This is a genomic window from Streptomyces sp. NBC_00234 (genome assembly GCF_036195325.1).
Taxonomy (GTDB): domain Bacteria; phylum Actinomycetota; class Actinomycetes; order Streptomycetales; family Streptomycetaceae; genus Streptomyces.
On record NZ_CP108101.1, the window covers coordinates 4966474 to 5889219 of the forward strand.

Here is a 922746-nt window from a genome sequence, read left to right on the forward strand (position 1 = left end):
CGAGGTCTCCCAGACCGGTCCGAGGAAGCCCAGCCCGGCCAGGGCGACGCCGTACGCGGCGACGGTCGCCCAGGCGGGAGCGGACAGGGCGAGCAGGGCGAGCGGGAGGGCGTACGTGGCGAGGCCGAGGTTGGCGACGAGGACCGGGCGGCGCGGGCGGGCCCGGCCCGCGAGGAGGGAGCCGAGCAGCAGGCCGACGGCGCCGGTCTGGAGCAGGGCGATCCAGACGTCCTGGCCGCCCAGTTCGCGCACGGCGAGGGCCGGGCCGAGCGTCATCAGGACGGCGGCGGCCCCGTTCCAGACGGCGTGCGCGACCAGGCTGGTCCAGTACCAGTCGCGGGAGCGCACCTCGCCCCAGCCCTCCTTGAGGTCGGCGAGCAGCGAGCGCCGGGGGATCGGCACGTGCCGGACGTCGATGGCGGCGAGCAGCGCGGCGCTGACGGCGAAACTCGCCCCGTCCAGCACGAAGGCCCAGCCCGGACCGGCCGTGAAGATCAGCGCGCCGGCGACCGCCGGGCCGCCGAGACGGGTCGTGCTGTTCGCCACCGCCATCAGGGAGTTGGCGCGCAGTAGTCCTTCAGGCGCCACCGTGCCCCGGATCAGTGGCGACACGGTCGGCATGGCGAACGCGCCCGCGGCGCCGCCCAGTACCTCGGCGAGGGCGATCTGCCACAGCTGGGGTGAACCGCCGAGCAGCTCGACGCCGACGAAGACCTGGGTCGCGCACCGGACGAGATCGGTGGTGAGGGCGACCGTGCGGGCGTTGAAGCGGTCGCCGACGACGCCGCCCAGTGGCAGCAGGAGGAGCTTGGGGACCATGGCGCAGGCCAGGACCAGGGCGAGGGCTCCGGTCGATCCGGTGGCCTCCAGGACGGCCAGGGTGAGGGCTGCGGGGATGGCGGCGTCGCCGAGGAGGGAGAGGGTGCGTCCGGCGAAGAGCATGCGGAAGGCGCGGGTGCGCAGAGGGTGCGGCATGCGAGCGAACCTATTTCGGTTCCGAATTATTCGTCAACGAAATATTCGGAAACGAAGTACCCCGGTCGGCAGGCGTACGCTTTCCTTATGGAGCAACGCGACTGGACCGACGGGCACGTGGCGCGCTGGAAGCCCGCGCTGCCCGACCTCGACCCCGACGTCGAGGGTGCGGTCACCCGGATGAAAAAGCTCTCCGTCCACCTGCGCCGGGTACGCGAAAAGTCCCTGGTCGACTTCGACCTGGACCGTCAGGAGTTCGACACCCTCCACAAGCTCGCCGGGCGGGGCGGCACGGCCGCCCCCTCCGAGCTCGCCGCGGACCTGGACCTCGCCCCGGCCTCCGTCACGGGCCGCCTGGACGTCCTGGAACGCCGGGGCTTCGTCCGCCGTACACCGTCCGCCACGGACCGGCGGCGGGTCGTCGTCGAACTCACCGACGAGGGCCACTCGACCTGGCTGGGGGCGATGGAGTTCCTCGGGCACGAGGAGTACCGACTGCTCGGTGTGCTCGCACCCGAGGAGCGGGTCCTGCTCAACGACATGCTGCGGCGCATCATGGTGGTCGCGGAGGACCGGGGCGACGCCGACGGGTGGGACTGAGGAAGAGCTCGCCCGCTCAGGCGCTCATCGAGCGGGCCGTGTTGATCTGGGCCATGACCATCTGGAAGGTCTCAGGACCCATGGCCGGGATCATGGTCGAGTGGTGCCTGCCGCCGCTGGTGACCGTGACCTGGATGAAGCCGGTGGTCTTCTTCTCCTTCATCAGGAGGAAGAGCAGACCGATCAGACACAGCAGCGCGAAGACGATCGCGAGCACGATCGCGACGGTGGGGATCTTCTCCTCCGTGCGCGACATGTCCGTGGCCGTCCACACCGCGCCCTTGAGGGGCATGGTCCCGGACGGCGTCACGATCGAGTCGTTCATGACGGTGATGTCGCCGAACGCCAGCATCGGCACGCCGCCGCCCGGCATCCCCGGCTGCTGCGGCAGGTTGTAGCCGGGCATCGTCGGCTGGCCGTGGCCGGCCGACGGATAGCCGTAGCCCGGACCGGGCTGCGCCGCGGAGTCCGGCAGCGGCTGCGGGTAGCCGTACGCGGGGTTGGCGCCCGCCGGGTAGCCGTAGCCCTGGCCGTCCGGCATCGTCGGCGGGTTGCCGGGCTGCTGCTGCGGCGGGCCCCACTTGTATGAGTCGTCCGCGTACGGATTCGGATCGCTCACAGCATTCCCCGTTCTCTTTCGGTCACAAGCTCCGCATGACCGTACCGCCCCCGCCCGGCGGGCGCAGCAAGAGGCCCCGCTTCCCGCCGTGTTACCGCGGAAAACGGGGCCTCCCGTGCGAGGGGATCAGGTCAGAAGCGACGCGTGATCAGCGCGCGCTTCACTTCCTGGATCGCCTTGGTGACCTCGATGCCACGCGGGCAGGCGTCCGTGCAGTTGAACGTCGTGCGGCAACGCCACACACCGTCACGGTCGTTGAGGATCTCCAGGCGCTGCTCGCCGCCCTCGTCGCGCGAGTCGAAGATGAAGCGGTGCGCGTTGACGATCGCCGCCGGGCCGAAGTACTGCCCGTCGTTCCAGAACACCGGGCACGAGGACGTGCACGCGGCGCACAGGATGCACTTGGTGGTGTCGTCGAAGCGCTCGCGGTCCTCGGCGGACTGCAGACGCTCGCGGGTCGGCTCGTTCCCCTTGGTGATGAGGAAGGGCATGACGTCGCGGTAGGCCTGGAAGAACGGGTCCATGTCGACCACGAGGTCCTTGAGGACCGTGAGGCCCTTGATGGCCTCGACCGTGATCGGCTTCTCCGGGCTCAGGTCCTTGATCAGCGTCTTGCAGGCGAGCCTGTTCTTGCCGTTGATCCGCATCGCGTCGGAGCCGCAGATCCCGTGCGCGCAGGAGCGACGGAAGGTCAGCGTGCCGTCCAGCTCCCACTTGATCTTGTGAAGGGCGTCGAGGACACGCTCCTTCGGGTCGATCGAGATCTGGAAGTCCTGCCACTGCGCCTCGTCCGAGACTTCGGGGTTGAAGCGGCGGATCCGGAAGGTGGCCGTGATGTACGGGGAGTCGGCGAAGCCGGCCTCGGGCTCGGGAGCCTTGTCGGACTTCTCCAGGGTGGGGGTAGCCATCAGTACTTACGCTCCATCGGCTGGTAGCGGGTCTGGACGACCGGCTTGTAGTCGAGCCGGATCGACTCGGTGCCGTCGTCGGCGACCTCGCGGTACGCCATGGTGTGGCGCATGAAGTTGACGTCGTCGCGGTTCGGGTAGTCCTCGCGGTAGTGACCGCCGCGGGACTCCTTGCGGGCCAGCGCGGACGTCGCCATGACCTCGGCCAGGTCGAGCAGGTTGCCCAGCTCGATGGCCTCCAGGAGGTCGGTGTTGAACCGCTTGCCCTTGTCCTGGATGGACACGTTCAGGTAGCGCTTCCGCAGCTCGGCGATCTTGTCGACGGCCGTCTTGATGGTCTGCTCGGTGCGGAACACCATCACGTTGGCGTCCATGCACTCCTGCAGCTCCAGGCGGAGCGTCGCGACCCGCTCGGTGCCCGTCGAGTTGCGCAGGCGCTCGACCTGGTCGACGACGAGCTGCGCCGGGTTCTCGGGAAGCTCGACGTAGTCGTTCTTCGCGGAGTACTCGGCGGCGGCGATACCCGACCGGCGTCCGAAGACGTTGATGTCGAGGAGCGAGTTGGTGCCCAGGCGGTTGGCGCCGTGCACGGAGACGCAGGCGACCTCGCCGGCGGCGTACAGGCCCGGGACGACGGTGGTGTTGTCCGCCAGGACCTCACCCTCGACGTTGGTCGGGATGCCGCCCATGGCGTAGTGCGCGGTCGGCTGGATCGGGATCGGGTCCGTGTAGGGCTCGATGCCGAGGTACGTGCGCGCGAACTCCGTGATGTCCGGGAGCTTCGCGTCCAGCTGCTCCGGCGGGAGGTGCGTGAGGTCGAGGTAGACGTGGTCGCCCTCGGGACCGCAGCCGCGGCCCTCACGGATCTCCGTGTAGATGGAGCGGGACACGACGTCACGGGACGCGAGGTCCTTCATGACGGGCGCGTACTTCTCCATGAAGCGCTCGCCGTCCTTGTTGCGGAGGATGCCGCCCTCACCGCGGGCGCCCTCCGTCAGCAGGATGCCCATGCGCCAGATGCCCGTCGGGTGGAACTGGAAGAACTCCATGTCCTCCAGCGGCAGGCCGCGGCGGTACGCGGCGGCCTGGCCGTCACCGGTCAGGGTGTGCGCGTTCGACGTCACCTTGAAGAACTTGCCGGTGCCGCCGGAGGCGAAGATGACCGACTTGGCCTGGAAGACGTGGATCTCGCCGGTGGCCAGCTCGTACGCCACGACGCCCGCGGACTTCTTGACGCCGTCGACCTCCTGGAGCAGGAGGTCCAGGACGTAGAACTCGTTGAAGAACTCCACACCCTCCTTGACGCAGTTCTGGTACAGCGTCTGGAGGATCATGTGGCCGGTGCGGTCCGAGGCGTAGCAGGACCGGCGGACCGGGGCCTCGCCGTGGTTACGGCTGTGGCCACCGAAGCGGCGCTGGTCGATCTTGCCCTCGGGCGTGCGGTTGAACGGCAGGCCCATCTTCTCCAGGTCGAGGACGGAGTCGATGGCCTCCTTCGCCAGGATCTCGGCGGCGTCCTGGTCGACCAGGTAGTCGCCGCCCTTGATCGTGTCGAAGGTGTGCCACTCCCAGTTGTCCTCTTCCACGTTGGCGAGCGCGGCGGCCATGCCGCCCTGCGCGGCGCCCGTGTGGGAGCGGGTGGGGTAGAGCTTCGTCAGCACGGCGGTGCGGCTGCGCTTGGTCGACTCGATGGCCGCGCGCATGCCGGCGCCGCCGGCGCCGACGATGACGGTGTCGTACTTGTGGATCTGCATGGTTTCCTCTGGTCCCTCTGTCCCGGCGCCTAGCGGATGTTCGGGTCGAAGGTGAAGATCACCAGCGTGCCCAGCAGGACGGTGAACACCGTGGCGGTGTACAGGAGCATCTTCAGCCAGAAGCGGGTGTTGTCCCGTTCGGCGTAGTCGTTGATGACCGTACGGAGGCCGTTGGCGCCGTGGAGCATGGCGAGCCACAGCATCGCGAGGTCCCAGACCTGCCAGAACGGCGAGGCCCAGCGGCCCGCCACGAAGGCGAAGCCGATCTTGGACACGCCGCCGTCCAGCACGAGCTGGATCAGCAGGTGGCCGAGGACCAGAACGACCAGCACGATGCCCGACAGGCGCATGAAGAGCCAGGCGTACATCTCGAAGTTGGTGCGCGAACCCTTGGGGGTCTTGCCCGTCCGCTTGCGCGGGGGCTCGATCACCGGGGCCGGGTGGTCGACGTCGTACAGGCTCACGCCTTCGACGTCGCCGATCGCGGAAGTGCTCTCGGTGGACATTGGCATCAGCTCCCGAAGACTTCGCGTACGGCGTGACCGAGGACGGGATACAGCGCCCCGACCATCAGCACGACCCAGATGCCCAGCACGGTCCAGAGCATCTGCTTCTGGAAGCGCGGGCCCTTGGCCCAGAAGTCCACGGCAACGATGCGGAGACCGTTCAGCGCGTGGAAGAGAATGGCGGCCACGAGGCCGTATTCGAGGAGCGCGACAAGCGGCGTCTTGTACGTGGCCACGACGTCGTCGTATGCCTCGGGAGAGACGCGGACAAGAGCGGTGTCCAGGACGTGTACGAACAGGAAGAAGAAAATGAGGACACCGGTGACTCGATGAGCCACCCACGACCACATGCCTTCCCGGCCGCGGTACAGCGTTCCAGCCGGCACGGAAGAACCCTCCGGGAGCGGGGATTAGGGTCGGCCGGCTTGACTGTCGGTCTGACCCGGCCGGGTACGGTCCACCGGCCCCGGCCATCGTAGCGACGCTTTGTCGGTTCGTTCGCCCCGGGGCCTCTGGTGTGATCAAAGTGGCAATCAAACAGGCACGGACGGCCTAGAGCGCCCCATATGGCACACCCTGGAACGGGTCCCTCGTCCGGCCCGCGTCCGTCACCAGCTCGATGATGCGCTCCCGGGCGAGCCGCCGCATCTCCTCCGCCGTGACGGCCCGCTCCTCGTCCGGGTCGTGCGCCAGCCGGGCCCTGATCCCCGCGAGCACCTGATCCACGTGCTGGGAGGGCCGTCCGGCGTCCAGGCCGATCACGAAGACATGGCCGAACCGGCTCTCGTACGCGGCGTGGGCGGCGCGGAGCGCGAGGTGCGCGGCGCGCGGTGCGGCGTGGTGGAGGCAGGGGGCGGTCTCCCCGGCGAGCGCCTCGGCGATATCCGTGGGAGACAGGTCGTAGCCCGCTTCGTCGGAGGCGGCGAGGAGGGCGCCGAGATCCGGGTACGGGCGATGGGCGGCCATCCGCAGGGCCCAGCGGTGGCTGCCGCAGCACTCCAGGAGCGCGGCCTCGGCCCGGTCGCGCGGTGCGGTGTTGAAGCGGGCGAGACCCGCGGCGTGGTCGCCCGCCGGTACGTGGCCCCGGCTCTGGACGGGTATGGCCGTCCGCCCCGCCTGCTGCGGTCGTTCCGGCAGGCCGGCGTGGGACTCGCTGGACCTGGACAGCGTGGACTCCTCGAACGAACGACATCTGTGCCCCGGAAGAGGGGACGGAGGGCAACGAGGTTGCACGGGTGGAGAGAGTGAAGAAGGTGAAGGGAGAGACGAATGTGCCGTAACGCTAGCGAGGGAGGGCAACGGCCGTCCGAAGTACGCATGAAAATCACCCGGACGGCAGAGTTTCGGACCACTGGTGTGCGGCTTCTGGACACTCGATGGATCGATCGGGAATCACATAGACCGCTTTACTCTCGGATATGACCTGTTGTCCCTCTATTTCGGAGGTACCTGAGCGATGTCGCCCTCACGCGGTGCCCTCGTGGCCGGTGCGGCCGTCACGGCCGCCGCCGCCGTCGTCCTCACCGTCGTCGTCCTGCCCGACGACTCCGACGAGGATCGCGGGGGTGACGCCGCGGCATCACCGGCCCGCGCCACCACCTCGCCGTCCCCTTCACGCAGCTATCCGCTCTCCTCGGAGCCCCGCACCATCCCCGCCGTCCGTGAGCACGAGGCCGCCCGCGGGCCGGGCTGGAAGCCCGGACGGAGCAGCACGGTCGTCATAGCCGACGGCAGCGGAGCACTTGCGGACGAGGCCAAGCTGCTCGCCGGGGAGCTGAAGATCCGCTACCGGGGCGAGGCCGCCGCCCGCGCGGGCGATGTCGAGCTGGCGCTCGGCACCGCGGGCAAGGGTGCCGCCGAGTCGTACACCCTGAAGACCGGCGACGGGCGCGTCACGATCAGCGGCCCCGACCAGGCGGGTGTCTTCTACGGGACCCGCACGCTGAAGCAGGCCCTGCTCTCCGGAGGGGTCGTGCCCGAGGGGGAGGTGCGCGACCGGCCCGACCGGCCGCAGCGCGGACTCAACCTCGACATCGCGCGCAAGTACTACACGGCGGACTGGATCAAGGACCGGCTGCGCGACATGGCCGACCTGAAGCTCAACCAGCTCGGACTGCACTTCTCCGACGACCAGGCGTTCCGTATCGCGTCCGTGTCCCACCCCGAGATCGTCTCGCCCGAGCATCTGACTCTGGCCGAGGTGCGCGGGATCGTGGACCTCGCCGAGGCGCTGCACATCCGGATCGTGCCGGAGATCGACTCCCCGGGACATCTCGGCGCCGTGCTCCGCGCCCATCCCGACCTCCAGCTGCGCAATGTGCAGGGGGTGGCGTCGACCGGCTCCATCGACATCTCGAAGCCCGCGGCGGCGAAGCTCATCGACGAGCTGATCGACGAGTACACCAAGGTGTTCGGCAGCGGGTTCTTCCATCTCGGCGCGGACGAATACCGTGCGCTGACGGTGCAGAACCCCGCGGCCTCGTATCCGCAGCTGCTCCGCGCCGCCCGGCAGAAGTACGGCGCGCAGGCCACCATCGAGGACCTCGCGACCGGCTGGCTCAACGACCGCGCGAAGGTGGTCCGCGGCGACGACAGGACCCCCAAGGCGTGGAACGACGGGTTCTTCAACGGCGGAACCGTCGAAGCGGACAAGGACATCGAGGTCGAGTACTGGACGGGCAAGGAGATCGGGGCGCGGCAGCCGCAGGAGTATCTGAGCGAGGGGCGGCGCGTGGTCAACCTCAACGACGAGTTCCTCTACTACGTGCTCGGCGAGCCCAACCAGTTCGTCTACCCGACCGGGAAGCGGATCTACGAGCAGTGGACCCCGCTCGTCCTGCGCGGCACCCAGCCGGTGAACTCCCGGTACTCCGGGCAGATCCTGGGCGGGCGGTTCGCCGTCTGGGGCGACCTGCCGAACGCGCAGACCGCGCAGCAGGTGGCGCAGGGCATCCGGATGCCGCTGCGGGCGGTCAGCCAGAAGCTGTGGGACCCGCGGACACCGGAGCTGAGCTGGGCACAGTTCCAGGAGCTGGCCCAGGAGGTCGACCCGACGGGCTGACCCCAATCCCATGGACAGGCCCGCGCGCCGACGGCTAGGTTCCGCATGCCGTGCGCTCCGAGGAGGGGCGTCGGCCCAGATGCCGGCACCACGCCCCGGGGGGCTTCCACACCATGCTCTGCACCACATGCGGTACCAGACCGTCCGTCACCGCGGACGGGCGCTGCACGCTCTGTGCCGGCACCGGCACCGCCCCGCCGCACGGCCTCATGGCGCCGGCCCCGGTTCCCATGTCCGAGGCGCGGCACCAGCTGCGCTCCCCGGAGGGCCTCGCCAAGGCCGTCGTGATCCTGCTCGGCGTCGTCATCGTGACGGACGTGCTCGCCCTGGCCGCCGGGCTGAACGTCCGCAGCCTGCTCGGTGCCGCGATCGCGGACGACTTCGAGAGGTACGACGAGGCCGCGGCCAACCGCGCCGACTGGCTCTACGTCGGCTCCGGCTCCCTCCAGGTCACGGCGCTGCTGGCCACCGCGGTCGTCTTCATCATCTGGTTCCGCCGGGTGCGGCTGAACGCGGAGGTGTTCGACGCGAGCGCGCAGCCGATGAAGCCCGGCTGGGCGGTCGGCGGATGGTTCGTCCCGATCGCGGCTCTCTGGCTGCCCCGCAGGATCGCCGGCGGCATCTGGACCGCGAGCGCGCAGACCAACCCCGACGGCTCCTGGCGCACGGTCTCGCTGACCCCCGTCAATCTCTGGTGGGGCGTATGGGTCTTCTCGCTGCTGTTCGGCCGCTACGCCTCCCGGCGCTACGACCAGGCCGAGCTGCCGCAGGAGATCATGGACGCGGCCGGGCTGGTCCTGCTGGCCGACGCGCTCGACATCGTGGCCGCGGTGCTGGCAATCCTCTTCGTCCGCAGTCTGACCCGGATGCAGGGGGAGCGGGCCGCCATGGGGATATCGCCCCGGTGACCTGAATTCGCCGTCCCTCTCCCGGCGTACACCTGCCCCGACACCGAAGACTCGGGTGCCGACTCCCTCACCAGTGACGATTTTCAGCCACTTGGCGCAGTACGGGGCAAGGGGGATGCCACGCCCCGACCGAGGGAGACGTCGATGAGCCTGCTGGAACGGATCGCCGAGGCGGACGAGCGGGGGCTGGCCGCGAGCGCGCTCGCCTGCCTCGAACGCTGTCTGCCGCCGAACGCCGACGGCGGCGATTCCGAACCGCTCCGCCCGCTCTGGGCGAGCTGCGAGGACGGCCGGGAATGGGCCGTCCGGCTGACGGCCGCCCGCGCGACCGCCCAGGACGGCGCCGACGAGACGGGTTCGCCGGTACCGGAGATGCTCCGCGCAGCTCCGTCCGACTGGGCCGACGGCCCCCTGCGGGAGTGGGCGCTGACCTGCTCCCTCCTGTCGCTCGAGTTCCACCGCCGGTTCGACATGCCGGTGGGCGGGGACGTCGGCGAGGACCCCGCCGAGCAGCTGGAACGCTGGCGCGCGGGTGACGAGCGGCAGGCCGGCCCCCTCGTCGCGGGCGAGCTCCGGCGGCAGACCGAGATCCTGGAGTCCCTCGCCGAGACCGCGGGCCCTGTGGGCGGTGCGAGCGGCCTGCGCGGCGCGCTCGACCGGTCGACCGAGGGCCGGCGCGTGCTGCGCGCCGTGATGTCGCGCCGGGCGCGCGGCCGGAACTGACCGGAGCGCCCCGGACAAAGGCCGGAGCCCCTCGGGTCAGGCCGAGGGGCTCCGGTGTCGGTGGGCGCGCGAGGCGCGGCCCGTCGGGGTGTTACGGGGCCAGGACGTTCAGCCCGATCCGGATGCCCTTGGGGGCGCCCAGCTGGTACGTCCCGTAGTACACGCTGCTCGACGGCAGGATGCCCTTGCCGACGATGTTGTCGAGCTGGAGCACGGTGCCGTTGTTGGCGTCCTCGCCGTCCGCGCCGAGTGCCATGTCCGCCCGGGTGTCGCCCGTGAGGTCCGCCAGCGAGACGGACGAACCGAGCCGGTCGTCGGTCTCCGTGACCCCGGGGATGTCCGCGGTGTCCTGACCGATCACGACGGACCCGTTGCTGGTGGGACCGGAGGCCGTGCCACGGACCATGAGGACGGCCCCCGCGTTGGTGCGGGACGCGCCGGAGCGGGTGATGTCCTCTCCCGGGAGACCGGCGAGGATGTCCGCGTAACCGTCGAGGTCGACGTCGCCGACCGAGACCGACCAGCCCAGGTTGTCGCCGCTCTCGCCGCCGCCGGGCACACCGTAGGTGTCCTGGTGGTAGAGCTTGCGGCCGGTCGAGGTGAGACCGGTCGAGGAGCCGAACACGACGCTGACCGCGCCGCCCTTGGCGGTGTGGCCGGACTCGCTGTTGTACGGCTGGCCGACCACGAGGTCGGTCGCGCCGTCGCCGTTGACGTCACCCGTGGCCAGCGAGCGCCCGCCGGGTGCGGCGAGCACGCCGACGCGCTGGAGTCCGGTCGCGGAGCCCTTCAGCCACAGCAGCCGGGCGATGCCGCCCGGGTCGCGGAAGCCGACGGCGACGTCCGTGTAGCCGTCCTTGTTGAAGTCGCCCGTGGCGGAGGTCGGGTAGCCGACGGCGCCGCTGTACGCGGAGGTGTTCAGGTAGCCCGCCTTCGCGGCCCCGGTCCTGCTGTCCCAGGACCACCAGCGGCCGGGCTTTCCGGGAGCGACGGAGAAGACGTCGTCCATGCCGTCGGCGTTGAAGTCGCCCGCGGCGACCGCGTAGCCGAGCTTGTCGCCGCCCACACGGTACGAGCTGGTGATCGCGTGGCCCTTGCCGGTGGTGAGGCCGGGTCCGTACATCGCGACGACCGTGCCGTTGTCCGACTGCGAGATGTCCTCGCCCGGCGCACCGATGACCAGGTCCGCGTGGCCGTCGCCGTTCAGGTCGCCCCAGGCGTTGGAGTAACCGAAGTAGTCGTACGCCTCGTTGCCGCCGGGTACACCGGGGCTGTCCTGGTCGAGCGTGCGCTTCGTGGCGGCGTCGGGGCCGTTCTGGCTGCCCGGCAGGACGGTGACCCGGCCGGCGCTGCCCGACGCCTTGTGGAGGCCGACGATCAGGTCGCTGATGCCGTCCCGGTTGAAGTCGGCCGTGGGGACGGCCGAGTTGCGGCCCGCTCCCGTGGCGAAGGTGCGGATCGCGGGCAGCTTGGCGTACAGCGTGGGGCCGGGGCAGACCGTGGCGAAGCCGTCGCGGTGACCGGAGATCGTCTTGAGCGTGGCCTGCGCGCCCTTCTTGTACACACCGGTGTCGGCCGCAGCCGTCAGCGTGACCGAGCCGCTCGGGCTCACGCCGTACTGGCCGAGCTTCCACGCGGCCACGCGGGCGGCCGAGTTGAGGGCCGCGGTGGTGGGCTTGCCCGTCTCGAAGTTGCCGAGCAGCGCGATGCCGGTGGAGTAGGAGTTGAAGCCGTACGTGTGCGCGCCGAGGACCGGCAGGTCGGCGCCGCCCTCACGGCCTTCGAAGATCTGACCGCACTTGTCGACGAGGAAGTTGTAGCCGATGTCCTTCCAGCCCTCGTAGCCCTCGCGCGGGGTGACGTGGTAGGCGTAGATGCCGCGGACGAGCGCGGCGGACTCGGCGCAGCTGTAGTCGTTCGAACCCACGGTGTGGTGGACGAAGACGGCCTGGATCTTGTCGATGTACTCGGGGTCGCTGTAGTTCGTGGCGAGCGACTTGTCCGGGCCCCAGCCGGCGCGCAGCGTCATCGCGGGCCGGTTCACCGTGGAAGGCGGCGCGGTCGGGACGGTCGGCGTGGGCGACGGGGTGTCGGTGGGAGTCGCGCTCGGCGAAGTGGTGTCCGTCGGTGTGGCGGTGGCCGTCTCGGTGGCGGTCTCCGTCGGCGTCGCGGTCTCCGTGGCCGTCTCGCTCGGCGTCTCGCTGGGGGTCGCCGTCGTGGTCTCGGTGTCCGTCGGCGTGGGCGTCGCGGTCTCCTCGACGGCGAACGACGCGCTCTGCGCGTCGGCGCCCGGCGCCGCGGCCTCCTTGGCGGTGACGCCCGGGTCGACCAGCGAGAGTTCGAGTCCCTTGGGCAGCCCGTCGGCGGCGGTGCCGTCCGTGCGGACGACCCGCGCCTCGACGGCGTCGGAGGGCCCGACCCACAGCGGTTCGGACATACCGGGCAGCTTCGCCTCGTCCTCGTCACGCTCCGCGCCGAGGTGCTGCTCCAGGTGCACTTCCAGCCAGGAGCTCCACTGGCCGGTCTCGCGGCTGCGGGTGCGTACCTCGGCCTTGCCGTCGACCGTCGCCTCGGGGTCCGCCCAGACGACGCCGACCATGGAGAAGGGGTCGGTGTCGGTGCGCGGCAGCGCGCGCTTGGAGTCGCCGGTGCCCTTGAGGGTCAGCTCGTGGACCGATGCCTTGCGGACCTTCGGCCCCTGGGCCTCCGGAGCCTCGGGATTGGCTATGGCGACGGTGACCGCCCCCGCGCCACCGAGCACGACCGCGCCGATGGTCAGCCAGGCGCGGCGCTTCAGGCTCATCGGTCTGTACGCGTGTGAACTGCGCGGGCTCAAGTGCCCCACCCTTCAACAGAGTTCAAGTACCCATAGGTTCATCGAGCCCCACCCGTCACAACGGGCGGCCCTGGGTACCCAGCGAGGCCCGGGGCTCAAACGTCACACCGAATCCCGTGAACGTGACGCGCGTCACAGGGGTGGCTGATGGGCCTGCTTCGGGTGCGGTCAAGGTGACGTACGAGGTGTGCGAATGGTTGTACGAACATGGACGCTTCCTGCCGCCCCGGACCGTGAGAACGAACACAGCGCCCAGGGCGTGATGTTTCGGCGTTCCCCGTCGCTGGGTCAGTGTCGGCGATCGCCGGCACGGCGAAGGGCAGGGGGAATCATGGGTGGGGACGAGCGGACAACGCTGCCCGGGGCCTCGGCGATGCGCGCCTACACATCGGCGTTCGTCACCCGGCTCACCGCGCGCAACCGGCTGCCCCTCGACTACTCCGTGGCCAGTCTCCGGCTCGTCGATCTCGTCGTCGACGGCCTGCGGCGCGACCAGCCGCGACGGGACCAGGTCGACGGAATCCTGCTGGGCCTCGGCGCGTACACGGGCGAGGTGATCGTCCGCAGGGCCGGTGGTGTGTGGGTGGACTTCGACGCCGCACAACGGGAGCTGTTCCGGCAGACGGTGGGGGTACGCATGCCCGACGGCCGGGTGTGGAATCCGCTCGGCAAGGTCGTCAACCGTTTCGAGTCGGGGCCCGAGGAGTCGGTGCAGCGGCTGTACCTCCTGATGCACGGCCGCTCGGCACAGCGAAAGGCCATGTGCGGGTAGCCTGTTCGATTCCGCCGGTGAGAATCCTGTGACGCTTCTGTGCCCGCGGGCGCAGAAGAAGAAGAGGGGTATTGCCCCGGCAGGGAGCAAGGGCACGGCAGTTGGTGCCGGAACAGGCGTTGATTAGGGAAGTGTTGGGCACGGGCGGGGAGCAGCGCCGCAGGGAGATGCACGACGCCGAGCTCGGCGATGCCGTCGAGCGGGCACAGCAGGGGGACGAGGCAGCATTCGCCGTGGCGTACCGGCGGGTGCAGCCCGGCCTCCTGGGCTACGTGCGTGGGCTGGTGGGCGAGGACGCCGAGGACGTGACCTCGGAGGCCTGGCTGGAGATCGCCCGTGACCTGGGCCGTTTCCGCGGTGACGGGGCCGGATTCCGCGGCTGGACCGCGATGATCGCCCGCAACCGCGCGCTCGACCACCTCCGGAAGCAGAAGCGGCGGCCCCGCACCACCCTGATCGAGCAGGACGTGCTCCAGCTGCCCGGCGGCCACGACACCGCCGCCGCGGCCCTGGAGACGCTCTCCACGGAAGCGGCGCTGGAGATCATCGGTACGCTGCCGCGCGAGCAGGCCGAGGCCGTGCTGCTGCGGGTCGTGGTCGGCCTGGACGGAGCCGCGACGGCCCGGGTGCTCGGCAAGCGTTCGGGGGCCGTCCGCACCTCCGCGTACCGTGGACTCAAGAGGCTGGCCGAGCAGTTGTCCCCGGGCGGGACGGGCGCTGTGACGAACAGGACGCGCCGTACGCTGAGGGATGAAGCATGAGAAACGAATCGCAGCGGCAGCCGAAAGCGCCGGAGACACCCGAACTCGCCGCGTTGCTCGCGGCGGCCCGGCGCACGGCGGCGCCCGACGCGGACGACGAGCTGCGCGCGACCGCCGCCTTCCTGGCCGCGCGGGACCAGGGAGCCCACGCCGCCCGCTCCCCGTGGTGGCGGCGGCGCGACGACTGGCGCCCGGCGCCGCGGTGGCGCGGTGCGCGCTCGGTGCGGGTGATGCTCGGCGGGTTCGTGGCGGCGGCGACCCTGGGCGGGGTCGCGGTGGCCGCCGGTTCCGGGGCGCTGCCGACACCGTTCGGCGACGGCGGGAAGGACGCGCCCGACTCCGTACGCCCCACCCACGGAACCCTCGCGACCCCTGGTGGACCCCGCTCCGGCGGCACGCCCTCGCCGACGGGTGACGGCACCCCCGGGGCGGCGACGAACCCGCCGGACCTTCCGCGGCCCTCCGGTGGTCCGGACCGGGGACGCAGTGACGTCGCGCTCTGCCGGGTGTACGCCAAGGACCGCGAGCACGGGAAGGCGGCGGACGCCACCACCCTGGCGCGTCTGGAGGCCGCGGCCGGCGAGGCGTCGGAGGCGGCGGTGAAGGCGTACTGCGACGACCTGCTCGGCAGTCCGGCACCGGGCTCGAAGGGCGCCTCGGGCGCCCTGGACGGCAGCGGCAAGGCGGAGAAGGGCGAGCCGGTGCCCCCGAAAGGGACGGGCGACGGCGGCCCGAGCGGTGCGGCGAGCGGCAGCAGGAACGGCCGGTCCGCCGGCTGAACGGCCGTCCCCGGACCTGGGACCCGGGGACGGCGGCGTACGTCAGGGCCAGTTGACGGGGACGATGCCCTGCTGCACGTGGGTGGTCCCGCTGCACTTCCCGTCGTCGCTGAAGATGTTGATGGTGTCGACGTCGTTCGCCCACGTGGTGCCGTTGGGGTGGGCGTAGTTGCCGAGGTTCACGGCGGTGTTCGCCGGGATGCAGATGTACCGGTCCGGGGCGGCGCCCGTGTCGATCAGCCAGACGGAGTCGTCGTTACGGGTGTTGGCGACCGCGTCCGGATCGTTCTGTATCGAGACCGGCATGTTCTGGTAGCCGTTGTCCTGGAACCAGCCGATGAGGGTGCCGCTGGAGTAGGAGCCGTTGTACACGCACACGCGTGGGTACGAGCAGCCGTACATGCTGGAGGCCGAGGCGGGCGAGGCTGTCAGCGGGGCGAGGGTCGAGGCCAGTCCGGCGGAGGTGAGCAGAGTCGCCGCCAGCTTTCTGTTCAGTTTCATGGGAGTGCTCCTGGTGGGGTTGCCTGGGCGGCCGACCGCGCCGGCCGGCTCCGCAACGAGACTGCGGGTCCGGCCGATGCCCGGCCACAGCTGACGTGAAGGTGGCGTCATCCAGGGACGTCCCACTCGCTGAGCTGCGGGGACGCCGCCCACCGAGTCGGTACGGCGGGACGACCGCGGCTTTCCTCACGTGGCTGGTGAGACCGGGTTCCGGCCGTGGACCGGCTTCATGCCTGTCCCGAAGGGGAACCGCTGACCGAGAAGCAAAGGGAAGGCGTCTGCCACTGCGGACTGCCCGGATGCCATGGCCATGTGTCGGCCACGCAGAGGCCCCGCGACCTGGGTGTTACCTGGTCGGAGCGGGGGAAATGGGACGACGACCGGGGCCGCCACCCCCCACAGGAGAGGCCCCGGCCGTCTTCCACGAGGCCGCAGCACGGCCCCGTACTCATCTCAGCGCCGTGGCTGCGTTTTCTGTCACACCGCAAGGTGTCGGCGACCGTTGCGGGTTGTACAAGTCATGGACGCGGCACCGGGCAACCACGTAGCGTGCTGAGTCGCGCAGAGTGGCGCAGCAGTGGTGACCAGCTGCGATTCATGACAGCAGGGCGGGTTGAGGGAGTGCTGGGGGACGACGCGGAGCTGACTGCCGCGGTGCTCGCGGCGCAGGACGGGGACGAAGACGCCTTCCGTGCTGTGTACCGCGCCGTGCAGCCACGGCTGTTGGGCTACATACGGACACTGGTCGGGGACCCGGACGCCGAGGACGTGGCGTCGGAGTCCTGGCTGCAGATCGCCCGGGACCTCGACCGGTTCAGCGGCGACGCCGACCGTTTCCGGGGGTGGGCGGCCCGCATAGCGCGCAACCGCTCCCTCGATCACATACGGATGCGGAGCAGGCGCCCCGCCATAGGCGGCGACGAGACCGAACTCACCGGCAAACCGGCCGAATCGGACACGGCGGACGAGGCGATCGAGGCGCTGGCCACCGGTCGCACCATGTCGCTCATCGCCCAACTCCCGCAGGACCAGGCCGAAGCCGTCGTCCTGCGGGTGGTCGTCGGCCTCGACGCGAAGAGCGCGGCCCGGACACTCGGCAAGCGCCCCGGCGCCGTACGCACGGCCGCCCACCGCGGACTGAAACGCCTTGCGGAGCTGGTGGGGGCGGAGGGCGGCCTTCCGGAGGACGGCCCGGGCGGCCCGGGCGGCGGTGCCGCGGACCGGGAGAACACCACCACGGGTCAGGGAACGGAACTCGGAGCTGTACCCTCGCAGCGCCCGGCCCGCAACGGTGTGGCGGCTCCCGCCGGTGTTACCCACGGTGTGACGCATTCGCGTCCGTGGACGCAGAAGGACATGTGATGGCCGACGAGCGGTACCAGTGGCTCGACGAGGACGCGGCGGAGCGACTGCTCAGCGGCGAGCCGGTCGAGCCCGCCGACGATCGCGCCCGCACCGATGCCCTGCGGCTCGCCGACGCACTGGAAGCGGCGAGGACCCTGCCGCCCGCGGACGGTGAACTGCCGGGGGAGACCACCGTGCTCGCCGCGTTTCGCGAGGCGGCCCACACCCGGCAGAGAAGCGGCGCCGGTACGAGGAGAGCCGCCCCGAAGGGGCAGGACTCCAAGTCCGGGCCGATGTCACGGCAGGACGGCCTCCAGTCCGTACGCATCGGGGGCGGACGTCCGTCCACCGGCCTGCGGGCGCGCTGGAGCCGCCCCGCGCGCTACGGCCTGGTGCTCTCGCTCGCGGGCTGCGCGCTGGGCGGGGTGGCCGTCGCCTCCGGCGCGGGCATGCTTCCCGGGCCGTTCGGCGGCCAGGGCTCGCCGGTGCCGGCGGCCTCCGTGTCGGCGGCGGCCTCTCCGGAGGAACTGGCCTCCGGGCTCCCCTCGGACCCGGGCCCGTCCTCCCCGCCCGGCACGCGTCCCGGCCCCCGCACGTCGGATCCCGCCCCGGACTCCCCGTCGGGCACCGGGGACGGCAGCGGGCACAGCCGGCACGACGGCGACACCACCGAGGGCACGGGCACCGGCGAGGGCGGTCCGGACGGGTCCGGGAGCACCCAGGGCCCCCGGGACGGGACCGCGGGGGACGAGACACCCGCGGGGAACGCCGGAGCCGGCTCCGGCGAGGTGTACGAGAAGGCGGTCCAGGCGTGCCGGCAGTACCGCGACGGCACCCTCGACCGGGCCACCAAGCGCCGCCTGATCGAGATGGCCAAGAGCGAGGACAACCTCGACCGGTTCTGTGAGCGCCTCGACGACGCGGGCGACAAGGACGGCGGCGCCGAGGACGGCGGCTCGGACTCCGAAGGCCCCGACGGTTCCCCCGGTTCCGGTTCCGGCTCCGGAGCCGGTGACGGAGGCGGTGGCGGTGGCGAAACGGACGAGGGCGGCTCGGGTTCGCTGCCGTCGATCTCCTTCCGCACGCCCCCGCCGTCCCCCGACAGCGGGGGCGACAGCGACGGCGACACGGGCTCGGCCAACGGCTCCGTCACCACCGCTCCGGACTCCCGCTGAGCGCCGTCCACGGCCTCGGGCGACTGCCCGGACCCCGGGTGTGACACTTTTCGATCGCCGGGCGCAGTACAAAGTGAGCCGACTGGTCATCGGCCGCGCAATGAGCCGGGGTTCCCCCCGTACCTTCGGCTCAGCGCACCTGGCGCGGGCGGGACACGTTCCCCCGGTCCCGTCCGCGCCCCTTTCACCGCCCCGTCGTCCCGCCGCTACCAGTAGATGACGACCTTGTCGCCGTTCTTCACCTGGGCGAAGAGTGAGGCGATCTTCCCCTCGTCCCGGACGTTCACGCAGCCGTGCGAGGCTCCGTTGTAGCCGCGGGCCGCGAAGTCCGACGAGTAGTGGACGGCCTGGCCGCCGCTGAAGAACATCGCGTACGGCATCGGAGTGTCGTAGATCGTCGAGACATGGTGACGGGACTTCCAGTACACGGAGAACGTGCCCTCACGGGTGGGCGTGTACTGCGAGCCGAACCGCACGTCCATCGAGGACACGACCCGGCCGTCGACCATCCACGACAGCGTCCGGCTGTTCTTGCTGATGCACAGGACACGGCCCGTCATACAGCGCTCGTCCGGCTTCGCCGCGGGACGTTCGGTGGGCGGGGTCAGCTCGGCCGCCGTCGGCTTCCGCGTCATCCCGAGGAGCTTCTGCCAGGTGACGGTGTCGGTCCCGCCCGTGCGGGGAAGGCCCCGCTTGCCCTGGAAGGACTGCACGGCCGTGACGGTGACGGTTCCGTAGTAGCCCGTGGGGGAGCGGTCGAAGTGCCCTGTCTGGCGGAGCCGGGCCTGGAGTTCCCGTACCCGTGCGCCCTGGGAGCCCGTCGACATCAGGATCTCCGGCGGCGGAGCCGCCTCCGTGCTCCTGGACGGGGAGGGCTTCGGTGCTTCGGTGGACGGGCTCGCGGCCGGCGCCGGGCTGCTCGCGCCGCTGCCCGGCTTCGCGTCGGCGGGGCTCGCCTTCACCGAAGGTGTCACCCGCTGGGCCCCGCCGGCGGTCTCCGGGGTGCAGCCCGCGGCCAGAGCGGTGACGGCGAGCATGCCGACGGCGACCGCCGCGCCTGTGCGCGCTCCGCCGCCCTTCGCGTTCACACGGGTACGTGTCATCCTCTGCCCCCTGGGCTCGCCCACTGCTCCGGTGTCTCCTTGGACGAATTCCCGCCCTGCCCGGTTGCCGAATCCTGCGCATGATGGGGAGCGTCGGTCCAGTCCCGGGGGTACCCCTTGTGAGGAAGGTCCCAGCCGGTGGCCCTCCGCCCCTCGGCCGGCCGCCGCTAAAGTCCGTCGCGAAACCCTCGAAACCCCTGGCCGGCATGCACGGGAGGCACAGCACATGACACGTGAGTCCGAGTCGGGACTGCCCATCGAGCCGGTCTACGGGCCGGAGACCCTCGACGGATGGGACCCGGCCGAGAAGCTGGGCGCGCCGGGCGCGTACCCCTTCACGCGTGGTGTCTACCCCAGCATGTACACCGGCCGGCCGTGGACGATGCGGCAGTACGCGGGCTTCGGCACGGCCACCGAGTCGAACGCCCGCTACAAGCAGCTGATCGCCAACGGCACGATGGGCCTCTCCGTCGCCTTCGACCTGCCCACCCAGATGGGGCACGACTCCGACGCGCCCCTCGCGTCCGGCGAGGTCGGCAAGGTCGGCGTGGCGATCGACTCGATCGACGACATGCGCGTGCTGTTCGGCGGGATTCCGCTGGACAAGGTCTCCACGTCGATGACGATCAACGCCCCCGCCTCCCTGCTGCTGCTCCTGTACCAACTGGTCGCGGAGGAGCAGGGAGTCCCGGCGGACAGGCTCACCGGCACGATCCAGAACGACGTGCTGAAGGAGTACATCGCCCGGGGCACGTACATCTTCCCGCCGAAGCCGTCCCTGCGGCTGATCGCCGACATCTTCAAGTACTGCCGCGACGAGATCCCGAAGTGGAACACCATCTCGATCTCCGGCTACCACATGGCCGAGGCCGGTGCCTCGCCCGCGCAGGAGATCGCGTTCACCCTGGCCGACGGCATCGAGTACGTCCGTACGGCGGTCGCGGCAGGCATGGACGTCGACGACTTCGCCCCCCGGCTCTCCTTCTTCTTCGTGGCGCGTACGACGATCCTCGAAGAGGTCGCCAAGTTCCGTGCCGCCCGCCGGATCTGGGCGAAGGTGATGAAGGAGGAGTTCGGCGCGAAGAACCCCAAGTCGCTGATGCTGCGCTTCCACACCCAGACCGCGGGTGTCCAGCTCACCGCCCAGCAGCCCGAGGTCAACCTGGTGCGCGTCGCGGTGCAGGGCCTGGCCGCTGTCCTCGGCGGCACCCAGTCGCTGCACACCAACTCCTTCGACGAGGCGATCGCGCTCCCGACCGACAAGTCCGCCCGTCTGGCCCTGCGCACCCAGCAGGTCCTGGCGTACGAGACGGACGTCACCGCCACCGTCGACCCGTTCGCCGGTTCGTACGTCGTGGAGAAGATGACCGACGACGTCGAGGCGGCGGCCCTTGACCTGATGCTCAAGGTCGAGGACATGGGCGGCGCCGTCAACGCGATCGAGCGCGGCTTCCAGAAGAACGAGATCGAGCGCAGCGCCTACCGTGTGGCGCTGGAGACGGACAGCGCGGAGCGCGTGGTCGTCGGCGTCAACCGCTTCCGGCTCGACGAGGAGGAGCCGTACGAGCCGCTCCGCGTCGACCCGGCGATCGAGGCCCAGCAGGCGGCCCGGCTGGCGAAACTGCGCGCCGAACGCGACCAGGGCGCGGTGGACTCGGCCCTGGCCGAGCTGAAGAAGGCGGCGGGCGGGGCGGACAACGTCCTCTACCCGATGAAGGACGCGCTGAAGGCGCGGGCGACGGTGGGCGAGGTCTGCGACGCGCTGCGGGAGGTCTGGGGGACGTACGTCCCCACGGACGCGTTCTGAACCGGGAGCCGGTGCGCTCCCCGACCGGGGCCGTGACGCGGAACACCTGGTGAGACCCCTGGACGGAGTGTCGTACCCCCGTGCGACACTCCGTCCATGCTGGGTGTCACCGATCTTCCGACCTATCTCGCCGGCCTCGTGCTGATCATTCTTCTGCCGGGCCCGAATTCGCTGTACGTACTGTCCGTCGCCGCCCGCCGCGGCGTACGCACCGGTTATGTGGCCGCCGCGGGGGTCTGGACCGGGGACACCGTGCTGATGACCCTGTCCGCGCTGGGCGCCGCCTCCCTGCTCCAGACGACGCCGCTGCTCTTCGCGCTCGTCAAGTACGCGGGCGCGGGCTATCTGACCTGGCTGGCCATCGGCATGCTGCGGGCCGCCGTGTCCATGTGGCGCGACCGGCGCCGGCGGGTCGAGGAGCTGACGGCGGAGTCCGAGGCGCCGGCGGCGGCTGCGGCGATGGAGCGGCCCTACCGCCGCGCCCTGGTCGTCAGCCTCTTCAACCCGAAGGCGATCCTGTTCCTGATCTCCTTCTTCGTGCAGTTCGTCGACCCGGGCTACGCCTACCCGGCCCTGTCCTTCCTGCTGCTGGGCACCCTGCTCCAGTTCGCCAGCTTCCTGTACCTCTCGATGCTGATCTTCGGCGGCACCCGACTGGCCGCCGTCTTCCGCCGCCGCAAGCGGCTGTCGGCGGGGGCCACGTCGGCGGCGGGCGTGCTGTTCCTGGGATTCGCGGCGAAGCTCTCGTTCAGCAGCGTCTGAGCCGGGGGCCGGTCAGTCCGGCCCGACGGCTCAGCGCGGCGCGATGCCGAGCCGCGCGAGGTACGGGACGAGGCTCGCAGGGTCGTCGCCCGCCCAGCCGATATAGCCGTCGGGCCGCACCAGGAACAGCCCCTTCCCGTACGCCTCGTACGCGGCCGTCCGGTGGATGCGGACCAGCTCGCCCTCGAACGAAGGCAGTTCGACGGTCGTACCGACCGCCAGCAGGGTGAAGTGCGGGCCCTTGAAGACATCGAAGAGGCGCGGGCCGTCGTCCGTGGGACCGTCCGGGGCGCGGTCCCCGGACACGAGGGCGCCCGCCCGGCCGGAGGACAGCAGGCTCCCTCGGTAGCCGAGTCCCAGCTGCTGGGTGGCGGCGCCGCGCTCCTGCTCGCCCCGGTGGATGCGGGTCGACAGGCCGAGCATCTCGGCGGCCACGGGCCGCCGCTCCTCCTCGTAGCTGTCCAGGAGGGCCGGGTCCGCGCCGTGCAGCAGGACCATGCCGAGCTTCCAGCCCAGGTTGTACGCGTCCTGGATGCTGGTGTTCAGGCCCTGGCCGCCCGCCGGGGAGTGCACATGGGCGGCGTCGCCCGCGAGGAGGACCCGGCCCACCCGGAAGCGGTCCGCCAGCGCGGCGCGCGGCCGGAAGTCCGAGGACCAGCGCACCTCGGTGACGTCGTCGGCGGCCAGGTGGGTACGGGCGGCGACCAGGGCCCGGACGCCCTCCGGGGAGGTGTCGGGCTCGCCGTCCTTGAACTGGGCGACCAGTTGGAAGTCCGCCGTACCGGGCAGCGGGCAGAGCGTCGTGTAGCCGGACTCGCCCATGAAGATGTGCCAGCTGAGCCGGTCGAGGGCGGACTCGGCGATCCGGACGTCGGCGACCAGCATCGGCGCCGGGTCGACGCTCTCGCCCGCCATCGCAACGCCGAGTGCCCGCCGGACCGTCGACCGTCCGCCGTCCGCCGCGACGAGGTAGGAGGCCCGGACCTGCCCGGTGGAGAGCTCGGCGGTCACCCCGTGCTCGTCCTGGGTGAGTGCTGTCAGGGCGGTCGAGAGGACGACGTCGCCGCCCAGTTCGCGCAGCCGGGCGAGCAGGATCTCCTGGGTCCGCCACTGCGGCATCATCCAGGGCTCCCCGTACGGCTCCGCGTCCGTCGGCGCCGCCCGGCGGAACATGTCGTACTCGCCCTGCCGCTCACCGTCCTGCCAGGTCATCCCGATGGGCGCCGCGGCGCCGTGGGCCCGCACGGCGTCGCCTACGCCGAGGTCGTCGAGCACCTCCCTCGTGCGCGGCTGGATGCCCTTGCCGCGTGAGCCGGGGAAGAGTGCGGGCGCCTGCTCGACGACGAGGGCGGTCACGCCCCTGCGGGCCAGATCGCAGGCCAGGGCCAGACCGGTGGGGCCCGCGCCGACGATCAGCACCCGAGTTTCCTTAACGCTGTTAAGTTCCATGGTTCGGAGTCTGTGCTTAACGCTGTTAAATTGTCAAGGTGGGTACTCCGAAGATCGACCGGGCGCGCGTCGCCGACACCGCGCTGCGGCTGCTGAACGACGTGGGCCTCGACGGGCTGAGCCTGCGTGCCATCGCCAGGGAACTGGACGTCAAGGCACCCGCGCTGTACTGGCACTTCAAGGACAAGCAGGCGTTGCTCGACGAGATGGCCACGGTCATGTACCGCCGGATGCTCGACGAGGACCTGCCCCGCGTCACCCCGGAGACCTGGCAGCAGCAGCTCGTCGCGTACAACAGCGGGCTCCGTACGGCGCTGCTGCGCTACCGCGACGGTGCGAAGGTCTACAGCGGTGCCAGATTCACCGGGAACGACCACGCCGAAGGGCTCGAAGCCCATCTGCGGACCATGACCGACGCAGGGTTCGGCCTGCGGCAGGCCGTACGGGCGGGCACCGTCGCCTACGCGTACACGATGGGCTTCGTCACCGAGGAGCAGGGCGTCCGGCCGATGCCCGACGAGCGGCGCGAGGGCTACGACATCGGCGAGCGCGCGGAGCGGATGGAACGGTTCCCGCTCGCGGCGGCGGCCGGGGCCGAGATCTTCGACGGCTACGACGAGCGCTTCGAGGACGGCCTGTGGCTGATCGTCGCGGGCATCGAGGCACGGTACGGGCCGCGCTGACGGGGGAACGCCCGCACGGCGGTCCCGGCCCCGGCCCGGCGCCCGGTGTCATACCGGCGTCGCCCAGAGTTCATCCCCCGTCGCATCAACGGCCACTCGGTCCTCGACGCCCTTCATTAGCTTGGGCGGCTACATGATCGAAGGCGAGGGCCGGCGTGCCAAAACTGTCCGTTGTCGTACCGCTCCACAATGTCGCCCCGTACGCCGACACCACCTTGGGCAGTCTCGCCCGCAACACGGATTCGGACGTCGAATTCCTGCTGGTGGACGACTGCTCCACGGACGGGACACCGTCCGTCATCGACCGCTGGGCCCGGCGGCTGCCACAGGCCAGGGTCATCAGACACGACACGAACGTGGGCATCGCGGCGGCGCGCAACAGCGGCATCGAGGCGGCGAGCGGTGAGTTCCTCACCTTCCTCGACGGCGACGACTGGTACGCCCCCGGCCATCTGTCCCGGCTGCTGCGCGCGGCGGAGGAACTGGACGTCGACTTCGTCCGCAACGACCACGTCCAGTCGACCGGCACCACCCGTGTCATCCGCCGCGCCCCCGCCCGGGTGCGGGACGAGGCGGTCGACCCGCGGGCCGGGATCGCGTACCCGGACATGGAGACGATGGTCGACTACCCCTTCGTCTGGGCCGGGCTGTACCACCGCCGGCTCTTCGAGGACGGTGCCATGCGCTTCGACGCGGAACTGCGCACGGCCGAGGACCGGCTGTGGACCTGGCGGCTGCATCTGCAGGCGCGGAGCTATGCGGCCCTGGGGCTCTACGGGATCTTCTACCGGCGCGGAGTGACCACGTCCCTGACCCAGATCAAGGACTCCCGTCAGCTGGACTTCTTCCCCGCCTACGACACCCTCCTCCGGGAGCTCGCGCAGGACCGGGACGCGGAACTCCTGCTGCCCAAGGCGGTCCGTACGTACTGCGCGCTGATCGCCTTCCACGGAGAGCGGTCCACCGACTACGAGGCCGCGACCGCCCGCCGGCTCAGACTCGCGTCGACCGGCGCTCTGCACCGCATGCCCCAGCAGGTGCTGGACGACACCCTGAACACGATGGACACCAAGCGCAGCACAGTGCTCCGGCGCCTGCGTGACAAGCAGAAGGCCGCCTGACCCATGCCCACGCGCACCCAGATCTTCCAGGTCTCCACCCTGTACGGGGCCGCCACCCTCGCCGCCGCGCTCGACGCCGGCCAGTTCGGACCACCGTCGGACAGCCGCCGCATCCTGCTGCTGTGCAACAACGCCGCGGTCCCGGAGGCGACTCCCGGCCCGGACGCGCTGTGCGGTTACGACCGCATCGCCGCCCGCTTCGACTCCGTCATCAGCTGGAACGAGGCGATCAGCCCCTACCACCCGAACGGCTGGGGGCCGCGCGCCGAGGAGACCGTGCTCTGGCAGCGCGCCTTCCGGCTGGCCTGGGGCCTGGGCGACGGACCCGTGGAACTGGCCCTGGAATCCATCCAGGTCAACCCGGCCCGCGCGCTCGCCGCGATCTTCTCCGAGAGCGCCCTGCACGTCTACGCGGACGGCCTCATGAGCTACGGGCCGACCCGCAACAAGCTGCCGCTGTCCCTGGGCTGCCGCATCCGGCGGGTCCTCCACCTCGACCTGGTCCCCGGCCTCAGGCCGATGCTCCTGTCCGAGTTCGACGTGGAGCCCGAGCTCGTCCCCGCGGACGCCATGCGCAAGGTCCTCGGCGAGATCGCCGGGTCCGCGGACGGCGACCCGCAGCTCACCGAGGTGGTGGCCCAGGCACCCACCGCCGTGCTCCTCGGGCAGTACCTCGCGGCCCTCGGCATCCTCACCGCCGAGGAGGAGGAGGACCTGCACATCCGCATGCTGCGGGGCGCGGCCCGGGCCGGCCACACGTCCGTCCTCTTCAAGCCGCACCCGACCGCCCCCGCCCGCTACTCCGAGGCGCTGGACGCCGCGGCGGCCGAGGCCGGGGTCCGGCTCACGACGATGAACACCCCGTTGCTGGCCGAGACCCTCTTCGAGCGGTGCGCGCCCACGCTCGTCGTCGGCTGCTTCTCCACGGCGATGCTGACCGCCGCCGCGTACTACGGCATTCCCGTCGCCCGCGTCGGCACGGGGCCGCTGCTGGACCGCCTCACCCCGTACGAGAACAGCAACCGTGTGCCGCTGACGATCGTCGACCACCTCGTGCCCGACCTGGAGGAGCACGCCGCCGACGGGGTGCCCGCCCTGCCCGCGAGCGCACCCGACACCCTCGGCCCCCTGGTCCGTACGGTCGGCTACTGCATGCAGTCCCGCCTCCATCCGTCGCTGCGCGGTGAGGCCGAGGCATGGCTGCGCGAGCGGCTGGACAGCGGCACGCAGCACTACTTCAAGCGGCGACGCCTCGGAAAGCTGTCGCTGCCGGGCGGCAGCGTCCAGGGCGCCGCGGTCCGGCTGCGCAGGACCGCCCGGCGCACCCGTGCCGGCCTGGGCTTCTGAGGTCCCCGATGTCATCCACCGTGCCCATCGCCCCCGTCACCCCGGACGCCGTCGCTCCGGCCGGCCGGACGGAGCGCGAACACCGCTACGACGTCGACCTGATCAGGCTGCTGGCCTCCGTGGGAGTGATCCTCTGCCACTCCGGCTCCGCGTTCCTGGACGCCGTGGGGCGTACGGAGGCGGGGGGCTCCGGCGTCTACTGGGCGGGGATCGTGGGCGACTCCGCCAGCCGCTTCGCCGTCCCGGTCTTCTTCGCGATCGCCGGCTGGGTGATCCTGGTCGGCGCCCCGCCGAAGGACGGCAGACGGCTGCGGCAGCGGATCGTGCGCATCCTGGTGCCGCTCGGCGCGTGGACGGTGATCTACCTCGCCTGGGGCAGATGGCGCGGCACGAACGACGGACCGGTCGGTGAGCTGGCACGGGACGCGCTCTTCGGCTCGGTCCGGCCCGCGTTCCACCTCTGGTACCTGTACGCGTACGTGCCGGTCATCCTGCTGCTGGCGTTCGTCGTGATGGTGAAGTCGGGCAAGCGGCCCTGGGGCCTCGGCGCCGCGCTGCTGGCTCTCGCGCTGGCCCCGGTGTTCCTCGGTGACGTGGGCCGGCTCACCGGCTGGGACATGCCCCGGCTCGGCTGGACGTTCAGCCCGTACCAGCTCGTCTACGCGGTCGCGGGGGCGCTGCTCGTGGCCCTGCCGGCCGGTGCGGCGGGCCGGTGGCGCGCCCCGTGGGCGCTGCTGGCGGCGGCGGGCTTCGCGGGTGTGGTCTGGTACCAGCACGACGTCCACTACGCGATTCCGTACGGAAGCCTCTTCGTCGCCCTGTTCACCGGCGGTGTGCTCCTCTCGCTGCACCGGCTGCGGATTCCCGGCCGGCTGCGCCCGCACCTGGTCGTGCTGGGCAACGCCTCGTTCGGCGCCTATCTGGTCCATCTGCTGGTGCTCACCGCGCTCTCGCGGTGGTTCGTCTCCGAGGACCTGGGACCGGCCGCGGCTGCTGCCGCCCTCGCCGGACTCGTCGCCGCGACCACGCTGCTGTCGTTCGGCGCCGCGCTGCTCTGGGGCCGTCTGGGGCTGAACCGACTGCTGGGCTGAGGCCGCGGCCGGGACCCGACGCGTGATCAGGACCCGTACCCGGGCGGTGTGTTGCCACCCCGGGTCCGGGGCCTTGTGTGCGGCCCCGGCCCCGGGTCGGGCTCAGCGCAGCACGGTCCGTCCCAGTCGCCGGGCGCGTACCGCCGCCCGGCGCAGGGCCGGATTGCGGGAGAGCGCGGCGAGCCTTCCGGGCAGACCGCCGGGGAGACCGAGCACGGTCAGCCTGCGGCGCGGGAAGAGCTCCAGTTCGGCGGGTGTGATGCCGTCCGCGAGGTACGCGGTGGCGGCCGGCCGCAGCTCCGCGTGGACGCGGGGCTGCATCACGAAGCCGAGCGCGGTGACGAGCCGGTCCGGGTTGCCGGGTGCCTCGGTGACGCCCGTTCCCAGCTCGGGCAGCAGGGTATGGGCGAGCACCACCGGGACACGGCTGCCGTTCTCGAACGGGGTGAGGCGCTCCAGCACCTCCCGCGTCCCGGTGCGCGCGACGTCGAGGCCGTACAGGTGCCGGGCGGTGAACAGCGTGGCCGAGAAACAGCCCACGACGAGGGCGGGCCGCAGCTGCTCGAACAGCGTCTCGGCGACCACGCTCGGTTCGAGCACGGTCAGTTCCACGCCCAGCCGTTCGGCCTCCGCCTCCAGCGCGCGGTACGAGCGGGCGGGCGCCGCGGGGTGCGGCTTGAAGACGATGCCCCGGTGCCCCAGTGCGGCGGCGCCGCGCAGCATCCGCAGGTGCAGTTCCGCGTCGGGGTCCGGTGTCTCTCCGGCGCTCCGGCCGAGGAGGAGCGCCGGGGCGCGGCACGGGACCTCCGGTGCGGGCGAGGCCGCGCCGACCTTCCGCAGGACCGCGCGGTAGGCGTCGTCCGGAACGATCTCCGACCGCACACCGAACTCCGTCAGCAGCAACGGCTCCGTACCGGGCACCAGACCGAGATGGAGGAGCCGGCGCACCCGCGTCCCCAGCAGCGGGTCGATCTTGCTGCCGGTGGGGCCGTAGCCCGTCAGCCCGTCCGCGTACACATCGATGGGAGTGCCCGGGAAGATGCCGGTGACGGCGGACGCGGGACTGTCCTCGATGGACTCGACGGTCAACTCGACCTCGTCGTCGCCCAGTTCCCAGAGGCGCCGCAGGTGCCGTTCCCACAGGGGGGCGTCCCCGGGCCGCGGGGCCCAGCCCAGGGGGTGGAGCGGTGCGATCGCCGCGTTCCAGGAGAGCACCTCGTCGAAACGGTCACGGAGTGCGTCGAATCCCGGCAGTTCGTCGAGGGAGGGGCTGGCCTCCGGCTCGGCGGCGTTGTTGCTCACCAGGAGGATCCGCCGGTCCGTGGGGCTGAAGCAGCCCGCGTCGACGGCGGCGGCCAGCACCGCCGCACCGTGCAGGGTGGATGCGCAGAGGATACGAGTGCTCATGCCGCCGCACCCGCGCCCGTGGTGGGACGGCGGCGCAGCCGCCGCAGCCGGGAAGCCCTGTCGATACCCATCGAGTCCAGCGTCTCTTCCAGAATGTCCTGCGGCATACGGCGCAGTGCGGCGGCGCTCATCGACCGCAGCTTGCGCGCCACACCGGGTTCGAGTTGGGAAATCGCGCCCAGATGGTGGGAGATGACGGCGCAGTAGGTGCGTACCGCCTTCGGGAGAAGCGTTTCCGCCTCCCGGTCCTGAGCGGTCTCCTCTATCACCTGGTCGAATGCGCGAATGAAATCGAGCTGTCGCATATCCCCGGTCCTGGTGAGGGAGGACGCGACTCCGCGCCGGTAGAAGATCCCGAGCAGGCCGACGGCCGCGAAGGACTCCGCCTCCCGGTGCAGCCGCCAGATCCACGGCCGGTCCTCGGCGGTGTGCAGCCCCGGCGTGAAGTGGATCAGCCCGCGGTCGACCAGACGGCGGTGGTAGATCCCGGCCCAGGCGTACGGATAGTCGACGGAGGTGGTGCGGCCGGCCGGGAGGATGGCCTCGCGCGGATTCATCGGCACGTCCCGCAGACCGTGCGGAACCCGGCGCAGCGAGCGCGACTTGCCCTGGCACCGCACATGGTCGGTCCGCAGGAAGTCGCAGCCCAGGCGGTCCATGGCGGCGACCAGGTCGGCGCAGTGGCCGTGGGCCAGCCAGTCGTCGCCGTCCAGGAAGGTGACGTATTCACCGCGGGACGCGTCGAGCCCGGTGTTGCGGGCCGTCGCCAGCCCCTCGTTCCGTTCGTGCCGTCTCAGCACCACCCCGGGGATCTCCTCCCGCGCGCGGCGCAGGAGGTCCGCCGTCCCGTCGGTCGAACAGTCGTCGACGAGAATGAACTCGAAGTCCTCCCGGGCATTGGCCCGCAGGCTTCTGAGGGTGTCGGGCGCGTATGTCTGCACGTTGAAGAACGGCACGATGACGGAGAGCTTAACCACCCGCATCACGCTAGGGCGGGCCCCGGCATTTGCCCCGTCCCCAGCAAGGATGGTGGGTGAACGGCGAATGTCGGAACGATGAACCGGCTTGATTCCCCAAGGAATTCGGGGCCGGAACTCGCTGTTCCCGGGTGGATTCGCCAACCGTCGGTGGGCTGTTAACCATTTGTTGCCGCCACGTTGGGCCGCTCCTCGGAATGCCTTCCTAACTTCTACGACGTGCCCCCACGTACCAGCAATACGGCCGACCCGGCCGTTACCGCCCCCGACGGCAGCACGGCGCTCCGCGTAGCCGTACTCGCCGACTCCGACACCCGGTGGAAATGGGGCGCGCTCACCGCGCGCCGCCTCACCACCGGCACCGACGCGTCGCTCGCACACGAACGGCCCGTCGAGGTCAGCGGACTGCTGCTGCGTGGCCGGGCCACCCCCACCCCCCGGCAGCTCGCCGAGGTCGGGGAGGTGGGCATCGACGCCGCTCGCGTCCGTGAGGTGACGGCGGTCGAGTTCCTGCACGCGGTGCGGGAGGAGGGGTACGACCTCGTCGTCCTCGCCCTCGTGGGCGGCGCCGTCCAGGCGATGCTGCACGGTCTCGCCGCGCTGGACCTGCCCCGCAGGCCGGTGATCGTCACCGGTTACGTGGGGGTTGTCTACGAGAAGCTCGCGGACGGGCTCCTCCTGCGCCACGGCGCGGACGTCGTCCTCGCCAACTCCCGCCACGACGCCGAGCGTTTCCGCGCGGTGTACGAGGGAGTGGGCGCCGACGCCTCGGCCGTCACGGAGGCCGCACTGCCGTTCCTCGGCGGTGCGCCGCACCGGCCGGAGGAGGGCCGCGACACCGTCGTGTTCGCCGCCCAGCCCTCCGTACCGGCATCCCGCGCCGACCGCACGTACCTGCTGCGCAGGCTCGTCGAGCACGCCCGGCTGCACCCCGGCCGCGAGGTGCTCCTGAAGCTGCGCTCCAAGCCGGGGGAGCACACCACCCACATCGAGGAACTGCCCTACCAGCGGCTGGCGGAGAAGCTCCCGGGCGGCCTGCCGCCCAACTTCCGCCTGGTGTACGGGCACATGGGCGAGGTCCTGGACCGCACCGACCTGCTGGTCACGGTCTCCTCGACGGCCGCGCTCGAATCCCTGCACCGCCGGATCCCGACCGCCGTCCTCTCCGATCTCGGCGTCCGGGAAACCCTCGGCAACCACCACTTCATCGGCTCCGGACTCCTCACGTCCTGGGACCGGCTGGACGGCGGATTCCGGCCCCGGCCGGACGAGGAGTGGCTGGCGGGCCAGGGCGTCGCCGCCGACGGTACGTACGCCACGGCGTACGACACCGCCCGCGCCGCGGTCACCGAGCTGCTCGGACGGGACCGGCTCCCGCCCCTCGCCCCCTACTACACACCCGCCACCGCCCCGGGCTACCTCCCCGGCATCCTCGCCCGCCACCACCTGGGCACCGACGGCCACCCGCTGCCGGGCGCCGCGGCGCCCAGGGAGACCGGCCGGGTCAGGGGAGCGGTGCGCGAAACCGTACGCAACGCGGCACGCGGGGCCTACCGGCAGGGCGTCCAGCGCGTCGCCCCGGTGATCCGCCGGATGGGCGAGCTGTGACCGGGCGCACCGCGAACTCCCGCGCCGAGACCACCACTTCAGGAGCCTCCATGACGCCGACCCCGACCGTGCTCGCAGTGATCCCCGCCCGCGGCGGGTCCAAGGGCGTCCCCGCCAAGAACCTCGCCCAGGTCGGCGGCATCCCCCTGGTCGCCCGTGCCGTACGCGCCTGCCTCGGCTCGGCCGAGGTCACGGACGTCGTCGTCACGACCGACGACCCGGCCATCGCGGAAGCGGCCACGGAAGCGGCCGCCGCGCTCGGCGAAGCCGCCCGGCTGCACTGCGTCCGGCGCCCCGAGGCCATCGCGGGGGACACCGCGACCAGTGAGGCCGCGGTCCTGCACGCCCTCGACACCTACGAGGAACTGCCCGGCCGGACGGCGGACGTCGTGCTCCTGGTGCAGTGCACCAGCCCCTTCGTGACCCGCGAGGACATCGACGGCGTCGCCGCCGCGGTCGCCCACGAGGGCGCCGACACGGCCGTCACCGTCGCCCCCTTCCACGGCTTCGTCTGGCGCGACGGGCACGCGGTGGAGGACGGCAGCTACGGCGTCAACCACGACAAGGCCGTACGCCCCCGCCGCCAGGACCGCCCGCAGGACCTGCTGGAGACGGGCGCCGCGTACGCCATGGCCGTGCCGGGATTCCGTACCCACCGCCACCGCTTCTTCGGCCACACCGCGCTGGTGGCGACCGACCCGGCCCGGGTGCTGGAGATCGACGACCCGCACGACCTGGCCCGCGCCCGCGCCCTCGCGCCGCTCCTGGACCCCTCACCGCTGCCCACCCGCGAGGACATCGACGCCGTCGTCCTCGACTTCGACGGCACGCAGACCGACGACCGCGTCTTCGTCGACTCCGACGGACGCGAGACGGTCGCCGTCCACCGGGGCGACGGCCTCGGCATCGCGGCCCTTCGCAAGGCCGGCCTTCCGCTGCTGATCCTCTCCACGGAGCAGAACCCGGTCGTCGCCGCCCGCGCCCGCAAGCTCAAGGTCCCCGTCCTCCACGGCATCGACCGCAAGGACGAGGCGCTCAAGCAGTGGTGCGAGGAGCAGTCCATCGCCCCCGAGCGCGTCCTCTACGTCGGCAACGACGTCAACGACCTGCCCTGCTTCGGCCTCGCGGGCTGGCCCGTCGCCGTCGCGAGCGCCCACGACTCGGTACGCGCCGCGGCGCGCGCCGTCACGACCACCCCCGGCGGCTTCGGCGCCATCCGCGAGATCGCGGCCTGGCTCCTGGGTCCCACTCTCACCACCACCCCTGTCTCGACCCCCACCAAGTAAGGAACGCACCACCATGAGCAACACCTCCCGTCTGCGCACGCTCGGCACCCGCACCGCGGGCCCCGGCCGCCCCGTCTACGTCACCGGTGAGATCGGTATCAACCACAACGGTGACCTCGACAACGCCCTCGCGCTGATCGACGTGGCCGCCGAAGCCGGCTGCGACGCCGTCAAGTTCCAGAAGCGCACCCCTGAGATCTGCACCCCGCGCGACCAGTGGGACATCGAGCGCGACACCCCCTGGGGCCGGATGACCTACATCGACTACCGTCACCGCGTCGAGTTCGGCGAGGACGAGTACCGCACGATCTCCGACCACTGCGCCAAGCGCGGCATCGACTGGTTCGCCTCCCCGTGGGACACCGAGGCCGTCGCCTTCCTGGAGAAGTTCGACGTCCCGGCGCACAAGGTGGCCTCCGCCTCCCTCACCGACGACGAGCTGCTGCGCGCGCTGCGCGCGACCGGCCGCACGATCATCCTCTCCACCGGCATGTCGACCCCGCGCCAGATCCGCCACGCGGTGGAGGTCCTGGGCTCGGACAACATCCTGCTCTGCCACGCCACGTCGACGTACCCCGCGAAGGCCGAGGAGCTCAACCTCCGCGTCATCAACACCCTTCAGCAGGAGTACCCGAACGTCCCGATCGGCTACAGCGGCCACGAGACCGGCCTCCAGACCACGCTGGCCGCCGTCGCGCTCGGCGCCGCGTTCGTCGAGCGCCACATCACCCTCGACCGCGCCATGTGGGGCTCCGACCAGGCCGCCTCCGTCGAGCCGCAGGGCCTGACCCGCCTGGTCCGCGACATCCGCACCATCGAGGCGTCCCTCGGTGACGGCGTCAAGAAGGTGTACGAGTCGGAGCTCGGCCCGATGAAGAAGCTCCGCCGGGTCACGGGCGTCGTCGCCGAGAGCGACGCGTCCCCCGAGCCGGTCGCGGTCTGAGCGCCGACCGGTGAACCTCGCCTTCGTCGAGAGCCCGGTCCAGCTCCTGAACGTCCTGGAGTGGACCCACGCAAGGGGAGGACCCGACGCGACCGCCACCACGGTCGTCGTCCTCCCCCCGGTCGACCCGATGTCGCGCGGTCAGCTGCGCCGGATGGCAGAGCTGGCCCGCGACGAGGGCATCACCGTCCGCTGGCAGGAGGCGCGCGGCGACGCCGGCGCGCCTCTGAAGACGCTCCGCGCCCTGGCGGGCCTCGTCCGCCGGGCGGAGCACATCGTCATCGGCGACCCGTTCTCCCGCTACGTACAGCTGCTCCTCACGATGGTCCGCGCCCGGCGCCTCACGGTGGTCGACGACGGCACGGCCACCATGGAGTTCGTGGCCCAGCTGGCCCGGGGCGAACGCCTCGTGCGCTGGCACCGCCGGGGCGGCAGCAAGGGCCCGCGCGAACTGGTCCTGGCCCCGGTCACGGCCGCCGCACGGCGCCGCTTCACCCCCACGGCGAACCACACCGTCGAGGTGTTCACCGCGATGCCGGTCGAGGCTCCGCCCGGCATCGTGGTCACCGCGAACGAGTTCGCCTGGACCCGCACCCGCTTCGGCCCGCCCCTGATCACGAGGGGCGCCGACCTGGTCGGCACCTCCCTGGTCGAGACGGGCGTGGTCGACCCGGTCCCGTACCAGGAGGCGGTCTTCTCCCTGGCCCGCACCCACAACGCCACCCGCTACTTCGCGCACCGCCGCGAGTCCGCGGAGAAGCTCCACGCCCTGGAAGCCGCCACCGGCCTGGAGATCGTCCGCCCGGACCTCCCCCTGGAACTCATCGCCCGCCGCGGCCCGATCGGCCACACGGTCCTGAGCTTCCCGTCCACGGTGGTCCACACCCTCCCGCTGGCCCTCGCGGGCACCGGAGTGAAGGTCGCGGTCTGCGACATCGCCCCGGAATGGCTCCGCGAATCGGCCTCACCCCGGGCCCAGGGCTTCCTGAGCGGCGTCACGGAGACGGCCCGCGACGTACAGCGCCTGGCGCCGTGGCGGGTCACGTCCACGGCGGTGGGGGAGATCTGAGAGACGATGGCCCGGCCTGCGGTCCGGCACCGGTTGCGCCGCACCACCTGAGCATCCGGTGCTGAACAAGCCGCGCAAAGCGACGCAAGAGTTTACCCACCCCCATCTCACACCACACGCCGTCGAGCCATCTTTTGTTCCTCTATGCGGCTGAAGTTTTGTTGATCTGTGGTCAGTTGAGGGGGCAAGGGCTCTACCCTTCAACAGGTGAACCAGTTGAAGTCCCGCGCGTCCCACTCCGATGCCGAGCTGCCCGGGGGAGCGGCCCAGTCCGGCGCCCTGCCCGGTGGCCTGTCCGACGAGCTCCGGCTGGAGCTGATCGCGTTCCGGCGTGATCTGCACATGCACCCGGAGCTCGGCAATCAGGAGTTCCGTACGACCGCCGCCATCAAGGCCCGGCTGGAGGCGGCCGGCCTCGCGCCGCAGGTGCTGTCCACCGGGACCGGGGTGATGTGCGACGTCGGTACGTGGGACGGCGTACGGCCCATGCTGGCGCTGCGCGCGGACATCGACGCGCTGCCCATCCCGGACACGAAGGCGGGTGTGTCCTACCGGTCCACCGTGCCCGACCGGGCGCACGCCTGTGGGCACGACATCCACACCGCCACCGTCCTCGGCGCCGGCCTCGTGCTGGCCGAGCTCGACCGGCAGGGGCTACTGCCGAACGCCGTCCGGCTGATCTTCCAGCCCGCCGAGGAGGTCCTGCCCGGGGGTGCGACCGACGCGATCGGGGCCGGGGTGCTGGAAGGCGTCGGGCGGATCATCGGGGTGCACTGCGATCCGCGGGTCGACGTCGGGCGGATCGGGCTCCGGGCCGGGGCGATCACCTCCGCCTGCGACCGGCTGGAGGTGTCCCTCGACGGGCCCGGCGGGCACACCGCCCGGCCGCACCTGACCACCGATCTGGTCACCGCCGCCGCCAAGGTGGCCACCGAGGTGCCCGCGCTGCTCGCCCGGCGGGTGGACGCGCGCTCCGGGCTCGCCGTCACCTGGGGACGGCTGGAGACCGGGCACGCCTGCAACGTGATCCCGCAACACGCCGAGATGTCCGGAACGGTTCGCTGCCTGGATCTGGCGGCCTGGCGGGCGGCGCCGGACCTGGTGCACGCGGCGATCGACGAGGTGGCCGGAATGCACGGGGCGAAGTCCGTGATCGAGTACGTACGGGGCGTGCCGCCCGTCGTGAACGACGCGGCGGCGATCGATCTGCTGGGCGCGGCAATGACGGAACGGCGTGGTTCGTATGCGATCGAGGACACCGAACAGAGCCTCGGCGGCGAGGACTTCTCCTGGTATCTGGAGCATGTGCCGGGCGCGATGGCACGGCTCGGAGTCCGTACGCCCGGCGACACGCGCGGCCTCGACCTGCACCGGGGGAACTTCGATGCGGACGAGGAAGCGATCACGGTCGGAGTGGAGCTCTTCACGGCTGCCGCGTTGCTCGACGGCAACCGCACGTAACCGGACAGGTCACCTCCTGTTCGCGACGATCCGATAACGGCTTCCGTACAGGTCCTTATCTGACATCTACGCGCGTTACGATCGCGGCGAAACCAGCGCCGGAAGAGGCGCTTCGGTCAGGTTTGAAGGAGCCTTCCCTTGCGCCGGATCACCAGGATTGCCACCGTGGGCCTCGCGTCCGCGGCGCTTGCCCTGAGCATTACGTCTTGTGGAGACAGCTCGTCGAGCTCGAGCTCCAGCTCGGACTCCAACGACAAGAAGACCGCGATCGCGTACGACATCGGTGGCCGCGGCGACCAGTCGTTCAACGACGCGGCCTACGCGGGCCTCGCCAAGGCCGAGAAGGAACTCGGTGTCCAGGGCACCGAGGCGGAGCCCTCCGACGGCGAGTCGGATGCCGACAAGGTCCAGCGCCTCACCGAGCTGGCCCGTGCCGGCAACAACCCGGTGATCGGTGTCGGCTTCGCCTACGCGCCCGCCATCAAGAAGGTCGCGCCGAAGTTCCCGAAGATCACCTTCGGCATCATCGACGACGCCTCGGTGACCGGCCCGAACATCGCCAACATCGTCTTCAATGAGGAGCAGGGCTCCTACCTCGCCGGTGTCGCCGCCGCCAAGGTCACCAAGACGAAGACCGTCGGCTTCATCGGTGGCGTCGAGACGCCGCTGATCAAGAAGTTCCAGGCCGGTTACGAGCAGGGCGTCAAGGACACCGACTCGTCGGTGAAGGTCCTCTCGCAGTACCTGACCCAGCCGCCGAACTTCGACGGCTTCTCCAAGCCCGACCTCGGCAAGGCCGCCGCCCAGGGCCAGCTCGACAAGGGTGCGGACGTCGTCTACGCCGCTGCCGGTCTGGCCGGTTCCGGTTCCATCGAGGCCGTCTCCAAGGCCGGCAAGTGGAACATCGGCGTCGACTCCGACCAGTACAACCAGAAGGGCCTCGCCGCCTACAAGGCCAGCATCCTGACCTCGGTCACCAAGGATGTCGAGGACTCGGTCTTCAACCTGATCAAGTCGGTCCAGGACGGCGACCCGCAGAACGGTGAGATCCGCTACGGCCTGGACAAGGACGGCGTCGGCCTGGCGATGTCCAACCCGGCCTTCACCAAGATGACCGATGTCATCGCCGCCGTCGACACGGCGAAGCAGGAAATCATCGACGGCAAGATCACCGTCAAGACCACCCCGTAACGGCTCCCGCCGTCCGGCTGGTTTCCCGTGGGCCCGGAGCGAGCGCGATGCCGCCGCTCCGGGCCCACGCAGTGTCCCCGGGACAGAAGATCCGCCCGTCGCAGTGCCTCTCCGTACGGTCCAAGATCATGGCGTTTGGACCGTGCCGTGCACCTGTGTTTCACGATTCGGCAGCGCTACGCGTGTAGACAGCCCTCCGGCGCGATAACTTCACCCCCGCCCTTGCCCCTCCGCCCCCGCTCCTGTCCGGCCAAGGAGAGTGCGTCATCAACGCGTCCAGCAGCCCCCCTGCCGTAGAACTGCACGGCATCACCAAGCGCTTCCCCGGCGTCGTCGCCAACCACAACATCGACATCACCATCGGCAAGGGCACCGTGCACGCCCTGGTCGGTGAGAACGGTGCCGGCAAGTCCACCCTGATGAAGATCCTCTACGGCATGCAGAAGCCGGACGAGGGCACCATCGCGGTGGACGGCGAGCAGGTCTCGTTCGGCAACCCGGGTGACGCCATCGACCGCGGCATCGGCATGGTGCACCAGCACTTCATGCTCGCCGACTACCTCACCGTCCTGGAGAACGTCGTTCTCGGCGGCGAGAAGTTGCACGGCATCGGTGCCGCCGCCCGCAAGAAGATCATGGAAATCTCCGACGCCTACGGTCTGGGGGTCAGGCCGGACGCCCTTGTCGAGGACCTCGGCGTCGCCGACCGTCAGCGCGTGGAGATCCTCAAGGTCCTGTACCGAGGGGCGCGCATCCTCATCCTGGACGAGCCGACCGCCGTGCTCGTGCCGCAGGAGGTCGAAGCGCTCTTCGACAACCTGCGCGAGCTCAAGGCGGAGGGCCTGACCGTCATCTTCATCTCGCACAAGCTCGGTGAGGTCCTGTCGGTCGCCGACGACATCACCGTGATCCGCCGTGGGACGACGGTGGGCACCGCCGACCCGGCCAACACGACCACCAAGCAGCTCGCCGAACTCATGGTCGGCAGCGAGCTTCCCTCGCCCGAGACCCGTGAGTCCACGGTGACCGACACGCCGATGCTCCGGGTCGAGGACCTCGCGCTCACCGTGACGGACCCGGACGGCACCGTGCGTGACGTGCTCGCCGGTGTCGGATTCACCATCCACAAGGGCGAGGTCCTCGGCATCGCGGGTGTCGAGGGCAATGGCCAGACCGAGCTGATCGAGACGCTGATCGGGATGCGGGACCCCGACACCGGGGTGATCACCCTCGACACCGACGACATCTCTCACGCCCCCACGCGCAAGCGGCGGGAGGGCGGTATCGGTTACATCCCCGAGGACCGGCACCGGCACGGCGTCCTCCTGGACTCCTCGCTGTGGGAGAACCGGATTCTCGGCCATGTCACGGAGAAGCCCAACAGCCGCGGCTGGCTGTTGGACCTGAAGGCTGCGCGTGCCGACACCGAGCGGATCGTGCGCGAGTACGACGTGCGCACCCCCGGCATCGACGTCACGGTGGGCTCGCTCTCCGGCGGCAACCAGCAGAAGCTGATCGTCGGCCGGGAGATGAGCCACAACCCGAAGCTGCTCATCGCCGCGCACCCCACCCGGGGCGTGGACGTGGGCGCACAGGCGCAGATCTGGGACCAGATCCGCCAGGCGCGCCGCGAAGGGCTGGCCGTTCTGCTGATTTCGGCGGACCTGGACGAGCTGATCGGGCTCTCCGACACCCTGCGCGTCATGTACCGCGGCCGCCTGGTCGCCGACGCGGATCCCGCCACCATCACCCCGGAGGAACTGGGCTCGGCCATGACCGGCGCCGCTACCGGGCATCTTGAGGCAGCACCGGAGGACGAGGTCTGATGAAGAAATTCGACAAGGACCGGCTGATCCTGGGCTTCGCAGGCCCGGCTCTCGCCCTGGTTGTCGCCTTCGCGCTCACCACCTTGGTGCTGCTCGCCTCGGGCAAGAACCCCTTCGAGCCGTACCGGCTGATGTTCGACTCGGCGTCGTACGCCGACGTACAGGTGCTGATCATCAACCAGGCCGGTACGTACTACCTCGCCGCACTCGCGGTCGCCGTCGGCTTCCGGATGAACCTCTTCAACATCGGTGTCGACGGGCAGTACCGCCTCGCGGCGATGATGGCCGCGCTGGTCGGCGCGAGCGTCGACCTTCCCGGCCCGCTCCAGATCGCCCTGATCGTGATCGTCGCGATGCTGGTCGGAGCCTTCTGGGCGGGCATCGCCGGCTTCCTGAAGACCACGCGGGGGGTGAGCGAGGTCGTCTCGACGATCATGCTCAACTCCATCGCCACCGCGCTGGTCGCCTGGCTGATCCTGCCGAAGAACTTCGGCGAGCAGCCGCCCGGCTCCAACAACCTCACCACGGGCGAGATCCCGGAATCCGGTTGGTTCCCCGGCCTGTCCATGGGCGCCGAAGCCGGTGAGATCTACGGGTTCACGTTCGTCGCCGCGGGCTGCGGCGTCGTCTACTGGTTCGTCCTGAACCGCACCCGCTTCGGCTTCGACCTGCGCGCCACGGGCGCCAGCGAGAGCGCTGCCCAGGCGTCCGGCGTGGACGCCAAGAAGATGATCATGACCTCGATGCTGATCTCGGGAGCGGTCGCCGGCCTCGCCGGAATGCCCACGCTGCTCGGCGACACGCACACGTACAGCCTCGACTTCCCGACCGGCATCGGCTTCACCGGTATCACCATCGCGCTGCTGGGCCGGAACAACCCGCTCGGCATCGCGTTCAGCGCCCTGCTGATCGCCTTCCTGGACAAGTCGTCGGCCTCCCTCGACCAGTACGGGTACGAGAAGGAGATCGCCACGATCATGCAGGGCCTGATCGTGATCTCGGTCGTCGTCAGCTACGAACTCGTCCGCCGTTACGGGATCCGCCGCCAGCAGCAGAAGGTCGGCGAGGAACTCGCCGCCGGGAATGCCCTCAAGACCGAGAAGGAGGCCGCACTGTGAGCGCCAGCAAAGTCTCCGCCGCAAGCGTCGCCCCCAAGAAGGGCGGCGTCCGCCGCAAGCTCACCCTGCCCGTCATCCTCCTGATCGTCGCGGCCGGTCTGGCCCTGGTCTCGCTGGTCCGCCTGATCAGCGGCGCCGACGACGTGACCTCCGTCGGCCAGGTCTCGGGCGCCCTCGAACTGGCCGTCCCGATCGGCCTCGCCGGACTCGGCGGTCTGTGGGCCGAGCGCTCGGGCGTGGTCAACATCGGCCTCGAAGGCATGCTGATCCTCGGCACCTGGTTCGGCGCCTGGGCCGGCTACCAGTGGGGCCCGTGGGTCGGTGTCCTGCTGGGCATCCTCGGCGGCGCGCTCGGCGGCCTCCTGCACGCGGTCATCACCGTCACCTTCGGGGTGAACCACATCGTCTCCGGTGTGGCCATCAACATCCTCGCCGTCGGCATCACCCGCTACCTCTCCAACTACGCCTTCGCCGACGTCGAGGGAGGTTCCTCCAAGCAGTCCCCCCGCATCGAGGCGATCGACAAGATCACCGTGCCGGGGCTGTCGGAGTGGATGATCGATCTCCAGCAGAAACACTGGTTCTTCGTCTCCGACCTCGCCGGCATCATCGGTGGCCTCGTCACCGGCCTGTCCCTGCTGACCCTGCTCGCGCTGCTGCTGATCCCGGTCACCTGGTGGGTGCTGTGGCGTACGGCGTTCGGTCTGCGGCTGCGCTCCTGCGGCGAGAACCCGATCGCCGCCGAGACGCTCGGCGTCAACGTCTACAAGTACAAGTACATCGCCGTCACCATCTCCGGCGGTCTTGCCGGACTCGGCGGCGCCTTCCTCGCCATCGTCGCCACCGGCATCTACCAGGAGGGTCAGACCGGAGGCCGTGGTTACATCGGTCTCGCCGCGATGATCTTCGGTAACTGGATGCCCGGTGGCATGGCGCTCGGTGCCGGCCTCTTCGGCTTCACCGACAGTCTCAAGCTGCGTGGCGGCGCCGAGAACGTGCACGCGATGCTGCTGCTCCTGGCGATCCTGCTGGTGATCGCCGTGTTCTGGCAGCTGTACCGGAAGAAGTACGTGTCCGCGGCGATCTCGGCGGTGATCTCGGCGGCGCTCTTCACCTGGTACGCGACGACCGACCAGGTGCCGAGCCAGTTCGTCGACGCCGCCCCGTACGTCACGACGTTGCTGGTGCTCGCCCTGTCCTCGCAGCGCTTGCGGATGCCCAAGGCGGACGGCATGCCCTACCGGAAGGGCGAAGGCAAGTGACGGCCGCCGCCGACGTCGACTGGGACGCCCTGCGTGCGGCCGCTCGGGACGCCATGTCCCGTGCGTACGCGCCGTACTCGGGCTACCCGGTCGGCGTCGCGGCGCGCGTCGACGACGGCCGTACGATCGTCGGCTGCAACGTCGAGAACGCCTCGTACGGCATCGGTCTGTGTGCCGAATGCGGCCTGGTCTCCCAGTTGCACGCCACCGGCGGCGGCCGGCTGACCCACTTCACCTGCGTGGACGGGGCGGGCGCCGTCCTGGTCCCGTGCGGCAGGTGCAGGCAGTTGCTGTACGAGTTCGGGGGGCCGGAACTCGTTCTGGAGACCCCGGACGGTTTCCGTACGCTGGACGAGATGCTGCCGCAGGCGTTCGGCCCCCAGCACCTGGCCTAGCGCCCCCCTGCGTCCCCCTCGGGGGACCGACTTCTTCAGCACCGGGCGGGCCCGTTTCGGGTCCGCCCGGCGCTCGCTCAACCCTCTATGCGCGTAGAGTCAATCGGACTCCTGCGTACGCACCCGGCCGGAAGGACTCCCCGCCCATGGACGCCATCTCCGTCATCCGCACCAAGCGGGACCGCGGCGAGCTGACACCCGAACAGATCGACTGGGTCATCGACGCGTACACGCGCGGCGAGGTCGCCGACGAGCAGATGTCCGCGCTGGCCATGGCGATCCTGCTGAACGGCATGAATCGCACCGAGATCGCCCGCTGGACCGCCGCGATGATCGCCTCCGGCGAGCGCATGGACTTCGCCGCGCTCTCCCGGCCCACCACCGACAAGCACTCCACCGGCGGGGTGGGCGACAAGATCACCCTGCCGCTGGCCCCGCTCGTCGCGGCCTGCGGCGCCGCCGTTCCGCAGCTCAGCGGACGCGGGCTCGGCCACACCGGCGGCACCCTCGACAAGCTGGAGTCCATCCCCGGCTGGCGCGCGCACCTCTCCAACGAGGAGATGCTGAGCGTCCTGGACAGCACCGGCGCGGTGATCTGCGCGGCCGGTGACGGGCTCGCCCCCGCCGACAAGAAGCTGTACGCGCTCCGCGACGTCACCGGCACCGTCGAGGCGATCCCGCTCATCGCCAGCTCGATCATGTCGAAGAAGATCGCCGAGGGGACCGGAGCGCTGGTCCTGGACGTCAAGGTCGGCTCCGGCGCTTTCATGAAGACCATCGAGGACGCCCGTGAACTGGCCTCCACCATGGTCGCGCTGGGCACCGACAGCGGCGTACGGACCGTCGCCCTGCTCACCGACATGTCGACCCCGCTCGGCCTGACCGCGGGCAACGCCATGGAGGTGCGCGAGTCGGTCGAGGTGCTGGCCGGCGGCGGCCCCCGTGACGTCGTCGACCTGACCCTCGCCCTCGCCCGGGAGATGCTGGACGCGGCCGGCCTGAAGGACGCCGACCCGGAGAAGGCCCTCGCCGACGGCTCCGCGATGGACGTCTGGCGCCGCATGATCTCCGCCCAGGGCGGCGACCCGGACGCGAAGCTGCCGGTCGCCCGCGAGCAGCACGTGGTGACCGCGCGGTCCTCCGGCGTCCTGACCCGCCTCGACGCGTACGACGTCGGTGTCGCCGCCTGGCGCCTCGGCGCGGGCCGCGCCCGCAAGGAGGACCCGGTGCAGGCGGGCGCGGGTGTCGAGCTGCACGCCAAGCCCGGCGACAGCGTCACGGCGGGCCAGCCGCTGCTGACGCTGCACACGGACACCCCGGAGAAGTTCGCGTACGCGCTGAAGGCCCTGCCGGACGCGTACGACATCGCCCCCGCCGGCACGGAGTTCACCCCGACCCCGGTGGTACGCGAGCGCATCGCGTAGCGGCCCGGCATGCGAACGGCCCGCCCGGACGAGGAGATCGTCCGGGCGGGCCGCTGTCATGGGGCGGTGGGCTCTACTTCCCGTAGTAGGCGTTGTAGACGGCCACCGTCGACAGGTTGCCCCTCCGGTCCGTGACCTTGGCCGCGAAGGAGATCGACTTGCCCTTCGCGGGGTTCTTCACGGAGATCGCGCCCTTCTTCACCGTGACCTTCTTCCAGGTCTTCCCGGCGTTGTAACTGACGTACACCTTGAGCGACGCGAGGTTCTTGCCCGCGGCCGAACCCTGCACCTGGACCGGCACGGAAGCGGCACTGCCCGCCGCCACCCTGCTGTCCAGGCCCACGGCGGGGGTGAAGCGGACCGTGGACGCCGGGAGCTTCGCGCCGCTCGTCTTCCAGGACCGGAAGGTCCAGCCCGCGTCGATCCGGGTGGAGGCGCCGCCGAGCGCGGCACTGCGCCGCACGGAGGTCTTCAGCGTGTAGTTCGCGGCACCGGACGGCACCGTGAACGGCGTTTCTCCGTACAGCGGGTCGCTGTTCCGGGCGAACTCCTTGCCGTTGCGGTACAGGACCGTCTTGACCGAGGTGAACTCGGACGACCCGGCGTTCCCGTGGCCGTCGGCGAGGAGCGGCACGAGGCCGGTGATCTCGTTGTCCGTACGGTGGAGGCCGAAGGTGTCGTCCAGCAGCGGCCCGAACACGGCCGTGTTGACGGTCTTCGTGTACGTCTTGCCGCCCGCGTACGAGCGCGGGTCACCGAGCGAGTACGACGACTCGTACATCGGCCAGCCGTCCTCGTCGGCCCCGCCGAGCTGCGCGAAGTCGAAGTTCCACCGGACCTTGTCGGCGGTCGAGACGAAGACCGTGCGGGTGCCGGGGAGCTTCTGCGTCGTCGATGTGGCCGTGCCGCTCGTCATGCTGGGGAGGGTGCCCCAGGCCGTGATCTCGCCGGTCTTCTTCGGAGCCGGGGAGCCCATGGCGATCTTGACCTTGGCGAACTGGCCGGCCGTGAGCTTGCGCGCGTAGCCGGTGGCGAACTGCTTGGCCGGGCCGCCGAGCGCGATGTCGTACTCGGCGGACGCACCCTTGGACCAGCTGCCCAGCCAGTGCTGCGCGAGCGAACCGTCGGTGACCTTCGGACCGACGTGCGCGGTGCGGAAGTTCTTGTACGTGTCCAGGTACCAGCCGAACGTGAACGAGCTGGACGGGGACGTGAGGGAGTAGTCGGGCGCCATCAGCAGGGGCGTGACCGACTTCTCGGGCAGCGTGATGTTCACCGCCTTCGCCGTGCGCGCGTCGAGCGTGACGGCGGTCGCCTTGGTCACGTCGAGCTTCGGCTGCACGAGCCAGTCGACGCCCTTGCCGGAGTCGTCCGGGTCCACGTACAGATTGGCGTTCAGCCCGTACGTCCCCTTGGGTACCCGGACCGTGGCGGTGCCCTTGGTGTTCAGCGGGGAGACCCACACGCCGTCGGCCTCGCCCGAGATGCCGAACAGGTCGCTGTCGGCGTAGGCGGCCGGCTTGCCGTCGCGGCCGATGTAGGTGACCTTCACCTCGTACGACTCGATCTCGCGGTCGACCGCCGCGGCCGTCCGGACGGTCTGCCCGCCACCGGTGCCCACGACGTACGCGGAGTACGTGCCGTTCACCGTGGAGCCCAGCCGGGTGTCGGCCGTCAGCGCCACGTCGGCGGTGCCGCCCGCGGGGACGGTGACCTGCGAGGCGCCCAGGGTGAAGAATCCGGCCGGAGCGGGCTTGCCCGTCGGGTCGGTCCCCGCCGCGGTGAGATCGAGGGTGACGTCCGTCGTACCGAGGTTCCGGTACGTCACCTTCTTGGTGACCGGGGTGTCATCGGTGTGCGGCCACTGCTGCATCCCGAAGCTCACCGACACCGGGTCCGCGACGATCGTCTGACCGAGCGCCTTGTCGACGGCGATCCGGCCGGAGCCCTGCTCGAACGGGGTGTACGCGCCGGGCTTCGACGAGCTCGTCAGCGCGCCCTTCAGCTCCGTGTACGTCCACGCGGGGTGCTGCTGCTTCAACAGGGCGGCGGCGCCCGCCACATGAGGCGTCGCCATCGACGTGCCGGAGATGGTCAGGTAGCCCGGCGGCTTCTGGCCGACCTCCTTGTCGATGACGGAGCCGGGCGCCGCGGCGGCGGTGATGTCCACGCCGGGTGCGGTCACATCGGGCTTGATCGCACCGTCACCGACACGCGGGCCACGGCTGGAGAAGGACGCCAGCAGGTCCTGGTCGTCGACCGCTCCGACGGTCAGCGCGGCGTCCGCGCTGCCCGGGGAGCCGACGGTGGAGGCCCCGCCCTCGCCCTCGTTGCCCGCCGCGATGGCGAACAGGATGCCCTGGTCGGCCGACAGCTTGTTGACCGCCGCCTCAAGAGGATCGATGTCGGGGGTGTCCCCGCCACCGAGGCTCAGGTTGACGATGTCGGCGCCCTCCGCGGCGGCCCACTCCATGCCTGCGAGGATGCCGGAGTCGCTGCCGAAGCCGTCGTCGTCGAGCACCTTGCCGTTCAACAGCTTGGCGTCGGGAGCCACGCCCTTGAACGTGCCGCCCGACGCGGCGCCCGTACCGGCGGCGATCGACGCCACGTGCGTACCGTGGCCGAAACGGTCCACGGCGTCGGCGGCGTCGGAGAAGTTCTTCTCCGCGAGGACCTGTTCCTTGAGGTCGGCGTGGGTCGAGTCCACTCCGGTGTCCAGGACGGCGATCTTGACGCCCTTGCCGGTGTAACCGGCCTCCCAGGCCGTCGGCGCACCGATCTGCGCCACGCTCTTGTCGAGGCTCGCCCGGCGGACGCCGTCCAGCCAGACCCGGTCGATGCCCGCCGCCGTGGTGCGTCGGTCGCCGCTCGCGGACGGGTCGGTGAGTGCCTGCCAGATGTCCGGGGCGTCGGCCTTCGGCGTGGTCAGCGCCTGGGCGTTCAGCGACTTCAGGGTACGGCCGACGGTCGTGCCGCCCGCGTCACGCACATCGGCCTTCGCCGCGGCGGCCTGGGCGCCCCGGTAGCCGACGATCAGGCGCAGGCCCTTGTGCTGGGCCCGGCGGTTCTCCGGCCGGTTCAGCTCCGTGACGTCGAACAGCCGCTGGTCGAGCTTGCCGGACGTGATCAGCCGGCGGGCGTCGGCGGGCACGACGAGCGTGTGCCCGTCGCGCACCTGCTTCTGCACGGGTATGTGCTCGCGCCCCTTCGCGGGCTCGAAGCCCACGACCCGGCCCTTGGCGTCCACCTGGACGCGGTCGCCGGTGACGAGAGTGAGGTGATGCGCGGCAACGGGCCGGCCGTCCTTCGCGGGGACGCGGTCCGTCTGTGCCGCGGCCGGGGTGGTCATCCCCGCCGCGAGCGCCACGGCGGCTGCCGCGGCGATGGTCGATACGCACGCGCTCTTGACGTGTCTGCGCAACTCTCCCCCTGGAGAATGAAGTGGTTCCTGGGAACCGCAGGTCCGGGGCCCTCTGCGTGACTGCCGATGCCACCGGTTCATGATTCAAGAGGGGGAAAGACGCCGCGGGGTTCACAAAAGTGGTGCATGGGAATGGAGTTGGCGGAAAGAGAGCGCTCCGCGCTCACTGCCGACAGGGCGTGCCGATCCTCGGCAGGGCTCCCCGCCGCACCGGACTCCGATGAGTTTCCGGCGCCGCGCCGGTCTCCCTGTTGTGGATGCCATGACCCCGATAGAGCTCGTCGTCTCCGGTCGCGTCACCCGGGCCGACGTGCCACGGCTCTGTGCCGAGCTGGAGACGCTGCTGTACGGCCCCGAGGCCGCCGGGCTCGACCCCCGGGCCTCGGTCGACTGCGACGTGGGCGGCGTCGTGCATCCGGATCTGGCCCTGGTCGAGGCGGTGGCCCGGCTGGGGCTCGTCGCGCGGCGGGCCGGGGGGCGGGAGCTGCGTCTGCGCAACGTCCCGCCCGGGCTGCGGGCCCTGCTCGACCTGACCGGGCTGGCCGAGGTGCTGGGCCCGGCCCGGTGTCAGGCACGGGACCCGACCGTGTGACGGCCGGGTCCCGGTGGTGCGGCCCTCGTCAGCGGGCCACCGCGCAGATGTACAGGCGGTCCGTCACTTGCGGTTCCTCGGTCGTCCGGCGGGCTTCGGAACCGAAATCGGGCACGGACGAAGGCGACGAGGCGGGCCAGGGCGAGGCCGAGCGGTCCGTGCGCGGACTCGGGTCGCACGGGCCGCCCTCGGGCTGCGGCCCCGGATCGGGGTTGGCCGTGAGGTCGGGGGCCCGGTCCGCTCCGGGCCCCGCGGTGGCCGTGGGCTCGTCCAGCCAGAGCGTCGCCCCCCAGCCGCCCACCACCAGCAGGGCCCAGACGGCGACGGCCGGCCGGCGGATTCTCACGCCGGGTCGGCGTCGAGGTGATCCGGCAGTCCGAACAGCGGGAACCAGCGGGGCGTGTCCAGGAAGCAGTGCATCCCGGTGATCGCCCCGTCCTCGATGTCGATGACCTGCACCGCCCATGGCACGAACCCGGGGCCGTCCGGATTCGGCTTGTAGTGCGCGAACGCCGGGGTCCCGTTGGCCTCGGTCGCCACGAGCCGCGAACCCGCGCAGCCGGCGCCGATGGAGAGCATGAAGCCGGTGATGTCGTCGTGCCCCTGGAGCCAGAGGTCGAACGGCGGCATGGTCATCACGGCGTCCTCGTGGAGCAGCGCGGTCAGCGCCGCCATGTCGTACCCCTCGAAGGCCGCCACGTACCGCTCCAGGAGCTTGCGCTGCTCCTCGTCGAGCGGGTTCGCGGTGTCCGGGGCGCGCCCCTCCGTCTCGGTGAGCGTCGCGCGCGCCCGCTGGAGGGCGCTGTTGACCGAGGCGACCGAGGTGTCGAGCAGTTCCGCGACCTCGCTGGCCTTCCAGGCCAGGACCTCACGCAGGATGAGCACGGCCCGCTGCTTGGGAGGCAGGTGCTGGAGGGCGGCGACGAAGGCCAGCCGCACCGACTCACGGGCCACGGCGGCCTCCGCCGGATCGGTGACGGACGGCAGGATGCGGCCGTCCGGCATCGGCTCCAGCCAGGTGTTCTCGGGCAGCGGGTTGAGGGCGGCCTGTGCCAGCGGCGACGGGCCGGTCAGATCCACCGGCCGGGCCCGCTTGTTGCCCGCGTTCAGCATGTCCAGGCAGACGTTCGTCGCGATGCGGTAGAGCCAGGAGCGCAGGGAGGAACGGCCCTCGAACTTGTCGAAGTTGCGCCAGGCGCGCACGAGCGTGTCCTGGACCGCGTCCTCCGCCTCGAAGGCCGAGCCGAGCATCCGGTAGCAGTAACCGGTCAGCTCGACCCGGTGTCCCTCCAGGCGGCTGTCGATATCGGCAGCCACGGTCAGATCACTCATTGCTCCACCCCTGTTGCGCTGTGACACCACTCACTCAGCACTGTGGAAGCTACCGCAGGCCACTGACAATCGGGCGGGAAGAGCGGAAGCCGCTCACGTTCCGGGCTTGCGTCCGTACACGTAGACGTCGTCGCCGTTGCGCAGCAGATTCCAGTATGCCTTCGCGTCCTTGCTCCGCATGTTGACGCAGCCCCCCGAGCCGGGCGGGTTGTACATGCTCTTGGTGACGGAGTGGAACGCGATGCCGCCGTCGAAGAACTGGGAGTACGGCATCCACACGTCGTAGAGCGTCGACCAGTGCTTGAGGCTGCGCCAGTAGATCTTCTTCGCACCGGTACGCGTCTCCGCGCCGTTGCGCCCCGTCCGGACCGGCACCGGGCCGTACTTCAGCTTCGAGCCGTCCTGGATCCAGCTGAGCTGCCTGGTCAGGTCCACGCACGCGATGCGCCCCTTGTTCGTGGGGCACTTCTTCGTCTTGTTGGGGTTCTTCCCGGCCGCCTTCTGGGCGAGCATGGTGTTCATCGTGCGCCAGGTGATCGGCCCCGCGTACCCGATCGTGGGTGTGATGCCGTGCTTCGCCTGGAAGGCGCGGGTGGCCTTGCAGTCGGTGGGGGACTGCCTGCCGTCGACCGGGCGGCCCAGGAACTTCTCGACCTTCTTCTGGTACGGCCCGGTGGAGGTCGTGCAGGACGCCGCCTGCGCGGTCGTGCCCGTGCCCAGAACGAGGGCGGGTGCTGCCATCAGACCCGCGACGGACAGGGCGACGCTCCGTCGTATCCGTACGCCCCGGATATCTCCTATGACTCCCATGTGCGCCAACTCCCCTTCGCGCGCAGTGCGTTGATACCGCCTGCTAGACGCGCGAAGGGGAGTGCCGGTTGTGCGTGCGAAGGTCTCAGTTGTGTACCGCGACCGCCGGTAGGGCCCGGAGGCGTTCGGTCCTGGCCACCCGTGTCCCGTACAGCGTGATCGATACGACGCCGAGGACCGCGAACAGTCCCAGCGCCACGGTGCCCGCCCAGCCCCCGGCGTGGAAGGCGACCGCGCCGAGCGTGCCGCCCGCGCTGGAGCCCAGGTAGTACGCGGACTGGTAGAGCGCCGAAGCCTGGGCGCGGCCCGTCGTCGCCGTGCGGCTCACCGAGGAGGAGGCGACCGCGTGGCCGGCGAAGAAGCCCGCCGTGATCAGGACCAGTCCGAGGAGGACCGCCGCCAGTTGGTCGGCCAGCGAGAGCAGCAGACCGGCGGCCGTGGTGGAGACCGCCAGGTAGAGCGCGCCCCGGCGGCCGAGCCGGGCCACCAGCGTGCCGGCCGCGGCGGAGGAGACCGTACCGACCAGATAGACGAGGAAGATCGAGCCGACGATGCCCTGCGGGAGGTTGAACGGGGCCTCGACCAGCCGGTAGCCGATCACCGTGTACACCGCGCCGAACACCGTCATGAACAGGGCGCCGATCGCGTACAGCCGCCGCAGCAGCGGATCCGCCAGGTGCGTGCCGACGGTCCTGGCGAGGGCCTTCGGGTTGAGCGAACCGGGCGTGAAGTTGCGGGCCTTCGGAATCATGAAGTGGAAGACGGCCGCGCAGACCACGGCGAGCAGCCCGACCGCGCCGAGCGCCGCCCGCCAGCCCCACAGCTGGGCCACCCAGCCGGTGAGGATACGGCCGCTCATGCCGCCGATGCTGTTGCCCGCCACGAACAGACCGATCGCGGCGACCAGCGCCTTGGGCCGCACCTCCTCCGCCAGATACGCCATCGCGGACGCCGGCAGCCCGGCGAGCGCGGCGCCCTGGACGGCACGCAGCGCGATCAGCCAGCCGAGGGACGGGGCGAAGGGCACGAGCAGTCCCACCAGTACGGCCACCGTCAGCGAGGCGGTCATCATCTGCCGCCGCCCGAAGCGCTCGGAGAGGGCGCTCAGCGGCAGTACGCACAGCGCCAGCGCGCCGGTCGCCGCGGAGACCGTCCAGCTCGCCTGACCCGCCGTGGCGCCGAACGACTCGGAGACGGCGGGCAGCAGCGCCTGGGTGGAGTAGAGGAGTGCGAAGGTCGCCACTCCGGCGGCGAAGAGCGCGAAGCTCATCCGGCGATAGCCGGGGCGGCCGGGTTCCAGCCGCTGGGCGGAGGCGGGAGAGGAAGAAGGTGCGGGGGCGTCCACCGTTCGGATGGACGCCTTGGTACTGGCAGGAGGCATAGGTCGAAAGTAGGCCGCCAGGTTTCATGCGTCCAATGCACGAACTCGTCATAATCGTTCCCATGGTGCATGAACGCAGGCCACAGCCCCGGCTGTCACCGAGTAGTTACGAAGAAGACATTCGCGCCGTGCTCGCGCCACGCCTCGCGTACTTCGAGGCGGTCGCCCGCCACGAGCACGTCACCCGCGCCGCGCACGAGCTGGGCGTCCCGCAGTCCACGCTCTCGCGGGCCATGGTCAGGCTGGAACAGGACCTGGGTGTCGCCCTGTTCGCCCGCAAGGGCCGTACGGTCTCGCTCACCCCGGCCGGCCGGACGTTCCTGGCCTCGGCCGACCGCGCGCTCACCGAGGTGGAGAAGGCGGCCGACTCCGTGCGGGCGGACGCCGACCCGACCGCGGGCAAGGTCGCCTTCGGCTTCCTGCACACCATGGGGTCCGAGACCGTGCCCGCGCTCATCCGCGCCTTCCGCGTCGACCACCCGCGGGTCCGCTTCCAACTGGTCCAGAACTACGGCGAGGCGATGATCGAACGCCTCCGCTCGGGCGGCCTCGACCTCTGCCTCACCTCGCCGGTCCCCGACGCCCCGGACCTGGTCGCCCGCCGCCTCGACGAACAGCGGCTGCGCCTGGTCGTCCCGGACGACCACCGGCTCGCCTCCCGCCGCCGGGTGCGGCTCGCGGAGGCCGCCGACGAAACCTTCGTCACCCTCGAACCGGGCTACGGCCTGCGGCGGATCACCGACGACCTCTGCGCGGAGGCGGGCTTCACCCCCCGGATCGCGTTCGAGGGCGAGGAGGCGGAGACGCTGCGGGGTCTGGTCGCCGCGGGTCTGGGCGTCGCGCTGCTGCCGCCGCCCGCGGTGGCGCGCCCGGGAGTCGTCGAGCTGACGGTCACGGCGCCGAGGGCGGCCCGCGAGATCGGTGTCGCCTGGCTGGACGGCCATCCGGACACCCCGCCGGTCGCGGCCTTCAAGCACTTCCTGCTGTCCCGCCGGGGGCACCTGCTCCCGGACTGACGAGACCTGGGTCGTGTCCGCGAAGTCTCGTCCGACCGGCGGTGCTTCGAGACCCTAGTGCCGCAGCGACCGCCCGAACCCCGCCGCCAGCGGCATCCGCAGACCCAGCGGCGGCGGCGCCGCCAGGGCGTCGGCGACCGGGCGGGCGTAGGACCGGGCGAACAGCGAACCGCACACGAAGTCGGCGGCCAGCGCCACCACTTCGGCCCGGTGCTGGCGCAGCGCGTGCCCGTCCGAGTGGACCTCGAACCGGCAGACGTCCCGGTTGGACTTCTTCGCCCGCTCGGCCAGCCGGAACGACAGCTCCGGATCGATCCGTTCGTCGTTGGTGCCGTGCACGATCAGCACCCGCCGCCCCGCCAACTGCCGTACGGGCTCCGCCTCGTCGGCGGTGCCGTCGGGCAGCCAGGGGGCCATCGCCAGTACCGAGGTGACCGCGTCGTGCCCGGCGGCCCGCAGCGCGGCCCGACCGCCCATGCCGTGCCCGGTCAGACAGACGGGTACGTCGCCGTAGCGGCGTACGACCTCGTCCGCCGCCCACTCGGCGTCGGCCGCCAGATCCGCGTCCGTGGCGTTCCAGCCGCGCCAGCGGTACCGCACGACATGCACCGCGAGCCCGTCCGGCCGGCCCGCGCGGGCCAGATGCCGGGCGAACGGCAGCTGGAACGCGTACGACAAGGAGGACGGCCTGCGGTGCGAATCCGCTTCTCCGTCCGGGAGCAGCAGGGCGACGCCGCTGACCTCGGGTGGTGCTCCGGCCGTGAGGACGGCCCGTCCCAGCCTCGCAGCAGGCAGGGGAAGTGCGCGCTGTGCCATGACAGAACAGTGTCAGAAGGACAGGTGTACTCCACCCGACTTCGCGGTCACTGTTACGCATCGGCGCCCAGCGCTCTACGCGCGTAGGCGCTAGAGTGCCCAGATGACGAGCCAGACCCCCAACGTTCCCAGTTCCGAGCAGATCAGGCGTGCGCCCAAGGTGCTGCTCCACGACCACCTCGACGGCGGCCTGCGCCCCGGCACGATCGTCGATCTGGCCCTCGCGCAGGGCTACGACGCCCTGCCGGAGACGGAGCCCGACAAGCTGGGCATCTGGTTCCGCGAAGCGGCCGACTCCGGCTCGCTGGAGCGCTATCTGGAGACGTTCGCCCACACCTGCGCCGTCATGCAGACCCGCGAGGCGCTGATCCGGGTGGCGGCCGAGTGCGCCGAGGACCTCGCCGAGGACGGCGTCGTCTACGCGGAGGTGCGGTACGCCCCCGAGCAGCACCTGGAAGGCGGTCTGACCCTCGAAGAGGTCGTCGAGGCGGTCAACGAGGGCTTCCGCGAGGGCGAGAACCGCGCCCGCGCCAACGGCCACCGCATCCGCGTCGGCGCCCTCCTCACCGCCATGCGGCACGCCGCCCGCGCCCTGGAGATCGCCGAACTGGCCAACCGCTACCGGGACCTCGGCGTCGTCGGCTTCGACATCGCGGGCGCCGAGGCGGGCTTCCCTCCCACCCGCCACCTCGACGCGTTCGAGTACCTCAAGCGCGAGAACAACCACTTCACGATCCACGCGGGCGAGGCGTTCGGCCTGCCGTCGATCTGGCAGGCCCTCCAGTGGTGCGGCGCCGACCGGCTCGGCCACGGGGTCCGCATCATCGACGACATCGAGATCGCCGACGACGGCAGCGTGACCCTCGGCCGCCTGGCGTCCTACGTGCGCGACAAGCGCATCCCGCTGGAGCTCTGCCCCACGTCCAACCTCCAGACCGGCGCGGCGGAGTCCTACGCCGAGCACCCCATCGGCCTGCTCCGCAAGCTGCATTTCCGCGCCACCGTGAATACGGACAACCGGTTGATGAGCGGTACGAGCATGAGCCAGGAATTCGAGCGGCTGACCGAGACTTTCGGATACACGCTCGACGACATGCAGTGGTTCACCGTCAATGCGATGAAATCAGCATTCATTCCTTTCGATGAACGTCTGGCGATGATCAATGACGTCGTCAAGCCCGGATATGCGGAGCTGAAGTCGGAGTGGCTTTTCCGGCAGACCGCTACGACCAGCGGTTCTTCCTCCGTCAGCGGCTGAGTCGGCTCTACGGAAATCGGCCGGGGCAGGTCACGCCCCGGCCGTTTTCCGTGTCCCCGCATGTTTGCGGGACAGGTAAGGGGATGACTACGTTGCAGAGCCGCTCACATCCCCTTCCCCAAGGATGAATTTCACATGAAGCAGTCTGCTGCCAGGACTCTCGGCGTCGCCGCTCTCGGTGCCGCTTTCGCCGCAGCCGCCGCCGGTTCGGCCTCCGCCGCCACCGCGCTGCCCGTCGACGCCGCGACCGCGGCCGTGCCCGCCGGCACCGCGCTGGACGCCGTCAGCCAGAGCCTGCCCACCGTGCAGGACGCGGCCGGACAGCTCCTCAAGGGCCAGCAGAGCGTCGGCGGCGACGTCACCGCTCCCGTCACCGGTCTGCTCGGCGGCCTGCCCACCAAGGGCGTGTCGGCGAACGGCCTGCCCCTCGGCGGCTGAGCGGTACCCGTACACGGCAGTGGGGCGCGCACCCGGTCAGGGTGCGCGCCCCACGCGTGTTCTCCCCGTGCTCCCGCAGGTCACCAGGCCGTCGCGGCCGAGGTCTTCTCCGACGGCAGCAGCAGCCACAGCGCCAGGTAGAGCAGGAACTGGGGGCCGGGGAGCAGGCACGAGACGAGGAAGATCACGCGCATCGTCCCCGCGGAGGTGCCGAAGCGCCGTGCCAGCGCTGCGCACACTCCGCCGATCATGCGTCCGTCACGGGGGCGGGCAAGTGCGGCCATGGTGGGCTCCTTCGCGAACCGACGGGGAGCAGCTCCTGTTGTGCTCCCGATGTATCCATGGTCGCTCCGCGAAGGGGTACGAAGCGTCGCTCTACGGGGCGATGCCGACCCTGGAAATCGTCGGGGTCGAGCCCTGAGACGCCTCGTCCCGAAGCCGGACCGCTTCCCCTACCGCCCCGTCCCGCTGCCCGCGCCGCAGCCGGGCCCGGCAGACCGGCACGACCACCAGGTGCGCGATCGCCACGCCCGCGGTGTTCAGCAGCAGCGAGTCGACGTCCACGACCTGCCCCGGCACTCCGGTCTGCGCCAGCTCGATGGCCAGCGAGATCAGTGCCCCGGCCGCGACGGTACGGGCCAGCGAGGCCCACGGGGACACGAACAGCCGGCCCCCGGCCATCGGCAGCAGTACCCCGAGCGGCGCCAGCAGCAGCAGCCCCGAGCCGAACCGGCGCGCGGCCTCGACCGGGCCGAGAGCCAGGTCTGCCTTGATGCCGGCCAGCGGCTGGAAATTCGCGGCGGTCACCCACGCCACGTCCAGGGGGCGCAGGGTCAGCCACCCGACGATCAGCAGATGCGCGAGGAGGAGGAGTACCCCCGCCGCGCGGAAGCGGATGACGGCCTGGCCGTCCGAACCTTGACGCACGATCCCCAAGACGCCACGACCGGCAGGATCGGTTCCGCCCTGTTTCAGGAAGTGGTCAGGAATACGTCACGGCCGGCCTCAGGACAGTTCGAGTGCTCCGGGCGTCGGCACGTCGCCGGGCCGGGTCTTCGTCTGCGACGTGCACAGATAGCCGCGTGGCGCGTAGTTCCCGGGGCCGCCGAGGACGACCGTGCCGCCGGGCGCCAGCGTGTCGCGCTCCGCGTACGTGCACACGAGCTGTGCCAGGGCCTCGGCCGCCAGGTCCTCGGGCTGCTGGTTCAGACGCAGTGCGCCCGCCGGATCGCCCTCCCGGCCCTCGGTGACCCGCAGGCCCACCGGCACGCCCGTGGAGAACCCGGCCTGCCGCTCGTCGGTGGCCGGCTCCTTCTGGAGCTCGTCCAACAGCACCCGTGCGACGCGGATGCGGTCGGACTCCGACGCGTCCAGCCGCACCGAACGGCTCACGGTCACCAGCTGGGAGGCGCAGACCAGGTAGATCTGGACCTGGATGTCCTCCAGGGACTGCGTGGTCACGTCCCGGGCGGGCGTGCGGCACGGCACCCGGGACGGCGCGGCGCCCGCGTCCACCGGCACCGAGGTCGACCTGATCCCGCAGCCGGCCGCCAGAGCGACACCCGCCAGGACAACGGCCAGCACCCGGCCGGCGCGCCGCGTCCGCCCGGTGCGCTGTGCGCCGTACGCACGGTCGCCGCTCGTCACGTCGCGCCGCCCTCCTCGTTCCGGTCCTCCGCGCCGTGCTCCCCGGCCTCGGAGGTCAGCCGCTCGGCATCGCGGGGCAGCCGCAGCACGAACACCGCGCCGTCACCGTCCGGCGAGTTCGCGGCCGTGATGTCACCGCCGTGGATGTGTGCGTTCTCCATGGCGATCGACAGGCCGAGCCCACTGCCCTCGGACCGGGGCCGGGAGGCGCTCGCCTTGTAGAAGCGGTCGAAGACGTGCGGCAGGACGTCCTCGGGGATGCCCGGACCGTGGTCCCGCACCTCGATGACCAGTTCCTCGCCGACGGTCCGTACCGCCACGCGTACCGGCGAACCGCCGTGCTTGAGGGCGTTGCCGATGAGATTCGCCAGGATCACGTCGAGCCGGCGCGGATCGAGCCGCACCATCATGCCGCGCTCGGCGTCCAGATCCACCGCGTCCAGCCAGGCCCGGGCGTCGATGCAGGCGGTGACCTGGTCGGCGACGTCGACCGTGTCGAGGACGAGACGGGCCGTACCCGCGTCGAAGCGGGTCACCTCCATCAGGTTCTCCACCAGGTCGTTGAGCCGTCGGGTCTCGCTGACCACCAGATGCACCGCGGGGGCGATCATCGGGTCGAGGCTGTCGGCCTCGTCCTCCAGCACCTCCGCGACGGCGGTGATCGCGGTCAGCGGGGTCCGCAGCTCGTGCGACATGTCGGCGACGAACCGGCGGCTGGACTCCTCCCGCGCGCTCATGTCCGCGACCTTCTTCTCCAGCGAGCTCGCGGTCCTGTTGAACGTACGGGAGAGGTCGGCCAGTTCATCGGTCCCGGACACCACGAGCCGGGTGTCGAGCTTGCCCTCGCCGAGTTTGCGGGCCGCGTCGCCCAGCCGCTGCACCGGGCGCAGCACGGTCGTCGCCGCACCCTGGGCGAGCAGCGCCGAGCCGACCAGGGCCAGCGCGGTGGCGATACCGAGCGACCAGGCCAGCGAGTTGAGGTCCTGGCGCTCCTGGTCGAGCGACTTCAGCATGTACCCGGTCGGTCCGCCACCGATGATCTTCGTCCCGGCCACCAGGTACGGCGTGCCGCCGATGCTCGTGCGCTGCCAGAACAGGTGGTACTCAAAGGTGTTGCCCGAGGTCATGGGCTGCTTCCTGCCCACCTGCTCCTGCAGCGAGGACGGCACGTCCTGCCGGGTGAAGGAGTCCAGGTCGGAGTACCCGACGATCGGCTTGCCCTCGCGCTCGTCCACGAGCAGGACGTTGTAACCGGGACTGCTGCTCGCCATCTGCACGGCGGCGTTCTGCAGATCGTCCCGGGTGGGAGGTATCGGCAGGGTCGCCGCCCGGTTCTGCATCTGGCGGCGGAAGTCGCCGAGGGCGGAATCCTGGGTACGCGTCAGCACGGCCTCACGGTTGAGCCAGTACGCGATCCCCGACGCGGACACCGCCGCCGTCAGCGCGACCAGCCCGAACACGACGACGAGCCGCAGTCGCAGACTGGTCCAGCGCAGACCGGTGAGCACGGTCCGCTTCGCGGGTTCACTCACTGAGGCGAGTCCAGCCGGTAGCCCACGCCGCGCACGGTACGGATCAGCGTCGGCGAGGACGGCACGTCCTCCACCTTCGCGCGCAGCCGCTGGACACAGGCGTCCACGAGCCGCGAGTCACCGAGGTAGTCGTGCTCCCACACCAGGCGCAGCAGCTGCTGCCTGGAGAGGGCCTGGCCGGGCCGGCGGCTCAGTTCCAGCAGCAGCCGGAGCTCGGTGGGGGTGAGCTGGAGGTCCTCACCGCTCTTGGTGACGGTCATCGCGGAGCGGTCGATGATCACGTTCCCGAACGTCGCGGAGTCCGTGGACTCGCGTTCGCCCCGGCGTAGCACCGCGCGGATCCGGGCGTCGAGCACCCGGCCCTGCACGGGCTTCACCACATAGTCGTCCGCGCCGGACTCCAGTCCCACCACGACGTCGATGTCGTCGCTGCGCGCGGTCAGCAGAATGATCGGCAGCTGGTCGGTGCGGCGGATGCGCCGGCACACCTCGAAACCGTCGATCCCGGGCAGCATCACATCCAGCACGACCAGGTCCGGCCGCTGCTCTCGCAGCAGGTTCAGGCCGTCCTCTCCCGTCGCCGCAGTGGCCACTCGGTGGCCCTGGCGTGACAACGAGAGTTCGAGAGCCGTGCGGATGGCGTCGTCGTCCTCGATCAGCAACAGGAAAGGCACGGGGTCATTCTGGCCCATGGTGGTGCCTCAGTTCGACAGTTGGACGGCTCTCACCGTTCCGCCACACCCGGGAGAGGCCCTGTGACACGTCTGTGACAGTCGGGGGACAGCGCCATGAAACTGCCCGGGCAAGCTCGTTGGCACATGGAAGCAACCGACTCCACCGACGGGGGGCGCGAGATGAACGCAACGCACAGCACCGGCTCGAGCGCAGTTGTCACGCGTCTCCACGACGTCGGCCGGGGTCCGGAGAAGTCCGGCGGTGGAGCGCGGGGGTGCGTTCGCGGCGTCGGGCGTCAGCATCCGTCGTACATGACGGTGGTTGACACGCCCCTCGGGGGCAACGGGGGAAGTGCGTACGGGGAGGTCACGGGGGAGCGGAAGCCCTCGGCGCAGACCGAGGACGCCGCAGCGGTGTTCACGGCCTACGTCCAGGAGCGCCGCGCCTCCCTGTACGCAACCGCCTATCACCTGACCGGCGACCGGTACGAGGCCGAGGACCTGCTGCAGAGCGCCCTCTTCTCCACGTACCGGGCGTGGGACAGGATCAGTGACAAGGCGGCGGTCGGCGGATATCTGCGGCGCACCATGACCAACCTGCACATCAGCGCCTGGCGCAGGCGCAAGCTCAACGAATACCCGACCGAGGAGCTGCCGGAGACGGTGGGCGACACGGACGCGATGCGCGGCACGGAGCTGCGGGCGGTGCTCTGGCAGGCGCTCGCGCGGCTGCCCGAACTCCAGCGCACGATGCTGGTCCTGCGGTACTACGAGGGCCGCACCGACCCGGAGATCGCGTCCATCCTCGACATCAGTGTCGGCACGGTGAAGTCGAGCATCTGGCGGTCGCTCCGCCGGCTGCGCGAGGACGAGGTCCTCAGCTTCGGCCGTGACGAGGAGGAGTCCTTCGGCGAGCTGGTGGCCTGAGGCGACGGGGGGAAACGGGGGACGGGGGGAACGGGCCGCTGCTTCGGGGGAGGCGGCGGTACGGGGGTAGCGCATCGGGGTCGGACAGGCCGGGGGGTCCTGTCCGGCCCCGTTTCGCGTGCCCGGACGCCGGGGCGCCCGACCCCGGCCGTTACGCGGCCCCGCGGCCCGCGGTCGTCCGGCGACAGCGCCCCGCCGCAGCCGCGGCCAGCCGGCCCAGCGCCTCTTCCTTGCCGCACGGATACGCGCCCAGCGCCGTCTGGCGGGCCACGATCCGTCGCTCGGACCGCATCAGCCGCCAGCCGCGGCGCAGCAGGAACGGCACCGACTTGCGGCCCTCGCGCAGATCCCGCAGCAGCCGCCGCCGGAACGTCGTCGAGGGGCGCCCGCGCAGACAGAGCGCGTCCGCCAGGAGGCCCAGCTCCTGGCAGCGCTCCACGATGTCCGCCGCGAAGATGCCCTCGGCCACGAACAGGGGCGTGCGTTCGATGTGGAACGCCTCGCGGCCGACGCGCGCGCTCGTGGCGATGTCGTACACCGGCACGTCCGTACGCCCGGTACGGCACAGCTCCGAGACGGCCGCGACCGCCGCGTCCGCGTCCCAGGACTGTGCGGAGTCCCAGTCGATGTCCGTGCTGTCCGTGACCAGCGGCAGCGTCGGGTCGTTGCCCTCCTTGTAGAAGTCGTCCAGCCGCAGCACCGGCAGACCGGTGCGGGCGGCCAGGGAGGACTTTCCTGAGCCGGAGGGGCCCGCGAGCAGTACGACGCGGGTCGGGATCGATTGGGAATTCACAGAACAGAAGTGTGAGGCATTGACCCGCGCAGGGGACCCCTCGGAGGTCCTGTTGGTATCGAGCATCACACCTCAACTACTCTCCGCGCACGGACGATTACCGAAAACGGCTCGATCAGGTGGGAAAATCATGGCTCGTCATGCACTGTCTGCACCTTCACGCACCCGGCGCCGCATTCTGCTGCGCGCGGGCCTGACCGTCACCGCGGTGGGCGCGGCGCTCGGTGCGGGAGGTGCGGCCGCCCAGGCCGCGCCGCTGCCCGCTGCCCCGGCCACCGAGGCGGACAGCACCCTCGGCGCGGTCACCGACACCGCGGGCCCGGCGCTGACCGGGGCGCTCGGCTACTCGCTCGCGGGCGGCATCGCGCCCATCACCGATCTCCAGCTCGACCCGCTGGCCGGGACGGGCGTCGACCCGCTGGACAACGCGGTGGGCACGCAGATCGCCGACTTCAAGCCGCTGACCACGGCCGTGGTGACCGACCCGGTGACCAGCGGCGGCGCGCTGAGCGACCTGCCCGTGGTCGGGCAGGCGACGGACCTGCTGACCGGCTGACGGCACGACGGCCTGCGGGCCGCCTCCTCCGGTCACCCGGGGGAGGCGGCCCGCAGGCCCGTGGGCGGTCAGTACGAGGAGCCTGCGGCTCCCAGGGCGCCCGTGGGGTGCCAGACCGTCTTCGTCTCCAGGAAGGCCGTCAGGCGGCGCGTGCCGGGGTCGGCCGACCAGTCGGGCTCGTTGGCATCTGTGTCCACAGGAGAGGAAGGGGCGGCGCTCTGCGCCTCGTTCGAGGGGCGGTGGCGGGCGACGGGTGGGCGCAGGACGCGCTTCATGTTGTCCGCCGCCGCGATCTCCAGCTCCTTCGCCAGAGCGGCGTCGGCTCCCGTGAGATCGATCGCGTTGACGTCCTGGTGGGAGGCGAGCGGCGCCGCGAGCTCCGCCGTCTTCCCGGACAGGATGTTGACCACGCCGCCCGGGAGGTCGGAGGTGGCCAGCACCTCGCCCAGGGAGAGCGCGGGCAGCGGGGAGGCCGCCGAGGTGATGACCACGGCCGTGTTGCCGGTGGCGATCACCGGGGCGATCACCGAGACCAGGCCCAGGAACGAGGACTTCTGGGGTGCCAGGACCGTGACGACACCGGTCGGCTCGGGGGTGGAGAGGTTGAAGAACGGGCCGGCGACCGGGTTCGCCCCGCCGACGATCTGGCCGATCTTGTCGGTCCAGCCCGCGTACCAGACCCAGCGGTCGATCGCCGCGTCGACGACGGCCGCCGCCTTGGACTTCGAGAGGCCCTCGGCGTCCGCGACCTCCCGTACGAACTGGTCCTTGCGGCCCTCCAGCATCTCCGCGACGCGGTAGAGGACCTGGCCGCGGTTGTACGCGGTCGCGCCCGACCAGCCGCCGAACGCCTTGCGGGCGGCCACGACCGCGTCACGTGCGTCCTTGCGGGAGGACTGCGGCGCGTTCGCCAGCCACCTGCCCTTGGAGTCCGTCACCTCGTACACCCGGCCGCTCTCGGAGCGGGGGAACTTGCCCCCGACGTACAGCTTGTAGGTCTTGAAGACACTGAGACGCGTCGCATCAGACATCGAGGTATGCCTCCAGGCCGTGACGGCCGCCTTCGCGGCCGAAGCCCGATTCCTTGTAACCGCCGAAGGGCGACGTCGGGTCGAACTTGTTGAACGTGTTGGCCCAGACGACGCCTGCCCGGAGCTTGTTGGCCACCGCGAGGATGCGGGAGCCCTTCTCCGTCCAGATGCCGGCCGAGAGGCCGTACTGGCTGTTGTTGGCCTTGGCGACCGCCTCGTCCGGGGTACGGAAGGTGAGGACGGACAGCACCGGGCCGAAGATCTCGTCGCGGGCGACGGTGTGCGCCTGCGACACGTTGGTGAAGAGCGTCGGGGCGAACCAGTATCCGGACGAGGGGAGTTCGCAGGGTGCGGACCAGCGCTCGGCGCCCTCCGCCTCACCCGTCTCGACGAGCGAGGTGATCCGGGAGAGCTGCTCCTCGGAGTTGATCGCGCCGATGTCGGTGTTCTTGTCCAGCGGGTCGCCGAGACGGAGCGTGGACAGACGGCGCTTGAGGGAGTCCAGCACCTCGTCCTGGACCGACTCCTGTACGAGGAGCCGGGAGCCCGCGCAGCAGACCTGGCCCTGGTTGAAGAAGATGCCGTTGACGATGCCCTCGACCGCCTGGTCGATGGGGGCGTCGTCGAAGACGATGTTGGCGCCCTTGCCGCCCAGCTCCAGGGTGACCTTCTTGTCCGTACCGGCGATCTGGCGGGCGATGGCCTTGCCGACCGCGGTCGAGCCGGTGAAGGCGACCTTGTTCACGTCGGGGTGGCCGACGAGGGCGGCGCCCGCGTCGCCGTAACCCGTGAGGATGTTGACGACGCCCTTGGGCAGACCTGCCTGGCGGCAGATGTCCGCGAAGAACAGCGCGGAGAGCGGAGTCGTCTCGGCGGGCTTCAGGACCACCGTGTTGCCGGTGGCGAGCGCCGGGGCGATCTTCCAGGCCAGCATCAGGAGCGGGAAGTTCCACGGGATGACCTGGCCGGCCACGCCCAGCGGGCGCGGGTTCGCGCCGTAGCCCGCGTGGTCCAGCTTGTCGGCCCAGCCCGCGTAGTAGAAGAAGTGCGCGGCGACGAGGGGGAGGTCCGCGTCGCGGGTCTCCTTGATCGGCTTGCCGTTGTCCAGGGTCTCCAGGACGGCGAGCTCGCGGCTGCGCTCCTGGATGATCCGGGCGATCCGGAACAGGTACTTCGCCCGCTCGGAGCCCGGCAGGGCCGACCACTTCTCGAACGCCTTGCGGGCCGCCTTCACGGCCCTGTCGACGTCCTCGGCGCCGGCCTGCGCCACCTCGGCGAGGACCTCCTCGGACGAGGGGCTGACCGACTTGAAGACCTTGCCGTCCGCGGCGTCGGTGAACTCGCCGTCGATGAACAGCCCGTACGAAGGGGCGATGTCGACGACGGAGCGGGACTCCGGAGCCGGTGCGTACTCGAATGCAGATGCCATGGGGATCAGTCCACCGTCACGTAATCGGGGCCGGAGTAACGGCCGGTGCTGAGCTTCTGGCGCTGCATCAGCAGGTCGTTCAGCAGGCTGGAGGCGCCGAAGCGGAACCAGTGGTTGTCCAGCCAGTCCTCGCCCGCGGTCTCGTTGACCAGCACGAGGAACTTGATCGCGTCCTTGCTGGTGCGGATTCCGCCGGCCGGCTTCACGCCGACCTGTACTCCAGTCTGCTCCCGGAAGTCGCGGACTGCCTCCAGCATCAGCAGGGTGTTCGCGGGCGTCGCGTTGACCGCGACCTTCCCGGTCGAGGTCTTGATGAAGTCGGCGCCCGCCAGCATCCCGAGCCAGGAGGCCCGGCGGATGTTGTCGTACGTGGACAGCTCGCCGGTCTCGAAGATCACCTTCAGCCGCGCGGAGCCGCACTCGGCCTTCACGGCCACGATCTCCTCGTACACCTTCAGGTAGTGGCCGGAGAGGAAGGCGCCGCGGTCGATCACCATGTCGATCTCGTCGGCCCCGGCCGCCACGGCGTCGCGGACGTCCGCGAGCTTGACGGCCAGCGCGGCACGGCCGGCGGGGAAGGCCGTCGCCACGGACGCCACCTTCACTCCGGAGCCGGCCACGGCGGCGACGGCGGTCGCCGCCATGTCGGGGTAGACGCAGACCGCGGCGGTGCGCGGGGTCGTGCGGTCGGTCGGGTCGGGGTTGACGGCCTTGGCGGCGAGAGCCCGGACCTTGCCCGGGGTGTCCGCGCCTTCCAGCGTCGTCAGGTCGATCATCGAGATGGCGAGATCGATGGCGTACGCCTTGGCAGTCGTCTTGATCGATCGGGTACCGAGAGAGGCGGCGCGCGCTTCGAGGCCGACAGGGTCGACGCCGGGCAGCCCGTGCAGGAAGCGGCGCAGCGCACTGTCGGACGCCGTCGCGTCGGCGAATGCAGGTGCAGTGGTGGGCATGGTCACCACATGAGCATATCTACGCGCGTAGCGACCTGTACAGGGGCCCTTCCCCTTCTCGCGCCGCACGCACGCGGCACGGCCGCCCGGCCGACCCGGACGGCCGTCAGGCAGAATCGGGCACATGACGAGCCCCACGCCTGATCCCGAGCCGGTCTACGCCGACCGGACCTTCCGTTCGGTCACCGGCCTGGTCTGCGGAGTGCTGCTGATCGCGCTGACCGCCTGGATCGGCGGCGACGCCCTGTTCCGCGGCGAGGGGTGGACCCCGTGGAAGGCGCTCGCGGGCATGCTCGCCGTGATTCCGCTGATCGCGGCGTTCACGGTGCGGCCCGCGGTGTTCGCGAACGAGGAGCGGATCCGTATCCGCAACCCGTTCCGGACGATCGTGCTGCCCTGGTCCGACGTCGCCGACGTGCGCGCCGGCTATTCCACCGAGCTGTCCACCCAGGCCGGCGTCACGTACCAGCTGTGGGCCGTGCCCGTCTCGCTGCGCGAGCGCAAGCGGGCGGCCAGGAAGGCGTCGCGGCAGTCGCAGGACGATCCGTACGGCCGGTCCTCCGTGAACGCCGACGTCCGCGACACCGCGTCGCGCATCGCCGCCGCCGACCAGACCGTGGTCGACCTGCGCGAGCTGGCGGAGGGGGCCGCGCACCGCAAGGACGTGTCCGTGACGTCCTCGGTCCGCTGGGCGTACGAGGTCATCGCCCCGGCCGCCGCGGGCCTGGTGCTGCTCGCGGTGTTCCTCGGGATCGGCTGAGGCGGGCGGCCCGCGCCCCGGGGGAGCGTCAGGCCGCCCCCCGGAGCCGCGCCGTCAGATGCCCGCGGCCGCCGACAGGTCGCGCTTGATCCCGGCGAGCAGTTCCGCGCCCCTGGCGCGCGCCGCGGGCAGCTCGTCCGCGGAAGCGACCGGCACCACGACCTCCAGGTAGCACTTGAGCTTCGGCTCGGTGCCGCTCGGGCGGACGATCACCCGCGCGCCCGTGAGGTGGTAGCGCAGACCGTCGGTCGGCGGCAGCAGCTCCGTGCCCTCCGACAGGTCCTCGGCCGAGGTCACGGCGAGGCCCGCCAGGGCGGTCGGCGGCTGCTCCCGCAGGCGCCGCATGGCGTCCGCGATGACCGTCAGGTCCTCCACACGGACCGACAGCTGGTCGGTGGCGTGCAGTCCGTGCGTGACGGCGAGGTCGTCCAGCAGGTCGAGGAGCGTACGGCCGCGCTCCTTGAGCTCGGAGGCCAGCTCGGCGACGAGCAGGGCGGCCGTGATGCCGTCCTTGTCGCGTACGCCGTCGGGGTCGACGCAGTAGCCCAGCGCCTCCTCGTAGCCGTACCGCAGTCCGTCGACACGGGCGATCCACTTGAAGCCGGTCAGCGTCTCCTCGTACCCGAGGCCCGCCTTCTCGGCGATCCGGCCGAGCAGCGAGGACGACACGATCGACTCGGCGAAGGTGCCGGTGACGCCGCGGCCGACCAGATGCGCGGCGAGCAGCGCGCCGACCTCGTCGCCGCGCAGCATCCGCCAGCCGCCCGCGACGGCCAGGTCCGGCACGGCGACGGCGCAGCGGTCGGCGTCGGGGTCGTTGGCGACGACGAGGTCGGGAACGGCGCGGCGCGCGGTCGCGAAGGCGAGATCCATGGCGCCGGGCTCTTCCGGGTTGGGGAAGGCGACGGTGGGGAACGCCGGGTCGGGTTCGGCCTGCTCGGCGACGAGCACGGGCTCCGGGAAGCCGGCCCGCGCGAACGCGGCGGTGAGCACGGACGTACCGACGCCGTGCATCGCCGTGTACACGATGCGGGCGGTGCGCGGGGAGCCGGCGGCGAGCACCGCGTCCGTACGGGCCAGATAGGCGTCCAGGACCTCGTCGCCGAGGAGCTCCCAGCCCTCCTCGGGGCGGGGCACCGTGTCGAGCGGGCCGACCGCCGCGATCGCGGCGGCGATCTCTCCGTCGGCCGGGGGCACGATCTGCGAGCCGTCGCCGAGGTAGACCTTGTAGCCGTTGTCGCGCGGGGGATTGTGGCTGGCGGTCACCTCGACGCCGGCGACGGCGCCCAGATGCCTTATGGCGTACGCCAGGACCGGGGTGGGAAGCGGGCGGGGGAGCACCGCCGCCCGCAGGCCGGCGCCGGTCATCACGGCGGCGGTGTCCCGGGCGAAGTCGGCCGACTTGTAGCGGGCGTCGTACCCGATGACGACGAGCCCGCCGCCCTGTCCCTGCGCGGTCAGGTACGCGGCGAGGCCGGCGGCGGCGCGGATGACCACGGACCGGTTCATCCGCATGGGCCCGGCCCCGAGCTCCCCGCGCAGCCCGGCCGTACCGAACTGCAGGGTGCCGGCGAAGCGTGCAGCGAGTTCGTCGAGGTCCTCGGCTGCGATGAGCTTGGCGAGCTCGTCACGGGTCTCGGGGTCGGGGTCCTCCGCGAGCCACGTCCTGGCCTGCGCAATGAGGTCCTGCTCCACGGTGTCCGCCTTTCGGGGGTGGGGTGGGTTTGGGGGGCGCTGCCCCCGGACCCCCGCTCCTCAATCGCCGGAGGGGCTTACTTCTCAGCCTCGACGGCGTTTGAGGCGCGGGGCCTGGGGCGGAGCCCCGGTTCGGGAAGGGGCGGGTAGGGGAAACTGCCCGCCGCAGGCGCGACGCCCGCTCAGATGCGGTCCAGCACGCGCGCCAGCAAAGATCCCATCCGCACCGCGGAATCCCGCCCGGCCTGGAGCACCTCTTCGTGGTTGAGCGGCTCGCCGGACAGCCCGGCGGCCAGGTTCGTCACGAGCGAGATGCCGAGGACCTCCGCCCCCGCCTCGCGCGCGGCGATGGCCTCCAGGACGGTGGACATGCCGACCAGGTCGCCGCCCATGACCCGGACCATGTTGATCTCGGCAGGGGTCTCGTAGTGCGGGCCGGGGAACTGCACGTACACGCCCTCTTCGAGCGTGTCGTCGATCTCCTTGCACAGGGCGCGCAGCCGCGGCGAGTACAGGTCGGTCAGGTCGACGAAGTTGGCGCCGATGATCGGGGACGCCGCCGTCAGGTTGATGTGGTCGCTGATCAGCACGGGCTGGCCGGGGCGCATGCCCTCGCGCAGTCCGCCGCAGCCGTTCGTCAGCACGATGGTCTTGCAGCCCGCGGCGACGGCGGTACGGACCCCGTGCGCGACGGCGGCGACCCCGCGGCCCTCGTAGTAGTGCGTGCGGCCGAGGAAGACCAGGGCGCGCTTCTCACCGATGCGGTACGAGCGGATCGTGCCGCCGTGTCCCTCGACCGCCGGCGGGGGGAACCCGGGGAGCTCGGTCACGGGGAACTCGGCCTCCGGAGCGCCGAGCGCATCGCCCGCGGGGGCCCACCCCGAGCCCATCACCAGGGCGACGTCGTGGGTCTCGGCGCCGGTCAGCTCGCGGAGGCGGGCTGCGGCGTCGGCGGCGGCGGCGTGCGGGTCGCCCTGGATGTTGTCCGGAATAACAGATGCGTTCACGCGGATGAGGGTAGCCGGTGATTCCCTACGCGCGTAGATGACCATGCGCAGAGCCTGTCCGGACGTATTCGTACTTTCGTACAGGAGTGAGGTGCGGCCGGCGCTCAGCAGGGGCGCTTGCGCAGCTCCATCACGTAGTCGTGGGGGGCGCCGGCGGATTCGGCGGCGTCGGCCACTTCGCCCAGGTAGCGGGCGGAAGGCAGCCCGCCCTCGTACCCGTTCAGCACGTACATCCAGGCCGGTTCCTCGCCGTCCAGGGTGTGCACCCGCACGCGCATCCGCCGGTAGATGTCGAGGCCGACGCCTTCCCAGCGGTCCATGGAGTCCTCGTCCATCGGCGCGATGTCGTACAGCGCCACGAAGACCTGGGAGCGGGGCGCCTCGACCACCGTGGCCAGCGCGCCTTCCCAGCCCATCTGTTCCCCGCCGAAGGTCAGCCGCCAGCCGTTGAGCCAGCCGGTGCCGCGCAGCGGGGAATGCGGAGCGCGGCGCGTCATCAGCCGCGCGTCGAGGTTGCCGGCGTATGCGGCGTAGAGCGACATGTGGTCGAGGGTACGGGAGGTGACCGGGGGAGTGCCGGTTCCCTGGTGCGCTGCCCCGTCGGAAAGCCCCGGTTCGTCCCCGCCGGGACCCCGTCCCGGCGGGCCCCGCCACGTATGGAGGGCCCCGGGGCGAAGCACTTTGGCGCGTGCGGGACAATGGAGTACGTACTGCATTCCCCCGGGGTCGGCCCCGGACCCCGGCCGCGGCGGCATACGGCCGCGGGATGACACCACGCGAGGCGGACTTTACGTGACCCGGATCGTGATCATCGGCGGCGGCCCCGGCGGCTACGAGGCGGCACTGGTGGGCGCCCAGCTCGGCGCGGAGGTGACCGTCGTCGACTGCGACGGCCTCGGCGGCGCGTCGGTACTCACCGACTGCGTGCCCTCCAAGACCCTGATCGCGACGGCAGAGGTGATGACCACCTTCGACTCTTCGTACGAGGAGTTGGGCATCATCGTCGCCGACGACACGCCGCACATAGAGCAGGCGGCGCGTGTGGTCGGTGTGGACCTCGGCAAGGTCAACCGACGGGTCAAGCGCCTCGCGCTGGCCCAGTCCCACGACATCACCGCGTCCGTCACCCGCGCGGGTGCCCGGGTGATGCGCGGACGCGGCCGGCTGGAGGGCCTCCAGGCCGCCGACGGTTCGCGCCAGGTCGTCGTGACCGCCGCCGACGGTACGGAGGAGTCGCTGACCGCCGACGCCGTGCTGGTCGCGACCGGCGGACACCCCCGGGAGATCCCGGACGCGCTCCCCGACGGGGAGCGCATTCTGAACTGGACCCAGGTCTACGACCTCGACGAGCTCCCCGAGGAGCTCATCGTCGTCGGCTCGGGTGTCACCGGCGCGGAGTTCGCCGGCGCCTACCAGGCGCTCGGCTCGCGCGTCACGCTCGTCTCCTCGCGCGACCGGGTGCTGCCCGGCGAGGACCCGGACGCCGCCGCGGTCCTGGAGGACGTCTTCCGCCGCCGCGGCATGAACGTCATGGCCCGCTCCCGCGCCCAGTCCGCCAAGCGGGTGGGCGACCGGGTCGAGGTCACCCTCGCCGACGGACGCGTCATCTCCGGCTCGCACTGCCTCATGGCGGTCGGCGCGATCCCGAACACCGCGGGCATGGGCCTGGAGGAGGCCGGGGTCAGGCTCAAGGAGTCGGGCCACATCCTCACCGACCGGGTCTCCCGCACCAGCGCCCCCGGCGTGTACGCGGCCGGTGACGTCACCGGAATCTTCGCGCTGGCCTCGGTCGCCGCGATGCAGGGCCGGATCGCGATGTACCACTTCCTCGGTGACGCGGTGGCCCCGCTGAACCTGAAGACGGTCTCCTCGAACGTGTTCACCGACCCCGAGATCGCGACCGTCGGCTACAGCCAGGCCGACGTCGACGCGGGCAAGATCGACGCCCGGGTCGTGAAGCTGCCGCTGCTGCGCAACCCGCGCGCCAAGATGCAGGGCATCCGGGACGGCTTCGTCAAGATCTTCTGCCGGCCCGGTACGGGCATCGTGGTCGGCGGCTGTGTCGTCGCTCCGCGCGCCAGCGAGCTGATCCACCCGATCTCGATCGCGGTCGACAACAACCTGACGGTGGAACAGATCGCAAACGCTTTCACCGTGTACCCGTCGCTGTCCGGATCGATCGCAGAAGTGGCGCGGCAGTTGCACACCCGGAAGCTCACCGGCGAGTCGTAGGCCCTGCCGGAAGCCCGGCAATCCCCGGCAACCCCCGGCAAGCCGGACGGGCTCGGCGAGCGTTTGTGACCGCTCCCGTCCGACTCCGTCACAACAGCGGGGCCGCCTATATCACTTGGCGGCCCCATTCATGTGCAACTTCTGTAATTCGGCGCAAACTGCTGAAAACTAACGGACGTCCAGGTTACTGTCAGTTTCGTGTTCGCTGCAGAACGTCGTCAGTTGATCCTCGAAATGGTGCGCGCCAACGGGGCGGTATCGCTCCGTGAGCTCGCCCGCGTCGTCCAGACCTCCGAAGTGACCGTACGGCGGGACGTGCGGGCACTGGAGGCAGAAGGACTCCTCGACCGCCGGCACGGCGGTGCGGTATTGCCGGGCGGCTTCACGCGGGAGTCCGGCTTTCCGCAAAAATCCCATCTCTCCACCGCGGAGAAGACGGCCATCGCCGATCTGGCCGCCGGTCTGGTCGGCGAGGGCGAGGCCATCGTGGTCGGCGCCGGAACGACCACGCAGGAGCTGGCCCGCCGGCTCGCGCGCGTTCCCGGTCTGACCGTCGTCACCAACTCACTGCTGGTCGCCCAGGCGTTGGCGCATGCCAACCGGGTCGAAGTGGTGATGACCGGCGGCACCCTGCGCGGGAGCAACTACGCGCTCGTGGGCAGCGGGGCCGAACAGTCCCTCCAGGGGCTGCGGGTCTCGCGGGCGTTCCTCTCCGGGAGCGGCCTCACCGCCGAACGCGGGCTGTCCACGTCCAACATGCTCTCCGCGAGCGTGGACCGGGCGCTGGTGCAGGCGGCTGCCGAGGTGGTGGTCCTCGCGGACCACACCAAACTCGGCTCCGACACCATGTTCCAGACGGTGCCCACCGACCTCATCACCCGGCTCGTCACGGACGAGCCTCCGGTCCACGACGAGCGGGCCGCGACCGAGCTCCAGGCCCTGGCCGACCAGGGAGTGGAGATCACGATCGCCGGTCCCGACGCGGAGTCGTCCGGACCGGGCGAAGGCATTCCGCCCGGCCGCCAGGCCAGGCGCGACATGCCGCTGCCGGGACAGCGCCGTACCCAAGGGGGCGGATCCGGAGGACTGGGACCGCAGTTGCGGAGCGCGGCTGCGCTGGCCGACCAGGGGCCGGGGGACCGGGCGCGTGTGGCGGATCTGCGACGCCGCTGAGGCGCGCGTCCGGATCAGCCCCGCTCCGTGTTCGGGCCCTTCAGGCCCTGGAGCGTCAGCATCAGCAGGCGGTCCGCGAGGCCGGGGTCGTCGGGGGACTGCTCGGCGGCCAGGGCGATGGCGTTGGTCAGCTGCATCAGGTCGTCGATCGACACGTCCGCCCGCACGGCGCCGACCTCCTGCGCCCGGGCGAGCAGCCGTGCGCCCGCCTGACGCAGCGGCACATTGCACTGCGCCAGGGCCGAAGTCTCGTCCCGTGACGCCGACATGAGCGCCTGGGCCACGCCCCGGTACTCACCGGCGTGCGTGACGATCGCGCCCAGCCACTCCACGAGAGCCCGGCACGGGTGCTCCGCCTCCGCCAGCTCGCGGGAGCGGGTGAGGAGGGCGGCCAGGGCCTCCTGGAAGACCGCGTTCATCAGGGCCTGGCGGTTCGGGAAGTGCCGGTACAGCGTGCCGATGCCCACCCCCGCACGGCGTGCGATGTCCTCCAGCGAGGCATCGGTGCCGTGCTCGGCGAAGGACATGCGGGCCTCGCCCAGCAGCCGGTCGTAGTTGCGGCGCGCGTCGGCGCGCATCGGCCGTGCCGGCGTCTGTGCCGTGCTCGTCGCCATCGCGCAGTCCTCCGCATCTCCCGGGCGCACACCTCTGCGTGCCCGCGCCCATGGGTCCAGGATGCCATCGGGTAACAGGAGGTGCCCTCCGCGTCCCTCGCGCGCACCCCCTGAAGTGCACCTCCCCGAACGCCCGAGGGCCCCGCAGGCGTCGGTGCGACGCCTGCGGGGCCCTGGAGCCGTTGAACCGGGTCAGTCCTTGATCTCGCAGATCATGGCGCCGGAGGAGACCGAGCCGCCGACCTCGGCGGCCAGGCCCTTGATCGTGCCGGAGCGGTGCGCGTTGAGCGGCTGCTCCATCTTCATGGCTTCCAGGACGACGACGAGGTCGCCCTCCTTGACCTCCTGGCCCTCCTCGACCGCGACCTTGACGATCGTGCCCTGCATGGGCGAGGCGAGGGTGTCGCCGGAGGCCGCGGAACCGGCCTTCTTCGCCGCGCGGCGCTTGGGCTTCGCGCCCGCCGCGAGGCCGGTACGGGCCAGGCTCATACCGAGCGAGACGGGCAGGGAGACCTCAAGGCGCTTGCCGCCGACCTCGACGACGATCGTCTCGCGGGTGCCGTCCTCGTCGTCCGCGTCCGCGCCGGCCGGGGCGAAGGGCTTGATCTCGTTGACGAACTCCGTCTCGATCCACCGGGTGTGGACCCGGAAGGGGTCCGCGGTGAACGCCGGGTCGACCACGACGGCCTGGTGGAAGGGGATGGCCGTGGCCATGCCCTCGACCTTGAACTCCGACAGGGCGCGGGCGGCACGCTGGAGCGCCTGCTCACGCGTCGCTCCGGTCACGATCAGCTTCGCCAGGAGCGAGTCCCAGGCCGGGCCGATGACGCTGCCGGACTCCACGCCCGCGTCCAGACGGACACCGGGACCCGAGGGCGCCTGGAAGGTGGTGACGGTGCCGGGGGCGGGCAGGAAGCCGCGGCCCGGGTCCTCGCCGTTGATCCGGAACTCGAAGGAGTGCCCGCGCACGGCGGGGTCGCCGTAACCGAGCTCCTCGCCGTCGGCGATACGGAACATCTCGCGCACCAGGTCGATGCCGGTGACCTCTTCGGTGACCGGGTGCTCGACCTGGAGCCGGGTGTTGACCTCCAGGAACGAGATCGTGCCGTCGGTCCCGACGAGGAACTCGACGGTGCCCGCGCCGACGTAACCGGCCTCCTTGAGGATGGCCTTGGACGCGGCGTACAGCTCGGCGTTCTGCGCCTCGCTCAGGAACGGCGCGGGGGCCTCCTCCACCAGCTTCTGGTGGCGGCGCTGCAGCGAGCAGTCACGGGTGGAGACGACGACCACGTTGCCGTGGGTGTCGGCCAGGCACTGGGTCTCGACGTGGCGCGGCTTGTCGAGGTAGCGCTCGACGAAGCACTCGCCGCGCCCGAAGGCGGCGACGGCCTCGCGGACGGCCGAGTCGTAGAGCTCGGGGACCTCTTCGAGGGTGCGGGCGACCTTCAGGCCGCGCCCGCCGCCGCCGAAGGCGGCCTTGATCGCGATCGGCAGACCGTGCTCGCGGGCGAAGTCGACGACCTCGTCCGAGCCGGAGACCGGGTCGGGTGTGCCGGCGACCAGCGGGGCGCCGGCGCGCTGGGCGATGTGACGGGCGGCGACCTTGTCGCCGAGGTCGCGGATGGCCTGCGGCGGCGGGCCGATCCAGGTCAGGCCCGCGTCGAGCACGGCCTGGGCGAACTCGGCGTTCTCCGAGAGGAAGCCGTAACCCGGGTGGATCGCGTCCGCCCCCGAGTCCTCGGCAGCCTGGAGCACCTTGGCCATGTCCAGATAGCTGGCGGCCGGGGTGTCACCGCCCAGAGCGAATGCCTCGTCGGCCGCGCGGACGTGCAGAGCGTCCCGGTCCGGATCGGCGTAGACGGCTACGCTCGCGATTCCGGCATCCCGGCAAGCCCGAGCAACGCGGACAGCGATTTCGCCACGGTTGGCGATGAGCACCTTGCGCACGATGACTCCCTCCTTGAAACAAGCTGAGTTTAGGGACTACCGACACGGCCGTACGACCCGTCCCCACTGGTGAGCTTGCCCACACGGAGTGTGATTCGAGGGTTGCTGGAGTCGTGAAATCCCTTGTCGCACCACGTTACGCCGGGTTCCTTAAGCGCACAGTAGCCACGAGGTGTGGTCCAGGTCTCTGTCCGTTAGGTCAACGACGTCAGGTGTTTCTTTGTTGGGTCCCTACCAACGGCCGGGTGTTTCTTTGCGGTCGTACGAGGACCGCCGGACCTCTTGTCCGAACCATTACCCGTTAGTAGGGTCCGCGATATCGCAGGTACTACAGGTAACAGGGGGTGGGCGCGGTGATACGCAGACCAGTGGCCGTGGTGACCGGGGTCGTGCTGTTCGCGGAAGCGGTGGGCATCGTGCTCATCAACGCCGTACTCGCGACGGTCGTCGACAACCAGCAGATGTCCCTCGCGGGGATGGACCCGCACGCGATGTACACGGGCACGTGGGCCATGGGCTGGACCTCCGGCCTCCTGCTGGTGCTCTGCGGCCTCGTCGCGCTGCTGGCCGGGGTCCGCGACCGTGCGCCGGGCCGCTTCGGGCGGATCGCCCTGATCGGCTGCGCCGTCGTGCACGGGGTGCTGGGCGCCCTCACGGTGGGCCTGGTCGGCTGGTCCGCGTTCGCCGTGATGATGGCCGTGCTCGCGCTGCTCGTGCTGACGCTGATCGGCTACGGCCGGGGCGATGCCGCGCCCGAAGGCGAGGACACCGCACGGGGTGACGGGAACGGCGCCGGAGCGGGAGCCCCGGCGGCCGTCTGAGCGGAGCCGGTTACCGGACCCACAAGTCGGTGACGGAGAAGTCCAGTTCGCCGAGCAGCCGGCGCAGTGTCGGCAGCGAGAGCCCGATGACGTTGCCGTGGTCGCCCTCGATGGAGTCGACGAACGGCGCCGAACGGCCGTCCAGCGTGAACGCGCCCGCCACGTGGAGCGGTTCGCCGGAGGCGACGTAGGCGGCGATCTCGGCGTCCGTCGGCTCGCCGAAGCGGACGACGGTGGACGCCGTCACGGACGCCGTACGGCCGCTCACGGTGTCGATCACGCTGTGCCCGGTCTGCAGCACGCCCGCCCGGCCGCGCATGGACTTCCAGCGGGCGGTCGCCTCCTCGCTGTCGGAGGGCTTGCCCAGCGCCTCACCGTCCAGTTCGAGGACCGAGTCGCAGCCGATCACCAGGGCGCCGGCCGCCTCTGGGCGGGCCGCGACCGAGGCCGCCTTGGCCTCGGCTAGGACGAGCGCCAGCTCGCCGGGCGTGGGCGCGGACAGCGCGTCCTCGTCCACACCGCTGACGATCACCTCGGGGGCGAAACCGGCCTGGCGCAGCAGGCCGAGACGGGCGGGCGAGGCGGAGGCGAGGACGAGGCGGCGCTGATCAGTCATAGCGGCCATCGTAGAAGGGCGCGGGGTCCGGGCGCTCAGCGGATGCCGAGGACGAACATGGCGATCACCATGGCGAGCGCCAGCAGTAGACCCGCGCGGCGCAGCATCGCCTGGGCGTCGCGGAGTTCCTTCGGAGGCTCGTTCTCTGGATCGGACCACAGCATGGAAACGATCCTGCTGCGGGGGCCGCTGTGACGCCTGAGTACGGGTACTCAGGCGTCACAGCGGTACGTACGGCCCCCTCGGGCGCGCGTGCTCAGACGGGCCAGTACGTCCGCGCCCAGGAGCGCGGACCGGGCCGGAGAGCGCCGCGGCGTGCGATGCGGCCCGGGTCGGACCACTGCTCGGGCGGTACCGGCGCGCCGGACGGCACCGCGGCGGTCGCCGCGGCGCGCGCCTGGACCACCGCCAGTGCGGCGGCCAGCTCCTCCGGGGTCGGATTGCCCCGTACGACCTTGATCATGGCCTGGGTCCTCTCTAGAGGGGGATGTTGCCGTGCTTCTTCGGGGGAAGGGATTCCCGCTTGGTACGGAGCTGGCGCAGGCCCTTGACGATGTGGGCGCGGGTGTCGGACGGCATGATCACCGCGTCCACGTAGCCGCGTTCGGCGGCGACGTACGGGTTGAGGAGCGCGTCCTCGTAGTCGGCGATCAGCTCGGCGCGGGTCGCTTCCTGGTCCTCGGAGGCGGCGATGGTGCGCCGGTGCAGGATGTTGACCGCGCCCTGGGCGCCCATGACCGCGATCTGCGCGGTCGGCCAGGCCAGGTTGAGGTCGGCGCCCAGGTGCTTGGAGCCCATGACGTCGTACGCGCCGCCGAACGCCTTGCGGGTGATGACCGTGATCAGCGGGACGGTCGCCTCGGCGTAGGCGTAGATCAGCTTGGCGCCGCGGCGGATGATCCCGCCGTACTCCTGGTCGACACCCGGCAGGAAGCCCGGGACGTCGACGAAGGTCAGGACGGGGACGTTGAACGCGTCGCAGGTGCGCACGAAGCGTGCGGCCTTCTCGGACGCGTTGATGTCGAGGCAACCGGCGAACTGCATCGGCTGGTTGGCGACGATGCCGACCGGGTGGCCCTCGACGCGGCCGAAGCCGGTGATGATGTTCGGCGCGAACAGGGCCTGGGTCTCCAGGAACTCGCCCTCGTCCAGCACGTGCTCGATGGCGGTGTGCATGTCGTAGGGCTGGTTCGCGGAGTCCGGGATGAGGGTGTCGAGCTCGCGGTCCTCGTCCGTCGTCTCCAGGTCCGCGTCCTCGGGGAACGCGGGCGCCTCGGAGAGGTTGTTGGAAGGGAGGTAGGACAGCAGGGACTTGACGTACTCGATGGCGTCCTTCTCGTCGCCCGCCATGTGGTGCGCGACACCGGAGGTGGTGTTGTGCGTCCGGGCGCCGCCGAGTTCCTCGAAGCCGACGTCCTCGCCGGTGACGGTCTTGATGACGTCGGGACCGGTGATGAACATGTGCGAGGTCTGGTCGACCATGACCGTGAAGTCGGTGATCGCGGGGGAGTAGACCGCGCCGCCCGCACACGGTCCGACGATCAGCGAGATCTGCGGGATCACGCCGGAGGCGTGGACGTTGCGGCGGAAGATCTCCGCGAACAGCCCGAGGGCGGCCACGCCCTCCTGGATGCGGGCGCCGCCGCCGTCGTTGATCCCGATGACCGGGCAGCCGGTCTTCATCGCGAAGTCCATCACCTTGACGATCTTCTCGCCGTAGACCTCGCCGAGCGAGCCGCCGAAGATCGTGAAGTCCTGCGAGTACACGCACACGGGCCGGCCGTCGACCGTGCCGTAGCCGGTGACGACCCCGTCGCCGTACGGGCGGTTCTTCTCGATGCCGAAGTTGGTGGACCGGTGGCGGGCGAACTCGTCGAGCTCGACGAAGGAGCCCTCGTCGAGGAGGAGATCGATCCGCTCACGGGCGGTCAGCTTGCCCTTGGCGTGCTGCTTCTCGACGGCGCGGGCGGAGCCTGCGTGCGTGGCTTCGTCAATACGGCGCTGCAGGTCCGCGATCTTGCCCGCGGTGGTGTGGATGTCGCTCTGCGGCTCGGACATCGGGTGGCGGCTCCCTGCCTGGTCACGGGGACGGCTAGAACGTTCAGCAGCTGTGCTCGGCCGGGCCGTGCGCGACCGTGTGGGGGACGCCGGGCCGACAGGCCACGGCTCGACGGCCGGGCAGCTACTGACTCGTAGCGTATCGGCGCGGCTACCGTTCGGCAGTGCGTCCTTTCCCACACCTAGGGTGGCTTGCATGACACCTTCCGATGCGTCACACAACCGCTGGTCGGACCTGGACCGGCCGCCCCTGAACGTCGCCGCGCTGCGTCGCGGACTGCTCCGGCCGGACTCGTTGTGGAGCTCGGTCGACGTGGTGGAGACGACCGGCTCGACCAACACCGATCTCGCCGCGCGCGTGGACACGTTGGCCGAGGGAACGGTGCTCGTCGCCGAGGAGCAGACGGCGGGACGCGGCAGACTCGACCGGACCTGGTCGGCGCCGCCTCGGTCGGGGCTGTTCTTCTCCGTCTACCTGACCCCCGGCGAGGTGCCCGTGCACCGCTGGGGATGGCTCCCGCTGCTCGCCGGGGTCGCTACGGCGACGGCCCTCGCGCAGTCGGCGGGCGTGGACACGGCACTGAAATGGCCCAATGACCTCCTGGTCACGATCGACGGCGCCGAACGCAAGGCCGGCGGCATCCTCGCCGAGCGCGCGGGGGAGGGCGTCGTCATCGGCATCGGCCTCAATGTCTCGCTGCGCGCGGACGAGCTTCCCGTCCCGGCGGCCGGTTCGCTCGTGCTGGCCGGAGCGGTGTCCACCGACCGGGAGACGCTCCTGCGGGCCGTCCTGCGGGGCCTGGAGGACTGGTACGGCAGGTGGCGCGCGGCGGAGGGCGACGCCGCGGCGAGCGGACTCCAGGCGGCGTACGCGGCGGGCTGCGCGACGCTGGACCGGACCGTGCGGGCGGAGCTGCCCGGCGACCGTTCCGTCGTCGGAGAGGCCGTCGCGATCGACGGGGACGGACGGCTCGTCCTGTCCACCGGCGACGGGCTCCAGGAGCCGGTGTCGGCGGGCGACATCGTGCATCTGTTCGCGAGCCCGCCCGGCGAGTGAGGACAAAACAGCCGCCGTACGGACCAGGGTGACATTTCGTGGTCACGGCCCGGACGACGTGAGGTAGGGCACACCTGCCGTATCGTTGAGGCGATCCAGCGACAGATCGGCAGGGCAGTGCGCAGGGAACGGGCAGGAGGCGGCTGGTGACCGTCGACGACACGACGTCCGGCGCGGGCGAGGAGCCCCCGTCGGACTCCTCGGTCCACGCGACACCGCATCACGAAGTCGATCACACGGCGGAGCCGACCGACGACCCGCTCGCGATCCGGCTGGAACAGCTGATCCTGGGGGCCGACCGCCGCTACACGCCGTTCCAGGCGGCGCGTACGGCAGGCGTCTCCATGGACCTGGCGTCCCGGTTCTGGCGCGCCATGGGTTTCGCCGACATCGGACAGGCCAAGGCCCTCACCGAGGCCGACGTGCTGGCACTGCGCCGTCTCGCCGGACTCGTGGAGGCGGGGCTGCTCAGCGAGCCGATGGCGATCCAGGTGGCGCGCTCCACCGGGCAGACCACCGCCCGGCTGGCGGAATGGCAGATCGATTCCTTCCTGGAGGGGCTGACCGAGCCCCCGGAGCCGGGGATGACCCGTACCGAGGTCACGTATCCGCTGGTCGAGCTGCTCCTGCCCGAGCTGGAGGAGTTCCTGGTGTACGTGTGGCGGCGCCAGCTCGCCGCCGCGACGGGCCGGGTCGTGCAGGCCGCCGACGACGAGGAGATGGTCGACCGCCGGCTGGCCGTCGGCTTCGCCGACCTGGTCGGCTTCACCCGGCTGACCCGGCGGCTTGAGGAGGAGGCGCTCGGCGAGCTGGTCGAGTCGTTCGAGACGACCGCCGCCGACCTGGTCGCCGCCCACGGCGGGCGGCTCATCAAGACGCTCGGCGACGAAGTCCTCTTCGCCGCCGACGACGCGGGCACGGCCGCCGAGATAGCGCTTCGGCTGGTCGAGGCGATGGCACAGAACGAGAGCATGCCCGCGCTGCGCGTCGGCATCGCCTTCGGCACGGTCACCACCCGGATGGGCGATGTCTTCGGGACCACGGTGAATCTCGCCAGCCGGCTCACCTCGATAGCGCCGAAGGACGCCGTCCTGGTCGACGGGGCGTTCGCCAAGGAGCTCACCCGCACCGGTGACGCCCCGGCCTCCGAGGCGCAGGCGGCCGAGGAGGCGGCGGCAGCCGCCGAGCGGGCACGGCTGGCCGAGAAGGAGGGCCGGGAGTCCGATGAGCCGGCCCCGCCGCGCTACCGCTTCGGTCTCCAGCCGATGTGGCAGCGGCCGGTGCGTGGGCTCGGGGTCGTGGAGCCGTGGCTGCTGGCGCGGCGCAGCACTCCGGGTTCCGGCTGACGGACTCGCGGGCTCTCCCCTTCGCCCGGGCCCGGGCGCACTCTAGGATCCCCCGGTAACGCTCGTTAACTGTCGAGCTCGTTTACCGGAGGGGTGCAGTCATGACCGTCACGTCCGAGCAGCGGTTCGGGGAATTCGTCGTCGTGCGGCGCCACGTGGGCCAGGAGCACGTGGCCGAGCTGGTGCTCGACCGGCCCAAGGCGATGAACGCCGTGTCCACGGACATGGCCCGGTCGATCGGGGCCGCCTGCGCGGCGCTCGGCGCGGACAGCGGGGTACGGGTCACCGTGCTCACCTCCAGCCACGAGCGGGCCTTCTGCGTGGGCGCGGACCTCAAGGAGCGCAACTCCTTCACCGACGCCGAGCTGGTGCGGCAGCGGCCCACCGCCCGCGCCGCCTACACCGGCGTACTGGAGCTGCCGATGCCGACGATCGCGGCGGTGCACGGCTTCGCGCTCGGCGGTGGCTTCGAGCTGGCGCTCGCCTGCGATCTGATCGTGGCCGACCGCACGGCCGTCGTCGGCCTGCCCGAGGTGTCGGTCGGTGTCATTCCGGGCGGCGGCGGTACGCAGCTGCTGCCCCGTCGCGTCGGTGCGGCCCGCGCCGCCGAGCTGGTCTTCACCGCGCGGCGCGTGGAGGCGGCGGAGGCCCGGGAGCTGGGGCTCGTCGACGAGCTGGTCGAGGCGGGCCGGGACCGGGACGAGGCGCTGGCGCTCGGCGGGCGGATCGCCGCCAACTCGCCGGTGGGGCTGCGTGCGGCCAAGCGGGCGCTGCGGCTGGGGCACGGGCTGGATCTGCGGGCCGGCCTGGAGGTCGAGGACGCGGCCTGGCGGTCGGTGGCCTTCTCCGGGGACCGGGCCGAGGGTGTGGCCGCCTTCAACGAGAAGCGGAAGCCGAACTGGCCCGGTGAGTGAGCGGCGGCTGCCCGGCCGTCGGTGACCCTGAGTGAGGGCGGGCCGCTTCTCCGGGGGCGCACCGAAGATCATTCAAGGCGCGAACTGATCAAATCACCACAAATCTACATAAGCTGGAGCGATGGGTGGTGATGATGCGCGGCTACGGGCCGTGGTTTCGCTCGCACAGTCGATGGCCGCGGCCTACACGCCGCGGGAGTCGTGGCGTGCGGCGGCACTGAGGGCGTGCGAGGCGCTGGACGGCAGCTTCGCCGCGCTCTCCGTGTGGGAGCGCGATCGCGGACGGCTACGGGTTCTGGTGAACGCGGGCGAGCGGGCCGAGGGGGAGGAGGAGTTCCCCGAGGAGGAGGCGTATCCCGTGCACCAGTTCCCGGAGATCACCGAGTTCCTCCACGAGCGCTGGGCGGGGGGCGGTGAGCCCGACGCCTGGGTGGAGACCGCCGAGGGGACCGCGGCCGAGGGCGCTCCGGCGCGGGGCGCGCGGCCGTTCTGCCACCAGCGGGTCGCGGCCCTGCGCCGGCGCGGGCGCGGCTGCTGCGTGGTGGCGCCGATCGTGCTGCACGGCCGGGCCTGGGGCGAGCTGTACGTGGCGCGGTCGGCGGGGCAGCCGGTGTTCGACCGGGACGACGCCGACTTCGCGACCGTGCTGGCCGCCGTCGTCGCCGCCGGGATCGCCCAGACCGAGCGGCTGGAGGAGGTCCGCAAGCTGGCCTTCAGCGACCCGCTGACCGGCCTCGCGAACCGTCGCGCCGTCGACATCCGGCTCGACGAGGCGGTGGAGCGGCACCGCGCCGACGGCACCGTGGTCAGCCTGGTGGTCTGCGATCTGAACGGCCTGAAGGCGGTCAACGACACCCATGGGCATGCTGTCGGCGACCGTCTGCTGGAACGTTTCGGCTCGGTGCTGTCCCTGTGCGGGGCGATGCTGCCCGGAGCTCTGGCGGCACGCCTGGGCGGCGACGAGTTCTGTCTGCTGACCCTCGGGCCCGAGGCGGACGACGTGGTGCGGGTGGCCACGGAACTCTGTGAGCGCGCGGCCGTGCTCGAACTCGGCAACGGCGTCGCCTGCGGGGTCGCCTCGACCGGGGACCCCATCGGCCCGCTGCGCTCGGCGCGCAGGCTCTTCCGGCTGGCGGACGCGGCCCAGTACCGGGCGAAGGCGGCGCGCTCCACGAGGCCGGTGGTGGCCGGGCGCGACGGCGAGGTGATCCGGCTCGCCGACTCCCCGCCGAAGTCCGCCCACGACCGCCGCCGGCTGCGCGGCAACCGCCCGTGAGCGCGCGGCCCCGCTCCGGTGGCCGTCACCGGGCGGGCGCGGACCGGTAAGGGGTCAACCGGACGACCACTAGTGACATGAAGGGTTTCAGTCCGTAGGCTCCTGAATATGGATATGCATACAGTCGTGGTGGGGACGTCCGGTACCACCGCCGAGGACGTCATCGCCGTGGCCCGCGCGGACGCCCGCGTCGAGCTCTCGGCCACCGCCGTGGAAGCGCTGGCCGCCGCACGCCGCATCGTGGACGCGCTCGCCGCCAAACCCGAGCCGGTCTACGGCGTCTCCACCGGCTTCGGCGCACTCGCCAGCCGCCACATCAGCCCCGACCTCCGCGCCCAGCTCCAGCGCAACATCGTGCGCTCGCACGCCGCCGGAATGGGCCCCCGCGTGGAGCGCGAGGTCGTCCGCGCCCTGATGTTCCTCCGGCTGAAGACGGTGGCCTCCGGCCACACCGGCGTACGCCCCGAGGTCGCACAGACGATGGCCGACGTGCTGAACGCGGGCATCACCCCCGTCGTCCACGAGTACGGCTCGCTCGGCTGCTCCGGCGACCTCGCCCCGCTCTCCCACTGCGCCCTCACCCTGATGGGCGAAGGCGACGCGGAGGGCCCCGACGGCGTCGTGCGCCCCGCGGGCGAGCTCCTCGCCGCCCACGGCATCACCCCCGTCGAACTGCGCGAGAAGGAGGGCCTGGCCCTCCTCAACGGCACCGACGGCATGCTCGGCATGCTCGTGATGGCCCTCGCCGACCTGAAGAACCTCTACACCTCGGCCGACATCACGGCGGCCCTCTCCCTGGAGGCCCTCCTCGGCACGGACAAGGTCCTCGCCCCGGAGCTGCACGCCATCCGCCCGCACCCCGGCCAGGGCGCCAGCGCCGACAACATGCTGCGGGTGCTCGCCGGGTCCGGCCTCACCGGCCACCACCAGGACGACGCCCCCCGCGTCCAGGACGCCTACTCCGTACGCTGCGCACCGCAGGTCAACGGCGCGGGACGCGACACCCTCGCGTACGCCGCCGTGGTCGCCGAGCGCGAGCTGGCCGCCGCCGTCGACAACCCCGTCGTCCTCCCGGACGGCCGGGTCGAGTCCAACGGGAACTTCCACGGCGCCCCCGTCGCGTACGTACTCGACTTCCTGGCGATCGTCGCCGCCGACCTCGGCTCGATCTCCGAGCGCCGCACCGACCGGCTGCTGGACAAGAACCGTTCGCACGGGCTGCCGGCGTTCCTCGCCGACGACGCCGGGGTCGACTCCGGCCTGATGATCGCCCAGTACACGCAGGCGGCCCTCGTCAGCGAGATGAAGCGGCTCGCAGTCCCCGCGTCCGCCGACTCGATCCCGTCCTCCGCGATGCAGGAGGACCACGTCTCCATGGGCTGGTCGGCGGCGCGCAAGCTCCGTACCGCGGTCGCCAACCTGGCCCGGATCGTCGCCGTCGAGATGTACGCGGCGACCCGCGCCGTCGAACTGCGCGCGGCCCAGGGGCTGACCCCGGCGCCCGCCTCGCTCGCCGCGATCGAGGCGCTGCGCGCGGCCGGTGTCGAGGGCCCGGGCCCCGACCGGTTCCTCGCCCCCGACCTGGCCGGTGCCGACACCTTCGTACGCGAGGGAAAGCTGGTCGCGGCCGTGGAGCCGGTCACCGGACCGCTGGCGTAGGACCTCAGCCGACGGACGGGCCCCTGACCGGGCCCGTCCGGGTCGAGTAGGTGACGAAACCCGCGCCGATCAGCAGGAACGCCGTACCGCCGATCAGATACGGAGTGGTGTCGACCCCCGCTCCGGTGTCGGCGAGTGACGTGTCCGCGTCGGACTCCCCGGCGGACACGGCCGACAGGCTCCGTCCGGAGCCGGCGGTGGCGACGTCGCGCGGGGTGTTCCCGTCGGTGGCGTTGGCGGAGGGGACGAACCACAGAGCGCAGAGCAGGGTGCCCGCGGCGGTGGTGGTCAGCAGCGTGCGACGAGCGATGGACACAGAATCGATCCCCTTGCGACAACCATCAGTTAGCCCCGTGCGCCGATGCTAAGCAAAGCAGCGGGTCGTGGGAAAGCCGCGGAGTCCATGAGCCTTACGCTCCCGCGTATGAGCACTTCAGAGACATCCAGGTATGTTCGGCTTCGCGTGGAGATGGTGTTGGAGATCACCGACGCCGAAGCCCTGACCGGCGGCGCACTGGCGGGCATCGCCGCGGAGTACGGCGCGGCGGGAATCGACGCCCTTCCCGGGGGATCCGCCGAGGAACGCACGCATGCCGAGGCCACTGTCCGGGAAGACGGTGCGGAGGCCCTCGCTTCGCTCGTCGACCCTTTCGACCTGGTCAGCGAGGTGCCGGGCGTGGAACTCGCCCAGGCGTCCTGGAGCAGTGAGACGGTCGAATACGACCCCGAGGCCGAGGACTGGTCCGAGGACTGGGACGGTGGCGAGGACGACGACGGGAGCGACTACGGATTCGAGGGCGCCGGGGAGGACGCCGAGGTCGAGGACAATAGGGAAGGCGATGGCGAGCGCGCCGGAGCGGAACGGTAGGTCAGAGGTGTGAGCACCCGGCCCCGGCCCGCATCCGACGGCGGACCGGGGCCGGTCGTGTGCCGACCGTCCCTACGTGTCCGGCGGCGGGAACCGGAGCCGACGCCATTGCGTCGGTGAGTGGTGTTCCCCACATCTTCGGCGGATGAGGAACCGACCACCCGTTAAGGGTGTTCTTGGAACATTGACGGGGTAGCGCCGTCTGGCGTCCTGTTCGGGGATTTTGGGGAAATCGGCAACGATGGAGAAGCGTGTGATGACGGACAGCAAGCGGCGCAGGGGCCTCATGGCCGCGTCCGCACTGCTCGGCGGCGTACTGGTGCTCTCGGCCTGTAGCGACGAAGGCGGCAACAGCCCCGCGCCGGCTGCGGAGAGCTCGAAGAAGTCGCAGGCACAGGTGGACGAAGCGGCGGCCAAGGAGACCTCGGAGGCGCAGATAACGATCGCGCCGAAGAACGGGGCCACCAACGCGAGCATCAACAAGGACGCCAAGGTCACCGTCGTCAAGGGCAAGCTGACCGAGGTCACCATGACCACGTCGGCCGGCCAGAGCGTCGAGGGCACCCTCGCCGCGGACGGCACGAGCTGGGTGCCCAACGGCCAGCTCGAACGCTCCACCACGTACAAGATCAACGCTACGGCCAAGGACGCCAAGGGCCGCGAGGCCCACGAGAACAGCTCCTTCACCACCGTGTCGCCCGCCAACAGCTTCATCGGCAACTTCACGCCCGAGGACGGCTCGACCGTCGGCGTCGGCATGCCGGTCTCGATCAACTTCAACAAGGCGATCACCGACCGGAAGGCCGTCCAGGACGGCATCACCGTCACGACCAGCAGCGGCCAGCCGGTCGTCGGCCACTGGTTCAACTCGCAGCGGCTCGACCTGCGCCCCGAGGACTACTGGCAGGGCGGCTCCACCGTCACGCTGAAGCTGGAGCTCGACGGCGTCGAGGGCGCCGACGGCGTCTTCGGTGTGCAGCAGAAGACGGTCACCTTCAAGGTCGGCCGCAACCAGGTCTCGACGGTCGACGCGCAGACGAAGACGATGACCGTCACCCAGGACGGCAAGACGATCAAGACCATCCCGATCTCCGCCGGTTCCTCGGACAACCCGACGTACAACGGCGCGATGGTGATCTCCGAGAAGTTCAAGGAGACCCGGATGGACGGCGCGACCGTCGGCTTCACCGACGACGACGGCAAGGGCGAGTACGACATCAAGGACGTGCCGCACGCCATGCGGCTCTCCACCTCGGGCACCTTCATCCACGGCAACTACTGGGGCGCCAAGTCGATGTTCGGCAGCGCCAACACCAGCCACGGCTGTGTGGGCCTCGCCGACGTGAAGGGCGCGGGCGACGCGAACCAGCCCGCCGCCTGGTTCTACAACAACTCCATGATCGGCGACGTGGTCATCGTCAAGAACTCCCCGGACAAGACCATCGCGCCGGACAACGGGCTCAACGGCTGGAACATGAGCTGGGCCGAGTGGCAGGCCGGCTCCGCCGCCTGATCCCACCGTCCGACCTCATCCCCCCGTACGAAGGCGGCGGCACCCCGGAATTCCGGTGCCGCCGCCTTCGGCGTACGCGGCGGCCGTCGCGGGCCCGTGGGCGTTCTCATGGCGCTCTCATCGGGGCCTTAACTCCCCATCACACCCGCTCCATATCTTCGCGCCATGTTCTTCACCTACCTCCGGCGCGAGCTGCGCCGCCGCAGAAAGGCGGCGCTGGTCGTCGCCTCGGGGCTCGCCCTGGGAATCGCGCTGGTCATCATCGTCAGCTCGGTGTCCACCGGCATGACCAAAGCCCAGGACAAGGTCCTGGAATCGCTGTACGGCCTCGGCACGGACATGACCGTCACCAAGGCCGCCGCCGCTCCGGGTTCCACGACCGAGCGCCCGCGGTTCGAGTTCGACGCCAAGGACGACGACTCGACCCAGAGCACCGACCGGGTCATGGTCCAGGGCTTCCAGACCCTGGCCGCCACCACCGTCGACGAGGTGGGCGAGCAGAACGGCGTCGCCGACGCCGTCGGCGGACTGAGCCTGACCGTCATGAAGGTCGACGGCCAGTTCAAGCGCGGCGAGTTCAAGCAGGACGAAGGCGCCCAGGACAGCAGGTCCGGGCCCGGTGGCGGCGGTGGCCAGCCGCAGGGCGAGGTACGGGGCGGCGGCGCCTCCTTCGACGTCAACTCCTTCACCGTGTACGGCACCGACGTCACCCAGCAGGACCTGGGCCCGCTGACCTCCTCCAAGATCACCGCGGGTCGTACCTTCAAGACCGCCGAGACGGACGCGAAGGTCGCGGTCGTCGACGCCTCGTACGCCAAGGAGAAGAAGCTCGCGGTCGACAAGACCGTGACGATCTCCGGCACCGCGTACAAGGTCATCGGCGTCTCGACTGCGGACAGCGGCGACGCCGCCGCCAACGTCTACGTCCCGCTGAAGCAGGCGCAGACCCTGGCCGACTCCAAGGACAAGGTCACCACGGTCTATGTGAAGGCCGCCGATTCGCAGCAGATCGACACGGTGAAGTCCGCGATCCAGAAGAACATCTCGGGCACCACGGTCACCACCTCCGCGGACCTGGCCGACACGGTCTCCGGTTCCCTCTCCACCGCGTCCGACCTGGCCTCCAGCGTCGGCAAGTGGCTCTCGATCGCCGTCCTGATCGCCGCGTTCCTGGTCGCCGGCCTGCTCACGTCCTCGGCGGTCAGCCGTCGCGTACGGGAGTTCGGCACCCTCAAGGCCCTCGGCTGGAAGAGCGGTCGCGTCACCCGGCAGGTCGTCGGCGAAGCCCTCGTCAACGGCCTCATGGGCGGCGTCCTCGGTATCGCCGTCGGACTCGGCGGCGCGTACGTCGTGACCGCCATCAGCCCCACCCTCACCGCCCAGCTCGGCTCCTCGGGCGGCGGAGGCGGGATGGGTGGCGGCGGACCCATGGGCGGCGGACCCGGCCGTCAGGCGGCGTCCAAGACCCTGGACATCGCGCTGACCGCACCCGTCTCCCTGTCCATCATCCTGATCGCCGTCGGACTGGCCGTGGCGGGCGGACTCATCGCGGGCGCCTTCGGCGGCTGGCGCGCCTCCCGGCTGCGGCCCGCCGACGCCCTGCGCCGCGTCGAGTAGCGCCCGCTCCCGAACCCCACTTCCGTACGTACAGCAGGAGTTCACACGTGTACCAGCTCAGAGGCGTCACCAAGCGCTACCGGCGCGGCAAGACCACCGTCAACGCGCTCGACGGGGTCGACCTGACCATCGAGGACGGCGGCAGGCTCGTCATCCAGGGCCCGACCGGCGGCGGCAAGTCCACCCTCCTCCAGATGCTCGGCGGCCTCGACCGGCCGACCGAGGGCAGCATCGAACTCGACGGCGTCGACCTGGCGAAGCTGCCCGAGGCGCGGCTCACCAAGGTGCGGGCGGAGTCCATCGGCTTCGTCTTCCAGAGCTTCAACCTGATCCCCACGCTCACCGCGCAGGAGAACGTCGAGACCGCACTCGTCCCGCTGGGCCTGGGCGCGAGGACCCGGCGTGAGCGGGCGGCGGAGGCGCTCGAATCCGTGGGTCTCGGCGACCGTCCGACCCATCTGCCGGGCGAGATGTCCGGTGGTCAGCAGCAGCGCGTCGCGATCGCGCGGGCGCTGGTGAAGCGGCCCAAGGTGCTGCTCGCGGACGAGCCCACCGGCAACCTCGACGAGTCCATGCGGGACGAGATCATGGAGGTGCTCGACGGGCTGTGGAAGGAGCACGGGCTGACGTTCATCATGGTCACCCACGACAGTTCGCTGGCACGCAAGGCGCCGCGTCTCGCGACCATCCGCAAGGGCCGGGTCACGGTGACGGAGAACGCCGCCGCCTGATCCCGTTCCCTCGCCGGGCGGTCCGTCGTCAGACCGCCCGCCCGGCGACGGCCGCCCGGTAGGCGACGGCCGCCCGGTAGGCCGCCAGGTCCGCACGACGGACCTGGCGGATACCCGACAGGTCCTCGTACAGGTCGCCGTCCTCGCTGCCGAGGAGCGGGCAGTCGCCGCCGTCCCGGGCGGGCCCGGAGGGCGAGCGCAGCCAGTGCCAGGGCTGCAGCGGCGCCCAGCACAGTCCGTGGACCCAGCGCCGCATCAGCCGGCCGAGCCCGGGCCGGCCGACGCCGGGCATCCCGACCACCCGTACGCCCATGACCAGCTTGCCCGCGCTGGCCCGCACCGCCATGGTCAGGAGCACCTGATTGGCGAACGAGAGCGCGAGCGCGATACCGAGCAGCAGCGGGAGGGCCCGGCCCGCCTGGGACGTGCCCACGTGGACCCGGGTCAGCAGCCCGGCGGCCAGCAGACAGAGATAGCAGTCGACCGCGACCGCGAGGTACCGCCGCATGTCGCCGGCGCCCGAGGGGATGCGCGGCGGGGGACGTAACTCCCCGTAGACGCCGGGCGGGACCGGGGGTACGACCCGGTCTCCCGAAGGGATTCCGGACCGTCGCTTTCCGTACAACGACCTTTGTTCATAGGGATGTTGACGGTTGCTGTACCCCCGTGGCGCGCTCATGACGGCATCATGGCCGATCGTCCGCTGTCGCGTCTCCCTTCCACACATAGCGGATGTCCGGTTCCCGTTCGTCGTTGTCCGAACCGTCGGTCCGCTCCGCCGCCTCGAATCCGTGCCGCTCGTAGAAGCGGTGTGCGGGAGAGTTGACCTGGAAGGTCCACAACTCCAGCCCCTGCGGGCTGCGTTCCTTGGCCAGCTGTACGAAGCGGTCGCCGATCCCGAGCCCGCGGCTCTCCGGGGCCAGGTAGAGCTGTTCGATCCGGTTCTCCTCCAGCACCATCATTCCGACCACGGTGCCGCTCTCGTCGGCCACCCATGTCTCGTGGTGCACCACGACGACGTCGCGGAAGAAGGCCCGTACGCCGTCGTCGTCATGGGCGCGGCGCACGGTCGGCAGCGCGGCGTCGAAGGACCGGAGGTAGACCTCCGCCACCGCTGCCCCGTCCTCGGTGCGGGCGCGGCGCAGTGCGATGCGTTGAGATTCCTGCTTGTTCATCCGGTCAATCTCGCACATCTGTCCGGTAGTCGGGGTTCTTTGTCCTGTCGGAGTCCTCGGCACCGTCGGGTGCGGCGGGGCCCGGCCGGTGCCGGGAGAACTCCGCGAGGCCCGTGTTCGCCACCAGCACCACGGCGAAGGTCAGGGCGGCCAGAGGATGGCCGAGGCCGAGGACCGCCAGCGCGCCGCCTCCGAGCACCACGGCCTTGACCAGCAGAACACCCGCCAGGGGCAGGCTGAAACGGGCCCTGGGGGCGGCGAAGAGCGCCCACAGGACGATGGCCGCCGCCGGTGTGCCCACGCCCAGCAGCAGGCGTGCGACGGTGCCGTCGGGCGTGGCGAAGCCCCACCAGCCCAGACAGGCCAGGGCCGCCAACTCCAGGAAGAAGGCCAGTACTTCGTTGGCCATGAACCACGGTCCGCGTGCCAGGGACCGGGCGGGCCCGGACTGTCGCTCGTTCGTCATCACGACGGGGAGTCTTCCAGCAGCGTCCGGAAAGCGCCCCCGCGATACGGGATTTCGCCGGAGGCGGAACGTTCCCGCTGACGTGCGGGGCCAGGGACTCCTACGCTGGGGAGGTGAGCAGCAACGAGTCGGACAACGCCCGCGTCATTCCCCTGCGCCCGGCGGCCGGGGCACCGGCCCCCGCCGCCAAGGAGCCGCTCCTGCGGCATGTCGTCGGCGACGTCCTGCGCCGCGAGCGGCAGGCCCAGGAACGCACGCTGAAGGACGTGGCCGACGCGGCGCGGATCTCGATGCCCTATCTCTCCGAGCTGGAACGCGGCCTGAAGGAGCCGTCGTCCGAGGTCCTGGCCGCAGCCGCCCACGCCCTCGGCCTCCGCCTCGCCGACCTCCTCGCCCTGAGCCACCGCGAACTGATCCGCCTCGCGCGGACCGACCTCACCCCGGCCCGCCGCGAGGTCCCGGCCACGCGCATGGCCCGGCCGGCCCCGCGCCGGGGCGAGGTGCGCCTCGCGGCCTGACACGGCTACGGGGTGGCCTTCGCGGCCTCCTCGGGGGTCTTGTAGCCCTTGACGACGGGGTCCTTCTTCAGCGGCTCGTTCTCGCAGCCGAGGGCTTCCGTGGCCTGCCGTGCCATGAGGTACAGGAAGTGGATCTGGCGGTCGCGTACCTCCTGCTTCACAGCGGTACCGACGTAGGACGTGTTCGAGGCGGACGCGACGAGCAGGTTCTGCTGCGAGAGCGTGCCGAGCTTGCCGGGCAGGGCGCACTCCACGTGGAGGACCGACAGGGTTTCGTCGGACTCCCCGTAGTGGCCGTTGACGTTGTAGAAGGCGTGCGTGTCCGCAGGGCGCCCCGTGCCTTTGGGGCTTTCCCGGGAGGTCCAGTGGAAATCGACACTGAGAGTGTCGCTGCCGGAACCCCTGGGGTAGTTCAGGGCGAACGAGCACATCGGCGTACGGAATTCCGTACGCCCGGGCTCCGCGCGCGCCTTCAGCTCCTCCTTCAGCCCGTCCGCGAGATCGTCCGGAGCCTTCTCGACCCGCGTCCGGTAGTCGTCCGCGTCGAGCAGCTGGCGGACGAACTTGCCTTCGGGGGTGCCGGGGTCGGTCTGGCAGGGCTGGCTGACCGGCGGCGCGGGTTCGGGTTCGTCCGACGTGCAGCCGACCGCCGCCAGGGCGAGTGCCGCGAAGACGGCCGCTGTCTTCACTGAGCGGCGGACTCTCGGGTCACAGGTGCGTGAGGGCGGCATTGCGCCCGGCGTCATGGCCGTCGCGCGCGTTGTCCCTCGCGGACTTGAAGGCTCCCGATCCCGAAATGTCATTGTCTTCGCCCCACTTGTCGATCAGCTTGTTGGTGCCGTCCACACCCACGGCGAAGTTGTCGCTCGCGTCCTTCTTGCCCTGGGCCTCCGCCGCGTCGACGACATCCTTGGTCCAGTCGTATGACACCGCGTCGATCAATGAACCGCCCACCGTGCCCAGAACCGGGATCTCACCGATCAGACCGTTCGCCCCGGCGGCCGAATAGGCGGCGGTGTCCTCGGCCCACTCCGCCTTGTCCTTCTCCTTGTCGTCGTACACGTCGGCGCCGATCCCGTTGAGCGCGCCCATCGCACCACCGATCTGACTGCCGCGATGATCCCAGTCCGCGCTCGCGCCATGCGTCTTGTCGCCGTTGTACGGGGGAGCCGTGGCAAGCTCTTCGGCGACATAGGCCCGCTCGGTCTCGTACAGCAGAGAGAAAGCGGGAGCGTCTTCCGCGACACCCCGCATGACGCGGATAAGGCTTGCCTGCCCCACCGCGAGGTGCGCCTTGTCACCCGACCCGTTGATGGAGTCCTGGCCGGCGATTCCGCCGTACGCCGACTCCTGGCCGTTCAGGATGATGTGCGTGTCCGCCACGTAGTCGGTGAGCGCCCGCGCCATCGGCTGGCGGATGTTCTCGAGCTCCTTGGGGAATTCGTCGCCGCCCGAGTCGTCGTCGAGGAAGCGGATGGCGTTGTGCATCACCCGTGCCTGGCCCTCGGAGTGCGGACCGGGCTCGCCGGGCTTTCCGCCCGGCTCGTGGCCGGTCGACGCGGCCTCGATGGCGGCCCCGAGGCCCGCGGCCTGTTCGGGGTCCTGGATATCCAGCGTCGCGCCGTTCGGCCCGATGATGTCGTCGTACGGCCACTTCCGGTCGGTGAGCAGGTACTTCAGGTGCTCGTTCTTGTTCCCCTCCGCCTGGGGGTCGAGGAAGTACTCCGCCGATTCCGGGTTCTTGCTCATGATGCCGAGCAGGTCGTCCAGCGGGTCGACGGAAAGGCCGGGGCGCGTCGCGTCGAAGGCGTGCGCGCGCCGGTCCGGGTCCTCGTTCTTGATGATGTCGTCTCCGACGTCATTGAGGAATTCCTTGCCGTACCCGTCGCCGTGCTTCAGCAGCGTCACGAACGCCTGGTACCCGGAGGTGACCGACACTCCCTTGTCGATCCGGTCCGGGCCCACGCCCTTCAGGCCGTCCATGAAGGGCTTGTACGCGTAACTTCCGGGGTCCTTGGTGCCGGAGGCGACGGTGTTGGCGAGGCTTTCGGAGATCGAGTTGTAGAGCTTCTTGTCGCTCGCCGACACACCGGAATCGCTCGCCGCGAGGTGCATCCGGTCGGCGATCCGCACCGCGTCCTCGGCACCGAGGGCGTGCAGGTACGCCTCGCTGAAATGCTTGTCCTTGGCGTTCTCGCGCATGACATCGCGATAGTGCTTCAGTTCCTTGTCCGAGGCCTCGCCGGACTTGACCTTCTCCGACAGGGCGATCGCCTCGACGGCCTCGACGTCCCCGACCGGCTTGGCATTGAATCCGAAGGGCGCCGTGCCATCGGCACCGGACGCGTTCAGCAGGGCGACCTTGACGTCCTGGTCGAATTCGTTGACCGCCTTCACCGCGGCGCCGATATTGCTGGTGTAGGACATCTCGACGTTCCGGAGCTCAGGATCGTGGCGGATGCTGTTCGCCGTCGCCGCGTCCACCTTGCTGTAGTCATAACTCGCCACGCCGGTGTCGGACACCTTCATCCCGGCCTTGACCGCGTCGGCGACGGCGGACTCCACCTTCGCCTTGAGGTCCGTGAACTGCCCGTGTGCGTCCCGGAGCAGCGACTCCATGGCCAGGGCTTCCTTCTGCGCCGCGTCGTACTGGCCGCGCGTCACCGCGAAGTTCGGGGCGGCGATCGACGCGCTCTCGCCCAGCCACTTGTCGCCCTTGGTGACGCTCTGCACGTCCGACTCGTACAGGTCCTCGAGCTTCTTGAGCTTGCCGGCCATGTCCTTCCAGCCGTCCGCGGCCGAAGTGAGCTCGGAGAGCTTGACGTGCAGGATCTCGTAATAACTGGGCATCGTTCCCCCTCAAATGCCGGACGGTCGTGAACGCACTTATATTCCGGAGACCCTGGACTGCAGAGGGGTGAAGCCCTGCCCCGTGGCGATGTCCTGGTTGTTGAACAGCGTCGACGTGTTCCGCAGACTGGACTTCTCGCTGTTCAGCCGTCCCATGAGCCGCTTCACCTGGGTGTCCCAGTGCGCGTGGGCCTTCTTCAGGCCGGCTCCGGTGTCCCAGCCGCCGAACTCGCCGATGGCCTTCCGGGTGGACTCGTCGGCCGCGTCGGCGGCCTGCTTGGTCCCGGGCTCCAGCTTGGTCTCGATGGTGTTCGCCGCCTTCTTCTTGGCGGCGGGGGCCGTGGCCAGGTCCGGCGTGGAACCCGTCGGTCCCGTCGGTCCCGAGCCGTCGGCCGGAAGCTGGTTCAGCCGTGTGTGGGACGACTGCTGCTCCGTGACGGCCTGCTTCTGCCGAGCCCATTCCTCGTCGAACGACACGCTTTCCCCCTTGTCGAAGCCTGACTCGGGCCCCGGCCGTCGCGACGAGCGACGGCCGGGGCCCAGTTGCTGAGGGAAATATCGGTGCAGTGGCCCGCCGAACCCGGCGACGGGCCTCCGCCGTCAGGGTCCCCCCGTTGACGTGAGTCTTTGAGGGCCACTTTAGTCAGCGGGCGTGGGTGCGCAAACTCTCGGGTTGCACACGCAATCGGCGCTGTCCGTTCACGAATTGGGCACCTCGGCGGGCGGGGACCTCGGAGGTCTACTCGGGTGCGGGAGCGATCCCCGTCGGGCAGGAGCGGCCCCAGTTCGTCTCCGAGGGGGCGCTCAGCGTCGCGCCCGTACCGCCGATGCCGCAGTAGCCGTCCGGGTTCTTGTCGAGGTACTGCTGGTGGTACGCCTCCGCGGGCCAGAACGTGCGGCCCTCCGCGGGAAGGATCTCCGTCGTGATCTCGCGGAACCCGGCGCCGGTGAGGACCTGCTGGTACGCCTCGCGGGACGCGCTCGCCGCCTCCGCCTGCTCGGGGGAGTGGGTGTAGAGCGCCGAGCGGTACTGGGTGCCCACGTCATTGCCCTGGCGGAAGCCCTGGGTCGGGTTGTGGGACTCCCAGAAGAGCTTCAGGAGCTCCGCGTACGAGACGATCCGGGGGTCGAAGACGACGCGCACCGCTTCGGTGTGACCGGTCAGACCCGAGCAGGTCTCCTCGTACGAGGGATTCTCCGTGTAGCCGCCCTGGTAACCCACGAGAGTCGTCCAGACACCGTCCGTCTGCCAGAACTTGCGCTCGGCCCCCCAGAAACAGCCCAGCGCGAAATCGGCGACCTCCAGGCCCTCCGGATACGGGCCCACCAGGGGGTTGCCGAGGACCGTGTGGCGGGAAGGGACGGTGAACTCGGGCGTGGGACGGCCGCGCAGCGCCTCCTCGGGGGTGGGGAGCTGCGGGGTGCGGTGGTTCAGGAACATGCGGGGGCTCCTCCGGGGCTTGGTGTGCAGTGCGTACAACACGGGACGTGCGCCGTGGATTCCGGCGGCGCCCCCGCGGCGGTTACTGGGGAAGGGAAGCCGGGCTGCCGCCGTTCGCCTCGTATCCCGCGACCGCGAGTGCCCGGTAGACGGTGTACGCGGCGGCCGGGTCCGCACCCTCGGTCCACGGCAGCGCGCCCACGTGGCCGTCGATGTGGACGAGCTGGTTCATCGCCTCCGACCAGCGTTCCATCCGGACCAGGAACAGCACCAGCAGATGACGGACGTGCGCGAGCATCGGATCGTCGGCGCGGGCCGCGTGCACCGCGAACAGTGCGCCCTCGACCGCCTTCGTGACCACGACACTCCGGTAGAAGCCCTGCACCAGATTGACCTCCGGCAGATGCTCGTACACCGCGAACAGCGGCAGCGCCGCCAGCAGCGAGCCCTGCGGGGCGCGGGCGGCGGCCGTGGTGGCGAACCGCTCGGACTCCTCGCGCGAACCGTGCCACTTCTCGCACCAGAAGTGCAGCGCCGCGATGTGCGCGCCCATGTGCGCCGGGGCCCGGTCGATGATCTTCGCCCAGAGCTGGTCGAACTGCTCGTGGGAGTATCCGAGTCCACGGGCCACGGCCAGTTCGACGATGTACGGGACGGGGTCGCCCGGAGCCAGCAGAGCGGCCTCGCCACAGACCGTACGGGCCTCTTCCAGGATGATCCGGAAGTCATCCGTTCCCGCGGCGGAGGAACGCCACGCCTGCTGCACCAGGAACTCCGCGTGCACCGCCGCGCCGCCCGCGTCCTTCGGGGACTCCGCCCGCCAGTTGCGCAGCCACGCGCCGCCGACGCCCGGCTGCCGCATCAGCTCCAGCGAGGCCGCGCCGGCGAACGCCTGCACCCGCTGCCACCGCACCTCGCCCTCCTTGGGCGTGCCGGCCAGCAGCTGGGCGGCGGCCCGCCAGTCCTGGGTCCCCTGCACGACGTCCAGGACATCGAGAAGATCCTGGTCGGGCCCCGGCATCCGGACGTCCAGCTCCTCCTCGCGCAGGAAGCCGTACGACTCCGGGTCGGCGGCGTCGGGGGAGCCGGGCGCGACCTGACGGATGCCACCCCGGCGGCGCAGCACGAAGGGGCCGAAGACGGCGGCGAGCATGCACAGCGCGAGCAGGAACCAGAGAATCTCCATACACCCATTGTCCCCGCACGGCGCAGTGACCCGTGAGCGCCCTCGTGACGAACTACGCTCGGGCCTCATGAGCGACCAGCACAGCTTCGAGACTCTCGCGATCCACGCGGGAAACACCGCCGATCCCCTCACCGGCGCCGTTGTTCCGCCCATTTACCAGGTGTCCACGTACAAGCAGGACGGCGTGGGCGGACTGCGCGGCGGCTACGAGTACAGCCGCAGCGCCAACCCGACCCGTACCGCCCTGGAGGAGAACCTGGCAGCCCTGGAAGGCGGTCGCCGCGGACTCGCCTTCGCGTCCGGCCTCGCCGCCGAGGACTGCCTGCTCCGTACGCTGCTCACGCCCGGCGACCACGTGGTCATCCCGAACGACGCCTACGGCGGTACGTTCCGGCTGTTCGCGAAGGTCGCCTCGCGCTGGGGCGTGGAGTTCTCCGTCGCCGACACCTCGGACGTGGCCTCCGTCAGGGCGGCGATCACCCCGCGCACCAAGGCGATCTGGGTGGAGACCCCGTCCAACCCGCTTCTCGGGATCACGGACATCGCGGCCGTCGCCGACGTCGCCCGCCAGGCGGGGGCGCGCCTGGTCGTCGACAACACCTTCGCGAGCCCGTACCTCCAGCAGCCCCTCGCCCTCGGCGCGGACGTCGTGGTGCACTCCACCACCAAGTACATGGGCGGCCACTCCGACGTCGTCGGCGGCGCGCTGATCGCCAACGACCCGACGCTGGCGGAGGAGTTGGCCTATCACCAGAACGCGATGGGCGCGGTCGCCGGGCCCTTCGACGCCTGGCTGGTGCTGCGCGGCATCAAGACCCTCGCGGTCCGTATGGACCGGCACGACGCGAACGCCACGAAGGTCGCCGACCTGCTGACCCGTCACCCCAAGGTGGACAGCGTCCTGTACCCGGGCCTGCCGGAGCACCCCGGGCACGAGATCGCCGCCAAGCAGATGAAGGCGTTCGGCGGAATGGTCTCGTTCCGGGTCGCGGGCGGTGAGGCGGCGGCGGTCGAGGTCTGCAACCGCGCCAAGCTGTTCACCCTCGGTGAGTCGCTGGGCGGCGTCGAGTCGCTCATCGAGCACCCGGGCCGGATGACGCACGCCTCCGCCGCGGGATCCCCGCTGGAGGTCCCGGCCGACCTGGTCCGTCTGTCCGTCGGCATCGAGAACGCGGACGACCTGCTGGCCGACCTGACGCAGGCGCTCGGCTAGGTCGTGTCCTAGGACCCTCTGTCCGTCCGGCGGTGAGCGCGATGCGATCGCCGGGCGGGCCCGTCCCCCTCAGACGCCGACCTTCTCGTCCTCCAGGGAGGCGCGGACCTCCGCGCGCAACTCCGGGCTGTCGGTGTGCTCATGGACGGAGACGGCGTGCTCGGTGGCGGCCCGGACGACTTCTTCCTCTTCACCGGAGATGGTGAGGGTGCAGTTCGAAACGCTCGGGTACTTCCGGCAGTCGGCGACTTTCCTGGTCATGACGGCCTCCTCGGCTCGTACGGCATGCCGACCCTTCCAGGATAGATCCGGCGGGTCGGGGCGCACGGCGGCCCGCGTCACCAGCCCTCCAGCGGCGGCGTCGTCCCGGCCGGCGGGACGACCCACGGCCTGGTGACCCCCGCCCACACCACGAAGGCGACCACCGCCGCGCACATCAGGCACACCAGCACCCGGCGCACGGCACGGTGGCGGCGCAGCAGCCGGGCGCCGCGTTCCGCCGCCCGCAGCGCCAGATCGGCGGGTACGTGCGGACGCGGAGCCTCCAGCATCCGGCGGACCTCGTCCACCTTGCGGTCGGGACGGCCGGGACGGGCACGGCGCTCGTTCGTCACGTGCCCCCCAGCAGCCGTGCGACGGGGCGCTCCGGGCGCTCCGGCGGTTCCGGCGGTTCCGGGGCCGTGTACGTCCTGACGACGGCCCTGGTGCAGATCGCCCGCACCCGTTCCGCCGGCAGCCCGAGCAGCGCCGCCGCCTGCTCCTCGGCGACCCCCTCGTACAGACGCAGGACGAGCACCAGGCGCTCCTGCGGGGTCAGTCGTTCCAGCAGACCGCCGTGCGGCCGGTGGTGACGCCACGCCTCCCGAGCGAACCGGGTGACGAGCTCCTGGCGGGTCCGGTCGTACGGGTCCTCGCCGCGCAGCCGGTCCCACTCCGCGTACGTGTGCGCCAGCGCCCCGGTCAGCAGCCGCAGAGCCCGGAGGTTGGCCCCCGGAGTTTCGGCGGGCTCGGCCGTGAGGAGCGTGGCGGTGTGCAGCAGACGGCCTGCCGCGCCCGCGACGAAGTCCTCGAACTCCTGGGCGCGGCGGCGCTGCCGGTCGGCCTGCCGCTCTCGCATACCCCATCGGAGACCCGGCGGGAGCCCCGGGTCAAGAGGTGTGCGCGACCGGCCGGCGGTCAGTCCTCCGGCTGGGCCTGGTGCGCGGCCTGGCGCGCGGCCAGTGCCGCGTTGAACCGGGTGAGCAGGGTGCAGAACGTGTCGCGCTCCTCCGTGCTCCAGTCGTCCGTCACCTGCGACATCAGCTCGCGCCGCGAGGAGCGGACCTCGTCGAGACGGGCCTGCCCGCGCGGGGACAGCTGGAGCACCACGGCGCGGCCGTCCTCCGGGTGCGAGGTGCGCTTGACCAGACCGGTGTCGACGAGGGGGGCGACCTGGCGGGTCACGGTGGAGGAGTCGATGCCCATCCCGGCGGCCAGTGCCTTGACGCCCATCGGGCCTTCGCGGTCCAGCCGGTTCAGGAGCAAGTAGGCGGCCCGGTCCATGGAGTTGCGGACCTGGCCGACGCCCCCGAGGCGGGTCTGTTCGGCACGGCGGGCGAAGACGGCCACCTGGTGCTGGAGCGCATCGAGAAGGTGGTCGGTACCCGGGTTGCCGGGGGCGGTGCCCCCGGAAGGAGACGCAGCAGTCGTCATGTCCTGAGGGGGCATGGCCGGGCTCTCTTCGTGCGGTGTCGGATGAGTGGGGGACAGAGTACGCGGCCACGGGGCAACGCGTACCAGCGCTGCACAAACCTGTGGACACCACCGCAGTCCGCCATGAGACGAGTCGGCCGCGACCGGCCCGAGCTGCAAGACTTGCTGTCATGAGCTTCCGCGCGTCAGGCCCCTTTCCGCCCGTGATCCTCGACGATGTCCGCGGGGCGCGGAAGATGCTGTCGGGCGTGGCCAGAGTGACCGCGATGGAGGGCAGCCGGTATCTGACGGAGCTGGTCGGAGCGCCGGTCCACTTCAAGTGCGAGAACCTCCAGCGCACCGGATCGTTCAAGCTGCGCGGCGCGTACGTACGGATCTCCGGGCTCACGCCGGAGGAGCGGGCCGCCGGAGTGGTCGCCGCGAGTGCCGGAAACCATGCGCAGGGTGTCGCACTCGCCTCTTCGCTGCTCGGCGTACGGTCCACGGTCTTCATGCCGGTGGGCGCACCCCTGCCGAAGGTCTCCGCGACCCGCGAGTACGGCGCGCAGGTCCGGATGCACGGTCATGTCGTCGACGAGACGCTCGCCGCCGCCGAGGAGTACGCGGAGCGGACCGGCGCCGTCTTCATCCACCCGTTCGACCACCCGGACATCATCGCGGGGCAGGGCACGGTCGGCCTGGAGATCCTCGAACAGTGCCCGGAGGTCCGCACCATCGTCGTCGGGATCGGCGGCGGCGGCCTCGCCGCGGGCATCGCGGTGGCCGTCAAGGCGCTGCGCCCCGACGTCAGGGTCGTCGGTGTCCAGGCCGCCGGCGCGGCCGGCTATCCGCCGTCGCTCGCCGCCGGCCACCCCGTCGCGGTCGTCTCGCCCCAGACGATGGCCGACGGGATCAAGGTGGGACGCCCCGGCGACATCCCCTTCCGCCTCGTCCAGGAGCTGGTCGACGAGGTCCGTACGGTCTCCGAGGACGAGCTCTCCAGTGCGCTGCTGCTCTGCCTGGAGCGGGCCAAGCTCGTCGTAGAGCCGGCCGGGGCCAGCCCGGTGGCGGCGCTGCTCAGCGACCCGAAGGCGTTCGCGGGGCCGGTCGTCGCGGTGCTGTCCGGCGGCAATGTGGACCCCCTGCTGATGCAGCGCATCCTGACGCACGGCATGGCGGCGGCGGGCCGCTATCTGAGCCTGCGGCTCCGGCTGACCGACCGCCCCGGGGCGCTGGCCACGCTCCTCGCCGCGCTCTCCGTGGCCGACGCCAACGTCCTGGACATCAGCCATGTGCGGACCGATCCGCGGCTGGGCCTCACGGAGGCGGAGGTCGAGCTGCACCTGGAGACGAAGGGCCCCGCGCACTGCGACGAGGTGTCCGCGGCGCTGCGCGACGCGGGCTATCTCGTGATGAGCTGAATACTCGCTTTCGCCGCGCGCGCCCCGTGGGACGTCCCTAGGATCTGCACAGGAAGTCACCCAAAACGCAACGGGGGGAATCCCACATGCCAGGCGCCATATACGCCGAAGGTCTGGTGAAGACCTTCGGCGACGTACGAGCACTGGACGGCGTGGACCTGGACGTGCCGGAGGGCACGGTCCTGGGTCTCCTCGGACCCAACGGTGCCGGAAAGACGACCGCGGTGCGCGTCCTGACCACGCTCCTCCAGCCGGACAGCGGAACGGCGGTCGTGGCGGGCATCGACGTACTGAAGCATCCCAACGAGGTCCGCCGCTCGATCGGGCTCTCCGGCCAGTTCGCCGCGGTCGACGAGTATCTGACCGGCCGCGAGAACCTCCAGATGGTCGGGCAGCTCTACCAGATGAGCGCGCGCGACGCGAAGGCCAGGGCGGGGCAGCTGCTGGAGCGGTTCAACCTCGCCGACGCCGCCGACCGAACCGCCAAGACGTACTCCGGCGGAATGCGCCGCCGCCTCGACCTGGCGGCGGCGCTCGTCGTCTCCCCGCCCGTCATGTTCATGGACGAGCCGACAACCGGACTCGACCCCCGCAACCGGCAGCAGCTGTGGGAGGTCATCCAGGAGCTCGTGGCCGGCGGTACGACGCTCCTGCTGACCACGCAGTATCTGGAGGAGGCCGACCACCTGGCCGACGACATCTGTGTCATCGACCACGGAAAGGTCATCGCCCGCGGCACCTCCGACGAGCTGAAGGCCCGCACCGGCGGCGAGCGCGTCGAAGTCGTCGTCCACCGGAAGGACGAGATCGAACCCGCCCGCGAGGTGCTCACCGTGCTCGGCGAGGGCGAGGTCAGCGTCGCCGCGCACACCCGCAAGCTGACCGTCCCGGTCAGTGGCGGGGCCAAGCTGCTCGCCGAGGTCATCCGCGATCTCGACGCCCGCGGCGTCGAGATCGACGACATCGGTCTGCGCCGTCCCACCCTCGACGACGTCTTCATGTCGCTCACCGGCCATGCCGCGGAGCTGGAGACGAACGGGGAGACCGCCAAGGAGGCCGTCACGTGACCGCCGTAACGGACGCGGCCGAGGCGCGGGCCCGCAGGCCGCGCGGCGGCCTGGAGCAGTCGGTCGCCGACTCGCTCGTCGTCGCCAAGCGCAATCTGATCCGGATGACCCGCATCCCCGAGATGGTCATCTTCGGGCTGATCCAGCCGATCATGTTCGTGGTGCTGTTCAGCTACGTGTTCGGCGGCTCCATGAGCGTCGGGGGCTCCACCGACCCGGCGACGTACCGGGAGTTCCTGATGGCGGGCATCTTCGCCCAGACCGTCACGTTCGCCACGGCGGGCGCCGGAGCGGGCATCGCCGACGACATGCACAAGGGGCTCATCGACCGGTTCCGCTCCCTGCCGATGGCCCGGGGGGCGGTGCTCACCGGACGTACGCTCGCCGACCTCGTACAGACCGCGCTGACCGTCGTCGTCCTCGCGATCGTCGCGCTGCTCGTCGGCTGGCGCATCCACGAGGGCATCCCCAAGGCGCTGGCCGCCTTCGGGCTGCTGCTCTTCCTCGGGTACGCGTTCTCCTGGATCGGCGCGCTGATCGGGCTGTCGGTGCGCACCCCCGAGGCGGCCACCTCCGGCGGGCTGATCTGGCTCTTCCCGGTGACGTTCATCTCGAACGCCTTCGTGGACTCCAGCCAGATGGCCTCCTGGCTCCAGCCGATCGCCGACTGGAACCCGTTCAGCGCGACCGTCCAGGCGTGCCGGGAACTCTTCGGCAACCCCGGCGTGTCGACCTCCGACGCCTGGCCGATGCAGCACGCGGTCTGGGCGTCGCTGATCTGGTCCGCCGTGATCATCCTGGTCTTCCGGACCCTCGCGGTCCGCAAGTACCGCTCGGCGACCGCCTGAGTTCCGGGCCCGGACAGCGCAGTGGGCCCCGGCCGTGCACGCACGGCCGGGGCCCACTGGTGTTCCGATCGGGGCGGCTCAGCCCTTGTACGGCTTCGCCGCGAGAATCTTCACCTTGGCGATCTTGCCGTTCGGCAGCTCGTACTCGGCGTCCTCGCCCATCCGCTTGCCGTTGACACCCGTGCCGAGCGGGGACTGCGGGGAGTACGTCTCAAGGTCCGAACTCGCGTACTCGCGCGAGGCGAGCAGGAACTCCAGGGTGTCGTCCGGGTCGCCGTCGAAGGCGATCGTCACGATCATGCCGGGCTCGACGACGCCGTCGTCGGCAGGTTCCTCGCCGACCTTGGCGTGCTCCAGGAGCTGCGTCAGCTGGCGCACCCGGAGCTCCATCTTGCCCTGCTCCTCCTTGGCCGCGTGGTACCCGCCGTTCTCCCGGAGGTCACCCTCCTCACGGGCCGCCGCGATCTTTACGGCGATCTCCGTGCGCGCGGGACCAGACAGGTAGTCCAGCTCGGCCTTGAGCTGGTTGTACGCCGCCGGCGTGAGCCAGGTGACGTTATCGCTGGTCTGGGTCACAGGGTGCTCCTCGTCGGTACTGGGAATACAAAGCATCGCCCTACCCAGAAGCATGTTCCTCCACGGGTGGGCGAAACCACGAGCCTAACAATTCCGCAGGAAAAGGGGGAGAAGGTAAACGGCATACGCGTCGGACCAGCAGGTCAGCGCGACGCCCCGCCGTCGGCGGTGCAGCCCATCAGCTCGACCGCGGTGGCCCGTGCCGTCGTCCGCAGGGAGACGACCTCGTCGATCCGGCCGGTCGGCGCGTCGAAGCGGAAGTCCTTGCGGGCGACCTCGCTGCCGTCCTCGCTCAGCGAGCGCAGCGTGCAGTAGCCGCCGGCGTCCGGATCCTTGCGGACTTCGAGGTGGGCCTCGACCCGCTCGTCCGAGACGACCTTGGACTTGATGACCTCGGCGTTGATGTCCTTGCCGCCGACGTAGTCGAAGCCGATCCAGACGATCACGCCCAGCAGACCGGCGCCCAGTACCGCGCCGATGATCTTGAGCTTGCGGTCGGCTCGCTGATCCTCGGACCGGCCGTAGCGCCCTTCGGACACCGCCTCGCGTACCGCAGTCATGATCGTTCCTCCTGTGCCGGGGATCGAGGAATTTTCCGCCCCCCGGTTCGGTCACTATAGAAGCCGCCCACCCGCCACCCGACCGCCACCCCAGCATCGACGTCCCTGCGGGACGGCACCCTGATGGCGACCAATCACTGAGGATCGAGTCTTGACTGAGCAGCTGCGCCTGATGGCCGTTCACGCCCACCCCGACGACGAGTCGAGCAAGGGCGCCGCCACCATGGCCAAGTACGTGTCCGAGGGGGTGGACGTGCTGGTTGTCACCTGCACCGGGGGCGAACGCGGCTCCATCCTCAACCCGAAGCTCCAGGGGGACGCGTACATCGAGGAGAACATCCACGAGGTACGCAAGAAGGAGATGGACGAGGCCCGGGAGATCCTGGGCGTCGAGCAGGAGTGGCTCGGCTTCGTCGACTCGGGTCTGCCCGAGGGCGACCCGCTGCCGCCGCTGCCCGAGGGCTGCTTCGCACTGGAGGACGACGAGACGGCGGCGGGGCGTCTCGTCGCGAAGATCCGTGCGTTCCGGCCGCAGGTCATCACGACGTACGACGAGAACGGCGGATACCCGCACCCCGACCACATCAAGACGCACACGATCACGATGATCGCGTTCGACGGGGCCTCGGACACCGAGAGGTTCCCCGAGGCGGAGTTCGGCCCGGCGTTCGCGCCGCAGAAGCTCTACTACAACCAGGGCTTCAACCGGCCGCGCACCGTCGCCCTCCACGAGGCGCTCCTCGCCCGCGGGCTGGAGTCCCCGTACGGGGAGTGGCTGGAGCGCTGGAAGGAGTTCGCGCGCGACGAGCGGACGCTGACCACGTTCGTTCCGTGCGACGAGTTCTTCGAGATCCGCGACAAGGCGCTGATCGCGCACGCGACGCAGATCGATCCGGACGGCGGCTGGTTCCGGGTTCCGATGGACATCCAGCGGGAGGTCTGGCCGACCGAGGAGTACGAGCTGGCGAAGTCTCTGGTCGATACCTCCCTCCCCGAGAGCGACCTCTTCGCGGGCATCCGCGACAATGCCTGATATGTACGCGACCCAGGCACTGACCCACCTCGTCCCTCTCGCCAAGGAGGTCGACGACAACAAGGTGACTCCCGGCGTCCTCGGCTTCATCGTCTTCGCGGCGCTCGCCGTGGCCGTGTGGTTTCTGATGAAGTCGATGAACCGCCACATGGGCAAGGTCGACTTCGAGGAGGCGCCGGACGAGACCCCGGTTCCGGGCTCGGCCGAACCGGGCAGGCCCACCGCCTGACCGGTGGTGGGTGCCCGGGTTGTCCGCCTGAGCGGTGGGTGGTCGGGTGGGGCCCCTCCGGAGTGTCTCCTCGGGACGGGCGTGGCACCCGGGTACGGAGCGAACGAACCCGGGTCCTACGCCCGCCCCTGCGGGGACCCTCCTGCACGGCCCCACCCGTGTCTCGTCGATCCCTGCGGCCCGGTGGCACGGCATCCCGGCCACGATGCCGTCTGCGCACCCCCGGTGGCACGGCCCGCAGCGACTCACCGGCCGGTCCGGGGCCGTGCAGGAGGGTCCCCGCAGGGTGACGAACAGATACCCGGGTACGGAGACGTCTCCGCCGAACGTTCGTTGCCCGAGGAGACACTCCGGAGGGGCCCCGGACCAACCCCGAACGGGCAACCCGGGACCGGGGCACCACCAACCAGCCCGTCCGGCGCTTGAGGACAAAACGGCGCCGCGGACCCTTACGCACGCGCAGGGCCCAGCGGAACGCCCATGACCTCCCGCGCGTGACGGCCCGGCGTCAGGCCCAGGTGCCACGCCTGCCAGCCGTCCTCCAGGTCCACCCCGCGCCCCAGGATCACGGCGAACGTCTCCGCGCAGTCCTCCAGCTTGGGGTCCCGGCTCGGGTGCGCGGCCGTCACCAGCTCCGCCAGCTCCTGCTGGGCCACCGCCGTCCCCACCTCGCTGCCGCCCGGTGACGCGTACGGCAGGAGCGTGCACCGCAGGAAACGGGCCCAGTCACCGCCGCGGGCGTCCCCGTACGAGGCGAACAGCTCGACCGCCTCGTCGCACAGGGCCAGCGCCTGACCGGCCCGCTGGTTGCCCGCGTCGATCAGCGCCAGCTCCAGGCACGTCCAGCCCTCCCCGTGGGCGACGCCGATGCGCCGGAAGTCGGCCCGCGCGTCCACCAGCAGCTGACGGGCGAAGCCGGAGTTGCGCAGATTCCCGGTCCGCGCCGCCCGCTGGTCGCGGGTCACCCGCCCGGAGTGGTGGCGGGCGCACGCCAGGCCGTACACGTCGCGCATCCGGGAGAACATCGTGCGCGCCCGCTCCAGCTCACGTACCGCCTCGTCGGTGTCGCCCTCCTCCTCCAGGGCCTGGCCCAGGTAGTACCGCGTCCACGCCTCGCCCCGTGCGTCCTCGTTGTCCCGGTGCCGGGACAGGGCCAGCCGTAGCTGCTCCACCGCGGGCGCCGGGTCGCCGTCGAGCAGCCGGGCGCGGGCGAGCTGGGTCAGGGCCCAGGCCGCACCGCGTTCGTCCCGGGTGCGGCCGTAGAGGTCGAGCGCGGTCCGCAGCTCGTCCTCCGCCCGTGCCACCTCGCCCATCCGCAGGCAGACCTGGCCGAGCTGGAAGTGCGACCACGCCTCACCGTGCAGGGACTCGCCCTCCCGGTGCAGCCGCAGCGCGGTGTCGAGCAGGGTCAGGGCCTCCGCCAGATTGGCCCGGTCCCGCTCGACGGCGGCCAGGGCGTGCAGCGACCAGGCGCGGTCCTCGGCCTGCTCGTCGGAGGACTGCAGGTCCAGCGCCTCGCGCAGCCGCGCCGACGCCTCAGTGAGGTTGCCCTGGTGGTGCAGGGTGATGCCGAGCGAGCAGAGGGCCAGCGCGGCGCCGGCGTCGTTCTGCGCCTCGCGGTACAGGCCGACGACGGAGGACAGCGTCGTGCGGGCCTTGTCGAGCTCGCCGAGCTGCCGGGCCGCGATGCCCGTACGCCACTGGACCGACCGCTCCAGGAGCCCCTTGTCGACGGCCTGCGTCAGCTCGCTGATCTCGCCCAGCCGGTAGAGGTCGCCGCGCAGCAGGCAGTAGTCGCACAGCGCGCCCAGCAGGTGGAGGACGGCGCCCTGGTCGACGTCCTCCGCGTGCCGCAGCGCCGAGGTGATGAAGCTCGACTCGTCGTCCAGCCAGCGCAGGGCCGCGTCCAGCGAGCCGAAGCCGTGTGCCCCGAACTGTCCGGCACGCGTGGACATCTTGCCGTCGACCATGCGGATCACCGCGTCCGCGAGCTCCGCGTAGCTCTGGATCAGCCGCTCCTGGGCGGCGGTGCGGTCGGCGGGCTCCTCCTCGTCGAGCAGCCGGGCCAGGGCGAAGCCCCGTACGAGGTCGTGGAGCCGGTAGCGCGAGCCGCGCACGTGGGAGAGGAGCCCGGCCCCGGCCAGTGCCGTCAACAGCCGCTCGGCCTCCTGCTCGTCCGTGGCCAGCAGGGCGGCGGCTGCCGCCGCGCCCAGGCTCGCCCGGCCGGCCAGGGCGAGCCGCCGCAGCAGCCGCCTGGCCTGCTCGGGCTGGTCGGTGTAGCGGAGCCACAGGGCGCGCTCGGCCGGGGCGACCGGGCCGTAGGCACCGAGGTCGGCGGCGAGGGCGCTGCGGGTGCGGGCGCCGAGCGAGGAGCCCGCTATGCGCAGGGCCAGCGGCAGCCCGCCGCACAGCTCGACGACGGTGTCCGTGGACGGGTAGTCGTACGGTCCGCCCTCCTCCTCGTCGGCCACCTCGCGCAGCAGTTCCTCGGCGCCGGCGGCGTCCAGGCCGCCCACGGGCAGCTGGTGCACCCAGGCCGGGACGGAGTCCGGCAGGTCGAGGGGTTCGCGGGCGGTGACGAGCACCAGGCTGTCGGAACGTTCCGGCAGGAGCGTGCGGACCTGGGCGGCGTCGGTGGCGTCGTCGAGGACGATCGTGACGGGGGTGCCGGTGAGGTGCTGGTGGTAGAGCTCGCTCAGCCGCCGTACCTGCTGTTCGGCGGAGGCCCTCTCCCGGAAGAGCAGCTGCTCGCGGGGTGCGCCCAGCCGGTTGAGCAGGTGCAGCAGGGCGTCACGGGTCGGCAGGGGGGTCTCCCCGGCCACGTCGCCGCGCAGATCGACCACGCACGCCCCCCGGAACTGGTCCTTGAGGGCGTGGGCCGCCCGTACGGCCAGTGCCGTGCGTCCGGTACCGGGCGCACCGTGCAGCACGACGACGGTCGGCCGGGTCTCGGTGGCCGCGCGGGCCGTCCGTACCCACTGGGCGATCTGCGCCAGCTCGGTGCGGCGGCCCGCGAACGGGCCTTCTTTGGACGGTAGTTGGCCGAAGGACTGCTGGAGGAGCGACCGGGTGCGGGCCGCCGCGCTGCGGTCCGTACCGCGCAGTTGCGGTACGACGGATGCGGCGGCCTTCTTCGCGGGGCGCGCGGAGGCGCTGAGCATCCGCTGCTGGTCGAGGTACGGGCGGATGCCCCGTACCTCCAGGGCCGTCAGCCACTGGAGCCGCAGCTGTCCGGGGCCGCCCGGCTGGTTCAGGGCGCCCGCCCTGCGGTGGGCGGCGGGCCAGTGGGAGGCGGTCACCTTGGCGACGGTGGCCGCGGCGCCCGCGACGGCGACGACGGCGCCCGCGCCGACGGCGAGACCGGTGGCCGTGCCGAGCGCGAGGTCCGCTCCGACGGCAGCCGCAGAGGCAACTCCCGTGACCAGCAGGGGCGTTCCGAGCGCCGTCCTGCTGAACCTCTGCGACAGCGGCTGCTGCCCTGCCTCCGCCGCGTCGAGCGCCTGCACGTACGCGGCGTACTCCTCGCCCGCCCCGGCGGCCATGGTGTCGAGCGCGGCCCGCGCCCGCGTCAGCAGCGCGCCCGCATCGCTCCGTCCGCCGGTCCGGCGCGCCTCCTCCTCCACCGCGCGTACCAACAGCCTTTCGGCTTCGGCCCGATGGCTCTCCCGCATGTGTCCCCCTTGGTCACCCCGAGTACGCCCGCACCGGCCGGCATCGTGACCCGGTGTCCTGCGGGGCGCGGGCGAACGGTTTGCGCAGACGACTTCCCCGAATCTCCGCGGGCATGCCACTCACGGCCGTCGGCGTGGCGGAAATGGAGATGCGATGCGTTCAACCGCCACGTAGTGTCGACGCCCGTGGAACCGCTCAGTGAACGACAGATCAGGTCATCCTTCGTGAATTGCACCAAGGGTGAGGCGGCGCGGCTCAAGCTGCCGCTCGACTTCGGCGAACTGCCCTGGGAGGACCTGGACTTCCTCGGGTGGGTCGATCCGGGCGCCCCGCTGCGGGCCCACATCGTGCTGCCCCGGGCGGACGGACCCCTGGGATTCTCGCTGCGCGTCCCCTCCGTACGGCGGACCAGCGCCGTGAAGTCCAGCCTCTGCCAGATCTGTCTGACGGGTCACGCCTCCTCCGGAGTCTCCCTGCTCGCCGCCCCCTTGGCCGGTGCGAAGGGCCGTGAGGGCAACACCGTCGGCATCTACATCTGCGCCGATCTCGCCTGCCCGCTGTACGTGCGGGGCAAGCGGCAGCCGAAGCTGCGGACCGGGCGTTACGAGGAGTCCCTGACCACGGAGGAGCGCCTCGCCCGCATGACGGGAAACCTGGACGCCTTCGCGGCCCGGGTGACGGAGGGGCGCGGCACGGCGCTCTGACGTGGCGTGTGGGCGGGGCTCCGCCGCGTACGCAAGGATTGGGGCATGCCGAACCGACTCGCGCACGCCACGTCCCCCTACCTCCTTCAGCACGCGGACAACCCCGTCGACTGGTGGCAGTGGGAGCCCGCCGCCTTCGAGGAAGCCCGCCGGCGCAACGTGCCGGTGTTCCTCAGCGTGGGGTACAGCTCGTGCCACTGGTGTCATGTGCTCGCTCACGAAAGCTTCGAGGACGAGACGACCGCGGCCTATATGAACGAGCACTTCGTCTCGGTGAAGGTGGACCGCGAGGAGCGTCCCGACGTGGACGCCGTCTACATGGAGGCGGTGCAGGCGGCCACCGGGCAGGGCGGCTGGCCCATGTCCGTCTTCATGACACCGGACGGCGAACCGTTCTACTTCGGTACCTACTTCCCGCCCGCTCCCCGGCACGGCCTGCCCTCCTTCCAGCAGGTCCTCGACGGCGTCCACACCGCGTGGACGAGCCGCCGCGAGGAGGTCGGGGAGGTCGCCGAGAAGATCACCCGTGACCTGGCGGCGCGGGAGCTGGTCTCCGGCGCGGGCGACGGGCTCCCCGGCGAGGCGGAGCTCGCCCAGGCGCTGCTCGGGATCAGCCGGGAGTACGACACGGAGAGCGGATGGCTCGGTGGTGGCGACACCAAGTTCCCGCCGAGCATGCTGATCGAGTTCCTGCTGCGCCACCACGCCCGCACGGAGTCCGACGGGGCGCTGGAGATGGCCGAGGGGATCTGCGACGCCATGGCGCGCTCCAGCCTCTTCGACCAGCTGGGCGGCGGCTTCCACCGGTACGTCCTGCGTCAGCGGCCCGACGGCGCCCTGGTGCCGCACTTCGAGAAGATGCTCTACGACAACGCGCTGCTCTGCCGGGTCTACGCGCACGTCTGGCGGGCCACGGGCTCCGAGCAGGCCCGCCGGGTCGCGCTGGAGACCGCCGACTTCATGGTGCGGGAACTGCGGACGACGGAGGGCGGCTACGCATCGGCGCTGGACGCCGACAGCGAGGCCGCGGACGGCAGCCACGTCGAGGGTGCCTACTACGTGTGGACGGCGGCGCAGCTGCGGGAGGTCCTGGGGGAGGAGGACGCCGCGTTCGCCGCGGAGTGCTTCGGGGTCACCGAGGAGGGCACCTTCGAGGAGGGGGCCTCCGTCCTGCAGTTTCCCCGCACGGAGAGGGAGGCGGACCCGGCGCGGCTCGCCGACGTGCGGGCCCGGCTGCTGGCGGCGCGCGAACCGCGGGTGCGGCCGGGGCGCGACGACAAGGTCGTCGCCGCGTGGAACGGCCTGGTGATCGCCGCGCTCGCCGAGACGGGCGCGTACTTCGAGCGGCCCGATCTGATCGAGCGGGCCACCGAGGCGGCCGATCTGCTCGTCCGCGTGCACATGGGCGACGTGGCCCGGCTGTCACGGACCTCCAGGGACGGCCGCGTGGGCGGGCACGCCGGGGTGCTGGAGGACTACGGCGACGTCGCGGAGGGCTTCCTCGCGCTGGCCTCGGTCACCGGCGAGGGCGTCTGGCTGGAGTTCGCGGGCTTCCTGCTCGACATCGTGCTGGAGCGCTTCACGGGTGAGGGCGGCCAGCTGTACGACACGGCCGACGACGCCGAGCAGCTGATCCGCCGGCCGCAGGACCCCACCGACAGCGCCACTCCGGCGGGCTGGACGGCCGCGGCGGGTGCGCTGCTCTCGTACGCCGCCCACACCGGCTCGGAGGCGCACCGCACCGCCGCGGAGGGCGCGCTCGGTGTCGTGAAGGCGCTCGGGCCGCGTGCGCCCCGCTTCATCGGCTGGGGTCTGGCGGTCGCGGAGGCGCTGCTGGACGGGCCGCGCGAGGTCGCGGTCGTGGGGCCGGTCGGCGGCGCACTGCACCGGGTCGCGCTGCTGGGCAAGGCGCCGGGCGCGGTGGTCGCGGCGGGCGAGGGACCGGCTGCCGGCACGGAGTTCCCGCTGCTCGTGGACCGGCCGCAGGTGAACGGCGAGCCGACCGCGTACGTCTGCCGGCACTTCGTCTGTGACGCGCCGACCACCGACGCACAGGAGCTGGCGCGCACGCTGGGCGGCTGACCCCGGTCCCGTACGGCCCGGGGGCCGGGCCGTACGGGGGTGCGGTCACCCGTGCTGGTAGGCCACCAGGGAGATGCCGACGTAGTGCGCGGCGAACGCCGCGAGCGTCAGCGAGTGGAAGACCTCGTGGAAGCCGAACCAGCGCGGTGAGGGGTTGGGGCGCTTGATCCCGTAGATGACGCCGCCCGCGCTGTAGAGGACTCCTCCGACGATGACGAGCACGAGGACGGCGATGCCGCCGGTGCGCATGAAGTCCGGGAGGAAGAACACCGCGGCCCAGCCCATCGCGATGTAGCAGGGGGTGTAGAGCCAGCGGGGGGCGCCGACCCAGAACACCCGGAACGCGATTCCCGCGAGTGCTGCCACCCATACCGCCCACAGAAGGGGCCGGCCGGTGGAATCCGGGAGAAGGAGCAGGGTCAGCGGGGTGTAGGTGCCCGCGATGATCAGAAAGATATTGGCGTGGTCGAGCCTGCGGAGCACGGCTTCGCCGCGTGGTCCCCAGGTGCCGCGGTGGTAGATCGCGCTGACGCCGAACAGCAGGCAGGCGCTCAGGACGAACACGGCGCAGGCGACCCTGGCCCGTGTGCTGTCGGTCAGTGCGACCAGGGTGATCCCGGCGATCAGGACCGCCGGAAACATCCCGGCGTGCAACCAGCCACGCATCCGTGGCTTCACCGGTACGGAGTCGGGCTCGGCGATCACGGGCGCGGCGGCGTCGGCGGCAGCAGTCATAACGGCATGTTACCTACGCTCCCGTAGGTAACAGGCAGGAGTGGCGATGCTCACGTGTGCGGCCCCCTGGACATATGGGCGGAAGAGTCGGATGATCAAATGAGTGCGGTCGGCACCGGATGAGCGCCATGGGAATTTGAAGGGGTTGAAGCATCCGGGTCGCAGCCCCCACGGGGCCTTCCAGCAGACACCCTCGACAAGGAGCGATCGTGGCGCGCGACATCGCGGCTCCCCTCACTGTTCCCACCAACCACCAGGAACTCATCTCCTGGGTCGACGAGATCGCAGCGATCACCGAGCCGGACCGGGTGGTCTGGTGCGACGGTTCCGAGGCGGAGTACGAGCGCCTGTGCGACGAGCTCGTCGCCAAGGGAACCTTCACGAAGCTGAACGAGGCCAAGCGCCCGAACTCGTACTACGCCGCGTCCGACCCGAGCGATGTCGCCCGCGTCGAGGACCGCACGTACATCTGCTCCGCGAAGGAGGAGGACGCGGGCCCGACGAACCACTGGAAGGCCCCCGCCGAGATGCGGGACGTCTTCACCGGTGAGAACGGCGTCTTCCGCGGCTCCATGCGCGGTCGCACCATGTACGTCGTGCCCTTCTGCATGGGCCCGGTCGGCTCCCCGCTCTCCGCGATCGGTGTCGAGATCACCGACTCCGCGTACGTCGCGGTCTCCATGCGCACCATGACCCGCATGGGACAGGCCGTGCTGAACGAGCTCGGCGACGACGGCTTCTTCGTCAAGGCCGTCCACACCCTCGGTGCGCCGCTCGCCGAGGGCGAGGCCGACGTCCCGTGGCCGTGCAACACCACCAAGTACATCTCGCACTTCCCCGAGGACCGCGAGATCTGGTCCTACGGCTCCGGCTACGGCGGCAACGCCCTGCTCGGCAAGAAGTGCTACGCGCTGCGCATCGCCTCCGTCATGGCGCGCGACGAGGGCTGGCTCGCCGAGCACATGCTGATCCTGAAGCTGACGCCGCCGCAGGGCGAGCCGAAGTACGTCACGGCCGCCTTCCCCTCGGCCTGCGGCAAGACGAACCTCGCCATGCTGGAGCCGACGATCGACGGCTGGACCGTCGAGACGATCGGCGACGACATCGCCTGGATGCGGTTCGGCGAGGACGGCCAGCTGTACGCGATCAACCCGGAGGCCGGCTTCTTCGGTGTCGCGCCGGGCACGGGTGAGCACACCAACGCCAACGCCATGAAGACGATGTACGGCAACTCCGTCTTCACGAACGTCGCGCTGACGGACGACGGCGACGTGTGGTGGGAGGGCATGACCGAGGAGCCGCCCGCGCACCTCACGGACTGGAAGGGCAACGACTGGACCCCCGAGTCCGGCGTCCCCGCCGCCCACCCCAACTCCCGCTTCACCGTGCCGGCCGGGCAGTGCCCGATCATCGCGCCCGAGTGGGAGGACCCGAAGGGTGTGCCGATCTCGGCGATCCTCTTCGGTGGACGCCGCGCCTCGGCCGTCCCGCTGGTCACCGAGTCCTTCGACTGGCAGCACGGCGTGTTCCTCGGAGCCAACGTCGCCTCCGAGAAGACCGCCGCCGCCGAGGGCAAGGTCGGCGAGCTGCGCCGCGACCCGTTCGCCATGCTGCCGTTCTGCGGCTACAACATGGGCGACTACATGGCCCACTGGATCAAGGTCGGCGCGGACAAGCCGGACCAGTCCAAGCTCCCGAAGATCTACTACGTGAACTGGTTCCGCAAGAACGACGCGGGCAAGTTCGTGTGGCCCGGCTTCGGTGAGAACAGCCGCGTCCTGAAGTGGATCGTCGAGCGCCTCAACGGTCAGGCCGAGGGCGTCGAGACCCCGATCGGCATCCTGCCGGCCAAGGGCGCCCTCGACACCAAGGGCCTCGACCTCTCCGAGTCCGAGCTGGACTTCCTGCTCAACGTGGACAAGGAGGTCTGGCGCGAGGAGGCCGCACTGGTCCCCGAGCACCTCAACACCTTCGGCGACCACGCCCCGAAGGAACTGTGGGACGAGTACCGCGCGCTGGTCCAGCGCCTCGGCTGACGCTCCACCGGGGCGGCGCCTTCGGGTGCCGCCCCGCGCACGACCCCCGCGGCCGGGCCTTTCGGACATCCGCCCTGACCTGTGGGGCCGACGGCCCGCCGCGGTTCGGCCCCCGGAAGCCCTCACGCTTCCGGGGGCCGCCCCTTTCGCGGAGAACATCCGTTCATGGCCGGAGACTTGCGCACGACACCTTCACACATGTTGCATGATCCTTCACATGGTGCCCGCCTTTACGCGTGGCCCAACAGAGCCTGTGGGGGACTCAGTTGAAGATGTCTCGGCATTACTTGCGTACGGCGTCGGCCCTGGCCGCGCTGACCTTCGCGACCGTGGGGCTGACAGCGGTGACCGCACCCGCCGCCCAGGCGGCCGAGGACCAGGTGGCCAAGCTCCCGATCTCCTCGTACTCGGCGCTCGTCGTCGACTCCGTGCACGAGCGGGTCTATGTGACCGATGACCGCAGGGTCCGCACCGCGGGCCTCGTCCAGGTCTACAACTTCGAGGGGCAGAAGGTCGGTTCGCTGACCACCGACAGCTCGCCGTCCGGGATGGCGCTCAGCGCGGACAGCGCGACGCTCTACGTCTCCCAGTCGACGGGCATCCTCTCCTTCGACACCGTGACGCAGGAGCGCACCGGCCAGGCGTATGCCAACTACTACGTGGACTGCCCGCGCGATGTGGCCTTCGCCGGCGGCAAGCAGTGGTACACGGAGGTTCCGGCGCTGAGTGACTGCGACACCCGCCAGAGCTGGCTGTACGGGGTCGAGGGCAGCCAGGTGTTCCAGACCGGCTGGAACGACATGGGACGGCTGAGGCTGGCGAGCGGGCCCCAGGCGCCCGACCGCCTCGTCATGGGGCAGTCGCGCACCGCGGGCGTGACCAACGACCCGTTCGTCACCACCTTCGACGCGAGCGGTGACACGCTCGTGCGCGGCCCGGAGCGCCGGTTCGCGGACAGCGAGGGCAAGGGCGCGCTGGATCTGAAGGACATCGCGCAGTCCGCCGACGGGCAGCGCATCGCGGTCGCCGACGCCGCAGGCGGCACCCGCCTCCTGGAAGCCGCCGACCTGTCGGACGCGCCGGTCCCGTACCAGCCGCTGCCGACGGACGCCACGGCGAGCGCGGTCTCGTTCAGCGGTGACAGGAAGTACATCGCGCGCGGCGCATCCGCCGCCGGGAGCACGCCGGACCTGCTGATCCAGCCCGCGGACCCGGAGGACCGCACGGCGCCGCTGGAGTTCGCCTTCGACGGCGCGCTGGACGGGAACCGGATCGCCCCGCGGGGCCTCGGCTGGTCGCAGGACGGCGCCCGGCTCTTCGCCGTCACCACCAACACGTACGGCACCGAGTACTGGCTGCATGTGATCCAGCCGCCGGCCGCCCAGTTCGACTCCCGGTTCACCGGGTCCCTGACGACTGCCCCGAGTCAGGCCGTGGTGGGTGAACCCCTGGGACTCCGGGGCCGGTTGGAGGTCGACGGGCCGGCGCCCACCGAGCCGCTGAAGGTCTCGGCGGTACGGCACGACGCGAACGGCGACCGGAAGCTGGCGGCCGTCGAGGTCGACGCGGACGGTTCGTTCACGGTCCTCGACGTCCCGTCGCTGGTCGGAGAGGCGACGTACACCGTCTCCTTCACCGGTGACGTCACGCGCCGCCCGGCGCAGGACATCACGCTCACGGTCCCGGTCGCGAAGGCGCCGACGGCGATCGCTCTGACGGCTCCCGCGGAGGCGATCAAGAGTGCCGGTCTGGAGATCACGGGCAGGCTGACCGCCCAGGGCCGCCCGCTGCCCGCCGGTATCGCCCTGACCGTCACCCGCACCGACCGCCAGGGCACCGGCACGCTGACCTCGGCGGCCGTGGCCTCGGACGGCACGTTCCGGATCAACGACCTGCCGCGGGCCACGGGTGCGGTGACGTACGAGGTCGCCTACCCGGGCGACGACCTGCACACCGGCGCCACGGCGGCGGCGACCATCCGCGTACGCCGCTAAACGGGGCCCGACGGACGGGCGGGGCCGCAGCCCGTCCGTCGAACCCCGGTCGTTCCATGGGTGGCACCCGGTCCGCGCGCCTCGAAGGCCCGTGGACCGGGGCCGTCAGTGGGCGCCGACGAGGCGCGAGGGTGCGTCCGTGACCTCGGTCGCGGCGGCGTGCGCGTCCATGCGCTCGGCCGCCAGGATCGCCGCCGCCGTGTCCGCGCGGGACGCGGCCACCACCAGGGCGCGGCCCGCGAGGGCGTGGGCGCGCCGGTGAAGGACGGCCGGGGATGCTTCGGTCAGGCCCGCGTGCCGCGCGGGCGGCGCACCGCGGAGCCGGGCCACCTGCTCGGCGATGCGGTCACCTGCGGGGCCGAGCCCCAGCTCGTCGGTGACGGCGAGCAGTGCGGCCAGGTGCCCGGCGAGCTGGATGTCCAGCTCCTCCTCGCGCGTACGGTGCGGGAAATCGGCGTCGTCGGCCGTCGTGTGGACCGACTTCGTGCGGATCGGCTCGTACATGGGATGGCCTCCTGGCGTTGCAGTGGATCCATCCTAGCTTGGATTCAGTCTAAAGTTGTGCGCGATCCGGTAAAGCCTGCTCGCGCGGACCCCTAGGGCTGGCTGTAACCGTCCAGGAAGTTCCCGATCCGGGTCACGGCGGCGACCAGATCCTTGGCCGGGGGCAGCGTCACGATCCGGAAGTGATCGGGCTCCGGCCAGTTGAACCCCGTACCCTGCACGACCATGATCTTCTCGGCCTGCAGCAGGTCCAGCACCATCTGCCGGTCGTCCTTGATCTTGTAGACCTTCGGGTCGAGCCGGGGGAAGAGGTACAGCGCCCCCTTCGGCTTCACGCACGTCACCCCGGGGATCTGCGTCAGCAGGTCGTACGCCACGTCCCGCTGCTCCAGGATGCGTCCACCGGGCAGCACCAGATCGTTGATCGACTGGCGTCCGCCGAGCGCCGTGGCCACCGCGTGCTGCGAGGGCATGTTGGCGCACAGCCGCATGTTGGCGAGGATCGTCAGCCCCTCGATGTACGAGGTGGCGTGCGCCTTCGGACCGCAGACCGCGAGCCAGCCGGAGCGGTAGCCCGCGACCCGGTAGTTCTTGGACAGGCCGTTGAAGGTCAGCACCATCAGATCGGGGGCGATCGCGGCCGTCGGCGTGTGCGTCGCGCCGTCGTAGAGGATGCGGTCGTAGATCTCGTCCGAGCAGACGACCAGCTGGTGGCGCCGGGCGATCTCCGTCAGCCCCCGCAGCATCTCGTCGTCGTACACCGCGCCGGTCGGGTTGTTCGGATTGATGATCACGATCGCCTTGGTGCGGTCGGTGATCTTCCGCTCGATGTCGGCGAGGTCGGGCATCCAGTCGGCCTGCTCGTCGCACCGGTAGTGCACGGCCGTGCCGCCGGCCAGGGAGACCGACGCGGTCCACAGCGGATAGTCCGGAGCGGGTACGAGCACCTCGTCGCCGTCGTCGAGCAGCGCCTGCATCGACATCTGGATCAGTTCGGAGACGCCGTTGCCGAGGTAGATGTCCTCGACGTCGAGGTCGATCGCCTTGGTCTGGTAGTGCTGCATCACCGCGCGGCGCGCGGACAGCAGGCCCTTCGCGTCGCCGTAGCCGTGCGCCCCGGAGAGGTTGCGCAGGATGTCTTCGAGGATCTCGGGCGGGCACTCGAATCCGAACGCGGCGGGGTTGCCGGTGTTGAGCTTGAGGATGCGGTGACCTGCTGCTTCCAGCCGCATCGCCTCCTCTAGCACCGGACCCCGGATTTCGTAACAGACGCCGGAGAGCTTCGTGGACTGGGTGACCTGCATGTCTGCGAGCTTACGACCGTGTTTCGCCGGGTGCGCGGAGATTCCCCGCCGGTTCCTCCCATCGGGGGGCCCCACCGGCGCGGCCCGTCTTCCATCGGCAGACCGCCCGCCGTCCCCGGCCGTCGGAAGGGCCGGTCGGGGCGGCGTCGCGGCTTGGAATGCGGGCGTGAGCGGCCGTGCGGGCGGCTCCGGGTGAGATGCGCCACGCGGGGGGTCCCTCCCGGGAGCGCCCTCCCCGGTTCTCACCCGGGGAGGCGGGTGCCCTCCGGGAGCCGGAGGGTGAAGTCGTCGGCCAGCACCCGCAGCGCCTCGGCGGAGTCCGCCAGCACGCGTTCCTCTACCGTGCCGTCGGCCGCCGTCCTCACGAGATCCAGGCCCGAGAGCGCCAGATGGGCCTCGGGCGTGGTGCGCTGCGCGTACACGGCCCGGCTGAACGGGGAGCGCGGGTTGGTCGCGATGTGCCAGTTGATGACCTCGAAGTCGGGTGCCTCGAACGGCTCCCGCGTGAAGGTGTACTGCGGCTCCCAGACCCCGCTCTTCTCCGTCTGGAGCTCCCACAGCTCCAGCGGCCCGGTGTGCGGGGCGTGCGCGAGCCGGTGGTGGCGCGGGGTGTCGTGCAGCTCCACGTTCTCCGCCAGGGGGATCGGCTCCAGCAGCGCGCCGCTGGACCCGAAGCCGACGTCGGCGAGCCAGGGGGTGGGTTCGCCCTCCACGTCCACCTCCATCAGCATGTGCGTACGCGGGCGGATGTCACCGGGCGCCGCTCCCACCACCACGCGTGCGGCGAGCAGTGTCACCGGGAAACCCAGCCTGGTCAGGACGGCGGCGAAGAGGGTGTTGTGCTCGTAGCAGTAGCCGCCGCGTCCCCCGCGGACGAGCTTCGCCTCCAGGTCCGCGAGTGCGAGCGAGGGCGCGGAACCGAGGACGGGTTCCAGATTCTCGAACGGGATGCCGAGCATGTGGGCCCGGTGCACGGACCGCAGCACCTCCACGGTGGGGCGGCGCTCCCCGGTCCAGCCGATGCGGGCGAAATAGGCGTCGAGGTCGAGTGTCATACCTCGACGGTACGCAGACGGGAGCCGGGAACGCCTCCGACCCGGGGACCGGGCGACTCGTCCGCAGGACCCAGGTCCCTCGGTCAGCGACCGAGGAGTTCGATCACGCCGGTGCCGCTCTCGTCGCCGTGTCCGTCCTTCAGTCGGCGTTCCATCAGGTCCATGAAGGGCAGCAGCAGTTCGCTGCTGACGCCCTGCTCCTCGGCCGTGCGCAACAGAGTGGTGTTGCCCGCGACCATCATCGCGAGGTTCGAGACCACGCCCGTGGTGTAGTCGCCGCTGGTCAGCTCCTCGGCCGTCGTGTGCGTGGCCGGGGCCATGGCGGTGAGCCAGTCGACGAGGAACTGCGCGAACTCCTTGAGGTCGATGTTCTCCTCACGGACGAGTGCGAAGGCGTGGGACAGGCCGGCGAACATGCCCGTCATCGCACTCAGCAGGGCCACGTCCTGGAGGGCGGCGAAGCCGGCGTCCTCGCCGACGTACCTGGCCCCGGTGGGCACCGCGAGAGTCCTGTGATGGGTGTCGAAGGCGGCCCGGGAGCCGCTGTAGAAGACGTAACCGCCGGACTCCGGTACGCCGATCATCGGCGGGACCGCCATGATGCCGCCGTCCAGGAACCGGGCGCCCCGCTCCCGGGCCCACGCGGCGCGGGCGCGGGCCTGGCCGGGGGTGCCGGTGGTGAGGTCGACCAGATCCTTGCCGGTCAGGTCGGCGCCGGTCAGCGCCTCCTCGACCGAGGCGTCGTCGAGCAGGCAGACCACGACGAGCTCGCTCGCGGCGACCGCTTCGGCGGCGGTTCCGGCCGCCCGCGCACCGAGGGCGGCGAGCGGTTCGGCCCGTGCGGGGGTGCGGTTCCAGACGGTCAGGGGGTGCCCGGCGGCGAGCCAGGTGCGGGCGAGGGCGGTGCCCATGGCACCCAGGCCGAGCAGGGTGAGCGGGGTTTTCCCGGGGGTGTTGTCAGTCATGACGACTAGGCTTCCCGTGGGCCCTGGAACGATCAAGTACCCACTTGGAAGTGGGTGGTTACCCCAGGGTGAGTGACCAGGTGGGAGGGGTGGACCATGGGTGCCGCGCGGAGGCCGGGGGCGTACGTCTGCGGGATCGACGCCGCGATGGACGTCGTCGGCGGCAAGTGGAAGGGCCTGATTCTGTGGGCGCTCAACGAGCAGGCGTACCGCTTCGGTGAGCTGCGCAGACAGGTGCCGGGGGTGACCGAGAAGGTGCTGACGTCGCATCTGCGGGAGCTGGAGGAGGACGGCATCGTGCACCGCGAGGTGCATGCCGAGGTGCCGCCCCGCGTCGAGTACTCGCTGACCCCGCTCGGTGTCGCGCTCAACGAGGCGCTGGAGCCGCTGGGCGCGTGGGGGCGGGAGAACCTCCTTCAGGAGCCGGGGGCGAGCACACGGCCCGGCTGACCCGGACGGGGCCGCGCGCCGTCAGGGGGTCCGGCGTGTCCCGGCGTCCGGTGGCCGGACGGATCGGGCAGGAGCCGCCCGGGGCTTGATTCGGTCCCTTGTGGGGACCTCTCGCATGCGCCACCATGCGCATGTCAAAAAACCGGAAAAACTCCGGTCACAGAGGTCACTTGAGGGGACCCCCACATGAAAAAGCCTCTCGTCGGCGCACTTTTCACCGTCCTGCTCCTCGGGGCGGGCATCGCACCCGCGACCGCGGCCACCAGTCGCGAAGCGGCAGCGCCCGGCACGGCGACGGTCGCGGCGGATTCGAGCAGGGCCGCGGCCGTGGCGAAAGCACGGCCCAAGGCGATCGGCTTCGCAGGGACGGTCGCGCTCAGCAACTGTTCCGGTTCCGTCGTCCGCACGCCGAGCTCCCAGGCGACCGACCCCGCACTCGTGCTCTCCAACGGGCACTGCATGGAGTCCGGCTTTCCCGGCCCTGGCGAGGTCGTGATCGACCAGCCGTCCACCCGCAGTTTCACTCTGCTGAACGCCGCGGGCACCGGCGTCGGCACGCTGCGCGCGAGCAAGATCGCGTACGGGACGATGACGGACACCGATGTCTCGCTGTACGAGCTCACCAGCACCTACGCCCAGATAGAGAGCGCCTACGGCATCAAGGCGCTGGAACTCAACGCCGCCCACCCGGTGCAGGGCACCGCGATCACGGTCGTGTCCGGGTACTGGAAGCGGACGTACAGCTGCAGTATCGACGGCTTCGCCTACCGCCTCAAGGAGGGGCTGTGGACCTGGAAGGATTCGGTCCGCTACACCTCCGCCTGCAAGACGATCGGCGGCACGTCCGGCTCCCCGGTGATCGACAACGCGACCGGCAAGGTCGTCGCCGTGAACAACACGGGCAATGAGGACGGGCAGGAGTGCACGGACAACAATCCGTGCGAGGTCGACGAGTCCGGCAACGTGACCGTTCGCCAGGGCATCAACTACGCCCAGCAGACCTACGGCATCGTGCCGTGCGTCGGCGTCGGCAACAAGATCGACCTGGGCCGTGAAGGGTGCGCCCTGCCCAAGCCGTAGCGTCCGCGGCGAGCCCCGGCAGTCGGAGTCCCGCAACCGGAGCTGTCCGGTGGAATGTGCTGGTATCGGAGTTCGCTTTCTGGTGGAGGGTCGCGCTCCGTACAATCCCCGGCCATGGGTCACCGGAGTGAGCAGAGCAGCGCGGTATTCGTCGACGCCTCCGGGCGACGCAGCCGTTTCGTGAAGTACGCGGCTGCGTTGCTCGGCGTCTCCTGCGTTCTGTTCCTCGGAGCCGTCGTGGCGGGACTGTCCGGCTCCGGTCCGGCGGGCGGTTCGCTGCCCTGGAGCGGAAACAACGGCGGGAATCCGCCCGTGCGCGCCGAGCACTCGCCGACGCCGACCGGCTCTCCGAGCCGGAAGCCGTCGGCCGTCCCGGCGGCGGCCGACAAGGGCGCCGCCGAGTCCGCGACGCCGGCTCCCAGCCCGTCGGTCACGAGCTCCGCCCCGGCTTCCGGTCCCGCGCCGACCCCGGCCACGTCATCCGCTCCGGCGCCCGGCAACGGCACCGGGAGCGAGGGCCGTGGCACCCCGGCCGAACCCGCCGCGACCGGCAAGGGGAGGAAGCCGTGACCAGGCACGCGCAGCGCCGTGAGCCGAAAGCCCACTGGGTCCTGCTGACACTGACGCTGGCCGCCGCCGCCACCGCGCTCCTGTTCAGCGGGTACGGCCGTCACGAGATAGCCCCGGCCTCCGGCGCCTCCGCCTGCGCCGCCCCCGCGCAGGCCCCGTACGTCGGCGGCCCCGTCGTCCGCCTGGATCCGAAGACCGGTGGGGTCAGGGCCTCCGAGATGCAGCCGGGCAACGTCGCCCTCACCTACGACGGCGGTCCGGACCCGGCCTGGACCCCGCGCCTGCTGGACCTGCTCCGCGAGCACCGGGCGCGGGCCACCTTCTTCCTCACCGGCACCGAGGCCGCCGCCCACCCGGACCTCGTACGCCGGATCAGGGGCGAGGGCCACGAGATCGGCTCCCACACCTACACGGACGCCGACCTCGGCCGGGTGTCCGGCATCCGTGCGGGCCTCGAACTCTCCCTCACCGAGAACGCCTTCGCCGGAACCGCGGGCGTCGGCACCCCGCTGCTGCGCCTGCCGCACACGACCACCGCCAAGAAGCTCTGCGGCGAGCAGTGGCAGGCCGCGCGCACGGCCGTCCTCGACGGCTACGTGGTGGTCACCGCGGACGACCCCGGGCGGGGCGCGGAGCGCGGCGCCCTGCGGCAGTTCACCGGCTCCGCCGAGGCCGTCACCGAGACCGCGGAGCTCCTGCGCGCGGGCGCCGGGGACGAGCTGACGTACACGACGGTCAGCCGGGGCCTCGGCCAGCCCTCGGCGATGTACGAGGTGTCCGTCCTCTCCGAGTGGAAGGGCTCCGCGGTCGTCCTGGCGCAGCGGCTGTCCCGTGCCTTCGCCGACGCGATGACCGGACTGCTCGTGGTGGCCGGGGTGCTCACGGTGCTGCGGCTCGTCCTGCTGCTCACCGTCGCCCGGATGCACGTGGCGCGGGTGCGCGCGAAGCGGAGCAGGCGCCGGGGCGCCCCGCGCGTGCCTCCGCTCACCGATCCGGTCTCGGTGATCGTCCCCGCGTACAACGAGGAGGCGGGGATCGAGGCGACCGTACGCTCGCTGCTCGCCTCCACCCATGAGTACGTGCAGGTCATCGTGGTGGACGACGGTTCCACCGACCGTACGTACGAGATCGCCGAGTCGATCCCCGACTCCCGTGTGATGGTGGTCCGCCAGCCCAACGGGGGCAAGGCGAGCGCGCTCAACACCGGTCTGGCCTGGGCCCACTTCGACATCGTCGTGATGATCGACGGCGACACGGTCTTCGAGCCCGAGGCGATCCGCAACCTGATCCAGCCGCTTTCCGACCCGCGCGTGGGCGCGGTCAGCGGCAACACGAAGGTCGGCAACCGGCAGGGAATCCTGGGCCGTTGGCAGCACCTCGAATACGTCATCGGCTTCAATCTCGACCGCCGCATGTTCGACGTCATGGAGTGCATGCCGACCGTGCCCGGCGCGATCGGCGCGTTCCGCCGGGACGCGCTGATGGGCGTCGGTGGTGTCAGCGACGCCACGCTCGCCGAGGACACCGACCTCACGATGGCGCTCGGCCGGGCCGGCTGGCGGGTGGTCTACGAGGAGTCCGCCATCGCCTGGACCGAGGCGCCGTCCTCCGTCCGCCAGCTGTGGAAGCAGCGCTACCGCTGGTGCTACGGCACCCTCCAGGCGATGTGGAAGCACCGCCGCGCCCTGGTCGAGCGTGGCCCCGGCGGCAAACTGGGGCGGCGCGGGCTGACCTATCTGGCGCTCTTCCAGACGGTGCTTCCGCTGCTCGCCCCGCTGGTCGACGTGTTCGCGCTGTACGGGCTGCTCTTCCGCGACGCGGGACAGTCGGCGCTGGTGTGGCTCGGCTTCACCGCCGTCCAGGTCTTCTGCGCGGTGTACGCGCTGCGACTGGACCGGGAGAAGTTCGAGCCGCTCTGGACGCTGCCGCTCCAGATCTTCGTCTACCGGCAGCTGATGTACCTGGTCGTGGTCCAGTCGGTGGTCACCGCCCTGCTCGGCAACCGGCTGGGCTGGCAGCGCATGGACCGCACCGGTTCGGCGGCGGACACCTTGCAGCGCCGGCCCGTCGGCCGTTGAGCCGGCGGGCCGGGGTCGCCCTGCGCGCCGTCCTGCGCGCCGTCCTCAGCCGCCGGAGGAGCCCGGATTCCGTACGGCCCTCCCCGCCAGGACCGAGGTCCGCTTGCCGTCCTCGATGACGGGGCGGCCGTCGATGAGGACGTGCGGGATGCCCACGGGCAGGGTGCGCGGAGTGTCGAACGTGGAGCCGGCCGCCACCGTGTCCGGGTCGAAGAGGACGAGGTCCGCGCGGTAGCCCTCGCGGACCAGCCCCCGGTCGGGCAGCCGCAGCCGGGCCGCCGGGCGCGAGGTGAGGTGGGCCACGCACTCCTCCAGCGGAAGGACGCCCAGCTCCCTCACGTACCGCCCCAGATACTGCGGGAACGTGCCGTACGCGCGGGGGTGCGGCTTGTCGCCCTGGAGGATGCCGTCGCTGCCGCCCGTGTGGACGGGGTGGCGCATGATCTGCTGGACGTTCTCCTCATGGCCCACGTGCTGGAGGATCGTCGTCCCCAGCCGGTCCTCGGTGAGCAGCCGCCGCGCGGTCACCCAGGGCTCCTCGCTCCGGAGCCGGGCCGACTCCGCGACTGTACGGCCCACGTACTCGGCCAGGTGCGGCGCGCCGACGCCGGAGATCTCGATGGTGTCCCACTCGATCGGCACCCCGTGGCAGCCGTCCGACCCCAGTACCTCCAGGTGGTGCCGGATCCGCTCCGCGCTCTCCGCCTCCGCGAGCCGGGTCAGGACCGACTCCGGTCCGCCCTCGCTCGCCCAGCTCGGCAGCATCGCGACGAGCGTGGTGCAGCCGGGGGTGTACGGGTAGGTGTCGAGCGAGATGTCGGCCCCGGCGGCGAGCGCGCCGTCCAGGAGGGCGAGGAGGTCGGGGGCCTTGCCCTTGTTCACGCCGAAGTTCATGGTGGCGTGGGCGAGATGGAGGGCGCAGCCGGCGTTCCGGGTGAGCTGGACCATCTCCTCGTACGCGGCCAGTGCTCCGGCCCCGTAACTGCGGTGGTGCGGGCAGTAGTAGCCGCCGTGCCGGGCCACCACCCGGCACAGCTCGGTGAGTTCGGCGTCGTCCGCGTACATCCCGGGGGTGTAGGTGAGTCCCGAGGACATGCCGACCGCGCCCTCGCGCATGCCCTGGTCCACCAGCTCCTTCATCCGGGCCAGTTCGGCGTCGGTGGCGGGCCGGTCGTCCCAGCCCACCGCGTACATCCGGACCGTGCCCTGGGGGATCAGGTAGGCGGCGTTGACCGCGATGCCCTGGCCCCCGAAGTTGCGGTCGAGACGGTCCAGGTACTCGCCGACCGTGCGCCAGTCGAAGTCGATGTCGCCGCCGTCGCCGTTCCAGCCGGCGATGGAGCGCCGGACCTCGGCGAGCGTGCGGTCGTCGGCCGGCGCGTACGAGAGGCCGTCCTGGCCCAGGACTTCGAGGGTGACGCCCTGGGCGGCCTTCGCGCTGTGGTCCGGGTCGCGGAGCAACGCGAGATCACTGTGCGCGTGCATGTCGATGAAGCCGGGGGAGAGGGCCAGGCCGTCGGCTTCGAGGGTGCGCGCAGCGGTGGGGCGGGGGCCGTCGCCCTCGCGGTGGATCGCGGCGATCCTGCCGTCGTCGAGGGCGACGTCGGCGCGGTAGGCGGGGGCGCCGGAGCCGTCGATGACGGTCGCGTCGCGGATGACCAGGTCCATGGAGTGCCTTTCAGGAACCGGGGGGCTCGGCCCCCCGGACCCGTCAGAAGAACGTGCGGATGTAGTCCGTGACCGTGCCGTCCGCCTCGACCAGCGGAATCAACTGCCACTTGTCGAAGCTCGTGCAGGGATGCGACAGGCCCATCCCGACCCAGTCGCCCACCTCCAGCTCCGCCTCCGGCCCGGTCTTCAGCCAGGTGTGCTGGTCCGACAGACCCGTGACCGTGACACCCGTCGCCGCGCGCACGGAACCGTCGCGTGCGGAGCGGATCACCTGCGCCTGCGGGAGGTCGAGGTCGTACGCCGCGTCCCGCTTGCCCGCGTTGAGGAACGCCTGCTCGCCGGAGGGACGCGACACCACCTGGGCCCAGAGCCGGAAGGCGGGCTGCAGTGCGCCCTCCTCCGGGACCCGGTTGAACGGGGTGATGCGCAGGTAATGGCCGTCGTCGTGCGAGACGTACGCCCCGGACCGCAGCAACTTGCATACAGGCAGGGAGAGTTCGGGGATCTCCGCGAAGACCTCGGCCACCGCGTCGAACCAGGCGCTGCCGCCCGCGCTGATCAGGATCTCCTCGGCACCGGCGAAGCGGCCCGCCCGGTCGAAGTCCGCCGCCACCGCGACGAGGCGCCGCAGCCAGGCGCGCACCCGCTCCGGGGAGGAGTCCGGTACCTCGCCCTCGTACCCGGCGACGCCCGTCAGCCGGAGGGTGGACACGGCGGCCACCGCGTCCGCGACCGCCGCGCAGTCGGCGTCCGTACGGGCGCCGGTGCGGGCACCCTCGCCCGCGCCCAGCTCCACGACCACGTCGACCGGGCGGGTGGCGCCCGCCGCGCGCAGGGCCTCGTCCATCAGCTCGACGCCGCGGACGGAGTCGACGTAACAGACGAAGTGGAAGTCCGGGTCCGCCTCCAGCTCGCGGGCCACCCAGTGCAGGGCGACCGCGTCGACGACCTCGTTGGCCAGGAAGATCCGCCGGATGCCGTAGGCCCGGTAGACCCTGGCCTGGTGGGGGACGGCCGCCGTGATGCCCCACGCGCCGCGCTCCAGCTGGTCCGCGAAGAGCTGCGGGGCCATGGAGGTCTTGCCGTGCGGGGCGAACGCCAGGCCGTGGCGGAGCGCGTACGTTTCCAGGAGGGCGAGGTTGTGCTCCACCGACTCCGCGGACAGGGCCAGCACCGGCGTCGTGAACCCGCCGGTGAAGAGGTTGCGGCGCTCGGCGGCCAGGTCGCCGACGGTCAGGCCCTCCGCGTCGGGCGGCAGTGCCTTGAAGCGGTGGTCGACCCGTTCGTCGGCGATTCCGGCCAGGGTGACCTGGTGGTCGGCGGCCAAGGGAGCCTCCTAGAGAGTTGTCGTTGCAGCATATGCAACACCCATTGCGCATATCGCTTAACGCTGTCTAACATCCGAGCCGACGCCGGGTCAATGGTGAGAACCGGCGCTGAACGCTGATCAGCGAGGAGCCCAGAGTGCCCGGACCCGGAGCAGGGACGGCTGTCCGTGCCGCCGCGACCACCGATGTCGTCTGCCTCGGAGAGTCCATGGTGACGTTCCTGCCCTCGCGGCCGGGCCGCCTCGCCGACGTACCCGAATTCGGGCGCGGGATCGGCGGCGCCGAGTCCAATGTCGCCTGCGCGCTGGCCGCGGCCGGACACCGGGCGGCCTGGGTCAGCCGGGTCGGCACGGACGGCTTCGGCGACCACCTCGTGGAGACGATCGGGGGCTACGGGGTCGACACCCGTGCCGTGCGGCGCGACCCGGACCGGCCCACCGGCATCTACTTCCGTACGGCCACCGACCGGGCGGCGGACGTCCACGAGGTGGCGTACTACCGCGCCGGGTCGGCCGCCTCCGCCATGTCCGTACGGAACATGCCGTACGAGGACGTGTTCTCCGGCCGGGTCCTGCACCTGTCCGGCATCACCGCCGCCCTGTCCGCGGACTGCCTGGAGCTGCTCCGCGATCTGACCGCGCCGCGGGAGGGCCGCCCGCTCGTCTCGTTCGACGTCAACTACCGGCCCGGGCTGTGGCGCGAGGGCGCCGCGGGTCCGGACGTCCTGCTCGACCTCGCGCGCCGCTCGGACCTCGTCTTCGTCGGGGAGGACGAGGCCGAGGAGGCGTGGGGCCTGCGGGGGGCCGAAGCGATCCGGGAGGCGCTGCCGGAACCGGGCGTGCTGGTCGTGAAGCAGGGCGCGGACGGGGCGACCGTCTTCTCCGGGCCCCGCTCCTCGAACGCCCCGGCGGCCGAGGACGCCCCCGAGTCCCCGGTCACCGTCCCCGCCCTCCGGGTGGACGTCGTCGCGCCCGTCGGTGCCGGTGACGCGTTCGCCGCCGGGTTCCTCTCCGCCACCCTGCGCGGACTCCCCGTACGCGACCGCGCACGGCACGGTCACCTGATGGCCGCCGCCGTCCTCACCGTCCCCGGCGACCTCACCGACCCCCCGGCCCGCGCCCACGCCGACCACCTTGCGGGTCTCGACGACGGCGCCTGGGGGAGACTTCGTCTCGGCCCCGGGTGGACGGGGGACGACCAGGAGGTACGCAGGACATGAGCCAGACCGTCGACCGGGCACTGAGCATCCTTCCGCTGCTCGCCCAGGGACCCGCCGACCTCGGACAGGTCGCCGAGCGGCTCGGCGTCCACAAGTCCACGGCGCTGCGCCTGCTCCGTACGCTCCACGAGCACGGACTCGTCTACCGCCAGGCCGACCAGCGCTACCGGCTGGGCGCCCGCCTCTTCGCGCTCGCGCAGGAAGCCGTCGAGAACCTCGACGTACGCGAGATCGCCCACCCCCACCTCGTCGAACTGAACGAGCAGTGCGGGCACACCGTGCACCTCGCGGTGTACGAGGAGAACGAGGTCCTCTACATCGACAAGGTCGAGAGCCGCTACCCGGTCCGGATGTACTCGCGGATCGGCAAGCCGGTCGCGATCACTGTCGCCGCGGTCGCCAAGCTGCTGCTCGCCGACCTCTCCGAGCCGGAGCGGCGTGTGATCGCCGACAAGCTCGACTACCCCATGTACACGTCCCGTTCGACCCCGAACGCGGTGGCGTTCCTCAAGGAACTCGCCGTCGTACGCGAACAGGGCTGGGCCACCGACCTCGGTGGCCACGAGGAGTCCATCAACTGCGTCGGCGCCCCCATCCGCGGCGCGGACGGCCGGATCGTCGCCGCCATGTCGGTGTCCGCGCCCAACGTGGTCGTCACACGCGAGGAACTCCTCACCCTGCTTCCGCTGGTGCGTCGCACCGCCGACACCATCAGCCGGGAGTACTCCGGCAACGCCCCCACGAAGAAAGCCTGAACTGTCATGACCGAGAAGACCGCTCTCACCCCGAGCACCCACACCGCCCCGCCCGCGAAGTTCTCGCACGGCGTGAAGAAGGGGAACATCCTCCAGGTCGCCGGCCAGGTCGGCTTCCTGCCCGCCGTGGAGGGCCAGGCGCCCACGCCCGCGGGCCCGACGCTGCGCGAGCAGACGCTCCAGACCTTCGCCAACGTCAAGGCGATCCTGGAGGAGGGCGGCGCGAGCTGGGACGACGTGATGATGATGCGCGTCTACCTCACCGACGTGGACCACTTCGCGGAGATGAACGAGATCTACAACACCTACTTCGGCGAGCAGAACCTCAAGGAGGCGCCCGCCGCCCGTACGACGGTCTACGTCGGTCTCCCCAAGGGCCTGCTCATCGAGATCGACGCGCTCGCGGTCCTCAGCTGATCCTGCCGACCCCGTTGCCCCACCGCACCACCGCACGCTCACGCCGCAACGGCACGGCGCCCCGCAGCACCGGGGCGCCGTGCCGCGCTCCGCCCTGCCCAAGCGCCCTCTCCGACCACGGAGTTACCCATGCTGCTCGCCGCCACCCCACAGCCGGCCGAGACGCCACCCCACACCGGTGGACTCCTCCTGCTGATCGACGGCACCGCCGGTCTGCTGACCGTCGCCGCCCTCGGAATCGCCCTCCTCCTCTTCCTGATCATCAAGGTCAGGCTCCAGCCGTTCGTCGCCCTGCTCGCGGTCTCCATAGCCGTCGGCCTGGGCGCCGGTCTCTCCGTCACCGAACTCTTCGGTACGGTGCAGAAATCCGCCGCCGTCTCCGTCATCGAATCGGGCATGGGCGGCATCCTCGGCCATGTGGCGATCATCATCGGCCTCGGGACGATGCTCGGCGCGATCCTCGAAGTCTCCGGCGGGGCCGAGGTGCTGAGCACCCGTCTGCTGAACCTCTTCGGAGAGAAGCGCGCCCCGCTCGCCATGGGCCTCACCGGCCTGATCTTCGGTATCCCGGTCTTCTTCGACGTCGGCATCTTCGTCCTCGCGCCGATCGTGTACGCCGCCGCCAAGCGCTCCGGAAAATCGATCCTGCTGTACGCGATGCCCCTGCTGGCCGGTCTCTCGATGACGCACGCGTTCCTGCCGCCGCACCCCGGCCCCGTCGCCGCCGCCGGACTGTTCGACGTCTCGCTCGGCTGGGTCATCCTGATGGGCGCCGTCGTCGGCATCCCGTCCGTCCTCGCCGCCTGGGTCTACGCCGCGTGGATCGGCAAGCGCATCTTCGTCGACGTCCCGCAGGACATGGTCGAGGCGGCCGAGGAGTCCAAGGCCGCCGTCGCCGCCGAGCAGCGGGCCGCCGGGGTCACCCCGCGCGAGGACCCGGTCGGGCTCATGACCGTCCTCGCGATCATCGGCACCCCGCTCGTGCTGATCCTCGCCGCGACGTTCTCCTCCATCGCGCTGGACCCCTCCACCCTTCGCTCCGTCGTCGAGTTCTTCGGCAACCCGTTCGTCGCCCTGACGATCGCGCTGTTCCTCGCGTACTACGTGCTGGGCATCCGGCGCGGCTGGTCCCGCAAGTCGCTGGAGTCGGTCTCCACGTCCTCGCTCAAGCCGGTCGGCAACATCCTGCTGGTCGTCGGCGCGGGCGGAATCTTCGGAGCCGTGCTCAAGGCCAGCGGCATCGCGGACGCGCTCGCCGACACCTTCAACGACGTCGGGCTCCCGGTCATCCTGCTCGCCTGGCTGATTTCCGTCGTGCTCCGCGTCGCACAGGGCTCGGCGACGGTCGCGATCGTGACCACGGCGGGCATCGTGGTGCCCCTGGTCGAGGGCCAGGACATGTCCCAGGCGCACCTCGCGCTGATCATCATGGCGATCTCGGCGGGCTCGATCTTCGCCTCGCACGTCAACGACGGCGGATTCTGGATGGTCAGCAAGTACTTCGGCATCTCGGAGCGCGACACCCTGAAGTCGTGGACCGTCCTGGAGACGGTCCTGTCGGTCGCCGGTTTCGTCGTTGCTGCGGCGCTCAGCCTGGTGATCTAGAAGGCGGAAGACGCAGGACGCCAGGGCGGAGAGCCCTTCGGCCGAGCATGTCCCGGACTCGCGCAAGGGGTCCGGGACATGCTTCTGCGTTGTGCGGTACGCGGCTTCAAACGCTCTGGTTCGAGCCATCCGGCGATCGCCCGGACTCCGAGCCCGCTGTGCTTTAAGTCTTGACAGGTGCGCGTCGCCACTCCACCTTGGGAGCGCTCCCACAATCAAGACTTGCACGCCCCTTTACCTCCCCCAGACATCGAGCCGCGAGTCGGGGGCCGGGTCGCAGCCGTGCGCCCGTGCCCCCTGCCCGTCCCGGCCGAGGAAGGCGATCGGCGATGAGCTTGGCGAAGCGCAGTAGGCATGGCCGCACGGCCGGGATTCCGGCACTCCTGCTCGCCGTACTTGCCGTCACCACCGCCCTGGCGGGCGGACCGGCCCAGGCGGCCGAGCCGCTTACATTGCACGAACTCGCCGCCGCCCAGGGCAAGTACGTGGGCTCGGCCACCGACAACCCGGAGCTGTCCGACGCCCCGTACGCCGCCATCCTGGGCTCCGAGTTCGGCCGGATCACCCCCGGCAACTCCATGAAGTGGGACGCCACCGAGCCGCAGCAGGGCCGGTTCACCTTCGAACGGGGCGACGCGATCACGGACTTCGCCCGGGCGCACGGGCAGGGCGTGCGCGGCCACACCCTCGTCTGGCACAGCCAGTTGCCCGGCTGGGTCGCCGCCCTGCCGCCGGAGCAGGTGGAGTCGGCCATGACGAACCACATCGCGCAGGTGGCCGGCCACTACCGGGGCGCCGTCGAGGCGTGGGACGTGGTGAACGAACCGTTCAACGAGGACGGCACGTTCCGGGCCGGCCCGTTCCTCGACGCCATGGGCAGCGACTACATCGCCACCGCGCTGCGTGCCGCGCACGCCGCGGATCCCGATGCCGATCTCTACATCAACGACTACAACACCGACGGACTCGGTGCGAAGAGCGACGGCATGTACCGCCTGGTGAGCGAGCTGGTGGCGGAGGGGGTGCCGATCGACGGAGTGGGCTTCCAGAGCCACCTGGCCGTCCAGTACGGCTTCCCCGAGGGCATGCGGCAGAACCTGCAGCGCTTCGCGGACCTCGGACTCGACGTCGCCGTCACCGAACTCGACGTCCGTATGCAGCTGCCCGCCGACCCGGCGAAGCTCGCCACGCAGGCCGGCTACTACCAGCGCGTCTTCGAGGCATGCCTGGCGGTGACGCGGTGCGAGGGCGTCACGGTGTGGGACTACACGGACAAGTACTCCTGGGTCCCCGGCGCCTTCCCCGGGCAGGGCGCGGCCACCCTCTACGACGAGAACCTCCTGCCGAAGCCCGTGTACGGGACCGTCCGCACGGCGCTCGGGGGCGACGACGGCGGTGGCGGCGGACCGGGCACCCTCAAGGCGCAGTACAGGACTCAGGACCAGGCCACCGGTGACAACCAGATCAAGCCGGTGCTGAACCTGGTGAACACCGGTGACACACCGGTGGATCTGTCCACCGTGACGGTGCGCTACTGGTTCAGCGGCGAGGCGGGCGCGGCCTCGTACACCACCTGGTGCGACTGGTCGCCCCTCGGCTGCGGCACCGTCACCCACCGCGTCGTCGCGGCAGACACCCCGAAGGCCGGCGCCGACCACCACCTCGACGTCGGCTTCACCGGCGGCACTCTCGCCCCGGGAGCCGCCACGGGCGACATCCAGCTGCGGCTGAACAAGACCGACTGGTCGAACTTCGACGAGGCCGACGACTACAGCCGCGGCACCGGCACCTCGTACACCGACGCCCCGAAGATCGCCGTCCACATCGGCGGCGCGCTCGCCTGGGGCATCGAACCCTGACCGGTACCCCGTCCCGCACCACCACCTCCTCACCCCTCCCGCACGCCCCCACGACACCCGCATCCGGAGGATTTGTGTCGATATCACGGAGAACGTTCAGCAGTGCGTTGAGCGGCAGCCTGATCGCGCTGGGCCTCACCCAGGGCACCGCGATCGCCGCCCCCGCCGCCCAGGCGGCGGAGGGCGCCCGCGCCGCCGCGGCCGACGACCCGTACACCCAGGCGTTCCTCACCCAGTACGCCAAGATCAAGGCGGCGGCCAACGGCTACTTCAGCCCGGACGGCCTGCCGTACCACTCGGTCGAGACGCTGCTCGTCGAGGCACCGGACCACGGCCACGAGACCACGTCGGAGACCGTCAGCTTCTGGATGTGGCTGGAGGCGGCGTACGGGCGGGTGACGGGGGACTGGGCCCCCTTCAACGAGGCGTGGACGGTGGCCGAGCGGACGATCATCCCGCCGCACGCCGACCAGTCGACCAGCGGCTCGTACAGCCCGGGTGCCCCCGCGACCTATGCACCGGAACATCCGCTCCCCGACGACTACCCGTCCGCCCTGGACCCCTCGGTCCCGGTCGGCTCCGACCCCATTGCCACCGAACTGGCCGCGTCCTACGGCACGATGGACGTCTACGGCATGCACTGGCTGATGGACCTGGACAACATCTACGGCTACGGCAACAAGCCCGGCACCGGTGGCGAGTCGGGACCCGGCCCCGGGCCCTCGTACCTCAACACCTACCAGCGCGGCGCGCAGGAGTCGGTGTGGGAGACCATTCCGCAGCCCACCACCGATCTCTTCGCCTACGGCGGGCCCAACGGCTATCTGGACCTGTTCGTCGACGACGCGAGCTACGCCAAGCAGTGGAAGTACACCAACGCGCCGGACGCCGACGCCCGCGCGGTCCAGGCCGCCTACTGGGCCTACCGCTGGGCCTCGGCGCAGGGCAAGGAGGGCCAGGTCGCGGCCTCGGTGGCGAAGGCCGCCAAGATGGGCGACTACCTCCGCTACTCCATGTTCGACAAGTACTTCAAGCGGATCGGCGACTGCACCGACCCCGACTCCTGCCCGGCGGCGTCCGGCCGTGACTCCCAGCACTACCTGCTGTCCTGGTACTACGCCTGGGGCGGCGCCGCCGCGGGCAGCGGCGGCGGATGGGCCTGGCGCATCGGTGACGGAGCCGCCCACCAGGGCTACCAGAACCCCCTCGCCGCCTGGGCGCTGGGCAACGTCCCCGCGCTGACCCCCAAGTCGGCCACCGCCAAGGGCGACTGGGTCAAGAGCCTGACCCGGCAGATGGAGTTCCTGCGCTGGCTCCAGTCCGCCGAGGGAGCCCTCGCGGGCGGCTGCACCAACAGCTGGGACGGCCAGTACGGGACTCCGCCGGCCGGTACGCCCACCTTCTACGGCATGGCCTACGACTGGCAGCCGGTCTACCACGACCCCCCGAGCAACAACTGGTTCGGCTTCCAGGTGTGGGGCATGGAGCGGGTCGCCGCGTACTACTACGTCACCGGCAACGCCACCGCCGAAGCCGTGCTGGACAAGTGGGTCGCCTGGGCATCCGCCCAGACGACGGTCGGATCGGACGGCAGCTACCGCTTCCCCTCCACCCTGCGCTGGACCGGTCAGCCGGACACCTGGAACCCGGCCTCCCCGGGGAGCAACTCCGGGCTGCACGTCTCGGTCGTGGACTACGCCAACGACGTCGGTGTGGGCGCCGCGTACGTCAAGACGCTCACCTACTACGCCGCGAAGTCGGGCGACGAGGACGCGGGAGCGCTGGCCAAGGCCCTGCTGGACGCCATGGCGCTGCACGCCGACGACAAGGGCATCGCGGTGCCGGAGACCCGGGCCGACTACAACCGGTTCGACGACACGGTGTTCGTACCCGGCGGCTGGTCGGGCGAGATGCCCAACGGCGACGTCGTCGAGCCGGGCGTCAGCTTCATCGGGATGCGCTCCTGGTACAAGGAGGACCCGGACTGGCCGAAGGTCCAGGCATACCTGGACGGCGGCCCCGCGCCCACCTTCACCTACCACCGCTTCTGGGCCCAGGCGGCGCTCGCGCTGGCCTTCGCGATCTACGCGGAGCTCCTGGTGGAAGGGGGCGGCGGCTCAGACACCGAACCGCCGTCCGTCCCCGCCGGACTCGCGGTGACCGCCACGACCGGGAGCAGCGTCTCCCTGTCGTGGTCGGCCTCGACCGACAACGTGGCCGTGACCGGCTACGACGTCTACCGCAACGGAAGTCTGGCCGGGAACGCGACGACGCGGACCTTCACCGACCAGGGCCTCGGCGCGGCCACCGAGTACAGCTACGCGGTGGCGGCGCGGGACGCCGCGGGCAACACCTCGGCGCTGTCCGCCGCCGTGACGGCCACCACGAAGCCGGGCAGCGGCGGCACCGGCACGGTGAAGGTCCAGTACAAGAACACCGACTCCTCCGCGGGCGACAACCAGATCAGGATGGGTCTGCAACTGCTCAACACCGGCAGCGCCCCGGTGGATCTGTCCACGGTGAAGCTGCGTTACTGGTTCACCCCGGAGACGGGGGCCGGCACCTTCAGCACCTGGTGCGACTACGCAGCCCTCGGCGCATCGACGATCGCCCACACGGTGGTCCAGGTCAGCAGCCCCAAGACCGGCGCGAGCCGGTACCTGGAGGTCGGCTTCACCGGCGGGGCGGGCAGCCTGGCCGCCGGAGCCTCCACCGGGGAGATCCAGCTGCGGCTGAACAAGACCGACTGGTCGAACTTCGGCGAGGCCGACGACTACAGCCGGGGCACCAACACCACCTACGCGGACGCCCCCAAGGTCGCGGCCTATGTGGGCGGCGCCCTCGCGTGGGGGATGGAGCCGTGAGCGGCCGTGGCACACGCAGGACGCCGGCCGTGCTCCGTCGTCGCCGGGCCCCGGCCCTCGCCGGGGCCGCCGCGGCACTGCTTCTCTCCGTGGCCTCGCTGATCACCGGCGCCACGCCCGCGGCGGCGGCACCGGTGACCGACTGCACGCAGTGGGGGACCACCGAGCTGCAGGGCGGCACCTACCTCTACCAGCAGAACGAGTGGAACTCGACGGCCCGCCAGTGTGTGAGCGTCGACCCCGCGACGGGGGCCTGGAGCGTCACGGAGGCATCCTTCGCACTCCCGACGAACGGCGCCCCCGCCACGTACCCGTCCAGTTACAAGGGCTGCCACTGGGGCGTCTGCACGGCGGACAGCGGACTGCCCGTGCGGGTGAACGAGCTGGGCAGCGCGCGTACCTCCTGGTCGACGACGCAGGTGTCCTCGGGCGCGTACAACGCCTCGATGGACCTCTGGTTCGACTCGGCGCCGGTCACGGACGGCCAGCCCGACGGCACGGAGGTGATGATCTGGATGAACCACCGCGGTGGGGTCCAGCCCATCGGCTCGCGCACCGCCACCGTGCAGCTCGACGGCCGGTCCTGGGACGTCTGGACGGGGCCCGGGGCCTCGGGCTGGAAGGTCATCTCGTACGTACTGCAGGGCGGCGCCACCGAGTTCGCCGACCTCGACGTGAAGGACCTGATCATCGACGCCGTGTCACGCGGCCAGATCGACCCCGCGCACTATCTGATCGACGCGGAGGCGGGTTTCGAGATCTGGCAGGGCGGCCAGGGACTCGGCACGAACAGCTTCTCCTTCACGGCGGGTACGGAGGGAGGCGGCGAGGACGACAACCGGGCGCCCTCGGTCCCCGCGGGGGTCGGTGTCACCGGGACGAGCAGCAGCAGCGCCTCGCTGTCGTGGACGGCGTCGACGGACGACACGGGCGTCGTGGCGTACGACGTGTACCGGGCCGGCCGACTCGCGGGCTCCACGGCCTCGACCGCCTTCACCGACACCGGGCTGTCCGCCTCGGCCTCGTACGGCTACACCGTGCGCGCCAGGGACGCGGCGGGGAACACCTCGGCGGCCTCCGCACCCGTCACGGCGGTCACGAAGGAGGAGAGCGGCGGCGGGACCGGCGCGCTGAAGGCGCAGTACAGGAACAACGACTCCTCGCCCGGCGACAACCAGATCAGGCCCGCCCTGCGGCTGGTGAACACCGGAACGGCGGCGGTGGACCTGTCCGACGTCACCGTCCGCTACTGGTTCAGCGGCGAGTCCGGCGCGAGCACCTACAGCACCTGGTGCGACTGGGCCGTCATCGGCTGCGGCGGTCTCACCCACCGCGTGGCCACGGCGGGCGCCGCGGTCCCGGGCGCCGACCACTACCTGGAGGCCGGCTTCACCGGCGCCGCGGGCAGCCTGGCCGCCGGAGCCTCCACCGGAGAGATCCAGCTGCGCCTCAACAAGACCGACTGGTCGAACTTCGACGAGGCCGACGACTACAGCCGGGGCACCGACACCACCTACGCGGACGCACCCGAGGTAGCGGTCTACGTCGACGGCGCCCTGGCCTGGGGCACCGCGCCCTGAGCCCCGCCCCGGAACCGCGACACCCCCATGAACCCGTCCGCGGGAGCCCCGCGGACGATCGAAAGGAGCACGGAGCCGCAATGAAGATACGAGGCACCACTCTGCCCACGCTGCGCCGGAAGGCCGCCGCGCTGTCGGCCCTGGCACTCGGAGCGGCGCTGGTCGTGGCCGTCCCGGCCCCGGCCTCGGCCGCAGCCCGCGTCGACAACCCCTACTCCGGAGCCACCGCCTACGTGAACCCGCAGTGGTCCGCCAAGGCCGCGGCCGAGCCGGGCGGCAGCGCCATCGCGGACGAGCCCGCGTTCGTCTGGATGGACCGCATCGCGGCCATCGAGGGCGTGGGCGACGCGATGAGCCTGCGCGAGCACCTCGACGAGGCCCTCGACCAGGGAGCGGACCTCTTCCAGGTGGTCATCTACGACCTGCCCGGACGCGACTGCGCCGCCCTGGCCTCCAACGGCGAGCTCGGCCCCACCGAGCTGCCCCGCTACAAGACCGAGTACATCGACCCGATCGCCGACATCCTCGCCGACCCCGCCTACGCGAGCCTGCGCATCGTCACCATCATCGAACCCGACTCGCTGCCCAACATCGTCACCAACGCCAGTGGTGAGGCCGGTGCCACGCCCGAGTGCGCGGTGATGAAGGCGAACGGCAACTACGAGAAGGGCGTCGGCTACGCGCTGCACACCCTGGGTGCCATCCCCAACGTCTACAACTACGTCGATGCCGGGCACCACGGCTGGCTGGGCTGGGACACCAACTTCGTCCCGGCGGCCCAGGAGTTCAAGAAGGCGGCCACGTCGGAGGGCGCCACGGTCGCGGACGTCCACGGCTTCATCGTCAACACGGCCAACTACTCGGCTCTGAAGGAGCCGAACTTCAAGGTCACCGACACCGTGAACGGCACCACGGTCCGTCAGTCCAAGTGGGTCGACTGGAACTACTACGTCGACGAACTGACCTTCGCGCAGGGGCTGCGCACGGAGCTGGTCCGCCAGGGCTTCGCCTCGGACCTCGGCATGCTGATCGACACGGCCCGCAACGGCTGGGGCGGCGCCGACCGGCCCACCGCCGCCGGTCCGCTGACCAGCGTGGACACCTACGTCAACGGAGGCCGCATCGACCGGCGCATCCACGCGGGCAACTGGTGCAACCAGTCCGGCGCCGGCATCGGCGAGCGGCCCACCACCGCCCCCGAGCCCGGCATCGACGCGTACGTCTGGGCCAAGCCCCCGGGCGAGTCGGACGGCAACAGCCAGCCCGTCGAGAACGACGAGGGCAAGGGCTTCGACCGGATGTGCGACCCGACGTACACGGGCAACGGACGCAACGGCAACAACCTGACCGGCGCCCTGCCCAACTCGCCGCTCGCCGGCCACTGGTTCTCGGCCCAGTTCCAGGAGCTCGTACGCAACGCCTACCCGCCGCTGGACGGCGGCGGCGGTGGAGACACCCAGGCACCGTCCGTGCCCACGGGGCTGACGGTGACGGGGAAGACGAGCGGCAGCGTCTCGCTGTCCTGGACGGCCTCGACGGACAACACCGCGGTGACCGCGTACACCGTGTTCCGCGGCAGCACCCAGGTGGGCACCGCGACGTCGACGTCCTTCACGGACACGGGCCTGACGGCCTCGACTGCGTACAGCTACACGGTCAGGGCGCGGGACGCGGCCGGCAACGTCTCGGCGGCCTCCGCCGCCGTCGCGGCCACGACGGAGCCGGGCGGCTCCACCGGGAGCGGCAACGTCAAGGTGCAGTACAAGAACACCGACTCCTCGGCCACCGACAACCAGATCCGGATGAACGTGCAGCTGCTCAACACGGGCAGCACCGCGGTGAACCTGTCCACGGTGAAGGTGCGCTACTGGTTCACCCCCGAAGCGGGAGCGAGCACCTTCAGCACGTACGTGGACTACGCGGCCATCGGCTCCGGCAACGTGACGCACGGCGTGACGTCCTCCGGCAGCGCGGGCGCCGGGGCCAGCCACTACCTGGAGGTCGGCTTCGGCAGCGGCACCCTGGCGGCGGGGGCCTCCACCGGAGACATCCAGCTGCGCCTGAACAAGACCGACTGGTCGAACTTCAACGAGGCCGACGACTACAGCCGCGGAACCAACACCGGCTACGCCGACGCGCCGAAGATCGCCGTGTACGTGGGCGGCACCCTCGCCTGGGGCACCACTCCCTGACCCGGAACGCCACCGCCCCCTGCCGGGCTTCCGGCAGGGGGCGGTGCACACCCCCTTGTGCGAAGGATCTCTTTACGGTTCGTTGATCGGCATGGCGGAGACAAGCGGAACCACAGGGACCGGGGAGATCGACTCCCAGCCGCGCACATCGAGTTGGAGGTACATCGGACCGGGCATCGTCGTCGCCGCGACCGGCGTCGGAGCCGGGGACCTGGTCGCGACGCTGATCGCGGGCAGCAAGTTCGGATACACCCTGATGTGGGCGGCCGTGATCGGCTGCCTCGTCAAGATCTCCCTCGCCGAGGCGGCCGGCCGGTGGCACCTCGCCACCGGCCGGACCCTCTTCGAGGGCTGGCGCACCCTGGGATCGTGGACCACCGTCTACTTCGCGGTGTACGTCGTCATCTGGGGCTTCGTGTACGGCGCGACGGCCATGTCCTCCAGCGCCCTGCCCGTCGTGGCGCTCTTCCCGGACGGTCCCGGGCTGAAGACCTGGGCCATCGTCATGGGGCTGGTCGGCCTGGTCTTCGTCTGGTTCAACCAGTACGCCGTCTTCGAGAAGGTCATGACGGTCCTGATCGGCGTGATGTTCGTGGTCGTCGTCTACGTCGCCCTGCGGGTGGGACCGGACGTCGGCGCGTCCATCGCCGGGCTCGCCCCCGTGCTCCCCGACGGCTCGCTGATCTACACGCTCGGGCTGATCGGCGGGGTCGGCGGCACGATCACCATGGCGGCCTACGGGTACTGGGTGAACGCCAAGGGCTGGAACAACTCCTCCTGGATGAAGGTGATGCGCCTCGACAACCGGGTCGCCTACCTCACCACCGGGATATTCGTCGTCGCCATGCTGATCGTCGGTGCCGAACTGCTGCACTCCTCCCAGCTGGCCCTGACCAAGGGCGACCGCGGTCTGATCGACCTCGGGACGATCCTGGAGGACCGCTTCGGCGCGGTCACCGCGAAGCTGTTCCTGGTCGGCTTCTTCGCCACGTCGTTCTCGTCGCTCATCGGCGTGTGGCACGGCGTGAGCCTCATGTTCGCCGACTTCGTCGAGCGCATCCGCGCCGAACGGGCCGCGGGCGGCGCCGCCGCGGAGACCGGGACCGAGGGCGGGGAGATCGCCCGGCAGGAGAGGTCGGTGCCCTTCCGCGCGTACCTCCTGTGGCTGACCTTCCCGCCGATGACGCTGCTGTGGCTGGACCAGCCGTTCGGCCTGGTCGTGGTCTACGGGGTGCTGGGCGCGTTCTTCATGCCGTTCCTCGCCCTCACCCTGATCTGGCTGCTCAACTCCTCGCGCACGCCCGTGGAATGGCGCAACGGGTGGCTCAGCAACGGGATGCTGGCGGCGGCCGGTCTGCTGTTCCTCGTGCTGTGCGTCCAGCAGGTGCGCGACCTGCCCTGGTGAGGCCCTGACCGAACGCAGCAGCGCCGCCGGGGGAGCGGCGGCGCTGCTGGTCAGTGGTGCTCTCCGGGGTTACGGCAGAGCGTGGACGTGCGGTCCCACCGCGTTCGACCAGGCGTTGCCCGCCGTGGCGTCCCAGTTCGTGGACCAGGTCATCGCGCCGCGGAGCGTGGGGTAGGTCCTGGACGGCTTGAACGAACCGCAGCCGGTGCCCTTGGCCAGGCAGTCGAGGGCGGCGTTCACGATGGACGGCGACACGTAGCCGCTGCCCGCTCCCCGGGTGGACGCCGGGACTCCGAGGCCGACCTGCGAGGGGTCGAGGCCGCCCTCCAGCTGGATGCAGGCGAGCGCCGTGAGGAAGTCCACCGAGCCCTGCGAGTAGACCTTGCCGTCACAGCCGAGCATCGAACCGCTGTTGTAGTACTGCATGTTGACGACGGTCAGGATGTCCTTGATGTTGAGCGCCGTCTTGAAGTACTCGCCGGAGGTCGACTGCATGTCGATGGTCTGCGGCGCCATGGTGATGACCAGGCCGGTGCCGGCCTTCGCGGACAGGGCGCGCAGCGCCTTCGTCATGTACGTGGCGTTGAGGCCGTTCTCCAGGTCGATGTCGACCCCGTTGAAGCCGTACTCCTGGATGAGCGCGTAGACGGAGTTCGCGAAGGCCGTCGCGGAGGCGTCGTTGTTGACCGAGATGGTGCCCTTCTCGCCGCCGATCGAGATGATGACGTTCTTGCCGGCCGCCTGCTTGGCCCTGATGTCGGCCTTGAACTGGTCGACGGTGTAGCCGTTCAGGCCCGCGCTGTCGAGGTTGAAGGTGACCGCGCCCGGAGTCGCCGTGGCGTCCGCGAAGGAGACCGCGATGATGTCGTAGTTCGCGGGCACGTCGCTGAGCTTCTGGACGGTCGCGCCGTTGTTGAAGTTCTGCCAGTACCCGGTCACCGCGTGCTTGGGGACCGAGGTCACCGGCCCGGGGCCCGGGTCGGTCGTCTTCGCCGTACGGGCGCTGATCGAGGCGGACTTGGCGGACTCGCCGGCGGCGTTGGTGGCGCTCACGGCGAACTGGTAGGCCGTGTCGGCGGTCAGCCCGGTGACGGTCGCCGACGTGCCGGTGGAGGTGGTGGCCTTCGCGCCGTCGCGGTAGACGGTGTAGCCGGTCGCGCCGGAGACCGCGTTCCAGGTCAGGGGCACGGAGGTGGTCGTCGTCGTGCCGGCCGTGAGCCCGGCGGGCGCTGCGGGGATCTGCGGCTCCGGGTCGGTGCCGCCTCCGCCGTCGGGGCCGGTCACGGAGATGTCGTCGGCGTAGTAGGCGGCCTGGCCGTACCAGCCGTGCGTGTAGACGGTGACCGACGTGGTGCTCGGGCCGGTACGGAAGCTGGTCGTCAGCTGCTTCCAGCTGCCGCTGTCGGGCGTCCAGGTGGAGACGTCCGTGGTGCCGGTGCCGGTGGCGCCGAGGTAGGCGTACCCGCCCTGCACCCAGGAGCTGAGGGTGTACGTCGAGTCCGGCTTCACGGCGACGGTCTGCGTGCACTTGGCGTTGTCCTGGCCGGCCGGGGTGGCCTTGAGGGCGGAGGCGCCGCCGTGCACGGGGGAGGAGACCGCGGTGCCGCTGCCGCCGGAACAGGTCCAGTTGGCGAGCCCGGACTCGAAACCGGCGTTCTTCGCCACGTTGACGTCGGCCGCCTCCGCGGTGCTGACGAGGCCGGTGACGGTCAGGGCCCCGGCCGCCAGGACAGCCGTGACGGTGCCGAGGACGGGCCTGCTGTTGCGCCTGCGGCGTCTGCTGCCTGCGGAGCGTTCCACTGGTGCCTCCGGGGGGAGTTGGGGGGGTGCTGGCGGAGTGTGCGGTGGCCACCGTTGGCCCATAAGCTGGTCCAGACCAATTGAGTTGTCAAGACCTCTGGCACCGGCTCGTCCGGTTCCGCCCCGTACGACTCCGTTGTGCACGCCCCCCGGCGTGCGGGACACCCGGGTCAGGCGTCGTCCTGCAACCGGTCCGCCGCGTACCCCGCCACGCAGGCCACGGCGGCCACCACGTTGGACATGAACAGCCCCTCGGCGGCCATCTCCTCCCACTGCACCGCCATGTTCAGCAGCTGCGCGACGACCGGCACACAGATCGCCGCGGCCAGATGCTGCGGCATCGAGTGGCGGAACGGCTCACGGTGCAGCCGCGCGGCCGCCCACGCCGCGAGGCCCAGGCAGATCACGTTGGGTATGTGGATCAGCAGCATGCGCCCGCCGAACGACTCCATGCGCTCCGGCGTCGCCACATGCTCGTAGACGACGCCGGCCTGCACGTATTCGGTGACGATCAGCACGATGATGCCGGCGGCCCATGCGCGGGCCAGGGCGAAGATCACCGCCCCGGGCCCGTCGTCCCGGCGGGTGGGGGCCCCGGGGTAGCTGTACCGCGTCATGCTCGTCCGCCTCCGTGTCGGAGTATCACGGGCTACTTCACCGTGATGCTTTCGATGATCCGGTCCAGGTCGGACGCGGACAGACTGCCCTCGGCCGCGTCGATCCGGACCGCATAGCTCTTCTTCTGCGAGTCGAGGCCGGTGATGATCACACCCTTGACCTCGGTGCCCTTCACCGGGCTCCCGGCCTCTCCGCCGGACGTGAACGTGAAGTCGACGCGCTTGGCGTCCCGTACGTCCTCGGGACCCTTGACCTCGACGTCCGACTGCTTCTTCAGCTCCGCGCCGAGTGCGATCCCGGCCTCGGCCCCGATCGCCGCCTCCTCCACCGTGTCGGCATTGGTGAAGTCCAGCTGCACGGTGAGGGTGCCGACCGTCCTGCCGCCCTCGGTGAGCCGGGCGGCTGCCGCGTTGTGCTTGCCGCGCTCGGCGGCGCTCTGTTCCTCGAACGCGGGAGGGTGGGCGACCGAGACGGCGGGCGTGGTGAGCTTGCCCCAGCCCTCGGGCACCGTGCCGGTGGCGGAGTCGTCCCCGCACCCGGTGGTCAGCAGGCCCAGGGCGAGGGTCGCCGTCCCGGCGATCAGACGGTTCGTAAGGGTGTTCATGGCTGGCTGGCTCCTGTCGCCGTGATCAGTTCGCACAGTAGCTGTACGGGACATAGCTTCGGCTGCCGCCGTTGGGCGCTCCGAGGAACTCCGCGTTGTTCAGCGTTTCCTCCTTCTTCTCGGTGGAGACCGAGAAGCCGAGGCTCAGCCCCAGGTTCAGCTCGAACCCGTACTCCGCCGCGTTCGTCTCGCCGGTGTACGTCGTCCTGCTGGACAGCCCGTTGTCGAAGAGCAGCTGCCCGAACCTGTCGTCGTCCCCGGGCCGCTTCGTGGGCGCGTGGTCGTCGAACATGTAGCTGAACGGCTGGCCGTACTGCCCGTTCCCGTTCAGCCAGTCCTGTGCGATCTTCCGGTCGGCGTCCCCTTCGGACCCCGGCTTCAGGACGACGGAGTTGGTCACGACCTCGATCCCGGTGTCCTCGCCGCCGCCCTTGACGCCGCCGCTGCCGCCCCGCTTGTCGTCGCCGGACTTCCCGTTGTCGCCGCCGACCTTGACCCCGTCCTTGGTGGTGCCCTTCTCCACCGTGCGGGTCATGTCGATGCGCAGCAGCTCGCCGGTCTTCTTGTCGTGCGTGACGGTGATGGACCCGGTCTGGGTGGTGGACGCCGAGGCGTCACCGCTGATCGGCCCGGCCTCGTAACTGGCCTTGGTGCCGTACTCGATCGCCGCCGAGTACGTGTACGCCTTGGTGCCCTTGAAGTCGTTGTCCGTCCACGTCACTTCGGGGGAGAACTTGAAGTTGCCGCCGAGGGCCGCGCTCAGCTTCTTGTCGTCGCCTGCGCCGATCTTGATACCGGCGGACGCGCTGGCGTCCAGGCCGACCTTGCCGTAACTGATGTGCCGGTTGCCGAGCTTCTCGTCGATGCTCTTGCGGAGCTTCTCCTCCTCGGCCATCGGGCCCTTGCCGAACATGTACAGGATGCTGTTGCCGAGCCCCGCCCCCTGGGAGTTGGCGTGCCGGTTGGAGAGCTCGTACATCTTGAGCGTCTCGATGTCGTCGCGGAAGGACTTGGCCTCCTCCTCGCTCTTGAACACCCAGGTGTCACCGTTGGTGACCTTGATGCCGGCCCCCAGCTCCACCTTGTCCGTGCCGAACGAACCGACCTTGAGGCCCGGCTTGAAGTCCTTCTTGGCGGCGATCGAGGCCGCGTCGGTGAAGGTCATGGTGACCTGCTGGTCGTTCTCGTCGACCTTGCCGTCACCGTTCATGTCGGTCTTCGACTGGAACGTCTGCTGCTGGAAGCCGTACTCCTCGCCCCACTCGATGAACAGGACCTTGGCCTTGGCACCGGCCTTGTCGGAGATCGAGGAGAGCTGGCAGAGCGGCGGTTCGAAGTCGGCGTCCGTCCGGGGGGCGGCCTCGTTCCCGCCGCCTCCGCCGCACTCACCGAAGGAGACGGCGCACTTGAACCGTTCGGCGATGCGCCCGCCGAGACCGGTGGCCGTCAGCGCTCCGACGATCGAGGTCACGACCACCACCATGCCGACGTACTCCGTGGCGGTGGCGCCCCGGTCGTCGAGCGGCAGTCCGTACCAGCTCCTGCTGTTCCGGCGTCCGCTGACCGACGGTATTCGCCCGATCTGATCCATTCGAGGAGCCTCCTTCGCCTCCGGCTACGGCGGCCGGCCGGATCCGGAGATTACGGAAGTGAACACTCGGTGGGCGTGGGTCCTGGGGCCCCAATCCGGGCCCATGTTGCTGCTCTGGGCCCGTAAACCCGAAAGGGATCAGGCATTCTCCTGGGGCGACGTGATTGAGCACCTATCTGGTACGGAATTTAACTACCAACCAGTTGGCCCGATTTGGGGTGTGAACACCCTGTGCGTACGGGCAGTGTCCTGCGTTACTGGGCACTGAAAGGTGTTCTCTGCCTCCGCCTACGTCGTTAAAGTGCTGAGGCAGGAGCACGGAGCAGGAGAGCGATTGCGGCCGGCGGTACGCGGCGGCCGGAGCCGAACGGGGAAATGCGTGCCGACCGCAATAGCAGTGACCAGTGCTGACCTGGTGCTTCCGCCCACGGATCAGCAGACGCCCACAGCGGCGCTTCTGCATGCTCCGGACGCGCAGCCCCTGGAGCTGGCGCTCAACGATATGAACGTGCTTCTCGAGCAGCACGGCTACGTCATCGCCGTCTACCCGGCCAACATCGCCACCGCCCACGAGCGACGGCTCCACATGATCCGCTCGATGCTGGAGAGCGACCGGATCGCGCTCCTCAAGGTGGACCTCCCGCCGCTGGGCGTCGCCGTCCTGGTGCGTCAGCTGCGGCAGTTGTCCATCTGCGACTTCAGTGCCGGAGTGGTCGCCTCGGCGGCCCGGCTGCTCTCCCACTACATCCACGCCGGAGCGCTCCTCAGCACGGTCACCAAGCTCGACCGGGTGCCCGTCAGTCTCAAGGCGCACGCGAAGTCGTGGGTGCCGGGCTCGCAGTTCGGCGTCCTGGCCAACCCGAATCCCCAACTGATCAAGATCGGTTCGGGAGAGCTGGCGGGACCCGAGTTCGGGACCCATCTGCTGGTCGCCAAGGGGCAGCTCCAGTCGGACTGGGTGACGGGCACGATCGCGCCGGCCTGGCAGGTCCAGGCGGTGCACGAGGTCGCGCTGCCCGCGGATTCCCCGGGCTGGTGGGGCACGTCGAAGATGATCGAATTCGCTGCCTTCCTGCCCGATATCTCGGTCGTCTACCAGCTGGTCTCCTCCGTCCGCAGGGAGGTCTGCGCCTGGTGCGGCAATGAACTCATCGGCGACCGCTGCGGCTTGTGTTCGGCACCGCTGAGGGCCCAGCAGAACCAAACCAACGGTTCAGGTGTCCTGAACCAAGGAACACCTATGCACCACGGGTCGTGAATCCGCTCGCCGCACTCCTCAGCGGCCCGAAGCGGGGTCCGGTGCGGCACACCCGATCGATACGACCCCGCTCCTCTCTCTGTCCGCCCATCGGCCCACGTCTCCCAACGAGGTTGCTCCGCTCATGAATTCACGGCAACGCCGCGGCGTCATCCTTCTGCTCCTCTCGGTCCTCTGCGCCTTCGGCGCCTTCGCCGGTGTGCTCTCGGTGATCAGCGATGTGAATTCGAAGGTCGGGCCGGAGGTGACCGCGTACCAGGTCAAGGCGAACATCGCGCCCTACACGTCCCTGGAACCGAAGCAGTTCGAGAAGATAGAGATGCCCAAGCGCTGGCTGTCCGACAACGCGGTCACCGACCTCGCGGTCGTCAACGGCAAGATCGCCGTCACCGAACTGCGCGCGGGCTCCCTGCTCCAGGACGACATGATCGTCAAGCGCCCCGTGCTGCAGAGCGGCGAGCAGGAGATCGCGATCATGATCGACGCCGCGACCGGTGTCGCGGGCAAGATCAACCCCGGCAACCTCGTCAACATCTTCGCGACCTTCGCCGGTGAGAACGAGGGTGAGAAGTCCACCTCGCGCGTCATCGTGGCCAACGCCAAGGTGCTCGACGTCGGCGAGCTGACCCCCCTCGAACCGAAGCGCGACGACCGCGGCGCGGGCGGCCCCACCGAGGCCGTGCCGATCACCTTCGCCCTCAACACCACCGACGCCCAGCGCGTCGCCTACGCCGAGTCCTTCGCCGAGCACGTCCGGCTCGCCCTGCTGCCCGAGAACAGTCCGACCACGCTCCGTCCGGGTGAGGGCAGCTACAACCTCGACGAAGACAAGAACAAGTGAGGGCCGGATGAGCACAAGAATCCTCCCGGCTGTCGGCGATGCCGACGCCGCCCGATCCATCACCACACTGCTCAGCCAGCTCCCCGACGCGGAGCCGGCCGGGCCACTGGGTGACTCGACCTCGCTGCTCGACACCCTGGCCCGGCTCGCCGCCGAGTCGCTGGACGAGCTGCCCGAGGTCGTGCTCGTGCACGAGCGGATCGGGCCGGTTCCGGCCCTGGAGCTGATCCGGGAGGTGGCCCTGCGCTTTCCGGCGGTCGGGGTCGTGCTGGTCACCGCCGACGCGAGCCCCGGGCTCTACTCGGCGGCCATGGACTCCGGCGCCCGCGGCCTCGTCGGCCTGCCCCTCTCGTACGAGGAGCTGGCCCAGCGCGTCCAGGCGGCGGCGGGCTGGTCCGTCGGGGTGCGGCGCCACCTGGGCGCGGGCGCGGACGTGTTCACCGGACCGAGCGGCACCGTCGTCACGGTCAGCGGCGCGAAGGGCGGTGTCGGCACCACCGTCACCGCCGTCCAGCTGGCGCTGGCCGCGAAGGCTTCGGGCCACACCGTCGCCCTGGCCGACCTGGACCTCCAGTCCGGGGACGTCGCCTCGTACCTCGACGTGCAGTTCCGCAGGTCGATCGTCGACCTCTCGACCATCCAGGACATCTCGCCGCGCGTCCTCCAGGACGCCCTGTACAACCACGACACCGGCATCGGGCTGCTGCTCGCCCCGGGCGAGGGGGAGCGGGCCGAAGAGGTCAGCGACCGGGTCGTACGCCAGATCATCAGCGCCCTGCGCCACCGCTTCGAGATCGTGATCATCGACTGCGGCACGCACATGAACACGGCCAACGCCGCCGCGATCGAGATGGCCGACCGCACGCTCCTGGTGACCACACCGGACGTGGTCACCGTCCGGGCGGCCAAGCGCATGGTCCGGCTCTGGGACCGGCTGCAGATCCGCAAGGCGGAGGAGACCATCACGGTCGTCAACCGCTACACGCGCAACACGGAGATCCAGCCGCCGCTGATCGAGCGGATCACCGCGACGAAGGTCGCGCGGATCGTGGTCCCCGCCAACTTCAAGGAACTCCAGGCGGTGGTCGACGCCGGGCGCATGCAGGATCTTGAGGCCAAGTCGACGGTGAAACAGGCCCTTTGGGGCCTCGCCGGAGACCTCGGTCTCGTCAAGAACGCGGAAGGCACGGACAAGCAGGGCAAGTTCAAGGGAGACCGCGGCTCGATCGGCGGTCGACGGGGACGTACGAAGTGACGACCGAAGCGATACGACCGAGGGGGACAGGTGAAACCAATACCAGTGCGTACGGTGCCGGCTCACGACCTTGCGGCACCCCATCGAGCCCGTCCGGCAGGTGACGAGGAAGCGGTGCCCCGCCTCCGGGCGGACGACCGCGGACAGGCGGCCATCGAGTTCACGGGAACGCTCCCGCTGATCCTGATCACCCTGGCCCTGATGTGGCAGGCCGCCATGGTCGGCTACACCTTCATGCTCGCGGGCAACGCGGCGGACAAGGCGGTCACCGCCGCCACGACCTCCAACGGCAGCGCGCTGCTGGCGTGCAGGCAGGCCGGCCGGGAGGACCTGCCGGGCGCCTGGGACGCGAACTTCCACTGCCAGGCATCGGGCGACCTGATGAAGGCCCGGGTGGACGTCAAGGTACCGCTGCTCTTCCCCGGCGGATTCAACACGCCGATGACGCTGACCGGCGAGGCGTCGGCGAACCTGGAGAGGGGCTGGGGATGGTGACCCACGCACTGCATGCCGATCCGTGCACCCGCCGGACCCGCGACGCCTCCCAGAAGGGCAACGCCTCCCAGAAGGGCCAGGCCGCCATTGAGTACGTAGGCGTCCTCACTCTCCTCCTGGTCGTCGCCATGGCCGTGGTCCAGCTCGGTATCGCCGTGTACGCGGCGCAGCAGGCCGGCACGGCCGCACGGTCGGGCGCCCGAGTGGGCTCGTACGACCGCGCCAGCATGCCCGCCCAGCAGGCGGCGTACTCGTCCATGAGCGGGTGGCTGGTCGACGACGCAGATGTCGACGTACGCCACGGCTTCGACGAGGTGACCGTGACCGTGGACATCGACATCCCTTCCGTGATCCCGATGTTCGACTTCGGGAACGTGAGCAAGCAAGCCACCATGCCGCGCGGCTGAGCCCCGTACCACCGCACCACCAGAGGGAGTTGAGGACATGAGCCTGCGGGCGCGCATCACGAGCCCCGAGCCGACGAACGGGCTCAGCGAAGAGAGCCGGCTCGTCGGGGTCTACCGCGCCAAGCTCCTGGAGGAGATCGACCTCGCCGAGATGTCCGCCCTCGCGGCGGCCGAGCGCAGGGCGCGCCTGGAGCGCGTGCTGGGCCACATCATCAGCCGCGAGGGCCCCGTCCTCTCGTCCATGGAGCGCTCGCAGCTCATCCGCCGGGTCGTCGACGAGGCCCTCGGACTCGGCATCCTGGAACCGCTCCTCGAAGACGCGTCCATCAGCGAGATCATGGTCAACGGTCCCGACCAGGTGTACGTGGAGCGAGGTGGCCGACTCGAACTCCTCCCCATGCGCTTCTCGTCCAACGAGCAGCTGATGCAGACCATCGAGCGCATCGTCTCCACGGTCAACCGCCGCGTGGACGAGGCCAATCCGATGGTCGACGCACGCCTGCCCTCCGGCGAGCGTGTCAACGTGATCATCCCGCCGCTCTCCCTCAAGGGCCCGATCCTCACGATCCGCCGCTTCCCTCGGGCCTTCACGCTCCAGGAGATGATCGGCCTCGGCTCGCTCGACGAACACATGCTGATGCTGCTCGCTGGCCTGGTCCGCGCCAAGTTCAACGTGATCGTCTCCGGCGCCACCGGCACCGGGAAGACGACGCTGCTCAACGCACTGTCCGGGCTCATTCCGAACGGCGAGCGCATCGTCACCATCGAGGACTCAGCCGAGCTCCAACTCCAGCAGTCCCACGTGATCACGCTGGAGAGCCGCCCGTCGAACGTGGAGGGCAAGGGCCAGATCACCATCCGCGACCTCGTCCGCAACTCCCTGCGTATGCGGCCCGACCGCATCATCGTCGGTGAGGTCCGTGGCGGCGAGACCCTCGACATGCTCCAGGCCATGTCCACCGGTCACGACGGCTCGCTCGCCACCGTGCACGCGAACAACGCCGAGGACGCCCTGATGCGTCTGCAGACGCTGAGCTCCATGTCCGAGGTGGAGATCCCGTTCGTGGCGATCCACGACCAGATCAACAGCGCCGTCGACGTGATCGTGCAGCTCACCCGCCACGCCGACGGCTCCCGCCGGATCACCGAGATCGCCGTCGTCGACTCGCACGGCCGCGAGGACTACCGCATCGTCTCCGTCTGCCGCTTCAAGTCGCACCCGGTCGCCGCCGACGGACGCGTCTACGGCAACTTCGAGTACTACCCGCTGCCGCGACGGGTCGCGGAACGCCTCTACATGACGAGCGAGGCGATCCCCGCGGCCTTCGGCGTGGCCCAGTCGGAGGACCAGCTGATCATGCGCAAATCCGCCGCCTGAGCACCACCCACCGCTCGCCGTCCCCTGTCCGCCGCCACCGAGAAGGTCCCCGCCCGCCATGGATAATCTCCCGCTCCTGACGATCGGCGTCACGCTGCTCGCCGGCTTGTTCGCCGTCCTCGGCGTGCACATCTACTCATCGGGCAAGGCACAGCGGCAGATCCTGTTCGACCGCATGTCCCAGACGGGGCAGATCACCATCGGCGGACGCAACCGGCGATTCCGCGGGATCGACCGGCGGCTGCGCCGGACGGGCCTCGGCAAGAAGATCGAACGCAAGATCTCGGCGACGGGCCTGGACCTCACACCCGGCGAGTACGCCGTCTACGTCGTGGCCGCCCTGCTCGGCCTCTACTTCGTCATCGGCTCGATCTTCGCCCCGTTCTTCGGCCTGCTCGCCGCCCTCATCGGCCTCTGGGGCGGCAACGCCTTCCTCAACTACCAGCGGGCCAAGCGCACCGAGGCGTTCATCAACCAGCTCCCCGAGCTCACCCGCGTCCTCGCCAACGCCACCCAGGCGGGCCTGGCCCTGCGTACGGCGATCGCCATGGCCGTCGAGGAACTCGACGACCCGGCCCACGAGGAACTGCGCCGCGTCGCCGACCGGCTGGCCGTCGGCCACTCCCTCGACGACGCGCTCAACGAACTCGTCGAGCGCCTGCCCTCCCGCGAACTGACCGTGCTGGTTTCGACCCTCATCCTCTCCAACCGGGCGGGCGGAACGATCGTCTCCTCGCTGCGCAACCTCACGGGGACGCTGGAAGAGCGCAAGGAGACCCGGCGTGAGGTCACCACACTGCTGTCCCAGGTGAAGGTGACGGCGGTCGCCGTCCCGGTCCTCGGTATGGGCTTCTTGCTGATCATCAACGGCATGCGCGCCGGGGCACTCGACGACATGACGACCGCCACCATGGGCCGGATCGCCGTCCTCATCGCTGCCGGCCTCTACGGCCTGGGCTTCTTCTTGATCAACCGGCTCACAAAAGTACGTATCTGAATCCGACGGCCCTTCAGGAATTAGGAGAGAGGACACACACCATGGACCTTCTGATCGCGGCCGTCTTCGGACTCGCCGTATACGGAGCCTTCCAGGGCATCCGCATGTACCGCGCCGACGCCAAACTTCCCGGCGACCTGGCCATTGCCTTGGAAGTCGGCGCCAGCCGCACGACGGCCACCGGCTCGGCCATCGACCGCATGGGCATGCGGTACGCGCCCCGGGTGCTGAGCATGATGGGCCCGAAGCGGGTCGACAAGGTCCGCCGCAAGCTGGACATGGCCGGTAACCCGGGCGGCATGACCGTCGACCGGTACGCGGCACGACGGGCGGTCTACGGCGGGCTGGGGGCCCTCGCGGCCCTGGCCATGCTGATGAACGGGCAGGTTGTACTTGCGGCATTGATGGCCGTCTACGGCTTCTTCTGGACCGACGTGATCATCGTGTCCGCCATCCGGCGGCGCAAGGACGACATCGACCGGACCCTTCCGGACTTCCTCGATGTTCTTGCGGTCGTCGTCTCGGCCGGACTCGGCTTCCGGCAGGCTTTGGAACGCGTAGCGGAAAAGTACGCGGGCCCGTGGGCCGACGAACTCCGCATCACCCTGCGCCAGATGGACATGGGTGTCAGCCGCCGCGACGCCTTCGACCAGCTCCGCAAGCGCAATGAGTCCGAGCAGGTCTCGATGTTCGTCTCGGCTCTCCAGCAGGGCGAGGAGCTCGGCGCCCCGATCGTCGACACGCTCATTCAGATCGCCAACGACATGCGCCGCACCGACGCCCAGAACGCCCGCCGCAAGGCATCGAAGGCGGTCCCCAAAGCGACGCTGATCGTCACCAGTTTCATGCTGCCCGGGACGATGATCCTGATCGCCGTCGGCTTCTACTACGCGGCCAACGTCAGCATCGGAGAGGTCTTCGGGTCCTGACGGAGAACAAAGAACGGACTCACTCACCCGACAGCTGACGAGGAGGTGAAAGGCCCATGGGCCCCCGACAGACCGGACCGGCACTCACCGGCGGACCCGACGCGACCACGGCCGAGAGCACGCCCGGCCACGTTCCGGCACTGCCCATCCAGGTGAACGCCCTCCAGGCCCTGTGCCGTCAGCTCTTCGGCTTCCGTCTCGCCATGACCGCTCTCGCCGCACCCTTCGCGCTCGTCGGCGTCGACGACAGGCTGGGCAGCTGGCTCGTAGGATCGGCCGTCCTCGTCACCGTCATGGTGTCGTACGCATTGATGCGGGACTGGGAGCGCTTCGGCCCGATCCTCCTGCGCCACCCCTCCCTGCTCGCCGCAGACATGCTGTTCGGCGCGCTCCTACTCTTTGCAGCCACCCCCGGCTCCACACTCACCTACGTCACGGTCTGCACTCCGCTGCTGGCGGGCCTGGTCTATGGCTGGCGCGGCAGCGCGATCTTCGCCGTACTCCAGTCGCTTCTGTTGGCTGTTGCCTATGGAGTCAGCCAGAAGGTTGAAGCGGATGCCTCGGCGCTTCTCGTGGTCGGGCTCTGCATCATGGCTGGGGCGGTCGGCAGTACCCTGCGGGGTCTGCTCCTCCGGTTCGGCGCCGCGTCCCAGGCCCTGACCGACACCCGTGCACGCCTCGCGGTGAACGGTGCTGTGGAGGAGGAGCGGGCACGCCTGGCCCGCGAGATGCACGACTCCGTTGCGAAGACCCTGCACGGCCTCGCCCTCGCCGCCGACGGCCTGGCGAGCACGGCGGACCGGATGGACCCGCTGACCGTCAAGCACCAGGCGGAACTGGTGGCCCGCGCAGCCCGTCGCGCCGCCGCCGAGTCCCGCGAACTCCTTTCCGACCTGCGCCGGGAATCCGGCCTGGACGGCGGAGTGGACGTCATCGACGAACTCCAGGCCCGGACAGCGGACTTCGAACGGCGTCATGGCGTCAAGGCCGTCTTCCGCCGGCTCGGTGACGGCCCCGTACCGCCCATCCCACACGCCGTGGCCCGGCACGCGCTCACGATTGCGACCGAGGCCATGGAGAACGCCCAGCGCCATGCCCACCCCAGCTATTTGGACGTCTCCGCGGGCCTGGTCCGCGACACCGTGCGGATCAGCGTGTACGACGACGGCGACGGCCTGCCCCCGGGCACCTCACTGGCCGACCTCCGCAAGGCCGGGCACTTCGGCCTGGTCGGCATGGTCGAGCGCGCCGCCTCGATCGGCGCCCGTATCCGTATCGGCCGGGGCCACGCCGCCCGGGGCACCGAGGTCCGCCTCGACTTGTCGCTGGCGGCGATGGACCTGGCCCCACCGACCCCGACTCCCACTCCGCCCCAGGGGTATCCGCCACCGCTCCCGCAGATACCCAGCCAACGCACGCGTCCTGAGAACGACTGACCAACCGCAGCCCCACCACAGTCCCCACCCGAGAGAGGAGGCCGCACCATGCCGGACGAGATCTCCCGCAGCTCCGGAGAGCAGTGGACACAGCACCCGCATGTCTCGCAGCACACGTCCTCGCACCCGAGCCCGCTCAGCTCCACCCCTACCTCCGGTCCCCCCATGCCGACGGCATCCAGCGAGTTCCCGGACTTCCCGGGCCCGATGACGATGCCCCCGCCACTGCCCCTGAGAGTCGTCGTCGCCGATGACAACCCCGTCGTACGGGCCGGGCTGACGGTCCTGCTCCAGGGGCGTGACGACATCGACGTGGTGGCCGAGGCGAACGACGGCCGCCAGGCGTACGAGATGGCGGTGCGGCACCATCCCGACGTCGTTCTGCTGGACGTCCGCATGCCCGGTGTCGACGGCATCTCCGCCCTGCCGCACCTGGTGCGCCTGGCGCCGGTGCTGATGATGACGTACAGCCGCGAGAGCGAGATCGTCCACGAGGCGCTGCGGCTGGGCGCCGGCGGCTACCTGGTGCACGGCGAGTTCACCGCCGACCAGCTGGTGGCCGCAGTCCGCGACACCAAGGAGGGCCGGGCGCACTTCACGTACTCCGCCTCCAGCGCCCTGCGCGAGTCGGTACGGGGAGGGGGCGCCCCGGGCCAGGGCGGTCAGCCGCTGCCGGAGGGTCTGGGTACGGCGTTCAGCGGCCCCGGCTACCGACCCGCCGCGCCGCCCGCGCCGGTATCTGCATCCGCACACGACACGCCAAACCGGCCCATGCCCAACCCGGCACAGAACCCGCAGGTGGGGGCAGTTCAGGGCGAGTTGGCACCACCACGATTTCCCCAAAGGGCTTCGCTTACGCAACCATCTGTGGGACATTCGTCCTCAGGGGTTCCCGCGCCTGCGGTCCCGGGAATGATCGCCGAGCTGAGTGAACGGGAGGTGGAAGTGATGGACCTGATCGCGTCGGGCATGACCAATCAGCAGATCGCGGCCACCTGCTTCATCAGCCAGAAGACCGTCAAGAACCACATCAACCGCATCTTCGCCAAGTTGAATGCCGGCAGCCGGGGCGAGGCCATCGCCGTCTGGCACCGCATGTCGTCCGGGGGGTCGACGAGGCATGGCTGACACGACGATGGGCCTGAAGGCCCAACTGACGGAGTGGGCCCGGAGTTGGGCCCGCAGGCCCATGCGACTGGGTGTGTCCCCGACGTACGTTTCTCATGTCGAAAGCGAGACCGGCCAGGAGGAAGCCGGAAGCGCGGACGACACGAAGACTTACGCAGCAGTGTCGGCCGATCTCCGGTCGGCCGAACTCGGAGGGGAACACCATGTCGAACATCACTCTGAAGGCCGCCACCACCACGCAGGCATACATCAACGGCTGGAAGAACACGGCCGTCGAGGCCATGAAGCGCCGGAGCGACAAGGGTCAGGGCGCCATCGAGTACGTGGGTATCACCATCCTGGTGGTGGCGATCGTGATCGCGCTGATCAACACCAACCTGGGCGCTTCCATCGGGAACAAGTTCACCGCCAAGATCAACGAGGTTCTCGGCAGGTGAGTCAGTCGGCTGACCACGAGTCAGGGCAGGCCGCACCGCTGTACATCACAGCGGTGGTGGGCCTGCTCTTTCTTGCGTTGATCTTCTTTGCGTTCGGCGAAGCCGATGTCAGGCGTAATGGGGCTCAGAGCGCGTCGGATGCCGCGGCGCTTGCGGCGGCCCAGGAGTCTCGGAGTCTGGAAGCGGTGGACCTGCGGGCCCACATCTTGGACAGGGCATACCTCACCCTCGTGTTCAACGGGCCGTATCCCGGAACCCACAACGGGTGTGTGAAGGCGTCCAGGTTTGCCGCACAGAACGACGCCATGAGCGTCGACTGTCGCATGCTCTTTGACGGTCGCTGGGGATTCACGGTTGGTGTCCAGTCGGACAAGGGGATGAGCGCCAACCTGGTTCCGGGCACGGAGGGGAAGCGCGCGAAGGCGACGTCGGTGGCTGTCGTCGAACCTCGCTGCAAATTCATCCCGAACCCGGATCTGACGTCGCCGTCGCCCGGTGCGCTTGCCTGTGACACCAAGGTGTGGGTGATCGACCCCAAGGACTTGGCGCTCCTGCCGGAGATGACCGAGCTCTTCACTGTACGTCTGGCCGACTGACCTCGATCGAACGCAAAGGAACTGGACCGATGAGTAATCCGCACGTGAGGACCATGCGCCGCGCGGGCGTTGCCGCCTTGATGGTGGCGACGCTCGCTCTGTCGGCGACTGCTTGCGGCAGCGACGACGGCAAGGAGCCGAAGACGGTCGCGTCCAAGGCATCCACTCCGCCATCGAAATCCGATAAGGGCAGTAGCGGCGGCGAGGTTGTTCCGGACACCAGCAAGGTCCTCGTGACGGTCAAAGGCGACTCTGGCGTTGACATGGTGATCAATTCCGCAAAGCGTGATTCCGGCGGCTTCCTCACGGTCAGTGGGCAGCTCAAGAACACGGGAAGCGGGATGTACACGACTCCGATCCAGTGGAACGGTGAGGAGGAGGCTGTCGCGTCCTCCGGCCGATCACTCGCAGCTATGACGCTGGTGGATTCGCAGGAGAAGAAGCGCTACTACGTGCTCCGGGACACGGACAACCGACCGCTGACGACGAGTGGCTACGAGCCGAGCATTGAGGCGGGGAAGAGTCTCACGTTCTTCGCGCAGTTCCCCGCGCCGGCGCAGTCGACGAGTCAGGTCGACCTTCAGTTCCCCGGTTTCGCCAACGCCACGATCGAGATCTCCTGATGAGCGCCGCCATGTCGAGCACCCAGCGGGCTCGCGCCCGGCTTGCGATGACCGTGTTCGCCGGGGCGCTGGCCTTCGGAGTTGGGGCCACTCCGAACGCTTTCGCCGATGACAGCCCTTACCCGTCTGCGTCCGCCGAGGTGCCGGTCCAGGTCGACGGCAACGACGCGGACCTTAAGCTCCCGGATGGCGCAACCCTCGCCGCCCCCAAGGTCCTCGACATCAAGTCCGTCGTCGAAGACCTGGGAGGCGAGGAGCGCCGCGAGGACACCAACGCAGACATCAAGTTCGCGCTCCAGGCCGAAGTGCTCTTCGGTAAGGACAGCGCAAAATTGAGCTCTGCGGCCAACAGTCGTATCAACGCGATTGCCGAGGAGATCAAGAAGCAGGACGCCAAGAAGGTAAGGGTGTTCGGCTTCACCGACAACCTCGGTTCGTCCGCCCACGGCGACGTCCTCTCCAAGCAGCGTGCCGAAGCCGTGCACGGTGTCCTGCAGAAGGCGCTGACCGGTACCAGCATCACGTTCGAGATCCGTGGATATGGCGAGCAATACCCGATCGCCAGCAACGACAATGAAGAAGGCCGCAAGAAGAACCGCCGGGTGGAGGTCTCCTTCCCCCGCGCGGAGGGCTCGCAGAGCTGATCCACGCACAGCGCCCGGTACCGCGATTGCCTCGCGGTACCGGGCGCTTTGCCGTTACAGCAGGTGGTCGGCCTTGCCGGCCTTGATGTCGCGGATCATCTGCTGAAGTGCCTCGCGGCTGTCGGTGAGGTAACGATCCTCCTCGCCGCGAACGGCGATGAAGCCGTTGCCCGCGTCGTCCGTTCCGAGCCGGAAGCAGTTGTTTCCCTCGCCGCAGTAGGACTCTTCCCAGTTGATCTCAGCCATGGCGAACTCCTCAGAGTTGAAGTGAGATGGTGCGAATGAAGTCTCGCGACTCGGCAGAAGGCAGCGAGGCGTCCTCCATCCAGTCCAAGTGAGCTCGGTACTTGGCAAGTTGTGCATCTTCGTGCATGAACTCAGGGCCATGCGCCGAATCAAGCTGCACGGTGTCCAGCTGGGGTACGACGCCATGGGCGTAGAGCAGCGCATGCCCGGCGCCGGGGAATGCCCCGCGGTCGATGGGGACGACGCGGATCTCGATGTGCTCCCGCTCGGACATCTCGCACAGGTGAAGCAGCTGCTCCTGAGCGATCTTCCGGCCGCCGAACTGCATCCGCAGCGCGGCTTCGTGGACGTAACCCACGTACTCGGTTGGGGATTTCCGGTCGAGCACCTGCTGTCGCTCCATCCGGTGGGCCACCCGCAACTCGACCTCCAGACGTGACAACGCGGGCAGTACCGCGCCGAACACAGCCCGGGCGTATCCGTCGGTGTGGAGCAGACCGGGGAGGTGGACGGTCTGCGCTGTCCGGATGCGAGCCGCGTGCCATTCGAGTTCGGCGATGTTCAGCAGTCCTGACGGGAGGGAGCCCCGGTACTGCTCCCACCACCCGCGCTCGCGCTGTTCGGCCATCTCCGCGAGTGCTTCGACGTAACGAGTGTCGGCGCAGGCGTAGTTGCAGGCCAGCGTGCGCACTCGGTCGGCGGCAACGGGCCGGACACCAACCTCCATGTTGGAGATCTTTGTGCGGTCGATGCCCAACAGGCCCGCCGCGTACGCGGTGGTCGCCTCGGCAGCGAGGCGCATCTTGCGCAGTTCGGCGCCGAGCCGCTTCTGGCGCTCTGTCGGAGTTGAACTGCTCGGCATAGGCCCCTTCTTTCGCCGACGGTGGGCACAGTCTGCCGCTGGACGGGGCGCCCGGTCCAGCAGGTTGGAGGCAATTGCCTCCAACTCTATGACACGAGTGCCCTCGCTGGGCTACATTCAGTAACGCACCGCTCACGCTCGGATGGGTCGGAAGTGCATCACGCGGTCCTGCCCGCACTCTCCTGCCCTGGGAGGGGTCGGCCCGCGTCAGGGAGACAGGCCACTGCCCATCCGGTAAGTCGCGAGTACCTCGTGCGCATCGACGCGAAAGAGAACCCCGTCAACAGACCTTTCGTTCAAGGGGAGTCGACCATGCCTCCATCTCCGCGCGCCGCACTCTGTCCCGTGACCCAGGAGCCCGTACCCGACCTCGACCCCGACCCCGACCCCGATCCCGAGCAGGCCCCGCGCCCCGCCCCGTACCCCCGGCGCCGTTCCGGCGGCAGGCTGGCCCTCAGCCTCACCCTGCCCGGAGACCCTCGCAGTGCGGCCGTCGCCCGTGGCGTGGTCACGACCGCCCTCCGGGCGTACGGCCTGGCCTCCTACACCTGGCCCGCCGCCCTCCTTGCGTCCGAACTCGTAGCGTTGAACGCAACGCTCACTCCGCAAAGGGACCTCTACCTCTCCCTCCGCCACCGCGACGACGCACTCCGTCTGCTCGTCTGGGACCAGCACCCGGACCATGCGTGCCCGGGTGCGGCGGCGCTCTGTGCGCAGCGCCGCCGTCGGGGGCTGTGGCTCCTGGCGGCTGTCGTCGACGACTGGGGCGGTGACTGGGGTGTCTGTGACGCGCTGCCGCCGCAGCGCGGATACAAGTCCTGGGTCGTACTGCCCCGTTGACGTGCGGGGGGACGGTGCGGGGCCGAAAGGAGAATCCAGGTCCATGTTTAGGCCCTGGGGCCCATGGCACGCGCGTTCGTGCTCCGTACGGTTGGCCGCCGGGGTGGGGCGCCGCGCGCCACCATGAACGGCCGTTTCCGTTCCGGGGGTTGAGTTCACTATGTCCGTTTCCGGCGGTCTCCCATGGCCCGGGGCGTCATCGCAAGGCGATGACGCTTCCCGCCGCCCCATGCCGCAGCCGCTCATGGTGGCCCGCTGGCTGGTGTACGTGCTCTTCGGGGCGACCGTGCTCGGTGGCGTCGGGCTGTTCCTCACCGCTGCCTCGCTGGACGCGGTGAACGGCACGCTGCTGGGGATCCTCGTCTACGGGGCGGTGCCGGGGACGGTCGGCTGGATACTGGCGCGGCGTGCCTGGACCGGTGGGGTCCGCGTGTGGTGGGGCCTTATCGCCGTGCAGGCGTGGCTGATCCTCGGTGGCCTGTCCAACCTCCGTGCCGGTTCGGTCCAGGGCTTCACCCAGCTCTTTCTGCCCGTCGTGATTCTCGTGTTCCTGTGCCGGGCGGAGAGCCGCCAGTGGTTCCGGCTCGCGGGGTCGCGGCGGAGCGCGCGTCCCCCCTTCTCGATGCCCCACATGATCAAGTGGCGCCGGGACCGCGGGCAGTCGGCGGTGGAGTACGTGGGGCTGGTCACTCTCGTCGCGGGGATCGTGTTGGCGCTCATCGTGACGGGGGCCGGCAGTCAGATGGCCGACGGCTTCAGGTCGGCCATCTGCTCGGTCACCGGCACGGCCTGCCCTGCCGGTGGGGACACCGGAGGCCAGACGGTCGAAGCGGGTGGCGGGACAGAGGGGCAGACCGGCGCGACCACGGATGGCTCCATCTCGACCGGTGGCTCAACCGGCGGTTCGACCGGCGGCGACACCGGTGGCGAGGCCGCGGGTGGTTCCAGCAGCGGCGGTACGGGCAGTGGCGGTACCGGCAGCGGTGGTACGGGCAGTGGCGGCACCGGGGGCGGTACCGGGGGAGAGACGGGCGGCGCGACCGGCGGTGAAACCGGTGGCAGCACCGGCGGCGCCACAGGTGGCGAAACCGGCGGCGGCGAAACTGCCGGCACCACCGGCACCACCGGCACCTCCGGCGAGACCGGCACCACCGGCACCTCCGGCGAGACCGGCACCTCCGGCGAAACCGGCGGTACCGACGATTCCGACGAGGCCGGCGATCCCACCGACCCCTACGAGCCGATCGTCGCCGACGGGGACGATTCGGCCGGCGACAAGGGGGACGGCGAGAAGAAGGAGGAGTGTTCAGGCTTCCTCGGGTGCACCCTCGACCAGCTCGGGCAGGTCGGCGAGGGGCTGTTCGTCGACGGCATCTGGGGCGACGTCACCGACCTCTGGGACACCGTCGTCCACCCCATCGACACCGTCACCGGAATCGTCGACTACGGGAAGTCGCTCGGCGACAAGTGGAGCGAGGACTCCAAGGACGCCGGTGACAAGTGGGCGGACGGCGACTACCTCGACGCGCTGACCGACTGGGGCGGTGCCTCGGTCAACACGGGCGTCAAGGTCCTGGACGACATGTTCGTCGGGGAGGAGGTCCGCGAGACTTGGAACCGGGGTGAGGAGACCCAGGCCGCCACCACCGTCATCTGGAACGTCGGTTCGCTGTTCATCCCCGGCTACGACGTGGCCAAGGTCGTCGGGAAGGCCAGCAAGCTCGGCAAGCTGGGCAAGCTCGCCCAGGCCATCGCCGAGGTGTCCGACAAGGCCAAGGACGCCGCGGGCCGGGCCCGCAAGGCGGCTGGGCTCGGTGACGCCGCGGGAGCCCGTAAGGCGGCCGACGAGGCCCAGGAGCACGCCGACGACGCGGTCGAGAAGGCGGAGGAGCACGGCAGTTGCAGCATCGCGCTGGGCGCCGCCACCCTCGTACCGTACGGGGACGGGGGAGCCGTCCGTGAGCCCCGCGCGCCCGGCGGCGTGTCCGGCTCCGGTACGGGAATCCTGGCCGCGGGACGGGCCGGGTCCCCCCTGATCCTCCTCGCGGAAGGCACGTGCGAGGGCGAGGAGGCGGACAACGCCCGCGAGGCCCAGAAGGAGGCGGACGACGCCGATCGGGTCGCCGACGGAGTCGAACTCTCCGAGGCGGCCGAGCGGGCGAAGCAGACCATCCGGGACGCGAGTGACAAGCAGAAGACGCCCAAGTCCGAGCGTTACAGCCTCAACGAGGGCGCGGTCGACAAGCTGGTCGCGAAGGCCAAGGACGAGCCCGACCCGAGCCGAGGCGAATTCGGCAAGGACGAACTGGCCTCCGCGCTGGACGATCTCACCGACGTGCTCAACGACAAGCGCATCGACACCCAGAGCCGCGGTTCCCTGGGCGGTACCGTCCTCAAGGCCAACGACCGTCACCAGCTGGCGGAAGCCATGGCGGAGGCCCGTGCGGCCAAGCGTGCCGCCGACCTGGACGCGGCCGAGGGCACGAAGGTGTTCGCGAGTGTCGGTGCGCAGAAGGGCCGCAAGTCGGTGGACTTCGGAGACGGCAAGCCGGTCGATGTCAGCGGCATCGACGACGTCGACGTCGCGTACAAGGGCAAGGACGGCAAGGTGCACGTCGTGGAGGTCAAGAACACGGCCAACGCGACCACGCAGGCATCCCTTCCCGCTCAGGCCAAGCGGCTCGCGGACTGGGCCAAGGAGGACGGAGCGACACCGCCGCGAGCGGCTCGCTACGAGATCGAGACCGCGAAGGACTGGGACAAGATCTTCAACGGGTTCCAGAAGGACAAGAAGACCGGTACGTCCCCGCCCGGCACGCCGGCCCAGACCATCGCGGACAACGGTCTCGGCGTCCGGATCGCCGGTCAGGACGTCACCCCCAAGCAGCTGAAGGACCTCGACGCCGCGTGGAACAGCAAGACCGACGCCGAGAAGCAGGCCGCTCGTGACTCCGGCAAGATGAAGGATCCCAAGAGCGCGATGGAATACCTGGGGGTCTCGTGATGGCCATGGAACACGCCGGGAAGGAGCCGCTGCTTCCCGAGGCCGTACGCGACCTGCCGTACTCCTGGGACCTCGGTTTCGTCTGGCCGCCGGAGACGGAGGAGAGCCGGGAGAACATCGCCTACGCGCGAGCCGTGCTCGAAGCGTGCCTGCCGCCTGTTCCCCTCACCACGCCCGAACCGCCTCCCGAGGTGACGCTGAAGTTCCTGGGCCCGGACGCGTCCTGGCCCGAATGGACGGAGACCCGGCGCGTGGTGCGGGAGTACATGCCGTACGCCCGCTGTGTGACGCGGGAACGCATGGCCGAGGCCGAGGCGGAGTGTGCGCGCAGAGGCTTCGACACGACGGACTTCACCGACCGGTGGACCGTCCGCATCTCCGCCTGGATCGCCGAGCAGGTCCTCTACTGGTGCGGGCTCATGGTCGACGACACCGCGGCGATCACCCCGTGGGCGATGGAGCTCGCCGAACGGTACGCGCAGCGCGGCATGGCCGCCGAGCAGGCCGTGTGGGCACTGCGCCACACGGCCGAGGTCCCGCAGAGCCGTGCGGCCCTGGCCCGGCTGGCCGTGGACGAGTCGCTGCCTCCCGGGATCCGTGAACTGGCCGCGCAACGGATCTCCTGAACGCACGGACCGGGGCGCCTGCGGTGCAGGCGCCCCGGCGTGGGTCAGCGGTGTGGGTCAGCGGTGTGGGTCAGCGGTGCTGGTCAGCAGTGCTGGTCAGCGGCGGATCTGGTAGGCGCGGGTCACCGTCTGCTCGACGCTGTTGCCGTCGGCATCGCTGGCCTGGACGCGCAGTGACACGAAGCCCGCCTTCCCAGGGTTGTCGATCGTGCCCTTGAGGCCGCCGTCGAGGCGGACCTGCCGCCAGGTGGCGCCGTCGTCGTACGAGGCCCACAGCTTCGCCCCGGTGAGCTCCAGACCGTTCAGGCCCTTGGGGTAGCGCACGCCCAGCCCGATACGGGTGGTGGAGTGCGGCCGGGCGCTGTTGGTCCGGTCGACGTCGAGGCGGTAGTCGACCGACAGGACGGGGAGCGGGGTCATTCCTTCCTTCTGCTCGGAGTGGAAGCGCCAGTCGGTGTGCACCTTGGTGGACGTCGTCCAGCCGGGGGCGTCCCGCTGCACGTCGGTGACCAGGCGGTATTCGGCGCGCTCTGCCGTCATGGGGAAGGCCACGGGGGCCGATGCGACGCTGCCGAGAAGCAGGCCGTCCCGATAGACCGTGGACAGCGCCTTGTCGCTGCCGGCTTCGGCGGAGAAGGACTGGCCCGTCGCCGTGTCGAGCAGACCGCCCGACATCACCACACCGACAGTGCCCTGCCGGACGGCCGAGTTGAGCTGTGCGTCCGGCAGTGCGGTGCGGACCACGGCCTTGTTCCACTCGCGGTGCACGCGCTGTCCGGCCTTGAGCGCGGCGGGGGTCGTCAGCTTCCAGGAGCCGCCCGCCGTCCACACCGGGCCGGTCTTCACCGCTTCCCAGGTGGGTACGTCCGCGGAGACGTACTCGGTCCGGGAGTGCGGCATGAGGACCCGGTCGAACCCGAAGTACGCCGTCGGCTGCATCGGCGAGCGCGTCAGCCTGGCGTATCCGCCTTCGGTGTCCGGCGACGACGCGTGGAAGGAGGAATCCACGGCGGCCAGTTCCGTGTCGCGTACCCGGTAGCGCTGGTCGGCGGGGATGCCGCCCTTGCGGTGCTTCAGCAGCTCGTAGGTGTACGGGCTCACCGCCGTACCGGAGAACCTGATCCTGGCGTCGTCCAGGGCCGCCAGCTCCTCACCCTGGGTGCCGGAGAGGGTCATCGCGGGGATCTTGGTCGCGGTCGGGCTCCAGTTGCCCGCACGCCAGTTCTCGGGGAGGTCGTTGTAGACGATGACGGCGACGGCTCCGGCGCTCGCGGCGTCGTCGACCTGTTGGCCCACCGTGCGCTCTGCGCTCCGCTTCACCAGGGCGAGCTTGCCCCCGACGTCCTCGCCGGGCTTCGCCACGCGCAGGACGCGGGTGCCGTCGATGCGTGCGGAGCCCGTCCAGCCCTTGAGGTAGGCGGCGTCCAGGGTCCGGTTGCCGTGTCCGACCAGCCGGGCGTCGAGTGCGGGTGCGCCGAGCGACCAGCCGACGCGCGCTTCGACGCGCTCGTTCGCGGCCTTCGTAGGGATGGAGTAGACGGCCGTCTCGCCCTCCAGCCACGTCTCGCGGTCGTGGATGAGGTCGTTGGCCGTGGCCTGGAAGGCCAGACCGACGCGGCTGCGGTTGGTCTCCGTCGGCCGGGAGGTGGCCATGGTGACCGGGCCGGCCTCGGAGCCGTCCAGGGTCACGGTCCGATCGGAGTCGATCAGCGTGCCGGGCACGGTGCCGTAGGTGTACTCCTTCAGCAGGCTCCAGTCGGAGTTGTAGTGGAAGATCTCCGAGATGAAGGCGTGCTCGCCGCGCGGTACCCGCACCACGGCGGTCCCGTCCTCCGCGATCGGGTACGTCTCGGGCAGCGCCTGGCGGCCCAGCTGCCAGGCGGTGACCGCGGCGATGCCGCTCGTCGGCCTGCCGTCGCGGTCGAGCACCTTCAGGGTGACGTCGAAGCGCTGCACGTCCCGGCCGAAGCCGACCGCCGTCACCGCTGCCGTCCGACCGTCGGCGGAGACCGCGGTGACGTGTGCGCCGTGGGATCCGGTCGTCACGCCGGCGGTGTTCAGGGTGAGGGTGACGTCGGCGGTGCCGTGTGCCGGTACGGTCACCGATTCGGCTCCCAGGCCGAGCACGCCGGCCGGCAGTTCCTCGCCCGCGTTCTCGACCTTCAGGGCGAGGGTGACCGGCTGGTCGCCGTCGTTGACGTACTCGATCGTCCTCTCGACCGGGGCGGTGGCGTCCCAGTCCCGCAGTCCGAAGTCGGCCGTGCCGCTGGCCGATACGGGCTGCCGCAGTGCGCGGGCCACGTCGACGCGGCCGGCTCCCTGGGCGTAGACGGAGGTGGCGGCGGTGGTCCTGGCCGTACTGATGAGCCGGCTCTTCAACCGGGCCGGCGTCCAGTCGGGGTGGCGCTGCGCCAGGATCGCGGCTGCGCCGGCCACGTGCGGGGTGGCCATGGAGGTGCCGCTCGCGGTGGTGTACGAGCCGTCCACCGGTGTGCCCATCGTCGTTCCGGCGGCGCGGGCGGCGACGATCCGCGCGCCCGGCGCGGTGATCTCCGGCTTGAGCCCGCCGTTACCGCCGCGCGGGCCCCGGCTGGAGAAGCCGGTGACCGCGTCGGTGGAGTCCACGGCGCCGACGGTCAGGGCCGCGTCGGCGGCTCCGGGGGAGCCGACCGTGGTCGCTGCGGGGCCGCTGTTGCCCGCCGCGATGGTGAACAGCACGCCGGTGCGCGCCGTCAGTTCGTTGACCGCCATCGACATGGGGTCGGTGCCGTCGGCGCCCTCCGCGCCGCCCAGGCTCATGGAGACGACCTTCGCGCCCGAGTGGGCGGCCCAGTCCATCCCTTCGATGATCGAGGATTCCGAGCCGCTGCCGGCATCGGAGAGCACCTTGCCCACGACCAGGTGCGCGCCCGGTGCGACGCCCCGGTACTTCCCGCCGGAGGCGGCTCCGCTTCCCAGGATGGTGGAGGCGACGTGGGTGCCGTGGCCGTGGCCGTCGCGCGCCGTCTCGCCGGGGACGAAACTGCGGCTCTCCACGATGCGGTCGGCGAGGTCGGGGTGGGTGTCGTCGACACCGGTGTCCAGCACCGCGACCTTCACGCCACTGCCGTCGAAGCCGTCCTTCCACGCCTCAGGGGCGCCGATCTGCGGGACGCTCTTGTCGAGGAGTGCCGTGACCTTGCCGTCCAGCCAGAGGCGCTGGATGCCGCCCGACAGGCGGGCCTTGGGGGTACCGGCGCGGGCGCTGTCGTCGTCGACGGCCTCCCAGAATGTGGCGCCCTTGCCCTTGTCGGCACTGACGGCGGCTCCGCGGAGGCCGGGCAGCTTCCGCGCGAGCCGGGCTCCGCCGGGTGTGGAGTCCTCGGCGGTGGGTGCGTAGCGCACGATCATCGGGGTCGACGCGTGGTGCGCGTCGTCGAATCCCTGGGCGATGAGCTGGGTGACGTTGAACAGCCGGCCGTCGACCTGGCCGTTGTGCACCAGTGCTTCGACGTCGCGCGGGATCACGTACACGTCGGTACCGACGGTGTACGTCCGCAGCTCGGCCGCGCTGCGCTGGTACGGGGTGACGTTGACGGCGAGGGTCTTGCCCGCCTTCGTGGCCACCGTCACCTGGTCTCCGGTGACGAGCGTGACCTTGGCGGTGCGGACGTCCGCCCGGGACGGGGTGGTGACCGCGTCTTCCCCGGTCTTCGGCGCGGGGGTGGCGCCGTGTGCGAGGCCCCCGCCGGCCATGGTGGTGGCCAAGGTGAAGCTGAGCAGTGCGGCTCTTCGCCTGAATCGCATGCTGAACGCTCTCCTTCCGCCGGCAGGGAGGGTTCCGCAACCGGCGGATCAAGCCTCGGCAGGAAGGGGCGCCGACGCTACGGCCACGGCTGACGAAGAAGTGACATGTCCGCTCGCCGCCACCCTGCGCGTATCGAAGCCGGACGGGCGTCGCGCGTGATAACGAGGCCGCCGTCCCGGTGTGCGGGTGTGGTTGGATCACGCTGTGTCCGGTGGGGGGCCCATCGGTTGGGGTGGTGGGCGCGGGTGGGGCGCCATAAGAGGGGGGCGCATGCTGGAGGCTGCGGGGATCGGGGTGGGGGAAGAGCGGGTGTACCGCTTCCTCGTCGGGGTGCGCGAGGCTGACGCCGTGGCGATCGCGGAGCAGTTGGGTCTCGAAGTGGCCGAGGCGCACCGGGAGTTGGCCTCCCTCCATGACAAGGGGCTGGTGGGGCGGGTGGCCGCTTCGCCCGTGGGGGGTGCGGTGCGCTATGTGCCGGTGGCGCCCGACGCGGCCCTGCGCCCCCTGCTGCTGCGGGGGCACGAGGCGCTGGAGTCGGCGCGGCGAGGGGTGGAGCAGCTCACCGAGGAGTACCGGGCCGGGGGGCGCCGGCATGACGCGGGCCAGCTCGTCGAGGTCATCACGGGGGCGAGCGTGATCCGGCAGCGACTGCGTCATATGGCCTACGGGGCCAGTGAGATGCGGTGGTTCTGCAAGGCCGGTCACGTGGTCCTGCCGGCGTCGGAGAACGACGAGGAGTGGGAACTGCTCGCCCGTGGGGTGCGGTACGAGGCGATCTACGAGCGTGCGTTGCTGGAGGAGCCCGGCATGGTCGACAACGTCGGCCGGAGCATCCGGGCGGGTGAGCAGGCGCGGGCCACCGGGACGCTGCCGGTGCGGCTGGTGATCGCGGACAGTGCGATCGCCATCTGCCCTTTGGGGACCGGTGGTTCGGGTGATTCGCTGGGCGAGCCGACGGCTGCGGTGGTACGGGGCAGCAGTCTGCTCGACGCGCTGATCGCGCTGTTCGAGAGCGAGTGGGCGGCGGCGTCGCCGCTGCACGTCACGGAAACCGGTGAGCTGGCCGACTTCGGCGGCAGCCCCCGGCCCGGGGCGAACGTCGCCGACGACGAGAGGTATCTGCTGTCCCTGGTCGTCGCGGGGGTCGCGGACAAGGCGATCGCCTCGCAGCTGCGGGTCAGCCAGCGCACGGTGCAGCGTCGGATCCAGGTGCTGATGCAGCGTGCCGGCGCCGCGACGCGGACGCAGTTGGTGTGGCAGGCGGCGCGGCGGGGGTGGCTGTCGTGAGGGACGGGCAGCGGGGCCTCTCGTGCAGGTGCGGGGTGGAGCGCGCTGTCCTGATCAAGACTCCACCCCCGGGGCGTATGTGTCACCAGGTGCGGGTGCCGCGTTTGCGACATGTCGTCTCCGCGACACGGGGAGGTGGATTGGCGCCCGGTTCGCCGAAGCCTGTGCGGCCAGGGTGCTCCTGGTGCAAGTCCGGCGAAATCCTGCCCGGTTGGGAGAAAGCGGCCGGGGCGGGCCGTGCGTGACGGCTGATTGGGCCCCGGATGGGGCCCTGGGGCCCATGCCTCGGGGGGTGACCTCGTGGTCGTATCGACAGAGTGGCTGAACTGCCTCTGAACGTCGACCGGTTGGGGGACCCGTTGTGGCTGGCGCAGGCGGATTCGCGGTTCCGGGTGGTGCGGCGGCAGGGCCAGGGGCAGGCGTCGCTCCCGCCGTTGGCAGGCAGTCGCTGCCATGGCCGCTCTATACGGCCCTCTTCCTCGTGCGGGCCCTGTTCGTGGTCACGGCCTTCGGCGGCATCGGCGTCCTGACGCTCGCGTCGTCGGTCGATGCCGTCGACGGTCAGTTGCTCGGGCTGCTGCTGTACGCGGCGCTGCCGGGCGTGATCGGGTTCGTCCTCTCGCTCTACGTGCGGACCGGGGGTCTCTGGGTCTGGCGCGGGCTCCTCGCCGTACACCTGTGGTTCGTCCTCGGTGCGCTGGCGACTCTGGGCGGATCCGGCAGCGGGCGGGGTATCACGCAGCTGGTGATACCCGTCGCCGTGCTGGTCCTGTTGTTCCGGACCGGTTCGAGCGACTGGTTCGGCCTTCGGCCCGAACAGCGGGTGGAGCGAAGGCCGTTCAGCATCGCGCGGATGATCAAGTGGCGTCGGGACGGCGGCCAGGCCACGGCCGAGTACGTGGGTCTGGTGCTGGTCGTCGTGGCGATCGTCATCGGTCTCGTGGCGCTCGGGATCGGCGGCCAGGTGGCCGGCGGGTTCCGTAGCGCGATCTGCGAAGTGACCGGCAGCGCCTGCCCCGGCCCCGACGGCGGCGACGTGGTGGCCGGGGACGGGGGAGAGACCGGCGGGGCGGCCACCGGTGGTGCGGATTCCGGGGCGACCGTGACCGGTGGCACCGACGCGGGGGGCTCGGCGACGACCGGCGGATCGGATGCGGGCGGGGCGGACTCCGGTGGGTCCGGCGCCGCGGGCGGTTCGGGCGCCGCGGGCGGTTCGGGCGGCACGGAGGGCGAGGCATCCGGTTCCGGCGGGTCCTCCAGCGGCGGCACCACCATCCAGGTCGACGAGGGTGGCGACGACATGGACGCCTCCGAGGGGGCGGACGGCGGCGATCCGGGCGAGGACGGAGACGACGGCGGGGACGACGACGGCGAGAGCTGCACGTCCGGATTCGGCGCGTTCCTGTCCTGCGCCGGGCATCAGACGGGCGGCTTCTTCAAGGGGCTGGTCGGCGACGGCCTCTGGGGCGATGTCACCGGCACGTTCGACACGATCCTGCACCCCATCAAGGCGTGGGAAGGCATCAAGGAGTACGGCAAGGGCCTCGGCGAGCAGTGGGTCGAGGACACGAAGGGCGCGTCCGACAAGTGGTCCAAGGGCGACTACCTGGGGGCGGCCTGGGACTGGACCAAGGCGTCCGGCAGCACCGGGCTGACGGTCCTGGACGACGTGTTCATCGGCGACGAAGTCCGCGACATGTGGAAGAACGGCAACGAGGGCCAGGCGATCGGCACCGGCCTGTGGAACATCGGATCGCTTTTCATCCCCGGGTACGGCGAAGCCAAGCTGATCGGCAAGTTCGGAAAGCTGGGCAAGCTCGGGAAACTCGGCAAGCTGGGCGAGTTCACGCAGGCGGCCACGGACGCCGCCTCCAAGGCCAGGAAGGCCGCCAAGAAGGGAGACGTCGACGGCGCGCAGGCAGCCGCCGACGAAGCCCAGAAGCACGCCGACGACGCGGCGGACGAAGCAGGGCTCACCGGCTGCACCGTCGGCCTCGGCGGCCGGCTGCGGGTCCCGTACGAGGGCGGCGGGCTCGGCGGTACGGGCCTGGGAGTGGCCGGCTCCGGCACGGGCACGCTGGCGGCAGCGCCTGCGAGGGTGCCGGTCGGGCTGCTGGCCAAGGACTGCGACGAGGTCGACCCCGAGAAGAAGGCGGCGGCCGAGGAGGCGCAGAAGCAGGCCGACGAGGCGAAGAAGGCCGCCGCGGCGGCCAAGCGGAAGGCCGGCCTGGAACGGGCCCAGAACCAGCCGAAGCCCGCCTGGTACAAGGACCTCAAGAACCCGCGGGCCGGCACCAGGGACGGCAGTGACGGCAAGTGGACCTCGGTCAAGCCCGGCAACTGGAGCTACCAGAGCGAAATGGGTGCGCGGTACCAGGAGCAGATCTCGATGGTGGGCCGTGGCAAGGAGTACCGGGTCGAGCTCGACAAACTGACCGGCAAGCCGGTCGACTTCGACGGCTGGGACTCCGGTCGTGGCACCTATCTGGAAGCCAAGTACGGCTATCGCGGGCCGGATTACTACAACGCGGAGACCGGCCGGCTCACCTCCGACATCGCCGACCGATGGGCCACTCAGGCAACCCGGCAGGTCGACGCCGCCCGCGGGAAGCCGGTCGAATGGCACCTGTCCGACCCGGAAGTCGCCGAGGCGGCGAGGATCATGTTCGAGGAAAGGGGCATCGACGTGACGGTGATCGACACTCCGGCCGATGTCATCGGCTGAGCCCCGGGCCCTGAACGCAGAATACTGATCGCTGTGCAAGGGCGCTGATCATGCGGCGCCGAAGCGTGAGGAGAGTCTTGTGCTGGATGTCGGTGTGAACGGTCTCTGGGGTACGCGGGAGGAGGGCCCGCGGGAGATCGCCGAACGGTGGTTCGCCACGCTTGAGGGGCTCCGGCGTATGGATGCCGAGATCTTCGATGACTGGCACGAGGCGGGTAAGGACCTGCCGTCCGACCCCCTGCTGACTCCCTCGGTCCCCGCGCTGACCGAGTACATCGAGCGCAAGAACACCGGACCGGATCTCGACGTGGTCGGATACACGACGTCCCTGTGGGCGCGCAATGACGGTACGCCGCACGTGAGCTCGGCCATTCACGCGGGTGGTTCGTCTCCGTACGTCGCCAACTCGGTCGCGATTTCCTTTGTCTCGCGCACGATGGACGAGACCGCGGAAGTGATCCGGCGCGCCCCGGAGATTCTGCGCGTCGTCGCGGATGCCTGGGGCATCGACGGCGGGCAGGTGTACAGCAGGTCCCAGTTCCGGGCCGTATCGCGTCACTTCTCGCTGAAGAATTCGGACCCCCGTTGCGGGAGGGCCGTCTATCTCTCCGCCCGGCGTGCGGAACTCGCGCCCGAGGGGCTGCCGGGGACGTACACCCGTACCGCGTCGGGTGGACTGGTCATCGACCTCACGCATGGCGGTACCGCGTTCCCGTCGGACGAGGAGATCATCGAGGTCAACACGACGCTGCGGGCCACCGGTGCGCTGGAACCGCTGCCCGTCCCCTTCGACCGGGCCACGCTCTGACCTGCGCACCGGAGGAGGCCGCGCGATGAGAGACCCGCTGGAGTTCAAGGACGCAGTGGACCGGCACGTCCTGGCGGTCGAGGCCCTGCGGACGGGCCCGTACGCCCCTCCCTGGACGGGGTGCGCGGACCCCGGGCACTCCTCCTCCGGCGACGATTTCGCGGTGGTCGTCCTGCGGCGCAGCCAGGGCTTCTGGGAAGCCGAGGACGACGGCTCGATCCGGGACGCGACGCGCGAGGAGTTCGAGACCGAGCTGTGGGGGGTGGTGCTCGCCCTGGAGAAGCGCTGGGGGCCGCACGTCACCGTGTCGGCCGCTCCGGCGTACGAGCGACGTGACCAGGAGGGCCGACACCTGCCACCGCTCTTCGAGGCACTCCGGGAGCTCGGCTTCGACGACCTGCGGGTCTGGGAAGCGGACGGGCGCAGCATCGCGGTCGGCATGGGCCAGGCGCACCGCGAGGAGCCGTTCGTGCTGCTCGCCGCGGCGACCGGGTCCCCCGGAGGATTCGACCTGACCGGGGGAGCGGCGGGAACGGGTGCCTAGGGCCTCTCGTTCGGATCATGCCGGGCTCGCGTGCCCTGGCGCGGCCATCTGCGGCGTTGTCGTCAATCACCAACGCTCCGCGTCGCCTCGATCCTCCGCCTTGCAACTGCCCGCACCAGAGCCCGCTCCCTGATCCGGCCTGATCCGAACGAAAGACCCTAGAACTTGCTGAGCTCCCAGAAGCGGAACACGGTCGAGGCGTCCAGGGTCCACTGGAGGCCGGAGATGTTCTCGTGTGCCACCGCGTACTGCTTGCCCTGCCACAGAGGCAGGATCGGCAGGTCCTCGGCCACGTACTCCTGGAGCTCGTCGAAGGCGCGCTCGGTGGCGCCCCGTTCGGCCAGGGCGGCGGTGGCGGGGATGATCCGGCCGGTGATGTCGTCGTTCACGTAGCCGTTCTGCAGGACGTTGTCCGTGCCGAAGAAGGGCTGGGTGAAGTTGTCCGGGTCCGGGTAGTCCGGGACCCAGCCCTTCACATAGACGCCGAGCTGCCCGGCCGCGATGCGCTTCTCGTACTCGTCGAAGGGCAGGGACGTGACCTTCGCGTCGAACAGGCCGCTCGCGTTGAGCTGCCTGGCGATCGCGTGGAACGCGTTGTCGGTGGAGGGGCCGTAGCGGCTCGGCGTGGACCACAGCGTGAGCTTCACCTTGTCGGTGATGTTCGCGGCGCGCAGCGTCTGCTCCGCCTTGTCCGGCTGCGGGCTCCCGCCGTACAGGTCGAAGAACGCGGTGTTGTGGGCCGTGATGCCGGCCGGGACGATCGAGTACAGCGGGGTGGCCGTGGAGTGGTAGACCTCGCTGACGAGGGCGTCACGGTCCACCAGGTACGCGATGGCCTTGCGCACGGGGAGCTTTCCGGCCACCGGGTCCTTCATGTTGAAGACCAGGTGCTGCACCTCGGCGCTGGTTCCCTCGACGACGTCGATGCCCTTGTCGGCCGTGGCGGAGGACTCCTGCAGCTCGGATATGTCCTGTGCGACCAGACCGCGGTAGGCGACATCGATGTCGCCGTTCTGCAGCGCGGACGCCAGCTTCTTCTGGTCGCCCCGGAAGAGTTCGAGGGTGATGCCGTCGTTCTTCACCTCGGCCGTGCCCCGGTAGCCGGAGTTGACCGAGAAGACGGCCTTCGACTTGTCGAGGGACTTCAGCTGGTACGGCCCCGACCCGACGGCCTTGCCGTCCTTGCGCAGGCTGTCGGCCGGGTACGAGCGGTGGTCCACGATGGATCCGGCGCCCGAGGCGATCTTGCTGGGGAAGGTGGCGTCGGGAACCGTGAGCTGGAAGACGACCGTCCGGGCGTCCGGGGTGGTGATCTTCGAGATCGTGGAGAGCAGCGGCGCGGGGCCGGCTGGGTCGTTGATCCTGATCGCCCGGTCGAAGGAGTACTTCACGTCCTCGGACGTCAGGCTCTCGCCGTTGCTGAAGGTCAGACCGTCGCGGAGCGTGCACCGGTAGGTCCTGTTGCCGTTCTCGAACTCGCAGGACTTCGCCGCTTCCGGCTCCGGCGTCGAGCTCCCCCTGGGAAAGCTGATCAGGGACTGGAAGACGTTGTTGAACAGCAGCCAGGAACCCGGGTCGTAGCCCGAGGCCGGATCCGAGGCCAGCACGTCGTCCGACATGCCCACGACGATGGAGTCGCCGGACTGGCCGGAGTCCCCTCCGGTCTGGAGGCCGCAGCTGCTCAGCAGAGCCACCGCGAGACCGGCCCCCAGGGGAGCGCTTACCCACCGCTTACGTACGTTCACAGGACTGTCTCGTGCTTTCTGTCGACCGATGCGAGGGGCTCCCGCACGGCCGCCGGCCCCCGTCAATGCGCCGATCATAAGGAGCGCGGTGGTGGCTTGTTCTCGTGCCCCGGCACCCGATGCGCCGAGCTGGGCGGCATATGCCCGTACGTCACCAGAAACCGGCGCCGCCGGCCTCGGTGACAGCACTCGGCCCCCATCGGGGGAGGGCTGGGGTGCTCCCCGCCGGTGCCGAATTCGGCAGCGGCAGGACGTGCGGCCATGCGCGGGCCGAGCGGGGCGCGCAGCCGAATGGACCGGGGTCGAGAGAGTCGAAGCGGAACTATGTCTTCACCTTCAGTCCTCCATTACGGTCCTCCCACCTCGTGTGTTCACGAGGTCATGACAAGTCCGGAGGGAAGTTCACATCCATGTGGCGATTCATCACCCATGAGCGGCGAAGACGGCTCCAGGTATGGGCACTTGCTCTGGCCTTCCTCACTCTGGGGAGCGGAACGGCCGTGGCCGCGACGGACACCATGGTGCCGACGGCCAACTACGACCCGTGGTGCGACGACGGGCAGTCGGACGGAACCGTCTGTCAGACCGACAATGCGGATGTTTATTACTACATGGACAGTTCGGGCGAGTTCGAACTCGAACCCGTGGACCGGGAAATGGTGGTGAACATGTTCACCAGCGAGTATTCGCCCACGGACCTGGTCCGCCATTACGACACCAATCCCACCTTCAGTGGTGACGGCGAAACCGACCATGTCTGGCAGGAGGGTTCGGAAGGGCTCGATTCCGATGCCATCGGAATGGCCTGGTGCGACGACGAAGCGATCTTCAGTTACAAATGCGATCAGCATTACATTCGCATCCGTGGGAACGACACCTATGAATTGAGTGTCACCTGCCACGAGATGGGGCACGCCGTCGGGCTGGTCCACGGGGACAGTACGTCGCCCAAGCGGGACATGAACGACCATGCGGCGCTCGGCTGCATGGTGGCCGAGGACTACGAGGACAACCTCGGCAGCAACAACGTCAACGCCATCAACTCGACCTACTGAGAAGGGAGTCGGCCATGCGTAAGACAGTGGGAGTGGTGTCGGCCCTGGCGGTCGCTGCCGGATTGGTGTGGGTTGCGGGAATCGAGTCCGGGGGCGAGGACAGTTTCGCCGGCCGCAGCGGCCCGGTGATCGGTCACGGCAAGGACCGGATGCCGAGCAGTACGGCGAGCGACTGGGTGACGTACGCCGATCACGTGGTGGTGGCGACGGCCGTCGGTGACAAGGAGGTGCCGCCCAGCGCCGGGGAGATCGAGCGGGGCGAGGGGATGATCGGCCGCAACGTGTCGATGAAGGTGGAGAAGGTGCTCTGGTCGCGGCCCTCTCCCGCCCAGCCGGCCCCGGACACCTACGTCCGGCCGTCGTCCGGCTGGGTCTTCAAGGGCGGAGTGGGCAACCGGCACGAGTACGCCCTGGCCGAGCGCCCCCGCATCGAGGTGGGTCACCACTATGTCATCGCACTGGCCTGGTCCCCGGCGAAGTGCTCCGAAGGCGACAAGCCGGAGCCGGCCCAGTGGGTCGGACTCGGTGAGGGCTCGACCGTGCCCTATGACGAAGGGGTCATCGGACGTGGCGAGATGGAGGGAAGGCAGCAGGCGGCAGCCGCACGCGAGTCGGGAGTGACGGCCCTGGCCGCTGTCGAGGGCAAGCTCGAGGAGAAGCTGGCGGGCCGGAGCGCGGATGCGCTGGTGGCGGCGCTGAAGACCGCGGAACCCTCGCAGAACAGGGCCACGGCCCCGGCCGCCCGTTCTCTGCGGGGAACGTGCTCATGACCGCGTGAGCCCGGATGACCGACCGGGCCCGCGCCCGGAGCCCCGTCTCGCCGGATGCCGGTGGGGCGGGGCGCTCTCGCGCCGTTCGCCGGTGCCGCGCCGCCGGTCAGCGTGCGGACCGCTCCACGGCTGCCGCGACGTCGTCGAGGTCCTGTGTCACCGCCTTGGCGACCGCCTTCGCGCCGAGACCGCCGAGGAGCTTGGAGACGAGACCGGCGAATCCGCCGGGCGGAGTGGCGGAGAACGTCATGCGGACGGTGGTCACGTCGGGCCCGCTCTCGGACAGGGCGAACTCCGATACGTAGTGAGCGCCGTGCGAATCGGCCTCGGCCACGTAGCGGGTGGAGGGCTCGCACACGGTGATGCGCATTTCCTCCGTCGCCTGCTTGCCGAACATCCGGCGGGTCTCGATCCAGCGGGTACCCACGGTGAACGGCCCCTCCGTGAGCACCTCGACCGCTTCCACGCCGCTGAGTACCGAGGGCATGCCCCGGAGGTCGGTGAGTGCTTCCCAGACCTTCCCGGCCGGTGCGGCGATCCGTCGCTCGACGACGACCTTCGGGTCACTCATGGTGGCGTCCTCTGTGGGGTGGGGGAGCAGGGGGCTGCGACACCATCGTGCACGGCGCCACCCGTCGTCGCGCGTCACCGGGGCCGGTGCGACGGCCGTACTCCGGCCCGCGGGGCATAGTCGCTTTCCTCTAGGTACCTACTATCCCGCCGGTGTTAGCTTCAGCGCGTCGCAGCGGGCCGGACCGGCCCCGGCGGCGTGTCCGTCCGTTTGGGCGGGCTCAACGCGAGGTGCTGACACGGGAGTTACTCATGATCGTAGTGACAGGGGCAACCGGAAACGTCGGGCGTCCGCTGGTGCGTGCCCTCGCGGCAGCCGGCGAACGGGTGACGGCGGTGTCCCGGGGGATCACGGCCGCCGATGTCCCGGAGGGGGTCCGGCCCGTCCGGGCGGATCTGGCCGACCCGGAGCGTCTGCGGCCGGCGTTCGACGGCGCCGACGCGCTGTTCTTCCACGACACCGGAGCCGGTGCGCACCTGCTGAACCCGCAGGACATCCTCGACGCGGCGAAGGCCGGGGGAGTCCGGAGGGTTGTGCTCCTCTCCTCCATCGGGGTCGCGAGCCGGTCGGATTCGGAGTCGCACGGTGGTACGGGACTTGCGCTGGACCGCGCCGTCCGGCAGTCGGGGATGGACTGGACGGTCCTGCGGGCCGGCGGTTTCGCCTCCAACGCGTACGCCTGGGCCGAGTCGGTCCGTACCCGGCGGACCGTCGCCGCACCGTTCGCCGGCGTCGGCCTGCCGGTCGTCGACCCGGACGACATCGCCGAGGTCGCCGCCGCGGTCCTGCGTGAGGACGGACGCGAGGAGGGCCGTGCCGGGAGGCACGCCGGGCAGGTCCACGAGCTGACGGGGCCCGCCCTCACGACGCCGCGGCAGCAGGCCGAAGCGCTCGGCGAGGCGCTGGGCGAGCCGGTCCGGTTCGTCGAGCTGACCCGGGAGCAGGCCCGCGAACACATGCTCGCGTTCATGCCCGCGCCCGTGGCCGAGACCACTCTGACCATCCTCGGCGAACCCAACGAGGCCGAGCTGCGCATCAGCCCAGCCGTCGAGCAGATCCTCGGCCGCCCGCCCCGCACCTTCGCGGACTGGGCCCGGCGTCATAGCGCCGCCTTCCAGTAGGACCCCCCTCGTGGGGCGCCACCGGAGTACGCCGTACCGCGGTCACGATCCGGAGAGACAGGCGCCGTGGACCCGTTGGGTCCTGGGGCCCAAGACGGTGGGCTCGCCGACCGTTAGCGTCGGCGCCGTAAGGGATCAGAGCCCGCCCCGGCGCTCCCCCATGGCGCCGGGCCGGACGATCCCACCGAGCACCGCGATGGGGAACCCGGTCCGCTCATGTGGTCATAATCGGTCGCATGCCCGAAAACCAGACGTCTCCCCGCGCTCCCGGCTCCGTCCGGGAACGGGAGGCCCCCTCCCGGACGCCCGCCCCGGCGCACCATCCGCGCCGCCGCGACCTCCGGCACCGCGCCGTCACCGCGCTCGGGGCAGCCGCCCCCGCACTGGCGGTCTACGCGGCCGTCCGGGTCATCGGGCTCCTCGTCTTCCGGGTCTGGGCCTCGATCGAGGGGAAGGACGCCCTCCATCTGCTCAGCGGGCGCTGGGACTCCGTCTGGTACCAGCGGATCGCCGAGAACGGCTACCGCTACTCCGTCACGCTTCCCGACGGGAGCGTCCATTCCGATCTCGCCTTCTTCCCCCTCCTCCCCGCGCTGGAACGCGGCATCGCCGACGTGACCCCGCTCACCGTCGGGGGTGCGGGGCTGCTCGTCGCCTGGCTCGCGGGGCTGCTCGCCGCCTGGGGGATCTTCGCCGTCGGCGCGCGGCTGCACGGCCGCCGGACCGGGGTGGTGCTGGCGGCGCTGTGGGGGGTCTACCCGACGGCGTTCGTGCAGTCGATGGCGTACACCGAGACCCTGTTCACCGCCCTGGCGGCCTGGGCCCTGTACGCGGTGCTCACCGGGCGCTGGATCGTGGCGGGTGCCCTCTGCGTCCTGGCGGGGCTGACGCGCCCCTCGGCCGCGGCACTCATCGCCGCCCTGGCGATCACCGCCGCGGTCACCCTCGTGAGGGAGTACCGGGCGGGGGACCGGGAAGGGCTGCTCCGCAGGAACGCCCGCATGCTCCTCGGCGTCGCGCTCGCACCCCTGGGCTGGCTGGCGTACGTGGTGTTCGTCGCCGTGCGCCGGGACAGCCCGACGGCGTACTTCGAGATCCAGGCGCAGTGGGGCAACAGCATCGACGGCGGCCGGGCCCTGGCCGCGTTCGTCCTGGGGCTCCCGCTGCCCGCCGCGCTCGGGCTGTGCGCGGCGCTGGGACTCCTGGGGTGGCTGGTGTACCTGTGCGTACGGCAGCGGCAGCCGCTGCCCGTACTCGTCTACGGCATCGCGATCGTCGTCGTCTCGCTGATCGGCTCCGGCTACTTCGGCTCCAGGCCGCGCCTGATGATGCCCGCGTTCCCGCTCCTCCTGCCGCCCGCCGTGGCGCTGCTCAGGCTGCGGACGGCCGGCACCGCCGGAGCCGTCGCCGTGCTCGCCCTGGCCTCCGCCGCGTACGGGGCGTGGACGCTGCTCGGGTCGGGCCCGCCCTGATCCGGCTACCGGACGGTCGTGGACGCCGATATCCGTACGCGCGTGCCCGGCCGCAGTCCCCACGCGGCCATCGCTCCGGCCTCGGACTCCACCACATGACGGGCGCGCAGCCGGGGCAGACCGAGGCGGCCCGGCTTCATCGTGCGGACCGTGAGGACGTTGAAGTGCCGGTCCAGATACGCGACATCGATCGTGAACCGCATGCGGAACGTGTGCACGCTCGCGCACGGGGTGATCAGCAGTGCCCCGTCCACGCCGTCGCTGCCGAGCAGGCCCCGCGTCCGCGCCCGGTAGGAGGCCGCGATCCGCAGGGGCACCTCCCGGGTGTCCGCGTCCGTGCCGACCGTGAGTGTTCCGCTGCCGTTGCGCCATTTCCCCATGGGCACCGACCGTAGCTCCCGTTGCCCGCCGCTGGGTCCGGAACGGTGTGCAATGGGCCCCAGGGCCCAAGACCCGTACACCGCACCCGGATTAGGGTCACCGGTGTGGACGCCACACTCATCGCAGTCGCCGCTCTCTGGGGCGTCGCCACCGGGCTGCTGCTTCCCCGTGCCGCGTACCGGTTCTCCGTCGAACCGGACGAGGACTGGCGGGACGCCTGTCCCGCCGGGCACGCGCTGACCGGACCGGCCCGCGCCTGGCTGGGCTCGACCCGGTGCGCGAGCTGCGCCGTGGCCGTCCCTTCGCTTCCGGGGCGTACGGCCCCGGACGGCGGCGGTGCCGCCTCGCAGGCCGATGGCGCGGCGGCACCGGAACCCGCGACCGTCAGGTCGCGGTACGCCCCGGCCGTCCTCGCGCCCGTGGTCACCGCACTCGCCTGTACGGCCCTGGCGGCGGCCACCGGGGCCCGCCCCGAGCTCGCCGTCTGGCTGCTGCTCACGCCCGTGGCCGTACTGCTCGCGGTCATCGACCGGCGCGTCCACCGGCTGCCCGACCGCCTCACGCTGCCGCTGGCCGCCGGCGCCGCACTGCTCCTCGGCGCGGTGTCCCTGGCCCCCGAGCACACCGGGTCCTGGACCGCCGCACTGCTCGGCGGGCTCGCGCTGGGCGGCTTCTACTTCCTGCTCTTCCTGATCAACCCGAACGGCATGGGCTTCGGGGACGTGAAGCTCGCCCTGTCCCTGGGGGTGGCGCTCGGCTGGTACGGCTGGGCGGTGCTGTTCGCCGGAGGGTTCGCCGGCTTCCTGCTGGGAGCGCTGTACGGGCTGGGGCTGATGCTGATGCGGAGGGCCGGGCGCAAGACGGGCATCCCGTTCGGGCCGTTCATGATCGCGGGGGCCTTCCTCGGCGTGCTGTTCGGAGCGCTGGCCGCCTGAGACACCGGCGGCGGGCCCACGGGAATGCGGTCGCGCGCGGCGCCGCCCGGCTGAAACGATCTGCCCATGTCCGACTCCACCAGCAGCCCCGCCGACCCGTCGTCCGACGCCCGCTTCGAGGCGCTCCTCGCCGAAGCCGAAGCGGTCTCCGTCGACGGCTGGGACTTCTCCTGGCTCGACGGCCGGGCCACCGAACAGCGCCCCTCCTGGGGGTACGCCCGCTCGATGGCCGACCGGATGGCCCGCGCCCGCTGCGCCCTCGATATCCAGACGGGCGGTGGCGAGGTCCTCGCCTCCGTACCGAAGCTGCCGCCGCTGACCGTGGCCACCGAGTCCTGGCCCCCGAACATCGCGCGCGCCACCGCGCTGCTGCACCCGCGCGGGGCCGTCGTCGTCGCGGACGAGGACCGGCCGCCGCTGCCGTTCGGCGACGCGGCCTTCGACCTGGTGGTCAGCCGGCACCCGGTGACCGCCTGGTGGACGGAGATCGCCCGGGTGCTCGCGCCCGGCGGCACGTACTTCTCGCAGCAGGTCGGCCCGGCGAGCGTCTTCGAGCTCGTCGAGTACTTCCTCGGCCCGCAGCCGCCCGAGGTACGGGGCGCACGCGATCCGGAGCAGGCCCGCGCCGATGCCGTGGCCGCCGGTCTCGACGTGGTCGATCTGCGGCCGGAGCGGCTGCGTACCGAGTTCTTCGACATCGGGGCCGTCGTCTACTTCCTGCGCAAGGTGATCTGGATGGTCCCGGGCTTCACGGTCGAGGCATACCGTCCGCGACTGAAGGCGCTGCACCGGACGATTGAGCGGGAGGGGCCGTTCGTCGCGCACACCACCCGGTTCCTGATCGAGGCCCGCAAGCCGGGTCAGGTCCCGCACGAGGATGTCAACGGGCCTATGTGACACGGCACTTGAAGATGTCTCGAACTGCAACGCCTTCGTCCGTTTCGCCGTCCTACCGGTGGGCGGACGAAACCGGTGGGGCGAGCGCACGGTGAGGGAGCTGGTCATGACGGTGGGAAGGGAAGAAACGGGCGACGACGTCCGCGAACCGGCGGGCCGGCCCCGCGGCAGCGACTCCGACTGGCTCAAGGGCGCCTGGATCACCGCGGTCCACGGCCTCTTCTACCGGCCCGAGGGGATCACGGGCGAACCCGAGGCCATCGCGTTCGTCCTCTCCGGAGGCGATTCGGTGCTGCTGACCTGCGCCTCCGACTGGACCCTGCGGATCACGTCCGGCGGCTGGCCGGAGCTCCCCGACTGGTGCGTACCGGCGGGCCAGTGGCAGTTCACCCCGCTGACCGGCCTGCCGGCCCCGCCGTACGGCGGAGCCTGGACGGTCACCGGCACGGAGGAGCGCCGTGACGGGAACGGGGAGGTCCGCGAGGCGGTCATCCGCTGCGAGGACGGCGACTTCGTGGTCGCCGCCGGGGACACGATGACGATCCGCTTCGTCCGGCACTGACCCGCAGGACACCTGCTACGCGTGCGGCCCCACCGTCACGGTCCCCACGGTCAGCTCGGCCTTCCCCTCCATCGCCACGGCCACCCGCTCCACCTGTTCGTCCAGTTCCCTCAGCTGTCCGGCGGTGAGCGGCTCCAGCGGTTCGACCGTCACCGCGATCCGGCGCCCCGAGCGGCGCTGGTGCCAGACTCCGGCCACCGTGCCGTCCACCAGCAGCACCGGGTAGTTCCCCGCCTGGCCGCGCCCGAGCGCGCGTGTGTACGCGCGGCCGGGGAAGAGCCGCTCGCGCGGCTGGGAGGCGATGGTGAAGGCGTCGAAGTAGGGGAGCAGTCGCACCCCCGGCGCGGGCTCCGCCGGGAAGTCGGTGTCGCCCGCCGCCACCCAGGCCGGCGCGTCCTCGTACGTCACCTCCTCGATCGCCCCGCTCTCGGCCAGGTCCGCGAACAGGCGGTTCGCCCAGCCGGGAGCCGTGGCGAGCCACTTCGCGAAGTGGGCGGGGGTCGCGGGGCCGTACGCCCGCAGATAGCGCCCGACGAGTGCGGTCATCGCCTCGGGCCCGGGCAGCGGGGTGTGTCCGGGATTGGTGTACGTGGCCTTGCGGCCCCGGTCCGGGCCGTAACACAGCACGCCCCGGTGGCCCGCGAGATGCATCACCTGACGCCAGCGCGGCCACATCCCCTGGAACCCGGGCACCACCGGGTCGGCCGCCCAGGACCCCGTCCGGGCGACGACCGCGTCCGACAGCTCGTCGATGGTCAGGTCCGTGCCGGTGAGGGCGTCGGCCACGGCCGCGACGACCTGCTCGGTCCGGTCGGGCGTCAGCCGGGCGCTCTCCGCGAGCCGGCCCGGACCGGCGGGCAGGGCGGACAGGGCGCCGGTCCAGAGCGGGAGCTCGTCCGCGGGCAGCAGATGAACGGTGCCGCGCGGGCCGAAGGTCTTCACCAGGGTCCGGTCCGTCCACAGGGCTTCGCGTACGTCGGTACGGGTGGTCCCGGGCAGGCGCACCGCGACGGACAGCTCCGCCGCCGACAGCACCTGGGCGTGCACCCCGAGCATCGCGCCCGCCACGTCGGCCGGGGTGCGGAGAGCGGGGGCGCGACGGTCACGGACGGCCGGGGGCGGGGCGGCGGACAGCCCCTGGCGGTCGATCCGGCGGGCGTTCGCCTCGGGCCAGGTCACGGTCACGCGGGCTCGTGTCGTCATGCCCGCGAATCTAGAGCGCCATCGGGCCGGAATCTGTCCCATATACCTGTGCGAGGGACATCCCCGCGTCAAGGCGGCGCACACGGTCGTCCGGCTTCGTTTCCCACGGTCCCCAGGGGCCTCCGGAGTGCCGGAATCCGTCTCCGCAGCGCAGTCCGGCGAATTCGGAGAGTAGTTGTGGAGTGGCGCGGCACGCAGCATCACTTACGAAGGGTTATGGTGGAAACCCCCCCTCGGGCCGGTCCGTAACCCCCCCCCACGGACCGGCCCGATTTTTCTGTCCGGGGTTGTGAGGCCCCTGTGAGGGCCCGGTGCAGACCCTGTGTCAGACGGTCGGCGTCAGCCGCGCCCGGCCCAGATGTTGGTCCCCGCGGTGTCCACGGCGAAGGCGTCGATCTCCTTCAATTCCTCGGCGGACAGCGCCGGTCCGGCCAGAGCGGCCACATTCTCCTCAAGCTGCTTCACACTTGATGCGCCGATCAGCGCCGACGTCATACGGCTGTCGCGCAGCACCCAGGTGAGTGCCAGCTGCGCCAGGGACTGGCCGCGGTTCTGCGCGATGGCGTTCAGCCCGTTCAGCCGGCGGAGGACCTCGTCGGAGAGCAGGTCCGGGTCGAGGGACTTGCCCTGCGTGGCGCGCGAACCCGCCGGGATGCCCTTCAGGTACTTGTTCGTGAGCAGGCCCTGCGCGAGCGGCACGAAGGAGATGCAGCCCATACCGGCCGTCTCCAGCGTGTCGAGCAGCCCGTCGTCCTCCAGCCAGCGGTTGATCATGGAGTAGGACGGCTGGTGGATGAGGGCGGGGACACCCATCTCCTTGAGCAGACGGGCCGCCTCGGCGGTCTGCTCCGCGTTGTACGAGGACACACCCGCGTACAGCGCCTTGCCCTGCCGGACGGCGGAGGCCAGGGCGCCCATCGTCTCCTCGAGAGGGGTGTCCGGGTCGAAGCGGTGGGAGTAGAAGATGTCGACGTAGTCGAGCCCCATCCGCCCGAGCGAGGCGTCGAGCGAGGAGAGCAGGTACTTGCGGGAGCCCCACTCGCCGTACGGGCCGGGGTGCATCTCGTAGCCGGCCTTGGTGGAGATGATGAGCTCGTCCCGGTACGGGGTGAAGTCCTGCTGGAAGAGCTTTCCGAAATTGAGCTCGGCCGAGCCGGGCGGCGGCCCGTAGTTGTTGGCCAGATCGAAGTGGGTCACACCGAGATCGAAGGCGCGGCGCAGGATCGCCCGCTGGGAGTCCAGCGTGCGGTCGTCGCCGAAGTTGTGCCAGAGGCCGAGGGAGACGGCGGGGAGCTTGAGCCCGCTGCGGCCGGTGCGGCGGTACTCCATGGAGTCGTAGCGCGACTCGGCGGCGCGGTAGGAGAGGGAATCAGTCACGTTTCTCTGCTTATCACGGAGTTGTGACAGACCGGGTTGGGCCCCTGTGACCCGGTCGCAGTAATGTGGCCGCTTCGGGGAATGCCGATGCGCGGCGCGACGACTGTCTGCGCGGACCGTGCGCACCATGCGGCCGTCCCCCACGGGGGACGACCCCGGACCCCCGGCGACGGGGAAGGCGGGTCTGCGGCCCGTACGGAACCGAGAGGGTGAACTCAGTGAACTTGCGCGACCTGGTGTACGGGCTCTACGCACGCCGGGTGGAAGGCCGCCTGGATCACGACCAGGTGCCCAAGCACATCGGTGTCATCCTCGACGGGAACCGGCGGTGGGCGAAGGCGTCCGGCGGTTCGGCGGTCCAGGGGCACCAGGCCGGTGCGGACAAGATCTCCGAGCTGCTCGGCTGGTGCAGTGAGACCGATGTCGAGGTCGTCACACTCTGGCTGCTCTCCACGGACAACTTCGACCGGCCGGAGGCGGAGCTGATTCCGCTGCTCGGCATCATCGAGAACACCGTGCGCAACCTCGCGGCCGACGGGCGGTGGCGTGTGCACCACGTCGGGACGCTCGACCTGCTGCCCGCCCGTACGCAGACCGTCCTCAAGGAGGCGGAGGAAGCCACGGCCGGTATCGACGGAATAATCGTGAATGTCGCAGTCGGCTACGGCGGGCGCCAGGAGATCGCGGACGCGGTGCGTTCGCTGCTGCTGGACCACGCGTCGAAGGGCACGACCTTCGAGGAGCTGGCGGAGGTGGTCTCCACGGACCTGATCTCCGAGCACCTGTACACCCGGGGCCAGCCCGACCCGGACCTGGTGATCCGTACCAGTGGCGAGCAGCGGCTGTCCGGCTTCATGCTCTGGCAGAGCGCGCACTCCGAGTACTACTTCTGCGAAGTCTTCTGGCCGGCCTTCCGCAAGGTCGACTTCCTGCGCGCCCTGCGCGACTACGCCGCCCGGCACCGGCGCTACGGGGCCTGACGCCGCCCGGGGCGACTCCGGCGTCCCCCGGCCGTCACCCCGCGTCCACCAGGACTCCTCCACACCGTGTCACCTGCATCGGCATGGCTGGGCGTGTTCGAGGGAATACCCCTGACAGGTCGACATCCGGTCAGGAGCCGGGCGGATGTCGCGTCCAAGTGAGTGGCACCCAGTCCGCTCGCCCGGGAGGCCCTTTGCACACGAAGGACCGTACATATCGTGCGGCCGACGCGGAGGGCCGGCGTTCGGCCCTCACTTGGGGCTCCGAACCCGGTCCGTCCTCTTCCCTTGGGAAGATCCGCGACGTCCGTCGCACTCCCCGACCTCGTCCGAGGGGGTACGTCCTTCCGTGGTGACCAGCACAAAGCGCCGCATGCCCGACAGGCGCACCTACGTTCTCGACACCAGCGTCCTGCTGGCCGACCCCAACGCCATGGCCCGCTTCGACGAGCACGAAGTAGTGCTGCCGATCGTCGTGGTCACGGAGCTGGAGGCCAAACGGCATCATCCGGAGCTCGGGTACTTCGCCCGGCAGGCCCTGCGCCTGCTGGACGACTTCCGGGTCCGGTACGGCCGGCTGGATGCCCCGATCCCCCTCGGAGATCTGGGCGGGACGCTCCGCGTCGAACTCAACCACTCCGATCCCGGCGTGCTGCCCGCCGGCTACCGGTTGGGGGACAACGACTCACGGATTCTCGCGGTGGCGCGCAACCTCCAGGCCGAGGGGTACGACGTCACGGTCGTCTCCAAGGACCTCCCGTTGCGGATCAAGGCGTCCTCGGTCGGTCTCCTCGCCGAGGAGTACCGCGCCGAACTCGCCATCACCGATTCCGGCTGGACCGGAATGACGGAGCTGGCGCTCGCCGGTGAACAGGTGGACCTGCTGTTCACCGAGGAGACGCTGTACGTCCCCGAAGCGGCCGAGCTGCCCGTGCACACCGGGCTGGTCCTCCAGTCCGAGCGCGGCAAGGCGCTGGGCCGGGTCACCGCCGAGGGCAATGTGCGGCTGGTGCGCGGCGACCGGGAGGCGTTCGGGATCCACGGGCGCAGCGCGGAGCAGCGCATCGCCCTCGATCTGCTCCTCGACCAGGACGTCGGCATCGTGTCGCTGGGCGGCCGTGCGGGCACCGGCAAGTCGGCGCTGGCGCTCTGCGCCGGGCTGGAAGCCGTGCTGGAGCGCCGGCAGCACCAGAAGGTGATGGTCTTCCGGCCGCTGTACGCGGTCGGCGGACAGGAGCTCGGCTATCTCCCCGGCTCGGAGGCCGAGAAGATGAGCCCCTGGGCGCAGGCCGTCTTCGACACGCTCTCGGCGGTGGCCGGGCGCGAGGTGATCGAGGAGGTGCTGGGGCGCGGCATGCTGGAGGTCCTGCCGCTCACTCACATCCGGGGCCGCTCGCTCCACGACGCGTTCGTGATCGTCGACGAGGCACAGTCGCTCGAACGCAACGTCCTGCTGACCGTGCTGTCCCGTATCGGGTCGAATTCCCGGGTTGTCCTCACGCATGACGTGGCACAGCGGGACAACCTCCGGGTCGGCCGGCACGACGGAGTCGTCGCCGTGGTCGAGAAGCTGAAGGGTCATCCGCTCTTCGCCCACGTCACGCTGACCCGATCCGAGCGTTCGCAGATCGCCGCACTGGTGACCGAAATGCTGGAGGAAGGCCAGATCTGATACGGGATAGGACAGTTGGTGCCGCCCGGCGAGCCGAAGAGCTTAGCCGGGCGGCATTGTGTTGTGCCGCTGTTTCCATAAATGAGAGGCCCAAACGGCGTGTGAGCTTTCACACGCAACACAGAATTGCTTCGCGGTGTCCCCGTCCGGCAGAGTCTTGCTTCCGTCAGGCCCCGCATACGGCACTTGTGCACCTCCAAAGGCGCACGCACCACACAACTCAACACTTGCCGCCCGTATGCCGCCCGCGAGTACCACGCGGCGCTCCCGCAAGGGAGTTGCCCACCGGGCCCGTGCCTCCCGTGACCCAAGCAGTAGGGAGGCCAGTGTCAGGGGCACGATTGCGCCCGCGAGGTCACCTAAGCGGGCGATGCTGGAAGGACACCGTGTGAGCCGGATCTCGGTCCGGGGGTTCGCCGTGGCATCAGCCACAGCGGTCACCACCGTAGGCGCCGTCGTTGGCGTTGCTTCGGGCAGCACTCCTGCTGTCGACGACAACAACTTCGAGGCGACCGCAGCCGACACCACGCTGCTCGCAGACATTCCCGCGGGCCAGCAGGCCCAGGTGCAGACCGCCTCGCTGACGCAACAGGCCGACGCCCAGGCATCCGCAGCCGACGCGGCAGCGAAGAAGTCTGCAGAGGAAACGGCCCGCATCCAGGCCGCCAAGGACGCCAAGTCCAAGAAGCAGGCGGCCGAGGACAAGCTGGAAGCCGAGCGGAAGGCCGAGGCCGAGGCCGAGGAAGCGCGTGCGAACCGCTCCGCGGTCCGTGACGCCTCGTCGTTCTCCGCGCAGGGCTCGTACTCCGTGGCTGAAGTACAGGCGATGGCCCGTCAGATGGTCCCCGCCGACCAGTTCCAGTGCTTCAGCAACATCGTGAACCACGAGTCGACGTGGAACTACCGGGCGAGCAACCCGTCCTCCGGTGCCTACGGCCTCATGCAGGCGCTCCCGGGCTCCAAGATGTCGACCGCCGGTGCCGACTGGCAGACCAACCCGGCCACCCAGATCAAGTGGGGCCTCAGCTACATGGACGGCCGCTACGGCAGCCCGTGCGGCGCCTGGTCCTTCTGGCAGGCCAACAACTGGTACTAGGGAGAGCCGACGGCCCCTCATGAGGGCCCGTTCTCAACCTTGTGAAGCCCTTCACCGTCCTACGGTGGAGGGCTTCACGCGTGTACGGTCACATTCCGGACGACTCCGGGGGGAGCGGTGGGGAGACATTATGGGGGAGAGGAAACGATCATGTCGAAACTGCCAGGGTGGCTCGGCCGGCTCGGCGCCGAACTGACCGATATAGGGGCACGCCTGGACGAGCGCCGCGCCGAGGCCGAGGCGGAGGCCGACTCGGACGCCGCGCGGGTACGCGTGCACGAGGACGCGGCCGTCCGCGGGGGAGGCGTCCGGGAGGAGCCGGTGGCGGAGCAGGTGCCCCGGCCGCCCGCGTACGCCCCGTCCATCGCGGCCAGACCCGATCCGGTGGCGGCGATCCCGTGGGGCATGCGGGTCGCGGCCGAGGCCGGCTGGCGGCTGCTCGTCCTGGCGGGCACCCTCTGGGTGCTCATGCGGATCATCAGCGCCGTACAGCTGGTGGTCCTCGCCTTCGTCGCCGCGCTGCTCGTCACCGCGATGCTCCAGCCGACCGTCGTGCGCCTCAAGCGGCTCGGCCTGCCGCGCGGTCTGGCCACCGCGGTCACCGCCATCCTGGGCTTCGTCATCATGGGCCTGGTCGGCTGGTTCGTGGTGTGGCAGGTGATGGACAACCTCGACACGCTCTCCGACCGGGTGCGCGACGGCATCGACGAGCTGAAGCGCTGGCTGCTCGACAGCCCCTTCCACGTCACCGAGTCGCAGATCAACGACATCGCGAAGAACCTCAGCGACACCATCGGCACGAACACGGAGGAGATCACCTCCGCCGGGCTCCAGGGCGTCACCGTGATGGTGGAGGTCCTCACCGGGCTGCTGCTGGCGATGTTCTCGACGCTCTTCCTGCTGTACGACGGGAAGCGCATCTGGCACTGGGTGCTGAAGCTCGTGCCCACGCAGGCCCGGCCGGGCGTCGCGGGTGCCGGGCCGCGTGCCTGGCGCACGCTCACCGCCTATGTGCGGGGCACGGTCCTGGTCGCGCTGATCGACGCCATCTTCATCGGCCTCGGGATCTACTTCCTGGACGTGCCGATGGCGGTGCCGCTCGCGGTGTTCATCTTCCTCTTCGCCTTCATCCCGCTGGTCGGGGCCGTGGTCTCCGGCGCGCTCGCCGTCGTCGTCTCGCTGGTCACCCAGGGCGTGTTCACCGCGCTGATGGTGCTGCTCGTGGTGCTCGCCGTGCAGCAGATCGAGGGCCACATCCTGCAGCCGTTCATCCTCGGACGCGCCGTGCGGGTCCATCCGCTGGCCGTCGTCCTCTCGGTCGCCGCGGGCGGGATGATCGCGGGCATCGGCGGTGCGGTGGTCGCCGTCCCCCTGGTCGCGGTGACGAACACCGTGGTCGGCTATCTGCGGGCCTACGGGCAGGAGGAGTCCCGGCGGCACTCGCCCGGGCCCCGGGGCGCCACGGCGTACGAGCTGGCGCCGACCCGGGCGCCGGGCTCGCCCCCGAAGGAGTCCGAGGTGCCCGCCGGTCTCGTGGCCGAAGGGCCGGGACCGGGCCGGGAAGGCTGACCGGACAGTAAGAAGGGCCCCGTGGACGGTCGGTCGTCCTCGGGGCCCTTCTCGTACAAGGGTACTGCCGTACTACTCGGCGAGAACTGCCTCGGCATCGAGGGTCACGCCGACCGCCTGGATCACCGAGGCGATCTTGACGGCTTCCTGAATGGTCTCACGGTCCACGCCGGCCTTGCGCAGCACCTGCTCGTGGGAGTCGAGGCACTGGCCGCAGCCGTTGATCGCGGAGACGGCCAGCGACCACAGCTCGAAGTCGACCTTCTCCACGCCCGGGTTGCCGATGACGTTCATCCGCAGGCCCGCACGGAGCGTTCCGTACTCCGGGTCCGACAGCAGGTGCCGGGTCCGGTAGAAGACGTTGTTCATCGCCATGACGGCCGCTGCCGACTTCGCCGCGGTGTACGCCTCGGCGGAGAGGTTGGCCTTGGCCTCCGGCTCCAGCTCGCGGAGCACCTTCGGCGAGCGCGAGGCGATCGCGCAAGCGAGGACGGTGCCCCAGAGCTGCTGCTGGGGGAGGTCGCTGTTGCCGATGACCGAGCCGAGGTTCAGCTTCAGGTCCTTGGCGAAGTCCGGTATGGCGGACTTCAGTTCGTCGAGAGCCATGGTCGTGTCAGCTCACTCGCCCGAGAGGAGCGCGACCGGGTCCAGGGTGTTCTCGCCCTTGGTCCAGTTACAGGGGCACAGCTCGTCGGTCTGCAGGGCGTCGAGGACCCGCAGGACCTCCTTGGGGTTACGGCCCACGGAACCGGCGGTCACCATCGTGAACTGGATCTCGTTGTTCTGGTCGACGATGAAGACGGCGCGCTGCGCGAAGCCGTCCTCGCCCTCGATGCCGAGGTCACGCATGAGCTCGTGCTTCGAGTCGGCCAGCATCGGGAAGGGCAGGTCGGTCAGGTCCGGGTGGTCCTTGCGCCAGGCGTGGTGCACGAACTCGGAGTCACCGGAGAAGCCGAGGACCTGGGCGTCACGGTCGGCGAACTCTTCGTTCAGCTTGCCGAAGGCGGCGATCTCGGTGGGGCACACGAAGGTGAAGTCCTTCGGCCACGCGAAGACGATCTTCCACTGACCCTCGTAGGTCTTGTGGTTGATCTGCTCGAACTCCTTGCCCGCCTCCAGCGAGACACAAGCAGTCAGGTCGAACTCGGGGAACTTGTCACCGACAGTGAGCACGCGCTCTCCTTGCAGCGTAGGAATTCCCTTTTGGGGAGGTTCCTGAGGGTTGGACTGGATCCACCATGGCACAGAGTGCATTGATCACGGAAATCACCTCCCCGGCGTGCATTGATCGCTCCTCTCGATCAGTGGGAGCTCGCTCGGCCGTTTCGGGGTGCGGTCCATTGATCGATGGGGTGGATACACTGGAGCGTGACGATCGGAGGTTCCTATCAATGAGCCAGGGGAACCAGGGCAACAGGCCCAAACAGCCCAGTCTTTCGCAGCTGCGTGCCTTCGCCGCCGTCGCCGAGCATCTGCACTTCCGTGACGCGGCGGCCTCGATCGGGATGAGCCAGCCCGCACTCTCCGGAGCCGTGTCGGCCCTGGAGGAGGCACTGGGTGTCCAGCTCATCGAGCGTACGACGCGCAAGGTGCTGCTCTCGCCCGCCGGGGAGCGGCTGGCGGTCCGGGCCCAGGTGGTCCTGGAGGCCGTCGGCGCGCTGATGGAGGAGGCGGAGGCGGTCCGGGCACCCTTCACCGGGGTGCTCAGGCTCGGGGTGATCCCGACCGTCGCCCCGTATCTGCTGCCCACCGTGCTGTGGCTGGTCCATGAGCGCTACCCGGAGCTGGACCTCCAGGTCCACGAGGAGCAGACCTCTTCGCTGCTGGAGGGGCTCGCCGCCGGACGGCTCGACCTGCTGCTGCTCGCCGTGCCGCTCGGGGTGCCCGGAGTGACCGAGCTCCCGCTCTTCGACGAGGACTTCGTGCTGGTCATGGAGCAGGACCACCGGCTGGGCGGGCGCGTCGACATTCCGCGCGAGGCGCTGCGCGAACTGCCGCTGCTGCTCCTGGACGAGGGGCACTGCCTGCGCGACCAGGCCCTGGACATCTGCCGGGAGGCCGGGCGTACGCAGGGCGCACCCGTGACGACGACCGCGGCCGGGCTCTCCACCCTGGTGCAGCTGGTCGCGGGCGGGCTCGGTGTGACCTTGCTGCCGCGGACCGCCGTGACGGTGGAGACGGGCCGCAACGACGCCCTGGCGACCGGGTACTTCGCTGATCCGGCGCCCTCCCGGAGGGTGGCGCTGGCGATGCGGTCGGGGGCGGCCAGGCACGAGGAGTTCGAGGAGTTCGCGGCGGCGCTGCGGGAGGCGATGGAGACGCTTCCGGTGCGGGTGGCCGGACGGGCCTGAAAGGCGGGCCCGTCCGGCCGTCGCGCTCCGGTCACTCGGTGCGCAGACCGTCCGGGCGCATCATGCGCCACAGCGGTGGCAGGGAGAGCAGCGTGACCGCGGCGATCATCACCGCCCCCACCCCGACCAGGGGCAGGAAGATCAGCCAGTCGGTGATCTCCTTGTCGATCAGGCGGAGCATCACCCGGCCGAGGCCGAGGCCGCCCACGACGGCGAGCGCGGTGCCGAGGACGACAGGGATCGCGGTCTGCCACAGGATGGACCAGGCGAGCGTCGAGCGGCGCGTTCCGAAGGCGACCAGTACCGACAACAGCTTCTTGCGTTCCCGCAGTTGCTCGATCTGCGAGACCAGCATGGAGGCCGCGATCAGGATCATGGTGGCGGTCGCCCCCACGAACAGACCGGTGCGGATGCTGTCGTACTGCTTGTCCCGCTGGGTCATCTGGTAGGTCCAGATCCGCAGGGACGGATCCATCAGATACGCGGTGTTGCGGACGTGTTCCTGGGCGTCGGGGACGCTCTCGTCCGTCTGGATCTGCGCCGTCGTCGAGGGGCTCGGCAGCTTGGCCGCGTCCAGGGCGCCGGGTGTCACGAAGATGCCGTGGCGCTCCTCGCCCCCCGGATCCTTCCTGGGCGTCACCGTGCGGGCGTCCTTCGGGATCGTCCACAGCTGCGGCTCGGGCTTCTCCGAGCCCTCGTCCTGGTACCACTCGTTGAGATCGACCTGCTTGCCGGGGCGGGCGACCTTCTTCACCCAGCCCGTGTCCTTGTTCTCCTCGGTGTGCGAGATGAAGACGTCGCCGTCCTTGCAGGCACCCAGATGTGCCAGCTCGCGCAGGGTGGCGCAGGTGCCGTAGGTCACCGGCGCGCCTTCCGGGTCGCCCCACTCGTCGAGCACTCCGGGGCCGAGCACATAGGAGTCGATGGTGCCGATGACTCCCTTCACGCCCTCCGTGGCCCGGAACTCCTTGATCATGCGCTCCGCGAGGGCGCCGTTGGCGGACTCCGTGGTGACGCCCATCTGGGCGCGCTTCGGGTCCTGGCCCGTCGTCGTGTTGAAATCGTCGTTGATGCCGACGAAGTACATCTGGAGCGCGATCGCGCCGGCCACCGCGACCGTGATGCCGCTCACCGCGCGCGTCGCCGCCGTGCTACTCAACTGGAGTCTGCGGATGGCGAGTTGCCAGGGCACCGGGCCGCCGCGCAAGCGGGCCACGACGGACTCGACCAGCCAGGGGAGCAGGGTCGCCATGCCGAGCAGGATCAGGATGATCCCCGCCGCGACGACTGCTGTGTCGAGCGGCATCCCCTCGCCGCCGGCGATGTCCGAGAACAGCAGCAGGGCCACACCGATGACCGGCATCGGCAGCCGCCACATCAGCCGGCGCTTGCGGAAACGCCCCTGCCGTACGACACCGAGCGGCTCGATCGCCACGGAGCGCAGCGCGAACAGGGTGACCAGGACCGCGCACACCGGTACGGACAGCACGATCAGCACGGCGAGACCGGGCATCGGGACGAGGTCGGAGGGAAACGCCGAGACCCGCCAGAACTGCACCACGCCGACGAGCTGACGCCCCACGAGGAAGAACACGGCTCCGAAGAGCAGTCCGACCCCGGTGCCGAACAGGGACTCACCGGCAGCGGCCCGCCGGGTCATCCGGATGTCCGCGCCGATGAGACGCAGCGCGGCGAGCCGGCGGTCGCGTCGTTCGCCGCCGAACCGGACGGCAGTGGCGATGAAGATCGCGACGGGGACCAGCAGGACGACGCAGATCAGGATGACGAGGATGACGAGGACGGGGTCCATCGGTTCCTCGGGCAGCCGGTTGGCGCCGAACTGCGCGGTCCGCCCGCCGCCCTCCTGGGTGATGGTGTCGCTGCCGGCGTACATGTACAGGTCGTGCGGGTCGCTCAGCCCCTCGTCGGCGATCGTCCCGGCCATCCGGAACGTCAGCCGCTCCTTCAGCAGCCGGCCCTCGGGGGATTCCAGCAGATCCTTCAGCGCGGGCGAGACGACCATGTCGCCGGGCGCGGGGATCCGGTCGAGGCCCGGCGGTATCGGCGGGTGCGCGCCGTCGGGGCGCAGCAGCCAGCCGCCGACCGTGTCGCCGCGGTACTCGGACGAGGCGTCGTCGTAGACCAGGGTGTTGTCGCCGGGCGCCAGGGGTGCGTCGTGGTTGGTGAAGTTGGGGGCGCGGCCCGCGGTGCGTTCGGACCGGTTGTCCAGGAGGTTGGGCACGGAGGAGGCGACGAGGAGGAGGGCGATGCCGAGACCCACGCCGACGGCGGTGAGGAGGGTGCGGATCCAGCCCTCGCGCCCGCCGCCGACCGCGAAGCGGATGCCGAGGCCGAGGTCGTGTATCCAGCCCGACCCCTTCCCCGGCGCCTTCGCGGAGCCGGCCGCTCCCTTGGTGCTCCGGTCTTCCAGCAGCGTCATCCCGTGTGCTCCAGGTCCCGGGACTTTCCGTCGCGTACGACGATCTCGCGGTCCGAGAAGGCGGCGACCCGCGCCTCGTGGGTGACGAGGACGACGGCCGTACCGGAGGACCGGGCCGCGTCCGTGAGCAGCTCCATCACCAGCTCGCCGTTGAGTGAGTCGAGGGCGCCGGTGGGCTCGTCGGCGAAGAGCACTCTGGGGCCGGCGGCGAGGGCACGGGCGACGGCGACGCGCTGGCCCTGCCCGCCGGAGACCTCTCCGGGCCGCTTCTGCTTCAGATCGTCGACCTGGAGGCGCTCCATCCAGCCGAGGGCCCTGAGCTCGGCTTCCTTGCGCTTCACGCCGTTGAGGCGGAGGGGGAGGGCGACGTTCTCCACGCAGGTCAGCTCCGGTACGAGCTGGCCGAACTGGAACACGAAACCGAAATCGCTGCGGCGCAGGGCGCTGCGCTCGGCGTCGGACAGGGTGGAGAGCTCGCGTCCGTCGTACGTGATCGTCCCGCTGTCCGGGGTGACGATCGCGCCGAGGCAGTGCAGCAGCGTCGACTTCCCGGACCCGGAGGGGCCCATGACGGCGACGACCTCGCCCGGGTGGATGGAGAACGACGCCCCGTCGAGTGCGGGGGTGGGCCCGTAGGCCTTGCGCAGATCGCGGGCGTCGAGCAGGGAGCGTTCGGGAGTCATGGACGTACCTCCGTGGCGAGCTGTTCCAGGCGTGCGGCGGTCAGTTCCAGCCAGCGCAGGTCGGCTTCCAGGTGGAACAGCGCGTGGTCGCAGATCAGCTGGTCGGCGAGGTCGCCCTTGCGCTTGCGGTCGGTGAGGACGCGCATCAGGCGGAGGTGCTCGGCGCGCTGGGTGTCCAGCAGCCGGTCGGCGCTGCGGCCGGTGAGCAGGGCCAGGACGACCTTCGTGTACAGGGTCGACTGAAGGTACGGTTCCGGCTTCTCCGGGTGGGTGAGCCAGGCGGACACGTCCGTGATGCCGGCGTCGGTGATGGCGTACCGCTTGCGTTCGGGACCGCCCTCGCTCTCGACTCCGTCGACGACGACGAGCCCGTTCTTCAGCAGCCGGGACATGGTCGAGTAGACCTGCCCGTAGTGCAGGGGACGGTCGTGGCCGAACTTCTCGTCGAAGGTGCGCTTGAGGTCGTAACCGTGGCGGGGGCCGGACTCCAGGAGCCCGAGGAGGGTGTGACCGATTGACATGCGAGGGACTATACACGCGGTGTATACGCAGGGTGCATACGGGAGGTGGGTGCCGGGTCGCAACCTGTGGATTCCCCGGTCCTCGCAACCCTTCTTGCCCCTCATGAGTCGGTTCCTTAGGGAACGGGTGCTGATTGTCACGTCCGTAAAAGACCGGATCGCTTGCATTTCGCCCGGGCTGACGGTGTTAGCTGGCGGGACGGGCCGAGCCGGTCGAGCAGAGAAACGGGAGCAATACAGCCATGGGTCGAGCGGATGCGCGACGAGGTCAGGGGCGAGGAGCGCGCCGGGCCGGGAGGCGCGGCGGCATACGCGGACTCTTCACCTGGCGGAAGATGCTGGGCACGTTCTTCGGGTTCTGCCTGCTGGCCATGGGTGCCTTCGTGGCGCTCTACGTCTACGTGGACGTACCCCCGGCCAATGCCACGGCCAACAAGCAGAGCAACGTCTACAAGTACAGCGACGGCACTCTGCTGGCCCGTACGGGCAAGGTCAACCGCGAGATCGTGGACCTCGCCGAGGTGCCGAAGGACGTCCAGCACGCCTTCGTCGCCGCCGAGAACAAGACCTTCTACCAGGACCAGGGCGTCGACCTGAAGGGCACCACGCGCGGACTGTTCAACACGCTGTCCGGCAAGGGCAAGCAGGGTGGTTCGACGATCACCCAGCAGTACGTGAAGAACTACTACCTGACGCAGGACCCGACCGTCAGCCGCAAGCTGAAGGAACTGGTGATCTCGCTCAAGGTCGACCAGAAGATGAGCAAGGAAGACATCCTCGCCGGGTACATGAACACCGCGTACTACGGCCGCGGCGCGAGCGGCATCCAGGCCGCGGCGCAGGCGTACTACGGCGTCGACGCCAAGGATCTCGACCTCTCCCAGGGCGCCTACCTCGCCTCGCTGCTCCAGGCCCCCAGCCAGTACGACTGGGCGGTCGCCTCGAAGACCGGGAAGAAGCTGGTCTCCGAGCGCTGGGGATACACGCTCGACAACATGGTCGAGAAGGGCTGGCTCGACAGCTCGAAGCGCGCCGGAATGAAGTTCGACATCCCGCAGGAGCCCAAGGCGGCCCCCGGCATGGAGGGCCAGACCGGCTATCTCGTCGAGGCGGCCAACCAGGAGCTGGAGCGGCAGGGCATCTCCGAGGAGGCCCGCGAGGCCGGCGGCTGGACGATCACCCTCAACATAGACAAGAAGCGCCAGAAGGAGCTGGAGAAGGCGGTCGACCGGCAGCTGGAGTCCAAGCTCGACCGTGACGGCAACAAGACCGACGCCACGGTGCAGGCCGGCGCCACCTCCGTGGACCCGAAGAACGGCGAGGTCGTCGCGCTGTACGGCGGCGTCGGCGCCACCGAGCACTGGATCTCCAACGCCACCCGCCGGGACTACCAGCCCGCCTCCACCTTCAAGCCGCTGGTGCTCGCCTCCGCGCTGGAGAACGGGTCGAAGACCCAGGACGGCCGGCAGATCGGCCTCGACACCATCTACGACGGCACCAGCAGGCGGCCCGTCGTCGGCAGCGACATCCCGTTCAAGCCGCAGAACGAGGACGGCCGCAGCTACGGCGACATCAGCGTCCAGACGGCGATGGACAGGTCGGTCAACTCGGTCTTCGCGCAGATGGTCGTCGACGTGACGCCCACCACCGTGAAGCAGACCGCCCTCGACCTCGGGATGCCGGACAAGGGCTTCCCCGCGGTCCCCTCGATCACCCTGGGCACCATGAACGCCTCGACCTGGGACATGGCGGGAGTCTTCGCCACCCTCGACAGCCACGGCAAGAAGGTCAACCCGCACATCATCAAGTCCGCCGAGCACCGGGACCGCACCGTGGAGCCCGTCGACGGCAAGGGCTCCCAGGTGATCAGCCGCAAGACCGCGGACACCGTGACCCGTTCGCTGACCGGCGTCGTGGACAACGGTTCCGGCCACGAGGCCGACACCTCGGCCTACGACGCGGCGGGCAAGACCGGCACCTCCGAGAACAACAAGGCGGCCTGGTTCGCCGGCTACACCCCGGAGCTCACCACGGTCGTCGCGCTCTACGGAGAGTCCGCCAAGGCCGGCGGCGAGCAGGTCACCCTGACCGGTACGGCCAACTCCGGCCGGGCCAACGGCGGCGGCTTCCCCGCGAAGATCTGGGCGGACTACACGCTGGCCGCGCTGAACGGCGGCTCGTCCACCACCTTCGACCTGGAGGACGTCGAGCGCGGCGAATCGAGCGTGACGCCGACCCCCTCGGAGACGCCGACCCAGTCCGCGACGCCCGAGGAGACGGAGCCGGCCGAGACCGAGTCGCCGTCCCAGTCGCCGAGCGAGTACCCCGTCGAGGAGAGCCCGCCGGCCGAGACGCCCAGCGGGACGCCGCCGCCGACGCCCAGCGAGTCGGCGACCGTACCGACCGACCCGGTCGACCCGGCGGAGCCGCCGGACGAGAAGCCGGGCCGCGACGACGGCAACCTGCTCGGCCAGTGAGCACGGCACGGCGATGAGCACGTGAAGGAGGGGCGGTGCCCGCGGGCACCGCCCCTCCTTCGTACGTACCGGGGGAACGCGAGGTCAGCCGCCGTTGACCTTCTTCGCGATCCGGTCGCCGAGCTCCTTGTCGACGTTGCGCCAGTACTGCAGCGCCCGGTCCAGGACCGGGCGGCTCACGCCGTCCAGCAGATGACCGGAGATGTTGGACACCAGCCGGTCGCGCTGCGCGTCGTCCAGCACCGTCCGCACCATCGTGCCCGCCTGGCCCCAGTCGTCGTCCTCGCGGTGCAGCGTGTACGCCTCGTGGACCATCTCGCCCGCCGAGGCCCAGCCCGCGGGATCACCGAAACGCTCGGTGTCCGCGGCGGGACCGCCGTACGAGTTCGGCGCGTACACCGCACCCGTACGCGAGGGCTCGTACCGCATCGGGCCGTCCTTGGCGTACGAGTTGACGCCGAAGCGCGGCCGGTTGGGCGGCAGCTGCGCGTAGTTGGGGCCGATCCGGTACCGGTGGGTGTCCGGGTACGAGAAGAGGCGGCCGAGCAGCATCTTGTCGGGCGAGGGCCCGATGCCGGGCACCAGGTTCGACGGCTCGAAGGACGCCTGCTCGATATGGACGAAGAAGTCCTCGGGGTTCTCGTCGAGGGTCATCCGGCCGACCTCGATCAGCGGATAGTCGCCGTGCGGCCAGACCTTGGTCAGGTCGAACGGGTTGAACCGGTAGTCCGGCGCGTCCTCGAACGGCATGATCTGGACCTTCAGGGTCCAGCTCGGGTGATCACCGCGCTTGATCGAGTCGAACAGGTCGCGGCGGTGCACGTCGCCGTCGGTCCCGGCCATGGCGTCGGCGTCGGACTGCGTGTAGAAGTCGATGCCCTGGTCGGTCTTGAAGTGGTACTTCACCCAGAACCGCTCGCCGCCCGCGTTCACCCACATATAGGTGTGCGAGCTGTAGCCGTTCATGTTGCGGTACGTCTTCGGGATGCCCCGGTCGCCCATCAGCCACGTCACCATGTGCGCGGACTCCGGGGACAGGGTCCAGAAGTCCCACTGCATGTCGTGGTCGCGCACCGCGCTGTCCGGGCGGCGCTTCTGCGAGCGGATGAAGTCCTGGAACTTCATGGGGTCACGGACGAAGAAGATCGGCGTGTTGTTGCCGACCATGTCGTAGTTGCCCTGCTCGGTGTAGAACTTCAGCGCGAAGCCACGGGGGTCGCGCCAGGTGTCGGGCGAGCCCTGTTCACCGGCGACCGTGGAGAAGCGGGCCAGCATCGCGGTCTGCTTGCCCGGCTGGAAGAGGTCGGCCTTGGTGAACTGACTCACGTCGTTCGTCACACGGAACGTGCCGTACGCGCCCGATCCCTTCGCGTGGACCACCCGCTCCGGGACGCGCTCCCGGTTGAACTGCGCCATCTTCTCGATGAGGTAGTGGTCCTGGAGAAGGACGGGTCCGTCGGCACCCACGGTGAGTGAATGTTCGTCGCTCTCCACCGGGACGCCGGCGTTGTTCGTCGTGTACGGAACCTGCTTCGATTTCTCGGTCACGAGCGTCCTCCGGTCGGTGGGGGTGTCGGTCCGGTCGCTTCGTTCACGACTGAAGTCAACTCCGCCACCCCGAGGACGGCAACATTTGGCCACGCCCGGAGCCGGGCCCCTACTGGCTCCGGGTGCCCATCTCGAACCAGACCACCTTGCCGGTCGAGAGCCGGGTGGCCCCCCACCGTCTGGCCAGGCGGTTCACCAGGAACAGACCGCGTCCGCCCTCGTCCGTCTCCCTGGCCCGCCGCTGTCTGGGCAGCTGCGGGGAGTCGTCGCCGACCTCGCAGCGCAGGATGTCCGTCCGCAGAAGACGCAGGGTGACCGGCCGCTCCGCGTACCGCACGGCATTGGTCACGACCTCGCTGACCAGCAGCTCCACCTCGTCCGACAGCTCGTCCAGGCCCCACCGGCTGAGTGCCCTGCGGGCCAGCCTGCGGGCCCGGCCCGGAGCCTCGTCCTCCGGCTCCAGGAACCAGTACGCGACGTCGCTCGGCGCGATCCCGTCGAAACGGGCGGCGAGCAGCGCGATGTCGTCGTCCCGGTCGCCCGGGCCCAGCATGTCGAGCACGTCGTCGCAGAGCGCCTCCAGCGGGGGCGCGTGGTCGGGGCCGGTCAGCCGGGCGGTCGCGGCCAGCCGCTCCCGCAGCTGCTCGATCCCGGTCCAGACGTCCCGCAGCCGGGACTCGACCAGACCGTCCGTGTACAGCAGGAGCGTGGCGCCCGCGGGCGCGTCCAGCTCCACCGCCTCGAAGTCGACGCCGCCGACGCCGATCGGGGCACCCGGGGGCACCCGCAGCACCTCGGCACGGCCGCCCAGGTGGAGCAGGACGGGCGGCGGGTGGCCGGCGTTGGCGATGGTGATCCGGTGCGCGACCGGGTCGTACACCGCGTACAGGCAGGTCGCCATGCGGTCGCTGCCGAGCCGCTGCGCCTGCTCGTCCAGGTGGTGCAGCACCTCCTGCGGCGGCAGGTCGAGCCCGGCCAGGGTCTGCGCGGTCGTGCGCAGCTGGCCCATGATCGCCGCGGAGGTCATGGAGTGGCCCATGACGTCGCCGACGACGAGCGCGACCCGGCTGCCGGGCAGCGGGATGGCGTCGTACCAGTCGCCGCCGACGCGGGCGGTCTCGGCGGCCGGGAGGTACCGGGAGGCGAGACGGACACCGGTCGGCTGCGGCAGCGAATCGGGCAGCATGGTGCGCTGGAGCTCGTCGGCGATGTACGCCTCGCGCCCGTACAGCACGGCCTTGTCGATGCCGAGCGCGGTGTGCGTCGCCAACTGGGCCGCGACCAGCAGGTCGTTGGCCTCGAACGCCGGGCGCTCGGTGCCGCGCAGGAAGACGGCGGCGCCGATCACCCGCCGCCGCCCGCGCAGCGGCGCCAGGATCGCGCGGTGCCCGGTGGGCACGACGCGTCCGGCCCCGAGCAGTTCGGGCAGCGCGGCGCGGGCCGCCGCGGAGTCCCCGAAGACGGGCCGTACTCCGCGCAGCACCTCGGCCAGCGCTCCGCCCGCGAGGACCTCGCACAGTTCGGCCGCGGGCATGAGGTCGGACTGGGGGTCGGCACCGGGCAGCCGGAGACGCTCGGTCTCCGGGCTGTTCTCGTTCTCCTCGTCGGCTAAACGCAGCCGGTCGGTGCGGCGCAGCCGCAGCACGAACGGGGAGACGGGGCGCTCGTCGCCCACCGGGAGCGGGTCGCGGAGATAGACGAGTATCGCGTCGGAGAAGGTCGGCACGCTGGCCCGGCAGAGGCCGAGCACGATCTCGTCCAGGTCTATGCCCCGGGCGATGCGGCGGGTCGCCGCCCCCACGAAGCGGAGCCGGTCGCCCTCGCGGCGTGCCGCCGCCTGGGCGTCGACGCCCGGCACGGCCGGCTGCGCCGAAGCGAGCGGTCCGGGATTCGGTCCGGGGTTCGGCGCGGTGGCCGGTCCGGGGATCGCGGCGGTGGCAGGGGTGGCCGTCGCGGCGTCCTGCTGCCGGGGCCGGGTGCGCTCCTGGGACCGGGCCGCGAGAGGCTGCCGGCCTTCGTGGGAGGTGGGGTGCTCCGTCACGCGTGGGATTCCGTCCGTCCGGGCCGGTTGTATGAGGCAGTCACCTCGTGGGGCGCTACTGTGCCCCGGCAAGAGCGGTAAGAACAACGGCTGTCACCGGATGCCCCCGTACGCGGGGCCGAAACCGAGTGGCTGTGAGCGGGTGCGGCGACATCGTTTCCCGCGAAGGCACGGCGGACAGCGAGCACGTCTCCACCCCCTCGTAGTGGTTCATGCGATCGTGCGGTCCGCCGCGGGCTCCGTGGCCCGTGCGGTTCGTACGGTTCGTGCGACGACTTGTGGTCGGTCCAAGGGTCTCACGACGGCATATGGGCCGGGGTGCGGTCCCAGTCATCCGGCAGCGGCGGCACCTGCCAGTGCGGGTCGGGCCGCCAGTGCTCCCAGCCGTCCCGGAACGGCGTCCCCCACTCCTGGATCAACCCGACGGCCGCGCGGCCCGCCTCGCGCACCCGCGCCGCGGTGGCCCGGTCCATCAGGCCGACCCGCTGCGCCTGGGCGAACTCGTCCTCGTCGAGCCACCGCCAGCTGTGGTCGGGGTTCACGGAGATGTCGAGAAAGTGATCCTCTGAGTCGACTCCGCCGGACCAGCGGGCGAGCGGCTCCTCCAGATTCACGTACCAGTTGCGGAAGGCCCAGCCGCGGTCCCAGAACAGCCACACCGACCAGGGGTCGCCGGGCCGGGCCAGCTTCAGCACACCGGTGCCGAACCACGTCGAGCGGGCCGTGGTGCGCGGTGCGGTGTAGCGGGTGGCGAGCGGCTCGGCGTGCACCTGGGTGCCGTCGGCGAGAACCGGCCTCACGCACTCGGTGCCCGGCGCCATCCACACGGCGAGCAGTTCGGCGGTGTCCTGGACGACGGTGACCGGGCGGCAGATGTGCACGGCACGGCGGCCGTTCCCGTTCCCGTCGCCGCGGTCACTGCCCCCGTTGTCGCGGTACCGCCAGAGGATCTGGTCCCCCGGCGCCCAGCGCGCGCGCTCTCCCGTACCTGTCATGAAGAGATCTTAGGGATCAGTTCGCCCGCCCGCTGCGATACGCGTCACGGGCGGGTCATACGCAACACGTCCAGTGCCTCGTCGAGCTGTTCCACCGTGAGGTCGCCGCGCTCGACGTACCCCGAGGCCAGGACCGTTTCGCGGATGGTCGTCCCCTGCGCGAGGGACTTCTTGGCGACCTTCGCCGCCTCCTCGTAGCCGATGTACTTGTTCAGCGGGGTCACGACGGAGGGGGAGGACTCCGCGTACAGGCGCGCCCGTTCCACGTTGGCCGTGATGCCGTCGACCGTGCGGTCGGCGAGGAGCCGGGAGGCGTTGGCGAGCAGCCGTACGGACTCCAGCAGGTTCTTCGCGATCACCGGCAGCATGACGTTCAGCTCGAAGTTGCCCGCGGCGCCCGCGGCGGCGACCGTGGCGTCGTTGCCCGTCACCTGGGCGGCGACCATCAGCACGGCCTCCGGAATCACCGGATTGACCTTGCCCGGCATGATCGACGAGCCCGGCTGGAGGTCCGGCAGATTGATCTCGGCCAGTCCGGTGCGCGGGCCCGAGGCCATCCAGCGCAGATCGTTGGAGATCTTGGTCAGGGAGACCGCGATCGTGCGGAGCTGACCGGACGCCTCGACCAGCCCGTCCCTGGCCCCCTGCGCCTCGAAGTGGTTCCGGGCCTCGGTGAGCGGCAGGCCGGTGGTGCGGGCGACCTCGGCGATGACGGCGGCGGAGAAGCCGGGCGGGGTGTTGATGCCGGTGCCGACCGCCGTTCCGCCCAGGGGCAGTTCGGCGAGGCGGGGGAGCGAGGACCGCAGCCGCTCGACGCCGTACCGGATCTGCGCCGCGTAGCCGCCGAACTCCTGGCCGAGGGTGACGGGGGTGGCGTCCATCAGATGGGTGCGTCCCGACTTCACGACCTCCGTGAATTCGGCCGATTTTCGCTCCAGGGAGGACGCCAGGTGGTCGAGCGCCGGGATCAGGTCCGCGGTGACGGCCGCCGTCGCGGCGATGTGGATGGAGGAGGGAAAGACGTCGTTGGAGGACTGCGAGGCGTTGACGTGGTCGTTGGGGTGGACCTCGCGTCCCAGCCGCTCGGTGGCGAGCGTGGCGACGACCTCGTTGGTGTTCATGTTGGACGAGGTGCCGGACCCCGTCTGGAAGACGTCGACGGGGAAGTGCTCGTCCCAGCGTCCCTCGGCGACCTCGGCGGCGGCCTCCTGGACCGCTGCGGCGATCTCCGGGTCGAGGACCTTCAGCTCGGCGTTGACCTTGGCGGCGGCGGCCTTGATCCGGGCGAGGGCCTCGATGTGGGCGCGTTCCAGGCGCTGGCCGGAGATGGGGAAGTTCTCCAGGGCGCGCTGGGTCTGGGCCCGCCACTTGGCGTGCGCGGGGACCTTCACCTCTCCCATCGAATCGTGCTCGGTGCGGTACTGCGGGGTGTCTGACGAGCCGTCCATGTTTCAAACCTCCTGAAAAAGATGAGCACTTGTCTTGTTCTACGTATTCCCTTGTCGCCTACCGACCAGTAAATACCTGGGGTAACCCACGATCCGGGAGGCGCAATGAGGCGCACCAGGCACAGACTTCGCGCACTTCGCTGTACGGTCGCGGCTGCCGCCGCGCTCGCGGCGGCGGTCGGCACCATGACGGTCGCAGGACCGGCAGGCGCGGCGGAGAGCCGTACCACCACTACCGCATCCACCCCGCTCCCGCCCGAGCTCGAAGCCGTCCGGGCGGCGGAAGCCACCCAGCTGTACGGCAGCCCCGCGGAGCGGCCACTGGCCGACCGCAAGACCGGGCTGATCTCGCTCGGCGACAGCGAGATCTCCGGCGAGGGCGTCGGCAGCTACGAGTCCGGCACCAACGGCCCGGACAACTGGTGCCACCGGTCACCCGACGCGGCCATCCACCGCACGGGCATCGCGGCGGACGTCACGTACAACGTCTCCTGCTCCGGTGCCTATACCGGGAACATCAGAATCGGTGGTTCCAAGCAGTACGCCGACGAGCTGGTCCAGAGCGACAACCTCGCCGTGAAGGCCCGCAACACCCGCATCAAGATGATCGTGCTGGTGGCCGGAGCCAACGACGACCTCCAGTTCGGACCGGTCATGACGGACTGCGTTGTCCGCTACATCTCCCTCCAGGGCCCCTGCGAGTCCAAGTACGCCGGCGGCTGGCAGGCCCGCGTCGACGCGCTCGTCCCCAAGGTCGAGCAGACCGTGCGCGACCTGCGGACCGTCATGACGGACGCCGGGTACGCCAACGGCGACTACAAGCTCGTCGTGATGGGATACCCGAGCCCGATCGGTCCCGACTTCCGTGACAACCCGGACTTCCCCGGGAAGATCGCCTGCGGCGGTCTGGGGTACGACTCCGACACCGTGTGGGGCCGCAACACCGCCGTACCCGCCTTCGAGGTCGGCATGCGCAAGGCGGCTGCCTCCACCGGGGCGGTCTTCCTCGACAACTCCCGGCTCTTCCACGGCCACGAGGTCTGCACCCAGAGCACCTGGGCCCGGGGCCTGTTCATCGACGTGACCAAGCCGGGACTGCCGGACGAGAACTCCGTACGCCAGTCCTTCCACCCGAACCTGGCCGGGCACGGAGCCTTCGCCTCCTGCCTCACCCAGATCTACAACTCCGGGGTGCGCGAGGCGAGCTGCGCCGACCCGGCGAGCGCGGGCAAGCCGGTGCTCCAGCCGGTCGCCTGGGACGACGTCTTCGTCCCGCTGAGGAACGAGGCCACCGGAACGTGCGTCGACGTCCCCGCGTCGGTCACCCGCAACGGCACCCAGGTCGCCGGCTGGGACTGCCACGGCGGCCGGAACCAGGACTGGTGGTACGACGCGGCCGAGAGGACGGTGCGTACGGAACTCAGCCACGACCGCTGCCTGGACGTGCCGGGTGCGGACTACCGGGCGGGCGTCGCGCTCGTGCTGTGGGACTGCTCGGGCGCCGCGAACCAGAAGTTCGTCAAGCAGTCGGGCACCCTGCGTCCGGCCGCCGCGACCGGGCTCTGCCTGACGCTGGCCTCGGCCAAGGACCCGCTGAGGCTCCAGGCATGCAACGGCGGTGCGGCGCAGCGTTTCGCGTAGCCCGCTGACGGGGGGAGGGGGTGACCGCGCATCCGGCGGTCACCCCCTCCTGCCGTGCCCGGCAGGAGGAGCGTCACGGAGCCAGGGCCGCGCTCAGCGTCCGGATCGTCGGGGTCAGGTACAGCTGGCGCAGCGGGACGGCGGGCAGGCCGCGTTCCCGGGCCGCGGCGCCGATCCGGATCGCGTACAGCGAATTGCCGCCCAGATCCCAGAAGTTGTCGTCAGGACCCACGGCCGCTACGCCCAGGACCTCCTGCCACACCTCGGCGAGGGCCGTGGCCGGTCCGGCGGGCGGGGCGGGCGTGGGCGCCTGCGCGGGCAGCCGGGGGGCGGGCAGCGCGGCCCGGTCGAGCTTGCCGTTCGGGGTGAGCGGGAGGCGGGGCAGGGCCGTCACCGTGGCGGGCAGCATGTGGGACGGGAGAAGGCGTGCCGCCCGGTGGCGTACGGGAGCGGTGTCGCCGTCGGAGTCCGGGGCCAGGACCACGTACGCGTCGATACGTACCGCCGCGGCGTCCCCCTGGCCGTGGCCGGTGACCGTCACCGCGGCCGCCGTCACCGCGGGGTCCTCCAGGAGCGCGTGACGGATCTCGCCGGGCTCGATGCGGAAGCCCCGGATCTTCACCTGGTCGTCGATCCGGCCCAGGTGCTCCAGGGTGCCGTCGGGGAGCAGCCGGCCCAGGTCGCCGCTGCGGTACAGCCGGCCGGGGTGCCGGGGGTCGGGGACGAAGCATTCGGCGGTGAGGCCCGGCCGGTGCAGATACCGGTCGGCGACTCCCGCCCCGCCCACGTGGATCTCGCCGGGGGCGCCCGGAGGGACGGGCCGGCCCCGGGTGTCGAGGACGTGGACGTGCCAGCCGGGCAGCGGGCGGCCGACGGAGCGGGAGCCCTCCATCGCGTCGCGGCGGGTGAGCGTCCTGGCGGTCGCGTGGACCGTCGTCTCGGTGATGCCGAACATGTTGACCAGCCGGCAGTGCTCCTCCGGGTGACGGTCGAACCAGTGGCGCAGGGGCCGGGTGTCCAGGGGTTCCCCGCCGAGCACGACCAGGCGCACGGGGAGGCGGCCCCCCGCGTCCCGGTCGGCCGCCATGAACTGGGTGAAGGCCGACGGGGTCTGGCCGAGGACCGTGACCCCCTCGCGGACCACCAGCGCGTGGAAGTCGGCGGGGGAACGCGTCGTCCAGTGGTCGACGACCACCAGGCGCCCGCCCGTGAGGAGGGCGCCCCAGACCTCCCAGACCGAGAAGTCGAACGCCGCCGAGTGGAAGAGCGTCCAGGTGTCGGCGGGGGTGAGGCCGAAGTCCTCGCGGGTCGCGTCGACGAGGGCGGTCACGTTGGCGTGCGGGACCACCACGCCCTTGGGGCGGCCCGTCGAGCCCGAGGTGTGGATGACGTAGGCGGGCGAGGCGGGCGGGCCCGCCGGGGTGCGGGGCCGTGCCGGGTGTCCGGTGAGCGGGGCGGTGTCGTCGACGGTCAGACGCAGCCCGGCGTCCTCGGCGGTGCGGGCGCGGCGGTCGTCCGGATGGTCCGGGTCCAGCGGTACGTACACCGCGTCCGCCTTCAGGACCGCGAGCATCGTCGCCACGAGGTCCGTGGAGCGGGGCAGGCAGATGCCCACGAAGTCCCCGGGAGCGACGCCCGAGGCCCGCAGCCCGTCGGCCAGTTCCTCGGCGCGGGCGTCCAGCTCCCGGTAGGTGAGCGTGGTGCCGTCGCAGGTGAGGGCGGGGGCGTCCGGGTGCGCGGCGGCCCGCTCGGCGAACAGTCCGTCGATGCGCCGGGGGGCGCGGGGCGCGGTGGGGGCGGTGCGGCCCAGCGCGAGCTGGGCGGCGGCCTCCTCGTCGCTCAGCGGGTACAGAGCGGCGAGGGGGGTGCCCGGGGGCAGGGAGAGCAACTGGTCCCGTACGCGCAGCACGTGGCGCTCGAAGTCCCCGGCCGGGGCGGCGCCTTCCGGGGCGTACAGGACGGTGCGGGCGTAGGGCTTCCCGACGTACGGCAGGACGGTGACGCCGTCCTCTCCGGCGGCCGGGCCAGGGTCCACGATGCCGACGGTGGGTGCGGGGCCGTCCGGGAAGGGGGTGAGCGGGGTGGCGAGGAGGTCCGCGACGGTGCGGCCGTCGCCGAGGTCCGCGGCGAAGACCGCCCGCCCCTCGAAGGCCCCCAGGGCGTGGGGCGGCCGGACGGGGGCGGGCAGGGGGACGCCCACGGGGACGTACGACAGGCCCTCGTGACGCCCGGCGACGACGGCGAGGGCGGCCAGGAGCGGGCGCAGCGCGGGGCCGGGGGGCGGGACCGGGGCAGCGTTCCCGAGATGCGGCCCGTGGGGGCCCGGTCCTCCCCGCAGCGCCTCGGCGACCAGCCACAGGGACCGCGCGTCCAGCTCCCGCCCGTCCGCGACCAGGACGAGGTCGGCGGCGCCCCCGTCCTCGTACCGCAGGAACAGCGCGCGCAGCCGGTGGCCGGGGGCGAGTGGCCGGCGGCTCTCCGTGTCCCGCCTCCGGACGGCCGCCGCGGAGTCGGCGGGCGCGGGGACGGAGTCCGTCCACAGGCGGGGGCGCGGGTCCTCCGGCCACCACAGCTCCGCCGCCGCCGTGAGGGCGGCGGCCACGGAGGTCTCCGTCGTGTCCGCGGTGAGGCGGACGGTCAGTGCATGGCGGGCAGCGGGCACGTGCGTACTCCTGGTCGTGGGACGGGTCCTGGGACGGGGCGTAGCGGTGGCTCGTGCGTCGGGGGCGGGGGAGCGTCAGCGGACCGTGAAGCCGCCGTCGACCGTGACGACGCTTCCCGTCACCCGGCGGGACTCGTCCGATGCCAGCCAGAGCGCGGCGTCCGCGACGTCCCAGGGCTCCACCAGCGAGTTCATCGGCTGCGCGCGTACGAACGTCTCCTCGTGCTCCCCGACCGGCACCTCCAGCGAGCGGGCGATCTCGGCCAGCATGCGGCCCTCCATCGCCTCGTCGTCCCGGACCGAACCGGGGCACACCGCGTTGACCCGCACCTTGCGGGGCGCGTAGTCCAGGGCGACGGCCTTCGTCAGCCCGACCAGGCCGTGCTTGGCGGCGACGTACCCGGCGAAGTGCCGGTAGCCGACCAGGCCCGCCGTCGAGGCGATGTTGATGATGGAACCGGAGCCCTGGGCGGCCATCCGCCCGCCGACCGCCCGGATGGCCCGCCAGGCGCCGCCCAGATCCACATCGATCATCAGCTGCCATTCGGACTCGTCGATCTCGTGCGCGGGCCGACCCGAAGGGGCGGCGATACCGGCGTTGTTGACGAGGACGTCGATCCGGCCGAAGCGTTCCTCGGCATCGTCCGCCACCGTCTCCAGCGCCGCCAGGTCGCGCACGTCGGCCTGCCGGGTCAGGACGGCGGAGCCCGCCGCGCGGCACAGGTCCGCCGTGTACGCGAGCTGGCTCGCCGAGCCGAGCGGATACGGGACGCCCGGCAGGTCCGCCGCCACGTCCAGCAGGACGAGGTCCGCGCCCTCCCGGGCGAACGTCAGCGCACACGCCCGGCCGAGCCCGCGCGCCGCCCCCGTGATCAGCGCCGTCCGCCCGGCCAGCCGGGCGCCGCCGCCGGTCACCGGCCCTGCGGGGCGCGGAGCCCGGCGGCCACCAGCTCCAGCAGCTCGCCGGGGCGTTCCGCCAGGTACATGTGACCGCCGGGCAGCTCGGCCACGGTCAGCCGGCCCGTCGTCGCCCGGCCCCACTGCGCGGCGTCGGCAGCGCCGACCAGGGTGTCGGCCTGCCCCCTGACCGCCGTCACCGGTACCGACAGCGGACGGTCCGACGAGGGGACGTACGTCTCGTGCAGCCGTACGTCGGCCCGCAGCGACGGCAGCAGCAGCTCCCGCATCTCCCGGTCCTCCAGCGCCGGATGGGCGTACCCGGCGAAGGTCTTCACCCGTGCCGTGAACTCCTCGTCCGGCAGGTCGCCCGCCCGGTCCGTCCTGGGCGTCCACGGGCCGGGCGAACCGCTGACGACGAGGCCGTCCAGCCGCAGCCCCGCCGTGTTCGGCGCCTGCTCGATCCGCTGCGCCAGCTCGTACGCGAGGACCGCGCCCATGCTGTGCCCGAACAGGACCACCCGCCGTCCGGAGACCCCGAGCGCGGCGGTGACCTGCTCGTACGCATCGGTCACCGCCGGGCCCGCCGAGGTGTGCGCCGGCTCGGTGAACCGCTTCTCCCGGCCCGGCAGTTGCACCGGCAGGACGTGCAGCCCGGCCGGGGCGGACGCCTGCCACGGGGTGAAGAACGACGGACCCGCCCCGGCGAAGGGCAGGCAGATCAGTACGGTCTCTTCCACGGTCTCTCTTCCGGTCGGACGAAAACGGCAGAGCGGATACGGCGGAGGCGGACGCGGCGGTGCGGCCGGGTCAGCCGGACGTCATGAACGCACCCAGGATGGCGGCCAGATACCCGGGATCGGCAGCCCCGCACAGTTCGCGCGCCGAGTGCATGGACAGCCCGGGCACGCCCACGTCCACGGTGGTGACCCCGAGCCGGGCCGCGGTCAGCGGACCGATCGACGTGCCGCACGGCATCGCGTTGTTGGAGACGAACGGCTGCCACGGCGCGCCCGCCCGCTCGCACGCCGCGGTGAACACCGCCACCCCCGTGCTGTCGGTGGCGTACCGCTGGTTGACGTTGACCTTGACCGTCGGTCCGCCGTTGGGCAGCGGGCGGTGGTCCGGGTCGTGGCGCTCCGCGTAGTTGGGGTGCACGGCGTGCGCCATGTCGGCGGAGACGCAGAACGATCCGGACAGGGCACGCGACCAGTCCTCGCCCGAGCCGCCCCGGGCGGTGACCGTGCGGCCGAGCACCCTTTCGAGCAGGGGGCTCTGCGCCCCGGTCTCCGAGCCGCTCCCCACCTCCTCGTGGTCGAACGCGGCCAGCACCGGTACGTGGGAGGGAGGCTCGACGCCGGTCGCCGCGGCGACCAGCGCGGTGACACCCGCATGCACCGAGATCAGGTTGTCGAGCCGCGACGAGACCACGAACTCCCGCTCCACGCCCAGGTATCCGGGCGGCTGGACGTCGTGCAGCATCAGGTCCCAGGCCAGCACGTCGCCCGGGTCCACCTCGGCCGACTCCGCCACACGGCGCAGCAGCGCGCCCTCGTCCGGGTCGCCCAGCGCCCACACCGGGGCGATGTGGCGCTGGCGGTCCAGCACGACGCCGTCGTTGACCGACCGGTCCAGGTGGATGGCCAACTGCGGTACGCGCAGGAGCGGTTCGTCGATCTGGACGAGCTTCGTGCGCGGGGTGCCGCCGGGGCCGCGCAGGGCCAGCCGGCCGGAGATGCCCAGATCGCGGTCCAGCCAGGTGTTGAGGGGGACCCCGCCGTAGATCTCCACGCCGATCTGCCGCCAGCCGGCCGAACCGGTGTCGGGGTTCGGCTTGATCCGCAGATTCGGGGAGTCGGTGTGGGTCCCGACGATCCGGAAGGGGGTGTGGGCGGGGGCGTCCTCGTGGGCGTACCAGGCGATCAGCGCGCCCGCGCGGGCGACGAAGCACCCACCGGTCGCGCCGGTCCAGTCGTCCGTTCCGCGCAGCTCGCGGAAGCCCGCCTTCTCCAGACGCTGGGTGGCACTGGCCACGGCGTGGTACGGCGAGGGGCTGGCCGCGATGAAGGAGAGCAGGTCGTCGGTGTGGCTGCGGTGGGGGGCCGGCGTCATACGGCTTCCGCCTTTCCGGTGTTCGGCAGTGACTGCGAGGGTGAAGGCACTGGTGGTTCGGGGCGTTCCGCGTGCAGCAGTTCCCTGACCGGCCGGTCAGGGCGCGCGCAGAACGCTGCGAGCAGGTCGGTGTATCCGGTGAGGAGATGTTCGGCGGTGTCCCGGGTCCAGAGGTCTGCGGAGAACTCCAGGAACGTCCGATAACCCTTCGCAGGGTCCCGTCGCGGCGCAAGGCCGAAGCACAGCTCGCTGCGGGAAAGCAACGGTGCGAGATCCTCCACCTCGACCCCCAGTCCGGGGATCTCGATGTCCGTGTCGACGGAGTTCTGGAAGGCGAGCACGTGCGGGACCCGGTCGGGTACGTGCTGCGCACCCGCGTCCCGCATCGCCTGCATGATCCTGGCGGTGGGCAGCACATGGGCCATGGCTCCCAGAGCGCCCGCCCCGGTACGCACGGCCAGCTCCGCGCAACTCTCCCCGGGATTGGCTGAATCCAGCCGTACGCGCACCATGACCGCGGTCGACGTCATGGCCACCAGCGACTCGTACGCGGTGCCCTCGCGGTTCGCGTACGGAACGCTGAGCAGGATGTCCGGCTCCCCGGAGAGCCGGGTCAGGAACACGCCGAGCGCCGTGGCCGCCACCGCGAACGGGGTCGTGTGCAGGGCGCTCGCGAACGCCTCGACCGCCGCCCGCAGTTCTCCGGTGGCCTCCCCCCGGATCGTGTCCCCGCGCCCGCTCAGCCGCTCGGGACGCGGATGGTCGGTGGGTACGGGGACACCCGGCGGCACCCCGTCGAGATAGGCCGCGCAGTGCGCGGCCCGGCGCGCCTCCGTCTCCGGATCGTGCCGGGCGCGCTGCCGGCGGGCGTACTCGGCCGGCTGCGCGCCGGGTGCCTCCAGCCCGTGCGGGACACCGGCCGCCGCCGCCGTGTACAGGGCGGCGATCTCGCCGAGCAGCAGGGACAGGGACCAGCCGTCGGCGGTGATGTGGTGCAGGACGAACATCAGGACCCAGCGGTCCTCCTCGACACGCAGCAGCCGCAGCCCGGGCAGCGTGGGCCGGGTGAGGTCGAAGCCGCGTCCCGCCGTCTCCCGGCACAACGCGTCCGCGTGCTCCCGCCGTTCGCCGGGCGGCAGTCCGGTCAGGTCCTCGACGGGCAGCTCCAACGGGTCCGGCGGGAGGACCTCCTGCCACCAGGCGCCTTCCCCGTCCTGTGTGAAGCGGGTCCGCAGCGACTGGTGGCGGGCGACGACCTCGGCGAGCGCGGAGCGCAGCGCATCGGGGTCCAGGCGCCCGGTGAAGGTGATCCGCGTCGGGACGTTCCACACCTCGGAGTGGGGTACGGAGTGATGGCCGGCGATCATGCGTGCCTGCTGGTCGCTGACGGGCGCGCGGTCGACGAGCGTCTCCGGCGGCCGTGCGAGCTGCCGGGTCATCGCCCGCAGCGTGGCGTCCGAGAAGAAGTCGGCCATCGGGTAGTCCGTGCCCACCGCGTCGCGCACCCGGTTCACCAGCCGGATCGCGGCGATGGAATTGCCCCCGAGGTCGAAGAAGTTGGCCGTGTCGGGGAAGCCGCGGACGTCGAGGACCGACTCCCAGACCTTCCGCAGGACCGCTCCGGTGTCCGCGGTCTCCCCGGACGGATGCGCGTCGCCGGTCGCCTCCGACGCCACCGCCGGTGCCGCCACCGGCGGGTCCACCATCGACGCCAGCGTCTCGTCCAGCTCGGCGAGAAAGCCGCGTACCGTCTCCGCGTCGAACAGGTCCGCGTCGTAGCGCAACCGCAGACGCAGCCCCGATGCCGTACGGGTGGCCATCAGGGCCAGCTCCAGCGGGGCCGACTCCGTCCCGGCCGCCACCTCCTCGGCGCGCAGGCCCGGCAGGTCGATCCGGGACAGCGCCGCGGTGTCGAGGTCCACCGACACGGTGACCAGCGGGCGTGGGTTGCCCGGGTCCGGATGTCCGCCGGCGAGGAGCGCGTCCACATCGACGTCACCGTGCTCCCCGGCCTCGAACAGGGCCCGGCCCGTGGCCCGTACCGCCTCGGCGACCGGTGTCCCCTCGGGCAGCGACACCCGCAGCGGCAGCAGCGCGACGTGGAAGCCGACCGTGTCCCGGGTGGCGGGCGTGCGCCGCCCGAACGTCGAGCCGAGCACGAACTCCCGCTGACCCGAGCGGCGTCGCAGGACCAGCTGCCAGGCCGTGCACAGCGTCGCGAACAGCGTGACGCCCTGCTCCCCGCTCCACTCCTGGAGCCGCACGGTCCGCTCCCGGCCGAGGCGGACGGCCTCGGCGCCGCCGCGTCCCGCGACCCGCCGCCCGCGCGGCCGGTCCGTGGGCAGTTCGAGAACGGGCGGCTTCTCGCCCAGCCGCTCGCGCCACCACGCCAGAGCGGCCTCGCTGCGGGGCGGCTCCGCCGCGCCGAGCGTCGTCCCGGCGGGCCGCGCGAAGACGGGCGCCCGCCCCTCCACGGCCGCCCGGTACAGCTCCTCCAGGTCGGCCGTGACCAGCGCCGCCGAATGGGCGTCCGTGACGATGTGGTGCATCCCGAGCACCAGCAGATGGTCGTCGGCGGCCAGCCGGACCAGGCGGGGCGTGAAGAGGGGCCCCTCGGCCAGGTCGTAGCGGCGGGTGCTCTCCTCGGAGAGCACCGCGGCGATCGCCTCCTCCGCCGGCCGGTCACGGGCGTCGGTCACCAGCAGCTCCGTGCGCCGCCCGTGCCGGACGACCTGGAGCACCGTCTCGTCCCGCTGCCCGGCCCGGAAGACCGTCCGCAGCCCCGCGTGCCGGGCGACCAGTCCGTCCACGGCGGTGCGGAAGGCGTCCTCGTCCAGCGGGCCGTGCAGGCGTACCGCCTGTGTCTCGTTGTACGCGGCCGGGTTGCCGAGCAGCTCGGAGGCGAGCCAGAGCCGCCGCTGACCGGAGGTGGCGGGGCCGGTCGTCTCCCGTACCCTTTCCTGGCTGCGACGGCGCAGGACGTCCAGCCGGCCGAGCCCTTCCCGCAGCTGCTCCCCGCCCACCCCGAAGTCGACCAGCGCGGCGATCTCGTCGACGCCGGCCCGGCGCAGGGTGTCGACGAACGGCGCGCAGGTCTCCGGCGAGCCGATCAGGGCCCGCTGGTCGCAGTACCTGTCGTAGGCCCGCCGGAACAGATAGTCGAGGTCCTCCTCGCTCGCCGCCGCCACGTCCTGCGGACGGTGGCCGAGCGCGCTCGCGGCCGACCGCATCAGCAGGGAGGCGCGCAGGTAGCGGCTCATCGGTTCCAGCGCCTCGGCCCGCGCGGTGGCGTGATCCTCGGCGAGGTAGGTGTGCACGAGGAGGGTCACCCGGCCCGCGTCGGGGTCGAGACCGCACGCGGCCCGGGTGCGCCGGTAGTGCGCGATGTTCGCGGCCAGGTCGTCCACGGTCTGGCTCATCAGGTTGGTGACGACGCCGAGGCCGCGCCGGGCCGCCTCCTCGTACGAGCCGCGCTGCCCGGACGTGGCGAGGAACATCGGCGGTTCGCTCTGCACCGGCCGCGGATGGACGCGTACGACGGTCTCGGAGCCGTCCCCCGTGCGCCGCCGCACGCCCTCGCCCCGCCACAGCGCGCGCACCTCGTCCAGGTGGGCGAACGCGATCTCCCTGCGGTCCGCGAACCGGTCCGGGTGCAGGGCGAAGTCCTGCGCGTGCCAGCCGGTGGCGCAGCCGATGCCGACCCGCCCGCCGGAGAGGTTGTCGACGACCGACCACTCCTCCGCGACCCGCACCGGGTCGTGCAGCGGCAGCACGACCGAACCGGCGTTGATCCGGATGCGGTCGGTCTCCCGGGCGATCGCGGAGGCGAGGACGGCCGGGTTGGGGAAGAGGCCGCCGAAGGAGTGGAAGTGACGCTCCGGCAGCCAGACCGAACTGAAGCCGTGCGCGTCGGCGAAGCGGGCCGTCTCGAAGACCGTGTCGTACGCCGCCGGGGTGTCGGCGCTCTCGGGATGGTCGCCGAAGAAGTAGACACCGAAGGCCGGGGCGGGGCGTGCGTCCCCCGCTCCGCCCTGCGGGGACTCCGTGCGCTTCGGACGCTTCGGGGCGGGGAAGAAGCCGCCGTCGCGCAGTTCGCGCAGGGAGCCCTTCACCGCGCCCGAGATCTCCGCCACGTCCTCGTCGGTGTGGGCGGTGGAGAGGTAGAAGCTGCGCCACTCCCAGACGTACAGACCGCGCAGCAGCAGGTGGTGGTAGAGCAGTTCCATGTCGGCGCGGTGGGTGAAGCGGAACATCGAACCGAAGTGCGCTGTCTCCAGCGGGAATTCCTCGTCCCGGAAGAAGGCGTTGAGATCGGCGGCGAGCGCGTCCGTACGGGCGTTCAGCCGGTCCTGGAGCCCCGGGCCCTGCTCCTTGAGATGGGTGAGTACGGCCCTTGCCGCCGCCATGGACAGCGGGTGCTGCATGTACGTGCCGCCGATGAAGGTGGTCTCGTGCGGGGGCCGGCTGTCGTCCCCGTACCTCCAGAACCCGCCGTCGACGCCGTCGAGGAGGTCCGCCCGGCCCGCCACCGCGCCGATCGGGAAACCGCTGCCGAGAGCCTTGCCGTAGGTGGCGAGGTCGGGCACGACGCCGAAGTGGTGCTGGGCGCCGCGCGGGTGCGGGCGCAGCCCCGTGAGCATCTCGTCGAAGAGCAGCACGATCCCGAGGCGCGCGGTGAGTTCACGCAGCGAGCGCAGGAAGGCGACCGGCCGGAGCCCCGGGTTGCGGCACTGCACGGGCTCGACGAGCACGGCGGCGATGCTGTCGCCGAGCGCGGCGACGGTGTCCAGCGCCTCCTGACTGCCGTACTCCAGCACGATCAGCTCGGCGACGGCGGAGGCCGGGATGCCGCGGGAGACGGGGACGGCGTGGTGGTCCGGACCGCCGGGGCGGCCGAGCACGGAGTCGATGTGCCCGTGGTACGAGCCGCGGAACATGACGATCCTGTCCCGCCCCGTCGCGGCGCGGGCCAGCCGGACGGCCGCCGAGTTCGCCTCCGTACCGGAACCGGCGAACGCCACCCGGTCCATGCCGGTCAGCTCGGCGAGGAGGGCCGCCACCTCGCCGGTGTCGGGGGAGCGGGGGCCGAAGCGGAGCCCCTGCGACAGGTGGCGCCGCACGGCATCGGTCACGAACCCGGGCTCGTGGCCGAAGAGCAGGGAACCGAAGCCCATGGTGATGTCGGTGTAGTCGTTGCCGTCGACATCGGTGAGACGGGACCCGTGCGCCGAACGGGCGGCGATCGGATACAGCATCTCCTTGGTCGCGCCGCGGAATCCGACGACGGCCCGGCTGTCGGCGAGCACCGTCCGGTGCTCCTGGGCGAGCGCCTTCGAGGTGCCGGTGCGCGCGGTGAACCGGCGGACGAGGGAGTCGGTGTGGGCGCGCTGCCGGGCATCGGCCGAGGAGCCGGCCATCCCGCCGGCCGGATCGACGAGGAGGCGGGGGCCGTGGGACGCGGGGGCCTCCGGCGGCGGTGCGGGGGAGGCTGCCGCGAGCTGTTCGGTCAGTCGGCGGGAGAGCGCCGCGGCCCTGTCCACGGCGGCGGCGGAGCCGTCCGTCGCGCTCACCGGCCCGTCACCCCGGTGGAGCGGGTGAGCAGGGCGACGGCATCGGAGAGCTGGGTCAGCATGGCCGCCTGGGTCTCGGCCAACTGCCGTATTTGACGCGACAGTTCCTCGACCTCGGCGCGCGTCGCGCAGACGTGTCCGTCGCCCGTGTCCGTCGGAGCGCCCGTGTCCGCCGATGCGGTCGTGTCTGCCGATGCGCCGGTGCCCGCGCGCTCCGGGGCCGTCCGGCCCGCTATGAGCCGGGCCGCCAGACGCGGCGTCCCCGCCTCCTCCAGGATCTCCCGCATCGTGAGCTCGGTGCCGAACTCCGCCTCCAGCTGCCGCACCATGCCGATGAGCTGGAGCGAGTCGGCGCCCAGTGCGACGAACGACCGGTCGGCGCCGACCTCCGCCGGCGGGTGGCCGAGGTGGCGGGCCGTCAGCTCCAGCACACGCTCCAGCACCCGTTCCCGTGCGGCCTGTTCCGTCATGCCATCCTCCGTCGTGTGTCCGTGGGTGTGCGGGGGGACCGGGACCGGCGGCGGTCCGGTCCAGTACGACTGATGCCGGAACGGGTACGTCGGCAGCGGCACCCGACGGCCGCCGCACCCGTCGAGCAGCGCCCGCCAGTCGACGGCCACGCCCGCGCAGTGGAGCCGGGCCACGGCCCGCTCCCACTGCCGGGTCGGTACGGCGACGGCGTCCGGGCGCGCGCGGCGCACCATGCCGCTCACGGCGGCGGAGGGCCCGAGCTCCACAACGACGGGCGGGGCGGCGCCCCCGCCCTCCTCGTCCGGCCGGCCGAGGGAGGCGAGCACGGCGGCGAAGTCGGCGGTGCGGCGCGCCTGCCGGACCAGGTAGCCGGCGTCCGGCAGCCATCCCGCAGGGAGTACGGAGCCGTCGAGACCGGAGACGAACTCCGTCCGTACAGGCCGCAGTTCCGTCTTCTCGGCGGCCACCCGGAGGTCGTCGAGCACCGGGTCGAGCAGCGCCGTGTGGAAGGCCCGGTCCACGGCCACCGGCTCGTACGCCTCGCCGCGCGCCGAGAGCAGCGCCCGCGCTTCCGCGACCGCCGCCGGGGGGCCGGCCACCACGTGATGGGCGGGCCCGTTGACCACGGCGAGTTCCAGGCCCCCGACCGCGGAGAGCAACTCCCGTACCCGCAGCCGCGACACGAAGACCACGAGCATCGCGCCGACGGCCGACCCCCGCTGCATCAGCTGTCCGCGCCGGCACAGCAGCCGCATCGCGTCCTCGGCGTCCACGGCCCCGGCCACGCACAGCGCCGCGTACTCCCCGACGCTGTGCCCGGCCACGCGCGAAGGGGTGACGCCGAGTTGTTCCCACAGCCGGGCCTGGGCGATCTGGAGGGCGAACAGCGCGGGCTGCGCGAGGTCGGTGTCCCATCGTCCGGGCCCGTGGCCGTCGACGACGCGCGCCAGGAAGTCCCCGCGGCCCGTCTCCTCCTCGTACACCCGGGCGCAGGTGGCGAGTGTCGTCGCGACCACCGGGTAGCGGGCCGCGAGCCCGGCGGCCATGCCGGGGCCTCCGCCCCCCTGTCCGCTGAAGAGGAAGACGGGCTCGGCCTCCCGCTCCGCCACTCCGGCCTCCCGCTCCACGACTCCGGCCTCGTACGCCCCCTCGGCCGCCGCGCCCGACAGGAAGGCGTCCAGCCCCGCCACCGGGTCCCGCGTGGTCACGACCAGCCGGTGGGGCAGAAGGCGCCTGCCGAGCGCGGTCGTGACCAGCAGATCGGCGGGCTCCGGCACCGGCCCGCGCACCAGCCGTTCGCGGAAGGCGTGGGCGTACGCCACGAGGGCCTCGTGGCTCGCGCCGGACAGCGGAAGCAGACCCGGGGGCTCGGCGGTGGCCGGGCGCACGGGCGGCGGGGGCGCCTCCTCGAGGATCACGTGCGCGTTCGTCCCACCCATGCCGATGGAGTGGACCCCCGCCCTGCGCACCCCGGGCAGCGGCCACGCCCGTTCGCGCTCCGGCAGCAGGAACGGGCTCTCCCCGACCGCCAGGGCGGGGTTGGGCCGGGCGAAGTTCACCAGCGGGGGCACCACGCCGTGGCGCAGCACCTCGATCGCCTTGACCAGCCCGGCCAGGCCCGCCGCGCTGTCCAGATGGCCGATGGCGGGTTTCGTGGAGCCCAGCGCGCAGAATCCCGTCCGGTCGGTGTCCCGGCGGAAGGCCGCCGTGAGGGCCGCGAATTCGATGGGGTCGCCCTTGAGGGTGCCCGTGCCGTGCGCCTCCAGGTAGCCCACCGAACCGGCCGTCACCCCGGCGGCGTCCAGCGCGCCCAGCACCGCGTCGCGCTGCCCGGCGGTCCCGGGCGCCGCGAAGCCCCGTTTGTCCGCGCCGTCGTTGGTGACGGCGGAGCCCAGGATCACCGCGTGCACGGTGTCGCCGTCGGCGAGCGCCCGGTCCAGCCGCTTCAGCAGGACGGCGGCCACGCCGTTGCCGCCGACGGTGCCGTCCGCGTCCGCGTCGAAGGCCCGGACCGTACCGGTAGGGGAGAGCGTGGAGCCCTTCACCCGGTGGTGCCCGGTGATCTGCGGTAAGTGCAGGGCCGCGGACGCCGCCAGCATCAGGTCGGCCTCGCCCGCCCGCAGCGCCTGGCAGGCCAGATGCACCGAGACCAGCGAACTGGAGCACGCGGTCGCCACGTTGACGGCGGGGCCGGTGAGACCGAGGCGGTACGCGGCCCGGTTGGCGGCGAAGTCCGGGTAGGTGCCGACCTGGATCTGCTTGTGGGTCATCCAGTCGCCCGACCGGATCTCCTCGGCGAGGTTGTCGGCGAGATAACTGTGCAGTGAGTACAGGCGGTATCCGGTGCTCCCGTACACCCCGGTCCTGACGGCGGGGTCCGGTTCCGCGTAACCGCCGTCCTCCAGCGCGTGGAAGCAGCACTCCAGGAGAAGCCGCTGCTGCGGATCGGTGAGCGTCGCCTCCCGGCCGCTCATGGAGAAGAAGCCGGCGTCGAACCCGTCCACGGAGTCCAGGAGGGCACTCGCCCCGGTGAAGCCCGGCGCGGTGTAATCCGCCTCCGGCACCCCCGCGGCGGCGAATTCGGCCTCGGTGAAACGACGTACGTGCGACACACCGGCCCGGATGTCGCGCCAGTACGCCTCGGTGTCACTGGCTCCGGGGAGTCTCAGCGCCGTCCCGATCACCGCGATGCGGTTCTCCCTCACCTGCGTCTCCCTCGCCCGCCGTGACCCGCCGCGGCCCCGCGTGCGGCGGCCCGGGCGCCGGCTGTCCGGGCGCCCGCAGCCCCGCTACCCGCGGTCGGGCCACTCGAAGCAGGAACGCCAGTGCGACCACGATGGCCGCCCCGTGGGACCAGGCCACCACCGTCAGGGGGCTGTACCCGTCCAGGGCGGCGGCGACGAGGATCATGCCGACACCGAACCCGAGGTTCTCGAAGGTCGCCGAGAGCCCGAAGGCGTGCCCGCGCAGACCGGCCGGAAGAGTCTGGAGATGCGAGGTGTACGAGACCTCGGTGAGCCCGTCGGCAGCCCCCGCGACCAGCGCGATCACGGCCGTCGCGACCAGCGGGAAGCCGGCGAACGCGAGGATGAAGGCCGAGGACATCACGACCGTCCCGTACCCGAAGCCCAGTGCCCCGACCGCCCGCCCCGTGCGCTTCGTGTACCGCTGGATCACCTGCTGGGCAGCGACGTTGCCGAGCGCCCACAGACACCAGAACGCGCTGACGAACACGGCCGGGTCCGCCGGGTCCACGGCGCTGGAGTGGACCGGCAGCGCCGCGTTGTGGGAGGACGAACCGAAGGCGTCCACCCCGCGCAGCGCCACCATGAGACCCAGACCGGGCGCGGCGGCCAGAGCGAGGAAGGCGACCGGCATACGCCGTCGTCCCTTCGTCTCCCGCGCCGCCGCGCCCTTGGCCGGCCCGTCGGCCGGCCCCTCTTCAGTACGCTCGCCGGAATCCCCCTCCGAATCCGGCGATGCGCCCCCGCCTCTGCCGCCTCCCGCGATCGGCAGCAGAGCCACCGTCACCGCGCAGACCACAAAGGTCGCCATGTCGACCACGAAGGCCGCTGTGTACCCCACCAGGGACACCACCACGCCGGCCGATGCGAAACCGGCCACCATCGCCAGCGAACGCCCCGTGATGGAGAGGGAGTTCGCCCAGGCCCTGCGGTCCGCGCCGACCATCTCGGGAATGGAGCTGCGCAGCGACACCATGAACAGCGTCCCGCACGCGCCGATCACCACCGAGACCGCCATCAGCGCCGCCGTCCGCAGCCCGTCCGGAGCCAGGATCAGCAGCAGCATCACGGCCGCCTGCGCCACGTTGGCCCAGAGCATGATGCTCTTCGCCGTGAAACGCGCGAGCAGCCCGCCGGCCGTCAGCCCGGCGACGAATCCGGAAGCCAGCCGCACCGCCATGAACAGCCCCATGGCGAGCGCTCTGCCCGTCGTCGCATAGACGAACAGATTGAGCGCCACCATATTCAGGAACGTGCCGTACGAAGACACCGCGTAACCGGCGACGAGGATTCGATAACGCCGTTCCGAACGTGCCGCGTTGTCCGTTCCGCTGTTCCGTGGGCTGTTCGAATGGCTGCCTGTGCCCCTGCTGCCGAGCGTCACCCGCTCATAGTCGTCCAGGCGCCGTGCTCACCGCTGTCGCCCCGTACGCACAAATGTAATCTGCATACTTGTGAAGGACGATCATTCCACCCCACCGGCATGTGATTGCCGCGAATCGACGTCGAGCCGCTCACCGGGCGAGCGTCCCTGCGACGCGGCACTCGCCATATACCGGCGCGCGCTCGTGGAGGGGAGCCTTCCGCAGGACGAGGTGGCGGACTGTCTGCGGACCCTGCACCTGATGGTGGCGGACCGTGACTCACCGGGGTTCATGATCCCCGTACCGCCGGAGACGGCCTCGTTCGCCGCGCTCGCGCCGATCGAGGAGGCGATCGTCGAGCAGCGCCGCACCCTGCGCTCCGCCCGCGCCGCGCTCTCCGTCTTCGAGGCGCTGTACGCGGACGTCCACCGGCTCCAGCAGCCCGCGCTCACCCGGCTCACCGGCGAGGCCGTGATCAGCAAGGCGCTGGAGGCCGGAGTGGCCGGCTGCCGGGAGGAGGTCCGCACGGCGCACCCCGGCGGCGGCCGGCCCGCGCACGTCCTGAAGGAATCGCTGATCCGGGACCTGGGCAATCTGCGCCGGGGCATCCGGCAGCGGACGATCTACCAGCACACCGTCCGCTCGGACCGCCCGACGCTCTCCTACATCGAGCAGGTGACCGCCGCCGGGGCCGAGATCAGGACGCTCGCCGAGGTGGTGGACCGGGTCATCGTGTTCGACCGGAGCGTGGCGTTCGTCCCGTTCTCCGACGAGCCCCACAACGCCCTGCGCATCCAGCACCCCTCGCTGGTCCGCTTCCTGGCCCGCAGCTTCGACGAGGCGTGGGCCCGCTCGGTCCCGGTCCGCCCCGAGCGTGCCCCGCTGCGCACCCCCGTGATCACGTCCGACCTCCAGCGCGCCATCCTCCAGGCGGTCGTCGACGGCGAGACCGACGCGGCGATCGCCCGGCGTCTCGGCATGAGCCGCCGCAGCGTCGCCGAACACATGCGCAAGGTCTCCGACCAGCTGGGCAGCAACAGCCGAGCCCAGCTCGGCTATCTGGTCGCGACCTCGGGCCTCCTGGACGAACCCGAGTCCTGAGAACGCGGGCGGGGGCGCCCCGGCCGAAGCCGGAACGCCCCCGCGGGCAGGGAGGGGAGGCCGGGTCAGCCGAGGCCCGGACCCCGCACCGGAATGCTGGTGAACGTCGGCGCCGGCGCCGGCTCGGTGAAGAAGTCGTTGCCCTTGTCGTCGACCACGACGAACGCGGGGAAGTCCTCCACCTCGATGCGCCAGACCGCCTCCATGCCGAGCTCCTCGTACTCGACGACCTCGACCTTCTTGATGCAGTCCTGCGCGAGCCGCGCCGCCGGACCGCCGATCGAGCCGAGGTAGAAGCCGCCGTGCGCGTCGCACGCGTCGGTGACCTGCTGGGAGCGGTTGCCCTTGGCGAGCATCACCTTGGAGCCGCCCGCCGCCTGGAACTGCGCGACGTAGCTGTCCATCCGGCCGGCCGTCGTCGGACCGAAGGAACCGGAGGCGTAGCCCTCCGGCGTCTTCGCCGGACCGGCGTAGTAGACCGGGTGGTCCTTCAGGTACTGCGGCATCTCCTCGCCCGCGTCGAGCCGCTCCTTGATCTTGGCGTGCGCGATGTCGCGCGCCACGACCAGCGGGCCGGTCAGCGAGAGCCTGGTCTTCACCGGGTACTTGGTCAGCTCGGCGAGGATGTCGTCCATCGGCCGGTTGAGGTCGATCCGTACGACGTCCCCCGCCTCGTCGAGGTGCTCGTCCGTCGTGTCGGGCAGGAAGCGCGCCGGGTCCTTCTCCAGCTGCTCCAGGAACACGCCCTCGGCGGTGATCTTCGCGGTGGCCTGGCGGTCCGCCGAGCAGGACACGGCGATCGCGACGGGCAACGAGGCGCCGTGGCGGGGCAGGCGCACGACCCGCACGTCGTGGCAGAAGTACTTGCCGCCGAACTGCGCACCGATCCCGATCTTCTGCGTCAGCTCGAAGACCTTCTCCTCCAGCTCCTTGTCACGGAAGCCGTGACCGGTGGGGGAGCCCTCGGCGGGCAGCTCGTCCAGGTAGTGCGCGGAGGCGTACTTCGCGGTCTTGAGCGCGAACTCGGCCGACGTACCGCCGACGACGATCGCCAGGTGGTACGGCGGGCAGGCGGCCGTCCCCAGGGAGCGGATCTTCTCCTCCAGGAACTTCATCATGGAGGACTCGTTCAGTACGGCCTTCGTCTCCTGGAACAGGAACGACTTGTTGGCCGAACCGCCGCCCTTCGCCATGAAGAGGAACTTGTAGGCGCCGCCGTCGGTCGCGTACAGCTCGATCTGGGCCGGGAGGTTCGAGCCGGTGTTCTTCTCGTCCCACATGTTCAGCGGGGCCATCTGCGAGTACCGCAGGTTGAGCTTGGTGTAGGCGTCGAAGATGCCGTGCGACAGGGCCTCCTCGTCACCGCCCTCGGTGAGCACGTTCTGCCCGCGCTTGCCCATGACGATCGCCGTGCCGGTGTCCTGGCACATCGGCAGGACGCCCGCGGCGGCGATGTTCGCGTTCTTCAGCAGGTCGAGCGCGACGAACTTGTCGTTCGACGACGCCTCGGGGTCGTCCACGATCCGCCGCAGCTGCGCCAGGTGGGCGGGCCGCAGGTAGTGCGAGATGTCGTGCATCGCCTCGGCGGCGAGGGTGCGCAGAGCCTCCGGCGCGACCTTGAGGAACGTACGGCCGTCGGCCTCGAAGGTGGAAACACCCTCGGAGGTCACCAGACGGTACGGCGTGGTGTCCTCTCCCAGGGGGAGCAGATCGGAGTACGCAAACTCTGGCATTACGGCCATTCCTCACTCGGCAGACAGCTGCTGACCTCCCTTGGGCAGCGCACACCAGGGTAGAACGCCGAGGGGGCCCGGCTCCTGTGAGGTAAGGCTCACCCCGTACGGCACCTCCGGGGGCCTCCGTTGCGGCCACCCACACCCGCCACGCCCCGCCGCAACCCCTAGTCGCGATCTATCGCGTTTGGGTACGCTGGTTCGGTGGACCTCGAAAAGCAGCCCCAGCAGCCGCAGTCGCAGCCGCCCGCCGCCCCGGCCGGGACCACTCCGGCCGGACCCGCGCCGGTCGGACCCGCGCCGGTCGGTATCCGGGCCTCCGACGCCGACCGCGACCGGATCGCGGACATCCTGCGGGACGCCGTGGCCGACGGCCGGCTGACCCCGGAGGAGCATGCCGAGCGCATCGACCTGGTCTACCGGGCCAAGACGGTCGGCGAGCTCGAACCCCTGGTGCGGGACCTGCCGACCGGGGCGGGCGCCCAGCGCACCGCGTCGCCCTCGCACGCCTACGGCCCCGAGGCGCCGGCCGGGCCCGCCGACAACCTGGTGGCCGTCTTCAGCAGCTCCACCCGGCGGGGACGCTGGCGGGTCGGCGGCAGGACCAATGCCTTCGCGCTCTTCGGCAGTGTCGAGATCGATCTGACCGAGGCTCTTTTCGGCCAGAGACTGACCGTCATCAACGCCACGTCCATCTTCGGCAGTGTCGAGATCAAGGTCCCAGAGAACATCTCGTTGCGCGGCAGCGGGACAGGTATTTTCGGCAATTTCGAAGTCGACACACTGGAATCCGCGGACCCGGAAGCGCCGGTGGTCGTAGTGAACGGCTATTCGGTGTTCGGGAGCGTCGAGGCAAAACCCAAGCGCGGCAAGCTCATTGCGAACCTCCACGACCAGTTGCGCAAACACCTCGGCCACTGAGGCGCACTGCCGTCACGCTTCGGGTTTCGGCCATGCGGGCGATCGGTCGCAATTGCGTCCACCGCAAGCCAGTGCCACTCAGTGCATAGGCGCGCGCACAGCGGGTAGGGAGTGCTGCATCGTCTCTCGCTCGCGAAGCCGTCGTCAGGAGTAGACCCGTGCTGCAACCGCCGCATCAGACTCTGCAGGTCGTCGCCGTGCCTTCCCAGCGCACTCCCGCGCGGGAGGACGAGGCCGGCCCCTGGCACGCGGAGGCGGTGTGCCGCCGGGACGAAGCCGGGCTGTTCTTCGCCCCGTCGAAGGAGCCGACTGCTGCCAGGCTGTCCCGGGAGGAGGCCGCGAAGCGGGTCTGCGCGCGCTGTCCCGTGATGGTCGAATGCCAGGAACACGCCCTCGTCCAGCCCGAGCCGTACGGGGTGTGGGGCGGCCTCACCGCCGCCGAGCGCCGCGTGGTGCTCGCCCGGCGGCGCCGGCGTGACATCGAGCTGAAGACCGCGGCCACGACGGAGCACATCGCCGCGGCCGGCTGACCCGTGGGCCCGGGCCGTCCCGACCGGCGGCCCGCCACCGCGGGCACGTCGCCGCGGCGGGCCTACGGGTCAGGGGCCGCCCCGACCGGCGGCCCCTGACCCAGCTGATTCGCCCGCGCGCGGGCTCGCGTGCGAGAACCTCGTCGGCCTCGGCCGACGGGGTTCTTCGCGTACGGGATCTACTTCGCGCGGTCGAAGTCGATGGCGCTGTACGCGCGCAGCTTCGAGAGGCGGTGCGTCGAGTCGATCTTCCGGATCGTGCCCGACTTGGACCGCATGACGATCGACTCGGTGGTGGCGGTCTCCGCGCGGTACCGCACCCCGCGCATGAGCTCGCCGTCGGTGATGCCGGTCGCCACGAAGAACACGTTGTCCCCGCTGACCAGGTCGTTCGTCGAGAGCACCCGGTCCAGGTCGTGCCCGGCGTCCAGTGCGCGCCGGCGCTCGTCCTCGTCCTTCGGCCAGAGCTTGCCCTGGATGACGCCGCCGAGGCACTTGATGGCACAGGCCGAGATGATGCCCTCGGGTGTGCCGCCGATGCCCATGAGCAGGTCGACGCCGGTGCCCTCGCGGGCGGCCATGATCGAGCCGGCGACGTCGCCGTCGGAGATGAACTTGATCCGCGCGCCGGTCTCCCGGATCTCCTTGACGATGCCCTCGTGGCGGGGGCGGTCGAGGATGACGACGGTGACGTCCTCGGGGGTGGAGTTCTTCGCCTTGGCGACCCGGCGGATGTTGACCGAGACGGGGGCGTTGATGTCGACGAAGTCGGCGGCCTCGGGGCCGGTGACGAGCTTGTCCATGTAGAAGACGGCGGACGGGTCGAACATGGTGCCGCGATCGGCCGCGGCGAGCACGGCGATGGCGTTCGGCATGCCCTTGGCGTTGAGCGTGGTGCCGTCGATGGGGTCGACGGCGATGTCGACCTCGGCGCCGGTGCCGTCGCCGACCCGCTCGCCGTTGTAGAGCATCGGGGCTTCGTCCTTCTCGCCCTCACCGATGACGACGACGCCGTTCATCGAGACGGTCGAGACGAGGGTCCGCATGGCGTTCACGGCGGCGCCGTCGGCACCGATCTTGTCGCCGCGACCGACCCAACGGCCGGCGGCCATGGCCGCGGCCTCGGTGACCCGGACCAGCTCCAGGGCCAGGTTGCGGTCGGGGGCCTCCGGGGAGACCTCGAGCTGGGACGGCAGTTGATGGTGCTCGGACATCGGAGCGCACCTTTCTGTACGACGACGACCGGATAAAGAGGGTGCCTGTGACTCTATCGGTAGGTCGATAAAATGAGCAGGGGGGGTCACGTATGAGCGGGCGCCCCGTGGTCGGCCGCGATAAGGCCCATGCCACCATTGAGCGCGTGGCAAGCAAGCGAGGCAAGCAGACCGTGCGGGACATGTTCCTGTCGATGATCGTGATCTCCGCTGTCGCAGGGGTCATCTACATCTTCATTCCGCACGACGACAAGGCCGTTCCGGTGAAGGCCGTCGACTACCGGGTGGAGCTCCTGACGGCGCGGCGCGCGGCGCCGTACCCGGTGGCGGCGCCCGACGGGCTGCCGAAGGGGTGGAAGCCGACCTCGGTCTCGTACGAGCGTGCGGCGGACGACAGCTGGCACCTGGGATTCCTCGACCCGGAGGGCAAGTACGTCGCGGTGGAGCAGTCCACGGCCCCGGCGAAGAAGTACGTCTCCCAGGTCAGCCAGAGCGCGACGGACACCGGGCGCACGCACGAGGTGGCGGGCGCGTCCTGGCAGCACTGGAAGGGCCCGAAGTACGACGCCCTCGTGCTGCACGCCGACGGTTCGACCACCGTGGTGACGGGTTCGGCGTCCACGGAGCGGCTGGCGCAGATGGCGGCGGCGCTCAAGACCTCCTGATACGGACGCGGCGCCGGGGCGTCCGGGCGCGGGCGCGACTCGGGACCTCCTGGTACGAACGCGGAGAAGGCCCCGGAGCACGATGTGCTCCGGGGCCTTCTCGGTGTCCGCTGTCGGCGTGCCGACGGATCAGACGGTCGTGACGACCTCGTCGTAGGCGAGGCGCGGCAGGCGCGGGAACCAGGCGTCCTCGCCCGGCTTGCCGATGTTGACGACCATGAGGACCTTGTGGTCGCCGTCCAGGAACTCCTTCTCGATGCCCGCGGCGTCGTAGCCGGTCATCGGGCCGGCGGCGAGGCCGGCGGCGCGGACGCCGATGATGAAGTACGCGGCCTGCAGCGCGCCGTTCAGCGTGGCGGACTGCTCGCGGACCGGGCGCTCGGAGAAGAACGCGTCCTTGGCCTGCGGGAAGTGCGGCATGAGCGCCGGGAGCTCCTCGTGGAACTCGTTGTCGGCGACGAGGATCGCGACCAGCGGGGCGCCGGCGGTCTTCGGGCGGTTGCCCTCGGACATGTGCGGGACGAGGCGCTCGCGGCCCTCGGCCGTGCGGACCAGGATCACGCGCAGCGGCGACTGGTTGAACGCGGTCGGACCGTACTTGACCAGGTCGTAGATCGCCTGGACCTGCTCGTCGGTGACCGGCTCGTCGGAGAAGGTGTTGGCGGTGCGGGCCTCACGGAAGAGGAGGTCCTGGGCGGCGGGGTCAAGAGCGAGGGACATCGTACGAGTACCTTCCGGACGTGCAGGGGATCAAGCGATGTCACGACCGTAGCCGAGAAGTAGGTTAACTTTCAACTAAAACGGCCCCGAAGTGATCCACCGCACCTTTCCCTGCCTCCGCGGCGTTCGAGGAGCCCGTGGGCGGAACCCGCCCGCCGAGCCCTCAGACGTCGCCGCCCGCACCCTCCGCGCCGTCGTCCCCGGCACGCTCCTCCGGCCGGGCCAGCGCCGCGTCGAGACGCGCACGCGCGCCCTCCAGCCAGCGCCGGCAGACCCGGGCCAGCTCCTCGCCGCGCTCCCACAGCGCCAGCGACTCCTCCAGCGTCGTGCCGCCCGCCTCCAGGCGGCGCACGACCTCGATCAGCTCGTCCCGCGCCTGCTCGTAACCGAGCGTGCCCGCAGCGGCAGCCGTCGTCGTCCCGTCGTCCGTCATGTGATCCACCCTATGTGTGAGCTACGACAGCAGAACCGCAGAACCGCACCGGCCGCTCACTCGGCGACCCGTACGGTGAACTCGCCCTCCGACACCCGCGCGCGCAGCTCCTCGCCGGGCGCCCCGGCCTCGGCCGGGGAACGCACCACATGGCCGTCCGGCCGCTGGAGCACCGCGTAACCGCGCTCCAGCGTGGCGGCGGGCGACAGGGAGACGACCCGGGCGAGGGTGTGCGCGATCTCCGACTCGGCACGGTCCAGGAGATGCCCGAGCACCCGCCGGCTGCGCCCGACCAGCGCGTCGACCTCCGCCTCCCGCTCGTCCACCAGCCGCTGGGGCCGCTCCATCGACGGCCGGCCCAGCGCGTGCGCCAGCCCCCGCTCCTCCCGCTCCAGCAGCCCCCGTACGGTGCGCAGCGCCCGGTCCCGGAGCTGCTGGACCCGGTCCAGCTCCTCGCCGACGTCCGGTACGACCTTCTTCGCCGCGTCCGTCGGTGTGGAGGCCCGCAGGTCCGCGACCAGGTCGAGCAGCGGGGAGTCCGGCTCGTGCCCGATGGCGGAGACGACGGGCGTGCGGCACGCGGCCACCGTCCGGATCAGCTCCTCGTCCGAGAACGGCAGCAGATCCTCCACGCTGCCGCCGCCCCGGGCGACGACGATCACGTCGACCTCGGGCAGCGCGTCGAGCTCCTTCACCGCCTGCACCACCTGATTCACCGCGTGCACGCCCTGCACCGCGGTGTTGCGGACCTCGAAGCGCACCGCGGGCCAGCGCCGCCGCGCGTTCTCCAGTACGTCGCGCTCCGCCGCCGAGGCCCGCCCGCAGACGAGTCCGATCAGCTGGGGCAGGAACGGCAGGGGCTTCTTCCGGTCCAGCGCGAAGAGCCCCTCCGCCGCGAGCGACTTCTTCAGCTGCTCCAGCCGTACGAGCAGCTCGCCGATGCCCACCGGCCGTATCTCCGTGGCCCGCAGGGAGAGCTGCCCGCGGGGCGCGTACCACTCGGGCTTGGCGAGGACGACGACGCGCGCGCCCTCGGTCACCACATCGGCGATCCGGTCGAAGACCTGCCGGAAGCAGGTGACGCTCACCGAGATGTCGTGCGAGGGGTCGCGCAGCGTCAGGAAGACCACTCCGGCGCCCGGCCGCCGCGACAGCTGCGTGATCTGCCCCTCGACCCAGACCGCACCGAGCCGGTCGATCCACCCGCCGATGAGCCGTGACACCTCGCCGACGGGCAGCGGTGCTTCCGCGGACGTGTTGAGAGCCATGCGGCGAGCGTATCGGCCCCCACCGACAGGAACCCCGACCGCGCGCCGCCCCGCTCCCGCCCCTGGCGCTCAGCGAGTCCCGGTGGTCCTCTCGGGTCCCGGCCCCGAACCGCGCCCGTTCGGCCCCGCCCGGCGTCCCCACTGCAACGCGAGCACCACAAGACCGACCCCGAGCCAGCACAGGCCCACCACCTGCGCGCTCGACGTCGCCTCGAGAATCACCGCGATCAGGACGCCCGCGCCCACCACCGGCATCAGCACATGGCGCCACCAGCTCGGCGGTCCCTCCATCCGGCGTACGGCGAACCAGCCCACCACCGACGCGTGGAGCAGGACGAAGGCCGACAGCGCCCCGATGTCCACGACCGACACCAGATGGTCCAGGCCGTCGTCCCGCCGGGCCGCCCACACCGCGGCCACCAGGGTCACGAGCCCGGCGCCCAGGATCGCGGTCCGCGGGACCCCGGAGTGCCGGTCGACCTTGGCCAGGAAGCCCGGCAGCCGCCGCTCCCGCGCCATCGCGAACACCAGCCGGCCGGCCGCCGCCTGCCCGGCGAGCGCGGCGAACGCCGCGCCGATCGCCTTGCTCACGGCCACCAGGTCGTGCAGCCAGGTACCGACCGAGGCGTCGACCGCGTCGTAGAAGGCGGACCCCTGCTTCGCCGGATCGGCCGCCAGCTCCGCTGAGCTCAGCGGCTCCAGCAACGCGGCCAGATACGACTGCGCGATGAACAGCGCCCCCGCCAGCACCAGGCAGAACAGCACCGCACGGGCCACCTTCGCCGAGCCGCCGGTCACCTCCTCGGCGAACGAGGCGATGGCGTCGAAACCCAGGTACGACAGGACGGCCACCGACACCGCCCCCAGCACCGCCGTCATCGAGAAGCCGGAATCCCCGGTGAACGGGGTCAGCCAGCCGCGCTGCGCCCCGTCCCGTACGAGCACCCACACCGCGGACACCACGAAGACGAGCAGCACCACGATCTCCATCGCGAGCACCGCGAAGCCGACCCGCGCGGCGGCCCGGACGCCCCACAGGTTCAGCAGCGTGGTCACCACCACGGCGATCGTCGTCCACACCCACCGCGACACCTCGGGCACCAGCGCGTTCATCGCGATCCCGGAGAAGAGATAGGCGACCGCCGGGATCAGCAGGTAGTCGAGCATCGCCATCCACCCGGCGATGAACCCCGGCCCTTCCCCGAGCCCCTTGCGCGCATACGTGAAGACCGAACCGGCCAGGGGGGCGACGCGCACCATCTGGGCGTAACTGAAGGCGGTGAACGCCATGACGACCGTGGCCACGACGTAGACGAGCGCGACCGCGCCCTCGGACTTCGCGTCCAGCGTTCCGAAGACCCCGACCGGCGCCATGGGGGCGATGAACAGGAGCCCGTAGACGACCAGGTCCCGGAAGCCGAGCGTCCGCCGCAGGGTTCCCCGGTCCGCGTCGTGGTCCTTGGTACTGCCGGCCATGAACCCTCCGTCGCTGCGTTTGCGCGTGATGCCCCAGTCTCCCGACCCTGCCGGACCCGCGCCTGTTCGGTACGGCCTTACGATGGGACGCATGACTGCAACGCCTGCACGCCGTGTCCTGCTCGCCGCTCCCCGTGGCTACTGCGCGGGCGTGGACCGTGCCGTGATCGCCGTCGAGAAGGCCCTTGAGCAGTACGGGGCCCCGATCTACGTGCGCCACGAGATCGTGCACAACAAGTACGTCGTACAGACGCTGGAGAAGAAGGGCGCGATCTTCGTCGACGTCACCGCGGAGGTCCCCGAGGGGTCCATCGTGATGTTCTCCGCGCACGGGGTCGCGCCGACCGTCCACGCCGAGGCCGCCGAGCGCAAGCTCGCCACGATCGACGCCACGTGCCCGCTGGTCACCAAGGTCCACAAGGAAGCCGTGCGCTTCGCCAAGGAGGACTACGACATCCTCCTGATCGGCCACGAGGGCCACGAGGAAGTCATCGGCACCAGCGGTGAGGCGCCCGACCACATCACCCTGGTCGACGGCCCCGAGGACGTCGCCAACGTCTCCGTCCGCGACGAGTCGAAGGTCGTCTGGCTCTCCCAGACGACACTCTCCGTCGACGAGACCATGGAGACGGTCGACGCCCTCAAGGAGAAGTTCCCGAACCTCCTCTCCCCGCCCAGCGACGACATCTGCTACGCCACGCAGAACCGCCAGATCGCGGTGAAGAAGCTCGCCGAGGACGCCCAGCTCGTCATCGTCGTGGGCTCGAAGAACTCCTCGAACTCCATTCGCATGGTCGAGGTCGCCCTCGACGCCGGCGCACCCGCCGCCCACCTGGTGGACTTCGCCGACGAGATCGACGAGGCGTGGCTGGAGGGCGTCACCACGGTCGGCCTGACCTCCGGCGCATCCGTTCCGGACGTGCTGGTCGACGGCGTCCTGGAGTGGCTGGCCGAGCGGGGTTACGGCGACGTGGAGACGGTGAAGACGGCCGACGAGTCGATCACCTTCTCGCTCCCCAAGGAGCTCCGCCGCGACCTGCGGGCCGAGGCGGCGGAACTCTCGGGCAAGTAGAGCCAAGCCGGGCGTGGGGCCCGGGGTGCCCGTACCGTGGATCGTATGGAGATCTTCGGCGTGGACATCGGCGGATCCGGGATCAAGGGTGCTCCCGTGGACCTGGACCGCGGAGACCTGGCGCAGGAGCGCCACAAAGTACTGACACCGCAACCGGCCACGCCCAAGGGCGTGGCCGACTGCGTGGCCGAGGTCGTCGGCCACTTCGACTGGCAGGGGCCCGTCGGCATCACCTTCCCGGGCGTCGTCACCGGTGGCATCACCCGGACCGCGGCCAATGTCGACAAGGGGTGGATCGACACGGACGCCCGCACCCTCCTCGGCGAACGGATCGGCCTGCCGGTCACGATCCTCAACGACGCCGACGCTGCCGGAATGGCCGAGATGGCCTTCGGTGCGGGCCGCGGACGCAAGGGCACGGTCATCATGCTGACCTTCGGTACGGGGATCGGCAGCGCGGTCTTCACGGACGGCCGGCTGGTCCCCAACACCGAGCTGGGCCATCTGGAATTGCACGGCCACGACGCGGAGAAGCACGCCTCGACGAAGGCCAAGGAGGACGAGGACCTCAGCTGGCACCACTGGGCGCACCGAGTGCAGAAGTACCTGGTCCATGTGGAGATGCTGTTCTCGCCCGAGCTGTTCGTCATCGGCGGTGGGGTGAGCCGCAAGGCGGAGAAGTTCCTGCCCCTGATCGAACACGTGCGGGCCGAGATCGTGCCGGCGGAACTGCAGAACAACGCGGGCATCGTCGGAGCGGCGATGGCCGCCGCCCGGAGCTCCGAGGGCTCCGGGACCTGACCGGGCGCTCCGGCCCCGCTACGACTGGGGCTGCTGGGGCCGGCGCGCGTTCTGCACCCCGCGCGCGGCCTGCGTGGTGCGGAGCAGGTGCCGCTGCCGCATGTGCCGGATCTTGCGCACGCTCGCGATGAGACCGGCGACGAGGGTGCCCCCGTACAGCCAGCCGGCGTGGACGGCGAGCGCGGTGACGACCGCCATCGTCTGCCCGCCGAAGCCGCCGGCGCCCCCGGAGATCGGGATCACTCCGACGGCGAAGGCGATCGGCACGCTGATCGGCGCGGTCACCAGGTCCGCGGGCCGGACCCAGAGCGCGGTCAGCGCGCTGACCGGCAGGAACAGCAGTCCGTACACCGTTTCCGAGCTGTCGAGGAGAAGCCAGTCGAGGCAGGCCAGCACGAACATGGTGAGGGCGGCGAAGAGCCCCGCGCCGATGCCGGTCAGCCGGGGATTGGGGAACCTGCGCAGTGCCGACACCACAGGCGACACCGTGCGGGGCCGGGCGCCGGGCGCACCCACCACCCGATAGACGGCGGCGGTCTCATCGAGGGTGGCCTGCGGGGACAGCGGGGCCTGCTGTTGAGGCTGCCTGCGCTGCGGGGGACGTGTCCTGTGCTGCTCCACCAGCACAACGTAGGTCGCGTGACGGGAGGAATCAGGCGTTGGACACGCGCTTTGGCCGAGCTTGGCGTTGAGTTCGATGTCACACGGCCGAAAGGCGACCTGTTCGGCCCCATGGCCGACCCGTGGCTGCCCGGCCGGACCCGCCCGTAAACTGGACTCTCTCTCCTTCATCCTTACTCCAGGAAGTCGCCAAAGTGTCGCTCACGATCGGAATCGTCGGTCTGCCGAATGTCGGCAAGTCGACCCTGTTCAACGCCCTGACCAAGAACGACGTGCTGGCGGCCAACTACCCGTTCGCCACGATCGAGCCCAACGTCGGCGTCGTGGGTGTCCCGGACCCGCGCCTGAACAAGCTGGCCGAGATCTTCGGCTCGCAGAAGCTGCTCCCCGCCACGGTCGACTTCGTCGACATCGCGGGCATCGTGCGCGGCGCGAGCGAGGGCGAGGGCCTGGGCAACAAGTTCCTCGCGAACATCCGCGAGTCCGACGCGATCTGCCAGGTCATCCGCGCCTTCAAGGACGAGAACGTCGTCCACGTCGACGGCAAGGTCTCGCCGAAGGACGACATCGAGACGATCAACACCGAGCTGATCCTCGCCGACCTCCAGTCCGTCGAGAAGCAGATCCCGCGCCTCCAGAAGGAGTCCCGCCTCCAGAAGGAGAAGGTCGCGGTCCTCGCCGCGGTCGAGGAGGCCCAGAAGATCATGGAGGCGGGCCAGACCCTCTTCGCCGCGGGCATCACCGCGAACACGGAGAAGGGTCGCCTCCTGCACGAGCTCCATCTGCTGACGACGAAGCCCTTCCTGTACGTCTTCAACGTCGACGAGGACGAGCTGGTCGACGAGGACTTCAAGAACGAGCAGCGTGCCCTGGTCGCCCCGGCCGAGGCGATCTTCCTCAACGCCAAGATCGAGTCCGAGCTGATCGAGCTCGACGACGACGAGGCCCTGGAGCTGCTCCAGTCGATGGGCCAGGACGAGCCCGGCCTGGCGACCCTCGGCCGCGTCGGCTTCGAGACCCTGGGCCTCCAGACCTACCTCACGGCAGGCCCGAAGGAGACCCGCGCCTGGACGATCAAGAAGGGCGCGACGGCCCCCGAGGCGGCCGGTGTGATCCACACCGACTTCCAGAAGGGCTTCATCAAGGCGGAGATCATCTCCTTCGACGACCTGGTCGAAACGGGCTCGGTCGCCGAGGCCCGCGCCAAGGGCAAGGCCCGCATGGAGGGCAAGGACTACGTGATGCAGGACGGCGACGTGGTGGAGTTCCGCTTCAACGTGTGAGCGGATGACCTGACGCCACGTTGGCCGCGTGGTTCACGTCAGGTCGGATGGGGTCGGCTCTTCCGGGAGTCGGCCCCTTGCTGTTTCCCGGGCGGGATGGTGCTGGGGGCAGGCTCATTCGTACTGTCGGCAGCGTCCGGGGAAGACGGCCTTGACCCGTGCGGAGACGAGGTCCAGGGCGCTGCGGGAGGCGGCGCCGTCGGGATCGGACCCGAGCTGAAGAGCCAGTCCCTCGACCAGGCTGTGCAGTTCGAGTGCGGCGAGATCCGGGTCGCTGTCGGCCGGTACTTCGCCGCACTCCTTTCCGTTGCGGACCGCTCCGGCGAGCATCGAGCGGATGAGCCGGCCCGTCTCGGCGTGGGCCTGCGCGAGGCGCGGGTTGTCCACCGTGCGTCCTACGAAGGCCAGCGTCACGCGGTGTGCCGAGCGGCGGGGCGGGTCCACCGGGAGCCACTCGGCAAGGCCGTCGACGACCACGTCGCGGATCGGCAGCCGCTCGCGCCTCGATCGTTCCTCCAGCGCCGAAACCCTCTCAAGGGTCTTCTGGACGACCCTCTCGTGAGTGAACAGCACCATCTCGTCCTTGGTCGAGAAGTAGTGCTGTACGTGGCCGACGGAAACCCCTGCCTCGGCGGCGGTCCGCGCCACGGTGACCTGGTCGAGACCCCGCTCGGTGATCAACCGCTGGACCGCGTCGGCGACCTGGACGCGCCTGGCTTGGTGATCGACGACCTTCGGCATGCCGTCAGGGTATCCGCCTTCGGGCCTTGCCAGATCTTTTTACCGTATGGTCATATTGTAAAAACTGCTGAGGGGCGAAGGGGGCCGTAGGCATGGGGATGAAGCCGCGAGCGAGGCTGCGACGGTGGCGCGTGGGGTTAGGGACGGCCATGGGGGTGGTGCTGATCGCGAGTGCGGTGAACGGATTCGCGCCCGCGGCTACGGCCGCCGGGAGCGCCGTCGTGAGTGCTGGGGGTGCTGTCGATGCCGGGACTTGGCCGGTGATCGACGACTTCGTCGAGGAGCGGCTCGATGCGACCGGCACGCCCGGTGCCGCGCTCGCCGTGATCGAGGGCGGTCGCGTCGTGCACGAGCGGGGGTTCGGCAAGGACGGCCGGGGCCGGGCCGTCACGTCGGATACGCCGTTCCTGTGGGGGTCGGTGGCCAAGCCGGTCACCGGGCTCGCCGTCATGCAACTGGTGGAGGCCGGCCGGGTGGAGCTCGACGCGCCGGTGCGGACGTACCTTCCCTGGTTCAGGCTCGCCGACCGCGAGGTGTCCGGCCGCATCACGGTCCGGCAGTTGCTCACCAACACCAGTGGAATCCCCACTTCCGCCAGCGCCCGGATCGGAGACCGCTACGACAACGCGCCGGGCGCCCTCTCTCACGCGGTCCGTGATCTGGCGCGGATCGCTCCCGCTGCCGAGCCCGGCGAGTCCTACGCCTACTCCAGCGCCGGATACGCCGTGCTCGGCGCGTTGGTCGAGGAGGTTTCCGGGCGGCCGTTCGGCGCCTACGTGCACGAGAACGTTCTGGACCCGCTCGGCATGGAGCATGCCGTCGCGACCGAGCGGGACTTCGACCGCGAGCAGGTGCCGCCCGGTCACCGGTTCTTGTTCGGCAAGCCGGCGCCGTTCGAAGCTCCGTACGACACCTCGGGCGTCCCCGGCGCCCATGTGGGCGGCAGCGCAAGGGACTTGGCCCGCTTCGTCAGGGCCCAACTCGGTGGTGGGCAGCTGGACGGGCGGCGGGTGCTCTCGGCGCCGGGGATCGCGGAGACCCAGCGCGGCCAGGTGGACAGCGACGCCGACCGCTTCGGACTCGGCTGGTCGGTCGGCACCCTCGAGGGCACGAACGAGCGCATGGTCTGGAAGTCCGGATCGCTGCCCGGCCACGATGCCATGGTCGTCATGCTCCCCGACAGGGACCGGGCCGTGATCGTCCTGCAGAACGCCTTCCACCTGCTGCGCGCCCAGGAGTTCCACGACGCCGCGTTCGGGGCCGCCCGGATCCTGTCCGGAGCACCCCCGGAGCGGACATCGGCCGATCCGCTCGCCTTCGTCCTGCCCTGGGCGATGGCCGCACTTGCCGGGGGTCTGGCGCTCGGCTTGGTCGCCCCGGCCCTGCGTCTCCTGCCCCGACGGCGGGAGGCGTCCCGAGCCCGCTCCCGGCGCCGGATCGTCCTGAACACGGGTGTGTCGGTTGCCGCGTTGCTCACGTCGGCGGCGCTGTTGTGGTGGGTGCTGCCCGCGGCCCTCGGCGGCTCGATCGATTCGGCCCTGCTCTGGCTGCCCGACGTGGGATGGGCCGCGGTGGGTGTCGTGGCGGTTGCTCTGGCTCTCGCGGTGGAGCGTACGGCGCTCGCCGTGGTGGATCTGTGGCGGCGCAAGGACCCCCAGCGCGCCGCCGAGCCCGCGCCACGCGCCATGGCCGACTGTGACCACGTCGCAGGGCCACCCTCGATTTCGCAGGCCGGAGCCCCGCCCGGCCGGGGTCACTCGTCGAAGTAGAGGTCGTACGGCAGGTAGTCGTCGTCCGGGACACGCGGTACGTAGTGCGGGGCCGTGCGCGCGGCGATCGCCCGCAGTCGGGTGGCGGCCTCCTCCTCGGAGGTGGGGGCCAGTCCGAGGGCGTTCAGGAGGGCGTCGCGTTCGGTGTCGAAGTCGGGGTGGTCGGCCCGGACTTCCGAGCCCAGCGCGTCGACGGGGAAGCCCTTCGCCAGGTCCCGCCAGCACGGCAGCACCACGAGGAGTGTCACGGCCTCGACGAGGTCGGTGCCGATCAGGGTGGCCCGGCCCTCGGAGTCGGCGTACAGGACAGGGCGTTCCCCGGCTCCGGCCTCTCCGCACAGGAAGTACGTGCCGCCGGCGCCGCAGCCGGCTATGGGGAGCAGCGGTGCTCCTGTCGGAAGGACGAGGTCCTCGACGGGGTCCCGGCGGTCGATCTCGAAATCGCCCGGCCAGGCGAGCGCGGCAGAGAGGGAGGGGTCCTGCTCGATGCGGCGGAGCAGATCATCCGATGCGGTCATGAGCGGAACGTAGCAGCGGGCTCGGACATGGACATTGCGCAGCCGTTGTCCGGGGCAGGCCGCTTCGTACGTCAACCCCGACCTTCGTCCCATTCCCGCCCTGCCGTTCGGCTCGGGCTTCCCGCTGCCGTCGCTCCTACGTTCGGGGCCATGGAAAAACACTCACGAAGGAACGCCGGGGGTGTCCGGCTCCTCGGTTCCATGGCTCTCCTGGGGGCGGGGGCCGTGGTTGTCGTCCGTCTGTCCCCGGGCGGGCTCGGGCAGGCCGGGGCGACCGAGGTCACCGAAGGGGGGTCGGTGTCGGTCTACCGGTCCCTGACCGGAGCCGTGGCCGATGGTCCGGCGTGGATCGGTTCGCTTCTTGAGGTGGCCACCGAGGGGACGTTGGTGATCCTGGGGCTGCTGCTCGTCCTGGTGTGCTGGACCTCGGGCCGCCGCAGGGACGTGGCGGGCGTCGCCGGGAGCGTCGTCGTCGGGGCCGGCACCGTCGTCGCGTACGCGCTCAGCGAGGCGCTGAAACTGGTCGTGGATCAGGAGCGGCCCTGCCGGGTGCTGTCCGGCGTCGAGGTGCTCGCGGAGTGCCCGGAGGTGGGGGACTGGTCCTTTCCCAGCAACCACGCCACCCTTGCCGTCGGTCTCGCGGTGGGGCTTGCCCTGCTGCGGCCCCGTCTGGCCGCCGTGACGCTGCCGTTGGCCGGAGCCGCCGCGCTGCTGCGGGTCCTGGTCGGAGTGCACTACCCGCACGACGTGCTCGCCGGTGCCACGCTCGGCGGCACGGTCGTGGCCGCGCTGCTGCTCGCCGCGCTGCCGCTCGTCGTGCGGGTGGCGTCACGGGTGGCCGGCCGCCGGTGGGGGAACGACACCGGCCTCGTGGGCGACCACGGCGGCAGCCGCCCGGTTGTCGACTCCCAGGCGGGCCAGGACGGAGCTGACGTGCGCCTTGACCGTGCCTTCGACCACATGCAGCCGACGGGCGATCTGGCCGTTGGACAAGCCGCTGCCGAGGAAGGACAGCACTTCGCGCTCCCGGGAGGTGAGCCCGTCGACCCGCTCCCGGGCGGCCTCCCGCCGGCCGGCCAGGGCGCTGGCCCCGCTCGACGCGAGGTGGGCGACCACCCGGGCCGCGACCTTCGGTGACAGATAGGCGGCGCCGTCGGCCACCGCCCGTACCCCCGCGATCAGTTCCTCGGGCTCGCCCGACTTGATCAGGAATCCGGCGGCGCCGCCCCCCAGTGCCTGGAGGATGTAGTCGTCCTCCCCGAAGGTCGTCAGCATGATCACACCGGTGGCCGGTGCCGTCCTGCGGATCTCGGCCGCCGCCTGGATGCCGTTGACCTTCGGCATACGGATGTCGAGCACGGCGACCTGGGGGCGGTGGAGCCGGACCAGCTCCACCGCGTCCTGTCCGTCGGCGGCCTCGGCGACGATGTCGATGCCCGGATCGGTGGACAGTACGGCCCGTACGCCCGCGCGGATCATCGGCTCGTCGTCGGCGATCAGTACCCGGATCATCGGCCGCTCACGGTGTCAGGGCGTCGAGGGACACCAGGACGCCCCGCCGGAAGCACAGCCGGTACGCGTCTCCGGACCGGTCGTCGAACCGGTCGGCCGTCATCGCGTAGTACTCGCACGTCATGCCCCGTCCCTCGGGTTCGGTGGCGGCCGGAGGCGGAGTCGTCCGATGGTCCGGCAGCACACGCTCCACTTCGGAGCGATCCTGCCCCACCCGCAGGCGGGCGTAGTCGCGCGGGTCCAGCACCGACCGGGAGGCGGTCAGCATCTCCCACCCCATCAGCACCCGGTCAGCACCGCGCCGGTCACCAGGGGCAGCATCACCGCGACGACCAGGGTGCGGCCGGCACGCCGTCGGGCACGGCGGTACTCCGGCGGCAGTCCGCCCTCGTGCCCGCGGGGAGGCGCTGGGGCGGCGGACTGCGCCGGGCGTACGTGCGGAATCCGGGCCACGACCGCGAATCCGTCGCCCCGGGGGCCGTACGCGAACGTGCCTCCGGCCAGTCGCACGCGCTCGTCGAGTCCGACGAGGCCGTGACCGCCCCTGTGGGAGCGAGGAGCGGACACGGTCTGCCCGGGACCGTTCGTCACGGAGACCTCCGTCTCCGCCGCCGTGTGCGAGACGTGAATCCTGGCCGTCGCGCTGGGCGCGTGTCTGGCCACATTGGTCAGCGCCTCCTGCACCACGCGGTGCGCGGCCCGTTCGACCACCGGCGGAAGGTCCGCCCCCTCGCCATCGACGCGCAGTTCGACCGCGAGACCGGACGCGGACACCTCGCCGACCAGCTGCGCGAGGCCGGTGTCCGAGGGCCGTGTCGGCGCGCCGTCCGTCTCCTCGCGCAGGACGCCGATCACCTCGCCCAGGCGCTCCACCGCGGCAGCGGCCCTGGTCCTGATCTCCTGTGCGGACCGACGGTGGTGGTCCTCCAGGCCGGGGGAGAGCTGCAGTGCCCCGGCCGACAGTGCGATCAGGCTGAGGTCGTGGCCGAGCATGTCGTGCATGTCCTGCGCGATGCGGGCCCGTTCGAGCAGCCTCGCCTGCTCGCCGACGAGTCGGCGCTCCCGCTCCAGGTGCCCGGCCCGCTCCCAGCCGGCCCTGGCCAACTTCTGGTACTGGCGCCGGAACCGGCCCACGAACCACGGCGGCATGACGGCGAGGACCACCACCCCCACGAACCGGTTCCCCAGCGGGAGCCACGAGGGCACCAGGGCCACGGCCACCACACCGGCAGCCAGGACCGCGACCAGGACCAGTGCCGCCGGACGCGTCCTGCCCGGCTGCCGTCCCGCCAGGAACGCGGTGATCACTGTCGGCACGGCCCACCACGGGCTCACCGCGCTCAGGGCGGCCGTTGCCGCCGTGGCCGCCGCCGGCAGGTTGCCGGGGTCCAGCAGGTGGCGGAATCCGGCGGTCGCGGCTGCCGGAGCCGCGGTCCCGTCTACGACGGGCGCGGGCGCGGTCCCGTTCTCGGTCGTGGTCTCGTTCACGCAGGTGACGGTACGGAAGCGACGGACCGTGCGGCACTGCCGAAAGTCATGGATCCGTGACGGCCACGGAACCGGGACGGGGACGGGGACCGGAGCGCTCAGCGCACCGCGAGCGGTGCGAGGAACGCGCCCCGTTCCGGGCCCGAGCCGACCACCGAGAAGCACACCAGGTCGCCGCCGGCCAGGCTCCCGGCCTCCTGGTCGGCGTGCAGCAGCGCGAGGGTGGACGGGGCGGCGGTGTTGCCGATGGCGCGGGCGTTGCCCGGGGCCATCTCCGCGGGGATGTCCGTCTCGGCCAGGAACGCGTCGACGAGGAAGGGATGGGCCTGGTGCGTGTACAGGCGCGTGACCTCCTTGAGGTAGCCGGGCCGCGCCGACTCCAGCGCCTGGTGGTTGAGCCTCATGCCGGCGCTGTAGTACCGGCGGATCTCGGGCGAGTTCATCCCGTACGCGGAGAGCTCGTCGGCTCCGGGAGTGCCGGCCGGCCGGGCGGCGCCGCCGCCGAGGAAGTGGATCAGCGGGTCGGTGATGCCGGGGCCGCCGTCGAAGGCCAGGCTGTCGCGGGAGTAGAGCAGCACCCCGTCGGCCTCCTCGCTGCGGCGCAGGACCAGGGCCGCCACTCCGTCGGAGAAGAGGGCGGGGGAGGCCCACATGTTCTTGCCGTGCGGGTGGGCGGAGTTCTCGGCGTACTGCGGAAGCAGGGTGCCGTCGGGGCCGGTGCTCACGAGGCTCGTGATGTTGTACGCGACGACCAGGGCGCGTTCGGCTCGCATGGCCGAGACGACCGCCGCCGCGCGGGCCAGACCCGCGCAGCCCGCGCCCAGTTGGACCGGCGGCACGCGGTCGGGGATGTTCAGCTGCCGCATGAGCGCGAAGGTGTCCTGGTCGAGCATCACCTGGTAGGGCGTGCAGGTGACGACGACGACCGCGGTGATGTCGGAGGGGGTCAGGCCCGCGTGGTCCATGGCCTGCCGGGCGACGGCGGCGACCGACTCGACGCCCGCGAAGCGTGCCGGGTCCCAGCTCTTGCCCTGCACGCCGAGCAGTCTGGTGATGGCCGCACCGCCCAGGTGGTGGCCGGGCCGGTGCCGGTCCGGGACGCGGGTCCGTTCCGCCCATGCGTCCATGCCGATGACGGTTCCCACATCCGCGTGGGCGCCCGCGATCTCGTACGGGAACGGCTCGGTGTCCGCCGGACGGCCGAGCGGGGCGGTGCCGGGGGCAGGGCTGGTGAGATCCATGGTGAAGGGCTTCCCGTGGTTCGGTGGCCGACAGCGTCGACGGGTCTGGGGGCTGTTGGATCCTCGGCTCCCGAACCGCCAACGTCCAAGTCAGCGGCCCTCATTCGGGTGAACGGACCCCCGTGGCCACCCGCCCGGACGTGCCGTTTCCTCTCCCTCGTACCACTGTGCGAGACGGGCGCCCCGGAATCACTCCGACGTGGACGCGCAGGACGGCGAGCCGCCGTGAACCCGGTGGCACGATGACCGCTGATCAGGTGGAACGACAGAAGGTTGGCCGATGGGCATCCCGAGTGTTGATTCGATTCCGAGGGTGACCGGCGTCCCGGTTCCCGGGCACGGGACGGCTGAACTCTCGTGTGGTGGAGGGGTTCTCGCCGGGATGCGGGCGGTCGTCACCGGTGGTACCGCCGGTCTGGGACGGCACCTCGCCGAAGGCTTCCTCGCGGCGGGGGCGCAGGTGATGTGCGGTGCCAGGGGCGAGGGTCAGGTCGGTGAACTCGTCGAGCGGTACGGCGAGTCCGTCGGCTACACGTCCGCCGACGTACGCGACCCCTCGTCCGTCGACGGCCTGATGGCCGAGACCGCCGACCGGTTCGGTGGTGTGGACATCGTCGTCGCCAACGCCGGCATCACCCGCAACGGCACGGTGCGCAAGCTCAGTCCGGCGGACTGGCGCGAGGTGATGAGCACCAACGTGGACGGCGTGTTCCACACCGTCCAGGCCGCGTTGCCCCACCTGGAGCGCAGTGGTGGCGGGACGATCCTGACCCTGTCCTCCGCGATGACCGGCCGGATCGCCCCCGGGGCGAGCGCGTACGTGGCGTCGAAGGCGGCGATCGAGGCGTTCACCCGTTGCTGCGCGGTGGAGTTCGCCACCCGGCGGGTCCGGGTGAACTGTCTGTCGCCCGGCATCCTCACCGTGGGCATGGGCGAAGCGGTCTGCGCGGACGAACGGCTGAAGGAGGCGTACTGGCCGCGACTGCTCGCCGGACGGGCGGGAACGCCCCAGGAGGCGGTCAGCGCGGCGGTGTTCCTGGTCAGCCCGGCAGCCTCGTACGTCAACGGGCAGGTCCTCGAAGTGAACGGCGGACTGCTGTGAGCGTGCGGATCGCCTACGAGGACGACGTGGCCTGGGTGTGCCTGGACCGGGCGCCGCTCAACCTCTTCGACACGGCCCAGCAGCTCGGCGCCGAGCTGGCGCTGTGCGAACTGGAGGACCGGGAGGGGCTGCGCGCCGTGGTGTTCACCGGCGCCCACGGCCACTTCTCGGCGGGTGGCGACGTCAAGGAGATGGGTACGCTCCCGCCGGACGAGGTCGCCGACTACGCCGAGCGGATCAGCCGGCTGACCCGGCAGGTCGCCGCCCTGCCCGTCCCCGTCATCGCCGCCGCGGAGGGCTTCGTCCTGGGGGGCGGCTGCGAACTCGCCCTGGCCGCGGACGTACGCATCTGCACCCCCACCGCCCGCTTCGCCCTTCCCGAGACGCCGCTGGGGCTGATCCCCGGCGCCGGCGGAACCCAGCGGCTGCCCCGGCTGATCGGGCTGTCCCGGGCGAAGGACATCGTCTTCTCCGGCCGCATGGTGCACGCCGACGAGGCGGCCCGTATCGGACTCGTCGACGCCGTCGTCCCCGAGGAGGAGCTCATCGGGACGGCCCGCGCGTGGGTCCGGCGCTACACCGCCTGTCCGGCCGGGGCGCTGGCCGCGGCCAAGGAGGCACTCGACGCGAGCATGGAAGGCCCGCTCCAGGACGGGCTCGACCTGGAACGGTCCCTGTTCGCGCCCCTGTTGGCAGCCGGGGAGCGCACCGATCACTTCCGCCGCTTCCAGGCGTCACGGGCCGGGACCACCGCCTCCGCGGCGCGGGCCGAAGCCACCGCCTCCGCCCGGTAACGCGAGGCACCGAACTGCACGTGCGGCGGTGCCAGGGGCGCGCGGACTCCGCGCTACCCGGCCGTCCCGACCGTCAGCTCGTCGATGCCCGCGGGCTTCTCCGCATCCGCCGAGGTCACCGTCACCCGTACGTACCGGGCAGCCGTACCCGACCGGTACGGCTGCCAGTGACCGCCGTCGAGCGAGGTCTCCAGCCGGTGCGCCTCGGGTCGTACGTCGCTCCACCGCGGGACGAACGAGGTGACCGCGGACACCCGGCCCAGGTCCACCGACAGCGCGCCCTTCGCCCCGTCCGGGGACCAGGCCGTCGCCGGGCTGCCGTCCACGGCGGCTGCCGCGTACAGCCCGGGGGTCTCGGAGGTGGCCGTCGCCGGGCGGCACCGCGCCGCGTTGGACGTCGGCGTCAGGTCGGGGCGCCGGGTGGGCAGGGTCAGCGTGCCCGCGAGCCGGCGCGGACCGGCGGGGGTATGGACCGTGAACGGGGCGCCGGACGTCAGCCGGACCTCGGTCCGCCGGGCGCCGATCGCCACCTCGTACGTACGGCCCCGGTGGCGCAGGCCCGTCAGCGTCACGCCCTCGCGCAGCTGCGGCGGCAGCATCGGATCGAGCCGCACCCCGTCCTCGCGCAGCCGCAGCCCTGTCAGCCCGTGGGTGAAGACCTGGAGGAAGCCGCCCTTCCCGGTGAGGAAATCCTCGGCGGGGAAGCCGGAAAGGGGGTCCTGCGCCCCGGACTTCTCGCCGCGCGCCTCGGAGAAGAGGGCGTACGGTCCGCGGACGAACGGGCGCACGGCGCGCTGGAGATAGGTGTACGTCGCACAGCCCGGCTCCCCGATCGCGGCGGCGTCGACGGCGTGCACCGAGTCCGTCATCGCCGGGCCGTCGGGGTCGGTGCGCGCGGCGTAGTGGTCGAGTGTGGCCGCGGCGGCACCCGGCTCCATCGGCCACTCCAGCGGGTAGATCAGCAGGGCGGTGTCGGCCTGCTTGATGGTCGAGCCGTTGTACCCCGCGTACTGGAGGAAGATCTTCCGCTTCTTGTCGTACGGGATGCGCAGACCGTCCGCGACCCGGGTCCAGGCGGCCGGCGCCGGATGGCCGAGCAGCTCGGCCGCGCGGGTCGCGCGGCGCAGCGCGGTGGCGGCGACGGCGTTGGTGAAGACGCCGTCGGTGACGCCGTTGCTGTACTCGTCGGGGCCCGCCACGTTCGTCACGGAGTAGCTGCCGTCGTCGTTGGCCGTGGCGCGCGACTGCCAGAACTCGGCGATGCCCTTCAGTAGCGGCCAGCCGCGCCCGGCGAGCCAGGCGCGGTCCCCGGTGGCCAGGTAGTACTGCCAGACCGCGAGCGCGATGTCGCCCTGGAGGTGGTTCTGCGTCAGGCAGTGCGGCGGGTCCCAGCTCTGGCACTCGGAGTACAGCCGGCCCCTGCTGCCGCTCGTCCAGGGATAGAACAGACCGCGGTAGCCGAGCTTCCGGGCGTTCTCGGCGGCGGCGCCCCGGGTCCGGTAGCGGTACTCGACGACGGAACGGGCCAGCTCCGGGTGGGTGACGAGCAGCCCCGGGTACATCCACGTCTCCGCGTCCCAGAACACCATGCCGGCGTAGTTGTCGCTGGTCAGACCGGCCGGGGCGATGCTGTCCGAGGAGCCGGGACGGGTGTTGGCGAGCAGCCCGTACCGCGCGGCCCGCAGGTGGCCCTCCAGTGCGGGACTGCCGGGTACGGAGATGTCGGCGGACCACGCCTCGCGCCAGGCGGCGGCGTTGGCCGCGTAGACACCGGACCAGCCCCGCCGGGCGGCCCGGTGGGCGGCGGCCCGGGCGGAGCCGAGCGGATCGCGGGAAGTGAGGGCGGTGTCGACCCCGACGTACTTCTCGAAGGTGTAGGTGCGTCCGCTGCGCACCGGCGTGGCCCGTGGGTTCCGGGTGCTCCGGGACGGGGGCCGCAGCGTCTCGACGACCCCGGAGCCGCGCCGCATCGTCTGGACGACGGCCCCCGCCGTCCCGCTGCCCAGGGTGCGGAAGGTGCCGTCGTCGGCCACCGCGAGCCGGCGCGCGCCGCGCCCGTCCAGGCGGCCGGTCACCGTCGCCTCGCCGTCCCAGTGCGGGGTCATCCGCAGGCGTACGGCACCGGTGTGGACGTCGGAGCGGTCGGCCAGTACCTCGTACGTCAGGTCGGTGGCGCGGCCGTCGGCCGTGGTCCAGCGCAGCGAGGTGACGACGACGCCGCAGCGCAGGAGGACCGTCTGGCGGTAGTGCGAGATCCGGCCGGCCGGGGTGCCGGAGCCGTAGGTCTCCCTGCCGACGCGCACGTCCAGCGTCGTCCAGCTCGGCAGGGCGGCGATCACGTCGCGGCCCTCGGCGGTCTTCTTGTCGCGGGCGTACAGCCCGGAGACGAACGCGCCGTCGTAGCGCGGGGTGAACAGCGGCCAGCCGGTCTTCTCGCCCGTCGCCGCGTATCCGGCGCCGGTCGCGGGCACCCGGTGGCCCAGATATCCGTTGCCGACGTACGGGTCGTATCCGTCGGCCTCGCCGAACCGGGTGGAGGTCTGCGACCAGGAACCGCCGCTGTCCCGCGCCGGCGTGCAGGGTGCGGTCCGCGGTGTGTCGCGGGGGGCTGCCGCCGAGGGGGAGAGGGGCGCGATCATTGTGCCCGCGACCAAGGACGTCAGGAGAGCGATGCGCGAGAGTCTCACCGTACGAAGGTAGGGAACGCGAGGGCGCGGACGTGTGCACGGCACGCGTGGCGGACCCGTGTGCTTCGAAGTGCCCACCGCGGGAGTGCGCCGGAGGTCCTCGGCAGGCCGGCGGCTCCGCTCAGCGCGGGGCGGCCGTACCCGTCTTCAGCCCGGCGCCGCACAGCGGCACGACCACGCTGCGGTCGGTCCAGTCGCCCACGGCCGCCCAGCAGGCCACCCCGGTCGTCTCGACGTAGAGGCCGCGGGCGGCCAGGTCCAGCTGCGCGCTGCGGATGCGGTCCTCCGACACGGTGAGGAAGGTGCCGCCCGATGCGCGCACCGCCGCCAGGATCTGGCGGGCGCGAGGCGGTCGGGGGATGGCGATGCCCTCGGCGAGCGTGGCGGCGGCGGGCCCGTCGTCCGCGCGGGCGGGCGGCAGCTCGTCGGCGCCCGCCCGGAAGGCGGCGGCCAGCGGGGAGACGGCCTCCGCCTGCACGGCGATCAGCGCGGGGCGCCGCTCGATCAGGCCCTGGGCGTGCAGTTCGGCCGTGGCGAGCGCGGCGCCGAGAAGTAGCGTCCCGTTGCCCACCGGGACGGCGATGGTGTCCGGCAGGGTCCCGCCGAGGTCCTCCCACAGCTCGTACACGTAGGTCTTGGTGCCGTGCAGGAAGTACGGGTTGAAGACGTGCGAGGCGTAGAAGGTGCCCGGTGCGTCCGCGGCGGCGCGGGCGGCCCGTGCGGTGGCCTCGCGGTCGCCGGGGACGATTTCCAGCCGGGCGCCGTGGGCCCGGATCTGCTCGGTCTTCTTCGGGGAGGTCCCTTCGGGGACGTACACGGTGCAGGGCAGCCCGGCCCGGGCGCAGTAGGCGGCGACGGCGGTTCCGGCGTTGCCGCTGCTGTCGGCCACCACGCGGCGCGGATCCAGGCGCCGGGCGAGCTCGGCGAGCATCACGGCGCCGCGGTCCTTGAACGAGAGCGTCGGCATGAGGAAGTCGAGCTTGGCCGAGACCGTGCCGGTGAGGGGGACCAGTGGGGTGCGGCCCTCGCCGAGCGAGGTCGCCGGGGTGGCGAGCGGAAGAACCTCTTCGTAACGCCACAGTGAATTGACCCGCCCGGCCAGGGAGTTGAGCGAGAGCCCTGCGGAGATCCCGAAGTCGAGGTCCCAGGGGCCCCGGCAGACGGGGCAGCACCAGGTCAGCGTGGTCGTGTCGGCTCGGGTCCCGTCCTGCGGGCAGAGGTACTGGGCCATGCCGGCCAGCATGTCAGGCGGATGGCAGGTGAATGGCAGATGCATGGCGATCCCCAAGGCGGTCTTGTGTGATTCCTATGGATCGGTCAATCTTTCGTCGGCAGCAGGGCATGCCGACCCTCGGAACAGCGCGCGGAACGTGGCGCTGTGATGGCTGGATTGTCATGCGCATGCCGGTTTTACCCCCCACCAGGGCACCGCCGATGAGGAGGACCCCTCACATGCGTCACACCCCGTACACCCGTCGAAGACTGGCCGCGGCGAGCGTCATAGCCGGAGCCGCGATGGCGCTCACCACCGCGGCGGCCTTCCCGGCCACCGCCTCGGAGGCCGCGCCGGAAGGCCGGATCGAGAACGCGGGCGCCCCGGGCGCCATCAGCGGCAGCTACATCGTCACCCTCGACGAATCGGCCGCCGACGCCGGCTCCGCGTCGGGCAAGGCGCTGGCCAAGGAGTACGGCGCCGAGATCAAGAAGACCTACCGCGCGGCCCTCAACGGCTACGCCGTCGAACTCTCGGCCTCGCAGGCGAAGAAGTTCGCCGCGGACCCGGCCGTCGAGTCCGTGGTCCAGAACCGCACCTTCACGATCTCGGGCACCCAGCCCTCACCGCCCTCGTGGGGCCTGGACCGGATCGACCAGAAGACCCTCCCGCTGAACCAGAGTTACACCTACCCCGACAAGGCGGGCGAGGGCGTCACCGCGTACGTCATCGACACGGGTGTGCGGATCAGCCACAGCGACTTCGGCGGCCGGGCCTCGTACGGCTACGACGCCATCGACAACGACAACACCGCGCAGGACGGCCACGGCCACGGCACCCACGTGGCGGGCACCGTCGCGGGCACCTCGTACGGTGTCGCCAAGAAGGCGAAGATCGTCGGCGTCCGCGTGCTCGACAACAGCGGTTCCGGTACGACCGCGCAGGTCGTCGCCGGTATCGACTGGGTGACGGCCAACGCCGTCAAGCCGGCCGTCGCCAACATGAGCCTCGGCGGCGGGGCGGACTCCGCGCTCGACACCGCCGTGCGCAACTCGATCGCGTCGGGCATCACCTACGCCGTCGCGGCGGGCAACGAGTCGACCAACGCCTCCACCAAGTCCCCGGCGCGCGTCACCGAGGCCATCACCGTCGGCTCCACGACCAACACCGACGCCCGCTCCAGCTTCTCCAACTACGGCACGGTCCTGGACCTGTTCGCCCCGGGTTCCTCGATCACCTCGTCGTGGAACACGAGCGACAGCGCCACCAACACCATCTCCGGTACGTCGATGGCGAGCCCGCACGTGGCCGGTGCCGCGGCGCTCTACCTGGCGGACCACCCGGGCCAGACGCCGGCGCAGGTCTCGGCCGGACTAGTCGCGGCGGCCTCGACCGGTGTGGTGACCAGCCCGGGCACCGGCTCGCCGAACCTCCTGCTGAACGTCGGCGCGGGTACGGTCACGCCGCCCGGACCGAAGTTCGAGAACACGACCGGCTACGCGATCGCGGACAACTCCACGGTCGAGGCGCCGGTCACCGTCACCGGTGTCGCCGGTAACGCGCCGGCCGCGCTGAGCGTCCCGGTCAACATCACGCACACCTACATCGGCGACCTGAAGATCGACCTGGTCGCCCCCGACGGGTCGGTCTACACCCTGAAGGCGTACGGCGTGGGCGGCAGCGCCGACAACGTGGTCACCACCTACTCGGTGAACGCCTCGTCGGAGGTCGCCAACGGCACCTGGAAGCTCCGGGTCAGCGACAACGCGGCGGCCGACACCGGCCGGCTCAACTCGTGGGCCCTGCAGTTCTAGAGTTCTGAAGCGCCCGTGAGGCGTTGATGTACGCGTGTGGGGCGGCTGCCACCGGCAGCCGCCCCACACCGTGTTCCGTCAGCGCCCGTGGAGACCGCTGTCGACGGCGGTCATCAGTTCGCCGTCGTCCGTGTCCCCGTCCAGCGACCAGAACATCGCACCGCCGAGACCGCGGTCACGGATGTACGAGGTCTTGGCGCGCAGGACCTGCGGGTCGTCGTAGGTCCACAGGGTCGTGCCGTCGAACAGCCAGGCGTGGCCGTTCCTCCGGTCCCGGTGGATCGTGTACGTCCCGGAATCGGCCAGCTTCTTGAGTGCCTTGTAGTCCTCGTACCCGGCGGCCCAGGTGGCGGGCGCGGGGGCCGTGGCCGGCTGTCCCAGACCGTCACCGCCGCCCGTCACACCGGTCCAGCCCTGCCCGTAGAACGGCATGCCCATCACCAGTTTGCGCGCGGGCGCGCCGCGCCTGATCCAGTCGCGGACGGTCTGGTCGACACTGAAGTCGCCCTTCGCGTACAGCGCGGACTGCTGGGCGGTGTTCTTCTCGCCGGAGACGTGGAAGTCGTACCCCTGAAGGTTCACGAAGTCGAAGTCCCGCATGATCCGGCGGACGTCGAAGCCGGCGTCGATCTTCGCGGGGGCGGTGGGGACGAACGCCGACAGCTCGTAGTGCTTCGGCCTGGCGTGCCGCGCGGAACTCCTGGCGTACGCGTCGAGCTGGGTGCGGAACTCGTGCACCAGAGCGGTGAAGTTCTGCTTGTCCTCGGGGCGGAAGACCGTGTCCGTGTCGCCGGCCGAGCCGGGCCACTCCCAGTCGAGGTCGACCCCGTCGAAGAGGCCGGCCGCCGCGCCCGCGCCACCGCGCGCCCCGTCCACCGGCAGGTTGCCCTTGATGTAGAGGTCGAGGCAGGAGGAGACGAGCGCCTTGCGGGAGGCGGCGGTCCGGGCCGCGTCCGAGAAGTGGGTGGACCAGCTCCAGCCACCGAGCGAGATCATCACCTTCAGACCGGGGTGCTTGGCCTTGAGCTCCCGCAGCTGGTTGAAGTTGCCGGCGAGGGGCTGGGTCCCGGTGTCGGCGACACCGTCCACGGAACCCGCGTCGTCCAGCGGACGGGCGTAGTCCGCCCAGGCGTCGGCCTCGCCGGGCACATTGCCGGTGAAGCACTTCCCGTCGGCGTTCACGTTGCCGAAGGCGTAGTTGATGTGGGTGAGCTTGGCCGCGGCACCGCTCGTGTCCAGGTCCTTGACCTGGAAGTCGCGTCCGTAGACGCCCCATTGGGTGAAGTAGCCGACGCTGCGGTACGCGGGTTCGTGGTGCCCCCTGCCCTGCTCGGGGCCGGCCGTGGCGGCGGGGGCGATACCGGCGATCAGCGCGAAGGCGCAGGCGGCAACGGTCAGTCTGGACAGGCTTCTTCGTCGCATGGGGCTCGTTCCTGTGTGGCTGGGGCGTAAGGGGGGTGGGAGCCGTGCTGCACAGGAAGGTATTGGTCTGGACCAAATGGGGTCAAGGGTCCGGCAGTTATGGACGGCCGGGGCGGGGCAGGGATTGGCCGGGACTCCCGTGGTGCTGATGTTCGAGGTATGCGTCGACCGTCGGCGAATCATCACTTCGAGTGAATCTCTGGCCAGTGCTTGCGGTCCACAACCCACGGTTGCGACGCTGTCGCAGTCTGTCAACCTGTTGGGAGTGGCCTGTGACTTTCGGTGAGCAGCCCGCCTATCTGCGCGTTGCGAGCGATCTCAGAGAGAAGATCGTCAACGGCGCTCTGCCGCCCCATACCCGCCTGCCGTCGCAGGCCCGTATTCGCGAGGAGTACGGAGTATCGGACACCGTCGCCCTGGAGGCGCGCAAGGTGCTCATGGCCGAGGGCCTGGTCGAAGGGCGCTCGGGGTCCGGCACCTATGTGCGCGAGCGTCCCGTCCCGCGCCGGATCGCCCGCTCCGGGTACCGGACGGGTTCCGGTGCCAACCCCTTCCGTCAGGAACAGACGGCGGAGGGTACGCGCGGCACCTGGGAGTCCCGCAGCGAGCAGGAGGGGGCCAGTGCGGAGATCGCCGAACGGCTCGGCATCGAGCCGGGCGACCGTGTGATGCGTACGAGGTACGTCTTCCGGGAGGCGGGCGAGCCGATGATGCTCTCCACCTCGTGGGAACCGCTCGCGGTCACGGGGCGCACGCCCGTGATGCTGCCCGAGGAGGGTCCGCTGGGCGGCTGCGGGGTGGTCGACCGGATGGCGGCCATCGATGTCGTCGTGGACAACGTGGCCGAGGACGTCGGCGCGAGGCCGGGGCTTGCGGAGGAGCTCCTGGCGCTCGGCGGCGTACCCGGCCACGTGGTCATGGTGATCGAGCGTACGTACTACGCGTCGGGCCGGGCCGTCGAGACGGCGGACGTGGTGGTGCCCGCAGACCGCTACCGGATCGCCTATCACCTGCCGGTCAAGTGACCTCTGCCGCCCGGCGGCGGCGCGTTCCTGTCGCGTGACCGATATCTGAACGGCTTGTCCGCGACCCGTGACGCCGAGTTAACGCCCCCTCGGCTCCCGTTACGCACGGGCAATCACCGGCATCAACAATTTGTCATGTCCGGCTCTTAACTTCCCGTTCGTTACCCGCACACCGGACTGACGAACGGGAAGTCGCCGATGACGGACACAGTCACCACCACGGCCGAAGCGCCGGATCCGAGTACGCCAGGAGGGCCCGGCGCGCCACGGCGCAGCTATGCCAGGCTCGCCGCCGACGAGAGCCGTGAGGACTACTCGCTCCGCTACGCCCCGCACTCCTTCCGGCGCTGGTCGCCCTCGATGGTGGCGGGCACGGCGCTCGGCGGAATCGCCTATCTCGCCGACTTCGCCATCGGCGCCTCGATCGTCTTCACCTACGGATTCACCAGCGGACTCGCCTCGATCCTCACCGCCGCGGTGATCATCTTCGTCACGGGCATACCGATTGCACGGGCCTGCGCGAAGTACGGGCTGGACATGGATCTGGTCACGCGGGGCGCCGGCTTCGGCTACTTCGGCTCCACGCTGACGTCGCTGATCTACGCGTCCTTCACCTTCATCTTCTTCGCGCTCGAAGGCTCGATCATGGCGCAGGCCATGCATCAGGCGGTCGGACTGCCCGTGGAGATCGGCTATCTGCTCACCACGCTGATCGTCATCCCGATCGTGTTCCGGGGGATGGGCGCGCTGGCGAAGGTGCAGGCGTGGACGCAGCCGGTCTGGATCGTCGGCATGGTGCTGCCGTTCGTAGTCCTCGCCTTCGAAGCCCCCGACGCCTGGGGCGACTTCGCCTCCTTCGGTGGCACGGAGGGCGCCGGCTCGGGCTTCTCCTGGCTCGCCTTCGGGCTGGGCACGGGGGTCGCGCTCTCGCTCATCGCCCAGATCGGCGAGCAGGCCGACTACCTGCGCTTCATGCCCGCCAGGACGGAGGCCAACAAGCGGCGGTGGAACCTTGCCGTCCTCGCGGCCGGACCGGGCTGGGTCGTCATCGGGGCCGCCAAGCAGCTCGGCGGAGCACTGCTCGCCTTCGTCGCCCTGGAGGCGGTCGGCAAGACGCACGCGCTGGAGCCGATCGCCCCGCAGATCGAGGCCCTGAAGCCGTGGCTGGGCTCCTTCGCGCTCCCCGCCGCCGCGATCTTCGTGATCGTCTCGCAGATCAAGATCAACGTGACCAACGCCTACAGCGGCTCGCTGTCCTGGTCGAACTTCTTCTCCCGGATCACCCACAAGCACCCGGGCCGGGTCTGGTACATCTTCCTCAACCTCGCCATCGCGCTCACGCTGATGGAGATGAACATGTTCGCGGCCCTCAACAAGCTGCTGGGCTTCTACTCCAACGTGGGCATCGCCTGGATCGTGGCCGTCGCCGCAGACCTGGTCATCAACAAGCGGATCGGACTCAGCCCGCCGTACATCGAGTTCAAGCGGGCCTACCTGTACGCGGTGAACCCGGCCGGATTCGGGGCGATGGTGATCGCCTCGACCGTGTCGATCCTGGCCTTCTTCGGGCTGTTCGGCGCATACGCGGAAGCGTTCTCGACCTTCATCGCGGCCGGACTGTCGCTCGTGCTCTGCCCGTTGATCGCGTGGGCCACCAAGGGGAAGTACTACCTGGCCCGTCCGAACCCGGTGAACGGGCCGGACGTCGAGGTCGCCGACATCACCGCGACCCACACGTGCGCGGTGTGCGAGACCGCGTACGAACTGCCGGACATCGCGGACTGCCCGGTCCAGGCGGGGCCGATCTGCTCGCTGTGCTGCTCGCTGGACGCGGAGTGCGGCGACGTCTGCCGCACGGACCCGTCGGCCGGACCGGTCCTGCTGCCGATGCCCGTGGTGCGTACGGCGGACTGAGGAGGGCGGGTTCGCCGGCGCCTGTGGGCGGTCGCTGTCCGCGCGGCGGCCGGTGTCCGTGGGTCGCGAAACGGGCGTGTCGGGGGCCAAGGGGGCGCATGCGTGAGCGTGCGCCCCCACACGCATGGCTTGATGCGTATCTCTTTGTGTAAAGACGCATCCGCTGAGTAAAGGTCAGGCGTACGCTCGGGCATATGCGTACTGCGGTTTCCTGGGGATCCTTAGAGGCGTGCACTCCGGTGGGGAGAGGGGCAACATGCTCGGGAGGGACACGATGAGCGACAACAACGACGTGCTCCCCTGGCTGGTGATACGGCAGGACGACAACGGAAACCGCTACCGCGTCGGCAGGTACGCCACGCAGGAAGAGGCCCAGAAGATCGCGGACGGCCTCGACAGTCGCGGCCACAAACAGTTGTACTGGGTGGAGCGCATGGGGCAGGGCGCCCGCCCGTAGCGTTGGTGCCGGGCACCCGGCCGGCCTCGCGGATCCCGGCATTTTCGGGGCCCTTCCGGGGCGGCTACGCTCCCGCGTATGAACGCTTCCGTGGTGGTCGCCGGTGCCGTCCTCGACCAGGGGCGGCTGCTGGCCGCGCGCCGTAGTGCCCCGCCCGAGCTTGCGGGCCGCTGGGAGCTGCCCGGGGGCAAGGTGGAGCCGGGGGAGAGCGGCGAGCAGGCGCTCGTACGGGAGCTCCGCGAGGAACTCGGCGTGGAGTCGCGGGCGCTGGAGCGCATCCCCGGAGAGTGGCCGCTGAAGCCCGGATACGTGCTCCGGGTATGGACGGTGGGCCTGGTGTCCGGCGAACCCCGCGCTCTGGAGGACCACGACGAGCTGCGCTGGCTCGGGCCGGACGAGGTGGACTCGGTCGACTGGCTGGACCAGGACCGGCCCGCGGTGGCCGAGGCAGCGCGCCGCCTCCGGGGTGCCGCTCACCACTGAGCAGGTACCCCTTTCACCGTACGCCCCGCGTACACCCGTACGCCCTATGCGCCGTCTCGGGCGGTAGTGCGTACCGAATGACGGGTATGTGGTGATTGTTCCCCTTTGTTCCGGGGCGTCCTGCTGCTGGTCTTGGGAAGTGATCGGCGTGATCGACACCGAAGGAGACACTGCCGCCTGGGAATTTCCGGCGGTACCGGGATCCGTGCGCAGCGCCCGGCATGCGGTGCGCGACGCCTTGAGTTCCTGGGGGCTCGACGGTGCGCTCGCCGATGTGACCGAACTGCTCGTCAGCGAGCTGGTGACCAATTCCCTGCGCTATGCCTCCGGACCCATCGGTGTACGGCTGGTGAGGCCCCGTCCCGAGGGCGCCGCCGAGGACGACGACTCCGCTCCGAACAGTCCGTCCACGTCGCCCGCGCTGCTGGTGGAAGTCTCCGATCCGCTTCCGGATGTACCCACCGAACGCAGTGCGGGACCCGACGACGAAGGGGGGCGCGGACTGCGGCTGGTGGCTTGTTCTGCACGCCGCTGGGGGACCCGTCGGGGAAAGAGTGGCAAGACGGTGTGGTTCGAGCTGGCTCTCCCTGGTTAGGAGTGGGGTGGGACGCACAGCGATCACCAGAGGTCGGGCAGAACCTGGCTGAAAGGGACTGAGACCTTGCTGTGATCGTGAACGCCGTGTCGGTAGGGGCCGTAGTGCTGAATACTGCGGGCAGGACCGGTCCGGTGTGTGAGCTGGAGGGGACGGTCGCGTGAGCGAGATACCTGGGACAGCGGGCGACATCGTGTGGCAGAGCAGCCCACCTGGCTCGATCTATGACTATGTCAGGATCGCCTCCTTCTCGATCGGGCCCGACGGGCTGATCGAGCAGTGGAGCCGGCGTGCCGCCGGTCTGTTCGGCATGGCCTCTCATGAGGTGGTGGGCAGGGACCCGGTCGAGGCGTTCATGCCCGCCGAACTCCGGGAGGACGGCCGCAGGACGGTCGCCGAGATCCTCGACGGCAAGGAGTGGACGGGCTTCGTCCCGTTCCGGATGCCGGGTGAGGACGGTGCGCACGGCGTCGCCGAGATCTATGTCATGCCGACCGAGACGGCGACCGGCGAACGGGCCGCGCTCTGCATCGTCGTCGATGTCCGGGCACTTCGGCTGGTCGAAACGGACCTTGCGGCATCGCAGGCGATATTCGGCCAATCTCCCTTCGGCTTCGTGCTGTTCGGTACGGATTTCACCGTCGTACGGGCCAACCAGCGCTTCGCCACCGTCTTCGGCGGCGAGGCCGACGACCATCGCGGACGCACGGTCGACGACTATCTCGCCGGCCCGGAGGCCGACCGGCTCTCCCGCACCCTGAAGCGCGTGCTGGAGACCGGGGAATCCGTCACCGACCTCCAACTGGTGGGCAGCGCACCCGGCGCCGGGGACGGCCGGCACTGGTCGATGAACCTCTACCGCGTGCACAGCGGAGCCGGGCGGCCCGTCGGTGTCGCGGGGCTGGCCACCGACGTCACCCGCAGGCACATGGCCGCCCGTGAGGCGGCCAGCGCCCGCCGCAACCTCGCCCTGCTCAACGAGGCCGGCGCGCGCATAGGCAACTCCCTGGACCTGGAGACCACCGCCCGCGAACTCCTCGACGTGGCCGTGCCCGGCTTCTGCGACCTCGCCTCCGTCGACCTGTACCAAGGGCTCCTCACGGGGGAGGAGGCCCCGCCCGGCAGTTGGGGCTCGCGCGGCCAGGACTCCGGCGGCTCGGCCGAACTGCGCCGGGTCGCCCAGGCCAGCGCCGTCTCCGACGCGCTGTCGGCGAGCGCGCCGGAGAGCTCCGCGCCGGACGGGCACACCGGCCCGCCCGCACTCGGCTCGGTCCACCGCTATCCGTTCAACTCGCCGTGTGCCGTGGCCCTGCGCACCGGGCATGTGGAGGACGTGCCAGGCGACGACAGCAGCTTCGTCCACTCCACACTCGCCGTTCCGATGGTCGCCCACGACACGGTGGTCGGGCTCGTCCAGTTCTCCAGGACGAAGGGCAGCGAATCCTTCGGCGAGCGCGACCGGGCCCTGGCCACCGAGCTGGCCTCCCGGGCCGCCGTCTGTATCGACAACGCCCGCCTCTACCGCCGCGAGCACGAGCGCGCCCTGATCCTCCAGCGCAGCCTGCTTCCGCCGGGCGATCCCGAGGCCGCGGGCCTCGACATCGCCTGTCGCTATCTGCCGGGCAATACGGCCACCGAGGTCGGCGGCGACTGGTTCGACGTGATCGAGCTCCCCGGCCACCGCACCGCCCTCGTCGTCGGCGACGTCATGGGCCGCGGTCTGCGGGCTGCCGTCGCCATGGGGGAGCTGCGCACCGCCGTAAGGACGCTGGCTCTTCTCGATCTGGAACCCGCGGAGGTGCTGTCCGCCCTCGACGAGGTCGCCCGCGGCCTCGGCACCCCGGGCGGCGGCGACCGGAGCGACGGCTTCGGCGGGGGTGGCGGCGCCCAGTGGCCCTCGCGGGCCGCCCACAAGTCCCGTGAGGCGGATCTCTCCGAGGTCTACCTGGCGACCTGTGTGTACGCCGTCTACGACCCGGTCACCCGACGGTGCACGTTCGCCAACGCCGGTCACCTACCTCCTGTCGTGGTCGAACCGGGCGAACCGGCCCTGCTGCTCGACGTCCCGCCGGGGATGCCGCTCGGCGTCGGCGGCGAACCCTTCGAGGAGGTCGAGGTGGAGCTCAGGGAGGGCGCCCTCCTCGCCCTCTACACCGACGGCCTCGTCGAATCCCGCGACCACCCGCTCGACGAGGGCCTGGAGGCCCTCCGCGGCGCCCTCGCCTCACCGGTCCGTCCGCTGGAGGACGTCTGTGACCATGTGCTGACGACACTGGACACCCGCCACGGCGAGGACGACATAGCGCTGCTGATGGCCCGCATCCAGGGGCTGCCGGCGGATGCGATCGGCGACTGGCGGCTGCCGCGCGAACTGCGCTCCGTCGGCCGCGCCCGCGAACTGGCCCGCACCCAGCTGCTCGCCTGGGACCTCGACGACCTGGTGGACACCACCGAACTGCTCGTCAGCGAGCTCGTCACCAACGCACTGCGGTACGGCGAGGGCGAGATCCGGCTCCGGCTGCTGCGCGACCGTACGCTCGTGTGCGAGGTATGGGACGCGGGCCTCGTCCAGCCTCGGCGACGGCGGGCACGTGACACGGACGAGGGCGGACGCGGGCTGCAACTGGTCGGCCTGCTGAGCGCGGCGTGGGGGTCGAGGCGGACACCGCGCGGCAAGACGGTCTGGTTCGAACTGGCCCTGCCCGACGGAGCGCCCGCCGCCGAGCTCTCGGTCGAACAACTGCTGAGCATGTACTGAGCACGTCCTGACCGGGCGACGGGCGACGGGCGGGGGCCGGGCCGGCTGAACCGGCCCCTCAGCCCTTCGGTCAGGCCACCTTCAGGGCGGCCAGGCGGGCTTCGATCTCGGCGCTGTCGCCCAGGCTGTCCAGCTGTTCGAACTGGGCGTCCAGTGACGAGGCGGCGAGCTCCTGCTTGCCCACGGCCTTGGCCTCTTCCCGCCGCACCTTGTCCTCGAAGCGGCTGAGTTCACTGGTCGGGTCGAGGACGTCGATGTTCTTCACGGCGTCCATCATCTGGTTCTGCGCCTGCGCGGACTTGGCGCGTGCCACGAGCTCGTCCCGCTTGGACTTCAGCTCCGTGAGCTTGATCTTCATCTGGTCGAGGCCGGACTTGAGCTTGTCGACCACCGCCGTCTGGGAGGCGATGGTCGGCTCGGCGGTCTTCGCCTCCTTCTCCGACTGGAGCTGGCGGCCCAGGGCGACCTTCGCGAGGTTGTCGAACTTGTCCGCCTCGGCCGCCGAGCCAGCGACGCGCAGTTCGTCGGCCTTCTTGCTGGCGGACAGGGCCTTCTGGCCCCACTCCCTGGCCGCGTCGACATCCTCCCGGTGGTCCTGCTCCATCAGCCGGAGATTGCCGATGGTGGCGGCCACCGCCTGCTCCGCCTCCGCGATGTTGCTCGTGTAGTCGCGGATCAGCTGGTCCAGCATCTTCTGCGGGTCCTCCGCCTGATCCAGCAGGGCGTTGATGTTGGCCTTCGCCAGCTGAGTGACGCGGCCCAGGATGGTCTGCTTGGTCATGGCACCTCTCCTTGGATGAAGAACGAAGAACGAGACGGAGCAAGAAGAACGACGAGCGGCGCACGGCTCTCCGCGGCGGTCAGAAGCGTCCGCCGCCGCCCCTCCGGCCCCGGGTGCCCCCGCCGCCGAAGCTGCCGGGACCGCCACCGAACCCGCCGCCACCGGAACCCCCGAACCCCCCTCCGAAGCCCCCGCCCCGGCTCCGGCCACCCCCGCCGCCGAAGAGTCCGCCGAGGATGATTCCGCCCAGCACCGCCCCGCTCATCCCGCCGCCACCTCCTTGTACACCGCCCGGTCCGTTCTGGTTCCCGAAGCTCCGTACGTCCTGTTCGGCGAGGCTCTGGGCCTGGCCGGCCAGCGCGTCCGCCTGCTGCGCCTCGGCGAGTGCTCCCTGCGGATCGTCCGCCCCCGCCAGTTCCCCGGCCCGCTCCCACCGCCGTTGGGCCTCGGCCAGCCGGGTGCGGGCCTGGCTGCCCACGGCCCCCCGGTGCGTGGTGACGTAGTCGGCCGCGGCGCCGATCGTCGCCCGTGCGGTGAGCATCGCCTGATCGAGGAGCGAGCGGGCCCGGAGCGTTCCCTGCTCCTGTTCACGCGCCCCCGCCAGTGCCTCGTCCAGCGCGGTGTCGGCCTCCTCGACCCTGCGCAGCGCGTCGATGGGGTCGTACGGACCGGCCGCCACCTCCGCGCGTACGTCGTCGAGCACCGCCTCGGCGCGGGCGATCCGGCCGCGCAGATCGGCGGTCGACACCCCCTCGGACGTGCCTTCGAGGAGCCCACCCGCGTCCGCGAGATCCGTTTCGGTCTCGGTGAGCGAGGCCGGCAGTCTGCCCGCGGCCTCGGCGAGCTCCTGGGCGCGCCGGTCCACGGCGTCGACGAGCGTGGCCGCCTGCCCGACGGCGCCCTCGGCCGCCCGTACGTACACCGCGGCCTTGGAGTTGTCCCCGCCGTCCACGGCCTGGCGGGCCTCGTTGAGGCTGGAGGTCGCGAAGAGGAGCCGGTCCTTGGCCTGTTCGATACCGGTCGCGACGGGTGCGGCGGCCGATTCCGCGTACCGGCTGCGCATGCCCGTGAGGGTGGCCTCTGCCGTGGAGATCCGTCCCGCGAGCTCGCGGAAGGCGGCCTCGGCGGTGGCCAGGGCCTGCGGTGCGGTGCGTTCGAGGGCCCGAAGCCGGTCGAAGTCCTCCGACACGGTGTCCAGGCGTTCGTTGGCGTCCGCGCAGCGGCTGATGATCTCGTCGAGCATCCGGCGACGGGCCGCGTCGTCCTCGGGGAACGCGTCGTCGAGCTGCTGGCGCAGGCGGAACGCGGCCGTCAGCTCCGTCTTGGCGTGGGTGACGGCCTCCGTGAAGGGGACGGCGGCCTCCTCCCCGAACTGAGCCGTGGCAAAGCCGAGTTCCTCCTCGCTCGTGAGCACCGCGTCATCGGTGTCCACCAGCACTTCCTTGGCCCGCGCGTCGAGCTCCGGCAGCGGGGTCGGCGGCTCGGCCCCGCCTGCCGCTGCCGGGCCCCAGCCGGTCGCGCCGGGGGTGGTGCGGGTCGAAGCGCGCCGCTTGCGGCGGGTGTACGCGTACACGGCGACCGCCCCCGCCCCGCCGACGAGCGCCACCGGCAGGATCAGGTCCCCGGCGCCGCTGCCGTCGGAACTGCCCGTTCCGGGATCGGCGGCACCGGGAGTGATGGTGGGGGTGGGCACGGGCTGTCCGGCCAGCACCGCGGAGTAGCCGTTGGCGGCTCCGATGGCGGCGCCCGCCCAGTCGTTCGCCGCGAGGGCGGGTTCGATGGCGGTGTTCGCCACGTCCCGCAGCTGTTCGTCGGTGAGCCGCGAACCCGCGTCGACCGAATAGGCGTACTGCCGGTCGTGCGTGGCCACGGCCAGCAGCACGTCCTCCTGCCCGAGGCCGTTGCGGTTGGCCGTCTCGTCGGCCCAGGTCTGCGCGGACCGGCCGGAGAAGTCGCGTACGTACACGACGAAGAGCTGGACGCGGCGTTCCTCGAAGAGCGCGTCGAGCGCGGCCTCCACCGCCTCGTCGCGGTCCCCGACCGCCCCCACCTTGTCGGTGATCTGGCTGTCGCGGGAAAGGGTGACGGGGTCGTCGGCACCTGCGGTCGGCGCGGGGGGCAGGAGCAGCCAGCCCACCGCGATCAGCGCGGTGAGGAGGGCTCTGCCGGATCCGGACATCCGGGTACGACTCGCAGGCGGCATCACATTTGGGAGGCTATGTCCGGGCTTCTGCCTCCGCGACCCGGAGACGCCCGGCAGGATCCCCGGACCTCCGCGGTGGGCCTTCGGCGGTGAGGGCGGGACCTGCCCGCCCCCCACCGCCGCCGACGCCGGTCAGATACTGAAGCGCTCCTTGGCGAGCAGTGGACGCACCCGGGTGCGGAAGCCGCCGGTCCGGAACGGCCGCTGGAGCAGGCCCGGCCGGAGGGCCTGAGCCAGCGCGGCCGTGATCATGCCCTGGTCCAGAGCGAGCATGAAGTCGCTGACCCGGCCGGTGCCGACGTTGACGGAGTCCCGGAAGCCGAGCCCCTCGTGGTAGGCGCCGAAGTCGCGGTCGAGCGCGCGCAGGTTGGCCACGGCCTCCTGCGGGGCGTACGGCAGCGCCAGGAACGAGGCGTGGGGCGTGACCACACCGTTGGTGAAAGCGGACGGGGGCGGCAGCGGCGCCCCGTCCGTGGTGTAGGTGCGGTCGGTGTTGGAGGCGTAGCCGTCGACCTGCATGCCCAGCGCGTCGACGCCGTACTCCTGGTATCCGCCCTCGGGAACGTCGGCGGGGGAGAAGCCCCAGTACCCGTACCACGCCTCCTCCGTCCCGTGCTCGATCTGGCTGCGCACGTAGCGCTGGTGGGTGCGGCCCCAGGAGCCCGGCGACCACTCCGGTTCCGGCACGAACAGCGGCACCATCAGCGCCTCGAACATCGAACCGCCCCAGGTGGGGACGATCTTCCTGCCGCGGTGAGTGTAGTGACCCTGCCAGACCCGGATGCCGTCCATGGCGACGTAACTGCCCTGCGGCGACTGCTCCTGTCCGTGCTCGGGGAGCATCGTGCGCAGCATGTGCCAGTAGTGGTCGGAGGGCAGCGAGCCGTCCGCGATGCCGAGGTAACTGGCCATGCGCGGCTCGGTGTTCAGCGCGCCGTAGTGGTGGCCGGTGGGCTCTTCGGTGTCGGTCCAGAAACCGCCGCGCAGCTGGCCGGGGCCGGCGACCGGATCGGCCGGGTCGTAGGGCGTGTAGTAGTACGACCAGTCGGCCGTGGCCAGGATGCGCTCGATCCGAGGACGCAGCGAGGGCTCGGCGTCGGCCGCGATCCGCAGGCCCGTGACGAGCCACGCGTTGTCGACGGAGGAGAGGAACGGGCGGACGGGGTCGCCGGTGCCCGGCCACTCGGTCAGGACCGAGCCGTCGTGGGCGTCGTACCAGTTGAGCCAGAAGCCGTGATGGCGCTCCAGCTTCTCGACGGCGGACACGGTGCGCGTCAGCTTGCGGCGCATCGCCGACTCGCTGATCACGCCGAGCCCGGCGGCGGCGACGGTCGACCAGAGTCCGCAGCCGATGTTGGTGGGCGAGGTCTGGCGCGACTGGACGGGGGCGCCCGGGCCGCTGACATCGATCTTGTCCGTGGCGAGACCGAACTCGGTCGTCATCGCCTCGATCGAGCGGTACGTATCGCGGAACCAATGCAGCAGCTGCGGTGTATCAAGGGCATGAACAGGATGAGCGGCGCTCGCGGAAGGCGCGGACACGGCTCCGAGGGACAGGGCGGCAGCCCCGGTTCCCGCGGCGGTGAGAAACGTGCGACGGTCCATCAGAACCTCTCGAAGAAGAGCCACCGCGGAGGGGCGGTGGGCAGAATTCGTTCGTTGGCCTTGAAGGCGCGGAGCGCCGTTGTACGTTCGCGTTCTGCCCTGGGGCAGTGGTCCGGGCCGGCCCGTCTGCTGATCCCGTGCGCTCTCGGACGCAGGCCCGGACGGTGCGGTGCGGGAGCCGGCGGTCGTCAGGTTCCGACGGCTCCCGCACGCGAGGGAGCCGTCAGGTGGCTCCCGGTCCAGTGGCCGGCGTCAGCCGGCGAGGCGCGGCAGTTCCCGGGTGCGGCCGAGAGAGCCGAGCCACACGGCCGAAGGCCGGGCGGTGCGCTCGAAGGTTTCGAGGTCGACGGCGATCAGGCCGAAGGTCGGCTTGAAGGAGCCCCACTCGTAGTTGTCCAGCGCGCTCCACGCCAGGTAGCCCTGGATGTTGAGCCCGTCCTCCAGCGCGGAGGCGACCTCGTTGAGCGCACCGGCGTAGTAGTCGACGCGACGGGTGTCGTCGGAGGTGGCGATGCCGTTCTCCGTGACGATCAGCGGCATGTCGCTGCCGATGACCTCGGCGGTGTGGCGCAGGGCGTAGCCGACGGCGGAGGGGTAGTACTCCCACTGCGTCAGGGTGCGCTCGACGTCGTCGGACGCGGGGATCGGGCCCTCGGGGCCGATCTTGGTCCGGGTGTAGGACTGCACACCGATCCAGTCGTCGCCGCGCGCCGCCTCGATGAAGACGTCCTCGCGCGGGTGACGGTAGGCCGCGGTGACGTCCTCCGCGCCGGGGAGGGCCTGGTAGACCTGGTTGGCGATGGTCCAGCCGACCTGGATGCCCGCGTCGATCGCCCTGACCTCCTTCACGGCCGCGTGGTGGGCGGCGATGACGGCCTCGGTGGTCTCGTCGTCCGGCGTCGGAAGCCCGGCCGGGGGGAAGCCGATGTCGCCGCGCTTGGCCTGACCGGCCATGACCGCGATCATGTTGGGCTCGTTGATGGTGCAGACGTGGCTGACGCCCTCGGAGATCACCGGTGCGCAGGCCGCCACGTACCGGGCGAACAGCTCGGTGGCGCCTTCGGCGGTCCAGCCGCCACGCGCCTCGAACCACTGCGGCACGGTGAAGTGGTGCAGGGTGACCATCGGCCGCAGGCCGCGCTCGATGGCGCCCTCGACCATGCGGCGGTAGTGGGCGAGTTCGGCCCGGGAGAAGCGGCCCTCGGCCGGCTCGATGCGGGCCCACTCGATGGAGAACCGGTAGTCGGTGAAGCCCAGTCCGGCCAGCGTGTCCATGTCCTCGCGCCAGCGGTGGTAGCTGTCGCAGGCGTCCAGGCTGGGCTCCTGGATGTGGGTGCCGGTGGAGTGTTCCTTGACCCACCAGTCGCTGTTGGTGTTGTTGCCCTCGATCTGGTGGGCGGCCGTGGAGGCCCCCCACAGGAAGCCTTCGGGGAACGGGACCGGGGTGTGCGTCATCGCGGAATGTCTTTCTGGTGCGTGAAGGGGTGTGACCGCCGGTGGTGCGGGGTGCGGTCTCGTACGTGTTCGGGGGGCCGCCGGGGCGGGTTACTTCATGCCCGCCGTGGCGATGCCCTGGGTGAAGTGCCGCTGCAGTGCGATGAACAGGACCAGCACCGGCAGCACGACCAGGAAGGCTCCGGCCATCAGCATGCCGTTGGAGCCACCGGCCTTGTTGGGGTCCGTGGCGAACGTCGCGAGCGCCACCGGGAGCGTGTATTTGTCCGGGTCGTTGGTCGCGATGAGCGGCCAGACGAAGTTGTTCCAGGAACCGAGGAAGGTGAAGATCGACAGCGTCGCCAGGGCGGGCTTCACCAGCGGCATCACGATCCGCCAGAAGATGTACCACTCGCCGGCGCCGTCCATCCGGGCCGCTTCCAGCAGTTCGTCCGGGATCGACTGCATGAACTGCCGCATCAGGAAGACCCCGAAGGCGCCTGCGGCGAAGGGCAGCACCAGACCGGCGTACGAGTCGATCAGCTGGAGCTTGCTCATCAGCACGAAGAGCGGGAGCAGCATCAGGTTGCCGGGGACCATCAGGGCCCCGAGCACCAGACCGAAGATCTTGTTCCGGCCGACGAAGTTCAGCTTGGCCAGTGCGTAGCCGAGCATCGAGCAGAAGACCAGGTTCGAGACGGTGACCAGCACCGCCACGATCACCGAGTTCATGAAGTACAGCGGCAGGTCCAGCTTGTCGAGCAGCTGCCGGAAGTTCTCCAGCGTCCACTCGGTAGGAATCCACACCGGCGGGCTGGCCGACAGCTCGCTCGTCGTCTTGAAGGCGGAGAGAGCCATCCAGAGGAACGGCGCCGACATGACCAGCAGGCCGAGCGACAGCAGGACATAGACGAGCGGACGCTTCAGGTTCCGGGTCCGGCGTCCGCCCTCGGGCGTCTTCGCCGGCGCCTTCCGCACGGCACCGGGTGCATTGCTGGCGCTCATTTGGTGTTGTCCTTCAGCAGTCGGAGCTGGAGCACCGTGATGCCCATGATCACTACGAAGAGGACATACGCCATGGCGCTCGCATAGCCCATGTGGAAGAAGTTGAACCCCTCGCGGTACATGTTCAGCGAGACGGTGAGGGTGGAGTCGGAGGGTCCGCCCTGCGTCATCACGAACGGTTCCTCGAAGACGTTGAGGTAGCCGATCGTGGTGATCACGGTGGCGTAGAGCAGCGTGGGCCGCAGCAGAGGCACCGTGATGCCCCGGAACTCCTGCCAGGCACCGGCGCCGTCGAGCCTGGCGGCCTCCCGGACCTCGGTGGGAATGGCCTGCAGACCCGCGATGAAGAGCACCATGACCGTGCCGACGTTGCGCCAGACCGCCATCGCGATCATCGACGGCATGGCGAGCGTCTCCGAACCGAGGAAGTCGGGCGAGGTGAGACCGACTTCGGAGAAGAGGCCGGCGATCAGCCCGTCGCTCGGGTCGAGCACGAACCGCCAGACCACGGCGACCGCGACGATGGTCGTGACCACCGGGGCGTAGAAGCCGACGCGGAAGAAGGTCCGCGCGCGGTCGATGCCGTTGTTCAGCAGGACGGCGACGACCAGTCCGAGACCAATCGTCAAGGGGACACCGATGACCACGAAGTACGCCGTGTTGAAGAGCGACTTGAGGAACCTGTCGTCGCTGAACAGATTGACGTAGTTCTCGAAGCCGATGAAGTTCGCGTCCAGCGGGCGCGTGACGTTACGCAGCCCGAAGTCCGTGAAACTCATCAGCAGCGTGGCCAGGATCGGGAACGCCATGAAGACGGTGAAGATGACGAGGAAGGGAGTGGAGAACAGCCAGCCGGCTGTGTTCTGCACGCCCATCGAAGCCTTCTTGCGACCTCGGCGACCCTGGCGGTTCCCGGGCCCGGCGGCCGGGGACTGAGATGTCCCCGGCCCGGCCGTCACCTTGGCCGGCTGCGCGGCCTTTCCGGTCGTGGTGCTCATGGCTCCTACTTCACGAGCCCTTCGATCTCGGACTGCGCCGTCTTCAGCGCGTCCTCGGCGGAAGCCTTGCCCTGCGTCACCTTCGCGATGGCCACGTCGACCTTGTCGGTGATCTCCGTCCACTTCGCGCTGGACGGCGAGGACTTGGCGGTGTCCATCTGCTTCTTGAAGACCTGGAGGGCGGCGTCGTCGGCGAGCGTGCCGGAGGTCCAGGCCGAGGTGTTCGCCGGCAGGTCCTTGGTGCGCTCGTACCAGTCGGCCTGGCCCTTGGTGTCGGTGAGGTACTTGATGAACTCCGTGGCGGCGGCCTTGTGCTCGCTGTCCTTGGAGATCACCAGGGAGGAGCCGCCCGCCATGGAGACGGAGGACTTGTCGGCCGGGACGTTCGCCACCGCCCACTTGCCCTTGAGCTGCGGCTGGCCCTCGTTGAGGAGGGTCACGTGCCAGGGGCCGCCGAAGAACATCGGGACCCGGTCGTTGCCGAAGTCCTTCACCACGTCGTAGCCGGGCTGGACGGACTTGTTGGAGAGGCCCTTCTCGAAGTACGAGCCGTACTCCTTGAGCGCCTTGACGGCCTCGGGGCTGTCGATGACGGCCTCGCCCTTGTCATTGACGATCTCGCCGCCGGCCGAGTACAGGAAGGAGTAGAAGTTCTGCACCGTGTCCAGGCCGCTGGGCTGGATGGACAGGCCCCACTTGGTTCCCGCCTTCTTCTGGTAGGCGGTGGCGAGGTCCTGCATCTCCTTCCAGTTGGTCGGAGCCTTGTCGATGCCGGCCTTCTCGGCCAGGTCGGTGCGGTAGTAGAGGACGCGGGTGTCGACGTACCACGGCACGCCGTACGCGGTGCCGTCCACCTCGCCCTGGTTCCAGCCGGCCGGGAAGAAGTCGCCCTTGTCGAAGATCTTGGTGTCGACCGGCTCCAGGACGCCGAGTTCGGAGAACTCGCCCATGTAGCTGCCGCCCATCTGCGCCACGTCCGGCATGGTGCCGGCGGCGGCTGCGGAGACCAGCTTCTGGTGGGCGACGTCCCAGCCGACCGGGGTCACCTTGACGGTGATGTTCGGGTTGGCCTTCTCGTAGACCTTGGCCACATCCGCGAGCTTCTCGCCCTCGGCCCCCATGGCCCAGACAGTGAGCGTCTGCTTCTTGTCCGCGGCGACGTCGTCGCCCCCGGAGCTGCCGCAAGCGGTGATGCCGAAAGCGAGTGCGACTGCGATGCCGGCGGAGACGGTTCTGGCGGTGCGGGACATGGAGGGCTCCTCCTTGAGCAATCCGAATGTATGCGCTGCCTGTAAGCGCATACATCACTCTGCGGCAGGCGTTCGGGAATCCGCAAGAGGGTGCTAGGTCACACTCGTGCAACGTGCTGGACATCTGAATGTTCAACTTCGAACCGTAAGTGCGCCCTATGCGGATTTGAAGACGATGTGACCGATTCCGCAGGGTTGCGCGAGGGGGCGAAACGGTGGTGCGAGCGGCCGAAGAGGCGGTCTAGGGTCCTGGTCATGGCTTCGTTCGCGCATGACTTCCCCTTCGATCCGGCCTACGGGCACGAGCTGGACGACCTGCTGCGCGTCCCGGCCCCGGAGGCCCCCGACGACTTCGCGGAGTTCTGGCGTGCGCAGTACGAGAGGGCCAGGGAGGTCGACACCGCACCGGAGATCGGCCCGGTCGAGGACGAGCGCGACGGTGTGCGGATCCACGGTGTGACATACAGCTCCGTCGGCGGGATACGCGTCGGCGGCTGGGTGGCCCTGCCCACCGGGGGACCGGCCACGCACGGCTTCGTCATCGGGCACGGCTACGGGGGCCGGGACCGGCCGGGCCCCGACGTGCCGCTGCCCCTGCCACGGTCCGCCGCGATCCTGCCCTGCGTACGCGGCATGGGGACCCGCGGTCTGCGGGCCGGGGTCCCGGAGGTCGCCGCCGGGCACGTCCTGCACGGCATCGCGTCGCGCGACACCTATGTCATCGCCGGCTGTGTCGCCGACCTGTGGTGCGCCGCCTCGGCCCTCGCGGAGCTCGTACCGGATCTCGGGCGGCTCGGGTATGTGGGGGAGAGCTTCGGGGGCGGACTGGGGGCCCTCGCGCTGCCCTGGGACGACCGTTTCGCCGCCGCGCAGCTCACGGTGCCGACGTTCGGCAACCACCCGCTGCGCCTCACGCTGCCGTCCGTCGGCAGCGGTGAGGCGGTGCGGGACCACCACCGGGATCACCCCGAAGTCACCGAGGTGCTGAGGTACTTCGACGCGGCGTCCGCTGCCGCGCGGCTGCGGACGCCGACCCTCGTCGCCGCCGCGCTGTTCGACCCCGCGGTTCCGCCGCCCGGCCAGTTCGCCGTATACAACGCGCTGCCCGGCGTGCGGGAGCTGCAGGTGCTGAGCGCCGGGCACTTCACGTACGACGCGCTCGTGGCGGAGACGGCGGAGCTGCGCGAGAACCGGCGACGCTTCTTCGGGGAGCGGCTGGGAAGGTGAGGCGGGGGCGGGTCCGCCCCGGTCCGGTCAGCAGCCGCAGCTCGCCCTGCGGGCCATGGAGACCGGCAGCTCCAGGGAGACCGGGGCGCGGTCCCGGTCGCCGAGGCGGCGTACCAGCAGCTCGACGGCCTGTTCGCCCAGCTGCTGTATGGGCTGCCGCACGGTCGTCAGCGCCGGCCGCACGATGCGGCTCAGCGGAATCCCGTCGAAGCCCGTCACCGCGATGTCCTCGGGTACCCGCACTCCGCGCCGTTCCAGCGCGTACAGCGCGCCCACGGCCATCTGGTCGTTGGCGAACAGCATCGCCTCCGGCCGGGCGCCGTCCGCCGCCCGGTCCAGCAGCGCTTCCGCGGCCCGCGCGCCTTCGGCCTGCGTCATCATCTCGGCCCGCAGCGCGGGCTCGTCCGGCACCGGCAGCCCGGCCTCCCGGCATGCCTCCCGGAAGCCGCGGAACCGTGCCTCGGCGTCCGGGGAGTTCGCCTCGCCGCCGATGAAGGCCAGGCTGCGCAGGCCGTGGTCCCGGATGAGGTGGAGGGCGAGCTCGCGCTCGCCGTCGGCGTTGGCCACCACGATGTGGTCGAGGTGGTCGATCTCGCGGGGCCCGGCGAGCATCACGACGGGCAGCCGTCGCGATATCACTTCGAGGTCCGTGGTCGGCACGGTCTGCGCCAGTACCGCGAAGCCGTCGACCCGGCCCGCCACCTTGGCGACGAGGCTCTCGGGGCCGCCGTCCAGCGACGCGGCGATCAGCAGCGCGTACCCGTGCCGGCGGGCGGCCCGCTCCATCCCCCGGATGATCTGGTCGGAGTAGAGCATGACGGCGTCGTCGTCGTCCGCGTCGGTCGCCGCCGCGGCGCTCTCGGCATCGGGATCGGAGTAGTCGGGGAAGCAGAGGCCGAGGACGCCGGTGGTGCGGCTGGCCAGCCCCCGGGCGTTCCCGCTCGGTACGTAACCGAGCTCGCGGGCCGCTTCCAGGACCCGCTCACGGGTCTGCGCGCGTACGGAATCCGGGTTGCGGTAGACCCGGGAGACCGTGGCGATGGAGACGCCCGACCGCTCCGCGACGTCGTACACCGTGGGGGCGCTCACTCGACCGACCGTCCGCTTCTTCTTTACGTAGCGACGCGCCTGATGCGTGTGCTGACTGCTGACTCTGACTGGTGACTCCGTACCCGGGATGCTGCGCACTCGGGTTTTGAAAGCGCATTCACCCTAGATCGCGGGCTGGCGGACGGGCAAGACCATCCGGTGTGGCGCGCGCCGCGTGGGCTGCGAGGAGGACGAGCAGGTCGTCGGCGTCGTGGAGCCGATGTCTCTTCTACGGTGTCGGGGGCCTCGCCGCCCTGCCGCTCCTCATTCCCCGTTCCGGCGGCGGCCGATCCTGCTGCCGAGCCAGACCAGCGGGTCGTACTTCCGGTCGACGGCCCGCTCCTTCAGCGGGATCAGAGCGTTGTCCGTGATCTTGATGTTCTCGGGGCACACCTCCGTACAGCACTTCGTGATGTTGCAGAAGCCCAGGCCGTGTTCCTCCTGCGCCGTCGCCTTCCGGTCGAGGCCGGACCCGGCAGCGGCGTCCAGGGGGTGCATGTCCAGCTCGGCCACCCGCATCAGGAAGCGGGGCCCGGCGAACGACGCCTTGTTCTCCTCGTGGTCGCGCACCACATGGCAGGTGTCCTGGCACAGGAAACACTCGATGCACTTGCGGAACTCCTGCGAGCGTTCCACGTCGACCTGCTGCATCCGGTAGTCGCCCGCCTTCACGCCCTCGGGCGGGACGAAGGCGGGCACCTCCCGCGCCTTGGCGTAGTTGAACGTCACGTCCGTCACCAGGTCACGGACGACGGGGAACGCCCGCAGCGGTGTCACGGTGATCGTCTCCCGGCGGTCGAACACCGACATCCGGGTCATGCACAGCAGCCGCGGCCGGCCGTTGATCTCGGCGCTGCACGAACCGCACTTGCCGGCCTTGCAGTTCCAGCGGACCGCGAGATCGCCCGCCTGGGTGGCCTGGATGCGGTGGATGATGTCGAGGACGACTTCGCCGTCGTTGACCTCGACCGTGTAGTCGGCCAGGTCGCCGCCCGCGGTGTCCCCGCGCCACACCCTGAACCGCGCGTTGTAGCTGCTCACTCGTACAGCTCCTCTTCGGCGAGGTACTTGACCAGCTCTTCCTTCTCGAACAGGGCGAGCAGATCCGGACGGATGGGGTCGGTGGAGGTCTTCACGAGCTCGATCCGGCCGCGCGGCGCACCGTCCGGCGTGCCGTCGTCCGCGGAGCCGGGCTCTTCCTCCGGGCCGGCCAGCCGGCACAGCAGGTTGACCGGGCGCCAGGAGCGCTCCATCGTGGGGCAGTCCTCGCGGGTGTGACCGCCCCGGCTCTCGGTACGCTCCAGCGCCGCCCGCGCGATGCACTCGCTGACCAGCAGCATGTTCCGCAGGTCCAGGGAGAGGTGCCAGCCGGGGTTGAACTGCCGGTGTCCCTCCACCGCGGCGCGTCCCGCCCGTACGCGCAGCCCGGCCAGTTTCTCCAGGGCCTGCGCCATCTCGGGCGCGCGGCGGATGATGCCGACGAGGTCGTTCATCGTCTGCTGGAGTTCCTGGTGCAGGGTGTACGGATTCTCCGGGGCGGCGCCGTCCGCGAGGTCCTCCGCGGCGAACGGACGCAGTGCTTCCGCCGCTGCCGCGTCGATCTGTTCCTCGTCCACGACCGGGAGTGCGGAGAGCCCCGCCGCGTACGCGGCGGCGTGCAGTCCCGCGCGCCTCCCGAAGACCAGCAGATCGGAGAGGGAGTTGCCGCCGAGCCGGTTGGAGCCGTGCATTCCGCCCGCCACCTCGCCCGCCGCGTACAGCCCGGGAACCGCGAGCGCGGACGCCGTGTCGGACTCGACGGCGATCCCGCCCATCACGTAGTGGCAGGTCGGCCCGACCTCCATCGCCTCCGCGGTGATGTCGACGTCCGCCAGCTCCTTGAACTGGTGGTACATCGAGGGCAGCCGGCGGCGGATCCTGTCCGCGGGCATCCGGGTCGACACGTCCAGGAACACCCCGCCGTGCGGTGAACCGCGGCCGGCCTTCACCTCGGAGTTGATGGCACGGGCGACCTCGTCGCGGGGCAGCAGCTCGGGCGGGCGGCGGTTGTGGTCCGGGTCCTCGTACCAGCGGTCGCCCTCCTCCTCCGACTGCGCGTACTTCTCCTTGAAGACGTCGGGGACGTAGTCGAACATGAACCGCTTGCCCTCGGAGTTGCGCAGCACCCCGCCGTCGCCGCGCACCGACTCGGTGACGAGGATGCCCTTCACCGACGGGGGCCAGACCATGCCGGTCGGATGGAACTGCACGAACTCCATGTTCAGCAGGGGTGCGCCGGCCAGCAGGGCGAGGGCGTGGCCGTCGCCGGTGTACTCCCATGAGTTCGACGTCACCTTGAACGACTTGCCTATCCCGCCGGTGGCGAGGACGACCGCGGGCGCTTCGAGCACGAAGAAGCGGCCGGACTCGCGCTCGTAGCAGAAGGCGCCGCTGACCTGCTCGCCGTCCTTGAGGATGCGGGTGACCGTGCACTCCTGGAAGACCTTCAGACGGGCCTCGTAGTCGCCGGTCTCCCGGAAGTCCTCCTGCTGCAGCGCGACGATCTTCTGCTGGAGCGTGCGGATCAGTTCCAGGCCGGTACGGTCCCCGACGTGCGCGAGACGCGGGTACTCGTGGCCGCCGAAGTTGCGCTGGGAGATCCTGCCGTCCGGAGTCCGGTCGAAGAGCGCACCCCAGGTCTCCAGCTCCCAGACCCGGTCCGGAGCCTCTCTGGCGTGCAACTCGGCCATCCGCCACTGGTTCAGGAACTTCCCGCCGCGCATGGTGTCGCGGAAGTGCACCTGCCAGTTGTCCCCGGAGTTCACATTGCCCATGGAGGCGGCGATGCCGCCCTCCGCCATGACGGTGTGGGCCTTGCCGAAGAGTGATTTGCAGATGACGGCGGTACGGGCTCCGCGCTCCCGGGCCTCGATCGCGGCCCGCAGGCCGGCGCCGCCGGCGCCGACCACCACGACGTCCCACTGCTGCCGCTCGAGCTCAGTCATTCAGAAAAACCTCGGATCGTCGAAAGCACCGGACGCGACGAGATAGACGTAGAAGTCGGCCACCGCCACGCTGATCAGGGAGGCCCAGGCGAGCTGCATGTGCCGGCCGTTGAGCTTCCCGGCCCAGCCCCAGAGCCGGTAGCGCACCGGATGCTTGGAGAAGTGCCGCAGCCGGCCGCCGATGATGTGGCGGCAGGAGTGGCAGGAGAGGGTGTACGCCCAGATCAGGGTGATGTTCACCAGGAAGATCAGGGAGCCGAGACCCATGTGTCCCCAGGCGTAGTGCTCGTCCCGGAAGGACAGCACGGTGTCGTACGTGAGGATGCCGGCGACCGGCAGCGCCGCGTAGAAGAAGTAGCGGTGCATGTTCTGAAGGATCAGCGGGAAGCGGGTCTCGCCGGTGTACGCGGTGTGCGGTTCGGCGACCGCGCAGGCCGGGGGCGAGGCCCAGAAACCGCGGTAGTACGCCTTCCGGTAGTAGTAGCAGGTCAGCCGGAAGCCCAGCGGGAAGACCAGGACGATCAGGGCGGGGGAGAGGCCCCACCAGCTGCCGAAGATCTCCCAGTTCGGACCGGAGCGCATCGGCGCGCAGTTCTCGGCCAGACAGGGCGAGTAGAACGGCGAGACGTACGGGGCCGCGTAGTAGTCGGCGTTGGCGAAGGCCCGCCAGGTCGAGTAGACGATGAAGGCGAGCAGCCCGCCGGCCGTGGCGGCGGGCGCCAGCCACCAACGGTCGGTGCGCAGATGCCGGGCGGCGATGGCGGCGCGCGAGGCGTGGCGGACGCCGGTGCCGGTCCGCGCCGTGCGCGGCTGCGGTGGTTGCGCGCCTGGTTCCGTACCGGTGGCCAAGGAGTGCTCCTCGGGTCTGGGTCTGGGTGGCTGGGCCGAGGCTCTAGGGCCTTTCGTTTGATCCGGCCTGATCCGAACGAAAGGCCCTAGGGCGCGTGTCTGCCGCGGACTCCCAGACCTTCGTCGTCCGAGTCCGTCCACAGCGCGGTGTCGTACGGCGCCTCGGTGATGGTGACCATGTCGGCGGGGCGGTCCGGGGAGCCGGCCAGGCCGGCCGTGTCCTCGCGCAGGCGCGCGAGGCTGCGCTCCAGCCTTCCGACGGTGCGGACCAGGTCGTCGAGACAGTGCTGAACTGCCGTCAATTCCTCGTGCAGGGACATGACTTGCCCTCACTTCCGCGATGGCGGCCGGCAATGCTCATGCGGTTGCGAGTGTCGCGCGTCACATCTGCTTTGTGAAGGGAGCGCGCATCCCTGTCTCGCCGGGGCCGGCGGCCGGGCCGTTGGCCCGCTCGGGTGAGGTTCGCGGCGCGGCCCGCCGTGTCTGCGCCTCCTCTCGCGCGGAGGCGCTTTCAGTGGATGGACGGAACCAGTGTGATCAACTGCAAATGCCACCAAACACGAAGCATCCGGTCCATTCCGGTACGGGGTGGACCGGGCCGGCCCCGGAGGTATCAGCCATGTCCCACGTCGGCGTCCCGCGCGGGACGGCCCGAAAGCGTCGCTCCGTCGCGCTCCTCACGACGGGTGTGCTCACGATCCCGGTGCTGGCCGGGTGCAGCTCGGGCAGCGAGGAGACCTCCGCGGCCGTCCCGCAGGACATCGCCCCCGCCGCCCGGGACCTGGTGCGGGACGGTGGCACGGTCAACTGGGCGATCGACTCGATGCCCGCGACCCTCAACGCCTACCAGGCGGACGCCGACGGTTCGACCGCCCGCGTCACCGGAGCCCTGCTGCCCGCCCTCTTCCCGATGGACGCCAAGGGCACGCCGCGGCTCAACCCGGACTACCTGGAGTCCGCGAAGATCATCGAGCGGGAACCCAAGCAGGTCGTGCTCTACAAGCTCAACCAGCAGGCGGTGTGGAGCAACGGGCGGGAGATCGGGGCCCCCGACTTCGTCGCCCAGTGGCGAGCGCTGAGCGGCAAGGACTCGGCGTACTGGACCGCCCGCAACGCCGGCTACGAGCGGATCGAGAAGATCGAGCGCGGCAGCGACGACCTCCAGGTCCGGGTGACCTTCGCCAAGCCGTACGCGGACTGGCGCTCGCTCTTCACCCCGCTGCTCCCGAAGGAGGTGACCGGCTCGCCGGACTCCTTCAACGACGGGGCGCGGTCCACGCTCAAGGTCACTGCAGGACCGTTTCGGCTGCGCAGCGTGAGCAAGAGCAAGGAACAGCTCACCCTCGACCGCAACCCGCGCTGGTGGGGCAGCGAGCCCAAGCTCGACACGCTCGTCTTCCGCGCGGTCAAGCCCCAGGACCGCACCGAGGCACTGGCCGACGGCACCGTGGACATCGCGGACGTCGACCCCGCCGCGGCGAACCGAATCGCCCTCGCCGCCCGCGACGGCGGGGGCAACGGACAGCCGCTCACGCACGGTCCCGCCGCCGCTCTCACCCCCGCCGCCGCCCTGCGCTCCTGGGCGCTGGCGAACGGCTCGGACGAGGACCGGGCGGAAGCCGCGCAGGCCGCCCGCAAGAAGACCCGGAAGGCCATCGCTTCGTACGCCACCGAGCAGAAGTCGCTGCGCGACTACGTCGTACGCAAGTCGCTGGAGCCCGCCTACACGCAGCTCGCGCTGAACGGCGAGTCCGGTCCGCTCTCCGACGACCGGGTGCGCCGCGCCGTGGCCCGCGCCCTGGACCGCCAGGAGCTCGCCGAAACCGTCCTGAAGCCGCTCGGACTGCCCGCGGAACCGATCGGGAGCCACCTCGCCCTGACCGGGCAGCCCGGTTACAAGGACGGCAGCGGCGCACTCGGTGACCAGGACACCAAGGAGGCGCAGGCGCTGCTGGCCGATGCCGGCTGGACGCAGGGCGGCGCGCTGCAGAAGCCCAAGGACACCAAGGCGGGCAGCGAGGCCGACAAGAAGAAGACGGCGGAGAAGGAGAGCGGGAAGGAAGCCGCGAAGACGGCGGAGGAGAAGGCCGAGAAGGAGGAGAAGGCCAAGAAGACGGAGAAGGAGGAGAAGGCCGGGAAGAGCGACACCGCTGACCGGGCCGGCGAGCCGTCCGGCGACGAGGGGATGTACATCGTCGGCCAGGACGACAAGCCGGGCGAGCGCCGCGACGAGGGCCCCGCCACCCACATCCTCGCCCCCGCCCCGGCCGCGGGCGCCCAGAGCGCCGCGCTGCTGCGCCAGGCAGGCAGGTTCTCCGCGGCCGGGGCCGCCGAACCGGTCGCGGACGCCAAGCCGGCCAAGGACAGCGACAACGGCGACACCGACACCGCGGCCGACGGCTCCTCCAAGGTCACCGCCCAGGACAAGCGGCCCGGCGGAGCCGCCGGTGCGTACGCCCCCGTGGGCACCGCGGCCCCGGCGCCCGCCTCCGTCCGCGGTCCGCTGGGCAAGGACGGCGTACCGCTGTCCCTGCGCTTCGTCCTCCCGTCCGGTCCCGGCTCCCAGGCGCTCCGGAGCGTCGGCGAGAAGATCGCCGCGATGCTGGAATCGGTCGGCATCCGTACGGAGATCACGAAGGTGGCCGACGACAGCTACTTCAAGGACCACATCGCCTCCGGCGACTACGACCTGGCGCTGTACTCCTGGCCCGCCAGCGCCTACCCGGCGACCGACGGCCGCCCGATCTTCGCCAAGCCCGAGCCCGCCACCGACGGATCGCTGCTGGTCGAGCAGAACTACACCCGGGTCGGTACCGACCACATCGACCAGCTCTTCGACCAGGCGGTCGCCGAACTCGACGAAGATGCCGCCCGGGATCTGATGAAGCAGGCCGACGCCCGGATCTGGGCCGCGGCAGGATCGATTCCGCTCTACCAGCGCCCGCAGCTGGTGGCGGCCGACAAGAAGCTCGTGAACGTCGGCGCGTTCGGCTTCGCGGCCCCCCATTACCAGGACATCGGCTTCAAGAAGCCGCAAGCGGCAGGTTCCCCCGCGAACCGTAAGAAGTAGCAGGTCAAGGCGGTATTAAGGACTGCCCGAAGCTCAGAAGCAGCTCAATTCCCTTGCCCGTCGGACCCCCGGCGGGCAAGGTGGTTCATGCCCTGACCCGGGCTGTTCGCCTCCCCACACCCCCCACAAGCGGGCGCGATCTCCTCCCGTGCCCGCTCGCGTTTTCTCGCCTTTCCCGGGCATTTTTTCCTGGGTTTTTCGCGCCCCGTTCGGGGCGTGCACCAGCCGAGTAATGACTTAATACCGGCTGAATATCGGCTGAAGACCGCTCTCACGGATCGGCCCGGGAAGCCCCGGACGCGCCGGGCCCGTACCATTGGACTAGCCGTGGCGTGTCCGCCCGGCGGGCGTACGAGGACTCGAGACCGACTGAGACGCCTGATCCCACGATCCGAGAGAAGCGCAAGCCACCCATGCCCACGCGCCACGACATCCGTAACGTAGCCATCGTCGCCCACGTCGACCACGGCAAGACCACGCTGGTCGACGCCATGCTCAAGCAGGCCGGCGCCTTCGCCGCGCACGCCGCGGAGCACCTCGACGATCGCATGATGGACTCGAACGACCTGGAGCGTGAGAAGGGCATCACGATCCTGGCCAAGAACACGGCCGTCAAGTACCACCCGAAGGATGGCGGCGACGTCATCACCATCAACATCATCGACACCCCGGGCCACGCCGACTTCGGCGGTGAGGTCGAGCGCGGTCTCTCGATGGTGGACGCGGTCGTGCTGCTCGTCGATGCCTCCGAGGGCCCGCTCCCGCAGACCCGCTTCGTGCTCCGCAAGGCGCTCACGGCCAAGCTGCCGGTCATCCTCTGCATCAACAAGACCGACCGGCCGGACTCCCGGATCTCCGAGGTCATCGACGAGACGTACGACCTCTTCCTGGACCTGGACGCCGACGAGGACCAGATCGAGTTCCCGATCGTCTACGCCTGTGCCCGTGACGGCGTCGCCTCGCTGACCAAGCCCGAGGACGGCACGGTTCCGGCGGACAGCACCAACCTGGAGCCGTTCTTCAACACGATCCTCTCCACGGTTCCGGCTCCGGAGTACGACGCGGACGCGCCTCTCCAGGCCCACGTCACCAACCTGGACGCCGACAACTTCCTCGGCCGTATCGCGCTCTGCCGCGTCGAGCAGGGTGAGCTCCGCAAGGGCCAGACCGTCACGTGGATCAAGCGCGACGGTTCGATGTCCAACGTCCGCATCACCGAGCTGCTGATGACCGAGGCGCTCACCCGCAAGCCGGCCGAGATGGCGGGCCCCGGTGACATCTGTGCCATCGCCGGTATCCCGGACATCATGATCGGCGAGACCCTGGCCGACACCGAGAACCCGATCGCGCTGCCGCTCATCACGGTCGACGAGCCGGCCATCTCGATGACCATCGGTGCCAACACCTCGCCGCTGGTCGGCAAGGGCGGCAAGGGCCACAAGGTCACCGCGCGTCAGATCAAGGACCGTCTCGACCGCGAGCTGGTCGGTAACGTCTCGCTGCGCGTCCTGGACACCGAGCGTCCCGACGCCTGGGAGGTCCAGGGCCGTGGTGAGCTCGCGCTGGCCATCCTGGTCGAGCAGATGCGCCGTGAGGGCTTCGAGCTGACCGTCGGCAAGCCCGAGGTCGTCACCAAGCAGGTCGACGGCAAGACGCACGAGCCGATCGAGCGCATGACGATCGACTCGCCCGAGGAGCACCTCGGCGCCATCACGCAGCTGATGGCGACCCGTAAGGGCCGCATGGAGACGATGACGAACCACGGTTCGGGCTGGGTCCGCATGGAGTGGATCGTGCCGTCCCGCGGCCTCATCGGCTTCCGTACGGAGTTCCTGACGCAGACCCGCGGTACGGGCATCGCGCACTCGATCTTCGAGGGCCACGAGCCGTGGTTCGGCGAGCTGCGCACCCGTCACAACGGCTCGCTGGTCGCGGACCGTTCGGGCACGGTGACGCCGTTCGCGATGGTCAACCTCCAGGAGCGCGGTGTCATCTTCACGGAGGCCGGCACCGAGGTCTACGAGGGCATGATCATCGGCGAGAACTCCCGCGCCGACGACATGGACGTGAACATCACCAAGGAGAAGAAGCTCACCAACATGCGTGCGGCTTCCGCGGACACCACCGAGAACGTGGTGCCCGCGCGCAAGCTCTCCCTGGAGCAGTCCCTGGAGTTCTGCCGCGACGACGAGTGCATCGAGGTGACCCCGGAGACCGTGCGTATCCGCAAGGTCGTCCTGGACGCCAAGCAGCGTGGCCGCACGGCCTCGCGCGCCAAGAACGGCTGACGCGGCGTCGGCCGGCTGTGAGCACACTCACCGTGTGACGTGGTCGGTCCACATCCGGAGCGTCGGATTCAGTCGACGATCCGTCAGCACGAGGCATTGACAAGAGGTCCGGCCCCCCACGGAAACTGTGGGGGGCCGGACCTTTCGTCAATCACTTTTCCTGACCGAGGTGTCCGGATATCGGGCGTCGCTCTCCGGAACATGTGTTAACGGTCCGTTTCGGGGGTGTCTGTCTAGGATCAGTTTGTCCGGATTTCGGTCACACGGACCATGCTGATGTTGTCAAACCGAGACCCTTTAAGTGTGGTTTACAGCCTGGGCGTACCCAATAGTTGGCTCCATTGAGCTCGGGTCAATGGGTCACGCACTGTGGGGAGTGCCGACTCACGAGCACACTCGGGGCACTGAATCGATCGCCGTCAGGGGTGTCGGTAGATCTCTCCAGTGCCCCTCTTGTAGTCAAAAGTGGACTCATGAGGAGGAAACCCATGCGCGGTGCCAAGAGCGCCAAGTGGGTCGCGGGAGCGGCAATCATCGCCCTGGCCGCGACTGCCTGTGGCGGCGGCGAAGACGGCAACAAGGGCAACGAGAGTGCCAAGGGTGCAGTTGACCCCAACGGCATCTTCTCCATCGAGGTCGGTGAGCCGCAGAACCCGCTGCAGCCGGCGAACACGATGGAGTCGAACGGCAGCATCGTCACCGATGCGATCTTCTCGCAGCTGGTCGACTACGACCCGGCCGGCAAGCTTGAGATGATCAACGCCGAGTCGGTCGACACCACGGACTCCAAGCTGTGGACGGTCAAGCTCAAGAAGGACTGGAAGTTCCACGACGGGACCCCGGTCACCGCCGAGTCCTACGTCAAGGCGTGGAACTGGGCCGCCAACATCACCAACGCGCAGACCAACGCGTCCTGGTTCCAGGGCATCAAGGGCTACGCCGACGTGCACCCCGAGGGTGAAGGCGCCAAGCCGAAGGCCGACGCCATGTCCGGCCTGAAGATCGTGGACGACTACACGTTCACCATCGAGCTCGACGCCCCGCTGCCGTACTTCGCGTACAAGCTCGGCTACACGGTCTACTCCCCGCTCCCCGAGTCCTTCTACGCGGACCCGAAGGCCGCCGGCGAGAAGCCGGTCGGCAACGGCGCGTACAAGTTCGAGAGCTGGGACCACAAGAAGCAGATCAAGGTCGTCCGCAACGACGACTACAAGGGTCTCGACAAGGCGAAGAACGGTGGTGTGATCTTCAAGAACTACACCACCATCGAGACCGCCTACGAGGACCTGAAGTCGGGCAACGTCGACGTCCTCCGCCAGATCGGCCCGAAGGACCTCCCGGTCTACCGTGCCGACCTCGGTGACCGCGCTGTGGACAAGGCGTACTCCGCCATCCAGACGCTCGGTGTCGCGATGTACCAGAAGCAGTGGAAGGACACCGACCCCAAGGTCCTCCAGGGCCTGTCGATGGCCATCGACCGGGACACGATCACCAAGACGGTGCTCCAGGGCACCCGCGAGCCGGCCACCGGCTGGGTCGCCAAGGGCGTCCTCGGCTACCAGCCGAACGTCGCCGGTGACGTCACCAAGTACGACCCGGCGAAGGCCAAGGCCCTCATCAAGGAGGGTGGCGGTGTTCCGGGTAACAAGGTCTTCATCCAGTTCAACGCCGACGGCGGCCACAAGGAATGGGTCGAGGCTGTCTGCAACAGCATCACCCAGGCGACCGGCGTCGCGTGCGCCGGCGACTCCAAGGCCGACTTCCAGGCCGACCTTGACGCCCGTGACGCCAAGCAGGTCAAGTCCTTCTACCGCGGTGGCTGGGTGCTCGACTACCCGGTGAACGCCAACTTCATCTCTGACCTGTTCCGTACGGGTGCGGCCGGCAACAACGGCTTCTTCTCGAACAAGGAGCTCGACGCGAAGATCAAGGCCGCGGACACCGCGCCCTCGCTCGACGAGTCGGTCAAGGCGTACCAGGAGGTGGAGAAGGAGCTGGTCAACTACATGCCGACCATCCCGCTCTGGTACTACAAGGTCAACGCCGGCTACTCGGAGAAGGTCCAGAACGTCGACTACGCGCAGGACGGCGACCCGATCCTGACGCAGGTCGAGGTCAAGAAGTAACCACCGACGTAGTCCGCAGGCCGGTGATGGACCGAAACTGACATCGGTTCTGCGACACCAGCCTGCACGCAGTGGCCGGGGGGCCCTTCCGCGACACCGACGACCCTACGAGGGAGTCGGTGACGAGGGAGGGCCCGTCGGCTGCGGCGTGCCACTTACATGGAGGCACCATGGGGCGCTATGTCGCACGACGACTGCTCCAGATGATCCCGGTCTTCATCGGGACAACTCTGCTGATCTTCCTGATGGTCTACACGCTGCCCGGCGACCCCGTGCGGGGACTCTTCGGGGACAAGGGTGCGGACCCCGCGACTCTTGCTGCCATGCGGCACCAACTCGGCCTCGACCAGCCGATTCTGGTGCAGTACTGGGAATACATGAAGGGGATCGTCCTTCACTTCGACTTCGGCACCCAGATAGCCAGCGGCCGGCCGGTCACCGATGTACTCGGTGACGCGTTCCCGGTCACGCTGCGGCTCGCCGCGATGGCGTTCCTCATCGAGATCGTCCTCGGTCTCGGCCTGGGCATGGCCGCCGGCCTCCGCGCCGGCCGTCTGACCGACAACGTCGTCCTGGTACTGACGCTGCTGATCATCTCGATCCCGGTCTTCGTGCTCGGCTTCATCGTCAAGTCGGTGTTCGCGTTCGAGCTCGGCTGGATCGCACCGAACGTCTCGAACGAGGCGACGTGGGGCGAGTTGTTCACCCCGGCGATCGTCCTGGGCTCGCTCTCCCTGGCGTACGTGGCACGACTGACCCGTACGACGATGGCGGAGAACCTGCGCTCGGACTACATGCGCACGGCCGTCGCCAAGGGTCTTCCCAAGCGACGCATCGTGGGTGTCCACCTGATGCGCAACTCGCTGATCCCGGTCGTCACCTTCCTCGGCACCGACCTGGGTGCCCTGATGGGCGGCGCGGTCGTCACCGAGGGCCTCTTCAACGTGAAGGGCATCGGCGGCACCATCTTCGAGTCGATCGTCCGGCGCGAGGGCACCACCCTGGTCGGACTGGTCACCGTGCTGGTGCTCGTCTACCTCTTCATGAGCCTGCTCGTCGACCTGCTGTACGCGGTCCTGGACCCGAGGATCCGGTATGCCTGACATGACCAAGACCGCTCCCGCGCCCGACGAGGCCAAGGCTCCCATCGCGGACCCGTCGGCCGTCGTCAAGGCGGACAAGGCACGCAGCCTCTGGGGCGACGCGTGGCAGGACCTGCGCCGCAACTGGTACTTCATCATCTCCGCGGCCCTCATCGTGGTCCTCCTTCTGATCACGGCGTTCCCGAGCCTGTTCACCAGCGCCTCGCCCACCGCGGGCGACCTGGTGCACCACTTCCTGGGCAAGCCCGAGCTGAGCAAGATCGGTTCGCCCGAGTGGTTCGGTTACGACGGCCAGGGCCGCAGCGTCTACGCCCGTGTCATCTACGGCACCCGTGCCTCGGTGATCGTCGGCGTCGCGGTGACCCTCGCGGTGACCCTGTTCGGTGGTCTGATCGGCATGCTGTCCGGCTACTTCGGCGGCTGGATCGACGCGGTGCTCTCCGGATTCACCAACATCTTCCTCGGCCTGCCCTTCCTGCTCGGCGCGATGGTCGTCCTCCAGGCGTTCACGGACCGGTCGATCTGGGTGGTCGTCTTCGCCCTGGCGTTCCTCGGCTGGACCCAGATCGCGCGCGTCATGCGCGGTGCGGTGATCACCATCAAGCAGTCGGACTTCGTCCAGGCGGCCAGAGCACTCGGTGCGAGCACGCCTCGCATCCTGTTCCGGCACATCCTCCCGAACGTCATGGCTCCGGTCATCGTGGTCGCGACCATCTCGCTGGGTGTGTACATCTCGGCGGAGGCGACCCTGTCCTACCTGGGTCTCGGCCTGGCCTCGCCGACCGTTTCGTGGGGTATGGACATCTCCGGTGGTTCGGCCCAGATCCGGGTGGCCCAGCACATCCTGATCTACCCGTCGATCATGCTCAGCATCACCGTTCTGGCGTTCATCATGCTCGGCGAAGCCGTCCGTAACGCCCTCGACCCGAAGACGCGATAAGGAGGGGTGCACGTGACCACCATCGACAAGACCGCAGAAGTCCCGTCCCCGCGCTCGGGAGACGACCACGTCGGCCCGCTGCTCGAAGTCCGCGACCTGCACGTGGAGTTCCACACCCGCGACGGTGTGGCGAAGGCCGTCAACGGCGTCAACTACAGCGTCGACGCCGGTGAGACGCTCGCCGTCCTCGGCGAGTCGGGTTCCGGCAAGTCCGTGACGGCGCAGGCCATCATGGGCATCCTCGACATGCCGCCCGGCAAGATCCCGCAGGGCGAGATCTTCTTCCGCGGCCAGGACATGCTCAAGATGTCCTACGAGGAGCGGCGCAAGATCCGTGGCCAGAAGATCGCGATGATCTTCCAGGACGCGCTGTCCTCGCTGAACCCGGTCCTCACCGTCGGCTACCAGCTCGGCGAGATGTTCCGGGTCCACCAGGGCATGTCCAAGAAGGACGCGAAGGCCAAGGCCATCGAGCTGATGGACCAGGTCAAGATTCCGGCCGCCGCGGCCCGTGTCTCGGACTACCCGCACCAGTTCTCCGGCGGTATGCGCCAGCGCATCATGATCGCCATGGCGCTGGCCCTGGAGCCGGACCTGATCATCGCGGACGAGCCGACCACGGCCCTCGACGTGACGGTGCAGGCACAGGTCATGGACCTGCTCGCGGAGCTCCAGCGCGAGTACAACATGGGCCTGATCCTGATCACGCACGACCTCGGTGTCGTCGCGGACGTCGCCGACAAGATCGCCGTGATGTACGCGGGCCGGATCGTCGAGACCTCTCCGGTGCACGAGATCTACAAGCGCCCGGCGCACCCGTACACCAAGGGTCTGCTGGAGTCGATCCCGCGCCTGGACCAGAAGGGCCAGGAGCTCTTCGCGATCAAGGGCCTGCCGCCCAACCTGCTCCACGTGCCCTCGGGCTGTGCGTTCAACCCGCGCTGCACGATGGCGCAGGACATCTGCCGTACGGACATCCCGGCCCTGCGCCCGGTGACCGAGCAGGACGGTACCGATCTGGTCGGCCGCGGCAGCGCCTGCCACTTCTGGAAGGAGACGATCCATGGCTGACATCAAGAAAGAGTCCGTGGACGCCACCCCGAACGTCACCGAAGTGGCGACTGTGGACGCGGCCACCGAGGCGGAGGCCGTAGCCGCCATCGATGCGCCGGTCTCGCAGGGCGAACCGATCCTTCAGGTGCGCAACCTGGTCAAGCACTTCCCGCTGACCCAGGGCATCCTGTTCAAGAAGCAGGTCGGCGCGGTCAAGGCCGTGGACGGGATCTCCTTCGATCTCTTCGCGGGCGAGACGCTCGGCATCGTGGGCGAGTCCGGCTGTGGCAAGTCCACGGTCGCCAAGCTCCTGATGACGCTGGAGCGGGCCACCGCCGGCGAGGTCTTCTACAAGGGCCAGGACATCACCAAGCTGTCCGGCCGCGCGCTGAAGGCCGTGCGCCGCAACATCCAGATGGTGTTCCAGGACCCGTACACCTCGCTGAACCCGCGTATGACGGTCGGCGACATCATCGGGGAGCCGTACGACATCCACCCCGAGGTCGCGCCCAAGGGCGAGCGTCGCCGCAAGGTGCAGGACCTCCTGGACGTCGTGGGTCTCAACCCGGAGTACATCAACCGGTATCCGCACCAGTTCTCCGGCGGTCAGCGCCAGCGCATCGGTATCGCCCGCGGCCTCGCGCTCAACCCGGAGATCATCATCTGCGACGAGCCGGTCTCCGCGCTCGACGTGTCGGTGCAGGCACAGGTCATCAACCTGATGGGGAAGCTGCAGGACGAGTTCAACCTCTCCTACCTCTTCATCGCGCACGACCTGTCGATCGTCCGGCACATCTCGGACCGGGTCGGCGTCATGTACCTCGGCAAGATGGCCGAGATCGGTACCGACGAGCAGATCTACGAGCACCCGACGCACCCCTACACCCAGGCGCTGCTGTCGGCGGTTCCGGTTCCGGACCCGGAGGCCCGTGAGGGCCGCGAGCGGATCATCCTCTCCGGTGACGTCCCGTCGCCGGCGAACCCGCCGTCGGGCTGCCGCTTCCGCACCCGGTGCTGGAAGGCCGAGGACAAGTGCGCGACGGAGGTGCCGCTCCTGGCGGTCCCCGAGCGCTTCAAGTCCGTGGACTCTCCGGCCGCGCACGAGTCGGCGTGTCACTTCGCCGAGGAGAAGGCCGTCCTGGTCGGCTAGGGAGTGTCCGCAAAGTATCGTCGTCCACCCGAAGGGTGGGGCCGGCGGTGTCTGGTGCGTGCTCTCGCAAGGCGCCGGAGTGCCCTTGTAGCGGAGCTACTCGGGCATTTCGGCAACGCCGCGAGAGTGCGTGCCAGACGCCGCCGGCCAGACGAGACTTTGGGGACACGACCTAGGACGGTTCACGAGGGGCGTCCCCTTCGTCTCCACCGCCGGGCGGGCTCGATCATTCGAGCCCGCCCGGCGGTTTTGTGCTGTCCGGCCTCCACTGATGGCCTGTTTAACATGCGATCAGAAGTCAAATGGGGTGATATGGGGCATTGAGCTACTCAATGGATCTCTAGGAGGCACTTCATGCGCGGAGCCACACAAGCCAAGTGGGCCGCATGTGCGGTGGCCGTCGCCCTGGCAGCGACGGCCTGTGGCGGCGGGGACGACAGCGGCGGCGGCGGTGGCGCCGACGGGATCGTGAGCTCCTCCTGGGGCGATCCGCAGAACCCGCTGGAGCCGGCGAACACCAACGAGGTGCAGGGCGGCAAGGTCCTCGACATGATCGTCCGCGGCCTCAAGCGGTACGACCCGAAGACCGGCGAGGCCCAGAACATGCTCGCCGAGAGCATCGAGACGACGGACAACCAGACCTTCACGATCACGGTGAAGGACGGCTGGACCTTCAGCAACGGCGAGAAGATCACGTCCTCGTCGTTCGTGGATGCCTGGAACTACGGCGCCGCGCTGAAGAACAACCAGAAGAACTCCTACTTCTTCGGGTACATCGACGGCTACGACAAGGCGCACCCCGAGACCGGCAGTGCCTCGACCGACAAGCTCTCCGGGCTCAAGGTCGTCGACGACAAGACGTTCACCGTCAAGCTCACCCAGAAGTTCTCGCTCTGGCCGGACACCCTCGGCTACCCGGCCTTCGCGCCCCTGCCCAAGGCGTTCTTCACGGACCACGACGCCTGGCTCGCCAAGCCCATCGGCAACGGGCCGTACACCATCGAGGACTACGCCAAGGGCTCCTCCATGGACCTGCGCAAGTGGGACGACTACCCCGGTGACGACAAGGCGCAGAACGGTGGCATCGACCTCAAGGTCTACACCGACAACAACACCGCCTACACCGACCTGACGGCCGGCAACCTCGACCTCGTCGACGACGTGCCCGCCTCGCAGCTGAAGAACGTGGAAGCCGACCTCGGCGACCGGTACATCAACACCCCGGCCGGCATCATCCAGACCCTCGCCTTCCCGTTCTACGAGAAGGAGTGGGACACCCCGGCCGCCGCCAAGGTCCGCCAGGGGCTGTCGATGGCGATCAACCGCCAGCAGATCACCGACCAGATCTTCCAGAAGACCCGGACCCCCGCCTCCGACTGGACCTCCCCGGTCCTCGGCGAGGACGGCGGCTTCAAGAAGGGTCTGTGCGGCTCCCCGTGCGAGTACAACGCGGCGGAGGCCAAGAAGCTGATCGAGGACAACGGCGGCATCCCCGGCGGCCAGCTCAAGATCTCGTACAACGCGGACACCGGCTCCCACAAGGAATGGGTCGACGCCGTCTGCAACAGCATCAACAACGCCCTGGGCAACAACAAGGCGTGCGTCGGCGCCCCCGTCGGCACCTTCGCCGACTTCCGCAGCCAGGTCTCCCAGCAGAAGCTGACGGGCGCCTGGCGCGCGGGCTGGCAGATGGACTACCCGCTGATCCAGAACTTCCTCCAGCCGGTCTACTACACCAACGCCCCGTCCAACGACGGCAAGTGGAGCGACAAGAAGTTCGACGACCTGGTCAACAAGGCCAACGCCGAGAGCGACAGGGCCCAGGCCGTCTCCACGTTCCAGGACGCGGAGAAGGTGATGGTCGATCAGATGCCGGTCATCCCGCTCTGGTACCAGAACGGCAGCGCCGGCTACTCGGACCGCGTCGAGAACGTCGCGCTGAACCCGTTCAGCGTCCCGGTGTACGAAGAGATCAAGGTCAAGTGACGTAACGGGGCCGGGCCGGCCGGTGCCGACCCGGCACCGGCCTCCCGGCTTCGTACGTCCCACTGTTCGCCTGTTCGCCCCGACCCCCGGAGCCCTTCATGGGACGTTATGTGATCCGGCGGCTGCTGCAGATGATCCCCGTCTTCTTCGGCACCACGCTGTTGATCTTCCTCATGGTGAACGTGATGGGTGACCCCATCGCGGGCCTCTGCGGCGACCGCCAGTGCGACCCGGCGACCGCCGCCCAGCTGCGCGCGGAGTTCGGCCTCGACAAGCCCCTCTGGCAGCAATACCTGACCTACATGGGCAACGTCTTCACCGGCGACTTCGGCACCGCGTTCAACGGGCAGGAGGTCACCGAACTGATGGCCACCGCCTTCCCGATCACGATCCGGCTCACGATCGTGGCGCTCTTCTTCGAGATCGTCATCGGTATCAGCCTCGGTGTCGTCACCGGTCTGCGGCGGGGCCGCCCCATCGACACCTCCGTGCTGATCCTGACCCTGGTCGTCATCTCCATCCCGACCTTCGTCACCGGTCTGCTGCTCCAGCTCCTCCTCGGAGTGGAGTGGGGCATCATCAAACCGTCCGTCTCCTCGGAAGCGCCGTTCAACGAACTCATCATCCCGGGGCTCGTCGTCGCCTCCGTCTCCCTGGCGTACGTCACCCGGCTCACACGGACCTCGATCGCCGAGAACGCCCGCGCCGACTACGTCCGTACCGCTACGGCCAAGGGCCTGCCGAGGCGCCGCGTGGTGATCCGGCACCTGCTGCGCAACTCCCTGATCCCCGTCGTCACCTTCATCGGTACGGATGTCGGCGCACTGATGGGCGGAGCGATCGTCACGGAGCGGATCTTCAACATCCACGGCGTGGGCTACCAGCTCTACCAGGGCATCCTGCGCCAGAACTCCCAGACCGTCGTCGGCTTCGTCACCGTCCTGGTCCTGGTCTTCCTGGCCGCGAACCTGATCGTCGACCTGCTGTACGCCGTTCTCGACCCGAGGATCCGCTATGCCTGAGCAGACACCGGACGAGGCGATCTCGGCGGCCGGAGCCGGCGGGACGATGGACCTCGCACTGGACGAGGGCACCACCCTCGAGAAGACCCCCGGCGGCCCCCAGGGGACGGGCCCCTCGGGCAAGCCGCAGAGTCTGTGGTCCGACGCCTGGCGCGACCTGCGCCGCAACCCGGTCTTCATCATCTCCGCGCTGATCATCATCTTCCTGGTGATCATCTCGATCTGGCCGCAGCTGATCGCCTCGGGGGACCCCCTCGACTGCGACCTGGCCAAGGCCCAGGAGGGCTCCCAGCCCGGCTATCCGTTCGGCTTCGACGGGCAGGGCTGCGACGTCTACACCCGCGTCGTGTACGGAGCCAGGAACTCGGTGACCGTCGGCGTCTGCTCCACCATCGGAGTCACCCTGATCGGCAGTTTCCTGGGCGGCCTCGCCGGTTTCTACGGCGGCTGGTGGGACTCGATCCTCTCCCGCCTCACCGACGTCTTCTTCGGCATCCCGGTGGTCCTCGGCGGCCTGGTCTTCCTCTCCGTGGTGACCAGCTCGACCGTCTGGCCGGTGATCGGCTTCATCGTCCTGCTGGGCTGGCCGCAGCTCGCCCGTATCGCCCGTGGATCGGTCATCACGGCCAAGCACAACGACTACGTCCAGGCGGCCCGCGCACTCGGCGCGTCCAACTCCCGGATGATGCTGCGCCACATCGCGCCCAACGCCGTCGCCCCGGTCATCGTCGTGGCCACGATCGCGCTGGGTACGTACATCTCCCTGGAAGCGACCCTCTCGTTCCTCGGCGTAGGTCTGAAACCGCCGGCCGTCTCGTGGGGCATCGACATCTCCGCCGCGGCCCCGTACATCCGCAACGCCCCGCACATGCTGCTCTGGCCCGCCGGAGCGCTGGCGATCACCGTGCTCGCGTTCATCATGCTCGGCGACGCGGTGCGCGACGCCCTCGACCCCAAGCTGCGCTGAGGAGCCCGTTGCCATGTTGCTCGAAGTGCGCGATCTGCACGTGGAGTTCCACACCCGCGAGGGGGTGGCCAAAGCCGTCAACGGGGTCAACTACTCGGTGGCCGAGGGCGAGACGCTCGCCGTCCTCGGCGAGTCCGGCTCCGGCAAGTCGGTCACCGCACAGGCCGTCATGGGCATCCTCGACATGCCGCCGGGGAAGATCAGCGGTGGCGAGATCCTCTTCAAGGGCCGCGATCTGCTGAAGCTCAAGAAGGAGGAGCGCCGGAAGATCCGTGGCGAGGAGATGGCCATGATCTTCCAGGACGCGCTGTCCTCCCTGAACCCGGTGCTGACCGTGGGCGAGCAGCTCGGCGAGATGTTCGTCGTGCACCGCGGCATGTCCCGCAAGGACGCCAGGGCGAAGTCGGTCGAGCTGATGGACCGGGTCCGCATCCCGGCCGCCAAGGAGCGGGTGGGGAACTATCCGCACCAGTTCTCCGGCGGTATGCGCCAGCGCATCATGATCGCCATGGCGCTGGCGCTGGAACCCTCCCTGATCATCGCGGACGAGCCGACCACGGCGCTCGACGTGACGGTGCAGGCGCAGGTCATGGACCTGCTGGCGGAGCTCCAGCGCGAGCTGAACATGGGGCTGATCCTGATCACGCACGACCTGGGAGTCGTCGCGGACGTCGCCGACAAGATCGCCGTGATGTACGCGGGCCGGATCGTCGAGACCTCGCCCGTCCACGACATCTACAAGGCCCCGGCCCACCCGTACACCAAGGGCCTGCTGCGGTCGATCCCGCGCCTGGACCAGAAGGGCGGGGAGCTGTACGCGATCAAGGGCCTGCCGCCCAACCTGCTGCACATCCCGCCCGGCTGTGCCTTCAACCCCCGCTGCCCGATGGCCCAGGACGTGTGCCGTACGGACGTGCCGCCGCTGTACCGGGTGTCCGAGGACCGCCAGAGCGCCTGCCACTTCTGGAAGGAGACGCTCGATGAACGCTGATCAGTCCGGCGGACGGAAGGAAGACCGCGAGGAGGGCGAGGTGGCCTCCACCCTGCTGTCCAAGGAACGGGCCGGGACGGCGTACGCGGACGGTGACCCGATCCTGGAGGTCCGCGACCTCGTCAAGCACTACCCGCTGACCCAGGGCATCCTGATCAAGAAGCAGGTCGGCGCCGTCAAGGCGGTCGACGGGGTCTCCTTCGACCTGGCGGCGGGCGAGACGCTCGGCATCGTGGGGGAGTCGGGCTGCGGCAAGTCGACCGTCGCGAAGATGCTGGTGCACCTTGAGCAGCCGACCGCGGGCGCGATCCGGTACAAGGGCGAGGACGTCACCAAGCTGTCGGGGCGTGCGCTGAAGGCCGTGCGCCGCAACATCCAGATGGTGTTCCAGGACCCGTACACCTCGCTGAACCCGCGTATGACGGTCGGCGACATCATCGGGGAGCCGTACGAGATCCACCCCGAGGTGGCCCCCAAGGGCAGCCGGCGCCGGAAGGTGCAGGACCTCCTGGACGTGGTCGGCCTCAACCCGGAGTACATCAACCGCTATCCGCACCAGTTCTCCGGCGGTCAGCGCCAGCGCATCGGCATCGCCCGCGGCCTCGCGCTCAACCCGGAGATCATCGTCGCCGACGAGCCGGTCTCCGCCCTCGACGTGTCGGTGCAGGCCCAGGTCGTGAACCTGCTGGACAGCCTCCAGAGCGAGTTCAACCTGAGCTTCGTGTTCATCGCGCACGACCTGTCGATCGTCCGGCACATCTCCGACCGGGTCGGCGTGATGTACCTGGGCCGGATCGTGGAGATCGGCACCGACGAGGAGATCTACGAGCACCCCACCCATCCGTACACCCAGGCGCTGCTCTCCGCCGTGCCGGTGCCCGACCCGATGGCCCGTGAGTTCCGTGAGCGGATCATCCTGCACGGCGACGTGCCCTCGCCGGCCAACCCGCCGTCGGGCTGCCGCTTCCGCACCCGCTGCTGGAAGGCGCAGGAGCGGTGCGAGCTCGAAGTCCCGCTGCTGGCGGTGCCGGCGGCCTTCCGGCTGTCGGAGACCGCGGCGAGCCACGACTCCGCGTGCCACTTCGCGGAGGAGAAGCGGGTCGTACCGGAGGAGGGGCGACTGGCCGCACCGCCGGCGCAGGGGCCCGTGGCGGAGGAGCAGGAGCCGGGTACGGAGGTCAGGAAGGAACCCGGGCAGGAGCCGGGGGAGCAGGGTGACATTCCGTCATAAAAGTCCATGAAATTCGTTTACACAGAGGCAACTTGGCTGTCGCGGCACCGATATACGAACGCTCCATGATGAACAGCGTACGGCCGTGCGGGTGCCGTGAACCGGCCGGGGTGTCGTCATGTCGCCCCGGCCGGTTACCCGTTCCCCCTCTTCCCTTTTGGCCCTCTTGTTCAATGGCGGGCCGCGGTGGAGTATCGCTGGGGTGACACTCACACGGGGAGCGAGAATCACCGGCGCCGTCCTCTGTTCCGTGCTCGCCGTGATGGTCGCGGGCTGGGTCGTGAGGGACGTCGGGACGGCCGGTCGGCCACTCGATCTGCTGCGCTACTGGGCGGGGTACGCCGACGCGCGCCCGGACACGCTGCCCGCGACCTCGCAGAGCGACCTCGTCCTGTTCGTCGTCTACGTCTTCGCCGCCTTCGCGGCCGTGCGCTCGTCGGTGGCCGCCTCGGCGCTCGTCACCACCGGCCTGGTCACGCTCCTGCTCCGGCTGCCCGCGGTCTGGAACATCGGGGCGTCCTGGACGGACGGGCGGTACGCGGACGAGCTCCGCGCCAGGGCGCTGATCGGGACGTTCGTGGCCCTGGCGGCGGCCCTCGCCCTCGTCGTCACCGGAGCGGCGGGCCGCAGGCCGCCGGAGGACTTCTACGAGCCGCGGCCCACCAGGCCCGGTACGGGCGCCTCGGCCGTCGCCTTCCTGGCGCTGGGCGCGGCCGGTGCGGTGATGATCGCCTGGGAGGTGCGTCAGCTGCTCACGTTCCCCTCCTCCGTCTACCCGGACTGGTTCGTCGGAGGGCCGAACACACGCATGGAGCTGACCGACGCCCCGCCCGGCTGGACCAACGCGACGATCGCCCTGCTCTGCCTGGTCGTGGCGGTCAGCGCGCTGGTCCACGCGGTCCACTCCCGGACCCTCGGCGTGATCGTGTCCGGATTCGTGCTGACGGCCGGGGCGCTCGGCATCGCCCGCGCCCTGCACCACCGGCTCCTGGAGCACTTCGGTGAGCTGGGGACCGAGCTCCAGCTCACCCTGCTCTCCTGGTGCTTCCTGGCCGCCGCCGGGGCCACCGCGCTGATCGCCCTGGCCCGCAGGGGCTTCGAGGACGTCCCCGCCGGCCCGGACCGGGGCCGGGGCACGGGGTACGGCTACCCGTCGGGCGGCCCGGGCCCCGGCTACGGGTACCCGCCGGACGACGTCCCCGGGCAGGGGCCCGGCTACGGCTATCCGCAGGGCGGTGCCCCCGGACAGGGCCCCGGTTACGGCTATCCGCAGGGCGGCGGCTTCGGACCGCCGCCGCCCTCGTCCCGGCCGCCCGGCTGGTGAAAGGCGGCCCTACGCGCCGGTCAGGCCCAGGGAGCGCCTGAGGAAGTCGACCTGGAGCAGCAGCAGATTCTCCGCGACCTGCTCCTGCGGGGTCATGTGCGTCACCCCGCTCAGCGGGAGCACCTCGTGGGGCCGCCCCGCCGCGAGCAGCGCCGAGGACAGCCGCAGGGCGTGGGCGACCACCACGTTGTCGTCCGCGAGGCCGTGGACGATCATCAGCGGCCGTACCTGCCCGGCGGGCTCGGACAGCCCGTCGTCGGTCGTCAGGGCGTTGTGGGCGTACACCTCGGGATGCTGGGCGGGGTCGCCGAGATAGCGCTCGGTGTAGTGGGTGTCGTAGAGCCGCCAGTCGGTCACCGGGGCGCCGGCGACGGCCGCGTGGAAGACGTCCGGGCGGCGCAGCACCGCGAGCGCCGCGAGGTAGCCGCCGTACGACCAGCCGCGGATCGCGACCTTGGAGAGGTCCAGCGGGAAGCGTTCGGCGAGCGCGTGCAGGGCCTCGATCTGGTCGTCGAGGGTGAGGGGGAAGTCGTCCTTGATCGCCTTCTCCCAGCCGGGCGAGCGTCCCGGTGCGCCCCGGCCGTCCGCGACGACCACGGCGAAGCCCTGGTCCGCGAACCACTGGGAGGTGAGGTGGGCGTTGTGCGCGGCGACCACCCGGCGGCCGTGCGGCCCGCCGTACGGATCCATCAGTACCGGAAGCGGACCGTCCGACTCCTTATATCCCGTTGGGAGCAGCACAGCGCACGGAATCCGCCGTGCGCCCCCCTCGGTGAGCCGCACGTCCGCGGAGAGGACCGGCGTCTCCGCGTACGTCGTCACCGTGGCGGCCGGCTTGCCGTTCCGCAGCACCTGCGCGGACAGTCCGGGCCGGTCCGGGCAGGCCGAGACCAGCACGGTCACCGCGCCCGAACGGACCGCCGTGTGCACACCCACCCCCTCGGAAATCCGTTCGATACCGAGCTCGTTCACCCGGTACACATGGCTCTGACCGGTCTCCGGATCGGTCGCCTCCTCGCCCGCCGTCGCCGCGACCAGCACATCCGACTCCCCGATGTGCAGCACCGCCTGGATGTGCAACTGCGCCCCGGTCAGCGGCCGGTCGCCGACCGCGAGCACGCGCGCACCGCCCTCGTCGGCGATCCGCACGAGCCGCCCGTCGGGCGCCCACGCGGGCACCCCGGGAAACAGATCCAGCCACACCGGGTCCTCGTCGACATGGACCGTGCGCGTCGTGCCGCTCTCCGTGTCGACGGCCAGATGGAGCTGACTGCGCTGGTCGCGGGCTTGTACGAGGAGCAGCGGAGCTCCCGCGGACGACCAGTGCACCTCGGCCAGATACGGAAAGCGCGCGCGGTCCCACACCACCTCGGTGCGGGCCCCGTCCAGATCCATGACGAAGAGCCGCACCTCCGCGTTGGGCGAGCCCGCCGCCGGGTACGCCGCCTCGGTGGGCTTGCGCTCGGGATGCGCGGGATCGGCGATCCACCAGCGCTGTACGGCGCTGTCGTCGACCCGGGCGACCAGCAGCCGGTCCGAGTCCGGCGACCACCAGAAGCCCCGCGAGCGCTGCATCTCCTCGGCCGCGACGAACTCCGCGAGACCGTACGAGGTGTGCGCGTCCTCCGGCTCGGCGACCGCCCGGTCCCCGTCGCCCTCCGCCCCCACGACCCGCAGCGAACCCCGCGTGACATAGGCGATGTGCCGGCCGTCGGGGGAGGGGCGGGGGTCGATCACCGGACCGGGCACCGGCAGCGCCCGCGCCGTCCCGGCCCGCAGCTCGGCCACGTACACCTTCCCGGAGAGCGCGAACGCCGCCAACTCGGCCGCCCCGTCCACCGCGTAGCCGACGATGCCCGCCGAGCCCTCCCGGCTGCGCTCGCGGCGGGCCCGCTCCTGCGGTGAGAGCCGCTCCGCCGAACCGCCCAGCAGGGCCCCGGGATCGGCGGCGATCCGCTCCTCGCCGGTCGAGGGGTCCAGCACCCAGAGCCGGTTCGTCCGGTCGGTGCCGGAGGCCGAGCGCAGGAAGATCACCCGCGTCCCGTCCGGTGAGACGGTGAATGCGCGGGGGGCGCCAAGAGTGAAGCGCTGAGTCCGTGCGTACTGGCGGGGAAAGGACAGCTTCTGCGAGGTCATGGCCACGAACTTAGAGGGTCGGACCCCTCTCGGCGCGGGTCCCGTGCGCCCCTCGTGCTGCTGTGCCCCGAACAATGCGTTGGCACGGATAGTTATGATCCGTAGCGCTCGGTGGGTAAGAACCCGCTGGCTCCATGTGTGCTGCCCGTCCCGACCGTACTGATGGAGGTGAACCGCCGTGGCACTCTCGATTTCGGCGGTGGTGCTGCTGGCGATCGTCGTCTTCCTGCTGATCCGGAAATCCGGACTGAAGGGCGGACATGCGGTGGTCTGCATGTTGCTCGGGTTCTATCTCGCCAGCTCGTCGATCGCCCCCACCATCTCGGAGGTGACCTCGAACGTGGCAGGCATGATCGGGGGCATCAAGTTCTGACGTGTGGGGCGGTCGGTCCCCGGAGCCCCGGCGGCTCGTAGGGTGGTCCCCATGAAGGACCTTCCCGCCCGCCGTCTGCTCCTGGTGCACGCGCACCCCGACGACGAGTCGATCAACAACGGCGCCACCATGGCCAGGTACGCGGCCGAGGGCGCCCACGTCACCCTGGTGACGTGCACACTCGGCGAGGAGGGCGAGGTCATCCCGCCGGAGCTCGCTCACCTCGCCGCCGACCGGGACGACACCCTGGGCACCCACCGCATCGGTGAACTCACCGCCGCGATGCGGGAGCTCGGGGTCACCGACCACCGCTTCCTGGGCGGCCCCGGCCGGTACCGCGACTCCGGGATGATGGGCACCGAACAGAACCGCCGCCCGGGCGCGTTCTGGGCCGCGCCCGTGGACGAGGCCGCCGGGCATCTCGTCGAGGTGATCCGCTCGGTGCGCCCCCAGGTCCTCGTCACGTACGACCCCGACGGCGGCTACGGGCACCCCGATCACATCCAGGCCCACCGCGTGGCGACGCGCGCCGCCGAGCTGGCCGCCGACCCCGCGTACCGCCCGTCCTCCGGAGCCCCGCACGCGATCGCGAAGATCTACTGGAACCGCGTGCCGCGCCCCGTCGTGGAAGAGGGATTCGCCCGGCTGCGGGCCGACGCACCGGGCATCTTCCCTGGAATCGCCGCGGTCGACGACGTGCCGGGCGTGGTCGACGAGGCGCTGGTCACCACCGAGATCGAGGGTGCGGAATTCGCCGGAGCGAAGACCGCCGCGATGCGGGCGCACGCCACCCAGGTCGCCGTGGACGGCCCCTTCTTCGCCCTGTCGAACGACCTCGGGCAGCCCGTCTTCACCACCGAGTACTACCAGTTGGTCCACGGCACCCCGGAGCGCGGCGAGGGCGTTCGCGAGAGCGACCTCTTCGCCGGAGTGCCGGACCCGACAGGCACACCGGGAGCACCGGAATGAACAGCAGGCGCCCACGGGCCTCCTCGAAGGCCCCGCGCACCAACGCACCGCCCAGGAGCCCCGAACCCACCGGCCTGGCGGCCCCGCTGAACCCCGCCCGGATCGGCGTCTACGTCGGCCTCGCGGTCCTCGGCGCACTCGTCGCCCTCGCGGGCACACTCGTCCAAGCCGCCTGGTTCCCGGGCGGCTTGCTCATCGCGCTCGCCTCCTGCGCCGGACTCTTCTACGGCGGCCGGGTGCTGGTGGGCACCCAGCTCGGCGCGCTGGCCCCGGCCGCGGGCTGGCTCGTCGCGGTGGTGCTCCTGCTCAGTGGCCGCCCCGAAGGCGACTACGTCTTCGGCGACGAACTCGGCCTGGCCCTTTTCATGCTCGGCGGGATGGCTCTCGCTGTGATGTGCGCCACCACGTCCCGGCTGCCACAATCGGCCACCAACAGCGGCCGACCTGGCACCTGATGTGCCACGTCCGCTCCCGGAATGCCCCCCCGCAGGTGTGATGCCGGAGTGGAGGTTTCACCCGGTGGCGGAGTGTCTCTCGGCGGCGGCCAGTATGGTGGTGCGCGCGCCGAGCCGTCCCCTGGCCTGCGGCATGGGGGAAGTACGGGCGGCGGAGCCAATCGGGAGAACCTGCTTTGAGTCGTGAAACTGACAGTTCGTCCTCCGGGCCCCAGGGGCGCGGTGGAGCCGCGTATCCGTCGGGCACGCCGCCGTACGGATCCCGCCAGTATCCGTCGCTCCACCCGTCGCAGGACGGTCCGGAGGCGACTCCGGAGCCTGCGGAGCCGCCCCGGCCCGAGGAACCCAGAACCGAGACGACGCTGACGACGCGCATCCGGATCAACATCCCCGGGTCGCGCCCCATCCCGCCGGTCGTGATGCGTACGCCGATGGCTGACGGAGACACGTCCGGCGGACGTCCGGACGCCGAGCGCACGGGCAGCACGCCGCGCCCCGGCGCGGCCACCCCGTCCGCCTCCGCGAACGGCGCCGGGAGCGGACCCGGCCCCGACGGACGGGACGGCGGCCCCGCCGACGAACCGCCCGCGGACAAGCCGGCCAAGGAGAAGAGCGGAAGCGACTGGTTCGCCCCGCGCAAGGCGCCGACGACCACCTCGGTCGCCGGCTCCTCCGGCGCACCCGCGGACGGCCCAGGCCGGACGCCCGCACCGGCCCCGACGCCGCCCCGCGCCGACCTGCCGTACTTCTCGGACGCCCCGCAGCGCCCCGGCGACCAGGGCGCGCCCCGCCCCGGCGGCAGCGCTCTCGACGGGCTCGGCGCCGAGGCGCCGGGCGGTCCGAGGGACACGCCGAACCTCGGTGTGCGTACGCCGGGTCCGGCAGGGCCCACGACCGGTCCCGTCACCGGCGGCTCGTCCCTCACACCGAACCTCGACGGAGTCCACGGCCTGGGCCCCGGCGGTCCGGCGGGCGCCCGCTCGGCGTTCCCGCCCGGCCCCGGTGGCGTACCGCCGCGGATGTCCGACGACACGGCGATCCTGACGCCGCAGGCACCGGCCCCCGAGCCGGGGCCCGGTGGCCACGTCTCCGGTGACACGCTGACCAGCGGCATCCCCGTCGTTCCGACGGACGCCCGCTCCCCGTTCGCGCCCGGCCCCGGTGGGCCGGGAGGCGCACGGACCGACGCGGCGATGGGCAGCGGGCCCGGCGTTCCGTCGCCCGCCCCCGCGCCCCGTCCCGTGCCGAAGGCCGCCGCACCCGCGAAGAAGGGCCGCTCCAAGCTGGTCCTGCTCGGCGCGGGCGTCGTCGTCCTGGCCGGTGTCGCCTACGGCGCCGGTCTGCTGCTGAACCACTCCGAGGTGCCCAAGGGCACCACCGTCCTCGGCGTCGACATCGGCGGCGGGACGAAGGAGGAAGCGGTCGGCAAACTGGAAGCGGCGCTGGGCGAGCGGGCCACGGCCCCCCTCCAGCTGTCCGTGGACGGCAAGACGGAGAAGCTCGTCCCGCAGAAGGCCGGACTCACCCTGGACAGCCAGGAGACAGTCCGAGAGGCGGCGGGCAGCGACTACAACCCGGTCTCGGTGATCGGTTCCCTCTTCGGCGGAGAGCGCCCGGCCGACCCGGTGATCCCCGTCGACGAGGAGAAACTCGGAGTCGCGCTGACCGACCTGGCGGGCATCTCGGGTACGGCGCACGACGGCACGATCAAGTTCGAGCCGAACAAGGCCATCGCGGTCCCGGGCCGCACGGGCAAGGCGCTGGACGTCAACCAGTCGCTGATCTCGGTACGCGACGCCTACCGCGCGCAGGTGCAGACCGGCACGTCGAGCGTCGTCGAGCTGCCCGTCACGAGCCGCGAACCGAGCATCACCCAGGCCGAACTGGACCGGGCGATGAACGAGTTCGCCAAGCCCGCGATGTCCGGCCTCATCACCATCCAGGCCGGACCGAAGGAGATCGACTTCGGCCCGGCGCGGTCCCTGCCGCAGATCCTGTCGATGAAGGCGATCGACGGCCGGCTCGTCGACTACTACGACAAGAAGGCGATCGACACCCTGCTCGACGGCGTGTTCGACGGCGTCATGGCGGTCAAGGGCGACGGAAAGAAGCACCAGGTCAGCGCGGACGACGTGGCGCAGGCCATGAAGACCGCCCTGGTCGGCAAGACAGCAGCGGAGCGGACCGTCAGGATCGACCTGACCGGCAGCGGCTGACCCGCCCTGTCGCGCCCGCGACGACGCCCCCGGCCGGACTTCCGGCCGGGGGCGTCGTCATGCCACGGATGTGACACCCTTCCTGGTCCCGTACCCCGAGGAGGAGGACCCGTGCCGACCAAGTGGAGCCTGACGGTCGACTGCGCCCGCCCGGGCGAGCTGGCGAAGTTCTGGGCGCTCGCCCTGGGCTACGTAGAGAAGCCCCCGCCGGCCGGTTTCGCCGACTGGAACGCGTGGCTCGCCCACCACGGCATTCCGGAGGAGGAGTGGGACGACGGTGCCTACCTGTCCGACCCGGACGGCGTCGGGCCCGGCATCTCCTTCCTGAAGGTGCCGGAAGCGAAGGTGGTGAAGAACCGCATGCACCTGGACGTGCAGGCCGGAGGGGGCCGCGAGACGCCGTGGGAGGTGCGGTGGCCGCGGGTGCTCGCGACGGTCGAGCGGCTGACGGCCGCCGGGGCGACGGTGATCCGCGAGCACGAGATGCAGGGCAGGCCCGACCACGTGGAGATGGCGGACCCGGAGGGTCACGAGTTCTGCGTGGTCTGATCCGTGTCCCTCAGCGCCCCGTCCCGGCCGGCCAGGAGCGCGTTCAGCTCCTGATAGGCGAGCGGCTCGCCGAGCGCGGCGTACGTGCCGGTGGCGAACAGCTCCCGGGCCGCCCGGCGGGCCACCGCGTAGGCGGCCTCGGCCACGGCCGAGCCGAGACTCACCCGGGCCGCACCGAGCCTGCCGAGCTCGGCCACGGAGGGCGCTCCCGGGCCGGCCAGCACGTTGAGCGGGACGGAGACCCGCTCCGCCAGCACGGCCACCTCGGCGGGGTCCAGGAGGCCGGGGACGAAGATCCCGTCGGCCCCGGCGTCGGCGTAGGCAGCCGCGCGCTCCAGCGTCCGCCCGAGCCGGCCGGCGGGGTCGCCGTCCGGACGGAGGCAGGTGTCGATCCGCGCGTTGACGAACAGCGCGATCCCCGCCGCGTCCGCTGCGGCCCGGGCCGCGGCGAGGTACGCGGCCTGCTCCTTCACGGGGCGCAGCGTGCCGGGCCTGTCATGTGCGGCGTCCTCGATGTTGACGCCCACCGCGCCGGCGTCCAGGACACCTCTGACCGTCTCCGCGACCGCGTCCGGGCCGTCGGCGTAACCGCTCTCGATGTCGGCGGTGACCGGGACGCGGACCGCGGCGGTCACCCGGGCGATGTGTTCGAGGGCCCGGCGCCTCGACAGCCGGCCGCCGTCCGCCACCCCCAGGCTCCAGGACGCCCCCGCGCTGGTGGTGGCGACCGCGAGCGCACCGGCGTCCTCGGCGATGCGGGCACTGGCGGCGTCCCACGCGTTGGCGAGGGCGAGCGGAGCGGTTCCGTGGTGCAGGGCGTGGAAGGCCAGAGCCTTGTCGCGCAGTTCGTTCATGAGGCAACTTCACCAGCCGGGAGCGGTTCCGTCCGGCGGATTTCCGACATGGCCGTCGCGTAGGGCGGGTGTGGTGCGGCGTCGGCTACCGCGTCGTGGAGGCGTAGGCGAGGAGCCCGACGACGCCGACCACGCAGACGATGACGACCCAGGAGGTGAAGCTCGTGTGTCTCCCCTTCACCTTCCTCGGCCCGCTGCCCTTGCTCCCTCTCCGGCCCTGCCCTGCGGACTGGGCCCGCACGGGTCCGCTCGGCCCGGCGGCGGCGTCTGCCAGCAACCGGCGGCAGGCCGCCGCCAGTTCGCTCGTTCCGGCCGAGAGGCTCACGATCTGCTCCGAGCGCGCCGGTGCGGTGGTGCCGCCTTCGAGGATGCGGCCGACCCGGACCAGGGCCTCGTTCCGGCGCCCGGTCGGGGTGAGGCTGATCCAGCGCTGGATGTGCTCCCCGCGGATGACGAAGCCTCCGCCCCGCTCCCGGTACACGGTGTGCTCCCGCCACAGGACATTGGCCAACTCCGTGGCCGTCTCCCTGAGTTGCGTATCCACGCCCTCCCCCTCCGCAGTACCCAGAATCGAACAAGCACATGACTTTAGTCATATGGGCACTCCACGGCGGCGTCGGGTCCGGAGCGGACGCGCGGAGTTCGGTTCATCGGCGTACGTAGAATCCGCCGATGGCAGACAACGCACCACGCCTCACCGTCCTGGGCAGCGCGACGCCCTTCCCGAGCGCCGACAACGCCTGTTCCGGCTATCTGCTGTCCGCCGGGGACACCCATGTGTGGATGGACGCGGGCACGGGAACGCTCGCCGCACTCCAACGTCACATCGCCTTCGAGCAGGTGGACGCCATCTGGATATCCCATCTGCACGCTGACCACACGGCGGACCTGCTCACCGCCTTCTACGCCGCGCTCTACTCCGGCATCCGGCTCCCCGCGCCGATCCCGCTGTACGGTCCGCCCGGCATCGCCGAACGGCTGGCCCACTTCCTCACCAACTCCGCCCGGCGCAGCCCCGTCGAAGCGGCCTTCGAGGTGCACGAACTGCACGACGGACACCAGGCGCGGATCGGCCCTCTCGAACTCACCAGCGCCGAGGTCGCGCATGGCATGCCCGCTTTCGCCGTGCGTATCGAGGACAAGGGCGCGGACGGCGGCGGAGTGCTCGTCTACTCGGGAGACACGGCGCCCTGCGCGTCCCTGGTCGCACTGGCGGCCGGCTGCGACGTGCTGCTGTGCGAGGCGGACAGCAGCACCGTGACGGCCGGCGAACCACGGGTCCACCACACCCCCGAGGAGGCCGGCGAGACCGCGCGCCGAGCCGCCGCCCACCGGCTCGTGGTGACCCATGTGGGCCCCGGCATGACACCCCAGGAGGCCGTGTCACGTGCCGGGACCTCCTACGGCGGACCGGTCGAACACGCCGCTCCGGGAAGCTCGTTCGCCCTGCGCCGGGTGGTGACGGGGTAGCGCGTACGGCCCGGAGCCCTCGGCCGGCGCCCGGGTGGAAGCCGGTCGCGGCCCGGTCAGTCGTCGAGATCGATCCGTACGGTCAGCAGGTTGGTGCCGACCACCCGGACGGCGACGCTGTTGAGCCGCGGCAGCGTCCGGAGCCGGGCCCGGGGATCGTCCTGCGGAAGGAGACGGGCCGTGCCGGTGTGCCACCGTCTGCCGATCCGGACCCGGACCCGCGGGTCCGCCTGGATGTTCCGCACGTACTGGGCCTTCTCGCCGAACTCCGAGACGATCCAGAAGGCGTCTCCCGTGCGGCGCCCACCGATCGGCGTGCGCCGGGGCAGTCCGGACGTGCGCCCCGTGGTCTCCAGGAGGCACTGGAGGGGCAGCCGGACGGAGAGCGGGTTCACGACGCGCCTCTGGAGCGTCGTGACGGCCCGGAACCTGAGCTCGCTGTAGCGCGACATACGTGGTCCTCCCGGTCGCCGGCCTCGTGGGACATCCGCACGGCCGGTGAAACATCGTGTGACAGAACCTAGTTCAGCAGCGCCCTGGCCGCGTGGGCACGGCGCCTGACCGCGTCCGCCGTCGCCGGTTCGACCGCCTCGACGACCTTCGCGTACTCCTCCATCTCCGCCGCACCGCGCAGGAACTCCCCGCGCTGTACGAGGAGCTGGGCCCGCTCGTAGCGCAGCCTCGCCGGATGGGACGGCAGCAGCAGCGACAGTTCGAGTGCCCACAGCGCCACGTCCGTGCGCTCGGGGCGGGCCGCCGCCCAGGCCCGGATGTTGTTCAGGATCCGCAGCACGATCTCCGTCGTGCCGGCGGGCACCAGCATCGACGGCTCCAGTGGCGCTCCGGTGGCCCCGGCCACCAGCAGCTCCGCGTCCTGCCCGCTCAGCAGCGCACCGCCCGCGAACGGATCGGCCAGCACCCGTTCCTCCGGCTCACCGAAACCCACCACGAAATGGCCGGGCAGCGCCACCCCGTACACCGGTGTGCCCGCCCGCCTGGCGACCTCGATCCAGACCACGGAGAGCAGGATCGGCAGCCCGCGGCGCCGGCGCAGCACCTGTTGGAGCAGCGAGGACTCCAGCCGCTGGTAGTCCCGTGCGGAGCCGCCGAAGCCGCAGCGCTCGCCGAGCAGCTCGGCGAGCACCGAGGCCCAGGAGCGGGCGTCCCGCGCCCCGTAGGGCAGCAGTCCGGCCAGCCGGTCCAGCTCGATCTGCGCCGCGTCGATGCCGTACGGGTCGGGGTCGGGTGCCGAGGCGTCCGCCGACATCGGGGGGACCTCCTCCGCGCCCACCAGCAGGCAGAGCAGTGCGAGGTCCGGCCGCTCGGCGCGCACCTCGTCGGCGAACTGCCGCCGCCGTCCGCCCTCGTCCGATTCCTGAGCGCTCATGTTCGACCCGTACCCCTGCTACGCCGACCGGAAGTGGTGGTACCGGTGGTGAGTGGCGAAGTCCATGCCCTCGTACAGCGCACCGGCCGCGCCGTTGTCCGTCTCCACCTGGAGCCATGCAGCCGACGCGCCCTCGTCCAGCGCCCGGCGGGCCAGCGCGGTCATCACGGCCGTGGCGAGGCCCCTGCGCCGGTGCTCGGGGCCCACCTCGACCGCCATGAAACCGGCCCAGCGCCCGTCCACCACGCACCGGCCGATCGCCGCCGGGACCTCGCTCCCGGCGGCGTCCGGCACGGACGCGAACCACACGGACGGCCCGCTGTTCAGGACCGCGAGCACCTCCGGGCCTGGGGTGTCGACGCGCTGGTACCGGGACAGCCACCCCGCCTCGGGCGCGCGGCTCAGCCGGACCTGTCCGGTGTCCGCGTCCCGGTCGCCGATCGGCGCCAGCGCGGCGACCCGCACCTCGGCGGACACCTCGCGCTGCCAGCCGCGCCGCTCCAGTTCCGCGCACAACTGCTCCTGGGTGCCCTCCGCGCCGGTCGCGGTCTGCACGTAGGCGGGCAGCCCGCGGGCGGCGTACCACTGGCGGACGCGGTCGAGCGCCTCGTCGAGCGGAAGGCCGGGGTCGCCCAGCGGGAGCACGGAGTTGGCTCGCCGGGTGAATCCGTTCGCGGCGCGCAGCCGCCAGTCGCCCAGCGGTTCGCTCTCCACCGGCTGCCAGGCGCGGGCGGTGATCCGGGCCAGCTCGTCGAACGAGGCCGCCGGGCCCCGGCGGCGGGCCGGGGCGGACGGGACGACCTTGCCGGCTACCAGAGACGATTCCGCGATGTGGACGGTTTCCCCACTCTTCGGTGTGATCGACAGCACATTATCGTCCCATGATGTGAGAACGCCGACCGTGTCAGTGAACTTCAAGCCAGCGTCGGCGTTGGCCGATCGTCGCCGTACGGATACACGTTTTCCCACGTCAGCGGGGGTAATGCGGACCTCCAGCCGTCCGCCGATGGTGAATTCCACAGCTGTGTCCGCCCCTCCTGTTCGGATCGTGCCCGGGAACGGAGATACTAGGTGCGGGCATCGACGACGCCGCGCTCCCGCGCGAGAGCCAACGCCCTACCGAGGAGGAACGACAGCGTGACCTACGTCATCGCGCAGCCTTGTGTCGACGTAAAGGACAAGGCCTGCATCGAAGAGTGCCCCGTCGACTGTATCTACGAGGGCCAGCGGTCCTTGTACATCCACCCGGACGAATGCGTCGACTGCGGAGCGTGTGAGCCGGTCTGTCCGGTCGAGGCCATCTTCTACGAGGACGACACCCCGGAGGAGTGGAAGGACTACTACAAGGCCAACGTGGAGTTCTTCGACGACCTCGGTTCGCCCGGTGGTGCCTCCAAGCTGGGTCTCATCGAGCGCGACCACGCGTTCATCGCCGCGCTGCCGCCGCAGAACGGCTGACAGCGGCTGCACAGGCGCCGCCCGGTCCCGTACGGCTCGTCACCGTGCGGGACCGCGGTGTTTCCAGGCCCCGTTTTCCCAGGCCCCCGTCCGCTCCACCGCCGCGGACCCGTACCCGCTCGTGACCCGCGTACGAGAAGCTCGTGACCCACGTACGAGAAAGCAGAGATCAGTGTCTGCCGCAGTCTCCTCCCGCCTCCCGGTCTTCCCCTGGGACAAGCTCACGCCCTACAAGTCGACCGCTGCCGCCCACCCGGACGGCATCGTGGACCTGTCCGTCGGCACGCCCGTCGACCCGGTGCCCGAGCTGATCCAGCGGGCGCTCGTCGCCGCGGCGGACAGCCCCGGCTATCCGACGGTGTGGGGCACCGAGGCTCTGCGCGACGCCCTCACGGGCTGGGTGGAGCGGCGCCTCGGCGCGGTCTCCGTGGCGCACGAGAACGTCCTGCCCGTGGTGGGCTCCAAGGAACTGGTGGCCTGGCTGCCGACCCAGCTCGGTCTCGGCGCGGGCGACAAGGTGGCGTACCCTCGGCTGGCCTACCCGACGTACGAGGTGGGTGCCCGGCTCTGCGGCGCCGAGCCCGTCGCGTACGACGACCCGACCGAGCTCGACCCGGCCGGGCTCAAGCTGCTCTGGCTCAACTCGCCGTCCAACCCGACCGGCCGCGTGCTGTCCAAGGACGAGCTGATCCGGATCGTCGCCTGGGCCCGCGAGCACGGCGTGCTGGTCTTCAGCGACGAGTGCTACCTCGAACTGGGCTGGGAGGCCGAGCCCGTCTCCGTGCTCCACCCGGACGTCTGCGGTGGTACGTACGAGGGCATCGTCGCCGTCCACTCGCTCTCCAAGCGCTCCAACCTCGCCGGATACCGCGCGGCGTTCGTCGCCGGTGACGCGGCCGTCCTCGGTGAGCTGCTGCTGATCCGCAAGCACGGCGGGATGATGTCCCCGGCCCCGGTGCAGGCGGCCACGGTCGCCGCGCTCGGCGACGACGCGCATGTCGCCGAGCAGCGCGTCAGGTACGCGGGGCGGCGTGCGGCGCTGCGTGCGGCGCTGGAGGCGCACGGGTTCCGGATCGAGCACAGCGAGGCCAGCCTGTACCTGTGGGCGACGCGCGACGAGCCGTGCTGGCAGACCGTGGCGTACCTGGCGGAGCTCGGCATCCTGGTGGCGCCCGGCGACTTCTACGGGCCCGCCGGTGACCGCTTCGTACGGGTGGCGTTCACGGCGACGGACGAGCGGGTCGCGGCTGCGGTCAAGCGGCTGTCCTGACGCCCGGCACCTCACGGCGAAGGGCCTCGGGAGTGCGCACTCCCGAGGCCCTTCGCCGTGATGCGGTGCTCTGCGCCGCGTGTCCGGGGGTCAGTTGAGCGGCAGGCCCTGGACCGGCAGCCCGCCCAGGCTGTCGGTCGGCAGGCCGCCGCCCACACCCTCGGTGGGCAGGCCGCCCTCGGTGGCGGAACCGGCGGCCGAGCCGAGGATCTCTCCGGCGTGGCCGGAGGTCTGGCCCGCGGTCTCCTGGGCGGCCGGGGCGGCGACGGCGCCCGCCTTGCCGACGGTCTTGCCGGCGGCGGGGACGGCCGTACCGACGATCTTGCCACCGGTGTCACCGGCGGCCTGGGTGCCCTGCTGGGAGGCGCCGTCGATGGTGTTGCCGAGGCCGGCGCCGTCCAGGGCGGTCAGGCCGCCCAGGTTCGGGGTCTGCGGGAGCCCCGCGGCACCTGCTGCGCCGGCCGCACCGACCACGGGTGCCGCACCTGCGGCGATCAGCAGCGCGGCGCGGGCGATCCGACGGGTCAGGGGGAGGGACATGATGCTCCTTCGGCGGTGTTCAAGCAGTGATCGGACGCACTGACAACCGGTCCGGGGGCGGGGAAGGTTGCGGTGCGCCGAGGTAAAGACTGAGCAATGCGTCCGATAATCCGCAGGGGAAGAACCCGGGCAAACATTGCATTGTGCAGCCACTGGATGAACCGTCACTTCCCTGCGCGCGCAAGGGAATCGGAGCGGACGGGCGCGTCGTGAAGGGAGAGGCGGAAGTGGCGGACGGGTGAACGGCCGGAAGATCCGTACGGGTGACGGGTCGTACTACTGCGCGAGCCGGATTCCGACCTTGGTGCTGTCCGGTTCGTCCTGCTCCGCGCGTTCCGTGCGCCAGCCGTCGTCGGCGTTCCAGACCCGGCCCGCGTAGGAGACCTGGTCGATCCGCAGCACCCCGGCCTGGGCGACCGCCCAGTGCGCCAGCTCCCAGCCGCGCTGCGGCGCCGAGCCCTCGTCGGACTTCACCGCCTGCTGCACGGGCACCGTCACGGTCCCCGCGGACCCCGGCCCCGCCGCGACCGCTTTCGGCAGCACGCCCTTGCCGAACGACCGCACCAGCTCGGCCTTCACCTTCCCGGTGTCACCGGGACCGGCCTTCGCCGACGCGCCGGGCGAACAGTTCAGCGTGGCGGGCGTGCGCCCCGTCAGGGCCGCCGCCAGCAGCGCGGCATCCGGCTCGTGCTTCGCGTACGCCTGCGGGAAACCACTGCGCTGCACGCGCTGCGCGGCGACGGTCAGCGGGAGCCGCGAATAGCCGGGGACCTCCGCGAGGTGGTCGTAGAACTTCCCGGACGCGTACACCGGGTCCATGATCTGCGCCGGGCTTCCCCAGCCCTGCGAGGGGCGCTGCTGGAAGAGCCCCAGGGAGTCCCGGTCGCCGTGCTGGATGTTGCGCAGCGCGGACTCCTGGAGGGCGGTCGCCAGCGCGATGGTCACCGCTCGCTCCGGCATCCCGCGCGTGGTGCCGACGGCGGAGATCGTCGCGGCGTTGGCGGCCTGCTCGGGACTCATCTCGTACGTGTGCCCCTCGCCCTCCGGCCCGTCGGCGGCCCGGACGACGCAGCGCGGCGCTCCCTTGTGCCCGGAGACGTACTGCACGGCCAGATAGCCGGCCAGGGCCATGAGCACGGCGAAGGCGGCCGAGAGGCGCAGGAAGCGGCTGCGGCCTGGGCGGCGGCTGGCGGAAGTGGCGGTCCGGGGCACGGGCCCACGGTACTGGAGGGCAGAAGCCCCGTGTCGCGGACGTCCCCCAGGGCCTGTCATAGGGTCGTGGCCATGGCTGATAGCAAGCTCGACCTCACCCTGGACGGCCCGGAGCTCACCGCGAGGCTCGTCGACTTCCCGTCGGTCAGCGGCAACGAGAAAGCCCTGGCCGACGCGATCGAGGAGGCGCTGCGCGTCCTCCCGCACCTGACCGTGGAGCGGTACGGCAACAACCTCGTGGCCAGGACGAACCTCGGCCGCGCCGAGCGCATCGTGCTGGCCGGACACATCGACACCGTGCCGATCGCCGACAACGTCCCGTCCAGGCTGGACGAGAACGGCGTGCTGTGGGGGTGCGGAACCTCCGACATGAAGTCGGGCGTCGCCGTCCAGCTGCGGATCGCCGCCACCGTCCCCGAACCCAACCGCGACCTGACGTTCCTCTTCTACGACAACGAAGAGGTCGCAGCCGACCTCAACGGCCTCGGGCACGTGGCCGAGGCGCACCCCGACTGGCTGGACGGAGACTTCGCCGTCCTGCTGGAGCCCTCCGAGGGCCAGGTCGAGGGCGGCTGCCAGGGCACGCTGCGGGTCCTCCTGCGTACGGAGGGGGAGCGGGCGCACTCGGCGCGCAGTTGGATGGGGTCCAACGCGATCCACGCCGCCGCCCCGATCCTGGCCCGGCTCGCCGCGTACGAGCCGCGCAGGCCGGTCATCGACGGCCTGGAGTACCGCGAAGGTCTGAACGCCGTGGGGATCGAGGGCGGGGTCGCCACCAACGTCATCCCGGACGCCTGCACGGTCGTCGTCAACTACCGGTACGCCCCCGACCGCAGTGCCGAGGAGGCCGTCGCACACGTCCACGAGGTCTTCGCGGACTGCGGCATCACCGACATCGTCATCGACGACCACTCCGGCGCGGCGATGCCGGGCCTCTCGCACCCGGCCGCGGCGGCGTTCATGGAGGCGGTGGGCGGCACCGCCCAGCCCAAGTTCGGCTGGACGGACGTCTCCCGATTCGGGGCGCTCGGTGTGCCCGCGGTGAACTACGGCCCCGGCAATCCGCTCTTCGCGCACAAGCGCGACGAGCACGTGGTGACCGAGCTGATCACCCACTGCGAGGAGCGCCTCCGCTCCTGGCTCACCAGCTGACCCATGGCATTCCCCTGCACGTAACCTCCGCCGATCTACGCTGATCCGACACAGCCACATTGCAGGTCGGCGGAGGGAGCAGGTCATGGGCAACCCGGAGGACGCACGGATCCCCGAGGGCGCGCAGGTCCCCGAAGGTGCGGTCTTGCCCGAGGAACAGCGGCTCGGACCGGTGCTGCGGCGCAGGGACCAGGTACAGCCGGGCACGACCGATCAGCGGCTGCTCGACTCCGAAGGCGACTCCGAGTGGGTGCACACCGACCCCTGGCGGGTCATGCGCATCCAGTCGGAGTTCGTGGAGGGATTCGGCGCGCTCGCCGAACTGCCGAGCGCCATCAGCGTCTTCGGCTCGGCCCGGACACCGGCCGACGGCCCGGAGTACGAGGCGGGCGTACGGCTGGGCAAGGCGCTGGTCGAAGCGGGCTTCGCGGTGATCACGGGCGGCGGCCCCGGAGCGATGGAGGCCGCGAACAAGGGGGCGCGGGAGGCGAGCGGCGTCTCGGTCGGTCTCGGCATCGAGCTGCCGTTCGAGTCCGGTCTCAACCCGCACGTCGACATCGGCGTGAACTTCCGCTACTTCTTCGTCCGCAAGACGATGTTCGTGAAGTACGCGCAGGGCTTCGTGGTCCTGCCCGGCGGCCTCGGCACCCTGGACGAGCTCTTCGAGGCGCTGACCCTCGTCCAGACCGGCAAGGTGACCCGCTTCCCGATCGTGCTCTTCGGCTCGGCGTACTGGAGCGGGCTCGTCGACTGGCTCAGGGACACGGTGGTGGCGCAGGGCAAGGCGTCGGAGAGGGACCTGCTGCTCTTCCACGTGACGGACGACGTGGAGGAGGCGGTCATGCTGGTGACCAAGGAGGTCGGCCGCTAGGGCCTCTCGTTTGGATCATGCCGGGCTCGCGTGCCCTGGCGCGCGCATCTGCGGCGTTGTCGTCGGTCGCCGACGCTCCGCGTCGACTCCCTCCTCCGCCTTGCAGCTGCCCGCACCGGACCCCGCTCCCTGATCCGGCCCGATCCAAACGAAAGACCCTAGGTCGTGTCCGCCCGCCGGCCGCCTTCGGGCGCCGCGCGGGCGGCACCGGGCCCTCCGGCGGTCGCCGGACTTCCTCCCGGCCCCTCCGCCCGCCGCGGAACCGCCCCTACGCCAGACCCCGCCGCGCCACCGCCGGCGGCCGGTGCCCCGCGACCGACGCCACCATGTCCAGCACCTGCCGGGTCTCCGCCACCTCGTGCACCCGGTACACCCGCGCGCCCAGCCACGCCGACACGGCCGTCGTCGCCAGCGTGCCGATCACCCGCTCCTTGACCGGCCGGTCGAGCGTCTCGCCGACGAAGTCCTTGTTGGACAGCGAGACGAGCACCGGCCAGCCGGTCTCCGCCATCTCGCCCAGGCGGCGCGTCGCCTCCAGCGAGTGCCGGGTGTTCTTCCCGAAGTCGTGACCGGGGTCGATCATGATCCCGTCCGGCCTCACCCCGAGCTCCACGGCCCGCTCCGCCAGCCCCACGGTCACCCGCAGGATGTCCGCCATCACGTCCTCGTACTCGACCCGGTGCGGCCGGGTCCGCGGCTCGGCGCCGCCCGCGTGGGTGCACACCAGCCCCGCTCCGTACCGTGCGGCGACCTCCGCGAGCTTCGGGTCGACGCCGCCCCACGCGTCGTTCAGCAGATCCGCGCCGGCCTCGCAGACCGCCTCGCCGACGTCGTGCCGCCAGGTGTCCACGCTGATCACCACGTCCGGGTGACGGCGCCGCACCTCGGCGACGAAGCCGACCGTGCGGCGGGCCTCCTCCGCGGCGGTCACTTCCTCACCGGGACCCGCCTTCACCCCGCCGATGTCGATGATCGCGGCACCCTCCGAGACCGCCTGCTCGACCCGGGTGAGCGCCGGCTCGTCGCGGAAGGTCGCGCCCTGGTCGTAGAAGGAGTCGGGGGTCCGGTTCACGATCGCCATGATCACCGGATCGTGCGGACCGAATTCCCGCCGCCCGAGCCTGAGCGCACCGCTTCGCATCCCGTGTTTCCTCCTCAGTAGGTCGCCTGCGACCCTAACTGTCGGTGGCGCATGGCACGATCGGACCCGGACAGGTTTCCGCCCCCTGGGAGATGCGCGTGTTCTGGTTCTTGCTGCTCACGATGGTCGTCGTGGTGGCCGCGGTCACGCTCGCGGTGGTCGGCGGAGGCGGCAGCGCCGTCCTGCAGGACGTGCCGCCGGAGCGGCTCACCGACCCGCTGCCCGCGACGCGCCCGGTCGGCCGCGCCGATGTCGAGGCGCTACGGCTGCCGATGGCCGTCCGGGGCTATCGCATGGTGGACGTCGACGAGGCGCTGGACCGTCTCGGCGCCGAGCTCGCCGAGCGGGACGCCCGGATCGCCGAGCTGGAGTCGGCGCTCGCGGGAGCCCAGGCGACCGCGGTCAACGGCCCCGATCTGTTGAAGCGGCCGGACCAGGAGCCCGGGGAGCACCCCGGCGAGGAGGACGAGCGATGAGCGGCGGAGCCGAACCGGCCGCGGACGGCGGCCTGCGCTGTCCCTGGGGCCTGTCCACGGACGACTACCTCGCCTACCACGACACCGAATGGGGCCGGCCGGTCCATGGCGACGACGCCCTGTTCGAGCGGCTGTGCCTGGAGGCGTTCCAGTCGGGTCTCTCCTGGCTGACGATCCTGCGCCGCCGCGAGGGCTTCCGCAGCGCCTTCGCGGGATTCAGGATCGACGCGGTGGCGGAGTTCACCGACGCCGACAAGGAACGGCTCCTCGCCGACGCCGGCATCATCCGCAACCGGGCCAAGATCGACGCCACCCTCGCCAACGCCCGGGAGCTCGCGGGCTGGGGAGAGGGCGAGCTGGACGCCCTGATCTGGTCGTACGCCCCCGACCCGGCGACCCGCCCCGCCCCCCGTGTGCTGGGGGACGTGCCGGCGGTGACCCCGGAGTCGACGGCGCTCGCCAAGGAGCTCAAGAGGCGCTCCATCCGCTTCGTCGGCCCGACGACGGCCTACGCCCTGATGCAGGCGTGCGGCCTGGTCGACGACCACCTCGCCGACTGCGTCTCCCGGTCGGCTCCCGTCGTTCGTTAGCGGCCCAGGTACTTCGGACGCTCCTTGGCCAGGAAGGCCCGTACGGCGATCGTGTGGTCCTCCGACGCGCCCGCGCGGGTCTGGAGCTCGTCCTCCTTCTCCAGCGCCTCCGCGAGCGTGTGGGCCGCGCCGTAGGCCATGGACGCCTTGAGCGAGGCGTACGCCACGGTCGGACCGTCCGCCAGGGCACGGGCCACCGCCGCGGCCTCCTTCGCCAGGTCGGCGGCGGGTACGACCTTGTTCGCGATGCCCAGGTCGTACGCCTCCTGCGCGGAGATCGAACGCGGGAAGAAGAGCAGGTCGGCGGCGCGGCTCTGGCCGATCAGCCGGGGCAGCGTCCAGGAGACGCCGGAGTCCGCGGTGAGGGCCACCCCCGCGAAGGACGTGTTGAACGCCGCGGTGTCCGCCACCACGCGGTAGTCGGCGGCGAGCGCGAACCCGAAGCCCGCCCCGGCGGCGACACCGTTGACCCCGGCGACCACGGGCTTCTCCATCTCGGTGAGCGCCCGGACGATGGGGTTGTAGTGCTCCTGCACGGTGCTCAGCGCGTTGCCGCCGCCCTCGCCGGCCTCCGCGAGCTTGGAGACGTGCTCCTTGAGGTCCTGACCGACGCAGAAGGCGCGCCCGGTCGCGGTGAGCAGAACCGCGCGTACCGCGCTGTCGGCCGCGGCGTCCCGCAGCGCGTCCCGCAGCGCGACCTTGGCCTCGGTGTTCATGGCGTTCATCGCGTCGGGACGGTTGATGGTGATCGTCGCGAGTCCGTCGCTCACGTCCATGAGCACGGTGTCCGCCATGGTGTCGGCCATTCTGATGTCCCCTTACGGCTCCGGGATTGTGCCTGTCCAGGCAAGCATGGCCGACTTCGGGCAGCGCGGGCATGTGACCTGCGTCTAACAATTGGCTCTCACCTGGGGCCCGAAGACGGCGCAGTATCGCAGCCGGATCGCCGAATTGGGCGGTTTTGAGAGAGCGCGTTGCGCAAGCGATGCCGACCGATGTTGGTCATCGGGGTCTTTGATGCGGGATAATGGCGAAGAAGCAATGTGTTCGATGCCGGTGAGGCAGCGCCTGTCATGGGGCCGCCGGTTGCGATGAGCTGGTTTCAGGAAGGGGAACGAGCATGGCGGCCATGAAGCCGCGGACGGGCGACGGCCCGCTCGAGGTGACAAAGGAGGGGCGGGGCATCGTCATGCGCGTTCCGCTCGAAGGCGGCGGTCGGCTTGTCGTCGAGCTGACGCCGGACGAAGCCGATGCACTCGGCGATGCCCTCAAGAAGGTCGTCGGCTGACGCAGAGACGCCTATCACTTCGCGACTGCCCCGGCACGGACTCCGTGCCGGGGCAGTCGTGTTGAGCAGCCGTACGGAATCGGGGCCGTCAGCGGGCCGTACGGCCCCGCGGGACCGCTCAGCCCCGCCGGACCGCGCAGAGCAGGCCGTCGCCGACGGGCAGCAGCGTCGCCATCAGTTCCTGGCTCTCCCGCACGGCGCGCAGCAGCTCACGCAGCCGCAGGACCTCGGCGGGCTGGGCCGCGGAGTCGACCGTGCGGCCGTCCGCGAACATGCCCTCGAAGCAGACCAGACCGCCCGGTCGCAGCAGGCGCAACGATTCAGCGAGGCAGTCGAGGCTCTCCAGCCGGTCGCCGTCGCAGAAAACGAGGTCGTAGCCGCCGTCCGCGAGACGCGGCAGTACGTCCAGGGCGCGCCCCGGGATGAAGCGGGCCCGGTTCGTGGCGAAGCCGGCCGCGCGGAACGCCTGGCGGGCGAACTGCTGACGCTCCGGTTCCGGGTCGACCGTGGTCAGTACGCCGTCCGGCCGCATTCCGTGCAGCAGATAGATGCCGGACACGCCGGTGCCGGTGCCGATCTCGGCCACCGCTTTGGCGTCCGCGGTGGCAGCGAGCAGGCGCAGCGCGGCGCCGGTGCCCGGGGACACCGAGCGGAGCCCTGTCTCGCGGGCCCGTTCCCGGGCCCAGCGCAGGGCTTCGTCCTCGGCGACAAAGGCGTCGGCGAACGCCCAGCTCGTCTGCCGGTTGGCGGTAATGACCCTCTCCTGTCCCCGTAGTTGGCGCAACGGTGACTGTATCCGCTGAACCCGGGAACCCGCAGATGGGACCGGGCGTTATGCAAGGACGGGGGAAAGCGCCTGGACCGGGCCCGCGAATCGGGCCCGGAATCACGCGCCGCGGGGCCGGTGCGGCCCCGCCCCAGCAGGAAAAAGGCTTATCCGGAGCTAACGGGCGAGGTGGCTATGGTAGGGGCTCCACTGGACACCACCAGAGCCGACAGGGGAGGTGCGGCTGCGCCTGTGGACCGGGGCGGAGTGCTGAGGCGCTTGCTCAGGTCGGCGGGTGAGCCGAAATCCGTGACCAACATTGCTGACCGTTCTTCCAACGCTTCCGCACCCACCGCGACCTTCGCCTCGGATGCGGAATCCCAGGCGTGGACCCCGCCCTCATGGGAAGAGATCGTCAGCACGCACAGCGGTCGCGTGTACCGCCTTGCCTACCGGCTGACGGGCAACCAGCACGATGCCGAGGACCTCACGCAGGAGGTCTTCGTCCGTGTCTTCCGGTCGCTCTCGACGTACACGCCCGGCACCTTCGAGGGCTGGCTGCACCGCATCACGACCAATCTCTTCCTGGACATGGTCCGCCGCAAGCAGCGGATCCGTTTCGACTCCCTCGGCGACGACGCGGCCGAGCGGCTGCCGAGCCGTGAGCCGTCTCCGCAGCAGGTCTTCAACGACACCCACTTCGACGCGGACGTCCAGCAGGCGCTGGACACCCTTGCGCCCGAATTCCGTGCCGCGGTCGTGCTCTGCGACATCGAAGGACTCTCGTACGAGGAGATCGCCGCGACACTCGGCGTGAAGCTCGGCACCGTGCGCAGCCGGATCCACCGCGGTCGCTCGCACCTGCGCAAGGCACTGAAGCACCGTTCGCCCGAGGCCCGCGCCGAGCAGCGTTCCCTCGCGGACGCGGTCCTGGCAGGGGAGGTAGGGCCGGCGTGAGTGGCACAGGTCCGACCCCCGCGGAACAACATCTGGGGGACCGGCTCGCCGCGCTTGTCGACGGCGAGCTCAAACACGACGCCCGTGAGCGGGTCCTGGCCCACTTGGCGACCTGTCCCAAGTGCAAGGCCGAGGCCGACGCCCAGCGGCGGCTCAAGAGTGTCTTCGCGCAGTCGGCCCCTCCTTCGCCCTCCGAGGGCTTCCTTGCCCGCCTGCAGGGCCTTCCCGGAGGCCCTGGCGGCGACGCCGGACCCGGTGGGCCGTTCGGCGGCGGCGGCGGCGGACGCTTCGGCGACGGACTCTTCCCCGTGATGCAGCCTTCCGGCAGGCGGACCGGCCCGGAGGCCGGACCCGGGCCGCTCGACGGCTTCGGCTACCTCCCCGCCGTGCACGGCTCCACCGCCGTCCTCCCCGGCGGCGCGTCCGGCTCCTCCTTCCGGATACACGAGGTGGGCCGCGAGGCCGACCGTTCGCCGTGGCTGGGACGCAGGTTCGCGTTCGCGGCGGCCAGTGCCGTCTCGCTGGCGGCGATCGCCCTGGGCGGCACGCTTCCGCTCGACTCCACGTCCGAGTCCCCCTTCCGCGCGGAGGGCACCGGCAGCAACGTCACCCCGCTCGACGCCGAAGCACGGGCCGAGGGCGGCAATGCCACGGCCGACCGCCGTGGCGGTGGAGGCGCGCTCTCCGTGAGCGGTGACCGCCCGGCCCCGACGAGTCCCGCGAGTCCGTCGGCCTCCGCCTCCGTGGCGCCCGCCGTCGCGGCCCCGGCGCTCGCCACGGCTCCGTCCCTGCTCAACGTCTCGCACTTCACCGGCAACGCGCTCGCGCTCCCCGTGCTGAACGTGTCCGTGCCGCCGCTGATACGCCCGACGGGAAGCAGCCCGCTGCTCACCGCTTCGATCGGCGGCAAGGCCGTTCCGGAACCCGCCGAACCCACGGCCACGGCCTCCGCGTTCCCTCCGCCGACCGATCACGCACTGCCGCTTCATCCCCGGCGCTGACGGGGACCCTGCGCGGGGATTCGCAAACCTGGTTGAATTCCGGGAGGGACGCCCCTGTGGGGACGTGCAGAGGCCAGTTGCGGGGAGATCATGGACGACGGGAAGCCCACCGGGCCGAAGGCGAAGTGGTGGAGCCGTCCCACGACGGGGCGCGCCGGCGGCAGTGAGCCGCAGGACGCGGTTCCCGTCGGGGAGACGGCGGGAGCGACCGGCCCCGTCGAGGCGTCGCCCGCCGACGGAGTCACTCCGCACGCCGCGCCCCTCCTGCCCGGAGCGGACGAGGAAGCGACCGGTCGGATACCTGCCGTGCCGGCCGAGCCGCCCACGGGGGAGCCGTTCGCCCCCGCGGCGCCGGCCGCCGGAGATCCGCTCGCACCCGCCGTGCCCGCCGCGGAGCCGCTTGCGCCGGCTCCCCGCGCGCAGCCGCTGCACGCGCCCGACGAATACAGCACCCCGCCCTACGGCGGGCCCGGTCCGTGGGCACCCGCGCCGCCCGTGCAGCGCCCTGTCCCGACCCCGGCCCACGGCACCCCCGTACCGCCGCCCTACGCCGGGACGAACGGCCACGGGATCGCCACCGACCCCGGCCCCGCCTTCGTGCCTCCGCAGCAGCAGTCCCCGCAGCACCAGCCTCCGCAGCAGCCGCAGGCCCAGGTGCAGCAGCACCCGCACCCCCAGCCGCCCACGCCCTCGCAGTGGCTCCAGTACGACCCGTGGGGTGCGCCCCGTCAGCCGTTGAGCGCCCCCGCTCTGCCCCTCGGGCCCGACGCCGCGCGCCGGAAGCGCGCCCGGGGTTCCGGCCTCATCGGGATCATGCTGATCGCCCTGGTCGCGGGCGGGATCGGCGGCGGGATCGGCGCCTACGCCGAGCGCAACGGCGGTCTGACCACCGTCGAGCTTCCGCAGGCCGGACGCGACAGCGGTGGCCGGGCCCCCGACAGCGTCGCCGGAATCGCCGCCAGCGCCCTGCCCAGCGTGGTCACCCTCCACGTCAGCGGCGCGGGGGAGTCGGGCACGGGCACGGGCTTCGTCCTCGACGACGACGGGCACATCCTCACCAACAACCACGTGGTCGCCCCCGCGGGCTCCAACGGCGACATCACGGTGACGTTCAGCGGCGGCGAGACCGCGAGCGCCGAGATCGTCGGCAAGGACAGCGGCTACGACCTGGCCGTCGTCAGGGTCAAGGGGGTCTCCGGGCTCAAGCCGCTGCCTCTCGGCAACTCCGACAACGTGCAGGTCGGTGACCCGGTGGTGGCCATCGGCGCCCCCTTCGACCTGTCCAACACCGTCACCTCCGGCATCATCAGCGCCAAGGAGCGGCCCATCACCGCGGGCGGCGAGAAGGGCGACGGCACCGACGTCAGTTACGTCGACGCGATCCAGACCGATGCCCCGATCAACCCGGGCAACTCCGGCGGCCCGCTCGTCGACGCCCAGGCGCACGTCATCGGCATCAACAGCGCCATCCGGGCCGCGGACAGCGGCACCGGCCTGGAGGGCGGCCAGTCCGGGTCCATCGGTCTCGGCTTCGCCATACCGATCAACCAGGGCAAGCGCGTCGCCGAGGAGCTGATCAACAGCGGCCGGGCGACTCATCCGGTGATCGGCGTGACGCTGGACATGAAGTACGCCGGAGACGGCGCCAAGGTCGGTACGAAGGGCTCCGACGGCGGTTCCGCCGTCACCGCGGGCGGTCCCGGGGCCAAGGCGGGCATCAAGCCGGGCGACGTCATCACCGAGGTCGACGGCGCCCGGGTGCACAGCGGCGAGGAACTGATCGTCAAGATCCGTGCCCACCGCCCCGGGGACCGGCTCGGCCTCAAGCTGACCCGCGGTGGTAAAGACCTGTCCATGACGGTGACACTCGGCTCGGCAAGCGGCACGTAACGGCCACCGGAAGGTACCGCCCGGACAGCTTCGACGGGTACCTTGGAGAAGTCCGGGCCTCATTCGACCTGGTGGCGGAGACCACGCGGAGAACACGAGGAGCATCAAGGTGTTCAATGACATAGGCGCACTCGAGCTGCTGACGCTCGTGGTCCTCGCCGTACTGGTCTTCGGTCCGGACAAGCTGCCAAAGGTCATCCAGGACGTCACCCGCACCATTCGCAAGATCCGTGAGTTCTCGGACAGCGCGAAGGAAGACATCCGCTCGGAGCTCGGTCCGCAGTTCAAGGACTTCGAGTTCGAGGACCTCAACCCCAAGACGTTCGTCCGCAAGCAGCTCATGGACGGCGACGACGAGCTGGGGCTGAAGGAGATCCGCGAGAGCTTCGACCTCCGCAAGGAGATGGCCGAGGTCACCGACGCGGTGAACGGCCGCGAGAGCGTGTCGACCGCTTCGGCCGCCGGCGCGGCGAAGGTCGCCGCCGACTCCGCGACCGCTCCCGACCTGCTCAAGAAGCCTGCTCAGCCGGCCAAGGACGAGCGTCCGCCGTTCGACGCCGACGCCACCTGATACCCGCCAATCCCGACTCGTCCGGACGGTATGGCTATTCTCCATCTGTCCGGTTGCGAGGATGCCCACGCCGTGAAGGGGCGGGCCGCTCCGGATCTTTGACAGATCGAGGAGGCGGCCGGGCAGATGGAGACGACGAGTCGGGTAGGGGCGGAAGGTGCGCCCAGCACAGTCACCGCAGAGGGGGTGCCGGCGGCCCGGCGTACGGTCGACGGCTATCTGCAGGCGCCCTTTCCCTGGTACGGACTGGACGAGGCCTTCGCGGGCCCGCGCTGGCTGATGCAGGTCGGGACCGCCGCGGACGGCACGGTGCAGCACGGGTCCACCGGCCATGGCGACGAACCCTCGGTACGGACCGACGCGGGCTCCGAGAAGGAGCGCTTCGCGGTCGTCGTGACCGTGGCCGCCAGTCCGGTGCGGCGCAGCGGTGACGGTACGGGCGTCCTGGACGCCACCACGGTCTCCTCGGCGGCCTGGCTCGCCGGGTCGGGCCTGCTCTCGTACACCTGGCCCCCGCAGCTGGACCACACGCTGCGCGACGACTGGCTGGACCAGCAGACCGAGACCGCCTTCGAGCTCGCCGACGACCTGGACAGCGCGCCCTGGTCGACGCTGTCGCTCCCGGTGGACGGTGTGCCGGTGGAGTTCCACTACCGCGAGTCCGAGTTCGGCTGGGTGCTGGCCGGTTCGGCGCACAACGGCGTCCACATCGGGGCGTACGGGCGGGGGATGAGCGCCTACGGGCTGGGCTTCTCGGTGGTCGCGGACATCGCCGCGTACGCCTGACCCGGTTCCCTCACGGGCACGACGCGCCAAGGGGCGGCCTCCGAGGAGACCGCCCCTGGTGCCTGCTCAGAACTTGTTGCGCGGGGTGATCCCCAACGACATGCCGGACAGACCGCGCTGACGGCCGCCCAGCTTCTCCGCGATGGAGCGCAGCGCGGCTCCGGCGGGCGAGTCCGGGTCGGACAGGACGACGGGCTTGCCCTCGTCGCCGCCCTCGCGCAGCCGTACGTCGATCGGGATGGAGCCCAGCACCGGCACCGTGGCGCCGACGGTCTTCGTCAGCCCCTCGGCGACCCGCTGACCGCCGCCCGAACCGAACACGTCGACCATCTCGTCGCAGTGCGGGCACGGCATGCCCGACATGTTCTCCACGACACCGACGATCTTCTGGTGGGTCTGCACGGCGATGGAGCCGGCCCGCTCGGCGACCTCGGCCGCGGCCTGCTGCGGCGTCGTGACGACGAGGATCTCGGCGTTCGGCACGAGCTGCGCCACGGAGATCGCGATGTCGCCGGTGCCCGGCGGCAGGTCGAGCAGCAGGACGTCCAGGTCGCCCCAGTACACATCGGCGAGGAACTGCTGGAGCGCGCGGTGGAGCATCGGTCCGCGCCACACGACCGGGGCGTTGCCCGGCGTGAACATGCCGATGGAGATGACCTTCACGCCGTGCGCCGACGGCGGCATGATCATGTTCTCGACCTGGGTGGGCTTCCCGTCCGCGCCGAGCATGCGCGGCACGCTGTGCCCGTAGATGTCCGCGTCCACGACGCCGACCTTGAGACCGTCCGCGGCCATCGCCGCCGCCAGGTTCACCGTCACCGAGGACTTGCCGACGCCGCCCTTGCCGGACGCCACCGCGTAGACCCGGGTCAGGGAACCGGGCTGGGCGAACGGCACCTCGCGCTCCGCCGTACCGCCGCGCAGCGAGCTCGCGAGCTCCTTGCGCTGTTCGTCGCTCATGACGTCGAGCGTGACCTCCACACGGGACACGCCCTCGACGCGCGCCACCGCTTCGGTCACGTTGTTGGTGATGGTCTCGCGCATCGGACAGCCGGAGACCGTGAGATACACCGTGACAGCGACTACACCGTCAGCGTCGATCTCGACCGATTTCACCATGCCGAGTTCGGTGATCGGACGGTGGATCTCCGGGTCGTTCACTGTCGCCAGTGCTTCGCGCACCGCGTCTTCCGTAGCCATACCGACGATGTTACGGCGCCTGCCCCTACGCCCGGGTAACCCGTCAACGGTCGCCTTCGTCACTCTCCACCTGAGAAAGGACCTGACGCTCCTCCATGTCCTTCACCATGTCCTGCAGCTCGGACCTGATCCAGTCCCGGGTGGCGACCTCGCCGAGGCCCATCCGGAGGGCGGCGATCTCCCGGGTGAGGTACTCGGTGTCGGCGATGGAGCGCTCGTTCTGGGTGCGGTCCTGCTCGTGGGTGACCCGGTCGCGGTCGTCCTGCCGGTTCTGCGCGAGCAGGATCAGCGGGGCCGCGTACGAGGCCTGGAGCGAGAGCATCAGGGTCAGGAAGATGAACGGGTACTCGTCGAACCGCAGCGCTCCGGGCGCGAAGATGTTCCACACCACCCAGAGGATGATGATCAGCGTCATCCAGACGATGAACCGCCCGGTGCCCAGGAAGCGGGCGATCCGCTCGGAGAACCGGCCGAACGCCTCGGGGTCGTACTCCGGCAGCAGCCTGCGCCGCGGCGCCTTCGGCTGGTCGAGCCGGGGCCGCGGCGGACGTACGAGCCCGGAGGACCCCGTCGACGCGGCCCGCGGGCGTTCCTCACCGGCCACGGGCGTCCCCCTCCTCGCCGTGGAAGTCGGTCTCGCGCCAGTCCTCCGGCAGCAGGTGGTCCAGTACGTCGTCGACGGTCACCGCTCCGAGGAGCGACCCGCTCGCGTCCACCACCGGCGCGGAGACCAGGTTGTAGGCGGCCAGGTAGCTGGTCACCGAGGACAGCGGGGTGTCCGGTGACAGCGGTACGAGGTCGCTGTCGACGATCGAGCTGACGAGCGTGAACGGCGGATCGCGCAGCAGCCGCTGGAAGTGCACCGTGCCGAGGTACTTGCCGGTCGGGGTCTCGTCCGGCGGGCGGCAGACGTACACCTGGGCGGCCAGCGCGGGGGACAGGTCCGACTGCCTCACCCGGGCGAGCGCGTCGGCGACGGTGGCGTCCGGCCGCAGCACGATCGGCTCGGTCGTCATCAGTCCGCCCGCGGTCCGCTCCTCGTACGCCATGAGGCGCCGCACGTCCGCCGCGTCGTCCGGACGCATCAGGGCCAGCAGCCGTTCCTTGTCCTCCTCGGGCAGCTCGGAGAGCAGGTCGGCCGCGTCGTCGGGGTCCATGGCCTCCAGGACGTCGGCGGCCCGCTCCTCCTTGAGCTTCCCGAGGATCTCCACCTGGTCGTCCTCGGGCAGCTCCTCCAGGACGTCCGCGAGCCGGTCGTCGTCGAGCGCCGCGGCGACCTCGGCGCGGCGCTTCGGCGACAGGTGGTGCAGGGCGTTGGCCACATCGGTGGGCCGCAGCCGTTCGAAGGTGGCCACCAGGCTCTCCGCGCCCTGCCCGTGCTCGTCCAGCGAGAAGCCGCTGACCGCCGACCACTCGACGGTCAGGGTCTCGCCCTTGCGCCGCAGCGCGCCGCCGCGTCCCTTGCGCACGAAGTACTTGTCGATCTCCCAGTCGCGGCGGGCCGGGAGCTGCTGGATCGATACGTCGAGGATGGTCACCTCCTCGTCGGTCTCCACCAGCCGGACCCGCCGGTCGAGGAACTCGCCGAGGACCAGTCGCTCGGTCGGGCGCTGCTCGAAGCGCCGCATGTTGACCACACCGGTGGTGATGACCTGACCGGACTCGACACCCGTCACCCGGGTCATCGGCAGGAAGATCCGCCGCCGGCTCGTCAACTCGACGACCATGCCGAGCAACCGAGGGGGGCGCCCGCCCACCCGTAGCATCGCCACCAGGTCGCGGACCCGGCCGACCTGGTCACCATTGGGGTCGAAGACGGGCACACCGGACAGATGTGAGACGAAGATCCTGGGAGCGCCTGCCACCATCCCGTGCACCTCCTCCGACTGTGACGCAATTGCACCGGTATGCCGGGATCAGGCTAGCCCGTACCGCTCCGCGGCGCCCCGGCGGCCCGTCCGTACGGCTCTCTGCAAAGGGGCGTAGGCCGCACGGGTACGCTGCCGTCTGCCACCCCCCGACACGCAGATGAGAGGCAGTGCGCCTGTGACCTCTTTCGCCCCGGCCGTCCGGGCCCATCACCGGACCGCCCTCGCCGTAGTGCTCTGTGCGGGTCTGACCGCAGCCCTCACCGCGTGCGCCGGAGAGGACCCGGACAAGGGAACCAACGGGGTCGGCAAACTCGGTGCCGCGGAGATCGACAAGAAGGCCAGAGCGGCGGCGGACTCCGCGGACGCGGTACGGCTCGCGGGCACCCTGGTCAGCAAGGGCGGCACGTACAGGCTCAACATGCAGCTCAACACGGAGGGCGGCACGGGTTCCGTCACCTCGAAGAAGAGCACGTTCGCGCTGCTGCGCATCGGCGACGAGCTGTTCCTCAAGGCCGACGCCGGTTTCTGGAACCAGGGCGAGGCGAGCGGCAAGGGCGAGGAGAGCGACCGGGCGGCTGCCGACAAGCTCCAGGGCAAGTACGTGAAGGTCCCCGAGGGCGATCCGACGTACAAGCAGCTGCGCGGCTTCACGGACAAGAAGATCCTGCTCGACGGCCTGCTCGGCCTGCACGGCACGGTCAACAAGGGCGACCGGGACTCGGTCGCCGGGGTGCCCACCGTGCAGATCATGGGCGGAAAGGGTGAGGGTGGCGCGCTCGACGTCTCGCTGAAGGGCACGCCGTACCCGGTAAGGGTCGCGCGCGGCGGAGGCGGTGGCACGGTGACGCTCGCCGACTGGGGCCGGGCCTTCACCCTGAAGCCGCCGTCCGAGGACGAGACGGTCGACTACGGAGGCCAGCTCCCCAAGTCCTCGGGCTGAGGGAGGGCCGCCCGGAACGTCAGCTCTTCCTGCGGCGCTTCAGCAGCAGGCGGGGGAGCGCGGCGGGTACGGGCCGGCGGGTCGTCGCCCCGGTGGGGAGCGGAACCGCCGCCAGTGAGGAGTCGGGCAGGTCCGTCCGGGACTCGCCGGGCGCCAGCCGCAGCACGCGGCATTCGCGCGCCCAGCGCTCGGTCATCTGCTCGGCGTCCGGCGCGTTCAGCCGCTTGCCCTTGAGCTCGGCGACCGCCGCCGCCCACTCCACGGAACGCGGCACGAGCACGCTCACCGAGGCGGTCCAGGCGACGAGCCGGCCGCCCTTGTCCTTGCTGCGCACGGTGACCTCGGCCGCCGCCCCGTCGGTGAGCCCGTCGGGAAGCGGCTGCTCGCCGGGGCCGTCCCCGACGAGATGGACGGCGCCCTCGTGCCAGACGTGCCACAGCGCGCGGGCGTGGCCGGTGCCCCGGACCCAGATCAGACCGGACTTCTTGGTGGCCTCCTCGACGAGGGCCCGGCCCAGCAGCACGTCAGCAGCAGCAGTCATGGCGCGAACTCTATTAGAGCCACCCGTTGCGCTTGAGGGTGCGGTGGATGGAGAAGCAGACGACGCCGATGACGCCCATGACCATCGGGTAGCCGTAGGTCCACTGCAGCTCCGGCATGTGATCGAAATTCATGCCGTACACCCCGCAGATCATCGTCGGTACGGCGATGATGGCCGCCCAGGAGGTGATCTTGCGCATGTCCTCGTTCTGCGTGACGGTCGCCTGCGCGAGGTTGGCCTGAAGGATCGAGTTCAGCAGCTCGTCGAAGCCGATGACCTCTTCCTGCACCCGGGCCAGGTGGTCGGCCACGTCGCGGAAGTACTTCTGGATGTCGGGGTCGATCAGCCGCATGGGCCGCTCGCTCAGCAGCTGCATCGGACGCAGGAGCGGGGACACGGCCCGCTTGAACTCCAGCACCTCACGCTTGAGCTGGTAAATCCGGCCCGCGTCCGAACCACGCTGACTGCCCTTCGCCGGGGTGGAGAAGACGCCGATCTCCACCTCGTCGATGTCGTCCTGCACCGCTGCCGCCACCGCGATGTACCCGTCCACGACGTGGTCGGCGATGGAGTGCAGCACGGCGGACGGACCCTTGGCCAGCAGCTCGGGGTCGTCCTGGAGGCGGTGGCGCAGCGCGCGCAGCGAACCCTTTCCGCCGTGCCGGACGGTGATGACGAAGTCCCGGCCGGTGAAGCACATGACCTCGCCGGTCTCGACGACCTCGCTGGTCGCGGTCAACTCGGTGTGTTCCACGTAGTGGATGGTCTTGAACACGGTGAACAGGGTGTCGTCGTACCGCTCCAGCTTGGGCCGCTGGTGTGCGTGGACCGCGTCCTCGACGGCCAGCGGGTGGAGGCCGAACTCCCGGGCGATACCGGCGAATTCCTCCTCGGTCGGCTCGTGCAGACCGATCCAGGCGAAGCCGCCGGCCTCCCGCACCCGGAGCATCGCCTCGTGCGGGGTCTGGCAGCCGGCCGCCTCCAGGCGCCGCCCGTCGCGGTAGACCGCGCAGTCGACGACCGCGCTCGACGCGGACGGGTCACGGGTCGTGTCGTAGCTGTTGTACGGGGCGTTGCTCTTGCGGAGGGACGGGCGCACGGCGGCGCGCAGGTCACGGATCATCGACATGGCTGGCTCCTTCACGGAGGGCCGTCGGCGGGCACGTGGAACAGCCCGGAATGGGGACGTGTCACTACGTCCGCAAAGCGGGCGGCACCGCGGCAGCGCGATGACGGCGTTCGCTACAGACAGGCAAAAACGAGGGGCTCTTCCGTCGCGCGAACTGCCGTGGGCCTTGGCCGGGAAGGCTTCAGGAGACGGAGGGAAGGCGTCGGGCGGAAGAGCGGTTGGTACTGCACGGTCGACTTGGATCCATGGCAGTCCCCACCTCCTCCGGCCGGTCCCCCGTGAGGGACGACGTGTGCCGGGACTGAGAGCAACGCTTCTGCGTGCTGTCCCGGCTGGCGGCCAGGCTACCAGCCGACTCGGGGTCAATCCCTTTCTTTGCCCGTTCCTGACGCGTCCTATGCTCACGTCATGGAAGAAATTCTGGCGTTGGTCGAGGCCCGGCTCCGTACGGCCCTGGGCGAACCGGACGCACGCGCCGACGTGACCTTCCTCGGTACGGACCGTATCGAGGTGCTCCGCTTCATCGACGGCGACGTGGTGCGCTACGCCACGCTCGGCATGTCCGGGCAGCCGATGGCCGACCCCACCTCACCGCTCGCCGACCCGGTCAAGGGGCCGCGCGCCGAGCTGGTCCTGTCGGTACGTGTGGGGCTCGCCGACACCGACCAGGTGCTGCGCCCGCTGGCCGTGCTGGCCGCGTCCCCGCAGGTCGAGGGGCTGATCGTGGCACCCGGCGCCTCCCTCGACCTGGGCCGGCCGCTGTGGCCGGGGGCGCCGTTCAGCTCCGTGCTGGTGGCCGAGCCCGGCGGGCTCGTCGAAGACCTGGAGCTGGACGCCCCGATGGATCCCGTGCACTTCCTGCCGCTGCTTCCGATGACGCACAGCGAGGCCGCCTGGAAGCGGGTCAGGGGCGCGCAGGAGCTTCAGGAGCGGTGGCTGTCGCAGGGTACGGATCTGCGCGATCCGCTGCGCGCCTCCGTGGCGCTCGACTGAGACGAACGGCACACACCCCGCCCGCGGCCAGGAGGGAGAGCCGCGGACGGGGAGCAACGGGGTTGGTGCGGGCGTCATTTGGCGAAGGCCGTGACGCCGTCCTCGGTGGCGTGCTTCGGCTCCAGCTCCCTCGCCTCCTGGGTCAGGGCGGTGCGCCGGATCCAGACGACGGCCGCGCCGGCCAGCGCGGCGACCGCGGCGACCACGAACGGGATGTGGATGTCGCTCCACTCCTCGATCTTCGGGGCGAGGTACGGGGCCGCCGCCGCGGCGAACCAGCGGACGAAGTTGTACCCGGCGCTCGCCACCGGACGCGGCGCGTCCGACACACCGAGGGCCAGCTCGGTGTACACGGTGTTGTTCATGCCGATGAAAGCGCCGGAGACGATCGTGCAGACGACGGCGGTGGTGTGACCGCCGTAGCCGAGGACCACCAGGTCGACGGCGAGCAGGACCAGTGAGCCGCCGACGACCTTGAGCGAGCCGAAGCGCTTCTGCAGACGCGGGGCGACGAGCACGGAGAACACCGCGAGCAGCAGTCCCCAGGCGAAGAAGACGGCGCCCGACTTGTACGGGGACATGTTCAGCACGAACGGCGTGAACGCCAGGATCGTGAAGAACGCGTAGTTGTAGAAGAACGCGGAGGCGGCGACGGAGGCGAGACCGCCGTGGCCGAGTGCCCTGACCGGGTCGAGCAGCGAGGTCTTCCGGGCGGGTCGTGGCTGTTCCTTGAGGAAGGCCGTGATGCAGACGAAGCCGATGGCCATCAGCGCGGCGGTGCCGAAGAACGGGTAGCGCCAGTTCGCGTCGCCGAGCAGGGCGCCGAGCAGCGGGCCGCAGGCCATGCCGAGGCCGAGCGCCGACTCGTACAGAAGGATCGCCGCGGCGCTGCCACCGGCCGCCGCTCCGACGATCACGGCCAGCGCCGTCGAGACGAAGAGGGCGTTGCCGAGTCCCCAGCCGGCCCGGAAGCCGACCAGTTCGGCGACGGACGAGGAGGTGCCGGAGAGCGCGGCGAAGACGACGACGAGCGCGAGGCCCGCCAGGAGCGTCTTACGGCCGCCGATACGGCTGGAGACGAACCCGGTGACGAGCATCGCGACGGCGGTGATCAGGAAGTACGAGGTGAAGAGCAGCGACACCTGGCTGGGTGTCGCCTCCAGGCCCTTGGCGATGGACGGCAGGATCGGGTCCACCAGACCGATTCCCATGAACGCGACCACGGAGGCGCCCGCCGTGGCCCAGACGGCCTTCGGCTGGCGCAGGATGCTTGACGCCCCTTCGTCGAAGGGATCCTCTCCCCGCATGGCTCTCTCGCTCTCCACTAGGTAGCTGTGTTATGCACAGAATAAGTTAGGCGTTCTAATAAATGCAAGTTACATCTATTTTCCCCGGTGGGAGCCACGCTGCGGACGGGTGATCGTCCTTGACGCGACGACAAGCGGGGAGGACCGTTGGTCGCTATGAGGGGCGAACCCAGTTGCCCGAAGTGCGGTGGCCGGGTCAGGGCGCCCGGTCTCTTTGCCGATTCCTGGCAGTGCCCGGCGCACGGCCAGGTGCACCCGATGCAGCCGGTGGTCCCACCCAGTGTCGAGTCGCTCGGCGTCGTGGTGCACCGCACGCAGGTGCCGGTGTGGATGCCCTGGCCGCTCCCGGTGGGCTGGTTGTTCACGGGGGTGGCCTGCGCGGGGGACGACCGCAGCGGCGGACGGGCCACGGCCGTCGCCTGCTCGGGCCCCGGTCCGCTGGGCGGCTTCGGTGAACTGCTGCTCGTCGCCGAGGAGCTCGGTGTCGGACTCGGTGCCCGGTACGCCGGCATGGACGGCCCCGATCCCGGCCCGCACCTGCGCGTCGACCGGGCGCCCGACGTCAAGGTGCACGCCGCCGGACGCCCGACGCCGCTCTGGCACGTCAAGGGGGCCCCGGACGACCGGGCCGTCTTCGCGGGCGAGGCGTGCGGGCTCTGGCTCTGGGCGATCGTCTGGCCCGAGCAGTCCGGACTCCTGATGTACGACGAGCTGGTCCTGACGGACCTGCGCGACGCCGGGGCGGAAGTCGACCTCGTGCCGTGCGGCGCCCTCACACCGCGGCTGCTCACTCCCCCCTGACGGGCCGGGCGGCCGACCGGGGCGTGCGTGCGCGGCGGTTATCCTTGAGCGTCCCCCTGTCCGGCCCGAGCACTGGAGTACGCGTCGTGCGCATCGACCTGCACACCCACTCCACCGCGTCGGACGGCACGGACACCCCCGCCGAGCTGGTGGCCAACGCCGCCGCCGCGGGTCTCGACGTCGTCGCCCTCACCGACCACGACACCGTCGCGGGGCACGCGGAAGCGGTCGCGGCCCTGCCCGAGGGCCTCACCCTCGTCACCGGAGCCGAGCTCTCCTGCCGCATCGACGGAGTGAGCCTGCACATGCTGGCGTATCTCTTCGACCCCCACGAGCCCGAACTGGCCCGCGAGCGCGAGCTGGTGCGCGACGACCGGGTGCCGCGCGCGCAGGCCATGGTGCGCAAGCTCCAGGAGCTGGGCGTCCCGGTCACCTGGGAGCAGGTCGCGGCGATCGCCGGGGACGGCTCGGTCGGCCGCCCGCACATCGCCACCGCGCTCGTCGACCTCGGCGTCGTGGCGAGTGTCTCCGACGCCTTCACGCCCGACTGGCTCGCGAACGGCGGACGTGCCTACGCGGAGAAGCACGAGCTCGACCCCTTCGACGCGATCCGGCTGGTCAAGGCCGCGGGCGGGGTCACCGTGTTCGCCCACCCGCTCGCCGTGAAGCGCGGCGAGGTGGTGCCCGAGGCATCGATCGCGCTGCTCGCCGCCGCCGGCCTCGACGGCATCGAGGTCGACCACATGGACCACGACGCGCCCACCAGGGCGCGGCTGCGCGGACTCGCCGGTGAACTGGGGCTGCTGACCACCGGATCCAGCGACTACCACGGCAGCCGCAAGACCGTGCAGCTCGGGGAGTACACCACCGACCCCGAGATCTACGGCGAGATCACCCGGCGCGCGGCGGGAGCCTTCCCGGTTCCGGGCGCCGGTGGACCCCGCCGCCCGTAAGGCCGCACACGGCGCCCGCGCCGTACCCCCACGCCTTCCCGTCACACCTCCGCGCGCCCGGCCGCCACGGCCGCGTACGGCTGCCGTCACTCCTGCCGTCCGGCGCGCACCTCCTGTTCGACCCGCTCCCCACTCGCAAGGCTCACTGTGTTCGACGTCGCTGTCTTCGGATCCCTTTTTCTCACGCTTTTTGTGATTATGGATCCGCCCGGAATCACCCCCATCTTCCTGGCCCTCACCGCCGGCCGGCCCGCCAAGGTCCAGCGCAGGATGGCCCTCCAGGCCGTCGCGGTCGCCTTCGGTGTGATCGCCGTCTTCGGTCTGCTCGGTCAGCAGATCCTCGACTACCTGCACGTCTCCGTGCCCGCGCTGATGATCGCGGGCGGACTGCTCCTGCTGCTCATCGCGCTCGACCTGCTCACCGGCAAGACCGACGAGCCCACGCAGACCAAGGACGTCAACGTGGCGCTCGTACCGCTGGGCATGCCTCTGCTCGCCGGTCCCGGTGCGATCGTCTCGGTGATCCTGGCGGTGCAGAACGCCGACGGCGCGGCCGGACAGATCTCGGTCTGGGCCGCCATCGTCGCCATGCACATCGTGCTCTGGCTGACGATGCGTTACTCGCTGCTCATCATCCGCGTGATCAAGGACGGCGGTGTGGTGCTGGTGACCAGGCTCGCCGGAATGATGCTCTCGGCCATTGCCGTCCAGCAGATCATCAACGGTGTCACCCAGGTCATCCAGAACGCCTGACCCCGGACACCACAGCGCCCCCGTACGGTCCTTCCGTACGGGGGCGCTTCGTCTTTAGCGGCGCAATGCTGTGTCAGGCGTTACGAAGCCGAGCTTTCGGCCGGCCGGATGTAGATGCGCTGGCCCACTGCTGCGGCCTGCTGCACCATCCGGTTGACGGAGGCGGCGTCCACGACGGTGCTGTCCACGGCGGTACCGTCGACATCGTCGAGTCGCATGATCTCGAAGCGCATATGGCTTCCCTTCGTCTGATCCTCCTGCTGGAGAACTGCTGTGAGGACGGGGTGACCCGTCCGCAAGGATGAAGAGCGCAAGGCATCGCTGTCCACGCTCCACAGGGTGTACAACGGCTTGCTCTCTGCAAACATTCCCTACGCTAAGGAAATTTTTTGGATGTCTAACTACCAGGTAGCAGCTGCGCGGACGCAGCCGACGAGGTCCGCATGAACGAAGCGGACGCGCGGACGGAGAGCCAGGCCGATATCCGCGAGTACCTGGACCGCACCAACACGCTGCTCACGCGCGTGCTCGCCGAGGTGTCGAAGACCCCCTCGACCCACGCGATCTTCGTGGACGCGGGCTATGTGTACGCCGCGGCCGGACTGCTCGTCACCGGTACGGAGGACCGCCGCAACTTCGACCTCGACGCGGAGGGAATGATCGAGGCGTTCATCGACAAGGCGCGGACCATCTTCGCGGACAGCAGGCTGCTGCGCGTCTACTGGTACGACGGGGCCAGGCGCCGCATCCACACCGTCGAGCAGCAGTCCATCGCCGAACTCCCCGACGTCAAGGTCAGACTCGGCAACCTCAACGCCAACAACCAGCAGAAGGGCGTCGATTCACTGATCCGCACCGACCTCGAATCGCTCGCCAGACACCGCGCCATCAGTGACGCGGCGCTCGTCGGCGGGGACGAGGACCTGGTGTCCGCGGTCGAGGCGGCGCAGGGCTACGGGGCCCGTGTCCACCTCTGGGGCATCGAGGCGGGGGAGGGGCGCAACCAGGCCGAGCCGCTGCTGTGGGAGGTCGACAGCCAGCGCACCTTCGACCTCGACTTCTGCCGCCCCTACGTCACGCGGCGCTCCGTCACCACGTTCGAGGACGACACCCCGGCGCCCTCGCGCGAGAACGTCCGCTTCGTCGGCGCCCAGATCGCCGCCACCTGGCTCTCCGCCCGGGGCCGTGAGTCCCTGGCCGACCTGCTGCCCGGCCACCCCTACCTGCCGGGCTCCGTCGACCAGGACCTGCTGGTGGAGGCCGAGCGGCTGCTCCAGCACTCCCTGCGCGGCCACGCCCATCTGCGGCGCGCGCTGCGCGACGGCTTCTGGCAGCACCTGCAGTCGCAGTACTGAGCCGGCCGCCGCCCGGTGTTCCCGTCGACGGGAACACCGGGCGGCCCCCACTCACCTCCGCCGGAGCGGGGTCAGTGGCCGTCCCAGAACGAGACCAGCGCCGCCGCCGTCTCGCGGGGCCTGGCCGTGTTGGGGGAGTGTTCGGCGCCCTCGACCGTCGTGCGCCGGGCGCCCAGCCGCCGGGCCATGTCGTCGAACAGCTCCACGGGCCAGACGTCGTCGCGCTCGCCCGACACCACATGGACGGGCAGTGCCAGGGCGGCGAGTTCCGCCACCCGGTCGGGCTCGGCCGACAACTGGGCGCCCGTCGCGACGAGCTGCGCGGGGTGGTGGCTCAGCCAGCGCCGGCGCAGGTCCTCGCCGTCCCCCGTGTCGGCGTCCTGCGGCGGGTCGAGGAGCCGCATGGCCTCCCACACCTCGGCCATGCTCAGCGTGCGCAGGGCGTCGGCGAGCATCTTGATCCTGTCCCGCTGGCCGGGGGCGACCTCGGCGGGACCGGAGGACATGAGGGTCAGCGAGCGGAAGGGCGAGGCGTCCAGCAGTACGGCGGCGCGGGCGACCTGGCCGCCGAGCGAGTGGCCGAGCAGGTGGATGCGGTCGCCGGGGGCGCCGAGCACCTCCGCCTGCGCCAGCACATCGCGGGCCAACTCCTCCTGCGCGTACCTCTCCTGACGGTCCGTGCCCTCCGTCTCGTACTGCCCTCGGCCGTCCACCGAGACCACGCGGTAGCCGGCGTCGGCGAGCGGTTCGAGCAGGGCGATGAAGTCCTCCTTGCTGCCGGTGTATCCGGGCAGCAGGAGCGCGGTGGAGTGTGCGTCGGTACGCGGTGCGGCGTCCAGCACGGCGAAGTCCCCGCGCGCGGTGCGCAGGGTGCGGGCGCGGGCGCAGGGGGGCGGGGTGAAGGTGGGTGGCCGGCTCATGGAGCGAGGTTATCGCCGGGCTCCGGCGTGCCCGGTGCCGGACGCACGAGGGGCCGGGTGCCCCGCGTGTGCGGAGTACCCGGCCCTCGGTGTCGTACGGTGCCGGTCAGCTCTCGGTCGTGACCGCTTCGGCCTTGGCCGTCGTCGCGCGGGCACGGCGGCGGCGCGGCTTCGCGTCGGCCTCGGCCTCGGTCGCCGCGGGAGCGGCCACCTCGGCGGTCTCCGCCTTCACGGCCGCGGCGCGCGGACGGCGGCGGCGCGGCTTGGTCTCGCCGTCGGCGGCCGGAGCCTCCGTCACCGTCTCCGTCTTCGGCTTGGCGGCGGGACGGGTCCGGCGGCGCGTCTCCGTCACCGGCTCGGACGGCGGGGCGATCTGGAAGTCGACCTCGTCGACGGCGGGCTTGATGACACGGGCGCGGCGGCGCGGCTTGGTGACCGGCTCGGCGACCGCGACGGCGACGGTCTGGAAGTCGACGACCTCCGGCGCTGCCTTGACCCGGGTCCGGGTGGCCTTCACCTTGGGTGCCGGGGCCTCCGTCACCGTCTCGGCGACCGGCTCCACGGCGACCGTACGGGTACGGCGGCGGCGCGGCTTCTCCTCGGCCACGGGCTCCGCGGCCTCCTCGACGGCGACCGGCGCGGCCTCGGCCACGGCTGCCGCCGCCTCGGCGGCGACACCCTCGGCGACGCCCACACGGCCACGACGGCGACGGCGCGGCGTACGCGGCTCCGCCGGGTCGACGACCGCCTCGGCGGCCGGTGCGGGCACCGTCACGGCGCCCTCTTCGAGCGTGCTGCCGCCCCGCGTACGACGACGCTGACGCGGCGTACGGGCCGGGCGCTCCTCACGGACGGTCGCCTGGGCCGGGGCGGCGGACTTGCGGCCACGGCCGCCGGTCTCGCCGAGGTCCTCGACCTCTTCCGCCCGCAGACCCGCACGCGTCCGCTCGGCACGCGGCAGGACACCCTTGGTGCCCGCCGGGATGCTGAGCTCCTCGTAGAGGTGCGGCGACGTGGAGTACGTCTCGACCGGGTCCGGGAAGTTCAGGTCCAGCGCCTTGTTGATCAGCTGCCAGCGCGGGATGTCGTCCCAGTCCACCAGCGTGATCGCGATGCCCTTGGCCCCCGCGCGGCCGGTGCGGCCGATGCGGTGGAGGTAGGTCTTCTCGTCCTCGGGCGACTGGTAGTTGACGACGTGGGTCACACCCTCGACGTCGATACCGCGCGCGGCGACGTCGGTGCAGACGAGCACGTCCACCTTGCCGTTGCGGAAGGCGCGCAGCGCCTGCTCACGGGCGCCCTGGCCGAGGTCGCCGTGGACCGCGCCGGAGGCGAAACCGCGCTTCTCCAGCTGCTCGGCGATGTCGGCCGCCGTGCGCTTGGTACGGCAGAAGATCATCGCGAGCCCGCGGCCCTCGGCCTGGAGGATGCGGGAGAGCATCTCCGGCTTGTCCATGTTGTGGGCGCGGTAGACGTACTGCGCGGTGTTCTTGACCGTCGTGCCCTCGTCGTCGGGCGACGTGGCGTTGATGTGCGTCGGCTGCGACATGTAGCGCCGCGCGAGGCTGATGACCGCGCCCGGCATCGTGGCCGAGAACAGCATCGTCTGGCGCTTCGGCGGCAGCATCGTGATGATGCGCTCGACGTCGGGCAGGAAGCCCAGGTCGAGCATCTCGTCGGCCTCGTCGAGGACGAGCACACGGATGTGCGAGAGGTCGAGCTTGCGCTGACCCGCCAGGTCGAGGAGACGCCCCGGGGTGCCGACAATCACATCGACGCCCTTCTTGAGGGCCTCGACCTGAGGCTCGTACGCACGGCCGCCGTAGATCGCGAGCACGCGGACGTTACGGACCTTGCCGGCGGTCAGCAGGTCGTTGGTGACCTGCTGGCACAGCTCACGGGTCGGAACGACGATCAGCGCCTGCGGCGCGTCGGTCAGCTTGTCGGGCGTGGCGCGCCCGGCCTCGACGTCGGCGGGGACGGTGACGCGCTCCAGGAGGGGGAGTCCGAAGCCGAGCGTCTTGCCGGTGCCGGTCTTGGCCTGGCCGATGACGTCGGAGCCGGAGAGCGCTACGGGGAGCGTCATCTCCTGGATGGGGAAGGGGGACATGATGCCGACTGCCTCAAGGGCTTCGGCCGTCTCGGGAAGGATTCCGAGGTCGCGGAACGTAGTCAGGGTGCTGCCTCTTCTGTGAGACGCGGTCCGAGGCGAACGCTGGGGGTCGTACCGTGCCGGGGTTGGTCATCCGGCCGTGGATGGGCCGGGTGGCGCGGGACCACTGCCGTCGCTCGAGCGCTCGTGCCGCTGAGGGGGCCCCTCATCTGCGGTCGTACGTGTCGTACGCCCCGCGTGGAGGGCTGTCGGGTCGGAGCCGATCGGGCCACCGACCGGGCATCCTCATTCAAAAGCGCTCCGAGCACAGTCAAATGCTCAGTAAGCGCAATACCACTGTACCCCGGATTCGCGCATGTGTGTTGGGCGAATTCATCGGAACGGTGTGACGTGCATGCCTGGCCGGGCCCTTACACCTCTCCCGGAGGCGGCTATTGTGCGCTCCATGGAGACGCCTGACAACGCCAATGAAGCCCCCGCACTCACCGGGATCGCCGCCCAGGACTGGGCCACCGCGTCCGCCGCGCCGCAGTACCGCGCCGCTGTCGTCGATCTTCTCGGCGCACTTGCCTACGGGGAACTTGCGGCCTTCGAGCGACTCGCCGAGGACGCCAAACTCGCTCCGACGCTCGGTGACAAGGCGGAGCTGGCAAAGATGGCCTCCGCCGAATTCCATCATTTCGAGCAGCTGACGGAGCGCCTCACCGCGATCGACGAGGAGCCCACGGCGGCCATGGAGCCGTTCGCCAAGGCGCTCGACGACTTCCACCGCCAGACCGCGCCGTCGGACTGGCTGGAGGGCCTGGTCAAGGCGTACGTGGGCGACTCGATCGCCAGTGACTTCTACCGGGAGGTCGCGGCCCGCCTCGACACGGACACCCGCTCCCTCGTCCTCGCCGTGCTCGACGACACCGGGCACGGGAACTTCGCGGTCGAGAAGGTACGTGCCGCCATCGAGGCCGAGCCGAGGGTCGGCGGACGGCTGGCCCTGTGGGCCCGCCGGCTGATGGGCGAGGCGCTCTCGCAGGCCCAGCGGGTGGTCGCCGACCGTGACGCGCTGTCGACGATGCTCGTCGGCGGGGTGGCCGACGGCTTCGACCTGGCCGAGGTCGGCCGGATGTTCTCCCGGATCACCGAGGCGCACACCAAGCGGATGGCCGCCCTCGGGCTCGCCGCGTAGTCACCCGCGCACAGGGGGTACCGGACCTACTGGGCCGCCGCCGAGCGGGCGAGGCGGCGGCTGCGTGGGCGGATCAGCAGGGACAGCGTCACCGTCCCGACGAACACGGCACCGGCCAGAGTCGCCGGCACATGGCCGGTCCCCAGCGCCGAGTGCGTCAGATACGCGCCGAACAGGGCACCCAGTGCGCCGGTGGTGAAGACCGCACGGCGGGACGGGAGCCGGTCCGGCAGCGAGCGGAGCGCCGCCCAGGAGAGGGCGAGTCCGAGCACGACGGAGCCGAAGGATTCCCAGATCACAGAGGATCACCTCGCGGGTTGCGGGGAGGGCAAATCGGTCGTAGGCGGTCTTACCCGGGGCCTGCGGAACGCAACCCTCCCGCAGCCTGCGGAAACCCCTCCGGGGGACGGCCGACGGCGTACCCGGCCCGGTGCGGCACGCACACGAAGGAGCGGCCCGGCGGATATCCGCCGGGCCGCTCCTTCGTGTGCGTTGCGTCGCGCCTAGAGCGCGCCGAACCCCACCCGTCGGGTGCTGGGCTCGCCGATCTCCACGTACGCGATCCGGTCGGCCGGCACGAGAACCTTGCGGCCCTTGTCGTCCGTGAGGCTGAGCAGCTGCGCCTTGCCGGAGAGCGCCTCGGCGACCGCGCTCTCGACCTTTTCGGCGGAAAGCCCGCTCTCCAGAACGATCTCCCGGGGCGTGTGCTGCACCCCGATCTTGACCTCCACGGCTATGTCCCTCCGACGGTCAGTCCCTGCGCGGTGAACCGCGCCGTACGCAGCACACATTAGCCCGGTGAGGAGAGGGACCACGGCCCGACCGGCAACGCCCGCAGCGAACACCGGAGGTGATCACCGGGGTCCGGTGCCGGTCGCCGCGGGTCAGTGCTGATCGGTGCCGTGCAGCGGGAACCCCGCGATGCCCCGCCAGGCGAGCGAGGTCAGCAGCTGCACCGCCGTGTCGCGGGGGATGCTGGAGCCGCTGGAGAGCCAGTAGCGGGCCACCACCTGGGAGACACCGCCCAGGCCGACCGCGAGCAGCATGGACTCGTCCTTGGACAGTCCCGTGTCACCGGCGATGACGTCGGAGATGGCCTCCGCGCACTGGAGCGAGACCCGGTCGACCCGTTCCCGTACCGCGGGCTCGTTCGTCAGGTCGGACTCGAAGACCAGCCGGAAGGCTCCGCCCTCGTCCTCCACGTACGCGAAGTAGGCGTCCATCGTCGCCTCGACGCGCAGCTTGTTGTCCGTCGTCGAAGCCAGTGCCGTACGCACCGCCTGGAGCAGTGCCTCGCAGTGCTGGTCGAGCAGGGCCAGATAGAGCTCCAGCTTGCCCGGGAAGTGCTGGTAGAGCACCGGCTTGCTGACGCCCGCCCGCTCGGCGATGTCGTCCATCGCGGCGGAGTGGTAGCCCTGCGCGACGAAGACCTCCTGCGCGGCGCCCAGCAACTGATTGCGTCGGGCACGGCGGGGCAGGCGAGTGCCCCGCGGGCGCGCTGCCTCTGTCTGCTCGATGGCTGTCACGCCGCCTCCCAAAATTGTGTTCAAGCACAGCTGTTTCCGTGCACGCTGCGCCGTGCGGCCATCGTACTTTTGGGTAACCCGGGTATGCGCGGCGCGGACGCAGAATTTCACGGACCGGACGAGTGCGATAGCCACAGATCAGCGGAGTCCGAGAGCAAAGCGGGGCGTATTACCGGTAATCGTCTTCGTCCTGGGCGACAACGCGGGCCTGCTCCGCCGCATCCGCCTCGTTCGCCTGCTCCCGGTCGATGCCCGTCAGTGGTTCGTCGCGCCGCTGCTGGACATCCGCGTGCTGCTCCGCGGCATCGGCATCGGGGGTCTCCTGGTCCGGCTCGTCGGGCTGGATGTCCTCGAACGTGTCCGGGTCGCTCGGGTCGACCGTCATGGCGGCTTCCTTCCTTCCCTTGAAGCGTAGGAGCAACCGTGCGGAGCCGCTACGCGGTCTGTGACGGCGAACACACGAACCGGCGCGTGATCGTCTCGTAACATTGCCGCATGTCTTCGACCGAGCTGCCGGGTACCCGCGCCGCCGCTGCCGCGGCGGCCCCCACGGTCAGTGCCGTCAGGGTCGCGGAAGGGGAGAGGCTGCGCTCCGTCACGCTGGCGGGCCTCACTCTGACCGTCCGCTCCCGGCCGCCGCTGCGTGCGGGGCTCGCCCCCGCCCTCTACGTCCACGGTCTCGGCGGCTCGTCCCAGAACTGGTCGGCGCTGATGCCGCTGTTGGAGGACGTGCTCGACAGCGAGGCGGTCGACCTTCCCGGCTTCGGGGACTCGCCGCCGCCGGACGACGGCAACTACTCGGTGACCGGGCACGCGCGGGCCGTGATCCGGCTGATCGACGCGGGGGAGCGCGGACCCGTCCACCTCTTCGGCAATTCCCTGGGCGGCGCCGTCGCCACCAGGGTCGCCGCCGTCCGTCCCGACCTGGTGCGCACCCTCACGCTCGTCTCGCCCGCCCTGCCGGAACTCCGGGTGCAGCGGTCCGCCGTGCCGACCGCGCTGCTGGCCGTCCCGGGGGTCGCTTCCCTCTTCTCGCGGCTCACCAAGGACTGGACCGCCGAGCAGCGCACGCGCGGAGTCATGGCACTCTGTTACGGCGATCCGGCACGGGTCTCCGAAGAAGGACTCCGTCACGCGGTGGCGGAGATGGAGCGCCGGCTGGAACTGCCGTACTTCTGGGACGCCATGACGCGCTCCGCCCGGGGCATCGTCGATGCCTACACACTGGGCGGGCAGCACGGGCTGTGGCGCCAGGCCGAGCGGGTGCTCGCACCGACCCAGCTCGTGTACGGCGGACGGGACCAGCTCGTCTCGTACCGGATGGCACGCAGGGCGTCCGCGGCCTTCCGCGACGCCAGGCTGCTGACCGTGCCCGAAGCGGGGCACGTGGCGATGATGGAGTACCCGGAGACGGTCGCCCAGGCGTTCCGGGACCTGCTCGACGAATGCGGCGGGAGCTGATCCGGGGCGTGGGACGACATAGCCGAAAGGGCCCCGAGGCCAAGAGCCAGGGCAGCGCGAGCGCCGCGAGTTCGGGCGGCGATCCCGGGACGGGCCCGTCAGGGGCCGCTCCGGCGGGGGCGACCCCGTCCGGGGCCGGCAGCGGACGGCGCAGGCGCGGAACCGCCACGTCGCCCGGCGGTGACGGACACACCCCGTTCCACGGCACGCCGCAGGTGCGCGGCGGCCACCCCGAACAGCGCGAGGCGGGCGGCGGCTGGGGAACCGGACCGCAGCAGCGGTACGGGGACTGGCAGGGCGCCGGACGGCCGGGACAGACGGGTCCCTCCGGGCCCACCGGATACGCCGGAGCGGCCCGTGGCGGAGTGCCGCGAGGGGCGCCGCAGATGTCCGGCACCGGGCGGACTCCCGCTCAGCAGGCGTCCGCCCAGCAGGCGGTGGCCCGGCAGGTGTCGGCCCAGGAGGCGGCGCAGCGTGCTGCCGACCGGCGCTCGGGGATGCGGCCTTCGGTGGCCGAAGGCCCGATGCTCCCGGGGCCCCGCCGGGAATTCGTCGACGCGTTCGACGGTGTTCCGGCCGCTTCGCAGCAGCCCGCCGACCCGTACGGCTCGGTCACCGACCGGGACCACGAACAGGAGTCCCAGGACGCCGACGCGACCGGGGGTTCCGCACCGGGCAAGGGTGGCAAGGGACGTACCTTCACCGGGATCGCCGCCGCCGCTGTCACGACCGTGCTCGCCGTCGTGGTGGCCGGACAGGTCGCCCAGGACGGTGACGACCGCGGCCTCGCCTCCCAGGCCGCCGGGGTGGACCGCGAGGGTAGCGAGGACGCCTCCCGTTCCGTCTCCCGGCCGACGCCGCAGCCGAAGGTGGCCCGGGTCAAGCCGCTGTCGTACGAGCAGAAGATGGCGAAGCCCTATCCCCTCGCTCCCGAACTGAAGGCCGGCGGGACATTCGAGGCCGTTCCCGGTCTGGCGAAAGCGCCGGGCAAGGGGCAGAAGTACCGCTACCGGATCGATATCGAAAAGGGTCTCGGCCTCGACAGCGGACTTTTCGCCGATGCCGTTCAGAAGACGCTGAACGACGACCGGAGCTGGGCGCACAACGGTGCCATGACGTTCGAGCGGATCTCCTCGGGCGACGCCGATTTCGTGATCACGCTGGCCAGTCCGGCGACCACGGGGGTCTGGTGCGAGAAGTCGGGTCTGGACACGACCGAGGACAATGTCTCCTGCGATTCCGCCTCGACCGAACGCGTCATGATCAATGCCTACCGCTGGGCCCAGGGCTCGTCGACCTTCGGTCCGGAGAAGCTGCTGGCCTACCGTCAGATGCTCATCAACCACGAGGTCGGCCACCGGCTGGGGTACGGGCACGTGAGCTGCGGGACGCCCGGCGCGCTTGCCCCTGTGATGCAGCAGCAGACCAAGTCGCTGGAGATCGGCGGCATCAAGTGCCGGCCCAACCCCTGGGTACATCCCGGGAATTGAGGCCGCTGTCCGCTCGCGGGGCACGTCCGCTCCGGAGCGCGTGTCCACGACCTGTCCGCATCGCGAGACGGGCGTCTTATTCCGCGTTGACATCGGCGATCGGGTCGTCCATATTTCTCGGCATGTCACGCAGCCCTGTCACCTCCGAGCGCGCCGCCATTGAGCTGGCGCTTCTTGGCGTGACCGGAATCTGCGTAGCCGACGTTCTCTGTCGCTGACGCCTGCCCGAGCGCGCGTCGGCCCCTTTTCCGGACCCTTTCCGGTCCTTCGGCCATTCATGACTGCCGCGCCTGGGCGTATTCCGCCCGCAGGCGCGGCATTTCGGTGTTCCGTCCCGTTCTTCTCGCTGTCGCCTGCGCACGGACCTATTCCGCAATTCCTGCCAGCAGTACACCGAGAGGTCATCTTCCGATGCGTCAAACGTCCGTCATATCGCGCCGCGTGGCAGCGGCAGCCGTCGGTCTCGTCCTGGCTGTGGGCGCCGCCGCCTGCGCCGGGCCCCAGGACAGCAAGGGGAGCGACGGCGACTCCGGAGCCGCGGGCAAGCCGAAGAAGGGCGGCACCCTCACCGTCCTCAACAGCAACCCCCAGGAGGACTTCGACCCCGCGCGGCTCTATACCTCCGGCGGTGGCAACGTCCCCTCCCTCGTCTTCCGTACGCTCACCACCCGCAACCGGGAGGACGGCGCCGAGGGTGCGAAGGTCGTGCCCGACCTCGCGACCGACCTGGGCACGCCCAGCGAGAACGCCACCGTCTGGACGTACACGCTCAAGGACGGGCTGAAGTACGAGGACGGCACCGCGATCACCAGCGCGGACATCAAGTACGGCATCGAGCGCTCGTTCGCCGCCGAGCTCTCCGGCGGCGCCCCGTACCTGCGCGACTGGCTGATCGGCGGGGCCGACTACCAGGGGCCGTACAAGGACAAGAAGGGCCTCGACTCCATCGAGGTGCCGGACGCGAAGACCATCGTCTTCCGCCTCAACAAGCCCGAGGGCGAATTCCCCTACCTGGCCACCCAGACCCAGACCACCCCCGTGCCGCAGGCCAAGGACACGGGCACGAAGTACGAGGAGCACCCGGTCTCGTCGGGGCCGTACAAGGTCGTCACGAACGAGAACGACGGCGAGCGGCTCGTCCTGGAGCGCAACCCGCACTGGTCGGCGGCGACCGACGAGGAGCGCAAGGCGTACCCGGACCGGGTCGACGTGCGCTCCGGGCTCGACTCCGCGGTCATCAACCAGCGGCTCTCCGCGTCGCAGGGCGCCGACGCCGCGGCCGTCACCACCGACACCAACCTGGGGCCGGCCGAACTCGCCCAGGTCACCGACGACAAGGCACTCGCCTCCCGCGTCGGCACGGGTCACTTCGGTTACACGAACTACATCGCGTTCAACCCGAAGGTGAAGCCGTTCGACGACCCGAAGGTGCGTCAGGCGATCGCGTACGCGGTCGACCGCTCCTCGGTGGTCAACGCGGCCGGCGGCTCCTCGCTCGCCGAGGCCGCCACCACCTATCTGCCGAACCAGAAGTCCTTCGGCTACACGCCCTACGACCACTTCCCGGCCGGTAAGACCGGTAACGCGGCCAAGGCCAGGGAGCTGCTGAAGGAGGCCGGTCACCCCAAGGGCCTGACCGTCACCCTCACCCACTCCAACGACAAGGACTTCGAGACCAGCCCGGAGATCGCCACCGCGCTCCAGGCCGCGCTCAAGAAGGCCGGCATCACGGTCCAGCTCAAGGGCCTGGAGAGCAACGACTACTCCGACACCATCCACAGCGCCGACAAGGAGCCGGGCTTCTTCCTCGCCCACTGGGGTGCCGACTGGCCCTCCGGCGGTCCGTTCCTCGCGCCGATCTTCGACGGCCGGCAGATCGTGAAGGACGGCGCCAACTTCAACACCGGCTTCCTGGACGACCCCGCGGTCAACAAGGAGATCGACGAGATCAACAAGCTGACCGACCTGAGCGCCGCCGCCCAGCGCTGGGGCGCGCTCGACAAGAAGATCGGTGAGCAGGCACTGACCGTGCCGCTCTTCCACCCGGTGTACAAGCGGCTCTACGGCCAGGACATCAGCAACGTCGTCATCAGCGACTGGACCGGCGTCCTCGACATCTCCCAGGTCTCGGTCAAGTAACCATGTCCCAGGCACTTCTGGCCCAGGAGGCGGGAGCGGCGCCGGTCGCCGTCCCCGCCTCGGGGGCCCGGCTGTTCTGGCGGCGGCTGCGCGCACAGCGCGCGGCCACCGCCGCGGCGGTCGTGGTCCTCCTGCTCGTCCTGGTCGCACTCGCCGCGCCGCTCCTCGCCGCGCTGGCGGGCCAGGACCCCAACACGTACCACCCCGACCTCGTCGACTCCGCGGCAGGCGGCGTGCCGATCGGCCCCTTCGGAGGCATCAGCACGGACCACTGGCTCGGTGTCGAACCGCAGACCGGCCGCGACCTCTTCGCCCGCGTCGTCTACGGAGCGCGCGTCTCACTCGGTGTCGCCGTCGTCGCGACCGTGCTCCAGGTCGCCATCGGACTCCTCGTCGGTCTCGCCGCGGCCCTCGGCAGCCGCTGGGTGGACCAGGTACTCAGCCGGATCACCGACATCAACGTCGCCCTGCCGCTCATGGTGATCGCGCTGGCGCTCCTCGCGGTGGTCCCGCAGTCCTTCCCCCGCCCCGTCCTGATCGCCCTCGTCATCGGCGGGATCAACTGGGCCGGTACGTCGAAGATCGTGCGGTCCCAGGCACTCGCCCTGAAATCCCTCGACTTCGTCTCGGCGGCCCGGCTCGGCGGACGCGGCAAGTGGAGCATCGCCCGGCGGGAGCTGCTGCCCTCGCTCGCCGCACCCGTCATCACGTACGCGGCGCTGCTGTTCCCCACCAACATCGTCGTCGAGGCGGCCCTGTCCTTCCTCGGCGTCGGCATCAAACCGCCCACCCCGTCCTGGGGCCAGATGCTCACCGAGGCCGACACCTGGTACCGGGCGGCCCCCACCTATCTGCTGCTCCCCACCGGGCTGCTCTTCGTCACCGTGCTCGCGCTGACCGTTCTCGGCGAGGGCGTCCGCACGGCACTCGACCCGCGGGCCGCCTCGCGGCTGCGGATCGGCACAGGACGGAAGAAGGAACAGTCCTCATGACCGGCTTCGCACTGCGCAGGCTCGGGGGAGCCCTCTTCGTGCTCCTCGCGCTCACCGTCATCCTGTACGCGATCTTCTACGTGGCCCCGGGCGACGTCGCCCAGATCGCCTGCGGCCCGCGCTGCTCACCCGCCCAGGTCGCCCAGGTCACCGAGCAACTGCGACTGAACGACCCGGTGTACGTGCAGTACGGACACTTCCTCCAGGGCATCGTCGCCGGACGCGACTTCTCCACCGGCACCGGCATCGAGCACTGCTCCGCGCCCTGCCTCGGGGTCTCGTACCAGAGCGACCAGCAGGTCACCGAACTGATCCTGGCCAAACTGCCCGTCACCGGATCCCTCGTCGTCGGCGCCTTCGTCGGCTACGTCCTGCTCGGTGTCGGAACCGGAGTGCTCTCCGTGTGGCGGCGGGGCCGGATCACCGAACGGGTGCTGACCTGGCTGACCCTCGCGGGCACCGCCACCCCCGTCTTCGTGATCGGGCTGCTGCTCATCATCGTCTTCTGCTCCACCCTCCAGTGGCTGCCGTCGCCGACGTACGTGCCCTTCACCGAGAACCCCGAACAGTGGGCCTGGGGACTGCTGCTGCCCTGGGTGTCGCTGGCCCTCATCGAGTCCGCCAAGTACGCCCGGCTGACCAGGAGCGCCATGTTGGAGACGCTCGCCGACGACCACGTGCGCACCTTCCGTGCCTACGGTGTCGGCGAACGCGCCCTCATCGGCCGGCACGCGCTGCGCGGGGCGGTCGCACCCGTGATCGCGCTCGGCGCGCTCGACATCGGCAGCATGTTCGGCGGCGCGGTGCTCACCGAGTCGCTCTTCGGGATCCCGGGCATCGGGCGCGAACTGGTCCACGCCGTCAAGGTCGTCGACCTGCCCGTGGTCGTCGGCATGGTGCTGGTGACCGGCTTCTTCGTGGTGCTCGCCAATGCCGTCGCGGACCTGCTGTACGCGCTGGCCGACCGACGGGTGGTCCTGTCATGACAAAGCCCCTGACGAAGCCCCGGACGGAGTCCCGGGTGGAGGCCGGAGCGCAGCCCCTGGTGGAGGTCGAGGGCCTCACCGTCGACTTCGGCGGCGTCCGTGCCGTGGACGGCCTCTCGTTCACCCTGGAAGCCGGCGGCGCACTCGGCGTCGTGGGCGAATCCGGCTCAGGCAAGAGCGCCTCGGCGTACGCCCTGCTCGGCCTGCACCGCGGTACGGGGGCCCGGGTCTCCGGAACCGTCCGTGTCGCGGGTACGGACGTGGGCGCCGCGGACGACCGTGAACTGCGCGCCCTGCGGGGAGCGAAGGCCGCCATGGTCTTCCAGGACCCGCTGTCCTCGCTCGACCCGTACTACGCGGTCGGCGACCAGATCGCCGAGGTGTACCGGGTGCACAACTCCGCCTCGCGGCGGGCGGCCAGGGCCCGGGCCGTGGAGGTCCTGGACCGGGTCGGCATCCCGGACGCGGCCCGGCGGGCGGACTCCCGGCCGCACGAGTTCTCCGGCGGGATGCGGCAGCGCGCCCTGATCGCGATGGCCCTGGCCTGCGAACCGCGGCTGCTGATCGCCGACGAACCGACCACCGCCCTGGACGTCACCGTGCAGGCCCAGATCCTGGACCTCCTGCACACCCTGCGCCACGAGACGGGCATGGGCCTGCTGCTGGTCACCCACGACGTGGGGGTCGCGGCGGAGAGCGTCGACGAGGTGCTGGTCATGCGGGCCGGACGCGAGGTCGAACGCGGCCCGGTCGCCGAGGTGCTGGGCGCGCCCCGGGAGCCGTACACCCGGGAACTGCTCGCCGCCGTGCCCCGGGTGGACGCGGTCCGGGTGGCCCCCGTCCCGCGCCCCCGGGCGACCGCCGACGCGGCACCGCTGCTCGAAGCCGTGGACCTGCGGCGCGAGTTCGGCCGGGGACGCGGCCGGATCACCGCCGTGGACGGGGTCTCGCTGACCGTCCACGCCGGCGAGACCCTCGGCATCGTCGGCGAGAGCGGCAGCGGCAAGACGACGCTCGGGCGGATGCTCGTGCGGCTGCTGGACCCGTGCGAGGGCCGGCTCCGTTACGCGGGTACGGAGATCGGCTCGCTCTCGGACAAGGCGCTGCTCCCGTACCGGCGGGACCTCCAGATGGTCTTCCAGGACCCGGTGTCCTCGCTCAATCCGCGGCGTTCGGTCGGCGAGTCCGTGGCCGACCCGCTGCGTGCGGCGGGGGAGAGGGACGAGACCCGTATCCGTGCCCGCGTGGGCGAGCTCCTGGAGCGGGTCGGGCTCGACCCCGACCGGTACGAACGCTATCCGCACGAGTTCAGCGGGGGACAGCGCCAGCGCGTCGGGATCGCCCGCGCCCTGGCCGCCGAGCCGAAGCTCATCGTCTGCGACGAGCCGGTCTCCGCGCTGGACGTCACGACCCAGGCGCAGGTCGTCGCCCTCCTCGCCGAGCTCCAGCGCGAGCTGGGCATCGGACTCGTCTTCATCGCCCACGACCTCGCGGTCGTACGGCAGGTCAGCGACCGGGTCGCGGTGATGCGGCAGGGCCGGATCGTGGAGCAGGGGCCGGCCGACGAGGTGTACGGCAATCCCCGGGACCCGTACACCCGGCAGCTCCTCGCGGCCGTGCCGGCGCTCGACCCGCTGCTCGCCGCGGCGCGCCGGACGACGCGTAAGGAGCTGGCCGCAGCCTGACCGTGTGTGACGATCCCGCTCCTTATCGCGACGGAACGCGACCGGAGCGGGAAAGTTACGACGGTTCACCCCTTTCGGTGGCGCGACGGACAACCGTCCGTCGCGCCACCGGCGTATCCGCTTACGGTCGTCCCGCTGCGAGTCGCCGTTCCAACGGCGGCCGTCCACAAGGGAGATCGGGGGTGTGCTCGTGCGGATCGGACTCCTCACCGACGGTGGTTATCCGTATGCGACCGGTGAGTCCAGACTCTGGTGCGACCGGCTGGTGCGCGGTCTTCCTCAGCACGAGTTCGACCTCTACGCGCTCAGCCGCTCCGCCCACCAGGAGGAACAGGGCTGGGTGAGACTGCCGTCCCAGATCAGCCGGGTGCGGACGGCCCCCTTGTGGACCTCCGACGACGACGCCCTGCGCGGCAGCGGTCCGAGAGGGCTGCTGGCCAGGATCGTGACCGGTGACGGACGCTCCTACGGGCGCCGCGAACGCCGGCGCTTCACGGCGCATCTGACGGCGCTCGCCGCCACCGTCTGCGCCGCCGACGACAGCGGGACGGGCGCCGCGGCGGACTCGGGAGCCGGCAGCGCGGCGGGAGCCCGCTTCACGGAGGCCCTCTACGGGCTGGCCGAACTGGCCAGGGAGCGCGGCGGACTGCACACCGCCCTGCGTTCCGAGACCACCGTGCGCATCCTGGAATCGGCGTGCCGCGCACGGGGCACCGGGCGCACCGTCCAGTCCGCCACCGTGCCCGATCTCCTCACCTTCGCCGCTGAGCTGGAGCGGGTGCTGCGCCCCCTCTCCCTCGACTGGTACGACGAGGAGAGCCTCGGCGCCGTCGACCTCTGCCATGCGGCGTCGGGGGGTGCGGCAGCCCTGCCCGGGCTTCTGGCCAAACGCTTCTTCGGAGTGCCGCTGCTGGTCACGGAGCACGGCGTGCACCTGCGGTCCCACTACCTCGCCACGCCCGGCGAGCCGTTCACGGCTCCGGTACGCACCCTGCTCGCCAACTTCCACGGACAGCTCGCCGCCGAGGTCTACCGCCAGGCCGCGGTCATCACCCCGGGCAACACCCATGTGCGCCGCTGGCAGGAGCGGTGCGGCGCCGACCGCGCCAAGCTGCGGACGGTCTACCCGGGCATGGCGGCGGAGCGCTTCCGGGGTGTGGGGGAGAGCGAGGACGGCAGCGGTCCGGACACGCTGGTGTGGGTGGGCCGGATCGAACCTGCCAAGGACCTGATCGCCCTGCTGCACGCCTTCGCCGAGGTGCGCAGGGCCGAACCGGACGCGCGGCTGCGGATCTTCGGCGCACCGGTGCAGGGGGGCGAGGGGGACGCGTACCTCGCGACCTGCCGGGCCCTCGCCGCCCAGCTCTTCCCCGACGAGGCCACCGGCGCCCACGCCGTGGGCGACAACCCGGTCTCCTTCGAGGAGATCGGCGGCCCCGAGGTCCCCGACCTCTCGGAGGCGTACGCGGCGGGCGGCGTCATCGTCCTGTCCAGCGTCGTCGAAGGCTTCCCCATCAGCCTCGTCGAGGCGATGTTCTGCGGCCGGGCCACCGTCTCCACGGACGTGGGCGCCGTCGTCGAGGTCATCGGGGGCACCGGGCTCGTGGTGCCGCCGCGCAATCCGCGGGCGCTCGCCGATGCCTGCATCGCGCTGCTGTGCGACCCCGAGCGCCGCGCACGCCTCGGTGCGGCGGCGCGCGCCAGGGCGCTCGAACTCTTCACCGTCGAACAGAACCTTGCGGCATTTCGCGGCATTTACCTGGAGCTGATCTCGCGCTCCCCGGCGTGGCGGGAAGCCGACGCGGTGGACGCCGATGGCGAGCCGCGTCCCTTCGCCACTCCGGCCGAGGCCCATCTGCTCGGCCACTGGACGGCCCAGCCGGCCCCCGCCGCCGTGCCGGCCGGCACGGGCGCCGTGCGGCGGCCGAGCTGGGCCGCCGGGCCCGAGGACGTGTGCGCTGCCGCGGCCGGGGCGGGGGACGGCGATGGGTGATCACAAGACCGGCCATGACCACGGAGGAACCCCGATGGGCCGACGCACGACCGAAGCCCTGGACGCACCCGTCGCGCCACGCGCCGACGGAGGCTGGGACTCCCGCTCCGAAGCCCTGGTCCTTGCGACCCCGGTTTCGGACCTCACGGAGATCTCCGCACCGCCGTGGGGCCTCCTGGACGCCACCCCGACACCGGACGCCGGTCCTGCCGCGCACCTGGAATCGGCTGAGGACCCGTCACCGGAGCCGGACTCGTCCCCCGGCGCCGACGCGCCGCTCGACGTGGCCGGTGGGGCGTCGGCCGCCGGTGACGCGGGCGAGGGCGGGGACGGGGACGAGGGCGGGGACGGGGACGCGGACGAGGACGCGGACGCGGACGAGAGCGGAAACGGACCGGACGGCGCCGGACCGCCCGGAGCCGATGGAGCCGCGGCCTCCGAAGACCGCGAGGCCACGACGGAGGGGGACCACTCGGCTCCCTCTCCCGCCCCCGCCCCGGTCCCCCTCCTCCGGGCGCCCGAGGTCGCCCCCGGGACCACCGCGCGCAAGCCCGTCGCGCGGCGCGGTCCCGCCGACCCCGTGAAGTCGCTCATGCACCGGCACCGCGAGCTCTGCGAGAGGGCCGTCGACCCGTTGGAGATCGCCGCAGGACTGGAGGCCCACGGACTCACCGACCGCACCGCCGCCCGCTATCGCCACCGTGACGTCTTCTCGCTCGCCGAGGAGCTGTACGCCCGGGTGCCGGGTGTCGTGCGCGAGCGCGACGCGCCGCCGCCGCCGCGCGCGGGGCGCGACACGGAGGCGCGTGCGGGGTGGACGCTGCTCGCGCTGCTGCCCGGCGCCGCCTGCCTCGCGACCGTGGGCGCGCTCCGGGCCACCGAAGGGGTGCTCGACGGGGGCGTCAGGTCCGTGGTGACGGGCGCCGGCGTGCTCCTCGTCCTTCTCGGTCTGCGGCTCTGTCTGAGCCGCGGGCCCCTGCGCGCCGAGAGCCGCCCCGTCGGGGCGGCAACGGTGTACGGCTGCTGGCTCCTCGGCTACGCCATGTACGGCGAGGGACTGCTCACCCAGGTCATGACCGGTGGCCCGGACGGCGGTTGGGCCGGTGACCCCGCCCCCCTGCTCGGCCTCGCGCTCGCCGTCGCCCCCGCCGCCTGGTGCGCGCACCTCTTCTCCGTACACGCGCACCGCAAACTCGCGGGCAGCCGCGCGCTGGAGGAGTTCGGCGCAGGGGTGCGCCCCGTGCTCCTCGGCGTCGTCGTGCTCTTCCTCTGCGCGCTCCTCCTCCTGCTCTCCCTCGCCGGTCTCGCGTACGGGGGAGGTGGCGTGCCCGTGGCGGCGACCGCCCTCGGGCTCCTCCTCTTCCTGGCCCGTCTGCTGACCGTCCACGGCTTCCCCGAGCCCGCCACCACCGGCCTCGCCGCCGCCTGCGCCGTCGAAGTGGCGGCCCCCGCCCTGGTCCTGGCCGGGCGCCTGCCCGGCCTCGACTCCCTCGCCCGGCCCGTCGACGCCGTCGTCGCGGCGGCCGGCACCGCAGCCGTACCGACCCTCGCCTGCGGCGCGGCGGCCCTCGGGCTGTTGATCCACGCCGCAGTCGCCCTCTCCAGGGCCTCCGCTCACGCCACGGCGCGAGCGGAGACGAAGTGACACCGATCCACCGCTTCACCTCCGCGGAGCCGACGCCGCGGGTCCATCTCACACCGCACATATCGACAAAAGCCCCAAGGAGAAACCGGATATGACCCCCCAATCCCCCGCACCGGCAGCCCGCCGTCGGCACTCAGGGGGCGCGCGATGAGGGTGCTGCTGCTCGGAGCCAACGGATTCCTCGGCCGTTTCGTCGCCGACCGCCTGCTCGCCGACCCGGCCGTGCACCTCACGGCCCTCGGCCGGGGCGACGACGCCGACGTACGGTTCGACCTCGCGGGCGGCAGTCCGGGGGCGCTCACCCGCTTCCTCGACGCCGTCCACCCCGGAGTCGTCGTCAACTGCGCGGGCGCCACCCGCGGCGGCGCACGCGACCTGACGCGTCACAACACCGTCGCCGTCGCCACCGTCTGCGAGGCGCTGCGCCGGAGCGGCTGCGGTGCCCGGCTCGTCCAGGTCGGCTGCTCCGCCGAGTACGGGCCCTCCCAGCCCGGCTCCTCGACCGCCGAGGACGCCGTCCCCCGCCCCGGCGGCCCGTACGGGGTCAGCAAGCTCGCCGCCACCGAACTGGTCCTCGGGTCCGACCTCGACGCGGTCGTGCTGCGGGTCTTCTCGCCCGTCGGGCCCGGCACCCCCGCCGGATCCCCGCTCGGCCGACTCGCCGAGGCGATGCGCCGGGCCATGCAGTCGGGCGACGGCGAACTCAAGCTCAGCGGACTGGGCGTGCAGCGCGACTTCGTCGATGTGCGCGACGTGGCGCGCGCCGTGCACGCCGCCTCGCTCTCCGCCGCGCAGGGAGTCGTCAACATCGGTACGGGCCGGGCCGTCCGGCTCCGCGACGCCGCCGCCGTCCTCGCCCGGGTCGCCGGTTACGCGGGCGCGCTCCACGAACTGGACGCACCCCCGGCCAGGCTCCCGATCGGCGCACCCCGCGCCTCCGTCGAGACGGTCGTCGAACACCTCTCGGCGACCCCGTCCCCCTACCCGGACGGCTGCGGCGCCTGGCAGCAGGCCGATGTCCGCACCGCCCGCGACCGGCTCGGCTGGCGCCCCCGGATCAATCTGGAGGAGTCCCTCGCGGACATCTGGATGGAGGCGGCATGCCGCATCTGACCACCACCGGTACGGCCCGGCGGACCAGTGGCGGCGAACAGCTCGGATTCGGCGTCCCCGGCTATGCGCATCCGCTGCTCGCCCCCGTCGAATGGGCCGAACTGACCCGCCCGGGCACACCGCTGCACTGGGCGGTCCTCAATATCGACAACGGGCCCGGCGGCCGTCCCGACCCGCACTGTCTGGAGGCCGCGGGCCGGCTGCGCAACGCGAGGGAGCGCGCCCTGCGCGGCGAGGCGCCGGACGACACCGTCCGGGCCGCGGGAGGCAGGCTGCTCGGCCACCTCGATCTGGCCGGGGGGAACCGGCCCTTCGACGAGATCGTCGCCGACGCCCGGTCCTTCCTGGCCTGGTACCGGGTCGGCGGCTTCTACCTCGACCGGTGCCCCGCCGAGCGCGCCGATCTCCCCGCCGTCAGGCGGCTCGTCGCCGCGCTCTCCTCGCTCCTCGCGGACAGCGACAACGCGGACGGCGGCGGCCGGCTCGTCCTGGGGCACGACACCCATCCGTACCCGGGCTATGCCGAGGCGGCCGACCAGCTCGTCACCTTCCGGGGCGCGTGGACCGACTACCGCTGGTCGCAGGTGGCGGAGTGGACCGCCGCCTACCCGCCCGGCCGTTTCGCGCACTTCGTGCACGGCGTCCCGCGCACCCACCTGGACGAGGCCATGCGCATCGCCCGCTGGCAGGGCGCGGGGACGATCTTCTTCACGGACCGGACGACCCGGACCCAAGAAGGGGGACAAATCGATCCATTCACGGCGCTGCCCAGTTACTGGGACGAAATTGTCTCGCGGATCGGACCTGGTATCTCGGAATGAGAGGGGGCGTGGCAGTGTTACGGCAAGAACAACCGTACGTAGCCGAAGTACGTAGAAACCGACCACCTGCATTGTTGAGGTTCCTGTGTCGCTGCCACCCTTGGTCGAGCCAGCTGCTGAGCTCACCGTCGACGAGGTCCGCAGGTACTCCCGCCACCTGATCATCCCGGATGTCGGGATGGACGGACAGAAGCGGCTGAAGAACGCGAAGGTCCTGTGTGTGGGCGCCGGCGGCCTCGGCTCGCCGGCGCTGATGTACCTGGCCGCGGCCGGTGTCGGCACGCTCGGCATCGTGGAGTTCGACGAGGTCGACGAGTCGAACCTGCAGCGCCAGATCATTCACAGCCAGGCCGACATCGGCCGGTCCAAGGCCCAGTCCGCCAAGGACTCGGTGCTGGGCATCAACCCGTACGTCGAGGTCGTCCTCCACGAAGAGCGGCTCGAAGCCGACAACGTGATGGACATCTTCGCCCAGTACGACCTGATCGTGGACGGCACGGACAACTTCGCCACCCGCTATCTCGTCAACGACGCGGCCGTCCTGCTGAACAAGCCGTACGTCTGGGGCTCGATCTACCGCTTCGACGGCCAGGCGTCCGTCTTCTGGTCCGAGCACGGTCCCTGCTACCGCTGCCTCTACCCGGAGCCGCCGCCCCCCGGCATGGTCCCGTCCTGCGCCGAGGGCGGTGTCCTGGGCGTGCTCTGCGCGTCCATCGGCTCCATCCAGGTCAACGAGGCCATCAAGCTGCTCGCCGGTATCGGTGACCCGCTCGTCGGCCGACTGATGATCTACGACGCGCTGGAGATGCAGTACCGCCAGGTGAAGGTCCGCAAGGACCCGAACTGCGCGGTCTGCGGCGAGAACCCGACCGTCACCGAGCTCATCGACTACGAAGCCTTCTGCGGCGTCGTGTCCGAGGAGGCCCAGGAGGCGGCGCTCGGCTCCACGATCACTCCCAAGCAGCTCAAGGAGTGGATCGACGGGGACGAGAAGATCGAGATCATCGACGTTCGCGAGCCGAACGAGTACGAGATCGTCTCGATCCCGGGTGCCAGGCTGATCCCGAAGAACGAGTTCCTCATGGGCAACGCCCTCCAGGACCTCCCGCAGGACAGGCGCATCGTCCTGCACTGCAAGACCGGTGTCCGCAGCGCCGAGGTCCTCGCGGTCCTCAAGTCGGCGGGCTTCGCCGACGCGGTGCACGTGGGCGGCGGCGTGATCGGCTGGGTCCACCAGATCGAGCCCGAGAAGCCGGTCTACTAGACCCGACGTACGAAGAAGGGGCCGGTCCGCGCGTCTGCGGGCCGGCCCCTTCCCGTCGGAGTCGCCGCTACGAGCAGACCTTGCCGTCCGCCGGGACCTCGCCGTCCAGGAAGTAGTCGTCGACCGTGGACGTCACGCACGTGCTCTCGCCGTACGCGCCGTGCCCCTCACCCTTGTTGGTGATCATGATGCCGACGCCCTCGCCCAGCTCGTCCGCCATCTTCTGCGCGCCCTCGTACGGGGTCGCCGGGTCGCCGGTTGTGCCTATGACGAGGATCGGGCCCGCGCCCGGTGCGCTCGCCTCGGGAGTGTCGTGCTCCCCGTCGACCGGCCACTGCGCACACCAGCCGGCCGTGTCCCAGGCCAGGAACGGCCCGAAGACCGGGGAGAGCTTCCGGAATTCGGGCAGCAGCGCCCTGGCCTCGTCGACCGTCGGGCGGGACGTGGTGTCGGCACAGGAGATGGCGCGCTGCGAGTGGCTCTGGGTGTCGTAACGCCCGTTCTCGTCACGGCCGTTGTACGCGTCGGCGAGGTCGAGGAGCCCGTTCCCCGTGCCCTTCGTCTCCGCCTCGTCCAGCGCGGCGGTCAACGAGGGCCAGCTGCTCTCGGAGTAGAGCGGCGTCACGATGCCGATGATGGCCAGGGACTCGTTGAGCCTGCGGCCCGAATCGGTGGGCAGCGGGCTGCCGTCGATCCTCTGGAGCAGCCGGGCGATCCGCTGCGTGCCCGCCTCCGGGGCCTGGCCACGGCTCTTCAGGTAGTTCTCCAGCGCCCGCTGGAATCCCTTCGTCTGGTTCCGGGCGTGACCCACCCCGTCCGCCGTCGGGTCGACGACCGCGTCCAGGACGGTCCGCCCCACGTTCGCGGGGAACAGATGGGCGTAGGTCGCACCGAGCTCCGTGCCGTACGAGATGCCGAAGTAGGAGAGCTTGGCGTCGCCCAGGACCTGGCGGATCAGGTCCATGTCGCGGGCCGCGTTCGACGTACCGACGTGCGGGAGCAGTGCGGCGGAGCGGCGCTCGCAGCCCGCGCCGAAGGCCGCGCCGTCGTTGACGAAGGCGGCTTCCTCCGCCGGGGTGTCCGGTGTCATGTCGACCGTACGGTTGGTGGTGTCCTGCTCCCTGTCGGTGCGGCACCTGACCCCGGAGCTCCCGGCGACCCCGCGGGGATCAAAACCCACCAGGTCGTAACGGGAGTTGAGCTTCTCGTACGAGGGGGCGGCGCGGGGCAGGATGTCGACACCCGAACCGCCGGGTCCGCCGAAGTTGAAGAGCATCGAACCGAGGCGCTTGTCCCCGTCCCGGGCCTCCTTGCGGATCAGTGCGATCCCGATCGTCCCGCCCGACGGTTTCGCGTAGTCCAGCGGTACGTCGACGGTGGCGCACTTCCAGTCCGAGCCGGGGTCGGTGCCGCCCTCGGGGGCCTTGCAGCGCTTCCAGTCCGGGTGTTGGGAGGTGAGCGCGGCGGGCAGTCCCGGCGAGCCCTGCGCACCCTTGCCGGTGGCCGACGGGGTGGGCCGGCCCGTGGTCGGATCCGAAGCCTCCGGTTCCGCGGCGGAGTCGCATCCCGCGAGGACCCCCGTCACCAGCAGGGCCGCTCCGGCCAGGGCGACGGCCCGCCGGATCCGTCCGTGTTCGCGCATGACGCGTTCCCTCCCCGATGCCCGGACGCGAGGGAACGCGCGGCGGGCGGTACAGATGTGCGGCCATGCTAATCGCCGCCACCGACAGCCCGTCGGCCGCTCAGCCGCAGACGGTGCCCGAGGCCGGGACCGTGCCGTTCAGCAGATAGCCGTCTACCGCCTTTTGCACACAGGCGTTGCCGCTGTTGTACGCGCCGTGGCCCTCGCCCTTGTACGTGAGCTCGATCCCCACGCCCTTGCCCAGCTCGGCGGCCATCGCCTTCGCGCCCTCGTACGGCGTCGCCGGGTCTCCGGTGTTGCCGATGACGAGGATCGGGGCCGATCCGGGAGCGCTGACGTCCGGGGTGTCCCAGGCGCCCGCGACCGGCCAGCCGGTGCAGCCCATCAGCCCCCAGCCCAGATAGTCACCGAAGACGGGGGACGCCTTGCGGAAGGCGGGGAGGGCCGCCCTGGTCTGCTCCAGAGTGAACCGCTCCTTGGAGTCGGCGCAGTTGATCGCGGCGTTGGCGGCGTTGGAGTTGTCGTAACGGCCGTCCTCGGAACGCCCGTTCAGCGAGTCGGCCAGGGCCAGGAGCAGTCCGCCGTTGCCACCGTCCGCCTCGTCGAGGCCCTGTTCGAGGAGCGGCCAGGTCTCCTGGGAGTAGAGGGAGGACGCGATGCCGGTGGTGGCCTGGGTCTGCGTCAGCTGCCGGTCGCCGAGCCCCTCGATGGGTTCCTTGTCCAGCTGGTCGAGGAAGTCGGAGATCCACGCCTCGACCTCCTTCCCGGTGGCGCCGGGCAGCTTGCAGTCGTCGCGCTCCGCGCAGTCCGCCGTGAAGTTGTCCAGGGCGAGCTGGAAGCCCTCGGCCTGGCCGAGCGAGGACTGCTCGGAGCTCTCGGTCGGATCGACCACCGCGTCCAGGACCGCCCTGCCGACCTTCTTGGGGAACAGGTGGGCGTAGACCCCGCCCAGCTCGGTGCCGTACGAGATGCCGAAGTAGTACAACTTGTCGTCGCCGAGCACCTGGCGCAGCAGGTCCATGTCGCGGGCGGCGTTCGTCGTACCGACGTAGGGGAGTTCGGGGCCCGAGTTCGTCTCGCATTCCTCGATGTACGCCTCGTGGCCTTCGACGAACGTCTTCTCCTCCGCCGCGTCGTCCGGGGTGGCGTCCTGTGCGTAGAGCTCGTCGAGCTGGGCGTCGTCCGCGCACTCGACGCCCTCGCTGCGGCCGACCCCGCGCGGGTCGAAGCTCACCAGGTCGTAGCGGGTGCGGAGCTTCTCGTACTCCGTGCCGAAGGACGGCAGGGTGGCGACGCCGGAGGCCCCCGGGCCGCCGAAGTTGAAGATGAGGGAGCCGATCCGCCTGTCCTGGTTCCTGGCCCTGCCCCGGACGAGCGCCAGCTCGATCGTCCTTCCGTCCGGTTTCGCGTAGTCCAGCGGGGCGTCCATGAACGAGCATTCCCAGGTCACGCCGCCGGGCAGCGGGGACGGGGAGTCGCCGCCGCCCTGGGCCTCGTTCGGGGCCGGACAGGGTTTCCAGTCGAGCTTCTGGGAAGACACCTCCGCCGCGGTCGACGCGGGGGAGGCCGTCGACGCCGGAGAGGGCTTCGAACGCTCCGAGCCGTCGCCGTCCCCACCGTCCGAGCAGGCGGCCAGGGGCAGCAGCACGGTGGCGGTGGCGGCGAGGGCGGCGGCACGAAGGGCAGGGGAAGTCCTCATGAGCCCATCGTGCTGCGGGGCGCGGGGGAGCGCGCGGGGCGCGGTCCAAGCGGGTGGTGGCGGCCGGTGCCGCCCCGCACCGTCCGTCTCAGAGCTCGCCCTTGCGCGTCAGCTGGTTGAAGCAGATCCAGCCGGGAAGCACCGGCAGCCACAGCGTCATCACGCGATACAGCAGGACGGCAGGAGCCGCGACCTCCTTGGGCAGGCCCACCGCGATCAGGCCCAGCGTCAGCGCACCCTCGACCGCTCCCATGCCGCCGGGGGTCGGCGCCGCCGAGCCCAGCGCGTTGCCCGCGAGGAAGACCACCGCGATGCTCGCGTAGCTGAGCTGGGGCACGTCGGGACCGCTGAAGGCCCGGATCGACGCGTCCAGACAGAGCACGAAGAGGCCGGTCAGCAGCAGCATGCCGCCGATGCCGGTGACCAGCTTCTGCGGGCGCTGCACCACGTCGAGCATGCGCGGGACGACGCCGGCGAACAGCGAGCGCACCCGGGTCACCACGAACTTCCGCAGGAACGGGATCGCGGTCACCACCAGCACCAGCACCGCGACCGTCAGCAGCCCGGCGATCACCGTCCGGGACGGCGTGAGCGAGTCCGGGGTCCTCTCCGTACCCGTCAGATAGCCGAACAGGGCCAGCAGCAGGATGTGGCAGCCGAGACCGAAGAGCTGGGAGGCACCGACACTCGCGACGGCGAGTCCGGGGCGCACTCCCGCGCGTTGCAGGAAGCGCGTGTTCAGCGCCACCCCGCCGACCGCGGCCGGGGCGACGATCTTCACGAACGATCCCGCGACCTGCGCCAGCAGGGTCTTGCCGAACGGCACCCGCTCCGGCACGAAGCCGAGCAGGCTCATCGCGGCGGCGATGTAGCTGAGGGCCGAGAAGCCCAGCGCGGCGGCCACCCAGCCCCACTCGGCCTGCTCGACGACGGTGCCGAAGTCGGCCTCGGTGACCTGCGAGATCAGGAAGTACGCGGCGATCGAACCGGCGATGAAGCTGAACAGTGTGCGCGGCTTGATGCGCTCCAGCCGCACTGGCTCGACCGGCGCCTGCGGGCGGATCAGCAGCACCTGACGGCGGATCTGCGCGAGGAGGTCCTCCTCGCGTGCCTCGTCGAGCGCGTCGTCGATCGCCCGCTTCTCCGCCTGCTTCTCGGTGCGCAAGGACTTCCGCGCGGACTTGCGGTCGCCGCCGCCCGCCGGTTCGGCCTCGGGTTCCTTGGCGTGCTTGGCCGCCTGCGAAGCCTCCAGTACGGCCTCGCGCTCGCGCTGCGAGCGCTCCCGGGCGATCCTGCGCAGCGTCGCCCGGGTCGAACGGCTGAGGGCGATCGGCTGGAGCAGCGGCAGCGCGTCGGCGACGGCATCCGGGCCGAGCACGGCGAGCGCGCCGGCCACGGCCCTCTCCGCGCCCACCCGCAGGCCGGTGGTGGTGAGCAGCTGGGCGACGTCCATCCGCAGGACCAGGTCGCCGGCCGCGATCTCGCCGCCCCGCAGATCGGTGACGAACGCCTTGCCGGAACGATCCACCAGAATCGCGTCGCCCGTGAGCCTGCGGTGGGCGATGCGCCGCGACTGGAGGGCCTGCACCTGCCGCCAGGCGCCCCGCACCAGGTCGTCGGTGATCTCCTCGTCCGTCATCGCGTCCAGTGAGCGCCCACCGATGTGCTCGTACACGAGCATCACCGCGTCGGGACCGAGCTCCGAGGTGGCGATCAGCTTGGGCGCGTTGGCCCCGGCGGCGATCGCCGCGTACGCGAGGAGTGCCTCCTGCTCCAGCGCCTGACGCAGCGACTGGATGGAGCGGCGCTGGGTGATTCCGCGCAGGGTGAGCCTGCGCCAGGCCCGGTAGAAGAATCCCTGGGCCTGCTGTTCGCGGTCGACGACGGTCACGTCGAGAGGTGGCCCGTCCTCCAGGGTGACGAGATACCGGCGTCCGCGGTCGTTGTGGTCGGGGTTGTCGGGGGCGTCGTCGGCGCGCATCGCCGCGACCGGGCGGAATCCGACGTGGCGCAGGCCGGCCATCAGGTGCTGGCCGGTCGGGCGGACGTTGGGCGAGCCCACCGCGTACACCGTTCCGTACGCCACGGTCCAGCCGATGAGCACGGTGAGGATGATGGAGAGCGGTGTGGTGTAGCCGCCCACCAGCATCGCGAAGGCGTCCAGGAGCAGCACCACCCACAGCACGACCCGCCAGCGTGGTCTTCGCGCCATCCCGACCGCCGTCATATAGGCGATGACGGGAGCGAGGTAGCCGTGCACCGGATCGGTGAGCGCGTCCCCCGGCTGGGGCTGGGTCAGGGCGTCCTGGATGGAGTCGGGGGCCGAGCGGGCCACCCAGAGGTCGGTGGCCAGGGTGACGCCGTGGGCCAGCACGGCGGCGAGCACGCCGTCCGCGATCCGGAGCCCGTCACGTTTGACGAGGCGCTCGATGGCGAAGGCGACCGGCACGAGCAGCACCGCGATGCTGGAGACCAGCCCCGCGATCTTGATCAGCAGGTCGGGGGCCTGGTCCGTCCCCTTGGTGATGTCGTCCTCGAGGCCGGTGGTGGTCCCCTGGGCGAACGCGGCGATGGAGAACACCACGACGATCGCGAGGATCCCGATGAGGAGCCGCATGAGGTCCGCGGGGCGGTGCACCCGGGCGGGCAGCAGCGGTTCGTCCCCGGAGACGCGGTCGGTCAGCTCCTCGTTCGCGGTCGAGAGGGTCGACCCGGCGAGGTCGTCGGGTTCGTGGCCCGGAGCGTCCAGGGAGTCCGGGGAGTCCGGGGAGTCCGGGGAGTCCGGGGAGTCCGGAGCGTCCAGGGAGTCCGGGCGGGACTCGGCATCAGAGGCGTCCGCCGCCTTCGGTGGCTGCACGCCCTGCTCCTTCGTCGCCTCTGATTGGTCTTCGTGTTCTCGTATCACCGGTCACCGCCCGCATGATGGTGGCACGGCCTGCGGACAGAGGGGGGCATCAGGGTGCATCGCACGGGCGCGCGAAGCGCAAGATACGCCCCTTTGCCCGTACGCGCATGCTGTGTCACCGAAGCCGCTCGGCCGGGGACGCACTGTCGGTGGCGTACGGCAGGATGTGCCGGATGAGCGAGAACCGGACGAGCGGAGGCGGCGCCGAGCCGACGACCCCGGCCCTGCCGGAGTACGCGGAGCGGGTCCTGGACGTCGCCGACCTGATCCCGCCCGGCCGCGTCATGACGTACGGGGACGTCGCGGAATGGCTCGGTGAGGGCGGCCCGCGGCAGGTCGGCCGGGTGATGGCGCTGTACGGATCCGCGGTGCCCTGGTGGCGCGTGGTGCGGGCCGACGGGGCCCTGCTTCCCGGCCACGAGCTGCGGGCCCTGGACCACTACCGCGAGGAGAGCACCCCCCTGCGCGAGGCGCCGCGCAGTGCGGAGGGTCACCTTCCGCGCCTCGACATGAAGCGTGCGCGGTGGGACGGCGCCACGGGCACGGCCCAGGGCGGCGGGGGCGAGGAAGCTCACATCTGACAGCTTCGGCCATCCGTCCGTTCGCCGGGTGGCGCCGGGCCCCCAACGGGCGCGCGTCGGGTCCGGGGCGCTCGGCGCGGACCGGACCGGCCGGACACGTGAGAAGGGACGCAACGGACTCGCTGCGTCCTGAGCCGCGGCTGGCGTAGCGTCGTTCACGCGCGGCACGTTCCGCCCTTTCGTCCTCCGCGTGCGGAGCACGCGCACAGCGGGCGTCCGTACAACAGGCATCCACATCCGAAGCACCCGCACACCAGTACACCCACCAGGACCGGCGACCCACGTGAGCTCCTCCTCTTCCACCCGGCACAGTCCGCACCGCCAGGCCAGGCGGGGGACCCCGGGTGCGTACCGACTGGTGCGCACCCCGCCGGGCTCCGTGGGCTCCCCTCTCCTGGACGCAGCGCAGCGCGCCGTGGTTGACCACGACGGAGGGCCGCTCCTGGTCCTCGCGGGACCCGGTACGGGCAAGACCACGACCCTCGTCGAGGCTGTCGCGGCCAAGGTGTCCGCGGGGACCGATCCGGCGCGCATCCTCGTCCTCACCTTCAGCCGCAAGGCCGCGGTGGAGCTCCGCGACCGGATGGCGGCCCGTCTCGGCGCCGCCCGGGGACCGCAGGCCACCACGTTCCACTCCTACTGTTACGCACTGGTCCGCGCCCACCAGGACGCCGATCTGTTCGCCGACCCGCTGCGTCTGCTCTCCGGCCCGGAGCAGGACGTGACCGTCCGTGAGCTGCTCGCGGGCCAGGTCGACCTGGAGCGGCAGGGCCTCGCCCATGTGCGCTGGCCCGACGAACTGCGCGCCTGTCTGACCACGCGTGGCTTCGCCGACGAGGTGCGGGCCGTGCTGGCGCGGAGCCGGGAGCTGGGCCTCGGCCCGGACGCCCTCGCCGCCTTCGCACGGCGCACGGGCCGCCCCGACTGGAGCGCCGCCGCGCAGTTCCTCGCCGAATACCTGGACGTCCTGGACGCGCAGGGGGTCCTGGACTACGCGGAGCTGGTCCACCGGGCCGTGCTCCTCGCGGAACGCCCCGAGGTGTCGGCCCTGCTGGCGCAGCAGTACGACGCGGTGTTCGTCGACGAGTACCAGGACACGGACCCCTCGCAGGTACGGCTGCTGCGCGCGCTGGCCGGGAACCGGGGGCGCCTCCCGGGCGCCGGCGGTGGCCGGACCCTGGTCGCGTTCGGCGACCCGGACCAGTCGATCTACACGTTCCGGGGCGCCGACGTGAACGGCATCCTCGACTTCCCGGACGCCTTCCCGCGCGCCGACGGAGCGCCCGCGCCCGTCGCCGTCCTCACCACGTCGCGCCGCTCCGGGGCCGCACTGCTCGATGCCACCCGGCTGCTCACCCGCCGGATGCCGCTCACCCGGCTGCCCTCCGACAAGGTGCGCGCCCACCGTGAGCTCACCGCGGCCCGGGAGGGCGGCCGGGTCGAGACGTACACCTACCCGACCGCGTCGGCGGAGCTCGACAACATCGCCGACCTGCTGCGACGCGCGCACCTGGAGGACGGTGTGCCGTGGAACGAGATGGCGGTGCTGGTACGCGCCGGAGGCCGCTCGATCCCCTCCGTGCGCCGTGCCCTCACCTCCGCCGGAGTGCCCCTGGAAGTGGACGGCGACGATCTTCCGCTGCGCCACGAACCCGCGGTCGCACCGCTTCTGACAGCGCTCCGTACCGTCGCCACGGCCGCCCTGAACCAGCCCGTGCCCGAGGCTCCGGCGGACGAGGCGCCCGCCGACGACCCGTCCGACGAGACGGAATCCGGCCGAGCCGGGGAGCCGGGGGAGCCCGGGCACGATGCCGTCACGGGGACCGCCGGTCCGCTGACCTGGCTCGACACCGAGACCGCCCTCACCCTCCTCACCTCGCCCCTCGGCTCCATGGACGCCGCCGACCTGCGCCGTCTCGGCCGCGCTCTGCGCGACGAGGAGCGCGCCGGAGGTAACCGCGTACCGCCGCCCTCCGGCGAGCTGCTGGCCCGGGCGCTCGCCGAGCCCGAACGCCTGGTCGCGCACGACCCCGCGTACGCCCGTGGCGCCCAGCGCCTCGGCGCCCTCCTGCGCAAGGCGCGTGAACTCCTCGAAGGCGGCGGCACCGCCGAGGAGGCCCTCTGGGTGCTGTGGGACGGCACCCCGTGGCCCGGCCGGCTCGAACGGTCCGCCCTGCGCGGCGGTTCCGCGGGCCGCAACGCCGACCGGGACCTCGACGCCGTCTGCGCACTCTTCGACACCGCAGCCCGCGCCGAGGAGCGCACCGGCGGGCGCGGCGCACTCAACTTCCTGGAGGAGATCGACGCCCAGGACATCGCCGCGGACACCCTCTCCAGACGTGTGGTGCGCCCCGACGCCGTACGCCTCATGACGGCGCACCGTTCCAAGGGCCTGGAGTGGCGCTTCGTCGTCGTCGCCGGAGTGCAGGAGGGCCTCTGGCCCGACCTGCGCCGCCGTGGATCGCTCCTCGAAGCGGACCGGATCGGCCGCGACGGCCTCGCCGAACCCCTGACCCCGGGAGCGCTCCTCGCCGAGGAACGCAGGCTCTTCTACGTCGCGGCGACCCGTGCCCGGGACCGCCTCGTCGTCACGGCGGTCAAGGCCCCGGCCGACGACGGCGACCAGCCGTCCCGGTTCCTCAGCGAGCTCGGTGCCGAGCCCAAGGACGTCACCGGTCGCCCGCGCCGCCCCCTGGCCGTCGCCGCGCTGGTCGCCGAGCTCCGCGCCACCACCGTCGACCCCGCGGCCTCCGGCACCCTGCGCGAGGCCGCGGCCCACCGGCTCGCCCGCCTGGCCGCGCTGACCGACGAGGAGGGCCAGCCGCTCGTCCCGGCGGCTCACCCGTACCGCTGGTGGGGCCTCGACGAGCCGACCCGCTCCGCCGTCCCGCTGCGCGACCGGGACCACCCCGTCGCCCTGTCCGGCAGCGCACTCGACCAACTGGCCAACACCTGCGCGCTCCAGTGGTTCCTGGGCCGTGAGGTGAAGGCGGACGCCCCGGCGACCGCCGCCCAGGGCTTCGGGAACGTCGTCCACGTACTCGCCGACGAGGTCGCCTCCGGCCGGACCCCCGCCGATCTGGCCGTCCTGATGGAGCGCCTGGACTCCGTGTGGAACGGGCTGGCCTTCGACGCGCCCTGGAAGTCGCAGCAGGAGAAGGACCACGCACGCGCCGCACTCGAACGCTTCCTGCGCTGGCACGTCATGGACCGCACCGGCCGCACCCCCGCCGCCAGCGAGCACGATTTCGACGTGACGCTCGAAGCGGGGGAGTACGCGGTACGCATCCGGGGCTCCATGGACCGCGTCGAACAGGATGCCGACGGCCGGGCCTACGTCGTCGACTTCAAGACCGGGAAGGCGGCACCGACCAGGGACGAGGTGGCCGCCCACCCGCAGCTCGCCGTGTACCAGCTGGCCGTGCGGGAAGGCGCCCTCGACGAGGTCTTCGACGGGCACCGGCCGGAATCCGGCGGCGCCGAACTCGTACAGCTGCGTCAGCCGGCCCCCAAGAAGGAGGGCGGCGACGCCCTTCCCCGGGTGCAGGCCCAGGAACCCCTGTCGGGGGAGTGGGTCTCCGACCTGCTGGCGACGGCGGCGGGACGGGTCCTGGACGAACGGTTCACGCCCTCGACCGGCCAGCACTGCACGCACTGCACCTTCCGCGCCTCGTGCAGCGCGCAGCCCGAGGGCCGCCAGGTCCTGGACTGAGCGGCCAGGGGGTACGGGACCGGGTGGCCGAGGGCGCTCGCCGCACGTTGTCAGTGGGTCCGGTTAGCCTCTCTGGAGTGTCCTCACGTATCAGCGATCCCGAGGAGCTCAAGGAGCTTCTCGGGATTCCGTTCACCCCGGAGCAGACGGCCTGCATCACCGCGCCGCCCGCCCCGCAGGTGATCGTGGCCGGAGCCGGGTCCGGGAAGACCACGGTGATGGCGGCGCGCGTGGTGTGGCTGGTCGGCACCGGCCAGGTGGCGCCCGAGCAGGTCCTGGGGCTCACCTTCACGAACAAGGCGGCGGGCGAGCTCGCCGAGCGGGTCCGCAAGGCCCTGGTGGCCGCCGGGGTCACCGACCCGGACGCCATCGACCCGGACAACCCTCCCGGCGAACCGAGCATCTCGACGTACCACGCGTTCGCAGGCCGCCTGCTCACCGAGCACGGGCTGCGCATCGGCCTCGAACCCACCACGCGCCTCCTCGCCGACGCCACCCGCTACCAGCTCGCGGCCCGGGTGCTGCGCGAGGCGCCCGGTCCCTATCCGGCCCTGACCCGGTCGTTCCCCACGCTGGTCAGCGATCTGCTGGCGCTCGACGCGGAGCTCGCCGAACATCTCGTACGCCCCGAGCAGCTCGCGGAGTACGACACCGAACTGCTGCGCACGCTCGAAACGGCCAAGCTCACCAACGCCGAGCTCCGCAAGCTCCCCGAAGCCGCCGGGGCCCGGCGCGAGCTGCTCGGCCTGACCCTGCGCTACCGGGCGGCCAAACGCAGCCGTGACCTCCTCGACTTCGGGGACCAGATCGCGCTCTCCGCCGAGCTGGCGCTCACCCGGCCCGAGGTCGGCGCCCTCCTGCGCGACGAGTTCCGGGTCGTCCTGCTCGACGAGTACCAGGACACGTCCGTCGCCCAGCGGCTGCTGCTCTCCGCACTGTTCGGCGGCCACCAGGAGGGAGCGGCGGGCCACGCCGTGACCGCCGTGGGCGACCCGTGCCAGGCGATCTACGGCTGGCGGGGCGCCTCCGTGGCGAACCTCGACGACTTCCCCGTCCACTTCCCGCATGCCGACGGCACCCCCGCCACCCGCTACTCGCTCAGCGAGAACCGGCGCAGCGGCGGCCGTCTCCTCCACCTGGCCAACGGCCTCGCCGACCCGCTGCGCGCCATGCACGAAGGCGTCGAGGCACTGCGTCCCGCCCCCGGCGCCGAGCACGACGGCACCGTCCGCTGCGCCCTGCTCCGCACGCACACCGAGGAGATCGCGTGGCTCGCCGACTCGATCGCCCATCTCGTGGCGACGGGGAGGGCGCCCGGCGAGATCGCCGTCCTGTGCCGCACCGCCGGTGACTTCGCCGAGATCCAGGCCGCACTGGTCGACCGCGACATCCCGGTCGAGGTCGTCGGCCTCTCCGGACTGCTGCACCTCCCCGAGGTTGCCGACCTCGTCGCCGTCTGCGAGGTTCTTCAGGACCCCGGGGCCAACGCCTCCCTGGTCCGGCTGCTCACCGGACCGCGCTGGCGGATCGGCCCCCGCGACCTCGCCCTCCTCGGCCGCCGGGCGCGTCTCCTCGTGCACCACGCCTCCCAGGACGACGAGGACGTCGACCCCGACCGCCGGCTCGCCGAAGCCGTCGAGGGCGTCGACCCGGCCGAGGTGATCTCCCTCGCGGACGCGCTCGACACCTTCCTGGAGGCGGGCGGCGCCCAGGACGACGGACTGCCGTTCTCCGCCGAGGCCCGCATCCGCTTCGCCCGGCTCGCCGCCGAACTGCGCGACCTGCGCCGCTCGCTGGCCGACCCGCTCATGGACGTGCTGCACCGCGTCCTCGCCACCACCGGTCTCGAGGTCGAGCTCTCCGCGTCACCGCAGGCCCTGGCCGCACGCCGCCGGGAGACCCTGGGCAACTTCCTGGACATAGCGGCAGGCTTCGCCTCGGTCGACGGTGAGGCCACCCTCCTCGCCTTCCTCGGCTACCTGCGCACGGCCGTGCAGTACGAGAAGGGCCTCGACAACGCGCTGCCGGGCGGCGAGAACACCGTCAAGGTCCTCACCGCGCACAAGTCCAAGGGCCTCGAATGGGATGTCGTCGCGGTGCCCGGGCTGGTCACCGGCCAGTTTCCGAGCAGCCAGACCCGGGACTCCTGGACCTCCCAGTCCAAGGTCCTGCCGCACGCCCTGCGTGGTGACACGGCCACGCTTCCGGTCGTCCACTCCTGGGACGCCAGGGGACTGAAGGCGTTCAAGGAGGAGATGAAGGAGCATCAGCACACCGAGGAGCTCCGCCTCGGGTACGTCACCTTCACGCGCCCGCGCACGCTGCTGCTCGGCTCCGGGCACTGGTGGGGGCCGTCCCAGAAGAAGACGCGCGGCCCGTCCGACTTCCTGGACGCGCTGTACGAGCACTGCGCCGCCGGATACGGGGAGATCGAGGTCTGGGCCGACGAACCGGCCGAGGACGAGGAGAACCCCGCCCTCCAGGAGAAGGACGCCGACCAGGCGTGGCCGCTGCCCCTGGACGCGGAGGCCATGACCCGCCGCCGCGCGGCCAGGGACACGGTGCTGGCCCACCTGGAAGCACTGGCCGCCGTCGGCCCCGTACCGGACGTGTACGACGCCCGGCCGCCGGCCGCTGTGCACGCGGAGCCCGACAGTGCGTACGGCGAGGCGGACGCCCCCTACGACGACCCGTACCCGGACGGGGAGAGCGAGCCGTACGCGGACGAGGCCGTGGACTGGGACACCCTCGCCACCGAACCGCCCACGACCGCACCGGCACCGCCCCCGACCCCGAAGCCGGAACCGGCCCCCCACATCCCCGCGGCCCGCGAGCCCGTGGACCTCACCCCCGAGGACTCCCGCACCCTCGCCTCGTGGGACCGCGATCTCGAAGCCCTCGCCGGAGAGCTGCGCCGTGCCCGCGCCACCGTGCGCGACGTCGTCGTCCCCGCCTCGCTCTCCGCCACGCAACTGCTGCACCTGGCCGAGGACCCCGACGGCTTCGCCCGGGAGCTGGCCCGCCCCATGCCACGGCCGCCCCAGCCGGCCGCCCGCAGGGGCACGCGCTTCCACGCCTGGGTGGAGTCCCGCTACGAGGAACTGCCGCTGCCCATGCTCGGCCCCGACGAGCTCCCCGGCGGCGACGGGAGCGACGCCGAGATCGCCGACGAGCACGACCTCGCGGAGCTCAAGGAGGCATTCGAGCGCACGGAGTACGCCCGCCGTACCCCCTACCGCGTCGAGACGCCCTTCCAGATAAGCCTCGCGGGCCGGGTGATCCGCGGCCGGATCGACGCGGTCTACCGCACAGGTGACACGTACGAGATCGTCGACTGGAAGACCAGCCGCAACCGGACCGCCGATCCGCTCCAGCTCGCCGTCTACCGCCTCGCCTGGGCGGAGCTCCACGGGCTGCCGCTCGACTCGGTCACGGCCACCTTCCTCTACGTGCGCAGCGGAGAGACCGTCCACCCCAGGAACCTGCCGGGCCGTGCCGAGCTGGAACGGATCCTGCTCGACGAGCCTTCTCCGCAGGGCATCAGCGGCCCGCCCGGCACGGTTCCCCCCGTCGCGCAGCCCGGCACGCACGCTCGCGGCGGTGGCCGAAAGCCCAAGTAGCCCTCCTGCGAGGGCTGCCGGCCGCCCTGCGGTCGCACGCACCGGGCGACGCTCCTTCACGGGCAGAGCTCCCTGGGCGAGGCACTAGGCTCAAGGCCATGAGCGACACCCCGGACAGCGCCGTCCGTACGTACGTGGAGACGCACCGCGCGGCCTTTCTCGAAGACCTCGCGGCCTGGCTGCGCATCCCTTCCGTCTCCGCCCAGCCGGAGCACGACGGGGACGTACGGAGCAGTGCGGAGTGGCTGTCGGCCAAGCTCGGGGAGACCGGTTTCCCGGTCACCGAGATCTGGGAGACGCCCGGCGCCCCCGCCGTCTTCGCGGAGTGGCCGAGCGACGACCCGGACGCCCCGACCGTCCTCGTCTACGGCCACCACGACGTGCAGCCGGCGGCCCGCGAGGACGGCTGGCACACCGACCCGTTCGAACCGGTGATCCGCGACGGCAGGATGTACGGACGGGGCGCGGCCGACGACAAGGGCCAGGTGTTCTTCCACACACTCGGCGTCCGGGCCCACCTCGCCGCGACCGGCCGCTCCACCCCGGCCGTCCACCTCAAGCTCCTCATCGAGGGCGAGGAGGAGTCGGGCTCCCCGAACTTCCGCGCCCTGGCCGAACAGCACGCCGCCCGGCTCGCAGCCGACGCCGTGATCGTCTCCGACACCGGCATGTGGGACGAGACGACCCCGACCGTCTGCACCGGCATGCGCGGCCTCGCGGAGTGCGAGATCGAGCTGCACGGCCCCGGCCAGGACATCCACTCGGGCTCGTTCGGCGGCGCGGTGCCCAACCCCGCGACCGCCGTGGCCCGCCTCGTGGCCGCGCTCCACGACGCGGACGGACGCGTCACGGTCCCCGGCTTCTACGACGGTGTGACCGAGCTCACCGACACCGAGCGGGCCCTCTTCGCCGAGCTGCCCTTCGACGAGGACACCTGGCTGCGCACGGCCAAGTCGCAGGCCGCGTCGGGCGAGGCGGGCTACTCCACCCTGGAGCGGATCTGGGCCCGCCCCACCGCCGAGGTCAACGGCATCGGCGGCGGCTACCAGGGCGCCGGCAGCAAGACGATCATTCCGTCCTCCGCACTGGTGAAGCTCAGCTTCCGGCTGGTCGCCGGCCAGCACCCCGACCACATCGAGCGGTCCGTACGGAAGTGGGCCGAGGCGCAGATCCCGCAGGGCATCCGCCACCGCATCACCTTCTCGCCCGCCACCCGGCCGTGTCTGACTCCGCTCGACCACCCCGCCCTCCAGGCGGTGACCCGTGCGATGGGCCGCGCCTTCGGGAAGAAGATCCTCTTCACCCGTGAAGGCGGCTCGGGCCCCGCGGCCGACCTCCAGGACGTGCTCGGCGCGCCCGTTCTCTTCCTGGGCATTTCCGTACCGTCCGACGGCTGGCACGCCCCCGACGAGAAGGTCGAGATCGACCTCCTTTTCAAGGGTGTGGAGACCGCCGCCCATCTGTGGGGCGAGCTGGCCGCGGCACTCCGCTGAGACCACGTGGCACCCGATCCATCCCGGGGGAGTAGGAAGCACCTGTGAGCACCTTCGACAACGCGACCGCAGACCGACCCATCGGTCTCACCGCACCGAGCGGCATCGACCGCGCCGCCCACCACCGCCTCGACGAGGCATGGCTGGCCGCAGCCTGGAGCCACCCGACGACCAGGGTCTTCGTCGTGTCCGGCGGCCAGGTGCTGATCGACGACACGGCCGACGGCGGCACCGAGATCGTGATGACCCAGGCGTTCGAGGCACCGGTCACCGAGACTCACCGCTACTTCCTCGGTACCGACGAGGAAGGCGTCAGCTACTTCGCGCTCCAGAAGGACTCCCTGCCCGGCCGCATGGACCAGTCGGCCCGCCCGGCTGGTCTGCGCGAGGCGGGGCTCCTGCTCGGCGCACGGGACGCCGGACTCATGGTCCATGCGGTGGCCCTGGAGAACTGGCAGCGTCTGCACCGCTTCTGCTCCCGCTGCGGCGAGCGCACCGTCATCGCGGCGGCCGGCCACATCCGCCGCTGCCAGGCGTGCGGCGCCGAGCACTACCCGCGTACCGACCCCGCGGTGATCATGCTGGTCACGGACGACCAGGACCGGGCCCTGCTGGGCCGCCAGGTGCACTGGCCCGAAGGCCGCTTCTCGACGCTCGCGGGCTTCGTCGAGCCGGGGGAGTCGATCGAGCAGTCGGTGGCGCGCGAGGTCTTCGAGGAGGCGGGCATCACGGTCGGCGAGGTCGAGTACATCGCCAGCCAGCCCTGGCCGTTCCCGTCGAGCCTGATGCTCGGCTTCATGGCGCGGGCCACCACGTCGGAGATCAACGTCGACGGCGAGGAGATCGAGGAGGCCCGCTGGTTCTCCCGCGAGGACCTGACGGCCGCCTTCGAGTCGGGCGAGGTCATGCCGCCCTTCGGCATCTCGATCGCCGCCCGGCTCATCGAGCTCTGGTACGGCAAGCCGCTCCCGAGGCCGCGCAGCACGGTCTGACCCACCCGCGCCGACGCACCGGCGCAGCGAAAAGCCCCCGCCTCGGCGGGGGCTTTTCGGCACGGACGCGCAGGCGGGTCAGACGCCGACCTTCTGCTTGACCTGGGCCAGCGAGGGGTTCGTCAGGGTCGAACCGTCGGGGAACAGCACGGTCGGCACCGTCTGGTTTCCGCCATTCGCCTTCTCGACGAACGCCGCGGACTCGGGGTCCTGCTCGATGTTGATCTCGGTGTAGGCGATGCCCTCGCGGTCCATCTGACCCTTGAGGCGACGGCAGTAGCCGCACCATGTGGTGCTGTACATCGTCACAGTGCCCTGCATGTCTCGCGCTCCTCTGTCTCGTCCGTCTCGCTGTAAAGCTGAGATTGTGCGTTCCCGCACGCAAGGGAACGTACGTGACCCCGTCCCCCATTCCCGCCGCACCCCGGGAATCGGTGCCCCGACCGGGATCGGGGCCTGTGGATCACCGAGGTCGGCGAGGGGGCCGGCGGGGATTAGTACGACGGATCGTTCACCCCTGTGGACAACCTCCGCGCGGGCCCCCTGCGACCTGGCAGCATGGCGGGGTGACAGCAGCAACGCATTCCACCCTCTTCCCACAGGTCCCCGAGTCCCCGGACGCCGTGCTGGACGGGCTCGACCCGGAGCAGCGCGAGGTCGCCACCGCTCTGAACGGACCCGTGTGTGTGCTGGCCGGAGCCGGTACGGGCAAGACGCGCGCGATCACTCATCGCATCGCGTACGGGGTGCGTGCGGGGATACTCCAGCCGACGACCGTGCTTGCCGTCACGTTCACCAACCGTGCGGCCGGAGAGATGCGGGGCCGCCTCCGCCAGCTCGGCGCCACCGGCGTACAGGCGCGAACCTTCCACTCCGCGGCGCTGCGCCAGCTCCAGTACTTCTGGCCGAAAGCAGTCGGTGGCGAGCTGCCGCGTCTCGTCGAGCGCAAGGTCCAGCTGGTCGCCGAGGCCGCGGCCCGCTGCGGGATCAGGCTCGACCGCAACGAGTTGCGGGACGCGACGAGCGAGATCGAGTGGGCCAAGGTCACCCAGACGGTGCCCGCCGACTATCCGGCAGCGGTCGCGAAGACCCAGCGGGACGCTCCGCGCGACCCGGCCGAGCTCTCCCAGATCTACTCGATGTACGAGCAGCTCAAGCGCGACCGCTCGGTGATCGACTTCGAGGACGTGCTGCTCCTCACCGTCGGCATCCTCCAGGACCGGCACGACATCGCGGACCACGTCCGCAGCCAGTACCAGCACTTCGTGGTCGACGAGTACCAGGACGTCAGCCCGCTCCAGCAGCGCTTGCTGGACCTCTGGCTCGGCGACCGCGACAACCTGTGCGTTGTCGGGGACGCCAGCCAGACCATCTACTCCTTCACCGGAGCCACCCCCGACCACCTGCTGAACTTCCGTACCCGCCACCCCAACGCGACGATGGTCAAGCTGGTCCGGGACTACCGCTCCACGCCCCAGGTCGTCCACCTCGCCAACGGGCTGCTGAGCCAGGCCCGGGGCCGGGCCGCCGAGCACCGGCTCGAACTGGTCTCGCAGCGCGACAAGGGCCCCGCCCCGGCCTACACGGAGTACGCGGACGAGCCCGCCGAGGCCGAGGGCACCGCACGCCGCATCCGCGATCTGATCGCCGCGGGCGTCCCGGCCGGCGAGATCGCCGTGCTCTACCGGGTCAACTCCCAGTCCGAGGTCTACGAGCAGGCGCTGGCCGACGCGGGCGTGCCCTACCAGCTGCGCGGCGCGGAGCGCTTCTTCGAGCGCGCGGAGGTGAGGGAAGCGGGCATGGCCCTGCGCGGCGCGGCGCGCGCCGGGGGCAACGACTCGCTGCTCGACCAGGCCGAGGGGCTGCCCTCCGAGGTGCGGGCGGTGCTCTCCACGAAGGGCTGGACCAGCCGGCCGCCGGCCGGCTCCGGCGCGGTGCGGGACCGCTGGGAGTCGCTCGCCGCCCTGGTGCGCCTCGCCGAGGACTTCGAACAGGCCAAACCGGGGGCGACCCTCTCCGATCTGGTCGCCGAGCTCGACGAGCGGGCAGCGGCCCAGCACGCCCCCACCGTTCAGGGCGTCACGCTGGCCTCGCTGCACTCGGCGAAGGGCCTGGAGTGGGACGCCGTGTTCCTCGTCGGGCTGACCGAGGGCATGATGCCGATCACCTACGCCAAGACCGACGAACAGGTCGAGGAGGAGCGGCGCCTGCTGTACGTAGGAGTCACCCGCGCCCGCCTCCACCTCACCCTGTCGTGGGCGCTCTCCCGTTCGCCCGGTGGCCGCGGCGGCCGACGGCCCACGCGCTTCCTGAACGGCCTCCGGCCGGGCTCGGCGGCGCTCGGAACCCGTGGTGGCACGGGCGGCGGCGGAGGCATCGACCGTGGGTCCGGTCAGTGGGCGGGGACGGGCGGCAGCGGCCCGGACGCGGCGGCAAAGCGGAAGCGCCGCGGCCCCGTGCGGTGCCGGGTCTGCGGCAGGACTCTCACCGAGGCCGGTGCGATGAAACTGATGCGCTGCGAGGACTGTCCGTCCGACATGGACGAGGCACTGTACGAGCGGCTGCGCGACTGGCGGGCCGTGCAGGCCCAGGAGATCGGCCAGCCCGCCTTCTGCGTCTTCACGGACAAGACCCTGATGGCCATCGCCGAGGCGGTGCCGGCCAGCGAGGGCGAGCTGGTGACCATCGCCGGTGTCGGTAACCGGAAGCTGACCCGGTTCGGCGCCGACGTGCTGGCCATCTGCGCAGGTGAGGCAGTGGGTGAGGAGGCCGGGGACGGCGAGGACGAGGTGTGAGAAAAACTCGTCGAAAAAATAGTTTGCGCCTGCCCCAGTCATCACCATAGGTTCTTAACCACGGGAACAGCGACTTCTCTGAAGCCCTGATTCCGTGCTGTACTTATCCGAATACGCAGGACCGGTCCCGGCCGGTCCCCCTAGACGCCGAGAGGAGGCGATTCCTGTGATCAGCATCATCAGCACCAGCAAAATGACCGATCTCTCGGTCGTCTCCGCGTACTCGCTCGGCCTCGCCTGCTCTTCGGAATCCGTGCTTCGTGGCACCGGTCTGTCCGGCATTTCCGCCGCTCGCCCGCTGTCTCCGGCCGCTCTCCTGCCCGTGATGCGGGAGCGCAATGAGCGACCGATCGAGGCACCGGCAGCAGCAGTAGCGAAGGGACAGGCCCCGGCCTATGCCTTTGCGGCCGTCGGTGCCGGAGCCAAGAAGCAGACGACGCAGCACCACACGATGTGGGCCTTCCGTGGGCCTGAACCCTGGAGCGATCCAGCCTGATCGAGAATCAGGCCGGCGCCTTCAGGGCCGCGGAACCCCACTCGGGATCCGCGGCCCTTTTGTTTTGTCCGAACGGGATGAGACGTGACGAAGGAGCCTCGGGACAAGCAGCACCTGGTACCAGCCGCCAACCGGCCAACAGGCCGGCACGACCAGACGAGGACACCACCACCGTGCAACTCGACACGCACGCCCCGTCCGTACCGCCTTCCGACACGATCTCCCCGCCCGGCCTCACGGAGGACTCCACCTTGATCCCGCTCACCGCGCTCACCGCGCTCGACGACGCCATCGAGAACCTCGGTGTGCCCGTCCCCTGCCGTTCGTACGACCCCGAGGTCTTCTTCGCCGAGTCGCCGGCCGATGTCGAGTACGCCAAGTCCCTCTGCCGGACCTGCCCGCTCGTCGAGGCGTGTCTCGCCGGTGCCAAGGAGCGGCGCGAGCCGTGGGGCGTCTGGGGCGGCGAGCTCTTCGTCCAGGGCGTCGTCGTCGCCCGCAAGCGTCCGCGTGGCCGTCCGCGCAAGAACCCGGTCGCGGCGTGACCGCCGGCCTGGGGGTTCCCGCCCCCGCACGACTGAAGCGCATCGGAACGATCGACCGTCCCCACACCCATGACCCCCGAAATCAGGCACCAATGACCACCCCCACGAGCGAGCCCATCGGCTCCGCAACCCCGAACGTCACGATCATCGGCGCGAACGACTCGCGTCAGAACAGGACCCGCGAGATGCAACTCATTCCAGAAGCCCTGGCACGTGCGCATATGAACGACCGCCTGAGGGAGGCCGAGGCGGACCGACAGGCCGTGCGCCTGGTCGCCGCCCGGCGGATGCACCGCCGTGCGGAGCGCGCCTCGATGCGTGCCCGCCGCGCGCTGGCCATGGCGGTCATGCACTAAGGACTCCGCAGAGGAGACCCCGGGGCCCCGCCCCGAAAGAACACCGCTGCCCGGGCAACCGCTCTGCCCGGCGAGCAGCCACCCCCTCCGCGGGGCCGGTCCGAACAGGCCGGCCCCGCGGTGCGTTGTGCCGCGCCGCACAGCGCCCACGGCGTTATCGTCACCAGGTGGACGAGGAGACTCAGCCCGTACAGCCGGGTGCCGAGCATGTGGTGTGCGCCCGGTGCGGCACCGCTGCCCCCGACGGCACCGCACCGCCGACCTGGAGCTGTTCCGTGGAGAACGGCAGCCGGCACTACCTGTGCGACGACTGCGCCCGCGCCCACATCAGGGCCATCGAGAGCCGCCTCGACTCCACCTGGTGGTGACCACGGTGCGCCTCCTTCGAAGGCGCACCGTCTCCGGCCCCGCTCCCAGCCCTACGCCTCGACGGCCGCGCTCTTCTGCTCGACAGCCTGCTCGTCCTCTTCCCACTCGTCCTCGTTCTCGGCCACGGCCTCGGCCACGAAGCCCGGGAGCCATGATTCGAGTTCGTCCCGGAGACGCACGGTCGCACCCAGCTGGCACAGCACCCCGATCGTGCTCAGCGTCACGCGGTGTATCAGCAGATAGGACGGCGGAAGGTTCAACTGCTTGCCCAGCTGATGGGCGGGGGAGCGAGGATCGGCGATCCGGGCCGCCTGGGCGCGCAGCCAGCCACGGGTGAAGGTGAACTCGTCCACCTGCGCCGGCTCGATGATCGGCAGGAGGTAGTCGAGCACCGCGTCCGGCGCGAGCTCGATCGACTCCCTGACGAAGCCCGCTCCGCGCAGCAGCTCGTACACCGCTTCGGCGTCGCCCTCCAGCGTCATCCGCAGCGAGTCGCCGATGGTCTGAGGCAGCCCGCCCGGCAGCCGGTCCACCGTGCCGAAGTCCAGCACTCCGAGCCGCCACTGCTCGGGGTCGCCGTCCAGGCCGTCCCCCTCCGGGCCGTCCTCGCCATCGCTTTCGGCGGCGGGCAGCAGCCGGAAGTTGCCCGGGTGCGGATCGGCGTGCAGCAGACCCGTACGCGCCGGACCCGAGAAGAGGAAGCGCGCCAGCAACTGGCCGGCCCGGTCCCGCTGCTCCACCGTGCCCTCGGCGATCACGTCGGCCAGCGGAATGCCGTCGATCCACTCCGACACCAGGACCTGTTCGGACTGGTGCACCACACCCGGGACGACCACATCCGGATCGTCCTCGAACTCCGCCGCGTGCTGCCGCTGGGACTCCGCCTCCAGGCCGTAGTCCAGTTCCTCCGCCACCCGCTCGCGCAGTTCCTTGATGAGCGGCTTGACGTCCATCCCCGGGACCAGCGGGCCGAACAGCCGGGCGAAACGGCTCAACTGGGTCAGATCCGAGAGCAGCGCCTCGCCCGCGCCCGGGTACTGCACCTTCACCGCGACGTCACGTCCGTCGTGCCACACGGCGCGGTGGACCTGCCCGATCGACGCGGCGGCGGACGGCTTGTCCTCGAACGAGAGGAAAAGATCCCGCCAGTCCTCGCCGAGCCGCTCCTCCAATACCGCGTGCACGGTGCGCGCGGGCATGGGCGGCGCCGCTTCCTGCAGCTTGGTGAGCGCAGCCCGGTAGGGGCCCGCGACCTCCTCGGGCAGGGCCGACTCGAAGACGGACAACGCCTGTCCGAGCTTCATCGCACCACCCTTCAACTCGCCGAGGACGCGGAAGAGTTGATCGGCAGTGCGCTGCTGCACCTCGCGGGCGACCAGCTCGGCGGACTTCCCGCCGATCCGCTTGCCCAGGCCCCACGTTGCACGGCCGGCGAAGCCGAGCGGCAGCGCGGCCAGCTTGGCGGTACGGGTGACCGCCTTCCGGGGAAGATCAGACATGTGCCCCTCCAGTTCCCAGACCGTGCCGCGTGGGTCGTCGGCGTTGCCGTCGACAGCGGTCACCCGGCCATTGTGTCGTGTACGGCACCCGCCTCGGAGGTGAGCTCCCCCTCAGTGTGCCCAGCCGCGCCGCAGGAGCAGTCGCGGTGGGGGCCCAACTGCTCCGACCGCCAGTCCAGCAGCGGCATCGCGGCCTCCCAGCGGGCACCCGTACTGGCGGGCAACTCTCCGTCGAGGAAGGACAGCGCGTGCGCCGCCGCGAGCCCCGCCACCGCCGTCGCCAGGCCCACTTCGCAGGCCGGAACGGTGCTGCGCCGACCGGAGCGCCACTGCGCCAGCATCCGTGGCCATTGCTGGTCACGATCGGCGCGGTGCAGCGCCAGGCAGCCCGCGCACCCCGTACCGCCCGGCAGCACCAGCGGGCCGACCACACCTGTGGCCTCGATCACACCCGCGTAGAGATGGGGACTTCCCGAAGCGATCCACGGGGCGGCGGTGGCGGGATCGGGGGCGTACGCCGAGAGGCCGTCCCGCGGGGCGACCACGATCAGGGACAGGCCCGGTTCGCCGCCTGCCGGCGCCCCGGTCGTCTCCGCGGCCCGCGGGGTCCCGCCCACGGCGGACCGGCGTACGAGTTGACGGGCCGCCGAGTCCCTCCGCTCTCCGACCGCGGATGCCGGAAGCCCTCCGGGGGCGACGTCCCAGGGCTCGGCGCGCCCCCCGTCCAGCACCTCGACCCGGCCCACCCCCGCCCCGGAGAGCACCGACGCGATCACGGCGCCCACCCGCCCCGCACCCCGCACCTGGACGTGCATGGCGCGCCGGGCCGCGAGCCGCCGTAGCGCGCTGCCCGGTTCCGGATGCACGACGGAGAGTGACGCGAGATCAGGGCGCTGCCGCTCCAGGGTGTCCGCCCGGGCGCGTAACGCATCGGCCTCCGGGCCGCCTCCCCGAGGATCGTCGAGCAGCCCCGCCTCCGTCAGGCGCGCTACCAGCACGTCCACATGACGGTCCGAAAGGTCCAGCGACCGGGCTTCCTCGTGAAGGAGTTGCAGCCCCCGCGTGCCGTCGAGCAGTTCCAGAAAGCTCCCGGTGGCAATATCCACGGGACCGAGCGTCACCGCGTGGGCAGGGGTCACTCCGAATTGGACGGTGTTACGTTCGCGCCATGCGCGGCGCAGTGCGGGCTTGAGCATCGGATGCATGACTACTTCTCCCCGTTCGCTGTGAAGATCCTTTGCCAGAATGCGGTGGCGGCGCGAAGTCTGCGGAAAGTTCTCCACAGGCGGGGGGTATTAGTCGTTCAAATGGTGCATGCCGTGGACCGGATCGCCGTCTCCGGTTCCGGAGTCGGGACTTCCGCCACTGACAGCGGGTAACGTCGTGGCGTGCCCGCCGAACCGTCACCCGGCTTGGCCGGGGAGATCCCCGCGCGCAGCGCCGGAAGCAGTCAGCGCAGCGCGGCTGCCCGCCCGCCCCGCGCTTCCGCGACGAGCGCGGTCGAGGTCCGCAGGAGTGCCCGGCGTAACAGAACGGTCTCCGCGTACCGCGAGGGCGACCGCACCATCGTGCTGATCCCCGCCCGGATGTCGGAGGCGGAGGAGCAGCGCTGGGTGAGCGTGATGCTCGACAAACTCGCCGCCCAGGAGAGCAAGCGGGTCATCGGCGACAGCGAGCTGGCCGAGCGCGCCGAGCGCCTGTCCGCCCAGTACTTCGCGGGCCGTGCCCGGCCCGCGTCCGTGCGGTGGGTGACCAACCAGAACACGCGATGGGGCTCCTGCACTCCGGCCGAGGGATCCATCCGGCTTTCGCACCGGCTGCAGGGGATGCCGGAGTACGTCGTCGACTACGTGCTCGTCCACGAGCTGGCCCATCTGCTCGTCCCCGGTCACGGTCCGCGATTCTGGCGGCTGCTGGAGGCGTATCCCCGCACCGAGCGGGCCCGGGGCTATCTCGAGGGCGTCGTGGCGGCCGACCGGCTTCCGCACCTGCCCGCCGCACGTGAGGAGTGACGTTCGGTGATTCTGTACCGGGTGTGTACCGACTTGGCTCGTTGTCGCCGTTTGCGGTTAGCCTGACGCGACGCATTCACATTCGGGATGGGGGACGGTCGTTACGCATGGCCAGGGAATTCCAACGCGGCCACAAGGCCAAGATCAGTGACCTCACGCCCGGGACGGATCTGTACGTAGGTGTGCAGATCGCGGGCCCCGGACTGACCTTCGACATCAGCTGCTTCGGCCTCGATGCCAATGAGCAGCTCTCGGACGACCGGTATTTCATCTTCTTCAACCAGCCGAAGTCGCCCGAGGAGTCCATTCAGCTGCTCGGCGCACAGTCCGGTGACACCGAGTCGTTCCGCGTCACGCTCGACCGCATTCCGGCGAACATCCACAAGCTGTCGTTCACCGCGACTCTCGACGGTGCGGGACAGATGTCGCAAGTCGGACCCGGATACATCCGGATCGTGGCAGGCGGCGAAGAGGTGGTGAAGTACGCCTTCACCGGCTCGGAGTTCACCACCGAGCGCGCCGTGATGCTGGGCGACTTCTACCTCAAGGACGTCTGGCGCTTCGCCGCCGTCGGCCAGGGTTTCGACGGTGGCCTGGACGCGCTGCTGAAGAACTTCGGCGGCGAGGTCGCGGAGGAAGCCCCGGCCGCCCCGCCGGCAGCCGCCCCGTCGTTCGCCCCGCCCGCCCAGGCGACCGCGCCCCCCGCCTTCGGAGCCCCGGCTCCGCAGGCCCCGCAGCCCGCACCCGCCTTCGGAGCCCCTGCCGCCCCGGCCCCCGCGCCGCAGCAGCCGATGCATTCCGCGCCGACCATGGCGGCGCCCATGGCACCGCCGGCTCCGTCCCCGTACGGACAGCCGCAGCAGCCGCAGTTCGGACAGGTGCCCGGGCAGGCCGCACCACCCGCCGCTCCGTACGGGCAGCAGCCTCCGGCCGCGTTCGGCCAGCCGGCTCCCGCCCCTTACGGGCAGCAGCCTCCCGGCATGCCGCAGGGCGTGCCCCAGGGTGTCCCGCAGGGCGGTGCCGGTCTTCAGGCGGCTCTCCAGCTCTACAAGGAGACGCCGACCGGCCAGCGCTGGACCCCGCAGAACCAGCAGCTCATGCGGGTCGACCTGACCATGGGTGGCAACCCCGTGCTGGCCCGTCAGGGCAGCATGGTGATGTACCAGGGCAAGGTCGACTTCGGCTACAAGAGCGCGGGTTTCGCGGGTCGTGTGGTCGGAAACGCCACCGGTCAGGAAATGCAGCTGATGCGCTGTACGGGCCGGGGCCAGGTCTTCCTCGCCGAGGAGGGCTCGCACCTGCATCCCATCGAGCTGCAGGGCGACGGCATCTGTGTCTCCGCCGAGAGCGTTCTCGCCTTCGACGAGTCGCTCCAGTACGAGGTCCGCAGGATCGAGGGCCACGGCATCCCCGGCGGCGCCCTGTTCACCATGCAGTTCCAGGGCACCGGCACCGTGGTCGTGAAGACCCATGGTGTTCCCGTCGTCCTGCCGGTCACCCCGACCACGTTCGCCGACTGCAACGCCGTCGTGGCCTGGTCCTCTGCGTCCCAGGTGATCCTCTCCAGCCAGGTCAGGCTGCGCCGCAACGCGTATCCGGGACACAGCGGAGAGACCGTGAACCTCCAGTTCCGGGGAGCCCCCGGAAACTTCATCGTCGTCCAGCCCTACGAGGTGTGAGGGAGCCCGTCATGAACCAGCAACTCGCGGGCTTCGCCCCGACCCCCGTAACGGCCCGGATGGAGAATCACGGCCGCACGATGCTCAAGGTCGCCATGGCCTCGGGCCAGGACCTGTACGCACGCACCGGCTCGATGGTGGCGTACGAGGGCTTCATCCAGTACGAACCCAATCCGCCCGCAGTCCGGCAGGCCGCCTCCCAGTGGGTCACCGGCGAGGGCGCACCCATCATGAAGTGCGCGGGCGACGGGCTTCTCTACCTGGCCGACTACGGCGCCGATGTGGTCGTCATCAACCTCAACAACGACTCCCTCTCGGTCAACGGCACCAACCTTCTCGCCTTCGACGCCCACCTCACCTGGGGTGTCGAGCGGGTCAAGGGGCTTGCCAAGTTCGCCGGCCAGGGCCTGTGGAACGTAGGAATCCAGGGCACCGGGTGGGTCGCCATCACCTCCCGCGGCACGCCGATCGTCGTCGACTGCGGCCGGGGCGAGGACGAGACGTACGTCGACCCGGACGCGCTGGTCGCGTGGTCCCCGAACCTGAAGGTGAAGGGCAAGCGCAGCTTCAAGGCGTCCTCGCTCATCGGGCGGGGCAGCGGTGAGGCGTACCAGATGGCCTTCTCGGGACAGGGCATCGTCGTCGTCCAGCCGAGCGAGGACAGTACCGACCGCCTGCGGATCCGGAACTGAGGGGGAGGAGAAAACACCATGCAGAGTCCGCTTTTCGCTCACACCGAGCAGCAGTCCCAGGACCGGTACACCATCCAGAACCCGCAGCTCCTGCGGGTCTCGCTGACCGGTCACGACGACATCCTCGCCCGCAAGGGGGCCATGGTCGCGTACCAGGGCCTGATGGAGTTCGACGGCGAGTACCGCTCCCAGGGGCAGCGGCGCGCCCGTGCGAACACGGGTGAGGGTCTCGACCTGATGCGCTGCACGGGGCAGGGCACCGTCTACCTGGCCAACCTCGCCCAGTACATCCACGTCGTGGACGTCGACCACGAGGGAATGACGGTGGACAGCGCCTATGTCCTCGCCCTCGACTCCACGCTGCACACCGAGGTCATCGCGGTGGACAGCCAGTACGGCATCTCCGGCACCGGGAAGTACCAGCTCAACATCTCCGGCTCCGGCAAGGTCGCGCTGATGACCTCCGGCCAGCCTCTGATGATGCAGGTGACGCCGGACAAGTACGTGAACGTCGACGCCGACGCGATCGTGGCCTGGTCCAGCTCGCTGCGGGTGCAGATGCAGGCGCAGACGCACTCCTCAGGAGTCCGGCGGCGACGCGGCAACACCGGCGAGGGCTGGGAGCTCAGCTTCCTCGGGCAGGGCTTCGCCCTCGTCCAGCCGAGCGAGGTCATGCCCCCGCAGCATGCCGGGATCGGACAGGGCGTCGGTGCCCAGTTCGGAGTCGGCCAGCAGGGCTCGCACGCTCAGAACCAGAACAACGCCTGGAACTGATCATCGGGCAGCGGTATCGCGTAAGGGGCGGTCTCTCAGGAGACCGCCCCTTACGCGATAGCGGGGTCGTGCCGCCTTACGGCCGGTGGCGCTCTTCCAGCGCCGCCAGGGTGCCCTCCAGCAGCCGTACGACCGAGGTGTCGGCCACGGCCGCGACCTCCTCGTAGGCGTACCACCGCAGGTCCAGCGACTCGTCGCTGATCTGCTCGGTGGCGCCGGCCGGGGCGAGTGCCGCGTACTGCACGTCCAGGTGCCAGTTGCAGGGCGCCGGAATCGGGTGCCGGTCCAGCCGCACCGGCCCGCCGGGCAGCAGCGTCAGGCCCTCTATCCCGGATTCCTCCGTCGCCTCACGCAGCGCGGCGGCGGCCAGGGAGGCGTCCTGAGGCTCGCAGTGCCCGCCCATCTGGAGCCACATCTGCAGCTTCCTGTGCAGGGTCAGCAGGACCCGGCCGCGCTCGGCGTCGATCACCAGAGCGCTGGCGGTCAGATGACCGGCCTCGCACGCCTTCCACATGCCGTCCGGATGCTGTGCGAGGTGGTCGAGGTAGACCTGACGCAGGTCGTCCTGCGCGGTGTCGTCGCCTGATGTGCAGCTCTTCAGTACGAGGACGGCGTCGTCGTGCAGGCTCACTGGTCGGTGTCGTCCTTGCTGTCCTTGCCGTCCTTGTCCTCGGAACCCGGCTCGTCGGCGCCGTCCGCGGCGGAGGCGGGCTTCTGCGGTCCCTTGGCGGCCTCACCGAGCATCTTGTCCAGCTCGGAGAAGTCCATCTGCTCGTGATGGACGAAGCCGTCCGGGTCGTCCAGGTCATGGGCCGTCGGCAGCATGTCCGGGTGCTCCCACAACGCGTCACGGCCGTCGACACCCCGTGCGTCCGTGAGCGAGGCCCACAGCCGCGAGGCGTCCCGCAGCCGTCGCGGACGCAGCTGGAGTCCGATCAGCGTGGCGAAGGTCTGCTCGGCGGGGCCACCGGACGCACGGCGCCTGCGCAGGGTCTCGCGCAGGGCGTCCGCCGAGGTCAGACGGGTCTTGGCGGCCTCGTGGACCACCGCGTCCACCCAGCCCTCGACCAGCGCGAGCGCCGTCTCCAGGCGGGCCAGCGACGCCTTCTGCTCCGGCGTGTCCTCCGGCTGGAACATTCCCTGCTGGAGGGCGTCCTGCAGCTGCTCGGGATGCGTCGGGTCGAACTGGCCGACGACGTCCTCCAGCTTGCTGGTGTCGACCTTGATGCCGCGCGCGTACGCCTCGACCGCACCGAAGAGGTGGGAGCGCAGCCACGGCACATGGGCGAAGAGCCGCTGGTGGGCCGCCTCGCGCAGGGCGAGGTAGAGCCGCACCTCGTCCTGGGCGACGCCCAGGTCCTTGCCGAACTGCTCGACGTTCAACGGAAGGAGCGCGGCCTTGCCGGCCGGGCCCAGCGGCAGCCCGATGTCCGTGGAACCGACCACTTCACCGGCGAGCACGCCCACGGCCTGCCCGATTTGCTGCCCGAACATGGCGCCGCCCATGGACCGCATCATGCCGATCAGCGGGCCGGCCATGGCCTGCATCTCCTCCGGCAGGACGTCGCCCATGGCCAGGCCGACACGCTCGGCCACCGGGTCGACCAGCTGCTGCCAGGCGGGGAGGGACGCCTCGACCCACTCCGCGCGGCTCCACGCCACCGTCGAGACCGAACCCGACGGAAGCGAGGTCACGCCGTCCAGCCAGAGGTCGGCCAGCCGCAGCGCCTCGTCGACCGCCGTCCGCTCCGCGGGACCCACGCTCGCGTCCTTGGTGCCGTCCGGAGTGCCCTGCGACACCGTCTGGCGGGCGATCTGCTTGGCCATGTCCCAGTTCACGGGACCGCCCTCGTAGCTGAGCATCTGGCCGAGCTGCTGGAAGGCCGCACCCAGGTCGTTCGGGTTCATCGAACCGAACATGGCTGCGAACGGATTGTCACCGCCCGCGCCGGGGCCGAAGCCGAACGGGTTGCCCGGGCCGCCGGGACCCTGGCCACCTCCGGTGGGGTCCTTCTTCTTGCCTTCGTCGCCGTCTTCCGGCTCCTCCGGCGGAAGGCCGAATCCGAATGGGGTGTCACTCACGGGTTTCCTCGGCTCGTAGGGCCGCCGGCTCGAACCGACGGCGACTGCCCGACATCACCATCCAGCGTAGACACCAAGCCCGCTTAGGGCCTCAGTGCTCCGCCGGCTCCCGGCCTGCGGCAGGATGGACGCCACCTGGTACGTACGCGTCATTCGGGTACGTACTGAAGACAACCGCTGGAGACGCCCGGTGAGTTCCCCAGATCCGCAGGTTCGCGCAGCGCGAAACCTGGCCGACCCATCGTCCGAGAGCAAGCCCGAAAAGAACCGCTCCAAGAGCCGGGGCCCCGTCGTCGCGGTCACCGGAGCCGCGAGCGGCGTCGGTGAACTCCTCACCGCCCATCTCGTCGCATCCGACGAGATCAAGCAGGTCATCGCCATCGACGAACGCCGGGGAGACGTCTCCGAGGCGACCTGGCACATCCTGGACGTACGTGACCCCGCCATCGCGGAGAAGCTGCGCGGCGCGGACGTCGTGGTGCATCTGGCGCTCGATCTCGACCTGGAGACCGACCCCGCCGCCCGGACCGCGTACAACGTGCGCGGTACGCAGACGGTGCTCACGGCCGCCGCGGCGGTGGGCGTGCACCGGGTGGTGCTGTGCACCTCGGCGATGGTCTACGGGGCCCTGCCGGACAACGACATCCCGCTCTCCGAGGACGCCGAACTGCGCGCCACGGCCGAGGCCACCGGCGTCGGGGACCTGCTGGAGATCGAACGGCTCGGCAGACGGGCCCCGCGCGCCCACCCCGGACTCAACGTCACCGTCGTGCGACCCACCGTCCTGGTCGGCGGTACGGACACGGCGCTGACCCGCTACTTCGAGTCGCCGCGGCTCCTGGTCGTCGCGGGATCACGTCCCACCTGGCAGTTCTGCCACGTGGACGACCTGGTCACGGCCCTGGAGTACGCCGCGCTGGAGAAGATCGACGGAGAGTTCGCGGTCGGCTGCGACGGGTGGCTGGAGCAGCAGGAGGTGGAGGAGCTCAGCGGCGTGCGTCGCATGGAGCTCCCCTCCGCCGTCGCCCTCGGCGCGGCGGCACGGCTCCACCGGATCGGCCTCACCCCCTCCCCGGCGGGCGACCTCGCGTACACGATGCACCCCTGGGTGGTCAGCGTGAGCCGGCTGCACGATGCGGGATGGCGGCCCAAGTGGACCAACGAGGAGGTCCTCGGAGCGCTCCTGGAGGAGGTCGAGGGCCGTCACACCCTCGCCGGGCGCCGGCTCGGCCGCAAGGACGCCACAGCGGCCGGTGCGGCCGGTGCGACCGTCGCCCTGCTGGGTACCGCCGCCCTCGTGCGGCGCGCCCGCAAGGCACGCCGCCGGATCTAGGCCCTGTCCCAGGGCCTCTCGTCTGGGCCCTTCGTTCGGGTCACGCGGGGCTGATCCGAACGAAAGACCCGAGTCGGCGGGGCCTGCGCCGGGCCGGTGCGGGCGGCTGTAGGAGGCTCCAAGGCGGCCGGCGGCCCGCCGGTCGAAAACGCTATTCCGCGATGTCAGTGCGGTGCGGCACCATGGACCCCATGGCACGCACCCATGACCACCCCGGCGAGCAGGCGGCTCTCGACCCCATCCGGCTGCTGGAGATCCGCGACACGCCACTCTCGGTGGACGAGATCTTCAGAGCCGTGGGGGACGACGCGGCCGGCGGCATCGCGCTCTTCGTCGGCACGGTGCGCAACCACGACGAAGGGCAGGACGTCGGCGCACTCGGCTACTCCTGCCACCCCTCCGCGCAGGACGAGATGCGGAAGGTGGCCGAGAAGGTCGTCGCCGAGTTCCCGGTCCGCGCACTGGCGGCCGTCCACCGTGTGGGTGAACTGGAGGTGGGCGATCTGGCGGTGGTCGTCGCCGTCTCCTGCGCCCACCGGGGAGAGGCGTTCGACGCCTGCCGGAAGCTGATCGACGACCTCAAGCACGAGGTTCCGATCTGGAAGCACCAGCGCTTCTCGGACGGCACGGAGGAGTGGGTGGGAGCCTGCTGACCGCAAACCGCGCCGGGGAGGATCAGCCCCGATTTGCGTAACCGCCCCCCTGCCATGAGCGTTGGCCTTCCGGATCGTTAATCTGCTGATCGGTCACTTGCGGTCACTCATGGGGTAGGGAGGTCGTAATGGCGGCACTTGCTTGGTTGCTGATTCCACTTTTCGCTGCTGTTGGTGCTGCGATATGGGGAAGCTGGGCCGCGCGTAACCGCACGACCGGCGACGTCTCCGAACTCGCCGGCTACGCCAGGTTCCGTGACGCGATGGAGAAATCGCACTCCGGATCCGATGCCGTATGACCCCGCATCCCGCCGCGTGACGCATCCCGCGGCCCTGCCGTCCTCCTCGTACGGACCGGCCCCGGCGGTGCACTGACAGGCCGTTCCCGTACTGTCGTTCCATGCCACGCCGCACCGCGACGATGCTCGCTTCCACCCTCATCCTCATCGCGCTGCTCTGCGCAGGCGTGCTGATTCCCGTGCGGTATTCCGAGATGTCGCCGGGGCCTACCGTGAACACGCTGGGCGAAGCCCGTGGCGAGCCCGTCCTGCAGATCAGTGGCCGCAAGACCTACCCCACGACGGGGCATCTCAACATGACGACGGTCCGCGTCACGGGCGCGGACTACGAGATGAACATCGTCGAGGCGGTCTACGGCTGGCTGGCCCACGACAGCGTGGTCGTGCCGCACGACACCCTCTACCCGGACGGGAAGACGGAAGAGGAGTCGACGCAGGAGAACGCCGAGGAGTTCAGCCAGTCCCAGGAGAGCGCGAAGGTCGCCGCTCTGAAGGAGATGGACATCCCCGTCTCGTCCCGCGTCGTGGTGTCCACCGTCATCAAGGGCAGCCCCGCGCAGGGACAGCTGCACGCCGGTGACGTGATCAAGGCGGTGGACGGCGTGGCCGTCAAGCAGCCCGAGGACGTCGCCAAGCTGGTCACCAAGCACAAGCCCGGCGAGGACGTCACCTTCACGATCGTCCCGGCCAAGGAAGCGGCTGCCGCCGAGAAGGCGGGCAGGCAGCCCCGCTCGACCGAGAAGATCGTCATCACCACGGAGAAGGCTCCGAAGGAGAACCGGGCGATCGTCGGCATCCAGGCCGGGACGGATCACACGTTCCCGTTCGAGATCGACATCAAGCTCGCCGACGTGGGCGGCCCCAGTGCCGGCCTGATGTTCTCCCTGGGCATCATCGACAAGCTGACCCCGGGGAACCTGACGGGCGGGAAGTTCATCGCGGGCACCGGCACGATCGACGACGACGGCAAGGTCGGCCCGATCGGCGGCATCAACATGAAGCTGGTCGGCGCCCGCGACGCGGGAGCCCGGTACTTCCTGACCCCCGACGACAACTGCGCCGCAGCCGCGTCCGACATCCCGAGCGGTCTCACGCTGGTGCGGGTGAAGAACCTCGACGACGCGAAGAAGTCGCTGGACAAGATCCGCGCGGGGAAGACAGCCGGTCTGCCGAGCTGCTCGGCGAGCTGACGGCCGGTCCCGCGGGGCCGGTCCCACCGGGCCGGGAGCACCGGGACCGGGGGACCGGGAACGCGAGGGTCAGGACTCGAAGGTCGCGGCGAGCGCCTCGGCCAGCCCGGGAACGAGCCCCGCACCGGTCAGCACCTCGGTGGGGGAGTCCTTCTCCCGCAGCCGCACGGCCGAGTCGCGCGAGCCGTCGCGCAGCACCGCCACCGTCATCCGGACCTCCTGGCGGTCCGGGTGCTTGGCGACCCACTTGGTCAGCTGAGCGTCACTCATCCCCTCGGGCACGGACGCCTCGGCGGACGGCGGCAGCATCAGCCGCTCCACGGTCATCGCACACCCGACCACGGCGTCCGGCCAGGCGATGGTGGCGAGGAACTCGTCCAGCGCCGTGCCGGCGGGGAGCTCGTCCTGCTCGATCGGTGTGAGGGACGCGGTCGTGGAAGCGGCGTCGTCCAGGCCGAGCTGGGCGGCGAGCCCGGGCTCCTGGACGCGCAGCCGGGCGGTGTCGACCAGGGCGAAGAGCCGGGCCGGCTGGTCCCAGCCGAGGTTGGCGGCATAGGCGTCGATTTCGAGTACGGCGACAGTCAGGGGGCTCGCGGCCATCGGAGGGCCGGAGGGGGAAACGTTGGGCATGGTCAATATCCTGCCTCCTTCCGCCCCGGTAACGGGAACTAGGTAAAGCCTCAGTAAGTTGCATAGGTGGGCTCTACGATCGCTGGGCCTGCTCCACACGACCGCGAACTTCGAGGTGCGCACGTTGGCTTTCCAGATGCCGGACCGCGGCGGAGGCCCGACCGGGCCACGGATCAGAGTCGGCCGCCCGTCCCGGCGCGTCCGTACCCTGCTCATGACTTTGGGTGTCCTGGCGGTGCTCGCCATGGCCTTCGTCATGTTCGCGGGGTTCTGGACGGACTGGCTCTGGTACAGGTCGGTCGAGTATTCGTCCGTCTTCACCACCACCCTGTGGACCAAGATCGGACTGTTCCTCGTCTTCGGACTGCTGATGGCGGTCGCCGTCGGCGTGAACATCTGGCTCGCGCACCGGCTCAGGCCGCCGCTGAGCGCGATGTCGCTGGAACAGCAGAGCCTGGACCGCTACCGGATGAGCGTCGCCCCGTACAAGAAGTGGGTGCTGCTCGCGATCACCGCGCTCGTCGGGCTGATCGCCGGGGCGTCCGCCTCGGGCCAGTGGCGCACCTGGCTGATGTACGTCAACGGTGTGCCCTTCGGCCAGAAGGACCCCCAGTTCAAGCTGGACGTGTCCTTCTACGCCTTTGACCTTCCGTGGTACCGCTTCATGCTCGGCTTCGGTTTCGCGGCGGCCGTGCTGTCGCTGATCGCCGCCGCGCTGACGCACTACCTGTACGGCGGACTGCGGATCACCAGCCCGGGCGCGCGCGCGACCGGAGCGGCCACCGGCCATCTGTCGGTGCTGCTCGGCATCTTCGTCTCGCTGAAGGCCGTGGCGTACTGGCTCGACCGGTACGGGCTGGCGGTGAAGTCGAGCGACTTCAAGGCGACGGACAACTGGACGGGCTTGCGGTACGTCGACGCGAACGCCTACCTCCCGGCGAAGACGATCCTCTTCTGCATCGCCGCGATCTGCGCCGTGCTGTTCTTCGCGACGCTGTGGCGTCGCACCTGGCAGCTGCCGGTGATCGGCTTCGGGCTCATGGTGCTCTCGGCGATCCTCATCGGCGGGCTCTACCCGGCGATCGTGCAGAAGTTCCAGGTCCAGCCGAACGAGCAGGCCAAGGAGGCCCCGTTCATCGCGAAGAACATCGACGCGACACGGGACGCCTACGACATCGACGACGCACAGGTCGACGACTACACGGGCAAGAGCACGGAGACCGACGACGCCAAGCTGCGCACCGACGCGGACGCGGCGGCCAGTTACCGGGTGATGGACCCCAACGTCGTCTCCCCGGCCTTCCAGCAGCTCCAGCAGAAGAGGAACTACTACCAGTTCCCCAAGACGCTGGACGTCGACCGCTACAAGGGCCCCGACGGCAAGGAGCAGGACACCGTCATCGGCCTTCGGGAGCTCAACCTCGAAGGTCTGCCCAAGCGGAACTGGATCAACGACCACTTCACGTACACCCACGGCTACGGCGCGATCGCGGCCCGGGGGACCACGACGGGAACGAACCCGGCGGGCTCGCCGGACTTCACCGAGTCGGGGCTGCCGGCCAGTGGCCAGCTGGGCAAGTACGAGCAGCGGATCTACTACGGCGAGAAGACCACGCAGTACTCCATCGTCGGCGGGCCCCAGAAGGAGCTCGACTACGAGGAGGACGGCGAGAAGACGACCAGCTACAAGGGCGACAGCGGCGTCAGCCTCGGCAACGCGTTCAACCGTGCCGCCTACGCCGTGTCCTTCAGCGAGCCGCAGATCCTGTACTCGGGAGCCATCGGCGAGGGTTCGCGGATCCTGTACAACCGCACCCCCAAGGAGCGCGTCGAAGCGGTCGCTCCGTGGCTGACCATCGACGGCGACGCCTACCCGGCGGTCGTCGACGGCCGGATCCAGTGGGTGGTCGACGCCTACACCACGACCAACGGCTACCCGTACGCCTCGCGTACGACGCTGGGGGACACCACGGCCGACTCGCTGACCACCAACCAGCGTGCGGTCGTCGCCCAGCAGAACCAGGTCAACTACATCCGCAACTCGGTGAAGGCCACCGTCGACGCCTACGACGGCAAGGTCAAGCTCTACGAGTGGGACACCAAGGACCCGGTTCTCAAGACGTGGCGCAAGGCGTTCCCGGGGACCGTGAAGTCCCGGGCGGACATCCCCGCCGAGCTGATGGACCATCTGCGCTACCCGCAGGACCTGTTCAAGGTCCAGCGGGAGCTGCTCACGCGCTATCACGTCGAGGACCCCGCCCAGTTCTACAGCGGGAGTGACGCCTGGCAGGTGCCGGACGACCCCACCAACAAGGAGCCCGGGGCCGTTCCGCCGTACTACCTGAGCATGAAGATGCCGGGCCAGGACACGCAGAAGTTCTCGCTGACCACGACGTTCACACCGAAGGGGCGGCCCGACCTCGGGGCGTTCATGGCGGTGGACGCGGACGCGGCCAGCAAGGACTACGGCACCATGCGGCTGTTGAGAGTCACCACCACGGTGAAGGGCCCGGGCCAGGTACAGAGTGAGCTCAACGGCAACGACGACGTCGCCGAGTTCGTGAGAAACCTCAAGGGCACCGACTCCGACATCGAGTACGGAAATCTGCTGACCGTGCCGCTCGACGGTGGCTTCCTCTACATCGAACCGGTGTACACGCGCGGTGGCACGCAGAACTACCCGCTGCTGCGCAAGGTGGCCGCCTCGTACGGGTCGAAGATCGTGTTCGAGAACAGTCTCGGTGAGGCGCTCAACGCGGTCTTCGGGGTCGAGGACTCCGGCACGACGCCGCCGACGGAGCCCACGGAGCCACCGGGCGACACGACGGAGCCTCCGGCCACCGGGGACGCCGCGCTGAAGAAGGCCATCGCGGACGCCCAGAAGGCGTACACGGCGGGCCAGGAGGCGCTGCAGAAGCAGGACTGGACCGCCTACGGCAAGGCGCAGGCGGATCTGGAGAACGCCCTTCAGCGGGCCGCCGCCGCTCAGCCCGCGCCGGGCAGTGACGCCGACGGTGCCGATACGGCCGACAAGGCCGACGAGAAGGGCACTGACCAGGGCAGCTGAGAAATTCCACCCCGCGCGTCGTGGTACTGTTTCAACACAACGACGCGGGGTGGAGCAGCTCGGTAGCTCGCTGGGCTCATAACCCAGAGGTCGCAGGTTCAAATCCTGTCCCCGCTACTGAAAAGACAAAGGCCCGGATCCGACAGGATCCGGGCCTTTGTCATGTTGTCGGTCTTTACGGCGCCATCCGCGTGAAGTGCGGTTCGCGGGGCATGAGTTGGACCCAGGCGTGTTTGACTTATCTCTCTGTGGGCATGTCGACAAAACGCTGAAGTGACCTCACTGGCCGCGATATACCAGGTGTACGCGGGTTACAGGTGGTGCGACGATGGTATTTATGGGGGACAGGGCAACTCTGTTGGAGACAGGGCGGTTTGTGCAGCGGCGCGTCCAGAAGACGGAAAGCATGTCGGATGAGGCATTTGTCGCAGCCATCGCCGAGACCACCGACGCCACCTGCGCAGCCGACACCGCCTCTGCCGCCGAGGCGGCGGACGGCGCCGAGACCGAAGCACGCCACCGCCGTGCCGCCGACGCCGGCGACACCGCGTCGATGAGCGTGCTCGGCGCACTGCTGCTGCGCCGGGGCGACCTTGACGCCGCCGAGCGGTATCTGCGCGCGGCCACCGGGGAAGGCGACCGGGCCGCGGCCAACAACCTGGGCGTCCTGCTCCACCAGCGCGGGTACGCGGACGAGGCCGCGGGATGGTGGCGGATCGCCGCCGTCGCGGGTTCGGCGGCTGCCGCCCACGCCCTGGGCCGACACTTCCGGGAGCGCGGCGACGAGCCCGGTGCCGAGTACTGGCTGCGCCAGTCCGCCGAGCAGGGCCACGCGCTGGGTGCCTACGCCCTGGCCGATCTGCTGGAGCACCGCAGTGACGTCGGTGCCGAGCGCTGGCTGCGAGCTGCCGCCGAGCAGGGGCACCGGGAGGCGGCGTACCGCCTGGCGCGCACCCTGGAGCGCAAGGCCCTCGACGATCCGCACGATGCCTTCGGCCTCGGACGCGGTACGGGCTCCCACGACTCCGGCCGTGTGCTCGGGCCTCGCGGAGCCGTCGAGCCGACGGAGACCGAGGCCCCCGCGAGCGGTCCGCACACGGGCATCGTCAAGCAGGCCGGGGCCGGCGACGGCAAGGCCGGTGGCGCGCGCAAGCGGGCCGGCGACGGGCCCGTGGCGGGTCCGGCCGCCGGACGCATGGGCGAGGCCGAGCAGTGGTACCGGCAGGCCGCCGCACGCGGTCACCGGCGTGCCGCGCTGCACCTCGGCGCCATCCTGGAGCAGCGCGGCGAGCTGAAGGAGGCCGGCCGCTGGTACCTCACGGCCGCCAAGGAGGGCGAGCCGCGTGCCGCCTGCGCGCTCGGCTTCCTGCTGCGCGACGCGGGGGACGAGGAGAGCGCGGCCGTCTGGTGGCTGCGCGCCGCCCAGGACGGCGACGGCAACGCCGCCAACGCCCTGGGTGCGCTCCACGCCGCCCGGGGCGAGCAGCAGACCGCCGAGCGCTGGTACCGCGCCGCCATGGACGCGGGCGACGTCAACGGGGCGTACAACCTCGGGCTGCTCTGCGCCGCCCAGGACCGTACGCCGCAGGCCGAGCAGTGGTATCGCCGTGCCGCCTACGCGGGGCACCGCGAGGCGGCCAACGCGCTGGCCGTGCTCCTGCTCCAGGCCGGTGACCACACCGGAGCGGAGCCCTGGTTCTCCAAGGCTGCCGAGGCCGGCAGTGTCGACGCCGCCTTCAACCTCGGCATCCTGCACGCGGGGCGTGACGAGGACCGTACGGCGCTGGCCTGGTACGAGCGGGCCGCGGCGGCGGGGCACACCGATGCGGCCCTCCAGGTGGGCATGGCGCTGCTGCGTGACGGCAAGGGCCAGGAAGCCGAGCGTCATCTGCGGTGCGCCGCGGGCGGCGGGAGCGCCGAGGCCGCCTTCCGGCTTGCCGGGGTGCTCGACGCGCGGCAGCCGCCGCCCGGGCCGCCGGCGCTCGGTGAGCCGATGCCGGAGAAGACCGAGTGCGAGGAGTGGTACGAGCGGGCCGCGCAACAGGGCCACCGCCGTGCGCAGGTGCGGGTCGGGATGCTTGCGGCGGCGCGCGGTGACATGGAGAGCGCCGCGCACTGGTACCGGGAGGCCGCCGAGTCGGGCAGCCGCAACGGTGCCTTCAACCTCGGTCTGCTGCTCGCCCGGGAGGGCAGCGAGCGCGAGGCGGCGCTCTGGTGGAGCCGTGCGGCGAACGAGGGGCACGGTCGCGCCGCGCTGCGCCTCGCGCTGCTCGCCGCCCGTCGGGGCGAGCTCACGGAGGGGCAGCGCTGGTGCGCGCGGGCCGTCGAGCTGGGACCGGCGGAGGTGGCCGAGCGGGCCGCTCGCCTGCTGGAAGCGCTGCACCAGGAACTGACCGCGTAGTGCCGCGGGGCCGCCGGACGGGCGGCCCCGTACCGGCCGTCTGAATGAATTTGCACTGGTCGGCGGGGTAACGTAATGTTGCATTCAACGACGCGGGGTGGAGCAGCTCGGTAGCTCGCTGGGCTCATAACCCAGAGGTCGCAGGTTCAAATCCTGTCCCCGCTACTGAAGACAGAGGCCCGGATCCCGATGAGGGATCCGGGCCTCTGTCGTGTGCGTGAACGGATGAAGGGCCGCGGTGCGACAAGCACCGCGGCCCTTCGTCGTTCAGGAGTGCTCAGGCCGCGGCGGCGCAGGCCGGGCAGACGCCGCGGTAGGTGACCTCGACGTCGGAGACCGTGAAGCCGAAGCGCTCGGCGGCCGGCAGGTCCGCGAGCGGGTTGCCCGACGGGTGTACGTCGCGGATGGCGCCGCACCGCGCGCAGACCAGGTGGTGGTGCGGGCGGTGGGCGTTGGGGTCGTACCGCTTGGCCCGACGGTCGGTGGAGACCTCGATGACCTCGCCGAGCGACACCATCTCGCCCAAGGTGTTGTAGACGGTCGCCCGGGAGATCTCGGGCAGCCTGGCGACGGCCCTCGCGTGAACCTCGTCCGCCGTCAGGTGCACGTGGTCTCCGTCGAGGACCTCGGCCACGACACGCCGCTGCGCCGTCATGCGCCAGCCGCGTCCACGGAGTCGTTCCAGCAGGTCACTCATGGGCTCAGCCTAACAGTGGGGTCGTCGCATCCCGAATGGGTGTGACTTTGGATGCTCACTTGACTTAGACATTGTCCATTGTAGGATCGGAACCGGGATTGACCAAGGGACAGGCTGTGCAGGAAACGATGCTGTGCAGGACATGACGCAGGAGGCGCACGTGACGCAGGGACCGCTCACCACGGAGGCCGGCGCGCCGGTCGCCGACAACCAGAACAGCGAGACCGCGGGCGTCGGGGGGCCGGTCCTCGTCCAGGACCAGGCACTGCTGGAGAAGCTCGCGCACTTCAACCGTGAGCGCATTCCGGAGCGCATCGTGCACGCCCGCGGCGCGGGTGCGTACGGCACCTTCACGCTGACCCGGGACGTATCGCAGTGGACGCGTGCCGCGTTCCTCTCCGAGGTCGGCAAGCAGACCGAGACCTTCCTGCGCTTCTCCACCGTCGCGGGCAACCTCGGCTCCGCCGACGCGGTGCGCGACCCCCGTGGGTTCGCGCTGAAGTTCTACACCGAGGAGGGCAACTACGACCTCGTCGGCAACAACACCCCGGTGTTCTTCATCAAGGACGCCATCAAGTTCCCCGACTTCATCCACACCCAGAAGCGCGACCCGTACACCGGCTCGCAGGAGGCGGACAACGTCTGGGACTTCTGGGGGCTGTCGCCCGAGTCGACGCACCAGGTGACCTGGCTCTTCGGCGACCGGGGCATCCCGGCGACGCTGCGCCACATGAACGGCTACGGCTCGCACACGTACCAGTGGAACAACGAGGCCGGCGAGGTCTTCTGGGTCAAGTACCACTTCAAGACCGACCAGGGCATCAAGAACCTGACGCAGGACGAGGCCAACAAGCTCGCCGGTGAGGACCCCGACTCCCACCAGCGCGACCTTCGCGAGGCCATCGAGCGCGGTGAGTTCCCGACCTGGACGGTGCAGGTCCAGATCATGCCGGCGGCCGAGGCGGCCACGTACCGCTTCAATCCGTTCGACCTCACCAAGGTGTGGCCGCACGCGGACTACCCGCCGATCGAGATCGGGAAGCTGGAGCTCAACCGCAACCCGGAGAACGTCTTCGCCGAGACCGAGCAGTCCATCTTCAGCCCCGCGCACTTCGTGCCGGGCATCGGTCCCTCCCCGGACAAGATGCTCCAGGGCCGTCTGTTCGCGTACGGCGACGCCCACCGCTACCGCGTCGGCATCAACGCCGACCACCTGCCGGTGAACCGTCCGCACGCCACCGAGGCGCGCACCAACAGCCGTGACGGCTATCTGTACGACGGTCGCCACAAGGGCGCCAAGAACTACGAGCCGAACAGCTTCGGCGGCCCCGCCCAGACGGACCGGCCCCTGTGGCAGCCCCTCCCGGTCACCGGCGCCACCGGCAGCCACGAGGCCCCGGCGCACGCCGAGGACGACGACTTCGTGCAGGCCGGGAACCTCTACCGGCTGTACTCGGAGGACGAGAAGGCCCGTTTGATCGGCAACCTGGCCGGGTTCATCGCCAAGGTCTCGCGCGACGACATAGCCGAGCGCGCGATCGACAACTTCCGCCGGGCGGACGGCGACTTCGGCAAGCGGCTGGAGGCCGCGGTCCAGGCGCTGCGCGGCTAGGACCGCTGCGGCAGGTCATCGACGGTGGGCCGGATTCCCTCGGGGGTCCGGCCCGCCGCCGTCGGAGGCGAGCGGGGGTCAGACCGCCAGCTCCACCGGGTGACGCCTGGCCGGAGCCCAGCAGCGGATGATGTCGCGCACCGAGACGACGCCCACCGGACCGTCGTCGTCCAGCACGATCAGATGCCGGAAGCCGCCGTGCGTCATGGCCTCCGCGGCCTCTTCGAGGGTCCAGGTGGGGGCGGCGAAGACCACGTCGGTGGTGGTGTGGGTGGACGCGGTCTCCAGGTCGGGGTCCTGTCCCGAGCCGATCGCGTCGAGGATGTCGCGCTCGGTGATGATGCCGAGCCCGCAGGTGTCCGGGTCGTGGACGACGGCTGCTCCGACGCGGCGCGCCGACATCAGCCGGGCCGCCTGGCGGAGGGTGTGGGTCGGGCCGATGGTGAGGACCATCGTGCTCATGGCGTCACGGACGAGCATGAAGGGAGCCACCTCCTTGGTGAGCCGACTGTGTGAGCCGATTCACAAGTTCACAAGTGGGGGGACTCTCAGAGTTGCACCCTTGGGCGGAGTCAACAAGGGGGGGCGGGGACGGCCCAGGGGCGTGCGAGAGCGCGGCTCACGGGCCTCGCACGCCCCGGCGGATCATCGCGCCGGGGCGCGCGTGTGGAGGTCCAGGCCCTGGGGCCCTTCTAGTAACGCTGGTTGAGGTAGCCCAGCAGCTCGTGGTGGAGCAGGCCGTTGGAGGCCGCCGCGTTCCCGCCGCCGGGGCCGGAGACCCCGTCCAGGCTGGTGAACTTCCCGCCCGCCTCCTGGACGATGATCGCGTTCGCGGCCATGTCCCACAGGGAGAGCTCCGGCTCGGCGCAGATGTCCACCGAACCCTCGGCGACCATCATGTACGGCCAGAAGTCCCCGTATCCACGCGTCCGCCAGCAGGCCCGGGTGAGGTCCATGAAGCCGTCGAGCCTGCCCTGCTCCTCCCAGCCCGTCATCGAGGCGTACGCGAAGGAGGAGTCCGCGATCCGCTCCACCTTGGACACCTGGAGCCGCGTCGCGGAGGTCAGGCTGCGGCCGGAGAACGCGCCTGCGCCCTTCGCCGCCCACCAGCGGCGGTTCAGCGCGGGGGCCGACACCACGCCGACCACGGGCTGGAAGCCGTTCTCCCCCGCCTCCATCAGGGAGATCAGCGTCGCCCAGACGGGCACGCCGCGTACGTAGTTCTTGGTGCCGTCGATCGGGTCGACGACCCAGCGTCGCGGCCCGGTGCCCTCGATTCCGTACTCCTCGCCGAGGATCGCGTCGCGGGGGCGGGCCCGGTGCAGATGGCCGCGGATCAGTTCCTCGGCATGTTTGTCGGCCTCGCTCACCGGAGTCATGTCCGGCTTGGTCTCGACCTTCAGGTCCAGAGCCTTGAACCGGTCCATCGTCGCCGCGTCGGCGGCATCCGCCAGTACATGGGCGAGACGCAGATCATCGTGGTAATCGGGCATGTCGTCACAGTATCCACAGCCACTCACCAGGGCTACAGGGCCCCGGTGGGTGGACGGGCGGGAGGGCTTGCGAGGGCTATTGACAGGGTGCGAGGACGCGTCAACTCTGAATCGCGGGTCCCCTGGTGCGGGAGGCGGCGATGGCCACAGCGCGCGAAGCCCTGCTGGACGCCGCCCTCGCGGCGATCGCCACCCGGCCCTGGGCGGCCGTGCGGATGGTCGACGTCGCGACAGCGGCGGGTGTGTCCCGGCAGACCCTCTACAACGAGTTCGGCAGCAAGGACGGGCTGGCCCGCGCGCTGATCCGGCGGGCCACCGACGGCTATCTCGCCGGGGTCGAGAAGGCGCTGGCCGCCGGGCAGGGGCCTGCCGCCCTGGCCCTCTGGACGGTCCACTGCGCGCGGACGAACGCGCTGGTCAGGGCATTACTGACCGGCTTCTGGGGTGAGCGGCTGCCCCGCCCCGTACGGGCCGCTCCGCCGTCGGCGGTGCCCGCCCGCCGCCGGGCCGACGCAGCGACGCCGGCCCCGGCCGAGCTGCTGGCCCTGGTGCGGGACCGTGCGGTGGCCGCACTGGGGGAGGGGCGGCCGGGCCGTGACGCCGCGGAGCTGGCGGTGACCTGCGAGATCGCCCTCAGGCTCGCTCTCTCGTACGCTCTCGTCCCGCCGGCCGGTGCCGCCGGGCCGGACGGGGCGGCGGCGGACCTGGCGCCACTGGTGCGTGAGGCGGTGGCGCGGCGACCCGGCGGGTTGCGGGAGACCCGTCAGTGCGAGGAGCCGGAGAGCTGAAGTCCGATCACGCCGAGGATCACCAGCGAGATCGAGACCAGCTTGAGCGTGGACACCACGTCGTCGAGGAAGACCATCCCGTAGATCGCGGTACCGGCCGCGCCGATTCCCGTCCACACCGCGTAGGCCGGGCCCACGTCCAGCTTCTTCAGCGAGAGCGTCAGCAGGCCGAAGCTGCCGAGCGCGAACACACAGAAGGCGATCGTCGGCCAGAGCCGGGTGAATCCGTGGGAGAGCTTCAGACAGACGGCGAAACCGGTCTCCAGCAGCCCTGCGACCACGACCAGCAGCCACGCCATCGCCGGTTCCCTCCCACGTAGTGACTGCTTCGTATCGCTTGGTGCGATTATGCCCTTACCAGTCGTGGGAGCTCGCAAACGTGCGCGAGTCGCGTGGATGCGTCAGTCGCCCTCGCGCCGCTCCCGGGTGGCGAGCAGCCTTCGCAGTGAGTCGAGCCGCGCCGGGTCGGCGTGACCCTCCGCCACCCAGGCGGCGAGCGCGCATTCCGGTTGCGAGTCGTCGTGGGTGCAGCCGCGCGGACAGTTCTCGGTGCCGGGCTCCAGGTCGGGGAAGGCCAGGATCACCCGGGACGGGTCGACGTGGTGCAGTCCGAAGGAGCGGACGCCGGGGGTGTCGATCACCCATCCGCGCGCGTCCGGAAGAGGGAGCGCGAGCGCCGACGTGGTGGTGTGCCGGCCGCGGCCCGTGACCGCGTTGACGACACCGGTCGTACGCCGCCTGTCCTTCGGCACCAGGGCGTTGACCAGGGTGGTCTTACCGACCCCGGAGTGCCCGACGAAGGCGGTGACCCGGTCGTTCAGCTGCTCGCGCACGATCTCGGCGGCATCCCCGTTCTCCAGCTCCTCGCGGCTGGTGACGATGTACGGGACGCCCAGCGGTGTGTACGCGGCCAGCAGCGCGTCCGGCGAGGCCAGGTCCGACTTGGTGAGGACGAGGAGCGGGGTGAGACCGCCGTCGTACGCCGCGACGAGGCAGCGGTCGATCATGCGCGGGCGCGGTTCCGGATCGGCGAGTGCGGTGACGATCGCCAGCTGGTCGGCGTTGGCGACGACCACGCGCTCGTACGGGTCGTCGTCGTCGGCCGTGCGTCGCAGTACCGAGCGGCGCGCGCCGATACGGACGATGCGGGCGAGGGTGTCCTTGTCGCCGGAGAGGTCGCCGACGATGGAGACGGTGTCGCCCACCACGGCTGCCTTGCGGCCCAGCTCGCGGGCCTTCATCGCCAGCACCGTGCGGCCGTCGACGAGACAGGTGAGCCTGCCCCGGTCGACGGTGAGGACCATGCCGTCCTGGGCTTCCTCGTGCTTCGGCCGCGTGTGCGTACGCGGCCGGTTGCCCTTGGGGTTGGGGCGGACGCGGATGTCGTCCTCGTCGGGGTTCTTCCCGTAGCGGCGCATGTCGTCAGACCCCGAGCGTTCCGTTGGACCCGAGCATCGCGGTCCACATCTCCGGGAAGTCCGGCAGGGTCTTCGCGGTCGTGCCCACGTTCTCGATCTCCACGCCGGGAACGGCGAGGCCGATGATCGAACCGGCCGTGGCCATCCGGTGGTCGTCGTACGTGTGGAAGGTGCCGCCGTGCAGCGGGCGTGGCCGGATGTGCAGGCCGTCGGCGGTCTCGGTGACATCGCCGCCGAGCTCGTTGATCTCCTTGGTGAGCGCCGCCAGCCGGTCCGTCTCGTGCAGCCGCAGGTGGGCCACGCCGCTCAGGGTGGAGGGGGAGTCGGCGAGGGCCGCGACGGCGGCGATGCCCGGAGTGAGCTCGCCGACCTCGCCGAGGTCCACGTCGATGCCGTGGATGCGGCCGGTGCCGGTGAAGGTGAGCCCGCGCTCGGTGAGCTCGCAGCTGCCGCCCATCGCGGTGAAGATCTCGCGCAGCGCGTCCCCGGGCTGGGTGGTGCGCAGCGGCCAGTCCGGGATGGTGACCCGGCCGCCGGTGATCAGCGCGGCGGCGAGGAACGGCTGTGCGTTGGAGAGGTCCGGCTCGACGGTCAGATCGCGGCCGAGCAGTGCCGAGGGGGAGACGCGCCACACGTTGGGCTCGCCGCCCGTCTCCGGCTCGTCGACCTGGGCGCCGACCGTCCGCAGCATGTCGACGGTCATCCGGATGTGCGGCATCGACGGGAGCGTCGAGCCGGTGTGACGTACCTCGACCCCCTGGTTGAAGCGGGGGGCCGACAGCAGGAGCGCGGAGATGAACTGGGAGGACGAGGAGGCGTCGATCGCCACCGGGCCGCCGTCCAGCGCACCGGCGCCGTGGACGGTGAGCGGCAGCGCGCCGCGTGACTCGTCGTCGATCCGGGCGCCGAGGGCGCGCAGGGCGTCGATCACGCCGTCCAGGGGGCGCTCGTAGGAGCGGGGGTCGCCGTCGAAGCGGATGGGGCCGTCGGCGAGGGTCGCGACCGGCGGCAGGAAGCGCATGACCGTTCCGGCGTTGCCGACGTCGATCGTGGCCGGGCCGTGCAGGCCGGCGGGGATGACGCGCCATGCCTCGCCCGAGCCGTCGGGGCCGATGCCCTCCTCGATGCCGACGCCCATCGTGCGCAGCGCCTGGGCCATCAGCAGGGTGTCGCGGGAGCGCAGCGGGCGCCGCAGCCAGCCGGGCTCGGAGGAGAGGGCGGCCAGGACGAGCGCCCGGTTGGTGACCGACTTCGATCCGGGCACGGTGACGGTCGCGTCGACGGCGCCGCTTGCGTGGGGGGCGGGCCAGAGGGCGGGGTGCACGGAACTTTCGGTCATGGCCCTCACTTTAGTGGCTTCCCGCAAACACAGATCCCGATCAAATCAGTGGAAATCGGGGCGTAACGTGAGGGTGGTAGAAACCGCGGGGCGCTGTCGGCCCTTACAGGCCGAGCAGCCAGCGTCCGCCGCCGATGAGCGAGCAGACCGACACCGCGTGGAAGAGGAACAGCCAGAGCGCCGCCGGTGCGTCCGTGAGCCGTGCCAGCTGGTCCGCGTCGGAATCCGGCGCACCGCCGTGCCGCCGTTTGGACTGCAGCTCGAACGCCGGACGCACGCCGCCCAGCAGCAGGAACCAGACCGCGGTGTACGCGAAGAGCGACTGCACCGAGGGCGAGGCCAGCCAGGACACCAGCAGGAAGGTCGCGCCGGTGAGGATCACCGTCAGCGCCCCGTACACATTGCGGATCATCACCAGCATGACCGCGAGCAGCGCCGTGGCCAGCCACAGCAGCAGCGTGATCCTGCCGTTGACCAGCAGCCACGCCCCGCCGAGGCCGAGCAGCGGTGGCGCGGTGTATCCCGCGGCGGCCGTGAGGATCATGCCGATCCCGGTCGGTTTTCCGCGGCTCACGGTCAGCCCGCTGGTGTCCGAGTGCAGCCGGATGCCCGAGAGCTGCCGTCCCGTGAGCAGGGCGACGAGCCCGTGACCGCCCTCGTGCGCGATGGTGATCGCGTTCCGCGACAGCCGCCATATGAGATTCGGTACGACGGCGACGAGCGCGGCCGTGGCGGTCACGACCACCACCCACTGCGCGGGCAGCGGCTGGGTGCCGAAGACGCGATCCCACAGATCGCCCAGATCGGTGCTGTCCATAGGCCGGGCGGCTCCTTGCGTTCGTGACGGGAGGTCGTGGCAGTCTGGCACTTATGTGCGGACGGTATGCAGCGAGTCGGCGGCCCGAGGATCTGACCGGGCTCTTCGGGGTCGAGAAATGGGAGCCGGCCGAGGCCCTGGAGCCCGACTGGAACGTGGCGCCGACCAAAGAGGTCTACGCCGTACTGGAACGTCCGGTGAAAGACGCCGACGACCGGCGTCCGGTTCGCCAGCTCCGTGTCCTGAAGTGGGGGCTCGTGCCCTCCTGGGCGAAGTCTCCCGAGGGCGGCGCCCGCATGATCAACGCCCGCGCCGAGACGGTGCACGAGAAGCCGTCCTTCCGCCGTCCCTTCGGTTCGAGGCGCTGCATCCTGCCCGCGGACGGCTACTACGAGTGGGTCACCGGCGCCGACGAACGCCAGTTGGAGGAGAAGGGCCGGAAGAAGCGGCCCCGCAAGCAGCCGTACTTCGTGACGCCCGCCGACGGCTCGGTCTTCGCGATGGCCGGCCTGTACGAGTTCTGGCGCGACCGGACCCTGCCCGACGACCACCCCCAGGCGTGGTGGGTGACCTGCTCGGTGATCACGACCGAGGCGGAGACGTCACCGCTCGCAGTCGCCCCCGCCGAGGGGCCCGCCGCCCTCGCCGACATCCACCCCCGGATGCCGCTGATGCTGACCCCGGACCGCTGGGACGCCTGGCTCGATCCCTCGCGCACCGACGTCGACGAGCTGAAGGGGCTGCTCACGCCACCGCCCGGAGGGCTGATGCGGGCCTACCCGGTGGCCACCGCCGTGAGCAATGTCCGCAACAACGGTCCCGAGCTGCTGGAGGAACTGGCCGCGCCGGAAGTGAGCACGCTGTTCTGAGCCGGGCACGCGGTCATCGGCAGCCCTTTCGTCGTGGCGGACGGGCCCGGTGGTGTCGGACGGGCCTGCCTTCGACGGGCTTGGTTGGATGGCCGCTGTGAGCCGTACAGAGAGAACGCAGACCGTCGACACGGACGCCGGGCCGGCCCGGATCACCTGGGCGCTGCCCCCGAAGGCCCGCCTCGTGCTGGCCCTCGGACACGGAGCGGGCGGCGGCATCGAGGCCCGCGACCTGAAGGCACTCGCCGCCGCACTGCCCGGTGAGGGGGTGGGCGTCGCCCTGGTGGAGCAGCCGTGGCGGGTGGCCGGAAAGCGGCTCGCGCCCGCACCGAAGACCCTGGACACCGGATGGCGGGGGCTGTGGCCCGCGCTCGCCGCGCCGGGGCTGCCGGTCGTCGCCGGGGGACGCAGCGCCGGTGCCCGGGTCGCCTGCCGTACGGCCTCGGAGCTCGGCGCCCACGCCGTCCTCGCCCTCAGCTTCCCGCTGCACCCTCCGGGCCGTCCGGAGAAGTCCCGGGCGGACGAGCTCCTCGCCGCGGGCGTCCCCACGCTCGTCGTGCAGGGCGGCAACGACCCCTTCGGCCGACCCGCCGAATTCCCGCCGGGGGACTACGAGCTCGCCGAGGTGGAGTACGGGGACCACGGCTTCGCCGTACCGAAGCGCTCGGGCCTGAGCGAGGATCAGGTGATGGCCGTCATCACCGGTGCGGTGACCCGGTGGCTGGCTTCCCTGGTGTGACCGAGAGGTGTGACCGAGAGGCTCCGGACCCCGGGAATGATGAGTGCGGGGCCACTGTTGTTCGGGACGTCGGTACAACTACGTCGTCTGTGGAGAGGGAGTCCGTCGCATGGGTTCGACCATCTGCCCGCGCCGCTCGAACACCGCTGACCTGGAGTGGACGGTCCTGCACGCGGCCAAGACCGCTCCCGAGCGGGCACTGAGCGGATCGGATCGACAGCCCGCCTCGAAGCAAGGTCGACTATTCTCCGATTCGAGCGGGTCCGGTTTCGGCTCCGCCACATCGTTGGAGGAGGTGGGTCCGGTCACTGGGACCGACACAGGGACCGACGACGGCCGCGCAGAGGAGACGACCGCCGAGCGGAACGCACGTTTCGAGCGGGACGCTCTCGGTTTTCTCGACCAGATGTACTCGGCCGCGCTGCGCATGACGCGCAACCCGGCCGATGCCGAGGACCTGGTCCAGGAGACGTATGCCAAGGCGTACGGCTCCTTCCACCAGTTCCGTGAGGGCACCAACCTCAAGGCGTGGATGTACCGCATCCTTACCAACACGTTCATCAACTCGTATCGCAAGAAGCAGCGCGAGCCCCAGCGCAGTGCGGCCGAGGAGATCGAGGACTGGCAGCTGGCGCGCGCCGAGTCGCACATGTCGACCGGTCTGCGCTCCGCGGAGTCCCAGGCTCTCGACCATCTGCCGGACTCCGACGTGAAGGCCGCGCTCCAGGCGATCCCCGAAGAGTTCCGCATCGCCGTCTATCTCGCGGACGTAGAGGGCTTTGCCTACAAGGAGATCGCGGACATCATGGGGACTCCCATCGGTACGGTGATGTCCCGACTGCACCGCGGACGCCGGCAACTGCGCGGCATGCTGGAGGACTACGCCCGTGAGCGCGGGCTCGTCCCCGCCGGTGCCGGTGAGTCGGACGATCGGAAAGGCTCGGCCTCATGAGCTGCGGAGAGCCGCACGAGACGGATTGCTCAGAGGTTCTCGATCATCTCTACGAGTTCCTCGACCATGAGATGCCCGAGGGCGACTGCACCAAGTTCGAGGTGCACTTCGAGGAGTGCTCCCCGTGCCTGGAGAAGTACGGCCTGGAGCAGGCCGTGAAGAAGCTGGTGAAGCGCTGCTGCGGTCAGGACGACGTCCCGACCGATCTGCGCTCCAAGGTGATGGGACGGATCGACCTGATCCGCTCGGGACAGGTGGTCCCCGAGCAGGACCTTTCGATGGACAGCGCGGGCCTGCCGACCCCCGCCACCGACTGACCGCGCACCACCGCCGTATCCGAGGGCACGCCGCTACGGGGCGTGCCCTCAGGCGTATCACCTGAGCTCCCCGGTCATCACCCGAATGTGCTAATCGCACTCATCGGGACTCGACCGCCCGCCCAACTCGCTAGCCTGGCGCCTCCATTGACCACGCAGGGGGCGGGCGGTACGGGTGAGGAGCACACCGGGGGCGGCGCGCGCCTGCATTCTCGGCGCGGTGATCTGCGCGCTCCTGTGTTCCCTGCCGGTGGGGGCTCCCGGCGCCGGTACCCCCTGGGGCACCCTCGCGCTGCTCACCGCGCTCTATCTCGTCTGCGAACTCCCCGGCCGCTGTCCCTTCTTCGGCAGTTCCGTGCCGATCAGCGCCGGATCGTTCTTTCCGCTGCTGCTCGCCGCCGCGTTCCTGCTGCCCCCGGCCGCCGCCGCCCTCGTGTCCGTCCCCGGTTCGCTCGTCGGCCGGGTCGAGCAGCCCCCCTTCGCCGCCCGCCGCGTCTGGCGGGCCGCCCAGCTCTCGCTCACCGTCTGGGCCGCCTCCTGCGCCCATGCCGCGCTCGGCGGTCCCGCCGCGCTCGGCGGTGGCGGCAGCGGGGTCGCGGGCGTCCCCGACTTTCCGTACGTGCTGCTGCCCGCCTGCGCCGCGGCCCTCGCCTTCAGCCTCGTCCTGACCGCGCTGGACGGCTGCATCCTGATCGCCGCCGAGCGGCGGCCCGCCCGGCGCGCCTGGCGCGGACTGCTGCCGCACTCGCTGGGGCCGCACCTGGTGCACGCGCTCGCCGGGCTGATGATGGCCGTCCTGTGGCGCAGCTCGTACGGCCCCCTGTCCGCGCTCTTCGTCCTGCTGCCGATGTACATCTCCTGCTGGGTGTTCGCCCAGTACCACCGGGAGCACGCCGCCCACCGGGCGACGATCAGGGCGCTTGTGCAGGCCGTCGACATCAAGGACAAGTACACCCGCGGGCACAGCGAGCGGGTGGGCCGGGCCTCCGTGCTCATCGCCCGCGAAATCGGCATGGAGGAGCGCCGGCTCGAAGCGCTCCGGTTCGCCGGCATCCTGCACGACGTCGGCAAGCTCGGCGTGCCGACCCGGGTGCTGCGCAAGGACGGTCCGCTCACACCGGAGGAGCGCCGGGTCATCGAACTGCACCCGGAGTACGGACACGAGATCGTCCGGGGCATCGGCTTCCTGGACGAGGCGCGTGCGGCGATCCTGCACCACCACGAGCGGCTCGACGGCAGCGGCTATCCGTACGGCCTCAGCGGGCACCAGATCCCCGAGTTCGCCCGGGTCGTCGCCGTCGCCGACGCCTTCGACGCGATGACCTCCACCCGCTCCTACCGGCGCGGGCGGCCCGTTCCGGCCGCCGTCGCGGAACTCGAACGGTGCGCGGGCACCCAGTTCGATCCGCGGATGGTGGGGGCGCTGGCGCGGGGGCTGGCGCGGCACGGGTGGTCGGCCGCGGTCACCGCCGTCACCGCGGACGAGATGGCGGTGCCGGGGCCCAGGGACGCGGACGCCGGGGTCGCCGGCCCGCGGCTCCGTCCGGAACCGCCGGACGGGCCGGACGGAGCCGCGGGTGACCGCGGGGAGCCGGACGGGCTCGACGGGGCTGCCGGGAGCCCCAGGCCCGTGGAGCGTCCCCGGTGAGGCGGGGGAAGCGGTGGTGGGGCGCGCACCCCGCCGTCCTGGCCGTTCGGGGGGCCGCGCTCCTCCTCACCGGCGCCGCCTTCGCCCACACCCTCTGGTACGGCATCGCCGAACCCGCGCACGCCCTCGCCTTCGCCGCCCTCGTGGTGACGGGTGAGCTGGCGCGCTGGGGCGCCCTGCCGGGGGAGCGGGAGCCCGCGCCCCTCGGGGCCGCCGGAGCCCTCGCGTACGCCCTGCTGGGGCGCAGCGGCGGGGAGCCCACCACGCACGGGGCCCTCCAGGTGATCACCGTCGTCGTCGCCGCGCAGCTCGTCGCCGCCGTGCCCCATGTGGCGCGCGGCAGCGGCCCCGGCCCCGACCTGGCGGCCCGCCGCATCCTGACCGTCGGCTTCGCCGCCGTGTGCTTCCAGCCCCTCTACAACTCCGGCCAGACCGTCCGCTGGTTCGGCGAGGGCCCGTACTTCGCGCTCTTCCTGCTCCTGCTGCTCGCCCTGACCGCGCTGTGCGACGCCGTGCTCGCCGCGCTCCTGCTGCACTCCCGCACCCGCTATCCGTACGGCCCGCTGCTCCGCGACGAGCTGCGCGCCCTCATCGGCATCGGATCGGCGGTCTGCGCGACCGGGGCCGTGATGGCGATCGGGGTGGCCGTCGCGGGGCTGTGGGCGCTGCCCGTCCTCTGCGTACCGCTGCTGCTCACCCAGGTGTCCTACCGCCGGTACGCGGCGGTCCGTACGACCTACCGGCAGACCATCGCCTCCCTGGCCCGCTCCACCGAGATCGCCGGATACACCCCGCACGGGCACGCGCGCCGGGTGGCCGAGCTCTCCACCGCCGTGGGCCGGGAGCTCGGTCTGTCCGGGCCCGAACTGACCGTCCTGGAGTACGCGGCGCTGATGCACGACATCGGTCAGCTCTCGCTCGTGGACCCGGTGTCCGAGGGGGCCACCGCCACTCTCCCGGCCGCCGACCAGCGCCGGATCGCGCTCCTGGGCGGGGCGGTGGTCCGCCAGACCGGAGTGGACACCGCGGTCGCCGTGGTGGTGGAGCAGCAGGCCGATCCCTACCGGGAGCAGCCCCTGACCGCCAGGATCGTCCGGGCGGTCAACGCATACGACGACCTGTGCGGGGAAAGCGCCATCGGGCCGCTCGGCGCCCTGGAGCAACTCAGACTGGGCACCGGGCACGACTATCAGCCACAGGTCGTGGAAGCGCTGGCGGGAGTCCTGGCGCGGGGCGGTCTGACCCAGGTCCAGCCTGGGTAACCCATGGGTAATGAGCGGGCGTCCGGCTGGGCATGGTTGGATGCGAAAGTAGAGCGGAAAACGAGGGTGTCCAGTCGGGACAGGCGGGAATCGTGAGGATCTTCGGGAAGGTACGGCATCGGCCCTCCGCCTCTTGGCGGCAGGCCACGGACCGCGCGTTCACGCTGATCGGCGACGGCCGGTACGAGGACGCGGGGGCGCTGCTGACACGCGCGGTAGACCTGGAACCCTGGCTCGCCGAGTCCTGGTTCAACCTGGCGCTGCTGCACAAGTTCAGGCATGACTGGGAACAGGCGAGAGCCGCGGGCCTGCGGGCCGTCGCGCTCCTGGACCGGGAGTCCGGGGCTCCGGACTGGTGGAACGTCGGGATCGCGGCCACCGCGCTCCAGGACTGGCCACTGGCACGCCGGGCCTGGCAGGCGTACGGGCTCAAGGTCCCGGGCAACGGGCAGCACAGTGCGGCGGCCACCAGCGAGCCGCTCGGCATGGAGCTGGGCAGTGCGGCGGTCAGGCTGTCGCCCGAGGGCGAGTCCGAGGTCGTCTGGGGCCGCAGGCTGGACCCGGCGCGGATGGAAGTGCTGTCGATTCCACTGCCCTCGTCCGGCCGGCGCTGGGGCGAGGTCGTCCTGCACGACGGGGTGCCGCACGGCGAGCGGGTCACCGCCGCCGGGCCCGCGTACCCCGTCTTCGACGAGATCGAGCTGTGGGCGCCCTCTCCCGTACCCACCTGGGTCGTGCTCCTGGAGGCCGCCACCGAGGCGGACCGGGACGCGCTGGAGCAGCTGGCGTCCGACGCGGGGTTCGCCGCCGAGGACTGGTCGTCATCCGTACGGCTGCTCTGCCGGGCCTGCTCGGAGAGCCGGATGGAGAGCGACGAGGGCGACGGCGAGCACCTCGATCCGCATGATCACAGCGAGCCGGGTCACCCGGGGCCGCTGGGCCACCGCACGGCGGGTGACCTCTGGGTGCCCGAGCGCGAATGCGGGCTCGCGGCGCCGGCGGGTCTGGTGCGCGGGCTGCTGGACGGCTGGGTCGCGGACAGTCCTGACAGCCGTGAGTGGCGGGATCTCGAAGAAGTCTGCTGAGTGGTGCCCGTAGGCTGTACGGGCACCGAATTCCGGTGCCGGTTTTCCCGAAGTTCACGGGTTTCAGGTTTGCAGGAAGGCGTACGGCGGACATGGCGCAGCAGGAGACGGACGAGCAGATCAGCGTCGACGACGAGGGATTCCTCGTCGACACCGAGGACTGCGAGGCGCGTGAGGCGGCGTACCGCGAGCGCGGCACCTCGCGGCCGATCACGGTCGTGGGCAACCCGGTGCTCCACAAGGAGTGCAAGGACGTCACCGCGTTCGACGACGAGCTGGGCCGGCTGATCGACGACATGTTCGCCAGCCAGCGGACGGCGGAGGGCGTGGGCCTGGCCGCCAACCAGATCGGCGTGGACCTCAAGGTCTTCGTCTACGACTGCATGGACGACGACGGTGCCCGGCACGTCGGCGCCATCTGCAACCCGGTCCTGGAGGACCTGCCGGCGGGGGAGCGCGTCCTCGACGACTCCAACGAGGGCTGCCTCTCCGTCCCGACGGCGTACGCGGCGCTGGCCCGCCCGGACTACGCGGTGGTGCGCGGCCAGGACGCGAAGGGCAACCCGGTGAGGGTGCGGGGCAACGGCTACTTCGCGCGCTGCCTCCAGCACGAGACGGACCACCTGTACGGCTACCTGTACATCGACCGGCTCTCCAAGCGTGACCGCAAGGACGCGCTGCGGCAGATGGCCGAGGGCACGCCGCGCTACGAGGTCGTCCCCAACGACTGAGTCCCGCGCTCCGCGGACGGGGCCCGGTCGCCGATACGTCGGCGGCCGGGCCCCGTCCCCGTTCCGGAGCAGTCAACTGGTGTTTCTCCAGGCACAGTTGACGCGCGTCGACTCGTCCGACAGTCTCACCCCAACACTTCACCGTGGTAGGGAGTTCCCCCCATGCTCAGACGTACCGCACACGCCTTGCTCAGCCTTGTCATGGCCATGGCTTTCGCGATCGGCGGAGCCGTGCTGACCGCAGGTCCCGCGCAGGCCGACGGCTGCTACACCTGGACCCGGACGCTGTCGCCGGGAGCCACCGGCAACGATGTCACCCAGCTCCAGATCCGGGTGGCCGGATACCCCGGCTACAACGCCGTGCTCGCCATCGACGGTTCCTACGGCCCGGCCACCACCGCCGCGGTCAAGCGCTTCCAGTCCGCCTACGGCCTCGCCGCCGACGGCATCGCCGGTCCGGCCACGCAGTCCAAGCTCTACGCCCTCCAGGACGACGACTGCACGCCGATCCACTTCACGTACCCCGAGCTCAACAACTGCAACAGCACCTGGGCCGGGGGAGCGGTGGCCGCCGGTACGGCCAAGGCCAACGCCCTGAGCTCGATGTGGAAGCTGGAGGCGCTCCGGCACGCGCTGGGCGACTCGTCCATCCGCGTCACCAGCGGCTTCCGGTCCTACACCTGCAACTCGGCGGCAGGCGGGGCCTCCAACAGCCGTCATCTGTACGGCGACGCCGTCGACCTCGGCTCGGGACCGCACTCGCTGTGCACCCTGGCCCAGCAGGCGCGCTACCACGGGTTCAACGGGATCCTCGGCCCGGGCTACGCCGGTCACGGCGATCACGTCCACGTCAACCAGGGGCCCAGCCACTTCTGGTCGGCGTCGAGCTGCGGGATCTGACCCGCACCATCACCCTTCGCACGGGAGCCCCGTCCGGGATCTGTATCCGGACGGGGCTCCTCGGCTCCGGACGCTCAGGCGACCTCGGGCAGCGCGGAGGGGCCGCGGAAGGTGCGGCGGTACGCCTGCGGAGTCGTGTCGAGCGAGCGTGTGAACTGGTGCCGGAGCGCCGCCGCGGTGCCGAAGCCGGTCCGGCCGGCGATCATGTCCATGGTCTCGTCGGAGCTCTCCAGCAAGTGCTGTGCCAGCAGTACGCGTTGGCGCAGCAGCCAGCGGTACGGAGTGGTCCCCGTCTCCTGCTGGAAGCGGCGCGCGAAGGTGCGCGGCGACATATGGGCCAGGCCGGCGAGCTGCTCGACGGTCATCTCCTGGTCCAGATGGCGTTCCATCCAGGCGAGCGTCTCGCCGACCGTGTCGCACGCGGCCCGGGGCAGCGGACGCTCGATGTACTGCGCCTGCCCGCCGTCGCGGTGCGGGGGCACGACCATGCGGCGGGCGACGGCGTTGGCCACCTCCTGCCCGTACGCCTGGCGGACCAGGTGGAGCGAGGCGTCGATCCCCGCCGCCGTACCCGCCGAGCTGATGACGGGGCCGTCGTCCACGTACAGCACATCGGGCTCGACGACGGCGCGAGGGAAGCGGCGGGCCAGCTCGGCGGCGTGGCGCCAGTGGGTGGTGCAGCGGCGCCCGTCCAGCAGTCCGGCCGCGCCGAGCACGTACGCGCCGGAGCAGACGCTCAGCACCCGCGCGCCGCGGTCCACGGCCCGGCGCAGGGCGTCCAGCGCCTCCTCGGGGTACGCGCGGTTCGCGAAGTGACTGCCCGCGGGGACGGCGATGAGGTCGGCCTCGTCCAGCCGGTCGAGGCCGTGCGGCGTACTGATCGTGAATCCGGCGTGGGTCCGCAGAACCGGTCCCTCGGCGGAGACCACCGCGAAGTCGTGGACGGGCAGCCCCTCTTCGCTGCGGTCCAGTCCGAAGACCTCGCACAGCACGCCGAGTTCGAAGGGGTGTACCTCGTCGAGCAGCAGAACGGCGACATTGTTCAGCATGGGCATGGCGACAGTGTGGCAGTAATTCGATGCTGTGTGACAGTCCTGCCACTGCCGGATTCTGGGCGAACGGACGACAGTAGAGGCATGAACACATTCGTGAACTACGCAGGCATAGCCGTCCTTTTCGCCCTCGTCCTGCTGCCCGCGCTGGTCGGCCTCGCCCGTGAGCGGCGCATCGACCGCGCACTGCGCGCAGCGCAACGGAGCCAGGGAGCCGAACCCCCGCACGCCGAAGGCGCCGCGCGGCCGGTCACGGCAACGCGGCGCCCCGTCGTCGGAACCTGGGCCCGGGTCTAGGGCCTCTCGTTTGGATCACGCCGGGCTCGCGGGGTCCAAACGAAAGACCCTAGAAGTCGTCGTCGAAGCCGACCGAGCCCTCCACTGCCACCTGGTACGCGGACGGCCGGCGCTCGAAGAAGTTCGTCAGCTCCTGGACACCCTGGAGCTCCATGAACGAGAACGGGTTCTCCGAGCCGTACAGCGCGGGGAAGCCGAGGCGGGTGAGCCGCTGGTCGGCCACACACTCCAGGTACTGGCGCATCGACTCGGTGTTCATGCCGGGCAGGCCCTCGCCGCACAGGTCGCGGCCGAACTGCAGCTCGGCCTCGACGGCCTCCTTCAGCATGTCGGTGACCTGCTGCTGGAGGGCGTCGTCGAAGAGGTCCGGCTCCTCCTTGCGGACCGTGTCCACGACCTCGAACGCGAAGTTCATGTGCATGGTCTCGTCGCGGAAGACCCAGTTGGTCCCCGTGGCGAGGCCGTGCAGCAGGCCGCGGGAGCGGAACCAGTACACGTACGCGAAGGCACCGTAGAAGAACAGCCCCTCGATGCACGCCGCGAAGCAGATCAGGTTCAGCAGGAAGCGACGGCGGTCCGCCTTCGTCTCCAGCCGGTCGAGCTTCTCGACCTCGTTGATCCACTTGAAGCAGAACTGCGCCTTCTCGCGGATCGAGGGAATCTCCTCGACCGCGTCGAACGCCGCCGCGCGGTCGTCCGGATCGGGCAGATAGGTGTCGAGCAGCGTCAGATAGAACTGGACGTGCACGGCCTCCTCGAAGAGCTGCCGCGACAGATACAGGCGCGCCTCGGGCGAGTTGATGTGCTTGTACAGCGTCAACACGAGGTTGTTGGAGACGATCGAGTCACCGGTCGCGAAGAACGCGACGAGCCGGCCGATCATGTGCTGCTCGCCGGGCGACAGCTTCGCGAGGTCGGCCACGTCGGAGTGGAGGTCGACCTCCTCCACCGTCCAGGTGTTCTTGATCGCGTCGCGGTAACGCTCGTAGAAGTCCGGATAGCGCATCGGCCGCAGGGTCAGCTCGAAGCCCGGGTCCAGGAGGTTCTTGTGGTCGGTGGAGCTCATTACTGGCAGGCCTCGCAGGACTCGGGGTTTTCGAGGGAGCAGGCGATCGCGTCCGCGTCGGGCGCGGACGCCTGTACGGGGACCGGGGCGGCGGAGGCCGCCCGCGCGATCCGGGTCGCCGGGCGCGACCGCAGGTAGTACGTCGTCTTCAGCCCCTGCTTCCAGGCGTACGCGTACATCGAGGAGAGCTTGCCGATCGTCGGCGTCTCCAGGAACAGGTTCAGCGACTGGCTCTGGTCGAGGAACGGCGTACGGGCCGCCGCCATGTCGATCAGTCCGCGCTGCGGGATCTCCCACGCAGTGCGGTACAGCGCCCGCACCTCCTCGGGAATCCACGCGAAGCCCTGTACGGAACCGCTCGCCTCGCGCAACGCCTCCCGGGTCCGCGCGTCCCACACGCCGAGCTTCTTCAGCTCGTCGACCAGGTACGCGTTGACCTGGAGGAACTCACCGCTGAGCGTCTCGCGCTTGAAGAGGTTGGAGACCTGCGGCTCGATGCACTCGTAGACCCCGGCGATCGAGGCGATGGTCGCCGTCGGCGCGATGGCCAGCAGGAGCGAGTTGCGCATGCCGGTCCGTGCGACCCGGGCGCGCAGGGCGTCCCAGCGCTCCGGCCAGTTCAGCTCGGTGTCGTAGTGGTCGGGGTGCAGCACACCGCGGGCGGTGCGCGTCTGCGACCAGGCCGGGAGGGGGCCGGAGCGCTCGGCGAGATCGCAGGACGCCTCGTAGGCGGCGAGCATGATCCGCTCGGAGATCTTCGTGGACAGCGCGCGTGCCTCGGGGGAGTCGAACGGCAGACGCAGCTGGAAGAAGACGTCCTGGAGGCCCATCGCGCCCAGGCCGACGGGCCGCCACCTGGCGTTGGACGAGCCGGCCTGCTCGGTCGGGTAGAAGTTGATGTCGACGACCCGGTCGAGGAAGGTCACCGCGGTACGGACCGTGGAGTCCAGCCGCTCCCAGTCGATGTCCCCGTCGGCCACGAAGGCGCCGAGGTTGACCGAACCGAGGTTGCAGACCGCCGTCTCGCCGTCGTCCGTGACTTCGAGGATCTCGGTGCACAGGTTCGAGGAGTGGACCACGCGGCCCGGCTCGGCGGTCTGGTTGGCCGTGCGGTTGGAGGCGTCCTTGAACGTCATCCAGCCCTGCCCGGTCTGCGCGAGCGTACGCATCATCCGGCCGTACAGGTCACGCGCGGGCATGGTCTTGCGGGCCAGCCCGGCCTCCTCCGCCGCGCGGTAGGCCGCGTCGAACTCCGCGCCCCACAGGTCGACCAGCTCGGGCACGTCGGCGGGCGAGAACAGCGACCACTGGCCGTCGGTGTCGACCCGGCGCATGAACTCGTCCGGAATCCAGTGCGCCAGGTTGAGGTTGTGCGTACGCCGCTGGTCCTCGCCCGTGTTGTCGCGCAGTTCGAGGAACTCCTCGATGTCCGCGTGCCAGGTCTCCAGGTACACGGCGGCTGCGCCCTTGCGGCGGCCCCCCTGGTTGACCGCGGCGACCGAGGCGTCGAGCGTCTTGAGGAACGGAACGATGCCGTTGGAGTGCCCGTTGGTGCCGCGGATCAGTGAACCGCGGGCGCGGATACGGGAGTACGAGAGGCCGATGCCGCCCGCGTGCTTCGAGAGCCGGGCCACCTGGTGGTAGCGGTCGTAGATCGAGTCGAGCTCGTCGAGCGGCGAGTCCAGCAGGTAGCAGGAGGACATCTGCGGGTGCCGGGTACCGGAGTTGAACAGGGTGGGGGAGGAGGGGAGGTAGTCGAGCCGGCTCATCAGGCCGTACAGCGCGGCGACCTCGTCCAGCGCCTCCGGGGTGTCGTCCTCGGCGAGACCGGCCGCCACCCGCAGCATGAAGTGCTGCGGGGTCTCGATCACCGCACGGGTCAGCGGGTGGCGCAGCAGGTACCGGCTGTACAGCGTCCGCAGGCCGAAGTAGCCGAACCGGTCGTCCGCGCCGGCCACGAGCGAGCCACCGACCAGGGCGTCGAGCCGGGAGGCGTGGACCCGGACGAACTGGGCGGTGCGGTCCGCGATCAGGCCCTCGCGGTGTCCGACGGCGACCGAGGCGGAGAAGGAGACCGCGCCCTGGCCGGCCGCCTCGTCCGCGATCGTGCGGGTGAGGAGCCGGGCGGCGAGCCGGGAGTAGGCGGGGTCCTCGGAGATCAGGCCCGCGGCGGCCTCCGTGGCCAGCGAGCGCAGCTCGGCCTCGTCCGACCGGGCGTTGCGACCGCGCAGCGCGGCGGCGGCGACGCGGCCGGGGTCGGTGTCGGGCAGATCGGCCGTGAGGTCGGTGAGGGTCCGCAGCAGTGCGGTCCCGGGTCCGTCCGTCGTGGCTTCCGTGGTCTTCCCGGACGCGGCGTTCCCTGCGGCTGAAACCGGATCGGCTGGCGCGATGGTCACCGGTGCTCTCCCTCGCTCGGCTCGGGGCCGGCGGGGAGCGGGGGCAGCCGGGCAGAGCGGGGCCCGGAGGCGGCAGCACTGCGTGCGGCGTCCACCGGCCCATCCGCGAGGCCCGGACGTCTCTGCGCCCGGTTCGGTCGAGCCGGACGCGCTGTCGACAGGTCTTCGGACTTCGGATGCGCAAAAGCGCACCGATCACACCGTTGCGGGACAGTTCCGGATTCGCACCGGATTCCCCTGCGGCGACAGCGAGCACGAGCATACATGTGGGGGCTGCCCATCGAGGCAGCCCCCACATCTTGTGTCGTGCGAGCGGAGTGCGGTTACAGTGCCAGCCGGAACGTGAGCAGGGGGCCGAAATCGGGCAGGGGCTCCCAGTCCCGCTCCGGAGTCCGTACGAAGCCGAGGCGCTGGTAGATCCGGTGGGCGTCCCGCATGACGTCCTGCGTCGACAGGACGACCCCGGTGACCCCCTCCGTGGCCCGTGCCCGGTCGATGCACGCCCGCACCAGAGCCTCGCCGGCCCCGCGTCCGCGGGCCTCGCCCGAGACCGCCAGCATCCGGAACTCGGCCTCGCCCTCCAGGGCGATGTCCGCCCAGGGATTCCCGGACAGGGCGTATGTGACCCCGCCGAGAACCGCGCCCTCCGAGCCCACGGCGACCAGCACCTCGGCCTCCGCGGCCCGCCGTCCCACGGCCCGCAGTTCGGCCAGATACGGGTCCTCGGCCCCGAGATCCAGCAGACCGTCGTCGAGATACGCGTGAGCCGTGATCTCGCCCAGCGCTTCGTGCTCCCCGGGGCCGATGGGCCTGATCGAAATGTCCATGCGGGGAGTGTGCCGCACCGGGGGCGCATGGGCGTACCGGATATGCGACGGGCCGCCGCGCCTCCGTTGCCGGAGTCGCGACGGCCCGTTGCGGAGCGGTCGGTGCGGGGGTCAGTGACCGCCGGGCGCGCCCGCGGTGGCGGGCGGCAGGACCGTCTTGACGCCCGGGTCGCCCGCGTCCGCCGTGTAGTCGGACGGCGAGGTCTCGTCGATCCCGGCCGGCGCCTTCAGCGCGTTGAGGACGAAGGTGAGGACGACCACGACCACCACGTTCAGGACGAACGCGGTGAGACCGATGTAGCCGATCTCGCCGATGCCCGGGATCTCCTTCGAGGAGCCGCCGAAGTGCTTCTGGGTCGGGCTGGCGACGCCGTACGCGGCGACCGTCCCGTACACCATGCCGACCGCCCAGCCCGCGATCAGGGCCCAGCGGTGGAACCAGCGGGTGAACAGGCCGCCGACCAGTGCGGGCATGGTCTGGAGGATCCAGATCCCGCCGAGCAGCTGGAAGTTGATCGCGACCGTCTTGTCCATGGTGAGGACGAAGGCGAGCGCGCCGACCTTCACCAGGAGCGAGACCAGCTTGGAGACCTTGGTCTCCTGCGCCGGGGTCGCGTCGGGCTTCAGGAAGTCCTTGTAGATGTTGCGGGTGAAGAGGTTCGCCGCGGCGATCGACATGATGGCCGCCGGCACCAGCGCGCCGATGCCGATCGCGGCGAAGGCCACGCCCGCGAACCAGTCGGGGAACATGTTCTCGAACAGCTGAGGGATCGCCAGCTGGCCGTTGTCCACCTTGACTCCGGCGGCGATCGCCATGAAGCCGAGCAGCGCCAGCAGCCCCAGCATCAGCGAGTACAGCGGGAGGATCGTCGTGTTGCGGCGGATCACGTCACGGCTGCGGCTGGAGAGCGTCGCCGTGATCGAGTGGGGATACATGAAGAGCGCGAGCGCCGAGCCGAGCGCCAGGGTGGCGTAGCCCCACTGGCCCATCTCGCCCGGGACGAGCGCACCGCGCGGCTTGCCGGTGGCCTCGTTCGTCTGCGAGAACGCCTCGCCCGCCTTGGCGAAGATGTCGTCGAAGCCGCCCAGCTTGATCGGGATGTAGATGATCGCCACGGCGATGACCAGGTAGATCAGCCCATCCTTGACGAACGCGATCAGCGCCGGCGCCCGCAGGCCCGAGGAGTAGGTGTACGCGGCGAGCACCGCGAACGCGATCAGCAGCGGCAGGTCCTTGACGAACCAGTGCGTGGTCTCGCCACCGCCGACGCCCATCACGTCCAGCACCGCCTGGATGCCGACCAGCTGGAGCGCGATGTACGGCATCGTGGCGAGGATGCCGGTGAGGGCGACCGCCAGCGAGAGCCCCTTCGAGCCGAAGCGGCCCCGGACGAAGTCCGAGGTGGTGACGTACCCGTGCTTGTGCGACACCGACCACAGCCGCGGCAGGAAGGTGAAGATCAGCGGGTAGACGAGGATCGTGTACGGGACGGCGAAGAAGCCCGCCGCGCCCGCCGCGTAGATCGCCGCGGGGACGGCGACGAAGGTGTACGCCGTGTAGAGGTCACCGCCCAGCAGGAACCAGGTGACCCAGGTGCCGAACGACCGTCCGCCCAGGCCCCATTCGTCCAGGCTGTTCTCGTTCTCGGCCTTCCGCCAGCGGGCGGCCATGAATCCGATGACCGTGACGGCCAGGAAGAAGAAGATGAATACGGCGAGTGCTACGCCGTTGACGCCGTCCTTCATGCTGACGCACCTCCCTTGCGGGCGCGCTGGTCACGCTGCCACAGCGTGTACGCGACCATCGTCAGTGCGGTCGAGATGAGGACCCACAGCATCTGGTACCAGTAGAAGAACGGGATGCCGATGAACGTGGGTTCGACCTTCGCGTACGAGCTCACCCAGAGCATCGCCACGAACGGCGCAATGAGGCACACGGCGATAACCACCCGCACGGGTGTGATCGTTGGCCGTTTTTCGGCGGTGTTTTCGGGCATGTGGTGCTCCGTCCCCTCGCTGGTCACCTGGTGTAATGCGCACGAAATCTAGGCGAGGGGTCCGTCCAGCGTCACCCCCTGTCCGCATTGCGGTAGTGCAACGGTGATGTCTCGGTGACATGCACGAACGACGGCAGGGTCCGGTTCACGCCAATCCCGAGGTGACGGTGGCGGCGGGCAGCGAACGGCCCCCGTGGGGATGGTGATTCCACGGGGGCCGTTCGTCGTGCGGGTCGCGACAGGTGATGCGGTGGGACTCGGTCGGTGGGACTCAGTCGGTGGGCCGCTTGAGGCGGGCCACGAACTTGTAGCGGTCGCCGCGGTACACGGAGCGCACCCACTCCACCGGCTCGCCGTGTCCGTCGATCGAGTGCCGGGACAGCATCAGCATCGGCAGGCCGACGTCCGTGCCCAGCAGTCCGGCCTCGCGCGGGGTGGCGAGGGAGGTCTCGATCGTCTCCTCGGCCTCGGCCAGCCGCACGTCGTACACCTCGGCGAGCGCGGTGTAGAGAGAGGTGTACTTCACCAGTGAACGGCGCAGCGCGGGAAAGCGTTTGGCCGAAAGGTGTGTGGTCTCGATCGCCATCGGCTCACCGCTGGCGAGGCGCAGCCGCTCGATCCGCAGCACCCGCCCGCCCGCGGTGATGTCGAGCAGGCCGGCGAGCGCGTCGTCGGCCGTGATGTATCCGATGTCCAGGAGCTGGGACGTGGGTTCCAGCCCCTGGGCGCGCATGTCCTCGGTGTACGAGGTCAGCTGGAGCGCCTGGGAGACCTTCGGCTTGGCGACGAAGGTTCCCTTGCCCTGGATGCGCTCCAACCGGCCCTCGACGACCAGCTCCTGAAGTGCCTGACGCACCGTCGTGCGAGAGGTGTCGAACTCGGCCGCCAGGGTCCGCTCGGGCGGTACCGGGGTACCGGGCGGCAGGGTGTCGGTCATGTCGAGCAGGTGGCGCTTGAGCCGGTAGTACTTCGGTACGCGTGCCGTACGCGTACCCGCACCGGTCTCGTTCTCCGCACTGCCCCCGTCTGCACCCATGGCCCGCCTTCCCGACTGCTGCGTTGCTGCCGTCACCGGCTCCTCCGTCTGTCGCGGCTCACATGGTGGCACGGTCCGGTCACGGGTCGTCGCCCTCCCCTAGGTGTCGGTCCTATAACGGACGCGAGTGCACTTCTTATACACCCTTGACACCCCTAAAGGTCTAGGCCAAGCTCCCGGTACTGGTCTAAACCATTAAAGACCAAGTCCCAGCCCCACAGGCAGTACTCGTCGTACGTTTCCGCGGTGGGCGGGGGGTTGCTGGTATCCCTGAGGAGGGTGTGGCATGAAGCGCAAGCTCATAGCGGCGGTCGGCGTCGCGGCGATGGTGTCCGGAATTGCAGCGTGTGGCGGGGGCAGCGACAACGCTTCGAAGGACCCGAAGGACCGCTCCGAAGAACTGACTGTCTGGCTGATGGTCGACGCGCAGAGCACCTGGCCGGAACTGGTCAAGGACGTCAACGCGCAGTTCAAGAAGAAGTACCCGAAGGTCAAGGTCAACGTCCAGTACCAGCAGTGGGCGGACAAGGCCAAGAAGCTCGACACGGCCCTCGGTGGCGACAAGTTCCCGGATGTCGTCGAGCTCGGCAACACCGAGACGATGCAGTACATCCTGAACGGCGCACTCGCCGAGATCGACCCCAAGAAGTACGACAACTCGGACACCTGGATCAAGGGTCTGAAGGACACCTGCACCTTCGAGGGCAAGCAGTTCTGCGTGCCTTACTACGCCGGTGCGCGTGTGGCGATCTACAACAAGGACATGTTCAAGGCCGGTACGGGCAGCGACGTGCTCCCGCAGACCGAGACCGAGCTGCTCGCCGCCCTCGACAAGGTCTCGGCCGAGTACACCAAGAAGGACAAGCGCTTCTCGTCCCTCTACCTGCCGGGCCGTTACTGGTACGCGGCCATGTCCTACGTCGCGGCCTACGGCGGCTCCATCGCCGAGTACGACGAGGGTGCGAAGGAGTGGAAGGGCAACCTTTCCTCCGCCGAGTCCCAGAAGGGCATCGAGCACTTCATCAACCTGGTGAAGAAGTACAACAAGGCCGACATCACCAAGGACGAGCAGGACCACGCCAACGTCGCGGCCAACGAGAAGGCCGCCCTGCTCTACGGCAACGGCTGGGAGGCCGGCTCCATCACCGATGGCGCCAACAACGGCAACCCGAAGCTCGAGGGCAAGATCGCGACGGCCGGTATGCCCGGCCCGAACGGCAAGGCCCTCCCGTCCTTCATCGGTGGCTCGGACCTCGCTGTCACCGCGAAGTCCAAGGTCGCGGACCTCGGTGAGGAATGGGTCTCGCTCTTCACCAGCGAGAAGTCGCAGGAGGTGCTCGCCTCCAAGAACATCCTCCCGAACAACGAGAAGCAGCTCGAGCCGCTGAAGAGCAAGCCCGAGACGGCCGCCGTCGCCAACGCGGTGCCGGACGCCTGGTTCACGCCGATCGCGCCGGGCTGGACGTCCATCGAGAAGGACGAGGTCCTGGAGAACATGCTCCTGGCGATCCTCAAGGGCACCTCGGTGGCCGACGCGGCCAAGAAGGCCGACGACGAGATCAACGCGCTGATCAACAAGTAGTACCGCAGGGCCTTCGGCTCTCCAGGCGGGGGCCCGGCACGCACCGGGTCCCCGCTTCCTTTCGTAGACGTATGCCGTGATCTCCGGGTGCAGCCCCCGGAATCCCGATGGAAGGTCAGCCACGTGACTGCCGCCGACACCAAGGCCGCCGGGCCGCCTCCGGTACCCGTACCACGTGGTCCGGAAGAGACCGGGCCCTCGCCCTCCGCGAAGGACACCACGCCCCGCCCCAAGAGGCAGCGGAAGAAGGGCGAACTCCTTCCCTACCTCCTGATCCTGCCGGCGATCCTCGCGATCGCCGCGGTGTACGTCTATCCGCTGATCAAGACCGTGATCATGTCCTTCCAGGACATGGGCCGGGCGGCCCTGTGGGGCAACGGCGAGACGCCGTGGGTCGGCTTCGAGCAGTTCACCAACATCCTCGGCGACCCCGAGTTCTGGCAGGTCACCGGCCGCACGATCGTCTTCATGACGATCTGCGTGGTGCTGACCATGGGTATCGGCCTGCTCATCGCCCTGATGATGCTGCGCCTGTCCACCTGGGTCAGGCTCACCCTCACCGTCGCGCTCATCGCCGCCTGGTCGATGCCGCTGATGGTCGCCGCCTCGGTCTTCCGCTGGCTCGCCGACTCCGACTACGGCCTGATCAACACGCTGCTCGCCGACATCACGGGCAACGAGGACAAGTGGCTCGGCCACAACTGGTTCCTCGACCCCTGGCAGGGCTTCGGCATCATCACGCTGCTGGTCGTCTGGGGCGCGATCCCGTTCGTCGTGATCACGATGTACGCGGCCCTCACCCAGGTCCCCAAGGAGCTGGAAGAGGCGGCGTCGCTCGACGGAGCCAGCGCGTACGGCGTCTACCGCTACGTGACCTGGCCGGTCATCAAGCCCGTCTTCACCATGGTCGCCACCCTGTCGGTCATCTGGGACTTCAACGTCTTCGGACAGATCTGGCTGCTGCGCGGCAACAAGCCCGAACCGGAGTACGAGACCCTCGGCCTGTACTCCTTCTCCAAGGCGTTCGAGTCCACCTCCTTCAGCCAGGGCAGCGCGATCGCCTTGATCACCGTCCTGATGCTCTCCGGTGTCGCCGTGTACTACCTGCGCCAGCTGATCAAGACGGGAGAGGTCGAATGAGCACCTCCACAGCCCCGAACACGCCTGCCCAGGTTCTGCGGCCCGACCGCAAGAAGAACCGCCTCGGCTACAACATCCTGGCCCTGGTCACGGCAGCGCTCATGGCCTTCCCGGTCTACTGGCTGATCATCAGCTCCCTGCGCCCCAACCACGAGATCCGGTCCTACGACCAGACGCTCTGGCCCTCCTCGCTCACCTTCGACAACTTCGCGCGAGCGGTGGAGCAGGACAACTTCGGCACCGCGATCCAGTCGAGCCTGATCGTCTCGGTCACCGCGGTGGTCGGCGGCATGATCATCGCGACGCTCGCGGCGCTCGCCATCGGACGCTTCCGCTTCTTCGGGCGGAAGGCGCTGATGATGGTGATGATCCTCGTCCAGATGCTGCCCCCGACCGCGATGCTGATCCCGATCTACCTCCAGCTCAACGCCATGGGCGGTATCGACGAGTACTGGGGACTCATCGTCGTCTACCTGGTGTCCACGCTGCCCTTCGCGACGATCATGATCCGCGGCTTCGTGATCAACATCCCGGTGGAGCTGGAGGAGTCCGCGATGGTGGACGGCTGTACCCGCATGGGAGCCTTCCGCCGCGTCATCTTCCCGCTGCTCGCCCCGGGACTGGCCGCCGCGTCGATCTTCGCGCTCGTCAACGCGTGGAACGAGTACCTCTTCGCGTACATCCTGATCAACGACAACTCCAAGTACACGCTCAACGTGTGGCTGATGACCTTCACCACGGAGCGCGGTACGGACTACGGCGCCCTGATGGCGGCTTCGACGCTCATCTCCATTCCGGTCGTCATCTTCTTCATGATCATCCAGGGGAAGATGGCCACGGGTCTCACCTCCGGCGCCGTGAAGGGATAAGGCCCCCATGACCACCCTCGTATCCACCACGGACACCCTCACGCGCGACGCGCTCGCCGTGCTCCAGCCCGGGTTCACCGGCACGACCGCCCCGGACTGGCTGCTGCGCAGAGTCGGCGAGGGCCTGGCCTCCGTCGGCCTGTTCGGGCGCAACATCGAATCGCCCGAGCAGCTGGCGGCGCTCACCGCCCAGCTGCGGTCCGAGCGCGACGACGTCCTCGTCGCGATCGACGAGGAGGGCGGCGACGTCACCCGGCTGGAGGTCCGTCACGGGTCCTCCTTCCCGGGCAACTTCGCCCTCGGCTCCGTCGACGACGTGAAGCTCACCCGGGACGTCGCCCAGGAGCTCGGCCGCCGGCTCGCCGAGTGCGGCGTCAACCTCAACTGGGCGCCCTCCGCGGACGTCAACTCCAACCCGGCCAACCCGGTCATCGGCGTGCGGTCCTTCGGCGCCGACCCCGCACTCGTGGCCCGGCACACCGCCGCGTACGTCGAGGGGCTCCAGGCCGCGGGTGTCGCCGCCTGCACCAAGCACTTCCCCGGACACGGCGACACGGCGGTCGATTCGCACCACGCCCTGCCGAGCATCGATGTGTCCCTGGACACCCTGCACGCCCGTGAGCTGGTGCCTTTCCGCGCGGCCATCGCAGCGGGTTCCAAATCGGTGATGAGCGCGCATATCCTGCTTCCCGCACTCGACCCGAACCGCCCGGCGACGCTGAGCCCGCAGATCCTGACCGGTCTGCTGCGCGAGGAGCTGGGTTACGACGGCCTCATCGTCACCGACGGCATGGAGATGCAGGCCATCTCCGCGACGTACGGGATCGAGCGCGGCTCCGTCCTCGCGATCGCCGCGGGCGCCGACGCGATCTGTGTCGGCGGCGGGCTGGTCGACGAGGGGACCGTGCTGCGACTGCGCGACGCCCTGGTGTCGGCGGTACGCAGCGGAGAGCTGCCCGAGGAGCGGCTGGCCGACGCCGCCGCCCGTGTACGTGCCCTCGCGTCCTGGACGCAGGGGGCCAGGGGGGCTGTCTCGGAGCCGGGCGCGGCAGTGCAGGAGGGGACCGCGCCCGGCACCGGAGTCAGCACGGACATCGGTCTCGTCGCGGCCCGCCGCGCGGTACGGGTCACCGGCACCGGCGCACCGCTGACCGGGCCGGCGTACGTCGCCGCGTTCACCCCGGTCGCCAACATCGCGGTCGGTGACGAGACCCCGTGGGGTGTCGCCGCCGAACTGGCCCGGATTCTGCCCGGCACCGCTACCGACACGTACAACGGGGAGAGCCCGGCACCCGCGGCCGACACGCTGCGGGCGGCGGGGGAGCGGCGCATCGTCGCGGTCGTCCGCGACGCCCACCGGCACGCGTGGATGACGGAGACGCTCGACGCTCTGCTGGCGGCGCGTCCCGACACGATCGTGGTCGAGATGGGGCTCCCGCAGGCGGAGCCGAGGGGCGCGCTCCACATCGCCACGCACGGGGCGGCCCGGGTGTGCGGCGTGGCCGCGGCGGAGGCCATCACCGGCACCTGATCCACCCCGCCCACCGACCTCGGCCCCGCCCAGCCGTCCAGGCCGGCCGGGGCCGAGCCCATCTCCCGGCCGGCGGGCGGACGAGCCCACGTGAAAGGGCCGGGGCACCCATCGGTGCCCCGGCCCTTTCGCGTGCACGGGAGGCTCTAGGGTCTTTCGTTTGGATCAGGCCGGATCAGGGAGTCGACGCGGAGCGTCGGCGACCGACGACAACGCCGCAGGTGCGCGCGCCGGGGCACGCGAGCCCGGCATGATCCAAATGGGAGGCTCTAGATGCCCTGCCAGGACGGCTTCGCCGCGTACGTGGCGCGGAAGTAGTCGCCCAGCTTCAGCTTCGACGCGGCGGCCTCGTCGACCACCACCGTCGCGTGCGGATGCAGCTGCAGCGCCGACGCCGGGACGATCGAGGCGACCGGCCCCTCCACGGTCTGGGCGACCGCCTCGGCCTTGCCCTCGCCGGTGGCCAGCAGGATCGGGTGGCGGGACTCCAGGATCGTGCCGATGCCCTGGGTGATGACGTGGTGCGGCACCTGGTCGATGTCGTTGTCGAAGAAGCGCGCGTTGTCGATCCGCGTCTGCTGCGTCAGCGTCTTGATCCGCGTACGGGACGCGAGCGAGGAGCACGGCTCGTTGAAGCCGATGTGCCCGTCGGTGCCGATGCCGAGCAGCTGGAGGTCCACCCCGCCCGCCTCGGCGAGTGCCCTGTCGTACGCCTCGCAGGCCGCCTGGACGTCCTCGGCGGAGCCGTCCGGGCCCATGAAGGACGCCTCGGACAGACCCAGCGGCTCCACGACCTCGCGCAGCACCACCGAGCGGTACGACTCGGGGTGGCCGGGGCGCAGTCCGACGTACTCGTCGAGCTGGCAGATGCGGGCCCGCGAGGCGTCCACGGCCCCGGAGCGGACCTTGGCGGCCAGCGCCTGGTAGATGGGCAGCGGGGTCGAGCCGGTGGCAACGCCGAGCAGGGCGTCGGGCTTGCGGCTCAGCAGGGCTCCGATGGCCTCCGCGATGAGCTCGCCGCCTGCCGTGGCGTCCGGGACGATGACAACTTCCACGCTGTGCCTGCCGATCTGAAAGGTGGAGTCATGTGGTATAGACCAATCAAGGTCCCAATCTAGCAGAATCGGGCAGCCCGGAGGTGAAGTGCTCACACACCGGTCCACCGGTTCGCCCCGCTGGCGGGTGTCCGCCCCACCGTGGTCGACTTGTCCGAGCCGGCGCGGGCGCGAGCCCGTGCGCACCCACCGCACGGGAGGCACCCCACATGTCCGCCACCTCTTCGGCCACGCAGCGGGACCGGGGCGAGCAGCCCGGCCGGATCATGTCCGGCGAGATGGCCGAGCAGCCGGCCATGCTGCGCCGCATCCTTGAGCGGGGCGCCCCCGGGATTCGCCGGGTGGCCGCCGAGATCGCGGCGAAGAAGCCCCGGTTCGTGCTGCTGACGGCCCGCGGTTCCTCGGACAACGCGGCGCTCTACGCCAAGTACCTGCTGGAGATCCGGCTCGGGCTGCCCTGCGGACTCGCCTCGATGTCCACGACGACGGCCTACGGCGCCCAGCCGGACCTCAAGGACGTCCTGGTGATCACCGTCAGCCAGTCGGGCGGCTCGCCCGACCTGATCGCGTCCACGAAGGCCGCCCGCGCCGCCGGGGCGATCACCCTCGCGGTGACCAACAACCCGGACTCGTCGCTCGCCGCCGTGTCCGAGTACAGCATCGACATCCTCGCGGGCCCCGAGAAGGCGCTGCCCGCGACCAAGACGTACACGGCCTCGCTGCTGGCCCTCTACCTCTTCGTGGACGGGCTGGTCGCGGGGGACGGTCCGGCCGCCGCCGAGGCCCTCCCGGACCTGGCCGAACAGATCCTCGCCCGGAAGGACGAGGTCACGTCCCTCGCCTCGCGCTACCGCTTCGCCGAACGCATGGTGATCACCTCGCGCGGCTACGGCTACCCCACAGCCAAGGAAGCGGCCCTGAAGCTGATGGAGACCAGCTACATCCCGGCTCTCTCCTACTCCGGAGCCGACCTGCTGCACGGCCCGCTCGCCATGGTCGACAACATCTCCCCGGTGATCGCCGTCGTCACCGACGGCCGCGGCGGGGAAGCCCTCCAGCCGGTCCTGGACCGCCTGCGGGGCCGCGGCGCCGACCTCTTCGTGGTCGGCCCGAAGGCACAGGTGGAGGCCGCGTCGGCGGGCTTCGCGCTGCCGACGGCGGGAGTGGCGGAGGAGTTGCAGCCGATCCTGGAGATCCTGCCGCTCCAGATGCTGGCCTACGAGGTGACGATCGCCCGCGGTCAGGACCCTGACGCGCCCCGCGCACTGGCCAAGGTCACCGAGACCCACTGATCCGGCCGGACGATCAGGGCGCCGCACGCCCCCGGAAACACCCGCGGGCCGCGGCGCCGGGACGGGACCCTCAGCCCGTCCGGCACCGCAGCCCGGAGTTACCAGGCCGGTGGTGTGCGGTTCCGCCGGCCGAGGGAGGCACCGGCGCAGTCAGGGCAGAGAGCGCCGGGTGCCTCGTTCCGTTCTCCTGTGCGGGGAGAACGGAGGTCTTTCCTTTGCATTGTGGACTAGACCAATCACCCGTGTCCATCCGTGTGCACTGCAATTCCGGCGGAACTTCCCGCCCCCCCTCTTTCACGGGGCGGCGGGCCGATCGGTTCGGATCCTCCGAGTATCCACGGGTACGCTCGCACACGTGCCCTCCATGAACGACCTCGTCCGCCAGCACACAGCCCTGAGCGATACCGACCTCGAGTGGCTCCACCTGCTGGTCTCGGAGTGGCAGCTGCTCTCCGACCTGTCCTTCGCCGACCTCGTCCTGTGGGTGCCGACCCGCGACGGGACCCGCTATGTGTCCGTGGCACAGATGCGGCCCAACACCGGCCCCACCTCCTACCAGGACGACATGGTCGGCCATCTGGTGCCGCGCGGCCGGCGTCCGCTGCTGGACGCCGCCCTGGACGAGGGCCGGATCGTGCGCGAGGGCGACCCGGAGTGGCGCGAGGAGGTTCCGGTACGGGTCGAGTCCATCCCCGTACGCCGTGAGGGCCGCGTCCTCGGTGTGATCGCCCGCAACACCAACCTCCTCACCGTCCGTACGCCCTCCCGGCTGGAGCTCACCTACCTCCAGTCCGCGTCCGACCTGGCCCAGATGATCGCCGCCGGGGCCTTCCCGTTCCCCGGGCAGCAGGTCGACATGGACGCGTCGCCGCGTGTCGGCGACGGTCTGATCAGGCTCGATGCCGACGGGATCGTCCAGTACGCCAGCCCCAACGGCCTCTCCGCCTACCACCGCCTCGGCCTCGCCTCCGACCTCGTCGGCCACCACCTCGGCACCACCACGGCCGAACTGGCCCCTTCCCGGGGCCCGGTGGACGAGGCCCTGGTCAAGGTGGCCAGCGGTTACGCGCCCCGCGAGTTCGAGGTGGAGTGCGCCAGCGGCGTGATCCAGCTGAGGGCCATCCCGCTCAAGCCCAAGGGCGTCCGGATCGGGTCGCTGGTCCTCCTCCGGGACGTCACCGAACTGCGCCGCCGCGAGCGCGAGTTGATCACCAAGGACGCCACCATCCGGGAGATCCACCACCGGGTGAAGAACAACCTCCAGACGGTGGCCGCCCTGTTGCGCCTCCAGTCCCGCCGGATGGATTCCGAGCAGGGCCGCGAGGCGCTCAACGAGGCGGTACGGCGGGTCGGTTCGATCGCCATCGTCCATGAGACGCTGTCTCAGAACCTGGACGAGCGGGTCGAGTTCGACGAGATCGCGGACCGGGTCATCGCGATGGTCGCGGAGATCTCCCCGGGCAAGGTCACCTGCCGCCGGACCGGCCGTTTCGGAATTCTCGACGCGGAAGTGGCCACACCGCTCTCGATGGTCCTCACGGAGGTCCTCCAGAACGCCCTGGAGCACGCGTTCACCGTTGCGGAGCGCGGCACGGTGGAGGTCTCGGCGGTACGGGGCGGATCGCCGGCCGACGCACGGCTGCTGATCACCGTCTCGGACGACGGGCGCGGACTGCCCGAGGGGTTCGACCCGAAGCGGGCCGGGAATCTGGGGCTCCAGATCGTGCGGACCCTGGTGGAGGGCGAGTTGGGCGGCACCTTCGGCATGGTCCCGGGACCCGAACGCGGCACCCAGGTGATCCTGGACATCCCGGTGGGTTCGGAGAAGTAGGCGGGCACCGGGGGCAGCCGGACCGGGCGACCGGTCGGGCGGCTCCCGGGCCGTGGGCACAGCAGTGGGCCCGGACCGTGGTGACGGTCCGGGCCCACTGCGTGGTGCTTACGTTGCGATGCGCTACGGGGTACTGCGCGCTGCGACTCGAAGGCGGGGCTGTGCGTACGCTCTGTACGCGCCGCCGGGCTGAGGCTCGCGGGGGGCGTCGGTCAGGCGCTGGCGTTACGCGCCCGGTTGCGAGCGGCACGGCGCTTCATCGCGCGGCGCTCGTCCTCGCTGAGGCCACCCCAGACGCCGGAGTCCTGGCCGGACTCGAGCGCCCACTGCAGGCACTGCTCCATGACGGGGCAGCGACGGCAGACGGCCTTGGCTTCCTCGATCTGCAGCAGCGCAGGACCGGTGTTGCCGATGGGGAAGAACAGCTCCGGGTCTTCCTCACGACAAACGGCGTTGTGACGCCAGTCCATGGCTGCTACCTCTCCTTGGTATTTCAAGCTCGTTGCTTGTGAATGTGAACGCTTTCACGAATCCCCCCGCAGACACAGGGCCGACTCCCAGATGAACTGGTTGTGGTCTTGTCAGTGAGGAGGGGTTCTGGCTCTCAGTGGAGGCCGGTGTTGCGGGCCGTCCCGATCGCCATGTAGAGATTCGCAAACCTCGGCGACGGATACAACCCCTTCTGGAAAGTTTTTTTTGATTCCTCGGTGTCGGCTAGGTCACAGCCGTACTTCCAGGGGGTGGGGGCCAGTCCAAACGTTCGAGTTAAAGGACTTTGGGCCCTTCCACTCACACAATCACACGCAGTGCACGGCGTACGCCTGTGAACGTCACGCTCGTACGCAGCCCCAGGTGGTCACCGTCCATCTGGAAGGGCAGTGGGGCCTTTGAATGCAAGGTGAAGTCGGTGAGGTCGTGAAGTGAAACCGCGTGCTTGCCGTGCGGGCCCTTCTCGGGGCTCGAAGTGAGCAGCTGGGTGCCGTAACGGGCCACCGCGGGGGTCGAAAGCCGCTTCAGGCCGAGGATGTCCAGGGCAGTGTCGAAGGACGCCTTCGGAGAGGCGTACATCGGACGATTCCCCAGGTAGGTCCAGGGAGCGGTGTTGCAGATTATGGACAGCGCGAGGTCCGTGACGGGGTCCTGGCCGGGCACGTCGAGGGTGATCAGACCGTGCCGCCGGTGCGGCTCCTCCAGGAACTGGCGGACCACCTGGCGGACGTACAGCGCATGCGTCGAACGCTTGCCGCGTTCGCGTTTCTGTTCGACCCGGCCGATCACGCCGGCGTCGAATCCGAGACCGGCACAGAAAGTGAACCAGCGCTCCGGAACGGACTCGTCCTCCGTCCCCGGTGTGCCGGCCGCGAGCCCCAGGCCGACCGTGCGCTCGCTGCGTTGGGCCAGGGCGTCCAGAATGGCGCCGGTCGCCTCCACGGCGTCGTTGGGCAGCCCGAGGGCGCGCGCGAAGACGTTGGTGGAACCGCCGGGGACCACGGCCAGGCTCGGGAGATTGTCTACATCGGGCCCCTTGTGCAACAGCCCGTTCACGACCTCGTTGACCGTGCCGTCACCGCCGAGGGCGACCACCAGGTCGATGTCGTCGGAGTCGGCGGCCCGGCGGCCGAGGTCCCGGGCGTGCCCGCGGTACTCCGTGGTCACTGCTTCGATCTTCATCTCGCTCGCCAGAGCGTGAATCAGCACGTCACGCGTGCGCGCACTGGTAGTGGTGGCAGCTGGGTTGACCACGAGGAGTGCGCGCATGTCCGCCAGACTACCTACCGCGAGGTACCGGCCTGAAGTCCCGCACCCCTGGGTTCACGCTCGGTGACGGGCCGTGAACGGCGAGGGTGCCCCACGGACCCCGGCTTCACTTTCGCGGGGGAGGGATGCCAACCTGCATAGCGTGAGCATTCAGGAGAACACGCCCTCTTCCTCGCCGTCGGCCGGACCGGAGAAGCCGGGCAGGATCGCCGCCGTGGCCGGAATCAACGCCCTCGAAGGGGCGGCGCTCGCCGTCGGCGGCATCTACATGGTGGTCATGGGACTGCTCGGCCGGCCCGACAGTCCCCAGCAGGCGGAGATGGGTGGACTCACCCTCGTCGCGCTCGGTCTGATCCCGCTGTTCGCCGCGCGCGGACTGCTGCTGCGGCGCAGCTGGAGCCGCGGGCCCGCGCTCATCACCCAGCTGATGGCGCTGCCGGTCGCCTGGACGCTGCTGCGGGCGCAGGGTGTACTCATCCCCGCAGGCATCGTGCTGGCCGCCGCCGCTGTCACGGCTCTGGTGCTGCTGCTCAACCCGGCGACCACGGAGGCGCTGGGCATCCGGGGGCCGCGTACGACCCCCGACGCCTGAGCCCGGCGGACGGGTCCGTCCCCGCCCGCCGCTCCGGGACTACTCCTCGACGAGCAGGCGCTCGCGCAGCTGTGCGAGCGTGCGGGCCAGCAGTCGCGAGACGTGCATCTGCGAGATGCCGACCTCCTGCGCGATCTGCGACTGGGTCATGTTCCCGAAGAAGCGCAGCAGCAGAATGCGCTTCTCGCGCGGCGGCAGGTCCTCCAGCAGCGGCTTCAGCGACTCGCGGTACTCGACGCCTTCCAGCGCCTCGTCCTCGGAGCCCAGTGTGTCCGCGACCGCGGGGGACTCGTCGTCCGTGTCCGGGACGTCCAGCGACAGCGTGCTGTAGGCGTTGGCCGATTCCAGGCCCTCCAGGACCTCTTCCTCGGAGATGCCCAGCCGTTCCGCCAGCTCGTGCACCGTCGGGGAACGTCCGTGCTGCTGGGAGAGCTCGGCGGTGGCCGTGGTCAGCGACAGGCGGAGTTCCTGGAGGCGCCGCGGCACCCGAACGGCCCAGCCCTTGTCACGGAAGTGGCGCTTGATCTCCCCGACCACCGTGGGGGTCGCGTACGTGGAGAACTCCACGCCGCGGTCCGGATCGAACCGGTCCACCGACTTGATCAGGCCGATCGTGGCGACCTGGGTCAGGTCGTCCAGCGGCTCCCCGCGGTTACGGAAACGGCGGGCCAGGTGCTCCACGAGCGGCAGGTGCATCCGCACCAGCCGGTTGCGCAGCTCCGCCTTCTCGGTCGAGCCGTCGGGCAGCTCCCGCAGCTCGATGAAGAGTGCCCGCGCCGCGCTGCGGTCGCGTGGATCGTGGTGCCCGTGCTCGCTCATCTGGACCGTCCGCTCTGCCTGCGACTGCTCCACCGCGGCCGTACGGCCTTGCGTCCCGTCCGCCCCGTCCACCGGGTGCGGCCTGGCCTGTTGCTCCGGGATGCCCGTCGCGCGCACCACCCCGGGGCGGATCGTCTCGTCCCGCACAGGTCCGTCCCCGTTCCCGTCGCTCACGCCGGCCCGGGTCCCGCGCCGCGCTGTTTGTAGAGGCTGATGCTGACCGTACGGTCGTCCGCGACCGTGGAGTCGACCTTTCCGGCCAGTGCCGAGAGCACCGTCCAGGCGAAGGTGTCGCGCTCCGGGGCGCGGCCGTCCGTGGTCGGTGCCGACACGGTCACCTCGAGGGAATCGTCGACGAGCCGGAACACGCAGCTGAGGACGGAGCCCGGCACGGCCTGCTGAAGCAGGATCGCGCAGGCCTCGTCGACCGCGATACGAAGATCCTCGATCTCGTCGAGAGTGAAGTCCAAACGCGCTGCGAGACCGGCCGTGGCCGTTCGCAGCACCGACAGGTAGGCACCCGCAGCGGGCAGCCGGACCTCTACGAAGTCCTGATTCCCGGGCTCGCCTGCGATCTGGGACACCCTCACCTCCAAGGTGGCACAAACTCTTTCGAGGCTCCGGGAAGAGTGGCCCGGAGCCATGCGGTCCGTCGTCGGTTCTTGGTGCGGCGACGCTATCGCGATCCATGATGCCGTGTCGCCAAGACCCCACCCGATGGTCGTCACTCATGGTAAGCCCATGAGTACGCACAGTGGGTAGGGGTCGGTGGCGGTCAATTGCGAAGAACCGGCGCCGGTTTGACGTACCCAGACGTCAGACGATCGAACCGTCCTGGAAGCACCAACGCCAGCTCTCGCCCGCTTCGAAGCTCCGCATCACCGGGTGACCGGTCTCCTCGAAGTGCCCCGTCGCGTGCCGCAGGGGCGAGGAGTCGCAGCATCCGACGTGCCCGCAGGCGAGACAGAGGCGCAGTTGCACGGGGTGGCTGCCGACGGCGAGGCATTCCGTGCACGTCCCGCTGCGCGGGGCGGGCTCGGGGCGCGGAAGTTCCAGAACATGCGGGCACTCACTCATGATGTGCAGGTTACGACGGATGTGAGGACGGTGAGATGGACGCATTGCCGCTGGTGGCACTGGTCGCGGCCAGTGCGGCGGTGGCGGGGGCCGCGCGCCGGACCCCGGTGCCCGCACCCCTGCTCCTGGTGCTCGCGGGGCTGCTGGCCTCGTACCTGCCCGGTGTGCCGACGTACACCCTGGACGCCCACATCGTCCTGCCGCTGCTCCTGCCGCCGCTGCTCTACACGGCGGCGGTGGACAGCTCCTACCTCGACCTGAGGGCCAACATCCGGCCGATCGCCCTGCTGTCGGTCGGTTACGTGCTCTTCGCGACCCTCGCCGTCGGCTGGCTTGCCTACCTGCTCGTGCCCGGACTGCCGCTCACGGCCGCCCTGGTGCTCGGCGCGGTGATCGCTCCGCCGGACGCGGTCACCGCCGCGGCGATCGCGCGCCGGGTGGGGCTGCCCGCCAGGGTGACCACGATCCTCCAGGGCGAGTCCCTGGTGAACGACGCCACCGCGATCACCGCCTTCAAGGTCGCACTCGCCGCCGCCGTCGGCGAAGGGGTCGGCTGGGGCGCCGGGATCGGCGAGTTCCTGCTGGCCGCGGTCGGCGGCGTGGGGGTCGGCCTGCTGCTGATGGTGCCGCTGCACTGGCTCCGTACGCACCTCAAGGAAGCCCTGCTCCAGAACACCCTGTCCCTGCTGATCCCCTTCGTCGCCTACGCGGCGGCGGAACGGGTGCACGCCTCCGGAGTGCTCGCGGTGGTGGTCGTCGCGCTGTACCTGGGGCACCGTTCCTGGCAGGTCGACTTCGCCACACGCCTCCAGGAGGCCGCGGTCTGGAAGATGGTCGCGTTCATCCTGGAGTCCGCGGTCTTCGCGCTCATCGGCCTGCAGCTGTCCTTCGTACTGAAGGGCCTCGGAACGTACAGCGTCGGCGAGGCCCTCTGGTACGCGGTCGCCGTCTTCCTGGTGGTCGTGGTGGTCCGCTTCGTCTGGGTCTATCCGGCGACCTATCTGCCGCGGTGGCTCTCCAAGCGCATCAGGGAGCGTGAGCCCGGGACCGACTGGACCGCGCCCCTCATCGTCGGCTGGGCGGGGATGCGCGGAGTCGTCTCGCTCGCCATCGCCTTCTCCATCCCGATGCTCACGGACGACGGCGACGTGTTCCCGGCCCGCAACCTGGTGCTGTTCCTGACCTTCACGACCGTCATCGGCACCCTGGTGATCCAGGGCCTGACCCTGCCGCTCCTCGTACGCGTGCTGAAGCTCCCCGGGCGTGACCTCCGCGCGGAGACGCTGGCCGAGGCGCAGGCCCAGAGCCAGGCGTCCACGGCGGCCGAGGCGCGCCTGGACGAGCTGCTCGCCGACCCGGGCAACTGTCTGCCCGATCCGCTCGCCGACCGGCTGCGCACGGTCCTGGAGCGCCGCCGCAACGCCGTGTGGGAGCGGCTCGGCGCGGCCAACCCGGTCACCGGGGAGTCGGCGGACGACACCTACCGCCGGCTCGCCCGCGAGATGATCGACGCCGAGCGCGAGGTCTTCGTCCGGCTGAGGGACGAGCGGCGCATCGACGACGAGATGATGCGCACGCTGCTGCGCCGGCTGGACCTGGAGGAGGCGGCGGCCTACCGGGAGTCAGACGACGCCTAGGGACGACGCCTAGAAGGGTGTGCCCGTGACGACGGCGGCCACGCGCGTCCCCGGGGCGAACGCGCCCTCCTCGGCGAGGGTGGTGAGCGCGTACAGGAGCTTGGCCACGTAGAGCCGTTCGACGGGCAGCCCGTGCCGGTTCTCGAAGTCGTCGGCGAAGGCGTGCAGCTCCGGGGGCGTACGGGCGTAGCCGCCGAAGTGGAACCGCTCGTCCAGCGACCACTGTCCGGCCGGGCCGCCGAACGCCTCCCGCTGCAGGTCCCGTACCGCCTCCCCGAGGAAACCGCCGCGCAGGACCGGGACGCCCAGGGCGCGCTGCCCCGGCCCCAGGCCGGCGGCGAGGCCGGCGAGGGTCCCGCCCGTCCCGCAGGCGACCGCGGCCACGTCGGTCAGGCCGTGGAGTTCGCGCCCGAGGGCTGTACAGCCCTGTGCGGCCAGCGCGTTGCTGCCACCCTCCGGGACGACCACGCACTCCCCGAAGACGCTCAGCAGCCCCTTCAGGACGTCAGGACGGGTCTTCGAGCGGTACGTGGCGCGGTCCACGAAGTGCAGACGCATGCCGTCGGCCGCGCACTGCGCGAGCGAGGGGTTGAGCGGCCGGTGCGCCAGTTCCTCGCCGCGCACGACGCCGACCGTGCGGAAGCCGAGCAGGCGTCCGGCGGCGGCGGTGGCGCGCAGGTGGTTGGAGTAGGCGCCGCCGAAGGTCAGCACCGTACGGCCGCCGGCGGAGGCCAGGTTCAGGGAGAGTTTCCGCCATTTGTTGCCCGGGAGGTCCGGGTGGATCAGGTCGTCGCGCTTGAGCAGCAGCTGTACGCCCCGGCGGGCGAAGCGCTCGTCCTCGGCCGGCTCCAGCGGCGAGGGGAGGGCCGGTCGCAGCCGGGGCGTGCCGGGTGGTTCGTGGTGCACCCGTGCATTGTCCCGCAGCCGGTCACTTGAGGCGTTCGTGGATACGGGCCCGCATGGCGGCCATCGAGAACCCGCGCGGGTCGACCTTGCCGGGCTGCCACTCCCGGTGACCGATCACCGAGGGCGCGCCCCAGTGGTGATAGCGGCAGATCGCCGAGGCGGCCCGCTCGATGGCTTCGAGCTGGACGGCGGGCCAGGGATCCTTGCCGTCGCCGAGGTTCTCGCACTCGAATCCGTAGAAGTAGCGGTTTCCGTCGGTGTTGGCCTCGTTGTCCGCGGGGAGGCGCTTCTCCGCGACGACCGCGCGCAGGACCTCGTCGTCGCCGAGTCCCGCGTGGTTGGTGCGGCCGTAGCCGACCAGGTGGACCCGGCCGTCCTTGGCGATCACTCCGTGGCAGAGCGGGCCCGGGAGGTCCGGGTGGCCGTCACGGCAGAGCTCGACGGTACGGGCGGTGCCCCTGGTCACGGTGTGATGGATCATCACACCGTGCACCGGTCCCCAGGGGCCCTTGTGGTTGCGGTTGTGGGTGCGCCAGTCGCCGACCTGGACGACGGTGAGATCTTCGTCCTTCAGGGCGTCGAGGAAGCTGCTCGCGGACATGGGTGAGGACATGGCCGGCTCCTTTTGCGCGTAGGGCGCGTGGGGGGTGTGTGCCGTACAGCGCTTCTACCCGAACCGGGCCCGGTGGACCATCCGTTCGGACAACGTGCGAGCTGATCCGGACAATTCCGCGAGCAGCCTGCGGAATCGCCCCCTTCTGTGCTTAGGCCTGTGCGAGCCACAGGTCGGGGCCGAACACCTCGTAGTGGATGTCCGCCGCGGGAAGACCCTTGGCCAGCAGCTGGGCGCGGACCGTGCGCATGAACGGCAGGGGCCCGCAGAGGTAGGCGTGCGTGCCGGCCGGGACCACGAGGTCCGTCAGGTCGACCAGGCCCGTGCGGTCGGCGGGGTGGCCGGGTGCGGGGTTCTCGTACCAGAAGTGCGCGGAGGCGTCGGGGAGCCGGTCCGTGAGACGGGTGTGGTCCGCGCGCAGGGCGTGGTCGGCGGGGGACCGGTCGCCGTGCACGACCGTCACGGGCGAACGGTGGCCGGTGGACGACAGGTGGTCCAGCATCGAGAGCATCGGGGTGCAGCCGATGCCGGCCGAGGCGAGGAACAGCGGGGCGTCGACCGCGTCGAGCACGAGGTCCCCGTAGGGGGCGGAGACGCGCAGCCGGTCACCGGGACGCGTGTGGGCGTGCAGGTGCCGCGAGACCTCTCCGTCGGGGGTGTCGCCGCCGCGCACCCGCTTGACGGTGATCGAGCGCTGGGGCGAACCCGGGGCGCTGGAGAGGCTGTACTGGCGTATCTGGCGGGCTCCGTCGGGGAGTTCCACCTGTACGGAGACGTACTGGCCCGGCCGGAAGACGGGGGCGGGCGTGCCGTCGGCGGGGCTGATCCGGAAGGTGGCGACGTCCTCGGTCTCCTCGGTCCGGCCGGTGACCTCCCACTCGCGCCAGACGTCACCGGCGACGACGCCCTGCTGGGCGTACAGCCGGTCCTCGATGGCGATCAGGGCGTTGGCCATCAGCCAGTAGACCTCGTCCCAGGCGGCGGCGACCTCGGGGGTGACCGCGTCGCCGAGCACCTCGGCGATGGCGGCGAAGAGGTGGGTGTGCACGACCTTGTACTGCTCCGCCGTCACGCCGAGCGAGGCGTGCTTGTGGGCGATGCGGCTCAGCATCACGTCGGGGCGGGTGTCCGGGTGCTCGACCAGGTGCGTGGCGAAGGCGGCTATCGAACCGGCGAGCGCCTGACGCTGCGCCCCGGACGCCTGGTTGCCCCGGTTGAAGAGGTCCCGCAGCAGCTCGGGGTGGGCGTCGAACAGCTTCCGGTAGAAGAGGTCCGCGATGTCTCCCACGGCCGCTCCGACGGCGGGCAGCGTGGCACGGACAGTGACGGTCGACGACTCGGAGAGCATTCGGGAACTCCTGGGGTGTGGGTCGGGGTGTGGATCGCGCGCGGGCGTCGCGGTGTGGCCTGCGCGCGAGGGTGGGACGGGCGCGTCAGTCCGGGGCGGGACCGCTGCTGATGCCGATCAGCAGCGGGCCGGTCGGGGAGGCGACGAGTTCCGCCACGGTGAGGGGGTCGAGTGAGGCGTAGAACGCCTCCTGCGCCCGTCGGAGAGCACCGCGCAGCACACAGGCCGTGCGCAGCGGGCACGGTGCGCTGCCCTCGCACTCGACGACGTCGCCGGGACCTTCCAGCTCCCGCACGACGGCGCCGATCGACGCCGAGTGGCCGGCTTCGGTGAGGGTGAGGCCGCCGCCCCTGCCGCGCCGGGCATCGACCAGGCCGAGGTGCTGGAGCCTGGCCACGACCTTCGCGGTGTGGGTGTACGGGACCCGCATGGTGGCCGCCACCTCGCGGGTGGTCGGCGGATCCTCGTTCTCCGCGACGGCCAGGCGCATGAGGACGCGCAGTGCCACATCGGTGAATCTCGTCAGCCGCATGGGCCTCACGGTAGGTAATTTGCATCTTGGATGCAAGTTATGAGGAGCGCGCGGCGACGGTATGCAACGTGCCCCGCGGAAAGGGGATTAGTCGCACTCTTTTGTGTAATGGCGCGGCGAGTGCTCCTGCTGAAAGGCTTTTTCGGACAGGTCAGCCCATGATCGAGAGGACCGTCAGATGTCCGTTGGTGAAGAGGTTCGAGACACGCAGGTTCCGCCGCAGCAGAGTCTTGGCACGGCAGCCGCGCGGAACCTCGCGACGACCACCAAGTCCGCGCCGCAGATGCAGGAGATCACCTCCCGGTGGCTGTTGCGGATGCTGCCGTGGGTGCAGGTACAGGGCGGTACGTACAGGGTTAACCGTCGGCTGAGCTACGCGGTCGGGGACGGTCGTGTGACCTTCGTGCAGACCGGCGACCGGGTCAGCGTGATCCCCGCCGAGCTCGGAGAACTGCCCGCGCTGCGCGAGTTCGCGGACGAGGAGGTGCTGGCGGAGCTGGCACGGCGTTGCGAACAGCGCGAGGTGGAGCCCGGGGAGGTGCTGGCCGCGTCCGGGGACGCGGCGGACCGGGTCTTCCTGCTCGCGCACGGCAAGGTGGAGAAGATCGGCGCCGGGCTCTACGGAGACGAGACGGTGCTCGGCGTCCTCGCGGACGGTGCCTACTTCGGTGACCACTCCCTGATCGACGGCGACGCCAACTGGGAGTACACGGCCCGGGCCGTCACCGCCTGCACCCTGCTCACGCTGCGGCGTTCGGACGTGCTCAACCTCGCGGCACGCGCCGACTCGCTCCGCGACCACCTCGCAGGACTGCTCTCCATCCCGCACCAGCGCACCAACAAGTACGGCGAGGCGGCGATCGATCTCTCCGCCGGCCATGTCGGGGAGTCCGTCGTCCCGCACACGTTCGTCGACTACGAGTCGGCCCCGCGCGAGTACGAACTGAGCGTCGCCCAGACCGTGCTGAAGGTGCACAGCCGGGTCGCCGACCTCTACAACCAGCCGATGAACCAGACCGAGCAGCAGTTGCGGCTCACGGTCGAGGCGCTGCGCGAGCGCCAGGAGCACGAGCTCATCAACAACCGCGAGTTCGGACTGCTCAACAACTGCGACTACGGCCAGCGCCTCCAGCCGCACGACGGGGCTCCCAGCCCCGACGACATGGACGAGCTGCTGTCCCGCCGGCGCGGCTCGAAGCTCTTCCTCGCCCATCCGCGGGCCATCGCCGCCTTCGGCCGCGAGTGCAACAAGCGTGGCCTGGTGCCGGAGAGCGTGGAGGTCGGCGGACACCATGTGCCCGCCTGGCGCGGGGTGCCGATCTTCCCGTCCAACAAGATCCCCGTCACCGACGCCAGCACCACGTCGATCATCTGCATGAGGACCGGCGAGGCCGAACAGGGAGTCGTCGGACTCCAGCAGAGCGGCATCCCGGACGAGATCGAGCCGAGCCTGTCGGTGCGCTTCATGGGCATCGACGAGCAGGCGATCATCTCGTACCTGGTGACGGCCTACTACTCCGCGGCCATCCTCGTGCCGGACGCCCTCGGTGTCCTGGAGAACGTCGAGGTGAGCCGCTGGCGGTGATCCTCCGGAGGACCCGGACGGGGGCGTCCGGGTCCTCCGCCCCGTCACTCCGCACACATCCACCGGGATGCCCGGCCGCGGCGGCGGCCGGGCATCCCGGTGAGCCCGATGGGCGACTCAAGAGGAGAAACCGTGACCATGACGCGTACGGACGCCGCGACGGAAGGCCATGAGGCCGCAGCCCTCCTGGAACGCACCCGGAGCGCCGTCGACCCGCATCTGCGCTCAGCCGTGGAGTCGTTGCCCGGGGGCATACGGCGGGTCGCGATGTACCACTTCGGCTGGGAGAACGCGGACGGCAGTCCCGCCTCGGGGCAGGCGGGCAAGGCCATCAGACCCGCGCTCGTCCTCGCCGCCGCCCGTGCCCTGGGAGGGGACCCGGACCGCGCGGTGAGAGCCGCCGTCGCCGTGGAACTGGCGCACAACTTCACCCTGCTCCACGACGACGTGATCGACGAGGACGCCACCCGTCGTCACCGGCCCACCGCCTGGGCGGTCTTCGGCGTCCCGGACGCCGTCATCACCGGCGACGCCATGCTCGCCCTCGCTCAGCGGCTGCTCGCGGAGGACCCGCACCCGGCCGCCGCCAGGGCCTCGGCGCGGCTCTCCAGCTGCGTCATCGAGCTCTGCGCCGGCCAGCAGGCCGACTGCGCCTTCGAGGAGCGCGGACCGGACGACGTCACGCTGGACGAGTGCCTCACCATGGCGACGGCCAAGACGGGTGCGCTGCTCGGCTGCGCCTGTGCTCTCGGCGCCCTCTACGCGGGGGCGGACGAGCGGGCGGTCGGTGCCATGGACGGCTTCGGCCGCGAGGCGGGACTCGCGTTCCAGCTCATCGACGATCTGATCGGCATCTGGGGCGACACGGACCGCACCGGCAAGCCCGTCGGCGCGGACCTGGCCGCCCACAAGAAGTCCCTGCCGGTGGTGGCCGCGCTCACCTCCGGCACCCCGGCCGCCGCCGAGCTGGCCGCGCTCTACCGGGGCGCCATGGCGACCTCGGGCGAGGTGAGCCGGGCCGCCGACGCGGTGGACCGGGCAGGGGGGCGGGACTGGGCGCAGATCTGCGCGGGGGACCGGATGGCGCGGGCGGTCCACCATCTCTCCCGGGCGGTGCCCGATCTGGCCTCGGCCGGTGATCTGCTCGCCCTCGCGGAGTTCGTCACGCGCCGCACGCACTGACCTCCCACCACCGGCCGGCCGACCCAACTCTAGGATTCCGCAGGAAGGTTGAGGTCGGACGGACGGGCGGGAGCCGGGCATGGGTGTAGGGATACGGCAGGCGGACGAGCGGGACCGGGACCAGGTCGTGAGGATTCTGGACGAGGCATTCCACGACGACCCGGTGAGCAGCTGGGTCTTCCCGGAGGAGGAGCACCGCCGCGCGGTGCACGGCAGGTTCCTCGGTGTCTTCGTCGACGTCGCGCTCGACGAGGGCCGCATCGATCTGCTGGAGGACGGCACGGCCGCGGCCCTGTGGCTGCCGGTGCCCGCGGGGGCGCCCGAGGAGGAGGACCCCACCCCCGCGCTGATGAGGGAGACCGCCGACCCCGACAACGAACGGGCCGAACTGGTAGGGAGGCTGACGGGCGCGGTTCATCCGCACGACCGCGCCCACGAGTACCTGCTCATGATCGGGGTGTCTCCCGAGCGCCAGGGAGAGGGCCTCGGGGCCGCTCTGATCGACGGGGTCCTGGAGCGGTGCGACCGCGAAGGGGTCCCGGCCTATCTGGAGGCGAGCAGCGAGCGGAGCCGCGGGCTCTACGAGCGGCTGGGGTTCACCTTCATGGGTCGAACGGTCGACCTGCCCGACGGGCCCTCCATGTGGCCCATGTGGCGCGAACCCCGGTCCGCCTGACGGCAGTCGGGACGGGCCGGCCGGATCGCCGGCCGGCGTCGCCCGGAGGGAAGCGGAGGGTGCCACCGAGGCGGCTGCGGGTACGGGCTACAGTCCCTGCTCATGACAGATGAGTCGTGGGCAGGCTGGTACCGGGACCGTCATGGTTCCGATGCCGTCATTCTCACCACGGACGGACAGCAACTCCGCATCCGGATCAGAGGTGTCGACTTCGAGGGCGAGAGCTTCGACGGCCTCGGTCCCGTGGCCGGCGTACCGCCGGAAGGGCGGGAGTTCACCTTGGCGGACGGGGTGCTCGACGACTGCGTACTGGAGTGGGATCTCCCGCTCCCGGTCCTCGTGTCCGGCACGCTCCGCCAGGCCACGCTCAGCTGCCTGCTGTCGCTGCGCCGCTCGGACCCGGACCTGGCGCTCGCCCTGCATCTGGACGGCGCGGTCTACGAATCGGCCCGCGCGGCAGGTGACTTCGCCGCGGCCCTGGCCACCATTCAGCGGGTCCTTCCGGACGGGATTCGCCTGCAGACCTGCATCGCCTGCGCGTTCTCCGACTACTTCCCGGATCCGGTCCGCGGGCTCTCCGGCGGTCTCGCCTGCTTCCGTGGCGCCAAGGACGCGTACCGCGGTGCCGCGGACGGCGGAGACGTCGCCGAGCTGTGGGACCGGCGCACCGGGTTCGTCCAGGAGATCTGGAGCTGCCGGGAGTTCGAGGCGCGTCCGGCGGAGGGCGCGGGGACCGGGCACCGGGGTGCCTTCCCCCTGGAGCACGCCTGATCCGGACGAGGGACCCGGAGGGCGTGAACGCCCACGCTCAAGGGGCCGCTCCGGATGAGGAGCGGCCCCTTGCGGCAGTCCCGGGCGGCTCCGCCGCAGCCGTGTGGCACGGCTGCGGCAGGGCCGGTGGGAGGCCGCCCCGGGAAGGGGCGCCTGCCGGGACCGCGGGGAGGCCGGGTCAGGAAGTGGCGCCGGCCAGGGCTGCTGCGAAACCGTTCTGCCAGAGGTAGTTCACCCGCGAGCGCTCCGCCGAGTTCGGGTTGGCGTTGGTGCAGGACGTGCCGGGACCGCCGCCCGACATCAGCTCGCTGCACGGCCCGGAGTAGTGGTCCGGGAGGCCGAGCACGTGCCCGGTCTCGTGGGCCGTGACGCGGGTCGAGTTGTACTGCTGGTTCTGCCGGTAGTCCAGGAAGATGTAGCCGCCGCCGTGTCCGTCCGTGCTCGCGTACGAACCGCGGGAGTCATTGCCCTCGTAGTACGCGAAGTCGGCGTTCGAGCCTTCCTGGAGCTGGACGTTGGAGACCGAGCTGTTCCAGATCCGGGTGCTGCTGGCTATCTGGCTCCGGAAGGACGGGGCGTTGGCCGTGCTGTAGACGACCGTGACCGAAGCGGCGCCCGGGTTGGCCGCCCGCTTCTCGGCGACGGACTTCATGACGGCCTTGTAGAACGCCCGGTTCGCGGCGGCGTTCTCGCTCGACCCGGCGTACGCGGTGTAGCCCGCCGTCGCGGTCGACGAGGCGGTGGAGGGAGCGGCCGACGCCGGATCTGCGGCGACCGCGGGTGTCGCGCCCAGGGCGGCGACGAGGCCGAGGCCGGCGGCGGCCGACGCGAGGGTGATGCGGAGGTGTCTCATGGGGGGCTCTCCTAGCTGTTCCGATGAACCCGTTCCGCTGAATGGCGTCCGGCGCACCAACAGGCCGGCCAGGAGGGCGAACCTGTCCGGTGTGCGGACTCGGTACGGGTGCGGTACGGAGAGAGTGTGGAGGCGCGAGGGGCCGCTGCGGATGATGCCAACCGGCGATAGCACCGCCCTATCGCCCACACATCCACCGCACACGACCATCACCCGACGGGCGCCCCAACAGCCGCTGAATTGCCGGCCTTTGGTGCGGTTGGGGCGTCTGGTGCGAGCTGGTGCGGCCGTCCTACCCTCACAGCATGGAGCTTGAGGTGAGGCACCTCAGGGCGCTCTGCGCCATCGCCGACACGGGAAGCCTGCACCGCGCGGCCCGGCAGCTCGGCGTCAGCCAGCCCTCACTGACGACCCAGCTGCGGCGGATCGAGAACGCCCTCGGCGCCGAACTGTTCCGCCGCGAACGCACCGGCTGCCGGCCGACGCTGCTGGGCCGGTCCGTCCTCAGCCGGGCCCGCCCCCTCGTCGACGGCATGAGCGCCCTGGTCAGCGAGGCACTCGCGGAGGCCGGAGCGGCCCGGGAGAGCGGCCCGACCCTGCGTATCGGCTCCACCGCGAGCCGGGTCATCGGCGGCTGGCTGAGCAGGCTGCGGGCCGGACTGCCCGGCACCGACATCTCGCTGCGGGTCGACGTCTCGGCCCACGCGCTGCTCCGCAGCGTCGAGGCGGGCCGGCTCGACGTCGCCTTCGTGCACGAGGTGGAGGGCTGCCCGCTCTCCGTTCCGGACGGTCTGCGCCAGCGCGTACTCCTGGACCGGGAGCCGCAGTTCATCTCGCTGGCCCGGGACCATCCGGCAGCCGCCGGCCCGGTGGTGGACCTCGGGGATCTGGCCACCGACCGGTGGATGGTCGATCCCACCGTGGACGGTGAGTGGGACGCCGTCCGCAGAGTGCTCGGCGCCGCCGGGCTCGATCCGCCCGTCCTGCACGGCGACTACCTCACCGCGGCCTCCCTCGTGGTTCTCGGCGAGGTCGTCGCCCCCTGCCAGCCCACCTCCGGGCCGCGCGAGGACATGGCGATCCGCCCGCTGCGCGACGACCCCCTCGCCGTACGCCTGCTGCTGGTCTCCCGGCCGGGGACCGACACGGCGGTGGTGTACGGGGCGCTGGAGGCGGCGTACCGCGAAGCGGCGCTGCGGGCGGCCTCCTACCACCAGTGGCTGGTGCGCCACCGCAGCCCGCTCGCCCGTACACCCTGACGCGGCGCCGCGGCCCGGGCGGCGCCCGGCACCGTACGGCACGGGGCACCGTGCGGCACGCGGATTCTGCCCGTAGCGAGGCAGCGTTCCCAACCGGCCGCCCGACCTGCAGAGTCGACGCATGAAGCTCTTGATGCTGGGCGGTACGGAATTCGTCGGACGTGCCGTCACCGATGCTGCGCTGGCCCGGGGCTGGCAGGTCACCGTCTTCCACCGCGGGCACCACGCGCCGCCGCCGGGCGTCGCCGCCCTGACCGGCGACCGCACCACCGAGGAGGGCCTCGCGGCCCTGGCCGACGGGAGCTGGGACCTGGCCGTCGACACCTGGAGCGGCGCGCCCTCGGCCGTACGGGACGCCGCCCGGCTGCTGTCCGGGCGGGTGGGCCACTACACGTACGTGTCCAGTCGTTCGGTGTACGCGTACCCCACCCCGGCCGGGACGGCGGAGGACGGCCCCCTGGTGGACGGTGCCTCGCCCGACGCCGGCGGGGACGTCTCGTATGCCCTGGCCAAGCGCGGCGGGGAACTGGCCGCACTCGACGCCTTCGGCGACCGCGCCCTGCTGGCCCGCGCCGGACTCATCATCGGCCCGGGGGAGAACATCGGCCGTCTGCCGTGGTGGCTGAGCAGGATCGCCCGGGGCGGACCGGTGATCGCGCCGGGCCCGCGGGACGCCGACCTCCAGTACATCGACGCCCGCGACCTGGCGACCTGGATCCTGGACGCCGCGGTGGACGGCCTCCACGGCCCGTACAACACCGTCAGCCATCCCGGGCACACCACCATGGGCGAGCTGCTCGACAGCTGCGTACGGGTCACGGGCTCCGACGCCGGCCTGCGCTGGACCGACCCCGGGACGCTGCTCGCCGCGGGGGTGGAACCCTGGAGCGACCTGCCGGTCTGGCTGCCCGAGGGAGAGCTCTACGACACCCTGCACCAGGGCGACGTCACCAAGGCGCACGCGGCCGGGCTGCACTGCCGCCCGGTGGAGGAGACGGTCGCCGACACCTGGACGTGGCTCGTCGGGCAGGGCGGAACGGCGCCGCAGCGTCCGGACCGCCCCCAGGTGGGTCTCGATCCGCAGCTGGAGGCGAAGCTGCTGGCCGGCTGAGCCGCCCGGCATCCGTCCGATGCCGCCGGTCGATCGAACCGGGCGGAGACGAGGCGAATGGGTGAGGGGCTCCCTCGCGGCGGGGCTCGTCGCGGCAGGCGGCGCGGCATTCGTCGTGGCGCGCAGGGCACGCCGCCGCCCGGCCCAGGACCGGTCCCGCTAGCGTGGGCCGATGACCGAACCGCTGCCACAACTGCTCCACCTCACCGAAGCCCCCTTGTGGGAGTCCGCCCGCGCGTCCGGGACCTACGAGATGTCCACGCGCGGGCGGACCCTCCACGAGGAGGGCTTCATCCACTGCTCGCTGCCGCACCAGCTCTCCGGCGTGGCCGAGACGCTGTACGGGGAGGAGGACGAGGGCCTGGTGGTGCTGGTCATCGACCCCGCACGGCTCGCCGTGCCCGTGCGGTACGAAGCCATGGCGCCCGGTGGCGAGGAGTTCCCGCACATCTACGGGCCGCTCCCGGTGGAGGCGGTCGTGGCCGTGCTCCCCTGGCAACGAAAGGACTACGAACTCCAGTGATCGGCCCCCTCATCGCGGTGACCGGCGCGAGCGGTGCGGTCGGCGGCCGCGTCGCCCGCCGGCTCGCCCGGACCGGCGTCCCCGTACGGCTCCTCGGCCGCGACCCGTCCAAGCTGCCCGCACTGCCCGGCGCCACCGTGGCCCCGGCCGCCCCCTACGGCGACGGCGAGGCGATGCGCCGCGCCCTCGATGGCGCGCACACGCTCTTCCTCGTCTCCGCGCACGAGAGCCCGGACCGGGTGCGCGAGCACACGACGGCGGTGGACGCGGCCGTGGCCGTGGGCGTCGAACGGATCGTGTACGTGTCGTTCCTCAACGCGGCGCCTGACGCGACCTTCACCTTCGCCCGCGACCACTGGCACACCGAGGCGCACATCCGGGTGGCCGACGTGCGCCACACCTTCCTGCGCGACAGCTGGTACCTCGCCGCACTCCCGGCGATGACGAGCGCGGACGGCGTCCTGCGGGGTCCGGGCGGCGACGGCCGGGTCTCGGCGGTCGCGCACGAGGACATCGCCGACTCGGCCGCGGCCGTCCTGCTCGACGAGGGCACCACCCACGACGGCGTCACCTACGACCTCACGGGCCCCGAGGCGTTCACGCTCACCGAAGCGGCGGAGGAACTCACCCGCCGCACCGGCCGCCCGGTCCGCTACGTCCCCGAGACCAGGGACCAGGCGTACGCCTCCCGTTCCTCGTACGGGGCCGAGGACTGGGAAGTGGCCGGCTGGGTGACCTCGTACGAGGCGATCGCGGCCGGCGAGATGGCCACGGTCTCGGACGCCGTACCGACCCTCACGGGGCACCCCGCCAAGGACCTCGCGACGTACCTGGACGAGAACCCGGACAGCTACCGCCACTTGCTCGCCGGCGGCTGACCCGGAACGGCAGGGGAGGGGCACGGGAGGGCCCGTCGCGAGCGCACTGATCGGGTGTCTTGCGGCCTGAGCGGGGACCGCGGCTCCCCGTTCGCCGTGCCTCTCCTCAGTCGGCATCCAGGGTGATCCCGGAGAGGGCCGCCATCGCCTGCAGGAAGGCGTCGGTGCCGCGCAGGCTGTCCACGCCGTTCTCGTAGGCAGTGGTTCTGCGTCCGTAGTCTTCGGCCAGGTCCTGGACGAGTGGGCGGATGTCGGCGTGGGAAGCGACCATGATCGAGTCGTACTGGCCGACGTCGGACCCGATGGTCAGGTCGACGAGGATCTCTCTCCCGGCGATGACGCTGGGCAGGCTCGGCCGCTCCGCGCCGCGTAGGGCGCTGACCAAGGACGCGTGGCGGTCCGGCCCGGGTTCGACCGCGAACACCGTGATCTCGGACGACGCGTCGAGGAGCACCGCGTGCAGCATGCGGATGAGGTCGCGTGGAGTGTTCAGTCGGAACAGACCGGCGCGCTGGGCGTCCTCCACGCGCCAGGAGTCCAGTCCTGGACGGAACCCGTGCGTGGAACATGCGGGAACGAAGCCCTTGTCGCGTGACGCGAAAGTCGGCTCCTCGGCGTCGACTTCGTACTCCCAGTCGACGAGAGCGGGCTTCTGCGCCAGAAATCGTTCGGCGTCGTCCCGGTAGTAGGCGGGGATCGCGTATCGGGTCAGTCCCCGGGTGAACCGCCAGAGCAGGCCCACGTAGACGGCTACTTCCTCCATGTTGTTGTTGTTCACGGCGTATTCGGAGAAGGGCGTCGGCCCTTCCGGCCAGCCCTGAAACAGGCCGGGCCAGTGCCGGGTCACGGAGGGCTGCTCGCCGGGGAGGTAACGATGGACGTTCACGCCGCTCGTGCGGACGTGCTCAAAAGTGAGGGGCTGCACGGCGCGAGCGTAGGGCCATACGGACTGCGGCACTCAACCCCCGGGTGTCCGGGGGAAGACGACCGCACCCGGTCCGTCATGGACGCCGTTGGAGGCGGCCTACGGACCGGGTGCGGTCAGGATGACCGGGCGGTCGTAGAGACCGCAGGTCGAAAGGCTTGATCGGAGATCAGGCCTTCTTGGTCTCCTAGTAATAGGCCAGGTCGGTGACCTGCGAGGACCTTCACCGTGGGCCGCTGACCTGGCCTTTTGCCGTTGGTAAGCGATGGGATGCGACGGTCCTGATCGGGTGTCTTGCGGACTGTGTGCGGACTGCTGCCCGCTCGCAGTTAGCAGCGCTCCTGATTACATCGACGGACACGAGCCGTGCCGCCAAGCGGTGCCGCTGCTGCGCCGCCTGGCCATGTCCCTACGGCTGGCGTTGCCAGCATCTGCGGTTCTTATCATCGCTAATCGGGACGTAATTCGCTAAGTGGATAAAAGCACCCGAATGGCTGAGGGACTCCAAAAACCCCATACGTCCGCACCGTCCCACGGCTAGCATTACGCCCCTACATGCGGCACAAGCACCATGGCAGTGGAGTCGGCATGACCGTCACAGATGACCAATCCTTCGATGCAGAACTCCCGAAGAGTGGGGGCGAGCGGCGAAATTCGGAGGAAAAGCTCTCTCTGCTGACCTACGCCGACTTGGCCAAGGCTGCTACGAAGATGCAAGCTGGTGCAACTAAGACGAAAGCTGGCTGGGAGAACCTGCGAGCTTTGATTGCTCGGCTCCAAGGTGAGAACGAAGGTGCGCTAGACCCTACCCAGGGGGATTTGTGGGGCATCAAAGGGCTTCGCCTCTGCGGGTTTCAGGGAACTGCATCCGAAATCTCCGTGGAGATCGATCCCTCTCCTGGTATCAGCATCTATCACGGGCCGAATGGATCTGGTAAGTCCACCATTTCTGATGGAATCCGAACCGCTCTCTCAGGAAAAACTGGGTGGTGGGCTGATGTAGCCGCGCCGACAGGGCGAAGTAAATTTGATCCCCTCTGGGAAAAGATCAATAGAGCGCGTGACAGTGTGCAATCTTGGGCAGAAGTCACCCTTGTGCGCAACAGCGAAGAGTTGATCCTGCGTTGCGTGCTCACTGACAACGGTGACGTTAGCGATGCCTATGGAGAATGGACAACCTCGTCTGGCGAAGTTTGCCGTGTTGACATGGGAAGCACATGGCGTCATGCCCTCGAAGGGCATCCGCCAGTCTTTTCGTACGCCGAGGTGGAGCGGCGCGTTCAGCAAAGTAATGATCTGCAGCGCTATATCGCCAATCTCCTTGCGTTGGGAGGAGCGTTTACGCACCTAGAGGCACTAGTTTTGGAGTTGAGTGAAACCGCTTCGGCGAGTAAAAAGAAGATCGATGCTGCTCTCAAGGATGGCAAAGGACGAGTCGCCGAGGTTGACCGCCGTTTCCGTCTCGGTGAACCGGCGGTCGATATTGGGGACATTTGCTGGCCAGTCATTAGCGAAAATATTGAAGACTGGCTGACTCGGCATAACCTTGTGGACGTTGGGTCCCCTACAGTTGAAGTCACGAACTCCGACGTAGACCGCCTGTGGCGGGCATTGTCGGCAGTAGACGCCGCCTTCCAGAAGCTGGAAAGCGCCCCTGAGCTGACTAGTCCGAGAATCGCCCAGCATTTGGATGCGCTTTATAGGGATGCCGTGGAGATTGCTCCAGTTAGCCCTATGTGCCCAGTTTGCAATTCGTCAGTTGCTAACTGGGTAGAAACCTTGCAGGGAAACGTGGAGCGGCATGCTGTGCTGTCACCGATCCACGAAGAGGCGCGCCATTCGTTGACCGATCTAAGGGATACTTCCGTCGTAGTGAATTACGTTGCGGAAGTTCTCGCGCTGATTAAATCGTCTGAAAATAGCGACAGGGATGCTGCGGCGTCTGCAGCGACAGTTGCAGAACGCCTCCGCGCAGTGATGAATTATCACGGAAGCCGGCCCGCCCCGGAGGTGCGTGAGGGATTCCTGGCCTTGAGGAACGCCGTTACCACTTCCGGATGGCGCCAAGCGAGCAGCGCGGCAGTCGAGGCAAGCGAGATCACGCGGCAGTGGCTTCGAGAGCGTAGGGGAGCCCTCGAGGGCTTCTTGCATACCTGGCGTATGGAGCAAGAGAAAGGTAGGGAGAGTGCCCTATGGCAAGAGACCAAGAAGTGTTCAACCTCACTCGCCGACAAACTGAGAAAGGAGCGGACTGAATATTTTAAAGAAAAGGCTGATAAGCGGGTTAGGCAGTTGCTCGAAGACGTTGGAATCTATCTGGATAGAATTCACCTGACGACGGCCAGAGCTGATGTAAGCGTGAGTAATTCGAGTGGTCAAGAATTGACGCTCTCTATGTTGAGTGCCGGTCAGAGAAATGCTTTCCTGCTCGCTCCGTTGCTCTCTACTGCAGAGTCGGGACCCTTTTCGTTCCTGATCCTGGATGACCCGGTTCACGCGTTTGATGAGATCCGAGTTGACCGTCTGGCCTCCGTTTTGGTCGATCTCAGTTCCGAGCGACGGATTATTGTATTCACCCACGATGAACGGTTGAAGCAACACCTCCTTGCCCGGGCAGCGAACGGTCAAGCCTGGCGGGTAAGCCGTGATGTCGAGAAGGGGGAAATTAGCATCGAGTCAACGGACGAGATGTGGAGAGTCTTGCTGGATGATGCAGATAACATCGTGCAGTGGGCTCCCCGGTCGTCGCCTACGACTTACTTGACTGAATCTCAGGTTGTTAGGGGACTGTGTCGGCAGGCTGTCGATCACGCTCTACATTCCTGCGTCGTCCGCTACTCGCTGGCACAGAAGAAGGATGTGACGCACAACGTTTCGTCTCTTGATGTGCTTGATAATACCGTCAAGAGGGTGGCATTTGTGGAAGGGGTGATAAATCAGACCCATGATGGCAGGAATCCGATCGATGAGTTCAATAGAATTTGTGGGCATTACCTGCGTGGCTGGAACAAGGCAATTCACGGATCTGACGACGTCAAGGCGAACCTAACCCAGGAGGTCGAGAAGGCTCGGGAGGCTTGCGCAGTGATCACTGCTTGGAATTTCTCATGAAACTCGATACTGCATCTCGGCGTCGCATTGAAGTGTTTGAGCTGAGGCTGCGCATTGAGCTGGCCACCATTGAGGCTTACCATCGGGTTTGTCAACCAGAAAGCCCGCTTTTGTATATCAATAACGTGCCTGGCCGGATTTCTATCGTCATCGGACTAGTGCCTCCAGAGGAAGTTACGGAAGCGGCCGGGCTGGTGCGATTGGTCAGGCATGTCTATGGTCGAGCATCGGATATTTTGCACGGCAGGTCGAGCATGTTGGATGCTCCAGACGTGATAATTGATGAATGGCGGAGCATCGTTGAGCGGTTGGAGGATCTAACCGGTGTGCGGTCAAATGCGAGTTCGCGCTAAAGATATTTGTATGCCGCGTTTCCCCTGACTCAATGTACGCGTTCACCGTGGTCGATAAGCGTTCGTAAGAAGGGTCAGGCATCTCTACTGCCAGCCGTTAAGGGAAACCTCTAGGCCCCCCGTGAAGTATCGGTGGAGGGCGCTTGCGGTGGTGTCCACGAACTCTTCGGGAATGGCGTTGGCGTGGACCCAGCGGACCTGAGAGTGCTTACGGGGTTCGCGGTTTTCGGGTTCGCCGGTCCACTCGTGGGCGGTGAAGACGACGGTGAGGAAGCCGTTGGGGGCTTCGACGCCCCAGGCGCCGTGGATGATGTGGGCGACCTTGAGAGACTCGGGCTTCACGGTGAGGCCGGTCTCCTCATAGAGTTCGCGGACCGCAGTCTCGGTGATGGGCTCGCCGGGTTCGCTCTTGCCGACCGGCAGGTCCCACATACCTTGGGCGAACTTGGCGTTCTCGCTGCGTTTGAGTAGGACGACGCGGTTGGTGGCCCTGTCGTGGACGATGACCGCAGCGACCAGCAGGGTCATCGATTCGAGCGCCGGCTTGAGGGCCTTCGGCTGGTCGCCGGTCTGCTGGGGCATGGGGGTCCCTTCATACATAGGACTGATTGTCGAGCGAGGGCTCCGAGGGGCCGCCGTAGCACTTCCGCAGAAGAGATCAGTTCGGAAGGTTCGCCGACCTGTCTGTGCTCGGTGGCACGAGATCAACGTGCGGGAGGCTGCGCCACGGTTGATCCATCCGCAGGCTGCGTCCGTCAGGAGCGATTGCTTCGATGCTGTTGCCAGAGCCGTGCGGCGTTGAGCAAGTTCATTGTCCAGTCGTCTGGAGCGGAGCCCGCGATCTCCTCCCAGAGGTTCGCGCTGGCGTCAGCGAAGGCGTCCACTGCTCGGGATGGTGCCAATGCCCAGGCGGGAAGAAACGCGACCGTCTCCTCTGCGGCAGAAGGCGTGTGGCCAGCCGCGATGAGCCAGATGACCCAGTGGGCGGGATCCAACCAGGCGGCTCCGCGGGTGGCCCAGCCCCAGTCGACGAGGTGGGCGCGGTCGTGGGTGATGAGAACGTTGTGGTTGTTCCAGTCAGTGTGAAGCAGCGCGTTTCCTGCGAAAGCTTTCGCGTCGGCGGGATCGGCGACGTAGCCAGCCAGGCGTTGTTCGGCGTGCCGGAGTTCGATGTCAGGGCAAGGGAGAGAGGAGAGCTCTCTGAGGGCCCCGGTCACTTTGGGCAAGTCGGGGGAGCCTGGGGAGTAGTCGGCATGGCGGCCGTCGATGGCCTCAAAGCCAAGGAGATCCCAGCCGCCGGCGATGGCATGGAAATGCATGCGCGGGGCGAGCGGGGTCACGTACGGGTTGATGTCTGCCTCGCGTTGCTGCGTCCAGACCCAGCGATGGTCGGAGCGCAGGCCCTTGAGGAAGACGACTCCGCCGGCGGTGTGCGCGAGCGCGGAGAGGGAGCTGTTAAGACCGGTGCTGACCTCTTCGATCCTGAGAATCGAGCCGATCTCGGCTTCGATGGCGGTACGAGCGCCAGAGGGGAGACTGCCGAAGGTGATGGAGGGTGCGGGCATGGCCGTCAGGTTTCCAGATCTAAGCGCCAACAGGGGCCTCCGGCGCGAGGTGCCGCCGAAAGCCCCTGAAGGGATGGTCAGTTGTACGGGTTGTCGTCCCCGCAGCCGGGCGTGGTGGCCGCAGCGAAGGCGTCCACGTCGTCGATGAGGATGATCTCCGCATCAGGCTCGGACAGCGGGCGGATGGGGGCGATCTCGACTGCTACGGCGGTCATGGTTCAGCTCCTTGTAGTCGCGTGTTGGCAGTACCTGTCCAGTGGTGCCTTCGCCTCCTGGTAGACCTTGGCCAGCGGCCGGCAGACCCGGCAGGTGCCGGAGAGCTGGCAGCCGGTGCAGCCACCGGTGCGAAGCATCAGAGAGTCGGCGATGCCGCCAAGGCGGCTCAGGCCCTCGACTCCCGTTGTCATGAGGGGGATCACTTCGTCACGGCCAACCTTGCAGATGGTCGCCATGCCGTGCGGGTCGACGTGGAAGAAGGTGTGGCCGGCGTTGCAGCCGTTGAAGGGTTCGCGATCTGCGAGGTGGTCCGGGGCCTGGGTGGCGAGGGTTTCCGCGCCGCCGTAGATGGTCGGCGACATGTGGGTGTACTCGCGGTACGGCAGGTCGTAGCGGCCGGCGAAGGCGCGCATCTGGTCGGCCTCATGGGCGTTGTGCCGGGTGATGATCAAGGCGAGGTCGAGGGGCAGCCCAGCTTCGTGGGCTGCATCGAGTCCTTTGACGAACATGCGGTACGCGCCCCGGCGCCGGGTCAGTCCGTCGTAGGACTCTGCTGTGGCCCCGTACAGGCTGAGTGTGATCCGGTTCGGCCTCAAGCGAGTCAGCAGGGCGAGGTTCTTCGGTGCGGCAAGACGCGAGCCATTGGTGAGGATCTCGACCATCATGCCCAGCTCGTACGCCAGCCGGTACGTCTCGGGGAACAGCTTGTCGATCATCGGCTCACCGCCTGTGAGCTGGAGCCAAAGCACTCCCGAGTCCCTAATGGCGTGCAGCAGGCGCTCACGCTCGGGCCACTCCAGGCCGGCGAATTGCTTCAGGCCGAGGTAGCAGTGTTCGCAGTCGTAGTTGCAGCCGAGGTTCAGCTCGTAGGAGGCGCGTCCGTATGCATACGGAGAGCGGGGGCGAACCAGCACAGTTTCATTGAGGCGTCGGTCGTTGAGATCGATCTTCCAAGCCTGACGGGCCACGTCGGCCAGCCACGCGGGTACTGCTGAGGTACCCGATGCGGTGTGCAGTTCGTCGTATAAGTGAGCGGGAAGGCGTGCTGCCTTCGGGTTGCCCGGCCGTACGAGGAGGTGGTGGTCGAGGTACGGGGCAGCGATCAGCTCGTGCATACGGACTCCTCGCTCGGGCTGCTGAGGATCAGGCGGGCCCAGACGGTCTTGCCGATCGGGTGGCGGTTGTGGTGGCCGGTTTCTTCAGAGAGCGCTGCGACGAGAAGCAGGCCCCTGCCGCCTTCGTCGTCCTCCCCGGCCTGGGTGGGGCGGGGAGGGGTGCGGCCAGCATCGGAGACTTCGACCAGGCAGTGTGGACCGTCAACAGTCAGCCGAACTTCGAAGAGGTGCCCTCGTCTGCCGCCGTGCTGGACGGCATTGGCGGAGAGCTCTCCGCAGACGAGGACCACCAGGTCGATGTCCTCCTGGTCGTATCCCCAGCTCGCGAGCGTCTTGGAGACGAGGGCGCGGGCCAGGGGCACGCACTTGCGTACCGGGCTGAACTGCATCTGCCACCGCAACGGGGTGGTCTGTCGGTCGTGCGTCGTCATCGCGTGCATCGCGTCCCCTCGTCGCGGGCGGGCTGTGGGACACAAGTTCACCGCTGCGGCGATCACAGAATCAGGTCACAGTGATTACCCAACGTGGGTAATCTCATCAGCAGTCGGTCCCATGTCAGTCCGTCCGAACGGGCGAGTGAGGGGGATGAGTGGCACGCTCTCAGGCCCACCGGGCCCTGCCGGCCGACCTGCTGGCCAGCGCGGCATGGCAGGAAGCCTGTCGCGCTCGGGACTTCGCCCGCATCTTTCGGCTGGTCAAAGTCAAGGCCGGGATCTACCCGTCGCGGATCGCCGCGCTGTGCGGCATGACGCCGAGCAGAGTCGGCGAGATCATGGCGGGGCGGCGCGGCTTGGCGCACATCGACGTGATCGAGCGCGTCTCCGACGGCCTGCGCATCCCCGGTGCGATGCTCGGCCTGGCCCACCGACCTTGGGAGATCCCTGCCCCAGCTCGCACCGAGGATAGGCCGGCCGAGCCCTCTCCTGCTGTACCGGGCGAACCTCAGCGCACCGAACCGGCAGAGGAATTGGACGACCTTCTCGCTCTGGTCGACGGCCGTGCTACCCGCTCCACCCTCACAGCCCTGCGCTCCTCGGTCCAGGACTACTGGCGGCGAGACAACGCACACGGCGGTGCGACCCTGCGGCCGGCCGTCGTGGGACACCTGCGCTATGTCGGCCGCCTCCTCGACTCTGCCGAGGGTGGCTTACGGCACGACCTCCAAGGGGTTGCGGCCGAGCTGGCACGGCTTTCCGGCTGGGCCTACTTCGACGCCCGTCAGTACAGCACCGCTCGCACCTACTTCACCCAGGCGCTCAAGCTCTCCCACACGCAAGGCGACAGCCTCTTCATGGCCAATGTGCTGTCCTGCATGAGCCTTCTGGCCACCTACGACGGCAACCCGAACGATGCCGTGGCCCTTGCATGCCGTGCCCAGGACGGGGCCCGCGCCGCCGGCGAACAGCCGCTCGTCATGTCGATGCTGCACTTGCGAGAAGCGTTCGCCCATGCCGCCCTTCGAGACGCCCAGGCTTGCCACCAGGCCGTGGATCGCTCCCGTGACCAGTACGAACGCTCACGCGGACACGAAGTCGAGGCGCCTGACTGGGTCCAGTACTTCGACGAGACGAAACTCCTCGTCGACACCGGCATCGCCTACGCGCGCCTCGGCGACCCAGCCCGCGCCGAACCCCTCATCACTGAGGGCTTACGTCGAGAAAATGCCGACCAACAGCGAGGCCGGGCCTTCCACGCATACTGGCTGGCCAGCGCCCAGCTCCAGCTGGGCAAACTCGACGAGGCATGCACCAGCGCCAGCCTCGCCCTCGACCTCGCCGCAGCCATTGACTCGCCACGAGTGAGCAGCCACGTCCAGGAACTTCACCGCCGAATGCTGCCCTACGCACGCGAAGCCCCCGTCCTCGCCTTCGAGCAACGCATGCGTGAAGCCCTCGGCTGACCCCTTACGAGCTGCCGGTCGCCTCGTCCAGCAGCAGATACAGCAAACCGACCAGGCTGCCACTGCTGACGACCTCGCGGCGGTCGATCATGCCCCGGATCTCCGAGATCGGAATCCACTCGATTCGGTCGGACTCGTTCAACTCGGTCGGTGGGCCCGCATACGAGGCTGTCTCGGCACGGAAGACGAAGTGCTCGGAGTCCGTGATGCCGTTCGCCGGTTGCGCGTACACCAGCGGCTTGACGCCCTTCACACGCCAGCCGGTCTCCTCCTCGACCTCGCGGGCAGCAGCCTGCTCCGGGGTTTCGTCGGCCTCGATGAGGCCCATCGGAAGCTCCCAGCCCCAGGTGTCGGTGATGAACCGGTGCCGCCACATCATCAGCACGCGCCTCTGGTCGTCGACCACGGCCGCTACGGCCAGGTGCCGCATCCGGACCACATGGTGTTCCCACCGCCGGCCGTCAGGCTGCTGGACGTCCACAAGCCAGAGATTCACCCATGGGTTGTTGTAGATCTGCCGCTCGCCATGGACGGTCCACTGCATGAGCCCAACTCCCTTGTTTCAGTGAAGTATCCAGCATGTCACTCTGACGAGAATCCGTCCGCCAGGTTGGCGCATCATCGCCCACGCCGACGAGAGGGAGGAGTTTTGGAGTCAGCAGGCATGACCGTTGAGGTGCTCGGCCCCGTAGCCATTGTGCTGCTTGCCCTTGCGGCTGCGAGTCGTCGGCTGGACGCGTTATCGAGCCGCCAGATCAGTACCTGGGCAGGGTGTTCGGCGGTGTCGAGTTCACGTCCTTCAGCGGCTGCGGTGAGAACGGAAGCTGGCGAGTGGCTGACAGCCTCTGCGCGGCGCAAGGCGGCGGTCAAGGCAGGCCACGCGGGGTCGGCCAGGATTCGGTCGACTTGGGCGGGGAGAGTCGCCCGCAGGATGCCTTCGTAGCGCGTGACGGTTTCGGCGGGCGGGGCACGACGGATCAGTTCGGACAGTACGGGTGCAGCCTGTGCCTCGTAGGTACTGCAGAGGCGGGCGTGGGTCTGCCGGGCGGAGGCTGCTTGCTGTTGGTGATCGCGCTGCTCATGCCAGCGGGCGGCGGCGAGGGCCAGGTGGACGGTGGCGGCGAGGACGGCGATGACGAAGTCGCCCGCGCTGTTGGTGCCATAGAGGAGTTCCTGTCCTGCCTTGCGCAGGGCGTGGCCGACCTGGTGGTCTGCGCGGATCATGGACCGGTTGGCGCGATTGAATGCGCTGGCCGCGGCCTGCATCTCAGCTCGCAGCGGGCGGGGCGCATGCAGGGCTGCGGTGTGGAGGAAGTCGCCGAATGCTGCAATTTCGCCCTGAGCCTGGTGCGCGTCGCCGTTCGGGTCCGTGAGGACGGCGTGTGCAGTGCGCAGAGAGCGTTCGGCCTGGCGCCACGGATGAGCCGGTGGCGCGGTCAGCGGGGCGGCTGGCTGCGTGGTGAAGCGTTCGCGCAAGCGGTGGATCGACAGGTCAGGGGAGAGTTTGGAGCCGCCGAATTTAACCGGCACACCGGCAGCAGTGTCACCAGGGGCCGAAAGGCTGTACCCAATGACGTCACCGGTTTCGGGACCGATGCGGGTGTGGACCGTGATGCCCAGATCGGTCAAGATCGAGAAGTAGTCCTCCTCGTTGCGTGACGCCGCAGCGGCAGTGTGCGCTTGTTCGCGCAGCCAGGCGCGAGTGGTCACTGCACGGCCCTGGCGCTCCGCCTTGGCGCGCTCGGCACCAGCGGGAGTCTTGGGCGCGGTGGCGTCTCCCTTCTTAAGTTGGCGGAGCCCCATTTCCTTCTCGATCTTTCGGCATTCGGCTTGTGCCCTCTGCCCGCCCCGGTGGGTCCGGGGTACGCGTCCGTCGGCGCGGACGGTGGTGGCCATGATGTGGATGTGGTCTTCGGCGTGGCGTACCGCGATCCATCGGCAGGCCCGCTCGTCGCCGTCTGGGGCGATGCCCGTGGCGTGCACGACGCGGCGGGCGACTTCGGCCCACTCGGCGTCGCTGAGGTAGCGGTCGCCGGGCGCGGTGCGGACCGGGCAGTGCCAGACGTGCTGCGGTGGCTTCTTGCCGCCTAGCTCGCGTGTGCGGAGGTCGACGTGGTGGTCGAGTCGCCTGGCGAGCTGGGAGTAGGTGGCTGCCGGGTCGCGGCCGGGGTCGGGAGCGCCGGCCATGTCCCAGGCGGCGACGATGTGGGGGTTGGTGTGCTCGTCGCGGCGGCCAGGGCCGAAGAGGTAGGCGATCAGTCCGCGGCTGTCGGAGCCGGTGGAGACGTCAGGAACCATGAGCCGTGCCGTTCGCGAGGAGCTGGTCGATGAGGTGGAAGCTGTTCTGTGCTGCTTGCTCGACGCGGTCGAGAACCGTCTCGGCGCGCTCGGGCACGGTTCCTCGGTTGATGGCTGCGGTGATCTGGTTGAGGTTGCCGCCGATGCGGTTCAGTGCGACGGTGTGCGCCTCGACGGCCTCGATCAGCGGGCGGAGAGGATCGTCCTCCGGACTGCCGACCAGCCCCGCCTTGCCCTGCGCAACAGCCAGGGCCGCGTCTCCGACGAATCCGGCGAACCTCTGACCGCGCTGGTGAGCGGCGGCGCTGATCACCTGGACCGCAGTGCGCGTGAAGCGAATGGTCTTCTCCTGGTCGCGCTTCTCCACGGTGCGCTTGCGGTTCATCTGCGCGGGCAGGGCGGGGGCGTCGAGATCCCGCCAGGAGGGCTGCTCGACGAGTGGTTGGGCATCGGTAGGCGTACGGGGAGGAGCGGAGTCGGCTGCGGGCCGGCCAGAGTCCTCGGCCGCCCCCTCCTTCGGCTCGGGCGCCCCCTGGCGCTCGGCCTTGTCCTCCGCCACCCCTGGGGCGGGGGCAAGCGCGGACGAAGCCTCGTTAGAGGCTCGTTCGCTCCAGCTTGCTGCTGGTCGTCGGGTGAGCCTGAACAGCTTCCTGCGGCGGCGGGAGGTGGGGTCGTCGGCGTTCGATTCGGGCATGGTGGTGCTCCGTCAGTCGTGTGGGGTGGCCCGTCGTCGCATCCGTCGCATCCGTCGCGTGGCTGGTCAGCACAGGTACGGAGACGGAGGCAGGTACGGAGTGATCCGTAACGCCGAGGAGATCCGTCCCCGCGCTGACCTGCGCGGGGACGGATGGGACGGATTGATGCGGACCTGGTGTCAGCGAGTGGGCCTGGGGCCTGCGGGCCCTCCCGGCGGGCCGGTGGGCAGCGTCCCGGACGGAGGGGCGGGCGGCCTGCCCCGGGTCGGATGTGCCGGCACCTCGGCGGTGGGTGCCGACAGGGCGGGGTCGGGGCAGTAGCGGGCCCATGTGTCCACGAACTGGTTGCGGGCGTACGCCTTGGCCTGCCTGCCGTTCTCGAATCGGTAGTTGGCCGGGCTGATACCGAAGTCGCGCAGCAGATTCGCCAGGTGGTAGGCGTTCAGCCCCTTCGTGCCGTACTCCGCCCACGGGGCCTCGGCGTCCTGGATGAGCACGGCGAGCAGGTCCTGGCTGCGCATGGCCTCCTTGCCGGCCTCCTGGTCGAAGACGCGGCGGATGTCACGCAGCAGCCGCGTCTTCAGCGTCGTCTGCTCGTCTTGGACCACCTCGTTGCGCGTCATCGCCAGACAGGCCGCACGTGCCCGCGCGGGCCAGTGCCCGCCGGCGAGGTCGGCGACGATGACGAGCGGCTCCCATGTGTCAGCGGCGCGGTCCTCGACGGGCATCTTCGGCACCGCGCCCGCGACGGTGCCGCGCAGCGGGACCAGCCAGTCGGCCAGCCGGTCGCGCAGCGCGTGCAGTTCCGGCACGGAGTACCGCGAGCGGAACGGGGTGATCCGCTCGCCCGGCTTGCGCTTCTGCATGCGGATGACGATCGCGCGGTCCATGATCGTGTCCGGCAGGTCGCCGATACCGGCCAGCGCCGCCATCGCGAAGGTGGGGAACGCGGTTGGCTTGTGCTCCGGCCCGGAGATCCGCCAGGCTGGCCGGTTGCGCTGATGCCCGGCGTTCAGCAGGCCGCGCAGGTCCTCCTTGTCGCCCGCCTTGGGGCCGAAAATTGTGTCGGCCTCGTCCACCAGCAGCGTCGGCGGGTTCTTGCCGATGACGCGGAAGACGACCGCGGGGGAGGTGTTCACCGTCATCATCGGCTGGTGGACGGTCTCGTAGAGAACGTCCAGGAGACGGGACTTGCCGCACCCCTTGGTCGGTCCCACCACGGCAAGCCGTGGCGCGTGCTGGAGGCCGGGCTGGATGTGGGAGGCCGCGACCCAGAGGGTGACGGCGGTCAGGGCCTCGTCGCTCGGCAGCACCACGTACCGCCCGATCGCCGTGCGGAGATCGTCCAGCAGCGCGCTGCCTTCGCCTGCCGGCCCGCCGCTATCTTGGGACTCTGGTCCGCCTGGAGCAGGAACGCCTGCGCTGTCCGACGCTGTTGTCGGGGCACTAGTTTCGGCAGGTCGCGAATCGCGTGAGCTCCGGCTCGGAGCATCGGCGGGCGGGCCTCCGATGGCGGGGAGTGCTTCTCGGTCGCGAGGCAGACCCTGGCCCGGGACCGCGATCGGTGGCCAGGCAACACCGGATGCCTTCGAGGTGGCGGGGGACGTAGGGTCCTTCATAGATGTTCCTCTCAGGTGGGGGCGAGACGGGCAAGGTCTCGCCCCCGACCAGTTCGTTCAGGGATGGGCGAGGTGCAAGGGGATCTCCGGCCCTCGGCGTAGGCGCGCCGAGGGCCGTTCCTGTGTCCGGGCGGTCCGGCGGCTCATGAGGCCAGGCCCCACTCGTCTCCGCTGTCGATCAGCGCGCGCTCGTAGCGCAGCAGTTCGGCCTCGGGGTAGAGCACCCGCTTGCCGACCTTGATGCCGCGCGGCCCCTTCTTGAGCTGGCGCCAGTAGCGGACGGTGCTCTCGGCGGTGCGGTAGCGCTCGGCTACCTCGGCGGTGGTCAGGTATCGCATGCGTTCCCATTCGGCTAAGTGGTGATTCGATCTGCATAATCAGTACCTCATGATCGCCGGTTAGCCAAATCGGGAAGTCCGTGTTTCAATTTGGATAGCGACGGTCGCGATGGAGGTTCGATGGCAAACGAGAAGCCCGAGGGTGGCGAGGTGCCGCTGCTCTACAGCGAAGGCAACGTGGCGGGCCGCGTGGCCCTGGAGCGCGAGGTCAGAGGGTGGAGCACGACCGAGCTGGCCGAACGGGTGACCAGAGCCGGCGTGAAGATGAACCAGACGGCCGTCTGGCGCATCGAGAACGGCTCACCCCGTCGCCGGATCAACCTCGACGAGGCGCTCGCCTTCTCCCGCGTCTTCGAGCTCCCCCTCGAAGAACTGATGTCGCCGCCCCTCGAAGGGCTCGACGTCGACAGCCGACGGCTCGTCCAGGAAGCCGTCGAAGCGTTCTACGAAACCCGTGACGCCCGCGACCGTCTGCACCGTGCCGTGGTCGCCGTCGCCGGCCACATCAAGGCCCACCCGGACAGCTCGCGGGCGATCCACGAGCAGTGCCTCCGCCTCATGGGGGACGAGCGAGACGCGCGCGTCCTCAGCGGCGACATCGAGGACGGGGGCCACTACTGACAACCAGCACAGAGGAGAAGCCACTTGGCGAACGTACAGAAGCGCCCCAACGGCAAATGGCGCGCCCGCTACCGTGATCTCGACGGCAAGGAGCACGCTCGCCACTTCGACCGGAAGCTCGACGCCCAGCGCTGGCTCGACGAAGTCACGACCAGCGTGGTCACCGGTCAGTACGTCGACCCGCGCGCCGGTCGCATCACGTTCCAGAAGTACGCCGAGAGGTGGCAGGGCTCGCTCATCGCGAGCGAGGCGGGTGAGCGCATCACCGATAACGCGCTCCGGCTCCACCTCGTACCGGCGTTGGGCGCCCGCTCACTGGCGGCGATACGCCGTAATGACATACAGGTGCTCTTCAAGCACCTGTCCGACCAACTCGGCCCCGGCAGCGTCCGGAACGTCCACGACGTCCTCGTGCGCGTCATGACCGCGGCCGTGGACGACAAGGTCATCGCATCCACTCCGTGCCGCCGGATCACCCTTCCGGTCATGCCGGACGAGGAGGTCACTCCGCCCACCGTCGCCCAGGTGGAGGCCATGGCACGCGTGATGCCGCCGTACATCCGGGCAGCCGTCGTCGTGCTCGCAGGGTCAGGCTTGCGCATAGGTGAGTTGCTGGGCCTGAAGGTGTCGGACGTCGACTTCAAGGCCGGCAGCATTCGCGTGGAGCGGCAGCGGCTCCAGTCGGGGAAGATCGGCCCGCCGAAGACCGCGAAGTCCCGGCGTACGGTTCCGGTCGGGGAGGTCGTCACCGACGCGCTCCTCGGGCACCTCGCCGCGCGCCCCTCCACGGAGTGGCTGTTCACGATGGAGGAGGGGGAACCGCTCAACTACCGCCGCTGGAAAACCGAGTGGAATTGCGCACGTAGGGCGCTCCAGGCGGCGGAGAGCGAAGCAGCCAAGCGTGAGGGCCGCAAGCCCGTCGAGCTGCCGCACATGGTGACCCACGACCTGCGGCACTTCTACGCCTCCGCGCTCATCGCGGGCGGTGCGAGCGTCAAGCAGGTGCAGCTGGTCCTCGGCCACGCGTCCGCCGTCATCACGCTGCGGATCTACGCGCACCTGTGGCCGGGGGAAGAAGACCGCACCCGGTCCGTGATGGACGCCGTGCTCGGCGGCCTGCGGACCGGGTGCGGACCGGTAGGGAGCCTGACCGGCGAAATAGCAGGTCAGACGGCCTAACCGTAGATCAAGCCTTCTTGGTCTCCCAGAAGATGGTGTCGATCTGGGCAATGAGGTCCAGAGCCTTCTGGCCCGTCGCCGGGTCGTTCGAGCCCTTGGCCGCGGAGAGCGCCTTCAGGGTGTCGTTGACCAGCTGGTGCAGCTCCGGGTACTTCTCGAAGTGCGGGGGCTTGAAGTAGTCGCTCCAGAGCACCGAGACGTGGTGCTTCGCGAGCTCGGCACGCTGTTCCTTGATCAGAACGGCGCGCGTGCGGAAGTCCGCGTCCTCGTTGGCCTGGTACTTCTCCTGGACGGCCTTGACGGACTCCGCCTCGATGCGGGCCTGGGCCGGGTCGTACACACCGCAGGGCAGGTCGCAGTGCGCGCTGACCTTCACCTTGGGGGCAAACAGGCGGGAAAGCATTGAGCTGTCCTTCCTCGTGATCGTCTTCTCAGGTGGGACATTACTCCGTGAGACCCGGGTTTTTGCGGGTGCCCCCATGGGCTTAGGCCAAAAGTCCAGGGTGAGGATGGGACCAGTGGCCGAATGTACGGAGCGCTGCGGTGGCGGTGTACTGGAGGACGGACCGGGAGGTGCCAGGGAGATGCCGGGGCTGACACAGGGGCCGGGGCGAGGACGGTCGGCGCGCGTGAGGTTTCAGGTGGTCGAGGTGACGGGGCCGTCGATGGTGCCGACGCTCTATCACGGGGACCTGCTGCTCGTGCAGTTCGGGGCGCCGGTGCGCCCGGGGGACGTGGTGATCCTGCGGCATCCCTTCCAGCAGGACCTGCTGGTCGTGAAGCGTGCCGCCGAGCGCCGCGGGGGCGGCTGGTGGGTGCTCGGTGACAACACGTTCGCGGGCGGCGACAGCACGGACTACGGGACGGTGCCCGAGGAACTGGTGCTCGCCCGGGTGCGGGCCCGCTACCGGCCGCTGAAGCGGGATCAGAGGTCGGTGCTCGGCGTGCTGGGCTGGGCGGCGTCCGCGCTGAGGACCGTCTCCGCCGACCGCTCCGTCTCCAGGCGCTTGCGGGCCCGGTAGGCGGCCACGTTGGCCCGGGTCGCGCAGCGGTCCGAGCAGTAGCGCCGCGACCGGTTGGTCGAGGTGTCCAGGTAGGCGTTGCGGCACGGTGCGGCCTCGCACAGGCCGAGCCGGTCCACGCCGTGCGAGGTGAGGTGGAAGGCGAGGCCCATCACCGCGATCGCCGCGTAACCGGCCGTCGCGTTCGAGGGGTGGTCGGCCAGGTGCATGTGCCAGTCCGGTTTGCCGTCCTCGTCCCGGGTGTCGTGGCCGGAGATCTGCGGGCTCACCGGGAACTCCAGCAGCAGCGAGTTGAGCAAGTCCACCGCGAGCGTCTCGTCGCCGCCGTCGGCCGCCTCGAAGACCGCGCGCAGCCGCGCCCGTACGGACCGGAACCGGGTCACGTCCGCGTCGGTCGCCCGCCGGGCGGCCTGTGCGTTGGCGCCGAAGAGCTCACGGACGGCGTCGACCGAGGTGAGGGCGTCCTTGTTGCGGGCCGGCTCCTCGGTGTTGACCAGGCGCACGGCGTAGTCCGAGTAATAGGCCAGTTCCACTTGTAGTCCTTACGGCGTCGGTCTAAGGTCGATGCATCGACCAGTGTAATGGGTGGTCGCGGCAATTGGGTATTACGTGGAGGTTCGGGTGACGGAAACAGTGACGGGCGCCGACTGGCCCGCATGGCAGACGAGCTGGGACCGGCAGCAGGAGTGGTACATGCCGGACCGCGAGGAACGGTTCCGGGTGATGCTGGACATGGTCGAGGCGGTCGTGGGGCCCGAACCGCGCGTGCTCGACCTGGCGTGCGGTACGGGAAGTATTACGGACCGGCTCCTCAAGCGGTTCCCGAAGGCGACGAGTACGGGTGTCGACCTCGACCCCGCGCTGCTCGCCATCGCCCGCGGCACCTTCGACGGCGACGAGCGGGTCACCTTCGTCACCGCCGACCTCAAGGAGCCCTCCTGGGCGGAGCGGCTCCCCTTCGACTCGTACGATGCCGTCCTGACCGCCACCGCGCTGCACTGGCTGCACAGCGAGCCGCTGGCCGCACTGTACGGACGCATCGGCCAACTCGTCCGGGACGGCGGTCTGTTCATGAACGCGGACCGCATGATCGACGCCGAGACCCCCCGTATCAACGCGGCCGAGCGCGCCCACCGGCATGCCGGGATGGACCGCGCCAAGGCGGCGGGCGTCCTCGACTGGGCCGACTGGTGGGCCCTCGCCGCCCAGGACCCGGTGCTCGCGGGACCGACCGCCGAGCGGTTCGAGATCTACGGTGAGCACGCCGACGGCGACATGCCGTCCGTGCAGTGGCACGCCCGCACCCTGCGCGAGGCGGGCTTCGCGGAGGCCCGCGCGGTCTGGGCCTCCCCCTCGGACAGCCTGGTGCTCGCCGTCAAGTAGCACGGAGGCGCGGGGCGGTGCGGACCTCGGTCCGGGCCGCCCCGTTCTTCGTATCCGGACCCCTGCAACCCCACGGGCACCCCGGCGCACTGGAAGGGTGAGACGGTCCGCACTCGCGGACCCGGAGAGGGGCGGGGATGCGGATCGACGACGATGCCGCGCTGCACGCCTACGTCGAGAGCAGACGGACGGCGCTGTTCCGCAGCGCCTACCTGCTGTGCGGCGACCGGCACGAGGCCGAGGACCTGGTGCAGACGACGCTGGTCAAGGTCGTGCTGGGCGGGCGGCGTCACGGGCGCCTCGACAACATCGAGGCGTACGCGCGCAAGACCCTGGTCAACACCTTCATCGCTTCCAGGCGCCGCTTCTGGCGCCGCGAGCGGGCGTACGGCGAACTGCCCGAGAGGGCGCTCACCGCGTCCGACACGGACACCGGGCTGATGGTCAGGGCGGCGCTCGCCCGGCTCACGGCCAGGCAGCGTGCCGTGCTGGTGCTGCGCTACTGGGAGGACCTGAGCGTCGAGGCCACGGCCGCGCTGCTCGGGATGCGGGAGAACACGGTCAAGAGCCACACGGCTCGGGGGTTGGCGGCGCTGCGCGCCGAGATGGTGGAGGAGCCGGTATGAACGACGTGCAGGAGCTGCTGGGGCGGGTCGCGGACCAGGCGGGGCGGCCGGTCATCTCCACGGAAGCGGTGTACACGCGGGCCGCCAGGGTGCGGTGGCGGCGGCGCGTCACGGTCTCGGCCGCCGCGCTGGCTGTCGCCGCTGTCGGCGTGGCCGTGGTGCCGCAGGTGTCCCAGGAGGCAGGGACGCGGCAGACCTCCGTGGCGGCCCCCGCGGAGGCGGCGGGCACGAGCGGAGGGGCGCAGAAGCTGGCCGAGCTGCTGCCCGCGGACGTGGGGGCGGTCGAACAGGTCTCCTTCGCCGTTCTCCTGAAGCAGGCGGACGCCTCGCAGCGCGAGGAGAAGCCCTTGGGGCCGCTGGACGGCCACTACGCCGTCCGCAGGGACGGGGGCGTCGGCTACCTCTCCCTCGGGATCATGGACCGGGAGTACCTGGCCGCGAAGACCGGCGGGAAGGGCCTGGCCGACGACCTCTGCGAGCGGACGGCCGAGGAGCAGGCGGACCGGGCCGACTGTGTGCGCGAAGAGCTGCCGGACGGCCGGGTGCTGACCATCTGGCGCCCGGCGGTCCTCTCCGGCGACGGTGAACCGCGGTGGGGCACGGAGTTCAAGGGGCAGCTGACGCTGGGGGACGGGACGGCGCTGTCCGCCAGGGACATCACCGGCTTCACGGGGAAGGGGTCGCTGGGGCCCGTACTCGCAAGCCCGCCGCTCACCCGCGACCAGCTGCGCACGCTGATGCTGAGCCCGGAGCTGCTGCCGAAGAAGTAGCCGGACGCACGAAGGGGCGGTACGGACGTGGAGTCCGTACCGCCCCTTCCGTCTACGTGCCTAGAGCACCTTCGACAGGAACGACTTCGTCCGGTCGTGCTGCGGGTTCGTCAGGACGTCGCGCGGGTGGCCGGACTCGACCACCACGCCGTCGTCCATGAAGACCAGCGCGTCGCCGACCTCACGGGCGAAGCCCATCTCGTGGGTGACGACGATCATCGTCATGCCGTCCTCGGCCAGACCGCGCATGACGTCCAGGACGTCACCGACCAGCTCCGGGTCGAGCGCGGACGTCGGCTCGTCGAAGAGCATCAGCTTCGGCTCCATGGCCAGCGCACGGGCGATGGCCACCCGCTGCTGCTGTCCGCCGGAGAGCTGCGACGGGTAGTTCTTCGCCTTGTCGGAGAGCCCGACCCGGTCCAGCAGGCGCACGGCCCGCTCCCGGGCGACGGCCTTCGACTCGCCCCTGACCTGGACCGGCGCTTCCATGACGTTCTCGATGGCCGTCATGTGCGGGAACAGGTTGAAGCGCTGGAAGACCATGCCGATGTCCCGGCGCTTCACGGCGACTTCGCTGTCCTTGAGCTCGTAGAGCTTGTCGCCCTTCTGGCGGTAGCCGACGAGCTCGCCGTCGACGTACAGCCGGCCGGCGCTGACCTTCTCCAGGTGGTTGATGCACCGGAGGAAGGTCGACTTGCCGGAGCCCGAGGGGCCGATGAGGCAGAAGACCTCGCCCTGGGCCACCTCCAGATCGATGCCCTTGAGGATGTGCGCGGCGCCGAAGGACTTGTGGACGCCTTCGGCCTTCACCATGGCGGTCATGCGCTGCCTCCCTTCGGGCGGCCCAGGGACAGGACGTTGGCCCGGATCTTCTGCAGCGGGGTCGGCGGCAGGGTCCGGCTCGAACCCCGTGCGTAGTACCGCTCCAGGTAGTACTGGCCGACGCTGAGCACCGAGGTCATGACCAAGTACCAGGCAGCGGCCAGGAAGTACATCTCGACCGGGGCGCCGGACGTCTGCCCGATGTCCTGGGCGTACCGGAACAGTTCGTTGAACTGCACGGCGGCGACCAGTGACGTCGTCTTGAGCATGTTGATGACTTCGTTGCCCGTCGGCGGCACGATCACGCGCATCGCCTGCGGGACCACGATGCGGCGCAGCGTCTTGCTGTGGCTCATGCCCAGCGCCTGCGAGGCCTCCGTCTGGCCCTCGTCGACCGAGAGCAGACCCGCACGGCAGATCTCGGCCATGTAGGCGGCCTCGTTGAGACCCAGGCCGAGCAGCGCGGTCAGCAGCGGCGTCATGAAGGACGACCACTCGTCCTTGTAGACCGGCCCGAGGTTGATGTACTCGAAGACCAGGCCCAGGTTGAACCAGACGAAGAGCTGGACCAGGACCGGGGTGCCGCGGAAGAACCAGATGTAGAACCAGGCGATCGACGAGGTCACCGGGTTCTTCGACAGGCGCATGACGGCCAGCAGGATGCCGCCGACCACACCGATCACCATCGACAGGGCGGTCAGCAGCAGAGTCTGCCCGACACCCTTGAGGATGCGGTCGTCGAAGAAGTAGTCCGGGATCGCGTCCCAGTTGATCTTGCCCTGGGAGAAGGCGTACACGATCGCCGCGAACGCGGCGATCGCGAGCGCCGCCGAGAGGTACCGGCCGTAGTGCCGGACCGGGATGGCCTTGATGGCCTCCGGGCCGGCTGCCGGCGTCGGGGGAGTGGGCGGCTCGTCGGCCGGCCCCGTCTTCTTGATGTCAGTCACAGGCGGTGCCCTTCAGCGCCGGAATCCGGTCAGGATCCGCCGTTGATCTTGGCCTCGGTGACCGCGCCGGCCTCGACGCCCCACTTGGCGATGATCTTCTCGTACTCGCCGTTCTCGATGATCGCGTCCAGGGCCGCCTGGACGGCCTTGGTGAGCTCGTCGTTGCCCTTGGCGACCGCGATGCCGTACGGGGCCGCCTCGACCTGGTCGCCGACGATCTCGAAGTCCTTGCCGCCGCCCGAGGTCTTCACCGCGTACGCGGCGACCGGGAAGTCGGAGGAAACGGCGTCGGCTCCGCCGCTGCGGAGCCGGGTCTGGGCCTCCAGGTCGGTGTCGAACGCCTCGATGGCGATCTTCTTGCCGCCGGTGCACTTCTCGGACTCCGCCTTGGCGAGGTCGTGCGAGACGGTGCCGCGCTGGACGGCGATCTTCTTGCCACAGAGGTCGGCCCAGGTCGTGATGCCCTTGGTGTCGCCCTTCTTGGTGTAGATCGAGACACCGGCGGTGAAGTAGTCGACGAAGTCGACACCCTCGCCGACCTTCTTGCCGGTCTCCGAGTCGACGCCGTCCTGGCGGTCCTTGGTGTCGGTCATCGCGGACATCGCGAGGTCGTAACGCTTGGAACGCAGACCCGTGATCAGGGTGTCGAAAGTGCCGTTCTCGAATGTGAACTTCACGCCGAGCTGCTTGCCCAGTGCGGCGCCGAGGTCGGGGTCGATGCCCACGACATTGCCGGACTTGTCCTTGAATTCGACCGGCGGGTACGCAATGTCCGAACCGACCTTGATCTCGCCCTTGTCCTTGATGTCCTGCGGGACGAGGTCGGCGAGCGGAGCGGCCTTGGTGGTGGACGTCTCGTTGCTCTTGGTGCCGCTGTCGGTCTGGTCGCCGCACGCGGTCAGCAGCATGGTGCCGGCGACCGCGATGGCGCCGACCGCTGCAATCCGGGACTTTGCGGTCGTACGACGAGTGGTGCTTGCGGTCATGGTGGGGATCCTCCGGCGTGGTGAGGGTGAGCTGCCAGGTGGGAAGCGAACTCCCTAGCGAGTATCGCCACCCTGTGTGATTCAGGCATCTTGCCATTCGGACTAGCCCATTCAGGGTGCCGGGCATGTCAAAATCGCATAACGGGCCACCCCCGTACCCCAACAGGCCGGTACATCAAGGCCGGACCTTCTGTTGGAATTCTGCCTTCAGGCCGGAGAATCTCCGGCGTGTCTCGACTGCTGGACGACTTTTATAGCGCTGAGTGGACTTGTCCTGATATTCGACTATGAGTCATGTCACCGCGTCGATACCGACTCGTCCGAGGTGCGGTTCATCCGGTAAGAAAGACGTTTACACCCCTCATCCGGGGCTCAGGGCGCGTGTGCGGCGCGCCCGCGCGTATGTACCTCCCCTGGCGGAGCGGGCCACCCGTTCGGTGCCAGGCGCGTACGCGGTCCCCGCCCACCCCTCCTCAACCAGGAGTGGCCACCCTCAAACGATGAAGACTTAAGGGGTCAATACCATGGCAGCGGAGATCGTCAATCCTCGCAGCGACAGCAAGACGCACGGTGCGGCCAGTGCGGACAACGACATCAGCGGTACGGGCAGCCTGACCGGCGCTCCGGACGAACCCTTCGATCCGGCGTTCGCCCTGCACCGCGGCGGCAAGATGGCCATCCAGGCCACCGTCCCCCTGCGCGACAAGGACGACCTGTCCCTCGCCTACACGCCCGGCGTGGCCAAGGTGTGCAGCGCCATCGCCGAGAACCCCGAGCTCGTCAACGACTACACCTGGAAGTCGCAGGTCGTGGCCGTCGTGACGGACGGCACCGCGGTGCTGGGCCTCGGGGACATCGGTCCCGAGGCGTCCCTCCCCGTGATGGAGGGGAAGGCGATCCTGTTCAAGCAGTTCGGCGGCGTCGACGCGGTCCCGATCGCGCTCGCCACGACGGACGCGGACGAGATCGTCGAGACCGTGGTGCGGCTCGCGCCGTCCTTCGGCGGGGTCAACCTGGAGGACATCTCGGCGCCCCGCTGCTTCGAGATCGAGCGCAAGCTCCAGGAGCGCCTGGACATCCCGGTCTTCCACGACGACCAGCACGGCACCGCCGTCGTGACGCTCGCGGCCCTGCGCAACGCCGCGAAGCTCTCCGGCCGGACCCTCGGTGATCTGCGCGGTGTCATCTCCGGCGCCGGCGCGGCCGGGGTGGCCATCGCCAAGTTCCTGCTGGAGGCGGGCATCGGCGACATCGCCGTCGCCGACCGCAAGGGCATCGTCAGCCGGGACCGCGAGGACCTGACGGACGTGAAGCGCGAACTCGCCGAGATCACCAACAAGGCGGGCATCTCCGGCACGCTGGAGACGGCGCTGGCCGGTGCCGACGTCTTCATCGGCGTCTCCGGCGGTACGGTCCCCGAGCCGGCCGTCGCCTCGATGGCTCCCGGTGCGTTCGTCTTCGCGATGGCGAACCCGACTCCCGAGGTCCACCCCGACATCGCGCACAAGTACGCGGCCGTCGTGGCGACCGGGCGTTCGGACTACCCCAACCAGATCAACAACGTGCTGGCCTTCCCGGGCATCTTCGCGGGCGCGCTCCAGGTCCGGGCCTCCCGGATCACCGAGGGCATGAAGATCGCCGCGGCGAACGCGCTGGCGGACGTCGTGGGCGACGAGCTCGCGGCGGACTACGTGATCCCGTCGCCGTTCGACGAGCGGGTCGCCCCCGCGGTGACCGCGGCGGTCGCCGCGGCTGCCCGGGCCGAGGGCGTGGCGCGCCGCTGACGCGGTGGGTGGGGTGGGGGTGACGCGGTACGCCTGCGGCGGGCCGCGTCACCCCCACCCTTTCCCGTATCCGGGACCCCGCTCTCGCATGCCGGAGTGGCCGGAACGGGGTGCGGGCGCACCGGTTTGGCGCGCGTCACACCCTCCGCCGGTTACGCCGCGACCCGCCCCGCCCTATCGTCGGGGCCATGTTCGCCGCCTATGCCGCACGTATCGACCGCGACCAGCCCCTCAACGGACTCGAGCTGGGTGAACGCCCCGCGCCCGCGGCGCGTCCCGGCTGGACCACCGTCAATGTCAGGGCCGCGTCCCTCAATCACCACGACCTCTGGTCCCTGCGGGGCGTGGGCCTCGCCGAGGACAAGCTGCCGATGATCCTCGGCTGCGACGCCGCGGGAATCGACCAGGACGGCAACGAGGTCGTCCTGCACTCCGTGATCGGCCAGACGGGCCACGGAGTCGGCGCGAACGAGCCGCGCTCCATCCTCACCGAGCGGTATCAGGGCACGTTCGCCGAGCAGGTCTCCGTCCCGTCGTGGAACGTCCTGGCGAAGCCCAAGGAGCTCTCCTTCGAGGAGGCGGCCTGCCTGCCGACGGCCTGGCTCACCGCGTACCGCATGCTCTTCACCAACGCCGGGGTGCGTCCTGGTGACTCCGTACTCGTCCAGGGCGCGGGCGGGGGCGTCGCCACCGCCGCGATCGTGCTCGGGAAGGCGGCCGGGCTGCGCGTCTACGCCACCAGCCGCGACGAGGCCAAGCGCAAGCGGGCCGTCGAACTCGGGGCCGTCGAGGCGTTCGAGTCGGGCGCCCGTCTCCCGCACCGTGTCGACGCCGTCATCGAGACGGTGGGTGCGGCGACGTGGTCGCACTCGGTGAAGTCGCTGCGGCCCGGCGGCACCCTGGTCATCTCCGGTGCCACCAGCGGTGACCGTCCCGCGCACGCCGAGCTCACCCGGATCTTCTTCCTGGAGCTGAAGGTCGTCGGTTCGACGATGGGCTCGAAGGAGGAGCTGGAGAGTCTGCTGGCGTTCTGCGCGGCCACCGGTGTGCGCCCCGTGATCGACGAGGTGCTGCCACTGGACCGGGCCCGCGAGGGGTTCGAACGGCTCGCCTCCGGCGACCAGTTCGGGAAGATCGTCCTGACGTCCTCCTGAGCCGTTCCGGTGCCCGCTTCTGTCAATGATGGTTGACACTCCCGAACTGTCAACGTAGGTTGACATCATGACCGAAGCAACGGATCTCGCCGCGCGCGCCGGTGACCGTGACCCGCGTGTCGGGCTGCGGGCCGTCGCCGCGCTGCGGAGGCTGCTGGAGCAGCTCGAAGACGTCCAGGTGAGAAGTGCCCGCGCGCAGGGCTGGTCGTGGCAGGAGATCGCGGCCGAGCTCGGCGTGAGCCGGCAGGCCGTCCACAAGAAGCACGGGAGGCTTTGATGTTCGAGCGATTCACCGCAGGTGCCCGCGCCACCGTGACGGGCGCGGTCACCCATGCCGAACGGGCCGGGGCCGATGTGATCACCGAGGAGCATCTGCTGCTCGCCCTCCTGGACCAGGAGGGTGGCCGGGCCTCCTTCGCCACCGCGGCGCTCGGTCTCACCGACCGGCGCGCCTCGGTGGAGGCGGCCCTCGCCGACGCGCGCCGGCGCGGCGGTCTGACCCGGGCGGACACGGACGCGCTGGCAGGCATCGGGATCGACGTCGGGGAGATCGTGGCCCGTGTCGAAGGGGCGCACGGCGAGGGCGCGCTGGCCGGTGACCGCAAGGGGCGGCGCCGGTGGTCGGGGCGCAGGCCCTTCACACGCGGCGCGAAGGGCATCCTGGAGAACTCCCTCCGGGTGGCACTGGGCCGCGGCGACCGCTTCATCGGCGAGGAGCACCTTCTGCTGGCGCTCACCGCCCGCCCCGGTGTGGTCGCGGACGTGCTCGCGGAACACGGGGCGACGTACGCGGCGGTGGAGCGGGCGCTGTACGGGGCCGGCGGCGAGGGGCACGCCAAGGCGGGCTGACTCCCCCTCGCGCCGGGCCTCGCCGCGTCAGTCCTTCGGGCCGGCGCCGTCGCCGGGCTTCCGCAGCAGCGCCCCGATGCGGGCCGCCGCCGCCGACAGATGGTGCCGGGTCTCCGTCAGCTGGTCCTCCGTCACGCCCCGGTCCCGGGCCGCGTCGCGGATCTCGTCGCGGAAGCGGTCCAGCAGGCGGTCCAGGTCGCGGGCCGGGTCGCCCGAGCCCGCGGTCTCGCCGCCCCAGTGCGGGTCCGCGTCGGCGGTGTCCGGCTTGGCGTACGGGGGCCGGGCGCCGGCCCTGGCGAAGCTCCCCAGCTGCCCGGTGATCTCCGCCAGCCCCTCCCGTACGCCCTTGGGCCAGTCGCCCCGCGCGAAGTGCTCCTGGACCTGGCGTGCGGCGTTCTGCATCTGCTCGCTCGCCCGCTCGTGGGCCTCCTGGGCCTGGCGGCGGGCCTGCTGGGCGTCCTCGCGGGCGCGCCGCGACTCGTCCTTCGCCCGGCGGGCCTGCTCCTTCCACTCCTGCTTGGCCTTGCGCAGCTCTTCCTTCGCCAGCCGCCACGCCTCGTTGTTGCCGAGGTCGCCGAGGTCGGGCGCCCCTCCGGCCTTGCCGCCGGCGGTGTGCCGGGACTCGGAGGCCGCCGCCCGCATATCGCTGCGCAGCCTGCCCGCCGCCCCGCGCACGTCGTCGCGGATCTCGGCCGCCAGCTCGGCGACCGACTCGCGGATCTCCAGTTCCAGATCGGCCAGCTCGCCGCTGCGTCCGGCCAGTTCGGCGCGTCCGGCGTCGGTGATCGAGTAGACCTTGCGACCACCCTCGGTGGCATGGGTGACCAGGCCCTCGGCCTCCAGCTTGGCGAGCCGCGGATAGACGGTTCCGGCGGAGGGCGCGTACAGCCCCTGGAAGCGTTCCTCCAGCAGCCGGATCACCTCGTAGCCGTGGCGGGGGGCCTCGTCCAGGAGCTTCAGCAGGTAGAGACGCAGTCGGCCGTGTGCGAATACGGGGGCCATGTCAGAGCACCTTTCCGGTCGGCTCGGTGTCGTACGGGCCGTCCTCGGCCGGCGGGCGGCGCAGCAGGGCGATCGAGCCGGACACCGTCGTCGCGCGCAGTGTTCCCGTTCCGGCGCCCAGGGTCCCGGTGATCTTCTTCGACCCCCACATGCCGGAGACCCGCAGGTCCTCGAAGGCGTTGGAGACCGTGCCGCTCGCGGTGTTCGCCTCGACCTTCGCGTCGGCGGGGTGCGGCAGCCGGATGGCGATCTCGCCGGAGACCGTGGCCAGCCGGATGTCGGTGGGCTTTCCGGACGGGTCGAGGTCCAGCACCATGTCCCCGCTGACCGACTCGGCGTGCACGGAGCTTCCGGCGCCCTCGACGACCGTCAGGTCGCCGGACACGGACTGGTAGTGGAGGTCGCCGGTGACCGCCTGGGCCTCCAGGCTCCCGGAGACCGTTTCGCCGCGCACCGCGCCGGAGAGGCCGACGAGGGTGGTGTCGCCGCTGACGCCGCGCACGTCCGTGCGCCCCCGGATGCCGGAGACGACCGCTCCGGCGCCGACGACACCGACCTCGACGGACGAGCCGGCCGGAACGGTGAGCGAGACGACCGCGCGGCGCCGGAGGTTCTTCGGGTCGAGCCACTTGAGGAACCCCTTCCAGTGCAGGTCCTCATAGGCGACGGTGAGGGTGCCGTCCTGCTGGGTCACGACGAGCGGGGGTCCCTCGACGCCCGAGATCTCCAGCCGGGCGTGCTGTTCGTCGGTACCGACCACGTTGACGGCCCCGTTGACGATGCGCACATGCAGCGCCGTCACCGGGTCGTCGAAGGTGAGCTTGCGAGGCTCGGCGATGGCCCACGTCGACACCGGCATGGATCTGACCTTCCGTTGGGCGCGGAATGACGCAACATATCGCGTCTCTTGCGGAACACGATATATCGCGGATCGGGGAAGTCAAGGGCGGTCGGAGGGCGGGGTTCGCTGGTCGAAGTGCTCCAAATGCGGGCAAATTGCCCTAGCGTGTGAGGCATGAACGCGACATCCGTGGGAGCGCTGCTGCTGTGCCGGGCCGACCCCGAGACCGTACGGCCGACCGCGCATCTCCTGCGCGAACCGATGGTCCTCACGCCGGCCGGGGAGGACTGGAGTGTGCTCGTACCGGAGGGCAAGCCCTGGCGGGGCGAGGGGCCGGGGGCCGGGAAGGGGCCGGGTGACGACGGGGGAGAGCCCGTCGACCGGGTCATGGGCGGCTGGGCCACCGCACTCGCGGTCGGCTCCACCTGGCCGGTTCTCGCCCTGTGGTGGGACGGCGACCGGGCCGGCTACACCCTCGCCTCCGGATTCCGCCGCCCCGTCGGGTACGTCTGGCTCGCCGACGGCACCCCCGTCGGCGAGGACGAGGCCATGCGCACCTTCGCGGCCCGCCTCGGCCTCGACCCCGTCCTGGACGTCCAGGCGCTGGAGGCGCTGACCCGGCCGGACCCCGACGCGGACGCGGAGGCCAGGCTGCGCGGACTGCTCGCCGTCCTCGCCCGCACGGGAGTGGTGCTGCCGGCCGGAGTCGGTCCCGGGGAACCCGCCGACCGGCTGCGCTCCGCGGCCGGTGCCCAGCGCGAAGCGGAACGGATCGAATGGGCCGGCTGGCGCGATGCCGTACGCGTCGAACTCGACGCGGTCGAGCGCGGGAGCCTCGGCCCGTGGGTGCGCGGCCCCAGGGCCCGGGCGATCGCCGCCGCCCAGCTCGTCGTGGGGGTCCCGCTCCTGCTGGCGGGTGCCAGGCGACGCAGCGGCGGCTGGCTCGTGGCGGGTGCGGTGCTGCTGGCGCAGGGCGCCCTGGGGCTCGCCTACAACCGGATCAGGGACGAAGCGGAGGGCCGGCCCCGCTGAGGGTGCCGGCGATCCCTACGCGTCGTCGTCGTCCTCGTCGTCCAGCCGGGCCAGCCAGGTGGCGAGGCGCTCGACCGGGACCTCGAAGTCCGGGTTGAGGTCGACGAAGGTGCGCAGCTGCTCGGCCAGCCACTCGAAGGTGACCTCCTCCTCGCCCCGCCGCTTCTCCAGTTCCTCGATGCCGCGATCGGTGAAATACATGTGCTGCGCTCGCTCCGGGTGAGAACGGTGATGGTCCCCACCAGGGTAGGGCGTGCCCGGACGGAACCTGGCCGGGAACCGTCCCCCGGCCCTCCGGCGTCCTGTGTGGAGCGTCTCGCACCGGTCGCGTACTCCCGCTAACCTGCGGGGAGTTGGGGAACGGGGGGTGTCATGGGTGACAGTGGGGCCCGTATTACGCGCATTGAGATGCCGGACGGAACACCGGTCTGGGCGCGGATCTCCGGGGCCGAGGAACTGGAGCGGCCCGCGGGCGGTCTGGCCTACGCGGACATCGGCTACGGGGACCTGGCCGACCAGGTGCAGGCGAGGGTCGAGAGCCTGACCGGGATCGTGACCTCCGTCGCCCGGTCGCTGGCCGAGCCGCTGCGGGCCGTGCGGCCGGACGAGGTCAGTGTGGAGTTCGGCATCGAGCTCACGGCGAAGGCCGGCAAGGTCGTCGGGCTGCTGGCGGACGGCGAGGCCAAGGGGGGCATCAAGGTCACGCTCACCTGGAACGGCGGCGGACCCGTCGTCGACCCGCCGATCACCCCGCCCGTACCCGCGCAGGCACCTGCGCCGCCGGTCCCGCCCGCTCCACCCGCCCCACCGAACCCGCCCGCGCTGCCCGCAGGCGCCCCCGACGCCCTGCCGCCCGCCGGTGCGCCCACCGGCGCATCGGTGCATCCGGGCGGGGGCTCCGCGCCGGGCGGCAGTGGATCATGACGGGGGCGGCCGGAGGGGGCGCAGAGGGCGGATGGGACCGCACCACCCTTGCCCTGATGAACCTCGTGATGGCGGCGACCGTACGCATCCATCGGCCGGACCCCGGGTATGCCCCTGACGGAACCGGCAGGGGCTTCCTGGGCAGCGGCTTCTTCATCGCCCCGAGCTGGGTCCTCACATGCGCGCACGTCGCGATGCAGGGGGAGGGGCGCGAAGTGGACGTGGTGTTCCGGGCCGACCGCGACAGCGCCGCCGAGACGTCCGTCGCGGGGACGGTCGTCGCGACGCTGCCGGAGCCGGGGCCGGGCACGCCCGGCGGACCGGGACTCCGTCCGCCCGTCGGCTGGGCCGCTCCGGACCTGGCCCTGATCCGCCTACTGCGGCCGGTCGAGCACGCCTGTGTGTACGTCACCGAGCGCCCGGCCGCCATGCTGCCGGGCGGCACCGTCCACTACGTGGGCTGGACCGGCCCGCGCGACGGGCAGCTGGCGGCGGTGACCGGCGACTGCACGGTCAAGGGGATGTTCGGCGGTCCGGCCGACGCCGAGCAGCAGATCCGGCTGGGCGGGGACTGGCTGGAGCCGGGGATGTCCGGCGGTCCCGTCGTCGACCTGGCCCGCGGCGAGGTGGTCGGCGTCCTCAAGTCACGCCTCGAGGGCGAGCAGGGCGGGACCGCGATCGGCATCGAGCGGCTGCGCACCATGCCCGTGCCCGGAGCCGCCCCCGAGGATCCGCCCGTGGACGTCTACCAGGCGGTCTTCCACGCCCACGACCGGTACCACGCCGACCGGCACAACAGCCCCGCCAGTACCGAACGGACCTGGGCCGACACCCAGAGCGAACTCCCCGCCAGGCCGGGACGCGCGCTCAGCCCGAAACAGCGCATCGACCTGCTCGGGCGGCTCGCCGACTTCCCGCCGCCGGTCAGCACCCGGGGCCTGCTCGACCTGCTGGACTGCCTCCCCGACGTCCACTCGCGGGACCACCGGCCCGCCCCGCGCGGCTGGCGGGACGGGCTCGGCGCGCTGTACGAGGCGCGCGACGGCGACGGCGCGCTCGAACTGATCCTGCGCTACTGCATGGCCGTCATCGCCGCCGACCGGCCGTACGGCTCCCCGCCCACGGCGGCCGCCGCGCAGAACCTGTGGGACTGGGTCCGCAGGATGGCCGAGGACCACCTCTCCAGGAGCTTCCGCAAGGAGCTGGCCGTCCTGTGGGGCGCCGCCCGCCACCGCCCGGACGTCGAGCACCGCAGACCCACCGCGCCATCGGCCGAACCGGCCCGGCACAGGGAGCGGCTCTTCGTGCTGCTGGCGCTGGAACTGCGTGGCTGGGAGCAGGGCCGCTACGACTGGCGGATCAGCGTCGGCGACACCCTCGGGGACTTCCTGCCCGTGGAGGAGGATGTCCGGGGCACCGCGCTGGCCGACCTGCCGGGCCGGCTCGCCGCGCCGCTGGCCGAGGCGTTCCGGCGCTGCGACGAGCCGGACGGGCCCGCCGTCCTCCAGATCGCGGTCGGCCGGTCGATGCTCGGCCTGGACTTCGACAACTGGCGCCTGGCGCCCGGTGATCCGCCGCTCGGAGCCGTACGCCCCGTCGTCGTCCGCTGCTCCGACCAGCCCCCCAGGAGCGAGGAGTGGCTGAAGGAGCGCAAGGCGCGCTGGAACCGGACGGGGACGGCCCCGCTGCGGGCCGAGGCGCTCGACTGCGAGAGCGGCATCAGGGTCCGCGTCCCGGAGGTGGACGGACTGCGCACCCTGGCGTACGGCACGGTCCCGCTGTTGTGCCACTACGGCTCGGACACCCGGCCCGATGCCGCGGCGGGGTTCGACCGGCTGCTGAGCAGCGGTTTCGGCGTGGCGCTGTGGCGGCGGCGCGGGGCGGATGCCGACGCGGTCTGTACGGAGTTCCACCGGCGAGCCGGCGACACGGTGGGCGAAACCCGCTCCACCGAGCAACTTCCGTACAGAGTGTATGAGTTGAGAAAAGGTGTCCATGCGAGCCGTATTGAGACGTACTGGTCGGCCGGCATGACGCTCTACTACGACGACCCGCACCACCCCCTGCCCGGATCCGAGCAGCTCCTGGAGGCGCCATGACCGCAGGCTCCGGCCCGCCCCTTACGGTGCGTGCATCGGATCGCTACCGTGAAGCACGCTTGGCAACGGCCGCCCCGGTGGACGAGCGACGACGAGGAACGCTATGAGTGAACCCAGTGAGTGGCTCATCTACCGAGGGGCCGGCGAACCGCACGAGGGGATCGGGCGGCTGCCCGCGCCGCCGCCCTGGCGGGACTTCGCCGGTCGCGCCACGCCCGCGGACGGCGGGACGGACGGCTCCGCCGACCGGCGGCTCGGCAGCCACCGGCACATGGCCGAGCTGCACCGGCCGGGCGCCGAGGAACTCGAAATGATCAATGCCGCGCTCTATCTCCGGAGGCCGCTGCTGGTCACCGGGAGCCCCGGTGCGGGCAAGAGCACCCTGGCCCACTCGGTCGCCCATGAACTGGGCCTGGGCCGCGTGCTGCGCTGGCCCGTCGTCAGCCGCTCGACACTGCTCGACGGGCTGTACCACTACGACGCCATCGCCCGTCTCCAGGACGTCCAGATAGCCGCGCACGCCGGTGCCGTCGCGGCGGACGGAGCCGATCCGGCCGACAGCATCGGCAGCTACATCCGGCTCGGCCCGCTCGGCACGGCGCTGCTGCCGTCCGACCGGCCCCGGGTGCTGCTCATCGACGAGCTGGACAAGAGCGACATCGACCTGCCGAACGACCTCCTCAACGTGCTGGAGGAGGGCGAGTTCGCCATTCCGGAGCTGGAGCGGATCGCCGACCGGCTGCCCGACGGCGAGGCGGTGGTCCTCGACAACGACGGCAACAAGGTCGCGATCAGGGGCGGACGGGTGCAGTGCTCGGCCTTCCCCTTCATCGTCCTCACGAGCAACGGCGAGCGCGACTTCCCCGCCCCGCTCATGAGGCGCTGCATCCACCTGGAGCTCGGCCGCCCCGACCACCAGCGGCTGGCCACGTTCGTACGCGCACACCTCGGCGACGAGGCGGCCCGCTCGGGCGACGACCTCATCTCGCACTTCCTGGAGCGTTCGCGCGGTGAACTGCTCGCCACCGACCAGCTGTTGAACGCGATCTACCTCACCGACGCCGCTGCCCCGGCCGGCCGTGACCGCCTCGCCGACCTGCTCATCCAGCGACTCGACCGGCCGAGGTGATGCACTGATGCCCGACGTCACGGCACGGCACGGACCGGAGGAGGGTCCGGAGCCCTACGACGGGCACCTGCTGACCGCGCTCGTCGCCCGCCTGCGCGAGGGCGGGCTCGACCCCGACGCCGAGCAGCTCTGCGACGCCCTCTGGCTCGCCCGGTGGACCCGGGTCGCCGGTGCGTTACCCGACGGCGAGGGGGACCCGGCCGTGCGTGCCGCCCCGCCAGGCGAGGAGGCCGCCACCGGACCCGCCGTACGTCCCGCCGAGCGTGCCGGAACACCGGACACGGCTGCGGAGGACACTGTTCCGGAGCAGCCGGAGGCCACGGGTCCGGACCGCCGGATCTCCCTGTACCCCGTTCCGCACGGAGCGGACGCGGGCGACCCGGACCGGCCGGGCGGCACCGGGTCCCGCGTCGGCCGCGGGACCGGCGCCTCGGCGCTCCCGCTCGGCGTGCCCGCCGCCCCCGCACTGCCCGCCCTGCTCGAACTCCAGCGCGCCCTGCGCCCGTTGCAGCGCTACCGGCCCGCGGCGCCGCCCCTGCGCACCACCCTGGACGAGGTGGCGACCGCGGAACTCAGCGCACGCGCGGGAGGACTCATCATTCCGGTGTTCCGCGGAGTGGCCCGGGCGGACGCACTCCTCCAGTTCGTCATGGACGCCTCGTCGTCCATGCGGGTCTGGGACCGGATGTTCATAGAATTCCAGCAGATATTCAGCCAGTTGGGCGCCTTCAGGGACGTCCAGGTGCGCTATCTGCACCAGGGGCCCGACGGCGCGCCCGCCGTGAGCCGCAGCCCCGACCCGGGCGCGGCGCCCCTGAACTCCGCGGATCGGCTCAGCGACCCCACCGGCCGCCGGGTCACCGTCCTGGTCAGCGACTGCGCCGGACCCGTCTGGCACAGCGGGCAGGCCCACCGGCTGCTGCACCACCTCGCCCGCCAGGCCCCCACCGCCGTGCTCCAGCCCCTGCCGCAGCGCATGTGGAACCGCACCGCACTGCCGGTCACCTACGGCGTCCTGTCACGCGGCGAAGGCGCCGCCGGAGCCGTCGTCAAGGTCGCCGCGGACGCCGGAGCGCTCCCGAAGGCGCACGACGGAGCCCTCGCCGTCCCCGTGCTGCCGCCCGTGGCCGGCGCCCTTGCGGCCTGGGCGGGGCTGCTCGCCGGTACCGGAGGCGGGCGGATCTCCGGAGCCGTCGGCTGGGTGCGCGCGGACCAGCCCGCCGCCGCCCCGCAGCGCACCGGCAGCCGGCCGTCCTCGCTCCAACTGGTCAGCCGCTTCCGCTCGGCCGCCTCCCCGGCCGCCGGACAGCTGGCCGTCTACCTCGCCGCCGCCCCGCTGTACCTGCCGGTCATGCAGCTCGTCCAGCGCACGATGCTGCCGGACTCGGGCCCCTCGGAGCTGGCCGAGGTGCTGCTCAGCGGGCTGCTCACGCGCAGCAGGAGCGACGGCGCGGAGGGCGGGCAGTGGTACGAGTTCACGCCCGGCGTCCAGGAGGCGCTGCTCGGGCCGCTCGGCCGGGACGAGGCCCTGCTCGTACTCAAACACTGCTCGGAGTACATCGAGCAGCGGTTCGGAAAGGCGGGCCCGAACTTCCCGGCCCTGGCCCTGGCGCAGCTCGGCGACGCGAGAACGGGCTCCGCGTACCGCTCCGGCCGCCCGGCCGGCGGCATCGACCGGGACGCCGAAGCCGAAGCCGATGCCGACGGCGACGCCGAGAACGGCGGCTCCCGCGCCCCGCACCCCTTCGCGGAGGTCGCGGCGCGCGTCCTGGAGCGGTTCATGCCGCTGCCCGAGCAGTTCGCCTACTACGGCGAGCGGCGCGGGCGCCACGAGCCCGACCCGACGACCACCACCGCGGTGGCCCGCGCCCGCGCGCTGCTGCGGCAGTTCGAGTCGGACAGCATGGTTCAGTACCTGATCGACGCCGTACAGCTGCTGCGCGGCGCCACCTACCGCGACCAGGTGTCGGTCTCCGATCCGGAGCTGTGGGCGGAGTACGCGCGCTGTCTGCTGCGGCTCTGGGAGGTGCAGGGCGGGAACGAGCTGCTGCGGGAGTCGGAGGAGGCCGCCGAGCGTGCCGCCTCCCACCCCGGGGCCGTACGCGAACGGGCCGTGCTGGCCAAGGTGCTGCACGCCGCCGCGGACGACCGGCGGCGGCGCGGTGACCGGCGCGGCGCCCTGGACCTGCTGCGGCGCGCGGACCGCGAGTACACCGTGGCCTGCGCCGCGCCCGGCCTGGACCCGGCGGAGGCCCTGCGGCTCACGCTGGAACGGGTGCGGGCCCTGGAGGCGCAGTGGCGGCTCGGCGGCGACACCGCCCTGCTCCAGGCGGCCGTCGGCATGCTGGAGGCGTTCGCCGACGTCTGGCCCGACCAGGAGAACCGTCCCACCAGTCTCGTGCTGACCCACGGCCGTGTCCTGCTGCGGCTCACCGGCGCGACCAACGACACCGAACAGTCCCGGGTGTACGCCCGCCAGGCCGCCCGCTCGCTGCGCAAGGCGTTCGCCCCCGGCGCCGCCCCGCACACGACCGGCACCCAGGTGCGGATCCTGCTGGACCTGGTGGACGCCCTGCTGAGCTGCGGGGACGCCCCGGACGAGGCCGCGACCCTGATCGAACAGGCCCTGGAGACCGTACGGGAACAGCGGATGCGCGCCCAGCTCCAGACCAGGGCGGGCCGGGTCCATGTCGCACGGTACGAACTCAGCGGTGACACGGCCGAACTGGTCGAGGCGGCCGACTGGTTCACCCGGGCGGCCCGTGGCGTTCCCCGTGACTCGCAGGATCACGCGGACCTCCTCGCCGAGTGGGGGACCGCCCTGCTCCGCCGGGCCGAACTGCCCGACGGGGACCGGTACATCGGCGCGGCCGTCCGGGTGTTGCGCGACTGCCGTACGGAGACGGCGGCTGGCAGCCCGCGCCTGGCGGGCCGGCTGCTGGCCCTCGGGCGCGCGGTGATGCTGCGCCACCGGGCCACCGAGGACCGGGTCGATCTGCGGGAGGCGGAGCACCTGTTCGGCCTGGCGGCGCAGGAGGCGCGCGATCCGCTGACAGCGGCGCGGTGCTGGCTGGAGCTGGGGCGGTCCCATCTCGATGCCTCCCGGGTGCTTCAGCGGCCCGCAAGGCTCGACGAGGCGGCGGAGGCGTTCCGCGACGCGGCCGAGAGCGCCAGGACCGCGGAAGCGGAGCTGGACAGTCCGCAAGAACGTGAACAGGCGGTGGAGTTGGGTGCTACAGCCAACCACTGGCGGGGTATGACCTATGAGGAGGCGGGACGTCCCAGAGCCGCGCGCGACGCGTACCGGGCCGCCCGCCAGGAGTGGCGCAAGCTGCCGGACGGAGGCGGTGCGTCGGGCGAGTCGACCGAGGGGCGACTGCTGGCGCTGGGAGGGGGCTGAAGGCCCGGGCGCGGGCCCGGCCGGGTTCCGCACCCTCTGCCGGGCGATGGGCGTTCAACGGCGAGCGCCCGAAGCTGTGTTCAACGGTGAGTACGTCAGGGGTGTGCGCCCGTGGGCGGGCGCACGGCCACGAACCGAGTACGACAGCAACGGGGAGTCGTGATGGACCAGTCAGTACGTGAGAACAACGCGCCGGACGTGATGCCGCACGCCGGGACGGAGGGCGCGCCGGACGCGCTGCCGGACCTGCTCGGGCTCGATCTGGCGGCCCTGCGGACCCTCGACCACCCCGTACTCTCCGCGGTGGTCGCGGACCTGCGGGACCGGGCCGAGCAGCCGCGGGAGACGCTGTGGGGCTTCACGAGCGCATTCTGAACGGGGCGACGGCACCCGCCCCGTGGGGCGACCCGGTCGGTTTCGGCCGGGGAGTCCCCGGGAACAGGACGTGCTCGCGCCGCCGGGTTTGCGCCCGCATCAGGCCAGGGATACTCGATTCGGACCGGCGGCGGGGGCCGTACGAAGGGCCGTACACGGGCCCGGACAGTATGGGGGTGCCGGAGTGTCCCGGAAGGCAACCTCGGGCGCGGCGCCGCGCAGCGGCCCCGTGACCCCCGTCCCTTTCGGACAGTTCATCGTCAAAGTGCACGGACGCTGCAATCTGGCCTGCCGCTACTGCTACCTCTACGAGGGCCCGGACACCACCTGGCGCGAGCGCCCCGCCGCCGCGTCCCCGGCCGTCCTGGACCGGACCGCCGCCCGCATCGGCGAGCACGCCGCGGCCCACGGGCTCGGGGAGCTCGCCCTCGTCCTGCACGGGGGCGAACCCCTGCTCGCCGGCGCGGACCGGCTCGCCGCCTTCGCCACGCAGGTACGCGCACGGGTCCCCGGCGGCTGCGCCGTCCGCACCACCGTGCAGACCAACGCCACCCTGCTCACCGACGCGCGCGTCGCCACCCTCGCGCGGCACGGCATACGCGTCGGCATCAGCCTCGACGGCGGTCTGGCCGCCCACAACACCCAGCGCCTGGACCACGCGGGACGCCCCTCCTGGCCCGCCGCCTCGCGCGGCGCCCGGCTGCTCGCCGAGCGGCACCCGGAGGCGTACGCGGGCATCCTCACCGTGGTCGACCCGCGCACCGACCCGGTGGAGATGTACGAGTCGCTGCTCGCCCTGCGGCCCCCGGCCCTGGACCTGCTGCTGCCGCACGGCAACTGGACCTCACCGCCGCCCGGTCTGCCCGCCGGGGCGGAGCCCCCGGCGGAGCCCGCGGGTTCGGCCGGGCCGACCCCGTACGGCGACTGGCTGTGCGCCGTCTTCGACCGCTGGTGGCCCGCCGGGCGCCGCGAGACCCGGGTCCGGCTCTTCGAGGAGTGCCTCGCCCTGCTGCTGGGCCTGCCCGCCGCCACGGAGTCCCTGGGCCTCGACCCGGTCAACGCCGTCGTGGTGGAGACCGACGGAGCCATCGAGCAGGTCGACTCGCTCAAGTCCGCCTACGACACGGCGGCGGCCACCGGACTCGACGTCTTCCGCCACACCTTCGACGAAGCGCTGCGCCACCCCGGCGTCGCCGCCCGCCAGGCGGGCGCCGAGGCACTCTCGCCGGTCTGCCGCGGCTGCCCGCTGCTCACGGTCTGCGGCGGCGGCCACTACGCCCACCGCTACCGCGCGGGCCACGGCTTCACCCATCCCTCCGTCTACTGCGCCGACCTCGACCGGCTGATCCGCCACGTCGCGGACCGGCTGGCCGACGCGACCGCGGGAGACCCTCCATGAGTCCCGCCCTGCCCGAAGGCGCGCTGCGCGCACTCGGCCGCACGGAGGGCGACGCGGACACCCTCGGCCTGCTCGTGCGCGACCAGGACACCCGCCGGTTCGTCCTCCTGCGCGCCCTGCTCGACGCGGCGGCCCAGGCACCGGACAGGATCTGTCCGCCCGGCCTGCGTCACCGGGTGGCCACCGACTGGGCGCTTCTGGAGGCGGCCGACCGTGCGGACAGGGCCGCCACCCGGTCCGTGCTGCTCTACCCGCTCGTGGGCCCCTGGGTCCTGCGCTGTCTGCACGGCCTCACCGGAGCCGCCCCCGGCCCCGAACTCCGTGCGGATCTCGACCATTTGGGAGCCCTCGCGGTGGCCGCCGCGGCCCGCGCCCGGCTGTCCTTCACCACCCGGCTCACCGCAGGCGGACCGGTGCTCTCGCTCCCGACCGTCGGAGCACTGGACATCGCGCCCGGAGAGGTGGATGTCACTGCCGACAAAGGGGAATTGACCTTACGTCAGGATCGGACGGGGGAGGTCGTCGTGCAGCTCGAATCCGGTACCGCGCGCTCCTGGGACCCCCGCTGGCGGCCGACCCGCACGCTGCCTCCCCTGCTGGCCGGCGACGCCCCCGTCCCCATGGACGACCTCGACCCGTACCGGACGGCGGGCGACAGCCCCGAACCCCACGGGCTGAGCGCCGCCGTCCGGGTCGACGGCCCGGCGCGACAGGGCTGGGCGGAGTCCTGGGCGGGCGTGGCGGACCAACTGCGGACCGGCGGCCACCAGCGGCTGACCGAGGCCGCCGTCCTGCTGCGCTGTCTGGTGCCTCTCGCCCCGCCGCCCGGCTCCGGCCGCGGCGGAGGCGCGGCGCACTGCAGCGGTACCCGGCGCGAGGCGTTCGGCGCGGTGCTCAGCAGCCGGCCCGCCACCCCCGCCCACTTCGCCTCCACCCTCGTGCACGAGCTCCAGCACACCAAGATCGCGGCACTGAGCGCGATGACGCCCCTGCACCACGAGGGGCCCGACGCCCGGTACTTCGCCCCTTGGCGCCCCGACCCGCGCCCCTTCGACGGCCTCCTCCAGGGGGCCGTGTCGCACGCGGCCCTCGCCGACTACTGGCAGCAGTGCGCGCTAGGCGCGGAACATGCCGACCAGCGTGACCTGGCCTGGTCCGAACACGCCCGCCGCCGCGAACAGGTGGGTGCCGCCCTGCCCGTCCTGGCCGGATCCGGGGCGCTGACACCCGAGGGTCGAGTGATCGTCAACGAGTTGATCACGCTCTACCACCGTCTGGCGGAATCTCCGGCCCCAACGGGGCATCAGGCGCGGGCGAGGGCGTATGTCCGAACGGCCCGGGTGATATGGCAGCAGAGGAAAGACTCGAAACGACTGTGAACAGGCGCTGCCGTCGCTGCGGGAACATGCGGACCCGTCCGGTCGTCGGTGTATGTTGATTAGGCTTATAACGATGCAGGGAGACGGTTGAATGCCCGTAGCGCGTAAGCAAGTTGGAGCAACCGGGACGCAATCCGTCACCATTAGTTTCGCCGGGTTCAACCGGGCCTGGGCGGCCTGGATCGGCGACCGTCTCGAACGGCGTGGTGTACGGGTCGTCTATCAGCGGTGGGACCCCCAGGCGGGTGCCACGCTGGAGGACGAACTGCGGAACGTGATGCTCGCCCCCGGCCGCATCCTCGTCGTCCTCAGTGACTGGTACTTCCAGCTCGGTCCCCGCAGCCACGACGAGTGGAACCGCGCGCTCCGCACGGTGGTTGCCCCGGAGGCCGGACGCTTCGCCGCCGTCTCCGTCACCACCTCCGCGCTGCCCGGCGCCACGTCGGTCTTCGGCGCCGCCGATCTGACCAACGTCGGCGAGGACGAGGCGGAGCGGCGCATGCTCGCCCACCTCGGCCTGCCCACGGAGCCCCTGGCCCGCCCGGAGGGTGGACGGCCCGGACCGCGCTTCCCGGCCGACACCCCCGAGGTGTGGAGCAGCAGGGTGCCGCGCCGCAACACCCGCTTCACCGGCCGCGAGGCCCTGCTCAGCGAGGCGTACCACGCGCTTCAGGGGGCGGGCCCGGGTGCCGGGGTCGTCACGCTGCACGGCATGTCCGGCGTGGGCAAGACCCAGCTCGCCGCGGAATACGTCTACCGGTTCGGCTCCGACTACGACGTGGTCTGGTGGGTGCCCGCCGACCGTCGCGCCCTCTACCGCCAGCGCCTCGCCGAACTCGCCCCGGAACTGGGCCTGGTCACCGGCGCCGAGTACGGGGAGCGGCTGCGCGCCGTCCGGGACTCCCTGCGGCGCGGACAGCCGCACTCCCACTGGCTGCTGATCCTGGACGGAGCCGACGAGCCCGACCAGATCTGGGACCTCGTACCGACCGGCCCGGGACATGTGCTGATCACCTCCCGCAACCCGGAATGGCGCGAACACAACAGCCACCTGGTGGAGGTTCCGGTGTACGACCGCGACGAATCGGTCTCCTTCATCCGCCGCCGCGCCCCGCGCCTCACGCACAGCGAGGCCGACCAGCTGGCGAACGCGCTGGAGGACCTCCCGCTGCTCCTCGACCAGACGGCCGGCTGGCTCAACGACTCGGACATGTCCGTCGCGGAGTACATCGAACTCCTCGAAGGCGGCATCGACCAGGACGTCGTCAAGGTGTCGGCCGACTTCCCGCTGGCCTTCCAGACCGCCTGGTCGATACTGCTGAACAAGCTCAGGGAGACCGTCCCGGAGTCCGTGGACCTGCTGCGGCTGTGCAGCTTCTTCGCCCCCGGCTCCATCCCCGTACGGCTCCTGAAGGAGATGCCGCCCGGCGATCTCCCCGAGCAGCTCTCCGGCCTGATGAACGATCCGCTGCTGTGGAACCGCGCGATCGGCCAGTTGCGGCAGTACTCCGTCGTCCGGCTGGAGTCCCACGAGTCCTCCGTGGAGGAGGCCGCCTCCTCCGGCGAGTCGATCTACCTGCACCGGATGGTCCACAAGATCGTCGGTACGGACATGCCGGAACGGGACCGCCGGGAGTTCATCGACGTCGTCCGCAAGGCCCTGGCCGCCGCCGACCCCGGGCGCCCCATCGACGCCGTCTACTGGCCCGCGTACGCCGAGATCGCCCCGCACCTGAAGTGGGCCGAGGTCCTGGAGAGCAAGGACCCCGCCGTACAGAGCCTGGTCCTCAACTGCCTTCGCTACATGTACTTCTCCGGGGAGTACCGGGCGGGCATCAAGCTCGGCGAACGCGCCATGACCGCCTGGCGGGAGCTGCTCGGCGAGACCCACCCCCGGGTGTGGGACCTCAGCTACAACTACGCCAACCTGCTGCGGGCCGTGGGCGACTACGCCGAGACGGAAGCCATGGAGCGCGCCGTCGTCGACCACCTGCGCGCCGAACGCGGTGCGGAGGACCTGGAACACCTGCGGGCCGCCAACGGTCTCGCCGCGGACCTCCGGGGCCTCGGCCGCTACGACGAGGCACTGGAACTCTCCCGGTGGCTCCTCGGCTCCTACCGCGACCTGCTCGGCGATCAGGACGCCCGTACCGTCAACGCCCAGAACAACCTGGCCATTTCACTGCGCCTGCTCGGCCGGTACGAGGAGTCCCTGGAGCTCAACCGGCGCACCCTGGAGGCCCGCCGCCAGCTGCTCAAGGCGCGGCACGGCTGGACCCTCATCTCCGAGATCAACTACGCCACCGACCTGCGGCTCCTCGGCCGCTACGGCGAGGCCGAGTCGCTCCAGGCGCAGAGCGCGCGCGTGCACCGGATCGCCCTGGGCGAGGACAACCCGCAGACCCTGCTCGCCGAGTACAACCTGGCGCTCTGCCGGTACCGCTCCGGCGAACGGGGCAAGGCGGCCACGGCGTTCACCCGGGTCCTGGAACGCTGCGAACGCGTCCTCGGCGAACAGGACCCGCTGACCCTGATGTTCGCGGCCGGACAGAGCTGCTTCGCCCGCGAGCACGCCGACATCGACCAGGCCAGGACCATAAGCGATTACGTCATCAACGGGTATCTGATGATGCTCGGCGAGGGCCACCCGTACGTCGCGGGAACCCGGTCCAACCACGCCCTGATCCTGCGCAACGTCGGTGAGCGGGACCAGGCCCACCAGCTCATCGAGAAGGCGCTCGCCGACATGACGAGGTCCGTGGGGGAGAACCACCCCTGGACCCTGGGCTGCGCGATCAACGCCTCGGCGCTGCGCAACCTGGTGGGCGACCCGGAGTCCGCCGCCGCGCTCACCGAGCTCACCGTCACCCGTGCCACCGAAGTCCTCGGCCGGACCCACCCGTTGACCCTGTCAGCCAGGATCGCGCACGCGGCGGACCTGCGCGGTCTGCGGGACCGGCTGCGGGCGGAGAAGGTCGAGAACGAGGCGCTCGGCGACCTGGTGGCGACCCTCGGCGCGCAGCACGTCCACACCGTGTCGGCCCGCTCGCGCAACCGGCCGTTCTGGGACTTCGAGCCCCAGATGATCTGACCGGACGCACCCCTGACAGGCCGAAGGGCCCGGCCCCGCGATCGATGCGCGGGACCGGGCCCTTCGGTTCGTACAGCGGCTGATCAGGCTTCGAAGACCTCGGCGACCAGCTGCGCCTGCTCGGCCTGGTGGCGCTTGGCCGAGCCGACCGCCGGGGACGAGCCGTGCGGTCGCGAGATGCGACGCAGGCGCTCACCGTGCGGGACGTCGGCGCCGACGGCCAGGTCCAGGTGGTCGATCAGGTTGAGCGCGATGAACGGCCACGCACCCTGGTTGGCCGGCTCCTCCTGGGCCCAGAGGTACTTCTCGGCGTTCGGGTACTTGGCGATCTCTGCCTGGATCTCGGCACCCGGCAGCGGGTACAGACGCTCCAGACGGATGATCGCCGTCTCCGTGTCGCCACGCTTCTCGCGCTCGGCGTCCAGGTCGTAGTAGAGCTTGCCGGCGCAGAAGACGACCTTGCGGACCGCTTCCGCCTTGACCGACTCGTCGCCGATGACCGGACGGAAGCCACCGGTGGTGAACTCCTCCGCCTTCGAGGCCGCCGCCTTGAGGCGCAGCATCGACTTCGGCGTGAAGACGATCAGCGGCTTGTGGTGCGGGTTGTGCACCTGCCACCGCAGAAGGTGGAAGTAGTTCGACGGCAGCGTGGGCATGGCCACCGTCATGTTGTCCTGCGCGCACATCTGGAGGAAGCGCTCGGGGCGTGCGGACGAGTGGTCCGGGCCCTGGCCCTCGTAGCCGTGCGGCAGGAGCAGCGTGACGCCGGAGGTCTGGCCCCACTTCTGCTCGGCGGAGGAGATGAACTCGTCGACGACGGTCTGCGCGCCGTTGACGAAGTCACCGAACTGCGCCTCCCAGATGACCAGCGACTCCGGACGGGCCAGCGAGTAGCCGTACTCGAAGCCCATCGCCGCGTACTCGCTGAGCAGCGAGTCGTAGACGTTGTAACGGGCCTGGTCGTCGGAGAGGTAGAGCAGCGGGGTGTAGTCCTCGCCGGTCTTCTGGTCGACGAGCACCGCGTGGCGCTGGCCGAACGTGCCGCGGCGGGTGTCCTGGCCGGCGAGCCGGACCGGGGTGCCCTCCATCAGCAGCGATCCGATGGCCAGGGTCTCGCCCATGCCCCAGTCGATCGTGCCGTTCTCCACGGACGCGGCACGACGCTGCATCTGCGGCATCAGGCGCGGGTGGACGGTGATCTCGTCGGGGATGTTCACCTGCGACTCGGCGATCGCCTTGACGACCTCCGAGGAGATCGCGGTGTTCACCGCCACCGGGAACTCGGCTTGGACGTCCGGGATGTGCGGCTGGGACGGCGCCGAGGTGGCCTCGCGGACCTCCGCGAAGACCTTCTCCAGCTGGCCCTGGAAGTCCTGGAGGGCCTGCTCGGCCTCTTCCAGCGTGATGTCGCCGCGACCGATGAGGGACTCGGTGTAGAGCTTGCGCACCGAGCGCTTCTTGTCGATCAGGGTGTACATCTGCGGGTTGGTGAACTCCGGGTTGTCGCCCTCGTTGTGACCGCGGCGGCGGTAGCAGATGAGGTCGATCACGACGTCCTTGTTGAACGTCTGCCGGTACTCGAAGGCGAGCCGCGCGACGCGGACCACGGCCTCCGGGTCGTCGCCGTTGACGTGGATGATCGGCGCCTCGATCATGCGCGCCACGTCGGTGGCGTACATCGAGGAGCGCGAGGACTCCGGGGCGGCGGTGAAGCCGACCTGGTTGTTGATCACCACGTGCACGGTGCCGCCGGTGCGGTAGCCGCGCAGCTGCGACATGTTGAGCGTCTCGGCGACGACGCCCTGGCCCGCGAAGGCCGCGTCGCCGTGGAGCGCGACGGGCAGGACCGTGAAGTCCGTGCCGCCCTTGTTGATGATGTCCTGCTTGGCGCGGGCGATGCCCTCGAGGACCGGGTCGACCGCCTCCAGGTGCGAGGGGTTGGCGGCCAGCGAGACCTTGATCTGCTCGCCGTCGAGACCGGTGAAGGTGCCCTCGGCGCCCAGGTGGTACTTGACGTCGCCGGAGCCGTGCATCGACCGCGGGTCGAGGTTGCCCTCGAACTCCCGGAAGATCTGGGCGTACGACTTGCCCACGATGTTCGCGAGGACGTTCAGCCGGCCGCGGTGGGCCATGCCGATGACGACCTCGTCGAGGCGGGCCTCGGCGGCGGAGTCGATGACCGCGTCGAGCAGCGGGATGACGGACTCGCCGCCCTCCAGCGAGAAGCGCTTCTGGCCGACGTACTTCGTCTGCAGGAAGGTCTCGAACGCCTCGGCCGCGTTGAGGCGGCGCAGGATCCGCAGCTGCTCCTCGCGCTCCGGAGCGGGGCGCGGACGCTCCACCCGGTCCTGGAGCCACTTGCGTTCCTTCGGCTCCTGGATGTGCATGAACTCGATGCCGGTGGTGCGGCAGTACGACTCGCGCAGGACACCGAGGATGTCGCGGAGCTTCATCATCGTCTTGCCGGCGAAACCGCCGACCGCGAAGTCCCGCTCCAGGTCCCACAGGGTGAGGCCGTGCTCGGTGATGTCGAGGTCGGGGTGCTTGCGCTGGCGGTACTCCAGCGGGTCGGTGTCGGCCATGACGTGGCCGCGGACCCGGTAGGAGTGGATCAGCTCGAAGACCCGCGCGGCCTTGGTGACGTCGTCGTCGTGCGAGGCGTCGATGTCCCGGAGCCAGCGGACCGGCTCGTAGGGGATGCGCAGCGCCTTGAAGATCTCGTCGTAGAAGTCGTTCTCGCCGAGCAGCAGCTGGCTCAGGACGCGCAGGAACTCGCCGGAGGCGGCGCCCTGGATGACCCGGTGGTCGTACGTCGAGGTCAGCGTCATGACCTTCGAGATGCCCAGCTTGTTCAGGGTGTCCTGCGAGGTGCCCTGGAACTCCGCCGGGTAGTCCATCGCGCCGACGCCCATGATGAGGCCCTGTCCGGGCATCAGGCGGGGCACCGAGTGAACGGTGCCGATGCCGCCGGGGTTGGTCAGCGAGGCGGTGACTCCGGAGAAGTCGTCCATGCCGAGCTTGCCGACGCGGGCACGGCGGACGATGTCCTCGTACGCCTGCCAGAACTCGAAGAAGTTGAGCGTCTCGGCCTTCTTGATGGCCGCGACGACGAGCTGGCGGTCGCCGTTGGGCTTGACCAGGTCGATGGCCAGGCCGAGGTTCACGTGCTCCGGCTTGACCAGGGTCGGCTTGCCGTCCTTGACCGCGAAGGAGTAGTTCATCGACGGCATGGCCTTGAGGGCCTGCACCATCGCGTAGCCGATGAGGTGGGTGAAGGAGATCTTCCCGCCCCGGGCGCGCTTCAGGTGGTTGTTGATGACGATGCGGTTGTCGAAGAGCAGCTTCACCGGGACGGCGCGGACGGACGTGGCCGTCGGCAGCTCCAGCGAGGCGTTCATGTTCTTCGCGACGGCGGCCGACGGGCCGCGCAGCGTCACGTACTCGGGGCCCGCCGTGGCCTCGGCCGCAGGGGCGGCCTTCGCCGGGGCGGGAGCCGCTGCCGCCTTCGCCGGTGCTGCCGGGGCGGCAGCGGGCGCGGGCTGGGCGGGCGCCGGAGCGGCGGCTGCGGGCGCGGCGGGTGCCGGGGCCGGAGCGGGAGCCTTCACGGGCGCGGCCGGGGCAGCGGTGGTGATCTGGGTCGGTGCGGGTCCGGCCTGGGCCGGCGTCACCGCAGCCCCCGCGGCTGCGGTGCCGGGCTTTTCCGCCGTGCCGGATGCGCCCGGCTTGTAGTCGGCGAAGAAGTCCCACCAGGCGCGATCGACCGAATTGGGGTCCTGGAGGTACTGCTGGTAGATCTCGTCGACGAGCCACTCATTGGGGCCGAATGCGGCGGCAGGGTTCTTCCCCTGCTCCGATTGGTCGGTCGAGATGCTCGAGTTACTGGGGGACTGAGACGACACGGCGGCAACCGCCCTCTTCCGCTTCACAAGGTGATGGACAGCGGAAATCAAGGCTACGCCTCCCCAGCCGTTACGTGCAGGCCGGGCCGGTCTTCGTCGCGCAAGTCACATCGGAAGCCGGGTTTCGGTGCAGGAAATGGCGGGAAACAAGCGGGGTTCCGCCGCACTTCGGGTACGCGACAGAGCGGTTGCAGCCACTCGACCGCATCCACTCGGGGAAGTACACGCAGAACGTGCCCTTCCGGTTCGAACTCTATGTCAACCTCGCGGCTGACGGACTCCCGGAAGAGTGACCTGTATCCGGCAGCCGCGTGAGGATTCGGCCACTCCGATGCGGCCACCGTGCAGCTCCACCGCCCAGCGCGCGATCGCCAGGCCCAGCCCCGTACCGCCGTCGCTGCCCGGACCGTGCGGGGACGGGGCCTGGCCGCGGTTGAACCGCTCGAAGACCCGGTGGCGCTCGGCCTCCGGGATACCGGGGCCCTCGTCGACGACCTCCAGCTCCAGCGACTCGGGGTGCTGCCCGCGCCGCGCCAGCACGGTGACCCGGCCGTGCGGCGGGCTGTGCTTGACCGCGTTGTCGATGAGGTTGGCGACCACCTGGTGCAGGCGTTCCGCGTCGGCGTGCGCCGTCAGCTCGGGCGGCGACACGTCGAGATGCAGATGGACGTCGAGGCGGGAGTGGTTGCCGGAACCGGAGGAGAGGCTGCGCTGCGACGCCGCGAGGTTTGCCTCCTTCAGCACCCCCGAGAGGTACGGCCACACCTCGAAGCGGCGGGCCTTCAGGGCCACCACCCCGTTGTCGAGCCGGGAGAGGTCCAGCAGGGTCTCCACGAGCCTGCCCAGCCGCTCCGTCTGCTTCAGCGCCGTACGCATCGTCTCGGGATCGGCCGCGGACACCCCGTCGACGACGTTCTCCAGCACGGCTCTCAGTGCCGCGATGGGGGTGCGCAGTTCATGGGAGACGTTGGCGACCAGTTCCTTGCGGTGCCGGTCCTCGGCCTCCAGATCGTCCGCCATGCGGTTGATCGTCTGCGCCAGGTCGCCCAGCTCGTCCCGGCGCCCGGCCCCGCTCACCCGCGTCGTGTAGTCGCCGTGCGAGATGGACCGGGCCACGGCTCTCATCTCGTCCAGCGGCGCGGTCAGGCCGTGCGCCACGAACTGGGTGATCAGCAGGGTCGCGATCACGGAGAACACCGTGATGAACCGGAACTCGGTCCGTGTCCGCAGGGCCACGATCAGCAGCCCTGTGGTGATGAACACCGAGATCACGACCAGCGTGCCCAGCTTGGCCTTGATCGAGAACGGCCTCAGTCTGCAGCCGGGCCCGTTCATGGCGCGGGGGTCTCCAGGGCGTAGCCGACGCCGTGGACGGTACGGATCCGCTCGGCGCCGATCTTCCGGCGCAGGGCCTTGATGTGGCTGTCGACGGTACGGGTGCCGGAGGCGTCCGCCCAGTCCCAGACCTCGGCCAACAGCTGCTCACGGGAGAGCACCGCACGCGGCGTGTTGGCCAGGCAGACCAGCAGGTCGAACTCGGTCGGCGTGAGGTGGACGTCGTCCGCCCGCACCCGGACCCGGCGCTGCGCGTGGTCGATCTCCAGCTCCCCGAGGCGCAGGATGCCGCTCCGCGGGGTCACCGCGGCGAGCGCCGCACGCTCGACCCGGCGCAGCAGGACGTGCACCCGGGCCGCCAGCTCGCGCATGGAGAAGGGCTTGGTCATGTAGTCGTCGGCGCCGACGCCGAGCCCGACCAGCATGTCGGTCTCGTCGTCGCGCGCCGTCAGCATCAGGACCGGCACCGGGCGCTGGGCCTGCACGCGGCGGCAGACCTCCAGACCGTCGAAGCCGGGGAGCATGATGTCGAGCACCATCAGATCGGGCTGCCATGCCTCGGCCGCGTCCACGGCCGCGGGGCCGTCGAGCGCGGTCTGCACGAGGAAGCCCTCGGCGCGGAGTCTCGCGGCAATGGCGTCCACGATCGTGGAGTCGTCCTCGACCACCAGGACCCGGCGCTGCGCGCCCGGGGTGGCCGCGACGCCGTTGTGGGTGGTGTGTGTCTGTTCCATCGCCCCGCCCCTGCCCGTTCTCGCGGGAGCCATTCCCCCGGAGGCACGGTCTTCGCTTGTGAATTTCGTGGGTGATCCCATGTGCCGGTCAGCAGCGTAAAGGCAGCGGACGGTCCACGGCTACGCAGGGTGTTGTCCCGTCCGGCCGGTTCCACCCCTCGGGGAGGGTGGATCGTCGGCCTTGTGGGGCTTGGCCCTTGACATAAGGGCGATGTGTATACCGGGTGGGGGGTCAGTCGGTCCGCAATGCGAGATGGACCACGTCCGGCACACCTCGGGCAACGGCTACTTCTTCCGTGCGTACTGCGCTGAATCCGGCATTCCGCAACGCTTGTTCGAAGGTGGGGGAGGGCTGCGCGGACCAGACGGCGAGCACTCCGCCCGTCGTGAGACGCTTCCGGCAGGCCGTCAGGCCGGCTGCGGAATAGAGGCTTCCGTTGTCCTCCGTGACGGTCCAGTCGGGGCCGTTGTCGATGTCCAGACACAACGCGTCGTAACGCTCCGTGGTCGTACGCAGGTGCTCGACCAGGTCCGTGTGCGCGATCTCGGTCCGCGGATCGGCAAGTGCCGGGCCGGAGATCCGGTCCAGCGGTCCTTCCCGGTGCCAGTCGACGATGGCCTGTTCCCGCTCCACGACGACGATCCGCCCCCAGCGGGCCTCCTCGGCCGCCCGGACGAGCGAGAAGCCGACGCCGAGACCGCCGATGAGCACGGCCGGAGCGACGCGTCCTGCGGGCAGCGCCGCGAGGGCCGCGTCGATCAGCAGCCGCTCGGACCGTCCGTCGGAGGTGTCCATCAGGAAGCAGCCGTTGGCGATGATCTCGAAGTCGTCCCCACGCTCACGCAGGACGACCTCGCCGAACGGTCCTTCGCGGCGGTCGATGGTGACGGGGGCGAGGCTGGCGGACATGACGTGGCTCTCCGGTCTCCGGTGGTGACGGTCGGTTCGACGAACCATCCTGGCCCGCCGGACCGCCCGGTGCCAGCAGATTTGGGTGCCGGCGGGGAGGGGCACCGGAGCACGCTCGCGCTCAGCCGGGCTCCGGTCGCGCGCCGCGCACCACGAGGAGCGCCGCCCCCGCCGCGTACACGCTCAGGGCGACGGCCCACGCAGCCGGCTGCGGCCCCGGCTGCATCGGCCACGCCCAGAACGCCGCCGCGCCGCCCGGGGCGCGGGGCGCCGCGAGGTAGACCGCGCCGCCGTAGACCGTCATCGGCAGCCAGCTCAGACGGGCCCCGAGCAGGGCGGCGGCGGCTGCGGTGAGCCCGGTCGCACCCAGCACGTTGCGGACCATCCCGGGGGCGCCGAACTCCTCCGGATGTCCCGGTACGGCCAGCGCGAGAGCGCCCGCGGCGAGAGCGGTCAGGGCCAGCAGATGGAACAGCCGGCGCGGCCACCACCGGCGCACGGCGGTCCGGTCCAACTCCTCGGTGTGCGCGTACGTGCCGGTGCCGATGGCGGCGGACGCGAGCAGCGGGGCGAGGACCAGGACGGGGACACGCGCGGAGTGGTCGAAGTACGGCCGGTCCTCCAGCCAGTCCGCGGCCCAGGCCGCGAGCAGGACGATGCCGGTCAGGGCGGCGGCGGTGAGCGGCAGGGCGCGGGAGCGGAGATAGAGGACGGGGAGGGCGGGGGCGCGTACGGAGCGGCGCGCGGGAGCGGTCACAGGAGCGGGACCTTCCTCGGGTCACAGCCGTGGCGCGAGGCCAGATAGCGGCCGAGCCAGATCCTGCGGTCGGCGTCGGGCATGGCGGTGAGACGGGCCAGATAGGCCGGATGCGAGGGCTCCTCCGCTCGGGGGCCCTCCTCGGCCCCGGGGACCAGCCAGCTCAGAACGGCCTGGTCGGTGGCCCACAGCCGGGCTGCGCTCGGCGCGTCCTCGTCGTACATCCGGTCCGGGCAGTCGCGGGCCATCAGGTTGAACACGGTGTCGGTGGCGTAGTCGTCGGGGCGGAGGATCTCGTTGCGTACGACGGTCCACCCGCGGGTCAACGACGGCAGCGCCGACTCACCGCCGCCCGGGCTGACGGCCGGGTCCACGTACCGGACCGGCGCGCCCGGCACCCCCTCCAGGCGGGAGAACATCCCGGCCAGCGCCTCCGAGGCATGGGGCAGCAAGGGCTCGTCCAGCCCGCTCAGGCAGATCTGGGGGGTGGTGTCCCCGCACACCAGCCGGGTCGCCGCCGGGTCGGTCCGGAACAGGCCGGGGCCGGTATGCACGATCAGCGGCGCCACCGACGCGGCCACCACGAGCGGCACGACGGCGAGGAACCGGCGCCGGGCCGCGTACCCCAGCACCAGGGCGAGGGTGAGCCCGCCGAGCCAGGCCGCCATGACGGGCCCGAACCACCACACGGGGATCCCGGTCGGGGTCTCCGCGGGGGCCAGGAACCGGACGTCGGAGGAGAGGTAGGTAGGAGCGCCCAGGGAGATGTACGTGACCGCCGCGACGACCGGCGCGGTCAGCCGCCACCGGCACACCCGACCCGCCACGAAGCCCAGGAACGCCGCGCACACCAGGAAGCAGGCATCCGCGAGGGCGAGCGTGAGCGAGGGGCCGCCCGCGCCGGTGTACGGCCAGGTCGCCGCGAACGTCACGGCCAGGGCGACGAGATACCCGGCGACCGCCCACACGGCGATGGGCGCGGCGGCCGTCACCAGCCGCGTCAGCCGGCTGCGCGGGACCGACAGCCACAGGCCGTCCGTCCGGCGGCGGTGCTCGCGACCGCCCTGCCAGCAGCCGGCGGCGGCCGTGAGCGGGCCGGCGAGCAGGGTCGCGCCGGAGTGCAGCAGGCTCTGGGTCTCGGCCCAGTCCCCCTGCCAGCTGCCCGCCTTGGCGGCCATGGTCACGAGGAGAGTGAGAGCGACGGCGGGCCCCGTCCAGGGGGCGAACCCCCGCCGGAACTCCGCGGTCAGTGCGGCCCGCGCCGGGCGGCCGTCCGGCCGGTGCCGGGTGCCGTCCGGTGGGCCCAGTACGTCCGTCATCGGGCGGGCACCGCCGACCGGTGGGCACGCAGCGCCGCCGTGTAGCCGCGCTCGACGGGACTGGCGTCGGGGCCGCCCGTCCCCACCGCCTCGTCGCCCAGCCCGACGAGCTCGGCGGTCGTGCCCCGGTAGGCGACCCGGCCCGCCTCGATCAGCGTCACATCGGTGCACGCGGCGGCGACGTCCTCGACCAGGTGGGTGGAGACGATCACGGTGGTCGTGTTCCCCAACTCCTTCAGCAGCGCACGGAATTCGACCCGCTGCTCCGGATCGAGGCCGGCCGTCGGCTCGTCGAGCAGCAGCAGCTCCGGTTCGTTGACGATCGCCTGCGCGATGCCGACCCGGCGGATCATGCCGCCCGACAGGGTCTTCACCTTGGCGTCGATCCGGTCCGCCAGGCCGACGCGGTCCACGGCGCGTTCGACGGCGCCGGTGGTGACCGCGCCGTCCATCTCCTTGAGCCAGGCGACGTACCCGACGAATTCGCGGACCGTGAAGCCCGGGTAGTAGCCGAACTCCTGCGGCAGATAGCCGAGCCTGCGCCGGACCGCCGCACGGTCGCGGTGCCGGGACGCGTCCCCGACGTCGTGGCCCAGCAGCTCCACCCGCCCCCCGGCGGGTGGAGCCACGGTCGCCAGTACGCGGATCAGCGAGGTCTTGCCCGCGCCGTTCGGCCCGAGGAGGCCGTGCACCCCCGTCGCGAAGTCGAGGTCGACGGCGTCGAGCGCGGTCTTCCTGCGATGCCGGACGGTCAGTCCGGTGACCCTTGCGTTCACGACGTCTCCAGATGGTCGAAGGATCTACGGCGTACGGCGAGAAGGGCCGCACACGCCACGGCTCCGGCGGCCCAGCCGCCCTGGACGCCGGGCCCGGTGAAGTACGGGGCGGCTTCGGCGGCCGGAGTGGAAGCCCCCTGGGGTGAGGCATAGACGGTGGGAAGGGCGACGGCGAAGGCCCAGCAGGCGGCGACGGTCGCGGCGCCCGCCCGGCAGCCGACGTACGAACCGAGGGCGAGGGCCGCGAGTGTCAGCGCCAGTCCGGGCAGCAGCCACGCCACGGCGCCGGGCCCGCCCGCCGCCTCGGGCAGCGCGGCCCCGACGAGCGTCAGGGCCGGGATGCTCGCCCCGAGGACCGCGGCGGTCCTGGTCAGGAGCAGCCTCAGGCCGCCCGACGGGGTGGCGGCGGCGATCTCGTGCAGGGGGTCGGCATGCCGCCCGTACGAGACGAACACCCCGGCGAGCGGCAGCACCGGCGCGACGACGAGGAGCAAGGGCCGGACCGCCCCGCCGAGCCCCGCCCCGTACGCCAGGGCGAGGGCGCCCGTGGCGACCAGGACGAGCGCCGTCAGCCAGGGCCCGCGCAGGGCCGGCCCGGCGGCCCAGAGCACGCGGGCCGCCCGGGAACCGGGCCGGACGCGGAGCCCGCGCGTGACGTGCCACGGGCGGGGGGTGGGCGCCCGCCGAGGGGCCGCCGCCAGCACGCCGGCCCGGATGTCCGCCAGGACCGCCCCCATGCCGTCCCGGCTCCCGACCGCCGACGACACCCGTGCCGCACAGCTTCCGCACGCCTCGACGTGCTTCTCCAGCGACCAGGCGTCCGTCTCCGCGGCCGTGCCCGCCGCGTACCCGGCGGCCAGCTCCTCGTCCACGTGCCACGCATGCGTACGCCTCATGCCGTACCTCCCAGCGGATCGTGGTCCGAGGCCAACAGGTCCAGGGCTGCGCGCAGTTCACGTCGGGCGCGCATGGCCCGCGTCTTGACCGTGCCCTCCGGTATGCCGAGCAGCCGGGCGGTCTCGCGCGTCGTCAGGCCGTCGATGACCGTGGCCCGCAGCACCTCCCGCAGCTCCGGGGAGATCCGGTCGAGGGCGGTGCCCAGGTCGCCGTACTCCAGTCCGGCCAGCACGCGTTCCTCGGCCGAGGGCGCGGGGGAGGGCGCGACGGCGCCCCAGCCGGTGTCACCGGACCGAGCCGCTCGTGCCCCCGCCCGCTGCGCGTCCACCAGCCGGCGGGCCGCGATCACCCACAGCCAGCCGCCGACCCGCGCGCCCTGGTGCGATCCGGCGGACTGCCAGGCCGTCACGAAGGTGTCCTGCAGTACCTCCCGTACGGTCTCCGCGTCCCCGCACCGCCGGCTCAGCCGGGCGTGGAGCCAGCCGGCGTGCCGGTCGTACAGCGTCGCCAGGGCGCTCGCGTCCCCTTGAGCGACGGCGCGCAGCAGCGCGGCGTCCTCATCGTTCCCCTCGGCCCCCGAGGGGCGCAGCAGCCTCACATCTCCTCTATCGACGGCCGGGACGTGTCCGGTTCACCGGCCGGGAGATTCAGTGCGAACGCGGGGACAGGGCCGCGAACACGACGTCGGCGGCGCGCGCGGTGACCTCGGCCTCGTTGCTGATGGCCCAGGCTGCGACGCGCGAGGCCGTGGCGGCCGGGATCTCCTCGCTGATTCCGGGCGCCGCCGGAATGTCGTGCGTCGCGTGGGCGTCGTACGGGAGGACGACGCGATAACCGCGTGCCAGGGCCCCGCGTGCCGTGGCCTGGACGCACATCTCGGACATCAGGCCGCAGACGGCGAGTCCCCGCACTCCGTGGCCGGCCAACAGGCCGCCCAGCGGGGTTTCCTCGAATCCGTCGTCCCGGGACTTGCGGACGACGGCCTCGCCGGGGCCCTCCCCGACCGGGAAGTGGAGCTCCCAGCCGGGGGTGTGGGGCTCGTCGCCCGCTCCGGCCGGCCCGTCGTTCTGGATGTGCACGACGAGCGCCCCGCTCTGCCGGGCCCGCGCGATCAGTCCGGCCGTCCGGTCCAGGAGCAGGGCGGCCCCGGGGACGGCTCGGTCGCCGGTGACGGAGGTGGACTGCACGTCCACCACGAGGAGGGCCTGGAGGGGAATACCGGAAGAGGTCATGACGTCATCATGGCGACCCCACTCCGACGCCCTCCACGTGATTTCGAGCCGTGGGGCCGGCCCCGACGGGTGATCGCTGAGAGCGAACAGGGCCTGGGGAACATTCGGTGGCTCAGGAGCATTGAGTCCACATAGCTCAACTTGACTGCCGAAGGGGAGATCATGGCTACGGAGTCCAAGGCGTTCACACCGATCGATCTGCCTGTGCTGCCGCTCGACGACGAGGTAGTGCTGCCCGGAATGGTGGTGCCGCTGGATCTGTCGGACACGGAGGTACGGGCTGCCGTGGAGGCCGCCCAGGCCGCCGCGCGCGCCGATGGCGGCAAGCCCGAGGTGCTGCTCGTCCCGCGTATCGACGGGACCTACACGGGGACCGGCGTCCTCGGCACCGTCGAGCAGGTCGGCCGGCTCTCGGACGGAGACCCGGGTGCGCTCATCCGGGCCCGTGACCGGGTGCGGATCGGTGCCGGGACCAGTGGGCCCGGCGGAGCGCTGTGGGTGGAGGGGACCAGGGTCGACGTGCTCGTCCCGGACCCGCTGCCCGGCTCCGCCGTGGAACTGGTCAAGGAGTACAAGGCCCTCGCGACCAGCTGGCTGAAGAAGCGCGGTGCCTGGCAGGTCGTGGACCGGGTGCAGCAGATCGAGGACATCTCCGCGCTCGCCGACAACTCCGGTTACTCGCCGTTCCTGACCACGGCCCAGAAGGTGCAGCTCCTGGAGACCGCCGACGCGGTCGCCCGGCTGAAGCTCGCCATCCAGTGGCTCGGTGAGCACCTCGCCGAGCAGGACGTGGCCGAGTCCATCGCCAAGGACGTCCAGGAAGGCGTCGACAAGCAGCAGCGCGAGTTCCTGCTGCGGCGCCAGCTCGACGCCGTACGCAAGGAGCTGTCGGAGCTCAACGGCGATCCGGAGGACGAGTCCGACGACTACCGGGCGCGCGTCGAGGCCGCCGAACTTCCCGAGCACGTCCGTGAGGCCGCGCTCAAGGAGGTCGAGAAGCTGGAGCGCTCCTCCGACCAGAGCCCCGAGGGCTCCTGGATCAGGACCTGGCTCGACACCGTCCTCGAACTGCCGTGGACCGAGCGGACCGAGGACGCCTACGACATCCCGGGCGCCCAGCGCATCCTCGACGCCGAGCACGCGGGCCTCCAGGACGTGAAGGAGCGGATCACCGAGTACCTGGCGGTGCGCAAGCGGCGCGCCGACCGGGGGCTGGGCGTCGTCGGCGGCCGGCGCGGTGGCGCCGTGCTGGCGCTGGTGGGTCCGCCGGGCGTCGGCAAGACCTCGCTCGGGGAATCCGTCGCGCACGCCATGGGCCGCAAGTTCGTCCGTGTCGCGCTCGGCGGTGTCCGGGACGAGGCGGAGATCCGGGGCCACCGGCGTACGTACGTGGGCGCCCTGCCCGGTCGCATCGTCCGGGCCATCAAGGAGGCCGGTTCCATGAACCCGGTCGTCCTGCTCGACGAGATCGACAAGGTCGGCTCGGACTTCCGGGGCGACCCGGCCGCCGCCCTCCTGGAGGTCCTCGACCCGGCGCAGAACCACACCTTCCGCGACCACTACCTGGAGGTCGAACTCGACCTCAGCGACGTCGTCTTCCTGGCGACGGCCAATGTCCTCGACGCCATCCCGGAGGCCCTGCTCGACCGCATGGAGCTGGTCAGGCTCGACGGGTACACCGAGGACGAGAAGGTCGTCATCGCCCGCGACCACCTGCTCCCGCGCCAGCTGGAACGGGCCGGTCTGGAGAAGGACGAGGTCACGCTCGACGAGTCCGCGCTGCGCAAGCTGGCCGGCGAGTACACCCGCGAGGCCGGCGTCCGCAATCTGGAGCGGGGCGTGGCCCGGCTGCTCCGCAAGGTCGCGGCCCAGCACGAACTGGGCGACCGCGAGCTGCCGTTCACCGTCACCGACGAGGACCTGCGGGGCCTCATCGGACGCCCGCACCACGTTCCGGAGTCCGCGCAGGACCCGGCCGAGCGCCGCACCGCGGTGCCGGGCGTGGCCACCGGGCTCGCGGTGACCGGCGCGGGCGGCGACGTGCTGTTCGTCGAGGCGTCGCTGGCCGACCCGGAGACCGGCGCGTCCGGACTGACCCTGACCGGTCAGCTCGGCGACGTCATGAAGGAGTCCGCGCAGATCGCGCTGAGCTTCCTGCGGTCGCACGGCGCGGAGCTGGAGCTGCCTGTCGCGGACCTGAAGGACCGCGGCGTGCACATCCACTTCCCGGCGGGTGCGGTGCCCAAGGACGGTCCGAGTGCCGGCATCACCATGACGACCGCGCTTGCCTCGCTGCTGTCCGGCAGACTGGTTCGTACGGACGTGGCGATGACCGGTGAGGTGTCGCTGACCGGGCGGGTGCTGCCGATCGGCGGGCTGAAGCAGAAGCTGCTGGCCGCGCACCGTGCGGGGATCACCACCGTGGTGATTCCCAAGCGGAACGAGGCCGACCTGGACGACGTCCCGGCCGAGGTCCTCGACGGCCTCGACGTGCACCCCGTGACGGACGTCCGCCAGGTGCTGGAGATCGCTCTCGCCCCGGCCTCGGCCGGGCTCCGGGAGCAGAGGGTCCCGGCCGCGGCGTGAGTGCCACGCGGTGACGGGCGTGGCGTGACGTGCACGGCCGGTACGGACGGCCCGTTCTCCCCGGTGGGGAGGGCGGGCCGTTCCGCGTGGGCGCGCCCCGAACCCGGGCGGGCACGTCCTACGGCCGGTAGACCGTGCCCGGAACCGGCTCCGCCGGGGCCATCAGCTGGGGGACCGTCACGAAGGTGTAGCCGCGCTTCTTCAGTGTGTCGATGATGCCCGGCACCGCGGGCACGGTGCCCTTGTAGATGTCGTGCAGAAGGATCACGCCGTCCTTGCCGGCCTGGTCGAGTATCCGCTTCCTGATCAGCGCCGAGTCGTTCGTGGAGTAGTCCTTCGCCGTCGCGCTCCACAGGATCTGCGACAGCCCCAGCTCCTTGCAGATCCTGGACACCGTGTCGTCGGTGCGCCCCTGCGGCGGTCGCATCAGCCGCGGCTTCTTGCCGGTGATCGCCACGATGGCGTCCTGCGTCTTCTCCAGCTCGGCCCGTATCTCGGCGGGCTCCCGGTCGGTCAGGACCTCGTGCGACCAGGTGTGGTTGGCCACCTCGTGCCCCTCGGCCTCGATCCGGCGCACGGTGTCCGGGTGCTTGAGCACGTGCTTCTCGCCGAGCAGGAAGAAGGTGGCGGGCACCTTCTTCTCCTTGAGGATGTCCAGGAGCCGCGGGGTGTCCTCGGCCGGGCCCGCGTCGAAGGTCAGCGCTATGCACTTCGCCTTGCGGCAGTCGACCTGGCCGAACGACCCCTTGGCGTCGGCCGCGGCGTCCTGACGCGCCGAACCGGGCGCCGTGGTCTCCATCGAGCAGCCGCTGAGCGCGAATGTGAGCGCGGTCACGAGAGCGGCAGCCAACCCGACACCGGACGACATCGTCTTTCTGGGCACAGCAGTTCACTCCTCAAGGCCGACCGCACGGGCTGTGCGGCACGCCGAGGACTATACATAGTGTGTATACATGCGGTGTATAGAGGGCCGTGATGGTGGCCGTGCAGGACGAAAGGCCAGGTCGGGCGGGTTTTGGTCCGGTACGACGAAGGCCCCGGCGACGGGTGCTCGTCGCCGGGGCCCGCTCTGCGAAGCGGTGGGGAGGTCAGCCGTTCGCGAGCGCCTGGACGCGGTCGAGGGCGCCGTTGAAGTGGTTGTGGTCGCCGACCGTCGGGCCGGACGACGTGTACTGCCATATCGTGTAGTAGCCCCAGCCGGCCGGGAGTTCACCCACGGTCGTGTTGTAACGGGCCACCCAGAGCGGGTTGGTGGCGCCGAAGCTGGAGTTGTTGCCCGTGCAGGTCTGCCACCAGCTGGTCGCGGTGTAGATCACCGCGTCGCGTCCGGTGCGCGCCTTGTAGGTGTTCACGAAGTCGCGGATCCAGGAGACCATCCCGGCCTGGGTCTTGCCGAAGCACTGCGCGCCGTACGGATTCCACTCGATGTCGAGCACGCCCGGCAGCGTCCTGCCGTCCCGCGACCAGCCGCCCCCGTTGTCCACGAAGTAGTTGGCCTGGGTCGCGCCGCTGGTCGTGTCCGGGGTGGCGAAGTGGTACGCCCCGCGGATCATGCCGACGTTGTAGGAGCCGTTGTACTGCTGCGCGAAGTAGGGGTTCTTGTAGTACGTCCCCTCGGTGGCCTTGGCGTAGGCCCACTTCACGCCGCTGTTCCAGAGGGTCGACCAGGCGACGTTGCCCTGATGGCTGCTGACGTCCACGCCCTCGGTCTGGACGGCGCGGGTGTCGCGGGGGAGGCCGCCCTGGCCGTCGTGGGCGATGACGCCCTGGCCCATCCTGGCCGTACCGCGGGCGGGGGTCTCGGCGGCGGTGGCCGCGCCGGGCAGGGTGAGGAGGAGGGAAAGCGCTGCGAGGAGGGCTCCTGCCGCGGCGAAGCGCGAGCGGCGTGACGTACCGGATCTGTGCACGGGCATGTGAGTGCCTCCGGGGCCTCGGTGGGGGGAACTGCCGACCCAGAGGCACGTGCGGGACACCCCTGGAGAACTGCCATGGTGTGGACATGCCACCGATGGCACCTATGAAGCTACGCACGTAGACCCGTGCGGCGGAAGAGGGCCTGGGAGCTGCCGTTGGTCTACGCCTGCGAAATACTGGCGGAGCTGCGGCGATGACCGGCGGCGAAAGAAACTTTCATCGGCAGGAAAGCGTATGAGGGGTGCTGACGTGCACGGGAGTGAAAGCGGGAGTGAACCCGGCGCAGTCGCCGGGAGTGGTGTGGACCACGAGTTCCTCTCTCTGGAGCGGGAGTTGGCCGTCTTCCTGCGCCGGGCGCGGGCCAACTCCGGGGAGATGGCCCGTGAGGTGCACCCAGACCTGGAATCCGCCGCCTACGGCCTCCTCGTACGGCTGGAGTCGGCGGGCCCGCAGCGGGCCACCGATCTCGCCGCGTACATCGGCGTCGGCAAGGCGACCATGAGCCGCCAGCTGCGGGCCCTGGAGACGCTCGGCCTGGTGGCCCGCGAACCCGATCCGGCCGACGGCCGCGCCTGGCTCGTCCACCTCACCGGCGAGGGCCTCGCCCGCTTCCGCAGCGTCCGCGACGCCCGCCGTGAGCGCTACGTGCGCAAGCTCGCCGACTGGGACCGCACGGAGGTGGCCGAACTGGCGCGGCTGCTGCACCACTTGAACGAGCGGGCCGAGGACTGACGGGCGCCCGGGCGGCACTCCACAGGACCCAGGGGCCGGACGAGACGCTGCGGACACCACCTAGGGCCTCTCGTTTGGATCATGCCGGGCTCGCGTGCCCTGGCGCGCGCTCCCCCGAGCTCTCGGCTTCGCTCGAGCAGGGAGGGGCCCCCTCCGGCGTTGTCGTCGGTCGCCGACGCTCCGCGTCGACTCTCTCCTCCGCCTTGCAGCTGCCCGCACCGGACCCCGCTCCCTGATCCGGCCTGATCCAAACGAAAGACCCTAGAACTCGAGGAAGGCCGCCGTCGCGTCGTCGTGGGTCTTGCTCCGGCGCAGGTACGTGCGCTCCGTGTCCGCCCGCTCCAGCTCCCGCACCCGGTCGATCAGCCCCTGGGGCCCCGCCTTCCGCAGCAGCCCCAGAGTGGCCGTCCAGTCGCCTTCCCGGAACTTCTCCGTCCAGCGGCTCGCCCCGTCCGTCAGCGCGGCCAGCGACCGTACCTCCGCGCGCGGCACCCGGCCGGTCACGGCGCGGGAGGCCACGCCGGGGTCGGCGGCGGCCGTGAAGAAGCCGCCCTCCTTGTTCCGGACGCGGGCGTCGGCGATCGCCTCGGAGGCGAGGGAGCCGGGCGGCAGCCGGTCCAGCCGGTCGTCGAGGACCGCGCGGACCGCCCCGTCGGGCGACTCCAGGAGCAGCGCGGAGTCGGAGAGCACCAGATATTCGATCTCGTGTTCGTCCCAGCGGGTGAGCACCACGGTTGCCTGAGGCGTCCTTGCGTGAGAAAGGTCACACTGGAAACGATGCGTGTCGGCGGTGCGCCGGATGGACTCGGCGAGGACCTCCGTCAGCGTCAGATCTCTCCGCGAACAGGACAGTTCGGCCAGCGAGCCGCCGAGCCGGGCGGTGAACCAGGGGACCGAGTGCACACAACCGTCGTCACCCTGCGGTGGCGTCACTCCGTCGAGCAGGACCAGCCCTCCACCCTGGCCGGACGCGGGGAGGGTGGCGGACACCCAGTCCTCGTTGGGGCGTTCCCTGCTGCCGGGTTCGGTCGCGAGTTCCATGCGCATCCGATCAGTCTGCACGACGCCTTCACGAGCCCTGCACGAACCGGACGTTGGCCCGTACCAGCAGGTCAGCCGGGCCCGGCGAGCGGAAGGAAACGCTCCGTGGAGGGTGCGGGCGGGCATCCTGCCAAAGCCTGGGCGGAACTTCCACCCGGTGGGCCGTGCATGCCCGAGGGGGCCCCAGGGGAGACTTGTTCGCCAACTCCGGAGTGATGTTCACTCGTTCGAGTGGCGGAGCGGTTGATGCGCGCCCCCCTCTCAAAAGCACTGGAATGGTCAGAAGCCGTACCAGGGGTGGGCGCCTGTTCATGTGACCGTATGTCACCTCTGCTTCATGGGTGGACGAGTCAAGATTGCGAGCACCGGTGCAGAAGAAGCGGCCTCGGAGCAAGGGCAGCACGCGCGACGGTTCCGGGGCGACCCCTCCGGCTCCGGGCGCCGACAAGCGGACCGTGAAGGTACGCAGTCGGCTGGTCGCGGGTGTCGCCGTCGTCGGTATCACCGTCCTCGCGGCGGGCGCCCCCGCGGCCCTCGCCGCCTCGGCCGACCTCAACGAGTCCCAGCAGCTGGTCACCCTCGCCGAGCTGAACCAGCAGGCCATCACGCTCGCCCACTCCCTCGCCGATGAGCGCGACGACGTCACCGCCCACATCGCGGCCGGCCGCGACGAGAAGGCCGAAGGCGCCGACGAGGCCCGGGCCGCCCTCTCCGCCCGGGTCGACCAGCAGGTGGACGAGATCCGCGCCGCCGCCCCCGCGGCCCTGCGCCGGGACCTCTCCACGATCCCCTCGCTGCGCCGCGACGCGCTCTCCGGCAAGGGCTCGGCCCTGGACGCCCACCAGGCGTACTCCGAGGTCATCTCGAAGCTCCACGGGCTCGCCGAGGAGCTGGCCGGCAAGACCCCGCCGCGCGCTTCGGAGTCCACCCGCGCGCCGCTCGCACTCGGCGGCGCCGTCGAGCAGGCGTCGGCCACGCGGGGGCTGCTCCTCGCCGCTCTCGCCGTACCGCGCAGCGAGCCCGTCACGCAGACCGACCCCTTCACCGGTCTGCCGGTGCAGATCCAGGACGAGGGCGCCGGCGAGGACGACCGCCACCGCGACGAGCTCAGCGCCGCCGCCCAGCAGACACGCGTCCGCGAACTCGCCTCGCTCGCCGACTTCGACCAGGCCGCGAACCCGGTCGCCCGCGACAAACTCGCCTCCACCGTCACCGGACCCGAGGTCAACAACGCGGAGAAGTACCTCGCCCGGCTGACCGACCGGCCCGAGCTGTCCGACACCGACCAGAGGGCCGACCGCAAGAAGGTCGCAGCCGCCCTCTCCGCCCGCATCGACCGGATGCGCGGCGTCGAATCGGCGCTCGGCACCGCCCAGGTCCAGCGCCTGGAGCAGCTCCGCGACGACGACGTCACCGCACTCGAACTGCGGCTCGCCCTGCTCGGCGGCTGCTTCCTGATCGTCGTGGGCGTCTCCACCGCCGTCGCCCGCACCCTCACCCAGCCGCTCGCCGTCCTGCGGATCGGCGCCGCCAGGCTCGCGGGGGAGCCCGAGACCGCGGAAGCCATCCGCTACACCGGCCGCAACGACGAGTTCGCCCAGGTCGTCCGGTCCATCAACGCCCTGCACGGCAAGCTGTACGGGCTGCACCACACGTTCAACGGACAGGTGGAGACGCTCCGGAGCGAGCGTGGCGAGCTGATCGCCGGCCGCGAGGCGCTCACCGTCCAGCGGGCCGAACTCCAGGTCCACGCGGCCGATCTCACCGCCCAGCTGGAGCGGCTGAAGAACACGGTCCACCACACCTTCGTCAACCTCTCGCTGCGTACGCTCGGGCTGGTCGAACGCCAGCTCGGCGTCATCGAGAGCCTGGAGGAGCGCGAGCAGGACCCCGAGCGCCTCAGCACCCTCTTCAAGCTCGACCACATGGCCACCGTCATGCGCCGCCACAGCGAGAACATGCTGGTCCTCGCGGGCGCCGAGCACGGTCACGGCCACGCGGGGCCGATCCCGCTCGTCGACGTCCTGCGCGCCGCCGTCAGCGAGATCGAGCGCTACGAGCGGGTGACGATCCAGTCCCTGCCGCCGCACGCCCAGATCGCCGGCTTCGCCGCGGACGACCTCAGCCACCTGGTCGCCGAACTCCTGGAGAACGCGACCTCCTTCTCGCCGCCCGACTCCCATGTCGAGCTCTCCGGCTGGCTGCTGGAGACCGGCGAGGTGATGCTCTCCGTGCAGGACGAGGGCATCGGCATGTCGGCGGTCCGGATGGGCGAGCTCAACGCCAGGCTGGCCGACCCGGCTTCGTTCGAGGCCGGGGAGCAGAGCGCCGACGGCGCCGGGCTCGGCCTCCAGGTGACCTCGCTGCTGGCCGCGCGCCACGGCGTACGGGTGCAGCTGCGGGAGCAGAAGGGCAGCGGGGTGACGGCGGTCGTCGTCCTGCCGCAGGCCCTGCTCCCGAAGGCGCCGCCCGCCTCCTCGCCGCCGCCCGTGCACAAGGCGGGGGACGCGCCCACGCTGAACCTGCCGGGATCCGTGGCCGAGGCCAACTCCAACGCCCTGCCCCAGCGGTCGGGCGAGCTGCCCGGCGACCCGCTGATCGCGGCGGCCGAGCAGACCATCCGGGAGACGGGCGCCGTACCGGCCGTGACGCTTCCGGACCCCGCGACGGACCAGGCCCCCGCGCCGGCCCCGGTCGCGGAGCCCGCCGCCGAACCGGAGATGCCCGAGCCCCGGCCGGTCGCCGTCGAGTCCGAGGCCGAGACCACGATGCAGGTCAGGCTCCCGGCGCCGCCGGAGATGCCCGACCCGTACGCCATCGGCCCCGACCGCCACGAGCGCGTCACCGACAACGACTCCGCGCCCGCCCCGGAACGCCCCGCGGCACCCGAACCGGCACCGTTCACGGCCCCCGAACCGGCACCCGCGCCTCCCCCCGCACCCGCCGCGGACGCCCTTCCCGGGCCGCGGCAGCCGCAGGGCGAGGAGCAGGCCGTCGTCACGGACAAGGGGCTGCCCAAGCGCACCCCCAAGGTCGTCAAGCCCGCGGGCGCCCCCGTCGTCGAGCGCAAGGGCGGCGTGGACAAGGACGCCCTGCGCCGCCGGCTCGGTGGCTTCCACCAGGGTGCCAAGGACGGGCGCCGGGACGTCGAGGCGGAGATCGCCGAGGACACGCTCGGGGCCGGGATCGCCGTGGCCGCCGGCCATGCCGCGCAGACCGGCCGCACCGAACGGAGCGACCGTACCGACGGTCGAAACGATGAGACGGGGGACACAGTCGAGGAGGCACGCAGTTGACTGCGCCCAGCACATTCGGGCTGAGCACCGAGGCCCGGAATCTTCACTGGTTGCTGAGCAATCTGGTGGAGGAGGTGCCAGGGGTCCACTCGGTCACCGTCGTCTCGTCCGACGGACTCATGCTGCTCTCCTCGGACCCCGGCCATCTGAACGCCACGACGGCCGACCGGCGTACCGGCCCGCGGGGCTCCAGCGCCGACCTCGCCACCATCGTCTCCGGCATCGGCTCCCTCACCATGGGAGCCGCCAAGCTGATGGACGGCGGCGGCGTCAAGCAGACGATGGTCGCCATGGACGAGGGCAGCGTCTTCGTCATGTCGATCAGCGACGGCTCGCTGCTCGGCGTGCACGCCACCCCCGACTGCGACATGAGTGTCGTCGCCTACCACATGGCGCTCTTCGTCGGCCGCGCCGGACACGTACTCACCCCCGAACTCCGCAGTGAACTGCGCAAATCGATGGAGAGCGCCCAGTGACGCCCGCTGCTGAACCCGCCCGAAGGCTTCCGGTCCGAGGCGCCGACAAACGGCCCGCCCGGGTCCGCCCGTACTCCCTCACCGGCGGGCGCACCCGTTTCGGCCACGTCCTCCTCGTCGAGACGTTCGTCGCCGCGCTCGAAGCGCCCGAGGAGCGCCGCGAGCTCACCAACGGCAACCTCGCGTCCCGCGTCATGCCGGAGCTCCAGGCCATCGTCGAGCTCTGCCGCCGCATGCGTACGGTCGCGGAGATCTCGGCCCTGCTGAAGATGCCGCTCGGTGTGGTCCGCGTGCTGCTCAGCGACTTGGCCGACCAGGGAAAGATCCGCGTGTACGGAACCGGTCACGGCACCGGCCAGCCCGACCGCGCACTGCTCGAAAGGGTGCTCAATGGACTCCGCCGTCTCTGAGCCGACGCTGTTCGCCCCGCGCCAGCCAGGGCCCAAGGACCAGGCCGAGGAGTCGCTGCAGGCATGGCAGCTGGACCACACCCGCGCCCCGATAGCGACGAAGATCGTGGTCGCGGGCGGCTTCGGCGTCGGCAAGACGACGTTCGTGGGTTCGGTCTCCGAGATCACCCCGCTGAAGACCGAAGCCCTGATGACCCAGGCCAGTGAGGAGACCGACGACCTCACCGCCACGCCCGACAAGGTCACCACGACCGTGGCGATGGACTTCGGCCGCCTCACGCTCGACGACGACCTCGTCCTGTACGTGTTCGGCACACCCGGTCAGCAGCGCTTCTGGTTCATGTGGGACGACCTGGTGCGCGGCGCGATCGGCGCCGTCGTGCTCGCCGACACCCGGCGTCTCGCCGACTGCTTCCCGGCGCTCGACTACTTCGAGAGCTGCGGACTTCCCTACATCGTCGCGGTCAACCACTTCGAGGGAACGCCCGGTTACGAGGCGGCGGACGTCAGGGAGGCCCTGACCGTACCCCCGCACGTGCCGGTTGTGATCATGGATGCGCGTAACAGGATCACTGTCGTCGAGTCGCTGCTGGCCCTGGTGGGTCACGCTCTCGACGCCACCCCGGCGTAAAGCTGACACGCGCACGAACACGTAACGGAGAACCGCGATGCGGAAGATACTCATAGTCGGAGCCGGCCAGTCCGGGCTCCAGCTCGCCCTCGGACTGCAGTCCAGAGGGTACGAAGTCACCCTCATGTCCAACCGCACGGCCGACGAGATCCGGACCGGCCGGGTCATGTCGACGCAGTGCATGTTCCACACCGCGCTGCAGCACGAGCGCGACCTCCAGCTCAACTTCTGGGAGTCGCAGGCCCCGCGTATCGAGGGCCTCGGCGTCTCGGTCGCCGCGCCGGACTCCTCGCGCGCCATCGACTGGGTCGGCAAGCTGGACGGCTACGCCCAGTCCGTCGACCAGCGCGTGAAGATGGCCGGCTGGATGGAGACCTTCGCGCAGCGCGGCGGTCAGCTCGTCATCCACGGTGCGGCCGTCTCGGACCTGGACTACTTCTCCCGCACCTACGACCTGGTGATGGTCTCGGCCGGCAAGGGCGAGCTGGTCTCCATGTTCGGCCGGGACGCCACGCGTTCGCCGTTCGACGCCCCGCAGCGCGCCCTGGCCGTCGCCTACGTGCACGGCATGGGCCCGCGCCCCGAGCACCCCGACTTCGACGCGGTCCGCTGCAACCTGGTCCCGGGCGTCGGCGAGCTGTTCGTCATGCCGACCCTCACCACGTCCGGCCGCGCGGACATCCTGTTCTGGGAGGGCGTACCCGGCGGACCGCTGGACGCCTTCCAGGGCATCAAGGACCCCTCCGAGCACCTCGCCAAGACGCTGGAGCTGATGGAGAAGTTCACTCCGTGGGAGTACGCCCGCGCCACCAAGGTCGAACTGACCGATGCCAACGGCACCCTGGCGGGCCGTTACGCCCCCACGGTCCGCAAGCCGATCGGCCGGCTGCCCGGCGGCGGCCTGGTCCTGGGTGTCGCGGACGTCGTCGTCGCCAACGACCCGATCACCGGCCAGGGCTCCAACTCGGCCTCCAAGTGCGCCCACGCGTACCTGGAGTCGATCATCGAGCACGGCGACCGGGAGTTCGACGCGGACTGGATGCAGTCCACGTTCGACCGCTACTGGGACACCGCGCAGCACGTCGTGAAGTGGACCAACGCGATGCTCGGCGTCCCGCCGGAGCACGTGCTGAACCTGATCGGTGCCGCCGGTCAGCTCCAGCCGGTCGCCGACCGCTTCGCCAACGGCTTCAACGACCCGGCGGACTTCGACAACTTCTTCTTCGAGCCGGACCGGACGAACGCGTACCTCGCCGAGGTCTCGGCTTCCGTGGCCGGCTGACCCCGCCCGGTCTGTCACGTCGTTCAGGTCGACGTGACAGACCGGCCGGTGCGCCGACGCTACTCGGCCGGGGCGTCCGGCGACGCGTACCCCGTGTCGTCGCCGTCCGTGGCGTCCTCCGGCAGCACCGGTGGCGTGAACGTGCTCAGGGGCTCGGCGCCCGGGTCCGGGCGTACCGCGCCCAGCAGCGGGTTCGAGGCGATCGGCGAGACCTTCACCGAGGTGCCCGGCCGCGGTGCCTGCACCACCAGGCCGTTGCCGATGTAGAGCGCCACATGGGTCGCCTTCGGGAAGTAGATCACCAGGTCGCCGGGGCGCAGCGACCTGATCGGCACCTTGGGCAGTTGCCGCCACTGCTCCTGCGAGGTCCGCGGAATGGTCCGGCCGGCCGATGCCCAGGCCTGCGAGGTGAGCCCGGAGCAGTCGAAGGACGCAGGCCCCTCGGCGCCCCACACGTACGGTTTGCCGATCTGCCGCACCGCGTAGCGCACGGCGTCCCCGCCCTGCGCGGACGGTGGCCGTGTCGAACTGAGGGCCCCGGAGGCCATCAGCTTGTCCTGTGCCGCGTCCGTGCCCTCCCGCTCCAGCCGGGAGACCCCGGCGAGCTGTTCGGCGGAGAGCGAGGCGAGCAGCGCCTCGATGTCCTTGAGCCGGGAGCGCACGAGGTCGCGTTCCTTCTTCTGCCGGGCCGCGAGCGTCTGCTGCTTGTCGAGTGCCTTGCGGGACTGTTCCGCGAGGAGGTCCGCGCGCTTCTCGGCCCCGGCGAGCCGCTCCACCGTCGCCGCCCGTCCCGCGGCCACGCGCTGGAGGACGTGGGACTGGTCCAGGGCGCGGGAGGGATCGCGGGCCAGCAGCAGTTGCATGTACGCGGAGAAGTCGGAGCGGCCCTGGTACTGCTCGCGGGCCAGCCGCCCCGCGTCACCGCGGCCCCGGTCGAGCGCGATCCGTGCCCCGGCCAGATCGGACGCCAGCTTCCTGGCTTCGGCGGTCCGCTTCTTCAGCTCCTCCGCCGTGCCGTTGTACGTCTCGCCGGCCTCCTCGGCCTGACGGTAGAGCGTCTGGAGTTTCGTCAGCAGTCCGGCGACGCTCCCGGAACCGGCGCCCTCGGCGGCGAACGCCTCGTCGGCGTCGACCGTCGTCCCGTCCGCGTCGACCTCGGTGTCGGTTTCCGCGTCGGCTTCCGCGTCGTCCGCACCGACGTCCGCGTCCGCCGCATCGTCCGGGTCCGTCGCGTCCGTCGCATCCGCAGCGTCCGACGGTGCCGGGCTCGGGTCGACGGGCTCGGCGGTCGCGGGCGAGGCCGATACGACCGCCGCGAGCACCGCCGTGCAGAGGGCGCGCAGAACTCTGCGGGGCACGACATCACCTCCGATGACGGAGCGGGGCCCGCGATGGGATTACCCCACGAATGACCGAATCCTCTTCATCCGGTCACGCGGTGTCAGGTGATGCAAGCACCCTGCGGCGTGGCGGCCGGTGCCTCGCCCGGACGGAGGTACGGGGCGGGCACCGGCGGGGCGGTCGGCCGGGCGGTCGGCGGGGCCGGTCAGGCCACCGGGAAGGCGTAGAACGCCCTGCCGCGCTGCACGACCACCGTGCCGCCCGAGGCGCGGACCCGGTACGGGGCGAGGGCCGTGGCCCCCTTCGGGTCCTTCGTCGGATCCTGTACGCCGATGTCCTGGAACTTCCACAGCCGCCGTCCGTCGGCCGCCGCGAACGCGGTGACCTGGGTGGCGTCGGCCGCGAGCAGCGTCTTTCCGCTGCCGCTGAGGGTGAGGGCGGGTGCGTTGCCACCGAGCGGCACCTCGGTCGGGCGACGCCAGCGCAGCCGTCCGGTCTCCCGCTCGACGACGCCGACCTCCTGGTTCCGGTTGGTGACGTGGAGCAGGTCCCCGGCCGCGAGCGGCGTGCCGAAGACGGACGCCTCGGTGCCGTTCAGCCGCCACAGCGGTTTGCCGGTGGCCGTCTCGAACGCCTGGAGATCGTCGCCGACGGCCCCGTACAGCTTCCCCTCCTCGTCGCCCGCCGCGGCTCCGTCCGGCGCGACCGTGCCGAACTGCCGCGTCCACAGCAGCTTTCCGGTCTTCCGGTCGAAGCAGCGGAACGAGCCCTTGCCCTTGGCTGCCCTGACCTCGGCGGGAGTGAGCGTCGCGGCGTCCTGGCGTACGACCAGGTCGGCGGCCCGTACGGCGGTGAGCCGGTAGGACGGAGTGCCGGGGGAGCGCCCGGCGGGCACGGCGGCGCGCCAGAGTTCCTTGCGCTGCACGATGTCGTACGCGAAGAGGTACGCCCGGACGACCTGGGTGTCCTTGCCGGGCTTCTTGCCCTTCTTCGGCTTCTTGGCCTTCACGGTGACGGTGTGGGAGCCGGTGAACCAGACGACGGGGCCGGACTGCCCGGTGAGGGCGGAGACCTTGAGCCCCGGGGTGCCGGTGAACCCGGTCGCGTACGCCACCCGGTGCGCGATCTTCCCGTCCTTGGGCGAGAGCCACAGGAACTCGGCCGGGCCCGCGACGAAGCAGAGGTTCGTGCCCGCGGCCAGAACCTCCTGCCCGCCGGCGGCCTCCGTCTGCTGCCAGACCTTGCGGCCGGTACGCAGGCTGACGGCCGTCGCCGCGTTCTCGCCGCTCAGCACGAGCAGCTTGCCCTCCCAGATCCCGGAGGCCAGGGGGGCGGGCTCGGAGGCCGGGTGGGTGTACATCCACCGGGGCTCGGGAGGCAGTCCCGGGACGGTGGGGCGCGGCGCGGGCGCCGGCTTGTCGTCGGCGGGGGGTGCGGAGTCGTCGGAACCGAGGGCGAACACGGCGCCCCCGCCGACGAGGAGGCCGGCGACCCCGGCGGCGGCGACGGTGAGCAGGGCCCGTCGGTCGGTAGCGGCGGAAGGGGTGGCCGGGGCCGGGGCCGGTGCGGGGGCCTGGGCGGGCAGGGGGAGGGGTGCCTGCGGGGCGGTGAAGGGTGCGGCAGCCTGCGGAGCGCCCGGCTGCGGATAGGGGTGCGGAACCGGGGCGGGCGGGAGCGCGGCCTGCTCGCGGGGGACGGCCAGTTGCGTGGTCGGCCGGTCGATGTGCGGCGGCCGGTCCGCGATGGCCTTGAAGCGGGTGGTCCTGCTGTCCTCGACGGCGGACCCGCCGGTGTCGGCCGGCGCCTGTGCCGGTACCGGAGCCTGTGCCGGTGTGTCCGCGGCCGGTGCGTCCGGGGAGGTGACCGGCGCCGCGACGGCCGCGCGGGCCACCGCGTCCTGCGGTTCCTCGGACGGCTCCTTCAGCGCGTGGGCCCAGGTCTCCTGCTCGGCCACCGCCGCCGCCAGCGGTGCGGGGAGCCAGTCGCCCTTGGCCAGGGCCGCCGCCCCCTCCAGGGCCAGATCGGCCGCCACCGAGCCCGCGGAGGGGCGTTCGGAGGGGTCCTTGCTCAGGCAACGGGCGATCAGATCACGCAACTCGTCCGGTACGGAGTCCAGTTCCGCGTCGCCGTGGGCGATCCGCTCGGCGGCCTCGTCGGCCGGGCCGTCCGCGAGCGGGGTCGTGCCGGTCGCCGCGTACGCGAGCAGCAGTCCCAGGACGAAGAGGTCGGACGCCGGGCCGGCCTCCTCGCCCCCGATCTGTTCCGGGGTGAGATAGCCGAGCCGTACGGAGAGCTGTCCGCCCGGCTTCGCCTCGGCCGCCGCCGCGGCGCCCAGCGGTCCGAACGCGGTCAGCCGGGGGCCGTCCGCGGCCAGCAGCACCGTCCCGGGGGCCAGTCCCTGGAGGACGGCCCCGGTGGCGTGCACCCGGGAGAGGGTCTCTGCGACACCCGCGCCCAGTATCCGCACGGCACGCTCGGGGAGCGGTCCTGCGAGGTCGATCGCCTGAGCGAGCGTCAGCGCGGGTACGTACGGCCACACCGTCCACAGGTCACCGGCGTCCGGGGCGGCGAGGGGGGCCTGCACCCATCCGCCGGCCAGCCGCTCCGCCGTACGTGCCTCCGCCTGGAAGCGGCGCCGGAAGGCCGGCACCGCGGCGAGGGCGGGCCGGGCCGCGCCGACCACGGCCAGTTCGCCGGTGTCCGGGTCCCTGACCACGTACTGCACGGCGCTCGCTGTCTCACGGAAGCGCGCCAGCACGGTGTACGGGCCGAAGTGACGTGGATCGTCCTGACGCAGCGCCTCCATGGCGCACCCCCCTTGTTACCGTGCCTCGGCACCAGAGCGTCGATCTTAGAGGGTCCGGCCTCCGTCGCCCGGCCCGGACACCCCGGCCGGCGCCGGCCGGCCCCGCGACTCAGTGCCCGCTGCCGGGCTTCGTCCAGGGCCACTTGGGCGTCCGGCGCTCCCGGCCGCCGGGGGCGTACTCGTACACCCAGCCGCGCGGCAGAGCCAGCCGCTTGGTGTGACCGGCCGGGACCCGCTGGTACGCGTACACGGTGGGCGGCCCGCCCGCGGCGTCCGGTACCGGGACCTCGTACCACTTGGGGGGATGGCCGGTCGCGCCGGTCAGGACGGGCAGGACCCGGCCGTCCAGGGGGCCGCCTCTGAAGAGGGTGTTCTCGCTTCTCACCGGATCAGTCTGACGCAGCGGGGAGCAGGTGGGCCGCACCGGTGACCACCGGGAGCACCAGATGCGCCAGCCGTCCGGCCGGTCCTCCGGCGGTCTCCAGCGGCAGCAGGTCCGCCACCACGGCCGCCGTCTCGGCGTCCGTCGCCGCGGTCGCCGCGAGCAGCGCGATGAGATGGTCGACGAGCCAGCCGCGCAGACCGGCGGCCGGGGGCTGCTTCTCCTCGTCCAGCCAGATCAGGGACGCCGCCTCGACGGCGGCGATCCAGGTGCGCACCATCATTCGCAGCCGCGGTCCCGCCGCCTGCCCCTGGCCGCTGCCCCTGCCGAGATGCAGCAGGATCTGTTCGGCCGCCGCCCGGCGGACCCCGTCGACGATCGCGGTCGTACGGGAGGTCTCGGCGACGCTGCCGCCCTGGAGCAGGGCGCTGAAGCCGGCGTCGTGCTCGTCCACGAAGGCCAGATACCGGTCCAGGACCCGTGAGAGGCGCTCGGTGGGCGGTCCGACGGCGGGCTCCGTGAAGCACAGGGTCAGTTCGGCGGCGGCCGAGCCGAGTGCCGCCTCGTACAGCTGCTGGCGGCCCCCGGGGAAGTACCGGTAGACGAGCGGCCGTGAGACCCCGGCGACCGCCGCCACCTCGTCGAGCGAGACCTCGTCGGGGGCCCGGTGCGCGAAGAGGCCGAGGGCGGCGCCGATGATCTGCGCGCGCCGCACCTCCACCCCGAGCCTTCGGTATGCGGGGGTCGTCGGGGCTTCAGCGGCGGAGGTCATACCGGGAAGCCTATGGGGTGCCGTTCCGGCGACGCCGTTCCCGGACGCCGGGAACGCGCTCAGGCCAGCAGGCCGGAGCTCTTCCACAGCCTGCGTCCGACGCCGTTCAGCACGCCGATGTCGTCGAAGAAGTCCGTCAGCCGCTTGGCGCCCGACTGCATGACCTCGGCACGGTGGCCGCTCGCCTTCACCTGGGCGACGGCCTCCCGGCGGTCCAGGCCGACGCGCTCGTACACCTGCGGGTTGACGAAGCAGACGGAGAAGACGCGGGCCGCCTCCCCGCAGCTCACCCGGGTCAGTTCGCGCTCCCAGCGCGGTGCGGTGACCATCTGGCGGCGCAGCTCCTCGCGGGCGTACCGGACGTGCCGTGCCTCCTCCACCACGTGGATGCGGGTCACGCCGCGCACCAGGGTCTGTACGCGCTCGTCCGGGAAGGTCAGCCGCTGCATCCAGTCGAGGATCTCCTCGCCGAGCAGGGCCGCGGCGAAGGAGCCGGGCGTGGTGGAGACGGTCTTCAGGATCCGCGCGAGGTTGTGATAGTGCCGCGGTACGGGGTAGTTGGGGGCGCCGCCCCAGGTGATCATGCGGCCGAACATCAGCGAGTGCCGGCACTCGTCCGCGATCTCGGTGAGGGCGTAGCGGACGTGGTTGCTGGTCACCGGCTTGTCGTAGATGTGGCGCACGAGCAGCTGGATCAGGATGATCTCGAACCAGATGCCGAGCGAGGCGAGCGAGGCCGCCTCGTGCCGGGCCAGGTCCATCCGCTGTTCCTCCGACATCCTCCGCCAGAGCGGGGTGTCGTAGAGGGAGATCAGCTCGGGCGGCCAGAACCACTTGCCCTCCTCGACCCCCGCGTCCCAGTCGAGCTCGGTGTCCGGGTCGAAGGAGTGCTTGGCCGAGGATTCGAGAAGGCGCTCGGCGATCTGCTCGCGGTCCCGCAGGGGCCCGAGTGCGTCACGGAGCAACTGCACGTCGCGTTCGGTCGCTGTCGGCATGGCTGAGGGCACCTCACACGTGGGTTACCAGCGGTCACCTCTTATGAGACTGCCTGTCAGCAAGCCCGTCAATCCCTTGCGCACGACTTGTTGACCCGGCGTCTACCACCGTGTGAACCTGCCAACTGACGCCAGGGCAAAGGAACTCGGCGACGCGACCCGTGCAAGGCGAAGGAGCCGTCCGTGTCGACACATGACCTCTACACCACCGCGCCCGACGAGCCGACCTGGCAGGTTCCCGCCTCCGGAGCCGCCCGGTTCAGCTGGGACTACGACGACGGCCGGGAGCGTCTGCTCGCCCTCTACCAGAAGGGCAAGGACAAGCAGTGGGACGGCAACAAGCGCATCGACTGGAGCCTGGAGGTCGACCCGGCCGACCCGCTCGGCACCCCCGACGAGGCGCTCACGCTCTACGGCACCCCGCACTGGGCGAAGATGACCGAGCGCGACCGCGCCGAGCTGCGCAAGCACTACACCTCCTGGCAGTTCAGCCAGTTCCTGCACGGTGAGCAGGGCGCGATGGTCTGCGCGGCCCGCATCGTCGAGTCCGTCCCCGACCTGGACGCGAAGTTCTACTCCGCGACCCAGACCATGGACGAGGCCCGCCACGCGGAGATCTACGCCCGGTTCCTGCACGAGAAGGTCGGGATGCTCTACCCGATCAACGACAACCTCCAGGGCCTGTTGGGCGACACCCTGCGCGACTCCCGCTGGGACATGCCCTACCTCGGCATGCAGGTGCTCATCGAGGGGCTGGCCCTGGCCGCGTTCGGCATGATCCGCGACACGACGACCAAGCCGCTGCCCAAGCAGATCCTCGCCTACGTCATGCAGGACGAGGCCCGCCACGTCGCCTTCGGGCGGATGGCGCTGCGCGACTACTACAAGCAGCTGACCGACGCCGAACTGCGGGAGCGCGAGGAGTTCGTCATCGAGGGCTGCTACCTGATGCGCGACCGGCTGAGCGGCGTCGAGGTGCTGGAGAACTTCGGCATCGGCAAGCAGGAGGCCAAGGACCTCTCCGAGCACTCGGAGTACCTCCAGCTGTTCCGCAAGCTCCTGTTCAGCCGGATCGTCCCGTGCGTCAAGGACATCGGCCTGTGGGGCGAACGGCTCCAGAAGGCGTACGTCGACATGGGCGTGCTCGAACTCGGGGACTCCAGCCTGGACCTGCTGATGGCCCAGGACGAGGAGATCGCCGAACAGCTGGACCGCGACCGCTTCGCGGCGGAGGAGCAGGCACGGGTGGCGGAGGTGGCGGACGCGATCGCGGAGGGCGCGGACCGGTAGGCGGACGGGTGGGCGGGCCCCCGGGGGCGGCGGCACGGGCCCGGAGCGCCCGGTCGGGGACGCGTGACGCGGGCCGCCATTCTCTCGACCTGATACCGATCTGGGCATCGTCGAAAGTACGTTCGCCGCGGTGACGTACCGTGAGCGCATGACCATGCCGCCTCAGCCGCCCCAGGGCCCGTACGGGCCTCCTCAGCCTCCGCAGAACCCGTACGGGCACCAGGCTCCGCCCCCCGGCCCGCCCCAGCAGCCCTACGGCTACCCGCAGCCGCCGCAGGGCCAGCAGGGTGCGTGGGGGCAGCCGGGCATACCCGGACAGCCCGGGGCGCAGCAGGGCTGGATGCCGCAGCCGCCGCCGCGCAAGAAGCGCACGGGGCTGATCATCGGCATCGTGGCCGGTTCGCTGGTGGTCGCGGGCGGTATCGCCTTCGGTGTCGCCATGCTGGTCGGCGAGGGGACGGACGCCGCGTTCCCCAAGGCCGAGTACGAGCTCGTGGTGCCCAAGAAGCTGCTGGACGAGGAGTTCACCCTCGCCCAGGACATGTCCGACACCGAGGGTCAGAAGATCGAGAACACCCCCGACCCCAGCATCAGGGACGGGAAGGCCGTCGTCGCGCAGTACACCGCGGACACGACCAGCGCCCTCGTGCTGTCCGGCATGCACGGGCGGCTCGCCGCCCCGTCCTTCATGCGCGGCAAGATCATGGAGGGGGCGGCGGAGTCGGACGGCGCCAAGGTCGTGGTGCCCCCCAAGGAGTTCGAGCCGGCGGGCTTCGACGTCACGATCGAGTGCCAGGTCGTGCAGTCGAAGGAGGGCGGCATGACGAGCAACATCCCCATGTGCGCCTGGGGCGACGCCAACACGGCCGCCATGGTCGCCGTGGTCAGGCCGGAGACCGTGGTGAAGGACGCCAAGTCCATCGACCTGGCGAAGGTCGCCGAGGAGACGGCCAAGGTCCGCGACGAGATCCGCAAGCCGATCGGCTGATCAGGTCGCGGTGGCCTCGGCGGCCTCGGCCGCGTCCGGTGCCGGGAAGCGTGTCCGCAGCGTGAACGCCCACTCGGTGGGGCCGTGTTCGCGCAGGTGGAGCAGGCGCTTCTCGGCATCCTCCACCGTGGGGCGGTCACCCGCCGGTACCCACCACAGGGCGGTCATCGACTCCTCCACCTTCGCGAACCACTCGCGGCGCCGGGCCATCAGCTCGCGGTGCCGGCCCGCGTACATGAACGTGGTCAGCGCGTCCGCGTCCCGCCAGACGGACATGTTCACGATCAGCCAGGCATCCCCGAAGACGGCGACGTCCGTGGCGTTGCCGGAGTCGGCCTGGAGGCGCCACACGTAGCCGTCGGCCGCCTCCGCCACCGCGTTCACCGGGTCGAGGCCGTCGACGAAGTCCTTGAGCTCCGGGGAGTCAAGCGGTAACTTCAGCCGGGATATGTTCACTTGGGCCAGTTCGTGGCCGGCTCTTTCCGTCTGGGGTGCGTCTGTGGAGTCCATGTCGGCACAGTAGGCAACGCCTCCTCGGCCGTGCGGGCCATTCCGAGCAGCGAGACATCGGCCCCGCGCCCGGCCACCAGTTGCAGACCGACCGGGCAGCCGTCCCGGGTGAACCCGGCGGGCACACTGGCCGCCGGATGCCCGCTGAGGTTGAACGCCCAGGTCGACGCCGTCGAATAGACCTCGCCCGGCCCCTCGTGCCCATGGGGCCGGTTGGGGGTGGCCGGGGTGAGCAGCAGTGGCGTACGGGCGAAGAAGGCGTCGAGCCTGCGGTCGTTCTCCGCGCGCAGCGCCGTAGCGGACGCGGACGGCGACCCGCCGCGTATCTCCTGCCACGCACCCGCCGGGTCGAGCAGGTCGCAGCCGCCCGGACCCAGCCGTACGACGCCGGCGGCGGCCAGCCGTTCCACCGCTCCCCGGACCACCGCCGCCACCTCCGGGTCCACCCGGGCGTACCCGAGGTCCTCGCTGTAAACGGCGGGCACCGGCAGCCGGGGCACCCACGGCTCGTACCCGTCCAGGACGTGACGCAGATACGTCTCCGCCCGCGCCGCCGACCTGGCCAGGACTCCGGCCGCCGCGAGTCCCGAGCGGTCAGGCGAGGGGAGCAGCCCGTTCGTCGTCTTCAGCCCGAACACCCCGCACCACGCCGCCGGGATGCGCACGGAACCCGCCCCGTCGCTCCCCGTCGCCAGCTCCACCATGCCCGTCGCGACGGCCACGGCCGCGCCCGCCGAGGAGCCGCCGGGGGTCCGGTCCGCCCGCCAGGGGTTGACCGTACGGCCGTGCGCGCCCTGCCCCCAGGTCTGCCAGACGGTGCCGGGGCCCGGTACCGAGGTGGACCCGACGGGGACCGCGCCGGCCGCGATCAGCCGGCGGGCCGCGAAGGCACGGATGCCGGAGCGCCCCTTCACCGCGAACGGCAGCCCGGCCAGCGGGAGTCGCGCGGCACCGGGGACGCGGGCGAGCGCCTCCTCGCGCCACACCTCGACGAACGCGCCGAGCCCCGGGTCGAGCCGGTCGATCCGGTCCAGGGCAGCCGCCACCGCCGATGCTCCGTCCATCGCACCAGTGTCGCCGACCTCAGTCGTCGAGCGCAGCCTGCATGACCGCCCGGGCGATCGGGGCCGCGCTGCCGCCACCGCTGATGTCGGCCCGGTTCGCGGAGGCGTCCTCGACGACCACGGCGACCGCGACGGCCGGCCGGCCCGAGTTCTTCTCCTGGGCCCAGGAGATGAACCAGGCGTACGGCGTACCGGAGTTGTCGATCCCGTGCTGGGCGGTGCCGGTCTTGCCGCCCACGGTCACCCCGTCGATCGCGGCATTCGTCCCCGTACCGCTCTCCACCACGTCGACCATCATCCGTTGCAGCCGCATGGCCGTCGTGGGGTTCATCGCCTGGTGGTACGAGCGCGAGCCCCGCTGCTGGACCGTGTTGCCGTCGTCGGTGGTCGTCCGGTCCACCAGGTACGGGTACATGAGGTCGCCGCCGTTCGCCACCGCCGAGGCGACCATCGCCATCTGCAGCGGGGTCGCCGTGGTGTCGAACTGCCCGATCGAGGACAGGGCCAGCTGGTCGTCGCTCATCTCCGTGTCGAAGTTGCTCTTCGCCACGCCCGAGGGGATCCTCAGCCCGCTGTCGTTGAAGCCGAACTTGGCCACCGCCTCCAGCATCCCGTCGAGTCCGACCTCCACCCCCAGGTGCGCCATCACGGTGTTGCAGGAGACCCGGATCGCCTCGGACAGCGACGCCTTGCCGCAGCCGCTCGCCTCGTTGGGCAGGACGGTCGAGGTGCCGGGCAGCACGTAGGGCGAGGGCGTGTCCGTCGCCGCGTCCGGGTCGGTCACCACACCGGAGTCCAGCGCCGCGGCGGCTGTCACGATCTTGAAGGTGGAGCCCGGGGGATAGGTCTGGCGGATGGCCCGGTTGAGCATCGGCTGGCTCTTCGACGAGGTGAGCCGGGCCCAGGCGTCGGTGACGGCCGACCCCGTGCCGGAGAGCCGCTCGGGGTCGTACGAGGGGGACGAGACCAGGGCCAGGATCTTGCCGGTGGACGGATCGAGGGCGGCCACCGCGCCACGCCGCCCGCCGAGCCCCTCGTACGCGGCGCGCTGCACCGAGTCCTTCACGGTGGTGACGACGTTCCCGCCGGGCTGCCGGCTCCGGGTGATCTCGTTCCACAGGGGGAGCGGCGCGAGCAGCGAGTCGGTGCCGGACAGGATGTCGTCCTCGGCGTTCTCGACGAGGGTGGTGCCGTAGGTCTGCGAGGCGTACCCGGTCACCGGCGCGTACAGCGGGCCGTGCTTGTAGGTGCGCTCGTACGCCAGTTGCTCGCCGGTGTCCTCGGAGCCGGTGACGGACTCCTCGCCGACCAGGATGTTCCCGCGCGGCTGGTCGTAACGGGCGATCGTGGAGCGGCGGTTGGCGGGATTGTCGTCCAGTTCGTCGGCCTGGAAGATCTGGATGCGGGCGGCGTTCACCAACAAAGCCACGAGCAGCAGCAGACAGAAGGCGGCGGCCCGCCGGATGTAGCGGATCACTGTTCGTCCTCCAGGACCGGCGCGACGACTCCTGTCTCCGCGTGATCGGGGTGCGGGGTGCGGGCCACGTCGCTGACCCGGATCAGCAGCGCCACGATGATCCAGTTGGTGACGACGGACGAACCGCCCTGTGCCAGGAAGGGCATGGCCATCCCCGTCAGGGGGATCAGCCCCATCACCCCGCCCGCGATGACGAAGACCTGGAGGGCGAGGATCGAGGCGAGGCCGATCGCGAGCAGGCGCCCGAAGGGGTCGCGCAGGGCGAGGCCCGCGCGGTACCCCCGGGCCACCAGCAGCGCGTACAGGAGGAAGACGGCGGTCAGTCCGGACAGGCCGAGTTCCTCGCCCGCCGTCGCGAGGATGAAGTCCGACTTGGCGGCGAAGCCGATGAGGATGGAGTGGCCGAGGCCGAGTCCGGCGCCGAGCATCCCTCCCGCGGCGAACGCGAACAGCGACTGGGCCAGCTGGCTCGGTCCCTGCCCCGCGTCGATGGAGGCGAACGGGTCGAGCCAGTCCTCCACCCGGCTGTGCACATGGGGTTCGAACGAGCCGACGACGAAGGCCCCGACGGCCGCGAGCACCATGCCGACGGCGATCCAGCCGGTCCGTCCCGTCGCCACGTACAGCATGATCACGAACAGTCCGAAGAAGAGCAGCGAGGTGCCCAGGTCGCGTTCGAGGACCAGGACGCCGACGCTGAGCAGCCAGATCGCCACGATCGGCCCGAGGACCCGCCCGGTCGGGAGCTGGAGCTTCCACAGCTTGCGGCCGGTGTAGGCGAGGGCGTTGCGGTTGGCGGCGAGGTACGCGGCGAAGAAGATCGCGAGGAGGATCTTGGCGAATTCGCCGGGCTGGAAGGAGAATCCGCCGACCCGGATCCAGATCTTGGCGCCGTTCACCGCGGGGAAGAAGATCGGCACGATCATCAGCACCAGTGCCGCGGCGACCGAGAGGTACGCGTACCGCTGGAGCACCCGGTGGTCGCGGAGGAAGACGACGACGGCGATGAAGAACGCGACGCCGAGCGTGGACCAGATCAGCTGGGTGGGTGCGGCCTGGTCCTTGGGGGTCTCCAGGTCGAGCCGGTAGATCAGCACCAGACCGAGACCGTTGAGCAGGACCGCGATCGGGAGCAGCAGCGGATCGGCGTACGGGGCGCGGAAGCGGACGGCGAGATGGGCGACGAGGGCGAGCAGGCCGAGCCCCGCGCCGTAGCCGGCGACATCGGGCGGCACGGCGCCGTTCCTGGCGAGTCCGACGTCGGCGTAGCCGTAGACGGAGATGAGGACGGCCCCGACGAGGAGGCAGAGCTCGACCCCGCGCCGCTTGGGCAGGCGTAGCTCGGGCGGGGGAGCGTCCGCCCTCGTTGCGGTCATGCCACGCAACGTAGCAAGAGGTGGGACTTATTTCCCTTATGTCATAGCGCGCCTGTCCCGGGGGACGGAACGGGACAGACGCGCTCGACGGTGCCGGACGGTCAGCACCAGCGCGGGGCCGTACCGATGTTCGCGATGTAACGGGCCGAACCCCAGGCCCAGGTGCCGTTGGTGAGGAGGTACCAGCGGTTGTTGCCGTCGACGTTGTCGCCGGTGGTCTTGCAGAAGATGTGGACCACTGCGCCGTACGGGACCTGGCCGACGATCCGGCTGCTCCGGGTGGGGCGGTCGCGCAGCAGCAGCCCGGACACGGCGGTGACGCGGCCGAGGTAGTCGCCGCGGGCAGCCTTCGTGGCGGCGGCCTCGGCCGCTTCGGGGGTGTCGCGCTCCCCGGCGGCGGGAGTGCCGGCCTCCGTGTGCGCGGCCGGCGGTGCGGCCGGGCCCGCGGCGAGGGCGGGAGAGGCCACGGTCAGGGCCGCGAGGGTTCCGGTGGCGATGCAGAGACCAATGCGGCGGATTCCCGTACGGCGGGAGTGAGCGGACATGCTGCCTCCAAAGGGAAGAAGTGGGGGGTGAGGGGGCCGTGGGGACACGGCCTTCGCCTCGCCTTTTTCACCCTAGGTTCGCTACGTAGAGACTGCAAAGCGTCGCTATCCGTCACTTCCGTCAGGTTCGTCCCTCTCCGGGGCGGCCGGCGGCGCTGTGGCTGACCGGGACTCCCCGCCGCCCTCCGGTCCGTCGTCGAGCACCACGTACTCCGGCAGAGTGAGCCGTGCCTCCGCCCCGCCGTCCGGAGGGTTGCGGAAGACCAGCGAGGCGCCGATGACCTCCGACTGCCCGACGGCGATGGTGAGTCCGAGGCCATGGCCCTTGCCGCCGCCCTCCGTGCGGAAGCGCTGCGGTCCGCCGGTCACCAGATACTCCGGGAAGCCGTCGCCGTGATCCCTGACGGTCACCACCGGGCCGTCGATCGTCAGGACCACCGGCGGCCGTCCGTGCCGGTGCGCGTTGGCGACCAGGTTCCCGAGAACGCGCTCCAGGCGGCGCCGGTCGGTCTCCACCCGCGCGAGCGCCTCGCCCGCCTGCCGGATCCCGGTCTCCGTGCCGGACGCCCGCACCACCCGCTCGACGACGGGCGCCAGATCGTGCACGGCGAGGTCGACGTGTTCGGTACGGGCGTCGAGCCGGGAGATCTCCAGCAGGTCCTCCGTCAGGGCCCGCATCGTCCGGACGCGGTCCCGCACCAGCTCGGAGGGGCGTCCGGGCGGCAGCAGCTCGGCGGCGGCCGACAGGCCCGTCAGCGGGGTGCGCAGCTCGTGCGCCACATCGGCGGTGAACCGCTGCTCGGTCTGCAGCTTGCGCTGGAGGGTGGACGCCATGGTGTCCAGTGCGCCGGCGACGATCGCCACCTCGTCCCGGGTGCGCGCGGGGCCGGCGGCGCGGGGATCCGCGACCCGGGCGTCGAGATCGCCCGCGCTGATCCGACGCGCCACCCGCGCGGTCTGGTGGAGGCGCCGGGTGACCCGGGTGACGGCGAACGCGCCCACCAGGAGCGTCGCGCCGATCGCCAGCAGGGAGGAGCCGACGATCGCGCGGTCGAGGCCGCGGAGGGTGCGCGCGCTCTGGCTGTGGTCGATCCGGGTCGCGAGCGTGCCGCGTTCGGCCGGGGCCGCCGCCCACATCGCCGGGTGGCCGCCGTCGTCGGCGACGAGTGTGCCCCGCTCGCCGTCGGCCGCGAGCGTGCGCAAGGGGGCGGGCAGGCCCGGCGGGTCGATCCCGGAGCCGGGCGGGAGCGCCTCGCCCGCCTCGTACGCGCGGGTCACCTCGTCCAGCCGGGACAGCGCCTTCTCGCGGGCCTGGCCGATGACCTGGCGGCTCACGGCGGTGTGGACGAGGACGCCGAGCAGTGCGGCGAGCGTGCAGCACATGACGGTGAGGAAGACCGCGGACTTCCAGGTGAGGGTGGCCGTCCAGGCGGGTGTGCGGAACCTGCGCCGCCTCATGGCCGCGCCGTCGCCGTGGGCGGTCTGCGGAGGATCTCGTCCAGGGTGGGCAGCATCGCGTGCTGCCGCTCGTCCCAGGACCAGGACGTGCGGTACTCGTACCCGGTGATCGCCGAAGGGGCGCGTACGACCAGATCGCGGCCCGCGAGCTCCACGCTGATCACCGCGTCGGACGTGGACATGATCCGGGTCAGCCCGCCCTTGTCGTGGGTGTAGACGCGCACGGAGAGCTGGCGGCCCGGCATCCGGACGGCGAGGACCATCTCGTCCTTGCCGTCGCCGGTCAGATCGCGGAAGTACGGCTCCAGTACGGGGCAGGCGCCGGGCCTGGTGCGGCACTCCTCGATGCGGCGGACCGTCTGCGCGGGGAGCTCGCCGGTGCCGCTGGACCGGTCGGTGCGGGCCTTGAGTCCGGCCTGCACCACCGCCACCGGGTCCAGCCGGCGCACATCACCGCCCGGGACCTCGATGCCGGGGATGCGGGCGGTCTCGCCCTCCCCGTAGTCGTACGGAGCGGCGGAGGCCGGGGGCAGCTGCGGCCACAGCCGGGCGGGGCCGACCGCGGCCGGGGTCCGCCCCGCGCTCTCGATACCGCCGCCGGTGTCGCAGCCCGTCAGGAGCGCGGCCCCGGCGGCGACGGCGGAGGCCGTCGTCAGGGCGCGGTACGGGCGCACGCTGTGCCTCTTCTCTCCGCGGTCCGGTGTGCGCGGACCCGGGAGGGATCCGCCTCACCGACCATAAGCGGAAGAAAGTCCGCTGTGCCCGGTTCGTGACCGTACGGGGTGAGGGGGCGGCGTCGGATCAGCGCTGGTACGGGTTCTGGCCGGACCCGGGAGGCGCGTACCCCGGCTGCTGCTGCGCCTGGCCGTACGGGTTGCCGTCCTGGCCCGCGGCGTGCTGCGCGAGCAGCTGCTCGGCCTGCTCCTTCGGGATCTGCTGCTCGCCGCCGCAGAACGTGCACTGCGTCGCGTACTTCGTGGAGAACGGGAAGAGCGGCACGAAGAACAGCGTGAACTTCGTGACCCTCTTGCGCAGCGTGTGCGCGGCGGGGTTGCCGCACCAGCCGCAGACCATCGTCAGGATGGCCAGCTGGTACAGATACCCCTTCGTGCCGAAAATGATCATGGTGTGGTTCCCTTCCCCGTGTTCCCCAGCAGCGTCCGCCGGCACAGTGCCAGCAGCTGTTCGTCCTCATATGTGTCGTGGCTGCCGTACCCGCCGTCCATCGCGTTGTGACGGCGTACGGAGACGAGCTCGGCGCTCAGCACATGTGCTGCTTCCGACCCTGCACCAGCAGCCCCCATCCGCGCCAGGCATTCCGCGACCCGGACTCTGACGTGACGGTTCTTCTCCCACGCCGCAAGGAGTACGGGGACCACGTCACCGGCCCGGCCGGTCACCTCCCAGAGGGCGATCGCGGCGTCCACGCGCAGCCACAGCTCCTCGTGGCGCAGCAGCACCCGCAGCTTCGGCGCCGCCACCGCGGCCCGCTCGCCCAGCCGGCCGAGCGCGCTCGCCGCCGCCCGCCGGTCGTGCACCTGGTCCGCCCACAGCCCCTCCATCAGGACCGGCAGCACGGTGTCGGCGTCCCCGTCGACCGCCCACAGCGTCTCCGCCGCCTCCGTCGCCGCGGCGGTTCCCGGGCGCCGGAGCAGTGCCCGCAGGTCCGGGACCGCACATTGGGCCGCCGGCCCGAACGAGCCGAGCGCCCGCAGTGCCGCCGTGCGCAGCCACTCGCCGCGGTACTCCGGCGCGCCCCTCAGCACCCGCAGCACCTCCGGCGCGGCCTCGCCCGCCCGCAGCGCGGTCAGCCCGCCGAGCAGCGGACTCGCCCGGTCGTACGCCCCCTCGTCGAGGCCGACCTCGCCGAGCCTGCGCCGCAGCACCCCGGCGAGCGGGGCCGCCGCCGCACCGAGGTGCCCGATCGCGAAGCCCACGTCGTGCGGGACCTCCGGCCGGTCCAGGGCCGCCGCGAGCGCCGGCACCACCCGGGCGTCGCCCAGCCGGGCCAGCGCCTTCACGGTGGAACCGAGCCCCGGCGGACCGCTCGCCCACTGCTTCACCCAGGCCCCGGGGTCCGCCGCCATCCGCTCGGCGAGCGCGTCGGCCGCGGGGGCGGCGAGGCCGAACAGCTCCTCCAGTACGTGCGAGGCGGCATCGGCCAGCCGCGGTTCGGGATCGGAGAGCTGGGTGCCGATCAGCCGGACCAGCTCCTCGTACGAGCCGCGCCAGGCCCGGATCAGCCCACTGCTCATCCGCACGGCATCGACGCGCTGCCACCGGTCCGGACTGCGCAACTGGTCGGTCAGCAGCGCCGTACGCTCGTCGACCCGGTCGTCCAGGCCGACGTGCAGCGTCCGCAGCAGGTCGGCCGACCAGGGCGCGCTGCGCCCCGCCGACTCCTCGGCGGACAGCGCCCGCAACTGCCCCACCAGCGTCGGGACGCCGGTGTGCGGTGCCGGATCGCCGCCCGGGGGTGGCGGTGCGGTCTCCACCACCGGCTCCGGAGCCGGCGGCACGGACCGCAGCTCCCGCATGAGCCCGGCGACGACCGCCACGACATCGGGCGGCAGCGAGTCGGGCGAGCAGCGCGCGAGCTGGGCGAGCGCCGCGAGCCGCAGCCCCGGCCCGTACTCCTGCGAGGACAGCCCGCTCAGCCACTCCGCGGCCCGGCCGGCGAGCGGCCGGTGGCGCAGCGCGACGCGTCCGGCGGCCTCGACCAGCGCCATCCGTACCTCGTCGTCGGGCTCGACCGCCAGCCGTTCCCGCAGCAGGGCGAGGACCCGCACCGGATGGCTGTGCAGGGTGGCGAGGGCCAGCGGGGCGGCGAGACGAACCCCCGGGTCCTCGTCGGCGACCAGCTCGAAGAAGACCTCGGCTCCCGCGGTGACGGCCGCTGCCGCCATCGCGTAGTTCGCGGCACCCTCGATCTCGTCCTCGTCGATCTCGTCCTCGTCGTCCTCGTCCAGATCGATGCCGCCGATGCTGGTCAGCAGCTCGACGATGCAGCCCCGGTCCTGTGTCCCGGGGTCCACCACCAACTCGAAGAGGAAAGGAATGCAGGCGAGCGTGCACCCGTACACGTCGCCCTGGTGATGGACGGCCCCGTACATGCCGTCGAGGGCGCTCTCACGCTCCGCCGGGTCGGCGGAGGCGAGGCCGCGCAGCAGCTCCGGCACGTCGTCGGCCGGCCCGTAGGCATGCTCCATCGAAGCCCACTCGACCTCGTCGATCCCCGCGAACACGCCATCCCCTCCCCGCGAACGCCCCTGCACCCGACGGCAGACACCGCGATCCCGAAGCAGCGCCTGGGCAGAGTGTGCACCACGCCCCCGTCAATCCACCCTCCACTTGTGGCCTTTCCTGGGACAGTCACAGGAACGGAACCGGGGTGTATCAGAGCCGTGGGGAAACGGCTCAGGCCGGGTCCGGCAGCGGCCGGGCCAGGGCGGTGTCGAACAGCGGGCCGAGCAGGTCCCCGTACCGTTCCAGCCGCGCGGCCATGTCGCCCGCCAGGAAGACCAGGTCTGCCGGTGTCCCGCACCGCTCGATCTCGTCCCAGGTGACGGGCGCGGACACGGCCGGCTCGGCCGTGGCCCGCAGGGTGTACGGAGTGGCCGTCGTCTTCGCGGCGGCGTTCTGGCTGAAGTCGACGAAGACCTTTCCCGGGCGCAGCGACCGGGTCATGCGGTGTACGACCAGTCCGGGCAGCGCCTTCTCCGCCTCCACGGCCAGCCCCTTGGCGTAGGCCGACACCCGGTCGGCGGGGGTGGGCTCCAGGGGGACGAGGAGATGGAGCCCCTTGGACCCGGACGTCTTGCCGTAGGCGGTCAGCGAGTCCGCGGCGAGCCGTTCGCGCAGCCAGAGCCCCACCGTGCAGCACTCCACGATGCTCGCGGGCGCCCCGGGGTCCAGATCGAGGACCAGCCGGTCGGCGATGCCGGGAGTCGCGGTCCGCCACTGCGTGGTGTGGAACTCCACCACCAGGTTGGCCGCCCACACCAGCGAGGCCAGGTCCTGTACGAGGACCTGGCGCGAGCTCTCTCCCTCGTGGCGCCGGACCTCGGCGGTCCGCACCCAGTCGGGCGTACCCGGCGGCGGGTTCTTGGTGAAGAAGCGCTGCCCGTCGGGCCCGTCCGGATAGCGAAGGAAGGACACGGGCCGGTCGTCCAGATGCGCGAGCAGAGGCGCCGCCGCCGTGGCCGCGTAGTAGTGCAGCACCTCGCCCTTGGTGGTTCCGGTGGCCGGATACAGCACCTTGTCGAGATTGCTGAGCGCCAGCCGCCGCCCCTCCACCTCCGTGATCGGCGTCATACGATAAGAATCACACGAAAACAGGCCCAGACATTTTTTATGGACACAAAAGGGGTGAACGGTGAGGTCCATATGGAACGGTGCCATCTCCTTCGGGCTGGTCAGCATTCCGATCAAGCTGGTCAACGCGACCGAGAGCCACTCCATCTCCTTCCGGCAGATCCATCTGGCCGACGGTGGCCGGATCAGATACCGCAAGGTGTGCGAACTCGACGAGCAGGAGGTGACGGCCTCGGACATCGGCAAGGCGTACGAGGACGTCGACGGCTCGATGATCCCGATCACCGACGAGGACCTGGCGGCCCTCCCGCTGCCGACGGCCAAGACGATCGAGATCGTCGCCTTCGTCCCGGCCTCGGAGATCGACCCGCTCCAGATGGACGCGGCGTACTACCTCTCCGCCAACGGGGTCCCGGCGGCCAAGCCGTACACCCTGCTGCGCGAGGCCCTCAAGCGCAGCCAGAAGGTCGCCGTCGCGAAGTACGCCCTGCGCGGCCGTGAACGGCTCGGCATGCTGCGTGTGGTCGACGACGTCATCGCGATGCACGGCCTGCTGTGGCCCGACGAGATCCGCGCCCCCGAGGGGGTCGCCCCGGAGGCCGACATCACGGTCCGCGACGCCGAACTCGACCTGGCGGACGCCCTGATGGACACCCTCGGCGAGGTCGACATGGACACGCTCCACGACGACTACCGCGAGGCCGTGGAGGAGCTCATCGCCGCGAAGGCGTCCGGCGAGACGATCGAGGCACCGGCGTCCGGGGAGGCCGGCGGCGGCAAGGTGATCGACCTGATCGCGGCGCTGGAGAACAGTGTCCGCGAGGCGAAGAAGTCCCGCGGCGAGGAGACGAAGGGCGAGGAGACGGAGGCCGAGGAGGACGAGCAGGTCGCCGACGTCCACCCGATCAAGTCCCGCAAGACGGCGCAGAAGGCCTCGCAGAAGACGACGCACAGGACCCCGACGGGCAAGACGGTGACACGCTCCGGCCAGGGTGCGGCGAAGAAGTCCACTCCCAAGGCGTCCGGCACGAAGAAGTCCACGGCGGCGCCCCGGAAGTCGGCCGCGAAGAAGACCACCGCCCGCAAGACGGCCTCCGGATCGAAGTCGTCCACGGCGAAGAAGTCCTCGTCGGGCGGCGGCACGGCGAAGAAGGCCACCCCGAGGAAGCGCGCCTCGGCCTGAGAGCGCGCTCGGACGCCGACGGCGTCGCCCCCTGGGGCCAGCCGGCCGGCCCGTGCCGCGGTGTCGGGTGCCGGACGGACCGCCGGTCGGTGTGAACGGCCCGGTCAGCCGGCCGACGCCGGACCGACCGGGTCCGGCAGGTCGAGACCTCCGAACGGATCGCGCTCGGTGGTGACGTACGTGCAACTCGTGTACGTGTACCCGGGCTGGACGCTCGCCCCCGACGCGTAGCTGTCCACGTCCGCGGACGCGCCCGTCCCGTGCTTGTACAGGAAGTGGTAGTCCCCCGCGGGGAGTTGGAGCCGGACCTTCGGGTACGTCCGGCCGCTCGCCCGGCAGGCGAGATCCGGGCCGCTCGACGGGCTGTACCGCTCGCAACTGCCGCACCCCTTCAGCTCGACGGTGCCGGAGACCGGGCCGGTGTAGAGGATCTCGACCGCGTTCGGCGCGTCATTGCTGATCACGAACTCCATCCGGGGCCCGCCCGGCTTCTTCCTGGGCGGCAGCCGCTTGCCCGCCGACGGCCGGTCCTCGGCTATCTCCGCCGCGATGGCGATGTCCCGGGCGTGCTGTCGGCGCCCGTCCTTCTCGTACGTGTCGGCGAAACCGGTCAGCGTCTTCCGTGCCTCGGGGAACTTCTTCTCCTTGAACTCGTCCACGCCGCAGGCGTAGACACCGTCCTCGACGCCGTCGTCGGCCCTCGCGCTCAGCACGGACACGGCCTTGTCGGGCATCGCCGCCACCGTGGCGCCGATACGCCGCAGCACCTCGGTGGCCGCGCACGGTTCGTCCCCGCGCACCGCCTCGGTCTGCTCGTCCATCTTCCCGATGACGGCCGGACCGACCTTCCCGGCCTGTGCGGAAGCGGGCAGCGTGCGCAGGAGTTCACCCAGCTCCCCGCCGTCCGACTCGGCGCTCGCGTCACTGCCGTCGCCGAGCTTGGACACACCGCACGCGTACAGCGATTCGGCGAGCGGGCCGTCCGGCCACCCGGCCAGGGTGCCCAGCAGTTTCGCGTCGACCGAGTCGGGCACGGTGCGCAGATGGGTCAGCGGCTCGACGGCCTCGCAGTGGTCCTTGGCCCGGTACGGCGCCGAGACCGCCTCGTAGTACGCCTTGAGCCGTGACGGCACCAGCTTCCCCGCCCGCGAACCGGCATGCTCCACGCCGAGCTCACGGTAGACGTCGAGCGCCGTCCGGTACTCCAGCCGGCCGTTGGCGAACGGCCGCCCGGACGCGGCGGCGACGGCCCGGTCGCCCTTCTCCAGCCGGTCCAGCAGCATCTGCTCGACGGCCGCGTCCTGCTCGGAGCCGTAGGCCGCCACGCCACCCACCGGGATCCCCAGGAGCACCACACCCAGCACCGCCGCCACCAGAGGCCGCCACGAGCCGCCCACGGCCGAGCGCCGGGCGGTCCACGCACCGTCGGCGGCAGCGAGAACCAGCACGACGAGGAAACTGACGACCACCCCCGCAGGCACCCCGTCGGCTTCGGCCGGGAGGGCGGCCAGCAGCAGCGCCCCGGTCGCCGCCCAGCAGAGGGCCGCCCTGGACCAGCGCCGCATCAGGGCATAACCCAGCCCCAGCCCTGTGAGGTTGAGCAAGGCGACGGCGACGGACCGCAGCGCCGCACCCGGTGGCGGCGGCCCGACCGCAGGGGGCTCCGCCGGAGGCGCCGGTGGCCCGCCCGGCGACTGCCATGATTCCGGCTCCGGCCCGAAGCGCTGATGGTCCCCCGCTGCCATACGGTCCCCCAACCGCCGAGCTTGACCAGGTCTTCACTGAACTGCCCGCTTTCGTCATGGTCCATGCTCCGTTCCGACACTTCGTGGCGGCGATCCACGGGATGGATGTCCGTGCTGCCGTCTTCTCCGGCCGGTAAAGTGCGCAGGGCCGCGACTGGCGCGTACCCCGGCAGGGGTCCTGTGTGGAAACGACCACGAGGGAGCGGCACACCCCGGGCCCGCCCGGGAGCGTCACCGCCGGAAGCCGTCCGCCTGGGCATCCGGGTCCATGCCGCAGCAATGCGACCGACCCGGGAGGACCCCATGACCGCACCCGACACCCGCCACCCCGCCCTGGCTTCCGCAGATCCGGAGATCGCCGCCCTGGTGAGCGCCGAGGAGCAGCTCCAGGCGGACACCCTGCGCCTGATCCCCAGCGAGAACTACGTCTCGGCCGCGGTGCTGGAGGCATCCGGCACGGTGCTCCAGAACAAGTACTCCGAGGGCTACGCGGGCAAGCGCTACTACGAGGGCCAGCAGAACATCGACCAGGTGGAGACGCTCGCCGTCGAACGGGCCAAGGCCCTCTTCCGCATGGACCACGCCAACGTGCAGCCGTACTCCGGCTCACCGGCCAACCTCGCCGTCTACATGGCGTTCCTGAAGCCCGGCGACACCGTTCTCGGCATGTCCCTCCCGATGGGCGGCCACCTGACCCACGGCTGGGGGGTCTCCGCCACCGGCTCCTGGTTCCGCGGAGTGCAGTACGGCGTACGTCGCGACACGGGCCGCATCGACCTCGACGAGGTACGCGACCTGGCGCTCGCCGAGCGCCCCAAGGTGATCTTCTGCGGCGGCACCGCCGTACCCCGGGTGATCGACTTCGCCGGTTTCGCCGAGATCGCCCGCGAGACCGGAGCCGTTCTCGTCGCCGACGTCGCCCACATCGCCGGTCTGATCGCCGGCGGCGCGCACCCCTCTCCGGCCCCGTACGCGGACGTGGTCTCCACCACCACCCACAAGACCCTGCGCGGTCCCCGCGGCGCGATGCTGCTCTCCAGGGCGGAGCACGCCCGCGCCCTCGACCGCGCCGTCTTCCCCGGCCTCCAGGGCGGCCCGCACAACCAGACCACGGCGGCCATCGCGGTCGCCCTGAAGGAAGCGGCCGGCGCCGACTTCAGCGGCTACGCCCACCAGGTGGTCGCCAACGCCCGTGCCCTGGGCGAGGAGTTGGCCGCCCTCGGCTTCGACCTGGTCTCAGGAGGAACGGACAACCACCTCCTGCTGATCGATCTCACCGCGAAGGAAGTCCCCGGCAAGATCGCGGCCAAGGCCCTCGACCGCGCGGGCATCGTGGTGAACTACAACACCGTCCCGTACGACACCCGTAAGCCCTTCGACCCGTCCGGCATCCGCATCGGCACCCCCGCCCTGACCTCGCGCGGCATCCCCGCCTCGGAGATGGGCGCCGTCGCACGCTGGATCGACCTCGTGGTCGACGCGGCCCGCACGGGCGACGAGGCCACGATCACGAAGGTCCGCGCCGAGGTGAAGACCCTGATGGACGCCTACCCGGCGCCGGGCCTGCCGGTGGGCTGACCCTCTGGACGACGGCCCGGGAGTGCGTGCGCCCCGGGCCGGCCGCCCCCTGTGCGCAGGCTCAGCCCAACTCGCCGACGAACGCCTGCCACGCCTCGCGCCCGAATCCGATGACGGGTCCGGCAGGGCGCTTGCTGTCGCGTACGGGGACGAGGTGGGGGAGGTTGTGACCCACTTCGACGCACTCTCCCTGTCCTCCGCTGAAGCTGCTTACACGCCATTCGGTTCCGGCGAGGTCCGGCAGGGTGCGGCGGTGTTGGGTCATGGTCTGTGCTCCTTGGCGATACGTCGGATCAGGCCGAGTGATTCCGTCGGTGGCAACGCCGAGGTGCGAGCGTCGTCGAAGAGATCGCGGTATCGCGCAACTTCGGACTCCCGTTCCATCCAGATGTTGCCGGTCGGAGTCTCAGTCAGGACGAGATCGAGCGCTGACACACGCGGAAAGCTCAGCAGCAGGTATGGACCGAACATACCTGGGTGTGCGCCACGGGAGAACGGCAGTACCTGGACGGTGATGTTGGGCAGCTCAGCCATGTTGGCCAGGTGTTCCAACTGGCCGTGCATGACGCTCTGCTCACCGACCTGCTGGTGGAGAACTCCTTCCGCAAGTACGGCCCAGAGCTCCGGGGGATCATCGCCGGACAAGCGCTCCTGTCGCGCGAGTCGCACCTGTACGAACTGGTCGATCTCCTCCGCCGTCTGCCACGCACGGGAAGCGACGGTTACGGCCCTTACGTACTCCGGTGTCTGCAGGAGCCCCGGGACCAGCTGCACCTGGAACGTTTTGATGCTGTCGCAGATCGTCTCCATCTCGATGTAGTCGCGATACGCGTCACCGAGTACCGAGCCGTACTGGTGCCACCAGCCCTCGCGCCGCCGGCGGTTTGCCGTGCGCGCAAGCGATGCGAGTCGGTCGCGGGCCTCCTGATCTGTCACGTCGTACGCGTGTATGAGTGCGACCAGATCCGGAGTACGGACTGGGACGTGGCCGTTCTCGATGCGGCTGATCTTGCCCTTGGTGCAGTCGAGGACTTCGGCCGCTTCGGCTGTGGACAGACCTGCGCTCTCGCGGAATCGGCGCAGCTCATCGCCGAGTTGGCGCCCCAGGACGGTGGATGGCTTTACGGATGACATACGTCACTCCCTATCAGCCTGGACCTGCTTCTGTGCCCAGGATGCACGAACGGGTGAATTGAGCATCAGAGAACCATTCAACGTTGCGCGAGTACGAAGTGCGCGGGCAGTCTGTGAGAGTCGATCGGCCCCAACCGGGGTCGATGGACGGGTACTTGCTGCGAATTCGCCGACCATCAGGGAGCGTCATGACAGAGCACTCCGACTTTCGCGAAGCCAGCTTCAGGCTGGCTCGATGCCGGAGCAGCGTTCCCAAAGTGCGAGCGTTACTGCGCGCCAGGCTCGGCGAGTGGCGCGCCTCCCAAGCGGTCTCCGCCGACGGTGAGTTGGTCCTCTCCGAGCTCGTCACCAACGCACTGCGGGTCCCCGTGCCCGGTGACCGGATGGTCGGCGTACACATCGCGTGCCGGGAGAAGGGCGCACTCCTGCGTGTGGAGGTGAGCGACGCGGGGCCCGGCCGGCCGGAGGTGCGGCAGCCCCGTGGGACCGATACGGGCGGGCGTGGGCTCATGCTGGTCGCCGCCCTCGCACACCGCTGGGGCGTCGACGAGCGCCCGGCCGGGATCGGCAAGACCGTCTGGGCGGAACTGCTGGCCCCGGGCGCCGACCCCGTACCCCCGGAACTGGAGATCGCGGCCGTCACCGTCCGGCCCGGCCAGTGCGTACGCGCCTGGGGCGCCTGGCACTCGGTGCGGGCCGTCCGGAGCGAGCGGTACGCCTCCGGTGGGCTCGCCGTCGTCATCACCCTGGACGACGGCGGTCCCGCCCTTCGCCTGCACGCGGCGGAACTGGTGACCGTCAGGACCCACGGGCCGGTGGTCGCGTCATGAGGGCGCTGTGGAAGAGGTTCCGCCGGCGCGCCGTACGCAGCGCCGCGCCACGCTTCATCGGCACCGTGAAGCACCTGATCGACGGCCGTCCCGCCGTTGTCAGCCGGGCCGGGGAGCCGGTGCCGATGGTGCTGCCGCCACCGCCACCGCCACCGCCACTGCCGCCGCCGCCACCGCCGAAGGTGCTGCGCACCGGGCGGGGGTCGCTCCGGGGCCGTATCCGTATCGCCGCCACGTTCGACGACCCGCCCGCCACCATCGCCGAAGCCTTCGGGGTGCGCTGATGCGACTTCTGCTCGATACCCGGGTGGTCATGTGGTGGCTCGGTGACTCACCGGAGCTGTCCCCGCAGGTCAAAGAGCTGCTGGATGCCGATCCCGGCGTCCATGTCAGCGCCGTGTCGCCGTGGGAGATCACGGTCGGGCAGTTCCTCGGCACCGTCGAAGGCCCTGGAGATCTGGCCGAGCAGGTGCGCGACCTGCCGTTCGCGGGTGTGCCGGTCACGGCCGCGCACGGGGTGCGGGCCGGCCGGCTGCCGATGCTGCACACGGACCCCTTCGACCGGCTGCTGATCGCACAGGCGCAGGCCGAGGGAATGGTGCTGGTCACCCGGAGCGCATGGATTCCGCAGTACGACGTACAGGTCATGCAGGTCTGACCTGTCGCCCTGCGCGACAACCCGCGCATGGCGTGTCGTCCCCGTCCGCAGGCGTCGGCCCTTCGCCAGCGATTCTCCGGCACGGCGCTCCGCGTACGGCGGTACGGTCGGCCCGGAAGGTCTTCCGCGTCGGTCAAGGTGGTTGGGTTGCTGTACATCGCGTTGCTGCGTGGCCTGAACGTTCCCGGCCGCTCGGTGAAGATGGAGTATCTGCGCTCCCTCTTCACGGAGATGGGATTCGCCTCGGTCCGCAGCTACATCCAGTCCGGGAACGTCTTCTTCGAATCCGACGAGGAGGACCGGGCGGTCCTGAGCGAGACCATCGGCAGGGGTCTGGGGGACGCCCTCGGATACGAGGTCGCCGTCTGTCTGCGTACGGTGCCCGAGCTGGAGGAGCTCGTCGCGCTCGATCCGTTCGCCGATCTCACCGTTACCGACGACATGCGCTGCTGCGTCGTGTTCACGACCGAGCGGATCGATCCCGCGCTGGAACTGCCGCTGATGTCGCCCAAGAAGGACATCGAGATCATCCACACCTCGCCGTACGAGGCGTTCGTGGTCTGGCACCTGATCAACGGCAAGGCACCGAACGCCAAGGGCTTCCAGGAACGGGTCCTCGGGCGGGACGCCACGACCCGCTTCTTCCACACCGTCGGCAAGATCCTCGCCGCGGCCACGAAGGGCTGACGCCCGGCTCAGCCGGTTGCCGGCAGCGGCTCGCCCACGAACGCGGCGAGGCGCTGCATGCCGGGGGCGCACGCGCGGTGCAGTTCCTCGGTCTGCTCGGGGGAGAGCGCCGTGGAGGCTCCTGTCCGGCCCGCGTCCACGCGTCCGGCCACCCGGTCCGCCCAGGCCGCCGGTTCGGGGATGCCCGTGAACCGGCCGAAGCGGGTGAGTTCCGGGACCGGGTCGGCCACGATCCGGTCGTAGGAGATGTGCAGCAGCCGGTCCTCGGGGAGCCCGGCGAGGTGCTTGACCGCGCCGGTGCTGTACGACCACATCGTCCCGAACCGCTCCAGCGGAAGGTCGGCGTCGGCGAGCGCCGAGGCGTCCAGGGTGTCCGGTGCGAACCTGCGCAGCTCCTCCGGGAGGCGCTGCGGGTGTTCCGGGTCGTGGACCGCGTACGGGTCCACCCCGAGGATCTTGCGCATCTCCCTGATCTTCACCGCCAGCCGGAAGATCGGATGCCGGCTCATGGACACCGCACAGTCGGGGCCGTGCCGGTACATGTGGACGAAGCGCGCCTCGGGGAAGTACGTCAGGAGATCGGGCAGGAAGCGCTGCGCGGCGCCCGAGCGCTCGATGACGACCTCGCGGCCCAGGAACGAGGCCCACCAGGCGAAGAGCCGCAGGTACTGGCGGGGGAGCGGGGCCACCGGCCAGCCGGTCACCTCGTCCCGGATGCTGTCGAGCAGCGCGTCCGGGTCGTCGGTCAGCGGGGGCAGCGTCATGACCGAGAGCGCGGGCACGTCTCCGGGGGCGTAGCGGCCGGAACCGAGCGGGTAGCGGTACTCCGGGACGGTCACGCCCCTGCGCATCAGCGTGTTGGGCTTCAGCCGCGGTGTGCTGAGCAGTTCCCAGAACGCCGGGCCGTCCAGCTCGCGGGCCGTGAATCCCCACGGGTCCAGGCAGGCGAAGAACTCGCTGAGGCTGAGCACCTCGGGGTGTTCGTTGACGAGATCCGACAGCATCGTCGATCCACAACGGCCGGTGCCCAGGACGATGGTGAGTGGCGCCACCTTCTCGCTCCTTCCGTCAGCGGAGACCTCACGCGCGCAAGGAGATCGTCTTTCCGCTGCCTCTTCCGTTTCTCTCCGAGGGCTCTCTCAAGTAATTTCCTTTGAAACAACGGGGGTTGACCGGATTGGGCGTTGACTGGCTCCGGTGCCGTCCTTAGGATTCCTTGCGATTTGCCATGGGCGTGAATTCGGCCAATGGGAAATTGGCCGGTGAGGTGCAACGAACTTTTCGGTGGTGTGATCCAGCCATTCGACGGTGACCGCAGGCCACAGGGGCCGACCCGAGGGAAAGAGTCCGATGGTGAATCAGACGTCGCAGACCGGCGAAACCAGTGAATCCAGCGATTCCGACCGCTTCGGTGAGTCGATAGCGTGCTCCAAGGCCGACGACGGTGTCCTCCTCGTCGAATTCACCGGCGCGCACGAGCAGAACCCCTTCAGCCGGGCCCGGATGCGTGAACTCACCGCGCTGATGCGCGACATCGACGCGGACGAGCAGGTGCGGTGCGTCCTGCTGTACGGCGGTCCCGGGCGCTCCTTCGGAGTCGGCGGCGACTTCAACGAGGTCTCCATGTTCACCGGCGGCGACGAGGTGAACGACTGGATCGACGACATCACCGATCTGTACGGGACGATCGCGGGCATCTCCAAGCCGGTCGTCGCGGCGATCGACGGCTATGCCATCGGGGTCGGCCTCCAGATCGCCCTGTGCTGCGACTACCGGGTGGGCAGTGAGAACGCGCGCCTGGTGATGCCCGAGCTGAAGGTGGGCATCGCCTGCAACTTCGGCGGATTCATGCTGCGGTACACCGTCGGCACCACCGTCATGCAGCGCATGCTCTACACCTGCGAGGAGTGGCCCGCCGACCGGGCGCTGGCCGATGGGCTCCTCCATGAGGTGCAGCCCGAGGAGAACACCCTCGGCCGCGCGATGGAGCTCTCCCGCACCCTGGCCCGCTACACCCCGGAGGCGGTGCAGGGCACCCGGGGACGGGTCAACGCCCCGTTCGTGGAAGGGCTGGAGCGGGTCCGCGCCGAGGCCAAGGACTCGCACCGCAAGGCGTTCGCGGCGGGCGAGGCGCAGGTCCGGATGCGCCGGATCATCGGGCGGAGCTGACCGGCGGTCCGTGGGGGAGGGCCTGACGGCTCACCCCCACGGACCCCTGCCCACGGACCGGGCTACCGCGTCACCGTGCGGCGGAAGTCGTCGAAGCGGGCCTCCACCTGCCAGCCGAGCCGGTGGTAGAGGGCGAGCGCGGGGGTGTTGGCCGTGTCGACGGTCAGGACCATCGCCGTACGCCCGCGCCGCCGCGACGCGTGCATCACCGAGAGCAGCAGCAGGGATCCCAGGCCCCGTTGCCGGGCCTGCGGTGCGACACCGATCTGCCGGACGTACGCCGCGTCGCGGCTGTCCCGCATGCGGTCGGTGATGTTGGCGAAGCCGACCGCCGTACCGTCCACCTCCAGCAGGGCGCACTGCGCCGGATCGACGCCCGGGTCCGTCGTCCACCACTCCAGCCAGGTGTCGAACCCGTCCTCGCTCTTGCCCGCCTCCTCGGCCGCGTAAGCCCTGTTCTTCACCGCGTGGAACGTCCGCAGGTCCTGTTCGCCGTCGAGCGGACGCACCACCGCGCCCGGCACGACGGGCAGCCGCGGGAGCGCCTCGTCCAGGGTGACCGCCATGCGGTAGTACGGGTGCGGGGAGCCGAATCCCCGGGTGTGCAGGGCCGCACGGGCGGTCTTCTCGCCCTCGGAGACGAAGCAGGACAGCTCGCCCTCGCCCCCGGCCAGTAGCTCTCCGCAGCGCCGTCCGGCGAAGTCCAGCAGCAGGCCCGCGTCCTCGGCGGTGGCGTCCGGCCCGAGCACCAGCTCGGCCGTCCATCCCGAGATCCCCGAAGCGCTGCTCAGCCACACCGCGCCCACCGGCCGGCCGTCGGGGCCGTACAGCAGCCGGCCGTCGCTCGGGGCGTTCAGGCCCGGAGCGGTCAGCCGGCCCGTGATCCAGGCGTGGGTCGTCTCCTCCTTGCCCAGCGCGGCTCGGTCCCGCTCCCGCGCGAGCCGCCAGACGGCGTCCGTATGGGTACGGGGATCGAGCGGGACCAGGGAGGGGGTATCCCCGGCCCGGTGGACGGGGCCCGTCATCGGGCCGCGCCCGCGGCGCCCTTGTCCCGCCGGGGGAGCGAGTAGACGTAGCTGACCGCCCGGCGGTCGTCGTCGGTGGTGTTGGGGGCCGAGGTGTGTGCGGTGTATCCGCCGAACAGCACCGCGGATCCGGCACGCCGGGGGAGCGTCACCGGGGTCAGCTCCGGCCAGATCCGACCGATGTCGAGCGTGGGTTCACGCGGCGAGGCGAAGAGGTCGTCCTGGTTGATGCCGTCCGGCTTGTACGCGACCCTCTCGCGGTGCGAACCGGGCAGGAACTGCAGGCAGCCGTTGTCCTCGCGGGCGTCGTCCACCGCTATCCAGATGGTGTAGACGTCCTCGTACTTCTCGTAGAACTCCTCCTTGAGGAAGAGCGCGTCCTGGTGCCACGGCTTCTCCGAGCCGACCTCCGAGGGCTTCGCCCACAGGTAGGTGTTGTAGAAGTCGCCCGCGACGCCGTGCAGCGGCCGGACGACACCCTCGTTGAGGTTGATCAGCTCCGGGATCGAGGCCAGTTCGGGCGAGTGCTCATGGGCCATGCCCACCACCCGCACCTTGCCGGGGATGCACTCCTTGCCGGCGGCGCGCGCGGCCCATCCGCCGCCCTCGCCGTCCGACTCCAGCTGCCATCCGAAGGTGCTGTAACGCATGTCCTCGGTCCGCCGGATCAGATCCGAGCAGCCGCGGCGCATCAGATCGAGGGCTGGTTCGGGCACCAGGTCGTCGAGCTGGATGACGCCGCGCTCCTCCAGTTCGCCGGCGAGGTCTGCGATCGACGGGCTGAGGGGCATCGGCTCCACCTTTCTGTACGCGCACGGGCGTGCGACGTCAAGAACTCTGTGTGTGACTCGACTATGTGCAAGCGGCCGGTGCACCGGCAACGGAACGGCCGCGGACGGTTCGGGGCAGGCCCCAAATGGCATAGGGGGCAGGGGGCTTGGTGGGCTCTAGGGTGGGTGCACCGATGACGTCGGGGGTTGGAGGAGTCGCATGACGGGAACGGGGTCGGCGTCCGTTTCGGCGGTGATCGTCGACTGGGGCGGCGTGCTGACGCAGTCCTTCGACGAGGCGATCGCGGTGTGGGCCGCCGCCGAGGGAGTGGCGGCAGGGGAGTTCGGCGCGGTGCTCGGGCGGCTGCTGGGGCCGGACGCGGTACCGGACGGCGGGCCCAATCCCTTCCACCGGGTCGAGCGGGGCGAACTGCCGGTCGCGGAATTCGAGTCCGCGCTCGCCGCGCTCCTGCGACGCACCGACGGGGCGCCGGTGCCGGCCGAGGGCCTGGTGCAGCGCATGTTCGCGCCCTTCGCCATGGATCCCGCGATGACCGGGCTGCTGCGCCGGGTGCGGAGTGCGGGGGTCCCCGTGGCACTGCTCTCCAACTCCTGGGGCCACCGGTACGACCGCGAGGGCTGGGAGGACCTGTTCGACGCGGTGGTGATCTCCTGCGAGGTGGGGATGCGCAAGCCGGAACCGGAGATCTTCCGGCACACCGCCGGCCTGCTGGGCCGCCGGCCGCAGGAGTGCGTGTTCGTGGACGACCTGGGCCGCAACGTGCGGGCCGCGTCCGCCCTGGGGATGGCCACCGTCCACCACCGGGCCGCGGCGGAGACCGAGGGCGCCCTGGTCCGGCAGCTCGCCGGTCTGTCCGCGATCTCCGGGCGGGCCTGACGGCCCGGGAGTCCGGTGACCGGGGGCGGCCTTTGGTGGGCTCAGGCGGCGGCCCGGGGAGCCGCCGGGGTGCCGATGGACTGCGCCGCCGCGTGCTGGCGCATCCGGCCCACCAGTTCGTCGAGCCGGCTCTCGGCCGGCCCCGTACAGTCCAGCAGCCGGCGGGCGGCGGCGGACAGCGAGGTTCCGCGTGCGGTGCTGTAGACCAGCGGCAGCCCGCAGCCCTTCTCCAGCCGGTGGATGCGCCGGGTCAGCGCGGGCTGGGTGACCAGCAGGGTGGCGGCGGCGCGGTTCAGGCTGCCGATCCGGTGGATCACCCGCAGCAGATGCAGGTGCTCCGCCTCGAAGTGGTTGTCCGATTCCGGCCCCGCCCAGTGGAGTTCGGACAGCAGGACGGGAAGCGGGGCGTCGGCGTCGGACGGCGAGATGTCGGCCTCGGTCCTGGTCCGTATCGGGCGCCCCGGCCCTTCGGTGAGCGGAGGGAACGAGGCGGAGGCGGCGTACACGGGATTCCGCTTCGCCGCGCGCTGCGCGTAGCCGTACCGCAGCCAGGTGCAGAGCTCGTGGGCGAGCGTCAGCGGGACGACGAGCGGGTCCACGGCCAGCGAGAGCCGGCGGACCAGCCGCTGGCGCAACGGCCGCAGCACCAGGCTCAGTTCGTGCTCCGGTTCCGGCGAGAGCGGGGAGACGAGCGCGACGCCGTAGCCCCGGCCGACCAGCTCGAGAGCCGCGCTCTGCGAGCGGACCGTGAAGCTGACCCGGGGAGCGGGCGAGAGCAGGGAGAAGGCCCAGCCCTGGTCGTCGCAGGCGTCACCGCCCACGGTGGCCACCCACTCCGCGTCCGCCAGGTCGTGCAGGTCGAGTGCCTCCCGCCGGGCGAGCGGATGGTCCCTGGGCAGCGCGACCCACTGCGGCTCGTCCACGACGGTGCGCACCAGCGCCTCGCTGCGCCGCAGTCCCGGCCTCCGGGTGGTCTCCCAGCCGCAGGCGGCGTCGACCGCGTAGCGCTCGAACCGCTGCCAGACATCACGGCTGTCACCCGGCACGACGTCGAACACCGCTTCGGGGAAACGATCCGCCAGGTCACGGCCCATGCCGTAGGCCCGTTCCGTGCCCACCGCGAACTGCACGACCGGCAGCCGCTCCTCCGTGTCCGTGCGGTGGTGGGACGTGGCCATCGCGAAATCGATCGCGCCCACCAGCCGCCGCCCCGCGTGCAGCAGGGCGTGCCCGGCCTCGGTGAGCTCGGTGCCCGTGGAACTGCGTGACACCAGCGGGGTGCGCAGCCGCCGCTCCAGCTTGATCAGACGGCGGCTCGCGGACGACTGGGTCATCCGGCCGCCCCGTTCCACCGCGTGCAGGCTCCCGTGGTCGGAAACCGCTTGCAGCAGGGCCACATCCGAACGCCGAAGATCGAACATCCAGCACCCCTCTTGCCGTCGGACCGTCCCACCCGTCGCGGCGGGAGGGGCGGAGCGGGCCTCGCGTGACGTACGTCTCGCCACCGTAAGGCCGTCCGAGGGCTTCGAGGAGCCGCCGTCAGGTAGTTGGCCGGATCGTGGGGGTGACCCGTCCGGAGCTGATCGGAGCCTCCGTATCCGGCTGCCCGGCGGAGCGCGGGAACGCCAGTGCCGCGGCGATCCCGGCGGCGGCCAGCACCGTCGCCCCCACGAAGACCGTCGTGTACGAGGAGGCGGCCGGATACCCCTGGGTACTCGTCGTGACGGCCAGGACCATGAAGCTGACCTGCACGCCGAACGAACCCCCGAGGTTGCGGAGCACGCTGTTGATCCCGACCGTCACCGCCGTCGAACCGCTCGGCGAGGCGAGCGTGAGCAGCTCCGCCATGGCACCGCCCAGCAGGCCGGTGCCCAGTCCGGTCAGGGCCGTGCCCAGGGCCAGACCGGTGGCCGTTCCCGTCATGAGGGCGAACACGGCGGGAGAGGCGGCGAAGAGCACCGTACTCGTGATCATCACGGCCCGCGCGGTCATCCGGCCGGACTGCCGCAGCCAGCCGGACAACAGCCCGCCGGTGACGGCGGCGACCTGCATCGGCAGCATCACCAGCACGGTGAGGGCGCCGTCGGCGGAAAGCCCGTACCCCGTGGAGCGAGGGGCGTCGGCGAGCACCGGGGCGAGGATGCCCGTCTGGAACATCACCAGACCCGTCAGCAGGCTCACCACGTTGAGGGTCCAGATCGGGCGGCGGCCCAGCAACCGGGTGTCGATCGCCGGCTGCGCCGACCGCTGCTCCACCCGCACGAGGGCCACGCAGCCCGCCGCCCCGGCCAGCAGCAGCACCGCCCCGGTGGAGGAGCCGAGCCCCTCCCGGCCGTACTGGCTCAGGGCCAGCAGCAGACAGGCGCTCACCGCGCTCAGCAGGAGCAGACCGGGGATGTCGACCCGGGTGCCGGCTCTGCGCGGAGTCTCGGGCAGTACCGCGAGGCCCGCCACCAGGAGGACGACCGCCAGCACGCCCGCGGTGACGAACAGCCCCCGGAACGCGGCGGCCCCGTCCCCGAAGACGCCGACCAGCAGGATGCCGATGCCGCCCCCGGTCCCGAAGGCCGCCGACAGCACCCCGGAGGGCCCGGCCAGCGACTGCCCGGGGAAGCCCTCCCGCAGCAGGCCGATGGCGAGCGGGAAGAGCCCGGCCGCGACGCCCTGCACGAGCCGTGCGACGAGCAGGACGGTGAACGACTGCGCGGCGGCGGCCACGACGGCGGCCACCGCCACGACGGCGAGCACCGCGACCAGCACCACCCGGCGGCCGTAGAGGTCCCCGAGGCGTCCCACCACGGGGGTGGCGACACAGCCGACCAGTAGATGCCCGGAGACGATCCACGCCGCGTCCGTGCCGGAGACCCCGAAGGCGTGCTGGATCTGCGGCAGCAGCGTGGCGACGCCCAGCTGGAGCAGCGAGAAGAGCCCGCAGGCCCCCGCGAGCACGGCGAGGGCCGCACGCCGCCCGGTGGACGGCGTGCGGTCGTGTGCCTTGTTCAACGCTGCTCGCTGGTGACCGGCTCCGCCAGCGACGTCACCTCGGCGGATTCGAAGCGGTGGCAGTAGTGGCCCATGCGGGAGACCGGGTAACTCGTGCCGATCGCCGCCATGGTGAACGCCTTGAGGTCCCCGGCCACCGGCCGGTAGCGCCCGTTCGCCCCGAAGCTCTGGTCGCCGTATCCGACCCGGACCCGGCGGGGCTCCAGTGCTCCGCCGGTGAAGTACGCCGGCCAGTCGTGGGCGTACTCGGCGGACTTGCCCTGCTCGGGCGCGTACTCCGGCCGGAGCATGATGTCCTGCTGGAACCGGAGCACGTCGTCCAGCCGGGCGTCCTGGTCCGGATGCAGACCGAGGGTGCCGAGGTACTCCCGCAGTTCGGCCTGGAACCGGTCGAAGTCGCGGGCGACGCGGAGCCAGCCCCAGTTGTCGATGGTCCAGCCCCGGCGCTTGCCGTACGGGGCCAGATCGGCGGCCATGTCGGGCTGACTGGCGACCAGGTTGGCCAGCGGCAGCGTGGGGATGTCGATGTAGTCGTGGTACAGGCTGCGCATCCGCAGGTACAGCGCGCCCAGGACACTGTCCGGGCGGCCGGCGAAGTAGTTCTGCAGCCCCTCGTAGAAGCGGGTGTAGCCGATCCCGTGCTCCTGCCGCAGGAAGATCGACAGATAGCGGGTGTAGCAGCCGTTGTGCAGGAACTGCACCGACTGGATGAAGCTGAAGCACTCGACCCAGTCGGCGCGTGGCATGGCGTTGGTCTCCATGACCATCTGCACGGTCTCCGCCTCGTCGTCGGGCGTGCCCTCGCGCTCCACGTACATCCGCTTCGGGACCGTGCGCAGCCCGTACTGGGCTATCTTCTCCGGGGTGTTGAGCGGAGCGTTGGGCAGGATGGCCAGCTCGTAGACCCGCAGATCCTCGTGGTTGCCGGCCTCCAGCAGTGAGCCGATGCCGTCGCGGAACGAGCGCGCGGTCTCCAGCGGCAGGCCCAGGATCAGCTCCGTGTAGGTGTGGATGTTCTCCGCCGCGTACCGCTGCTGGAGCTTGCGGTAGTTGTCCAGGCCGATGTTCTTGCGGTCGATGGCTTCCAGGACGTCCATGTCGGTGCTCTGCATCGACAGCGTGGTGCCCATCAGCAGATCGGCGTCGTGCCAGGTTTTGCTGATGTCGAAGACCCGGTCGTTGGAGTTCTTGGCGAAGTTGACCCGGACCTGCCTCGGGGCCCCCAGCTCGCCCCGGGTCTCCGCCAGGGCGTGCGCGATCTCCAGGTCGCGCGGCATGATGCCGAAGTTGGCATCACAGATGAACAGGTCCTCCACGTCGTGGCGGGCGAACCACTCGATCTCGTCCTGCAGACGTTCGTCCTCGAACTTCCGCAGCGTGCTCATCGTCGCCGAGCCCCAGTCGCAGAACGAGCAGGAGTACGGGCAGCCCCGGTTGGTCTCCCACAGGGCGTAGAAGCGCAGTCCCCGCTCCCGGCAGGTGGCCACGGCGCCGTCCATCACCCCCAGGAGATACGGGCTCGGGGTGTCGATCAGCCGCGGCAGACGTACGGCCTTCGGCCCGGCCACCGCCGACACGCCCCGGCGCACCGAGACGCCCGGCACCGTCGCGTAGTCCGGACCCGCGGTCAGGCGCTCCGCCAGCAGCCCGCGGAACGCCACCTCGCCCTCGCCGTGGGCCAGCACGTCCACGTACGGGTGCCGCTCGAAGAAGTCCCCCGGCCGGTCGGGGACATGCGGTCCGCCGGCCACCACCAGCACGTTCGGGTAGCGCTCCTTGACCAGCTTCGCCACCTTCATCTGGCGGCGGAAGTTCCACACGTAGCAGGACAGGGCCAGGACATCGGGCTCGACGATGCCGTCCGCCATCTCCTGGACCGGCGCGACCAGGAAGACGGGCTCCTGGAAGTCGTAGGCGGCGGCGATCTTCTCGTCCTGCTCCGCGTAGGTGCGCAGCAGCCCGGCCACCAGGGGCAGGAAGGGAAACGCGTTGAGGCCGATGAAGTACACCTTGCGGCCGTGGCTGGTGAGTTCGGCGGACATGCTGGTCACGGCTCCTCGTGGTCGGACGGTTCTCGCGGTGGGTACCGGGCCGGTCGGTCCTACTTCGTACTGGGGACGCGCTCCGGCTCCCAGGGGCGCGACCAGTCCGCGCCGCCCCGGATGGCGCGGAGCATCTCGTCGAAGGCGCTGTCGTCGGAGTAGTAGAAGACCGACGGGTCGGCGCCGGAGGTCACTCCGGGTGTGGCGCGGGAGCTTGCCCCCGCCAGCAGGTCGGCGAGCCGGTGGTAGAAGGTCTCCAGCGGCAGGCGGGTCGGGAACAGGGCGTGGTAGCAGTCGAACAGCTCCGGATCGTCGCTGATCAGCTGCGACCGGCTCTCGTCGTACAGATCCGTGCCGGGCAGCGGGGTCAGCACCGAGAAGCTCGGCATGTCGACCTGGAGCTCCTCCACGGTGTGGCTGAGCCGGGCGAAGTCCTCGTCGAGCCAGTTGGGCTGCACGATGAAGTTGGCCCGCACCTTGACCCCGTTGGCGTGGAACATGTCCAGCGCCCGCCGGGTCTGGCCCGGGTCGGTTCCCTTGCGGTAGCCCGACAGTTCGTCGTCCGTCATCGACTCCGCACCGACCAGCACCGAGTCCAGACCGACCTCGGCCCAGCGGGCGATCACATCGGGCCTGCGCAGCGCCGTGTCGGTCCGCACGTACATGTGGAACCGCTTGCGGAAACCGGCCTTGTCGATGGCGTCGGCCAGCTCCAGCATGCGTCCGGGCTGGATGAACGCCTCGTCGTCCACGACGTACAGGTTCCGGCCCTCGATGTCGGCCATCTCCGCGAGCACCCGGTCGATGTCCTTCACCAGGTAACGCCGGTCCGTCATCCGCCACAGCGAACAGAACTTGCAGGTGTACGGACAGCCGGCGGTGAAGCGGATCAGCGACACCGGGCGGTACACCGAGTGGAAGTAGTCCCCGCGGTGGTGGGAGAGCAGCGAACGGTCGGGCATCGGCAGGTTGTTGAGCGCCGCCGGCTTGGGACGGCGGTCGCGCTCCAGACCGGTGCGCGCGTCGTACGGGGCGAGCCCCGACACGGGCGAGGGAGAACGGCCGGCCTCCAGCTCGGCGGCCAGATGGCTGAGTGCGGCGCCGCCCTCACCGGCCACGATCCAGTCGGCCGAGAAGCCGTTCAGCCACTCCGCCGACACCGTCGGATGGTGGCCGCCCAGCACGATCGGGACGTCCGGCCACAGCCGCCGGGCCTCCCGGCTCACTTCCCGCGAGACGTGCACGCTGGTCGTGTACGGGATGGCCACACCGATCAGGTCGGGCGGCTCGTGCGTCTGCGCGTACGTCTCCAACGACGGGTCCAGCCGCAGATCGTGGATGGTCACGTCGTGGTCGCCGCGCAGCGCGCCGCCGAGGTACTCCAGCGGCAGCGGCTCGCAGCAGCTCAGCCGGTCGCTGAGGAGGGCCCGTTCGTTACGAGGCCACACCAGCAAGACCCTCATCGGATCCCTCCCTTTCGTTGGTCCCGTTCCCCGTGCCGGCGCCCCGGGCCGGCGGCCCGTCCTGGCAGAAGACGGAGGTCGCGATGGCGTGCAGCCGCTCGGACTGGATACGGAGGTCCTCGCTGCCCAGGGCGGCGGCGAACATCCGGCTCATGGCGGTGCCTTCGTGGATGCCCCGCTTGGGCCGCCAGGCGACCTCCGCGGGCAGGACCTCGGCGGCGGCGCTGCGCAGCACCCACTTCGCCGTGCCCTCGCGGACCTTCAGCCGTCCCCGGATGCCGAGGGCCGACGCCATCACCTCGCGCGTCCAGTACGGGTAGCGGACGACGATGTCGCGGGTGTCGGCGAAGGCGGGGCCGAACTCGTTGCTCCGGGCCGTCGCGGCGGTCTGCGCGACCACCGCCCGCTCGATGTCCGCCTCGCCGCCGGTGCCGCCGAGGCCGGCGAACAGCAGGTCGGCGCCGTAGCCGGAGAGCAGCACCTGACGCCGGTCGGCGGCCATGGTGGTCAGCAGGAAGCAGGCGGGCGCGGCGATCTGGAGCGTCAGCAGGTCCCAGGTCTCCAGTGCGCGGATCATGTCCGGCAGCAGCTCCGTGAGCTGGTCGGGGCCGAACATCAGCTCGTGGTGCTTGCTGCCCAGACGCTCGGCGAACCACGCGGCCTGCTCGAACTCGTCGCCGAACGGCGTGCCCACGGTGTACGTGTGCAGTTCCGCACCGGAGGTCTCCCGGGCCGCCAGCGCCGCGACCGTCGAGGAGTCCACCCCGCCGCTCAGCATGACGCCGATCTCGTCGACACCGGCGGCCAGTTGGGCCACCGAAGCGCCCAGCGCGGCGCGTACGGCGGCCACCGCCTCCTGCGGGTCGGTCGCCGTGGGCTTCTCCGGCAGCGCGCGCACCTGACGGGTGGAGACCGGCTCGGTGCCGTACGTGTCGACGGCCAGCGTCACCGCGGTGTTCGCGGGGACCGACGTCACCCCCGCGAAGCGCCCGCCGGGCAGCAGCGACTGCGCCGCGTCTCCCAGCACCGGGGCCCCGGCGAGCAGCGGCAGCACCGCTCCGGCCGAGGTGGCGACCAGCAGGGTGTCGTCGGCGGCGCGCGCGTAGTGCAGCGGGCAGGTGGCGCCCACATCGCTCCACAGGGTGGCCCGGCCGTCGCGTACCAGCACCGCGCAGTAGCGCGCGTAGCACCGCTCGGTCCAGGACAGCAGTTCGTCGAGCGGGGCGTGGACCGGCGGGGCCTCCTCGGTCAGCCGGTCGCCGTGCACGATCAGCGCGTCCGCGCCCTCGCGCACCACCAGCGTGCTCAGTCCACGGCCCGTGCCCAGGGCTTGGAACTCCACCGGGCCCGAGTGGCAGCGCAGCAGGAAACCGGCCATGTCAGTACACCCCTTCGACGCGTCGTCCTTCGGTGAATTCCGGGGAGTACGGATCCCCCAGCCAGGGCCAGGGGTAGCGCTCGGCGGCCACCCCGTACGGGCGCACCCGGCGCGCCCGGTCGCGCTCCAGGAAGCCCGGCACCAGCGCGTCGTCGGTCAGCCGCCAGACCCGCACCCGGCCTTCCTCGCCGTACGGCACCTCGGCGCCGTGCTCGTCGATGACGTCCAGCGCGACGTGCGGCCGGCAGGGGACGTAGACCACCCGGTGGTCGTCCTCCGCCTCGAACGGCTTCTGCCAGTTGATGCCGGTGGTCGACGTGCCGTACATCCCGACGACCGGCACCCCGGGGAAGACCTCCTCGCGCAGCTGGCGGTGGGCGTCGGGCTCCATCGTCGTACCGGCGTGCACGATGGCCCGCACTCCGACCAGCGCCTCGGTGCCCAGCCGCTCGGGGAGCATGTCCAGCAGCCGTGAGGTGCAGAAGACCACCCCGATGTCCTGCGCCCGGACCACTTCCGCCACCTGGTCCCAGATGTGCTCGACGTACCGGTCGTACGCGGCCGTCATGCCCTCCTCGCCGAAGATCTTCACGATCCGGGGGTCGAGGTCGATCGAGAAGCACATGCCGCCGCGGCGTTCCGCGAACGCGACGACGAGCCGGCCCGTGGTGTGCGGGCCCATCGGTCCGACGAACAGCCAGTTGGTGTTCCTCGGCACTCCGTGCAGATCCAGGAACTCGTCGGAGAACTCCAGGATGTCCGCCCAGTAACGGGCGCCCCAGGTGCCGTGCTTGGCGGGCCCGGTGGTGCCGCCGGTCTGCGCGGCCCAGAGCGGGCCGCCCTCGCCGAGCACCGACCGCGGGACGAAGTTCTCCAGCGGGGTCCGCCGCGACGCCTCCTCGTAGTGCATCTGGTCGGCGCCGTCCGTCAGCCCGAGCAGGGTGATGGCGTCCTGGAGGCTGCGGACCTTCTCCAGGGCGTTGGTGCCCAGGCGCCGGTCCCGCTCCAGCCAGTAGGGGGTGCCATGCCGGGGGTCTAAGTGGAGGCGGACGGTCCGGCGAACGTCGTCATCGGTGATCGGACGGAGCACCGACTCGCTCGGACTTCGCATGGCGGATCCCTCTTCTCTGATGCTGTTCCTGCCGCCGGTCACGCGGAGGTGCCCGGCAGAACTGCCTTCTTCTTGAACAGGAAGTCGGCCAGATACCCCTCGTGCGGATCGTGGGGGTCGTAGCCGCGGTCGAACTGCTCGCCGCCGAAGACCTTGTCGACGCCCGGCTCCTCGGCGAGCGCCCGTACCAGCCCGCCCGCCTCGCCGACCACGGACACGATCAGCGAACCCGCGCAGGCCGCGACCGCCTTCGAGCGGGGGACGTGCGCCACCGCCGTGAACGGGAACGGCAGTTCCGTCCCGAACAGCGGCGAACCCGCGTCCAGCAGCAGCACCGTGGGACGCAGATACGCCACCCCGTCGAGATCCACCCGGAGCGGCACCCCGGTGGCGGCCTCGGTGACGTCGACCGCGCCGGCCGCGATCTCCCGCTCGATCCGGGTCGCCAGCGCGTCCCGCGCGGCGCGGTCCGGGAAGGCGGGCACGGCGGCCGACGGGTCGTCGAGCGGCAGCACCGGACGCGTCGCGAACTCCCGCGCGAGCTGCCCGGCCGCCTCCTCGGCGTCGCCGAGCACGACGAGGGAGCTGATGTTGGTGCACAGCCGCCCGCAGCCGGCGAACGCCTCCCGGGCCAGCCGCTCCCAGGCGTCCTTCGGCCCGTCGGCACCGACGAGCGCCCGGCTGCGGCCGTAGTGATACGTCTTGACCTTCCCCGGAGCGAGGTCGCCGGGGACCTCCTCGCCGGGCCACAGCACCTGGTCGGCCAGCCGGCGCAGGGCCGGCGCGTCGCCGTGCACCAGCGAGACCGCGTTGTCCGGCAGCCCGGCCGCGTACAGCGCCTCGGTGAACAGCGTCGCGGTGAACGGGTCCCGGGCCGAGGTGCTCAGCAGCACCGGACGGCGTGCGGCCAGGGCCTGGAGCCACTCGACGCCGATGGTCGGGAAGTTGTCGGGCACCCGCACGTGCACGGACCGCCCGGCGGGCCGCCAGCTCCACCGCGGGTCGTCGCCGCCCGTCCGGTACGCGGCGACGGTGCCGTCCGGGGACTGCGCGGCGAGGATCTCCTCCATGCGCCCCAGGTCCTCGGCGACCGTACGGACCCCGCGCGCCGCCCGCCGCGACGGGAGACCCGTCGCCGCGGACAGCGCCCGCAGCCACGGGTCGAGCTCGCCGCCGTCCAGCCGGGCGCTGACCCGGGCGGCGGCGTCGCGCAGCAGACCGAACCAGGCGTCGTCGGCGATCCCGCGCAGTACCCGGGCCGTCTTCTCCGCCTCCTGCGCCATCCCGAACTGGACCAGCCGCCCGGCGTTGCCCAGCCGGGCCACCTGCCGCCCGGCACCGTCGTCCAGCCGTCCCGGCCGGTTCGACATCACCGGCCGGGAGCCGGAGTACGCCGGGACGTCCAGGGTGCCCGCAGTGCCCGGGACAGCCGGGGAGGCCGTCCCGGCCGCTGTCGTGAGCATCGTCACTGGACCTCCGGGACCAGGGCCGCGGGCTCCTTGGCCATCGGTGCGCCACCGTCCATCAGACCGAGGCGCGTCTGCACGGTCTTCAGGTTGGCGAGGAAGGCGATGCGCTTGTACTGGCCGTCCTTACGGGTCGGGGTCATGTCGTCGTAGAGCTTCCACAGCTCGTCGATGGAGGCCCCCGGGCTGGAGGTCACCGGGACGTGCCCGGTGTAGCAGTCGGTGTCACTGGTCTCGACCGTGAACTCGACCCGCTTCGCCATGTCCTTTTCGAGGTCGGCGTGGAACGGCACGAAGAAGCACGGCGAGACGATGTCGTGGGGGTTGTCGCCGAGCCGGGCCTGCAGCCAGGTGATGGTCGAGCGCATCGCCTCGTCGGTCTCGCCGGGGATGCCCAGGATCATCGTGGCCTGCGTGCCGATCCCGGCCTTGCCCAGGGAGTCCAGGGCCCGTTCGGTGACCGCGACCTTGACCGGCCGGCCCAGACGCTTGAGCAGCGACCAGTCCAGCGTCTCCACGCCCACCAGCAGCCGGAAGCAGCCGGATTTGCGCAGCATCTTCGCCATGTCGTCGTCGATCAGGTCGGGCCGGGCCTTGGCCTCCCACTCGAACTTGCCCTGGAGGCCGGAGTCCTCGATGGCCTGGCACAGCTCCTGCATGCGCGGGACGTCCTCGACGAAGTCGTCGTCCTCGATCCGGATGCGGTCGAAACCGTGCACCTCGACGAGTTCGCGGATCTCCGCCAGTACGCGCCCGGCGCTGTGCCGGCGCTGACCGACACCCCACTGGTGCTTGGAGTAGCAGTAGGCGCAGGCGTACGAGCAGCCGCGGGCGGTGACGACGTTGCCGGCCCGGCCGCGGGAGATCGTCCGGTACCGCTCCATGTCGGCCAGGTCGCGGGCCGGCATGGGCAGCTTGTCCAGGCGCATCACCTGCGGGGCGGCAGGCGTCTCGACGACCTTGCCGTCGTCGTCGCGGAAGACGATCCCGCGCACCTTGTGGAGGTTCTTGCGGCCGTTGTTGCCGAACTCGTGGACCAGGTGCGAGAAGGTGACCTCGCCCTCGCCCTTGACGACGACGTCGGCGGAGCCGTCCTCGACCAGCTGACGGGCCAGCGGGGTCGCGCCGACACCGCCCAGCACCGTCAGGGCCTTCGGGTGGTGGTGCTTCACCTCGGAGGCGAGCTTGACGCCGTTCTTGAGACTGGAGGTCAGCACCTGGATGCCGACGATGTCCGGGGTGTAACCGCGCAGGGGCTCGTTCGGCGTGGCGAGCGGCCTCTGCAGGACGAAGAGCTGGTCGTCGATGAAGTGGACGTCGGTGCCCGCGGTGTCGTGGAAGGTGCCCTCGCGCAGTACGGCGGCCAGGGACAGCAGCCCCAACTGCGGTGCGGAGATCGACTCCCCTGAGTACGCCGACCGGCGAGCGTTCACGAGAAGAACTTGCATGCTTGTCTGCCTCCTGCGAGTGGACAGTCCTCAGGCGCGGCCCGGCTGACCGCCCGCAGCCTGCGTGCACACGGGGCCTGTGGCTGGAGATCGTGCTGTGCGTGCGGCCCGTGTGCTCACACGGTGGGCCTGCTCCGGTCGTCAGCGGGTGATCAAGGATGGGGGGTGACCGCCGGGCGTCTGGCCCGGCGTGACGGCGTGCCCGGACGCGAGTCCGGTCGATCTGCAGCGGTGCTGGAAGAGCTGGACCGGCACGTGTGCTCCAGCCCACCACGGGCCTCCGGCGCCGTCCAATGCCTTTAACGGGTCGCCCCCGCACAGCCGTGGCATGGGCGTGTTCACCGCCTCCGGCCATGCCTTCGGCGCATCGCGGTGATGCGCCAACGGCTTCTGTGCCGGGGGCCGGCTCTGTGGCAGCATCGCTGCGGAGTTCAGCAGACCGATGTGACCCTGCACGCGCTCTGAGAGGTACCGATGACCGCTTTCCAGCGACCGGCCGATGCAGCGGACGTGACGACCGTGACGTCGGACCCGGAGGCCGACCGCGAGACGTTCTGGCGGGACGGAGTGATCCGCTGGGACAACGTCCTGACGCCCGCTCAGGTGATCGCCCTGCGGGCGTCCATGGAGCGGGCGTTCTTCGACGAGGGCGACAAGCCCGCCGACGGGGTCCTCGACCTGTCCGAGACGCAGGAGAGGCCGAGCGACCGGGCCCTGCTCCAGAAGATCGGCATCTGGCAGAACGACCCCGTCTGCGAGGAGCAGATCCGCCGCCCCGACCTGGTGCCCCGCGTGGAGGCGCTGCTCGGCGGGCCGGTACGGCTCTTCCGCGACCACTCCTTCTACAAGCCCGCGGGCAAGGGCGAGCGCAGCCGCCTGGTGCTGCACCAGGACAACCGCTACTGGCACCTCGACCCGCCGGACGCCGTGACCATCTGGATGGCCCTGGACGACGCCACGCTGGAGAACGGCTGCGTGCACTACGTGAAGGGCACCCACCGCCTGGGCCGGGTCGAGCACATCCGCCCGGAGGAGGGCGCGGTCCTCGTCGAGGCGGTGACCGACCAGGAGACGGTGCCGTATCCGATCCCCGCCGGCAGCGCCCTGGTCCACCACATCAACACCCTGCACGGCTCGGGACCCAACCTCACCGACCTGCCCCGGCGGGCCTATTCGCTGGTCTTCGTGCGGGCGGACACGACGGTGCGCGGCCGGCCGATGACCGACTACCCGCTCGCCGCAGACCTCATCCGGTGAGCGGTCCGATGACCACCGATACCGGAACGGACACCGGCACCCCGCCCGCGGGCCCCGCCGGTCTCCACCCGGACACGTACGAGACGATCCTGCTGGAACGCGCCGACGGCATCGCCTGGGTCACCCTCAACCGGCCCGAGCGGCTCAACGCCACCAACGAGCGCATGCACCACGAACTCATCGACGCCTTCGGCCGGGTGGCTGACGACGGGGTCACCAAGGTGCTCGTGTTCACCGGCGCCGGGGACCGGGCCTTCTGCATCGGCAGCGACCTGGGGTTCCTGGGCGAGGTGCTGGCGGGCGACAAGGGCGACACCGAGGTGTTCGAGGTCTACCTCGCGCGGATGAACCGGGTGGCCTTCGCCCTGGAGCGGCTGCCCATGCCGACCATCGCGATGGTGCAGGCCAAGGCGCGGGCGGGCGGCTTCGAGCTGGCCATGGCCTGCGACCTGGTGCTGATCTCGGAGGAGGCGCGGATCGGCGACGTCCACACCCCGTACGGCCATATGCCGGGCGCCGGGGCCTCCCACCGGGCGGTCCGCAAGATGGGACTCCAGCCCGCGATGGAGATGCTCCTGACCGGCCGTTGGCTGTCGGCCGCCGAGGCCGTGCAGACGGGTCTGGCCCTGCGGGCCGTACCGAAGGACCGGCTGCGCGAGGAGACCACCGCGCTCGCCACCACGCTGGCCGCGATGCCGGGCGACTGCCTGCGTCATCTGAAGGCCGCCGTCATGGGCGGTCTCGGCGTCTCCGTCGAGGAGGCCGTCGCGGTGGAGACGCGTGAGTACCTGGCCCTGATGCGGGGCTCCACCGGGCCCGTGGACGGATTCCGCGAGGGACAGCGCGAACGCGCGGCCCGACGCGGCGAGGCCGGCTGACCGCTCTCGCTTCACGGCGCCCCCGCACCGACGCCGAGCGCCGGTGCGGGGGCGGTTCAACTCACGCCCCCGTAGCGGCGCTTGGCGTCGGCCAGGTCCTCGACCCGGGTGGTGTCCCAGGGCTGTTCCCACCCCGCGAGCCGCAGCAGCCAGGCGACCAGGCTGCCGGTGAAGCCCCAGAGGAACAGGTCCCCGGCCAGGAAGCCCGGCCCGGTGTAGCCCGCGGTCATGCGCACCCGCAGCCGGCCCGCCGGATCGGCGAGCTCCCGTACGGGAATCCGGTGCACGGACACGATCTCGCTGCCGTCGCTCGCCGGTGCGGTGCCGCCCTCCCACCAGCCGAGCACGGGGGTGACCGAGAATCCGCTCCAGGCCAGGTACAGCGGTCGCAACGGTGTGACGACGCGGATGGCCGCATGGTCGAGACCGGCCTCCTCCGCGGTCTCGCGGAGGGCGGTGTGCACCGCGTCGCGGTCGTCGGGGCACACGGAGCCGCCGGGGAAGCACACCTGTCCCGGGTGGTCGCGCAGGGCGCCGGAGCGGCGGAGGAAGAGCAGATCGGGCCCGTTCTCCCCGGTGCCGAACAGGACGAGGACGGCTGAGGAACGGCCCGAGGCCGGGCCCCGCGCGGTATAGCGCTCCAGTTCCGGAGCGCTGTCACGGGCGGCCAGCGAGGCCACCTCGGCCAGCCAGGAGGGCACTTGGGGTCCGGGCGGATGTCCCGTATCGAGAGCCACGGCCGCCAGCGTAGGCGAGCCGCGGGCCCCCGGCGGCGGTCTCCACCGGCATTGGCGGGGAATCGGTCATGCCCTTTACGACGCACCGCGATGCACTCGGGGCATCACTCCCGATCCACCGCGGCGGCACGCCAGTTGGGGACGCCGCGGGGCGTTGCCTCCCGGGTACCGTGAAGTGATCGCGCCGCAGGGGCGTCTCGGGGAGGACAGCGGATGAGTGTGCGTCAGGGGACGGACGGGGCCGGACCGCCGGTCACCGGGCCGATGAACGCGCTGACGGACGTCGCGGGGCTGCGGGTGGGCCACGCGGAGCGGACCGGGGACGGCTGGCTGACCGGCGTCACCGTGGTCCTCGCGCCCGAGGGCGGTGCGGTGGCGGCCGTCGACGTGCGCGGCGGAGGACCGGGGACCCGGGAGACCGACGCCCTGGACCCCCGCAACCTGGTGCAGCGCATCGACGCCGTGGTGCTCACCGGCGGCAGTGCCTTCGGGCTCGACGCGGCGGGCGGCGTGGCGCAGTGGCTGGAGGAGCGGGGGCGCGGCTTCCGCGTCGGGCCCGGAGCGGACCAGGTGGTCCCGGTGGTTCCCGCCGCCGCCCTCTTCGACCTCGGGCGCGGCGGGCAGTGGCGGGCCCGCCCGGGTGCGGAGCTCGGCCGCGCGGCCGTCGAAGCGGCCGACGGTACGGCGGAGGGCGCCGCGGTGCCGCAGGGCTGTGTCGGTGCGGGCACCGGCGCGGTGGCCGGCGGGGTGAAGGGCGGTGTCGGGACGGCCAGCGTGGTGCTGCCGTCCGGGGCCACCGTGGCGGCGCTGGCGGTGGTGAACGCGGCCGGCTCGCTGCTCGACCCCGGTACCGGCGTGCTCTACGGCGCCCGGACGGGACTCGGCGACGAGTTCCTGGCACGCGGGCTGCCCGCCGGTCCTCCGGACGAGGAGCGGCACACCCGGGCCGGCGAGCGGGTGGCGGCGGCCCGCGAGGAGACCCGGCGGCGGCAGGCGGGCGCGGTGCAGCCGCTCAACACCACGCTGGCCGTGGTCGCCACCGACGCGACGCTGACCCGTTCGCAGGCACAGAAGCTGGCAGGCACCGCCCACGACGGACTGGCCCGCGCGGTACGGCCGGTGCATCTGCTCACCGACGGCGACACCGTGTTCGCGCTCTCCACCGGTCGCCTGCCGCTGGTGCCCGAGAGCCCGGAGGCGTCCGGCGGCGGCAGCGACCGCTCCGGCTGGGGTGCGCACCTGGAAGCCATGGAACTCAACGCGGTGCTCGCGGCGGGGGCCGACGTCCTCACCAGGGCCGTCGTGCACGCGGCCCTGGCCGCGGAGGGCGTCGACGGCCCCGGCGGCGACTTCCCCTCGTACCGGGAGCTGTACGGCTGACCGGTCAGGAGCGGGAGCGCCGGGGTCCTGCTCCTTGTCCGGGTCCTGCTACGTGGCCGGGGTCCGTACCAGCGACAGCAGGCCGCCGAGCACCGCGAACAGGGCGAGGAACACGGCCGTGACGAGCCCGTCGACGGCGTCCTCGACCACATGGCCACCGAGGAAGAACCACACCACGGTGGCGGCGACCACGAGCAGGTGATTGCCGCGCTCCCGCAGTAGACGCATCCCGGCCCAGAGCAGCAGCGGCATGCACACCACCCCGGCGATCAGCGCCAGCACGGATTCGACGGAACCCGCGAGGATCGCGTCCGGATCGGCGTCCCGCGCTGCGGACGCCCAGTCCCTGCCCCCCGACCAGATCAGGTAGCAGACGGTGGCGGCCACCGCCGATACGCCGGCGCCCTTTACCCCACGAGCGGTACGGATTCCCGCCGTCATCGTCATACCTTCAGCCTTTCATGACACAGGCAGGGGACCTGAGTACGTGTACTCAGGTCCCCGCCCCTTCCCAGGTTCCTACAGCGTGTGTTGCAGGCTGTCGGCGTACAGTCGCGCACCCGCGATCTTCGGGTGGAACGACTTCATGGACGGTGCGATGTTGCCCGGAAGCCAGTCCGGGTCACGTGCGTCGGCCTTGGCGTGACCGGAGAGCACGATGCCGTGCACCGTCTCCGGATCACCGCAGATCGCCTTGCCGGCGAACTCGTCGCGCGGGTCGGAGAACACCGCCTTCGCCGCGTAGAGCCGGTTGGCGTCGTCGACGGCGCCCTGCATCTCGTTGGCCAGCGTGTCCGCCATGCTGTTCAGCCACGGCGCCTCCTCGGTACCGATACCGAGGACACAGCCCCCGACGCCCTCAAGGAGCTTCGGGTAGCCCATGAGCACGATCTTGGCGTTCGGCGCCTTCTTGTGGAGCTCGTTGAGCATGCCGGTCAGACGCGGCCGGATCTGCTCGTTGAGCCACTTCGGTGCCCACTGGTCCAGCGGCCCGGTCGAGCCGCCGGTGTCGCTCCCGTTGTCCGGGTTGACGGCTCCGATGGAGTTGTTGTTGCACACGGTCCCGGCCGTGACGCACTCCTTGATGATGTCGGCGAACCGGGCGTCGTTGCCGCCGATGGACAAGGTGACCAGGGTGGTGTTCTGGTCGAGGTACCCCTGCTGGATCTGGGGCAGTTCGCTGTTCTGCCCCTTGTTCAGGATGTTGTAGTGACGGGCACCGGAGCACGCGATGAACTGGTAGTCCATGATCTTGTCGCGGTCGTCGGCCATCTGCCCGATGGACTTGGCGTAGCCGGGCAGGGTGGCCTGCCGGGACCAGGCGTACTTGGACCGGTGGCAGTTGTTCTCGGTGTCCGGGTTCTGCGCGTCGTAGTAGTCGGACTCGGTGTAGTAGTCGTCGCCGCCGTTCTCGGAGGCGCCTTCACCGGAGGAGTAGGAGTCGCCCATGGCGACGACCTGGTTGGTCGGCTTGGCACCCAGCGGCTCGAAGCCGACCGAGTCCCACGCCACGTCCTCCGTGCCCTTGCCGTCCTCCGTCACGTTCGACAGCGCCACCGTCGGGGTCCCGGTGAAGTTGAAGGCGCCGAGCGACACCCACTTGTTCTCCAGCAGGCGCTGGGGCTTCACCCGCTTCGGGCTGGTGGAGTTGGTGCCGCCCACGGTGTAGGCCGCCTGACGGGTGTGTGCCCCGTGGTCGGGGATGTGCGCCCAGACCCGCATCCAGCCCCGGTCCGCCGTCCCCAGCGTCCAGGTACCGGTGGTCTTCAGCCGGGTGGCGTCCGTCGTCCCGTTCTTGTTGGTGTGGGTGAACCAGAAGTGGTTTCCGTTCCCCGCACCGATCTGATGGAGATCGATCCGGGACGAGGCCGTGCCGAAGTCGAAGTTGAACGACCCCGACGAGGCGATCGCGCCGCAGGTGCGTGTCGGGGAGCCCACAGGGGTGACGCCGTTGGCCACATCGTCGACGATCTTCGTTCCGGTGGGCAGCCCCGCCGAACACCGCGGCGGGTAGGAGTTCTCGTCCGGCTGTTCCGGATAGGTGTCGTCGAACCGGTGGAGCGGGTGCCCGCACATGGCGCTGGAGGTGCAGTTCTTCCAGGTGACGGACTTGTGGAACCAGCACTTCAGGTACAGCGGGTCCGAGCTGCTCGGGTCTCCCGGCAGCAGGCAGGGGCCGCCGCCGGTGTCGTTCGTCGCGCCGGTGCCGATCTTCGACGGGTTGCAGTCGTTGCTGCTGTCGCAGAACAGGCTGATCGGCGGCTTGGCCGTCGTGCGGTTGGCCGTGGACGTCCACCAGGCGGCCCGGTAGCCGGGCTGGAAGTCGCCGGGCTTGAACATCGCCGAGATCGGGCGTGCCGCCCAGCCGATCACCTTCTCCGAGTACGGCCAGTCCTGCGGGTGCGCGGCGTGGCTGTAGTCGTCGTAGCCGGCGTAGTCCTCCAGGAAGGGGGTGCGGTTCTCCTTCCACAGCGGGTTCGCCGGGTTGTTCGTCCAGCCCACGCCCCACTTGCCGGAGGTGGTGCCGGACGAAGCCTGCGTGTAGTAACCGCTGTTGTACGCCCAGAGGGCGAAGAACCAGTTCTCGATGTACTTCGGGTCGCCGCCGTTGATCGTCAGCCCGTCGGCCCGGGTCTGGTTCCACTTCTCGATCAGGATGTTCACGCCCGCCGCGATGTTCGCGGCGTAGTCGAGTGCGATGGCCTCCTGCTGCGCCACCGTCTTCGTCGGCTGGCCCTTGCCCGGGAGCCGCATGCCGTCGGTGACCTGCGTGACGCCGTAACCGCAGTCGGACTTGCTCCAGTTGATGAGCCAGGGGTCGGCCTGCTCACCGTCGGAGGAGTACGCGATGCCGTAGAAGTTGCCGATCAGCGGGTTGGCCGAGACGCCCGGTACCGCGTACCGGGTGGCCTGCCACATGTTCGACTCCTGCGCGGTCACGCCGAGCATCACCTGCGCCGGTACGTGCCAGTCGGCGCCGCTGCCGCCCGCCAGGGGCGTCAGGGGGAACAGCGACTGCGGCGCGTACGCCGCCATGCCGGTGTTCTTCCAGTTCGCCGGCCGGGTCACATGTTTGTTGAGCTGGCCGACGACGGCCTGGTCCACGGCCCACTCGATCTGCCGCGGGGTCGGCTGGAACGCCTGCTTCTTCACGTCGTTCCTGGGCACCGAGCACGTGCGGTCCGCGTCGATCGGCGTGGCCATCGTCGAGACCCCGCCGGACTTCGGCGCCGTGGGCAGGGCCGGGCTCGTCGCGGTCGCGGAGCGCTGGGCGCTCGCGTCGCCGATCCGGTTGCCGGGCGCGGCGTCCAGAACGGCCGTCTCGCCCGTGTCGAGTGCCTTCAGGGTGATCCGGGCGGCGCGGGGTGCTGCGGCGTCCTTCACCGAGACCCGCGAGTCCTTGCCGTCCGCCCACGCGGTGGTCACCGCGGCGGCGCCGCGGCTGGAGATCCGGGCGTCCTTGTCGATGCCGCCCGGGTTGCGCACGGCGCCGGGGAGCGCCCCCTTGCTGCGCGCCTCACCGGTGACGAACACCGCGCCCGAGGGCGTACGCGCGAGGTCGAACCGGCTCAGGGCGCCCTGGGCGAGCTGGGTGGCCCGGCCCTTTCCGTTCGCGGTCCGCAGCGTCGCCGCCGTGACCCGGGAGACGGCTGCCTGGTCGTCGGCCGAGGACGCCTTCTTGCCGCCGGGAAGGCGGTCGATGAAGGTGACACCCCCGTCGGCGTCCGGCTTGAACTGGAACGGCGGGGCGTGGGTGAGTGCGACCGTCCGCACCGTCGACCCGTCGATCTTCACGACCTGCCGGCCGCGCGCGGCGACGATCTCGCTGCCGACCGGAACCGCCGAGGTGGCCTGACCGGACACGGTCGTCCGGGCGGCCGTGCCCGTGCGGGCCGCGACCCGGACCAGCCGGGTCTGGTTCTTCTTCGAGGTGTTCTCGTCGGTGAACTGGGAGAACACCACGTCCTCGCCCGTGCCGCAGCCCGGGGAGAAGTAGGCCAGCGTGGCCTGGAAGGGCAGCTTGCGGACCTTGCCGTTGCTCAGGTCCACGATGGCGGTGAACGCGCCGCGGCTCATCAGGTCGGGCTTGTTCGTGAACGTACGGGGGGCGTACGCCACGGCCGCGTACCGGCCCGACTCCGTCAGGCAGGCGTTGCCGATCCACGTGTCCGTGTCGAAGCCCGGCTCGGACAGCGAGGCGGCGGTCTTCCACCCGTAGCCGTCCTTCTCGTCGGCCACCATCACATGGAAGCCCGAGCCGTCACCCGACGTGGTGAACGCCCGGTCCGAAGACGACCGGTAGTCCTTGCCCAGCACCTCCGCGCGCTGCTTCGCGGGGACCGAGCCGGGTCTGACCCCCGGGTCCGTCCCCTTGGCCGAGGGCGCGGCAGGTGACGACCAGCCGTTCGCCGCTCCCGGTGGCACCGCGTCCGCGTACGCCTGCGTCGTCCCGACTCCGCAGGCCACCGCGACAGCGACGACAGCGGCCACCGAAACACGCGCATGTCTTAAAACGCTGCGTCTCAAGTTCCCGTCCTTTACCTGGTGTTCGCGCCCGGAACAGGGCGCGTGACCGCACCCGGGAACCGGCACCCGCAGGCACACGAGGACAGGCTCCCTGGGGGCGGAGACCTTGATGTGAGGCGGGAGATCGTCAGACCTCGACCGCTGTTGATACGGCTCGTTCGAGCCATCGTGTCACCGCGTGCTCTTCTGACGCTCTCCTCCCTTCCGCATGTCCACGCCCTGCGCGGATGCCTCCTGTCCCTTGCGGGTCAGGTGCCGCTGGGCGGGCAGCAGGGGAGCGATCGCGGCGAGCGCCACCAGGATCACGGCCATGGCCCGGAAGGCGTTCCCGTAGCTCTCCATGAGCGTTTCGGGGGAGCCCGCGGTGCCGCCGGTGGTGAGGGTGAGCAGGACGGCGAGGCCGAACGCGCCGCCGAACTGCCGTGAGGTGTTGACCAGTCCGGACGCGGCTCCGGCCTCGGTGGGCCCGACACCGGAGGTGACCGTGAGCGTCAGTGGGGTGCTCACGAGGCCGCCGCCGAACGAGATCACCACGGCCGGCCCGAGTATGCCGCCGACGTAACCGCTGTCCGGACCGATACCGCTCTGCCACACGAAGCCCGCCGCCGCGACGAGCGCGCCGGAGGCGATCAGGACGCGGGCCTGTACGTACCGCATCAGCCACGGGGTCAGGAACAGCCCGACCAGCAGCATCACCACCGTGTGCGGCAGGAAGCCCAGACCCGTCTGCGCGGCGCTGTAGTGCAGCACCCCCTGCATGGTGAGGGTCAGGAAGTACCAGATCGGGATGTGGAAGCCCGCTCCGGCCAGCATCATCCCCACGTTGCCCCAGCCCACCCCCGGCAGCCTCAACAGGCCGCGTGGGACAAGGGGTTGGGCGGCATGCCACTTCTCGACCGCCACGAAGGCGGCGAGGGCGACGACACCGCCGGTGAGGGGCAGGGCGGTGGCGGGGTCGGTCCAGGGGTGGACACGGGCCTGGGCGATGCCGAGGGTGAGCAGGGCCGCCCCCACCGTGGCCAGCACCGCTCCGGGCAGGTCGAGCCTGACCTGCCGCGGGGGAGCGGTGCGCCCCTTGAGCAGCCGGGCGGCCAGCAGGAGCAGGGGAATCCCGATCGGCACGTTGATCAGCAGCACCCAGCGCCAGGACAGGTACTCGGTCAGGAGGCCGCCGAAGAGATTGCCCGACGCCCCGCCGGCCAGGCTGACCGCGGTCCAGATCGCGAGCGCCCTGGTCCGCCGCGGCCCCTCGGCGAACGTGGTGGTGACCATGGTCAGGGCGAGCGGGGCGAGCACGGCCGCCCCGACGCCCTTCGCCGCCCGCGCCGCGATCAGCATCGCGGGCGACGAGGCCAGCCCGCCGACCGTCCCGGCGACGACGAACACCGAGAGGCCGACGAGGAAGACGCGCCGGTGCCCGTACAGATCGCCCAGCCGACCGCCCAGGAGCAGCAGTCCGGCGAACGCCAGGGCGTAACTGCTGACGACCCACTGCAGGTTCGCCGGGTCGAAGTCGAGCTCCTTCTGCATCGAAGGTAGCGCGACGGTGATCACCGAGACGTCGAACAGAACGATGAACTGTGCCGCACACGCCAACGCGAGCGTCGACGTGGCGGTGGATCCGCCACGCATGTCCCTCCCCAGGAGCCGTTCAGCCAGGACCGTGCCGTACGTCTCTGCCGCTCTACTGCGAGAAGTCCACGCCCTGCGCGAGCGCCACCCTGCCCGAGTAGTTCACCGTGTTGGTCGCGCGGCGCATGTAGGCACGCCAGGCGTCGGAGCCGGACTCCCGGCCGCCGCCGGTCTCCTTCTCGCCGCCGAACGCGCCGCCGATCTCGGCCCCCGAGGTGCCGATGTTGACGTTGACGATGCCGCAGTCCGCGCCGTCCGCCGCGAGGAACCGCTCGGCCTCGCTCTGGTCCGCGGTGAAGATCCCGGAGGACAGCCCCTGCGGTACGTCGTTGTGCAGCCGGATCGCCTCGTCGAGGTCCCGGTAGGTGAGGACGTACAGGATGGGCGCGAAGGTCTCCTCGCGGACGACGGCGGTCTGCGCGGGCATCCGTACGAGGGCGGGCCGTACGTATCCGGCGTCCGGAGCCGCGTCGGTGAGCTGCCGCTCACCGCCGACGACCACGGTGCCACCCTCCTGGACCGCCCGGTCGAGGGACTCGCGCATCCGGGCGTGCGCCGCCTCGTTCACCAGCGGCCCGACGAGGGTGGACTCGTGGAACGGGTCGCCGACCGGAAGCCGGCGGTACGCGGCGGCGAGCCGCTCGACCACGGTGTCCACGACATCGGCGTGCACGATCAGCCTGCGGAGCGTGGTGCACCGCTGGCCTGCCGTGCCGGCCGCCGCGAACACGGCGGCGTTCAGGGTGAGATCGAGGTCGGCCGACGCGGTCACCACGGCCGCGTTGTTCCCGCCGAGTTCGAGGATGGTGCGTCCGAACCTGGCCGCCACCCGGGGGCCGACCTCGCGGCCCATCCGGGTCGAGCCGGTCGCGCTGACCAGCGGCACCAGCGGGGAGTCCACGAGCTGCGTACCGGCCTCGGCTCCGCCGAGCACGACCTGGTTGAGGTGGGCCGGGGCGCCGGTCTCGGCGATGGCGCGGTCGAGCAGCGCGGTGCAGGCCAGCGCGGTCAGCGGGGTCAGCTCGGACGGCTTCCAGATCACGGTGTCACCGCAGACCAGGGCCACCGCGGCGTTCCACGCCCACACGGCGACGGGGAAGTTGAAGGCGCTGATCACGCCGACCACGCCCAGCGGGTGCCAGGTCTCCATCAGCCGGTGGCCGGGGCGCTCGGAGGGCATGGTGCGGCCGTAGAGCTGCCGCGACAGCCCCACCGCGAAGTCGCAGATGTCGATCATCTCCTGCACCTCGCCGAGCGCTTCGGAGCGGATCTTGCCGGCTTCCACGGTGACCAGGTCGGCCACGTACTCCTTGTGCTCGGTGAGCAGTTCGCCGAGCCGCTTGACCAGCGCGCCGCGCACCGGCGCCGGGGTGGTCCGCCAGTCGAGGAACGCGGCGTGCGCCGCCTCGACGGCCCGGTCGATGTCCGCCGGGGTGTCGGCGCGCAGACCGAACAGGTCCTGGCCGGTGACCGGGGTGCGGGCGGTCAGGGCGTCGCCCTTGATCGCGGAGAGTTCGACTCCGCACCTGGCCAGGGCGTTCTCCGCCCGGACGCGTATCTCTTCGGTGCTGCTGACTGCGGTAACCATTGCCGACTCCTGGTCGATCGTGCCGGGTGCCGGCCGGTTCGCGGACGGCACCCGGAGCTTCCACTACTTCCGAGGTGTTGATCCTCGGTCCTGCAACTCCTTCAGCGCCTCCGCCAAGCAGTCGATCTCGGCCTCGGTGGTGTAGAAGTGCGACGAGACCCGGATCAGGGGCCCGTCCGGATGCTCGGCCACGGCCGACTCGATCCGGAACCGCTCCCAGAGACCGCGGCGCAGTGCGTCCGCGTCCGTATCTCCGGGCAGACGGAACGCGACCATCCCGCCGGACAGGTCGGGCGAAGCCGGCGTGGCCGGTTCCAGTCCGTACCAGCCGGTGAGGCGGTGGCGTGCGTAGTCCGTCGTCTCGCGCATACGTGAGCGGATTCTGTCGTGTCCGAGCTCCGCCTGGAAGCCGATGGCCTCCGGCAGCGTGAGCCACGGGCAGATGTCCCGCGTTCCCTCGCACTCGAGTCTGCGCAGGCGGGGGGTGCTGCCGAACCGGTCGCGCTCGTCCAACGGGCTCCCGGCCGGGGGATGGTGGGCCCAGCTCACCTGCGAGGGCCGCAGGGTCTCCTCCTGTCCCGCGCCGATGTGCAGGAATCCGACGCCGGTGGGCGCCAGCAGCCATTTGTGGCCACTGCCCGCGTAGAAGTCGCAGGGCAGCGCGGCCAGGTCCAGCGCGGTGAACGCCGGTGCGTGGGCGCCGTCGATCATGGTCGGGACGGAGCGTCGGCGGGCCTGTTCGCACAGTTCCGCGGCCGGCATCACCAGCCCGGTGGGGGAGACGACATGGCTGAAGAAGAGCAGCCGGGTCCGGGAGTCCATCGCGGCGACCGCGGCGTCGACGATCTCCTGGGGGTCACCGGGCATCTCCGGCAGCCGGAACGTCCGTACGGTCAGACCCTGTTCGCGGGCCACCCGCTCCCAGCACCACCGCATCGGCGCGTACTCGTGGTCGCTCATCAGGATCTCGCCCGGAGCGTCGAGCCGCAGCGAGGACGCCACCAGATTGACGGCCACGGTCACATTGGTGGTGAGGGCCAGGCGGTGCGGCTCGCTCCCGACGAAGGCGGCCATGGACTCGCGCGCCCGCCACAGCAGCGGCGGGACGTCGCGCAGCAGGAAGTCCATCGGCTCGTGGGCGAGCCGGCTGCGCAGAGCGGTGACGCGCTCGAAGACGCGGCGGGGCAGGGGCCCGCCCGAGCCGGTGTTCAGGTTGACGACGGTGGGGTCGAGCAGCATCTGCTCACGGGCACCGGCCCAGTCGGTATCGGCCATCTGGTGTTCTCCCGTCCATAGACAACGGACACATAAGACGGACACATAAGACAGAACAGGGGCCTGCCGACATTTCCCGAGCCGGTCCGAAATGCTTTCACGCGTTACACGCTGCAGGCGGGCCACGTCAGTGTAGGCATCATCCTGGTTCTGTCCATACCTCTTCCTGGCCACCGTTCCTTACCGGACGACACTCGTCCGAAAAGAGTGCCGCAAGAGCTTCGGGAGAGAACGTCAAGAGTTTCTGGTCCTAGAAATGGTGCGCTGACCTGGGAGTGCGCCGCGGATACGCCTCTCCGGTTTCACCGAGGACGACACTGGGAGACGCAATGTCTGTGGCAACGTCAACAACGGGTGAACAAGAAGGAATTTCCGGTTCGGGAATTCCTGATAAAGCGTCCTTGAAAGCCGGGGACGTCCATCGCGCACTTGAGCCGCACGTTCTCGTGGATGGCTACGGATTCGTTCTCGATTTGTCGGAGAGTTCGGGTAGCTGGCTCGTCGACGGCGTCACCGGAAATCGTTACCTCGATCTCTTCTCCTTCTTTGCGTCCTCGCCGCTCGGCATGAATCCCTCCTGCGTCACCGACGACGAGGCGTTCATGCGGCAGCTCGCCGCCGCGGCGGTGAACAAGCCCTCGAACCCGGACCTGTACACGATTCCGTACGCCGAGTTCGTCAGGACCTTCGCCCGGGTGCTCGGAGACCCGGCCCTGCCGCATCTCTTCTTCGTGGACGGCGGCGCGCTGGCCGTCGAGAACGCGCTCAAGGCGGCCTTCGACTGGAAGGCGCAGAAGCTGGGCCTCGACGACGACGCCGTCAACGGGCTCCAGGTGCTGCACCTGGAGCGGTCCTTCCACGGCCGTAGTGGTTACACCATGTCGCTGACGAACACCGAGGTGTCGAAGACCACCCGGTACCCCAAGTTCTCCTGGCCGCGCATCCCGTCGCCCGCGCTCCGCCACCCGCTCGCCGAGCACGCCCGGTCCAACGAGGAGGCCGAGCAGGAGGCACTGCGCGCCGCCGAGGAGGCGTTCGTCGCCGCCGACGGCATGATCGCCTGCTTCATCGCCGAACCGATCCAGGGCGAGGGCGGCGACAACCATCTCAGCGCCGGCTTCCTCCAGGCGATGGAGCGCCTCTGTCGCCGGTACGACGCACTCTTCGTCCTCGACGAGGTCCAGAGCGGCTGCGGAATCACGGGCACCGCCTGGGCCTACCAGCAACTCGGCCTGACCCCCGACCTGGTGGCCTTCGGCAAGAAGACCCAGGTCTGCGGCGTGATGGGCGGCGGCCGGATCGACGAGGTCACGGACAACGTCTTCGCCGTCTCGTCCCGGATCAGCTCGACCTGGGGCGGCAACCTCGCCGACATGGTCCGTGCCACCCGGATCCTCGAAACGATCGAGCGGACACGGCTCTTCGAGTCCGTGGGCCGCCTCGGCGCCTACCTCGGCGACGGCCTGGAAGCCATCGCCGTCAAGCACTCCGACGTCGTGACCAACGCCCGTGGCCGCGGTCTCATGCGCGCGGTCGACCTGCCCGACACCCGGGCCCGAGACGAGGTCCTGCGCCGGATGTACCAGGACCACCAGGTGATCGCCCTGCCGTGCGGCGACCGCAGTCTGCGGTTCCGCCCGCCGCTGACGATCACCGAGAGCGAGATCGACCAGGCACTGGAGGCGCTGGCGCTCAGCGTCGCAGAGCCCCTCGCCTGACGCACCACGTGTAGTCCGAAGTCCGACCTGCTGCCGCAACGACAAAAGACGGAGATCCCACCCATGACGTCAGCACGGTTCCCGGCGACCGCCGCGGAGTGGTCCGCTCGCATCGACGAAGTATCGGGCGAGCGCTGCGATCTGGAGATGCTGCTCAAGGACGAGTGGCGTAACAAGATCGCGGTACGGGACGACGACCCCGGTATTCGCGCGACGGAATTCCGGGAACTGTCCATCGGCGGACAGGACTACACCAATCTGAAGAACGCACTGGCCGACCACGACGGAGTGTCGGTCGGTGCGTTCGCACTCGTCACCCTGCACAGCGTGATGCGCGCGTACGGACACGGAAACCGTACCGTCGCGGGATTCGTCGACGCCACCGCGACGGGGAAGCTGCAACACTCCCGCATTGTTCCCGTCATAGTCGACCACATTGCGCAGTCGGAGCTCACCTGCCTCGCTGCGGTGCGGGAAATCGACGAAGCACTCCGCCAGGACGACGCGTACGCGAGTCCGGAGGCATTGCTCCAGCGCGGACTCTTCGACGCGCTGCTCGTGCTCGCGGACGGCGAGGTGCCCGCGGCCGAACTGCCGTCGTCCCCGCTCGCCATGGTCGTCCGGGACACCGGTGGGGCCCTGAGCTGGACGATCGCGTACGCGGGAGAGCTCTTCGAGGACCGGACGATCGCCGGTGTGCTCGACGTCGTACGCGAGGTGCTCGGCCAGTTCCTCGGCCGCCCCGCCCTGCTCGTCGCCGACATCGAGCTGGTGTCGCGGGAGCAGCGGGCGCAGCTCCGCGAGTGGAACGCCACCGACGGCGACTTCCCGCAGGGCAAGCGGCTCAACCACCTCTTCGAGGACGCGGTCCTGCGGTCCCCGGACAGCGAGGCCGTCGTCTTCGGGGACACCAGGCTGACGTATCGCGAGGTCAACGAACGGGCCAACCAGTTCGCGCACTGGCTGCTGGGCCCCGGGGCCGGGGTCCGCCCGGAGGAACTGGTCGGGCTCTACCTCGACAAGAGCGACCTGGGCGTCGTCGCCACCCTCGGCATCTGGAAGGCCGGCGCCGCCTACGTTCCGATCGACCCCGGATATCCGGCGGAGCGCGTCCGGTTCGCCGTACGCGACACCGGGCTCTCCGGCATCGTCACCAACCAGCGGCACGCCGCACGGCTCCGGGAGATGCTCGGCTCCGAGCACGCCGAGGTGCGCATCATCGAGGTCGAGACCGTACTGGCCGAGCAGGCCGGGGCGGGGAGCGCGGTGCTCGCCGACCCGCGGCTTCCCCTCGGCAGCGGGGACCTCGCCTATCTGACGTACACCTCCGGCACGACGGGTGTGCCGAAGGGTGTGCCCAAGTACCACGACAGTGTCGTGAACAGCATCACGGACCTCTCGGAGCGCTACGACATGCGCCGGCCCGGCGAGGAACGGGTCGCGCTCTTCGCCTCGTACGTCTTCGAACCGCATCTGCGCCAGACCCTGATCGCGCTCATCAACTCGCAGACGCTGGTGATCGTCCCGGAGCAGGTCAGGCTGGACCCGGACCGCTTCCCGGTGTTCCTGGAGGACAACGGGATCACCTATCTCAACGCCACGGGGTCGGTGATCCAGTACTTCGACCTGCGCCGATGTCCGAGTCTCAAGAAGATCCTGCTGGTCGGCGAGGAACTGACCGCGGCCGGGCTCCGTCGGCTCCGCGAGAACTTCTCCGGCCACATCATCAACGAGTACGCCTTCACCGAGGCCGCCTTCGTCACCGCCGTCAAGGAGTTCGCCCCCGGCGTCACGGAGCGCAAGGACCGCAGCATCGGCCGCCCGGTCCGCAACGTCAAGTGGTACGTGCTGAGCCAGAACCTGAAGCAGCTGCCGATCGGCGCGATCGGCGAGCTGTACATCGGCGGACGCGGGGTGGCCCCCGGCTACCTCAACCGGGACGACCTCACCGCCGAGCGCTTCACACCGAACCCCTTCCGGTCCGAGCAGGACGTGGCGAGCGGCCAGAACGCCCGCATCTACAAGACCGGCGACCTGGCGCGGCTCCTGCCCTCGGGCGAGGTCGAGTTCATGGGGCGCAGCGACTTCCAGCTGAAGCTGAACGGCGTCCGTGTCGAGCCCGGCGAGATCGAGGCGCAGGCGACCGAGTTCCCCGGCGTACGCAAGTGCGTCGTCGTGGCCCGCGAAGGGGCCGGCGGGCCCAGCGACCGCTACCTCGCCGGGTACTACCTCACCGAACCCTCGGCGGAGGTGACCGAGGACGAGCTGCTGGCCTTCCTCGAACAGCGGCTGATCCGGATCATGGTCCCGGCCCGGATGGTCCGCCTCGACAGCATTCCGGTCAACATCAACGGCAAGGTGGACTGGCGCGCCCTGCCCGAGGTGGACGCCGCCCGGCCCGGCACGGCCCCCGCACCGGCCGGCCGCGCGGCGGACCCGGCGGGCGGCGTCATCGACGAGCTCCGCGAGATCTGGAGCACCGTCCTCGGCGTGCCGGCGGCCCGCATCGGTGACGGCGACGACTTCTTCCGGCTCGGCGGCCAGAGCATCTCCTGCATCCTGCTCATCGCACGCGTACGCCGGCAGCTGGGCGTCTTCGTCGGTGTCGAGGACGTCTTCACGCTCAGGACGCTCGGCGAACTGGCCCAGCACCTCGACCTGCAGCTGGGCCAGGGACCGCGGCCGGACAGCCGGGGACCCGTCGAGGAGTCCCTGAGCGAGGGCGAGTCCCTGCGGCTCCGCGCCAACGGCCTCCAGCAGGGCCTGCTGTACCACGCACTGAAGAGCCGCAATGGCGACGACGCCTACGTCATGCAGTCGGTGCACCGCTACCGGTGCCGCATCCGGCCCGAGCAGATGAAGGAAGCGTGGCAGGACGCCCAGCGGAAGTACCCCGCGCTGCGACTGCGCTTCGAGTGGGCCGAGGAACCGCTCCAGATCATCGAGCACGACGACAAGCCCTTCGACTGGCGCTTCGTCGACCTGAGCGAGATCGCGGACTCCGGTGAGCAGGACGCCCGCATCAGGGAACTGCAGGAACGGGACCGGACCGAGCCGTACGAACCGGCCGCCGGCCGCCTGTTCCGCGTCTATCTGGTCAAGCAGCGCGAGGACCTGTTCTCGCTGATCTTCAGCTGCCACCACCTGATCATGGACGGCTGGAGCCTGCCCGTACTCCACGACGACGTCCACCGCACCTACCTCCGCCTGATCCGCGGCGCCGGGACCGAACCGGCCGTGGACCACGCGTACGTGGCGGCGCAGCGGCACTGGGAAGCGCACCGCGACGACCACGTCGACCACTGGGTCCAGCAGATCGAGCGCATCGACGAGCGCGGCGACTTCGGCGGACTGCTCAAGGAGGAGATCCGCTACCAGGTCGCGCTCAGCGACTACGACCACATCCGCGAGCACCGGACGAAGAAGCTGCGGCTCGGCGCCGACCTGACCGCCGAACTCAAGGCGCGGTGCGCGGCGAACTCCGTCACCCTGCACTCGGTGCTGCAGTTCGTCTGGCACAAGGTGCTGTACGCCATCGGCGGCGGGAACACCACGGTGGTCGGGACGATCGTCTCCGGGCGCAACCTGCACGTCGACGCCATCGAGGACTCCGTCGGCCTGTTCATCAACACGCTGCCGCTGATCGTCGACCACGACGACCAGGCGGACAAGACCGTCGGCGCCGCGATCGGCGACATCCAGGCCGCCGTGAACACCATGAACAGCAAGAGCACGGTGGAGCTCGGCCGCCTCCAGACCGGCGGGATGAAGCGCCGGCTCTTCGACACCCTGCTCGTCCTGGAGAACTACCCGCGGCTCCTGGAGGAGGCGGAGGAGCACGACGAACTCCTCCGCTTCGAGAAGGGGTACGACGCGGACAAGGTCGACTACCCGCTGGCCGTCGTGGCCCGCGAGGAGGACGACGAGCTGACGGTCACCCTCTGGTACGCGGGCGAGCTGTTCGACGACTCCACCATCGACACCCTGCTCGACGCCACGGACACCCTGTTCCAGCAGGTCGCGGACGACATCGCGCAGCCGGTCGCCGGCCTGGAACTCGTCTCCCCGGCGATGATCGAGCGCTTCGGAGAGTGGAACCGCACCGAGACCGCCTTCCCCGACGGCCAGACCCTGCACGGGGTCTTCGAGGAGATGGCGGCGGCCTGGCCCGACGAGGACGCGGTCGTCTACCGCGACCGCCGTCTGACCTACCGCGAGCTGGACGAGCGGGCGAACCGGCTGGCCCACCACCTGCGTTCGGTCGTCGAGCTCAAGCCGAACGACCTGGTCGGCCTGGTGGTCGACAAGAGCGAACTGATGATCACGGCGATCCTCGCGGTGTGGAAGACCGGGGCGGCGTACGTGCCGATCGACCCGGGCTACCCCGACGACCGGATCGCGTTCATGCTGGAGGACACCACGGCCCGCGCCGTGGTGACCAACGAGATCCACGGCGAGCGGCTGCGCACCGTGACCGCCGGAACCGGGCTGCGCGTCCTGGACATCGAGCGGCTGCCGCTGGACGACGAGCCGGCCGACCGGCCGGTCACCGCGGTGACCAGCACCGACCTGGCGTACGCGATCTACACCTCGGGCACCACCGGCAAGCCGAAGGCCGTCCTCGTGGAGCACCGGGGTGTCGTCAACCTCCAGGTCTCCGTGGCCAAGCTGTTCGGCCTGGCCAAGGAGAAGGGCGACGAGGCACTCCTGTCGTTCTCCAACTACGTCTTCGACCACTTCGTCGAGCAGATGACCGACGCGCTGCTCAACGGGCAGAAACTGGTCGTCCTCGACGACAGCATGCGCACGGACACCGAGCGGCTGTACGCCTACATCAACGACGAGCAGGTCACCTACCTCTCCGGCACACCGTCGGTGCTCTCGCTGTACGACTACGCGACCACGACCTCCCTGACCCGCATCGACGCGATCGGTGAGGACTTCACCGAGCCGGTGTTCGACAAGATCCGCGGGACGTTCGGGAAGACCATCATCAACGGCTACGGCCCGACCGAGATCTCCATCACCAGCCACAAACGGCTGTACTCGGTGGGCGAGCGGCGCGCCACCAAGAGCATCGGGCACCCGGTGGCGAACACCGTCTGCTACGTGCTCAACAAGTCGATGCAGCGGGTGCCGGTCGGCGGCATGGGCGAGCTCTACATCGGCGGCATCGGTGTCACCCGCGGCTACCTCAACCGAGACGAGCTGACGGCCGACCGCTTCGTGGACAACCCCTTCCAGACCCCGGAGGAGAAGGCCGCGGGCACCAACGCACGCGTCTACAAGACCGGCGACCTCGCCCGGTGGCTGCCCAACGGAGAGCTGGAGTGCCTGGGCCGCACCGATCTCCAGGTCAAGATCCGCGGACAGCGGGTCGAACTCGGCGAGGTCGAGGCCGCCCTGTCCTCGTACGAGGGGGTGACCCGGTCCCTGGTGATCGCCCGCGAGCACGGGGCGTCGGCGTCCGCCGCCGCGCAGAAGTACCTCGTCGGCTTCTACGTCTGCGACCGCGAGCTCGACGAGCAGGACGTGAAGCAGTGGATGCGGGCCAAGCTGCCCGAGGCCATCGTCCCCGCCCGGGTCCTGCGGATCACGGACATCCCCGTGACCCCCAGCGGAAAGCTGGACACCAAGAGGCTCCCGGAGACGGACTTCGGGACGGGTGACAGCACCGAGTACGTCGCCCCCTCCAACGACATCGAGACCAAGCTCTGCGGTATCTGGTCCACGGTGCTCGGCGTCGCCCCCGACCGCATCGGGGTGCACGAGGACTTCTTCGCCCTCGGCGGCGACAGCATCCGCGCCATGGCGCTCGCCCAGGCCATCACCACCAGCTTCGGCCGCGGCCTCGGCGTCGCCACCGTGCTCCAGCACACGACGCTGGGCGCGCAGGCGGCCCACATCCAGGAGATGGCCGCGCAGGCCGACGACGAGCCCTTCGAGCCGGCCGCCGGGCGTGCCGCCGAGGGATCGGGCGAGCCCCTGGTGTCACTCGCACAGGAACGACTGCTGTTCATCGACGAGTTCGAGGGCGGCACCGCCGCGTACAACATCCCGTTCGTCCTGCGGATCGCGACGGGCGACGGCGTCTCACCGGACACCATCGGCGAGGCCCTGCGCACCCTGCTGCGCCGCCACCCCGCCCTGCGCACCCTGCTCAGGACGGACGGCGACGGTGTCAGGCGGCAGTACACGCTGCCGGAGGCCGAGGCGGCGGCCCTCTTCCGGCCGGCCGTGCACACGGTCGGCGGCACCACGGAGCTCGACGAGCGACTGGTCGGGGCCCAGGGGTACGTGTTCCGGCTGGACGAGGAACTACCGCTCCGGGCCGACCTGTTCGAGCTGAGCACGGACCCCGGCGGCGTCTACCTGAGCCTCGTCCTGCACCACAGCTGCTTCGACGGCTGGTCCTGGAACACCTTCCGCCGGGAGCTGTCGGCCCTCCTCCGGGGCGTGCCCGGCACGGACCTCGGCACGATCCGCGGTACCTACGCGGACTTCGCCGTCTGGCAGCGCCAGTACCTCAGCGGCCGGCGGCTCTCGGAGCTGACCGCCTTCTGGACGGACGCGCTGGCCGGCTTCGAGACGACCAGACTGCCGCTGGACAGGCCGCGCCCGCCCCGCTTCGACTACCGCGGCCGGGAGATCGAGTTCGCCCTCGACGAGCCGACCACCGAGGCGCTGAAGGCCCTGGCCCAGTCGGCGAGGGTGAGCCTCTACAGCGTGCTGCTCGGCGCCTGGGGCCTGATGCTCCAGACCTACACCGGACAGCACGACTTCGTCGTGGGAACCCCCTCCGCCAACCGCGGACGCCCGGAGTTCGACCGCACCATCGGCTTCTTCGCCAACCTCCTCGCCCTGCGCGTCCGCATCGACCCGGAGGCGTCGCTCACGGAGTACGTCCACGCGGTCGGCGGGAACGTCGTCGCGGCGCAGGTGCACGGTGAGCTGCCGTTCGAGCAGCTGGTCAAGGAGCTCGACCCCGAGAAGGACCCGAGCCGCCACCCCGTCCTCCAGATCAACTTCACCCTCCAGAACGTCACGGACCGCGCCGACGGCGCCCCTGCGGCGCAGGGGCTCGCGGAACCGGTCGCGTACACACCGGACGGCGGCGGCTGGACAGCCACCAAGTTCGACCTGTCGGCCACGCTCACCGAGAGCGGCGGCGGCCTGGCAGGGAACCTGACGTACGCCGCCTCGCTCTTCGACGACGCGAGTGCCGCGGGCTTCATCGCCACCTTCCGGCAGATCCTGGCGGAGTTCGCCCGGCTGTCCCCGCTCGGAGCCCGCGCGATGCTGGCCGACGTCGAACGCCTCGACGAGACGGACCGGGCGGCCCTCCTGGCCGACGACACCACCGCGCGGGAACTCACCGCGACGCCCCCCGCCCGGACGCTCCACGCGGTGTTCGAGGAGATGGCGGCGGCCCGGCCCGACGAGGACGCGGTCGTGTGCGGCGACACGGTGCTGACCTACCGCCGGCTCAACGAGCGGGCGAACCGGCTGGCCCACTACCTGCGTTCGGTCGTCGAGCTCAGGCCGAACGACCTGGTCGGCCTGGTCCTCGACAAGAGCGAGCTGACGATCACGGCGATCCTGGCGGTGTGGAAGGCCGGGGCGGCGTACGTGCCGATCGACCCGGGCTACCCCGACGACCGGATCGCGTTCATGCTGGAGGACACCGGCGCCCGGCTGGTCGTGACCAACGAGGCCCACGGCGACCGGCTGCGCGGCCTGCCCGCGGCGGCGGGCACGCAGGTGGTCGACATCGACCGGCTGCCCATGGGCTACCGGTCCGCCGAGAACCCCGTCACGCAGGTGACCGCCGAGGACGTCGCGTACGCGATCTACACCTCGGGCACCACCGGCAGGCCCAAGGCCGTCCTCGTCCCGCACCGCGCGGTGGACAGCTTCCGGGAGCAGCTGGACGGGCGCTACTTCGGGACCGCCGAAGCCTCACCCGGCGCGCCGCGCCACGGCGTCCTGTTCCTCGCGAACTACGTCTTCGACTTCTCCGTCGAGCAGCTCGCGCTCTCGGTCCTGGCCGGGCACAAGCTCATCGTCCCGCCGGCCGCCCCCGCCCACGACGACGGCTTCTACACGTACGCGAACCGTGCCGGACTGACGTATCTGAGCGGTACGCCGACCCAGATCCAGCAGTTCGACCTCGCGCGCCTGACCCGGCTGAGCTGCGTCCTGGTCGCGGGGGAGGCGTTCCACGAGAGCCACTTCGACAAGATCCGGCGCGAGTACTCCGGGCCGCTCGTCAACGCCTACGGGACCACGGAGACGGCGGTCTACAACACCAACCGGCGCTTCGAACCGGGCGAGAGCTACCGCAACACCTTCGGCGGGCCGCTCGGGAACACCCGGCTGTACGTGCTCGGCGAGGCGATGGAACTGCTTCCCGCCGGCGCCGTCGGCGAGCTGTACGTCGCGGGCGAGTGCGTCACGCACGGGTACCTGAACAGGCCGGAGCTGACGCGGGAGCGCTTCCTGCCGAACCCGTTCCGCAGCGAGGCCGAGCACCAGGACGGCCGGTGTCCGGTCATCTACCGCACCGGCGACCTCGTCCGGCGCACCAGGGACGGCGAGATCCAGTACGTCGGACGCAACGACGACCAGGTCAAGATCAACGGCCTGCGCATCGAACTCGGCGAGGTGGAAGCGGTCCTGGCCACCTGTCCGGACGTCCGCGAGTGCGCCGTCGTCGTCACGGCCGACGAGCGCACCCCCGGCAGCAAGCGGCTGGTCGGCTACTACGTGGCGGACGGCGAAGCGAGCGTCGACGAGGACGGGATCTTCGCCACCCTGCGGGGCCGGCTCATGCCGGGCATGGTGCCGGCGCTGCTGGTGCGACTCGACCGGCCGCTGCCCATGACCATCAACGGGAAGCTCGACACCAAGGCCCTGCCGCGGCCGGGCCTCGCCGTGAAGCGCGCGGCCTACGCACCGCCGCGCAACCGCACGGAGGCGCGGCTGTGCCAGCTCTGGTCCGCGCAGCTGCCCGTCGGCTCGGTCGGCATCGACGACGACTTCTTCCGGTCGGGCGGTGACAGCATCAGCGCCCTGCACCTGGCGAGCCAGGTCCAGCGGGAAGCGGGACGCAAGGTCGGGGTCAAGGACATCTTCGACTTCCCGACCGTGCGCCGGCTCGTCGACCACGTACTCTCCGGGCCCGAAGCCGTACGGGGCACGGACGCGCACGCGGGGGAGGCGCCCGAGCAGGGCCGGCTGAGCGGCGACTGCCCGCTGCTGCCCATCCAGGAGTGGTTCTTCGCGAAGCCGCTGGCCGAGCGCGACTGGTGGAACCACAACTTCGCCGTCACCACCCCGCAGCTCGACGTGGCGAGGCTCCGCGGGGCATTGACCGGGCTCGTCGCCCACCACGACGCCTTCAGCCTCCGCTACACCGCGACCGGCGACGCGGACGTCACCCAGACGTACGGCGGCAGCCCGGACACCGTCCTGCACGAACTCGACGTGAGGAACCTGAGCGAGGAGGAGATCAGCAGGCAACTCGCCGACTGGCAGAGTGGGTTCGACCTGGCGGAGGGCCCGACCCACTGTGCGGCGTACCTCCACGGCTTCGAGGACGGCACCGCGCGGGTCTGGTTCGCCCTGCACCACCTGATCGTCGACACCGTCAGCTGGCACATCCTCGCCCAGGACCTGGAGATCCTCTACCACGGCGGGGAGCTGGAGGAGAAGACGAGCAGCTACCGGCAGTGGGCCGAGGCGCTGCGCGGCTACGTCCCCGGCGAGGACGAGCGGGCGCTCTGGGCGGAGATCACCCGGGGCATGGCCTCGGCGCCCGCCGGGGAGCTGACCGCGGCCTCGCGCGACGCGGAGACGCACCGCGAGGAGTTCGCACTCGGCGCTCCGGACACCCGGACCCTGCTCACCGAGAGCCACTGGGCGTACGACACCACCATGAACGACCTCCTGCTGACCGCCACCGGTCTCGCCCTGCGCACGGTCACCGGGCGGTCGGTGAACCACGTCACCGTCGAGGGCCACGGCCGCGAGCACTTCGAGGGAGCGCCCGACGTCCGGGACACCGTCGGATGGTTCACGACGATGTACCCGCTGGCCGTCGAGGCGGACCCGCAGGACCTCGGCCGCTCCGTCCTCGCCACGAAGGACGCCTTCCGGCGGGTTCCGCACCACGGCATCGGGTACGGAGCGCTCTTCGGCCGGTACGGCGGTGAGCGGGCGCCCCTGCCCCCGGTCAGCTTCAACTATCTGGGCCGGCTCTCCGACGAGGGGGAGCAGGCACCGGACGGAACCGCGGGCTGGCAGCTCGACTCGGCGATGTGCGGCAGCCACATCTCCGAGCGGAACCGGGGCGCGGACCAGTTCGGTGTCGACGTGACGATGAGGTGCACCGGCGGCCGTCTCGTGACGGTGGTCGACAGCAGGCTGGACGAGGCCACCACCCGGCAGTTCGCGAGCGCGCTCAAGTCGGCGCTCGAAGAGCTGGCCGCCCACACGGCGACCGTGGCACGCACCGGCACGGGCCGCACGCGGACGGACCGGCAGGCGGCCCCCGAGGACGCCTTCGACCCGTACATCCTCGTCAACGAGGAGAACGCGGAGCGCACCCTGTTCGTCTTCCCGCCCGGCGAGGGCGGGGCCGAGAGCTACCTGAGCAACATCGCCCAACGGCTGCCCGGCTACCGGCTCGTGCTGTTCAACAACGTGCATCTGCACTCGCCCATGGCCTCGTTCGAGGACCTGGCCCACTACTACCAGGAGCACATCCGGGCACTCCAGCCCTCCGGCCCGTACAGCCTCCTCGGCTGGAGCTTCGGGGGAGTCCTCTCGCTGGAGGTGTCGCTGCAACTGACACGCGCCGGCGAGAAGATCGACAACCTGCTCCTCATCGACCCGTACTTCAACGTGCGGCAGGCATCGGCCGACATCGGCCTTCCCGAGGTCGAGGACATCCTCGACCCGATCAACTACCACTACGCACCGAGCCGGGAGGACCTGGCCCGGCTGGGCGAACGCACCGGAAAACTGCTGATGTTCAAGGCGGACGAGCTCAACGAGATCGTCCGCGACGACGAACAGCGCCGGCTGTTCGCGTACTACCAGCGGTCGCCGTTCAACGGCCTGGACGCCCTGCTGCCCGCCGGGTCGATCGAGGTCCGGCCGCTGCGCGGAGAGACCCACCACTCGTGGGTGCGCAACGACCGCCTGGTCGCCGGCATGTGTGAACGCATCTCGCAATGCCTTCTCTAGAGTCCACCGAGTCCACGGAGGGTTTCATGCCAGTCCTGATGCCGTCGTCCGACGTGCCGACCATCGACATATCGCCGCTGTTCGGTGACGACGCGGACGCCAAGAAGCACGTCGCCCAACAGATCAACAAGGCGTGCCGTGGGTCCGGGTTCTTCTACGCGTCCCATCACGGAGTGGACGTACAACTGCTCCAGGACGTGGTCAACGAGTTCCACCGGACCATGACCGACCAGGAGAAGCACGACCTGGCGATCCACGCGTACAACAAGGACAACCCGCACGTACGCAACGGCTACTACAAGGCGATCAAGGGCAAGAAGGCCGTCGAGTCCTTCTGCTTCCTGAACCCGCTGTTCGGCGAGGACCATCCGAAGATCAGGTCGGGGACGCCGATGCACGAGGTGAACCTCTGGCCGGACGAGGACCGGCACCCGAGGTTCCGGCCCTTCGGCGAGAAGTACTTCGCCGAGATGCTCCGGCTCTCCACGGTGATCATGCGAGGGCTCGCGCTCGCTCTCGGGAAGCCCGAGAACTTCTTCGACGCGGGCCTCGCGAAGGAGGACACCCTGTCCTCCGTGTCGATGATCCGCTACCCCTACCTGGAGGACTACCCGCCGGTGAAGACCGGCCCGGACGGCATGAAGCTCAGCTTCGAGGACCACCTCGACGTCTCGATGATCACCGTGCTGTACCAGACCCAGGTGCAGAACCTCCAGGTCGAGACGGTCGACGGCTGGCAGGACCTGCCGACCTCCCAGGACAACTTCCTGGTGAACTGCGGTACGTACATGGGGCACATCACCAACGACTACTTCCCGGCCCCGAACCACCGCGTGAAGTTCGTCAACGCGGAACGGCTGTCCCTGCCCTTCTTCCTCAACGCGGGGCACGACAGTGTGATCGAACCCTTCTGGCCCGAGGGCGCGCAGGACAAGGAGACCAACCCCGCGATCTCGTACGGCGAGTACCTCCAGCAGGGCCTGCAGTCCCTGATCGTCAAGAACGGCCAGACCTGAGGGTGACACCCCGCGACCTCCCGCGACGGCCCGCCGGCTCACCGGCGGGCCGTCGCGCCGTCCGGGACAGGGCCGAACATGAGGGTGTTTGACCGGATCGGTACCCCGGGCGAGGATGGTCCTGATCATGACTCCATCGTGTCGCCCTGTGTGCGGGGGCCCGGAGGTTCGAACCATGCAGCAGTTACGTGCCCGGCGCGCCGTTCTCGGTGCGCTCACCGCCCTCGCCCTCACGTCGCCGGCGGCCTGCGGCCAGGGCGACACGCCCGCGCAGGCCCCGGCCCGCGCCCCCTCCGCAACGAAGAGCCAACCTGGCGAAGCGGCCGGCCCCGGCGAGGCCGCGAAACCCCTGGCCGGTGAGACCCGCGCACTGAGGAGCCGGTTCACCGCCCTCGAGCGGAAGTTCGGCGCCCGGCTCGGCGTCTACGCCGTCGACACCGGCACCGGCCGCGAGGTGGCCTACAACGACGGCGAGCGGTTCGCCTACGCCTCCACCTTCAAGGCCCTGGCCGCCGGAGCCGTCCTGCGCAAGTACTCCCTGAGCGGCATGGACCGGGTCGTCACCTACTCCCGCGACGACCTCGTCCCCCGCTCCGAGGTGACGGCGAAGCACGTCGGCACCGGGATGAGCCTGGGCGCGCTCTGCGACGCGGCCATACGGCACGGCGACAACACCGCGGCCAACCTGCTCTTCGACCAACTGGGCGGCCCCGCCGGCCTGGACGCCGCCCTGGAGGAGATCGGCGACGACGTCACCCGCATGGACCGCCGCGAGACCCAGCTCAACGAGTGGTCCCCGGGCGCCACCCAGGACACCAGCACACCACGCGCCCTCGCCGAGGACCTGCGCTCCTACGCCCTCGAAGACACCCTGGGCAAGGGCGAACGCGCCCAGCTCGCGAAGTGGCTCCGCTCCAGCACGACGGGCGCCGCCCTCATCAAGGCCGGAATGCCCAAGGACTGGGTGGTCGGCAACCGGGCGGGAGCCGGCAGCACCTACGGAGTCCGCAACGACATCGCCGTGGTCTGGCCCCCCGACACCGCCCCCATCGTCGTGGCGATCATGTCGAACAGCACCACCCCGGACACCGGCTACGACGACCGGCTGATCGCCCAGGCCGCATCGGTGGTCGCGGGCACGCTGTCCTGACTACGGGCCGAAGTCCGGGGTGCGATCCCCGCCTGAGCCCACAACGACAAAGGCCCGGACTCAGTTGGACTGAGTTCGGGCCTTCATGCTTGGCACTTCAGCTGGTCGGCGACGTGGTCGCGTTGTCCCGGCTGGAGTGCCCCCGGCAGGATTCGAACCTGCGCACCCGGCTCCGGAGGCCGATGCTCTATCCCCTGAGCTACGGGGGCGTGTCGCTGTTTGTGCGGCGACGAGTGAAACCCTACCAGCTTCCACGGGCTGTCCGTGAACAGGTATTCACCGGTCCGCGCATGTCGTACCGGAGGCGGATCGGGGCCCCGGGACACCCGGACCGGAGGGTGCCCCGTGGTGCACGCCGCAGGCTGGAAGTGGGCAAAAGCCGGACGCGGCCGCTGCGGCCGACCTACTCTCGAAGAGTGTCTGGCGCGTCCGGCCGCGTGCTTGTTGTCGACGACAGCAAGGTCATCCGGCAGCTGATCAGGGTCAATCTCGAGCTGGAGGGCTTCGAGGTCGTGACCGCGGCCGATGGTGCCGAGTGTCTGGAACTGGTGCACCGGGTCTGCCCGGATGTGATCACACTCGATGTGGTGATGCCCCGGCTCGACGGAGTCCAGACCGCCGCACGGCTGCGTGCCGATCCGCGGACCAGTCACCTGCCCGTCGCGATCATCAGTGCGTGCACGCCGTACGAGGTGGACGCGGGAGTGGCCGCAGGGGTCGACGCCTTTCTGGCCAAGCCGTTCGAGCCCAGCGAGCTGGTGCGGATGGTCCGGCGTCTGATGCACCGGGAGGACCCGCCGTCGGTCGACGGCAGACACGGTGCCGGACGGGCGGGGAGCCCGGCGGGCTGACCGCATGGCGAAACCGGGTCGCGAAGTGACCCCCCTCCTCCCCTACGCTTGTCCCGTGACCCCGGCAGATCTCTCCATGACCGTGCTGCACGCCGTGCGGCGCGCGGTCGACGAGGATGCCTTGCGCGCGCCCGTACCCGCGCGCGTGCGAGTGGAGAGGACCAGGCCCGGCGGCAGCGGTGACTACGCCTGCGCCGTGGCTCTCCAGCTGGCCGGTCCGGCGGCACTGCCGCCGCGGGAAGTGGCGCGGATCCTCCGGGACCGGGTCGCCGGTACGCCCGGCATCGGGCGGGTCGAGATCACCGGGCCCGGTTTTCTGAACTTCACGCTCGACGCCTATGCCGACGCCGCCGCGCGCGCCGCCCTCGTGCACGAGGTGCGGGAGCAGGGGCTCCGGTACGGCCGGGTCACCGCACACACCGGACAGCTCCACCGGCTGCACCACCGGAGCGAGGTCAGGGCCGCGGTCGTCTCGCAGACCGTGGCGCGCGTCCTGCGCACGCAGGGCGGCCAGGTGCGCACCGGCTGCACCGGCGCGCCCGACCCCGACTGGGAGCAGCTGCGGGTCGGTGTCGGGCCGTACGACGGGGCCGCCGGCAGCACCGAGCTCCGTCCCGTACCCGCCGGAGCCACCGCCGGTGAACTGCTCGGCAGGCTCGGCCGCGACGCCGCCCTGTGGGGACTGCTCCGGCCCGCCGGCCACGACCGTGCCCCGCTCGGTGACGACCTCCTCGTACAGGGGGAGGCCAATCAGCTCTTCCTGGTCCGGTACGCCCACTCCCGCGCCCGCGCGCTCGTCCGCGGCGCCGCCGCGCTCGGGTTCACCGGCGCGTACGAGGAGGACGTCGAGGCGCCCGCGCTCCACGCCGCACTCGCCGACCACCCCGGCGTCCTCGCCGCCGCGGCCCGCCTCCACGCCCCCGACCGGATCGCCCGGCACCTCGAAACCGTGGCGGACGCCTTCTTCGACTTCCACGACACGTGTCCGCCGCTCCCCGTCGGCGACGAGAAACCCTCGGCCGCCCACCGCTCCCGGCTGGCCCTTGCCGAAGCCGCCGGGACGGTGCTGGCAGGCGGCCTGTACCTGCTCGGCATCAGCGCGCCCGAACACCTCTGAGACCCGAGAGAGCACCCACGATGAGCCGATCCGCCCACCCCGCCGGACCCCGTCACGCCGATGTCCTCCACGAAGGGCACTACGCGGCGCCGCCCGCCGACCTGAACGTTCTGGACGAGAAGGTCTGGGCCCGTACCGTCACCCGCGACGCCGACGGCGCGCTCACCGTCGGCGGGATCGAAGTCGCCCGGCTCGCCGAGGAGTTCGGCACCCCGGCCTACTTCCTCGACGAGAGCGACTTCCGGGCCAGGTGCCGCGCCTGGGCCGACGCCTTCGGACGCGACGCCGATGTGTTCTACGCCGGGAAGGCGTTCCTGTCGCGTGCCGTCGTGCGCTGGCTCCAGGAGGAGGGGCTCAACCTCGACGTCTGCTCCGGCGGCGAGCTGACCACCGCGCTGGATGCCGGGATGCCCCCCGAGCGCATCGCCTTCCACGGCAACAACAAGAGCATGGCCGAGATCGAGCGCGCCGTCGGCATCGGCGTCGGGCGGATCGTGCTCGACTCCTTCCAGGAGATCGTCCGGGTCGCCGACGTCGCCCAGCGCCTCGGCAGGCGTCAGCGCGTCCAGATCCGCGTCACCGTCGGCGTCGAGGCCCACACGCACGAGTTCATCGCCACCGCCCACGAGGACCAGAAGTTCGGCATCGCGCTGGCCGGGGGACAGGCCGCCGAGGCCGTCCGCAGGGCGCTCACCCTCGACGGGCTCGAACTCATCGGCATCCACTCGCACATCGGCTCGCAGATCTTCGACATGGCCGGCTTCGAGGTCTCCGCGCGACGCGTGGTGCAGCTGCTGGCCGAGGTGCGCGACGAACACGGTGTGGAGCTCCCCGAGATCGACCTGGGCGGCGGGCTCGGCATCGCCTACACCTCCGAGGACGACCCGAGCGAGCCGCACGAGATCGCCAAGGCGCTCAGCGACATCGTGACCCGCGAGTGCGAGGCGGCCGGCCTCACCACCCCGCGGATCTCCGTCGAACCGGGCCGCGCCATCGTCGGACCCACCGCCTTCACGCTGTACGAGGTCGGCACCATCAAGCCCCTCGACGGACTCCGTACGTACGTGAGCGTCGACGGCGGCATGTCGGACAACATCCGCACCGCGCTGTACGACGCCGAGTACAGCGTCGCGCTCGTCTCCCGCACCTCCGACGCCGAGCCGATGCTCGTGCGTGTCGTCGGCAAGCACTGCGAGAGCGGCGACATCGTGGTCAAGGACGCGTTCCTGCCGGCGGACCTCGCCCCGGGCGACCTGATCGCGGTGCCCGCCACCGGCGCGTACTGCCGCTCCATGGCGAGCAACTACAACCACGCCCTGCGTCCGCCGGTCGTCGCCGTGCGGGACGGACAGGCGCGAGTGATCGTCCGGCGGGAGACAGAGGAAGATCTTCTGTCACTCGATGTCGGCTGATGAAATAGTCATCTCAGGATCCGGACGGGTGGCAGAAACTCCCGTCCGGTGAGTGAGACTGGTCCACACATTAGATGTATGAGAAACGAGGTCGGATGATGCGTACGCGTCCGCTGAAGGTGGCGCTGCTGGGCTGTGGAGTGGTCGGCTCAGAGGTGGCGCGCATCATGACGACGCACGCCGACGACCTCGCCGCGCGCATCGGCGCGCCGGTGGAGCTCGCCGGTGTCGCCGTCCGCCGACCCTCCAAGGTGCGGGAGGGGATCGACCCCGCACTGATCACCACGGACGCGACGGCCCTGGTCAAACGGGGTGACATCGACGTGGTCATCGAGGTCATCGGGGGCATCGAGCCCGCCCGGACCCTGATCACCACCGCCTTCGAGCACGGCGCGAGCGTCGTCTCCGCGAACAAGGCGCTGCTCGCCGAGGACGGCGCCGCACTCCACGCCGCCGCGGAGAGCCAGGGCCGGGACCTCTACTACGAGGCGGCCGTGGCCGGCGCCATCCCGCTCGTACGGCCGCTGCGCGAGTCCCTCGCCGGCGACAAGGTCAACCGGGTCCTGGGCATCGTCAACGGCACCACCAACTTCATCCTCGACAAGATGGACACGAGCGGAGCCGGTTACTCCGAGGCGCTCGACGAGGCCACCGCCCTCGGGTACGCCGAGGCCGACCCGACCGCCGACGTCGAGGGCTTCGACGCCGCGGCGAAGGCCGCGATCCTCGCCGGCATCGCCTTCCACACCCGGGTGAAGATCGGTGAGGTGCACCGCGAGGGCATCACCGAGGTGACCGCAGCGGACATCGCGTCCGCCCGCCGCATGGGCTGCACCGTCAAGCTCCTCGCCATCTGCGAGCGCGCCGCCGACGGCAGGTCCGTCACCGCCCGCGTGCACCCCGCGATGATCCCGCTCAGCCACCCGCTGGCCTCCGTGCGCGAGGCGTACAACGCCGTCTTCGTCGAGGCGGACGCGGCCGGCCAGCTGATGTTCTACGGCCCCGGCGCCGGTGGTTCGCCGACCGCGTCCGCGGTCCTCGGCGACCTGGTCGCGGTCTGCCGCAACAAGCTCAGCGAGGCCACCGGCCCCGGTGAGTCCGCGTACACGCGTCTGCCGGTCAGCCCCATGGGCGAGGTCGTCACGCGGTACCACATCAGTCTCGACGTGGCCGACAAGCCTGGCGTTCTCGCCCAGGTCGCGACGGTCTTCGCCGAACAGGGCGTATCCATCGATACGGTCCGCCAGCAGAGCCGACAGGACGGAGACGGCGAGGCTTCTCTCGTCGTCGTCACCCACCGCGCGCCCGACGCCGCCCTTTCGGCGACCGTCGAGGCGCTGCGCAAGCTGGACACCGTGCGCGGTGTCGCCAGCATCATGCGTGTTGAAGGGGAGTAAGGACCCATGACCAGCAAGGGCACCCACCAGTGGCGCGGCATCATCGAGGAGTACCGGGACCGCCTTCCGGTCACGAGCACGACGCCGGTCGTCACGCTTCGTGAGGGCGGCACGCCGCTCGTCCCCGCCCAGGTCCTCTCCGAGCGCACGGGCTGCGAGGTGCACCTCAAGGTCGAGGGCGCCAACCCCACCGGGTCGTTCAAGGACCGCGGCATGACCATGGCGATCACCCGCGCCAAGGAGGAGGGCGCGCAGGCCGTCATCTGCGCCTCCACCGGCAACACCTCGGCCTCCGCCGCCGCTTACGCGGTGCGGGCCGGCATGGTCTGCGCCGTCCTCGTACCGCAGGGCAAGATCGCACTCGGCAAGATGGGCCAGGCACTCGTCCACGGCGCCAAGATCCTCCAGGTCGACGGAAACTTCGACGACTGCCTCACCCTGGCCCGCTCGCTCTCGGACAACTACCCGGTGGCGCTGGTCAATTCGGTCAATCCGGTCCGTATCGAGGGCCAGAAGACCGCCGCGTTCGAGATCGTCGACGCGCTCGGCGACGCCCCGGACATCCATGTCCTGCCGGTCGGCAACGCGGGCAACATCACCGCGTACTGGAAGGGTTACACCGAATACGCGGCGGACGGGATGGCCGCGCGCACCCCGCGCATGTGGGGCTTCCAGGCTTCCGGTTCCGCGCCCATCGTGCGCGGCGAAATCGTCAAGGACCCCTCGACGATCGCCACCGCGATCCGGATCGGCAACCCGGCGTCCTGGCAGTACGCGCTGGCCGCACGGGACGAGTCGGGCGGCTTCATCGACGAGGTGACGGACCGGCAGATCCTGTCCGCCTACCGTCTGTTGGCCTCCCAGGAGGGCGTCTTCGTCGAGCCCGCATCGGCCGCTTCGGTCGCCGGTCTGCTCAAGGCCGCCGAAGCGGGCAAGGTCGACCCCGGTCAGAAGATCGTCTGCACCGTCACGGGCAACGGCCTCAAGGACCCCGACTGGGCCGTCGCGGGCGCCCCGCAGCCGGTCACGGTTCCGGTCGACGCGGTCACCGCGGCCGAGAAGCTCGGCCTCGTCTAGCCCGTACGCCGAGGCGGTCAACAGCGGCAAAAAACCAGCTCAACCGCCCCTTTTCGGGGCGGAGAGCGCATAGGAGGCGTGCGACACGCATCGTGCGCCTCCTGTGCGCCCTATGTCGCGACAGAACCTTCCTTCGATAAGCTGTACCCACACGCTCCGCCGTAGTCGACGCGGTGCAGTTGCCGTCGTGGCCGTCGGGTCCGCCAGTGGATTTCCGCCGCACCCGCAGCCACAGCCCCCACAGCCGCACCGCTCCCTCACCCCCGCACGCCGATCCACCCAGCACCACATCCCCGCCGCCTTACAAGGAGAGTCGTCCAGCCGATGGCCGGTCCCGCGTTCCGAGCTGCCGCCGTCCGGGTGCGCACCCCCGCGACCAGTGCCAACCTGGGCCCGGGCTTCGACGCCCTGGGCCTCTCACTGGGGCTGTACGACGATGTCGTGGTCCGGGTCGCCGACTCGGGACTGCACATCGACATCGCCGGTGAGGGCGCCGAAACGCTGCCCCGCGACGAGAGCCACCTCCTCGTACGCTCCCTGCGCACCGCCTTCGACCTGCTCGGCGGACAGCCCCGCGGCCTCGAGATCGTCTGCGCCAACCGGATCCCGCACGGCCGGGGCCTCGGTTCCTCCTCCGCCGCCATCTGCGCCGGCATCGTCGCCGCCCGCGCCGTGACGACGGGCGGCGACGCCCGCCTCGACGACGCGGCCCTGCTGGAGCTGGCCACCGAGATCGAGGGGCACCCCGACAACGTCGCCGCGTGTCTGCTCGGCGGCTTCACGCTCGCCTGGATGGACGGCGGATCCGCCCGGGCGATCAGGATGGATCCCGCGGATTCCGTCGTTCCGGTGGTTTTCGTGCCGGGCAGGCCCGTGCTCACCGAGACCGCCCGCGGTCTGCTCCCGCGCACCGTCCCGCATGTGGACGCCGCGGCCAACGCCGGTCGTGCCGGTCTCCTCGTCGAGGCCCTGACCAGGCGGCCCGAGCTGCTGCTCGCCGCCACCGAGGACCGGATCCACCAGGAATACCGGGCTCCCGCGATGCCGGAGAGCGTGGAGCTGGTCAACCGTCTGCGGGCGGACGGCGTCCCTGCTGTCATCTCCGGTGCGGGACCCACGGTCCTCGCGCTGACGGATGAGGGTTCGGCCGACAAGGTCGCCCGACTGGCGGGCGAGGGATGGGCGGCCAACCGGCTCGCTCTCGACGCCGCGGGCGCGAGCGTGCTGCCGCTCGCCTCGTAGTCACATGTGATTGCCGGTGAGTGAGAGGGGGAATGTTTGTTGGAGCCGGTAGTGTTAACCTCAAGTCTGCAATCGACGTCTTTGTGGCGCGTTGCTTCGTGTCCCCCTCCGGGACCACCATTCTTCCGGGAGCCTCCCCAACTGCCTGAGCAGCCTGCCTGAGCAGTTTCGAGCACGCTCCGGAACCGGCACGACACCCCTCGCTCGTCCAGGAGTGGGCCGAGCAGGGGGATCTCGCGCCGGACCCCGCACATTCATCTCTCCGCCGTACCCGGCGGACCACCGCCCCGGCAAGGTCCGCGATCGAGAAGATCACAGACCGCAGTCGGACAGCACAACCGGTCGCCGAGCCAGAAGGCCGACGTCCGCTCCAGGGAAGGACCCTTCGTGAGCGACACCACCGATCTGATGGGCGTGACTGCCGACAAGAGCGTCGACAGCGCCGCGCCCGCCGAAGGTGCTGCCACTGGCACCACCGCACGGCGCCGCCGCTCCGGCACCGGCCTCGATGGCATGGTCCTGGCCGAGCTGCAGCAGGTCGCGTCCGGCCTCGGAATCAGGGGCACTGCGCGTATGCGCAAGAGCCAGCTGATCGAGGTCATCAAGGAGGCGCAGGCCGGGGGCTCCTCCGCACCCAAGACTGCCGCCAAGGCCGCTGCGGCCTCCGCCGGTACGGAGACCGAGAGCAAGCCGAAGCGCCGTGCCACGTCCAAGGCGCGCACCGGCGACGAGGCGGCCACCGCCTCGCCCGAGGCCAAGGCCACGGCTCAGCAGCAGATCGACATCCCCGGTCAGCCGGCCAATGACGACCAGCCCACGGGCGAGCGTCGCAGGCGCCGAGCGACCGCGCAGGCGGGCAGCCCCGACACCAAGTCGGAGCCGCAGGCCGAGGCCAAGAGCGAGGACCGCGGCGAGGCGAAGGGCGAGGCCAAGGCCGAGTCCGCCGCCGACAACGCCGAGGGCCGCCGCGGCGACCGTCAGGACCGCGGCCAGCGCGGTGAGCGGGGCGACCGCGGTGACCGCGGCGACCGCCGCGAGCGCCAGCGCGACCGCCGAGGCAAGGGCGACGACCAGGGCCAGCAGGGCGGCGGCCAGCGTCCGCAGCGCCAGGGCCAGGGTCAGACCCAGGGCCAGGGCCAGGGCGGCCAGGGCCAGCAGGGTGGCGGCCCGCAGGACGACGGTTTCGACGACGAGGGTGGCCGTCGTGGCCGCCGTGGCCGTTACCGGGACCGCCGTGGCCGTCGTGGCCGTGAGGACTCCTTCACGCCCGACGTGCAGGTTGCCGACGACGACGTCCTGATCCCCGTCGCGGGCATCCTGGACATCCTCGACAACTACGCGTTCATCCGGACCTCCGGCTACCTGCCCGGTCCGAACGACGTCTACGTCTCGCTCGCACAGGTCCGCAAGAACGGCCTGCGCAAGGGTGACCACGTCACGGGCGCGGTCCGCCAGCCCAAGGACGGCGAGCGCCGCGAGAAGTTCAACGCGCTGGTCCGCCTCGACTCGGTGAACGGCATGGCGCCCGAAACCGGCCGCGGGCGCCCGGAGTTCCAGAAGCTGACGCCGCTCTACCCGCAGGACCGGCTCCGTCTGGAGACCGACTCCAACGTCCTGACGACGCGGATCATCGACCTGGTCGCGCCGATCGGCAAGGGCCAGCGAGGGCTGATCGTCGCCCCGCCGAAGACCGGCAAGACGATGATCCTCCAGGCCATCGCCAACGCGATCACGGTCAACAGCCCCGAGTGCCACCTGATGGTCGTCCTGGTCGACGAGCGTCCGGAAGAGGTCACCGACATGCAGCGGTCGGTGAAGGGCGAGGTCATCTCCTCGACCTTCGACCGCCCGGCCGAGGACCACACCACGGTCGCCGAGCTGGCCATCGAGCGCGCCAAGCGTCTCGTCGAGCTGGGTCACGACGTGGTCGTCCTGCTCGACTCGATCACCCGACTGGGCCGCGCGTACAACCTCGCGGCGCCTGCCTCCGGACGCATCCTGTCCGGTGGTGTCGACTCGACCGCGCTCTACCCGCCGAAGCGCTTCTTCGGTGCCGCGCGCAATATCGAGGACGGCGGCTCGCTGACCATCCTGGCCACCGCGCTCGTCGAGACCGGCTCGCGCATGGACGAGGTGATCTTCGAGGAGTTCAAGGGCACCGGCAACATGGAGCTCAAGCTCGACCGGAAGCTCTCGGACAAGCGCATCTTCCCGGCGGTGGACGTCGACGCGTCCAGCACCCGTAAGGAAGAAATCCTCCTGGGCACCGATGAATTGGCCGTCGTCTGGAAGCTGCGCCGGGTGCTGCACGCACTCGACCAGCAGCAGGCGATCGAGCTGCTGCTCGACCGCATGAAGAAGACCCAGTCCAACGCCGAGTTCCTTCTGCAGATTCAGAAGACGACTCCCGGCAGCGGCAATGGGAACGACTGAACAAGAAGCTGAATCGGGACAGTTCAACCGTCCCTGAAATCCGCCCCGTTACTTCGGTAACGGGGCGGATTCTTTTTGTTCCCCCGCAGTCCCCTTTTGTTGATACTGGCGTACTATCTGCGTCAGTTGAGGTGGGGGGCCATCCCGGCAGCACCGCAGAGGGCATAAGCCCTGCATTGTGCTGCCCTGCTGCGTGCAGTCGTTCTGCCGAGCCCCCGCCATTCCACGATCCGGTGGGCGTATCCGTGCCGCCGGTTCCGATACGAAGGATCGCCGCGTGCACATACGCACCAGGGGGGGCCGGCACTCGCGCCGGCTCAAGCTCGCCGTTCCGGCCGTAGCTGTCACCGTCCTCGCCCTCGTGGGCACGGGGCTCACGATGTCCAGCTCCCAGGCGGGCGAGCCGCTCCCGATCGCGCCGGCCGCAGCCGCGGCGCGGCCCGCCGCCCCGTCGGACGCCACGCTGCTCGAGCGCGTGGCCGACTCGGCCCAGGCGGACCGCAAGGCTCTCGCACCGTCCAAGCTCAACGCCACGGACGACCCGGGCCCCGCCCCGATGGTCATCGGCGGCACGGAGACCTCGATCTCCACCGCTCCGTGGATGGCGCAGCTCTGGTACAACGACGACAACGGCACCCCTGACGACGCCACCGACGACCTCGGCTTCTTCTGCGGTGGCGTGGTCATCGCGCCCACGAAGATCGCCACGGCCGCGCACTGCGTCAAGGGCTTCGACTGGGCCGCGAACGGTGCGGTCGTCACCGGCGCGAGCTCCACCGAGACGGTCGGCACCGGGACCGTCACCTGGCCCTACCGCCAGTGGTCGAACCCGCTGTACCTCGACAACGACGGCGCTGCGGACAACGACGTCGCCGTGCTCACCCTCTTCGACGCGGTCACCGTCAAGCCGCTGCCCGTGATGTCGAAGTCGGACACGGCTCTCTACGCGGCCGGCACGCAGGCCAAGGTCTACGGCTGGGGCCGCACGAGCTCGACCGACAACGGGATCTCCACGACCCTGCGTTCGGCGACTCTGCCGTTGGTCTCGGACTCGACGTGCGCCAACTCGTACGGCAGCTGGTTCAAGGCCGGCCACATGGTCTGCGCGGGCAAGACCGGCGCGACCGACGCCGAGACGACCGGTGCGTGCAACGGTGACTCCGGCGGCCCGCTGGTGGCCGGCGGCAAGCTGGTCGGCATCGTGTCGTGGGGCATCACGGACTGTGTGGGGGTGGGCGCGTACAGCGTCTTCGCCAAGGTGAGCACCTACGTTCCCGCGATCAACGCGCGGGCGTACGACACCAACATGAACTGGGACCACCGGGCCGACCTGATGGCCCGCAACACGTCGAACAAGCTGTACCAGTTCAACTCCACGGGCTCCGGCATGACCAAGGGCAGCTGGAGCGGCGACTGGAGCGGCATCAACCTCCTGCTCCAGACCGACCTCAACCGCGACGACTACCAGGACATGCTGATCCGGGCGAACGACGGCAACCTGTACTGGCAGTGGTACAACACCGCGGCCGGCGACCTGGGCGAGTGGGAAGTCAAGCAGATCGCCTCCGGCTGGGGATCCCGCAAGCAGATCCTGTCGCCCGGCGACCTGACCGGTGACGGTCACCCCGACATCCTGTCGACCGACTCCGCCGGCGACTTCTGGCTGTACCCCGGCAAGGGCAACGGCACCTTCTCCACCCGGAGCAAGATCGGCGGTGGCGGGCTCAACTACAACATGGTCCGCGGCAGCGGGGACTTCACCAACGACGGCAAGGCCGACATCATCGCCCGCGGCAGCGGCGGCAAGATGTACCTCTTCCCGGGCACCGGCAAGGCGAGCTCCCCGTTCGCCTCCAAGATCCTCGTCCGGACCTGGGACGTCGCCAACGCGCTCGTCACCACCGGTGACTTCAGCGGCGACGGCATCGCGGACATCATCGTCCGTGTGAAGACCGGCGAGCTGTACCTCTACCCGGGCACCGGGCAGGCGAACACCAACATCTTCGGCGCCCGCAAGCTGCTGGGCACCGGAGGGGCGGGCTACAACCTGTTCGGCTGATCACCGGCCCGCAGCAGTTCTCCTGAAGAGCCCCCCGCGTCCTCGGACGCGGGGGGCTCTTTGCATATTGGAACAACCGTGTGTAAGTCTTTCCAGCCGCAAACCCCGTCACGGAATGTGAGCAGATGCCGGACCACACGAGCGAGACAAGGCCGACCGGGCCGCGGCGCGCGGGCGCCACGGGCCGCCGCCGCAAGCTCCCCGAGCGCAGCCCCCGGCGCACGGCCCTGCGCGTCTCCGCGTGGGTCCTGGCCGCCGTGGTGGTGGCGGGCGGCGCGGGCGCCGGCTACGTCTACTTCAAGCTGGACGGCAACCTCACCAGCGTGGACATCGACGCCAAGCTGGGCGCCGACCGCCCCGACGACGTCGACAACGGTTCCCAGGACATCCTGGTGCTCGGCTCCGACTCCCGTTCCGGCGCCAACGAGGCGTACGGCGCCGACGAGGGCGCGGCCCGCTCGGACACCGCGATGGTGGTGCACGTCGACGAGGGCCACACCTCGGCCTCCGTCGTCTCGATCCCGCGGGACACGATCATCGAGCGGCCCGCCTGCACGGGCGACGTGAGCGGTGAACCGGTGGCCGCGGACGACCGGGCCATGTTCAACACGGCGTACGAGGTCGGCGGACCGGCCTGCGCGGTGAAGACCGTCGAGTCGATGTCCGGCATCCGCATGGATCACTACGTCGAGGTCGACTTCACCGGCTTCAAGAAGCTCATAGACGAACTCGGCGGCGTCGAGATCACCACCGAGCAGGCGATCGACGACTCCAAGAGCCATCTGCATCTGGACCCCGGCACGCACCGGCTGGACGGCGAGGAATCGCTCGGACTCGTGCGCACCCGCAAGAGCGTCGGCGACGGCAGCGATCTGGGCCGTATCCAGTTGCAGCAGGCGTTCGTGAAGGCACTGATGGAACAGACGAAGAGCGTCGGGGTCTTTTCCAGCCCGGAGAAACTCCTGGGCCTCGCCGACGCGGCCACGAAGACCGTCACCACGGACTCCGGCCTCGGCTCGGTAAAGGAACTCACGTCATTCGCGAACGGGCTCAAGGGCCTCGCCTCGAAGAACGTCCATATGGTCACGATGCCCGTGCAGTACGACCCGGCCGACCCGAACCGGGTCATACCGATGGAGAAGTCGGCCGGGCTGGTCTGGTCCGCCCTGAAGCACGACCGGGCGATCCCCGCGTCGGCGACCGAGAAATCGGCGGGCGACAAGGGTTCGGCCGGGCAGATCGTCCAGTGACCCCGTTTCCACGGGTCCGGGAATACGTGGGGCCGGACCCCGGTTTTGGGAGATACGGCCAGTCCTGGCAGACTGGTACGTCGGCCCCGGTTCACGGACGCGCAATCCGCGCGGACGACCCGGAGCCCTCCCGAAACTAGGAGACACCTTGAAGCGCGACATTCACCCCCAGTACGTCGAGACCCAGGTCAGCTGTACCTGCGGTGCGTCGTTCACCACCCGGAGCACCATCGACAACGGTGCGATCCGCGCCGACGTCTGCTCCGAGTGCCACCCGTTCTACACGGGCAAGCAGAAGATCCTCGACACCGGTGGCCGCGTGGCCCGCTTCGAGGCCCGCTTCGGCAAGGCTGCCGGCTCCGCCGCCAAGTAGCGAGCCACTGCGCCGGTCCTCGGCGCCCTCATTCCAGGGGGCGTCGGGACCGGCGTTTTTTCCGGCCGGGCGTCCGGGGGCGCCTCCGGAACCCCAGACAGCACGCCGTCCAGCAGGCCCGTTGACGTAACTAACCAGGAGCCCCCGATGTTCGAGGCGGTCGAGGAACTGATCGGTGAACACGCCGATCTCGAGAAGAAGCTCGCCGACCCGTCGGTCCACGCGGACCAGGCCAACGCGCGCAAGCTCAACAAGCGCTACGCGGAGCTGACCCCGATCGTCTCCACGTACCTGTCCTGGAAGCGCACCGGCGACGACATCGAGACTGCTCGCGAGTTCGCCGCCGACGACCCGGACTTCGCCGCCGAGGTGAAGGACCTGGAGAAGCAGCGCGAAGCACTCACCGAGAAGCTCCGCCTCCTCCTCGTCCCGCGCGACCCCAGCGACGACAAGGACGTGCTCCTGGAGATCAAGGCGGGCGCGGGCGGCGACGAGTCCGCCCTGTTCGCCGGCGATCTGCTGCGCATGTACCTGCGCTATGCCGAGCGCGTCGGCTGGAAGACCGAGATCATCGACTCCACCGAGTCCGAGCTCGGCGGTTACAAGGACGTCCAGGTCGCCGTGAAGACCAAGGGCGGCAACGGAGCCACCGAGCCCGGCCAGGGCGTGTGGGCCCGGATGAAGTACGAGGGCGGCGTGCACCGCGTGCAGCGTGTGCCCTCCACCGAGTCCCAGGGCCGTATCCACACCTCCGCGGCCGGAGTGCTCGTCACTCCCGAGGCCGAGGAGGTCGACGTCGAGATCCACGCCAACGACCTGCGCATCGACGTCTACCGGTCCTCCGGCCCCGGCGGTCAGTCCGTCAACACGACCGACTCCGCGGTCCGCATCACGCACCTGCCGACCGGCGTCGTCGCCTCCTGCCAGAACGAGAAGAGCCAGCTCCAGAACAAGGAGCAGGCCATGCGCATCCTGCGCTCCCGGCTCCTCGCCGCGGCCCAGGAAGCGGCCGAGCAGGAAGCCTCCGACGTCCGCCGCAGCCAGGTCCGTACGGTCGACCGCTCCGAGAAGATCCGCACGTACAACTTCCCGGAAAACCGGATCTCGGACCACCGCGTCGGCTTCAAGGCGTACAACTTGGACCAGGTGCTCGACGGTGACCTCGATGCCGTGATCCAGGCATGCGTCGACGCCGACTCGGCCGCCAAGCTCGCCAACGCGTAACCCCAGCCCCGCCCCGCTCGTAACCCGTACGGAGAACCGCGATGAACCTGCTGCTCGCCGAGGTGGCCCAGGCCACCCAGCGGCTGGCCGACGCCGGTGTCCCTTCACCGCGATTCGACGCCGAGGAACTCGCCGCGTTCGTGCACGGGGTCAAGCGGGGCGAGCTGCACAACGTGCCGGACCGGGACTTCGACGCCCGCTACTGGGAGACCATCGCCCGCCGCGAGGCCCGCGAGCCCCTCCAGCACATCACCGGCCGGGCCTTCTTCCGCTACCTGGAGCTCCAGGTGGGCCCCGGTGTCTTCGTGCCCCGCCCGGAGACCGAGTCCGTCGTCGGCTGGGCCATAGACGCCGTCCGCGCGATGGACGTCGTCGAGCCGCTCATCGTCGATCTCTGCACGGGATCGGGCGCCATCGCCCTCGCCATGGCGCAGGAGGTGCCGCGCTCGCGCGTGCACGGCGTGGAGCTGTCCGAGGACGCTCTCACGTGGACCAGGAAGAACGCCGAGGGGTCCAGGGTCACCGTGCACCGCGGAGACGCCGCGACGGCCCTTCCCGAGCTCGACGGCCAGGTCGACCTGGTCATCTCCAACCCCCCGTACATCCCGCTCACCGAGTGGGAGTACGTGGCGCCCGAGGCCCGTGACCACGACCCGGAGATGGCCCTCTTCTCCGGCGAGGACGGCCTCGACACCATCCGGTCCATCGAACGGACCGCACACCGTCTCCTGCGCCCCGGTGGCGTCGTCGTCATCGAGCACGCCGACACCCAGGGTGGCCAGGTGCCGTGGATCTTCACCGAGGAGCGGGGCTGGGCCGACGCGGCCGATCACCCCGACCTCAACAACCGGCCCCGTTTCGCGACCGCCCGCAAGGCCATGCCGTGACCGGCGATCCGGACCAGCACGACCCGTACCCGCCATACCCGTACATGCTTGAGGAGGCCGGCTGATGGCACGGCGATACGACTGCAACGACGCGACCGACCGTACGACGGGCCTGCGTGAGGCCGCGTCCGCCGTCCGCCGCGGAGAACTGGTCGTGCTGCCCACCGACACCGTGTACGGGATCGGCGCGGACGCCTTCAGCTCCGAGGGCGTCAGCGATCTGCTCGACGCCAAGGGCCGGGGCCGCAACATGCCCACGCCCGTCCTGATCGGCTCCCCGAACACCCTGCACGGCCTGGTCACCGACTTCTCCGAGCAGGCGTGGGAGCTCGTCGACGCGTTCTGGCCCGGCGCGCTCACGCTCGTCGCCAAGCACCAGCCCTCGCTCCAGTGGGACCTCGGTGACACCCGCGGCACCGTCGCCATCCGCATGCCCCTGCATCCGGTGGCCATCGAGCTGCTCACCGAGGTCGGCCCGATGGCCGTCTCCAGTGCCAACCTCACCGGACACCCCTCGCCGGAGGACTGCGACGCCGCCCAGGAGATGCTCGGCGACTCCGTCTCCGTCTACCTCGACGGCGGTCCGACGCCCGGCATCGTGCCGTCCTCCATCGTCGACGTCACCGGCAAGATCCCGGTCCTGCTGCGCGCCGGCGCGCTCTCCGTAGAAGAGCTGCGCAAGGTGGTACCCGACCTCGAGGTGGCCAATTGACCGCCCCTGAGGGGCGTGGCATAGCGGGGCAGACCGATACTTTCCGCATCCTCCACGTCAGCACCGGCAACGTCTGCCGCTCGCCCATCACCGAGCGGCTGACCCGGCATGCCCTGGTGGACCGCCTCGGCGATCCGCTCAGCGGCGGCCTGATCGTGGAGAGCGCGGGCACCTGGGGGCACGAAGGCGCCCCCATGGAGGCCAACGCCGAGATCGTCCTCGCCGACTTCGGCGCGGACGCCACCGGCTTCGTCGGACGCGAGCTGCTCGACGAGCACGTGATCCGCGCCGACCTCGTCCTCACCGCCACCCGCGACCACCGGGCCCAGGTGATCTCCATGGGGCACTCGGCCGGCCTGCGGACCTTCACGCTCAAGGAGTTCACCCGGCTGGTCCGGGCCATAGACCCCGCCACCCTGCCCGACGCACGCGACGAGGGCGTCGTCGAGCGTGCCCGTGCGCTGGTGCGTGCGGCGGCGGCGCTGCGCGGCTGGCTGCTGGCCCCCACCGCCGAGGCGGACGAGGTCTACGACCCGTACGGCGCCCCGATCACGTTCTTCCGCTCCATCGGGGACGAGATCAACCAGGCCCTCGACCCCGTGGTCACCGCGCTGACGGGCGTACAGACCCCGCACTGACGCCGCCGGGCGGAGTCCTGGGCCGGCGGTACCGATCCGTACGGCGCAGCGGCCGTGCGCCGACCGGCGTACGAGGCCGTCCGGCAGCGCGCAGGGGTCCACGCCCGGGCCTACATTGGTCTGAGAGCCCACCCCTCCCCAGGCCCGGAGCCGTCAGATGCCGGTCACCACTCCAGCCGCACCCCCAGCCGTGTCCCGCTCGCACACAGCCCTCCCGCAGGACTTCGGCGCCCTGCTCCGGCAGGACCCGGAGATCGCCGACGTGCTGCTGGCGGAGGTGAGCCGGCAGGCCGGCACCCTCCAGCTGATCGCCGCCGAGAACTTCACCTCGCCCGCCGTCCTCGCCGCCCTCGGCTCCCCGCTCGCCAACAAGTACGCCGAGGGCTACCCCGGTGCACGTCACCACGGCGGCTGCGAGCAGGCGGACGCCGCCGAACGCCTCGCGATCCAGCGGGCCACCGCGCTCTTCGGCGCCGAGCACGCCAACGTCCAGCCGCACTCCGGCTCCTCGGCCGTCCTCGCCGCCTACGCCGCACTGCTGCGCCCCGGCGACACGGTCCTGGCCATGGGGCTCCCGTACGGCGGCCACCTCACCCACGGCTCGCCCGCCAACTTCTCCGGCCGCTGGTTCGAGTTCGTCGGCTACGGCGTGGACCCCGACAGCGGGCTGATCGACTACGCACAGGTCCGCGCCCTGGCCCGGGGCCGGCGCCCCAAGGCCATCGTCTGCGGTTCCATCTCGTACCCGCGCCATCCCGACTACGAGCTGTTCCGGGAGATCGCCGACGAGGTCGGCGCCTATCTGATCGCCGATGCCGCCCACCCGATGGGCCTGATCGCCGGGGGAGCGGCGCCCAGCCCCGTCCCGTACGCGGACGTGGTCTGCGCGACCACGCACAAGGTGCTGCGCGGGCCGCGCGGCGGCATGATCCTGTGCGGCCCGGAGCTGGCGGAGCGGATCGACCGGGCGGTGTTCCCCTTCACACAGGGCGGCGCCCAGATGCACACGGTCGCGGCGAAGGCCGTCGCCTTCGGCGAGGCGGCTACTCCGGCGTTCACGCTGTACGCCCATCAGGTGGTCGCCCACGCGCGGGTGCTCGCCGCCGGTCTGGAGGCCGAGGGTTTCGACGTCACCACGGACGGCACCGACACCCACCTGATCGTCGCGGACCCCGCCCCTCTCGGGGTCGACGGCCGCACCGCGCGCTCGCGTCTCGCGGCGGCGGGCATGGTCCTGGACACCTGCGCCCTGCCCTACGGGGACGCCCGTGGCATCAGGCTGGGCACGGCCGCCGTCACCACCCAGGGCATGGACGAAGCCGACATGGCGCGGATCGCGGTGCTCTTCGGGGCGGCGGTCCGGGAGACCGGTGACGCCGACCGGCTGCTGGCCGAAGTGCGGGAACTCACGGACAGGAATCCGCCCTATCCGGGGTAGGCGAAGCATGTGCAACCATCACCCGTACCTTGGAGTCCTCATTCTTGAGGTTAGGGTGTGGGGCTGAGATGGCCGGCGATTTCTGTGGGGCAGCCCGTGCGTGATTACCTGCTGACGCTCTGTGTCACGGCCGCAGTTACTTATCTGCTGACCGGACCGGTGCGAAAGTTCGCCATCGCGATCGGGGCCATGCCCGCGATCCGTGCGCGTGACGTACACCGAGAACCGACACCGCGGCTCGGTGGCATCGCCATGTTCGGCGGACTGTGTGCGGGACTGATCGTCGCTGCCCACCTGGACAACCTCACGGGCGTCTTCGAACTCTCCAACGAGCCGCGGGCCCTGCTCTCCGGCGCTGCGCTGATCTGGCTGATCGGCGTCCTGGACGACAAGTTCGAACTCGACGCCCTGATCAAGCTCGGCGGGCAGATGATCGCCGCCGCGGTCATGGTCATCCAGGGCCTCACGGTCCTGTGGCTGCCGATCCCCGGCGTGGGCACGGTCGCCCTCACCCAGTGGCAGGGCACGCTCCTCACGGTGGCGCTGGTCGTCATCACGATCAACGCGGTCAACTTCGTGGACGGCCTCGACGGCCTGGCGGCCGGCATGGTCTGCATCGCCTCGGCGGCGTTCTTCCTCTACACGTACCGGCTCTGGTACGGGTACGGGATCGAGGCAGCCGCCCCCGCGACCCTCTTCGCGGCGATCCTGATGGGCATGTGCCTCGGATTCCTGCCGCACAACATGCATCCCGCGCGGATCTTCATGGGCGACTCCGGATCGATGCTGATCGGCCTGGTCCTCGCGGCGGGCGCGATCTCCGTCACCGGTCAGGTGGACCCCGACGCGATGAAGCTGTTCGAGGGCAGTGAGCGGCAGGCGACCCACGCGATGCTGCCGGTCTTCATCCCGCTGCTCCTGCCGCTGACGATCATCGCGATCCCGGCCGCCGACCTGGTGCTGGCGATCGTGCGGCGCACCTGGAACGGCCAGTCGCCGTTCGCGGCCGACCGCGGGCACCTGCACCACCGGCTGCTGGAGATCGGCCACTCGCACAGCAGGGCCGTCATGATCATGTACTTCTGGTCCGCGCTGATCGCCTTCGGTGCGGTCGGGTACTCGGTCCACTCCGCGTCGATGTGGATCGTGCTCGCGATCATGGGCGCGAGTGCGGTGGGTCTGATCCTGCTGCTGATGCCGCGCTTCACCCCCCGCACGCCGGACTGGGCCGACTCCTTCGTACCGCCCCGTTACCGGCGCCGCCGGCACACCGCCGGCCAGGAGCGGGTGGTGGCGTACGGGCAACAGGGCCCGGACGACCCGCAGATGGCGCCGGAGGCCCCTGAGCGGACCCCTGTGGCGGTCGGGGTCTCGGGTGTCAACGGGGCGACGGCGATCGGCTCCCGCGCACGCCTGCACGACCGGCGCCGGGCCGATTCATCGCGTTGACGTTTCGGGCATCAACGCCCATTACCAGACAATGCGTTGGAGTGTCTCGCGCAAACGCGCAGGCTCACTCTCATGTGTGACAGTTGGCACACTTTTCAGGTAAAGACCTCATCAAATAGTTTGTGATACCGTTCACGAGACCCGGTGATAGAGCCGAAGGACCTTGGTAAGAGGGTCCTTTGGCCGAGCTTCGACTCAACCGGGCCTACGCTCGTCCATGACGACACCATTGCCCATCCCCCTGCAAAGCGGAGTTGCCGCCATGCCGTCCAACGACGTCCGGACTCTCCTCCAGGCCGCCGTGCCCACCGCTGCCGCCGGCGCTCTCGCCGCTGCGATCAGCGGTGCGGTCGCCGGTGGCAAGGGAGCCCTGGGAGCGGTCGTTGCGACGCTGGTGGTGATCCTCTTCATGGGGATCGGGCTGGTCGTTCTGCAGCGGACCGCCAGGTCCCTTCCGCACCTGTTCCAGGCCATGGGGCTGATGCTGTATACGGCACAGCTCCTGCTGCTGTTCATCTTCGTCGCCGCTTTCAAGGACACCGAGGTGTTCAACCCGAAGGCGTTCGCGATCACGCTGGTCGCGACGACTCTCGTGTGGATCGGCGCACAGGCGCGTGCGCACATGAAGGCCAAGATCCTTTACGTCGAACCCGACTCCGACAAGGGTGACAAGCCCAAGAACACGGGGTCGTCGACGTGAAGGGTAGGGGCGGAATAAGTACAGGTTCGGGACCCTGCTATCGTCCGGTTCCAACTGCGGCACTGCGGGCGCGGGCATGTGAGCTGACGCCTGCTCGATCGCGAGGCTCAATGCCTGACTGCCGCTCACACATCCGTAACACCAGTCCAGTGCCGAACCGCGGCTGCGCGCCGCGCCGACACAACGAGGTTGCCGTACCTATGCGCCACGCTGAAGGAGCCCGCGGTGAGTGCTGACCCGACACAGGTGCTCGCCTTCGAGACCGATTGCCACATCTTCGACGGTTGTGGTTTCCCGGCACCCGGCCTGCACTCGTTCCTGTTCGAGCCCATTTGGGGTGACCCGGACAGCAACCTGTACTTCAACAAGCCGATGCTGCTGGCCCTGCTCGGCTCGATCATCGTCGTCGGTTTCTTCTGGGCTGCTTTCCGTAAGCCCAAGATGGTCCCCGGCAAGCTGCAGTCGATCGCGGAGATGGGTTACGACTTCATCCGCCGCGGCATCGTCTACGAGACGATCGGCAAGCGCGAGGGCGAGAAGTACGTCCCCCTCGTCGTCTCGCTGTTCTTCTTCGTCTGGATGATGAACCTCTGGTCGATCATTCCGGTCGCCCAGTTCCCGGTGACGTCGATCATCGCGTACCCGATCGTGCTTGCCGTGATCGTCTACGTGCTGTGGGTCAGCCTGACCTTCAAGCGGCACGGATTCATCGGTGGGTTCAAGAACATCACCGGCTACGACAAGTCGCTCGGTCCGGTGCTCCCGCTGGCCATGCTGATCGAGTTCTTCTCGAACCTCTTCGTCCGGCCGTTCACGCACGCGGTCCGACTCTTCGCGAACATGTTCGCCGGGCACACCCTGCTGCTGCTGTTCACGATCGCCAGCTGGTACCTGCTCAACGGCATCGGCATCGCGTACGCAGGCGTCTCGTTCGTCATGGTCATCGTCATGACCGCGTTCGAGCTCTTCGTCCAGGCGCTGCAGGCGTACGTCTTCGTACTCCTGACCTGCACCTTCATCCAGGGCGCACTCGCCAAGCACCACTGAGTACCGCGCACCGACCCTTATTCGTCCGGTGGCCAACCCCCATCGGTCCTTGAAAGAGAAGGAAGACTGGCATGTCCCAGACCCTCGCCGCTGTCACTGGCGACCTGAAGGCTCTCGGCTCCATCGGTTACGGCCTCGCCGCCATCGGTCCCGGCGTCGGCGTCGGCATCATCTTCGGTAACGGCACCCAGGCCCTCGCCCGCCAGCCCGAGGCCGCCGGCCTCATCCGCGCCAACCAGATCCTCGGCTTCGCCTTCTGTGAGGCGCTCGCCCTCATCGGTCTGGTTATGCCGTTCGTCTACGGTTCCTGATCTTCAGGTCCGACGAACAGCATCCGAGACGAAAGGCACTGATGTGAGCCAGCTGCTTACGGTCGCGGCTGAGGAGATGGAAAATCCCCTCATCCCGCCGATTCCAGAGCTCGTCATCGGCCTCATCGCCTTCGTCATCGTCTTCGGTTTCCTCGCCTGGAAGCTCCTCCCGAACATCAACAAGGTTCTGGACGAGCGTCGCGAGGCCATCGAAGGCGGTATCGAAAAGGCCGATGCGGCCCAGACCGAGGCCCAGAGCGTTCTTGAGCAGTACAAGGCTCAGCTCGCCGAGGCCCGCCACGAAGCCGCTCGCATGCGCCAGGAGGCGCAGGAGCAGGGTGTCGTCATCATCCAGGAGATGAGGGCGGAAGGTCAGCGGCAGCGCGAAGAGATCATCGCTGCCGGCCACGCCCAGATCGAGGCCGACCGCAAGGCTGCGGCGTCCGCGCTGCGTCAGGACGTGGGCACCCTCGCCACCGCCCTGGCCGGCAAGCTCGTCGGCGAGTCCCTCGAGGACCACGCCCGGCAGAGCGGCACCGTCGACCGTTTCCTCGATGAACTCGAGGCGAAGGCCGAGGCCGTCCGATGAACGGAGCGAGCCGCGAGGCACTGGCTGCCGCACGTGAGCGTCTCGACGCGCTGACCGACAACACGTCGGTCGACGCGGCGAAGCTCGCCGAGGAGCTGGCAGCCGTCACCGCGCTGCTCCACCGCGAGGTATCGCTGCGCCGGGTCCTCACCGACCCGTCGCAGGGTGGCGAGGCCAAGGCCGAGCTGGCCGGACGGCTGCTGAGCGGTCAGGTGGGCGGCGAAGCCGTGGACCTGGTCTCCGGCATGGTCCGCTCCCGCTGGTCGCAGTCGCGTGACCTCGTGGACTCGGTCGAGGAGCTGGCGAACACCGCAGACCTCACCGCGGCCCAGCGCGCGGGTGTGCTCGACGACGTCGAGGACGAGCTGTTCCGCTTCGGCCGGATCGTCGGTTCCGACAAGGGACTGCGTTCCGCACTGACCAGCCGGACCGCGTCCACCGCCGCCAAGGGCGAGCTGCTCCGCAGCCTGCTCGGCGGCAAGGCGCAGCCCGTCACCGAGCGAATCGTCACGCGCCTCGTGACCCAGCCCCGTGGACGTAGCCTGGAGGCGGGACTCGATTCCCTGTCCAAGCTCGCCGCGGAGCGCCGGGACCGCATGGTCGCTGTCGTCACCTCGGCGGTACCGCTGTCCGATCGGCAGAAGCAGCGCCTCGGCGCCGCCCTGGCGAAGATCTACGGCCGGCAGATGCACCTGAACCTGGACGTGGACCCCACGGTCCTCGGCGGGATCTCGGTGCGCGTCGGTGACGAGGTCATCAACGGCACGATCGCGGAGCGCCTCGAAGAGGCCACCCGCCGGATGGCCGGCTGACAGCGCGCAGCGCACACGCACCAACTGAACGAGCAAGAACAGCGGCCCGGTTGGGCCGTGCAGAAATTGCAGAAGATTCCTGGGGGTCGCCCCCAGACCCCCTTAAGAAACTTCGGGCCCAACAAGGAGAGCAGGGAACCCAGATGGCGGAGCTCACGATCCGGCCGGAGGAGATCCGGGACGCGCTGGAGAACTTTGTCCAGTCGTACAAGCCGGACGCGGCCTCGCGCGAGGAGGTCGGTACGGTCAGCGTTGCCGGCGACGGCATCGCGAAGGTGGAGGGCCTGCCCTCCGCCATGGCGAACGAGCTGCTGAAGTTCGAGGACGGAACCCTCGGTCTCGCCCTCAACCTCGAGGAGCGCGAGATCGGTGCGATCGTCCTCGGCGAGTTCAGCGGTATCGAGGAGGGCCAGCCGGTGCAGCGCACCGGTGAGGTGCTCTCCGTCGGCGTCGGCGAGGGTTACCTCGGCCGCGTTGTCGACCCGCTCGGCAACCCGATCGACGGTCTCGGCGAGATCGCGACCGAAAGCCGTCGCGCCCTCGAGCTGCAGGCCCCTGGCGTCATGGTCCGCAAGTCGGTGCACGAGCCGATGCAGACCGGCTACAAGGCCGTCGACGCCATGGTGCCGATCGGCCGTGGCCAGCGTCAGCTGATCATTGGTGACCGTCAGACGGGTAAGACCGCTCTGGCCGTCGACACGATCATCAACCAGCGCGACAACTGGCGCTCGGGCGACGTGAACAAGCAGGTGCGCTGCATCTACGTCGCCATCGGTCAGAAGGGATCCACCATCGCCTCCGTGCGTGGTGCCCTGGAAGAGGCCGGCGCGCTCGAGTACACGACCATCGTCGCCGCCCCGGCGTCCGACCCGGCCGGCTTCAAGTACCTGGCGCCGTACACCGGTTCGGCCATCGGCCAGCACTGGATGTACGCCGGCAAGCACGTCCTGATCATCTTCGACGACCTGTCGAAGCAGGCCGACGCCTACCGCGCCGTCTCGCTGCTGCTGCGCCGTCCGCCGGGCCGTGAGGCGTACCCCGGTGACGTCTTCTACCTCCACTCTCGTCTGCTTGAGCGTTGCGCCAAGCTCTCCGACGAGATGGGCAAGGGCTCGATGACGGGTCTCCCGATCGTCGAGACCAAGGCGAACGACGTGTCGGCGTTCATCCCGACCAACGTCATCTCCATCACCGACGGCCAGTGCTTCCTGGAGTCCGACCTGTTCAACGCAGGTCAGCGTCCGGCGCTCAACGTCGGTATCTCGGTCTCCCGAGTCGGTGGCTCCGCCCAGCACAAGGCCATGAAGCAGGTCTCCGGCCGGCTTCGCGTGGACCTCGCCCAGTACCGCGAGCTGGAGGCGTTCGCCGCCTTCGGTTCCGACCTGGACGCGGCCTCCAAGGCTTCGCTGGAGCGCGGTAAGCGCATGGTCGAGCTGCTGAAGCAGCCGCAGTACGCACCCTTCCCCGTCGAGGAGCAGGTCGTCTCCGTCTGGGCCGGCACCACCGGCAAGATGGACGACGTCCCGGTCGAGGACATCCGTCGCTTCGAGAGCGAGCTGCTGGAGTACCTGCGCCGCGAGCGCAAGGACCTCCTGACCAGCATCGCCGAGGGCGGCAAGATGTCCGACGACACGCTGCAGTCGATCGCCGACGCGATCGCCGCCTTCAAGCAGCAGTTCGAGACCTCGGACGGCAAGCTTCTGGGCGAGGGCTGATCGATGGGCGCTCAGCTTCGCGTTTACAAGCGCCGCATCCAAGCCGTCACCGCGACCAAGAAGATCACCAAGGCGATGGAAATGATCGCCGCCTCGCGCATCGTCAAGGCGCAGCGCAAGGTGCAGGCTTCGATGCCGTACGCGACCGAGCTGAACCGTGCGGTGACCGCGGTGGCGACCGGCTCCACCACCAAGCATCCGCTCACCACCGAGGCCGAGTCCCCGGTCCGCGCCGCGGTTCTGCTCATCACGAGCGACCGCGGTCTGGCCGGCGGCTACTCCTCCAACGCCATCAAGGCGGCGGAGCGGCTCCGGGAGCGGCTCGCGGGTGAGGGCAAGGAGGTCGACACGTACATCGTCGGCCGCAAGGGTGTCGCCTACTACGGCTTCCGCGAGCGCAAGGTCGCGGAGTCCTGGACCGGCTTCACCGACAGCCCGGCGTACGGGGATGCAAAGAACGTCGCCGCGCCCCTGATCGAGGCCATCCAGAAGGACTCGGCCGAGGGCGGCGTCGACGAACTGCACATCGTCTTCACCGAGTTCGTGTCGATGATGACGCAGAACGCGGTGGACAACCGCATGCTGCCGCTGTCGCTCGACAAGGTTGCGGAGGAGAGCGGTACGAAGGGCGAGATCCTTCCGCTGTTCGACTTCGAGCCGTCGGCGGAGGACGTCCTCGACGCCCTCCTGCCGCGCTACGTCGAGAGCCGTATCTACAACGCACTGCTGCAGGCAGCCGCTTCCGAGCACGCCGCCCGCCGCCGCGCGATGAAGTCGGCGACCGACAACGCCGGGGATCTCATCAAGAGCCTCTCCCGGCTTGCCAACGCGGCCCGCCAGGCCGAAATCACCCAGGAAATCAGCGAGATCGTCGGCGGTGCCAGTGCTCTGGCCGACGCGACCGCGGGGAGTGACAAGTAATGACGACCACTGTTGAGACGGCCGCTGCCACGGGCCGCGTCGCCCGGGTCATCGGCCCGGTCGTCGACGTGGAGTTCCCCGTCGACGCGATGCCGGAGATCTACAACGCACTGCACGTCGAGGTCGACGACCCGGCCGAGGACGGCGCTCGCAAGACGCTGACCCTCGAAGTCGCCCAGCACCTGGGTGACGGCGTCGTCCGTGCGATCTCGATGCAGCCCACCGACGGTCTGGTCCGCCAGGCCCCGGTGACCGACACGGGTGCGGGCATCATGGTCCCCGTCGGTGACATCACCAAGGGCAAGGTGTTCAACACCCTCGGTCAGATCCTGAACGAGCCGGAAGCCGAAGCTCAGATCACCGAGCGCTGGCCGATCCACCGCAAGGCCCCGGCCTTCGACCAGCTCGAGTCCAAGACCGAGATGTTCGAGACCGGCCTGAAGGTCGTCGACCTGCTGACCCCGTACGTCAAGGGCGGCAAGATCGGTCTGTTCGGTGGTGCGGGCGTCGGCAAGACGGTCCTCATCCAGGAAATGATCATGCGTGTGGCGAAGCTGCACGACGGTGTGTCGGTGTTCGCCGGCGTCGGTGAGCGCACCCGTGAGGGCAACGACCTCATCGACGAGATGACGGACTCCGGTGTTCTGGACAAGACCGCGCTGGTCTTCGGCCAGATGGACGAGCCGCCGGGCACGCGTCTTCGCGTGGCCCTGTCCGCCCTGACCATGGCGGAGTACTTCCGCGATGTGCAGAAGCAGGACGTGCTGCTCTTCATCGACAACATCTTCCGCTTCACGCAGGCCGGTTCCGAGGTCTCCACGCTGCTCGGCCGTATGCCGTCCGCAGTGGGTTACCAGCCGACCCTGGCCGACGAGATGGGTGTGCTCCAGGAGCGCATCACCTCGACGCGTGGTCACTCGATCACCTCGATGCAGGCGATCTACGTCCCCGCGGACGACCTGACCGACCCGGCCCCGGCCACCACGTTCGCCCACCTCGACGCGACGACGGTTCTTTCCCGTCCGATCTCCGAGAAGGGCATCTACCCGGCCGTGGACCCGCTGGACTCCACGTCCCGCATCCTGGACCCGCGTTACATCACGCAGGACCACTACGACACGGCTACCCGTGTCAAGGGAATCCTGCAGAAGTACAAGGACCTCCAGGACATCATCGCGATCCTCGGTATCGACGAGCTGGGCGAGGAGGACAAGCTCGTTGTCCACCGTGCCCGTCGCGTCGAGCGCTTCCTGTCGCAGAACACCCACGCCGCCAAGCAGTTCACCGGCCTGGACGGTTCGGACGTGCCGCTCGACGAGTCGATCGCCGCGTTCAACTCGATCTGCGACGGTGAGTACGACCACTTCCCGGAGCAGGCGTTCTTCATGTGCGGTGGCATTGAGGACCTCAAGGCCAACGCCAAGGAGCTCGGCGTCTCCTGAGCCTTCGGCTCACCGAGGGGGGTGGGCGTGTCCCGCCCCCCTCACCACGCCCCGTAGAATTGACCCAACACCCGGCTCGACCGCCGGGTGGTGACCCGAGGAGCCACCCTTGGCTGCTGAGCTGCATGTCGAGCTGGTCGCCGCGGACCGCAGTGTCTGGTCCGGCGAGGCCACCCTGGTCGTCGCGCGTACCACGTCCGGCGACATCGGCGTCATGCCCGGTCACCAGCCGCTTCTCGGTGTGCTGGAATCGGGCCCGGTGACGATCCGTACCAGTGAGGGCGGCACCGTCGTCGCCGCTGTGCACGGTGGATTCATCTCGTTCGCGGACGACAAGCTGTCGCTGCTGGCGGAGATCGCCGAGCTGGCGGACGAGATCGATGTCCAGCGCGCCGAGCGTGCGCTGGAGCGCGCGAAGTCGGACACGGACGCCGCTGCCGAGCGGCGCGCCGATGTACGACTGCGCGCGGTGGCGGTGCACTAGCACCCCCGCCGACAGATGTTTTTACTCAGCCGCGGCCCGAGCTGGAATTCTCCAGACCGTGCCGCGGCTGAGGCAATGCAGATGCAGTTCGGTCCGGTATCCGTAATCGACGTTGCGAGGAGGTCGGTGGAGATGGTCCTCGCTCTGTGGGTTGGCGGTCTGGTCGTCGTACTGGTCGTGGTGGGTCTGTTCGTGTTCGGCCTGCGCCGGCGGCTGATCCAGCGCTCGGGCGGCACGTTCGACTGCAGTCTCCGCTGGGACATCTCCAAGGAACCGGACCCCACCGGCAAGGGCTGGGTGTACGGCGTCGCGCGCTACAGCGGCGACCGGGTCGACTGGTTCCGGGTCTTCTCCTACGATCCCCGTCCCCGCCGCGCCCTGGAGCGTGCCTCGATCGAGGTGATCGCCCGCCGGCTTCCCGAGGGCGAGGAGGAGCTCGCGCTCCTGTCCGACTCCGTCGTGCTCGGCTGTCTCCACCGGGGGACCCGCCTGGAGCTGGCGATGAGCGAGGACGCTCTCACCGGCTTTCTCGCCTGGCTGGAGGCGGCGCCGCCCGGCCAGCGCGTCAACGTGGCCTGAGGGCCGCACACGTACGGTGCGTCACCCAGGCCGCAGGGCCGTGTAGCAGGACAGCGAAAAACCGGGGAGACAGGGGGCGGACCTGTCTCCCCGGCTGCTTTTCCGGGCTGTGCGGGTCGTGCGGTGGCGCTACGGCGTGGGGATTACTTGAGGCCGCTGTTGATCGCGCTCACCAGTTCGCCGTTGGCGGTGTCACCGCTGAACTCCCAGAAGAAGGCGCCTCCCAGGCCCTGGTTCTTCGCCCAGGTCATCTTCGAGGTGACGGTGGCCGGGGTGTCGTAGCTCCACCAGTTGGTGCCGCAGTGGGCGTAGGCGGTGCCGGCGATGGTGCCGGTGGCGGGGCAGCTGCTCTTGAGGACCTTGTAGTCCTCGATGCCCGCTTCGTACGTTCCCTGGGCCGCGCCGGTCGCCGTGCCGCCCGGGGCGGACTGGGTGACGCCGGTCCAGCCGCGGCCGTAGAAGCCGATGCCGAGCAGCAGCTTCTTGGCCGGGACGCCCTTGGCCTTCAGCTTGGCGATGGCGTCGGAGGCGTTGAAGCCGGCCTGGGGGATGCCGGTGTACGAGGTGAGCGGGGAGTGCGGGGCCGTCGGGCCCTTGTCCGCCCACGCGCCGAAGAAGTCGTACGTCATGACGTTGTACCAGTCCATGGACTGCGCGGCGCCCGCGTAGTCCGCGGCGTCGATCTTGCCGCCGTCGGAGCCGTCCGCGGTGATGGCGGCCGTGACGAGGTTGCTCGCGCCGAACTTGGTGCGCAGCGCGGAGGCGAGGTTCTTCAGTGCGGCCGGGCCGCTGGTGTCACAGGTGAGACCGCAGGCGTTGGGGTACTCCCAGTCGATGTCGATGCCGTCGAAGACATCGGCCCAGCGGGGGTCCTCGACCAGGTCGTAGCAGGACTGGGCGAACGCGGCCGGGTTCTGGGCCGCGGCACCGAAGCCGCCGGACCAGGTCCAGCCGCCGAAGGACCAGAGGACCTTGATGTTCGGGTACTTCGCCTTGAGCTTGCGGAGCTGGTTGAAGTTGCCGCGCAGCGGCTGGTCCCAGGTGTCCGCGACGCCGTCGACCGACTGGTCGGCGGTGTACGCCTTGTCGTAGTCGGCGTAGGCGTCACCGATGGTGCACTTGCCGCCCTGGACGTTGCCGAAGGCGTAGTTGATGTGCGTGATCTTCGAGGCGGAGCCCGAGGTCACCAGGTTCTTCACGTGGTAGTTGCGCCCGTAGACGCCCCAGTTGGTGAAGTAGCCGAGGTTGATCTTGTCACCGGGCGGGGGAGTGGTGCCGCCGCCGGTGGTGCGGACGGCGACCGAGCCACTGACCGGTCCGGTCTGGTCCGCGGTGTCGCGGGCCTGCACGGTGTACGAGTAGTCGGTACCCGCGGAGAGGGCGGTGTCCGTGTACGTCGTACCGGTGACCGTGGCGACCTTGGCGCCGCCGCGCAGGACGTCGTAGTTCTTGATGCCCTTGTCGTCGGTCGCCGCGGTCCAGGTGAGCTTCGCCGACGTGTCGGTGATGGCGCTCGCGGTGGGGGTGCCCGGCGCCGAGGGGGCGTTGTCGCCGGGGACGCTGCCGCCGTCGCAGGAGGCGCCGTTCAGCTTGCAGCCGCTGGGGGAGCCGGATCCGGTCCCGTTGAAGCCGAAGCTGATGCTGGCGCCGGGGGCGACGGTGCCGTTCCAGCTGAGGTTCTTGGCGGTCCAGTGGGTGCCGGAACCGGTGACGGTGGCGTCCCAGGCGGAGCCGACCGCGGTGCCGGTGGGGAAGTCCCACTCGATCGTCCAGGAGGACAGCGAGGTGGTTCCGGTGTTCTTCACCGTCCACTGGCCTTCGAAGCCGGTGCCCCAGTCGGACTTCTTGAGGTAGGTGGCGGTCGCCGACGTGGCGGCCTCGGCGGGGCTGGCCAGGCCGACCATCGCCGCGAGCGGCAGAAGCAGTGCGGTGACGCCCGCTACGGCCTTGGAACGGATGGTGGTGCCGGTACTGAGTCTCTGTCTGAATCCGGCCCGGCGTGGGGGGGTCTCAGTGCTCAACGGTGCTCCTCGGGTGAGGTCCGACAAACGGGGGGTGGTCCGTGGACTGCAAACCCTGCGCCGCCCTGAGCGCGCCTTGTCATGGCGTACTCACCGCAGTGTGCTCGGTGAGATTAGGAAGGTCTGGACCAATCGTCAAGAGGTCCAGACCAAAGATCAGAGCTAAACCTCAGATGCCCAACTCCTGCGCGATCACCGCTGCTTGGGCCCGGCTCCGCAGCTCCAGCTTCCCCAACAGCCTGCTGACGTGCGTCTTCACCGTTGCTTCCGCCATCGAGAGCCGCACCGCGATCTCCGCGTTCGACAGCCCTTCGCCCAGACATCCCAGAACCTCGCGCTCCCGCCGCGTGAGCGATTCCAGCCCCGCCGGAGGAGGTGTGTCCGGCCGGCGTGCGGGGGTGGCTCCGGCGAACTCCGCGATCAGCCGACGCGTCACCGCCGGGGCGATCAGTCCCTCGCCGCGCGCCACGGTCCGTACCGCTTGGAGCAGATCGTGCGCATCGGTGTTCTTCAGCAGAAAGCCCGCAGCCCCGGCCCGCAGCGCCCCGAAGACGTACTCGTCCAGATCGAACGTCGTCAGCACCAGCACGTCCGCGAGCTGCTCCGCCACCACCTCGCGGGTCGCCGACACCCCGTCGAGCCGAGGCATCTGCACATCCATCAGCACGACGTCCGGGCGCAGTTCGCGTGCCAGTCGCACCGCGGCCTCGCCGTCGCCCGCTTCCCCGACGACCTCGATGTCCGGTGCGCTGCCGAGAATCAGCACCAGTCCCGCGCGTACCGCCGACTGGTCCTCGGCGACCAGTACCCGGATCGTCATTGCCTCACTGTCCTTTCCTCGACGGGCAGTTCGGCCCGTACCCGCCAGACCGTCCGGCCGTCCTCCGCGGTCCCGGGACCCGCCGCGATCGTGCCGCCGAGCAGCGCCACCCGCTCGCGCATGCCCACGAGACCCGCCCCCGAACCGGGCGCACGCGGTCCCGGCCGGCTCCCCAGCTCGCTGGTGATCTCCACCGAGAGCATGTCCCCCTCGTGAGCGAGCCGCACCGCGACCTGTCCGGGCGCCGCGTGCTTCAGCGCGTTCGTCAGGGACTCCTGGACGATGCGGTACGCCGCCAGCTCGACCGGCGCCGGCAGTCGCTCCGCGTCCCGGCGCGCGTCCTCCAGCGTGCAGGTGAGCCCGCTCGACGCCCCGTTCGTCCGCGCCTGCTCGATCAGGACGTCCACCGAGGCGAGGGTCGGCGCCGCGCTCGGTCCGTTCCCGGTCCCGCTGTGCCGGAGCAGTCCGATGAGCCGCCGCATCTCGGCCAGTCCCTCGACGCTGTTCTCGCGGATCACCCCGAGCGCCTCGCGGGAGGTGCCCGGGTCGTCGATGGAGAGCGCCGCCGTGGAATGGATGGCGATCGCGGAGAGATGGTTGGCCACCATGTCGTGCAGCTCGCGCGCCATCCGCGCCCGCTCGGCGGTCACCGCCTGGACGCGGTCCATCTCGGCGAGCAGCGCGGTCTGGTCGGCCCGCAGCCGGGCGGTCTCGGCCGCGTCGCGATGGTTGCGCACGCTGACGGCCGTGATGGCGGGCGCGAACGACACCAGACCGGTCAGGACACCGAACAGCAGCGCCTCGGCCGTACGGAACCAGGTCAGGCAGCCGATCGTCACGCCGGCCGTGACCAGGAGCGAGCCCACCGGGATCCGGCGGGCGGCGGCCGGGGGTCCGTACACCACGGCCGCGTACACGACGTCGGTGAACATCATGACCGTGGCCAGGTTCCCGACCGTGAGCAGGTCGGCGACCAGGGTGGGGACGGCGAGCAGCAGAGCCGTCAGCGGGGCGCTTCTGCGCAGCAGTTCGACACCGGCCATCACGGCGAGGGGCACCAGCGCCGCCCAGGGGGCGCCGATCAGCCGCACCCCCTGCATGTGCAGACCGATCGTCCACAGGAGCAGGCCGCCGGACAGCCCGACGGCCGCGATCAGTACGTCGTGGCGATGGGGGCGGGAGACGGGGAGCACCCTCCCATCCAACACGGCCGTCCCCGGCCGGACCTCCGTACGACGGGTGAGGCGGGGCTACATCGAAGGATGCAGTCGGGCTTCGTCACTGACGACGACGACCCGGGGCCGCGGAGCCGGGAGTCTGGAAGGGAACGGGAGGAGAAGAACCGTGATCGTCGTACTGATCGTGATCTGCGAAGTCGCCTTCTGGGTGCTGCTGGCCGCGGGACTCGCGCTGCGGTACCTGGCGAAGAAGCCCCGGCTCGGCGCCGCGGTGCTGTTGTGCGAGCCGCTGCTGGAGATCGTGCTGCTGGTGGTGACGGCCGTGGACCTGAAGAACGGCGCCGAGCCCGACTGGAAGCACGGACTCGCGGCCGTCTACATCGGGTTCACCGTGGGGCTCGGACACTCGGCTATCAGGTGGGCGGACGTCCGGGTCGCCCACCGTTTCGCGGGCGGTCCGCCGCCGGTGAAGCCGCCGAAGTACGGCATGGCGCGGGCCGCCCACGAGTGGCGCACGGCCGCCCGTTGGATCGTCGCCGCCGTCACCGCGACGGCGCTGCTCCAGGCCGCGGTCTGGTACGTCGGGGACGGCGGGGACGTCGGCTCGCTGCGGATGTGGCAGCAGAAGATGCTGTGGGTGATCGGCATCAACCTGCTCATCGCCGGGAGCTACACCCTGTTTCCGAAGCAGGCGCCGAGGAGCACGGCGGACGGGCCCGGGGACCGGGCCCGTACCGCGGTGGAGGACAGCACGCCGGCCGGCCGGGACCGGTGAACCTCAGCGATCGCCGCCCGGCACCCACAGCACGTCGCCGACCTCCTTGTTCGCCGTCCTCGCGAGGATGAACAGGAGGTCGGACAGCCGGTTGAGATAGGTCGCGGTCAGCGCGTTCATCACGTCCCCGTGCACCTCGAGCGCCGCCCAGGTGGACCGCTCGGCCCGCCGGACGACGGTGCACGCCTGGTGCAGCAGCGCCGCGCCCGGCGTACCGCCCGGAAGGATGAAGCTGCGCAGCTTCTCCAGTTCCTCCAGGAAGCTGTCGCAGTCCGCCTCCAGCTTGTCGACGTAGGACTGCTCGACCCGCAGCGGCGGATACTTCGGGTCCTCCGCGACCGGCGTCGACAGGTCCGCGCCCACGTCGAACAGGTCGTTCTGGACGCGGACGAGGACCTTCACCACGTCCTCGGGCAGCTGCCCGAGCGCGATCGCCGTACCGATGACGGCATTGGCCTCATTCGCGTCGGCATACGCCGAGATGCGCAGATCGGTCTTGGCGGTCCGGCTCATGTCGCCGAGGGCGGTGGTGCCCTTGTCGCCGGTACGGGTGTAGATGCGCGTCAGATTGACCATGGGGCCAGCCTAGGTTCGTAGCCGCCCCCGCGGGGACGCAGGTGGCCAACTGCACGCGGTGCGCCGCCGAATGAGGCGTCCCGATGTGATGTCCGTCATTTGAGACGTGACGCGCATCTCTTCGCCTCCCCAGCGCCCCTCACGGGTACTAATCTCCGCCGGAGAGTATGTGAACAGCCGTTATCCAAAGGGGTGCAAACGTGGCCAGGAAGCTCGCCGTCATCGGGGCCGGACTCATGGGGTCCGGCATCGCGCAGGTCTCTGCCCAGGCGGGCTGGGACGTCGTCCTGCGCGACGTCACCGACGCGGCTCTGGCCCGCGGTCTCGACGGCATCAAGGGGTCGTACGACCGGTTCGTCTCCAAGGGCAAGCTGGACGCGGCCGACGCCGAGGCCGCGCTCGCCCGCATCACGACGAGCACCGACCTCGACGCGGTCGCCGACGCGGACGTCGTCGTAGAGGCCGTCTTCGAGAAGCTCGAGGTCAAGCACGAGATCTTCCGCGCGCTCGACAAGATCGTGCGCGAGGACGCCGTGCTCGCCTCCAACACCTCCGCCATCCCGATCACCAAGATCGCCGCCGTGACGGAGCGGCCGGAGCGGGTCGTCGGCGTGCACTTCTTCTCGCCGGTCCCGATGATGCAGCTCTGCGAGCTCGTCCGCGGTTACAAGACGAGCGACGAAGCGCTCGCCACCGCGCGGGAGTTCGCCGAGTCGGTCGGCAAGACCTGCATCGTCGTCAACCGTGACGTCGCGGGCTTCGTCACCACGCGGCTCATCTCGGCGCTGGTCGTCGAGGCCGCCAAGCTCTACGAGTCGGGCGTCGCCTCGGCCGAGGACATCGACATCGCCTGCAAGCTGGGCTTCGGGCACGCCATGGGCCCTCTCGCCACGGCCGACCTGACCGGCGTCGACATCCTGCTGCACGCCACCGGCAACATCTACACCGAGTCGCAGGACGAGAAGTTCGCGGCTCCGGAGCTGATGCGCCGGATGGTCGATGCAGGTGACATCGGCCGCAAGAGCGGGCAGGGCTTCTACACGTACTGAGATCGATCATGTCCCGGGCCGCCTGATCTGCCGTCGATCGGGCCCGGGACCCGGTGAGCCGGAGGATTCCGGCTCCCGGGATCCATGAGCAACGAGCGGGCCGACGTCACTCCACGGAGTGAATTCGGTATCGGTTCGCTTACAGACGGCAACTTCCTTGTCGTTGCGGCAGTCAGTTGTGGCAGAGACAGAACAGACAGACGGACTACGGAGTACTCCCGGGGAGCGCATATGCACATCAGGGGCGACCACGCCGAGCTGGTCGTCGGGGGCCGCCTCGACGTCCGAAGCGCGGCGGACGCCCGTACGGTCCTCCACTCGGCCGTCGACGACGGCGTCGGCGATCTCGTGCTGGACCTGACCGAGCTGGATTCATGGGATGCCACCGGACTCGGCGTCATCATGGGTGCCCACCGACGGGCGGGCAGGGCCGGACGACGCCTCGTGCTCCGTGGCGTACCGCCCCAGATGCAGCGCCTGCTGGTCGCGACCAGGCTGCACCGCATCCTGGCCATCGAGGGCGGAATCGCCGCGGAATCGCTTCCGCGCGTCTGATGCCTCCCGCCCGGATCACGGCGGCGGGCGGGGTGCGTGCGCGCACAATCCTCACGAGACCGTGACGTCCTGGGCGGCGCGGCACCCCGATGGTTCGTAGATACTGTGCGAAGGTTTAGGGTTCGGCCGTCTGCCGATTGACGGACCCATGGGCGGACACCGGACCAGAAGCGACAGCGGGGCGTGCGCGGCCGGGAGGGGCAACCGCGCGCGACGCATCTGGGGGGCTTTGCAATGGACCCGATCAACCGGGGACCCGAGGAATACGGCCAGGATCACGACGGCTTCGCGGAGGACGGCGTGCCGCGGCGGCAGTCCCGCGAGGCGATGGCACCCGAGTTCGGACTGCAGACGCCGCAACAGGCCCGCACGGTCCAGCTCATATCGGGCGACCTGCTCCTCACGGTCAACCCCGTCGACGGCAGCGAGGTCGAACCCTGTCCGCCGGGCCGGCAGCCCGAGGCGCCCGTGCGGCACACCGCCACCGAGCGCGCGGACCGCGAACGCGCCGCCGCCCCGTCCGTCCCGCCGGGCCCGCCCGGCCCGCAACTGCCGCTCCTGGAGCGCCAGGAGGTCCGCGAGCGGCTGGTACGGCTGCTGGCACGCGGGCGGTCGGTACGGCTCACCGGACCCGCCGGATCGGGCCGCACGGCCCTGCTGAACGCGGTCGCCGGCGACTGCGCGGACCTGGCGCCCGACGGAGTCGTACGGCTCAGTGGCCACAAGCGCACCACCACCGACCTTCAGTACGGGCTGTTCGAGGCCGTCTACCGCGCGCCGCTGCACCGTCCCGGCCGTGAGGAACTCCTCGGGCTGATCCGCGGCATCGGCGCCGTCGTCGTCCTCGACGACCTGGAGTTCGGCGGCGCCGCGCTCGAAGAACTGCTCGAAGCCACGCCCGAGTGCGCCTTCCTGCTCGCCGCGACGCCCGGCGTCGCCGCACCCGGCGCCGACGCGCACCTCGAAGAGGTCGCTCTCACCGGGCTCGGCCGCAGCGCCTCGATCGACCTGCTGGAGCAGGTCGTCGAACGCACGCTCACCGAGGACGAGGCGAACTGGGCAGGTGACCTCTGGTTCGAGTCGGAGGGGCTGCCCCTGCGCTTCGTCCAGGCGGGTGCCCTGCTGCGCCACCGCGACCTGCAGCGCGATCCCGAAGCCTTCGACGCGTACGGCGCCGGAGCACCCCTCGCCGCGGAGGACGCGCCGGAGCCGCCGCTGCCCAGCCTGGGGGAGGGCGCAGCCCCCGCGGTGCTGCTCGCCTCCCGGCTGAGCGAGGCCGCGCGCGAGACCCTGCGCTTCGCCGTCGCGCTCGGCGGTGAGGTGCCGCACCAGGCGCATCTGCCGGCGCTCGTGGGGGACACCCACGCCGACGCCGCCCTCGGCGAGCTCGCCGGGTGCGGTCTGCTCTCCCCGGCCGGTTCCCGCTACCGGCTGGCGGCGGGCGTCGTCGCCCAGCTGGAGGCCGGCGGGTACGACGAGGGCGCGGCCGACCGTGCCAGGACCGCCGCCCAGCACTACGCCTGGTGGGCGGGCCACCCCTCGGTCACGTCCGTGCGGGCGGTCGCCGAGTCCGACGCCGTCCTCGCGGCGCTGGCGCACCTGGTGCCGGGCGACCGGGCGGGACAGGCCAGCGTCGCCGTCCTGCTGGCGCGCAGCGCCTCCCCGGCCTTCGCGGCCGGAATGCAGTGGGGCGCCTGGGAGAAGGTGCTCAGAATCGGCCAGGAGGGCGCGAGGATCGCCGGCGAGGTGGCGGAGGAGGCGTACTTCCACCACGAGCTGGGAGTGCTCGCCCTCTGCACCGGCCACCTGGAGCGCGCCAGGGCCGAACTGGAGGCGTCCATCGGCATGCGCGGAGCGCTCGCCGACAAGTCGGGCGCGGTGGCCGGGCGCAGGGCACTCGCCCTGGTCGCGGACCGCTCCGGCGAACCGGTGCCGGGCCTCCGTACCCTCACGGGCGAGGAACTGGCGGACGCGCGGCACGACGAGCCGCTCTCGCCGCCCGCCGGGATACCGGCACTGCCGCTCTTCCCCCGGCAGACGGTGCCGGGGGAGACGACCGCCCTGGTCTCGGCCCGGCCGGGAACAGCGGCGAGCCGCGGGCCCGCGTTCCTCCGCGGCGCCCGGCGCAATCTGGTGGGGGCCGGTGCGGGAGCGCTGCTCGTCGCCGTGCTGGGCACCGTCGTGGCGCTCGGGACGACGTCGGACGGCGAGGATCCGGACAGCAGGAACGTGACGACCGAGCAGTCGGCCGACGTGGACGACACGGAGAGCGGGTTCCCGGCGGACGAGCCGGCGGCCGGTGCGTCCAAGAGCGGGACGTCCGAAGAGGGCACCCCGTCCCCCGGCCCGTCCGGTCAGGCCACCTCGTCCGCCGGTGCCACCCCGTCCGCGGGTACGTCCGACCCGGGCGCCACGTCGTCCGCGGACGACCCCAGTGAGAGCCCCTCGGGGCGGCCGACGAGCGGGAAGCCGACCACGGGGACTCCCACGAAGCCCACGACCGAGCCGCCGACGACTCCGCCCACCACGCCGCCGACGACTCCTCCGACGACTCCGCCGACCACGCCGCCCACCACCCCGCCCACGGAGGAACCGCCGCCGTCCGCTCCCGAGACCACGGACTCGGCGAGTGGACCGACGACTGGCAGCAGCGCTCCCGGGCCTACGACGGCCTGAACCGCGACGTCAGAACGCCGGACGGGGCAGAGAGCCCGTCCGGCGCTTGAGAGGGGAAGGCGCGGTCAGAACAGCCGCAGCTTGTCGTCCTCGATGCCACGCATCGCGTCGTAGTCCAGGACCACGCAGCCGATACCGCGGTCCGTCGCCAGGACGCGGGCCTGCGGCTTGATCTCCTGGGCCGCGAAGACGCCCTTCACGGGGGCGAGATGGGGATCGCGGTTCAGCAGCTCCAGGTAGCGGGTCAGCTGCTCCACGCCGTCGATGTCGCCGCGGCGCTTGAGCTCCACGGCCACCGTCCCGCCGTCCGCGTCGCGGCACAGGATGTCCACGGGGCCGATGGCGGTGGGGTACTCGCGGCGGATCAGGGTGTGGCCCTCACCGAGGATCTCGATCCGGTCGGCGAGGAGCTCCTGGAGGTGCGCTTCGACGCCGTCCTTGATGAGGCCCGGGTCGACGCCCAGCTCGTGCGAGGAGTCGTGGAGGATTTCCTCCATCGTGATGATCAGTTTCTCGCCCGCTTTGTTCACCACGGTCCAGATGCCCTCGTCGCCGTCGGCTCCCTCCTTGAGGGAGCAGGGCGGGGACATCCAGTTGAGCGGTTTGTACGCCCGGTCGTCGGCATGGATCGACACACTGCCGTCCGCCTTCACCAGGATCAGACGGGGGGCCGAGGGCAGGTGGGCGGTGAGCCGGCCCGCGTAGTCGACGGAGCAACGGGCGATGACGAGACGCATGGTCGGCAACGCTACTCGACGACAGGTGCTCGACGCGATTCCCCCAGCTGCCTCCCGAGTGCACAGGAGCCGGGCTCTTCGGGCTTGCCCCTCTTTGAGAGCCTTCGTTATTGGCCGGTTGTGTTCCCAATCTCCTGGTGCGGCCCGGACTGCGCGCTTACCGTGTAAGCAGGAGGTCGCCGTCTGTGTACGCTGCGTCGCCGTCCTCCTTCCCTGCCCGTAAGGCCCCGGCCACCGTCGGGGTCGCGAGAGGAGAACCCATGTCGCTCGACGTCTCACCGGCGCTGTTGGAACAGGCCGAGCGAGGCGAGGTCGACGAAGCCGACTTCGTCGACTGCGTCCGGACCTCCCTGCCCTACGCATGGGAGATGATCAGCTCTCTGGTGGCCCAGCTGAAGGTCGACGGCGGACAGTTCGCCGACAACCAGACGCCGCCGCCGGACGAGCAGGCACGTGGTCAGCTGCTGCGTGCGCTCGCGAGTGATGCGATACGTGGCGCACTTCAGCGGCACTTCGGAGTGCGTCTGGCATTCCAGAACTGCCACCGCGTAGCGGTGTTCCCGCTGGACGCTTCGGTCGACGAGCGTCTGGCCCGCTTCACCTCGGTGAGGGGCCAGTTGCTCAACCAGTCGCCCGAACTACGGGACTGCTGAACGCTTCTGCTGCCGCTCCGGGCCGCGGGAGGTGCGACAGGCTCCGGGGCGGCAGCTCCCGTACCACCAGCACGCCAGCACACCGGCACCATGAGCACCACCAGAGCTACCAGCACCCGCCAGGATCACCGGAATGAGCGCATCACGTCAGCAACGGCAGCACCTCGGTGCCCAGTCGCTGCACGTTCTCCTCGGTCGCGGCGAGATCGCCCGACCCTTCCACCAGGAGGGCGAAGCGGGTGATCCCGGTCCGCTCCGCGGTCGCCGCCAGGCGGTCGGCCGCGAGGCGGGGCGGGCCCACCGGATGCATGCCGCACAACAGTTCCGTATAGGCGACGGGGTCGCGCATCACCCGGTGCCTGCCGTCGACCGTCACATGGGCGTCCAGCCCCTGTTTGAGCCACCCCGGCATCGCCTTCACGAGCGTCTCCACGGCGTCGGCCGGCCTGTCCGCGATCTGGGCCACTCCTGCGGACACATGTCCGACGCTCTCCACGAGGTCGGGAGGGTGCCCGGCCTCCCGGGCGGCGGTGCGCCACAGGGCGACCATCTGGGCCTTCTCCTCGTCCCCGCAGTGCATACCGAGGAGCATGGGCAGCCCCTTCGCGGCAGCGAGCCGGACGCTCTTCGGCGAGGTGCACGCCACGATCACCTCCGGGCCCTCGGGGCCCGCCGGGTCGTCGGCCAGCAGCTCGTCGGCGCGCGGCACGACCGCCACCTCGCGGAAGCCGAACCGCTCCCCGGTGCCGCCCACCCGGGGCTTGCGCAGCCAGTCGAGCAGCAGCTCCAGCGATTCCGGGAAGCCCTTCTCGTACGCGGAGAGGCCCCCGCCGAACACCTCCAGGTCCACCCACGGCCCGCCCCGCCCCACGCCCAGGGAGAACCGGCCCCCGCTGGTGATGTGCAGCAGTGCCGCCTGCTCGCCGAGTGCCACGGGGTGCTGGGTGGGCAGCACGCTCACCGCCGTACCGACGCGGATTCTGCGGGTGCGGCCGAGCAGCAGCGCGGCCAGTGTGACGGCGGACGGGCATACCCCGTACGGCACGAAATGGTGTTCTGCCAGCCAGACCGAGTCGAGTCCGGATTCCTCCGCGACCTCCGCGGACCGGACCGCCCGGTGCAGTGCTTCACCCTGCCCCTGGCCCGGAAACTGAGCTGCCAGTACGAACGTTCCCACGCGCATCGCCTGTTGCCTCCTTACGGCCGACGCGGTTCTCCCCTATAGGCAACAACGTCTGACACGTGCCAAAGGCACGGTCCAAAGAGAAGTTGTTGCGATTTTCCGGTAACTGGCCCCCGGCGCGCCCGGGGTTCCACGCGGTAGAGGCCGACTGCCCGGCCCGATGGGCCTACGCTGGACGGGAAACCGCCCGTTCTGCCCCATGAGGTGTCACGTGTCTCCGCGCCGCAACCGCCCCCGAGGCGGCGAAAGCCCCGCCGGTAACGCCTTCTCGGAGGGGCAGCGGTACGGCGGTGGCGGAGCGACCGAGAGCTGGCAGGGCGAGGAGTGGTCGGTGCGCCCGGTGAGCGGTGCGAGCGCGGCGGGGAAACGGTACCGCTGCCCCGGTTGCGACCAGGAGATCCCGTCCGGCGTCCCGCATCTGGTCGCCTGGCCCGAGTTCGGCGGCATCGACGACCGCAGGCACTGGCACAAGGCGTGCTGGAACGCGAAGGACCGCCGCACCACGCGGGTGCAGCGGTCCAGGAACGCCCCGCGCCACTGAGGAGCGGGCCGTGCGTCAGACGTCGCGGCGGTCCAGGGAGAGATACGCGCCGCCCATGGCGACGGCGGTCACGCCCAGGATGATCCACAGGGGCTCCCAGCCGGACGGCCCCGAGGTCGTGACCGAGGCGTCGTAGAACGCGCCGAGCTGGTTGGGGATCGAGTACTCGAAGAGCGCCTGCTGCAGGTCGGCCAGCGTCTCGGAGAACATGAACATCGCCAGCACGAGCGGCAGCAGCACCACGGCGATCATGATCGTGATCGCACCGGCCGAGTGCCGGATCAGTGCGCCGAGCGCGAGCGAGAGCAGTCCGAGCGTCGCGATGTAGAGGCCGACACCGACCGTGGCGCGCAGCCAGTCGTCGCCGGAGGGCTCCGTGCCGTCCACCATGGCCGTCTGGAGCATGCCGACGAGCGCGGTGGTCACCGTGGTGATCACGAAGGACAGCAGGAAGAAGACGATCGCCTTCGCGGTCAGCACCCGCGCACGGCTCGGGCAGGCCGTCAGCGTCGTCCGGATCATTCCGGTGCCGTACTCCGAGGCGATCGTCAGCACGCCGAGCGTGATCACGCAGATCGACCCGAGGAGCACCCCGAAGAAACCGAGGCTGAGCACCGGGGTGGTGCCGAGATCGGCGTCGGATGCGGTGACGGCGATCGCCGAGAGCAGCCCGATGCCGAGCAGCAGCACGATCATCACGCCGAGCGTCCACATCGTGGAGCGCACGGAGCGGATCTTCGTCCACTCGGAGGCGATCGCGTCGCCGAGGCTGGCGCGGCGCACGGGGATCGGCGAGTTGTAGAGGCCGCCGGGAGCGCCCTGCCAGTTCTGTGGCGCCTGGGCCTGCTGCGGGGGCTGGTACGGGGCCTGGGGAGCCGGCGTCGTCATCGGGAGTCCTCGCTGGTCTCGCGCTTGGTCGGTTCTGCGGGGGCGGCCGGAGCGGGAGGCGCGGCCGGCGCGGGGGGCTGGGCCGGGGCGGCGGCGGGCGCCGGAGCGGCCGGGGCCGCGTACGGGTTCTGTCCCGGCGGCGGCGGGGCGTACCAGCCCTGCTGCGGCATCTCGGGCTGCTGCTGCTGCTGCGGCGGCTGCGCGTAGCCGGGCTGCTGTCCGTAGCCCGCCGGGGCCTGCTGCTGGAGCGCGGCCTTGGCGTCCACCGTCGAGCGGTAGTCCACGGCGCCCTGCGTCATCCGCATGTACGCCTCCTCCAGCGACGCCTGGTGCGGCGAGAGCTCCCACAGCCGGACGTCCGCGCCGTGCGCCAGATCGCTGATCCGGGGCAGCTGGAGACCGGTGACCCGCAGGGCCCCGTCCGGCTCCGACATGACCTGGCCGCCCGCCTCGGTGAGCGAGGCGGTGAGCTTCTCGCGCTGCTCCGGGAGGTCCGAGGGGACCCGGACCCGGGCGAAGTCGGCGGAGTTGGCGGAGATGAAGTCCGTGACGCTCATGTCGGCGAGCAGCTGGCCGCGGCCGATCACGATCAGATGGTCGGCGGTCAGCGCCATCTCGCTCATCAGGTGGCTGGAGACGAAGACCGTACGTCCCTCGGAGGCCAGCATCTTCATGAGATTGCGGACCCAGAGGATGCCCTCGGGGTCGAGACCGTTGACCGGCTCGTCGAAGAGCAGCACCTGCGGATCGCCGAGCATGGCCGCCGCGATCCCGAGCCGCTGCCCCATACCGAGCGAGAAGCCCTTGGACCGCTTGCGCGCCACGTCCTGGAGACCGACGACACCCAGGACCTCGTCGACCCGCGCGGCCGGGATACCGGACAGCTGGGCCAGCGAGAGGAGATGGTTCCTGGCGCTGCGCCCGCCGTGCACCGCCTTGGCGTCGAGCAGCGCGCCCACCTGGCGCGGTGCGTTCGGCAGGCTGCGGAAGGCGTGGCCGCCGATCGTCACATGGCCCGCGGTCGGAGTGTCCAGACCGAGCATCATGCGCATGGTCGTGGACTTGCCGGACCCGTTGGGACCGAGGAACCCGGTGACGGCCCCCGGCCGCACCTGGAAGGAAAGGTTGTGCACGGCCGTCTTGGCGCCGTAGCGCTTGGTCAGGCCGACTGCCTCGATCATTCTCCAGCCCCATCGACTTATCTGTCGTCGGGGCCCAGGCCTCCTGGCCGCACGCCCCCGTAAGAGTTAGGAGGATAACCAGGCTTTGACGGTTCCAGCCAAGTTGTTACGCGTCGCGCTCCTTCAGCACGGCGTAACCGCCGATCACCGCGGCCACCACCCACACCAGCATGATGCCGAGACCGCCCCAGGGACCGTACGGAGCCGGGTCGCTGTTCATCGCGTCCGGCACCACCTGCATGATCTTCGATCCGGCCTGGTCGGGGAAGTAGCGGGCCACGCTCTTGGCGCCCGGGACGGCCGACAGGATCTGCGAGACGAGGAAGAAGAACGGCATCAGGATGCCGAGCGACAGCATGGAACTGCGCAGCATCGCGGCCACGCCCATCGAGAAGATCGCGATGAGGCCCATGTAGAGGCCACCGCCGACGACGGCCCGCAGCACGTTGTCCGCGGCGAGGTCCGTGCGGTGGTCGCCGAGCAGTGCCTGACCGAGGAAGAACGAGATGAAGCTCGTCGCGAGGCCGACCGCCAGGGCCAGGACGCCCGCCACCGCGATCTTGCTGAAGAGGAACGTGGCGCGCTGGGGCACGGCCGCCAGTGACGTACGGATCATGCCGGAGCTGTACTCCGTACCGACCACCAGCACACCGAAGACCACCATCGCGAGCTGACCGAGAATCATCCCGGAGAAGCTGACGAAGGTCGGGTCGAAGGTGGCCCGCTCCGCGTCGGAGAGGTCGTCGAACTGGGAGTTCATCAGTGCGCAGAGTGCCGCGCTCATGGCGACGGTGACGGCGAACGCGGAGATGAGGGTCCAGGTGGTCGAGGAGACCGTACGGATCTTGGTCCACTCGGAGGTCAGGACCGCGGGTACCGATGCCATCGTGGTCATGCTCCCTTGCCGTCATTCGAAACGCCGCTGGTCGTCCGGTCCCAGTCCGCGCCCCACTGCGGTCCCGGGGGAGCCTGCAGCGCGGCGTCGCCCTCCGAGTGCGCGTGGTACTCGACGGAGCCCGCGGTCATCTGCATGAACGCCTCCTCCAGCGAGGCCCGCTGGGAGCTCAGTTCGTGCAGCACGATCTGGTGGAGGGCGGCGAGCTCACCGAGCTGCTCGGTGGTGGCGCCGTCGATCTCCAGGGTGCCGTTGCCCGACTCGACGGCGACGATGCCCTCCCCGTGCAGCACGTCGCGCAGCCGCTCCTGCTGCGGGGAGCGCAGCCGTACGTAACTGCGGGAGTTGTCGTGGATGAAGTCGGCCATTGAGGTGTCGGCCAGCAGTCTGCCCTGGCCGATCACGATCAAGTGATCGGCGGTCAGTGCCATTTCACTCATCAGATGGGAGGAGACGAAGATCGTCCGGCCCTCGGCCGCGAGGGCCTTCATCAGATTCCTGATCCAGTGAATTCCCTCGGGGTCCAGACCATTGACCGGCTCGTCGAACATCAGGATCTCGGGATTGCCGAGGAGCGCCGAAGCGATTCCCAGGCGCTGGCCCATGCCGAGCGAGAAACCCTTCGACTTCTTCCGCGCCACCGCGCTGAGTCCGACCATGTCGAGGACTTCCGCGACCCGGCTCGTCGGGATGCGGTTGCTCTGCGCGAGACAGAGGAGATTGTTGTACGCGCTGCGGCCACCGTGCATCGACTTGGCGTCGAGCAGCGCCCCGATGTACTTGAGCGGCTCCTCCAGCTCGCGGTAGTGCCTGCCGTCGATGCGCACCGTGCCGCTGGTGGGGTTGTCGAGATCGAGCATCATCCGCATCGTGGTCGATTTCCCCGCCCCGTTGGGGCCGAGAAAACCCGTCACCATTCCCGGTCTGACCTGGCACGACAGATGGTCGACGGCGACCTTGTCGCCGAATCGCTTGGTGAGGCCCTCAAGCTCGATCATGCGTTCACGCTAGAACGGCCGCGCGCCCGGCGCCACCACAAGGGCGGAACCGGGCGCGCGTGAGCCTGTCAGGGGGTACAGCTGCGGTACTCCGGGGTCAGCGGGTCTGCTGAGCCGGAACCCCGCGGGTGGCGGGCTCGTCGTCCACCGGGGAGCCGGCGGCGGCCACCGCGGCACCGGTCAGCGTCGCCAGCATCTCGCGGACGTTGGTCAGCTGAGCGTTGATCGAGTCGCGGCGGTTGGTGAGCGCCGCCAGCTCGCGCTCCGATTCGCTGCGGATGCGGTCGGCCTTGGCGTTCGCGTCGGCCACGATGTCCTCGGCCTGGCGCTGCGCCGTCTCCACCGTCTGACGGGCCCTGCGCTCGGCGTCCGTGCGGAGCTTCTCGGCCTCCAGGCGGAGCTGCTCGGCGCGGTGCTCGATCTCGGCGAGACGCTTCTCGGCCTTCGCCTGACGGGACGCGAGATCGCGCTCCGACTGCTCGCGGCGCTTCGCCAGGTTCGTCTCGAAGTCCGCGGCGGCCTGGGCGGCCTTGGCGCGGGTCTCCTCGAAGAGGGCGTCGGCCTCCTCGCGCTTCTGCTGGGCGTCCTTCTGCGCCTCGGTGCGCAGCGTGGTCGCCTCACCCTTGGCCTTCTCGACGATGCGAACGCCCTCGTCCTCGGCCTTCGCCTTGCGCTCGGCGGCGAACGACTCCGCGTCGTTGCGCACCTGCTGGGCGGCCGACTCGGCCAGCTCGCGGTGCTGCTCGGCGGCGCGACGGGCCTCCTCGCGCAGGTCCTTCGCCTCCTCCTCGGCGAGGCGGAGGATCTTCTCGACGCGCGCACCCAGCCCGGCGTACGACGGCTCGGCGTCGTTTACCTGGGCCTGGGCGTTCTGCGTTTCGAGGTGGAGCTCCTCGATGCGCTTTTCCAGAGAGGTGATTCGGGCCAGAGCACTATCACGGTCGGCGACGAGCTTGGTAATGCGGTCGTCCACCTGACCGCGGTCGTAACCACGTCGCACGAGCTCGAAGCCGAAGGGGGAGGAAGGGTCACTCATGGGGTTCCTGTCGAATGAGACCGGTGAGGTGATAGGGGGAATCCTAGGGGCCTGAGCGGCGTGTCAACGTGCAGATGCCGCTTTGATCTGGAGAATGACACCCCTTTTGAGTGGCTGACCTCCGGAGCGCTTGCCACTCGAAGGGTTGAATGTCCATGTCGAAGCATGTGGCGCGGTGGACCGGCTAGCCCTCGGACGACTTGCCACCCGAACGGTTGGCCGCGGCGGCTCCGGCCTTGACGCCACCGGGCGTACTTCCGTTGGCCGTCTTCCCGCCACCCGTCGGCGCCTCGAAAGACTCCAACGCTTCGAGCACGTCCTGGACACGGGAAATCTCCGCATTGATGTCCTCGCGCCTGCGCACGAGCACATCGAGCTCACGCCGGCCCTCGTCCACGGTCTGCTTCGCCTCGGCCTCCGCCTCGGCGCGCAGCTTCTCGGCCTGGGCGATCAGGCTGGCCTTCTTGAGCTCGGCCTCCTTGAGGAGCGACTCGGCGCGCTTCACCGCGGCGATCCGGACCTTGCCGGCTTCCGAATTCGCGTCGGCCAGCAGCTCCTTGGCCTTCGCGGCGGCCTCGTCGCGCTGCTCCGTCGCCGCCTTCATCAGCTTGTCGACACGCTCGCCGGCGGTCTTCATCTGCTCGGAGGTCTCGCGGCGGGCCCGCTCGTGCAGTTCCTCGATCTCGCTCTCCAGACGGGTCCGGAGCTCCTCGGCGCGTTCCCGGGTGGCCGTGGCGTCGCGGCGTGCGCCGACCAGCAGCTCGTCGGCGTCCGTACGGGCCCGCTCCACCAGGGTGTTGCCCTCGACCGTCGCGTCCGAGGTGATCCGTACGGCCTCCTTGCGGGCCGCCCCGACCATCGTGTCCGCCTGCTCCTCGGCCTCGGTGGCGGCGCGCAGCGCCTCCTCCTGGGCCTTGTTGATGAGCTGGTCGGCCTGCTCGGCGGCGTCGGCACGGCGCTTCGCCGCGGCCTCGCGTGCCTCGTCGAGCATGCGGTCCGCCTCCTGGCGGGCCTCCGAACGCATCTGCTCGGTCGCCGACTCCGCGTCGGCGCGCACCCGTTCGGACTCGGTACGGGTCCGTGTCGCGTGCTCCTGGGCCGAACCGACGGTCTCCGCCGCCTCCGCGCGCAGGCGCTCGGCCTCGTTGGTGGCCTCGCCCAGAAGCTGGGTGGTCTGCTCGGCGACTTCCGCGCGCAGCCGCTCCGCTTCCTCGGTGGCCTCCCGGACGAGGCGCTCCGCCTGCGCGGTCGTCTCGGTACGGATCCGCTCGCTCTCGTTCGTCGCCTCGCCGACGAGCAGGTCGGCCTGGGTGGCCGCCTCGCTGCGGATGCGGTTGGCGTCGTCGCGGGCCTCGGCGCGGGAGCGCGAGGCGTCCTGCTCGGCCGAGGCGAGGGCGTCGGACGCCTCCGTACGGATCCGCTGGCTGTACTCCGAGGTGTCCGCGCGCAGCCGCTCGGACTCGGTGATCGCCTCGGAGACCGTGCGCTCGGCCAGTACCTTCGCGGCCTCGGCCTCCTCGTTGGCGACGCGGCGGACCCGGTTGGCGTCCTCGGTGGCCCGCTCCCGCTCGGCGTAGGCGTCGGCGCGGACCCGGTCGGCCTCCTCCTGCGCCTCGGTCCTGGTGCGCTCCGCGACGTGCTCGGCGGTGGAGCGCAGCCCCGCGATCTCCTCCTCGGCCTGCTCCTGGAGACCGGAGACGGAGTCCCGTACCTGCTGAGCGGTCTGCTCGGCGGCGGAGACCATCTCGGTCGCCCGGCGGTCCGCCTCCTCGACCAGGCGGTGGGCCTCGGTCTGCGCCTCCTCGACGCGCTTGCGCGCGGAGGCGAGGAGCTCCTCGCTCTGCTCGCGGGCCCGCTCGCGCTCCTGGTCCGCCTCGGCGCGTGCGGCACCGAGGGTCTCCTCGGCCTCGCGGCGGCGCCGGTTCGCCTCCTCCTGGGCGGCGGCGAGGGCCTCGGCGGCCTCCGTACCGACCCGCTCGGCGGCGGCTGCGGCCTCGGCCCGTACCCGGTCCGCGCCGTCCTGCGCCTCGGTCTTGAGCCGCTCCGCCTCGGCGGCTGCCTCACTGCGCAGCCGTACGGCGACGGACTCGCCCTCCGCACGGGACTGCGCGGCGTCGGCGGCGGCTTCGGTGCGCAGCCGCTCGGCCTCGGTCTCGGCCTGCTCCCGGAGGGTGCGGAGCCGCTCGGCGGCCTCCGCGCGCAGCCGCTCGGCCTCCTCGTTCGCTTCGAGGCGCACCCGCTCCGCCTCGGTGCGGGCCTCGCCGAGGGCCTCCTCGGCGGCCGTGACCCGCTTCTCGGCCTCGGTGTGCAGCCGGGTGAGCTCGTCGGCGGCGTCGGTCTGCCGGGCGGCGACCGCGCGCTCGGTCTCCTCGCGCAGCTCTGCTGCCGCCTGCTCGGCGGCGGCCGTGGTGGACCCGGCCTGCTCCTCGGCCTCGGTCCGCAGCCGCTCGGCCTCGGCGAGGGCGCGCTCCAGGGTCTCCTCCGCCTGCTTGCGCAGCGCGGTGGCACGCTCGGCCGCCTCGGAGCGGACCCGCTCGCCCTCGGTGCCCGCGGACGTACGCAGCTCGTCGGCGTCCGCCTTGGCCTTGGCCAGCAGCTCCTCGGCGGTGCGCGCACCCTCCTCGATCTGCTGGAGGGCCTCGCGGCGGGCCTCGCCGCGGATGCGCTCGCCCTCGGCGACCGCCTCGGAACGCAGCTGCTCGGCCTCGCCGCGCAGCCTGCGCGCCTCCTCCTGCAACTCGACCGTCTTGGCCCGGTACTCCTTGGTGTCGTCCTTGGCGGCGCCCTTGAGCTGGTCGGCCTGCTCGGCGGCCTCGCCGCGCAGCCGGTCGGCCTCGGCCTCGGCCTCGTGGCGGATGCGCTCGGCTTCCTCGCCCGCCGCCCGGGTGGTGGACCTGGCGTCCTCGGACGCCTTGGTCAGCACCTCCTCGGCCGTCCTGGCGGCCTTGGCGAGCTGGGCCGCCGCGTCCTCGGCTGCCGCGGTGCGGGCCTTCTCGGACGCCTCGGACGTGAGCCGGTCCGCCTCGGCGCGGGCATCGGCGAGCGCCTGCTCCGCCTCCGCCTTGAGCGCCTCGGCGTCCTTCGTGGCCTCGCCGACCAGCCGGGCGATCTCCGACTTGGCCGTACGGGTGCGCTGTTCGTTCTGCGACTCGGCGCCGGCCAGCCGCTTGACCGCGGCCTCCTTCGCCTCGGAGACGACCTTCTCGGCCTCCAGGCGGGCCTCGCGCAGCTGCGTCTCGGCCTCCTGCATGCGCTGCTCGGCTGCCCGGTTCAGCTCGGTGGTCTGCTGCCGGGTCTGCTGGGTCTCCGCCGTCGTCGAGCTACGCAGCTGCTCGGCGTGGGAGGTGGCCTCCTGCGCCTGGTCCGAGGCCGCGTTGATCAGACGCTCGGCGTCCCTGCGGGCCCGCAGCAGGATCGCTTCGGCTTCGGAGCGGGCCGACTCGGCCTCGGAGCCCAGCCGTTGACGGGTCTCGTCCGCGAGACGGGTGGCTTCGGCGCGGGCCGCCGAGAGGGACTGCTCGGCCTCGGCGCGGGACTCCTCCAGGAGCCTGCGGGCCTGCGACTCGGTGCGGGCGCGCAGCTGCTCGGCCCAGGCGACGTTCTCGTTGACGTGGGACTCGACGGTCTGGCGGCGCTCCGCCAGTTCCTGGTCGAGCCGCTGGCGCCGTTGCACGGCCTCGGTGTGCAACTCCGCCTGGAGACGGGCCTGGTGCTCCGCGTGCTCCTGGAGGATCCGCTGCGTCTGCGCACGGGCGTCGCGCAGTTCGCGCTCGGCGTCGGTGCGCAACTGGTCGGCCTGGATCTGGGCATTACGGAGCAGCTGCTCGGCCTGGTAGCCGATGTCCGCGCTGTCGTACGCGGGACGGCTCGCCAGATTGCGCCGTGCCTCGTGCAGCTTGGCACGCAAGACCTCGACCTGGTAACCGAGGTCCTCGGCGTGCTGGACGGCCTTCTCCCGGTCGGTTTTCAGCCGGTCCATCTCGGCTTCGAACCGCGAGAGATGGTCGTCTTCAGCTCGGTGGCTCTCCTGGCGTTCGTAGCCCCGCACTGCGCGGTCCCATCCGTCCCCTGGTCGCAATTCTCCAAACGAGCACCGCTCGTCCGGCGAGTGGTCCCCCGGGGAATGGTGACAGATCAACGGCAGGGACGCGGCGCGGCCCCGGCCCGGCCCCGGCCCGGAACCGCCCACTCTACCGGGCCGGGTATCCGGAGGTCAGTGCTCCGTCCGGGACGTGACCAGTTCCGTGAGGACACCGTGGCAGTCCTTGGGGTGCAGGAAGGTGATCCGGGACCCCATGGAACCGGTCCGGGGCTCGTCGTACAGCACCCGTACGCCCTTCTCGCGGATGTCCGCGGCGTCCCCGTCCACGTCCGCGGTCCCGAAGGCGATGTGGTGGACACCCTCCCCGTTCTTGGCCAGCCACTTGCCCACGGCCGAGTCCTCGCGGGTCGGCTCCAGCAGCTGGAGGTACGAGGCGCCGCCGTCGGACGTATCGTTGATCTTGAGCATGGCCTCCCGCACGCCCTGCTCCTCGTTGATCTCGGAGTGGAACACTTCGAACCCGTAGGTCGAGCGGTAGAACTCGACGGTTTTGTCGAGGTCGAAACAGGCGATCCCGATGTGGTCGATTCGCGTCAGCATGGAACCAGTGCAACGCCCCGTGGATGGTTACGCAACGTGCGCGCGATCACACCCGCTGCCGGATGACGGGCGGGGTACCGCTCAGTACATTCGTGTAAACCCTCGTTCACTCCTCACCCCTAGGGGCCGTGCCCATGTCAGGAACGACCGGTACCACCACCTCTGTGATCGTCGCGGGCGCCCGGACGCCCATGGGCCGCCTCCTCGGCTCCCTCAAGTCCTTCTCGGGAGCCGACCTCGGCGGCGTCGCCATCAAGGCCGCGCTGGACCGGGCCGGCATCGGCGGCGACCAGGTCGAGTACGTGATCATGGGCCAGGTGCTCCAGGCCGGGGCAGGGCAGATCCCGGCACGCCAGGCCGCGGTCAAGGCCGGAATCCCGATGAACGTCCCCGCGCTCACCATCAACAAGGTGTGTCTGTCCGGGCTCGACGCGATCGCGCTGGCCGACCAGCTGATCCGCGCCGGTGAGTTCGACGTCGTGGTCGCCGGTGGCCAGGAGTCCATGACGAACGCCCCGCACCTGCTGCCGAAGTCCCGTGAGGGCTACAAGTACGGTGCGATCGAGATGCTCGACGCGATGGCCCACGACGGTCTGACCGACGCCTTCGAGAACATCGCGATGGGTGAGTCCACCGAGAAGCACAACACCCGCCTCGGCCTCGTCCGCGCCGCCCAGGACGAGATCGCCGCGCTCTCCCACCAGCGTGCCGCCGCCGCCCAGAAGAACGGCATCTTCGAGGCCGAGATCACCCCGGTCGAGATCCCGCAGCGCAAGGGCGACCCGATCCTGTTCTCCAAGGACGAGGGCATCCGCGCCGAGACGACCGTCGAGTCGCTCGGCAAGCTGCGCCCGGCCTTCGCCAAGGACGGCACGATCACCGCGGGTACCTCCTCGCAGATCTCCGACGGCGCCGCCGCGGTCGTCGTCATGAGCAAGGCCAAGGCCGAGGAGCTCGGCCTGGACTGGATCGCCGAGATCGGTGCCCACGGCAACGTGGCGGGCCCGGACAACTCGCTCCAGTCGCAGCCGTCCAATGCGATCCGGCACGCCCTGAAGAAGGACGGGCTCGACGTCGCGGACCTCGACCTGATCGAGATCAACGAGGCGTTCGCCGCCGTCGCGGTCCAGTCCATGAAGGACCTCGGCGTCACGCCCGACAAGGTGAACGTCAACGGCGGCGCCATCGCGCTCGGCCACCCCATCGGGATGTCGGGCGCCCGCGTCGTCCTGCACCTCGCCCTGGAGCTGAAGCGCCGCGGCGGCGGCACCGGTGCCGCGGCCCTGTGCGGCGGCGGCGGTCAGGGCGACGCGCTGATCATCCGCGTACCCAAGTAGAGACAGCCCTACGAGTGAACGGAGCGGTGATGGTGGACGTCCCCACCCTGGTCGAGCAGGCGCGGGAGGGCAGGCCGCGGGCCGTGGCCCGGCTGATCTCCCTGGTGGAGGGGGCTTCGCCGCAGCTGCGCGAGGTGATGGCGGCCCTGGCACCGCTGGCCGGGAACGCGTACGTCGTGGGCCTCACCGGTTCGCCGGGTGTCGGCAAGTCGACATCGACGTCGGCGCTGGTCTCCGCGTACCGGCGGGCCGGGAAGCGGGTCGGCGTCCTCGCCGTCGACCCGTCCTCGCCGTTCTCCGGGGGTGCGCTCCTCGGTGACCGGATCCGGATGTCGGACCACGCGTCCGACCCGGGCGTCTACATCCGTTCCATGGCCACCCGCGGCCATCTCGGCGGTCTCGCCTGGTCGGCCCCGCAGGCGATCCGGGTGCTGGACGCTGCGGGCTGCGACGTGATCCTGGTGGAGACGGTCGGTGTCGGTCAGTCGGAGGTGGAGATCGCCTCCCAGGCCGATACCTCCGTCGTCCTGCTGGCGCCCGGCATGGGCGACGGCATCCAGGCGGCGAAGGCCGGAATCCTGGAGATCGGCGACGTGTACGTGGTCAACAAGGCCGACCGGGACGGCGCCGACGCCACCGCCCGCGAGCTCAACCACATGCTGGGGCTCGGGGAGACCCGGGGGCCCGGCGACTGGCGCCCGCCGATCGTGAAGACGGTCGCGGCCCGGGGCGAGGGCATCGACGAGGTCGTGGAGGCCCTGGAGAAGCACCGGGCGTGGATGGAGGAGCACGGGGTGCTGACCGAGCGGCGCACCGCGCGTGCGGCCCACGAGGTCGAGACGATCGCCGTCACCGCCCTGCGCGAGCGGATCGCCGATCTCCACGGCGACCGCCGTCTGGACGCGCTCGCCGAGCGCATCGTGGCGGGCCGGCTCGACCCGTACGCCGCGGCCGACGAACTGGTGGCGGGGCTCACCGGCCGGGAGTGATCCGCGAGACGGTTCCGGGGCGGCGTGCGGGCCGGTCCGGAACCGTGGCGCGGGGCGGGCGGGTGCGCGTCAGTCGTCGTCGCCGTCGCGGTGGTCGTCCTGGTCGTCCAGGTCCACCGTGACCTTCCCGCTGCGGGCGTCGACGGTCAGTTCGTACCCCCTGCCGTCCTTGCCCTGGACGTCGACGTCCCAGCGCAGTGCGCCGCCACGACGGTCGTCGTCATCGTCGTCGTCCAGATCGACCGACGTCACCGTGCCGGGCCGTTCGGCGAGCGCGGCGCCGGCCGCGTTGTTCAGGGAGACGGCCGCGGACCTGGGCGCGTGCCGGTCGCGGTCGTCGTTGTCGTCGTCCTTGCGGTCGGCGAGCACCTTCGCCCCGACGGCGTCCACCTTCACGTCGTGCCAGACCTTGTCGGCGCCGTAGACGTCGAGTTCCCAGACGAGGTTGCCGTCGTCACCGTCCTCGTCGTCCAGTTCGGCCTCGGTGACCGTGCCGGGGACGGCCCGGAGCGCGGCGGCGGTGGCCTGGTCGACGGTGATCACCGTGCCCCTGTCCTGGCCGCTTCCGCCGGTGCTCCCGCTGCCGGCCGCCTTCGTGCCGCTGCTCGCGGCGCTGCTCGTACCGCTGCGGTCGTCGTCGTCCGCGAACGCGGCGGTGGCGACGGCTCCGCCGCCGACGAGTACGGCCGCGGTGACCGCCGCGATGGCGATGTTGCGCTTCATGAGGGTTCCTCCCCGAGTGCTGTCCGGTTCGACATGAGCCAGACTGCCGGGGCGATGCTGAACGCAGCCTGAAGCCACCTGAAGGCGCCTTCAGGTTCGGTTTGCGACTCTGTGCGTATGCGTCTGTTGATCGTGGAGGACGAGAAGCGGCTGGCGATGTCCCTGGCCGGGGGACTCACCGCCGAGGGCTTCGCCGTGGATGTCGTGCACGACGGCCTCGAAGGGCTGCACCGGGCGGGGGAGGGGACGTACGACCTCGTCGTCCTCGACGTCATGCTGCCCGGCATGAACGGCTACCGGGTCTGCGCCGCCCTGCGCGCGGCCGGCCACGAGGTCCCCATCCTGATGCTGACCGCCAAGGACGGGGAGTACGACGAGGCGGAGGGGCTCGACACCGGCGCCGACGACTATCTGACCAAACCGTTCAGTTACGTCGTGCTGGTCGCCCGGATCAGGGCGCTGCTGCGCCGGCGCGGCAGCGGCCCGGCCTCGCCCGTCCTGGCGGTCGGCTCCCTGCGCATGGACACCGCCGCCCGGCGGGTCCACCGGGGCGAGGACGAGATCGCGCTGACCGCCAAGGAGTTCGCCGTACTGGAGCAGCTCGCCCTGCGGGCGGGCGCGGTGGTGAGCAAGGCGGACATCCTGGAGCACGTGTGGGACTTCGCCTACGACGGCGACCCGAACATCGTCGAGGTGTACATCAGCACCCTGCGGCGCAAGCTCGGCGCGGTTGCCATCCGTACGGTGCGGGGCGCCGGCTACCGGCTGGAGGCGCTGTGAGGTCCGTACGGGCCAGGGCCGCGCTCGGCGCCACCCTGGTCGTCGCGGTCGCGCTGATCGCCGCCGGGCTCGCCGTGCTCCTCGTCCTGCGCGCCAACCTCACCGACCGCGCGGGGCTGGAGGCGGAGGTGACCGCCCGCGAGGTGGCCGGGCAGCTCGCCCTCGACACCCCGTACGACGAGCTCGGCCTGGAGGACGAGGACGACCATCCGGTGCAGGTGACGGACGAGGACGGACGGCTGGTCGCCGTGTCCAAGGACCTGGAGGCGGTCTCGGGGACCGGCACGGAGCAGGTCCGCCCGGTCCCGTCGGCGCGGGCGTCCGGCGACGACGAGGACGAGAGCGAGGACGACGACGACAGCCGCAACGACCCGGCGCGCCGCGAAGTCTCCTCCGACGAACCGGACTTCGCGAACGGCACCGCGACCGTCGACGGCGAGACGGCGGACTACCGGTTCGCGACGGTCGAGGCGACGAACTCCGCCGGACTGACCCTGACCGTCCACGCGGGCGCCCCGCTGGCGGCCGAGCAGGAGGCCGTGAGCACCGTGCGCGGGGCCATGCTGACGGGCCTGCCCGTCATGCTGCTCGTCGTCGCAGGGGTGACCTGGCTGGTGACCCGGCGCGCGCTGCGCCCGGTCGAGGGCATCCGGCGGGAACTGGCCGCGATCACCGCGTCCGAGGACCTGGGCCGGCGGGTGCCGGAGCCCGGCTCGCGCGACGAGATCGCCAGGCTGGCCCGCACCACCAACGAGACGCTGACCGTGCTGGAAGCCTCGGTGGGCCGGCAGCGGCGCTTCGTCGCGGACGCCTCGCACGAGCTGCGGAGCCCGATCGCCTCGCTCCGCACCCAGCTGGAGGTGGGCGCGGCCCATCCGGAACTGCTGGATGTTCCGGGGGCGGTCGCCGACACCGTACGGCTTCAGGACCTGGCCGCCGATCTGCTCCTGCTCGCCCGCCTGGACGCGGGGGAGCAGCCGGGGCGGGCGGCGGTCGATCTGGGCGCCCTGGTACGGGAGGAGGTGTCGCAGCGCACGGGCGACCGGGTTCCGGTCACGGTGTCCGTTGCGGACTCGGGCCCGCTCGAAGTGAAGGGTTCGCGCGGGCAGTTGGCCCGGGTGATCGGCAACCTGCTGGACAACGCCGAGCGGCATACGGAGCGTGCGGTGACCGTCTCGGTGTCGGCGGACCGTGACGCCGTGCTCGTCGAGGTCACGGACGACGGGGCAGGCGTTCCGGAGGCGGAGCGGGAGCGGATCTTCGAGCGGTTCGTGCGACTGGACGACGCCCGCAGCCGGGACGAGGGCGGGGCGGGTCTGGGGCTCGCCATCGCCCGGGACGTGGCGGCCCGCCACGGCGGCACCCTGACGGTGGACCGTGCGCCGGAGGGCGGCGCACTGTTCCGGCTCCGGCTTCCCCGGTCCGTCTGACGGTCCTGCCGGGCAGCGCGTGCGCACCGGGGCACGCGAGCCCGGCATGATCCGAACGAGAGGCCCTACGGCTTGCCGCGCCGGCCGCGCAGATGGTCCGCGATCGGGGCCAGCGCGGTGTGCAGCTCAGCCAGGGCCTCCGGTGACAGCAGGTCCATGAAGTGCTTGCGTACCGACGCGACATGGTGCGGCGCGACCTTCCGCATGGTCTCCGAGCCGAGCTCGGTCAGTACCGCGTACAGCCCGCGCCGGTCGGACTCGCAGTTCTCGCGGCGGACCAGGCCCGCCGTCTCCATGCGGGTGATCTGGTGCGAGAGCCTGCTCTTGGACTGGAGCGTGGACGCGGCGAGGTCGCTCATCCGCATGCGCTGGTCGTCCGACTCCGACAGGTTGACCAGGATCTCGTAGTCGTTCATGGTCAGGCCGAACGGCTGGAGGTCCTTCTCCAGCTGGTGCGTCAGCAGCCTGTTGACGTCCAGGTGGGTGCGCCAGGCGCACTGCTCAGCATCGCTCAGCCAGCGAGTGGCCGTCTCGGTCTCCATGTATGGATTCTACCTAAGAAGTTGAAAGCCGGACGAAATGTGAGGGTGTGACGCCCGGCACCCCTGCGGGCCGCCGTGCCCCCGGTGGCCCGGAAGGCAAGGACCGAAGGCTGGGCGCAGACGTTCGACGTCACACTCCGCAGCCTACCGTTCACAAGCCGAAGCGACGCTGGAGGTCCCCCAGCTGGCCGGGCAGACGGGGCGCGGAGCCGTGTTGACCCGCACCACCCGCGCCGGGGGAGTGCTGCCCGCCGCCCGGCACGCCCGCCTGATGCGGCACCGCGCCCGTCGGCTGCTCGGCCATCAGTACCTCGGTCGACTGGAGCAGCACGGTCCCCGCCCCGACGAACTCGAACTGGTGCTCCTCGCCCGAGGCCCCACCGATCCCCGTCAGCGACCGCAGCCCGCCCATCACGCCCGACATGTAGCCGTGGTCGTAGTGGTGACAGGGCGAGGGGCAGTCCGCCCAGCCCACCAGCGCCTGCGGGTCGACCCGCATCGGCGGCTCCATGAAGACCACCGGGCCGTTGGAGGCGGCCACGAACTTCCCCGTGCCGATCAGCGTCACGAAGCCCGGCACGATCGACTGCTTCAGCGCCAGCGTCGGCTGGTACGCCAGCAGATTGCCGGAGCGGATCGTCAGATTGCCGTTCTCCAGGTCGAACGAGTTCACGTCGAAGGCCCGGTCGGCGAGCAGCATCTTGCCGCTGCCCTCGGCCACCACCCAGTCGCTCGCGTGCAGCGGCGAGTGGAAACTCGTACGGATCAGCCGCTCGAAGCGGCCGTGCCCGATCCCGTTGAACTCGATCCGCCCGTAGTAGGCGATCATCTTGCCCTTCTGCAGGAACCACTGGCTCCCCTTGAGCTCCACGCAGAAGGTGTACGCGTTGACGTTGTCGTCCGACGGCAGGGTCATCGGATCGTGGATCACGGGCGAGCTCACAGTTTCTCCTCCGACGCCTGGACGTACACCGCGCCACTGCCGCTGAGCTCCAGCTGGAACGCCTCGCCGGAACCGCGCCCCACCATGTCGCGCCAGCCGAGCGCGGTGGAGAGCTTGTTGCGTACGTCGCCGTGGTGCGCGACGTACGCCTGCGGGTCCACATGCACCTCGCGGCCCGGGGTGATCGGCAGCTCGATCACTCCGCCGTGCGCCATCACCGCGACGGCGCCGTGGCCCGTGAGGCTGGTGGTGAACAGGCCCTGCCCGGTCACCTGGCCGCGCACCATGCCCATGACCCCGCCCTGGGAACCCATGAACATCGTGCTCTGCTGGAGCGTGCCGTCGAAGGCGAGCAGCCGGTCGGCCTCCACGTAGAGGGTGTCGCCGCTGAGGCCGATCACCTGGATGTGATGGCCGCCGTGGCCGAACATCACCGTGCCGTTGCCCTCCACCGTCATCAGCGGGGTCGCCTCGTTGGCCACCCGCCGGCCGATCATCGAGGCGAGGCCGCCCTGGCCGCCCTGGATGTTCGGGGTGAACGAGACGTCGCCGCGGTAGGCGAGCATCGCGCCGCGCTGGCTGTACATCTTCTGGCCGGGGACCACCGTGGCCTCGACCATCTTCGAGTTGATCTCACGGAACGGCATCAGACATCGCCCCCGAGGGTGTTGCGCTCGCTGGGCTGCACGTAGACCAGGCCCTCGCCCTCGAAACGGATCTGGAACGCCTCGCCGGAGCCCTCGCCCATCAGCGTGCGGAAGTTCACCCCGGACTGGAAGTGCTGCTGGAGGTTGCCCTGATGGGCGATGTAGGCGCCCGGGTCGACGCTCAGCGGGTACTGGGTCGTCACCCGCAGCACCACCGCCGTGCCGTCCGACATGATCGCCGCCTGGCCGGTGCCCTCGACGGTCGTGGTGAACAGGCCGTTGCCGCCCGCCCCGCCGCGCAGGCCGGTGAAGCTGGTGCCGGTGCGCAGCCCGCCGTCGGTGGCCAGCAGATTGCTCGCCTCGACGTACAGCTTGTCGCCCCGCAGGGTCACCAGGCTGATCTCGCTCGCCCGGTCCGCGAAGTAACAGGTCCCCTGGCCCGTCACCTCCATCATGGTCATCTGCTCGCCGGTCAGCCGGCGGGTCACCATGCCGCGGATGCCCTCACCGCCGCCGGACATCTTCTTGAAGGCCATCCGGCCCTCGTACGCGACCATCGAGCCGTTCTTCGCCTTGACACCGTCACCCGTGAGGTCGACGGCGAGCGTCTTGCCGTTTTGGAGTCGGAACATCGCCACGGTGAGAACGGTAGCCGCCGACGCGCCGGGCGGACAGGGCCCCCGTGACCCCGCCGCCCTGACCGGGAGCGGCCGATGCCACAATGGGTGCCGCTTGTGCCTGCGTTCACAAGCCGTCACCGTCCTCCCACCGAAGGTGCCCCCGTGGACATCAAGACCGCTACCGCCCTGCACCGGCTGCGCCTCATCTCGATTCCCGAGGCGCTCTCCTTCCCGGCGCTGATCCTCTTCGGCTCGATCCTCAGCCGCGTCTCGGACATCGACTTCCTGATGATGCCGCTCGGCATCCTGCACGGCGCGCTCTTCGTGATCTACGCCGTGCTGCTGCTGGACGTGTGGGTCAAGGCCAAGTGGCCGCTGCAGCGCGTGGCCCTGTTCTTCCTGCTCTCGCTGCTGCCCTTCGGCGGGCTGTACGGCGACAAGCTCATCAAGCGCTACGAGTCCGACGGCGTCATCGCCGACCGGGCCCGCCGTGAAGGCACGGTCACCGCATGATCGTCGCCTTCTCGGTCTCCCCGCTCGGCGTCGGTGAGGACGTCGGCGAGTACGTCGCCGACGCGGTGCGCGTGGTCCGCGAGTCCGGGCTGCCCAATCGCACCGACGCCATGTTCACCTCGATCGAGGGCGAGTGGGACGAGGTCATGGATGTCGTCAAGCGGGCCGTCGCCGCGGTCGAGGCACGCGCCGGACGCGTCTCCCTGGTACTGAAGGCAGATATCCGTCCGGGCGTCACCGACGGCCTGACGTCCAAGGTCGAGACCGTGGAACGGCACTTGGCGGGCTGACACTCCGTCCGTCTCCCGTAGCTCTGCGTTCACCCGATAGGCCCCCGCCGCCACACGGCCGGGGGCCTGTCGCGTTCGGATTCAAAAACCCCTCACTCGGACCTGTCGAGTCGACACGCCATTGGGAGTCCCCTTCTGTGGGGTTACCAACCCGTTCGACACTTGGAGGCACGGTGCGGTCGGAGGGCTACGACTACGACACCCACAGCCGGCTCGCGGGTCCGCTCACGGAGCCGGACGCGACGGGATACCGGGTGCGGTACCGGAGTCTGCTGTCGACGGAGAAGCACCGAATAAGGGCAGTCCTCCTGATGACGCTCGCCCCGGTGCTCACCGGGCTGCTGCTCCTGTACCTGGTCTGGCCCACGCACTGGACCGAGCGCGAGGGCGGCGAACGCTGGCTGATCTGGGCCGACGCGGTGATGCTCGCGTCGATCGGTCTGATCGAGCTGTTCATGCTGGTCAACGTGGTCTCGGTGGCGCACGCCACGCTCGTCGCCCGGGACCCGGTCCCGGTCACGCCCGAGCCCGGCACCCGCGTCGCGTTCCTCACCACGTACGTACCCGGCAAGGAACCGCTCTCGATGGTGCGGGCCACGCTCCAGGGCGCCGTGCGGATGCATCACCCCGGGCCGCTGGACATCTGGCTGCTCGACGAGGGCGACGACCCGGCGGCCAGGATGCTCTGCGCGGAACTGGGCGTGCACCACTTCACCCGGAGCGGGGTGCCCGAGTGGAACCGCAAGAAGGGCGTCCACAAGGCGCGGACGAAGCACGGCAACTACAACGCCTGGCTCGCCATGCACGGGGACGGCTACGACTTCTTCGCCTCCGTCGACACCGACCACGTCCCGATGCCCAACTTCCTGGAGCGGATGCTCGGCTACTTCCGGGACCCCGACATCGCCTTCGTCGTCGGCCCGCAGGTCTACGGGAACTACGACTCGGCCGTCACGAAGGCCGCCGAGTCGCAGCAGTTCCTCTTCCACGCGCTGATCCAGCGCGCGGGCAACCGGTACGGCGCCCCGATGTTCGTCGGCACCAACAACGTCGTACGCATCGCCGCGCTGCGCCAGGTCGGCGGGCTGTACGACTCGATCACCGAGGACATGGCGACCGGCTTCGAGATCCACCGCCGCCGCAACCCCCTGACCGGAAGGTACTGGCGCTCCGTCTACACCCCGGACGTGCTGGCCGTCGGCGAGGGGCCGGCCTCCTGGACCGACTTCTTCACCCAGCAGCTGCGCTGGTCGAGGGGGACGTACGAGACGCTGTTCCGGCAGTACGGCAAGGCGCTGTTCCGGGTCCCGCCCGGCCGGCTCCTCAGCTACACACTGATGCTCGTCTACTACCCGATGACCGCGGTCAACTGGCTGCTGGGCGTGCTGAGCTGTGTGCTGTTCCTCTGGCTGGGAGCCTCCGGCACCCAGGTCGCGGCCTCGATCTGGCTCATGCTCTACAGCGACGCCGCCGCGCTCCAGATCGGGCTCTACCTCTGGAACCGCCGCCACAACGTCTCGCCGCACGAACCCGAGGGATCGGGCGGGCTGGCGGGCATGGCGATGTCCGCGCTCTCCGCGCCGATCTATCTGAAGTCGCTGGGCTCCGCCCTGCTGCGCACCGACGGCCGGTTCGTCGTCACGCCCAAGGGCGGCCAGGCCAGCCCCGACCGGCTCCTCACCTTCCGTATCCACCTCTTCTGGGCCGCCGTGCTGGTGAGCTCGCTCATCGCGTCCGTCCAGCTGGGTCACACCCATGCGGCGATGCGCACCTGGGCCGTACTGGCCCTCGGTATCGCCCTGTCGCCCGTCGCGGTGTGGTCGTGGACGTCCTGGCAGGACCGCCGCAGCCGGACCGGCAGTGCCGTGCCCGTACCGGCGAAGGCTCCGGATGCCGCCTTCGTCACCACCACCACGACGGCGTCGGCGCCCGCGACGTCGAGCAGCGCCGCGTCCACCACCACAGCAGGAGGGAACTGAGCCATGGCCTACACGCCCACGAAACGGATGAGGAAGACGCTCCTGGGCGGCGGTGCCATCGTGGTGCTCGCCGGGCTGAACGCTCCGGCCGCACTCTCCTTCGCCGAGGACCGGTACCACGCGTACAAGATCGACCAGCCCGAGTACAAGGCCCAGTACGGCTCCTGGGACCGCGTGAACATCCCGGACGAGTACCGCACGAACGCCATTCACGCCGCGCTGCTGCACACCGGCAAGGTCCTGATCGTCGCCGGCTCCGGCAACAACGAGAAGAGCTTCGACGAGGGCACGTTCGACACCGTTCTGTGGGACCCGAAGGCGAACACCTTCAAGAAGATCGCCACTCCCGAGGACTTCTTCTGCGGCGGCCACGCGGCGCTCCCGGACGGCCGGCTGCTGATCGCGGGAGGCACCGCGCGCTACGAGGTGCTCGACGACAAGGTGCAGCGGGCCGGCGGCGGGATGCGGGTGAAGAACGAGAACCCGGACAAGCCCCTCACCCTCAAGAAGGGCACCGTCTTCCGCTCGCCCTCCGGCGTCGAGTACGTCTCGCAGTTCGACGTGACGGTGCCGAAGGCCAAGCGCGAATTCGAGGTCGACTACTTCAAGAGCGGCCAGATGAAGCCGTGGAAGACCAAGGTGACCGCCGCCGAGGCGCGGGTCTTCGTGGAGTCGCTGAAGGACGGCCCGCAGGCGGTGACCACCGAGGCCGCCCAGTACGAGATCGAGGGTCTGAAGGGCAAGGCCGCCGACAACTCGTACGGTCTCGCCGAGAAGATCACCATGGACAAGCAGGACTTCCAGGGGATCAGGGCGGCCTACGAGTTCGACCCGACGGCCGAGAAGTACATCCGCGTCGACCCGATGAAGGAGGCCCGCTGGTATCCGACCCTCGTGGGGCTGGAGGACGGCAAGGTGCTCGCCGTGTCCGGCCTCGACGACGTGGGCGCGATCCTTCCGGGGGACAACGAGATCTACGACCCCGAGACGAAGAAGTGGTCCAAGGGACCCTTCCACTACTTCCCGACCTACCCCGCGCTCTTCCTCACCAAGGGCGGCAAGCTCTTCTATCCGGGGGCCAACGCCGGATACGGGCCCGCCGACAAGGGGCGGGTCCCCGGGGTGTGGGACCTGAATACGAACACCTTCACCGCGGTCGACGGGCTCACCGACACCGACGAGACCGAGACGGCGGCCTCCCTCATGCTGCCGCCGGCCCAGGACCAGAAGGTGATGATCCTCGGCGGAGGCGGGGTGGGCGAGTCCAAGAAGTCGACCGCGCGCACCGCGATCATCGACCTGAAGGAGGAGAGCCCGGTCTTCGAGGAGGGGCCGGACCTCCCGCAGGGAACCCGCTATCTGAACAGCGTGATCATGCCCGACGACACGGTCTTCACCAGCGGCGGATCGGCGGACTACCGGGGGCGCGGCGCCAGCAACATCCTCAAGGCGCAGTTCTACGACCCCAAGGCCAACGCCTTCAAGGAGGCGGCCGAACCGACCGTGGGCCGCAACTACCACTCGGAGGCCCTGCTCCTGCCGGACGGACGGGTGGCGACCTTCGGTTCCGACTCGCTCTACGGCGACAAGGACAACACCAAGCTCGGCAAGTTCGAGCAGCGCATGGAGGTCTTCACACCGCCCTCGCTGTACGGGAAGGGGGAGCGGCCGGTGATCGGGGCCGGGCCCCAGGACGTCGTACGGGGCGGCAGCGCCACGTACGAGGTCGCCGACTCCGCGAGCATCGCGACCGCCCGGCTGATGCGGCCGAGCGCCGTCACGCACACCACCGACGTCGAGCAGCGGTCGATCGAGCTCGGTCTGAAGAAGCGCGGGGGAGCGGTGACGGTGGACGTGCCGGACGACAGCACGCTGGTGCCGCCCGGCTGGTACATGCTCTTCGTCACCGACACCGACGGAACGCCGTCCGAGGCGAAGTGGGTCAAGGTCGGCTGAGCGGGCGTACGGCTACGGCTTCGTCCGGGTGGCCAGGCCCAAGGCGTAGTCCGGCCACCAGGTGCCCGCCGAGGGGCCGCCGCGGCAGGTGCCGTCCGAGTCGCCGGGCCGCTTGATCCAGAGGTAGGCGTCGAGCCCGTCGTCACCGGTGCGGGTGGTCGGGGGCGTGCCCAGGGCGCGCCCCGGCGGGTTGCACCACGCTTCGGCACGGTCCCCGGACAGGGGGCCGTTGCCGTTGCGGCTGGTGTCGATCACGTAGTGGGCGCCGCCCACCAGCGGAGAGAGCCTGGCCCCGTACGACCGCACCGTGGCATTGGTCTGGAAGTTGGCGACGTTGAGCGCGAAGCCGTCGGCCCGGTCGATGCCGGCGCGCTTGAGCGGCTCGACCATCTTGGACGGGTCGTTGATCCAGTCGGGGTTGCCGGCGTCCAGGTAGACCTTGGTCCGCGGCAGCTTCTTCAGGGTGTCCACGGCCTCGGACAGCAGCATGAAGCGCTCGTCGTGGTTCTCCGCGGGGGTGCAGCCGTCCACGATGTGCGGCAGCGCGTCGGGCTCCAGGATCACGGTGGCGGGGGCCCGGCCGATGGCGTCGGCGAACTCGCCGATCCACCAGCGGTAGAAGCCCGCGTCGGCGGCGCCGCCCGCGGAGTAGGCGCCGCAGTCGCGGTGCGGGATGTTGTACGCGACGAGCAGCACGCTCGTATCGGTTTTGGCGGCGCTGCGCACGGCGTTGCGGATGCCGGCGGCCGGCTGGTCGCCCCGGGGCCAGTCCGCGACCGGGCGGGTGGAGATCCGCTTCAGGGTCTTGGCGTCCTCCGTGCGGCCCTGCTTCTCCCAGGTGCGCACCTGGCGGGCGGCGTCGCTGTTCGGATCCACCCAGTACGGGGAGGTGGCGCTCGGCGCGGCCTCGCCCCGGACCAGTCCGGCGTCGGTGGGCGCGTCCCCGGAGCGGGGCGACGGAGAGGAGCACCCCGCCGCCAGAGTGGCGGTGAGGACCGCTGCGGTGAGTACAGGGAAGATTCTGCGGCCGGACATCCAGCCCCCTCGGACGGTGGCGCACGGGCAGGCACGGGCACGGGCGTAGACGGGTACACAAGCGGGATTAATCGTGACATAACGGTCACCCTGAGTGGTGATCCGACACCGCCAGCGCGATCCCGAGCGGAGTGCGCTCGTAGAGCACCTGATGCCCGTACCGCCGCGAGGTCAGCAGCCCTGCCGCGCGCAGCACCGACAGATGCTCCGACACGGAGGAGGGGGCGAGGGAGAGCCGGTGCGCCAGCGCGCTCGTCCCGGCCGGCTCGTCGAGAGCGCACAGCACGTCCGCGCGGGCCCGGCCCAGCAGCCGGGCGAGCGTCTCGGGGGTGCGTTCGCCGGCCTCCGTCCACAGGGCGCCGATGCCGCGGGCCGGATAGATCACCGCGGGCTGCCAGGGCGGCTCGTACCCGCCGACCACCTGTGGCCAGACGAAGACGCTCGGCATCAGGACGAGCCCCTGCCCGCCCAGGACCCGGGTGTGGTCTCCCGTGGTCCCGACCACGGTGAGTGTCGATCCCGACCAGCGCAGCTGGGGACTCACCTCACCCAGCAGCCGCTCGAAGCCGACCTCGGCGAGGCGGCGCGAGTGGTAGGCGATGTCCGCCTCCATCAGGGCGCGCAGCCGCGGCCAGTGCGGCTCGACGAGGACCTGCCAGGCCCGCTCCAGAAGGTCGGTCAGCTCCCGGACGGTCCGCGCGGGGTCGGCCAGCATCCGTCGCCCGGCGGCGGACTCCAGCCCGCCGGGCCGGTCCGCCAGCGCCAGGGCCATGTCCTCCCGCGCCATCGCGGGATCGACCGCCCGCACCTGGGCGATCTCCTCCTCGAAGGTGGTGGCCGGCCCCGTGGGCGGCGGGCAGAAGAAGTCGGGGTTGTGCCCGCGCTCGGGCATCAGCAGCCAGAGCGGTGAGAGGTCGAGACCCGCGGCACCCTCGCGGATGCGGCGCAGCCAGGGCAGGTGGTAGCCGTGCCGCCCTGGGCGGGAGAGGGTCCGCACGGCCTCCTGGGTCTCCCAGAGCGGCGAGAGCGCGAACCGGCAGCGGAGCAGGTCGCTCTCCTCGAAGTGCAGATGGAACGGCATGCTCCTCCTCCCGGACCCTCGGCTCCCGGACCCTCGGCTCCCGGACCCTCGGCTCCCGGACCCTCGGCTCCCGGGCTTCGGCACCCGGACTTTCGGCCTGAGCCGAAAGTCTACGGAAGCACCGGCCTGCGGCGGCAGGATGCGTCCATGCCGAGCGACACCGACACCCCGGCGGGCAGCGCCCGCGACCAGCCCGCCTCCGAGGTGCCGTCTCCGGCCCCGCTCCCGGAGCGCGCCGCCCACCCCGACCCGGGCCCCGCGGACGCGCTCCGGGAGCCCCCGCAAGCGGCGGCCTCCGCGCAGGGCTACCTGGCCGTGTTCGCGGTACGGGAGTTCCGCGCCGTGTTCGCCGCGCACCTGCTGTCCCTGCTCGGCGTCGTGGTCAGCGAGCTGGCCCTGACCTTCCTCGTCTACGACCTCACGGGCTCGCCCCTGCTCAGCGCCCTGACCTTCGCGCTCGGCTTCCTCCCGTACCTCGTCGGCGGCACACTCTTCGCCGGAGTCGCCGACCGCTACCCGGCCCGCCGGGTCCTCGTCACCTGCGATCTGATCTGCGCCGCCTGCGTCGCCGTCATGGTGCTGCCGGGTACGCCCGTGGCCGGGCTGCTCGCCCTGCGCTGCCTGGTCGCGGCCGTGTCACCGGTGTTCACCGGGACCCGGATGGCCGCCCTCACCGACATCCTCGGCGAAGGCGACCTCTACGTACTGGGCCGCTCGCTGCTCCGGATCGTCTCGCAGAGCGCCCTGCTCATCGGCTTCGGCGTGGGCGGTGTCCTGCTCGCCGCGCTGACCCCGCGCGGAGCGATCACCATCACCGTGGTCACCTTCCTGTGCTCGGCCCTGCTCCTGCGCTTCGGTACCCGCGACCGGCCCGCCCGCACGGGCGGCGAGGGCGGCGGCGCCCTGATGAAGGACTCCCTCTCGGGTGCCCGGACCGTCCTCGCGGACCGCAGGATCCGGGCCCTGATGCTGCTCTTCTGGGTGCCCGCCCTGTTCGTCGTCGCCCCTGAGGCCCTGGCCGCCCCGTACGCGGACGCGATCGGGGCCGGTCCGGCCGCGCTGGGACTGATGATGTGCGCCATGGCGGTCGGCCACATCGGCGCGGAGCTGTACGCGGGGTCCGTGCTGAGCCCCCGCGGCCGTTCCCGGATCGTGCTGCCGGTCGCGGCCTTCGGACTCGTCCCCCTGGTGCTGTACGCGCTGCTGCCCGGGATGCCCCTGACCGTGGTCGCCCTCGTGCTGGCCGGCGCGGGCGGGGCGTACGTCATCGGCCTCGACCAGTGGTTCGTCGACGCCGTCCCGCAGGAGCTCCGGGGCCGGGCCATGACCCTGCTCACGGCCGGGCTGATGACGGTTCAGGGCATCGGCATGGCGCTGGCCGGGCTCGCGGCCGAGTTCTTCCCGGTCCATCAGGTCGTCGCGGGATCCGGAGTGGTCGGTACCGTCTGCACCTTTCTGCTGATCGTGGAGGTGCGCAGGACCTCGCCCGAACGGGTTCCGAACAAGGGTCCGATACCGAAAGGCGAGACGGGGCTGACCGGCATGTGACCACTGGGTAAGGTCGTGCCGTGCCGAAGCCGCTCAGCCTTCCCTTCGATCCGATCGCCCGCGCCGACGAACTGTGGCAGCGACGCTGGGGACCCGTGCCCTCGATGGGCGCGATCACCTCGATCATGCGGGCCCAGCAGATCCTGCTGGCCGAGGTCGACGCGGCCGTCAAGCCCTACGGGCTGACCTTCGCGCGCTACGAGGCGCTGGTGCTGCTCACCTTCTCCCAGGCCGGGGAGCTCCCGATGTCCAAGATCGGTGAGCGCCTCATGGTGCACCCCACCTCGGTGACGAACACCGTGGACCGGCTGGTCAGATCAGGTCTCGTGGACAAGCGCCCCAACCCGAACGACGGCCGCGGCACGCTCGCCTCCATCACGGACAAGGGTCGCGAGGTCGTCGAGGCGGCCACCCGGGACCTGATGGCCATGGACTTCGGGCTCGGGGTCTACGACGCCGAGGAGTGCGCCGAGATCTTCGCGATGCTGCGCCCCCTGCGGGTGGCGGCCAAGGACTTCGAGGACCAGTAGGGCGCTGCAAGATCGCCCCGGACGTCCGGTTACGCTCGACGGCATGAAACGCAGCGTGCTGACCCGCTATCGGGTGATGGCCTACGTCACCGCCGTCATGTTGTTGATCCTGTGCGTGTGCATGGTCTTCAAGTACGGATTCGACACCGGTGAGGGTCTGACCCTGGTGGTCTCGCAGGTCCACGGTGTCCTCTACATCATCTACCTGGTCTTCGCCTTCGATCTCGGTTCCAAGGCGAAGTGGTCGATGGGCAAGCTGCTCTGGGTGCTGATCTCCGGCACGATCCCGACGGCCGCGTTCTTCGTCGAGCGCCAGGTCGTCCGCGAGGTCGAGCCGCTGATCGCCGGGGCCTCTCCCGAGTACGCCAAGGCCTGATCCGCACCACCCCGAACCGCCCCGTGCGAAGCACCGGGCGGTTTGCCATCGACATTTACTAGGACGTCCTAGTAAATTCGAGGTATGGACGCTGACGCGATCGAGGAAGGCCGCCTCCGCTGGCAGGCCCGTTACGACAAGGCCCGCAAGCGGGACGCAGACTTCACCACGCTCTCCGGGGACCCGGTGGAGCCCGCGTACGGGCCACGCCCCGGCGACACGTACGAGGGGTTCGAGCGGATCGGCTGGCCCGGCGAGTACCCCTTCACCCGGGGGCTCTACCCGACCGGCTACCGCGGCCGGACCTGGACCATCCGCCAGTTCGCCGGCTTCGGGAACGCCGAGCAGACGAACGAGCGCTACAAGATGATCCTCGCCGCGGGCGGCGGCGGGCTCAGTGTCGCCTTCGACATGCCGACGCTGATGGGCCGCGACTCCGACGAGCCCCGCTCGCTCGGTGAGGTCGGTCACTGCGGGGTGGCCATCGACTCCGCCGCCGACATGGAGGTCCTGTTCAAGGACATCCCGCTCGGCGACGTCACCACGTCCATGACGATCAGCGGCCCCGCCGTGCCCGTCTTCTGCATGTACCTGGTCGCAGCCGAGCGCCAGGGTGTCGATCCGGCCGTGCTCAACGGCACGCTCCAGACCGACATCTTCAAGGAGTACATCGCCCAGAAGGAGTGGCTCTTCCAGCCCGAGCCCCACCTGCGCCTCATCGGCGACCTGATGGAGCACTGTGCGCGCGACATCCCCGCGTACAAGCCGCTCTCGGTCTCCGGCTACCACATCCGCGAGGCCGGGGCGACGGCCGCGCAGGAGCTCGCTTACACCCTCGCCGACGGCTTCGGCTACGTGGAGCTCGGCCTGTCCCGCGGGCTGGACGTTGACGTCTTCGCCCCCGGCCTCTCCTTCTTCTTCGACGCGCACCTCGACTTCTTCGAGGAGATCGCCAAGTTCCGCGCAGCCCGCCGGATCTGGGCCCGCTGGATGAAGGAGGTGTACGGGGCGAAGACCGACAAGGCGCAGTGGCTCCGCTTCCACACCCAGACGGCCGGGGTCTCCCTCACGGCGCAGCAGCCGTACAACAACGTCGTCAGGACCGCGGTCGAGGCCCTGTCCGCCGTACTCGGCGGCACCAACTCGCTCCACACCAACGCCCTCGACGAGACCCTCGCGCTCCCCTCCGAGCAGGCCGCCGAGATCGCGCTGCGGACCCAGCAGGTGCTGATGGAGGAGACCGGCGTCGCCAACGTGGCCGACCCGCTGGGCGGTTCCTGGTACGTCGAGCAGCTCACCGACCGTATCGAGGCCGACGCCGAGAAGATCTTCGACCAGATCAGGGAGCGCGGCACGCGCGTCCACCCGGACGGCCGCCACCCCATCGGTCCGATGACCTCCGGCATCCTGCGCGGCATCGAGGACGGCTGGTTCACCGGCGAGATCGCCGAGTCCGCCTTCCAGTACCAGCGTTCGCTGGAGAAGGGCGACAAGCGGGTCGTCGGCGTCAACGTCCACCACGGCTCGGTCACCGGCGACCTGGAGATCCTGCGGGTCAGCCACGAGGTCGAGCGCGAGCAGGTGCGCGAGCTCGTCAGCCGCAAGGCCGGACGGGACGACGCCCGGGTCCGCAGCTCCCTGGACGCGATGCTGGCCGCCGCACGCGACGGCTCGAACATGATCGCGCCGATGCTCGACGCCGTACGCGCGGAGGCGACCCTCGGCGAGATCTGCGGGGTCCTGCGCGAGGAGTGGGGCACCTACACGGAGCCGCCCGGCTTCTGATCCGGCGCGGCGGCCGTGGGGGCGGCCCCGAGCCCCGCGAGCAGCAGCACGGTGAAGCGCTGGGCCCAGTCGGCATCGACGGGCTCGGCGCTCACCAGTGCCCGGTGCACCACGGCCCCGGCGATCACGTCGAAGATCAGATCCGCGGTCCGCGCCGCCGTGGCCGCGTCCGGCTCGAAGGGCAGTTCCCCGCGCTCCTGCGCCCGCTCCCGCCCCAGCAGCACCAGGCGCTTCTGGCGTTCCACGATCGAATCCCGGATACGGGTCCGCAGCGCCTCGTCGCGGGTGGACTCGGCGACCACCGCCATCAGCGCGGTCTTGGTCTCCGGCCGCTCCAGCAGCGCGGCGAACTGGAGCACCACTCCCTGCACATCGGCCGACAGGCTGCCCAGATCGGGGAGTTCGAGCTCGTCGAAGAGCACCGCGACGGCATCCACCACCAGCTCGTTCTTGCCCGCCCAGCGCCGGTAGAGCGTCGTCTTGGCGACCCCCGCGCGCAGGGCCACGTCACCCATCGTCAGCTTGGACCAGCCGAGATCGACGAGTGACGCACGGGTCGCCTCCAGGATCGCCTCGTCCGCCGCGGCACTGCGCGGACGCCCGGTTCGGGATGCTTTGGGGTGGCAGTGGCTCAGCATCCCGCGACCATACCCGCCAGTAAGTACGGTCCGCCGTGCCCGGTGGCCGTGAGAGAGATCACCGGCTCCTCCTGTCCGGGAAGCGTGCCGGACAGTTACGCTACGGGTCGTAGCGTAAGGACGACGGTTCACACCGGTCCTCACGCGACGACCGATCGACAGCCACTGGCGCCGGGTGGGGACCCGGCGCCGAACAGGGGGCCTCCAGGGGCCCCGGGACCGTGTCTGTCCGCGCGCCACGCACACCGGCGGAGGCGGCGGACGGAGCCGGTTCTCGTATCGCTTTCCGGAACGGCCTGTCCAGGGGGGAGGATGTACGTATGCAGCCTAGGAACATGTCCATGAGCGGCGTCGTCGACCTCGCCGCCGTCAAAGCCGCCGGTGAGGCCAAGGCCAAGGCCGAGCAGGCCCGTGCCGACGCCTCCCGGCAGGGCGGCGGCGGTGCCGCGGCCCCCAGCTCCCTCGTGATCGACGTCGACGAAGCGGGCTTCGAGCGCGATGTGCTGACCCGCTCCTCCGAGGTCCCCGTCGTCATCGACTTCTGGGCCGAGTGGTGCGAGCCGTGCAAGCAGCTGGGCCCGCTCCTGGAGCGCCTGGCCGTCGAGTACAACGGCCGCTTCGTACTGGCCAAGGTCGACGTCGACGCCAACCAGATGCTGATGCAGCAGTTCGGTATCCAGGGCATTCCGGCCGTCTTCGCCGTCGTCGCCGGGCAGGCCCTCCCGCTCTTCCAGGGCGCCGCCCCCGAGGCCCAGATCCGCGAGACCCTCGACCAGTTGATCCAGGTCGGCGAGGAGCGCTTCGGTCTCACCGGAATCGTCGTCGACCCCTCCGCGCAGGGTGAGGACGCGGAAGGCCAGGCGCCGGCCGAGGTGCCCGCGGGCCCGTACGACGCCCTGCTCGAAGCCGCGGCACAGGCGCTCGACGCCAACGACTTCGGCGGCGCCGTCCAGGCGTACAGGAACGTGCTCTCCGACGACCCGGCCAACATCGAGGCCAAGCTCGGCCTGGCGCAGGCGGATCTGCTGGGCCGCGTCCAGAAGATGGACCCGCAGCAGGTGCGCAAGGACGCGGCCGAGAACCCGGACGACGTGAAGGCGCAGATCGCCGCCGCCGACCTGGACCTCGTGGGCGGTCACGTCGAGGACGCGTTCGGGCGCCTCGTGGAGACGGTCCGCCGCAACTTCGGCGACGACCGGGACGCCGCGCGGGTGCGGCTGCTGGAGCTGTTCGAGGTCATCGGACCCGACGATCCGCGGGTCGCCGCCGCGCGTGCCTCCCTCGCGCGCGTCTTGTTCTGAAGTGACAACACGGCCGTGGAGCCCTCGGGCGCCACGGCCGTTTTCGCGTCCGGGGGGATAAGACACCCCTCTGCTTTACCAAATCTTGACAAAGGTACGCGCTGTTACTCGCAGTAAATCGCGACCTGGGATCTGTCCGCTTACGGACCCCATTCTCCTCATTCCGGTGTCCGCTTGACACCACCCTGTGTGGCCGGTCGACGCCACCCCGTCGCAGCTCGGTTATCGGGCCGTTACTAGCGAGTAACGAACCCCCTTGTGTCACGGGCGCGAATGCACCACGATCGGCCGGGCTCGGTCCAATTCCGCCACCCGACCACCAGTCGGGGCCTGCGGCTCAGTTGGGTCCCCACCGGGTCGGTCGGCGGCAGTGGCGCCGACCGCGGACAGGGGGGTTCCTGCCGTTCGGCAGGGCCTGTCCGAACCGGTTGCGCAGAAGCGTGACCAGTGGTTGTCGCTCGGGGGTGATCGCCGGTGATTCGGACGCGGTACGCGCTTCCGGTCCGGGCGCTCTCCTTCCCGAGGACGTAGCACTTCTCCCATCCCAGGACGGGCACGAGCCCGACCGGAGATGTACGTCCGAGAAGGAGGAAAATTATGAGTTCCCAAGTCCGCGGTGGGACGAGATGGAAGCGTTTCGCTCTGGTCATGGTGCCGAGCGTCGTCGCGACCGCAGCAGTCGGTGTCGGCCTCGCGCAGGGCGCGCTGGCCGCTTCCTTCGCCGTGTCCGGCCAGAGCTTCAAGGTCAGCACGGACAAGCTCGTCGGTGAGAACTTCGTCCAGTACGGCAGCGTCGCTGTCGGCACGGACATCGAAGGCAAGGAGAAGCAGGCACACCCGGTCGCGGTGTCCGGCTTCAGCAAGGCCACGATCACCAACATGTGCCAGTCGGTGGTCACGCCGAACCTGCCCTTCGGTCTCGGCAGCGTCAGCCTCGAGCTGAACGCCGGTACGAACCCGGAGAAGCCGGTCGAGGCGACCAACCTCTACCTGGACGTCGCTCAGCTCGACGCGGATGCGTACTTCGAGCAGATCGACATCGGTGTGGGTGCCTCGTCGCTCGGTGCCCCCGGCATCCAGCCCGGCACCGAAGGTGCGGTCAAGGCGGGCGGCTTCGCGCAGCGCGCCAAGAAGGCCACCCTGACCAACGTGGAGCAGACGGCCTGGGCGACCACGGCCGGCACCTTCAAGCTCAGCAACCTGAGCCTGAAGCTGCACAAGGGCGTCAAGGAGTGCTTCTAAGCACTCGCCCGGGTGGCCGGAACGCTCCCTGCGGGCCTCCGGCCGCCCACCCTTTCTTTTCTCACGGCAGTACCGGTTCCAGGGAGCTGTTTTCCATGAGCCCCGAGTCCACAGGGCAGAACGAGCACCACCTCACCGTCCTCCGGCGGGGATTCCGCACCTGGCGGGGTAACCGGCCGTTCTGGGCGGGCCTGTTCACCATCGTGGGCGGTGTACCCATCGCCTACTTCCCGTACGCCGACCTGCATCTCGGCAATATGACGCTGGCGATGTCCACCACCGCCGGCGCCGGGTCCCTGATCATCGGGATTCTGCTGATGACGCTGGGTCTGACGATGTGGTTCCACCACATCGTCCGCGTGTTCGCCGGTGTCGCGGCGATCCTGCTGGCGCTGATCTCCATACCCGTCGCCAACATCGGCGGCTTCCTGATCGGCTTCCTGTTCGCCATGCTCGGCGGCGCGCTGTCCATCTCCTGGGCACCGGGCGAGCCGAAGGCGGACGAGGACCTGTTCCACAAGGGCGCTCCGCAGGAGCACCCGGGGACCGAGCCCTCCGAGGACGTGTTCCACGGGGCGGCCGTTCCCCAGCAGCAACCGGCCGGGTACGACACCACAGTTGAGGCCGACGGCGGGGGGCATCGTGCGGGGTGACGACGGACAGCCGATGAACACGGTCACCGGCGAGGACCTCCGCGAGCGGAGGGGACCGCGCCACGCGGCCCCGAAGAAGTCGCTGATGACCAAGCTCCACATACCCGCGGGCAAGAAGGCGTTCGCGCTCGCCGCGATGCCCACGGCGGTCTTCGTCGGCATGGGCCTCACGCCCAAGCTCGCGATGGCCGACGACGCCTCGGACATCCCCTTCGCCCCCGGGCCCTGTGTCACCCGCTCCGACGAACCGAGCGAGTCGCAGGAGCCGAAGGCGACGGCCACGCCGACCCCGAGCGCCACGCCGAGCGCGGACGCCACGGACAAGCCCGAGGAGCCGGAGGCGACCGAACCGGCCGCGCCGAAGCCCTCGGCGAGCTCGACCGCGCCCGCCACCACGGCGCAGGACGAGCCCGCGGCGGCGCCGACCGCGACGCCCGAGCCCACCGAGACCAAGAACCCGCTCGACCCCCTCGGGGTCGGTGACGCGCTCAAGGATCTCTTCGACGGACCGGACCAGGAGACGGCGAGCCCGTCCCCGACTCCCACCACCGAGTCGCCCGCGCCGAAGGAGACCGCCCCCACCGCTCCGGCGGACACGACCGACGAGACGGACGAGGCGAAGGACCCGGTCGACAAGACCACCGACGCCATCCGGGAAGCGGCCGGCAAGGCGGGCAAGCAGGTCGAGGAGCTCGACGAGGACATCAAGGGCCTCGACCCGGTGAAGGACGAGGACATCCCGGACGGCGCCAAGGAGCGCTTCCCGTGTCCGACCGCCGACCCCGAGGCGCTCGCCGCGGCCGACCTGGAGCAGGGCATCCCGCTGCTCCCGAACGAGCCGTGGGTCCTCGAATCGTCGCTGCTCACGCTCAACGGGCTCGACTACAAGGGCATCGTCGAGGTGAAGAGGACGGACGGCAGCATCAAGAAGGTGCTGAAGTTCACCGCGAGTTCCATCGACATCAAGGACCTCCACCAGCTGACGGTGGGACCGGCCGGCACGACCGGCCACGTCACGTCGGACGAGGGCTCCACGTCCACGATCCGCGACGGCGAGGTGACGATGTACACGCAGGAACTGAAGGGCAACCTCTTCGGCCTCATCCCGATCACCTTCAGCCCGGAGACCCCGCCGCCGCTGAACGTGCCGTTCGCCTTCTTCACCAAGGTGAAGGTGACGCAGGCCGGCCAGTTCGGGGGCTCGCTCAGGGTGCCCGGACTGCAGAACTTCTTCACGGGCGGCAACAGCTAGGGCCTCTCGTCCACAGACCCGTTCGGGAGCCGCAGGGAGCGGTGGGCCGTACCCCTCGTGGGGTGCGGCCCACCGTCATGCCCGTACGCCCCCGTTGACCTCGGCGTATCCGCAAAGTTCCGCGCATCGGCCTGAGTTGATCACTTTGCACGCCATGATCAATAAGTCGATCGGCGCCGGATCACAGCTTCATGACGAGGCGGCACGGCAAAGGGCCGGGCTTGGCGGCCCGGCCCTCGGTGATCTCGTTCGCAGGCGCGTCAGTCGCGCTCTTCGCCGCCCAGGTGGTGGACCCGGACCATGTTGGTGGTGCCGGGGACGCCGGGGGGCGAGCCGGCCGTGATGATCATCGTGTCGCCGGTGTTGTAGCGGTTCAGCTTCAGCAGCTCGGCGTCCACGAGGTCGACCATGGAGTCCGTGTTGTTCGCGTGCGGGACGATGTAGGACTCGACGCCCCAGCTCAGCGCGAGCTGGTTGCGGGTGCCCTCCTCGGTGGTGAAGGCCAGGATCGGCTGCGCGGTGCGGTAGCGGGACAACCGGCGGGCCGTGTCACCGGACTTGGTGAAGGCGACGAGGGCCTTGCCGTCCAGGAAGTCCGCGATCTCGCAGGCCGCGCGGGCGACCGAACCGCCCTGCGTGCGGGGCTTCTTGCCCGGCACCAGCGGCTGGAGGCCCTTGGAGAGGAGCTCCTCCTCGGCGGCGACGACGATCTTCGACATCGTCTTGACCGTCTCGATCGGATACGCGCCCACGCTGGACTCGGCGGACAGCATGACCGCGTCGGCCCCGTCCAGGATCGCGTTGGCGACGTCGGACGCCTCGGCGCGCGTCGGGCGCGAGTTGGTGATCATCGACTCCATCATCTGGGTCGCCACGATCACCGGCTTGGCGTTGCGGCGGCACAGCTCGATGAGGCGCTTCTGCACCATCGGGACCTTTTCGAGCGGGTACTCGACGGCCAGGTCGCCGCGGGCGACCATCACACCGTCGAAGGCGGCGACGACGCCCTCCATGTGCTCGACGGCCTGCGGCTTCTCCACCTTGGCGATGACGGGGACCCGGCGGCCCTCCTCGTCCATCACCTTGTGGACGTCCTTCACGTCCTCGGCGTCCCGCACGAAGGAGAGGGCGACCAGGTCGCAGCCCATCCGGAGGGCGAACCGCAGGTCCTCGACGTCCTTCTCGGACAGGGCCGGCACGTTCACGGCAGCACCCGGCAGGTTGATGCCCTTGTGGTCGGAGATGACACCGCCCTCGATGACGATGGTCCGGACCCGGGGGCCCTCGACCGCGACGACCTTGAGCTCGACGTTGCCGTCGTTGATCAGGATCGGGTCGCCCTTGGTGACGTCGCCGGGCAGCCCCTTGTAGGTGGTGCCGCAGATCGACTTGTCGCCGGGGACGTCCTCGGAGGTGATCGTGAACTCGTCCCCGCGGACCAGCTCGACGGGGCCCTCGGCGAACTTCGCCAGGCGGATCTTCGGTCCCTGGAGGTCGGCGAGGACACCGACCGCGTGGCCGGTCTCGGCGGCGGCCTTGCGGACCCTGTCGTATCGGCCCTGGTGCTCCTCATGGGTGCCGTGACTGAAATTGAAACGGGCCACGCTCATGCCGGCCTCGATCAGAGCGACGAGCTGCTCATGGGAGTCGACGGCGGGACCGAGGGTGCAGACGATTTTGGAACGGCGCATGAGGCGGATCCTATCGGTTTGTTTCGCTGCGGAATATTCCGTCTGGTGGAAGATACAAAGGGGCGCGGGGGTGCTCAGTTGTCGACCTGTCCGACGAGGGCGAAGGTCTGGCCGGCGATCTCCAGCTCCTCGTCCGTCGGCACCACGGCGACCGCGACCCGCGCGTAGTTCGGCGAGATCAGCCGCGGTTCGCCGGACCGCACGGCGTTGAGGTCCGCGTCCACCGCGAGCCCCAGCTCCTCCAGACCGGCGATGGCAGCCTCGCGCACCGGGGCCGAGTTCTCCCCGACACCCGCCGTGAACACCACCGCGTCCACCCGCCCGAGGACCGCCGAATAGGCGCCGATGTACTTCTTCAGCCGGTGGATGTAGATGTCGAAGGCGAGCGCGGCACGCTCGTCGCCCTCGTCGACCCGGCGGCGGATCTCCCGCATGTCGTTGTCGCCGCACAGCCCGACCAGACCGCTCTTCTTGTTCAGCAGGACATCGATCTCGTCCGCGGACATCCCCGCCACCCGCATGAGATGGAAGGTGACCGCCGGATCGATGTCTCCGGAACGCGTACCCATCACCAGCCCCTCCAAGGGGGTCAGTCCCATGGAGGTGTCCACGCACCGGCCGCCCGCCACCGCGGAGGCCGAGGCGCCGTTGCCCAGGTGCAGCACGACGAGGCTGAGCTCTTCCCGCGGCCGGCCCAGCAGCTCCGCCGTCCTGCGGGAGACGTACGCGTGCGAGGTGCCGTGGAAGCCGTAACGGCGGATCCGGTGCGCGTCCGCCGTCTCGATGTCGATCGCGTACCGCGCGGCGCTCTCCGGCATCGTCGTGTGGAACGCCGTGTCGAAGACCGCGACCTGCGGCAGGTCGGGGCGCAGCGCCTGTGCCGTACGGATGCCCGTGATGTTCGCCGGGTTGTGCAGCGGGGCCACCGGGACGAGACGCTCGATCTCCGCCAGCACCTCGTCCGTGATCACGGTGGGCTCGGTGAACCGCAGACCGCCGTGCACCACACGGTGGCCGATCGCCGCCAGTTCGGGGGAGTCCAGGCCGAGGCCGTCGGCCGCCAGTTCCTCGGCAGCCGCCTTCAGGGCCTCCTCGTGGTCCGCGATCCGGCCGGTGCGCTCCCGCGGCTCCGCGCCGCCGCCCTCCAGCAGGGTGTGCGTGAGCCGGGAGGTCTCCTCGCCGATCCGCTCGACCAGGCCGACCGCGAGCCGTGACCGGTCGCGCATGTCGAGAAGCTGGTACTTCACCGACGAGGAGCCGGAGTTGAGCACGAGGACGCGATGGGGGAGCTCGGGGGCCACGGTGGTCGTACCTTCGCCGATCGGGGTGGTCATCCGGTTCACTCCTCGCCCTGCGCCTGGATCGCGGTGATGGCCACGGTGTTGACGATGTCCTGGACGAGCGCGCCGCGGGACAGGTCGTTGACGGGCTTGCGGAGCCCCTGGAGCACCGGGCCGACGGCCACCGCTCCCGCCGAGCGCTGCACGGCCTTGTAGGTGTTGTTGCCGGTGTTGAGGTCCGGGAAGATCAGCACCGTCGCCTGGCCGGCCACCTCCGAGCCGGGCAGCTTGGTCGCCGCGACGGACGGCTCGACCGCCGCGTCGTACTGGATCGGCCCCTCGATCCGGAGGTCCGGCCGTGACGCGCGTACCCGCTCCGTCGCCTCCCGCACCTTGTCGACGTCCGCGCCCGTTCCCGAGGTGCCCGTCGAGTACGACAGCATCGCGATCCGGGGCTCCACCCCGAACCTCGCGGCGGTCGCGGCCGACTGCACGGCGATGTCCGCGAGCTGTTCCGCGTCCGGGTCCGGGTTGACCGCGCAGTCCCCGTACACCAGGACCTTGTCGGCGAGGCACATGAAGAAGACCGAGGAGACGATCGAGGCGTCCGGCTTGGTCTTGATGATCTCGAAGGCCGGGCGGATCGTCGCCGCGGTGGAGTGCACCGAGCCGGAGACCATGCCGTCGGCCAGGCCCTCCTGGACCATCAGCGTGCCGAAGTAGTTCACGTCGGACACGACGTCGTACGCGAGCTCCACCGTCACCCCGCGGTGCGCGCGCAGTTGTGCGTACCGCTCCGCGAAGGACTGGCGCAGTTCCGAGGTCTGCGGGTCGATCAGCTGGGTCCCGGCGAGGTCGATGCCGAGGTCCGCGCTCTTCTTGCGGATCACGTCGACGTCCCCGAGGAGGGTCAGATCGCAGACATCGCGCCGCAGCAGCACATCGGCGGCGCGCAGCACCCGTTCCTCGGCGCCCTCGGGCAGGACGACCCGGCGCCGCTTGGCGCGGGCCTGCTCCAGCAGGTCGTGCTCGAACATCATCGGCGTGACCCGGCCGCTGCGGGCCACGGAGATCCGGTCCAGCAGGTCGGCGGTGTCCATGTGGCGCTCGAAGAGGCCGAGCGCCATCTCCGCCTTGCGGGGCGTCGCCGCGTTCAGCTTGCCTTCGAGCGTGAAGAGTTCCGCGGCGGTGGGGAAGGAGCCGCCGGCGACCGCGACGACCGGGGTCCCCGGTGCGAGCCGCGCGGCGAGCCGCAGGATCTCCTCACCCGGCCGCTCGTCCAGCGTCAGCAGCAGCCCGGCGATGGGCGGTGTGCCCGCGCTGTGCGCGGCCAGCGCGCCGATCACCAGGTCCGCCCGGTCCCCGGGGGTGACCACCATGCAGCCCGGCGTCAGCGCGTTCAGCACGTTCGGCAGCATCGCGCCGCCGAAGACGAAGTCCAGGGCGTCCCGGGAGAGGCCCGCGTCGTCCCCGAGCAGCACCGTGGCGTCGAGCGTCGCGACGATCTGGGAGACGGTGGGCGCGGAGAGCGCCGGGTCGTCCGGCAGGACCGAACAGGGGACGGGCAGCCGCGCCGCCAGCCGCTCGGCGACCTTCTCGCGGTCCTCGGGCGCCACCCGGTTCACGACCATGGCGAGGACGTCGCAGCCGAGCCCCGCGTAGGCGCGGTAGGCGTTGCGCGTCTCGGCCCGTACGGACTCGGCGGGCTGGCCCTTGCCGCCGACCACCGCGATCACCGAGGCGCCGAACTCGTTGGCCAGGCGTGCGTTGAGCGCCAGCTCGTCCGGGAGCTGGGTGGCGGAGAAGTCGGAGCCGAGGACCAGGACCACTTCGTACGCGCGGGCCACCTGGTGGAAGCGCTCGACGAGCCGTGACACGAGTTCGTCGGTACCCTGCTCCGCCTGGACCGCGGACGCCTCGTGGTAGTCGAGGCCGTATACGGTCTCCGGGCTCTGGGTGAGCCGGTAGCGCGCCCGCAGCAGCTCGAACAGCCGGTCGGGGCTGTCGTGCACGAGCGGGCGGAAGACTCCGACCCGGTCCACCTGACGCGTCAGTAGCTCCATGACTCCCAGGTCGACGACCTGGCGGCCGTCCCCCCGGTCGATTCCCGTCACGTACACGCTGCGCGCCACGCGTGCTCTCCCGTCCTGATCGGCTGGTTCAACCGGTTGGGGTGGTGATATTCCGAAAGGGGTGTCATTGGCTTGCATTGCTCTTGACGATACCTGCGGGGACGGCGCGGGCGCCCGCCGGAGATGCCTCTCCGGAGGCCGTTCCCGGGCCGTTCGCCAGCGGATGTCCGCCAGGTCCCCGGGACCGCTTCGGGGGTCTCCCGGCTGCGGGCCGCCCGGTTCCGTGTCCTTCCCGCGTGCCGTCCGGTTCTTCCGCTGGAGCAGCCGAGAGCGCGGGGTCCGGGCCCGGCGTGGGACAATCGCCGTGGCTCACGGTACGGGGATCTCTTCGAGGAGCCCCCCGAATGCACGGCACTAACGAGCAGGAGACACAGCACGATGCGCATCGGAATTCTCACCGCAGGCGGCGACTGCCCTGGCCTGAACGCAGTGATCCGGTCGGTCGTGCACCGCGCCGTGGTGGGTCACGGCGATGAAGTCATCGGCTTCGAGGACGGGTTCAAGGGGCTGCTCGACGGCCACTTCCGGCCGCTCGATCTCAACGCCGTCAGCGGCATCCTGGCACGCGGGGGCACCATCCTCGGTTCGGCCCGCCTGGAGCGCGACCGGCTGCGGGAAGCCGCCGAGAACTGCGACGAGCTGAGCCGTCGTTACGGCATCGACGCGCTCATCCCGATCGGCGGCGAGGGCACCCTGACCGCCGCCCGGATGCTGTCGGACGCCGGCATGCCCGTCGTCGGTGTCCCCAAGACCATCGACAACGACATCTCCGCCACCGACCGGACCTTCGGCTTCGACACCGCGGTGGGCGTCGCCACCGAAGCCATAGACCGCCTCAAGACGACCGCCGAATCGCACCAGCGGGTCATGGTCGTCGAGGTGATGGGCCGGCACGCGGGCTGGATCGCGCTGGAGTCCGGCATGGCCGGCGGCGCGCACGGCATCTGTCTGCCCGAGCGGCCGTTCCAGGTCGACGACCTGGTCAAGATGGTCGAGGAGCGCTTCGCGCGCGGCAAGAAGTTCGCCGTGATCTGTGTCGCCGAGGGCGCGCACCCGGCCGAGGGCTCCATGCCGTACGCGAAGGGCGAGATCGACCAGTTCGGGCACGAGCGCTTCGCCGGGATCGGCAACCGGCTCGCCATCGAGCTGGAGAGGCGGCTCGGCAAGGAGGCCCGGCCGGTCATCCTCGGGCATGTGCAGCGCGGCGGCACACCGACCGCGTACGACCGGGTGCTCGCGACGCGCTTCGGCTGGAACGCGGTGGAGGCGACGCACCGGGGCGAGTTCGGCAGGATGACGGCGCTGCGGGGCAACGAGATCGCCATGGTCCCGCTCGCCGACGCGGTCACCCGGCTGAAGACCGTACCGGCGGACCGGATGTACGAGGCCGAGTCGGTCTTCTGATCCGGGGTCACCGCCCCGGAACGACGTGCGGCCCGGTGACGCCGGAGCCGTACGCCGCTACACGCCCGCCGTGCGCCAGAAGTGCTCGACGACCCGGGCCAGGAAGGCGCGGCCCGAGTCGCCCGTCGCCCCGGCGCGCTGCGTGTCGGCGCCGTTCCAGCTCAGGGTGGACACCATCAGCGACTGGTAGTCGGTGTGCAACTGCTCCAGTACGTCCTGGATGAGGCCGCGGTCCAGCGGTACGAGCTTCGCCACCGGGCGTACGTACGCCTGCCAGCGCGTCGTGACCGCGCTGTTCAGCAGCTCCGCCAGCTCCTCGTTCCGCCCGCTCGCGGTCAGGAACTGCGCCGCCGTCAGCTCCAGTTCCTCGCACAGTGCCGCGGACTGCCGCTCGTTGCCGCGCCAGCGGCCCGACTCCTCCATCCGCTGGTACGCGGCGCCGCTCAGCCCCGTCCGCGCGGCCAGCTCGTCCACCGAGAGGCCCTGGGTCAGCCGGTGCTCCCGCAAGGTGGAGGCGGCGGAGAGCAGCTCGCCCGGCGCGCACCACAGCACACCGGCGAGCGCCGTCAGCTCGCGGTCGGTCGGCGTCGCCGTACCGCGCTCCCAGGCGACCACCGTCTCCGGCGGAAGCCGGAGGCCGTACTGGGCGGCGAGACCGTAGGCGACATGACCGGGCGCCATCCCCAGAGCCTCGCGAAGTCGGCGCGCGGCGGGGGCGTTGAAGGGCGGAGTGGGGTGCACGGCCCCACGGTAGGAGCCCGCGGACCCCCTGGCTACGGTCGGTTCCGCCCAGATCACCCTTCGTAGGAAGCTACTAGGACGAACCGGGGCCCTGCGGGCGCGGTCACTGGCCCTCCGGAACCCACCGGTAGTGGAGCTCCGGGCGCCCCACCTGCCCGTAGTGCGGTCTGCGCGCCGCGCGGCCCACGGTCACCAGATGCTCCAGATAGCGGCGCGCGGTGATCCGCGACATCCCCAGCTCCTCACCGGCCGCAGCCGCCGTCAGCCCCTCCCCGGCGGCCCGCAGGGCCCGGGTCACCGCCTCCAGGGTCGGCCCGCTCAGCCCCTTGGGGAGCGCCGACGGATGGCTGACCCGCAGGGCCCCGAGAGCCCGGTCCACCTCCTCCTGGCCGCTCGCCTCGCCCGCCGCCGCGTGGAACTCCGCGTACCGCACCAGCCGGTCCCGGAGGGTGGGGTACGTGAACGGCTTCAGCACGTACTGGACGACACCGAGCGACACCCCTTCCCGCACCACCGCCAGATCGCGCGCCGACGTCACGGCGATGACATCGGCCGCGTGGCCGGCGGCGCGCAGCGAGCGCAGCAGCTGAAGGCCGTGTCCGTCCGGCAGATACAGGTCCAGGAGCAGCAGATCCACCGGGGTGCGGTCCAGTGCCCGTACCGCCTCCGCCCGTGAGTGCGCCACGGCCGCCACCTCGAAGCCCGGCACCCGGCCCACGTACAGCTGATGGGCGTCCGCCGCCACCGGGTCGTCCTCGACGACCAGGACCCGGATCATGCGGTGACCTCCTTGCCCGTACGGTCCCGGAGCGGCAGCCGCACCGTGAACTCGGCGCCGCCGTCCGCGGCCCGGGCCAGGGCGATCGTCCCGCCGTTGCGGTGCGCGGCCTGCCGTACGAGCGCGAGACCGAGCCCGCGCCCGGCGCCGTGCGTCGACCAGCCGCGCCGGAAGACCTCGTCGGCGTCGTCGGGGCCGATGCCCGCCCCGGTGTCCGCGACCCGCAGCAGCAGTTCGCCGTCCCCGGCGAGCGCGGTCACCGTGACGCGGGCCCGCGAGCCGGTGCGCGGCGACGGGACGGTCACCGCGCCGGGGGCGGCGCCCACCACGCCCGGCCCGTCCGTCGCCGCCTCCGACGCCGCGTCGACCGCGTTGTCGATCAGATTGCCGAGGATGGTCACCAGATCGCGCTGCGCCAGCGTGGCGGGCAGCGCCCCGTCGTCGATCAGGCTGCTGTCCGCGAGCACCAGCTCGACGCCCCGCTCGTTCGCCTGCGCCGCCTTGCCGAGCAGCAGCGCCGCCAGCACCGGTTCGGCGACCGCGCCCACGACCCGGTCGGTGAGCACCTGGGCCAGCTCCAGTTCCGCCGTCGCGAAGTCCACCGCCTCGTCGACGCGGCCCAGTTCGATCAGGGACACCACGGTGTGCAGCCGGTTCGCCGCCTCGTGGGCCTGGGAGCGCAGTGCCTGGGTGAAGCCGCGCTCGGAGTCCAACTCGCCCGACAGCGCCTGGAGTTCGGTGTGGTCCCGCAGGGTCACCACGGTGCCTCGCCGCTCCCCGCCCACCACCGGGCGGGTGTTGACGACGATCACCCGGTCCGCCGCCAGATGGACCTCGTCGACCCGGGGCTCCGAGGCCAGCAGCGCGCCTGTCAGGGGCGCGGGCAGCGCCAGCTCGTCGACGGTCCGGCCGACCGCGCCCGGCTCCAGGCCGAGCAGCTCCCGGCCCGCGTCGTTGATCAGCGCGATCCTGCGCCGCCCGTCGAGCATCAGCAGGCCCTCGCGGAGCGCGTGCAGCGTGGCCTCGTGGTAGTCGTGCATCCGGCTCAGCTCACCCGCGTTCATGCCGTGCGTGTGGCGCCGGAGCCGGGCGTTGATCACATACGTACCGAGTCCGCCGAGCGCCAGCGCCCCGCCCGCGGCGAGCCCCAGCGCACCCAGTTGCTCGCGCACCTGGGTGGAGACCCGCTCGACGGTGATGCCCGCACTGACGAGCCCGGTGATCCGGCCGCCGTCCAGGACCGGCGTCACGACCCGTATCGAGGGCCCGAGCGTCCCGGTGTACGTCTCGGTGAACGTCTCTCCGCGCAGCGCCTGGGCGGTGTGCCCGAGGAAGGTCTCGCCGATCCGCCCGGTGTCCGGATGCGTCCAGCGCACCCGCTGCGGACTCATGATCGTGACGAAGGCGATCCCGGTGTCCCTGCGGACCTGTTCCGCGTACGGCTGGAGCACGGCCGAGGGGTCCGGGGTGCGGATCGCCTCCCGTACGGAGGGGGAACCGGCCACCGCCACCGCCGCGGCCCGCACCTGCCGGGTGGCGGTCTCCTCCGCCTGCGCGCTCCCGGAGGCGTACGCGAAGAAGGCGCACCCGGCGACCACGGCGGCCACCAGCACGACCTGCATGGCGAAGAGCTGGCCGGCCAGGCTGCGGGGGCGGGTACGGGGGAGGCGCATGCCGCCCAGTCTGCCTGGCCCGGTCCGCCGGACGGCAGGTGGCTTGAACCCGACCGTGAACGATATGAACGCAAGGGTGACGGGGGTCACAGGGAGATAGATAGTCGCCGAGGCCCCCAGGGACGGGGGAGCGACCGCGACATCAGCCGAGGAGGCCCCCGTGGCAGCTGCAGCCGCAAGGCGGGACCGGACCCATTATCTCTACCTGGCCGTGATCGGAGCCGTGGTTCTCGGCATTCTCGTGGGCTTCGTGGCCCCCGGGGTGGCCGTGGAGCTCAAGCCCATCGGTACGGGCTTCGTGAACCTGATCAAGATGATGATCTCGCCGATCATCTTCTGCACGATCGTGCTGGGCGTCGGCTCGGTACGCAAGGCCGCCAAGGTCGGCGCCGTCGGCGGGCTCGCCCTCGGCTACTTCCTGGTGATGTCGACGGTCGCCCTGGCCATCGGCCTGATCGTCGGCAACATCCTGGAGCCCGGCTCCGGTCTGCACATCACCGAGGCGGCCCGCGCCGCCGGTGAGGCGCAGGCGGAGGGCGCCGGCGAGACGACCGCCGACTTCCTGCTCGGCATCATCCCGACCACCATGGTCTCCGCCTTCACCGGCGGCGAGGTGCTCCAGACGCTGCTGATCGCGCTGCTCGCGGGCTTCGCGCTCCAGGCGATGGGCGCGGCCGGCGAGCCGGTCCTGCGCGGCATCGGCCACATCCAGCGGCTGGTCTTCCGTATCCTCGCCATGATCATGTGGGCCGCTCCGGTCGGCGCGTTCGGCGCGATGGCCGCGGTGGTCGGCGAGACCGGCCTGGACGCGCTGAAGTCCCTGGCGATCATCATGATCGGCTTCTACGTCACGTGTGCGCTGTTCGTCTTCGTTGTGCTCGGCACGATCCTGCGGCTCGTCGCCGGGGTCAATCTGCTGTCGCTCCTGAAGTACCTGGGCCGCGAGTTCCTGCTGATCCTGTCCACCTCCTCCTCGGAGTCGGCCCTGCCCCGGCTCATCGCGAAGATGGAGCACCTGGGCATCAGCAAGCCCGTCGTCGGCATCACCGTGCCGACCGGCTACTCCTTCAACCTCGACGGCACCGCGATCTACCTCACGATGTCCTCGCTCTTCATCGCCAACGCCATGGGCGACCCGCTGACGGCGAGCGAGCAGATCTCGCTCCTGGTCTTCATGGTGATCGCCTCGAAGGGCGCGGCGGGCGTCACCGGCGCCGGCCTCGCCACCCTCGCGGGCGGCCTCCAGTCGCACCGCCCCGAACTGGTCGACGGCGTCGGCCTGATCGTCGGCATCGACCGGTTCATGAGCGAGGCCCGCGCCCTGACGAACTTCGCGGGCAACGCGGTCGCCACGGTCCTGGTCGGCACCTGGACCAAGGAGATCGACAAGGAGCGCGTCGGTGAAGTCCTCGCCGGCCGGGTCCCGTTCGACGAGAAGACCCTGACGGACGACGTTCCGGTGGAGAGCGCGATCCCCGAGCCCCGCGAGGGCGGCGAGGTGCCCGCGAAGGTCTGAGATCAAGGAGCGCCGCCGGATCATGCTTCCGCGGCCGGTGCGGGAACCCCCGTACCGGCCGCGTCCGCGTTCCGGGACCTCAGCGCCCCCGCCTCAGCCGGTCCACCAGCCGCCGCGGAGCCCGGCGACCGCGGCGGCGAGGGCGCGACCGGAGCGAACGCCCGCCGTCCGCCGCCTGCCCGGCCGCGCGCTCCGCGCGCCCCTTCCAGTGCCCGTCCGGCGCCGGCAGCGGATCCTTGCGCCGGGCCTGCGCCTGGATCTCGTGGTGCGACTCGTGCGCCGTCGCGCGGAACGCCTCGTCGTACGAGGCCAGTGCCGCGCTGATCCCGGCACCGGCCGTACCGCGCCGTCGCACATGGACGGCCAGCCAGGTGAGGCAGCCCAGCACCGCGGCCAGGGCGCCGGCGAGCACGAGGAGCGGCAGCAACGCGTTCATGGAGGCGAGCGTACGCACCCACACCTTGCCTTGACGTCCGCGTCAAGGATTACGGTCGGGACATGCGAATCGGGGAGCTGGCAGAACGGGCCGGAACGACCACGCGGACTCTGCGCTACTACGAGTCACGCGGGCTGCTGCACGCACGGCGGGCGGTGAACGGCTACCGCACGTACGACGAGGACGATCTGCGGATGATCCAGCAGATCCGGACCCTCCAGGACTTCGGTTTCGACCTGGAGGAGACCCGCCCGTTCGTCGAGTGCCTGCGCGCGGGTCATCCGGCCGGCGACGCATGCCCCGCCTCCCTCGCCGTCTACCGCCGCAAACTCGGTGAACTCGACACGCTCATCGAGCAGTTGCAGACGGTCAGGGCGGAAGTGGGCGCACAGCTGGCCCGCGCCGAGCTGGAGGCGTCGGCCGACCTGCCAGGCGGACCCGAACCACGTTGCGAACTGGGAGGATGACGAATGATTCACGCAGAAGGTGTTCTTGAGGTCACCGACGCGACCTTCGACGAGGAGGTCCTGGGAGCGGGCCTCCCGGTCCTGGTGGAGTTCACCGCCGACTGGTGCGGCCCCTGCCGCCAGCTCGCCCCGGTGCTCAGCGCCGTGGCGTCGGAGGAGAGCGGCCGGCTCAAGGTCGTCCAGCTCGACGTGGACGCCAACCCGGGCATCACCTCGCGGTACGCGGTGCTGTCGATGCCGACCCTGATGGTCTTCCACGCGGGCGAACCGGTGAAGTCGATGGTGGGCGCCCGCCCCAAGCGCAAGCTCCTCCAGGAACTGGAGGACGTGTTCACGACGGCGTGAGCCGGCTGGTGGGGCGCAGCGCCGCTTCCCCGAGGCGGCGATCACGGCGGCCGGGGTGGTGAGCCGCGCGATCGTCGTCGTGGCCGGGAACGCGCCGGCGGCAGCGGGGGACCGGCCCGGATCAGTCGTTGCCGCCTCCGCAGCCGCCCCCGGAGCCGCAGCCGTGGTGGTGGCCGCCCGTGCTGTCCGGGGTCTGGTCGGAGTGCCTGTCCTCCTCCCGCTCCAGCGCCTTGCCCATCTTCCTCAGCTGCCGTCCGATCGACGGCAGGCCGCCGGGACCACCGCGCCGCCGGGAGCCTCCGGGGGTGTCCGGGAGCCCGCTGTGCCCGTCGAGGACGACGGCTCCGAGCTCCCCGCCGGCCCAGGGTGCGGTCCGGCGGGCCGTTGCGAGACGGCGGCGGCCCGCCGGGGTGCGGAGGCTGCGGGCCGGGCACAGCACGCGCACGAGCAGGGCGGTGCCGCCCAGGAGGAGCAGGGCGCGCAGGTGCGGGGCGGCCCGGACCTCCGTGGCCACGGTGAGCGCGGCCGTCGCGCACACGGCCGCGGTCAGCAGATGCGCCGCGGCCCGTCGGGCCCCCGTCCGCCGCGGGCGGGGCGCCAGCCCGTACGCGACGAGCCGGTCGCCGACCTCCCGCACGGCGTCGCTCCGCGCGCCCCGTGCCCGCAGCCGGGCCGGGGAGCCGCCGCCGGCGGCGTGCCACGCCTCGACGAGCGCGCGCTCCACGGGGGCTCCGGTGTCCGGGCGCGGCGGGCCGAGCCGCAGCCGGCCGGCTGCGCCGGCGGTGAAGCGCGAGTCCGCGCCCCACAGGGTGTACAGCGCCGCCTCCACCACCCGCTGCGGGCCGCCCGCCAGATACGCCAGCTCGTAGGGGCCGAGCGCCGGATGGCGGGCGCGCCACGGGCGGCGGCCGGAGAGCGCGAGCGAGCCGGCGCAGGCGGTCAGCGTGACCACCACGTCGATACGGATGAGAACGGTCCACATGGCATCCCCCGGTGTCTGTCTGCGAGGGGTATCTCCGGATGCGGGCCCGCGAAGCGCAACAGGGCATATTTCAGAGCTTGTTCAGAGGTTCAGGACCCACAGGGAGGCGTCCTTGCTTACCTCGCGGGGGGTATCTGACAAATAAGTGTGTTCTTGGCGGGGGCCGTTGCCGCGATGACCATGGTGTCCATGACGACGCACACGAACAGTTCCGCCACTCCTGTCACGGTCATCGGTCTCGGAGCGATGGGGCAGGCCCTTGCCGGGGCCTTCCTGGACGCCGGCCATCCCCTCACTGTCTGGAACCGTTCCGCGGGCCGGGACGACGCACTCGTCGCCCGTGGCGCGCACCGCGCCGGGTCGGCCGAAGAGGCCGTCCGGGCCGCCGGTCTCGTCGTGGTCTGCGTGGTCGACTACGACGCCGCGCAGAAGATCCTGGATCCGCTGGCGGAAGCCCTGGCCGGGCGGGTCCTGGTCAACCTCACCTCCGACACCCCGGAGCGCGCCCGGGACGCGGCTGCCTGGGCCGCGTCCCACTCCGTCGACTACCTCGACGGCGCGATCATGGTGCCAGTCCCCGTCATCGGCGGACCGGAGGCGCTGATCTTCTACGCCGGGGCCCGGGCGGCGTACGAGCGCCACGAGTCCGTCCTCAAGGCACTCGGCACGCCCGCCGCCTTCCTCGGCGAGGACCACGGGCTGGCCGCCGCCTACGACATGGCGATGCTCGACTTCTTCTACGGCGCCATGGGCGGCCTGGTGCACGCCTTCGCGCTGGCCCGCGCCGAGGGGGTGGAGGCCGCGGCACTCGCGCCGTACCTGAACACGATCGCCGGCATCCTGCCGCCGATCGCGGCGTCCACGGCCGCGGACATCGACTCCCGGACGTACGACGGGGCGGGCGCCAACCTCGCCATGATGACCGCGAGCCTCGACCACATCCTGCACACCGCGCACCGGCACGGCCTGGACGCGGCCCAGCTGGAGGCGGTGAAGGCGGTCTCCGACCGGGCGATCGCGCGGGGCCACGGCCGTGACTCCTGGGCGAGCACGGTCGAGGCCCTGGGCGGCGCGTGAAGGGGCCCGCACCGGCGGACGCGGTGCGGGCCCCCTCTCCGGGTGCGGGACCGGACGGTCAGGCCGGCCGGAAGTACACCGTGGCCAGCGGCGGCAGGGTCAGGAGCACACTGGACTGCCTGCCGTGCGAGGCCACGGCCTCCGGCTTCAGCGGCTCCTCGTTGCGTACGTCGCCGCCGCCGTAGCGGGCCGAGTCGGTGTTCAGGACCTCGACCCAGCTCTCGAAGCCCTCCGGTACGCCGATGCGGTAGTCGTGGCGCACCACCGGCGAGAAGTGCGAGATCGCCAGCAGCGGCGAACCGTCGGCGTCGTAGCGGAGAAACGCGAACACGTTGTCCTCGGAGGCGTCCCCGTCGACCCAGACGAACCCCTCCGGCACGGTGTCGCGCTGCCAGAGCGCGGGCACGGCCCCGTACACCGCGTTGAGATCACTCACCAGCGTGCGTACGCCGCGGTGGTCGGCCGACGCCTCGTACGAGGGGTCGAGCAGCCACCAGTCCGGGCCGTGCCCCTCGGACCACTCCGCACCCTGGGCGAACTCCTGCCCCATGAACAGGAGTTGCTTGCCGGGGTGGGCCCACATGAAGCCGAGGTAGGCGCGGTGGTTGGCGCGCTGCTGCCACCAGTCACCCGGCATCTTGCTGACCAGGGCCTGCTTCCCGTGCACGACCTCGTCGTGCGAGATCGGCAGGACGTAGTTCTCGCTGTACGCGTACACCATCGAGAAGGTCATCTCGTGGTGGTGGTACTTGCGGTGCACCGGCTCCTTCGACACGTAGTCGAGCGAGTCGTGCATCCAGCCCATGTTCCACTTCAGCCCGAAGCCCAGCCCGCCGAAGCCGCCGGGGCCGACGTGGTGGGTGGCGCGCGTGACGCCGTCCCAGGCCGTGGACTCCTCGGCGATCGTGACGACGCCGGGGTTGCGCCGGTAGACGGTCGCGTTCATCTCCTGGAGGAAGGCGACGGCGTCCAGGTTCTCCCGGCCGCCCCGCTCGTTCGGCGACCAGCCGCCGTCCTCGCGGGAGTAGTCGAGGTAGAGCATCGAGGCCACGGCGTCGACGCGCAGGCCGTCGATGTGGAACTCCTCGCACCAGTACGTGGCGTTGGAGACCAGGAAGTTGCGGACCTCCTTGCGGCCGAAGTCGAATTCGAGCGTGCCCCAGTCGGGGTGCGCGGCCCGGTTCGGGTCCGAGTGCTCGTACAGCGGACGGCCGTCGAACTCCGCGAGTGCCCAGTCGTCGCGCGGGAAGTGCGCCGGTACCCAGTCGGCGATGACCCCGATGCCCGCCCGGTGCAGGGAGTCGACGAGGTGACGGAAGTCGTCCGGGCCTCCCATGCGCGAGGTCGGGGCGTAGAAGCCCGTGACCTGGTAGCCCCAGGAGCCGCCGAAGGGGTGCTCGGAGACCGGCATCAGCTCGACGTGCGTGAAGCCCAGATCGCGCACGTAGGCCGGCAGCTGGGTGGCCAGCTGGCGGTACGTCAGGCCCGGTCGCCAGGACGGCAGATGGACCTCGTAGACCGAGAACGGGGCCTCGTGGACCGGGCGGTCGCCCCGGTGCGCCATCCAGTCCGCGTCCTGCCACTCGTAGTGCGAGGCCGTGACCACCGAGGCATTGGCGGGAGGCACCTCCGCCTGCCGGGCCATCGGGTCGGCGCGCAGGGTGTGCGAGCCGTCGGGGCGGCAGATGTCGAACTTGTACAGCGTGCCCTCGCCGACCGCCGGGACGAACAGCTCCCACACGCCCGAGGAGCCGAGCGAACGCATCGGGAAGCCCTTGCCGTCCCAGTAGTTGAAGTCACCCGTGACCCGCACCCCGCGGGCGTTCGGCGCCCACACGGTGAAGCGGGTACCGGTGACCCCCTGGTGCTCCATCGGCTGAGCGCCCAGAGCGGTCCACAGCTCCTCGTGCCGGCCCTCGCCGATCAGATGCAGGTCGAGATCGCCGAGCGCGGGCAGGAAGCGGTACGGGTCGTGGACCTCGATCTCGTTGTCCTCGTAGGCGACCGCGAGCTGGTACTCGGGGACGGCGGACATCGGCAGGACCCCGGAGAAGAAGCCGTCGCCGTCCTCGTGGAGTTCCGCCCGGAGACCCTTGGCGAGCACGGTCACCGACCGTGCGAAGGGGCGCAGCGCGCGGAACTCCACGCCGCCCCGGGTCTGGTGCGCGCCCAGCAGGTCGTGCGGGGCGTGGTGCTCACCGGCGAGCAGCCGGGCCCGGTCCCCGCCGTCCATGGCGACGGCGGGCAGGACGCCCTTGCTGCCGCCACCGCGCCGGGGGCGGGGCGGGGTGGCGCCGGTCCGCTTGGCCCGGGTCCGCTTGGCCGGCGGCGCGCTGGCCGCGGGGGCCGCGCTCGCGGTTGCGGCCGGTGCCGTGGGGACGGCGGGTGCGGCCGGGGCGGAGACCTCGGTGGTCACCGGCTGCTGGACGGGCGGGACCTCGATGGGGTCCGACGTTTTGCGGGACGGCTTGCGGGCGGTCACAGAGACTGCCTCCTCGGAGGGGGAGAGAAGCGGAGGGGAAGGGGGAAGAGAGGCGGGGTGGTTCAGTCGGTCGCCGTGGCCAGGCGCTGGATCGCGGCCATCGGGACCGGCAGCCAGTCGGGCCGGTTCCGTGCCTCGTACAGCACCTCGTACACCGCTTTGTCGGTCTCGTAGGCGCGCAGCAGTTCCGGTTCGCTGCGCGGATCGGAGCCCGCGGCCTGCGCGTACCCCTCGCAGTACGCGGCGCGGCAGCGCGCCGCCCACTCGGCGTTCCACGGGCGGTGCGAGCGTGCCGCGTAGTCGAAGGAGCGCAGCATGCCCGCGACGTCGCGCACCGGCGGCTGCGGACGGCGGCGTTCCGGAAGGGGCCTGGCGGGCTCCCCCTCGAAGTCGATCAGCGACCAGAAACCGTCCTCGCCGCACAGCGTCTGACCGAGATGCAGGTCGCCGTGGACCCGCTGGGCCGCCCAGCCGCTGGCCCGGTCACCGACCGCGGCGACGGCGTCGAAGGCGGCGCGCAGCCCGGACACGTACGGCACGAGGGCCGGGACCGCCTGGGCGGCGGCCTCCAGACGCTCCGTCATCCCGGCGACGAGATGCCTGGTCTGCGAGCGGCGCAGCGCGGGCGTCGGGAGCGCCGCGGCCAGCGCGATGTGCACCTCGGCGGTGGCCCGTCCCAGCGCACGGGCCTCCGGCACGAAGTCGTGGCCCGCGGCGAGTGCGCCGAGGGCGAGCTGCCAGCCGTCCCGCGCGCCGTGCAGGAACGGCTGCAGGACACCGAGCGTGACCGGCTGCGGAGTGGTGGCCTCGAACCAGGCGACCGGGGCGGGCACCCGCCCGCAGCCTTCGCGGGTGAGCGCGAGCGGCAGCTCCAGATCGGGGTTCGTGCCCGGGAAGACCCGGCGGAAGATCTTGAGGATGAAGGCGTCGCCGTAGACGAGCGAGGAGTTGGACTGCTCGGCGTCGAGCACCCGGGGAGCGAGCCCGGCGGGGATCGCGGCGGCACCCCGGTCGAAGCGGAGCGGGCCGAGGGGGCCGGGACGGCGGAACCGTTCCAGCAGAAGTTCGGCGACACGTGGGTCGTGCAGGCCCTCGTAGACGACGCGGCCGGCCAGCGGACCTTCCTGGATCCGGCCGATGAGGGCGGGGGCGAGCAGGGGCGGCAGCGTGGTCCGCACCCCGAGCAGCAGTTGATAGCAGTCGCCCGGCGCCGTCGCGGGCAGACCGGGCTGATGGGCCCTGACCAGCAGATGGAGGAGTCCGGGACCGGTGCCGGACGTACTCACCGGCAGTATCTCGGTCGCCGAGACGAGCGAGAACCGGGTGACCGGCTGCCCCTTGCCCGCGAACCAGCGCTGGCCGGGCAGCCAGGCATGGAGCAGGGGAGCGAGGGAGGGCAGGAGGTCCGGTCCGACGACAGGGCCGGCCGGTGCACTCGTCGGCACGCATCCGGACGTCTGCCCCGGTGCGCCGGTGGCGGCGCTGTCCGCCGTCACCGCCTCGGGGCTCGTCTGCGGAGGTGGCTGCGTGCTCGTTCGTGTGCTCTTCGTTTTACTCTTCGACGTGGCGACTCGAGTGGATGCAGCCTCCGACATGGCATCGCGTCCTTTCCCCGGGCACACCACAGGATGCGAAGAGTGTCCCGGATTGCGGCAATGGCTGTCCGGCTGTGCGGGACGTGTCGGGAGAGGATGGTCCGTACGGACTCGATCTTTGGTCCCGAAGGGACCGGAGGAGCCCGGAAGGGCTCGATATGGGGGAGAGTGCCCCCTGCGGGGCGGCGGAAACCGCCCCGCGAGAGGTCGTACGAAGCGACGCTCCGTCAGGCGACGGGCGGGTCCTTCCGCAGCCGGAACCAGTAGAAGCCGTGTCCCGCGAGAGTGAGCAGGTAGGGCCACTGGCCGATGGCGGGGAAGCGCACCCCGCCGATCAGTTCCACCGGATGACGCCCGTTGTACGCCCGCAGATCCAGCTCCGTCGGCTGTGCGAACCGCGAGAAGTTGTGGACGCAGAGCACCAGATCGTCGGTGCCGTCACCGTTCGGCGGAGCTTCCCGGATGAAGGCCAGCACAGCCGGGTTCGAGGACGGCAGCTCCGTGTACGAGCCCGTTCCGAACGCGTGGTTCTGCTTGCGGATCTCGATCATCCGCCGCGTCCAGTGCAGCAGCGAGGACGGCGAGGCCATCGACGCCTCGACGTTGGTGACCTGGTAGCCGTAGACCGGGTCCATGATCGTGGGGAGGTACAGCCGCCCCGGATCACTGGAGGAGAAGCCGGCGTTCCGGTCGGGGGTCCACTGCATCGGGGTGCGTACGGCGTCGCGGTCGCCGAGCCAGATGTTGTCGCCCATCCCGATCTCGTCCCCGTAGTAGAGGATCGGGGAGCCGGGCAGGGACAGCAGCAGGGCCGTGAACAGCTCGATCTGGTTCCGGTCGTTGTCCAGGAGGGGTGCCAGCCGGCGGCGGATGCCGATATTGGCCCGCATCCTCGGGTCCTTGGCGTACTCCGCGTACATGTAGTCGCGCTCTTCGTCCGTGACCATTTCGAGCGTGAGCTCGTCGTGGTTGCGCAGGAAGATCCCCCACTGGCAGTTCTTCGGGATCGCCGGGGTCTTCGCCAGGATTTCCGAGACCGGGTAGCGGCTCTCGCGCCGTACGGCCATGAAGATGCGGGGCATCACGGGGAAGTGGAACGCCATGTGGCACTCGTCGCCGCCGGACTGGAAGTCGCCGAAGTAGTCGACGACGTCCTCCGGCCACTGGTTGGCCTCGGCCAGCAGCACGGTGTCCGGGTAGTTGGCGTCGATCTCCTTGCGGACCCGCTTGAGGAAGGCGTGGGCCTCGGGGAGGTTCTCGCAGTTGGTGTTCTCGCGCTGGTAGAGATACGGCACGGCGTCGAGGCGGAAGCCGTCGATGCCGAGGTCCAGCCAGAAGCGCAGCGCCGAGATGATCTCTTCCTGGACCGCCGGGTTCTCGTAGTTGAGATCTGGCTGGTGGGAGAAGAACCGGTGCCAGTAGTACTGCTTGCGCACCGGGTCGAAGGTCCAGTTGGACGTCTCGGTGTCGACGAAGATGATCCGGGCGTCCTGGAACTGCTTGTCGTCGTCGGCCCAGACGTAGTAGTCGCCGTACGGCCCGTCGGGGTCCGTGCGGGACTGCTGGAACCAGTCGTGCTGATCGCTCGTGTGGTTCATGACGAAGTCGATGATCACGCGCATGCCGCGCTGGTGCGCGGCGTCGACGAACTCGACGAAGTCGGCGAGGTCACCGAACTCCGGCAGGACGGCGGTGTAGTCGGAGACGTCGTAACCGCCGTCGCGCAGCGGCGACTTGAAGAACGGCGGCAGCCAGAGGCAGTCGACGCCCAGCCACTGCAGATAGTCGAGTTTGGCGGTGATGCCCTTGAGGTCGCCGATGCCGTCGCCGTTGGAGTCCTGGAAGGACCGGACGAGGACCTCGTAGAAGACGGCGCGCTTGAACCAGTCGGGATCGCGGTCCTTGGCGGGAGTGTCCTCGAACGTGTCGTGGACGGGCTCGTTGACGATCATGGTGTGGGTGACCCTCCGGTCGGCGGGGACGGTCGCAGAACGACGATGTGCGCGGGTGTCACACCCGGCTCCAGACGCACATAGAAGGTCCTGCCCCAGTGATAGGTGTCGCCGGTGAGCTCATCGCGCACCGGTACGCGCTCATGCCAGTCGAGGCAGAGCTGTGGCATGTCCAACGAGACCGTGGCCTCCTGGGTGTGGTGGGGGTCGAGGTTGACGACCACCAGAACGATGTTCGAACCCGAGCGCTTGCTGTACGCGATCAGCGCCTCGTTGTCGACGGAGTGGAAGTGCACGTCGCGCAATTGCTGGAGCGCCGGATGGCGTCGTCTGATCCGGTTGAGCGAGGTGATCAGAGGGGCCAGCGAACGGCCCTCGCGCTCCGCGGACTCCCAGTCCCTGGGCTTGATCTCGTACTTCTCCGAGTGCAGGTACTCCTCGCTCCCGGAACGCACCGGGGTGTTCTCGCACAGTTCGAACCCCGCGTACACGCCCCAGGACGGGGAGAGCGTCGCGCCCAGGACGGCCCGCGTCTCGAAGGCGGGACGACCACCGTCCTGGAGGTAACCGGGAAGGATGTCGGGGGTGTTCACGAAGAAGTTCGGGCGCATGTACGAGGCGGAGTCGCCCGAAAGCTCCGTGACGTACTCGGTGAGTTCCTGCTTGGTGTTACGCCAGGTGAAGTACGTGTACGACTGCTGGAAGCCGACCGCGGCGAGCGTGCGCATCATCGCGGGGCGGGTGAACGCCTCGGCGAGGAAGATCACGTCGGGATCGGTGCGGTTGATCTCGCCGATCACCTTCTCCCAGAAGACCACCGGCTTGGTGTGCGGGTTGTCGACGCGGAAGACGCGTACGCCGTGGTCCATCCAGAACCGGAGGATGCGCACGGACTCCGTGACCAGCCCCCGCAGATCCTTGTCGAAGGCGATCGGATAGATGTCCTGGTACTTCTTCGGCGGATTCTCCGCGTAGGCGATGGAGCCGTCGGGCCGGTGGTGGAACCACTCCGGGTGTTCGGTCACCCAGGGGTGGTCGGGGGAGCACTGGAGGGCGAAGTCCAGCGCGACCTCCATGCGCAGGGTGCGGGCGGTCTCGACGAAGTGGTCGAAGTCGTCGAGGGTGCCGAGCTCGGGGTGGACGGCGTCGTGGCCGCCCTCGGCCGAGCCGATCGCCCAGGGCACGCCCGGGTCGTCCGGGCCGGGGGAGAGGCTGTTGTCCGCGCCCTTGCGGTGGGTGGTGCCGATGGGGTGGATCGGCGGGAGGTACACGACGTCGAAGCCCATGGCCGCGACCGCGGGCAGCCGCTCGGCGGCGGTGCGGAAGGTGCCGCTGATGATCCGGGTGGCGGGCGGCTGTGCCTTCGCGGCCTTGCCCGTCCGGCCCTTCTTCGCGCCCTTCGGCGGCTTGATCTGCTCCGTCCTGGCGCCTTCGGAGCGCGGGAACAGCTCGTACCAGGAGCCGTAGAGGGCCCGGCGGCGCTCCACGGTCAGGGGCAGCGGCCGTGAGGCGGTGACCAGTTCGCGCAGGGGGTGGCGGGTCAGGGCCTCGTCGGCGGCGGGGGCGAGCGCCGCGGCGAGCCGGGAAGCCGCCGGGCGCGCGGTGTCGCGCAGGGCGTCGGCCGCTGCGAGCACCGCCTCCCGGCCCTCCTGCTTCGGTACGTCCTCGGCGGCCCGCTCGTAGAGCGCGGCGCCCTCGGCCAGGACCAGTTCGGTGTCGATGCCCGCGGGGATCTTGATCTGCGCCGCGTGCCGCCAGGTCGCGACCGGGTCGCTCCACGCCTCCACCGTGTAGGTCCAGCTGCCTTCGGCCGACGGGGTGACGTCGGCTCCCCAGCGGTCCGTTCCGGGCGCCAGTTCACGCATCGGCGTCCATGGCCCCGGGCGTCCGCTGGGGTCGTGCAGGACGACGTTGGCGGCCACCGCGTCATGGCCTTCGCGGAAGACGGTGGCGGTGACCTGGAAGGTCTCACCGGCGACGGCTTTCGCCGGCCTTCTGCCGCAGTCGACGAGCGGGCGGACGTCGAGGACGGGAATGCGACCGATCATGGAATCACCTGGGGGCTGGAGCTCGGGAGGCACGGGGCGCGACGGGGTGGCGGAGAGCTGTACGGGCGTGCCGCGGTTGTCGGGGTTTGTCCTTTGTAGCCGCTCTGCTGTCGACTGGCTGGTTGTGGGCATGGCCGCTCCTGTCCGCGTTCACTCGAATGGCACTCGAATGGGTGGTGCGCGGGGTATCCGCGCACGATTCGGTGCGCGGATACGGACTGCCGGGGCTGCGTACCGGGGAAGCCTGCCCACGGTTCTCGGGTGGGCAATCCGGCGGTGTGTTAACTACTCGGTCGTAGCTGCCGGGTGCCCCGCGGCGGTGTGCCGCTCCCCGGCCGTCACACGGAAGCCTTCCCTGTGCTCCGGAGGGCCACAAGGCCGCATGACGGTACGGAATCGGCCATATCAACTGGGGCGAATCCGTGCGTGTTGGGCCAACGGGTCCCATGGGGTGAGTGGGGCACGTCGTACGGACGGGGCGAGAGGCGCCGGTGTGTCCGGGCCTGGGGAGGAGCCGGGGCGCGGGGGTGCGGACGGGACGAGTCCGCCGGACCGGGTGAGCCGGTCGCGCGCCGTGGCAGGGTCCGGCGGCGCGCCGCTACCTTCGAGGGTGACGGAGAGGGCGCACACCGTGGTGCGTCCCCTCGGATTCGTACGTCCCCTGTAAAGGTGGAATACGTGAAGGCCATTCGTCGGTTCACCGTGCGTCCCGTCCTCCCCGATTCCCTGCAACCGCTCCAGGACCTTGCCCGCAACCTGCGGTGGTCCTGGCACACCGAGACCCGTGAGCTCTTCCAGGCCGTCGACCCCGAGGGCTGGCGGCCCGCGGACGCCGACCCCGTCCGGCTCCTCGGTGCCGTGTCCGCCGGACGCCTCGCCGAGCTGGCCGGGGACCAGGAGTTCCTGCGTCGGCTGACCCAGGTCTCCGACGACCTCAAGGAGTACCGAGACGGCCCGAGGTGGTATCAGGACCAGCTCGCCGGCGGCGCGGAACTCCCCGCCGCCGTCGCCTACTTCTCGCCCGAGTTCGGTGTGACCGCGGCCCTGCCGCAGTACTCCGGCGGACTCGGCATCCTCGCGGGCGACCACCTCAAGGCCGCCAGTGACCTGGGCGTTCCCCTCATCGGAGTGGGACTGCTCTACCGCCACGGCTACTTCCGCCAGACCCTGTCGCGCGACGGCTGGCAGCAGGAGCACTATCCCGTCCTCGACCCCAACGAACTGCCGCTCACCCTGCTGCGGGAGACCGACGGCACCCCCAGCCGGGTGGTGCTGGCCCTGCCCGGCGGGCGCTCGCTCCACGCCTGCATCTGGCAGGCCCAGGTGGGCCGCGTACCGCTGCTGCTGCTCGACTCCGACGTGGAGGAGAACGCGGCGGGCGAGCGCGACGTCACCGACCGGCTGTACGGCGGTGGCAGCCACCACCGTCTGCTCCAGGAGATGCTGCTCGGCATCGGCGGGGTCCGCGCCGTGCGGACGTACTGCCGGCTGACCGGGACCGCCGACCCCGAGGTGTTCCACACCAACGAGGGGCACGCCGGATTCCTCGGTCTGGAACGCATCAGGGAACTTTCCGAGACCGGGCTGGACTTCGACGCCGCCCTGGAAGTGGTGCGGGCCGGTACGGTCTTCACCACCCACACCCCGGTGCCCGCCGGGATAGACCGTTTCGACCGCCAGCTGGTGGCCCGGCACTTCGGGGACGACGGCGAACTGCCGGGCGTCGCCGTCGACCGGATTCTCCGCCTCGGACTGGAGACCTACGAGGGCGGTGAACCCGGCCTCTTCAACATGGCCGTCATGGGGCTGCGGCTCGCCCAGCGGGCCAACGGCGTCTCCACCCTGCACGGGGCCGTCAGCCGGGAGATGTTCTCCGGCCTCTGGCCGGGATTCGACGCCTCCGAGGTGCCGATCACCTCGGTGACCAACGGCGTGCACGCACCGACCTGGGTGGCCCCGGAGGTCTTCCGGCTCGGTGCCGGACAGGTCGGCGCGGGCCGGGCCGGCGACGCCCTCGTCGGCGGGCCGGTGGAAGGCGCCGCCGACGGCGGAGCGGGCGGGCGTCCCGCCGGCACGCCCAGGCGGTGGGAGGCCGTGGCCGGCATCCCGGACCGGGAGATCTGGGACCTGCGCCGGGTGCTGCGCGAACAGCTGGTCACGGAGGTGCGCAAGCGGCTGTACGCCTCCTGGCGGCGGCGCGGCGCGGGCACGGCCGAACTCGGCTGGATCGACGGCGTGCTGGACCCGGACGTGCTCACGATCGGGTTCGCCCGCCGTGTGCCCTCGTACAAGCGCCTCACGCTCATGCTCCGCGACCGCGACCGGCTGACGGAGCTGCTGCTCCACCCGGAACACCCGATCCAGATCGTCGTCGCGGGCAAGGCGCATCCTGCCGACGACGGCGGCAAGCGGCTGGTGCAGGAACTGGTGCGCTTCTCGGACGACCCGCGGGTGCGCCACCGCATCGTCTTCCTGCCGGACTACGGCATGGGCATGGCGCAGAAGCTCTACCCGGGCTGCGACGTCTGGCTCAACAACCCGCTGCGTCCGCTGGAGGCGTGCGGCACCAGCGGGATGAAGGCGGCGCTCAACGGCTGTCTCAACCTCTCGGTGCGGGACGGCTGGTGGGACGAGTGGTACGAGCCGGACTTCGGGTGGGCGATCCCCACCGCCGACGGCTCCGCCACCGACGAGGACCGGCGCGACGAGCTGGAGGCGAACGCCCTCTACGCGCTGATCGAGGACCGGATCGCGCCGCGCTTCTACGACCGGGGCGGGGAGGGGATGCCGGATCGCTGGATCGAGATGGTCCGCCGCACTCTGGTCACCCTCGGACCCAAGGTGCTCGCGGGACGCATGGTGCGTGAGTACGTGGAGCGGCTCTACGCCCCCGCCGCACTGGCCCGGCGCTCCCTCGACCCGGCGGCGGCGCGGGAACTCGCGGTGTGGAAGGCCCGGGTCCGGGCCGCCTGGCCCGGGGTCGCCGTCGACCACGTGGAGGCGTCGGCGGCCACCGTCACGGGCGGCTCGGCGGAACTGGGCTCCACGCTGTCGCTCCGGGTGCGGGTCGCCCTGGGCGGACTGGACCCGGACGACGTCGAGGTCCAGGTGGTCGCCGGGCGCGTCGATTCCGGCGATGCGATCGCGGACGCCCAGACGTTCCCGCTGAAGCCGGCCGGCGGTCACGACCTGGAGGACCGCTGGCTCTACGAGGGCCCGCTCGCCCTCGACCGCACGGGACCGTACGGCTACACCGTGCGCGTGCTGCCGGCGCACCGGCTGCTGGCCTCCGGCGCGGAACTCGGCCTGGTCGCCCTGCCGGCCGAGGGCGCGGTGGACGGCGCGGGCGTACTGCTGCGCTGACGGTCCGGCCGGGGAGCACCACCGGCCCGGCAGGAAACGGCGAACGGCCCGGGAGGAGAGTGAACTCCTCCCGGGCCGTTCGGTTCGGCTCAGCTCAGCGCGCTCGACCTCAGAAGGTCAGCTTGAAGCTGTTGATCTTGCCGGTGTCCTGCGCGGCGATGTCCTGGACCTTGAGCTTCCAGGCGCCGTTCGCCACCTCGGACGAGGCGTTGACCGTGTAGGTCGTCACCACGTTGTCCGCGGAATCGCTCGACGAGGAGTTCTTCAGCCGGTACGCGGTGCCGTCGGGGGCGACCAGGTCGATGACGAGGTCACCGCGCCAGGTGTGCGTGATGTCCACGCCGACCTGGAGGGCGCTCGGCGCGTTGCCGGTGACGCCGGTGACGTTGACCGTGCTGGTGACGGCCGCACCGTTGTCCGGGATCGAGACCGCGGTGGTGTTCTCGAAGACGGTGCCACCGCCGCCGCCACCGGGGCGCGAGCCCACGGCGATGCCGGCCCAGGCGTCCGCCACGGCCTTGTACTCGGCGCTGGTCGTGCCGTACAGCTCACCGGCCACGGCGAGGGTGCCGGTGCGGGCCGCGGCGTAGTTCGTCGTGGAGGTGAACTTCGTGGTGAGCGCCTTGAACCAGATCTGCAGGGCCTTGTCCCGGCCGATGCCGGTCACGGGCAGACCGTCGGAGGTCGGCGAGTTGTACGAGACGCCGTTGACGGTCTTGGCGCCACTGCCCTCGGAGAGCAGGTAGAACCAGTGGTTCGCCGGGCCCGAGGAGTAGTGGACGTCGATCGAGCCGATGCCCGAGTACCAGGCGTCCTTGGAGCCGCCGTCCTTGCTCGGCTTGTCCATGTAGCGCAGCGGGGTGCCGTCGCCGTTGATGTCGATCTTCTCGCCGACGAGGTAGTCGCCCGGGTCGGCGGTGGTGTTGGAGAAGAACTCCACGCCCGCGGCGAAGATGTCGGAGGTCGCCTCGTTGAGGCCGCCGGACTCACCGCTGTAGACCAGGTTGGCCGTGGCGGCGGTGACGCCGTGCGACATCTCGTGGGCGGCGACGTCCAGCGAGGTCAGCGGCTTGACGTTGCCCGAACCGTCGCCGTACGTCATGCAGAAGCAGCTGTCCTGCCAGAAGGCGTTGACGTAGTTGTTGCCGTAGTGGACGCGGGAGTACGCGGCGACACCGTCACCGCGGATGCCCGTGCGGCCGTGCACGGTCTTGAAGTAGTCCCAGGTCTCGGCCGCGCCGTAGTGCGCGTCCGCGCCCGCGGTCTCCAGGTTCTGCGGGGTGCCGTCGCCCCAGATGTCGTCGCTGCCGGAGAAGAGGGTTCCGGTGCCGGACGTGCCGCGGTTCAGGTTGTACGTCTTGCCGTTGCCGCGGGTGGTGTCGGTCAGCGTGTACGAGGGCGCGGTGCCCAGCGTGACCTGGCCGTTGTACTGGGTGTTGCCCGTGCCGGTCTCGACGGCCTGCCACTCGTAGAGCTTCGCGCCGCTGGAGGCGTCCGTGACGACGTGCAGCTCGTTCGGGGTGCCGTCGTGCTGGAAGCCGCCGACGACGGTCTCGTAGGCGAGCTGCGGTGTGCCGCTCGCCAGCCAGACCACCTTGCGCGGGGCCTTGCTGGCCTCGGTCGCCTTCGAGCCCTCGGACTTGGCGGCGCCCAGCGCCTGCTTCTCGGCGGTGGCCGGCGCGACGTCCGCGGAGGTGCCGACGGCCTTCAGCTGGGCGGTGGTCGCCTTGGACGCCTTGGTGACGCTCTCGGTCTTGCCCGCACCGGTCTCCTGCACGACGAGGTCGCCACCGAGGACCGGAAGGCCGTCGAAGGTGCGCTCGTACCGGGTGTGCGTGGTGCCGTCGCGGTCCTGGACGACATCGCGGACGACGAGCTTCTCCTGCGGGCCGAGGCCCAGCTGCTTGGCGGTGGCCGCCTTGGTGGAGTTGGCCTCGCGGAGCAGCTCGGCGCGCTGCGAGGGCGAGAGCTGCGCGGGGAGCGAACCCGGGTCCGCCTTGGCGGCGGCCGGGGCGGCGACGGGACCACTGCCGGGGGTGGCGGTGGCGGTGCCGGTCTGGATTCCGACGGCGAGCATGGCTGCTGCGGCGATCAGAGCGCCGGTCGCGGTGGCACGACGGCTGTGCGTGGATCTCACGCTGACTCCTTCTGCGAGGGGGGTATCGGGCGGCCGGGTGAGCCATCCGGGCAGAGCAAGCGGTGCGCAGAACGGGGTGAAGAGTGTCAGCAGATGTGTGCACCTGTCAGGACCGCGTCAAAAACTTGGCCGGAAATCGTCCGTTGCCCGATGGGCCATGTTCGTTAAGCGGACGTTTCGCCGATCATTGCCGCGATGACGTCCGGAGTTCGACGGGGCCGGTAATCCCAGGGCGAGGAGGGGTTCGGAACACACGCGGCGTGTTCGAACGACACATGCGGTTCCGGCCGATGACCACCTGTTGAGACGGCGCGGAGTGTGGCTCGTTCCGCGCCGTCCCTCGGGGCTTCCGGTCGGTGCGTACGGCTCAGGCCAGACTCTCCCGCCAGGCGCGGTGCAGCCCGGCGAACCGGCCCGTGCCACCGATGAGTTCGGCCGGAGCGCCGTCCTCCACGATCCGGCCGTGCTCCATCACCAGCACCCGGTCCGCGATCTCCACCGTCGACAGCCGGTGCGCGATGACCACCGCCGTACGGCCGTGCAGCACCGTGTCCATCGCACGCTGCACCGCCCGTTCGCCCGGAATGTCCAGCGAACTCGTCGCCTCGTCCAGGATCAGCACCGCAGGATCGGCGAGCAGGGCCCGGGCGAAGGCGACCAGCTGGCGCTGACCGGCGGAGATCCGGCCACCCCGCTTCCGTACGTCCGTGTCGTAGCCGTCGGGCAGGCTGCTGATGAAGTCGTGCGCGCCGATGGCCTTCGCCGCGCGCTCGATCTCCCCGGGCGTCGCGTCCGGCCGGCCGATCGCGATGTTCTCGGCGACCGTCCCGGAGAACAGGAACGCCTCCTGGGTCACCATCACGACACCCCGCCGCAGTTCGGCCGTGGCGAGGTCCCGCAGATCGGTGCCGTCCAGCAGGACCCGGCCCTCGGTCGGATCGTAGAAACGGGCCAGCAGCTTCGCCAGCGTCGACTTCCCCGCGCCCGTCGAACCGACCACGGCGACGGTCTGCCCGGCCGGCACCGTCAGATCGAAGCGCGGCAGGATCTCGCCGCCCGTGCGGTAGGCGAAGCGCACGCCCTCGAAGGTGACCTCGCGGCCCGGCTGGTCACCGGTCAGGGCCGGGAGTTCCTTGGGCGCGGCCGGCTCCGGGACCGTGGGCGTCTGCGCGAGCAGACCCGCGATCTTGTCCAGCGAAGCGGCGGCGGACTGGTAGGAGTTCAGGAACATCCCGAGCCGGTCGATCGGGTCGTACAGCCGCCGCAGATAGAGCACGGCCGCGGCCAGCACGCCGAGGGCGAGCGTCCCCGACGCCACGCGGTAGGCGCCCCACAGCACCATCGCGGCCACCGCCGTGTTGGCGACCAGCCGGGAGCCGATGACATAGCGCGCCATCTCCAGGATCGCGTCGCCGTTCGCCCGCTCGTGACGGTGGTTGAGCGTGGAGAAGTCCGCGTCGTTGACCCGCTCGCGGCGGAACGCCTGGACCGGCCGGATGCCGTTCATCGTCTCCGCGAACTTCACGATGACCGCGGCGATCGCCGTCGACCGGGCGGCGAACGCCCGCGCCGCCCGCCGCTGGTAGAGGCGCACCAGCAGATACAGCGGTACGAAGGAGAGCACCGCGATCGATCCGATCGCGGGGTCCAGCCAGAGCAGCAGCAGGGAGATGGACAGGAACGAAAGGATCACGCCGATCAGTTCCTGGAGCCCCTCGCTCAGCAGCTCCCGCAGGGATTCCACATCCGTGGTGGAGCGGGAGATCAGCCGGCCGGAGGTGTAGCGCTCGTGGAAGTCCACGCTCAGCGCCTGCGCGTGACGGAAGATCCGGCCGCGCAGATCGAGCAGGACGTCCTGGTTGATCCGCGCCGAGGCCCGGATGAACGCGTACTGGAGGACGCCCGCCCCGAGCGAACAGAGCGCGTACCCGACGGCCACGGCGATCAGCGGCCCGTAGTCCTCGTCCCGGAACGCCGGTACGCCCCTGTCGATCGCGTACGCCACCAGGAGCGGGCCCGCCTGGACCGCGGCCTGCTGGAGCACCAGGAACAGCGCGGACACCCCGACCCGGCCGCGCAGCGGACGGAGCAGCGAGGCGAGCAGCGCCCGGGTCGCGCCGCGCGGCGCGGGCAGGGCGTCCCGGTCGAACGGGTCACCGGCCGGGGCCTCCCGTTCCGCGCCGGGCAGGCCGTCGTCGGCCAGAGCGGGTCCGTCGGTGGTGGTACTGGTCATCGGGTGCTGCCCTCCTCGCACGTGGCGTTCGCGTTCTCCAGGGCAGCCGTGGCGCCCTCCGCTTCCTCCGCGCCCGACATCAGCCAGGCGTATTCGGCGTTGGTGCGCAGCAGTTCCTGGTGCGTACCGACGGCGCTGATCCGCCCGTCGGAGAGCAGCGCCACCCGGTCCGCGAGCATCACGGTCGACGGCCGGTGCGCCACCACCACCGCCGTCGTCCGCTCCAGCACCCGGCGGAGCGCCGCCTCCACGAGCGCCTCCGTGTGCACGTCCAGGGCGGACAGCGGATCGTCCAGCACCAGGAAGCGGGGACGGCCGACGACGGCGCGGGCCAGCGCGAGACGCTGGCGCTGACCGCCGGAGAGGCTGAGACCCTGCTCGCCGACCTCGGTGTCCAGGCCGTGCGGAAGGTCGTACACGAAGTCCGCCTGCGCGACGGCGAGGGCGCGGCGCAGCTCCTCCTCGCCCGCTCCCTCGGCGCCCATCAGCACGTTCTCGCCGACGGTCGCCGAGAAGAGGGTCGGCTCCTCGAACGCCACCGACACCAGCTCGCGCAGCCGCGGCCGTGCCATGCGGGCGATGTCCTCGCCGTCCAGCGTGATCCGGCCCGCCGTGACCTCGTGCAGCCGCGGTACGAGAGCCGTGAGCGTCGTCTTGCCCGAGCCCGTCGCACCCACCAGGGCCATCGTCTCGCCGGGGCGGATCCGCAGGTCGATGCGCGCGAGCACGGGCGCGGAGCCCGGCTCGGCGTCGGGATACCGGAACTCGACGCCTTCGAAGACCATGCCGGACCCGTCGGCCTCGCGGCCCTCGCCGTCCCCGTCGGCGCCGAGCTCCTCCGCCACGTCCATGACCTCGAAGTACCGCTCGGTCGCCGTCGCCGACTCCTGGCTCATCGCCAGCAGGAAGCCGATCGACTCCACCGGCCAGCGCAGCGCCAGCGCCGTCGAGAGGAAGGCCACCAGCGTGCCCGCCGACAGCGCGCCGTCCGCCACCTGGATCGTGCCGAGCACCAGCGCCGCGCCGATCGCCAGCTCCGGGATGGCGGTGATGAGGGCCCAGATCCCGGCGAGCAGCCGGGCCTTGCCCAGTTCCGTACTGCGCAGCCGCTGCGAGAGCTCGCGGAAGGCCAGGGCCTGGCTGCGGTGCCGGCCGAAGCCCTTGACGATCCGGATGCCGAGGACGCTCTCCTCGACGACCGTCGTCAGGTCGCCCACCTGGTCCTGCGCCGTGCGCGCCACCACGGAGTACTTCGTCTCGAACAGCGAGCAGATGATCACCAGGGGCACCGCGGGCGCGAGCAGGACCAGGCCGAGCGTCCAGTCCTGGGCGAACAGGATGACGAAACCGACCAGGATCGTGGTCGCGTTGACCAGCAGGAAGGTCAGCGGGAAGGCCAGGAACATCCGCAGCAGCATCAGGTCCGTGGTCCCGCGCGAGAGCAGCTGCCCCGACGGCCAGCGGTCGTGGAAGGCCACGGGAAGCCGTTGCAGATGGCGGTAGAGGTCGGCGCGCATCGCCGCCTCGACTCCCGCGAGCGGCCGTGCCACGAGCCACCGCCGCAGACCGAAGAGCACCGCCTCGGTTATCCCCAGGAGGAGCAGGAACAGCGCTCCCAGCCATACGCCGCCGGGGTCGCGGTCAGCGACCGGACCGTCCACCATCCACTTCAGTACGAGCGGGATCACGAGTCCCAGGCACGAGGCCAGGATCGCCACGAGGGCCGCGCTGAACAGCCGGACGCGTACCGGACGGACGTAGGGCCACAGACGCAGCAATGAGCGCACGGCGGACCGGTCCGTGTGCTCTGCAAGTTTTTCGGGCATCAGGAGCGAGCCTACGGTTCACCACTGACATCCCTCATGTCCTTTTCTCGCCGCATCCGGTCCGCGCACCACCGCACGACGGGTGTCCTTCAGCCCCTGTGCGTCACGCCCCCACCTTCAGCAACAGCACCGCCCGCGCCGGAACAGTGAGGGTCGTGCCGCCCCGGTGCAGCGTCCCGGGAGCGGCGGACTGGTCCTCCGACGAGGTGTCCAGGAGCAGTTCGTACGTGGCCGCCCAGGGCGGTCCCGGCAGGGTGAAGCCGGTCGGCCGGTCGCCCGCGTGGAGGATCGTCAGGAAGCTGTCGTCGGTCACCTGCTCGCCCCGGGCGTCCCGGCCGGGGATGTCCCGCCCCGACAGATACAGGCCGAGTGTCGCCGCCGGCGCGTACCAGTCCTGCTCCGTCATCTCCTTGCCCTCACGGGTGAACCACGCCAGGTCACGCAGTCCGTCCGGGGCCTGCGCGCGGCCCGAGAAGAACGCCCGGCGCCGCAGCACCGGATGGGTGTGGCGCAGGGCCAGCACCCGGGCGGTCAGTTCGGTCAGCCCGCGCCACTCCGGCCGGTCGAGCAGCGACCAGTCCAGCCAGCTGACCTCGTTGTCCTGGCAGTAGGCGTTGTTGTTGCCCCCTTGCGTACGTCCCATCTCGTCGCCCGCCACCAGCATCGGGACGCCCGTCGACAGGAGCAGCGTGGTGAGGAGGTTGCGCAGCTGGCGGCGGCGCAGCGCGTTGATGCCGGGATCGTCCGTCTCGCCCTCGGCGCCGCCGTTCCAGGCACGGTTGTCGTGCGTGCCGTCACGGTTGCCCTCGCCGTTGGCCTCGTTGTGCTTCTGCTCGTAACTGACCAGATCGCGCAGGGTGAAGCCGTCGTGCGCCGTGACGAAGTTGACCGAGGCGTACGGCCGCCGGCCGCCCCACGCGTACAGGTCGCTGGAGCCGGTCAGCCGGTAGCCGAGGTCTCTCACATCGGGCAGGGCGCCGCGCCAGAAGTCGCGTACGGCGTCGCGGTAGCGGTCGTTCCACTCGGTCCACAGCGGGGGGAACGCGCCCACCTGGTAGCCGCCGTTGCCGACGTCCCACGGTTCGGCGATCAGTTTGACGCGGCGCAGCACCGGGTCCTGGGCGATCACCGCGAGGAACGGGGAGAGCATGTCGACGTCGTGCATCGACCGGGCGAGCGCCGCCGCCAGGTCGAAGCGGAAGCCGTCGACGCCCATCTCCGTCACCCAGTAGCGCAGCGAGTCGGTGATCAGCCGCAGCACCTGCGGCTGCACCACGTGCAGGGTGTTGCCGCAGCCGGTGTAGTCCGCGTACCTGCGGGCGTCGGCCTGGAGCCGGTAGTAGCCGCGGTTGTCGATGCCGCGCAGCGACAGCATCGGGCCCAGCTCGCCGGCCTCCGCCGTGTGGTTGTAGACCACGTCGAGGATCACCTCGATCCCGGCGTCGTGCAGCGCGCGCACCATCCGTTTGAACTCGCCGACCTGCTGGCCCGCCGTGCCGCTCGCCGAGTAGCCGGCGTGCGGGGCGAAGTAGCCGATGGAGTTGTAGCCCCAGTAGTTGTGCAGCCCCCGCCGCAGCAGATGGTCCTCGTGTGCGAACTGGTGCACCGGCAGCAGCTCGACCGCCGTCACACCGAGCCGCTTCAGATGGCCGACGGCCGCCGGATGCGCGAGACCGGCGTACGTACCGCGCAGCTCCGGGGGGATGTCCGGGTGGAGCTTGGTGAAGCCGCGTACGTGGAGTTCGTAGATGACGGAGTCCGCCCAGGGCGTCTTGGGGCGCCGGTCCTCCACCCAGTCGTCGTCGTCATGGACCACGACTCCTTTGGGGACGAAGGGGGCCGAGTCCCGGTCGTCGCGCACCGTGTCCGCGACGTGCTGCTGCGGCCAGTCGCGCACATGGCCGTACACCTCGGAGGGCAGGGTGAAGGAACCGTCCACCGCCCGTGCGTAGGGGTCCAGGAGCAGCTTCGCCGCGTTCCAGCGGGCGCCGGTCCAGGGGTCCCAGCGGCCGTGCACCCGGTAGCCGTAGCGCGTGCCGGGCCGGACGCCCGGCACGAAGCCGTGCCAGATCTCGTGGGTCAGTTCGGTCAGCGGGCAGCGCGTCTCGTTGCCCCGCTCGTCGAAGAGGCAGAGGTCGACCGACTCCGCCCCGCCCGCCCAGAGCGCGAAGTTGGTCCCCGCCACTCCGTCGGGTCCCACCCGGAAGCGGGCGCCGAGCGGCATGGGCGCCCCCGGCCAGACGGGTGGTGCGGGCGGCCCGCCGCGAGCGGCGGCCCCGGCGCGGTGGCCGTTCGCCCCGGGCGCGGGGGACGCCCCGGCGCCCGTGACCTCGGGGATCCCGTCGGACCCCGGGCCCCCGGGTTCCGCCTCCACCACCCTCCCGATCGACTCCTGCACGTCCTCCTGCTCGGCTGCGCTCGACACCTCTCAGCCTCCCGCGGCTCGTTCGGACCGGCACCGGCGAGGGAGCTCACGGCGTCCCGGCCGCGGCCTTCCCGATGTGGTCCTTCCCTCTGTTCTGCCCACGGCGGGGCCCGCACTCACGTTTCCCCCGAGCGGCCCTGGTCGTTGGGGGTGCGTGAACCACGTAGCGAAAAGGACACGGGCGGGTTCGGCCGCCGTGCCGGCATGGACGGGACTGCTCACCGTGCTGGCCGTACTGACCGGCTGCACCGAAGGAACGCCGCTCATCGGCGAGGGCAAGCCACGCACTCCCCGCGACGCGATCCGCATCCTCCCGCAGGACGGTGCCAAGGACGTCGACTCGGAGAGCCGGATCGAGGTGAAGGTCCCCGACGGGCGGCTGGAGCGGGTGAGGGTGACCCGGATCGAGGACGCGCAACGGCAGGAGGTGACCGGCCGGATCTCGCAGGACGGGCGCTCCTGGGAGCCGCTGGGCGGCACCGGCCGGCTCGGCCTCGCCTCGAAGTACAGCATCGAGGCGGTGGCCGTCGACGCCGCGGGCCGCCGCTCGGCGCGCAACACCACCTTCACCACGCTCGTCCCCGAGCACCGCTTCATCGGCTACTTCAAACCGGAGAACCGGTCCACGGTCGGCACCGGAATGATCGTTTCCTTCGACTTCAACCGCCCCATCCGCAACCGCGCGGCCGTGGAGAAGGCCATCAGGGTCACCGCGGAGCCGGCGGTCGAGGTGGTGGGCCACTGGTTCGGCAAGGACCGCCTCGACTTCCGCCCCGCGACGTACTGGAAGCCGGGCACCGAGGTCACCGTCGACGTGGGGCTGCGCGATGTGCAGGGCGCGCCCGGGGTGTACGGCAGTCAGCAGAAGACGGTCGGCTTCACGGTGGGCCGTTCGCAGGTGTCCCTGGTGGACGCGGCCGAGCACACCATGGAGGTACGCCGCGACGGCGAGCTGCTCAGCACGGTGCCGATCACGGCGGGCGCGCCGAAGACGACCACGTACAACGGAAAGATGGTGGTCACCGAGTTGCACGAGGTGACCCGGATGGACGGGCGCACGGTCGGATTCGGCGGCGAGTACGACATCAAGGACGTCCCGCACGCCATCCGGCTCACCGAGTCCGGCACCTTCCTGCACGGCAACTACTGGGCCTCGTACGACACGTTCGGCTCCTCCAACACCAGCCACGGCTGCATCGGCCTGCGCGACGCGAAGGGCGGTAGCGGGGAGACCCCGGGCGGCTGGTTCTTCGACCGGACCCTCATCGGGGACGTGGTCGAGGTGGTCAACTCCCGGGACAGGAAGGTCGCACCGGACAACGGTCTCGGCGGCTGGAACCTCGGCTGGAAGGCGTGGAAGGCGGGCTCCGCGCTGCGCTGACGCCCGGCCGTTCCCCCGCCCCGCCGCACCCCGCGCCACCTGCGCATGTCCCCGGACAAGTTGGGACTGAACGGTGACATGCGCAGGGGAGTGCTCCCGGCTTCCGGTGTGATTATCTAGCGCCGGGCGCGCATGTTCGGCGCGCGGGGGTGCGGGTACCGGCGGGTCGCCGGGCCGTGCGAGGGGAGACAACCACATTGAACGGGCAGCCCATATGGGGGGCATCGGCCGGAGCGCGTGGCGGACGGCGTGGGCGCGGGGCGTCCGGCCCCCTGGCTCTGGTTCTGGGTGCGCTGCTGTTGCTGGTGACGGCCTGCGGCGGGGGATCGGCCGACGAGGGGAACAAGCCCAGGAAGGACGACCGGCCGAAGGCCGCGGACACCAGCGCCTCGCAGGCGGTGGTGACCATCGCTCCGGAGGACGGCGCGGACTCGGTGGCGACGAGCGGGGCGCTGAAGGTCTCGGCCGCCCAGGGCAAGCTGAGCACGGTGAAGGTCGCCGACCCCAAGGGCAACGAGGTCGAGGGGAAGATCGCGTCGGACGGGGCGAGCTGGGTTCCCGACCGGCATCTCGCCGCGGCGACGAAGTACGCCGTGCACGCGGTCGCCAAGGACGCCAAGGGGCGTGAGTCCGCGAAGGACACCACGTTCACCACGCTGGTCCCGCAGAACACCTTCATTGGGCAGTACACGCCGGAGGACGGTTCGACCGTCGGCGTCGGCATGCCGGTGTCGATCCACTTCACCCGGGGGATCACCGACCCGGACGCCGTGGAGAACGCGATCCGGGTGACGGCGGAACCGGCCGTCGAGGTGGAGGGCCACTGGTTCGGCAACGACCGGCTCGACTTCCGTCCGGAGAAGTACTGGGCCGCGGGCACCAAGGTGACCGTGGAGCTCGGCCTCGACGGCGTCGAGGGGCGGCCGGGGGTCTACGGCAAGCAGGCCAAGACGGTGTCGTTCACCATCGGCCGCAGCCAGGTCTCCACGGTCGACGCGAGCTCGCACCGGATGAAGGTGGTCAGGGACGGGAAGCAGATCAAGGACATCCCGATCTCCGCGGGCGCCCCGGCGACGACCACGTACAACGGTCAGATGGTCATCAGCGAGAAGCTCAAGGTGACCCGGATGAACGGTGACACCGTCGGCTTCGGCGGCGAGTACGACATCAAGGACGTGCCGCACGCGATGCGTCTCTCCACCTCGGGCACGTTCATCCACGGCAACTACTGGGGCGGGTCGGGCATCTTCGGCACGACCAACACCAGCCACGGCTGCGTCGGTCTGCGCGATGTGCGCGGCGGTTACGACGGCCAGACACCGGCCGCCTGGTTCTTCGACAGGTCCCTCATCGGCGACGTGGTCGTCGTGAAGAACTCCAAGGACAAGACGATCCAGCCGGACAACGGCCTCAACGGTTGGAACATGCCCTGGTCGGAGTGGACCGCGTAGGTCCGGACGTCGGCGGAGCGGGCCCGGTGCTGTGACCAACAGCACCGGGCCCGCCGTCGTTAGCGCCGGTTAACCTGCCTCACATGACCGTAACCCTCGAAGTAAGCGACAACGTCGGCACGATCCGGCTGGACCGCCCGCCGATGAACGCCCTGGACGTCGCCACCCAGGACCGCCTGCGCGAGCTGGCCGAGGAGGCCACCCGCCGCGACGACGTGCGCGCCGTGATCCTCTACGGCGGCGAGAAGGTGTTCGCCGCCGGCGCGGACATCAAGGAGATGCAGGCCATGGACCACACGGCCATGGTCGTGCGGTCCAAGGCGCTCCAGGACTCCTTCACCGCCGTCGCGCGCATCCCGAAGCCGGTCGTCGCCGCCATCACCGGTTACGCGCTCGGCGGCGGCTGCGAGCTGGCGCTCTGCGCCGACTTCCGGATCGCCGCGGACAACGCGAAGCTGGGCCAGCCGGAGATCCTGCTCGGTCTGATCCCGGGCGCGGGCGGCACCCAGCGCCTCGCCCGGCTGGTCGGCCCGTCGCGGGCCAAGGACCTCATCTTCACGGGCCGTCATGTGAAGGCGCCGGAGGCTCTGACGATCGGTCTGGTGGACCGGGTGGTTCCCGCGGCCGAGGTGTACGAGCAGGCGCACGCGTGGGCCGCGCGACTGGCCCAGGGGCCCGCGCTGGCGCTGCGGGCCGCCAAGGAGTCCGTGGACGCGGGCCTGGAGACGGACATCGACACCGGGCTCACGATCGAGCGCAACTGGTTCGCAGGTCTGTTCGCCACCGAGGACCGCGAGCGCGGAATGCGCAGCTTTGTGGAGGAGGGCCCGGGCAAGGCCAAGTTCCTCTGACCGAACGCCAGTTGGGCACAGAGTGACGTGGGTTCATCCGTGCGGGCGGATTAGCTGGGCCTTAAGGGAACCTTAAGGCCCAGTGGTCCGCCGGGCCTGGCACATCCCGTTCTGGAGGGTGTTTCCGCAGCTCAGATGGGCTCTATGGGGGTGCATTCTGCCAGCGGCATATGCCTACCCGCACCTGCGGAATGGTTGATTCCGGGGTAGGGATTCCCCTGGAACGGCCCCGGAACCCTCCCCGTGCGGCCATGATGGTGGGCATGGCGGGCCTGGAGGGTGTGGAACAGCCGCGACCGCGCAGCAGCGCAACCGCGGCACGCTGGACATCGACCGTTGAGGACGAACAGGCGTTCAAGGCGCTGGAGTTGTTCGGGAATCCGACGGAGGACGAGGTCCGGTTGCCCTCGCTCCCGGAGTCCGCCGCGACCGCCCGCCGGCTCACCTCGGGCGTGGTGCTGCGGCAGTGGGCGCTCTCCCCGCTGATCGCCGAGCACGCGGTCCTGCTCGTCTCGGAACTCGTCGGCAACGCGGTGCGGCACACCGGCGCCCGGGTCTTCGGTCTGCGGATGCTGCGCCGCCGGGGCTGGATCAGGATCGAAGTCCGTGACCCCTCGCGCGGGCTGCCCTGTCTGATGCCCGTCCGGGAGATGGATGTCAGCGGGCGGGGGCTCTTCCTCGTCGACAAGCTCTCCGACCGGTGGGGCGTGGACCTCTTACCGCGCGGCAAGATCACCTGGTTCGAGATGCGGATCTCCGACCGCTGACGCGTCCCGCACATGGCTCCGCCCGCCCTGCTCGGCCGCCCTCCCCGCGCATGGCTCCGCCCGTCCCGCTCGCCCCCCGGCCTCTGTCCGCCGCCGCTTCCGGATGCACAGAAGCCCCCGGTCAGCCGTTGTGCGGCGCGGCGGGGGCTTCTATGGGGGGCCGTGAAATGGGGGGTGTGTTCACGGCCGCTCTGGACGACCTGGCCCGGGTCAATGGGGGTCGTGTCATCGACTATGGCAGACGGGCGACCTCGGTGCCAAAGGCTCAAGTCGGGCAATCTCGGCTTACCGGTCTATTTCGCAGGTAAATCGTAGGTGTGATGGGTCACCCGCCTGGCTTTTCGTGCATAAGCATGGGGGCGGTCGATTAATTCATTGATCATTCACTCGGTGGACGACTCAGGAGCGCCTCGGCTCCCACCGCCCTGAAGCCGGCCGCCTGGAACGTACGCACGCTGCGGGCGTTCCCCGGCGACTGCTGGGCCCACACCACCGCGTCCGGCACCAGATGCCGGGCGGCCAGGGCCAGGCGCTCACCGAGACGCCGGCCGCGCGCCGCCTCGTCCACCTCGATCCCGGCCTCCCAGCGCCCCGCGACCCCGCGGCCCAGGACCACCACCCCGCCGTCCGCCGCCCAGACGCGCACCTCGTCGCGGTACCTCATCGCCCGCACCACTCGCGGGTGCTCCGGGTCGGCGATCTCCCGCAGGCCGGGCTCAGGTTCGCCCGGCAGTGCGTCGGCGACCGTCAGCAGGTCGATGGTGTTCATGCCCCGCCCGCTCCGGGCCATCAGGGCGCTCAGGAAGTACGGATTCATCGTCGCGGCCAGCGGGTCGCCGGGTGTGGCGGCCAGTGTGGCCCGGACCCACTCCGGGTCCTCGTCGGTGAACACCACCGAGTGCGCGGTGAGCGCCAGCACCCCGGCGTCCCGCGCGCTCGGCTGTCCGACCACGGTCGTGGAGCCGTCGGGCGGTGGGAACGTCCCCCGCGCCGCCGCCGCCAATACGTCTGCCAGTGCACCGGACATGACGGTCGACTCCTCGCCTCGCGTTCCGCCCGTCCCGCGGAAGGGCGCCGCCTGCATGATCGTTTAATGGCCGCCGCTTCTGCCACCGAATACGCCCGATAATCTGACTCCCGTCAGTGACGCATTACGAAGGGGCGGAACAGTGGCGGACATCGAGTCGGCACGCAAGGCATTCGACCGGTTCGACCAGAACGGCGACGGTCTGATCACGGCCACCGAGTACAAGAGCGCGATGGCGCAGCTCGGCGACCCGTTCGTCACCGAGACGGTGGCGCAGGCGATCATCAACTCGAACGACGCGAACGGTGACGGCCTGCTCACCTTCGACGAGTTCTGGGCGGCGCAGAACAAGGGCTGACCGCCTGGAGGACCCCCGGCCGCAGGGCCGGGGGGCCGCCGGACGGGGCCTCCCCGTCAGCCGCGGTACGGGGCCCAGCCGCGCAGTTCGTCCTCGCGCGGGGCCCTGACCACCGACGGCTCACCGGGGCCGAACGTCATCACCGGCCGGGTCGCGTCCCAGGCCGGCCAGCCCGGATCGCCGGACGCCGCGAACCGTACCCACGCACCGTGCATCGCGTCGGCCAGCTCCTGCGGTGCGCCGGGACCGGTCAGGGCCACCGCGTCGGGCCGGTCCAGGGTGTCGAACACGAAGCCGATCTCCAAGGCGTGGCAGGCTCCGAGGCGCTGTACGGGAGAGGGCCAGCCGAACTCGTAGACATGGGTGGCGGCCCGGGCCCCGGCCCGGCTGTCGGCCAGCCGGTTGAGCGGGACCCGCAGCAGCAGGTCCGTCGCGAGGGCGCCGAGCAGCTCGCCGGGAGTGGAACCGGGACGGTTGCCCCGGTACGTGCGGGCCGTGGCGGCCGGCACCTTGAACTTCAGCAGGGCCAGCCGCAGCCGGATCCTGCCCAGCCGTTCGGTCAGGCCGCTGGGCACGAACCAGAGCCGGTACTCCTCGCTGTTCGCGCCCATCAGCAGGTCGACGCCGTGAGCGGCACCGTCGCGCAGCGCGTCGGCGGGATCGCGGGGCAGCAGTGCGCCGTCCACCACGATCTGGAAGGAGTTCCCGCCGGTCAGGGGGGAACCTCCGCTCGTCACCGCGGTCTGCGCGTCCAGCAGCGCCTCCGGGTCCACCGCCGCCAGCGCGGCGGCCGTCGCCGGGACATCCAGACGCTTCGCGATCAGTTCCGTCGTACGCCGTCCGGCCTCGGGGGAGACGGCCGTGGGCATACCGCTCTGGAGCACCGCCCGCCGGAACAGGCCCGCCGACCGCGGCGCCGCGAGCAGCGCGCCGATGCTGACGGCTCCCGCCGACTCCCCGGCCACCGTCACCCGCCGCGGATCGCCGCCGAACGCCGCGATGTTGTCCCGGACCCACTCCAGGGCCGCGAGCTGGTCGAGCAGCCCCCGGTTGTCGGGCGCGTCCGGGAGGACTCCGAACCCCTCGACGCCCAGGCGGTAGTTGACCGAGACGAGGACCACCCCGTCCCGGGCGAACGCGGCCCCGTCGTAGAGCGGCACGGCCGACGAGCCGTGCAGCAGCGAACCGCCGTGGATCCAGACGAGGACGGGCAGCCCCCGGGCACCGGCCGACGGCGTCCACACGTTCAGGCAGAGGCAGTCGTCGCCCGCCACCTCCGGGTCCGGCAGCAGCCGGTCCAGCGGGGGCGCGTACCCCCGTTTGGGCGCCGTCGGGCCGAACTCGACCGCGTCCCGCACCCCTTCCCAGGGTTCCGGGGGCTCCGGTGCCCGGAAGCGCCGGACGCCCACCGGCGGGGCGGCGTACGGAATGCCGCGGAAGACCGTCACGCCGTGCTCCACCGTGCCGCGCACGGTGCCGTGGACGGTGGCGGCCTGCGGGGGTATGCCCACCCGGGTCTCGGACATGTGCGCATCAGCCCTTTCGCGGGAGGACGGCGTGGTGCCGGGCGGGGTGACGCCGCGCGTGCGCACCAGCAGATCACGGCCGGGGGCGGCCGGCCATCCGCCGCGGACGGGCGCGTACTCCCGGCTGTTCCCGTCGGGGGTTCAGGACGTGGCGGTCAGGGCCCGCTTGAGGACCTTGCCGGTCGGGCCGAGCGGCAGCTCCTCGGTGAAGCGGACGATCCGCGGGTACTTGTGGCGGCCGAGCCGCTCGCGCGACCAGGCGATCAGCTCGTCCGTCGTGACCGGCCCGGCGTCCGGGCGCACCACCACGACCGCGCAGATCTCCTCCCCCCGTGCCTCGTCCGGCACCCCGATCACCGCGACCTCGGAGACCGCGGGATGCCGGACGAGGACCTCCTCGACCTCGCGCGGATAGATGTTGAAGCCGCCCCGGATGATCAGGTCCTTCTTCCGGTCGACGATGCTCAGGAAGCCGTCCGCGTCCCGCACCCCGAGATCCCCGGTACGGAACCAGCCGTCCACGACCGCCGCGGCCGTGGCCTCCGGGTCGTCCAGATAGCCCGCGAAGACGTTGTGCCCGCGCACCACGACCTCACCGGTCTCCCCGTCGGCCAGCAGCCGCACCGCGTCGTCCGCGGCCGCGTCCGCGATGCCGATCTCCACGCCCCACACCGGATGCCCGACCGTGCCGGGACGCCGGCCCGTGTGCGGCTGGTTGAACGTCGCGACGGGGGAGGTCTCCGTGAGGCCGTAGCCCTCCAGTACCTGCGTCGAGAACGCGGCCTCGAACCGCTCCAGGACGGCCACCGGCAGCGCCGCACCGCCGGACACCGCCGCGCGCAGCGTCGGCCCGGCCGTCGCGGCTCCCTCCTGCGCCGCCGCCTCGACCAGCGCGTGGTACATCGTCGGTACGCCCATGAAGACGCTCACGCCCTCCGTGGCCATGGCCTCCAGCGCCGCCGGTCCCGTGAAGCGCCCCATCAGGACGAGCGCCGCCCCGGCCCGCAGCGTCGCGTTCATCGCACAGGTCTGTCCGTAGCTGTGGAAGAGCGGCAGACAGCCCAGCACCACGTCATCGGGGCGCAGGTCCAGCAGGTCCTGGGTGATCACGGAGGCGTTGAGCACGATGTTGAGATGGGTCAGCCGCGCCCCCTTGGGGCGGCCCGTGGTCCCGCTCGTGTAGAGGATCACCGCCGTGTCCGCCGGCTCCGCGGGCTCCGGCGCGAGGAGGGGCTCACCGTCCGGCACGCCGTGCAGGGCCCGCACCCCCGCCGCCCTCGCGGCCTCCTCGCCGACCGGCCACAACGGTCCCGAACTGATCAGCGCCACCGAGCCGCTGTGCCGCAGGACGTACGCCACCTCGTCCGCGACGAGCAGCGCGTGCACCGGCACCACCGTCGCCCCGGCGGCCAGTGCCCCGTAGTAGGCGAGCAGGAAGTCCGCCGAGTTCGGCAGCAGCAGCGCCACCCGGTCGCCCGGCTTCACGCCGGAGGCCCGCAGGGCCCCGGCGCACCGCAGGGCGCGCGCCCACAGCTCGCCGTAGGTCAGGCGCACATCGCCGTCGACCGCGGCGATGCGGCCGGGGTACCGGCGGGCGGATTCACCGAGGACGGTGGCGACGCTGAGAGACATGGCACGCTCCGGGAGACATTCGCTGACACGGCTGATGTCCCTCAGGATCGGCCGCGGACACACCCGTCGGCCATGTGCAGATGCCCACCATCCACCCCGCCCACCTGGGCAGTGGCCTCGGCCCTGTGCTTCTCGTGCGGCATCCGCCTAACCTGCCTCCATGGCGGAGAACCCAGGAACGGCCTCCCGGGCCGGGGACGGCACCGAGCTGCGCCGCGCGCTGGCCACGGCCCTCGTCCCGGAGATCGACGAGCTGACCCGCAGGGTCGTCGACGACATCCACGCGCACAGCGCCACCTACGCCTCGGGCGCCCCCGTCAGCAGGCGCGATCTGCTGGAGATCTGCCGCGACAACCTGCTGCGCGCGCTGGAGGACTTCGGCGGACTGCCGCCCACCGGGGGCGACTTCGAGCAGGCCGCGCGGGAGACCGGGCGGCGCCGCGCGGAGCAGAACGTCCCGCTGGACACGGTGCTCCAGGCATACCGCCGCGGCGGCCGGGTGATGTGGCAGGTCATGGCGGAGCACCTGCGGGCGCGCGCCGGACGCGAGGCGGACTCCCGGCGGAGCCGGCCCGGTCTTCCCGACCGCAGGGACGTCGAACTCGATATGGCGGGTGCGGTGTGGGAGACCATCGACCGCTACTCCCTGGTCATGGCCGAGTCGTACCGGCTGACCCAGCTGGAGATGCAGGGCCGCCAGGACACCCGTCGCGTCGCCCTCTTCGAGGCGCTGCTCGACGGGCGCGGGGCCGACCCGGCCGTCGCGGCGGCGGCGGCCGCCGCCCTCGGTGTGCCGCTCACCGACCGGTACGTCATCGTGGTCGCCGCCCAGGACCCGGCCGCCCCGCCCGACCCCGGGCCCGTCCTGGAGGAGCACGGGTTCTGGTCGTTCTGGCGGCCGAGGTCGGGGCGGTACGCGGGCATCGTGCGGCTGGCGGCGGACGAGTCCGGGCTGCTGGTCCGGCTGCTCCGCGACCGCACCGGGGCGACCGCCGGGGTGTCGCCGGAGTTCGACCGGCTGGCGCAGGCGGGGCACGCGCTGCGGCTGGCCGAACAGACCCTCCGTACGCTGCCGGCCGGGAGCGGCGGTGCCGCCGCGTTCGACGACCGGCTGACCGAGGTCCTGCTCGTCGGCCGGCACGAGATCGCCGACCGCATCGTCTCCACCTACCTCGGCGCGGTGCTGGACACGGCAGCCGAACGCGACGCACTGCTCAGCACCCTGCGCGTCTGGCTTGACCACGGCTGCTCGGCGGCGCGGGCCGCCGAACTCCTCTACTGCCACCGCAACACGGTCCTCAACCGCATCGGCCGGATCGCCGAACTCACCGGCAGATCGGCGGAGTCGGGTGAGGACCGGCTGGGGTGGGCGCTGGCCCTGCGTGCCCTGCCACTCGCGCGCTCCGGCGACGAACAGCCGCCCGACAGCGACTGCTCGGGCTGAGGAGCGGACGCCCCTCCAGGGGCGTCAGGCGGCGAAGTACCCGGACATCGCTTCCCGTTCGTCGACCTCCAGCAGATCGGGGCGGGTGTAGCGCTCCGCGCGGGCGTGGTAGTCGAAGTCGCCCCGCACGAGCCCGCGATAGTCCTGGACGCAGCGCTCCAGGGCCGCTCTGGTCCGGCCGTCTATACCCGCCGCGTATATTTCCTCGGCAAGTTCTTTTTCGGCCCGCTGTACGCGCTCGGCGATACGGGCCAGCTGAATTCCGGCCTCGTCCACCGCTTCCTGGAGTGTGCACCTGCGGTCCCGCTGAATGAGCCGGACGGCGTTGTGCTCGTAACCGAGCAGGGCCTCCTTCTCGAAGGAGCAGATGTCATTGCAGAGACCCGAATGATCGGTCACCGCGTTGCGCAGGGCGATATACGCCGGAAGGCTGCGCGCGGAATCCGGGAGATCGATTCCCGCGGTGATCTCGTGCAGGTCCAGGAAGGGCTGCATCGCCACCGAGTCCCGGCGGTGCTTCACGAAGTCGACCCGGCTCGGCACCTGTCCCGCGGCCCGCTCGACGGCCTCCGCGTAGTAGGTCCAGAGCCAGGCGACGGTGTCCCGGCGGAACTGCCGGATCCAGCGCTGGGACCGGTCCTGACAGGTGCGCCACCGCAGTCCGTCGAGCGCACGCTCCATGGGGCCGTGCGGCACCGCCCCGTCCAGTACGTCCACCAGCCGGGCGATCGCCTCCTCGCACATCTGCGGATCGCGTCCGGCCGGACCGTCGTCGAACTCGTCGTCCACCAGGAAGGCCCAGAACAGCCACTGGCAGAAGAGATCGAGATGCTTCTGCGAGGCGGACGGAAAGATGAGGGAAATCCAGAGTTCCGGCCGTGTCCGCACCATCTTCTTCCTGGCCACCGGAGACAGCAGGAGATCATTCGATTCCGCCCACTCCCAGGCGGCCTTCCGCGTTTCCTCCATGCCTGGATTGCACCCTGCGCTCTGGAACGGCATATGAAACGCCGGCAACACAATCTGGCTCATTGGTGCCCCTCGTCGAGACGATGCGGATGAACGATACGAACGGGGAATTGATCGAATTCACGCATCGGCGTCGGCTCATCGGCGCGAGGGTGCTCCCGGTCCGTCAGCCCTGGCCAGAGGGTCACCGTACGAGGTGAGACGGTCATGCGGTCCACTTCCCTCCGCCGGGCGTCCGGGGCATCGGATCCGTATGCGCGAGCCGTCGGGACCGCGCACGTCACCATGCGTGACACCTAGTGAACCCTTTGTCGGCGGCCGAAGGAAGCGGTTTGTGACCGAAATTGCGTGATCGCCAGGAACACCTGAACGTTTCTGAGCAATCGGTGAACCGCTGGGACTGCAAACGGAGTTGGGCCTTCGAGCCGCTCGACGCAAAAGCCCTGACGGGAGCCGGGTGTCGTGCCGGCTCCCGTCAGGGCGGTCGGGGTGGCTGAAGCGGTGTGCGTCAGGAGAGCTTGAACGTGGTCATCTGGTGGATGGCGTTGTTCGGGCTGAGGACGCGGCCGCCCAGTTGCTGGGACATGCGGTCGTAACCGTTGATGTCGAAGTTGAGCGAGATCATCTCCTCCGCGCCGTCACCGTCGAGGTCGACCGCGAGGTACTCGCGGCCCCCCGAGGCGCTGCCCGAGCCGAGCGAGCTGCTGAAGGAGCCCCCGCTGGTCAGGATCGACGGGTCCCACGCCCCCACGCCGCCCTCCATGCCACCGGCCAGCAGCTTCCGGCCGCCGGGACCGGTGATGAACTGGGTGGTGCGCAGCGGTGCGGAGGTCGAGCCCTTGCCGTCCTGGCCGTCGGAGCCGAAGACCCGGATGGTGCCGAAGCTCGTGGCGAGCAGACCGTCGCTGTCGTCACCGGTGAAGAAGCTGCCGTGCGACCAGGGGCTACCGGTCTGCTTCTGGTGCAGCAACTCGCCGGTGCGGCCGTCGCGGATCTCCACGATGACTGTCGCGCTCGCGGCTTCCGTCGAGCTGAAGTCCGGCGCGGCCGACACGATCCAGGTGTAGGCGACCGCGTGCCCGTCCGCATAGGGGATCTTCGACGAGGCGAAGACGCCGTGGTCGAGCAGCGCGCCGTACAGCTTCCCGTCGACGGACTGGGAGGGGGCCTTGGGGGCCGCCGTCCAGCGGACGGTGCCGTTGGCGCCGTTGAGCGCGACGCCGTCGACGACGGCGGAGTCGAGGTTCAGCGCGCCGACGCTGGTGTACTGGGCGTAGACCTGGCCGTCGCCGACCGCCGTGTCGGAGAAGACCACGTCACCTGCGCTCGCGGGCGCCGCGTACGTCCACACCTTCTTGCCGGAGCCCTGGTAGGCGCGCAGCGCGTCGGTCGGGACGAGGATCTCGGCCTTGCCCTTGCCGTCGACGTCGGCCACGGTGACCGAGCGGACGTAGGCGCCGCCGCCGTCGATGGTGCTCAGGACCTTCCCGGTGCGCCCGTCGAGGACGACGGTCGCGGTGTCCGCGGCGACGACGACCTCGGGGTTGCTGTCGCCGGTCACGTCGCCGGTCTCGATGGCGTGCACCTGGCCGGGGACCGTGGCCTGCCACAGCTTCTGCGGCGTACCGCCGAGCAGCGAGGCGCCGGAGTAGGCCCACACGCCGCGCGACGTGCCGCCGGCGACGACGTCGGGCTTCTTGTCGCCGTCGACGTCGAGCGCCTTGGCGTACGACAGGTCGCCCTGGAGCGGCGTCAGACGCTGCTGCGTGCCCTTGCCCAGGTCGAAGTCGCGGACGTTCTGCTCCAGGTCGACGACCCGGACGTGCGCGCCGCTCTTGTCGCTGAACAGCTGCTGGAACATCGGCGAGACCGAGTTGTCCTCGTGTTCCCAGCGCACGTCACCGTCGCCGTTGAACACGGTCAGCCTGGCCAGCCGGCCACCGCCGGAGTTGTCGGCCGTGCCCAGGAGCTTGTCGCTCTGCGCGGACGCGACGAGGCGGCCGGCCGTCACGTCCAGACGCCAGGTGCTGGCGCCGTCACTGGCGTTGTCGGCATCCCGCTTGACGGTGTGCGACCAGAGGGCGGTGTCCGGGCTGGTGCCGTCGAGGACCCGGACCGTGCTCGCGTTCACGTAGAGGCCGGGGTCGAAGGTGGACTCGGCGACCACGTACTCGGTCTTCGCGTCGCCCCGCAGGTCACCGACCGTCATGGCCGTGGCCAGGGCGTTGGACCGGCCGTCCAGCGTGGCGCGCGCGCCGCCGCCCAGGGCGTACGAGGCGATCTCGTAGCGCACGCCGTCCGTGGAGTCGGTCTGCTCCAGGGCGACGAGGCGGTTGCGGGTGGCGTCCAGGTGCAGCTGGCGGCTGTACAGGGCGCTGTCGGTCTGCCAGGCGACGGACCCGTCGGCCGCGTCCATCACGAGGGTGCGGCTGCTTCCCGGCGTCGTCTCCGTCTTCCGGAGGTTCCACGAGGCCGCGAGCCTGCCGTCACCGACGGACTCCAGTGCGCCCCAGGAGCCCTCGGTCTGCTGGGTGTCGTACGTCCACGTCGACGCCGGGGTCAGCGCGCCGTCGGCGTACGAGAAGCGGATCCCGCTGAGCGTGGCCGTCTCGGCCGCCGGGGCGTTCTGGTTGTACGCGGGGGTGTTGGCGACGAGCAGCGTGCCGTCGACGACCTTGACCGCGGTGGCCTGCGAGTAGACCTTCGACCAGAGCATCTTGCCGCTCTTGCCGTCGAGGACCGTCACGAACGTGCCCGTGGGCAGCGAGGAGCCGGGCGAGGTGAACGGCCGGTAGGGCGAGCTGCCGACGCTCGCCGAGAAGACGAGGTCGGGAGTGCCGTCGCCGGTCAGGTCGGCGGTGTCGAAGCCCTGGTCGGAGGAGGCCGAGAACGGGCTGACCGCGTTGTAGCCCATCAGGATGCGCGCCGGGTACGGCTCGGACTGCCACACCCGCAGCGGCTTGACCTGCCAGTCCGCGTACAGGGACGTGTTGGTGCGCGCCCAGGCCGTGGTGCCGTCGGCCTTGTGCAGCTGCACGTTGCCGAGGCTGTGCAGGGTGAAGTAGCTGCCGTCGGAGCCGGCGGGGACGGTCGCGCCGACACCGCGGACGCCCTCCAGGGAGGACTTGTTGGTGAAGGTGACCGGGGCCGCCGCGGTGGTCCCGGAGATCGGGGCGTCGGCCTCGTCGGACGAACCGCTGTCGGCCGTGTCGCCGTCCTGGTCACCGGCGTTGATGGACTTCTGGTTGTCGCCGTAGACGTCGACCTGCAGACGCTCGGCCAGTGTCTCGGCCTGCTGGCTGGTCAGCTTCATCGCCGACCCGTCGTCGTCACCGGCGGCGAGCGCGTGCGGCGCCGCCGTCAGGGCGAGGCCGGCCGCGACCAGGCCGGAGGCGAGCCGCAGGGCCCGCCGGGAAGTGGTGGCTCTCATCACTAGGCTCCCTGGGCGATGCGAATGGCGGAACCATTCGTCAGCACCGACTGGTTGAAGGAGTACTCGAGGGCGTCGGAACCGGACTGGTTCTCGATGCCGACGGTGGCCTTGCCACCGTTGCCCGGGACGGTCTGGTACTGGAAGGTGATCGCGCCGGTGGCCTCGTCGAAGACCGCCTCGAAGGTGACGCGGTTCGAGGAGCCGTCGGCGAGGAGGGCGTTGTTCCAGACGACCGCGTAGGTGCGGCTGCCGGCCTTGCCGGTGGTGGCCGTCTGCACGCTCGACTTCTTGTCCAGCGTCAGGTCGTCCCAGAACGGGGCGACGAAGCCGTCGGGCTTCGCCGTCGACGGCAGGGCGGTGTTGGTGTAGTCGCCGACGCGCGGCGCCAGGAAGTTGATCATGCCGTTCGTGGTCACGGCGGCGCTGGAGTACGAGACGCCGTACAGCTTCACCGGGAAGGGGAGCGCGATGGTCTTCGCGTCCTCGTCACCGCTGAGGGCGACCTTGTCGGCGCCCTTGACCCAGGCGTACGCACCCGGGGTGCAGCTGTTGCCGGACCGGTCGGTGCGGGCGGGCAGGCGGACGGTCATCGACTCGTCGCCGTCGACCGTGAGCGCGGTGGTGTCCACGCCGTTGCACAGCACGGGGGCGGTGGGCGTCGTGGTCATCGAGTAGGAGCCCTCGGCGACCTTTGGCAGGGTGAAGCGGCCGGAGGCGTCCGTGGTGACCTCGGGCACCGGGACGCCGTCGACCTCGACGGTGGCCTTGGCGAGCGGCTTGCCGGTGACGTCGAGGACGGTGCCGGTCACGGGGTGCATCGGCACGGCGTCGAGCGTGACGTCCTGCGCGAGGTCCTGGCCGGCGGCGAGTTCGAGGCCCTTGACCGAGCCCATGGCGTAGCCGTAGCCGCCGTACGAGATGTCGTACGTGCCCGCGGCCAGCGTCAGCCGGTAGGAGCCGTCCGCGCGGGTGGTCGTGGTGCGGTCGGTGTCGGTACCGCTCACCTTCACGGTGACGCCGGACACCGCGGAACCGGTGGCCTTGTCGGTGACCTTGCCGGTCACGGTGCCCGCGGTGTGCGGGGCCTTGTTGACGGTGTTGAGGATGTCGAGCTTGCCCTCGCCCCACACGTTGTTCATACCGGCGGTGCCGCCGCAGTGCGTGTCGTCGACGTCCGTCGCGCCCTCGTTGAGCAGCGCGCGGGTGCCGTCGATGTCACCGATGAGGGCGGGAGCCGAGGACCACAGCAGGGCCACGGCGCCCGCGACGTGCGGCGTCGCCATCGACGTACCGTTGATGGCCTTGTACGTGCTGCCGGGCCACGTCGAGCGGATGTTCACGCCGGGGGCCGAGATGTTCGGCTTCGCCGAACCGTCGACCAGCGACGGGCCGAAGCCGGAGAAGTTGGCGATCTTGCCCGTGGAGTCGTACGCGCCGACGCCGTAGGCGGGCGCCTGCGCACCCGGGGCCTTCGTGGTGGAACAGGTCACGCCGTCGCCGTCGTTGCCCGCGGCGAACGCCTCGAAGATACCGGCCGCGTTCCATGCCTCGACGATGTCCTGGTAGAACGTCGTGTTGCCGCCGCCCCAGGAGTTGTTGACGATGTCGGGGGCCAGGTCGGGACGCGGGTTCTCACCGTTGCGGTCGGTCGGCGCGAGGATCCACTGACCGGCCGACAGCAGTGACGCGTCGGAGCAGGAGGACGTCTCGCAGCCCTTCGCGGCGATCCACGTCGCGTTCGGCGCGACGCCGATGCCGTTCGCGGCGACCATCGTGCCCATGGTGTGGGTGCCGTGGCCGTTGTTGTCGCACGGGAGGCCGCTGGTGCCGCACTCGCCGGTCGGGTCGTAGAAGTTGTAGTCGTGGGTGAAGCTGCCGTCGCCGTTGTTGCCACGGTAGTTGCCGACGAGGTCCGGGTGGTCGAACTGCACACCCGAGTCGACGTTGGCGATGACGATGCCCTCGCCGCGGTTGTTGTACTCGGACCAGACCTGGTCGGCCTTGATGTCCTTGACGCCCCACTCGGGCGTGGCCTCGTCGGTGACTTCGGCGGCCTCGGTCCCGCTGTCCGCGCTCTCGACCTCGTCGAGCGTGTAGTGCTGCTCCTTGACGATCTTCGCCACGTCCGAGCGCTTCGCGAGCTCGTCGACGAGCTGCTCGTCACCGGTGACGTAGACGGCGTTGGCGATCCAGAAGTCCTGGTGGCCGACCTTCTTCTTGTCGAGGAAGGTGTTGAGCGAGCGCTGGCTGTCCGCGGCCTTGGCGCGCAGTTCCTTGTACGCCGACTTCGCCTTGGCGTGCGCGGGCTCGGCCTTGGCGGCGGACAGGTCGGCCTGGTCCTTGAGGACGACGAAGAACGAGGTCTCGCCGCCTCCGTCCACGGCCTTGAGCAGGGACGAGTCGATCTTCGGGGAAGGCGCGTCAGCCGCGGGCGCTGCGACGGCCGCGGGCAGCGGGCCGATCAGCAGGGTGGTCGCGGTGAGGGCAGCCGCCGCCCATGCGGCACGTTGGCGCCGGGGCGATCGGGGCAGGTGCATCTAGGTGCTCCTCCGGGAACGGTACGGAGTTCGGACGCTAGACACCTGCCGTTACTCGGCTATTACTGGGCGCCGTGGAGCGTCGGCGACCGGTGAAATCGCCCGAGCTGGGGGCATTTGGGCATGAGTCGGCGCCCTGCCCGCATCGGCCCGCCCGATCGGCAACACAAGTGGGCAAAACCACAAGTGGGCATCCGGAACTCATTGTTTGCTCCCCTGCACCGGTACTTGCATGTCGGCATCCGATATCCGTTCACGTACCGATGGCACCGAAGGAGCACCGTGCGGACTTCAGCGCGCAGGAGAGCATCACGAGCAGGGGGGACGGCGGGCGAGGCCCGTCGGTCCGGCGCCATAGCGGTCGGTCAGGGACTGGCGGCCGTGATTGCCGCCGCGGGCCTCGTGGTGACGGCGATGCCGGCCGCCCACGCCGAAACCGGCGCCCCGGCCGCCACGTCCGAGGTGACCCCGGGCACCGAGACGGACACGCCCGCACTCGTCACCGGCCTGCACGAGGAGGTCGCCGCCACGGGCAGCGCCGCCGACGCCGCGCGCGGTCACCTCAAGGCCAGGAAGGGCCGCTACCACGTCGCCGACCCGGCGAAGGACCTCGCGACCGTCGGCACCGAGAACGCGGGCGGCCGTGAGACGGTGCGCCTGCGGCAGACGTACAAGGGCATCTCGGTCCTGGGCGGCGAGTACATCGTCCGGATGGAGAAGAAGGACGGCAAGCGCACCGTCACCGGCACCTCCGGCAAGTACTTCACCGAGCTGAAGCTCGACACGGTCGAGGCGAAGGTCTCCGAGGAGACCGCGATCGCGCGGGCCGTCGGCGCCGTCCACTCGCAGCTGGGCCAGGGTGCCCCGCTGCGGCGCCCGGCCGAGGGAGAGAAGCCCGGCCAGGCCGAGCTCAGCGGCAGCGAGCAGGGTCTGACGATTCTTCCGCAGGGTGCCGGCGTGCTCACCCGGCACATCACCGTCACCGGCGTCAGCCCGGTCGACGGTGCGCCGGTGAAGCAGGAGGTGTACGTCGACGCGCACTCCGGCTTCCCGCTGATGCAGTACAGCTCGATCAAGACGTTCGGTGCCACGGACACCCAGGCCGGCGCGGCCGGTGAGGCGGGCACGGCGGACGAGCCGGTCGTCACGGCCGCCGACGAGCTCGTCGTCAAGGGCTCCGGCGTCCGCTACAACGGCGAGAAGACCGAGGTGAACCTGTACAAGGACACCAAGGGCGTCTACAACATGATCGACTACAGCAAGCGGACCGCCGATTCGCCCTATATCGGCCCCATGCTGACCACCTACGACGCCCGGGGCCGCGAGGCCGCCAGCGCGTCCGGCCGCTGGCCCACCGGCATCAAGCCGTTCCAGCCGGCCACACCCGAGCTCGGCCAGGACCTCACCGACGCCGGCGCGATCGACGCCCACTGGGCGGCCGGCAAGGTCTACGACTTCTACAAGTCGAAGTTCGACCGGAACAGCCTCGACGGCAAAGACGGCTACATGTACTCCCTGGTCGGGGTGGTCAACAACGGTCAGCCGTTCAACAACGCCTTCTGGGACGGCCAGAAGATGGTGTACGGGCAGGGCGGCGGCGAGTACCGCACGTTCTCCGCGGACACCGACGTGGTCGGCCACGAGATGACCCACGGCGTCGTCGAGCACACCGCGAACCTGGTCTACGTCGGCCAGTCCGGCGCCATGAACGAGGCGATCGCCGACTACTTCGGCAACGCCATCGACCTCGAAGCCGGCGGCGGCTCGATGGACGACCCGGACTCCGGCCTGCTCGGCGAGGACCTGTGCAGGACGCTCAGCCCGCGCGAGTGCGCGCTGCGCGACCTCAACGACGGCGCCACCACCTCGAAGGACTTCATCGGCGTCACCTACCGCGGTGACAACGGCGGTGTGCACCTCAACTCCACGATCTTCTCCGGCGCTCTGTGGGACCTGCGCCAGGACCTCGGCGCCGAGCTCGCCGACAAGGTCGTCTACCGCGCCCTGTCCGCGTACATGACCCCCCTGGACGGCTTCACCGAGGGCCGCGCCGCGGTCGTCGCCGCCGCGCAGGAACTGGGCGCAACCAAGGCCCAGCTGGGCGTCGTGAAGAAGTCGTTCGACGCGCACGGCATCGTGCCCGGCTGGGAGAAGGCGCTCGGCGTCGACACCGACCTTCTCCAGGGCAAGGTCAACGTCGGCGGTACCGGCGTGGGCGCGGGCGGCGGCAAGTACGCCGTCTCCAAGTCCAACGAGGACGGCAGCGAGCCGTACTCGGTGTGGCTGGGCAACACCTCCGGCAAGGGCACGCCCCAGCTGATGAGCTCCAACAACGGTGACTACAACGTCTACGCGGACACCGACGGCGAGACCGTTGTGTGGGCCCAGTACAGCAGCAACGGCATCCTCATCATGGCGCGCCCGGTCAAGGGCGGCCTCGCGAAGGTGGTCAGTGCCATCGGCAGCGACGTCTCCGGACTCACCGTGGACGGCGACTACGTCGCCTACACCGCGGTCAACCCGCAGTTCGGCGTCACGAACGTCCGGTACGTCAACATGAAGACCGGTGAGACCGATCTGGTCGACGGCGGTCGTCCCTACCATGTCTCAGGTCTGCCCTCCATAAAGGACGGGAAGATCGCCTACGCCAAGGTGTGGCCCGGTGAGGACGGTTTCACCAAGATCGGTGTCGAGGTCTTCGACGGGGCGACCGGCGCCAAGACGCTGATGCCCATCGACAGCACCAAGGTGTGGAGCATCGGCCAGACCGCGATCACCGACGACGGTGTCTTCTGGATCGAGGACAACGACGGCACCGACACCGGCCAGGCATCGGTGCGGCGCGCGGACCTCGACGGCTCGAACCCCGTCACGGTCACCCCGGAGGCCGGCGACGGTTCCCTGTACGCCTACTCCCTGACCGCCTCGGACGACGCGGTGAACGTCACCGTCCTGCCGCCGGCCACGTCCTGGTCCAACGACACCCTGCCGAAGCTGTACCAGGTGGCACCCGACGGCAAGGGCGGCGCCCAGCGCGTCTCCTGCAACCGGGGCGACCAGGTGTACGCCGCCGCGGACGAGGGCAAGCGCGTCCTCTGGCTGGACGGCACCACCGGCTCCACGGACCTCGTGAAGCGGGACCGTCCGGCCGGCACGTGCTGACCTGATCGCTCGAACACGGCGACGGCCGGGCTCCCGGAGGGGGAGCCCGGCCGTCGTCATGAGGGCCTAGAACCTCAGCACTCGATGATGTTCACCGCGAGGCCGCCGCGCGCGGTCTCCTTGTACTTCACGCTCATGTCGGCGCCGGTCTCCTTCATGGTCTTGATGACCTTGTCGAGGGAGACCTTGTGGGTGCCGTCGCCCCGCAGCGCCATCTTGGCCGCGGTGACGGCCTTGACCGCCGCCATGCCGTTGCGCTCGATGCAGGGGATCTGGACGAGTCCGCCCACCGGGTCGCAGGTCAGACCCAGGTTGTGCTCCATGCCGATCTCGGCGGCGTTCTCCACCTGCTCGGCCGAGCCGCCGAGCACCTCGGCGAGGGCGCCCGCCGCCATGGAGCAGGCGGAGCCGACCTCGCCCTGGCAGCCGACCTCGGCGCCGGAGATGGAGGCGTTCTCCTTGAACAGCATGCCGATGGCACCGGCGGCCAGCAGGAAGCGGACGACGCTGTCGTCCTTCTCGGCATCGGTGCAGCCGCCGGCCGCGAAGTTCATGTAGTAGTGCAGGACGGCGGGGATGATGCCGGCCGCGCCGTTGGTCGGAGCGGTGACGACACGGCCGCCCGCGGCGTTCTCCTCGTTGACCGCCATGGCGTAGAGGGTGATCCACTCCATCGCGTGGGCCTGCGGGTCGCCCTCGGCCCGCAGCTGGCGGGCCGAGTTCGCGGCGCGGCGGCGGACCTTCAGGCCGCCGGGCAGGATGCCCTCGGTGGCCATGCCGCGGGCCACGCACGCCTGCATGACGCGCCAGATGTCCAGGAGGCCGGAGCGGATCTCGGCCTCGGTGCGCCACGCCTTCTCGTTCTCCAGCATCAGGGAGGAGATCGAGAGGCCGGTCTCCCGGGCCAGGCGGAGCAGCTCGTCACCGGTGCGGAAGGGGTGCTTGAGCACGGTGTCGTCCGGGACGATCGGGTTCTCTCCAGCCACCGCGTCCTCGTCGACGACGAAGCCGCCGCCGACCGAGTAGTACGTCTTCTCCAGGAGCGTGGCGCCCTCGGAGTCGTACGCGAAGATCGTCATCCCGTTGGCGTGGTACGGCAGTGCCTTGCGGCGGTGCAGGACCAGCTGCTCGTCGGTGTCGAAGGGGATCTCGTGCATGCCGAGGAGGTTGATGCGCCCGGAGGAGCGGATCTCCTCGACGCGCGCGTCGGCGCCCTCGACGTCGACCGTGCGGGGCGACTCGCCCTCCAGACCGAGCAGGACGGCCTTGGGGGTGCCGTGGCCGTGGCCGGTGGCGCCCAGCGAACCGTACAGCTCGGCCCGTATCGAAGCGGTGTGGGCCAGCAGGCCCTCGTTCTTCAGGCGGCGGGCGAACATACGGGCCGCACGCATCGGGCCGACGGTGTGGGAGCTGGACGGGCCGATGCCGACCGAGAAGAGGTCGAAGACCGAGATGGCCACGGGAGAACTCCTAAAGGGGTTGGTAGACGCCGTTGTCTGCCGGGTGGTGCGGGACGGGCCGGCGGGCCCGCAGAGCGCGGGGCAGCGGAGGGGGCACCCCGCTCACTGTTCAGTGTGCGCGGTGCCCCCACCGGTTGTGCAAACTGCGGATGACCTACTTGAGGCCGGGGTACAGCGGGAACTTCTCGGCCAGCGCGCTGACGCGGGCCTTGAGGTCGTCGGCGTCGTAGGACGGCTTGAGGGCCGACGCGATGATCTCCGCGACCTCGGTGAAGTCCTCGGTCTGGAAACCGCGCGTGGCCAGGGCCGGCGTACCGATCCGCAGACCCGAGGTGACCATCGGCGGACGCGGGTCGTTCGGGATGGCGTTCCGGTTGACCGTGATGCCCAGCTCGTGGAGCCGGTCCTCGGCCTGCTGGCCGTCCAGCTCGGAGTTGCGCAGGTCCACGAGGACCAGGTGCACGTCCGTACCGCCGGAGAGGACGGAGACACCGACCTCGGTGACGTCCGGCTGCACCAGGCGCTCGGCCAGGATGCGCGCGCCGTCCAGGGTGCGCTGCTGGCGCTCCTTGAACTCCTCGCCCGCCGCGACCTTGAACGAGACCGCCTTGGCCGCGATCACGTGCTCCAGCGGGCCACCCTGCTGACCGGGGAAGACCGCCGAGTTGATCTTCTTGGCGAGCTCCTGCGTCGACAGGATCACGCCACCGCGCGGACCACCGAGGGTCTTGTGCGTGGTGGTCGTGACGACGTGGGCGTGCGGCACCGGGTTGGGGTGCAGACCCGCGGCCACGAGACCGGCGAAGTGCGCCATGTCGACCATCAGGTACGCGCCGACCTCGTCCGCGATGCGGCGGAAGGCGGCGAAGTCGAGCTGACGCGGGTAGGCGGACCAGCCCGCGACGATCAGCTTCGGCTTCGTCTCCTTGGCCAGGCGCTCGACCTCGGCCATGTCCACGATGCCGGTCTCGTCGACGTGGTACGGGACCACGTTGTAGAGCTTGCCGGAGAAGTTGATCTTCATGCCGTGGGTCAGGTGACCGCCGTGGGCCAGGCTCAGGCCCATGATCGTGTCGCCCGGCTTCAGCAGCGCGAACATCGCGGCGGCGTTGGCCTGTGCACCCGAGTGCGGCTGGACGTTCGCGGCCTCGGCGCCGAAGAGCGCCTTGATGCGGTCGATCGCGATCTGCTCGACGACGTCGACGTGCTCGCAGCCACCGTAGTAACGGCGGCCCGGGTAGCCCTCGGCGTACTTGTTGGTGAGGACGGAGCCCTGCGCCTCCATGACCGCGACCGGAGCGAAGTTCTCCGAGGCGATCATTTCGAGGGTGGACTGCTGACGGTGGAGCTCGGCGTCGACGGCGGCGGCGACGTCCGGGTCCAGCTCGTGGAGGGAGGAGTTGAGAAGCGACATCAGGGGATCCCTTGGGTCTCAGTTGCCGGAGAACTCGGTGTACTCGGCGGCGGAGAGCAGGTCCTCCGGCTCGTCCGCGACGCGTACCTTGAACAGCCAGCCGCCCTCGAAGGGAGCGGAGTTCACCAGCGACGGGTCGTCCACGACGTCCTGGTTCGCCGCGGTGACCTCACCGGTGACCGGCGAGTACAGGTCGCTGACGGACTTGGTCGACTCCAGCTCGCCGCAGGTCTCGCCCGCGGTCACCGTGTCACCGACCTCGGGGAGCTGGGCGTAGACGACATCGCCGAGCGCGTTGGCGGCGAACTCGGTGATACCGATCGTGGCCACACCGTCCTCGACGGCCGACAGCCACTCGTGCTCCTTGCTGTACCGCAGCTGCTGGGGGTTGCTCATGACCTGAATTCTCCTGTACGCGGGGGAGTGCTGATGAACGGTGGTCTTACGGTGTGAGACGCGACTGCGTCACGTCGGGGACGCCGGGATGTCCCGGATGTCACTTCTGGCGCTTGTAGAACGGCAGGGCCACGACCTCGTACGGCTCGTGGGTGCCGCGGATGTCGACACCGACGCCCGTCGTGCCGGGCGCGGCGTGCGCCGCGTCCACGTACGCCATCGCGATCGGCTTGCCCAGCGTGGGCGACGGGGCACCGGAGGTGACCTCGCCGACGACCTTGCCGTCGGCGACGACCTCGAAGCCGGCGCGGGGGACCCGGCGGCCCTCGGCGACCAGGCCGACGAGCTTGCGCGGCGGAGCGATCTCGGCGCGCTCGGCGGCGGCCTGCAGCGCCTCGCGCCCGACGAAGTCGCCCTCCTTCTCGAACTTCACCACCCGGCCGAGACCGGCGTCGAACGGGGTCAGCGCGGTGGTCAGCTCGTGCCCGTACAGCGGCATGCCCGCCTCCAGGCGCAGCGTGTCGCGGCAGGAGAGCCCGCACGGGATCAGGCCGACGGGGGCGCCGGCCTCGGTGAGGGCCTTCCACAGCTGCTCGGCGTGCTCGGGGGCGACGAAGAGCTCGAAGCCGTCCTCGCCGGTATAGCCGGTACGGGCGATCAGCGCGGGGACGCCGGCGACGGTGCCGGGCAGGCCGGCGTAGTACTTGAGTCCGTCGAGGTCGGCGTCCGTGACGGACTTGAGGATGCCGGGGGACTCCGGGCCCTGGACGGCGATCAGCGCGTACGCGTCGCGGTCGTCCCGCACGACGGCGTCGAAGCCGGCGGCGCGCTCGGTGATCGCGTCGAGGACGATCTGCGCGTTGCCCGCGTTCGCGACGACCATGTACTCGGTCTCGCCCAGGCGGTAGACGATCAGGTCGTCCAGGATGCCGCCGTCCTCGCGGCAGATCATGGTGTAGCGGGCGCGGCCGAGGCCGACCGTGCCGATGTTGCCGACGAGCGCGTGGTTCAGGAGGTCGACGGCCTGCGGGCCCGTGACCGTGATCTCGCCCATGTGCGACAGGTCGAAGAGACCGGCCTTCGTACGTACGGCGTTGTGCTCGTCGCGCTCACTGGCGTAGCGCAGCGGCATGTCCCAGCCCGCGAAGTCGGTCATGGTCGCGCCCAGCGAACGGTGCAGGGCGTCCAGCGCGGTATGGCGGGGGGCATTGCTCGGGGCAGTGCTCATGGATATGGCTCCAGGGCATGACGACAGAGGACGATCCCTCCCCATCTGTCATCGGAACCTGAGAGGTTCGCCGAGAGGCCCTGAAGGGGGTCAGTCCCCACAGAGGTCGGCTTGCACCTTGGGTGGAGCCGCGGAACGGCTCGCTTTTCAGATCTGCCTCATCCACGCGGTACGGGGCCTGAGAGATTCAAGGGAGGAACTTGCTCCTTCGGCGCCCGGCACACACAGTGTCCGGAACTCTCCCGCGCGGATTCAAACGGCCGGTATGCAGTTGGCGGGGTCATCATCGCACGGCATGCGGGAGAGTGGGGCGTCCGGTCCCTACGGATACGGGCCGGTGAGCCGCTTGTGCCGCATTACCTTTTCTTTACACTTCTTGGGCAGATGTGGGTCACCGGACAGGGGGAGGCGATGACGTTGCAGCGTTACGCGACGACCGCAGGGGTCGCGCACGGCGCGGTGCCGCCGCAGCAGGCGGTGCCCGTCCGCGAGACGCTGGGCACGCACGCACCCGTCGTGCGCGATCTGCGCAGCCGGGACGGGCGCAGCCCGCGCAGCCTGGACTTCGCCGCGGGTGATGTGGTGGTCGTCTCCGGGCTGCCCGGCAGCGGCAAGTCGACGCTGATCCGCCGCGCGGTGTCGGACCGGGCCATCGACTCCCAGGACACCAGGGACCGCTGGGCCCGCGCCCTGCCCGGTTTACTGCCGTACGCCCTCTACCGGCCCCTCGTCCGGCTCGCGCACTACACCGGGCTCTGGCAGACCCTGCGCTCCGGCGAGTCCGTCGTGGTCCACGACTGCGGTACGCAGACCTGGGTGCGGCGCTGGCTGGCCCGGCACGCCAGACGGCGGGGCCGCATCCTGCACCTCGTCCTGCTCGACGTCACCCCCGAGGTGGCCAGGGAGGGCCAGCTCGAGCGCGGACGCGGAGTCTCCGGGTACGCCTTCGCCCGCCACCGGCGCTCCGTCGGCCGGCTGATGCGCGACACGGAGACCGGCCTGCTGCCCGTGGGATGCGCCTCGGCCGTCCTGCTGGACCGTGAGGCGGTCGACGCGCTCGACCGGATCTCCTTCGCGCGCCCGTAGGGCCCCGGCCCGGAGCCCCTCGGCTCGTCTACCATCGCTGCCGCAGTGCATGACGAGAAGGGAACAGGGGACCAGTGGACAATCCGGCGCCTTTCGAGACGCAGCCGCACCACGGCTGGCCGGCCAACGAGCTCGAAGAAGTACTGGTGGCCTCCCTCGACGTGCCGGATGCGGGCGGCCGGCTGATCGAGGTTCTCGGCCGCAGTCAGGTCTGGGTGCCGCTGCCCAACGGCGGCAGCACCGCCAGCGCGGACCTCGATCTGCCGATGATGGACATCGGCGGCGCCGCGTACGTCCCCGTGTACAGCTCCGAGGCCCAGTTCCTGCTGTGCGTCGGCACCCACCTCTCCTTCGCCGTCGCGCCCGCGCGCGAGTTCGCCCGCGGGCTGCCCCCGCAGGTCGGCATCGCGGTGAATCCCGGCGGAGCCGTCGGTCTCCCGCTGCCGCCTCCGGCCGTGGCCGAACTGTGCCGGGCCGGCCGTACGCCCCTGGACGGCCCCGCCAGCGGTGGCCGGGTCACGCTGTACGAGCCGGACTGGCAGGTGGACCCCGTCGACTTCCTCGCCGAGGTGTCCGGCGAGTTCGAGCGGAGCGGTGTCGTGAGCACCGCCCGCCGGGCGCTGGCCACCATCGAGGGCGGCGATCCCGTCCTCTTCGTCGGTGTCGAGTTCGCCACCTGGGACGGCGCCGGGCAGAGCGCCCCGATGGACGCGCTGGGCCGCGCGCTCGGCCGGGTCCAGCCGCCCTGGCCGGTCAATCTCGTCCTGCTCGACGTGGCCCAGGACCCGGTCGGGGAGTGGATGCGGGAGAAGGTACGGCCCTTCTACCGACGCGACGGACACTGACCACCGTCAAGTCGGTGTCAAAAGCGAGGCATAAGCTGGTTTGATGGCGGGGTCGCACCCGTGTGCCCGGAAGTGGCGAGGCGACACAGCGGATCGATGAGGGGCGGGACCCAGAGTGAGCGCGTCAGGCACCGCGGCGGCCGGGCAGATCGAGCACGTGCTGGGCCAGGTGACGCCCGGGCGCTACGACGCGTACGAAGCGCTGCTCCAGGCCCTCACCGACGGCCCGGTCTGGATGCTCCTCTGGCACGGCACAGCGGGTTCGCCGGATGCCCAGTACGGGAACATGGAGGTCGACGGGCTGGGCTACGCCCCCTGTGTGACCTCCGCCCAGGAGCTCTCGGCCAGCGGCTGGAACCGGGCCCACGAGCTCGTCACCGGACGTGACATCGCCCGCGCGCTCTTCCCCGACCGCTGGGGGATCTGGCTCAATCCGCACGCCCCGGGCGGCGGCGTCGGCATCCCGTGGCTCGACCTGCGGCGGATCGCGACCGGCCTCGACCGGATGCCGGCCGGACCGCTGAGGCTCTCCGAGCCCGCGATCGAGATCCCGCAGTTCTACGCCCAGCTCACGCAGAACGCCCACCGCACCCCGGCCGTCCGCTCGCTGCGCCGCGCCTGGGTGCAGCCCGCGCTCGGCGTCCCGTACCTCGCGATCGGCCTCGACCTCTACGACACCGGCCGGCCGTCCGTCGACGCCGTGCGCGCCATGATGCAGCAGTCGGTCGGCGCGATCCCCGACGGTCTGCCCGTCTCCACCGTCTCGATGTCCGACGAGTACGACCCCGTCGCCATGTGGCTGCGTGCCAACTCCAGGCCGTTCTACGACCGCGAGGCCCACGCCCCGGCCGGTCCGCCGCCCGGCACGCCCGGTTACGGCTACCCCCCGGCCACCGGTCCGGCCCCGCGTGCCTTCTAGCGAGTGGTACGGACCGGGTCTCCCGGTCCGTACGACCGTTTCGCCCCCCAATCTGCGGGCGAGCTTCATTTCACCCGCTCTGTAGGGTGCTGCCACCCAAAGCGGCCTTGGCGGTACTGCGTGCCCTATTCCGCGTCAACCTCCCTGCGTCCGGGGGGCGTTCACACGCGTCCGGATAACGGATCAGCCCTGATGCATCACGGTTAGGCATCCATTCACCGCCAAGTCTGGCAACCTGTCGCGGCCCCGATGAAGACTCCCGCAACAAGGGATGTTCCGTCCCTGAACACAAACGGACTGATCACGCCGCCACAGCGGCAAGTGCGTACCGGCCACCGCCGGTTGAGAGGGGTCCCTGGCACGATGACGGCACCACTTCACGAGCCGACAACGGAAGCGGCCCCGACGGCGGGATTCGAGGCCGGCGTCCCGGAGAAGGCGGTGCAGGGCCGCTCGCTGGGCCGCATCGCCTGGGAGCGTCTGAAGCGGGACAAGCTGGCCCTCGGCGGGGGCGTCGTGGTGCTGGTGCTCGTCCTCGTCGCCGTACTGGCGCCGCTGATCACGAGTCTGGTCGGGCAGTCGCCGTACGAGCGTCACGAGGAACTGATCGATCCTCTCTTCTCCACGCCCATCGGGTCGTTCGGCGGGATGAGCTCGGAGCACCTGCTCGGCGTCGAGCCGGTCAGCGGCCGGGACATCTTCGCCCGCATCGTCTACGGCGCCCAGGTCTCCCTGCTCGTCGGCTTCGCCTCCGCCGTGGTCGCCATCGTGCTCGGCACGGTTCTCGGCGTACTCGCGGGCTTCTTCGGCGGCTGGCTGGACACGATCATCAGCCGCGTGATGGACATGCTGCTGGCCTTCCCGCAGCTCCTCTTCATCATCGCGCTGGTCTCGGTCATGCCGAACGAGATGCTGGGTCTGACCGGTACCGGAGTCCGGCTCATGGTGATGATCCTGGTCATCGGGTTCTTCGGCTGGCCGTACGTCGGCCGGGTCGTGCGAGGCCAGACGCTGTCCCTGCGCGAGCGGGAGTACGTGGACGCCGCCCGCAGCCTCGGGGCCGGGCGGATCTACATCCTCTTCAAGGAGCTCCTGCCCAACCTCGTCGCGCCCATCATCGTGTACGCCACGATGATGATCCCGACCAACATCCTCACCGAGGCCGCCCTGAGCTTCCTCGGTGTCGGAGTGAAGCCGCCCTCCGCCTCCTGGGGCGAGATGCTGTCCGCGGCTCTGAGCTACTACGAGGCCGACCCGATGTACATGGTCGTCCCGGGTGTGGCCATCTTCATCACCGTTCTCTCCTTCAACCTCTTCGGCGACGGCGTACGCGATGCGCTCGACCCGAAGGGCTCTCGCTAACTGCCGTACCCCGCGGAGCCCGTGCACCGCACGGGCCGCTTCTACACACGGAGGATCCGAATCGTGACTACCCGACGGAACGCACGGCGCAAGCAGGCAGTGGCCGCTGCTGCCGTGGTCGCGGCGCTGCTCTCCACCGCGGCATGCGGCGGCGGTGAAGACGGCAAGGGCAACGGCAAGGAAGGCAAGGGCGGTGCGGCGGCCGGCTTCGACGCGGCCAACAACAAGGTCGCCAACGCTTCGACGAAGAAGGGCGGCACGCTGAAGTTCGCCGGTGCCCAGGACGCCGACTCGTGGGACACCACGCGCGGCTACTACGGCTTCGTGTGGAACTTCATGCGCTACTACAGCCGCCAGCTGGTCACCGGCAAGGCCGAGCCGGGCAAGGCCGGAGCCGAGCTGACGCCGGACCTCGCGACCGAGCGCGCGAAGATCACCGACGACGGCAAGACCTACACGTACACCCTGCGTGACGGCATCACGTGGGAGGACGGCAAGCCGATCACCTCCCAGGACATCAAGTACGGCATCGAGCGCCAGTGGGCGCAGGACGTGCTGTCCGGTGGCCCGGTCTACCTGCGTGACATCCTCGACCCCAAGGGCGAGTACAAGGGTCCGTACAAGGACACCTCCAAGGACAAGCTGGGCCTGAAGGCCATCGAGACGCCGGACGAGAAGACCATCATCTTCAAGCTCCCGACGGCGAACTCGGACTTCGAGGAGATCCTGGCGCTGACCTCGTCCTCGCCGGTCCGTCAGGACAAGGACACCAAGTCGAAGTACGGCCTGAAGCCGTTCTCGTCCGGCCCGTACAAGTTCGAGTCGTACGCGCCGAACAAGTCCGTCGTGCTGGTCCGCAACGAGAACTGGAAGCAGTCCTCCGACCCGGTCCGCAAGGCGCTCCCGGACAAGATCACGCTGAACCTGTTCTCCAACGCGGACGACATGGACAACCGCCTGATCGCCGGCGACTTCGACCTGGACATCAACCAGACGGGTCTCTCCCCGCAGGGCCGTATCAAGGCGCTGAAGGAGCACAAGGACAACCTGGACAACCCGGTCTCGGGTTACATCCGTTACGCGGTCTTCCCGCAGAACGTCGCGCCGTTCGACAACATCGACTGCCGCAAGGCCGTCATCTACGGAGCCGACCACAAGTCGCTCCAGACCGCGCGCGGCGGCCCGGTCGCCGGTGGCGACATCGGCACCAACATGCTGCCCCCGTCGGTGCCCGGCTCCGAGGGCCAGAAGTACGACCCGTTCGGCCTCGCCGCCAACGACGGCGCTCCGGACGTCACCAAGGCCAAGGAAGCGCTGAAGGCGTGCGGCAAGCCCGAGGGCTTCTCCACCACCATCGCCGTCCGTAACAACAAGCCGGTCGAGGTCGCCACCGCCGAGTCGCTCCAGGCCTCGCTCGGCAAGGTCGGCATCAAGGTCGACATCGACAAGTACGACGGTTCGCAGACCTCGGGCATCATCGGTAACCCGTCCGTGGTCAAGAAGAAGAACTACGGCATCATCATCATGGGCTGGGGTCCGGACTTCCCCTCGGTCCAGGGTTACGGCGCGCCCCTCTGGGACAGCAGCTACATCCTCGAGAGCGGCAACAACAACTTCGCCATGATCAACGACAAGGCGATCGACGCCAACTTCGACAAGTTCTCGGTCGAGCTCGACGCCGAGAAGAAGAAGACCATCGCCACGGAGATCAACCACCAGGTGATGGAGGGTGCGTACTACCTGCCCTTCGTCTTCGAGAAGTTCATCAACTGGCGCTCCCCGCGACTGACGAACGTCTACACGACGGACGCCTACAGCGGTACGTACGACTTCGCCAGCCTGGGCGTCGTGAAGTAACCACCACACCGGCACACCCGCCGTACGGCACGAAAGGCAGGTGAAGGCCGGAGCGGTGCGCCGCGGGCCATCGGACGACCTCCGGTGGCCCGCGGCCCCCCGCCGGGCCGAGAGCAGTGCTCACATACCTCATCAGGCGGCTCATGGCCGTCGCAGTAATGCTTGTGGTCATCGTCGTGGTGGTCTTCTGCATCTTCTTCCTCATCCCCCAGTGGACCGGCGTCGACCCCGCCACGATGTACGTGGGCAAGACCTCGGACGCGGCGGCAGTGGAAGGCATCCGGCAGAAGCTCGCGCTGGACGAACCGATCCTCATCCAGGTCATGGAGTTCTTCAAGGGCATCTTCGTCGGGCGTACCTACGCCGCGGGCGGCGACGTCACGAACTGCGCCATGCCCTGCTTCGGCTACTCCTTCCGCAGCGAGCAGGCCATCTGGCCGGTGCTCACGGACCGTCTTCCGGTCACCATGACGCTCGCGCTCGGCGCGGCCGTCCTGTGGCTGCTCTTCGGTGTCGCGGCCGGTGTGCTCTCCGCCCTCAAGCGGGGCACGGGCTGGGACCGTTCGGCGATGGTCGTCGCGCTCGCGGGCGTCTCGCTGCCGATCTTCTTCACCGCCATGGTGTCGCTCGCGGTCTTCGACTACGGACTCGGCTGGATCGACTCCGGATTCGTGCCCATCGGTGACAGCTTCGGCGGCTGGTTCCAGGGCATGTTGCTGCCCTGGGTCACCCTCGCCTTCCTGTACGCGGCGATGTACGCCCGTATCACCCGGGCCACGATGCTCGAAGTCATGGGCGAGGACTACATCCGTACCGCCCGGGCCAAGGGCCTCAGCGAACCGGTCGTCATCGGCAAGCACGCCATGCGCTCGACCATGACACCGATCCTGACCATGCTCGGCATGGACCTCGGCGCGCTCATCGGCGGCGCGATCCTCACCGAGACCGCCTTCAGCCTTCCCGGCCTCGGCCAGGCGGTGCTCAAGGCGATCAGCGAGCGCGACCTGCCGGTGATCCTGGGCGTCGTCCTGATCACCTCGCTCGCGGTGATCATCGCCAACCTCGTCGTGGACATTCTGTACGCCGTGATCGACCCCCGAGTGAGGCTGTCATGACCGAGCTGAGCAAGAGCGGAGCCGCCCTGGGCGAGCCGGTCTCCTCCGCCTCGCCCGCCACGGACGCCTTCCTCGACGTCCGCGATCTGAAGGTGCACTTCCCGACCGACGACGGCCTGGTCAAGTCCGTCGACGGGCTCAGCTTCACGCTGGAGAAGGGCAAGACCCTCGGCATCGTGGGCGAGTCGGGTTCCGGCAAGTCCGTGACCTCGCTCGGGATCATGGGTCTGCACACCGCCGGCCAGTACGGCAAGCGCAAGGCCCAGCTCTCCGGCGAGATCTGGCTGAACGGCAAGGAACTTCTGTCCAGCGACCCGGACGAGGTGCGCAAGCTCCGCGGCCGGGACATGGCCATGATCTTCCAGGACCCGCTGTCCGCGCTGCACCCGTACTACACGATCGGCAAGCAGATCGTGGAGGCGTACCGGGTCCATCACGACGTCAGCAAGAAGGCGGCCCGTACCCGGGCCATCGAGATGCTCGACCGCGTCGGTATCCCGCAGCCCGACAAGCGCGTCGACAGCTACCCGCACGAGTTCTCGGGCGGTATGCGTCAGCGCGCGATGATCGCGATGTCGCTGGTCAACAACCCCGAGCTGCTGATCGCCGACGAGCCGACCACGGCCCTCGACGTGACCGTGCAGGCGCAGATCCTCGACCTGATCCGGGATCTGCAGAAGGAGTTCGGCTCCGCGGTCATCGTCATCACGCACGACCTGGGCGTGGTGGCGGAGCTCGCCGACGACATCCTCGTGATGTACGGCGGGCGCTGCGTGGAACGCGGACCGGCCGAGAAGGTGTTCTACGAGCCGCGGCACCCCTACACCTGGGGTCTGCTCGGCTCCATGCCGCGTCTCGACCGGGAGCAGACCGAGCGGCTCATCCCGGTCAAGGGCTCCCCGCCCTCGCTCATCAACATCCCGTCGGGATGCGCCTTCAACCCGCGCTGCCCGTACGCGGATCTGCCCAAGGACGACGTGACCCGCACCGTGCGGCCGGATCTGCTGGAGGTCGGCAGCCGGCACTCGGCCGCCTGCCACCTGTCGCCGGAGCAGCGCGAGCGGATCTGGACCGAAGAGATTGCGCCCAAGCTGTGAGCGAGGACAAAAGCGAGGACAAAGCCGTGAGCCAGGACAAGAGCGTCGAGGTTCCTGCGCAGCGGGCCGGCGGGAAGAGCGCCTCCCCGGAGGTGCTGCTCCGGGTCACCGGGCTGAAGAAGCACTTCCCGATCAGGAAGGGCCTGCTCCAGCGCACGACCGGTGCCGTGAGGGCCGTCGACGGGATCGACTTCGAGGTGCACGCGGGGGAGACCCTGGGTGTGGTCGGGGAGTCCGGTTGCGGTAAGTCGACGATGGGCCGGCTGATCACTCGGCTGCTCGAACCCACGGCGGGCACGGTCGAGTTCGAGGGCAAGGACATCACGCACCTCGGTGTGGGCGGCATGCGCCCGATGCGCCGGGACATGCAGATGATCTTCCAGGACCCGTACTCCTCGCTGAACCCGCGGCACACGATCGGCACGATCGTCGGAGCACCCTTCAAGCTCCAGGGGGTCAAGCCCGAGGGCGGCGTCCGCAAGGAAGTGCAGCGGCTGCTGGAGGTGGTCGGTCTCAACCCCGAGCACTACAACCGCTATCCGCACGAGTTCTCCGGCGGCCAGCGCCAGCGCATCGGGATCGCCAGGGCGCTCGCGCTCAACCCGAAGCTGGTCGTGGCCGACGAGCCGGTGTCGGCGCTCGACGTCTCCATCCAGGCGCAGGTCGTCAACCTCATGGACGACCTCCAGGAGGAGCTGGGCCTCACGTACGTGATCATCGCCCACGACCTCTCGGTGGTCCGGCACGTCTCGGACCGGATCGCGGTGATGTACCTCGGCAAGATCGTGGAGCTGGCCGACCGCGAGTCGCTCTACAAGTCGCCGATGCACCCGTACACCAAGGCGCTGCTCTCCGCGGTGCCGATCCCTGACCCGAAGCGCCGGTCGGCCAAGAGCGAGCGGATCCTGCTGAAGGGCGATGTCCCGTCGCCCATCTCGCCGCCGAGCGGCTGCCGTTTCCACACCCGCTGCTGGAAGGCGACGGAGGTCTGCACGACGCAGGAGCCGCCGCTGGTCGCGCTGAAGACCGGGCACCAGGTGGCCTGCCACCACCCGGAGAACGCGCCGGACCAGGTACCGGGCGACGCCGTGCTGGCGACGGCGCGGGAGGCGATCGAGATCGTGGCCCTGAAGAAGGAGCCGGAGGAAGTCGCTCCGGAAGCGGCCCAGGAGCCGACGGCTCCGAAGGAAGCCGAGGAGCCGGGGGGCAGCCCGAAGGAGTAGTACCGGCACAATTGCCCGGGTGCTCCTCGAACTGTTCACGCCCTCCGTCCAGCATGCGCTCGACATCGCCGGAATCTTCGTCTTCGCGATCTCCGGCGCACTGCTCGCCGTACGCAAGAACTTCGATGTCTTCGGCATCGCGGTACTCGCCGAGGTGACAGCGCTGGGCGGGGGGCTGTTCCGTGACGTGATCATCGGCGCGCTCCCGCCCGCCGCCTTCACGGATCTCGGCTACTTCACCACCCCGCTGCTCGCCGCCGGGCTGGTCTTCTTCCTCCACCCCCACGTCGAGCGCATCCAGGTCGGCGTCAACGTGTTCGACGCCGCCGGCCTCGGGCTCTTCTGTGTCACCGGCACGGTGAAGGCGTACGAGTACGGCCTCGGGCTGACCGCTTCGGCGGCCCTGGGGCTCACCACCGCGGTCGGCGGCGGTGTGCTGCGCGACGTCCTGGCCAACGAGGTGCCCTCGCTGCTGCGCTGGGACCGCGACCTGTACGCCGTGCCCGCGATCGTCGGGGCCGCGATGGTCGTGCTGTGCATCCGTTTCGACACGCTCAACACCTTCACCAGCGGTGCGGCCGTGATCACCGCGTTCGCCCTGCGGCTGCTGGCCATGCGCTTCCACTGGCGCGCGCCGCGTGCCTACAACCGTCGCTCGGCGACGGCCGACGAAGGCTAGGGCCTCAAAAAGCTACCGCTCAGTAATACAATCGGTGTACCGTGCATTCCATGGCACAGGCAGCAGCGCAGGTGGCGCGGACAGCGCAGGCAACCATCGGGAACAGCGAGTTCGACCGCGACACCGCGGTCACGCTCCGCGAAGAGGGCGTCTACGACGCGGAGCTCTCCGCGGGCTGGACGATCATCCACGCCGTCAACGGCGGATACCTGCTGGCCATGCTGGGCCGGGCCCTCGGTGAGGCGCTCCCGCACCCCGACCCGTTCTCGGTCTCCGCGCACTACCTCACCGCCTCCGTGCCCGGCCCCGCGGTGATCCGTACACAGGTCGTCCGCACCGGCCGCACCCTCTCCACCGGTCAGGCGTCCCTCTTCCAGTACGCGGAGGACGGCACCGAGGTCGAGCGCATCCGGGTGCTCGCCACCTACGGCGACCTGGACGGCCTCACCGACGACGTCCGCACCGCGGCGGTGCCGCCCGCGATCCCGCCGCTCGACCAGTGCCTCGGCCCGAGCGACGGACCGGCGCCGATCCCCGGCAGCTCCGCCATCACCGGGCGCCTCGACATCAAGCTCGACCCGGCGACGATCGGCTGGGCCGTCGGCGCACCGTCCGGCAAGGGCGAGATGCGTGGCTGGTTCGGTCTGGCGGACGGCCGCGACGCGGACCCGCTCTCCCTGCTGCTCACGGTCGACGCACTGCCGCCGACCTCGTTCGAGCTGGGCATCAAGGGCTGGACGCCCACCATCGAGCTGACGACCCACATCCGCTGCCGCCCGGCCCCCGGACCGCTGCGCGTCTCCATCACCACCCGGAACCTCGCGGGCGGCTTCCTGGAGGAGGACGCGGACGTCTGGGACAGCGCGGACCGCCTGGTCGCCCAGTCCCGCCAGCTGGCCAGGGCCCCGCGCGGCTGAGGCATCGCACGACGCGGAACGCGAGAGGTCTGCCGGCCCGGTCGGCAGACCTCTCGCGTTCCGGATTTCATACGCCGTGCATAGAACGGCAGGCACGACTCCCTCTAGTCTCCTGGCATGGCCGCAGAAGGAATGCTCGCTGCGCGCCGCCACGTCGACTTCGGCAGGCTGGCGAGCGCGCTCTGTAGGGCCGCCACGGCGTGACCGCCGAGGCCGGGCGCTTTTCGCCCGGCCGTGATCCGGACCCGGTCCGGTGCTCGGCGCGACAGTGATCCGGTTCTGATCCGTTCAGGTCACGCCCAGTCGTCACCGCTACGGGATACCCACCCGGCGCCCGCCGTTCCGGCGCCCGGATCCCGTCTCTTCCCTGTATCCGGCAGGAATCGCCGTACCCGTACGGGCGTGGGACGTCCCTGAGTTCCGCATGTCCCGCGTGCGGTTGCGCACCCCTGCCGTCCCGTCCATGGACCACAGGAGGAAACGATCCATGAGTCACAACGACAGACCGCGGGTGAGCCGGAGGGGCTTCCTCGCCGGCACGGCGGCGGCAGCCGCCACGGCAGCCGTACCCGCGGTGGCCCAGGCCGCCGCCGCAGGTTCCGCGGCCTCCGCGACCCGCCCGAACATCCTTCTGATCGTCACCGACGACCAGCCCAAGCACACCGAGTGGGCGCTCCCCAAGACGGTCGACTGGCTCGCCGGACGAGGCGTGCGGTTCACCAACGGCCATGTCACCACGCCGCTCTGCTCGCCGTCGCGGTCGTCGGTCCTGTCCGGCCAGTACGCCCACAACCACGGCGTGCGGAACAACGGGTCCTCGTACCAGCTGGACCAGAGCACCACCCTTCAGCGATACCTCAAGCAGGCGGGCTACCGCACCGGCCTGTTCGGCAAGTTCCTCAACTCCTGGGACCTCGCCGACAATCCGCCGCACTTCGAGGACTTCGCGCTGCTCCAGCCGGCCTACGTCGACGCCCGGTGGAACGTCAACGGCACGGTCCAGACGATCAACGGCTACACCACCAGCATCATCAAGAACCGGACGCTGGACTTCCTGGACAAGGCCGCGACCGACAGCCGCCCCTGGTTCGCGTACGTCACTCCGTACGCCTCGCACGGGCCCCGTACGCCCGAGGCCAAGTACGCGGGTACGGCCGTGCCGGAGTGGAACGGACGCCCCTCCGTCCCCGAGGCCGACCGGAGCGACAAGCCGGTCTTCATCCAGAACGCGACCGGGACCCTCGCGGAGGGCCGGCGGATCCGCGCGGAGCAGTTGCGGAGCCTTCGGTCCGTCGACGACGCGGTGCAGGCGTTCAAGGACAAGCTGACGGCCCTCGGGCAGCTGGACAACACCCTGGTCATCTACATCGCCGACAACGGCTTCGGCTGGGCGGACCACGGCTGGACCAAGAAGTCGGTGCCCTACAGCCCCGCCCACGAGGTTCCGTTCTACCTCTCCTGGCCGGCCGGCGGCCTGGGCGGCGCCACCACGGACAACCGCATCGTGGCCAACATCGACATCGCGCCGACCGTCCTCGATGCGGCCGGGGTCGCCGCGGGGCACGCGCAGGACGGCAGGTCGCTGCTGACCTCGTACAGCCGTGATCACCTGCTCGTGGAGTTCTGGAAGCAGGGCACCGCCGCGGGCGGGCCGCCGGCCTGGGCGTCGTACGTGGCCAAGAACAAGCAGTACACCGAGTACTACGACCTGACGACCGACGCCGACGGCAAGGTCTCCGGTACGGGACAGCTGAAGTTCCGCGAGCACTACGACCTCGCGGGCGACCCGCACCAGTTGAAGAACAACCTCCACCTGGCGACCCCGCAGGACGAGCAGAACCTCGGCATACCCGCACTGGCGGCCCAGCTCGCCACCGACCGGGTCGGCTAGGGTCTTTCGTTCGGATCGGGCCGGACCCCGCGAGCCCGGCACGATCCGAACGAGAGGCTCCAGGTCCTTCGTCCGGGGCGGGCTCGCGGCCCGCCCCGGACGAGGCCCTACGGGCCGTCCGCCGCCTCCTGGGCGCCGTCGTCCAGCCAGTGCGTCCGGCCCAGCGTCACCAGGCGCAGGCGCCGCCTGGCCACCCGGATCACCTCGCGCCCGCCGTCGGGACCCGCCTCCAGGAGGGCGGAGGCGGTGAGGACCATGTGGTCCACGTACAGCCCTCCCAGCATCAGCAGATCCTCCTGGTCCCAGCCCGCCGACTCCGGCTCCGTGCCGAGCGCCGCGGCCACCTCCTCGGCGAACAGGCCGAGCTGGGCGGCGATGGCCTCGCGGACCGGGCCGACTCCGCCGTGCTGCTCGCGGGCGATGAAGCGGAAGTGGGCCGGCTGCGCGGCGACATGACGCGCGATCAGCTCCACGCTGCGGTCCAGGCGCACCTCGCTGTCGCCCGTCTCGGCGAGGATCGCGCCGATCATGCCGTGCAGACTTCCCAGCGTCTCCTCGACCAGGGCCACTCCGAGCGCCGCCGTGCCGTCGAAGTGCCGGTAGAAGGCGGTCGGGGCCACTCCCACCGCGCGCGTCACCTCGCGCAGTCCCAGGCTGCTCAGACTCTGGTGCTCCAACAGCCCGAGTGCGGCGTCCAGCAGCGCCTGGCGCGTCTTCAGTTTCTGGGTCTGGCGGATGCCGGCGGTGTGACTCATGCCATTCAGTAAACAACCGTTCTCCCAACAGAGGAAGGGATGCGGCGTTTAGGCTGAGGAGTCAGTGAACACTCGTACTCTCAATCGCTACGGAGAGGCCGCACCATGTTTGTCCTCGTCGCCGCACTGCTGCTTCTGGGCGTCGTCCTCGGAGCCGTCGCCCACCTCCCGACGGACGTGTCCCTGACCGCCTCCGTGCTGATCGGCTGCTGGCTCGCGGTCTTCGCCGTCCGCGAGCGTCTCGCCCGCCGGTCCCGCTGACCCCTCACCGCGAAGGAGCCCGATCCATGACACTCACCGCATTCGCCCGCCGCACCGGCGACCGAACCGCTCCGGCCGCTCCGCGCGGCACCCGCACCCGGGAGGCCGACGGGCTCGCCGTCGCCTCCTTCGTGCTCGGGCTGACCGGCCTCCTGGTGATGAACATCCTGCTGGGACCCGTCGCCATCACCATGGCCCTCATCGCGCTCGCCCGCTCCACCGCCCGCCGTGGCCGCGCCCTGCTCGGGCTCGCCCTCGGTGTCGCCGACCTCGTCGTCCTGGCCGTCCTCGTCACCGTGAACGGCACGGTCTCCTGGAGCTTCGGGGGCTGACGGGAAGGGAGTTCCACGAGCGCTCCGTGTACCGGATCGGGCTCCGGACCGGGGTGTTCCGCACCTCGGGCGGACGTGCGCGGACGGCCCGCAGTGATGCGCCCGGCATGCGCCCCGCCGCAGGCTCGTAGAATCGAGCCCACCATGGCTTACCTCGACCACGCCGCGACCACGCCGATGCTTCCGGAAGCCATCGCCGCGATGACCGCCCAGCTCGCCGTCACAGGCAACGCGTCCTCCCTGCACGCCGCGGGGCGCCGGGCCCGCCGTACCGTCGAGGAGTCGAGAGAAGCCCTCGCCGACGCCCTGGGCGCACGGCCCAGCGAGGTGGTCCTCACCTCCGGCGGCACCGAGGCCGACAACCTCGCGGTGAAGGGCCTCTACTGGGCCCGCCGCGATGCCGACCCCCGCCGCACCCGGGTCCTCGCCAGCCCCGTCGAACACCACGCGGTGCTGGACGCCGTCGACTGGCTCGCCGAGCACGAGGGCGCCACCGTCGAGCTCCTGCCCGTCGACTCCTACGGACGCGTCCACCCCGAAGCCCTGCGCGAGGCCGTCCTCCGCGACCCCGACGACGTCGCGATGATCACCGTGATGTGGGCCAACAACGAGATCGGCACCGTCATGCCGGTCCGGGAACTGGCGGCCGTGGCCCGCGAGTTCGACATCCCCATGCATGCCGACGCGGTACAGGCGTTCGGTCAGCTGGAGGTCGACTTCGCCCGGTCGGGACTGGCGGCGATGACCGTCAGCGCCCACAAGATCGGTGGCCCCGTCGGTATCGGGGCGCTGCTCCTGGGCCGCGAGTACACCCCCGTGCCCGTCCTGCACGGCGGCGGGCAGGAACGCCATGTCCGCTCCGGCACCCTCGACGTGCCCGCCGTCGCGTCCTTCGCCGTCGCCGGGCGGCTCGCCGCCGAGGGGCGCGAGGACTTCGCGCACCGGATCGGCTCGCTCCGCGACGAGCTGGCCGCAGCCGTGCTGGCGGCCGTCCCGGACGCCGTCCTCGGCGGCGACCCCGCCCCGGGCGGCCGGCTTCCGGCCAACGCCCACTTCAGCTTCCCGGGCTGCGAGGGCGACTCCCTGCTCCTGCTCCTGGACGCCCAGGGCATCGAATGCTCCACCGGCTCCGCCTGCACGGCCGGGATCGCCCAGCCCAGCCACGTACTCCTGGCCACCGGCACCGATCCGGACCTGGCCCGCGGCACCCTGCGCTTCTCGCTCGGCCACACCTCGACCAAGCAGGACGTGGAGGACGTGGCACGCGCGATCGGCCCGGCGGTCGAACGCGCCAGGACGGCGGGGCTCAGCTAGGGCCTCACGTTTGGATCATGCCGGGCTCGCGGGGTCCGGCCTGATCCAAACGAAAGACCCTAAGCCGGTTTCGCCGCCCGCACCAGCTTCAGATAGCGGTCCCAGTCCCAGTGCGGCCCCGGGTCCGTATGGTCCGTGCCCGGCACCTCCACGTGCCCGACGATGTGCTCGCGGTCCACGGGTATCCCGTACCGCTCGCATATCGCGGCCGTCAGGCGCGCCGACGAGGCGTACATCGCCGGTGTGAGGTCGCGCGGGCGGTCCACGAAGCCCTCGTGCTCGATGCCGACGCTGCGCTCGTTGTACGAGCGGTTCCCCGCGTGGAACGCCACGTCCAGCTCGCGGATCATCTGCGCCACCCGGCCGTCCTGGCCCACCACGTAGTGTGCTGCCGCACCGTGCTCCGGGTCCTGGAAGACCTGGAGCGCGCTGCGGAAGTCCCCCTGGGTGACATGGATGACCACGCGGTCGATCCCGTAGTCGTCGGGACGGTCCGCCATCCGCCAGTTCGCCTCCGAGGCCGCCACCCACTGGGCGCCCGCGAAATCCAGCTCACCCGGCTTACGGGGCTTGCGCACGCCCGGCATCCGCCACCAGACGCGCCTGATCTCGTCCCGTGCCAGTGCTGCCGTGCCCACGGCCGTCGCCGCGCCGCCGATCAGCAGCGCGCGCCGGCCGATGCCGTGAGCGGGCTTCGAGCCCTGCGCGCCGGCCGTCCCATTGGTCCCCATGAGATCGACAACGCATATCCGCGAGCATTCGGTTCCCGGAGCCCCGTACCCTGGTGAGGCTATGACTCAGACTTCCCAGCGCCCCCTCCGTGTCCTCGCCGCCATGTCGGGCGGTGTCGACTCCGCCGTCGCCGCGGCCCGCGCCGCCGAAGCGGGGCACGACGTGACCGGTGTGCACCTCGCCCTCTCCGCGAACCCCCAGTCCTTCCGCACCGGGGCGCGCGGCTGTTGCACCATCGAGGACTCCCGGGACGCCCGCCGCGCGGCGGACGTCATCGGCATCCCCTTCTACGTCTGGGACCTGGCGGAACGCTTCCGCGAGGACGTCGTGGAGGACTTCGTCGCGGAGTACGAGGCGGGCCGCACCCCCAACCCGTGCCTGCGCTGCAACGAGAAGATCAAGTTCGCCGCGCTGCTCGACAAGGCCCTCGCCCTCGGGTTCGACGCCGTGTGCACCGGCCACTACGCCACGGTCGTCCTGAACGAGGACGGCAGCCGCGAGCTGCACCGCGCCTCGGACATGGCGAAGGACCAGAGCTACGTGCTGGGCGTCCTCGACGAGAAGCAGCTCGCCCACGCGATGTTCCCGCTCGGCGACACCCTCACCACCAAGGACGAGATCCGCGCCGAGGCCGAGCGCCGCGGTCTGGCCGTGGCGAAGAAGCCCGACAGCCACGACATCTGCTTCATCGCCGACGGAGACACCCAGGGCTTCCTCGCCGACCGCCTGGGCGGCAAGGCGGAGGGCGACATCCTCGACGAGTCCGGCACCAAGCTCGGCACGCACGACGGCGCCTTCGGCTTCACCATCGGCCAGCGCAAGGGCCTGCGCATCGGCCACCCGGCCGCCGACGGCAAGCCGCGCTACGTCCTGGACATCTCCCCGGTGAACAACACCGTGACGGTGGGCCCGGCCGAGGCGCTCGACGTCACGGCACTCACCGCCATCAGGCCCCGCTGGTGCGGCACGCCCCCGGCAGGGCCCGGTACGTACACCGCGCAGCTGCGCGCCCACGGCGGCGAGACCGAGGTCGGCGCCGAGCTGGTCGACGGGACGCTGCACGTCTCCTTCACCGAGCCGGTACGGGGCGTCGCCCCCGGCCAGGCGGTCGTGCTGTACGACGGGAGCCGGGTGGTCGGCTCGGCCACCATCGCGACGACGGTGCGCCGGGAGACCGCCGCGGCCGGCTGACCGCGCGCCGGGCTACGACGCCTGGCGCAGCGGCACGTCCTTCGCGAAGAAGTCCGCGAGGACCGGGGCGATCACCTGGGGCGCCAGCTCGCGCGTCTGGCCCGTCAGCGTGCGGTGGCGGCCCCGCGGAACGGCGTCCGTGAGGGCATGGGTCGTCGCCCGGACCTGGGCGGGGCTGAATCCGCCGCAGACCACCAGCGTGCGGGCTGTGACCGACGCGAGCCGTTCCGCCGGGAGGGCGCCGCTGCCGAGCAGCGCGTCGTCGTACGCGAGGGTGTGCGCCACCGACTCCAGCCCCTGCCACAGGGGCGCGTGCCGCATCCGCCCGATCGTCTCGGCGTGGACGCCCGTCATCGAGAGGTACAGCTCCACGGCGCCGCCGCGGTCGCCCGCCGACAGGAGCCGCTGGAGCCGCGCCGTGCAGCGGGCCTTGTACAGCAGACCGGAACGGCCCGGCGTGTACGGCGGCTCGTACACCGCCAGCAGATCGACGGGCAGACCCGCGGCCTGGGCCTCCAGGGCCAGCGCCCCACCGGAGAGCATGCCGAAGACCGAGGCGGCGCCGCCCACTTCGCCGATCAGCGCAGCCAGATCCTCGATCTCGCGCCGGACCGTGTACGGCCCGCTGTCACCGCTGGAGCCGCGCCCCCGGCGGTCGTACGTGACGACCGTGAAGCGCGGTGCCAGCAGGGCCGCCAGCGGAGCGTCGGTCACCGCGGTGGCCAGCGCTCCGCCGACCAGGATCAGCGGCGGCCCGTCGCCCTGGCGGCGGTACGCGATCGTGGTGCCGTCGCGCGAGAGAGTCTTGTCCATGTGAGGGTGGACTGCGGCGCTCCGGGAAACTCATCGCTGCGGCCGAGAAGTTTTTGAAGAACTTCAATTCCCCTGATCAGAGCGGGCGCTGACGATCAGTCGGTGACGACCTCGGTGTCGTAGAAGCAGAAGTGGTCCTTGATCGCGGCGACTTCGTCCCTGGGCTCCGGGTAGGCCCACACCAGGTCGGCGGCGCCGGGCCGCGACCAGTAGGAGGCATCTCCCTTGAACGGACAGTGCGTACGGGAGTCCGAGGGAGTGAGCAGATCCGTACGGACGTCCTCCGGCGGCAGGTAGTAGCGGACCGGGCAGCCCGTCTCGCGCAGCACGAGCGGACGCCGGCTCTCGGCCAGCACCTGCCCGTCACGGATCGCGCGCACATGCTCGGTGCCGGGCTCGACGGTGATGCGGTGTCCTCGCGTGGAAGTCATGCAGGTATCAGCGGCACGAGCGGCCGGATTCTTCCCCTGTTCCCTCCCCGCCTCCGCGGAGCGCGGGCCGCGGCTCGTACGGTAGGCGCATGAACATCTGTGTCTTCCTCTCCGCCGCCGAACTCGACGCCCGCTACACCCGGCCCGCCCGGGAGTTCGCCGAACTGCTCGGCAAGGGAGGCCACACCCTGGTCTGGGGAGGCTCCGAGAGCGGTCTGATGAAGGTCGTCGCCGACGGAGTGCAGGAGTCCGGCGGGCGGCTCGTCGGGGTCTCGGTGGACTTCCTGGCGGCGAAGGCCCGGACGAACGCCGACGAGATGGTGATCGCGCGGGACCTGGCCGAGCGCAAGGCGCTGCTCCTGGAGAAGGCCGACGCCGTCGTGATCATGGTCGGCGGGACCGGGACCCTCGACGAGGCCACGGAGATCCTGGAGCTCAAGAAGCACGGCAAGCACACCAAGCCCGTCGTCCTGCTGAACACGGCCGGTTTCTACGACGGTCTGCGGGAGCAGTTCCGGCGCATGGAGGACGAGGGCTTCCTGCCGATGCCCCTCGCCGACCTGGTCTTCTTCGCCGAGGACGGCGTGGGCGCGCTCGCCTACCTGGAGGAGTCGGCCGGAGTGCGGTGATGGGAGCATGGGGGCCATGCCTACTCATCTGATCACCGGCGCCGGTTCCGGCATCGGGGCCGCCGTCGCCCGCCGCCTCCAGGAGCGCGGTGACGAACTCTGGCTGCTGGCCCGCGACGCAGGCCGCGCCAAGGAGCTGGCCGCACTCCACCCGGGGGCGCGCACCCTCGTCGGAGACCTCGGCAACCCCGACCGGCTCTCCTGGGCGTTCGGGCAGCAGACCATGCCCGACCGGCTCGACTCACTCCTGCACATCGCGGGCGTCGTCGAGCTCGGCCGGATCGGTGACCTCACCCCCAAGGCCTGGCACTTCCAACTCAACGCCAATCTGGTCGCCCCCGCCGAGATCACCCGTCTCCTGCTGCCCCAGCTCCGCGTCGCCCACGGCCACGTCCTGTTCGTGAACTCGGGCGCGGGCCTCAACGCGCACGCCGAGTGGGGCGCCTACGCGGCGAGCAAGCACGGCCTGAAGGCCCTCGCCGACTCGCTGCGCCACGAGGAGCACGGGAACGGGGTACGGGTGACCTCCGTCTACCCGGGGCGCACCGCCAGCCCCATGCAGGCCAAGGTCCACCAGCAGGAGGGCAAGGAGTACGACCCCTCCCAGTGGATCGACCCGGAGTCCGTGGCCACCACGATCCTCATGGCGATCGACCTGCCGCGTGACGCCGAGGTCAACGACCTGACGGTCCGCCCGGGGCGCTGACCGGGGACGCCGGCCCGGACACCGGCCGGGCCGCCGACCGCCCGGCACGGGCCGTAGGCTTCCGGCGTGAGCGAGAAGAGCAAGTTCAGCGGGTGTCCGGCCACCGGAATCGGGTCCATGCCGGGCGGAGACGCACGGGAGGCGGCGAAGACCGTCACCGGATCCTTCGCCGACGGCCAGGGCATGCCGTATCTGGCCGAGCTGCCCGCCCGCGGACCGGGCGCGGACATGACCGGGCGGACCATCGGGCTGCTCGTCGAGATGTTCGGCCATGTCGAGCCCAGCGGCTGGCGGATCAGTGACCGCCCCGGCCGCGACACCCGCCGCGCCCGCTCCTGGCTGGGCGAGGACCTCGACGCGCTGGAGGAGTTCACCCAGGGTTACGAGGGGCTGATCAAGGTCCAGGCCGTGGGCCCCTGGACGCTGGCCGCCGGACTGGAGCTGCGGGGCGGCGAGGCCATGCTCGGAGACCCGGGCGCCTGCCGCGACCTGGCGGGTTCGCTGGCGGAGGGGCTGCGCGGGCACCTCGCGGAGGTACGGCGCCGCGTGCCCGGCGCCGAGGTGGTGCTCCAGCTCGACGAACCGTCCCTGACCGCCGTGCTGCTCGGGCGCGTCAGGTCCGCGAGCGGCTACCGCACCTACCGGGCCCTGGACCGGCAGATCGTCGAGGCGGGGCTGCGCGAGGTGCTGGCGGTGAACGGTGAGGCGCCGACCGTGGTCCACTCCTGCGCGCCCGAGGTGCCCTTCGCCCTGCTGCGCCGAGCCGGTGCCGACGCCGTTTCGTTCGACTTCTCCCTGCTCACCGAGCGTGAGGAGGAGGCGATCGGGGAAGCCGTCGAGGGCGGCACCCAGCTGTTCCTCGGAGTGGTACCCGGCACCGACGCCGCCTCGGACGGATTGTCGGACCCTGGCGGTAGCGTCATGGGTGTCAGGACGCTGTGGAGCAGGCTGGGGCTGAATCCGGGGACTCTCACCGAGTCCGTCGTGGTCACTCCGTCGTGCGGGCTCGCGGGGGCATCGCCCGCGTACGCGCGTGCCGCACTCGCCCACTGCGCCCGGGCCGCGAGATCGCTCGCAGACAACCCTGAGTAACGGGGCACGGGTCAACGGGAGGACAGGACGATGGCCGGCGAACAGCAGGCGCAGCAGATCGCGGTGCCGGCGCAGGCACAGGAGCGGCACGCACTCCTTGCCGAGCAGGTCGAGGAGCACCGCTTCCGGTACTACGTGAAGGACCAGCCGGTCGTCAGTGACGCCGAGTTCGACCGGCTGATGCGTGAGCTGGAAGCGCTGGAGGAGCAGCATCCGCAGCTGCGTACGCCGGATTCGCCGACCCAGAAGGTCGCCGGGCCGTACCGCACGGAGTTCACCTCCGTCGAGCACCGCGAACGCATGCTCTCGCTGGACAACGCCTTCGACGACCTGGAGCTGGCCGCCTGGGCCGAGCGCGTCGCCAAGGACGTCGGCAGCGCCGGCTACCACTTCCTGTGCGAGCTCAAGGTGGACGGCCTCGCGGTCAACCTCACCTACGAGCACGGCAGGCTGACCCGCGCGGCGACCCGCGGCGACGGCCGCACCGGCGAGGACATCACGCCCAACGTCCGTACGATCGCCGAGATCCCGCACCGGCTGAAGGGCGAGCGGATCCCGGAGCTGGTCGAGATCCGCGGCGAGGTGTTCTTCCCGATGGAAGCGTTCGAGGAGCTCAACGCCCGGCTGGTGGAGGCCGACGACAAGCCCTTCGCCAACCCGAGGAACGCCGCGGCGGGTTCCCTGCGCCAGAAGGACCCCAAGGTCACCGCCACCCGTCCGCTGCACATGGTGGTCCACGGCATCGGCGCCCGCGAGGGCCTCGCGATCGACCGCCTCTCGCAGGCGTACGAGCTGCTGCACGAGTGGGGACTGCCCACCGCCAAGTACAACAAGGTGGTGGACTCCATCGACGGCGTACGGGAGTTCATCGCCCACTTCGGTGAGTTCCGGCACTCCGTGGAGCACGAGATCGACGGGGTCGTCGTCAAGCTCGACGAGATCCCGCTCCAGGGCCGGCTGGGATCCACCTCGCGGGCTCCGCGCTGGGCGATCGCCTGGAAGTACGCGCCGGAGGAGGTCAACACCAAGCTGGTGAACATCCGCGTCGGCGTCGGACGCACCGGCAGGGTCACCCCGTACGCCCAGGTCGAGCCCGTCGAAGTGGCGGGTTCCGAGGTCGAGTTCGCCACCCTGCACAACCAGAACGTGGTGAAGGCCAAGGGTGTCCTCATCGGTGACACGGTGGTGCTGCGCAAGGCGGGCGACGTCATCCCGGAGATCCTGGGTCCCGTCGTCGACCTGCGCGACGGCAGCGAGCGGCCGTTCGTGATGCCGGCCGAGTGCCCCGAGTGCGGGACGGCGCTGCGCCCCATGAAGGAGGGCGACATCGACCTCCGCTGCCCCAACGCACGTTCCTGTCCTGCCCAGTTGCGGGAGCGCGTCGCCTATCTCGCGGGCCGCAAGTGCCTGGACATCGACCACTTCGGCTATGTGGCGGCAGCGGCTCTGACCAAGCCGCTGGAGCCCGCCGAGCCGCCTCTGCTGGACGAGGGGGACCTCTTCGGCCTGACCGTCGAGCAGCTGCTGCCGATCCGGGCCTACGTCCTGGACCAGGACAGCGGACTGCCCAAGCGCGATCCGAAGACCGGCGAGGAGAAGATCGCGACGGTCTTCGCCAACCAGCAGGGCGAGCCGAAGAAGAACGCCCTGGGAATGCTGGAGGGCATCGCCGCGGCCAGGACGGCGCCCCTGGCCCGGATCCTCACGGGGCTCTCGATCCGGCACGTGGGGCCGGTCGCCGCCGAGGAGCTGGCCCGTCAGTTCCGGTCCATCGACCGGATCGACGAGGCGACCGAGGAGGAGCTGGCCGCTGCCGACGGGGTCGGCCCGATCATCGCCGCCTCGGTCAAGGAGTGGTTCGCGCAGGACTGGCACCGCGAGATCCTGCGCAAGTGGCGGGAGTCCGGGGTCCGCATGGAGGACGAGCGCGCGGGCGAGGACGAGGGGCCCCGGCCACTGGAGGGGCTCACCGTGGTCGTGACCGGCACGCTGGCCACCCACACCAGGGACGGCGCGAAGGAGGCGCTCCAGAGCCGGGGCGCGAAGGTGACCGGGTCCGTTTCGAAGAAGACCTCCTTCGTGGTGGTGGGGGACAACCCGGGCTCGAAGTACGACAAGGCGATGCAGCTGAACGTGCCCGTGCTCGACGAGGCGGGTTTCGCCGTCCTGCTCGAACAGGGGCCCGACGCGGCGCGCGAGGCAGCGGTGCCGGCCGAAGGCCAGGAAACGGCCTAGGGCCTGTCCGCGAAGGTCTCGTCCGGCCGGGTCGAAAATCCGATCGAGTCCGGCTTCGATCGATATGCCATCGACATGCCGTCAGGGAGTGGCCGGGGGGAAGAGGGGAATGAAAGCGGACAAGAGGGCGCGAGTGGTCAGGCCGTCGGCCTGCACCACCCGTTCGGCGCATACCAGAAGCTGACGGATCGCCGGTTCGCATTCGGGCAAGAGCTGTAGAGCGCTGCCCGTGGAGGCCCTCCGCGGCCTACTGTTGAGCGTGCACCTGCCGTGCACGGCTGCGTGGTGGGAATTGGTTCGTGGCGGCATGAAAGCGGCGGCCATCCTGTGACATCTGCACTGCCGGCTGTGAGAGGGACGGAATGAAACCGACCGAGAGCGCCGCACCGGTGTCGCGGCTGCAAGGTTTCGTCGGCCTCACGCCCCGGGTGGGAGCCGTTGTTGTGGCGATCGCGACGATCCAGCTCGCGACCGGGTTCTACCGCACGGTCCAGGACGGTCACGCACTCTTCCCGGACGGCAGGGCGGGCTGGTCACTGGCCCTGCTCACCGGCATCATCGTCGGCCATCTGGTGGCGCTCGGACGCGACCGCTGGTGGGGCGGCACCGGTTCCGGCGCCGCCCTCACTCTGGCCGTGCTGCTCGTCTACGGCTGGGTGCCCGCCGGCCTGGTCAGCCTGGTCGTCGTGGTGCTCGTCGGGACGGCACGCCGTCACCGCTGGTGGCAGGGGATGCTCCACGGCGCCGTGGACATCCTGGGCATCGGCGCCGCCGCGCTCGTCCTGGCCGCCTTCGGCGAGGTGCCGACCGTCGAACGGCCCTGGCGGCCACTCGACTGGGGCATCGACGCCCTGCCGGAAGTGCTCCTCGCCGCCTCCACCTATCTCCTCGTCACCCGGGTCCTGCTGTGGTACGCCCGAGCTCCGCAGGGCGGCGGGCTGCCCACGATCGCCCGTACCGCACTGCTCCGCCAGGGCCTCGTGGCCGTCGCCCTGCTCGGGATCGCGCCGCTGATCTGCGTCGTCGCGGTGGCCATGCCCGTACTGCTGCCGCTCTTCGCGGTTCCGCTGATCGCCCTGGACTCCACGCTCTGGATCGCCCGCGCACGGGCCGAGGAGCAGCTGCGCGACCCGCTGACCGGGCTGCCCAACCGCCAATGGCTGCTCGAAAGGACCTGGACGGCGCTGGAGGAGGCCGAGAGCATCGGCGCCAGGTCGGCGCTCGTCCTGATCGACCTCGACCGGTTCCGTGCCGTCAACGACACCCTCGGCCATCTCGCCGGGGACCGGCTGCTCCTGCAGATAGCGGACCGGCTGCGGCTGGCCCTGCCCCGGGGCGCGGAGGCCGCGCGGCTCGGCGGCGACGAGTTCGCCGTACTGCTGCCGACCACGGACTCCACGACGAGCGCCCAGCGCGTCGCCCGGCACCTGGTCGCGGAGCTGTCCTCCCCGCTCGACCTCGACGGCCTCACGCTCGTGCTGGAGGCGAGCGCGGGGGTCGCCGTCCACCCCGACCACGCGCTGGACGCCGAAGGGCTGCTCAGACGCGCCGACGTGGCCATGTACCAGGCCAAGCGGGACCGTACGGGCGTCGAGGTGTACGAGTCGAAGCGGGACAGCAACACCCCCGACCGGCTCGGTCTGCTCGGCGATCTGCGGCGCGCCCTCGACGCGGGCGAGGTGGAGCTGCACTACCAGCCGAAGGTGCGCTTCGACGGCCAGGTGGCCGGACTCGAAGCCCTGGTCCGCTGGGTGCACCCGGAGCGCGGGCGGGTCCCCCCGGACGAGTTCATCGCGATCGCCGAGTCCTCCGGCCTGATGCCGCACCTCACCGAGTACGTCCTGGAGACGGCACTGGCCCAGGTCGCCCGCTGGCGGGCCCAGGGGCTGTACGTACCGGTCGCGGTCAACGTCTCCCCGCGCGACGTCCACACGCCCGGTTTCGCGGGCAGCGTCGCCGCCCGGCTCGCCCGGCACGGCGTTCCCGCCTGCGCCCTTCAGCTGGAGATAACCGAACACGTGCTGCTGGAGGACCCGCAGCGGGCCGCCGACACCCTCGCCGGGCTGACCGGGCACGGCGTGAAGATGTCCCTGGACGACTTCGGCACCGGCTACTCCTCGCTGGTCCACCTGCGGAAGCTGCCGGTCAGCGAACTCAAGATCGACCGTTCGTTCGTCGCCCGCCTGGCCATCGACAACGAGGACGCGGAGATCGTCCGCTGCACCATCGACCTGGCGCATTCGCTCGGCCTGCTGGTCGTGGCGGAGGGTGTCGAGGACGACGAGACGTGGGAGCGGCTGCGGGACCTGCACTGCGACGCGGTGCAGGGCTGGCTGGTGGCCGCCGCGATGCCGCCGCAGGAGACGACGGCCTGGCTGCGGGCGCGCGGCGAGCACGGCTGGCGGCGGCCGGCGGAGCTGGAGGCCGCGGCCAGGGCCGCGGCGGCGGCCGGTGCGGCGAGCGGTACGGCCGCGGTCCCCGAGCTGGAGCACCGCCCTTCGGGGCGCGCGGTGTCGGGCCCGGCCACCGCCTGAGCGGGCGGGGCGGGCGCCGTCCGGGCCCGAAATGGCCGGGTGGCCGACCGGGGTGTTCCCCAGGTGGCGGTAGTGGATGCGGGTGACCCCATAGGATTGGGCCAAAACCACACACCAACCCCTGAGGATCGCTGCATGCCTGGCATCACGCGCGAGGAGGTCGCCCACCTCGCCCGGCTGGCACGTCTGGAGCTGAAGGGCGAAGAGCTCGATCACTTCGCCGGTCAGCTCGACGACATCATCGGCGCGGTCGCCCGCGTCTCCGAGGTCGCCGACCAAGACGTACCGCCGACCTCCCACCCGCTGCCGCTGACCAACGTCATGCGCGCGGACGAGGTCCGTCCGTCGCTCACCCCCGCGCAGGCGCTCTCCGGCGCCCCGGCCCAGGAGCAGCAGCGTTTCAAGGTGCCGCAGATCCTGGGGGAGGACTAAAAGTCATGACGGACATCAGCACCATCATCAAGCTGACCGCCGCCGAGATCGCCGCGAAGATCGCTTCCGGTGAGCTCACGGCCGTCGAGGTCACCGAGGCCCACCTGGCGCGGATCGACGCGATCGACGAGAAGGTCCACGCCTTCCTGCACGTCGACCGCGACGGAGCGCTCGCGCAGGCCCGCGCCGTCGACGCCAAGCGCGCCGCGGGCGAGAAGCTCGGCCCGCTGGCCGGAGTCCCGCTCGCGCTGAAGGACATCTTCACCACCAAGGACATGCCGACCACCGTCGGCTCGAAGATCCTTGAGGGCTGGATTCCGCCGTACGACGCGACGCTGACGCAGAAGCTCAGGGCCGCCGACGTCGTCATCCTCGGCAAGACCAACATGGACGAGTTCGCCATGGGGTCCTCCACCGAGAACAGCGCCTACGGCCCGACCGGCAACCCGTGGGACCTCACCCGTATCCCGGGCGGCTCGGGCGGCGGCTCCTCGGCCGCGCTCGCCTCGTACGAGGCCCCGCTCGCCATCGGCACGGACACCGGCGGTTCCATCCGTCAGCCCGCCTCCGTCACCGGCACCGTCGGCGTCAAGCCCACCTACGGCGGCGTCTCCCGGTACGGCATGGTGGCGTTCTCCAGCTCCCTCGACCAGGGCGGCCCCTGCGCCCGTACGGTCCTGGACGCGGCGCTCCTCCACGAGGTCATCGCCGGACACGACCCGATGGACTCGACGTCCATCGACGCCCCGGTCCCGCCGGTCGTCGAGGCCGCGCGCAACGGCTCCGTACAGGGCATGCGCGTCGGTGTCGTCAAGCAGTTCGCGGGCGAGGGCTACCAGGCCGGTGTCGTCCAGCGCTTCAACGAGTCGGTCGAGCTGCTGAAGTCGCTCGGTGCCACGATCGTCGAGCTGGACTGCCCGTCCTTCGACCTGGCCCTGTCGGCGTACTACCTGATCGCGCCGTCCGAGTGCTCCTCGAACCTGGCCCGCTTCGACGCCATGCGTTACGGCCTGCGGGTCGGCGACGACGGCACGAAGTCCGCCGAGGACGTCACCGCGCTCACCCGCGAGGCCGGCTTCGGCGACGAGGTCAAGCGCCGCATCATCCTCGGTACGTACGCGCTCAGCTCCGGCTACTACGACGCGTACTACGGCTCGGCCCAGAAGGTCCGCACGCTCATCACCCAGGACTTCGAGAAGGCGTTCGAGCAGGTGGACGTCATCGTCTCGCCGACGACGCCGACCACCGCCTTCCCGATCGGCGAGCGCGCCGACGACCCGATGGCGATGTACCTCGCGGACCTGTGCACCATTCCGACCAACCTCGCCGGCAACTCCGCCATGTCGCTGCCCTGCGGCCTGGCCCCGGAGGACGGCCTGCCGGTCGGGCTGCAGATCATCGCCCCCGCGATGAAGGACGACCGGCTGTACAAGGTCGGAGCCGCCGTCGAGGCCGCCTTCGTGCAAAAGTGGGGACACCCGCTGCTTGAGGAGGCTCCGTCGCTGTGAGTGCCATGGCAAAGAAGGCCAAGAACTTCAAGAAGTCGAAGACCGGGCTGTACGTATCGCTCGGCAGCACGGCGTTCGGTGCGATCAGCGTCGCCAAGCAGGCGAAGCTCGCGCGCAACGACAACGACGTGCTGCGGCTGATCGACGCCGCGGTGTCCGCCGCGGCCATCGTCACCGGCCTCGCGATCCTCTATCGCGAACTGAAGCGTCTCGGCGACGACGACGTCCTGCTGGGCTGAGAGGGAAAGTTTCACCGTGACTGTCATTGACCTGGAGTCGTACGAGGACGCCCTCGCGACGTACGACCCCGTCATGGGCCTCGAAGTCCATGTCGAGCTCGGCACCAAGACCAAGATGTTCTGCGGCTGCTCCACGGAGCTCAAGCAGGACGCCAACTCGCAGACCTGCCCGGTCTGCCTCGGGCTGCCCGGCGCGCTGCCGGTCGTCAACGAGATCGGCGTCGAGTCCGCGATCAAGATCGGTCTCGCGCTGAACTGCGAGATCGCCGAGTGGTGCCGCTTCGCCCGGAAGAACTACTTCTATCCGGACATGCCGAAGAACTTCCAGACCTCCCAGTACGACGAGCCGATCGCCTTCAACGGCTATCTGGACGTCCAGCTGGAGGACGGCGAGATCTTCCGCGTGCAGATCGAGCGTGCCCACATGGAGGAGGACACCGGCAAGTCGACGCACGTCGGCGGTGCCACCGGCCGTATCCACGGCGCGTCCCACTCCCTGCTCGACTACAACCGTGCCGGCATCCCGCTCATCGAGATCGTCACCAAGCCGATCGAGGGCGCGGGTGCGCGCGCTCCCGAGGTCGCCAAGGCGTACGTCGCCGAGCTCCGTGAGCTCATCAAGGCGCTCGGTGTCTCGGAAGCCCGGATGGAGATGGGGCAGATGCGCTGCGACGTGAACCTGTCGCTGCGTCCCCACGGCCGGGAGGAGTTCGGTACGCGCTCCGAGACGAAGAACGTGAACTCCCTGCGTTCCGTCGAGCGTGCCGCCCGCTTCGAGATCCAGCGCCACGCGGCGGTGCTGAACTCCGGCGGAACGATCGTGCAGGAGACCCGGCACTTCCACGAGGAGGACGGCTCCACCACGGCCGGCCGCATCAAGGACAACGCCGAGGACTACCGCTACTTCCCGGAGCCGGACCTCGTTCCCGTCGCCCCGGCCCGCGAGTGGGTCGAGGAGCTCCGCAAGGGCCTCCCCGAGCTGCCGCGGCTGCGCCGTGCACGGCTCAAGGAGGAGTGGGGCGTCTCCGAGCACGACATGCAGTCCATCCTCAACGCGGGCGCGGTCGACCTGATCGTCGCCACGACCGTGGCGGGCGCTCCGGCGGACCAGGCCCGCAAGTGGTGGATGGGCGAGCTCGCCCGTAACGCCAACGAGACCGGCCGCGGCCTCGACGAGCTGGGCGTCACCCCCGAGCAGGTCGCCAGGGTCGCCGAGCTCGTCGCCTCCGGCGACCTCAACGACAAGCTGGCCCGCCAGGTCCTCGAGGGTGTCCTCGCGGGCGAGGGCGACCCGGACACCGTCGTCGAGAAGCGCGGCCTGAAGGTCGTCTCGGACGAGGGCGCGCTGGGCACGGCCGTGGACGAGGCCATCGCCGCCAACGCGGCCATCGCGGACAAGATCCGCGGCGGCAAGGTCGCGGCGGCGGGCGCGCTCGTCGGCGCGGTCATGAAGGCCACCCGCGGCCAGGCGGACGCGGCGCGCGTGCGTGAGCTGATCCTGGAGAAGCTCGGCGTCGAAGGCTGACCTTCCGGCGTACCGATGTACGCGAAGGGGCGGTGCACCCGGATGTCCGGGCGTGCCGCCCCTTCGCGCATCCCGCCGCGCCGGGGCCCGGGGCCTCTCGTTTGGATCATGCCGGGCTCGCGTGCCCTGGCACGCGCATCTGCGGCGTTGTCGTCGGTCGCCGACGCTCCGCGTCGACTCCCTCCTCCGCCTTGCAGCTGCCCACACCAGACCCTGCTCCCTGATCCGGCCTGATCCAAACGAAAGGCCCCAGGCCGTTGGACTTCCGGGACGGCCTGTTGGACGTTCACCGCTGTGCCGTACGGCGGTCTTCCGGCCGCCACCTCGCTTCGTTAGCTTCCCCGCGTACGACCGATTCGGGAGGCTCACTTGACCACGGACATTTCACGGCGACGGCTCTTCGCCCTCGGGGGCGGCGCGCTCGGCGCGGCGGCGGCCGGATCGTTCCTGCCGCCGTCGCTGCAGGCCGCCATCGCCGCGCAGCCCGCCCGCCCGGCGGGGTCCGGCGGGCTCGACGACATCAGGCACGTGGTGATCCTGATGCAGGAGAACCGGTCCTTCGACCATTACTTCGGGATGCTGCGCGGTGTGCGCGGCTTCGGCGACCGCAACGCCGTCGAACTTCCCTCCGGCGCGTCGGTCTTCGAGCAGCCGGGGCCGCTGGGCGCTCCCGTGCTGCCGTTCCCGGTGCGCGGGGCCGCCGAGACGCAGAAGAAGGACCTGCAGTACATCGGCGCGCTCGACCACTCGTGGAGCGGCGGAGCCCGGGCCTGGGCCGGGGGGTGGATGAGCGGCTGGGTCACCGCGAAGACGGCCGCCACGATGGCGTACTACGACCGCCGTGACATTCCGCTGCACTACGAGCTGGCCGACACCTTCACGGTGTGCGACGCCTACCACTCGTCGATCCACACCTCGACCAGCCCCAACCGCAACCACCTGTGGAGCGGGAAGACGGGCTTCGAGGCGAACGGCAAGCGGGCCGTCGGCAACGACGCGTACAACGAGGGCACGCACCCCGGGTACGACTGGAGCACCTACGCGGAGCGGCTGGAGGCCGCGGGGCGCAGCTGGCAGACCTATACGGAGTGGGAGAACTTCACCGACAACCAGATCGAGTTCTTCGCCACCTTCAAGGCGATCGCCCGCAAGGCCCTCGCGAAGACCGGCGGGCACACGTTCATGGAGTCCTTCTACGCGGACGTCCGTGACGCGGGCGAGGCGAGCGAGCGCGAACGTCTGCTCGGGCTGCTGGAGGAGGGCGTCGCCACGCTGTCCGAGGCGGAGCGGAGCCTCTTCGAGCGCGGACTGCGGCGGGTGGAGACGGGCACACTGGCCGATCGTTTCGCCGAGGACGTGGCGGCGGGGACGCTGCCCGAGGTCTCCTACCTGGTGCCCTCGGCCGTGGACTCCGAGCACCCGAGCGTGTCCTCCCCGGTGCACAGCGCGACGATCCTCTACAAGGTGCTCGACGCGCTGGGTCAGCACCCCGACGTGTGGCGGCACACCGCCGTCCTCATCAACTACGACGAGAACGACGGTTTCTTCGACCACGTCCCGCCGCCGGTTGCGCCGTCCGAGGTGACCGAGGAGCACTGGGACGGCAAGCCCACCGGTCTCGGGGTGCGGGTACCGCTGCTCGTCGTCTCGCCGTGGACGATCGGCGGCTACGTCTGCTCCGAGGTCTTCGACCACACCTCCGTGATCCGCTTCCTGGAGCGGTGGACGGGCGTGAAGGAGCCGAACATCGGCGACTGGCGGCGCACGGTCACCGGCGACCTCACCTCGGCGTTCGACTTCTCGCGGGGCGGGCGGCAGCCGGAGGTGGAAGCGCCGGCGGCCATTCCGCCCTTCAGCGGGCGCTGGCAGCCGAAGCCGCCGGCCGTCCAGCAGATGCCCGTACAGGAGCCCGGGACGCGTCCCGCACGGCCGCTGCCCTACCAGCCGGACGCGCAGGCGTGGGTCACGGACGGAGCGGTGCAGGTCGGCCTCAGTAATACGGGGCGTTCGTCGGCGCACTTCACGCTCTATCCGTACGCGGGTGAGTTCCCGGCCCCTCAGCACCGGGATGTAAGGGGCACGGCGCAATGGACGGTGCCCCTTACCGGGGACGCCTACCGGTTCACGGTCACCGGGCCGAACGGCTTCCGTCGCGAGTTCGCGGGGGTGACCGGGGGTGACGCGGAGGTCGGCTCGCGGCTCGATGCCCGCGAGCGCGATCTGTACCTCACCCTGCGTAACACGGGGCAGCGGACGCTCACCTTCACGGTGCGGCCCCTCGGCTACGTCGACGAGGAGGATCTGCGCGGCTGGACCCGCCGCATCTCGGTGAAGCCGGGGCGCAGCCGTACGGTCGTGCACTCGGCGGCCGACGCACGCGGCTGGTACGACCTCGACGTCACGGTCGACGGGGACACCGCCTTCCGGCGGCGGCTGATGGGACACATCGAGAACGGCAGGGCGAGCATCTCCGGCTGAGCGGCTGAGCGGCTGAGCGGCTGAGCGGCTGAGCGGCTGAGCGGCTGAGTCGCTGCACGGCTGCACGGCCGAGGAGCTGAGTGGGCGGGTGCCGGTCCGGCGCCCGCCCACACCCGTCTGCGACGGGGCCCCTGGGGCAAATGGGTCGTGTAAGGGAGAAATCAAGCCCTGTGAGCATGGCCACGAAAGGGGCAAAGGATCACGTTTGGCTGCCAGAGTGACAGTTCTCAGGTCATGAGTTCTTTAACGGGAAATATTCGTTTATCTCCCCATAAAGAACCACGAACCCCCAGGGAGCACGTCCGTTGGCTGCCATTGCCCGCTGGTGTCTCAAGCACCGGCTCCTCGCCGTCCTCATCTGGCTGTTCGCCCTCGGCGGCACAGCCACCGCAGCGGGTTTCGCGGGTTCGGCCTACTCCAACGACTACGAGGTTCCCGGGACCGAGTCCGGTCGTGCCACCGAGCTCCTCCAGCACGGCTTCAAGGATCTCGGTGGTGACACCGACACCGTCGTGTGGCACACCAACGGCTCCACCGTCCGGGCCACCGACGTCCAGCAGACGATGACCAAAACCCTCCACACGATCGAGGAGCTGCCCGGAATCGGTGGCGTCACCAGCCCCTACGGCTCGGCCGGCGCCGGACAGATCAGCGCGGACGGCCACACCGCCTACGCCACGGTCACCTTCGACCAGCAGGCGGACGACATCGCGCCGGAGCAGGCGCAGGCCCTCGTCGACACCGCGAAGGCGGCGGAGAGCGACGGACTCCAGGTGGAGCTCGGCGGCACCGCGGTCGCCCTCACCGAAGCGCCCTCGGTCCACCTCAGCGAGGCCATCGGGGTGGTCGTCGCCGCGGTCGTCCTCTTCCTCGCCTTCGGCTCGCTCGCCGCGAGCATGCTGCCCATCGCCACGGCGCTCGTCTCCGTCGGCACGGCCTACGCGGGCATCGTGCTGCTCGGCCATGTGATGACGGTGGCCGACTTCGCGCCGATGCTGGGCATGCTCATCGGACTGGGCGTCGGCATCGACTACGCCCTGTTCATCGTCACCCGGCACCGCAGAGGACTCCGGCGCGGCCTGTCGGTCACCGACGCCGCCCAGAACGCCGTCGCGACGACCGGACGCGCCGTCGTCTTCGCCGGGGCCACCGTCTGCATCGCCCTGCTCGGCATGCTCATCCTGCGGCTCGGCTTCCTCAACGGGGTCGCGATCGCCGCCTCGCTCACCGTCGTCCTGACCGTCGCGGCGTCCGTGACCCTGCTGCCCGCCCTGCTCTCCTTCATCGGGATGCGTGCGCTGAGCCGGCGGGAGCGCAGGCAGCTCGCCGAGAAGGGCCCGCAGCCCGAGCTGCCCACGGGCTTCGCCGCCCGGTGGTCCGCGTTCGTCGAACGGCACCCCAAGCTGCTCGGGGCGGTCGCCGCCGTCGTGATGCTGGTCCTGGCCCTGCCCACGTTCGGCCTGCATCTGGGCACGTCCGACCAGGGGAACAACCCCGCCACGGCCACCACCCGGCAGGCGTACGACCTGCTGGGGGAGGGGTTCGGGCCGGGGGTCAACGGGCCGCTGACGATCGCCGCGCAGCTGGACGGCGCCGACGACCGGCTCGCCCTGGACGCGCTGCCCGAAACACTGCGGGCCACCGAGGGCGTCGCGTCGGTCAGCCCCGTGACGTACAACAGCAGTGGCGACACCGCGTTCGTCACCGTCGTTCCGGACTCGGCGCCGCAGTCGCAGCAGACCAGCGAGCTGGTCGACCGGCTGCGGGCGGACGTGCTGCCCGAGGCCGTGGACAACACCTCGCTCCAGGCCCATGTGGGCGGTGTGACAGCCAGCTACGACGACTTCGCCGAGATCATCATCGGCAAGTTGCCGCTCTTCGTCGGGGTGGTCATCGCACTCGGCTGTCTGCTCCTGCTGCTGGCCTTCCGTTCCCTCGGCATTCCGCTGAAGGCCGCCGTGATGAACGTGGCCGCCGTCGCCTCCTCCTTCGGCGTCGTCGTCGCGATCTTCCAGTGGGGTTGGGGGAGCGAACTGCTCGGGCTCGGCAGCGCCGGGCCGATCGAACCCTTCCTGCCGGTGATCATGGTCTCGGTGCTCTTCGGGCTGTCGATGGACTACCAGGTCTTCCTGGTCGGCCGGATGTACGAGGAGTGGCTGGAGACCGGCGACAACCGGCGGGCGGTCCGGGTCGGACTCGCCGAGACCAGCCGCGTGATCAACTCGGCCGCCGTGATCATGATCTCGGTCTTCCTCGCCTTCGTGCTCAGCGGTGACCGCGTCATCGCGATGTTCGGGATCGCACTCGCCGTGGCGGTGGCACTGGACGCCTTCGTCCTGCGCACCCTGCTGGTGCCGGCCCTGATGCACATGCTGGGCGGCGCGAACTGGTGGCTGCCCGGCTGGCTGGACCGGCGACTGCCGCGGATCAGCATCGAGCCGCCGGACACCGGCGTGGAGCATGCGAAGATCCCGGGGACGCGTACGAGCGAGGACGGCGCACCGGTGCCGCAGCCCGCCGAGCCCGTCCACTAGACCGGAGGAGCACGATGTTCGCGATATCCCTGGGTGACGACGGAGCGGAGCTGCGCCCGCTGGAGACCTGGCAGGCACAGGAGTTCCTGACCCACATCGACCGGGCGCGCGAGCTCGTGGACCCCTGGATCCCCTTCGCCGCAGCCGCCAAGGACCTCGACTCGGCGCGTGCACTGCTCCAGCGGTACGCGGACAGCCAGGCGGCCGACACGGGACGGCTCTACGGCATCTGGCTCGACGGCACGCTGGTCGGCGGAGTCCTGTTCCGGATCTTCGAGGCCGGGACCGGAAACTGCGAGGTCGGCTGCTGGCTCGAACCGGCGGGGGAGGGCCGTGGCCTGGTCACCCGGGCGATGCACCAGCTGATCGACTGGGCGGTCGACGTGCGGGGCATGCACCGGGTGGAGTGGGTCGCCTCCTCGGCCAACACGCGCAGCCTCGCGGTCGCGCAGCGGCTCGGCATGACACGCGACGGCGTGAGGCGTGAGAGCTTCCTCTACCAGGGGAAGCGGCACGACTCGGAGATCTGGTCCGTGCTGGCGCCGGAATGGCGTGCCCGGCGCGGCTGAGAGCCGGCCGGGGCCGAAACGTTAAGAGGGTTCTCATCCGGGACACCTAGCGTGCGGCGCATGAACACCTCCACCTCCAAGACCTCCACCGCTCCCGCCGTCGACGACGACCGCGAGGAGAAGACGGCGACGGACGAGAGCGCCGTGAAGGAAACGAAGGCCACCAAGGACACGAAGGACGCGACCGGGGCCTCCGACACCGAGGCCGCGGCGACCGACGGCGTGAACGACGACGTCGAGGCCGACGACGACGCCGACCTGGAGCTCGACGCCTACGACGAGGCCGAGGCGACCGCCGCCTCCGGCTTCGGCGCGGGCGCCGCCGCCGTCGTCGCCGCCGGGCTCGGCATCGTCTCGCTCACCGGCGCCTGGACCGGCCGGGTCGCCGCCGAGCGGGAGACCCTGATCGGTCAGATCAAGACCTCCGGCGGCGGCAGCGCGGCCCAGCAGATCTCCGAGATCTACGCGGACGCCTGGCACACCACCGCCCTGGTCAACGGCCTGTTCGCGCTGCTCGCCCTCCTGGTGGGCGTGTTCGTCCTCGTCCGCCCGGCCTTCGGCGCACCCGCCGAACGCCCGCAGCCCGGCTGGATCCGCGCCGTCGCCCTGGCCGGTGTCGTGCTCGGCGTGCTCGGTGTACTGATCTCGGCCGGCATGTACTTCGACCTGCTCCTCTCGCTGCCCAGCGCGGGTGCGGCGACCGGCGGCTGAGGCCCGCCCCCGAGGCACCGGCCGGACCCGGAGCCTCTTCGGCCCGGACTGGCGGGCGGGCCGGGAAGACGCCCGCCCGCCGGTCCGGGACGAAACGCGGCCGAGGGCCGCGACGGCAGTTTGACGAGAGGCCCTAAGGCATCCGCCGTGCGTCCCCGGTGCGGTGTACGGCATGGGCTGCGCGCGTCTAAGGCCCCCACCCCGCGGAGATGCGGCACTCGCCCGATGCGGCGACACCCCCTGGCGAACGACAGTTGGGGCACGGCCGGAAAGGCCCCGGCAACCGCCGGTCAGGCCCCCACGGCCCGCCGTCACCAGGGAGAGAGCCATGTACGCGTACGAACTCCACCAGATCCAGGCCGCCGAACTCATCCGCCGGGCCGAGTCGCAGCGCCTGGTGCGCGAGGCGGTGCTCGCCCGCCGTGCGGCGCGCCGTACCGGACGGGACGACACCGAAGGGCGGGTGAGCGCGAACCGGAGTCGCTTCGTCCACGCCGCGTAGCGATGGCGGCCCGCCTTCCGGCTGCCGTGGCATCGGACCCGTGTGCGATGCTCGGCGGCGTGGAGACCAAGTCCGTCAGCCCCGTGTTCATCGGCCGCACCGACGAGCTCGCGCTGCTCACCGAGGCGCTCGCACAGTCCGCGGCCGGTGAGCCGCAGGCGCTGCTCATCGGTGGAGAGGCGGGCGTCGGCAAGACCCGTCTGGTCGAGGAGTTCCTCGCGGTGGCCGATCGCCGCGAGGCCGTCGTCGCCGTCGGCGGCTGCGTCGAAATCGGCGCGGACGGGCTGCCGTTCGCCCCGTTCTCCACGGCGCTGCGCGCCTTGCGCCGCACCCTGCCCGAGGAACTGACCGAGGCGCTGGCCGGCCAGGAGGGCGAACTGTCCCGCCTGCTGCCCGAACTCGGCGACACCGGCCACGAGCCGAACGACGAGCACGGCACCGCCCGTCTCTTCGAGCTCACCGCCCGGCTCCTGGAACGCCTCTCCGCCGAGCGCACCGTCGTCCTCGTGCTGGAGGACCTGCACTGGGCCGACGCCTCCACCCGCCACCTCCTCGCCTATCTCTTCCGCACCCTGCGCAGCGGTCGCCTCACGGTGATCGGCACCTACCGCGCCGACGACATCCACCGCCGCCACCCCCTGCGCCCGCTCCTCGCGGAGATGGACCGGCTCCGCGCCGTCCGGCGCATCGAGCTCGCCCGCTTCACCCGGGCCGAGGTCCGCCGCCAGCTCACCGGCATCCTCGCGGCCACCCCCGAGACCGGACTGGTCGACGAGATCTTCGACCGCTCCGACGGGAACGCCTTCTTCGTCGAGGAACTCGCCCGCAGCCTCGAATGCTGCGGCGACAGCTCCGAGCTCTCCGACTCCCTGCGCGACCTGCTCCTCGTACGGGTCGAGGCGCTGTCCGACGACGCGCAGAAGATCGCGAGGATCGTCGCCGAAGGCGGCTCCACCGTCGAACACGAACTGCTCGCGGCCGTCGCCGGGCTGTCCGACGACGCCCTCATCGAGGCCCTGCGCACCGCCGTCGGCGCCAACCTGCTGCTCCCCGCCCCGGACACGGGCGGATACCGCTTCCGGCACTCCCTCGTCCGCGAGGCGGTCAGCGACGACCTGCTGCCCGGCGAGCGCTCCCGCCTCAACCGCCGCTACGCCGAGGCCCTGGAGGCCGACCCCACGCTCGTCCGCGACGACGAACGCGCCACCCGCCTCGCCAGCTACTGGTACGCGGCCCGTGACGCGGCGAAGGCGCTGCCCGCCGTACTGAAGGCATCCGTCGAAGCCCGCCGCCGCTACGCCCACTCCGAACAGTTCCGTCTGCTGGAACGGGCCATGGAGCTCTGGGACGACGTACCCGAAGACGTACGCCGCACCCTGCGCCCCATCGACTACGCGGAGGTCTACCCGGCCTGCGCGGGCGACCCCGGGACCGCCCCGCTCCGCTATCTCGACCTGATGGCCGAAGCCACCGTCGCCGCCCGCTTCGGGGGCGACCGCGAAAGGGCCCTGGCCATCGCGAAGAAGGCCATACGCGTCCTGGACAGCGGGCAGGAGCCGCTGCGCGCCGCCTGGTTCTGGGTGCAGCGCTCCCGTCTGACCCAGGACCTCACCCGCGGCGACGGCCGCCAGGAACTGGCCCTCGCCCAGGACCTGGTCCGGGGCCTGCCCCCGTCCGCCGTGCACGCCGACGTCCTCACCAACGTCGCCAGTTGGGGAGCCCTGCACCAGCCCGGCGCCGAGACCCTCGCCGCCGCGGACCGTGCCGTGGAGTACGCACAGCTCGTCGGTGACGAGCCCATCGAGCTGTACGCCCGCCTCACCCGGGCCTGGCTCGCCGCCGAGGCGGGCGGCGTCGACGAGGGCATCGCCGAGCTGTACGCCATCCGCGACCGTGCCGAGGAACTGCACCTGGTCGGGATCATGGGCCGGGCCAGCATCAACCTTCCCTCCACGCTCGAATCCATGGGCCGGTCCCTGGAGGCCGTGGCCGCCGCGGACCACGGAATCGAGGTCTGCCACAGCCACGGCATCGCCGACACCGAAGCCTGGGTCCGGTCCAACCAGTCGCACTCCTTGTTCTCCCTCGGGCACTGGGACGAGAGCGCGAAGGCCGCCGATGCCGCCGCCCTGATCGCCCGCTCCCGCAAGGCCCGCGGACTCGTCGCCGCCCGCCGTACGGAACTGGCACTCGCACGCGGCGACTTCGCCGAAGCGGAGACCCAACTCGCACTCACCCGACGCCATTTCGGGCACCTCGATCCGCAGCCCCAGCACCTCATCACCCCCGCCCGTCACGCGATGGCCCTGGCCGCCCAGCACGGCCGCCTCTCCGAGGCCCGGGCCGCCTTCGAGGCACAGGCCGCACTCGGCTTCCCGCCGGGCACCCAGCGGTACGCCCTGCCCCTGCTCCACGTCGCCGCCGCGGCCGAGGCCGACGCCCGCGGCCTGCCCGCCGCCGATCCCGGACGCCCCGCGATCCTGGAGCTGATCCGCACCCACCTCAAACGGCTGCCGATGCTCGTCCCCATATGGGCCGCCCACGGTGTGCTCGTCGAAGCCGAACTGGCCCGTGCCGAAGGGACCGACACCCCCGACCACTGGTCCCGCGCAGCGACCGCCTTCGCACCGCTCCAGCGGCCCTACGAAACGGCCCAGATCCGCCACCGCTGGGCGGAATCCCTCCTCACCGTCCAGGGCGACCGCTCCTCCGCGGCCCCGCTGCTGCACGAGGCCCACGCCGCCGCGGTGAGGCTCGGGGCACGGCCGCTCACCGAGACCATCGAGCTGCTGGCCGGCCGCGCCCGCGTCCCGCTCACCGCGCCCGAGCCGACGCCCGGGCCGCAGATCCACCCCGCCGTTCTCGTCCCGGCCGCGGATGCCGTGGCGGCCGAGGGACAGGACCCGGCCGAGGCCGCCGTCGAATCCTTCGGGCTGACACCGCGCGAGCGGGACGTGCACCGGCTCGTGGCCGCCGGTCACACCAATCGAAGGATCGCCGAGGAGCTGTACATCTCGCCCAAGACGGCGAGCGTGCACGTCTCCAACATCCTTGCCAAGCTGGGGGTGGCCAGCCGCGGCGAGGCCGCTGCCCTTGCACACCGCCTCCGGCTCTACCCGGTGCGGTGACGACGGCGCGGTGACCGACGGCCCCGGTGACCGACGGCCCGGTGGACAGGCCCCGGCACGGTGCTAGCGCACCTCCAACAGCACTATCCGGTCGTCCCCCTGCTTCGGGGAGCCACGGCCGTCCGTGTTGCTGGTGACGAGCCACAGCCGGTCCTCGCCCGCGGCGAGCACGGTCCGCAGCCGGCCGTACTCCCCGTCGAGGAAGGACTGGGGCGCCGCCAGGGGTTCGTCCTCGGACGTGCCCGAGAGCGGAATGCGCCACAGCCGCTCACCGCGCAGGCCCGCCATCCAGATCGATCCGTCGGCGAAGGCGATTCCGCTCGGCGAGGCGTCTTCCGTCTTCCACTGGGCCACCGGGTCGATGAAGCCCTTCTCGCCCTGCTCGCCCTCCACCTCGGGCCAGCCGTAATTTCCGCCCGGCTCGATGCGGTTCAGCTCGTCCCAGGTGTTCTGGCCGAACTCGGCCGCCCAGAGCCGCTTCTGCCCGTCCCAGGCCAACCCCTGCACATTGCGGTGCCCGTACGAATACACCACCGAATCGGCCTCGGGATTGCCGTGCACGGGCTCGCCGTCGGGCGTCATCCGAAGGATCTTCCCGCCCAGCGACTCCTTGTCCTGGGCCAGCCCCGTGTCCCCGGTCTCGCCGGTGCCCGCGTACAGCATGCGGTCCGGGCCGAAGGCGATCCGGCCGCCGTTGTGGATGGAGCCCTTGGGGATGCCCCGCAGGATCGTGTCCGGCGCGCCCAGCTGCTGGCCGGCCGGCTTCCGCTCCTCGTACAGCATGCGGGCGATGCGGTTGTCGGACTCGGTCGTGAAGTACGCGTACACCAGGCGGTCCGCGCCGAACGTCGACGAGACGGCGAGGCCCAGCAGTCCGCCCTCACCGCCCGGCGACACCCCGGGCACGGAGCCCAGCAGGGTCTTCTTCCCGCTCTCCCCGTCGATCAGAGTGATCGTGGCGTCGTCGCGGGAGGCCACCAGCAGATCACCGCCGGGCAGGGCCGCCAGCCCCCAGGGGCTCGCCAGCCCTTCCGTGAGCGTGGAGACGACCTTCACCGAACCCTTGGCGGGGGGCAGATCCGAGGGCGTGCCGGAAGGGGAGGGAGCAGAGGCGGAGGCGGACGGCGGTGACGCGTCGCCCTCCCGTTCCCCCGGACTCCCCGAGCCCGCCTCGGACGCACAGGCTGCGGACATCAGGAGCGAGGCCGCGGCCAGCGCGGCCACCGCGCCTTTGCGGACAGCGGGGGAGAGAGCAGATCCGAACACAGCAACGATCCTTTCGACGGCCGCACCACTACTGTTCCTACACCGCAGCCCCGCCCCGGGTTCCCGATCTCCGCCAATTCTCTCGCGGCACCCTCAGTCCCACGACCCGCGTGCCCGCGGCAGCCCGGCGATCTCCGTCAGATCCGCGTCGTCGAGCTCCAACTGCGCCGCGCCCGCGTTCTCCACGGCCCACTGCTCCCGCTTCGCGCCCGGTACGGGCACCACGTGAGGCCCCTGCCGCAGCACCCACGCCAGCGCCACCTGCGCCGGAGTGGCGCCATGGCGCTCCGCGATCCGCCGGAGCCCGGACACCACCGGCTGGTTCGCGGCCATCATCTCGGCGGTGAACCGCGGGTGCCTGGCGCGCGGATCGTCCGGCTCGAAACCCTGCCCAGGCGTGAGCGTTCCCGTGAGATAGCCGTTCCCGAGCGGCATCGCGGCCAGCAGCCCCACACCCCGCGCCGTGCACCACGGCAGCAGCGACTCCAGCGCCTCCGGCGACCACACGGAGAGCTCGGCCTCCACCGCGCTGACCGGGAAGACCTGCTGCACGCGCTCCAGTTGGCGGATCGTTCCGTCGTGCAGGCGCGCGCCCGACCGGCGTGAGGCGTGCGCCCCCACCGCGCACAGACCCAGCGCCCGCACCTTCCCCGCGGTCACCAGATCGGCCATCGCTCCCCAGGTCTCCTCCACCGGCACCTCGGGGTCGGCGCGGTGCAGCTGGTACAGGTCGATCACATCGGTCTGCAGCCGCCGCAGCGAGGCGTCGCAGGCCCGCCGCACATAGCCCGGGCGCCCGTTGGCGACGATGTGCTGATCGCCCACCAGCAGCCCGCCCTTGGTGGACAGGAACGCCTCGCTCCGGCGCCCCTTGAGCGCCCGGCCCACGAGCAGCTCGTTCGTGAACGGGCCGTACATGTCCGCCGTGTCGAGCAGTCGGACGCCTGCGTCGAGCGCCGCGTGCACGGTCCTCAACGAGCGGTCGCCACGTTGTTGCGAGGTGCTGTACGCCCAGCTCATCGGCATACAGCCGAGCCCGACCGCGCCCACGGCGAGCGCCGCCGCACCGATTGTCCTGCGCTCCAACTCCCCGAACCCTCCCTCGGTCCCGCGGTCACGGGACCACACCGCACCCCAAAGTAACCTCTGCTCCCGGGCGGCTGTCGGGCAGCAGGCCCCCCACGACAGGCCCTAGCCTTCTGAGCATGACTTCGAAGACCACGACCGACGTATGGCTGCCGATTCCGGCCGATGAGATCGACGGGCTTCCCGAGGGGCTCAACTACCTCTTCTGGGACGGCGGCCAGGACTTCCCCGCGGACCCCGCCGACTGCGCCTTCTACGTCGTTCCCTATATGAAGGGCCCGCAGGTCGCGTCGCGCCCGCTCGACGCGATGCGTTCGGTACGGGTCGTGCAGACGCTCTCCGCGGGTATCGACCACGTGGAGCCCGGCCTCGGCCTTCTCCCGGCCGGTGTGCGGCTCTGCAACGCCAAGGGGGTGCACGAGGCGTCCACCGCCGAGCTGGCCCTCGCGCTGATCCTCGCCTCGCTGCGGGGCTTCCCCGGCTTCGTGCACGGCCAGGACAAGGAGGAGTGGCGGTCCGGCTTCTATCCCGCGCTCGCCGACAAGTCCGTGCTCATCGTGGGGTACGGATCGATCGGTTCGGCCATCGAGGACCGGCTCGAACCCTTCGAGTGCGCGCGGGTGGCGCGCGTCGCGCGCTCTGCGCGGACGACAGGGCGCGGTCCCGTACACGCGCTCGGTGACCTGCCCACGCTGCTGCCCGAGGCCGACATCGTCATTCTGTCCACCCCGCTGAACGCGTCCACACAAGGGCTGGTGGGGGCGGAGTTCCTCAAGGCGATGCGGGACGGCGCACTCCTCGTCAACGTGGCCAGGGGACAAGTGGTGGACACCCAGGCACTGTTGTCCGAACTCGAGTGCGGTCGGCTGCGCGCCGCGCTCGATGTCACCGACCCGGAACCCCTGCCCGCCGGTCATCCTCTCTGGCATGCTCCCCATGTCCTGATCACTCCTCATGTGGGCGGCAGCACGTCGGCGTTCCTGCCCAGGGCCAAGCGTCTGCTGGCAGGGCAGCTCACCCGCTTCGCCACGGGCGAGCCGGTGCGGAACGTCGTACTCACCACCGGCTGAACACGCTCCGGAGTACGTTCATCGCAGCGGGTTCCCGCAATGCCGCAGGTCGTCACGGAGAGTAGAGGAAGTATGTCCCTGAGTGACGGGTCTGGTGTATCGTCCAGAGCGGGGGGCTGCGTCGTGGAAGGGGCGACGCGGGGGAGGAAGTAGAACGCGAGGGGGCGACGGGCGATGTGCGGCCAATGGAGAGACGATCCGACGCGGCAGGGCGAGCAACGGCGGTCATCGGTACTGACGCCGGACAGGACTCGACCCCGCCCACAACCACGACGGGCAGCGGGCCGGACACCGGGGGTGCCGGACGCGATCCGGGGAGTTCCACGGTGAGTACGGTCGGGGCCCCGATCTCCCGGCAGTCGGTCGCGGGGGAGAGCTCGGGGCTGCGCTCCCAGATCGCCCTCGCCGCGGTCTGCGCCGGATATGCCCTCGGCGCGGCCGTCGGCTGGGGCTCACCACAAGTCGCCCTTTTCATGGGTGATTTCGGGCTCAGTATCGCCGCCCTGGTCGCGGCACTCTCCTGCTTCCTCTACGCGCGGGCCGGCACCAGCCGTCTGCGGCCCGCCTGGCTCCTGTTCTCGCTCTCCTCGCTGATGGCCGCCTGCGGCAACGCGGTCTGGGGGTGGTACGAAGTGGTGCTGGAACTCCCCGTGCCCACCCCGTCCCTCGCCGATCTCTTCTTCCTCTGCTTCGCGCCGCCCGCCATCGTCGGGCTGCTCGTCCTCGCCAAGCGTCCGGTCACCCGGGCGGGCTGGGTGTGCCTGGCGCTGGACTCCTGGCTGATCGGCGGATCGCTGCTGACGCTCTCCTGGAGCCTCGCCCTCGCCCACACGGCCCACGCCGCCGACCCGCAGGGCGAGAGCGTGGCCAGGGCCGCGCTCTCCCTCGCCTATCCGCTGCTCGACATCGTGCTGGTCTCCATGGTGCTCGCGCTGCACTTCCGGCGGTCCAACGTCAACCGCTCCGCGGTGAACACGGCCATCGCCGCGCTCGCCCTGACCGTCCTGTGCGACACCGTCTTCACCTCACCGCTGCTCCGCTCGACCTACCACTCCGGCCAGTTGCTCGACGCGGGCTGGTTCACCGGCTCGCTGCTCCTCGCGTACGCCCCCTGGGGCGCGCGCCGCCGCGATGCCGAGGCCGCCAGGCCCGGCTCGACCGCGACGCGCACCATCAGCCGCCCCATCGCCGGCTCGCTGGCCGCGCTGACGCCCTATCTGGCCGCGGCCGTCTGCACCCTGGGGATCCTCTACAACGTGGTCGAGGGGCGCCGGGTCGACCGCGTGGTGATCTTCACCGGATGCACGGTCGTGCTCGCGCTGGTCGTCCGGCAGGGCATCATGCTCCTCGACAACATCTCGCTCACCCAGGAGCTGGCGCAGAAGGAGAACCACTTCCGCTCGCTGGTGCAGGGGTCGAGCGACGTGATCATGATCGCCGCACCCACCGGCATACTGCGCTACGTCAGCCCCGCGGCGGCGGGCGTGTACGGGCGCGAGGCGGACGATCTCGTCGGCTCCGAGCTGGCCTCGATCATCCATTCCGAAGACCTCGGCCGGGTGGTCCACGAGGTGCGGCGCTTCCTTGCCGCGTCGCCCCACGAGGAGCCCACCACTCGCATCGAGTGCCGTTTCAGGTCGGGCACCGGTGAGTGGCTCAACGTCGAGTCCACCGTCAACCGGCACCAGGGCGGCCTGCTCCTGAACAGCCGGGACGTCACCGAGCGGGTCAGGCTCCAGGCCCAGTTGCAGCACAACGCCGAGCACGACCCGCTGACCGACCTGCCCAACCGCGCGCTCTTCACCGACCGGGTCCGCCAGGCGCTCGGCGGCCGGCGCTCGGGCGACTCGGGCACCGCCGTCCTGTTCATCGATCTCGACGGCTTCAAGGCGGTCAACGACACCATCGGCCACCAGGCCGGTGACGAACTCCTCGTCCAGGCCGCCCGCCGCCTCGCCGACTCCGTGCGGACCGGGGACACCGCGGCCCGCCTCGGCGGCGACGAGTTCGCCGCCCTCATCGTCGGCGACGGCACCCGCGACCAGGGCGCCCGCGAATACCAGGTGCACGAGATCGCCGACCGGCTGCGCCTCACGCTCTCCCAGCCGTACCGCATCGGGGCCAGCGAGGTCCGGGTGGCCGCCTCCATCGGCGTCGCGTTCGCGGAGCCCGGCATCACCCCCACCGACCTCATGCGCAACGCGGACCTCGCCATGTACCGCGCCAAGGCCGGCGGCAAGGACCGGGTCGAGCTGTACGCCCCGCAGATGCAGGCCGATGTCGTACGCCGCTCCGAGCTGGCCGCCCGGCTGCGTACGGCCCTGCGGGACGGTGAGTTCGCGTTGCTGCACCAGCCCGTCGTCCATCTCGGCAGCGGCACGGTCGCCGCCGTCGCGGCGCAGGCGCGCTGGCGCTCGGCGCAGGGGATCCTCTTCACCCCGGCCGAATTCCTCCGGGTCTCCGACGACACCGACCGCACCGCCGAGCTCGGCCGCTGGCTCCTGGAGGCGGCCGTCGAGCAGGCCGCCGACCGGGCCAGGGCCGGACACCCGGTCTCCGTCTCGGTGCGCCTCTCCGCCGGACGGCTGCTCGACCGGTCCCAGCCCTTCGGGTCCATCGAAGCGCTCCTGACGCGGCACGGCCTGCCCTCGGGCGCGCTGATGATCGAGGTCGCCGACAGCGACCCGCGCATCTCCTTCGACGACCTGGAACAGCGCCTGGTCGCGCTGCGCCGCCTGGGCGTACGGATCGCGCTCGACGGCTTCGGCAGCGGTTACGCGGCGATCAACGCCCTGCGCAGGCTCCCCATCGACGTGCTGAAGCTGGACCGCGGGCTCGTCGAGGGGGTCGTGGAGTCCGCCAGGCTCCACAAGATCACCAGCGGGCTGCTGCGCATCGCCTGCGATCTCGGCATGCAGTCCGTGGCCGACGGCGTCGACGTGCCGGAACAGGTCCTCGCGCTCCGCGCCATGGGCTGTACGCACGGCCAGGGGATGGCCTTCTCCGGACCGCTCGACGAGTACCGGCTGCGCCGGGCCCTGGTCAGGGGAGAGTTCCCCGTACCGGGCAGTCCCGCCGCTCAGCCCGTCCTGACGGGCGGCTCGATTCCCCTCCTGACTGGCTCACATGCTGAGACGCCCGTCCCACCCACTTGACACCGTGCGCGTGCCGGAGAGAGGGTCAATGCCATGCGCACCCGAATTCTCGTACTTGGAAAGCGCGTCGGCTGAAGCAGAGTTCCGCAACGACACTCTGCAGACCGCACCGGCGCGCTCCCCTCGCTTGCCTCACGGCACGAGGGGTTTTTTGTTGCACTGGCACTCCCCAAAACCCCGCAAAAACCCTCAGCTTCGAGAAGAGAATGCCGATGACCGAGCAGGCCACCGGGGCCCACCACCCGCAGCCGCGGGCCCGTCACAACGGACCGTCGTCCGCCACCGTCGAGCACGTCACGGGCGCTCAGGCCCTCATCCGTTCTCTCGAGGAAGTCGGGGCCGACACCGTATTCGGCCTCCCCGGCGGTTGCATCCTTCCGGCGTACGACCCGCTGATGGACTCCACCCGGGTCCGCCACATCCTGGTCCGCCACGAGCAGGGTGCCGGTCACGCGGCCACCGGGTACGCGCAGGCCACCGGCAAGGTCGGTGTCTGCATGGTCACCTCGGGCCCCGGCGCCACCAACCTGGTCACCCCGATCGCCGACGCGCACATGGACTCCGTGCCGCTCGTCGCGATCACCGGCCAGGTCGCCTCGAAGGCGATCGGCACGGACGCCTTCCAGGAAGCCGACATCTGCGGCATCACGATGCCGGTCACCAAGCACAACTTCCTCGTCACCAAGGCCGAGGACATCCCGCACACCATCGCCGAGGCGTTCCACATCGCGTCCACCGGCCGTCCGGGGCCGGTCCTCGTCGACATCGCCAAGGACGCCCTCCAGGCGCGGACGACCTTCAGCTGGCCGCCCACCCAGGACCTGCCGGGCTACCGCCCCGTGACCAAGCCGCACGCCAAGCAGATCCGCGAGGCGGCCAAGCTCATCACGCAGGCCAAGCGCCCCGTGCTGTACGTCGGCGGGGGTGTCATCAAGGCGGGGGCCACCGCCGAGCTCAAGGTCCTCGCCGAGCTCACCGGAGCGCCCGTCACCACCACGCTGATGGCGCTCGGCGCGTTCCCCGACAGCCACCCGCTGCACGTGGGAATGCCGGGCATGCACGGTGCGGTCACCGCCGTCACCGCGCTGCAGAAGGCCGACCTGATCGTCGCCCTCGGAGCCCGCTTCGACGACCGCGTCACCGGCAAGCTGGACAGCTTCGCCCCGTACGCCAAGATCGTCCACGCCGACATCGACCCGGCCGAGATCGGCAAGAACCGCGCCGCGGACGTGCCGATCGTCGGGGACGCCCGCGAGGTCCTGGCCGACCTCGTCCAGGCCGTCCAGGCCGAGCACACCGAGGGCAACACCGGTGACTACGAGGCGTGGTGGAAGGACCTCAACCGCTGGCGCGACACCTACCCGCTCGGCTACGACCTGCCGGAGGACGGCAGTCTCTCCCCGCAGCAGGTCATCCAGCGGGTCGGTCAGCTCGCCCCCGAGGGCACGATCTTCGCCGCGGGCGTCGGGCAGCACCAGATGTGGGCCGCCCACTTCATCGACTACGAGAAGCCCGCCACCTGGCTGAACAGCGGCGGCGCCGGAACGATGGGGTACGCGGTCCCGGCCGCCATGGGCGCCAAGGCCGGCAGGCCCGACCGTACGGTCTGGGCGATCGACGGCGACGGCTGCTTCCAGATGACCAATCAGGAACTCACCACCTGCGCGCTCAACAACATCCCGATCAAGGTCGCGATCATCAACAACGGCGCGCTCGGGATGGTCCGCCAGTGGCAGACCCTCTTCTACAACCAGCGGTACTCCAACACCGTGCTGCACTCCGGCGCCGACACCGAGGGCGCTCCGGCGAAGGGCACCCGGGTGCCGGACTTCGTCAAGCTGTCCGAGGCCATGGGCTGCTACGCGATCCGCTGCGAGGACCCGGCCGACCTGGACAAGGTCATCGAAGAGGCCAACTCCATCAACGACCGCCCCGTCGTGATCGACTTCATCGTCCACGAGGACGCCATGGTGTACCCGATGGTCGCCGCAGGCACGTCCAACGACGAGGTCATGGCCGCCCGCGGTGTCCGCCCCGACTTCGGCGACAACGAAGACGACTGAGAGACAGAGAGAGACCGACTCCATGTCCACGAAGCACACACTCTCCGTCCTGGTCGAGAACAAGCCGGGTGTCCTCGCCCGGATCACGGCTCTGTTCTCCCGGCGCGGCTTCAATATCGACTCACTCGCGGTCGGTACCACCGAGCACCCCGACATCTCCCGCATCACCATCGTCGTGAATGTCGAGGACCTGCCACTGGAGCAGGTGACCAAGCAGCTCAACAAGCTGGTCAACGTACTGAAGATCGTCGAACTCGAGCCCGCCGCTGCGATCCAGCGCGAGCTCGTCCTGGTGAAGGTCCGCGCAGACAACGAGACCCGCTCCCAGATCGTCGAGATCGTTCAGCTGTTCCGCGCCAAGACCGTGGACGTCTCCCCGGAGGCCGTCACGATCGAGGCGACAGGAGGAGCCGACAAGCTGGAGGCCATGCTCAAGATGCTGGAGCAGTTCGGCATCAAGGAGCTCGTCCAGTCCGGCACCATCGCCATAGGGCGGGGTTCCCGGTCGATCACCGACCGCTCCCTGCGCGCGCTCGACCGCTCGGCGTAGGAACCGGCGGCCCAGCCGCCGCCCCGCCGCTCGCATGGCGAGACCCGACAACGTAATCGACGCACCCCGCCGTACGGTGGGACGCAACACCTGCACACCAAGGAGAAGACCCAGTGGCCGAGCTGTTCTACGACGACGATGCCGACCTGTCCATCATCCAGGGCCGCAAGGTCGCGGTCATCGGCTACGGCAGCCAGGGCCACGCCCACGCGCTGTCGCTCCGTGACTCCGGCGTCGACGTCCGCGTCGGTCTGCACGAGGGCTCGAAGTCCAAGGCCAAGGCCGAGGAGCAGGGCCTGCGCGTGGTGACGCCCTCCGAGGCCGCCGCCGAGGCCGACGTCATCATGATCCTCGTCCCGGACCCGATCCAGGCCCAGGTCTACGAGGAGTCCATCAAGGACAACCTCAAGGACGGCGACGCGCTCTTCTTCGGCCACGGCCTGAACATCCGCTTCGGCTTCATCAAGCCGCCGGCCAACGTCGACGTCTGCATGGTCGCCCCCAAGGGCCCGGGCCACCTGGTCCGCCGTCAGTACGAGGAGGGCCGCGGCGTTCCGTGCATCGTGGCCGTCGAGCAGGACGCCACCGGCAAGGGCCTGGCCCTCGCCCTCTCGTACGCGAAGGGCATCGGCGGTACCCGCGCCGGCGTCATCAAGACGACCTTCACCGAGGAGACCGAGACCGACCTGTTCGGTGAGCAGGCCGTCCTCTGTGGTGGCACCGCCGCCCTGGTCAAGGCCGGTTTCGAGACCCTGACCGAGGCCGGCTACCAGCCGGAGATCGCGTACTTCGAGTGCCTCCACGAGCTGAAGCTCATCGTGGACCTCATGTACGAGGGCGGCCTGGAGAAGATGCGCTGGTCCATCTCGGAGACCGCCGAGTGGGGCGACTACGTCACCGGCCCGCGCATCATCACGGACGCCACCAAGGCCGAGATGAAGAAGGTCCTCACCGAGATCCAGGACGGCACCTTCGCCAACGCCTGGATGGCTGAGTACCACAACGGTCTGCCCAAGTACAACGAGTACAAGAAGGCCGACAGCGACCACCTGCTGGAGACCACCGGCCGTGAGCTGCGCAAGCTCATGAGCTGGGTGAACGACGAGGACGCGTAAGTCCTCCGCCGCGGGGGCGGGCCCTTGGCCCGCCCCCGCGGCACACCGCCCGTCTCGCCGTCCGTGTCACTGCGGCCGGAGGAGGTGCAAGCGGCTGCACCGAACGTGTGTACAAGTCGTCCACCCTCGTGTGGGTGATCCTTCCACCGGGGCGCATTACGTGTCCCGTTGCATGACTACACTTCTCAACACATACACGCGTCAGGGCCCACAGTGTCGTGCGTCTCCACGCGGCTAGCCCCTCCACCGCCTGCGGCCGTCGGGACGGCCGTCCGCACTGGACATGTGAGGACTCTCGTGAGCTCGAAACCTGTCGTACTCATCGCTGAAGAGCTGTCGCCCGCCACGGTTGACGCTCTGGGTCCGGATTTCGAGATCCGGCACTGCAACGGCGCGGACCGCGCCGAGCTTCTCCCCGCGATCGCCGATGTCGACGCCATCCTGGTGCGCTCCGCCACCAAGGTCGACGCCGAAGCCATCGCCGCCGCGAAGAAGCTGCGGGTCGTCGCCCGCGCCGGAGTCGGCCTGGACAACGTCGACGTCTCCTCGGCCACCAAGGCCGGCGTGATGGTCGTCAACGCCCCGACCTCCAACATCGTCACCGCCGCCGAGCTCGCCTGTGGCCTGCTCGTCGCCACGGCGCGCAACATCCCGCAGGCCAACACCGCCCTGAAGAACGGCGAGTGGAAGCGCTCCAAGTACACGGGCGTCGAGCTCAGCGAGAAGGTCCTCGGCGTCGTCGGTCTCGGCCGCATCGGCGTCCTGGTCGCGCAGCGCATGTCGGCCTTCGGCATGAAGATCGTCGCGTACGACCCCTACGTGCAGCCCGCGCGTGCCGCGCAGATGGGCGTCAAGCTCCTCGCCCTCGACGAGCTGCTCGAGGTCGCCGACTTCATCACGGTGCACCTGCCCAAGACGCCGGAGACTCTCGGTCTCATCGGCGACGAGGCGCTGCACAAGGTGAAGCCCTCGGTGCGCATCGTCAACGCCGCCCGCGGTGGCATCGTCGACGAGGAGGCGCTCGCCTCCGCCCTCAAGGAGGGCCGCGTCGCCGGCGCCGGTCTGGACGTGTACACGAAGGAGCCCTGCACGGACTCCCCGCTGTTCCAGTTCGACCAGGTCGTCTGCACCCCGCACCTCGGCGCCTCCACCGACGAGGCCCAGGAGAAGGCGGGCATCGCGGTCGCCAAGTCCGTGCGTCTGGCCCTCGCCGGTGAGCTCGTGCCGGACGCGGTGAACGTCCAGGGCGGCGTCATCGCCGAGGACGTCCGTCCCGGACTGCCGCTCGCCGAGAAGCTCGGCCGGATCTTCACCGCGCTCGCGGGCGAGGTCGCGGCCCGGCTCGACGTCGAGGTGTACGGCGAGATCACCCAGCACGACGTGAAGGTGCTCGAACTCTCCGCGCTCAAGGGCGTGTTCGAGGACGTCGTCGACGAGACCGTGAGCTACGTCAACGCCCCGCTCTTCGCGCAGGAGCGCGGTGTCGAGGTCCGCCTCACCACCAGCTCCGAGTCGCCGGACCACCGCAACGTGGTGACCGTCCGCGGCACGCTGTCGAGCGGCGAGGAGGTCGCGGTCTCCGGCACGCTGGCCGGCCCCAAGCACCTCCAGAAGATCGTGGCCGTCGGCGAGTACGACGTCGACCTGGCACTCGCCGACCACATGGTCGTGCTGCGCTACGAGGACCGTCCGGGTGTCGTGGGCGCGGTCGGACGCATCCTCGGTGAGGCCGGTCTCAACATCGCGGGCATGCAGGTCTCGCGGGCGGACGCGGGCGGCGAGGCGCTCGTCGTCCTCACCGTCGACGACACCGTCCCGCAGTCGGTGCTCACCGAGATCTCCGAGGAGATCGGCGCCGCCTCGGCCCGTTCGGTGAACCTCACCGACTGATCCTCCGCTGCTCACACGCCGTACCCGGCCTGCGCACGCCCCTCTGATACGGGTGTCCGCAGGCCGGGTACGGTGCGTTTCGGGGGACACCGTGGGGAAGGGGTACGCCCCGTGTCGTCCTCGCCCCATGCCGGGCTCGCGGGGGCCGGCCTTATCCAAACGAAAGACCCTGAGGTGACAGCGCCCGGACCTGAGGAAGCGAGCGGCACGAGCTACGGAGGCAGGACATGGAGCGTGTGGTGCGGGGATTCTGGGGTCCCCGGCAGGAGTCCGCGGAGGCGCTCGCCCGGCGCTGGAAGCAGACGCTCGACCGGCTCGCGGGGCTGCTGCCCGAGGCATGCGCCGGCGAGGGGAGCGAGGGGGCCTGGCACACCGTGCCGGGTACCGGACCCGCCACCGCCCTGCGGCCCGACGAGGGCTCCCTGCTCGCCGCCGTTCGCGCCGCGCAGGCGGCGGACGGCTGGTCGGACCGTACGGGCACCAGCACGCAGTTCGTCGCGGCGGGGGCGCCCGGTTGGAGGGCCGAGGCCGGCGGGCGGGCCGGCGGCACCTCGGAGTTCCTGCTCCAGACGGTCGTGATCGGTATCAGCTCGCCGGACGGCGCCCAGGTGCCGGACGCCGCGCTCCTGACCGCGGTCGCCGAGGTGTGGGAGGCCGACTTCGGGGGCGTGAGCGACGACGACGTGCTCGACGCCCTGGCGGACGGCGGCGGGTTCGCTCCCGACGAGCCGTCCGTCGGCTGGATCGGCTACCTCTCCTCGGCCCGTGCGGCCCTGTTGCCGGACGACCTCACGGGCGTCCGCAAGGAGGTGGGCTCCCAGGGAGTGCTGCTGGACATCGCCGCGCCCGGTGACGCCGCGGCGGTGCTCCGGGCCAACCTGCGGCTGCGCGGGGCGGGGGCGCTCCGGGCGCTGCCGCGCCCGATGGACCGGGCCGCGCTGTGAGCGCCAGGGCCGGGGAGGAGTTCGACACCGTACGCGCGGTGGCGGACGTCGACGCGCTGCTCGCCGGGCCGGTCCCGGCCGCCGGGCCGACCGTCGCCGAGGGGGAGCCGGCCACGGGGGAGTGGACCGCGACCGGAGGCGAGGGGTTCCGGATCGTCCCGCTGTGGGAGGGTGACTCGCTCACCGGGGTGTACGAGCCCGAGTGGAACGAGGCGGTGGAGGCCGCCGAAGGCCATCTCGCCGCTCTCGTACGGGAATTGGATGCCCGCTGGGGTGCTCACCGGCGGGTGGCCATGCATGTGCCGCTGTTCCGGAAGCAGCGGCGGGAGCCCATGCCGCCGCTGTTCGACGCACTGCTGGCGGAGGACTGCTACGGAGACCTGACGGTGTGGGGGCCGGTGTCCGCCGACGGGCCGCAGGCCGCGCGGCGCTGGGTCGCGGTGAGTGCCGGGCACAGCGACGGCGACGCGCCCGTGGTCATGGTGGCCGCCGTCACCGACCGTCCGGTGGTCGAACTGCCGGAGGAGGACGGATAGGGCCTGCCCGTCACAGCCGCGCCGCTTTCAGCGCCATGTGCAGCAGGAGCCGGTCCTCGCCGTCGTTCAGATCGAGTCCGGTGAGCTGGTGGACGCGGGAGAGCCGGTAGTAGAGCGTCTGGCGGTGGATGCCCAGCTCGGCGGCCGTCCGGCCGGCCTGGCCCGCGCAGTCGAGGAACACCTCGGCGGTGCGGGCCAGTTCGGTGTGCGGCGCGGTCAGCAGCGTGCTCACCGCGGGGTCGGGGGCGGTGCGGGGGAGCGAGGCCAGCAGACGGTACGGGCCGATGGCCCGCCAGTCGGCGACCCTGCCGAAGCGGGTCTCGGCCGTGGCGGCGCGGGCCGCCGACACGGCCTCGTGCCAGGAGACGGCCAGCTCCGCCAGGCCCCGGCGGGGGACCGCGATCCCGGCGGTGGCGTCCGGGCCCGCAGCCGAGCGCAGCCGGTCCGCGGCCGTCGTCGCGGGGTCCAGGACATCGGACGAGCGCAGCCTGATCAGCGCGGCCAGGGAGACGGTGCCCGAGCCGGGCGCGGCTTCCGGAGCCTGCGCGACAGCCGCCGCCCCGGCCGGGTACGCGACCGTGGACAGGGCCGCCGCCGACGGCACCGTACCCACCGAGGGCGAATCGTCGGCCCACGGGCTCACGCACACCACGGTGTGCAGACCGTCCGCGTAGGGGCCGAGCGCCTCGCGCAGCGCGGCGACCGCCATGTCGCGCTGCCAGCCCCGGCCCGCCGTGAGCACCGCACCGAACTCCCGGGACAGGTCCGTGCCCGCCCGCGCCTCGTCGGAGAGCAGTCCCCCGATCCGCGAGGCCACGTCCATCGCCGCCGCCAGCTGGTCGTCGGTCGGCCCGGGATCCGCGTCGAGCAGCCACACGTAACCGAGCACGACACCCCGATGGCGTACGGGAAGGCAGATCCGGCCGCGGAACACACCGGCCTCCGGGGCGGCCGGAATCCGGACCGGGCCGGTGGCCCTGGCGATGCCGAAGCCCTCGAACCAGGCCCGGACCGCCGGTGTGGAGCGGCGGGTCAGGATGGACCGGGTGCGGACCGGGTCCATGGCCGTGTCGTCGTCGCTGTCGTGGGCGCCGAAAGCGACCAGGCCGAAATCCCGGTTCTCCAGGGTCGCCGGGGCGCCGAGCAGTGCCGAGATCTCGTCGACCAGCTCCTGGTAATCGCCTTTCACCCGCTCATTCTCGCACCCTTCAGACAGATGTCTGAGGTGGCGGCCACGGATGCGTGACAGCTGTCGATGGCACAGGATCGGAGACATCCTTAGATTTCACGGTGGTTCTCCGTGCTGTACCGGTCCGTGTCACTTCGTACCCCTACAGCCTCGTTCGTTTCATCCCGTGGAGGTGCCCCGTGCTGGGTCCCGTGATTCTCGCCGCGTCCCGCAGCGACAAGATGCGTCGTTTCATCTCGGCAGCGCCGGGCACCAAGCAGGTCGTCGACCGGTTCATCGCCGGTGAGACCGTCGAGCAGGTCGTCCCGATCGTCAAGGACGCCACGGGCAAGGGCCTGGAGGTCACCCTCGACGTCGTGGGTGAGGACATCACCACCCCCGAGCAGGCCGCCGCCGCGCGCGACGCCTACCTGGAGCTGATCGGCCGGCTCAAGGAGCTGGGCCTCGGCACCCGCGCCGAGATGTCCGTCAAGCTGTCGATGTTCGGCCAGGCGCTGGACGGGGGCCACGAGCTGGCCCTCGCCAACGTGCGCCCCGTCGTCGAGGCCGCAGCGGCGATCGGCACCACGGTCACCCTGGACGCCGAGGACCACACGACCCTCGACTCGATGTTCACCATCCACGAGGAGCTGCGGAAGGACTTCCCGCAGACCGGCTGTGTGATCCAGGCGTACCTGTTCCGCACCGAGGACGACGCCCGCCGCCTGGCCGCCGCCGGCAGCCGCGTCCGCATCGTGAAGGGCGCCTACAAGGAGCCCGCCTCCGTCGCGTACCAGGACAAGTCGGAGATCGACAAGGCGTTCGTCCGCATCATCAAGATCCTGATGGACGGCGCGGGCTACCCGATGATCGGGTCCCACGACCCCCGCCTCATCGCCATCACCCAGGAGCTCGCCCGCAAGGCCGGGCGCAAACTGGACGAGTACGAGTTCCAGATGCTGTACGGCATCCGCAGCGACGAGCAGATCCGGCTCGCGGCCGAGGGCCACCGCATGCGCGTCTACACGGCGTACGGCACCGACTGGTACGGCTACTTCATGCGCCGTCTCGCGGAGAAGCCGGCCAACCTCCTGTTCTTCGGCCGCTCCATCCTCACCAAGGGCTGACCTGCCCGGCTGACCCCCACCCCCTGACACAAGGAGACAAGGCACTCATGGACGCTGTTACCCAGGTCCCCGCGCCGGTCAACGAGCCGGTCCGCTCCTACGCCCCCGGCTCCGCCGAGCGCGCCCGCCTCGAGGTGAAGCTCAAGGAGCTCGCCGAGAACCCGATCGACCTGCCGATGACCATCGGCGGGGAGAAGCGGATGGGTGGCGGCGAGCGCTTCGACGTCGTGCAGCCGCACAACCACAAGGCCGTCCTCGGTACCTTCGCCGGTGCCACGGAGCAGGACGCGCAGGACGCGATCGACGCCGCCCTCGCCGCCGCCCCGGCGTGGCGCGCGATGTCCTTCGACGACCGCGCCGCGATCATCCTGCGCGCCGCCGAGCTGCTCGCCGGCCCCTGGCGCGAGACGCTGGCCGCCTCGACGATGCTCGGCCAGTCGAAGACCGCGCAGCAGGCCGAGATCGACACCCCCTGCGAGCTCGTCGACTTCTGGCGCTTCAACGTGCACTACGCGCGCCAGATCCTCGCCGAGCAGCCCCCGGCCAACTCGCCGGGCGTGTGGAACCGCATGGACCACCGCCCGCTGGAGGGCTTCGTCTACGCGATCACGCCGTTCAACTTCACGGCCATCGCGGGCAACCTGCCCACCGCCCCCGCCCTCATGGGCAACGTGGTGGTCTGGAAGCCGTCCCCCACGCAGACCCACGCCGCCGTGCTGCTGATGCAGCTCCTGGAGGAGGCCGGTCTGCCGAAGGGCGTCATCAACCTGGTGACCGGCGACGGCATCGCCGTCTCCGAGGTGGCCCTGAACCACCGCGATCTGGCCGGTATCCACTTCACCGGATCGACCCCGACCTTCCAGCACCTGTGGAAGACCGTCGGCAACAACATCGCCAACTACCGGACGTACCCGCGTCTGGTCGGCGAGACCGGCGGCAAGGACTTCGTCGTCGCCCACCCGAGCGCCGACCCGGCCATCCTGAAGACCGCGCTGACCCGTGGCTCCTTCGAGTACCAGGGCCAGAAGTGCTCGGCGTCCTCGCGTGCGTACGTGCCGGCCTCCATCTGGAACTCCGGTTTCAAGGAGGCGTTCGCGGCCGAGGTCGACGGCATCACCATGGGTGACGTCACCGACCTGTCGAACTTCATCGGCGCCGTGATCGACGAGCGTTCCTTCGCGAAGAACAAGGCCGCGATCGACCGTGCCGCGGCGGACCCGAGCTGCACGATCGTCGCGGGCGGCACCTACGACGACTCGGTCGGCTACTTCGTCCGCCCGACGGTCATCGAGTGCGCGGACCCGTCGAACGAGGTCTTCACGACCGAGTACTTCGGTCCGATCCTCGCGATCCACGTCTACGAGGACGACGCGTACGACGAGATGCTGGCCCAGATGGAGTCCGTGTCGGACTACGCCCTGACCGGCTCCGTCATCGCGGGCGACCGTGCCGCCGCGGCCCACACGATGGAGAAGCTGCGCTACGCCGCGGGCAACTTCTACATCAACGACAAGTCGACCGGTGCCGTCGTCGGCCAGCAGCCCTTCGGTGGCGGCCGTGCCTCGGGTACGAACGACAAGGCCGGTGCGCCGCAGAACCTGCAGCGCTGGACGCTGACCCGCGCCATCAAGGAGACGCTGGTCCCGCCGACCGACTACACCTACCCGCACCAGGGCTGACGCCCCCGGGGCGCCGCACCGGCGCCCCGCCACGAGTCCCGCCCCCCGCCCGGCCCCCCAGCCGGCCGGGGGGCGGTTTCCATGTGCGCCCCGGTCTCCGCGACCGCCTGGTTCCGGCCACGCACCCTTGCGGCTTAGGTAATGCGCATGTCAAATTCCTTGCTCGGTACGTACGTCCCCACACGTCATCCGAGAAGGAGTTCCCCCCATGAGACGCACCCTTCGTGCGCGCATCGGCGTTTCCCTGCTCGTCGGCGCGACCCTCGGCCTCGGCGCGACCCCCGCCGGGGCCGAGCCCGTTCCCACCGCAAGTGCCAGTGCCGTCCCCGCCCCGGCCGCGTACGCCCTGGACGCCACGCTGGAGCGGCAGCTCGGAGCCGAGAGCGCGGGCACCTACCTCGACGCGAAGACCGGCGGTCTCGTCGTCACCGTCACGACCGACCGCGCCGCCGAGCGGGCCCGTGCTGCCGGCGCCACCGTGCGCCGGGTCACCCGCAGCGCGGCGGAGCTCGACGCCGCGATGGACGCCCTGGAGGCCGGGGCGAAGATCACCGGCACCTCCTGGGGCGTCGACCCCCGCACCAACCAGGTCGCCGTGGAGGCCGACGAGTCGGTCTCCGCACGGGACATGGCCCGCGTCAGGGCCGTCGCGAACCGGCTCGACGGAGCCGTACGCATCGCCAGGGTGCCCGGGGTCTTCCACCGCGAGGTCGCGGGCGGCGGCGCCATCTACGGCGGCGGGAGCCGCTGTTCGGCCGCGTTCAACGTGACGAAGAACAGCGTCCGGTACTTCGTGACCGCGGGGCACTGCACCAACATCTCCGCCAACTGGTCCGCGAGTTCGGGCGGAGCGGTGATCGGCGTCCGCGAGGGCACCAGCTTCCCGACCAACGACTACGGCATCGTCCGGTACACCGACGGCTCCGCGCCCGCCGGGAACGTCGACCTCTACAACGGCAGCTTCCAGGACATCGCCTCCGCCGCCGACGCGGTCGTGGGCCAGGCCCTCAAGAAGAGCGGCTCCACCACGAAGGTGACCAGCGGCACCGTCACCGCGGTCAACGTGACCGTCAACTACGGTGACGGCCCCGTCTACAACATGGTCCGCACCACCGCCTGCTCGGCCGGCGGCGACAGCGGCGGCGCGCACTTCGCCGGTTCCGTCGCCCTCGGCATCCACTCGGGCAGCTCCGGCTGCACCGGCACCAGCGGCTCCGCCATCCACCAGCCGGTCAAGGAGGCCCTGGCCGCGTACGGCGTCACCGTGTACTGACCCGTCCGGCGCCCCCTGCCCGGCGGGGACCGCCGGGCAGGGGGCGCGCCTGGCAGGCTGGGTCCATGACCCGTCCGGCCGCACTGCACACCGCGCACACCCACGAGCTGGCCCCGCCCCTTCTCGACGCCGTCCGGGCGTTCCTGGACACGGCCTTCGAAGGGGACTTCGGCAACGAGGACTGGGACCACACCCTGGGCGGCGTCCACGTCCTCGTGCGCGGGGACGGCGGCGAACTCCTCGCCCACGGCGCCGTCGTCCAGCGGCGGGTGCTGCACGCGGACCGCTCGTACCGCGTCGGACACGTCGAGGGCGTGGCCGTCCGCGCCGACCGGCGGCGCGAAGGTCTCGGAAGCCGGGTGACGGCCGCGCTGGAGGGCGTCGTCGACCGGGCGTACGCCTTCGGGACGCTGTCCGCCTCCGCGGCGGGGGCCGGGCTGTACGCGTCCCGCGGCTGGGAGGTCTGGCGGGGGAGTATCGCCGCCCTGGGCCCCCGGGGGACGGTGCCGCTGCCGGACGAGGAGGGCAGCACCTACGTACGCGGCGGTCCGGACCCCCGCGCGGGGGCGCTGGTCTTCGACTGGCGCGACGGGGACGTCCTCTGACCTGCGCACCAGAACGCCGGCACCCCCGAAGGCGCACTAGAGTGCCCCGGCGTCCAGGGCCGTCCACACCGACGGGTACAAGGGGCGGAAGCCCAGCTCGTCGCGGATCTTCCGGGTGGACGTGAGGCCGTACCAGGGGTCCGGGTCCGTCCCGCCGACCGGTTCGCCGGGGAGCGGCACGCCGTTGAGCCGGTAGAGGTCCACCGTCGTCACCGGCGCGTCGTCGGACACGTTGTAGCGGCGCCCGGCGATCCCCGGGGCGAACAGCAGCCGCAGCAGGCCCTGGGCGACATCCGCGTGGTGCACCATTGCCAGACGCCGCGTGGCGGGCCAGGTGCCCACCCACCGCATCGCGTCCGCGAGGTGCGAGTCGCCCTCCCCGTAGACGAACGGCAGCACGGCCACCCGTACGTCGAGCCCGTGGTCGCGGTGCAGGGCCAGCAGCCCCGCCTCCGCCTCCGCCTTCGACCGGGGATACACACCCCACAGGAATCCGCCGGGCACCGACTCGTCCTCCTCCGTCAGCGGCCTGCCGCGCCCCACGCCGTACGAGAGGTTCGTGGAGACCTGGACGAACCGGCCGGTGCCCGCCTCCACCGCCGCCCGTCCCAGCGCCAGGGCCGCGTCCCGGTTCACCGACCACATCTCGTCGTCCGGCACCCCGCGGAAGGCCGCCGCGATGTTCACGACCGCGTCCGTACCCGCCAGCGCCTTGTGTACGTCGGCCGGTTCCCGCAGGTCACCCACCACCACCTCCGCGCCCAGTGCCGCGAAGGGCGCGCCGCGCTGCTCGTCCCGCACGATCACGCGGACCGTGTCACCGGCCGCGGCCCGGTTCAGCAGCCTCGGCACGAAACGCCGGCCGACCTCGCCCGTGGCACCCGTCACCAGAATCCGCATCGTCGCTCTCCCTCATGTCCGTCTCTCCGATGGTCCGCTCGGCACCACCCTGCGGCGGGCCGGGGCGCGGCGGGAGAGACGCGGTTGTCCAGGGACCGGCAGTCCCTGGATACGGCCTGGCTCCGGGAAGGCCCGCGGTCCATGCTGGGCAGGTGGACCTGGACCGAGCCGAACTCGCCGACTTCCTGCGCCGCTGCCGCGCCCGTCTCGAACCCGCCACCGTCGGGCTCACGGCCGGTGCCCGGCGGCGTACCCCCGGACTGCGGCGGGAGGAGGTGGCCCAGCTCACCGGGGCCTCCGTGGACCACTACACGCGCCTGGAACAGGGCCGCGGTTCGCGCCCCTCGCGTCAGATGCTCTCCGCGCTGGCCCGCGCGCTGCGGCTGAGCGAGGACGAGCGCGACCACCTGTTCCACCTGGCCGGGGAGGAGCCGCCGCGGGCCCGGCACGGCCCCACCCAGCACGTACGTCCCGGCCTGCTGCTGGTCCTCGACCGGCTGCACGACGCGCCCGCGCAGGTCTACAGCGACCGCGGCGAGCTCCTCGCGCAGAACGCGATGGCGGTGGCCCTGTGCGGAGAGGTCGAGCCCGGCGAGAACCTGACCCGCCTGTGGTTCACCGTTCCGGCCGCGCGGCGCATCTTCCCGCCCGAGGACCACGCCGCCCACTCCCTCAGGCACGTCGCCGAGCTCCGCGCGGTGTTCGCGGCCCGGCCCGAGGACGCGCAGCTCGCCGCGCTGGTCAAGGAGCTGCGGGCGTCGAGCGAGGAGTTCGACGCCCTGTGGACGGAGCACCGGGTGGCGGTGCGGCGCGCCGAGACCAAGCGGTTCCTGCACCCGGTGGTCGGCCTGCTCGAACTGGGCTGCGAGGTCCTGCTCACCGCCGACCGCGGTCAGCGGCTGGTGATCCATACGGCCACGCCGGGCACCGAGACGTACGAGCGGCTGCGGCTGCTGCGGGTGGTCGGCCTGCAGAACTTCGGTCCCGTGGCCGGTCCGGCCTGATCCAGACGGGAGAACCTGGCCCTCACCCCCGCTGACCAGCGGCGATGCCTCGTGGCGGGGGCTTACGGGCGACGGCGGGCGGAGGTCCGCCGCGCCGGGTCCGTCTCAGATAGTAGGAAGTCCGAGTAATTGTGGAGACAGACCGGCCCGGCTGTCCTAGCTTTGTAGGAGCCGAACGACTCGCTCGATCAAGCGACTGGCGGTTGTGAGCGCGTGCCCCGTGCAGGTAACCCCTGCGGCACGTACCCCGCCCCTTCCGGCGCCTCGAAATCCCGATCTCGAATCTCGATCTCGAAATCCTCGCGATCTCAAGGAGTCGATCCACCATGGCCGAGACCACTGTCCGACGCGTCCGCCACGCCCACCGCCCCACCGAGTCCGAGCGCAAGAACGCCGCCGCCGCACTCCAGCGGGCCCTCGACCGCAGGGACAACGGCGGCTCCACCGGCCACTGAGAGCCGGCCGGAGCACGCCCGCCCCGTGACACGCTGTCCGCCATGCGGACAGCGGATGTCATGGGATGGGACGACCAGTAGGGTGCCGATATGTCTCGCAGCATCAATCTCGCAGTGATCCCCGGTGACGGTATCGGCCAGGAGGTCGTGGCCCAGGGCCTCAAGGTCCTCAACGCTGTTCTCCCGCAGGATGTGAAGCTGGAGACCAAGGAGTACGACCTTGGCGCCCAGCGCTGGCACCGCACCGGTGACACCCTCCCGGACGCGGAGCTGGCAGCGCTCAAGAACCACGACGCCATCCTGCTCGGCGCCATCGGCGACCCGTCGGTGCCGTCCGGAGTGCTGGAGCGCGGACTGCTTCTGAAGCTGCGTTTCGCCTTCGACCACTTCATCAACCTGCGCCCGTCGAAGCTCTTCCCGAACACCGCGACCCCGCTCGCCGGCCGCCCCGACATCGACTTCGTCGTCGTGCGCGAGGGCACCGAGGGCCCGTACACGGGCAACGGCGGTTCGCTGCGCACGGGTACGGAGCACGAGGTCGCCACCGAGGTCAGCATCAACACCGCCTTCGGTGTCGAGCGCGTCGTCCGTGACGCCTTCGAGCGGGCCAACGCCCGTCCGCGCAAGAAGCTGACGCTGGTCCACAAGAACAACGTCCTCGTGTACGCGGGCCACATGTGGAAGAACATCTTCGACAGGGTCGCGACCGAGTACCCCGAGGTCACCACCGACTACCTGCACGTCGACGCCGCGACGATCTTCTTCGTCACCCAGCCGGAGCGCTTCGACGTCATCGTCACGGACAACCTCTTCGGTGACATCCTCACGGACCTGGCCGCCGCCGTGACCGGTGGTATCGGCCTCGCCGCCTCCGGCAACATCAACCCGACGGGCTCGTTCCCGTCGATGTTCGAGCCGGTCCACGGTTCGGCCCCCGACATCGCGGGCCAGGGCAAGGCCGACCCGACCGCCACGATCCTTTCCGTCGCCCTCCTGCTGCGTCACCTCGGCTACGAGACCGAGGCCGTGCGCATCGAGGACGCCGTCTCCGCCGATCTCGCGGAGCGCGACGGTGCTCGCACCACCGCCGAGATCGGCGACGCCCTCGCGGTACGAGTAGCGAGCTGACCCGACGACTCCACTTCGAAGCCGCCGGGTCACGACGCACCCGGCGGCTTCTCCTTTGCGGTCTCCGGGTGCCACCATCGACCCTGGACCGCAATCACGTCATTTCGCGCACGGCCACCCCCGGGAGATAATCGAACGCGGGGCCGTGGCTCGCGGCAATGCTCGGACGTCCTAAGACCTGTCTGATATCCGTCGGGCGGGAGCGGGCGTGAGCGCGGTCCATCACACACAAGACCGGTGAAGGACACGCACTCATGACGACGCCCACGATCGAGCTCAAGCCCTCCTCGAACCCGCTGTCCGACGCGGAGCGCGAGGCGATCCAGGTCAACCCCGGATTCGGCCGCTATTTCACCGACCACATGGTGACGATCAGGTGGACCGAGGGCCGGGGCTGGCACGACGCCCAGCTGGTTCCTTACGGCCCGCTGTCCATGGACCCGGCCAACATGACGCTGCACTACGCGCAGGAGATCTTCGAGGGCCTCAAGGCGTACCGCCAGCCCGACGGCACCGTGGCCAGTTTCCGCCCCCAGGCCAACGCCGAGCGCTTCAAGCGCTCCGCGGCGCGGCTGGCCATGCCGGAGCTCCCGGTCGAGACGTTCATCGCGGCCTGTGACGCGCTGGTCCAGCAGGACAAGGCGTGGGTTCCGCAGCACGGCGGCGAGGAGTCCCTCTACCTTCGCCCGTTCATGATCGCGGCCGAGGTCGGTCTCGGCGTGCGGCCCGCCAACGAGTACCTCTTCATCGTCATCGCCTCGCCGGCCGGCGCGTACTTCCCGGGCGGCGTGAAGCCGGTCTCCATCTGGCTCTCCGAGAACCGTGTCCGCGCCGTCCCCGGCGGCATGGGCGACGCCAAGACCGGCGGCAACTACGCGGCGTCCCTGCTGGCCCAGGCCGAGGCCGCCGCGCAGGGCTGCGACCAGGTCGCCTACCTCGACGCCGTGGAGCACAAGTGGGTCGAGGAGCTCGGCGGGATGAACCTGTACTTCGTGTACGGGCAGGGGGACACGAAGCGCATCGTCACCCCCGAGCTCACCGGCTCGCTGCTCGCCGGTGTCACCCGCGACTCGCTGCTCAAGGTCGCCCGTGACCTCGGCTACGAGGCCGAGGAGGGCCGCGTCTCCATCGACCAGTGGAAGGCCGACACCGAGAACGGCACGCTGACCGAGGTCTTCGCCTGTGGCACCGCCGCCGTCATCACGCCCGTCGGCACCGTCAAGTCCGCGAACGGCGAGTGGACCCAGGGCGACGGCACGCCCGGCGAGGTCACGATGACCCTGCGCGGGCGTCTGCTGGACATCCAGCGCGGTATCGCCGAGGACACGCACGGCTGGATGCACCCGCTCGGCTAGGGTCTTTCGCTTCCTTGCCGCAGGCGCCGTACGGACCCGGACATCGGGCCCGTACGGCGCCTGCGGCGTATCCCGGTGGGGGAGGTATGCACCGGTGCCGGGGCACGCCGTTCGCGCCCTTGCCTGTCCCTAGATTTGAGCATTGCTCAAAGTAACCACCGAGAAACGCCATTCTTTGCTTCCCGCTCAGGGGTGACCTGGTTAGAGTGATGCTCTAACCAGGAGGTGTGGTGACGTGAGACTGACCCCGACCGAGCGCGACCGGCTGCTGCTCTTCGGAGCCGCCGAACTGGCGCGGGCACGCAGGGCGCGTGGGCTGAGGCTCAACGTCCCCGAAGCGACCGCGCTCATCGCCGACACCGTCTGCGAGGCGGCCCGCGACGGGCGGCGGCTCGCGGAGGCCATCGAGGCCGCACGCGCCGTGCTGGGCCCCGACGACGTGCTGCCCGGTGTGGCGGACGTGGTCACCGAGGTGCATGTCGAGGCCGTCTTCGACGACGGTTCCCGGCTGGCGGTCGTGAGCGCGCCCATCGGAGGCCCGAGCCTCGGCGAGGGCGCTCCCGGCGCCGTACTGCCCGCTCCGGCGCACGCCGAGCCCGAACCGGCGCTGCGGCTGACCGTGCGCAACACCGCGACCGTCCCGGTCAGCGTCACCTCGCACTTCCACTTCTTCGAGGCCAACCCCCGGCTCGACTTCGACCGGGCCGCCGCCTACGGCATGCGGCTGTCGGTCCCCGCCGGATCGTCGGTCCGCTTCGACCCGGGCGGCGAGGCCGAGGTCGGCCTCGTGCCGATCGGCGGCGCACGGATCGCGATCGGCTTCGCGGGCCTGGTCGACGGCCCGCTGGACGCGCCCGGCGCGAAGGAAGAGGCCCTGCGGCGCGCGGCGGCCTGTGGCTATCTCGGAGCGGAGGCCGCCTGATGGACCCCTACGAATACGCCTCGGTCCACGGCCCGCGCGCCGGTGACCGGGTCGTCCTCGGCGACTCCGGCCTGGTGGTGCGCGTCGAATCGGACGCGCAGCGGCACGGCGACGAATTCCTGGCCGGATTCGGGAAGACCGCACGCGACGGGCTGCACCTGAAGGCAGCCGCCGTACGCGACACCTGCGACGTCGTCATCAGCAACGTCCTGGTCATCGACGCGGTCCTCGGCATCCGGAAGGTCTCCATCGGCATCCGTGAGGGCCGCATCCACGCGATCGGCCGGGCCGGCAACCCCGACACCCTCGACGGCGTCGACGTCGTCGTCGGCACCGGGACCAGCATCGTCTCCGGCGAGGGCATGATCGCGACGGCGGGCGCCGTGGACACCCACGTCCATCTGCTCTCGCCGCGCATCATGGAGGCTTCCCTCGCCTCCGGCGTCACGACCGTCATCGGGCAGGAGTTCGGCCCGGTGTGGGGGGTCGGCGTCAACTCGCCGTGGGCCCTGCGCCACGCCTTCAACGCCTTCGACGCCTGGCCGGTCAACATCGGCTTCCTGGCCCGCGGTTCCTCCTCCGACGGTGCGCCCCTGGTGGAGGCGCTCGCCGAGGGCGGGGCGTCCGGCTTCAAGGTCCACGAGGACATGGGCGCCCACACCCGTGCGCTCGACACGGCCCTGCGGGTGGCCGAGGAGCACGACGTCCAGGTCGCCCTGCACAGCGACGGGCTGAACGAATGCCTGTCCGTCGAGGACACCCTGAGCGTCCTGGACGGCCGGACGATCCACGCCTTCCACATCGAGGGCTGCGGTGGCGGACACGTACCGAACGTCCTCAAGATGGCGGGCGTCCCCAACGTCATCGGCTCCTCCACCAACCCGACCCTGCCCTTCGGCCGGGACGCGGTCGCCGAGCACTACGGGATGATCGTCTCCGTACACGACCTCAAGACGGACCTGCCCGGTGACGCGGCGATGGCACGGGACCGGATCAGGGCCGGCACGATGGGCGCCGAGGACGTGCTGCACGACCTGGGCGCGATCGGTATCACCTCCTCCGACGCCCAGGGGATGGGCCGCGCGGGCGAGACCGTGCGCCGCACCTTCGCGATGGCCGGGAAGATGAAGGCGGAGCTGGGTCCGCTGGAAGGCGACGGCCCCCACGACGACAACGCCCGGGTCCTGCGCTACATGGCCAAACTCACGATCAACCCGGCCCTCGCGCACGGCCTCGCGCACGAGATCGGCTCGATCGAGGTGGGCAAGCTCGCCGACATCGTGCTGTGGAAGCCGCAGTTCTTCGGGGCGAAGCCACAGCTCGTCCTGAAGTCGGGCTTCCCCGCGTACGGCGTGACGGGCGACCCCAACGCCGCCACCGACACCTGCGAACCGCTGGTCCTGGGACCGCAGTTCGGGGCGTACGGAACCACGCCGGCGGACATCTCGGTGGCCTTCGTGGCGAAGGCGGCGACCGAGCTGGGTTCCGACCTGATGCCCACCCGGCGCCGCAGGGTCGCCGTGCGCGGCACCCGGGGGATCGGCCCCGCGGACCTGCGCCTCAACTCCCGGATCGGCGCGGTGGGTGTGGACGCGAAGAGCGGTCTGGTCACGCTCGACGGCGCTCCCGTGCGCTCCGAGCCGGCCGACTCGGTCTCCCTCAACCGCCTCTACTTCCTCTGACCCGCGCCCCCTTCGCGCACATCCCTTTCGTACACGCCCGTACGAGACACGTCCCTTGGAGTACGACGACATGACCTTCCGTATGCCGCCCGAGTGGGCCCCGCACGAGCGGACCTGGATGGCGTGGCCGGGCCCCAACGTCACCTTCTCCGGTGACGACCTCGCCGCGTCCCGCGCGGCGTGGGCCTCGGTCGCCCGGGCCGTACGCCGCTTCGAGCCGGTGACCATGGTCGTCGGCCCCGGCCAGTCCGAGGAGGCCCGCGGCCTGCTCGGCCCGGACATCGAGCTCGTCGAGCGCGAGCTGGACGACGCCTGGATGCGCGACATCGGTCCCACCTTCGTCACCGACGGCACCCGGCTGGCGGCCGTCGGCTGGGTGTTCAACGGCTGGGGCGCACAGGACTGGGCCACCTGGGAGCACGACGCGAAGATCGCCGGCCATGTCGCGGACCTCGCGGGCGTCCCCGTGCACAGCTCGCCCCTGGTCAACGAGGGCGGCGGCATCCACGTCGACGGCGAGGGCACCGTCCTGCTCACCGAGACCGTGCAGCTCGGCCCCGAGCGCAACCCGCAGTGGACCAAGGCGGAGGTCGAGGCGGAGATCCACGCCAGGCTCGGCACCACGAAGGCGATCTGGCTGAAGCGCGGCCTGACCGGCGACTACCCGCCGCACGGCTACGGCACCCTCGGCCATGTCGACATCGTCGCCGCCTTCGCGGCCCCCGGCGTCGTCGTCGCCCACACCCAGCCGGACCCGTCCCACCCCGACCACGCGCTCTGCGAGGAGAACGTGGCGATGCTCAGGTCGCAGACGGACGCCCGTGGCCGGGCCCTGGAGGTCGTCGAGGTCCCGGCCCCGACGGTGGTGCGGGACGAGGACGGCCAGTGGGTCGACTACTCCTACATCAACCACTACCTCTGCAACGGCGGCGTACTGCTGTGCGCCTTCGACGACCCGCGCGACGAGCACGCCGCGGGCATCTTCCGCCGTCTCCACCCCGGCCGTACGGTCGAGCTGGTGGACGCCCGGACGATCTTCGCGGGCGGCGGCGGCATCCACTGCATCACGCAGCAGCAGCCGGCCGTCACAGCTGAGCGGCCGATCCGGTAGAACGTACGGGTGAACGAGATGCTCCGCGCGCCGGCCGCCGCATGACCCCGCCCCCCGCCCGCCGGCGCAACATCGCCCCGCCCCGGGAGGCCGTGCTCGTCGCGGCCATGGCCACCATCGCCGAGCGCGGGCTCGACGGGCTGACCATGGCCGGGCTCGGGCGCGAGGTCGGGATGAGCAGCGGGCACCTCCTCTACTACTTCCGGACCAAGGACGAGCTGCTCCTCCAGACCCTGGAATGGAGCGAGGGCCGCCTCGGCGTCGAGCGCGGCACCCTGCTCTCCCGGCAGGCGCCCGCCGCCGAGCGGCTCGACGCCTACGTCGATCTGTACGTCCCGCAGGGGCCGCGAGACCCCCACTGGACGCTCTGGCTGGAGGTCTGGAACCGCTCGCAGAGCGCGGACGCCGACGCGCGCGGACGCCAGGCCGCCATCGAGGGGGCCTGGCACCGGGACCTGGTGGCGCTCCTGGCCGAGGGGATCTCGCGGGGCGAGTTCCGTTCCGTGGACCCGGACCGTTTCGCCTCCCGGCTGCGGGCGCTGCTCGACGGATTCAGCGTCCATGTCGCGGTCGGCATACCGGGGACGGGACGCGAGCAGGTCCTCTCCCACGTGCGGGAGTTCCTGCGGGAGGCGCTGCTTCCCGCTGCCGGGCCGTGAATCCGCGGGAGCGGCCTGCGACGGACGTCACGACCGCATCCTGAGACGGGCCGGAACACGGGGCGGCGCTGTGCAAGACTGCGACCGTGTCCTCGTTCGTCATGATTATTGGCAACAGGCGCGCCGGTCCGCAGTGACTGCCCGTACCACCCCGTACGGCGCGGCCACCGTGCCCCAGACCCGCGCGCAGACCTCTCGCACCCGCGAGGGGTTTTTTCGTTTTCCGGCCCTCACCTCGGCCGGGACGGCGCACGCGGGATGATGGGGGCAAGTGGAGCCCGATCGTCCGGATCCACTCATCCGACAGGAGTCAGATCAGCATGACCACCAAGGCCACGGCCACCGACGACAGTTTCCATGTCTTCGACACCACACTGCGCGACGGTGCACAGCGTGAAGGCATCAACCTGACGGTCGCGGACAAGCTGACCATCGCCCGGCACCTGGACGACTTCGGCGTCGGCTTCATCGAGGGCGGCTGGCCCGGCGCCAACCCCCGCGACACGGAGTTCTTCGCCCGCGCCGCGGAGGAGATCCAGTTCGCGAACGCCCAACTGGTCGCGTTCGGGGCGACCCGCAGGGCGGGCGGCAGCGCGGCCGACGACCCGCAGGTCAAGGCGCTCCTGGACTCCGGCGCGCCGGTGATCACCCTTGTCGCCAAGTCCCACGACCGGCATGTCGAACTGGCGCTGCGCACCACTCTGGAGGAGAACCTGGAGATGGTCCGCGACACCGTCTCCCACCTCCGCGAGCAGGGCCGGCGCGTCTTCGTCGACTGCGAGCACTTCTTCGACGGCTACCGCGCCAACGCCGAGTACGCCAAGGCCGTCGTCCGGACCGCCTCCGAGGCCGGCGCCGACGTCGTCATCCTGTGCGACACCAACGGCGGCATGCTCCCCGCCCAGATCCAGGCCGTCGTCGCCACCGTCCTCGCGGACACCGGGGCCCGCCTCGGTATCCACGCCCAGGACGACACCGGCTGCGCCGTGGCCAACACCCTCGCCGCCGTCGACGCGGGCGCCACCCACGTCCAGTGCACGGCCAACGGCTACGGCGAACGGGTCGGCAACGCCAACCTCTTCCCCGTCGTCGCAGCCCTGGAACTCAAGTACGGCAAGACCGTCCTGCCCGAGGGCGCGCTCGCCGACATGACCCGGATCTCCCACGCCATCGCCGAGGTCGTCAACCTCACGCCCTCCACCCACCAGCCCTATGTGGGTGTCTCCGCCTTCGCCCACAAGGCCGGACTGCACGCCTCCGCGATCAAGGTCGATCCGGATCTGTACCAGCACATCGACCCGGAACTCGTCGGCAACACCATGCGGATGCTCGTATCCGACATGGCGGGGCGCGCCTCGATCGAGCTCAAGGGCAAGGAACTCGGCATCGACCTCGGGGACGACCGCGAGCTCGTCGGACGGGTGGTGGCACGGGTCAAGGAGCGCGAGCTCAAGGGCTACACGTACGAGGCGGCCGACGCCTCCTTCGAACTCCTGCTGCGCAGCGAGGTCGAGGGCCGGGCCCGCCGCTACTTCCGTACGGAGTCCTGGCGCGTCATCACGGAGGACCGCCCCGACGGCACGCACGCCAACGAGGCGACCGTGAAGCTCTGGGCCAAGGGCGAGCGGATCGTCGCGACCGCGGAGGGCAACGGTCCGGTCAACGCGCTGGACCGCGCGCTGCGGGTCGGGCTGGAGCGGATCTACCCGCAGCTGGCCAAGCTCGAACTGGTCGACTACAAGGTCCGCATCCTGGAGGGCACGACCGGCACCGACTCCACCACCCGGGTGCTGATCACCACGGGTGACGGGGCCGGCGACTGGTCGACGGTCGGAGTGGCCGAGAACATCATCGCGGCCTCCTGGCAGTCGCTGGAGGACGCGTACACCTACGGCCTGCTGCGGGCCGGCATCGAGCCCATGGACTAGCGCCTCACTGGAGCCGCCACTTCTGGTTGGCGGCTCCGGTGCAGGTCCAGATCTGGGTACGGGTCCCGTTCGCCGAGGACTGGCCGGTCACGTCGAGGCACTTGTCCGCGGCCGTGTTGACGATGTCCCCGGTCGCCGGGTCGTACGTCCAGCGCTGCGCCCCCGTCCCGTTGCAGGTGTACAGCTGGACCTTCGCCCCGTCGGCCGTGGACCCCGAGGTCACGTCCAGGCAGGCACCGAGCACCCGGACGGAACCGTCGCCCGAGACCGTCCAGCGCTGGTTGGACGCGCCGGTGCAGCCCCAGATCTGGACGGGCGTACCGTCCGCGCCGGTGTTGCCCGTGGCGTCCAGGCACGTCCCGCCGATGCCGATGAGAGCGCCCGTGCTGTCCGCGGAGCCGGACTGGGTGCCCGTCCAGGTGAAGGTCGCCGAGGTGCGGCCCGGGAGTGTGTACGTGAACTTCTGGCCGCCCCAGTTGACCGTGACCTGCTGCGCCGCCGAGGAACCGTTGTAGGCGATCAGCGCCTTGGAGCCGTCCGGGTTGCGCCAGGCGACATTGGGCACGGCCGAGCCGGCGGTGGAGGCGATGCGGGAGGCGCCCGGCCGTACGAACTTCGTCAGGTGGCCCATCGTGTAGTACTCGATCGTGTAGTCGACCTGCCCGTGCCGGCTGTCCCCGTTGTGCACGGTGATCAGGCCGTCGCAGGTGCCGCAGCCGCCGTTGTGCGGGCCGCGGTTCTGGTCCACGGCCAGCGACCACTTGGTCACCGACTTCGCCCAGTTCCGGGTGTAGTCGATGATGTTGAGCATGTCCTCGCGCTGCTGGTCGGCGATCCAGGTGCCGCCCGAGTGCTCGGTCTGGAAGGCGTCCAGCTCCGGGTACTGCTGATGCACGGCGGTCTGCTTGGCGACGTCGCCGCCGTAGCCGTGCCAGGCGATCCCGCCGAAGTTGGGGTGGCTGCGCACGGCGGCGTCGTCCACGGTGGCCGCCGCGTAGGCGTCGTAGGTGTCCCAGTTCCAGTCGTGGGCCAGCACCTTGGTGGCCAGGCCCGCGGACCGGAGCTTCGGCAGCAGCTCGTTCTTGGTGAAGTAGGCGAGGCCCGAGCCGTTCCAGCTCATGGACGGATAGCCGGCGCAGCAGGTGGGTTCGTTCTGCGCGGTCACGTAGTCGACCGCGATGCCCTGGTCCCTGTACGCCTGGAGGTACTTCACGAAGTAGGAGGCGTAGGCGCCGTAGTTCTCGGCCTTCAGCCAGCCGCCGTTCAGCTGTCCGTTGTCCTTCATCCAGGCCGGCGCGGTCCACGGGGACGCGACCGTGGTCAGCGCGGGGTTGAGCTGCTTGGCCTGCTTGGTGAGCGGCAGCACGTCCTGCAGATCGTGCGCGATCGAGAAGTTGGCGAGGTTCGGGTCGGTCTGCCCGGCCGGCATGTCGTCGTACGTGTAGCCGAACCGGGCGAGGTCGGACCCGCCCATCGGATTGCGTACGAAGGAGAGCCCGATGCCCTCGGTGGGGGAGAACAGCTTCTTCATCGTCGCGTCGCGGGTCGACTGGCTGAGCGCGCCGCTGCCCTTCATCAGCCAGGCAGCGGTGTCGGTGAACGAGGCGCCGCCGCCGGTGAAGGTCTGGTAGCGGGTGTTCTCGTCGACCGTGATGTTCGTGCCCGAGCCGCCGTTCCCGGCGCCGAAGGCGATCGGCGTCTGGGCCTGGAGACCGCGGGTGACATGGCGACCGCCCGCGTCGTCCGTCGTGGTCAGCGCGATGTTCACGCTCTCGCCGGCGGCCTGGGCGGTACCGGAGGAGAGCCCGGCCAGACCTGTGGTCGCGAGCGCCGCGGCGAGAAGAGCTCTCACTGCTCTGCCTGTTCGGATCATGGCTGCTGCCTTTCTCGGCAGGGGTGTGGGGATGTGCCGTCGATCGTGGCGTGAGTGAAACCGTCTTACGTGTCCGCGTCAAGAGGTGTATGTGTTCATAGGTTGAACGGACAACACGTCCGGCCAGGTGGGGGAATGGGTACGGACCAATCTCGGCGTGAAGTATTGACGGCACCTTTTCGGCGCGGTTAACTCCAGCCGCAACGCCGGAACCGGTTGCGGTACCGGTTGCGGTACCGGTACCGAAGTCGTGGTCCCCGCCCTGCCCCGCCTTGCCCCGGAGGCTTCGATGCGTGTCACCATCGCGGATGTCGCCCGCACGGCGGGGGTGAGCAAGACAACGGTGTCCCGCGTCGTCAACGGCAAGGCGGACGTGGACGGTTCCACGGCCGCCCGTGTTCGGGAAGTGATTGCACATCTCGGCTATGTGCCCAGCTCGGGTGCCGTCGGACTGGCCCGCGGCAGCAGCCGTACGGTCGGGATGCTGGTGCCCTCGCTGACCTGGCCGTGGATGGGCGAACTGCTCCAGGGCGTCGTCGACACGGTCGAGGCCGCCGACTACGGGCTGCTGCTCTTCACCTGCAACCGCGGCGCCGAGTCCGTGCGGCGGTTCACCGACCAGGTGTCGGCGCGCGCCTTCGACGGACTCGTCGTCGTGGAACCGGAGAACACGCTCGGCCATCTCACCGCGCTGCACCGGGCGGGCCTGCCGATCGTGCTCATCGACGACCGCGGTCACCACCCCGAATTCCCCTCCGTCGTGACCACCAACCACGAAGGAGGTGCCTCGGCGGCCCGCCATCTGCGGGACGCCGGCCGCACCCGGCCGCTGGTCGTCACCGGCCCGCAGGACTTCGGCTGCGTACGCGACCGGCTGCGGGGTTTCCGGTCGGTCCTGCCGACGGGCCCGGTCGTGCACGGAGACTTCACGGAACACGGCGGCCGGGCCGCCGTGGAACAACTGCTCGCTTCGGGAGTGGAGTTCGACTCGGTCTTCGCGCACAACGACATCAGCGCGGTGGGCGTGCTGAAGGCCCTGCGCGCGGCCGGCCGCCACGTTCCGGACGACGTGGCCGTCATCGGATTCGACGACATCCCGATGGCCGAACACACCGAACCGCCGCTGACCACCGTGCGCCAGCCCACCCGGCGGATGGGCGAGACGGCGGCACGGATGCTCCTCTCGCACCTCGGCGGCACTGCCGTACCGGACGAACCGGTGGTGCTGCCCACCGAACTGGTGGTGCGTCACTCGGCGCCGTAACGGACCGGCCCTCCCGGGCCGGTCTCCCCGAACACCCGGGACCCGTCCCGGACTCTTCCCTCGGACCCGCAGTCCCCACTGGAGCCGCAATGCCACGAACCCCGCACACCCGCGCCCGCGCCCGCCACCGGGCGAGACCGGCCACGGCCGCCCTCGCCGCCGTCACGGTCCTCGCCGGACTGCTCGCCGGAGCCGTCCCCAGCGCGGCGGCAGAAGGGGACGACCCCGCACCGGTCCTCGTCGACCGGTTCGAGGGCGAGGTCCCGTTCGGCAACCCGCCCGCCGACTCCCTCTTCACCTGGGGCGGCGACGCCGACGACCAGCCGAAGCTGGAGTTCGCGGAGCGGGCGGACGCGCCCGAGGGTGCCAAAGTCCTCCAGGGCACCTACGACATCAGCGCCTGGGGCGGACTCAGTCACGAGTTCGCCGTGGACCAGCCGCCGAAGAACTGGACCGCCCACCGGGGCATCCGCTTCTGGTGGTACGGACAGAACACCGCTCCGCTGCCGCCCGGTTCGGGCAAGCGGATCAACTTCGAGATCAAGGACGGCGGCGCCAACGGCGGGGCGTCCGAGCTGTGGACCACCTCCTTCACCGACGACTGGGAGGGCTGGCACCTGATCGAGATTCCCTTCGCGGACTTCGTCTACCGGACCGACTACCAGCCCGTCGGCGGGATCGACCAGGTCCTCGGCCTCGACGAGATGTGGGGCTACGCCCTCACGCTGCCGACCGGTGCCCCCGGCGCGTTCGCCATGGACGGCGTCGAGCTGTACGGGAAGGCCGACGCGGCACTGAAGTCGAGCGTCGTCGTCGACTCGGCGGTGCACCCGGTGACGGAGGGCGCCACGGCGGACATCGAGGTCTCCGTCGCCACCACCGGCTCCCTCCCCATCGAGGAGCCCGTCACCGTCGCGTACACGACCAAGGGCGGCAGCGCCGCGTCCGGCGCCGACTACACACCCGTCACCGGCACCCACACCTTCCCGGCGGGCACCGCGTCCGGGACCTCGCACACCATCACCGTGGCCACCGCGAAGGACGGGGACGCGGAACCGGCGGAGACGGTCCCGGTCGAACTCACCGTCACCGGGGCCAAGCCGCCCAAGGAGAACCCGCAGGTCGTCATCGACGCCCACGGGCTCCCGTACCAGGACGCGAAGCTTCCGGTGAAGAAGCGCGTCGCCGACCTGGTGGCGCGGATGTCGCTCGCCGAGAAGGCCGGCCAGATGACCCAGGCCGAGCGCAACGCGCTCAAGTCGCCGGGCGACATCGCCGCGTACGACCTCGGCTCGCTGCTCTCCGGCGGTGGCTCCGTTCCCACCCCGAACACCGCGGCGGCCTGGGCGAAGATGGTCGACGCCTACCAGCTGCGCTCGCGGGCGTCCCGCTTCCAGATCCCGTTGATCTACGGCGTGGACGCGGTGCACGGCCACAACAACGTGATCGGCTCGACGATCATGCCGCACAACATCGGCATCGGCGCGGGCCGCGACCCGAAGCTCGCCGAGCGGACCGGCGCGGTCACCGCGAACGAGGTCCGCGCGACGGGCATCCCGTGGGACTTCGCCCCCTGCGTGTGCGTGACCCGCGACGAGCGCTGGGGCCGTTCCTACGAGGCGTACGGCGAGGACCCCGCCCTGGTGGAAGCCATGGAGACGGTCATCAAGGGCATGCAGGGCAGCCCCTCCGGCAAGGACCTGGACCGCAACGACAAGGTCCTGGCCAGCGCCAAGCACTTCGTCGGCGACGGCGGTACGGAGTTCGGCTCGTCCACCACGGGTGCGTACACGATCGACCAGGGCGTCACGAAGGTCACCCGCGAGGAGCTCGAAGCGGTGCACCTCGCGCCGTTCGCCGAGGCCGTGGAGCGGGGCGTCGGCACGGTCATGCCGTCCTACTCCTCGCTCGACGTCATCGGCGACGACGCGGGCCCGGTGAAGATGCACGCGAACGCCGAGATGATCAACGGCGTGCTCAAGGACCGGATGGGCTTCGAGGGCTTCGTCATCAGCGACTGGCAGGCCATCGACCAGATTCCCGGTGACTACGCGAGCGACGTCCGTACGTCGGTCAACGCCGGACTCGACATGATCATGGTGCCGACCGCGTACCAGGACTTCACGAAGACGCTCCGCGACGAGGTCGCCGCGGGCCGGATCAGCGAGGCCCGGATCGACGACGCGGTCTCCCGGATCCTGACCCAGAAGTTCCGGCTCGGGCTGTTCGAGAAGCCGTACGCGGACCCGGCCAACCTGGACCGGGTCGGCTCGGCCGAACACCGCGCCGTCGCCCGCGAGGCGGCGGCCAAGTCCCAGGTCCTGCTGAAGAACGACGGCGCGGTCCTCCCGGTCGAGCCGTCGGCGAAGGTGTACGTCGCCGGATCCAACGCCGACGACCTCGGCAACCAGGCAGGCGGCTGGACCGTCAGCTGGCAGGGCTCGTCGGGCAGGATCACCACCGGGACGACGATCCTCGAAGGCATGAGGAAGGCGGCCTCCGACCCGGCCTCCGTCACGTACTCCAAGGACGCGTCGGCCGCCACGGACGGCTACGACGTCGGCGTCGTGGTCGTCGGCGAGACCCCGTACGCCGAAGGCATCGGAGACGTCGGCAACGGCCACGACCTGGAGCTCACGGCCGCCGACCGGGCAGCCGTGGACACGGTATGCGCCGCCATGAAGTGCGCCGTCCTGGTCGTCTCCGGACGCCCGCAGCTCATCGGCGACCGGCTCGGCTCCATCGACGCCCTCGTGGCGTCCTGGCTGCCGGGCACCGAGGGCGACGGAGTGGCCGACGTCCTGTACGGCAAGCGCGCCTTCACCGGACAGCTCCCGGTGACCTGGCCGAAGTCCGAGGCACAGCTGCCGATCAACGTCGGCGACGCGGCCTACGACCCACAGTTCCCCTACGGCTGGGGACTGACCACGCTGACGAAGCCCCCGACAGGCGGCGAGCTCACGCTCGGCGCCCTCGCCGTCGCCGCGCACGTCGCGGAGAAGGCGGGGCTCGGGAGGAGTCCGCAGGGCAAGGCGATCGTGGACCGGGCCAGGCTGCTGGTCCAGCAGAGGACGAAGGGCGAGCTGACCGCGGCGGTGTCCGGGCCGTTCGCCGACGCCGACCACCTCCTGCTTTCCGGTGATCTCACCGGGGCGGTGGAGAAGCTCCGAGCGGCCTACCGCGCCGCATAAATCCCATATCAGTACACATTTGGGCCAAGTGGGCGACGCATTTGTCGCCCACTTGGGCTATTTTCGGAGTATGCGGAAGAGGCTGTTCGCCCCCCTCTGGGCCTGCCTGCTGCTGATCCTCTCGGCGGCCGTGCTGGCGATGTCCCCCGCTGCGCCGTCCGCCCCCGCCACGATCGACGATGCCGCGCAGGCCCTCCGCCAGGGCCCGGTCTACGTCGACCCGGCCGCGGCCGGCCAGCTCTCCGCGTCCCAGGCGGACGCTCTGGAGAAGAAGATCAAGGACGCCGACAAACCGGTGTTCGTGGCGGTCCTGCCGCAGTCCTCGGAGTACCCCGAAGAGGGCCTCCTCGCCAACCTCCGCAACGACACCGGGATCACGGGCGTCTACGGGGTCCGCCTCGGCGACGCCTTCGACGCCGGCGCGGACCGGAGCGTGATGCCCGTACGGGCCGTCGACAACCTGGTCGCCTCCGTGACGGCGCAGGACGGTGGCGGCGACGTGGCGTCGCAGCTCAACGCCTTCGTCGACCAGGCCGTCGAACAGGCCCGCGGCACCGCCCCCGCCTCCTGGTCCGGCGACGGAGCGGGCGAGACCGGCGCGGGTACCTCCGCGGTCGGCCTGATCACCCTCGGCGCGGTGGCCGTGGCCGGCGGCGCCGGTGCCTACGCGATCGTCCGCCGCAACCGCCGCCGCAGGGAGGACGAGGAGAAGGCCGCGCTCGACAAGCTCCGGGTCGTCGTCGACGAGGACATCACCGCGTACGGCGAAACCCTGGAACGGCTCGACTTCCATCCCGCGGAACCGGGCGCCGACGACACGATGCGCACCGACTACGAGCGCGCACTCGACTCGTACGAGAGCGCCAAGACGAAGATGGAGCGGGCCCGGCACCCCTCCGAGGTGCGCGGAGTCACCCAGGCACTGGAGGACGGCCGCTACTCCCTCGCCGTCCTGGAGGCCCGCAGGACGGGCGCGGAACTCCCCGCCCGCCGCCCGCCCTGCTTCTTCGACCCCCGCCACGGCCCCTCGGTCGCCGACGTCCGCTGGACACCGTCCGGCGGAGCGGCCCGCGAGGTCCCGGTCTGCGGCGCCGACGAGGTCCGGCTGCGCGAGGGCGAGGACCCGATGAGCCGCACCGTCGACGTCGGCGACGGCCGTCGCCGCCCCTACTGGGAGGCGGGACCGGCCTACGGCCCCTGGGCGGGCGGTTACTTCGGCGGCGGTCTGCTGCCGGGCCTGCTGGTCGGCACGATGCTCGGCTCGATGCTGTCGTCCCCCGCGTACGCCTCCGAGTACGGCGGCGGTGACTTCGGCTCGGGTTCCGGCGGCGACTGGAGCGGCGGAGACGTCTCCGGCTCCGACTTCAGCTCCTCCGACTTCGGCGGCTTCGGTGACGGAGGAGGCTTCGGGGGCGGCGGATTCGACGGGGGCGGGTTCTAGCAGGTCCGCGCTGCCGCGCCATTCGAGAAGGTGCGATCCATGCTAAACCTGAGCTTATGTGGGGTTTCGGTCACATCCGGGCGTGGTTCCGTCGCCCCGGCCGACGGCCGCAGCGGCAAGGTGGCACGGGCCATGCCGGACGGGCGCAGGGCAAGGGCGGGGCGGACCGGCCGGTGGCCGGGGGCGCCCGCTCGCTCTTCAACGTGCGTACGGTGGCCGGTCAGGTCTTCTGCCTCATGCTGGGACTCGTGGTGCTGCTCGTCTCCGTCACGGCCGTCGCCCTCGTGGTCCAGGGTCGGCGCGACACCATGCAGGAGGCCAGGCTCCGCACCATGGGCGTCGCCCAGACCTTCGCCCACGCGCCCGGCACCGTGGCGGCGATCGACGGCCCGAACCCCACGGCCGTGCTCCAGCCACTCACCGAACAGGTCCGCGAGAAGGCCGAAGTGGACTACGTGGTCGTCTCCGACGACCAGGGGATCCGGCTCGCGCACCCCGATCCGGAACTGATCGGGAAGCGCGTCATCGGCCCGTACCAAGAGGCCCTGGAGGGTGAGGCGTTCACGGAGACCTTCACAGGTTCCCGGGGGCGTGCGGTCAATTCCGTCGTGCCCGTGGCCCGGCCGGACGGTTCGGTCGCCGGCCTGGTGTCGGTGGGCATCACCGTGGAGTCGGTGGAGAGCGTCGCGGACCGCAGCATCCCGTTCAGTCTCGGCGTGGCGGGCGTCGCACTCGTCCTCGCCGCGGGCGGCGCCGCGCTGGTCAGCAGGCGCCTGGGTCGCCAGACGCGCGGTCTCGGGCCGGACGGAATGACGCGGATGTACGAGCACCACGACGCGGTGCTGCACGCCGTCCGCGAAGGAGTGCTCATCATCGGGGCCGACGGCCGGCTGCTGCTGGCCAACGACGAGGCCCGCCGCCTGCTGGACCTGCCCGCGGACGCGGAGGGCCGGGCCGTGACCGACCTGGGCCTCGACGAGGGCACCGCCGCCCTCCTGGCTTCCGGCCGGAGCGCCACGGACGAGGTCCGGCGCGCCGGGAACCGGCTGCTGGCCGTCAACCTCCGCCCCACCGACCCGCACGGAGGCCCTCCCAGCGTCGTCGCCACGCTGCGGGACACCACCGAACTGCGCGCCGTCACCGGCACGGCGGAGGCGGTACGGGAGCGTCTGCTGCTCCTGTACGAGGCGGGGGAGCGGATCGGTACCACCCTCGACGTCACCAGGACGGCCGAGGAGCTGACGGAGGTGGCGACCCCGGGATTCGCCGACTTCGCGTCGGTCGACCTCGCCGACGCGGTCCTGCTCGGCGAGGAGCCGCCCGCGCCGACCGGAGACGTACTGGAGATGCGGCGCACCGCGATCTCGGGCGCCGACCCCGACCACCCGCTCTATCCGCTCGGCCGGGTGGTGGGCTTCGTGCCGTCCAGCGCCGCCACGGTCGGCACGAGCACGGGCCACACCTGGCTGGAAGCCGATCTGGCGGTGGCGGAGCGCTGGCGGGTGCGGGACCCCGAGCGTGGGAGGCAGGTCCTGGAGTACGGGATCCACTCCCTCATCTCCGTACCGCTGCACGCCCGCGGCGTCATCCTCGGCATGGTCAACTTCTGGCGCGCCACGAACCCGGAGCCCTTCGACGAGGAAGACCTCTCCTTCGCCGAGGAACTGGTGGCACGGGCCGCTGTCAGCATCGACAACGCCCGCCGCTACACCCGCGAGCACGAGATGGCCGTCACCCTCCAGCGCAGCCTGCTGCCGCGGGGTGTGCCCGAACAGAACGCCCTCGACGTCGCCTACCGCTATCTGCCGGCCCAGGCCGGAGTGGGCGGTGACTGGTTCGACGTGATCCCGCTGTCCGGCGCCCGGGTCGCCCTGGTCGTCGGCGACGTCGTCGGTCACGGGCTGCACGCGGCGGCCACGATGGGGCGGCTGCGCACCACGGTGCACAACTTCTCCACGCTGGACCTCCCGCCCGACGAACTCCTCGGCCACCTCGACGAGCTCGTTGCCCGGATGGACCAGGACGGGACGGACGCCGGCTCCGACGCGGGGATCGCCGGGGCCACCTGCCTGTACGCGATCTACGACGGCGTGTCCGGGCACTGCTCCATGGCCCGCGCCGGCCACCCCGGACCCGCGCTCGTGCTGCCCGACGGGACCGTGGAGTTCCCGGAGACCCCCGCGGGCCCGCCGCTCGGCATCGGAGGGATGCCGTTCGAGACCGCCGAGTTCACCGTGCCCGAGGGCAGCCGCCTGGTCCTCTACACCGATGGTCTCGTGGAACGCCGAGACCGGGACTTCGACATCGGTCTCGACGTCCTGCGCAGCGCTCTCGCGCACCCGGACCGGACGCCGGAGGAGACCTGCGACGACGTGATCGACGCCCTGCTGACCAGCCACCCCACCGACGACGTGGCCCTCCTGGTGGCCCGCACCCTCCGGCTCGACCCCGGCCAGGTCGCCGAGTGGGAGGTGGAACCCGAGCCCTCGGCGGTCGCCGGAGTCCGCAAGGGGGTGGCCCGCTGGCTCGGCGAGCGGGGCCTGGACGAGGAGGCGTTCGTCACCGAGCTCATCCTGAGCGAGCTGGTCACCAACGCCATCCGCTACGGCTCGGGGCCGATCGTGGTGCGGCTGCTGTGCGACCGCAACCTGGTCTGCGAGGTCTCCGACACCAGCAGTACGTCCCCGCACCTGCGCTACGCGGCGACGACCGACGAGGGTGGCCGCGGCCTGTTCCTCGTCGCCCAGTTCGCCGAGCGCTGGGGCACCCGCTACACGCCCACGGGCAAGGTCATCTGGTCGGAGCAGCCGATCGAGCCGCCGGAAGACGACTAGTTTCGGCCAATAGCATTTGCTGTTACGGCAATCAAACTTGTCGATATCGCCACTCTCCCCGCACCATCTCCGTCACAAGGAGGTGGTACGCGATGGACAACGACATTCAGCGGTACGACGTGGTGGTGTTGGGCGGCGGAGCGGCCGGTCTGAGCGGCGCGACGACACTGTCACGGGCAGGGCGCTCGGTGCTGGTCATCGACGCGGGCAAGCCGCGCAACGCGCCCGCTTCGCACGTGCACAACTACCTGGGCCGTGAGGGCACCGCCCCCTCGGAGCTCCTGGCCCTGGGGCGCGAGGAGGCGTCCGGGTACGGCGCAGAGATCGCCGAGGGCACCGTGGTGTCCGCCGAGAAGCTCCCCGACGGCGAGGGCTTCCGCGTCGTACGGGAGGACGGGACCGCTGTCGAGGCGCGCCGGCTGCTGGTGACCACCGGTCTGACCGACGAGCTGCCCCCGGTGCCCGGTCTGGCCGAGCGGTGGGGCCGCGAGGTGCTGCACTGCCCGTACTGCCACGGCTGGGAGGTGCGGGACCGTCCGGTCGGCATCCTCTCCGTGGGTCCGCTCGCCGTGCACCAGGCGTTGATGTGGCGCCAGTGGACCGCGGACCTGACGCTCTTCCGCCACACCGGCCCGGAGCCGACCGACGAGGAGTACGAGCAGCTGGCCGCCCGGGGGATCGCCGTCGTGGACGGGGAGGTCACCGGACTCGAAGTGACCGGCGACCGGCTCGCCGGGGTGCGTCTCACCGGCGGGCGGGTCATCCCGCGCGAGGCCGTGGTGACCCAGCCGCGATTCACCGCCCGGTCGGCCGTCCTCGCGAGCCTGGGGGTCGAGGCGACGGCGCAGGAGATGGGCGGGCACGTGATCGGCACGTACGTCGCCGCCGATCCGGCCGGAGCCACGGCGGTCCCCGGGGTCTGGGTGGCCGGCAACGTCGCCAGTCTGACCGAGCAGGTCATCGGCGCCGCCAACGCGGGACTGAAGGCCGCGGCGGCGATCAACGGCGACCTGATCGCCGAGGACACCCGCAGGGCGGTGGCCGTGTACCGGCGGTGAGCAGGGCTGCCCGGAACGCCGAGCGCCCGCCTTCCTCCCCGTCGGGGGAGTGAAGGCGGGCGCGCTCGGTCCGTGCGGGTGTCTCGGGAGGATCAGACCTGGGCGGCGGCCTTGATCGCGGAGATGTCGAAGTTCAGCTTGACCTTGTCGCTGACCATCACGCCGCCGGTCTCCAGCGCCGCGTTCCAGGTCAGGCCCCAGTCGGAGCGCAGGATGTCCGCGCTGCCCTCGAAGCCGACGCGCTCGTTGCCGTAGACGTCGGTGGCGGAGCCGTTGAACTCCAGGTCGATGGCGAGCGGACGCGTGACGTCCTTGATGGTGAGGTCGCCGGTGACGCGGTACTTGTCGCCACCGAGCTGCTCGGCCGCGGTGGACCGGAAGGACATCAGGGGGAACTTCTCCGCGTCGAAGAAGTCGCCGCTGACGAGGTGGCCGTCGCGGTCGGCGATGCCGGTGTCGACGCTGGCGATCTTGACGTCGATCGAGGCGGCGGAGTTCGCGGGGGCGGCGCCGTCCAGCTTGAGGCTGCCCTCGTGCTCACCGAAGGAACCGCGGACGTTCGTGACCATGGCGTGGCGCACCGTGAAGCCGATGCTGCTGTGGGCCGGGTCGATGGCGTAGTCGCCGGTCAGGGCGGCCAGCGCGGGGTCCACCGCGAGCGGGGCGGTCGTGGACGGGGCGTCGTTGTTCTTGCGGTTGAACAGAGCCATGGCTCCTCCTCGGGGGACGTGATCGAGCGGGCTGCGAAGGTTTGTTTAACCTTCAACGAGATTCACTGTAGACCCATCTAGTTCAAATTTCAACATCAAGGGTCCAGGCCGGTCCGGAAGTCGCCCTTCCGCTCCCCGGTGGCGCCGTCGCCCTCTGGCGGACGCGCGTAGAACTCGGGCACTATCTCCCCTGCCCGTCCCGTGCGACTGCCTCACTCTGGTTGTCATGAGCAGGAGGAATCCCCCATGTCGTCCCGTCCGAAGCTCCGCTCCGCCCTGACCGCTCTCGCCCTTGTCCTGGGCGCCTTCCTTGCCCCCGGGGTCGGTGTCATCGGAGGCGCGACCGACGCCTTCGCCGTCACCAAGATCAGCCACTCCACGGCGACCTCGATGTTCCGCTCCTCCAACATCACGTGGTCGTCCTCGGGCGGCTGCTCCAACCGGAACGTCTCCACCTGTACGTCGTTCGAGCAGCTCAATCTGGCCAGCGCCCAGGGCGCCCAGACCCTCAAGAGCGCCACGGGCTGCGCGCTGAACATCACCGGCGGCACGGAGACCGGCCACGCCAGCGGTACGTACTCGCACTGGAACGGCTACAAGCTCGACTTCTCCAAGTCCACCTGCCTCACCAACTACGTCCACGGCGTCTTCTCGTACATAGGTCTGCGCGGAGACGGTGCCCCCCAGTACAAGTCCGCCTCCGGCAACATCTACGCGGACGAGGGCAACCACTGGGACGTGACGTACTACAACTGCGGCGGCTGCTGAGCCGTACGCAGAGGTGCCCCCGTCCGGCGGGACGGGGGCACCCTTGTGCGCGGGCGGGGATCAGGACCCGACGCTCACCGTGAAGCGCCTCGGGTTGCCGTCGTGCGCCGCGCCGGACACGTCCGGCTCGCCGTCGGGGCGTACGTCGTCGTACGGGAACGCGTAGCCGATCGGGGAGTTCGCGTGGACGACCCGCGACCAGTGGTTGGTCACCGCGCCCTTGTAGTAGTCCGCCACCGTGGTGCCGTTCGGCTGCTGCGGGTGGCTGAGCATGATCGAGCGGTTGAAGCCCGCCGCGATTCTGGCCAGCAGCGCCTTCTTGTCGTCGGAGTCGCCCGGGTTGTTCGTGAACGGCCCGTGGTTGCAGGTGAAGATGTCCTTCGAGGTGGGCCGGGCGAAGGTGTGGCCGCCCTCGAAGGTCAGCGTGTCCCCGGCGACCCGCCCCGCCAGAGTGCCCCGGCCGCCCTGGAGGTCGATCCGGAGGTCCGTCGAGCGGTACTTCTCCCAGACCTGGTCCACCTGCGCCGTGAACAGGTCCCGGAACGGCATCTGGTCCGGCCGGTCGAAGAACGGGGCCATCAGGTTCTGCGGCGAGACGACCCGCAGCACCTTCCCGTCCGCGCCCCTGGTGACCAGCTTGTCCCAGGGCTGCCCGTCGGCGGCGGCCTGCGCGGTGAGGTCGTCGGCGATCCGCTGCACGGCGCCGTCGGGGAGGGGAGCGACGGTGTGCGTGGTGTCGCCCTGGAGGTTCAGGCCGATCGGCAGCGCGGTCACCAGGTCGACGTAGCTGATGTTCGCGTACAGCTGCTGCGGGTTGAACGTGAACTCGCAGAACGACCAGGTCCGCCCGTAGTTCGGGTCGGCGGAAGTCGCGAAGGCCGGCTCGACCAGCGACGGCCCCGGGTTGAGGTAGAAGTCCAGCTTGTCGTCGCGTACGAAGTAGATCCTCGCCCCGTACATCTGGGGGAGCGTCAGGAGCACGGGACCGGCACCCGCCGGCTTCAGGGGGATGGCGCAGTCGATCGGCAGCGGGGTCTGCGGAGCGGCGGGGGAGTCGGGGCGGTACACACTGCCGTCGGCCCGCAGCAGCACCCAGCGGTCGGTGCCCTGCTCGTGGCCGGTCACGTACGCGTTCACCGTGCCCGGCAGTGAACGGTTCTCCAGGGCCAGTTCGCAGGTGGCGGGCGCGGCGGAGGCGTGGGGGCTCAGAGCGCCGCCCCAGACGGGGTAGGTGAGCGCGGTCGCGGAGGCGGCGGCGCCGGTCAGGAACAGTCTGCGCGAAATCACGAGGTACTCCCGGGGTGTGGGGGGCCGCAGACCGTCATGGGTGGGGTGGGCAGGGGAGTTGGTGCGGTGGGGGTGTCTGCGGTGCGCACCACATTCCCCAAGTCCCGCCAAAGCGTCAAGAGTTGCGACTGAGAGCGCTCTCAAAAATTGAATGTCTTCACAACTCAACGCCCAGAAGCGGTATTTGGCGACCGGCCGTAGACAATCGCCGACGCCGGGTGATCAGGAACCGAACGCGGCCGGGCACCGGCTCGCCGCCGCCCGACTTGGACTAACGCGCGGCGGTTGTTGGACTGGTAAGTCCTTACGGGCCGTACGCCGTTGACGCTGTCCCGACACGGGGACTACTCAGGCCACATGTCGCGAAGATTCACTTCGGCGGGCGCTGTCGCCGCCGCCTCAGCAGCCGTCCTGGCGCTCGTGGGGACCAGCCTCCCCGCCGCAGCCGCCGACCCCCTCCCCGCCGCCGCCGGGGCGGCCGACGCCGCCGGCTCCGCCGTCATCGGATCGGATCAGCTCTCGGTCGCCGTCGCCGACGACTTCCCGCGCGTCCTGTCGTACACCGACCGGGCCGGTGGCGGCAGCCTGACCGGCAGCACGCGGCCGGTCACCGAGATCACCCTCAACGGAACCGCCCGCCCGGTGCGGCTCAAGGCGGCGCCCGAGGTCACCGCCTCGGCCGCCCGCTACACGCTCACCTTCCCCGACCTGCCCGGCGTCGAGATCGACGCCGCCATCGAGGTCTCGGGCCGGGCCACCACCTTCAAGGTGACCGCCGTACGCGACACCGAGGCGTTCCGCGTCGGCACCATCGACATACCGGGCCACGACCTGGTCTCCGTCGGCTCCGCGGACACCGGCGCCGCGACCGCCTTCACCCGGCTCGACCCCGACTCCACGAAGACCGCCGACGTCTTCGCGGCGGTCACCGGGCAGACCGCCGCCGAAGCCGCACCCGTGGGCGCCTCGTACGCCCTCGTCAACACCGGCTCCCTCGCCGCCGCCGTCGAGTCCAACTCCTCGTACGACAAGCCGTCCGGGGCCACCGGCGGCGACGACGCCCGCTTCTGGCACCAGGCGCGCAAGGAGGCCGACGGCAGCGTCCGGGTCGGCGTCTGGTCCGGGCAGTGGACCTACCGGGGCGCCGGTGCGCCGCAGCCCGAGACCGGCGCCGACCTGCCCTGGGCGAAGGTCGTCGTCACCCCCGACGCCAACGGGGACAAGACCGTGGACTGGCAGGACGGCGCCGTCGCCTTCCGCTCCATCGGCGTCACCGCACCCGGCGGGGACGAGACGGCGAACCGGGTCATCACCCACATCCCGTTCAACTTCGCGAGCCAGGCCACCCACCCCTTCCTCCGTACGCTCGACGACGTCAAGCGGATCTCGCTGGCGACCGACGGGCTGGGGCAGATGGCCGTCCTCAAGGGGTACGGCTCCGAGGGGCACGACTCCGCCCACCCGGACTACGGCGGCAACTACAACAAGCGCGCCGGCGGGCTCAAGGACCTCAACAAGCTGCTCAAGGAGGGCAAGCGGTGGGGCGCCGCCTTCGGCGTCCACGTCAACGCCACCGAGTCCTACCCCGAGGCCAAGGCGTTCGACGAGCAGCTCGTCGACAAGACCAAGCCCGGCTGGAACTGGCTCAACCAGAGCTACTACATCGACCAGCGCCGCGACATCAACAGCGGTGATCTGGCCCGGCGCTTCCAGCAGTTGCGCGACGAGACCGACCGCAACCTCAGTCTGCTCTACATCGACGTCTACTACTCGCACGGCTGGATCGCCGACAAGACCCTCCAGGCCGTGCAGAAGCAGGGCTGGAACGTCGGAACCGAGTGGGCCGACAAGTTCGAGCGGGCCTCGCTCTGGTCCCACTGGGCCAACGACCTGAGCTACGGCGGCGCCACCAACAAGGGCCTCAACTCGCAGATCATCCGGTTCATCCGCAACGGCGAGAAGGACGTCTGGAACAACGACCCGGTCCTCGGCCAGACCGCGATCGAGGAGTTCGAGGGCTGGACCGGCGAGACCGACTGGAACACCTTCTACGACAACATCTGGCAGAAGAACCTGCCGGCCAAGTACCTCCAGAAGCAGAAGATCACCCGCTGGGACAAGGCCGCCGCCGACATCACCTTCACCGGTGGGGTCCGGGGCACGGTCGAGAACGGCAAGCGCACGTTCTACGACCACGGCCGCAAGGTCCTCAGCGGCACGGAGTACCTGCTGCCGTGGGACGGCGGCAAGAAGCTCTACCACTACAACAAGGCGGGTGGTACTAGCAGTTGGGCGGTGCCCTCGACGGGCGCGTACACCGTCTACAAGCTCACCGACAACGGCCGCGAGAAGACCGCCACCGTACGCCCGGTGAACGGGAAGATCACGCTGGAGGCCGCCGCCGGGCAGCCCTACGTCCTCTACCCGGACCAGGCGCCGCAGGCCGTGGATCCGCAGTGGGGCGCGGGCAGCCCGGTCGACGACCCCGGCTTCAACGACGGCGGGCTCGACAGCTGGTCGAAGACCGGCACCGCCGTCCGCCACACCGACGACCAGGGCCGCAACAGCGCGAAGCTCTCCGGCACCGGCACGGCGGCGCTCTCGCAGAGCATCGACGGTCTGGAGCCCGGCAAGCGGTACACCGCCTCCGCGCTGATCGAGGTCGAGCCGGGACAGACCCGGCGCACCACGCTCTCGGCCGGCGGGAAGTCCGTGGCCGTGGACCGCTCCACCGCCCGGGACCAGGTGGCCGCGTCCGACTGGCACGGCAGCTGGTTCCAGCGGGCCAAGGTGAACTTCACCGCCCCGGCGAACGGCCGCACCACGCTCCGGATCGAGGCGGCGAAGGGCAGTACGGCGACCGTACGGGCCGATGACGTACGGCTCGTCGCCAACGCCCCGACGACCCGCGCCGGCACCGTCGTGTACGAGGACTTCGAGGACGTCGACCAGGGCTGGGGCCCCTTCCTCAAGGGCGACGCGGGCGGTTCCACCGACCCCCGCACCAGCATCTCCCAGCTCCACGCCCCCTACACCCAGGCCGGCTGGAACGGAAAGCTCGTCGACGACGTGCTGGGCGGCAAGGAGTCCCTCAAGGCCCACGAGGAGAACACCGGTCTGGTCTACCGGACCGCTCCCTGGACCGTGCCGATGACCGACGGCCACCGCTACACGGTCGCGTACGACTACCAGTCCAGCCACGCCGGAGCCTACGAGTGGGTCGACGGCTACGACCGGATCGACGCGAGCGGCGCCCCCGACTCCGTCGAGACCCGGACCACGGCCATCGGACAGCAGCGCGGCACCGGCCACTTCACCGAGACGGTCACGGCGGGCTGCGGAGACACCTGGACCGGTCTGCGCAAGCGCGGCGACGCCCCCGACGGCGCCGACTTCGTCCTCGACGGCTTCACCGTCACCGACCTCGGCCCCGCCCCCGCAGGGGAGAAGGCCGCCTGCGGCACGCTCACCGTGGCCGCGGAGGCCGAGACGCTGGAACCCGGCACGGCCAACACAGTCGAGGCCACGTTCACCAACTACGAGGCGACGGCGGCGACCGGCGTCGAGGTGGGCCTGACCCTGCCCGAGGGCTGGCAGGCCGAGCCCGCGGGCGCCGTCACCTTCGACTCGGTCGCCCCGGGCGCCGAAGTCACCGGCCGCTGGCAGGTCACCCCGCCGGTGGACGCCGAGTACCGCGCGTACACGCTGAGTTCGCAGGCCGCGTACACCGTCGGCGGCGACTCCCGGACCCTCGGTGCGCAGACGTCCGTACGGACCCTGCCGCCGCCGCCCACCGCGGACAGCTGGGCCAGCGACCTCGACTGGACGGCCTCCGAGAACGGCTGGGGACCCGTCGAGCGCGACCTCTCCAACGGGGAGACCGGCACCGGTGACGGCACCCCGCTCAGGATCGGCGGTGTCACCTACGCCAAGGGCATCGGCACCCACGCCCCGGCGAAGGTCCGCTACTACCTGGGCGGGAAGTGCACCTCGTTCACCGCCGAGGTGGGCGTGGACGACGCGCAGACCACCCGCGGCAGTGTGCAGTTCTCCGTCACGGCCGACGGTACGCGGAAGGTGGAGTCGCCCGTGCTGCGGGCGGCCGACGCCGCCTGGCAGCTCACCGCCGACGTCACCGGCGCGAAGTACGTCGACCTGCTCGTCGGCGAGGGCGGCGACGGCAACGGCAACGACCACGCCGACTGGGGCAGCGCCCGCTTCCACTGCGGTAGCTGACCCGTACAGAGGCACGGGCGCGGGGACTGCCCCGCGCCCGTGCCGTGGTGTGCCCGCCTCCGGAGGCAGGCGGTCCGCCGAGGGGAGAAAGCGCTTTCGACCAATGCCCGCACGCCCATTGAAAGGGCGTCGGAACGCGTGCTAAACCAGCGGGCAACAGGTCTACACCACTTCCTCCGGGAGGACTCCCCGTGCCGCTCCTGCCTGCCGCCTGGTCCCGCCGCGCCTTCCTCGCCACCACGTCGGCCACCGCCCTCGGCGCCGCCTTCGCCGGTCCCGCACGCGCCGCGGCGAGCGCGGACGAGTACGACACGCTCCGGGCCCGCTGGGTCGGGCTGGCGCTCGGCTCCGGCTTCGACCCGGCCGCCGAACCCTTCGCCTCCCGGCTCCGGGAGACCGGCGAACTCGCCGCCGGATTCCGGGCGTCCATGGCCCCGGCCGCCAACTCCCTCTGGCCCGGCTACACCTTCGACCCGCCGTCGGGCATCACCCAGAGCTACAGCCGCCTGTGGACCATGACCCAGGCGTACCTCCAGCCGGGCACGGGCCTCACCGGCGACGCGGCCCTCCTCGCCGACATCAGCCGGGGACTCGACCACCTCTCCACGACGGTCTACAACCCGTCGACGACCCGCTACGGCAACTGGTGGGAGTGGCAGATAGGCAGCCCCCGCCTGCTGATGGACATCCACGCGGGGCTCCACGACGCACTCACCGACGCCCAGCGGCAGGCCGCCTGCGCCGCCGTCGACCACTTCGTGCCCGACACGATGCTCACGGACTACTCGGGCACGAGCACCGGCGCCAACCGGGTCGACCTCTGCCGCTCCGTCGCCCTGCGCGGCGTCATCGGCCGCAGCCCGGCGAAGATCGCCCTGGCCCGCGACGCCCTCTCGCCCGTCTTCCCGTACGTCACGAAGGGGGACGGCCTCTACGCGGACGGCTCCTTCGTCCAGCACACCTGGGTCGCCTACTCCGGTACGTACGGACAGGTCATGCTCGACGGACTGGGCCGCCTCTTCACGCTCCTCGCGGGATCGACCTGGGCCGTCACCGATCCGGGCCGCCAGATCATCCTGGACTCCGTCGAGAACGCCTACGCGCCGCTGATCTACGACGGCCTGATGATGGACAGCGTCAACGGACGTGCCATCAGCCGCGGTTACCTCAAGAGCGACGACCGCAAGGTGATGCGCAGCGACCACTTCCACGGGCAGGGACTGATCGCCGCGATCCCGCTGCTCGCGGGCGGGGCCTCCCCGGCCGAGCAGCAGCGCTGGACCGCGATGATCAAGGGGTGGATCGACCGGGACCGTACGACACCGCTCCTCACCGCACCCCAGTTCAACGTCGCGGACCTCGCCCGGCTGCACGCCGTCGCCGCCTCGCCGGTCCCCGCGGCCCCCGAGCCCGTGGCGCACAAGCTCTTCGCCGCCATGGACCGCGCCGTGCACCGGCGTCCCGGTTGGGCCGCGGGCATCTCCATGGCCTCGGAACGGATCTCGTACTACGAGTGCGGCAACGGCGAGAACCCGCGCGGCTGGCACACCGGTGCCGGAATGCTCTACTGGTGGCCGGGCGCGGCGGGAGGGGACCAGTACACGGACTGGTTCTGGCCGACCGTCGACTTCTACCGTCTGCCCGGAACCACCGTGTCCACCAAGCGGCTCGCCGACCGGGCGGGCGGCGAATGGGGAGCGCCCAAGCCCGCGGTGAAGTGGGTCGGCGGCGCCACGGACGGCGAGTTCGCCGCCGTGGGCCAGCACCTCAAGGGCCTCGGGTCCACCCTCCAGGCCCGCAAGTCGTGGTTCTGTGTCGCCGATACGGTGATCTGCCTCGGCGCCGGCATCACCAGCACCGACGGCGTCCCCGCCGAGACGGTCGTCGACAACCGCATGCTCGGCGAGGCCGGAACGAACGCGTTCACCGCCGACGACCGTACGGCTCCGCGCTGGGCGCATCTGGAGGGCCACGGCGGCTGGGTCTTCCCGGGCGGAGCGGACCTGCGCACCCTGCGCGAGGACCGCACCGGTTCCTGGAGCGACATCAACACCACCAGCACCACCGAACGCCGCACCCGCCGCTATCAGACGCTCTGGCTGGACCACGGCACCGATCCCGTGGACGCCCGGTACGCGTACCTGCTGATGCCCGGCGCCTCCCGCCGTACCGTCGCCGCCCGCGCGGCAGACGGCGACTGGCTGAAGACGCTCGCCAACACCTCCGCGGTCCAGGCGGTGGCGATCCCCTCACTGGGCGTGACGGCCGCGAACTTCTGGCAGGCCGGCACGGCGGGCCCGCTGACGGTCTCGGCCCCGGCAAGCGTGCTGGTCAGGACGGAGCGCCGCTCCACTACGCTCTGCGTGAGCGGGCCCGACCGGACCGGCGCCCCCGTGGACGTGACCTGGAACCGCCCGGTCCAGGAGGTCGTCGCAGCCGACCCCGGCATCGAGGTCAGGGCCACCGGCCGGAGCCTGGTCCTGCGGGTCTCCCCGGGCACCGCGGGCGGCACCCTGAGGTGCGAGGTCCGCTAGGGCCTCCCGCGTCCGTGTGCCCGCCGACACACTCCGCCGCTTTGTCGGCCCCCGACAAAGCGGCGGGGCTGCGAGCTGGTGGATCGCCTGCCCGGCGTTCGGGTTCTGTCGAGGCCCACCAGGAAACGGGGCAGGAGACTGTACGGAGTCGACGGCACGATTTGTGCGGTCGGCTTCGTAGGGTCGGTACATGACCGTTGTGGACGAGACCCCGAGCGAGCCGAGCGACACGCGTGGCCGGGTGGCCGAACTGCTGGCCCTGCGTGAGCAGGCCCGGCGGGGACCGAGTGACCGGGCGACCGAGGCGCAGCACGCCAAGGGCAAGCTGACGGCCCACGAGCGCATCGCGCTGCTCCTGGACGAGGGTTCGTTCAAGGAGGTCGAGCAGCTGCGCCGGCACCGGGCGACCGGGTTCGGCCTGGAGGCGAAGAAGCCCTACACGGACGGTGTGATCACCGGCTGGGGCACGGTCGAGGGCCGCACGGTCTTCGTCTACGCGCACGACTTCCGGATCTTCGGCGGGGCGCTGGGCGAGGCCCACGCCACGAAGATCCACAAGATCATGGACATGGCCATCTCGGCGGGTGCCCCGCTGGTGTCCCTGAACGACGGCGCGGGCGCCCGTATCCAGGAGGGCGTCTCCGCTCTCGCCGGCTACGGCGGGATCTTCCAGCGCAACACCCGGGCGTCCGGTGTCATCCCGCAGATCAGCGTGATGCTCGGCCCGTGCGCGGGCGGCGCGGCCTACAGCCCGGCGCTGACCGACTTCGTGTTCATGGTCCGCGAGACCTCGCAGATGTTCATCACCGGTCCGGACGTCGTCAAGGCGGTCACCGGTGAGGAGATCACCCAGAACGGACTCGGCGGCGCGGACGTGCACGCCGGGACCTCGGGCGTCGCGCACTTCGCGTACGACGACGAGGAGACCTGCATCGCCGAGGTCCGCTACCTGATCGGGATGCTGCCCTCCAACAACCGCGAGAACCCGCCCACCGTGGCGAGCGACGACCCCGCCGACCGGCGCGGCGAGACCCTGCTCGACCTGGTCCCGGCCGACGGCAACCGTCCGTACGACATGCACAAGGTGATCGAGGAGCTCGTCGACGACGGCGACTACCTGGAGATCCACGAGCGCTGGGCCCGCAACATCATCTGCGCCCTGGCCCGGCTCGACGGCCAGGTCGTCGGCATCGTCGCCAACCAGCCGCAGTCGCTGGCCGGTGTCCTGGACATCGAGGCGTCCGAGAAGGCCGCGCGTTTCGTCCAGATGTGCGACGCGTTCAACATCCCGATCGTCACTCTGTTGGACGTCCCCGGCTTCCTGCCCGGCGTCGACCAGGAGCACGGTGGGATCATCCGGCACGGCGCGAAGCTGCTCTACGCGTACTGCAACGCCACCGTGCCCCGGATCTCGCTGATCCTGCGCAAGGCATACGGAGGCGCGTACATCGTCATGGACAGCCAGTCCATCGGAGCCGACCTCACCTACGCCTGGCCCACCAACGAGATCGCGGTGATGGGCGCCGAAGGTGCCGCCAACGTCATCTTCCGCCGCCAGATCGCGGAGGCCGAGGACCCCGAAGCCATGCGGGCCCGCATGGTCAAGGAGTACAAGGCCGAACTCATGCACCCGTACTACGCGGCGGAGCGTGGCCTCGTCGACGACGTCATCGACCCCGCGGAGACGCGCCAGGTCCTGATCGCCTCTCTCGCGATGCTCCGCAACAAGCACGCCGACCTGCCGTCCCGTAAGCACGGCAACCCCCCGCAGTAGCGCAGCCGACGCGGTCACCCGCGCCGAAGCCCGCGCCATCCTGCCGAGAAGACGGAGACACACCCCATGAGCGCCACTCCTTCCGAGTCCGTGCTGCGCGTCGAGAAGGGTCTCGCCGACCCCGAGGAGCTGGCGGCCATCACCGCCGTCCTGCTCGCCCGCGCAGCGTCCCAGCCCGCCGCACCCGCCCACCGGGGCCGCAACACCGCCGGATGGCGCCGTCTGGAGCGCACGCCCGGCTTCCGCGCCCCGCACAGCTGGCAGGGCTGAGACCGGCCCGGCACACCGCCCGCGCGAAAGGCCCCGCACTCCTTCCGGAGTGCGGGGCCTTTCGTCGTGCCGGGACCGTCAGCGCAGGCGGGCCATGAGGGCGTGCTCGACCAGCGTGATGAGCGCGCTCTTGGCGTCCGCGCGGTGGCGGGCGTCCGTCGTCAGAATCGGGGTGTCCGGGCCGATCTGGAGGGCCTCGCGCACCTCGTCGGGTGTGTAGGGCTGGTGTCCGTCGAAGCCGTTGAGGGCGATGACGAAGGGGAGGCCGCTGTTTTCGAAGTAGTCGACTGCGGGGAAGCAGTCGGCGAGGCGGCGGGTGTCGACGAGGACGACGGCGCCGATGGCGCCGCGTACGAGGTCGTCCCACATGAACCAGAAGCGGTCCTGTCCGGGGGTGCCGAAGAGGTACAGGATCAGGTCCTGGTCCAGGGTGATGCGGCCGAAGTCCATGGCCACCGTGGTGGTGGTCTTGTCCCCGGTGTGTGTGAGGTCGTCGATGCCCGCGGACGCGGACGTCATCACGGCTTCGGTGCGCAGCGGATTGATCTCCGAAACGGCACCGACAAACGTGGTCTTACCCACGCCGAAGCCCCCTGCCACCACGATCTTCGCCGAGGTAGTGGAGCGGGCCGCTCCGCCGCTAGAGCTTGCGAAGTCCACTGAGCACCCTTTCGAGCAGTGTCACATCTGGTTGGCCGCCGGCGGCCTCGTCGCCGCCGGGCTGATGGATAGCGACGAGCCCGGCCTCCGCCAGGTCGGCGACGAGGATCCGGGCAACGCCGAGGGGGATCGAGAGAAGGGCCGAGATCTCGGCCACCGACTTGATCTCCAGGCAGAGCCGGCAGATCCGCTGGTGCTCGGGCAACTGCCCTTGCAGCCTCGACGGATCGGCCGTGGTGCTCACCAGCGCCTCGATGGCGAGCTGGTAACGGGGCCGGGTACGGCCACCGGTCATGGCGTACGGACGGACCAGCGGGTTGTGCGCCGCGGGTGCGGGCGCCTGGGCCCGCCGGGGCTGCACCGGCTGAATACGGGGCGCCTGGGGTGATTCGTACTGCTGCGGCTGCTGCTGCGGCCACCCGGAGCCCTGCTGAGGCCAGTCCGAGCCCTGCTGGTTCCAGTCGGAACCCTGCGCGCTCTGCGGCTGCTGATAGGGCTGATAAGGCTGTTGCGAGCCCTGTCTGCTGGGAGCGGAAGGGAAGTTGAAACGGTTGTCGTCCTGCTCACCCGGAACCCGCTGGCCACCCTCATATGGGTGTCCGCCTGTGGGTGCTGCCACGTTTCCTCCTCCGTCTGCCGGTCGCCGATCCCAGTGGGGCCGCGCCACCGCACCCTATGGCGCGGTGGCGAGAAACGCACTGTCTGTCTACTAGTTAAGAAGACTTCCCTGAAGCTCCGCGCGGAGATCCGGGGTGAGAACACTGCCCGCACGATCCACCAGAAGTGCCATTTCGTACCCAACCAGACCGATATCGGCGTCCGGATGCGAAAGGACCGCAAGTGAGGAACCGTCAGAGATGGACATGATGAAGAGGAATCCTCGCTCCATCTCCACAACGGTCTGATTCACGGCGCCGCCCTCGAAGATCCGGGAGGCACCCGCGGTCAGCGACGTCAGACCGGAGGCGACGGCCGCCAGCTGGTCGGCGCGGTCGCGCGGGAATCCTTCGGACATCGCCAGCAGCAGGCCGTCAGCGGAGACCACCACCGTGTGCGACACCCCGGGGGTGTTGTCCACGAAGTTGGTGATCAACCAGTTCAGATTCTGCGCCGCCTGGCTCATCGGGCTCACACTAACGCTCCTGGTTGTAGGTGTTACTTGCGTCCGACCCCGCATCGCGTCCCCGCTGGATGCCGCGTCGCAGGTTGCTCAACCTGCCACGGACGTCCTCGGGGGCACGGGAGACCTGGGGGCCGCCCTGCTGCGTCTGCTCCGCCGTCCCCTCGACCAGATTGGCCTTGGGTACGCGGCGGGGGAGACCGGACGGGGTGATCCCGCCCGCCTTCGGCTCGCGGAGCTTCTCCGCCCGCTCCCAGCGCTCGTCGTTCGTGGAGCGCCAGTCGTCGGGGCCGTCGCCGTTCGCCGGGGCGGACGGCGGCTGCTGCGTGTCCTGCTGCTGTGCCGGGGCCGACGCCTCGTTCCCGCGGCCGGTGGGCTGCCAGTGCTGCACACCACCGCGGCGCGGAAGACCGGCCTCGGTCATCTCGTGCGCGGCGTTCGGGACGGGGCCCGAACGGTCGAAGCCTACGCGCTCCTCGGTCGCTGCGGGAGCACTCGGTGCCGACTCCGCTTCAGCCTGCGGCGCGGACTCGTAGGCCCCCTGGTAGCCGCCCTGATTGGCCCAGTCGCCCTGGTGGGACTGGGCAGGAGCGGAGTCGAACTGTTCCGCGTACTGGCCCTGCTGGGCTTCCGGAGCGGCGTATGCCGCTTCCGGATAGCCGCCCTGCTGGGACTGCTGGGGGTAGCCGGCCTCGGTGCCGTACGGCTCGTAGGGAGCCTCGTACGGAGCCTGCTCGTACCCCTGCTGCGCGGGCTGCGGCTCCTGGGCGTACTGCTCCTGCCCGTACGGAGCCTGCTCGTACTGCTGCGCCTCGTCCCGGAACAGCGGACGCTCGCCGCCCGCCTGGGCCTCCAGCGCGGCCCGTCGCTCCTCACGCAGGAGGGAACGGCCGACCGGGTCCAGCTGCGGCGCGTCCGCGTCCGGTATGTCGTACCGCGAGTCGTCGAAGCCGAGCTCCGCCGCCGTACGCATCGTGGTCTGCTGCGGCATCGGGTCGAACGCCTGCTGCTGCTGCGGAATGATCGAGGAGACGGTGAAGTCGTCCTGCGCGGAGGACGCCTCGCCGCCGCCACCGTGGGTGATCGCGTCGGGGAGCATGACCAGCGAGGTGGTGCCGGCCTGCTCGCCCGAGGGGCGCAGCTGGACGCGGATGCCGTGCCGGTCGGCGAGACGGCCGACCACGAAGAGGCCCATGCGCTGCGACACCGCGGCGTCGACGGTCGGCGGGTTGGCCAGCTTGTGGTTGATGTCCGCGAAGTCCTCGGCGGTGAGGCCGATGCCCTTGTCGTGGATCTCGACCATCACGCGGCCGTCGGGCAGCCGGGTCGCGGTGACCCGGACCTTGGTCTGCGGGGAGGAGAACGTGGTGGCGTTCTCCAGCAGCTCGGCCAGCAGGTGGACGAGGTCGGTCACGGCCTGACCGTGGATCTCGCTCTCCGGCACGCCGGTGAGCTCGATGCGCTCGTACGACTCCACCTCGGAGGAGGCGGCGCGCAGGACGTCCACCAGCGGCACGGGCTGGTTCCAGCGGCGGCCGGGCTCCTCGCCCGCGAGGACGAGGAGGTTCTCGCCGTTGCGGCGCATACGGGTGGCCAGGTGGTCCAGGCGGAAGAGGCTCTCCAGCTGGTCCGGGTCGGCCTCGTTGTTCTCCAGGTCGGTGATGAGGGTCAGCTGACCCTCGATGAGCGACTGGTTGCGGCGCGACAGGTTGGTGAAGATCGCGTTGACGTTGCCCCGGAGCATGGCCTGCTCGGCGGCGAGCCGGACGGCCTCGCGGTGCACCTGGTCGAAGGCGCGGGCGACCTCGCCGATCTCGTCCTGGGTGTTGATCGGGATGGGCTGGACCCGGGTGTCGACCCGGCCCGGGTCGGTCCGCGACAGCTGGTCGACCAGCATCGGCAGCCGCTGCTCGGCGATGCCGAAGGCGGCGGTACGCAGCTGGCGCATCGAGCGGCTCATCTGGCGGGCCATGAGGCCGGCCAGGATGAAGGCCGCGAGCAGCGCGATGATCACGACGGCCGCGGTGACGATGGCATCGGTCTTGGCGTCGGACGAGATGGCCGCGGCCTCGGTCACGGCCTTGTCGACGAGTTCGTCCTCGACCGTGGTGTAGCCGTCGAACTTGGCGGTGGACGCCGCCATCCAGGTCTGGGGGGTGATCCCCTTCGCCTTCAGCTCGGCGGGCGAGTCGCCCTGGCCGATCTGCTGGGCCATGCCGTCGAAGACCGAACCCTTGATGCTCGGCGGAGCCACGAACGGCCTGCCCGCCGCCTGGGCCTGCTCAGCGGCTGCCTTGAGCTGCTGCGCACCCTCGGCGGCCTTGCCGGCCATGACTTCCTTGAGCCGGGCGGTGTCGGCTTCCGTACCCGCGGAGACGAACTCGCCGAGGGCGATCTGCTCCAGGTAGTTGTACGAGCCGAAGGCCTTGACCTGCGCCTCGAACTTGGCGCGCTCCTGGCTCGGGCGGACCAGCAGGTGCATACCGATCGAGCGCTGAAGCGATTCTGCAGCCTTGGCGAGCTCGATCGCGTAGACCGTGCGGCCGTAGGTGGTGATGTTGCCGGTGCCGAGGCCGAGCTCGTTGGAGAACTCCATCAGCGAGTGCTGGACCTTGGTGTAGCCCTCCTCGGTCTTCACCGGGTCCATCGCCTCGGCGTAGGCCGCCTTGCGCAGCTCGGGGAGGAGGGGCTCCTCACCCTTGAAGAGCTTGAGGCGGCGGTCGAGCCCGGGTTTGTCCGGCATGCTCTTCACGGCCTCGTCGAACTTCGTCGCGGCCTCGTCCGTGGTGGCCCGGGCCTGCTCGACGACGTCGGCGGTGCGCTTGTTCGACAGGAGCGGCTGAGCGGTGAGGTCGCGCTCGTTGAGCAGCGCCTGCCCGTACTCGGCGGCAGCGCGCACGACCAGCGCGGTCTTCTCGGCGTCCTGGGCCTCGTTCCAGGTGTCGATCGACCCCTTCACCTGGAAGCCGCCCATGATCAGGCCGACCAGCACAGGGATCAGGAGGATCGCGTTCAGCCGGGTGGGCACCCGCCAGTTGCGCGGGGACAGCCGGTTGGTGGAGCCACCGGCCGGTTCCGGCGCGGACATGTCCGCGGACGACGCCCCAGCGCGCGGCGGCGGGGTGAAGTTGCCCCGTTCCGGCTGCGCCGCGGAGCCCTCGTTGCTTCGCCTCACTCGACCAACAACCTCTCGGCGTCGGCACCAACGTTGTGCCGAAAGTATTCGTTCAGGGCCGTACTACTCGGTAGTTCGTCGAATTCCAGCACGGGTAGTGGTCGCGTTCCAAACAGTCGGAATGAGAGATTCCGAGTGGTCTACACCGCAGATAAAACGGGCATAAAGAGCGAGCCCCGCCAAAAGGCGGGGCTCAGGTGAGCAGAGTGGTACCGGTCGAACGCATCGGGTATCGACGCGGAGTCAATTCTCTGTCGAAACGTTATGAACACGGGGGCGGATCGTGTCAAAGGACACAGTCCGCCCCCGTGGGACTACAACAACTTCCGTATGCCAATACCGACTTGTGCCTACTTGAGCCGTGCCATCAAGGCGTGCTCCACCAGCGTGATCAGACCACTCTTGGCGTCCGCGCGGTGGCGGGCGTCCGTCGTGATGATCGGGGCGTCGGGGCCGATCTGGAGGGCCTCGCGCACTTCCTCGGGTGTGTAGGGCTGGTGTCCGTCGAAGCCGTTGAGGGCGATGACGAAGGGGAGGCCGCTGTTTTCGAAGTAGTCGACTGCGGGGAAGCAGTCGGCGAGGCGGCGGGTGTCGACGAGGACGACGGCGCCGATGGCGCCGCGTACGAGGTCGTCCCACATGAACCAGAAGCGGTCCTGTCCGGGGGTGCCGAAGAGGTACAGGATCAGGTCCTGGTCCAGGGTGATGCGGCCGAAGTCCATGGCCACCGTGGTGGTGGTCTTGTCCCCGGTGTGTGTGAGGTCGTCGATGCCCGCGGACGCGGACGTCATCACGGCTTCGGTGCGCAGCGGATTGATCTCCGAAACGGCACCGACGAACGTGGTCTTACCCACGCCGAAGCCGCCCGCCACCACGATCTTCGCCGAGGTGGTGGCACGGCCCGTCCCGCCGTTAGAGCTTGCGAAGTCCACTGAGCACCCTTTCGAGCAGTGTCACATCCGGCGCGCCGCCGGCCTCTCCGTTGCCCGGCTGGTGGATGGCCACCATGCCGGCTTCCGCCAGGTCCGCCACAAGGATGCGGGCCACGCCGAGGGGCATGGACAGCAGTGCCGAGACCTCTGCCACCGACTTGACCTCACGGCACAGGTGGCAGATCCGCTGGTGCTCGGGGAGCAGGGTCCCCAGGTGTGCCGGGTCGGCCGTGGTGCTGACCAGGGCCTCTATCGCGAGCTGGTAGCGCGGCCGGGTCCGGCCGCCGGTCATGGCATACGGACGGACCAGCGGCTGGTCGCCTTCACCGTCGTACGACGCGTGGTGCAGTGCGCCGTACGGATCAGGTGAGGCGGGTGGCGGGGTCATGAATCCTCCGGGCGTGACAGCGGTGTGTCGGCTTGCCGTCTGAAGGGGCCGGTGGGGGGTCTGAGGCGGCCGGACGGGTGAGGGTTGTGGGTAGTACCTGGGGGGATTGTGCCTGGTGTCCGCTGCATGGCCGCCTAGTGGAGCAGACTGCCCTGGAGCTCGGCGCGGAGGTCGGGCGTGAGGACGGTGCCCGCACGGTCGACGAGGAGGGCCATCTCGTAACCGACCAGACCGATGTCGGCGTCCGGGTGGGCGAGAACGGCCAGCGAGGATCCGTCGGAGACGGACATCAGGAAAAGGAAGCCTCGTTCCATCTCCACGACCGTCTGGCTCACGGCGCCGCCCTCGAAGATCCGGGAGGCACCCGCGGTCAGCGACGTCAGACCGGAGGCGACGGCCGCCAGCTGGTCGGCGCGGTCGCGCGGGAAGCCTTCGGACATCGCCAGCAGCAGGCCGTCCGCGGAGACCACGACGGTGTGGGACACACCGGGGGTGTTGTCCACGAAGTTGGTGATCAGCCAGTTCAGATTCTGTGCGGCCTGACTCATGGGGCTCAACTAACGCTCCTGCTGGTGAGTGGGGCCGAGATGGAAACCGCCGGTCGACTGGCCGTTGTTGGCCTGCCGACCCTGCTGGATGCCCCGGCGGAGATTGGTCAGACGTCCGCGTACGTCATCGGGCGCACGCGAAACCTGAGGTCCGGACTGGTGATTCTGCTGCTGGGCGGTGCCCGGTACCAAATTGGCGCGGGGAACCCGGCGGGGAAGCCCGGAGGTGGTGATGCCGCCCGCGGCGGGCTTCTTGACCCGCTCCGCCTGCCGCACGAGTTCGTCGTTGGGCGAGGGGCGCCAGGTGCTGGTGGCGCCGGTGTCGGTGCCACCACGCCTCGGCATGGGCGGGGCGGGGGAGGCGGCCGGAGCCACCGGAGCCTGCGGCTCGGGAGCCGGCGGCTGCTGGCCACCCTGCTGCGGGCCGTGGAACCAGTTCGTCTCCAGGGTGTCGTACAGCGGGGTACGACCGTCCCCGGGGCCGGCCGGCGGAAGCGCCTCGGGCTGAGCCTGCTGCGGCAGCGCGGGACGGCGCGGCATCTCACCCGCGGGTGAGGCACCCGGAAGCGGAGCACCGAAGTCGGCGTCGTCCCGGCCGCGCTGGCGCGGCGCCGGCGTTCCCTGGTTCTGCTGGAGCGGGACACCGAAGTCGGGGCGCGCGAACTGAGCGGTGCCGGCCGGGTCCTGGGACGCCTGCGGCGCCGAGAAGTCCGGGCGGGCGAACTCGGCGGTGGCGCCGGGGCCCTGGTGCTGGTCCGACGGGCTGTACGGCTGGTTCGGGACCGGTCCGGCCGGCCGGGCGAACTGGCCGGTGGTGTCGGGCTCCTCGTGACCGCGCGGGGCGTCCAGCGGAGAACGGCGCTGCGCACCCTGCTCCTCGACACCCCAGCTCGTGCTCTGCGGGCGCTGCGGCTGGGGGTTGCCCCCGGGCAGCTCGGCACGCGGACCGCCGGGCGCCGGCAGCTGGCGGCCGGGGCCACCGGGCTGCTGGAAGCCGCCCTGGTCGTTCTGGGCGTGCCTGCCCTGCTGCTGCGGCTGCCGGACGGGCGGGCCGCTCTGCTGGCCCTGCTGACCGAACTGGCCGCCCTGCTGCTGGCCCGGCCGGCTCTGTCCCGAGTGACCGAAGAGATTGGGCTGACCCGAGTCCGTACGGCCGGGAGCATCGCCCTGGGCACCGCGGGCACCCATCCGGGCACCGCCGCCGAAGGCTCCGGTGAGACCGCCACCGGACGGCGCCGGGCCGCCCGGCCGGCCCGCGTTCTGCGGACCGTTGTTCTGCAGGCCGTTGCTCTGGGAGCCGGCTGCGGGCTGGGGCTGACGCGGGCCGCCGTCGCGCGAGGGCAGTGCGGCACGCGGACCGGAGCCCGCACCGACCTGCCCGCGCTGCGCGCCGGCTCCGAGCGCGGCCGAGGAACCCGCGGGGGAACCTCCGAGGCCGGGACGCGGGGCGCCGCCCGGGGCACCACCGGCGAGAAGCCCGCCGGGAGCGCCGGACTGCTGGCCGGGGCCCTGCTTGGACGGGGGCTGCTTGCCACCGTGGGCGACGTCGACGGGAAGCATGACCAGCGCGGTCGTACCACCGGAGTCGGAGGGGCGCAGCTGGATGCGGATGCCGTGTCGCAGGGACAGCCGGCCGACCACGAACAGACCCATGCGCCGGGAGACGGAGACGTCCACGGTCGGCGGGGATGCGAGCCGCTCGTTGATCGCCGCGAGGTCCTCGGGCGAGAGGCCGATACCCGTGTCGTGGATCTCGACGAGCACCCGGCCGTCCGGCAGCGCGTGACCGGTGACCTTGACCTTCGTCTGCGGAGAGGAGAACGACGTGGCGTTCTCCAGCAGCTCGGCGAGCAGGTGCACGAGGTCGTTGACCACGCGGCCCGCGACCTCGGTGGCGGGCACGGCGGCCAGTTCGATGCGCTCGTACTGCTCCACCTCGGAGGCGGCGGCACGGAGCACGTCGACCAGCGGCACGGGGCGGGTCCACCGGCGGCCCGGCTCCTCGCCCGCGAGGACGAGGAGGTTTTCGCCGTTACGGCGCATACGGGTCGCGAGGTGGTCGAGCTTGAAGAGCGAGGACAGCTGGTCCGGGTCGGCCTCGCGCGACTCCAGCTCGGAGATGAGCGAGAGCTGGCGCTGGATGAGGCCCTGCGAACGCCGCGACAGGTTGGTGAACATCGCGTTGACGTTGCCTCGCAGCAGCGCCTGTTCGGCGGCGAGGCGGACTGCCTCGCGGTGCACGTCGTCGAAGGCCGCGGCCACCTGGCCGATCTCGTCCCGGGAGTGCACACCGACGGACTCGACGGAGGTGTCGACGTCCTGCGGGTCCGTCTCGGAGAGCTGCTTGACGAGCTCGGGCAGCCGGTCCTGGGCGACCCGGGTCGCGGTGTCCTGGAGCCGCCGCAGCGACCGGATCATGGACCGGGCGACGACGAAGGCGCCGACGAGCGAGACACCGAGGACGAGGAGGATGACCGCACCGTTGAGGATGGCCTCGCGCTGCGACTCGTCGCGCAGCTCGCGGGCCTTGCCCTCCATGTCGCTGAGGAGGGTCTCCTCGATGGTCTTCATCGCCTGGATCTTGGTCGAGCTCTGGTCGTACCAGTCCATGTACGAGCGGGTCTTCTTGCCCTCCATGCCCGTCGGACTCTCGAGAACCTGCTTCGCGTACATGTCCGCGGCGTTGATCTCGGGGTGACCGCTGGTCAGCGAGGCCGTGAGCTCGTCGGCGCTGTTGCCGGTGTTCTCGTAGGTCGACTTGAACGAGGCGAGCGTCTGCGCCTCCTTGCGGAGGGCGTTGCGGCCGAACTGCTGGTCGTTCTTGTCGAGGTTCGTCTCGGTGCTGTTGCCGCCGGGCAGCGCCGCCGCGATGATCGCTCGCTGGACCGAGGCGTACTCCTTGGAGGAGGAGAAGGCCGCCAGGGCCCGGGTCCGCTTGATCATCTCCGGGTTGTTGGTCGCCTGCGCCATGTCCTGCGAGAGGCTCAGCAGCGAGGTGATCAGCTGGCTGTAGCGGTCGATCGTGTTGAGACTCGGAGTGCCCTTGGCGTACGCGTCCTCGCGGATGCCCCGGATCTGGCCGAGCTGCGTCGAGATCTGGGCGACGCTCGCGTGGATGCCCTCGAGGGCCTCGTCGTTGTCGGTGTTGCCGATCGCGTTGGTCGCCTCGAAGAAGGCGTCCTTGGCCCGGTCGCTCTTCTTCCGGGGCTCGGTGACCTTGAAGTCCGTCGGCTTCACACCGTTGGACAGCGGGCCCGCGGACCGGTCGCGCTCCTCCTGGAGCGCCACAGCGAGCGCGGTCGCCTGCTTGGTCATCTTGGTCAGCAGCTGCATGTGCTCCAGCTGCTGCATGTCGTTCATGGACTCGTTGATACGGAGTCCACCCAGGGTCGTCGCCGCCACCACGGGAAGGGCGAGGAGCGAGACCAGACGCGTGCTGATGCGCCAGTTCCGAAGGGCTATTCGGGAGCCGGTGTTGATCGGTCCACGCGACTGGAACGCCGTGACCGGCTCCGCGCCGCCGCTCGTAGGCGTGCCTGAGCGCTTTGCGCGGTCACCACTGTCGCCGACCGCGGCCTGCCCGGGGTTCTGGGCGTGCTGGGGCGAGGAACCGCGGTCGTTCCCGCCGCGCGGCTCCTGATCCGCCGGAGCTTCCCCTCGGCCCTGGCGGGCCTGGGGAGACCCCATGCCATCCCTCTTGAAACGTCCCTGCACTAGCGTCGCAACCTCTGGACCAGGCGTCCCCTTCCGCGTGCGCGGGCCGGGACGGTGTCGGCGTCGTGGGGCGCTGGACGCGCCCCATGGTGGTCGTGAGTGACCGGCGTTCTTCCCCCTCCCGCCGCCACTCGGCGCTGCGTTGCGCCCTGCGCGCCGGCCTGAAACCCGCGGCGGTGCGTGGAATTCCAGCACAGTGCCGGATCTCCAACAAGGGCCATGTACCGGCCTGTGACCTGGGTGACACGTTGTGATGAATGTGTAACAAGGTGTGGAGAGTGTTCATGGTCAAACCGGACCATTAGTGATGAGTCGCTTAGGGGCAGGGGGTGTCCCAGTCGCCATGATCAGGAGCGGAATGGAGCATTCAGCTATGCAATGTCCGTTTCATGTCACGTGATCGGCTGCCCGCGATGCGGCTTTTGTCGGCAACTTCGTGAGCAAACTCACATGATGATCGCCGTCTCTTCCGGGCGTCCCGCGGGAATTGGATGTTTAGCCTGACGCTTTACAGGGATGGCGAATCCGACAACCGGTGCCCCTTCGGGCGGCGCCCAGACCGACAGGGCCCAGACGGCAGATGAAGACCACGATGATGTTCCGCAACATTGCCAACCCTCAGCGCACCACGCTGGCGCACCTCGAGGACGCTCAGGCGCTGCAGACGCCGGAGCGGCCGGAGCACTCGGTCGACCTGCCGACCCAGACGGCCAACCCCCGCCGCACCATCCTGATGGAAGCCCCCGTCGCGGCCGGCGCCTGAGGACGACGCCTCCCCGGCGCCGCCGTCCCCCTCACCTCGCCGGGCGAGGCGATAGCCTGGAGCGTCAGTCTTCCAGCCAGCAAGTGAGGGGCGACAGCTTCCCGTGCGCATCGCCAGGTTCTCCATCGACGGCAATGTCGCCTTCGGCGCCGTGGAGGGTGAGGGAACCGTTGAATCCGGTGACCTCGTCCTCGACATCATCAGGGGCATTCCGTACACCGACTTCGAGCTCTCCGGCACCAAGGTCCCGCTGAGCAAGGTCCGGCTCCTGCCCCCCGTGCTCCCCAACAAGGTCGTGGCCATCGGCCGCAACTACGCGGAACACGCCGCCGAGCTGGGCAACGAGGTCCCGGAGGTCCCGGTCGCCTTCTTCAAGCCCACCACTTCGGTGATCGGCTCGGGAGACGCCATCGAGTACCCCTCCTTCTCGAACGAGCTGCACCACGAGGCCGAGCTGGCCGTGGTCATCGGCCGCATGTGCCGCGAAGTCCCGCGTGAGCGCGTCAAGGACGTCATCTTCGGCTACACCTGCGCCAACGACGTGACCGCCCGCGACGCCCAGCAGCGCGAGAAGCAGTGGGCCCGGGCCAAGGGGTTCGACACCTCCTGCCCGCTCGGCCCCTGGGTGGAGACCGACCTCGACCCCACCGACCTCACCATTCAGGCGACGGTCAACGGCGAGCAGCGCCAGCTCGGCCGGACGAGCGACATGATCCGCTCCATCGAGGACCTGGTCGTCCACATCACGGAAGCCATGACGCTGCTCCCGGGCGACGTGATCCTCACCGGAACCCCCGCAGGGGTCGGCCCCCTGCACGTCGGCGACGAGGTCGCCGTCACCATCGAAGGCATCGGCACTCTCACCAACAAGGTGATCAAGCGTGGTTAACGGACCTGTCCGCGTACGTTTCTGTCCCTCCCCGACCGGCAACCCGCATGTGGGCCTGGTCCGTACCGCCCTGTTCAACTGGGCGTTCGCCCGGCACAACAAGGGCACCCTGGTCTTCCGTATCGAGGACACCGACGCGGCCCGCGACTCCGAGGAGTCGTACGACCAGCTCCTCGAGGCGATGCGCTGGCTCGGCTTCGACTGGGACGAGGGCCCCGAGGTCGGCGGCCCGCACGCCCCGTACCGCCAGTCGCAGCGCATGGACATCTACAAGGACGTCGCCGAGAAGCTCCTCGCCGCCGGTCACGCGTACCACTGCTACTGCACGACCGAGGAGCTCGACGCCCGCAGGGACGCCGCACGCGCCGCCGGCAAGCCGTCGGGTTACGACGGCCACTGCCGTGACCTGAGCGCCGAGCAGACCGCCGCGTACGAGGCCGAGGGCCGCGCGTCGATCGTCCGCTTCCGGATGCCCGACGAGGCGATCACCTTCACCGACCTGGTCCGCGGCGAGATCACCGTCCAGCCGGAGAACGTGCCGGACTACGGGATCGTCCGGGCCAACGGTGCCCCGCTCTACACGCTGGTCAACCCGGTCGACGACGCCCTGATGGAGATCACCCACGTCCTGCGCGGCGAGGACCTGCTCTCCTCCACCCCGCGGCAGATCGCCCTCTACAGGGCGCTCATCGAGCTGGGCATCGCCAAGGAGATCCCGCTCTTCGGCCACCTCCCCTACGTCATGGGCGAGGGCAACAAGAAGCTCTCCAAGCGCGACCCGCAGGCCTCGCTCAACCTCTACCGCGAGCGCGGCTTCCTCCCCGAGGGTCTGCTGAACTACCTCTCGCTCCTCGGCTGGTCGATCGCCGAGGACCGCGACATCTTCGACATCGACGAGATGGTCGCCGCGTTCGACATCAAGGACGTCAACGCCAACCCGGCCCGCTTCGACCTGAAGAAGTGCGAGCACATCAACGCCGAGCACATTCGCAGGCTCGACGTGGACGCGTTCACCGAGGCGTGCGGTCCCTGGCTGAAGGCCCCGTTCGCGCCCTGGAGCCCCGAGGCCTTCGACGCGGAGCAGTTCGCGACGATCGCTCCGTACGCCCAGACCCGCGTCACCGTCCTCTCGGAGATCACGGCCAACGTCGACTTCCTCTTCCTCGACGAGCCGGCCGAGGACGAGGCGTCCTGGGCCAAGGCGATGAAGGAGGGTTCGAGCGACCTGCTCGTCACCGCCCGCGCCAAGCTGATCGCCGCCGACTGGAACGCCGAGGCCCTCAAGGCAGCCGTTCTCGCGGCGGGCGAGGAGCACGGCCTGAAGCTCGGCAAGGCCCAGGCGCCGGTCCGCGTCGCGGTCACCGGCCGCACGGTCGGGCTGCCGCTCTTCGAGTCCCTGGAGATCCTGGGACGCGAGAAGACCATCGCCCGCGTGGACGCGGCGCTGGCGAAGCTCGCCGCGTAGTACCGACGCAACGGGCAGGGGCCCGGACGAGCCGCACGGAGCGGCTTGTCCGGGCCCCTGTGCGTGGCGGGCCGGTTAGAGTCGGCCCATGGCGATCAGAGCCGTCCTGTGGGACGTTGACGACACCCTGTTCGACTACGGGAGCGCGGCTGCCGACGGCCTGAGCAGCCACATCGAGGCGGAGGGGCTGCCCGAGGGCTACCGCTCGGCCCAGGAGGCCCAGGACGTCTGGGAAGAGCTCACCCAGCGGCACTGGGAGCGTTTCGCCGAGGGCCTGACCGACTGGCAGGGCCAGCGCCGCGATCGGGCGAGGGACTTCCTCGGCCGCCCGCTGAGCGACGCCGAGGCCGACGAGTGGTTCGGCCGGCACATCCGCCACTACGAAGCGGCCTGGTCGCTGTTCCCGGACACGGTGCCCGCGCTGGACGCGCTGGCGGCGACGTACCGCCACGCCGTCCTGTCGAACTCCTCGCTGGAGCACCAGCACCGCAAACTGACCGTCCTCGGCGTGCGGGACCGGTTCGAGTCGGTGCTCTGCGCGGCGGAGCTGGGCATCTCCAAACCCGAGGCGGCGGCCTTCCACGCCGCCTGCGAGGCGCTCGCGCTGGCCCCGCACGAGGTGGCGTACGTGGGCAATGAACCCGACATCGACGCAGGTGGGGCGGTGGCCGCCGGGCTGATGGGGATCTGGCTCGACCGGAACGACCGGGGTGGCAGGCCCGATCTTGTGCGGATCACCGGGCTCGGTCAGCTGCCCGGCCTGCTGGCGGGCAATACCCGTTTTGGAGCGCCGGACACCTTCGGGTAGTGTTCTTCCTGCGCCGCCCGAGCGGGACGAAAGATCCGCCGGGAAGCGCAGACAGAAATAAAACCCCCCAGGGGGTTGCGTTTCAGTGGGCTATGGTGTAATTGGCAACACTACGGTTTCTGGTACCGTCATTCTAGGTTCGAGTCCTGGTAGCCCAGCGCAAGACTGAAGTAACAAGCCCCCGTTGTGTAGCGGCCTAGCACGCTGCCCTCTCACGGCAGTAGCGCCGGTTCGAATCCGGTCGGGGGTACAGATCCTTCCCGCGAGAACATTTGGGTCGCACCCACGTTCTTGATGCAGGATCGCTAGGGCCCCCGTTGTGTAGCGGCCTAGCACGCTGCCCTCTCACGGCAGTAGCGCCGGTTCGAATCCGGTCGGGGGTACTTGTAACACCATGGGCTATGGTGTAATTGGCAACACTACGGTTTCTGGTACCGTCATTCTAGGTTCGAGTCCTGGTAGCCCAGCGCAAGTCCGAAGTAACAAGCCCCCGTTGTGTAGCGGCCTAGCACGCTGCCCTCTCACGGCAGTAGCGCCGGTTCGAATCCGGTCGGGGGTACAACAGCTGGAAACGGAAAGGCCCTTCACCTCGGTGGAGGGCCTTTCCGCATGGGCCGCGGGCCTCAGAGTCCGTACCGCCGGGCCGATTCCTCGCTCTGCGCCAGACGTCGCAGCGACATCAGCAGCGGCTCGTTGAGTACGGCGGAGGCGACCGCGGTCTCCACCTGCTCCGCCTCGGACGCGTAGGTCTCCATCACGTCCAGGTCGTGGGCGGCGACGTGCTCCATGAACCGCCCCTGCCGGGTCAGGTACGCGATGTCGCACGGGTAGCCGAGGCGGATGAGGGTGGCCACGCTGGCGACCAGGGAGCGGTACACGGGGGAGAGTTCGCCCAGTTCCCGCGCCGTCGTCCAGCCCAGTTCGCCCAGCAGCCGGTCGACCTCGGCGCGTGCGGTCGCCGTCTCGGGGGCCTCCTCGTCCGGCGCGGGTCCGTGCGGCAGTGCCCACAGGGCGGCGCCCAGCCGGATCGTCCGGCCCAGGGACTCGTCGTCGACATGTCCCAGTACCTCGCGGGCGGTTGCCACCGGGAGCCCGCCGACCTGGAGCAGGGCCCGCACCAGGCGCAGCCGGCGCAGATGGCTCTCGTCGTACTCGGCCTGGGTCGCGCTGACGCGCGCACCGGGCTGCAGGAGCCGCTCCCGCAGGTAGTACTTGATCGTGGCGGTCGAGACGCCGCTCTGTTCGCTGAGTTCCGACAGTCGCACGTCTGCGCCTTCCCTTGCGCCGCCCCTTGGGTGGTGCCACTATCCAACCATTGGATAGTGCAACTCTCCAAGATCTAGGGGGCGCAGCATGTTCGCGAAGCCGATTCCCGGCCGCACGACCGCAGGGGCGGAGGGCGATGTCGTCGTTCTGCTGATCGGGATGCGGATCAACCACTTCCGGGGCGTGCACCACTGGCTGCCGGTCCTCGCCGCGATGCCGCGCATGCTGCGGGAGTTGAGCAAGGACAAGAGCCGGGGTCTGCTGGGCTACACGCTGCTCTCCGGCTCGCCGCGGACGTACTACGTCGTCCAGTACTGGGAGTCGAAGGAGAAGTTGTACGCGTACGCCGCCGCTCCCGACATGTTCCACCGCAAGGCGTGGGCGATGGTGAACCGCAAGGAGAAGAAGTCCCGGCAGCATGTGGGGCTGTGGCACGAGACCTACATCGTGCCCGAGGGGTCGTACGAGTCGATCTACGCCGATATGCCGGCGTACGGACTGGCTGCGGCGACCGGCGTGCTGCCGATCGAGGGGCGAGGCCGCCGTGCGGCGGACCGTCTCGCGCACCGCTCGTCCGGTGACTGACCCGGGGGACGTGGCCCGGAGGGGGTGAAGGGGGCCGCCACGGCGCTGGGGCGGCCTTCGGGGGAGAGGGTCGAGCGGGGCTCGTGTCAGCCGGTACGGCGCAGGGCCTCGCTCAGCCGTGCGGCCGAGTCGATGACCGCCTGGGCGTGCATCCGGCCCGGGTGACGCGTCAGTCGCTCGATCGGCCCGGAGACCGACACGGCGGCGACCACGCGGTTCGAGGGCCCCCGCACCGGCGCCGAGACCGAGGCGACGCCCGGTTCCCGCTCGCCGATCGACTGGGCCCAGCCCCTGCGGCGTACGCCGGAGAGCGCCGTCGCGGTGAACCGGGCGCCCTGGAGGCCCCGGTGCAGGCGCTCCGGCTCCTCCCAGGCCATCAGGATCTGCGCGGACGAGCCGGCCTTCATCGTGAGCGTGGAGCCGACCGGCACGGTGTCCCGGAGTCCGGACAGCCGTTCCGCCGCCGCCACGCAGATCCGCATGTCGCCCTGCCGGCGGTAGAGCTGCGCGCTCTCGCCGGTGATGTCGCGCAGATGCGTGAGCACCGGTCCGGCCGTCGCCAGGAGACGGTCCTCGCCGGCAGCCGCCGCGAGTTCCGACAGCCGGGGGCCGAGAATGAAACGGCCCTGCATGTCCCTCGCCACCATGCGGTGGTGTTCCAGTGCCACGGCCAGTCGATGAGCCGTGGGTCGTGCGAGCCCGGTCGCCGCGACCAGCCCGGCGAGGGTGGCCGGACCGGACTCCAGGGCGCTCAATACCAGAGCTGCCTTGTCGAGAACGCCGACGCCGCTAGAGTTGTCCATACGACGATACTCGCGTCTCACTCTGTGAAACGCAAGTTCAATTTCCGGCGGAAGTTGCGAACCTGTACGGGCGGCCACACAACGGCCCGTAGCCGTCGCCCCGCATGGGGGTCCGGACGATGGCGCACCGAATCTCTAGTTGGGCCGGCGAAGACGCCGGCCGGAGGGAAAGCGATGGGTAGGACACTCGCGGAGAAGGTCTGGGACGACCACGTCGTCCGGCGCGCGGAGGGCGAGCCCGACCTTCTCTTCATCGATCTGCACCTGCTGCACGAGGTGACCAGCCCGCAGGCGTTCGACGGCCTCCGGCAGGCCGGCCGCCCGGTGCGGCGTCTCGACCTCACCATCGCCACCGAGGACCACAACACCCCGACCCTCGACATCGACAAGCCGATCGCCGACCCGGTCTCCCGCGCGCAGCTGGAGACCCTGCGCAAGAACTGCGCGGAGTTCGGCGTCCGGCTGCACCCGCTGGGCGACGTCGAGCAGGGCGTCGTGCACGTGGTCGGCCCCCAGCTCGGTCTGACGCAGCCCGGCACGACCGTGGTCTGCGGCGACTCCCACACCTCCACGCACGGCGCGTTCGGCGCGCTGGCGTTCGGCATCGGCACCAGCCAGGTCGAGCACGTCCTGGCCACCCAGACGCTGCCGCTGGCCCGCCCGAAGACCATGGCGATCACCGTCGAGGGCGAGCTGCCCGACAGTGTCACGGCCAAGGACCTGATCCTGGCGATCATCGCCCGGATCGGCACCGGCGGCGGCCAGGGCTACATCCTCGAATACCGCGGCTCCGCCATCGAGAAGCTCTCGATGGAGGCCCGGATGACCATCTGCAACATGTCGATCGAGGCCGGTGCCCGCGCGGGCATGATCGCCCCGGACCGTACGACGTTCGACTACCTCCAGGGCCGTGACCACGCCCCCGTGGGCGAGGACTGGGACGCGGCCGTCGCGTACTGGAAGACCCTGCGCACCGACGACGACGCCGTCTTCGACGCCGAGGTCGTCATCGAGGCCGCCGAACTGGCCCCGTTCGTCACCTGGGGCACCAACCCCGGCCAGGGCGCGCCCCTGTCGGCCAACGTCCCCGACCCTGCTTCGTACGAGGACGCCTCGGAGCGCCACGCCGCCGAAAAGGCCCTGGAATACATGGGGTTGACCGCCGGGCAGCCGCTGCGCGACATCAACGTCGACACCGTCTTCGTAGGTTCCTGCACCAACGGCCGTATCGAGGACCTGCGCAACGCCGCGGCGATCCTGGACGGCCGCAAAGTCGCCGACGGCGTACGGATGCTGGTCGTCCCGGGCTCGGTGCGCGTCGCCCTGCAGGCCGTCGAGGAGGGCCTGGACAAGGTCTTCACCACCGCCGGCGCCGAATGGCGGCACGCGGGCTGCTCGATGTGTCTCGGCATGAACCCCGACCAGCTGGCCCCGGGCGAGCGCTCGGCGTCCACCTCGAACCGCAACTTCGAGGGCCGGCAGGGCAAGGGCGGCCGTACGCACCTGGTCTCCCCGCAGGTCGCCGCAGCCACCGCGGTGCTGGGCCATCTGGCCTCGCCCGCCGACCTGTCCGATGTCCTCACGCCCGCCGGAGTCCGATAGCCATGGAAGCATTCACCGCACACACCGGCCGGGCCGTCCCGTTGCGCCGCAGCAACGTCGACACCGACCAGATCATCCCCGCCCACTGGCTGAAGAAGGTCACCAGGGACGGCTTCGAGGACGGACTCTTCGAGGCATGGCGCAAGGACGAGAACTTCGTCCTCAACCGCCCCGAGCGGGCAGGCGCCTCCGTCCTGGTGGCGGGTCCCGACTTCGGCACCGGTTCCTCGCGCGAACACGCCGTCTGGGCGCTCCAGAACTTCGGCTTCAAGACGGTCATCTCCTCCCGGTTCGCCGACATCTTCCGCGGCAACTCGCTGAAGAACGGTCTGTTGACCGTCGTGCTCGACCAGCAGGTCGTGGACAGCCTGTGGGAGCTGACGGAGGCCGACCCAACGGCCGAAATCACCGTGGACTTGGAGAAGCGACAGGTCCTCGCGGAGGGAATCACGGCCGACTTCGAGCTCGACGAGAACGCCCGCTGGCGTCTCCTGAACGGCCTCGACGACATCAGCCTCACCCTTCAGAACGAAGCGGACATTGCGACTTATGAGGCGGCAAGGCCGACCCACAAGCCGCGTACAATTGACGTCTGAGCAGCGCTTTTCCATGACTGCGCCCCCTGCCTTCGGGCAGGGGGCGCAGTCGCTTGTTGAGCCCCCCTCGGGCGACAACTCGCCCCAGATGGCACAATCGGTGCATGGAACGCGACAGCCAACTCGAGCTCTATGGCCAAGTCGCCGACCGATTGAAGGAAGCGCACGCAACGGTGCGTGAACTGCAAGTCCCGGAGGGCGTACGGATGGCGCTGACCCGGAAGCTGCTGGTCGTCACGGCTGCGGCGAAGCACGATCTCCCAGATGCAGCAAGGCGTCTGGACCGGTTGATGAAGGACCTCCATGAGGGCCGATTCCCCGAAGGTGACTGACTCTGCGGAACTGCGCAGCGGTCGACTTCGTTGCGGCACTAGGGTGATTAGCCCGTTTCGTGTTTGATTTGCGGTATATATCTGCCTAACGTGCGAAAAAGCTTGAACACTTACGTTCTGGCAATGTCTCCGAAGGGGAAGACGTGAACAAGGCGCAGCTCGTAGAAGCGATTGCCGACAAGGTCGGCGGCCGTCAGCAGGCCGCAGACGCTGTCGATGCGGTACTCGACGCGATCGTCCGCGCAGTTGTCGCAGGGGACCGTGTCTCGGTCACCGGCTTCGGCTCGTTCGAGAAGGTCGACCGCCCCGCCCGCTACGCACGCAACCCGCAGACGGGTGAGCGCGTGCGGGTCAAGAAGACGTCCGTGCCCCGTTTCCGTGCGGGACAGGGCTTCAAGGACCTGGTGAGCGGCTCGAAGAAGCTCCCCAAGCACGATGTGGCCGTGAAGAAGGCGCCCAAGGGCAGCCTCTCGGGTGGCGCTTCCACCCGTACGACCACCAAGGCCGCGGCCAAGAAGGCCACCGCCAAGAAGGCCGTGGCGAAGAAGGCCACCGCCAAGAAGACCGTGGCCGCGGCGAAGAAGACCACCGCGACCGCCAAGAAGGCCACCGCGACGGCGAAGAAGGCCACGGCGACCGCCAAGAAGACCACCGCCAAGCAGGCCGCCCCCGCGAAGAAGGCGACCACGGCGAAGAAGGCCGTTGCCAGCAAGACCGCGCCCGCCAAGAAGACCACGGCGAAGAAGGCGCCCGCGAAGAAGACCACGGCGCGCAAGACCACGGCCAAGAAGGCCACTGCACGCAAGAAGTGAGACCGGGCAGCGCTCGTTCCTCACACGCGCCGGGCCGGGCTCCCCTGGGGGAGCCCGGCCCGCGGGCTTTCCGGCGTCCGGAAGGGGTCAGAGGGTCTGCAGCGTCACCAGGGTGATCCGCGGCGAAGCGCCCTCGCCGCCCATCTCGATCCGTACCCGCTGCCCCGGACGCAGCAGCCGCAGGCCGCCCGCGTCGAAGGCCGGGGCGTCGAAGTCCACCGGAGTGCCGTCGTCGAGGAGCACGCTGCCGGTGCGGGTCTCGGAGTCGTACGTATACGCGGTCGCCTGCATGGAGGGCAGCCTATCGGTCCCGCGCGGGCGCGGCCGAAGCGCGCAGTCCGGCGGTGTGCGGGCCGACCCCGAGGGCCAGTGCCACCCGCAGATCGTCACCGGTGTCCACGTCCCGGCGGACGGAATCCAGCCCGGACAGCGTAATTTCCGCTGCTCCCGAAGCCAGATGTCTGGCCCTCGAAGGGCCACCGAATGCCGGACACAATTCGACTCCGGGCGCCGCCGACAGAAATGTCGTACCGATTCTCGCCGCATCCGTCACGAATGCACGGGGAAATGCGGCCGAAAAATCGAGCACCCGAGCCAATTCCTCGGGTCGGAGTGCGGGAAGATCCGCGTTGAGTGCGGCCACCGCCGCGCCGGCCCGCAGCGCCCGCACCGCACGCGCACCGTGGGACAGGGCCGCGTTGAGCCCGGCCGCCGGTGTGTCCGCCACGATGCGGGCTCCCAGTGCCGAAAGCGCCGCCCCGGCCACCGGATCGTCCGTGACGACCACCACATCCCGCACCCCCGGGCAGGCCAGTGCCGCGGCCACGGTGTCCTGGGCGAACGCCAGGGCCAGCCGGGGTCTCGGCAGGCCGCCCGCAGTCGGCCCCAGCCTGCTCTTGGCCCGCGCGAGCGGCTTCAGCGGGACGACCAGGGACCAGGACCCGGTCAGATCGGTGTTCGTGGCCATCTCCCCCTTCGTACGCATGGCGACTTATTCTCGCCTGCCGGTGCGACAACCCGGAGGTCCGGCCCGGAAGGCGGGGCGTACGGTGTTCTCGACAGAGCAGGGGCCTGGGGCGAGACTTGACCGTCAGTAGCCAGGCAGTAGGTCAGGTCTTAGAGGAAGGTGTCCGAGTGTCCCGCCGCAGAATCGGCTTCTGGTACCGCCTGGCGGCGGTCATCGCAAAGCCGCCATTGGTGGTCCTGTTCAAGCGCGACTGGCGGGGAATGGAACACATTCCGGCCGAGGGTGGATTCATCACCGCGGTCAACCACAACTCGTACCTGGACCCGCTTTCCTATGCGCACTTCCAGTACAACACCGGCCGGGTGCCGCGGCTGCTCGCGAAGGCGGGACTGTTCAGGACCCCCTTTGTCGGAATGATGCTGCGAGGCACCGGCCAGATCCCCGTGTACCGCGAGACGACCAATGCGCTGGACGCTTTCCGCGCCGCCGTCGACGCGATCGAGCGGGGCGAATGCGTGGCGTTCTACCCCGAGGGCACGCTCACCCGCGACCCCGAGATGTGGCCGATGGCCGGCAAGACCGGCGCCGCCCGCGTCGCGCTGCTGACCAGGGCGCCGGTCATCCCCGTCGCCCAGTGGGGCGCCAACCTCGCGATGCCGCCGTACGCCAAGGAGAACAAGTTCAGGTTCTTCCCCCGCAAGACCCTCCAGGTGCAGGCCGGTCCGCCGGTGGACCTCGACCGGTTCTACGAGCTGGAGGCGACGCCGGAGGTGCTGCGCGAGGCGACCGAGGTCATCATGGCCGCGGTCACCGCACAGCTGGAGGTCGTACGGGGCGAGAAGGCACCCGCCGAGCTCTACGATCACCGCAAGGCCCGCGCTGAGCAACGGCGCAAGGCAGAGGGAAAGGGACCCACGTGACGCACCCCGCAAAGGCAGCCGTCTTCGGAACCGGCTCATGGGGTACGGCCTTCGGCATGATCCTCGCCGACGCAGGCTGCGACGTGACCCTCTGGGGCCGTCGCGCGGAGGTCGCCGAGGCCATCAACACGACCCGTACCAACCCGGACTATCTGCCGGGCATCGAACTCCCCGCCTCGGTCCGCGCCACCACCGACCCCGCGGAAGCCCTGCGCGGCGCCGAGTTCGCGGTTCTCGCCGTGCCCTCGCAGACCCTGCGCGCCAACCTCGCGCACTGGGCCCCGCACCTGGACGACGGCACCGTCCTCGTCTCGCTGATGAAGGGCGTCGAACTCGGCACCGCCAAGCGGATGAGCGAGGTCATCGCCGACGTCACGAAGGTCACCGCGGACCGCATCGCCGTCGTCACCGGACCCAACCTCGCCAAGGAGATCGCCGAGCGCCGCCCCGCCGCCGCCGTCGTCGCCTGCCAGGACGAAGCGGTGGCCCAGCGCCTCCAGGCCGCCTGCCACACCCCGTACTTCCGCCCGTACACCAACACCGACGTGGTCGGCTGCGAACTCGGCGGCGCCGTGAAGAACGTCATCGGCCTGGCGGTCGGCATCGCCGACGGCATGGGTCTCGGTGACAACGCCAAGGGCTCCCTCATCACCCGCGGCCTCGCCGAGACCACCCGCCTGGGCCTGGCCATGGGCGCGGACCCGCTCACCTTCTCCGGACTCGCGGGCCTCGGCGACCTGGTGGCGACCTGCTCGTCCCCGCTCTCGCGCAACCACACCTTCGGCACCAACCTCGGCCGCGGGATGACGCTCCAGGAGGCGATCGCCGCCACCCGGCAGACCGCCGAGGGCGTCAAGTCCTGCGAGTCGGTGCTCGATCTGGCACGCCGGCACGGAGTCGACATGCCCATCACGGAGACCGTCGTCGGCATCGTCCACGAGGGCAAGCCGCCGGTGGTCGCGCTCAAGGAGCTGATGTCGCGCAGCGCCAAGCCCGAGCGGCACTGATCCGCTCCCGACGCGCCTCCCGCACGCTGTGCCTGCACTCCTCCCCACCGGGCCTGCAAGGTACGCTCATCGCGATATGAGCAGCGAGAACCTCCCCCAGAGCCCTGAGAGCCCCGAGAGCCCTGTGCAGGGCCGCAAGCCGCGGGTGGCCGTCGTGTTCGGCGGCCGAAGCTCCGAGCACGGCATCTCGGTCGTCACGGCCGGCGCCGTCATGAAGGCCATCGACCGGACCAAGTACGACGTCCTGCCGATCGGCATCACGACGGACGGCCGCTGGGCGCTCACCGCCGACGACCCCGCACGCATGGCCATCGCGGACCGCAAGGTGCCGAACGTGGACCAGCTCGCGGAGTCCGACCAGGGTGGTGTGGTGCTCTCCGTCGACCCCGGAAGCCGCGAAGTCGTCTACGCCGAACCGGGCGCGGTCCCCAAAGCCCTCGGCGAGGTCGACGTCGTCTTCCCGGTGCTGCACGGCCCCTACGGCGAGGACGGCACGCTCCAGGGCCTCCTGGAGCTCTCCGGAGTGCCGTACGTGGGCGCCGGTGTCCTGGCCTCGGCCGTCGGTCAGGACAAGGAGTACATGAAGCGGGTGTTCACCTCCTTCGGACTGCCCGTCGGCCCGTACGAGGTGGTGCGCCCCCGTGAGTGGGACAACGACCGTCCCACCGCCCGCAAGCGCATCGTGGAGTTCGCCGGCGAGCACGGCTTCCCGCTCTTCATCAAGCCCGCCCGCGGCGGTTCCTCGATGGGCATCACCAAGGTCGACGACCTCGCCGGTCTCGACGAGGCGATCGAGGAGGCCCGCCGCCACGACCCCAAGTTCCTTGTGGAGTCGCTGCTGCGGGGCCGCGAGATCGAGTGCGGTGTGCTGGAGTTCGAGGACGGTCCGCGCGCCAGCGTGCCCGCGGAGATCCCCCCGGTCACCTCGCACGACTTCTACGACTTCGAGGCCAAGTACATCGATTCGGCGGCCGGGCTGGTGCCCGCTCCGCTCACCGAGGAGCAGACCGCGGAAGTCCGGCGGCTCGCCGTCGACGCCTTCGAGGCCGCCTCCTGCGAGGGCCTCGTGCGCGCCGACTTCTTCCTCACCGACGAGGGCGACTTCGTCATCAACGAGATCAACACGATGCCGGGCTTCACGCCGATCTCCATGTACCCGCGGATGTGGCAGGAGACCGGCGTGGACTACCAGGAACTGGTGGACCGGCTGATCCAGGCGGCGCTGAACCGGTCCACGGGCCTGCGCTGACGACGCGAGCCCGTCGAGAAGGGTCCGTCCCGGTCAGGCACTAGAGGCTGTCCGGGACGGTCTTCCTGACGGGCTCCGCGAACTCTGCCAGCGGGGTGACGTCGTGGGCGTACTCGACCGGGAGCGTCACCTCCACATAAGCCTTGCGGTACGTGGTGGTGAACCGCGGACCGGCGTCCTCCCGCTGCTCCAGCAGCCAGTTGACGCCGTCCGCTTCGATCCCCTCGGACTGGGCGTCCTCCATCTTCGCGGGTCGGGGGACGCCGCAGCGCAGTACGATCGCCCCGTCTCCCCATCCGGCCGTCAGGTCGGAAGCCGGCTCGGGATCGTTCCGGTCCAGACCGGCGATGGTCTCCGGCAGCTCCTCGTGCAGCGCTTCGCAGTACGCGGCGGCCTCCGAGGACGGTGTGGGAACCGTGATCGTCGCCCGGGCGTCGCTGGAGGAGCAGCCCGCCGCGGCCAGGACGATCAGGGCAGCGGACGGAGCGAGGAACAGCGAACGGGGGAGCCGGCGGCCGGAGTACGTCACCGGCCCAGCCTAGACGGGGGTCAGAGGTGGACGACCGGGCAGGTCAGTGTTCGTGTGATGCCGTCCACCTGCTGGACCTTGGCCACCACCATGCGGCCGAGTGCGTCGACGGTGTCGGCCTGTGCGCGCACGATCACGTCGTAGGGGCCTGTGACGTCCTCTGCCTGAATGACTCCCGGGATTTTCGCGATGGTCTCGGCGACTGTCGACGCCTTGCCCACCTCTGTCTGAATAAGGATGTACGCCTGTACCACGGAACCTCCAGGGCGGCCACGAGGATCATGTGGGGGAAAGGGACGCCACGTTATCGCGTCGCCGCGGGCCACGGGGAGACCTGGGGGCCGGATGACGCCCACAGCGTGGCGTACGGAAGACAGAAGTTGACGTATCTCTTGACGGTACCGACAGCAGTGACGGCACGCGACCGCAAGCCCACCGGTGCAGAAGGGGGACAGACATGCCAGTACGTCCCGGGGCAGGCTGCCTCCGGCGGCCGACGGCCCACGGCCCGGGCCTCGGTCCGCTGAAGCAGCCCGGACAGGTGTCCGGTGCGATAAATGAGAGGTGAGACTCGGTGAAGGGAACCGTGGGCGAGTTGGGGGAGTTCGGGCTCATCAGAGAGCTCACTTCCCGGCTCACCACCACTCCGGCGGTACGGCTCGGACCCGGCGACGACGCCGCGGTCGTGGCCGCTCCCGACCGCAGGGTCGTGGCCAGTAGCGACATCATGTTGGAGGGGCGGCACTTCCGCCGTGACTGGTCGACGGCGTACGACGTCGGCCGCAAGGCAGCCGCGCAGAACCTCGCCGACATCGCAGCCATGGGCGCCGTGCCCACCGCGCTGCTGCTCGGCCTGGTCGTGCCCGCCGAACTCCCGGTCACCTGGGCGGGCGAGCTGATGGACGGCATCCGTGACGAGTGCCAGGTCGCGGGCGCGGCCGTGGTCGGCGGCGACGTCGTCCGCGGCGACGCGATCACCATCGCGATCACCGCGCTCGGTGATCTGCGCAATCACGAGCCCGTCACCCGGGCCGGCGCCCGGCCCGGCGACGTCGTCGCCGTCACCGGCTGGCTCGGCTGGTCCGCCGCGGGCTTCGCCGTGCTCTCCCGGGGCTTCCGCTCACCGCGCGCCTTCGTCGAGGCCCACCGGCGCCCGGAACCGCCGTACCACGCGGGCCCCGCGGCGGCCGGGCTCGGAGCCACCGCCATGACGGACGTCAGCGACGGACTCGTGGCGGACCTCGGGCACATCGCCGAGTCCAGCAAGGTCCGGATCGACCTGCGCTCCGGGCTCATCGACATCCCCTCGCAGATGTCCGACATCGGCCAGGCCGTCGGTGTCGACCCGCTGCAGTGGGTGCTGACCGGGGGAGAGGACCACGCGATCGTGGCCACGTTCCCGCCGGACGTGAAGCTTCCGGCCCGCTGGAAGGTGATCGGCGAGGTCCTCAACCCCTCGGCGCTGCCCCAGGTGACCGTCGACGGTGCGCCCTGGACCAGCAAGGGCGGCTGGGACCACTTCGGGGACATCGAGGACGCCCAGTAGATTGCCGCGTATGCCCATACGCACCGCTGTACCGCCTCGTGTCCTCACCGTCGCCGGGTCCGACTCCGGCGGCGGTGCGGGCATCCAGGCCGACCTCAAGACGATGCTGGCCCTCGGAGTGCACGGCATGAGCGTGCTCACGGCCGTGACCGCGCAGAACTCGCTGGGGGTCCAGGGCGCCTGGGAGCTTCCGGTGGAGGCCGTCCGCGCCCAGTACCGCAGTGTCGTCGACGACATCGGGGTCCAGGCCGTCAAGACCGGAATGCTCTCCTCGGCCGCCCTCGTCGAGACGGTCGCCGCACTCCTCGCGGACACGGACGCCCCCGTGGTCGTCGACCCGGTCGGGGTCTCCAAGCACGGTGATTCGCTGCTCGCCGCCGAGGCGCTGGAATCCGTACGGACGAAACTGCTGCCGGTCGCCACCGTGGCCACCCCGAACCTGGACGAGGTGGCGCAGCTCACCGGTATCACCGTCACCGACGAGTCCGGGATGCGGCGGGCCGCCGCCGGGATTCTTGTCCACGGGCCGCGCTGGGTGGTGATCAAGGGCGGGCATCTGCCGGGCGAGGCCGTGGATCTGCTCACGGACGGCGACGAGGAGCACTGGCTGCGTGCTCCCCGGCACGACAACCGGCACACGCACGGCACGGGCTGCACCCTCGCCTCCGCCATCGCGTCCGGTCTGGCGGTGGGCAGGGACGTACCTACGGCCGTCCGGGCCGCGAAGGAGTACGTCACCGGGGCGATCGCGGCGGGCTTCCCGCTGGGCGGCGGGATCGGCCCGGTCGATCACGGCTGGCTGACGCGTACGCAGGGCTGACCGGGCCCCACAGGGCACAGCAAAAGGCCGGTCCACCGAGGTGGACCGGCCTTTTGGGCAACCGGTAAGGCTGCGCTACGACGAAACGTCAGCGCGCGACCTTGCCGGCCTTGATGCACGAGGTGCAGACGTTGAGCCGCTTCGGCGTCCGCCCGACCACGGCACGCACGCGCTGGATGTTGGGATTCCAGCGACGAGACGTACGGCGGTGCGAGTGCGAAATGCTGTTGCCGAAGCTCGGCCCCTTGCCGCAAACGTCGCAGTTGGCAGCCACGGGTCACTCCAAAGACTTCAGATGCACTTACAGTGAATTCCGGCGCGCCGGATTCATTTGACTGAAGTGGCGGTACCGGAGGAATGGGCCCGACTCTCGCCGGGCAACCGAAGCAGCATACAACGGCTGCGTCGGAGATACGAAACTACCATGGCTTGCCCGGTCGCCCGCCCCGCCCCTGTCCCCGCCGGAGCCTCCGCCCGGGGGCTACTCTGCGGAGCAACCCGCTGCCGACGGCCGCTTCAAGGAGGACCATCAGGTGCCGCAGCTCCCCGACGATCTGGACGCCGTCGCGGTGCGCACCTGGTGCTCACTGGCACTGGAGGCACTGGGCCGGGAGCGCGAGGAGATCGACGCGATCAACGTCTATCCCGTCGCCGACGGGGACACCGGCACCAATCTCTATCTGACCGTGGAATCCGCCGCAGCGGCCGTGGAAGCGGTCTTCGCCGCCCATGAGACCGGTTCCTCCGTGGCCGGCCGGGCCGATGCCGTACGGGCCATGGCGCACGGTGCTCTGATCGGCGCCCGCGGGAACTCCGGCACCATCCTGGCGCAGCTGCTGCGCGGCATGGCCGGGGTACTGGCCGAGAGCGGTGACGCGGAACACCTGCGCGCGGCACTCACCAGGGCCGCCGCGGCAGCCAGGCAGGCCGTCGCCCATCCCGTCGAAGGGACGGTGCTGACCGTTGCCACCGCGGCGGCCGAGGCGGCGGAACGCACGGACGGGGCCGAGGGCCTCACGGCAGTGGTGGACGCGGCGTACCAGGGCGCGCGCATCGCACTCGCCGCCACCCCCGGACAGCTCGCCGTCCTCGGACAGGCGGGGGTCGTGGACGCGGGCGGACGGGGCCTGGTCGCCGTACTCGGCGCACTGCTGGAGGCCGTCTCCGGGCAGGCGCCGGAGCGGACGTCGTGGGCGGTGCCCGAGGTGCTGCCCAGGCCGGTGGACGACTGCGCGGCCGACGAGGACGGTCCGGCCTTCGAGGTGATCTACCTGCTGGAGGCCCGCGACGAGGCCGTCGACCGGCTGCGGACCCGGCTGGACGGACTCGGCGACTCCCTGGTCGTGGTGGGCGGCGACGGACTGTGGAACGTCCACGTCCATGTCGACGACGCCGGCGCCGCCGTGGAGGCCGGGGTCGAGGCCGGACGGCCGTACCGCATCCGCATCACCCACTTCGGCGCCGACCGGGTCCACGCCCACGCCGAGCCCGCCCAGCGCGGAGTCGTCGTGGTGGTCCCCGGCGACGGGCTCGCCGGGCTGTGCACGGAGGCGGGGGCGACCACCGTGCTCGCGCGGCCCGGAGAGCCGCCCGCCAGCGGCGAACTGGTCGACGCGATCCGCCGGGCGCACGCCCGCGAAGTGGTCCTCCTGCCCAACGACGCGATGCTGCGCCACACCGCCGGTGCCGCCGCAGAACAGGCCCGCGCCGAGGGCGTCCGGGTCGCCCTGATCCCCACCCGCGCTGCCGTCCAGGGCCTCGCGGCGCTCGCCGTCCACGAACCGGACCGCGGCTTCGACGAGGACGTGGTGGCCATGACCGCCGCCGCCGGCGCCACCCGGTACGCCGAACTCGCCGTCGCCGAACGGCAGTCGTGGACCATGGCGGGCATCTGCCAGGCCGGTGACATCCTCGGCCTGATCGACGGGGACGTCGCCGTCATCGGCGCCGACGTGCCCGCGACGGCCCGCACCGTCCTGGACCGGATGCTCGCGGCGGGCGGCGAACTCGTCACGCTGGTGCTGGGCGAGGACGTGCCGGACGCGCTGGCCGACGCGCTGGCGGAGCACGTACGAGAGGGGTATCTCGCCGTGGACACGGTGGTCTACCGGGGCGGCCGTCAGGTGGCACCACTCCTGATCGGCGTCGAGTAGGGGTCCGTCGGCCCGCCCTGGGGCGCCCGCCGGACATTTGTCAGTGGCGTGGTGTGCAATGGATCGCGTGTCTTCGTTCGATGAACCCCTGAAGAAGCTGCTCGGCGGAGCCACCGCGAAGGTGATGGCCGAACACCTCGACCTGCACACGGTCGGTGATCTGCTCCACCACTACCCGCGGCGGTACGAGGAGCGCGGCCAGCTCACGGCGCTGTCCGACCTCCCTCTGGACGAGCACGTGACCGTCGTCGCACAGGTCGCCGACGCGCGGATCATGGTGTTCAACAACGGCCGGGGCAAGCGCCTCGAAGTGACCCTCACCGACGGCAGCGGCCGGCTCCAGCTGGTCTTCTTCGGCCACGGCGTCCACAAGCCGCACAAGGACCTGCTGCCCGGCCGGCGGGCGATGTTCGCGGGCAAGGTCTCCGTGTTCAACCGGAAGATGCAGCTCGCACACCCCACGTACCAACTGCTCGACGCCGACCCGGCCGAGGCCACGGAGGCGGTCGACGCCTTCGCCGGGAAGCTGCTGCCGATCTATCCGGCCTGCAAGCAGCTCGACTCCTGGCGGATCGCCAAGGCCGTCGACACGGTGCTGCCCAGCGCGCAGGACGCCGTCGACCCGCTGCCGCCCACCCTGCGGGAGGGGCGTGGCTTCACGGCCCTGCCCGAGGCCCTCGTCAAGATCCACCGCCCGCAGACCAGGGCCGACATCGCGGACGCCAGGGACCGGCTGAAGTGGGACGAGGCGTTCGTCCTCCAGGTGGCGCTGGCCCGCCGCCGCTATGCCGACACCCAACTCCCGGCGGTGGCCCGCAGATCCGTGCAGGACGGCCTGCTCGACGCGTTCGACGCGAAGCTGCCGTTCACCCTCACCGAAGGCCAGGAGAAGGTCTCCGCGGAGATCTTCGGCGACCTGGCGACCGAACACCCGATGCACCGCCTCCTCCAGGGCGAGGTCGGCTCGGGCAAGACGATGGTCGCCCTGCGCGCCATGCTCGGCGTCGTCGACGCGGGCGGGCAGGCCGCCATGCTCGCGCCCACCGAGGTGCTCGCCCAGCAGCACCACCGCTCCATCACCGAGATGATGGGCGAGCTCGCCGAAGGCGGCATGCTCGGGGGCTCGGATCTGGGCACCAAGGTCGTGCTGCTCACCGGGTCCATGGGCGTCCCGGCCCGCCGCCAGGCCCTGCTCGACCTGGTCACGGGCGAGGCCGGCATCGTGATCGGCACGCACGCGCTGATCGAGGACAAGGTGCAGTTCCACGACCTGGGCCTGGTCGTCGTGGACGAGCAGCACCGCTTCGGCGTGGAGCAGCGCGACGCCCTGCGCTCGAAGGGCAAGCAGCCGCCCCATCTGCTCGTCATGACCGCCACCCCCATTCCCCGTACGGTCGCGATGACGGTCTTCGGTGACCTGGAGACCTCCGTACTGGACCAGCTCCCCGCGGGCCGTTCGCCGATCGCCAGTCATGTCGTCCCCGCCAAGGACAAGCCGCACTTCCTCAGCCGCGCCTGGGAACGGGTCCGCGAGGAGGTCGAGAACGGCCACCAGGCGTACGTCGTCTGTCCCCGCATCGGGGACGACGCCGACGAGGCGGCGGAGAAGAAGGGCAAGAAGGGGAAGAAGGGGGAGGACGCCAAGGGCGCGGCCCCCGAGGACGAGGGGGAGAAGCGGCCCCCGCTCGCCGTGCTGGAGATCACCGAGCAACTGCGCAAGGGGGCGCTCGCCGGGCTGCGGATCGAGGTGCTGCACGGCAGGATGCACCCCGACGACAAGGACGACGTGATGCGCCGCTTCGCCGCGGGGCAGGTCGACGTCCTGGTCGCCACGACCGTCATCGAGGTCGGGGTGAACGTCCCCAACGCCACCGCGATGGTGATCATGGACGCGGACCGCTTCGGCGTATCCCAGCTCCACCAGCTGCGCGGCCGTGTCGGCCGTGGCTCCGCGCCCGGTCTCTGCCTGCTGGTCAGCGAGGCCCACGAGGCGAGTCCCGCGCGGGCCCGGCTCTCCGCGGTCGCCGCCACCCTCGACGGCTTCGAACTCTCCCGGATCGACCTGGAGCAGCGCCGCGAGGGCGATGTGCTCGGCCAGGCCCAGTCCGGCGTCCGCTCCTCCCTGCGGGTGCTCAGCGTCATCGACGACGAGGAGGTCATCGCCGCCGCCCGCGAGGAGGCCGCCGTCGTCGTCGCCGCCGACCCGGACCTGGAGCACCTGCCGGAGCTGCGTACGGCTCTGGACGCGCTCCTGGACAAGGAGCGGGAGGAGTATCTCGACAAGGGGTGACCGGGGCCCGATCCGCCGGGACGCCATATCGTGGGTGCACGGCACGCGTACCGACCTGTGTGCCACCCGCGACCCTAGGGACAGACACTCATGACCCGCGTGATCGCCGGCTCGGCCGGCGGACGCCGCCTGGCAGTCCCGCCCGGGACCGGCACCCGCCCCACGTCCGACCGGGCGCGCGAGGGCATGTTCTCCACCTGGGAAGCGCTCCTCGGCACCCTGGAGGGCATCCGCATCGCGGATCTGTACGCGGGTTCCGGTGCCGTCGGCCTCGAAGCGCTCTCCCGCGGCGGGGTGCACGCCCTGCTCGTCGAGGCCGATGCCCGGGCCGTCCGCGTCGTGCGCGACAACGTCCGCACGCTCGGTCTCCCCGGCGCGGAGGTCCGGGCAGGCAAAGCCGAACAGATCGTGACAGGACCGGCGCCCGCCGACCCCTACGACGTGGTGTTCCTGGACCCGCCGTACGCCGTCACGGACGACGATCTCCGCGAGATACTCCTCACACTCCGTACGCAGGGCTGGCTCACCGACGATGCGCTCGCCACCGTGGAGCGCAGCACCAGAGGCGGAGAATTCAACTGGCCCAAGGGATTCGAGCCACTGCGGGCCCGTCGCTACGGCGAGGGCACGCTTTGGTACGGTCGCGCCGCCTCTACGTGCGAAGACGCACGATGACCGGACCGGAGAGCGAGGGAATCAAGTTGCGCCGCGCCGTCTGTCCGGGGTCATTCGACCCCATCACCAACGGACATCTCGACATCATTGGCCGTGCCTCGAAGCTGTACGACGTCGTACACGTCGCGGTGATGATCAACCAGTCCAAGCAGGGACTGTTCACGGTGGAGGAGCGGATCGAGCTGATCCGCGAGGTCACCGCGGACTTCGGCAACGTCGAGGTCGAGTCCTTCCACGGCCTCCTGGTCGACTTCTGCAAGCAGCGCGACATCCCGGCGATCGTGAAGGGCCTGCGGGCCGTCAGCGACTTCGACTACGAGCTGCAGATGGCCCAGATGAACAACGGCCTCTCCGGCGTCGAGACGCTCTTCGTGCCGACCAACCCCACGTACAGCTTCCTGTCGTCCTCCCTGGTCAAGGAAGTGGCGACCTGGGGCGGCGACGTCTCCCATCTGCTGCCGCCCAGGGTCCACGAGGCGCTCACGGAGCGTCTGGGTCAGAAGTGAAGCGCTGACCGTCCGTCACCAGGTGTCGGACGGGAGCCGACTGGCCTTACAGTCGTCCCGTCCGTCTCCAACAGCAGCAGAGAGTGGCGAGCACACGGTGGACGTGCAGAAGAAGCTCGACGAAATCGTCGAATCGGTGGGGAACGCCCGGTCCATGCCCATGTCGGCGTCGTGCGTGGTCAACCGCGCCGAGCTGCTCGCTATGCTCGAAGAGGTACGGGAGGCCCTGCCCGGCTCCCTCGCCCACGCCCAGGAGCTGATCGGCGGACGCGAGCAGCTGGTCGAGCAGGCCCGCCAGGAGGCCGAGCGGATCATCGAGTCCGCCCATGCCCAGCGCGGCTCGCTGGTCTCGGACACGGAGATCGCCCGCCGGTCCCAGGACGAGGCCGACCGCATCCTGACGGAGGCCCGCAAGGAGGCCGAGGAGGTCAGGGCGGAGGCCGACGAGTACGTCGACAGCAAGCTCGCCAACTTCGAGGTCGTCCTCACCAAGACCATCGGCTCCGTCGACAGGGGCCGCGAGAAGCTCCTCGGCCGTGGCCAGGGCTACGACAGCCAGGGGTACGAGGACCCGGACTTCGCCGAGGCGCCGGAGCGCAGCGCGGACCCGGAGACCCTCCAGCGGCGGGCCGACGACTACGTCGACACCAAGCTCGGTGCCTTCGAGGCCGTACTCGCCAAGACCCTGGAAGCGGTCGGCCGGGGTCGCCAGAAGCTGCACGGCCGGGTCGCCACCGACGATCTGGGGGCGCACATGGCCGCCCAGGACGCGGCGGGCAGCCAGGGGCACACCAGCGACGAGGACCACTGGGCCGGTCTGGCCGACCTGGCCACTCCGGACCAGACGCCCCAGCAGCCCCACTTCCCGGTCCAGGCACAGCCGGACTTCCCGGTCCAGCAGGAGCCGCAGTACGCGCAGACGTACGCGTACCAGGACCAGCCGCTCCAGCAGGACGCCTACGGATACCAGCAGCAGCCCGACCCGTACGCGGCCTACGCGCAGCAGGGCTACGACCCGAACCAGGGCCAGCCCCAGCAGGACTACGGCTGGCCGCAGCAGCCGGCCCAGCCCCCGGTGCAGCAGGGTGAGAGCGCGCTCGACGAGACCAGTCTCTTCGACACCAGCATGATCGATCTGGAGCAGCTGCGCCGCTACGAGCAGGGGCGCTGACCGGAACGCTCCGGAGCGCGCGGGACCCGATTGGGTGCTGGGCGGTGCGTCCAGTATCCTGGCCATTCGGTCGCGCCTATGTCCGCGATTCCGGCTGCCCGCTTCTCACTCGAATCCGGGACAGCCTTCCCCGGCGCAGCGCGATGCACACATGACTCGAAAGCAGGAAAAGCCCTGAACGGCCACCTCGACCACCGCAACCCTCTCGTGTTCGATACGCGCGAGCTGGGTCGGCGTCCTGGTGCCCTCAAGCGGCTGACCCGCTCGGTGGAGGCACCCAAGGACCTGGGTATCGACGGAGTCATCGGTGTGCCGGAAGGCGCGCCCGTGGCGCTGGATCTCCGCCTGGAGTCGGTCATGGAAGGGGTGCTTGTCACAGGCACCGCCCGTGCAACGGCCGAAGCGGAGTGCGTAAGGTGTCTGGAGCCGCTGAGCCGAGAGGTCTCGGCGGACTTCCAGGAGATGTTCTCGTACCCTGACGCCGATGACCGGGGCCGCAGCAGGACTGCGGAGCCGGTCGACGACGCCGAGGACGACGAGGACAGGTTCTTCCTCGAGGACGGCTTGTTCGACCTCGAGTCTGTGCTGCGTGACGCGGTGGTGCTCGCACTGCCGCTGCAGCCGGTGTGCAAGGAGACCTGTGCCGGTCTGTGTTCCGAATGCGGAATCAGGCTGGACGAGAATCCCGGCCACCACCACGATGCCGTCGACATTCGTTGGGCGGCACTGCAAGGACTCGCCGAGACCGTTCAGGACGGCGAGAAGGACAACATGGGCGGCGCCGAAGCAGGCGTCGACGAGAAGCAGGAGAAGTAGCCGTGGCTGTTCCGAAGCGGAAGATGTCGCGCAGCAACACGCGCCACCGCCGGTCGCAGTGGAAGGCTGCGGTCCCCACCCTGGTTTCGTGCGAGCGTTGCCAGGAGCCGAAGCTCCAGCACATTGCGTGCCCGAGCTGCGGCACCTACAACAAGCGCCAGGTCCTCGAGGTCTGAGCGGCTGGTGAGAGGCCCGATGTCTGAGTTGTCCAGCGCCAAGAAGCAGGCAGACAACGTCAACACAGCCTCGTCCCACACGCTTCTGGAAGGGCGGCTCGGGTATCACCTCGAGTCCGCCCTTCTGGTGCGTGCGCTGACCCACCGTTCGTACGCATACGAGAACGGCGGTCTGCCCACCAACGAGCGGCTCGAATTCCTCGGGGATTCGGTGCTCGGCCTGGTGGTCACGGACACGCTGTACCGAACCCACCCCGACCTGCCCGAAGGCCAGCTGGCCAAGTTGCGGGCCGCGGTGGTCAACTCGCGTGCACTTGCGGAAGTGGGCCGCGGCCTCGAACTCGGCTCCTTCATCCGGCTCGGCCGCGGTGAAGAGGGCACGGGTGGCCGGGACAAGGCTTCCATCCTCGCCGACACACTGGAAGCAGTGATCGGTGCCGTCTATCTCGACCAGGGCCTCAGTGCGGCCTCTGAGCTGGTTCACCGGCTCTTCGACCCGCTGATCGACAGGTCCTCAAGCCTCGGCGCCGGCCTGGACTGGAAAACCAGCCTCCAGGAGCTCACCGCGAGCGAGAGCCTCGGGGTTCCCGAGTACCTCGTCACGGAGACCGGTCCGGATCACGAGAAGACCTTTACTGCTGCTGCTCGCGTCGGTGGTGTCTCGTACGGCACCGGCACCGGCCGTAGCAAGAAGGAAGCGGAGCAACAGGCGGCGGAGTCCGCCTGGCGCGAGATCAGCGCCGACGCGGAAGCGCGACAGGCAGCGGCGAAGGCCGCCGCCGAGGCAGGGGTCGCCGACACTCCTGCCGAACCGTCGCCGCCGAACACGGACGTCGCTCCGGCCTGAACCATGAGGAAGCCCCTCGGTGCCCTGGTGCACCGGGGGGTTTTCCCTGTCCAGCACCGCCCAGTTCTCCCGAGGAGCGTCACCGTGCCCGAGCTGCCCGAGGTCGAAGTCGTACGGCGGGGTCTGGAGCGCTGGGTCACCGGTCGCACCGTCGGCGCGGTGGAGGTGCTGCATCCGCGTGCGGTACGCCGGCACCTCGGGGGCGGGCCGGACTTCGCGGCCCGGCTGCGCGGAATCCGCTTCGGCACGGCCATGCGGCGGGGCAAGTACCTGTGGGTGCCGCTCGACGACATGACCTTCTCGCTCCTGGGCCACCTGGGGATGAGCGGCCAACTGCTCGTACAGCCGCAGGACGCCCCCGACGAGAAACATCTGCGGATCAGGATCGCCTTCGACGACGCTCTCGGCACCGAGCTGCGCTTCGTCGACCAGCGGACCTTCGGCGGGCTCTCGCTCCACGAGAACACTCCGGAGGGGCTGCCCGACAGCATCGCGCACATCGCCCGCGACCCGCTCGACCCGGCCTTCGACGACGCGGCGTTCCACACCGCGCTGCGGCTGCGCCGCACGACGGTCAAGCGCGCGCTGCTCGACCAGACCCTGATCAGCGGTGTCGGCAACATCTACGCGGACGAGGCCCTGTGGCGGTCGCGGCTGCACTACGAGCGGCCGACCGCGACCCTCACCCGCCCCACGACGGCCACCCTGCTCGGGCACGTCCGGGACGTCATGAACGAAGCCCTCGCGCAGGGCGGCACCAGCTTCGACAGCCTGTACGTCAATGTGAACGGGGAGTCCGGCTACTTCGACCGGTCACTGGACGCGTACGGACGCGAGGGGGAGCCGTGCCACCGCTGCGGCACGCCGATCCGCCGCCGCGCCTGGATGAACCGCTCCAGCTACTACTGCCCGCGCTGCCAGAGGCCGCCCCGCGCCCAGACCGCGTCGTAGCGCCCGCGGGCTTCGAGGACCACGGGCCTCCTGCCCCTCCTGGCTCCCCGAGTCGGGCATTGGCATGTTCGCCGCCGCAGCTCGGGATGCCGGTGGGGTGCCGTCGTGCCACGCTGGAAGGGATCTTGCCGATCCGACAGCTCGGCTGACGTATGGCCCTGCCACCCAGGGAGTCCGCGATGCCCAGTGACACCATCCCGCCCCCAACGGCCGGTACCGACCCGAGCCCGTGGCACGCGCGCGTATCGGGTACCACCGTCTTCGCCGCAGCACTGATGATCTTCGGTGGTGCGATGGCGCTCTTCGAAGGAATCGCGGCCCTCGCCAAGGACGACCTGTTCGTCGCGACGCGCCACTACGTGTTCGAGTTCAGCCTGACGGGCTGGGGCTGGGTGCACCTGATCCTGGGCATCGTCGTCATCCTTGCCGGCTGCGCCGTGCTCACCGGAGCCCTGTGGGCACGCTTCCTCGGTGTGGCCGTGGCGGGGCTCAGCGCGATCGCCAACTTCCTGTGGGTGCCGTACTACCCCTTCTGGGCCCTGACGTTGGTCGCCGTGAACATCTTCGTCGTCTGGGCGCTGTGCACGGGTATGCACAGAGAAGCCGGCGACGGACGACCCGCCTGAGCGGACGCGCCGGGCGAATGCCGCCTGGACAGGAGCAGGAGCCCGCTGTCTCAGAGGCCGAAGAACTGAGGCCCTGTCCCCTCAACCTGTGGAATTCCGCCTATACACAGGGCGCTTCAGTCCCCGTTGGGGCTCGTGTGGACGGTCACGTAATCCCCCAGGTCTGTGATCACGTAGTTCCCCACCTGCCGGCCCCGTCACCAAAGGGCTGTACCGAGCGGCCAGAGCTCGACTGACCGGTTCTGGTTGCAGGGCGGTGTGGGGTCAGCCGAGCGAGAGAAGGAATTTCCCTCGGCCTGTACCCGTCTCCAGCAGCTGATGTGCCTTTGCTGCCTCGGCCAGGGGCAGGGTCTCCGTCACCCCGGCCCGGATCCGACCCGCCGCGAGCAGCCGGAGCGCCTCGGCGAGGTACTCGCCGATCTGCTCGGGAGCCCGACGGGCGAGGTCGCCGATGTTGAACCCGGCGATGGCTCGGTTGCCCTTCCACAAGTCCCATACGGAGGCGGTCCACTGCTCGTGCCGACCGAGGTCTCCGTAGGCCACCAGGCGGCCGAACGGCGCCAGCATGGTCAGGCTCTGCTCCCGGATCGGCCCGCCGACAGGGTCGAGGACCAGGTCCACGCCCCGGCCGCCGGTCACCTCGGCCAACTGCTCCGCGAAGCCTTCGCGCAGGAAAACGGCGTCGTAGCCCAGCTCGGCGGCGTACGGAATCTTCTCCGCCGAACCGGTCGTGCCGTACACCCGGCCGGCCCCCAGCTCCCGGGCCAGTTGCGCAGCCGCAAAGCCCACTCCTCCCGCCGCGGAGTGAATCAGCACGTCTTCCCCCTCCCGCAGCCGTCCGGCGTCCTTGAGCACGCCGAAGGCCGGCAGGTAGGCCGCAACCGGCTCGCCGAGCGCCAGCCCGCTCACCCCCGCACCGAGCGCGACGACCGTCCCGGCCACCTCCAGGCCGGGTATGTCCACTCCGCCCGGCCCGTCCGGGGCGCCGAACTCACCCCGGCGGTGCTGGATCTCGGCGAAATTGACGCCCGCGAAGGCGACCCGCACAGCGACCTGGCGTGGAGCCGGCACCGGCTCGGGCAGATCCAGCTCCTCCAGTACCTCGACTCCTCCATTGCCCCGGAACCCGACCGCCCGCATCCAACGCTCCCTCGTCGTCATGGCCCCCCGGCGGTGGCCGTGCGGGGGGCAACAACTCAAGTGATCTCGATATTCCGTGCCGCAGAATTGCATGACCGTCGACAGCTCTGGGAGCGAGATAGGCCGCTGGAAACTCTGAAACTCTCTGTGATGGCGCCGCTCGACGCCGAGCCTGTCACCACCAGAAGAGACCACCCGACGCCGCACCCATCGAACAGCAAGAGGAGCACGCGGCCCTGGTGCTCCTCTTGCTGTTCGACGGCGTTGAGCCCGGCTATCCGAGATGAGCCCGACCCGCCCCGACTGAAAGGCCGTCCGCAGGTACGACAGAGCAGCAGATGACATTGGTGCTTGCGGACGTCCGGCCCCGCCTCCTGCTGGGTGGCGCAGCGAGGCTTTTCAGCCGGGGGCAGGAGGCGTTCCGCTTAAGGTGCCGTTCCCCTCTTACTAGAGAGTTGAGGGGAGACAGCGTCCGTAGCGTCCGCACAGGGCAGCGCATCAGCTCTGACCTGCACAAAGACTTTGGACGCTAAACAAAATGTTTAGCGTCCGCAGCGTCCGCAACGACTTCCCCGGGCCCATCAACACGCTGCCGGAGCACGCAGAAAGCCTCCGCGGTTGCCGGGGAAAGGCGCACACCTCGGCAGCACCGCCCCGATGAGGGACTCGGATGCCCCCGGGGCGGTCTGACCTGCAAAATCCACCTCGCCGGTGAGGGCGGACGCCGCCCGCTGGCCCTGTTCATCACCCCGGGCCAGTGGGGCGACGCCCCGCGGTTCATCCCGGTCATGGAGCGTGTCCGTGTCGCCCGCCTGGACGGTGGGCGACACCGGACTCGGCCTGACCATCTCGGCGTCGACAAGGCGTACTCGTCCCGCCGCAACCGCCGCTACCTGCGACGACGCCAGATCAAGCACACCATCCTCGAGCCGAAGAACCAGCGGGCCAACCGCCAAGCCCGCGGCAGCAAGGGCGGCCGCCCCGTCGGCTTCGACAAGACGAGCTACAAGCGCAGGAACGAAGTTGAGCGAACGATCAACGCGCTGAAGAACTCCCGGGCCGTGGCCACGAGATTCGACAAGCGCGCCTACATCTTCCATGGCACCGTCACGCTCGCCTCGATCAGACTCTGGCTCCGCCCATGATCTCTCCCGGATCTAGTAGCCGGTTGTGCCGTCGAGCATCTCGCGCAGGATGTCCAGGTGGCCGTTGTGGCGGGCCGTCTCCTCGGTGAGGTGGTGCAGGATCCAGCGCAGGTCAACGTGGAGGCCGTTACGGATGGTTCCCTGGGCCTGCTTGTCCAGGTCGTTCCCGGCGACCAGTTCGCGGTATCGGGCGCTCTGTTCGGCGTATTCGTCGAGCAGCTGCGTGAGGGGGAAGTCGACGGCGATTCGCATCTCGCGGTCGGGGTCCTCGTCGGTCATGGGGGCCCGGTCTTCCTCGCCGAGGAAGATCACCTGGAACCAGTAGTACTCGACCCAGCGGAGGTGGTTGATCACTCCGCTCATGGTCATCAGCGGTGAGCCCGGCAGGAGCGCCTTGCGGGCGTTCTCCGCAGAGACGCCTTCGCACTTGGCGCGAGCGGTGCCACGTGCGTAGTCGAGAAACGTGGTGAGCTGGGTGCGCTCGTCCCACGCGGGCGGCGTGTCATCGATTCTGGTCATCGCGCGAAGCGTCCTCGATCACTGCGACCCATGTCGAGGGATTTATCGACGACCCCGACCTGCTTCACCCAGTTCCTTGTCCGGCGGGTCGATACAGCGATCCAGCGCCGGTGGGCGCTGACCTGCGGAACTCTCAGAAGCCGAAGAACTGACCTCCCGACGGAGCGACCTGCGAGGTTGCACCCCCTCTCGTCTCTGACCTGCGGCTGAACGCTTCGGCTTGGTGAACGTTGGTGGTTGGTGAGCGGCCCTTGCCGGGGCAGGTGGCGGGCACGGACGGCTCGGCCGAGGGATCTCCGGGGCACGTGCGGCGGGGCTGAACCGTCGCCTCTTGATCACATGTGTCCGACGGGTACAACCCTTGGCCGGATCCGGCTGTCTGTACGTGTGCAGATCAACTGCATTCGAATGTGCGACGGCTGCCGGGTAAACGTGACCGGAACTGTCCGCGCACTCTCCCGCTAAGGAGCCCGCGTGGCATCCCGTGCACTCGGCACCGGTGTGGTCCTCGCCCTCACCATGGCGTCCACACTCGTCGCCCTGCCCACCGCCCAGGCCACGGCGCCGTCCGGCCCTGCACAGGCGACGACCGCCCTGCCGGGGAAGAAGAGCGACTTCAACGGCGACGGCTACGCCGACCTGGCCTTCACCGCGCCCGGGGCCACCGTCGACGGCCTCGCGGGCGCCGGATACGTCGGCGTCGTCTACGGGTCCGCCACCGGCCTGAAGACCGCCACCAAGCAGGTTCTCACCCAGAACTCGGCCGGCATACCCGACGCGGCCGAGGCCTCGGACGCGTTCGGCACCAACATCGTCTCGGCCGACCTCGACCAGGACGGCTACGCCGACCTGGTGGTCGGTACGTGGAGAGAGTCCGTCGGTACCGTCTCCGGGGCAGGCTCCCTGACCGTCGTCTGGGGCGGTGCGGGCGGGCTTTCGGGCGGCGCCACGCTCCTGACGGGCGAGACCAATAACTACGTGGGCAGCCAGCTGGTCGTCGGCGACTTCAACGGGGACGGCAGCCAGGACATCGGCACGACGCGCGCCTCCGTCGTCCAGTTCCTGAAGGGTCCGTTCACCCGCCAGGGCTCGGCAGCCGGCATCACTGCGGTGTCTGCGGACTACCACCACGGGTGGTTCGACATGGCGGCGGGCGACCTCAACGGCGACGGCTTCGACGAGATCGTCGGTGTCTCCGGTGGCGAGGACTACCGGGTCGCCACCATCGCTACCGGCGGCCCCACGGGCCCCGGGCCGTTCGTCGATATGAGGCACAGCGACGTACGGCGCTTCGAAGGTGGCGAGACCGTCGCCATCGGCAACGTCAACGGTGACGCATACGCCGACATCGTCGTGGGCCGCGACGACGGCCTGGACGGCGACGAGGACTTCCCGTTCTCCTTCGGCGGCATGATCACGTACGTGCCCGGCGGCGCCACGGGCCCCCAGGTCGGCAAGTCGAAGATGATGAACCAGGACTCGACGGGCGTGCCCGGTGCAGCCGAGTACCTCGACGGGTTCGGTTCGTCCCTCTCCATCGCCGACACCAACGGTGACGGCTTCGGCGAGGTCGCCGTCGGCGTCCCGAACGAGGCCCTCGAAACCACCAAGGGGGCCGGCGGCATCGTGATCCTGCCCGGCACGGCGGCCGGGCCGACCGGCACCGGTTCCACGGGCTTCAACCAGACCACCGCAGGTATCACCGGCACCGCGGAGGCGGGCGACTTGTTCGGCGGGGCCGCCGCCTTCATCGACGGCAACAAGGACGGTCGCGCCGAGCTGGCCGTCAGCGCGCCCGGGGAGAACGCCGGAGAGGGTTCCATGTGGGTCATCCCCTCCATGAAGACCGGCACCGGCTCCTTCACCTTCGGCCACGCCACTCTCGGCACCGTGGCGGTGAAGGCCGCCCTCGGGGCGTCCATCAACCGCTGACGACAAGCTGATAGTCCAGAGACGACCGAGGAGTCCCGACCGTCGTAGGAGGTCGGCCCCACTACGCACAGCACTGAGCGTTCTTGCGGCTTTGTCGCTTGTCTTGTCGTTCGTTGGCGCGCAGGTCAGGCGGCGTTTCGCCCCATCGAGCCGGTTGCCCTCGTCACCTCACGACAAGCGACAAGACAAGCGACAAGCTGGAGAGACCGACCCTTTCGGGCTGGCGTCCATCGAGTGCCTACCGCCACAGTTCCTGGACACCGAGGGACGGCCGCAGGCTGCAGATCCTCACGGCGCCTTCCAGCGAGGGCGTCCCCCTAGGAGCCTGGCAACCACCAATGGCCAGTGTTGGTACCACACCCGAGCGCTTCGCGAGAAGACTCGCGGACCTCCCCAAGGTTCGCGACAACGGCACGCACGCGCTCAGGCACTTCTACGCGTCGGTGCTCCTGGACGCGGGGGAGAGCATCAAGGCGCTCAGCGAGTACCTGGGGCACCACGACCCCGCATTCACGCTACGGACTTACACCCACCTCATGCCCGCGATCGATGACGTCTTCCGGGGGCCTGGCAGGCCGCGAGCTTGACGGGAACTGCGATCGGACTGGCTGCGTCTTCCGGCGCGGACCAAGAGGAGAGTGAGCGATGGCCACGTGGCTGGCGCCGGTGCTAGGGCTTGTAGGCGCTTTCATGGGCGCAGCGTTGGCACCATGGATGAACGCTCATCTGGGATGGCGGCGTACTCGGCGAGAGGCGTTCAACGCAGCGATTTCTGCACTGAGGATCGCGCAGGCGGCACGACACTTCGCGCAGGATGTCCCTGCCCACTACGTGGGAGGCGACGCGGCCACGGTTGAGGCATACAACCAACGGTTGAGGGAGAGGGGCATCGACCGCTTCGTCGACTCGATGTACGAAGCGAAGGTGGCGCTAGCAGCCCTTGCGTCCTTCCACCCAGTCAGCGGTGACCTTGATAGGTGGGAAATCACGGAGCCGGACGCCGCCAGGATGTTGGCTGAGCTGCTGCGGGAACGAAGGCGCCTCAGGTTGGCGTAGGAGCAGAGGGAACAGGCGGGGCTCAACCCGGTCTGGGCCGCTTCGGCTACGAATGGCGGCCCACAGACGGCCCATGACAGTACGCAAGTCGCTGACCTGCGGAACTCTCAGAAGCCGAAGTCCTGCGTCCACCAGGGGCCGCCGGAGCCGAAGTACACGCCGACGCCGAGCGTCTTGTAGTCGCAGTTGAGAATGTTTGCTCGGTGCCCGTCGCTGTTCATCCAGCCGTCCATCACGGCCTGTGCGTCGGCCTGGCCGCGGGCGATGTTCTCGGCGGCGAGATCCTGCACGCCCGCCTTCGCCGCCCGGTCCCACGGGGTCGCCCCGTCGGGATCGGTGTGGGAGAAGAAGCCGCGCGCGGCCATGTCCTCGCTGAAGTCCTGGGCGAGTGACGTCAGCCCGCGGGAGGCCGCGACCGGGCTGCAGCCGACCTTCGCGCGTTCCTGGTTGACGAGGGAGAGCACGGTGGCACGGGCGCTGTCGGTCGCGTCGGGGGACGGGGCCGAGGGCTTGGGGGCCGGGTCGGGAGCCGAGGTCTTCGGTGCGGCGGGGGCCTTGGGAGCCGGTGCCGCGCTCGTCTTCTTCTCGGTCTTCTCCGCGGGCGCCTTCGTCGGCTGCTTGGACGCCTTCGCGTCCTTCGACGGGGAGGCCGCCGGCTTGGTCGTCTTGGCAGAAGCCGAGGTGGAAGGGGCCGCGGCGCGCTCGCTGGAGCGGCTCGTGCCGGTGGAGGCCGAGGCGCGGTCGGACGGCGAGGAGGTCGTGCCGCCCTGGGTGAGGAGGTCGGGCGCACCCTCGGAGCGGACCTGGTCCGCCGCTGAGGTACCGCGTACGTCGAAGCTGTCGCCGCCGGGCAGCAGGCCCGAGGTGACCGCCACCGCGCCGACGGCCATGGCCGCGGAGACGCCGAGGAGACCCGTGCGTACGGGCCTCGAGGCCCGCTTCTTGCCGTGGCGTCCCATGCGCTGTGCCTTCCATGTGCTCCGGACGCCCCTGTGGCGTCACCGTGACTCTCGCAAGCCTCACCCGATCGGGTGAGGCTATTGCGACCGGACTGTACGCCATGACGTAAAGGGGTGAAGTGCTCCGCGAGCAATTGGACGGTTAGCGTTCGGGTATGAACGAAGATGCACGACTCGTCGTTTGGGTACGCGGCCGAGTACAGCAAGTAGGGTTCCGATGGTTCACCAGGGCAAACGCTTTGGAGATCGGCAGCCTCCGGGGCTTCGCACTCAATCTCGACGACGGCAGGGTGCAGGTGGTCGCCGAAGGGCCACGTGAGAATTGCCACCGTCTGCTGGACTGGCTCCGCTCCGACGACACACCCGGCCACGTGGACGGAGTGACTGAGATCTGGGACACCCCGCGCGGTGGATATGAGGGATTCGCAATCCGGTGAACGGGAGTCGCGGAACCGGAGCGGATCCGCTCCGTATTCGAGGCGCCGCGAGGTGTCACGGTCGTCCCCCTCAGGGCGGTGCACCCGAAATGACCTGCGAATTGACGCGTCGGCCGGACATGGTTGCCAAGAGTGGGCCGGCATGCCAGGCTGCGGCGGTAACGAAGATCTCCACGCCCCCCGGGGCCCCGCAGGAGAGTCGCGCCGCATGATCGATCCGCCGCGCGCCCCCGGGACGCCCGCCTCAACGGGGTGTGATCGTGTTGACCGTCAAACTTTTTGGTGAGACGCTGAAAACCCCGCGCACCTTAGCTGTTTGGCAGAGCTGTTTGGCAGCAGAACCGCAGTGAAGACAGAGCACTGCCGAGCACCGCGGGTGCGATTCCCTCACGACCCACACCGCTTCGGTCGGTCACTCAGTGTGGAGGACCATCCATCATGGCAAAGGCGCTTCTCGGTTACGTCGGCGGTTCCGACCCGCGACTCCTCGCCGAGATGCGACGGCTCCAGCAGCGCGTCCAGGACCTGGAATCCGAGCTCGTACGGATCCAGGACGAGAACGACGCGCTGAACGCCGCCGCCCAGCACCAAGAGTCGCTGCTCGACAGCATCGACATCGACGTACCTCAGGCGGAGCCCGCGCTGACCTGACCGGTTGCCCAGTCGGGTCCGGTCGGGCTGCATACGGCAGCCGCTTGAGTTCATCACCGGAATGTCTTCGTCACGGATCGTCGTCCCTGGTCATCGAGGTTTGCTCGTGAAACCGGTCGGCCTCGGTCCGTAGCGCGGGCTGTAGCAAGTCCAGGGGACGCTTCGGCGTCCCTTTTTCTTTCTCCCGCAGTGATTCCCCCGGTGATTCCCCCCGGTCCCGCCCCGGACGTACAACCCTTCCCTTACCGTCTGATGTGCCCTGCACCTTCATCAGCGAAACCGAGAGTGAAAGGTAGAGTCCGGCGGCGTGCACCTCAAGGCCCTGACCCTGCGTGGTTTCAAATCGTTCGCCTCCGCCACGACCCTGCGGTTCGAGCCCGGGATCACCTGCGTCGTCGGACCCAATGGATCAGGCAAATCCAATGTGGTGGACGCGCTCTCATGGGTCATGGGTGAGCAGGGAGCCAAATCCCTGCGTGGCGGCAAGATGGAAGACGTGATCTTCGCCGGTACTACCGGAAGGCCGCCGCTCGGGCGGGCCGAGGTCTCGCTGACCATTGACAATTCCGACGGTGCCCTGCCGATCGAGTACGCGGAAGTCACCATCACGCGGATCATGTTCCGCAACGGCGGCAGCGAATACCAGATCAATGGCGACACCTGCCGGCTCCTCGACATTCAGGAACTCCTCTCGGACTCCGGTATCGGCCGGGAGATGCACGTCATCGTCGGGCAGGGCCGGCTGGACTCCGTACTCCACGCCGATCCGATGGGGCGGCGCGCATTCATCGAAGAGGCCGCGGGCGTCCTCAAGCACCGCAAGCGCAAGGAGAAGGCGCTGCGGAAACTGGAGGCGATGGGAGCCAATCTGGCCCGCGTCCAGGACCTCACCGGCGAACTGAGGCGACAGCTGAAGCCGCTGGGCAGGCAGGCCGCCGTGGCCCGCCGCGCCGCGGTCATCCAGGCCGACCTGCGCGATTCCCGGTTGCGGCTCCTCGCCGACGACTTGGTGCGGCTGAACGAGGCGCTGCGCACCGAGATCGCCGACGAGGCCGCGCTCAAGCAGCGCAGGGAGGCGGCCGAGGCGGAACTGAAGGCCGCCCTGGGGCGCGAGGCGGAACTGGAGGACGAGGTACGGCGGCTGGCGCCGCGACTCCAGCGGGCCCAGCAGACCTGGTACGAGCTGTCGCAGCTGGCCGAGCGGGTCCGCGGCACGATCTCGCTCGCCGACGCCCGGGTGAAGAGCGCCACCGAGGCGCCCGAGGACGAGCGGCGCGGGCAGGGCTTCCGGGACCCGGAGAGCATGGAGCGCGAGGCCGCGCGGATCCGCGAGCAGGAGGCCGAACTGACGGCCGCGCTGGAGGCGGCCGAACACGCCCTTGAGGACACCACCGCCCACCGCGCCGACCTGGAACGGGAGTTGGCGGCCGAGGAGCGCAGGCTCAAGGACGCGGCCCGCGCCATCGCCGACCGGCGCGAGGGCCTGGCCCGGCTGCGCGGCCAGGTCAACGCCGCCCGTGGCCGGGCCGGTTCGGCGCAGGCCGAGATCGACCGGCTGGCCGCCTCCCGGGACGAGGCCGCGGAGCGCGCCGTCGCCGCCCAGGAGGAGTACGAACAGCTCAGGGCCGAGGTCGAGGGACTGGACGCCGACGACGCGGAGCTGGGGGAGCGGCACGACGCGGCCAGGCGGGAGCTCGCCGAGGCGGAGGCCGCGCACGGTGCGGCCCGGGAGGCCGCCACGGCGGCGGAACGCAAGCGGGCGGCGGTGGCGGCCCGCCACGAGGCGCTGGCGCTGGGCCTGCGCCGCAAGGACGGCACGGGTGCCCTGCTCGATGCTCAGGACCGGCTGGCCGGGCTGCTGGGCCCGGCCGCGGAACTGCTCACGGTCGTACCGGGGCACGAGGTCGCGGTGGCGGCTGCCCTGGGTGCGGCGGCGGACGCGGTCGCGGTGTCGGACCCCGCCACGGCGGCCGACGCCATCAGGCTGCTGCGCAAGAAGGACGCGGGGCGCGCGGCGCTGCTGCTCGGGGCGGGGCCGCAGGCGCACGAGCTCCCCGCGGAGGACGGTTCCGGAGCCGGCGTCGGCCGGGCGCCCGCTGTCGTGGACCTGGTGCGCGGGCCCGTCGAACTGATGGGCGCCGTACGGAGGCTGGTGCGCGACATGGTGGTCGTCGGGACGCTGGAGGACGCCGAGGACCTCGTCGCGGCCCGCCCCGAACTGATCGCCGTGACCGGTGAGGGCGATGTGCTGGGGGCGCACTTCGCGACCGGGGGCTCGGCCGGGGCGCCCAGCCTCCTCGAAGTGCAGGCATCGGTCGACGAGGCCGCCGCCGAGCTGGCGGAGCTGGCCGTCCAGTGCGACGAACTCGCCGCCGCCCAGCAGCTGGCGGGGGAGCGGCGCCGGGCCGGCGCCGCCCTCGTCGAGGAACTGGGGGAGCGCCGCCGGGCCGCCGAGCGCGAGAAGTCCGGGGTGGCGCAGCAGCTAGGCCGGCTCGCCGGTCAGGCCCGTGGCGCCGCCGGCGAGGCGGAGCGCACGACCGCTTCGGCGGCGCGCGCCCAGGAGGCGCTGGAGCGGGCGGCCGAGGAGGCCGAGGAGCTCGCCGAACGGCTGCTGGTCGCCGAGGAGACCCCGGTCGAGGAGGAGCCCGACACCTCCGTGCGTGACCGGCTCGCCGCCGACGGGGCCAACGCCCGCCAGACCGAGATGGAGGCCCGTCTCCAGGCCCGTACCCATGAGGAGCGGGTGAAGGCACTCGCGGGGCGCGCCGACTCCCTGGACCGCGGCGCCCGCGCCGAACGCGAGGCCCGCGCCCGGGCCGAGCAGCGCCGTGCCCGGCTGCGCCACGAGGCGGAGGTCGCTTCCGCGGTGGCCTCGGGTGCCCGCCAACTGCTCGCGCACGTGGAGGTGTCCGTCGTACGGGCCCAGGAGGAGCGGACCTCGGCCGAGGCGGCGAAGGCCGAGGGCGAGCGGGGACTGGCGGTCGAACGGGGCCGGGGCCGCGGGCTCAAGGACGAGCTGGACAAGCTGACCGACTCCGTCCACCGCGGCGAGGTGCTGGGTGCCGAGAAGCGGATGCGGATCGAGCAGCTGGAGGCGAAGGCTCTGGAGGAGCTGGGGGTGGAGCCGGCCGGGCTGGCCGCCGAGTACGGCCCCGACCAACTGGTGCCGCCGTCTCCCGCCGCCGAGGGCGAGGAGCTGCCGGACGATCCGGAGCATCCGCGCAACCGGCCGCAGCCCTTCGTGCGGGCCGAGCAGGAGAAGCGGCTCAAGGCCGCCGAACGGGCGTATCAGCAACTCGGGAAGGTGAATCCGCTCGCCCTGGAGGAGTTCTCGGCGCTGGAGGAGCGGCACAACTTCCTCTCCGAGCAGCTTGAAGACCTGAAGAAGACCCGGGCCGACCTGATGCAGGTGATCAAGGAGGTCGACGAGCGGGTCGAGCAGGTGTTCACCGAGGCGTTCCGGGACACCGCCCGCGAGTTCGAGGGCGTCTTCTCGCGGCTCTTCCCGGGGGGCGAGGGGCGGCTGATCCTGACCGACCCCGACAACATGCTGACGACGGGTCTGGACGTCGAAGCGCGTCCGCCGGGCAAGAAGGTCAAGCGTCTTTCCCTGCTCTCGGGCGGTGAGCGGTCGCTGACGGCCGTGGCGCTGCTGGTCTCGATCTTCAAAGCCCGTCCCAGTCCCTTCTATGTGATGGACGAGGTCGAGGCGGCGCTCGACGACACCAACCTGCAGCGGCTGATCCGGATCATGGAGGAGCTCCAGGAGAGCTCGCAGCTCATCGTGATCACGCACCAGAAGCGGACGATGGAGGTCGCCGACGCGCTGTACGGCGTCTCCATGCAGGGCGACGGGGTCTCCAAGGTCATCAGTCAGCGACTCCGCTGACCTTTACTGAATCGTCACGACTTCAACGCGCCTTTTGGCCGTTCCTGGGTAGATGTGGGACTTGACCCGGCGTTTGACTTCGAGACTTGAACGCATAGTCTCTGCAACGTCGTTTTTACCTTCAAGTGGTGGTGCCGCGAAAGTTGTGTGCCACTTGGGAGAGCTCGCCCCCCACGTCTGACGTAGCGGCCAGGCATCAGGAGTTCATGTGACCAGCACTGCCAACGGACCGGCGTCCGGGGCCCGAGAGGCCCACCCCGACCATCTCGGCCATGTCATCTTCATCACGGCAGCCGCAGCCATGGGCGGCTTCCTCTTCGGCTACGACAGCTCAGTGATCAACGGCGCGGTGGAGGCGATCCGCGACCGGTACGACATCGGCTCCGGCACGCTCGCCCAGGTCATCGCCATCGCCCTGATCGGCTGTGCGATCGGCGCCGCGACGGCGGGGCGCATCGCCGACCGGATCGGCCGCATCCGGTGCATGCAGATCTCCTCGGTGCTCTTCACCGTCAGTGCCGTCGGCTCCGCGCTCCCGTTCGCGCTCTGGGACCTGGCGATGTGGCGCATCATCGGTGGCTTCGCCATCGGTATGGCCTCGGTCATCGGCCCCGCGTACATCGCCGAGGTCTCGCCGCCCGCCTACCGGGGCCGGCTCGGCTCCTTCCAGCAGGCGGCCATCGTCATCGGCATCGCGATCTCCCAGCTGGTCAACTACGGCATCCTCCAGCTCGCCGACGGCGATCAGCGCGGCGAGATCGGCGGCCTCGAAGCCTGGCAGTGGATGCTCGGCGTGATGGTCGTCCCCGCCATCCTGTACGGACTCCTCTCGTTCGCCATCCCCGAGTCGCCGCGCTTCCTGATCTCGGTCGGCAAGCGGGGCCGGGCCAGGGAGATCCTGGCCGAGGTCGAGGGCGAACACGTGAATCTCGACGCGCGGGTGGCCGAGATCGAGACCGCCATGCACCGTGAGCACAAGTCCACCTTCAGCGATCTGCTCGGCAGCCGCTTCGGCTTCCTGCCGATCGTCTGGGTCGGCATCGGGCTGTCGGTCTTCCAGCAGCTCGTCGGCATCAACGTCGCGTTCTACTACTCGGCGACGCTGTGGCAGTCCGTCGGCGTCGACCCGTCCAGCTCGTTCTTCTACTCGTTCACCACGTCCATCATCAACATCATCGGCACGGTGATCGCGATGGTTCTGGTGGACCGGGTGGGCCGCAGGCCGCTCGCCCTGGTCGGCTCCTGCGGTATGGCGGTCGCGCTGGCCTTCGAGGCGTGGGCGTTCTCCGCGGATCTCGTCGACGGCGAGCTGCCCTCCACGCAGGGAGCCGTCGCGCTCATCGCGGCCCACGTCTTCGTTCTCTTCTTCGCCCTGTCGTGGGGTGTCGTGGTCTGGGTCTTCCTCGGCGAGATGTTCCCGAACCGGATCCGCGCCGCCGCGCTCGGTGTCGCCGCCTCCGCGCAGTGGATCGCCAACTGGGCGATCACCGCGAGCTTCCCGAGCCTCGCCGACTGGAACCTCTCCGGCACCTACATGATCTACACAGCCTTCGCCGTGCTCTCGATCCCCTTCGTGCTCAAGTTCGTGAAGGAGACCAAGGGCAAGGCGTTGGAGGAGATGGGCTAATCCCCGCTGCCCCTCTCCTCGGACCGGTGACCGCCCCGGCTCAGCCCTGCTGAGCCGGGGCGGTTCCGTTTCCGGCCGTCTCGCAGAACAGCCGCAGACTGCGCCACGCCTCCTCGACGGGCATCCCGCCGCACAGCGGATGCAGCACCAGGCTGTCGGTGTCCAGCTCCGCGCACTGCTGCGGCGTGAGCACCCGGTAGACGCCCTCGGCGCGCAGTTCCTCCACCGTCGTCGCCGCCGAGCGCACCGCCGAGCGGATGTCCTTGGACTGCCAGGAGGCGTACGTACGGGCCTCGTGCAGGAAGTGCTCGCCGTAGTGCGCCCAGGTCCGGTCCGGGTCCTCGGAGAGATGCAGCAGCGGGGTCTTCGCGGCCGGCATCATGCAGAACCCCTCGGTCCCGTACTCGGCGCGCTGCTCGTGGTAGTACGCCTCCAGCTCCGGCAGGTGCGCGCTGGGGAAGAGCGGCAGCCCCAGGCGCGCCGCCCGCCGCGCCGCGGCCCGCGAACTGCCGCCCACCAGGAGCATCGGACGGGGCCGGGTGTACGGGCGCGGGGTGACCCGGACCGTGCGCCCCCGGTACGGGAACGGCTCGCCGGTCCACGCCCGCAGCAGGGTTTCCAGCAGCTCGTCCTGGAGCCTGCCGCGGCGGCCCCACTCGACGCCCGCCCGCTCGTACTCCTCGGGCCGGTAGCCGATCCCCGCCACCGTCACGAGCCGGCCCGCGCTCAGCAGGTCGAGGACCGCGATGTCCTCCGCCAGCCGCAGCGGGTCGTGCAGCGGGCCGATGATCGCGGAGACCGTGACCGCGATCCGGCGGGTGGCACCGAAGACGGCGCCGGCGAAGACGAAGGGGGAGGGGAGCCAGGAGTTGGCGGCCCCGTGGTGCTCCTCGGTCTGCACGGTGTCGATGCCGCGCTCGTCGGCGTACCGGGCCATCTCCAGTGCCGCGCGGTAGCGCGCCGAGAGTGTGTCCGGGGTGGCGGCCGGATCGACGAGATTGAACCTGAGCACGGTGAACGCCATGACATGTCCCCTTCGCCGGATCGGCCTGGCGAGGCGGCACATTAGCTGACGCTGCGTCAGAAATACAGGGCACCGGCCGCACTGCCGGACGGAGCGACGGAGGAAGTGCGCCTTACCGCCAAAAGGTGCATAACACCCCCATGTGATGTCGGGTGGCCGACGGAGCCGCGCTCCTGTCCCGGCGGTGGCCGATACTGGACGGGTTATGGAAATCGTCATCCTTGCTGTAGTCATCGCCCTGGTCGCGGTCGGCCTGATCAGCGGGCTCGTGGTCAGCAGCCGCAAGAAGAAGCAGCTGCCGACCCCGCCGCCGTCGAGCACGCCGACCATCACTCCTCCCGCCGAACCCCATGTCGGCGAGGAAGCCGAGGCGCCGCGCGACGAAGCGCGGCGCACCATCGAGGAGGCCGGTCTCCCGGACACCGCGGGGGAAGCCCCGGCCACCGCCGAACCGGAGGCGCCCGCCGCCCCCGCGATCGAAATCCCCGAGCCCACCGCGGGCCGTCTCGTACGGCTGCGCGCCCGGCTCGCCCGCTCCCAGAACTCCCTGGGCAAGGGCCTGCTCACCCTGCTGTCCCGGGACAACCTCGACGAGGACACGTGGGAGGAGATCGAGGACACCCTCCTCACCGCCGACGTCGGCGTCGCTCCCACCCAGGAACTCGTGGAGCGGCTCCGTGAACGGGTCCGCGTCCTCGGCACCCGTACCCCCGACGAGCTGCGCACGCTGCTGCGCGAGGAGCTCGTCGCTCTCCTCGGTCCCGAACTCGACCGCGAGGTCAGGACGGAGGGCGGGGCCGACACCCCCGGCGTCGTGATGGTCGTCGGTGTCAACGGCACCGGCAAGACCACCACCACCGGCAAGCTGGCCCGGGTGCTCGTCGCCGACGGCCGCAGCGTCGTGCTCGGCGCGGCCGACACCTTCCGTGCCGCCGCCGCGGATCAGCTGCAGACCTGGGGCGAGCGCGTCGGCGCCCGCACCGTCCGCGGGCCCGAGGGCGGCGACCCCGCGTCGATCGCCTTCGACGCGGTGAAGGAAGGTATCGCCGAGGGCGCCGATGTCGTGCTCATCGACACCGCGGGCCGTCTGCACACCAAGACCGGTCTGATGGACGAGCTCGGCAAGGTCAAGCGGGTCGTCGAGAAGCACGGGCCGCTCGACGAGATCCTGCTCGTCCTGGACGCGACCACCGGTCAGAACGGTCTGGTGCAGGCCCGCGTCTTCGCCGAGGTCGTCGACATCACCGGCATCGTCCTGACCAAGCTGGACGGGACCGCCAAGGGCGGCATCGTGATCGCCGTCCAGCGCGAGCTGGGCGTACCGGTGAAGCTCATCGGACTCGGCGAGGGTCCCGACGACCTCGCCCCGTTCGAGCCCGGTGCGTTCGTGGACGCGCTGATCGGCGACTGACGACCCCTCGGGCCGCCGCCGTACGTGCGAGGGCCGGACGAGCCGCCTGCCGGCTTGTCCGGCCCTCGCGCATGTCCGGCTCTACAGGCGGTGGCAGATGTACGCCAGCGTGCCCAGCAGGAGTCGCGCCTGCGGGGGAGTGCCCGCGGTGTCCGGCACCGGCGGGCGCAGCCAGCGGACCGGTCCCAGGCCACCGAGGTCGGACGGCGGGGCGGTGATGTGGGAGCCGGCGCCCAGCGCCCGCAGATCGAGGTCCGCGTCGTCCCAGCCCATCCGGTAGAGCAGCTCGGGGAGTTCGGCCGCGGCCCCGGGGGCCACGAAGAACTGTGCGCGCCCGGTCGGCGTGGCGGCCACCGGCCCGAGCGGCAGCCCCATCCGCTCCAGCCGCACCAGCGCACGGCGCCCGGCCGCTTCGGCGACATCCAGGATGTCGAAGGTGCGGCCGACGGGGAGCAGCATCGCGGCGCCGGGGACCTCGGCCCAGGCGCCAGCCGCGATGTCGAGCGGGGCGCCGGCCGGGACCTCCTCGGCGAAGTCCAGCGGGTGTGCGCCGGGGGCGGGGCAGACCGTGTCGCCGCACGAGCACGCGCCCGCGGAGGCCCGCGCGCCCGGCGTCACCGCCCAGCCCCAGAGTCCTGTGTACTCGGCCACCGCCGTGCCCTCGGCCGAACGGCCGCGGCGCCGCGAGCCGGATCGCATCTCACGGATGCCGCCGATCGTGAAGCCCATGCCCCCTCCAACGGGTCCGACTCACCGGTGGTTACGACCCGGAGGCACCGATCCGCCGTCCGCGTCGTCGTCGATCCGTCGTCCTGCGGGTGCTTTCGGGGGTAGTGCGCCCTGTTCCACGCGCCCCCGCGTGCTTCACTCCGCCAGGCTGCTGATCGCCGCGTGTCAAGTGAATCGCGAGCGGCGCCAGGCGGGTTCATCCGAAGGGGTGGCGAATGGTGGCGTTTCTGCAATGACCCTCGCGAGAGGGGTGATCGTAGGATTACCGTCGGTACACGAACCCTGGAAGTATGTGCACCCACGGGTATGCCGGAGGCAACCCGATTTCCTGTGGGAGGGTGTGCAACCTCCGTACGGACGGCACCGATGCACGGCATTCTGATAGAGGTTCGCGCGACAGGTTTCGGCGGGATGGGGGCGTTCCAGTGAGTGGCAGCGGCGCAGGCGAGGCGAATGCCGGGAAGCGCCCCAATGGGCAATTGGGATCATGGTTCGTGCGGAGTGGCTGGTCGAAGGGCGAGCTCGCACGACAGGTGAACCGGCGGGCGCGGCAGATGGGCGCCCATCACATCAGCACCGACACCTCCCGGGTGCGGCGCTGGCTCGACGGGGAACAGCCCCGCGAGCCGATCCCGCGCATTCTCTCCGAGCTCTTCTCGGAGCGCTTCGGCGCCGTCGTCGCCGTCGAGGACCTCGGGCTGCGTACGGCACACCAGTCGCCCTCCGTGTCCGGTGTCGACCTGCCGTGGGCCGGACCGCAGACCGTCGCCCTGCTGTCCGAGTTCTCCCGCAGCGACCTGATGCTCGCCCGGCGCGGCTTCCTCGGCTCCTCGCTCGCCCTCGCCGCCGGCCCCGCGCTGATCGAACCCATGCAGCGCTGGCTCGTGCCCGTTGCCGCCGGTGCACCCGCCGAACCCGAGTCGCCCGCCGCGTCCCGCCGTCCCTCCCGGCTCTCCGGCCCCGAGCTGGACCTGCTGGAATCCACCACGGCGATGTTCCGCCAGTGGGACGCCCAGTGCGGCGGCGGACTGCGGCGCAAGGCCGTCGTCGGTCAGCTCCACGAGGTCACCGACCTGCTGCAGGAGCCGCAGCCCCAGGCCACCGCGACCCGGCTCTTCCGGTGCGCGGCCGAACTGGCCGAGCTGGCGGGCTGGATGAGCTACGACGTGGGCCTCCAGCCCACCGCCCAGAAGTACTTCGTCCTCGCCCTGCACGCCTCCAAGGAGGCCGGCGACAAGCCCCTCGGCTCGTACGTGCTCTCCAGCATGAGCCGCCAGATGATCCACCTCGGGCGGCCCGACGACGCCCTGGAACTCATCCATCTCGCGCAGTACGGCAGCCGGGACTGCGCCACCCCGCGCACCCAGGCCATGCTGTATGCGATGGAGGCCCGCGCCTACGCCAACATGGGCCAGCCCAGCAAGTGCAAGCGGGCGGTCCGGATGGCCGAGGACACCTTCCTCGACGCCGGGCTCGACGGCGAACCCGAGCCCGACTGGATCCGGTTCTTCTCCGAGGCCGAACTCAACGGGGAGAACGCCCACTCCTACCGTGACCTGGCCTATGTCGCCGGCCGCAGCCCCACCTACGCCTCGCTCGCCGAGCCCGTCATGGAGAAGGCGGTCGAGCTCTTCGGCGAGGACGACGAGCACCAGCGGTCGTACGCGCTCAACCTGATCGGCATGGCCACCGTCCATCTGCTCAAGCGGGAGCCCGAGCAGTCCACCGTGCTCGCCACCCAGGCCCTGCGGGTCGCCAGGAAGGTCCGCTCCGAGCGGGTCAACACCCGCCTCCGCAAGACCGTCGACACCGCTGCCAGGGACTTCGGCGACGTGTCCGACGTCGCCAGGCTCACCGACCTGCTCCACGAGCAGCTGCCGGAGACCGCCGAAGCGGTCTGACCCGGCTCTCCTGCCACCGGCCACGACACCATCCCGTACCGCCCGACTCGGCTCCCCCATTGCCAGGTCAACGGATGGTTGTCGTGGCCGGTTCACGTTTCCGGCCGTTTCAACCGCACCGTATGCGGCGCAGGACGCATGGTAGGCAGAGCAGCGCGTACGCCACTCCTGGTTCATTCGGACGTAACACACCGCGCCTCTTCGTCACTGCGGCGAAACACCGTGCAGCATCTGCGGAAACGGCGCTGGGTCAATCTCATGGCGCATAACCGGCCCGCACCTTTTCCCCAGTGGCCCCGCAATCTCGCCCGCACGCGGCCGCACCGACGACGAGGAGACGCCGATGCCCCCAGGCATCACGACGCTTGCCGCAGACGCCCCTGAGCTGTCTGCCGCCAATACCGGGTTCATGCTCATCTGCTCGGCTCTGGTGATGCTCATGACCCCGGCCCTGGCCTTCTTCTACGGAGGCATGGTCCGCGTCAAGAGCACCCTCAACATGCTGATGATGAGCTTCATCAGCCTCGGGATCGTCACGATCCTGTGGGTGCTCTACGGATTCAGCATGGCGTTCGGCGCCGACATCGGCTCGGTCGTCGGCTGGACCTCGGACTACGTCGGACTCAGCGGGATCGGCGTCACCGAACTCTGGGACGGCTACACCATCCCGGTCTACGTCTTCGCCGTCTTCCAGCTGATGTTCGCCATCCTCACCCCGGCCCTGATCAGCGGCGCGCTCGCCGACCGGGTCAAGTTCACCTCCTGGGCCCTGTTCATCACGCTCTGGGTCACCGTCGTCTACTTCCCGGTCGCGCACTGGGTCTGGGGCGCGGGCGGCTGGCTCTTCGAGATGGGCGTCATCGACTTCGCCGGTGGTACGGCCGTCCACATCAACGCGGGTGCCGCGGCGCTCGGCGTGATCCTCGTCATCGGTAAGCGCATCGGCTTCAAGAAGGACCCGATGCGGCCGCACAGCCTGCCGCTCGTCATGCTCGGTGCCGGTCTCCTCTGGTTCGGCTGGTTCGGCTTCAACGCCGGCTCGTGGCTGGGCAACGACGACGGCGTCGGCGCGGTCATGTTCGTCAACACGCAGGTGGCCACCGCCGCCGCGATGCTCGCCTGGCTCGGTTACGAGAAGCTCCGCCACGGCTCCTTCACCACGCTGGGCGCAGCCTCCGGTGCCGTCGCCGGCCTCGTCGCCATCACCCCGTCCGGTGGTGCGGTCAGCCCGCTCGGTGCCATCGCCGTCGGTGCCATCGCCGGTGTCCTGTGCGCCATGGCGGTCGGCCTGAAGTACAAGTTCGGCTACGACGACTCCCTGGACGTCGTCGGTGTCCACCTCGTCGGCGGTGTCGCGGGATCCCTGCTCGTCGGCTTCTTCGCCACGGGTGGTGTCCAGTCCGACGCCAAGGGCCTCTTCTACGGCGGCGGCCTCGACCAGCTCGGCAAGCAGGCCGTCGGAGTCGTCGCGGTCCTGGCGTACTCTCTGGTCGTCTCCGCGCTCCTCGCCTTCCTGCTGGACAAGACGATCGGGATGCGGGTTCCCGAGGACGACGAGATCTCCGGTATCGACCAGGTCGAACACGCCGAGACCGCATACGACTTCAGCGGCGCCGGAGGCGGCGCGGCCCCGCGCACCTCGGCAGCGGTCCAGGACACGAAGGCAGCAGCGAAGACGAAGAAGGTGGACGCATGAAGCTCATCACCGCGGTCGTGAAGCCGCACCGGCTCGACGAGATCAAGGAGGCCCTGCAGGCGTTCGGCATCCAGGGACTCACGGTCACGGAGGCCAGCGGCTACGGGCGTCAGCGCGGCCACACCGAGGTCTACCGCGGTGCCGAGTACACCGTCGATCTCGTACCGAAGATCCGTATCGAGGTCCTCGTCGAGGACGAGGACGCCGAACAGCTCATCGACGTCGTCGTCAAGGCCGCCCGCACCGGCAAGATCGGTGACGGCAAGGTCTGGAGCGTGCCGGTCGAGACCGCGATCCGCGTACGGACCGGGGAACGCGGCCCCGACGCGCTCTGAGCGTTCCGCACAACCGAAAGGCAGCTGGGTGACGAGCACTGAAGCGACCACCGAATCCGAAGCATCGGGACCCAGCGGCTACGCGGCGGCCCGGCTGCGCCTCCTCCAGGAGAAGGCGCAGTCCGGGCCGCCGCGCCGTGCTGCCCTCGCCGCGCTGACCGACGACTGGCTGAGCACGCTCTTCGCCACCGCGGCGGAGGAGGCGGGCGTCCGGGGCGCCGCCCTCGTGGCCGTCGGCGGTTACGGCCGCGGCGAGCTCTCCCCGCGCAGCGACCTCGACCTGCTGCTCCTGCACGACGGCAGCGCCGACGCCGGAGCGATCGCCACCCTCGCCGACCGTGTCTGGTACCCCGTCTGGGACCTCGGTCTCGCCCTCGACCACTCCGTACGCACCCCCGCAGAGGCCCGGAAGACGGCCGGCGAGGACCTCAAGGTCCAGCTCGGACTGCTCGACGCGAGGCCCGTCGCCGGAGACCTCGGCCTCGCCGCCGGACTGCGCACCGCGATCCTCGCCGACTGGCGCAACCAGGCCCCCAAGCGCCTGCCCGCCCTGGACGAGCTGTGCCGCGAGCGGGCCGAGCGCATGGGCGAGCTCCAGTTCCTCCTGGAACCCGACCTGAAGGAAGCCCGCGGCGGTCTGCGCGACGCCACCGCCCTGCGCGCCGTCGCCGCGTCCTGGGTCGCCGACGCCCCGCGCGAAGGGCTCTCCGAAGCCCGCCGGATCCTCCTCGACGCCCGCGACGCCCTCCACCTCACCACCGGCCGCGCCACCGACCGGCTCGCCCTCCAGGAACAGGACCAGGTCGCCACCGAGCTGGGCCTCCTGGACGCCGACGCCCTGCTCCGGCAGGTCTACGAGGCCGCCCGCACCGTCTCGTACGCCACCGACGTCACCTGGCGCGAGGTCAACCGGGTGCTGCGCGCCCGCTCCGTCCGGCCCCGGCTGCGCGCGATGCTGGGCGGCGGCAAGCCCGTACCCGACCGCACCCCGCTCGCCGACGGGGTCGTGGAGGCGGACGGCGAAGTCGTCCTCGCCCGCACCGTACGTCCCGAGCGGGACCCCGTCCTCACCCTCCGGGCCGCCGCAGCAGCCGCGGAGTCCGGGCTGCCGCTCTCCCGCCATCTCGTACGCCACCTCGCGAGCGCCGCCCGCCCGCTGTCCGTGCCGTGGCCCGCCGAGGCCCGCGAGGAGCTGGTCACCCTCCTCGGGGCCGGCGAGGCCACCGTGGGGGTCTGGGAGGCACTCGAAGCGGAAGGGATCATCACCCGGCTCCTGCCGGACTGGGAGCGGGTGCACTGCCGCCCGCAGCGCAACCCCGTCCACACCTGGACCGTCGACCGCCATCTCGTCGAGACCGCCGTCCGCGCCGCCACCCTCACCCGCCGCGTCGGACGCCCCGACCTCCTCCTCGTCGCCGCGCTGCTCCACGACATCGGCAAGGGCTGGCCCGGCGACCACTCCGTCGCGGGGGAGGTCATCGCCCGCGACATGGCGGGCCGCATCGGCTTCGACAAGCACGACGTGGGCGTCATCGCCACCCTCGTACGCCACCATCTGCTGCTCATCGAGACCGCCACCCGGCGCGACCTCGACGACCCGGCGACGGTCCGTTCCGTCGCCACCGCGGTCGGTACCGCCTCCACCCTGGAGCTCCTGCACGCCCTCACCGAGGCCGACGCCCTCGCGACCGGCCCCGCCGCCTGGAGCACCTGGCGCGCCTCGCTCGTCACCGACCTCGTCGGACGCGTCGCCGCCGTACTCGCCGGAGAGGCCCCGCCGGAACAGGAACCGGCCGCGCCGGGCGCCGAACACGAACGCCTCGCCATCGAAGCCCTGCGCACCGGCGAACCCGTCCTCGCCCTGCGCGCCCAGACCGAGACCCCGGACGAGGACGGCGAACCGGAACCGGTCGGTGTCGAACTTCTCATCGCCCTGCCCGACCGCCCCGGCGTCCTGCCCGCGGCGGCCGGAGTTCTCGCGCTGCACCGCCTCACGGTCCGCGCCGCCGATCTGCGCGCCGTCGAGCTCCCCACCGAGCTGGGCGAGAGCGCCGATCTGCTGCTGCTCAGCTGGCGGGTCGCCGCCGAGTACGGATCGCTCCCGCAGGCCGCCCGGCTCCGTGCCGACCTCGTACGCGCCCTGGACGGCTCGCTGGACATCCGGGCCCGTCTCGCCGAACGCGAAGCCGCCTATCCCCGCCGGCGCGGGGTGAAGGCCCCGCCGCCCCGGGTGACCGTCGCCGCGGCGGGTTCCCAGGTCGCCACGGTGATCGAGGTCCGGGCCCAGGACGCCCCGGGGCTGCTGCACCGGATCGGCCGGGCCCTGGAGCAGAGCGCCGTACGGGTGCGCAGCGCCCACGTCTCGACGCTCGGGGCGAACGCGGTGGACGCGTTCTATGTCACGGGACCGGACGGCGAACCGCTCTCCGACGTACGGGCGGCGGAGGTCGCCCGGGAGCTGGAGAAGGCGCTCGGCTGAGGCTCCTCACGCACCTGCCGACCCGTCCACGACAGTGTGGACCGGCCCTCGTCCGTCACGAGAAACGGGCGAGGGCTTTGCGTTCTCCGGTGGCCGGATACCCTGGAGGGCGACTGACCTGCCCCGCCCCCGACCCTGAGGACCGACGAGCGCCGTGTTCGATACTCTCTCCGACCGCCTTGCCGCGACTTTCAAGAACCTCAGGGGTAAGGGCCGCTTGTCCGAGGCGGACATCGACGCCACGGCTCGCGAGATCCGTATCGCCCTGCTGGAAGCCGATGTCGCGCTCCCCGTGGTCCGTGCCTTCATCGCCAAGGTCAAGGAGCGGGCGCGCGGCGCCGAGGTCTCCCAGGCCCTGAATCCGGCCCAGCAGGTCGTCAAGATCGTCAACGAGGAGCTCGTCGGCATCCTCGGCGGCGAGACCCGGCGCCTGCGGTTCGCGAAGAACCCGCCCACCGTGATCATGCTGGCGGGTCTCCAGGGTGCCGGTAAGACGACCCTCGCCGGAAAGCTCGGTCTCTGGCTCAAGGGCCAGGGCCACTCCCCGCTGCTCGTCGCCTGTGACCTCCAGCGTCCCAACGCCGTCAATCAGCTCAGCGTCGTCGCCGACCGCGCCGGAGTCGCGGTGTACGCGCCGGAGCCGGGCAACGGCGTCGGTGACCCGGTCCAGGTCGCCAAGGACTCCATCGAGCACGCCCGCTCCAAGCAGTACGACGTGGTCATCGTCGACACCGCGGGCCGCCTCGGTATCGACCAGGAGCTGATGCAGCAGGCCGCGGACATCCGCGACGCCGTCAGCCCCGACGAGATCCTCTTCGTCGTCGACGCGATGATCGGCCAGGACGCGGTCAACACCGCCGAGGCGTTCCGCGACGGCGTCGGCTTCGACGGTGTGGTCCTCTCCAAGCTCGACGGTGACGCCCGTGGTGGCGCCGCCCTGTCGATTGCCCATGTCACGGGCAAGCAGGTCATGTTCGCGTCGAACGGCGAGAAGCTCGAGGACTTCGACGCCTTCCACCCGGACCGGATGGCCTCCCGCATTCTCGACATGGGTGACCTGCTCACCCTGATCGAGCAGGCGGAGAAGACCTTCAGCCAGGAGGAGGCCGCTCAAATGGCCTCCAAGCTGGCGTCGAGCAAGGGCAAGGACTTCACGCTCGACGACTTCCTGGCGCAGATGGAGCAGGTCAGGAAGATGGGCTCCATCTCCAAGCTGCTCGGGATGCTGCCCGGCATGGGGCAGATCAAGGACCAGATCAACAACATCGACGAGCGCGACGTGGACCGCACGGCCGCGATCATCAAGTCGATGACGCCGAAGGAACGCCAGGAACCGACGATCATCAACGGTTCGCGCAGGGCCCGTATCGCCAAGGGCTCCGGTGTCGAGGTCTCCGCCGTGAAGAACCTGGTGGAGCGGTTCTTCGAGGCCCGCAAGATGATGTCGAAGATGGCGCAGGGCGGCGGCATGCCCGGGATGCCGGGGATGCCGGGCATGGGTGGCGGCCCCGGCCGTCAGAAGAAGCAGGTCAAGCAGGCCAAGGGCAAGCGCAAGAGCGGTAACCCGATGAAGCGCAAGGCCGAGGAGCAGGCCGAGGCGGCCCGTCGCGAGCAGGCGGCGCAGGGCGGCGCCTTCGGTGTGCCGGCCCAGGAGGACAAGAACTTCGAGCTGCCGGACGAGTTCAAGAAGTTCATGGGCTGATCGCCGAACGACCACGTGTAAGGGGCGTCCTCTCTGGGAGGGCGCCCCTTACGCATGCCCCCGGGAGGTCCGTTACGGCCGCTCGGCGTCCAAGCAGCCGCCCTCCTCACGCCTACTCCCCGGAGGGGTCAGGAGACGCACACCAGGTAACGGAACACGTTCGGCATCCACACGGTGCCGTCCGGACGACGGTGCGGATGCAGCGCCTCCGCGACCTCCTTCTCCACCTGGGACCGGTCCGTCGCCCGAACGGCGGAGTCGAACAGCCCCGTCGACAGCAGGCCGCGGACCGCACTGTCCATATCGGCGTACCCGAAGGGGCAGGACACCCGGCCCGAACCGTCCGGCTTCAGCCCGGCCCGTGCCGCCACGTCCTCCAGATCGTCCCGGCGGGCCGCCCGCAGCCCCGCGGACCGCGGCGCGCGCGCCGACTCCGCGAGCCGGGCGGCCACGCGCAGCACCGGTGCGGTGGCACAGCGCTCGGGCGGCCCCCAGCCGGTCAGGACCACGGTGGCACCCCGCACCGCCAGCGGAACGGTCGATTCCAGCGCGGGCGAGAGCCCCTCGGAATCACCGGCCACACAGCCGATCGGGTTGAACGCCGTCACGAGGTTGTACGGGGCCCCGCCCGCCGCAGCGGCGGCCGAGGGGCCACCGGCGAAGAGCCGCGGCTGCTCCGTGGGAGGCCGCTCGGGGCTGTTGTCCCAGCCCGGATCGGGCAGGAGGCGCTCGCGGGCCAGCGCGAGCCGTTCACGGTCGGTGTCGACGCCTGTGACGCGCGCGCCGCGGGCAGCCGCGATCAGGAGCGCCAGCCCGGAACCGCAGCCGATGGAGAGCATGCGCGTGGCGGCCCCGACTTCGAGCCGCTGGTACACGGCTTCGTACAGCGGTGCCAGCATCCGCTCCTGGATCTCGGCCCAGTCGCGGGCACGGGTACCGGCGTCCACCGGGGCGGACGAGTCCGCATACCTGTGGTGCCGGACGAGCGTTGGTGTCATGAAAAGCGCCCCAATCCGCCAAGAGGTCGGTCATGCCCGAGTGGACGGCCCCCCATGTGCGTACGCCCGCAGTCCCCCCGTATGTCAGAGAACTCCGCATCCGCGGTCTCGTCCAGGGGTTGAATGGCAATGCTTGTGAGCCCGGGTCGTGCGCCCCCGCCGACCAGCGGCTTCGGCGGACGGATCCACACGACTTCGGGCCCTGCGGGCTCCTGCTCTTCTGACCCCAGTCTTACCCGACACGCGGGCCGGAGCACGTCGAGCACCAGGAACCCCGTGCCGGCGGGGCCGTGGGCAGGTGCGGCCCGGTTTCCGGGGCGTACGGAACGCCGGGTAGTGTCGCTCTCGTCCCGGCCTCCGCCGGCGCACCCGGGGAGCCCGTCAGGACCCCCGCGCCGCTCCCGTGACTACGCGCCGGGCGTACGAGGCGCTACGTACCACCTTGGTGCGAGCTGTGAGGCTTCTCCGCAGATCTGCGCACCCGCCCTCGTCCGGACGCATCAATGGCAACTGACTGGTACGTGCAAATTATTTGGGATGCCCCGGAATAGGAACACCGGGGCACTCAGGCTCGTTGTCACGACGTGAGCACGACACCACCTGTACTTGCCGCAGAGCTGGCGCAGGCGTGGGCCGATATTCAGCGGTACCACCCCGAGCTGCCCGATCTTGCCGCGCCCGAGTCCCTGATCGGAGAGTCGTCGTCCGCCTGTGGCGCCGAGCTCTCCTTCGAGCGACTGCTGCATGAGGCAGTCCATGGCATCGCCGCCGCGCGAGGGGTCCGAGACACCTCGCGCGCCGGCCGCTACCACAACCGACGATTCCTCGCGATCGCCGAGGAGTTGGGCCTCGATCATGCCGAGGAACCCCATCCCAGCAGCGGATTCTCGCTGGTCACCCTGAACCCGGAGGCCAAGCGGAGGTACCGACCGACCATCGAACGGCTGCAGCGGGCCCTCAAGGCGCACACCGTCGCCACGGCGGCCGACACCAAGCGTTCCTTCCGCGGGCCGGCCGCACGGCACGGCTCCTCCGGAGGCGGCGTGCGGGTCAAGGCCGTCTGCGACTGCGGGCGCAACGTGCGCGTGGTTCCGTCGGTCCTCGCGCAGGCCCCCATCGTCTGCGGTGGATGCGGAAAGCCGTTCCGGATTCCGGAAGCGGCGGTCGCGGTGAGGTGACCCGACGCGGTGTGGCACAATGGACAGCTGTACTCGACAGTCGCATAGGACCCCTCTCTCCTCCGACTGACGCGTCCGTCGGGCACGCGAGTACCGCAACCCCACGTGGCATCTTCGTTGTGCCCAACCACGTCAAGACCAGGAGACACCACTTCCGTGGCAGTCAAGATCAAGCTGAAGCGTCTGGGCAAGATCCGTTCGCCTCACTACCGCATCGTCGTCGCCGACTCCCGTACCCGCCGTGATGGTCGGGCCATCGAGGAGATCGGCCTGTACCACCCGGTGCAGAACCCCTCGCGCATCGAGGTCAACGCAGAGCGCGCGCAGTACTGGCTGTCCGTCGGCGCCCAGCCGACCGAGCCGGTTCTCGCGATCCTGAAGCTCACCGGTGACTGGCAGGCCCACAAGGGCCTTCCGGCCCCGGCGCCGCTGCTGCAGCCGGAGCCCAAGCCCGACAAGCGCGCCCTGTTCGAGGCTCTCACCACGGACGGCGACGAGGCCAAGGGTGAGGCCATCACCCAGAAGTCCAAGAAGGCCGACAAGAAGGCGGACGAGGCGGCTGACGCTGCTGCGCCCACCGAGTCGACCGAGGCCTGAGCATGCTCGAGGAGGCTCTCGAGCACCTCGTGAAGGGCATCGTGGACAATCCCGACGATGTGCAGGTTGCCTCGCGCACCCTGCGCCGTGGACGCGTGCTGGAGGTCCGGGTTCACCCGGACGATCTCGGCAAGGTGATCGGTCGTAACGGCCGCACCGCTCGCGCTCTGCGTACCGTCGTGGGTGCCATCGGCGGCCGGGGCATTCGCGTTGACCTCGTCGACGTGGATCAGGCTCGCTGAAAGAGTTGAACACCGGCCAGGGCCGGGGAGGGCTTTCGAGCCGTCCCCGGCCTTTGTCGTCCGTAAACGATCACCAGGAGAAGTAGCGTGCAGTTGGTAGTCGCACGGATCGGCCGTGCCCATGGCATCAAGGGCGAGGTCACCGTCGAGGTACGCACGGACGAGCCCGAGGTGCGGCTCGGCCCCGGTGCCGTCCTGGCCACCGAACCCGCCGAGACGGGACCGCTGACTATCGAGACCGGCAGGGTCCACAGCGGCAGGCTGCTGCTCCGTTTCGAGGGCGTACGGGACCGTACGGGCGCCGAGGCCCTCCGTAACACCCTGCTGATCGCCGAGGTGGACCCGGACGAGCTTCCGGAGGACCCCGAGGAGTTCTACGACCACCAGCTCATGGACCTCGACGTGGTCCTGGCCGACGGCACCGAGATCGGCCGGATCACCGAGATCACCCACCTGCCCTCCCAGGACCTGTTCATCGTGGAGCGCCCCGACGGCAGCGAGGTGATGATCCCCTTCGTCGAGGAGATCGTCAGCGAGATCGACCTGGAGGAGCAGCGCGCGGTCATCACCCCGCCTCCCGGGCTGATCGACGAGAACGAGGCCGTGATCGCCACCTCGCGCGACGAGGAGGGCGAGGAGTCCGCCCCGTCCGGGGACGAGTCCCGATGAGGCTCGACGTCGTCACGATCTTCCCCGAGTACCTGGAACCGCTGAACGTCTCGCTCGTCGGCAAGGCACGCGCCGGCGGCCGGCTCGACGTGCGCGTCCACGACCTGCGGGACTGGACCTACGACCGGCACAACACGGTCGACGACACCCCCTACGGCGGTGGCCCGGGCATGGTCATGAAGACCGGCCCCTGGGGCGACTGCCTGGACGAGACGCTGGCCGACGGCTACGAGTCCGGGGCGCACTCGCCGGTGATCGTGGTGCCCACGCCCAGTGGCAGGCCCTTCACCCAGGAACTGGCCGTCGAGCTCTCCGAGCAGCCGTGGCTGATCTTCACGCCTGCCCGGTACGAGGGCATCGACCGCCGGGTGATGGACGAGTACGCCACGCGAATGCCGGTCATCGAGGTGTCCATCGGGGATTACGTCCTGGCCGGCGGGGAAGCCGCCGTACTGGTCATCACGGAGGCCGTGGCGCGGCTGCTGCCCGGGGTGCTCGGCAACGCCGAATCGCACCGCGACGACTCCTTCGCCCCGGGTGCCATGGCCAATCTGCTGGAGGGCCCCGTCTACACCAAGCCCCCCGAGTGGCGGGGTCGCGGGATTCCGGATGTCCTGCTCAGCGGTCACCACGGCAGGATCGCCCGCTGGCGCAGGGACGAAGCCTTCCGCCGTACCGCACTCAACAGGCCCGACCTGATTGAGCGTTGCGAGGCATCGGGCTTCGACAAGAAGGACCGGGAGATGCTCTCCATCCTCGGCTGGTCCCCGGAGCCCGGCGGCCGATTTTGGCGCAGGCCCGAGGCCGTGGAAGAATAACCCTGCTGTACGTCCGGTGTGCGCCCCTGCCACAGGGGGAACGACGCCCGCCCGACGCGATCAGCACCCCGAATCTTCCCTCTCTCCCGTCGATGACCTGTGGCATCGGCGAAGAAAGCAGACAAAATGTCTCATCTGCTCGATGGCGTCAACGCCGCTTCGCTGCGTTCCGACGTTCCGGCCTTCCGCGCCGGTGACACCATCAACGTCCACGTGCGCGTGATCGAGGGCAACCGCTCCCGTATCCAGCAGTTCAAGGGCGTTGTCATCCGTCGCCAGGGCGCGGGCGTCAGCGAGACCTTCACGGTCCGCAAGGTCTCCTTCAGCGTCGGCGTCGAGCGTACGTTCCCGGTGCACAGCCCGATCTTCGAGAAGATCGAGCTCGTCACCCGCGGTGACGTCCGTCGCGCCAAGCTCTACTACCTCCGTGAGCTCCGCGGCAAGGCCGCGAAGATCAAGGAGAAGCGCGACAACTGAGCTGACTCCGAAGTCCACAGCGGGGCCGGATAAGCTTCGGCCCCGATGGACACGGACACACAGCACACGGAGCGCGATCGCTCCTCCGGACCCGCAGAAGGGCCGGAGGAGGGGTCGCGCTTCTCGCGTATCCCGGGCCGGATCGCCGCGATGTCCTGGAGGCGGGCCGCTTACGTCGGAGCCGCACTCACCGTCGTGCTGCTGCTGTTCAGCAACTTCGTGGTGCAGCCCTTCCTCATCCCCAGCGGCTCGATGGAGCCCACGCTGCGGGTCGGGGACCGGGTCCTCGTCAACAAACTGGCGTACCGTTTCGGCTCCGAGCCGCTCCGCGGCGACGTGGTGGTCTTCGACGGCACCGGCTCCTTCGTGCAGGAGACGTCCGGGGACCACCCCCTCGCCGCCCTGCTGCACGGCGCCGCCGCGTCCCTCGGTCTGGCCGAACCCGCCGAGACCGACTTCGTGAAGCGGGTGGTGGGTGTGGGCGGCGACCGAGTGGTCTGCTGCGACCGGCGGGGGAGGCTCACAGTGAACGGCCGGTCCGTGGACGAGGAGTACCTCCACCGGGGCGACGAACCGTCCGCCGTGGCGTTCGACATCGTCGTGCCGCAGGGCACCCTGTGGATGATGGGCGACCACCGCAGCAATTCGAGCGACTCCCGTGAGCACCTGGGGCAGCCCGGCGGCGGCATGGTCCCCGTCGACATGGTGATCGGACGGGTGGACTGGCTCGGCTGGCCGCTGGGCCGGCTGGGCTCCGTGCCCGGCACCGGCGCCTTCGCCGGCGTAACCGCACCGGGCGGAGCCCATGGGTAACCGGGGGCGTCCGCGCGGAGTACCGGACGAGGACGTCCTGCTGCCGACCGGGAGCAGGCCGACCGGCCGCCGCTCGCTGCCGACCCGGGCCGAGCGCCGCAAGCTGGCCCGCAAGGTCAAACGGCGCCGTCGCAGGTCCGCGGTGAAGGAGATTCCCCTCCTCGTCCTCGTGGCGCTGCTGATCGCGCTGGTCCTCAAGACCTTCCTGGTGCAGGCGTTCGTGATTCCGTCCGGCTCGATGGAACAGACCATCCGGATCGGCGACCGGGTGCTGGTGGACAAGCTCACGCCGTGGTTCGGATCGAAGCCGCAACGCGGCGACGTCGTCGTCTTCAAGGACCCGGGCGGCTGGCTCCAGCAGGAGCAGGCCGGCCAGGAGAAGGATCCGCCCCCCGGCATCAAACAGGCCGAGGAGCTGCTCACCTTTATCGGGCTGCTGCCTTCCGACGACGAGCAGGACCTGATCAAGCGGGTGGTGGCCGTCGGGGGCGACACCGTGAAGTGCTGTGGCGACGACGGCCGGCTCACGGTCAACGGCGTACCGCTCAGCGAGGGGTATCTGCATCCCGCCGACAGGCCGTCGACTCTCAAATTCGAGGTAAAGGTTCCGGCGGGCCGCATCTTCGTGATGGGTGACCACCGGTCCAATTCCGCCGACTCGCGTTTCCATCTCGACGAGCCGGAGAAGGGCACGGTTTCCGAGGACCAGGTCGTGGGGCGGGCCGTCGTGATCGCCTGGCCCTTCGGCCACTGGCGCACGCTGGAGGAACGGGAGACGTACGCCTCGGTCCCGGCCCCGGGCGCGGGGACGGCGGCTGCGCCCAGTGGGTCGAATAGTGTGTCCTCCCAGGATCGATACGGAATGGTCCGGCTCCCGACCCCTGCGGAACTCCCGCTCGTTATGGGAGTGGTGGGCCTGCACCGGATAGGGCGCGGGCGGTGGCACGGATTGAGGAGTGGATGTGGGGGATTTGGCGGTCGGCGCACGATCCGGACACGACGAACCCGAGGACCGGCCGGAGAGCGCCGGGTCTCACGGAGAGACGTCGGCGGACCGGACGGAGAGTGACGGCGACTCCCCGGACAGCGGTGGTACGGCTCAGAAGAAGCAGCGTTCCTTCTGGAAGGAGCTGCCGCTCCTGATCGGTATCGCGCTGATTCTCGCTCTGCTGATCAAGACGTTCCTGGTACAGGCGTTCTCGATTCCCTCCGACTCCATGCAGGACACGCTGCAGCGCGGCGACCGGGTGCTGGTCGACAAGCTGACCCCGTGGTTCGGCTCGGAGCCGGAGCGCGGCGAGGTCGTGGTCTTCCACGACCCGGGCGGCTGGCTGGAGGACACGGCGACGCCCGAGCCCAACGTGGTGCAGAAGTTCCTCAGCTTCATCGGACTGATGCCGTCCGCCGAGGAGAAGGACCTGATCAAGCGGGTCATCGCGATCGGCGGCGACACGGTGGAGTGCAAGAAGAACGGGCCGGTGACCGTCAACGGCAAGGCTCTGGACGAGAAGTCGTTCATCTTCCCCGGGGACACCCCGTGCAATGACGAGCCGTTCGGGCCGATCAACGTGCCCGAGGGCCGTATCTGGGTGATGGGCGACCACCGCAGCAACTCGCTGGACTCCCGTTACCACCAGGAGCTGCCCGGTCAGGGCACGGTCTCCACGGACGAGGTCGTCGGCAGGGCCGTCGTCGTCGCCTGGCCGATCAACCGCTGGGCGACGCTGCCGGTCCCCAGCACCTTCGACCAGCCCGGGCTGAACGCGGCGGCTGCCATGGCGCCGGGTGCACTGGGTGTAGCCGGAGCGCTGCCCCTCGTGTTGTGGCGCCGCCGGAGGCTGACCAGCGGGCGTACCGCCGGGTAGGGTGCCGACTCGGATCAGCGATTGTCGATCTCCGATGGGGGAGCGCTGGGATGAGCGGAACAGGACGAACGGGTGACGGCCACGGCCGGCTCGGCAACGCGTTGTCGAGCCTGGCCGTGGCCGTCGGCTGTGTGCTCTTCCTCGGCGGATTCGCCTGGGGAGCGGTGGTGTACAAGCCGTACACGGTGCCGACGGGATCCATGGTCCCGACCGTCGAGGCCGGGGACCGGGTGCTCGCGGAGCGGGTGGACGGCGCCGATGTGCGGCGCGGGGACGTGGTGGTCTTCACCGACTCGGTGTGGGGAAACCAGCCGATGGTGAAGAGAGTGGTCGGTGTCGGCGGCGACAAGGTCGCCTGCTGCGATGCCGACGGAAGGCTCACGATCAACGGCAAGCCCGTCGAGGAACCGTATCTGCAGTCGCAGTTCCCGGCCGCGGGCCAGGCGCCGGCCGCGCAGCAGGACTTCACGGCCGAGGTTCCCGAGGGGCAGCTCTTCCTCCTCGGCGACGAGCGCAGCACCTCGCTGGACTCCCGGGTCCACCTGGAGGACCCGGGGCAGGGATCCGTTCCGCTCAGCGCCGTGCAGGCACGCCTGGACGCCGTCGTGTGGCCGTCGCAGAGCATGATCGACCGGCCGGCGAGCTTCGCTGGGCTGCCAGGCGGGATCTCCGCCGGCGGACCGCTGCAGCTCCAGCTGGGCGCCGTGGTGGTGGGCGTGCTGCTCATCCTGGGCGGCGCCGGGTACAGCACGATCGCGGCCCGCGCCTCACGGCGCAGCCGCGCAGCGGGACCCGCGAATGCCCGCTGAGAAGCGGAAGGTCTCCCGGGTGGTGCTCCTCGATCCCGACGACCGCATCCTGCTCCTGCACGGATTCGAACCGGACGACCCGGCGACGAGCTGGTGGTTCACCCCGGGCGGTGGCGTGGAGGGCGAGGAGAGCCGGGAAGAGGCCGCGCTGCGCGAGCTCGTCGAGGAAACCGGGATCGTCGACGTGGAACTCGGCCCGGTGCTCTGGAAGCGGATCTGCTCGTTTCCGTTCGACGGGCGGCGCTGGGACCAGGACGAGTGGTACTTCCTGGCCCGAACGACGCAGACCGTCACTGCCCCGGCGGGGTTCACCGAGCTGGAGCGGCGGAGTATCGCGGGTTCGAGGTGGTGGACTTCCGCCGAACTGCTGGCGGCGCGTGAGACGGTGTACCCGACCAGACTCGGCGAGCTGCTGCGCACGCTGCTCGACGAGGGTCCCCCACGTGATCCGCTGGTCCTGGACCCCGAAATCGTCTAATCGACCGGGGCCGGGAGCGGCTGACGCACAATAGGGGGACGCACGGCTGAAGGGGAACATGCCATGAGCGCCGAGGACCTCGAGAAGTACGAGACCGAGATGGAGCTGAAGCTCTACCGGGAGTACCGCGATGTCGTCGGTCTGTTCAAATATGTGATCGAGACCGAACGGCGCTTCTACCTCACCAACGACTACGAGATGCAGGTGCACTCGGTTCAGGGTGAGGTCTTTTTCGAGGTGTCCATGGCGGACGCCTGGGTCTGGGACATGTACCGCCCCGCCCGATTCGTCAAGCAGGTCCGTGTTCTGACCTTCAAGGACGTCAATATCGAGGAGCTCAACAAGAGCGATCTCGAACTTCCGGGTGGCTGAGTTATCCACAATCGCTGAGTTATCCACCAAGATCCACCCGTTCCGGGCCGACGCGGCAGAGTCGGTGCCGGAGGTGGTGCCGAATGAACGCACGGGGGGCACTCGGGCGGTACGGCGAGGATCTGGCAGCTCGGCTGCTGATCGAGTCGGGTCTGGCCGTACTGGCGCGCAACTGGCGGTGCCGTGCCGGAGAGATCGACATCGTCGCAGGTGACGGCGATGCGCTGGTCATCTGTGAGGTCAAGACCCGCAGGGCGGGGTCCTTCGAGCATCCGATGGCGGCCGTCACACCGGCCAAGGCCGAGCGGTTGCGAAGGCTCGCCGGGATCTGGCTCGACCGGCACGGCGGACCGCCGTCCGGCGGGGTCCGGATCGATCTGGTCGGGGTAGTCCTGCCCCGGCGCGGAGCGCCCGTCGCCGAGCATGTGCGGGGGGTGGCCTGATGGGGTTCGCACGCGCGTGTTCGGTGGCGCTGGTCGGCGTCGAGGGCGTGGTGGTGGAGGTCCAGGCGGACCTGGAGCCGGGGGTGGCGGCGTTCACCCTGGTGGGTCTGCCGGACAAGAGCCTGGTCGAGAGCCGGGACCGGGTCAGGGCCGCGGTGGTCAATTCGGGCGCCGAGTGGCCACAGAAGAAGCTCACCGTGGGTCTCTCGCCGGCCTCGGTGCCCAAGAGTGGCAGCGGTTTCGATCTTGCCGTGGCGTGCGCGGTGCTCGGTGCGGCGGAACGCATCGACCCGGCCGCCATCGCCGATGTGGTGATGATCGGCGAGCTGGGTCTGGACGGCCGGGTCCGTCCCGTGCGCGGGGTGCTCCCCGCCGTGCTCGCCGCCGCGGAAGCGGGGTACCGGCAGGTGGTCGTCCCCGAACAGACCGCCGGTGAAGCGGCTCTCGTGCCGGGGGTCTCGGTCCTCGGGGTACGGAGCCTGCGGCAGCTGATCGCCGTCCTCGGGGACGAGCCGGTCCCCGAGGAACCGATGGCGGCCCAGGGGCGGCCAGACAGCATGCTGGCCGGGCTGATGATGCCCGGAGCGGGGGTGGGCACGGGACTTGCTCCGTTCGCGGCGCAGGGTGGCGACGGGCACCGGCCCGACCTCTCGGACGTGGCGGGACAGCAGAGGCCGCGCAAAGCGCTCGAGGTGGCCGCGGCGGGAGGGCATCACCTGTTGCTCTCGGGCCCGCCGGGCGCCGGAAAGACGATGCTGGCGGAACGACTCTCGGCGATCTTGCCGCCGCTGACCCGTCAGGAATCCCTCGAAGTGACGGCCGTGCACTCGGTGGCGGGCATCCTCCCGCCCGGTGAGCCCCTGGTCGCCAGGGCGCCGTACTGCGCACCGCACCACTCGGCGACGATGCAGTCGCTCGTGGGCGGAGGAAACGGGCTGCCGAGGCCCGGGGCGGTCTCGCTGGCTCATAGAGGGGTGCTTTTTCTGGACGAAGCGCCAGAATTCTCCGGACGGGCACTTGACGCGCTGCGCCAGCCGCTGGAGTCCGGACATGTGGTCGTGGCCCGTGCGGCCGGTGTCGTGCGGCTGCCCGCACGGTTCCTGATGGTGCTGGCCGCCAATCCGTGCCCCTGTGGCCGGCACACGCTCAGCGGGGCGGGCTGCGAATGCCCGCCCTCCATGATCCGTCGCTACCAGGCGAGACTCTCCGGGCCCCTGCTCGACCGCGTCGATCTGAGGGTCGAGGTGGAGCCCGTCAACCGGGCGGACCTCATGGGGCGCGGCGGGCGGGGCGAGACGACGGCCGAGGTCGCCGTCCGGGTGCGGGAGGCGAGGGAGCGGGCGGCCGACCGGCTCGCGGGCACTCCCTGGACCACCAACAGCGAAGTGCCGGGCCACGAGCTGCGGACCCGGCTGATCGCGGCCCCCGGTGCGCTGCTCGCGGCCGAGCGCGACATGGAGCGGGGAGTCCTCACCGCGCGGGGTCTGGACCGGGTCCTGAGAGTGGCGTGGACGGTCGCGGACCTCCGGGGTGCCGACCGGCCCGATGCCTCGGACATCGCGGTCGCCCTGGAACTGCGGACGGGCATCCAGCGAGGGGTGCCGATGGGGGCCGGAGCATCGTGAACCGGGTGGGGGACGGCGGCGGGGACGTGACGCGGGGGCGGAGCGGCGGGCCGGTGGGAGGCGCCCGGGGGTCCGCGGAGCGTGGTGACCGGACCGGTCGGGGTGACCCGGAACGGCTCGCGCGGGTGGCTCTGACGCGGATTCTCGAACCGGGCGACGAGCGTGCGGGGCGGTGGCTGCGGGAAGTGGGGCCGGCCGAACTGGTCCGGCGCCTCACCGTCCCGGACGGCTCTGCGGAGCGGCTGCCCGGGATGACGGCGGTGCGGCTGGGCGGATGCCGCTTACGGGCGGCGGCGGCCGAACCCGAGCGGGATCTGGCGGTGGCGACTGGGGCCGGCGGGCGCTTCGTCTGCCCGGGCGACCCGGAGTGGCCGACCCAGCTCGACGACCTGGGTGACGCCAGGCCGGTCGGCCTGTGGGTGCGGGGGCTGGCGGACCTGCGCCTGTGGGCGCTGCGCTCGGTCGCGGTGGTCGGGGCCCGGGCCTGCACGCCGTACGGGGCGCACATGGCCGGGACTCTCGGTTCGGGACTCGCGGAGCGCGGCTGGGTGGTGGTCTCCGGCGCCGCGTTCGGCGTGGACGGGGCGGCGCATCGCGGGGCCCTGGCCGTGGGAGGCGCGACCATGGCGGTCCTCGCCTGCGGGGTGGACGTCGCCTACCCCCGGGGGCACGCCGAGTTGATCGGACGGATGGCCGAACAGGGCCTGATCATCAGTGAGTTGCCGCCCGGCGACCATCCGACGCGCAGCCGGTTCATCCTCCGTAACCGGGTGATCGCCGCGCTCACCAGAGGGACGGTCGTGGTCGAGGCCGAGTACCGCAGCGGCTCACTGGTCACCGCCCGCAGCGCGCAGCGGCTCGGCCGCTTCACGATGGGGGTTCCGGGGCCGGCGACCAGCGGATTGTCGGCAGGAGTCCACGAACTGCTGCGCGGTGAGGGGGTTCTGGTGACCGATGCCTCCGAAGTGATCGAGCTGGTCGGTGACATCGGCGATCTGGCGCCCGGCAGAAGGGGCCCGGTGCTCCCCAGGGACCTGCTCGACGCGGTGACCGCACGGGTCCTGGAGGCGCTCCCGTACCGGGGCGCCGTCGACGGCCGCGAGGTCGCGCGTACCGCCGGTATCACCGCCGACGAGGCGCTCGGCAGACTGTACGAACTGCACTCACTGGGGTTCGTCGAACGGGAAGGCGACGGATGGCAGTTGACGCCGAGGCCGACTTGCAACGTGGACGCGCGGCGAGGCGGTTCTTGACCTGGAGCATTCGGGTGAAAAGGTGAAGCCGATGACCTCGGCGGCTCTCTCGGTGATGCCTCCGGGGCCGGCGCACGCGGCGACGGTCCCGGATGTCAGTCATGACCGGCGGCGTGGGCGATGGGGCAGAATCTCCCGGTGTCGCTCCTCGGTCCTGCGCGCACCGCAACACGTCGGTCACGCTACGCTCACAAGGATTCCGCCCCAGACAGAAGTTCCCCCACGACTTCACAGCAGAACGGCTCAAGGCACCACATGCCCCAGCACACCTCCGGGTCTGACCGCGCGGCAGTACCACCAGCTGCGCGTGGCACTGTGCGTCCCCCTGCCCCTTCCTCCCTCGACGAGTTGTGGCGTTCCTACAAGTCCACGGGGGACGAGCGGCTGCGGGAGCAGCTGATCCTGCACTACTCGCCCCTGGTGAAATACGTCGCGGGCCGGGTGAGCGTAGGGCTGCCGTCCAACGTGGAGCAGGCCGACTTCGTCTCCTCCGGAGTCTTCGGACTGATCGACGCCATCGAGAAGTTCGACATCGAGCGGGCGATCAAGTTCGAGACGTACGCGATCACGCGGATCCGCGGCGCGATGATCGACGAGCTCAGGGCGCTGGACTGGATCCCCCGCTCGGTGCGGCAGAAGGCGCGGAATGTGGAGCGCGCCTACGCCACGCTGGAGGCGCAGCTGCGGCGTACGCCGTCGGAGGCGGAGGTGGCCGCCGAGATGGGCATCGCCCTGGAGGAACTGCACGCGGTTTTCAGCCAGTTGTCACTGGCCAACGTGGTGGCGCTGGAGGAACTGCTGCACGTCGGGGGTGAGGGCGGCAACCGGCTGAGCCTGATGGACACGCTGGAGGACACAGCCGCCGACAATCCGGTGGAGGTCGCCGAGGACCGTGAGCTCAGACGGTTGCTCGCCCGGGCCATCAACACCCTTCCGGACCGGGAGAAGACCGTTGTCACGCTGTACTACTACGAAGGCCTCACCCTCGCCGAGATCGGCAACGTCCTCGGGGTCACCGAGAGCCGGGTCAGCCAGATCCACACCAAGTCCGTGCTGCAACTCCGGGCGAAGCTGGCCGACGCGGGGCGCTGAACCGGCCTCGGACACCGGCACCACGACGCCCGGCCGGGGCGGCTTCGGCCACCTGACAGGGGCGCGCACCCTCCTTGCGAACACCTGCCGCCGTAGAGTGGATACGTGCCCAGGATTCGAGCGGCCTCCGTGGCCGAGCACCGGACCATGCAGCGCGGCGCCCTCCTGGACGCCGCACGCTCCTTGCTGTCCGAGGGCGGTACGGAGGCGTTGACCTTCCCCGCTCTCGCCGAACGCACAGGGCTCGCCAGGTCCTCCGTCTACGAGTACTTCCGCTCCCGCGCCGCCGTCGTCGAGGAGCTCTGCGCCGTCGACTTCCCCGTCTGGGCGGCCGAGGTCGAGAACGCGATGGAGCGCGCCCAGGCGCCGGGGGACAAGATCGAGGCGTACGTCCGCAGGCAGCTCGACCTCGTCGGGGACAGGCGCCACCGGGCGGTCGTGGCCATCTCCGCGAGCGAACTGGACGCCGGCGCCCGCGAGAAGATCCGGGCCGCGCACGGCGGTCTGATCGCCATGATCGTCGAGGCCCTGAGCGATCTCGGCCATGAGCAGCCGAGACTCGCGGCGATGCTGCTGCAGGGCTCGGTGGACGCCGCGGTGCGCCGCATCGAGCTGGGCGCCGAGGAGCCGGGCGTGGTCGCCGACACCGCCGTCGCGATGATCCTGCGCGGTGTACGGGGCTGAACGCCCACACTGCGGCTGTCACCGCGAGCATTCCCGCCGGGACCGCCGGGACCGCCGGGGCAGGCGCCCCGCCCGCCCCGTAGTCCGCTTCCCGGAACCCGGCCGCAGGGCCGGACTCCGTCCCGTCCGCGGGCTCCGGAGCCGGCTCCGGCACGCCGAACACCGGCAGCAGCCGGGAAGGGCCGCGCCTCAGCAGTGCGGGCGGCAGCAGGGACAGCGGATCCAGATAGGTGTCTCCGCGCCGCAGCCCCCAGTGCAGGCACGCCCCGGGGCAGTGGAAGGGTCCCGGCTCCAGGACCGCCACCGCCTGCCCGGCGACGACGTCCTCGCCCTCAGGGACCAGGGGGCGCACCGGCTCGTACGTAGTGCGCAGCCGCGGTTCCCCGCTGTCGGCCGCCTCGATGGAGAGCACCCCGCGCCCGGCCACCGCCCCGGCGAACGAAACCCGGCCGGAGGTGGCAGCCAGCACGGCCGCGCCCGGTTCCGCGGCCAGATCGACGCCGCGATGACCCGGCCCGTACGGCCCGGCGGGCGGTTCCCACCCCCGTAACACCGCAGGGCGGCCGGACAGCGGCCACGAGCGGTCCGTGTCCGGCGGTGGACCCTCCGAGGCACGCGCGGACGTGCAGGCCGCCAGTACCGCGAGCAGGGCCGCGACCAGGGCGGACAGGAGAGCTGCGAGGCGGCGGGGAAGGGTCGTTCCATGGGTGCGGCGCATGACCGCCACGGTGCCCCGGCCCCCGGATCCGCGGGGATCATGAACCCGATCTGTGGACAACGGACCGGTTGTGGACAGCGCCGTCACCCGGCACCCGACGGGTCCCGTACACTTCCTTTGGCGATCCGGGTGACCGGGTCGACTTCGCACGCCCCGCCACCACCCTCTCTGCGGACGGTGGCCGCGCTCCTCGGTCCCTTGTGGCACGGCGCGTCGGGGCGTCAGGCGCGACAGCAATCCTGCGGTCGCGATAACCGAGTACCTCAAGGAGTACGGCCATGGCCGTCGTCACGATGCGGGAGCTGCTGGAAAGCGGCGTCCACTTCGGTCACCAGACCCGTCGTTGGAACCCGAAGATGAAGCGCTTCATCTTCACGGAGCGCAACGGCATCTACATCATCGACCTGCTCCAGTCGCTGTCGTACATCGACCGCGCCTACGAGTTCGTCAAGGAGACCGTCGCCCACGGCGGTTCCATCATGTTCGTCGGCACCAAGAAGCAGGCGCAGGAAGCGATCGCCGAGCAGGCGACGCGCGTGGGCATGCCCTACGTCAACCAGCGCTGGCTCGGCGGCATGCTGACCAACTTCTCCACCGTCTACAAGCGCCTCCAGCGCCTGAAGGAGCTGGAGCTCATCGACTTCGAGGACGTGGCCGCGTCGGGCCTCACCAAGAAGGAGCTCCTGGTTCTCTCGCGCGAGAAGGCCAAGCTGGAGAAGACCCTTGGTGGTATCCGCGAGATGCAGAAGGTGCCCAGCGCCGTCTGGATCGTCGACACCAAGAAGGAGCACATCGCCGTCGGTGAGGCGCGCAAGCTCCACATCCCGGTCGTCGCGATCCTCGACACCAACTGCGACCCCGACGAGGTCGACTACAAGATCCCGGGCAACGACGACGCGATCCGCTCCGTCACCCTGCTCACCCGCGTGATCGCCGACGCCGTCGCCGAGGGCCTCATCGCCCGTTCCGGTGCCGCCACCGGTGACTCGAAGCCGGGCGAGAAGGCCGCCGGCGAGCCGCTCGCCGAGTGGGAGCGCGACCTGCTCGAGGGCGACAAGAAGGCCGACGCCGAGGTTCAGACCTCCGCCGAGACCGAGAAGGTCGCGGACGCCGAGGCTGCCGAGATCCCCGCCGCCGAGGCTGCTGTCGAGACGCCCGCTGCCGAGGCCGAGGCTCCGGCCGCGGACGCCGAGCAGGCCTGACACCCGTAACGGCTGAAGACGGCGGGGGCCGGTGCTACAAGCACCGCCCCCGCCGTTCACCCGTAGATCTTTCAGACTTCGAGAGAGAACAGACTCATGGCGAACTACACCGCCGCTGACGTCAAGAAGCTCCGTGAGCTCACCGGCGCCGGCATGATGGACTGCAAGAAGGCCCTCGACGAGGCCGACGGCAGCGTCGAAGGGGCCGTCGAGGCCCTCCGTATCAAGGGTCAGAAGGGCGTCGCCAAGCGCGAGGGCCGTTCTGCCGAGAACGGCGCCGTCGTCTCCCTCATCTCCGAGGACAAGACGTCCGGCGTCCTGCTCGAGCTGAAGTGCGAGACCGACTTCGTCGCCAAGGGCGAGAAGTTCCAGGCCGTCGCCAACGCTCTCGCCGCGCACGTCGCCGCGACCTCCCCGGCCGACATCGAGACGCTTCTCGCGTCCGAGATCGAGGCCGGCAAGACTGTCCAGGCGTACGTGGACGAGGCCAACGCCAACCTTGGCGAGAAGATCGTCCTGGACCGCTTCGCGCAGTTCACCGGCGGTTACGTGGCTGCGTACATGCACCGCACCATGCCCGACCTCCCGCCGCAGGTCGGCGTGCTCGTCGAGCTGGACAAGGAGAACGCCGAGGTCGCCAAGGACGTCGCGCAGCACATCACTGCCTTCGCCCCGAAGTACCTCAACCGCGACGAGGTCCCGGCCGAGACGGTCGAGAACGAGCGTCGTGTCGCCGAGGCCACCTCTCGCGAGGAGGGCAAGCCCGAGGCCGCCCTTCCGAAGATCGTCGAGGGTCGGGTCAACGGCTTCTTCAAGGACGTCGTCGTCCTGGAGCAGGCGTTCGCCAAGGACCCGAAGAAGTCCGTTCAGAAGGTCCTGGACGAGGCCGGTGTCAGCCTGAAGCGCTTCGCGCGCATCAAGGTCGGCATCTGAGTCCGTCCGCGAACAACGGTGGACCCCGATAGGGTCTAGTGCAGTCGACGGCCGCACTCATGCCGGACGACCGCAGATCTGACGAGGAGGCCATTGCCGCTGAGGGACACCAGACCCACCGGCAATGGCCTTCTTCGTATGTGCACGAGGAGAATTTCCATGGACAAGGGCGCGGACGCCACACAGGCTGACCACAAGCGCGACGAAGGCACGATTTCCGGACGCTTCATGCTGAAGCTCTCCGGTGAGGCGTTCGCCGGTGGCGGGGGCCTCGGTGTCGACCCCGATGTCGTGCACACCATCGCCCGCGAGATCGCCGCGGTCGTACGGGACGGCGCGGAGATCGCGGTAGTGATCGGCGGCGGGAACTTCTTCCGTGGTGCCGAACTCCAGCAGCGCGGCATGGACCGGGCCCGGTCCGACTACATGGGCATGCTCGGCACCGTAATGAACTGCCTCGCGCTCCAGGACTTCCTGGAGAAGGAAGGCATCGACTCGCGCGTTCAGACCGCCATCACCATGGGCCAGGTCGCCGAGCCGTACATCCCGCTGCGCGCCGTGCGGCACCTGGAGAAGGGGCGCGTCGTCATCTTCGGCGCCGGCATGGGTATGCCGTACTTCTCCACCGACACCACCGCCGCCCAGCGCGCTCTGGAGATCGACGCCAAGGCATTGCTGATGGGCAAGAACGGGGTGGACGGGGTCTACGACTCCGACCCGAAGACCAACCCCGGCGCGGTGAAGTTCGACGCCCTGGAGTACAGCGAGGTGCTCGCCCGCGATCTCAAGGTCGCCGACGCCACCGCCATCACGCTCTGCCGGGACAACCAGCTGCCGATCCTCGTCTTCGAGCTGACCGCCGAGGGCAATATCGCCCGCGCCGTCAAGGGTGAGAAGATCGGCACGCTCGTGAGCGACGAGGGCACCAGGGCCTGACGGCCCCCAAGGATGGACAACGGCCTGCCGGTCGGACACCGTGCAGGTGAGGACGCGACGCAGGATCCGCAGGGCCCGACGATGCCGGGTCCACTCAAGACACGCAGGAGCACGTGGTGATCGAAGAAATCCTCCTCGAGGCCGAGGAGAAGATGGAGAAGGCCGTTGTCGTCGCGAAAGAGGACTTCGCCGCGATCCGCACCGGCCGCGCGCACCCGGCGATGTTCAACAAGATCGTCGCCGACTACTACGGCGCGCTGACCCCGATCAACCAGCTGGCCTCGTTCTCGGTTCCCGAACCGCGGATGGCCGTGGTGACTCCGTTCGACAAGACCGCCTTGCGCAACATCGAGCAGGCGATCCGTGACTCCGACCTCGGCGTCAACCCGAGCAACGACGGCAACATCATCCGTGTGACGTTCCCCGAGCTCACGCAGGACCGCCGCAAGGAGTACATCAAGGTCGCCAAGACCAAGGCCGAGGACTCCAAGATCTCGATCCGCTCCATCCGCCGCAAGGCCAAGGAGACGCTCGACAAGCTCGTCAAGGACAAGGAGTCCGGCGAGGACGAGGTGCGCCGCGCGGAGAAGGAGCTCGACGACACCACCGCGAAGTACGTCGCCCAGGTGGACGAGCTGCTCAAGCACAAGGAAGCCGAGCTGCTCGAAGTCTGATGAACGACTCTTCCTGGGGTGCCCCGCAGGGAGCGGGTTACTGGGGCGCGCCCCAGATGGGAGCCGCTCCGGCGGGTCCTGCATACGATGTGCACGACGCCCAGCAGACTCGGCCCATGCCCATCGTGCCGGACGTTCCCGACGCAGGTAGAGACGCTGACAACCGCGACGACCGGGACCGGGAGGCCGCGCGCGTCAGCGGCCCCCTGTTCCGTGACGAGAAGCCGCAGGAGCCCATGTCCACCCCGCCGCAGCCCCCGCCGAAGAAGCGCGCGGGGCGTGATCTCCGCGCCGCCATAGGGGTGGGCGTGGGGCTCGGTGCCGTCATCGTCGCCTCGCTCTTCGTCGTGAAGGCCGTGTTCATCGGCGTGATCGTGGCCGCCGTCGTGGTGGGCCTGTGGGAGCTCACCTCCCGCCTGGAGGAGCGCAAGGGCATCAAGGCGCCCCTCGTGCCGCTCGCGGTCGGTGGGGCGGCCATGGTCGTCGCCGGCTACGTGCGCGGGGCGGAGGGTGCCTGGGTCGCCATGGCGCTCACCGCGCTCGCCGTGCTGGTCTGGCGGATGACGGAACCGCCCGAGGGCTACCTCAAGGACGTCACGGCCGGGGTGTTCGCCGCCTTCTACGTGCCGTTCCTGGCCACTTTCGTTGCCATGCTGCTCACCGCGGACGACGGCGCGGAGCGGGTTCTGACCTTCCTGCTGCTGACCGTGGTCAGCGACACGGGGGCGTACGCGGTCGGCTGGCGCTTCGGCAAGCACAAGCTCGCACCGCGCATCAGCCCCGGCAAGACCCGCGAGGGCCTGCTGGGTGCCGTGAGCTTCGCCATGGTCGCCGGTGCGCTGTGCATGGAGTTCCTGGTCGACGACGGTTCCTGGTGGCAGGGCCTGCTGCTGGGCTTCGCGGTCGCGGTCAGCGCCACCCTCGGTGACCTGGGCGAGTCCATGATCAAGCGCGATCTGGGGATCAAGGACATGGGCACGCTGCTGCCCGGTCACGGCGGGATCATGGACCGGCTCGATTCGCTGCTGCCGACCGCGCCGGTGGTCTGGCTGCTGCTGGTGCTTTTCGTCGGATCGGGCTGACATACGGCGTTGCTACCCCGTCTGACCTGCAATGTTGTGAGTGAGGGTCCGTTGTCCACAGGACGGCGGGCCCTCACTCGTCTGTCCCGGGATGTCCACCGGCTTGCCGGTCACGGTGTCCAGACCGATTCCCACAGAGTCTGACGTCCAGTCCATGCGGGCGGTCTTGTCCGTGCAGAGGGTGGTTCTTCATTCGGCGCGGCCTAGCGAACAGTGGCGAATCCCCGTACTCGGGCCGATCGCGGAATCTGCGCGGTACGTTTCCCAAGTCCGGCTTCTCCTTGCCCAAGATCCTCTGCTCGTGTCGAGCAGTGGTCCCGATTGGATCGGGAAGGACGCGAGGAGGGTGCTGGACGATGGTTCGACCGAATAGGTATAGGAAGCGCCAGCAACGAACCCAGAGACGTGACTGGGTGCAACTGTCGGTGGGCCTGCTTACGGCGGTCACTGCCATCGCGGGTTGTGTACAACAGTTCGCGCACTAGCGATGAGTGCCGCACTGAGATGTTCGGACGATTGGTCGGGTGAAGTGAGCCCGGCCGCCTGTTAGTCGGCCGGGCTCACACCGTGTCCCGCACATGAGGGCCTGGCTTCGGCTGACTCCGGAGCCAGGCCCTTCGTGGTCCTGCGGGAGTCCAAGTCCGTCAACACTCGCGAGGAGTCACGGACAGCCCTTGTGTGAACCGCGGTGGACACATAGCACAAGTCGCGGTCCCGCTCGTTCGTTGCGTTCTTGACTCTACAACCGTCGTCTTGGCTGGAGATCTCCCAAGCGCGTTTTCACAGGTCACTGGGGTAGCGCGTGATCATGCCCAAAGATGGCGCGGCATGGCGCGGATGGGGCGAATATTTTCAGGGTTCGCGTTAGTGCAGGTCACGGGCTTGGGTAGTGGCGCGAAAGTAAGAGAAAATGCAGCGATGGGTGGCGAAGGGCTGGCGAATTTCGCTCCGATCAAGACACCTGCGAGCCCCGATCCCGAGCACGCCTATGACCTTGCGGTGTGAGAGGGAGGCTCGGGTGGAAGCACTAGACCGCGCCGTACTCGTGCCGGTGTCCGCCCTGCCACTCCACCCAATGTGGATCGTCCAGCACGTCACCGGCGTCCGGCAGCCCCGCGCGGCGCAGGAACTCGATCACGTCGTTGTCGCTGCGGGCGAGGCCCGCGTTCTGGGCGCGGATCGTCACCCGGCGGCCACCCGCTCCTGCTGCGCTGTGGATGACGATCGGTGCTTCGCTCATGCCCTCATGTCCTCAGGCTCCGGCTGTTCGCGGTTCACAGCACTCCAAGGTCTCTGTCCGGCCGGCAGAACGGGCAAGCCGTGATGCCGTCTGCCGTGAGTGCGCGCAGGGCCTGCTCGCGGGTCATCGGCTGCGTCCTCCTTCCGCTCATGCCGCAGTCGCCCACGTGGACGGCGTCGGCGTGAGTCCCCGTACCCGTGCGCAGCATGGACAGCTTCCATGCGGGCGCCGGGGGTGGCAGGACGTGTCGGGTGCGGGCGGCTGCGGCCTCGCGTGCCTCCAGCTCGGCGATCGTCCGATCGGTTCGGCCGAGCTGGTACGCCTGCCACTCGCGCACGATGCGCAGGCGATCCAGGCGACTAAGGTTTTCGGACACATATTCGATTCTAGGTCTTGGTGAGACGATCTGCGCACCGCTCGTCTTTGGTGCGATCGGTCACCCTCGCGCCTGGCGCCGGGCCGTCTGTGGGCCGTCACAGGGCCGCCGATGGCCGGGCCTGATCCCCTCCGAGCCGGCGATGACCTCTAGTACCACGGCGTGTCTGCGACACTGGATGAACCATGCCTAAGCCCGGAGAACTCACTTTTGTCGCGCCCCGCGGAGCCAAGAAGCCGCCGCGGCATCTCGCCGACCTCACGCCCGACGAGCGCAAGGAAGCAGTCGCCGCGATCGGCGAGAAGCCGTTCCGCGCCAAGCAGCTGTCGCAGCACTACTTCGCGCGGTACGCGCACGACCCGTCGGAGTGGACCAACATTCCGGCCGGCTCGCGCGACGGTCTCGCCGAGGCGCTGTTCCCCGACCTGATGTCCGTGGTGCGCCACATCAGCTGTGACGACGACACCACCCGTAAGACCCTGTGGAAGCTGCATGACGGGACGCTCGTTGAGTCCGTCCTCATGCGCTACCCGGAGCGGGTGACGATGTGCATCTCCTCGCAGGCGGGCTGCGGGATGAACTGCCCGTTCTGCGCCACGGGGCAGGCCGGGCTCGACCGCAACCTGTCGACCGCCGAGATCGTGCACCAGATCGTGGACGGCATGCGGGCGCTGCGCGACGGCGAGGTTCCGGGTGGGCCCGCGCGGCTCTCCAACATCGTCTTCATGGGCATGGGTGAGCCCCTGGCCAACTACAAGCGTGTCGTCGGCGCGATCCGCCGGCTGACCGACCCCGAGCCCGACGGGCTGGGACTCTCGCAGCGCGGGATCACCGTCTCCACCGTGGGCCTGGTGCCCGCGATGCTGCGGTTCGCCGACGAGGGCTTCAAGTGCCGTCTCGCCGTCTCGCTGCACGCCCCGGACGACGAGCTGCGCGACACGCTCGTCCCCGTGAACACGCGCTGGAAGGTGCGGGAGGTGCTGGACGCCGCGTGGGAGTACGCGGAGAAGTCCGGCCGCCGCATCTCCATCGAGTACGCACTGATCCGTGACATCAACGACCAGGCGTGGCGGGGCGACCGGCTCGGCAGGCTGCTCAAGGGCAAGCGTGTGCACGTCAACCTGATTCCGCTGAACCCGACGCCCGGTTCCAAGTGGACCGCCTCGCGGCCCGAGGACGAGAAGGCGTTCGTCGAGGCCATCGCGGCCCACGGCGTGCCGGTCACGGTCCGGGACACGCGCGGTCAGGAGATCGACGGGGCCTGCGGACAGCTGGCGGCCTCCGAGCGCTGAGGCGGAAGGGGCCCGGTGTAGCCTGGGCGCCATCCAACTTCATATTCCGACAGGGGAGCGCCACAGCGCTGAGAGTGCGGCACCAAGGACAGGTTGGCCGCAGACCCTCTGAACCTCGCCCGGGTCATTCCGGGTAGGAAGTTCGGACCTTACTCAAGCTGTTGCGCCCTGCCCGCTCCCTGGTGATCACCGGGGGGCGGGCAGGGCCGCGTCTCTTCCTGGTCACTTCCAGGAGGAATCACATGAGCACCACCAAGAAGATCACGGTGACCGCGGTCGCCGCCGCGCTCGGTGTCACGGCTCTCGCGGGCTGCGGAAGCTCCGACGAGACGGACTCGGGGGCCAAGGGCTCCGGATCCAAGACCGTGACGCTCGTCAGCCACGACTCCTTCAACGCGTCGAAGGACGTGCTGAAGGCGTTCACCGAGGAGACGGGCTACACCGTCAAGGTCCTCAAGAGCGGGGACGCCGGTGCCGCGCTCAACCAGGAGATCCTGACCAAGGGTTCCCCGCGCGGCGACGTGTTCTTCGGCGTCGACAACACGCTGCTCTCCCGCGCCCTCGACAACGGTCTGTTCACGCCGTACGAGGCGAAGGGCCTGGACCGGGTCGCGGCCGACGCGCAGCTGGACGCCGACAAGCACCGGGTCACGCCCGTCGACACCGGTGACATCTGCGTCAACTACGACAAGAAGTACTTCGCGGACAAGAAGCTCGACCCTCCGCAGTCCTTCGACGACCTGCTGAAGCCCGCGTACAAGGACCTTCTCGTCACCGAGAACGCCGCTACGTCCTCGCCCGGTCTCGGCTTCCTCCTCGGCACCGTCGCCGCCTACGGCGAGGACGGCTACGAGAACTACTGGAAGAAGCTGAAGGACAACGGCGTCAAGGTCGTCGACGGCTGGGAGCAGGCGTACAACGACGAGTTCTCCGGCTCCGCCGGCGGCAGGAAGGCCAAGGCCGACCGGCCCCTGGTGGTCTCCTACGCCTCCAGCCCGCCCGTCGAGGTGCTCTACGCCGAGCCGCAGCCGACCGAGGCTCCGACCGGTGTCGCCACCGGGACCTGCTTCCGCCAGATCGAGTTCGCCGGCTTGCTGGACGGCGCGAAGAACGAGGCGGGCGGCAAGGCCCTGCTGGACTTCCTGATCAGCCGGACGTTCCAGGAGGACATGCCGCTGAACATGTTCGTGAACCCGGTCGTCAGCGACGCCAAGCTGCCCGAGCTCTTCACGGAGTTCGGCGCGACGGTCGACAAGCCGGCGACCGTGGCCCCGGACCGGATCGCCGAGAACCGTGAGCAGTGGGTCCGGTCGTGGTCCTCGCTCGTGGTGAAGTAGTCGGCCGTTTCGTGCGCAAGGCGGCGATACGCGGGAACGCGGTGCGGTTCGGCCTGATGGCCGTGCCCGTCGCGTTCTTCGCGCTGTTCTTCGCCTACCCCGTCGTCGCGATCGTCGGCCGGGGGCTGAAGGACGGGGGCCGGTGGCAGTTCGGCCGGATCGGCGAGGTGCTGAGCCGGCCGGAGATCGTCGACGTCCTCTGGTTCACCACCTGGCAGGCCCTCGCCTCCACCGCCCTCACCCTGGTTCTCGCGCTGCCGGCCGCATACGTGTTCGCCCGCTTCGCCTTCCCCGGCAAGCAACTGCTGCGCGCCGTCGTCACGGTGCCGTTCGTCCTGCCGACGGTCGTCGTCGGGACGGCGTTCCTCGCGTTGCTGGGCCGTGGCGGCTTCCTCGACGAGCTGTGGGGCGTGCGGCTCGACACCACCGTGTGGGCGATCCTGCTCGCCCATGTCTTCTTCAACTACGCCGTGGTCGTACGGACCGTGGGCGGCCTCTGGTCGCAGCTCGACCCGCGGCAGGAGGAGGCCGCCCGGGTGCTCGGTGCCGGACGGTTCGCCGCCTGGCGGCGGGTGACCCTGCCCGCGCTGGCGCCCGCCGTGGCCGCAGCCGCGCTGATGGTCTTCCTCTTCACGTTCACCTCGTTCGGCGTCGTGCAGATCCTCGGGGGCCCGGCCTACTCCACGCTCGAAGTGGAGATCTACCGGCAGACCGCCCAGCTCCTCGATCTGCCGACGGCCGCGGTGCTGACGCTCGTGCAGTTCGCCGCGGTCGGCGGAATCCTGGCCGTGCACGCCCGGACCGTACGGCGACGGGAGACCGCGCTGAAGCTGGTCGATCCGGAACAGACCGCCCGCAGGCCGCGCGGCGCCGGGCAGTGGGCGCTGCTCGGCGGAGTGCTGCTGACCGTGCTGCTGCTGATCCTGCTGCCGCTCGGCGTGCTGGTGGAGCGTTCCCTGGACGGGCCGGGCGGCTACGGCTTCGCGTTCTACCGCGCGCTCCAGTCCGCCGACGCCAGCGGGTCCACGTTCCTCGTACCGCCGCTCGAAGCGGTCTGGAACTCGCTCCGGTACGCGCTCGTCGCGACCCTCATCGCGCTCTTCGTCGGCGGCCTGGCCGCGGCGGCTCTCACCCGCCGGGCGGGGCGGCTCGTCCGGGGCTTCGACGCGCTGCTGATGCTGCCGCTCGGAGTCTCCGCGGTCACGGTCGGCTTCGGCTTCCTGATCACGCTCGACGAGCCGCCGTTCGATCTGCGGACGTCCTGGATCCTCGTGCCGCTCGCGCAGGCCCTGGTGGGCGTTCCCTTCGTCGTACGGACCATGCTGCCGGTCCTGCGCGCGGTGGACGGGCGGCTGCGGGAGGCCGCGGCGGTGCTCGGGGCCTCACCGCTGCGAGCCTGGCGCGAGGTCGATCTGCCGCTCGTGCGCAGGGCGCTGCTGGTCGCGGCAGGCTTCGCCTTCGCCGTATCGCTCGGTGAGTTCGGGGCGACCGTGTTCATCGCGCGTCCCGACAATCCGACGCTGCCGGTCGCGGTGGCCCGGCTGCTCGGGCGGTCCGGGGAGCTCAACTACGGTCAGGCGATGGCGCTCAGCACCATTCTGATGCTCGTCTGCGCGGTGTCGCTGCTTCTGCTGGAACGTATCCGCACCGACCGATCCGGGGAGTTCTGACCATGCTGACACTGGAATCGGCCACGGTCCGCTTCGGGCGGCGGACGGCGCTCGACGCGGTGGACCTGGAGGTCGCCGACCACGAGATCGTCTGTGTGCTGGGGCCGAGCGGCAGCGGGAAGTCGACGCTGCTGCGGGTGGTCGCCGGGCTCCAGCCCCTGGACGGCGGCCGGGTGCTGCTGGACGGCGCCGACCAGGCGGGTGTGCCGGTGCACCGGCGGGGCCTCGGCCTGATGTTCCAGGACCACCAGCTGTTCCCGCACCGCGATGTCGGCGCCAACGTCGCCTTCGGGCTGCGGATGCACGGCGCCGCGCGCGCGGAGCGGGAACGGAAGGTCGAGGGACTGCTCGGTCTGGTGGGGCTGCCGGGCGCCGGCCGGCGGGCCGTCGCCGCGCTGTCGGGCGGCGAGCAGCAGCGCGTCGCGCTGGCCCGGGCGCTCGCCCCCAGCCCGAAGCTGCTGATGCTGGACGAACCCCTGGGACAGCTGGACCGGAGCCTGCGCGAACGCCTGGTCGTCGAACTCCGTACGCTGTTCGGCCGCCTGGGTACGACGGTGCTGGCCGTCACCCACGACCAGGGCGAGGCGTTCGCGCTCGCCGACCGGGTGGTGGTGATGCGGGACGGGCGGATCGCCCAGGCGGGGACCCCGATGGAGGTCTGGCAGCGGCCGGCCTCCGCGTTCGTGGCCCGGTTCCTCGGCTTCGACAACGTGGTGGACGCCGAGGTGACGGGCGCCGTCGCGGACACCGCCTGGGGCAAGGTGGCCGTGCCGGAGGGGGAGTGGCAGGGCGCCTGCGAGCTGCTGGTCCGGCCGGCCGGGGTGCGGATCGGCGCCCCGGACGCCGGGCTGCGCTGCACGGTGGGGGTGCGTACGTTCCGGGGGCACCACGTCTCCGTACTGCTGCACCCGGACAGCGGACCCGCGCTGGAGGCGGAGTGCGCGCTGCGCGACACGCCGGAGGAGGGCTCCGCGGTCGGCGTGACCTTCGATGTGGCGGAGACGGTGGTCCTGGCGCCGGACGGCAGGGGCGGTGTCCGGGGCGCGACCGGGGAGTGACCGGCTGGCGGCACCCTCCGGAGCCTGGTCCCCTGGAACCGGCAGCACAGCCCGGCCGAAGGCCACCACGGGCTCCGGGCCGCTGGGGAAAGGACAGGGACCATGAACGGGTCAGTACGCGAGGGCATCGACATCACCCGTGTCTTCGACGCCCCACGGGAGCGGGTGTTCGAGGCGTGGACGACGCCGGAACCCTTCGCCGCCTGGTACGGCGGTGACGCCGACGTACCGCTCGACCGGGTGTCGATGGATGTCAGGCCGGGCGGGAAGTGGAGTCTGGTCATCGTCGTACCCGGTACGGAGATGCCGTTCCACGGCGTCTACCGAGAGGTCGTCGAACCGGAGAGGCTGGCCTTCACGCTGAAGGACGCCACCGCGCCCGAGGAGGCGGAGGGCGAGATCGTCACCGCCACGTTCACCGGGCGGGGGCGCACCACCGAGATGGTGTTCCGCCAGCGCGGCGGCAACCTCACCCCCGAGCAGTACGCGGCGGCCGAGGACGGCTGGGAGGCGTTCTTCGACACCCTCTCCACGGTCCTCGCCGCGTCCTGAGGACGGGTCCCGAGGACGGGGCCTGACGACAGGCACCCGAACGGGGCGGCCCGCCACGACGCGGAGCGTCAGGCGGTCAGCGGCAGCGCCGCCAGTTCCGCCACCACCCAGGTCAGCGGTGCGAACACGAGCAGCAGCGCACCCGTCCGGAGCGCGGTGGCGCTGCGCAGCGCGGAGGCCGGGGCGCCCATTCTGAGGAGCGCGTCCGCCGTGTCGGCGCGGGCCTGCTTCGCCTCCAGCGCGGAGGTCAGCAGCGTCGCGGTCGTGCAGCCCAGGACGAGCGCGGCTCCGAGGGCGGTGAGGGGGCCGAAGGGGCGGGGCCCCGTCCCGTACAGCGCGACGGCCGCGATCACCGCGGACAGGACCGCGCAGACGACTCCGATCGGGCGGCCGATCCGGTTCGCCTCGTTCATCAGGACCCGGCCGGCCAGCAGGCGCACGGCTCCCGGGCGTACCGCCTGGAGCAGCTGCCCGCAGAGGTAGGTGAGGCCGGGCCCGGCCATGGCCAGGCCGATCGCCGTCAGGGTCCAGCCCGCCAGGACGCCGGCGGGGGCGGCGTCCAGCCTGCCCGGCAGCGGGAACGGGTTTCCCGCCGCTCCCCGGCTCACGTACGCCTCGACCGCGAGACCCGCCGCGGTCAGGGCGACGCCCCACGGCAGACCGGACGGAGCCCGTGACGTACCGGCCTCGTCGGTGACCTCCGCGGTGTCGGAGGAGGGCGCCGAGGGCCGGGAGCGCAGAGCCAGCGCACTCGCGAGCGCCGAGGCCACCGGCACGAGGGCGAGCAGCACGAGGGCGGCTGCCAGGGGCAACGGGGCTTCGGCGCCCAGCAGTTCGGCCGCACCGCCGTCGAAGGGCAGCCCGGTCAGGTCGCCGCGCAGGTGGAGGAAGAAGAGCAGGGCCACCATCGAGCCGAGCGTGGTGGAGACCGCGGTGGAGACGGCGGCGAGCACGGAGAGTCTGACCGGCCCGAGCCCGATGGCGGAGAGTCCCGGGCGGGGGCGGGTGCCCGGGTCCGTCCGGGCCACCGCGACGGCGAACTGCACGGTGGCCGCCAGCGGCACGAGGCACCAGAGCAGCCGCAGCACCGATCCGGTGGCCTGCGCCGGGTGCCCGGAGGCGTACCCCAGGGTGCACAGCAGCAGGAAGCCGACTCCGGCCGACGCGGCGGCGACGAGCAGCCGCCGGACCAGGACCAGAGGATGCGTACCGCGGGTCAGACGGAGAGCGAGCACGCCGAGCGGCCCTCCGCATCGGGTACGGCGGGCAGGGAGACGGTGCTGACGCGGCGGCCGTCCAGCAGGGCGACCGCGCGGTCGGCGAGGGCGGCGACCTCCACGTCGTGGGTGGCGATGACGACCGTGATGCCGTGCGAGCGGGCCGCGGTCGTCAGGGTGCGCAGGAGCTGCGTGCGTTCGGCGCGGTGGAGCGTCGCGGTCGGCTCGTCGGCGAAGATCACGGACGGCGAGGCGGTCAGCGCGCGGGCGACGGAGACCCGCTGGCGCTGGGCCTGGAGCAGCGCGTGCGGTCGCTTCTTGGCGAAGGCGGCGATGTCGAGGCGCTCCAGCCACTCCAGCGCGGCCTTCTTCGCGGCCCGGTGCGAGGTGCCCCGCAGGAGCAGCGGAAGGGCCGCGTTCTCCCAGGTGGTCAGCTCCGGTACGAGCTGGGGCTCGGGGGCGATCCAGCCGAACCGCTCACGGCGCAGCTGTTCGCGCAGGCGGGGGCCCATGGTGTGGATGGGGACGCTGTTGAACCAGACCTCGCCCTGCTGGGGCACCAGCTGTCCGGACAGACAGTGCAGCAGCGTGGTCTTCCCACTGCCGCGCGGCCCGGTCACGGCAAGGATCTCGCCGTCCCGGATGCCGACGGAGACACCACCGAGCCCGGGTGAGCCGTTGTGGGAATGATGCAGGGAACGCGCCCAGATCACGTCGTTGTCCGGCGGGGCCACCATGGCGTACACCTCGGTTCAGATCAGATTTCCCGTCCCCCGTACGGGGGAACGAAGACGCGGCCGATCGGTCACTCGGCACGGTAGGCAGCCCGGCCCTGGTGTGCGCACAGCACGCGGCCCGGATGCGCTCCTTCTCACTCGAAAGGCGTATCCGGGCCGCGTGGACCGTATGAAATGACCGCTGGAACGTCGTCAGCCGGCGGTCACCCGCGGGGTCAGAGCTTCGTCCACGCCTCCGTGAGGACGGACCGCAGGATGCCCTCGATCTCGTCGAAGGTCGACTGGTCGGAGATCAGCGGCGGCGCGAGCTGGACGACCGGGTCGCCACGGTCGTCGGCCCGGCAGTACAGGCCGTTGTCGTACAGCGCCTTGGAGAGGAAGCCGTACAGGACGCGCTCGGTCTCCTCGTCGGTGAAGGTCTCCTTGGTGACCTTGTCCTTCACCAGCTCGATGCCGTAGAAGAAGCCGTTGCCGCGGACGTCGCCGACGATCGGCAGGTCGTGCAGCTTCTGCAGCGTCGTGAGGAAGGCGTTCTCGTTGTCGAGAACGTGCTGGTTGAGGCCCTCGCGCTCGAAGATGTCGAGGTTGGCGAGGCCGACGGCCGCGGAGACCGGGTGGCCACCGAAGGTGTAGCCGTGCAGGAAGGTGTTGTCACCCTCGTAGAACGGCTCGGCGATGCGGTCCGAGACGATGCAGGCGCCGATCGGGGAGTAGCCCGACGTCATGCCCTTGGCGCAGGTGATCATGTCCGGCACGTAGCCGAACTTGTCGCAGGCGAACATCGTGCCGAGGCGGCCGAAGGCGCAGATGACCTCGTCGGAGACGAGCAGCACGTCGTACTTGTCGCAGATCTCGCGGACGCGCTGGAAGTATCCGGGCGGCGGCGGGAAACAGCCACCGGCGTTCTGCACCGGCTCCAGGAAGACCGCGGCGACGGTGTCGGGGCCCTCGAAGAGGATCTCCTGCTCGATCTGGTCGGCGGCCCAGCGGCCGAAGGCCACCGGGTCGTCGCCGTGGATCGAGGCGCGGTAGATGTTGGTGTTCGGCACCTTGTGGGCGCCGGGGACCAGCGGCTCGAAGGGGGCCTTCAGGGCCGGCAGGCCGGTGATCGACAGGGCTCCCTGCGGGGTGCCGTGGTACGCGACGGCACGCGAGATGACCTTGTACTTGGTGGGCTTGCCCTTGAGCTTGAAGTACTGCTTGGCCAGCTTCCAGGCGGTCTCGACGGCCTCGCCGCCACCCGTGGTGAAGAAGACCTTGTTCAGGTCGCCCGGGGCGTAGTCCGCGAGACGCTCGGCCAGCTCGACGGCCTTGGGGTGGGCGTAGGACCACACCGGGAAGAAGGCGAGCTCCTGGCCCTGCTTGTACGCCGCTTCGGCAAGCTCATGACGGCCGTGGCCGGCGTTGACCACGAACAGGCCGGACAGGCCGTCGAGGTAGCGCTTGCCCTGGTCGTCGTAGATGTAGGTGCCCTCGCCACGCACGATGGTGGGAACGGGCGCGTTCTCGTAGTCCGACATGCGGGTGAAGTGCATCCACAGGTGGTCGTACGCGGTTCGGCTGAGGTCCTTGCTCACGGCTATCGGGTTCCCCACATATAGGTCTGCTTCTTGAGCTTGAGGTAGACGAAGCTCTCGGTGGAGCGCACGCCGGGTATGGCCCGGATGCGTTTGTTGATCGTCTCCAGCAGGTGGTCGTCGTCCTCGCAGACGATCTCCACCATCAGGTCGAAGGAGCCCGCGGTCATGACCACGTACTCGCACTCGGCCATGGCCGCCAGGGCTTCCGAGACGGGGTCGAGGTCTCCCTCGACATTGATGCCGACCATCGCCTGACGGCGGAGGCCCACGGTGAGCGGGTCCGTGACGGCGACGATCTGCATCACGCCCTGATCGAGCAGCTTCTGGACGCGCTGGCGTACAGCCGCTTCGGACAGGCCGACGGCCTTGCCGATCGCGGCGTACGGACGGCGTCCGTCCTCCTGGAGCTGCTCGATGATTGCGAGAGAGACGGCATCGACCGTCGGGGACGATCCGTTCCCGGTCCTGGAGTCTGCGCTGCGACTGGCCACAGGGCCACTCTGCACCGAGACTCGTCTGTCTGGCAACCCCGGATCGATGAAATTCGTTGTTTGCGGACCTGGATCTCACTGAATCCGAAGTTGACGGACTACGGGTATGTCGAAAGCGTCACCGAAGCGATTAGGGTGGAATCTCATCCATCGGACAGCCGACAGGAGGGGTGGTTGTGACCACCGAGGTGCGCCGTCTGCGCAACTACATCAACGGAGAGTTCCGGGACGCCGCGGACGGGCGGACCATCGACGTGGTCAACCCGGTGACGGAAGAGGTCTACGCGACCTCCCCGCTCTCCGGCCAGGCCGACGTCGATGCCGCCATGGAAGCGGCGGCAGCCGCCTTCCCCGCCTGGCGTGACGTCACGCCGGCCGAGCGCCAGAAGGCTCTGCTCAAGATCGCGGACGCCTTCGAGGAGCGGGCCGAGGACCTCATCGCGGCCGAGTCGGAGAACACCGGCAAGCCGCTGGAGCTCACCCGTACCGAAGAAGTCCCGCCGATGGTGGACCAGATCCGCTTCTTCGCGGGTGCCGCCCGGCTGCTCGAAGGCCGCTCGGCGGGCGAGTACATGGAGGGCCTGACCTCCATCGTCCGACGCGAGCCGGTGGGCGTGTGCGCCCAGGTCGCGCCGTGGAACTACCCGATGATGATGGCCGTCTGGAAGTTCGCCCCGGCGCTCGCCGCGGGCAACACCGTCGTCATCAAGCCGTCCGACACCACTCCGGCGTCGACCGTGCTGATCGCGGAGATCATCGGCCAGATCCTTCCCAAGGGCGTCTTCAACGTCATCTGCGGCGACCGTGACACCGGCCGCGCGATGGTCGAGCACCCGACCCCGGCCATGGCCTCGATCACCGGTTCGGTACGGGCCGGCATGCAGGTCGCCGAGTCCGCGGCCAAGGACGTCAAGCGCGTCCACCTGGAGCTCGGCGGCAAGGCGCCCGCCGTGGTCTTCGAGGACAGCGACATCGCCAAGGCCGTCGAGGGCATCTCCGTCGCGGGCTTCTTCAACGCCGGCCAGGACTGTACGGCCGCGACCCGCGTGCTGGTCCACGAGTCGATCCACGACGAGTTCGTCACCGCGCTCGCCAAGGCCGCCGCCGACACGAAGACCGGCCTGCCGGACGACGAGGACGTGCTCTACGGCCCGCTCAACAACGCCAACCAGCTGAAGCAGGTCAGCGGCTTCATCGAGCGCCTCCCCGCCCACGCCAAGGTCGAGGCGGGCGGTCAGCGGGTCGGTGACAAGGGCTACTTCTACGCCCCGACCGTCGTCTCCGGCCTCAAGCAGGACGACGAGATCATCCAGAACGAGGTCTTCGGGCCGGTCATCACCGTCCAGTCGTTCACGGACGAGGCCCAGGCGCTGGAGTACGCGAACGGCGTCGAGTACGCGCTCGCCTCCTCGGTGTGGACCAAGGACCACTCCCGCGCCATGCGCATGTCCAAGAACCTCGACTTCGGCTGTGTGTGGATCAACACCCACATCCCGCTCGTCGCCGAGATGCCGCACGGCGGGTTCAAGAAGTCCGGCTACGGCAAGGACCTCTCCGCGTACGGCTTCGAGGACTACACCCGCATCAAGCACGTCATGACGTCGCTCGACGACTGACCGGCGTACCGCACAGCGGTGGTGACGGCCCCGGGCACACGCCCGGGGCCGTTCCCGTTCCCGCCCGTCCCCCGTCATCGACAGGGTGTGCGGAGCGGGCCCGCCCCGCTGGACGGTTGGTCCATTGCCCGCCGCGGTGCCCGACCGGCATCCTGCGCAGGTGCGAGCGATCTTGAACCACCCCATGTCCCGCCGTTCCCTCCTGCGTTCCCTGGGGGCGGGAGCGGCCGGTGCCGCGCTGGCGGGCTGCGGAGTGCCCGCCGCCTATGTCGAGCCGGGCGACCGCGCCGGCCGCGACACCTCGGACACCGACCGCTCCCTGCACTTCGCCAACTGGCCGCTGTACATCGACACCGACGACGCGGACGAGTCCCGTCGGCCCACCCTCGACGCCTTCACGAAGCGCACCGGGATCTCCGTCACGTACACCGAGGAGATCAACGACAACGACGAGTTCTTCGGGAAGATCAGCCCCGCGCTGATGAACCACCAGCGCACCGGCCGGGACCTGATCGTCGTCAGCGACTGGATGGCCGCCCGCTTCGTACGGCTGGGCTGGGTGCAGGAGATGGACCGGGCCGCGCAGCCCAACGTCGCCCGGTACCTGGACCCGCAGCTGCGTTCCCCCGCCTTCGACGAGGGCCGCACGCACACCGTGCCCTGGCAGTCCGGGATCACCGGCATCGCGTACAACCGCAGGAAGCTCGGCCGCGAGATCCAGCACACGAGCGATCTGTGGGCGAGCAACCTGCGCGGCAAGGTGTCGCTGCTGTCCGGCCTCGACGAGTCCTTCGCGCTGCTGATGCAGGGCAACGGGGTCGACGTCACCCGCTGGACGGCCGACGACTTCCACGAGATGTGCGAACAGGTGGACAAGCTCGTCAGGTCCCGGCACATCCGCCGCTTCACCGGCAACGACTACATCAAGGACCTGTCCACCGGCGATGTCCTCGCCTGCCAGGCGTACTCCGGCGATGTCATCCAGCTCCAGGCCGACAACCCGGACATCGAGTTCGTGGTGCCGCAGGAGGGGGCCGAGCTGTGGTCCGAGAGCCTGATGATCCCCAACCTCGCCGGCCACAAGCGCAACGCGGAGAAGCTCGTCGACCACTACTACGACCCGGAGGTGGCGGCCGAACTGGCGACCTGGGTCAACTACGTCTGTCCGGTCCCCGCCGCCCGAGAGGTGCTGGCCTCCTCTGAGGACGAGGAGACCGCCGCGCTCGCCGAGGACCCGCTGATCTTCCCCGACGACGCGCTGCGCAAGCGCCTCGCCATCGCCAGGGACATCACCTCCGAGGAGCGGTCCGCCTTCGCCAAGAGGTGGAACTCGATCGTCGGTCTGTAGTCCCGGCCACGGGTCAGTTCCGCGAGGGCTCACCGAAGGCGGTGACGATGAGGTTCATCACCACCTCGTTGGTCTCGCGGCCCTTCGCGTCCGTGGAGTTCACGCTGTAGACGAGCGTGCGCGAGAGGTCGCGGGCAGCCCCGATCCCCGTGTTGTAGCCCCAGCGGCCACCGGTCTTGCCCCAGACCTGGCGTCCGCCGAGCTTCCACGAGGTCAGGCCGGCGCTGTACGCCGCGGGGTCGCCCGTCCTGTAGTCGCGCACGGACGCGTCGGGCAGCGTGAACATCTCCTCCAGCAGCGGACCGCGCACCACGTGGCCGCCGAACAGGGCCTCGGTGAAGTGCTCCAGGTCCCTGGTGGTCGAGATGATGTCGCCCGCTGCCCAGCCGTCCGTGGCGCTCCAGACGCTGGCATCGCGCAGCACGGTGGTGCCGTCGGCCCGCACCAGCTTCTGATAGCCGTGGTTGTGCGGGCCGTGTATCCGGGGATCGGTACCAGGGAACGACGTGCCGTGCAGGCCGAGCGGCTTCAGGATGCGGCGCGTGACCTCGTCTTCGTACGAGTGGCCGGTGACCTTCTCGATCAGGAGGCCGGCCACGGTGTACCCGATGTTGGAGTAGTTCTGCCGGGTTCCGGCGGGGAACAGCTCCTCCTTGGCGGTCGCGGAGGCGACCATCTCGCGGGGCGAGTAGACATGGAAGCGGTTGGCGTAGGCGTCCTCGGTCGTGCTGCCGGGGAAGTCGGCGGACGGCAGGCCGCTCGTGTGGTTCAGCAACTGCCGGACGGTGACGTCTCCGTACGTGGCCGGGACGTCCTGGGGAAGGTAGTCACGGGCGGGCCGGTCCAGGCCGACCTTCCGTTCCGCGGCGAGCTGGAGCACGGTCGCCGCGGTGAAGACCTTGGTCACCGATCCCGCGCGGAACCTGGCGTCCGGGTCGGCCGGGCGATGCGTCTTCAGGTCGTGCACGCCGGAACTGCCGCGCCAGCTGCCGTCGCTGCCGGAGAGGCGGACGAGAGCGGCGGTCGCGCCCTCGTCCGGCAGCCCGGCGATCACGGCGCGCAGCGCCTCGGCATCCGGGGCCTCGTACGCCGGGACGGCCGTGACCGACCGGGCGCCGCCCAGGGCGGAGGCCGGGACCACCGGGCCTGCCGCGATGCCGAGAACGAGAGCCGCGGCGAGGACCGTGCGGGTGCGGGTGTTCATCGTGATGCCTCCTGGGGAGTCCGGGCCGCCCGTCACCACCGGCGGCTCCTGCTGACGGACTCCATCCTGGTGATCGCCGGGCCCCGGGGGATCACCCCGGCGGGCGGTCTGCGGCTGGTCGTCCTCTCGCCTGTACGGGGGAGTGGAGGGCGGCTTCTCCCTCCGGCGAGGGAGCGACGAGTCCCGACTCGTACGCGCAGATGACCGCCTGGATCCGGTCGCGCAGGCCCAGTTTGGACAGCACGTTCCCCACATGCGTCTTCACCGTGTGCTCGCTGACGACCAGCGCGCCCGCGATCTCCGCGTTGGACAGGCCACGCGCCAGATGCAGCAGGGTCTCCCGCTCCCGGGCGGTCAGCACGTCCAGCCGCTCGGACGCCCGCACACCGGGCACCGCGGGGCGCGCGGTGTACTCGGCGATCAGCCGACGTGCCACGGACGGCGCCAGCAGCGAATCCCCGGCCGCCACCACCCGTACCGCATGGACCAGGTCGTCCCGGCGCACGTCCTTCAGCAGGAAGCCGCTCGCGCCCGCGTGCAGCGCGTCGTAGACGTACTCGTCGGAGTCGAAGGTGGTCAGCATGACGGTCCGGCAGTCCGACTCCGAACTGATCGCCCGGCACGCCTCGATGCCGTCCATGAGCGGCATCCTGATGTCCAGCAGGGCCACCTCGGGCCGCGTCCTGCGCACCGCGTCGACCGCCTGCGTCCCGTTCGCGGCCTCCGCGACGACCTCGATGTCCGGCTGCGCGTCCAGGATCATCGCGAAGCCGCTGCGCACCAGTTCCTGGTCGTCGGCCACCACCACGCGGATCGTCAACTCCCCACCCCCTTCTGTGACGTCACCAGCCGAAGGGTGACATGGACCTGGAACCCCCGGCCGTCGGGACCGGCGCCCGTGCGGACCGTTCCGCCGTGCACGGCGGCCCGTTCGCGGATGCCGATCAGCCCGAAGCCGGTCGTCGACCCCGGTCCCCGCCCGTCGTCCGTCACCGTGATCGTCACCTCGTCTTCCGTACGGTCGAGTTGTACGCGGACGTGCTCGGCGCGGGCGTGCTTGACCACGTTCGTCAGCGCCTCCTGCACGATGCGGTGCACCGTGGCCTCCGCGTCCAGGGGGAGCGGCCGGTCGGGACCCGTCGTCTCGTGCGTGACGGCCAGACCGCCCGCGCGGACCCGCTCGATCAGGGCGGGGAGCCCCGCGAGCGCGGGCTGCGGCCCACGCGACGCGTCCCCGGGGGCCTCGTCCTCCCGGAGCACGCCGAGCATCCGGCGCAACTGCACCATCGCGTCCCTGCCGGTCTCCGAGATCGCGTCGAACGCGGCCTCCGCCCGTTCCGGCGCGGTACGGACCGCCACCGGACCCGCCTCGGCCTGCACGATCATCAGGCTCACCGCGTGGGAGAGGATGTCGTGCATCTCGCGTGCGATCCGGGCCCGTTCACGCGCGGCGGCCTGCTCGGCCTCGATCCGCCGCGTCCGCTCCAGCTGCAGCGCCCGGTCCTCCACGGCCCGGGTGTACGCACGCCGGGTGTGGGTGAGCAGGCCGAACGCGTACGCCGCGGTGAAGACGATGAGCGAGAAGACCAGCTCCCGCGCCTCACCGGTGTTCAGCGCGGCCGAGGGGAAGACGATCGCGAGGGTCAGCGCCCCGAGTATCCGGCGCCGGGGCGCCGGTGCCTGGGCGGCCACGGTGTAGAGGGCGACCAGGCCGGTGTACGGAAGTGTCTGCCCGGGGCCGTCGACGGCGAGCCCGTACAGGCCCTGCGCCGCGATGACCGCGAGGAGGACCCTGGCGGGTGCCCTGCGCCGCCACACCAGCGGCACCACGGTGAGCGTCGTGAGCAGGTACGCGGGCAGCGTCGCCGGCTCCAGGCGTGGGTCGCGGGGCAGGATCCACGGCATGCTGACGGCCGCCTGCACCAGCAGCGCGACCCCGATGTCCGCCGTCCACGGAGCCCTGGAACGCAGGGCCCGTAACCCTGCCTCAGGTATGTCCACTACGGCTTCCGCGCCACCGCGCCGAACTGGGCGACCTCGGTCTCCCGGCTGCCGGGCTCGGCGCGCCAGCGCGCGCAGGACACGATGCCGGGCTCCAGGATGTCGAGGCCGTCGAGGAACGCGGCGAACTCGGCGCGGGTGCGGGCGGTGATCGGCGGGGTGGCGTTCTCGTTCCAGAAGCGCATCGCCGCCTCGTTGCCCTCGCCGCCCAGTTCCAGGGTGGGGTGGGTGAGGACCAGATAGCTCCCGGACGGCATCGCGTCCATCAGCTTCCGTACGATCCCCAGCGCCTCGCCGGTGTCCAGGACGAAGTTCAGGATGCCGAGCATCATCACCGCGACCGGCCGCTTCAGGTTCAGCGTCGGCTCGACGGAGCGCAGGATCTGCTCCGGCCGGTGGGCGTCCGCGTCGATGTACTCGGTGGCGCCCTCGGGCGAGCTGGTGAGCAGCGCGCGGGCGTGCGCCAGGACGATCGGGTCGTTGTCGACGTACACGACGCGGGAGTCCGGCGCGGTGTGCTGGGCGATCTCGTGGGTGTTGTTGAAGGTCGGCAGGCCGGTGCCGATGTCCAGGAACTGGTTGACGCCCAGGTCCCCGGCCAGGTGGCGTACCACCCGGCCGAGGAACGCCCGGTCGGCGCGGGCCACTTCACCGATGCTCGGATACATGCCGGTGACCTGGTCGCCGACCGTCCGGTCCACGGGGTAGTTGTCCTTGCCGCCCAGCCAGTAGTTCCACACCCGGGCGTTGTGCGCGATGTCGGAACGTACGCGGGCGGGGACGGATTCGGGGCTGGGGTCGGTCACGTCTGCTCCTCTGGTGCCGGGCCGGGCATCACCGGCGATGCCGCGCCTCCATGATGCAGGATCGATCAAGGTGCCTTGACGGCAGGGGAGTTGGCGAGTACGGCGCGCAGGGCGTCGATGCGGTTCGTGGTGATCGAGTCGACGCCCCGCTCGACGAGCCGGCGCATGGTGCGCTTGGTGTCGGCCGTCCAGACGGAGACGAGCATCCCGTCCCGGTGCACCCGGTCCGTCAGCTCCCGGCTCACCAGACCGAACCGGTAGTTCATCCAGCGCGGCTTCACGGCGTCCAGGAGCGCGGCGCGCGCGGGCGCGAGCGAGGTCCAGGTCAGTGCGATCTCGGCGGACGGATCCGCCGCCCGGACCCGCAGCATCGCCTCGCCGCCCGCGCAGTAGTACACCCGGTCGGCGGCCCCGCACTCACGGACCACTCCGACGATGTTCCGTACGGAGGCGTCGGAGGAGCCCGGCAGGTCGATCATGAGGCGGTGGTCCCCGCCGTCGAGCAGTGCCTCGCTCAGCGTGGGCACGCCGCCCGAAGTCAGCTCGGTGAGCTCCTCGTGACGGATGCGGTCGAGACGCAGGTCCTGGCCCCACAGACGCTCCAGGGTGGAGTCGTGCAGCAGGACCGGCACCCCGTCGCGGGTGACCCGGACATCGATCTCGACCGCGTCCGCCCCGTGGTCCAGGGCGGAGCGGACCGAGAGCAGCGTGTTCTCGCGGACTCGGTACGGATCGCCGCGGTGGGCCACGGCGGTGACGGTGGGGGCGGTGCTGACGGTGTGAGCCATGGGCCCATTGTGGCGGGGCGTCACCGCGCGGGGGTCTCCAGCCAGTTCGCCGTGTACGTGTCGATCTCGGCGGCGAGGGCCCGCTTGCCGGCCGCGTCCAGGAAGGACGCCTCCACCGCGTTCTTCGCGAGGTCCGCCACGCCGCGCTCGTCGAGGCCGAGAAGGCGGGCGGCCACGCCGTACTCGTTGTTGAGGTCGGTGCCGAACATCGGCGGGTCGTCGCTGTTGATCGTGACGAGGACGCCCGCCTCGACCATCTCGCGGACCGGGTGCTGATCCAGATCGGCGACCGCGCGGGTGGCGATGTTCGAGGTCGGGCAGACCTCCAGCGCGATCCGGTGCTCGGCGAGGTGTTCGAGCAGCTTCGGGTCCTGGACGGAGCTCGTGCCGTGGCCGATGCGCTCGGCGCGCAGGGCGGTCAGCGCGTCCCAGACGGTCTGCGGCCCGGTGGTCTCGCCGGCGTGGGGGACCGAGTGCAGGCCCTCGGCGATCGCCCGGTCGAAGTACGGCTTGAACTGGGGGCGGTCGACACCGACCTCAGGGCCGCCGAGACCGAACGAGACGAGCCCCTCGGGCCGCAGGTCCACGGCGAGCCGGGTGGTCTCGGCGGCGGCCTCCAGGCCGGCCTCGCCGGGAATGTCGAAGCACCAGCGCAGGACGACCCCGAGTTCGGCCTCGGCGGCCTTGCGGGCGTCCTCGATCGCCTCCATGAAGCCCTGCTCCGGGATGCCCCGCCGGGTCGAGCTGAACGGGGTGACGGTCAGCTCCGCGTACCGGATGTTCTGGCGGGCCATGTCCCGCGCCACCTCGAACGTCAGCAGCCGCACGTCCTCGGGGGTGCGGATCAGGTCCACCACCGAGAGGTAGACGTCGATGAAGTGCCCGAAGTCGGTGAAGGTGAAGAAGTCCACCAGGGCCTCCGGGTCCGTGGGGACCTTGGAGTCGGGGTGGTGGGCGGCCAGTTCCGAGACGATGCGCGGCGAGGCGGAGCCGACGTGGTGGACGTGCAGCTCGGCCTTGGGCAGCCCCGCGATGAAGGGGTGCAGATCGTTCATCGGACTCTCCGGAGGTCTCGGTGGCAGGTGAATTCGGCCGGGAGCACCGGCCGCACCGGTCATCGTAGGCGGGGGCCGGGGGTCCGGAGGCGGGCCGTAGCATGACGGGACCACGATGGGGGAGGCCCATGTCAGACAGCACAGAGCAGCCAGGGGGCGGGCCCGCTCCGAAGGATCCGTGGGCGCCGCCGGACAGCCGGGTGGAGCTGGGGAAGCCCGCCGCCGCCGGCCCGCCGCCCGTGCACGACCAGCCGACCGTCAGCGCCATGCCGGGCCTGGGTACCGGCCCCGTGCCGGGAGCCGCCGGACCGGGATTCGGACCGGGTGACACCGCTGCCGGCTTCGGTCCGGGCGACGCGTCCGTACCGCCGCCGCCGATCGCGCCGAACGGCCCGGGGCAGGCAGCCCCGCCCGCGGGGCAGTACGGCTACCCGGCCGCGCCGGTCCCGCCGTACGGCGGTTACCCGGGCAGCTATCCCGGCTACGGCGGGCAGTCCGCCTGGGGCGGCCCGCAGCCCGCGAACGGCCTCGGCACCGCGGCCATGGTGCTCGGCATCCTGGCCGTCTGCCTGTTCTGCGTCTACGGGATTCCGAGCCTGATCCTGGGCGTCCTCGCCCTGATCTTCGGCATCCTGGGCCGCAAGCGGGTCCAGCGCGGCGAGGCCAGCAACAACGGCCAGGCGCTGGCGGGAGTCATTCTGGGGTCCATCGGTATCGCCCTCGGTGCGGCGATCATCGGATTCTTCATCTGGCTGTTCGCCACGCACAGCGAAGAGTTCAGCGACGTCAACGAGTACGAGGACCCGTACGCGACGTCACTCGTCGTCGACGCGGGCCGGTAGCCGTCCCGGCCTCGTCCGTCCGGACCGACCGTCTGCGGTCCGTCCGGGCGGACTAGGGCCTCTCGTTTGGATCATGCCGGGCTCGCGTGCCCTGGCACGCGCACCTGCGGCGTTGTCGTCGGTCGCCGACGCTCCGCGTCGACTCCCTCCTCCGCCTTGCAGCTGCCCGCACCAGACACCGCTCCCTGATCCGGCCTGATCCAAACGAAAGACCCGAGACTCCGGCCGTCACTCCGCGCGCAGCCGCGCCCGCGCCTCCATGAGCGCGAAGCCGAGCAGATTGAGCCCCGCCCAGCGGGCCGGGTCGGTCACCGCCGGGTCGTCCCAGGCGAGGCCGATGCCCCAGATCCGGTCGACCGGGCTCGCCTCGACCAGCACGCGTTCCCCCGTGCTCAGCAGATACCCCCGCAGCGCCGCGTCCTGCCCGAACTTGTGGACACTGCCCTCCACCACCAGGCCGAACCGCTCGCGCACCCAGACGCTCTCGTCGAAACCGCGGACCAGCCGGCCCACCTTCTTCGCCTCCGCCGGGCTGCCGGCCGCCACGGCCCGTATCTCCGCGTCCTCGTCCGCGAAGAGCCGCGCCTTGCCGGCCATCATCCAGTGCTCCGCCGACGCGTACGTCACCGAACCGACCGTGAACGGCGACGGCCACCACTGACTCAGACAGCTCGATCCGAGCCGGCCGTCGGGGCGTGGGCGGTGTCCCCAGAACGGCAGGTACTTCACTTTCTCGCCACGTGCCACCCTCGCCGCAAGATCATCGATATGTCCCATGGCAGGTGAGTGTGGCATCCGCCACGGACACTTCGTACGGTGATCTTCTTGTCGACGCGACACATGGTCGACAGATTCCGTCGCGTAACCAAAAGGCAACAACGGAATCACTTGTTGGCCGGGGTGCCCTCTGTCAGGATCGGCACTCAACTCGACCAGAAGCTACGCCGCCCCCGCTCAGCGGGGAGTGCGGCGGAGGAGAGCGTCATGGACAACAGCTTCCACGTGCAGGACCGCTTCGCGGGCGGCGCGCAGTACATCGGCGGAAAACTGCTGTCCGGCACATCAGGCCGCCACCACGAGGTGGTGAACCCGGCGACGGGTGACACCGTCTTCCGCTACGAACTGGCGGGCACCGACGACGTCGACGCTGCCGTCGCGGCGGCCGTGGCGGCGTTCCCCGGCTGGTCCGGTGCCACCCCGGCCGAGCGCTCGGAGGCGATGCACCGCTTCGCCGCCGTGCTCGCCGCGCAGGCCGACGACTTCGCGTACGCCGAGTCCCTCCAGTGCGGGAAGCCGATCAAGCTCTCCACCGAGTTCGACGTGCCCGGCACCGTCGACAACACGTCCTTCTTCGCGGGCGCCGCCCGCCACCTGGAGGGCAAGGCGGCCGGTGAGTACGACGGCGACCACACCTCGTACGTACGCCGCGAGGCGATCGGGGTCATCGGCTCCATCGCCCCCTGGAACTACCCGCTCCAGATGGCTGCGTGGAAGGTCCTCCCGGCCGTCGCCGCCGGCAACACCATCGTCCTCAAGCCGGCCGAGATCACCCCGCTGACCTCGCTGATGTTCGCGCAGGCGGCCACCGAGGCCGGCATCCCGGACGGCGTGATCAACATCGTCACCGGCGCGGGCAAGGACGCGGGCGAGCACCTCGTCGGCCACCCGGACGTCGTCATGACCTCCTTCACCGGCTCCACCGCCGTCGGCAAGCGGGTCGCGGAGATCGCCACCTCCACCGTCAAGCGCCTCCACCTCGAACTCGGCGGCAAGGCCCCCTTCGTGGTCTTCGACGACGCCGACCTCGAAGCGGCGGTCAACGGAGCGGTGGCCGGCTCCCTCATCAACACCGGCCAGGACTGCACGGCCGCCACCCGCGCCTATGTGCAGCGCCCGCTCTACGACGCCTTCGTACGGGACGTCGCCGCTCTCATGGAGACCGTGCGGCTCGGCGACCCCTTCGACGCCTCGACGGACCTCGGCCCGCTGATCAGCCACGCCCAGCGCGACCGGGTCGCCGCCTTCGTCGAGCGCGCCCGCGCCTACGCCACGGTCGTCACCGGCGGCGAGGCCCCGGGCGGCGAGCTCGCGGACGGCGCCTACTACCGGCCGACCCTGGTCGCGGACGCCGCCCAGGACAGCGAGATCGTCCAGTCGGAGATCTTCGGACCGGTCCTCGTGGTCCTCCCCTTCGACACCGACGACGAGGGCATCGCCCTCGCCAACGACACCCCGTACGGACTCGCGGCGTCCGCCTGGACCCGTGACCTCTACCGGGCCAACCGGGCCACCCGCGAGATCAAGGCGGGCTGCGTCTGGGTCAACGACCACATTCCGATCATCAGCGAGATGCCGCACGGCGGATACAAGGCCAGCGGTTTCGGCAAGGACATGTCGGCGTACTCCTTCGAGGAGTACACGCAGGTCAAGCACGTGATGTACGACAACACCGCGGTCGCCCGCAAGGACTGGCACCGCACGATCTTCGGGGACCGATAGCAGCCGCCGCCTGACCAGCGGCCACACACACCCGAAAGGGCAACGCGTATGGAGCAGTACGAGCCCGAGCGCCTCTCCTCCGCCCAGCTGGCGGCCATGAGGCGAAGCCTGACCACGGGCAGGGGCGCACTCACCCGCCGTTCGATGCTGCGCGCCTCGGGCATGGGCGCCCTCGCGCTCGGCGGCCTCGGCACACTGAGCGCCTGCGGCATCCCGCCCGCCAAGCGCGAGGGCGACGCGGCAGCCGCCTCCGACGACCACTCGGCCGAGGAGAAGCAGATCAGCTTCTCCAACTGGACCGAGTACATGGACGTCAGCGAGGACGAGAAGGGCCGCCCGACCCTGGAGGCGTTCACGAAACGCACCGGGATCAAGGTCAAGTACACCGAGGACATCAACGACAACGTCGAGTTCTTCGGGAAGATCAAGCCGCAGCTCGCGGCCGGCCAGAACACCGGACGCGACCTCATATGCGTCACCGACTGGCTGGCCGCCCGCATCATCCGGCTCGGCTGGGCGCAGAAGCTCGACCCGGCGAACCTGCCGCACGCGTTCGCCAACCTCTCGACCCAGTTCCGGACCCCGGACTGGGACCCGGGCCGTTCCTACTCGTACCCCTGGACCGGCATCCCCACCGTCATCGCCTACAACTCCAAGGCGACCGGCGGCCGCAAGGTCGACTCCGTCACGCAGCTGCTCGACGACCCCAAGCTCAAGGGGCGGGTGTCGTTCCTCTCGGAGATGCGCGACTCCGTCGGCATGACCCTGCTCGACATGGGCAAGGACCCCGGCACCTTCACCGATGCCGACTTCGACGCCGCGATCGGCCGCCTCCAGAAGGGCGTCGACAAGAAGCAGATCCGCCGCTTCACCGGCAACGACTACACCGCGGACCTGAGCAAGGGCGACATCGCCGCCTGTATCGGCTGGGCCGGCGACATCATCCAGCTCCAGGCGGACAACCCGGACATCAAGTTCGCGATCCCGTCCGCCGGTTACATCACCTCCAGCGACAACCTCCTGGTCCCCGCGAAGGCGCGGCACAAGACCAACGCGGAGAAGCTCATCGACTACTACTACGAGCCCCCGGTCGCCGCCCAGCTCGCCGCGTACATCAACTACGTGTGCCCGGTCGACGGCGTCCGCGAGGAACTCGCCAAGATCGACGAGTCGATGGCCGCCAACACGCTGATCCTCCCGGACAAGGAGATGGCGGCGAAGTCGCGCGCCTTCCGCTCGCTCAGTTCCAAAGAAGAGACGGCGTACGAAGAGAAGTTCGCCAAGCTCATCGGCGCCTAGGGCATGTCCTAGCGCGGCCCTTCCCTTCCCTCACCCGACCTTCCACCACTGGGACTGCGACCCATGACACAGCAGCAGACAGCAGGCGGCGACGTCCGCCTCACCGGGATCAGCAAGACGTACGGTTCCTTCACCGCCGTACAGCCGCTCGATCTGACCGTCCCGCAGGGTTCGTTCTTCGCGCTGCTCGGCGCGTCCGGCTGCGGCAAGACCACCACGCTCCGGATGATCGCCGGCCTGGAGGAAGCGACCACCGGCACGGTCTCGCTCGGTGGCAAGGACATCACCGGCCTGCCCCCGTACAAGCGGCCCGTGAACACCGTCTTCCAGAGCTACGCGCTCTTCCCGCACCTGGACATCACCGAGAACATCGCCTTCGGGCTGCGCCGGCGCGGCATCAAGTCCGTCAAGAAGCAGGTCGACGACATGCTGGAGCTCGTCCAGCTCGGCGACTTCGCCCGGCGCAAGCCGCACCAGCTCTCCGGTGGCCAGCAGCAGCGCGTCGCGGTCGCCCGCGCGCTCATCAACCACCCGCAGGTGCTGCTCCTCGACGAGCCGCTCGGCGCCCTCGACCTCAAGCTGCGCCGTCAGATGCAGCTGGAGCTCAAGCGCATCCAGACCGAGGTCGGCATCACCTTCGTCCACGTCACGCACGACCAGGAGGAGGCCATGACCATGGCCGACACCGTCGCCGTGATGAACGGCGGACGCGTCGAACAGCTCGGTGCCCCCGCCGACCTGTACGAGAACCCGAAGACCACGTTCGTCGCCAACTTCCTCGGCACCTCCAACCTCATCGAGGCCGAGGTCGTCGGGACCGGCACGGACATCGTCGTCTCGGCGGGCGGCAGCAAGCTCAGGCTGCCCGGCGACCGCTGCTCCGCCCCGGCCTCGATCGGCGGCAAACTGCTCCTCGGCGTACGTCCCGAGAAGATATCCCTGGCGCACGCCGACGCGGCCGACCGGATAGCCGACGGCCGCAACCGGGTCACCGGCCGGATCGTCGACTCCAGCTTCATCGGCGTCTCGACGCAGTACGTCGTGGAGAGCCCGGCGGGCAAGGCGCTCCAGGTCTACGAGCAGAACATCGAGCGGGACGCGCGGCTCACCCCCGGCGCCGAGGTCGTTCTGCACTGGAACCCGGCGCACACCTTCGGTCTGGACGCCGCCCAGGACATCGACGCCGGTGTGGAGACGGTGGAGGACGCGGCGTGACCGTCACCGAAGCGCCCCCCGCGCCACCGAAAGAGCCCGCCGAGCTGGCTGTGCGCAAGCCCTCGGCCCGCAAGCGGCTCGTCCCCTACTGGCTGCTGCTCCCCGGCATCCTGTGGCTGATCGTGTTCTTCGCGATCCCGATGGTCTACCAGGCGTCGACCTCCGTGCAGACCGGATCCCTGGAGAAGGGGTTCGAGGTCACCTGGCACTTCCAGACCTACTGGGACGCGCTGAAGGACTACTACCCGCAGTTCATCAGGTCCCTGCTGTACGCCGGTTCCGCCACGATCCTGTGTCTGGTGCTCGGCTACCCGCTCGCGTACCTGATCGCGTTCAAGGCGGGCCGCTGGCGCAACCTCGTGCTGGTCCTGGTCATCGCGCCGTTCTTCACCAGCTTCCTGATCCGTACGCTCGCCTGGAAGACGATCCTCGCGGACGGCGGGGCGGTCGTGGACCTGCTGAACACGCTGCACGTCCTGGACGTCACCAGCTGGCTCGGCTGGACCGAGTCCAACCGGGTGCTCGCCACCCCGATGGCGGTCGTCTGCGGTCTGACGTACAACTTCCTGCCGTTCATGATCCTGCCGCTCTACACCTCGCTGGAGCGGATCGACGGCAGGCTGCACGAGGCGGCGGGCGATCTGTACGCGACCCCCGCCACCACCTTCCGCAAGGTGACGTTCCCGCTCTCGATGCCGGGTGTCGTCTCCGGCACGCTGCTGACCTTCATCCCGGCCAGCGGTGACTACGTCAACGCGGAACTGCTCGGCTCCACCGACACCAAGATGGTGGGCAGCGTCATCCAGTCGCAGTTCCTGCGGGTCCTGGACTATCCGACGGCCGCCGCGCTCTCGTTCATCCTCATGGCGATCGTCCTGCTGATGGTCACCTTCTACATCCGCCGCTCCGGGACGGAGGACCTGGTCTGATGCCCGCCCTGCGCTGGATTCGCCGCAACATGATCGTCATCGCGGGTCTGCTGACCCTCGGGTACATGATCGTGCCGAACATCGTCGTGATGGTGTTCTCGTTCAACAAGCCCAACGGGCGCTTCAACTACGCCTGGCAGCAGTTCTCCCTGGACGCCTGGAAGGACCCCTGCGGCGTCGCCGACATGTGCGCCTCGCTGTCGCTCTCGTTCCGGATCGCGATCTGGGCGACGATCGGCGCGACCGTGCTCGGCACGATGATCGCCTTCGCACTGGTCCGCTACCGCTTCCGGGCGCGTGGCGCGATCAACTCGCTGATCTTCCTGCCGATGGCGATGCCCGAGGTCGTCATGGCCGCCTCGCTGCTCACGCTCTTCCTGAACATGGGCGCGGAGCTGGGCTACTGGACCGTCCTGATCGCCCACATCATGTTCTGCC

790 protein-coding genes, 8 tRNA genes, 6 pseudogenes and 2 riboswitches (2 of these 806 cut by a window edge) are annotated in these 922746 nt (G+C 70.6%); of the genes and pseudogenes, 469 read left to right on the forward strand and 335 right to left on the reverse strand.

The genetic code is table 11. The features are described 5' to 3' along the window. Window positions 1-975, reverse strand: partial view of an MFS transporter gene (locus OG230_RS22030; protein WP_328905426.1) — the 5' portion only. The gene continues 264 nt to the left of window position 1, outside the view; only the first 975 of its 1239 coding nucleotides appear in the window; it begins with the start codon at window positions 973-975; its stop codon lies beyond the left edge, outside the window. Window positions 976-1062: 87 nt separating this feature from the next. Here OG230_RS22030 and OG230_RS22035 point away from each other — a divergent pair, with 87 nt between their 5' ends. Then, window positions 1063-1575, forward strand: a complete 513-nt coding sequence (locus OG230_RS22035; RefSeq protein ID WP_328905427.1) for a MarR family winged helix-turn-helix transcriptional regulator — start codon at window positions 1063-1065, stop codon at window positions 1573-1575. 16 nt (window positions 1576-1591) lie between these two features. Here the strand turns inward: OG230_RS22035 and OG230_RS22040 are convergent, their stop codons facing one another. From OG230_RS22040 to OG230_RS22065, 6 genes are all read right to left on the reverse strand, one after another. Continuing rightward, window positions 1592-2194 (reverse strand): hypothetical protein, encoded by a 603-nt coding sequence (locus OG230_RS22040; RefSeq protein WP_328905428.1) that lies wholly within the window; start codon window positions 2192-2194, stop codon window positions 1592-1594. Between the two features lie 131 nt (window positions 2195-2325). Then, window positions 2326-3102 (reverse strand): succinate dehydrogenase iron-sulfur subunit, encoded by a 777-nt coding sequence (locus OG230_RS22045; RefSeq protein ID WP_328905429.1) that lies wholly within the window; start codon window positions 3100-3102, stop codon window positions 2326-2328. Beyond that, on the reverse strand, window positions 3102-4856 hold the full coding sequence (gene sdhA, locus OG230_RS22050) for a succinate dehydrogenase flavoprotein subunit (protein WP_328905430.1): 1755 nt from the start codon (window positions 4854-4856) through the stop codon (window positions 3102-3104). The genes OG230_RS22045 and sdhA overlap by 1 nt, the downstream gene beginning before the upstream one ends. Window positions 4857-4885: 29 nt before the next feature. After that, the gene (locus tag OG230_RS22055; RefSeq protein WP_328905431.1) at window positions 4886-5362 is read right to left on the reverse strand and encodes a succinate dehydrogenase hydrophobic membrane anchor subunit; all 477 of its coding nucleotides are present in this window, start codon (window positions 5360-5362) and stop codon (window positions 4886-4888) included. Window positions 5363-5367: 5 nt separating this feature from the next. Next, a complete protein-coding gene (sdhC, locus tag OG230_RS22060) occupies window positions 5368-5748 on the reverse strand; it encodes a succinate dehydrogenase, cytochrome b556 subunit (protein ID WP_328905432.1) in 381 nt (126 codons plus the stop codon). Between the two features lie 166 nt (window positions 5749-5914). Then, on the reverse strand, window positions 5915-6463 hold the full coding sequence (locus OG230_RS22065) for a 2-oxo-4-hydroxy-4-carboxy-5-ureidoimidazoline decarboxylase (protein ID WP_328911489.1): 549 nt from the start codon (window positions 6461-6463) through the stop codon (window positions 5915-5917). Between the two features lie 355 nt (window positions 6464-6818). Between OG230_RS22065 and OG230_RS22070 the strand changes: the two genes are divergently transcribed. From OG230_RS22070 to OG230_RS22080, 3 genes are all read left to right on the forward strand, one after another. Further along, window positions 6819-8423 carry a beta-N-acetylhexosaminidase gene (locus OG230_RS22070; RefSeq protein WP_328905433.1) on the forward strand — a complete coding sequence of 535 codons (1605 nt, stop codon included), beginning with the start codon at window positions 6819-6821 and terminating at the stop codon, window positions 8421-8423. A gap of 113 nt (window positions 8424-8536) precedes the next feature. Further along, complete coding sequence (locus OG230_RS22075) at window positions 8537-9331, forward strand: DUF4328 domain-containing protein (RefSeq protein ID WP_328905434.1); 795 nt, start codon at window positions 8537-8539, stop codon at window positions 9329-9331. 144 nt (window positions 9332-9475) lie between these two features. Then, window positions 9476-10054: a hypothetical protein gene (locus OG230_RS22080; RefSeq protein WP_328905435.1), complete on the forward strand. Its 579-nt coding sequence runs from the start codon at window positions 9476-9478 to the stop codon at window positions 10052-10054. Between the two features lie 91 nt (window positions 10055-10145). Here OG230_RS22080 and OG230_RS22085 read toward each other — a convergent pair whose 3' ends face one another. Further along, window positions 10146-12857 carry an FG-GAP-like repeat-containing protein gene (locus OG230_RS22085; RefSeq protein ID WP_328905436.1) on the reverse strand — a complete coding sequence of 904 codons (2712 nt, stop codon included), beginning with the start codon at window positions 12855-12857 and terminating at the stop codon, window positions 10146-10148. 364 nt (window positions 12858-13221) lie between these two features. Between OG230_RS22085 and OG230_RS22090 the strand changes: the two genes are divergently transcribed. The 3 genes from OG230_RS22090 (at window position 13222) to OG230_RS22100 (ending at window position 15202) form a co-directional block, all read left to right on the forward strand. Continuing rightward, window positions 13222-13662, forward strand: a complete 441-nt coding sequence (locus OG230_RS22090) for a hypothetical protein (protein WP_328905437.1) — start codon at window positions 13222-13224, stop codon at window positions 13660-13662. A 134-nt stretch (window positions 13663-13796) separates the two neighbouring features. Further along, entirely contained in the window at window positions 13797-14423 is a 627-nt protein-coding gene (locus OG230_RS22095) for an RNA polymerase sigma factor (RefSeq protein ID WP_328911490.1), read from the forward strand. Beyond that, window positions 14420-15202 (forward strand): hypothetical protein, encoded by a 783-nt coding sequence (locus OG230_RS22100; RefSeq protein ID WP_328905438.1) that lies wholly within the window; start codon window positions 14420-14422, stop codon window positions 15200-15202. The genes OG230_RS22095 and OG230_RS22100 overlap by 4 nt, the downstream gene beginning before the upstream one ends. Window positions 15203-15244: 42 nt before the next feature. On the opposite strand, the gene OG230_RS22105 is transcribed toward OG230_RS22100, so the two are convergent. Continuing rightward, complete coding sequence (locus OG230_RS22105; RefSeq protein ID WP_328905439.1) at window positions 15245-15703, reverse strand: hypothetical protein; 459 nt, start codon at window positions 15701-15703, stop codon at window positions 15245-15247. 621 nt (window positions 15704-16324) lie between these two features. Between OG230_RS22105 and OG230_RS22110 the strand changes: the two genes are divergently transcribed. Next, a complete protein-coding gene (locus OG230_RS22110; protein WP_328911491.1) occupies window positions 16325-17065 on the forward strand; it encodes an RNA polymerase sigma factor in 741 nt (246 codons plus the stop codon). Beyond that, on the forward strand, window positions 17065-18222 hold the full coding sequence (locus tag OG230_RS22115; RefSeq protein ID WP_328905440.1) for a hypothetical protein: 1158 nt from the start codon (window positions 17065-17067) through the stop codon (window positions 18220-18222). The genes OG230_RS22110 and OG230_RS22115 overlap by 1 nt, the downstream gene beginning before the upstream one ends. Window positions 18223-18428: 206 nt before the next feature. On the opposite strand, the gene OG230_RS22120 is transcribed toward OG230_RS22115, so the two are convergent. Continuing rightward, window positions 18429-19325 (reverse strand): L,D-transpeptidase family protein, encoded by an 897-nt coding sequence (locus OG230_RS22120; RefSeq protein WP_328905441.1) that lies wholly within the window; start codon window positions 19323-19325, stop codon window positions 18429-18431. 226 nt (window positions 19326-19551) lie between these two features. On the opposite strand from OG230_RS22120, the gene OG230_RS22125 reads away from it, so the two are divergent. Then, on the forward strand, window positions 19552-21132 hold the full coding sequence (locus tag OG230_RS22125; RefSeq protein ID WP_328905442.1) for an acyl-CoA mutase large subunit family protein: 1581 nt from the start codon (window positions 19552-19554) through the stop codon (window positions 21130-21132). A gap of 96 nt (window positions 21133-21228) precedes the next feature. Then, entirely contained in the window at window positions 21229-21894 is a 666-nt protein-coding gene (gene leuE, locus OG230_RS22130) for a leucine efflux protein LeuE (RefSeq protein ID WP_328905443.1), read from the forward strand. A 30-nt stretch (window positions 21895-21924) separates the two neighbouring features. On the opposite strand, the gene OG230_RS22135 is transcribed toward leuE, so the two are convergent. Then, complete coding sequence (locus OG230_RS22135) at window positions 21925-23343, reverse strand: FAD-dependent monooxygenase (protein ID WP_328905444.1); 1419 nt, start codon at window positions 23341-23343, stop codon at window positions 21925-21927. Window positions 23344-23381: 38 nt separating this feature from the next. Between OG230_RS22135 and OG230_RS22140 the strand changes: the two genes are divergently transcribed. The 4 genes from OG230_RS22140 to OG230_RS22155 all read left to right on the forward strand — a co-directional run bounded on the left by OG230_RS22140 (window position 23382) and on the right by OG230_RS22155 (window position 27585). After that, the gene (locus OG230_RS22140) at window positions 23382-24026 is read left to right on the forward strand and encodes a TetR/AcrR family transcriptional regulator C-terminal domain-containing protein (RefSeq protein ID WP_328905445.1); all 645 of its coding nucleotides are present in this window, start codon (window positions 23382-23384) and stop codon (window positions 24024-24026) included. Window positions 24027-24181: 155 nt separating this feature from the next. Then, window positions 24182-25147 (forward strand): glycosyltransferase family 2 protein, encoded by a 966-nt coding sequence (locus OG230_RS22145; protein ID WP_328905446.1) that lies wholly within the window; start codon window positions 24182-24184, stop codon window positions 25145-25147. A gap of 3 nt (window positions 25148-25150) precedes the next feature. Then, window positions 25151-26494, forward strand: coding sequence for a polysialyltransferase family glycosyltransferase (locus OG230_RS22150; RefSeq protein ID WP_328905447.1), 1344 nt, complete (start codon window positions 25151-25153; stop codon window positions 26492-26494). Window positions 26495-26502: 8 nt separating this feature from the next. Next, window positions 26503-27585 (forward strand): acyltransferase, encoded by a 1083-nt coding sequence (locus tag OG230_RS22155; RefSeq protein WP_328905448.1) that lies wholly within the window; start codon window positions 26503-26505, stop codon window positions 27583-27585. A 102-nt stretch (window positions 27586-27687) separates the two neighbouring features. Here the strand turns inward: OG230_RS22155 and OG230_RS22160 are convergent, their stop codons facing one another. Continuing rightward, on the reverse strand, window positions 27688-28992 hold the full coding sequence (locus OG230_RS22160; RefSeq protein WP_328905449.1) for a polysialyltransferase family glycosyltransferase: 1305 nt from the start codon (window positions 28990-28992) through the stop codon (window positions 27688-27690). Continuing rightward, window positions 28989-29975 (reverse strand): glycosyltransferase family 2 protein, encoded by a 987-nt coding sequence (locus OG230_RS22165; protein ID WP_328905450.1) that lies wholly within the window; start codon window positions 29973-29975, stop codon window positions 28989-28991. Before OG230_RS22165 ends, OG230_RS22160 begins: the two co-directional genes overlap by 4 nt. Before the next feature lie 213 nt (window positions 29976-30188). Between OG230_RS22165 and OG230_RS22170 the strand changes: the two genes are divergently transcribed. The 11 genes from OG230_RS22170 (at window position 30189) to OG230_RS22220 (ending at window position 43552) form a co-directional block, all read left to right on the forward strand. Beyond that, a complete protein-coding gene (locus OG230_RS22170; RefSeq protein ID WP_328905451.1) occupies window positions 30189-31577 on the forward strand; it encodes a DUF6716 putative glycosyltransferase in 1389 nt (462 codons plus the stop codon). 50 nt (window positions 31578-31627) lie between these two features. Continuing rightward, window positions 31628-32863, forward strand: a complete 1236-nt coding sequence (locus tag OG230_RS22175) for an N-acylneuraminate cytidylyltransferase (RefSeq protein ID WP_328905452.1) — start codon at window positions 31628-31630, stop codon at window positions 32861-32863. Window positions 32864-32876: 13 nt separating this feature from the next. After that, on the forward strand, window positions 32877-33806 hold the full coding sequence (locus OG230_RS22180) for an N-acetylneuraminate synthase family protein (RefSeq protein ID WP_328905453.1): 930 nt from the start codon (window positions 32877-32879) through the stop codon (window positions 33804-33806). A 10-nt stretch (window positions 33807-33816) separates the two neighbouring features. Continuing rightward, entirely contained in the window at window positions 33817-34875 is a 1059-nt protein-coding gene (locus OG230_RS22185) for a hypothetical protein (RefSeq protein ID WP_328905454.1), read from the forward strand. 216 nt (window positions 34876-35091) lie between these two features. Continuing rightward, window positions 35092-36336, forward strand: coding sequence for an amidohydrolase (locus tag OG230_RS22190; protein ID WP_328911492.1), 1245 nt, complete (start codon window positions 35092-35094; stop codon window positions 36334-36336). 138 nt (window positions 36337-36474) lie between these two features. Beyond that, window positions 36475-37527, forward strand: a complete 1053-nt coding sequence (locus OG230_RS22195) for a BMP family lipoprotein (RefSeq protein WP_328905455.1) — start codon at window positions 36475-36477, stop codon at window positions 37525-37527. 242 nt (window positions 37528-37769) lie between these two features. Then, the gene (locus OG230_RS22200; protein ID WP_328911493.1) at window positions 37770-39353 is read left to right on the forward strand and encodes an ABC transporter ATP-binding protein; all 1584 of its coding nucleotides are present in this window, start codon (window positions 37770-37772) and stop codon (window positions 39351-39353) included. Further along, entirely contained in the window at window positions 39353-40471 is a 1119-nt protein-coding gene (locus tag OG230_RS22205) for an ABC transporter permease (RefSeq protein WP_328905456.1), read from the forward strand. The genes OG230_RS22200 and OG230_RS22205 overlap by 1 nt, the downstream gene beginning before the upstream one ends. Further along, window positions 40468-41733, forward strand: a complete 1266-nt coding sequence (locus OG230_RS22210; RefSeq protein WP_328905457.1) for an ABC transporter permease — start codon at window positions 40468-40470, stop codon at window positions 41731-41733. The genes OG230_RS22205 and OG230_RS22210 overlap by 4 nt, the downstream gene beginning before the upstream one ends. Further along, on the forward strand, window positions 41730-42128 hold the full coding sequence (locus tag OG230_RS22215) for a cytidine deaminase (protein ID WP_328905458.1): 399 nt from the start codon (window positions 41730-41732) through the stop codon (window positions 42126-42128). The genes OG230_RS22210 and OG230_RS22215 overlap by 4 nt, the downstream gene beginning before the upstream one ends. Window positions 42129-42274: 146 nt before the next feature. Next, window positions 42275-43552 (forward strand): thymidine phosphorylase, encoded by a 1278-nt coding sequence (locus OG230_RS22220; RefSeq protein ID WP_328905459.1) that lies wholly within the window; start codon window positions 42275-42277, stop codon window positions 43550-43552. A 73-nt stretch (window positions 43553-43625) separates the two neighbouring features. Here the strand turns inward: OG230_RS22220 and OG230_RS22225 are convergent, their stop codons facing one another. Then, window positions 43626-46973: a S8 family peptidase gene (locus tag OG230_RS22225; protein ID WP_328905460.1), complete on the reverse strand. Its 3348-nt coding sequence runs from the start codon at window positions 46971-46973 to the stop codon at window positions 43626-43628. Window positions 46974-47235: 262 nt separating this feature from the next. Between OG230_RS22225 and OG230_RS22230 the strand changes: the two genes are divergently transcribed. Then, complete coding sequence (locus tag OG230_RS22230; protein WP_328905461.1) at window positions 47236-47565, forward strand: STAS domain-containing protein; 330 nt, start codon at window positions 47236-47238, stop codon at window positions 47563-47565. Window positions 47566-47593: 28 nt separating this feature from the next. Here OG230_RS22230 and OG230_RS22235 read toward each other — a convergent pair whose 3' ends face one another. From OG230_RS22235 to OG230_RS22250, 4 genes are all read right to left on the reverse strand, one after another. Next, a complete protein-coding gene (locus tag OG230_RS22235) occupies window positions 47594-47911 on the reverse strand; it encodes a hypothetical protein (RefSeq protein ID WP_328905462.1) in 318 nt (105 codons plus the stop codon). Then, complete coding sequence (locus tag OG230_RS22240; protein ID WP_328905463.1) at window positions 47908-48897, reverse strand: sigma-70 family RNA polymerase sigma factor; 990 nt, start codon at window positions 48895-48897, stop codon at window positions 47908-47910. Before OG230_RS22240 ends, OG230_RS22235 begins: the two co-directional genes overlap by 4 nt. 93 nt (window positions 48898-48990) lie before the next feature. Next, window positions 48991-49707 carry a L,D-transpeptidase family protein gene (locus OG230_RS22245; RefSeq protein ID WP_328905464.1) on the reverse strand — a complete coding sequence of 239 codons (717 nt, stop codon included), beginning with the start codon at window positions 49705-49707 and terminating at the stop codon, window positions 48991-48993. Between the two features lie 85 nt (window positions 49708-49792). Continuing rightward, complete coding sequence (locus OG230_RS22250; RefSeq protein WP_328905465.1) at window positions 49793-51088, reverse strand: MFS transporter; 1296 nt, start codon at window positions 51086-51088, stop codon at window positions 49793-49795. Between the two features lie 62 nt (window positions 51089-51150). Here OG230_RS22250 and OG230_RS22255 point away from each other — a divergent pair, with 62 nt between their 5' ends. Beyond that, entirely contained in the window at window positions 51151-52104 is a 954-nt protein-coding gene (locus tag OG230_RS22255; protein ID WP_328905466.1) for a LysR family transcriptional regulator, read from the forward strand. A gap of 54 nt (window positions 52105-52158) precedes the next feature. Here the strand turns inward: OG230_RS22255 and OG230_RS22260 are convergent, their stop codons facing one another. Then, window positions 52159-52920, reverse strand: coding sequence for a dienelactone hydrolase family protein (locus tag OG230_RS22260; protein WP_328905467.1), 762 nt, complete (start codon window positions 52918-52920; stop codon window positions 52159-52161). A 103-nt stretch (window positions 52921-53023) separates the two neighbouring features. On the opposite strand from OG230_RS22260, the gene OG230_RS22265 reads away from it, so the two are divergent. Further along, a complete protein-coding gene (locus OG230_RS22265) occupies window positions 53024-54178 on the forward strand; it encodes an adenosine deaminase (RefSeq protein ID WP_328905468.1) in 1155 nt (384 codons plus the stop codon). 135 nt (window positions 54179-54313) lie between these two features. After that, window positions 54314-54616 (forward strand): hypothetical protein, encoded by a 303-nt coding sequence (locus OG230_RS22270; RefSeq protein WP_328905469.1) that lies wholly within the window; start codon window positions 54314-54316, stop codon window positions 54614-54616. A gap of 80 nt (window positions 54617-54696) precedes the next feature. On the opposite strand, the gene OG230_RS22275 is transcribed toward OG230_RS22270, so the two are convergent. The 5 genes from OG230_RS22275 to afsQ1 form a co-directional block, all read right to left on the reverse strand. Next, complete coding sequence (locus OG230_RS22275; protein WP_328905470.1) at window positions 54697-54900, reverse strand: PspC domain-containing protein; 204 nt, start codon at window positions 54898-54900, stop codon at window positions 54697-54699. A 91-nt stretch (window positions 54901-54991) separates the two neighbouring features. Beyond that, complete coding sequence (locus tag OG230_RS22280) at window positions 54992-55543, reverse strand: VanZ family protein (RefSeq protein WP_328905471.1); 552 nt, start codon at window positions 55541-55543, stop codon at window positions 54992-54994. A gap of 78 nt (window positions 55544-55621) precedes the next feature. Then, a complete protein-coding gene (locus OG230_RS22285; protein ID WP_443051351.1) occupies window positions 55622-56263 on the reverse strand; it encodes a hypothetical protein in 642 nt (213 codons plus the stop codon). Then, complete coding sequence (locus tag OG230_RS22290; protein WP_328905472.1) at window positions 56260-57795, reverse strand: HAMP domain-containing sensor histidine kinase; 1536 nt, start codon at window positions 57793-57795, stop codon at window positions 56260-56262. The genes OG230_RS22285 and OG230_RS22290 overlap by 4 nt, the downstream gene beginning before the upstream one ends. Beyond that, the gene (afsQ1, locus tag OG230_RS22295; protein WP_328905473.1) at window positions 57792-58469 is read right to left on the reverse strand and encodes a two-component system response regulator AfsQ1; all 678 of its coding nucleotides are present in this window, start codon (window positions 58467-58469) and stop codon (window positions 57792-57794) included. The genes OG230_RS22290 and afsQ1 overlap by 4 nt, the downstream gene beginning before the upstream one ends. Window positions 58470-58649: 180 nt before the next feature. Here afsQ1 and OG230_RS22300 point away from each other — a divergent pair, with 180 nt between their 5' ends. Next, the gene (locus OG230_RS22300) at window positions 58650-59396 is read left to right on the forward strand and encodes a SigE family RNA polymerase sigma factor (protein ID WP_328905474.1); all 747 of its coding nucleotides are present in this window, start codon (window positions 58650-58652) and stop codon (window positions 59394-59396) included. 151 nt (window positions 59397-59547) lie between these two features. Here the strand turns inward: OG230_RS22300 and OG230_RS22305 are convergent, their stop codons facing one another. Continuing rightward, window positions 59548-60255, reverse strand: coding sequence for a uridine kinase (locus OG230_RS22305; RefSeq protein ID WP_328905475.1), 708 nt, complete (start codon window positions 60253-60255; stop codon window positions 59548-59550). 64 nt (window positions 60256-60319) lie between these two features. Between OG230_RS22305 and OG230_RS22310 the strand changes: the two genes are divergently transcribed. Next, window positions 60320-60745 carry a hypothetical protein gene (locus OG230_RS22310; RefSeq protein ID WP_328905476.1) on the forward strand — a complete coding sequence of 142 codons (426 nt, stop codon included), beginning with the start codon at window positions 60320-60322 and terminating at the stop codon, window positions 60743-60745. Between the two features lie 68 nt (window positions 60746-60813). On the opposite strand, the gene OG230_RS22315 is transcribed toward OG230_RS22310, so the two are convergent. From OG230_RS22315 to deoC, 3 genes are read right to left on the reverse strand one after another with little or no spacing between them, the layout of a single operon-like run. After that, the gene (locus OG230_RS22315; RefSeq protein ID WP_328905477.1) at window positions 60814-61776 is read right to left on the reverse strand and encodes an aldehyde dehydrogenase family protein; all 963 of its coding nucleotides are present in this window, start codon (window positions 61774-61776) and stop codon (window positions 60814-60816) included. Continuing rightward, window positions 61769-63205: an aldehyde dehydrogenase family protein gene (locus OG230_RS22320; protein ID WP_328905478.1), complete on the reverse strand. Its 1437-nt coding sequence runs from the start codon at window positions 63203-63205 to the stop codon at window positions 61769-61771. Before OG230_RS22320 ends, OG230_RS22315 begins: the two co-directional genes overlap by 8 nt. 5 nt (window positions 63206-63210) lie before the next feature. After that, window positions 63211-64158, reverse strand: a complete 948-nt coding sequence (gene deoC, locus OG230_RS22325) for a deoxyribose-phosphate aldolase (protein WP_328905479.1) — start codon at window positions 64156-64158, stop codon at window positions 63211-63213. A gap of 124 nt (window positions 64159-64282) precedes the next feature. Between deoC and OG230_RS22330 the strand changes: the two genes are divergently transcribed. After that, entirely contained in the window at window positions 64283-64918 is a 636-nt protein-coding gene (locus tag OG230_RS22330; protein WP_328905480.1) for a PH domain-containing protein, read from the forward strand. A gap of 54 nt (window positions 64919-64972) precedes the next feature. Here the strand turns inward: OG230_RS22330 and OG230_RS22335 are convergent, their stop codons facing one another. From OG230_RS22335 to OG230_RS22345, 3 genes are all read right to left on the reverse strand, one after another. Continuing rightward, the gene (locus OG230_RS22335) at window positions 64973-66613 is read right to left on the reverse strand and encodes a phospho-sugar mutase (protein ID WP_328905481.1); all 1641 of its coding nucleotides are present in this window, start codon (window positions 66611-66613) and stop codon (window positions 64973-64975) included. Between the two features lie 182 nt (window positions 66614-66795). Beyond that, window positions 66796-67620 (reverse strand): purine-nucleoside phosphorylase, encoded by an 825-nt coding sequence (locus OG230_RS22340; RefSeq protein WP_328905482.1) that lies wholly within the window; start codon window positions 67618-67620, stop codon window positions 66796-66798. Window positions 67621-67724: 104 nt separating this feature from the next. Continuing rightward, window positions 67725-68162, reverse strand: coding sequence for a gamma-glutamylcyclotransferase (locus tag OG230_RS22345; RefSeq protein ID WP_328905483.1), 438 nt, complete (start codon window positions 68160-68162; stop codon window positions 67725-67727). A 250-nt stretch (window positions 68163-68412) separates the two neighbouring features. Here OG230_RS22345 and OG230_RS22350 point away from each other — a divergent pair, with 250 nt between their 5' ends. Together OG230_RS22350 and OG230_RS22355 are read left to right on the forward strand one after the other, a co-directional pair. Further along, window positions 68413-69852: an NAD(P)H-quinone dehydrogenase gene (locus tag OG230_RS22350; protein WP_328905484.1), complete on the forward strand. Its 1440-nt coding sequence runs from the start codon at window positions 68413-68415 to the stop codon at window positions 69850-69852. A 198-nt stretch (window positions 69853-70050) separates the two neighbouring features. Beyond that, window positions 70051-71025 (forward strand): DeoR/GlpR family DNA-binding transcription regulator, encoded by a 975-nt coding sequence (locus OG230_RS22355; RefSeq protein ID WP_328905485.1) that lies wholly within the window; start codon window positions 70051-70053, stop codon window positions 71023-71025. 14 nt (window positions 71026-71039) lie between these two features. Here the strand turns inward: OG230_RS22355 and OG230_RS22360 are convergent, their stop codons facing one another. Both OG230_RS22360 and OG230_RS22365 read right to left on the reverse strand, forming a co-directional pair. Further along, on the reverse strand, window positions 71040-71639 hold the full coding sequence (locus OG230_RS22360) for a TetR/AcrR family transcriptional regulator (protein WP_328905486.1): 600 nt from the start codon (window positions 71637-71639) through the stop codon (window positions 71040-71042). A gap of 192 nt (window positions 71640-71831) precedes the next feature. Beyond that, window positions 71832-73586, reverse strand: a complete 1755-nt coding sequence (locus OG230_RS22365; RefSeq protein ID WP_328905487.1) for an acetyl/propionyl/methylcrotonyl-CoA carboxylase subunit alpha — start codon at window positions 73584-73586, stop codon at window positions 71832-71834. A gap of 353 nt (window positions 73587-73939) precedes the next feature. On the opposite strand from OG230_RS22365, the gene OG230_RS22370 reads away from it, so the two are divergent. Next, window positions 73940-74407: a hypothetical protein gene (locus tag OG230_RS22370; RefSeq protein WP_328905488.1), complete on the forward strand. Its 468-nt coding sequence runs from the start codon at window positions 73940-73942 to the stop codon at window positions 74405-74407. A 10-nt stretch (window positions 74408-74417) separates the two neighbouring features. Here the strand turns inward: OG230_RS22370 and OG230_RS22375 are convergent, their stop codons facing one another. The 4 genes from OG230_RS22375 to OG230_RS22390 all read right to left on the reverse strand — a co-directional run bounded on the left by OG230_RS22375 (window position 74418) and on the right by OG230_RS22390 (window position 77081). After that, window positions 74418-75032, reverse strand: coding sequence for a Maf family protein (locus tag OG230_RS22375; protein WP_328905489.1), 615 nt, complete (start codon window positions 75030-75032; stop codon window positions 74418-74420). 26 nt (window positions 75033-75058) lie between these two features. After that, on the reverse strand, window positions 75059-75187 hold the full coding sequence (gene mmpB, locus OG230_RS22380; protein ID WP_328905490.1) for a morphogenic membrane protein MmpB: 129 nt from the start codon (window positions 75185-75187) through the stop codon (window positions 75059-75061). Between the two features lie 92 nt (window positions 75188-75279). Next, window positions 75280-75486, reverse strand: coding sequence for an acyl-CoA carboxylase subunit epsilon (locus OG230_RS22385; protein WP_328905491.1), 207 nt, complete (start codon window positions 75484-75486; stop codon window positions 75280-75282). 14 nt (window positions 75487-75500) lie between these two features. Beyond that, window positions 75501-77081, reverse strand: a complete 1581-nt coding sequence (locus OG230_RS22390; RefSeq protein WP_328905492.1) for an acyl-CoA carboxylase subunit beta — start codon at window positions 77079-77081, stop codon at window positions 75501-75503. Between the two features lie 196 nt (window positions 77082-77277). Here OG230_RS22390 and OG230_RS22395 point away from each other — a divergent pair, with 196 nt between their 5' ends. From OG230_RS22395 to hutH, 5 genes are all read left to right on the forward strand, one after another. Then, on the forward strand, window positions 77278-78138 hold the full coding sequence (locus OG230_RS22395; protein ID WP_328905493.1) for a biotin--[acetyl-CoA-carboxylase] ligase: 861 nt from the start codon (window positions 77278-77280) through the stop codon (window positions 78136-78138). Window positions 78139-78284: 146 nt separating this feature from the next. After that, on the forward strand, window positions 78285-79484 hold the full coding sequence (locus OG230_RS22400; protein ID WP_328905494.1) for an adenylate/guanylate cyclase domain-containing protein: 1200 nt from the start codon (window positions 78285-78287) through the stop codon (window positions 79482-79484). 101 nt (window positions 79485-79585) lie between these two features. Continuing rightward, on the forward strand, window positions 79586-80398 hold the full coding sequence (locus OG230_RS22405; protein WP_328905495.1) for an enoyl-CoA hydratase/isomerase family protein: 813 nt from the start codon (window positions 79586-79588) through the stop codon (window positions 80396-80398). 121 nt (window positions 80399-80519) lie between these two features. Then, on the forward strand, window positions 80520-81674 hold the full coding sequence (locus tag OG230_RS22410) for a GGDEF domain-containing protein (protein WP_328905496.1): 1155 nt from the start codon (window positions 80520-80522) through the stop codon (window positions 81672-81674). A gap of 108 nt (window positions 81675-81782) precedes the next feature. After that, window positions 81783-83333 carry a histidine ammonia-lyase gene (gene hutH / locus OG230_RS22415; protein ID WP_328905497.1) on the forward strand — a complete coding sequence of 517 codons (1551 nt, stop codon included), beginning with the start codon at window positions 81783-81785 and terminating at the stop codon, window positions 83331-83333. A gap of 4 nt (window positions 83334-83337) precedes the next feature. On the opposite strand, the gene OG230_RS22420 is transcribed toward hutH, so the two are convergent. After that, a complete protein-coding gene (locus OG230_RS22420) occupies window positions 83338-83649 on the reverse strand; it encodes a hypothetical protein (protein ID WP_328905498.1) in 312 nt (103 codons plus the stop codon). A 153-nt stretch (window positions 83650-83802) separates the two neighbouring features. Between OG230_RS22420 and OG230_RS22425 the strand changes: the two genes are divergently transcribed. The 4 genes from OG230_RS22425 to OG230_RS22440 all read left to right on the forward strand — a co-directional run bounded on the left by OG230_RS22425 (window position 83803) and on the right by OG230_RS22440 (window position 88062). Beyond that, window positions 83803-84201: a hypothetical protein gene (locus OG230_RS22425; RefSeq protein WP_328911495.1), complete on the forward strand. Its 399-nt coding sequence runs from the start codon at window positions 83803-83805 to the stop codon at window positions 84199-84201. Between the two features lie 241 nt (window positions 84202-84442). Continuing rightward, window positions 84443-85714, forward strand: coding sequence for a L,D-transpeptidase (locus OG230_RS22430; RefSeq protein WP_328905499.1), 1272 nt, complete (start codon window positions 84443-84445; stop codon window positions 85712-85714). A gap of 165 nt (window positions 85715-85879) precedes the next feature. Further along, window positions 85880-87331: an ABC transporter permease gene (locus tag OG230_RS22435; protein ID WP_328905500.1), complete on the forward strand. Its 1452-nt coding sequence runs from the start codon at window positions 85880-85882 to the stop codon at window positions 87329-87331. Between the two features lie 47 nt (window positions 87332-87378). After that, window positions 87379-88062, forward strand: a complete 684-nt coding sequence (locus tag OG230_RS22440) for an ABC transporter ATP-binding protein (RefSeq protein ID WP_328905501.1) — start codon at window positions 87379-87381, stop codon at window positions 88060-88062. A 28-nt stretch (window positions 88063-88090) separates the two neighbouring features. Here the strand turns inward: OG230_RS22440 and OG230_RS22445 are convergent, their stop codons facing one another. From OG230_RS22445 to OG230_RS22455, 3 genes are all read right to left on the reverse strand, one after another. After that, the gene (locus tag OG230_RS22445) at window positions 88091-88570 is read right to left on the reverse strand and encodes an RDD family protein (protein WP_328905502.1); all 480 of its coding nucleotides are present in this window, start codon (window positions 88568-88570) and stop codon (window positions 88091-88093) included. A gap of 178 nt (window positions 88571-88748) precedes the next feature. Next, window positions 88749-89237 carry a GNAT family N-acetyltransferase gene (locus OG230_RS22450; protein ID WP_328905503.1) on the reverse strand — a complete coding sequence of 163 codons (489 nt, stop codon included), beginning with the start codon at window positions 89235-89237 and terminating at the stop codon, window positions 88749-88751. A gap of 4 nt (window positions 89238-89241) precedes the next feature. Continuing rightward, complete coding sequence (locus tag OG230_RS22455) at window positions 89242-89646, reverse strand: YrdB family protein (RefSeq protein WP_443051352.1); 405 nt, start codon at window positions 89644-89646, stop codon at window positions 89242-89244. 170 nt (window positions 89647-89816) lie between these two features. On the opposite strand from OG230_RS22455, the gene OG230_RS22460 reads away from it, so the two are divergent. Next, window positions 89817-90221: a helix-turn-helix domain-containing protein gene (locus tag OG230_RS22460; protein ID WP_328905505.1), complete on the forward strand. Its 405-nt coding sequence runs from the start codon at window positions 89817-89819 to the stop codon at window positions 90219-90221. 5 nt (window positions 90222-90226) lie between these two features. Here the strand turns inward: OG230_RS22460 and OG230_RS22465 are convergent, their stop codons facing one another. The 5 genes from OG230_RS22465 to OG230_RS22485 all read right to left on the reverse strand — a co-directional run bounded on the left by OG230_RS22465 (window position 90227) and on the right by OG230_RS22485 (window position 95698). Continuing rightward, window positions 90227-90910: a hypothetical protein gene (locus OG230_RS22465; protein ID WP_328905506.1), complete on the reverse strand. Its 684-nt coding sequence runs from the start codon at window positions 90908-90910 to the stop codon at window positions 90227-90229. A gap of 19 nt (window positions 90911-90929) precedes the next feature. Further along, window positions 90930-93071, reverse strand: a complete 2142-nt coding sequence (locus OG230_RS22470; protein WP_328905507.1) for a hypothetical protein — start codon at window positions 93069-93071, stop codon at window positions 90930-90932. Window positions 93072-93107: 36 nt separating this feature from the next. Then, the gene (locus OG230_RS22475) at window positions 93108-93548 is read right to left on the reverse strand and encodes a hypothetical protein (protein ID WP_328905508.1); all 441 of its coding nucleotides are present in this window, start codon (window positions 93546-93548) and stop codon (window positions 93108-93110) included. Between the two features lie 262 nt (window positions 93549-93810). Then, entirely contained in the window at window positions 93811-94512 is a 702-nt protein-coding gene (msrA, locus tag OG230_RS22480) for a peptide-methionine (S)-S-oxide reductase MsrA (RefSeq protein ID WP_328905509.1), read from the reverse strand. Between the two features lie 82 nt (window positions 94513-94594). Then, on the reverse strand, window positions 94595-95698 hold the full coding sequence (locus OG230_RS22485; RefSeq protein WP_328905510.1) for a hypothetical protein: 1104 nt from the start codon (window positions 95696-95698) through the stop codon (window positions 94595-94597). A gap of 67 nt (window positions 95699-95765) precedes the next feature. On the opposite strand from OG230_RS22485, the gene OG230_RS22490 reads away from it, so the two are divergent. Continuing rightward, window positions 95766-96911, forward strand: coding sequence for a cystathionine gamma-synthase (locus tag OG230_RS22490; protein WP_328905511.1), 1146 nt, complete (start codon window positions 95766-95768; stop codon window positions 96909-96911). 69 nt (window positions 96912-96980) lie between these two features. Here the strand turns inward: OG230_RS22490 and OG230_RS22495 are convergent, their stop codons facing one another. The 4 genes from OG230_RS22495 to OG230_RS22510 all read right to left on the reverse strand — a co-directional run bounded on the left by OG230_RS22495 (window position 96981) and on the right by OG230_RS22510 (window position 98618). Further along, window positions 96981-97172 carry a DUF1059 domain-containing protein gene (locus OG230_RS22495; RefSeq protein ID WP_328905512.1) on the reverse strand — a complete coding sequence of 64 codons (192 nt, stop codon included), beginning with the start codon at window positions 97170-97172 and terminating at the stop codon, window positions 96981-96983. A gap of 77 nt (window positions 97173-97249) precedes the next feature. Continuing rightward, entirely contained in the window at window positions 97250-97525 is a 276-nt protein-coding gene (locus OG230_RS22500) for a hypothetical protein (protein WP_443051353.1), read from the reverse strand. After that, window positions 97522-98028, reverse strand: a complete 507-nt coding sequence (locus tag OG230_RS22505; protein ID WP_328905513.1) for a sigma factor-like helix-turn-helix DNA-binding protein — start codon at window positions 98026-98028, stop codon at window positions 97522-97524. Before OG230_RS22505 ends, OG230_RS22500 begins: the two co-directional genes overlap by 4 nt. Window positions 98029-98087: 59 nt before the next feature. Further along, complete coding sequence (locus OG230_RS22510) at window positions 98088-98618, reverse strand: MarR family winged helix-turn-helix transcriptional regulator (RefSeq protein ID WP_328905514.1); 531 nt, start codon at window positions 98616-98618, stop codon at window positions 98088-98090. Between the two features lie 155 nt (window positions 98619-98773). Here OG230_RS22510 and ilvA point away from each other — a divergent pair, with 155 nt between their 5' ends. The 3 genes from ilvA (at window position 98774) to OG230_RS22525 (ending at window position 101918) form a co-directional block, all read left to right on the forward strand. Continuing rightward, on the forward strand, window positions 98774-100003 hold the full coding sequence (gene ilvA / locus OG230_RS22515; protein ID WP_328905515.1) for a threonine ammonia-lyase: 1230 nt from the start codon (window positions 98774-98776) through the stop codon (window positions 100001-100003). 86 nt (window positions 100004-100089) lie between these two features. Then, on the forward strand, window positions 100090-101070 hold the full coding sequence (locus tag OG230_RS22520; protein WP_328905516.1) for an ATP-binding cassette domain-containing protein: 981 nt from the start codon (window positions 100090-100092) through the stop codon (window positions 101068-101070). Then, window positions 101067-101918 (forward strand): ABC transporter permease, encoded by an 852-nt coding sequence (locus OG230_RS22525; protein WP_328905517.1) that lies wholly within the window; start codon window positions 101067-101069, stop codon window positions 101916-101918. The genes OG230_RS22520 and OG230_RS22525 overlap by 4 nt, the downstream gene beginning before the upstream one ends. 78 nt (window positions 101919-101996) lie before the next feature. On the opposite strand, the gene greA is transcribed toward OG230_RS22525, so the two are convergent. Both greA and OG230_RS22535 read right to left on the reverse strand, forming a co-directional pair. Next, a complete protein-coding gene (greA, locus tag OG230_RS22530; protein WP_328905518.1) occupies window positions 101997-102494 on the reverse strand; it encodes a transcription elongation factor GreA in 498 nt (165 codons plus the stop codon). Between the two features lie 143 nt (window positions 102495-102637). After that, the gene (locus OG230_RS22535; RefSeq protein WP_328905519.1) at window positions 102638-103054 is read right to left on the reverse strand and encodes a DUF4307 domain-containing protein; all 417 of its coding nucleotides are present in this window, start codon (window positions 103052-103054) and stop codon (window positions 102638-102640) included. Window positions 103055-103205: 151 nt separating this feature from the next. Here OG230_RS22535 and mca point away from each other — a divergent pair, with 151 nt between their 5' ends. After that, window positions 103206-104087 (forward strand): mycothiol conjugate amidase Mca, encoded by an 882-nt coding sequence (mca, locus tag OG230_RS22540; RefSeq protein WP_328905520.1) that lies wholly within the window; start codon window positions 103206-103208, stop codon window positions 104085-104087. A gap of 1 nt (window position 104088) precedes the next feature. Then, entirely contained in the window at window positions 104089-104316 is a 228-nt protein-coding gene (locus tag OG230_RS22545; RefSeq protein WP_328905521.1) for a hypothetical protein, read from the forward strand. Between the two features lie 449 nt (window positions 104317-104765). Here the strand turns inward: OG230_RS22545 and OG230_RS22550 are convergent, their stop codons facing one another. Beyond that, on the reverse strand, window positions 104766-107987 hold the full coding sequence (locus tag OG230_RS22550) for a tetratricopeptide repeat protein (RefSeq protein WP_328905522.1): 3222 nt from the start codon (window positions 107985-107987) through the stop codon (window positions 104766-104768). A 186-nt stretch (window positions 107988-108173) separates the two neighbouring features. Here OG230_RS22550 and OG230_RS22555 point away from each other — a divergent pair, with 186 nt between their 5' ends. Together OG230_RS22555 and OG230_RS22560 are read left to right on the forward strand one after the other, a co-directional pair. Further along, window positions 108174-108692, forward strand: a complete 519-nt coding sequence (locus OG230_RS22555; protein ID WP_328905523.1) for an FBP domain-containing protein — start codon at window positions 108174-108176, stop codon at window positions 108690-108692. A gap of 45 nt (window positions 108693-108737) precedes the next feature. After that, complete coding sequence (locus tag OG230_RS22560) at window positions 108738-110774, forward strand: thioredoxin domain-containing protein (protein WP_328905524.1); 2037 nt, start codon at window positions 108738-108740, stop codon at window positions 110772-110774. 45 nt (window positions 110775-110819) lie between these two features. On the opposite strand, the gene trhA is transcribed toward OG230_RS22560, so the two are convergent. After that, window positions 110820-111509 (reverse strand): PAQR family membrane homeostasis protein TrhA, encoded by a 690-nt coding sequence (trhA, locus tag OG230_RS22565; RefSeq protein WP_328905525.1) that lies wholly within the window; start codon window positions 111507-111509, stop codon window positions 110820-110822. A gap of 209 nt (window positions 111510-111718) precedes the next feature. Between trhA and OG230_RS22570 the strand changes: the two genes are divergently transcribed. Together OG230_RS22570 and OG230_RS22575 are read left to right on the forward strand one after the other, a co-directional pair. Beyond that, window positions 111719-113545: a phosphoenolpyruvate carboxykinase (GTP) gene (locus tag OG230_RS22570; RefSeq protein WP_328905526.1), complete on the forward strand. Its 1827-nt coding sequence runs from the start codon at window positions 111719-111721 to the stop codon at window positions 113543-113545. A gap of 272 nt (window positions 113546-113817) precedes the next feature. Then, on the forward strand, window positions 113818-115539 hold the full coding sequence (locus tag OG230_RS22575; RefSeq protein ID WP_328905527.1) for an Ig-like domain repeat protein: 1722 nt from the start codon (window positions 113818-113820) through the stop codon (window positions 115537-115539). A 105-nt stretch (window positions 115540-115644) separates the two neighbouring features. On the opposite strand, the gene OG230_RS22580 is transcribed toward OG230_RS22575, so the two are convergent. The 4 genes from OG230_RS22580 to OG230_RS22595 all read right to left on the reverse strand — a co-directional run bounded on the left by OG230_RS22580 (window position 115645) and on the right by OG230_RS22595 (window position 119367). After that, complete coding sequence (locus OG230_RS22580) at window positions 115645-116043, reverse strand: SCO4983 family protein (RefSeq protein ID WP_328905528.1); 399 nt, start codon at window positions 116041-116043, stop codon at window positions 115645-115647. A gap of 92 nt (window positions 116044-116135) precedes the next feature. Beyond that, complete coding sequence (locus tag OG230_RS22585; protein WP_328905529.1) at window positions 116136-117347, reverse strand: pyridoxal phosphate-dependent aminotransferase; 1212 nt, start codon at window positions 117345-117347, stop codon at window positions 116136-116138. 242 nt (window positions 117348-117589) lie between these two features. Further along, entirely contained in the window at window positions 117590-118402 is an 813-nt protein-coding gene (locus OG230_RS22590; protein ID WP_328905530.1) for an arylamine N-acetyltransferase family protein, read from the reverse strand. 83 nt (window positions 118403-118485) lie between these two features. Then, window positions 118486-119367: an NAD(P)-dependent oxidoreductase gene (locus tag OG230_RS22595; protein ID WP_328905531.1), complete on the reverse strand. Its 882-nt coding sequence runs from the start codon at window positions 119365-119367 to the stop codon at window positions 118486-118488. Between the two features lie 96 nt (window positions 119368-119463). Between OG230_RS22595 and OG230_RS22600 the strand changes: the two genes are divergently transcribed. The 4 genes from OG230_RS22600 to OG230_RS22615 all read left to right on the forward strand — a co-directional run bounded on the left by OG230_RS22600 (window position 119464) and on the right by OG230_RS22615 (window position 123545). Continuing rightward, window positions 119464-119817 carry a winged helix-turn-helix transcriptional regulator gene (locus tag OG230_RS22600; RefSeq protein WP_328905532.1) on the forward strand — a complete coding sequence of 118 codons (354 nt, stop codon included), beginning with the start codon at window positions 119464-119466 and terminating at the stop codon, window positions 119815-119817. Window positions 119818-120003: 186 nt separating this feature from the next. Further along, the gene (locus OG230_RS22605) at window positions 120004-120897 is read left to right on the forward strand and encodes a S1 family peptidase (RefSeq protein ID WP_328905533.1); all 894 of its coding nucleotides are present in this window, start codon (window positions 120004-120006) and stop codon (window positions 120895-120897) included. A 114-nt stretch (window positions 120898-121011) separates the two neighbouring features. Continuing rightward, window positions 121012-121467: a hypothetical protein gene (locus tag OG230_RS22610; RefSeq protein WP_328905534.1), complete on the forward strand. Its 456-nt coding sequence runs from the start codon at window positions 121012-121014 to the stop codon at window positions 121465-121467. Then, window positions 121464-123545: a bifunctional polysaccharide deacetylase/glycosyltransferase family 2 protein gene (locus OG230_RS22615; protein WP_328905535.1), complete on the forward strand. Its 2082-nt coding sequence runs from the start codon at window positions 121464-121466 to the stop codon at window positions 123543-123545. Before OG230_RS22610 ends, OG230_RS22615 begins: the two co-directional genes overlap by 4 nt. Before the next feature lie 45 nt (window positions 123546-123590). Here the strand turns inward: OG230_RS22615 and OG230_RS22620 are convergent, their stop codons facing one another. Together OG230_RS22620 and OG230_RS22625 are read right to left on the reverse strand one after the other, a co-directional pair. Further along, on the reverse strand, window positions 123591-125213 hold the full coding sequence (locus tag OG230_RS22620; protein WP_328905536.1) for an N-acyl-D-amino-acid deacylase family protein: 1623 nt from the start codon (window positions 125211-125213) through the stop codon (window positions 123591-123593). Between the two features lie 43 nt (window positions 125214-125256). Next, window positions 125257-126543 carry an alanine racemase gene (locus tag OG230_RS22625; RefSeq protein WP_328905537.1) on the reverse strand — a complete coding sequence of 429 codons (1287 nt, stop codon included), beginning with the start codon at window positions 126541-126543 and terminating at the stop codon, window positions 125257-125259. A gap of 137 nt (window positions 126544-126680) precedes the next feature. Here OG230_RS22625 and OG230_RS22630 point away from each other — a divergent pair, with 137 nt between their 5' ends. From OG230_RS22630 to OG230_RS22675, 10 genes and pseudogenes are all read left to right on the forward strand, one after another. Next, window positions 126681-127763, forward strand: a complete 1083-nt coding sequence (locus tag OG230_RS22630) for a sugar kinase (RefSeq protein ID WP_328905538.1) — start codon at window positions 126681-126683, stop codon at window positions 127761-127763. Further along, entirely contained in the window at window positions 127760-128518 is a 759-nt protein-coding gene (locus OG230_RS22635) for an IclR family transcriptional regulator (protein ID WP_328905539.1), read from the forward strand. The genes OG230_RS22630 and OG230_RS22635 overlap by 4 nt, the downstream gene beginning before the upstream one ends. A 6-nt stretch (window positions 128519-128524) precedes the next feature. Further along, complete coding sequence (locus OG230_RS22640) at window positions 128525-128935, forward strand: RidA family protein (protein ID WP_328905540.1); 411 nt, start codon at window positions 128525-128527, stop codon at window positions 128933-128935. Window positions 128936-129064: 129 nt separating this feature from the next. After that, window positions 129065-130540 (forward strand): GntP family permease, encoded by a 1476-nt coding sequence (locus OG230_RS22645; RefSeq protein WP_328905541.1) that lies wholly within the window; start codon window positions 129065-129067, stop codon window positions 130538-130540. Window positions 130541-130869: 329 nt separating this feature from the next. Beyond that, window positions 130870-132399, forward strand: coding sequence for an endo-1,4-beta-xylanase (locus tag OG230_RS22650; protein ID WP_328905542.1), 1530 nt, complete (start codon window positions 130870-130872; stop codon window positions 132397-132399). Window positions 132400-132518: 119 nt separating this feature from the next. After that, the gene (locus tag OG230_RS22655; RefSeq protein ID WP_328911497.1) at window positions 132519-135263 is read left to right on the forward strand and encodes a glycoside hydrolase family 48 protein; all 2745 of its coding nucleotides are present in this window, start codon (window positions 132519-132521) and stop codon (window positions 135261-135263) included. Between the two features lie 227 nt (window positions 135264-135490). After that, window positions 135491-136006, forward strand: a pseudogene (locus OG230_RS22660) (GH12 family glycosyl hydrolase domain-containing protein); the annotation flags it as partial. Window positions 136007-136081: 75 nt separating this feature from the next. Continuing rightward, a pseudogene (locus OG230_RS22665) lies at window positions 136082-136843 on the forward strand (cellulose binding domain-containing protein); the annotation flags it as partial. 80 nt (window positions 136844-136923) lie between these two features. Next, window positions 136924-139035, forward strand: coding sequence for a glycoside hydrolase family 6 protein (locus OG230_RS22670; protein ID WP_328905543.1), 2112 nt, complete (start codon window positions 136924-136926; stop codon window positions 139033-139035). A gap of 91 nt (window positions 139036-139126) precedes the next feature. Continuing rightward, window positions 139127-140440 (forward strand): Nramp family divalent metal transporter, encoded by a 1314-nt coding sequence (locus OG230_RS22675; RefSeq protein ID WP_328905544.1) that lies wholly within the window; start codon window positions 139127-139129, stop codon window positions 140438-140440. 69 nt (window positions 140441-140509) lie between these two features. Here OG230_RS22675 and OG230_RS22680 read toward each other — a convergent pair whose 3' ends face one another. From OG230_RS22680 to OG230_RS22695, 4 genes are all read right to left on the reverse strand, one after another. After that, on the reverse strand, window positions 140510-142240 hold the full coding sequence (locus OG230_RS22680; RefSeq protein ID WP_328905545.1) for a chitinase: 1731 nt from the start codon (window positions 142238-142240) through the stop codon (window positions 140510-140512). Window positions 142241-142410: 170 nt separating this feature from the next. Further along, on the reverse strand, window positions 142411-142857 hold the full coding sequence (locus tag OG230_RS22685; protein ID WP_328905546.1) for a hypothetical protein: 447 nt from the start codon (window positions 142855-142857) through the stop codon (window positions 142411-142413). Between the two features lie 32 nt (window positions 142858-142889). Next, window positions 142890-143462, reverse strand: a complete 573-nt coding sequence (locus OG230_RS22690; protein ID WP_328905547.1) for a hypothetical protein — start codon at window positions 143460-143462, stop codon at window positions 142890-142892. Between the two features lie 25 nt (window positions 143463-143487). Then, window positions 143488-145053, reverse strand: a complete 1566-nt coding sequence (locus OG230_RS22695; RefSeq protein WP_328905548.1) for a hypothetical protein — start codon at window positions 145051-145053, stop codon at window positions 143488-143490. 397 nt (window positions 145054-145450) lie between these two features. Here OG230_RS22695 and OG230_RS22700 point away from each other — a divergent pair, with 397 nt between their 5' ends. From OG230_RS22700 to OG230_RS22765, 14 genes are all read left to right on the forward strand, one after another. Continuing rightward, complete coding sequence (locus OG230_RS22700) at window positions 145451-146311, forward strand: hypothetical protein (RefSeq protein WP_328905549.1); 861 nt, start codon at window positions 145451-145453, stop codon at window positions 146309-146311. Window positions 146312-146435: 124 nt separating this feature from the next. Next, on the forward strand, window positions 146436-147152 hold the full coding sequence (gene cpaB, locus OG230_RS22705) for a Flp pilus assembly protein CpaB (RefSeq protein WP_328905550.1): 717 nt from the start codon (window positions 146436-146438) through the stop codon (window positions 147150-147152). A gap of 7 nt (window positions 147153-147159) precedes the next feature. Beyond that, window positions 147160-148407 carry an AAA family ATPase gene (locus OG230_RS22710; protein ID WP_328905551.1) on the forward strand — a complete coding sequence of 416 codons (1248 nt, stop codon included), beginning with the start codon at window positions 147160-147162 and terminating at the stop codon, window positions 148405-148407. Window positions 148408-148521: 114 nt separating this feature from the next. Further along, window positions 148522-148902 (forward strand): TadE/TadG family type IV pilus assembly protein, encoded by a 381-nt coding sequence (locus OG230_RS22715; protein ID WP_328905552.1) that lies wholly within the window; start codon window positions 148522-148524, stop codon window positions 148900-148902. Next, window positions 148896-149309 (forward strand): TadE/TadG family type IV pilus assembly protein, encoded by a 414-nt coding sequence (locus tag OG230_RS22720; protein WP_328905553.1) that lies wholly within the window; start codon window positions 148896-148898, stop codon window positions 149307-149309. The genes OG230_RS22715 and OG230_RS22720 overlap by 7 nt, the downstream gene beginning before the upstream one ends. A 37-nt stretch (window positions 149310-149346) precedes the next feature. After that, window positions 149347-150687, forward strand: coding sequence for a CpaF family protein (locus tag OG230_RS22725; RefSeq protein ID WP_328905554.1), 1341 nt, complete (start codon window positions 149347-149349; stop codon window positions 150685-150687). Between the two features lie 58 nt (window positions 150688-150745). After that, a complete protein-coding gene (locus tag OG230_RS22730) occupies window positions 150746-151684 on the forward strand; it encodes a type II secretion system F family protein (protein WP_328905555.1) in 939 nt (312 codons plus the stop codon). A 41-nt stretch (window positions 151685-151725) separates the two neighbouring features. Continuing rightward, window positions 151726-152613 (forward strand): DUF5936 domain-containing protein, encoded by an 888-nt coding sequence (locus OG230_RS22735; protein ID WP_328905556.1) that lies wholly within the window; start codon window positions 151726-151728, stop codon window positions 152611-152613. Window positions 152614-152669: 56 nt separating this feature from the next. Then, window positions 152670-154049, forward strand: coding sequence for a sensor histidine kinase (locus OG230_RS22740; RefSeq protein ID WP_328905557.1), 1380 nt, complete (start codon window positions 152670-152672; stop codon window positions 154047-154049). 48 nt (window positions 154050-154097) lie between these two features. After that, window positions 154098-155177, forward strand: coding sequence for a response regulator (locus OG230_RS22745; protein ID WP_328905558.1), 1080 nt, complete (start codon window positions 154098-154100; stop codon window positions 155175-155177). Between the two features lie 203 nt (window positions 155178-155380). Then, window positions 155381-155614, forward strand: a complete 234-nt coding sequence (locus OG230_RS22750) for a hypothetical protein (protein ID WP_328905559.1) — start codon at window positions 155381-155383, stop codon at window positions 155612-155614. Beyond that, the gene (locus OG230_RS22755) at window positions 155611-156210 is read left to right on the forward strand and encodes a pilus assembly protein TadG-related protein (protein ID WP_328905560.1); all 600 of its coding nucleotides are present in this window, start codon (window positions 155611-155613) and stop codon (window positions 156208-156210) included. The genes OG230_RS22750 and OG230_RS22755 overlap by 4 nt, the downstream gene beginning before the upstream one ends. 29 nt (window positions 156211-156239) lie before the next feature. After that, window positions 156240-156833: a hypothetical protein gene (locus tag OG230_RS22760; RefSeq protein WP_328905561.1), complete on the forward strand. Its 594-nt coding sequence runs from the start codon at window positions 156240-156242 to the stop codon at window positions 156831-156833. 11 nt (window positions 156834-156844) lie between these two features. Then, window positions 156845-157477 (forward strand): OmpA family protein, encoded by a 633-nt coding sequence (locus OG230_RS22765; protein ID WP_443051354.1) that lies wholly within the window; start codon window positions 156845-156847, stop codon window positions 157475-157477. 54 nt (window positions 157478-157531) lie between these two features. On the opposite strand, the gene OG230_RS22770 is transcribed toward OG230_RS22765, so the two are convergent. Both OG230_RS22770 and OG230_RS22775 read right to left on the reverse strand, forming a co-directional pair. Then, window positions 157532-157723 (reverse strand): hypothetical protein, encoded by a 192-nt coding sequence (locus OG230_RS22770; protein WP_328905563.1) that lies wholly within the window; start codon window positions 157721-157723, stop codon window positions 157532-157534. A 10-nt stretch (window positions 157724-157733) separates the two neighbouring features. Beyond that, window positions 157734-158585 (reverse strand): DUF5753 domain-containing protein, encoded by an 852-nt coding sequence (locus OG230_RS22775; protein WP_328905564.1) that lies wholly within the window; start codon window positions 158583-158585, stop codon window positions 157734-157736. A gap of 312 nt (window positions 158586-158897) precedes the next feature. Here OG230_RS22775 and OG230_RS22780 point away from each other — a divergent pair, with 312 nt between their 5' ends. The 3 genes from OG230_RS22780 to OG230_RS22790 all read left to right on the forward strand — a co-directional run bounded on the left by OG230_RS22780 (window position 158898) and on the right by OG230_RS22790 (window position 163055). Then, the gene (locus OG230_RS22780; protein ID WP_328905565.1) at window positions 158898-159425 is read left to right on the forward strand and encodes an ATP-binding protein; all 528 of its coding nucleotides are present in this window, start codon (window positions 158898-158900) and stop codon (window positions 159423-159425) included. Window positions 159426-159654: 229 nt separating this feature from the next. Further along, the gene (locus OG230_RS22785) at window positions 159655-162429 is read left to right on the forward strand and encodes a hypothetical protein (RefSeq protein WP_328905566.1); all 2775 of its coding nucleotides are present in this window, start codon (window positions 159655-159657) and stop codon (window positions 162427-162429) included. A gap of 5 nt (window positions 162430-162434) precedes the next feature. Continuing rightward, a complete protein-coding gene (locus OG230_RS22790) occupies window positions 162435-163055 on the forward strand; it encodes a hypothetical protein (RefSeq protein ID WP_328905567.1) in 621 nt (206 codons plus the stop codon). Between the two features lie 96 nt (window positions 163056-163151). Here the strand turns inward: OG230_RS22790 and OG230_RS22795 are convergent, their stop codons facing one another. After that, window positions 163152-166841 carry a S8 family serine peptidase gene (locus OG230_RS22795; RefSeq protein WP_328905568.1) on the reverse strand — a complete coding sequence of 1230 codons (3690 nt, stop codon included), beginning with the start codon at window positions 166839-166841 and terminating at the stop codon, window positions 163152-163154. Window positions 166842-167112: 271 nt separating this feature from the next. On the opposite strand from OG230_RS22795, the gene OG230_RS22800 reads away from it, so the two are divergent. From OG230_RS22800 to OG230_RS22815, 4 genes are all read left to right on the forward strand, one after another. Then, the gene (locus OG230_RS22800; RefSeq protein WP_328905569.1) at window positions 167113-168129 is read left to right on the forward strand and encodes a helix-turn-helix domain-containing protein; all 1017 of its coding nucleotides are present in this window, start codon (window positions 167113-167115) and stop codon (window positions 168127-168129) included. A gap of 481 nt (window positions 168130-168610) precedes the next feature. Further along, a complete protein-coding gene (locus tag OG230_RS22805) occupies window positions 168611-170854 on the forward strand; it encodes a Tox-REase-5 domain-containing protein (protein WP_328905570.1) in 2244 nt (747 codons plus the stop codon). Window positions 170855-170933: 79 nt separating this feature from the next. Next, window positions 170934-171662: an Imm52 family immunity protein gene (locus tag OG230_RS22810; protein ID WP_328905571.1), complete on the forward strand. Its 729-nt coding sequence runs from the start codon at window positions 170934-170936 to the stop codon at window positions 171660-171662. 25 nt (window positions 171663-171687) lie between these two features. Continuing rightward, window positions 171688-172206: a hypothetical protein gene (locus OG230_RS22815; RefSeq protein ID WP_328905572.1), complete on the forward strand. Its 519-nt coding sequence runs from the start codon at window positions 171688-171690 to the stop codon at window positions 172204-172206. A 158-nt stretch (window positions 172207-172364) separates the two neighbouring features. Here OG230_RS22815 and OG230_RS22820 read toward each other — a convergent pair whose 3' ends face one another. Then, a complete protein-coding gene (locus OG230_RS22820; RefSeq protein ID WP_328905573.1) occupies window positions 172365-173951 on the reverse strand; it encodes an ABC transporter substrate-binding protein in 1587 nt (528 codons plus the stop codon). A gap of 500 nt (window positions 173952-174451) precedes the next feature. Between OG230_RS22820 and OG230_RS22825 the strand changes: the two genes are divergently transcribed. Next, window positions 174452-175006, forward strand: a complete 555-nt coding sequence (locus OG230_RS22825) for a hypothetical protein (RefSeq protein ID WP_328905574.1) — start codon at window positions 174452-174454, stop codon at window positions 175004-175006. Window positions 175007-175020: 14 nt separating this feature from the next. Further along, a complete protein-coding gene (locus OG230_RS22830) occupies window positions 175021-175776 on the forward strand; it encodes a hypothetical protein (RefSeq protein ID WP_328905575.1) in 756 nt (251 codons plus the stop codon). Window positions 175777-175882: 106 nt separating this feature from the next. On the opposite strand, the gene OG230_RS22835 is transcribed toward OG230_RS22830, so the two are convergent. Beyond that, window positions 175883-176347, reverse strand: coding sequence for an SRPBCC family protein (locus OG230_RS22835; RefSeq protein ID WP_328905576.1), 465 nt, complete (start codon window positions 176345-176347; stop codon window positions 175883-175885). A gap of 251 nt (window positions 176348-176598) precedes the next feature. Between OG230_RS22835 and OG230_RS22840 the strand changes: the two genes are divergently transcribed. Together OG230_RS22840 and OG230_RS22845 are read left to right on the forward strand one after the other, a co-directional pair. Next, window positions 176599-177468: an NAD(P)H-binding protein gene (locus OG230_RS22840; protein ID WP_328905577.1), complete on the forward strand. Its 870-nt coding sequence runs from the start codon at window positions 176599-176601 to the stop codon at window positions 177466-177468. A gap of 236 nt (window positions 177469-177704) precedes the next feature. Beyond that, the gene (locus tag OG230_RS22845; protein ID WP_328905578.1) at window positions 177705-178940 is read left to right on the forward strand and encodes a hypothetical protein; all 1236 of its coding nucleotides are present in this window, start codon (window positions 177705-177707) and stop codon (window positions 178938-178940) included. A gap of 5 nt (window positions 178941-178945) precedes the next feature. Here the strand turns inward: OG230_RS22845 and OG230_RS22850 are convergent, their stop codons facing one another. Beyond that, on the reverse strand, window positions 178946-179320 hold the full coding sequence (locus tag OG230_RS22850) for a DUF192 domain-containing protein (protein WP_328905579.1): 375 nt from the start codon (window positions 179318-179320) through the stop codon (window positions 178946-178948). 105 nt (window positions 179321-179425) lie between these two features. On the opposite strand from OG230_RS22850, the gene OG230_RS22855 reads away from it, so the two are divergent. The 3 genes from OG230_RS22855 (at window position 179426) to OG230_RS22865 (ending at window position 181715) form a co-directional block, all read left to right on the forward strand. Then, complete coding sequence (locus tag OG230_RS22855) at window positions 179426-180256, forward strand: A24 family peptidase (protein ID WP_328905580.1); 831 nt, start codon at window positions 179426-179428, stop codon at window positions 180254-180256. Window positions 180257-180322: 66 nt separating this feature from the next. After that, complete coding sequence (locus OG230_RS22860; protein ID WP_328905581.1) at window positions 180323-181153, forward strand: class I SAM-dependent methyltransferase; 831 nt, start codon at window positions 180323-180325, stop codon at window positions 181151-181153. Between the two features lie 106 nt (window positions 181154-181259). Further along, window positions 181260-181715, forward strand: coding sequence for a hypothetical protein (locus tag OG230_RS22865; RefSeq protein WP_328905582.1), 456 nt, complete (start codon window positions 181260-181262; stop codon window positions 181713-181715). A gap of 15 nt (window positions 181716-181730) precedes the next feature. Here OG230_RS22865 and OG230_RS22870 read toward each other — a convergent pair whose 3' ends face one another. Together OG230_RS22870 and mgrA are read right to left on the reverse strand one after the other, a co-directional pair. Next, complete coding sequence (locus OG230_RS22870; protein WP_328905583.1) at window positions 181731-182918, reverse strand: winged helix DNA-binding domain-containing protein; 1188 nt, start codon at window positions 182916-182918, stop codon at window positions 181731-181733. Window positions 182919-183257: 339 nt separating this feature from the next. After that, a complete protein-coding gene (gene mgrA / locus OG230_RS22875; protein WP_328905584.1) occupies window positions 183258-184295 on the reverse strand; it encodes an L-glyceraldehyde 3-phosphate reductase in 1038 nt (345 codons plus the stop codon). A gap of 218 nt (window positions 184296-184513) precedes the next feature. On the opposite strand from mgrA, the gene OG230_RS22880 reads away from it, so the two are divergent. From OG230_RS22880 to OG230_RS22895, 4 genes are all read left to right on the forward strand, one after another. Further along, entirely contained in the window at window positions 184514-185275 is a 762-nt protein-coding gene (locus tag OG230_RS22880) for an isoprenyl transferase (protein WP_328911498.1), read from the forward strand. A gap of 349 nt (window positions 185276-185624) precedes the next feature. Next, window positions 185625-186947: a PhoH family protein gene (locus OG230_RS22885; RefSeq protein ID WP_328905585.1), complete on the forward strand. Its 1323-nt coding sequence runs from the start codon at window positions 185625-185627 to the stop codon at window positions 186945-186947. A gap of 388 nt (window positions 186948-187335) precedes the next feature. Further along, on the forward strand, window positions 187336-188043 hold the full coding sequence (locus OG230_RS22890) for a transglycosylase SLT domain-containing protein (protein WP_328905586.1): 708 nt from the start codon (window positions 187336-187338) through the stop codon (window positions 188041-188043). A 150-nt stretch (window positions 188044-188193) separates the two neighbouring features. Then, window positions 188194-189612 carry an AI-2E family transporter gene (locus OG230_RS22895; protein WP_328905587.1) on the forward strand — a complete coding sequence of 473 codons (1419 nt, stop codon included), beginning with the start codon at window positions 188194-188196 and terminating at the stop codon, window positions 189610-189612. A gap of 72 nt (window positions 189613-189684) precedes the next feature. Here OG230_RS22895 and OG230_RS22900 read toward each other — a convergent pair whose 3' ends face one another. Next, entirely contained in the window at window positions 189685-190218 is a 534-nt protein-coding gene (locus tag OG230_RS22900) for an alkyl hydroperoxide reductase (protein ID WP_032763502.1), read from the reverse strand. Between the two features lie 12 nt (window positions 190219-190230). Beyond that, window positions 190231-190785, reverse strand: coding sequence for a peroxiredoxin (locus tag OG230_RS22905; RefSeq protein WP_328905588.1), 555 nt, complete (start codon window positions 190783-190785; stop codon window positions 190231-190233). 218 nt (window positions 190786-191003) lie between these two features. Between OG230_RS22905 and OG230_RS22910 the strand changes: the two genes are divergently transcribed. Next, the gene (locus OG230_RS22910; protein WP_328905589.1) at window positions 191004-191963 is read left to right on the forward strand and encodes a hydrogen peroxide-inducible genes activator; all 960 of its coding nucleotides are present in this window, start codon (window positions 191004-191006) and stop codon (window positions 191961-191963) included. 31 nt (window positions 191964-191994) lie between these two features. Here the strand turns inward: OG230_RS22910 and OG230_RS22915 are convergent, their stop codons facing one another. The 3 genes from OG230_RS22915 to OG230_RS22925 are packed head-to-tail and all read right to left on the reverse strand — an operon-like array spanning window position 191995 to window position 195607. Next, complete coding sequence (locus OG230_RS22915; RefSeq protein ID WP_328905590.1) at window positions 191995-194403, reverse strand: FtsX-like permease family protein; 2409 nt, start codon at window positions 194401-194403, stop codon at window positions 191995-191997. Further along, window positions 194400-195086 (reverse strand): ABC transporter ATP-binding protein, encoded by a 687-nt coding sequence (locus tag OG230_RS22920; protein WP_328905591.1) that lies wholly within the window; start codon window positions 195084-195086, stop codon window positions 194400-194402. The genes OG230_RS22915 and OG230_RS22920 overlap by 4 nt, the downstream gene beginning before the upstream one ends. Further along, window positions 195083-195607: a PadR family transcriptional regulator gene (locus tag OG230_RS22925; RefSeq protein ID WP_328905592.1), complete on the reverse strand. Its 525-nt coding sequence runs from the start codon at window positions 195605-195607 to the stop codon at window positions 195083-195085. Before OG230_RS22925 ends, OG230_RS22920 begins: the two co-directional genes overlap by 4 nt. Window positions 195608-195849: 242 nt before the next feature. Between OG230_RS22925 and OG230_RS22930 the strand changes: the two genes are divergently transcribed. Then, window positions 195850-198084 carry a transglycosylase domain-containing protein gene (locus OG230_RS22930; RefSeq protein WP_328905593.1) on the forward strand — a complete coding sequence of 745 codons (2235 nt, stop codon included), beginning with the start codon at window positions 195850-195852 and terminating at the stop codon, window positions 198082-198084. A gap of 84 nt (window positions 198085-198168) precedes the next feature. Here the strand turns inward: OG230_RS22930 and OG230_RS22935 are convergent, their stop codons facing one another. The 4 genes from OG230_RS22935 to OG230_RS22950 form a co-directional block, all read right to left on the reverse strand. Continuing rightward, window positions 198169-199632 carry a catalase gene (locus tag OG230_RS22935; protein ID WP_328905594.1) on the reverse strand — a complete coding sequence of 488 codons (1464 nt, stop codon included), beginning with the start codon at window positions 199630-199632 and terminating at the stop codon, window positions 198169-198171. A 109-nt stretch (window positions 199633-199741) separates the two neighbouring features. Next, window positions 199742-201673 carry an ATP-binding SpoIIE family protein phosphatase gene (locus OG230_RS22940; protein ID WP_328905595.1) on the reverse strand — a complete coding sequence of 644 codons (1932 nt, stop codon included), beginning with the start codon at window positions 201671-201673 and terminating at the stop codon, window positions 199742-199744. 296 nt (window positions 201674-201969) lie between these two features. After that, entirely contained in the window at window positions 201970-202668 is a 699-nt protein-coding gene (gene fomD / locus OG230_RS22945; protein ID WP_328905596.1) for a cytidylyl-2-hydroxypropylphosphonate hydrolase, read from the reverse strand. A gap of 44 nt (window positions 202669-202712) precedes the next feature. Beyond that, window positions 202713-204116, reverse strand: coding sequence for a class II fumarate hydratase (locus OG230_RS22950; RefSeq protein WP_328905597.1), 1404 nt, complete (start codon window positions 204114-204116; stop codon window positions 202713-202715). A gap of 105 nt (window positions 204117-204221) precedes the next feature. Between OG230_RS22950 and OG230_RS22955 the strand changes: the two genes are divergently transcribed. Continuing rightward, window positions 204222-205757 (forward strand): ricin-type beta-trefoil lectin domain protein, encoded by a 1536-nt coding sequence (locus OG230_RS22955; RefSeq protein ID WP_328905598.1) that lies wholly within the window; start codon window positions 204222-204224, stop codon window positions 205755-205757. A 73-nt stretch (window positions 205758-205830) separates the two neighbouring features. Here OG230_RS22955 and OG230_RS22960 read toward each other — a convergent pair whose 3' ends face one another. The 7 genes from OG230_RS22960 to OG230_RS22990 all read right to left on the reverse strand — a co-directional run bounded on the left by OG230_RS22960 (window position 205831) and on the right by OG230_RS22990 (window position 221456). Continuing rightward, the gene (locus tag OG230_RS22960; RefSeq protein ID WP_328905599.1) at window positions 205831-208419 is read right to left on the reverse strand and encodes an amino acid adenylation domain-containing protein; all 2589 of its coding nucleotides are present in this window, start codon (window positions 208417-208419) and stop codon (window positions 205831-205833) included. A 75-nt stretch (window positions 208420-208494) separates the two neighbouring features. Beyond that, on the reverse strand, window positions 208495-209334 hold the full coding sequence (locus tag OG230_RS22965) for a mycofactocin-coupled SDR family oxidoreductase (RefSeq protein ID WP_328905600.1): 840 nt from the start codon (window positions 209332-209334) through the stop codon (window positions 208495-208497). Next, on the reverse strand, window positions 209331-210056 hold the full coding sequence (locus tag OG230_RS22970) for a thioesterase II family protein (RefSeq protein ID WP_328905601.1): 726 nt from the start codon (window positions 210054-210056) through the stop codon (window positions 209331-209333). The genes OG230_RS22965 and OG230_RS22970 overlap by 4 nt, the downstream gene beginning before the upstream one ends. Window positions 210057-210126: 70 nt before the next feature. Continuing rightward, window positions 210127-211428, reverse strand: a complete 1302-nt coding sequence (locus OG230_RS22975; protein WP_328905602.1) for a M18 family aminopeptidase — start codon at window positions 211426-211428, stop codon at window positions 210127-210129. Then, a complete protein-coding gene (locus tag OG230_RS22980; protein WP_328905603.1) occupies window positions 211425-216998 on the reverse strand; it encodes a MupA/Atu3671 family FMN-dependent luciferase-like monooxygenase in 5574 nt (1857 codons plus the stop codon). Before OG230_RS22980 ends, OG230_RS22975 begins: the two co-directional genes overlap by 4 nt. Continuing rightward, complete coding sequence (locus tag OG230_RS22985; RefSeq protein ID WP_328905604.1) at window positions 216995-220174, reverse strand: type I polyketide synthase; 3180 nt, start codon at window positions 220172-220174, stop codon at window positions 216995-216997. Before OG230_RS22985 ends, OG230_RS22980 begins: the two co-directional genes overlap by 4 nt. Further along, on the reverse strand, window positions 220116-221456 hold the full coding sequence (locus OG230_RS22990; RefSeq protein ID WP_443051355.1) for an MFS transporter: 1341 nt from the start codon (window positions 221454-221456) through the stop codon (window positions 220116-220118). The genes OG230_RS22985 and OG230_RS22990 overlap by 59 nt, the downstream gene beginning before the upstream one ends. Window positions 221457-221667: 211 nt before the next feature. Between OG230_RS22990 and OG230_RS22995 the strand changes: the two genes are divergently transcribed. Then, window positions 221668-222678, forward strand: coding sequence for a LuxR C-terminal-related transcriptional regulator (locus tag OG230_RS22995; RefSeq protein WP_328905605.1), 1011 nt, complete (start codon window positions 221668-221670; stop codon window positions 222676-222678). Window positions 222679-222743: 65 nt separating this feature from the next. Here the strand turns inward: OG230_RS22995 and OG230_RS23000 are convergent, their stop codons facing one another. Beyond that, window positions 222744-224411, reverse strand: coding sequence for a fumarate hydratase (locus tag OG230_RS23000; RefSeq protein ID WP_328905606.1), 1668 nt, complete (start codon window positions 224409-224411; stop codon window positions 222744-222746). Between the two features lie 204 nt (window positions 224412-224615). On the opposite strand from OG230_RS23000, the gene OG230_RS23005 reads away from it, so the two are divergent. Next, window positions 224616-225332 carry a DUF1707 SHOCT-like domain-containing protein gene (locus tag OG230_RS23005; protein ID WP_443051356.1) on the forward strand — a complete coding sequence of 239 codons (717 nt, stop codon included), beginning with the start codon at window positions 224616-224618 and terminating at the stop codon, window positions 225330-225332. Between the two features lie 158 nt (window positions 225333-225490). Continuing rightward, entirely contained in the window at window positions 225491-225862 is a 372-nt protein-coding gene (locus tag OG230_RS23010) for a WhiB family transcriptional regulator (protein WP_328905607.1), read from the forward strand. Between the two features lie 179 nt (window positions 225863-226041). Here the strand turns inward: OG230_RS23010 and glpX are convergent, their stop codons facing one another. Beyond that, entirely contained in the window at window positions 226042-227076 is a 1035-nt protein-coding gene (gene glpX / locus OG230_RS23015) for a class II fructose-bisphosphatase (protein ID WP_328905608.1), read from the reverse strand. 146 nt (window positions 227077-227222) lie between these two features. Between glpX and OG230_RS23020 the strand changes: the two genes are divergently transcribed. Then, on the forward strand, window positions 227223-227741 hold the full coding sequence (locus tag OG230_RS23020) for a DUF4245 domain-containing protein (RefSeq protein WP_328905609.1): 519 nt from the start codon (window positions 227223-227225) through the stop codon (window positions 227739-227741). Between the two features lie 129 nt (window positions 227742-227870). On the opposite strand, the gene OG230_RS23025 is transcribed toward OG230_RS23020, so the two are convergent. From OG230_RS23025 to OG230_RS23040, 4 genes are all read right to left on the reverse strand, one after another. Further along, on the reverse strand, window positions 227871-228461 hold the full coding sequence (locus OG230_RS23025; protein WP_328905610.1) for a malonic semialdehyde reductase: 591 nt from the start codon (window positions 228459-228461) through the stop codon (window positions 227871-227873). A 163-nt stretch (window positions 228462-228624) separates the two neighbouring features. Beyond that, window positions 228625-228894: an exodeoxyribonuclease VII small subunit gene (locus OG230_RS23030; RefSeq protein ID WP_328905611.1), complete on the reverse strand. Its 270-nt coding sequence runs from the start codon at window positions 228892-228894 to the stop codon at window positions 228625-228627. Between the two features lie 56 nt (window positions 228895-228950). After that, window positions 228951-230162 (reverse strand): exodeoxyribonuclease VII large subunit, encoded by a 1212-nt coding sequence (gene xseA / locus OG230_RS23035; RefSeq protein ID WP_328905612.1) that lies wholly within the window; start codon window positions 230160-230162, stop codon window positions 228951-228953. A gap of 69 nt (window positions 230163-230231) precedes the next feature. Beyond that, window positions 230232-231638 (reverse strand): APC family permease, encoded by a 1407-nt coding sequence (locus OG230_RS23040; protein WP_328905613.1) that lies wholly within the window; start codon window positions 231636-231638, stop codon window positions 230232-230234. Between the two features lie 82 nt (window positions 231639-231720). On the opposite strand from OG230_RS23040, the gene OG230_RS23045 reads away from it, so the two are divergent. After that, window positions 231721-232710: a 4-hydroxy-3-methylbut-2-enyl diphosphate reductase gene (locus OG230_RS23045; RefSeq protein ID WP_328905614.1), complete on the forward strand. Its 990-nt coding sequence runs from the start codon at window positions 231721-231723 to the stop codon at window positions 232708-232710. Between the two features lie 45 nt (window positions 232711-232755). Beyond that, complete coding sequence (ppgK, locus tag OG230_RS23050; RefSeq protein ID WP_328905615.1) at window positions 232756-233511, forward strand: polyphosphate--glucose phosphotransferase; 756 nt, start codon at window positions 232756-232758, stop codon at window positions 233509-233511. Window positions 233512-233529: 18 nt separating this feature from the next. Here ppgK and OG230_RS23055 read toward each other — a convergent pair whose 3' ends face one another. Further along, complete coding sequence (locus tag OG230_RS23055) at window positions 233530-234132, reverse strand: DUF6542 domain-containing protein (protein ID WP_328905616.1); 603 nt, start codon at window positions 234130-234132, stop codon at window positions 233530-233532. A gap of 194 nt (window positions 234133-234326) precedes the next feature. On the opposite strand from OG230_RS23055, the gene ychF reads away from it, so the two are divergent. Beyond that, the gene (ychF, locus tag OG230_RS23060) at window positions 234327-235415 is read left to right on the forward strand and encodes a redox-regulated ATPase YchF (protein ID WP_328905617.1); all 1089 of its coding nucleotides are present in this window, start codon (window positions 234327-234329) and stop codon (window positions 235413-235415) included. Between the two features lie 114 nt (window positions 235416-235529). On the opposite strand, the gene OG230_RS23065 is transcribed toward ychF, so the two are convergent. Further along, window positions 235530-236156 (reverse strand): TetR/AcrR family transcriptional regulator, encoded by a 627-nt coding sequence (locus tag OG230_RS23065; protein ID WP_328905618.1) that lies wholly within the window; start codon window positions 236154-236156, stop codon window positions 235530-235532. A gap of 260 nt (window positions 236157-236416) precedes the next feature. Here OG230_RS23065 and OG230_RS23070 point away from each other — a divergent pair, with 260 nt between their 5' ends. After that, window positions 236417-237925, forward strand: a complete 1509-nt coding sequence (locus OG230_RS23070) for a serine hydrolase domain-containing protein (protein ID WP_328905619.1) — start codon at window positions 236417-236419, stop codon at window positions 237923-237925. Here the strand turns inward: OG230_RS23070 and OG230_RS23075 are convergent. Next, window positions 237910-238443 (reverse strand): hypothetical protein, encoded by a 534-nt coding sequence (locus tag OG230_RS23075; RefSeq protein ID WP_328905620.1) that lies wholly within the window; start codon window positions 238441-238443, stop codon window positions 237910-237912. The genes OG230_RS23070 and OG230_RS23075 overlap by 16 nt on opposite strands. A gap of 150 nt (window positions 238444-238593) precedes the next feature. On the opposite strand from OG230_RS23075, the pseudogene OG230_RS23080 reads away from it, so the two are divergent. Then, window positions 238594-239352: pseudogene (locus OG230_RS23080) on the forward strand (phosphatase PAP2 family protein); the annotation flags it as partial. On the opposite strand, the gene OG230_RS23085 reads toward OG230_RS23080, so the two are convergent. The 4 genes from OG230_RS23085 to OG230_RS23100 form a co-directional block, all read right to left on the reverse strand. Then, a complete protein-coding gene (locus OG230_RS23085; RefSeq protein WP_328905621.1) occupies window positions 239272-239955 on the reverse strand; it encodes a response regulator transcription factor in 684 nt (227 codons plus the stop codon). The pseudogene OG230_RS23080 and the gene OG230_RS23085 sit on opposite strands and share 81 nt — an antisense overlap. A gap of 7 nt (window positions 239956-239962) precedes the next feature. Beyond that, a complete protein-coding gene (locus OG230_RS23090; protein WP_328905622.1) occupies window positions 239963-240223 on the reverse strand; it encodes a hypothetical protein in 261 nt (86 codons plus the stop codon). Window positions 240224-240234: 11 nt separating this feature from the next. Further along, complete coding sequence (locus tag OG230_RS23095) at window positions 240235-241443, reverse strand: sensor histidine kinase (RefSeq protein ID WP_328905623.1); 1209 nt, start codon at window positions 241441-241443, stop codon at window positions 240235-240237. A gap of 98 nt (window positions 241444-241541) precedes the next feature. Next, window positions 241542-242684 carry a 3-oxoacyl-[acyl-carrier-protein] synthase III C-terminal domain-containing protein gene (locus tag OG230_RS23100; RefSeq protein WP_328905624.1) on the reverse strand — a complete coding sequence of 381 codons (1143 nt, stop codon included), beginning with the start codon at window positions 242682-242684 and terminating at the stop codon, window positions 241542-241544. 382 nt (window positions 242685-243066) lie between these two features. On the opposite strand from OG230_RS23100, the gene OG230_RS23105 reads away from it, so the two are divergent. Beyond that, window positions 243067-243786, forward strand: coding sequence for an SDR family NAD(P)-dependent oxidoreductase (locus OG230_RS23105; protein WP_328905625.1), 720 nt, complete (start codon window positions 243067-243069; stop codon window positions 243784-243786). Further along, window positions 243783-244580, forward strand: a complete 798-nt coding sequence (locus OG230_RS23110; RefSeq protein WP_328905626.1) for an enoyl-CoA hydratase/isomerase family protein — start codon at window positions 243783-243785, stop codon at window positions 244578-244580. Before OG230_RS23105 ends, OG230_RS23110 begins: the two co-directional genes overlap by 4 nt. Before the next feature lie 53 nt (window positions 244581-244633). Here OG230_RS23110 and OG230_RS23115 read toward each other — a convergent pair whose 3' ends face one another. Both OG230_RS23115 and OG230_RS23120 read right to left on the reverse strand, forming a co-directional pair. Continuing rightward, a complete protein-coding gene (locus OG230_RS23115; RefSeq protein ID WP_443051599.1) occupies window positions 244634-247219 on the reverse strand; it encodes a discoidin domain-containing protein in 2586 nt (861 codons plus the stop codon). Window positions 247220-247388: 169 nt separating this feature from the next. Continuing rightward, on the reverse strand, window positions 247389-248498 hold the full coding sequence (locus tag OG230_RS23120) for a threonine synthase (protein ID WP_328905628.1): 1110 nt from the start codon (window positions 248496-248498) through the stop codon (window positions 247389-247391). 221 nt (window positions 248499-248719) lie between these two features. Here OG230_RS23120 and OG230_RS23125 point away from each other — a divergent pair, with 221 nt between their 5' ends. Then, the gene (locus OG230_RS23125; protein ID WP_328905629.1) at window positions 248720-250294 is read left to right on the forward strand and encodes a S8 family peptidase; all 1575 of its coding nucleotides are present in this window, start codon (window positions 248720-248722) and stop codon (window positions 250292-250294) included. Between the two features lie 78 nt (window positions 250295-250372). Here the strand turns inward: OG230_RS23125 and OG230_RS23130 are convergent, their stop codons facing one another. Next, on the reverse strand, window positions 250373-251716 hold the full coding sequence (locus tag OG230_RS23130) for a glycoside hydrolase family 18 protein (RefSeq protein ID WP_328905630.1): 1344 nt from the start codon (window positions 251714-251716) through the stop codon (window positions 250373-250375). A gap of 272 nt (window positions 251717-251988) precedes the next feature. Here OG230_RS23130 and OG230_RS23135 point away from each other — a divergent pair, with 272 nt between their 5' ends. From OG230_RS23135 to OG230_RS23160, 6 genes are all read left to right on the forward strand, one after another. Further along, window positions 251989-252741 (forward strand): GntR family transcriptional regulator, encoded by a 753-nt coding sequence (locus OG230_RS23135; protein ID WP_328905631.1) that lies wholly within the window; start codon window positions 251989-251991, stop codon window positions 252739-252741. A gap of 198 nt (window positions 252742-252939) precedes the next feature. Then, window positions 252940-254655, forward strand: a complete 1716-nt coding sequence (locus OG230_RS23140; RefSeq protein WP_328905632.1) for a purine-cytosine permease family protein — start codon at window positions 252940-252942, stop codon at window positions 254653-254655. Between the two features lie 256 nt (window positions 254656-254911). Next, window positions 254912-255112 (forward strand): SPOR domain-containing protein, encoded by a 201-nt coding sequence (locus OG230_RS23145; protein WP_328905633.1) that lies wholly within the window; start codon window positions 254912-254914, stop codon window positions 255110-255112. Between the two features lie 78 nt (window positions 255113-255190). Then, a complete protein-coding gene (locus OG230_RS23150; protein ID WP_328905634.1) occupies window positions 255191-255595 on the forward strand; it encodes a (deoxy)nucleoside triphosphate pyrophosphohydrolase in 405 nt (134 codons plus the stop codon). A 139-nt stretch (window positions 255596-255734) separates the two neighbouring features. Beyond that, complete coding sequence (locus OG230_RS23155) at window positions 255735-256190, forward strand: ATP-binding protein (protein ID WP_328905635.1); 456 nt, start codon at window positions 255735-255737, stop codon at window positions 256188-256190. A 193-nt stretch (window positions 256191-256383) separates the two neighbouring features. After that, window positions 256384-258948 carry a SpoIIE family protein phosphatase gene (locus OG230_RS23160; RefSeq protein ID WP_328911501.1) on the forward strand — a complete coding sequence of 855 codons (2565 nt, stop codon included), beginning with the start codon at window positions 256384-256386 and terminating at the stop codon, window positions 258946-258948. A 70-nt stretch (window positions 258949-259018) separates the two neighbouring features. Here the strand turns inward: OG230_RS23160 and OG230_RS23165 are convergent, their stop codons facing one another. From OG230_RS23165 to OG230_RS23195, 7 genes are all read right to left on the reverse strand, one after another. Then, the gene (locus OG230_RS23165; RefSeq protein WP_328905636.1) at window positions 259019-259729 is read right to left on the reverse strand and encodes a PspA/IM30 family protein; all 711 of its coding nucleotides are present in this window, start codon (window positions 259727-259729) and stop codon (window positions 259019-259021) included. A gap of 79 nt (window positions 259730-259808) precedes the next feature. Further along, window positions 259809-261932: a TPM domain-containing protein gene (locus OG230_RS23170; RefSeq protein ID WP_328905637.1), complete on the reverse strand. Its 2124-nt coding sequence runs from the start codon at window positions 261930-261932 to the stop codon at window positions 259809-259811. A gap of 132 nt (window positions 261933-262064) precedes the next feature. After that, window positions 262065-263537, reverse strand: a complete 1473-nt coding sequence (locus OG230_RS23175; RefSeq protein ID WP_328905638.1) for a glucoamylase family protein — start codon at window positions 263535-263537, stop codon at window positions 262065-262067. Window positions 263538-263789: 252 nt separating this feature from the next. Beyond that, window positions 263790-264992 (reverse strand): glycoside hydrolase family 1 protein, encoded by a 1203-nt coding sequence (locus OG230_RS23180; RefSeq protein ID WP_328905639.1) that lies wholly within the window; start codon window positions 264990-264992, stop codon window positions 263790-263792. Window positions 264993-265082: 90 nt separating this feature from the next. Continuing rightward, complete coding sequence (locus tag OG230_RS23185) at window positions 265083-265976, reverse strand: carbohydrate ABC transporter permease (protein ID WP_328905640.1); 894 nt, start codon at window positions 265974-265976, stop codon at window positions 265083-265085. Continuing rightward, a complete protein-coding gene (locus OG230_RS23190; RefSeq protein WP_328905641.1) occupies window positions 265973-266974 on the reverse strand; it encodes a carbohydrate ABC transporter permease in 1002 nt (333 codons plus the stop codon). Before OG230_RS23190 ends, OG230_RS23185 begins: the two co-directional genes overlap by 4 nt. 5 nt (window positions 266975-266979) lie before the next feature. After that, window positions 266980-268224 (reverse strand): sugar ABC transporter substrate-binding protein, encoded by a 1245-nt coding sequence (locus tag OG230_RS23195; RefSeq protein ID WP_328905642.1) that lies wholly within the window; start codon window positions 268222-268224, stop codon window positions 266980-266982. Between the two features lie 255 nt (window positions 268225-268479). On the opposite strand from OG230_RS23195, the gene OG230_RS23200 reads away from it, so the two are divergent. Beyond that, window positions 268480-269451, forward strand: a complete 972-nt coding sequence (locus tag OG230_RS23200; protein ID WP_328905643.1) for an acetylxylan esterase — start codon at window positions 268480-268482, stop codon at window positions 269449-269451. Window positions 269452-269478: 27 nt separating this feature from the next. Here the strand turns inward: OG230_RS23200 and OG230_RS23205 are convergent, their stop codons facing one another. From OG230_RS23205 to OG230_RS23225, 5 genes are all read right to left on the reverse strand, one after another. Continuing rightward, complete coding sequence (locus OG230_RS23205; RefSeq protein ID WP_328905644.1) at window positions 269479-270540, reverse strand: LacI family DNA-binding transcriptional regulator; 1062 nt, start codon at window positions 270538-270540, stop codon at window positions 269479-269481. A gap of 264 nt (window positions 270541-270804) precedes the next feature. Continuing rightward, window positions 270805-271581, reverse strand: coding sequence for a succinate dehydrogenase/fumarate reductase iron-sulfur subunit (locus tag OG230_RS23210; protein ID WP_328905645.1), 777 nt, complete (start codon window positions 271579-271581; stop codon window positions 270805-270807). Beyond that, entirely contained in the window at window positions 271578-273524 is a 1947-nt protein-coding gene (locus OG230_RS23215) for a fumarate reductase/succinate dehydrogenase flavoprotein subunit (protein WP_328905646.1), read from the reverse strand. The genes OG230_RS23210 and OG230_RS23215 overlap by 4 nt, the downstream gene beginning before the upstream one ends. Further along, window positions 273525-274373: a hypothetical protein gene (locus OG230_RS23220; RefSeq protein WP_328905647.1), complete on the reverse strand. Its 849-nt coding sequence runs from the start codon at window positions 274371-274373 to the stop codon at window positions 273525-273527. An 86-nt stretch (window positions 274374-274459) separates the two neighbouring features. Next, complete coding sequence (locus OG230_RS23225; protein ID WP_328905648.1) at window positions 274460-274693, reverse strand: hypothetical protein; 234 nt, start codon at window positions 274691-274693, stop codon at window positions 274460-274462. 299 nt (window positions 274694-274992) lie between these two features. Here OG230_RS23225 and OG230_RS23230 point away from each other — a divergent pair, with 299 nt between their 5' ends. The 13 genes from OG230_RS23230 to OG230_RS23290 all read left to right on the forward strand — a co-directional run bounded on the left by OG230_RS23230 (window position 274993) and on the right by OG230_RS23290 (window position 293624). Next, on the forward strand, window positions 274993-277443 hold the full coding sequence (locus OG230_RS23230; RefSeq protein ID WP_328905649.1) for an ABC transporter family substrate-binding protein: 2451 nt from the start codon (window positions 274993-274995) through the stop codon (window positions 277441-277443). 413 nt (window positions 277444-277856) lie between these two features. Then, complete coding sequence (gene typA / locus OG230_RS23235; RefSeq protein WP_328905650.1) at window positions 277857-279731, forward strand: translational GTPase TypA; 1875 nt, start codon at window positions 277857-277859, stop codon at window positions 279729-279731. Between the two features lie 488 nt (window positions 279732-280219). Then, complete coding sequence (locus OG230_RS23240) at window positions 280220-281857, forward strand: peptide ABC transporter substrate-binding protein (RefSeq protein ID WP_328905651.1); 1638 nt, start codon at window positions 280220-280222, stop codon at window positions 281855-281857. Between the two features lie 170 nt (window positions 281858-282027). Further along, window positions 282028-282960 (forward strand): ABC transporter permease, encoded by a 933-nt coding sequence (locus OG230_RS23245; RefSeq protein WP_328905652.1) that lies wholly within the window; start codon window positions 282028-282030, stop codon window positions 282958-282960. Beyond that, window positions 282953-283900, forward strand: a complete 948-nt coding sequence (locus OG230_RS23250; RefSeq protein ID WP_328905653.1) for an ABC transporter permease — start codon at window positions 282953-282955, stop codon at window positions 283898-283900. Before OG230_RS23245 ends, OG230_RS23250 begins: the two co-directional genes overlap by 8 nt. A 12-nt stretch (window positions 283901-283912) precedes the next feature. Further along, on the forward strand, window positions 283913-284971 hold the full coding sequence (locus OG230_RS23255) for an ABC transporter ATP-binding protein (RefSeq protein WP_328905654.1): 1059 nt from the start codon (window positions 283913-283915) through the stop codon (window positions 284969-284971). Continuing rightward, window positions 284964-286103 carry an ABC transporter ATP-binding protein gene (locus tag OG230_RS23260; protein ID WP_328905655.1) on the forward strand — a complete coding sequence of 380 codons (1140 nt, stop codon included), beginning with the start codon at window positions 284964-284966 and terminating at the stop codon, window positions 286101-286103. Before OG230_RS23255 ends, OG230_RS23260 begins: the two co-directional genes overlap by 8 nt. A gap of 354 nt (window positions 286104-286457) precedes the next feature. Further along, a complete protein-coding gene (locus tag OG230_RS23265) occupies window positions 286458-288089 on the forward strand; it encodes a peptide ABC transporter substrate-binding protein (protein ID WP_328905656.1) in 1632 nt (543 codons plus the stop codon). Between the two features lie 98 nt (window positions 288090-288187). Then, entirely contained in the window at window positions 288188-289111 is a 924-nt protein-coding gene (locus OG230_RS23270) for an ABC transporter permease (RefSeq protein WP_328905657.1), read from the forward strand. Continuing rightward, on the forward strand, window positions 289104-290078 hold the full coding sequence (locus OG230_RS23275) for an ABC transporter permease (RefSeq protein WP_328905658.1): 975 nt from the start codon (window positions 289104-289106) through the stop codon (window positions 290076-290078). The genes OG230_RS23270 and OG230_RS23275 overlap by 8 nt, the downstream gene beginning before the upstream one ends. 13 nt (window positions 290079-290091) lie before the next feature. Next, window positions 290092-291069 (forward strand): ABC transporter ATP-binding protein, encoded by a 978-nt coding sequence (locus tag OG230_RS23280; RefSeq protein WP_328905659.1) that lies wholly within the window; start codon window positions 290092-290094, stop codon window positions 291067-291069. Next, a complete protein-coding gene (locus OG230_RS23285; protein WP_328905660.1) occupies window positions 291059-292300 on the forward strand; it encodes an ABC transporter ATP-binding protein in 1242 nt (413 codons plus the stop codon). The genes OG230_RS23280 and OG230_RS23285 overlap by 11 nt, the downstream gene beginning before the upstream one ends. Before the next feature lie 202 nt (window positions 292301-292502). Continuing rightward, window positions 292503-293624, forward strand: a complete 1122-nt coding sequence (locus tag OG230_RS23290; protein ID WP_328905661.1) for a hypothetical protein — start codon at window positions 292503-292505, stop codon at window positions 293622-293624. A gap of 9 nt (window positions 293625-293633) precedes the next feature. Here OG230_RS23290 and OG230_RS23295 read toward each other — a convergent pair whose 3' ends face one another. Continuing rightward, window positions 293634-295760 carry a S9 family peptidase gene (locus OG230_RS23295; RefSeq protein ID WP_328905662.1) on the reverse strand — a complete coding sequence of 709 codons (2127 nt, stop codon included), beginning with the start codon at window positions 295758-295760 and terminating at the stop codon, window positions 293634-293636. A 178-nt stretch (window positions 295761-295938) separates the two neighbouring features. Between OG230_RS23295 and OG230_RS23300 the strand changes: the two genes are divergently transcribed. The 5 genes from OG230_RS23300 (at window position 295939) to OG230_RS23320 (ending at window position 300322) form a co-directional block, all read left to right on the forward strand. Further along, entirely contained in the window at window positions 295939-296133 is a 195-nt protein-coding gene (locus OG230_RS23300) for a hypothetical protein (protein ID WP_014154257.1), read from the forward strand. Window positions 296134-296184: 51 nt separating this feature from the next. Beyond that, window positions 296185-297102 carry an N-acetyl-1-D-myo-inositol-2-amino-2-deoxy-alpha-D-glucopyranoside deacetylase gene (gene mshB / locus OG230_RS23305; protein ID WP_328905663.1) on the forward strand — a complete coding sequence of 306 codons (918 nt, stop codon included), beginning with the start codon at window positions 296185-296187 and terminating at the stop codon, window positions 297100-297102. After that, on the forward strand, window positions 297099-297557 hold the full coding sequence (locus tag OG230_RS23310) for a DUF6113 family protein (RefSeq protein WP_328905664.1): 459 nt from the start codon (window positions 297099-297101) through the stop codon (window positions 297555-297557). Before mshB ends, OG230_RS23310 begins: the two co-directional genes overlap by 4 nt. Window positions 297558-297733: 176 nt before the next feature. Beyond that, a complete protein-coding gene (locus tag OG230_RS23315; protein ID WP_443051357.1) occupies window positions 297734-299773 on the forward strand; it encodes a hypothetical protein in 2040 nt (679 codons plus the stop codon). Between the two features lie 111 nt (window positions 299774-299884). Further along, the gene (locus OG230_RS23320; protein WP_328905666.1) at window positions 299885-300322 is read left to right on the forward strand and encodes a VOC family protein; all 438 of its coding nucleotides are present in this window, start codon (window positions 299885-299887) and stop codon (window positions 300320-300322) included. On the opposite strand, the gene OG230_RS23325 is transcribed toward OG230_RS23320, so the two are convergent. Then, a complete protein-coding gene (locus tag OG230_RS23325) occupies window positions 300301-301176 on the reverse strand; it encodes an isocitrate lyase/PEP mutase family protein (RefSeq protein WP_328905667.1) in 876 nt (291 codons plus the stop codon). The two genes, OG230_RS23320 and OG230_RS23325, sit on opposite strands and share 22 nt — an antisense overlap. Before the next feature lie 85 nt (window positions 301177-301261). Then, window positions 301262-301720 carry a hypothetical protein gene (locus OG230_RS23330; protein ID WP_328905668.1) on the reverse strand — a complete coding sequence of 153 codons (459 nt, stop codon included), beginning with the start codon at window positions 301718-301720 and terminating at the stop codon, window positions 301262-301264. A gap of 128 nt (window positions 301721-301848) precedes the next feature. Between OG230_RS23330 and OG230_RS23335 the strand changes: the two genes are divergently transcribed. Beyond that, complete coding sequence (locus OG230_RS23335; protein WP_328905669.1) at window positions 301849-302646, forward strand: MBL fold metallo-hydrolase; 798 nt, start codon at window positions 301849-301851, stop codon at window positions 302644-302646. A 56-nt stretch (window positions 302647-302702) separates the two neighbouring features. Here OG230_RS23335 and OG230_RS23340 read toward each other — a convergent pair whose 3' ends face one another. The 3 genes from OG230_RS23340 to OG230_RS23350 form a co-directional block, all read right to left on the reverse strand. Then, a complete protein-coding gene (locus OG230_RS23340) occupies window positions 302703-303098 on the reverse strand; it encodes a nitroreductase/quinone reductase family protein (RefSeq protein ID WP_328905670.1) in 396 nt (131 codons plus the stop codon). Between the two features lie 68 nt (window positions 303099-303166). Continuing rightward, complete coding sequence (locus tag OG230_RS23345; protein WP_328905671.1) at window positions 303167-304033, reverse strand: transglutaminase-like domain-containing protein; 867 nt, start codon at window positions 304031-304033, stop codon at window positions 303167-303169. Window positions 304034-304051: 18 nt separating this feature from the next. Further along, on the reverse strand, window positions 304052-305053 hold the full coding sequence (locus OG230_RS23350) for a GNAT family N-acetyltransferase (protein ID WP_328905672.1): 1002 nt from the start codon (window positions 305051-305053) through the stop codon (window positions 304052-304054). 117 nt (window positions 305054-305170) lie between these two features. Here OG230_RS23350 and fdxA point away from each other — a divergent pair, with 117 nt between their 5' ends. Together fdxA and dapC are read left to right on the forward strand one after the other, a co-directional pair. Further along, window positions 305171-305491, forward strand: coding sequence for a ferredoxin (gene fdxA / locus OG230_RS23355; RefSeq protein ID WP_156692533.1), 321 nt, complete (start codon window positions 305171-305173; stop codon window positions 305489-305491). 172 nt (window positions 305492-305663) lie between these two features. Next, entirely contained in the window at window positions 305664-306761 is a 1098-nt protein-coding gene (gene dapC, locus OG230_RS23360) for a succinyldiaminopimelate transaminase (RefSeq protein ID WP_328905673.1), read from the forward strand. 90 nt (window positions 306762-306851) lie between these two features. Here the strand turns inward: dapC and OG230_RS23365 are convergent, their stop codons facing one another. Further along, window positions 306852-307301: an ATP-binding protein gene (locus tag OG230_RS23365; protein WP_328905674.1), complete on the reverse strand. Its 450-nt coding sequence runs from the start codon at window positions 307299-307301 to the stop codon at window positions 306852-306854. A 276-nt stretch (window positions 307302-307577) separates the two neighbouring features. Further along, window positions 307578-308513 (reverse strand): hypothetical protein, encoded by a 936-nt coding sequence (locus OG230_RS23370; RefSeq protein WP_328905675.1) that lies wholly within the window; start codon window positions 308511-308513, stop codon window positions 307578-307580. A gap of 72 nt (window positions 308514-308585) precedes the next feature. On the opposite strand from OG230_RS23370, the gene dapE reads away from it, so the two are divergent. Continuing rightward, the gene (gene dapE / locus OG230_RS23375) at window positions 308586-309665 is read left to right on the forward strand and encodes a succinyl-diaminopimelate desuccinylase (RefSeq protein WP_328905676.1); all 1080 of its coding nucleotides are present in this window, start codon (window positions 308586-308588) and stop codon (window positions 309663-309665) included. Between the two features lie 85 nt (window positions 309666-309750). Further along, entirely contained in the window at window positions 309751-310536 is a 786-nt protein-coding gene (locus OG230_RS23380) for a TIGR00730 family Rossman fold protein (RefSeq protein WP_328905677.1), read from the forward strand. Window positions 310537-310804: 268 nt separating this feature from the next. Here the strand turns inward: OG230_RS23380 and folP are convergent, their stop codons facing one another. Continuing rightward, on the reverse strand, window positions 310805-311677 hold the full coding sequence (folP, locus tag OG230_RS23385) for a dihydropteroate synthase (RefSeq protein WP_328905678.1): 873 nt from the start codon (window positions 311675-311677) through the stop codon (window positions 310805-310807). A gap of 92 nt (window positions 311678-311769) precedes the next feature. Between folP and OG230_RS23390 the strand changes: the two genes are divergently transcribed. Together OG230_RS23390 and OG230_RS23395 are read left to right on the forward strand one after the other, a co-directional pair. Next, a complete protein-coding gene (locus OG230_RS23390) occupies window positions 311770-312153 on the forward strand; it encodes a DivIVA domain-containing protein (RefSeq protein ID WP_328911502.1) in 384 nt (127 codons plus the stop codon). After that, on the forward strand, window positions 312150-312743 hold the full coding sequence (locus OG230_RS23395) for a DNA-3-methyladenine glycosylase I (protein ID WP_328905679.1): 594 nt from the start codon (window positions 312150-312152) through the stop codon (window positions 312741-312743). The genes OG230_RS23390 and OG230_RS23395 overlap by 4 nt, the downstream gene beginning before the upstream one ends. Here the strand turns inward: OG230_RS23395 and OG230_RS23400 are convergent. Beyond that, the gene (locus OG230_RS23400; RefSeq protein WP_328905680.1) at window positions 312740-313549 is read right to left on the reverse strand and encodes an enoyl-CoA hydratase/isomerase family protein; all 810 of its coding nucleotides are present in this window, start codon (window positions 313547-313549) and stop codon (window positions 312740-312742) included. The two genes, OG230_RS23395 and OG230_RS23400, sit on opposite strands and share 4 nt — an antisense overlap. Window positions 313550-313863: 314 nt before the next feature. On the opposite strand from OG230_RS23400, the gene OG230_RS23405 reads away from it, so the two are divergent. Then, a complete protein-coding gene (locus OG230_RS23405) occupies window positions 313864-314031 on the forward strand; it encodes a DUF3117 domain-containing protein (RefSeq protein WP_003966491.1) in 168 nt (55 codons plus the stop codon). A gap of 118 nt (window positions 314032-314149) precedes the next feature. Here the strand turns inward: OG230_RS23405 and OG230_RS23410 are convergent, their stop codons facing one another. Beyond that, a complete protein-coding gene (locus OG230_RS23410) occupies window positions 314150-314815 on the reverse strand; it encodes an O-methyltransferase (RefSeq protein WP_328905681.1) in 666 nt (221 codons plus the stop codon). Window positions 314816-314992: 177 nt separating this feature from the next. Here OG230_RS23410 and sigE point away from each other — a divergent pair, with 177 nt between their 5' ends. From sigE to OG230_RS23435, 5 genes are all read left to right on the forward strand, one after another. Continuing rightward, window positions 314993-315754, forward strand: coding sequence for an RNA polymerase sigma factor SigE (gene sigE, locus OG230_RS23415; protein ID WP_328905682.1), 762 nt, complete (start codon window positions 314993-314995; stop codon window positions 315752-315754). Further along, the gene (locus tag OG230_RS23420) at window positions 315751-316755 is read left to right on the forward strand and encodes an anti-sigma factor family protein (protein WP_328905683.1); all 1005 of its coding nucleotides are present in this window, start codon (window positions 315751-315753) and stop codon (window positions 316753-316755) included. Before sigE ends, OG230_RS23420 begins: the two co-directional genes overlap by 4 nt. Before the next feature lie 90 nt (window positions 316756-316845). Continuing rightward, a complete protein-coding gene (locus OG230_RS23425) occupies window positions 316846-318645 on the forward strand; it encodes a S1C family serine protease (protein WP_328905684.1) in 1800 nt (599 codons plus the stop codon). Window positions 318646-318754: 109 nt separating this feature from the next. Beyond that, window positions 318755-319216 (forward strand): sec-independent translocase, encoded by a 462-nt coding sequence (locus OG230_RS23430; RefSeq protein ID WP_328905685.1) that lies wholly within the window; start codon window positions 318755-318757, stop codon window positions 319214-319216. Window positions 319217-319342: 126 nt separating this feature from the next. After that, window positions 319343-320002, forward strand: a complete 660-nt coding sequence (locus OG230_RS23435; RefSeq protein ID WP_328905686.1) for a hypothetical protein — start codon at window positions 319343-319345, stop codon at window positions 320000-320002. Between the two features lie 66 nt (window positions 320003-320068). Here the strand turns inward: OG230_RS23435 and OG230_RS23440 are convergent, their stop codons facing one another. The 3 genes from OG230_RS23440 to OG230_RS23450 are packed head-to-tail and all read right to left on the reverse strand — an operon-like array spanning window position 320069 to window position 323070. Further along, window positions 320069-321202, reverse strand: coding sequence for an Mrp/NBP35 family ATP-binding protein (locus OG230_RS23440; RefSeq protein WP_328905687.1), 1134 nt, complete (start codon window positions 321200-321202; stop codon window positions 320069-320071). Window positions 321203-321245: 43 nt separating this feature from the next. Continuing rightward, on the reverse strand, window positions 321246-321806 hold the full coding sequence (locus OG230_RS23445) for a DUF1003 domain-containing protein (RefSeq protein ID WP_328905688.1): 561 nt from the start codon (window positions 321804-321806) through the stop codon (window positions 321246-321248). Beyond that, complete coding sequence (locus OG230_RS23450) at window positions 321796-323070, reverse strand: magnesium transporter MgtE N-terminal domain-containing protein (protein ID WP_328905689.1); 1275 nt, start codon at window positions 323068-323070, stop codon at window positions 321796-321798. The genes OG230_RS23445 and OG230_RS23450 overlap by 11 nt, the downstream gene beginning before the upstream one ends. 178 nt (window positions 323071-323248) lie before the next feature. Here OG230_RS23450 and OG230_RS23455 point away from each other — a divergent pair, with 178 nt between their 5' ends. Then, the gene (locus OG230_RS23455; RefSeq protein WP_328905690.1) at window positions 323249-324013 is read left to right on the forward strand and encodes a hypothetical protein; all 765 of its coding nucleotides are present in this window, start codon (window positions 323249-323251) and stop codon (window positions 324011-324013) included. Between the two features lie 19 nt (window positions 324014-324032). On the opposite strand, the gene OG230_RS23460 is transcribed toward OG230_RS23455, so the two are convergent. Then, window positions 324033-324554 (reverse strand): hypothetical protein, encoded by a 522-nt coding sequence (locus OG230_RS23460; RefSeq protein ID WP_328905691.1) that lies wholly within the window; start codon window positions 324552-324554, stop codon window positions 324033-324035. A gap of 13 nt (window positions 324555-324567) precedes the next feature. Next, complete coding sequence (locus OG230_RS23465) at window positions 324568-325683, reverse strand: magnesium and cobalt transport protein CorA (protein WP_328905692.1); 1116 nt, start codon at window positions 325681-325683, stop codon at window positions 324568-324570. Window positions 325684-326091: 408 nt separating this feature from the next. Here OG230_RS23465 and OG230_RS23470 point away from each other — a divergent pair, with 408 nt between their 5' ends. Further along, window positions 326092-326676, forward strand: a complete 585-nt coding sequence (locus tag OG230_RS23470; RefSeq protein WP_328905693.1) for a suppressor of fused domain protein — start codon at window positions 326092-326094, stop codon at window positions 326674-326676. A 74-nt stretch (window positions 326677-326750) separates the two neighbouring features. Here the strand turns inward: OG230_RS23470 and OG230_RS23475 are convergent, their stop codons facing one another. Next, window positions 326751-327983 (reverse strand): MFS transporter, encoded by a 1233-nt coding sequence (locus OG230_RS23475; RefSeq protein WP_328905694.1) that lies wholly within the window; start codon window positions 327981-327983, stop codon window positions 326751-326753. Window positions 327984-328139: 156 nt separating this feature from the next. On the opposite strand from OG230_RS23475, the gene OG230_RS23480 reads away from it, so the two are divergent. The 3 genes from OG230_RS23480 to OG230_RS23490 all read left to right on the forward strand — a co-directional run bounded on the left by OG230_RS23480 (window position 328140) and on the right by OG230_RS23490 (window position 330490). Beyond that, a complete protein-coding gene (locus OG230_RS23480) occupies window positions 328140-328784 on the forward strand; it encodes a DUF6758 family protein (protein ID WP_328905695.1) in 645 nt (214 codons plus the stop codon). 86 nt (window positions 328785-328870) lie between these two features. Beyond that, window positions 328871-329737, forward strand: coding sequence for a PHP domain-containing protein (locus OG230_RS23485; RefSeq protein ID WP_328905696.1), 867 nt, complete (start codon window positions 328871-328873; stop codon window positions 329735-329737). A 147-nt stretch (window positions 329738-329884) separates the two neighbouring features. Then, window positions 329885-330490: a MarC family protein gene (locus OG230_RS23490; protein WP_328905697.1), complete on the forward strand. Its 606-nt coding sequence runs from the start codon at window positions 329885-329887 to the stop codon at window positions 330488-330490. An 80-nt stretch (window positions 330491-330570) separates the two neighbouring features. Here OG230_RS23490 and OG230_RS23495 read toward each other — a convergent pair whose 3' ends face one another. Beyond that, the gene (locus OG230_RS23495) at window positions 330571-330723 is read right to left on the reverse strand and encodes a hypothetical protein (protein ID WP_328905698.1); all 153 of its coding nucleotides are present in this window, start codon (window positions 330721-330723) and stop codon (window positions 330571-330573) included. Window positions 330724-330933: 210 nt separating this feature from the next. Here OG230_RS23495 and OG230_RS23500 point away from each other — a divergent pair, with 210 nt between their 5' ends. Further along, window positions 330934-331845: an NYN domain-containing protein gene (locus OG230_RS23500; RefSeq protein ID WP_328905699.1), complete on the forward strand. Its 912-nt coding sequence runs from the start codon at window positions 330934-330936 to the stop codon at window positions 331843-331845. A gap of 71 nt (window positions 331846-331916) precedes the next feature. Here OG230_RS23500 and OG230_RS23505 read toward each other — a convergent pair whose 3' ends face one another. Further along, entirely contained in the window at window positions 331917-332765 is an 849-nt protein-coding gene (locus OG230_RS23505) for an alpha/beta fold hydrolase (protein ID WP_328905700.1), read from the reverse strand. Between the two features lie 106 nt (window positions 332766-332871). Then, window positions 332872-334875, reverse strand: coding sequence for a DEAD/DEAH box helicase (locus tag OG230_RS23510; RefSeq protein WP_328905701.1), 2004 nt, complete (start codon window positions 334873-334875; stop codon window positions 332872-332874). A 448-nt stretch (window positions 334876-335323) separates the two neighbouring features. Here OG230_RS23510 and OG230_RS23515 point away from each other — a divergent pair, with 448 nt between their 5' ends. Then, window positions 335324-336058 carry a ferritin-like fold-containing protein gene (locus OG230_RS23515; protein ID WP_328905702.1) on the forward strand — a complete coding sequence of 245 codons (735 nt, stop codon included), beginning with the start codon at window positions 335324-335326 and terminating at the stop codon, window positions 336056-336058. 26 nt (window positions 336059-336084) lie between these two features. Here OG230_RS23515 and OG230_RS23520 read toward each other — a convergent pair whose 3' ends face one another. The 4 genes from OG230_RS23520 to OG230_RS23535 form a co-directional block, all read right to left on the reverse strand. Continuing rightward, the gene (locus OG230_RS23520; protein WP_328905703.1) at window positions 336085-336357 is read right to left on the reverse strand and encodes a hypothetical protein; all 273 of its coding nucleotides are present in this window, start codon (window positions 336355-336357) and stop codon (window positions 336085-336087) included. 204 nt (window positions 336358-336561) lie between these two features. Continuing rightward, the gene (locus OG230_RS23525; protein ID WP_328905704.1) at window positions 336562-336789 is read right to left on the reverse strand and encodes a DUF3107 domain-containing protein; all 228 of its coding nucleotides are present in this window, start codon (window positions 336787-336789) and stop codon (window positions 336562-336564) included. 153 nt (window positions 336790-336942) lie between these two features. Continuing rightward, the gene (locus OG230_RS23530) at window positions 336943-337584 is read right to left on the reverse strand and encodes a TetR/AcrR family transcriptional regulator (protein ID WP_328905705.1); all 642 of its coding nucleotides are present in this window, start codon (window positions 337582-337584) and stop codon (window positions 336943-336945) included. Between the two features lie 169 nt (window positions 337585-337753). After that, entirely contained in the window at window positions 337754-337969 is a 216-nt protein-coding gene (locus tag OG230_RS23535; protein ID WP_328905706.1) for a hypothetical protein, read from the reverse strand. Window positions 337970-338079: 110 nt separating this feature from the next. Here OG230_RS23535 and OG230_RS23540 point away from each other — a divergent pair, with 110 nt between their 5' ends. The 12 genes from OG230_RS23540 (at window position 338080) to moeZ (ending at window position 353173) form a co-directional block, all read left to right on the forward strand. Further along, the gene (locus tag OG230_RS23540) at window positions 338080-339045 is read left to right on the forward strand and encodes an alpha/beta fold hydrolase (protein ID WP_328905707.1); all 966 of its coding nucleotides are present in this window, start codon (window positions 338080-338082) and stop codon (window positions 339043-339045) included. 8 nt (window positions 339046-339053) lie between these two features. Next, complete coding sequence (locus OG230_RS23545; protein WP_328905708.1) at window positions 339054-340535, forward strand: DUF3152 domain-containing protein; 1482 nt, start codon at window positions 339054-339056, stop codon at window positions 340533-340535. Between the two features lie 122 nt (window positions 340536-340657). Then, window positions 340658-340753, forward strand: coding sequence for an Ms4533A family Cys-rich leader peptide (locus OG230_RS23550; protein ID WP_328905709.1), 96 nt, complete (start codon window positions 340658-340660; stop codon window positions 340751-340753). Window positions 340754-340946: 193 nt separating this feature from the next. Beyond that, window positions 340947-342674, forward strand: coding sequence for an ABC transporter substrate-binding protein (locus tag OG230_RS23555; RefSeq protein WP_328905710.1), 1728 nt, complete (start codon window positions 340947-340949; stop codon window positions 342672-342674). A gap of 2 nt (window positions 342675-342676) precedes the next feature. Next, window positions 342677-343666, forward strand: a complete 990-nt coding sequence (locus tag OG230_RS23560; protein ID WP_328905711.1) for an ABC transporter permease — start codon at window positions 342677-342679, stop codon at window positions 343664-343666. Continuing rightward, a complete protein-coding gene (locus OG230_RS23565) occupies window positions 343663-344652 on the forward strand; it encodes an ABC transporter permease (RefSeq protein WP_328905712.1) in 990 nt (329 codons plus the stop codon). The genes OG230_RS23560 and OG230_RS23565 overlap by 4 nt, the downstream gene beginning before the upstream one ends. Beyond that, window positions 344649-346337, forward strand: a complete 1689-nt coding sequence (locus tag OG230_RS23570; protein WP_328905713.1) for an ABC transporter ATP-binding protein — start codon at window positions 344649-344651, stop codon at window positions 346335-346337. Before OG230_RS23565 ends, OG230_RS23570 begins: the two co-directional genes overlap by 4 nt. A 190-nt stretch (window positions 346338-346527) precedes the next feature. Continuing rightward, window positions 346528-348330 (forward strand): DUF3492 domain-containing protein, encoded by a 1803-nt coding sequence (locus OG230_RS23575; protein ID WP_328911503.1) that lies wholly within the window; start codon window positions 346528-346530, stop codon window positions 348328-348330. Between the two features lie 592 nt (window positions 348331-348922). After that, window positions 348923-349975 carry a hypothetical protein gene (locus OG230_RS23580; protein ID WP_328911504.1) on the forward strand — a complete coding sequence of 351 codons (1053 nt, stop codon included), beginning with the start codon at window positions 348923-348925 and terminating at the stop codon, window positions 349973-349975. Between the two features lie 147 nt (window positions 349976-350122). Then, window positions 350123-351088: an NAD-dependent epimerase/dehydratase family protein gene (locus tag OG230_RS23585; protein WP_328905714.1), complete on the forward strand. Its 966-nt coding sequence runs from the start codon at window positions 350123-350125 to the stop codon at window positions 351086-351088. After that, window positions 351076-351909 (forward strand): spherulation-specific family 4 protein, encoded by an 834-nt coding sequence (locus OG230_RS23590; RefSeq protein WP_328905715.1) that lies wholly within the window; start codon window positions 351076-351078, stop codon window positions 351907-351909. The genes OG230_RS23585 and OG230_RS23590 overlap by 13 nt, the downstream gene beginning before the upstream one ends. Window positions 351910-351994: 85 nt before the next feature. Continuing rightward, window positions 351995-353173, forward strand: a complete 1179-nt coding sequence (gene moeZ, locus OG230_RS23595) for an adenylyltransferase/sulfurtransferase MoeZ (protein WP_328905716.1) — start codon at window positions 351995-351997, stop codon at window positions 353171-353173. A 67-nt stretch (window positions 353174-353240) separates the two neighbouring features. On the opposite strand, the gene OG230_RS23600 is transcribed toward moeZ, so the two are convergent. The 3 genes from OG230_RS23600 to OG230_RS23610 form a co-directional block, all read right to left on the reverse strand. After that, complete coding sequence (locus OG230_RS23600; RefSeq protein WP_328905717.1) at window positions 353241-354815, reverse strand: alpha/beta hydrolase; 1575 nt, start codon at window positions 354813-354815, stop codon at window positions 353241-353243. A gap of 100 nt (window positions 354816-354915) precedes the next feature. Continuing rightward, entirely contained in the window at window positions 354916-356514 is a 1599-nt protein-coding gene (locus OG230_RS23605; protein ID WP_328905718.1) for an alpha/beta hydrolase, read from the reverse strand. Window positions 356515-356602: 88 nt separating this feature from the next. Beyond that, window positions 356603-359371, reverse strand: coding sequence for a lysylphosphatidylglycerol synthase transmembrane domain-containing protein (locus tag OG230_RS23610; protein WP_328905719.1), 2769 nt, complete (start codon window positions 359369-359371; stop codon window positions 356603-356605). Between the two features lie 221 nt (window positions 359372-359592). Between OG230_RS23610 and OG230_RS23615 the strand changes: the two genes are divergently transcribed. The 5 genes from OG230_RS23615 to nudC all read left to right on the forward strand — a co-directional run bounded on the left by OG230_RS23615 (window position 359593) and on the right by nudC (window position 369817). After that, window positions 359593-360000 carry an MGMT family protein gene (locus OG230_RS23615; protein WP_328905720.1) on the forward strand — a complete coding sequence of 136 codons (408 nt, stop codon included), beginning with the start codon at window positions 359593-359595 and terminating at the stop codon, window positions 359998-360000. Window positions 360001-360283: 283 nt separating this feature from the next. After that, window positions 360284-363712, forward strand: a complete 3429-nt coding sequence (locus OG230_RS23620) for an ATP-dependent helicase (RefSeq protein ID WP_328905721.1) — start codon at window positions 360284-360286, stop codon at window positions 363710-363712. A 77-nt stretch (window positions 363713-363789) separates the two neighbouring features. Continuing rightward, entirely contained in the window at window positions 363790-367332 is a 3543-nt protein-coding gene (locus tag OG230_RS23625; RefSeq protein ID WP_328905722.1) for an ATP-dependent DNA helicase, read from the forward strand. A 98-nt stretch (window positions 367333-367430) separates the two neighbouring features. Beyond that, a complete protein-coding gene (locus tag OG230_RS23630) occupies window positions 367431-368825 on the forward strand; it encodes a dipeptidase (protein ID WP_328905723.1) in 1395 nt (464 codons plus the stop codon). A gap of 44 nt (window positions 368826-368869) precedes the next feature. Next, complete coding sequence (gene nudC / locus OG230_RS23635; protein ID WP_328905724.1) at window positions 368870-369817, forward strand: NAD(+) diphosphatase; 948 nt, start codon at window positions 368870-368872, stop codon at window positions 369815-369817. Window positions 369818-369895: 78 nt separating this feature from the next. Here the strand turns inward: nudC and OG230_RS23640 are convergent, their stop codons facing one another. After that, entirely contained in the window at window positions 369896-370138 is a 243-nt protein-coding gene (locus tag OG230_RS23640) for a mycoredoxin (RefSeq protein ID WP_328905725.1), read from the reverse strand. Between the two features lie 245 nt (window positions 370139-370383). Between OG230_RS23640 and OG230_RS23645 the strand changes: the two genes are divergently transcribed. The 5 genes from OG230_RS23645 to OG230_RS23665 all read left to right on the forward strand — a co-directional run bounded on the left by OG230_RS23645 (window position 370384) and on the right by OG230_RS23665 (window position 374374). Further along, window positions 370384-372612 carry an ATP-dependent DNA helicase UvrD2 gene (locus OG230_RS23645; RefSeq protein WP_328905726.1) on the forward strand — a complete coding sequence of 743 codons (2229 nt, stop codon included), beginning with the start codon at window positions 370384-370386 and terminating at the stop codon, window positions 372610-372612. Window positions 372613-372778: 166 nt separating this feature from the next. Then, window positions 372779-373108, forward strand: a complete 330-nt coding sequence (locus OG230_RS23650) for a hypothetical protein (RefSeq protein WP_328905727.1) — start codon at window positions 372779-372781, stop codon at window positions 373106-373108. Between the two features lie 173 nt (window positions 373109-373281). Further along, window positions 373282-373650, forward strand: coding sequence for a WhiB family transcriptional regulator (locus OG230_RS23655; RefSeq protein ID WP_328905728.1), 369 nt, complete (start codon window positions 373282-373284; stop codon window positions 373648-373650). Then, the gene (locus OG230_RS23660; protein WP_328905729.1) at window positions 373647-374006 is read left to right on the forward strand and encodes a hypothetical protein; all 360 of its coding nucleotides are present in this window, start codon (window positions 373647-373649) and stop codon (window positions 374004-374006) included. Before OG230_RS23655 ends, OG230_RS23660 begins: the two co-directional genes overlap by 4 nt. A 167-nt stretch (window positions 374007-374173) precedes the next feature. Beyond that, window positions 374174-374374, forward strand: coding sequence for a hypothetical protein (locus tag OG230_RS23665; RefSeq protein ID WP_328905730.1), 201 nt, complete (start codon window positions 374174-374176; stop codon window positions 374372-374374). 51 nt (window positions 374375-374425) lie between these two features. Here OG230_RS23665 and OG230_RS23670 read toward each other — a convergent pair whose 3' ends face one another. Then, the gene (locus OG230_RS23670) at window positions 374426-375874 is read right to left on the reverse strand and encodes an ABC1 kinase family protein (protein WP_328911505.1); all 1449 of its coding nucleotides are present in this window, start codon (window positions 375872-375874) and stop codon (window positions 374426-374428) included. A gap of 59 nt (window positions 375875-375933) precedes the next feature. Then, window positions 375934-377079 (reverse strand): ThiF family adenylyltransferase, encoded by a 1146-nt coding sequence (locus OG230_RS23675; protein ID WP_328905731.1) that lies wholly within the window; start codon window positions 377077-377079, stop codon window positions 375934-375936. A gap of 183 nt (window positions 377080-377262) precedes the next feature. Between OG230_RS23675 and OG230_RS23680 the strand changes: the two genes are divergently transcribed. From OG230_RS23680 to OG230_RS23695, 4 genes are all read left to right on the forward strand, one after another. Then, window positions 377263-377886 (forward strand): M48 metallopeptidase family protein, encoded by a 624-nt coding sequence (locus OG230_RS23680; protein ID WP_328905732.1) that lies wholly within the window; start codon window positions 377263-377265, stop codon window positions 377884-377886. Window positions 377887-377993: 107 nt separating this feature from the next. Beyond that, window positions 377994-379565: a TerD family protein gene (locus OG230_RS23685; RefSeq protein ID WP_328905733.1), complete on the forward strand. Its 1572-nt coding sequence runs from the start codon at window positions 377994-377996 to the stop codon at window positions 379563-379565. A gap of 11 nt (window positions 379566-379576) precedes the next feature. Then, the gene (locus tag OG230_RS23690; protein WP_328905734.1) at window positions 379577-380257 is read left to right on the forward strand and encodes an AIM24 family protein; all 681 of its coding nucleotides are present in this window, start codon (window positions 379577-379579) and stop codon (window positions 380255-380257) included. An 18-nt stretch (window positions 380258-380275) separates the two neighbouring features. Further along, window positions 380276-381031, forward strand: coding sequence for an AIM24 family protein (locus OG230_RS23695; protein WP_328905735.1), 756 nt, complete (start codon window positions 380276-380278; stop codon window positions 381029-381031). Between the two features lie 76 nt (window positions 381032-381107). On the opposite strand, the gene OG230_RS23700 is transcribed toward OG230_RS23695, so the two are convergent. Then, entirely contained in the window at window positions 381108-381662 is a 555-nt protein-coding gene (locus OG230_RS23700; RefSeq protein WP_328905736.1) for an NUDIX hydrolase, read from the reverse strand. Further along, the gene (locus tag OG230_RS23705) at window positions 381659-383113 is read right to left on the reverse strand and encodes a zinc-dependent metalloprotease (protein ID WP_328905737.1); all 1455 of its coding nucleotides are present in this window, start codon (window positions 383111-383113) and stop codon (window positions 381659-381661) included. The genes OG230_RS23700 and OG230_RS23705 overlap by 4 nt, the downstream gene beginning before the upstream one ends. A gap of 190 nt (window positions 383114-383303) precedes the next feature. On the opposite strand from OG230_RS23705, the gene OG230_RS23710 reads away from it, so the two are divergent. The 3 genes from OG230_RS23710 (at window position 383304) to OG230_RS23720 (ending at window position 386588) form a co-directional block, all read left to right on the forward strand. After that, window positions 383304-384446 (forward strand): SDR family oxidoreductase, encoded by a 1143-nt coding sequence (locus OG230_RS23710; protein ID WP_328905738.1) that lies wholly within the window; start codon window positions 383304-383306, stop codon window positions 384444-384446. Between the two features lie 191 nt (window positions 384447-384637). After that, the gene (locus tag OG230_RS23715) at window positions 384638-385099 is read left to right on the forward strand and encodes a molybdenum cofactor biosynthesis protein MoaE (RefSeq protein ID WP_328905739.1); all 462 of its coding nucleotides are present in this window, start codon (window positions 384638-384640) and stop codon (window positions 385097-385099) included. A 400-nt stretch (window positions 385100-385499) separates the two neighbouring features. Further along, window positions 385500-386588 carry a YlbL family protein gene (locus OG230_RS23720; RefSeq protein ID WP_328905740.1) on the forward strand — a complete coding sequence of 363 codons (1089 nt, stop codon included), beginning with the start codon at window positions 385500-385502 and terminating at the stop codon, window positions 386586-386588. A 69-nt stretch (window positions 386589-386657) separates the two neighbouring features. On the opposite strand, the gene OG230_RS23725 is transcribed toward OG230_RS23720, so the two are convergent. Continuing rightward, window positions 386658-387218: a PPA1309 family protein gene (locus OG230_RS23725; RefSeq protein ID WP_328905741.1), complete on the reverse strand. Its 561-nt coding sequence runs from the start codon at window positions 387216-387218 to the stop codon at window positions 386658-386660. A gap of 136 nt (window positions 387219-387354) precedes the next feature. Between OG230_RS23725 and OG230_RS23730 the strand changes: the two genes are divergently transcribed. The 4 genes from OG230_RS23730 to OG230_RS23745 all read left to right on the forward strand — a co-directional run bounded on the left by OG230_RS23730 (window position 387355) and on the right by OG230_RS23745 (window position 392851). Then, the gene (locus tag OG230_RS23730) at window positions 387355-390285 is read left to right on the forward strand and encodes a UPF0182 family membrane protein (RefSeq protein ID WP_328911506.1); all 2931 of its coding nucleotides are present in this window, start codon (window positions 387355-387357) and stop codon (window positions 390283-390285) included. A 43-nt stretch (window positions 390286-390328) separates the two neighbouring features. Next, window positions 390329-390402: transfer RNA gene (locus OG230_RS23735), tRNA-Met, on the forward strand. A 211-nt stretch (window positions 390403-390613) separates the two neighbouring features. Then, the gene (locus OG230_RS23740; protein WP_328905742.1) at window positions 390614-392686 is read left to right on the forward strand and encodes a tetratricopeptide repeat protein; all 2073 of its coding nucleotides are present in this window, start codon (window positions 390614-390616) and stop codon (window positions 392684-392686) included. A 91-nt stretch (window positions 392687-392777) separates the two neighbouring features. After that, window positions 392778-392851: transfer RNA gene (locus OG230_RS23745), tRNA-Met, on the forward strand. 112 nt (window positions 392852-392963) lie between these two features. Here the strand turns inward: OG230_RS23745 and OG230_RS23750 are convergent. Next, a complete protein-coding gene (locus tag OG230_RS23750; RefSeq protein WP_328905743.1) occupies window positions 392964-393383 on the reverse strand; it encodes a Fur family transcriptional regulator in 420 nt (139 codons plus the stop codon). A 142-nt stretch (window positions 393384-393525) separates the two neighbouring features. On the opposite strand from OG230_RS23750, the gene OG230_RS23755 reads away from it, so the two are divergent. After that, on the forward strand, window positions 393526-394995 hold the full coding sequence (locus tag OG230_RS23755) for a catalase (protein WP_328911507.1): 1470 nt from the start codon (window positions 393526-393528) through the stop codon (window positions 394993-394995). A 78-nt stretch (window positions 394996-395073) separates the two neighbouring features. Here OG230_RS23755 and OG230_RS23760 read toward each other — a convergent pair whose 3' ends face one another. Both OG230_RS23760 and hisN read right to left on the reverse strand, forming a co-directional pair. Further along, window positions 395074-395475 (reverse strand): CBS domain-containing protein, encoded by a 402-nt coding sequence (locus OG230_RS23760; RefSeq protein WP_328905744.1) that lies wholly within the window; start codon window positions 395473-395475, stop codon window positions 395074-395076. A gap of 212 nt (window positions 395476-395687) precedes the next feature. Then, entirely contained in the window at window positions 395688-396488 is an 801-nt protein-coding gene (hisN, locus tag OG230_RS23765) for a histidinol-phosphatase (protein WP_328905745.1), read from the reverse strand. 140 nt (window positions 396489-396628) lie between these two features. On the opposite strand from hisN, the gene OG230_RS23770 reads away from it, so the two are divergent. Beyond that, window positions 396629-397276: a TetR/AcrR family transcriptional regulator gene (locus OG230_RS23770; RefSeq protein WP_328905746.1), complete on the forward strand. Its 648-nt coding sequence runs from the start codon at window positions 396629-396631 to the stop codon at window positions 397274-397276. Here the strand turns inward: OG230_RS23770 and OG230_RS23775 are convergent. The 4 genes from OG230_RS23775 to OG230_RS23790 all read right to left on the reverse strand — a co-directional run bounded on the left by OG230_RS23775 (window position 397252) and on the right by OG230_RS23790 (window position 400850). Then, window positions 397252-397575, reverse strand: coding sequence for a DMT family transporter (locus OG230_RS23775; protein WP_259928749.1), 324 nt, complete (start codon window positions 397573-397575; stop codon window positions 397252-397254). The two genes, OG230_RS23770 and OG230_RS23775, sit on opposite strands and share 25 nt — an antisense overlap. Window positions 397576-397677: 102 nt before the next feature. Further along, window positions 397678-398694, reverse strand: a complete 1017-nt coding sequence (gene rsgA, locus OG230_RS23780) for a ribosome small subunit-dependent GTPase A (protein ID WP_328905747.1) — start codon at window positions 398692-398694, stop codon at window positions 397678-397680. A 4-nt stretch (window positions 398695-398698) separates the two neighbouring features. After that, complete coding sequence (gene aroA, locus OG230_RS23785) at window positions 398699-400033, reverse strand: 3-phosphoshikimate 1-carboxyvinyltransferase (protein ID WP_328905748.1); 1335 nt, start codon at window positions 400031-400033, stop codon at window positions 398699-398701. Between the two features lie 103 nt (window positions 400034-400136). After that, on the reverse strand, window positions 400137-400850 hold the full coding sequence (locus OG230_RS23790) for a M50 family metallopeptidase (protein ID WP_328905749.1): 714 nt from the start codon (window positions 400848-400850) through the stop codon (window positions 400137-400139). Between the two features lie 53 nt (window positions 400851-400903). On the opposite strand from OG230_RS23790, the gene OG230_RS23795 reads away from it, so the two are divergent. The 9 genes from OG230_RS23795 (at window position 400904) to OG230_RS23835 (ending at window position 409353) form a co-directional block, all read left to right on the forward strand. Continuing rightward, on the forward strand, window positions 400904-401719 hold the full coding sequence (locus tag OG230_RS23795) for an SOS response-associated peptidase (RefSeq protein ID WP_328905750.1): 816 nt from the start codon (window positions 400904-400906) through the stop codon (window positions 401717-401719). A 97-nt stretch (window positions 401720-401816) separates the two neighbouring features. Further along, entirely contained in the window at window positions 401817-402458 is a 642-nt protein-coding gene (locus tag OG230_RS23800) for an alpha/beta hydrolase family protein (protein ID WP_328905751.1), read from the forward strand. A 295-nt stretch (window positions 402459-402753) separates the two neighbouring features. Then, on the forward strand, window positions 402754-403410 hold the full coding sequence (locus tag OG230_RS23805) for a sigma-70 family RNA polymerase sigma factor (RefSeq protein WP_195826154.1): 657 nt from the start codon (window positions 402754-402756) through the stop codon (window positions 403408-403410). Further along, a complete protein-coding gene (gene rsrA / locus OG230_RS23810) occupies window positions 403407-403727 on the forward strand; it encodes a mycothiol system anti-sigma-R factor (RefSeq protein ID WP_328905752.1) in 321 nt (106 codons plus the stop codon). Before OG230_RS23805 ends, rsrA begins: the two co-directional genes overlap by 4 nt. Before the next feature lie 175 nt (window positions 403728-403902). Then, window positions 403903-405375, forward strand: a complete 1473-nt coding sequence (locus tag OG230_RS23815; RefSeq protein WP_328905753.1) for an HD-GYP domain-containing protein — start codon at window positions 403903-403905, stop codon at window positions 405373-405375. Next, the gene (locus OG230_RS23820) at window positions 405372-406637 is read left to right on the forward strand and encodes an HD-GYP domain-containing protein (RefSeq protein WP_328905754.1); all 1266 of its coding nucleotides are present in this window, start codon (window positions 405372-405374) and stop codon (window positions 406635-406637) included. Before OG230_RS23815 ends, OG230_RS23820 begins: the two co-directional genes overlap by 4 nt. Window positions 406638-406729: 92 nt before the next feature. Continuing rightward, window positions 406730-407722, forward strand: coding sequence for a tetratricopeptide repeat protein (locus OG230_RS23825; RefSeq protein ID WP_328905755.1), 993 nt, complete (start codon window positions 406730-406732; stop codon window positions 407720-407722). Window positions 407723-407814: 92 nt separating this feature from the next. Next, window positions 407815-408453 (forward strand): peptide deformylase, encoded by a 639-nt coding sequence (gene def, locus OG230_RS23830; protein ID WP_328905756.1) that lies wholly within the window; start codon window positions 407815-407817, stop codon window positions 408451-408453. Between the two features lie 162 nt (window positions 408454-408615). Continuing rightward, complete coding sequence (locus OG230_RS23835; protein ID WP_328905757.1) at window positions 408616-409353, forward strand: D-Ala-D-Ala carboxypeptidase family metallohydrolase; 738 nt, start codon at window positions 408616-408618, stop codon at window positions 409351-409353. 74 nt (window positions 409354-409427) lie between these two features. On the opposite strand, the gene OG230_RS23840 is transcribed toward OG230_RS23835, so the two are convergent. Continuing rightward, window positions 409428-410402 carry a GlxA family transcriptional regulator gene (locus tag OG230_RS23840; protein WP_328911508.1) on the reverse strand — a complete coding sequence of 325 codons (975 nt, stop codon included), beginning with the start codon at window positions 410400-410402 and terminating at the stop codon, window positions 409428-409430. A gap of 87 nt (window positions 410403-410489) precedes the next feature. Here OG230_RS23840 and OG230_RS23845 point away from each other — a divergent pair, with 87 nt between their 5' ends. Then, window positions 410490-410702, forward strand: coding sequence for a hypothetical protein (locus OG230_RS23845; protein ID WP_328905758.1), 213 nt, complete (start codon window positions 410490-410492; stop codon window positions 410700-410702). Window positions 410703-410751: 49 nt separating this feature from the next. On the opposite strand, the gene OG230_RS23850 is transcribed toward OG230_RS23845, so the two are convergent. The 6 genes from OG230_RS23850 to OG230_RS23875 form a co-directional block, all read right to left on the reverse strand. Beyond that, window positions 410752-411768 (reverse strand): ribonucleotide-diphosphate reductase subunit beta, encoded by a 1017-nt coding sequence (locus OG230_RS23850; RefSeq protein WP_328905759.1) that lies wholly within the window; start codon window positions 411766-411768, stop codon window positions 410752-410754. Next, window positions 411768-414164 (reverse strand): ribonucleoside-diphosphate reductase subunit alpha, encoded by a 2397-nt coding sequence (locus OG230_RS23855; protein WP_328905760.1) that lies wholly within the window; start codon window positions 414162-414164, stop codon window positions 411768-411770. Before OG230_RS23855 ends, OG230_RS23850 begins: the two co-directional genes overlap by 1 nt. A 139-nt stretch (window positions 414165-414303) precedes the next feature. Next, window positions 414304-414426, reverse strand: a riboswitch (cobalamin riboswitch). Between the two features lie 61 nt (window positions 414427-414487). Beyond that, entirely contained in the window at window positions 414488-414991 is a 504-nt protein-coding gene (locus tag OG230_RS23860; RefSeq protein WP_328905761.1) for a GNAT family N-acetyltransferase, read from the reverse strand. A gap of 111 nt (window positions 414992-415102) precedes the next feature. Further along, complete coding sequence (gene mctP / locus OG230_RS23865) at window positions 415103-416737, reverse strand: monocarboxylate uptake permease MctP (protein WP_328905762.1); 1635 nt, start codon at window positions 416735-416737, stop codon at window positions 415103-415105. Next, window positions 416734-416988, reverse strand: a complete 255-nt coding sequence (locus OG230_RS23870) for a DUF3311 domain-containing protein (protein ID WP_328905763.1) — start codon at window positions 416986-416988, stop codon at window positions 416734-416736. The genes mctP and OG230_RS23870 overlap by 4 nt, the downstream gene beginning before the upstream one ends. A 271-nt stretch (window positions 416989-417259) precedes the next feature. Beyond that, window positions 417260-418024, reverse strand: coding sequence for a GntR family transcriptional regulator (locus OG230_RS23875; RefSeq protein ID WP_328905764.1), 765 nt, complete (start codon window positions 418022-418024; stop codon window positions 417260-417262). 286 nt (window positions 418025-418310) lie between these two features. Here OG230_RS23875 and OG230_RS23880 point away from each other — a divergent pair, with 286 nt between their 5' ends. The 4 genes from OG230_RS23880 (at window position 418311) to OG230_RS23895 (ending at window position 423146) form a co-directional block, all read left to right on the forward strand. Then, window positions 418311-419606 carry a sugar ABC transporter substrate-binding protein gene (locus tag OG230_RS23880; RefSeq protein ID WP_328905765.1) on the forward strand — a complete coding sequence of 432 codons (1296 nt, stop codon included), beginning with the start codon at window positions 418311-418313 and terminating at the stop codon, window positions 419604-419606. 123 nt (window positions 419607-419729) lie between these two features. Then, entirely contained in the window at window positions 419730-420746 is a 1017-nt protein-coding gene (locus OG230_RS23885; protein WP_328905766.1) for a carbohydrate ABC transporter permease, read from the forward strand. Next, the gene (locus tag OG230_RS23890) at window positions 420743-421615 is read left to right on the forward strand and encodes a carbohydrate ABC transporter permease (protein ID WP_328905767.1); all 873 of its coding nucleotides are present in this window, start codon (window positions 420743-420745) and stop codon (window positions 421613-421615) included. Before OG230_RS23885 ends, OG230_RS23890 begins: the two co-directional genes overlap by 4 nt. Before the next feature lie 7 nt (window positions 421616-421622). Then, window positions 421623-423146 carry a glycoside hydrolase family 3 protein gene (locus OG230_RS23895; protein WP_328905768.1) on the forward strand — a complete coding sequence of 508 codons (1524 nt, stop codon included), beginning with the start codon at window positions 421623-421625 and terminating at the stop codon, window positions 423144-423146. Window positions 423147-423415: 269 nt separating this feature from the next. On the opposite strand, the gene nagB is transcribed toward OG230_RS23895, so the two are convergent. Then, on the reverse strand, window positions 423416-424201 hold the full coding sequence (gene nagB, locus OG230_RS23900) for a glucosamine-6-phosphate deaminase (protein WP_328905769.1): 786 nt from the start codon (window positions 424199-424201) through the stop codon (window positions 423416-423418). 209 nt (window positions 424202-424410) lie between these two features. Here nagB and OG230_RS23905 point away from each other — a divergent pair, with 209 nt between their 5' ends. Then, window positions 424411-425493 carry an SIS domain-containing protein gene (locus tag OG230_RS23905; protein ID WP_328905770.1) on the forward strand — a complete coding sequence of 361 codons (1083 nt, stop codon included), beginning with the start codon at window positions 424411-424413 and terminating at the stop codon, window positions 425491-425493. A 364-nt stretch (window positions 425494-425857) separates the two neighbouring features. Further along, window positions 425858-427324 (forward strand): sensor histidine kinase, encoded by a 1467-nt coding sequence (locus OG230_RS23910; protein ID WP_328911509.1) that lies wholly within the window; start codon window positions 425858-425860, stop codon window positions 427322-427324. Window positions 427325-427536: 212 nt separating this feature from the next. Here OG230_RS23910 and OG230_RS23915 read toward each other — a convergent pair whose 3' ends face one another. Together OG230_RS23915 and OG230_RS23920 are read right to left on the reverse strand one after the other, a co-directional pair. Next, window positions 427537-427794, reverse strand: a complete 258-nt coding sequence (locus OG230_RS23915) for a WhiB family transcriptional regulator (RefSeq protein ID WP_003953983.1) — start codon at window positions 427792-427794, stop codon at window positions 427537-427539. 319 nt (window positions 427795-428113) lie between these two features. Then, window positions 428114-429082, reverse strand: a complete 969-nt coding sequence (locus OG230_RS23920; RefSeq protein WP_328905771.1) for a diacylglycerol/lipid kinase family protein — start codon at window positions 429080-429082, stop codon at window positions 428114-428116. Window positions 429083-429296: 214 nt separating this feature from the next. Here OG230_RS23920 and OG230_RS23925 point away from each other — a divergent pair, with 214 nt between their 5' ends. Beyond that, a complete protein-coding gene (locus tag OG230_RS23925) occupies window positions 429297-429674 on the forward strand; it encodes a hypothetical protein (RefSeq protein WP_443051600.1) in 378 nt (125 codons plus the stop codon). A 39-nt stretch (window positions 429675-429713) separates the two neighbouring features. Here the strand turns inward: OG230_RS23925 and OG230_RS23930 are convergent, their stop codons facing one another. From OG230_RS23930 to OG230_RS23940, 3 genes are all read right to left on the reverse strand, one after another. Continuing rightward, window positions 429714-430667 (reverse strand): RNA polymerase sigma factor SigF, encoded by a 954-nt coding sequence (locus OG230_RS23930; protein ID WP_443051358.1) that lies wholly within the window; start codon window positions 430665-430667, stop codon window positions 429714-429716. Further along, entirely contained in the window at window positions 430664-431077 is a 414-nt protein-coding gene (locus OG230_RS23935; RefSeq protein ID WP_003966375.1) for an anti-sigma regulatory factor, read from the reverse strand. The genes OG230_RS23930 and OG230_RS23935 overlap by 4 nt, the downstream gene beginning before the upstream one ends. A gap of 232 nt (window positions 431078-431309) precedes the next feature. After that, on the reverse strand, window positions 431310-431570 hold the full coding sequence (locus tag OG230_RS23940) for a UBP-type zinc finger domain-containing protein (protein ID WP_328905773.1): 261 nt from the start codon (window positions 431568-431570) through the stop codon (window positions 431310-431312). 35 nt (window positions 431571-431605) lie between these two features. Here OG230_RS23940 and OG230_RS23945 point away from each other — a divergent pair, with 35 nt between their 5' ends. Then, entirely contained in the window at window positions 431606-433207 is a 1602-nt protein-coding gene (locus OG230_RS23945; RefSeq protein ID WP_328905774.1) for a Na+/H+ antiporter, read from the forward strand. Window positions 433208-433216: 9 nt separating this feature from the next. Here OG230_RS23945 and OG230_RS23950 read toward each other — a convergent pair whose 3' ends face one another. The 4 genes from OG230_RS23950 to OG230_RS23965 form a co-directional block, all read right to left on the reverse strand. Then, entirely contained in the window at window positions 433217-434113 is an 897-nt protein-coding gene (locus tag OG230_RS23950) for a 1-aminocyclopropane-1-carboxylate deaminase/D-cysteine desulfhydrase (protein ID WP_328905775.1), read from the reverse strand. Between the two features lie 22 nt (window positions 434114-434135). Continuing rightward, window positions 434136-434726: an N-acetylmuramoyl-L-alanine amidase gene (locus OG230_RS23955; RefSeq protein WP_328905776.1), complete on the reverse strand. Its 591-nt coding sequence runs from the start codon at window positions 434724-434726 to the stop codon at window positions 434136-434138. Window positions 434727-434877: 151 nt separating this feature from the next. After that, window positions 434878-436074, reverse strand: coding sequence for a globin domain-containing protein (locus tag OG230_RS23960; protein ID WP_328905777.1), 1197 nt, complete (start codon window positions 436072-436074; stop codon window positions 434878-434880). 85 nt (window positions 436075-436159) lie between these two features. Further along, complete coding sequence (locus tag OG230_RS23965) at window positions 436160-436606, reverse strand: RrF2 family transcriptional regulator (protein ID WP_328905778.1); 447 nt, start codon at window positions 436604-436606, stop codon at window positions 436160-436162. A gap of 178 nt (window positions 436607-436784) precedes the next feature. Between OG230_RS23965 and OG230_RS23970 the strand changes: the two genes are divergently transcribed. From OG230_RS23970 to OG230_RS23985, 4 genes are all read left to right on the forward strand, one after another. Next, on the forward strand, window positions 436785-438191 hold the full coding sequence (locus OG230_RS23970; RefSeq protein WP_328905779.1) for a family 2B encapsulin nanocompartment shell protein: 1407 nt from the start codon (window positions 436785-436787) through the stop codon (window positions 438189-438191). Window positions 438192-438329: 138 nt separating this feature from the next. Continuing rightward, window positions 438330-439373, forward strand: coding sequence for a family 2 encapsulin nanocompartment cargo protein polyprenyl transferase (locus OG230_RS23975; RefSeq protein ID WP_328911511.1), 1044 nt, complete (start codon window positions 438330-438332; stop codon window positions 439371-439373). A 79-nt stretch (window positions 439374-439452) separates the two neighbouring features. Further along, on the forward strand, window positions 439453-440049 hold the full coding sequence (locus tag OG230_RS23980; RefSeq protein WP_328905780.1) for a GNAT family N-acetyltransferase: 597 nt from the start codon (window positions 439453-439455) through the stop codon (window positions 440047-440049). 102 nt (window positions 440050-440151) lie between these two features. Beyond that, window positions 440152-440820 (forward strand): DUF6304 family protein, encoded by a 669-nt coding sequence (locus OG230_RS23985; RefSeq protein WP_328905781.1) that lies wholly within the window; start codon window positions 440152-440154, stop codon window positions 440818-440820. A 178-nt stretch (window positions 440821-440998) separates the two neighbouring features. On the opposite strand, the gene snpA is transcribed toward OG230_RS23985, so the two are convergent. Beyond that, window positions 440999-441673 (reverse strand): snapalysin, encoded by a 675-nt coding sequence (gene snpA / locus OG230_RS23990; protein ID WP_328905782.1) that lies wholly within the window; start codon window positions 441671-441673, stop codon window positions 440999-441001. 305 nt (window positions 441674-441978) lie between these two features. Between snpA and OG230_RS23995 the strand changes: the two genes are divergently transcribed. The 4 genes from OG230_RS23995 (at window position 441979) to OG230_RS24010 (ending at window position 445444) form a co-directional block, all read left to right on the forward strand. Then, window positions 441979-442932: a LysR family transcriptional regulator gene (locus OG230_RS23995; protein WP_328905783.1), complete on the forward strand. Its 954-nt coding sequence runs from the start codon at window positions 441979-441981 to the stop codon at window positions 442930-442932. A gap of 133 nt (window positions 442933-443065) precedes the next feature. Further along, a complete protein-coding gene (locus OG230_RS24000) occupies window positions 443066-444043 on the forward strand; it encodes an NAD-dependent epimerase/dehydratase family protein (protein WP_328911512.1) in 978 nt (325 codons plus the stop codon). A gap of 172 nt (window positions 444044-444215) precedes the next feature. Then, the gene (locus tag OG230_RS24005) at window positions 444216-444566 is read left to right on the forward strand and encodes a DUF952 domain-containing protein (RefSeq protein WP_328905784.1); all 351 of its coding nucleotides are present in this window, start codon (window positions 444216-444218) and stop codon (window positions 444564-444566) included. Beyond that, window positions 444563-445444 (forward strand): SDR family oxidoreductase, encoded by an 882-nt coding sequence (locus OG230_RS24010; protein ID WP_328905785.1) that lies wholly within the window; start codon window positions 444563-444565, stop codon window positions 445442-445444. The genes OG230_RS24005 and OG230_RS24010 overlap by 4 nt, the downstream gene beginning before the upstream one ends. 106 nt (window positions 445445-445550) lie before the next feature. Here OG230_RS24010 and OG230_RS24015 read toward each other — a convergent pair whose 3' ends face one another. Next, window positions 445551-446369 carry a hypothetical protein gene (locus OG230_RS24015; protein WP_328905786.1) on the reverse strand — a complete coding sequence of 273 codons (819 nt, stop codon included), beginning with the start codon at window positions 446367-446369 and terminating at the stop codon, window positions 445551-445553. 588 nt (window positions 446370-446957) lie between these two features. Here OG230_RS24015 and OG230_RS24020 point away from each other — a divergent pair. After that, on the forward strand, window positions 446958-449480 hold the full coding sequence (locus OG230_RS24020) for an ATP-binding protein (protein WP_328905787.1): 2523 nt from the start codon (window positions 446958-446960) through the stop codon (window positions 449478-449480). Continuing rightward, on the forward strand, window positions 449477-449833 hold the full coding sequence (locus tag OG230_RS24025; protein ID WP_328905788.1) for a hypothetical protein: 357 nt from the start codon (window positions 449477-449479) through the stop codon (window positions 449831-449833). The genes OG230_RS24020 and OG230_RS24025 overlap by 4 nt, the downstream gene beginning before the upstream one ends. An 84-nt stretch (window positions 449834-449917) precedes the next feature. Here the strand turns inward: OG230_RS24025 and OG230_RS24030 are convergent, their stop codons facing one another. The 5 genes from OG230_RS24030 to OG230_RS24050 all read right to left on the reverse strand — a co-directional run bounded on the left by OG230_RS24030 (window position 449918) and on the right by OG230_RS24050 (window position 453169). After that, entirely contained in the window at window positions 449918-450415 is a 498-nt protein-coding gene (locus OG230_RS24030) for an NUDIX domain-containing protein (protein ID WP_328905789.1), read from the reverse strand. A gap of 173 nt (window positions 450416-450588) precedes the next feature. Beyond that, window positions 450589-451398 carry an aminoglycoside phosphotransferase gene (locus OG230_RS24035; protein ID WP_328905790.1) on the reverse strand — a complete coding sequence of 270 codons (810 nt, stop codon included), beginning with the start codon at window positions 451396-451398 and terminating at the stop codon, window positions 450589-450591. Between the two features lie 77 nt (window positions 451399-451475). Next, window positions 451476-451613 carry a hypothetical protein gene (locus OG230_RS24040; RefSeq protein WP_190874806.1) on the reverse strand — a complete coding sequence of 46 codons (138 nt, stop codon included), beginning with the start codon at window positions 451611-451613 and terminating at the stop codon, window positions 451476-451478. A gap of 3 nt (window positions 451614-451616) precedes the next feature. Then, window positions 451617-452729, reverse strand: coding sequence for a radical SAM protein (locus tag OG230_RS24045; RefSeq protein ID WP_328905791.1), 1113 nt, complete (start codon window positions 452727-452729; stop codon window positions 451617-451619). Continuing rightward, window positions 452717-453169 (reverse strand): ATP-binding protein, encoded by a 453-nt coding sequence (locus tag OG230_RS24050; RefSeq protein WP_328905792.1) that lies wholly within the window; start codon window positions 453167-453169, stop codon window positions 452717-452719. The genes OG230_RS24045 and OG230_RS24050 overlap by 13 nt, the downstream gene beginning before the upstream one ends. 149 nt (window positions 453170-453318) lie before the next feature. On the opposite strand from OG230_RS24050, the gene OG230_RS24055 reads away from it, so the two are divergent. After that, window positions 453319-454629 carry a hypothetical protein gene (locus tag OG230_RS24055; protein ID WP_328905793.1) on the forward strand — a complete coding sequence of 437 codons (1311 nt, stop codon included), beginning with the start codon at window positions 453319-453321 and terminating at the stop codon, window positions 454627-454629. 4 nt (window positions 454630-454633) lie between these two features. On the opposite strand, the gene OG230_RS24060 is transcribed toward OG230_RS24055, so the two are convergent. The 5 genes from OG230_RS24060 to OG230_RS24080 form a co-directional block, all read right to left on the reverse strand. Further along, window positions 454634-455173, reverse strand: coding sequence for an NUDIX hydrolase (locus OG230_RS24060; protein ID WP_328905794.1), 540 nt, complete (start codon window positions 455171-455173; stop codon window positions 454634-454636). Window positions 455174-455247: 74 nt separating this feature from the next. After that, window positions 455248-456927: a relaxase/mobilization nuclease domain-containing protein gene (locus OG230_RS24065; protein ID WP_328905795.1), complete on the reverse strand. Its 1680-nt coding sequence runs from the start codon at window positions 456925-456927 to the stop codon at window positions 455248-455250. Continuing rightward, on the reverse strand, window positions 456917-457486 hold the full coding sequence (locus OG230_RS24070) for a hypothetical protein (RefSeq protein WP_328911513.1): 570 nt from the start codon (window positions 457484-457486) through the stop codon (window positions 456917-456919). Before OG230_RS24070 ends, OG230_RS24065 begins: the two co-directional genes overlap by 11 nt. A 315-nt stretch (window positions 457487-457801) precedes the next feature. Next, complete coding sequence (locus OG230_RS24075; RefSeq protein ID WP_328905796.1) at window positions 457802-459241, reverse strand: DUF3631 domain-containing protein; 1440 nt, start codon at window positions 459239-459241, stop codon at window positions 457802-457804. Between the two features lie 143 nt (window positions 459242-459384). Continuing rightward, a complete protein-coding gene (locus OG230_RS24080; protein ID WP_328905797.1) occupies window positions 459385-459579 on the reverse strand; it encodes a helix-turn-helix transcriptional regulator in 195 nt (64 codons plus the stop codon). Between the two features lie 120 nt (window positions 459580-459699). Here OG230_RS24080 and OG230_RS24085 point away from each other — a divergent pair, with 120 nt between their 5' ends. Beyond that, a complete protein-coding gene (locus tag OG230_RS24085) occupies window positions 459700-460200 on the forward strand; it encodes a helix-turn-helix transcriptional regulator (RefSeq protein WP_328905798.1) in 501 nt (166 codons plus the stop codon). 24 nt (window positions 460201-460224) lie between these two features. Continuing rightward, window positions 460225-461379, forward strand: a complete 1155-nt coding sequence (locus OG230_RS24090; protein WP_328905799.1) for a tyrosine-type recombinase/integrase — start codon at window positions 460225-460227, stop codon at window positions 461377-461379. A 7-nt stretch (window positions 461380-461386) separates the two neighbouring features. Here OG230_RS24090 and sodN read toward each other — a convergent pair whose 3' ends face one another. Beyond that, window positions 461387-461782: a superoxide dismutase, Ni gene (gene sodN, locus OG230_RS24095; protein ID WP_014154121.1), complete on the reverse strand. Its 396-nt coding sequence runs from the start codon at window positions 461780-461782 to the stop codon at window positions 461387-461389. 181 nt (window positions 461783-461963) lie between these two features. Between sodN and sodX the strand changes: the two genes are divergently transcribed. Continuing rightward, window positions 461964-462401, forward strand: coding sequence for a nickel-type superoxide dismutase maturation protease (sodX, locus tag OG230_RS24100; RefSeq protein WP_328905800.1), 438 nt, complete (start codon window positions 461964-461966; stop codon window positions 462399-462401). Here sodX and OG230_RS24105 read toward each other — a convergent pair. Beyond that, a complete protein-coding gene (locus tag OG230_RS24105; protein WP_328905801.1) occupies window positions 462305-462934 on the reverse strand; it encodes a CGNR zinc finger domain-containing protein in 630 nt (209 codons plus the stop codon). The genes sodX and OG230_RS24105 overlap by 97 nt on opposite strands. Before the next feature lie 88 nt (window positions 462935-463022). On the opposite strand from OG230_RS24105, the gene OG230_RS24110 reads away from it, so the two are divergent. From OG230_RS24110 to OG230_RS24120, 3 genes are all read left to right on the forward strand, one after another. Further along, on the forward strand, window positions 463023-463784 hold the full coding sequence (locus OG230_RS24110) for a class I SAM-dependent methyltransferase (protein WP_328905802.1): 762 nt from the start codon (window positions 463023-463025) through the stop codon (window positions 463782-463784). 137 nt (window positions 463785-463921) lie between these two features. After that, a complete protein-coding gene (locus OG230_RS24115) occupies window positions 463922-464410 on the forward strand; it encodes a SigE family RNA polymerase sigma factor (RefSeq protein ID WP_328905803.1) in 489 nt (162 codons plus the stop codon). Next, the gene (locus tag OG230_RS24120; protein ID WP_328905804.1) at window positions 464407-465180 is read left to right on the forward strand and encodes a hypothetical protein; all 774 of its coding nucleotides are present in this window, start codon (window positions 464407-464409) and stop codon (window positions 465178-465180) included. The genes OG230_RS24115 and OG230_RS24120 overlap by 4 nt, the downstream gene beginning before the upstream one ends. A 60-nt stretch (window positions 465181-465240) precedes the next feature. Here the strand turns inward: OG230_RS24120 and OG230_RS24125 are convergent, their stop codons facing one another. The 3 genes from OG230_RS24125 to OG230_RS24135 are packed head-to-tail and all read right to left on the reverse strand — an operon-like array spanning window position 465241 to window position 467935. Then, window positions 465241-466002 (reverse strand): amino acid ABC transporter ATP-binding protein, encoded by a 762-nt coding sequence (locus OG230_RS24125; protein ID WP_328905805.1) that lies wholly within the window; start codon window positions 466000-466002, stop codon window positions 465241-465243. Further along, complete coding sequence (locus OG230_RS24130; protein ID WP_328905806.1) at window positions 465999-466949, reverse strand: amino acid ABC transporter permease; 951 nt, start codon at window positions 466947-466949, stop codon at window positions 465999-466001. The genes OG230_RS24125 and OG230_RS24130 overlap by 4 nt, the downstream gene beginning before the upstream one ends. Window positions 466950-466978: 29 nt before the next feature. Then, window positions 466979-467935, reverse strand: a complete 957-nt coding sequence (locus tag OG230_RS24135; RefSeq protein WP_328905807.1) for an ABC transporter substrate-binding protein — start codon at window positions 467933-467935, stop codon at window positions 466979-466981. A gap of 524 nt (window positions 467936-468459) precedes the next feature. On the opposite strand from OG230_RS24135, the gene OG230_RS24140 reads away from it, so the two are divergent. The 4 genes from OG230_RS24140 to OG230_RS24155 all read left to right on the forward strand — a co-directional run bounded on the left by OG230_RS24140 (window position 468460) and on the right by OG230_RS24155 (window position 471722). Further along, entirely contained in the window at window positions 468460-469719 is a 1260-nt protein-coding gene (locus OG230_RS24140) for an NAD(P)-dependent malic enzyme (protein ID WP_328905808.1), read from the forward strand. 188 nt (window positions 469720-469907) lie between these two features. Continuing rightward, window positions 469908-470873 (forward strand): zinc-binding dehydrogenase, encoded by a 966-nt coding sequence (locus tag OG230_RS24145; RefSeq protein ID WP_328905809.1) that lies wholly within the window; start codon window positions 469908-469910, stop codon window positions 470871-470873. A 67-nt stretch (window positions 470874-470940) separates the two neighbouring features. Further along, complete coding sequence (locus OG230_RS24150; protein ID WP_328905810.1) at window positions 470941-471150, forward strand: helix-turn-helix domain-containing protein; 210 nt, start codon at window positions 470941-470943, stop codon at window positions 471148-471150. Next, window positions 471150-471722: a Clp protease N-terminal domain-containing protein gene (locus OG230_RS24155; RefSeq protein WP_328905811.1), complete on the forward strand. Its 573-nt coding sequence runs from the start codon at window positions 471150-471152 to the stop codon at window positions 471720-471722. Before OG230_RS24150 ends, OG230_RS24155 begins: the two co-directional genes overlap by 1 nt. Before the next feature lie 27 nt (window positions 471723-471749). On the opposite strand, the gene OG230_RS24160 is transcribed toward OG230_RS24155, so the two are convergent. Both OG230_RS24160 and OG230_RS24165 read right to left on the reverse strand, forming a co-directional pair. Further along, window positions 471750-472724: a PadR family transcriptional regulator gene (locus OG230_RS24160; protein WP_328905812.1), complete on the reverse strand. Its 975-nt coding sequence runs from the start codon at window positions 472722-472724 to the stop codon at window positions 471750-471752. A 1-nt stretch (window position 472725) separates the two neighbouring features. Further along, entirely contained in the window at window positions 472726-473583 is an 858-nt protein-coding gene (locus OG230_RS24165) for a DUF4097 family beta strand repeat-containing protein (RefSeq protein WP_328905813.1), read from the reverse strand. Between the two features lie 156 nt (window positions 473584-473739). Here OG230_RS24165 and OG230_RS24170 point away from each other — a divergent pair, with 156 nt between their 5' ends. After that, entirely contained in the window at window positions 473740-474597 is an 858-nt protein-coding gene (locus OG230_RS24170) for a hypothetical protein (RefSeq protein ID WP_328905814.1), read from the forward strand. A 15-nt stretch (window positions 474598-474612) separates the two neighbouring features. On the opposite strand, the gene OG230_RS24175 is transcribed toward OG230_RS24170, so the two are convergent. After that, the gene (locus OG230_RS24175; protein WP_043224942.1) at window positions 474613-474798 is read right to left on the reverse strand and encodes a DUF6104 family protein; all 186 of its coding nucleotides are present in this window, start codon (window positions 474796-474798) and stop codon (window positions 474613-474615) included. A 171-nt stretch (window positions 474799-474969) separates the two neighbouring features. Here OG230_RS24175 and OG230_RS24180 point away from each other — a divergent pair, with 171 nt between their 5' ends. From OG230_RS24180 to fxsT, 8 genes are all read left to right on the forward strand, one after another. Further along, window positions 474970-475521, forward strand: a complete 552-nt coding sequence (locus tag OG230_RS24180; protein ID WP_328905815.1) for a CU044_2847 family protein — start codon at window positions 474970-474972, stop codon at window positions 475519-475521. Window positions 475522-475577: 56 nt separating this feature from the next. Continuing rightward, window positions 475578-477620 carry a VMAP-C domain-containing protein gene (locus OG230_RS24185; protein WP_328905816.1) on the forward strand — a complete coding sequence of 681 codons (2043 nt, stop codon included), beginning with the start codon at window positions 475578-475580 and terminating at the stop codon, window positions 477618-477620. Between the two features lie 103 nt (window positions 477621-477723). After that, the gene (locus tag OG230_RS24190) at window positions 477724-478749 is read left to right on the forward strand and encodes an AAA family ATPase (RefSeq protein ID WP_328905817.1); all 1026 of its coding nucleotides are present in this window, start codon (window positions 477724-477726) and stop codon (window positions 478747-478749) included. 7 nt (window positions 478750-478756) lie between these two features. Next, entirely contained in the window at window positions 478757-482149 is a 3393-nt protein-coding gene (locus OG230_RS24195) for an SAV_2336 N-terminal domain-related protein (RefSeq protein WP_328905818.1), read from the forward strand. A gap of 162 nt (window positions 482150-482311) precedes the next feature. Then, complete coding sequence (gene fxsA, locus OG230_RS24200; RefSeq protein ID WP_443051359.1) at window positions 482312-482524, forward strand: FxSxx-COOH cyclophane-containing RiPP peptide; 213 nt, start codon at window positions 482312-482314, stop codon at window positions 482522-482524. Window positions 482525-482753: 229 nt separating this feature from the next. Next, window positions 482754-483923 carry an FxsB family cyclophane-forming radical SAM/SPASM peptide maturase gene (locus OG230_RS24205; RefSeq protein WP_328905819.1) on the forward strand — a complete coding sequence of 390 codons (1170 nt, stop codon included), beginning with the start codon at window positions 482754-482756 and terminating at the stop codon, window positions 483921-483923. Beyond that, window positions 483920-485302, forward strand: a complete 1383-nt coding sequence (locus OG230_RS24210) for an aKG-HExxH-type peptide beta-hydroxylase (RefSeq protein WP_328905820.1) — start codon at window positions 483920-483922, stop codon at window positions 485300-485302. The genes OG230_RS24205 and OG230_RS24210 overlap by 4 nt, the downstream gene beginning before the upstream one ends. Before the next feature lie 91 nt (window positions 485303-485393). Further along, on the forward strand, window positions 485394-488393 hold the full coding sequence (gene fxsT / locus OG230_RS24215) for an FxSxx-COOH system tetratricopeptide repeat protein (RefSeq protein ID WP_328905821.1): 3000 nt from the start codon (window positions 485394-485396) through the stop codon (window positions 488391-488393). Window positions 488394-488476: 83 nt separating this feature from the next. On the opposite strand, the gene OG230_RS24220 is transcribed toward fxsT, so the two are convergent. The 10 genes from OG230_RS24220 to OG230_RS24265 all read right to left on the reverse strand — a co-directional run bounded on the left by OG230_RS24220 (window position 488477) and on the right by OG230_RS24265 (window position 500252). Further along, the gene (locus tag OG230_RS24220; RefSeq protein ID WP_328905822.1) at window positions 488477-492292 is read right to left on the reverse strand and encodes a multifunctional oxoglutarate decarboxylase/oxoglutarate dehydrogenase thiamine pyrophosphate-binding subunit/dihydrolipoyllysine-residue succinyltransferase subunit; all 3816 of its coding nucleotides are present in this window, start codon (window positions 492290-492292) and stop codon (window positions 488477-488479) included. A 258-nt stretch (window positions 492293-492550) separates the two neighbouring features. After that, a complete protein-coding gene (locus OG230_RS24225; protein WP_328905823.1) occupies window positions 492551-493627 on the reverse strand; it encodes a HAMP domain-containing sensor histidine kinase in 1077 nt (358 codons plus the stop codon). Further along, window positions 493624-494361: a response regulator transcription factor gene (locus tag OG230_RS24230; protein WP_328905824.1), complete on the reverse strand. Its 738-nt coding sequence runs from the start codon at window positions 494359-494361 to the stop codon at window positions 493624-493626. Before OG230_RS24230 ends, OG230_RS24225 begins: the two co-directional genes overlap by 4 nt. A gap of 232 nt (window positions 494362-494593) precedes the next feature. Then, window positions 494594-495271, reverse strand: a complete 678-nt coding sequence (locus OG230_RS24235; protein ID WP_328905825.1) for a spermidine synthase — start codon at window positions 495269-495271, stop codon at window positions 494594-494596. 121 nt (window positions 495272-495392) lie between these two features. Next, window positions 495393-496028 carry a hypothetical protein gene (locus OG230_RS24240; protein WP_328905826.1) on the reverse strand — a complete coding sequence of 212 codons (636 nt, stop codon included), beginning with the start codon at window positions 496026-496028 and terminating at the stop codon, window positions 495393-495395. Continuing rightward, window positions 496025-497347 (reverse strand): hypothetical protein, encoded by a 1323-nt coding sequence (locus tag OG230_RS24245; protein ID WP_328905827.1) that lies wholly within the window; start codon window positions 497345-497347, stop codon window positions 496025-496027. The genes OG230_RS24240 and OG230_RS24245 overlap by 4 nt, the downstream gene beginning before the upstream one ends. Next, window positions 497344-498123 carry an ABC transporter ATP-binding protein gene (locus OG230_RS24250; protein ID WP_328905828.1) on the reverse strand — a complete coding sequence of 260 codons (780 nt, stop codon included), beginning with the start codon at window positions 498121-498123 and terminating at the stop codon, window positions 497344-497346. The genes OG230_RS24245 and OG230_RS24250 overlap by 4 nt, the downstream gene beginning before the upstream one ends. Next, the gene (locus tag OG230_RS24255) at window positions 498120-499019 is read right to left on the reverse strand and encodes a zf-HC2 domain-containing protein (RefSeq protein ID WP_328905829.1); all 900 of its coding nucleotides are present in this window, start codon (window positions 499017-499019) and stop codon (window positions 498120-498122) included. Before OG230_RS24255 ends, OG230_RS24250 begins: the two co-directional genes overlap by 4 nt. Continuing rightward, window positions 499016-499618, reverse strand: coding sequence for an RNA polymerase sigma factor (locus tag OG230_RS24260; protein WP_328905830.1), 603 nt, complete (start codon window positions 499616-499618; stop codon window positions 499016-499018). Before OG230_RS24260 ends, OG230_RS24255 begins: the two co-directional genes overlap by 4 nt. 49 nt (window positions 499619-499667) lie before the next feature. Continuing rightward, window positions 499668-500252 carry an isochorismatase family protein gene (locus OG230_RS24265; RefSeq protein ID WP_328905831.1) on the reverse strand — a complete coding sequence of 195 codons (585 nt, stop codon included), beginning with the start codon at window positions 500250-500252 and terminating at the stop codon, window positions 499668-499670. Between the two features lie 162 nt (window positions 500253-500414). Here OG230_RS24265 and lon point away from each other — a divergent pair, with 162 nt between their 5' ends. Next, window positions 500415-502838: an endopeptidase La gene (gene lon / locus OG230_RS24270; protein ID WP_328905832.1), complete on the forward strand. Its 2424-nt coding sequence runs from the start codon at window positions 500415-500417 to the stop codon at window positions 502836-502838. A gap of 118 nt (window positions 502839-502956) precedes the next feature. Here lon and OG230_RS24275 read toward each other — a convergent pair whose 3' ends face one another. Together OG230_RS24275 and OG230_RS24280 are read right to left on the reverse strand one after the other, a co-directional pair. Beyond that, on the reverse strand, window positions 502957-503706 hold the full coding sequence (locus OG230_RS24275) for a polysaccharide deacetylase family protein (RefSeq protein WP_328911515.1): 750 nt from the start codon (window positions 503704-503706) through the stop codon (window positions 502957-502959). A gap of 220 nt (window positions 503707-503926) precedes the next feature. Then, window positions 503927-504751, reverse strand: a complete 825-nt coding sequence (locus OG230_RS24280; RefSeq protein WP_328905833.1) for a lysozyme — start codon at window positions 504749-504751, stop codon at window positions 503927-503929. 235 nt (window positions 504752-504986) lie between these two features. Between OG230_RS24280 and OG230_RS24285 the strand changes: the two genes are divergently transcribed. Continuing rightward, window positions 504987-505484 (forward strand): MarR family winged helix-turn-helix transcriptional regulator, encoded by a 498-nt coding sequence (locus tag OG230_RS24285; protein WP_443051360.1) that lies wholly within the window; start codon window positions 504987-504989, stop codon window positions 505482-505484. Window positions 505485-505745: 261 nt separating this feature from the next. On the opposite strand, the gene OG230_RS24290 is transcribed toward OG230_RS24285, so the two are convergent. Further along, complete coding sequence (locus tag OG230_RS24290; protein ID WP_328905835.1) at window positions 505746-506531, reverse strand: hypothetical protein; 786 nt, start codon at window positions 506529-506531, stop codon at window positions 505746-505748. Window positions 506532-506893: 362 nt separating this feature from the next. On the opposite strand from OG230_RS24290, the gene OG230_RS24295 reads away from it, so the two are divergent. The 5 genes from OG230_RS24295 to OG230_RS24315 are packed head-to-tail and all read left to right on the forward strand — an operon-like array spanning window position 506894 to window position 512620. Next, window positions 506894-509821 (forward strand): sensor histidine kinase, encoded by a 2928-nt coding sequence (locus OG230_RS24295; protein WP_328905836.1) that lies wholly within the window; start codon window positions 506894-506896, stop codon window positions 509819-509821. Beyond that, window positions 509818-510297, forward strand: a complete 480-nt coding sequence (locus OG230_RS24300) for a roadblock/LC7 domain-containing protein (RefSeq protein WP_328905837.1) — start codon at window positions 509818-509820, stop codon at window positions 510295-510297. Before OG230_RS24295 ends, OG230_RS24300 begins: the two co-directional genes overlap by 4 nt. Continuing rightward, the gene (locus OG230_RS24305) at window positions 510294-510707 is read left to right on the forward strand and encodes a DUF742 domain-containing protein (RefSeq protein ID WP_328905838.1); all 414 of its coding nucleotides are present in this window, start codon (window positions 510294-510296) and stop codon (window positions 510705-510707) included. The genes OG230_RS24300 and OG230_RS24305 overlap by 4 nt, the downstream gene beginning before the upstream one ends. Next, a complete protein-coding gene (locus tag OG230_RS24310; RefSeq protein WP_328905839.1) occupies window positions 510688-511338 on the forward strand; it encodes a GTP-binding protein in 651 nt (216 codons plus the stop codon). The genes OG230_RS24305 and OG230_RS24310 overlap by 20 nt, the downstream gene beginning before the upstream one ends. Before the next feature lie 37 nt (window positions 511339-511375). Then, the gene (locus OG230_RS24315; RefSeq protein WP_328905840.1) at window positions 511376-512620 is read left to right on the forward strand and encodes a styrene monooxygenase/indole monooxygenase family protein; all 1245 of its coding nucleotides are present in this window, start codon (window positions 511376-511378) and stop codon (window positions 512618-512620) included. A 59-nt stretch (window positions 512621-512679) separates the two neighbouring features. Here the strand turns inward: OG230_RS24315 and OG230_RS24320 are convergent, their stop codons facing one another. From OG230_RS24320 to OG230_RS24340, 5 genes are all read right to left on the reverse strand, one after another. After that, entirely contained in the window at window positions 512680-513978 is a 1299-nt protein-coding gene (locus OG230_RS24320) for a C40 family peptidase (protein WP_328905841.1), read from the reverse strand. 188 nt (window positions 513979-514166) lie between these two features. Then, a complete protein-coding gene (locus OG230_RS24325) occupies window positions 514167-516767 on the reverse strand; it encodes an outer membrane protein assembly factor BamB family protein (protein WP_328905842.1) in 2601 nt (866 codons plus the stop codon). A 109-nt stretch (window positions 516768-516876) separates the two neighbouring features. Continuing rightward, window positions 516877-517152, reverse strand: a complete 276-nt coding sequence (locus tag OG230_RS24330; protein ID WP_328905843.1) for a hypothetical protein — start codon at window positions 517150-517152, stop codon at window positions 516877-516879. A gap of 4 nt (window positions 517153-517156) precedes the next feature. After that, entirely contained in the window at window positions 517157-517921 is a 765-nt protein-coding gene (locus OG230_RS24335) for a TetR/AcrR family transcriptional regulator (RefSeq protein WP_328905844.1), read from the reverse strand. A 59-nt stretch (window positions 517922-517980) separates the two neighbouring features. Next, entirely contained in the window at window positions 517981-518916 is a 936-nt protein-coding gene (locus OG230_RS24340; RefSeq protein WP_328905845.1) for an AurF N-oxygenase family protein, read from the reverse strand. 183 nt (window positions 518917-519099) lie between these two features. Here OG230_RS24340 and OG230_RS24345 point away from each other — a divergent pair, with 183 nt between their 5' ends. Next, a complete protein-coding gene (locus tag OG230_RS24345) occupies window positions 519100-520206 on the forward strand; it encodes a ferritin-like domain-containing protein (RefSeq protein ID WP_328905846.1) in 1107 nt (368 codons plus the stop codon). 148 nt (window positions 520207-520354) lie between these two features. Next, complete coding sequence (locus OG230_RS24350; protein ID WP_328905847.1) at window positions 520355-521194, forward strand: hypothetical protein; 840 nt, start codon at window positions 520355-520357, stop codon at window positions 521192-521194. Here the strand turns inward: OG230_RS24350 and OG230_RS24355 are convergent, their stop codons facing one another. The 10 genes from OG230_RS24355 to ligD all read right to left on the reverse strand — a co-directional run bounded on the left by OG230_RS24355 (window position 521195) and on the right by ligD (window position 531938). Continuing rightward, complete coding sequence (locus tag OG230_RS24355; protein WP_328905848.1) at window positions 521195-521704, reverse strand: DUF3291 domain-containing protein; 510 nt, start codon at window positions 521702-521704, stop codon at window positions 521195-521197. Further along, entirely contained in the window at window positions 521647-522768 is a 1122-nt protein-coding gene (locus OG230_RS24360) for an amidase (protein WP_328905849.1), read from the reverse strand. Before OG230_RS24360 ends, OG230_RS24355 begins: the two co-directional genes overlap by 58 nt. 19 nt (window positions 522769-522787) lie before the next feature. Beyond that, complete coding sequence (locus OG230_RS24365; protein ID WP_328905850.1) at window positions 522788-524245, reverse strand: peptidoglycan D,D-transpeptidase FtsI family protein; 1458 nt, start codon at window positions 524243-524245, stop codon at window positions 522788-522790. Then, window positions 524242-525621, reverse strand: a complete 1380-nt coding sequence (locus tag OG230_RS24370) for an FtsW/RodA/SpoVE family cell cycle protein (RefSeq protein ID WP_328905851.1) — start codon at window positions 525619-525621, stop codon at window positions 524242-524244. Before OG230_RS24370 ends, OG230_RS24365 begins: the two co-directional genes overlap by 4 nt. 101 nt (window positions 525622-525722) lie before the next feature. Continuing rightward, complete coding sequence (locus OG230_RS24375; RefSeq protein ID WP_328905852.1) at window positions 525723-526166, reverse strand: SH3 domain-containing protein; 444 nt, start codon at window positions 526164-526166, stop codon at window positions 525723-525725. A 105-nt stretch (window positions 526167-526271) separates the two neighbouring features. Continuing rightward, window positions 526272-527624, reverse strand: coding sequence for a HAMP domain-containing sensor histidine kinase (locus tag OG230_RS24380; protein ID WP_328905853.1), 1353 nt, complete (start codon window positions 527622-527624; stop codon window positions 526272-526274). Next, complete coding sequence (locus tag OG230_RS24385; protein ID WP_328905854.1) at window positions 527621-528298, reverse strand: hypothetical protein; 678 nt, start codon at window positions 528296-528298, stop codon at window positions 527621-527623. Before OG230_RS24385 ends, OG230_RS24380 begins: the two co-directional genes overlap by 4 nt. Window positions 528299-528425: 127 nt before the next feature. After that, complete coding sequence (locus OG230_RS24390) at window positions 528426-528749, reverse strand: zinc-ribbon domain-containing protein (RefSeq protein ID WP_328905855.1); 324 nt, start codon at window positions 528747-528749, stop codon at window positions 528426-528428. Beyond that, window positions 528746-530869, reverse strand: a complete 2124-nt coding sequence (locus OG230_RS24395) for a HEAT repeat domain-containing protein (RefSeq protein WP_328905856.1) — start codon at window positions 530867-530869, stop codon at window positions 528746-528748. The genes OG230_RS24390 and OG230_RS24395 overlap by 4 nt, the downstream gene beginning before the upstream one ends. A gap of 172 nt (window positions 530870-531041) precedes the next feature. Continuing rightward, window positions 531042-531938: a non-homologous end-joining DNA ligase gene (gene ligD, locus OG230_RS24400; RefSeq protein ID WP_328905857.1), complete on the reverse strand. Its 897-nt coding sequence runs from the start codon at window positions 531936-531938 to the stop codon at window positions 531042-531044. Between the two features lie 61 nt (window positions 531939-531999). Between ligD and ku the strand changes: the two genes are divergently transcribed. Continuing rightward, entirely contained in the window at window positions 532000-533121 is a 1122-nt protein-coding gene (gene ku, locus OG230_RS24405; protein ID WP_328905858.1) for a non-homologous end joining protein Ku, read from the forward strand. 104 nt (window positions 533122-533225) lie between these two features. On the opposite strand, the gene OG230_RS24410 is transcribed toward ku, so the two are convergent. Further along, window positions 533226-534866 (reverse strand): hypothetical protein, encoded by a 1641-nt coding sequence (locus tag OG230_RS24410; protein WP_328905859.1) that lies wholly within the window; start codon window positions 534864-534866, stop codon window positions 533226-533228. Window positions 534867-535169: 303 nt separating this feature from the next. On the opposite strand from OG230_RS24410, the gene glyA (OG230_RS24415) reads away from it, so the two are divergent. Continuing rightward, complete coding sequence (glyA, locus tag OG230_RS24415; RefSeq protein ID WP_328905860.1) at window positions 535170-536444, forward strand: serine hydroxymethyltransferase; 1275 nt, start codon at window positions 535170-535172, stop codon at window positions 536442-536444. 61 nt (window positions 536445-536505) lie between these two features. Here the strand turns inward: glyA (OG230_RS24415) and OG230_RS24420 are convergent, their stop codons facing one another. Beyond that, entirely contained in the window at window positions 536506-536709 is a 204-nt protein-coding gene (locus OG230_RS24420) for a DUF397 domain-containing protein (protein ID WP_328905861.1), read from the reverse strand. After that, complete coding sequence (locus OG230_RS24425; protein ID WP_328905862.1) at window positions 536706-537578, reverse strand: helix-turn-helix domain-containing protein; 873 nt, start codon at window positions 537576-537578, stop codon at window positions 536706-536708. Before OG230_RS24425 ends, OG230_RS24420 begins: the two co-directional genes overlap by 4 nt. 257 nt (window positions 537579-537835) lie before the next feature. Here OG230_RS24425 and OG230_RS24430 point away from each other — a divergent pair, with 257 nt between their 5' ends. From OG230_RS24430 to OG230_RS24445, 4 genes are all read left to right on the forward strand, one after another. Continuing rightward, window positions 537836-538408 carry an ATP-binding protein gene (locus OG230_RS24430; RefSeq protein WP_443051361.1) on the forward strand — a complete coding sequence of 191 codons (573 nt, stop codon included), beginning with the start codon at window positions 537836-537838 and terminating at the stop codon, window positions 538406-538408. Next, a complete protein-coding gene (locus OG230_RS24435; protein ID WP_328905864.1) occupies window positions 538405-538692 on the forward strand; it encodes a prevent-host-death protein in 288 nt (95 codons plus the stop codon). Before OG230_RS24430 ends, OG230_RS24435 begins: the two co-directional genes overlap by 4 nt. Next, window positions 538692-539066, forward strand: coding sequence for a type II toxin-antitoxin system VapC family toxin (locus tag OG230_RS24440; protein WP_328905865.1), 375 nt, complete (start codon window positions 538692-538694; stop codon window positions 539064-539066). The genes OG230_RS24435 and OG230_RS24440 overlap by 1 nt, the downstream gene beginning before the upstream one ends. A 138-nt stretch (window positions 539067-539204) precedes the next feature. Further along, window positions 539205-539753, forward strand: coding sequence for a DUF1697 domain-containing protein (locus OG230_RS24445; protein ID WP_328905866.1), 549 nt, complete (start codon window positions 539205-539207; stop codon window positions 539751-539753). Window positions 539754-539761: 8 nt separating this feature from the next. Here the strand turns inward: OG230_RS24445 and OG230_RS24450 are convergent, their stop codons facing one another. After that, a complete protein-coding gene (locus tag OG230_RS24450; protein WP_328905867.1) occupies window positions 539762-540805 on the reverse strand; it encodes a hypothetical protein in 1044 nt (347 codons plus the stop codon). 298 nt (window positions 540806-541103) lie between these two features. On the opposite strand from OG230_RS24450, the gene OG230_RS24455 reads away from it, so the two are divergent. Then, entirely contained in the window at window positions 541104-541922 is an 819-nt protein-coding gene (locus tag OG230_RS24455) for an enoyl-CoA hydratase/isomerase family protein (RefSeq protein WP_328905868.1), read from the forward strand. 62 nt (window positions 541923-541984) lie between these two features. Here the strand turns inward: OG230_RS24455 and OG230_RS24460 are convergent, their stop codons facing one another. After that, on the reverse strand, window positions 541985-542947 hold the full coding sequence (locus tag OG230_RS24460) for a GNAT family N-acetyltransferase (RefSeq protein ID WP_328905869.1): 963 nt from the start codon (window positions 542945-542947) through the stop codon (window positions 541985-541987). Further along, complete coding sequence (locus OG230_RS24465) at window positions 542944-543738, reverse strand: phytanoyl-CoA dioxygenase family protein (protein ID WP_328905870.1); 795 nt, start codon at window positions 543736-543738, stop codon at window positions 542944-542946. The genes OG230_RS24460 and OG230_RS24465 overlap by 4 nt, the downstream gene beginning before the upstream one ends. 199 nt (window positions 543739-543937) lie before the next feature. Between OG230_RS24465 and OG230_RS24470 the strand changes: the two genes are divergently transcribed. Next, the gene (locus tag OG230_RS24470) at window positions 543938-544615 is read left to right on the forward strand and encodes an HAD family hydrolase (protein ID WP_328905871.1); all 678 of its coding nucleotides are present in this window, start codon (window positions 543938-543940) and stop codon (window positions 544613-544615) included. Between the two features lie 41 nt (window positions 544616-544656). On the opposite strand, the gene OG230_RS24475 is transcribed toward OG230_RS24470, so the two are convergent. The 8 genes from OG230_RS24475 to OG230_RS24510 form a co-directional block, all read right to left on the reverse strand. Continuing rightward, a complete protein-coding gene (locus OG230_RS24475; RefSeq protein ID WP_328905872.1) occupies window positions 544657-546036 on the reverse strand; it encodes a LysR family transcriptional regulator in 1380 nt (459 codons plus the stop codon). A gap of 118 nt (window positions 546037-546154) precedes the next feature. Then, window positions 546155-547618: an MFS transporter gene (locus OG230_RS24480; protein ID WP_328905873.1), complete on the reverse strand. Its 1464-nt coding sequence runs from the start codon at window positions 547616-547618 to the stop codon at window positions 546155-546157. Beyond that, entirely contained in the window at window positions 547615-549660 is a 2046-nt protein-coding gene (locus tag OG230_RS24485) for a B12-binding domain-containing radical SAM protein (RefSeq protein ID WP_328911516.1), read from the reverse strand. Before OG230_RS24485 ends, OG230_RS24480 begins: the two co-directional genes overlap by 4 nt. Window positions 549661-549719: 59 nt before the next feature. Next, window positions 549720-551123 (reverse strand): B12-binding domain-containing radical SAM protein, encoded by a 1404-nt coding sequence (locus tag OG230_RS24490; RefSeq protein ID WP_328905874.1) that lies wholly within the window; start codon window positions 551121-551123, stop codon window positions 549720-549722. Beyond that, window positions 551095-552501 (reverse strand): asparagine synthase C-terminal domain-containing protein, encoded by a 1407-nt coding sequence (locus OG230_RS24495; protein WP_328905875.1) that lies wholly within the window; start codon window positions 552499-552501, stop codon window positions 551095-551097. Before OG230_RS24495 ends, OG230_RS24490 begins: the two co-directional genes overlap by 29 nt. Window position 552502: 1 nt before the next feature. Further along, complete coding sequence (locus tag OG230_RS24500) at window positions 552503-553612, reverse strand: AMP-binding protein (protein WP_328905876.1); 1110 nt, start codon at window positions 553610-553612, stop codon at window positions 552503-552505. Window positions 553613-553650: 38 nt separating this feature from the next. Then, window positions 553651-555075 (reverse strand): aldehyde dehydrogenase family protein, encoded by a 1425-nt coding sequence (locus OG230_RS24505; protein WP_328905877.1) that lies wholly within the window; start codon window positions 555073-555075, stop codon window positions 553651-553653. A 2-nt stretch (window positions 555076-555077) separates the two neighbouring features. Beyond that, window positions 555078-556526: a B12-binding domain-containing radical SAM protein gene (locus OG230_RS24510; protein ID WP_328905878.1), complete on the reverse strand. Its 1449-nt coding sequence runs from the start codon at window positions 556524-556526 to the stop codon at window positions 555078-555080. A gap of 510 nt (window positions 556527-557036) precedes the next feature. On the opposite strand from OG230_RS24510, the gene OG230_RS24515 reads away from it, so the two are divergent. Together OG230_RS24515 and OG230_RS24520 are read left to right on the forward strand one after the other, a co-directional pair. After that, a complete protein-coding gene (locus OG230_RS24515; protein WP_328905879.1) occupies window positions 557037-557783 on the forward strand; it encodes a phytanoyl-CoA dioxygenase family protein in 747 nt (248 codons plus the stop codon). A gap of 8 nt (window positions 557784-557791) precedes the next feature. Continuing rightward, entirely contained in the window at window positions 557792-558661 is an 870-nt protein-coding gene (locus OG230_RS24520; RefSeq protein ID WP_328905880.1) for an enoyl-CoA hydratase/isomerase family protein, read from the forward strand. A gap of 56 nt (window positions 558662-558717) precedes the next feature. Here the strand turns inward: OG230_RS24520 and OG230_RS24525 are convergent, their stop codons facing one another. Continuing rightward, window positions 558718-559398, reverse strand: coding sequence for an NUDIX hydrolase (locus OG230_RS24525; RefSeq protein WP_328905881.1), 681 nt, complete (start codon window positions 559396-559398; stop codon window positions 558718-558720). 213 nt (window positions 559399-559611) lie between these two features. Between OG230_RS24525 and OG230_RS24530 the strand changes: the two genes are divergently transcribed. After that, window positions 559612-560778 carry a P1 family peptidase gene (locus OG230_RS24530; protein WP_328905882.1) on the forward strand — a complete coding sequence of 389 codons (1167 nt, stop codon included), beginning with the start codon at window positions 559612-559614 and terminating at the stop codon, window positions 560776-560778. Window positions 560779-560826: 48 nt separating this feature from the next. Here the strand turns inward: OG230_RS24530 and OG230_RS24535 are convergent, their stop codons facing one another. The 5 genes from OG230_RS24535 to OG230_RS24555 form a co-directional block, all read right to left on the reverse strand. Then, window positions 560827-561219: a hypothetical protein gene (locus OG230_RS24535; protein WP_328905883.1), complete on the reverse strand. Its 393-nt coding sequence runs from the start codon at window positions 561217-561219 to the stop codon at window positions 560827-560829. 78 nt (window positions 561220-561297) lie between these two features. Continuing rightward, window positions 561298-565269 (reverse strand): SGNH/GDSL hydrolase family protein, encoded by a 3972-nt coding sequence (locus OG230_RS24540; protein ID WP_328905884.1) that lies wholly within the window; start codon window positions 565267-565269, stop codon window positions 561298-561300. A gap of 207 nt (window positions 565270-565476) precedes the next feature. Beyond that, window positions 565477-566937 carry an MFS transporter gene (locus tag OG230_RS24545; RefSeq protein ID WP_328905885.1) on the reverse strand — a complete coding sequence of 487 codons (1461 nt, stop codon included), beginning with the start codon at window positions 566935-566937 and terminating at the stop codon, window positions 565477-565479. A gap of 52 nt (window positions 566938-566989) precedes the next feature. Then, window positions 566990-568525 carry an L-piperidine-6-carboxylate dehydrogenase gene (gene amaB / locus OG230_RS24550; protein WP_328905886.1) on the reverse strand — a complete coding sequence of 512 codons (1536 nt, stop codon included), beginning with the start codon at window positions 568523-568525 and terminating at the stop codon, window positions 566990-566992. Between the two features lie 63 nt (window positions 568526-568588). Next, window positions 568589-569800, reverse strand: coding sequence for an aminotransferase class V-fold PLP-dependent enzyme (locus OG230_RS24555; protein ID WP_328905887.1), 1212 nt, complete (start codon window positions 569798-569800; stop codon window positions 568589-568591). Window positions 569801-570129: 329 nt separating this feature from the next. Between OG230_RS24555 and lat the strand changes: the two genes are divergently transcribed. The 4 genes from lat to bla all read left to right on the forward strand — a co-directional run bounded on the left by lat (window position 570130) and on the right by bla (window position 584934). After that, window positions 570130-571518, forward strand: coding sequence for an L-lysine 6-transaminase (gene lat, locus OG230_RS24560; RefSeq protein ID WP_328905888.1), 1389 nt, complete (start codon window positions 570130-570132; stop codon window positions 571516-571518). 63 nt (window positions 571519-571581) lie between these two features. Then, window positions 571582-582768, forward strand: a complete 11187-nt coding sequence (locus tag OG230_RS24565; protein ID WP_328905889.1) for a non-ribosomal peptide synthetase — start codon at window positions 571582-571584, stop codon at window positions 582766-582768. A 26-nt stretch (window positions 582769-582794) separates the two neighbouring features. Further along, entirely contained in the window at window positions 582795-583784 is a 990-nt protein-coding gene (locus OG230_RS24570; protein ID WP_328905890.1) for a 2OG-Fe(II) oxygenase family protein, read from the forward strand. A gap of 175 nt (window positions 583785-583959) precedes the next feature. Continuing rightward, window positions 583960-584934: a class A beta-lactamase gene (gene bla, locus OG230_RS24575; protein WP_328905891.1), complete on the forward strand. Its 975-nt coding sequence runs from the start codon at window positions 583960-583962 to the stop codon at window positions 584932-584934. A gap of 137 nt (window positions 584935-585071) precedes the next feature. On the opposite strand, the gene OG230_RS24580 is transcribed toward bla, so the two are convergent. Then, window positions 585072-585143: transfer RNA gene (locus tag OG230_RS24580), tRNA-Arg, on the reverse strand. 207 nt (window positions 585144-585350) lie between these two features. On the opposite strand from OG230_RS24580, the gene OG230_RS24585 reads away from it, so the two are divergent. The 26 genes from OG230_RS24585 to OG230_RS24710 all read left to right on the forward strand — a co-directional run bounded on the left by OG230_RS24585 (window position 585351) and on the right by OG230_RS24710 (window position 613093). After that, window positions 585351-585785 carry a response regulator gene (locus tag OG230_RS24585; RefSeq protein ID WP_328905892.1) on the forward strand — a complete coding sequence of 145 codons (435 nt, stop codon included), beginning with the start codon at window positions 585351-585353 and terminating at the stop codon, window positions 585783-585785. Between the two features lie 55 nt (window positions 585786-585840). After that, complete coding sequence (gene nrtL / locus OG230_RS24590) at window positions 585841-586902, forward strand: ArgS-related anticodon-binding protein NrtL (protein ID WP_328905893.1); 1062 nt, start codon at window positions 585841-585843, stop codon at window positions 586900-586902. A 20-nt stretch (window positions 586903-586922) separates the two neighbouring features. Continuing rightward, the gene (gene lysA / locus OG230_RS24595; protein WP_328905894.1) at window positions 586923-588314 is read left to right on the forward strand and encodes a diaminopimelate decarboxylase; all 1392 of its coding nucleotides are present in this window, start codon (window positions 586923-586925) and stop codon (window positions 588312-588314) included. Window positions 588315-588412: 98 nt separating this feature from the next. Next, window positions 588413-589711 (forward strand): homoserine dehydrogenase, encoded by a 1299-nt coding sequence (locus tag OG230_RS24600; RefSeq protein ID WP_328911517.1) that lies wholly within the window; start codon window positions 588413-588415, stop codon window positions 589709-589711. Between the two features lie 6 nt (window positions 589712-589717). Further along, window positions 589718-590788 (forward strand): threonine synthase, encoded by a 1071-nt coding sequence (thrC, locus tag OG230_RS24605; protein WP_328905895.1) that lies wholly within the window; start codon window positions 589718-589720, stop codon window positions 590786-590788. Between the two features lie 324 nt (window positions 590789-591112). Further along, window positions 591113-592030: a homoserine kinase gene (gene thrB, locus OG230_RS24610; RefSeq protein ID WP_328905896.1), complete on the forward strand. Its 918-nt coding sequence runs from the start codon at window positions 591113-591115 to the stop codon at window positions 592028-592030. Between the two features lie 387 nt (window positions 592031-592417). Then, the gene (rho, locus tag OG230_RS24615; protein WP_328905897.1) at window positions 592418-594463 is read left to right on the forward strand and encodes a transcription termination factor Rho; all 2046 of its coding nucleotides are present in this window, start codon (window positions 592418-592420) and stop codon (window positions 594461-594463) included. Between the two features lie 277 nt (window positions 594464-594740). Continuing rightward, entirely contained in the window at window positions 594741-596522 is a 1782-nt protein-coding gene (locus tag OG230_RS24620) for a trypsin-like serine protease (protein WP_328905898.1), read from the forward strand. Between the two features lie 125 nt (window positions 596523-596647). Then, on the forward strand, window positions 596648-597772 hold the full coding sequence (locus tag OG230_RS24625; RefSeq protein WP_328905899.1) for an LCP family protein: 1125 nt from the start codon (window positions 596648-596650) through the stop codon (window positions 597770-597772). Window positions 597773-597920: 148 nt separating this feature from the next. Next, window positions 597921-598145 (forward strand): 50S ribosomal protein L31, encoded by a 225-nt coding sequence (gene rpmE, locus OG230_RS24630; RefSeq protein WP_328905900.1) that lies wholly within the window; start codon window positions 597921-597923, stop codon window positions 598143-598145. 147 nt (window positions 598146-598292) lie between these two features. After that, a complete protein-coding gene (gene prfA / locus OG230_RS24635; protein ID WP_328905901.1) occupies window positions 598293-599369 on the forward strand; it encodes a peptide chain release factor 1 in 1077 nt (358 codons plus the stop codon). Between the two features lie 41 nt (window positions 599370-599410). Further along, window positions 599411-600256: a peptide chain release factor N(5)-glutamine methyltransferase gene (prmC, locus tag OG230_RS24640; RefSeq protein WP_328905902.1), complete on the forward strand. Its 846-nt coding sequence runs from the start codon at window positions 599411-599413 to the stop codon at window positions 600254-600256. A 64-nt stretch (window positions 600257-600320) separates the two neighbouring features. Continuing rightward, complete coding sequence (locus tag OG230_RS24645) at window positions 600321-600968, forward strand: L-threonylcarbamoyladenylate synthase (RefSeq protein WP_185298440.1); 648 nt, start codon at window positions 600321-600323, stop codon at window positions 600966-600968. Then, on the forward strand, window positions 600965-601606 hold the full coding sequence (locus OG230_RS24650; RefSeq protein ID WP_328905903.1) for an arsenate reductase/protein-tyrosine-phosphatase family protein: 642 nt from the start codon (window positions 600965-600967) through the stop codon (window positions 601604-601606). Before OG230_RS24645 ends, OG230_RS24650 begins: the two co-directional genes overlap by 4 nt. 157 nt (window positions 601607-601763) lie before the next feature. Then, complete coding sequence (glyA, locus tag OG230_RS24655; protein ID WP_328905904.1) at window positions 601764-603044, forward strand: serine hydroxymethyltransferase; 1281 nt, start codon at window positions 601764-601766, stop codon at window positions 603042-603044. Window positions 603045-603128: 84 nt separating this feature from the next. Further along, complete coding sequence (locus OG230_RS24660; RefSeq protein ID WP_328905905.1) at window positions 603129-604493, forward strand: MraY family glycosyltransferase; 1365 nt, start codon at window positions 603129-603131, stop codon at window positions 604491-604493. 262 nt (window positions 604494-604755) lie between these two features. Continuing rightward, complete coding sequence (locus tag OG230_RS24665) at window positions 604756-605193, forward strand: hypothetical protein (protein WP_328905906.1); 438 nt, start codon at window positions 604756-604758, stop codon at window positions 605191-605193. A gap of 225 nt (window positions 605194-605418) precedes the next feature. Then, the gene (gene atpB / locus OG230_RS24670) at window positions 605419-606240 is read left to right on the forward strand and encodes a F0F1 ATP synthase subunit A (RefSeq protein WP_328905907.1); all 822 of its coding nucleotides are present in this window, start codon (window positions 605419-605421) and stop codon (window positions 606238-606240) included. Between the two features lie 71 nt (window positions 606241-606311). Further along, complete coding sequence (locus OG230_RS24675) at window positions 606312-606551, forward strand: ATP synthase subunit C (protein ID WP_005311859.1); 240 nt, start codon at window positions 606312-606314, stop codon at window positions 606549-606551. A gap of 43 nt (window positions 606552-606594) precedes the next feature. Continuing rightward, window positions 606595-607140 carry a F0F1 ATP synthase subunit B gene (locus OG230_RS24680; RefSeq protein WP_328905908.1) on the forward strand — a complete coding sequence of 182 codons (546 nt, stop codon included), beginning with the start codon at window positions 606595-606597 and terminating at the stop codon, window positions 607138-607140. Further along, window positions 607137-607952, forward strand: a complete 816-nt coding sequence (locus tag OG230_RS24685; RefSeq protein WP_328905909.1) for a F0F1 ATP synthase subunit delta — start codon at window positions 607137-607139, stop codon at window positions 607950-607952. The genes OG230_RS24680 and OG230_RS24685 overlap by 4 nt, the downstream gene beginning before the upstream one ends. A 143-nt stretch (window positions 607953-608095) precedes the next feature. Further along, a complete protein-coding gene (atpA, locus tag OG230_RS24690) occupies window positions 608096-609667 on the forward strand; it encodes a F0F1 ATP synthase subunit alpha (RefSeq protein ID WP_328905910.1) in 1572 nt (523 codons plus the stop codon). 3 nt (window positions 609668-609670) lie between these two features. Next, entirely contained in the window at window positions 609671-610588 is a 918-nt protein-coding gene (locus tag OG230_RS24695) for a F0F1 ATP synthase subunit gamma (RefSeq protein WP_328905911.1), read from the forward strand. Further along, a complete protein-coding gene (gene atpD, locus OG230_RS24700) occupies window positions 610588-612030 on the forward strand; it encodes a F0F1 ATP synthase subunit beta (RefSeq protein ID WP_328905912.1) in 1443 nt (480 codons plus the stop codon). Before OG230_RS24695 ends, atpD begins: the two co-directional genes overlap by 1 nt. A 109-nt stretch (window positions 612031-612139) precedes the next feature. Next, on the forward strand, window positions 612140-612514 hold the full coding sequence (locus OG230_RS24705; protein WP_328905913.1) for a F0F1 ATP synthase subunit epsilon: 375 nt from the start codon (window positions 612140-612142) through the stop codon (window positions 612512-612514). Between the two features lie 132 nt (window positions 612515-612646). Then, window positions 612647-613093 (forward strand): DUF2550 domain-containing protein, encoded by a 447-nt coding sequence (locus OG230_RS24710; protein WP_328905914.1) that lies wholly within the window; start codon window positions 612647-612649, stop codon window positions 613091-613093. A 143-nt stretch (window positions 613094-613236) separates the two neighbouring features. On the opposite strand, the gene OG230_RS24715 is transcribed toward OG230_RS24710, so the two are convergent. The 3 genes from OG230_RS24715 to OG230_RS24725 all read right to left on the reverse strand — a co-directional run bounded on the left by OG230_RS24715 (window position 613237) and on the right by OG230_RS24725 (window position 617127). Continuing rightward, window positions 613237-615114 (reverse strand): glycoside hydrolase family 18 chitinase, encoded by a 1878-nt coding sequence (locus OG230_RS24715; protein WP_328905915.1) that lies wholly within the window; start codon window positions 615112-615114, stop codon window positions 613237-613239. 169 nt (window positions 615115-615283) lie between these two features. Next, on the reverse strand, window positions 615284-615934 hold the full coding sequence (locus OG230_RS24720; RefSeq protein ID WP_328905916.1) for a response regulator transcription factor: 651 nt from the start codon (window positions 615932-615934) through the stop codon (window positions 615284-615286). Then, the gene (locus tag OG230_RS24725) at window positions 615931-617127 is read right to left on the reverse strand and encodes a sensor histidine kinase (RefSeq protein WP_328905917.1); all 1197 of its coding nucleotides are present in this window, start codon (window positions 617125-617127) and stop codon (window positions 615931-615933) included. Before OG230_RS24725 ends, OG230_RS24720 begins: the two co-directional genes overlap by 4 nt. A gap of 151 nt (window positions 617128-617278) precedes the next feature. Between OG230_RS24725 and OG230_RS24730 the strand changes: the two genes are divergently transcribed. Continuing rightward, window positions 617279-617887, forward strand: a complete 609-nt coding sequence (locus tag OG230_RS24730; RefSeq protein WP_328905918.1) for a hypothetical protein — start codon at window positions 617279-617281, stop codon at window positions 617885-617887. Between the two features lie 3 nt (window positions 617888-617890). Here the strand turns inward: OG230_RS24730 and OG230_RS24735 are convergent, their stop codons facing one another. Next, the gene (locus OG230_RS24735) at window positions 617891-618463 is read right to left on the reverse strand and encodes a cob(I)yrinic acid a,c-diamide adenosyltransferase (protein ID WP_328905919.1); all 573 of its coding nucleotides are present in this window, start codon (window positions 618461-618463) and stop codon (window positions 617891-617893) included. Between the two features lie 200 nt (window positions 618464-618663). On the opposite strand from OG230_RS24735, the gene OG230_RS24740 reads away from it, so the two are divergent. From OG230_RS24740 to OG230_RS24750, 3 genes are all read left to right on the forward strand, one after another. Continuing rightward, window positions 618664-619512, forward strand: a complete 849-nt coding sequence (locus tag OG230_RS24740) for a 3-hydroxyacyl-CoA dehydrogenase family protein (RefSeq protein ID WP_328905920.1) — start codon at window positions 618664-618666, stop codon at window positions 619510-619512. 231 nt (window positions 619513-619743) lie between these two features. Further along, window positions 619744-620067, forward strand: a complete 324-nt coding sequence (locus OG230_RS24745) for an STAS domain-containing protein (protein ID WP_003966237.1) — start codon at window positions 619744-619746, stop codon at window positions 620065-620067. A gap of 234 nt (window positions 620068-620301) precedes the next feature. Beyond that, window positions 620302-622743 carry an ATP-binding protein gene (locus OG230_RS24750; RefSeq protein WP_328905921.1) on the forward strand — a complete coding sequence of 814 codons (2442 nt, stop codon included), beginning with the start codon at window positions 620302-620304 and terminating at the stop codon, window positions 622741-622743. 65 nt (window positions 622744-622808) lie between these two features. On the opposite strand, the gene nucS is transcribed toward OG230_RS24750, so the two are convergent. Next, on the reverse strand, window positions 622809-623480 hold the full coding sequence (nucS, locus tag OG230_RS24755; RefSeq protein ID WP_328905922.1) for an endonuclease NucS: 672 nt from the start codon (window positions 623478-623480) through the stop codon (window positions 622809-622811). A 260-nt stretch (window positions 623481-623740) separates the two neighbouring features. On the opposite strand from nucS, the gene OG230_RS24760 reads away from it, so the two are divergent. Beyond that, window positions 623741-624133 carry an SCO5389 family protein gene (locus OG230_RS24760; protein ID WP_014154035.1) on the forward strand — a complete coding sequence of 131 codons (393 nt, stop codon included), beginning with the start codon at window positions 623741-623743 and terminating at the stop codon, window positions 624131-624133. Between the two features lie 142 nt (window positions 624134-624275). Here OG230_RS24760 and OG230_RS24765 read toward each other — a convergent pair whose 3' ends face one another. After that, window positions 624276-625316, reverse strand: a complete 1041-nt coding sequence (locus tag OG230_RS24765) for an LLM class flavin-dependent oxidoreductase (RefSeq protein ID WP_328905923.1) — start codon at window positions 625314-625316, stop codon at window positions 624276-624278. A gap of 211 nt (window positions 625317-625527) precedes the next feature. On the opposite strand from OG230_RS24765, the gene OG230_RS24770 reads away from it, so the two are divergent. Then, window positions 625528-625857 (forward strand): ATP/GTP-binding protein, encoded by a 330-nt coding sequence (locus OG230_RS24770; protein WP_328905924.1) that lies wholly within the window; start codon window positions 625528-625530, stop codon window positions 625855-625857. A 15-nt stretch (window positions 625858-625872) separates the two neighbouring features. Here the strand turns inward: OG230_RS24770 and OG230_RS24775 are convergent, their stop codons facing one another. From OG230_RS24775 to mce, 7 genes are all read right to left on the reverse strand, one after another. Beyond that, a complete protein-coding gene (locus tag OG230_RS24775) occupies window positions 625873-626745 on the reverse strand; it encodes an ABC transporter permease subunit (protein WP_328905925.1) in 873 nt (290 codons plus the stop codon). Continuing rightward, a complete protein-coding gene (locus OG230_RS24780; protein ID WP_328905926.1) occupies window positions 626742-627926 on the reverse strand; it encodes an ABC transporter ATP-binding protein in 1185 nt (394 codons plus the stop codon). Before OG230_RS24780 ends, OG230_RS24775 begins: the two co-directional genes overlap by 4 nt. Before the next feature lie 106 nt (window positions 627927-628032). Further along, a complete protein-coding gene (locus tag OG230_RS24785; RefSeq protein ID WP_328905927.1) occupies window positions 628033-628812 on the reverse strand; it encodes an ABC transporter permease in 780 nt (259 codons plus the stop codon). Between the two features lie 5 nt (window positions 628813-628817). Continuing rightward, entirely contained in the window at window positions 628818-629819 is a 1002-nt protein-coding gene (locus tag OG230_RS24790; RefSeq protein ID WP_328905928.1) for an ABC transporter ATP-binding protein, read from the reverse strand. A gap of 97 nt (window positions 629820-629916) precedes the next feature. Then, complete coding sequence (locus OG230_RS24795) at window positions 629917-630855, reverse strand: cellulose-binding protein (protein ID WP_328905929.1); 939 nt, start codon at window positions 630853-630855, stop codon at window positions 629917-629919. Window positions 630856-631039: 184 nt separating this feature from the next. Then, window positions 631040-634903, reverse strand: a complete 3864-nt coding sequence (gene scy, locus OG230_RS24800) for a polarized growth protein Scy (RefSeq protein ID WP_328905930.1) — start codon at window positions 634901-634903, stop codon at window positions 631040-631042. A gap of 165 nt (window positions 634904-635068) precedes the next feature. After that, window positions 635069-635497 carry a methylmalonyl-CoA epimerase gene (gene mce / locus OG230_RS24805; RefSeq protein WP_328905931.1) on the reverse strand — a complete coding sequence of 143 codons (429 nt, stop codon included), beginning with the start codon at window positions 635495-635497 and terminating at the stop codon, window positions 635069-635071. A 134-nt stretch (window positions 635498-635631) separates the two neighbouring features. On the opposite strand from mce, the gene OG230_RS24810 reads away from it, so the two are divergent. Both OG230_RS24810 and meaB read left to right on the forward strand, forming a co-directional pair. After that, window positions 635632-636834: an acetyl-CoA C-acetyltransferase gene (locus OG230_RS24810; RefSeq protein ID WP_328905932.1), complete on the forward strand. Its 1203-nt coding sequence runs from the start codon at window positions 635632-635634 to the stop codon at window positions 636832-636834. A gap of 29 nt (window positions 636835-636863) precedes the next feature. After that, complete coding sequence (meaB, locus tag OG230_RS24815) at window positions 636864-637823, forward strand: methylmalonyl Co-A mutase-associated GTPase MeaB (RefSeq protein WP_328905933.1); 960 nt, start codon at window positions 636864-636866, stop codon at window positions 637821-637823. A 69-nt stretch (window positions 637824-637892) separates the two neighbouring features. Here the strand turns inward: meaB and OG230_RS24820 are convergent, their stop codons facing one another. Next, a complete protein-coding gene (locus tag OG230_RS24820) occupies window positions 637893-638546 on the reverse strand; it encodes a PepSY domain-containing protein (RefSeq protein ID WP_328905934.1) in 654 nt (217 codons plus the stop codon). 117 nt (window positions 638547-638663) lie between these two features. Here OG230_RS24820 and OG230_RS24825 point away from each other — a divergent pair, with 117 nt between their 5' ends. Both OG230_RS24825 and OG230_RS24830 read left to right on the forward strand, forming a co-directional pair. Continuing rightward, window positions 638664-639326 carry a response regulator transcription factor gene (locus OG230_RS24825; protein WP_328905935.1) on the forward strand — a complete coding sequence of 221 codons (663 nt, stop codon included), beginning with the start codon at window positions 638664-638666 and terminating at the stop codon, window positions 639324-639326. After that, on the forward strand, window positions 639323-640756 hold the full coding sequence (locus tag OG230_RS24830; protein ID WP_328905936.1) for a sensor histidine kinase: 1434 nt from the start codon (window positions 639323-639325) through the stop codon (window positions 640754-640756). The genes OG230_RS24825 and OG230_RS24830 overlap by 4 nt, the downstream gene beginning before the upstream one ends. Window positions 640757-640821: 65 nt before the next feature. Here OG230_RS24830 and OG230_RS24835 read toward each other — a convergent pair whose 3' ends face one another. The 4 genes from OG230_RS24835 to OG230_RS24850 all read right to left on the reverse strand — a co-directional run bounded on the left by OG230_RS24835 (window position 640822) and on the right by OG230_RS24850 (window position 643520). Next, window positions 640822-641298, reverse strand: coding sequence for a MarR family winged helix-turn-helix transcriptional regulator (locus OG230_RS24835; RefSeq protein WP_328905937.1), 477 nt, complete (start codon window positions 641296-641298; stop codon window positions 640822-640824). 151 nt (window positions 641299-641449) lie between these two features. Further along, a complete protein-coding gene (locus OG230_RS24840) occupies window positions 641450-642241 on the reverse strand; it encodes an AIM24 family protein (RefSeq protein WP_328905938.1) in 792 nt (263 codons plus the stop codon). After that, window positions 642238-642888, reverse strand: a complete 651-nt coding sequence (locus OG230_RS24845; RefSeq protein WP_328905939.1) for an AIM24 family protein — start codon at window positions 642886-642888, stop codon at window positions 642238-642240. The genes OG230_RS24840 and OG230_RS24845 overlap by 4 nt, the downstream gene beginning before the upstream one ends. Then, window positions 642888-643520 carry an AIM24 family protein gene (locus OG230_RS24850; RefSeq protein ID WP_328911518.1) on the reverse strand — a complete coding sequence of 211 codons (633 nt, stop codon included), beginning with the start codon at window positions 643518-643520 and terminating at the stop codon, window positions 642888-642890. The genes OG230_RS24845 and OG230_RS24850 overlap by 1 nt, the downstream gene beginning before the upstream one ends. 150 nt (window positions 643521-643670) lie before the next feature. Here OG230_RS24850 and OG230_RS24855 point away from each other — a divergent pair, with 150 nt between their 5' ends. From OG230_RS24855 to OG230_RS24870, 4 genes are all read left to right on the forward strand, one after another. Then, complete coding sequence (locus OG230_RS24855; RefSeq protein WP_328905940.1) at window positions 643671-644021, forward strand: DUF3817 domain-containing protein; 351 nt, start codon at window positions 643671-643673, stop codon at window positions 644019-644021. Beyond that, the gene (locus tag OG230_RS24860; RefSeq protein ID WP_015578763.1) at window positions 644018-644311 is read left to right on the forward strand and encodes an MTH1187 family thiamine-binding protein; all 294 of its coding nucleotides are present in this window, start codon (window positions 644018-644020) and stop codon (window positions 644309-644311) included. Before OG230_RS24855 ends, OG230_RS24860 begins: the two co-directional genes overlap by 4 nt. A gap of 173 nt (window positions 644312-644484) precedes the next feature. Beyond that, the gene (locus OG230_RS24865) at window positions 644485-646290 is read left to right on the forward strand and encodes a glycosyltransferase family 2 protein (RefSeq protein ID WP_328905941.1); all 1806 of its coding nucleotides are present in this window, start codon (window positions 644485-644487) and stop codon (window positions 646288-646290) included. Between the two features lie 3 nt (window positions 646291-646293). Next, a complete protein-coding gene (locus tag OG230_RS24870; protein ID WP_328905942.1) occupies window positions 646294-648246 on the forward strand; it encodes a kelch motif-containing protein in 1953 nt (650 codons plus the stop codon). A 12-nt stretch (window positions 648247-648258) separates the two neighbouring features. Here the strand turns inward: OG230_RS24870 and OG230_RS24875 are convergent, their stop codons facing one another. Continuing rightward, a complete protein-coding gene (locus OG230_RS24875) occupies window positions 648259-649281 on the reverse strand; it encodes a glycoside hydrolase family 6 protein (protein WP_328905943.1) in 1023 nt (340 codons plus the stop codon). Between the two features lie 85 nt (window positions 649282-649366). After that, entirely contained in the window at window positions 649367-650362 is a 996-nt protein-coding gene (locus OG230_RS24880) for an ArsR/SmtB family transcription factor (RefSeq protein ID WP_328905944.1), read from the reverse strand. A 147-nt stretch (window positions 650363-650509) separates the two neighbouring features. Between OG230_RS24880 and OG230_RS24885 the strand changes: the two genes are divergently transcribed. From OG230_RS24885 to OG230_RS24900, 4 genes are all read left to right on the forward strand, one after another. Continuing rightward, window positions 650510-651910 (forward strand): MFS transporter, encoded by a 1401-nt coding sequence (locus OG230_RS24885; protein ID WP_328905945.1) that lies wholly within the window; start codon window positions 650510-650512, stop codon window positions 651908-651910. A 20-nt stretch (window positions 651911-651930) separates the two neighbouring features. Further along, the gene (locus tag OG230_RS24890; protein WP_328905946.1) at window positions 651931-652440 is read left to right on the forward strand and encodes a MarR family winged helix-turn-helix transcriptional regulator; all 510 of its coding nucleotides are present in this window, start codon (window positions 651931-651933) and stop codon (window positions 652438-652440) included. Window positions 652441-652483: 43 nt separating this feature from the next. Beyond that, a complete protein-coding gene (locus tag OG230_RS24895) occupies window positions 652484-652816 on the forward strand; it encodes a DUF3817 domain-containing protein (RefSeq protein WP_328905947.1) in 333 nt (110 codons plus the stop codon). Between the two features lie 84 nt (window positions 652817-652900). Next, a complete protein-coding gene (locus OG230_RS24900) occupies window positions 652901-654601 on the forward strand; it encodes an acyl-CoA mutase large subunit family protein (protein ID WP_328905948.1) in 1701 nt (566 codons plus the stop codon). On the opposite strand, the gene OG230_RS24905 is transcribed toward OG230_RS24900, so the two are convergent. Then, on the reverse strand, window positions 654577-655239 hold the full coding sequence (locus tag OG230_RS24905) for a TetR/AcrR family transcriptional regulator (protein WP_328905949.1): 663 nt from the start codon (window positions 655237-655239) through the stop codon (window positions 654577-654579). The two genes, OG230_RS24900 and OG230_RS24905, sit on opposite strands and share 25 nt — an antisense overlap. A gap of 320 nt (window positions 655240-655559) precedes the next feature. Here OG230_RS24905 and OG230_RS24910 point away from each other — a divergent pair, with 320 nt between their 5' ends. The 4 genes from OG230_RS24910 (at window position 655560) to OG230_RS24925 (ending at window position 659687) form a co-directional block, all read left to right on the forward strand. Beyond that, window positions 655560-656540 (forward strand): tetratricopeptide repeat protein, encoded by a 981-nt coding sequence (locus OG230_RS24910; RefSeq protein WP_328905950.1) that lies wholly within the window; start codon window positions 655560-655562, stop codon window positions 656538-656540. 597 nt (window positions 656541-657137) lie between these two features. After that, the gene (locus tag OG230_RS24915; protein ID WP_328905951.1) at window positions 657138-657782 is read left to right on the forward strand and encodes a DUF6230 family protein; all 645 of its coding nucleotides are present in this window, start codon (window positions 657138-657140) and stop codon (window positions 657780-657782) included. Between the two features lie 95 nt (window positions 657783-657877). Continuing rightward, window positions 657878-658435: a DUF6114 domain-containing protein gene (locus OG230_RS24920; RefSeq protein WP_328905952.1), complete on the forward strand. Its 558-nt coding sequence runs from the start codon at window positions 657878-657880 to the stop codon at window positions 658433-658435. Continuing rightward, window positions 658425-659687: a hypothetical protein gene (locus OG230_RS24925; protein ID WP_328905953.1), complete on the forward strand. Its 1263-nt coding sequence runs from the start codon at window positions 658425-658427 to the stop codon at window positions 659685-659687. The genes OG230_RS24920 and OG230_RS24925 overlap by 11 nt, the downstream gene beginning before the upstream one ends. A gap of 260 nt (window positions 659688-659947) precedes the next feature. Here OG230_RS24925 and pyk read toward each other — a convergent pair whose 3' ends face one another. The 3 genes from pyk to pta all read right to left on the reverse strand — a co-directional run bounded on the left by pyk (window position 659948) and on the right by pta (window position 664790). Continuing rightward, a complete protein-coding gene (gene pyk / locus OG230_RS24930; protein ID WP_328905954.1) occupies window positions 659948-661378 on the reverse strand; it encodes a pyruvate kinase in 1431 nt (476 codons plus the stop codon). Between the two features lie 74 nt (window positions 661379-661452). After that, window positions 661453-662712 carry an acetate kinase gene (locus OG230_RS24935; RefSeq protein WP_328905955.1) on the reverse strand — a complete coding sequence of 420 codons (1260 nt, stop codon included), beginning with the start codon at window positions 662710-662712 and terminating at the stop codon, window positions 661453-661455. Window positions 662713-662717: 5 nt separating this feature from the next. Next, window positions 662718-664790, reverse strand: coding sequence for a phosphate acetyltransferase (pta, locus tag OG230_RS24940; protein ID WP_328905956.1), 2073 nt, complete (start codon window positions 664788-664790; stop codon window positions 662718-662720). A gap of 378 nt (window positions 664791-665168) precedes the next feature. Here pta and OG230_RS24945 point away from each other — a divergent pair, with 378 nt between their 5' ends. Beyond that, window positions 665169-666194 carry an ATP-dependent 6-phosphofructokinase gene (locus OG230_RS24945; RefSeq protein WP_328905957.1) on the forward strand — a complete coding sequence of 342 codons (1026 nt, stop codon included), beginning with the start codon at window positions 665169-665171 and terminating at the stop codon, window positions 666192-666194. 57 nt (window positions 666195-666251) lie between these two features. On the opposite strand, the gene OG230_RS24950 is transcribed toward OG230_RS24945, so the two are convergent. The 3 genes from OG230_RS24950 to OG230_RS24960 all read right to left on the reverse strand — a co-directional run bounded on the left by OG230_RS24950 (window position 666252) and on the right by OG230_RS24960 (window position 669386). After that, window positions 666252-666875: a helix-turn-helix domain-containing protein gene (locus OG230_RS24950; RefSeq protein WP_328911519.1), complete on the reverse strand. Its 624-nt coding sequence runs from the start codon at window positions 666873-666875 to the stop codon at window positions 666252-666254. Between the two features lie 163 nt (window positions 666876-667038). Then, window positions 667039-667713 (reverse strand): response regulator, encoded by a 675-nt coding sequence (locus OG230_RS24955; RefSeq protein WP_328905958.1) that lies wholly within the window; start codon window positions 667711-667713, stop codon window positions 667039-667041. Further along, window positions 667710-669386 (reverse strand): sensor histidine kinase, encoded by a 1677-nt coding sequence (locus tag OG230_RS24960; protein WP_328905959.1) that lies wholly within the window; start codon window positions 669384-669386, stop codon window positions 667710-667712. Before OG230_RS24960 ends, OG230_RS24955 begins: the two co-directional genes overlap by 4 nt. Before the next feature lie 160 nt (window positions 669387-669546). Between OG230_RS24960 and OG230_RS24965 the strand changes: the two genes are divergently transcribed. Beyond that, complete coding sequence (locus tag OG230_RS24965) at window positions 669547-670902, forward strand: cation:dicarboxylate symporter family transporter (protein ID WP_328905960.1); 1356 nt, start codon at window positions 669547-669549, stop codon at window positions 670900-670902. 79 nt (window positions 670903-670981) lie between these two features. Here OG230_RS24965 and OG230_RS24970 read toward each other — a convergent pair whose 3' ends face one another. Further along, window positions 670982-671338, reverse strand: coding sequence for a hypothetical protein (locus OG230_RS24970; protein ID WP_328905961.1), 357 nt, complete (start codon window positions 671336-671338; stop codon window positions 670982-670984). 62 nt (window positions 671339-671400) lie between these two features. Here OG230_RS24970 and OG230_RS24975 point away from each other — a divergent pair, with 62 nt between their 5' ends. Next, the gene (locus OG230_RS24975) at window positions 671401-671805 is read left to right on the forward strand and encodes a MerR family transcriptional regulator (RefSeq protein ID WP_328905962.1); all 405 of its coding nucleotides are present in this window, start codon (window positions 671401-671403) and stop codon (window positions 671803-671805) included. A gap of 3 nt (window positions 671806-671808) precedes the next feature. Next, window positions 671809-672150: a thioredoxin gene (gene trxA, locus OG230_RS24980; protein ID WP_328905963.1), complete on the forward strand. Its 342-nt coding sequence runs from the start codon at window positions 671809-671811 to the stop codon at window positions 672148-672150. 121 nt (window positions 672151-672271) lie between these two features. On the opposite strand, the gene OG230_RS24985 is transcribed toward trxA, so the two are convergent. After that, window positions 672272-673132: a TIGR04222 domain-containing membrane protein gene (locus OG230_RS24985; RefSeq protein WP_328905964.1), complete on the reverse strand. Its 861-nt coding sequence runs from the start codon at window positions 673130-673132 to the stop codon at window positions 672272-672274. Between the two features lie 174 nt (window positions 673133-673306). On the opposite strand from OG230_RS24985, the gene OG230_RS24990 reads away from it, so the two are divergent. Continuing rightward, window positions 673307-674209: an NAD(P)-dependent oxidoreductase gene (locus OG230_RS24990; protein ID WP_443051365.1), complete on the forward strand. Its 903-nt coding sequence runs from the start codon at window positions 673307-673309 to the stop codon at window positions 674207-674209. A gap of 58 nt (window positions 674210-674267) precedes the next feature. Here OG230_RS24990 and glgB read toward each other — a convergent pair whose 3' ends face one another. From glgB to OG230_RS25010, 4 genes are all read right to left on the reverse strand, one after another. Then, complete coding sequence (gene glgB, locus OG230_RS24995) at window positions 674268-676691, reverse strand: 1,4-alpha-glucan branching enzyme (RefSeq protein ID WP_328905966.1); 2424 nt, start codon at window positions 676689-676691, stop codon at window positions 674268-674270. A gap of 62 nt (window positions 676692-676753) precedes the next feature. After that, on the reverse strand, window positions 676754-678286 hold the full coding sequence (locus OG230_RS25000) for a maltokinase N-terminal cap-like domain-containing protein (RefSeq protein WP_328905967.1): 1533 nt from the start codon (window positions 678284-678286) through the stop codon (window positions 676754-676756). Between the two features lie 227 nt (window positions 678287-678513). Beyond that, on the reverse strand, window positions 678514-680238 hold the full coding sequence (treS, locus tag OG230_RS25005) for a maltose alpha-D-glucosyltransferase (RefSeq protein ID WP_328905968.1): 1725 nt from the start codon (window positions 680236-680238) through the stop codon (window positions 678514-678516). Continuing rightward, complete coding sequence (locus OG230_RS25010) at window positions 680235-682286, reverse strand: alpha-1,4-glucan--maltose-1-phosphate maltosyltransferase (RefSeq protein WP_328905969.1); 2052 nt, start codon at window positions 682284-682286, stop codon at window positions 680235-680237. The genes treS and OG230_RS25010 overlap by 4 nt, the downstream gene beginning before the upstream one ends. 678 nt (window positions 682287-682964) lie before the next feature. On the opposite strand from OG230_RS25010, the gene glgP reads away from it, so the two are divergent. Further along, the gene (gene glgP / locus OG230_RS25015) at window positions 682965-685649 is read left to right on the forward strand and encodes an alpha-glucan family phosphorylase (protein WP_328905970.1); all 2685 of its coding nucleotides are present in this window, start codon (window positions 682965-682967) and stop codon (window positions 685647-685649) included. A 109-nt stretch (window positions 685650-685758) separates the two neighbouring features. On the opposite strand, the gene OG230_RS25020 is transcribed toward glgP, so the two are convergent. The 4 genes from OG230_RS25020 to glgX all read right to left on the reverse strand — a co-directional run bounded on the left by OG230_RS25020 (window position 685759) and on the right by glgX (window position 694270). Continuing rightward, window positions 685759-687786, reverse strand: a complete 2028-nt coding sequence (locus OG230_RS25020) for a M4 family metallopeptidase (RefSeq protein WP_328905971.1) — start codon at window positions 687784-687786, stop codon at window positions 685759-685761. A gap of 367 nt (window positions 687787-688153) precedes the next feature. After that, window positions 688154-690019 carry an ABC transporter ATP-binding protein gene (locus tag OG230_RS25025; RefSeq protein ID WP_328905972.1) on the reverse strand — a complete coding sequence of 622 codons (1866 nt, stop codon included), beginning with the start codon at window positions 690017-690019 and terminating at the stop codon, window positions 688154-688156. After that, window positions 690016-691845 carry an ABC transporter ATP-binding protein gene (locus OG230_RS25030; RefSeq protein WP_328905973.1) on the reverse strand — a complete coding sequence of 610 codons (1830 nt, stop codon included), beginning with the start codon at window positions 691843-691845 and terminating at the stop codon, window positions 690016-690018. Before OG230_RS25030 ends, OG230_RS25025 begins: the two co-directional genes overlap by 4 nt. Window positions 691846-691948: 103 nt before the next feature. Continuing rightward, window positions 691949-694270, reverse strand: a complete 2322-nt coding sequence (gene glgX / locus OG230_RS25035; protein ID WP_443051366.1) for a glycogen debranching protein GlgX — start codon at window positions 694268-694270, stop codon at window positions 691949-691951. Between the two features lie 154 nt (window positions 694271-694424). On the opposite strand from glgX, the gene OG230_RS25040 reads away from it, so the two are divergent. The 4 genes from OG230_RS25040 to OG230_RS25055 all read left to right on the forward strand — a co-directional run bounded on the left by OG230_RS25040 (window position 694425) and on the right by OG230_RS25055 (window position 698720). Beyond that, window positions 694425-695651, forward strand: coding sequence for a L,D-transpeptidase (locus OG230_RS25040; RefSeq protein WP_328905974.1), 1227 nt, complete (start codon window positions 694425-694427; stop codon window positions 695649-695651). 197 nt (window positions 695652-695848) lie between these two features. Continuing rightward, a complete protein-coding gene (locus OG230_RS25045) occupies window positions 695849-697102 on the forward strand; it encodes a L,D-transpeptidase (RefSeq protein ID WP_328905975.1) in 1254 nt (417 codons plus the stop codon). A gap of 83 nt (window positions 697103-697185) precedes the next feature. Next, window positions 697186-697953 carry an enoyl-CoA hydratase/isomerase family protein gene (locus OG230_RS25050; RefSeq protein WP_328905976.1) on the forward strand — a complete coding sequence of 256 codons (768 nt, stop codon included), beginning with the start codon at window positions 697186-697188 and terminating at the stop codon, window positions 697951-697953. 251 nt (window positions 697954-698204) lie between these two features. Beyond that, window positions 698205-698720, forward strand: coding sequence for an ATP-binding protein (locus OG230_RS25055; RefSeq protein WP_328905977.1), 516 nt, complete (start codon window positions 698205-698207; stop codon window positions 698718-698720). Between the two features lie 379 nt (window positions 698721-699099). On the opposite strand, the gene OG230_RS25060 is transcribed toward OG230_RS25055, so the two are convergent. Next, window positions 699100-699747, reverse strand: a complete 648-nt coding sequence (locus tag OG230_RS25060) for a GNAT family N-acetyltransferase (protein WP_328905978.1) — start codon at window positions 699745-699747, stop codon at window positions 699100-699102. A gap of 142 nt (window positions 699748-699889) precedes the next feature. Here OG230_RS25060 and OG230_RS25065 point away from each other — a divergent pair, with 142 nt between their 5' ends. Continuing rightward, window positions 699890-700105, forward strand: a complete 216-nt coding sequence (locus OG230_RS25065) for an EF-hand domain-containing protein (RefSeq protein WP_328905979.1) — start codon at window positions 699890-699892, stop codon at window positions 700103-700105. A gap of 56 nt (window positions 700106-700161) precedes the next feature. Here OG230_RS25065 and OG230_RS25070 read toward each other — a convergent pair whose 3' ends face one another. Together OG230_RS25070 and OG230_RS25075 are read right to left on the reverse strand one after the other, a co-directional pair. Next, window positions 700162-701631 carry a carboxylesterase/lipase family protein gene (locus OG230_RS25070; protein WP_328905980.1) on the reverse strand — a complete coding sequence of 490 codons (1470 nt, stop codon included), beginning with the start codon at window positions 701629-701631 and terminating at the stop codon, window positions 700162-700164. Between the two features lie 141 nt (window positions 701632-701772). Further along, window positions 701773-703263, reverse strand: a complete 1491-nt coding sequence (locus OG230_RS25075; RefSeq protein WP_328905981.1) for a long-chain-fatty-acid--CoA ligase — start codon at window positions 703261-703263, stop codon at window positions 701773-701775. Between the two features lie 160 nt (window positions 703264-703423). Here OG230_RS25075 and OG230_RS25080 point away from each other — a divergent pair, with 160 nt between their 5' ends. Continuing rightward, complete coding sequence (locus tag OG230_RS25080; protein ID WP_328905982.1) at window positions 703424-704707, forward strand: PucR family transcriptional regulator; 1284 nt, start codon at window positions 703424-703426, stop codon at window positions 704705-704707. Between the two features lie 24 nt (window positions 704708-704731). On the opposite strand, the gene OG230_RS25085 is transcribed toward OG230_RS25080, so the two are convergent. The 3 genes from OG230_RS25085 to OG230_RS25095 all read right to left on the reverse strand — a co-directional run bounded on the left by OG230_RS25085 (window position 704732) and on the right by OG230_RS25095 (window position 711646). Then, window positions 704732-705676 (reverse strand): terpene synthase family protein, encoded by a 945-nt coding sequence (locus OG230_RS25085; protein WP_443051368.1) that lies wholly within the window; start codon window positions 705674-705676, stop codon window positions 704732-704734. Between the two features lie 508 nt (window positions 705677-706184). Beyond that, a complete protein-coding gene (locus tag OG230_RS25090; protein WP_328905983.1) occupies window positions 706185-709106 on the reverse strand; it encodes an FG-GAP-like repeat-containing protein in 2922 nt (973 codons plus the stop codon). A 2-nt stretch (window positions 709107-709108) separates the two neighbouring features. Further along, the gene (locus OG230_RS25095) at window positions 709109-711646 is read right to left on the reverse strand and encodes a S8 family serine peptidase (protein ID WP_328905984.1); all 2538 of its coding nucleotides are present in this window, start codon (window positions 711644-711646) and stop codon (window positions 709109-709111) included. Between the two features lie 372 nt (window positions 711647-712018). Here OG230_RS25095 and OG230_RS25100 point away from each other — a divergent pair, with 372 nt between their 5' ends. Next, entirely contained in the window at window positions 712019-714808 is a 2790-nt protein-coding gene (locus OG230_RS25100) for a M4 family metallopeptidase (protein WP_328911522.1), read from the forward strand. Window positions 714809-714882: 74 nt separating this feature from the next. On the opposite strand, the gene OG230_RS25105 is transcribed toward OG230_RS25100, so the two are convergent. The 4 genes from OG230_RS25105 to gcvT all read right to left on the reverse strand — a co-directional run bounded on the left by OG230_RS25105 (window position 714883) and on the right by gcvT (window position 719306). Beyond that, window positions 714883-716268, reverse strand: a complete 1386-nt coding sequence (locus tag OG230_RS25105; RefSeq protein WP_328905985.1) for an L-serine ammonia-lyase — start codon at window positions 716266-716268, stop codon at window positions 714883-714885. 154 nt (window positions 716269-716422) lie between these two features. Further along, on the reverse strand, window positions 716423-717682 hold the full coding sequence (gene glyA / locus OG230_RS25110) for a serine hydroxymethyltransferase (RefSeq protein WP_328905986.1): 1260 nt from the start codon (window positions 717680-717682) through the stop codon (window positions 716423-716425). 18 nt (window positions 717683-717700) lie between these two features. Then, window positions 717701-718078, reverse strand: coding sequence for a glycine cleavage system protein GcvH (gene gcvH, locus OG230_RS25115; RefSeq protein ID WP_328905987.1), 378 nt, complete (start codon window positions 718076-718078; stop codon window positions 717701-717703). Between the two features lie 100 nt (window positions 718079-718178). Continuing rightward, complete coding sequence (gene gcvT / locus OG230_RS25120) at window positions 718179-719306, reverse strand: glycine cleavage system aminomethyltransferase GcvT (protein WP_328905988.1); 1128 nt, start codon at window positions 719304-719306, stop codon at window positions 718179-718181. A gap of 157 nt (window positions 719307-719463) precedes the next feature. Continuing rightward, a riboswitch (glycine riboswitch) is annotated at window positions 719464-719561 on the reverse strand. A gap of 156 nt (window positions 719562-719717) precedes the next feature. Between gcvT and OG230_RS25125 the strand changes: the two genes are divergently transcribed. The 11 genes from OG230_RS25125 to OG230_RS25175 all read left to right on the forward strand — a co-directional run bounded on the left by OG230_RS25125 (window position 719718) and on the right by OG230_RS25175 (window position 732297). Further along, window positions 719718-720392 (forward strand): AAA family ATPase, encoded by a 675-nt coding sequence (locus OG230_RS25125; protein WP_328905989.1) that lies wholly within the window; start codon window positions 719718-719720, stop codon window positions 720390-720392. A 74-nt stretch (window positions 720393-720466) separates the two neighbouring features. Next, window positions 720467-721237, forward strand: coding sequence for an enhanced serine sensitivity protein SseB (locus tag OG230_RS25130; protein ID WP_328905990.1), 771 nt, complete (start codon window positions 720467-720469; stop codon window positions 721235-721237). Between the two features lie 115 nt (window positions 721238-721352). Then, a complete protein-coding gene (locus tag OG230_RS25135) occupies window positions 721353-722156 on the forward strand; it encodes an enhanced serine sensitivity protein SseB C-terminal domain-containing protein (protein WP_328905991.1) in 804 nt (267 codons plus the stop codon). 363 nt (window positions 722157-722519) lie between these two features. Beyond that, complete coding sequence (locus OG230_RS25140; protein WP_328905992.1) at window positions 722520-723518, forward strand: ABC transporter permease; 999 nt, start codon at window positions 722520-722522, stop codon at window positions 723516-723518. Between the two features lie 60 nt (window positions 723519-723578). Then, complete coding sequence (locus OG230_RS25145; RefSeq protein WP_328911523.1) at window positions 723579-725375, forward strand: ABC transporter substrate-binding protein; 1797 nt, start codon at window positions 723579-723581, stop codon at window positions 725373-725375. A gap of 116 nt (window positions 725376-725491) precedes the next feature. Further along, entirely contained in the window at window positions 725492-726490 is a 999-nt protein-coding gene (locus OG230_RS25150) for an ABC transporter permease (RefSeq protein WP_328905993.1), read from the forward strand. Then, window positions 726487-727587: an ABC transporter ATP-binding protein gene (locus OG230_RS25155; protein WP_328905994.1), complete on the forward strand. Its 1101-nt coding sequence runs from the start codon at window positions 726487-726489 to the stop codon at window positions 727585-727587. The genes OG230_RS25150 and OG230_RS25155 overlap by 4 nt, the downstream gene beginning before the upstream one ends. A 26-nt stretch (window positions 727588-727613) precedes the next feature. Beyond that, complete coding sequence (locus tag OG230_RS25160; RefSeq protein WP_328905995.1) at window positions 727614-728810, forward strand: ABC transporter ATP-binding protein; 1197 nt, start codon at window positions 727614-727616, stop codon at window positions 728808-728810. 19 nt (window positions 728811-728829) lie between these two features. Next, window positions 728830-729489, forward strand: coding sequence for a trimeric intracellular cation channel family protein (locus tag OG230_RS25165; RefSeq protein ID WP_328905996.1), 660 nt, complete (start codon window positions 728830-728832; stop codon window positions 729487-729489). Window positions 729490-729539: 50 nt separating this feature from the next. Next, complete coding sequence (locus tag OG230_RS25170; protein ID WP_328905997.1) at window positions 729540-730406, forward strand: thioesterase family protein; 867 nt, start codon at window positions 729540-729542, stop codon at window positions 730404-730406. 487 nt (window positions 730407-730893) lie between these two features. Further along, window positions 730894-732297 carry a sulfatase family protein gene (locus OG230_RS25175; RefSeq protein ID WP_328905998.1) on the forward strand — a complete coding sequence of 468 codons (1404 nt, stop codon included), beginning with the start codon at window positions 730894-730896 and terminating at the stop codon, window positions 732295-732297. Between the two features lie 107 nt (window positions 732298-732404). Here the strand turns inward: OG230_RS25175 and OG230_RS25180 are convergent, their stop codons facing one another. Further along, a complete protein-coding gene (locus tag OG230_RS25180) occupies window positions 732405-733052 on the reverse strand; it encodes a TetR family transcriptional regulator (RefSeq protein WP_328905999.1) in 648 nt (215 codons plus the stop codon). A gap of 105 nt (window positions 733053-733157) precedes the next feature. On the opposite strand from OG230_RS25180, the gene OG230_RS25185 reads away from it, so the two are divergent. From OG230_RS25185 to OG230_RS25195, 3 genes are all read left to right on the forward strand, one after another. Continuing rightward, the gene (locus OG230_RS25185) at window positions 733158-733313 is read left to right on the forward strand and encodes a hypothetical protein (protein WP_328906000.1); all 156 of its coding nucleotides are present in this window, start codon (window positions 733158-733160) and stop codon (window positions 733311-733313) included. Between the two features lie 26 nt (window positions 733314-733339). After that, entirely contained in the window at window positions 733340-733645 is a 306-nt protein-coding gene (locus OG230_RS25190) for a DUF4190 domain-containing protein (protein WP_328906001.1), read from the forward strand. A gap of 144 nt (window positions 733646-733789) precedes the next feature. Then, window positions 733790-734959, forward strand: coding sequence for a cysteine desulfurase family protein (locus OG230_RS25195; protein ID WP_328906002.1), 1170 nt, complete (start codon window positions 733790-733792; stop codon window positions 734957-734959). 59 nt (window positions 734960-735018) lie between these two features. On the opposite strand, the gene OG230_RS25200 is transcribed toward OG230_RS25195, so the two are convergent. Then, window positions 735019-735690 carry an N-acetylmuramoyl-L-alanine amidase gene (locus OG230_RS25200; RefSeq protein WP_328906003.1) on the reverse strand — a complete coding sequence of 224 codons (672 nt, stop codon included), beginning with the start codon at window positions 735688-735690 and terminating at the stop codon, window positions 735019-735021. Between the two features lie 61 nt (window positions 735691-735751). Here OG230_RS25200 and mnmA point away from each other — a divergent pair, with 61 nt between their 5' ends. Next, window positions 735752-736882, forward strand: a complete 1131-nt coding sequence (gene mnmA, locus OG230_RS25205) for a tRNA 2-thiouridine(34) synthase MnmA (RefSeq protein WP_328906004.1) — start codon at window positions 735752-735754, stop codon at window positions 736880-736882. A 12-nt stretch (window positions 736883-736894) separates the two neighbouring features. Here the strand turns inward: mnmA and OG230_RS25210 are convergent, their stop codons facing one another. Continuing rightward, on the reverse strand, window positions 736895-737695 hold the full coding sequence (locus tag OG230_RS25210; protein ID WP_328906005.1) for an alpha/beta fold hydrolase: 801 nt from the start codon (window positions 737693-737695) through the stop codon (window positions 736895-736897). Between the two features lie 95 nt (window positions 737696-737790). Then, complete coding sequence (locus OG230_RS25215; protein WP_328906006.1) at window positions 737791-738126, reverse strand: DUF427 domain-containing protein; 336 nt, start codon at window positions 738124-738126, stop codon at window positions 737791-737793. 89 nt (window positions 738127-738215) lie between these two features. Here OG230_RS25215 and OG230_RS25220 point away from each other — a divergent pair, with 89 nt between their 5' ends. The 15 genes from OG230_RS25220 to OG230_RS25290 all read left to right on the forward strand — a co-directional run bounded on the left by OG230_RS25220 (window position 738216) and on the right by OG230_RS25290 (window position 758948). After that, entirely contained in the window at window positions 738216-738755 is a 540-nt protein-coding gene (locus OG230_RS25220; protein WP_328906007.1) for a TIGR00730 family Rossman fold protein, read from the forward strand. Between the two features lie 16 nt (window positions 738756-738771). Continuing rightward, complete coding sequence (locus OG230_RS25225; protein WP_328906008.1) at window positions 738772-739461, forward strand: SDR family oxidoreductase; 690 nt, start codon at window positions 738772-738774, stop codon at window positions 739459-739461. A gap of 66 nt (window positions 739462-739527) precedes the next feature. Continuing rightward, a complete protein-coding gene (locus tag OG230_RS25230; RefSeq protein WP_328906009.1) occupies window positions 739528-740553 on the forward strand; it encodes a methionine synthase in 1026 nt (341 codons plus the stop codon). A gap of 30 nt (window positions 740554-740583) precedes the next feature. Then, window positions 740584-742788 carry an NAD-dependent DNA ligase LigA gene (ligA, locus tag OG230_RS25235; RefSeq protein ID WP_328906010.1) on the forward strand — a complete coding sequence of 735 codons (2205 nt, stop codon included), beginning with the start codon at window positions 740584-740586 and terminating at the stop codon, window positions 742786-742788. A 362-nt stretch (window positions 742789-743150) separates the two neighbouring features. Continuing rightward, window positions 743151-745322 (forward strand): putative bifunctional diguanylate cyclase/phosphodiesterase, encoded by a 2172-nt coding sequence (locus OG230_RS25240; protein ID WP_328906011.1) that lies wholly within the window; start codon window positions 743151-743153, stop codon window positions 745320-745322. 135 nt (window positions 745323-745457) lie between these two features. Further along, window positions 745458-745754, forward strand: a complete 297-nt coding sequence (gene gatC, locus OG230_RS25245) for an Asp-tRNA(Asn)/Glu-tRNA(Gln) amidotransferase subunit GatC (RefSeq protein WP_003966094.1) — start codon at window positions 745458-745460, stop codon at window positions 745752-745754. Between the two features lie 5 nt (window positions 745755-745759). Next, window positions 745760-747262, forward strand: coding sequence for an Asp-tRNA(Asn)/Glu-tRNA(Gln) amidotransferase subunit GatA (gatA, locus tag OG230_RS25250; protein ID WP_328906012.1), 1503 nt, complete (start codon window positions 745760-745762; stop codon window positions 747260-747262). A gap of 5 nt (window positions 747263-747267) precedes the next feature. Continuing rightward, window positions 747268-747501, forward strand: coding sequence for a hypothetical protein (locus OG230_RS25255; protein WP_073727053.1), 234 nt, complete (start codon window positions 747268-747270; stop codon window positions 747499-747501). A gap of 16 nt (window positions 747502-747517) precedes the next feature. Beyond that, window positions 747518-749026: an Asp-tRNA(Asn)/Glu-tRNA(Gln) amidotransferase subunit GatB gene (gatB, locus tag OG230_RS25260; protein WP_328906013.1), complete on the forward strand. Its 1509-nt coding sequence runs from the start codon at window positions 747518-747520 to the stop codon at window positions 749024-749026. Window positions 749027-749395: 369 nt separating this feature from the next. After that, window positions 749396-751504 carry a phosphocholine-specific phospholipase C gene (locus OG230_RS25265; protein ID WP_328906014.1) on the forward strand — a complete coding sequence of 703 codons (2109 nt, stop codon included), beginning with the start codon at window positions 749396-749398 and terminating at the stop codon, window positions 751502-751504. A gap of 305 nt (window positions 751505-751809) precedes the next feature. Then, entirely contained in the window at window positions 751810-754038 is a 2229-nt protein-coding gene (locus OG230_RS25270; protein ID WP_328906015.1) for an MMPL family transporter, read from the forward strand. Between the two features lie 14 nt (window positions 754039-754052). Next, window positions 754053-754607 carry a GNAT family N-acetyltransferase gene (locus OG230_RS25275; protein WP_328906016.1) on the forward strand — a complete coding sequence of 185 codons (555 nt, stop codon included), beginning with the start codon at window positions 754053-754055 and terminating at the stop codon, window positions 754605-754607. A 60-nt stretch (window positions 754608-754667) separates the two neighbouring features. Beyond that, window positions 754668-755318, forward strand: a complete 651-nt coding sequence (locus tag OG230_RS25280; protein WP_328906017.1) for a hypothetical protein — start codon at window positions 754668-754670, stop codon at window positions 755316-755318. A gap of 328 nt (window positions 755319-755646) precedes the next feature. Then, on the forward strand, window positions 755647-755820 hold the full coding sequence (locus OG230_RS25285; RefSeq protein ID WP_328906018.1) for a hypothetical protein: 174 nt from the start codon (window positions 755647-755649) through the stop codon (window positions 755818-755820). Between the two features lie 47 nt (window positions 755821-755867). Further along, window positions 755868-758948 carry a helix-turn-helix transcriptional regulator gene (locus OG230_RS25290; RefSeq protein WP_328911524.1) on the forward strand — a complete coding sequence of 1027 codons (3081 nt, stop codon included), beginning with the start codon at window positions 755868-755870 and terminating at the stop codon, window positions 758946-758948. Window positions 758949-759011: 63 nt separating this feature from the next. Here OG230_RS25290 and OG230_RS25295 read toward each other — a convergent pair whose 3' ends face one another. Both OG230_RS25295 and OG230_RS25300 read right to left on the reverse strand, forming a co-directional pair. Beyond that, window positions 759012-760142: a PQQ-dependent sugar dehydrogenase gene (locus OG230_RS25295; RefSeq protein ID WP_328911525.1), complete on the reverse strand. Its 1131-nt coding sequence runs from the start codon at window positions 760140-760142 to the stop codon at window positions 759012-759014. Window positions 760143-760307: 165 nt separating this feature from the next. Further along, a complete protein-coding gene (locus tag OG230_RS25300) occupies window positions 760308-761264 on the reverse strand; it encodes an aldo/keto reductase (RefSeq protein WP_328911526.1) in 957 nt (318 codons plus the stop codon). A 155-nt stretch (window positions 761265-761419) separates the two neighbouring features. Between OG230_RS25300 and OG230_RS25305 the strand changes: the two genes are divergently transcribed. The 8 genes from OG230_RS25305 (at window position 761420) to OG230_RS25340 (ending at window position 772623) form a co-directional block, all read left to right on the forward strand. Further along, window positions 761420-762370, forward strand: a complete 951-nt coding sequence (locus OG230_RS25305) for a 2-hydroxyacid dehydrogenase (RefSeq protein ID WP_328906019.1) — start codon at window positions 761420-761422, stop codon at window positions 762368-762370. A gap of 326 nt (window positions 762371-762696) precedes the next feature. Continuing rightward, the gene (locus tag OG230_RS25310) at window positions 762697-765525 is read left to right on the forward strand and encodes a putative bifunctional diguanylate cyclase/phosphodiesterase (RefSeq protein WP_328906020.1); all 2829 of its coding nucleotides are present in this window, start codon (window positions 762697-762699) and stop codon (window positions 765523-765525) included. Window positions 765526-765731: 206 nt separating this feature from the next. Beyond that, window positions 765732-767588 (forward strand): acetolactate synthase large subunit, encoded by a 1857-nt coding sequence (locus OG230_RS25315; protein ID WP_328906021.1) that lies wholly within the window; start codon window positions 765732-765734, stop codon window positions 767586-767588. A 22-nt stretch (window positions 767589-767610) separates the two neighbouring features. Continuing rightward, on the forward strand, window positions 767611-768138 hold the full coding sequence (ilvN, locus tag OG230_RS25320) for an acetolactate synthase small subunit (RefSeq protein WP_328906022.1): 528 nt from the start codon (window positions 767611-767613) through the stop codon (window positions 768136-768138). A 113-nt stretch (window positions 768139-768251) separates the two neighbouring features. Next, on the forward strand, window positions 768252-769253 hold the full coding sequence (gene ilvC / locus OG230_RS25325) for a ketol-acid reductoisomerase (protein ID WP_328906023.1): 1002 nt from the start codon (window positions 768252-768254) through the stop codon (window positions 769251-769253). A 297-nt stretch (window positions 769254-769550) separates the two neighbouring features. Beyond that, on the forward strand, window positions 769551-771143 hold the full coding sequence (gene serA, locus OG230_RS25330; protein ID WP_328906024.1) for a phosphoglycerate dehydrogenase: 1593 nt from the start codon (window positions 769551-769553) through the stop codon (window positions 771141-771143). Window positions 771144-771370: 227 nt separating this feature from the next. Then, on the forward strand, window positions 771371-772087 hold the full coding sequence (locus tag OG230_RS25335) for a hypothetical protein (RefSeq protein WP_328906025.1): 717 nt from the start codon (window positions 771371-771373) through the stop codon (window positions 772085-772087). Continuing rightward, window positions 772084-772623 carry a hypothetical protein gene (locus OG230_RS25340; protein WP_328906026.1) on the forward strand — a complete coding sequence of 180 codons (540 nt, stop codon included), beginning with the start codon at window positions 772084-772086 and terminating at the stop codon, window positions 772621-772623. The genes OG230_RS25335 and OG230_RS25340 overlap by 4 nt, the downstream gene beginning before the upstream one ends. Before the next feature lie 10 nt (window positions 772624-772633). Here OG230_RS25340 and OG230_RS25345 read toward each other — a convergent pair whose 3' ends face one another. Beyond that, window positions 772634-773812 (reverse strand): PucR family transcriptional regulator, encoded by a 1179-nt coding sequence (locus tag OG230_RS25345; protein WP_328906027.1) that lies wholly within the window; start codon window positions 773810-773812, stop codon window positions 772634-772636. Between the two features lie 179 nt (window positions 773813-773991). Here OG230_RS25345 and OG230_RS25350 point away from each other — a divergent pair, with 179 nt between their 5' ends. From OG230_RS25350 to OG230_RS25365, 4 genes are all read left to right on the forward strand, one after another. Then, window positions 773992-774918 (forward strand): proline dehydrogenase family protein, encoded by a 927-nt coding sequence (locus OG230_RS25350; RefSeq protein WP_328906028.1) that lies wholly within the window; start codon window positions 773992-773994, stop codon window positions 774916-774918. 47 nt (window positions 774919-774965) lie between these two features. Continuing rightward, window positions 774966-776597, forward strand: coding sequence for an L-glutamate gamma-semialdehyde dehydrogenase (gene pruA, locus OG230_RS25355; protein WP_328906029.1), 1632 nt, complete (start codon window positions 774966-774968; stop codon window positions 776595-776597). Window positions 776598-776805: 208 nt separating this feature from the next. Continuing rightward, window positions 776806-777870, forward strand: a complete 1065-nt coding sequence (locus OG230_RS25360) for a S1 family peptidase (protein ID WP_328906030.1) — start codon at window positions 776806-776808, stop codon at window positions 777868-777870. Window positions 777871-777935: 65 nt separating this feature from the next. Continuing rightward, a complete protein-coding gene (locus tag OG230_RS25365; RefSeq protein ID WP_328906031.1) occupies window positions 777936-778475 on the forward strand; it encodes a GNAT family N-acetyltransferase in 540 nt (179 codons plus the stop codon). Between the two features lie 36 nt (window positions 778476-778511). Here OG230_RS25365 and OG230_RS25370 read toward each other — a convergent pair whose 3' ends face one another. Then, window positions 778512-779375 (reverse strand): NAD-dependent epimerase/dehydratase family protein, encoded by an 864-nt coding sequence (locus tag OG230_RS25370; protein ID WP_328906032.1) that lies wholly within the window; start codon window positions 779373-779375, stop codon window positions 778512-778514. 158 nt (window positions 779376-779533) lie between these two features. Between OG230_RS25370 and OG230_RS25375 the strand changes: the two genes are divergently transcribed. From OG230_RS25375 to cimA, 9 genes are all read left to right on the forward strand, one after another. Beyond that, on the forward strand, window positions 779534-780379 hold the full coding sequence (locus tag OG230_RS25375; protein WP_328911527.1) for a helix-turn-helix transcriptional regulator: 846 nt from the start codon (window positions 779534-779536) through the stop codon (window positions 780377-780379). A 326-nt stretch (window positions 780380-780705) separates the two neighbouring features. Further along, the gene (locus OG230_RS25380) at window positions 780706-780834 is read left to right on the forward strand and encodes a hypothetical protein (protein WP_328906033.1); all 129 of its coding nucleotides are present in this window, start codon (window positions 780706-780708) and stop codon (window positions 780832-780834) included. Window positions 780835-780924: 90 nt separating this feature from the next. Then, the gene (locus OG230_RS25385) at window positions 780925-781962 is read left to right on the forward strand and encodes a 3-isopropylmalate dehydrogenase (RefSeq protein WP_328906034.1); all 1038 of its coding nucleotides are present in this window, start codon (window positions 780925-780927) and stop codon (window positions 781960-781962) included. A gap of 254 nt (window positions 781963-782216) precedes the next feature. Further along, the gene (locus tag OG230_RS25390) at window positions 782217-783317 is read left to right on the forward strand and encodes a branched-chain amino acid aminotransferase (RefSeq protein ID WP_328906035.1); all 1101 of its coding nucleotides are present in this window, start codon (window positions 782217-782219) and stop codon (window positions 783315-783317) included. Between the two features lie 235 nt (window positions 783318-783552). Next, on the forward strand, window positions 783553-784239 hold the full coding sequence (gene ureA, locus OG230_RS25395) for an urease subunit gamma (protein WP_328906036.1): 687 nt from the start codon (window positions 783553-783555) through the stop codon (window positions 784237-784239). Then, on the forward strand, window positions 784239-785921 hold the full coding sequence (locus OG230_RS25400) for an urease subunit alpha (protein WP_328906037.1): 1683 nt from the start codon (window positions 784239-784241) through the stop codon (window positions 785919-785921). Before ureA ends, OG230_RS25400 begins: the two co-directional genes overlap by 1 nt. A 70-nt stretch (window positions 785922-785991) precedes the next feature. Continuing rightward, on the forward strand, window positions 785992-787032 hold the full coding sequence (locus tag OG230_RS25405; RefSeq protein ID WP_328911528.1) for an agmatine deiminase family protein: 1041 nt from the start codon (window positions 785992-785994) through the stop codon (window positions 787030-787032). A 41-nt stretch (window positions 787033-787073) separates the two neighbouring features. After that, entirely contained in the window at window positions 787074-787691 is a 618-nt protein-coding gene (locus OG230_RS25410; RefSeq protein WP_328906038.1) for a TetR/AcrR family transcriptional regulator, read from the forward strand. Between the two features lie 320 nt (window positions 787692-788011). After that, entirely contained in the window at window positions 788012-789619 is a 1608-nt protein-coding gene (gene cimA, locus OG230_RS25415) for a citramalate synthase (RefSeq protein WP_328906039.1), read from the forward strand. Window positions 789620-789623: 4 nt separating this feature from the next. On the opposite strand, the gene OG230_RS25420 is transcribed toward cimA, so the two are convergent. Next, entirely contained in the window at window positions 789624-791492 is a 1869-nt protein-coding gene (locus OG230_RS25420) for a ricin-type beta-trefoil lectin domain protein (RefSeq protein WP_328906040.1), read from the reverse strand. 289 nt (window positions 791493-791781) lie between these two features. Between OG230_RS25420 and OG230_RS25425 the strand changes: the two genes are divergently transcribed. The 5 genes from OG230_RS25425 (at window position 791782) to OG230_RS25445 (ending at window position 801280) form a co-directional block, all read left to right on the forward strand. Next, window positions 791782-792756 carry a LacI family DNA-binding transcriptional regulator gene (locus OG230_RS25425; RefSeq protein ID WP_328906041.1) on the forward strand — a complete coding sequence of 325 codons (975 nt, stop codon included), beginning with the start codon at window positions 791782-791784 and terminating at the stop codon, window positions 792754-792756. An 89-nt stretch (window positions 792757-792845) separates the two neighbouring features. Continuing rightward, complete coding sequence (locus OG230_RS25430) at window positions 792846-795947, forward strand: glycoside hydrolase family 3 N-terminal domain-containing protein (protein ID WP_328906042.1); 3102 nt, start codon at window positions 792846-792848, stop codon at window positions 795945-795947. A gap of 70 nt (window positions 795948-796017) precedes the next feature. Then, the gene (locus OG230_RS25435) at window positions 796018-797388 is read left to right on the forward strand and encodes a hypothetical protein (protein WP_328906043.1); all 1371 of its coding nucleotides are present in this window, start codon (window positions 796018-796020) and stop codon (window positions 797386-797388) included. Window positions 797389-797624: 236 nt separating this feature from the next. Continuing rightward, window positions 797625-800222 carry a SpoIIE family protein phosphatase gene (locus OG230_RS25440; protein WP_328911529.1) on the forward strand — a complete coding sequence of 866 codons (2598 nt, stop codon included), beginning with the start codon at window positions 797625-797627 and terminating at the stop codon, window positions 800220-800222. A gap of 92 nt (window positions 800223-800314) precedes the next feature. Next, window positions 800315-801280, forward strand: a complete 966-nt coding sequence (locus tag OG230_RS25445) for an NAD(P)/FAD-dependent oxidoreductase (RefSeq protein ID WP_328906044.1) — start codon at window positions 800315-800317, stop codon at window positions 801278-801280. Window positions 801281-801372: 92 nt separating this feature from the next. Here the strand turns inward: OG230_RS25445 and OG230_RS25450 are convergent, their stop codons facing one another. Further along, window positions 801373-801990 (reverse strand): YceI family protein, encoded by a 618-nt coding sequence (locus OG230_RS25450; protein ID WP_328906045.1) that lies wholly within the window; start codon window positions 801988-801990, stop codon window positions 801373-801375. Between the two features lie 246 nt (window positions 801991-802236). Between OG230_RS25450 and OG230_RS25455 the strand changes: the two genes are divergently transcribed. Further along, window positions 802237-802758, forward strand: coding sequence for a hypothetical protein (locus OG230_RS25455; protein ID WP_328906046.1), 522 nt, complete (start codon window positions 802237-802239; stop codon window positions 802756-802758). Window positions 802759-802818: 60 nt separating this feature from the next. On the opposite strand, the gene OG230_RS25460 is transcribed toward OG230_RS25455, so the two are convergent. Then, entirely contained in the window at window positions 802819-804045 is a 1227-nt protein-coding gene (locus OG230_RS25460) for a glycoside hydrolase family 64 protein (protein ID WP_328906047.1), read from the reverse strand. 357 nt (window positions 804046-804402) lie between these two features. On the opposite strand from OG230_RS25460, the gene OG230_RS25465 reads away from it, so the two are divergent. From OG230_RS25465 to OG230_RS25480, 4 genes are all read left to right on the forward strand, one after another. Then, complete coding sequence (locus OG230_RS25465) at window positions 804403-808281, forward strand: endo-alpha-N-acetylgalactosaminidase family protein (protein ID WP_328906048.1); 3879 nt, start codon at window positions 804403-804405, stop codon at window positions 808279-808281. A 191-nt stretch (window positions 808282-808472) separates the two neighbouring features. Continuing rightward, window positions 808473-810815 carry a polysaccharide lyase 8 family protein gene (locus OG230_RS25470; RefSeq protein WP_443051372.1) on the forward strand — a complete coding sequence of 781 codons (2343 nt, stop codon included), beginning with the start codon at window positions 808473-808475 and terminating at the stop codon, window positions 810813-810815. 190 nt (window positions 810816-811005) lie between these two features. After that, window positions 811006-812589, forward strand: a complete 1584-nt coding sequence (locus OG230_RS25475; RefSeq protein ID WP_328906049.1) for an acyl-CoA carboxylase subunit beta — start codon at window positions 811006-811008, stop codon at window positions 812587-812589. 66 nt (window positions 812590-812655) lie between these two features. Then, window positions 812656-812859 carry an acyl-CoA carboxylase subunit epsilon gene (locus OG230_RS25480; protein WP_328906050.1) on the forward strand — a complete coding sequence of 68 codons (204 nt, stop codon included), beginning with the start codon at window positions 812656-812658 and terminating at the stop codon, window positions 812857-812859. A 78-nt stretch (window positions 812860-812937) separates the two neighbouring features. Here the strand turns inward: OG230_RS25480 and OG230_RS25485 are convergent, their stop codons facing one another. The 8 genes from OG230_RS25485 to OG230_RS25520 all read right to left on the reverse strand — a co-directional run bounded on the left by OG230_RS25485 (window position 812938) and on the right by OG230_RS25520 (window position 823369). Beyond that, window positions 812938-813519, reverse strand: a complete 582-nt coding sequence (locus OG230_RS25485; protein ID WP_014048542.1) for a GTP-binding protein — start codon at window positions 813517-813519, stop codon at window positions 812938-812940. Further along, window positions 813500-814138 (reverse strand): DUF742 domain-containing protein, encoded by a 639-nt coding sequence (locus tag OG230_RS25490; protein ID WP_328906051.1) that lies wholly within the window; start codon window positions 814136-814138, stop codon window positions 813500-813502. The genes OG230_RS25485 and OG230_RS25490 overlap by 20 nt, the downstream gene beginning before the upstream one ends. A 90-nt stretch (window positions 814139-814228) precedes the next feature. Continuing rightward, window positions 814229-814642 carry a roadblock/LC7 domain-containing protein gene (locus OG230_RS25495; RefSeq protein WP_124272100.1) on the reverse strand — a complete coding sequence of 138 codons (414 nt, stop codon included), beginning with the start codon at window positions 814640-814642 and terminating at the stop codon, window positions 814229-814231. 10 nt (window positions 814643-814652) lie between these two features. After that, window positions 814653-817814 carry a sensor histidine kinase gene (locus OG230_RS25500; protein WP_328906052.1) on the reverse strand — a complete coding sequence of 1054 codons (3162 nt, stop codon included), beginning with the start codon at window positions 817812-817814 and terminating at the stop codon, window positions 814653-814655. 350 nt (window positions 817815-818164) lie between these two features. Further along, window positions 818165-818746, reverse strand: a complete 582-nt coding sequence (locus OG230_RS25505; protein ID WP_328906053.1) for a GTP-binding protein — start codon at window positions 818744-818746, stop codon at window positions 818165-818167. Beyond that, window positions 818727-819134 carry a DUF742 domain-containing protein gene (locus OG230_RS25510; RefSeq protein WP_003966010.1) on the reverse strand — a complete coding sequence of 136 codons (408 nt, stop codon included), beginning with the start codon at window positions 819132-819134 and terminating at the stop codon, window positions 818727-818729. The genes OG230_RS25505 and OG230_RS25510 overlap by 20 nt, the downstream gene beginning before the upstream one ends. Before the next feature lie 134 nt (window positions 819135-819268). Further along, window positions 819269-819682, reverse strand: a complete 414-nt coding sequence (locus tag OG230_RS25515; protein ID WP_024495006.1) for a roadblock/LC7 domain-containing protein — start codon at window positions 819680-819682, stop codon at window positions 819269-819271. A 9-nt stretch (window positions 819683-819691) separates the two neighbouring features. Beyond that, window positions 819692-823369, reverse strand: coding sequence for a nitrate- and nitrite sensing domain-containing protein (locus tag OG230_RS25520; RefSeq protein WP_328906054.1), 3678 nt, complete (start codon window positions 823367-823369; stop codon window positions 819692-819694). 607 nt (window positions 823370-823976) lie between these two features. Between OG230_RS25520 and OG230_RS25525 the strand changes: the two genes are divergently transcribed. The 9 genes from OG230_RS25525 to OG230_RS25565 all read left to right on the forward strand — a co-directional run bounded on the left by OG230_RS25525 (window position 823977) and on the right by OG230_RS25565 (window position 827880). After that, window positions 823977-824159, forward strand: coding sequence for a hypothetical protein (locus OG230_RS25525; RefSeq protein ID WP_328906055.1), 183 nt, complete (start codon window positions 823977-823979; stop codon window positions 824157-824159). 103 nt (window positions 824160-824262) lie between these two features. Then, window positions 824263-825048, forward strand: coding sequence for a fumarylacetoacetate hydrolase family protein (locus OG230_RS25530; protein WP_328906056.1), 786 nt, complete (start codon window positions 824263-824265; stop codon window positions 825046-825048). Further along, window positions 825041-826513, forward strand: coding sequence for a glutamate--tRNA ligase (gltX, locus tag OG230_RS25535; RefSeq protein WP_328906057.1), 1473 nt, complete (start codon window positions 825041-825043; stop codon window positions 826511-826513). The genes OG230_RS25530 and gltX overlap by 8 nt, the downstream gene beginning before the upstream one ends. An 88-nt stretch (window positions 826514-826601) precedes the next feature. Continuing rightward, window positions 826602-827321, forward strand: coding sequence for an HAD family hydrolase (locus OG230_RS25540; protein ID WP_328906058.1), 720 nt, complete (start codon window positions 826602-826604; stop codon window positions 827319-827321). An 86-nt stretch (window positions 827322-827407) separates the two neighbouring features. Then, window positions 827408-827479 (forward strand) — tRNA-Gln (locus tag OG230_RS25545). A gap of 19 nt (window positions 827480-827498) precedes the next feature. After that, a tRNA-Glu gene (locus tag OG230_RS25550) sits at window positions 827499-827571 on the forward strand. Between the two features lie 60 nt (window positions 827572-827631). Beyond that, window positions 827632-827704, forward strand: a tRNA-Glu gene (locus tag OG230_RS25555). A 12-nt stretch (window positions 827705-827716) separates the two neighbouring features. After that, window positions 827717-827788: transfer RNA gene (locus OG230_RS25560), tRNA-Gln, on the forward strand. 19 nt (window positions 827789-827807) lie between these two features. Next, a tRNA-Glu gene (locus OG230_RS25565) sits at window positions 827808-827880 on the forward strand. Between the two features lie 64 nt (window positions 827881-827944). Here the strand turns inward: OG230_RS25565 and OG230_RS25570 are convergent. Continuing rightward, window positions 827945-828586, reverse strand: a complete 642-nt coding sequence (locus OG230_RS25570) for a MerR family transcriptional regulator (RefSeq protein ID WP_328906059.1) — start codon at window positions 828584-828586, stop codon at window positions 827945-827947. Window positions 828587-828674: 88 nt separating this feature from the next. On the opposite strand from OG230_RS25570, the gene OG230_RS25575 reads away from it, so the two are divergent. Next, window positions 828675-829172, forward strand: a complete 498-nt coding sequence (locus OG230_RS25575) for a DUF4188 domain-containing protein (protein ID WP_328906060.1) — start codon at window positions 828675-828677, stop codon at window positions 829170-829172. 86 nt (window positions 829173-829258) lie between these two features. On the opposite strand, the gene ndgR is transcribed toward OG230_RS25575, so the two are convergent. Next, window positions 829259-829975 carry an IclR family transcriptional regulator NdgR gene (gene ndgR / locus OG230_RS25580; protein WP_003966003.1) on the reverse strand — a complete coding sequence of 239 codons (717 nt, stop codon included), beginning with the start codon at window positions 829973-829975 and terminating at the stop codon, window positions 829259-829261. Window positions 829976-830149: 174 nt separating this feature from the next. On the opposite strand from ndgR, the gene leuC reads away from it, so the two are divergent. The 4 genes from leuC to OG230_RS25600 all read left to right on the forward strand — a co-directional run bounded on the left by leuC (window position 830150) and on the right by OG230_RS25600 (window position 833317). Next, window positions 830150-831577 (forward strand): 3-isopropylmalate dehydratase large subunit, encoded by a 1428-nt coding sequence (gene leuC / locus OG230_RS25585; RefSeq protein WP_328906061.1) that lies wholly within the window; start codon window positions 830150-830152, stop codon window positions 831575-831577. Window positions 831578-831579: 2 nt separating this feature from the next. Further along, a complete protein-coding gene (leuD, locus tag OG230_RS25590; protein WP_328906062.1) occupies window positions 831580-832173 on the forward strand; it encodes a 3-isopropylmalate dehydratase small subunit in 594 nt (197 codons plus the stop codon). A 104-nt stretch (window positions 832174-832277) separates the two neighbouring features. After that, complete coding sequence (locus tag OG230_RS25595) at window positions 832278-832505, forward strand: hypothetical protein (RefSeq protein WP_328906063.1); 228 nt, start codon at window positions 832278-832280, stop codon at window positions 832503-832505. A gap of 143 nt (window positions 832506-832648) precedes the next feature. Next, entirely contained in the window at window positions 832649-833317 is a 669-nt protein-coding gene (locus tag OG230_RS25600; protein ID WP_328906064.1) for an HU family DNA-binding protein, read from the forward strand. Between the two features lie 87 nt (window positions 833318-833404). Here OG230_RS25600 and OG230_RS25605 read toward each other — a convergent pair whose 3' ends face one another. Both OG230_RS25605 and cofC read right to left on the reverse strand, forming a co-directional pair. Further along, window positions 833405-833608 carry a hypothetical protein gene (locus OG230_RS25605; protein WP_328906065.1) on the reverse strand — a complete coding sequence of 68 codons (204 nt, stop codon included), beginning with the start codon at window positions 833606-833608 and terminating at the stop codon, window positions 833405-833407. A gap of 10 nt (window positions 833609-833618) precedes the next feature. Beyond that, window positions 833619-834302, reverse strand: coding sequence for a 2-phospho-L-lactate guanylyltransferase (gene cofC, locus OG230_RS25610; protein ID WP_328906066.1), 684 nt, complete (start codon window positions 834300-834302; stop codon window positions 833619-833621). A 149-nt stretch (window positions 834303-834451) separates the two neighbouring features. On the opposite strand from cofC, the gene OG230_RS25615 reads away from it, so the two are divergent. The 3 genes from OG230_RS25615 to OG230_RS25625 all read left to right on the forward strand — a co-directional run bounded on the left by OG230_RS25615 (window position 834452) and on the right by OG230_RS25625 (window position 837460). Then, the gene (locus tag OG230_RS25615) at window positions 834452-835204 is read left to right on the forward strand and encodes a lysophospholipid acyltransferase family protein (RefSeq protein WP_328906067.1); all 753 of its coding nucleotides are present in this window, start codon (window positions 834452-834454) and stop codon (window positions 835202-835204) included. Beyond that, the gene (locus OG230_RS25620; RefSeq protein WP_328906068.1) at window positions 835201-836211 is read left to right on the forward strand and encodes an NAD(P)H-dependent glycerol-3-phosphate dehydrogenase; all 1011 of its coding nucleotides are present in this window, start codon (window positions 835201-835203) and stop codon (window positions 836209-836211) included. Before OG230_RS25615 ends, OG230_RS25620 begins: the two co-directional genes overlap by 4 nt. Window positions 836212-836287: 76 nt before the next feature. Beyond that, window positions 836288-837460: a D-alanine--D-alanine ligase family protein gene (locus tag OG230_RS25625; RefSeq protein WP_328906069.1), complete on the forward strand. Its 1173-nt coding sequence runs from the start codon at window positions 836288-836290 to the stop codon at window positions 837458-837460. 40 nt (window positions 837461-837500) lie between these two features. Here OG230_RS25625 and OG230_RS25630 read toward each other — a convergent pair whose 3' ends face one another. After that, complete coding sequence (locus OG230_RS25630) at window positions 837501-837989, reverse strand: DUF3515 domain-containing protein (RefSeq protein ID WP_328906070.1); 489 nt, start codon at window positions 837987-837989, stop codon at window positions 837501-837503. A 20-nt stretch (window positions 837990-838009) separates the two neighbouring features. Next, window positions 838010-838243 (reverse strand): Lrp/AsnC family transcriptional regulator, encoded by a 234-nt coding sequence (locus OG230_RS25635; RefSeq protein WP_326785316.1) that lies wholly within the window; start codon window positions 838241-838243, stop codon window positions 838010-838012. Between the two features lie 320 nt (window positions 838244-838563). Here OG230_RS25635 and OG230_RS25640 point away from each other — a divergent pair, with 320 nt between their 5' ends. Together OG230_RS25640 and thiD are read left to right on the forward strand one after the other, a co-directional pair. Then, on the forward strand, window positions 838564-839535 hold the full coding sequence (locus OG230_RS25640) for a thiamine-phosphate kinase (RefSeq protein ID WP_328906071.1): 972 nt from the start codon (window positions 838564-838566) through the stop codon (window positions 839533-839535). 10 nt (window positions 839536-839545) lie between these two features. Further along, a complete protein-coding gene (thiD, locus tag OG230_RS25645; RefSeq protein WP_328906072.1) occupies window positions 839546-840355 on the forward strand; it encodes a bifunctional hydroxymethylpyrimidine kinase/phosphomethylpyrimidine kinase in 810 nt (269 codons plus the stop codon). Between the two features lie 88 nt (window positions 840356-840443). Here thiD and rpmB read toward each other — a convergent pair whose 3' ends face one another. Then, a complete protein-coding gene (gene rpmB / locus OG230_RS25650) occupies window positions 840444-840629 on the reverse strand; it encodes a 50S ribosomal protein L28 (protein WP_003965989.1) in 186 nt (61 codons plus the stop codon). A gap of 259 nt (window positions 840630-840888) precedes the next feature. Here rpmB and OG230_RS25655 point away from each other — a divergent pair, with 259 nt between their 5' ends. The 10 genes from OG230_RS25655 to OG230_RS25700 all read left to right on the forward strand — a co-directional run bounded on the left by OG230_RS25655 (window position 840889) and on the right by OG230_RS25700 (window position 850566). Continuing rightward, the gene (locus OG230_RS25655) at window positions 840889-842508 is read left to right on the forward strand and encodes a DAK2 domain-containing protein (RefSeq protein WP_328906073.1); all 1620 of its coding nucleotides are present in this window, start codon (window positions 840889-840891) and stop codon (window positions 842506-842508) included. 58 nt (window positions 842509-842566) lie between these two features. Beyond that, window positions 842567-844798 carry an ATP-dependent DNA helicase RecG gene (gene recG / locus OG230_RS25660; RefSeq protein ID WP_328906074.1) on the forward strand — a complete coding sequence of 744 codons (2232 nt, stop codon included), beginning with the start codon at window positions 842567-842569 and terminating at the stop codon, window positions 844796-844798. A 90-nt stretch (window positions 844799-844888) separates the two neighbouring features. Next, complete coding sequence (gene rsmD / locus OG230_RS25665; protein ID WP_328906075.1) at window positions 844889-845473, forward strand: 16S rRNA (guanine(966)-N(2))-methyltransferase RsmD; 585 nt, start codon at window positions 844889-844891, stop codon at window positions 845471-845473. Between the two features lie 26 nt (window positions 845474-845499). Further along, window positions 845500-845979 (forward strand): pantetheine-phosphate adenylyltransferase, encoded by a 480-nt coding sequence (coaD, locus tag OG230_RS25670; RefSeq protein ID WP_328911531.1) that lies wholly within the window; start codon window positions 845500-845502, stop codon window positions 845977-845979. Between the two features lie 97 nt (window positions 845980-846076). After that, a complete protein-coding gene (locus tag OG230_RS25675; RefSeq protein ID WP_328906076.1) occupies window positions 846077-847150 on the forward strand; it encodes an ATP synthase F0 subunit B in 1074 nt (357 codons plus the stop codon). Between the two features lie 207 nt (window positions 847151-847357). After that, window positions 847358-847966: a YceD family protein gene (locus OG230_RS25680; RefSeq protein WP_328911532.1), complete on the forward strand. Its 609-nt coding sequence runs from the start codon at window positions 847358-847360 to the stop codon at window positions 847964-847966. Window positions 847967-847968: 2 nt separating this feature from the next. Next, window positions 847969-848142 carry a 50S ribosomal protein L32 gene (rpmF, locus tag OG230_RS25685; protein WP_003965982.1) on the forward strand — a complete coding sequence of 58 codons (174 nt, stop codon included), beginning with the start codon at window positions 847969-847971 and terminating at the stop codon, window positions 848140-848142. 19 nt (window positions 848143-848161) lie between these two features. Next, on the forward strand, window positions 848162-848989 hold the full coding sequence (gene rnc / locus OG230_RS25690; protein ID WP_328906077.1) for a ribonuclease III: 828 nt from the start codon (window positions 848162-848164) through the stop codon (window positions 848987-848989). Between the two features lie 84 nt (window positions 848990-849073). Beyond that, on the forward strand, window positions 849074-849940 hold the full coding sequence (gene mutM, locus OG230_RS25695) for a bifunctional DNA-formamidopyrimidine glycosylase/DNA-(apurinic or apyrimidinic site) lyase (RefSeq protein WP_328906078.1): 867 nt from the start codon (window positions 849074-849076) through the stop codon (window positions 849938-849940). A 179-nt stretch (window positions 849941-850119) separates the two neighbouring features. Further along, complete coding sequence (locus tag OG230_RS25700; protein ID WP_443051376.1) at window positions 850120-850566, forward strand: DUF7144 family membrane protein; 447 nt, start codon at window positions 850120-850122, stop codon at window positions 850564-850566. Window positions 850567-850830: 264 nt separating this feature from the next. Here OG230_RS25700 and OG230_RS25705 read toward each other — a convergent pair whose 3' ends face one another. After that, complete coding sequence (locus OG230_RS25705; protein ID WP_328906079.1) at window positions 850831-851706, reverse strand: quinone oxidoreductase family protein; 876 nt, start codon at window positions 851704-851706, stop codon at window positions 850831-850833. A 573-nt stretch (window positions 851707-852279) separates the two neighbouring features. Between OG230_RS25705 and OG230_RS25710 the strand changes: the two are divergent. Beyond that, window positions 852280-852851, forward strand: a pseudogene (locus OG230_RS25710) (IS5 family transposase); the annotation flags it as partial. A 12-nt stretch (window positions 852852-852863) separates the two neighbouring features. Here the strand turns inward: OG230_RS25710 and OG230_RS25715 are convergent. After that, window positions 852864-853370, reverse strand: a complete 507-nt coding sequence (locus tag OG230_RS25715; protein WP_328906080.1) for a DinB family protein — start codon at window positions 853368-853370, stop codon at window positions 852864-852866. A gap of 474 nt (window positions 853371-853844) precedes the next feature. Here OG230_RS25715 and OG230_RS25720 point away from each other — a divergent pair, with 474 nt between their 5' ends. The 3 genes and pseudogenes from OG230_RS25720 to OG230_RS25730 all read left to right on the forward strand — a co-directional run bounded on the left by OG230_RS25720 (window position 853845) and on the right by OG230_RS25730 (window position 856358). Further along, window positions 853845-855302 (forward strand): FG-GAP repeat domain-containing protein, encoded by a 1458-nt coding sequence (locus OG230_RS25720; RefSeq protein WP_328906081.1) that lies wholly within the window; start codon window positions 853845-853847, stop codon window positions 855300-855302. Window positions 855303-855625: 323 nt separating this feature from the next. Further along, a pseudogene (locus tag OG230_RS25725) lies at window positions 855626-855889 on the forward strand (tyrosine-type recombinase/integrase); the annotation flags it as partial. Window positions 855890-855947: 58 nt separating this feature from the next. Further along, complete coding sequence (locus tag OG230_RS25730) at window positions 855948-856358, forward strand: hypothetical protein (RefSeq protein WP_328906082.1); 411 nt, start codon at window positions 855948-855950, stop codon at window positions 856356-856358. 107 nt (window positions 856359-856465) lie between these two features. Here OG230_RS25730 and OG230_RS25735 read toward each other — a convergent pair whose 3' ends face one another. Beyond that, the gene (locus OG230_RS25735; protein WP_328906083.1) at window positions 856466-857317 is read right to left on the reverse strand and encodes a CAP domain-containing protein; all 852 of its coding nucleotides are present in this window, start codon (window positions 857315-857317) and stop codon (window positions 856466-856468) included. Window positions 857318-857472: 155 nt separating this feature from the next. Here OG230_RS25735 and OG230_RS25740 point away from each other — a divergent pair, with 155 nt between their 5' ends. The 4 genes from OG230_RS25740 (at window position 857473) to OG230_RS25755 (ending at window position 863921) form a co-directional block, all read left to right on the forward strand. Continuing rightward, entirely contained in the window at window positions 857473-857754 is a 282-nt protein-coding gene (locus tag OG230_RS25740; RefSeq protein ID WP_328906084.1) for an acylphosphatase, read from the forward strand. Window positions 857755-858192: 438 nt separating this feature from the next. Further along, the gene (locus OG230_RS25745; RefSeq protein WP_018551753.1) at window positions 858193-858405 is read left to right on the forward strand and encodes a hypothetical protein; all 213 of its coding nucleotides are present in this window, start codon (window positions 858193-858195) and stop codon (window positions 858403-858405) included. A 307-nt stretch (window positions 858406-858712) separates the two neighbouring features. Then, the gene (gene smc, locus OG230_RS25750; RefSeq protein WP_328906085.1) at window positions 858713-862294 is read left to right on the forward strand and encodes a chromosome segregation protein SMC; all 3582 of its coding nucleotides are present in this window, start codon (window positions 858713-858715) and stop codon (window positions 862292-862294) included. 208 nt (window positions 862295-862502) lie between these two features. Then, window positions 862503-863921 (forward strand): sugar porter family MFS transporter, encoded by a 1419-nt coding sequence (locus OG230_RS25755; RefSeq protein ID WP_328906086.1) that lies wholly within the window; start codon window positions 862503-862505, stop codon window positions 863919-863921. A 40-nt stretch (window positions 863922-863961) separates the two neighbouring features. On the opposite strand, the gene OG230_RS25760 is transcribed toward OG230_RS25755, so the two are convergent. Further along, entirely contained in the window at window positions 863962-864945 is a 984-nt protein-coding gene (locus OG230_RS25760; protein ID WP_328906087.1) for an LLM class flavin-dependent oxidoreductase, read from the reverse strand. A 205-nt stretch (window positions 864946-865150) separates the two neighbouring features. Here OG230_RS25760 and ftsY point away from each other — a divergent pair, with 205 nt between their 5' ends. Then, window positions 865151-866356 carry a signal recognition particle-docking protein FtsY gene (ftsY, locus tag OG230_RS25765; protein WP_328906088.1) on the forward strand — a complete coding sequence of 402 codons (1206 nt, stop codon included), beginning with the start codon at window positions 865151-865153 and terminating at the stop codon, window positions 866354-866356. A gap of 81 nt (window positions 866357-866437) precedes the next feature. Here ftsY and OG230_RS25770 read toward each other — a convergent pair whose 3' ends face one another. Next, window positions 866438-867085: a bifunctional DNA primase/polymerase gene (locus tag OG230_RS25770; RefSeq protein WP_328906089.1), complete on the reverse strand. Its 648-nt coding sequence runs from the start codon at window positions 867083-867085 to the stop codon at window positions 866438-866440. 425 nt (window positions 867086-867510) lie between these two features. Here OG230_RS25770 and nsdA point away from each other — a divergent pair, with 425 nt between their 5' ends. The 5 genes from nsdA to ffh all read left to right on the forward strand — a co-directional run bounded on the left by nsdA (window position 867511) and on the right by ffh (window position 875198). Beyond that, the gene (gene nsdA, locus OG230_RS25775) at window positions 867511-868986 is read left to right on the forward strand and encodes a transcriptional repressor NsdA (RefSeq protein WP_328906090.1); all 1476 of its coding nucleotides are present in this window, start codon (window positions 867511-867513) and stop codon (window positions 868984-868986) included. Window positions 868987-869329: 343 nt separating this feature from the next. Further along, complete coding sequence (locus tag OG230_RS25780; protein WP_328906091.1) at window positions 869330-870682, forward strand: ammonium transporter; 1353 nt, start codon at window positions 869330-869332, stop codon at window positions 870680-870682. Continuing rightward, window positions 870679-871017, forward strand: a complete 339-nt coding sequence (locus OG230_RS25785) for a P-II family nitrogen regulator (RefSeq protein ID WP_328906092.1) — start codon at window positions 870679-870681, stop codon at window positions 871015-871017. Before OG230_RS25780 ends, OG230_RS25785 begins: the two co-directional genes overlap by 4 nt. A 28-nt stretch (window positions 871018-871045) precedes the next feature. Beyond that, window positions 871046-873496, forward strand: a complete 2451-nt coding sequence (locus OG230_RS25790; protein ID WP_328906093.1) for a [protein-PII] uridylyltransferase — start codon at window positions 871046-871048, stop codon at window positions 873494-873496. Between the two features lie 154 nt (window positions 873497-873650). Next, window positions 873651-875198: a signal recognition particle protein gene (gene ffh, locus OG230_RS25795; RefSeq protein ID WP_328906094.1), complete on the forward strand. Its 1548-nt coding sequence runs from the start codon at window positions 873651-873653 to the stop codon at window positions 875196-875198. 128 nt (window positions 875199-875326) lie between these two features. Here ffh and OG230_RS25800 read toward each other — a convergent pair whose 3' ends face one another. Continuing rightward, window positions 875327-876196, reverse strand: a complete 870-nt coding sequence (locus OG230_RS25800; RefSeq protein WP_328906095.1) for a methyltransferase domain-containing protein — start codon at window positions 876194-876196, stop codon at window positions 875327-875329. A 584-nt stretch (window positions 876197-876780) separates the two neighbouring features. On the opposite strand from OG230_RS25800, the gene OG230_RS25805 reads away from it, so the two are divergent. The 17 genes from OG230_RS25805 to OG230_RS25885 all read left to right on the forward strand — a co-directional run bounded on the left by OG230_RS25805 (window position 876781) and on the right by OG230_RS25885 (window position 889611). Beyond that, on the forward strand, window positions 876781-877374 hold the full coding sequence (locus tag OG230_RS25805) for a hypothetical protein (protein WP_328906096.1): 594 nt from the start codon (window positions 876781-876783) through the stop codon (window positions 877372-877374). A gap of 156 nt (window positions 877375-877530) precedes the next feature. Further along, window positions 877531-877971 (forward strand): 30S ribosomal protein S16, encoded by a 441-nt coding sequence (gene rpsP / locus OG230_RS25810; RefSeq protein ID WP_328906097.1) that lies wholly within the window; start codon window positions 877531-877533, stop codon window positions 877969-877971. A 2-nt stretch (window positions 877972-877973) separates the two neighbouring features. After that, window positions 877974-878213: an RNA-binding protein gene (locus OG230_RS25815; protein WP_328906098.1), complete on the forward strand. Its 240-nt coding sequence runs from the start codon at window positions 877974-877976 to the stop codon at window positions 878211-878213. 87 nt (window positions 878214-878300) lie between these two features. Continuing rightward, entirely contained in the window at window positions 878301-878882 is a 582-nt protein-coding gene (gene rimM / locus OG230_RS25820) for a ribosome maturation factor RimM (protein WP_328906099.1), read from the forward strand. After that, the gene (gene trmD / locus OG230_RS25825; RefSeq protein ID WP_328906100.1) at window positions 878879-879700 is read left to right on the forward strand and encodes a tRNA (guanosine(37)-N1)-methyltransferase TrmD; all 822 of its coding nucleotides are present in this window, start codon (window positions 878879-878881) and stop codon (window positions 879698-879700) included. Before rimM ends, trmD begins: the two co-directional genes overlap by 4 nt. Window positions 879701-879826: 126 nt before the next feature. After that, window positions 879827-880177: a 50S ribosomal protein L19 gene (gene rplS, locus OG230_RS25830; protein WP_328906101.1), complete on the forward strand. Its 351-nt coding sequence runs from the start codon at window positions 879827-879829 to the stop codon at window positions 880175-880177. A 45-nt stretch (window positions 880178-880222) separates the two neighbouring features. After that, window positions 880223-880990, forward strand: coding sequence for a signal peptidase I (gene lepB, locus OG230_RS25835; RefSeq protein ID WP_328906102.1), 768 nt, complete (start codon window positions 880223-880225; stop codon window positions 880988-880990). Further along, on the forward strand, window positions 880983-882059 hold the full coding sequence (lepB, locus tag OG230_RS25840; protein WP_328906103.1) for a signal peptidase I: 1077 nt from the start codon (window positions 880983-880985) through the stop codon (window positions 882057-882059). The genes lepB (OG230_RS25835) and lepB (OG230_RS25840) overlap by 8 nt, the downstream gene beginning before the upstream one ends. Beyond that, window positions 881962-882855 (forward strand): signal peptidase I, encoded by an 894-nt coding sequence (gene lepB / locus OG230_RS25845; RefSeq protein WP_328911534.1) that lies wholly within the window; start codon window positions 881962-881964, stop codon window positions 882853-882855. Before lepB (OG230_RS25840) ends, lepB (OG230_RS25845) begins: the two co-directional genes overlap by 98 nt. 50 nt (window positions 882856-882905) lie before the next feature. Next, on the forward strand, window positions 882906-883664 hold the full coding sequence (gene lepB, locus OG230_RS25850; RefSeq protein ID WP_328906104.1) for a signal peptidase I: 759 nt from the start codon (window positions 882906-882908) through the stop codon (window positions 883662-883664). Further along, a complete protein-coding gene (locus OG230_RS25855) occupies window positions 883654-884142 on the forward strand; it encodes an NUDIX hydrolase (protein WP_328906105.1) in 489 nt (162 codons plus the stop codon). Before lepB (OG230_RS25850) ends, OG230_RS25855 begins: the two co-directional genes overlap by 11 nt. A 63-nt stretch (window positions 884143-884205) precedes the next feature. After that, window positions 884206-884514 (forward strand): DUF2469 domain-containing protein, encoded by a 309-nt coding sequence (locus tag OG230_RS25860; RefSeq protein ID WP_003965949.1) that lies wholly within the window; start codon window positions 884206-884208, stop codon window positions 884512-884514. 83 nt (window positions 884515-884597) lie between these two features. Then, window positions 884598-884957, forward strand: coding sequence for a YraN family protein (locus OG230_RS25865; RefSeq protein ID WP_328906106.1), 360 nt, complete (start codon window positions 884598-884600; stop codon window positions 884955-884957). Next, window positions 884957-886582: a YifB family Mg chelatase-like AAA ATPase gene (locus OG230_RS25870; protein WP_328906107.1), complete on the forward strand. Its 1626-nt coding sequence runs from the start codon at window positions 884957-884959 to the stop codon at window positions 886580-886582. The genes OG230_RS25865 and OG230_RS25870 overlap by 1 nt, the downstream gene beginning before the upstream one ends. Window positions 886583-886722: 140 nt before the next feature. Beyond that, window positions 886723-887835: a DNA-processing protein DprA gene (dprA, locus tag OG230_RS25875; RefSeq protein ID WP_443051601.1), complete on the forward strand. Its 1113-nt coding sequence runs from the start codon at window positions 886723-886725 to the stop codon at window positions 887833-887835. A 255-nt stretch (window positions 887836-888090) separates the two neighbouring features. Beyond that, on the forward strand, window positions 888091-888927 hold the full coding sequence (gene whiG, locus OG230_RS25880; RefSeq protein ID WP_328906108.1) for an RNA polymerase sigma factor WhiG: 837 nt from the start codon (window positions 888091-888093) through the stop codon (window positions 888925-888927). A 129-nt stretch (window positions 888928-889056) separates the two neighbouring features. Further along, window positions 889057-889611 (forward strand): TetR/AcrR family transcriptional regulator, encoded by a 555-nt coding sequence (locus tag OG230_RS25885; protein ID WP_328911536.1) that lies wholly within the window; start codon window positions 889057-889059, stop codon window positions 889609-889611. Window positions 889612-889888: 277 nt separating this feature from the next. On the opposite strand, the pseudogene OG230_RS25890 reads toward OG230_RS25885, so the two are convergent. Continuing rightward, window positions 889889-890329, reverse strand: a pseudogene (locus tag OG230_RS25890) (peptidoglycan DD-metalloendopeptidase family protein); the annotation flags it as partial. Between the two features lie 278 nt (window positions 890330-890607). Between OG230_RS25890 and rpsB the strand changes: the two are divergent. The 5 genes from rpsB (at window position 890608) to OG230_RS25915 (ending at window position 895156) form a co-directional block, all read left to right on the forward strand. Next, window positions 890608-891531, forward strand: a complete 924-nt coding sequence (gene rpsB / locus OG230_RS25895) for a 30S ribosomal protein S2 (RefSeq protein WP_328906109.1) — start codon at window positions 890608-890610, stop codon at window positions 891529-891531. A gap of 96 nt (window positions 891532-891627) precedes the next feature. Further along, entirely contained in the window at window positions 891628-892464 is an 837-nt protein-coding gene (tsf, locus tag OG230_RS25900; protein ID WP_328906110.1) for a translation elongation factor Ts, read from the forward strand. 159 nt (window positions 892465-892623) lie between these two features. Continuing rightward, window positions 892624-893400 (forward strand): UMP kinase, encoded by a 777-nt coding sequence (pyrH, locus tag OG230_RS25905; protein ID WP_328906111.1) that lies wholly within the window; start codon window positions 892624-892626, stop codon window positions 893398-893400. A gap of 116 nt (window positions 893401-893516) precedes the next feature. Beyond that, window positions 893517-894074, forward strand: coding sequence for a ribosome recycling factor (gene frr / locus OG230_RS25910; RefSeq protein ID WP_073726823.1), 558 nt, complete (start codon window positions 893517-893519; stop codon window positions 894072-894074). Further along, on the forward strand, window positions 894074-895156 hold the full coding sequence (locus tag OG230_RS25915; RefSeq protein ID WP_328906112.1) for a phosphatidate cytidylyltransferase: 1083 nt from the start codon (window positions 894074-894076) through the stop codon (window positions 895154-895156). The genes frr and OG230_RS25915 overlap by 1 nt, the downstream gene beginning before the upstream one ends. 1027 nt (window positions 895157-896183) lie before the next feature. Here OG230_RS25915 and OG230_RS25920 read toward each other — a convergent pair. Beyond that, window positions 896184-896396, reverse strand: a complete 213-nt coding sequence (locus tag OG230_RS25920) for a hypothetical protein (RefSeq protein ID WP_328906113.1) — start codon at window positions 896394-896396, stop codon at window positions 896184-896186. Window positions 896397-896430: 34 nt separating this feature from the next. Beyond that, window positions 896431-896772 (reverse strand): DUF6233 domain-containing protein, encoded by a 342-nt coding sequence (locus OG230_RS25925; protein ID WP_328906114.1) that lies wholly within the window; start codon window positions 896770-896772, stop codon window positions 896431-896433. A 185-nt stretch (window positions 896773-896957) separates the two neighbouring features. Between OG230_RS25925 and rlmN the strand changes: the two genes are divergently transcribed. The 5 genes from rlmN to OG230_RS25950 all read left to right on the forward strand — a co-directional run bounded on the left by rlmN (window position 896958) and on the right by OG230_RS25950 (window position 902681). Further along, window positions 896958-898064 (forward strand): 23S rRNA (adenine(2503)-C(2))-methyltransferase RlmN, encoded by a 1107-nt coding sequence (gene rlmN / locus OG230_RS25930; protein ID WP_328906115.1) that lies wholly within the window; start codon window positions 896958-896960, stop codon window positions 898062-898064. Between the two features lie 242 nt (window positions 898065-898306). Then, on the forward strand, window positions 898307-899401 hold the full coding sequence (locus OG230_RS25935) for a thiamine ABC transporter substrate-binding protein (RefSeq protein ID WP_328906116.1): 1095 nt from the start codon (window positions 898307-898309) through the stop codon (window positions 899399-899401). Between the two features lie 56 nt (window positions 899402-899457). Then, window positions 899458-901071, forward strand: a complete 1614-nt coding sequence (locus OG230_RS25940) for an ABC transporter permease (protein ID WP_328911537.1) — start codon at window positions 899458-899460, stop codon at window positions 901069-901071. Between the two features lie 2 nt (window positions 901072-901073). After that, entirely contained in the window at window positions 901074-902129 is a 1056-nt protein-coding gene (locus OG230_RS25945) for an ABC transporter ATP-binding protein (RefSeq protein ID WP_328906117.1), read from the forward strand. Window positions 902130-902231: 102 nt separating this feature from the next. Continuing rightward, window positions 902232-902681 (forward strand): SRPBCC family protein, encoded by a 450-nt coding sequence (locus OG230_RS25950; RefSeq protein ID WP_328906118.1) that lies wholly within the window; start codon window positions 902232-902234, stop codon window positions 902679-902681. A gap of 68 nt (window positions 902682-902749) precedes the next feature. Here OG230_RS25950 and OG230_RS25955 read toward each other — a convergent pair whose 3' ends face one another. The 4 genes from OG230_RS25955 to OG230_RS25970 all read right to left on the reverse strand — a co-directional run bounded on the left by OG230_RS25955 (window position 902750) and on the right by OG230_RS25970 (window position 906721). Beyond that, the gene (locus tag OG230_RS25955) at window positions 902750-903916 is read right to left on the reverse strand and encodes a hypothetical protein (protein ID WP_328906119.1); all 1167 of its coding nucleotides are present in this window, start codon (window positions 903914-903916) and stop codon (window positions 902750-902752) included. After that, on the reverse strand, window positions 903898-904635 hold the full coding sequence (locus OG230_RS25960) for an ABC transporter ATP-binding protein (protein ID WP_328906120.1): 738 nt from the start codon (window positions 904633-904635) through the stop codon (window positions 903898-903900). Before OG230_RS25960 ends, OG230_RS25955 begins: the two co-directional genes overlap by 19 nt. Window positions 904636-904850: 215 nt before the next feature. Further along, the gene (locus OG230_RS25965) at window positions 904851-906230 is read right to left on the reverse strand and encodes an aspartate aminotransferase family protein (RefSeq protein ID WP_328906121.1); all 1380 of its coding nucleotides are present in this window, start codon (window positions 906228-906230) and stop codon (window positions 904851-904853) included. Next, on the reverse strand, window positions 906215-906721 hold the full coding sequence (locus OG230_RS25970) for an Lrp/AsnC family transcriptional regulator (protein WP_328906122.1): 507 nt from the start codon (window positions 906719-906721) through the stop codon (window positions 906215-906217). Before OG230_RS25970 ends, OG230_RS25965 begins: the two co-directional genes overlap by 16 nt. A 161-nt stretch (window positions 906722-906882) precedes the next feature. Between OG230_RS25970 and OG230_RS25975 the strand changes: the two genes are divergently transcribed. Next, window positions 906883-908322, forward strand: coding sequence for a gamma-aminobutyraldehyde dehydrogenase (locus OG230_RS25975; protein ID WP_328906123.1), 1440 nt, complete (start codon window positions 906883-906885; stop codon window positions 908320-908322). Window positions 908323-908506: 184 nt separating this feature from the next. Then, entirely contained in the window at window positions 908507-909670 is a 1164-nt protein-coding gene (locus tag OG230_RS25980; protein ID WP_328911538.1) for a polyamine ABC transporter substrate-binding protein, read from the forward strand. Window positions 909671-909683: 13 nt separating this feature from the next. Here the strand turns inward: OG230_RS25980 and OG230_RS25985 are convergent, their stop codons facing one another. The 6 genes from OG230_RS25985 to OG230_RS26010 all read right to left on the reverse strand — a co-directional run bounded on the left by OG230_RS25985 (window position 909684) and on the right by OG230_RS26010 (window position 915524). Continuing rightward, window positions 909684-910874: a serine hydrolase domain-containing protein gene (locus OG230_RS25985; RefSeq protein ID WP_328906124.1), complete on the reverse strand. Its 1191-nt coding sequence runs from the start codon at window positions 910872-910874 to the stop codon at window positions 909684-909686. A 91-nt stretch (window positions 910875-910965) separates the two neighbouring features. Further along, a complete protein-coding gene (locus OG230_RS25990) occupies window positions 910966-911694 on the reverse strand; it encodes a response regulator transcription factor (protein ID WP_328906125.1) in 729 nt (242 codons plus the stop codon). Then, window positions 911691-912875 carry a sensor histidine kinase gene (locus OG230_RS25995; RefSeq protein ID WP_443051379.1) on the reverse strand — a complete coding sequence of 395 codons (1185 nt, stop codon included), beginning with the start codon at window positions 912873-912875 and terminating at the stop codon, window positions 911691-911693. The genes OG230_RS25990 and OG230_RS25995 overlap by 4 nt, the downstream gene beginning before the upstream one ends. Beyond that, window positions 912875-913681 carry an SAM-dependent methyltransferase gene (locus tag OG230_RS26000; RefSeq protein ID WP_328906126.1) on the reverse strand — a complete coding sequence of 269 codons (807 nt, stop codon included), beginning with the start codon at window positions 913679-913681 and terminating at the stop codon, window positions 912875-912877. Before OG230_RS26000 ends, OG230_RS25995 begins: the two co-directional genes overlap by 1 nt. Window positions 913682-913746: 65 nt before the next feature. After that, complete coding sequence (locus OG230_RS26005) at window positions 913747-914469, reverse strand: glycerophosphodiester phosphodiesterase (protein ID WP_328906127.1); 723 nt, start codon at window positions 914467-914469, stop codon at window positions 913747-913749. A gap of 20 nt (window positions 914470-914489) precedes the next feature. Continuing rightward, complete coding sequence (locus OG230_RS26010; protein WP_328906128.1) at window positions 914490-915524, reverse strand: adenosine deaminase; 1035 nt, start codon at window positions 915522-915524, stop codon at window positions 914490-914492. A 128-nt stretch (window positions 915525-915652) separates the two neighbouring features. On the opposite strand from OG230_RS26010, the gene OG230_RS26015 reads away from it, so the two are divergent. Continuing rightward, window positions 915653-916366: a DUF4190 domain-containing protein gene (locus OG230_RS26015; RefSeq protein ID WP_328906129.1), complete on the forward strand. Its 714-nt coding sequence runs from the start codon at window positions 915653-915655 to the stop codon at window positions 916364-916366. A gap of 228 nt (window positions 916367-916594) precedes the next feature. On the opposite strand, the gene OG230_RS26020 is transcribed toward OG230_RS26015, so the two are convergent. Then, on the reverse strand, window positions 916595-917143 hold the full coding sequence (locus OG230_RS26020) for an NADAR family protein (protein ID WP_328906130.1): 549 nt from the start codon (window positions 917141-917143) through the stop codon (window positions 916595-916597). A gap of 207 nt (window positions 917144-917350) precedes the next feature. Between OG230_RS26020 and OG230_RS26025 the strand changes: the two genes are divergently transcribed. The 5 genes from OG230_RS26025 to OG230_RS26045 form a co-directional block, all read left to right on the forward strand. Continuing rightward, window positions 917351-918865: a gamma-aminobutyraldehyde dehydrogenase gene (locus tag OG230_RS26025; RefSeq protein WP_328906131.1), complete on the forward strand. Its 1515-nt coding sequence runs from the start codon at window positions 917351-917353 to the stop codon at window positions 918863-918865. Between the two features lie 48 nt (window positions 918866-918913). Then, entirely contained in the window at window positions 918914-920164 is a 1251-nt protein-coding gene (locus OG230_RS26030; protein ID WP_328906132.1) for an ABC transporter substrate-binding protein, read from the forward strand. A gap of 63 nt (window positions 920165-920227) precedes the next feature. Further along, a complete protein-coding gene (locus OG230_RS26035) occupies window positions 920228-921379 on the forward strand; it encodes an ABC transporter ATP-binding protein (RefSeq protein ID WP_328906133.1) in 1152 nt (383 codons plus the stop codon). After that, window positions 921376-922308 (forward strand): ABC transporter permease, encoded by a 933-nt coding sequence (locus tag OG230_RS26040; RefSeq protein ID WP_328906134.1) that lies wholly within the window; start codon window positions 921376-921378, stop codon window positions 922306-922308. The genes OG230_RS26035 and OG230_RS26040 overlap by 4 nt, the downstream gene beginning before the upstream one ends. Beyond that, window positions 922308-922746 carry the 5' portion of an ABC transporter permease gene (locus OG230_RS26045; protein ID WP_328906135.1) on the forward strand. 365 nt of this gene lie beyond the right edge of the window, so 439 of the gene's 804 nt are visible here — the first part of the coding sequence; the start codon lies at window positions 922308-922310; its stop codon lies off the right edge, out of view. Before OG230_RS26040 ends, OG230_RS26045 begins: the two co-directional genes overlap by 1 nt.

What these genes read in the sequence shown, in the direction of transcription:
- OG230_RS22035 (WP_328905427.1), top strand. Translation starts at nt 1,063, where the DNA reads ATGGAGCAACGCGACTGGACCGACGGGCACGTGGCGCGCTGGAAGCCC.
- OG230_RS22045 (WP_328905429.1), bottom strand. Translation starts at nt 3,102, where the DNA reads ATGGCTACCCCCACCCTGGAGAAGTCCGACAAGGCTCCCGAGCCCGAG.
- sdhA (WP_328905430.1), bottom strand. Translation starts at nt 4,856, where the DNA reads ATGCAGATCCACAAGTACGACACCGTCATCGTCGGCGCCGGCGGCGCC.
- OG230_RS22055 (WP_328905431.1), bottom strand. Translation starts at nt 5,362, where the DNA reads ATGTCCACCGAGAGCACTTCCGCGATCGGCGACGTCGAAGGCGTGAGC.
- OG230_RS22070 (WP_328905433.1), top strand. Translation starts at nt 6,819, where the DNA reads ATGTCGCCCTCACGCGGTGCCCTCGTGGCCGGTGCGGCCGTCACGGCC.
- OG230_RS22075 (WP_328905434.1), top strand. Translation starts at nt 8,537, where the DNA reads ATGCTCTGCACCACATGCGGTACCAGACCGTCCGTCACCGCGGACGGG.
- OG230_RS22080 (WP_328905435.1), top strand. Translation starts at nt 9,476, where the DNA reads ATGAGCCTGCTGGAACGGATCGCCGAGGCGGACGAGCGGGGGCTGGCC.
- OG230_RS22085 (WP_328905436.1), bottom strand. Translation starts at nt 12,857, where the DNA reads ATGAGCCTGAAGCGCCGCGCCTGGCTGACCATCGGCGCGGTCGTGCTC.
- OG230_RS22090 (WP_328905437.1), top strand. Translation starts at nt 13,222, where the DNA reads ATGGGTGGGGACGAGCGGACAACGCTGCCCGGGGCCTCGGCGATGCGC.
- OG230_RS22100 (WP_328905438.1), top strand. Translation starts at nt 14,420, where the DNA reads ATGAGAAACGAATCGCAGCGGCAGCCGAAAGCGCCGGAGACACCCGAA.
- OG230_RS22105 (WP_328905439.1), bottom strand. Translation starts at nt 15,703, where the DNA reads ATGAAACTGAACAGAAAGCTGGCGGCGACTCTGCTCACCTCCGCCGGA.
- OG230_RS22115 (WP_328905440.1), top strand. Translation starts at nt 17,065, where the DNA reads ATGGCCGACGAGCGGTACCAGTGGCTCGACGAGGACGCGGCGGAGCGA.
- OG230_RS22120 (WP_328905441.1), bottom strand. Translation starts at nt 19,325, where the DNA reads ATGACACGTACCCGTGTGAACGCGAAGGGCGGCGGAGCGCGCACAGGC.
- OG230_RS22125 (WP_328905442.1), top strand. Translation starts at nt 19,552, where the DNA reads ATGACACGTGAGTCCGAGTCGGGACTGCCCATCGAGCCGGTCTACGGG.
- leuE (WP_328905443.1), top strand. Translation starts at nt 21,229, where the DNA reads ATGCTGGGTGTCACCGATCTTCCGACCTATCTCGCCGGCCTCGTGCTG.
- OG230_RS22135 (WP_328905444.1), bottom strand. Translation starts at nt 23,343, where the DNA reads ATGGAACTTAACAGCGTTAAGGAAACTCGGGTGCTGATCGTCGGCGCG.
- OG230_RS22150 (WP_328905447.1), top strand. Translation starts at nt 25,151, where the DNA reads ATGCCCACGCGCACCCAGATCTTCCAGGTCTCCACCCTGTACGGGGCC.
- OG230_RS22155 (WP_328905448.1), top strand. Translation starts at nt 26,503, where the DNA reads ATGTCATCCACCGTGCCCATCGCCCCCGTCACCCCGGACGCCGTCGCT.
- OG230_RS22160 (WP_328905449.1), bottom strand. Translation starts at nt 28,992, where the DNA reads ATGAGCACTCGTATCCTCTGCGCATCCACCCTGCACGGTGCGGCGGTG.
- OG230_RS22165 (WP_328905450.1), bottom strand. Translation starts at nt 29,975, where the DNA reads ATGCGGGTGGTTAAGCTCTCCGTCATCGTGCCGTTCTTCAACGTGCAG.
- OG230_RS22175 (WP_328905452.1), top strand. Translation starts at nt 31,628, where the DNA reads ATGACGCCGACCCCGACCGTGCTCGCAGTGATCCCCGCCCGCGGCGGG.
- OG230_RS22180 (WP_328905453.1), top strand. Translation starts at nt 32,877, where the DNA reads ATGAGCAACACCTCCCGTCTGCGCACGCTCGGCACCCGCACCGCGGGC.
- OG230_RS22205 (WP_328905456.1), top strand. Translation starts at nt 39,353, where the DNA reads ATGAAGAAATTCGACAAGGACCGGCTGATCCTGGGCTTCGCAGGCCCG.
- OG230_RS22220 (WP_328905459.1), top strand. Translation starts at nt 42,275, where the DNA reads ATGGACGCCATCTCCGTCATCCGCACCAAGCGGGACCGCGGCGAGCTG.
- OG230_RS22230 (WP_328905461.1), top strand. Translation starts at nt 47,236, where the DNA reads ATGACCCCGATAGAGCTCGTCGTCTCCGGTCGCGTCACCCGGGCCGAC.
- OG230_RS22240 (WP_328905463.1), bottom strand. Translation starts at nt 48,897, where the DNA reads ATGAGTGATCTGACCGTGGCTGCCGATATCGACAGCCGCCTGGAGGGA.
- OG230_RS22245 (WP_328905464.1), bottom strand. Translation starts at nt 49,707, where the DNA reads ATGGGAGTCATAGGAGATATCCGGGGCGTACGGATACGACGGAGCGTC.
- OG230_RS22250 (WP_328905465.1), bottom strand. Translation starts at nt 51,088, where the DNA reads ATGCCTCCTGCCAGTACCAAGGCGTCCATCCGAACGGTGGACGCCCCC.
- OG230_RS22255 (WP_328905466.1), top strand. Translation starts at nt 51,151, where the DNA reads ATGGTGCATGAACGCAGGCCACAGCCCCGGCTGTCACCGAGTAGTTAC.
- OG230_RS22260 (WP_328905467.1), bottom strand. Translation starts at nt 52,920, where the DNA reads ATGGCACAGCGCGCACTTCCCCTGCCTGCTGCGAGGCTGGGACGGGCC.
- OG230_RS22265 (WP_328905468.1), top strand. Translation starts at nt 53,024, where the DNA reads ATGACGAGCCAGACCCCCAACGTTCCCAGTTCCGAGCAGATCAGGCGT.
- OG230_RS22270 (WP_328905469.1), top strand. Translation starts at nt 54,314, where the DNA reads ATGAAGCAGTCTGCTGCCAGGACTCTCGGCGTCGCCGCTCTCGGTGCC.
- OG230_RS22275 (WP_328905470.1), bottom strand. Translation starts at nt 54,900, where the DNA reads ATGGCCGCACTTGCCCGCCCCCGTGACGGACGCATGATCGGCGGAGTG.
- OG230_RS22300 (WP_328905474.1), top strand. Translation starts at nt 58,650, where the DNA reads ATGAACGCAACGCACAGCACCGGCTCGAGCGCAGTTGTCACGCGTCTC.
- OG230_RS22305 (WP_328905475.1), bottom strand. Translation starts at nt 60,255, where the DNA reads ATGCTCGATACCAACAGGACCTCCGAGGGGTCCCCTGCGCGGGTCAAT.
- OG230_RS22310 (WP_328905476.1), top strand. Translation starts at nt 60,320, where the DNA reads ATGGCTCGTCATGCACTGTCTGCACCTTCACGCACCCGGCGCCGCATT.
- OG230_RS22315 (WP_328905477.1), bottom strand. Translation starts at nt 61,776, where the DNA reads ATGTCTGATGCGACGCGTCTCAGTGTCTTCAAGACCTACAAGCTGTAC.
- OG230_RS22320 (WP_328905478.1), bottom strand. Translation starts at nt 63,205, where the DNA reads ATGGCATCTGCATTCGAGTACGCACCGGCTCCGGAGTCCCGCTCCGTC.
- deoC (WP_328905479.1), bottom strand. Translation starts at nt 64,158, where the DNA reads ATGCCCACCACTGCACCTGCATTCGCCGACGCGACGGCGTCCGACAGT.
- OG230_RS22330 (WP_328905480.1), top strand. Translation starts at nt 64,283, where the DNA reads ATGACGAGCCCCACGCCTGATCCCGAGCCGGTCTACGCCGACCGGACC.
- OG230_RS22345 (WP_328905483.1), bottom strand. Translation starts at nt 68,162, where the DNA reads ATGTCGCTCTACGCCGCATACGCCGGCAACCTCGACGCGCGGCTGATG.
- OG230_RS22360 (WP_328905486.1), bottom strand. Translation starts at nt 71,639, where the DNA reads ATGGCGACGAGCACGGCACAGACGCCGGCACGGCCGATGCGCGCCGAC.
- OG230_RS22375 (WP_328905489.1), bottom strand. Translation starts at nt 75,032, where the DNA reads ATGGCCGCTATGACTGATCAGCGCCGCCTCGTCCTCGCCTCCGCCTCG.
- mmpB (WP_328905490.1), bottom strand. Translation starts at nt 75,187, where the DNA reads ATGCTGTGGTCCGATCCAGAGAACGAGCCTCCGAAGGAACTCCGCGAC.
- OG230_RS22385 (WP_328905491.1), bottom strand. Translation starts at nt 75,486, where the DNA reads ATGATCAAGGTCGTACGGGGCAATCCGACCCCGGAGGAGCTGGCCGCC.
- OG230_RS22390 (WP_328905492.1), bottom strand. Translation starts at nt 77,081, where the DNA reads ATGTCCGAGCCGCAGAGCGACATCCACACCACCGCGGGCAAGATCGCG.
- OG230_RS22395 (WP_328905493.1), top strand. Translation starts at nt 77,278, where the DNA reads ATGACACCTTCCGATGCGTCACACAACCGCTGGTCGGACCTGGACCGG.
- OG230_RS22405 (WP_328905495.1), top strand. Translation starts at nt 79,586, where the DNA reads ATGACCGTCACGTCCGAGCAGCGGTTCGGGGAATTCGTCGTCGTGCGG.
- OG230_RS22410 (WP_328905496.1), top strand. Translation starts at nt 80,520, where the DNA reads ATGGGTGGTGATGATGCGCGGCTACGGGCCGTGGTTTCGCTCGCACAG.
- hutH (WP_328905497.1), top strand. Translation starts at nt 81,783, where the DNA reads ATGGATATGCATACAGTCGTGGTGGGGACGTCCGGTACCACCGCCGAG.
- OG230_RS22425 (WP_328911495.1), top strand. Translation starts at nt 83,803, where the DNA reads ATGGTGTTGGAGATCACCGACGCCGAAGCCCTGACCGGCGGCGCACTG.
- OG230_RS22430 (WP_328905499.1), top strand. Translation starts at nt 84,443, where the DNA reads ATGGAGAAGCGTGTGATGACGGACAGCAAGCGGCGCAGGGGCCTCATG.
- OG230_RS22435 (WP_328905500.1), top strand. Translation starts at nt 85,880, where the DNA reads ATGTTCTTCACCTACCTCCGGCGCGAGCTGCGCCGCCGCAGAAAGGCG.
- OG230_RS22445 (WP_328905502.1), bottom strand. Translation starts at nt 88,570, where the DNA reads ATGCGGCGGTACCTCGCGGTCGCGGTCGACTGCTATCTCTGTCTGCTG.
- OG230_RS22450 (WP_328905503.1), bottom strand. Translation starts at nt 89,237, where the DNA reads ATGAACAAGCAGGAATCTCAACGCATCGCACTGCGCCGCGCCCGCACC.
- OG230_RS22455 (WP_443051352.1), bottom strand. Translation starts at nt 89,646, where the DNA reads ATGGCCAACGAAGTACTGGCCTTCTTCCTGGAGTTGGCGGCCCTGGCC.
- OG230_RS22470 (WP_328905507.1), bottom strand. Translation starts at nt 93,071, where the DNA reads ATGCCCAGTTATTACGAGATCCTGCACGTCAAGCTCTCCGAGCTCACT.
- msrA (WP_328905509.1), bottom strand. Translation starts at nt 94,512, where the DNA reads ATGTTCCTGAACCACCGCACCCCGCAGCTCCCCACCCCCGAGGAGGCG.
- OG230_RS22485 (WP_328905510.1), bottom strand. Translation starts at nt 95,698, where the DNA reads ATGGAGATTCTCTGGTTCCTGCTCGCGCTGTGCATGCTCGCCGCCGTC.
- OG230_RS22490 (WP_328905511.1), top strand. Translation starts at nt 95,766, where the DNA reads ATGAGCGACCAGCACAGCTTCGAGACTCTCGCGATCCACGCGGGAAAC.
- OG230_RS22495 (WP_328905512.1), bottom strand. Translation starts at nt 97,172, where the DNA reads ATGACCAGGAAAGTCGCCGACTGCCGGAAGTACCCGAGCGTTTCGAAC.
- OG230_RS22505 (WP_328905513.1), bottom strand. Translation starts at nt 98,028, where the DNA reads ATGCGAGAGCGGCAGGCCGACCGGCAGCGCCGCCGCGCCCAGGAGTTC.
- OG230_RS22510 (WP_328905514.1), bottom strand. Translation starts at nt 98,618, where the DNA reads ATGCCCCCTCAGGACATGACGACTGCTGCGTCTCCTTCCGGGGGCACC.
- ilvA (WP_328905515.1), top strand. Translation starts at nt 98,774, where the DNA reads ATGAGCTTCCGCGCGTCAGGCCCCTTTCCGCCCGTGATCCTCGACGAT.
- OG230_RS22520 (WP_328905516.1), top strand. Translation starts at nt 100,090, where the DNA reads ATGCCAGGCGCCATATACGCCGAAGGTCTGGTGAAGACCTTCGGCGAC.
- OG230_RS22535 (WP_328905519.1), bottom strand. Translation starts at nt 103,054, where the DNA reads ATGACTGCGGTACGCGAGGCGGTGTCCGAAGGGCGCTACGGCCGGTCC.
- OG230_RS22545 (WP_328905521.1), top strand. Translation starts at nt 104,089, where the DNA reads ATGTACGCGACCCAGGCACTGACCCACCTCGTCCCTCTCGCCAAGGAG.
- OG230_RS22550 (WP_328905522.1), bottom strand. Translation starts at nt 107,987, where the DNA reads ATGCGGGAGAGCCATCGGGCCGAAGCCGAAAGGCTGTTGGTACGCGCG.
- OG230_RS22560 (WP_328905524.1), top strand. Translation starts at nt 108,738, where the DNA reads ATGCCGAACCGACTCGCGCACGCCACGTCCCCCTACCTCCTTCAGCAC.
- trhA (WP_328905525.1), bottom strand. Translation starts at nt 111,509, where the DNA reads ATGACTGCTGCCGCCGACGCCGCCGCGCCCGTGATCGCCGAGCCCGAC.
- OG230_RS22575 (WP_328905527.1), top strand. Translation starts at nt 113,818, where the DNA reads ATGTCTCGGCATTACTTGCGTACGGCGTCGGCCCTGGCCGCGCTGACC.
- OG230_RS22580 (WP_328905528.1), bottom strand. Translation starts at nt 116,043, where the DNA reads ATGTACGAGCCGATCCGCACGAAGTCGGTCCACACGACGGCCGACGAC.
- OG230_RS22585 (WP_328905529.1), bottom strand. Translation starts at nt 117,347, where the DNA reads ATGCAGGTCACCCAGTCCACGAAGCTCTCCGGCGTCTGTTACGAAATC.
- OG230_RS22590 (WP_328905530.1), bottom strand. Translation starts at nt 118,402, where the DNA reads ATGACACTCGACCTCGACGCCTATTTCGCCCGCATCGGCTGGACCGGG.
- OG230_RS22595 (WP_328905531.1), bottom strand. Translation starts at nt 119,367, where the DNA reads ATGACTGACAACACCCCCGGGAAAACCCCGCTCACCCTGCTCGGCCTG.
- OG230_RS22600 (WP_328905532.1), top strand. Translation starts at nt 119,464, where the DNA reads ATGGGTGCCGCGCGGAGGCCGGGGGCGTACGTCTGCGGGATCGACGCC.
- OG230_RS22605 (WP_328905533.1), top strand. Translation starts at nt 120,004, where the DNA reads ATGAAAAAGCCTCTCGTCGGCGCACTTTTCACCGTCCTGCTCCTCGGG.
- OG230_RS22610 (WP_328905534.1), top strand. Translation starts at nt 121,012, where the DNA reads ATGGGTCACCGGAGTGAGCAGAGCAGCGCGGTATTCGTCGACGCCTCC.
- OG230_RS22620 (WP_328905536.1), bottom strand. Translation starts at nt 125,213, where the DNA reads ATGGACCTGGTCATCCGCGACGCGACCGTCATCGACGGCTCCGGCGCC.
- OG230_RS22635 (WP_328905539.1), top strand. Translation starts at nt 127,760, where the DNA reads ATGAGCCAGACCGTCGACCGGGCACTGAGCATCCTTCCGCTGCTCGCC.
- OG230_RS22640 (WP_328905540.1), top strand. Translation starts at nt 128,525, where the DNA reads ATGACCGAGAAGACCGCTCTCACCCCGAGCACCCACACCGCCCCGCCC.
- OG230_RS22645 (WP_328905541.1), top strand. Translation starts at nt 129,065, where the DNA reads ATGCTGCTCGCCGCCACCCCACAGCCGGCCGAGACGCCACCCCACACC.
- OG230_RS22650 (WP_328905542.1), top strand. Translation starts at nt 130,870, where the DNA reads ATGAGCTTGGCGAAGCGCAGTAGGCATGGCCGCACGGCCGGGATTCCG.
- OG230_RS22670 (WP_328905543.1), top strand. Translation starts at nt 136,924, where the DNA reads ATGAAGATACGAGGCACCACTCTGCCCACGCTGCGCCGGAAGGCCGCC.
- OG230_RS22675 (WP_328905544.1), top strand. Translation starts at nt 139,127, where the DNA reads ATGGCGGAGACAAGCGGAACCACAGGGACCGGGGAGATCGACTCCCAG.
- OG230_RS22685 (WP_328905546.1), bottom strand. Translation starts at nt 142,857, where the DNA reads ATGACGCGGTACAGCTACCCCGGGGCCCCCACCCGCCGGGACGACGGG.
- OG230_RS22690 (WP_328905547.1), bottom strand. Translation starts at nt 143,462, where the DNA reads ATGAACACCCTTACGAACCGTCTGATCGCCGGGACGGCGACCCTCGCC.
- OG230_RS22695 (WP_328905548.1), bottom strand. Translation starts at nt 145,053, where the DNA reads ATGGATCAGATCGGGCGAATACCGTCGGTCAGCGGACGCCGGAACAGC.
- cpaB (WP_328905550.1), top strand. Translation starts at nt 146,436, where the DNA reads ATGAATTCACGGCAACGCCGCGGCGTCATCCTTCTGCTCCTCTCGGTC.
- OG230_RS22710 (WP_328905551.1), top strand. Translation starts at nt 147,160, where the DNA reads ATGAGCACAAGAATCCTCCCGGCTGTCGGCGATGCCGACGCCGCCCGA.
- OG230_RS22720 (WP_328905553.1), top strand. Translation starts at nt 148,896, where the DNA reads ATGGTGACCCACGCACTGCATGCCGATCCGTGCACCCGCCGGACCCGC.
- OG230_RS22725 (WP_328905554.1), top strand. Translation starts at nt 149,347, where the DNA reads ATGAGCCTGCGGGCGCGCATCACGAGCCCCGAGCCGACGAACGGGCTC.
- OG230_RS22730 (WP_328905555.1), top strand. Translation starts at nt 150,746, where the DNA reads ATGGATAATCTCCCGCTCCTGACGATCGGCGTCACGCTGCTCGCCGGC.
- OG230_RS22735 (WP_328905556.1), top strand. Translation starts at nt 151,726, where the DNA reads ATGGACCTTCTGATCGCGGCCGTCTTCGGACTCGCCGTATACGGAGCC.
- OG230_RS22740 (WP_328905557.1), top strand. Translation starts at nt 152,670, where the DNA reads ATGGGCCCCCGACAGACCGGACCGGCACTCACCGGCGGACCCGACGCG.
- OG230_RS22745 (WP_328905558.1), top strand. Translation starts at nt 154,098, where the DNA reads ATGCCGGACGAGATCTCCCGCAGCTCCGGAGAGCAGTGGACACAGCAC.
- OG230_RS22750 (WP_328905559.1), top strand. Translation starts at nt 155,381, where the DNA reads ATGTCGAACATCACTCTGAAGGCCGCCACCACCACGCAGGCATACATC.
- OG230_RS22760 (WP_328905561.1), top strand. Translation starts at nt 156,240, where the DNA reads ATGAGTAATCCGCACGTGAGGACCATGCGCCGCGCGGGCGTTGCCGCC.
- OG230_RS22765 (WP_443051354.1), top strand. Translation starts at nt 156,845, where the DNA reads ATGTCGAGCACCCAGCGGGCTCGCGCCCGGCTTGCGATGACCGTGTTC.
- OG230_RS22770 (WP_328905563.1), bottom strand. Translation starts at nt 157,723, where the DNA reads ATGGCTGAGATCAACTGGGAAGAGTCCTACTGCGGCGAGGGAAACAAC.
- OG230_RS22775 (WP_328905564.1), bottom strand. Translation starts at nt 158,585, where the DNA reads ATGCCGAGCAGTTCAACTCCGACAGAGCGCCAGAAGCGGCTCGGCGCC.
- OG230_RS22780 (WP_328905565.1), top strand. Translation starts at nt 158,898, where the DNA reads ATGCCTCCATCTCCGCGCGCCGCACTCTGTCCCGTGACCCAGGAGCCC.
- OG230_RS22785 (WP_328905566.1), top strand. Translation starts at nt 159,655, where the DNA reads ATGCCGCAGCCGCTCATGGTGGCCCGCTGGCTGGTGTACGTGCTCTTC.
- OG230_RS22790 (WP_328905567.1), top strand. Translation starts at nt 162,435, where the DNA reads ATGGAACACGCCGGGAAGGAGCCGCTGCTTCCCGAGGCCGTACGCGAC.
- OG230_RS22795 (WP_328905568.1), bottom strand. Translation starts at nt 166,841, where the DNA reads ATGCGATTCAGGCGAAGAGCCGCACTGCTCAGCTTCACCTTGGCCACC.
- OG230_RS22800 (WP_328905569.1), top strand. Translation starts at nt 167,113, where the DNA reads ATGCTGGAGGCTGCGGGGATCGGGGTGGGGGAAGAGCGGGTGTACCGC.
- OG230_RS22815 (WP_328905572.1), top strand. Translation starts at nt 171,688, where the DNA reads ATGAGAGACCCGCTGGAGTTCAAGGACGCAGTGGACCGGCACGTCCTG.
- OG230_RS22830 (WP_328905575.1), top strand. Translation starts at nt 175,021, where the DNA reads ATGCGTAAGACAGTGGGAGTGGTGTCGGCCCTGGCGGTCGCTGCCGGA.
- OG230_RS22835 (WP_328905576.1), bottom strand. Translation starts at nt 176,347, where the DNA reads ATGAGTGACCCGAAGGTCGTCGTCGAGCGACGGATCGCCGCACCGGCC.
- OG230_RS22840 (WP_328905577.1), top strand. Translation starts at nt 176,599, where the DNA reads ATGATCGTAGTGACAGGGGCAACCGGAAACGTCGGGCGTCCGCTGGTG.
- OG230_RS22845 (WP_328905578.1), top strand. Translation starts at nt 177,705, where the DNA reads ATGCCCGAAAACCAGACGTCTCCCCGCGCTCCCGGCTCCGTCCGGGAA.
- OG230_RS22850 (WP_328905579.1), bottom strand. Translation starts at nt 179,320, where the DNA reads ATGGGGAAATGGCGCAACGGCAGCGGAACACTCACGGTCGGCACGGAC.
- OG230_RS22860 (WP_328905581.1), top strand. Translation starts at nt 180,323, where the DNA reads ATGTCCGACTCCACCAGCAGCCCCGCCGACCCGTCGTCCGACGCCCGC.
- OG230_RS22865 (WP_328905582.1), top strand. Translation starts at nt 181,260, where the DNA reads ATGACGGTGGGAAGGGAAGAAACGGGCGACGACGTCCGCGAACCGGCG.
- OG230_RS22870 (WP_328905583.1), bottom strand. Translation starts at nt 182,918, where the DNA reads ATGACGACACGAGCCCGCGTGACCGTGACCTGGCCCGAGGCGAACGCC.
- OG230_RS22895 (WP_328905587.1), top strand. Translation starts at nt 188,194, where the DNA reads ATGTCGAAACTGCCAGGGTGGCTCGGCCGGCTCGGCGCCGAACTGACC.
- OG230_RS22900 (WP_032763502.1), bottom strand. Translation starts at nt 190,218, where the DNA reads ATGGCTCTCGACGAACTGAAGTCCGCCATACCGGACTTCGCCAAGGAC.
- OG230_RS22910 (WP_328905589.1), top strand. Translation starts at nt 191,004, where the DNA reads ATGAGCCAGGGGAACCAGGGCAACAGGCCCAAACAGCCCAGTCTTTCG.
- OG230_RS22915 (WP_328905590.1), bottom strand. Translation starts at nt 194,403, where the DNA reads ATGACGCTGCTGGAAGACCGGAGCACCAAGGGAGCGGCCGGCTCCGCG.
- OG230_RS22920 (WP_328905591.1), bottom strand. Translation starts at nt 195,086, where the DNA reads ATGACTCCCGAACGCTCCCTGCTCGACGCCCGCGATCTGCGCAAGGCC.
- OG230_RS22925 (WP_328905592.1), bottom strand. Translation starts at nt 195,607, where the DNA reads ATGTCAATCGGTCACACCCTCCTCGGGCTCCTGGAGTCCGGCCCCCGC.
- OG230_RS22930 (WP_328905593.1), top strand. Translation starts at nt 195,850, where the DNA reads ATGGGTCGAGCGGATGCGCGACGAGGTCAGGGGCGAGGAGCGCGCCGG.
- fomD (WP_328905596.1), bottom strand. Translation starts at nt 202,668, where the DNA reads ATGACAGGTACGGGAGAGCGCGCGCGCTGGGCGCCGGGGGACCAGATC.
- OG230_RS22950 (WP_328905597.1), bottom strand. Translation starts at nt 204,116, where the DNA reads ATGGACGGCTCGTCAGACACCCCGCAGTACCGCACCGAGCACGATTCG.
- OG230_RS22955 (WP_328905598.1), top strand. Translation starts at nt 204,222, where the DNA reads ATGAGGCGCACCAGGCACAGACTTCGCGCACTTCGCTGTACGGTCGCG.
- OG230_RS22975 (WP_328905602.1), bottom strand. Translation starts at nt 211,428, where the DNA reads ATGACGCCGGCCCCCCACCGCAGCCACACCGACGACCTGCTCTCCTTC.
- OG230_RS22990 (WP_443051355.1), bottom strand. Translation starts at nt 221,456, where the DNA reads ATGGTGGCGCTCAATCTGTTCGTCTATGCGACGACGGGCAGAGCGCTC.
- OG230_RS23000 (WP_328905606.1), bottom strand. Translation starts at nt 224,411, where the DNA reads ATGCCAGAGTTTGCGTACTCCGATCTGCTCCCCCTGGGAGAGGACACC.
- glpX (WP_328905608.1), bottom strand. Translation starts at nt 227,076, where the DNA reads ATGTCCGAGCACCATCAACTGCCGTCCCAGCTCGAGGTCTCCCCGGAG.
- OG230_RS23025 (WP_328905610.1), bottom strand. Translation starts at nt 228,461, where the DNA reads ATGTCCCTCGCTCTTGACCCCGCCGCCCAGGACCTCCTCTTCCGTGAG.
- OG230_RS23030 (WP_328905611.1), bottom strand. Translation starts at nt 228,894, where the DNA reads ATGACGGACGACGGGACGACGACGGCTGCCGCTGCGGGCACGCTCGGT.
- xseA (WP_328905612.1), bottom strand. Translation starts at nt 230,162, where the DNA reads ATGGCTCTCAACACGTCCGCGGAAGCACCGCTGCCCGTCGGCGAGGTG.
- OG230_RS23040 (WP_328905613.1), bottom strand. Translation starts at nt 231,638, where the DNA reads ATGGCCGGCAGTACCAAGGACCACGACGCGGACCGGGGAACCCTGCGG.
- OG230_RS23045 (WP_328905614.1), top strand. Translation starts at nt 231,721, where the DNA reads ATGGGACGCATGACTGCAACGCCTGCACGCCGTGTCCTGCTCGCCGCT.
- ppgK (WP_328905615.1), top strand. Translation starts at nt 232,756, where the DNA reads ATGGAGATCTTCGGCGTGGACATCGGCGGATCCGGGATCAAGGGTGCT.
- OG230_RS23065 (WP_328905618.1), bottom strand. Translation starts at nt 236,156, where the DNA reads ATGCCGAAGGTCGTCGATCACCAAGCCAGGCGCGTCCAGGTCGCCGAC.
- OG230_RS23075 (WP_328905620.1), bottom strand. Translation starts at nt 238,443, where the DNA reads ATGACCGCATCGGATGATCTGCTCCGCCGCATCGAGCAGGACCCCTCC.
- OG230_RS23085 (WP_328905621.1), bottom strand. Translation starts at nt 239,955, where the DNA reads ATGATCCGGGTACTGATCGCCGACGACGAGCCGATGATCCGCGCGGGC.
- OG230_RS23090 (WP_328905622.1), bottom strand. Translation starts at nt 240,223, where the DNA reads ATGCTGACCGCCTCCCGGTCGGTGCTGGACCCGCGCGACTACGCCCGC.
- OG230_RS23100 (WP_328905624.1), bottom strand. Translation starts at nt 242,684, where the DNA reads ATGGATCTCACCAGCCCTGCCCCCGGCACCGCCCCGCTCGGCCGTCCG.
- OG230_RS23105 (WP_328905625.1), top strand. Translation starts at nt 243,067, where the DNA reads ATGCGGGCGGTCGTCACCGGTGGTACCGCCGGTCTGGGACGGCACCTC.
- OG230_RS23115 (WP_443051599.1), bottom strand. Translation starts at nt 247,219, where the DNA reads ATGATCGCGCCCCTCTCCCCCTCGGCGGCAGCCCCCCGCGACACACCG.
- OG230_RS23120 (WP_328905628.1), bottom strand. Translation starts at nt 248,498, where the DNA reads ATGGCCCAGTACCTCTGCCCGCAGGACGGGACCCGAGCCGACACGACC.
- OG230_RS23125 (WP_328905629.1), top strand. Translation starts at nt 248,720, where the DNA reads ATGCGTCACACCCCGTACACCCGTCGAAGACTGGCCGCGGCGAGCGTC.
- OG230_RS23130 (WP_328905630.1), bottom strand. Translation starts at nt 251,716, where the DNA reads ATGCGACGAAGAAGCCTGTCCAGACTGACCGTTGCCGCCTGCGCCTTC.
- OG230_RS23140 (WP_328905632.1), top strand. Translation starts at nt 252,940, where the DNA reads ATGACGGACACAGTCACCACCACGGCCGAAGCGCCGGATCCGAGTACG.
- OG230_RS23145 (WP_328905633.1), top strand. Translation starts at nt 254,912, where the DNA reads ATGCTCGGGAGGGACACGATGAGCGACAACAACGACGTGCTCCCCTGG.
- OG230_RS23150 (WP_328905634.1), top strand. Translation starts at nt 255,191, where the DNA reads ATGAACGCTTCCGTGGTGGTCGCCGGTGCCGTCCTCGACCAGGGGCGG.
- OG230_RS23165 (WP_328905636.1), bottom strand. Translation starts at nt 259,729, where the DNA reads ATGACCAAGCAGACCATCCTGGGCCGCGTCACTCAGCTGGCGAAGGCC.
- OG230_RS23170 (WP_328905637.1), bottom strand. Translation starts at nt 261,932, where the DNA reads ATGCCGCCTGCGAGTCGTACCCGGATGTCCGGATCCGGCAGAGCCCTC.
- OG230_RS23175 (WP_328905638.1), bottom strand. Translation starts at nt 263,537, where the DNA reads ATGGACCGTCGCACGTTTCTCACCGCCGCGGGAACCGGGGCTGCCGCC.
- OG230_RS23180 (WP_328905639.1), bottom strand. Translation starts at nt 264,992, where the DNA reads ATGACGCACACCCCGGTCCCGTTCCCCGAAGGCTTCCTGTGGGGGGCC.
- OG230_RS23185 (WP_328905640.1), bottom strand. Translation starts at nt 265,976, where the DNA reads ATGAGCGCCAGCAATGCACCCGGTGCCGTGCGGAAGGCGCCGGCGAAG.
- OG230_RS23190 (WP_328905641.1), bottom strand. Translation starts at nt 266,974, where the DNA reads ATGAGCACCACGACCGGAAAGGCCGCGCAGCCGGCCAAGGTGACGGCC.
- OG230_RS23195 (WP_328905642.1), bottom strand. Translation starts at nt 268,224, where the DNA reads ATGTCCCGCACCGCCAGAACCGTCTCCGCCGGCATCGCAGTCGCACTC.
- OG230_RS23200 (WP_328905643.1), top strand. Translation starts at nt 268,480, where the DNA reads ATGGCTTCGTTCGCGCATGACTTCCCCTTCGATCCGGCCTACGGGCAC.
- OG230_RS23215 (WP_328905646.1), bottom strand. Translation starts at nt 273,524, where the DNA reads ATGACTGAGCTCGAGCGGCAGCAGTGGGACGTCGTGGTGGTCGGCGCC.
- OG230_RS23225 (WP_328905648.1), bottom strand. Translation starts at nt 274,693, where the DNA reads ATGTCCCTGCACGAGGAATTGACGGCAGTTCAGCACTGTCTCGACGAC.
- OG230_RS23230 (WP_328905649.1), top strand. Translation starts at nt 274,993, where the DNA reads ATGTCCCACGTCGGCGTCCCGCGCGGGACGGCCCGAAAGCGTCGCTCC.
- typA (WP_328905650.1), top strand. Translation starts at nt 277,857, where the DNA reads ATGCCCACGCGCCACGACATCCGTAACGTAGCCATCGTCGCCCACGTC.
- OG230_RS23240 (WP_328905651.1), top strand. Translation starts at nt 280,220, where the DNA reads ATGCGCGGTGCCAAGAGCGCCAAGTGGGTCGCGGGAGCGGCAATCATC.
- OG230_RS23245 (WP_328905652.1), top strand. Translation starts at nt 282,028, where the DNA reads ATGGGGCGCTATGTCGCACGACGACTGCTCCAGATGATCCCGGTCTTC.
- OG230_RS23250 (WP_328905653.1), top strand. Translation starts at nt 282,953, where the DNA reads ATGCCTGACATGACCAAGACCGCTCCCGCGCCCGACGAGGCCAAGGCT.
- OG230_RS23260 (WP_328905655.1), top strand. Translation starts at nt 284,964, where the DNA reads ATGGCTGACATCAAGAAAGAGTCCGTGGACGCCACCCCGAACGTCACC.
- OG230_RS23265 (WP_328905656.1), top strand. Translation starts at nt 286,458, where the DNA reads ATGCGCGGAGCCACACAAGCCAAGTGGGCCGCATGTGCGGTGGCCGTC.
- OG230_RS23270 (WP_328905657.1), top strand. Translation starts at nt 288,188, where the DNA reads ATGGGACGTTATGTGATCCGGCGGCTGCTGCAGATGATCCCCGTCTTC.
- OG230_RS23275 (WP_328905658.1), top strand. Translation starts at nt 289,104, where the DNA reads ATGCCTGAGCAGACACCGGACGAGGCGATCTCGGCGGCCGGAGCCGGC.
- OG230_RS23280 (WP_328905659.1), top strand. Translation starts at nt 290,092, where the DNA reads ATGTTGCTCGAAGTGCGCGATCTGCACGTGGAGTTCCACACCCGCGAG.
- OG230_RS23285 (WP_328905660.1), top strand. Translation starts at nt 291,059, where the DNA reads ATGAACGCTGATCAGTCCGGCGGACGGAAGGAAGACCGCGAGGAGGGC.
- OG230_RS23295 (WP_328905662.1), bottom strand. Translation starts at nt 295,760, where the DNA reads ATGACCTCGCAGAAGCTGTCCTTTCCCCGCCAGTACGCACGGACTCAG.
- mshB (WP_328905663.1), top strand. Translation starts at nt 296,185, where the DNA reads ATGAAGGACCTTCCCGCCCGCCGTCTGCTCCTGGTGCACGCGCACCCC.
- OG230_RS23310 (WP_328905664.1), top strand. Translation starts at nt 297,099, where the DNA reads ATGAACAGCAGGCGCCCACGGGCCTCCTCGAAGGCCCCGCGCACCAAC.
- OG230_RS23325 (WP_328905667.1), bottom strand. Translation starts at nt 301,176, where the DNA reads ATGAACGAACTGCGCGACAAGGCTCTGGCCTTCCACGCCCTGCACCAC.
- OG230_RS23335 (WP_328905669.1), top strand. Translation starts at nt 301,849, where the DNA reads ATGGCAGACAACGCACCACGCCTCACCGTCCTGGGCAGCGCGACGCCC.
- OG230_RS23340 (WP_328905670.1), bottom strand. Translation starts at nt 303,098, where the DNA reads ATGTCGCGCTACAGCGAGCTCAGGTTCCGGGCCGTCACGACGCTCCAG.
- OG230_RS23345 (WP_328905671.1), bottom strand. Translation starts at nt 304,033, where the DNA reads ATGAGCGCTCAGGAATCGGACGAGGGCGGACGGCGGCGGCAGTTCGCC.
- OG230_RS23365 (WP_328905674.1), bottom strand. Translation starts at nt 307,301, where the DNA reads ATGTCCCTCCCCCTGACCCGTCGGATCGCCCGCGCCGCGCTGCTGATC.
- dapE (WP_328905676.1), top strand. Translation starts at nt 308,586, where the DNA reads ATGGCTGATAGCAAGCTCGACCTCACCCTGGACGGCCCGGAGCTCACC.
- OG230_RS23380 (WP_328905677.1), top strand. Translation starts at nt 309,751, where the DNA reads ATGGGCAACCCGGAGGACGCACGGATCCCCGAGGGCGCGCAGGTCCCC.
- folP (WP_328905678.1), bottom strand. Translation starts at nt 311,677, where the DNA reads ATGCGAAGCGGTGCGCTCAGGCTCGGGCGGCGGGAATTCGGTCCGCAC.
- OG230_RS23390 (WP_328911502.1), top strand. Translation starts at nt 311,770, where the DNA reads ATGCGCGTGTTCTGGTTCTTGCTGCTCACGATGGTCGTCGTGGTGGCC.
- OG230_RS23395 (WP_328905679.1), top strand. Translation starts at nt 312,150, where the DNA reads ATGAGCGGCGGAGCCGAACCGGCCGCGGACGGCGGCCTGCGCTGTCCC.
- OG230_RS23400 (WP_328905680.1), bottom strand. Translation starts at nt 313,549, where the DNA reads ATGGCCGACACCATGGCGGACACCGTGCTCATGGACGTGAGCGACGGA.
- OG230_RS23405 (WP_003966491.1), top strand. Translation starts at nt 313,864, where the DNA reads ATGGCGGCCATGAAGCCGCGGACGGGCGACGGCCCGCTCGAGGTGACA.
- sigE (WP_328905682.1), top strand. Translation starts at nt 314,993, where the DNA reads ATGGTAGGGGCTCCACTGGACACCACCAGAGCCGACAGGGGAGGTGCG.
- OG230_RS23425 (WP_328905684.1), top strand. Translation starts at nt 316,846, where the DNA reads ATGGACGACGGGAAGCCCACCGGGCCGAAGGCGAAGTGGTGGAGCCGT.
- OG230_RS23435 (WP_328905686.1), top strand. Translation starts at nt 319,343, where the DNA reads ATGGAGACGACGAGTCGGGTAGGGGCGGAAGGTGCGCCCAGCACAGTC.
- OG230_RS23440 (WP_328905687.1), bottom strand. Translation starts at nt 321,202, where the DNA reads ATGGCTACGGAAGACGCGGTGCGCGAAGCACTGGCGACAGTGAACGAC.
- OG230_RS23450 (WP_328905689.1), bottom strand. Translation starts at nt 323,070, where the DNA reads ATGGTGGCAGGCGCTCCCAGGATCTTCGTCTCACATCTGTCCGGTGTG.
- OG230_RS23460 (WP_328905691.1), bottom strand. Translation starts at nt 324,554, where the DNA reads ATGACTGCTGCTGCTGACGTGCTGCTGGGCCGGGCCCTCGTCGAGGAG.
- OG230_RS23465 (WP_328905692.1), bottom strand. Translation starts at nt 325,683, where the DNA reads ATGTCGATGATCCGTGACCTGCGCGCCGCCGTGCGCCCGTCCCTCCGC.
- OG230_RS23470 (WP_328905693.1), top strand. Translation starts at nt 326,092, where the DNA reads ATGGAAGAAATTCTGGCGTTGGTCGAGGCCCGGCTCCGTACGGCCCTG.
- OG230_RS23475 (WP_328905694.1), bottom strand. Translation starts at nt 327,983, where the DNA reads ATGCGGGGAGAGGATCCCTTCGACGAAGGGGCGTCAAGCATCCTGCGC.
- OG230_RS23480 (WP_328905695.1), top strand. Translation starts at nt 328,140, where the DNA reads ATGAGGGGCGAACCCAGTTGCCCGAAGTGCGGTGGCCGGGTCAGGGCG.
- OG230_RS23495 (WP_328905698.1), bottom strand. Translation starts at nt 330,723, where the DNA reads ATGCGCTTCGAGATCATGCGACTCGACGATGTCGACGGTACCGCCGTG.
- OG230_RS23500 (WP_328905699.1), top strand. Translation starts at nt 330,934, where the DNA reads ATGAACGAAGCGGACGCGCGGACGGAGAGCCAGGCCGATATCCGCGAG.
- OG230_RS23505 (WP_328905700.1), bottom strand. Translation starts at nt 332,765, where the DNA reads ATGAGCCGGCCACCCACCTTCACCCCGCCCCCCTGCGCCCGCGCCCGC.
- OG230_RS23510 (WP_328905701.1), bottom strand. Translation starts at nt 334,875, where the DNA reads ATGTCCCCCTTCCCCATCCAGGAGATGACGCTCCCCGTAGCGCTCTCC.
- OG230_RS23515 (WP_328905702.1), top strand. Translation starts at nt 335,324, where the DNA reads ATGGAGACGCCTGACAACGCCAATGAAGCCCCCGCACTCACCGGGATC.
- OG230_RS23535 (WP_328905706.1), bottom strand. Translation starts at nt 337,969, where the DNA reads ATGACGGTCGACCCGAGCGACCCGGACACGTTCGAGGACATCCAGCCC.
- OG230_RS23540 (WP_328905707.1), top strand. Translation starts at nt 338,080, where the DNA reads ATGTCTTCGACCGAGCTGCCGGGTACCCGCGCCGCCGCTGCCGCGGCG.
- OG230_RS23550 (WP_328905709.1), top strand. Translation starts at nt 340,658, where the DNA reads ATGTCACGCAGCCCTGTCACCTCCGAGCGCGCCGCCATTGAGCTGGCG.
- OG230_RS23555 (WP_328905710.1), top strand. Translation starts at nt 340,947, where the DNA reads ATGCGTCAAACGTCCGTCATATCGCGCCGCGTGGCAGCGGCAGCCGTC.
- OG230_RS23560 (WP_328905711.1), top strand. Translation starts at nt 342,677, where the DNA reads ATGTCCCAGGCACTTCTGGCCCAGGAGGCGGGAGCGGCGCCGGTCGCC.
- OG230_RS23565 (WP_328905712.1), top strand. Translation starts at nt 343,663, where the DNA reads ATGACCGGCTTCGCACTGCGCAGGCTCGGGGGAGCCCTCTTCGTGCTC.
- OG230_RS23570 (WP_328905713.1), top strand. Translation starts at nt 344,649, where the DNA reads ATGACAAAGCCCCTGACGAAGCCCCGGACGGAGTCCCGGGTGGAGGCC.
- OG230_RS23580 (WP_328911504.1), top strand. Translation starts at nt 348,923, where the DNA reads ATGCACCGGCACCGCGAGCTCTGCGAGAGGGCCGTCGACCCGTTGGAG.
- OG230_RS23585 (WP_328905714.1), top strand. Translation starts at nt 350,123, where the DNA reads ATGAGGGTGCTGCTGCTCGGAGCCAACGGATTCCTCGGCCGTTTCGTC.
- OG230_RS23590 (WP_328905715.1), top strand. Translation starts at nt 351,076, where the DNA reads ATGCCGCATCTGACCACCACCGGTACGGCCCGGCGGACCAGTGGCGGC.
- OG230_RS23600 (WP_328905717.1), bottom strand. Translation starts at nt 354,815, where the DNA reads ATGCGCGAACACGGACGGATCCGGCGGGCCGTCGCCCTGGCCGGAGCG.
- OG230_RS23605 (WP_328905718.1), bottom strand. Translation starts at nt 356,514, where the DNA reads ATGAGGACTTCCCCTGCCCTTCGTGCCGCCGCCCTCGCCGCCACCGCC.
- OG230_RS23615 (WP_328905720.1), top strand. Translation starts at nt 359,593, where the DNA reads ATGAGCGAGAACCGGACGAGCGGAGGCGGCGCCGAGCCGACGACCCCG.
- OG230_RS23630 (WP_328905723.1), top strand. Translation starts at nt 367,431, where the DNA reads ATGAGCGACACCCCGGACAGCGCCGTCCGTACGTACGTGGAGACGCAC.
- OG230_RS23640 (WP_328905725.1), bottom strand. Translation starts at nt 370,138, where the DNA reads ATGCAGGGCACTGTGACGATGTACAGCACCACATGGTGCGGCTACTGC.
- OG230_RS23670 (WP_328911505.1), bottom strand. Translation starts at nt 375,874, where the DNA reads ATGTCTGATCTTCCCCGGAAGGCGGTCACCCGTACCGCCAAGCTGGCC.
- OG230_RS23675 (WP_328905731.1), bottom strand. Translation starts at nt 377,079, where the DNA reads ATGCATCCGATGCTCAAGCCCGCACTGCGCCGCGCATGGCGCGAACGT.
- OG230_RS23685 (WP_328905733.1), top strand. Translation starts at nt 377,994, where the DNA reads ATGGCCAGGGAATTCCAACGCGGCCACAAGGCCAAGATCAGTGACCTC.
- OG230_RS23690 (WP_328905734.1), top strand. Translation starts at nt 379,577, where the DNA reads ATGAACCAGCAACTCGCGGGCTTCGCCCCGACCCCCGTAACGGCCCGG.
- OG230_RS23695 (WP_328905735.1), top strand. Translation starts at nt 380,276, where the DNA reads ATGCAGAGTCCGCTTTTCGCTCACACCGAGCAGCAGTCCCAGGACCGG.
- OG230_RS23715 (WP_328905739.1), top strand. Translation starts at nt 384,638, where the DNA reads ATGGCACGCACCCATGACCACCCCGGCGAGCAGGCGGCTCTCGACCCC.
- OG230_RS23720 (WP_328905740.1), top strand. Translation starts at nt 385,500, where the DNA reads ATGCCACGCCGCACCGCGACGATGCTCGCTTCCACCCTCATCCTCATC.
- OG230_RS23725 (WP_328905741.1), bottom strand. Translation starts at nt 387,218, where the DNA reads ATGCCCAACGTTTCCCCCTCCGGCCCTCCGATGGCCGCGAGCCCCCTG.
- OG230_RS23730 (WP_328911506.1), top strand. Translation starts at nt 387,355, where the DNA reads ATGCCGGACCGCGGCGGAGGCCCGACCGGGCCACGGATCAGAGTCGGC.
- OG230_RS23740 (WP_328905742.1), top strand. Translation starts at nt 390,614, where the DNA reads ATGGTATTTATGGGGGACAGGGCAACTCTGTTGGAGACAGGGCGGTTT.
- OG230_RS23750 (WP_328905743.1), bottom strand. Translation starts at nt 393,383, where the DNA reads ATGAGTGACCTGCTGGAACGACTCCGTGGACGCGGCTGGCGCATGACG.
- OG230_RS23755 (WP_328911507.1), top strand. Translation starts at nt 393,526, where the DNA reads ATGACGCAGGAGGCGCACGTGACGCAGGGACCGCTCACCACGGAGGCC.
- OG230_RS23760 (WP_328905744.1), bottom strand. Translation starts at nt 395,475, where the DNA reads ATGCTCGTCCGTGACGCCATGAGCACGATGGTCCTCACCATCGGCCCG.
- hisN (WP_328905745.1), bottom strand. Translation starts at nt 396,488, where the DNA reads ATGCCCGATTACCACGATGATCTGCGTCTCGCCCATGTACTGGCGGAT.
- OG230_RS23770 (WP_328905746.1), top strand. Translation starts at nt 396,629, where the DNA reads ATGGCCACAGCGCGCGAAGCCCTGCTGGACGCCGCCCTCGCGGCGATC.
- OG230_RS23775 (WP_259928749.1), bottom strand. Translation starts at nt 397,575, where the DNA reads ATGGCGTGGCTGCTGGTCGTGGTCGCAGGGCTGCTGGAGACCGGTTTC.
- rsgA (WP_328905747.1), bottom strand. Translation starts at nt 398,694, where the DNA reads ATGCGCCGCTACGGGAAGAACCCCGACGAGGACGACATCCGCGTCCGC.
- aroA (WP_328905748.1), bottom strand. Translation starts at nt 400,033, where the DNA reads ATGACCGAAAGTTCCGTGCACCCCGCCCTCTGGCCCGCCCCCCACGCA.
- OG230_RS23790 (WP_328905749.1), bottom strand. Translation starts at nt 400,850, where the DNA reads ATGGACAGCACCGATCTGGGCGATCTGTGGGATCGCGTCTTCGGCACC.
- OG230_RS23795 (WP_328905750.1), top strand. Translation starts at nt 400,904, where the DNA reads ATGTGCGGACGGTATGCAGCGAGTCGGCGGCCCGAGGATCTGACCGGG.
- rsrA (WP_328905752.1), top strand. Translation starts at nt 403,407, where the DNA reads ATGAGCTGCGGAGAGCCGCACGAGACGGATTGCTCAGAGGTTCTCGAT.
- def (WP_328905756.1), top strand. Translation starts at nt 407,815, where the DNA reads ATGGCGCAGCAGGAGACGGACGAGCAGATCAGCGTCGACGACGAGGGA.
- OG230_RS23835 (WP_328905757.1), top strand. Translation starts at nt 408,616, where the DNA reads ATGCTCAGACGTACCGCACACGCCTTGCTCAGCCTTGTCATGGCCATG.
- OG230_RS23840 (WP_328911508.1), bottom strand. Translation starts at nt 410,402, where the DNA reads ATGCTGAACAATGTCGCCGTTCTGCTGCTCGACGAGGTACACCCCTTC.
- OG230_RS23845 (WP_328905758.1), top strand. Translation starts at nt 410,490, where the DNA reads ATGAACACATTCGTGAACTACGCAGGCATAGCCGTCCTTTTCGCCCTC.
- OG230_RS23850 (WP_328905759.1), bottom strand. Translation starts at nt 411,768, where the DNA reads ATGAGCTCCACCGACCACAAGAACCTCCTGGACCCGGGCTTCGAGCTG.
- OG230_RS23860 (WP_328905761.1), bottom strand. Translation starts at nt 414,991, where the DNA reads ATGGACATTTCGATCAGGCCCATCGGCCCCGGGGAGCACGAAGCGCTG.
- mctP (WP_328905762.1), bottom strand. Translation starts at nt 416,737, where the DNA reads ATGAAGGACGGCGTCAACGGCGTAGCACTCGCCGTATTCATCTTCTTC.
- OG230_RS23870 (WP_328905763.1), bottom strand. Translation starts at nt 416,988, where the DNA reads ATGCCCGAAAACACCGCCGAAAAACGGCCAACGATCACACCCGTGCGG.
- OG230_RS23875 (WP_328905764.1), bottom strand. Translation starts at nt 418,024, where the DNA reads ATGGGTGCAGACGGGGGCAGTGCGGAGAACGAGACCGGTGCGGGTACG.
- OG230_RS23880 (WP_328905765.1), top strand. Translation starts at nt 418,311, where the DNA reads ATGAAGCGCAAGCTCATAGCGGCGGTCGGCGTCGCGGCGATGGTGTCC.
- OG230_RS23890 (WP_328905767.1), top strand. Translation starts at nt 420,743, where the DNA reads ATGAGCACCTCCACAGCCCCGAACACGCCTGCCCAGGTTCTGCGGCCC.
- OG230_RS23895 (WP_328905768.1), top strand. Translation starts at nt 421,623, where the DNA reads ATGACCACCCTCGTATCCACCACGGACACCCTCACGCGCGACGCGCTC.
- OG230_RS23905 (WP_328905770.1), top strand. Translation starts at nt 424,411, where the DNA reads ATGTCCGCCACCTCTTCGGCCACGCAGCGGGACCGGGGCGAGCAGCCC.
- OG230_RS23910 (WP_328911509.1), top strand. Translation starts at nt 425,858, where the DNA reads ATGAACGACCTCGTCCGCCAGCACACAGCCCTGAGCGATACCGACCTC.
- OG230_RS23915 (WP_003953983.1), bottom strand. Translation starts at nt 427,794, where the DNA reads ATGGACTGGCGTCACAACGCCGTTTGTCGTGAGGAAGACCCGGAGCTG.
- OG230_RS23920 (WP_328905771.1), bottom strand. Translation starts at nt 429,082, where the DNA reads ATGCGCGCACTCCTCGTGGTCAACCCAGCTGCCACCACTACCAGTGCG.
- OG230_RS23940 (WP_328905773.1), bottom strand. Translation starts at nt 431,570, where the DNA reads ATGAGTGAGTGCCCGCATGTTCTGGAACTTCCGCGCCCCGAGCCCGCC.
- OG230_RS23945 (WP_328905774.1), top strand. Translation starts at nt 431,606, where the DNA reads ATGGACGCATTGCCGCTGGTGGCACTGGTCGCGGCCAGTGCGGCGGTG.
- OG230_RS23955 (WP_328905776.1), bottom strand. Translation starts at nt 434,726, where the DNA reads ATGTCCTCACCCATGTCCGCGAGCAGCTTCCTCGACGCCCTGAAGGAC.
- OG230_RS23960 (WP_328905777.1), bottom strand. Translation starts at nt 436,074, where the DNA reads ATGCTCTCCGAGTCGTCGACCGTCACTGTCCGTGCCACGCTGCCCGCC.
- OG230_RS23965 (WP_328905778.1), bottom strand. Translation starts at nt 436,606, where the DNA reads ATGCGGCTGACGAGATTCACCGATGTGGCACTGCGCGTCCTCATGCGC.
- OG230_RS23970 (WP_328905779.1), top strand. Translation starts at nt 436,785, where the DNA reads ATGTCCGTTGGTGAAGAGGTTCGAGACACGCAGGTTCCGCCGCAGCAG.
- OG230_RS23975 (WP_328911511.1), top strand. Translation starts at nt 438,330, where the DNA reads ATGACGCGTACGGACGCCGCGACGGAAGGCCATGAGGCCGCAGCCCTC.
- OG230_RS23980 (WP_328905780.1), top strand. Translation starts at nt 439,453, where the DNA reads ATGGGTGTAGGGATACGGCAGGCGGACGAGCGGGACCGGGACCAGGTC.
- OG230_RS23985 (WP_328905781.1), top strand. Translation starts at nt 440,152, where the DNA reads ATGACAGATGAGTCGTGGGCAGGCTGGTACCGGGACCGTCATGGTTCC.
- snpA (WP_328905782.1), bottom strand. Translation starts at nt 441,673, where the DNA reads ATGAGACACCTCCGCATCACCCTCGCGTCGGCCGCCGCCGGCCTCGGC.
- OG230_RS23995 (WP_328905783.1), top strand. Translation starts at nt 441,979, where the DNA reads ATGGAGCTTGAGGTGAGGCACCTCAGGGCGCTCTGCGCCATCGCCGAC.
- OG230_RS24000 (WP_328911512.1), top strand. Translation starts at nt 443,066, where the DNA reads ATGCTGGGCGGTACGGAATTCGTCGGACGTGCCGTCACCGATGCTGCG.
- OG230_RS24005 (WP_328905784.1), top strand. Translation starts at nt 444,216, where the DNA reads ATGACCGAACCGCTGCCACAACTGCTCCACCTCACCGAAGCCCCCTTG.
- OG230_RS24020 (WP_328905787.1), top strand. Translation starts at nt 446,958, where the DNA reads ATGACCGTCACAGATGACCAATCCTTCGATGCAGAACTCCCGAAGAGT.
- OG230_RS24025 (WP_328905788.1), top strand. Translation starts at nt 449,477, where the DNA reads ATGAAACTCGATACTGCATCTCGGCGTCGCATTGAAGTGTTTGAGCTG.
- OG230_RS24030 (WP_328905789.1), bottom strand. Translation starts at nt 450,415, where the DNA reads ATGCCCCAGCAGACCGGCGACCAGCCGAAGGCCCTCAAGCCGGCGCTC.
- OG230_RS24035 (WP_328905790.1), bottom strand. Translation starts at nt 451,398, where the DNA reads ATGCCCGCACCCTCCATCACCTTCGGCAGTCTCCCCTCTGGCGCTCGT.
- OG230_RS24040 (WP_190874806.1), bottom strand. Translation starts at nt 451,613, where the DNA reads ATGACCGCCGTAGCAGTCGAGATCGCCCCCATCCGCCCGCTGTCCGAG.
- OG230_RS24045 (WP_328905791.1), bottom strand. Translation starts at nt 452,729, where the DNA reads ATGCACGAGCTGATCGCTGCCCCGTACCTCGACCACCACCTCCTCGTA.
- OG230_RS24050 (WP_328905792.1), bottom strand. Translation starts at nt 453,169, where the DNA reads ATGCACGCGATGACGACGCACGACCGACAGACCACCCCGTTGCGGTGG.
- OG230_RS24060 (WP_328905794.1), bottom strand. Translation starts at nt 455,173, where the DNA reads ATGCAGTGGACCGTCCATGGCGAGCGGCAGATCTACAACAACCCATGG.
- OG230_RS24065 (WP_328905795.1), bottom strand. Translation starts at nt 456,927, where the DNA reads ATGGTTCCTGACGTCTCCACCGGCTCCGACAGCCGCGGACTGATCGCC.
- OG230_RS24075 (WP_328905796.1), bottom strand. Translation starts at nt 459,241, where the DNA reads ATGAAGGACCCTACGTCCCCCGCCACCTCGAAGGCATCCGGTGTTGCC.
- OG230_RS24080 (WP_328905797.1), bottom strand. Translation starts at nt 459,579, where the DNA reads ATGCGATACCTGACCACCGCCGAGGTAGCCGAGCGCTACCGCACCGCC.
- OG230_RS24085 (WP_328905798.1), top strand. Translation starts at nt 459,700, where the DNA reads ATGGCAAACGAGAAGCCCGAGGGTGGCGAGGTGCCGCTGCTCTACAGC.
- sodN (WP_014154121.1), bottom strand. Translation starts at nt 461,782, where the DNA reads ATGCTTTCCCGCCTGTTTGCCCCCAAGGTGAAGGTCAGCGCGCACTGC.
- sodX (WP_328905800.1), top strand. Translation starts at nt 461,964, where the DNA reads ATGCCGGGGCTGACACAGGGGCCGGGGCGAGGACGGTCGGCGCGCGTG.
- OG230_RS24115 (WP_328905803.1), top strand. Translation starts at nt 463,922, where the DNA reads ATGCGGATCGACGACGATGCCGCGCTGCACGCCTACGTCGAGAGCAGA.
- OG230_RS24120 (WP_328905804.1), top strand. Translation starts at nt 464,407, where the DNA reads ATGAACGACGTGCAGGAGCTGCTGGGGCGGGTCGCGGACCAGGCGGGG.
- OG230_RS24125 (WP_328905805.1), bottom strand. Translation starts at nt 466,002, where the DNA reads ATGACCGCCATGGTGAAGGCCGAAGGCGTCCACAAGTCCTTCGGCGCC.
- OG230_RS24135 (WP_328905807.1), bottom strand. Translation starts at nt 467,935, where the DNA reads ATGACCGCAAGCACCACTCGTCGTACGACCGCAAAGTCCCGGATTGCA.
- OG230_RS24140 (WP_328905808.1), top strand. Translation starts at nt 468,460, where the DNA reads ATGGCAGCGGAGATCGTCAATCCTCGCAGCGACAGCAAGACGCACGGT.
- OG230_RS24145 (WP_328905809.1), top strand. Translation starts at nt 469,908, where the DNA reads ATGTTCGCCGCCTATGCCGCACGTATCGACCGCGACCAGCCCCTCAAC.
- OG230_RS24150 (WP_328905810.1), top strand. Translation starts at nt 470,941, where the DNA reads ATGACCGAAGCAACGGATCTCGCCGCGCGCGCCGGTGACCGTGACCCG.
- OG230_RS24155 (WP_328905811.1), top strand. Translation starts at nt 471,150, where the DNA reads ATGTTCGAGCGATTCACCGCAGGTGCCCGCGCCACCGTGACGGGCGCG.
- OG230_RS24160 (WP_328905812.1), bottom strand. Translation starts at nt 472,724, where the DNA reads ATGGCCCCCGTATTCGCACACGGCCGACTGCGTCTCTACCTGCTGAAG.
- OG230_RS24165 (WP_328905813.1), bottom strand. Translation starts at nt 473,583, where the DNA reads ATGCCGGTGTCGACGTGGGCCATCGCCGAGCCTCGCAAGCTCACCTTC.
- OG230_RS24170 (WP_328905814.1), top strand. Translation starts at nt 473,740, where the DNA reads ATGAACGCGACATCCGTGGGAGCGCTGCTGCTGTGCCGGGCCGACCCC.
- OG230_RS24175 (WP_043224942.1), bottom strand. Translation starts at nt 474,798, where the DNA reads ATGTATTTCACCGATCGCGGCATCGAGGAACTGGAGAAGCGGCGGGGC.
- OG230_RS24180 (WP_328905815.1), top strand. Translation starts at nt 474,970, where the DNA reads ATGGGTGACAGTGGGGCCCGTATTACGCGCATTGAGATGCCGGACGGA.
- OG230_RS24185 (WP_328905816.1), top strand. Translation starts at nt 475,578, where the DNA reads ATGAACCTCGTGATGGCGGCGACCGTACGCATCCATCGGCCGGACCCC.
- OG230_RS24190 (WP_328905817.1), top strand. Translation starts at nt 477,724, where the DNA reads ATGAGTGAACCCAGTGAGTGGCTCATCTACCGAGGGGCCGGCGAACCG.
- OG230_RS24195 (WP_328905818.1), top strand. Translation starts at nt 478,757, where the DNA reads ATGCCCGACGTCACGGCACGGCACGGACCGGAGGAGGGTCCGGAGCCC.
- fxsA (WP_443051359.1), top strand. Translation starts at nt 482,312, where the DNA reads ATGGACCAGTCAGTACGTGAGAACAACGCGCCGGACGTGATGCCGCAC.
- OG230_RS24210 (WP_328905820.1), top strand. Translation starts at nt 483,920, where the DNA reads ATGAGTCCCGCCCTGCCCGAAGGCGCGCTGCGCGCACTCGGCCGCACG.
- fxsT (WP_328905821.1), top strand. Translation starts at nt 485,394, where the DNA reads ATGCCCGTAGCGCGTAAGCAAGTTGGAGCAACCGGGACGCAATCCGTC.
- OG230_RS24225 (WP_328905823.1), bottom strand. Translation starts at nt 493,627, where the DNA reads ATGAACGGGCCCGGCTGCAGACTGAGGCCGTTCTCGATCAAGGCCAAG.
- OG230_RS24230 (WP_328905824.1), bottom strand. Translation starts at nt 494,361, where the DNA reads ATGGAACAGACACACACCACCCACAACGGCGTCGCGGCCACCCCGGGC.
- OG230_RS24235 (WP_328905825.1), bottom strand. Translation starts at nt 495,271, where the DNA reads ATGTCCGCCAGCCTCGCCCCCGTCACCATCGACCGCCGCGAAGGACCG.
- OG230_RS24245 (WP_328905827.1), bottom strand. Translation starts at nt 497,347, where the DNA reads ATGACGGACGTACTGGGCCCACCGGACGGCACCCGGCACCGGCCGGAC.
- OG230_RS24255 (WP_328905829.1), bottom strand. Translation starts at nt 499,019, where the DNA reads ATGAGGCGTACGCATGCGTGGCACGTGGACGAGGAGCTGGCCGCCGGG.
- OG230_RS24265 (WP_328905831.1), bottom strand. Translation starts at nt 500,252, where the DNA reads ATGACCTCTTCCGGTATTCCCCTCCAGGCCCTCCTCGTGGTGGACGTG.
- lon (WP_328905832.1), top strand. Translation starts at nt 500,415, where the DNA reads ATGGCTACGGAGTCCAAGGCGTTCACACCGATCGATCTGCCTGTGCTG.
- OG230_RS24275 (WP_328911515.1), bottom strand. Translation starts at nt 503,706, where the DNA reads ATGTCGTCCGGTGTCGGGTTGGCTGCCGCTCTCGTGACCGCGCTCACA.
- OG230_RS24280 (WP_328905833.1), bottom strand. Translation starts at nt 504,751, where the DNA reads ATGCCCGTGCACAGATCCGGTACGTCACGCCGCTCGCGCTTCGCCGCG.
- OG230_RS24285 (WP_443051360.1), top strand. Translation starts at nt 504,987, where the DNA reads ATGAGGGGTGCTGACGTGCACGGGAGTGAAAGCGGGAGTGAACCCGGC.
- OG230_RS24290 (WP_328905835.1), bottom strand. Translation starts at nt 506,531, where the DNA reads ATGCGCATGGAACTCGCGACCGAACCCGGCAGCAGGGAACGCCCCAAC.
- OG230_RS24310 (WP_328905839.1), top strand. Translation starts at nt 510,688, where the DNA reads ATGGACTCCGCCGTCTCTGAGCCGACGCTGTTCGCCCCGCGCCAGCCA.
- OG230_RS24315 (WP_328905840.1), top strand. Translation starts at nt 511,376, where the DNA reads ATGCGGAAGATACTCATAGTCGGAGCCGGCCAGTCCGGGCTCCAGCTC.
- OG230_RS24325 (WP_328905842.1), bottom strand. Translation starts at nt 516,767, where the DNA reads ATGGAGGCGCTGCGTCAGGACGATCCACGTCACTTCGGCCCGTACACC.
- OG230_RS24335 (WP_328905844.1), bottom strand. Translation starts at nt 517,921, where the DNA reads ATGACCTCCGCCGCTGAAGCCCCGACGACCCCCGCATACCGAAGGCTC.
- OG230_RS24340 (WP_328905845.1), bottom strand. Translation starts at nt 518,916, where the DNA reads ATGCCGACAGCGACCGAACGCGACGTGCAGTTGCTCCGTGACGCACTC.
- OG230_RS24350 (WP_328905847.1), top strand. Translation starts at nt 520,355, where the DNA reads ATGACCATGCCGCCTCAGCCGCCCCAGGGCCCGTACGGGCCTCCTCAG.
- OG230_RS24355 (WP_328905848.1), bottom strand. Translation starts at nt 521,704, where the DNA reads ATGGACTCCACAGACGCACCCCAGACGGAAAGAGCCGGCCACGAACTG.
- OG230_RS24360 (WP_328905849.1), bottom strand. Translation starts at nt 522,768, where the DNA reads ATGGACGGAGCATCGGCGGTGGCGGCTGCCCTGGACCGGATCGACCGG.
- OG230_RS24370 (WP_328905851.1), bottom strand. Translation starts at nt 525,621, where the DNA reads ATGACCGCAACGAGGGCGGACGCTCCCCCGCCCGAGCTACGCCTGCCC.
- OG230_RS24375 (WP_328905852.1), bottom strand. Translation starts at nt 526,166, where the DNA reads ATGTCCGCTCACTCCCGCCGTACGGGAATCCGCCGCATTGGTCTCTGC.
- OG230_RS24380 (WP_328905853.1), bottom strand. Translation starts at nt 527,624, where the DNA reads ATGAGGCGGCGCAGGTTCCGCACACCCGCCTGGACGGCCACCCTCACC.
- OG230_RS24390 (WP_328905855.1), bottom strand. Translation starts at nt 528,749, where the DNA reads ATGATCATTTTCGGCACGAAGGGGTATCTGTACCAGCTGGCCATCCTG.
- ligD (WP_328905857.1), bottom strand. Translation starts at nt 531,938, where the DNA reads ATGACGCCGATCACGGAGGTGGAGGGGCGGCGGCTGGCGCTCAGCAAT.
- OG230_RS24410 (WP_328905859.1), bottom strand. Translation starts at nt 534,866, where the DNA reads ATGGCAGCGGGGGACCATCAGCGCTTCGGGCCGGAGCCGGAATCATGG.
- glyA (WP_328905860.1), top strand. Translation starts at nt 535,170, where the DNA reads ATGACCGCACCCGACACCCGCCACCCCGCCCTGGCTTCCGCAGATCCG.
- OG230_RS24420 (WP_328905861.1), bottom strand. Translation starts at nt 536,709, where the DNA reads ATGACCCAACACCGCCGCACCCTGCCGGACCTCGCCGGAACCGAATGG.
- OG230_RS24425 (WP_328905862.1), bottom strand. Translation starts at nt 537,578, where the DNA reads ATGTCATCCGTAAAGCCATCCACCGTCCTGGGGCGCCAACTCGGCGAT.
- OG230_RS24435 (WP_328905864.1), top strand. Translation starts at nt 538,405, where the DNA reads ATGAGGGCGCTGTGGAAGAGGTTCCGCCGGCGCGCCGTACGCAGCGCC.
- OG230_RS24440 (WP_328905865.1), top strand. Translation starts at nt 538,692, where the DNA reads ATGCGACTTCTGCTCGATACCCGGGTGGTCATGTGGTGGCTCGGTGAC.
- OG230_RS24455 (WP_328905868.1), top strand. Translation starts at nt 541,104, where the DNA reads ATGGTGAATCAGACGTCGCAGACCGGCGAAACCAGTGAATCCAGCGAT.
- OG230_RS24460 (WP_328905869.1), bottom strand. Translation starts at nt 542,947, where the DNA reads ATGACGGGCCCCGTCCACCGGGCCGGGGATACCCCCTCCCTGGTCCCG.
- OG230_RS24465 (WP_328905870.1), bottom strand. Translation starts at nt 543,738, where the DNA reads ATGCCCCTCAGCCCGTCGATCGCAGACCTCGCCGGCGAACTGGAGGAG.
- OG230_RS24470 (WP_328905871.1), top strand. Translation starts at nt 543,938, where the DNA reads ATGACGGGAACGGGGTCGGCGTCCGTTTCGGCGGTGATCGTCGACTGG.
- OG230_RS24475 (WP_328905872.1), bottom strand. Translation starts at nt 546,036, where the DNA reads ATGTTCGATCTTCGGCGTTCGGATGTGGCCCTGCTGCAAGCGGTTTCC.
- OG230_RS24485 (WP_328911516.1), bottom strand. Translation starts at nt 549,660, where the DNA reads ATGTCCGCCGAACTCACCAGCCACGGCCGCAAGGTGTACTTCATCGGC.
- OG230_RS24490 (WP_328905874.1), bottom strand. Translation starts at nt 551,123, where the DNA reads ATGAGGGTCTTGCTGGTGTGGCCTCGTAACGAACGGGCCCTCCTCAGC.
- OG230_RS24495 (WP_328905875.1), bottom strand. Translation starts at nt 552,501, where the DNA reads ATGGCCGGTTTCCTGCTGCGCTGCCACTCGGGCCCGGTGGAGTTCCAA.
- OG230_RS24500 (WP_328905876.1), bottom strand. Translation starts at nt 553,612, where the DNA reads ATGCGAAGTCCGAGCGAGTCGGTGCTCCGTCCGATCACCGATGACGAC.
- OG230_RS24505 (WP_328905877.1), bottom strand. Translation starts at nt 555,075, where the DNA reads ATGCTCACGACAGCGGCCGGGACGGCCTCCCCGGCTGTCCCGGGCACT.
- OG230_RS24510 (WP_328905878.1), bottom strand. Translation starts at nt 556,526, where the DNA reads ATGCAAGTTCTTCTCGTGAACGCTCGCCGGTCGGCGTACTCAGGGGAG.
- OG230_RS24520 (WP_328905880.1), top strand. Translation starts at nt 557,792, where the DNA reads ATGACCACCGATACCGGAACGGACACCGGCACCCCGCCCGCGGGCCCC.
- OG230_RS24530 (WP_328905882.1), top strand. Translation starts at nt 559,612, where the DNA reads ATGAGTGTGCGTCAGGGGACGGACGGGGCCGGACCGCCGGTCACCGGG.
- OG230_RS24535 (WP_328905883.1), bottom strand. Translation starts at nt 561,219, where the DNA reads ATGACGGCGGGAATCCGTACCGCTCGTGGGGTAAAGGGCGCCGGCGTA.
- OG230_RS24545 (WP_328905885.1), bottom strand. Translation starts at nt 566,937, where the DNA reads ATGCGTGGCGGATCCACCGCCACGTCGACGCTCGCGTTGGCGTGTGCG.
- amaB (WP_328905886.1), bottom strand. Translation starts at nt 568,525, where the DNA reads ATGGTTACCGCAGTCAGCAGCACCGAAGAGATACGCGTCCGGGCGGAG.
- OG230_RS24555 (WP_328905887.1), bottom strand. Translation starts at nt 569,800, where the DNA reads ATGGCCGATACCGACTGGGCCGGTGCCCGTGAGCAGATGCTGCTCGAC.
- lat (WP_328905888.1), top strand. Translation starts at nt 570,130, where the DNA reads ATGTCTGTGGCAACGTCAACAACGGGTGAACAAGAAGGAATTTCCGGT.
- OG230_RS24565 (WP_328905889.1), top strand. Translation starts at nt 571,582, where the DNA reads ATGACGTCAGCACGGTTCCCGGCGACCGCCGCGGAGTGGTCCGCTCGC.
- OG230_RS24570 (WP_328905890.1), top strand. Translation starts at nt 582,795, where the DNA reads ATGCCAGTCCTGATGCCGTCGTCCGACGTGCCGACCATCGACATATCG.
- bla (WP_328905891.1), top strand. Translation starts at nt 583,960, where the DNA reads ATGCAGCAGTTACGTGCCCGGCGCGCCGTTCTCGGTGCGCTCACCGCC.
- lysA (WP_328905894.1), top strand. Translation starts at nt 586,923, where the DNA reads ATGAGCCGATCCGCCCACCCCGCCGGACCCCGTCACGCCGATGTCCTC.
- OG230_RS24600 (WP_328911517.1), top strand. Translation starts at nt 588,413, where the DNA reads ATGCGTACGCGTCCGCTGAAGGTGGCGCTGCTGGGCTGTGGAGTGGTC.
- thrC (WP_328905895.1), top strand. Translation starts at nt 589,718, where the DNA reads ATGACCAGCAAGGGCACCCACCAGTGGCGCGGCATCATCGAGGAGTAC.
- thrB (WP_328905896.1), top strand. Translation starts at nt 591,113, where the DNA reads ATGGCCGGTCCCGCGTTCCGAGCTGCCGCCGTCCGGGTGCGCACCCCC.
- OG230_RS24625 (WP_328905899.1), top strand. Translation starts at nt 596,648, where the DNA reads ATGCCGGACCACACGAGCGAGACAAGGCCGACCGGGCCGCGGCGCGCG.
- prfA (WP_328905901.1), top strand. Translation starts at nt 598,293, where the DNA reads ATGTTCGAGGCGGTCGAGGAACTGATCGGTGAACACGCCGATCTCGAG.
- prmC (WP_328905902.1), top strand. Translation starts at nt 599,411, where the DNA reads ATGAACCTGCTGCTCGCCGAGGTGGCCCAGGCCACCCAGCGGCTGGCC.
- OG230_RS24645 (WP_185298440.1), top strand. Translation starts at nt 600,321, where the DNA reads ATGGCACGGCGATACGACTGCAACGACGCGACCGACCGTACGACGGGC.
- glyA (WP_328905904.1), top strand. Translation starts at nt 601,764, where the DNA reads ATGCCGGTCACCACTCCAGCCGCACCCCCAGCCGTGTCCCGCTCGCAC.
- OG230_RS24665 (WP_328905906.1), top strand. Translation starts at nt 604,756, where the DNA reads ATGCCGTCCAACGACGTCCGGACTCTCCTCCAGGCCGCCGTGCCCACC.
- OG230_RS24675 (WP_005311859.1), top strand. Translation starts at nt 606,312, where the DNA reads ATGTCCCAGACCCTCGCCGCTGTCACTGGCGACCTGAAGGCTCTCGGC.
- OG230_RS24685 (WP_328905909.1), top strand. Translation starts at nt 607,137, where the DNA reads ATGAACGGAGCGAGCCGCGAGGCACTGGCTGCCGCACGTGAGCGTCTC.
- atpA (WP_328905910.1), top strand. Translation starts at nt 608,096, where the DNA reads ATGGCGGAGCTCACGATCCGGCCGGAGGAGATCCGGGACGCGCTGGAG.
- OG230_RS24695 (WP_328905911.1), top strand. Translation starts at nt 609,671, where the DNA reads ATGGGCGCTCAGCTTCGCGTTTACAAGCGCCGCATCCAAGCCGTCACC.
- atpD (WP_328905912.1), top strand. Translation starts at nt 610,588, where the DNA reads ATGACGACCACTGTTGAGACGGCCGCTGCCACGGGCCGCGTCGCCCGG.
- OG230_RS24710 (WP_328905914.1), top strand. Translation starts at nt 612,647, where the DNA reads ATGGTCCTCGCTCTGTGGGTTGGCGGTCTGGTCGTCGTACTGGTCGTG.
- OG230_RS24720 (WP_328905916.1), bottom strand. Translation starts at nt 615,934, where the DNA reads ATGACGATCCGGGTACTGGTCGCCGAGGACCAGTCGGCGGTACGCGCG.
- OG230_RS24735 (WP_328905919.1), bottom strand. Translation starts at nt 618,463, where the DNA reads ATGGTCAATCTGACGCGCATCTACACCCGTACCGGCGACAAGGGCACC.
- OG230_RS24745 (WP_003966237.1), top strand. Translation starts at nt 619,744, where the DNA reads ATGCACATCAGGGGCGACCACGCCGAGCTGGTCGTCGGGGGCCGCCTC.
- OG230_RS24750 (WP_328905921.1), top strand. Translation starts at nt 620,302, where the DNA reads ATGGACCCGATCAACCGGGGACCCGAGGAATACGGCCAGGATCACGAC.
- nucS (WP_328905922.1), bottom strand. Translation starts at nt 623,480, where the DNA reads ATGCGTCTCGTCATCGCCCGTTGCTCCGTCGACTACGCGGGCCGGCTC.
- OG230_RS24760 (WP_014154035.1), top strand. Translation starts at nt 623,741, where the DNA reads ATGTCGCTCGACGTCTCACCGGCGCTGTTGGAACAGGCCGAGCGAGGC.
- OG230_RS24765 (WP_328905923.1), bottom strand. Translation starts at nt 625,316, where the DNA reads ATGCGCGTGGGAACGTTCGTACTGGCAGCTCAGTTTCCGGGCCAGGGG.
- OG230_RS24775 (WP_328905925.1), bottom strand. Translation starts at nt 626,745, where the DNA reads ATGACGACGCCGGCTCCCCAGGCCCCGTACCAGCCCCCGCAGCAGGCC.
- OG230_RS24780 (WP_328905926.1), bottom strand. Translation starts at nt 627,926, where the DNA reads ATGATCGAGGCAGTCGGCCTGACCAAGCGCTACGGCGCCAAGACGGCC.
- OG230_RS24785 (WP_328905927.1), bottom strand. Translation starts at nt 628,812, where the DNA reads ATGGCATCGGTACCCGCGGTCCTGACCTCCGAGTGGACCAAGATCCGT.
- OG230_RS24790 (WP_328905928.1), bottom strand. Translation starts at nt 629,819, where the DNA reads ATGATCGAGCTTGAGGGCCTCACCAAGCGATTCGGCGACAAGGTCGCC.
- OG230_RS24795 (WP_328905929.1), bottom strand. Translation starts at nt 630,855, where the DNA reads ATGAGTGACCCTTCCTCCCCCTTCGGCTTCGAGCTCGTGCGACGTGGT.
- mce (WP_328905931.1), bottom strand. Translation starts at nt 635,497, where the DNA reads ATGCTGACGCGAATCGACCACATCGGGATCGCCTGTTTCGACCTCGAC.
- OG230_RS24810 (WP_328905932.1), top strand. Translation starts at nt 635,632, where the DNA reads ATGTCAGGAACGACCGGTACCACCACCTCTGTGATCGTCGCGGGCGCC.
- meaB (WP_328905933.1), top strand. Translation starts at nt 636,864, where the DNA reads ATGGTGGACGTCCCCACCCTGGTCGAGCAGGCGCGGGAGGGCAGGCCG.
- OG230_RS24820 (WP_328905934.1), bottom strand. Translation starts at nt 638,546, where the DNA reads ATGAAGCGCAACATCGCCATCGCGGCGGTCACCGCGGCCGTACTCGTC.
- OG230_RS24825 (WP_328905935.1), top strand. Translation starts at nt 638,664, where the DNA reads ATGCGTCTGTTGATCGTGGAGGACGAGAAGCGGCTGGCGATGTCCCTG.
- OG230_RS24835 (WP_328905937.1), bottom strand. Translation starts at nt 641,298, where the DNA reads ATGGAGACCGAGACGGCCACTCGCTGGCTGAGCGATGCTGAGCAGTGC.
- OG230_RS24845 (WP_328905939.1), bottom strand. Translation starts at nt 642,888, where the DNA reads ATGCCGTTCCGTGAGATCAACTCGAAGATGGTCGAGGCCACGGTGGTC.
- OG230_RS24850 (WP_328911518.1), bottom strand. Translation starts at nt 643,520, where the DNA reads ATGTTCCGACTCCAAAACGGCAAGACGCTCGCCGTCGACCTCACGGGT.
- OG230_RS24860 (WP_015578763.1), top strand. Translation starts at nt 644,018, where the DNA reads ATGATCGTCGCCTTCTCGGTCTCCCCGCTCGGCGTCGGTGAGGACGTC.
- OG230_RS24870 (WP_328905942.1), top strand. Translation starts at nt 646,294, where the DNA reads ATGGCCTACACGCCCACGAAACGGATGAGGAAGACGCTCCTGGGCGGC.
- OG230_RS24875 (WP_328905943.1), bottom strand. Translation starts at nt 649,281, where the DNA reads ATGTCCGGCCGCAGAATCTTCCCTGTACTCACCGCAGCGGTCCTCACC.
- OG230_RS24880 (WP_328905944.1), bottom strand. Translation starts at nt 650,362, where the DNA reads ATGCCGTTCCATCTGCACTTCGAGGAGAGCGACCTGCTCCGCTGCCGG.
- OG230_RS24885 (WP_328905945.1), top strand. Translation starts at nt 650,510, where the DNA reads ATGCCGAGCGACACCGACACCCCGGCGGGCAGCGCCCGCGACCAGCCC.
- OG230_RS24895 (WP_328905947.1), top strand. Translation starts at nt 652,484, where the DNA reads ATGAAACGCAGCGTGCTGACCCGCTATCGGGTGATGGCCTACGTCACC.
- OG230_RS24900 (WP_328905948.1), top strand. Translation starts at nt 652,901, where the DNA reads ATGGACGCTGACGCGATCGAGGAAGGCCGCCTCCGCTGGCAGGCCCGT.
- OG230_RS24905 (WP_328905949.1), bottom strand. Translation starts at nt 655,239, where the DNA reads ATGCTGAGCCACTGCCACCCCAAAGCATCCCGAACCGGGCGTCCGCGC.
- OG230_RS24910 (WP_328905950.1), top strand. Translation starts at nt 655,560, where the DNA reads ATGCAGCCTAGGAACATGTCCATGAGCGGCGTCGTCGACCTCGCCGCC.
- OG230_RS24915 (WP_328905951.1), top strand. Translation starts at nt 657,138, where the DNA reads ATGAGTTCCCAAGTCCGCGGTGGGACGAGATGGAAGCGTTTCGCTCTG.
- OG230_RS24920 (WP_328905952.1), top strand. Translation starts at nt 657,878, where the DNA reads ATGAGCCCCGAGTCCACAGGGCAGAACGAGCACCACCTCACCGTCCTC.
- pyk (WP_328905954.1), bottom strand. Translation starts at nt 661,378, where the DNA reads ATGCGCCGTTCCAAAATCGTCTGCACCCTCGGTCCCGCCGTCGACTCC.
- OG230_RS24935 (WP_328905955.1), bottom strand. Translation starts at nt 662,712, where the DNA reads ATGACCACCCCGATCGGCGAAGGTACGACCACCGTGGCCCCCGAGCTC.
- OG230_RS24945 (WP_328905957.1), top strand. Translation starts at nt 665,169, where the DNA reads ATGCGCATCGGAATTCTCACCGCAGGCGGCGACTGCCCTGGCCTGAAC.
- OG230_RS24950 (WP_328911519.1), bottom strand. Translation starts at nt 666,875, where the DNA reads ATGGCGCCCGGTCATGTCGCCTACGGTCTCGCCGCCCAGTACGGCCTC.
- OG230_RS24955 (WP_328905958.1), bottom strand. Translation starts at nt 667,713, where the DNA reads ATGATCCGGGTCCTGGTCGTCGAGGACGACCCGGTGGCGGCGGACGCC.
- OG230_RS24960 (WP_328905959.1), bottom strand. Translation starts at nt 669,386, where the DNA reads ATGCGCCTCCCCCGTACCCGCCCCCGCAGCCTGGCCGGCCAGCTCTTC.
- OG230_RS24970 (WP_328905961.1), bottom strand. Translation starts at nt 671,338, where the DNA reads ATGAACGCGTTGCTGCCGCTCCTCGTGCTCGCCGGCGCCCTGGCCGCG.
- OG230_RS24975 (WP_328905962.1), top strand. Translation starts at nt 671,401, where the DNA reads ATGCGAATCGGGGAGCTGGCAGAACGGGCCGGAACGACCACGCGGACT.
- trxA (WP_328905963.1), top strand. Translation starts at nt 671,809, where the DNA reads ATGATTCACGCAGAAGGTGTTCTTGAGGTCACCGACGCGACCTTCGAC.
- OG230_RS24985 (WP_328905964.1), bottom strand. Translation starts at nt 673,132, where the DNA reads ATGTGGACCGTTCTCATCCGTATCGACGTGGTGGTCACGCTGACCGCC.
- OG230_RS24990 (WP_443051365.1), top strand. Translation starts at nt 673,307, where the DNA reads ATGACCATGGTGTCCATGACGACGCACACGAACAGTTCCGCCACTCCT.
- OG230_RS25000 (WP_328905967.1), bottom strand. Translation starts at nt 678,286, where the DNA reads ATGTCGGAGGCTGCATCCACTCGAGTCGCCACGTCGAAGAGTAAAACG.
- treS (WP_328905968.1), bottom strand. Translation starts at nt 680,238, where the DNA reads ATGATCGTCAACGAGCCCGTCCACGACACGTTCGAGGACACTCCCGCC.
- OG230_RS25010 (WP_328905969.1), bottom strand. Translation starts at nt 682,286, where the DNA reads ATGATCGGTCGCATTCCCGTCCTCGACGTCCGCCCGCTCGTCGACTGC.
- OG230_RS25025 (WP_328905972.1), bottom strand. Translation starts at nt 690,019, where the DNA reads ATGACCAGTACCACCACCGACGGACCCGCTCTGGCCGACGACGGCCTG.
- OG230_RS25030 (WP_328905973.1), bottom strand. Translation starts at nt 691,845, where the DNA reads ATGCCCGAAAAACTTGCAGAGCACACGGACCGGTCCGCCGTGCGCTCA.
- OG230_RS25050 (WP_328905976.1), top strand. Translation starts at nt 697,186, where the DNA reads ATGACCGTAACCCTCGAAGTAAGCGACAACGTCGGCACGATCCGGCTG.
- OG230_RS25055 (WP_328905977.1), top strand. Translation starts at nt 698,205, where the DNA reads ATGATGGTGGGCATGGCGGGCCTGGAGGGTGTGGAACAGCCGCGACCG.
- OG230_RS25060 (WP_328905978.1), bottom strand. Translation starts at nt 699,747, where the DNA reads ATGTCCGGTGCACTGGCAGACGTATTGGCGGCGGCGGCGCGGGGGACG.
- OG230_RS25070 (WP_328905980.1), bottom strand. Translation starts at nt 701,631, where the DNA reads ATGTCCGAGACCCGGGTGGGCATACCCCCGCAGGCCGCCACCGTCCAC.
- OG230_RS25075 (WP_328905981.1), bottom strand. Translation starts at nt 703,263, where the DNA reads ATGTCTCTCAGCGTCGCCACCGTCCTCGGTGAATCCGCCCGCCGGTAC.
- OG230_RS25080 (WP_328905982.1), top strand. Translation starts at nt 703,424, where the DNA reads ATGGCGGAGAACCCAGGAACGGCCTCCCGGGCCGGGGACGGCACCGAG.
- OG230_RS25085 (WP_443051368.1), bottom strand. Translation starts at nt 705,676, where the DNA reads ATGGAGGAAACGCGGAAGGCCGCCTGGGAGTGGGCGGAATCGAATGAT.
- OG230_RS25090 (WP_328905983.1), bottom strand. Translation starts at nt 709,106, where the DNA reads ATGAGAGCCACCACTTCCCGGCGGGCCCTGCGGCTCGCCTCCGGCCTG.
- OG230_RS25095 (WP_328905984.1), bottom strand. Translation starts at nt 711,646, where the DNA reads ATGCACCTGCCCCGATCGCCCCGGCGCCAACGTGCCGCATGGGCGGCG.
- glyA (WP_328905986.1), bottom strand. Translation starts at nt 717,682, where the DNA reads ATGTCGCTTCTCAACTCCTCCCTCCACGAGCTGGACCCGGACGTCGCC.
- gcvH (WP_328905987.1), bottom strand. Translation starts at nt 718,078, where the DNA reads ATGAGCAACCCCCAGCAGCTGCGGTACAGCAAGGAGCACGAGTGGCTG.
- gcvT (WP_328905988.1), bottom strand. Translation starts at nt 719,306, where the DNA reads ATGAGCACTGCCCCGAGCAATGCCCCCCGCCATACCGCGCTGGACGCC.
- OG230_RS25125 (WP_328905989.1), top strand. Translation starts at nt 719,718, where the DNA reads ATGACGTTGCAGCGTTACGCGACGACCGCAGGGGTCGCGCACGGCGCG.
- OG230_RS25140 (WP_328905992.1), top strand. Translation starts at nt 722,520, where the DNA reads ATGACGGCACCACTTCACGAGCCGACAACGGAAGCGGCCCCGACGGCG.
- OG230_RS25155 (WP_328905994.1), top strand. Translation starts at nt 726,487, where the DNA reads ATGACCGAGCTGAGCAAGAGCGGAGCCGCCCTGGGCGAGCCGGTCTCC.
- OG230_RS25170 (WP_328905997.1), top strand. Translation starts at nt 729,540, where the DNA reads ATGGCACAGGCAGCAGCGCAGGTGGCGCGGACAGCGCAGGCAACCATC.
- OG230_RS25175 (WP_328905998.1), top strand. Translation starts at nt 730,894, where the DNA reads ATGAGTCACAACGACAGACCGCGGGTGAGCCGGAGGGGCTTCCTCGCC.
- OG230_RS25180 (WP_328905999.1), bottom strand. Translation starts at nt 733,052, where the DNA reads ATGAGTCACACCGCCGGCATCCGCCAGACCCAGAAACTGAAGACGCGC.
- OG230_RS25185 (WP_328906000.1), top strand. Translation starts at nt 733,158, where the DNA reads ATGTTTGTCCTCGTCGCCGCACTGCTGCTTCTGGGCGTCGTCCTCGGA.
- OG230_RS25190 (WP_328906001.1), top strand. Translation starts at nt 733,340, where the DNA reads ATGACACTCACCGCATTCGCCCGCCGCACCGGCGACCGAACCGCTCCG.
- OG230_RS25195 (WP_328906002.1), top strand. Translation starts at nt 733,790, where the DNA reads ATGGCTTACCTCGACCACGCCGCGACCACGCCGATGCTTCCGGAAGCC.
- OG230_RS25200 (WP_328906003.1), bottom strand. Translation starts at nt 735,690, where the DNA reads ATGGGGACCAATGGGACGGCCGGCGCGCAGGGCTCGAAGCCCGCTCAC.
- mnmA (WP_328906004.1), top strand. Translation starts at nt 735,752, where the DNA reads ATGACTCAGACTTCCCAGCGCCCCCTCCGTGTCCTCGCCGCCATGTCG.
- OG230_RS25210 (WP_328906005.1), bottom strand. Translation starts at nt 737,695, where the DNA reads ATGGACAAGACTCTCTCGCGCGACGGCACCACGATCGCGTACCGCCGC.
- OG230_RS25215 (WP_328906006.1), bottom strand. Translation starts at nt 738,126, where the DNA reads ATGACTTCCACGCGAGGACACCGCATCACCGTCGAGCCCGGCACCGAG.
- OG230_RS25220 (WP_328906007.1), top strand. Translation starts at nt 738,216, where the DNA reads ATGAACATCTGTGTCTTCCTCTCCGCCGCCGAACTCGACGCCCGCTAC.
- OG230_RS25225 (WP_328906008.1), top strand. Translation starts at nt 738,772, where the DNA reads ATGCCTACTCATCTGATCACCGGCGCCGGTTCCGGCATCGGGGCCGCC.
- ligA (WP_328906010.1), top strand. Translation starts at nt 740,584, where the DNA reads ATGGCCGGCGAACAGCAGGCGCAGCAGATCGCGGTGCCGGCGCAGGCA.
- OG230_RS25240 (WP_328906011.1), top strand. Translation starts at nt 743,151, where the DNA reads ATGAAACCGACCGAGAGCGCCGCACCGGTGTCGCGGCTGCAAGGTTTC.
- gatC (WP_003966094.1), top strand. Translation starts at nt 745,458, where the DNA reads ATGCCTGGCATCACGCGCGAGGAGGTCGCCCACCTCGCCCGGCTGGCA.
- gatA (WP_328906012.1), top strand. Translation starts at nt 745,760, where the DNA reads ATGACGGACATCAGCACCATCATCAAGCTGACCGCCGCCGAGATCGCC.
- OG230_RS25255 (WP_073727053.1), top strand. Translation starts at nt 747,268, where the DNA reads ATGGCAAAGAAGGCCAAGAACTTCAAGAAGTCGAAGACCGGGCTGTAC.
- OG230_RS25275 (WP_328906016.1), top strand. Translation starts at nt 754,053, where the DNA reads ATGTTCGCGATATCCCTGGGTGACGACGGAGCGGAGCTGCGCCCGCTG.
- OG230_RS25280 (WP_328906017.1), top strand. Translation starts at nt 754,668, where the DNA reads ATGAACACCTCCACCTCCAAGACCTCCACCGCTCCCGCCGTCGACGAC.
- OG230_RS25285 (WP_328906018.1), top strand. Translation starts at nt 755,647, where the DNA reads ATGTACGCGTACGAACTCCACCAGATCCAGGCCGCCGAACTCATCCGC.
- OG230_RS25290 (WP_328911524.1), top strand. Translation starts at nt 755,868, where the DNA reads ATGCTCGGCGGCGTGGAGACCAAGTCCGTCAGCCCCGTGTTCATCGGC.
- OG230_RS25295 (WP_328911525.1), bottom strand. Translation starts at nt 760,142, where the DNA reads ATGTCCGCAGCCTGTGCGTCCGAGGCGGGCTCGGGGAGTCCGGGGGAA.
- OG230_RS25305 (WP_328906019.1), top strand. Translation starts at nt 761,420, where the DNA reads ATGACTTCGAAGACCACGACCGACGTATGGCTGCCGATTCCGGCCGAT.
- OG230_RS25315 (WP_328906021.1), top strand. Translation starts at nt 765,732, where the DNA reads ATGCCGATGACCGAGCAGGCCACCGGGGCCCACCACCCGCAGCCGCGG.
- ilvN (WP_328906022.1), top strand. Translation starts at nt 767,611, where the DNA reads ATGTCCACGAAGCACACACTCTCCGTCCTGGTCGAGAACAAGCCGGGT.
- OG230_RS25335 (WP_328906025.1), top strand. Translation starts at nt 771,371, where the DNA reads ATGGAGCGTGTGGTGCGGGGATTCTGGGGTCCCCGGCAGGAGTCCGCG.
- pruA (WP_328906029.1), top strand. Translation starts at nt 774,966, where the DNA reads ATGGACGCTGTTACCCAGGTCCCCGCGCCGGTCAACGAGCCGGTCCGC.
- OG230_RS25360 (WP_328906030.1), top strand. Translation starts at nt 776,806, where the DNA reads ATGAGACGCACCCTTCGTGCGCGCATCGGCGTTTCCCTGCTCGTCGGC.
- OG230_RS25365 (WP_328906031.1), top strand. Translation starts at nt 777,936, where the DNA reads ATGACCCGTCCGGCCGCACTGCACACCGCGCACACCCACGAGCTGGCC.
- OG230_RS25370 (WP_328906032.1), bottom strand. Translation starts at nt 779,375, where the DNA reads ATGCGGATTCTGGTGACGGGTGCCACGGGCGAGGTCGGCCGGCGTTTC.
- OG230_RS25380 (WP_328906033.1), top strand. Translation starts at nt 780,706, where the DNA reads ATGGCCGAGACCACTGTCCGACGCGTCCGCCACGCCCACCGCCCCACC.
- OG230_RS25385 (WP_328906034.1), top strand. Translation starts at nt 780,925, where the DNA reads ATGTCTCGCAGCATCAATCTCGCAGTGATCCCCGGTGACGGTATCGGC.
- OG230_RS25390 (WP_328906035.1), top strand. Translation starts at nt 782,217, where the DNA reads ATGACGACGCCCACGATCGAGCTCAAGCCCTCCTCGAACCCGCTGTCC.
- OG230_RS25400 (WP_328906037.1), top strand. Translation starts at nt 784,239, where the DNA reads ATGGACCCCTACGAATACGCCTCGGTCCACGGCCCGCGCGCCGGTGAC.
- OG230_RS25405 (WP_328911528.1), top strand. Translation starts at nt 785,992, where the DNA reads ATGACCTTCCGTATGCCGCCCGAGTGGGCCCCGCACGAGCGGACCTGG.
- OG230_RS25410 (WP_328906038.1), top strand. Translation starts at nt 787,074, where the DNA reads ATGACCCCGCCCCCCGCCCGCCGGCGCAACATCGCCCCGCCCCGGGAG.
- cimA (WP_328906039.1), top strand. Translation starts at nt 788,012, where the DNA reads ATGACCACCAAGGCCACGGCCACCGACGACAGTTTCCATGTCTTCGAC.
- OG230_RS25420 (WP_328906040.1), bottom strand. Translation starts at nt 791,492, where the DNA reads ATGATCCGAACAGGCAGAGCAGTGAGAGCTCTTCTCGCCGCGGCGCTC.
- OG230_RS25425 (WP_328906041.1), top strand. Translation starts at nt 791,782, where the DNA reads ATGCGTGTCACCATCGCGGATGTCGCCCGCACGGCGGGGGTGAGCAAG.
- OG230_RS25430 (WP_328906042.1), top strand. Translation starts at nt 792,846, where the DNA reads ATGCCACGAACCCCGCACACCCGCGCCCGCGCCCGCCACCGGGCGAGA.
- OG230_RS25435 (WP_328906043.1), top strand. Translation starts at nt 796,018, where the DNA reads ATGCGGAAGAGGCTGTTCGCCCCCCTCTGGGCCTGCCTGCTGCTGATC.
- OG230_RS25440 (WP_328911529.1), top strand. Translation starts at nt 797,625, where the DNA reads ATGCTGGGACTCGTGGTGCTGCTCGTCTCCGTCACGGCCGTCGCCCTC.
- OG230_RS25445 (WP_328906044.1), top strand. Translation starts at nt 800,315, where the DNA reads ATGGACAACGACATTCAGCGGTACGACGTGGTGGTGTTGGGCGGCGGA.
- OG230_RS25450 (WP_328906045.1), bottom strand. Translation starts at nt 801,990, where the DNA reads ATGGCTCTGTTCAACCGCAAGAACAACGACGCCCCGTCCACGACCGCC.
- OG230_RS25455 (WP_328906046.1), top strand. Translation starts at nt 802,237, where the DNA reads ATGTCGTCCCGTCCGAAGCTCCGCTCCGCCCTGACCGCTCTCGCCCTT.
- OG230_RS25465 (WP_328906048.1), top strand. Translation starts at nt 804,403, where the DNA reads ATGTCGCGAAGATTCACTTCGGCGGGCGCTGTCGCCGCCGCCTCAGCA.
- OG230_RS25475 (WP_328906049.1), top strand. Translation starts at nt 811,006, where the DNA reads ATGACCGTTGTGGACGAGACCCCGAGCGAGCCGAGCGACACGCGTGGC.
- OG230_RS25480 (WP_328906050.1), top strand. Translation starts at nt 812,656, where the DNA reads ATGAGCGCCACTCCTTCCGAGTCCGTGCTGCGCGTCGAGAAGGGTCTC.
- OG230_RS25495 (WP_124272100.1), bottom strand. Translation starts at nt 814,642, where the DNA reads ATGAGCCAGGCGGCGCAGAATCTGAACTGGTTGATCACCAACTTCGTG.
- OG230_RS25510 (WP_003966010.1), bottom strand. Translation starts at nt 819,134, where the DNA reads ATGACCCCGCCACCCGCCTCACCTGATCCGTACGGCGCACTGCACCAC.
- OG230_RS25515 (WP_024495006.1), bottom strand. Translation starts at nt 819,682, where the DNA reads ATGAGTCAGGCCGCACAGAATCTGAACTGGCTGATCACCAACTTCGTG.
- OG230_RS25520 (WP_328906054.1), bottom strand. Translation starts at nt 823,369, where the DNA reads ATGGGGTCTCCCCAGGCCCGCCAGGGCCGAGGGGAAGCTCCGGCGGAT.
- OG230_RS25525 (WP_328906055.1), top strand. Translation starts at nt 823,977, where the DNA reads ATGAAGACCACGATGATGTTCCGCAACATTGCCAACCCTCAGCGCACC.
- OG230_RS25540 (WP_328906058.1), top strand. Translation starts at nt 826,602, where the DNA reads ATGGCGATCAGAGCCGTCCTGTGGGACGTTGACGACACCCTGTTCGAC.
- OG230_RS25575 (WP_328906060.1), top strand. Translation starts at nt 828,675, where the DNA reads ATGTTCGCGAAGCCGATTCCCGGCCGCACGACCGCAGGGGCGGAGGGC.
- ndgR (WP_003966003.1), bottom strand. Translation starts at nt 829,975, where the DNA reads ATGGACAACTCTAGCGGCGTCGGCGTTCTCGACAAGGCAGCTCTGGTA.
- leuC (WP_328906061.1), top strand. Translation starts at nt 830,150, where the DNA reads ATGGGTAGGACACTCGCGGAGAAGGTCTGGGACGACCACGTCGTCCGG.
- leuD (WP_328906062.1), top strand. Translation starts at nt 831,580, where the DNA reads ATGGAAGCATTCACCGCACACACCGGCCGGGCCGTCCCGTTGCGCCGC.
- OG230_RS25595 (WP_328906063.1), top strand. Translation starts at nt 832,278, where the DNA reads ATGGAACGCGACAGCCAACTCGAGCTCTATGGCCAAGTCGCCGACCGA.
- OG230_RS25605 (WP_328906065.1), bottom strand. Translation starts at nt 833,608, where the DNA reads ATGCAGGCGACCGCGTATACGTACGACTCCGAGACCCGCACCGGCAGC.
- cofC (WP_328906066.1), bottom strand. Translation starts at nt 834,302, where the DNA reads ATGCGTACGAAGGGGGAGATGGCCACGAACACCGATCTGACCGGGTCC.
- OG230_RS25625 (WP_328906069.1), top strand. Translation starts at nt 836,288, where the DNA reads ATGAGCAGCGAGAACCTCCCCCAGAGCCCTGAGAGCCCCGAGAGCCCT.
- thiD (WP_328906072.1), top strand. Translation starts at nt 839,546, where the DNA reads ATGCCCATACGCACCGCTGTACCGCCTCGTGTCCTCACCGTCGCCGGG.
- recG (WP_328906074.1), top strand. Translation starts at nt 842,567, where the DNA reads ATGGATCGCGTGTCTTCGTTCGATGAACCCCTGAAGAAGCTGCTCGGC.
- rsmD (WP_328906075.1), top strand. Translation starts at nt 844,889, where the DNA reads ATGACCCGCGTGATCGCCGGCTCGGCCGGCGGACGCCGCCTGGCAGTC.
- rnc (WP_328906077.1), top strand. Translation starts at nt 848,162, where the DNA reads ATGTCTGAGTTGTCCAGCGCCAAGAAGCAGGCAGACAACGTCAACACA.
- OG230_RS25700 (WP_443051376.1), top strand. Translation starts at nt 850,120, where the DNA reads ATGCCCAGTGACACCATCCCGCCCCCAACGGCCGGTACCGACCCGAGC.
- OG230_RS25705 (WP_328906079.1), bottom strand. Translation starts at nt 851,706, where the DNA reads ATGCGGGCGGTCGGGTTCCGGGGCAATGGAGGAGTCGAGGTACTGGAG.
- OG230_RS25715 (WP_328906080.1), bottom strand. Translation starts at nt 853,370, where the DNA reads ATGACCAGAATCGATGACACGCCGCCCGCGTGGGACGAGCGCACCCAG.
- OG230_RS25730 (WP_328906082.1), top strand. Translation starts at nt 855,948, where the DNA reads ATGGCCACGTGGCTGGCGCCGGTGCTAGGGCTTGTAGGCGCTTTCATG.
- OG230_RS25735 (WP_328906083.1), bottom strand. Translation starts at nt 857,317, where the DNA reads ATGGGACGCCACGGCAAGAAGCGGGCCTCGAGGCCCGTACGCACGGGT.
- OG230_RS25740 (WP_328906084.1), top strand. Translation starts at nt 857,473, where the DNA reads ATGAACGAAGATGCACGACTCGTCGTTTGGGTACGCGGCCGAGTACAG.
- OG230_RS25745 (WP_018551753.1), top strand. Translation starts at nt 858,193, where the DNA reads ATGGCAAAGGCGCTTCTCGGTTACGTCGGCGGTTCCGACCCGCGACTC.
- OG230_RS25760 (WP_328906087.1), bottom strand. Translation starts at nt 864,945, where the DNA reads ATGGCGTTCACCGTGCTCAGGTTCAATCTCGTCGATCCGGCCGCCACC.
- ftsY (WP_328906088.1), top strand. Translation starts at nt 865,151, where the DNA reads ATGGAAATCGTCATCCTTGCTGTAGTCATCGCCCTGGTCGCGGTCGGC.
- OG230_RS25770 (WP_328906089.1), bottom strand. Translation starts at nt 867,085, where the DNA reads ATGGGCTTCACGATCGGCGGCATCCGTGAGATGCGATCCGGCTCGCGG.
- OG230_RS25780 (WP_328906091.1), top strand. Translation starts at nt 869,330, where the DNA reads ATGCCCCCAGGCATCACGACGCTTGCCGCAGACGCCCCTGAGCTGTCT.
- OG230_RS25785 (WP_328906092.1), top strand. Translation starts at nt 870,679, where the DNA reads ATGAAGCTCATCACCGCGGTCGTGAAGCCGCACCGGCTCGACGAGATC.
- OG230_RS25800 (WP_328906095.1), bottom strand. Translation starts at nt 876,196, where the DNA reads ATGACACCAACGCTCGTCCGGCACCACAGGTATGCGGACTCGTCCGCC.
- OG230_RS25815 (WP_328906098.1), top strand. Translation starts at nt 877,974, where the DNA reads ATGCTCGAGGAGGCTCTCGAGCACCTCGTGAAGGGCATCGTGGACAAT.
- trmD (WP_328906100.1), top strand. Translation starts at nt 878,879, where the DNA reads ATGAGGCTCGACGTCGTCACGATCTTCCCCGAGTACCTGGAACCGCTG.
- rplS (WP_328906101.1), top strand. Translation starts at nt 879,827, where the DNA reads ATGTCTCATCTGCTCGATGGCGTCAACGCCGCTTCGCTGCGTTCCGAC.
- lepB (WP_328906102.1), top strand. Translation starts at nt 880,223, where the DNA reads ATGGACACGGACACACAGCACACGGAGCGCGATCGCTCCTCCGGACCC.
- lepB (WP_328906103.1), top strand. Translation starts at nt 880,983, where the DNA reads ATGGGTAACCGGGGGCGTCCGCGCGGAGTACCGGACGAGGACGTCCTG.
- lepB (WP_328906104.1), top strand. Translation starts at nt 882,906, where the DNA reads ATGAGCGGAACAGGACGAACGGGTGACGGCCACGGCCGGCTCGGCAAC.
- OG230_RS25855 (WP_328906105.1), top strand. Translation starts at nt 883,654, where the DNA reads ATGCCCGCTGAGAAGCGGAAGGTCTCCCGGGTGGTGCTCCTCGATCCC.
- OG230_RS25860 (WP_003965949.1), top strand. Translation starts at nt 884,206, where the DNA reads ATGAGCGCCGAGGACCTCGAGAAGTACGAGACCGAGATGGAGCTGAAG.
- OG230_RS25865 (WP_328906106.1), top strand. Translation starts at nt 884,598, where the DNA reads ATGAACGCACGGGGGGCACTCGGGCGGTACGGCGAGGATCTGGCAGCT.
- OG230_RS25870 (WP_328906107.1), top strand. Translation starts at nt 884,957, where the DNA reads ATGGGGTTCGCACGCGCGTGTTCGGTGGCGCTGGTCGGCGTCGAGGGC.
- whiG (WP_328906108.1), top strand. Translation starts at nt 888,091, where the DNA reads ATGCCCCAGCACACCTCCGGGTCTGACCGCGCGGCAGTACCACCAGCT.
- rpsB (WP_328906109.1), top strand. Translation starts at nt 890,608, where the DNA reads ATGGCCGTCGTCACGATGCGGGAGCTGCTGGAAAGCGGCGTCCACTTC.
- tsf (WP_328906110.1), top strand. Translation starts at nt 891,628, where the DNA reads ATGGCGAACTACACCGCCGCTGACGTCAAGAAGCTCCGTGAGCTCACC.
- pyrH (WP_328906111.1), top strand. Translation starts at nt 892,624, where the DNA reads ATGGACAAGGGCGCGGACGCCACACAGGCTGACCACAAGCGCGACGAA.
- OG230_RS25915 (WP_328906112.1), top strand. Translation starts at nt 894,074, where the DNA reads ATGAACGACTCTTCCTGGGGTGCCCCGCAGGGAGCGGGTTACTGGGGC.
- OG230_RS25920 (WP_328906113.1), bottom strand. Translation starts at nt 896,396, where the DNA reads ATGAGCGAAGCACCGATCGTCATCCACAGCGCAGCAGGAGCGGGTGGC.
- rlmN (WP_328906115.1), top strand. Translation starts at nt 896,958, where the DNA reads ATGCCTAAGCCCGGAGAACTCACTTTTGTCGCGCCCCGCGGAGCCAAG.
- OG230_RS25935 (WP_328906116.1), top strand. Translation starts at nt 898,307, where the DNA reads ATGAGCACCACCAAGAAGATCACGGTGACCGCGGTCGCCGCCGCGCTC.
- OG230_RS25940 (WP_328911537.1), top strand. Translation starts at nt 899,458, where the DNA reads ATGGCCGTGCCCGTCGCGTTCTTCGCGCTGTTCTTCGCCTACCCCGTC.
- OG230_RS25945 (WP_328906117.1), top strand. Translation starts at nt 901,074, where the DNA reads ATGCTGACACTGGAATCGGCCACGGTCCGCTTCGGGCGGCGGACGGCG.
- OG230_RS25950 (WP_328906118.1), top strand. Translation starts at nt 902,232, where the DNA reads ATGAACGGGTCAGTACGCGAGGGCATCGACATCACCCGTGTCTTCGAC.
- OG230_RS25960 (WP_328906120.1), bottom strand. Translation starts at nt 904,635, where the DNA reads ATGGTGGCCCCGCCGGACAACGACGTGATCTGGGCGCGTTCCCTGCAT.
- OG230_RS25980 (WP_328911538.1), top strand. Translation starts at nt 908,507, where the DNA reads ATGTCCCGCCGTTCCCTCCTGCGTTCCCTGGGGGCGGGAGCGGCCGGT.
- OG230_RS25985 (WP_328906124.1), bottom strand. Translation starts at nt 910,874, where the DNA reads ATGAACACCCGCACCCGCACGGTCCTCGCCGCGGCTCTCGTTCTCGGC.
- OG230_RS26005 (WP_328906127.1), bottom strand. Translation starts at nt 914,469, where the DNA reads ATGGCTCACACCGTCAGCACCGCCCCCACCGTCACCGCCGTGGCCCAC.
- OG230_RS26010 (WP_328906128.1), bottom strand. Translation starts at nt 915,524, where the DNA reads ATGAACGATCTGCACCCCTTCATCGCGGGGCTGCCCAAGGCCGAGCTG.
- OG230_RS26015 (WP_328906129.1), top strand. Translation starts at nt 915,653, where the DNA reads ATGTCAGACAGCACAGAGCAGCCAGGGGGCGGGCCCGCTCCGAAGGAT.
- OG230_RS26020 (WP_328906130.1), bottom strand. Translation starts at nt 917,143, where the DNA reads ATGGGACATATCGATGATCTTGCGGCGAGGGTGGCACGTGGCGAGAAA.
- OG230_RS26025 (WP_328906131.1), top strand. Translation starts at nt 917,351, where the DNA reads ATGGACAACAGCTTCCACGTGCAGGACCGCTTCGCGGGCGGCGCGCAG.
- OG230_RS26030 (WP_328906132.1), top strand. Translation starts at nt 918,914, where the DNA reads ATGGAGCAGTACGAGCCCGAGCGCCTCTCCTCCGCCCAGCTGGCGGCC.
- OG230_RS26035 (WP_328906133.1), top strand. Translation starts at nt 920,228, where the DNA reads ATGACACAGCAGCAGACAGCAGGCGGCGACGTCCGCCTCACCGGGATC.